Source organism: Holophagales bacterium, from assembly GCA_016719485.1.
Taxonomy (GTDB): Bacteria; Acidobacteriota; Thermoanaerobaculia; order UBA5066; family UBA5066; genus UBA5066.
This window is the reverse complement of the sequence record JADJZB010000021.1, coordinates 1-646,092: the sequence shown is the minus strand read 5'-3', so window position 1 is coordinate 646,092 and position 646,092 is coordinate 1. Positions and strand designations below refer to the sequence as shown.

The following is a 646,092-nucleotide window of genomic DNA, read 5'->3' as shown; positions in this document are numbered from 1 at the left end:
CGCGCCGCCTTCCTGACTGACCGTGAAGATGCATCGCTTCGGCCTTCACGGCAAGAGCTTCCTCCCGATGATGACCGGCTTCGGCTGCTCGGTCCCCGGGATCCTCGCGACACGGACCCTCGAGAACGAGCGCGACCGGCTGACGACGATGCTCGTCCTGCCGCTCATGTCGTGCGGGGCGCGCCTGCCGATCTGGATGCTCCTCGTCCTCGCGTTCTTCCGCCCGCTTGGCGGGCGCCCGCGCCTGGCTCATCTACGCGGCGGGCGTCGCCTCGCGCTCGGCCTCGCGCTCCTTCCTGCGCCGGACGCTCCTGAAGGGCGAGGACGCGCCGTTCGTCAATGGAGCTTCTCCCTACTGCATGCCCACGTTCCGGAGCGTCGTCCTCAAGATGCCGACCGTGCCCGCCTCTACCTGAGCAAGGCGGAACGGTGATCCTCGGGATCTCGATCCTCCTCTGGGCCGCGACGTCGTTCCCGAAACCGTCGTCTTACCTCATCGACTCTCGAGTCACCGCTGGCGAGGCCGTCGCAGCGACCGACGTCGCCGCCGCGCGCGCTGCCGAAGAGCTCGAGTTCTCCGTCGCGGGCCGGGCCGGACGGTTCCTGGAGCCGGCGTTCGCTCCTCTCGGCTTCGACTGGAAGATGGTGACGGCGATGATCGGCGCCTTCGCGGCGAAGGAGGTCTGCGTCGCGCAGATGGATCGTCTACCCATCGCCGACCCGGAGGAGGGCGCGAGGGGCCCGCGCCCGCCCGTCGCCCGGCGACTACTCACCTCTCGTCGGCGTCAGCCTGATTCTCTTCCTCCTCATCTCCGCCTCCTGCATGGCGACGATCGCCGTGACGAAGCGCGAGTCGGGCCGCTGGCGCTGGGCGCCTTGCAGCTCTTCGGCCTGACGGCCATCGCCTGGCTCGTCTCGTTCCTCGTCTACCAGGGCGGCCGGCTCTGTCGCCTGAAGGAGAACCGCCCCCTTTGACACGCTCATCACGATCGCCATCGTTGCCGCCGCCGCCGCCTGGGCGGGCCTGCGGGCCTGGCGCCGCGCAACCGCGAAGGCGGCCTCCTGCGCGGGAAGCTGTGCCGGCTGCGCCGGCGGCCGCGGTCTTCGCCCGCCGGCTTCTTCCTGTCCGGAGGGCTCGGACGAGGCCATCCCGCGGGCCGGAGCCGCCACCGGGATCCCTCTCCCTTCCCGCTCCGAGAGGAAGGGTTGAGGCGATGCCACGCCCTCCTGGCCTTCACGCGCGACTCGGGAGCCGCGTTCTCCCCATCGCCCTGGCGGCGGCAGCCGTCGCGTTCCCGTCCCGCCCGTCCGTTGCGGAGGAGACGCCCGACCCTGTGGCCGCTCACCCCTCTGAGCTCGAAGGCCTGAAGGCCGCCCTCGACGGGATTCGCGAACGGCTCGGCCTTTCCGGCTTCTTCGACGTCCGTGCCGCCGACACGCGGACCGACCCGAACGTCTTCTCGATGGGTGACTTCGAGCTCGACTTCGCCCGCGAGATCGGCAGGAAGGTCCAGGTCGCCGCGGCCCTCGTCGTGAACGACGAAGGGGCCGAGCTGGCGGTCGGGTTCGTCGACGTCCACGTCCTAGGGGCGCCGATCGCCCCGCGAGGCCGCCTCCCCGTCGAGAGGGGCCTCCGGTTCCAGATCGGCCGTTTCGACGTCCCGTTCGGGGGCGACTGGCAATACTTCGCCGCGAAAGACCGGCCCGAGCTCTCCGCGCCGCTCACGACCGAGATCGTGATGGACGGCGGCTACAACGACGTCGGCCTCCGCCTCCTCGGTGGGACCGGGAGCCTCTCCTGGTCGGGGTACTGGCTGCGCGGCGAAGGAGAAGGCGCCCTCGTCGGCGGACGCCTCGGCCTCATGCCGTTCGACAACCCCTACCGGCTCCGCGAGCGGGTGCGGGCGATCGAGCTCGGCGTCTCCGCGCTCCACGACTTCGACGGCGAAGGTGGGACCGAATCGAAATCCTTCGCGATCGACTCCGAGCTCCGCGGCCCGCTCGGCCGCCTCCGCGCGGAGTACGTGCGTCGCGACCTGCGACCCGTCGAGGGGCGCGAGGAGCGCCTGGTTCGCTCGGGCTTTCACGTGACCGCGACCGTCGACGCCGGCGCTCCGGCTGGCGTCCCGCTGATGCCGTACGCGCGCTACGACACGGCCAGGGAGGAACCCTCGGGGGCGCAGGAACTCCCGGGCGAGGAGCCGTGGGGTCGCACGGAGCGTCTGTCTGCGGGCGCGAACGCGACTTTCTTCGACGTAATCTCCGTGAAGCTGGAGTACCAGAGGACCCTCTCCGCACCCCCGGCTGCCGAGGCGGAGGAGGGTTTCCATCGGGACTCGTTCCTCGCCCAGGTCGTCGTCTCTTTCTAAGGAGGCCGTATGCGCAAAGACCAGAACCTCTACAGACCTGGGAGGGTCCGGGGGGCCGCGAGGTGCGCCCCCCGGAAAGCCCAGGAGAAACGCCATGCCGTACGGAAGGGCCGCCGCGCTGCTCCTCTCCCTCTGTTTTCTCGCCGATCGCGACACCGCCCTCGCATCCGAGGGGAACCGCGCCGCCGGCGGTCACCCCTCCTGGACCGCCGAGAGCTGCCTCTCGTGCCACCGTGCGGAGGAGGCGTCCGCGATCTCCCTGCGCGTCCGCCGGCCCTGCCGGACGCTCTGCGCCTCCTGCCACGAGTTCCGTGACGGGCACCATCCGGTCGGCGTGGCGATCCCGCGCGCGGTGCCGGAACCCCTCCTCCTGACGAAGGCCGGGACGAACACCTGCGTCACGTGCCACGACACCACGCGGCCGCGCGTCGACCGCGCGCCGTGGGCCTCGACGAGCCTGTTCGAGCGGATCGCACACCGATCCGGCGAGCACCGGACCTACTACCTCGCGATGCGGAACGAGAAGGGGCAGCTCTGCCGGAACTGCCACTGACCCCTGTGACCGGTCCTCGCAGCCCCGATGCGGCGGCCGGTCCAGCGCGCCTTCAGCCCTTCCTCTGTTTGTCCTTCGGCGTCACGCAGGTCCCCGTCGCGCGGCAGACGACGACGGGTGGGTCGAGGACCTCGGCCGCGGAGTCGTTGATCTCCGGCGCCGAGCGGACGACCTTGCGGGCCTCGAAGGCCATCTTCCGGCTCGTGTTCCCGACGGCCGTGATCACGCCCTCGGCCTCGATGTAGTCGCCGGCGTAGACGGGCGCGAGGAAGTCGACCGAGTCGTAGGCGCGGAAGAGCCCTTCGTCGCCGTCCAGGCGGATGAGAAGCTCGGTCGCGACGTCGCCGAAGAGCCCCAGCATCCGTGCGCCGTCCACGAGGTTCCCGCCGTAGTGGGCATCGTGGCTCGACATGCGCAGGCGGATGATGACCTCGAGACCTTCACCGGGCTTCTTCTCTTCACTCAACTCCATACTCCTTCCCGATCGCTTCCGTTCGGGGATTCCGGTCTCGATTGGGGGCACTCAGCCCCGGAGCGCTGTCCGCGCGGCGTCGAGGTGCCTGTCGATCGATTCCCGCCTCCGCGGGGCGTCGGAGGCGCTATCGCTGCCGGACAAGGCGCCCGAGAGCTCCGACAGGAGAGCGCGCATCTCGGAGAGCGCCCCGCGCGCCTCCTCCATCGCCCTCTGCTCGCCGGTGGAGCCACCACCGCCGCACTTTCCCTCGGCCGAAGAGATCGCGGACGACGCGCCGCCGGAAGCGGAGGAGAACGCCGCCGGGTCGATCGGCGACCTGAGGAGGACGTCCGCGGCGGCCTGTGTCTGCCGGCTCGCCTCCTCCGCGGCCGCCAGGCACGCTTCCCCTGCGGCGCCCGGCATCGACCCGCTGGGCTGGGTCGAACCGGCCGGTGCTGCCGGCGGGGCATCGACCTTCGAAATCTTCCCGCTCTTCCAGAGCCAGAGGGCCACGCCCGCGATGGCGACGAGCCAGAGGACCTGGCGGCGGTTCACGATGCCCTCTTGTTCCCGAGCTCGCTCTCGAGCAGGGCGCACCAGTCGTCCATCCCGTCTCCCGTGCGCGCCGAGACCTCGAGCAGCCGCGCGCCGGGATTCAGCGTCCCGACCTGCCGCTTCACGGCCGCGACGTCGAAATCGACGTACGGAAGGAGATCGACCTTCGTCAGCACCGTCACCTTCGCCTTCGAAAAGATGGCCGGGTACTTGAAAGGCTTGTCGTCCCCCTCGGCCGTCGAGAGGAGGACGATCTTGAAGTCCTCCCCGAGGTCGTAGGAGGTCGGGCAGATGAGGTTCCCGACGTTCTCGATGAACAGGATGTCGAGGCCGCGGAGCTTCTCCCCTTCTTCCACGAGCGCCGCGTCGACCTGCCGCGCGTCGAGGTGGCAGGCGCCCCCGGTCAGGATCTGCCGCGCCGGGATTCCGGCCTTCCGCAGGCGGTCGGCATCCCTTTCCGTCGCGATGTCGCCGTCGAGGCCCCCCATCTTCAGCCTCCCGGAAAGGCGCGCCACAGTCGCTTCCAGGAGCGTCGTCTTCCCCGAGCCGGGCGAGGAGATGAGGTTCACGACGAGGGTCCGCTGGTCGCGGAACGACTCGCGGAGCGCCGCCGCGGCCTCCTGGTTCGCCGCGAGGACCTTCTGCTTGACGTCGATCTCGGGCATCGAGAGCCTCCCGCCGCGCCGCGAGGACGGGCGGCGAGAGGATAGCGCGGCAGGGAAGGCGGGGCCTCGGACCCCGTCTTCGGGGTCCGAAGGCCCGGCACGTCGTCCGGCTATGCAGAGCACACGGTGATAGCTTTCCCCGGCGTGAGAAGACCCGGAAGGCCCCTCGCTGTCCCTCCACCGTTCCTCCTCCTGCTGGCAGTCGCCGGCTGCACCCGCGCGGGTGGTGCGGCAGGCCCGCCGACGAGGCCTGCGGAAATTGCCGTCCGAGCGGACGCGAAGGGCCGACCGAGCATGCTCGTCGTAAAGACCAGAAGGCCGTCGAAGTCGCTCCCGGACGTTGATCGACCTCGTCGTCACGCGACCGGTTGCGGCCCCCGCGAACACCTGTTCGAGTGGCCCGCGACTCCGGCGATCGAGGGGGACGCCGTTCGCTTTCTCCGCCGGCGGATCGAGAACCCGCCCCCCGATGTCGACGGCGGGGTGACGACCCACCACTACGAGCTGGAGGCGACGAAGCCCGGGACGGCCCGAGTCACGTTGACGCCCACGTCGGCGAGCCCGGAGTTCGCGCACCCGCCCCTGAGCCTCGGTGTCACGGTCGGCGACGCCCTCGGGAACGCATCCCCAACCCCTTCCACCCCCTCAAGCACCTGATCTGCCACCTCGTCTCGCGCTCGAGACGAGATACGACGCCCTGACCGGCCTCGTCACCCGGCGAGAAGAGCCTCCACCGCCTCGAGCGTCGGGGCCACCGGCACCGGCACGGTCACTCGGCGCGCCGCCGAGGGAACGTCCTTCAGTCCTGTCCCCGTGACGAGGAGGACGACGCGCTCGGACCGGGAGACGAGCCCCTCGGCGACCGCGATCTCGAGCCCGGCGAGTGCGATCGCCGCCGCGGGCTCGGCGAAGACGGCCGTCGCGATCGCGAGGCGCGGGATCGCGTCGAGGATGGCCTCCTCGGAGACGAGGATGCCGCAGCCGCCCGAGGCGCGGATGTCCTTCAGGGCCATGACGGCGTTCCGCGGCGCGGCGACGGTGAGGCTGTCGGCGACGCTTCCGGCGCCGGGCTCGGGCGTGATCTCCGCCGCGCCCGAGCGGAGGGCACGCGCAATGGCTCCCGACCGCTCCGGCTGGACCGCGACGAGGCGCGGCACGCGCGGCAGGAGGCCGCAGCGGACCAGGTCGGCGAACCCCTTCGCGATCCCGGCAATGATGACGCCGTCCCCCGTCGGGACGACGACCGCGTCGGGCGCCTCGGGCGCGAGGTCACGCGCGATCTCGAGCGAGGCCGTCTTCTTACCCTCGACGGTGAAGGGGTTCAGCGCCGTATTCCGGTTGTACCAGCCGAAGCGCGCACAGGCCGCGAGCGAAAGCTCGAAAGCCTGGTCGTACGTCCCAGCGACCGGGACGAGCGTCGCCCCGTAGCTCGCCATCTGGACCAGCTTGGCCGGAGGAGCCGAGGCCGGGACGAAGACGACCGTCTTGATCCCCGCGGCCGCGCCAGCTGCCGAGAGCGCCGTCGCAGCGTTTCCGGTCGAGGCCGCGGCGACCGTCTCGTACCCGTACTCGATCGCCTTGGCGACGACGAGGTGCGAGGCACGGTCCTTCGTGGAGCCCGAGGGGTTCCGGGTGTCGTCCTTCAGCCAAAGGCGAGGCATGCCGAGCGCCTCGCGCAGACGCGGCACCGGAAGGAGCGGCGTTCCTCCGGCGGCGAAAGAGAAGAACGAGTCGGGCCCCCGAACCGGGAGAAAGGGCGAGAGGCCACCGGGCGAGGCGAGCGGGGCGTCCGGCCACCGGCGCGGGAGCTCCCTTTCCGCCAGCTCGACCCTGAGGACGCCGCGCGTGAACCCTCCCGGCACCTGGAGACGGGCGCAGGAGGGGCAGACGTACAGGGCTCGATGCTCGGGGTACCGGGTACCGCATTCGTTGCAGAGGAACGTGAAGTCGGTCACGGTCGGGCATCGTAGCGCGATCCGAACGGGGAAACGCAGCCCGGCGCGGCGTAGAATTGCTTGTTGGCGGACCGTCCGCCCCCTATTGCACGTCGCCGTCCAGCGGAGGCCGTGATGGGTCGAATTGTCCAGTCCGTCGCGATGTCGTACGTCCGCGGCTGCCTCGTCAGCGCCGTCGTGACGGTCTTCGTCTTCACGATCTTCATCGGGTTCATCCTGCTCCCGCTCGGCCGAATGCATCGCACGCCGGGCTCCGACCCGAAGGAGATCTTCCTGCCGATCGGGATCGCGGCCTTCTTCCTGATGGTCCTGCCGGCGATCCTCGCGTACCTCGCCACGCGCTCGCGCAACGCGAGGTTCGACAGGATGTTCGGCTCCCTCGGCCTCGCCGGCTTCCCGTACGCGGTCCAGTACCGCCGGTACGAAGGGACGTACGGAGGCCGCCGCTTCCAGGGCTTCTTCTCGCGAGGCCCGCGGTTCGCCCTCGAAGCCGACGTGGCCGTCTGGACGCGGTTCGGCGTCACGGCCGGCTCGGGCGACACCCGGCTCCTCGCGGCGCTGAAGGGCGAGAAGCCGATCCGTTTCGCCGTTCCCGCCTTCGACGGGCTCGACGTCTTCGGCGAGGAGGAGACATGGGTGCGCCGCGTCTTCGCCGAGCCGGGCGTGCCGGCGCTGCTCGGACGGCTCCTGAGGTTCCAGGGGACCGTTCGCCCGCAGGCAGCTCGTCCTGCGGCCCGGGGCGCTCAACGTCACGTTCCACCTCTCGACGGCCTTCATGAGCTGGATCCCCTCGCCGGCGCAGGTGAAGGACTGGGCCGACGCGCTCGTGGCGCTGGCGGAGGTCGTCGAGCGGGTCCCCCCGCCGGAGGTCCCGATCGCCCCGACCCGCCTCGAGCAGCAGGTCGACTCGGTGCGGCGCATGGGCTTCGCCGTCAATCCCGGCGCCCTCGCCCTCGGCACGATGCTCGCCACCGTCCTCGTGATCGCCGCGATCTCGGGGATCATCGTCGTCGCGCAGAAGTCGTGCCGGCCGAGCCGGGGTCCCGGGAGCGTCGCCGAGGTGCGCGAGGTGCTCCACCACGTCTACGTCACCGCGCAGAACCTCCAGGTCGCCGAGCTGCCGGCCGCGAGCACACTCGACCTGTTTGGCTTCACGGGGTACCTCGGCTCGGTCGAGTCCGAGGACGACACGAGCCTTCGCGCCGTCGCGAAGGTTCCGAAGGGGGCGCGGATCGTCGTCGCCAAGAGCCCGGGCACGGGGGCGGCGCGCGAGGTCGAGTGGCTCTTCGACCCGCCGCTCTCCGCCCGGACGTCCGTCGTGGAGCAGCAGCTCGGAAAGCTCGAGCTCTCCCCGGCCCCCGGCGAGACGAAGGCCGTCCTCGGGTTCGCGACGCCGAGGAAGGCCGACGGGGCGCGGTGGCCGGTCCGGGTCCGGGTGCGCTTCGAGGGGAAGGCGGGCGGACCGATCACGAGGATCGCCGCGTACCGCGACGGCCCGGCCGTTCCGGCTCAGGCCCCTTCGACGGGCGAGGCGCCGCCGGCGTCCGCGTCGACGCCCTCCTCCGCCGGTGAACCTGCGGCCGCTCCGTCGGCAGCGGCGTCCTCCGGACTCCTCCCGCAGTGCCCCTCCTCGTTCCTGAACGTCGGCGAGATGGCGGTCGGAGAGTCGCGGTCCTGCGTCTGCACGAGGGACTCCGGCATCGGCGTCCGCGGGAACGGTCGCTACGGCCCATCGTCGTCCCTCTGCGAGGCCGCCCGTCACGCCGGGGTCCTCACCCGCCCGGGCGACGTCGTGACGTTCTGGCGGCAGCCCGACTGCCCACGCCTCTGGGGCTCGGCGGCGAACGGCGTCGTCTCGCACAACTCCGCCTCCCCGACGGCGACCTTTTCCTTCACCGCCGAGCCGCCCCCCTGCCCACCCCCGCCGAGCCCATCCGCGGACCTCAGGCCCTGCCCGGGGCTCTTCAGCAAAGAGCTGGAGGCGATGCCCGAGGGCTCGAGCTTCGACTGCACCTGCGCGTACGACAAGTACGGGAAGGGCGCCCTCTGGGGGACTCGCGCCTACTTCATCGGCTCGGACGTCTGCGACGCGGCCCAGCACGCGGGGATGGTCGACCGGAAGGGGAGCACGGTCACCGTCTTCCTCGGCGGTCCGTGCGACCGCTTCCGGGGTACGAAGTCGTTCGGGAAGGTCTCCGACAGCCGGCGGAAGCCGGGCCGGAGCATGGCGTTCCAGCAGCCGTATCCGGAGTGCCCGGGCCCGACCGATCCGTGGTGACGGCTCGTACGACCGGGCGGGTCCTCAGCGAGGCGCGGAGGTCCTCTTCGGCCGCAGGACGAGCGCCGCGACGACGGCCGGCAGCGCCATGAGCCACTGGACCCCGGGGACCCCGACCGACACGACGAGGAGGACGAAGTCCTTGCGCAGGGCCGCGTCGACGTAGATGAGCGCCCCGAAGAGGACGGCCACGAGGGCGAGGGCGGCGACGACGGCCGCGCCGGCCTTCGTCTTCGAGAGGCGGGCCGCGAGAAGGAACGGCGCGAACGGGCTCGCCATGAAGAGGGATGCGAGCAGGAGGACCCAGGCGCCCTGCAGGTCCTCGCCCTTCCAGGCGCCGAAGCCGGGGAAGGAGAGGAAGGAGACCGGCCCCGTGAGCGCGCCCACGATCGCGATCACCGTGGCGACGGTACGCGCCGGGTTGCGCTCCGCCGGCGATGCGGCTCCCTCCCTTCGGGCCTCCCCGGCTGCGGCCGGGTTCATCTCCGCCCTCCCGCCGCCTCGGCGCGCGCGAGAAGCAACGGGGCGAACAGGGTGGCGGGGATCGCTTTCCTCAAGGCGGACCTCCTCTGCCTCCAGGCGACGATCTTGCTACGTTACCCCGCGCGCCGTCCCGGTGGGGCGATCGGGACCCGGCCCGTCCCGATTCCCGAGTTCACCAATCCCCGACATCGGGAGGTATCCTGCTCGATGCGGATCCGGCCGTGCGGAGCGAGGCGTGTGTGACACGGTCTCGCGGGGCGGCTTCGGCAATTGCGCCCCGGCCGCGAAGGAGGGAACGTGAAGGCGACTCCCGCCGGCGGGCTCCTCGTCGGTCTCGCAATCGCGGCCGTGATCGGTGCCGTCGTCTGGGCGGCGATCCGGGGACAGGGGAAGGATTGGGAGGTCGCCGCGGAGATCGACCGGGGCGTGATGACCGACTACTGCCGCCTCGTCGGTGAGGGGCGGTACGGGGAGGCCTGGGAGACGTGCCTCACGGCCAGCTACCGCGAGGAGGTCCCGCGGGAGAAGTTCGTCTCCGCGCACGAGAAGCGGCGCGCGGAGGTGGGCACTCTCGGCGGCAGCCGGCTCCTTCGCGCCGACCTCACCCGCAACCTCTTCTCGAGGACGCGCGAGCTCCATCTCCTCTACGAGCTCACCTACCCCGGGCGTGCGGAGAGGGAGTACGCGAAGGTGAACGACGCGGACGGGACCTGGCGGATCGAGGGGACGTACCACCTCAACGCCGCTGAAACGTACGACTTCCTTCTCTGGTGACGACACACGGAAGGAGGCATCATGAAGCCCTCGCACTCCCTGCTCCTCCTCGCCCTGCTCGCCTGCAGCTCTGCAGGAGCCCAGACGCCGGACGGCCGCGGCTTCGACCCGACCGGCGTCTGGTACGGCCAGCACGGCCCGCTCGCCCTGATGCGGGCCGGCGATACGCTCACCTTCTCCTACTCCGGCGTCTTCGGCGCGACCGCCCACATCTGCGACGGGATCGGCGTCGCGGGATTCGCCGGCGACGGGACGTGGGAGTACGCAGATGAACAGGGAACTGTCACCTTCACGACGAAGGGCGGAAAGGTGACCATGCAGACGACGAACGGGATCGCCTCGTTCTGCGGCGCCAACTGGCCCGGTGACACATTCACGAAGGACGGATGGAAGCCCGCGTTCAATTGCACGGTCGTCGCCCCGAAGGCGCACCTCCTCACCGCGGCACCTTCGCCCGAGCAGCGGAAGGGGTACGTCGTGAAGGGGAACGTCGTCGAGGCCGTCGGCCTCGTGAACGAAGGGACGCCGGGATGGCTCCTCGTGCGGTACGTCGGGAAGAAGCAGACCACGGCCGGCCTCCTCGAGCGCGACGCGCTCGAGTGCCGGGAGGAGTAGTAGACATGATGAAGGCGTTCGTCCCCCTCGTCCTCGGTCTCGCGCTCGCCCCCCTCCCGGGGTCCGCCGCGGACTGCCCGAAGGCGACCACCATCGAGAAGCTGTCGAGGAACACGGCCTACAAGCCCGTGGCCCCCTTCGACCTGAAGGCCCTGACGAAGGCGAAGGCGACGAAGAGCGCCTTCGGCCTCACGGTCTTCGTCACGAACGCCGAGTTCGACGCGAAGGCCGCGGCCGCACGCCTCGACACGTCCCCCGTGAAGGGGAAGGGGCAGGTCTCCCTGGCGATCACGTTCATGAACGCCTCGAAGCCGATCGTCGCGGGCGAGTACGCGGTCCGCGCGAACGTCTGGGACCCGATGAACGTCCGCGGGGACCTCGGCTTCGGAAAGGACGACGGGACGCCCGTCGTCTACGGCCTCGGGCTGAAGTCCGGCAGGGCGACACTCGTCGAGGTGACCGACACCCGCGTCTGCGGCACCTTCGACGTCACCGGCCCGGACGGGCCGTTCAAGGGATCGTTCATCGCAACGGTGTTGAAGTGACATCGCGAACTGAGATCTACCCGACGGAGGGAAAGAAGATGCCGAGTCGGATGGCGCCCGTTCTCCTCTCGATCCTCGCCGTCCTCGCCGCCGCGGCCCAGACGACCGGCGCCACCTCGCCCGCGCCGATCGAGCTCCACGGTCTGAAGGCCGCCCCCCCGGTTCCCTTCTCCGCCCCGGAGAAGGCAGGCCTCGACGCCCTTCTCGTCGTCCACCCGGCCGACGCGAAGGCCGGGGGCGAGAAGCTGAGCCTCACCGCCGTCGCGTTCCCGAAGGACTCGGGCATGAGCGACGCGGAGCTCCTCGACTACGTGACGACGACCTTTCTCGCGACGTCGGACACCGGGAAGCCCGTAGAGCGGACGCTCCTCGGGAAGAAGGTGAAGGGGCGGGCGCTCGAAAAGAAGATCCCGTCGTCTTCGATCGCCGAAGTCTATGTTGCGACGAAGAAGGCCGGCGACAAGGTCGTTCTCGCCTTCGTCTTCCCGGCCTCCTTCGCGAAGGAGGCCGAGGCTGCGATCTCGGCGATCGCCGAGAGCCTGAAGGAGTAACGCCGCCTGTCCGTGCGGCCTCGGCTTCTCCGGGGTCCTCTCGGATTCCACCAACTCACGAGACGGCCGGCCCCGAGGACGGCCCGATGCCGCCCTCGGGGAGCGCCTTCTCTGCGCCGCGGCTCTACTTGTACAGGTTCTCGAGGAGCTTTCCGGCGAGCTTCTTGCCGAGTTCGACCTTGTCGTGCTTGTCGTACGTCTTTGGCTGCCAGTCGACTCGCACGACGTCCTGGCCCTTCAGGACGACGATGACGGTCGCCCCCGTGACGAAGTCGCACATGTAGGCCTTGTCGCCGATCCCGGGGACGTCGACGACCGAGCCGGGAGCGGCGAAGCCCTTCGTGCTCTCGAACTCCTTCTCGCCTCCTCCGACGACGGCGTAAAAGGTGATCTTGGAGAAGTCCTTCCCGGCCACGGTGAAGCCGGCGGCCGGCCTCCCTTCCTGGGCCTTGCTGCCCGCCTCGGGGAAGTAGGTCATCGTCTCCCCGGTGATGGCGCCGACGTCCGCGGCCGAGATCGCATCCGACATCGCCCAGCCCTTCGGAAGGCTGATCTCGCTCTTCGCCGCGGGGGCCGCGGCTTCCGCCGGCGCGGCCACGATCGGGGCCGGTTCGCTCCCCCCCGGGGTCGCCTCCTTCTTGCCCCCGCATCCCGTGAGACTCACAGCAACGAACGCGGTCAGGGCCAGAGCCGAAGTCCGTTTCCAGAGACTCATCGAACGTCCTCCTGTCTGTTCGTTCGGTCGCAGGTGCTCCCTGCGGCCACAGCGAATTTTGCCGCAATGCGGCAACGAGGAACCACCAAATTCAACTCTCAATCCCGTCTCTCAGCCGGTCAGGGGTTCAGGGCGGCGACCCGCCTCCCGAGCCTCGACACGGCGAGGAGAGCCAGCCCGTAGAGGACGAACGCCGAGAAGAGCGAGGCGGGGCGTCCCTGCGGAAGGTCCTGAAGGAAGATCTTGAGAGCCGTTCCGCCGAGGACGCCCCACGCCAGCCAGCCGGCTTCCTCAACGCCTGTCCGAACCCGAAGGGCCGCCAGTGCCACGGCGGCTGCCGCCAGAACCGCCGTCCGCGCCGGGACCGCCGACCCGGCCGGGAGAACCGCCACGAGAGCTTCGACCGCCGCGGACCCTGCCCCGGCCGCGGCGATTGAAAGCAGGGCCAGCGCTGCGAGACGCGACCGCAAGCCCGCCGGTTCCTGACCCCGCCACCGCAGCGTCAGGAGCCAGGAGATCGCGGCGACGAGCACCAACGAAGCCGCTGCGGCATCCATCCGAGCGGGGACCGCGCTGCTGGAACGCGAGAACGTCGAGGCGGCGACCTGGAGGAGCCCGGAGGGGAAGCACGCCGCGACGAGGTAGAGCGCGCCGTGCGCGACGAGGGAACGCCGGCCGAACCTCGCTCCGAGCATGGCCGCGGCGAGCCCGAACAGGATCCATGCGAACGCCAGCGCGGGTCCGGAGGCGAGCAGCCCCCCGCCGGTCAGCGCGAGGACGAGGCCGAGCGACGAGAAGAAGAGGAAGTTCCGGCCGCCGGCCGCATCGCGCTCCACGAAGCCGAAGGCCGCGCCGTAGCCGAGGGCCGCGAGGGCGAGAGCGGCAATGCCGAGTGCCCCCGCTCCGGTCCCGGCCGCGTGCGAGAGGTGCACGGCGCCACCGTAGCCGGCCAGAAGGACGGCCGCCGTCTGGAAGACCTCGAAGACGTTCACGTCCCGCCGCCGCGCCAGAGTCCTCGCCGCGAAGCTCCCGGCGTAGACGACGAAGAGGAGAAGGGCTACGAACACGGCCCTCCCGGCAGAGAGGCCGGCGTACGCCTCGGGCGGCCCGCCCGGACGGCCTCCGAGATAGACGATCGTCAGAACCGCCAGGTCGGCCGCGAGCGCCGCCGGCCAGCGCAGGCCGTGCCAGCGGCGGCCGTACGTCGCCCAGAGCGTGGCGGCGCCGTACGCGATGAGAAGGATCGTGAAGAGCTCGATCCGCGCCGTGGCCAGGAGGAGGCCCCAGGCCGTCCCGACGGCGCCCAGCGTGGCCGCCCACGCGACGGTCGCCAGGTCGTGCCGCCAGGCGACGACGAAAACGGCCACCCCGACCACGCTCAGGAGCCCGGCCGCCGCGAGCGGCGGCACCGCCTGCATCCGCACCGTCGTTTCCCAGAGGAGCGGGAGAGACACCGCGAGAGAGAGAAGCCCGTGAACGGCGGCGTCCGTCCGGCGTCCCGACCTTCCGCTCCATTCCGCCGCGAGGACCCAGGCCCCCGCGTACGCCAGCCCGAGAGCGACTCCCACGAGGTGCGGCAGGGTCCCGGCCTCCGTGAGCGCCCGGAAGAGGAAGGCGCCGCCGATGCCGAGGAAGACCCGGCCGGCCAGAGCCGCTGGCTGAGAGCCCACGGCCTCGGCAGGCGCCGGAGCGGCGTCGGATCGCGCACCGGGCGCGGCCGCTTCCTCGCACTCCTCGCCGGCCTTCGCGACCACGCCCCTCGGGCTTTCGAGGCTCGCGAGCCGTCCTTCGAGCCTCGCGACGGCCGACGTCAGATCGTCCACCCGCTCTTCCAGGAGGTCGACGCGGTCCGTCATCTCGTCACCTCCACGTCTCCTTCGGGAGTCAACCGGGCCGCGATACCGCCTCCGGTTCGTGCCATGGCGGAAGGAGCTTCACCAGGATCGCCAGGATGACGAACGGCAGGATCATCAGGAGGATCGCCGGGAGAAGTCCCTCGCGGGTGGCGAAGTCCATCTTGTAGGTCGTGTAGCCGAGGAAGCTCTTCGAGAAGAGCTGGCCCCCGATGACGACGTTCCAGCGCATCGCGAGGATGCCGACGAGCGTGAGCGCCGCCGAGAGGGCGTAGATCCCCTTCCGGGCCTGGTCCGAGAGCCTGACGACCTGGGTCACGGCGAGGAGAACGATGGGGACCAGGCCTCCGATGACGACCTGCAGGAGGATCTGCGAGACGAAGAGCTTGGTCTTCACCATGAAGTCGAGGCTCTTGAACGACTCGTCCGCCTCGTACATCCGGTGGAGGAGGTCGATCCCCTCCAGCGTGAAGTCGATGATGAAGGCGTAGAAGAGGTACTTCGCGATCGTGTCGACGCAGCGCATGTCGATGGAGATCCGCTTCACGGCGCAGGTCACCATGTACATCAGGAGGACGAGCGCGATCCCCGAGACGATCGCCGAGAAGAGGAAGACGATCGGCATGAGAGGCGTCGACCACCAGGGGTTCGCCTTGATCGAGCCGAAGATGAACCCGACGTAGCCGTGGAGGAGGAAAGCCGACGGAATGCCGATGATCGTGAGTACGTACCCGACCCTGTCGTCGAGGCGCCGCGACTCCTCGCTCAGGTCGTCGCTCCAGAGAGCCATCGCGCGGTAGAGAAGCCTCTTCAGCCCCGCCGACTCCCTCGCCGTCTGGACGATCTCGGACCGGTAGTCGAGCCAGATCTCGAGGACGAGGACGGCCATCAGGTACCAGAGGTAGACGAATCCGAACATCGCCATCGCCGACGACGGGTTCGGCGTGAGGTACATGGAGAACGAGCGCTCGGGGTGGCCGAGGTGGAGCTGGAGCGGCAGCGGCGCGACGATGAGGAAGGCGAGCGCCGTCAGGAGCGCCAGCCGGTAGGTCGGTTTCACGGCCTCGACGCGGAAGACCCTTTCGAGGGAAGCGAGGATGAACGCCCCGGCGACGAGACCGGTGATGTACGGGTAGAGGACGATGAGGACGCTCCACTGGAGCTCGACCTCGTTGGGGTACATGAAGCCTTCCATCAGGCTCGTCAGACCTTCGTGCACGCCCGCCTCCTCACCGCACCGACCCGTCGAGGCCGGCGTACCAGGTCTTGGAGCCCGTGGCCATCTGGGGTTTGAGCACCTGCACCTTGTGCGCCCGCAGGAACTCGTGGATGGGGTCCTTCGGGTTCTTCAGGTCGCCCAGCTGCCGCGAGCCGGTCGGGCAGGTCTCGCAGCACGCCGTCGTGAGCCCCTTCGTGATCCGGTGGTAGCAGAGGGTGCACTTGTCGACCGTGTTCGTCCGCGGGTCGATGAAGCGGCAGCCGTACGGGCAGGCCTGGACGCAGTAGCGGCAGCCGAGGCAGTAGGTCTTGTCGACGAGGACGACACCGTCGGGGCTGTCGAAAGTCGCCCCGACCGGACAGACCTGGGTGCACGGAGAATGCGCGCAGTGGTTGCACAGCTTCGGCACGAAGAAGCTCTTGGCTCCGTCGCCCGGAAGGTATCGCTCCGGGAAGCCGTCGTAGCCGCCGTTCGGGGAGTCGACTTCCGGGTGCTCGGAGACGCCGTTCGGCACGTGGTAGCGCTCCACCCAGGTCCGGAAGTAGTGCGAGTCGAGCGGGACCTCGTTCTCCGTCTTGCAGGCCCGCACGCAGTTCCCGCAGCCGATGCACTTCTCGATGTCGATCACCATCGCCCACCAGTGGTCGACGAGACGATACGTGGGCGCCGCCTCGGGGTTACCCGCCTCGAGAAACTCCCAGGCGGCGGCCGCGGCCGGCGTGAGGACGAGGAGCTTGCCGAGGCCCGAGAGAAACTGCCTTCGGTCGGTGCTCATGTCTTCTTCTGCTCCTCTGCCGGGGATGCCGCCGGCTCCTTGTCGGGCGCGTGCGGGTCGTGGCAGCCGCCACAGCTTCCGCTCCCGTCCCCGTGCTCCTTCGGGTCGACCTGCTTGAAACCAGCGGGCTTGCCGACGCTCTGCGCGTGACAGACGAGGCAGAGCTTTCCCGAATCCGGCTTCACGGGCTTCGCGTCGGTCTCCGCCGCCGCGTGCGCGCCGAGCGCGCCGTGGCAGGCCTCGCAGCCGATCTTCGCGTGGGGGCCCGTCTTCAGCCGCTCCGGTTCGTCCGCGTGGCAGTCGGCGCAGGCCGCGCGGCCCGCGTGGACGGCCGCGTGCGCCCGGTTGTCTTCGAGGGCCCCCGCCCGGAAGTGTCCCAGCGCGCCGAAGCCGTCCGGAACGAGCATCCAGCGCACGACCAGGAAAACGGCGATACCCACGACGAACAGCCCCGCCATCCGAAACAGGTGCAGTGCGTGCCCCAGAGGTCGACTCATAAAACCTGCACTCCTCCCCGGCTGGAAGATGCGTGAGAATCTGGTTCGGATTCCGCTGGCCCGCCTGAGGCAAACTCTTCATTCGATCTGATACACACGGACCAGATCCGCGTCCCCGGCAACGTGTCGTCTCCGGGCTGCTCCTCCCGGCGACGGAAGCTGCAGCGACGCGTCTCCCGGGCCGCGCGGGCACGACCGGATCAGGCCCTCGGAACCCTCTCCTCCCGCTTCACGAAGCGGCCGGTTCCGGCGGCTGCGAAGACCTCGCTTCCGTCGGAGCGGCGCTCGAACGCGGTCCGGCCCCGCACGACGGTGGAGACGACGCGCCCCGTGAACGTCCGCCCCGCGAACGGCGTGTAGCGGTTCAGGTTGTGGAGCCCCTCGGGCTTCACCGTCCACTCTTCTTCCGCGTCGAGAACGCAGAAGTCGGCTTCGAACCCCGGCTCGAGCCGCCCCTTCCGCCGGCCGCACCCGAAGAACCGGGCCGGCTCCGACGAGACGAGCTGCACCATCCGCTCGAGACTGATCCGGCCCTTCCGCACGCCCTCCGAGTAGAGGTACGGAACCATCAGCTCGACGCCCGGAACGCCGCCGTAGTCGCTCCAGATCGAACCGGTCGTCTTCTCGCGCGGCCACTCCCCCGCGGCGTGGTCCGTCGCCACGTGCTGCAGCGCGCCGGTCGCAAGGCCTCGCCAGAGCGCTTCCCGGTCGGCCGCCGTCTTGACCACGGGAGCGGTCTTCAGGAGCGCGCCGAGCGTCTCGAGGTCCTCCTGCGTGAAGGCGAGGTAGTGCGGGCAGGTCTCGGCCGAGAAGGGCAGCCCCTCGCGACGCGCCCCCTCGACCTCCTCCAGCGCCTCTCCCGAGGCGAGGTGCACGACGTGGACGCGCGCTCCGGTCTCCCTGCAGAGCCTCCGCATCGTCGCGACCGCTCTCACCTCGGCCGCGGCCGGCCGCGAAGCGGCGTAGGCGAGCGGCGACGCGTCCCCGGAGCCTTGCAGCCTCTGCGTCGCCTCCAGTACGAGGGCGCGGTCCTCTGCGTGGATCCCGGCCGGCACGCCGTGCAGGAAGAGCTCGCAGAGCACTTCGCGGATCTCGTCGGGAGACAGGTCGCGGTAGGTCTCCATGCCCGAGAGGAGATAGAGCTTGAACGCCCCGACCCCCTCCGAAACGAGCTCGGCGACGTCACGACGCCAGTCTCCCTCCCGGATCGAGTTCCCCGAGACCCCCCCCCAGAAGAGGAAGTCGACGTGCGCCTTCGGCGCGACGACGGCCAGCTTGTTTCTCAGGCTCGAGGCGGTCGTGACCGGCGGGAGCGACGTGCAGGGCATGTCGACGACCGTCGTCACGCCCCCCGCCGCCGCGGCGCGCGTCCCCGTCTCGAACGTCTCGCGGTGCGTGAACCCGGGGTCGTCGAAGTGGACGTGCCCGTCGATCGCACCCGGCAGCACGAGCCGCCCACCCAGGCTCGCGATCTCGACGTCGCCGCGGGGGAGCTCCCGCGGGCCCGCAACGGCCGCGATCCGCTCCCCCTCGACGAGGATCTCCGCCGGCCGCGTGGAGCTGCCACCGGAGGGAACGTGCAGGTCCGTGAAGAGCCGTTTCGAGCCCATCCGTCGCGGATCTTAGTCCTTCGGCAGGGGTCAGGTCTTGATTTTCCATTATAGATTCCCCGCAGCGCTGCGTTAACGCGGCCGCGTCGCGGGGCGCCCCGTTCCGCTACCATCCGCGTCGATCCCGTTCCAGTCGGTCACCGTCGAAGGAGCCTGTCTGACATGCACGAACGAGCCGCCCGCTCCGGTGATGGGGCCCTTCTCTTCCACTATCCCGAGTACGACGCGCTTCCCGCCGCAGACCGCGGAGCCGTGGACGCCCTCGTCTCGACGGTCCGCGTCACTGCCGGGGAGACGGTCTTTCGCCGTGGCGACCCCGGCGATGCGATGTTCGTCGTGAAGAGCGGACGCTTCTGCGTCACGGGCGCGACGCCGTCCGGGGCCGAGGTGACGCTCGGGGAGCTCGGTGAGGGGGACTGGGCCGGGGAGATGGCCGTCCTCACCGGGCAGCCCCGGTCGGCGACCCTGACGGCCGTCACGGACGGAGAGCTCGTCCGTCTGCTGCGGTCCGGGTTCGACGAGCTCTCGCGCATCCACCCCGAGATCGCCTCCCGGCTCACGGCCGACATCGGCCCCCGCCTCAGGCGCACGCAGCTCCTCCGCGTCTGGGAGGAGCTCTTCGGCCTCACGGAACCTTCGGCGTTCCGCGACCTCGAAGAGGCCGTCGAGTGGCGGCGCGTGGCCGCGGGCGAGGTCCTCATCCGGCAGGGGGAGGCGAGCGACGCGATGTACGTCGTCGTCACCGGGCGTTTCCGGACGATCGTGAAGGGCCCGGACGGCGCCGACGTCGCCGTCCGGGAGACGGGCGCCTTCAGCACGCTCGGAGAGCTCGGCCTCCTGGCGGAGCTGCCTCGCTCGGCCACCGTCCTCGCCCTCCGCGACAGCGACGTGATCCGGCTCAGCCGCGAGGCGTTCCGGGGCTTCGCGCTCCGACACCCCGAGGCGCTGCTGAAGGTGGCGTCGATCGTCGCCGAGCGCCAGATGAACGGACACGCTCCCCGATCCCGCGCGTCCGGCCCTGCGAAGGCGCCGGGCGGCCTCACGATCGCGCTGGTGCCGCTGACGGAGGACCCCGAGTCCCTCGCCCTCGGGCGCACGCTCGCCGAGCGCCTCGGAGCTCTCGGGGATACGCTCGTCCTCGGCGCAGCGGCCTTCGATGAACGCCACGGACGGTCCGGAGCCGCCAACACCCCGCTCTCCGGTCCCCTGAGCCTCGCCGTCGACGTTTCGCTCCGCGAGCTCGAGGACCGCACCCGGTTCCTCATCCTGGACGCGGGTGTGGAGTGGACCGTCTGGAGCGAGCGTTGCCTGCGGCGGGCCGACCGCATCGTCCTCGTCGCCGACGCCGGCGCCAGCCCCGAGCCTGGCGCCATCGAGGAAAGGCTCGCCGCGCTGAAGCTCCCGGCGCGGACCGAGCTCGTTCTCGTACACGCCGCCTCGACAGCCCAGCCGCAGGGCACGTCGGAGTGGCTCGCGCAACGCGCCGTCGCCGACCACCATCACGTCCGGCCGGGAAACCGCCGCGACGAGGAGCGCCTCGCCCGCCGTCTCGCCGGGCGCGGCGTGGGCCTCGTCCTCGGCGGCGGCGGCGCCCGCGGCGTCGCCCACGTCGGGGTGATCCGCGCGATCGAGGAGGCGGGAATCGCCGTCGACCTCGTCGGCGGGGCGAGCATGGGCGCCGTCGTCGCCGCCGGCTACGCGCTCCACGGCTCCGCCGCGCCGCTCGTGTCGCTCGCCGAGACCTTCTCGGACCCCTCGAGGATCTACGACCGGACTCTTCCCCTCGTCTCCCTGATGTCCGGCGGCAAGGTGCTGCGCCTCATGAAGTCCCTCTACGGCGACCGCGCCATCGAGGACCTCTGGACGCCGTTCTTCAGCATCTCGACGAACCTCACCCGCGCCCGGATCGACGTCGACCGGCGCGGCCCGCTCTGGCGGGCGGTCCGCAAGAGCATGTCGATTCCCGGCGTCTTCCCGCCGATCATCGAAGAGGGAGACGTCATCGTCGACGGCGGCGTCGTCGACAACTTCCCGGTGGAACGGATGGCGACGCGTGCCGACTGCGGCACCGTGATCGGCGTGAACGTCGCGCCCGCCGTGGACAAGGTGAAGCCCTACCGATTCGGACCGGAGCTTTCGGGCTGGAAGGTGCTGCGCGGCCGCCTCCTCCCGTGGGCGAAGAAGACGCGCGCCCCGTCCCTCGTCGGCTCTCTCCTCCGGACCCAGGAGATCAACAGCGTCATGGCCCTGCGCTCCGGCCTGCGCTTCGTCGACCTCCTCGTCGAGCCGTCGGTCGACCAGTTCCGCCTGAACGAGTACGACCGGCACGTCGAGCTGATCGCCTCCGGCTACGACGCCGGGACGAAGGCCTTGGGGTCAGGTCTTGATTTTCTGATCTAGCGGGTCCGCGGGAGTGACCGTCCCTCGCGGGCCGGCCACTCCCCGGGCCCTCGACCGGCCGCGCCGGCCGGGCCGTCACCGCGTCATCGGCAGGTAGCTCCCGTCCGAGGTGGCCTCGTCGTTCAGGACCCCGTAGGCGATGAATCGCGACGTTCCCGAGATCCTCTCGATCCTCGCGGATCCCGCCGTGGCGCCCCGCGTGCCGAGGGGAAGGCCCAGCTGCTTCCACTCGCCGCTGCCGAGAGTCCACTCCTCGGGGCTCTCGAGAGCCTGCCCGGCCTCGCCGTAGAAAGTGACCCGGAGCGTCACGGCGCCGGCGTCACCGACGTTGACGAACGCGACGTTGGAGCGCATCGACGCGTTCTGCTGCAGGCCGTGCACCCACGCCGGGCCGTCGGCCGACTCGGCCGCAGTCAGGCCCGGGTAGTAGACGCCGAACGTCCCGGGCCGCAGGGTCGACCCCGTGTAGGTCCGCGCTCCCGCCACGAGGACCCCGACCGAGGTGCCGGCAGGAGCCTTCACGAGGAGCGAGCCGGCGACGTTGGCCCCGCCGCCCGGAATCGCGAGTCCTCCGGCGCGCAGGAAGGAGATCGCGTCCGGGAGAATGCGTTGCTCCCCCGCTGCGAGCGTCAGCGGCACCGAGCCCGAACCGCCTCCGAACTGGGCCGTCGCGCCGTACGTGAGGGTGAGGGCGAGCGGCGCGGCGCCGAGGTTCGCGAGCGTCACCTCCGTCGCGTAGCGGCTCGTGCCGAGACCCTTGACGTCGAGGACGACCGGGATCATCCGGTCCGCGGGCCCCGCGGCGCCCGGGAAGAGCGGCGGGACGAACGAGCCGTCCGAGGTCCCCGCGTCGTTCAGCACTCCGTAGGCCGAGAACGGGGATGTCCCCGAGATCCGCGTCACGAGGGCCCTTCCGGATGCGGCCTCCCCGAGCAGGGGCCGGTTGTACTGCTGCCAGCCCCAGGCCGGCAGGACCGCGTTCTCGAGCGTCCCGAGGTCTTCGCCGAGCGGACCGTGGAGACGGATCGCGAGGGTCACCGGTTCGGCCCCGGCGTTCACGACCGCGAGGTTCGACCTCATCGCGTCGTTCTCCTGGAGGCCCGCGACGATCGCGGTCGCGGTCGAGGTCGCCGCGTCCGCATAGAAGAGGCCGAAGCTCCCCCCGTCTCCCGGCGTCGACGTCCGTCCGCCGACGAAAAGGTCCGCGGCGCTCGTCGCGCCGACGAGCGTGACGCGCAGGGTACCCACCTGGTTCGTGCCGTCGTCGGGAATCGGGAGGCCCTGGGACCTCAGGAAGTCGATGACGTCGGGGAGAATCCGCGTCTCCCCCGCCGCCAGCTCCAGCCCCGCCCAGCCCGTGCCCGAGCCCGCCGAGGCCGTGTAGGACAGCAGGGCGCGCGAGGCCGCGGCAGCCCTGGAGACGAGCGTCACCTCCGTCGTGAACGGCGCGCCCCCCACGCCGCGCACGTCGAGGACGACGGGCAGCAGCGCCGACGCCCCCGTCACGCCCTGCGGCTCGCGCACGTTGAACGACACCTCGGCCGTCGCGGTGGCTCCGGCGCCGTCGGTGACGGTCACGCGGGCGACCTGCGACCCGGCGCGCGCGAACGACGCCGTCACGTCGGCCCCCGCCGCCGTCCGGCCGTCGCCGAAGCTCCAGACGTACGTCAGCGGGTCGCCTCCGTCGGCATCGGTCCCCACCGCGCGGAAGCGGACGGGGAACCCGGCGTCGACCGTCGATCCCGGCAGAGGCTCCGCGATCGACACGGTCGGCGGCGTATTGCGCCCCGTCAGCGTCTCGATCCGCGAGGCCTGGGCATTGTGGTGGTGGAGCAGCAGCACTCCGAGCGCCCCGGTCGCCTGCGCCGCCGCCGCGTCGTACCGCGCCGGCAGAGCGGTGCCTCCGAGGTCGTCGTGGAAGGGCGTGCCGTCCGCCGCGAGCACCGAGTAGCCCGGCTTCTGGGCGTCGAAGGTCAGCCACGCCGTCTCGTCCACGCTTCCGACGAAGGTGCTGGACGTGGAAACGCGGTACCGGAACCGGGCGTTTCCAGGCGACAGACCGAGACCCGTCGAACCCGCCGGGGCCGGGATCACGACGACGTTCGACGCGAAGAGGTTCGTGTCCCGCGCGGCCGGGTCGACGTTCAGGTAGCGGAACGTCCCGGTCCCGAAAGACGGCGCGCTCGCCGACGTGAAGGCGACGTGGACGTCGGTCGGGTCGGCGGTCTCCCCGGAGCTCGCGGGGTCTTCCACGTCTCCCGTCTGGAGCGTCCTCACCTTCGCGTCGGCGATGCCGTCTCCGTTGCGGTCGATCTCGATCTCGAACGTGACCTCCGACGGACTCACCCACTCTCCCCAGGTCCCCACGCCGAACCAGACCGTCGCATCGGTTCCGAGCCCGGTCGCGGGCACGGAGCTCGCAGCGCCGACCCACGCGAGGTCGGCGGCGGCGCGCGCGGCGCTCGTCCCGGCCTTCTTCGGGCTCTCGGCGTGCAGCTCGAAGGCCGACACGGTCGACACGACGTCGACAGGCAGGAGCGGCCCCGTCTTCAGGCCCGTCCCCACGAGTGGAATCGTGAACGCTCCACCCGACACCGGAGCTCCCAGCGCCCGAGAGGCCGCCCTCACTTCGGACTGGCCACGTGCGACGACGTGCAGCGGAACACGAAGCGTCCCGGCCGCCGCGCCTGCGAGCGTCACGACCCCTCCCGCCTCGGCCATCCAGAACCGGTTCGACAGCGGCGCATAGCTTCCCTGCGCGAGGACGAGCGTCGGTTCGGGCGCGTGCGTCACCGCGGTCGGATCGACGAGGACGACGTTCACGTCGAACGTCGTCGCACCCCCGGCCGGGACGACGATCGGTGCCGCCGGGACGTCGACGCGGACCCCCGGGATCGTGGCGGCGCCGGCCCACCCCGGCGTCAGAGTCACGGGGACCGCCCCCTTGTTGACGACGCGGACCTTCCGCACCGCCGTCACGGGCGCCGTTCCTTCGACGAACGCGGCGAGGCTGACCAGCTCGGGGCGCTCGTCGTTGAAGGCGAGGACGGTCGTGGCGATCGCGCGGGCCGCGTCGACGCGCCCGGCACCGACGCGGGACGGCCCGTAGACCGGCAGCGATCCGGCCGGCGGATGGCTGCTGACGTCGAACCCGGCGGTGTTCATCACGGCCGCCTTCAGCTCCGCGGGCGTCCACCCCGGGTGGGCCTTCCTGACGAGCGCCATCACCCCCGCCAGGTGCGGCGCGGCCATCGACGTTCCCGACAAGGTCGCGGACGGGCTCCCGCCGGTGAACTCGAAGCCCGTGCCTGTCGGAGAACGTCACGCCCGTCTGGACGGAGGTGATCGACGCGCCCGGTCCCGCGATGTCGGGCTTGGGCCCGGCCGGGACGCTCTCCCGCCGCGGTCCCCGGGACGAGAAGGAGGCGAGGGTGTCGGACCCCGGGAAGAGTGCGACGACGACGTCGCTCACGAGCTGGGCCTTCAGCTCGTTGGCGTCGGAGAGGGAGATCAGGACCGACGGGATCGTCACAGTCGCGTCGGTTCCGCCCATGTTCAGGGTCCCCTCGGCGTTGTTGGCGATGACGACCGCGACGGCGCCTGCGGCCTGTGCCCGCTTGACCTTGTCGACGAAGGTGCAGTCGCCCCGGTTGATCAGGGCGACCTTCCCGCTCAGAGCGGGCCCGTTCGTGATCGTCGCGCAGGCATCCGCCGGAGTGGCCGGGATGAGGGATCCGACAGTCCCGCCGCCCGGGGGCGTGCCCCCGAAGGCGGCCGTCCCCGCTTCGACGAGACCCGCGACGGACGAGGGCTGAAGGACCCGGAGCGAGCCGGCCGTGATTCCGGAGTCGACCGATGCTGCGACCGAGATCGCGAAGTCCGAGGACCCCGGGCTTCCCGTGACGAAGTAAGTGTCGCCGCTGTTCCCCGCCGAGCAGACGACCACGACTCCGGCACGGGCGGCGTTGTCCGTCGCCAGCGCGCTCGCGTCGTCCCTCTCCCCGAACTCGGAGCCGAGCGACATGTTGACGACGTCCAGCCTGTCGGAGAAGTCCCCGTCCTTGTTCGGGTCGACTGCCCACTCGAGGGCCTGCGTCACGAGGCCCGTCGATCCCGAGCAGCCGAAGACGCGCAGCGCGTAGAGGCTCGCCCTGGGAGCGACTCCCGGGCCGATGCGCAGGGACGAGAACGGGACGTTGCCGTCGTAGGGCCCCGGGAAGGTCGTGCCGTCGTCCTTCACGCCCGAACCGCCGACGGTGCCCGACACGTGGCTCCCGTGCCCGTCGCAGTCCATCGGATCGGGGTCGGGCCTCGCCGCGCCGCCGGAGCCGTAGGCGTCGCCGGCGAAATCGTACCCGCCGACGACACGCGCGGTGGGAAAGTACGCGTCGGGGGCCACCGTCCGGTCGTTGGCCCTGTAGTCGGCCTCCGCACCGTTCCCGCCGAACATAGCGTGCTGGTAGTCGAGGCCGCTGTCGATGATCCCGACCTTCACGCCCTCGCCCGTGTTTCCGTACGCCTGCCACACCTGCTGCGGCACGCCGAGGAAGGGCACGCTCGTGGAGTTGGCCGGAGAATGGAGAACGAGGGGTCTCACCGCCTTCACGCCGGGCAGGGCGCGAATCGCGTCGACCCGGGACGGGTCGAGGAAGACCGCGATACCGTTGAAGACTCTTTGCGTCCGGTACTGAACGCGGGCGCCGATTTCCGGGGCCGCCAGCAGCTCCTCGACCCGGAGCTGGACGCTCTCCAGCTCCGCGACCCGGGCCACCGACGCGCCGAGCGCAGCCTTACGTCCCGCTGCGCCCGCCCTGAGCCAGCTCTCGACGGCAGGCTCCCCGTCCAGCTCGATCATCCACTGGCGAGGATCGGTCTGCGGCTCGCTGGCGAGGAGGAAAGGCGACGCGAGGAGGAGGGCGAAAGCGGGAAGCGTGAACCGCTTCACGCCTGCACCCGACACGCGTGGCCGTTCAGGACGAGGATATCGACGGGCATGGCTCCACCTTCCGGAAGGGATTCCCCCAGCTGGGAGGATGGACCCGCCCTGGCCTCGAATCAAACCTGCGAGGCTGCGGGTCCCGTTGCTGAAGGCGCGCGGCGGGACGCCTCGCGAGAGGATCCGACAGCCCGGACGGGCGGCTTCAGCCTCGCTGGGACCGGTACTGGACGAGGGCGACGCCCACCAGGACGACGGCCATCCCGAGCGCCATTCGAGCGTTGAAAGCCTCTCCGAGAAAGGCCGCCCCGAGCAGGACGGCGATGACGGGATTGAGGTAGGCGTAAGTCCCCGCGCGAGCAGGGCTCCAGGTTTTCGTCAGATAGAGGTGGGCCGTGTAGGCGAGGCAGGAACCGAAGACGGCAAGGTATCCGATGGCCAGGAGCGCCTTCGGCGTGACGGCCCCGCTCACGAAGCCCCCTCCGAACGGCGCGAGGATCGCTCCGAAAATGGCTGCGGCGAGCATCTCGAGGCCCGCGTTCGTCAGGGCGCCTCCTCCCCTCACGTACTTCCGGTGATGGAGCGTTCCGACCGCCCAGAGAAAGGTCGCGAGGAGGATCGCCGCGACGCCGACGAGGTCGACTCCGCCGCTCGTTCCCGGTCCGACGAGAAGGACCACTCCCGCGAGGCCGAGGCCGGTCCCGATCCACCCACGAGCGCCGAGGGGCTCCGTCCGGGCCGTCAGAATGCCGAACCAGGCGGGCGTGAGCGCGGCCAGGACCGCCGCGACGCCCGACGTGACCCGCGTTTCCGACCAGACGATGAGAGCGTTGCAGATGCCGAGGAGGAGGACGCCGACGAGGGCCAGGTGCGGCAGCTCCTTTCGCGCTGGCCACGGCTCCCGGAACAGGCGCGCGACCCCCAGGGTGAGGACCGAGGCGACGCCGAAACGGACCGCAACCATCCCGTAGGGCGGGAACGACTCGAGCGCGACGGCGATGGCGAAGTACGTGCTCCCCCAGACGATCGCGCAGACCGCGTAGGCGATCCAGGCCAGAACGTTCGAGCGCGGGGCGGTTCCCGGCAAGGGCGCCGTCCTACTCCCGAAGCGCCGCCACGGCCTGCACCTCGACGAGGTACCCGTGGTGGAGCTCCTTGACGGGGACGACGGCGCGCGCCGGACGGTGCGCCCCGAGGACCCTGGCGTAGGCCGCGTTCACGTGCGGCCAGAGCGAGATGTCGGTGACGTAGAGCGTGACGGAGAGGAGCCGTTCGAGGCCGCTCCCCGCTGCCTCGAGGATCGCCTCGACGTTGCCCAGTGCCCGTTCCGTCTGCTCTTCCGCGCCGCCCGGAGCACGGCCCGGACTGGCGACGTCGTGAGGAAGCTGCCCCGCAACGAAGACGAGGCCGCCGTGGACGACGGCCTGCGAGTAGTGGCCGGCAGGGTGGGGTGCGTGCGGCGTCTCGACGATTCTCATGCCGCGAGATTCCGCTCGAAGCCCCGACGACGTCAACCAACGCCCCGGGCACGGAACCAGGAATGGGGGGGGCAGGTCTTGATTTTCAATTCCGGGCACGGCTAGAGTAGAAAATCAAGACCTGACCCCCATATCATCCCGTCATGGATGGGATCTTTCCTCCTCTGCCGACCCCGTTCCGCGAGGACGGGGGCCTCGACCTCGGGCTGCTGGCCGCGCTCGTCGAGGGGCTGAACGGGACCGGGCTCGCCGGGTTCCTCGCGCTCGGGTCGAACGGCGAGGCCGTGCACGTCGACGAGGAGGAGGCCGAGAGCGTCGTGAGGACGGTGCGCGGCGCGGCGGCGCCGGGGATGACGCTCCTCGCCGGCACCGGGCGGCTCTCGACACGCGCCACGATCGAGGCGACGAAGCGGGCGGCGGGGGCCGGCGCCGACGCCGCTCTCGTCGTGACCCCGTTCTTCTTCAAGGGCTCCATGTCGGCCGACGCGCTCGCCGCTCACTTCGAGGCGGTCGCCGGGGTCTCCCCCGTCCCGGTCCTCTTCTACAACGTCCCGGCGAACACCGGCGTCAACGCCGCACCGACCGTCATCGCGCGCCTCGCGGCGCACCCGAACGTGTCGGGCGTGAAGGACAGCTCCGGCGACATCGGCCAGCTCGCCGAGCTCGTCCGGCTCGCGCCGCACGGGAAGCCGTTCTCGGTCTTCTCGGGCAACTACGGGGCCGCGCTCCCGGGCTACGCCGTCGGCGCGGCCGGCGCGGTCCTCGCCGCCGCGAACGTGGCGCCTCGCGAGTGCGTGGCGATCCGCGAGGCCTTCCTGGCGGGACGCCTCGACGAAGCGCGCCAGCTCCACCTCCGCCTCCTTCCCATCGCCCGCGCCGTGACGAGCCAGCATGGCGTGCCCGGCCTGAAGGCCGCCCTGGAGCTCCTCGGGCGGCCCGCCGGAGTCCCGCGCCGCCCTCTGCTGCCGCTCGCCGCCTCCGCACGCGCAGAGGTCCGTCACATCCTCGACGAGGCCGGTCTTCTGCCCGTTTGAGGTTCGCCCGGTTTCGCTTGCCGGGGCCTCGCGCGGACGAGAGAATCAGGGGCACGGTCCTTGCCGTGACGAGGTCGATTTGAGCCTTTCCGGCGTACCTGCCCGGGGCGTGCCGCTCGGATGGCGACTGGGCCTGACCACCTCCGTCATCGTGACGCTCGTCCTGGGCGTCCTGACGGGAGTCGTCCAGAAACGCGAGATCGAGCGGGGCGGCGAGGACCGCCGCCTCCTCCTCGAGCAGACGCTGGCACCGCTCGCCGCCGACGTCGAGGAGGCCCCCGACCTGGCGACCGTCCAGTCCCGCCTCTCCCACTTCCAGGTGGCGCACTTCACACGCGGGCACGGCAGCGTGAGGGTCCTCCTCCTCGATGCGACGGGCAACGTCGTCGCCACGCCCCTCACCGGGCCGGCACCGAAGCCACCGAAAGACGCTCTCACCGCACGCGTGCCGGTCCGCTCCCGTCTCCTGCCAGGGCAGCAGGGCGCGCTGGAGATCTGGCAGGACGAGACCCGCTTCCGCGACATGGCGGCGCGCCGCTGGAGGCAATGGCTCCTCTCGCTGGGCGTCGCGGCGCTGTGCATCCTCGTCTCCCTCTACCTCGCCTACGTCTTCCTGATCGAGCGGCCCCTGCGCCGCCTCCTCGAAGGGGTCAAGCAGATGGAGCAGGGGTACTGGAGCGGACTCGAGATCCCCCGGGGCGCGTGGGAGATGCGCTGGCTCGCCTATCGATTCCGCAACCTCGGGACCCAGCTGGAGGAGACCGTTCGGCGGCTCGTCGAGGCCGAGCGGCGGACGTTCGCGGGCCTGCGCCCGGTGCCGACGGCTGCGCCCGTGGAGCGCAGGGACGCCGAGCGGGCCGTGCCGGGCGCTTCGCTGCAGGAAGAGGCCTTCCGGAAGAGGATCCTCCGCCGGTACCTCGTGGCGCGCTGCCGTTTCCTCGAGACGCGAGAGCCTTCCGACGCAGCCGCACGCGCCGCGGCGTACGAGGTCTGGGAGAGGGACGTCCACGAGGCGCAGCGCCTCGGGGAAAGCCCGCTCAAGTCGCGTCTCGAGGACGCGGCGTTCCGGATCCTCGAGCCCGACGCCTACGCCGACGTGAGCCGGCGGGCGGCCGGCCTCACCTCGTCGCGCAGGAAGTGGATCAGGGACCGGGAGGCCGAGCTCAAGTCGGCTCTCGCCGACGCGGGCGTCAAGCCGCGCGCGCTGCAGCACCGCATCAAGCACCTCGCCGGCATCTGGCGAAAGATGAAGTCCAAGGGTCTCGCGATCGAGCAGATCCACGACATCTTCGCGTTCCGGATCCTCCTGGAGTCCGAGGAGGAGTGCTACATGGCGCTCTCGGCGCTCCACCACCGGTTCGAAGCGCTGCTCCTGCGATTCAAGGACTACATCGCCGAGCCGAAGGAAAACGGCTACCAGAGTCTCCACACCTGCATCCGGGCTCCGGGCGGCCTGGTCTACGAGGTGCAGATCCGGACCGTGGCGATGCACGCGCAGGCCGAAGGGGGCGGCGCGGCACACTGGAAGTACAAGAAGGACGGGACCGTCGACACCGACACCTCCGAGGACGACGCCCCGTCAGGCGTTCTCCTCAGCCTGTCCGACGCTCTTCGCCGTCGCGGCATCGGCAGCTGAGCGCCGGGGGCGCCCCCGGCCAGGCCACGGGCGTCCCTCACCAGTCGACCCGGAACCCCACCTTCGGTCCGTGTGCCGGCGCGTGCGGGAGCTTCGGCAGGACGACGCCGGCCCAGACGAGCGAGACGCATCGATTCGGGACGTCGACGAGAACCGACATCAGCTTCGCGGGCGCTTCACGCTCACCCTCCCCGAGCGGGCGAATCGCGATGTGCGGCTTCTCGCCCGGGAGCTGGAAGGTCAACTGCGCGTCTCTCGGATCGAGGTTCGTCAGCGAGATCTCTTCCCGTCCCGTGAGGTGCGTCGGAAAGACCAGCGGGGGCGTTGCGCCGTTTCCTGCCTTCACGTGGTACCTGGCCTCGAAGGGGCGTCCGACCAGGACGTCGGCCGGGGCCCAGCCGCGCTCGACTTCCTTCAGCCGCGCGCTTGCCGGCGACTCTCCCGGCGGGAGCTTCACCTGCGGCAGCCCCATGAACGCCGACCGCGGGAACCAGCCGTAGTTCACCCAGGACAGGCCGACCGGTAGCGGCTGTCGCGACCACGAGTCCGGGTGGCCCACGAAGAGGCGCCCCGGCGAGAGCAGGTCTTCGGGGTCCTCGACGGTGGGAAGGTCGAGCCCCTCGACGTCGGGCCTGTCCTCGAGGACGTATCCCTTCCCCACGGGGTTCCTCGGGTAGGCCGCCGCCGTGGCGAACTTGAGGTCGTACGTCGTGTACTTCTGGAGCGGCGCGAGGACCGCCGCGTCGAGCCGCTCGCGCGCGACGGCGTCGATGCCACCGTACGCCTCGCGCCATCCGAGCGGGGCCTTCGTGAACGGCTCGGGGTCGGAGAATCCCCAGGAGCCGCTTCGCCTGACGACCCTGCGCTTTCCGACGACGCGAAGGGTGACCGCACGGCCCGCGGCCGTGACCCCAGCGCTCATCTCCGTCACCGTCCGACCGCCCGGCGCGTGGGCCATCGCGGTGACGACGACGTCGGTCCCCGGCTTGAACGAGAGTAGGTCGGTGTCGGCCACGAGGAGCCCGTCGTCGGCGACGAGCTCCGGCACGATCGGCTCCTGCTCGTCCGCGAGGACGCATCGCCCCGCCGCGACGAGGCGATAGGTCCGCTTCGCGGTGACGGCGATCCCCTGTGGGTGGGCGAGGAGGGCGGTGGTGTCGCCGGCCATCCTCAGCTCCACGGCCCTACGGGCTGGGCGCCCGTCGTCGGGCCACCCTTCGAGCCGGTCCCCTGGACCCCGAAGCCGAAGACGCGGATCGCCGGTCGCGCGTCCGAGCCGATGCCGTCTCCGTCGACGGCCTCCTGCACGATCCGTCCCGGGTTGTCGATCGAGACGTCGAGGTTGAGCCCGACCCCCTTCCCGACGGCGCCCACGACCGGGACGATCACGGAGATGACCTGCTGAGCGACCTTCCCGCCGCCGAGGGCGCCCCCGAGCGCCCCGATGGCGGCCGACACGGCCATGTCGACGACGATGTTGATCACGCCGGCGATGATGTCTCCCCAGGTCATTCCCGTGTAGACGGAGAGCTGGGTCGGAATGAGCGGCACGGTGAACGAAGCGGGCGTGTTCACCGGGCCCCCGCAGACCGTCCCGATCAGGATCCCCACGAACGGAATCGGCTCCGCGGTCACGGGAAGAGACTCGCCTCCCGTCCGGCAGGCCGCAGCCGGCCTGCGTCTTGTGGGCGCTGAACATCGGCTTGCACGAGCTCGTGAGGGTCGCCTTCGCGCTCGCCGCCACGCTCATCCACGGCGTCGGCGGAATGCTGACCAGGATGTGCGGGCGCGTGATCCCCGTGTCGTGTCCCATCCCGAGCGGGTTGACCTGGAGGGAGCCCATCATGACCTTAGGGGCCTTCTTCGACCAGGCGTCGAGCCACTGAAGGGTGCTGACGGAGCCGCCGACCGCGCTCAACGGCGGCATGGCGCCGTCCATGTGGATCTCGGCCGAGATGCAGACGTCGTAGGTCGCGAGAACGCGGTGCAGCACGGCTTCTCCTCAGGCCGACTCGATCCGGACCAGCCGGACCTCGCGCGGGCGCATCTCGAACGTTGCGGCGGCTCTCCAGCGAACGACGAGCCTGTGCTCCTCGGCCTGGACGATGAGCGTGTCGAGCCGGGGCGACAGGCCCCTCATCTCCTCTCCGTTCACGAGCGTCACCCGCGCCGGAAAGGCCGGAACGGTCGTCGAAATCGGCCCGTCGGACGTGAGTCCGAGGACCTCGATCCTGGTCCCGGCTGCGGGCGTCTCGATCATGAGGTCGGGGTGAGCCCATCCCATGACCCACGGCTCGACCACGTCATATGGCAGCGGCGCTCCGTCGGGTCCGCGCAGCTTCTCGATCCGCACGCCTCCGGCGAGCGGGTAGGGTGCCCATCCTACCGGCCTCGGGATGTCCTTCGGAGAGCGGATCAGGGCGTTCGGGTCCTCGACGTTCGGGAGAGGCACGCCGTCTCCCTCCCGCTCGTCGAGGAAGAAGCCCTTGCCCACCGGGTTGTCGGTGTTCGGCATGTCTCCCACGGGCGTCGAGAGCTTTCCCCCGAAGGCGTTCTCCCAGACGATCGGCATCTCCCGGAACGGGAGCGGCTCCGTCGGGCGAAGGCCCGTGCCCGAACGCTCCCACCGCCGGTCGCCGAAGATCGCGAGGGTGTGACGAAAGCTGCCCACCGAGACCGAGACGGTCATCTGCCTCACGGCCTCTCCGCGAGGCGCCTTTGCCTTTCCGAGGACGAGCACGTCGGTCTTCGGCTTGCGTGGAGCCACTTCTCCCGGGAAGGTCCCGTAGGGAGTCTCCAGCGGCGCGAGGTGGATCGGCCAGGGCGCCTCCGTTACCGGCTCGAGCCGTCCTTCCCGAAGCGCGTACGTCGCCTTCAGGAGGAGGGCGCAGCCGAGGTCGGTCTCGCTCGCCGGCCCCGAGAAGAGGTGCGCCGCCATCGCCGTGCCGTTCTCGAGCTTCACGGCCCCTTCTCCTCTGCCGGGGCACTGGGGGGCAGCCGTCTCGGGTTCCCGGGAGACTGGAACGGCAGCTCGAGGAAGTCCTTCAGGGTCGTCACCTCGCGGGTGCGCTTCTCGACCTCTTCGTCCGTCGGACAGTTCAGGAGAACCCGTTCGCCGTTGAGGGCCACGTCGTCGTTCGCGGCGAGGGCGAGGTCGCCGCGGCGCGCCTCGACCGTCACGGACTGTCCAGAGACGGCCGCGTCGTGGCCGGCCCGCAATTCGAGCCCGTGCCCGGCCGACACGGCGAAATCCCGGGCCGCCCCCAGGGCGATCGCCTCCGCCTGGACCTCGAAACGACCGCACCGGATGGCCAGGTCGCCCTCGGCTTCGATGGCCAGGCTCGGCCCCGCGAAGCGCAGGACGGCCCCGGACGGCGTCATGAAGACCTCGAGCCGCACCTGGCCGTCCGGGGAAACGACCCTCAAGGCCTGACCCTTCGGCTCGTTCGAGAGCTGCACGCGACCCCCGTCGCGCAGGGCGAGCGAGCGGCCGCGGGAAGCCGGCTTCCCGGCTGCCGCGTTTCTCCTCGCGGGCACGCTCTTCCTCACGCCGTCTCCGCTCACGCGTTCAGCTTCACGACGGCGCCGTTGACGTTCACCGGACCGTTCGACTTGACGTCGACCGTGCCTCCGCCCTCGACCGTGGCGGTGCCGTCCGCGTGGACCGTCACCGTCTTGCCGTTCACCTTGACGGCCCCGCCGGTCGTGACGTCGACCTCGCCGTTCAGGATGTTCACGAAGGAGCCGCCGACGTTCATCTGGATCTGGTTCTTGGCGACGAGGAAGATCGTGTCGGCGTTGACCTGGAACACCTTCGTGACGTTGTGCTCCTCGGTTCCCCCGACATTCGTCGTGTCGTTGCTGGTGATCGTCGTCTTCCGGTGCTGGCCGACCGTGAGCTCGTGGAACCCGTCGATGCCCGTCTTCTGGTAGCCCTTCACGTGGACCGTCTGGTAGCCCTTGACCTCGTGCGTGTCGTTCTTGCCGACCGTCCGCGAGTCGTTCCCGCCTATTCCCGTGCCGCGGTCCCCGCCGACGGTGCGTCCCTCGTCGGCCTCGACGACGGTCGTCAGGTTCCGCTCGGCGTGCTGGTAGAACTCCTCCTTCCCCTTCTTGTCCTCGAAGCGGATCTCGTTGAAGTTCTTAGGCCCTCCGCCGAGGGAAGAGCGGCTCTTGACGCCGCTCTGGGTCTTGTTCTCGGGCAGGTCGTACGGCGGCATCATGTCGGCGTTGTAGACGCTCCCGACGATGATCGGCTGGTCCGGGTCGCCCTCGAAGAAGTCGACGATCACCTCGTGGCCGATCCGGGGAATCCGGATCGCCCCCCACTGCCGGCCGGCCCAGCTCGTCCCGACGCGAATCCAGCACGAGGAGTTCTCGTCGTTCTTTCCCTCGCGGTCCCAGTGGAACTGCACCTTCACCCGCCCGTACTTGTCCGTGAAGATCTCTTCTCCGGAAGGCCCCACCACGACGGCCGACTGGCTTCCCTGCACCACCGGCTTCGGCGTCGTCCGCCGCGGCCGGTACGGCATCGCCGCAGGGATGCACGTCGCCTCGTTCTCGTACGTCAGGGCGTCCTCCTCGCCCGACCGGTAACCTGCCCCGCACGTCGCCGCGTGCTTCACCGACGTCAGAAGGTACTCCCCGTCCGCGTTGAAGTGCCTCTGCAGCGTGAACTTGTATCCGGGCACGAGATGCTTGACGGAGCTCTTCGCCCGGATGACCACCGCCGGAGTCGTCTCCTCGTCCATCCGGATACCGACCGTCCTCTCGTTGTCCTGAAAGATCTTCTGAAGCTCCGCCTTCTGCTCCCCGCCCCCCTTGTTGATCCCGTCGAATCGCTGCGCGTACTCCCCGGGAAAGTCGTAGACCTCCATCTGGTCCACGCCCTTCACCTTCAGCTTGTGCGTCTCCTTGCCCACCGGCACGCTGTCGTGGATCAGCGCCTCGGCCTCCAGGTGCTTGTGCGGCAGCTCGAAGCTGTGATCCCAGAGGAGGTACTTCCCGGGCCGGATCTCCTGCTCCTTCCTCCACGCCCAGATCCGGTTCTCGTCCCGAACGCCCCCCTCGACCTCCTCGTAGATGAGCTTGCTGTCTCCCGCGAGGTCCGGGTGGTCCGAGGGGCTGTCCGAAGCGATCATCTTGTGGTCGCCGTCGGAGTGCTCGAAGAAGAAGTAGATCCCCTCCTCCTCCATCAGCCGCGCCGCGAAGTTGAAGTCCGTCTCCCGGTACTGCACGCAGTAGTCCCGCGGCTCGTACTTCTCGTTCAGCTGCCAGTCCACCGTGAACCCGGCGAAGACCTTCTTCAGGATCTCCGGCACCGTCATCCTCTGGAAGATCCGGCTCTGCGCCTTCCGGGTCAGCCTCCAGACGTCCGGCACGAGCGCGGCCTCGTATTCGGTGAAGAGGTCGTTCCGCCCCCCCTGCGCGAGCTTCACGCACAGCCCGTTCAGGTACGTCTCGCTCCCGTCCGCGAGCGCGAGGTAGACCGTCACCTTCTGCCCGAGGATCGCGTCGAACGCCACCTTCGTCTTGTTCTCCGCGAGCATCTCGAGCCGGAAGCCGAAGAGCGTCGAGATCGCCTCGGTGCCCCAGAACCCCGTCAGGATCAGCTCGTCGGGCCCGAGCGGAGTGTTGACGCGCAGCTTCCGATCCTGGTGCTTGTATTCGCCCATCGAGATTCCCCCTTTGCCGGAGACCCGGGCACACAATCTGGTCAGGCCATCGACGTGCCGTCAATATAGGGTCATCGACGGACGCGGGTCAAAGGCCCGGCGTCCCGGACGGACATTGGCGTGACCCGGCTCACCGGGTCAGCGCCAGGCCTCCGGGACGAGGCGCACCAGCTCGGAAGCGGGTCCCTTCCAGGTGCCGTGGAACCGGCCGCGCAGGCACGCCTCCCAGCGGGACTCCATGTCGATCACCTCGAGGAGCTCGACCGGACAGCCGGACGAGACGTCGGCCCCGCGGCACCAGCGGGTGCCTTTCCCGAAAGTCGGGCGCACGTCCTGCCAGTACGTTCGCGCCGCGGCTGCATCGGGGAGGGCCACCTCCTCGAGGAACTCCGCCTCGAAATCGTCCGGCGGCTCGCCTGGAGGGACGACGGTTGCCCGGCGATCGCTCGCGACCTCGGCTCCCGTGATCTTCACGAACGCCGCCCCCGCCGCCGACGCGCGCACGGGGTCTTCGGAGTCCATGGCCTCGAGGAGGGCGCTCACGCCGCCGGGATGCCCGAGCGCCCCGAGCGCCCGCGGCCCGGACCTCCCCCGGCCCGCCTGCCCCGATGAGGCCCCGGCGACGGCCGCAAGGTCTGCCGGCTCGCCGAGGACGGCGAGGAGGTAGAGCCACTGGGCGGCGACTTCCCCGCCCGCCTGAGCTCTTTCGCGGCACGTCTCGAGCACCTCCGGCAGGGCGAACCACGCGGCCGCGACGGCGGCCTCCCGCGCGACGCTGGCGTCCTGGTCCGAGAAGCCCCTGCGGAACGCTTCCGGCCTCGGAGGAGATGCGAGCAGCGGCACGAGCCGCCAGCCGGCCGCCCGCACCGAAGCGTCCGCGTCATCACGGAACCGGGACTCCTGCGGGTCGGGACCGACCGGCTGCCTCTGCAGAGCGAGCGCCGTCGCGGCCGCGACGGCCAGGCCGGAATCACCCGACTTCAGGCAGTCGGCGAGCTCTCCGGAGACGGACCGGACGTCTCCGTGTGAGAGGGCCTCGCAGAGGCCCTCCCGGCAGCCCCCGGCGGACTCGCGGAACGCCTCGACGACCGAGGCGGCAGCCCCGGGAACGCCGCAGCGCAGCAGGGTGTACCCCGCCGCGAACGAGGCGAGCGGGTCGTCCGACGTGAGGGCCCCTCCCAGGATCTCGGGCAGCTCTCCGCGGGCGAGCAGGAGCCCCTCGGCGTGCGCCTCCATCCGCGACTCGAGGCGCCTCACCTTCGGGAGGGTCAGCTCGGGCGACCGCAGGCTGTCGCGCCGCAGTCCCCACAGGAACTGGAGCTCCTCGAAGTGCTCGTCGAGCACGTCGCGCAGCAGGATGACCTTCGGCGAGAGCATCGCGCGCCCGTCCGCCCTTCAGTTGATCGCGACCGAGCCGCCCCGGATGCGGTTCCGCCCCCGGGCGTGCGAGACGAGCTCGCGGCCCTTGACGAGGACCCTTCCGTCCTCTCGCAAGGTGATCGAGCCCTCGCCCACTCTCAGGGTGAGGCCCTTCGTCGCCTCGAGGACGATCTCGTCCGGCGGAGTCTTCGCGACGGCGTTCGCCGCGTCGGGGCGGCAGACCCGCCCGAGGATGACGCCCCGGCCCGCGCCCCCTTCGGGGACCACGACGAGGACGACGTCGTTCTCTGCGAGCCGGGGAGCCTCTCCGGGGCGGGGCTCGAGGACGTCGCACGCGAGGAGGGCGCCGTCCGTCCCGGATACGACCAGGACCGCGTCGTCGAGGAGGGCCGCCACCTTCGCCAGCCGGCTGCCGAGACCGGCTCCCGCTACCGGCTCGAGGACCTTCTTCTCGTTCTCCATCACCGGGTTCCTCCCTGGGATTTCGGACGCACGACCGCGAGGGGGGGCAAGTCGAAGACGATCGCCCCCGAAACGGATTTCTCGTCCGCTCCCGGAGGCGCCGAGAGAGAGATCCGCATGGAAGCGCGGTAGCTGGCGGGGGGAACGCGGATGCGAGACCTCGCCAGAAAGTGGAGGACCTTCGCCGGTGCCAGGGAAACGACGTCCTGCGGGGAGCCGGTCCGCCGCTTTCCGTCGGGCTCGAGCTCGGCGACGTCCGACGGCGCGAACTCGATCTCGCGGCTCTCGCCCGCCTCGCCGCCGGGACCGACACGGAAGAGGACGAGGCTGAGAGCGGACGAGGATCCCGCCGACGCCGGGTTCGCGAAGGGCACCGGCACGAGGCCCGGGTTGCCGATACGCACCCGTACGCGCACGTCGTCGTCCGCCGGCACCGAGGGGCTCTCCCATTCGCCGCCCCCCTCCAGGGCCTGGTGAGGGTGCTTCATCGTGCCTTCCACGAGCGCCTCGGCTTTCGAGAGGACTTCCTCCTCGGCGGGCGTCTCAGCGCCTTCGGGCTGGCTGTGGACGACCTCCGCCCGGCCCTTCGCCATGATCCCGATCGAGATCATCGAAGTCCCCGGCGGGTCCTCGCCGGACGGACGCGCGGCGCCGAGCGACCGCACCGCGGCGGCGAGGGCATCCCAGGCCCCCGGCTCCATCGGCGCGCGGAAGGTCCCGATCCTCGGAATGCCCGGGAGCGAGGCGTCGGTCCTCACCAGCGCCGCTTCCTTCGTGAAGCTCCCTCCCAGGGTCCCCGCCGAGCCGACGCTGCGCGTGTAGAAGACCCAGGTGTCAGACATGGCTCCCTTTTCCTTTCCGTCCGCGAACGCGAGCCCGGCGACGCCGAGAGCCGCGACCGCCGCCGCGCTCGCGAGCTTCGCGCGTCTAGAGCGGCTCGCGCTCGTAGCCATCGTTTGCCTTGCCCAGGAACCACGAGTGGAAATCGTCCAGGTGGTTCTTCTTGATCCCGGTCCCGCTCGGCCCCATCAGGCTCCCCGGGACGTCCGGGTTCGGGGGTTGCCCCGTCGCGTTCCCGCTCGCGTCCTGCGGGACGTAGACCGCCCCGGCCCGGTACTCGTCGTAGAGGCCGAGCGTGTGGCCGAACTCGTGCGCCCGGACGCCGAGCTGGTTCCCCTCGTGCCCGCAGCGCTCCATGAACCACGTTCCCGAGTTCCACCACTTGTTGTGACGTGAGTTCGTGAACCCGTAGGTGTCCGGGTTGCCGCTCCAGACGTTCACGGCGGCGAACTCCCCCGAGTCGACGAAGAGGCACTCCACCTCGATCGGGAAAAGGCAGCAGCCGCCCCAGCACTTGCACGTCGTACCCCGCTTGCAGGCGTTCCGGTGCTCGCGCCACTTCCGGGTCCAGATCGCCTCGATCTCCAGCTTCCAGGCCTTCTTCTCGGTGTCGCCGAAGGTCGCTCCGCCCTGGGCCGCGAGCTTGATGCGCCCCGTGACCCTGAAGATCCCGTTCTTGATCTCGAGGTCGAACCCGTAGTCCCACCCCCACCTCCCGGTCGCCTGCGTGTAGGTGTAGGTGCCGTCGGGCTGGAGGACCGGGGTCATCTTGGGAACGGACCGCCGGAGCTTCGTGCCCGGCTGCCGCGTCTCCTCCGGCACCGTGATCATGAGCGGGAAGCCCGACTTCTCGTAGACACCCGCTCCGAACGCGAAGATGTCGAGCTTCACCTGGTTCTTCGGGTGCGGCCCGGTCTGGGTGACCCAGGGGATCGCCATCACGCCGCCCGTGAGCTGCTCGATGAAGTAGGCCACGGGCAGCTCCAGCGGCGCCCGGGCGACGGTGATGCTGACCCAGGTGCCCGCGCCGCCCCCTTCGTCGCTCACCTCGATGTTCACGTCGTCGCCGCACTTCAGATCCCGCTTGCTCCAGCGCACCTTCCACTTGGGTGGGGCGAACCAGGGAATGGGGATGATGAGCGGGGGCTGGACCAGGATGCCGGGCGGTGTGTTCGGCGGCGGACTGACGTTCTGGAACATCAGGTCGAACTGCCGGAAGACGAAATCGCCGTCCACCATGACGTCGAAAGAGAAGGTGAGAGGAATCGCCTTCCCCTTGATCTTGTTCGAGAGGACTCCCAGGGCGACCCCCGCCTCGTCGCCCGTGCTCGTGGAGAAGTTCGAGCCGCGGAGCATGATCGGGTTGCCGTCTACCTTCACCGTGCTGCTGCCGTCCGCCGTGTTCTGCGAGAACGCGATGTTCGGATAGGGGATCGGGACCGGCGTCCCGCCAGCCGGGCTCGGTGTCTTGCAGACGTCGGGAAACGCGAAGGTCGTCCCGCCGCTCTGCTTGTGCACGACCGTCAGGAAATTGACCGTGGTGGTCGGCATGAGGGTCACCTCCTCCCGTCGGCGGCCGGAGCCGCCAGGACCGCCGCGGCCCGTTCGCCGCGCTCGGCCGTGCCGGTGACGAGAGCGGCACCTCCCGCTCCCAGCGGAAAGCGGACTCCGTTCGCGGCGAGAGCGAGCAGGAGAAGGCCCGCGGCCGCGCCGAGGTCTCCGACGATGGTGGCAGGCAGGTGGCGCCGCCAGCCGGCCGGAAGCGCCGCGAGGCAGCGCGTCTCGACGAGAGCCCACTCGAGGAACCGGCCGCGTTCGCCGTTCAGGTCGGTGAAAACGTCGACGATCCGGCTCGCCGAGGGCGACGCCGAGAGGGCCGAGGTCACGGCCTGGCTCGCCCCCCTCGGCGCGGTTCGGAGTCGAACCGTCGAACGGGACCGGCTCGTGCGCGACGGCGATCCCCTCGACGACGGCGTAGAGCGGCGCCCGGCGGCGCCGCGCGGGCTCGAGTCTCTCCAGGACGAGGAAGGCGCTCCCTTCGCCCGGGATGGCCCCGCCGGGCGCGCGGTCCGTCCGGAGCCGGGAGACGCGGTTCATCTCGGAGACGTTCTCCGGACCCAGCATCGCGTCCTGACCTCCGACGAGCGCGACGTCGACGTCGCCCGACTGGAGGCGGGCCACCGCGGCGTGGAGCGCGAGGATCCCCGCCGCGTGGCCCTTCGGGACGGCGTGGACCTCCACCCGGCCTCGTTCGAGAAGCCCCGCCGATTCGGCGGCGGCCCTGAACGACGGGATCGCGGCCGGGTCGGCTCCGGGGGCCGTCGCGTACGGGAGGGCGAGGAAGACCTCCACGGCCACACGCCGGTACGCCCCGTCCACGTCGACCGGCTCGTACAGGCCCGCGTCGAACAGGGCCTCGCGGGCCGCGTTCAACGCCAGGTCGGCCGGGCCGGCAGCGCCCAGCGCGGCGACGAGGCCCTCGGCTCCGGAGGCGAGGTAGACGCCACCGTCTTCGCCCGGATCGCCTCCGGCCCCGGCCAGGGGCCTCTCTGAAACGCGGCGGACGCTCGCGCGGATCGACGTGAACGTCTGTGCCGCCGTGGCGCCCACGGCAGTGACGGCGCCCACCCCCGTGATGACGACGGGACCGCGGGACGGCGTCCCCGGCTCGGCCGCCGTCACGGCCCCTCCGCCTCGACCGCGACGCACTCGACGTCGCGCGTCTGCCCGTGCACGCTCTGGTAGGCGCCGAAAGTCAGCTCCACGAGCGCCGTCTCGGCATCGACGAGGACCGTCTGCAGCGTGAAGGCCAGGTCCGTCTTCTGCGTGCGGAAATAGACCTGCCCCCGCGGGACGACACGCGGGAGTGCGAACCGCATCTCCCCGTGCGGCACGATGCCCGTCACGACGACGGGGGCCCCGGGCGCAGGCGGATCGGGCGCCACGAGGCCGGGTGCGCCGCGCTGGTGGAAACGCGGGTCCAGGTCGTCGGGAGGCAGGGCGCCCGTTGACGCTGCCAGGCGGCGTCGTACGTCCCCGCGTAGGAGACCCGGGGCTGCCAGTGCGAGGCCACAAAACCGAAACCCGCTGGCTGCGGACGGTCGAAGGGGCCCTTGACGAGGGCGGCCGGGTCCTCGACGTTCGGCAGGCGGTCTCCCGCGACCGGCCTCTTCGAGCCGCGCCCTCGGAACCCGCGCCCGACGGGATTCCTCGGCTCCTCTTCGAAAGCTCCCGGGTTCGGCAGGTCGGAGTCGCGGCCGCCGTAGGCGTTCTCCCAGGTGAGGGCCATCGTCTCGAAGGGCTCCGGCTCCGGGAACGCCGGTGGCGCCCGACCAGCGCCGCTCGCCGAAGACGCGCACGTCCCTGCCGAAGGCGCCCACGCGGAACGTGACATCCACCTGCGGCGCCGGACGGGTGCGCCCGGCGCGCCCCAGGAGGACGAGGTCGCAGCCGGGCTTTCCGGGGCAGAGGTCCGAGGCCCGTCGAATGGAGGATCGGCTCGGTTCCCCGCTGTGCTCGTCGGCGAGGCGAACGGCGGCCTGCTCGGCTGCGGGCTGAAGGCCCGCCCGGGCGGTCCAGGCGAACGTCGCCTTCACGAGGACGGCGAGCAGCTCGGCCCCGGACCCGTCGATGACGAGGGTCCTCTCCGCCGCGTACCGGCTCCTGTTGACCAGCTCCATTCCAGCCATGGCCTCCCTCTCGACCGTGCCTCCCCGCTCAGTTCATCCCGATCTTGCTGCCCTTGATCGTCACGGACGAGGACGCCTTGACGTTCACCTTGCCGCTGGCGATGACGTTGATGTCCTTGCCCTTGATCGTGATGGTCCCGTCCTTCTTCATCGTGATCGAGGCGTCGCCGGTCTGGAGCTGTACCGTGTCGCCGGCCGTCAGGGTGAGAGTCTTCCCGGCCGTGACGGTTCCGCTCCCCCCGATCTGCGTCGCGGCGTCGGCTCCGACGTTCACCGTCGAGCCTTTCGCGAACGAAACGGTCACGGCCTTGGAGACCGAGAAGGCGAGCGCTCCCCCGATCGCCACGGTCTCGTTCGCCCCGATCGTCCGCGTCTCGTTCGCCCCGATCGCGATCGACCGGTTCGTGCTCACAGTGATGCTCTCGTCCCTTCCGACGGTCTCGGTCCGGTTCGCGCCCACGCTCGTCGTCTCGTCGTTCCCGATCGACTTCGTCCGGTCGTGACCGACGGTGTGGGACTCGTCGTTCTCCACCTCGATGTCCTGGTTCTTCTCGGCGTGGATCTTCAGCAGCTCCCCGCCCTTCTTGTCCTCGAACATGATCTCGTTGAAGTTCGCGGGCCCCGCGCCCTTCGAGCTCCGCGACTTGACCCCGCTCCGGGTCTTGTTCGAGGGCAGGTCGTACGGCGGCATCCTCTCGGCGTTGTAGACGCTCCCGACGATGATCGGCTGGTCCGGGTCGCCCTCCAGGAAGTCGACGATGACCTCCTGACCGATTCGGGGAATCCGGATCGCCCCCCAGTTCTGCCCCGCCCAGCTCGTCCCGACACGCATCCAGCACGAGGAGCTCTCGTCGTGCTTTCCCTCGCGGTCCCAGTGGAACTGCACCTTCACCCGCCCGTACTTGTCCGTGAAGATCTCCTCGGTCGACGGTCCGACGACGACCGCCGTCTGGCTCCCCTGCACCACCGGTTTCGGCGTCGTCCTTCGTGGCCGGTACGGCATCGCCGCCGGGATGCACGTCGCCTCGTTCTCGTACGTCAGTGCGTCCTCCTCGCCCGACCGGTACCCTGCCCCGCAGGTCGCCGCGTGCCGCACCGACGTCAGCAGGTACGCCCCGTCCGCGTTGAAGTGCCTCTGCAGCGTGAACTTGTACCCCGGCACGAGGTGCTTCACGGTGCTCTTCGCCCGGATGACCACCGCCGGCGTCGTCCCCTCGTCCATCCGGATCCGGACCGTCCGCTCCCTGTCGCGGAAGACCTTCTGCAGCTCCGACGCCTGCTCCCCGCCCCCCGCGTTGATCCCGTCGAAACGCTGCGCGTACTCCCCGGGAAAGTCGTAGACCTCCAGCTTGTCCACGCCTTTCACTTTCAGGTTGTGCGTCTCCTTGCCCACGGGCACACTGGCCGGGATCATGGCTTCGGCCTCGAGGTGCCTGTGCGGCAGCTCGAAGGTGTGATCCCGCAGAACGTACTTCCCCGGCCGGATCTCCTGCTCCTTCATCCACGCCCAGATCCGGTTCTCGTCCCGAACGCCCCCCTCGACCTCCTCGTAGATGAGCTTGCTGTCTCCCGCGAGGTCCGGGTGGTCCGAGGGGCTGTCTGAAGCGATCATCTTGTGGTCGCGTTCGGAGTGCTTGAAGAAGAAGTAGATCCTCCTCCTCCATCAGCCGCGCCCCGAAGTTGAAATCCGTCTCCCGGTACTGCACGCAGTAGTCCCGCGGCTCGTACTTCTCGCTCAGCTGCCAGTCCACCGAAAATCCGGTGAAGACCTCCCTCAGGATCTCCGGTACCGTCATCCTCTGGAAGATCCGGCTCCGTGCCTTGCGGGTCAGCAACCAGACCTCCGGCACGAGCGCGGCCTCGTATTCGGTGAAGAGGTCGTTCCGCCCCCCCTGCGCGAGCTTCACGCACAGCCCGTTCAGGTACGTCTCGCTCCCGTCCGCGAGCGCGAGGTGGACCGTCACCTTCTGCCCCAGGATCGCGTCGAACGCCACTTTCGTCTTGTTCTCCGCGAGCATCTCGAGCCGGTAGCCGAAAAGAGTCGAGATCGCTTCGGTCCCCCAGAACCCCGTGAGGATCAGCTCGTCCGGACCCAGCGGCGTGTTCACGCGAAGCTTCCGATCCTGATGCTTGTACTCGCCCATCGAGATTCCCCCTGTGCCGGAGACCCGGACCGCCAACCTGTTCAATCCATTTACGCGAGATCAATATAGGGTCAGCGACGGACGTGGGTCAAAGGCGGAGTGTCCCAGACGGACAGGGGCGTGACCCGGCTCACCGAGTCTCCCTCGCTCATCAGGGCGATCCGGTGCGGCAACAGGTCGGCGACGTTCCCGGCGTCAGCTCGACTTCTGCCCGGTCTTGGCGTCGTCGGCTTCCGCCGGGTCCGGCGGGTTGGCCTTCGAGGCATCGCTGGGCGCAGCGGGACTCGAACCACTTCCGCTTCCCGCAGAGCCGCCGCTGTTGATGAGGACCATGGTGCCCTGGATCGTCACCCCCGCCGGGTTGATGTCCACGAACCCACCAGGCCCCTTGAGCGTGAGCTGCACCGGCCTCGATGACGACCTTCATCCCGGCCTTGAGGTGGATCTCCTGGCCGGCCTCGTGAGCCCAGTCCGTCCCGGTCTTTTCCTGGGTCTTCCCTCCGACGGTCATCGACAAGCCGCCGTCGACCTTGGTCTTCGCGCCCGACTTGACGTGAAGGTCCTCGTTTCCGTCGATCGTCGTCGTCCGGTTCCCTTTGATGACCGTATCGAGGTTCCCGTTCCCCTCGTCCCCCTCCCCGACGAGGAGCTTCATGTCGCCGCCGATCTTCTCCTCGTGGTGACGCTTCACCAGGATGAAGCGGTCCCTGAAGACCTTCTCCTTGTAGTCGCCGCGCTTGCTCCCGTTCTGCTCGCCGCCGATGACGAGGTGGCGGTCGTTGAGGATCCTCTCCCGCATGTCGTTCTTCACGCGGACGTCCAGGTCCTTCTCGGCGTGAATGAAGACCTGTTCCTTGTCTTTCGAGTCGTCGAAGCGGAGCTCGTTGAATCCCTGCCCCCCCATCGTCGTGTTCGACTTGAAGCCAGAGACTTTGTTGTCGTTCTTGTGCTTGCCGTCCGGCCCCTGCCCCAGATACGGGGGCATCTGGTTGGAGTTGTAGACCGTCCCCACGATGATCGGCTGGTCCGGGTCGCCCTCCAGGAAGTCGACGATCACCTCCTGCCCGATCCGCGGCCAGTGGGATGCTCCCCATCTCCGTCCTGCTGCGAGCTGGCCCACCCGGAGCCACGTGGAGCTTTCTTCGTTGTACTTTCCGTCGCGGTCCCAGTGGAACTGCACCTTCACCCGCCCGTACTTGTCGGTGAAGATCTCCTCTCCTTGCGGCCCCACGACGACCGCCGTCTGGCTGCCCTGGACCACCGGTTTCGGCGTCGTCCGCCGCGGCCGGTACGGCATCGCCGACGGGATGCACGTCGCCTCGTTTTCGTACGTCAGCGCCGCTTCCTCCCCGGAACGGTACCCCGCCCCGCACGTCGCCGCGTGCTTCACCGACGTCAGCAGGTACTTCCCGTCCGCATTGAAGTGCCGCTGCAGGGTGAACTTGTATCCCGGCACAAGGTGCTTCACGTTGCTCCTGGCCCGGATCACCACCGCCGGCGTCGTCTCCTCGTCCATCCGGAGCCCGACCGTTCGCTTGTTGTCCTGGAAGACTTTCTCGAGCTCCGACGCTTGCTCCCCGCCCCCCTTGTTGATCCCGTCGAAACGCTGTGCAAACTCTCCGGGAAAATCGTAGACCTCCATCTTGTCCACGTTTTTCACCTTCAGCTTGTGCGTCTCCTTGCCCACCGGCACGCTCGCCATGATCAGCGCCTCGGCGGCCAGGTTCTGGTGGGCGATCTCGAAGGTGTGGTCCCACAGGACCGACTTCCCCGACCGGATCTCCTGCTCCTTCATCCACGCCCAGATCCGGTTCTCGTCCCGAACCCGCCCTCGACGTCCTCGTAGATGAACTTGTTCACGCCCTTGAGGTCCGGATGGTCGGAAGGATCGTCCGTCACGATCATCCTGTGATCGCCGTCGGAGTGCTCGAAGAAGAAGTAGATCCCTTCCTCTTCCATCAGCCGCGCCCCGAAGTTGAAGTCCGTCTCGCGGTACTGCACGCAGTAGTCCCGCGGCTCGTACTTCGCTCTCGTGCGCCAGTCCACCGTGTAGCCGTCGAAGACCTTCCTCAGGATGTCCACCACCGTCATCCGCTGGAAGATCCGGCTCTGCGCCTTGCGCGTCAGCCTCCAGACGTCGGGCACGAGCCCGGCCTCGTACTCGGTGAAGAGCTCGTTCTGCCCCCCCTGGGCGAACCGCACGCACAGCCGTTCAGGTACGTCTCGCTGCCGTCCTCCAGCGCGAGGTAGACCGTCACCTTCTGCCCCAGGATCGCGTCGAACGGCACCTTGGTCTTGTTCTCCGCCAGCATCTCGAGCCGGTAGCCGAAAAGCGTCGAGATCGCCTCCGTTCCCCAGAACCCGGTCAGGAGCAGGTCGTCCGCGTCGAGCGGCGTCTTCACGCGGAGCTTCCGATCCTGGTGCTTGTATTCGCCCATGGAGAGTCCCCCTGTGCCGGAGCCCCGGACCGACGGCCTGACCTGCTCTGGTGAACCTGTTCAATATAGGGCCTCGGACGGACGCGGGTCAAAGACCCGGGGCCCGACCCACATCCACGTGACCCGGCTCACCAGGTCTGGAGGCGTGAGCCGATCAGCGCCCAGTGGCGTCGAGGACGACCTTGACCAGGAGCCTGCGGCCGCCACGCTCGAATCCGAGCCGGAGGTCGCCCCACGGCCTGCGATAGACGGCGTAGACGGGAGTATCGGCGGGTTGTCGGGGGGTCGGGACGATGAGGTCTTGCTCGGACCCGAAACGCGAGGTGGCGTTTCGCGCGGTGACCGCGACCGCTCGGTTCAGGGTCAGGATCAGGATGCCGTCGGGCGCGGTCGCTCCCGGTCCGGGCGTACGGAGCTCGGCTTCGACGAACAGTGGCCCGGCCGGGTTCCGGCCCCGGTGGACGGCGAAGATCTCGTCCGTCCCGTCCTTGTCGGGCGCCAGGGCCAGCCCTGTCTTCCTCGACACGTCGTCCACACGGAAAGGGCGCGAAGCGGCGAGCGCCTCGAGCGCATCGAAGAGTTCTGCCTCCGTTGCCATCGGTCCCCTCTCTTCCTCCAGGCCTCCCTCCGGCGCACGCCGCGAGGAGAACCCGGCCACCAGCCACCGGATCGTCCCGGGCCACATCATGGCCCGACGTTCGTGTCCCACCAGTCCGAGTAGGGTTGTCCGTAGTAGTCCCCGTAGGTCTTGCTCGGGTCGGTGCTCGGGTGCTCGCCGTCGGCGAAGGCATCCCCGATCTCCTGCCTCGCCTTGTCCCTGTCCGCCGGGTCAGGGTACTTGTCGGCGATCTCCTGGTACTTGTCTCCCTGCGCGCCGGCGATGCCGATGTCGGACGCCCCCGCGTCGTTCAACTCCTTACGAACGTCCGCGTTCGTCATCGTCGCCTCACCCTCGTCCTTCAGGGCGTTGTTGGTGTTGCGGTCGACGTACTCCTGCTTCGTGAGCCCTGCGGGCGGGACGTAGGCGTCCGGCTCGTAGAGGGCGTGGCCGCTCTCGTGGGCGAGCGTCTGGACGATCGCCTCCGTGTTCCCCCTTTCGTTGGAGTCGATGACGATCTCCTTGGCGGCACGGTCGGCGTAGCTCCCCTTCCCCGCGTCTCCGTAGCGGATCTTCCAGCCGTCCTGCTGCAGCTGCCTCAGGTTGTCGGAGAGGGTGGAGGACTGGCTCGCGAGGGCGTCGACGCCGGCCCCGAGGCCGGTCGAGACCGAGCCTCCGCTCATGCCGATCTGGACGTTCAGGCATCCCATCGAGATCTTGTTCGTCGGCCCGATCGCCTCGAGGATTGTGTCCCCCTGCCGGCAGGCGGGCAGGTTGTTGATCAGAACCGTCGACGAGCCGTTGATGACGACCCCCGGTCCGTGAGGCGGGAGCGGGAACGGAGTGGCGCAGAAGTGGATGTCGGTGCCCCCCGCGGCCATCGCGTTGATCGTCGCGCTCATCGACGCCAGGGCCGCGGTCTTCGCCGCTTCCTCCGCAGCCTTGGCGGCCGGCAGTCCGGGCGTCCCGGCCGCCGCGGTCGTCGCCGCCTGGGCGACCTTGATGGAAGTGTCGGCCACGGCCTTGGCCGCCTGGAGCCGCCACCGCAGCGAGCGGTAGCCCACGCCAGGCCGAAAAGAAGCCGATGCTCACGTTGGGTGCCCCGGGCCCGGGCGTGAGAACAGGGGAGAGGATGAGAAACGGGGTCCATCACGCGCGGCCGGCTTTCCCATCATTCGCCCCCTCGAGGTGACCCCCGAAACGAGACCGGCGGCACACGTTCCCGGCGGACCGGCATCGCACCCGCCTTTCCCGTCGCAGCGCCTCCCCCGGCTAGCACGATTTCTGTCCCGTCTTCGCGTCGTCGGCGGCCGCTGGCTCCAACGGGCCGGCCTTCGTCGCGTCGTTCGGGTCGCTCGGGTCCATGGCGGTATCGCTCAGCGCCGACCCCCCGCTGTTGATCTTGACCATGGTCCCGACGATGGTCACGCCGCTGCCGTCGATCGTGATGAAGTTCGAAGCCGAGGACTTGATGCACACCGCTGGCGCGGAGATGACGAGCTGGCTCTGGCTCGCGTAGCAGGCATTCCCCTTCGCACCGATCGAGAGGCGATCGCCGACGAACAGGGCGTACTTCCCGCCGACGTCCTCGCCCACGCCGCCATCGACCTTAGTGAGGCGGACCTTCTTGAAGTGCTGCTCCACTCTCCCGTCTACCGTCGTCTTCCAGCCCCCCTCGACGTACAGGTCGAGGTCCCCTGCGCCGTCACCGCCCCCGCGAGAAGCTTAGCGTCACCGGCCCGCACCTGGAGCATGTTGTCGACCGTGACGTGCTTGTCCTTGAACGTGCGTTCGCGATACTCGCCGGACTTCTGGCCGTCCTTTTCCCTCCCACGGTTACGTGCTTCGCGCTGCCGACGCTTTCCATGGAGCTGCTCTTCACCCGCGTGTCCATGTTCTTCTCGGCGTGGAGGAAGACCTGCTCCCTGTCTTTCGTGTCGTCGAATCGCAGCTCGTTGAAGCCCTGCCCCCCCTTCGTCGTGTTCGACTTGAAGCCCGAGACCTTGTTGTCGTTCTTGTGCTTCCCGTCGGGCCCCTGCCCCAGGTACGGCGGCATCTGCTCGGCGTTGTAGACCGTCCCGACGATGATCGGCTGGTCCGGGTCTCCTTCGAAGAAGTCGACGATCACCTCCTGCCCGATCCGCGGCCAGTAGGACGCGCCCCACCGCCGCCCCGCCGCGAGCTGTCCCACGCGGAGCCAGCAGGAGCTGTCCTCGTCGTTCTTTCCCTCCCTGTCCCAGTGGAACTGGACCTTCACCCGGCCGTACTTGTCGGTGTGGATCTCCTCCCCCTTCGGCCCCACGACGATAGCCGACTGGCTGCCCTGCACCACCGGCTTCGGCGTCGTCCGCCGCGGCCGGTACGGCATCGCTGCAGGGATGCACGTCGCCTCGTTCTCGTACGTCAGCGCCTCTTCCTCGCCGGAACGGTATCCCGCCCCGCACGTCGCCGCGTGCTTCACCGACGTCAGCAGGTACTCCCCGTCCGCGTTGAAGTGCCTCTGCAGCGTGAACTGGTACCCCGGCACGAGGTGCTTCACGTTGCTCCTGGCCCGGATCACCACGGCCGACGTCGTCTCTTCGTCCATCCGGATCCCCACCGTCCGCTCGTTGTCGTGAAAGATCTTCTCGAGCTCCGCCGCCTGCTCCCCGCCCCCCTTGTTGACTCCGTCGAACCGCTGCGCGTACTCCCCGGGAAAGTCGTAGACCTCCATCTCGTCCACGCCCTTCACCTTCAGCTTGTGGGTCTCCTTGCCTACCGGCACGCTCGCCATGATCAGCGCCTCGGCCTCCAGGTGCTTGTGCGGAAGCTCGAAGCAGCGGTCCCACAGCAGGGACTTCCCTGGCCGGATCTCCTGCCTCTTCATCCACGCCCAGATCCGGTTCTCGTCCCGCACCCCGCCCTCGACCTCCTCGTAGATGAACTTGTTCTCCCCCGCGAGGTCCGGGTGGTCCATGGAGTCGTCCGAAGCGACCATCTCGTGGTCGCCGTCGGAGTGCCTGAAGTAGAAGTAGATCCCTTCCTCCTCCATCAGCCGCGCCCCGAAGTTGAAGTCCGTCTCCCGGTACTGCACGCAGTAGTCCCGCGGCTCGTACTTCCCGGTGATCCGCCAGTCCACCGTGTAGCCGGCAAAGACCTTCTTCAGGATCTCCGGCACCGTCATCCGCTGGAAGATCCGACTTTCCGTCCTGCGCGTGAGCCTCCAGACGTCCGGCACCAGCTCTGCCTCGTACTCGGTGAAGATCTCGTTCCGCCCTCCCTGGGCGAACCTCACGCAGAGTCCGTTCAGGTACGTCTCGCTGCCGTCCTCCAGCGCGAGACAGACCGTCACTTTCTGCCCGAGAATTGCGTCGAACGCCACTTTCGTCTTGTTCTCCGCCAGCATCTCGAGCCGGTAGCCGAAGAGCGTCGAGATCTCCTCCGTCCCCCAGAACCCGGTCAGGAGCAGCTCGTCCGGGCCGAGCGGAGTGTTCACACGGAGCTTTCGATCCTGGTGTTTGTATTCGCCCATTGACCTCCCCCTTCGCCGACGAGGCCCGAAAGCCGCGAGATGGCCGAATCCCATGGGGTGTCATTTCGCGACTGTCTGTTCAGTCTACGCCCGGGATGCCGGCGGGCCGACCGTGTGGACGGTCCGTTCGGGTGATCCACGCGACGGGAGTCCCGGTCACCGTGACCCGGGTCAGCTCGGACCCATCCAGCTTGACGTAGACCTGATTTACGCTCAACTTACGCCCGTGGACAAGTCCGCCCCCCCGCCCGCGACATGTTCATGCCGGGGGACGCGAAGAAGATCGTCTCCCCCGGCGCGCGGAAGGAGGAGCTGCGCAAGCGCCGCTTCGCGCAGCCGGGAGCCGCGGCCCGGGCGCGCTGGGCCGAGCTGAGGTGCGCCTCGGCCTTCTCGTTCCTCGAGGGAGCCTCCGAGCCGGAGACGCTCGTCGAGCGGGCCGCCGAGCTGGGGCTCCCCGCCGTCGCCCTCGTCGACCGCAACGGCGTCTCCGGCGCCCCGCGCTTCTGGAAGGCGGCGAAGGCCGCCGGCATCAAGGCGCTCGTCGGGGCGGAGGTCGTCCTCGACGAGTCGGCCCTCCCGCGCGACCTGCACGGCCCTCTCGGCCTCGTCCCGCCGCCCCCTCCGCCCGGACTTCCTCCAGCGCGCGTCACCCTCCTCGCCGGGAGCCAGTCCGGTTACCGGAACCTCTGCCGCCTCCTGACGGCCGCCGCGCTCGGCAAGCCGAAGGGGCAGGCCGCGGCCTCGTGGGCCGACGTCGCCGCGCACGCCGAGGGGCTCCACGTCCTCTCGGGCGGCCTCGAGGGGCCGGTCCTCCGCGCGCTCGAGCGGGTCGGGGCCGACGCCGCGGCCAAGCTCCTCTCGCGCCTCGCGGCGATCTTCCCGGGACGCCTCCACGTCGAGATCCAGCGGCACCGCGTCCGCGACGAGGAGGCCCGCAACGCCGTCCTCCTCGACCTCGCCCGCGCACAGCGCCTCCCTCTCGTCGCCACGAACGGAACCCGCTACGCCCGCCGCCGCGACAAGGACCTCTTCGACGTCCTCACCTGCATCCGCCACCACACCACGGTCGACGCGGCCAACCGCCTCCTCGAGGCGGGCTCCGAGCGGCACCTGAAAGGGGCCGGAGGAGATGGCCGCCCTCTTCGCCGACCTCCCCGCCGCCGTCGGAGGCGCCGCCGACCTCGCCGACCGCCTCGCCTTCACGCTCGCCGACCTCGGCTACCGCTTCCCCGACGCGAAGCTCCCCGCGGGCGAGACGCCCTCCTCGTGGCTGAGGCAGAAGACGTGGGAAGGGGCGCGCGGCCGTTTCCAGCCGCTCACCGCGAGGGCGCAGGACCAGCTCAAGCGCGAGCTCGACCTGATCGAGAAGCTCGACCTCGCCGGTTACTTCCTCGTCGTCCACGACATCGTCGAGTTCTGCCGGCGCGAGAACGTCCTCGTCCAGGGGCGCGGCTCGGCCGCCAACAGCGCCGTCTGCTACGCCCTTTCCATCACCGCCGTCGACCCCGTGAAGATGGAGCTCCTTTTCGAGCGCTTCCTCTCCGAGGAGCGGGGCGAGTGGCCCGACATCGACCTCGACCTCCCCTCGGGCGACGCGCGGGAGAAGGTGATCCAGCACGTCTACGCGACGTACGGCGTCCACGGCGCGGCGATGACGGCGAACACGATCACCTACCGCGACCGCTCCGCCGCGCGCGAGACGGCGAAGGCCCTCGGCTTCTCGACCGAGCAGGTCGACACGCTGGCGAAGAGGCTCGCGACCTGGAGCTTCGGCGAGTACCGCGACGCGGCCGGATCGCTCACCGCGCGGGAGGCGGGCGACGGCGACCCGAAGGAGGCGGCCGCGGCCCGGGCCGCCGCCTTCGCCGAGGGGACGGCGGGTCCCCCGGCCCTGCCCGAAAAGATGGCCGACGAGATGCGCGCCGCCGGCTTCGATCCGGACGACGTCCGCCTCCGGCACTTCGGTTCCCTCTTCCGCCGCATCCAGAACCTCCCGCGCCACCTCGGCCAGCACTCGGGCGGGATGGTCGTCGCGGGGGGGCGGCTCGACGAGGTCGTCCCGCTCGAGCCCGCCGCGATGCCGGGGCGCGTCGTCATCCAGTGGGACAAGGACGACTGCGCCGACCTCGGCATCATCAAGATCGACCTCCTCGGCCTCGGGATGCTCGGCGCCATCGCCGAGATGGTCCCGACGATCCGCTCGGCCGAAGGGGTCCACGTCGACCTCGCGCACCTCCCGCACGACGACCCGGCCGTCTACGAGATCCTGAACAAGGCCGACACGGTGGGGCTCTTCCAGGTGGAGAGCCGCGCGCAGATGGCCTCGCTCCCACGAAACGCCCCGCGCTGCTTCTACGACATCGTCATCCAGGTCGCGATCATCCGGCCCGGGCCCATCCAGGGCGGCATGGTCCACCCCTTCTTCGACCGGCGGCAGGGGCGCATCCCGGTCGAGTACCCGCACCCCTCCCTCGAGCCGATCCTCAAGCGGACGCTCGGCGTCCCGCTCTTCCAGGAGCAGCTCCTGAAGATCGCCATGGTCGCGGCCGGCTTCACGGGCGGAGAAGCCGAAGAGCTCCGCCGCGCGATGGGGTTCAAGCGCTCGAGCGAGCGGATGGCCGTCATCGAGACGCGCCTGCGCTCCGGGATGACCGAGCGCGGCATCACCGGCGAGGCGCAGGAGCAGATCGTCCGCTCCATCACGTCGTTCGCGCTCTACGGCTTCCCCGAGTCGCACGCGGCGAGCTTCGCCCTCATCGCCTGGGCGAGCGGCTGGCTGAAGGTCCACCATCCCGCGGCGTTCCTCGCGGGCCTCCTCAACGCCTGGCCGATGGGCTTCTACCACCCGGCGACGCTCGTGAAGGACGCCCAGCACCACGGGACCGATGTGCTGCCGATCGACGTGACCCGCTCCGGCCGCCTCTGCCGCGTCGAGCGCCTCCGCGGTCCGTGGCCGAAGCACCTCCCGCGCCCCGCGGCAGCCGTCGTCACGCCGTCGCTCGCGGTTCGCCTCGGCCTGCGCTACGTGCGCGGCCTCAGGGCCTCGACCGCCGACGCCATCGAGCGCGAGGCGGCTCGCGCGCCCTTCGCCGGTGTCAAGGACCTCGCCCGCCGCGCAAGCCTCCGTGAAGACGAGCTCTCCGCCCTCGCCCACGCGGGCGCCTTCGCGACGCTCCCCGACGCAGCGACCGGCGAGAGCGGCCTCTCGCGCCGCACCGCCCTCTGGCAGGCCGCCGCCGCGGCCCGCGACATGGGACCCCTCTACGACACGCTCGAGGACGACGTCGCCTCACCCCTCCCCGAGATGAGCCGCTTCGAGGAGACCGTCTCCGACTACCAGACGACCGAGATCACGGCCGGCCCGCACCTCATCGCCCACTTCCGCGCGCAGCTGAAGAAGGACGGCATCCTCTCCGCCGCCGACCTCGCGAAGGCCCCCGACGGGTCGATGGTGAAGACCGCCGGCGTCATCGTCGTCCGTCAGCGCCCCGGCACCGCGAAGGGCTTCGTCTTCCTCTCCCTCGAGGACGAGACCGGGATGTGCCAGGCGATCCTCCGCCCCGACCTCTTCAAGGAGAACCGCGCCCTCGTCGTCGGCTCCCCCGCCCTCGTCGTCGAGGGGCGCCTCCAGAAGAAGGACGGCACCCTCTCGATCCGCGCGGAGCGCTTCGAGCGGATGAGCCTCGAGGAGCCGATCCCGGAGCTCAGGAAGCCCGTCTCGCCGCCGTACCCGCACCACCGCGAGAGCACCCCGCCGAGCCACGACTTCCGGTGAGGGCCAGAAGGCATCACGATGCCAACCTGATATGCTTTGATGCATGCGGACGACGATCCACCTCCCGGACCCCCTGCTGGACCAGGCTCGCCGCCACGCCCTCGAGACGGGGAGGACCCTGACCCGCGTCGTCGAAGACGCGCTCCGGGAGTCCCTCGCCGGCAAGCGCACACCCAAGAGGGCCTCACCGGTGCGCCTGACGACCTTCGGCGGCAAGGGGCTCCGGCCCGGCGTCGACCTGGACGACGCCGCGGCGCTCCTCGACGTCCTGGAGGAGCCGCGTGCTCCTGTTCGACGTTAACGTCCTCGTCCACGCGCATCGCCGTGACGCGCCCGACCACCCGAAGTACCGGAAGTGGCTGGAGGCGACCCTCGGGTCGGACTCCGCCTACGGGGTCTCCGACCTCGTCCTGAGCGGCTTCCTGCGCGTCGTCACGCACCCGAAGGTCTTCCGCGAGCCGACGCCGCTCGAGAGCGCGCTCGCATTCGTCCACGAGGTCCGGGATCGCCCAAACGCGGTCGGGATCGTGCCGGGCCCGAGGCACTGGGAAATCTTCACGCGGCTCTGCCGGGAGTGCGGCGTGCGCGGGAACCTCGTCCCGGACGCCTGGCTCGCGGCCCTCGCTTTGGAGTCGGGGTGCGAGTGGGTGACGACGGACCGCGACTTCGCGCGGTTCCCGAAGCTTCGGTGGCGGCACCCTCTCCAGACCGTCCGACGGGCGAACTGACGAGCGTCGGACAGCAGCAGGGGCGTCACGGCGAAAGCACGCCCCCGAGCCGTGATTTCCGAGAGCACCGGGATGAGGGCTACCTCGGTATCCCGGGCAGGTACGTCCCGTCTCCCGACCCGAGACCCGGCGCCGCGCCGTCGTTGACGACGGCGTAGGCGAAGAAGGGGCCCCCGCCGGCGGTCCGTGTGACACGCGCCCACCCGAAGGGTGCTCCCGTGCCGAGGAGGACCGAATCGAGCTGGACCCTCGACGGAGCGCCCCAAGTGCCGCCCGGAGCGACGTCCTCGATCGCCTTCAGTCGTTCGCCGGTGCGCCCGTCGAAGAGCTCAACCCGAAACAGGGACGAGGGCTCGAGGTCCGGCACGACGATCGCGAGGTTCGAGCGGTTCCCCTCGTCCTGGCGCAGGCCGGTGACGAGCATCGTCTGGCCCGAGGTCAGCCGCGCCGGGGGCGTATAGACACCGAACGAAGACGAGGAGGACGTCGTCCTCACGCGCGCCCCCGCAAGGAACGGCTGGGGCACGGAACAGTGGCCCACGTAAGAGACGGGCGGAATGACGAGGGCGTCTCGGAGAGCCGCGACCGGGTCGATCGTCCGTGACGACTCCGGCCCGACCTCGACGTCGAGCGAGATCGACTCGCCTCCGGAAACGGCCGGGAAACGGAGGATCGCCCGGCGGTTCTGATAGGTGGGGTTCGTAAGGACGAGGTCCGTCCGGTACCTGTCGCTCCCGACGATCGCGGGGAGGAAGTCCCCCGACGACGCTCCCTGCGCCTCGACGACCGACCCGTCCCCCGTCCCGTTCGAGTTGACCGTGGCCCAGGCCGTCCAGGGGCCGCCGGCGACCCGCTCGATCCGGGCCCAGCCGCTCCGGCCTCCGAGCCCCGAGGTCGCGAGGATGCGGTTCCACTGGTGGATGCCGTACGGGGCCAGCGTGCGGTCGGGCAGGACGACGTGTTCCGGACGACCGGGGACCCCCGAGAAGACGGTCACGCGCAGCGTCACCGGATCGGGACCGACGCTCGCGACCGCGAGGTTCGTCCGGTCCTCCGAATCCTCGACGAGCCACGCCAGCTCCGCGCGGGACCCGACCTGCTGCCCTTCGGCGGGACGCGCGCGGAATCCGACGCCGCCGCGCCCCGAACCCGGCCGCTCCGAGACGACCCGAACGTCCGCAACGACGCCCGGGGACGACCCGTCGAGGGTCGAGGCCTCGAGGATCGCGGTTCCCAGGCTCACGCCGTCCGGCAGAACGAGCTTCTCCGCCCCGGCGTCGGCAGCCGTCGAGAAGCGCCGGACTCGGCCCGGCTCGAGCGAAAAGGTGGACAGGGCGTGCTCGGCGCCGCCGTCGGCGGGGTGGAATCGCAGGACGGCCGAGATCCCGGCGGCGCCGAGGTTCGAGACGGTCAGCTCGGTCTCGAATCGCGTCGCCTCGGCACCGGTCAGACAGAGGAACGCCGGCACGAAGAGCGAGGTCGTCCCCCGTCCCGGTCCGCAGCCGCCGCGGGCGAGGACGAGACGGGCGGGGGGCCCCAGGGGGTCGGGCGCGAGGGTGAGGACGTCGAGACGGCCGTCGCCGTCGAGATCGAGGAGGGTCGCCGGCGAACGGGCCGGGAGCGTCGCGAGCTCGACGGGACCGGACTCCTCCAGCCGGAAAAGGCGAAAGGGCCCTTCCGTGAGGAGGGCTTCCAGGCGGGTCGGGTCCCCGTCCAGCTCTCCGAGGAGGACGTCGCCCGAGGTGGTCCATCGCCCGAGGCTCACCCACGTCCCGCCCGTCTCACGCTTCAGGATCCCGACCTCCCGCCCTTCGCCCCCCTGCTCGCTCGCGACGAGCTCGTCCCTTCCGTCGCCGTCGACGTCGCGGAGCTCAGTCGCGAAGCCGGCCGGCGCGCCGGGACTCCTCCCGAATCCACCGGCGCCGTCCCCGAGCCAGACGCTCGAGGAGTACGAGATTCCGGGACTGGAGGCGTGCGAGGAGACGACGAGATCCGTCCGGCCGTCGCCGTCGACGTCTCCGGCGACGAGGCCCAGCTGACTCTGCATTGCGGGGAACGGGTTGTCGAGCGTCAGGACCGTCGTCGGCGCCAGGAACGTCCCGTCACCGCGGGCGCGCCACCTCCCGACCTGCAGCTTCGTGGCGTCCGACGCCGACGGCGAGACGGCGAGGAGGTCGGGGATGCCGCCGCCGTCGACTCGGGCGAGGGCGATCACCGCGTACGGCGGCAGTACAACCGCTTCGGCCGCCGCCCTCACGAACCCGCCGGCCCCGTCGCCCAGCCGCGGCTCGAGACTCCGGGACTTGGCCCAGGGCGCGCCGACGTCGACGAGGAGGTCCGCCCGACCGTCGTCGTTCAGGTCGACGACGCTCACCGAGAGGTAGATCGTCTCGTCCAGCTCCGTCACCGGGCCGGGGTCGAGGCCCTCGGCGCGGTTCCAAAAGACGATGATCTCCCGCTCGGTTTCGCTGAACGCGACGACGTCCGGGCGCCCGTCCCCGTCCACCTCCGCGGCGTCGAGCCACAGGAAATGTCCCGCCGGAAGGCCGAGGTCGAACGGGAGCGAGAACGACGGCGTCGCGCAGGGCCCGGCAAGCACGAGCCCGGGGACGAGGAGAGCGACGGCGACGAGTACTCGAACCATGCTCGGAAGTGCTCGATGTGGCCTCGTTCTCACGCCGCCCAGCCGCCACACGTCTTCAGAGCCGGCTCCTCTCCCGAGCCGGCGCCTCTCGGATTGCCGTCGCACCGCTGGTCAGACAGGGGGATGAGCTCCGGGCGCTCGAGTCGGACGGGTCTTGGCTTCAGCGGCTCCCGGGCGGGGCCGCGAGGCTGACACGGGCCCCTCCTCGAGAACCGCTCCCTCGTCGTCGAGGGGCGCCTCCAGAAGAAGGTCGGCACGCTCTCCATCCGCGCCGAGTGCCTCGAGAGGGTGAGCCTCGAGGAGCCGATCCCCGAGCTCAGGAAGCCCGTCTCGCCCCCGTACCCGCGCCACCGCGAGAGCACGCCGCCGAGCCACGATCTTCGGTGAGGCGCGACACTCGACGGTCACGGCAGCCGGGAGGGTGTTCCATTCGGTGTTGGCACCGAGAGCTTCCGAGCTCTGACGCAGCAGGGGTAGATAATCGCCTCGACGAAACGAGGGATATGAGGCCATGACTGAGGAACTCTGGATCGAGGCCACGAAAACCGACCTTCGTGCCGTACTCCAGGCGGCCGCCAGGGGCGTCGTTACGGTCCTGACCGACAGCGGCCAGCCGGTGGCACGAGTCCTTCCAGGACACGGCGAAGGGGACAAGCAATCCCTCCATGCTGCACTTCAGGAGCTCGAGGAGATCAGGGCGAGAACCTCTCCAGGGCCGGAGACTGCATCTGATCTCATCCGGGATGGCCAGCGTTGATCACGGTCACCGTCGATGCCTCGATCTCGCTCGGCCTCGTCCTTCGCGACGAAGATCCGGTGGCGTTTCGGGGGCTTCTCGAGGCTGCGGTCACCGGTGACGTGCTGCTCGTGACCGCACCCCACTGGCCGCTGGAGGTGGGGAACGGACTCCTTGGGGCCGTACGCCGCAAGCGCATCGCGATGGGGGACGCAGAGCGCGCCTATGCGCGGCTACTCGGCCTGCCGATCGTCGTCCGGCCGCACGTCCCGTTCGAGGACGTCCTGACTCGTGCAGCAACCGACGAGCTCAGCGTCTACGACGCCGCATACCTCTCGATCGCGATTCGCGACCGATCCAGCCTGGCGACGACCGACCGGCGGCTCGCCGCAGCCGCCGCGGTCCACGGACTCCTGTTCACACCTCACACCTGACGGAAGACTCGGCGGCCAGGCGGAACGCGGAGTCGTCCCGCTCGAGCCGGCCGCGATGCCCGGCCGCGTCGTCATCCAGTGGGACAAGGACGACTGCGCCGACCTCGGCATCATCAAGATCGACCTCCTCGGCCTCGGGATGCTCGGGGCCATCGCCGAGATGGTCCCGACGATCCGGTCGGCCGAGGGGGTCCACGTCGACCTCGCGCACCTGCCGCACGACGACCCTGCCGTCTACGAGATCCTGAACAAGGCCGACACGGTGGGGCTCTTCCAGGTGGAGAGCCGCGCCCAGATGGCCTCGCTCCCCCGCAACGCCCCGCGCTGCTTCTACGACATCGTGATCCAGGTGGCGATCATCCGGCCGGGCCCGATCCAGGGCGGCATGGTCCACCCCTTCTTCGACCGGCGGCAGGGGCGGATCCCGGTCGAGTACCCGCACCCCTCGCTCGAGCCGATCCTCAAGCGCACGCTCGGCGTCCCGCTCTTCCAGGAACAGCTCCTGAAGATCGCCATGGTTGCGGCCGGCTTCACGGGCGGAGAGGCCGAGGAGCTGCGCCGCGCGATGGGGTTCAAGCGCTCGAGCGAGCGGATGGCCGTCATCGAGACGCGCCTGCGCTCCGGGATGACCGAGCGCGGCATCACCGGCGAGGCGCAGGAGCAGATCGTCCGGTCCATCACGTCGTTCGCGCTCTACGGCTTCCCCGAGTCGCACGCGGCGAGCTTCGCCCTCATCGCCTGGGCGAGCGGCTGGCTGAAGGTCCACCACCCCGCGGCGTTCCTCGCCGGCCTCCTCAACGCCTGGCCGATGGGCTTCTACCACCCGGCGACGCTCGTGAAGGACGCGCAGCACCACGGGACGGACGTCCTCCCGATCGACGTCACCCGTTCGGGGCGCCTCTGCCGCACCGAGCGGCTGAAAGGTCCGTGGCCGAAGCACCTGCCGCGCCCCGGACCTGCCGTCGTCACGCCGTCGCTCGCGGTCCGCCTCGGCCTGCGCTACGTGCGCGGCCTCAGGGCCTCGACCGCCGACGCCATCGAGCGCGAGGCGGCTCGCGCGCCCTTCGCCGGTGTCAAGGACCTCGCCCGCCGCGCAAGCCTCCGTGAAGACGAGCTCTCCGCCCTCGCCCACGCCGGTGCCTTCGCGACGCTCCCCGACGCGGCAACCGGCGTCCGCGGCCTCTCGCGCCGCACCGCCCTCTGGCAGGCCGCCTCCGCCGCGCGCGACCTGGGGCCCGCTCTACGACACCCTCGAGGACGACGTCGCCTCGCCCCTCCCCGAGATGAGCCGCTTCGAGGAGACCGTCGCCGACTACCAGACCTCCGAGATCACCGCCGGGCCGCACCTCGTCGCCCACTTCCGCGCGCAGCTCAGGCGCGAAGGAATCCTCTCCGCCGCCGACCTCGCGAAGGCCCCCGACGGGTCGATGGTGAAGACCGCCGGCGTCATCGTCGTCCGTCAGCGCCCCGGCACCGCGAAGGGCTTCGTCTTCCTCTCCCTCGAGGACGAGACCGGGATGTGCCAGGCGATCCTCCGCCCCGACCTTTTCCGCGAGAACCGCGCCCTCGTCGTCGGCTCCCCCGCCCTCGTCGTCGAGGGACGCCTCCAGAAGAAGGACGGCACGCTCTCGATCCGTGCGGAGCGCTTCGAGCGGATGAGCCTCGAGGAGCCGATCCCCGAGCTCAGGAAACCCGTGTCGCCTCCTTACCCGCAGCACCGCGAGAGCACGCCCCCGAGCCACGATTTCCGGTGAGACCCGGGATACGACGCCCCTCCATTTCGTCGCGTCCGGCCCGGATCGGCGCCCGGCCCGGACCGGACGCCGCTCCGTCTCTCCAGTCGTTGACGGCGATCCCCTTTGCGTGGTGAAATTCCTCGTTTTGCGGGGAATTTCTCCTCACACTCTCACCGCCCCGAAGAAGCCCGCCGCCACCCCTCGCGGCGTCGCCCGGACGACATCCGCTGTTTCCGATGGCCCCGGACGCTCCGGGGCCGTTTTCATTTCGCCCGTTGGCGCCGGACCGGCCAGCCCGTTCCGGCCCGACGACCTACCTGCAGAGGAGCTGACATGCCCCAGATGACCATCAACACGGGAGACACGGCCTTCATGCTGCTGTGCTCCAGCCTCGTCATGCTGATGACCCCCGGCCTCGCCTTCTTCTACGGCGGGCTCGTCGGACGGAAGAACGTCCTGGCGATCATGATCCAGAGCTTCGTCTCCATGGGCTGGACGACGGTCCTCTGGTGGGCCTACGGGTTCTCGATGTGCTTCAGCGGCGACCTGAAAAGCGGCACGGACTTCGCCGGGATCATCGGGAACTTCGACTGGGCGTTCCTGCGCGGCATCACGCTTCAGATGCCCTCCCCGGTCAACGACGGGATCCCGATGATCGTGTTCATCGCCTACCAGATGATGTTCGCCGTCATCACGCCGGCACTGATCACGGGCGCGTTCACGAACCGGGTGACGTTCAAGGCGTACATGCTCTTCCTCACGGGGTGGCTGACCTTCGTCTACTTCCCCTTCGTCCACATGGTCTGGGGCGGCGGGATCCTCGCGAAGCTGGGCGTCCTCGACTTCGCCGGCGGCATCGTCGTCCACAACATCGCCGGGATCGCCGCCCTCGCCTCGATCCTCTACGTCGGCAAGCGGAAGGTCGAGGACCGCGGCCCGCACTCGATCCCGCTCGTCGCGCTCGGCACCGGCCTCCTCTGGTTCGGGTGGTACGGCTTCAACGCGGGAAGCGAGTTCCGGGTCGACTCCGTCACGGCCGTCGCCTTCCTCAACACGGACCTCGCCGGCAGCTTCGCCGCCATCGCGTGGCTCGCCATGGACTGGATGACGTCGAAGAAGCCGAAGTTCCTGGGCCTCCTCACGGGCGCCGTCGCGGGCCTGGCGACGATCACCCCGGCCGCGGGATACGTCTCGCCCACCACCGCCTGCCTCATCGGCGTCATCGCCGGCGTCGCCTGCTTCTACGCGGTCGCCCTGAAGAACAAGCTCGGCTGGGACGACGCCCTCGACGTCTGGGGCGTCCACGGCGTTGGCGGGTTCATCGGGATCATCCTCAGCGGCATCTTCGCCACGACGGCTTTCAACCCGGCGGGCGTCGACGGCCTCCTCCGCGGCAACAGCCGCTTCTTCTTCGTCCAGCTCCTCGCCGTCGTGATCTCGTCGGCGTGGGCGTTCGTCTTCACGTACGGAATGCTCTGGCTGATCGACCGGGTGACCGTCGTGAAGGTCACCGAGGAAGGGGAACGCTCGGGGCTCGACAGCTCGATCCACGGCGAGACCGCCTACCTCGAAGGGGTCTGAGCCGTGGCCCGGACAAAGGAGGGCCGCGGGGCGGCCCTCCTCCTCGCCTTCGGCGCGGCGGCGTTCGCCGTCGTCCTCACGCCTGACGCCTTCGGACAGGAAGACCACCGCGGCTACAGCGACGGCACCCGGCGGCGGCCGCCCCAGCGCCGTGGTACGAAGCGATCGCCGTGAACGGCTTCGCCACGACGAGCTGGTCCTGGAACTTCAACCGCCCCGACTCCGGCACGAACCAGCTCCGCGTCTTCGACTTCGAGGACAACGCGATCAAGATCGACGGCGCCGAGCTCGTCCTGCAGAAGGTCGCCTCCGCCCCTGGCGAGGCGGGCTTCCGGGTCGACGCCGTCGCCGGCGCATCGATCCCTCAGGTCTCCGCGGCGGCCGGCCTCTTCCGCGACGACGACGGGATCGCGGGAGACTTCGACCTTCAGCAGGCATTCGTCTCGTACGTCGCGCCGCTCGGAACGGGCCTCCGCTTCGACGCCGGGAAATTCGCGACCCACGGCGGCTACGAGGTGATCGAGGGCTACGACGGGTACAACGACAACGCGACCCGCTCGTTCCTATTCGGCTACGCGGAGCCGGCGACTCACGCCGGGGTCAAGGCGACCTACGCCCTTTCCGGGACGGTCTCGGCGATGGTCGAGGTCGTGAACGGCTGGGACAACGTCGAGGACTCGAACTCGTCGAAGTCCGTCGGCGGCCAGCTCGCGTTCACCCTTCCCTCGAACGCCACGCTCTACGTCAACGCCCTCTTCGGGCCGGAGCGCGCCGGAAACGACGGGGACGACCGGACGTTCCTCAACGTCGTCGGGACGTGGAAGCTCGGGGCGGGGTCGGCGCTCGGGCTCGACGCCGTCTGGGCGACCGAGGAGAACGCCGCCGGGCCCGGCCAGGACGCGACGTGGGGCGGCGTCGCCCTCTACGGGCGCCTCGGCCTTTCCCCCTCGTTTGCGCTCGTCCTGCGCGCCGAGGTCTTCGACGACCCGGAGGGAGTCCGCACGGGGACACCGCAGACCCTCTCGGAGCTGACGCTCACGCCGGAGCTGAAGGTCGCTCCCGGGCTCGTCCTCCGGGCGGACCTGCGGCTCGACCACTCGACCCGCGACGTCTTCGAGAAGGAATCCAGCCTCACTGGGACGCAGCCGACGGTCCTCCTCAACGCTCTCTACTTCTTCTGAGCTCGGGAGGCGGTTCCACCGCAGAGGAGGGGGGCCGCAAGGCCCCCTCTTCCTTTCCGGGCGCCTCGTCGCGGGACGGCTGCGCCGGCGAGCTCCGCTCTCGCAGCTTGTCGCGAAGGGTCTTGCGGTCGATTCCGAGAATCTCCGCGGCGCGCGTCTTGTTGCCGTCGACTGCCGCGAGGACGCGCCTCACGTGCTCGGTTTCGACGTCGGCGAGCGACCGGTTCCAGCCCGCGTCCCTGAGTGCGGAGAAGCGCATCCGCGGGGGGAGATCGGGGACGGAGACCGTCGTCAGCTCGCTGGCCACGAGATCCCTCACGATCCCCCGCAGCTCCCGCACGTTCCCGGGCCACGGGTAGCTTCGGAAGACCTCGAGGACGGAGTCGGCCAGCTCCGGGACGGGCCGCCCGAGCGCGCCGGCATAGTGGCGCGCGAAATGACCCGCGAGGATGACGACGTCCTCTCCCCGTTCGCGGAGCGGAGGAAGCCAGATCGCCTCCTCGAAGAGCTCGCCGCTGACCGGCGGGTTCGTCCGGGACGGCCCCGTCCCCCAGCAGGTGGCGGCGATGAGGCGGGCCGACGTCGACCGCTGTTTTCGCGCGGGACGCGCCGGCGGGCCGAGGAGCGCAAGCTTCTCCCGCACCGCCGCCCCGACCTCCTCGATGTCGGCGACGAAGAGCGTCCCGCCCGCGGCGCGCGCCAGGAGCCCCGGGCGCCCCCGCGCGCCGAGGAGCTCCTCGTGCAGCAGTTCGGGAGCGACCGAGCGGCAGTACATCGAGAGGAACGGACCGTGGGCCCGGGCGCTCCTGTTGTGGATGATCCGCGCGACGAGCTCCTTGCCGGTGCCGTCCTCCCCTCCGAGGAGGACGCCCCCCTCCGACGGCGCGGCCCGCTCGATCGCCCGCCCGGCGCGGCGGATCGCCTCCGACTCCCCGAGGAGGCCGGGGACGGCGGCGGGCGGCGGAGCGCTCTCGGACTTGCGGCCCCGGAGCTTCCGGAGCGCGCGCCCCACGGCCTCGCGGAGCTCGTCGTCGGTGAACGGCTTGGCGAGGTAGTCCTCCGCGCCGGTCCGGAGCGCCTCGACGGCGCCGCCGATCGTCGCGTAGCCGGTGATGACGACGATCTCCGTCTCCTTCAGGTTCTCCGTCACGTGCCGGACGAGGGCGAGGCCCGACATTCCCGGCATCTTCAGGTCGGTGAGGACGAGGTCGACGGGAGTGAACGAGAGGAGGGCGAGCGCGTCGGCGGCGCCCGAGGCGGTCACGACGAAGTGGCCGCCGTCCTCGAGGTTGCGGCGGAGCACCTCGAGCGTCGACGGGGAGTCGTCGACGACGAGGATCCTGGCGGGCGTCTCGTCCTTCGTCACGCGGTTCTTCTCCTCAGGCTGCGTCCGGGCCGGAAAGCGGGAGGTCGACGTCGAATCGCGAACCCCGCCCCGGTTCGCTCTCGACCCGGATCGTGCCGCAGTGCGCCGTGACGATCCCGTGGACGACCGAGAGGCCGAGCCCGGTTCCCTGCCCGACCTCCTTCATCGTGAAGAACGGGTTGAAGATCTCCCGGAGCGTCTCCTCGTCCATCCCGGCCCCCGTGTCCTCCACGGAGAGGACGACCCCTCCCGGCCGGTTCCGCGTCCGGATGGTCAGCCGGCCGCCGGCGGGCATGGCCTGGATCCCGTTCACGACGAGGTTCGTCAGGACCTGCTGGAGCTGGCCCGGGTCGGCGACGATCCCGGCGAGCGCCGGATCGAGGTCTCTCTCCAGGCGGATCCCCTCGGTGGCGCAACGTGCCTCGACGAGGTAGAGCCCCTCGGTCACGACCCGGTTCAGGTCGGACTTCGTCTTCGCCGCCGGCATCTGCCGCGCGAAGATCAGCAGCTTGCGGACGATCTCCCGCGCGTGGAGCGAGGCGTTCACGATCTTCTCGAGGTCCGCGTCGGCCTGCGCCGGGAGGCCCGGGCTCTTCCTCGCGAGCTGGGCGAAGCCGAGGATCCCTCCGAGGGGTTCGTTCAGCTCGTGGGCGACCCCGGCGGCGAGCTGCCCGATCGTGGCGAGCCGGTCGGCGTGCCTCAGCTGCCGCTGGAGCATCGCCTTCTCCTCGTCTCCCTCCCTCCGCTCGACCCAGAGACCCACCTGGCGCGACCTCGTCGATGAGGCTCCGCTCCTCGGCCAGGAAGGGCCCTTCGTGGACGTCGGGCTTCTCATCGAGGTAGACGACCTCGACGATTCCCCGGGGCTCCCCGCGGACGACGATCGAAGCGGTCTGTCGCTGTGCGTCCGGCCGGAATCCTGGGTTGGCCTGGCAGGAGCCGTCGAAGGTGATGGCCGCAGCCGTGACGTCGGGGTACTGCCACGCCGACGGGAGGAGACCGACGATCCGCTGGAGGACGTCGGCGATCGCCAGCCCCGGCTGCTCCACGATCCGCGCGATCCCGTAGAGGCAGGTCAGCTCCTTCACCCGCTCGCGAAGGGCCCACTGGGCGCGCTGGTGCGCGAGCGCGAGGCTCAGGGTCTCCGGGATCCCGCGAATCAGGAGACCTCCGCCGCCGTGAACGGCACGCCTCCGGCACGCGAGAGCCGCAGCTCGCCTGCGGCCTCCCTGCCGAGCGAGAGGGCGAGGCGAAGAGTGGACGGGCGCTTGTCTTCGGACGGACGGGAGGGGCGGGTGGGACGCGCTCTCCGCCGCCCGGCCTCCTCCACGCGAAGGTCGAAGCGAGGCTCCGGAAGCTTGCCCCTTTCCAGGCGGCAGATGATGGCTCTCTCGCCTTCCGGGAATCGGAGTGCGGCTTCGTCCGAGCGCGAGAAGTCGAGCACCGTCCGGAGGAGGTCCCGGAGGAAGACGGCCCGCGGAGTGCCCTGGCTCGCCTGGAGGAGGACCCCGTGAAGCAGGTCCCGGAAGGCGTTCGCGGCAGCGTCGAGCGACGGGAGAGCGTCCGCGTTCCCGGCCTTTCTCCGCGTCACGCCCTGATTCTAGGGGTATGGCGCTGCCTTTCCGAGCGGCTTCGACGCCTGGACGCCGGCCGCGAGCGAACGCCTCAGGGCTCGATGACGACGGGCGTCCCGACGGGAATCCGCGGAAAGAGCTCCCGGATGTCGTCGTCGTCGAGGGCCACGCAGCCCCAGGTCCAGTCCGTCTCCGAGCCGCTCCCGTGGATGAAGACCTCGCCTCCGAGCGGCGTGTTCCAGGGAGGGCAGGCGCCCGCGCGGGCGCTCTCCACGACCTGCCGGTACTGCCGCCGGGAAATCGACCCGGCTGCGAGGCCCCTTCGGCGTCCGCGGGATTCGGGTAGCTCAGGCCCAGGGGAGAGGACGAACCGGCTCTGAGGGTTCTTCATGCAGACGAGGTAGGAGCCCTCGGGAGTGGCCCGGTCTCCCTGGCGCTCCTTGGGAGGAACGGGGTTGAGGCCGAGGCCGACACGATAGGTCTTCAGGAGCTTCTCCCCGAGTAGACGAGAAGCGCGCGCCGGGCCTTCTGAACGACGAGGCGCGGGTTCCCGATGGTGGCGGGAAGGGGTTCCGCGGGCGTCGCGGCGAGCAGGGCGGAGAGCGCGAGCGCACCCAGGACGCCGGCCACGGCCGGTCTCGGAGATGGCGCCGGTTCCGGGCGGGCCCGTGCACGTTCCTACTCGAAGTACCCGTTGACGTCGAGAATGACGTCGACCGGCGAGGCGGACGAGCTCTTCACCCAGAGGGTTCGGGTTCCGTCGCGGGCGAGCTCGACGACGGCGTTGTTCGCGCGGGTGCGCCCCGCCCCGAAGCTGAGGCTGGATGTGCCGGTCAGGTCGCCGTCGCCGGCCCAGAGGACGAGCGACCCGGCCGCCCCTCCGGCCACCACGGTCAGGTTCGTCGAGATTGCCCTGGCTCCCGGAGGGATGCCGCAGGTGCCATTGAGCGGAAGCAGGCGACGCGCCGCGGCCGCAAGCGATGGTCCGCCGAGGGGGCCCGCCGTCAGACGCGTGTCGAGCACCCGGCACGGAGCGAGCGCGTGGAACCGCGAGGGCAGCGGCGGGCCCACGGACCCGGTGCGACGCCCGTCCTCCGAAGGGTGCCCCGTCCTGTTCCCCACAGGACCCGGGCGTTCCTGGCGTCCGGGGAGGTCGTAGACGACGACGCCCGAAGCGACCGTTCCGAGTACGGCCTCGAGCTCGCCGTCGCCGTCGACGTCCGCGAGCGTCGGTGCACCGAGGGCTCCGTTCCAGGTCGCGCCGCCGAAGGGCGCCGGGAGGTCGACAGCGTGCAGGGACGGCCCAGATGGTCGAGGACGCAGCTGGCCCGTCCCCCCCCACCGACTTCTGCGGCCACGAAGCAAAGAGCACTTCCGCGTATCCGTCGCCGTCGAGGTCCGCCACGGCGGGCTCGCTCGCGAAGCGGATCCCCGTTCCGGGACGTCGTAGGGCCAGCTGCCGTGCTCCGTCCGGTCCAGCCAGTAGGCGTGGACCTTGCCGTCGTACGAGGGGAAGAGGATCTCCTTCTGCCCGTCACCGTCGAGATCGGCGAGGACGGGGTTCGGCAGGACCGTCTCGATCACCGAATAGTCCTCGGACAGCGGCCCGCTCCCCGCGCCCGGCGTCGGCAGCACCGTCCAGTCCCAGCCGGCGCCCGACGCCCGGGTCCGGTCGAGCCGGAAGACGAAGGGCATCTGGTAGAGGCTCGTGTACGGGCTCGTTCCGCAGTTGTAGACGTTGCCGACGATGACGACCTCACGAACACCGTCCCCGTCGAGATCACCGACGGCAGGCGCCGAGTTCGCCCAGTTGGGTCGGTGCTCCGTCCCGCAGTTCGCATAGCCCCGCAGGTCGACCGCGTGGCCCACGTGGACGCCCACCTGGCTCCAGACCTTGCCCGCGCCGTAAAGGGCGCTGGCGGGGAGCTGGTTGCCTCCCCGGTCCAGCGCCGTGACGTAGTGGGTGTCGGTCGGGCCGATCAGCTCCTTCCTCGCCGTCGCCGTCGAGATCGGCCACCGCGACGTTCGCGTTGTACATACCCCAGCCGTAGCCGGCCTCCCCGTCCCGCCGCGCGGGCCAGCCGGCGCGGACGATGCCTGCCGGGTCGAAGACGTTCAGCTGTCTCGTGGCGCCGCCGCTGGCCCGGCCGACGACGATCTCGAGGATCCCGTCGGTATCGAGGTCCTCCACCGCGAGCGTCCGGACCTCGCCGCTGCCGAAGGGATTGCGGGTCCAGAGGGTGTTCCCGTCCCGGTCGTAGGCGGTGACCTGGTCCGAGCCACGCCCCGCGATCACCTCGAGAGCGCCGTCGCCGGTGAGGTCGGCCACCGCCACCCCGGGCCACACGCGCGAGCCGTTCGGTGCCCGCCACCTCAAGGCGCCCGTGTCGCCTTCGAGAGCCACGACGTCGTACGAACCCCAGATCACCTCCGGGAGTCCGTCTCCGTCGAGATCTGCGGCCGCGGGCGACGAGTACCACCCGGTCTGGCACCACGAGCTGAAGCAGCCGCCTCGCTGCCACTTCAGGACGGGCGCGGCGACGGCCAGAGTGGACCGGCCCTGGGCTTCGGAGCGGGGTGCGGGAACGAACCCGCTCGCGAGTACCGCGAGAAAGACCGCCGAACGGGCGCCGAAGGCTCTTCTTCGTACGAGCATGAGACCTCCCACGGGACGAGAGGAACGCACCTGTCCCCGCCATTCTCGATCCAACACCCCTCGGAGAGGACCTGACCCGGCCCCGGGGGCCTCCCTTCTCGGAAACGCGACGGTCCGGGGCTCTCGCGCGAAGGGCGCGTGAGCGTGACCTTTGGCTGCATCACCCGTAGACCGGAGAAGAAGGAGACTCCCATGCTCGATCGCCCCCTGCGCTTCGCCCTTCTCGCGGCGGCCGCCACGGTCCTCGCCGTCGGCCTCGCCCACTCGGCTCTCGCCAGGGGCCGGGACGTCTCGGTCGACTCGTCCGGAGGAGAAGCCGGCTGCGGCGAGCTCCTCGTCCGCTTCGACGGCGTGACGGCCGTGAAGGAGGAGCAGACGCTCGTCGTCGCGGGAGGGACGCCCCTGCGCCTCCTCGCCCCGGATTCCTCCGGACTCCGCGTTTCGGGCTGGGAGAAGGCAGACTTCGAGGTCACGGCCTGCAAGGCGGCCCGCGACGCCGCGGCCCTCTCCCGGATCTCGGTCTCGGCCCCGAAGGGAGTCGTCACCGTCGAGGGCGTCGGGGGCGACGACGCGCTCGTCTTCTTCTACGTGAAGGCGCCGAAGGGGGCAGTTCTCGACCTCGCCGCCGAGAACGGACCAATGACTCTCCGTGAACTCCACGCAACCGTCACCGCCCGCCTCGCGAACGGCCCGCTCTCCCTCTCGGGGGTTCACGGGACGGTGGACGTCGAGGCCACGAACGGCCCGGTCTCCTTCCGGGACGGATCAGGGGACTGGACGCTGCGGGTGACGAACGGCCCGCTTTCCGCCCGGTTCGCCGACGCCCGGTGGGAAGGAAAGGGGCTCGTCGCCGAGGCCGTGAACGGTCCCCTCACGGTCCGCCTCGATCCGCGCTTCGACTCAGGCCTCCGCGTCTCGGCCGCGGCCTGGGCCCCCGTCCGGTGCCGGGCGGCGGCCTGTGCCGCGGCGCACCGCACCGGAGGCAGCGAGGACGAGGGCGGGGAACAGTCCCTCCAGATCGGCTCCGGCGAGCCCCTCATCCGCCTTTCGACGGTGAACGGTCCGGTGACGATCAAGGACGACGGCGCTGTCTCCGACTGATCGCGCCCGCCGGAAGGGCGCCACCTGAGCCCGGTCTACAACCCCCTCTTCGCTGCCCTCGCAGGCTCAGCCGGGCCAACCCGGCGATGAGCCTTGAAAGCGATTCCGATGCCCTTGAAGGGAATACCCGGATCACGGGCCCGCCGTCAGCTCCGGCGGGTCACCAGGTACCCGAGGAGCAGCCCGGCGCCAAACGCCGCGACCGTCACGAGGGCCGTGTTGTCGTCGGCATAGTCGCTCACGCGTCCAACGGCCTTCGAGGCCCGGTTGCGACCCTCCTGAAGGGTCTCCTTCGCGTGCGTGGAGAGTTCGTCCGCCGCGGTCCGGGCGTCTGAAGCGAAGTGGCCTGCGATGTCGCGTCCCCGCGAAACCGCGTCCTTGAATTCGACCTTCACGTCCTGACCCAGTTTTTGCGCGTCCCTCGCGGCACTCTTGACGGAATCGGTGACGGTGGGACTGAAGACAGTTTCCATTTGAAACCTCCAGACCGACTCAGCGCAATGCTCATGCCATTCGACAGGGCACGATCCGACAGCCTCTGCATGGCGGACGTACTGCGATGCGCGCGACCGGCCCCGCGTTACTTCTTAGCTCCCGCCGCCTTCAGCACTCTGACCACGTCCTGCCGGTCGAAGATCTCGGCCATCATCAGCGGCGTCGCGCTCCCCTTCGCGCGAGCGTTGACGTCGGCTCCGGCCGCCAGGAGCGCCTGGACGACGTCGACGGGACACGACTGCGACGCCCAGAGGAGCGCCGAGGCGTCGTTGGAATCCGCGGCCTTCGGATGCGCTCCGGCCGCCAGGAGGATCTTCACGATCTCGCCTCGGTTCTCTTTCGGCTCGTGGGCGCAGAACGTCGTCGCCGTGACGAGGACGTGACCGGTCGCGGACTCGACGGCGTTCGCCGACTGCCCGAGGTCGAGAAACAGCTTCACCGCGGGAACGTTCGCGTCCTTCACCGCGTGGAAGAACATCTCTTCCGTGTACTCGTAGCCGAGCCTGCCCAGCTCGAGCTTCTTCGCCTTCTCGGGGCTCGCGCCCGGACCCGTGTCCAGAGACGCGACGGTCGCCTCGGGCTCCGTCTCGAAAACGCCCCCCTTCGCGACCGGGCTCTCGAGCCGGAGCTGGAAGTGCCAGTCCTGTCCCATCATCTTCGACCGGACCTCGGCCTCCAGGTTCTTCTCGTCGTACGCCTTCAGGTCGAGCGTCGGGCGCTGGGGCCCGCGCATCCCGCTCACTTCCAGGTCGACGTGGTAGGGCACCGCTTCGACCCGGTCGTAGCCTTCTGCCCAGAGGATCCTCACACCCTTCAGCTTCCCCTCGGCCGCGAGCGCGCGGAGCCGGACGGGAAGGCGGTCCGCGAGCTCGACCGCGCGATCCGTCGCGAGAACGACGAGCCAGTACCGGTCAGGATCGTCGGGGTCGGTCTCCCGCATCGCGACGACGTGCTTCAGCGCCGTCGTCTTTCCCTTCACCGTCAGGGTGCCGAGGGCCGTCCCGGCCCCGGGTGCGGAAGCCGCGAACGCCATGAGCGCCACTGTCGCGAGAACGGGAACGGCGCGCGCCATGCGAGCCGCAGGACCGCGGGCCGGGTCACGCCGGATCGACTTCCCACTGTCTGGCGTCATTTCGTCACCGCCACCCGAACGCCCATCGCAGCGAGGACCTCCTTCGCGGCCCGTTCGCCCGACTCGCAGGCTCCTTCCATGAAGCCCTGGAAGTCCCCCGAAGTGTGCTCGCCGGCGAAGAAGACTCCGCCTTCTCTTTCGCCCTCCGCCCCGCCGAAGGCCGTGATCTGCCCCGTGCGGTAGCAGGCATAGCTCCCGCGCGTGAAGGGGTTCGTGGGCCAGTGGAACCTGACGGCCTCGGCGGGGCGGTGGTGGGCGGAGATCCCGGCGAAGATCCCGTCGAGCCGCCCGGCGAGCTCCGTGGCCCGCTCTGACGCCGTCCCGCGCCCGACGGCGAGACCTTCCGCGCCGCCCGTGAAGTTCGTCAGGACACCGGCCGTCCCCTTCTGCGCGCGGCTCGTCTCCCACGCGATCTGGAAGCCGGCGTCGGTCATGACGGTCCCTGTGGAGCCGTGCTCGAGGCGCCACGCGCGGCGCGCCCAGCCGGTCATCAGCTTCGCGTTCGTCCCGTAGCCGAGCTCGGCGATGGCCCTCTTCTTGGCGGGCGACAGCGGGACGTCGAGGCGGACGTCCCGGAGGAGCGTGAACGGCAGCGCGAGGACGACGTGGGAGGCGCGCTCCTCGCGGCTCGCTCCTTCCCGCCTCACCGTCGCTACGTAGCGCCCGTCGCTTCCCGTCCGGAGCGCCTCGAGCCGGGTCCCCCGCAGGACCGCGTCTCCGAGCCTCTCCGCGAGCCGCGACGGGACCTGGTCGTTCCCGCCGCGGATGTGGAAGCGCTCGTCGCTGTCGCCGTAGAGCTTCGGGTGGTCCGGCTCGAAGCTCGCGAAGAGGAGGAAGTTCAGGCAGCTCTGGTCGCCCGGCGGCAGCCCGCATTCCGACTCGAAAGCGACCTCGACGAGCGTCTTCGCCCAGCCCGTGATTCCGGCCTTCTCGAGCCAGGCCGTGATCGACAGGGCGTCGAGAGGCCGCGCGGCTTCCGGTCCCCGGTAGCTCGCGTCGGGCTCTTCGCCGAGGAGGGCGAGGTCCCGGCGGGCCGCCTCGACGACGGGACGCATCGCCGCGACCATCTCCGCCTCGCTCCGGAGCGCGCCGGCGAAGAAGAGCGTCTCCGAGACGCCGGGCGGCTCGACGAGGAGATCGTCCAGCTCGAGCCCCAGCTCGGCAGCGAGTGCGCGCAGGCTCGCGTGGTCCGTGTCGATCAGCTCGGCGCCGAGCTCGGCCACGAGGCCCTCGGGGAAGTGTCCCCTCAGGCTCAGCATCCTGCCGCCGGTCCGATCCTGCGCCTCGAGGACGCGGACGGCGACGCCCGCCTGCTTCAGCCGCCACGCCGCGGTCAGCCCGGCGACGCCGCCCCCGACGACGAGGACCTCGTCCGGCCCGCTGGCGACCGGGACCACCGAGGCGCAGCGTGCCGCAGCCATACCCGCGAGGGCGACGCCCCCCATCCGGAGCGCATCGCGCCGCGAAGGGCGAAGAGAGCCTCCAGGGTCCGTCCCCGCCGCTGGGAGAAGCGGGTCCTTTCCCGGCGGGAGCGCGGCGAGGCGGAGAGCACGGCGAAGCGATCGGAAGAGGGGGCTGCGAGCCATGGAGCACCTCCGGAACTGGAAAGTGCCGGGATTCTAGGCGCGATCTCCCCGTCCGTGCGCGTAAACGCGTCCTCGCATCGACGGGGGAACGGGGATTACCATCCGCCCCGCACATCACGATCGGAAGAGACGGGAGCCCGAACGCGGGCGAAGGGAGCGAAGCCATGGCCGAGAAGAAAGTCATCGCCGTCGTCGGAGCGACCGGAGCGCAGGGCGGAGGGCTCGTGAGGGCCATCCTCGCCGACCCCTCCGGCGGCTTCGCCGCGCGCGCCATCACCCGGAACACACGCTCCGACAAGGCCCAGGCCCTCGCCGGGCTCGGGGCGGAGGTCGTCGGCGCCGACCTCGACGACGCCGACAGCCTGGCCGCGGTGTTCGCCGGGGCCCACGGCGCCTTCTGCGTCACGAACTTCTGGGAGCACTTTTCCCCCGAGAAAGAGCTGGCGCAGGCCGGCGCGCTCGCCCGGGCGGTTCGCGAGGCGGGCGTCTCGCACGTCCTCTGGTCGACGCTCGAAGACACCCGCCGATTCGTCTCCCTCGACGACGACCGCATGCCGACGCTGATGGGCCGCTACAAGGTCCCGCATTTCGACGCCAAGGGAGAGGCGAACGCCCTCTTCGCCGCCTCGGGCGTCCCGACGACGTTCTTCCACACGTCGTTCTACTGGGACAACCTGATCCACTTCGGCATGGAGCCGAAGCGCGGCGCCGACGGCAGGCTCGCGTTCGTCCTCCCGATGGCGGACCGCAAGCTCCCCGGCATCGCCGTAGAGGACATCGGCAAGTGCGCCTACGGCGCCTTCCAGCGCGGCGGGGAGCTGGCGGGAGCGACGATCGGAGTCGCCGGAGAGCACCTCACCGGCGTCGAGATGGCGGCCGCCCTCTCTCGCGCCCTCGGAGAGGAAGTCGCCTACGCCTACGTGCCGCCCGAGGTCTACCGGACCTTCGGCTTCCCCGGAGCGGACGACATCGCGAACATGTTCCAGTTCAACAGGGACTTCAGCGACGATTTCTGCACGCTTCGCGACCTGGAGCTGAGCCGGTCGCTCAACCCCGCGATCCAGAGTTTCGACGCCTGGCTCGCGGCGAACGCCGGGAGGATCCCGAAGGGGTGATTTCCGCCGGAAGGATCCGGAGCCCGGCCGACCTCCTTCGAGCGAGAATGGCCGGGCACAGGACCGCCATGGTTTCTTCTTGCGGCCACCCGTCCGTCCGTTTGCTCGCGGCCGCGCTCGCCGTCCTGGCCGGCGCGGTCCGGGGACCTGCCGTCGCGACCTCGGCGCCTCCCACCCCGCGAGCCCAGGCGCCCGTGGAAAAGGCCCGGCACGCGCTCGCCGAAAGGGACGTCCCGTTCGAACCGCACGCCTTCTTCGCCGCTGCCGCGGAGGGGGATCTCGCCCTCGTCGACCTCTTCCTCGAAGCAGGAATGCCCGCGACGGCGCGCGACCAATGGGGCAGCAGCGCGCTGCTGGAAGCGTCGCGGAGCGACCGAGCCGAGGTCGTCGGGAGGCTTCTCGCGCGGGGAGCAAAGCCGGGCGACGCGCCGGGAGGCGAGCCGCCCATCACCGTCGCGGCCGAGGCGGAGAGTCTGGGCGCGCTGAAGGCCCTTCTCGCCGCGGGGGCCGACCCGGACCAGGCCGCCGACCCCGCGAGGGGGCCGGGCGGCACGCCGTTGCAGCGAGCCTGCGCGGCAGAGGCGTGGGAGTCCGCGCGTGTTCTCCTCGAAGGCGGCGCAAGGGCATCCCTCTCTGCGCCGCCGCTCGCGCCGCCCCTCTTCCTCGCGGCCGAGAGCGGCCACGCGCCCACCGTCGCCCTCCTCCTCGCCAGGGGGGCCGACCCAAACGTCCGAGGGACAGGGGGCGCGGCCCCGATCTGGCTTCCGGTCTGGAACGGGCACGTCGAGGTCGTCCGGCTCCTCCTCCTTGGCGGCGCCGACGTGAGGGCCGACCGCGCCACGCTCCTGAAGGGGCGGCCGGGACAACCGGTCAAGCCGGAGATCCGCAAGCTCCTGAAGAACCCGCCGAAGCCCGCCGCGCCCGCGAAGAAGCCGGCTCGCTGACTCCCTCCGGCCTCGCCGAGGTCCTCCCGGGATGCGTTACGCCAGCTCGGCGAAGACGGGTGCGTGATCGGACGGGAGCTTCCCTTTCCGCTCGTCCCGGTCGATGAAGGCGCCCGTGCACCGGGGCGCGAGCGTCCCGGCGAGCAGGACGTGGTCGATCCGCAGTCCGTCGTTCTTCGGGAAGCCGAGCATCCGGTAGTCCCACCAGGAGTAGAGACCGCCCTCCTGGTGGTGGAGACGGAAGGAGTCGACGAGGCCGGCCGCGAGGAGCGCTCCCCACGCCGAGCGCACGTCCGGGTGGCAGAGGACGGAATCGGCCCACGCGGCGGGGTTGGCGACGTCGCGCTCCTCGGGGGCGATGTTGAAGTCCCCGCAGAGGACGAGCGGCGGCCCCCCCGCCTGTCGGCCCGCCCATGCCGCGAGGCGCGCGAGCCACTCCAGCTTGTAGGGCCACTTCTCCGAGCCGACCTCCTTGCCGTTCGGAATGTAGGCCGAGGCGACGCGCAGCCCGCCCACGGTCGCCGCCACGAGGCGCGCCTGGTTCTCGTCGCCGCCGTCCCCGAACCCGGTCTCGACGTCCTTCGGAGCCTCGCGCGAGAGGATCGCGACGCCGTTGTAGGTCTTCTGACCGAGGACGGCGCTCTCGTACCCGACGGCGCGCAGCTCCTCGAACGGGTACCCCTTCTCCTCGGTCTTCAGCTCCTGGAGGCAGACGACGTCGGGCCGGTGCCGCGCCAGGAACCCCAGCAGCCGCTCTTTCCTGGCCTTGACCGAGTTCACGTTCCAGGTCGCGATCCGCATCGGGCCTCCCCTCACCGCCGGAGCGCGTCGATTCCCTTCGCGCCCCGACCGTGGGAGTCGATTCTAGGCGGAAGGCGGGTCGCCGCCCGCGCGGCCCGCGTCCCCGGGCCCCGTCTCCAGCTCGCGGGCGATGAACGTGGCGAGGACGCTCCGGGCGCTCTCGGGCACGTCGACGAACTCCAGACCGAGCTGGGTCGCCACCTCGCCCTTCACGGCGTCGTCTCTCTGGACGAACGCGACGCGTCCGTTCAAGGGGACGACGCCGTCGCGGAGGGAAAGCTCCACCGCGAACGTGTCGCCGAGCGATGCCTCCAGGGTCGTCCGAACGAGCATCCCCGAGAGGCTCAGCTTGAGCACCTCGAAGGCGTAGCGCGCCTCGAGCTCGGCCGGGCGGAGAGCCTGCGCGCGAAAGCGCCCCGTGAGCCGCTGGTGCGGCGAGAGGACGACGTGGTGCTCGAGGAACCCGAGCAGGCCCTTCGCCATGTCCGAGAAGACCCCCTCGAAGGCGAGTCCGGCCTCGTAGACCGCCCGCGGCTCGCCGCCGCCCGTCGCCCGGGCGCTCGCGAGGCGGCACCAGCGAATCGTTCCGGAGACGTCGACCGCGTCGTGGTCTCCCGCGAGGCGGATGGCGTAGGTCCTCCCGAGCTGCAGCCGCTCGGGCGTCTCGAGCGCGAGGCCGGAGACGCTCAGGTTGCGCACCTTCACCTGCGTCCGGAAGAGCAGCGCGCCGTGGACATCGTGGACCTCGTAGCGCCTGTGCCGGCGCTGCCCTGTGTTTGCCATGCTCACCTCCGGGACGACTTCGCGAGAGAGGGGTCGGTGCGTGCCTTCATTATCCTCCCGGTCCGGGGTCGGCATGGTCCCCGTACACTCGAGGCGTGGCCGCCGTCTCCCGCGCAACGCCGCAGGCCCCCGATCCCGCCGCCGTCGCGGCGGCCGCGCGGCTACTGGCCCGGGCGCGGTCGATCCTCTTCGTGACCGGCGCCGGGATCTCCGCCGACTCGGGGCTCCCGACCTACCGGGGCGTCGGCGGTCTGTACGAGGCGGACGTCCCCGAAGAGGGCCTCCCGATCGAGGCCCTTCTGTCCGGCGAGATGCTCGCCCGGCATCCCGAACGCACCTGGAAGTACCTCGGCGCCATCGAGCGGGCCTGCCGCGGCGCGAGGCCCAATCGCGCGCACGAGGTGATCGCGGCGCTCGAGCGGGAGCGGCCCCGCGTCGTCGTCCTGACGCAGAACGTCGACGGGCTCCACCGCGCCGCAGGCTCGAAGGACGTCATCGAGATCCACGGCGACGTCCACGAGCTCGCCTGTACCCGCTGCGCGTGGGAAGAGCGCGTGAAGGACTACGAGGGGCTCGAGATCCCGCCGCGATGTCCCCGGTGCTCGGCCCTCGTACGTCCGGCGGTCGTCCTGTTCGGGGAGATGCTGCCGCGCGCGGCTGTGGCGCGCCTCGAGGAGGAGCTCCGGGCCGGCTTCGACGCCGTCGTCTCCATCGGAACGACGAGCGTCTTCCCCTACATCGCCGCTCCCGTCCTCGCGGCACGCTCCCGGGGCGCAGGCACCGTCGAGGTGAACCCGGGAGAGACGGAGGTCTCGGATGTTGTCGACGTCCGGCTTCGCTGCGGCGCAGCGGCGGCGATGGAGGCTCTTCTGGCCGCCATGAAGAGCGGCGGGGTCCGCTAGACTCCCGCAAGCCTGAGAACGAACGGGAGGAACGGATGACGCTCCGGTTGCGCGTGGTGTCCGCTGACGGGCGCCGCTTCGAGCACGATGTGGATGGGGACGAGATCGTCGTCGGCCGCTCGTCCCGCGCCGGGCTCGCGCTCGCCGACCGCGCGATGTCGCGCGAGCACGCCCGGATCCGCAAGGACGACCAGGGCTGGACGGTGGAGGACCTCGGATCGCACAACGGGACCCGGCTGAACGAAGCTCCCGTCGAGGGCGTCCGGCGCCTGCGCGACGGGGACACCGTCTCGCTCGGCGGGAGCGTCCTCACGCTGGAGATCCACGGCGAGGAGGGCTCGCCCTCGGGCGACTCGGTCATCTACCGCTCGGCCAAGGATCTTCTCCAGTCCGTCTCGGGCTCGACGGACGTCTCCGGCGTCGGTGCGCCGGGCAGGAAGGCCGAGAGCCGCCTCCACATGCTCAACCAGGTCAACCAGGCGCTCGCGAGCTCGATCTCGCTCGAGGAGCTGCTGGAGCTGGTCCTCGATCGCGCCTTCGTCCACCTGAAACCGCAGGAGGGGGCGATCTACCTGCGCGACACCGCGGGAAACGACATCTGCGCCGCCCGCCGGTCGACGCCGGGGCGCGAGTCGAGGCCGATGCACTCCAAGAGCCTCCTCCACGAGGTCATCGACAAGGGGATGGTGGCCCACGTCGTCGACTCCGCCGTGGACGAGCGTTTCTCGGAGAGCAAGAGCCTGATGATGTCGGGTTTGCGCAGCTTCATCGCCGCGCCCCTTCTCGACGCGCAGGGAGCGCTCGGGATGATCGTCGTCGGGGCGGCGCTCGGCGTCAGGAGCTTCCGCGACGAGGACCTCGAGCTCCTCGTTTCCCTCGCGTCGGTGGCGGCACTGCGCATCCGCAACGTGAGGCTCGTCGCCGAGGCGATGGAGCGGCAGAAGCTCGAGCAGGAGGTGCGCCTGGCGCGCCAGATCCAGGTGGCGCTCCTTCCCTCGGCCCTCCCGCCGGTCTCCGGCTGGGAGCTTCACGGCGGCACGCTCCCGTCACGAGGGGTCTCGGGCGACTTCTACAAGGCCCTCGTTCGCGGGGATGGCTCCGACCTCGCGTTCTTCGTCGCCGACGTCTCGGGCAAGGGGATCGCCGCATCGCTCCTGACCGCTTCTCTCGAGGCGCTCTCGGCCCTGCCGCTCGAAGGGAACGACCCTCCCGACCGGATCTGCGAGCAGGTGGGCGCGCTCCTCTTCAAGCGCACGCCGCCCGAGAAGTACGCGACGGCCTTCCTCGGGATCCTCGAGCCGTCCAGCGGCCGGCTCCGCTGGACGAACGCCGGACACAACCCCGCGCTCCTCCTGCGGGCCTCCGGAGAGGCCGAGTGGCTGAAGTCGAACGGCGTCCCGCTCGGCCTCATCCTCGGGGCTCGCTACAAGGAAGGGGACCTGACGATGGGCCCGGGCGACACCCTCTTCGTCTACACCGACGGGATCACGGAGGCCCTGAACCCGGAGGAGGAGGAGTTCGGCGAATCCGGGCTGCTGGCTGCCGCCATCCGCCACCAGAGCCTCGGGCTGCGCGAGCTGGCGGGAGGCCTGGAACGCGACCTCGACGCCTTCGCCAGAGGGGTCCCCTTCCACGACGACCGGACGCTCGTGATCGTCCGGCGGAGTCTCTGAGGAGCGCCGCCATGTTCCTCCGCGTCGTCCGGACCAAGGTCAAGGAGGGCGCCCTGTGGCGCTTCCGCGAGTACTACGAGGAGCGCATCCTCCCCGCGCTCGAGCAGACGGAGGGGTGCCTCTACGCGGCGCTCCTGCGTCCCATGGCCGAGGCCGCGGCCGGAGGCCTCGACTCCCTCACGCTCTGGGAGAGTGCCGCGCACGCCGACGCCTACGTGAACAGCGGCCTCTACGACGAGCTCCTCGACGGAGCCGACCCGCACCTGGCCGCCGCCGCGACCGAGTGGAAGGCCGACCTCGACCGGCTCGCCTCCGGCCAGCGGCCGCCGCTGCCCGACCCCGAGGTCGATACCTATCCGGTCGAGGTGGCGCGGGACACTCCCGGCCCGGAGACCTCCCCGGCCCTCTACCTCCGGATCGTCGACCACCGCGTGGAGCCGGCCCGGTTCGAGGAGCTGAAGAAGACCTACCAGGACGTCGTCGCTCCCGTTCTCCTCGAGACGCCGGGCTGCCTCGCCACATACCTCGTCGAGGGGCTGCGCGGGAAGTCCCAGGCCCTCTCGGTCACGTTCTGGAAGGACGAGGCGAGCGCGGTGAGGTACGAGTCCGGGGGCCAGTTCGACGCCTTCGCCGCGCTCCTCGGTCCCTACCTCTCGGGCCTCTACCACTGGCGGCTCTCGCTCGCCCCCGCCGGAGAGGAGCGGGCCCTGAAGGGAAGCGACCTCTCCGTGAGCGGCTTCCAGATCGTGGCGGGGCGAAGGCTCAGGGCGCCTGGAGCGTGATCAGCTCGTCGACGATCTTCAGTGTCAGGCCCCAGATGACGCGCCCCTCGAAGGTGTAGCAGGGCATCGGGAGCGGCAGCCCCTTTCTGACCCACGTGAAGGCGCTCCGGTTGCGCCGGTCCCGAAGGAACGAGAGAGGCACCCAGAGCGCTTCCTGAACTTCCTCGTTCAGGTTCAGCTCCGGGTCCTCGTCGACCGCGAAGACGAATGGGACGACGCTGTGGGGCACCGAACCGAGCGGCAGGTGCGTCCGCACCTCCGAGAGCCGCCCGAGCGGACGGCCGAGCGCGCTCAGGTCGAGGGCGATCTCCTCGCGCGTCTCGCGCAAGGCCGCGGCGAGCGGCGATGCGTCGCCAGGGTCGACGCGGCCGCCCGGGAGCCCCATCTGGCCCGACCACGGGTCGCGCGGATGCTCGGCACGGCGGATGAAGAGCATCTCGACGCCGCTCTCGCAATCCCGGAGGATCACCGCGACCGCGGCCTTCCGGGTGGCGGGAACACCCTCCTCCGTCCGCGCCGGCAGCCGGGAGAGGGCGGCGGCGAGGTCTGCGAGGTCGGCTCGATCGCTCAAGGTGCCGATTCTTGCACCGGGACCCGGACGGCGGGCCGGCTCCGCGCGAGGCCGGTTCCGCGCCAGTCCGATCGCCGAATTCGGTTGACGGTGTCGTACTCGAGGGGGGAAATTACCCTCGGAAGCCCAGGGAACGAACGGACGCCAGAATGCTCGAAAGGAGCGCGAGGCTCGGTCCGTACGAGGTCCTCGGTCGAATCGGAGCCGGGGGGATGGGAGAGGTCTACCGGGCACGCGACTCGAGGCTCGGGCGGGAGGTGGCGGTCAAGATCCTCCCCGAAGCCCTGGCGCGAGACCCCGACCGGATTTCCCGCTTCGAGCGCGAAGCCCGCGCACTGGCGGCACTCTCCCACCCGAACGTCCTCGCGATCCACGACTTTGGCCGCGAGGGAGAGATCGCCTACGCCGTCACGGAGCTGCTCGAGGGGGAGACGCTCCGGGAACGGCTGCTGCGCGACCGGCCGTCGTGGCGCAGGGCCGCCGAGATCACGGCCGGCATGGCCGACGCGCTCGCGGCGGCCCACGCCCACCACATCGTCCACCGCGACCTGAAGCCCGAGAACGTCTTCCTCACTTCCGACGGACGCGTCAAGGTCCTCGACTTCGGTCTCGCGAAGGTCATCGAGCCGATACTCCCCGAAGCTTCGACTCTCACGTCCCCGACGAGCACGGCCGAAGGGCGCCTCGTCGGTACCGTGTCGTACATGTCGCCGGAGCAGGCACGCGGCCTTGCCGTCGACTCGAAATCCGACATCTTCTCGCTGGGGTGCGTCCTCTACGAGATGCTCGCGGGGCGACGCCCCTTCGACAGGCCGACCATCGCGGACACGATCTCGGCGATCCTCCACGAGGAGCCGGCCCCTGTCGGGGAGTCCTCCACGGTCCATCCTCCGCCTGCTCTCGTCGCGATCGTCTCGCGCTGTCTGGAGAAGAGCCCGGAAGAACGGTTCCACTCCGCACACGACCTCGCGCTCGCGCTGCGGAGCCTCTCGGGAGGCAGCGGTGAGGCCGCCCGCCCACCGGCGAAGTCTCGGGCCCGTCGGCGTCCGGCGCGGACAGCGGTGATCGCCATCGCGGCCGGGCTCGGGGCGATCGCCCTGCTCGGCGTTGCCTGGCGTGCGTTCAGATCCTCCGACGCGCCCCCCGACACGTGGACGTCGTACCAGCTCACGAGCTCGCCGGGGCTGGAAACCGAACCGGCCGTCTCGCCGGACGGCCGGTACGTCGCGTTCACGTCCGACGCGGCAGGGACGGAAGACATCTGGGTTGCCGACGCCCGAGGCGGCGAACCGCTGCAGCTCACCGACCGGCCGGGCAGAGGAGAGACGCCCACCTCGGACAGGAGCCCGGCCTGGGACCCGGACGGCCGCTCTCTCCTCTTCTCGTCATCGAGCCGCTCCGGCGTCCGCAGCGTCTGGAGGATTCCGGCCCTCGGGGGAAGCCCGTCGCCGGTCGTCGAGGCGGCGGACGAACCGGCCGTCTCCCGCGATGGCGCGCTCCTGGCCTTCACGCGGGAAGGGCCGAGCGGCCACAGGCGCATCTGGGTCGCCCCCACCGGAAGTCCGGCTGCGGCGCGCCCGCTGACGACTGAGGTAGACGGGCTCTGGGACCATTCCGGCCCGGCTTTCTCGCCGGACGGGAAGACGATCTGCTATTCCGATTTCCGAGACCTCTGGGCGGTCGACCTCGCGGGAGGCCGGTCCCGAAGGCTCACGGACGACGGGGCGTTCGACTCGGAGCCGGTCTTCTCGCCGGAGGGCCTGGCCATCTACTTCGCATCCCGCCGGGAGCGGGTCGGGGCGATCTGGCGCCTCGCCGTCGCCGGCGGCACGCCACGCCGGGTGACGAGCGGGACCGGGCCCGAGTGCTCACCCTCGTTCTCGGCGGACGGAGAGACGATCGCCTACTCCACCTACCGAAGGAACAGCGACGTCCTGGTCGTCGACCGGCTCCGCGGCGCCGTCCACCGGATCGGTGGCGAGCTTCACGAAGAGACACCGGCGATGGCGCCCGACGGCTCCGCCGTCGTCTTCACGTCCGACCGGCACGGCGCCTCCGACCTCTGGCTCCAGCCGCTGCACGACGGCCGCCCCGAAGGTGCTCTTCGCCGGCTCACCGATCTCGCGGACGGAGGACCGGCGACGCCCGACTACTCGCCCGACGGCCGGTTCATCGCCTTCTTCCGTGCGGTCCGAGGCGAGAGAGACATCTGGCTCCTCCCCTCGGCCGGGGGGGCTCCGCAGCCGGTCGTCGCCGGTCCGGGCACGGACCTCCACCCGTCGTTCTCTCCCGACGGGACGCGCCTTGCGTTCGTCTCCGGGCGCTCCGGCACTCAGAACGTCTGGATCGTCGAGCTGAAGGACGGTGCTCGAGCGGGTGAGCCGTGGCGCCTGACCGAGGGCCCGGCGGCGGAGACGTTCCCCGCCTGGTCTCCCCAGGGAACTCGCATCGCCTTCCTGCGTGGAGACGAGCTCTGGACCGTCGACGCACGGGCAGGCGCCGCACCCGCGCGCACACCGATCCGAAACCTCCTGTCGAACGCCGTCTGGGAGCCGGACGGAGCCTCCGTCGTCGCGGCGGGCGCGTGGGACGGCCGAGCCTCCGTGCGAAGGCTCAGCCTCGCTCGCGGAACGCAGGAGGAGCTGCATCCGCCCGTCTCGCTGAACGCAGACACGCGCAGCGCTTACATCTCCGCCAGCCGGGATCGCCTCCTCCTCGCCGTCCACGTCAGCGAGGTGAGAGGCGACGTCTGGGTGGCGAGAAGGGACGAAAGCCACCGTTGAAGCGTGCACCCCCAGGCCTCGAAACCGGGATGCGGAAAGGAAGACCACTCATGGACGCACCGAAGGGCTCCCCCACGACCGAGGTGAACAGGAAAGGGCTGATCCGGCTGATCTTCCGGTACAAGGGGCTCCTCGAAGCCCAGCTGAGCTATCTGGTGAGCCTCCCGCCGGAGTCGGAGACCGTTTCGCTCCACCTGCCCCAGTCCCCGGGTCAGGGACTCGGACTCGGAGAGCTGTCACCGTCGCTCCCCCCCGCGCAGCCTCCCGCCGGCTCGACACCGCCGGCGACAACGGCGCCCGGCGATGGGGCGGGAAGCCTCTCCAGCCACGCGGTGCTCCTCCGACCGAGGAACCAGGATCCCGGCACGCTCGAGAACAGCTGCGTCTCGAGCATCGACCCGATTACGAACGACGTCGAGCTCGTGGACGCGGTGACGCCGTTCGTGCGCGCTCTCGCGGAGTAGTGACCCGGACGGACCGGTCCGCGTGGCAGCCGCTCGTCGCGGGCCCCCGCGCCGTGACGCTGATGCTCACGACGCGGTGCAACCTCGCCTGCGCTTACTGCCCTCAGCGGCGCGGGCCGCCGCACGCCATGAGCGCGCGGACGCTGGAGGCCGCAGTTCGCCTGGTCGCCAGGACCGGGCATGCGCGGCCGAAGCTGGTCCTCTTCGGCGGCGAGCCCCTCCTCGAGAAGGGTCTCGTCTTCCGGGCGCTCGATCGCCTCGCCCGGCACGCGCGGCCCGGCCTCGCCCCGGACGTGCGGATCGTGACGAACGGTCTCCTGCTCGACGACGAGACGACGGACCGTCTCGAGGAGCTCGGCGTCACCGTGGAGCTCTCCTGCGACGGCCTTCCGGAGGCCCAGGAGCGGCGCGGGCCCGACACCCCGGCCCGCCTCTACGCTCTCCTTCTTCGCCTGGCGTCGCGCCAGCCCGGTTTCCTCGACACCCGCCTGGTGGCGAGGCTCACGCTCGACTCCGGAAACGTCACGTTCCTCTCCCGCTCCTTCGACTCCCTCATCCAGCTGGGAGTGCGCGAGATCCAGCCGGCCCCCGTGTACACCCCTGACCCCGGCTGGGACGACGCCTGCGCGGAGACGCTCGATGCCGAGCTGGAACGTGTCGTGGACGAGGCTCTCGACCTCGGTCCGGCCGACGGGCGATTCGCATTCGGTCCGCTACGAGGGGTCCCGGTGAGGCGTCCGCAGCACTCCCGGGCAGCGTGCAGCCTCGGCTCCCCGGACGTTCTCTTCGTCGACGTCGACGGGCGCGTCGCTCCGTGCGGGGCCTTCGCCGACTCCGTCAATCCGTCGATCCCCACGCTCGCGGAGGAGCTGCGCGGCCCGCTCCGCGGTCCGCGCGTCGCAGCATCGGGTCTCGAAGATTCACTCGCCCGCCGATGGGAGACCGCCACCCGCCTTCCGCTCCTTCACCCCGCGAGCGACCGCAACTCTCCACGGGACACCTGCGCCTCCTGCGAGGCGCTCCCCGAATGCTTCGTCTGCCCCGCGTCGATCGCCTTTGCGCCGGAACAGGACCCGTGTCTCGTCCCGGCGATCCAGTGCGACTGGAACCGCCTCGTCGCGAAGCACCGGCGAGCGTTCCAGCGCCGGCTCGCCTCGCGCGAGGCGGACCTTCAGCGCGCCGGCAGCAGCTCGAGCGCCGCCGCGACGAGCGCCGTCACGCCGGCGCGGATCGACGGGGCGTAGTCGGGAGAGAACTCGGCGGAGTGGAGCGGCGCGAGCGACTTTCCGGCCGCTTTCGCCTCGGCAAGGGCGGCGGGCGGGGCCACTCCGAGCCAGAACATCGACGCGGGCACACCCTCGCGGCCGAAGTAGGCGAAGTCCTCGCTGACGCTCGCCGGCGGGAAGTCGATGACGTTCGGACTCCCAAGCGCCGCAGAGAAGGCGCCCTTGAGGCGCCCGGTCAACGGCACGTCGTTCACGACGCCGGGCGTCGACTCGACGACGGTCACCTTCGGCGCAGCCGGGGCGGACGCCGCCATCGCCTCGGCGGCGGCGACGCGCCGGATCCCGTCCAGGAGGGCCTGCCTCACCTCTTCGCGATAGGCGCGGACGGTGAGCTTCAGGTGAGCCTCGGGCGGGATGACGTTGTGCTTGGCGCCCGCCTGGAACGACCCGACGCTGACGACCGCCGGCTCGAACGGGCTCTTCTCGCGGGAGACGAGGGCCTGCAGCGTGACGACGGTCCTGGCCCCGATGAGGATCGGATCGACCGTCCGGTGCGGCATCGCACCGTGGCCACCCTTGCCGTAGATGGTCACGTCGACGGAATCGACGGAGGCGAAGGCCGGCCCGGGGGTGACACCCACCTGCCCGGCAGGAAGGTCGGGCGTCACGTGGAGCGCGACGGCGAAGGAGGGGCGCGGGAAGCGGGTGAACAGGCCGTCCTTCAGCATCGTCTCGGCGCCGGCCCCCTTCTCCTCCGCCGGCTGTCCCACGAGGACGAGCGTGCCGCGCCAGCTTTCCTTCGCCCGTGCCAGGAGAGTCGCTGCGCCGGTCCAGACGGTCATGTGGAGGTCGTGCCCGCAGGCGTGCATCACGGGAATCGGCTGCCCGTGATCGTCCTTCCCGAGCGCGCGGCTCGCGTGCGGCAGGCCCGTCTTCTCCTCGACCGGGAGGGCGTCGAGGTCGGTGCGGAGCATCACGACAGGCCCGTCGCCGTTCGCCAGGACCCCGACGACGCCCGTTCCACCGACCCTCTCCGTCACCTCGAAGCCGAGAGAACGCAGGCGCGCCGCCAGCTTGCCGGCGGTCGCCGTCTCCTGGAGGGAGAGCTCCGGCGTCCGGTGGAGATCGAGGTAGAGCTCCTCGAGGGCGGGCGCGGCCCCGGGCAGCGGCCCGAGGGCAGTTGCGAGGCGGGGCCCGGCCGAGGGCGGGGCGGCGAGCGCCGGGAAGGCGAGTCCTGCGACGAGGGCGGCGGCGGCTGGGCGCATCGGTTCCTCCATGAGCGTCCTTCCTGTCGCCCGACTATAGTGGAGGGGTGAGCCCCGAGACGCCCGGCTGGGTCCGCGACGCCGTCTTCTACCAGGTCTTCCCCGACCGCTTCGCGCGGAGCGAGCGCCTCGCCCGGCCCGCGAACCTCGAGCCGTGGGACTCCCCGCCGACCGCCCACGGCTTCAAGGGGGGCGATCTCCTCGGCGTGGCCGAGAAGCTCGACGACCTGAAGGACCTCGGCGTCACCGCCCTCTACCTCAATCCGGTCTTCGCGTCCGCCGCGAACCACCGGTACCACACCTGGGACTACCACCGGGTCGACCCGCTCCTCGGCGGCGACGCCGCCCTGCGCGAGCTGCTCGACGCCGCCCACGCCCGCGGGATGCGCGTCATTCTCGACGGCGTCTTCAATCACGTCGGCCGGGGCTTCTTCGCTTTCCACCACGTCCTGGAGAACGGGGCCGACTCGCCCTACATCGACTGGTTCCTCCTGGACCTCGAGAGGCTCCGCTCCGGCAAGCCCCTCGGCGCCTACGCGGAGCCGAAGCTCCTGCGCCGCGGAAAGAAGCACAAGCCCGCCTTCGAGGAGCTCGGCTACGCGGCCTGGTGGGACGTCCCCGCCCTGCCCAAGCTCGACACGCGGACCCCCGCCGTCCGCGAGCACCTCTGGGAGGTCGCCGAGTACTGGATCCGGTTCGGCATCGACGGCTGGAGGCTCGACGTCCCGTCCGAGATCGACGACGACGAGTTCTGGCGCGAGCTGCGCAGGCGCGTCAAGCGCGCGAACCCCGAGGCCTACCTCGTCGGGGAGATCTGGTACGACGCGCGGCGCTGGCTCGCGGGCGACCAGTTCGACGCGACGATGAACTACCCCCTCGCCAAGGCGGCGCTCGGCTTCTTCGTGAAGGACCTCGATCTCGACGAGGTCCGCTCCGTCGGTGGCTACCGCGACGTGCGGCCCCTCGATGCCCCGGACTTCGCCGCCGAGGTCGAGAGGGTCCTCGGCCTCTACGACCCCGCCGTCCGCGACGTCCAGCTGAACCTTCTCGGCAGTCACGACACGCCCCGCTTCCTCACCGCGTCCGGAAACGACCTCGCCGCCCTCGAGATGGCGTTCCTCTTCCTCTTCACGGTTCCCGGGGCCCCGTGCGTCTACTACGGTGACGAGATCGGCCTCGAGGGAGGCCCCGATCCCGACTGCCGGCGGACCTTCCCCTGGGACGAGTCGTCGTGGGACCACGTCCTGCGCGATCACGTCAAGCGGCTCGCGGCCCTGCGGCACGCCCACCCGGCGCTCCGGCGGGGCTCGTTCCGGACGCTCATGGCCGAACGCGAGGTCGTCGCGTTCGGGCGCTCCTTCGACCAGGACGCCGTCGTCGCCGTGTTCAACGTCTCCAAAGAGGAGAGGCGTATCGACCTCGCCGTGGGCAGCGTCGGCCCGTTCCTCCTGGACGCGGCCACCGGCGAGGAGCTGGCGGTGACCGAAGGCGAGCTGCGCGACGTCGTCCTCCCGGCCCGTTCCGGGCGCGCCCTCGCCGTTCCGCCGTCGGCCACCTGACGATCCGGCGGCGCGCATGAGGCCGCTGTACCACTTCCTCGACCCGCTCTGGCGGCGGTTTCCCTTCCCCGCCGGCCACACGTTCGAGGCGACGGCGTTCCAGGACGCCACGGTCCTCCGGATGGCGAGGACCTACCGCGGCCGGGAGCTCCTCCCGGTCTACTGCTACGCGGTGGGCGACACGCTCGTCGACAGCGGGATCTCCTCGGTCGGGGACGAGGTCATCGCCGCCGCCCGCCACGCGAAGGTCGCGCGTGTCGTCCTGACCCACCACCACGAGGACCATTCGGGCAACGCCGCGCGCCTCGCTTCCCTCGGGGCCGAGGTCCTCGCGACGGCCCCCGGAGTGAGGCTCGTGGCCCACGACCTCCCGCGCCGCTTCTACCAGCACGTCCTCTGGGGAGAGGCCGATCCCGTGGAGGCCCGCGAGGTTCCGCCCGAGGTCCCTCTCGGCCGCCTCACCGCGCGCGTCGTCCCCGCGTCGGGGCACGCCGTCGACCAGCTCGCCCTCCTCGTCCCCGAGCGGGGCTGGCTCCTCTCGGGCGACGCCTTCGCCGCCGAGAGGGTGAAGGTCTTCCGCGGCGACGAGGACTTCTACGCGTCGTGTGCGACTCTGGAGCGTTTCCTGACGCTCGACTTCGACGCGCTCCTCTGCGCGCATCGCCCCCGCTTCACGGGCGGAAAGGAGGCGATCCGGGTCAAGCTCGCCTGGCTGAGAGAGCTCGAGGGCCGGGTGAAGGCGTCGCGCGCGCGGGGACGGTCGGTCCGGCGCATCGTCCGCGAGCTGGGGATCGAGCCATCCTCGTCCTTCTACACGATCACGTTCGGCGACGTGACGACCGCGAACCTCGTCCGGTCGATCCTCGACGGGCCGAAGCGGCGCGTCGAGGTCGTCCGGGCGCTCGGGTCATCGATCTAGGGAACCGGCACGCCAGGCAGGGACGATCAAGTCCGACTCCCTGTTCGTGAAGCGACGATTCCGCGGGCCCGCGTGATGTATTCGCATCACGTGCATTGCGCCTCCTTAGATGCGACGCGTGCTCATGATTCACGCAAATCACGTCATATCCGTAAGTTTCGAAATGTGTTCCGCGTCGGCCCGGGAGCCGCACCACCTGTCCATCCGGCCTCATCTGGTCCTGATTTGAAGTCTTTGAAGGATGGTGCTGCACCGCAGTGGGACGGAACATGCCCCGCTGGAGCGAGATCGGGGATCTCGGTTTGAGGGGGCCGCTTGCCGGGCTATTTCCTCGTTGCCTCGGGACTCTCGTGGACGTCCGGGTGCTCCTTTCTTCAGGTGCCCGGATCGGCCCGCCCGATCGGATCCAGAGCTCCCCTGCATGCGGCCCGCCGGACGCGGGCGACCTGCCTCGCCAGCCGGATGGGCCGGGATCACGATGACTCGCGCGCCCCGGGAACACACCGAAACAGGATGGGAGATCGATGAGCAACACCGTTCGCTATGACGATCGAACCCCGCGGCTCTTCTTCCTGGCCGCCGTGGTGTGGGCCGTGGTCGGGATGCTCGTGGGCATGCTGATCGCGGCCATGCTCTTCCTGCCGGGGCTGAACCTCGCGCCGTACCTGACGTTCGGGAGGCTCCGCCCGCTCCACACGAACGCGGTGATCTTCGCGTTCATCGGCAACATCATCTTCGCGGGGACCTACCACTCGATGCAGAGGCTGCTGAAGGCGCGCCTCTTCAGCGACGTCCTCTCGAAGATCCACTTCTGGGGCTGGCAGCTCCTCATCGCGGCGGCGGCCGTGGCGCTCGTCACGGGCCACACGCAGGGGAAGGAGTACGCCGAGCTCCCGTGGGTCCTCGACGTCGTCATCGCGGTCCTCTGGGTGATCTTCGGGATCAACTTCTTCGGCACGATCGCGGTCCGCCGCGAGAAGCACCTCTACGTCGCGATCTGGTTCTACATCGCGACGATCGTCGCGGTCGCCATCCTCCACATCGGCAACAGCATGGCGATGCCCTACTCCTGGTTCGGGAGCTACTCGGCGTACGCGGGGGTCAAGGACGCCCTGATGCAGTGGTGGTACGGCCACAACGCGGTGGCGTTCTTCCTCACCACGCCGTTCCTCGGGCTCATGTACTACTACCTGCCGAAGGCGGCCGACCGCCCGGTCTTCAGCTACCGGCTGTCGATCATGCACTTCTGGTCGCTCGTCTTCGTCTACATCTGGGCGGGCCCGCACCACCTCCACTACTCGGCGATCCCGGAGTGGGCCTCGACGCTCGGGATGCTCTTCTCCCTCATCCTCTGGATGCCGTCCTGGGGCGGCATGGTGAACGGCTTCTTCACGCTCCGGGGCGCGTGGCACAAGCTGCGCGAGGACCCCATCCTGAAGTTCATGGTCGTCGCCGTCACGTACTACGGCATGTCGACCTTCGAAGGACCGATGATGTCGATCAAGTCGGTGAACGCGGTCTCGCACTTCACCGACTGGACGATCGGGCACGTCCACGCGGGGGCCCTCGGCTGGAACGCTTTCCTCTCGTTCGGCATCCTCTACTGGGCGGTCCCGAGGCTCTGGAAGACGGAGCTCTACTCGAAGAAGCTCGCGACGACGCACTTCTGGATCTCGACGATCGGCCTCATCCTCTACCAGGTGTCGATGTGGGTCGCCGGCATCACCCAGTGGGCGATGTGGCGCGCCTTCGAGCCCGACGGACGGCTCGCCTACCCCGACTTCATCGAGACCGTCATCCGGATCGTCCCGATGTACTGGGTCCGCCTCGTCGCGGCGATCCTCTTCTTCTCCGGCCTCTTCTTCCTCGTCTACAACCTCGTGAAGACGATCAAGGGCGCCCCGGCGAACTTCGCCGAGGAGCCCGAGGTGAACGCCCCGCCGCTCGTCGCCGACCTCTCGGCGCCGGGCGCGGTGACGCCTCCGAACACCTACGACCACGCCCTCTACCGCTTCCAGCACTCCCTCAGGCACGGCTTCCACCGGATCCTCGAGGGACGCGTCGTCCTCCTCACGGTCCTCACGGCCCTCGCCCTCTCCGTCGGATCCCTCGTCGAGGCGATCCCGATGTTCTTCGACAAGGCGAACGTCAAGGAGATCGCGAGCGTCAAGCCCTACACGCCGCTCGAGGTCCTCGGGCGCGACATCTACCTTCGCGAGGGCTGCTACAACTGCCACTCGCAGCTCGTCCGCCCGTTCCGCTACGAGACGGAGCGCTACGGCGAGTACTCGAAGGCGGGCGAGTACGTCTACGACCACCCCTTCCAGTGGGGCTCGAAGCGAACCGGACCCGACCTTCACCGCGTCGGCGGGAAGTACCCCTCGCTCTGGCACGTCCGCCACATGGAACGCCCCGACTCGACGACCCCCGGGTCGGTCATGCCGCGCTACACGCACCTGCAGAAGGACGCCTTCGACGTGGCCAGCATCGGCTCGAAGATGCGGGCCCTGCGGGCCGTCGGCACGCCCTACACGGACGGCGAGATCGAGAGCGCCCCGGCCGCGATCGCGGCCCAGGCGCAGGCGATTGCCGCGGAGGTCGAGTCCCAGCGCGGCCCGACCGGGCTCGCGGACAAGGAGATCACGGCGCTCACCGCCTACCTCCAGCGGCTCGGGACCGACATCAAGTGGAGGAAGGTCGCGCCGCAGGCGCCCCTCGCCTCGGCGCCAGCCCCCGCCGCGATCGCGGAGAAGTAGCCGTGCTGCAGGAGCTCGCCGCCCGGACCTCAGCGACCACCTGGGCCATCGCCTCGATGCTCTTCTTCCTGAGCGTCTGGATCTTCGTCGCGGTCCGGGTCTTCCGGTCCCGCCCCGAGGAGATGGACGCGCTCGCCCGCCTCCCCCTCGAGGGGGACGGTGAGGCCTCGGCTGAACTCCCTCTGGGCGCGAGCCCGAGAGCCTGACGAGAGGGGACCATGGCACAGTTCGAAGACAAGGTTCTGCACGAGCTGGACGGGATCAAGGAATACGACAACCCGATGCCGGGGTGGCTGATGGCCATCTGGTGGGGCTCCCTGATCTTCTCCGCCGCCTACCTCATCTTCTACGCCCTGAGCTTCGGCGAAGGCTCGATGGAGGCGGAGTACCGCGCCGACACCGAGCAGGCCCTCACCGCGGTCCAGGCCCACTACGACGCGAACCCCCTCGTGCCGCCGACGGCGGCCGAGCTCCTCGCCGGCGCCGGCAACGCGGCCGTCGTCGAGGTGGGCGCCACGCGCTTCGCGAAGTCGTGCGCCCCCTGTCACGGCGCCCAGGCCCAGGGGCTCATCGGTCCGAACCTCACCGACGACCGCTGGATCCACGGCGGGTCGGTCGAGCAGATCTTCCAGTCGATCGCCAAGGGCTGGCCGGCCAAGGGGATGCCGCCCTGGGGGCGCGCCGTGAAGCCGGAGGAGCTGTCGGGCCTCGTCTCGTACGTGAGGAGCCTGCAGGGATCGAACCCGCCGAACCCCAAGCCCGCCGAGGGCGACCCGGTGGCACCCGAGCCGATCCCGGGAACCTGACGTGACGACCCCCGTCGCGGAACCGCCGGAGCTGCCCGCCCTGCAGGCGCCTGCGGAGAGAGAGCGCATCTTCGACGTCGCGCCGGAGGAGGACCTCCTCTACAGCATCTCGGCCGACGGGAAGCGCAAGTTCATGCATCCCATCGTCCACGAGGGGCGGTACTGGAAGATCCGCCGGGCGATCGCGTACGGCCTCTTCGCTCTCTATTTCGCGCTCCCGCTGATCCCGGTCGGCGGCCGGCCGGCCGTCTTCCTCGACATCGCGACCCGCCGGTTCCACATTTTCGGCGGCACGTTCAACCCTACCGACAACATCCTCCTCGCGGCCTTCGGGCTCGGCACGATCGTCACGGTCTTTTTCGTCGGCTCGACGTTCGGGCGCATGTGGTGCGGGTACGCCTGCCCCCAGACCGTCTACCTCGAGTTCCTCTTCCGGCCCATCGAGGCTTTTCTCGAGGGCGGGCCGCTGAAGCAGCGGAAGCTGAACGCCGCCCCCTGGAGCGGCCGCAAGCTCGCGATCAAGGTCGCCAAGTGGGCGACCTGGACGGTCGTCGCCCTCGCGATGTCCGCCACTTTCGTCGCGTACTTCACGAGCTGGGAAGCTCTCGTTCCGGGCCTCGCGGCGGCCCCCCTCGCGTGGAAGGGCGCCCTCGCGACGATGGCGGCCCTCACGGCCCTCATCCTCTTCGACTTCGGCTGGTTCCGCGACCAGATGTGCACGATCGCCTGCCCCTACGGCCGCCTGCAGAACGTCATGGCCGACGCGGACACCATCCTCGTCGCCTACGACGAGAAGCGGGGCGACCCGAAGGTGAAGGTGAAGGACCGCGTCGGAGGCGTCCCCGCGGGCGACTGCATCGCCTGCCGCAGCTGCGTGAACGCCTGTCCCACCGGGACCGACATCCGCCGCGGGCTCCAGCCCGAGTGCATCGGGACGGCCCAGTGCATCGACGCCTGCGACGTCGTCATGCTCGGCCAGGGCAAGCCGATCGGCCTCATCAAGTACACCTCCGAGACCGAGCAGAAGGGGGGCGTGAGGCGCCTCTGGCGGGCCCGCAACCTCGTCTACCTCGCCCTCATGACGGTGGCCTGGGGAACGCTCGCCGTCCTCGTCCTGACGCGGGGCGACGCGGTCGTCGAGCTCGTGAGGGGCGGGCGCGAGCCCTACCGGCTCCTGCCCAACGGCGCGGTCGCGAACCAGCAGCGGGTCAAGATCACGAACCAGCTCCACGAGGCCCAGGAGTTCACGATCGAGGTCCTCGTTCCCGCCGAGGCGAGCCTCGTCCTCAGCGAGTCGCCCGTCGTCGTCGCGGCCGGGAAGCTCGTCACGCTGAACGCCGTAACGACGGTGCCCCAGGGCGTCTTCTCGGACGGGCAGGCGAGCGTCCGCTACCTCGTGAAGTCGGACAAGGGTTTCCGCAAGGAGGTCGACTTCCTCCTCCTCGGCCCGTACGGCCCGCCGGGAGCGAAGCCGTGAAGCTCCTCCGCCTCGTCTCCGAGTACCGCTGGCCGATCTACATCGGCGGCCTCCTCACGATGTCCATCGTCGCGAGTGGCGTCCTCGTGTGGGTCGCAACCCGGCCCGACAGCCCCCGCCCGATCCGCGGCTACTACGAGGCCGCACAGGCGTGGGACGCCGGCGAAGCCGTCGAGGCGGCGAGCCGCCAGCTCGGCTGGACGGTCCGCTACGAGTTCCCGGCCGGCGTCCCGCACACGCCCGGCACGCCGCGCCCGGTCGACGTCCGCGTGACGGACCGGGAAGGGAACGGAATCGCCGGCCTCGCCGGCCACCTCTTCGCCATTCGCCCCTCCGACCCCCGCCTCAACCAGACGGGCCCGCTCGTCGGGCTGCCGCAGGAGGCCGGGAGCTACCGGTCGCTCGTCCGCCTCGACGAGCCGGGCGCCTGGGAGCTGCGCATCGACGCGAAACGCGACGCCCTCCGATTCGTCCACGCCGCCCGCCTCGACGTGGATGCGGACCCCGCCCCGGCGGAGGGACCCGAGAAGTGACCCGTCCCCGCGAGAGCCGGCACCTCCACGCCGCCCCGGTGGCGTGCGCGCACTGCGGCCTCGCGGTGCCGGCCGGCTTCGTTCGCGAGGGCGAGGAGAAGCAGTTCTGCTGCTCCGGCTGCCGGCAGGTCCACGCCCTCGTGAACGAGTGGGGCTTCGACCAGTACTACCGCCTCGTCGACCAGCAGAACGGCGTCCTCGAGCCGGCGCGCGTCACCGGGCGCAGCTTCGAGGACTTCGACGACGAGCGCCTTCAGCAGGAGGCGACCGAAGCCGCGGGCGCCGGCCGCTGCCGGACCCGGCTCTACCTCGAAGGGGTCCACTGCTCCGCCTGCGTCTGGCTCGTGGAGCGGCTCCCCGCCGCCCTCCCCGGCGTCGACGAGATCCGGCTGAACCTGGGCAGCTCCGTGGCCGAGGTCACCTGGGAGCCCGGCAAGACGCGCCTCTCCGCCGTCGGCCGGGCCCTCGACCGCCTCGGCTACACGCCCCACGTCCACCGCGCCTCGAAGGTGCAGGAAGCCCGCCGGTCCGAGGATCGCGCCACGCTCGCCCGCCTCGGCGTCGCGGCGGCCTGCGCGATGAACCTCATGTTCCTCCACGGGGCGATCTACGCGGGCGAGTACTCGGGGATGGCCTCCCCGTACGCCACGCTCTTCCGCTGGCTTTCCCTCGTCGTCGCGGTCCCGGTCCTCCTCTTCTCCGCGCGCCCGTTCTTCCAGACGGCTGCGGCAGGGCTGAGAGCTCGCATCGTCCACATCGACCTCCCCGTTGCCATCGCGCTGTCGGTCGCCTTCGCCGCCAGCGCCTGGAACACCGTCCGCGGAAGCGGACCGCTCTGGTTCGACTCTCTCGCGATGCTCGTCGCGGCCCTCCTCGCCGCGCGGCAGGTCCAGCGCAGCGCCCAGAGGGCGGCCCTCGAGCGCGCCGACAGCCTCAGGGGCGTCGCATTCATCGAGTTCGCGCGGCGCCTCGAGGGCGCCGGCCCCGGCGCCCCGACCGTCGAAGTCCCGGTTTCGGCTCTCGGGCACGGCGACCACGTCGAGGTCCGCTCGGGCGAGCTCGTGCCGGTGGACGGCGTCGTCCTCGCGGGGCGCTCGACGATCGACAACGCCGTCCTGACGGGCGAGTCCGAGCCGGTCCAGGTGCGCGAGGGGGACGCCGTGAACGCGGGCGCCACGAACCTCGGGGCCCGCCTCGTCGTGAAAGTCGAGGCCGCCGGCGACGAGACCCGCGTGGGGGCGCTCCTCTCCCTCGTCCAGGAAGCCCTCGGCAGACGCCCCGCACTCGTTCGGACGACCGACATCCTGGCCCGGCGCTTCGTCCAGGCCCTCCTCGCCCTCGCGATCGTCACCGGGGCGGCCTGGCTTCCCCGCGGCCCGGAAGTGGCGCTGGAAAGGGTCGTCGCCCTCCTCGTCGTCGCCTGCCCCTGCGCGCTCGGCCTGTCGGTTCCCCTGGCGATGTCGGTCGCCCTCATGCGGGCCGCGCGGTCGGGAATATTCGTCAAGGACCCCGACGCCCTCGAGCGGCTTCGGCACGTCGGCACGGTCCTCCTCGACAAGACCGGCACGCTGACCGTGGGGAGGGCCACGGTGAGCCGCTGGGAAGGCGAGGACGCGGCGCTTCACCTTGCCCGCGCCCTCGAGGCCGAGTCCTCCCACGCCGTCGCCCGCGCCTTCCGCGCGTCGTACGGGCGCTCCGTTCAGGTCGTCCGCAACGCGGAGGACGTCCGCGAGGTTCCGGGCCAGGGCATCTCGGGCCGGCTCGACGGCCGCGACGTACGCGTCGGGAACCGCGCCCACGTCGAGGCGGCGGGAGCCTCCGTTCCTGCCGTTCTTGCTGAGAGAGCCGACGCCTTCGTCGCCGAGGGGCTCAGCCCCGTCTTCGTCGCCGTCGACGGGCGCGTCTCCGGGCTCGCCGGCGTCGGTGACCCGATCCGCACCGACGCGAAGAAGACCCTCGACGCGCTCCGCGCGCTCGGAATCCGCGTGAGGATCCTCTCCGGCGACCACCCCGCCGTCGTGGCGCGGGTCGCCGCCGAGCTCGGGATTCCCGCCGAAGACGCTCTCGGCGGCCTCGCTCCCGAGGCGAAGCGCGATTTCGTCGCCGCGCTGACGGGCCAGAGGGGCCGCTCCGGCGCCGTCGTCATGGTGGGAGACGGCGTGAACGACGCGGCCGCCCTCGCGCTGGCCGACGTCGGCGTCGCCGTCCTCGGCGGAACCGGCGCCTCTCTCGTCGCCGCCGACGTCGTCCTGACGCGCGAGGGGGTCGGCCCGCTCCTCGACATCCTCGACGGGTCGCGGCGCCTCTACGGCGTGGTCCGGCGCAACCTCGGTTTCTCCCTCGTCTACAACGTGGCGGCGTCCGCGGCGGTCGTCCTCGGCTTCGTGGGCCCGCTCCTGGCCGCCGTCCTGATGCCGGTCTCCTCGCTGACCGTCGTCCTCTCCTCGGCCGCTTCGCGCACGTTCACCCGTCCCCCCGCGGCCGGCGCGGGCCGGGCGGTGGAGGTGTAGGTGGAGACGATCTTCGTCCTCCTCCCCCTCGCGCTCCTCATCGCGGCCATCGCCGTCGGGCTCTTCATCTGGGCCGCGAAGACCGGGCAGTTCGACGACCTCGAGACCCCCGCGGTCCGGATCCTCTTCGACGACGAGGAGCCTCGCCGGATCGCTCCGGGCGCGGCCGTCCCCCCCTCGACACCAACGGAATCGACGAAAGCCGAATCGACAAGGAGGGCCTCCGAATGAGCCGAAGGAGAACGCCCGTACGCATCCTGATGCTGGTCGTGGCGGTGGCCGTGACGGGCTCCTTTGCGTACGCGTTCAGCAACGTGCGCCAGGGGTACGAACCCCGCCAGCCCATCCTCTTCCGGCACACGCGGATGGCGGGGCCGCCCGTGATGCAGAAGAACGACAAGGGCGAGATGGTGAACGTCGGGGGCTACGACATCCCCTGCCTCTACTGCCACAACATGCCCTACAAGGGCCGCCACTCCACGGTGCCGTCGACGGCCGTCTGCATGAACTGCCACACCAGCGTCGGCCTCGGCAGGGAGTGGGTCCTGAAGATGAAGGACTACTGGGACCGGGGCGAGCCGATCCCGTGGGTGAAGGTCCACGACCTCCCCGATTTCGTCTACTACGACCACTCGGCGCACCTCAACGCCAGGAACGAGAAGGGCGAGTGGAAGATCCCGCGGGCGGACGCCGGGGGCAAGGCGATTCCGCCGTGCCAGGAGTGCCACGGGAAGGTCGAGACGATGGACATCGTCTCCGTGCAGAACCCTTTCAACATGCAGTGGTGCCTCGACTGTCATCGCAAGCCCGAGATGAAGGCCTCCACCGACTGCGTCACGTGCCACCGGTGAGGGAGATGACGATGAGACCGAACGAGACCACCTCCCTGCCGGACGCCGCGGGCCTCGACCGGCGGGAGTTCCTCCGGCTGAGCGGCACCCTCGCGGCGGCCGGAGCCCTCGCGAGCGCCGGCTGCCAGCCTCCCCAGGAAACGACGATCCCGTTCCACGACATGCCCGAGAGCCTCGTGGACGGAATGGGCCGCGCCCGGTTCTTCCACACCGTCGTCGACGGCTCCCCCGTCCTCGTGAGGACCCGCGAAGGGCGACCGATCCTCGTCGCGCCGAGCCCGACCGACGCGAGCGGCCGGGGCCTCACCGTGCGCCACCAGGCCGCCCTGATGGACCTCTACGACCCCGACCGCGCGCGTGGGCCCGTCTCGGTCCGCCGCGGAAAGGGCGCCGTCGTGGCGTCGAGCTGGAGCGTCGTCGGGGCCGACGTCGTCTCGCGCCTCGCGAAGGCCGGAAGCGGGGCCGTCCTCCTCACCGGACCCGTCGCGAGCCCGGCGCTCGGCGCGGCCATCGCCGCCCTCTCCGCCCACACGGGCCTGAAGCACGTCGCCTGGTCGCCCGTAGAAGCCGACTCGGCGGCGAGCGCCCACCGACAGACCTTCGGCGACGGGCGCGCCCCGCGCCCGCGCCTCGACAAGGCCGACCTCCTCCTCGGCCTCGGCGCCGAGTTCCTCGACCGGCCCGCCGACGGCCTCGAGCGCGACTTTGCTCTCCGGCGCGCTCCCGAGCAGGCCGATGGGGCGAAGATGGGCCGCTTCGTCCAGCTCGAAGGGCGCCTCACCCTCACGGGCGCCAACGCCGACAAGCGGATCCGCGTCCGCGACTCGCACCTCGCCCCTCTCGCTGCCGGCCTCGCGCACGAGCTCGTCGTCGTGAAGAAGACCGGCCCGCTCGCCGGCAACGCCGCCGTCGAGGCAGCGCTCGCGCCGTTCGCCCTCGAGACCGTCGCGAAGGCGGCGGGTATCCCGGTCGAGGCGCTGAAGGGTCTCGCCGGCGAGCTCGCCGCCGCCCGCGGCAAGGCCCTCGTCCTCGCGGGCGGCTCGGCCAGCGGCTCGGCCGCCGGAGAGGCGCTCGAGCTGGCGGCCCTCCTCCTGAACCTCTCCCTCGACGCCTACTCGTCCGGGCTCTTCGACGAGGCCTCCGCCGAGGAGCCCCCGTCCGGCGGCGCAAAGGCCCTCGAGGCGCTCGCCGCAGAGATGAAGGCCGGCAAGGTCTCCGTCCTCCTCGTCGCCGGCGCGAACCCGGTCTACGACGCCCCCGCCTCTCTCGCATTCGCCGAGGCCCTCGCGAAGGTCCCGTTCGTCGTCTCCCTGAACGACCGGATCGACGAGACGGGCGCCCTCGCCGACTTCCTCGCCCCGGCGAGCCACCCCTTCGAGTGCTGGGGCGACGCCGCCCTCCCGCGCGGGCTCTTCGCCGTCCAGCAGCCCGTCATCCAGCCTCTCCACGACACGCGCGGCCTCCTCGACGTCCTCGTCGACTGGAGCGCCGCCGCCGGGGTCCCGGGCGCGGCCGCCCTCGTCGCCGCCGCGGCCCCCGTGCCCGGAGCGGCGGCCGCGGCCCCCGTCCCGAACCCGAGCCTCGCCTGGCACTTCCTCCGCGCCTCGTGGGCCGCCCGGCTCGCCCTCGAGCCCGGCACGCCGGCCTTCGAGACCGCCTGGAACGAGGTCCTCCGCTCCGGCGCCTTCCAGGGGCCGGCCCCGGCGGCTCCGCCGGCTCGCACCCTCGCCCCGGCCGCCCTCGCTCTCCTCGCCGCGATCCCGCCCGCTCCCGCGGGCCTCGAGCTGCAGCTCTACCCGCACCTCGCGCTCCACGACGGCCGGCACGGCAACAACGCCTGGCTGCAGGAGTTTCCCGACCCGATCACCCGCATCTCGTGGGGCGGCGCCCTCTCCATCGCGCCGCGTCGGTTCGACGAGATGAAGCTGGCCAGCGGCGACCTCGTCGAGGTCGACGCGGGCCACGGCAAGCTCGTCGCGCCGGCCTACCGCCACGCGGGAATGCACCACGAACAGGTCGCCCTTCCCCTCGGCCTCGGCCGCACGGCCTGCGGCGACATCGGCGGCGGCGTCGGGGCGAACGCCTTCGCGCTCCGCCTCCTCGCGGGCGGACGCGCCCTTTCCGCGGGCCTGCCGGTAACGATCCGGAAGGTCGCGGGCAACGAGGCGCTCGCCTTCGCCCAGGGATCCGACGTCATCGACCGCGAGGCCCGGCCGCTCGTCCCGGTGACGACCCTCTCCGAGTACGAGAAGAACCAGAAGTCGGGAACCGAGCAGCAGGCCGGCGGCCCCTCGGCCTGGCCCGAGCACCCCTACCCGAACGCCCGCTGGGCGATGGCGATCGACCTCAGCAAGTGCAACGGCTGCGGAAAGTGCGTCATCGGCTGCCAGGCCGAGAACAACGTCCCGGTCGTCGGAAGGCGCGGGATCATCGACGGGCGCGAGATGTCGTGGATGCGGATCGACCGCTACTACGACGCACCGAAGAAGGACGGCCGCTGGGACGCCGACGTCTGGGACGGCCCCCTCGAGGTCGTCGAAGAGCCGCAGACGCTCTTCGAGCCGATGCTCTGCCAGCACTGCGAGAACGCCCCCTGCGAGACCGTCTGCCCGTTCGTGGCGACGATGCACAGCACCGACGGCCTGAACCAGCAGGTCTACAACCGCTGCGTCGGGACCCGCTACTGCGCCAACAACTGCCCGTTCAAGGTGCGGCGTTACAACTTCTGGGAGTACGGCAAGGCCCAGGAGAGCGCGCTCTTCCGGGCGCTCGAGCCCCGCATCAAGCGCAACGCCGAGCTGAACACCCGCGCCCCGATGCAGATGAAGAACAACCCGGAGGTCACGGTGAGGAACCGTGGCGTGATGGAGAAGTGCTCCTTCTGCATCCAGCGGATCCAGGAGGCGAAGGCCGCGGCCACGCGCGAGGGGAAGGACAAGGTCCACTTCCCCGACGGCGCCGTCGTCCCCGCCTGCATGGAGGCCTGCCCCACCGGCGCCATCACCTTCGGCGACGTGAACGCCCCCGGCTCGAAGGTCGCGGCGCTCGCCGCGCACCCGCGGGCCATGAAGCTCCTCGAGGCCCTCAACGTGAAACCGTCCGTCTCCTACCTGACGAAGGTGCGCAATGACAAGGCATGAGGCGAGTCCCTACGCCACGGTGATGGACGACAGCCAGCTCACGGGCCGGCCGATCGTCCTCGCGGGGGCCGGCCCCTACGGGGGCGACCTGGAGATCCCCGAGCCGCTCGTCACCGGCGGGAAGAAGTGGTCCGACGTCGACCGCGACATCTGCATGCACGCCGAGGAGTTCCCCACGAAGAAGTGGTGGATCGCGTTCTCCGTCGCGCTCACGGGGCTCGGCGTCCTCGTCTTCTCGCTGATCCTCCTCTTCTACTCGGGCATGGGCATCCTCGGCATCAACTCGCCGGTGGGCTGGGGCTCGTTCATCGTCAACTTCGTCTTCTGGATCGGCATCGGCCACGCCGGCACGCTCATCTCGGCGGTCCTCTTCCTCTTCCGCCAGCAGTGGCGCACCGGCATCAACCGCGCCGCCGAGGCGATGACGCTCTTCGCCGTCGCCTGCGCCGGCATCTTCCCGGTCATCCACCTCGGGCGCGCCTGGTTCGCCTACTGGCTCGTCCCCTACCCCAACGCCCGCGGCCCGCTCTGGATCAACTTCAACTCGCCGCTCGCGTGGGACATCTTCGCCATCTCGACCTACGGCCTCGTGTCGGCCGCGTTCTGGTACGTCGGACTCCTTCCCGACCTCGCGACGGTCCGGGACCGGGCGACCCACCCGTGGCGCAAGGCGATCTACAACGCGCTGAGCTTTGGCTGGACCGGCTCGCACCGCGCCTGGCGGCACTACGAGTCGGCCTACATGATCCTCGCCGGCCTCGCGACGCCGCTCGTCTTCTCGGTCCACACCATCGTCTCGTTCGACTTCGCCACGTCGGTCATGCCGGGCTGGCACACGACGATCTTCCCGCCCTACTTCGTCATCGGCGCCATCTTCTCTGGCTTCGCGATGGTCATCACGCTGATGACCTTCATGCGCGGCTACTTCGGCATGAAGAACTACGTGACGCTGAACCACATGGAGTCGATGGCGAAGATCCTGATGCTGACGGGCATGCTCGTCGGGTTCGCCTACTCCACCGAGTTCTTCATGGCCTGGTACTCGGGGAGCGAGTGGGAAGGGTTCGTCTTCAAGAACCGCGCGTTCGGCCCGTACGGCTGGGCCTACTTCATCATGTTCACCTGCAACGCCATCGTGCCGCAGGTCTTCTGGTGGAAGAAGATGCGGCGGCACACCTGGGTCCTCTTCGCCGTCTCGATCCTCGTCAACGTCGGGATGTGGTTCGAGCGGTACGTCATCGTCGTCACCTCGCTCCACCGCGACTACCTCCCCTCGTCCTGGGGCATGTACTCCCTCACGCGGTGGGACTTCGCGATCCTGTTCGGCTCCTTCGGCCTCTTCTTCACCCTCTTCCTCCTCTTCGTCCGCTTCCTCCCCGTGGTCGCGATCTCGGAGGTCAAGGGCGTGATGGACCCGAAGGTTGCACGCAGCGCTCCCACAGACGCCCTCGCCGCCAATGCGGCGCACCAGGAGGCCTGAGCCATGACGCCGACCTCGACCAAAGGCGTCCTCGGTCACTTCTGCGAGCCGGCCGACGCCCTTGCCGCCGCCGCGAAGGTCCGCGATGCCGGGTGGAAGCACTTCGACTTCCTGACCCCGTTCCCGATCCACGGCATGGAAGAGGCCATGGGCCAGAAGCGCTCCTGGATCCCCTGGGTGACGCTGGTCCTCGCACTCTGCGGGATCCTCTTCGCGCAGGGCCTCCAGAACTACGTGATGATCCTCGACTGGCCGATGAACTTCGGCGGCAAGCCCCACGCGGCGTGGCCGTCGTACATCCCGATCACGTTCGAGGCGATGGTCTTCTGGGCCGCGCTCGGGAGCGCTCTCGTGGCGATCGTCGCCGGCAAGAAGGACACCGTCCCGCAGCCGCCGCCGATGCTCGTGAAGACGGGCGCGACGGTCGACCGCTTCGTCCTCTGGATCTCCGCGACCGACCCGAAATGGAACGCCGCCGAGGCCGAGACCTTCGTGAAGTCGCTCGGCGCGCACGGCGTTCGCCTCGTGGACGTCGAGGGAGGGGCCGATGCGTAACGCCGCCCGCACGCTCGCCCTCGTGGGCCTGACGTTCTCCACGCTCTTCGCAGGCGCGTGCGACGTCGGCCTCCCCGCGGGCCGGACGCCGCATCGCGAGGGGAACCGCCTCGACATGGGCGACCAGCTCAAGCTCAAGCCGCAGAGGAGGGATCTCTTCGGCGCGCGTGCCACGGGCCTGATGGAGCCCCAGCCGGGGACCGTCGCCGCCGGCGACACGCCCTACCCTTACGCCCAGAACGAGGCCGACCGGGCCGGTGCCGAGCTGAAGAACCCGCTCGAGCCGACACCCGCGGTCCTCGCCCACGGCAAGTTCGTCTACGAGAACGTCTGCACCACCTGCCACGGTCCGAAGGGGGCCGGCGACGGCGCCGTCACCGCGCTCTTCCCCAAGCCCCCGAGCCTGATGACGCAGAAGGTGAGGGACTGGCCCGACGGCCAGCTCTTCCACCGGCCCATGCGCGGGCAGAACTCGATGCCGAGCCACTCCCGCCAGGTCGACCAGAAGGACTCCTGGTCCGTCGTTCTCTACATCCGGGAGATGCAGAAGACCGAACCCGTCGCGCCGCCTCCGGCAGCGCCGGCGACCCAGACGGCCGCCGTGCCCGCCGCCGCTCCACAGGCCCCCGCTCCACTGGCCGCGCCTGCCGCCGGAGGGAAGTCATGAGTCACGCCCACGCGCATCCCCTCCCGGCGGCCCCGGCCCGCCTCGCCCTCCCCGGGATCGTCCAGGGTGTCGCGATCGCCTTCATCCTCCTCGGCGGCGCGGCGCTCGGCTGGGCCTTTTCCCGCGGTGAGGCACAGCTCGCCTGGAGCTCGTACCTCATCGGCGTCTTCTTCGCGCTCGGCCTCGGCGTCTTCGGCGCCGCCTGGCTCGCCATCCTCTACCTCGCCCGCGGGAACTGGTCGGTCACGATGCGTCGCATCCCCGAGGCGATGACCGCCTGGCTCCTCCCCGGCGGCGTCCTGGCCATGGCGGTCGGCCTGGGCGCGCACTCGCTCTACCACTGGTCCCACGCCGACGTCGTCGCGAAGGACGCGCTCCTGACGCACAAGGCGCCCTTCCTGAACATGACCATGTTCACCGCCCTCGTCGGCGCCAGCCTCCTCCTCTGGGTCGTCTTCGGGGCGCTCCTCGCCAGGACCTCGCGCCGCCAGGACAGCGAAGGCGGAATCGGCGCGACGCGGACGAGCCGGACCCTCTCGGCGCTCTTCCTGGTCGTCTTCGCGCTGACGATCTCGATCGTCAGCTTCTACCTTCTCCTCTCCTCGACGCGCACTGGTTCTCGACGATGTTCGCGGTCCTCGTCTTCACCGACGTCGTCCAGACGGGCACCGCGTTCGTGGCGATCGTCGCGGGCCTCCTCGTGATGACCGGCAGGCTCGAGGGCTTCCTGAACGAGAACCACCTCCACTCCCTCGGAAAGATGGTCTTCGCGACGACCGGCTTCTGGGCCTACATCTACTTCTGCCAGCACATGCTCATCTGGTACGCGAATCTCCCCGAGGAGACGGTCTATTTCCTCCGGCGGACCTCGAACGGCTGGCTCCCCTACATCCTGATCCTGCCGGTCCTCAAGTTCGTCGTGCCGTTCCTTTTGATGCTTCCCCGCGCCGCCAAGCGGAACCCGAGGAAGCTCGTCCCGGTCGCCGTCCTCATCCTCTTCGCGCAGTTCTGGGAGCTCTACGTCATGGTCGCCCCCGCGATGGGGCACGGCGACCACGTCGCCCACGGCCACCTGCCATTCGTCGAGCTCGCCGCAACCCTCGGCTTCCTCGGCCTCTTCACGCTCGCCTTCGGCTGGTCCCTCGCACGGCACGACGCCGTCCCGCTCAAGGACCCCGCCCTCGCCGAGTGCCTCGACTATCACTGCTGATCCCGTCGTGAAGCTCCGCGAGACCCTGCTCGGCCTGGTCGTCCTCGCCCTCATCGCGGGCGGGGTCTGGGGGCCTGCGGACGAAGCCGCCCTGTCGAGCCCGGCCCCGGCGACGCGGCCCCCGCCCGCCGGGCCGTCGACCCCGCCACTGAAGCCGCATTGCCGGACGTCACCCTCGCCGACGCTTCCGTCGACCTGGGGGACGTCCGGCTCGTCCTCTCGGTTTCTCCCCGACCGATCCTCGGATTCGCGAAGAACCGGTACCGCGTCCGCGCCGAGTCCGATGCCGGTCCCGTGGCGCTGGAGGCGACCCGCATCTCGTTCGAGATGTCGATGCCGATGGGCGACCACCGCTACACACTCGTTCCCGGCGCTGACGGATGGCTTGAGGCGGAGGCCGTCCTCCCCCTCTGCAAGAGCGGGAAGCGGCGCTGGTTCGCGACCGTCGAAGGGACGGCCTCCGGCAAGCCCCGGAGAGTCCTTTTCCGGCTCGACCTGACGCCGCCCGGGGACGCCCCCCCGACTTGATCGAGTCGGTCAGCCTCCTCGGCTTCCTGACGCTCGGCCTCCTCGGCGGCTTCGGGCACTGCGTGGGGATGTGCTCGCCGTTCGTCCTCTTCGTCTCGAGGCGGTATGCACCTCCCGAGGGGGGCCGGCGCGCCGCATTCGCCGCCCAGCTCTGGTACACGCTCGGCAGGGTCCTGACGTACGCGATCCTCGGTGCCCTCGCGGGCGCCCTCGGCGGGGTCGTCCAGCTCGCCGGTGCGCTCCTGGGCATCCAGCGCGCCGCTTCCGTCGTCGCGGGCGGCGTCCTCGTCCTCTGGGCCGTCGTCGCCCTCTCCGACCTCGTGCCCGGCCTCGCAACCGGCGGGAGCCTCTTCGCGAAGGTGGCGGCCCGGCTGAAGGGACGCGTCCCCGGCCACCCCTTCGCCATCGGCCTCTTCCTGGGCCTTCTCCCCTGCGGCCTCCTCTACTCGGCCGTCATCGGGGCCGTCGCTCGCGGCGGGCCGCTCGAGGGCGCCGCCGCCCTCGCCCTCTTCGGCCTCGGCACCGCCCCCCGCCCTCCTCGGCGTCTCCCTCGCCGACGAGCTCCCTCGCGAGACACCGCGCCTTCGTGAACCGCCTCTCGCAGGTGTTCCTGCTCGCCATGGGGGCGTGGTTCCTCTGGACGGGGCTGCAGGGTCCTTGACGTCGCGACCCCGGGCGAGAACGGGAGTGCGCGTTCGCTTTCCCGCCCGAGGATCCTCGGAGAACCCATAGCGGTTCAGAAGGGACCGCCGGCGTGTTAGTGAACCTGTAGTCACTTTTTCTGGGCGGGACGTTTCAGTAGTGCGGGTTCGGCGTGTGACGGCTGATCCAGCCTAAAGTCCGACGAAACAGAGGACAGAGACCACCGACGGGCGATCGACGAGGACGCGGCGCTATTCGTCGCGGTCGGCCCACGGTTTGAAGAGCGGCGCCTCGAACTCCCGCTGGCGCCATCCCGTCAGGGGGTCGCCGCTATCTTCCCAACCCTCGCAGTGGCCGGCATCCGCGAGGCTAGACAACAGAACTGACCGATAGAGCACGGGCGCCTGAATCTGGAGCTGTCCCCAGGCTGCATCTTGGTCCTCCTCGAGGCCGCCACTCTGGAAGTGGCGAACGCCGTGAAGACAGTCGTTCCGTAGCTTGTAGATCCGACCGTAGGTCTGAACGGGGAGCGTCGTGAGTTCGCCGGGCTTCCGGTTGATCGCTTGGTGTTTGAGATCCGTCAGCTCCTGCGAGATCCACGGCGTCTTCTTGATACGGCTGCTCACTTCCGGGAAGTCGACCTTCGCGTCACCTCCGGGATGACTCAGCGCCTCAAACGCAGACACCCACATCGAGACCATGGCTGCCCAGTCCGACGTGTCGGAGAGGCTGTCGGACGGCGCTCGCATCGCACGCATCGCAAACTTCATCGATGTGAGGACGCGCTGCCTGAACCTCTCGGGCTCTTCGCTCAGCGACTCGGCATCCAGAAGGGCAACCAGGGCTGTCCGAAGGAGGGGATCGAAGGTTGCCTTCACGTGCCGGGGATCAATCGCCGCCGGAGCCTGCCCGTGGAATCCTCCCAGTCCGAACCTGAGGTCGCGATAGGCCTCCGCGTTGACGACGACGCTCTGACCGTCGCTTGAGGTCATTGCCGGGTGAATCTCGAAGTACTCGGCGAAGAGCGCCCCGGCATTCTGTCTGCTTCTCGACAGGTCAGCCCAGGCCTTCAGCAGCACCGGGAGGGCGATGGCATTCCGAAAGCTGATGACCTCCTCCGCCGTCGGGCGACTCCCCGCTTCGAAACGAGCGATGAGAGTTGGCGTAACCCGCTCTCCGAACATCGTTCCGAAGCGGTCCAGGAAGGCTCCCAGCCCCGGTTCATTCGCACGCAATGCCTGGTACCTCGCGTCCCGAGAGCCGAGAGCAACCAGCGTCTTGCTCTCGACCGCGTCGCCCATGTCGATGCCCGGAACGCAGACGACGGCACGCAGCGACCTGCCCGGAGCGGGTCCCGGCGGAGCTGCCGTCACTCCCCCAACCCCTTCATCAAAGCCTCCCGCGCATCCCCGTAGAACTGGATGTCCACCTTCGTTGCCTTGTCGTCGGGCAGGTCAATGAGCTGCCGTCGCGCCGATACCGGCATGAGCAGGATCCGCGCGCCCTTCTCGATCGCCAGTTCGGCGATGTCGACGGGGTTGAAGACCGGGTCGACGGAGCCGCCGAGGTTGAGGCTGCCGACGGCGACGAGGCCGCCCTTGAGGCTCCTCTGGAGAAGCGAGCTGCAGAGGGCAAGGAGGGCGGCGACGCCGAGGTTCGCTCCGGACTTCACCGCGTCGAAGGCGCGTAGCTGGACGGAGAACTCGTGGGTGCGCGGGTCGCGGTCGCCGACGAGGCGCTTGGCGTTCGCGTAGAGGTTCTGTTCGGCGTAGCGGAGGCTCTCCTTGAAGGGGGGCGGAGAGGGCTGGTTGAGGATTCGCACACCCGAGCCGGGGCCTTCCGTCACCTCGATCCGGTAGAGGCCGGTGCCGTCGTCGGGGCCGCCGGGGCCGATCGTCCAGATCTGGCCGGGCGGGAGCGGGTCGGAGCCGACCGTGTCCTCGCTCTGGAGCTCGGGCGTCGAGACGAACTTCTCGACGCCGCTCTCGCCGAGGACGTAGCTGAACTGCGTCGCACGGAATTCCGCCGAGCCGATCCGCTTCTGCTGCTCCTTGACGCGCCGCCGGCACTCGAGGGCGAGGTGGACGGCCCACTCGAGGTCGGCGTCGGAGACGGGCGCCTCCGGGTCGGGCGAAATCAGCTTCATGAGGCCGCTGATCGTCTTCTGCACGCTCGTCAGGTCTCGGCCACTCAGGGCGCCGCCCCAGCGGACCCGGTCCTGGAGGGAGCGCGCGGCTCTCCTGACGGAGGCGGTGCCAGCATTCCGTGAGGAAGTCGCTGACGAGGCCGAAGTGGTCGGTGAAGTGCTCGAGGTGGTTGAGCTTCGGGATGTCCCATCCGGCGACGTAGGAGTGGATGCGGTCCATGAAGGCCGTGTCGTCTCGCATCTCGGGCGGCATCGGCCCGAGGAGGTGCCCGACCTTCTGCTGGTGGGTCACGTCGACGTCGAAGTTTCCCACCATGACGATGCCGCCGTCGGCTCGGATGCTCTCCTTGCCGCGCGCGAACTCCCCCGACTCCATGTACCCCTTCATGATCTGGACGCCGTCCTTCTGGTCGAACGAGACGCCCGAGATCTCGTCGTAGCAGACGACGTCGTACTGGCAGACGAGGCCGCGCTGCCCGTTCGCGAGGTTCACGAACATCTGCGCGACGGTGGTCTTCCCGCCGGAAACGAGGCGGGCGTAGGGCGAGACCTGCTGGAAGAGGTGGCTCTTGCCCGTGCCGCGCGGCCCCAGCTCCACCTGGTTGTAGTTCCGCTCGACGAACGGGACCATCCGGAGGAGGAGCATGTCCTTCGCCCGGTCTGTCAGCTTCTCGGGCTCGAAGCCGACGCTCCGAAGGAGGAACGCCTTCCACTCCTCCGTGTTGAAGAGCGCCCGGCCGCGCCGGAGGGTCGGGAGGACGTCGACCGTCGAGAGCTGGATCTCGCGAAGCGCGTTCACGCCGAACGGCCGCCCCCCCTGCTCCTGCGCGATCACCGCGTCGTAGCCGAGGGTCACCTCCGCGTAGAAGCCGCCGGTGAGCATCCGGTCGTTCTTCGAGACGAGAGCGTCCTCGATCCTCACGTCCTTGAGCCGCAGGCTCGGCAGCTCGGCCAGGAAGCAGTCGTCCTTCGCGTCGAGGCGGGCTCGAACGACATCGATGATCTTGACCGAGCCCTTCTCGCGCGCCTTCGCCTTGAAGAGCTCCTCCTCGCCGGCCCGGACGGTCCGGTTCCCGAGCTGCTCCTGGACGAGCTTCAGCCCTTCCTCGATCTCCTCCGGGTCTGTGCTCGCGCAGTAGCGGCCGAGGAGGAATTCCACGACGTACGTGGGCACCGGGTAGAGCCGGCCGAGCTTGCGGACGAGGTCCTTCCGGACGACGTATCCCTCGAACGCCTTCGCCGCGACCTCGTCGATCCTGTCGAGCGTCATTTCTTCCTCTCTCCGTAGGGCGCGGGGCTCTCGGCAACCTTAAGGGGCGCGAGGCGGTCGTATTCGTCGACGAAGGAGAGCGTCGGAAGGACGAAAGGCCCCGCCGGAAAGCGGCCGGTCAGGAGGAGCACGGTCTCGCGGATGGAGGAATACAGGATCGACATCCCGTTGACGAATGCGAGCCGCCGTGCCGCGGCCGGGCTCCATCTCGGCGACGACGCGGAAGATGCCTGAGACCGACATGGCGATCTGGTAGGAGCGGGGGCTGCTCATCGGCCGGTCGAACTACGATCGCGAGATCAGCTCGCCACCGGTTCGGCTCTTCGAGGTCGGCGAGGCCGGTCTGCGCCTGGATCGTCACCTGGGGCGAAGGCCCCGGCGCCGGGCCCTCAGAGAGCCGGATCTCGATTCCCGTGACGAATGTCCGCTCCGCCTGCAAAGCTGCGGTCTGCATGTCACGCCGCCTCGATGAGGCAGACGCCCGCGGCGGCCCGGACGACGGCGCCCGCATTGGCGGTAGCCTCGGACACGGCCAGGGGCGGGAGATCGTCCTTCCAGTGCGTCATGGATCCTCGCGGTGAGAGGTGAATGCGGAGGTCGCAGCCGAGGGCCATCGCGACGCGGACCATCGAGGAGAGAGTGAAGTTCGAGGTGCCCCGAAGGATCTTCGTGACGTAGGCCGGAGACGTCCCGATGCGGCGGGCCAGCTCGGCCCTCGAAACGTCCTTTTCGGCCATGACCCGACAGAGGTCTTCCGTGAAGTCGAGGATGGAACCCTCGACGTGGTAGGCCAGGCTCTCCTCGGCCTTCCGGAAGAACTCCTTGAACGTCGACTCCGTCATTAGCTTTCCTCCTCGATCAGGAGCGACCCCTCGCGTACGGCGCGAGCGACCTCGTCACGCAGACGAACGGCCCGCTTGGCCTCCGCCAGCACCTGTTTCTTCTTCGGCTTCAACACGCCGTGGGAGCAGACGATGAGCTGCCCCTCGAAGTTGAAGTAGAAGATGCGGACCCAGGTCCCTTTGAGTTCGAAGATGCCCTCCCGGCCCACCGGCCGGCAGTGGTGCTCGTTGCGGATCGAACCTGCCTCCGCGAGGAGCTGTAGCCTGCGGCCGATTCGCTCGGCGTCCCCGGCGACCTCGCCGGAGAGGCTCTCCAGAAAATCGAGCAACCCGCACCGCCGGTCCTCCCCGACTGGAGTCAGAACACTCCACCGGGCCTTCCGTACGACCCGGAGCCTCACGTTAACCTATGGGTTAAGAAAGTCAAGCGTCTCATCCCTCGCCCCCACCCACCACGGTCTGCACCTTCGCCATCGGGCTTCCATCCGGCCCGAGGAGGACGACGAAGGCCGCCGCACCCTCGTGCTCGTCACTCGCGTAGAGGGCGACCTCGGCGTCTCCACCCTTGAGCGTGGCCGCTTCCTTCGCGAGGACGGAGGTGGAGGCATCGCCGACCTTCTGCCGAATGTCCACCCGCGAGCCCGGAGCGGCGCCCTCGACGCTCACCTTGCACCGCAGGCTTGTCCACTTCACGGCGCCGATCTTCCCGGCCGAACCCGCTCCCGCCGTCGCGCGGACGGTGACGACCGGGATGACGCACTCCTGGAGGCTGACGCCGCCATGGGCGTACTCCATCCCCTTGTAGAAAGTCGCGACGCCGGGAGCGACGGCGACCCAGACGGCTGGGTCCCAGCGCCAGGGGACGAGCGGGAGGTTCGGGGTGACGCTCTCCTTGAGCGCCGCGCAGCGCCCCCAGCGGCTCTCGGCGAGGAACTTAGGGAGATCGACTTTCGGGAGGTCGCCGGGAAGGAGGAGCCAGCCGTGGTCGGTGACGACCCGCACCTCGCGCCAGCCGGCGTCGAGGAGGGCCTGCACCCGGCCGGCGAGCTCGCGCACCTCTTCCGCCACGCGCCGCGCCAGCTTCGCCCCCTGGTCGTGCCCAACCTTGTCGAGCGTCCCCGCCTCGGTCCAGGCGCGGCCCGCCGGATCTCCCGTCGCCTCGCCCGACAGCACCTGAATGCCCGCGCCGTCGAGGAGCTTCCGGAAGCGGTCGGGCGTCAGCGGCTTGCCGTCGGCCGTCGCCGCCTGGAATTCCGCCGCCGGCCCCCCGAGGAGGCCCGTCGCGACGGGTGAGACCGCCGGCTTCGCCGTCGCCGTCACGGTCGGAAGCGCCGCCCAGCGCCACCCGACGTTGACGCTCGCGCCGCCGTCCGAGAGGCGCGCTTCCAGCGCCCGCGCCACGTCGAAGCGAAGACCGTCAGCGAAGAGGACGCACGTCCCGGTATCGGGCGCGGCGAGCGCCTCGGCCACGGGAAGGCCCTTCCCCGAAAGCTCCTGAAGACGCCGCGCGCCCGCGTCGAGCCACGAGAGGTAGACGGCGCGAAGCGCCGCGTGAACGGCCTTCACGTCGGGCGCCTTCTCCACCGCCGCGAGGGCGCGGAGAGCCGCCGCGTCCACCTTCCAGCCGCCACCGGCCCACGCCTCGGCAAGATCGGCAGCGGTCGCCCCCGCGACCGGCGCCGCCACCGCGACCGCGGCGAGGTGCTCGAGCGCGACGGCCAGGGGCGCCCGCCCGAGCCTCGCCCAGAGCCATCCGCGCCGCGCGCCGTGCCGGGTCTCCAGCTCGGCCAGCTTCTTCGCGGCCGCCAGCGGCGCCGCATCGGTCAGCGCGAGAAGGTCGGCCCGCAGGGCGTCCTCCTCGCGGTCCGTCGCGCCCGGCCACGACTCCGGCTTGTGGAAGAGATCGCCCGCGCTCCGCTTCGGCTCGGCCTTCTCGAGCAGCGGGACGACTCCCGGGTAGTTCTGGGGCGCTTCCTCGAATCGCTCCCACACCGTCTCCCAGCCGCCGTCCCGGCTGCCCATCCTCTCTGCCGCGTCCAGCTCGCCGTCGCGCCCCGGGTCGAACCGGAGCGTCTCCTTGCACTCGTGGACGAACGCCTTCCACCGCTCCGCGGCCCAGGACCCCTTCGTCCCCTTCGGGTCGCTCATCCACGAGAGGAGGCTCTTGACCACGTCGGGCGCCACCATCTCGTTGAAGTCGATCGCCTCGAGCCTCTTCCCCGCCAGGCTCTGCACGGTGCGCTCGGCCAGCGGGAGAACCGCCGCGAGCATCGCCCGTCCCGTCGCCTCGTCGTGGGCCACGTCGAGGCCGAGCCCGCCGTCCGACTCGAGGAACGCGCGGACGGTCCAGTCCTTCCCGTTCTTCTGCGAGAAGAAGACGCCGCGGTACTGGAGCTCCGCGAGCGGCTGCAACGGGCGCGGGCACTCCTCCACGGCGCGCAGGTCGGCCCGGCTCACCTCCGGCAGGTAGAGGACCGGGACGGCCCAATCCGGGAGTGCCGCCTCGGGAAGCGTCCCGCCGAGGACGCACCGGAGCCAGGTGGCCGGCCCCGTCCGCTCCGTGGGCGCCCAGCTCCCGAGGACGAGGAGAGACGGGAGGCGCTTCTTCAGCACCGGGAGGAGCGGCTCCCACTGCCGCTCCTTGTCGGTCCAGAGGACGGCCGCAGGACCGACGGCCCCTTCCGAGACCTCCGCCGCGCCGCGCCCGACCGCCTCCACGAGGGCGTCGAGGACCGTCCGGGCCTTCTTCGCTCCGGTCACTTCCGCCCCTTCTTCTGCCGCGCCTTCCGCTTTTCGTCGAGCGTGAGGTGGAGGTCGTTGAGCCGCTCCTCGCCCCACGGCGCGCCGGGCGGGTTCTTGCCGCGGTCCTTCTCCCACTTGATGTTCGGGCGCTTGCGGAGGACGTCGGCCTCGACGAAGGGGCGGATGTTGAGCCTGACGCCGTCGTTCAGGTCGGGCTCCCAGCCGATCGGCTGCTCCTCCAGCGGCTTCCAGCGGACGAAGATGTCGTACGGGTCCTCGCCTTCGAGGATCGCCTCGAGCCGCTCCTGGAGGTCGACCGCCGCCGCGAGCCGGCCTCCGCCGTCGCCTCGTCCCGCTTCACGGCCTGCCGCATCTGCTGGATCCAGCCGCCGAGAGTCGTGAACGTCAGCTTCTCGAGGAGCTTGTGGTCGAGCTTGTGGTAGTTGACGAGGGCGTGGAAGCCGTCCTTCTTCCGGCCGTCCCAGACGTGCCAGATGAAGGGCCGGTGGTGGAAGAGCTTGCAGTGCTGCTCGAAGAACCCGTCGCGCAGCCACTCGTCGAGGCTCTTCCCCGCGAACCCGGCCGCGGCGAGGAGCTCGCCCTCGGTCGTCCCCTTCCACTTCTTTCCGTACGCTGCCGCGAGGAGCGCCCGAAGCCGGTCCGCCGCCGGCTGCTCGCCGCCGACGGGCGGGATGCAGACGATGCCGTCGCGGTCGCAAAGGGCGTCGAGACCGTCCTTCTCCTGGTCGGGCCAGTGGTAGCCGAGGAGGCGGGCGACGGCGACCTGGAGGAGGGAGTGGAAGGAGTGATCGTGCCCTTGAAGATCCACTGCGTCGGGTCTTCGGAATAGGGGTCGGGGAGGCCGTGGGGGTACTGCTTGCGGGCGACGGCTTCCCAGCGGGCTCTGTCGAACGGAACCTTCAGTAGATTGCCATTCGTCACTTTGAGAGTGCGATCGATGCACGCACTTCTCGACAGTTCCCCAGAGCCAGGAACGCCCACCATAGCGGCGCAAGGTCCGCTCCCTCTCTCGGGACAATCACGTGATGAGTTGATCGTCAAGGAACACCAACGTATCTTGTCACCGGAAGCTGCGCCATGAACTCACGCCCACCCTGACTTCCCCAAGCCTCCGCCCTCGGCCACGCGCCACTCCCTTCGCCAGGCGGCTGCGACAAACTGCCTGGGGCCTTCATCCTCCCAGAGCATGATCTTGTCCATCCCATCGCAGTCCACGTCCGGGGCAGGGAGGACTGCTGCAGACCCAGGCTCGACGACCGCAATGGACTCCCAGAAGACCCTATCGAGCTCGTGGGTCGTCGCCGGTCGCGACTCCTGCGAAGCCTCCGCGCCCAAGTGCTCAATCGTCATCCATGCCGCGCCCTGATGAAACTGAGCCATGGATCTGGTTCTGCGATAAGCGCTGCCGCTGGAAATCGCGGCGACCCAGTGCCTCTGCCTTCTCGAGGACCCATCTTCGCTATGTCGATGCATCGAGTATAAGGGAGATGCGCCGGACTCCGGAGGGCGCTCCACCCGTAACGGTCAGGCAACCTGACGACCACTCCACTGATGGAAGAGAACGCCCCTGGACCCAAGAACGCGACGAGAGACCAGCCTGATTCCCGAAGTCGTCGGCGGCGCAGCTGGCGAAACCCAACCAAGGAAAGCCACTCCTGAAATGACACGATCGCCTGTGGCGCCACCCGGGCCTGTCAAACCGAGACTTCGCTCCAACAGCATCGTGCCGAGATTCGCCTTGGACTCAGGGAAGGCGTTCTCTCCAAACGCCCTGAGCGAATCGGACTGCCGCCCTCGCTTCAAGTACGGCACATTCGTCGCCACAAGCGTGTACCGACCAGCAAGGATCTCCGCCGCCGTCGCAATCCCCCGCGCCGCAACCCCCAGCTCCCGAGCCTCCTCGTCCTTCTTCTCCCCCGACAGCGCCTTCGCGAGCAGCGGTTTCAGCTCGCCCCACCCTGCGACGAAAAGCCCTCCCTCTTCCCGCGTCGGGTCGATGAGGCTCCCGAGCGTCGGCGCGTCCTTGAACAGCTCGTAGAGCCGCTCGAGGCCGTTCCGCAGCTTCTCGTCGCCACCCGCGAGCCGGAGCCACTCCTCCTTCTTCGCCCGCGGCGCGATGCCGCAGCACGCGACATGCACGCCGTCCGCAGGAAGCTCCCGGTACCCGCCGGCCAGCTTCCACGCCTGGAGCGCCACCGCGAACGCCGCGATCTGCGTGCAGCGGGGGTCGATCTCGAGGCCGAAGAGGTTGTCGCGGAGGACGGCGTCGACCGCCTCGCCCGCGCCGAGCCCCTCCTCTTCTATCCGGAAAGCGACGAGGATCTTCAGCATCTCGACGAGGAAGTGCCCCGAGCCGCAGCACGGGTCGAGGCACTTCAGCTCCGCTGCCCGCTTCGGCCACTCGTCGAACGTCCCGGCGGCGGGCGTGCCGTCGTCGTTCCGCCTCAGGAACTCCATCTCGATCGGGGGCGTCCCTCCGTGGCGGCCCACCCACCAGGCCCCGAGCGTGTTGTGGAGGAGGAACTTCACCATGTACGGCTCGGTGAAGAGCTGCGTCACGGCGGGAAGCTCGTCCGCCCCGATCTTCACCTCGGACTTGTTGACGGCGTCCTTCCGCTCCTCCTGCCAGAACTGGTAGACCCAGCCGAGGCCGTCGTCTGCCGTGAAGACCTCTGCCGGGAGGCCGGCGAGGAGGGCCTCGAGCTTCGTCCGGTGCTCGGCCGCGAGGTCGAGGGCGAGGACGGGGTCGTCGGGGCGGAAGAGGGCGGGGAGCATCCGCGCGGCCCACCGGGCGGCCAGCTCCCACGGCTCGATCCTCGCTCCACCCGGCCCCTCGTTCGCGAACGCGCGCACCTCGTCGAGGGTGACGGCGACGCCGTCGGGGTGGAGGAGGAGGTCGTTCTCGGCGAGGAACCGGGCGAAGAGCATCCGGTGCCAGTGCTCGCAGCCGCACTCGGCGAGGAGGTGGTCGAGCTTCTGCCGGTTGTCGCGGCCCAGCGCGTCGCCGAGCTGGCGGCCCCGGGCGCGGAGAGCGACGCGGAGCTTCCGCATCTCGACGGAAAGGGCCCCGGCCGGCTCGGCGGCGTCGACGGCGAGGGCGCGGAGGGCCTGCTCGGCCCCCTTCTCGGCGACGCGCCGGGCATCGAGGACGACGGAGCGGAGACGGTTGCGAAGGTCGGGGTGGAGAGACGGCACCTTCTGCTCCTCCTCGTTCTCGTCAGACGATGACGGGGCCGGTCGCGAGCTTCTCCTTCAGGAGCCGCCGGGCCTCCTCGAGCCACTTCTCGACCTCGGCGTCGTCGTGAAGGGTCGCCGGAGGGAGCTTGACGTGGACGGCCTTCGGCGCTATCCGCCGCGCCGCCTCGGCGCGGGCCTCGGCGAAGCGGGACGGGAGGGCGTGGAGGCGCTCGGTCCAGTCGGCGAGGGATGCTGCGTCGAGGGAAGCGAGCAGCTCCTCGGGGGTGCCCGCCTTCGGCGCGGGCAGCTCGATGACACCGCAGGAGGCGAGGATCGCGGTGCGGTCGGCCGGGGAGAGCTTCTGCCAGGAGGCGTCGGCCTCGAGCGTCTTCGTCTCGCTCTCGAACCGCTCTCGCCAGGCGGTGTACCGGGCCTTCAGCTCGACGCGGAGGGCGTCGACGAGCCGAGCCGAGAGAGGCGGGACGGGATCGGGCGTGTCGAGGAGGCGGCGGCCGCTCCGGATCGCCTCGACCTGGGGCTCGACCTCGACCGCGACCGGAAGGGGCGCGGCGTGCGCGAGGAGGCACCCGAGGGCTTCCCACGCCGGGTGGCGGCGGGCGATCTCGTCGGCGCGCTCCTTCCACGTCTTCGCGAGGGCGGCGAGATCGGTCTTCGCCTCGAAGAGGGCGATCAGCTGCTCGTTACCGGAAAGCGCCGCGAGCTCGGAGACCTTCGTGAGCGACGGGCGCTCGGGGAGGGGCGGCTCGCCGCCCGCGGCCTCGGCGCGCCTGCGCAGCTCGGAGAGGAACGCGGCCGCCGCGGCGACCTCCTCTCCCGGCTTCGCCGAGAGGCCGACGCCCTGGAAGAGGCCGCGGAGCGCGACCTTCTGCTGGGGCGTGACGACGGCCTGCTCGAGCCGGAACTCGGCGGGGCCGAGCTTCGTCCCGTCGAGGTTCACGCCCATCGCCTGCCCCTGGAGCGTGGCGCGCAGCCGCTCGCCGGCGAGGAGGGCGAAGAGGCCGCCGTCGATCGTGTCCTGCGGCCAGCCGTACGGGGCGTCGCCGAACTGCTTGCGCAGGTCGCTCCCCTTCCGACCGGAGCCGATCGCCCCGAGGAGCGCAGCCGTGACGGGATGGGCCTCGACCGCCCCCTTGTGCCCGACGGCTTCGAGTGCGTCGGGGCTCCCGCCCTTCGCCTTCGTGAAGACCTGCTCCCACTTCGGGTCGTCGCCCTCGCCGAAGCGCGGGTAGAGGCGGGCGAGGGCCGACCCGACGGCCTCCGTCACGGTGTCGGCGAGGTCTTCGCCCTCGAGCGGGGCCGGGGCGCCGGCGAGGTAGACGCGGGCTTCGTCGACGATCTCGGCGACGAGGCCGTCGACTTCCTGCCGGCGCGCGTCGAAGGTCCCCTCCATCCCCCGGCGGGCCTCGCGCCCCTCGTCGGTCGTCGGCATCCCCCGGGCGTGGAGCGTCTCCTCCGCCGCCTTGCAAGCGGCGAGGGCCTTCTTCAGCTCCTCGCTCCGCTTCTTCGGGACGAAGACGACGACGAGCGGGGCGCCGGTGCCGAGGGAGTGGACGTCGGCGACGACGCCCTTCTCGTCCTCGTTCCAGCCGTCGCGGACCCAGACCGGGATGCCGCCCTTCGTCCCCGAGGGCTTGTCCGGCCCGAACGAGAGCTCGGCGACGCGGCGGACCTTCGACTTCCCCTGGCTGACGGCGATCCCGCCGAGGAGGTCCTTCAGCGCCCCCTCGAGGGCGTCGCGGCGGAGCCCGGCCATCTTCGGCTCGTCGGCCTGGACGCGGCCGAGGGCCTCGCGGTAGGCGGCATCCCAGGCGCTCCCCTCCTTCGTCTGGAGGCGGTACTCGTCGTCCACCTTCATCAGGTGGCCGGCCTTCACGAGGGCTTCGAGGACTTTGGGCACGCGGCGGCGAAGGTCGTTGCCGCCGGCCGTCAGGTCTTCGACGAGGAGGTTCGCGAGGGTGTCGGAGTCGGCGCGGACGCCGTCGTCGATTCCCTTCTCGCGCGGGAGGCGGCCGATGAGGAAGACGAGCGACGCGAGGCGCGAGGCGAGGGAGCCGTCGGCGGTGCCGTCTGCCAGCTTCTCGATCCTCTCGTGGATCTCGCGGAGGAGGACGCCCGTCTGGATCAGCTCCGTCGCCCGGCTGGCGTAGACGAAGTCGGCCGGGACGACCGTGCCGAGGGGGGCCTCCGCCGTCTGCTGGACCGCCTCGTGGACGACCCGGAGCTGCGTGCGGAGCTGCCCCGACGTGCCGGCCCGGTCGACAGCGCGGAGAACCTTCTCCCAGAAGCGGCGCCTCACGGGGAGGAGCGGGTAGTCGACGACGCGGGTCTCCTCGTCCTCGGGGCGGGGGCCGATCTTCGTTTCGGTGAGGTGCCGCGAGACCTCGCCGCTGCAGCGGTCGAGGAGCTTCTCGACGGCGTCGGCCTTGTCGGGCTTCTTGGCAAGGACGATCTTGCGGATAACCGTCTCGACGTCGGCGTCGGAGAGCTCGATCTTCACCGGGAAGCGGTCCTGGATCTTCTGGAGGACGGGCGTCCCCGAGAGCGCCGTCTGGCCGGTCGCGACGAGGAGGACGCGCGCGCCGAACCTCTTCGCGAGGCATTCCGCGAGGTTGTTGACCTGGGAGCTGCGCGCCGGGTCGTCGCCGATCCACTGCTGGACCTCGTCGAGGACGACGAGGGTCAGCGGGAGCTTGCCGTCCACGTCGAGCGCCTCATGGATGGCGTGGATCATGTCGTCTTCGCTGATCTCGTCCCTGCTCGGGAACTCCTCCTTCAGGAGGAGGCGGGCTTTCGCCTCGCTCTCGGCGAAGTTCGGGTCGACCGCCAGGAGCGCCTTGGCGAGGACGGGCGAGACGTAGAGGTTCCGGAGCTCCTTCTCGAACTCCTTCCCCGCCTTCTCGACCTCCCGCTTCACCTTGTCGTACCAGCCGTGCTTCCTCAGGTAGAGGACGAAGCGGCCGTGGGCAAAGCTCTCCGGGAGGCCGGCCGAGCGAAAGACGACGCCGAGGAGGGCGAGGCGGATGCTGCCGCCGGCGCCGGACCCGAGCGTGCCGCCCGCGGCGTGGAGGCCGCCGAGCCGCTTGCCCTGGGTCGAGAGGTCTTTGAGAGAGGCTTTCAGGTCGTTCGTCAGGTGCGCGAGGCCGCGGGCGCGCGCACCGCCCGGAAGCTCCTGGTCGACCCAGAGCGCCCGGAGCATCTTGACGAGGTGCGACTTGCCGCTGCCGAAGAAGCCGCTCACCCAGACGGCCTTCTGCTCTTCCTTGCCGAGGGCGGCGAGGAAACCGTCGAGGATCCGCTGCAGGCCCCGGGCGTACTGCTTCTCGCAGACGAAGGTCTCGAGCTCGTACCGGAGCGTCTTCAGCTCCTCGGCGGTGGCGTCGTCCCCGACCTTTGCGACGCCGTTGTTGACGAGGCGGAGCTCGAGGGGATCCGTCTGGAAGACCTCACGGTTCTTCATCGTCATGACGCGAAAGCTCCTTCGCTGGCGAGGATGGGAACGGCCCGGTAGCTCCAGCCGTCGCGGGCGTCGAGGAAGCGGTAGTTGCCGTTCTCGTACTCGCCCGGGAAGAAGACGACGAGACGGCCCCGGATGGAGGGCTCGAGGGCGCCGACGAGCTCGGAGACCCGGACGAAGCCGAAGAGGGAGGAGATGCCCGTGAGGGCGACGACGTCGGCCTCGCCCGCCCTCTCGAGACGGGCGAGATGAGTGCAACGAGCCAGGCGCGGAAGTCGACGAGCTTGTCGCGATCGAGCGAGTCGGGGTCCTCGAAGTAGCTGTCGCGGTACTCCTCGGCCGCCATCCAGGTGGCGAAGGAGTCGGTCAGGTCGAGGGAATCCCAGCCGTGGCCGGCCTTCTTCGCCGCCCCCTCGAACTCGGGGAGGTGGAGCCGGAGGCGGCGCTCGTCCGCCTTGTCGTAGACGCAGAACCAGACCTTCTCGCCGCCCGAGAGGCCGCCGGCCCAGGGGGTGGCGATGTGGGAGGCCCACGCTTTCACGAGGGCTTCAATGCGATTCATGGAGGAGCGTCTCCTCTTCAGGGGTCAGCCACCCGGGGAACTGGACGTCGACGACGGGGCCGGCCTGCTTGAGCGAGAGGAGGCCCGCTGCGGAGGCCTCCTCGGCGAGGGTCAGGATCTCCTCGGGGCGGCGGTCGAGGAGCGAGGCCCAGAAGGTTGTGAAGAGCGCCGGGCCGCGGAGGCCGCAGAGGTAGCCGAGGAAGAGGGCGTAGGCCGCGGCCTCGCGGGTGACGCGGGGGCGGGAACGGGCTTTCTTCGCCCGGCCCGAGATGTGGCCGGCCTGCGTGAAGGAGGAGGCGGCGTTCCGCGCGATCTTGTTCCGAATGGAGTCGTTGAATCGGCCGGGAATCGCCGAGGCGAGGGCAGCGTCGAGATCGTCTTTCGAGAGGGGCGCCCCCTCGCGAACACGCAGGACCGCCGGCGCGACGAGGCGCACGAGCGGGTCGCGGGCGGAGGCGCAGAGGAGGGCGAGGACGGGGCGCGAGGATCCGGCCGTCGGCCAGAGGCGGCGGAGGTTCCGGAAGAGGGGAACGTCGGACGAGAGGGCGTACAGCTCGCTCAGGCGCTGGGCCGTGAGGCGGCGTGTCGCGGCGCTCTTCTTGCCGAGGACGTTCTCTTCAGCGATCGCGCGGCGGTAGTCGACGTTCGTAGCATCGACGGGGACTGCCGAAAGAGCGGCTGCCAGCTCCGCGAGCATCATCGTCCGGCTGGAATGCGTGCCTCGGTCGCCGGTCCGGAAACCGAATGCCTCGGGCAGGTCGTCAGCGGTCACGGGAGCTTCTCCGCACGCAGTTCGCCTCCGCCCCTTGAATTAGCACCGGGACCCGGTCAGATGGCGTCCGTGCGATCCCGATAGAAGGAGTTTACGGGAGTCGATTCCCGGCGCGGGGGCGCTCTGCCCGCACGATCCTCCCGTCGGCCTACTACTCCGACTCGATCGCCACCCGGATCGCCGCCTCCGGTACACCGGCGCTTTTCCACGTAATCATGTCGTCCGCTGTCAGGGGACGCGTGAACGCGATCTTTCTGACCCACGCGACCAGCGAGTCGTCCCCGAAGCCGGCGGCCTTCAGATCGAGGAGTTTCTTCATCGCCGTTTCGGGTTCGAGCGTCTCCGTTGCCGCCGGCCTCGCAGCGGTACGGGCAGCCGAGACGTCTGGCGACGCGGACTTCCCGGCCCATGCCTCGCGGAACCCGGGGTCGGCCCAGAGCTTCGAGTAGCAGGCGAGGACGGCGTCGCTGATGACCTCCTGATAGTTGCTCTCGTTCAGCCACCGTCCGAACCGTGATGCGGTCCCGCCGACGACGCCCGCCCAGAGTTCGGTCCCGCCCCGGCGCTTGAGGAGGAACTTCATCGTCACCTCGGCCTTGTACGAGTTCTCTTCGAAGACGAAGAACTTGATCACGACGGGCTCGAGGAGAAGGTCGGCCCCAGGCTTCCCCGCGGTGCCCCATTCCGCGAACGACGATTCGAGCACCTGGTGCAGCCACGGCGCGACCGGCTGCTTCGCCCGGACCGGGATCGGCACCTTCTTCCGGTCGATGCTCTGTCCGATGAGTTCGCGGGATTCTGGCCGGTCGTCCACGACGGCGAGAATCTCGAACGGCGGTCCGGCAATCGCCATGACGCCCCGCTCCTCGAGGACCTCCTCCGCGTCCGTCGGAACGTACTTCAACCCAACCCGCAATTCCGGTCTCGCCGGGGGTCGTGTTGCCTGCGTCGTCTCGGCCACTGTGGCAGCCATGACCGTGACAGTGAGAAAGAGGGGAACCAGGTAGGCCGGAAGAACACGAAACGGCAGGCTCTTCTTCACGAAGTCATCTCCTACTCGAACGAAATTGAAGACCGCGCCTGGGATCCGACCCGATCGCGGGGGATATCGTGTCGGCAGGCGTCACCCAAACCGCCGAACAGAGCAGTATCCCCCAACGATCCTCGGCATGCACGTTGGCACTCGGCGGCGAGGGAGGCCGCCGTAGCGCGTTCAACAAGTCTCGGGGCCGGCAGGTCCCCGGGGGGGCCTCAGAACGTCGTCGCGGCCCCGAACGCGAAGGTTCGACCCTGGCCGGGGAAGCCCGCCTCGCTCTCGTAGTCGGCGTCGAGGAGGTTCCGGACGGCGACGTGGAGGCGGACCCCCTTCACGACCTCCTGCGTCACCTTCGCGCCGAGGAGGAAGTAGCCGTCGATCTCCTTGACGGGGTCGTTCGGGTAGATGGGCGACGGGAGGCTCGTGTACATCGAGCCGACGTAGACGGCGTCGAGGTCGAGGAGTGTCTTCGGACCCGGCACCGTGTACGACGCGAGGAAGCCCGCCTTGTGGGCCGGGACGTTCGTCACGTCGTCGGTGACCCGCCCGTCGCTCTCGTCCGCGGAATGGACGTAGGTGTAGTCCGCGCGGAGGGAGAGATCGGGGAGCGGGGTGACCTCGACGACCGTCTCGAAGCCGGCCATCCTCACCTGCCCGATGTTCTGGTAGATGTTCAGGCTGCCCGATCCGTTCCGCGTGATCAGGTTCCGGACGTCGTAGTAGAAGCCGCCGAGCTCCAGCCTCGCGGTCGGCCCGAGCGGATGAGAGACGCTGAGGGTCGTGTTGAGGCTCTTCTCGGACTCGAGCGCCGTGTTCCCGTTCTTCGTCGAGTAGAGCTGCGAGAGGGTCGGGAACCGGCTCTTGCGCGCGATCGCGGCGTTCACGACGGTCCCGGACGTCCCGCGCCAGACGAGGCCCGCCATCGGGTTGACCTGCGAGTCGCTGGGCGTCGCGAGCGGGTCCTGCCTCACGAAGTCGCCCGTCGAGCCGTCCGTCACGTTGCGCGTCGCGTTCGAGACGTCGAACCAGTCGGCCGAGACTCCCGCGACGGCCGAGAGGCTCTTGGAGAAGTCCATCGAGTCCTCGAGCCCGACCGACCCGGTGATCGCGCTCGACTCGGCGAACGGGAGGTAGGCGTCGTCGCGCTCGCGGTGCGTGTCGTCCTTCAGGTGCGCCGAGAAGCGCAGGGTGTTCGAGGGCGCCACCTGCCACTCGCCGAGGAGGTTGCCCCCCGCGAGCGTGTCGTCGTAGCGGCTCACCGCGATCTGCTCGCGGTGCTCCGCGTCCTTGTACGAGACGAGGTCGTCGACGTGCTCGTGGTAGAAGCCCTTCGCCTTCAGCGTGAGGCCCGGGGCGAGCTGGTGCCTGCCGTCGAGGTCGACGCCGAGGTCGCGGTAGGTCGGGATCTGGTTGAACTGGGAGAACGCGGGCCGCTTCAGGAAGACCTGCACGCTGTCGGTCGAGGGAGGCACCCCCTTGTCGCGGTCGAAGTAGTGGAGGTTCACGAAGAGTGCGGTGGCGGCCGACGGCTCCCAGCCCACCTTCGCCCAGGCGTTCAGCGATTTCGTGTCCGAGCTCTCCCGGCTCCCTCCGTCCTCCAGGATCGCCGGCGTGTTCTTCGTCGGGTTCTTCTGCGCGATCGTCCCGACCTTCGGCTCGAAGGAGCCGGAGACCGGCGTCCCGTCGCTCGTCTGGCCGGAGACGTTCAGCCAGTAGCTCATCGCTCCACGCCGCTGGCCGTGAGTCGCCGTGAACCGGCCGGTGGAGTAGTCGCCCCCCTCGACGAGGGCCTCCGTATGAGGGGTCGTCCCGGCGGTCTTGCTGATGATGTTGATCGTCCCGCCGAGGGCGTTCGCTCCGGCGAGGACCGACGCGGCGCCCTTCGTGATCTCGATCCGGGCGACGTTGTCGGTCGGGATCTGCGCGAGGTCGAGCTTGCCGTAGTTCGCCTCGTAGTACGGGACGCCGTCGATGAGGACCTGGACGCGGCTCTGGTCGAAGCCGTGGACGTAGACCGTCGGCTCGTTCTTGCGGCCGGTCGAGACGCGCAACCCTGGGACGCCAGCAAGCGCTTCGGCGACGTTCTTCGCGTTGCGGGCCTTGATCTCCTCGGCCGTCACGGCGACGGTGAGGGCCGTTTCGTCCACCGCGTCGGCCTCGGCCGTGACGGTGACGCGGGCGAGAGCGTAGGTCTCGTAGGCCGGGGGCTCTTCGTCCGCGCGGGCGGGCAGGGTGGCGAGGCTCAGGCACGACGCGCACAGGGTCAGGTGAAGGGCGGCTTTTCTCACGAATCCTCCGATCGAGTTCGGCGTCGGTGCCCGGCCTTCGGTTCCCGCGGGGAACCTGCGAAACTGGGGCGTCGCCGGAGAAGTGAAGTGACGAAGCTGAAGAGAGACCCGGAACCCGGACGCCCCGCCCCCGGCCCTGCGAGCCTGAAGCCGAGGCTGCGGGTCGTGCGGGACGGCGAGGTCCTCGTCGGCCCGGGGATGGCGCAGCTCCTCGAGACGATCGGCCGGACGGGGAGCCTGCGGGTCGCCGCCGACGAGCTGAAGATGTCCTACATGCACGCGTGGGGCCTCGTGGGGACGATGAACCGGGGTTTCCGCGACCCTCTCGTCGAGCTCTCCCGCGGCGGCGCGGTGCGCGGGGGCGCCCGGCTCACCGCGCGGGGCGAGGAGGTCCTGGGCCTCTACCGGGAGATGGAGGCCGAGGCCCGGCGCGCCGTGGCCTCGCGCTGGAGGCGCCTGCGGCGCCTTCTCTCCTGAAGCCCGTCGGCCCGAAGGCCTCGTCGCGGCGCACGTCAAACCGACCTATTCTACCGAATAGAACGGTGGGAGCTCACCCGGTGACGGCGGCGATCTCCTCCGCGGTGAACCCGAGCTCGTGGAGGACGCGCCCGGTGTCGGCGCCGAGCGCCGGCGCGGGAGCGTGCGGGCGCCTCAGCCCGGGCAATCCGAGATAGGCGGCGGGAGTCGCCATGACGCCGCCCCCGGGCAGCGACGTCCGCTCCATGCGCGCCGCCAGCTCGTCACGCGCCGCGGCGAGGTCGTTCACCGGCGTCAGCGGGATGCCGAGCGCCCGGGCGAGCTCCATCCAGTCGGCCCGGGAACGGGACGCGAAGACACTTCCCAGGCGCGCTGCGGCATCGGCCCCCGCCTCGCCGGTGTCGAGGCCGTCCCCGGCGTGCTCGGGAATCCCCGCCATCTCGCAGAGCGCCTCCCAGAACTTCGGCTCGATGGCTCCGAGCGCCACCCGGGCGCCGTCGGCGCAGCCGTAGGTCCGGTAGGCCGGGCACTTCCCCGCGAGGATCCCGTCGAGGACTCCGCCACCGCCCGCTCCGACCTCTGCGAAAGACCAGGTGAGAAACGGCAGCGGCCCGGCCACGAGCGGCTGCTCGACGTGGAGGCCCCGTCCGCTGCGGTGCTTCAGGAGGAGCGCCGCCAGGGTGGACGACACGGCCAGGAGCCCCGCGCTGACGTCGGCCACCTGGACGCGCGGAAGGTCTCCCGGGGGGAGCTCCGAGAGGAAGCCCGTGACGGCCGTGAAGTTCAGGTCGTGCCCGATGCGGCCCGCGTCCGCGCCCTCCGAGCCGAAGCTCGAAAGGGAGACGACGACGAGGCCGGGATTCTGGGCGGCGAGCCGCTCGTACCCGAGGTCCCACCGGTCGAGCGTCCCCGGGCGGAAGCTCTCCACGAGAACGTCGGCGTGCCGCGCCATCTTCCGGAGCGTCGCGGCGCCGGCAGGCGTCTTCAGGTCGAGCGCCACCGACTCGACGCCGCGGAAGAAGGCGAGAAAGCCCACGCCGGTGCCGCTCACGAGGGGCGGCGTGACCCGCATCGGGTCTCCTGCGTGCGGATCCTCGATCTTGATGACGCGCGCCCCGAGGTCGACCAGGTTCCTCACGAGGACGGCCCCGGGAAGCATCCGGGAGACGTCGAGGACGACCGTCCCGGCGAGGGGAGCGCCGCGTTCACGCCGCGATCTTCCGGAAGAGCCTGCCGAAGCGGGTCATCGCGCCCACGTTCGAGACCTTCACCTTGCCGAGGAGGAACGCCGTCTCGGGCGACTGCTGCCCGCTCTCGATGCCGAGGTAGGTCTTCTCCGTCGTCGTCACGACGCAGTCCGCGGTCCCCTCGTGCCCCTCGAGGGCGCGGCAGCTGCCGTCCTCGATGACGACGGTCCAGTCGGATCGCGCGACGTCCTTGAAGCGGAAGTGGAAGCGGGCGCTCCAGCCGGCCGCGCGATCCGCCCGGAACCGCAGCGGGAGGGTCTCGAAGAGCTCCGCGACGTTCGTCGGGATCTGGAGCTTGATCGCGACGGACGGCATGACGCCGGGGAGGGTCACCGGCTCCCAGCCAGACGGGCGCGGAAGGGCCGGCGGCCGAATCGCCGGGGCGACCTCCAAGGGTGCCTCGACGCCGGCCTCGGGAACGCGGTCGGGAACGGGCTCGGCGACGAGCTCCGGAACGAGCTCCGGAGCCGCCTCCGCTCTCACCAGGGGCCGGGTCTCGGCGAAGACGGCCTCGAGCGTGTCGGTCACGTCCGCCTCGAAGACGTCCGGGGAGACGGCGTCGGCCGCGAACGGGTTGCCCGCGCCGTCCAGGACCGGTCCGGCGGCATCCGGGGGCGGCGGCTCCTCGATCGGACCATGAGCAGGCCCGTTGGCCGGGTGTTCCGCGGCCGCCGCGTCGGCCTCGGTGGCCTCGCGCTTCGGGAAAACGAAGCCGTCGATGGCCGCCTTCGCGATGACCTCGCGCATGATCTCGCTCGTCCCGGCGACGATCGTCCCGAAGCGGGAGTCGCGGAAGAAGCGCTCGATCGGGTACTCCTCGACCGTCCCGTAGCCTCCGAAGAACTGGAGGCACTCGTCGGCCGTCTTCTTCGACAGCTCCGTGGCGAGGAGCTTGGCCATGCACGCCTCGGCGACCGGGTTCTCTCCCTTCTCGTGGAGCCAGGCCGCGTGGTAGACGAGCTGGGCAGCCGCCTCCAGCTCGGCGTACAGGTCGGCGAGCCGGTGGCGGATCGCCTGGAACTTCCCGATCGGCCTCCCGAACGCGTGGCGCGCCAGGACGTACTTCCGGGTCTCCTCGAGGGCGAGCCGCGTGCTCCCGACCGAGGTCGCCGCCGTGACGAGCCGCTCGAGGACGAACGTCTCCATGATGAGGTAGAAGCCCTCGTTCTCGCCGCCGACGAGGTTGCCGAGCGGGACGCGGACGCTCTCGAACGTCAGCTCGCCCGTGTCGGACGAGTGCCATCCCATCTTCCGGAGCTTGCTGCGGGAGAAACCGGGCGCGTCGGCCTCGACGACGATCAGGCTCAGGCCCCCTGCGCCCGCGTCCCTGTCGGTGCGGCAGGCCACGACGACGAAGTCGCCCTCGACGCCGTTCGTGATCCAGGTCTTCGCCCCGTCGATGACCCAGGAGTCGCCGTCCCTCCTGGCCGTCGTCCGGATCGCGGCGACGTCGGAGCCGGTGTCGGGCTCGGAGATGGCGATCGCACCGACCTTCGTCCCGGCGATCGACGGTGCGAGCCAGCGCCGCTTCTGCTCCCGCGTGCCGTGAAGGTGGATCGCCCCCGTGGCGATGAACTGCTGCACCGAGACCGCCGCGACGAAGCCCCCCATCAGGGAACGCGGAAGCTCCTCGAGGAAGGCGAGCGCGTGGAAAATGGACGCTCCCGTACCGCCCAGCTCCTCGGGGAAGAGGATCCCCAGGAAGCCGAGATCGCCCATCCGGCGGAACGCCTCGCGCGGAATCCTGCGCGCCTCTTCCCACTCCCGGGCATAGGGCGCGATCTCACTTTCGAGGAACTGACGGACCGTCCGGCGGAAGCTCTCGTGCTCCTCTCCGAAGTAGATGGACGTCATGCTCACCCTCGGGATGGAATAATCGGGGCTGCCCCGAACTCAGGAGATTACGCCAGTGCCACAGACCCTGCCCGCACAAGAAGCCCTCGCCCCCGCCGGCCCCGGATTCGGGACGCTGGAGACGGTGTTCGAGGCGCTCGGCCGGGTCCTCGTCGTTCTCGACCGCGACTTCCGGGTCATCCGCGCGAGCAGCACCCTGAACGACCTTGCCTACCCCGGCGCCGCCACCGCGGCCATCGGCCGTCCCATCGAGGAGCTCGTCGGCGCGAGGCTCTTCGGTCCGTCCGACACCCTCCGCGAGTCCCTCGAGCAGGGCCTGCGGGAAGAAGGGCGCCGGGCGATCCTGCGCTGCGGCGAAGGGACCGCCCGCCTCGTCTCGCTCACGGCCGCCGTCCTGCCGTCCGACGTCACGAGCCACTGCGACCCCCGGGCGCGCTACATCATCGTCCTGCGTCCGGCCGAGACCGACAACGGACTCGTCCAGTCGATGCTCTCCTCGCACGGCCTGGTGGCGCGCTCCCCCGTCATGCTCCGGATCGTCCACCTCGTCGAGTCGCTCCACCGGAGCGAGGCGACCGTCCTCGTGACGGGCGAGAGCGGCACCGGCAAGGAGCTGATCGCCCGCGCCCTGCACGCGAACTCCCCCCGCTGCACGGGACCGTTCGTCGCCGTGAACTGCGGCGCGCTGCCGGGAGAGCTCCTCGAGAGCGAGCTCTTCGGGCACGTGCGGGGCGCCTTCACCGGGGCCGTGCGCGACCGGATCGGACGCTTCGACATGGCGAAGGGGGGGACGATCTTCCTCGACGAGGTCGGCGACATGCCGCTCCACCTCCAGGTCAAGCTCCTCCGCGTCCTGCAGGAACGGCACTTCGAGCGGGTCGGCGAGAGCACGCCCCGCCCCATGGACGCCCGCGTCATCGCCGCCACGAACGTCGACCTCGTCGACGCCATTCGCATCGGCCGCTTCCGCGACGACCTCTACTACCGCCTTCGCGTCGTTCCGATCCACGTCCCGCCCCTCAGGGACCGGGTCGACGACATCCCCCTCATCGCCCAGCACCTCCTCGCCCACATCGGGGGGCGCGAAGGGCGCGCGCTCCGGCTCTCGCCCGACACCCTCGCCGCGATGACCCGCTACCGCTGGCCCGGGAACGTCCGCGAGCTGGGGAACGCCCTCGAGTACGCCGTCGCGACGTGCACGGGCCAGACGATCCAGATCGAGAACCTCCCGTCGGAGCTGCGCGAGGGCGCCGAGGCGGCCGGGCTCGAAGAGAGCGCGGCCGCCCCGCCCGTCGACGAGGCCTTCCCCGAAGCCCTCGCCGAGGATCCGGCGGAACGGCTCCGGATCGTCCAGATCCTCGAGTCGGCCCGCTGGAACCGCGGCCGCGCGGCCGAGGCGCTCGGCATGAGCCGAAGCACGCTCTGGCGGCGGATGAAGGAGCTCGGAATCGAGTGAGCTCGAGGCGGGACTTCCTCGGGACCGCCTGGGCCGCGGCGGGCGTCGGCGCGGCCGTGGCCGGTGCCGCCGTTCTGGGAAAGGCGCTCTCGAGCTCGCCCGAGGAGGCGCGCACCGTGGAGCTTCCGGAGGCGCTGCTGAAGAAGGCCGAGAAGGACGGCGGCCTCGTTCACGACGGGCTCCTCGTCCGCGGGCCGGCGACGGCCCCGGTCGTCCTCGACCTCACCTGCACCCACCTGCGCTGCCGGGTCGCGCCGATCGAGGGAGGCGGCTTCTCGTGCCCGTGCCACGGGAGCCGCTACGACGCCGAGGGCCGCCCCGTGAGCGGACCCGCGCCGAAGGCGCTCGCACGGCCGCACCTGACGCGGGCGGGCGCGGGCTTCACGGCGCGGCTCTCGTGATCCTCGGCCGCCTCACCTACGGGCTCCTCGTCGTCGCGGTCCTGTCCGGCCTGGCCCTCGCCCCGTTCTGGTCGGCCGCGCGCCCCCTCGAGAGCCTCGAGACCCTGAACGGCGCCACCCCCTGGGGCTTCTGGCTGCGCGGCGTCCACGCCCTCTCGAGCTGGGGATTCCTCCTCGGCACGCTCGCCCACCTCGTCGAGGTCCTCTGGAAGAAGACCGACGGCCGCCTCTCCCCCGGCGTCTGGTGGCGCTCCGTCGCCCTCCTCCCCGTCTCGATCCTCGCGCTCCTCGGCGGCTTCCTGATGCGCGGCGACGCCGAGGCGCAGGCGGCCCTCGCCGTCTGGCGCGAGGTCTCGGCGTCGATTCCCGTCGTCGGCCGCGCGCTCGCGGCGCTCCTCGTCGGTGTCCCCGGCTCGGACCTGGCCCCGGTCGCCCTCCACCACGCCGGCACCTTCACCCTCCTCGCGTGGCTCCTGACCGCCGAGCACGGCAAGACTCTCGCTCCCGACCTGCGCTCGACGGTCCTCGCGGCGCTCGGGAGCTTCGCGGCGGCGGGGCTCTTCCCCGTCTCCCTCGGCCCCGCCATCGCCCCGGCGGGCGCGCTCCTGCTGGGTCCGTGGTACCTCCTCGGCCTCCAGGGCGCCCTCCTCCACCTCCCCGTCGCCGCGGGCTGGCTCCTCCCGCTCCTCCTCCTCGCCGCCGTCGGCCTCGTAAGGCACGTCGACGGGCGGTTGCGCACGACGCTCCTCGCCGTCGCCGCCGCCTGGAGTGCGGGTTACCTCGCCTTCACGGTCCGGCTCCTCCTCGCCGCGCGCTGATGTTCCGGACGCGGTCGCTCGTCGCTCTCCTCCTCCTCGCCCTCGCCGGGCTCCTCGCCGCCCTCGGCCGCGAAGGGCAGCGGGAGGCAGGGCTCGGCCGCGGGCCCGGCCGCGCCGGCGGGACGGTCGAGCGCTGCGTCACGTGTCACGTGCGGCCCGAGGAAGACCCGGGCGGCGCCCACGCGCGCGCCGCCGTCGGCTGCTCGTCCTGCCACCTCGGCAACGAGCTGGCCTTCGAGAAAAAGCGTGCGCATGCCGGCATGGAGCCCGAGCCGGGCGCGCTCCGCACGGTCTCGCGCACGTGCGGCCGCGTCGGCTGCCACGTCCGCGAGGCCCGGCGCGTGTCGACATCGCTGATGGCGCGCGCGAGCGGCATCGTCTCCGTCAACCGGTGGGCCTTCGGCGAGATTCCCGAGCCGCGCGGCGCGACGTCGATGGTCGAGACGCTCGCGAAGGCCGACCCCACCCCCGCCGAACGGCACCTCGGCAAGCTCTGCGCCGGCTGCCACCTCCACACCCTGCGCGAGAACCGCGACGATGCCATCCTCGGCAACGGCAGCGGCTGCGCCTCCTGCCACGTCGCACGCAGGCTCCCCGGCGCCGTCCCGCGCCCGCACCCCGCCGTCGACGCCCGCGTCACCGACGACCGCTGCCTCGGCTGCCACAGCCGGAGCGGCCGGATCGCCCTCACCTACGAGGGCCTCTACGAGGTGGAGAAGGACCAGGCCGGCGCCTGCGGCGCCGCCGCCACCTCGCTGCACGACGGCCGCCCCGCCTGCCGCGCCGAGGCCGACGTCCACCGCCTCGCGGGCCTCTCGTGTATCGACTGCCACCTCCACACCGACCTGATGGGCGACGGCCGCGCGTGGGAGCACTCCGAGGACCAGGTCGAGATCACCTGCGAGGCGTGCCACGGTCCTGTTCTCGGAGTCCGTGAAGGTGCAGAGACGACGTGGGGCGAGGTGACGGACCCGATCTCGCGAGACCTCCTCCGGCAGCGCGGCGAGACGCGCCCGCCGGAAGAGCGCGTCCGCCTCGGCCGCCGCGGCACCCCGGTCTGGAACCTCCGCCCCTCGGGCTCCGGCTGGGTCACGCTCCGAAAGGGCCAGGGCGTCGCCCTCGTGACGAAGCAAACGCCGATCGACCCGAACCATGTACTCCCCGGTCACGAGCGGCTGACGTGCAGCTCCTGCCACGCGGCCTGGGCTCCCACCTGCTCCACCTGCCACACGCGTTTCGAATCCGACGGGACGCAGTGGGACTTCGCGCGCTCGGCGGCGACGGCCGGCCGCTGGGTCGAAACCTCGGACGGCTACGACGCCCGGCCGCCCGCCCTCGCCGTCCGCGCCGACGGCCGTGTCGCTCCGGCGATGCCCGGAATGGTCATGGACCTCGACGCGACGGCCGCGGGAGGGCCGCGCGCCTCCCGGCGCCTTTACTCCTCGTTCGACCCGCACGCCACCGGAAAGAAGGCGCGCACCTGCGAGAGCTGCCATCTCTCACCCTGGGCCCTCGGCCTCGGTACGGGGACGCTGTCGCTCACGGGCTCCCGGCCCGCGTTCCGGCCCGCGGCGTCAGCCCCAAACGAGCCTCGAATGGCATCGGACGCCTGGACGCATCTCGACGCCGAGCACCCCGGCGCCGGCACGCGTGTCGGCCTGCGCTCTCTCGACGCGAAAGAGCTCCGGCGGGCGCTCGCCGTCGGAGCTTGTCTCCCGTGTCACGAGGTTGCAGCCGATCCCGTCTGGAAGGACTTCGCGGCATCCCGGGCGCGCCTCGCGCGAGGCGGAAGCCGGTGCGCGTTCGGCAATCGCGGAGGCTGAGGACCCCCCCCCCCCGCCCCGGGCCCCCCGCCCCCCCTCCCGCCCCCCTTCTTTTGGGCCTCCCCCCCCCCCGCAGCGGCGGGGTGGGCCTGGCCCCCGCCCCGGGCGCCCCCGCCCCCCCCCCCCCCCCCCCCGGGCCCCCCCCCCCCCCCCGGCCCCCCCCCCCCCCCGCCCGCGCCCCCCCGGGGCGGGGCCCCCCCCCCCCCCCCCGCCCCGCCCCGCCCCCCCCGGCCGCCCGCCCGCCCGCCGGGGGCGGGGGGGGGGCGGGGCCCCCCCCCCCCGCCCCCCCCCCCCCCCGCCCCCCCCCCCCGCCGCAGCGGCGGCGCCGCCGCCCCGCCCCCCGCCGCCCCGGCCCCCCCCCCCCCGGCGCCGGGCCCGGCCCCGGGGCCGGGGGGGCCGCGGCCCCCCCCCCCCCCCCCCCCGCCGCCCCCCCCACCCCCCCAGAAGGAAGCGGCGAGAGGCCTCCATCGCCGGCGGGCCCGCCTCGCCGCGGGCGCCGGATGCTAGCCTCTCGCGATGAAGACCCGTCCTTCCCGTCCGTCCTTCCGCCGCGGCCGGATCGCGCTGTCCGTCGTCTGCGCCTTCGCGTCCCTGGCGACCCCGCGCCCGGCCGAGGCGTGCACGAACTTCCTGGTGACGCGCGGCGCCTCGGTGGACGGCTCCACGATGGTCACCTACTCCGCCGACTCGCACGTGCGCTACGGCGAGCTGTACTTGCGCCGGGGGGGCACCTGGCCCGCGGGGACTACCGTCAAGCTGTTCGACCGCGGGGACGCCCGGCCGCTCGGCGAGATCCCCCAGGCGGCAAAGACCTACAACGTGATCGGATTCATGAACGAAAACCAGGTGGCGATCGGCGAGAGCACGTTCGGCGGCCGAAAGGAGCTGGAGGACAAGACCGGGGTCGTGGACTACGGCAGCCTCATGTTCCTCTCGATGGACCGCGCGCGCACCGCCAGGGACGCCATCCGGATCATCGCGGAGCTGGTTGCCGAGCACGGCTACGCGAGCACCGGCGAGTCGTTCTCGATCGGAGACCCCGACGAGGTCTGGATCATGGAGATCATCGGCAAGGGAACGGACCTCGTCCTCGACAGGAAGAGCGGGAAACAGCTGAACCGCGACAAGGGCGCGGTCTGGGTGGCGATCCGCATCCCCGACGGCCACGTCTCCGCTCACGCGAACCACGCCCGGATCACCGCCTTCCCTCTCGAGAACGGGTCGACGTCGATCAGCTCCCGTCACCTCGAGAGGCTCTCCGACCCGCGCGTGGAGGTCGTCTACTCCCACGACGTCGTCGACTTCGCCCGCCGAAAGGGGTACTTCACCGGCCGGGACGAGGAGTTCCGCTTCGCCGACGCCTACGCCCCGATGGACTTCGGCGCCGCCCGCTTCTGCGAGGTGCGGGTCTGGAGCTTCTTCAAGGGCCTCTGCACCGGAATGGACTCCTATCTCGACCACGTGAAGGGGAAGGACCTCGCCAACAGGCTCCCTCTCTGGGTGAAGCCTGACCGCAAGGTGTCGGTGGCCGACCTGATGGCCGCCAAGCGCGATCACCTCGAGGGGACTCCTCTCGACATGCGCCTCGACACCGGCGCCGGCCCGTTCGGTCTCCCCTATCGCTGGCGGCCCCTCACCTGGGAGCTCGAGGGGAAGACGTACGTCAACGAGCGCGCCACCGCCACGCAGCAGACCGGCTTTTCGTACATCGCCCAGATGCGCAAGTGGCTCCCCGCACCCATCGGCGGCATCATGTGGTTCGGCGTCGACGACGCGGCGAGCACCGTCTACATGCCGATGTACTGCGGGATCACCCGCGTCCCCGAGAGCCTCGCCGAGGGGAACGGCGACCTCCTCGCGTACTCCGACACCGCGGCCTTCTGGACGTTCAGCAAGGTCGCGAACTTCTCGTACCTGCGCTACGACCTGATGAGCCAGGACGTGCGCCGGGTGCAGCAGGAGCTGGAGACGAAGCACCTCGCCCAGGTCCCGGCCATCGACGCGGCGGCAGGTTCCCTCTTCGAGCGGGAGCCCGCGCGTGCCCGCGAGCTCCTCACCGACTATTCGTCCGCCGTCGCCGCCGGGACGGTCCGGCGGTGGGAGGAGCTGTTCCGCTATCTCCTCGTCAAGTACATCGACGGCAACGTCAAGAAGGAGCGCGACGGGCGCTTCGAGCGCAACGAGTGGGGGTTCCCGAAACCGCCCGACCATCCCGGCTACCCGGAAGCCTGGAAGCGACGGGTGGTCGAGGAGACCGGAGAGAAGCTGCTGCAGCCGAAGTAGGGCCGCCCGCGGGGCGATCGACCCTCCCCCGTCCTGGTTAGGATCCCCGCACCTCAACGCCCCGCGCCCCGCCCCGTGCCGAGCGGTCCCGGGGGTCCACCCTCCTCTCACTCTCTGTCGTACCCTCGGCTCCCCCAACGAGCGCGTCCTCGTCCTGCCCGTGCCCGCGCGCCCCGACGCCACACCCGACAAGCACGCGCTGATTCCCGTTCAGGCACCCCCGTGCTCCGTTGCCCGCCGCGGCCCCCGTCCCTCCCCCCCGTGGCGGGCCCCGCGCGTCTTTCTCCTCCTCCCCCCCGGCTTCTCGGCCCCCGGCCCCCCCTCTCGAGCCAGCGCGCGGACCCGCCTCGCCGCCGCCCGCGCCGCGTTCCCTCGCGCGCCGCCACCGCCGGCGGAACATCGCCGTACGGCCCTCCTGCGAGCATTCCAATCGCTCCCCCACGTTGATACTCTTCCCAACGCCATGCGGCTCCTGCCTGCTCGACTCCCGGAGAGCCCCGGGGGCGACGACGGGGCGGCAGTCCCTCCGGATCACGGGCAGCTGATCGGCCGCAGCTTCTACATCTACACGCGGGTCCGGACGGCCGTCGTCCTGGCCATCGTCGCAGCGGCCGTGTTCGGCCGCCACGTCCTCGGCATGAACGCGATCGACGTGAGGCAGCTCACGATCCTGGCGGCGTTCATCACTCTCTACAACGTCGTGGCCTGGTTCTTCTTCCGGAGGTACCGGGACCCGGACGCGCCCGCGGAGAGCCTGACGGTCCTCCTCTTCCTCACCTACGCCGCGGTGGTCCTGGACTTCATCGCCCTCACGATTGCCATCTGGTTCGTCGGGGGCGCCCGTTCGCCATTCACCTCCTTCTACGTTCTCCACGTCATGGTGAGCTGCACGCTTCTCCCCCGGAGGGCCGCCCTCGCGCTGACGGCCCTCGCCTACGCGCTTCTCGTCGGCCTCGTCGCCGTCGAGTGGACGGGGCTGGCCACCCCGACCATCCCGGTCGGCGCGGTCGCGGGAGACGGGCCCCTGGACGCGCGATACGCATTCACGATCCTCGTCGTCAACGGGTCGCTCTTCGCCATGAGCGCGTTCCTGCTCCTTGCGATCACGCGCTCGCTGCAGAACCTCGAGCAGCGGATGCGCCTCGCCAACGGCGAGCTCGTCCGCCTGTCCCAGCAGAGGAAGGACTTCCTCAACATCGCGGCCCACAACCTGAGGGCTCCGCTCGGCGCGGTCACGATGCTCCTCGACAACATGCGAGGCGGCCTCGCGGGAGCGACGACCGAGAAGCAGCGGGACTGGCTGGACCGGAGCCTGAAACGCCTCGGGGACCTCTCCGACTTCATGAGGGGCATCCAGACGCTCGCGTCGCTCGAGACCGACATCATCCAGACGCAGTTTTCCCGCGTCGACCTCGGCGCGGTGGCGGGCCGTCTCGTCGACGAGTACGAGGACGTCGCCGCGGAGCGCGGACACACGCTCCTCCTGGAGGTCCCCGAGAGAGTCCCGCCCGTGGTCGGCCACGATCGGCTCCTCCAGGAGGCGCTCGTCAACTACGTGACGAACGCGATCAAGTACACGCCCAGCGGCGGGCGGATCGCCGTGCGCGTCCTCTCGAGGCCGCCGATGGTGCGCGTCGAGGTGAGCGACAACGGCCCCGGGATCGCGCCCGAGGAACAGGGCCGGCTCTTCCAGGAGTTCTTCCGGGTTCCGGGAGGCGGGGACAAGCCGAACAGGATCAAGGGGAGCGGCCTCGGGCTCTCCATCGTCAGGCGCGTCGTCCTCGCCCACGGGGGCCGCACGGGCGTCGAGAGCGAGCCGGGGAAAGGGAGCACCTTCTTCATGGAGCTCCCCGCCCTCGTCGAATGAGGCCGGTCCGGCCGGCTCCTATCGCCCCAGCTTCGTCTTCAGCACCTTGAGCAGGGTTGCGCGGTCGATCGGCTTCTGGAAGATGCCGTCGAGGCCCATCGAGGCGTAGTCGGCCGAGATGCTCATCCCCTCGCCGACGGAGCTCAGCATGAAGATCGGCGCCGTGTTCCCCAGGAGGCGCAGCTCCTTCACGAAGGCCGTTCCGGAGTCCACCTCCTCCATCATCAGGTCGACGATCACGAGGTCGGGCCGGCGGCTCTTGTAGACCTCGAGCCCCTCCTCGGCCGAAGCCGCTTCGGCCATTTCGTAGCCGCCGGCCTCCAGGATGACGCGCATCGCCTCGCAGTAGTCGGGGTCGTCGTCCACGTACAGGATGACCGGCTTGCCTTCAGGCATGATCTTCACCTTTCCGTCCGGTGCGGACGGCATTCCTGGCCACGCTCCCGTCGCTCAACGCGCGGTGCACGAAGTCCGACGCGGCGGCCAGGTTGCGCCGCGCCCCAGGGGAGAGAGTCTCGCCGAACTCGTTGAAGGAGTAGCCCCGGATCCCGAGCACCCAGCCCTCCGTCCGGCAGCCGAAGTGCTCGTGGGCGAGCCCCAGAAGAGCCTCCGGGGATACGGAGTGGGTCGTGAACGCCATCTCCCGGCGCGGCTCCAGCCGGCGGAGCTCGAAGGGCGCCTCGCAGGCCGTGTCCGCGTCCGCGAAAACGACGACGTCGTGCTCGGCCACGAGCGCCGCGTCCTCGATCTGGAGCTGGTAGCCGGTCTCGATCGTGATTCCTGCTCCAGGGCCGCGTGAAGCGACCTCGCGGGCCAGCGCGGGACCGAGGCCGTCGTCCAGGCGGCCCGGGTTGCCGTACCCGTAGAGCAGAACCGTCGCCGTCATCCCCGGGTCCTGCGGTCGATAACGGCTCCGGAGGCGTCGACGAGCTCCACGGCCAGCGGCATCTGCCCGAGCGCGTGCGTGGCGCAGGAGAGGCACGGGTCGTAGGCGCGGATCGCCACCTCGATGTGGTTCAGGAGTCCCTCGGTGATCGTCTGGCCGTCGAGGTACTGGCGGGCCACGCTCTCAACCGCCCGGTTCATCGGCTCGTTGTTGCTCGTCGTGGAGACGATCAGGTTCGCCATGACGACCTGGTCGTCCTCGTTCACCCGGTAGTGGTGAAAGAGGGTCCCGCGTGGAGCTTCGATGATCGCGATCCCTTCGCTCCGGCGCGTCCCCTCGACCACGAGGTCTTCGCCCTGGAGGTCCGGGTCGTGGAGCAGCTCGTCGATCTTCTCGATCGCGTGGAGGAGCTCGATCATCCGCGCCCAGTGGTACGCCATCGTCACCGGGCTCGGCTTCCCGCCGGAGACCTCCTTGAACACCTTCCGCTCCGACTCGGCGAGCGGCGTGTCGATGAAGTCGCACGCGCTCACGCGGGAGAGCGGGCCGACGCGGTACCAGCCGTTCTCCGGGCCGAGGGCCTTCAGGAACGGGAACTTCATGTAGGACCAGGGCCGGACCTCTTCCGCGATGTGGTCGAGGTACGTCTCCGGCGCCACGTGATCGAAGATCACCTGGCCCTCGGCGTCGACCGCGCGCAGGCCCCCGTCGTACAGGTCCATCGCGCCGTCCTGCCGGACGAGGCAGACGTGGTTCGACGGGAAGGAGCCGAACCCGGCCAGGGTGTCGATGTGGGCCAGCGTGTAGTCGCGGGCGATCTTCACCGCGGCGAGGCTCCAGGCGCGATTCTGGTCGAGGTCGGCGAGGAGCTCGTCCCGCTCGGCGAGGCTGAGGTTCTTGTTGATCCCGCCGGGGATGGCACCGGTCCCGTGGATCTTCTTCCCGGCGGTGGCCTTGATGACCTCCTGCCCGTACTTGCGCATCAGGATTCCCTGCCGGGCCAGCTCGGGGTGCATCGCGGCCACGCCGAGCACGTGGCGGGACGCGACGTCCGACCCGAAGCCGAAGAGGAGGTCGGGGGACGCGAGGTGGAAGAAATGAAGAGCGTGGGACTGGTACGTCTGCCCGTAGTGCATCAGCCGGCGCATCTTCTCGGCCGTGGGGGTCAGGTTCTCTCCACCGACGATCCTGTCGACCGCCTTGGCCGCGCAGAGGTGGTGGCTGACCGGGCAGATCCCGCACAGGCGCTGCACGGCCACCGGCATCTCCCAGTAGGGCCGGCCCTGGATGAAACGCTCGAACCCCCTGAACTCCACGACGTGGAAACGGGCGCGGGCCACGTGGCCGGCCTCGTCCATCAGGATCGTGACCTTGCCGTGGCCTTCGACCCGGGTGACGGGCTCGATGACGATCTTCGTTCCGCCGCTTGCTTGCATCGTGGGCCTCAGTCGTACTTGATCAGCTCGTACGGCAGCTCGACGGGAGTACCTCCGAGCAGGGCCGTGAGCGTCTTCCAGAGCGTGTCGGCGCTCGGGGGACAGCCCGGGATGTGGTAGTCGATCCGGACGACCTCCTGGGCCGGGTAGACCTTGTCGAGGAGCAGCGGAATGTCCGGGTCGTCGGGGATACGGCCGCCCGGGTTGTGGACGGAAGGGCCGTCCACGTAGGCCTCCCTCAGGCACTCTTCCAGGGGGACCAGGTTTCGCATCGCGGGGATTCCCCCCATCGTGGCGCAGTCCCCGACGGAGACGAGGACGTCGCACTGCTCGCGGAAGCGCCTGAGGACGTGCACGTTCTCGGCGTTCGCGCACCCCCCCTCGATGAGGCCGACCGCGCATCGCGCGGTGAAGTCCTTGTGGTCGTTGATGGGAGACTTGTCGAACTCGACGATCTGGGCGAGGGCGAGGATCCGCTCGTCGATGTCCAGCAGCGACATGTGGCAGCCGAAGCAGCCGCACAGCGACGTCGTGGCGATCCGGGGCTTGCTCATGCGCGTTTCTCCTCGGACACGGGCGCTTCGGGGGCCGCCGGGAGGCCGCCGATCGGCACCTTGTCGTAGAGCCGCCGTCCCACGGGCACCGCGAAGCCGACACGCTTCCGGAGGAGAGCGCCCACGGGGCAGGCGTCGAGCGCCTGGTCCGTCACGTCGGCGTCCGTGTCGCGAAGCCTCGTCCCGGAGCTGACCGCGATCTTCTTGTGCGGACCCCTCCCGACGAACCCGAAGACCTCTTTCCCGTCGAGGTCCCGGGAGGTGCGGACGCAGCGAGCGCAGAGGATGCAGCGGTTGTGGTCGATGAGGATGTCCGGGTGCGAGGCGTCGACGTCCCGGACCGGGAACTGGAACTCGAGCTGGGGAGCCGCGATCGCGAACCGGTAGCCCAGGGCCTGCAGCTCGCAGTTCCCGCTCTTCTCGCACGACATGCAGAAGTGGTTGCCCTCGACGAAGAGCATCTCGAGGAGGAGCTTCCTGTGGGCGTTCACCTCTTCGGTGTCGCTCTCCACGATCATCCCGGGGCTGGCCGGGTAGGTGCAGGCCGCGACGGAGCGGCCATTCGCCTTGACGGTGCAGACGCGGCAGCTGCCGAACGGCTCGAGCCCCGGCTTGTGACACAGCCTGGGGATGTAGATCCCGGCGGCGTCCGCCGCTTCGATGACGGTCTGGCCGGGCACGAGCGGGATCTCCCGGCCGTCGAGGGTGAATCGCGGACCTTCGCTCATCGGGCGCCTCCGGTGCGGATTCGGGCCGCCTCCCGGGTGGAGGCCTCGAGATCGAATGATCGGCGGAACTTCTTCGGATCCTCTTTCACGAGGGAGTCGAAGAGGGGGCGGAAGCTCGTGAGCGTCGTCAGGACCGGGTTGAAGGAGGTTTGCCCCAGGCCACAGCGGCTCGTGGCCTTCATCGTCCGGGCAACCTCCTCGAACTGGACGAGGTCGGACGGCTCGCCGCGGCCCGCGAGGACCTTGTCGAGACCCCGGCGAAGAAGGCCGTTCCCGACGCGGCAGGGCGTGCAGTAGCCGCAGCTCTCGTCCTCGAAGAACTCCATGTACAGCCGTGCGATCTCGATCGGGTTGCGGTCCGGGCCGAAGACCGCCATCGCGCCGCCCGTCGAGAGGTCGTCGTAGCAGATCGTCCGGTCGAAGTCCGCGGGGCCGATCATCCGGCCGCTGGGTCCTCCGATCTGGACGGCCTGGGTCTCGCGGCTGTCGGCCAGCGCCAGGACCTCACGCAGGGTCACCCCGAAGGGAACCTCGTAGACACCGGCCATCCCGACGTCGCCGGAGATGCTCAGGAGCTTGCTCCCGGCGCTCTGCTTCGTCCCGTACTCGGAGAAGGTGGCCGGACCGGCGTCCAGGATGCGGGCCACGCAGGCGAGCGTCTCGACGTTGTTCACGATCGTGGGGAAGCCGAGATAGCCCTTCTGCGCCGGGAAGGGAGGCCGGTTGCGGGGATCTCCCCGGAGGCCCTCGCAGGAATTCAGGAGCGCCGACTCCTCGCCGCAGACGTAGGCGCCCGCTCCCATCTGGATCCGGATGTCGAAGTCGAAGGAGTGCCTGGCCGCGATGCTCTTGCCCAGAAAGCCCTCGGCCCGCCGCCGGGCGAGGACGTCCTCGAGAAACCGCCGGAGGTACGCGTATTCGGCACGGAGGTAGAGGATCCCCTCCTTCGCCCCGATCGCGTAGCCGGCGATCGTCATCCCGGCGAGGACGCGGTCCGGAAACTCCGTCAGGAGTACCCGATCCTTGAAGGTACCCGGCTCGCCCTCGTCCGCATTACAGACCAGGAACTTCCTCGCGCCCGGCGCAGCCCGCGCCATCTCCCACTTGATGCCGGTAGGGAAGCCGGCGCCGCCCCGGCCCCTCAGGCGAGCCGCCTTGACGGCGCGAATCACCTCGGCTGGGCTCATGGCCGCGGCCTTCTGCGTGGCCTCCCTGTGACGGTGCTCCGTGAGGACGATGGGGCCGGCCTTCCGGATGTGGTTCTTCACCATCGACCGGACGAGCGGGTGACCGTTGTTCCCGTCGCCGAGCTTCTTCACGAGGCGTTCCGGGGACATGTGCGCCCTCAGTTCCGCGACGATCTCCCGAGCCTTGTCGGTCGAGAGCTCGGTGACGGGTGTCTCGTTCACGAGGGCGGCCGGAGCGTGGTCGCTCATCCCGATGCAGGCCGTCCGTTCGAGAGAGAACGCGCCGTCCGCCGTCGTCCCGCCGATCGGGATGCCGAGCTCGTCGGAGAAGGCCTTCTGGACGCGTTCGTAGCCGAAGAGGCGGTCGACCGGGTCGTCGCACAACCGGATGACGATTCTTCCCTTCGGCTCCTCGGAGAGGAAGGAGTAGAAGGAGACGAGGCTGCGGACCGTCGGCCGGGAGACACCCAGATGCCTGTGGATCCCGTCGACGGCCTCGCCCGGGACGCAACCGAAACGTGCCTGGATCTCGCGAGCCACGTCCACGAGCCGCGAAGGGTCGTTTCCCACGGACGCGCAGACCTCGACGACGGCGTTCTCGAGAGAGGTGCTCATCTTCTGCCTCGGTTCAGGGGCCGGGCCTTCCGGCGCGGTCCTTCACTCGGAGAGCTCACTGGCATGGTCGGGGGAAGAGCCCCGACAGGAGGGTCGAGCCTGGGCGAACGCGGCGGTGGGCGTCGAAAAACTCTCAATGGAGCCTCGCTCCCCCGGTCCCGCCGGCATCCCGGGTGCCAGACCTCTCGCGGAATTCGATGTCGCTTTACCGGCGCCTTGGAATCCTACCGCCAAACGCTCCGGACGACGCCCATCGAAATTCGAGCCGGCCAGGAATCCCCCGACGGCGCTGTATCCTTCCCCACCGGCGGAGTTCCCCCCCCGTGACCTCAGGCGCGGGACCCAAACTCCCGAACGGAGCCGAGCTCTGATGTTTCTCTCCAAGCTCGGGAATCGGCTGGCGTTGCACGGCGTCCTTCTCACCTGGACGGTGGGCGGTCTCGTCGGTTTCGTCGGATACAGGCAGATGGTCTCCGCGGTGCAGCGCGAAGCCGTAGCCCGCGTCCAGGATGCCGTGCGCGTCGGGCAGCGCGTGCTGGCGAACGAGTTCGCCGGCTTCGACCTCGAGGGTCCGGTCCCGCCGCAGGTCCGGCGGTGGAAGCTGACGGCCCGGGAGGCCGAGCCCGTCGGCTCGATCGCCACGCTCTTCCGCAAGGCCCGGACGGAGGGGCGGGCCGAGGGGTTCGCACTGCTCCCGGACGGGCTTTCGATGGTCGTCGTGCGCCGCGCCCCCGCTGGCGACCTCCGGGCTGCGGCGATGTCCCTCAGGGGCGCGAACAGGCTGCCCGACCTGATCCGCGACGTCGTGTTCGGGCCCGACGCAACCGTCAAGGGCGCGGCCACGATCACTCTCTTCGAGGGCGACGTCCGGGTCGCCACCAACGTCACGCTCCCGGACGGGAGGCGAGCCGTGGGCACCCGCGCGGCCCCCGACGTGACCCGCCGCGTCCTCCGCGAAGGCGCAGACTGGAACGACCGGGCCTACGTCGTCGACCGCTGGAGAATCAGCTCCTACCGGCCCATCCACGACGCGGACGGCGTCGTGATCGGGATGCTCTACGCCGGTCTGGACGAGGCCCCGTACGTCGCCGAGCGGGAGCGCAGCATGCTGCTCTTCGCGCTCTCCATTCTCGCGCTCATGCTCGCGGTGTCCGTCGAAGGGTGGATCGCGGGGCGGCGTCTCGCGCGGCCCCTGACCCGGCTGACGGCAGCCGCCACGGCCCTGGCGCGGGGGGAACGCGAGCACATCGAGGTCGCGCAGGGCGACCCCGAGGAGGTCCGCGCGCTCGCGGTCTCGTTCAACCACATGAGCGGCGAGATCCACGCCCAGACGGCGGCCCTCGAGGAGAGCCGGAAGCGCGCCGAGAAGGCTCTCGCCGACTACATCGAGATCCTGGGATTCGTCGCGCACGAGCTGAAGAGCCCCATCGCGGGCGCACTGACCCAGCTCGCCCTCATCGAGGACGGCAGCTACGGAAAGGCCCCGGAGGGGTTCGCCCGGCCCATGGCGGCGCTTCGCCGCTCGCTCGCGTACGGTCGCGAGATCGCGCAGAGCTTCACCCAGCTGAGCCGGGCCGAGGGTGAAGGGTTCGCTGCGAGGCCGCGTCTGCTCGGGGACCTCTCCAGGGAGGTGGCCGCGCTGGCCGCCGACGATTTCGCTTCCGAAGCGGCCCAGCGCCGGATGCGGGTGAACATCGAGGGCGGACCGGCCTCCGCCTGGGGCGACCCGGACCTCCTGCGGGTGGTCCTGGACAACCTGATCGGCAATGCCGTGAAGTACGGCGAGGAGGGAACGGACGTCCTCGTGACCCTCCGCCCGATCGGAGCCGGGCTCCGGGTCGAGGTGACCAATCACGGAATCGGGATTCCCGTCGACCGCTTTCCGGAGCTCTTCGAGAAGTTCCATCGTCTCCAGGACCCTCGGCTCCGCTCGCGCAAGGGCACCGGGGTCGGCCTCTACCTGGTCAAGCGGATCGTCGAGCTTCACGGCGGCACCGTCGGCGTCGAAGGGGAATACGGGCAGTGGATCCGCTTCTGGTTCGAGCTTCCGCCGCCCCCTGCGCACACCGAGCGGAATCCCGCGGAGACCCCGCGGGCACGTGTTGCGCCCTAGGCGCGCGCCGCGTTCTTCCAGTAGCGCATGAGCCCGGTCACGTTCATCGCGAACGGCAGCGCGTAGCCGTACTCCACGAGCCCCTCCTCCGAGACGCCCGCCTCGCGGAGCCGCCCGGTGAGCCAGGCCACGAATTCGGGGACGATCGCGGCCTCGTCCTTCCCCTCTTCCATCCGGGCCTTCACCCAGCCGGCCCAGGCCGAGAGCTCGACCTCGAGGGCGTCGAGGTGCTCCTCCACGTCGTCGAACCGGTCGAAGTGCGTCGGGTAGAGCGCCACGGGCTTCAGCTCGCGCAGGCGCGCGAGCGAGGCCCGCCAGACCGGGAGGTCGATGTCGGGAGGGGGCGTCGGCGGAAGCACCGGCCCTCCGGCGACCCTCACGCCGCCGACGTCGCCCGTGAACGCGAGCCCGTCGACGAGGTAGGCGTTGTGGTGGATCGCGTGCCCGGGCGTCGCGACGACGAGGACCTCCGCAGCTCCCACGCGGATCACCTCGCCGTCCTCCGTCGGCCGGAGCCGCTCGGGAGGAATCGGCTCGAGCGTCCCCCAGAGCTCGTCCATCTTCTCCGCGTAGATCCGCTTCGCCGAGGCGAGGAGCTTCGACGGATCGGCCAGGTGCGGCGCCCCCTTCGGGTGGACGTGGACCGTCGCCCCTTCCCGCGCCATCCGCCACGCCCCGCCGGCGTGGTCGAGGTGGATGTGGGTGAGGAAGACCGTCTTCACGTCCCGCGGCGTCAGGCCGTGCCGGGCGAGTCCGGCGACGAGGTTCGGGAAGGTCGCGTCGGGCCCCGTCTCGACGAGCGCCGCCTCGCCGCCCGACTCGATGAGGTAGGCCGCCGTCGTCCGCTCCCTGCCGTGGCCGAGGTCGAGCGTGTGGATCGTCGTGCTCACGTCCCGATACTGCTCGAACCCGGCTTCTTCCGCCAGACGGCGTGCGCATCTCCCGGGGACCCTGTTACGATCCCGCCACCGTTCCGATCTCCCCCGGCCCGAACGAAAACTCCTATCCTTGATTTGATTCCACGCCGGGTTTCAGGTCCTGTCCGTCATGAGGCGCGCGACCACGGGAGCGACGACAAGGGCAACGACGAGCTGAGAAGGAAGGAAAACCGTGCCGACCGGACCCGCCGCCCGAATCACGGATTCCGTGATGCACCCGCTCCCGCCCGTCCTCACGGGCGGCCCCCCAGCCCCCAACGTCCTCATCGGCTACCTGATGGCGTGGAAAGGGATCCCGCTCGCGGCTGCTCCGGGGATCATGGCGGCCAGCGCGGCCACGGAAGCGACGCTCCAGGCGCTGGAGACCGCGGCGAAGGTCGCCGAGGCTGCGGCGGCCGCCGCAGCCGGAACGCCCGGCGCGCCGGCGGCGGCCGCCGCCGCCACCGCCGCCCGGCTCGCGGCCGAAACGGCGAAGGCGACTTCGGCGGCCACGAACGGCGCCTCGATCGCTGCCGCCGCGGCCTCCGGGGCCAGCATGCATGCCTGCGCGCAACCATGGCCGATTCCCCCGCACGGGCCCGGCGTCGTCATCAACGGCTCGCCGACCGTCATGATCGGAAACTGCCCCGCCTGCCGGATGGGGGACACGATCATCGAGGCCATCGGCCCTCCCAATACGATCATGATGGGCTGCACGACGGTCATCATCGGAGACACCGGCATGGGAGGAACGCAGGGGGCCGCGCTTTCGGCAGCCGCGGCCAGTGGCGCCGCCTGCGTCGAAACGTGACGATAGCCCAGGACCCCGTTGGGGTCCCTGATCGGGAGACACTTTGAGGGATCTCGCCTCGACGACGGATCCCCCGGACCGCGCCGTCGCGGTGCCGTCGGCCACGGCGCACGAGGAAGGACTGCTGACCGCGGGCCGGCGTCACCTCCTCGACCTCCTCACCAACACCCCGGAACCGCTCTACGCCGTTCTCGACGCGGCCCGCGACCTGGCCGCGCTCAACTGGACGAGGGAATCCGGCGAGGAGTGCCAGTCCCTCTATGACGGCGCCTCGGCTCGCGACCTCGAGATGTTCGCCCCGTACCTGGTGCGATTCTCGAAGCCGTCTCCCCTGATCGGAAGGCTCGTCGCCAAAGCGTGGGGGAAGAGCTGGGGGATCTACCTGACGTCCGCGGCGACCTTTCCGGACCTGCGGAAGCACTTTCGTCACTTCCTCATGGCCGAGATCGAGCCCGCCAGGACCGTCTATTTCCGCTTCTACGACCCGCGCGTCCTCCGCGTCTACCTCCCGACGTGCCTGCCTGAGGAGGTCCGCCAGTTCTTCGGTCCGGTCTCGAGCTTTCTCCTCGAGGACGAGGACCCGAGCCTGCTCCTGAGGTTCCGGGACGGGGCGAGAGGCCTCGAGCGGGAGTACGTAGGCTTGGAGGAGGCCGATGTTCCGAATCCGTAAGGGGCAGGTCGACGCCTTCCGGGAGCAGGCCGTCGCCGAGCCGCGGCGGAAGATCGTCGCGGAGATCGAGCAGGTCCTTCCCGAGGAATCGGCGCGGCTTGGGCACGACAAGCTCGTCAAGCTCGTCGACCGGAACATCGAGAAAGCAGACGCGTACGGTCTCGGCTCCGAGGGCGGGATCTGCACCTACTGCGAGGCGGCGCTTCTCTATGGGGAGGACTTCGACACGAACCCGAAGAACAAATGGAGCCAGGACATCCTGCCTGTCGAGGAGATGGATGGGGAGCTGAAGAGAAAGCTCCTCGTCCTCCGCATCCAGGCGGACCACGGCAAGAGCGTCTAGGGCTGGCGATGGGAGACCCGAAAGACAAGTCCTGGCTCGAAAAGGCCGAGGACTACACCTCCGACAGCTACGACCAGCAGCGGAAGGCGATCCCCGAATGGGACACGTTCGGACGCGCCAAACACGACGTCGAAGTCGGAATCATGAAGGGCGTCTACGCGGGCGCGAAGGGCCTGATTTCGGGCGTGATCGACCTCTTGATCCTCGGCTACAAGCTCCAGAACGACCCCGAGACCCAGAAGAAGGCCAACGACGCCGTCATCTGGGCGGCGAAGGAAACCTACACGGCGTACTTCGGATCTCCACAGGAAGTCCAGGACCAGAACAAACGGCTCATCGCCTGGGGAGACAAGGTCTACGAAGGGATCAAGAAGAGCGTCACGGATCAGTGGGAGGAGGCCGGCAAGACGGAGGGCAAGCGGACGGAGCTCGCGACGAAGTGGGTCTCTCGCGGTGTCTTCGAGGTGGCCCTCTTCTTCGTGGGCGCGGGCGAGGCGAAGGCGGCGGTCGAGGGGTCTTCCGCGGCCTCGAAGCTCGCGAAGACGGGGCGCGTCCTCGATGCGGCCGAGGTCGGCTGCAAGACCATCGTCATGAGCAACAAGGAAATCCTCGCGGAGCAGGCCGCGAAGGACGCCGCCGCGGCTCTGAAAGCCGCCGAGGAGGCGAAGGCCGCACAAGAAGCCGCCGCGGCTGCGGAGGCGGCCAGGGCAGCCGCGAAAGCCGAAGCGGCGAGTGTCGTGCCGAAGAAGAAGCTCGGCCTCGGCCTGAAGAACAAGAACACGGATTACATCAAGTGGTCGAAGGAACGGGGCTACAACACGTACTCGGAAATGAGCGGTCGCGGTTCCTTCTCGGAGCAGATCGACCAGGCGATGAGTGCTGCGGACGAAATCCATTTCAACATGAAGGACCTGGACACGAACAAGGCCAGCGGAGTATTGAACGATTTCGGCGAGCCGCTGAACAGAAACTACACCAATTACGAACTCTACCTCGTGAAGACGAACCCGGAGTTCCGGGCGAAAACCGTGTGGCATGCAGCCGACGGAACCGTCAAGCCCAAGGGCTGGATGCCGCCGGGCTTCTAGACGGAGGGGCGGGCGATGGCGGCGCGAGTTCCAGAAAGGGAGTCTATGGCTCTGAAAGACCGGGTCACCGCTGCGATGATCCGCCTCGACATCGGAAGCGAGAGAAGCCTCTTCATCGTGTTCGGCGCGGACGGCACCATCAACAGGATGGGGACCGGCGAAGAAGGATCGGTGGAGAAGCGATTCTTCGCGGGTTCGACGCGGGAACCAATTCTCGCCAGGTTTCTCGACGGAGTCCGAGAGCAGGCGCTGGAGTCTCCCGGCTCGTTCGTCCTTCCGGATCCCAAGGGGACTCCGACGACGCTGGACATCCGGTTCGTCACGGACGACCGGGAGCTGAAATTCCAGTTTCAGTTCGGCTCCGAATCGGAAGGGCCTCCGGGCGAGATTTGCGGATGGGTCGAGAGAGCCGTGGAATTGACCGACCCGTGGTACGAGGAAGAGAAGAAGCGCGCATCACGTACCTAGCGAGAACCGGCCAGGGCGACTGAGCGTCCTGCGAGCCCCGGCCGACGTCGAGCGTGTGGATCGTCGTGCTCGCGTCCGAGAATCACACTTCCCATTCCTGGGGGTCATGCGTGGGTGGACGGCACGGCCCTCCCTGCGTGGAGAACGTGTCGAGACGGCAAAAGTAAAATGCGACGCATGCGCGGGTTCTCTCTTTCCACTTCCCTTCGGGGTGCCGTGGCGATGGCGTTTCTGCTCGCACCGACGGGGTCGCAGGTGCAGGCAAGAGGAGCAGGCGCGCCGCCGCCGAGCCTGGAGCGCCTGCTGCAAGCCGCTCGCACCGGCGACGTGGCGGGCGTCACGAGCGCCCTGTCCAGCGGCGCGCCGATCGACGGCGGCGACCCGAAATGGGGAGAGACGGCCCTGATGCGCGCGGCGGCCTTCGGTCAACGCGCGACGGTGCAGGCCTTGCTCTCGGCGGGCGCGAATCCGCTGGTGGAGTCGGCCGGCAAACGCACGGCGCTCCACGCCGCGGCCGAGGGCGGCGATGTCGACATCCTCCGCGACCTTCTGACGAAGGGACTCCCCGTCGATGGCGGCGCCGATCGGGGGGACACTCCCCTGACGGTGGCCTGTGCCGCACGCCGACCGGCGGCCATCGAGGCGCTGGTGGCGGCCGGCGCCAGGCACGAGGCCATGGGCAGCGACTGCGGCACGCTGGCCGACCTCATCGATCGTTCGCTCGCGAACGACACCGGGTCCCGCGACCTGCCGGTCATCCGCGCGTTCATCCGTGCGAGGTCCGGACTCGAGGTCGCCGGGCGGGTCTCGGGGACGCCCATCCAGGCCGTGGTCGCAGGCTGCCACCACCCCGATGCGCCGGAGGTCGCGCGCCTGCTGATCGACGCCGGAGTCGACCTCGAGGTGAAGACCGCCGCGGGGCTGACCGTGAGGGACGAGGCACGTCGACGCCTGCGCGGCGAGCCGCGCTGCGCGGCCACGGTGGCCGAGTTCGATCGCCGGGGAGGCCGCCGATGAACCCGCACCGGAAACGCGGCTTCGGCGCCATCGCCGCCATCGGCGGGGGCCTGCTCCTCCTGGTGCTCGTCGCGGCGTTCGTGTGGTGGGTCGCAGGCGACGCGGAGACGGAATCGACCTGTGACACCTGCCGTGCGGCCGAAGTCGGAGACCTGGCCGGCGTGCGGTCGGCGCTCGCCGCCAGGACCGACCTCGACGCGCGGCGTGCGGAGGCGACCAGCGCACTCGACGCCGCGCTCAATCTCCTGGAGATCGAGGGCGGCACCCAGGCGCGCGACATCGTCCTGGCCCTGCTCGATGCCGGCGCCGACCCGAGTCAGTTCACGTCGATCGCCCGGGGTGGCCTCGGCGGACGTTCGGGCCGGCCCGGGAACACCGTGAGCGGAGCCGGGAGCGGCACCGCCTATGTCCTCTACGCCGCCGAGCGCGCGATCGGCCTCGGCGACGCGGCGCTGCTCGAGCGGTTCATCGCCGCGGGGCTCGACGTGACCGGCAAGCCCGGCGGGGCCACGTTGACGAGGGCCGCCGCCGAGGGCCAGCTGGCCGTGGTGCAGCGGCTCATCACGCTCGGCGCCAACGTGAACCACCGGCACGACGACCTCGGCTCGCCCCTGGCGGCCGCCGTGCATCGGCGCCATCGCGACGTGGCGACCCTGCTCGACCAGCACGGCGCCCGCGAGTGGCAGTGACCCACGCCCTCGACGATCCGTTCGTCGGAGACGACGCGGCAGACGGCGCACGGCGCGCGAACGGCGAGGTAGCACCCCCGCGCTCCCAACGTCCACCCTGGTTCACAACCGAGCAGCGCCCGATCCGATCGGCGACGTCCGCCGAGGGGCGTGGAGTGCGCGATGGCACCGTCAGTGGGCTCTGGGAGTGGTCGTCCCGGCTTCGCGCGGCCGCGAGGATTCCGATCTGAAGACCGGGCGCAACCGCCGCGGCGAAGGAGGAAGCGTCATGAGAAACCGAATCTGCTGCCTGCTCCTTTTCTTTGCCCTCGGGCCGCTCGCCCGGGCGCAGGACTGCCCGTGGCTTCCGGACGGCCGCATGGACGAGGCGTATCCCCAGATGGCCCCGTGGAGCACACTGGCCGGGGGCGTGGGGCGCTGCAAGTTCATCAGCACCGGGCGCCGGCCGAACAACATCCTCACGCTGACGAGCATGGTGAAAGCCACGCCTCGGGAGGCGGAGGGCTACGTCCGCTCGCTGCACGACTCGATGGCCAAGACCTACGAGGCCAGTCCCCTGCCGGCCATCGGCCCCGGCGGCTTCGGCGTGAGGCAGCGGGGCGACGAGACGAGCGGGCTCCTGACGCTCGTCGGCCACAGCGGGAAGGTCGTCGTGATGGCCCAGCTGAGCTTCCGCGCGCGGGTCACCGACGCGGAGGAGGCGGTCGCCGTCGCGCTGGCGAAAGAGACGCTCGCCCAGGCGAACGATCCCGTCGCCCAGAAGGCCGCGACGACCTGCCCGTACTTCGACGAGGTGGGCCTGCAGAGGCTGCTCCCCGGCAAGGACCGGGAGGTCCAGGTCTTCGGCGAGACGAGCTGCATGGCGCAGTCCGGCAAGAGCGTTCTCGTCCTGTCGATCCTCGACGCCGACGATCCGCAACGGACGATCGCGTCGCTGGCCGACGGCGGCTGCAGGACGGAGGCCGCCGAGCCGCTCGGACCCGGGGCCACGCTCTCCTGGGGCTGCACCGGAGGGAACCCGCGCGCGTCGGTGCGGTACGCGGAGCCCCATCGGGTCGTCGAGCTCCACCTCACCCCCGGCCGCGAGCCGACGGCGGAGGAGCGCAAGGGTCTCGTGGAGCTGGCCCGGCTCGCCCGGACCCGGCATGTCGCTCCCTGATGGAAAACACCGGATTACGACCGATCGTCATCGCAGGAGGTCTCTCGTGAGCATTCGCACGCCTCTCGTCCGGTTCCTGATCGCCTCGGTCCTCATGCTCGGGTGCGCCGGCGCGTCGAGCGCGCCAGCGGCCGAGGCGCCCCCGGCCGCCGCGTCTGCCGCGGAAGGGGGAATCACCTGGAAGCCGATCCCCGCGGGGACCTTCACCATGGGCTGCACGACGGGCGACAGGGATTGCGGCTCCGAGCTGCCGCACGCCGTGACGATCACGCGCGCGTTCCTGATGGCGGAGACGGAGACGACGAACGGGTCGTACCGCCTCTGCGTCAGCTCCGGTGCCTGCAAGGCGCCGAAGGAGTGGGTGGGAGGCGAGAACGAGCCGGTCGTGAACGTGGAGAAGAGCGACGCCGTTTCGTTCTGCGCGTGGGCGGGGGGACGACTGCCGACGGAGGCCGAATGGGAGTACGCGGCGCGGGGAGGCCGGAGCGGGCTCATCTACCCGAACGGCAGCACCATCAGTCACGACGACGCGAACTACTCCGGTACGGGGGGCCGCGACCAGTGGGAGGAGGTCGCGCCGGTGAGGTCGTTCCCTCCCAACGGCTACGGCCTCTACGACATGGCCGGCAACGTCTGGGAGTGGGTCAGCGACGGGTACGACTCGTATCGGCCCGGCCCTGCCGTCGATCCAAAGGGCCCGGCAACAGGTGTCGCCCGCCTGAACCGCGGCGGCTCGTGGTACAGCTTCCCGAGCTTCCTGCGCGTCTCGTATCGGGTCTCGGTCGGGGCCGAGACTCGCTTCGACTACGGGTTCCGTTGCGTACGGAACAGGCTCGCTGAGGCTTCCGCCCCTGGGCCCTGCACGGCGTCCGTGCAAACGCGGCGGGTCGTGGCGGGAATCCCCCGGCAGCCGCGGTGCGGGAACAAAGCGGCTCCCGGGCGCGTTCCAGCTGCGTCGCCGCCCCGCTTCGGACGCGGGCGGCCAGGAGGCTCCATGGATCCCTCGCGTCTCGTCCTCGGCATCGCCCGCGCCGCCCTCGGCGGGGGGAAGAAGAAGGCTGGAAAGGCCCGAGGCTTCCTCTCCACTTCGGGCCTGTTGACGCCGGCCAGCCTTCTCGGCGCGGCCGGGGTCGCCTGGGGCGTCTGGGAGACGCTCCAGGCGAAGGGGGGCGGGCCGGGGGGCGGCCCTCCCGTCCCCCCGACCCCGCCGACGCTTCCGCCTCCGCCGGGGCCCGCCCTCGCGGTCCCCGCCCGCGCGGCGGCCGTGGCGGAGGCGCCGTTCCCCCCGGAGGCGCTCCGGCTCGTGAGGCTCGCGCTCTCGGCGGCCCGGGCCGACGGCGTCCTCTCGGACGGGGAACGCGAGGCGCTCCTCGCCGTCGCCCGCGCCGAGGGGGCCGAGGACGCGGTCGCGGCGGAGATCGCGCGGCCGACGCCGCTCTCCGAGGTTCTCCGCGACGCCCCCCCGTCGAGCCGGGAAGAGCTCTACGTCCTCGCCTTCACGGTCGTGCGCGCCGACGAGGGGGTCTCCGGCACCGAGAGGGTCTACCTCGCGCACCTGGCGAACCGCCTCTCTCTCACGCCCGACCGGACGGCCGCGCTCGAGGCGAGGACCGCGGCGGCGATCGACGCCGCCCCGGTCTCCTGAAAGGAACCGGGTCGATGTCCGACGCGCGCTGGCATCTCCTCATCGGCGGCCACCCGGTGGGCCCCCTCACGGCTGACGAGGTCCGCACGAGCCTCGCCAGCGGCAGCGCCGACCGCGCAACGCTCGCGTTCGGGCCGGGCCTCGCCGGCTGGACGCCGCTCGGGGGCGTCCCCGAGCTCGCGGGGCCGTCCGCTGCGGGCGCGCCGCCGCTCCCTCCGCCCCCTCCGCGTCGGGCGCACGAGATCGACTTCGAGGTCCACGGCTCCGAGATGCAGTTCGTCGAGGTGACGCTCGACCCGGGCGAGGCGGTCGTCGCCGAGGCGGGCTCGATGATGTTCATGACCTCGGGGATCGCGATGGAGACCGTCTTCGGCGACGGTTCCTCCGCCGCGCCGTCGGGCGGTTCGAAGCTGATGGGGGCGCTCCTCGGCGCCGGAAAGCGGCTTCTGACGGGCGAGAGCCTCTTCATGACCGTCTTCGCGAACGCCGGCCGCGGCCGCGAGAGGGTCGCCTTCGCGGCCCCCTACGCCGGGAAGATCCTCCCGATGGACCTCGCCAAGCTCGGCGGCGAGCTCGTCTGCCAGAAGGACTCCTTCCTCTGCGCGGCCCGCGGCGTGTCGGTCGGGATCGCGTTCCAGAAGCGGCTCGGCGTCGGTCTCTTCGGCGGTGAGGGTTTCGTCATGCAGCGCCTCACGGGTGACGGCCTCTGCTTCGTCCACGCGGGAGGGACGATCCACCCGGTCGACCTCGCCGCCGGGGAGACGCTCCGCGTCGACACGGGCTGCCTCGTGGCGCTCGCGCCGTCCGTCTCCTACGACATCCAGTTCGTCGGGAACGTGAAGACGGCGCTCTTCGGCGGGGAAGGGGTCTTCTTCGCGTCGCTGACCGGGCCCGGGAAGGTCTGGCTCCAGTCGCTCCCGCTCTCGCGCCTCGCCGACCGGATCGTCTCCGCCGCGTCGCGCACGGGCCGCTCGGAGGAGGGGTCGGTGCTCGACGGCGCAGGCCTCGGCCGTCTCTTCACCGGGGGCTGACCGGTCGTGCCTCCCGCCGCCTCTCGCCGGCTTCGCCGGGCTCTCGGGACGCTCCTCGGCGCCGTCGCCGTCCTCGCGGCGGCGGTCGTGACGACGGGCTGCGTCCTCTCGGCGCCGGGATACGAAGGGCCGCGGACCGCGTACTTCGACGGGAAGAGGTTCCGCAACGAGGTCCCGGAGGAGCACGGCTTCGGCGCCTTCCTGAAGTGGATCACGAACCGCGACCGCGGGCCGTGGCCCGAGGAGAAGCTCGCCGTCGCCCCCGCCCCGCCTCCTCCCCCGCGCGTCGACGGGGGCGCGCTGCGCGTCACGTTCGTGAACCACTCCACGGTCCTCGTCCAGGTCGACGGGCTGAACCTCCTCACCGACCCGGTCTGGTCGGACCGTGTCGGGCCGGCCTCGTGGCTCGGCGTGAAGCGCCTCCGGGAGCCGGGGCTGCGCTTCGAGGACCTCCCGCCGATCGACGCCGTCCTCCTCTCGCACAACCACTACGACCACCTCGACCTCCCGACGCTCCGGCGGATCGAGGAGCGCTTCCGGGCCCCCGTGATCACGGGGCTCGGGAACGCCGAGTACCTCCGGCGCAAGGGGATTCCCGGCGGCGTCGACCTCGGCTGGTGGGAGGGGCACGACCTCGCGCCCGGCGTCCGCGTGACCGCGGTGCCAGCCGCTCACTTCTCCGGGCGCGGCCTCTTCGACCGCGACCGGACGCTCTGGTGCGGCTTCGTCGTGGAAGGGCCTTCTGGACGCGTCTACTACGCGGGCGACACGGGGTGGGGAACGCACTTCGACGAGGTCCGGCGCCGCTTCGGGCCGATGCGCCTCGCGCTCCTCCCGATCGGCGCCTACCGTCCGCGCTGGTTCATGAAGCCGGTCCACGTCGACCCGGCCGAGGCCGTCGCCGCCGCCCGGGTCCTCGAGGCGGAGACGAGCGTCGGCGTCCACTTCGGGACCTTCCCCCAGGCCGACGACGGGATCGACGAGCCGGCCGCGGACGTCGCCGCCGCGCTCGCCCGGCTCCGCGACGAGGGGATCCCGCCGCCGCGCTTCGTCGTCCCGGCGAACGGCCAGGCGCTCGAGGCGCCGGCCGCGCCGTAGGCCCCGTGCGCCCGGCGCCTGCTCGCTACGGCTTCGTCCGCCCGCGCGAGAACGTCCAGTCGACCTGCAGGATTCCTCCCTGAACGGCGACCTCACGCTTCCCGTCGCCAATCGGTCCCTCGAGAGTGAAATCCATCGTGGCCATCGGCGCGGCGGAAGCCTTGACGAGCCCCGGACGGGGTCAAGCCCCGGACGGGGTCAGGTCTTGATTTTCTATTCTGTGCCGGCGAGTGGAACGCAGAGCGTCGTGGACTTGAAGCGCAGGCTGGCGCTGGTCGACGGACGTCAAGCCGATCGCTGGAACGGCATGGTGCGACGCACCGCACCTCCAGTACGTGCTCGCCGGGACGATTCACGTCCTCATGAGCGATGGGACCGGGTTCGACGTCAAGGCCGGCGACGTCTCGGTTCTGGCCGCCGGGCACGACGCGTGGGTCGTGGGCGACGAGACCGCCGTAGCCGTCGACTGGTTCGGCGCCACGGATTACGCGAAGGGCTGAAGGCCTCGCCGCATCTCCCGGTGCCCTCGAGCGGGCCGGCCCTGTCCGGTCAGCGACCGGCGAGGTGCGCGCGGAAGGCCGCTTCGCGCTCGGCCTTCGACTCGTCGAACGCCGCCGCGAAGTTGCCCTCCTCGTCGTCCGACACGGCGAACCGCCGGAAGTAGTCGAGCACCGCGGCGAGGTCGTACTGCAGCACGTGGACGATTTCGTGCGCCAGCATCGCCACCCGGGCCCTCCAGTTCGTGCGGGCGACCGCGCCCTCGTACAGCAGCACCCGCCCCGGCATGCCGACACCGTCGAGCGTGGCGGCCGTCCGGCGGGCGATCCCGGGCGGGTAGCCCGAATCGATCAGGCCCCGCGCGAAGGCCCCACGGCTCGGGTAGAAGCTGACGCTGAACTCGACGGGCGGAAGGCCCAGCGGCCCCTGCAGGACCTCGACGACCGAGGAGATCGTCTGCGGCCAGTTGCGGATCCTGTCGCCGTGCGCCACGGCGATCGTCCGGTCGGCCGGTCACGACAGCGTGTGCGGCCCGGCCCCGGCGCAGGACGCGACGAGCCCCGCGACCGCCACCAGCGCCGGCGCGCGCCCCGGAAGGCCGCGCGACCGGAAGCGCTCGAGTCACGAGCCGTCGACGGTGTTACGCACGGGAGAGGAGGATGGGGCGTCCGCCTCGCGCCCGGAAGGCTCCAGGGCTGAAGGCGTCGACGGCCGGGCGTCGTGACCGTCAGCGCGGGTTCCCGTAGAGCCGCGCGAGGCGCGCTGGCGGGACGCCTGCCGCGTAGAGGAACGGGAAGACGTTGACCAGGACGAAGTAGTAGAGCGGGCGCGAGAGAAACCGCCGGCCGGAGACGCGGACTCGGGCCGGGACCGTGCGGATCTTCCCCACCCGCCGGAGGCGCCGGCTCATCTCCAGGTCCTCCATGAGCGGCTGCTCCGGGTAGCCTCCGAGCCGCTCGAAGATTCCGGCTCGGATGAAGACCGCCTGGTCGCCGTACGGCAGACCGGTGTAGTTTGACCTCAGGTCGGCAAGGTGTAGGAACGGTGCGAGCCGGTGGCCCGGCGCGTCGGGAACGGTTCTGGTCCGGAAAGCCCCTGCGACGACGCCCGGGTCGGCGAGCGCCTCGGCGACGTGGCGGATCGCGTCAGTCGGGAGCTCGACGTCGGCGTGGAGGAAAAGGAGCACGTCGCCCGTGGCGGCCCGGGCCCCGGCGTTCATCTGGAGAGCGCGGCCTCGCGGCGCGTGGAGGACGCGGACCCCTTCCACCTCGCGGGCGACGCGGATCGTGCCGTCGCGGCTCCCGCCGTCGACGACGAGGACCTCGTGCCACGGGCCGGAGTCGAGAAGGGTGCCCAGCTGCCTGCCGATGCGGGCCTCTTCATCGAGGACCGGGATGACGACGGAAACGCGGGGCGTCTCCGCGGCGAGACGTGCGAGCGCTCTCGCGGTTGCCGGGGCGCGGATCTCGCCGCGCACGAGACGCCGTCGGAGCGGCTCGAGGTCTTCGGGGCGATCGACGTCGAACCAGGGCGGCAGGACGTGGACGGAGAGTCCGCGCTCGAGGAGCCGCTCCTTCGTACGTTCGAAGGTCTCCTCCGAGCTCCACGGCAGCCCTTCGAGGAGGCCGTCCGGCGCCCGACGCAGGCCGAGGAGATAGAAGCCCCCGTCGTCGGAGGGTCCGAGGACCGCGTCCTTCGTCCCCAGCGCCCGCCGAGCGTCGTCGAGGAGCGTTCCGGGGAGCCCCGGGGAGTCGGTGCCGACCGCGAGCGCCGCGGGGGCCCTCGCGAGGGCGCGCTGGAGCATTCGACTCAGCCGATCGCCGAGGTCGCCGTCGCCCTGCGCCCAGGCCCCACGCACTCCCAGCTCGCGCCACTCGGGCGCGTCCGGGTCGGTCGTGGCAAGGACCGGCACGCCCCAGGGGTGCGACGAGACGTCGGCCCACGTGTCCTCGAAGAACGCTCGCGCGATGCCGGCGGCGGCTTCCTGCCCGATGACCTCGGCGAGGCGCGTCTTGGCTTCGCCGGCCCGCGGAGGCTTGGCGAAGACCAGGACCGGGAGGCGCCTGTTCAGCGTCTCAGCCACCGGAACACCTTCGTCAGCCGGGCCTTCGTGCCGGGAGTCAGCTTCGTTCGCATGTATGCGTCTCCGAGCGCCCGGTTCACTTCGGAGAGGCTCGGGTAGGTGTGGATCGTCGCGGAGAGCCTGGCGAGGGTGATCCCGTGCTTCTTCGCCAGGACCAGCTCGGCCAGCAGGTCTCCCGCGCGCGGGTGGACGATCGTGGCGCCCAGGATCTCCCCTTTTGGCCCGGCGACCACCTTCGCGAAGTACCCCTCGGATTCGCCGTCGCAGACGGCGCGGTCGACGTCGTCAAACGTCACCTTGAAGACCTGGTGTGGAGTGCTCCCCGCCTTCGCGTTCGTCTCGTTCAGTCCCACGTGCGCGATCTCCGGCTCAGTGAACGTCGTCCACGGGAGGTTCGCGAGATCGTGCCGCGTCGTACCGGGGAAGAGAGTGTTCCGGATGACGACCCTCGCCTGGTGCCCCGCCCAGTGCGTAAAGAGCGGGCCACCGGCCACATCTCCCACCGCCCAGACCGACGGAACGTTCGTCCGGCACCTCGCGTCGATCTCGATTCCCTTCTTCGAGAATCTCACTCCCGCCGCCTCGAGCCCGAGGCCGTCGACGTTTGCCGTTCGGCCGACGGCGACGAGGATCTCGTCGGCTTCGACCTCAGTCTCGACGCCTCCCGCCCGGGCGACGGTCACGATCTTCTTTCCGTCGCGCGACGCGACACGCGTCGCGCGGCTCCCGTCGAGGATTCGAACCCCTTCGCCCCGGAGTCTCGCCGCGAGGACGGCAGCCACGTCCGGGTCTTCCTTCGCGCAGATGTGAGCCGTGGAGGAGACGATCGTCACCTTCGTCCCGAGCCGGGCGAAAGCCTGTCCCAGCTCCGTACCGATCGGACCACCTCCCATGACGACGAGCGATCCCGGCCGCTCGTCCATCTCGAAGACCGTCTCGTTCGTCAGGAATCCCGCCTCGGCGAGTCCCGGGAGTCGCGGGGACCGTCGCCCGGGAGCCGGTGGCGACGACGATGTGCCGCCCCCAGACCGTCTTCCCGCGATCTCGACCTCGTGGGCCGACTTCAGCCTCGCCGCGCCCTGAAAGACCTCCACGCCCAGCCCGGTGAACCGCTCGACGGAATCGTGGGGCGCGATGCGCGCCTGGGTCGACCGGACCCAGGCCTGCACCGCCTTCCAGTCCTGGGGGCCCGGCTCCGGGAGGTTCAGGCCGAAACGGCCTCCCTCCCGCGCGTGCTGAAGCGCCTTCACCGCGGCGAGGAGCGCCTTCGAGGGGACGCAGCCCGTGTTCAGGCAGTCGCCCCCCATCCGGTGCTTCTCGGCCAGCGCCACGCGGGCCCCAAGACCCGTCGCTCCGGCGGCCACGACGAGCCCGCCGGAGCCGGCGCCGATCACGACGATGTTGTAGCGCTCCATTCCCCGCTCCTGTGCCACCTGGATGCCCGAACTCGACAGAACGTTTCGCACGGGAGCCTATGTGACGACATCCGAAACCTCTACGCTCGGCACGGCATCGGAATGGGGAGAGACTCGTCGACAGGCTCGCCCCTCATCCGACCGGACCAGGACAAGGAGACTTCGCCATGCGGTTCACCCTCACCGCCACACTCGTCGCCGTCACGGCCCTCGCCGCACTCCCTTCGGCAGCGGCGAATGTTCCCGGGGCTCCTCCGCCCTTTGCCCTCCCGGACGTCGACGGGAAGACCGTGACGCTGGAAAGCTTCAGGGGCGCGTCCCCGGTCCTCCTGGTCTTCTACCGGGGCTACTGGTGACCGTACTGCGTGGAGCAGTTGCTCCAGCTGGAACGCCTGAAGGCCACCACCCTTTCCGGAGTCGCCGTCCTGGCGATCTCGCCCGACCCGGCTGAGAAGACGAAAGGGCTGCTCGAGAAGGTCCATCGTTCGAAGGACGTCACGCTGACGCCCCGGTTCCTCTCCGACCCGGACCTGAAAGCCACGGACGCCTACGGGATCCGGAACGCCGAGGCAAGGAAGCCTCTACCGCACCCGACGACCGTCCTCGTGGATCGCGACGGCCGGGAGGTCTGGCGATTCACCGAGAGGGACTACAAGCGGCGGCCGACCGACGACGAGATCCGTACGGCCGTGGGCCGGCTTCGATCCGGGAAGTAGGCCGAGCGGACAACCCTTACGAAACCGAATGGCACCCGCCGGCATCCGATCGTTCGAGGAGAATTCGATGCTCGGCAAGCTTCTTTCCCTTCGCGCCTTCGTCGTCAGGACTGCGAACGCGCTGTCGTGGGTGCCGCTGACCGCGGCTCGGCTCGCCCTCGGCTGGGTCTTCGTACAGTCGGGCTGGGGCAAGCTCCACAACCTCCCGCAGGTCGTCGAGTACTTCACCAGCCTCGGGATCCCCGCACCGAGCCTCCAGGCTCCGTTCGTGGCGGGCGTCGAGCTCGTCGGCGGGGTCTTTCTCCTCGGCGGGCTCTTCACGAGGGTCGTCTCGGTACCGCTGGCAATGACGATGGTCGTCGCGCTCCTCACGGCCAAGCGCGCGGACATCGCGAGCGCCGGAGACCTCTACGGAACGGTCGAGTTCCTTTACCTCCTCGGGTTCGGCACCCTCGCCGCGTTCGGAGCTGGCTTCCTTTCCCTCGACGAGATCCTCGTCCGGCGATTCGCGCCGGCCCCGGGAACCCCGGGCTCGGACTGAAGGCGGCACCGGACAGTCCCGGGCGGCATCGAACGTCGCGGGAAGCACCGCTTCCGCGACGAGACCCCTGCCTCCAGAATCGCGGCGAAGGAGACCGGACCGTGGAGACCTACTACAAGCCCGAGCACCTGCAGAAGTTCGCATCGATCGGCGAGGGGAACGACGCGCTCGCGAAGAAGTTCTTCGATTACTACGGGGCCGTCTTCGCCGACGGCGCGCTTTCCGCGCGCGAGAAGGCGCTCATCGCCCTGGCCGTCGCCCACGTCGTCCAGTGCCCGTACTGCATCGACGCCTACAGCCAGGAGTGCCTGAAGCTCGGCTCGGACCTCGAGCAGATGACCGAGGCGCTCCACGTCGGAGTGGCGATCCGGGGCGGCGCCTCGCTCGTACACGGGGTGCAGATGCTCGAGCACGTCCACAAGGCGTCGATGTAGCGCCGGATGCCCGACGCCCTCTCCCTCCCGTCGAGGAACGAGCCGCGCCGCGCGCCAGCAGAGGCGCCGCCCGGCCCGCGCGCCGTTCCGTTCTCGCTCCGGGCCCGGGGCTCGGGCCTCGCTTCGCCCGAAACCCAGCTCGCGCTCCTCGACGGGGTCGACCTCGCGGCCTCCGCGCACTCTGGCGACTTCTCGAAGGCCCTCGCCTCGGCGGGCTCGCTCCCCCTTCGCCCCGCAGCGCTCGATATTTTCCAGGTGAACCTCGGAAAGCTCTGCAACATGAGCTGCCGGCACTGCCACGTCGACGCCGGCCCCGACCGCACCGACGCGATGATGGACCGCGAGACGGTCGACGCCTGCCTGCGGGCGCTCGACCTCACCGGGGCCCACACCGTCGACGTGACGGGGGGAGCCCCGGAGCTGAACCCGCACTTCCGATACCTCGTCGACGAGGCGGTGAAGAGGGGGAAGCACGTCCTCGACCGCTGCAACCTGACGGTCCTCCTCGTTCCCTCGCTCCGCGACCTCCCGGAGTGGCTCGCCGAGCGGGGCGTCGAGATCGTCGCGTCGCTCCCGCACCCGCGCAAGAGAGGTACCGACGCGCAGCGCGGGGACGGGACGTTCGACAAGTCGCTCGACGCGCTGAGGAGGCTGAACGCCCTCGGCTACGGCTCAGGGCGAAGCGACCGGACTCTGACGCTCGTGACGAACCCGGTCGGAGCGTTCCTCGCCGCCAGCCAGACTTCCATGGAAAGAGAGTGGAAGGAGGCGCTCGGGAGGGAGCACGGCGTGACGTTCGACCGCCTCATCGCCCTGAACGACATGCCGATCTCCCGCTACCTCGAGTGGCTCGAGGCGAGCGGAAACCTCGAGAGCTACCTGAAGCTCCTCGTCGACTCCTTCAACCCCGCAACGGTCGCGGGGCTCATGTGCCGCAACACGATCTCGGTCTCCTGGGACGGCTCGCTCTACGACTGCGACTTCAACCAGATGCTCGAGCTGCCGGCCCTCTCGGCCCAGGGGCGGCCCCTCCACGTTCGCGACCTCGACCCGGAAGCCCTCGCGGCGCGAGACATCGTCACGCGCCGGCACTGCTTCGGCTGCACGGCAGGTGCCGGCAGCTCCTGCGGCGGGGCGATCGAGGGCTGAGGCCGAAGGCCTGTCCCTTCAGCGGCCGTTGATCCGCTTGTCGTAGTCGAAGTACCGGACCCGGAACGACCGATCGAGCTTCGGCTTCGTGACGCGGTAGCGGTTCACGTAGTCGACGATCTCCGGGTCCGCGTTCCCCCGCGCCCTCTCGAAAGAGAGGAAGTCCTTCTCGAACCAGTCGAAGATCTTCGAGAGCGTCACGGTCCGGCGACCGGGGTCGGCCGCGACGTTTCGGTCCTCCTCCACGAACTCCCGCATCGCCGCGTCCAGCTGCGCATCGAGCCTCTCGGGAACGAACGCCTCGCGGGGAAGGCGCGGACAGCCGATCGACGCGCAATTGAGGGCCGCGTGGATCCGGGGATCGGCGAATTCCTTGCGAATCAGGTCGTCTTCGAGAGCCTTGAGGCTCCACGTCTCCCCGTCGAGCCGCACCTTCATCGAGACGAAGAAGGAGTAGCCGCTGACGAGTCCCCCGTTCCAGACGCTCTCCTTCTCCGGCCCGCGAGAGAGGACCCCCTGAAAGACAAGCGCGTTGTAGGCGTTGACGTAGTAGGCGAGCCGGTCGTCCCGCGTGGGAAAGAGCGATGGGTTGCTCTTCGGCCCCTGCCGGGCGAGGCGCGCGAGCCAGGCGTCGAGCCCGGCGCGGTCCCGGGCGAGGGCCTCGTAGTCGACCCGGCCCTTCTCGTCGACGAATCGCTCGAGGACCGCCGTCCACTCGGCGTGGGAGAAGCGCTCCCGCCCCTCAGGGGCCACCTGAGCCGTCGCGGGCGCCGCCACGAGGGCGAGGAGGACCAGTGAAGCCAGGGTAGCGACGGAGGCTGCGGCCGCCACAGTCGCTGCGGCGGCCGCCGAGCCCCAAATGCCCACCGGGTTCGTCACGGGCGTGCGCCTGTTCATCTCGGTCCTTCCTCCACCTATGGGATGCCCGCACGCGGGCCCCGGTTTCGATCCGTTCGCCGAAGCGTGACGGATCGCACGATCAATCGACGGGTTTGCAGGCGCGTTCCGGCGTCCGTTTCCGCGAAACCGTTCGCCCCGCTGCGGCATCCCGTTGACCGTGAGGTGTGCATGGCTCGAGAACTGACCGTCGGCGTCCCTGGAGGCATGAGGTGATGGACCGCCCGGGCCTCGCGCCTCCTGCCCCGGCCGGATTGCCCACTTTCGCCGACCTCGGCACCCGCGAGAGGGCGCTCTCGGCCGGCTGGGAGCGCCTCGACCCGGAATTCCGGACGCCGAACCAGGTCCTCGGCCGCCGATCGGCGATCGGCTGCGTCGCCCTCGAGATCACCCAGCGCTGCAACCTCGACTGCACGCTCTGCTACCTCTCCGAAAGCTCCGAGGATGTGAAGGACCTCCCGCTCGACGTCGTCCTCCGGCGGATCGACCGGATCCGCGAGCTCTACGGGCCGGGCGTCAGCGTCCAGGTGACCGGCGGAGACCCGACGCTCCGCGACCGCCGCGAGCTCGTGGCGATCGTGAAGCGTCTCGCGGAGAGGGAGCTCCGCCCCTCCCTCTTCACGAACGGCCTCCTCGCCACGCGCGACCTCCTGGCGGAGCTCGCGGGGGCCGGGCTCTTCGACGTCGCCTTCCACGTCGACACGACCCAGCGCCGGAAGAGGTACCCGACGGAGGAATCGCTGAACGAGGTGCGCCGCGAATACATCGAACGCGCGAAGGGGCTGCGCCTCGCCGTCGTCTTCAACACGACGGTCCACGCGGGGAACCTCGCGGAGGTCCCCGCGCTCGCCCGCTTCTTCCTCTCCGTCTCCGACATCGTCGGAATGGCGTCGTTCCAGCTCCAGGCGGAGACGGGGCGAGGCGAGCTCCGGACGAAGGAGGCCCACGTCACGATGCCCGCGATCCGCGAGAGGATCACGCGCGGGATCGGTGCCCAGCGCCTCTCCTGGGACACCGCCCTCGTCGGCCACCCCGAGTGCCACCAGGCGGTCATGCTCGTGACGGCGGGCGATTCGTTCGTGGAGATCCTCGACGACCGGCCCCTCTTCGAGCGTTTCCTCGAGGAGTTCCGCCACGTCCCGTTCGACCGGCGCGACGTGAGGGGAACGGCGCGGAAGGTCATCGGCGCGGCGCTGAAGACCCCGTACTGGGCCGTTCACGGAAGCGCCTTCCTCGCGCGGAAGGTCTGGGGCCTGAGGCGCGGCCTCCTCGCCACGCGCGGCAAGACCGGGAAGCTGACGTTCTTCATCCAGAACTTCCAGCCGGCCGAAGAGCTCGACCCGGAGCGGATCCGGAACTGCTCGTTCATGGTGATGACCGACGACGGCCCCGTCTCGATGTGCGAGCACAACGCGCGCCGCGAGGAGATCATCCTGAAGCCGCTCGCGCTCGGGCTCGAGGCCGACGCGCCGCTCTGGGACCCGCGGAGCGGCCGCGTTCTCGAGACCGTCCTCCCCGTCCATCCCTCGACGGCCCGCCTCCCGGTCCTGAGGCCCGCGGCGGGCGCCGGGTGCAATGCGAGCGGGTGCCCCTGATGTGCGCTCGGTTCGCGGGAGGGATCGCTGCGGCGCTCATCCCCGGACTTCTCGTCCTTCCGCTTGCCGCCGGCCTCCCGCCCGCCTCGGTCGGGAGCGCGCTGTCCGTCCTCCCCCGCCGGAGCGCGCCGCCCGATCACCCGTGCGCCCTCCCAGACGCGGTATTCGAGGATTTCCACGAAAGCGATGGTGTGAGGATCCGGATCCTGCGGCGACCGGACGGCGCCCCGATCGTCCGGGCAACCACGCGTATCAGCGCTCTCCCGCTCGCCGCCGCAGAGCTCGTCGCGCGCGTGGAAGGGTGGCCCGAGTGGGCGCCGCGCGTCCGCGCCGCGGCATGGCTCGCCGGAGGGCCACCCGCGTTCCGGCTCCTCGTCGACGCGCCGTGGCCCTTTTCCGACCGGGATTACGCGATCGCGCCTTCGCTGGAGGAGGACGCCGGAAAGCTCCTCGTCTTCTGGGACGGTGCGACAGAGCGGCTCCCGCCTCCGGCGAAGGGCGTCGTGAGGATCTCGCGGGTTCGCGGCGGCTTCTCGTTCGATCAGGAGGCCGGAGCGGGGACGATCCGGGTCGTCTACACCCACGAGTCGGACCTCGGCGGCCGCCTGCCCCGGTGGGCGGAGGACGGCTCGAACCGGAGGGGGCCGATCGGGGTCCTGCGCGGTCTGGGGCGCGCCCTCTCGCGCGGCACCCTTCAGGGGCCGTACCTACGAGAGCCGTAAGCGGGTCATCGAGCGCCCCGTCCCGGAAGTCGGACGAGCCTCTCCCCTGCGAACCACTAGGGTTTCGTGCGCCCGCGCGAGAACGTCCACTCGACCTGCAAGGTTCCGCCTTGAACGGGGACCTCACGCTTGCCATCGCCAATGGGTCCCTCGAGGGTGAAATCCATCGTGGCCATGGGTGCGGCAGAAGCCTTGACGAGTTTCGCTTCATATCCTGGCGCGGCTTCCTGCTGGAAGCCGTCGGTGCTGGGGGTGATGAACATGTAGCGGGTGCGTGCCCGGTTCAGGTCCGTTTCGACCGTGAGGGGCGTGTCGCCCGTCCTCAGCGGTCGGGTCCCGGTCGTCCGCACGACCGGTTCCGGGCCGGCGAGAGTCGGATCGTCGGCATGGTAGGTATCGTCGATCGTCAGGCTCCCGGTGCAGTCTTCGTTCCACCAGGGCTGGTACGAACCGGTCGCGGCCATCGGATCGCCGTTCGGATTGTCGAAGGCCGCGAAGTAAGACGCCGCGGCTTCCGCGCTTGATGTTATGGGGCACACGAGCTGCGCCGCGCGCTTGTAGACGGTCGTGGTCAGGCCCTCGGCTGGTCTGCCTGTGACGATCTCCGCCGACCACCTGATCGAAATCGCGAGGGTCCCCTCGACACCGGATGGTTCCGCGAGCAGGCCCCCGCCCGGCTTTGGGGCCGGGCCGGCATCGGATGGCGCCTGCGCGCCCTTCGGCGCCGCCACTCCGGCCTGGGCCGCCGCCGGTTCACCGGATTCAGAAGCACGCTGATGTTCGCTTGTTGCCGGTGGCTTCCCGCACGCTGCGAGCAGCGCCACGAACAACGACATGAGACCTGCCGTGAGTTTCGTATCCATTCGCCACCCCCCGACCATTCCGCCCCTATTCTCGCCTGCAATTCCGATGAATCGGGCCCGTGCTTTCGATCGCCAGCTGGAAAACCCGGCCTGTCTGAGGTATGGCCTGCAGGCGCAGCCCGCCTCGCGGCCGCCGCCCTTCAGGGTCCCGTGTCGAGCGGCAGGTCCGGGACGGGGAGCTCGGTTTCATCGCGCCGCGCGACACAGGGCCGGGGAGAGGCCGTACACCGCTGCCTCCTGCGCACCGGGATACCAGAGAACACCGATCCTGAGGACGTTCGGACGCGTCGTCATATGGCGAGGCAAGGCACTTCTCGTCATCGACCTGCAGAACGACTATTTGCCCGGGGGGGCGTTCCCTCTCTGGAACGCCGAGGCCACGCTGGAAGTCGTGGAGCGCTCCATCGCGCGGGCCCGGGAGAAGGGCGTCCCCGTCGTCATCGTCCAGCACGTCGCCGACCGTTCTCAGGGGCTGACCGGGCCTGTAATGCCGTGCCGGTTCGAGACCTTCTCTTCCGGGTGGCGCCGAGGCGCCGGCCCGGGAGACACCGATGAACACCACGATTCACGCCCCGCACCTGACCACCGAGAGCTTCGAGACCGAGGTCCTCCGCTCCGAAAGGCCCGCCGCCGTCGACTTCTACGCCGACTGGTGCGCCCCCTGCCGCGCTGCCGTCGCCTCTCCCGAGAGCTCCTCGAGCATCCGGTGCGTCACGACGTTGCGCTGCACCTCTCCGAGCTGCGAGACGCAGCCGAGAAGGGCGACGTGCTCCTCGGCCCGCGCGACGAGCTCGTCGGCGGGCGGGAGGTCGTCGGCGAGGGCGAGGTGATCGTCGAGCGTCTCGTGGGGGCGGGCGCGGAAGGCGCGCCGGCGCATGTTCCGCGCCGCGTTCCTCACGAGGACCGAGAGCAGCGCCCGCGACCCCTCTTCGTCCGAGACGAGGGCCCGCGCCTGCGGCAGGCCGAGGAACGTGTGGAAGGCCTCCTGCACCGCGTCGAGCGCATCGTCGGCCGTCAGCCCCTCCCGCCGCGCCACGCCCGCGAGGCGCGGCGTGTGGCACCTCGCAAGCTCCGAGACCCATCCCGTGAACGGTCGTTCCGGATCTTCCTTCGCCACCGTAACCTCCTGGGGAGACCAATGTACATCCAGAGCCTGACCCGCTACCCCGTCAAGTCCATGGCCGGCGAGCCGCTGCGCGAGGCGTCGCTCACGCCGCTCGGCATCGAGGGCGACCGCGTCGTCCAGGTCGTCGACGCCCTCGGCGCGATCGTGACTTCTCGCAACCGGCCCCGTCTCCTCGGCCTCCACGCCGCGCTCGGCCCCGACGGCGAGCCGCTCGTCGACGGTCGCCGATGGACCGACGACGCCGTCGCCGCCGCCGTGGCGTCCGCCGCCGGGCGCGGCACGCGCCTGCGCCGCGGCGACGAGGACGAGCGGTTCGACATCCTCCCCCTGCTCGTGACGACGGACGGCGCGCTGGACGCCCTCGGCCGCGACGTCCGCCGCCTCCGGCCGAACATCGTCATCGGGGGGGTGGAAGGCCTGGCCGAGCGGAGCTGGGAAGGGGCGTTCCTCCGCGTCGGCGAGGCGGTCATCGGGCTCCACAGCCTACGGGGCCGCTGCATCATGACGACCTACGACCCCGACACCCTCGAGCACGACCCTGAGGTCCTCCGTGACATCGGCCGGCGCTTCGGCGGCCGGTTCGGCCTCAACGCCTGGGTGGAAAGACCCGGTCCGGTCGCCGTCGGCGACCCGGTGGAGCTGATCGAGAACGCCGGCGCGCAGCGGCGACCGGCGTGAAGGGCCTCGTCGAGACGACCCGCCAGGCGCTCGTGCTTCTGCGCGAGTCGAAGGGCGCCGTCGTGAACATCGCCAGCGTGCTGACGGACCAGCCTTCTGCCGGGCTCTCGGTCTACTGCCCGAGCGAGGCGGCCGTCCTCGCGCCGGGCCGGTCCTGGGCGCTCAATACTCCGTCGGGGGTGGGATCGAGGCCTGAGCCAGCCAAGGACATGCCCGCCTCTGGGGCGGCACTCCTCAGGGACCGGTCTCGAGCGGCAGGTCGTCGCGAGAGCCCCACTCCCAGAGCGACCCGTCGTAGTTCGCGGCGACGATCCCGAGGCGGGCCTCGAGGAGGACGGCGAGAAGCGCCGAGCGAACGCCCCCCGTGCAGTACGTCGCGAGCGGGACGCCGGGGCGGAGCGGGCCGACGAGCTTCGCGAGCGTCTGCCCGTCGACATAGAGACCGTCCGCCGCCCGGAGCGAGGCCTCGGGGACGAGCCGGGCACCGGGAATCCGGCCGCCCCGCTTCTGTCCTCGAAGTCGCTTCCCCGCGAACTCCTCGGCCGTCCGGGCGTCGAGGAGCGTGACGCTTCCGACGGCGATCGCCGCGCGGAGCCTTTCGAGGCGCATGCGGCGGTCGGGCTGCGGCTCGGGCTCGAAGTCCCCCGAGGGTGCGTGCGCGGCGTCTCTCTCTATGCGTCCCGGGTTCTCCACGGCCCACGCCGGAAAGCCCCCGTCGAGAAGGGCGACCTCGGGGTGTCCGAGGTAGAGGAGCATCCAGGCGACCCGCCCCTCCTCGCCCCAGCCCGACGGATCCCCGACGACGACGACCGGACGCGAAGACGACATGCCGAGCGCCCGGAGACGGTCGAGAAGGGACGCTCGATCCACGGCGAGGAGACCCCATCGCGCCGGATCGCCGAAAAGATAGGAGGCGATGCCGGGGCGCGATTCCGAGAAATCGCGCCAGTCCACACGGAGGCTTCCCGGGACATGCCCGGCCCGGAAATCCCGGGAGGGCCTGGCGTCGAGGACGACCGGCGTCCGGCCCGTCGCCGAGATCTCCGCGGAGAGCTCTCCCGCCGTCACGATCCGAACCGGGGCCGCGAGCGCGCCGGCGGCCGTCAGGAGGAGGAGGATCGCACCGGCGAGGAGGGTCCGGCTCGCGGAGTGCGAGACAGTGCCTGCTTCGGCGATCCTGGCCCGCCCGGTCACTGGTACCGCCTCATGAACCCGCGGTCGATCCGGTCCTTGAGCCGCCAGGCCAGCCGGGAGTGCCCGGAGAGCGCGTGCCACCGCCAGAGAGCTCTGCCATCCGCGCTGTTCATCAGCGCGAGGTAGCTCTTCTGCGGCCGGTAGCGGCGAGGAGGACCGCCGTCGAGCGCAGCGCGCAGGTTGTGGGCGAGCACGGGGGATTCGCGTACGGCGTAGACGCCCGCCTTCGCGAGGTCGGGATGCCCCTCGATCCCGATGCAGTCGCCCGCGCCGAAAACCGGGGTGCCGTCGACGGCCCGAAGCGTGTCGTCGACGAGCAGGTAGCCGCGCGGGTCCTTCGGGACGTCGGACCTGGCGAAGAGCGCCGGCGGGGCCGCTCCCGCGAGCCAGACCGTCAGATTCGACGGCGCGTACGTCCCGTCGTCGAGCTGCACGCGGTGGGGCTCGACGAGGGTGACCCATCGCCCGGTTCTTACCCGAACACCGCGGGCTTCGAGCACCCGCTCGGCGATGCGCCTCACCTTCGGCGAGAACCCCGGCAGGACTCTCGCCTCGGCCTCGACGACGGTCATCTCCGGCCGGCACCCGCGACTGCGGCCGAGCCGTTCCAGCGCCAGCGCCACCTCGAAACCCGCCGCCCCGCCTCCCACCACGACGAGCGGGACCTCCTGACCCCGCTCGGCGGAAAAGAGCTCCTCGGCGCGCAGTCGCAGGGCCACGGCCCGGCTCATCGGACGAACGCTGGAAGCGTGCTCGCGTACGCCGGGAATCTCGAGGCCCGCCGGCCCCGACCCGACGTCGACCGACAGCAGGTCCCAGGCGATCCGCTCGCCGGCCGCTTCCACCGTGCGCGCACCGGCGTCGATGCGCTCGGCCGCCGCCTGCACGAACCGCGCGCCCGCGCGCGCCGCGATCGCGCGGAGATCGAAGGCCAGGTCGGGCTCCTCGTACGTTCCCTGGAGGTAGCCCGGCACCATCCCCGAGTAGTGGTGCCGCTCGAAGGGCGAGATCAGGACGACCTCGACACCGGCGAGCGGCTCGCGCACGGCCCTCGAAAGGACGTGGACGTGCGCGTGCCCGCCTCCCAGGAGAACCAGCCTTCGGGTCGTCATGTCGTCAGCAACAGGATCCGCCTCTGGCTCCCCGGATGCTTCAGGCGTCCCACGTCCGCGCCTCGCCGGCCTCGACGCCCGCGGCGCGGATCGCCTTCGCCGCGAAGCGCGCGATGAGGACCGTGGCGACGATGGCGGCGACGCCCAGGGAGAGCTTGATCGCTTTCTGGACGGGATCGGCGCCGGAGGCCGCGTCCCCGAGCGCCGCGCCGAAGTAGACGTAGGCGGCGGTGCCGGGAAGCATGGCGACCCAGCTCGCGAGGACGTAGGAGAGGGGTCGCACCGGCGTGAGGCCGAAGAGGTAGTTCACGACGGTGAAGGGGAAGAGCGGGGAGAGCCGCACGAGCGCGACGATCTTCCCGCCTTCCTTCTCGATGGCCCGGTTCAGCCCCGCGAACCGGGGGCTCGAAGCGGCCATCCGGCTCGCCCGCTCCCTCAGGACGGTCCGCGCCAGGAGGAAGGCGAGGGTCGCGCCGAGGGTCGAGGCGAGGGAGATGACGAACGTCCCCTTCACGAATCCGAAGACCGCGCCGCCCGCGAGCGTCATCACGGCAGCGGGCCCGCCCGGCACGAGCGAGACTCCGACGTACGCGAGCGCGAACGCGACGACGCCCAGGACGCCCTGCCCCCGGACCCAGACCTTGAACTCGTCGATCCACGCACCCACAGGGAGGAAACGGAACAGGGCGAAGAGGCCGCCGATCACGGCGAGCGCAACGACGATCCTCAGAATCGTGGTGTTGCGGGTCCCGGAGCTGCTGGCGGGCTCGGTCACCAGATCACTCTAAGCCGGAGAAGAACCCGAGGCGGGTCCACTCCGCGAACCAGCCCGAGAGGACTTCGCCGGAGGGGAAACCTCCGGGGAACGCGTTTCCCGCGCGCTCGAGGGCCGACCCGACGGTCTCCCCCGCAGCGAGTGAAGCCAGGAGGTCCCCATCGAAAGGTCCCATCGTGCGGCGAAGGACGACGAAATCCCTCCGGTAGTAGGCCACCTCGACGCGACCGCGGCCCGCCCTCCACGGAACAGGATTCCCTTCGAGAACGGCGTCCAGGATGTCGACCGCGCCGGGACGGACCCTGACGAGGCGGAACGCCCCCGCCGGACGAAGCCTCGCGTTCGGCCACTGGGCGGCGGGCACGGACTGAAGGGCGTCAGCGTCCATCGGCGCCGTCTCCTCCGCGTCGAAGACCTGCGCTCCCGCCTGCTCCAACCGGGCGACGTCGGTGAGAAGGCCCCTGCGGCGAGGGCTGCCCCAGCCCGTGAGGAACTCCGGTAGGTGATCGCCCAGGCGCGCGAGCGTGAAGCTGCGCGAAGGATGGACCGCGACGTAGGCGGACACGAGCTTCCCGAAGCCCCGTTCGCCGAGAAGCTCGGCCAGGGCCGGGTAGTCGGATCGCAGGGCGTCGCGCATCCGGAGCGGGTACATCCCCGCGTAGATCTGGAGCCGCTGGGCCGCGTCGAGGCCGCCGCGGTCGCGGACGACGGTCGAGGCGTCCTCGGGGGCGACGAAACGCCGCGTTTCCGGCTCCACGAGAGCCAGCCGGGCGCCCTCCGGGTGGACGAGGACGGCCTGCATCCAGGACTGAAACCGTGCGAGCGGAAGGGGGAGCGCGCTCACGCGGCCACCGCCTCGTTCATCTCATTCGCCGCAACCACCCACCTTGTCGCTTCCGCCGCGTTCGCTCCCTTCGTCCGATGTGCCCGAAACGTCGCGTCCTTCGCCATGAGCGCTTCGGCGTGGACGACGTCGAGCGCGGGAATGTCATCGTCCCACTCGACGAGCGTCGTCACCGGGCCGGTCCGCCTCACGAGCCGCTCGTATAGGGTCCAGACCTCGTCCCGCACGTGGTCGGAGTGCGTGTCGAGGAGGTGGGTCCCCTTGTCCGTGTGGCCGGCGAGGTGGACCTGGACGACCCGGTCCGCAGGGATCATGTCGATGTACGCCTCGGCGTCCCACCCGTGGTTGAAGGAGGAGACGAAGACGTTGTTCACATCGAGCAGCAGGCCACAGTCGGCCTCCTGCGTCAGTCGCGCGAGGAACTCGGCCTCGCCCATCGTCGAGGCGATGAGCTCGAGGTAGGTCGACGGGTTCTCGAGGTGGAGCGGCCGCTCGAGAAAGTCCTGGACCGTCCTGACCCGCGCCGCGACGTGCTCGAGAGTCTCGTCGTTCAGCGGCAGGGGGAGGAGGTCGTGAGTGCTCTTCCCCGCGACGCCGGTCCAGCAGAGATGGTCCGTCACCCAGGGGGCGTTCACGCGCCGGGCCAGCGCCTTCACCTTGCCGAGGTAGGCGAAGTCGAGCCCAGAGGTGCTCCCGATGTTCAGCGAGACGCCGTGGAGGACGACTGGAGTCTGTTCGGCCACCCGGTCCAGGACATGGAGCGGCCTTCCCCCCGTGTCGAGGAAGTTCTCCGTGATCGCCTCGTAGAAGTCGACCGCCGGGCGGCGGTCGAGGATCTCGGCGAAGTGGACCGTCCGCAGGCCGATGCCATAGCCGAGAACGGGCAGGTTCCAGCGGTTGGCCAAGGGTGTCCTCCTCCACGTGCTTCCCGAGGGGCGGTCCCGGCCGTCGTCCGGCCGGGACCGCCCTCTCTCCCGAATCGTCAGGCAGGCTTCTGGGTCGGCATGGTGTGAGCCTTCCCGTCGGTGGCGCACCCGCCCATACCCTTGCATTCGTTGTGGCCCTTGCAGGCGTTCTTCTCGGTCTTGCAGCCGCCCTTGCCCTTGCAGGCGTTCTGCCCCTTGCAGGCGTGCTTGTCGGTCGCCTCGGGGCCGGCCTTCTTGTCGCCGGCCTTCTTGCTGCCGCAGCCGTTCGGTCCGCCGCAGGCGTTCTTGTCCTTCTGCGTGGCCGTGGGCGTGGTCGGGGCCGGGGTCTTGTCCTGCGCCAGCGCGCTGCCGGCGAACGAGGAGCCGGCGATCAGCCCGGCGACGACGGCGGACAGGTAGGCCGCGGACGGGCGGTTCTTCTTCATGGTGTCTCCTTCTTCGACAGGTCTGCCCTGTCTGTTTCTCGTCGGCCGTTTCGGTCCCTGCCGGCTTCGGCCTGAACTTGTTGTCCACCGTGAGATGCCGGACCTGAGAGAAGGTTTCAGCGGCGGGCGCGAGGGCACCGAGGGACAGGGGCTCTGGTTCCCGGGCGGGTCAGCTCTTCCGGAGATACTCCTCGAGGTTCGGCAACGCCTTCTCGAAGAGCGGCCGGAACTTCCACAGCAGGACTCCCTTTAGCGGCCGGACCCAGCCGGGGAGGTCGAAGCCCACCTTGTAGTCCACCCGCGTGCCACCCTCGACCGGCGTGAGCTGCCAGTCCTCGACCATCGCCGAGAGGATCGGCAGGTTCGACTGAAGCATCGTGAAGGAGAAGCGTTTCCCCCTCTCCCACGCGATGAAACGCTCGTCGAGGACCATGGGGCCGACCCAGACGCGGCGCTTCGTGCCAACGCCCTCCCGCACCTCGCTCGTCACCGACGCCTTCTTGAAGTCGACGAACCAGCGCGTCCACGCTTCGTGGTCCGCGAGGACGTCAAAGACCCGCTCCGGCGGAGCCGAAACGAGCCGGGAGAAGGCGAGACGCACCAGAGCGCGGTCGGGGAATGACAGATCCTCGAGACGCAGGGCGAACGGCATGAGCCGATCGTACCGTCCGACGCCCGGCAGATGCGCCGCGAAACCGCTGCCCGGCTTCGGGCATAGAAGGCCCATGGAGCGTCCGGAGCGGCTACCATCCCGCCGTGCCTCGCACGCGAAAGAACCCTCCCAGGGCGGAGCGGGAAATCCCGCTCGGGCTGAGGAGATAGCAGATGGATGCGGTGGGCGACCGCGACGACCCCCGGCAGGCGCTGGCGAATCTGATGATCGCGTACCAGGGCGGCGATGAAATGGCGTTCGAGCGCCTGTACGAAGAGCTGTCAGGCCCGGTGAGAGCGTTCCTTCACTCGCTCACCCGCAACGCCTCCCGCGCCGACGACCTCCTGCAGGAGACGTTCTTCCACGTCCACCGTGCGCGTCAGACGTACGACCCGAGCCGCTCCGCGAAGGCGTGGGTCTACGCGATCGCGCACAACGTCTTCCTCATGTCGTGCCGCTCCGAGAAGCGGCGTGGCCGCCACGAGGAACTGGCGGAGGACGAGCTCCCCGACGTCCCGGTGCCAGCGGAGGCCGAGGCGTTTGCCACGAAGGACGCCGTGCGGAAGGCGCTCGGCCGGCTCTCCGTCGACAGGAGGGAGGCGGTGATCCTCCACCACGTCCAGGGACTCTCCTTCCAGGAGGTCGGCAACGTCCTCGGCATCACTACGATGGCCGCGAAGCTCCGGTCGCACCGCGCGATGGGAGAGCTGCGGCAGATCCTGAAGGAAGGAGCGAAGCTGTGAACGGATCGGCTCCGCTTCCGCCGGAGCTGCGCCGGCTCGTCCGGGACGAGCTGCGTCCCGTTCGGCCGCTGGCCTCGCCGGCCCGGCGTGCGCTCGTCCTTCTCGTCTGGGCTCCGGTCGCCGTCGCGTTCGTCCTCGCGTTCGCTCGACCCCGGCCCGACGCCGCGGACCTCGGATGGCTCTTCAGCTGGGGTGTCGTTCTCGCGGAGCTCATCGCGGGGGCCGGGCTCGTGACGCTTTCCCTCGGAGAGGCCGTCCCCGGCCGCGGGGCGGGCCGCCAGGCCGGGCTGATCGCGCTCGCCGGCGCGGCTTCGCTCTTCGTAGTCCTGGCGGTCCTCGCGCGCGGCGCGAGCGCGGGCATTCCGGTACCGGACCCGCTGGTCAGCCACGGACCGGCCTGCTTCGCCATGACAGGGCTCATCGGCCTGACGGCGCTCGCCGTCGTCGCGGTTCTGATCCTGAGGGCCACCCCTCTCCGCGCCTCGTTCGCGGGGCTCCTCGCGGGAGCGGGGACGGGGCTGATGGCCGCAGGCGTCCACCACCTCGACTGCCCGGTCACCCACCTTGCGCACGTCCTCGTCTGGCATGGGGGGGGCATCGTCGTGCTGGCGCTTCTCGGAGCCGGCTTCGGGCTCGCCCTGGAGTCCCTCCAACGGAAGAGGATGGAAACGAGGCTCGCGGTACGCCACGACTGACGCGCGAAAGACCGAAAAAGGAAGAAACCCGCCGGACGATCCCGGCCGAATCCCGGGAGACGTCGCGGCGGGCGAAAGAGCCCCTTGAAGGGAGGTCTGGCCTAGAGCAGGTTCTTCCCTTCCGCAATCGACTCGGAGCAGAGCTTGATGGAGTTGGCGAGCATCACCTTCTCCTCGTCGGTCAGGTCGACCTCGAGGATCTTCTCCACGCCACCCGCGCCGAGCACGACCGGGACGCCGAGGTAGATGTCGCTCGCGCCGTACTCACCTTCGAGGTAGGCCGAGCACGGGACGACGCGCTTCTCGTCCTTCAGGATCGCCTGGACCATCTCGACCGCCGCCGCCGCCGGCGAGAAGTAGGCCGAGAACCCCAGGAGCTTGACGATCTCGCCGCCCGCGCCCCGGGTCCGCTTGACGATCGCGTCGATCTTCTCCTTCGACATGAGCTTCTCGATCGGAATGCCGCCCACGGAGGCGTACCTCACGCACGGGACCATCTCGTCGCCGTGCCCGCCGAGGACGAAGGCCTGGACATCCTTGACCGAGACGCCGAGCTCCATCGCGATGAAGCAGCGCAGGCGCGCGGCGTCGAGGATTCCCGCCATGCCGACGACGCGGTTCTTCGGCCAGCCCGTCACCTTCCTGGCGACCCACGTCATCGTGTCGAGCGGGTTGGCCACGACGACGAGGAACGCGTTCGGGGAGTACTTCATGACCTGCTCGGAGACCGGCCTGACGATGCCGATGTTCTTCCGGAGGAGGTCCTCGCGGCTCTCGCCCGGCTTGCGCGGCATCCCCGAGGTGACGACGACGACGTCCGACCCCGCCGTCTCCTCGAACCCGGACGTCCCCGTGATCGTGATGTCGGAGTCGTCGATCGGCCGCAGCTCCATCAGGTCGAGCGCCTTGCCGGCCGCGAGGTTCGGGACGATGTCGACGAGGACGATGTCGCCGAGGGCCTTCTTGGCGAGGATGTGGGCGGTCGTCTCGCCCACGCGGCCGGCGCCGACGACGGTGATCTTCTTGCGCATGACGTCTTTCTCCTTCTCAGCCCCGCCGTTCGAACGGGACGAACGCACGGTCGCGGTGCCCCAGGTAGACCTGGCGCGGCCGGGCGATCTTCTGGTCCTTGTCCTGGATCATCTCGTTCCACTGCGCGAGCCAGCCGGCCATGCGCCCGATGGCGAAAAGGACCGGGAACATGTCGACGGGGAACTTCATCGCCTGGTAGATCAGGCCCGAGTAGAAGTCGACGTTCGGGTAGAGCTTGCGCTTGATGAAGTACTCGTCCTCGAGGGCGATCCGCTCGAGCTCGAGCGCGATGTCCAGGAGCGGGTTGCGCCCGGTGACGCCGAAGACCTGGTCGGCCATCTGCTTGAGGATCTTGGCGCGCGGGTCGTAGTTCTTGTAGACGCGGTGGCCGAAGCCCATCAGCTTCACGTCGCCGCCGCTCTCCTTGACGTCCTTCACGAACGCCGGGACGTGATCCTTCGAGCCGATCTCCTTGAGCATCCGGAGGACGGCCTCGTTGGCGCCGCCGTGGAGCGGGCCGTAGAGCGCCGAGATCGCGGCGGACGCCGCGCAGTACGGGTCGACCTCGGAGGAGCCGACCGCGCGCATGGCCGACGTGGAGCAGTTCTGCTCGTGGTCGGCGTGCAGGATGAACAGGACGTCGAGGGCCTTCTCCAGGATCGGGTTCGGCTTGTACTTCGGCTCGGCGGTCCGGTACATCATCTGGAGGAAGTTGCCGGCGAACGAGAGGTCGTTGTCGGGGTAGGCGAACGGGAAGCCGATGGAGTGGCGGTAGGCGAAGGCCGCCAGGGTCGGCGTCTTGGCGATGAGGCGGACGATCTGCATCCGCCGGACCTCCGGGTCGTGAACGCGCTTGGCCTCCGGGTAGAAGGTCGAGAGCGCCGCCACGGAGGACGCCAGCATCGCCATCGGGTGGGCGTCGTAGCGGAAGCCCTGCAGGACGTTCGTGATGTTCTCGTGGACCATGGTGTGGACGGTGATCTCGTCCACCCATTCCTTGTGCTGGGCCGTCGTCGGGAGCTCGCCGTTCAGGATGAGCCAGGCCGTCTCGAGGAACGACGTCTTCTCGGCCAGGTCCGCGATCGGATAGCCGCGGTACTCGAGGATCCCCTTGTCGCCGTCGATGAACGTGATCGTCGACTTGCACGACGCGGTGTTCATGTACGCCGGGTCGTAGGTCATGATCCCGAAGTCTTCGGGCCCGGTCTTGATCTTGCGCAGGTCGGGCGCCTTGATCGTCCCGTTCTCGATCGGCACCTCGTAGGTCTTCCCGTTCCGGTTGTCGGTGATGGTCAGGGTCTCGCGTTGTCCTGCGGCCGGCGGGGTCGTCCCGGCCTGGATCGCGGCGGTCTCGGCTGTCATGAGGGGCTCCTTTCGTCGTCTCGCGGGTTCCGCGGCTGGGCAGAATCGCCTCCGGGCTTCCCCCGTCAATCAGGTCGGACACCGTCTCGGACAGCGCAGGGGGCCACCCGCCCCGCAATGACCATCTCGACGGGAACCGTTGCGCTGCCCCTCAACCTCGCCGTTCCCGTCCCCTGGACCACGTTTCATCATATCGCGAGAACGCGAATCGCGAGCGTGCTCTCACGCGCGCCGACGCAGTGCGTAAACGCACCAGGAAGGGCTCACCGCTTCAGCAGCTTCTCGACGTCCTTCCCGAGGCTCTCGGGCGTGTCGTTCGGGGCGTAACGCGTCACGTTCTCGCCCCTCGGGTCGACGAGGAACTTCGTGAAGTTCCACTTGATCGCCTCGGTGCCGAGGAGGCCCGGAGCGGCCTTCTTCAGGTGCCTGTAGAGCGGGTGGGTGTTCTCACCGTTGACCTCGACCTTCGCGAACATCGGGAAGGTGACGTCGTACTTCAGCGAGCAGAAGCTCCGGATCTCCTCCTCGTCTCCCGGCTCCTGGTGCCCGAACTGGTCGCACGGGAAGCCGAGGACGACGAAGCCGCGGTCCTTGTACTTACGGTAGAGAGCCTCGAGTCCCGTGTACTGCGGCGTGAAGCCGCACTTGCTCGCGACGTTCACGACGAGCAGCGTCTTCCCCGCGTACGCCGAGAGCTTCTGCGCCTTCCCGTCGATCGTCGTGACCTCGATGTCCGTCAGCGTCCCCATACGGTCTCTCCTTTTCGCGCCCTCATTCACGGAAGCTTCTTGTGGGTCCCGTCGCAGAAGGGGGCCTTGCCCGTGTGCTTGCACTGGCAGAGCCACGCCTCCTTCGACTCCTCCGCCGTCCAGACCAGCGGTGAGAACCCGGTTCCCTTGTGGGCGCCGTCGCAGAACGGCTGTCCCTTCGACAGGCCGCACCGGCACCAGGCATACGTCCTTCCGGCCTCGAGCTTCACGGGCACCGGACCCCTCGCGGCGATCGTCGGATCGGACATGGGTGTTCCCTCCTTCGTTTTCAGGTCGTCCAGCGATTCCGATCATAGGCGCGTCGGTCCCTCCGGCTTGTCGCGGGCACTCCGGGCTCATATGCTGAGGGCCAGGCGATCGTGCCCACGCGGCGACCGCGGGAGGAGATCTCCATGGCGGACTCCGGAGCGATCGGGATCGGGTCCCGGCGAAGGCGGACGCCGTGACCCCGGAGCCCCCTCCGGGCATAACCGACACAGGGAAGTGGCGGATCCGGACAGTCGAGGAACTCGAGGCGGCCCGCTCCGGAAAGGCACGGGCCGAGGAGGCGCTCCAGGAGAGCGAGGCGCGCTTCCGGGCCCTCTTCGAGAACAGCCCCGACGGGATCTTCCTCACGGACCCCGAGACTCTCGAGATCCTCGACTGCAACGCCGTCGCCTGCGCAATGAACGGCTATTCGCGCGAGGAGCTCCTCGGCCGGAGCATCAACCTCCTCCACCCCGACGAGATACGGACCCGCATGGAAGAGCCGGGAGGGCGCACCCGATTCGTCGCGCAGCTGCGGAACGAAGGACCCGTGACGGTCGAGTCGGTCCACAGGCGCAGGGACGGGACCCTGTTCCCGATGGAAACGTCGATGTGCCTCCTCGAGGTGGGGGGCCGCCCGGTCGTGATGGGGATCGACCGGGACATCACCCAGCGCAAGAAGGCCGAGGAAGAGCTGGCCCGCTACCGCGCGGGTCTCGAAGGGCTCGTCGAGACGCGCACCGCCGAGCTGGCCGTGGCGCGGGACCGTGCCGAGGCGGCGGACCGGCTCAAGTCGGCCTTCCTCGCGACGATGTCCCACGAGCTGCGAACGCCGCTCAACTCGATCATCGGCTTCACCGGCGTCCTCCTGAAAGGCTTCGTCGGCCCGCTCAACGACGAGCAGACCAAGCAGCTCGGCATGGTGAAGGCGAGCGCACACCACCTCCTCGCGCTCATCAACGACGTTCTCGACCTCTCCAAGATCGAGGCGGGCCAGCTGCGGGTCGCTCTCGCCCCGGTCGACGTGCGGGCGACGATCGACCAGGCGCTCCGGGCGCTCCAGCCCCAGGCGGATCGCAAGCGCCTCTCGCTGGCTGCGGAGGTCTCGCCCGACTCCACGACGATCCTCAGCGACCACCGGCGGGTCGAACAGATCCTCCTGAACCTCCTCGGCAACGCGGTGAAGTTCACCGACGAGGGGGGTATCACCGTTCGCTGCGAGCCCCGGGACGGCTGGCTCGTCACGAGCGTGACCGACACCGGGATCGGAATCCGGGCTGACGAGCTCGCCACGCTCTTCCAGCCGTTCCGGCAGCTCGAGTCGGGCATCTCCCGGCGGTACGAAGGGACGGGACTGGGACTCTCGATCTGCAAGCGTCTCCTGGACCTGCTCGGCGGCGACATCGGCGTCGAGAGCGCGCCGGGGAAGGGAAGCACTTTCACGTTTCGGCTTCCTGCCGGCCGGACGGGCGATTGAACGGCGTCGATCCCGCGCCTTCGCGGACGGGCCGGGTCGCGCGGGACGCTGCGCTCGTCCTGTCGCTCGCCCTCGCTTACTTCGTCCTGGCCAGGCTCGGCCTGCGGCTCGCGTTCGTCCAGGCCAACGCCTCACCGGTCTGGGCGCCGGCCGGGCTCGCCCTCGCCGCGCTCGTGGCGGGCGGGGTCCGGCTCTGGCCGGGCGTTCTCATCGGAGCGGCGCTCGCGAACCTGGCGACGCCGGGGACGCCCGTACTGGCGGCGCTCCTCATCGCCGCCGGCAACACCCTGGCCGCGGCGGGGGCGGCCCTCGTCCTCCAGAGAGGCGGCTTCGATCCCGCTCTCCGGAGGTTCCGCGACATCCTCGTCCTGCTCGGGGTGGGAGTCGTTCTCGACCCCGTCGTGAGCGCGACGAACGGCACCGTCCAGCTGGTCCTCTCCGGGGCCGCACCCGCCGGGGCGTGGCGGGACATCTGGCTCGTCTGGTACTCGGGAGACGCCGTCGGCATCCTGCTCGTCGCGCCCCTGCTCCTGTCGTGGTGGACCCGGCGCCGGCGAACGGGATACTTCCCGGCCTCGGCAGAGGCGGTCGCCCTGATCGCCTGCGTGCTGGCCTGCTCCTGGCTCGTCTTCTGGCAGGACGTCTCGGGTTCCCGCCTCGGGCCGAGCCTCGCGTTCGTCGTCTTCCCCTTCGGCGCCTGGGGGGCCGTCCGCTTCGGCGTGCGCGGCGCAACCCTCGTCTCGTTCCTCATCGGGCTCGGGTCGGTTCTCGGCACCGTCCTGAGCAGCGGGCCGTTCGCCGCCGCGGGCCTGCACCACCAGCTCTTCCAGTTCCAGCTCTTCGTTCTGATGCTCGCCGCGAGCGGCCTCCTGCTCGCCGGACTCGCGGAGGAGCGCGTCCACGTCGAGAGAGAGCTCGCCCGGGCGAAGGAGAGGGCGGAGGACGCCGACCGGATGAAGTCCGCGTTTCTCGCTTCCATGTCCCACGAGCTCCGGACCCCGCTCAACTCGATCATCGGCTTCACGTCGCTGCTCGCCGGGGAGCTCGTCGGCCCCCTGAACCCGGAACAACGCAAGCAGCTCGGGATGGTAAAGGCCAGCTCCCTGCACCTGCTCGACCTCGTCAACGACGTCCTCGACATCTCACGGATCGAGGCGGGCCAGCTCGAGATCCGACGAACGCCGTTCGATCCCGCCGCATCCCTCGGCCGATGCGTCGACCAGGTCTCGCCCGCGGCCAGGACCAAGGGGCTGACGCTCGCCCTGGAGCTGGCTCCCGACCTGGAGGAGATCGGGAGCGACCAGCGCCGATTCGAGCAGGTCGTGCTGAACCTGCTCGGGAACGCGGTGAAGTTCACGGACTCTGGCGCCATCACCGTCCGAGGCAGGGTCGAAGGGAACGCCTTCGTCACGAGCGTCGCCGACACCGGGATCGGCATCGGACAGGACGAGAGGGAACGCCTCTTCAGGCCCTTCAGGCAGCTCGACTCCGGCCTCTCGCGGCGGTACGAGGGAACCGGCCTCGGTCTCGCGATCTGCAAGGGACTCGTCGACCTGCTCGGAGGGGAGATCTCCCTCGAGAGCGAGCCGGGTCGGGGGAGCATCTTCACGTTCCGGGTGCCGCTGCGGCACAGGGGGATCGGATGACACGAACAGTCCTGGTCATCGAGGACAACGAGCAGAACCTCTACCTCGTCCGTTTCCTGCTGGAGCGCAGCGGCTACGCGGTCGTACCGGCCCTCGACGGGCCGAGGGGGATCGAGGAGGCACGCCGCGTCGAGCCGGCGCTGATCCTTCTCGACATCCAGCTCCCGGGCATGGACGGCTACGCCGTCGCGAGCGAGCTCCGGAGAATTCCGGCTCTCGAGGGCACCCCGATCGTCGCGGTCACGTCGTACGCGATGGTCGGCGACCGGGAACGCTGCCTGGACTCGGGCTGCACCGGGTACATCGAAAAGCCGATCAACCCGGACACGTTCATCGAGCAGGTGGAGGCGTACCTGAACGCGTCCACCCCGCGTGAGGCGTAACCGTGGCGCACATCCTCATCGTCGACGACGAGAGCTCGAACCGGTACCTGCTCGAGGTCGTTCTCCGCGCAGCCGGTCACGAGGTCGTCTCGACCGCCGACGGCGCCGAGGCGCTCGGGGCCGCGAGGGCCACACCGCCCTCCCTGATCATCTCCGACATCCTCATGCCGGTCATGGACGGCTTCGTCCTCTGCAAGGAGTGGAAGGCGGACGGTCTTCTGGCGAAGATTCCGTTCATCTTCTACACGGCGACGTACACGGAGGAGGAGGACGAGCGGTTCGCCTTGAGCCTGGGCGCCGACCGCTTTCTCCGAAAGCCGCTCGAACCCGATGCGCTCCTCGCCGCCGTGGACCAGGCGCTCGCCGACAGCAGGCCCGCGGCGTCTCTTCCAAGAGTGCCCGACCTCGCCGCCGAGCTCGCTTTCCTCTCGGCCCACGACGAGACACTCGCCCGCAAGCTCCAGCACAAGCACGAGCAGCTGCAGCAGAGCGAGCGGAAATACCGGAGCTATTTCGACAGCTCGCCCGTCGCGATCATCGTCCTGGACGGTTCGGGCCGTATCCTCGACTTCAACCCGGCTGCGTGCCGGCTCTCCCTTTACCCCGCGTCGGAGCTCCACGGCAAGGCGCTGACCGAGCTGGCCGACCCGAGCTCGGCGCCGGCAGCCCTCGCCGCCTTCGCCGCCCTTCCCGACACCGGGGTGACTCTCGCCAGGTACAAGGTACGACGCCGGGACGGGACCGTCCGGGAGGTCCAGGTGTCCGCCATCCGGCTCGACGGCGCCCGGGTCCTCGCCTTCTGCGAGGACGTCACGGAACAGGTGCAGGCCGAAGAGACGGTGCGGCGCGCGAACGCCGATCTCGAGAAGCGGGTCCGCGAACGGACCGTTCAGCTCGAGCAGGCTAACCGGGAGCTGGAGGCCTTCTGCTACTCCGTCTCGCACGACCTGCGCGCGCCCCTTCGCGCCGTGGACGGCTACTCGCACCTGCTCGAGGAGATCGCGGCGGACCGGCTCGACGAGGAGTCACGCAGACTCGTCGACAGCATCCGGCAGAGCGCCCGGCGCATGTCGAACCTCATCAACGACCTCCTCTCCCTCTCGAAGACGAGCCGGCAGGACCTCCGGATCGGCCTGGTAGACATGGAGCGCCTGGCCGAGGCCGTGGTCTGGGAGCTTCTCCCGGCGGACGAACGCGACCGGAGCGACGTCACGATCCACCCGCTGCCGAAAGCCGCGGGGGACGAGGGCCTCCTCCGGCAGGTCTGGGCAAACCTTCTCGGAAACGCGGTGAAGTTCAGCTCAAAGAAGGAGAAGCGGGCGATCGAGATCGGGGTCCGGTTTTCAGGAAACGAGACGGCCTACTTCGTCCGCGACAACGGCGTCGGATTCCCGCCCGAGCATGCGCAGAGGCTCTTCGACGTCTTCCAGCGCCTCCACGCCGCCGGGGACTTCGAAGGGTCGGGGATCGGCCTCGCCATCGTCCGCCGCATCGTCGAGCGCCACGGCGGGCGTGTCTGGGCCGAGAGCGTGCCCGGTGCCGGCGCGACCTTCTGGTTCGCCCTCGGTGAGGCGGAGGGGTCGCTGGACGGAGAGACGTCCGACGGGAGGAAGCCGAACCCGGGTGACGGACGACCAGCCATCCGTTCGTGAAACCGGACCGTATCTGCCAGCATCTACGGAGCATGCCGACGATGAGAATTCCCCCGGCGGTCCCCGAATCCCCCCCGGCACCCGGCCGGCATCGGTTTTCCGCGTCCGTGGCCCTGGCCGCCCTCGGAGCGGTCCTGCTCCTCGCTGCCTGCCGGCCGGCAGAAACCCTCGCAGAATCCGCCGGCGACGCGACGACGACCCCGGGAAAGGCGAAGGCCATGAAGACGACCCTCTCGAAGTCCGGCTACGACGTGACGCCCCTTCCGAAGGACGAGGTCGCCCGCCTCGCGGCGAAGCTCGACCCCGAGGCGTATCGGATCACGCAGAGGTCGGGAACGGAGCCGGCCTTCTGCGGGAACCTCCTCGACAACAAGAAGGACGGCGTCTACGCCTGCGTCGTCTGCGGGCTTCCCCTCTTCTCGAGCGAGCACAAGTTCGACTCGGGCACCGGGTGGCCGAGCTTCTTCCGCGAGTTCGACCCGTCCCACGTCTCGCGAAAGGTCGACCGGGCCCACGGCATGGAGCGGGTCGAGATCAACTGTGCCCGCTGCGGCGCCCACCTCGGGCACGTCTTCGAAGACGGCCCGCGCCCGACGAACGAGCGGCACTGCCTGAACTCGGCCTCGCTGAAGTTCCTGGAGAAGGGAGCCCCCGTTCCGCCCGAAAGCCAACCGGCGAAGGCCGAGGTGGCGTACTTCGCGGCCGGCTGCTTCTGGGGCGTCGAGCACTGGTTCGGGAGAGGACCGGGCGTCCTCGAGGCCGTGAGCGGCTACATGCAGGGGCAGACCGACAACCCGAGCTACAAGGACGTCTGCACGGGCCGGACCGGCCACGCCGAGACGGTCAAGGTGACCTACGACGCCAGCCGCATCACCTACAGGCGGCTCGTCGAGGCCTTCTTCGCCATGCACGACCCGACCCAGCTGAACCGGCAGGGCCCGGACGTCGGCGACCAGTACCGATCGGGCATCTGGACGGTCGACGAGGCCCAGAAGAAGGTGGCCGAAGCCGTGATGGCCGAGCTGAGGGGGACGAAGGCGTACGGAGAGAAGGCGATCGTGACGGTCGTCGAGCCGGCGAAGACGTTCTGGCCCGCGGAGGAGTACCACCAGGAGTACATTTCGAAGAATGGCGCCTCCTGCCACGTGAAGAACCCCTGGTGAGCCTGCGCGGCTCCGCGCCGCGCGGCGAGGAGCAGTTGATGACGACCCGAATGCTCGAACCGAGGGAGTACTACCGGCTCCCCTGGTCCCTCACGGACAACGGCCTGTCATGGCTCGAGGTCACGACGCGGTGCAACCTCGCGTGCAAGGGGTGCTACCGCGACCCGCACAAGGACGGCCACAAGCCGCTCGACGAGATCGCGCGCGACCTCGACGTCTTCGCGGCGAAGCGCAGGAGCGACTCGATGAGCATCGCGGGGGGCGACCCGCTCGTCCACCCCGACATCGTCGAGATCGTGAGGATGATCCGGCAGCGAGGCTGGAAGCCGGTCCTGAACACGAACGGCCTCGCGCTGACGCCGGAGCTCCTGAAGGAGCTGAAGAAGGCCGGCGTCTACGGCTTCACGTTCCACGTCGACACGACCCAGAAGCGGAAGGACTCCCCCGACGCCGTCACCGAGGCCGATCACAACCCGCTCCGTCAGAAGTTCGCGGAGATGGTCGCCGCCGAGGGGGGGATCGGCTGCTCCTTCAACCAGACCGTCTCCGAACGGACGCTCGACCAGGTGCCCGAGGTCGTGCGCTGGGGGATCCAGCGCCCCGACCTCGTCCACACGATGGTCTTCATCCTGTATCGCGAGCCTTCCATGGCGCGCCGGATGGGGCTCTCGTTCTTCGCGAACGGACGCGAGATCGACATGGGGGCCTCCTACGACGACACCGATTTCTGCGGCGGGCGCCCGCTGAAGGCGCAGGACGTCGTCGACCAGATCCGGACCGTCGTCCCCGGATTCGAGCCGAGCGCCTACCTGAACGGCACGGTCGACCCCGACAGCATGAAGTGGCTGATGGGGATCCGCCTCGCCGACGGCGAGGAGACCTTCGGCCACGTGTCGCCGCGATACATGGAGACGGTCCAGAACGTATCGCACCTCTTCCGCGACCGCTGGCTCAGCTACGTCACCCCGGGCTTCCTCGGCCTGGGCCGTTCCTCGATGGCGCTCTTCGCGCCCATCGACGGGTCGATGCGCCGCGCGATGGGCCGCTACCTCTCGGCCTCCGCGAAGAGCCCGGGCCACCTCCTGCGCAAGGTGCGGTTGCAGACCTTCACGATCATCCAGGCCGTCGACTTCCTGCCGGACGGCAGCATGAACATGTGCGACGGCTGCCCCGACATCACGGTCCACGACGGCAAGCTCTACTGGAGCTGCCGCCTCGAAGAGATCAAGGAGCACGGGACGTTCGTGAGCGCCTGCCCTACGAGACCGGATCCCGCAGCATGACCGACGAGATCTTCAGAAAGCTCACGAGCCTCAGCTCCTGCGCGGGGTGAGCGTCGAAGCTGCCCCCCGGGCAGCTCGCGCAGGTCCTGCGCGTCCTCGACGGCCTCTTCGACCCCTCGGCGCACCCCGAAGTCCTGGTCGGCCTCGCCGAGCCGGACGACGCGGCCGTCCTCGACCTCGGCGGCGGCCGGGCCCTCGTCGTGACGACCGATTTCTTCACGCCCGTCGTCGACGAGCCCTACGACTTCGGGGCCATCGCCGCCGCGAACGCGATGAGCGACGTCTGGGCGATGGGGGGCGAGCCGGTCCTCGCCCTGAACCTCGTCGCCTTCCCGCCGCAGCTCTCCGCCGCGACGCTGGCCGAGCTGCTCCGGGGCGGGGCGGAGGTCGTCCGTTCGGCGGGGGCCGTCATCGCGGGCGGGCACTCGATCCAGGACAAGGAACCGAAGTACGGACTCTGCGTCGTCGGCTTCGCGCAGACGGCGCGCCTCCTGACGAAGGGGGGAGCGCGTCCCGGCGACGTGCTCTACCTGACCAAGCCGCTCGGGACCGGCACGATCACGACCGCGCTGAAGCGCGGGATCGCGCCTGAAGACGAGGTCGCAGCCGCAGTGGCGTCGATGAAGCGCCTGAACCGTGCCGCTTCGCGAGCGGCCCTGGCCACGGGTGCGACCGTCGCGACCGACGTGACGGGTTTCGGGCTCGTGGGCCATGCACTCGAGATGGCCGAGGCCTCCCGCGTCCGTTTTCGCTTCGAGTGGGACGCCCTCCCCTGGCTGCCCGGTGCTCTCCGGCTCGCCGAGGAGATGGTCTTCCCGGGCGGCGCGTTCACGAATCTCGAGCACTTCGGAAGCCGCCTGGTACGCACGCGGTTGCTGACCGACCCGGAAGCGATGCTCCTCTTCGACCCGCAGACCTCGGGAGGCCTCCTCGTCGCCATTCCGGCCACGGGCGCGGCGGAATTCACGGGGGCTCTCGGCAGGGATTCCGAGGAAGCCTGGCGCGTGGGAGAGGTCGTCGCAGGCGAAGGGATCGAAGTCATCTGATCCGGGTCCCCTTCCCGGCCTCCTCCCCTGCGGGCTGAATCAATTCGTTTCGTCATCGCGCGAAACGTTGCAACGATCCGATCTTCCCCGGTCGATTCGCCCCAACAGCACCCCGGCATTTCTCCGACCGGCCCCTTCCAAGTCACTCCCTGCCAGAGAGTTCGAGACCTCCCTGCACGTCGGCGAGATCGGCGCCCGACGAGCCCGACCAGCTGGCTCCGTTCTTGAAAGGAAGAAGCCGCGGCCCGATCGGGCCTTTGGGTGGCCATGGACGTGGCACCCCGGACGGAGCGGAATGAAGAAGATCCTCCTCGCGCTCGTCGGCCTCGCGGTCGTCGCGAGCCTCGTGGTGACGGCGGTCCGGCGGTCCGACGCCGGGCCGAAACCGATCGAGGCACTCCGGCACACGTACCGCGACAAGGCGAAACCTTCGGTCGACCACGCCCTTTTCGCCCAGCTGCAGGGCCCCTTCGCGAAGCCGCAGCTGGTGACGTCTGCCTGCATCTCCTGCCACAACGGGCGGCACACGGAGGTGATGGCCTCTTCCCACTGGAACTGGGAGCGGATCGAGTACGTCGAGGGGAAGGGGATCCGGGCCATCGGCAAGAAGAACGTCCTGAACAACTTCTGCATCGGCGTCGCGGGAAGCCAGCAGAGCTGCGACAAGTGCCACGCCGGCTACGGCTGGGCCGACGCGAGCTTCGACTTCGGGGACCCGCTGAACGTCGACTGCCTCGCCTGCCACGACAACGGCGGGACCTACGCAAAGAAGGTCGGCGGGGCCGGGATGCCTGCGGACGGCCTCGACCTTGCGCTCGTGGCGCAGAAGGTCGGCCGCCCGCAGCGGGCGAACTGCGGCACGTGCCACGCCTTCGGGGGCGGCGGAAACAACGTGAAGCACGGCGACCTCGACGTGGCGCAGTTCGACACGACGCGCGACGTCGACGTCCACATGGGAACCGACGGCGCCGACATGTCGTGCGTCGACTGCCACACGGCCGAAAAGCACCAGATGCTCGGCAAGGCCTACTCGCTCTCTTCCATGAACCGCAACCGCGTGGCCTGCGAGAGCTGCCACGGAGCGGTCCCCCACGAGGACGAGCTCCTGAACCAGCACGGCTACAAGGTCGCCTGCCAGACCTGCCACATCCCCGAGTACGCGAAGGTGAACGCGACGAAGATGAGGTGGGACTGGTCGACGGCCGGGAAGCTGAAGGACGGCAAGCCCTACGAGGAGGAAGACGGCCAGGGGAACCACGCGTACATGTCGATCAAGGGCACTTTCACCTGGGCGAAGAACGTCACGCCCGAGTACGTCTGGTTCAACGGCACCGCCTCGCACCACCTGCTCGGCGAGAAGTTCGACCCCGCGCGGCCGCTCGTCCTGAACACGCTGTACGGCGCGTACGACGAGCCCGAGGCGAAGATCGTCCCCGTCAAGGTCCACCGTGCGAAGCAGATCTACGACACGAAGAACCTCACTCTCATCCAGCCGAAGCTCTACTCCGCGACGCCCGGTGACGGCGGGTATTGGGGAGACTTCGACTGGAACGCAGCGGCCACCGCCGGGATGAAGGAGGTCGGCCTCCCTTACAGCGGCTCGTACGGCTTCGCCGAGACCGAGATGAACTGGCCCCTGAACCACATGGTCGCTCCGAAGGACAAGGCCGTCTCGTGCGAGGAATGCCACAAGCGGGAAGGGGGACGGCTCGCCTCGGTGGGCGGCTTCTACATGCCGGGCCGGGACCGCAGCACGCTGCTGGATGGGTTCGGCGCGCTCCTTGTTCTCGGAGCGTTCGCGGGGGTCCTCGTCCACGGCGGGGCCCGCTATTGGTTCTGGCGCCGGCGCCAGGGAGGCAAGTGATGAACCGCGAGTACATTTACCCGGCGTTCGGGCGCTTCTGGCACTGGGCGCAGTCGTTCCTGATCCTCTTCCTCGCCCTCACCGGCTTCGAGATCCACGGCTCGCTCAGCTTCTTCGGCTACGAGCAGGCGGTGCGGCTGCACAACTTCGCTGCGTGGTCGTTCCTCGTCCTGATCGCCTTCGCGATCTTCTGGCACTTCACGACCGACGAGTGGCGCCAGTACGTCCCGACGTGGGTGAACCTGAAGGCCCAGGCGGAGTACTACCTCTTCGGCATCTTCCAGGACGCGCCCCACCCGACGCAGAAGTCGAGACACAGAAAGCTCAACCCGCTCCAGAAGATCGTCTACGCGGGTCTGAAGCTCTTCGTCCTCCCTCTCGTCTGGGTCTCGGGTCTCCTCTACATGTTCTACCGGTACCCGCAGAGATACGACGTCCTCGCGCTCGACGTGTCGGCGCTCCAGGCAATCGCTCTCGCCCACACTCTCGGGGCCTTCGCCCTCCTCGGATTCCTCGTCGCGCACCTCTACCTGACGACGACCGGCCACACCCTGACGTCGAACCTGAAGGCCATGGTGACGGGCTGGGAAGAGATGCACGGCGACGAGCCGCATGCGGCCGTCGAACCGGCCGCCGCTTCCGGGCAGAACGCCGTGGAGCAGGCCGCTGGGCAGGCCCGCTGAGAAAGACGCCATGAACGAACGACACATGAACCCCTACGTCGCCGGATTCCTCCTCGGTCTCGTCCTCCTCCTGACGATCTTCGTCACCGGCCGCGGCCTCGGTGCCAGCGGCGCGACGAAGAACGTCGTCGTCGCCGCCGTCGGCGCGGTGGCCCCGCAGCACGCCGCGGCGAACCCCTTCTACGCCAAGCTGCTCGGACCAGGGCACGAAGCTCCGCTCAAGGGCTGGCTCGTTTTCGAGGTCCTCGGCGTCCTCCTCGGGGCGTTCGTCTCCGGGCTCGCCGCAGACCGCCTCCGTTTCGTCACCGAGCGGGGACCGAAGGTCTCCGTGAAGGGCCGGCTTCTCTTCGCACTCCTCGGCGGCGCTCTCTTCGGCGCCGGGGCCCAGCTGGCGCGCGGCTGTACGAGCGGCGCGGCGCTGAGCGGCATGGCGGTCCTCTCCGTCGCCGGCTTCGTCACGATGCTGGCGATCTTCGGCAGCGGGTTCCTCTTCGCGTGGTTCACGCGCTCTCTCTGGCTCGGCGCGAAGGCGGGGAGGTAGGGAGATGGGCCCGTTCGTTCCCGACCTCATCTCCGACCAGCTCAACCTCGTCGTCGCCCTCGCCATCGGATTCCTTTTCGGCTTCGTCCTCGAGCAGGCCGGCTTCTCCTCGTCTCGGCGGCTCGTCGGCGTCTTCTACGGCTACGACCTCACGGTCCTCAGGGTCTTCTTCACCGCCGCCGTCACGGCCGCGGCGGGCGTCCTCCTCCTCGCGGCCGGGGGGCTCCTCGATCTGACGGCGATCTTCGTCAACCCGACCTGGCTCGCCCCGGCGATCGCCGGCGGCACCCTGATGGGGCTCGGCTTTCTCCTCGGCGGCTTCTGCCCGGGTACGAGCGTCTGCGCGGCAGCGATCGGAAAAGTCGACGCGATCGTGTTCCTCGCCGGAGGCGCCCTGGGGGTCTTCGGGTACGCCGAGCTCTTCCCCCGCTTCGCGGCGTTCGCCGACTCGACGTCGCTCGGCCCCGCGAAGATCTACGAGTCACTCGGGGTCACGCCCGGGCTCTTCGTCCTCCTCCTCGCCGCGGCGGCAATCCTCGCCTTTGCGGTGGGGGGCATCGTCGAGAGGAAGGTCGCCCCCGACGCGGCCCCGTCGCGGCTCTTCGCCACGAAGAACCACGTTGCCGCCGCGGCGGTCCTCCTCGCGTTCGCCGCGCTCGCGGCCGTTCTGCCGAACCGCAACGCCCGGCTCGTCGCGAAGGTGAACGCGCCCGGGTACGTTCCCCACCACGTCGTCAAGCCGATGACGCCCGACGAGCTCGCGTTTCGCATCCTCGATCGAGACCCCCGCCTGCGCGTCGTCGACCTCCGTCCCGAGGCCGCCCGGAAGGCGCGGCCTCTGCCCGGGGCAATCGCCGTCCCGGCCGCCGAGGTGCTCGGCAAGGAGTGGCGGATCACCTTCTCGCCACGCATGGTGAAGAAGGTCCTCGTGGCCGAGACGGAGGCCGAGGCGAAGACGGCCTCCTACCTCCTCGTGGAGACGGGGTTCGAGAACGTGGCGTACCTCGAGGGGGGCTACGGCGCGTTCGAGAGGACCGTCCTCTCCGCGAAGGAACCCGAGGGAGAGGGCCGCTTCGCTCCGGTCGTCGAGCGCTTCCGCGAGCAGGCGCGGGCCGGCCTCGCCGAGATGGTCCGACTCGAGCGCGCCGCTGGGACGGCCGCGCCGAAGAAGGTCAAGAAGGTCCAGGGAGGCTGCTGACGCGGGGTCCGTAGCCTGCTGGAGTCCTACACCGCGTCTCTGACCAGGAACTTCGCCGAGGCCCGCGCGAGGGTCTTGCGGTCCTGCTGAAGCTCGGCACGCACGTAATAGAGAGGATGGGACGACGTCTTTTCGATCGTCCCGACGACGACCGCGCCACGGTCCAGGCTCACCGGGGCGACGAAGCGGACGGACAGCTCCGCCGTCACCGCCACGATGCCGATCGAGAAGAGAGCGTTCGTCATGGCGGCGTCGAGGAGGGCCGAGGTGATCCCGCCGTGGAGAGTCGCCGGATAGCTCTGGTAGACGGAGCGGCACGGGAAGAAGGCGACGACGGAACCGTCGGCCTGGACCCGGAACCTCAGCTTGAGGCCGTCCGGATTCTCGGGGTTGCAGACGAAGCAGCGAGGATGCTCGACCGCCCGGACGGCCTCCAGCACGGTCTGGCTGGGGACCGGCTCCACGGAGGACGCGGGGACGGCCCGCGGCTGCGGCGCTTCACTCTCGATACGGCTTCTGTGCTCGTCAGATTCCACGTCGCATGGTCCCTTCCCGCACGCGCGGACGGCCTCGGCTGCCGCAGTCTGCGGCGAAGGATGTTATAGGCATATGCTCGCAAGAAGGAGAGGGGATCCCATGCCGGAAACCGTGCGATTCGATCAGGCCGCAGCGACATGGGACGCCGAAGAGCGCCGCATCCTCCTGGCGAAGGGCGTGACGGAGGCGATCGCGACCCGCTGCGCGCTTCCCGCCGACCTCGACGTCCTCGACTTCGGCTGTGGCACGGGGCTCGTCTCGCTCGCCCTGAAGCCGCTCGTGCGGAGCGTGACGGGGGTCGACACGTCCCGCGGCATGCTGGACGTCTTCGAGCGAAAGGTGCCCGAGCAGGGGCTGGCCGGCGTCCGCGCCGTCCTCCTCCCGGCAGACGTCCCACTGTCCCTTCCGGACCGCTTCCACCTCGTCGTCAGCAGCATGACGCTGCACCACGTGGCCGACCTCGCCACTCTCTTCGCCCGGTTCCGCGACCACCTCCACCCCGGGGGGCGCGTCGCCCTCGCCGACCTCGACCTCGAGGACGGGACGTTTCACGAGGACGCCAGAGACGTTGTCCACCTCGGGTTCGACCGGGGCGGGATCGCCGCGCTCCTGGCCGGGGCCGGCTTCGTCGACGTGGAGGTGGAGACGGCGACGGTCACCCGGAAGGGGGAGCGCCCGTACCCGGTCTTCCTCGCCACCGGCCGCAAGGCCGAGGCCGATTCGCCCGCATAGCCCCGCGGGGTCGCGGCGGGCGCTAAGGGCCTCTACCGCCTGCGCGGCGGGAGCGGCCCCGGTCGCGCGTTGGAGGAGCCGGAGCTCGAGCCCGGCCCTGCGTCGACCCGCTTGAAGTCCTGAGCCGAGCAGCCCGGGCAGCCGGCGGGCCGGCCGGTGCCGAACGGCAGGGTCCAGCCGTGACGACAGGATTCGCAGCGGAAGGACCTCTGGCCTGCAAAGGCCACGGGTCCTCCTCCGATCCTCAGGGCGTTCCCGTGAACGAGCGCAGTCGCCACCTTCCGTCGCGAGGCCTCGACGATCCGTGCGAAGGTAGCCCTCGAGACCTCCATCCGCGCAGCCGCCTCCTCCTGGTAGAGCCCTTCGAGGTCTGCGAGGCGAAGAGCCTCGAGCTCGTCGATCGACAGGTCGATCTCCTCGAGCACCGACACCGGCACGCCGGCGGGCTTGAAGTAGGTGAATCGAGGGGGCGAGGCGACACGCCGAGGACACGGACGACGCGGCATTTCAACCGCCGGCCGGTCTGCGGCGGGCGGCTTCGCTTCCGCCGCGGGAAATGTCGAGGAGGGGATGGAGCTTCACGCCGCCTCATCGTGCCACGGACCGCGTTTGCGGGCGACACGCGAGCACGAGCCGTCGGGAGCTCTTCGCGGTTGACTCTAACGAACATATGTGCGAAACCACACGACGGAGCCGCTCCCCTCCTTCTCCCGATCCGGCGTCGCCTCGGGGGCGACGCCGCCGCACACGGAGGTGCCTGAATGGACGTCGTCCTTCTCTCGCGGATCCAGTTCGCGGTGAGCATCGGGTTCCACTACATCTTCCCGCTGCTGACGATCGGCCTCGGCGTCGTCCTCGTCTGGCTCGAGGCGGGCTTCCTCCGGACGCGCGACCCGATCTACGAGACCGCCGCCCGCTTCTGGACGAAGGTCTTCGCCCTGAACTTCGCGATCGGGGTCGCGACCGGGATCGTCATGGAGTTCCAGTTCGGGACGAACTGGGCGACCTACTCGCGGTTCGTCGGCGACGTCTTCGGCTCGGCGCTCGCCGCGGAAGGGATCTTCGCCTTCTTCCTCGAGTCGGGCTTCCTCGCCATCCTCGTCTTCGGCTGGGACCGCGTCGGGCCGAAGATGCATTTCTTCTCGACCCTGATGGTCTCCCTCGGCTCGATCTTCTCCTCGGTCTGGATCGTCGTGGCGAACAGCTGGCAGCAGACGCCAGCGGGCCACCACGTCGTGCCGGTTATCCGGAACGGCGTCCCGCTGATGAAGAACGGCGTGCCCGTGCTGAGGGCCGAGATCGTCGACTTCTGGGCGCTCGTCTTCAACCCGTCCAGCGTCCACCGCCTCGTCCACGTCTGGATCGGGGCCTTCCTCGTCGGCGCCTTCTTCGTCATGTCGATCGCGGCCTGGTACCTGTTGAAGGGGCGCCACACGGAGTTCGCGCGTCGATCGTTCGACGGCGGCCTCGTTCTCGCCGCCGTCTCCGCGCTCGCGGTGTTCGTCTCCGGGCACGGCCAGGCGGGGAGCGTCTACCGCCACCAGCCGGCGAAGCTCGCCGCGTTCGAGGGGCACTACCGGACCGGCCCCGCCGCCCTGAACCTCTTCGGCTTCCCGGACGACGCAGCACAGACGGTGAGGTACGGCATCGCCGTCCCTGGCGGCCTCGGCCTCCTCCTCCACGCAGACGCGTCTCAACCCGTCGTCGGCCTCGACCGCTTCCGTCCCGAGGACCGGCCCCCGGTCGGGATCAGCTTCCAGAGCTACCACGTGATGGTCGGGCTCGGGACGCTCTTCGTCGGCCTGACCCTCTTCGCCGGCTTCCTCAGGTGGCGCGGCACGCTCTACCAGACTCGCTGGCTCCTCTGGTGCTTCGTCCCCGCCGTGATCCTTCCGATCGTCGGGAACGAGCTCGGGTGGGTCGCGGCCGAAGTGGGGCGGCAACCGTGGATCGTCCATCCGAAGGTGACGTGGACCGCCGACGGCTCCGACCTCGTCGTCGGACCCGCCGGGCACGTCGTGTACCACGAGCGCGAGGGGCTTCGGACGCTCGACGCCGCCAGCCCGAGCGTGACGGCCGGCCAGGTGCTCGGCTCGCTCGTCGGGTTCGGCTTTCTCTACCTCGCACTCGGGGTCGTCTGGGTCTTCATCCTCGACCGGAAGATCAGGCACGGGCCCCAGGGGCCACCCGGGGATTCCCCCGCCGTGCCCGACGGGGCGCTCGCCGCGGCGGGCCTGAGGGCCGGGCACGAGGGCCGCATGACCGGCGGAGACGGGGCGCGGGGCTGAGGGGGCGGAGATGTCGTACGAAGCGCTCTGCGTCATCTGGTTCGTCCTCGAGGGGGTCCTCCTCACCGGATACGCCCTCCTCGACGGCTTCGACCTCGGCGTCGGCATCCTCCACCCGTTCGTGCCGAGAACCGACCTCGAGCGGCGAATCTCCATGAACTCGATCGGCCCGCTCTGGGACGGCAACGAGGTCTGGCTCGTCACCTTCGGCGGGGCCCTCTTCGCCGCGTTTCCGGAGGCGTACGCGTCGGTCTTCTCGGGCTTCTACACCGCGTTCATGCTCCTCCTCATCGCGCTCATCTCGCGCGCGGTGTCGATGGAGTTCCGCTCGAAGATGGAGTCGCCGGGGTGGCGCCGCTTCTGGGACTGGGCGTTCTTCGGTGGCTCCTTCACCGCCTCGCTTCTTTTCGGCGTCGCGGTCGGGAACGCGATGATCGGCGTTCCGCTCGACGAGCTCGGCAACTTCACCGGCTCGGTCCTCGACCAGCTCGGCCCCTACCCGCTCCTCGTCGGCGTCATGACGGTCTCGCTCTTCGCGATGCACGGCGGGCTCTTCCTCTACCTGAAGACCGAGGGGGACTTCCAGCAGCGGCTGCGCGAGTGGATGTGGCGCTCGTGGGGCCTCTTCATGGTCACGTTCATGCTCACGACGATCGCGACCGTCGCGTTCATCCCGCGGGCGACCGAGAACTTCCGGCGCTTCCCGTGGGCGATCGTCGTCGTCGTTGGCACCGTCCTCGCCGTCGCGAACGTCCCGCGCTGCCTCTACCGCGACAGGCCGGGCCTCGCCTTCCTCTCCTCGGGCGGCGTCATCGCCGGCCTGGTGGCGCTCTTCGGCCTCGCGCTCTACCCGAACCTCGTCACGGCGACGGGAGACCCCACGCGCTCCGTGACGATCTTCAACGCGGCCTCGAGCCCGAAGACCCTCGGGATCATGCTGATCATCGCGGCCGTCGGGATGCCGTTCGTCCTGACCTACTCCGGGGTCATCTACTGGACCTTCCGCGGGAAGGTGAAGCTCGGGGAGCACAGCTATTGAGGAGGCCCGCTTCGCGGGCCACACGGGAGGAGAAGAGACATGGCGAAGATCGGGATCATCATCTGTGCGCGGTACAGGGACTGCGGCGGCGGCAAGTGCCTGCGGTCGATGCGCGAACGCCGCGGCGCATTCTCCGCGTACCCGGCCGACGAGCCGCTGGAGATCGTCGGCTACTCGACCTGCGGCGGATGCCCGGGCGGGAACGTCGAGTACGTGCCCGCCGAGATGAAGAAGAACGGGGCGGAAGCGATCCACCTCGCCACGGGCCTCGTCGTCGGGTACCCGCCGTGCCCCTACATCCGCGAGTTCAAGCAGTACATCGAGACCGCCCACGGCCTCCCGGTCGTCGTCGGGACGCATCCCGTCCCCGAGAAATACCGAAAGGTCCACGAACAGCTCCCCTTCTGGCAGCAGAAGGAGATGGCCGACCTCGCCGGTGGGCTCCTGAACGAAGACCGCGAGATCCAGAAGGCCTACGACTGAACGAACAGGAGAGCCCAGCCTCGTAGGCCGGCGACTCAGCCCTTCGCTACCCTTCCGGCGGCAGCCGGGTCGTATTCCTCGAAGGGGCCTTCCGTCGCACGGCTCCTGTCCCGGTAGCAGCAACGGCCGGTCTTCTCGTGCCCGGCGTAGTGCGCCTCGAAGGAGCGGCAGGCCTCGGGGCGACGGAGCCACTTCCCGTCCGCGCCGAGACAGTGCTCGAGGAGGACCGGGAACTCCCCTTCGGGCCGGATCTCCAGGATCGTCACCTCGTCAGGCCCGGCTTTCTCGTCGTCGAGTCGCTCGAGGAGAGCGCAGAGCGTGTCGGAAATGTAGCTCTCGGTCATCCCTTCGACGCCGGAAACCGTCACCCGGGCCTCGTACGTGTAGGGAAGACGGTCGTCGTACTTCGATCTCGGCCCGAGGACGTTACTGAGGATGCTCATCGGACGACTCCCCTCCTGTCTCATCTGTCCTCGTCTCCATTCTGCGTCAGCGAGAGCCGATCCGGAGCTCGCGCATGCGGCGCCAGAGCTTCGTCCGGCTCATCCCCAGCTCCGCAGCCGCCTTCGACCGGCTCCAGTGGTGTCGTTCGAGAGCGGCGCGGATCGGCGCTTCTTCGGGGTCGGCCGGCAGCGGGGAGTTGCCGTCAGCGAAGGTGAGGTTCGGATCCGGGGAGTGGAGGCGCGCTTGAATCGTTCCCGCCGGCCGGCTCTCCGGCGAGCGGATCTCGGCCGGAAGGTCTTCCAGTTGCACGGTCTGCCCACGCCCGAGGGCGACCGCGTACTCCAGCGCGTTCTCCAGCTCCCTGACGTTGCCCGGCCAGTCGTAGCGCTCGAGGGCAGCAAGCGTGTCGGGCGACAGCTGCACGGCACGCCCCGCGCGGCCCCCGATGCGGGCCAGCAGGTAGCGGGCGACGAGCTCCACGTCCTCGGACCTCTCCCTGAGCGGCGGCACGTGGATCGGGACGACGCGAAGGCGGTAGTAGAGGTCCTCCCGGAAGCGGCCCTGGCGGATCGCCTCCTTCAGGTCCCGGTTCGTTGCGGCGACGATGCGCGCGTCGAGGGGCCGCGTCGTGCTCTCTCCGACGCGCTCGAAGAGCCTCTCCTGCAGGACGCGGAGGAGCTTGACCTGGACGGGAAGCGGGATGTCCCCTGCCTCGTCGAGGAAGAGAGTCCCTCCCTTGGCCAGGTCCAGGCGGCCCACGCGGTCCCGCACGGCTCCTGTGAAAGCGCCGCGCACGTGCCCGAAGAGCTCGCTTTCGAGGAGGTCGGCCGGCAGCGCCGCGCAGCTGACCGCGACGAACGGGCCCCCGCTCCTCGGCGAGTGGGCGTGGAGGGCCCGCGCGAGGACCTCCTTGCCGGTCCCGCTCTCACCGGTGATGAGGACGTTCGCGTCGCTGCCGTGGAGCGACTCGACGAGGTGGACGATCCGGAGCATCTGCGGCGACCGGGCGACGAGACCGTGGGAGACGAGGGCGCTCTGGAGGATCGTGTCGTCGTCCTCCGCGGGGCGGATCACGACGAGGTAGCGCGCCCTCGGGTCGCAGGCGCTGACGACGCCTTCGGCGAGAGGCGTCGTCGTGACGGAGACGAGGCGGGCGGCATCCCGGCCGCAGCGCAGGACGCCCCGCCGCCCCTCCTCCCGCCGCCCGAGGCGGAGAGACTCGCGGAGAGTCTCCTCGGGACCGAAGAGGCGCGGGCCGAAGAGCGACTCGACGGGCTGGCCGATGACTTCGAGGGAGACGCCCGTCCCTGCCATCCGGTCGAGCGAGAGGCTCGCCCGGATGATCCGGAACTCCTCGTCGAGGACGACGAGAGCGCGCCCGAGCGACTCGAAGACGGCTTCGAGGTTCGACCAGTCCGGGGCGCGCTGCGCTGCGTCGCTCGTCATGGAACCTCCCGTGGGTGACGTTGCCGGCCCGATTCTCCCCGGACGTCAGCTCCGCGTCGGCAGGGCGGCGGGGCGGTCGTGGCCGTGATCGTGACCGTGCCCGGCGCAGGCGCCGGCCGGGTCGATCTCCTCCGCCTCATCCCTCGCGAATGCGTCGAGGCAGCCTGCGACCGTCGGAGCCGTGGCGCGGTACACGCGGATCCCCGCCTCCCTGAGCTTCATCAGGGCTCCGGCGCCGATGCCGCCGACGACCATCGCGTCGATCTTCTCGCCCGCGAGGGCGTCGAGCGGGCGGCAGGCTCCGTGCTCGTGAACCGCGCGGGCATTCGAAAGGGCGCGGGTCTGGCGCGTCTCGGAATCGGCCAGCACGTACATCGGGGCGGAGCCGAAATGGCCGGAGACCGGGCTCTCGAGCCCGCGGTCGGCGAGGACGGGAATGCAGATGTTCATGGGGCTCTCCTTCGGGCGGTTCGGGGCGCAGGGCCGGCGGTTCGCGGGTCGCGCACCGAGGATGCCGTTGCCGACAGTTTCGGGCATATGCCCATATACGTCAAGGGGGCGGCCTCCCGGTGGCCTGCCCTGCGTCGCGGCGTACGCCCTCGGCGAGCTGGCCGCCCGTCGCCTCCAGCCCGTCGAGAACGCGCTCGACGTCGGTCCCGGTCGTCCGCGGGTTCATGACCGTCACTCGAAGGACCCTCTTCCCGCCGAGGACGGTCGTCGTGATCCACCCCTCGCCCGAGCGGTTGAAGAGCTCTCGGAGGCGGAGGTTCAGCGCGTCGAGACGCTCCGGGTCGAGCGACCGGTCGCCCACGTAGCGGAAGCAGAGTATGTTCGCCTCCGGCTCGTGGAGGGCCTCGAAAGCCTCGCGCCGCCCGATCGCGGAGTGGAGCGCCCGGGCCGTGGCGCAGAGGTGGTCGTAGAGCACGCCGATCCCGCCCGCTCCGTAGCGCTGGAGGGCGACCCAGACCTTCAGCGCGTCGAGCCTGCGCGAGCACTGGAAGCTCCGCTTTCCCTGGTCGGGGCTCCGCTCGCCTTCCGCACCGTGGAAGAGGTACGGCGCGCGCTGCGTGAACGCCGCGTCGAGGTCGCGCTCGTCGCGGACGAGGACGACGCCGGCCGAGAGCGGCATCAGCATCATCTTGTGCGGGTCCCAGGCGAGAGAGCGGGCCCGCTCGATGCCGCGCAGGCGTCCTCGGTGCGTGGACGAGAGGAGAGCCGAGGCGCCGTGGGCCCCGTCGACATGGAGCCACAGGCCCCGCTCCTCGCAGAGCCGGCCTATGGCGTCGAGATCGTCGAAGGAGCCCGTCGCCGTCGATCCTGCGGTCGCGACGACGGCCATGACGCGCCTTCCGCGTTCCTCCTGCCGGCGGAGGGCGGCCTCGAGGGCGGACACGTCCATCCGCCAGCCGTCGGAAGGAATGGCGATGGCGGCGTCGGTGCCGAGGCCGAGAGCGCCGACGGCGCGGGCCACGGCGTAGTGGGCGTGCTCGCCGTGGAGGACGACCGGCGGCTCGGCGCCCACACCTTCCTTCCACGCGTTGGGGAGAGACGCCGCGCGCGCGGCGAGGAGCGCGGTGAAGGTCGCCTCGGTCCCGCCGGAGGTGAACGTGCCACCGGCCCTCGGACCGAAACCTGCGAGGTCGCACATCCACCTCACGATGCGGTTCTCGACGGCCGTTCCGACGGGCGACATCTCCTGGACCGCGCCCGACTGGTTCAGGGCCGCGATGAGGGATTCCGTCCAGACGGCGGCCGGGAGGGGCGCGGAGACCTGGTGCCCCATCGAGCGCGGGTGGCAGAGGCGGTTCGAGTCGGCGACGACGTCCCCGCGAAGCCGCTCGACGACCTCCTCGAGCGGCCTTCCATCGACCGGGAGCGGCTCGTCGAAGCGGCGGGCCAGCTCTGCGGCGCCGAGCGGCGTCGAGACCGGCCCCTCCCCCGTGCGGGTCGCGGCAAAGTAGTCGACCGCGATGCGGGTGAAGGCCTCGGCCGCCGGAGCGAGGGCGTCGTCTTCGAGCTCGGACAGGACGCGCGGGCGGAGTTCATCCATCGGAAACGAAGGTAGCACGCGCATGGCGTCGCACCGGGAGAAGCGCCGTTGCCCGGGGCGATGGGCGGCCGGAGAATGGCGGGTCATCCTCGGGAAGGGGGGACTCATGCCGCGTCGCGCTGCCGCCGTTCCGTTCGTCCTGGCCCTCGTCACCGCCGTCCTCTCCGTCGCCGTCGAGGCGCGCGACGTGCGGGTCCGGCGGCCGCTGCGCGTCCCGAACGTGCCGGGCTTCCTCACGCTCCAGTGCGACTTCCACACGCACACCGTCTTCTCCGACGGGAAGGTGTGGCCCGACATCCGCTCCGAGGAGGCCTGGCGCGAGGGCTACGACGCGATCGCCATCACCGACCACGTCGAGTACCGGCCGCACCGGAAGGACCTCCCGACCAGCCACGAGCGCCCGTGGGAGATCGCCGCGCCTCACGGCGAGAAGCTCGGGGTGATCGTGATCCGCGGCTCGGAGATCACGCGGAAGATGCCCCCGGGGCACCTGAACGCGATCTTCCTCTCGTCCGTCTGCCCGCTCGAGACACCCGGGTGGAGGGATGCGCTGCAGGCCGCACGCGCCCAGGGGGCCTTCGTCTTCTGGAACCACCCCGGGTGGCGCGGCCAGCAGAAGGACGGCGTCGCCCGCTGGTACCCGGAGCACGACGAGATCCTCGAGGCGGGCCTCCTGCACGGCATCGAGGTCGTCAACGACCGCGAGTACTACCCCGAGTCCCACGCGTGGGCGCTCGAGAAGGACCTCGCGCCCCTGGCGAACTCCGACATCCACGACCCCTCGAACCTCGCGTGGCACGTCCACGAGGGGGACCACCGCCCGGTGACGCTCGTCTTCGCGAAGGAGCGGACCGAGGCCGGAGTCCGCGAGGCGCTCTTCGCGAAACGGACGGTGGCCTGGTCGGGAGAGACGCTCGTCGGGCGCGAAGAGCTCCTGCGCCCGCTGGTCGCGGCCGCGCTCACGATCGAGAATCCAAAGCTCGCTATCCAGGCCGGTGGCGACGGATACGTCCGGATACGGAACGCGTCGGACCTGCGGCTGGAGCTCGCCGGCCCCGGCTCCGCGGACGGCGTCATGGCTCCGAAGGAGCTCGTGCTCGCGGCGGACGGCACGAGCGTTCTCGAAGTCACGGTGCCGAAGGCCGCGGAAGCCGGAACGAGGCGCCTCACGCTGGAATACACGATCCGGAACGTCCTGATCGCGCCCGGGGAGGGACTCCCCTTCCCGATCGTCGTCGAGATCGCGGTCGGGAAGCCCCCCGCCGCCTCCTAGGCCGACGGGGAGAGAAGCTGACGCGCGCCCGCCGGCGGGGGCGTGATCACTTCGGGGTCGGCGCGGCCTTCGGTACGTCGCCCGGGCGTGACTGGACGGCGCTCGGCGGCGCGTAGGCATCCGACACTCCGGGCGTCCCCTGCTGGACCCAGTTGCCGGGTGCCGGGGAGCCGCCGGGAGCGGCGGCGGGAGCGGATGCCGGCGCGCTTCCCCGGACCGTGGCACTGCCGGCATCGGGCGGTAGCTCGCCCTCGAGCTTCGTGGCACCCGTCTCCTCGAGGTGGGCCTTGAACGCGTCGAGCCCGGTCAGGCGGGTGATCTTCCTGACGTCGGTCTCGCGGACGCTCATGAGGGTCCCCTGCTTGAAGTCGGTGACGACGTATCCCGCGCCCTTCTTCACCGGCTCCTTGCTCGAGAGCATGCGGCCGGTGGGATTGAGGTCGACCTGCCAGAGGACCTCCTTGCTCAGGTCCGACGACCACCGCGAGATCTTCTTCACCCTCGACTTCGGCAGCCGGCTGACGGTCCTCTCAGGGAGCGTGCGGAAGACGTAGACGTCTCCCTCCAGCTTCGGCTCCTCCATGGCGAAACCGAAGCCGGTGGGGAGCAGCTCGACCTTGTAGACGACGATGGGCGATTCCGGAACGGGAGCACTCTGCAGCACGGGCTGGGGCTGCTGCCCCTGGAGGTTCACGGAAAGAAAGAACGACCCCGCGAGGAGGGCGGCTCGGTAGCGCATGTTCCTGTCTCCTGCACAAAGCCTAGCACCGTCCCTGACCAGCGGGGTCGCTTCCGGGTGCGCTACCCCTTCGGGCAGCTCGCCCCCGTGCCGTCGCCAGGCCCCTGCCCCGTGCCCGTCCCGGTGCCCGTCCCGGGGCCGCGCCCGCGACCGCGGCCCTGGCCGCGCCCGCCCCGGCCCTGCCCGGTGCAGGCGCCGGCGAGGAGCTTTCCGTTCTCGTCGTACGCACCCCGCTCGCGGGGAGCGGCGACGATCCTCGCGATCTCGTCGGCCGGGAGGAACTGGGCCGTGTAGTGGCGTCCAGCGCCGCGAGGCGCTGCGAGAATGCGCGAAGGTGATTGCGCGAGCCCTTCGCCAGGTTCTGCATCACGGTGTCGATGTCGCGGTTGTCGGAGGCGTCGAGCGCCTTGTCGACGTCGGCGAGGTCGAGGTCCTCGACGGTGGCCCCGACCTTCAGCGCCTCGACGAGCGACACGGCCCCGCGGGCGACGAGGTCCGTGTAGAGCGAGGCGAGCCGGGCATTCCTGAACTCACCCGGCGCCGTCGTCGCGGCCGGGTCCGCGAGGCCGTAACGGTCGAGGAGAATCTTCACCTCGTCCATGTGCCGCTGCTCTGCCGAGGCGATGTTCGCGAAGGACTGGTCTCCGTTCGCGGCGAACAGGGCGCGGTAGACGTCACGGGCGAGCTTCTCCTCCTCGCGCAGGAAGAGCAGCTGGTCGGTCTCGGCGGCGCTGAGCGCCTCTTTCGGAAGCGTCGCGAGGTAACCCGCGATGGGGCTCGAGGCCGGCGGGCCGGCGCCCGGAACGCCAGCACCCTTTCCAGGACCTCTCCCCTGGCCGGACTGGGCGACGAGGGGGGCGGCGAGTAGCAGCAGGGCGACGAAAGCGGTCTTCTTCATGTCGGGCTCCTTGGTGTGCTCTTCCGCGGCCCTCTTGCGACGACCGCTGCCCTCCTTGATCCAAGCCATGTGCCATTCCCGGGCCCACGGTGGCTCTCGCCGTCAAATCGAGACCAATGAGTGCTTTAGTGCCGCGCGGCGACCGTAGAGCTCGCCCGGCCGGCTGCAGTCCCTGCAGTCGAAGTGCAGGACGGATGCAGTCCGCCATCGAGGTTCGCCGTCAGCCGATGCCCCACTGCTTCAGGCGGTAGTAGAGCGTCCGGACGGAGATCCCGAGAAGAGCCGCCGCCTCTTCCCTCCGCCCTCCCGTCCGCCGGAGGGCCGCGAGCAGCGCCTCGCGTTCGCGGTGCACCCGGTCGAGGGTACCGGTGGCCGGCGAGCCGGCGCCCAGCGCGAGGTCCACCGCGCGAATGGGCTCTCCACCGCGGACGACGACCGCCCGCTCGAGGACGTTTCTCAGCTCGCGGACGTTTCCCGGCCACTGGTGGGCTGCGAGCGCCGCGACAGCATCGCCGGCCAGCTCGGGAACCGGGACCCGGTGCCGGGCCGCGAGCCGCGTGGCGAAGTGCCGGGCGAGCAGCGGAATGTCCTCGGGCCGATCCCGGAGGGGGGACAGGTTCACGACGACGACCGCGAGGCGGAAGAAGAGGTCCTGCCGGAACTTCCCCGACTCGGACTCGAGGGAGAGGTCGCGATTCGTCGCGGCAACGAGCCGGACGTCGACCGGAATCTCCCGCGATCCGCCCAGCCTCCTCACGACCCTCTCCTCGAGGACCCGCAGCAGCTTGGCCTGCAGCGAGACCGGGAGCTCCCCCACCTCGTCCAGGAACAACGTCCCGCCGCCGGCCTCCTCGAATCGTCCCGCCCGGGCCTGGTCGGCCCCGGTGAAGGCGCCCTTCTCCGCGCCGAAGAGCTCGCTCTCCGCGAGGGTCTCGGGTAGCGCCGCGGCGTTCACCGCGACGAACGGCCCATTCGCGCGGGGCGAGCGCGCGTGGAGCCTGCGCGCGATCAGCTCCTTGCCCGTTCCCGACTCGCCGGTGACGAGAACGGCGATGTCGCGTCCGGCCACGCGATCGACGAGGGCGAGGAGCTCCTTCGTCACGGGGTCCTGCGTGACGAAGTCGTCGCCCTCCTCCTCGCGGGGAAGGAGGCTCGCGACGAGGTCGACGAGCGCGCCGGGCGACGGCAGCGGCTTGGTGATGTAGTCGGCCGCGCCGAGGCGGACCGCGTCGACCGCCTCCGGGATCGAGCCGTGGGCCGTCAGGACGACGACGGGCGGCGAGGCCGGTCGCGCGCGGATGCGCCTCACGAGCTCGAGCCCGTCGACCTGCGGCATCTGCCGGTCGGTCAGGACGAGATCGAATGCGCTCCGGTCGAGAAACCCGAGCGCTTCCGCACCGTTGCGCGCCTCGGTGACGCCGTGCCCGGCCCCCTCGAGGATGTCCCTGAGGAGGGCCCGGAACCCGGCTTCGTCGTCGACGACCAGGATGTGCGCCACGTCAGGCCTCCGATGCGGGCAGCGTGAGGGATGCGACGCAGCCGCCACCCGGCCGGGCGACGAGCACCGCCCAGCCGCCGTTGGCACCGGCGAGGGCCTTGACGATGGCGAGGCCGAGACCCGTCCCGTCGGGTCGCGACGTCACGTACGGCTCGAACGCGCTCGCGGGATCGAGATCGAGGCCAGGCCCGCGATCCGCGACGTCGAGAACGACGTGCGTTCCCCGGGCGCGCACGGTCACCTCGATCGCTCCGTCGGTATCGAACGCGCGGGCGTTCGCCAGGAGCTCCTCGAGAATCGTCTCGACGTGCTCGCGGTCTGCGAGGACTGCGACGCTACCCTCGGCGCGGACCGCCGCCCCGCCGCTGCGGGTCGCCACGTCGCGAGCGAGGGCAGCGAGGTCAAACGAAACCGGCTGCGGCTCGGGCGGCCTCGCGAAATCGAGGAGCCGCGACAGGATCGTCTCCATCCGCCCGCTGGCCGACACGATCCTCTCGACCCGCTCGCGCTCCGCTTCCGGGACCCGGGCCTCGAGAAGCTGGGCGGTCCCCTTGATGACGGCAAGGGGGTTTCGAAGCCTGTGAGCGAGGCCGGCGCCCGCCCGGGCTACCGTCGCGAGCCGGCGGTTCTCGGCTTCCGCCGCCTGGCGCCGCTGCCTTTCCGCGGTTCCCCGGGCCGCCACGAGTGAAAGCCCGACGAGGGCGAGCGCGGCGACCGCCCCTCCCGCCAGGACGAGCCGGGCGAGTGCAGAGTCCTTTCCGAGCGCGGGAGTGGCCCGGAGCCGCAACCGGACCGGTGACGGTCCACGGCCGCCCGGGCCCCGCCCGCCCATGTAGCCGCCCCCCGTGCCTGGACCCTGACCGCTGCCCGGCGGGATCTCCCCACCCGCGCCGAGCGCGAGGGGCCTCCACTCGCGGCCCAGGGCGGCCGACATCTCGAACGCTCCTGTGGTGTCGGCCCCTGCGCTCGCCACCACACCCGCCGGGCCGACGACCGCGACGCCCGCGACGGCGTCCGCGTGCTCCACGAGAAACGTCTCCAGCACGGGTCCCGCCTCGTCGGGGTTCGCTGCCCGGAGAAGGTTCTCGAGGGAATGCCCGGCCCGCATCAGGATTCCTTCCCGAACTGCCGCATCCCGCTGGCGAAGCGACATCGACGCGAGGGTGGCCGTGCCCAGGAGCGCGGCGCCGAACAGCACGGAGAGGACGACGATCGCCCAGGAAGGAAACCTCGGGACTTTCACTCGTCCATCCTAAGGGAGAGGGCGGGGCTCGGGTTCGACCGTCGGACGACCCGCGAAACCGTCCGGACGTGCTCCTGCGCGGGAATGCGACTGGTTCGAGTGAAACACTCCGTTTCACTCCCGCCGACCCTTACCGTGAAACATCTCGTTTCGACGAAACGAACTGTTTCAGCGACAGCGTCGCGAAACGACGGTCTTCAACGGCCGGGATTCGGAGAGACCGCAGGAACAGCGGCGTGGGCAGAGCGCCCGACGCGGCCAGCCCTCTCTGCCGCACCGCGGCATCGCTGGCCCGTTTCTTGATCTACGAGCCCCGGAGCCCGTTCCGACGGCGGAGAGGTGAAGATGACAACAAACCGGCGCGAGTTCATTCAGATCGGAGGGGCGGGCCTCGGGGCCGCGGCCCTCGGCTCGGGGCTGACGACGAAGTGGTGGGGCCTCGACCCCGACGTCGTCCACGACCCCGGCACCGACGGCGACCAGGTGATCCCGACGTTCTGCGAGCTCTGCTTCTGGAAGTGCGGCGTCCTCGCACACGTGAAGGACGGGAAGGTCACGAAGCTCGTCGGCAACCCCGAGCATCCGCTCTCGCGCGGGAAGCTCTGCCCGCGTGGCACCGGCGGCACCGGCCTCCTCTACGACCCGGACCGGCTCAAGAAGCCGCTCCTCCGAAAGACCGGAGCGCGTGGCAAGCAGGATTTCGAGGAGGTCTCCTGGGAGAAGGCCCTCGACTTCACCGCCGAGAAGCTCCTGAAGATCAAGAAGACGTGCGGCCCCGACAAGGTCGCCCTCTTCTCCCACGGCTTTGGCGGGTCGTTCTTCAAGCACCTCCTCTTCGCCTACGGCTCGGGAAACGTCACGGCGCCCTCCTACGGCCAGTGCCGCGGCCCGCGCGAGGTCGGCTTCAACCTGACCTACGGCGCCTCCCTCGGCTCGCCCGAGGTGCTCGACATCGCCCACTCGCGGTGTCTGACCCTCATCGGCTCGCACCTCGGCGAGAACATGCACAACACGCAGGTCCAGGACTTCGCGCAGATGATCGCGAAGGGGGGAGAGCTCGTCGTCGTCGACCCGCGCTTCTCGACGGCCGCGGGCAAGGCCCGCTACTGGCTGCCGATCAAGCCGGGGACGGACATGGCGCTCCTCCTGGCCTGGATCCACGTCATCCTGGGTGAGGGACTCTACGACCGCGATTACGTCGAGAAGAACGCGATGGGGCTGGAAGAGCTGAAGGCCCATGTCGCCGACAAGACCCCCGAGTGGGCGTACACCGAAACGACCATCCCGGCCTCGACCATCGTCGAAACGGCCCGCTTCATCGCCGGGGCCCGCCCCGCCTCGCTGATCCACCCGGGCCGACACGTCACCTGGTACGGAGACGACGTTCAGCGCTCGCGCGCCATCGCCATCCTGAACGCCCTCCTCGGCTCGTGGGGCCGCCGCGGCGGGATCTTCGTCCCGACGCAGATGAGCGTCCCGAAGTACCCGGTCCCCGACTACGCCGAGAAGCCGAAGACGACCCAGGACGCCCCGACCGGCGTCGTCTACCCGTTCGCAGAGGAGGTCCTCTCGCACGGCGTCTGCGACGCGACGGTGCCGGGCCGGATCATGACGAAGGGCTGCCCGGTCAAGGGCTGGATCGTCTACGGCTCGAACCTCCTCCAGGCCCTCCCCCAGCGGAAGAACGTGGAGGAAGCGATCCAGAAGCTCGACCTCCTCGTCGCGATCGACGTCCTGCCGGCCGAGATCGTCGGCTACGCCGACGTGGTTCTCCCGGAGTCGACGTACCTCGAGCGGTGGGACGACGTCGCGCCCGTGCCGTGGTCCGAGCCGTTCCTCGCCATCCGGCAACAGGTCGTCCCGCCGATGTACGAGTCGAAGCCCGGCTGGTGGATCGCGAAGGAGCTGGCGAACCGCCTCGACCTCGGTTCGTACTTCCCGTGGGAGAGCGGCGAGCAGCTCGTCACCGACCGGCTGAAGGCCGGCGGCTACGACGTCGCGGCGATGAAGACGAAGGGCGTCGTGAAGGGAACGCCGGTCCCCGTCCGGACCGACGAGGGCCTCGAGCTGGCGTTCGGTACCCCGTCGAAGAAGATCGAGCTCTACTCGAAGCAGATGGCCGACGCGGGCCTCCCTCCCCTCCCGCCCTACACGCGGCACGAGCAGCCCGCCGACGGGCAGTTCCGGCTTCTCTTCGGTCGGACGCCGACGCACACCTTCGGCCGGACGACGAACAACCGTTTCCTCTCGGAGGTCTATTCCGAGAACGAGGTCTGGCTGAACGCGAAAGCTGCGAAAGAGCAGGGGCTCGTAAACGGCGAGGTCGTGACCCTCCTGAACCAGGACGGTGTCAGGTCCCAGCCGGTGAAGCTCAAGGTGACGCAGCGGATCCGCCCCGACTGCGTCTTCGTCGTCCACGGCTACGGCCACACGAACCCGGGACTGAAGTTCGCGAAGGGGCGTGGAATGGACGACCAGACGCTCGTCACCCGCATCGCCGTCGACCCCGTTGCCGGGACGACGGGGATGAGCGTCAACTTCGTGACGGTCGAGAAAATGACGGGCGAGAAGTCGGCGGGCGCCGCCCCGGCCGCGAAGGCGGAGGCCTGAGATGAGCGCCTCGAAGTCCGCCGCGAAGCGCTACGCCATGACCGTCGACACCCGCCAGTGCGTCGGGTGCAAGGCGTGCGTCCTCGCCTGCAAGGCCGAGAACGCCGTCCCCGACGGCTACTGCCGCCAGTGGATCGTCGAAGAGATCCGGGGCGAGTTCCCGAAGCTCTCCGCCGAGATCCGCTCGGAGCGGTGCAACCACTGCACGGAGGCCCCGTGCGTCAAGAACTGCCCGACGGGCGCCTCGCACGTGAACGAGGGGGGCGTCGTCCTGGTGACGCACCACAAGTGCTCGGGCTGCAAGGCGTGCATCGCCGCGTGCCCGTACGACGCGCGCTTCGTCCACCCCGAGGGGTACGTCGACAAGTGCACGTTCTGCCTGCACCGCGTCCAGAAGGGGCTCCAGCCCGCCTGCGTCGGCGTCTGTCCCACCGGCACCCTCACCTTCGGCGACGCCAGCGACCCGGAGTCGGCCGTGTCGGCCCTCCTCCGCGAGCGGCGCTCGAAGGTGAACCACCCCGAGTCGGGCGCCGGCCCGAACGTCCACTTCCTCGTCTGAGGCCGATGAGATGAACGAGCTTCTCGAAGCCACCACCACCCGCACGAATCCCGGCATCGACCCCTCGCTCCACATCTGGGGCTGGGAGATCGTCGTCTACCTCTTCCTCGGCGGTCTCGTCGCGGGCATCTTCGTCCTCGCCGCCGCCCTCGAGCTGAAGTCCGGCGAGAAGCCGCGCGGCGCGGCGCTCCGGCTGATGCCCTTCGTCGCACTCGGGCTGATCTCCGTTGGCATGGGCGCCCTCTGGCTCGACCTCGCCCACAGGCTCTGGGCCTGGCGCTTCTACCTTTTCTTCCACGCCACGTCGCCGATGTCGTGGGGCGCCTGGATCCTGGTCCTCATCTACCCGGTCGGCCTCCTCCTGGGACTCGGGTCCCTGAGCGACGAGCAGCGCGCGTGGCTGCGCGGAAAGACCCCCGCCACGCTGAAGGGCCTCCTCGAGACCCTTTACGGATGGGCGGACGGAACCCGGCGCGGGATCCTGGTCACCAGCATCGCGATGGGCATCTCCCTCGGCATCTACACGGGCCTCCTCCTCGGGACGATGCCGTCGCGGATCCTCTGGAACAGCGCGGTCCTCGGGCCGCTCTTCCTCGCCTCCGGCATCTCGACGGGCGCCGCGCTCCTCCTCCTTCTCCCCCTCGAAGAGAGCGAGCGGAAGACGCTCGTGACGTGGGATGCGGTCGCCATCGTCGCCGAGCTCGTCCTGATCGCCCTCATGCTCCTCGGCTTCGCGACCTCGGGTGACGTCGGGCAGTGGGCAGCCTCGCAGTTCCTCGGCGGCCCGTACACCGCGGTCTTCTTCTCCTGCGTCGTCGTCCTCGGCCTCCTCGTCCCGCTCGTGATGGAGTTCGTCGAGGCGAAGAGGCACCTGCCGTTCGCCACCGTCCTTCCGGTCCTGATCCTCACCGGGGGCCTCGCCCTCCGCTGGATCCTCCTCACGGCGGGCCAGCACTCCGCCTTCCGCTTCCTCCCCTGACGAGGTGAACGAGATGCAGCCTCCCGTCGAACGCCCCTTCTGGAACCCCTACGTGGCCGGTTTCGTCCTCGGCCTCGTCCTCCTGACGTCCTTCCTCGTCATGGGATTCGGGCTCGGCTCCTCGAGCGCGGCGACGCGGCTCGCGGTCGGCACGGCCCACCTGATCGCACCGAAGGCGACGGAAGCCAATGCCTACTTTTCGCAGTACGTCGGCCCCGGAAAGAAGATCCTCGAGGACTGGCTCGTCTTCGAGGTCCTCGGCATCTTCCTGGGGGGCCTCGTCGGGGCCTACTCGGCCGGCCGGCTGAAGAGCGAGGTCATTCGCGGCGAGGGAGTCTCGAAGGGACACCGGATCGCGATGGCCGTCGTCGGCGGCATCCTCATGGGCTTCGCCGCGCGCCTCGCCCGGGGCTGCACGTCCGGTCAGGCGCTGACGGGCGGAGCGATCCTCTCCCTCGGCTCCTGGATCTTCATGATGTGCGTCTTCGCGGGCGGCTACCTCGTCGCGCCCTTCGTCAAGAGGGACTGGCGATGAACCTCCTCCCGCTCTACCCGCAGGACGTCTTCGGCTTCCCGACCGGCCTCCTCCTCGGGACGCTCATCGGCTTCGCGTTCGGTTTCGTCCTCGAGCGCGCCGGCTTCGGGAACGCGAAGAACCTCGCCGCCCAGTTCTACCTGACCGACACGCGCGTCCTGAAGGTGATGTTCAGCGCGATCGCGACGGCGTGCGCCGGCATCGGCCTCCTCTCCGGCTTCGGCGTCCTCGACCTCTCGCTCCTGACCGTCCCCGAGACGTTCATCGGCCCGCACGTCGCCGGCGGCCTGCTTCTCGGTATCGGCTTCATCGTCTCGGGCTACTGCCCCGGCACCGGCGTCGTCGCGATGGCCTCCGGCAAGTGGGACGGCCTGATGTCGATCGTCGGCGTGATGATCGGCTCGCTCCTCTTCGGGTTCGTCTACGGCCCGCTCGAAGGCTTCTACCAGAGCGGCGCGATGGGCTCGGTGACGATCGCCCAGGCGCTCGGCCTCCCGTTCCCGGTCCTGGCGGCCGGCGTCGTCCTGATGGCGGTCGGCTGCTTCCTCGGCGCCGAGAAGCTCGAACAGATCTTCGCGAAGAAGGCGGGGAAGGCCGCTCCGGCCTCGAATCCGCCCGTCCGCAACCGCGCCTTCGCGGCGATGGGCTCGCTTGCCGTTCTCGGCCTCGTCACCCTCGCGCTTCCGGCGCGTCTTCCGTCGGAGACCGCGACGCCGCCGGCGAGAATCGGCGCCGTCGAGCTCGCCCAGAGGATCGTCGCCTCGCCGCAGGCGCTCTGGATCCTCGACCTCCGGGCTCCGGGCGCCGCTGACACGGAGCGGATCCCCGGAACGATGACGCTCCCCGAGGGAACGACCGCGGCGACGTTCGCCGCCACGCTCCCCGCCACGCGAACGCTCGTCGCCTACGCGCAGGGCGACGTGCCGGCCCTCCCCGAGGGCCTCCGCGCCTTCCCCGGCGAGGTTCTCGTCCTCGCGGGCGGATTCGACGCCTGGAAGGCCACGGTCCTGGCCACACCCCAGCCCCCAGCCGAGCCCACTCCCGTCCTCATCGCGGAATTCCGCATGAAGAGCGCCCTGAACGGCTACTTCACGGGAGCCGCGGCGGCCCCGCCGCCGAAGCTCGTCGTGAAGGCCGTCGCGACGTCCGCCGCGCCGAAGAAAGGCGGCGGGTGCTGATTTCCTGACCCCGGCCGCAAGGCCGGCGAGCTTCCCCTCACCGCACCGCCCTATTTCCGGCACGGCCCCGAGAGGCGTGCTGATTGGAGAGAAAGAGATGACGCGCAAACCGTTCCTGGCGATCACGGCCCTCGCCCTTCTCGCCGTGGCAGGACCCGCCCTGGCGACGAACGGCTACTTCTCCCTCGGTTACGGCACCCAGTACAAGGGGATGGCCGGCGCCGGGCAGGCGACCCACCTGAGCACCCTCGCGAGCGCCACGAACCCGGCCACGATCGCCTTCGTGAAGGGCTACGACATCGGCCTCGAGCTCTTCAACCCGAACCGCGAGTATTCGGTGAGCGGCAATCGCTCCGGCTATCCCGGCACGTTCGGCCTCGCCCCCGGGACGTTCGAGAGCGACTCGAGCCTCTTCTTCATGCCGAGCATGGCCGCCGCCTGGCACCTGAGCGAAAAGGCCCATTTCGGGATCGCCCTGTACGGCAACGGCGGCATGAACACCGACTACCCCAACGCCGTCTTCGGCCAGTCCCCGACCGGCGTCAACCTGATGCAGGCCTTCCTGGCCCCGTCGTTCGCGTACGAGTTCGCCAGCCACCAGTCGATCGGCGTCTCGGTGATCGGCGCCTGGCAGAGCTTCGAGGCCAAGGGCCTCGGCGCCTTCTCGATGTTCTCCTCCGCGCCGTCGAAGCTGACGAACAACGGAGCCGACACCGCGCTCGGCTACGGCGGACGCATCGGCTACCACGGCAAGTTCGGCGAGCACATCGGCGTCGGCGCCTCGTACCAGACGAAGATCGCCATGGGCGAGTTCGACGACTACGCCGGCCTCTTCGCCGAGCAGGGGGGCTTCGACGTCCCGGCGAACTGGTCGATCGGCATCGCGATCATGCCGAACAAGTGCTGGACGATCGCCGCCGACGTGCAGCAGATCTTCTACAGCGACATCAACTCGATCGGCAACCCGATGCTCCCGAACCTGATGCAGGCGCCCCTCGGAGCCGACGGCGGCGCGGGCTTCGGCTGGGAGGACGTGACCGTCTACAAGATCGGCGCCCAGTACCAGGCCTCCGACTCCTGGACCCTCCGCGCCGGCTACGCCCACTGCAACCAGCCGATCCCCGAGAGCGAGGTCCTCTTCAACATCCTCGCCCCCGGCGTCATCGAGGACCACGCCACGATCGGCGCCTCGAAGCTCCTCTCGCCGAAGAGCGCCCTCCACCTCGCCGTGATCCGCGGCTTCTCCTCGTCCGTCGAAGGCGCGAACCCGCTCGAGGCCCCCGGCCAGCAGACCATCAAGCTGACGATGGACCAGTGGGAGTTCGAGCTCGGCTTCTCGTTCGGGTTCTGAACCCGAATTCTCTCGCCATCGTCCGGCAGGAAGGGCGGCCCCCCGGGGCCGCCCTTCCCATGTTCCAGGCCGTCGGCGCTCACGGCGCCAGGCGCATGTCCTCGATCCGGATCCTCATGTCGCGCCCCGGAACCCAGTCGACCCTGCGGGAGACGGCGATGGCCTCGGCCTGGAGGAGGAGGGGCAGGACGGGCCTCTGGTCGGCCACGCGGGCGAGCGCCGCCTGCAGCGCCTCGACCCTGACTCTCGGCCGCATCGCCTCGTTGCTCCGGGCGAGAAGACCGTCGAGCACGGGATCGCTGTAGCCGCTGCTGTTGGCGCTGCCGAGCCCGGGCCCTCTCGTCGCGACGAGGGCCTCGATCGCCTCCGCCGCCTCCCCCGAGCCGCACGCCCATCCGACGAGGTGAAACACCGATGCGCCGGCGTCGATCAGCTCGAAGAACTCGGTCTTCTCCAGGGCGTTCACCGTGACCCGTATGCCGACGAGCGCGAGCTGCCGCGCCACCTCGCGGAGGATCCGCAGGTCGTTGACGTAACGGTTGTGGGTCCCGTCGAGCCGCACGTCGAAACCCTTCGGAAAGCCGGCCTCGGCGAGAATGGCACGGGAACGGGCCCGGTCGGCCATCCGGGTTCCCAGCGCCGGGTTGAATCCGACGACGGACGGGGGAACGAGCTGCGACGCCGTGATGGTCCTTCCGTCGTACGCCCGCTCCACGAGCTCGTCGCGGTCGAGCGCGAGGTCGACGGCTTCGCGAACCCGGGGATCGGAGAACGGCGGCTCCGTCACCCGGAGCGTCAGGAAGAGGACCCGGAGGCTGGGTGCCGAGAACACCCGGATCGCCTTCTCGAACCGGAGGGCGTCGACCTCCTCGAGCGGAACCTCGTCCACGACGTCCACCCGGCCGGAGACGAGACGGGCGATCCTGTCCCTGCCGTCCGGGACGATCTCGAAGCGGACCCGTCCGATCGCCGGGCGAGGTCCCCGGAAGAGGTCGTTTCGATCGAGGGTGAAGCTCCGGTCCCTCTCCCACGAGACGAGGCGGTACGGTCCGGCTCCGACGACGGGCACGGGCCTGAGGCCCAGCACCCCGGAAGGCAGCACGTAACCCCACGGAAGCTTGTAGAGAAGAAGAGGGTACGGCACGCGCGTCCTGAGGATCACGCGGAGCGATCCGTCGGCTTCGATCGACCCGATGTTCCGGAGGTATCCCGCCGTGGGCCATTCCCTCTCGATGCTCGTCCGGAGCGATGCGACCACGTCGGCCGACGTCAGCGGGCTGCCGTCGGAGAACCGGAGCCCTGGACGAAGGTGGAACACGTACGTGCGCTCGTCCGGCGTCTCCCACCGCTCAGCCAGGGCGGGCGCGACACGCCCGTCCGGGTCGAGACGCGTGAGGCCCTCGAAGATCTCCGCGTTCACCCGGTTCGTGAACGACTCGTCCTTCGCGGGCGGGTTCGGAAAGAAGCCCGTCACGTCCGCGCGGACGGCGACCGTCGCGCTCGCCTCCGGCGGCGAGGGCCGGCATGCGCTGCAGAACGCAAGAAGGCAGGACAGGAGGATGCGCTTCAGGCGCGGCCATTCTCGCGCGGAGCCGGCGGTTCCGGCGACTCCCGACACGACACGGGCTAATCTCCCGCCGTGCTCCCTCCCCCCCCCCCCCCCCCCCCCCCCCCCCCCCCCCCCCCCCCCCCCCCCCCCCCCCCCCCCCCCCCCCCCCCCCCCCCCCCCCCCCCCCCCCCCCCCCCCCCCCCCCCCCCCCCCCCCCCCCCCCCCCCCCCCCCCCCCCCCCCCCCCCCCCCCCCCCCCCCCCCCCCCCCCCCCCCCCCCCCCCCCCCCCCCCCCCCCCCCCCCCCCCCCCCCCCCCCCCCCCCCCCCCCCCCCCCCCGGCGCTGCCCGTCTCGGCGCATCGCTAGAATCCCCGGCAGCCAGAGTCGACAGTCCCGGAAGGAGGAACCCATGAGTGGTATCTACAAGAAGGTCGAGATCGTCGGGATCTCGGACGTCAGCTTTGCAGAGGCCGTGAAGACCGCGGTCGAGGAAGCCGGCAAGACGATCCGCCACATGTCGTGGTTCGAGGTCGTCGAGCAGCGCGGCCGGATCCACGACGGAAAGGTCGCCGAGTTCCAGGTCACCATCAACGTCGGCTTCAAGCTGGAGCGCTGAGACCCCGGGGGCGGGCCTTCCGGCCCGCCCCCGCTCGTTCCCCCGTCGAGACTCAGGGTTCGGCGCCGCCGTGGCGGCCGTCGCCTACCTGTAGAACGTCTTCCCCGTACGGGCCATCTCCACCAGGATCGGGGCCGGGATGAACCGCGCGCCGTGACGTGCGGCGAGATCCTCCATCCTTTCCACGACCGCCGCGGCGCCCATCGCGTCGACGTGCCGGAACGGGCCGCCGCGGAAGGGCGGGAAGCCGAGGCCGAGGATCGCCCCGGCGTCGCCGTCGCGGGCCGAGCCGACGATCCCTTCGGCGAGGCACCACGCCGCCTCGTTGACCATCAGCAGCGCGAGACGGTCGACGAGGTCCTCCGTCGCCATGGTCCTGCGGCTTCCGCCGCCGAAGAACGCGTAGACGTCGGGGTTGACCTCCTTCGACGCCCCGGAGGGCCGGCCCTTCGGGTAGAGGTAGAACCCCTTCGCGTTCTTGCGGCCACGGTAGCCCGCGTCGAACAGCTTCGTGAACGTGCCCGACGGCGCCGCGCCGCGGGCGGCGAAGGCCTTCCCGAGGTCCTTCGAGACGTGGGCGGCGACGTCGATGCCGACCTCGTCGAGGAGCGCGACGGGGCCGACCGGGAAGCCGAACTCCAGGAGCGCCGCGTCGAGCGCGGGGATGGCGACCCCTTCGTCGAGAAGGACGACCGCTTCGTTGATGAAGGGGCCGAGTATCCGTGTCGTGTAGAAGCCGGGACCGTCCTTCACGACGATGACGGTCTTGCCCTGTGCCACGCCGAAGGCGCGGACCGTCGCGACGGCCCAGGGAGCGGTCTTCTTCGCGACGACGACCTCGAGGAGCGGCATCTTCGGGACGGGCGAGAAGTAGTGCATCCCGACGACCCGCTCGGGGCGCTTGGCCTTCGCAGCGATCAGCGCGATCGGCAGGGCCGACGTGTTGCTCGCGAAGACGGCGTCGGGGCGACGACCGCCTCGACCTCGGCCAGGACCTTCCGCTTCAGCGCGAGATCCTCGAAGACCGCCTCTATGACCAGGTCACAGCCCGCGAGGTCCTCGGTGCGCACCGTCGGACGGAGACCGAACCACTGCCGGTCGCGCTCGAGCCGCGTGAGGCCGCCCGAGCGGACGCGCCGGTCGAGCCCCTTGCGGAGGTTCCTGGCGGCGCGCGAGAGGCCCTCCTCCGAAACGTCTTTGAGGACGACGGGTCCGAGGCCGAGCGAGACGGCGGAGATCCCCTCCCCCATCAACCCCGCGCCCAGGACGCCGAGGCGTTTCACGGCCCGGGGCACGTCTCCCTTCGGCGGCTTCTTGAGCGCGGTCATGGCGGCGAAGAGGCGGATGAGGTTCTTCGACCCTTCGCTCCCGACGAGCTTCCCGAACCGGACGGCCTCCTCGGCCTGCCCCGCGTTCGCGCCGTCGGCAAGGCCCTTCTCGACGCACGCGAGGATCTCGAGCGGCGCCGGGTAGAGGCCGCGCGTCTTCCTCATCACCTCTTCGCGCGCCCTCGCGAGCGCGTACGCCCGGACCGGCGGCAGGGAGAGTGGCATCTCGGTGAGGGGCTGCTTGTCGCGCTTCGGCTTCAGCGTTCCCTGCGCCAGGCCCAGGGCTGCTTTCGCCGCGGTCTCCAGGAGACCGCCGGGAGAGGTGAGCGCGTCGACGAGGCCGTGCCGGTACGCCTGCGCAGCGCGAACCCGCTTGCCGGTCAGGAGCATCGGCAGGGCACGCTGCAGGCCGAGGAGCCGCGGCAACCGTTGCGTGCCCCCCGCGGCCGGCAGGACGCCGAGCATCACTTCGGGGAGGGCCAGCACCGTTTTCGGGTGGTCGGTCGCGATCCTGTAGTGGCAGGCGAGCGCGACCTCGAGACCGCCCCCGAGGGCCGCGCCGTGGATGGCCGCGACGAACGGCTTGCGGCTCGCCGCGACGCGGTCGAGCCACTCGTGCGCGCCGCGCGAGATCGCCTCGGCCTCGTTCGCCGTCATGCCGACGACCTGGTCGAGGTCGGCCCCGGCGATGAAGGAGTCGGGCTTGGCGCTCGCGAGGACGCAGGCGACGATGTCGTCGTCCTCCAGGATCTCCGCCATGAGCGGGCCGGCCTCTTCGAGCATCTCGCCCGACAGGACGTTGACGGGACGCTTCGGCGTGTCGAACAGGAGGACGGCGACCCCGTCGCCGCGCTTCTTCAGCGTGAGGCTTCTCATCGCGCCAGCACCATCGCGTGCCCGAGGGCGCCCGCCGCGCACGTCGTCACGACGCCGAGCCGGGCCCCCTCGCGCTCCATCCTCTCGACGCACGTCGTCACGAGGCGCGCGCCGGTGGCTCCGAACGGGTGCCCGAGGGCGAGCGAGCCGCCCCAGGCGTTCACCTTCTTCGCGTCGATCCTTCCGAGCGCGGCCTTCCGGCCGAGCCGCTCCCGGCAGTACGCCTTGTCGGCGAGGAGCTTCAGGAAGGCGAGGACGGGAGCGGCGAAGGCCTCGTGGACCTCCCAGACGCCCACCTCTCCCGCCGGGACCCCGGCGGCGTCGAGCGCCTCGGGCACGGAGAGGACCGGCCCGAGGAGCAGCTCCTCGAGCGGGTCCATCGCCACGAGCGACATCGAGACGACGCGGGCGAGCGGCGTCACACCGAGCTCGTCGGCCTTCTCGGCGCTCATCAGGAGGCAGGCCGCCGCGCCGTCGGTGAGGAACGAGCTGTTCCCCGCCGTCACGGTGCCGAAGGACCGGTCGAAAGCGGGCGGGAGCGAGGCGAGCTTCTCGAGCTTCGAGTCGCCCCGGATCCCGTTGTCGGTCTCGATCGGCACGAACGAAGGTGGGACGCGCGCCGGGACGACCTGCCCGCGGTAGAGCCCCGCCTCGGTCGCGATCGCGGCCTTCTGGTGGGACTTCAGCGCCCAGCGGTCCTGCTCCTCGCGGGTCAGGCCCAGCCGCTTGGAGAGCCGCTCGGCGCTCTGCCCCATCGTCAGGCCCGTCGAGAACTCGGCGATGGCGGGGGTGTCGGGAGCGAGGTCCTTCAGCGAGAGCCCCTGCAGGAGCTTCACGTAGTCGAGGACCCCCCTGGCCTTCTGCGACTGGATGAGCCTCTTGCGCACCTCGCGCCCGAAGCGGATCGGCGCGTCGGAAAGGGTCTCGGCGCCCCCCGCGATGACGACGTCGGCCGCGCCGCAGGCGATCGCCTCGACCCCGGTCTGGATCGCGACGTTCGAAGAGGCGCACGCCGCGGTCACCGTGAACGCCGGGCACGCCTGCGGGAGCCCGCACGCCAGCGCCGCCTCGCGGGCGAGGTTCGTCGTCCGCGGCTCGCCGAGGACGGTGCCGAGGATGACGCGGTCCACGACGGCAGGGTCGATGCGATACCGCTGGAGAAGGCCCGAAAGCGCCATCGCCCCCAGCTCGTACGCCATCAGGTCGGTGTACCCGGTTCCGGAACGGAGGAAGGGCGTGCGGCAGCCCCCGACGACCACGACCGTCCGCCCTTGCAGCTTCCTTGCGCCCATGAGTCCTCCCTGGCTGCGGGAAATGCTACTCCGGGTCGCTGCGGTGCGGCAGGAGGATCCGGCGAACCCGAGCGGGGACGGGTCCCCCGGGATCATTTCAGTCCGGCGGGTAGTAGGCACTCCCGCCACGTAGCTCCCGTCCCCCGTCCTCTCGCCAGGGGCGGAACCGTCGTTGAGGACCGCGTAGGCCGCGAAGACCCCGCCGGGAGAGACCCGCCGGATCCGGACGTAGCCATCGGTGACGCCGGACCCGAGAAGGACCCGGTCGACCTGAGTCCAGCCGAGCGGGGGAAGGTCGATGGAGGGCGGCGTCAGCGCCGTGCCCCCCGTGGCCCCGTCCCGCACCTCGTACCGGACCGTCACGGGGTTCGTGGACGAGGGGTTGAACAGGGCGAGGTTCGAGCGCGTCGTGGCCGTCTGCTGCAGGCCGTCGACGAAGGTTTCGACGGTGGCGCCGGAGGCCGCCGGGATCGCAGGGTAGAAGAGCCCGAAGCTCCCCTTCCCTTCGCACGCGCCGGTTCCCGCCGCGGCCGTCTTCGCACCGGCCAGGCCGGGAGTCGGGCCGCCCACAGGGGGCGTGAACAGGATGGAGAGCGTCCCCGCGTACGACGCGGCACCTCGCGGCCCGAGCGGAAGACCGAGCGAGCGGAGCGTGTCGAGGATGCGGGGGAGGATCCGCTGCTGGCCCGGCCCGAGGTCGACGTTCACGGTGCCGACCGTTCCCTTCGGGCTCGCGAGCGACTCCACGTAGGTGAGCGAGACGCGAGCGGGGAGCATGGCGGGGTTGTAGAGGACGAGCTCGCTCTCGAAGACGCTCGTCTCGACGACGACAGGCAGGACGAGCGCCTCGCCGCCGAACCCGCTCGGCACCGCCGGGACGTACGACCCGTCGCTCGAGAGGTTGTCGTTGAAGACGGCGTAGGCGCCGAACGGCGCCGTCCCTTCGAGGCGCGTGACGAGAGCCGTGGCGTCGGTGAAGCCGGCGGCCCTGAGGAGGTCGGCGTCGTTCACCTGCCTCCATTCCCCCGGCCCGAGAGGCGGCAGGAGGGAGGACGGGACCTCGTAGACCGACGCGCCGTCCCCCGACCGGAGGACGACCTTCAGCGTCACCGTCCCTTCCGTCCCGGCATTCACCACGGCGAGGTTCGTCCGCTCGGCAGCGCTGCTTCTCAAGCCGAACAGCTGGAGGTTCGTCGTGGAGGTTTCCCCCGCCGTCCAGGCGGGATACGAGAGTCCCGCCGCGCCGTTGCAGGAGGCGGCGGCCGTCCGCACGCGCGCCGCGGCCATCTCGGGATGCGACAGGCCGGTGAAGACGAGGCGGAGCGTCCCGGCCTGGCCTGACCCGGCCGGGATCCCGAGCCCCTTGCCCGACCGGAGCCAGGAGATGGCGTCGGGAATGACCCGCTGCTCGCCCGGCGAGAGGGAATCGACGACCGTGCCGCTCCCGCCGGCCTGCGGGAACATCCCCGTCGCCGCGGTGTAGGTCGCCTCGAGGCGCGCCGATGTCGTCCCGCGATTCGTGAGCGTCAGCTCGGAGACGAAGCGGGCCCCGCCCAGGCCGGTGACGTCGAGGACGACGGGCACCAAGAGCTCGGCGCGGGCCGTCCCCTGGGGCGCGGAGCGCAGGGACGCGAGCGCGGACGGCGCGTCGAGCCGGTTCCGCGTGATGCCGTTGCGGGCGTCCGTGATCGGCTTCCCCGTGGAGCGCATCGCCGCCTTCACCTCGATCGGGCCCTTCGCCGGCTCGGCGCCGAAGAGGAGCGCGGCGACTCCCGCCGCGTAGGGCGCAGCGCCAGAGGTGCCGCCGAAGCAGGAGATGGAGCCTCCCCCGCGCCGGGGCGCCTGCGCGCAGTGCGACGGCGCGAGGACGTCGAGGCGGTCGCTCGAGTCGGAATAGCAGGCGACGGCGTCCGCGGCGGGAGTGCCGTCGCTGCAGCCCGACGTGAGGCACTGCCCGCGCCCGAAGAAGATCGAGCCGACGGACGCGTCGTAGACGGCGCCGACCGCGAGCGCGTTGCTCACGCAGGCGGGGAGGACGATGCCGTTCGTGCATCCGCCGTTCCCGCTCGCCGCCACGACGAGGACTCCCGCCTGCGAGAGGAGGTCGAAGGCGGCCTTGTAGTCGGGCGCCTGCACGTCGCAGCTTCCGGGCTCCGGCGGCTTCGTGTCGTCGAAGTAGCCGCCCAGCGACATGTTGACGACGCGGATTCCGTGAGGGTTCCCGGCGGCCAGGCTCGCCAGGACGGCGTCGAGCCCCTCGAGGACGTTCGCGTCGGTGCCCTCTCCCCGGTTGTCGAGGACCCGGACCGCGGCCACCTTCGCGCCGCGGGCGACCCCCGACTCGAGCCCCGCGATGATCCCGGCGACCGGGGTGCCGTGACCGTAGCCGTCCTGGGCGTCGCCGTCGCGATCGATCGCGTCGTAGAGGTTGACCGTTTTCGTCCCGAGCGGCAGCTCGGGGTGCGTGTAGTCGATGCCGGTGTCGATGACGGCCACCGTCACACCCGTCCCGTCGACGCCCGCCGACCGCAGCTCGGGGACACTCATCAGCGCTTCCCCCTCGGCATCGAGAACTCGGACCCTTCCGTTGAGGCGCACGCGCTCGACCCGGGGATCCCCTGCGAGGGCGGAAACGGCCTCGACGGGGACGCGCAGGAGCAGCGTCGGAATCGACTCGTACGCCCACGCGAGCCGGACGCCGAACGGCGCGTACTCGCCCTGGAGGTCCTCGCCGAGACGTCTGAGAAAGGCGCGCCGGAGGGACTGCCGCGGCGAGAGGACGCCGATGCTCCGCGCCCCCTCGGGTAGCCGGAGCGTGACGAGGACCTCGATGTCGCCTCCGGCCGGCCGCGCCGAAAGGAGCCGCGGATCGGCCTTCTCGACCGGGCCGCGCGCGTCGGGAACCGCCCGGAGCCATTCCGCCGGGAAGGGCGGCGCGGACATCGCCGGGGCGGCCAGGGCGAGCGCGAGAAGCGAGGCGGCAGTGAAAGCCTTCATCCGTCCTCGCATGGTAAGTGACGCCGCCCCGCAGCGCCTCACGCCCGCGAGAGCCGTACCCGTTCCAGGAGAAGCGCGCCGGTGGCGAGAAGCAAGGCCACGGCCAGCCAGCCGGCGATCGACCCTGCCGTCGCCGCCCCGCTGAAGCCCGCGAGATCGAGCGCGGGCGTCCTCCCCTTGTCGTTCACGGCGACGTACCAGAGGGCGAGCAGGAGTCCGACGAAGGGCTTCGCAGAACCGGTCGCCTGCCCGAGAGCGACGGCCAGGGACGCCGCGAAGAGCGCGCCGGCGACCGCGGCCGGGAGGGCGAGCCCGTGAGCCACCGACGCCTTCGCGGCGAACGGGACGAGGAGCAGGAGCGCCGTCGCCAGCGTGCTCAGGAGCTTGACGGCGGCCACCCGTCCTCCCGCACCGGGAGAGGCGGCGAAGACCCGCGCCAGGCCCGTCTGCTCCTCGCGGGTTCCGATGTCGGCCAGGAGGAGCGCGAGGAGGACGAAGGCGACGGCGAGGAGCGAGGACGCCGTCGCGGCGGGGACGAGCAGGGCGACGATCGCGGCCGCGGGAATGCCGACGACGAGGAACGGCCGAAGGCGCAGCGTGACGAGGAGGTCGGTCAGCACGGCGGACGCGAGCCCGGGCGCCCCCGCCGAGCCCTCTGCCGGAACGGCGATCGCCAGGAGGCGCGCGGCGGCCGGCCGGAAGAGCCTGGAGATGCGGGCGAGGAGAGACGCCTTCGTCGAGGCGGAGGCGAGGCGCCGGGCCGGGTCGAAGCGGTCGAACGCGAGGAGAGCGAACGGGAGAAGCGCGAGCGGCGGCAGGAAAGCGAGGGCCCTCTTCCCCAGCATCCCGGGAGAGAAGCCGAAGCCCGGAAAGACGACGGGCGTTCCCTGCTGCCCGGTCCCCGGTCCCCAGCCGATCGTCATCGAGCCGGACCCTGTCACGCGCTGTATCTCCGTGATCAGGAAGCCGAGGCCGTTCCAGTCGAGCGCGGCGGCGTACGCGGGGTAGAGGCCCTTGTCCGGATCGCCGAAGAGGACGGGCATCGAGAGGGTCACGACCCAGACGAAGAAGAACGCCACGTCACCGAAGCGTCCCGCCAGGAACGGGACGCACTCGAAGAGGAGAGCGAACGACGCGACGGCCAGGAGCGCGGGGAGGGCGACGACGAGAAGGTGCGCGAGGAAGACGATGGGCTCGAGCGGTGCCTCGCCGTGGACGACCTGCACGGCCATCACCACGGCAGAGAAGGACAGCGTCACCACGGACAGGAGCGAGACGTTGCCGAGGAGCTTGCCGAGGAGGTACTCGCCGTTCGTCACCGGGGTGGCGCCGAAGAGAGGCCCCGCACCGGATCGGCGATCGAGGGCGATCGCGTTCGACACCGCGTAGAAGCCGAAGAGGCCGAGGAGGAACGGCAGGAGCCCCGCCGTCGCGACCGCGAGCGCCGCCGACGTGTAGACGGCCCGCCGTCCTCCGATCGAGAGGATCCCCCTGCCCGACGACGGGTCGGGAAACGTCGTCGAGGCGGCCGCGAGGAGGAGGGCGAGGAAGACGAGCGTTGCCGGCCTGCGGAGCCGGGCACGCAGGTCGGCCGCGGCGACCGCGAGGAGGCGCGAGAGGCTCACGCCGCCGCCGGGAGCGCTTCGCCCGCCTCGCGCATCAGGAGAAGGTAGGCGTCCTCGAGCGACGCGGCCGCCGGCACGGCGGTCGCCACTGGCCGCTCGCGCGCGACGAGCCGCGCTCTGACGCCGCCCGCGTACTTCACGAGACCCGCCACGGTGAGTCCCGGGCGAAGGCGTTCCATCTCCGCGGACGAAAGCTCCACCTCCCAAACGGCCCCCGCCGCGCGGGCGACGAGCTCGTCCGGCGTCCCGAACGCGAGGAGCCTCCCCTGCCGCACGACGGCGATCTCGGTCGCGACCGACTCCACGTCCGACACGATGTGCGTCGACAGCAGGACGAGCTTCAGCCCCCTGTGCTCTGAAAGGAGGTTGCGGAAGCGGACCCTCTCCTCCGGGTCGAGCCCCGCCGTCGGCTCGTCGACGATGACGAGCTCGGGACTGCCGACGAGCGCCTGCGCGATGCCGAGCCGCTGGCGCATCCCGCCCGAGAGGCTCTCGACGGGCCTCTTTGCGAGGTCGTGGAGGCCGACGTCCTGGAGCATCGAGAGGACGGCGCTCCGGCTCCGGATTCCCTTCAGGCGCGCGATCGTGTCGAGGAGCTCGAAGCAGGTCAGGCCCGGCGGGACGCCGAAGTCCTGCGGCAGGTAGCCGAGCCTCTCGCGGATGGATCGAGGGCTCCTCGCCACGTCGATCCCCGCGAAGCGCACCGACCCGGTCGTCGGGCGCGTCAGCGTCGCGAGCATCTGCATGAGCGTCGTCTTCCCCGCCCCGTTCGGACCGAGGAGGCCGAGGACGCCCTCCTTCGCCCCCAGGGTCAGCTCACGTACGCCCCACGTTCCGCCTCGATAGACCTTCCCCAGGCCGTCGCATTCGAGCACCATGCCGCAGAGATACGGAAGGGGCCGAGGGAAGGTTCAACGCCGCGCGGGGCCCCCCCCCGCCCCCCGGGGGGCCGCGCGGCCCCCCCGCCCCGCGGCCCCCCCCCCCCCCCCCCCCCCCCCCCCCCCCCCGCCCCCCTCCCCCGCCCCCCCCCCCCCCCCCCGGGGCCCCCGCCCCCCCCCCCGCGCCCCCCCGGGGGGCCCCCCCCCCCCCCCCCCCCCGCCCGCGGGGGGCCCCCCCCCCCCCCCCCGCCCCCCCGCGACCCCCCCCCCCCCCCGCCCCGCCCCCCCCCCCCCCCGCCCCCCCCCCCCCCCCCCCCCCCCCCCCCCCCCCCCCCCGCCCCCCCCCCCCCCCCCCCCCCCCCCCCCCCCCCCCCCCGCGGCCCGCCCCGGGGCCCCCCCCCCGGCCCCCCCGCGGCGGGGGCCCCCCCCCCCCCCCCCCCCCCCCCCGGCCCCCGGGGCCCCCCCCCCCCCCTCGCCCGTTCCTGATGCAAACGCATCAGTCGAGATGTCGTCACAGCCCCTTTCCGGTGCCTTTGCCCGATACCACGAAAGGCGCGCACGAGAGATGATGCGCAGGCTGTGGCGGGCTCCACGCCTGCCCGCAAACCCGCAGGAGGAAGTCTTCATGACGACGAGACCTATGGTCACCCTGGACGGCAACGAGGCGGTCGCCTCGGTCGCCCACAGGGTCAGCGAGGTGATCGCGATCTACCCGATCACCCCGTCATCCACGATGGGCGAGTTCTCCGACGAGTGGTCCGCCCAGGGGAAGAAGAACGTCTGGGGAACCGTCCCCCTCGTGTCGGAGCTGCAGTCCGAGGGGGGCGCCTCGGGCGCCGTCCACGGGGCGCTGCAGGCCGGGGCGCTGACGACGACGTTCACGGCGTCGCAGGGGCTCCTCCTGATGATCCCGAACATGTACAAGATCGCGGGCGAGCTGACGCCGTTCGTCATGCACGTCTCGGCGCGCTGCGTGGCGACGCACGCGCTCTCGATCTTCGGCGACCACTCCGACGTCATGGCCTGCCGCCAGACCGGGTTCGCCATGCTCGCCTCGAGCAACCCCCAGGAGGCGCACGACCTCGCCGCCGTCGCCCACCGGGCGACGCTGATGGCGAAGCTCCCGTTCATTCACTTCTTCGACGGCTTCCGCACGTCGAGCGAGGTCGCCAAGATCGAGCTCCTCCAGGACGAGGACCTCCTCGCGATGGTGTCCGAGGACCTCGTCTCCGCGCAGCGGAAGCGCGCGCTCACGCCCGACGCGCCGGTCCTGCGCGGCACGGCCCAGAACCCCGACTGCTTCTTCCAGGCCCGCGAGGCGTGCAACCCCTACTACGACGCCTGCGCCGGCAAGGTCCAGGAGGCGATGGACGCCTTCGCGAAGCTGACCGGCCGCGCCTACCGCCTCTTCGACTACGTGGGGCACCCGGAGGCCGAGCGGGTCATCATCATCATGGGCTCGGGCGCCGACGTGACGCACGAGACGGTGGAGTTCCTGCTCGCCAAGGGCGAGAAGGTCGGAGTCCTCAAGGTCCGCCTCTACCGGCCCTTCGACGCCTCCGCCTTCATCGGGGCCCTCCCGAAAAGCGTGAAGGCGATCGCCGTCCTCGACCGGACGAAGGAGCCCGGCTCGGTCGGCGAGCCGCTCTTCCAGGACGTCGTCACGGTCCTTCGCAACGCGCGCGAGGACGGGACGTCGCCCCTCGCCATCGAGCCGAAGGTCGTCGGCGGGCGCTACGGCCTCGCCTCGAAGGAATTCACCCCGGCGATGGTCAAGGGGGTCTTCGACGAGCTCTCGAAGGAGAAGCCGAAGCGCGGCTTCACGGTCGGCATCGTCGACGACGTGACCCACCTCTCGCTCAAGTGGGACCCCGAGTTCGACACCGAGCCCGCCAGCGTGACGCGCGGCGTCTTCTTCGGCCTCGGCGCCGACGGCACCGTCGGCGCGAACAAGAACTCGATCAAGATCATCGGCGAGGAGACCGACAACTACGCGCAGGGCTACTTCGTCTACGACTCGAAGAAGTCGGGCGGGATCACCATCTCGCACCTGCGCTTCGGGCCGAAGCCGATCCGCTCCTCCTACCTCGTCAAGACCGCGAGCTTCGTCGCCTGCCACCAGTTCGGCTTCCTCGAGAAGTACGACGTCCTCGAGTACGCCGCGCCGGGCGCCGTCTTCCTCCTGAACTCGCTCTACGGCCCCGACGAGGTGTGGGACAAGCTCCCCGTCGAGGTCCAGGAGCAGCTCATCGCCAAGAAGATCCGCTTCTACGTCATCGACGGCTACGAGGTCGGTGACCGGACCGGCATGGGCCGCCGGATCAACACGATCATGCAGACCTGCTTCTTCGCGATCTCGGGCGTCCTCCCCCGCGAGGAGGCGATCTACCAGATCAAGAAGTCGATCGAGAAGACCTACGGCAAGAAGGGCGCCGAGCTCGTGAGGATGAACTACGAGGCGGTCGACCAGACGCTGGCGAACCTCCACGAGGTGAAGATCCCGGCCGCGGCGACGTCGCAGCTGAAGATGCCACCGATCGTCCCGATCGAGGCCCCCGACTTCGTCCAGAAGATCACGGCGATCATGCTCGCGAACAAGGGCGACCTCCTCCCCGTCTCGGCCTTCCCGGTCGACGGCACCTTCGCCACGGCGACGGCGCAGTGGGAGAAGCGGAACATCGCCATCGAGATCCCGGTCTGGGACGAGAAGCTCTGCATCCAGTGCAACAAGTGCGCGATGGTCTGCCCGCACGCGGCGATCCGCGCCAAGGTCTACGACCCCGCGCTCCTCGCGAACGCCCCGGCCACCTACAAGTCGGTCGACTACCGGGCCCCCGAGTTCAAGGGGATGAAGTACACGATCCAGGTCGCCCCCGAGGACTGCACGGGCTGCAACCTCTGCGCGGTCGTCTGCCCCGCCAAGGACAAGGGGAACCCGCGGCACAAGGCCCTCGACATGGTGCCCCAGGCGCCGCTGCGCGAGGCCGAGCGCGACAACTTCAAGTTCTTCCTCGACCTCCCCGAGCCCGACCGGACGAAGCTGAAGGCCGACGTCAAGAACTCGCAGTTCATGCAGCCCCTCTTCGAGTTCTCCGGCGCCTGCGCCGGCTGCGGCGAGACCCCCTACATCAAGCTGGCGACGCAGCTCTTCGGCGACCGGATGCTCATCGCCAACGCCACCGGCTGCTCGTCGATCTACGGCGGGAACCTCCCGACGACCCCGTACACGGTGAACAAGGAAGGCCGCGGCCCGGCCTGGGCGAACTCCCTCTTCGAGGACAACGCCGAGTTCGGCTTCGGCATGCGCCTCGCCCTCGACAAGCAGGGCGAGCACGCCGCAGAGCTCGTGAAGGAGCTGGGCGGCCACCTCGGCGACGAGCTCGTCTCCGGCCTCCTGACGGCCGACCAGGGGACCGAGCAGGGGATCGCGCACCAGCGCGAGCGCGTCGCCGCTCTCAAGGCGAAGCTCGCCGGCGAGAAGGGCCTCCCGGCCCGCCGCCTCCTCGACATCGCCGACTACCTCGTGAAGAAGAGCCTCTGGATCATCGGCGGCGACGGCTGGGCCTACGACATCGGCTACGGCGGCCTCGACCACGTCCTGGCGATGGGCCGGAACGTGAACGTCCTCGTCCTCGACACCGAGGTCTACTCCAACACGGGAGGCCAGGCCTCGAAGTCGACCCCGATCGGCGCCGTGGCGAAGTTCGCCATGGCCGGCAAGTCGGCCGGCAAGAAGGACCTCGCCCTGATGGCCATCGCGTACGGCAACGTCTACGTCGCCCGGATCGCCTTCGGGGCCAAGGACGCGCAGACGGTGAAGGCCTTCACGGAGGCCGAGAGCTACGACGGGCCGTCGCTGATCATCGCCTACAGCCACTGCATCGCCCACGGCTACGACATGTCGCTCGGCCTCGAGCAGCAGAAGCTCGCGGTCGACTCGGCCTACTGGCCGATCTTCCGGTACGACCCGCGCCGCGTGGCCGAGGGGCAGCCGGGCCTCGTCCTCGACGCTGCCGCGCCGAAGGTCGACGTCGGCAAGTTCATGGCCAACGAGACGCGCTTCCGGATGCTCGACAAGACGAACCCCGAGCGGGCCAAGATGCTCCTCGAGCTCGCGCGGGAGCAGGTCGCCTCGCGGTGGGCCATCTACGAGAACCTCGCCCGCGGGGCCGACCCGATCGCCGCGGTCGCCGCGGTCCCGACCACCCCGAAGGCCAACTGAGGACGAGGAGCGACAACCATGGATCTCTCCACCACCTACCTCGGGCTCAAGCTCCCCCACCCGATCATGCCGGGCGCTTCGCCGATGGTCGACAAGATCGACCTCGTCAAGCGGATGGAGGACGCCGGGGCGGCCGCCATCGTCATGCACTCCCTCTTCGAGGAGCAGCTCATGAGGGAGGAGCTCGCCACCTACCACCACATCGACGTCCACGCCGACTCGTTCGCCGAGGCGATGACGTACCTGCCGCGCCCCGACGAGTTCAACCTCGGGCCGGACCAGTACCTCGAGCAGCTCGTCCGGATCAAGCAGTCGGTCGAGCTGCCGGTCATCGCGTCCCTCAACGGCTTCACCTCCGGCGGCTGGATCCGCTACGCCAAGCTGATGCAGGACGCGGGGGCGAACGCCCTCGAGCTGAACGTCTACTACCTCGCGACGAAAGCCGACGAGACCGGCGACGAGGTCGAGCAGCGGACGATCGACATCCTGAAGGCGGTCAAGCAGGCCGTGTCGATCCCGGTCGCCATCAAGATCTCCCCCTTCTTCTCCTCGATGGCGAACATGGCCAGGCGCCTCGACGACGCGGGCGCCGACGGCATGGTCCTCTTCAACCGCTTCTACCAGCCCGACATCGACGTCGAGAGCCTCGAGGTCGAGCCGACCCTGCGACTGTCCGACTCGAGCGAGCTGAACCTGAGGCTTCGGTGGCTCGCGGTCGTCTCGGGCCACGTCCGCGCTTCCCTCGCCGTCTCGGGCGGCGTCCACACCCACATCGACGCGGTGAAAGCGGTCATGACCGGGGCACATGCCGTACAGGTCGTCTCCGGCATCCTCCAGCAGGGACCCGACGTCATCCGCCGCATCCGCGAAGGGCTGACGCAGTGGCTCGAGGAGCACGAGTACGACTCGCTCGAGCAGATGCGCGGCTCGATGAACCTCCTCCGCTGCCCCGACGCCTCGATGTTCGAGCGCGCCAACTACATCCGGATCCTGCAGGGCTACAAGGTCTGAAGCCCCGGTTCACGCATCACGGAACCTTCGGGGGCGGCCTTCGGGCCGCCCCCGTTCTCTTTCCGGGAGCCGCTTCAGGACCCGGGGTCCCGCTCGACGAGTAGGCCCGTCGCGCGCGCGAACGCGCCGCGTCCCCTCACCCGCTGCTTCAGCCAGAAGAGGCCTGTCGCGAGGTGGAACGCCGCAGCGCCGCAGCGCGACTTCAGGCTCGGGCGGAAGACGGCCCCGGCGAGGACCGTCGTCACGGCACCCGTGATCAGAGGAATCGGCGAAGCCGTATAGAACGTCTCGAGGACGTGCGGCTTGTAGAAGCCGTGGACGAACCGGCTGAAACGCGAGATCGCCCGTCCGTACCGCCTCTCCATCGTGAGGAAGTCCGCCGCGTCGACGCGTCCGCGCCGCGAAAGCGCCCGGCCGATCGCCTCCGCGGCCATCTCCCCCGAGCTCATCGCGAGGAGCACGCCGCTCGAGAAGACCGGGTCGAGGAAGCAGGCGGCGTCGCCGACGAGGCAGAAGCCGTCCCCCGAGGTCCGAGGGGTCCGGTAGGAGTAGTCGGGAATCGCGCGCACCTCTCCGAGCCGGCCGTTCCCGTCGAGGAGGTCCCGTACCTCGGGCGTGGCGGCGATGCGGCTCTCGAAGAGCTCCTCCAACGTCCCCTCCCGCTTCGCGAAACGCGCGGAAGGCATGACGACTCCGACCGACACGCTGCCGTCGGAGAAAGGGATGAGCCACCACCAGCCGTCGGGGGTCGTCACGACGACGATGTCCCCTCCCGTCGGCCCCGCGGCCCGCCGGAAGCCCGAGAAATGCGCGAACGCCGCCGAGCGGTCGAGCTCCGGGTCCTTCCGTCGGCCTCCGAGGCGGCGCGACATGAGGGCGTCGCGCCCCGTCGCGTCGACCACGGCCCTCGCCGTCACCGTCCGCGCCACCTCCTCGCCCTCCGTCCGTAACCTCACGCCGACCGCGCGCTCGCCCTCGAAGAGAACCTCCTCCACCCGAGCCCCTTCGTGGACCCGGACGCCCGAGGCCCGGGCGTGCTCGAGGAGAAGTGCGTCGAAGTCCGCTCTCTTGACCTGGAAGGCGGAGTCCGGCGCTCCGTCGAAAGCGTCCGCGAACCTCACGACGCGCGCCAGGTCCGTCCCCTGGTGGTAGAAGCGGGCGCCGTACTTCACCTGCGGGCCGGCCGCTTTCAGCTTCTCGAGGACCCCGAGCCTCTCGAGGAGCGGGAGGTTGTACGGCAGAAGCGACTCCCCGATGTGGAAGCGTGGGAAGCGCTCGCGCTCGAGGAGGACGACCGCGAAGCCCTGGCGGGCGAGGAGCGTTGCGGCCGTGGAGCCGCCAGGGCCCCCGCCGCATACGACGACGTCGACGACCGGGGGAAAGGGAGCCCCCGCCACGACAGCTTGCACGCCGGACTCTGCCGCCGACCGTCAGCCCGCAGGCCGGGCGGCCCGCTTCTCGGCCACGGAGAGAAGGTCCCGCGCGTGGTCGGCGAAGGGCGATGCAGGCGCCCGTTCGAGCAGGTACCGGTAGACCCGGATCGCCTCGAGAGGCTCCTTCGCCTTGTCCAGGTGGTGCTCGGCGACGCGCAGGAGCCCCTTGAAGGCCTTCGGATCCGCCGGCTCCGTGTCGAGGGCCTGCGAGAACGTCCACGCCGCCGCGGCGACGTCCCCGTCGCGCAGCAGCTGGTCGGCGAGGAGGTCGAGCGCCGTCCGGTCGAGGCCGAGCTCGGGAAGCCGGTCCAGGTGACGACGGTAGATCTCGGCAGCGAGCCTCGGCTCCTTCTTCGCGAGTCCGGCCGGAATTGCCTCTCTCGCCGCTTCCAGCGCCGCTTCGGCATCTCCCGACGACAGGCGCGTCTGCCAGATGGTGTGAAGGTGCCTCGGATCCCCGAGCACCGGGCCCTGCGCTTCGACGGCCGCCGGCGGCCCGGCGTGGACCGCGGCGGGGGCAACGGCGATCGCCTCGGACGCTTCGGCGGGAAGCTCGGCCTCGAAGGCCTCGGCCACGTCCCCCTCCTCCACGAGGCTCGCCGCTGCGAAGGCTCCGCAGAGCTTCCCCTGGAGGGTGAGGACCATCCCGACGGCGTAGAGGAGGAACGGAATCATCCCGGTCAGTGCGGCCCGGGGATTCACCGCCACGAACCCCGCGAAGACGGGAAGGACGACGGCAAAGACGGTGACCGGCGGGCCGAACGTCCCGGCGATGGCGACGAACAGCTCCCCGACCCGGCCGGAGAGGACCGTCCTCCAGAGGGCGGCAGAAAAGAGGTCACCGAAACCGGGTGCGGCGGCAGAGACGGCGACGAAGGCGAACGAAAGTACCATCCCCAGCCCGGACCAGATCGCCAGGAGAAACGGTATGCGCGGCGCCGCGAGCAGCGCGAACCCGATGCCCGGGAAACCGGCGGACGGCGCCTGCGGCTCGCTCTTCAGGAAAGCCCACGCGACGAACGGGATGGCCCACACGGCCCAGAGGACGAGGAGCCGGCCGGCCGCAAGGAGCGTTCCGGGCCAGGGTCCCGCCGAGCTGGAGAAGAGCCCACCCTCGCTGTCTCCCGCGATCCCGAGCTGGGCGAACCGGGAAACGAAAACGAGGACCGTCAGCCCCCAGACGACGGACGCGGCCGCACCGATGCCGGCGGAGCGCGACCCGCCCGAGCCGACCAGCAGGAGGAGGCCCGCAGGCAGCGCAGCCAGGAGCCCCGTGAAGAGCGAGACGATCGAGAAGGAGTCGAGGACGATGCCCCCGGAGACACGCGAGAAGACCGTTCGGCCGCCCATGGAACCTCCTGCCCCACGCGAGGGGCCCGGGACTTCGCCGGAGAGATGACGGCATTCTAGTCGGCGGACTGCGCCGGGGTCGACGGATGCCGGCCGGAGCACACTCCGAAGCCATCTGCTATAAATCCGGCGACCAGGCGATCTGCCGTAGAGACCCTGATAAGGAGAGATCCCGATGAAGTTCCGCTTCCCCGTCATCCTCGCCGCCGCCGCCCTCGCCGCGCCGGCCCTCGCGCAGTTCGAAGCCCCTCAGCCCAGCCCGAAGGCGACCCTGACCCAGCGCGTCGGCCTGACCGACGTGATCGATCTCCTACAGCCGCCCGAGCGTGAAGGGCCGCGCCATCTGGGGCGCGCTCGTGCCGCTCGACAAGCCCTGGCGGACCGGCGCCAACGCCGCCACGACGATCACCTTCTCCGACGCGGTCACCGTCGAGGGGCAGAAGCTCGCCGCCGGGACCTACTCGATCGTGACGATCCCCGGCAAGGACGAGTGGACGGTCATCTTCAACAACGACACGAAGCTCTGGTGGGAGACCGAGTACGACGCCGGCAAGGACGCCCTCCGCGTGAAGGCGAAGCCGCAGGCCGTCGGAATGGTCGAGACGCTTCACATCGGTTTCCCCTCGGTCGGCGCGACGAAGGCCGTCCTCGCCATCGAGTGGGAGAAGGTGAGCGTGCCGGTGACGATCGGCGTGGACGTCGACGGGAAGCTGACCAAGGCCCTCGGCGCCGTCGAGGCTTCCGCCTGGCAGTCGCCTCTCGCGACCGCCCGCTACTACTTCGAGCAGGCGGGGAACCGCCCCGAGGGCTGGAAGTACCTGGACAAGTCGATCGCGGCGAACCGGAACTGGGCGAACGTCTCGCGCAAGGCCCGCTTCTACGCCGAGGAGGGAAAGGTCGCCGAGGCCGTGAAGGCCGGAGAGGAGGCCCTCGTCCTCGCCAAGGCCGACCCCGCCAAGCCGAACGTCGGCGCTTTCGAGAAGACGGTCGGTGAGTGGAAGGCGAAGGTGAAGTAAGAGCCCCGGACGCGACCAGTGGAACGAAGCGCGGGCCGAAAGGCCCGCGCTTCCGTTTCGGAGCAGGGCTCGATCAGGAGCTGCAGACCCTGTTGCGCCCCTCGTTCTTCGCCCGGTAGAGGGCCTCGTCCGCAGCTCGAAGGAGGCCCTCGAGATCGAGCGTCCCGGCCGGCAGGCTCGCCGCGACACCCATGCTCGCCGTGACCGTGAGGTCGTGCCCGCCGACCGTCACCGGCCGGGAGCCGACCGAGAGACGGAGCTGGTCCGCCCTCGCCACCGCGGCGTCGCGACCGCTGCCCGGCAGGATCACGAGGAACTCCTCTCCACCGTACCTGCCGACGGCGTCGTAGGACCGGATCCCGGAACCGAGCCGGCGGGCGGTCTCGATCAGGACACGGTCCCCGACGGGGTGCCCCCAGGTGTCGTTCACCTTCTTGAAGTGATCGAGGTCGACCATGACGACGGACAGAGGGCGCTCCTCGCGGCGAGCCCGTGCGTGCTCGCGCGCGCAGAGATCGAAGATCGCGCCCCGGTTCCACAGCCCGGTCAAGGCATCATGGGCCGCGAGCGTGCGCTGGGCCTCCCGCGCGGCCACGAGCTCCGCCTGGAGGTCGGTGATCCGTCGCCCGGCACGGAGGCGGGCCTCGAGCTCCTGCTGGTTGAAGGGCTTCCGCAGGTAGTCGTCCGCACCCGCGGTCAGCCCCTCGATGACGGCCTTCTCCTGGTCGTTCGCGGTCAGGAGGATGACGTAGACGTAGGGCTCGGCCGCCGCCTGCCGGAGCATCCGGCAGATCTCGATGCCGCTCATCCCCGGCATCTCCCAGTCGAGGATCGCCAGGACCGGCGCGTCCTTCTCCTGCAGGGCTCTCCAGGCCTCGTCACCGTCGGCACACGCGACCGGCTCATACCCCCAGCTCGACACGAGCCGTTCGAGCATCCGTCGCACGAGGGAGCTGTCGTCCGCGATGAGAACCCTGACGGGAGCGCTCGTCAAAGAAGCCTCGTACCGCTCTCGAACCGTCGGGCTCAGGGTCCGGAGCCCGCTGCGGTGAGCAGTTCCATCACCCTGTTCACCAGCGGGCTCCCGTCCAGGACTTTCAGCACGAACTCATCGGCCCCGGACGACTTCGCGTCGGCGCGCGCATTGAAGTCCTTGTAGATGTTCGTGTGCATCACGATCACGGGCTTGCCGTCCGCCTTCAGCTTCGTGAGCTCGGCACAGACCTGGAACCCGTCCATCCCCGGCATCAGGCCGTCGACGACGATGACGTCGAAACGGGAAGCCTCGGCTTTCACGATCCCGCTCGGGCCGTCCTCGGCCGTCTCCACGCTCACGCCCTTCCCTTCGAGGTTCATCTGAAGGATGCGACGGGCCACCCGCGAATCGTCGATGATCAGGACTCGCCCGAGGCTCGCAGCGGCTTCGGGGCTCCTCTCCTCTTCCATGACGAGAGGGATTCTATCCTTCGGCCCCCTATACTCATGGAATGGAGCGGTCTCCGTGACGGTCCAGCCGAAGGCTCTCTTCGCGCGCGGCCGCGTGGTCTGCCGGGCCGCCCTGATCGCGGTGCTCGGGCTGCTGGCCTTTTCGGCCGCCGCGACGATCTGGACGCGGAGCACCTCCATGGTACCGATCCGACCCGGAGTGCTGCTGCCGCTGAAGAACGCCGCTTACAGCACCCGCGACTGGACCGTCTCGATCACGAACGTCGAGCTGCAGCCGAACCCGGCGCCTGGCCCGGGGCTCGTATCCGTGACCTGGGCTTTCGGGATCGCCAACACCGACTCGGAGCCGCACCACGTCGACGTCCGGGTCCATTACCTGGACGGCCAGCGGCGCAGCCGCGTGAGCGTCTCCCACAGGTTCCGGATCGAACCCGGGCAGTCGGAGTCGGATCGTCGCGGGTTCGAGGCGAGGTGCACCGAGGAGCAGTGGCGGGGCATCTCCCAGGCCCGTATCACCTTCGACTTCCTCTCGACCCCGGACGGCTAGGCTGGAGCTGCCCGCGAGAGAGCGCCCTCGATGGGCTCCTGATCCTTCCGGCTAGCGGATGGCCGCCAGCTTCCGCGCGATCTCCGGAAGGGGCCAGACGGCGCGGGCCAGGCCGGCATCCACGAGAGCCTTCGGCATCCCGTAGACGGCGCACGTCGTCTCGTGCTCGGCGACGAGGAAAGCCCCCTTCTCCGCCAGCCGCCGGGCTCCTTCGCTCCCGTCCCGGCCCATGCCGGTCAGGACGATCCCGATCGCCTGCGCGCCGTATGTCTCCGCTGCCGAGCCGAAGAGCACGTCGATCGACGGTACGTGCACGGCGTCGGTGGGATCGAACGAGAGCTCCACCCGTTCCTGGCGACGTCCCCTCGAGAAGAGGAGGTGGCGGCCGGTGGGCGCGATGAGTATCCGGCCGGACCGGACTTCGTCGTCTTCCCGGGCCTCCCTGACCTCCAGTGGCGTGCAGCGATCGAGCCGCTCGGCGAAGGCCGCAGTGAAGCCTTCCGCCATGTGCTGGACGATCGCGACCGGGAGAGGAAACGACGCCGGCAGGGACTCGATCAGAGCTTGAATTGCCGGGGGGCCCCCGGTCGACGCTCCGATGCAGACGATCCGGGCACCGGTCGGGAAATCGGCCGTGTCGCGCCCTCCCTCCTTCTCCCACCGTCGAAAGGGAGACCCCGGCGCGCCCTCTCGCGTGGCGCGCACCTTCGCCACCAGCTCGGGACCGATGAGGTGGAGGTCCATGGGAGTCCAGCGAGACGTGTCGATGAAGTCGAAAGCACCGAGGGCGAGCGCCTGGAAGACCGTCGATCCGGCGGCCGGACCCGCGGAATCGAAGACGAGCACCGGCAGGTCCGGCCACGACTCCCGCATCGTCTTCAGGGTCGAGAGACCGTCCGTGCCCGAGATCGCGAGGTCGAGCGTCACCACGTCGGGAGTCAGCGCGGCGATCCTCTCGAGGGACTCCCGCCCGCCCGCGGCCTCGCCGACGAGGACGATGTCCGGCGTCTCCTCGATGATCCTCCTGAGGGTCCGCCTCATGAACGTCGAATGGTCCGCAACGAAAAGTCGGACCGGAGAGGGCGAGCGTCCGCCCCCGGTGCCAGGAGGCCCTTCCGGGCGCTGCCCGGTCACGGGAGCTCCACCAGCGGTGGCCCCGTCACTCGTCGGTCCTCGCGTAGTAGACGAACTCGGGCGCCCGCTGCGGCCGAAACAGAGTCGTCCGGCCCAGGAGCGACTCCGAGTGTCCGAGGAAGAGGAAGCCACCCCTTCGCAGGAGCTTGTGAAACGTGGCGCAGATCCTGTAGGTCAGCGCCTCGTCGAAGTAGATGAAGACGTTGCGGCAGAAGACCGCGTCGAAGGTCTGCGGCTCGAACGCGTTCCCGAGCTCCAGAAGGTTGAGGACACGAAAGCGCACGAGACTGCGAAGGCTCTCCCTCACCCGGAACCGACCGTCCTCGGGGACGAAGTAGCGCTCCTTCGTCTCCGGAGGCGTCGCGCGGAATGCGAGGCCCTCGTACGAGCCGGCCTGCGCCTGCCGAATCCTCGCGGGGTTGACGTCCACGGCGTCGATCAGGCAGGAGCGGCCGGGAGAGCGATGCCGTTCCTCGTGCCACGTCATGGCGAGCGAGTACGCCTCCTCTCCCGACGAGCAGCCGGCGGAGAGGACGCGAAGCGGCTCGCCGGCCGGTCGATGGGCCACGGCCGCCGGGCCGGCCTTCTCGAAGAAGCAACGGAACTGGTAGGCCTCCCGAAAGAAGTAGGTCTCTCCGTTGGTCAGCGCCTCCGCGAGGACGGCGGTCTCCTCGAGCGCCTCCGGGGCGAGCCTGAGGTAGTAGTAGTACTCGAGGAACGAGCCGAGGGAGAGCGCGTCGAGCCGGCCCCGAAGCCGGAATCGGATCCGGTCCCGCTGAGAAAGCTGGAGCTCCAGGCCGAGGCGCTCCCGCACGATCTCCGCGAGGAACGCGAATTCCTCGTCCGTCATGCCGGGGATGACGGACCGATTCATGGACTCCGGCATCAACGCCAGCGCCCGAGGAACGTCCGGGCCGTGCGGGCGACGACCTCCTGCCGGTCACCGGAGAGCTCGTTCAAGGCCGCCCGGGCCGCCTCGCCACCGGTCTCGCCCAGAGCCCACGCGGCCGTATTGCGCAGCGACCAGTCCTGCGAGCGGGCCAGCTTCAGGAAGAGAGCCAGGTTTCCGGCCCGAAAGTGCCGGGCGAGCGCCATCGCAGCCGCTCGCTGCCGTTCCCGGTCGAAGGACTCCAGCTCGGTCTTCAGGAACCGTTCGGCTGCGAGCGTCTCCATCGCCCCGAGAGCCTCGATGATCGCAATCTTCTCGAGGGACGAGGCCCCCGCGTAGATGCCGATCAGGTCGTCCGCGGCCGGCCGGTGGCGCATCCTCCCGAGAGCGCGCACGAGGTGATAGGTGCATCCGCGGTCGGTGAGGAGCCGCCGGTGCAGCTCCGGCCCGATCCCGGCGTTCCCGGGGTGGCCGAGCGCTTCGATGGCCAGGATTCGGATCGGGAGCGCCGGATGCTCGAGGTACTCGAGGAGCGGCTCACTGAGGCGGGGGTCCCGGGTCGAGCCGAGCGCCCGCAGCAGTGAGCGCAGGAGGTCGGCCGGGGCACCGGCCAGCCTCGACAGCCAGGCGGGGACGAACCTCGCGTCTCCGAGCCGGCGGGAGAGCTCGACGTAGTCGATGAGCTCCGCTGCTCCCGCGGGCGCCGACGCGATGAGCCCCGCGAGCCGGTCGAAGCCCTCCTGACGGGCCGTCGCCTGGAGCGCCTCGAGCGCTCTGGACGCCACGGCCTCCTCCGGGTGGTGGAGGAACGGCAATATCCTGTCGAAAGCGCCGGGTGGCGATCGCCGGGCCAGGGCCCGGATCGCGTCGGCGACGACGCGGGGCTCGGCGTCGTCGAGCCGGTCGAGGATGAGAGGCTCGCCCCACGGCTCACGTCGTGCGCCCAGAATCCGCATCGCCGTTGAACGGACCCCGATCCTCTGGTGCGAGACCGCGGTTCGGAGGATCGCCTCCACCCCTTCCGCCTCCGGCAGGGAGACGAAGAACGGACACGTGGGTCCGTCATACGGCTCCTGGTCGAGATGCTCGATCAGGTCCGGATAGAGCCGCTGCACCGAGAACGCCCGAACGACGCAGTTCGAGGCCGCGAGGAGGGACGCGTCCTCGGACCGGAGGGCCTCCCGCAGGTACTGCGCGAAGCCCTCCCGATCGAGAAGGCCCGCGACCTCCGGATCGGTCCTCGCGACGGCGCCCCCACCCGCGTTCCGAAGGCAGGCGCCGAGAGTCCTGAGGAGCGCGTCCCGTTCGCGAGGACTCTCCTCCGCGGCGAGCCTCTTGCAGATCGGCCGCGCGGCGGCGCCGTCGGCGATCCTCTCCAGCGCCTCCAGCGCCACGGCCCGCAGGACGTCGTCGTCGAGGAGGGCCAGGAGATCCCGGGTGGCGCGCGGATCCCCGATCCTCCCGAGCGCGAGCGTGGCGGCGAACGCCAGCCAGGGGTCTCCGCAGAGGAGCTCCAGGAGGGGCCCGACGGCGACAGTCGACTTCAGCTCGCCCAGGCTGTCGACGGCAGCCTGCGCCAGGTTGAGGTTCTCGTGGGAGAGGTACGGGAGCAGCAGCGCAGCGGCCTCCTCCCCGGGCATCGAGCCGAGGATCTGGAGGCAGAACATCACCACGTCCGGGTCGCGGGACCTCAGCTCTCGCCGAAGCGCCGGAAGGGCCCGGCTCCCCTGCTGCCTCAGGGCCGAGATGCAGCTCGTCCTGAGCGTCGCGTTCTCCCGCGACGCGAGCCCCGTCAGGAGCCGAGGCGCCGGGAGGACGCGGACAGCCAGCCGAATGGCCGCCTCCCTCACCAGGAGCTCGTTGTCTGCCAGGGCCCGCAGGACCATCTCGCGCCCTTCGCGGCCCAGGCCCGCCGCCAGCTCGAGGCCCTGAATCCGGGTGAGCGGGTCCGGGGATCGACACCACTCGGCTGCGGTGTGGAGCCGGGTCGTCGGAGGGGTGCGCTGCGACATCTGTCGTCCCTAGAGCTTGAACTCCGACAAGTCGTCCTTGAGGCCGTCGGCCTCGCGGGCGAGAAGGCTCGACGCCCTCGACAGCTCTTCGACGGCCGTCAGGTTGGTCCGGGCCACGTTCGCGATCGACTCCATGGCGCCGACCGCGATGTCCCCTCCCTTCTTCTGCTCCGCCGTGGCCGTCGCCATCTGCTGCGCCATCTCTTCCATCTCGCGGACGGCGCCGAGGATCCCTTTCGACGCGGCCGCCTGCTCGTGCGCGGCGTTGGACACCTCGGCGGAAATGTCGCTCATCCGCTCCGCCGCGGCGAGGATCTGCGTCGCGCCGAGGGCCTGCTCCTGCGTCAGGACCTTCACGTCCGAGACCAGGTCCGAGGCGTTGCGAAAAGCCCGGATCATGCCGTCGAGGATCTGCTGGGTCATTTCCACGGCGCGCGACGCGTCGCTCTGCATTCCATCGACCATTCCGCCGATCTCGCCGGTGGCCCTCGTCGACCTCTCGGCGAGCTTGCGGACCTCGTCGGCGACGACGGCGAAACCCTTCCCGGCGTCGCCCGCGCGCGCCGCCTCGATGGCGGCGTTCAGAGCGAGGAGGTTCGTCTGGTCGGCGATCGCGTCGATCAGGCGCACGATCTTGCCGATGTCCTTCGAGCGGTCCCCGAGCGACCTGATCGTCAGCCGGAGGGACTCGCTGGCCTCGGCGGTCTGAGCAACCGTCTTCTTCGAGACGTCGTCCACGGTGCTCACGCGCTCGTCGACGTTCCGGATCGAGGCGCTCATCTGCCTGAGCGTCTCGGTCGTCTCCTGCGCGGCCTTCATGAGAACCTCGGAGTTCTTCGCGGTGCGATCGACGAGGATGCTCATCTCGTGGACGGCGGCCGCGGTCTCGTCGACGTTGGCGGCGAGAGTCTCCGTGTTCTTGCCGACCGCGCCGATCTGGGCCGCCATCTCGGCGAGCGCCGCGGACGTCTGCTCGGTGGCAGCGGCCTGCGACTCCCCTCCCCTCTGAAGTGAGGACGCGGACGCGGCGATCTCCTCGGCGGACGAGGCGAGCTGCTCGGCGGCGGAACGGAGCTTCACGAGAAGCGCGCGGAGCGTCCTCACCATCCCCAGGAACGTCATGCCGAACACGTCCGTGCTCGACTTCGGTACCGGAACCGTCGTGAGGTCCTTCCCCGCGAGGCGCTCTGCAGTCCCGGCCATCTCCGAGAGGTATTCGACCATCGCTCCCATCGCTCCCGCGAGGCGTCCCACCTCTGTCCGGCCGCCTGTGACGCGGACCGGTGTCAGATCTCCCCGCGAGATCCCCTCCGCGATGTCGGCGAGGTCGAGGATCGGCCTGGTGACGGAGCGTCCGACCTGGTACCCCAGGAGGAGGAGGACGGCGACGACCACGAGGGCACCGATCAAGAGATGCCTCGCCATCGTCCTCAGGGTCCCGAAGGCCTCGTCGGCCTCCTGCCGGGCGAAGACGAGAACGTGCTGACCCGGATAGGTGGAGAAGCCCTGCTCCGTCGCCCAGGCCCAGACGTACTCCGCTCCGGACGCGGCATCCACCTGCGTCTGGAACCCGGTGCGCTGCTTCTTCGCCTGCCCGAAGACCGCGGTCCCCCCGAGTGTCGTCTTCATGACGAGGGCGGGGTCCTTCGCGCAGAGGACCCTCCCGCTCTCGGGATCGACGATCAGGAGCTCGCCCGTCCTGCCGAAGGTCTCCTTGGCGACGAGGTTCTCGGAGAAGAGAGCCCCGTAGTCGATGCGCGAGATCACCACGCCGATGTCCTGGCCGGTGTCCCGATCCTTCACGAGCATCGAGAACGAGACCGTCGGGGCCTGGGTCTCGCGATCGAGGTAGACGGCCGGGGAGTAGTACGGCTCGCCGAGAAGCCCCTCCGTGAAGGCCGGGTCCCCGGAGAGGTCGGCCCCGAGCAGATCCGTCTTCGAGGCCGCCACGACGACTCCACTCGGGTTCGTCAGGAGGAGGACGCTGTAGACGAGCGCCCTGTGGCTCTGAGCCCGGGTGAGGACGCCGCTCTTCACCTCCGGAGTCGTGCGGCTCGAGGCGAGGAGCGGCCGCTCGGCGATCTCGACGATGTCCGCGTGGCGTTCGAACAGGCTCCTCGACACCTTGTCGGCCGTCGAGAGCGCCCGGTCCGTGTAGTCGGCCTGGACGAGCAGCTCGACCGACCGGCGCGCCTGCAGGTACCCGAAGAAACCGAACCCTGCGAGCGGGACCAGCAGGGCCAGTGACCAGATGAAGATCCGCCGCTTGAGGCTGTTGCCCAACTCCATCACCTCTCTCTCGCCGTCTCCTGCATCGCTCTCACCGCCCCGCGGTCCGGAGGACTTCGTCCGGGTCCAGGAGGGCGAGTCTGCCGAACGGGCCCTGTGCCAGCCCGGTCAGGCACGCGTTCGCCCCGCCGGCGGCGCCAGCGGCCGATCCGACCTGGGAAGCACGCACTTTCTGCAGCCCCGTGACCCGGTCGACCAGAAAGCCCAGGGTTCGGCCTCCGATGTCCACACGGACGATCCGGGCCGCGGGGGTCGGAACGAGCGGCGCGAGCCCGATCCGCGTCCGGACTTCCACGACCGGAAGGATCGTCCCGCGCACGTTCGTGACCCCCCGGATGTGCGACGGCGCCTGCGGGACCCGCTGGACGTCCTCCACGCGCAGGACTTCGAGGACCTGCTCGACCGGCAGGCCATACGCTTCCCCGCCGAGCTCGAACGCGAGGTAGAGGCGTTCCGGATCGACGGGTTCCGCATCTGTCTTCCGCGAGGTCGTCTCCGAGACCCAGTCCGCGAAAGCCAGAAGGTCTCCCGAGGTCTTCTTCGGCGGGCCGGGACGATCCTCGCTCACGTCGACGCTTCCGGACGCGCCTCGAGAAGCTCGCGCGCGTCCACGATCATCACGATGCGTCCGTCGCCGAGGAGGGTCGCACCCGAAACGCCCATCGGTTTGCCGAAGGCGTCGTCGAGAGGCTTCACGACGAGGTCCTGGACCTCGACGAGTCGGTCGACCAGGAGGGCTCTGCGTCTCCCGCCTCCTTCGAGGATGACGGCGGACGAGCACGGCCCGATCCCCTCCGACTGAAGGATCCGCCGCCCCTCGAGGACGGGCACCCGCTCACCCCGCCAGGGCAGCTCGCGGCGTTCATCGACGTCGGCGCGAGCGTCCGCGTCGATCCGGACGGTCGCGGCGACGAGGCTCGCCGGGATCGCGAACGTCCCACTTCCGACCTGGACGACGAGGCAGTGGTCGAGAGCGAGCGTCAGGGGAAACGTGAGGCGAAACTCGGTTCCGCGGCCCACGACCGTCTGAATCGTCGCCGTGCCGCCGAACCGTTCCAGGCTCGTCCGCACGACGTCCAGGCCGACCCCGCGCCCCGAGAGCATCGTCACGTCGTCCCTGGTCGAGAACTCCGGAAGGAAGATCAGGTCGAGGACGGCGCGATCGTCCAGGCCATCGACCGGGATGCCCTTCTGCAGGGCCTTGCGCCGCACGCGGCCCGCGTCGATGCCTCTCCCGTCGTCGACGACCGCGATCTCGATGCGGTTCGAGATCTGCCGCGCCGCGAGCGTGAGCCTGGCGGCCCGGGGCTTTCCCGCCGCCTCGCGTTCGACCGGCGTCTCGATACCGTGGTCGACGGCGTTCCTCACGAGGTGGAGAAGCGACTCGCCCAGCTGGTCCACCACCGCCTTGTCGACCGTGGTGGCCTCCCCTTCGAGGACGAAGGAGATCTCCTTGCCGTGTGCGGCGGCGAGGTCGCGGACCAGGGCGCGAAACCGGGACAGGACCGGACCGACGGGCACCATGCGCGCAGCGACGATCTGCTGCTCCAGCTGGCGGAACACCAACAGAAGCCTGTCGATACGCTCTGGCCCGCCGTCGTCCCCGGGCCCGTCAGCCCGTTTTCCGGCGTCTCTGCCCAGACCGCTCAGGAGGATGTGCATCTCGCCGGCAAGGTCGACCAGGGAATCGAGGACGGACTGCTTCACGCGGACCGTCTCCGCCTTGTGGCCGAGGTACCGCCGCTTCATCTCGAGCTCCGACGGAGCCGGCCCGGAACCAACGGACTGCGGCTCGGCGCCACCCGTCTCCGGTTCGGTACCGGCTTGGGAAGGTCCCCCTTCCGCCGGCACCTCTGCCTCGTCTCCCGGACCCTCCCTGACCGCCCTCTCGGCCTCCCGCAATCCGGCGATGACTCCGGCCCAGGAAGCGGGCGTCTCGTCCGGGACCTTCCCGGAGGCGGCGACCTCGGCGATCAGATCCAGCCCCGGAACAACTGCGGAAACGAGCTTCTCGCTTACGCCGTACTCGCCCGCTTCGACGCCCTTGAGCAGCTCCTCCATGAGGTGGGAGAGGTCGGCGACGACCTCGAAGCCCATCATCGAGGAGTTCCCCTTCAACGTGTGGAGGGCGCGCCTGAGGTCACGGGCCCTGCCGGGAGAGGGGACCTGCTCCTCCTCCACCTCGGCGAGCAGGTTCCGGGCGTTCTCGACGAGCTCGCGTGCCGAGCTGAAGTACTCGTCGAGAATCTCCTGGAACTCGATGTCGACCATCAGCGCCCCGTCACCCCCTGGGAGCCCTCTCGGTGCCTTGCAGCGGGACCGGTCAGACGGTCGATGAGCGCCAGAAGCTCCGGGGGCTTGAAGGGCTTCGCCAGGTAGGCCGTCGCTCCCGCTTCCAGGCCGCGGCGCACGTCGTCCTCGGACGCCTCCGTCGAAATGAGAACCACCGGAATCTCTTCGAAGACGCCCATTTCACGCCTGGCCCTCAGGAAGCTCAGGCCGTCCATCACGGGCATGTTCACGTCGAGCAGGACGAGGTCGACGTCCGGATGGACGCCCAGGAGCTCCAGCGCCTCCGCGCCCTGGTAGGCGTGCAGCAGCCGGCAACCCTCGTACTTCCGCAGCGCGACGGCGTGCAGCTTGTGCACGAGCTCCGAGTCGTCGACGACCAGAACCGTGCTCGGGGTCATGCCACGCTCTTCATTCGGGCTTTCTCCCGTGCATTCTCGCAGATCGAGGAAGCCGTCCCCGACTTCTCTTCGGCACGTTCCCGTCGCGCCGCCGTCCGTGTAGAGTCGCGAAAGGACTCGGCATTGCGCGAAGAGACCGAAACTGTCCCGGACCTGACGCCACGGGCCCCCGCGGTCCTGCTCTTCGCGCCCGGCACCGAGGTCGGGAAGCGCTACGAGATCCGGTCGGTCCTCGGGACCGGGGGCTCGGCCTCGGTCTATGCCGCCTGGGACCGCGATCTGAAGCGTCTCGTCGCCCTCAAGGCCCTTCGACACGACCGGATGACCGAGACGGCTCTCAAGCGCTTCCGGCGCGAGGTGGCCGTCGCGAGGGACGCCGACAGCCCGCGCCTCGTACGGGTCTACGACGTCGGAGAGGCGGGCGAGACCGTCTTCCTCACGATGGAGCTCGTCGAGGGGGAGTCCCTGCGCCAGCGGCTCGGCGGCGAGCCGCTCGGGACGAGCGAGGCGCTGCGGATCGCCAGAGAGGTCCTCCACGCCCTCGGCGACCTCCATCGCCTCGGGATCGTCCACCGCGACGTGAAGCCGGGAAACATCCTCCTCGGCGCCGGTGGCCTCGTGAAGCTGGCCGACTTCGGCCTCGCGCGGCACTGGGACGGAGGGGACACCCGCGCCACCGAGACCGAGGGGCTCGTCGGGACGATGGAGTACCTCGCCCCGGAGCAGGCGCTCGGCCGGCCCGTCGACGCGCGAACCGACCTCTACGCCTTCGGCGTCGTCCTTTACGAGCTGCTCTCGGGAAAGGTCCCCTTCACCTCCGAAAGCGTCCTGGGCAACGTCGTCGCCCGGCTGCGCGAGAAGGCGCCGGACGTCCGCCGGGCGAATCCCTCGGTACCGGCGTGGCTCGCCGGTGTCGTCGCCCGGACTCTCGAGAGGGACCCCGGCGACCGCTACCCGACGGCGGGCGCGCTCCTGGCGGACCTCGAGGCCTGTCGGGCGACCAGGGTCGCGTGGGGCCGCCGGCGGGTTCGGGGAGCGCTGGCTGCCGCCGCTCTGGTCGTTGCGGCCGGCCTCGCCGGGACCTTCCTCTCGACGCGGAGCCTCCCGGGCTCGAGGCCCGTCCCTCTTCAGCTCCGCGCCGACGGGGCCTGGGGAGTCCGGGCCGTCGACGAGTCCGGGAAGGTCCTCTGGACACGGTCCGACGTTCGGGACCCGACGACGATCACGACCGTGCGAACGGAGGGGAGAAAGGGCTTCCGGATCGCCGCCGTGACGCAGCCGAATCGTCTCGTCCCCGCAGACGACGACACGAGGGCGATCTCGTTCCTGGACCCGTCCTCGGGCCGGTCGACCGAGAGCCACCGACTCGTCGGCGGGGCGCAGTTCTTCAACGACTTCTCGGACCGCTTCCTCGTGGACGGCGTGACGGCCGTCGACATCGAGGGAGACGGGAACGACGAGGTCGTCGCCGTCTTCGTCCACAACCCCTACTTCCCCAGCTACGCCGTGCTCTTCGAGCCGCGGTCGGGCGCCTCGCGTGTCCTCCTCGCCAGCTCCGGGCACGCCCGGCTCGTGGGGGCGTTCGACCTGGATGGCGACGGCCGCCGCGAGCTCGTATTCGACGGCCCGAACAACAGGATGGGCTGGATGTCCGGAGTCGCCGCGATTCGCGTGCCTCCACTCGTCGTTCCGTACGGGGCCCGGACCGACGGGTCCCTCCCCGGGCCCGTCTCCTCGCCCGACACCCTCCGTGGACAGGCGAGCACCGCGAACCTCCTCTGGTACGCGCTGGGGCCGACGGCCCGGCACCGGACGGACGAGCGAGCCTCGTTCGATCCCGTCTCCCGCCTCCTCACCCTCTTCGTGAACCCCTCGCGCAGGGTCCTGACGGCCGACGGGTTCGCCCCCGGCGAGACGGTGAGCGCCACGGCTCCCGAACGGCAGGCCGCCCGCAATCGCGCCTACGCCCTCCTCAGAGACGCCGGACAGAGGGATGAGACGGGCTTCGCCGCGGACGGACTCGCCCTCGCCCGCCAGGCGGTCACGGAGGCCGTCGCCGCGGGAGACGAACCCCTCACCGAGTGGTCTCGCCGCGTCGCCGGCAGGATCGCGATCCTCGCGGGACGGGCATCGGAAGGAGAGAAGGAGCTTTCGGCCCTCCTTTCCACTTCCGAGGCCGCCCCGGACATCGCGTACGAGATGGCCCGCGCGTTCCACCTCGCGGGCGACACCGGTAGGGCCGCCCGCTGGTACGGGTGGGGCCTTTCGCGGGTGCGCGACCAGGGAGCGGGCCGGACGCCCTACCAGTTCCTCGAAGGACAGCTCTTCGCTCTCGTCGAAGAGAGCTCGTGGGCGGAGGCCGAACAGGCGCTCGACCGTTTCGAGGCGGCGTTCCCGCTCGCCCGGCAGACGCCGGTCTACCGGGGGTTCCTGCGCTGGCGGCGAGGGGAACGGACCGACCTCCTTCCGAACGAGACGCGGAGCGGCGACGACTTCGGGAAGTACTGGGCCCTCGAAATCCGGCTCGCCTCGGGAGAGCCCCTCGAAGCTCTGACGCGCGACCTCGCCGCAGAGCGCGCCGCCGCATCCGACACGCGCGCCCTGCTTCTCTCCCTTTCGTCCGAAGTCGAGGCGCGCCGCGGAAATCTCGAATCCGCCCTGGCGCAGGCGATGGCCGCGTGGAGCGAGGTGCGCGGCGCGCAGCGCCGCCACCCCTGGGCGCGCGCCCACGCGCCGATCATCGCCGGGCGGCTCGCCCGGCTCTCCGGGAAGGCGGTCGGCGAGCGGAAGGCGAGCGCGAAGTAAAGGCCCGGACGCGACCAGCGGAACGAAGCGCGGGCCGAAAGGCCCGCATTTTCGTTTCCACGGCCCCGCTCCGCGCACACTCCGCCAAGGGCGTCGCGGCGGGGCGACCGCCGCGCCCATGCCGCTGGCCGCGCACGGAGAGAAACCCTATTCTCCCCGGCGAATGGACCTTCCACCGGTTCGGGTTCGGGCGGGATCGAGAACCGTCGAAGCAGACCCGCCCGCTCCATCCGGCAGGACGCGGACGACCTTGTGGCTGGTCGCGGGGGCGCTGCTCCTGTACGCCCTCGCGATCGCGGGAACGCAATGGGTGTTCATCGCGGACGCTCCGGACTATGCGATGGGCGTCGCCGCCGCCCGGGCTTCGGGCGACGTCCGGGGCCTGATGGAGTTCGGCCACCCGCTCTGGCGCCCGCTGGGCTACGCCTTCGCGCACGAGACGGGCACGACGGCGCCCGGCCCGTCGCACATTCACCCGTGGCTCCGGGTCCTCTCCTTCATGAACGGCGTGGCGTTGGTCATGGGGGGAGTCGCGGCGGCGTGCGCCGCCGGCTGGCTTCGCTCCCGCCTCGATCCCGGCGCCGTGGTCTTCGCCGTCCTCTGGCTTCTCGGGGCGAAGGCCTTCCTGAACTACTCCCACGTCGGGACCTCGTACGTTCCGGCCCTGGGATGCCTTCTGGCGGGCCTCTTCGTCGCATCGCTCGAACCCGGGGCAGCGGGCTGGAGAACGGCGCGGAATCTCTCGGCCGGATTCCTCTACGGGGCGAGCGCTCTCTTCTGGACCCCCTTCGGGCTGGTCCTGCCGGGAGCCGTCCTCGCGCCCCTCTTCCTCCGACCGGACTGGCGGCGAGAGCTCTCCCACGTCATCGTGACGGCCGTCGCCGGGATCGCCACGCTCGCACTCGCGTTCGGCCTCGTCGGGGTCTGGCTGGGTTTCGCGGAAGTCAAGGACCTGAGGAGCTGGGTGGCCAGTGCCAGCGGCGGGCGGACCTTCGGGGGCCTCGCCCGCGCCGTGATCGGGATTCCCAGGTCCCTGGTCGACCTTGGCGACTTCGGCCGCCTCGCGAAGCGCTACCTGCTGAAGGACCCGCTCTGCCCCACCTCAGCGAAGGACCTGCTCGGCCTCGACCTCCTGAAGATGCTCGGGATCTACGCGGGCCTCCTGGCCGGCGCCCTGGCAGCCTGGCGAACGGCACGGGGTCGGCGAAGCCTCCTGCTCGCCGCAGCGCTGGCGGCTCCCCTGCTCGCTTTCGCGGTCCTCTGGCAGGGTGGAGACCTCGAGCGGTACCTCCCGGCCGCGCCGGCACTGCTCCTCGTGATGGCGACGGGATTCCAGGAAGCCCGGGAGCGCACCTGGCTGAAGGGCCTGCTGCTCGCCTCGCTGGCCATGATGGCCCTGACGAACCTCTCGGTCCTGTCGAACGGGGCGATCCGCCGGAGGCAGGACGCGGCTCTCGCTCGCCTGCCGGCGTCCACGAGCGTCGCCGCGCCCCGGAAGGTCTTCGTCGTCTCGCACCCGCAGGACGAGCTCTTCCAGTTCCACCGCACCTACCCCATGCACCCGCGGAACCTCGGCGGCCTCAGGGTCATCGACGTCTTCGCCCCGGGACTGGCGAGTTCCTCGGGGTGGCGGTCGAGGATCGACCGGCTCGTCGCGTCGGAACGGGAATCGGGTGGGGCGGTGTTCGTGTCGTCGCGGCTCCTCGCCGGGACGCCGGAGCCGGAGTGGGACTGGATCGAGGGCGACGATCCGCGCGCCGCCTGGCTCGAGCTTCACGAGCACTTCGCCCGCTTCGACTACGAACGTCCCGGCCGGCCCGGCGAGGAGTTCCTTCTTCTCCGCCCGGGCGGCGAGCTCCGCGCCGCCCCGTCCGGTCCTACGCCGTCGCCTCGCCCTCCGTCGTCCCCGTGAACGGCGACACGGCGAGCGCGACGAGAACCACCACGACGCACCCCAGCGCGTTCAGCCAGAGAAAAGACACGTCGGTCAGGGCCCAGACGGCGACGACGGCCGCCTCGCCCGCGATCGCCCCCCAGAAGGCCGCTGGGCCCTTCACCCGGGGCAGGTAGAACGCCGTCAGGAAGACGCCGAGGATCGTGCCGTAGAAGAAGGAGCCGAGGATGTTCACCGCCTCCACGAGCGTCCCGAGCCGGCTCGCGTACTGGGCGAAGACGATCGCGAAAAGGCCCCAGCCGACCGTCAGCCACTTCGAGATCTTCACGAGCTTCTCGTCCGGGGCGTCCTTACCGAAGTACCGGCGATAGACGTCGACGACGGACGTCGTCGAGAGGGCGTTCAGCTCGGCCGCGGTGGAGGACATCGACGCCGCGAAGATCGCCGCCAGGACGAGGCCGACGACGCCCGTCGGGAGGACGTCGAGGACGAAGCGGAGGAAGACGTAGTTCGTGTCCTTGCCTTCGCTCTTCGGGAGGGTCTCCTTGATGAGCGAGGTGGCTCTGCCCTTGACCTCTTCGGTTCGCGCGTGGGCTGCTCGGAGCGAGGTCTTCGCGGCGGCGAGCGCGGACGCGTCGCCCGACCTCCCCGCCGCGACGAGCTTCAGCGCTTCGGCGCGGCTCTCTTCGGCGGCCTTCGCGTGCGCCGCCTCGAGCTGGGCCATCTCGGCGCCGCGCGGCCCCTCGGCGGCCTGCCGGGCCTCCACCGGGTTGAACCAGAGCGGCGGGGCGACGAACTGGTAGAAGGCGAAGACCATGGCGCCGACGAAGAGAATCGCGAACTGCATCGGCACCTTGACGAGGCCGTTCACGAGGAGCCCGAGGCGGCTCTGGGCGACGGAGCGCCCCGTGAGGTAGCGCTGCACCTGCGACTGATCGGTGCCGAAATAGGACAGGGAAAGGAAGGCGCCGCCGATGAGACCCGACCAGAGGTTGTACCTGTTGCTCAGGTCGAACGTCGTGTCGACGGCGTTCATCCGGCCGAGGGCTCCCGACACGAGAACGGCGTCGCCGAAGCCGACCCCGTCGGGGAGGACGCGCAAGAGCGCGACCAGGGCGACGCCCATCGCGAGAAGGATGATGACCATCTGCTGGGTCTGCGTCTCGTTGACCGCCTTCGCCCCGCCCGACGTCGTGTAGACGACGACGAGTCCGCCGATGACGACCGTCGTCACCTGGATGCTCCAGCCGAGGAGGACGGAGAGGATGAGCGCCGGAGCGTAGATGGTCAGGCCGCAGGCGAGGCCTCGCTGGGCGAGGAAGAGAAACGCCGTGAGCGTGCGCGTCTTCGGGTCGAAGCGCCCCTCGAGGTACTCGTAGGCCGTGTAGACCTTCAGCCGGTGGAAGAGCGGAACGACGGTGACGCAGAGGATCACCATCGCGAGCGGCAGGCCGAAGTAGAACTGCACGAAGCGCATCCCGTCGGCGTACGCCTGCCCGGGGGTCGAGAGGAAGGTGATGGCGCTCGCCTGCGTCGCCATGATCGACAGGGCGACGGTCCACCAGGCCTGCGTCCGCCCCGCGAGGAGATACCCCTCGAGCCCCTTCTGGCGGCGGCTCCTCATCACTCCGTAGACGACGATGAAGAGGAGCGAGGCGCCGAGGACGACCCAGTCGAGCGCCCTCAACGGAACGTCCTCGCGAAGAGCCAGAAGAGGAGGATCTCGAGGGCGAGGGCGCCGAGGACGACGGCGTAGAGGACGCCCCAGCGCTTCCCCACCGGCGGCGGCTCTTCGCCCCCGTGCTGAGGGTGCGGATCGTCAGTCAAGCCCGTTTCCGCCCGAGACGAGGTTCGCGAAGAGCCGCATCGCCCCGGGAACGCCCGCGGGAAGCTGCCGGAAGAACGAGAGGCCGGTGTAGACGTAGGTTCCCTTGCCGTGCCGGGCGACGAGGAGCGAGCCCTTCGTCTCCTTCTCGCCCGGGTCGGCCATCCCGAGGAGGGGCGTGTAGCGCTCGTCCCAGGTCGCCGGGAAGTAGAGGCCGCGTTCCTGGACCCACCCATCGAAGTCGCCCGGGCCGATCCGGTTCGGGCGGAGGAGGAGCGGGTGCTCCGGCGCGAGGAACGTGACGGGAGACTCCTCCACGGTCACGCGGTCGCGCCCGAGCTTCAGCGGGAAGGGGCCGAGCTGGTCCGTGACCTGCTCGAAGCTGGTGTTGTACTGGAGTACGAGCGTCCCGCCCGCCTCGACCCACGAGAGGAGCCGCGGCATCGCGTCCTTCAGCTCCGCCCGCGTGTTCGCGGCGCGGATGCCGAGGACGATGGAATCGAACCGGGCGAGGTCTCCGCGCAGGAGGTCGTCGGCCGAGAGGAGCGTGACGGAGAAGCCCATCTGGCGAAGGACGCCGGGCACCTCGTCTCCGGGCCCCGACACGTAGCCGATCCGCGAGGCCTTTCGGGCGAGGTCGACGTGAACGGCGCGCGCCTCGGCGCGGGGAAAGAAGGTGAGCGGCGGCAGGTGCGGGTACTCGATCCGGCGCCTGGCGAGGGACCAGGAGTTCCCGCCGATGGAGGCCTCGGCCTTCAGCGACGCGACGCCGGGCCGGTCCGGCGGGTGCACCGTGAACTCGAACGTCTCGCCGGATCCCGGCTCGAGGGAGAAGGAGCGGACCGCGGGCTCCACGCGCCACTCGCGCGGCAGGCCGAGCCGGACCGCGCCGTCGATCTTCACCTGTGCGGCGGCGGAGTCCTTCGTTCCTTCGCCGGTCGCGGCGGCGACGATGGCCGGCGTGAGCGGCGGCGGTCCTGGGCGCGTCGTCGGGGTCTCCGCGGCGCGGACCGTGACCCGGACGGTGCGTGGCCGGTCGTCGGGAAGGACCACGACGTCCTCTTCGAGCTCGAGCGTCACCGGAGGCTCGACGACGAAGGGGCGGATCTCCTCTCCCTTCACCGGGTCGGTCCGCCGGAAGAGGACGGGGACTTCGAATTCGAGCCTCTCGCCGCCCATCGCGATTCCGAACTTCACGCGCAGCGCCGCGCCGTCGGGCCGGATGGCGTCGCGCGGCCGCGGGACGACGTAAAGGCCCTTCCCGGGCGGGCTCTTCAGCCAGTGGGGCTGGGTGATCTCGGCGTCCGCAGGAACGGGGACGCTCGTCCCGCCCTGTACGGGCTCGTTGAGCTTCAGCTCCGCGCCGGAAGGCAGCCCTTCTCCGGTGCCCCAGGGCACCTCGACACCGACGAGCGTGGCCGGCGCGCCCGCGCGGACGAGAGCGGTGACGGTCAGCCGGAACGTGCTCCCGGGCGTCGCCGACGGGCCCGCCGCCATCGCCTCGAGCCAGAGGCCGGAGGCCGAGCGGATCGCATCGAGGAGCTCGCGCCGTTTCACCTCGATCCACGGGTCGCTCGCGAGGGCCTTCAGGGCGGAGTGCGCCTCGAGCAGCCTCGGGAGGACCGCCCCCGGGTCCCGCGGGTCGAACGCGCTTTCGGCCTCGGTGAGGAGGGCCCCCACGCGTTCGCCGCCCTTCACCCTCGCCCAGGTGACGTCGATCCCTTCGAACGGGTCGCTCCTGACCGTCTCCCCCTCGAGGAGGACGAGACCGTTCGTGAGGCGGCCGCGCCGCTCGGACGAGCCGAAGCCCTGGCTCTTGTGCTGGCTCCGGCTCTCGGCCGCGGTCTCGGTGTACGACCGGCCGAGGAGCGGGTTGTAGTCGCCCAGCTCGAACGGGATCGCGTTCTCGATCGGCTTCCCGTCCCGCCGCCAGGCGTTCCAGAAGAGCCGGCGAGGTTTCCACGGGGTGAGCCCCTCCCCGATCTGCTCGGGGAAGCGCTTCGGGTCGCCCGCGGCGAGAAAGGCCTCCCGCGCGAGAATCGCCGAGGCCGTGTGGTGGCCGTGGCCGCCGTCCCCCGTCTCCGGGAACCGCGCGACGACGACGTCGGGGCGAAACGTCCGGACCGCCCGGACGACGTCGCGCAGGATCTCCTCGCGCCCCCAGACCCGGAGGGTCTCTTCCGGCGTCTTCGAATAGCCGAAGTCGATGGCGCGCGTGAACATCTGCTCGCCGCCGTCGATCCTGCGAGCCGAGAGGAGCTCGTGCGTCCGGACGAGACCGAGCGAGGGCCCGAGCTCGGAGCCGATGAGGTTCTGGCCTCCGTCGCCGCGCGTCACGGAGAGGTAGGCGGTCCGCATCAGCCGACCCTCGGCGAACGCCGCGATCATCGCGGTGTTCTCGTCGTCGGGGTGCGCCGCCACGTAGAGGACGCTCCCGAGCGTCCGGAGCTTCTTCAGCTTCAGGAGGAGCTCGCCCGCGGGGGCGGGCCTCTCCGGGCCGAAGGACGCCGCGGGCAGAGGGCCCGGGACGAAGGCCACGGCGAGGAGGACGAAGGTGACGAGCGCGCCGACGCGCGCGGAGCGAGTTCTCATGCGGTTCTCCGGCGCGCGATGATGACCGCGGCGCTTTCCGCTGTCTACGCGGAGAACGCCCCCCGGGTTTTCCCCGCGTTCAGGGCCGCTTGCCGGTGAGGATGACGACGGACCTCGGCCCCACCTCGAGCCGTTCGGGGTTGGCGAGGAGCGGTTCCCGTCCTTCCTCGAAGACGTCGGCTGGCGGTTCCCGGTAGGTGTCGGCCAGGAGGTGCCAGCGGCGCCCCTCCGAGGCCGGAGGAAGGACGACGCGATGCGCCTCGTGGGACGCGTTCGTGACGACGTAGACGTCGTCCCCCCGTGCGGGGTCCTTCAGGTGCATCCCCAGGCACGTCGCGCCCTGCGACCAGTCGGGCCGGAAAGGCGTGTGCCCGTGCCACGTCACCGGGGCCGAGCCCGGCCCCTCCGGGACGAAGCTCCGGCGGCGCAGGAGCGGGTTTTCCTTTCGGAAGCGGATGAGCGTCTTCACGAACCTGACGAGGTCGGCGTTCTTCTCGGCGAGGCCCCAGTCGATCCAGGAGACTTCGTTGTCCTGACAGTAGGCGTTGTTGTTGCCAGACTGAGTCCGCCCCGCCTCGTCCCCGGAGAGGATCATCGGCACGCCCTGCGAAACCAGGAGAAGCGCGAAGGCGTTCCGGGCCATGCGGCGGCGCAGCCGCTCGACCTCCGGCGGGCCCCCGGGCCCCTCGTGGCCGCAATTCCAGGAGTGGTTGTCGTCGCCGCCGTCGCGGTTGCCCTCGCCGTTCGCCTCGTTGACCTTCCGCGAGTACGTGAAGAGGTCGGCGAGCGGGAAGCCGTCGTGGCTCGTCACGAAGTTGATCGAGTGGTGAGGCGCCCGGCCGCCTCCCTGGTAGAGGTCGGCGCTCCCCGACAGACGCGTCGCCAGGAGCGACACCATCCCCTGGTCTCCCTTCAGGAAGCGGCGCAGGTCGTCGCGATACCGGCCGTTCCACTCGGCCCAGCGCCCCCAGTTCGGAAAGTGGCCCACCTGGTAGAGCCCGGCGGCGTCCCAGGCCTCGGCGATGAGCTTCGTGTTCGCCAGGACGGGATCGGCGGCGATCCTCTCCAGGAGCGGGGGATTCGTCAGGACCGAGCCGTCGCGCCCGCGCCCGAGAATCGAGGCGAGGTCGAACCGGAAGCCGTCGACGTGCATCTCCGTCACCCAGTAGGCGAGGGAGTCGAGGATGAGGTTCCTCACGACGGGGTGATTGCAGTTGAAGGTGTTCCCGCAGCCGGAGAAGTTCGCGTAGCGCCCGTCTCCGTCGAGGATGTAGTACGTCGCGTTGTCGAGCCCCCTGAAAGAATGGGTGGGGCCCTTCTCGTCCCCCTCGCCCGTGTGGTTGAAGACGACGTCCAGGATCACCTCGATCCCCGCTTCGTGGAGCGCCTTCACCATCTCCTTGAACTCGTCGACGACGGCGCCCGCCTCGGTGCTCGCGCCGTAAGCCGTGCGGGGAGCGAAGAGGGAGATCGGGTGGTAGCCCCAGAGGTTCTTCAGCCGCTCGCCCGTGAGCGGGTTCCGCCTCTCGTTGTCGTTCTCCTCGAACTCGGTCACCGGCATCAGCTCGACCGCCGTGACGCCGAGCTCGACGAGGTACGGGATCTTCTCCACGAGCCCGCGGAAGGTCCCGGGGTGCGCGACACCGGACGAGGGGTGCCGCGTGAAGCTCCGCACGTGGAGCTCGTAGATGACCGAGTCGGCGAGGTGCCGGTCGATCGGCTGGTCGAAGCCCCAGTCGAACTCCTTCGCGGCGACGACGCCGCGCCGCGCCCGGACGCCCTCCCAGGGCGTCTCCTCGCCGGGGCTGGGAGACGCGCCCCACTCGGCCGCACCCGCCACGGCCCGTGCGTACGGGTCGAGGAGGAGCGACGTTCCGTAGCGGTGCCACGGCGCGCCCGGCGGGACGGATCGCTCCGCGCGCCAGGCCCACGTCACCGCCGGGTCGAGGCCCCGAAGGAGCGCGTGCCAGACGTCTCCGGTCCGGTTGTAGCGCGGGTCGAGAGGGAACTCGGCAGCGGGCAGCTCCTCTCCCGGTGAGAAGAGGACGAGGGAGACCGCCGTGGCGTGGCGGGCGTACACGGAGAAATTCACGCCTCGCCCGGTCGGCGTCGCGCCGAAGGGAATCGGGTGGCCCCTCAGGACGGCGAAATCGGGGGCGATGAGGTCCAGGAAGCTCGGGGAGGGGTGCGAAGAGGCCATGGGATTTCTGTGCCTTTCGACACTCCGAGCATACCGGCTTGCGGGCTGCCGTAGACTCCCGCGAACCCACGGGGACGCGGCCCGGTCCCCCCGGTCGGGAAACGCGCCCCGCAGGAGGAATCATGCGACCGAATCCACCCCACCTCGCACTGGCCCTCGCCCTCGGGGCCCTCATCGCTTTCCCTCTCACGGCAAGCGAGACGAGAAGCGCCGCAGGCGAGAAGCCCGCTGCCCCGGCGACCGAAGCCGCCATGAAGATCCACGTCGACCCGGCAACGGGGCAGGTGGTGAGCCCGAGGAGCGACCCTGGCGCGGCCAGGAGCGCCACCTCGGCGGGAGCGACCGAGGCCGCCCGGCCTCTTCGCGTCGAGAAAGTGACGACGAGGGCAGGCGGGAAGAAGGTCAACCTCCAGGGCCGATTCATGATGGAGATGGCCGCGACCGCGTCCGCGGACGGCAAGGTCTCGGGCACCTGCAACGCGACGGAAGAGGCCGGACCGAAGGCCCCCGCCCCCGCGAAGGAGCACCGCCATGACCGGTAGGACGTTCCTTCGGACCGCCGCCCTCGCGGCGTCCCTCGCGCTTTCGTCCTTCGCCTTCGCGACGACGATCACCATCGTCAACATGGACTCGGCCGGCGTCGGCTTCAACGACCCCGCCGCCAGGACACCCGTCGGTGGCAACGAAGGAACGACGCTGGGAGAGCAGCGGATGAACGTCTTCAAGCACGCCGCCGCTTACTGGGCCGAGCGCCTCGACTCTCCGATCGCCATCAGGGTCCAGGCGAACTTCGAGGCCCTGGCGTGCAGCTCGACGAGCGCGGTCCTCGGCTCTGCCGGGACTCGCTACATCTTCTCGGACTTCACGGGCGCGCCGCGGCCCCAGACCTGGTACTCGAGCGCCCTGGCCAACAAGCTCGCGGGAGAAGACCTCGAGCCCGAGGAGGACGACATCGCGGCCCGGTTCACCACGGCCCTCGACGACGGCAGCTGCACCTTTCCGAAGAAGTGGTACTACGGCCTCGACGCCCAGCCGCCCGGAGGGATGACCGATTTCGCGACGGTCGTCATCCACGAGCTCGCCCACGGCCTCGGCTTCCAGACGTTCGTCAGCCGGACGACGGGAGAGAAGTTCGCCGGAGACGACGGCGTCGGCCTCGACGACGCCTACATGGCCCACCTCTACGACGGGACGTCCGCCAAGGCCTGGCCCGAGATGACCAATGCCGAGCGGCTCGCGTCGGGGACGAACACGTCGAACCTCCTCTGGAACGGCCCCGAGGTGACGGCCGTCGCCTCGAGCGTCCTCTCCGGCGGGGTCGGACTGGGAGGCCGGGCCCAGATGTACGCCCCGAACCCGTCGGAGTCGGGTTCGTCGGTCTCGCACTGGGATACCGCGGTGTCGCCGAGCGAAATCATGGAGCCGTTCCTCACCAACGGGGCGCAGCTCGTCATCACCGACGAGCTGATGAAGGACCTCGGCTGGAGCCTGGCTTCCGGCACCCCCACGAACCACTGGATACTCCCTTCCTCCGCGCGCGCCCCGGGCCAGGGCGGCGCCTTCTACACGACGGCGCTCTCCATCGCGAACCGTGGCGCGGCCGAGGCGCGCTACAAGATGAAGTTCCTCGGCAACAACGTCGACGGGACGGCCGGTCAGGAATCGGAGGAGTTCGTCCTGGGCCCGAACCAGTCCGTCACGTACGAGGACGTCCTCGGTTCGGTCTTCGGCAGGACGACCGACTTCGGAGCGATCCGGGTCACGGCGAACGTGACGACGCTCTCCGTCCTCGGCCAGACGTCCACGCCCGTCCTGACCTCGTGGGCGAGCTGCGTCGCCACCGGCTCCTTCGGGCAGTCGGTCCCGGCCTTCGCGCCGGCGGACCTCGTCAGCGCGGGCTCGCCGAAGGTGATCGTCGGCGTCCGCGAGGACGCCACGTTCCGGACGAACCTCATCCTGACGAACGCCGGCACCGCGAGCGTCGACGTGACGGCAACTCTCTTCGCACCCTCCGGCGCCGTCCTCGGCAGCGCCACCTGGACGCTCCCGCCGCTCGGGATGACCCAGAAGACCCAGTTCGCCCGCGAGCTCGGCGCCACCGGCGACGTGCGTGACGCGAACGTCCTCCTCTCGACCTCGACGACCGGCGGCGCCTTCGCCGCCTACGCCGCCGTCATCGACAGGACCACGAACGACCCGCGGACGCTCCTGCCGCGGTAGCGAGAGGTTTCGATCCCCGGCGCCTATCGAGCGCCGACCAGAGCCCCGTCCCGCGCAAGCGGGGCGGGGCTCTCGGTTTCAGGTTCCAGCCGCCTCGCCATACGCCGCAGCGAACCCCGCCATCACCTCGGCCACCGGGAGGACCGCGTCGATCTCGCCGACGCTCTTCCCCGCCTGCCAGGCGTCCTTCGTCGAGCTCCCGTTCCGGATCGCGGCCTTGAGCTGCCAGAACGAGCGGACGGAGTACCAGGCGCGCATCCAGTGCTTCGTCGTTCGCCCCTTGAGGAGGAGGCGGCCGAGCGGCCCCGCCTTCGTGCCGATCCTCTCGACGTACGGCGTCCGGATGACGGCGAGCGGAACGCCGGTGATCCGCTCGGTGAGGACGATGTCGTCCTCCTTCGCCCGGAGGATCGCCGTCTTGTAGTCGTCGTGCGAGTCGCACTCGGTTGTCGCGATGAAGCGGGTGCCCATCTGGACACCGTCGTAGCCGAGGGCGAGGGCCCGCGCGAACCCGGCGGGATTGCCGACGCCCCCGGCGCAGACGAGCGGGAGCCCGAACGGGCGGAGGTCTTCGACGAGCTGCTCCGGCGTGCGGTATCCGGCGTGGCCGCCGGCCCGGTCGTTGACGCAGAGGAGGCCGTGGACGCCTCCCGCGACCGCCTTCTCGGCCCACCTCCGGTCGACGACGTCGTGGTAGACGATGCCGCCGAACGGACGGACCCTCTCGACGACCCACGCCGGGTTGCCGAGGGCCGTGACGAAGAAGCGGACGCCGTGCTCCAGGGCGACGTCGACGTACCCCTCCATCCGCTTCCGGTAGACGCGCGAGAGGGACTTCTCGGTCAGGACGTTCAGGCCGATCGGCTTCTTCGTGAGGCTGCGGATCTTCTCGAGCCCCTTCCGGAACTCGTGCTTGTGGGCGTAGACGAGCGAGAGCGGCTGGACGATGCCGATGCCTCCCGCCTCCGAGACGGCGGCGACGAGCTCGGGGTTCGAGCAGGGGTACATCGCCCCGCAGACGACGGGGACCTCGATGCCGGCGTGCGCCAGGAAGCGGTTCGCGCTCACCTCGCCTCTGTGGATCTCGCGGGGCCGACGAGCCACCGCGCCGCCGCTTTCGCCACGACGTCCCCGGAGGCGTCGCGGATGACCGCTTCGACGTCCACCTCGCGCCGCTCGTTCGACTGCGGCGGCTCGATCGAGCACTCCGACGTCAGCGTGCCGCGCGCCTTCTTGCCGTACTCGATCGTCAGCCGGGTCAGGATCGCGCGGGCGTCGTCGGGAAGGCCGGTGTTGAGGGCGAGGCCGGTGGAAAGCTCGGCGAGATTCATGAGGGCAACGGCGTGGATGGAGTCGAGGTGGTTCCTCACCTTCCGCCGGTCGCTCAGCTCGACCCGCGCCCGACCCGGCGCCAGCTCTCGGACGACGGCGCCGATGGAGCCCGAGTACGGCACCATGCGGCCGAGCGCCCAGCTGAAGAGCCGGTCTCCCGCAGGGAGCCGCGAGAAGCGGCTCCAGGCGTCGCGGATCTCCCGCCCGGGCGACGTCACCTTCTTCGTCATCTGGCCTTCTCCTCGTTTCGCCGGCTCCCGGCTGCGCTGCGGCATTCTGCACGAACCCGCGTAGACTCCCCGCCCGCCGTGCTCCTTCCGCCGACCCCCTCCGCACTCCGTCGCGCCGCCGCCGCGCTCAAGCGTGGTGAGCCGGTCGCCTTCCCCACGGAGACGGTCTACGGCCTCGGGGCGAACGCCCTCGACCCGAAGGCGGTCCGGAGGATCTTCGAGGCGAAGGGACGCCCCGACGACAACCCGCTCATCGTCCACGTCACGGGCCTTCCGATGGTCCGGCGGCTCGTCAAGGCGATCCCGCCGGAGGCCCGGGCGCTCGCGGCGCGCTTCTGGCCCGGACCGCTGACGATCGTCCTGCCGAAGAGAAGCTCGGTTCCGGACATCGTGACGGCGGGACTCCCGACGGTCGCCGTCCGCGTCCCCGACCATCCCGTAGCGCTCGCCCTGATCGAAGCTGCCGGAATGCCGATCGCCGCGCCGAGCGCGAACCGCTCGGGCCGTCCGAGCCCGACGCGCGCCGCCCACGTCGCCACGGACTTTCCCGGCCTCCTCGTCCTCGACGGCGGCCCCGCCCGGCACGGCCTCGAGTCGACGGTCATCGCCCTCGGCGACCCGCCGCGCATCCTGCGGCTCGGGGCGATCCCGTTCGAGGAGCTGCGGGCCGTTCTTCCCGGCCTCAAAATCGCGACGAAGGCCCGGGCGCGCGCGGAGAGCCCGGGCATGAAGCACCGCCACTACGCACCGGCCCGTCCGCTCGTCCTCTTCCGCCGCTCGCGCGCCGCCGCCCTGCGGGAGGCGCTCGCGGCCGACCCGAAGGCCCTTCTCCTCTGCGCCGACGCCGATGCGCCCCTCTTTCCCGGGACCCGCCCGGTCCGGCTCGGCGCGACGCCCGTCCAGATCGCTCACCACCTCTTCGACGCGCTTCGGACCGGGCGGCGCGGAAGCGTTCTCCTGGCCTACGCCCTCCCCCGCCGTGGTCTCCTCAGGGCCGTCATGGACAGGCTGGAGCGCGCCGCGACCCGGATCGTCTGAAAGTCCGGCGACAGGCGCCGGCGACGGACGTTTCGGCCTCGGATCAGTCGGGCAGGCGCCGGAGCACGGCGATGGAAACGTCGTCGCCGACCGGGCGCCGGTCGAGGAACGCGAGGACCTCCGCCGAGAGGGCCGCGGCCACGTCGGGTGCCGACCGGCCCGCCATCCGCGAGAGGACCGACAGGACGCGCCCGTCTCCGAACTCCCGGTCGCTCGCGTCGCGGGCCTCCGGAAGCCCGTCGGAGTGGAGGAGAAGCAGCTCCCCCGGTCCGAGGCGGCCCGCCTCGACCTCGTACGACTGCGCCTGCTTCACGCCGAGCGGGTAGGCCCCGCGGCCGAAGCGCTCCAGGACCTGCCCGCCGGTGCCGACCCTGAGAACCGGCGGATGCCCGGCGATCGCGGCGACGAAGCTCCCGTCGGGCTGCAGGAGAAGGGCCACGCCGGCGAAGAACTGGCGGGGCCCGGAGGTGCGGCAGCTCCCGAGCCTGCAGAGGACCCGGTTCAACGTCGCCAGGACCTCTCCCGGCGAAGGGTCCCTCTCGAGCTGCAGCCGCCACGCGGTGTGCGCCACGGCCATCACGAGGCCGGCCGCCATCCCGTGCCCCGACGCGTCCCCGAAGAGGATCGCCAGCCCGCCCTTCTCGAGCGGCTGGAACTCGTAGAGGTCGCCGCCGACGGTGTTCGCGACGCGGTTGAAAGCGCCCAGCTCGAAGCCGGGGATGGCGGGAAGCGACTGCGGGACGAGCTCGGCCTGGAGCTGCCGGGCCATGACGAGCTCGTCGCGAAACCGGAGCTTGTCGACGAGCTCGAGGCCGAGGAGGAGGAGGAGGAGCACGGTGCACAGGAGGAGCGTGAAGACCGCCCAGGTGGCGTCCGCCGGCCAGCCGCCCGTGACGAGCTTGAGGAAGGCGACCAGGAAGCCGATCAGGACGACGAGGACGACGAGGCGCCGGGTCGGCGAGAGGCGCCGCACGAGCCCGTGGAGAACGGCGCTCGTCCGGAGGAGCTCCCTCCGCCATCCCGGCCGCTCCTTCTCGATGGCGTCCTGGTGCTCGGAGACGAGGACGCCCCGCGCTTCGGCCCACTCCACCGAGTAGAGGTCTGCGACGTCCTGCGAGTCGAAGGATTCGAGGGTCTCCCGGGCGAGGTCCATCCAGGCGCGACGCGTGGCCATCTGTCACCTTGTACGTCCCGGGCGCCGGTAGGTTCAAGCCCCGACGCCGGGAACGGACCGGCGCCGAAAAAAAGCGGCCCGCGACGACGACGTCGCGGGCCTTCCGGGACCGGGGAACCCTGGTTCAGGGAATCAGCGGACGACCTTCCGTATCTCCTCCTCGAGGAGGCCGGGAACGAGAGGCTCGAGCTCGTAGCGAACGCGGGCGGCCGGCTTGGCGATCTTCAGAACGCGGGTGAGGTCGATGGGCGTGCCGACGAGGACGAGATCGCACGGGGTCTTCTCGATCGTCTCCTCGAGCTCGGCGATCTGCTGCGCGCTGTACCCCATCGCCGGGAGGATCCCCCTGGCGTTCGGGTACTTCTCGTACGTCTCCTTGATGGAGCCGACGGCGAACGGGGTCGGGTCGACGATCTCGGCCGCTCCGTTGCGCTTCGCGGCGACGACGCCGGCGCCGTAGGTCATTCCGCCGTGCGTCAGCGTCGGGCCGTCCTCGATGACGAGGACCCTCTTGCCCTTGACCATCTCCGGCTTGTCGCAGGTCGCGGGCGAGTTCGCCCGGAGGATGCGGGCCTTCGGGTTCACCTTCGCCGCGTTCGCCTCGATCGACGCGATGTCCTTCTCGTCGGCCGAGTCGCACTTGTTGATGAGGATGATGTCGGCGCGGCGGAAGTTCGCCTCGCCCGGGTGGTACGACATCTCGTGGCCGGGGCGGAGCGGGTCGGCGATGCAGATGTGGACGTCGGGCCGGTAGAACGGCAGGTCGTTGTTGCCGCCGTCCCAGAGGATGACCTCGGCCTCTTCCTCCGCCGCCTTGAGGATCTGGCCGTAGTCGACGCCGGAATAGATGATGAAGCCGTTGTCGATGTGCGGCTCGTACTCCTCGCGCTCCTCGATCGTGCACTTGTGCTTGTCGAGGTCGGAGTAGTCGGCGAAGCGCTGGCAGGCCTGCTCGACGAGGTCGCCGTAGGGCATCGGGTGGCGGATGGCGACGACCTTCTTGCCCATCTTCTTGAGGATCGACGAGACGTAGCGGGTCGTCTGGCTCTTCCCGGCCCCCGTCCGCACCGCCGTGATGGCGATGACCGGGACCATCGACGGGATCATCGTCCGGTCGTTGGAGAGGAGCTTGAAGTCGGCCCCCGCGACGATGCAGCGCGAGGCCAGGTGCATGACGGTCTCGTGCGACACGTCGGAGTAGGCGAAGACGCAGATGTCGACGCGCTCGTTGCGGATCAGGCGCTCGAGGTCGTCCTCGGGAACGATCCGGATCCCGTTGGGGTAGCGGGGGCCCGCGAGCTCGGCGGGGTAGCGGCGCCCGGCGATGCCCGGGATCTGCGTGGCGGTGAACGCGACGATCTCGACCGACGGGTCGTCGCGATAGGTCGTGTTGAAGTTGTGGAAGTCCCGGCCGGCAGCGCCCAGGATCGCGAGCCGACGTACGCCTTTCACCATAGAGAGAGTCTCCTTGGGCCGCATTCTAGGCCGCTCCGCAGGCTCCCGGAACCCCCTCAGGGTCGGAGCTACACTTTACACACGGTCCTGAGAACGGCTCTCCTGAGTGGACTCCCTCGATACAGGACCGGGCCGGGTCGGGAGGTCGACCGTGAACGTCGAGCCCTCGCCCGTTCGGCTGACGACGGCGACGTCGCCCCCCATCATCCGGGCGAGCCGGCGGGTGATGACGAGGCCGAGACCCGTTCCGCCGAACCGGCGCGTCACCGAGGGATCGGCCTGCTCGAAGGCGCGGAAGAGACGGGATATCTGTTCCCCGGTCATCCCTATGCCGGTGTCCGTCACCGAGAAGACGATCCGCTCCCCTCCCGGCCCCTTCTCGCGCCGGATCCCGAGCGTGATCTCGCCGTCGTGGGTGAACTTCACGGCGTTGCCGAGGAGGTTGAGGAGGATCTGCCTCACCCGCGTCGGGTCGGCGACGAGCCCGCCGGCCGCCCCGGCCCCCTCCACGACGAGTCGGTTGCGGTTCTGCTCGGCCTGGGGTCCCACCGAGGCGGCGACGTCCCGGACGAGAGAGGCGACGTCGATCTCCTCCGGGAAGAGGTCGAGCTTGCCGGCCTCCATCCGGGAGAGGTCGAGGATGTCGTTGATCAGGCCGAGGAGGTGCCGGCCCGCGGCGTGGATCTTCCCGACGTCGGGGCCCAGTCCCTCGAGGCCGCGCTCGGTGATCTCTTCCGAGAGGATCTCGCTGTAGCCGAGGATCGCGTTCAGCGGCGTCCGGAGCTCGTGGCTCGTGGCGGCGAGGAAATGGCTCTTCGTCCGGTTCGCGTCCTCGGCGGCCCGTCCGGCCGCCTCGGCGCGCTCGCGCTGCAGCTCGGCCTCGCGGAGCGCATGCTCGGTCCGCTCCTTCTCCTCGCGCAGGCTCCGGGTCCTCTCCTCCACGATCTCCACGAGCTCGCGCTCCCGCGCCTCGAGCCGTGCGACCCGGAAACGGTAGCCGGTGTAGGCGATCGCGAGCGCGAGCGTCCCGGCGAGAAGCCAGAAGAACGGCTGCTGGTCGAGACGCGGACGGAGGCGGAACGAGAAGGAGGCCTCCCCCTCGTTCCAGATGCCGCTCTCGTTGGCGGCTGCGACGCGGAAGGAGTACGACCCGGGCGAGAGGTGCGTGTAGTAGGCCGAGCGCCGCGTCCCCACGTCGATCCAGTCACGGTCGACTCCCTCGAGCCGCACGCGGAACTTCACCCGCGACGGGACGCGCAGGCTGAGGGCGGTGTAGTGGAACTCGAACCTCTCCTTCCCCGGCGGCAGCTCGAGGAACGTCCGGGCGGGCGCCGGCGCGTCGTCGACCCTCACTTCCTCGACGAGGACCGGCGGCGGGACCGGGTTGCGGAAGAGGCCCGAAGGGTCGACCGACACGACCCCTTCGATCGTCGGGAAGTGGAGCCGGCCGTCCGGCCCGCGGGCGCCCGCGGGCTGGTTCGCTCCATTGCACTCCCGGTTGCGCATTCCGTCCTCGGCGCCGAAAGGACGGCAGTTCACGCGGCGAGCGTCGCCCCGGGCCAGCGCGTCGAGCTCGCGGAGGGACACCGCGTAGACCCCCCGGTTGCAGGAGATCCACAGGTTCCCCTGCCCGTCCGGGAGAATGGCGAAGACCGCGTCGTCGAAGAGCCCCTCCCGCGTCGTGGCCGCGCTGAAGAGGCCGTCCCGGAAGCGGTTCAGGCCTCCCCCGTAGGTCCCGACCCAGAGCGTCCCGTCGGTTTCCTCGTGGATCGTGTTGACGATCTCGATCGAGAGCCCCTGAGCGCGCCCGAACCGGGTGAAGCGCCCCCCGTCGAAGCGAAAGAGCCCGGCGCCGTTCGTCCCGACCCAGAGGTTCCCGGCGCGGTCCTCGAGAAGGGCGTGGACCGTCCCGTTCAGCAGACCGTCCTTCTCCGCGAAGCGGGTCACCTCTCCGGATGGAGAGAGGCGGGTCAGCCCGCCTCCGCGGGCACCGAGAAAGACGTTTCCGTCGCCCGTCCCCTCGATCGCACAGATCGAATCGCTCGCGAGTCCGTCGGCCTTGCGGAGCGTCCGCACGACCTTCCCGTCGCGGACCACGCTCACGCCGCCCCCGCGCGTGCCGAGCCAGATCGACCCGTCGGGGTGCTGCCAGATCGCCTGGACGCCGGGTGCGGCGAGACCTTCGGCCGTTCCGATCGTGGTGACCCTGCTGCCGCGGCGCACGTTGACGCCCCCCGAGTCGGTCCCCGACCAGACGGCGCCGTCCCGGTCGACGAAGACCGCCCACGCCACGTCGGCCGAGAGCCCCTCCCGGACTCCCCAGGGCGTGAACGACGCGTCGGAGAGCTTGTTCAGGCCACCGTCCTGGGTCCCGACCCAGAGCGTTCCTTCGCGGTCTTCGAGAAGGGCGAGAACGTTACCGTTCGAGAGCCCCTGCGCGGGCGTAAAGGCCGAGAGGCGGCCAGAGACCCAGCGGGCGAGGCCTCCCGAAGTGCCGATCCACACGGTACCGCGCCGGTCGCGCAGGGCGCAGTTCACGACCTCGCCCGGGAGGCCGTCGGACGTGCCGAGAGCCTCGACGCGCCCTTCACGCAGGAGCCGCAGCCCGTGCGCCGTCCCCGCGAAAATCGTCCCGTCCGCGGCCGCGTGGAGAGACTGCACGGCGTCCCGGAGACCGGCCGGGACGAACCTCTTCCCGGACCTCCGGACGAGCCCATGCGCCGTGCCGGCCCAGAGCGTCCCGGCACCGTCCACGACGAGCGACCGTACGGCTCCGGCCGGAACCCCTTCCGGGGCTCCCCAGGCCGTGAAGGACCTCTCGTCCCGGCTCTGCAGGCCGGCGTCGGTTCCGATCCACAGGTTTCCCTCGGCATCTTCGGCGAGCGCCCGGACGATGTCCGCCGCGAGGCCGTCGGTCCGGCCGAAGGTCCTGAAGCGCCCCTCCTGAAGCACCGTGAGGCCGCCCCCTTCCGTCCCGATCCAGAGGCGTCCGCGTCGATCCTCGAGGAGAGCCAGGATGCGGTTGTGCCTCAGCTCGGGCGTCGAGGCCTTGTCGAACACGACGAATCGGGCGCCGTCGAACCTCGCAAGCCCTTCCTGCGTTCCGATCCAGACGTAGCCGTCCCGCGTCTGGACGAGCGCCTCCGCGGAGCTCTGGGGGAGCCCCTCACGGGTCTTCCAGACCTCGTGGCGGTACTGGGTGATCGCCTTGGCCGGATCGAGCGCCTCCGCTGGCGTGGACCCGAGGAGGGCCAGGAGAAGGCCGACGGCGAGCGGGCGAGGGCCGGGCGCCATGGACCGGAACATACAGGAAGGCGATCTTCGGCCGGAATCGCCAGAAGTGTGACCTTTCGTCACGCTCACCCTCCCCTGGCGAACCTTCCCACCGGACCTCCGTATCGCTTCTTTGACCTTCGCCGGAATACCCCGCTCGAAGGGAAACGTGCCCGTCCAAGGGCTCGACAGTTTCGGAGTGCGCGCCATGAAGAAGAAGTGGATCCTCGTCTCGGCCCTCGGAATCGCGCTCGTCGGCGCCGGCGTCGTCCTGGCCTCGCGCAACGCCAAGGACAAACCCGCCGCCGCGGCGGACAGCCTTCCCTTCCGGCTCGGGACCGTCACCGCAGAGGACCTGCAGGTGAGCGTGCGCGAGGTCGGCGTCGTCGACCCGGTGACGAAGGTCGAGGTGAAGTCGGTCGTCTCCGGCCGGGTGGTCCGCCTGAACGTCCGCGACGGCGCGGTGGTGAAGGCGGGCGACGTCCTGGCCGAAGTCGAGCCCGACGTCACCCAGGCCCAGTCGCTGTCCGAGGTTTCCGCGGGCCTGACCCAGGCCGAGCTCGGCCTGAAGGACGCCGAACGGCAGCTGCGCGCGCAGCAGGCGCTCTGGGACGCGGGCCTCGTCGGCCACGAGACGCTGAAGGACTACGTCGCGCGCAAGGACGTCGCCGCCGAGTCGCTGAGGGCCGCGAGGGCCCGCTACCGGATCGTCGAGGATCACGGCATCCCGATCTCCTCCGCGGGAGCCTCGCAGGTCGCCCGCGTGGCGAGCCCGATGTCGGGCGTCGTCATCAAGAAGGGGGTCGAGCTCGGCGAGACCGTCACCTCGGGCGTCTCCTCGTTCAACGCGGGGACGGTGCTGTTCACGGTGGCCGACCTGAAGTCGCTCATCGTGAAGGTGAACCTCAACGAAGTCGACATCGCGAAGGTCTCGGTCGGGCAGCCCGTGCGGATCACGCTCGACGCCTACCCGCAGAAGGTCTTCGCCGGCAAGGTGCGCTTCGTCGCACCGGCGGCGACACTCGTCGAGAAGATCAAGGTGTTCGAGATCGAGATCGCCCTCGACGAGCTGGGAGACGCTTTCCGGACCGGCATGAGCGCGAACGTCGAGATCCTCGGGGACAAGCGCGCCAAGGCCCTCTCCCTGCCTCTCGAAGCGCTGCAGAAGCGCGAGGGGGCGACGGTGGCCTACGTCCTGAAGAAGGACCTCGACGACAAGGCGATCGCGAGGGCGAAGGAAGGGCTCGGAGGCCGCGCCAAGTTCGTCTGGCTCTCGGAGAACTGGAAGGACTACTTCAACCCGGTCCCCGTCAAGGCCGGGATCGCCACGCTCGAGCGTGTGGAGATCCTCGCCGGGCTCTCCACCGGCGACAAGGTCTGCCTCGAGGACCCGACCCGGAAGAAGGTCGAAAAGGACGAGGACAACTGAGCATGAGCGCCGTCATCGAGACCCGCGGCCTCACGAAGGTCTTCGGCGTGAACGGGAACGCCGTCCACGCCCTTCGCGGAATCGACCTCGTCGTCGAAAGGGGCGAGTTCGTCGCGCTCGTCGGCCCCTCGGGCTCGGGGAAGTCGACCCTCATGGCGATCCTCGGCTGCCTCGACTCCCCGACCGCCGGGGGATACGTCCTCGACGGGCAGCCCGTGGAAGGGCTCTCCGGAGGAGCCCTGGCCCGGATCCGCAACGAGAAGGTCGGCTTCGTCTTCCAGACCTACAACCTCCTGCCGCGGGCGACCGTCGCCCGCAACGTCGAGCTGCCGATGCTCTACGCCGGCATCGGCGGCCGCGAGCGGCGGGAACGCTCGCTCGCTCTCCTGGAGAAGGTCGGGATTCCGGAGAAGGCGGGCCGCCTCCCGGCGGAGCTCTCGGGTGGCCAGCGGCAGCGCGTCGCCATTGCGCGGGCCCTGGCGAACGGGCCGGCGCTCCTTCTCGCCGACGAGCCGACGGGCGCGCTCGACTCGAAGACCGGGGCCGAGGTGCTCGGCCTCTTCCAGGAGCTGCACCGGCAGGGGCACACCGTCGTCCTCGTCACGCACGACCCGGCCATCGCCGCTCTTGCCGGACGCCGGGTCGAGCTCTACGACGGTCTGGTCCGCCTCGCCGAGGCGAAGGCGGCGTGACGTGCGTTTCTCCGGCGCCTTCCGCCAGCGGGTCGCCGAGGCCTGGCTCGAGATCCGGGAGAACCTCGGCCGCTCCTCGCTCCAGGCGCTCGGCATCATGGTCGGCGTCGCGTCGGTGCTCGGCGGATTCTCGATCTCCGACAGCAACCAGCGCCGCTCCGACGAGCGGTGGAGGAAGCTCGGCGGCATCGAGCGGCTGAACGTGCAGCCGGCGGCCGCGATGCGCGACGGCAGCGTCACGGCGCTCCAGCGGGCGAACCTCGGCCTCAGGAACGCCGACGCCGCCGATGGCGAGGCCCTGAACAGCAAGGCCGTCCACGCCACGAGCGTCCAGCGTTTCGCCCGCGCGCGCCTGCGCTCGCCGAACGCCGACCAGGAACGCCAGGTCAGCGGCATCGGAGGCGACTTCCTGCCGCTGAACGGGTACGAGGTCGAGCAGGGGCGGGCCTTCTCCATGACGGAGCTCGCCAGCGGCGCCCCCGTCTGCCTCCTCGGCGCCGAGGCGGCATCCGTCTTCTTCCCCTCGGGTGACGCCGTCGGACAGACGATGCGCCTCGGCGACTTTCCCGTCGTCGTCGTCGGCGTCTTCCGCGAGCTCGTCTTCCGCTGGAGGGACGGCGAGCCGAACGCCATGGCGTGGCGGAACAGGATCGTCGCGGTCCCCTCGGCCCTCGTCGCGGCGCGGATGCAGGGAGACCGCTACGAGCGCGTCGACCGGATGACGTTCAAGATCCCCGAGCTGAACCTGATGGAGGGCTTCGCGCGCGACCTCGCCTCGCTCCTGAAGGCGAACCACCGGCAGCAGGACGACGTGCGGATCGACGACATCGCGGCGCGCATGAGGAAACGGCAGAGCCAGGGACAGGTCTACAACCTGATCTTCATGCTCTCGGGGATCCTCTCGCTCGTGGGCGGCGGCATGGTGAACGTCAACATCCAGCTCGCGAGCCTGAGCGAGCGCGTGCGGGAGGTCGGCGTGAGGATGGCGATCGGCGCCTCGGGCCTCGAGGTCTTCAAGGCCTTCATGACCGAGGCCGTCCTGCTGACGTCTCTCGGAAGCCTCGCCGGCCTCGTGCTGGGCATCGGCTTCTCCAAGGGGATCTGCATGTTCCTCGACATCCCCCTCTTCCTCGCGCCCGGGAGCTTCTTCGCGGCGTTCTTCGTCGCGAGCGCCTTCGGCGTCGTCTTCGCCCTCTTCCCCGCCTGGAAGGCCTCCCGCCTCTCCCCCATGGAAGCATTGAGATATGAATGAACTCTGCCGCCGTCGCCCTCCCGCTCGCCGTTGCTTCCCCGCACCGGGACCGGCGCGACTCCGTGCCGGCCCGTCTCGCGCTCGTCGCCGAGGTCGTGAGGGGCGGCTTCCTCGAGCTCTGGGCGCACAAGCTCCGCTCGGTCCTCACGCTGACGCTCCTGATGCTCGGCGTCTTCGCGCTCGTCGTCCTGACGTCCGTCATCGACGGCGTCGTGGACAAGGTCCAGACCGGTTTCGCGGGCCTGGCCTGGGACGGCACCGCCGTCCTGCAGGCGCGCGACCCGAAGACGACCGAGGACCAGAAGCGCTTCGCGATGTCGCCGGGCCTGCGCTTCGACGACCTCCCCCGCCTCACGGCGCCTCACCCGAAGGTCACGGCGTTCCTGCCCCGCGCCACGAAGCGGACCGCCGTCCGCGTCGCGGGTGGGACGGAGCGCGCATTCGTGACGGGAGTGACCCCCGACTACGCCATCTTCATGAACCGCCCCGTCGCCCTCGGAAGGGGCCTGACCGCCGACGACGCCCGGCGCCGGAGCACCGTCGCCGTGGTCGGCGCCACGCTCGCGTCGAAGCTCTTCGGCGGCGCCGACCCCGTCGGGCGGGACGTCGTCATCGAAGGAGTCCCCTGGCGGATCGTCGGCGTCACGGCGCCGCTCATGATCTTCAGCGAGGAGCTCTACTACGACGCCAACGGCCTGATGGTCCCGCTCGAGACGTACGTCGTGCGCATCGACGCGAACCGGACGCTGACCCACCTGGCCGTCAAGCTCAAGGCGAAGACCGATCTGGAAGAGGTCAGCTCGGCCCTCCTCTCCCGCGCGCGCCAGGCGCACCACGGGATCGAGGACACCGAGATCAAGGACCTCGACGCCGAGGCGGCGAAAGGCTACGCACAGTTCATGGAGGAGATGCGCGCGTGGAAGGTCGTCGTGACCTCGCTCGCCGGGACGGTGCTCCTCGTCGGCGGCGTCGGCGTCCTCTCCGTCATGCTCATCTCCTACTCCTCGCGCCGCTACGAGATCGGCCTGAGGAAGGCGATGGGGGCCTCCGACGCGGAGATCCTCTTCCAGTTCCTCCTCGAGGCGCTCGTCCTCGCCTCGCTCGGGGCGCTCCTCGGGACCGTGGGTGGCGCCTTCCTCTGCCAGAAGCTCTCCCACTTCTTTCCGTGGGGCCTCGTGGTGAACCCGCTCGGCCTCGTCTCCGCGTGGGGCGTCGCACTCGGGCTCGCCCTCGTCTTCGGCCTCTACCCTGCCCTGCGGGCGGCCAGGCTCTCGCCGATGGAGGCGATGAGATAGGAACGCGGCGGGCGGCGAGGAACACCTCGACCGCCCGGCCACTTCCCTGAATCATGGTTCGGGTCGCGACCGAGCACATTCATCACCATATACCTTGCATAACAAGATATCTCACCCCATATTTCTGGTGTGGCAGACGAAGCAGATCTCGCCGAAGGGCGCAGGGGAATCGAGCGCGAGCTGAAACGCGGATCTCTGGAGCTCATCGTCCTGCACCTTCTGACCCCGGGCGAGGCGTACGGCTACGAGATCGTCTCCAAGCTCACGGCCGAAACGAACGGGGCGCTCGGGGTCACGGACGGCACGCTCTACCCCGTTCTCTATCGGCTCGAACGGGCCGGCTTCGTTTCGGTCCGGTGGGAGACGCCGCTGCGGGGCGTTCCGCGGAAGTACTACCGGCTGACGGAACCGGGGCGTGCGGAGCTCGCCGCCCTGACCCGGGAGTGGACCCGGTTCGTGGGGGCGATGGAAGCACTGCTTCGCCAGGGGGGGAAGGGGAAATGACGACCGCCGAGAGCTACGTCGAGAGCGTCCTCGCTCGCCTGCCGAGATCGACGCCCCTGAGGGAGCAGATCGCGATGGAGCTGAAGGGACACATCGCCGAACGTCTCGGCAACGGGGGTCCCCTCGAGGAGATCCTCCGTCAGCTCGGCGACCCTGCTCGCCTCGCGGAGTCGTACCTCGGCGCCGTTCCGCTCGTGAGCGCGCCGCTCGGACGGCGGGTGGTTGCGAAGCTCGTCGACGCCGGGGTCGTCCTCGGCGCCGCCGGCTCGCTCTCGATCCTCGCGGACCGGGTCGGGCTCTTCGGCGGCAGGGACGTCGTGTTCGTGGTCGCCTTCGGCGTCTCGGCCCTGGCATTCTTCGCCTACACCGTATGGGCCGAGTACCGGTATGGAGCCACCGTCGGCAAGTCGCTCGCGGGCCTGAGAGTCGTGAGGGAATCGGGAGCGTCCATCGGCCTCGGACAGGCCGTGGTCCGCCAGCTTCCCCACCTGCTCTCCCTCAGCGTCATCGACGTCGTCTTCGCCCTCTTCACGGAGAAGAAGCAGAGAGCGTTCGAGGTTCTCTCGCGAAGCCGCGTCGTGGTGCGCTGAACCGTCCTCGAGATCCCCGTCGGGGTCCGCCCGGCTTGACGCCGGTTCTCCGATCGTCGCCGCGCCCAAGAAGAAGCGCCCCCGCCTTTCGGCGGGGGCGCGAAGTGCCCTCGGGAGAATCGGGACGCTACGGGTGGATGCGCAGGTAGAGGCCGTACCGGTTGGCCTTGTAGTCCGCGCCGGTCCCGTAGGAGCGGTTCTTCTCGGTGTAGTCGTCGAGGTCCCATTCCGCCGCGATGCCGAACATCTTCGTGAAATCGACGCCGGCCCGGACCCGCGCCCGGTCGAGCTCGTACGCGAAGCTGCCCTCGTTCTCGAACCGGCGAAGCTGTGCCTCGAGGGTGAACGGCTTGAAGTTGACGGTGAGGCCGCCTTCCAGGGAGTCGCCCTTCTCGGCGTAGACCGAGGTCGCGGTCGCCCAGGTCTGCGGGATGCGGTAGTCGATGCTGTTGTCGGCTTCGAAGCGGCCCATGCCGAAACGCAGCCGCAGCCAGTTCCACGGACCGACCTCGAGGTCTCCCGCGTAGGTCTTCACCTTGCCGTCGAGGCCGTAGCCGGCGTCGTCGTTCTCGGTGTCGATCTGCTCGGCGGTGGCCCCGATCCGGAACCACTTCGCCGGCTCCCACGCCCCGCGGACCCGAATCCGGTCCCGGTCGAGGAAGTCGGTCCTCATGACGGCGTTGTCCGCGTTCTGGGTCACGTAGTCCACGCCCAGGGAGACACCGGAGAGCTTGAAGAGAAGGCCGCCGTCGAACGTGCCGACCTTGCGGTCGTACTGCCCGCCCTGGCCCCCGGGAATGACGACTTCCGACGGGTCGTTCACGACGAGGATGTCGGCCTGGTTTTCGCTGTAGCCGATCCGTACCGAGAAGGGCCCGGCAACCTTCAGGCTCGCCCGGACGTCGAAGATGTCCTCTTCGCGCTCCAGGCGGGTCTGCGACTGCAGGATCGTGGTGACGTCCCTCGGGTCGAACCCGCTGAACGTCGTCGTCGAGCCGTACAGGTCGTTCACGAGGCCGTAGCCGTCGAGCTCGCGGCTGCGCCGCGTGTAGCCCGCCGTCACGTCGAATCCGTTCGAGACGTGGACGTCAGCCCGGATGCTGCCGCGCCACGAGAGCGCCTCGGACGTCGCCGACGTCTGCTCGGCCAGGGTCTTGAAATACCGGAGGATGTCGAACGAGACGAGGTTGCCCGCGAGGTTTTCCGAGCTCTCGTCCTCGCCGTCAGCCTTCGCCCGGACGTAGGTGCCCGTCAGCCGGACGGCCTTGCCGAGCTTTCCCGTGACGACCGCCGACGTGACCGGGGTGTCGATGTCCGTCTTCGACGTGCGGGTCAGGGACGTGAGGGTGATCGGGACTCCGAGAATCGTCCCGGGGTTGTTGCCGGCGCCCGCGCCCGTGGAGAGCCTGAGCGTCTCCTCGCCGCGGAACTGCCGCCACCCCTGGACGACCTGCCCGGAGAAGGCGCCGGCGTCGAACGCCACGCCGATGCGGTACTCCGTGTCCTTTTCCTTGAGGTCCTGGTCGAGCCCGAACTCGTCCTGTCCGACGTGGTACGTCGTCAGGCCAGGTCCCGCGTAGCGGCTGTAGCTGAAGCCGACGAGCGGACGAACCGCCTTGCCGGGGAGCAGCTCGAGGTCGACGTCCATGGTCGTCCTCGTCCGGTCGTAGGCGTGCTGGCTCTCCAGGCTCCCTGCCTCGAGGAAGGGGTTGGCGATGGTCGGGTAGTTCGAGTAGAAGTCGGTCATCCGGTACGACGCGTTCAGCTTCCAGTACCCGGTCCGTCCCGCCTCGAGGCGGAAAAGGCCGTTGGGACCGATGCCGAGGTCGGCCGCGTCGATGCGGAAGTGGTCGATGGCATTCGTCCCACGGATGTCGCCCAGGCCGTAGGACAGCGCGCGGATCTGGAAGCCCTCGCGCTCGTTGACCTGGTTGCGGAACATGTCTTCGTTGCCGCTGACGTCGGTCCAGCGATAGCCCAGCTCGAGGTCGAGCGGGACGTCCTGGGCCGTGGCGGCGCCGGTCAAGAGGAGCGCCGGAAGCAGGGCGGCGAGGAGGATTCGGTCGGTTCTCATCTCCGTCCCTCCTACTTCAGCAGCTTCGGCGACCGGTTGGAGCCGTGGACCGCCACGTGGCAGGTCGTGCAGTTCCGCCAGCGCGGGAGGGAGACGTTGTGCGACGCCGGGGGCTGCGAGCCCAGCGCGCCGGCCGCGAGCGTCGAGTGGCACTCGAGGCAGAGAAGGTCGATGCGAGGCCGCGTCAGCTGCTTGGGGTTGTTGGACCCGTGCGCTTCGTGGCAGCTCAGGCAGCCGCCCGTCATGCCGGCCACCGTCGGGCCGACGTGCTCGTAGACGTAGGGACCCCTCTTTTCGCTGTGGCAGGTCAGGCACGGCATTTCGCCCTGCCGCGTGAGCTTCAGCGCGCCCTCGCCTTTTCGCCCGTGCGGGTTGTGGCAGGAAGCGCAGCTCAGGCCGCCGCGGTCGAGGTGATGGACGAACGCCTTGCCGCGCAGCGAGGCCGCAGGGCCCTGGTGGCAGGAGGCGCAGAGCTCCGTCTGGCGCTTCGCGAGGAGGTTGGGCTCCTTCGCGTGGGGCGTGTGGACGGAGTGGCAGGTGAGGCAGTTCACGGTCTCGGAAGCACCGTGGACCCCGTCACGGAAGGAGGTGTGCTCGGTGGTGACGTCGTGACACGTCAGGCAGGTCTCGGCGCCCTTGGCGCCGTGGAGGCCGTTGATGAGCGACTTGTCGCCGCCCGCCTCCATGTGGGCCTTCCCGTCGCCGTGGCAGCTCGCGCACGCCGCGTCGCCGGGCAGGTCGCAGGCCGCACGGCCGTGCGGGTTCGCCGGGAACGTCTTCGACTGCTCGTGGCAGTCTCCGCAGCTCGCAGCGTCCGCAGACAAGGCCGTTCGACCGATTCCCGTCACCCCGAGGACCAGGAGAACGAGGCCGGTGAGGCCAATGGATCGTTTCACCATCTCAGTCCTCTCTCCGGGCGGCGCGCAAAGCGCGCCAGCCGGGAGGCCCGCCCCCCGGTCGATGCCGGGAGGCGGGCGTCCTCAAAGTTAGCGGGCGTGGGTGACGGCGACGGACCACTCGGAGTTGGCGCCGTGGCACGCGCCACAGGCCTCACCGAAGACCGCCGTGTTGAGGTACGCGTGCGCCGCGGCGTCACGCGTGTCGTGGCAGCCGAGGCAGGCGGCCGTACCGGGCCCCTGCGGCGTGAAGTAATCCTTCTGGGTGATGACGTTCAGCGTCCCCGTCGGCATCGGAAGGTTCGCCGTCGCGGCCGACGTGTGGCACGCCAGGCAGTTGCGCCGGTCGCCGGGGTAGAGGACTTCCGTGAAGTCGTAGGGGGTTCCGCCGTAGCCGTAGATCGTGTAGGGCTGCGTGAGCTCTTCGCCGGAGTGGATCCGGTGGATCATGCGCGCCATCTGGATCGACTCGGGGACCTTGTCGGCGGCCGCGGTCCGGCGCGAGCTGTCGTCGCTGTTCGGGTTGTGGCAGAGGAGGCACTCGGCCACCGCGAGACGCTGCCCGCCGTGGAGCGGGAGCCAGTCGTGGCAGGCGAGGCACTTGGCCTGGCTGACGACGTTCCGGCGGGGGACGACGGTGCCCGTGGCAGCGGCGTTGTAGATCGGGTTGAAGGCGCCTTCGTTGAACGTGACGCCGTTGACCGTGACGGAGCGGCGGACGTCCATGCTGTAGCTGATGGTGCCCTTGAAGGTGTCCGGGACCTTCCACTTCATCGTGTAGACGGAGGTCGTGCCGTTGAACGTCGCGGTGGAGACGCTCTCGCGGATGTTCGGCCACGTGGCGTAGTCGGTCGTCGGGCCGGCGAGGAGGACGTTGGCGTTCGAGCCGAACGGCTTCGGGTCGAGGTTGCCCGTGCTGTCGTACAGCTTGAACGTGACGATCGGGTTCTGGCCGGGGGCCGTGTTGGTGACGGAGACGATGTCGGCCTTCAGACCCTTGAGCTGCTTGGACTCGAGCGGGAGGACGTGCGCACCCTTGACGGACGCGTCGAACTCCACGCCGCTGTCGGGGATGTGGCAGTTCGCGCAGGCGCTGTCGTTGGCCTGGGCCGGGTGGCCCACGCCCGCGGCGAAGTCGATGTCGGCGTGGCAGCCGCCGCAGGAGTTGGCACCGGGCTTCGTCAGGTAGACGGTCCCCTGCGCCGCCGTCGGCGTGTGGCAGGCCTCGCAGTTCTGGAGGTAGTAGTTCGGGTAGGTGATGTCGCCGACGTCCTCGAGGTTCGAGGAGTGGATCCGGTGCCAGATCCCCATGTCGAACGGCTGGAGCTCTCCCACCATGTCCTTGGGGTTGTGGCAGAGGGCACAGGTCTTCGCCTCGCGGTAGTTGCTGCCGTGGCCGACGACCGGGTCGTGGCAGGCATTGCACTTCGTCGTCGTCGTGACGGCCCAGGTCGTCGCCGCGGCGCCGGTCGCCGGGACGAAGTCCTTGAACACGTTCACGTAGTACGACTTCCCGAGGTAGTCGACCATGTTCCGGTTGCCGGTGCACGCGAGCGTCATCGGCTTGTTCACGTCGAAGGCCGGCATCGTCGCCGCGAACGTGTACTTGTACTTGCCGGCGCCGAGGTCGACCCACACGCCCGTGTTGTCACGCGAGGGGTTGCCGTTCGACGAATTGATGAGGTCGTCGTAGTAACCCGTCGCGGCGTCCCACGTCGCCGGGATGAACCGGAGGCTGACGACGCCCGGGGTCGTCCCGCCGAGGCGGTCGAGCGGCTGGTTGAGGTCGTCGGTCATCGTGAGCTCGACGATCGGCTTCTGGCCGGGCGCCATGTTGGTGACGGCGCCGATCGTGACCTTCAGGCCGGGACGGATGAAGTCCATCTGGTTCTCGTCCAGGTAGAACTCCTTGTCCGCCGGGGTGTAGAGGCTCTCGGTCTTCGTCTCGACCGGGGCCGTGGCCCGTCCGCCCGCTCGGGTCTCGGGCGGGTTGGTCGACGGGAGCACGAGCGTCCCCGCCGCCAGGACGAACATCAGTCCGCGCTGCAGAAGTGACATGGGATCTCCTCCTTCAAGCCGTGTCTTGAGTTATTGCTGGGTGTGGCGCACATATGGATCCAACGAATCCGGGCGAATCGTAGGCGGATTCCGGACCTTCGAGGAGCTGAAAGAGGCCGTTCCCGCCAAAATGATGCAGGCGCATCAGCCCTCTAAGGGACTGGATTCATTGTTCTTGACGCCCGTTCTCAGGACAAGGGTCTCGGGACCCGTCCGAGCGGCTTCCACCCCTGGAAATCGAGCTCGAACCGGGCCGTACCCGTCTCGCGGAAGCTCTCGTCGAACCGTCGCTCGAGGAAGGTCGCCCGGCCCGCCGCCGACACGAGGAGGAGCGTGGTCCCCCGCGTGCCGTAGCCCGGCGCCGCGATGAACGCAGACGAGAGGAGACGCTCGGCCGCCAGCCCGACCCCCGTCTCGGGAAGCTCCTCGTCCGGCGCCGACGCCCGGTCGGCGAGGAGCGCGAAGAGCTCCTCGGGGTCGATCCGGTCGTGGCGCTTCAGAATCCCGGCGAGACCCGCCGCCGACCGCCGCACCTTCGGCCAGGGCGTGTCGAGGAGCGCGTTCGACACGGCGTGGACACCGGGTCCGACTTCACACGGCTCCCCTCCCGCGTTCGAGAACCAGGCGAGCCGCCCGTTCCCGGCCACGAGGAGGTTGAAGCCGTTCCTCTGGCGCACGTCCGCAGTGCGGGTCTTCACGTGGGTGACCGGGTCGTCCGTACCCGCGAGAAACCGGACGACGAGCTCACCACGCGTCGGGGCCCCTGGATCGAACGCCCGAGGGTCGCGGACGTTCGTCAGCGCCGCGAAGCGCCCGGAGCGGGTCACGCCCATCCAAGTTCCTCCGGCCACGAGGTCGCGTCCCGCCAGGAGGCCGTCGTGCTCCCGCCAGTAGGCGACGGGCGCGGAAGGACGTGTAACGACCTCGTCCCGGTTCGCGGCCACGACGAAGGGATAGAGGGGGTGGGCGTGGAGCCCGAGAACGACGAGGCACACGGCGCGCCGGCCCGCCCGTTCAGCTGCTGGCGAGGTAGGGAACGGCCCAGGGAAACTCGGAGGCGAACTCACGCTCCGCCGCGAGGAGGAGCTCGCTTTCCCAGCGCTCCACCTCCCGCTCGTCCTCGGGGGCGGCCGCCCGGATGCAGCGGCGGAACGCGATCTCCAGGAGCATCTGGTCCGTGCGCGAGAGCGGCTGCTGGAGCGCGTCCACGAGCGTGTGCATCGCCGCGGCGACGGTTCGCGGCTCGCTCCGGCGCGCCGCAACGAGGAGGAGGATGTACGGCTGCTTCAGGTCCTCCGCCTGCTCGAGCTGCGGGGCACCTGAGAGGAGGCCGGTCTCCTCGGCTTCGAGTTGCGCCCACGCCTCCCAGGCCTGCCGGTTCTCTTCCTTCCAGGCGCGCCGGGCCTGTTCCACCTCGGCCTCCTCGATCGCGAGGAGTTCCGCACCCCCGGGCACCGGACCCGCGGCGGCCGCGAGGGTCGCGTGCTCCTCGGCGATGCGCGTCTCGAGGAGCGTGAGGTGCCGCTCCTCGCTCCGCAGCTTCATGAGCCGGTGCGCGAGCGCCGTCCACTTCGCCTGGAGCGCCTTCTTTCGCTGGATGTGCTCGCGTCCCTTGCGCATGTGAACCCGCAGAGCGACCGTCGCGAGGACGAGCTGCTCCAGGGTGAAGACCGACGCGAGCTGCCGCGCCGCCACGTCGACGGCGTGGTACGAGTCGTCGAGAAAGGCCGCCCCCCTCTGGACGATTCTCGGAGCGAGCTCGATCCGGGCCCGGTCGGTCAGAAGCCCGTCGATGGAGATCGGCCGGCTGATGAGGTGGCGACCGGACGCGGTCGGATCCCAGTAGCCGGGCCGGCCTTCGCCGTCACGGCTCACCACCGGGGCCTCCCCGGTCGTCGCGGGCGTGTCCGCCGGACCCGGATCGCGCGGCATCGGCCGATGATCGGGAGCCGGGCCGGGTCTTGTCCAGCCCAAACGCGGTTCGTCACTGCCCAGCGCCATCCGGGGCGGACGCGTCCGGCGCCCAGCCCGGGAGCTGGAAGCCCCTGTGGCGCAGCATCTTTCCGACCCGCTCCCGAAGGAGCGCCGGCTCGATCGGCTTGAGCAGGAGCTCGTTGGCGCCCGACTGGATGCCGAAGGCGTAGTGGCTCCGCTCGAGCCGGTCGGCGGCGAGGAGAACCGGAAGCGCCGCGAGGTTCGGCTGCGACTTGATCACGCGCGTGACGTCGAAGCCGTCCATCCCCGGGAGCGCGACGTCCATGACGACGAGGTCGATCGGTCCTCTCACGAGGGCCTCGAGCGCGTCCTGACCGCTGGTGGCTTCCACCACCCGGCAGGCTTCGCTGCCGAGACCGGCGCTCCAGGCCTTCCTGTTCGCAGCCACCGCCGAGACGACGAGGAGCACCGGCGGACGCGTGGGATCGGCCGGGACGGCCACCGCAACGGACGCCGCGGGGGCAACGGGAGCGGCGGGAGCGGCGGGAGCGGGTTGTGCGGAAGATGCGACAGGCGCCCGTTGCGCGGCCGGCGTGGCGGGCGCCGGCATGGCCCTGGCGGTCACCGCCGGCTGCACGGGCCTCGGGGCGACGTCGGACGGCGCTGCGGGCCGCGCCGGTGCGGGCGGGGGAGGCAGGATGACCGCCCCGAGGGCGGATTCGAGCTGCGCCATCAGCCCGTCTTCGCTCGGGCTGCGCCGGACCGCCCCCTCCCTCGGCGTCGTCAGGGGTTCGACCCCGGCGAGCTCGGCCTCGAGGTCCGCCGCGGTCGCGTAGCGCTTCGCGGGGTCCTTCCGAAGCGCCTTCATGACGACGGCGCGAAGCCCCGCGGAGATGTCGGCGAACTTCGACAGGAGGTCCGGCACCGGGTCGTTGATCTGCTTCATCGCCACGGCGATCGGGCTGTCGCCCGTGAACGGAAGCTGCCCCGTGAGCGCCTCGAACGCGATGATCCCGATCGAGTAGATGTCGGTGCGGGCGTCGACGGGCCGGCCGGACGCCTGCTCGGGCGACATGTACTGCGGCGTGCCGAGGATGATGGAGTCGAGGGTGAAGCCGCCTCCGAGGTTCCAGCGCGCCAGGCCGAAGTCGACGATGGCGACGGCCCCGTTCTCGTCGACGATGACGTTCTGGCTCTTCAGGTCGCGGTGGACGATGCCGAGCTCGTGGATCGCCGAGCAGCCGCGGGCGATCTGCCGGAGGATCGGAAGGGCACGAGCCGGCTCGATGCGCCTCTCGTCGCGGATGAGCGTCCAGAGGTCCTTGCCCGGAACGAACTCCATGGTGATGTAGGGGTAGGACCCGCTGATCCCGAAGTCGTACATTCGGGCGACGTTCGGGTGCTTGATCTTCCGGTTGAGGTTGATCTCGCGCTTGAACCGGGCGAGGACGGCCTCGTCGTCCTTCGCGAGGTCGGGCGAGAGGACCTTGATGGCGACGACCTCGTCCAGCTCGAGATCCTGGGCCTTGTAGACGATCCCCACCCCACCCTGCCCGAGCGTCTCGATCCACTCGTAGCGGGAGACTCCCTCGAAGAACTTCTTCCGGAGGATGTCGGCCTTCATCGGACGGGTCTCGCCACCGGAGCATAGAGGGAATCGGGCGCGGGATCGACGGAAGAGAGTTTACCGGGCCCGCTTCCGCCGCCGCAGCGGGTCGTCAGACGGCCCTCATCACCAGGCAGGCGTTCGTCCCGCCGAACCCGAACGAGTTCGAGAGGGCCGCGCGAATCGGCCGGGAACGGGCGACGTTCGGCGTGTAGTCGAGGTCGCACTCGGGGTCCGGGGTCGTGTAGTTGATCGTCGGCGGAACGACGCCGTGCCGGATCGCCAGCGCGAGCACGCCCGCTTCGTAGCCTCCGGCGGCACCGAGGAGGTGCCCGGTCATCGACTTCGTCGAGGAGATCGGCACGCTTCGGGCCGCCGCGCCCAGGAGGCGCTTCAGGGCGATCGTCTCGATCCGGTCGCCGTGCGGCGTGGAGGTGCCGTGGGCGTTGACGTAGCCGACCTCGTCCGGGTTCATCGCCGCGTCCTTCAGGGCGTTCCTCATGACGCGGAACGGGCCGTCCCCGTCGTCGGAGGGAGCGGAGATGTGGTGGGAGTCCCCCGACATGCCGTACCCCGCGACCTCGGCGTAGATCGGCGCACCGCGCCGGACGGCCTGGCCCATCTCTTCGAGGACGAGGATTCCCGCCCCTTCCCCGAGGACGAATCCGTCCCGGTCGCGATCCCACGGCCGGGAGGCGGTGGCCGGATCGTCGTTTCGGGTAGAGAGGGCGCGCATCGCGGCGAAGCCGCCGATGGCGAGAGGGACGACGACCGATTCGGTCCCGCCCGCGATCATGGCGTCCGCGTCCCCGCGGCGGATGATGTTCACGGCGTCGCCGATGGAGTGGGCCGAGGTGGCGCAGGCGGTGGCGGTGGCCGTGTTCGGCCCCTTGGCTCCCGTCAGGATCGAGACCAGCCCGGAAGACATGTTGACGATCAGGCCCGGGATGAAGAACGGGCTGATCCTCCTCGGGCCCTTCTCGAGGAGGACCTTGTGGGTCTCCTCGATCAGCGGCAGACCGCCGATGCCCGAGCCGATGCAGACTCCGACCGCCTCGGCGTTCTCCTCGGTGATCGCCAGGCCCGACTCCGCGAGGGCCTCCTTCGCGGCGGCGACCGCGTAGTGGATGAAGGTGTCGAACTTCTTGATTTCCTTCCGGTCGAGGAAGAGGGCGGGGTCGAAGCCCCTGACCTCTCCCGCGATCCGGCAGGCGTAGTCGGACGCGTCGAAACGGGTGATGGGCCCGATCCCCGAGCGCCCCGCCAGAAGGGCGTCCCAGTTCTCCTTCGCCGTCAGGCCGAGGGGAGAGACGAGGCCGATTCCCGTGACGACGACCCGGCGACGGCCCCGGGCGTCGAGGTGTTCCATCCGGGCCGTCACTCGGGAGCTCAGGCGGGCTTGGCGTGCGACTCGATGTAGGTGACGGCGTCCTTGACCTTCTGGATCTTTTCGGCGTCCTCGTCCGGGATCTCGATGCCGAAGGCTTCCTCGAAGGCCATCACGAGCTCCACGGTGTCGAGCGAGTCGGCGCCGAGGTCGTCGACGAAGCTCGCCTCGGGCTTGACCTCGTCGGCCTGGACCCCGAGCTGTTCGACGATGATGCTCTTGACCTTTTCCTCAATCGAGTTCGACATTCAATTCCTCCCTCAGTTGGCGGAAGCCGCAGGATTCTCCCCGGCTTTCCCGATGAATTCAAGCACGCGCGGGTCCGTCCCCGTCAGGGGATCAGGAGCCCTCCGCTGACGTTCAGGACGGTGCCGGTGACGTAGGAGCCCAGATCGGAGACGAGGTACAGGACGGCCCCCGCCACGTCGTCCCCGCTTCCGAGGCGTCCGAGGACGATCCGCCCGGCCAGCGCCTGGCGCTGATCCTCGGTGAGCGCCCCCGTCATCGCAGTCTCGATGTATCCGGGCGCCACCACGTTCACGGTAATCCCCCGGGAGCCGATCTCGCGGGCCAGGGACGTCGTGAAGCCGACGACGCCCGCCTTGGCGGCGGCGTAGTTGGCCTGCCCGGCGTTCCCCATGAGGCCGACGACGGAGCCGACGGTGACGATCCGGCCGGCGACCCGCTTCTTCATCATCAGCTTCACGGCTTCCTGGGTGACGAGGAAGACACCGGTCAGGTCCGTCGCCAGGACCCTGTCCCAGCTCTCCTTCGACATCCGGAGCAGGAGACCGTCGTCGGTGATCCCGGCGTTGTTGACGAGAACGTCGAGCCGGCCGTGGCGCTCGGCGATCCCCTTGAAGAGCGCCGGGACGGACGAGGGATCGGCGACGTCGAGAGGGACGGCTTCGGCCGAGCCCCCCGCGTCGACGATCGCCGCGACGACCGCCGCGGCCTTCTCCTGGTTGCGCGCGGCGACGAGGACGGTCGCGCCGGCGGCGGCGAGGCGGCGGGCGATCGTCTCCCCGATCCCTTGCGAGCCTCCGGTGACGAGCGCGATCTTTCCCTCGAGAGACAGGACGTACGGCATCTCGCTGCTCCTTTTATCAGTCTTCGACGAGATCGGCCGGCGTGGCGCCTGCCGCAGCGAGGAAAGCCGCCCCGGACATCTCGAGCTGAACGCCCCGCTGCCCCGCGGAGACGAAGAGCCTCTGGAGCGTGGCGGCCGCCTCGTGGACGAAGAGGGGCGTCGTCCGGCGCATCCCGAAAGGCGAGCAGCCCCCCTTGACGTAGCCGGTCAGCCTCTCCATCTCCTCGGGCGAGACCATCGCGACGGTTCGGTTCCCCGAGACGCGGGCGAGCTTCTTCAGCGACAGCCGCGATCCGGTGGGGATCACGGCCGCGAGCGGTCCCGTCCTGTCTCCCTTCGCCACGAGCGTCTTCCAGACCTCTTCCGGCGGGACCCCGAGCTTCTCCGCCGCTTCTTCCGCGGTGAAGTCGGCCGCCGCGAAGGTCCGGATCCCGTAGACCGCCCCGAGCGCGTCGAGGACGCGCGTGGCGTTCGTCGTCGCCTTCGAGGTCATCCGGCGAGGAGCCTGCGGACACCTTCGGCGTCCGACGTCGTTCGGACGGACCAGTCCTTCGCGATCCTCCTGGCGAGGCCGGCGAGGACGGTGCCCGGACCCACCTCGATCGCCCCTGCCGTCTCCCGGGAGAGCCGGTCGACCGTCTCGACCCAGCGGACGGGCGAGCAGACCTGGCGCCGGAGCGCCTCGCGGGCCTCCCCTCCGGAGAGGTTCGCGAGGACGTCGACGTTCGTGACGACCGGAACGGAGAGGTCCGCGAACGGGGCCGCGTCGAGGAACGGGGCGAGCTTCTCCTCGGCTGGCTTCATGAGGGCGCAGTGGAACGGGGCGGAGACCGGGAGCGGCAGGACCCGTTTGGCCCCGCGCTGCTTCAGGAGCTCCGACGCCTTCGCGACCGCGCCCGCCGTTCCGGCGATCACCGTCTGCTCGGGGGAGTTGAAGTTGGCCGCCGAGACCGCCTCTCCCGTCTCGCCGGCGATCTCGGCGCAGGCGGCGGCGACGGCCGGCCCGTCGAGGCCGATGACGGCGCTCATGGCCCCCTGCCCCACGGCGACCGCCTCCTGCATGAAGGTACCGCGCCGGTGGACGAGGACGACGGCGTCCTCGAGCGTCAGCGCGCCCGCCGCGACGAGGGCCGACCACTCGCCGAGCGAGTGCCCCGCGAGGAGCACCGGCGCCAGGCCACGGGCCTTGAGGACCTCGAAGACGGCGACGGAGTGGACGAGGATCGCCGGCTGGGTCACCGCGGTCCGCTTGAGCTCCTCCTCCGACCCTTCGAACGAGACGCGGGAAATCGGGAGGTGGAAAGGGGCAAGGGCGGCGTCGGCCCGGTCGTAGACGGCTTTCGCCTCCGGGAAGGCGGTTGCGAGGTCGCGTCCCATGCCCTGGAACTGGGAGCCCTGGCCGGGAAAGAGGAAGGCGAGGCCGGACATCGCTACCACCTCACCAGGGCCGCGCCCCACGTGAGGCCCGCACCGAAGGCCGTGAAGAGGATCAGGTCGCCCCGCTTGACGCGGCCGTCCCGCGCGGCCTCGTCGAGGGCGATCGGAATCGACGCGGAGCTCGTGTTGCCGTACCGCTCGATGTTCACGATGCAGCGCTCCCTCGGGATCCCGAGCCGCTCGCCGACCGCCTGGATGATCCGGTCGTTCGCCTGGTGCGGGAGGAGCCAGGAGACCTCCCCCGGCTCGAATCCGCTCTCGTTGAGGACGTCCTTGCAGACGTCGACCATCGACCGGACGGCGATCTTGAAAGTCTCGCCGCCCATCATCTTGATGAACGGGAGCCGCTGCTCGAGCGTCTCCGGACGGTTCGGCGGGTACGAGGAGCCGCCGCCCGGCATCTGGATGAAGCAGGCGCCTTCGCCGTCGCTCCGGATCGTCGAGGCGAGGACGCCCCGGTCGGACTTCGTCGCCCTGAGGAGCGTGGCCCCCACGCCGTCTCCGAAAAGGACGCAGGTGGCGCGGTCGGTGTAGTCGGTGTAGCGGGTCAGGAACTCGGCGCCGACGAGGAGGACGTTCTTCGCCTTCCCGGCCTGGATCAGGCCGTCGGCGATGTGGAGCCCGTAGAGCCAGCCCGAGCAACCGGCGTTCTGGTCCCACGCGGCGGCCTTCTTCGCGCCGAGCTTGTGCTGCACGAGGCAGGCGACCGCCGGGATCGGCTGGTCCGGGGTCACCGTGGCGACGAGCACCGCGTCGAGGTCCTTCGCCGCGACGCCCGCGTTCTCGAGGGCCGCCGTGCCGGCCGCGACGCAGAAGTCGGAGAGGGTCTCCCCGTCGGCCGCCATGTGCCGCTCGCGGACTCCCGTCCGCGTCGTGATCCACTCGTCCGAGGTCTCGACGAGCTTCTCGAGATCGGCGTTCGTCAGGACCTTCGCGGGTACGGCCCTGCCTGTGCCGGCGATCGCGGCGTGGAACATCTTTCCTCTCCTTCCTGTCAGCGGACGGGTGCCAGGGGCGCCAGCTCGCGGGCTTTCGCGCGGATCTTCTCCGGGATTCTGCGCCTGGCGTAGTCGTGGAGGGCCTTGATCCCGTTCCTCACGGCGCGTGCGTTCGAGCTGCCGTGCCCGATGAGGACGGCCCCCTTCACCCCGAGGAGCGGAGCCCCGCCGTACTCGGTGTAGTCGAGACGCTTCTTGAACGAGCGGAAGGCGTCCCGCGAGAGGAGAAAGCCCATGGAGGCCTGCAGGCTCCGCGTGATCTCCTGCTTGAGCGCGTCCTCGACGAGGCGGGCGAGGCTCTCGGAGACCTTCAGGACGACGTTCCCCGTGAAGCCGTCGGTCACGACGACGTCGACGTCGACGTTCCCGCCATACACGTCCCGCCCCTCGCAGTTGCCGACGAAATTGAGGCCCGACTTCCGCAGCAGGCCGAAGACCTCCCGCGTCGTCCCGGTCCCCTTCTCCTCTTCTTCGCCGACCGAGAGGAGCCCGATCTTCGGCCGGTCGATGCCGAGGACTTCCTGGGCGTAGAAATGTCCCATGAGCGCGAACTCGCGGTAGTTCTCGACGCGGCAGGAGACGTTCGCGCCGACGTCGAGAAGGAGACGCCTCCGTCCGAGCCCCGGGAGGACCGCGGCGAGCGCGGGCCTGTCGATCCCATCGACGACACCGAGGGAAGCGCGGGCCGTCACCATCGCCGCCCCGGTGTGCCCCGCGGTGAAGAACCCTTCGGCGGCCCCGTCCCTCACGAGCTCTGCCGCGACGCGCACCGACGCCCGGGGCTTCTTCCGGAGCGTGGCGGTCGCAGGCTCGTCGAACCCGACGACGTCCTCGGCCTCCACGATGCTGATCCGGCTCCCGCGGTAGCCCGCGGCGAGCAGAAGCGGCTCGACCTCCCGCCGACGCCCGACCAGAAGGAGGTCGAGGCCGAAATCGACGGCGGCCGCGACGGCTCCCTCAACGGGGGCACGGGGGGCGTGGTCCCCCCCCATGGCGTCGACGGCGAGGATCATTCAGGGCGCGACGGAAACGTCGCGATCAGCTCTTCTGGGTGCCGGCGGTGACTTCGCGGCCCCGGTAATGGCCGCAATCGGGGCAGACGCGGTGGGGGGTCTTGGTCGCGCCGCAGCTCTGGCACTTGGAGAGACCCGGGTCCTGCAGGAAGTCGTGCGCCCTCCGCAGGTCGCGGCGCGTCTTGCTGTGACGGTGTTTCGGATTCGGCATGGCAGTTCACCTCTCGGGATCGTTGGTTTCGGGAGAGCGCCTCGTGGCGTCGCCGCCGGCGCCCGCTTCACGCCAGGAGCGACTTGAGCTTCGCGAGCCTTTCGTCGCCTTCTTCCCGGCAATCGCACGGGCCGGAGTTCCGGTCGGTACCGCACCGGGGACAGAGCCCGAGGCAGTCGGGCCGGCAGAGCGGCTTCATCGGAAGCTCCAGCAGGAGCTGCTCCTCGACGAGCGGGTCGAACGGGACGACGAAGTCCTCGTACCAGACGACGTCCAGGTCGCTGGCCGTCAGCTCCAGCTCGCCCTCGGAAGGCCGGCGATGGGCCGGGGCAAAGAGCCACGACACCTCTCCGCTGCGGGAGAAATCGACCGGCGCCAGGCAGCGCGAGCAGGCGATCCGGCCCGCCACGGAGAACTCTCCGGTCAGGACGAACCCGGGATCGGCCTTCTGGAGCGTTCCCGAGAACGCCACGGGCTCGAGCGAAAGGAGCTCGGGCCGCTCGAGCGGTCCCGTGGGGACCTCGAGGCGGTGGGAAACAGCGACGGGCGCTTCCAGCGCCTCTTCCAGATTCAACTCCATTTCGACCCCTCCTCGCGGAGGGTCGGTGAGTGTAGCACGCAGCCCGGGCACGCTGGCCCGGCCCCCAGGCACCCTCCCTGGCACAGGAGCGATGCCTCTCCCACACGGTACGATGCCCCGGATGCGCATCGCCGTCGACGCCCGCACGCTGTGCGGGGAGAGGACCGGCGTCGGCCGAACGCTCGAGGGCCTTTACGGCGCCTTTACCCGTTTGTTCCCTGAGGATTCCGTCGTCCTCCTCTCCCCCCGCCCGGTCGACCTTCCGGCCGCGCTCGAGGGCCGCGTCGAGGTCCGCCCCCCCGGCCGCCTTCGCCTTCCCGGCACGGTCTGGCTGCAGACCGTCGCCGCCGCCGAAGCCGTCCGCGAGGGCGCGGACCTCTTCCACGGGCCGCTGGGCATCCTGCCCCTGGCCTCTCCGCTCCCGGGTGTGGCGACGATCCACGACCTCACGCCCGTCCTCTTCCCCCAGTGGCACGACCGCAGGAACGTGGCCGGGTTCGCACCATTCCTCCCTGCCACCGTCCGCGTCGCCGCCCGCCTCGTGTGCGTTTCCCGGGCCACCCGGGACGACCTTCTGCGGACCTGCCCGGAGGCCACGGGCAAGACCTTCGTCGTCCCGAACGGTCTCGTCCCCGCGCCCGAGACCGGCGCGGAGCCGATCCATCCAAGACCGTACGTCCTGTCTCTCGGCACCCTCGAGCCGCGGAAGAACCACGAGAGGCTCGTCGGCGCCCTGGAGTCGATCTGGGACCGGCGTCCCGGATTCCCCGACCTCGTCCTCGCCGGGGGGACCGGCTGGGGGATGCCCGGCTTCGATGAGAGGCTCTCCAGGTCCCGGCACGCGGACCGGATCTTCCGGCTCGGATGGGTGACCTCGGAGCGCGCGACGGCGCTTCTCCGGGGGGCCCGCCTCCTCGCCTACCCGAGCCTCTACGAGGGCTTTGGGCTCCCTGCCCTCGAGGCGATGGCCGAGGGGATCCCCGTCGTCGCCTCCTCCTCGTCGTCCCTGCCCGAGGTGGTCGGCGACGCGGGCCTCCTCCCCGACCCGCTCGACCCGGCCGCCATCGCGGCGGCGATCGAACGGGCGAACGACGACGAGGCGTTCCGCCGGGAGGCCCGAAAGCGCGGGCCGGAGCGCGCGGCGCTCTTCACCTGGGACAGCGCCGCCCGCGCGACGCGGGCGCTCTTCGCCGAGGCGGTCCAGTGACCCGGCTTCGAGTGGCCATCGACGCCCGCAAGCTCCGCGACTTCGGAATCGGGACCTACGTCCGCGGCCTCCTGGGCGCCGCCGCGGCGCGGGGCGAGCACGACCTCGTGGCGCTCGTGAGGACCGGTGACGAGGCGCTCCTGCCGGCGGGCGTCTCGGCCGTCCCATGCGACGCCGCCGGGTATTCCCTCGCCGAGCTCGTCTCCGTCAGGAGCGCGCTCTCCAAGGCCGGGTGCGACGTCTTCCACGCCCCGCACTACGTCGTACCGCTCCTCCCGCCCCGGGCCACCGTGGTGACGATCCACGACCTGATCCACCTGAAGCGCCCGGAGCACCGGACGCTGGCGAAGAAACTCTACGCGACGACGATGCTCCGGCGCGCGATGCGTGCCGCGCGCGTCGTCCTGACCGTTTCGGAGTCCGTCCGGGACGACCTCGCGACCTTCGCCCCGCGGCACGCGGGGAAGGTGCGAGCCATTCCGAACGGTGTGGAGGGGCGCTTCCTCGCTCCCGTCCCCGGGGCGGAGGTCGCCCGCGTCCGCCGGGAGGCGGGCCTCGACGCCCCCTACGTCCTCTTCCTCGGGAACGACAAGCCCCACAAGAACCTCGACGGCCTGTTCGCGGCGTTCGCGGCCGTCGCCCGGTCCGGGCTCACCCACCGGCTCGTTCTCGCCGGGGGGAGTCCCGAACGACGCGAGGCCCGCCGGCACGCCGCCGTGGAAGCCGGCGTCGCGGATCGCCTCGTCGACCTCGGGTTCCTTCTCGAAGCCGACGTCGTCCCGCTCCTGGCCGGGGCCTCGGCGCTCGCGATGCCCTCGTTCCTCGAAGGCTTCGGCCTTCCCGTCCTCGAGGCGCAGGCCGTCGGGACGCCCGTCGTCTCCTCGGATCGCGGCGGCCTCCCGGAAGCGGGCGGTGACGCGGCCCTCTACGCGGACCCGGACGATCCGGGTGCTCTCGCCGACGCCCTCGTCCGGCTCCTGACCGACGCGGACCTCGCGGCCCGGCTCTCCGCGCGCGGCCGGGAGAGGGCGCGCTCCTTCACGTGGGAGGCGGCGTTCGAGAAGGTCTCGGCCGCCTGGATGGACGCGGCGGAGGGGGCGTGAAGGTCGCCCTCGTCCACGACTGGCTCACCGGCACGCGCGGCGGAGAGAAGGTCCTCCTCTCGCTCGCCCGGCTCTTTCCGGCGGCGCCTCTGTACACCCTCTTCCACTTTCCGGGGTCGGTCCCTGCCGAGATCGAGGACCGGCCCGTGAGGACGACGTGGCTCCAGCGCATCGTTTCCCGCGAGCGGGACTACCGATCGCTCCTCCCCCTCTACTTCCTCGCCGCCGAAAGCTGGGACCTTTCGGGCTTCGACCTGGTGATCTCCACGTCGCACTGTGTCGCCAAGGCGGCGCAGAGGGGGCCGAAGGGCTTCCACCTCTGCTACTGCCACACCCCGGTCCGCTACCTGCACGACCAGTTCGACGACTACCTCCGCGGCCGCAGCGGCGTCGTGAAGGCCGCGGCCCGGCTCGTCCGGGCCCCGCTTCGCGCTCGCGACCTGGCGACCGTTCCGCGCGTGGACGCTTTCCTCGCGAACTCGGAGAACGTCCGCGAACGGATCGCCCGCATCTACGGCCGTCCGTCCCGGGTCGTTCCGGCTCCGGCCGACACCGCGTTCTACACGCCCGCCCCGTCGACCCGCCCGCGCGAAGGGCTCCTCGTCGTCTCCGCGCTCGCGCCGTACAAGCGTCTCGACGACGCCCTCGAGGCCTCGGCGCGCCTCGGGCGGACCCTGACGATCGCCGGGTTCGGTCCCGAAGAGAGCCGCCTTCGGGCGCTCGCCGGCCCGCACGTCCGCTTCGCCGGCTCGCCGTCCGACGAGGAGCTGCGCGAGCTCTACCGGACGGCGGAGGTCGTCCTGATGCCGGGCGAGGAGGACTTCGGCATCGTCCCGCTCGAGGCGCAGGCCTGCGGGACGCCCGTCGTCGCCCTCGGGAAGGGAGGCGCTCTGGAGACCGTCGTCGACGGGGTCACCGGCGTTCTCTACCCCGACGCCGGTTCCGGCCCGCTCGCCTGCGCCATCGAGCTCGCCCTCACCCGGCACTTCGACGCGGGCGCCCTCGTGGAGAATGCGCGCCGCTTCTCCGAGCCGGCGTTCCGGGCCCGTTTCCTCGCCGCCGCGCGCGCGGCCCTGTCCGAAGCGGGCCGGGACGACCTCGCCTGCGCGCTTCCCGGCCCCCAACCTTAGAATCCGGCGGGAGCCCGCGTGATCCAGAAACAGGCCCTGCGCCTCCAGGCCGTATTCCTTGCCTCCGACGTCGCGGCTACGAGCGCGGCGCTCCTGGCTGCGTACGTGATCCGGTTCGAGACCGTGTGGCCCATCCCCCTCGGACCGCAGCCCCTCTCCAACTACGCGTCGCTCCTCCCCGTGATCGCCCTCCTCTGGCCGGTGGTCTTCTACTTCCACCGCCTCTACCAGATGCGGCGCGACCGGTCCTCCATCGACGAGGCGCTCGCCATCGTCATGGCCGCCTCGCTCGCGACGCTCCTGCTCGTCGGCCTCCTCTCGTTCTGGCGGGCCTGGTCCTTCAACCGCGCGCTTCTGATCCTCTTCCTGGCCCTCGACATCCTCTTCGTCGCGCTCGGGCGTTTCGCGATCTGGCGGTATCTCGAGAAGGTCTGGGCCTCGGGCGTGGGCGTCCGCCGGGCCCTCGTCGTCGGCGCGGGAGACGCGGGCCGGGCGATCGCGGACAAGCTCCTCGACCATCCCGCCACCGGCCTGAAGCCCGTGGGGTTCGTCGACGACGACGCAGCCAGGAGGGGCGAGGACTATCGGGGACTCGCGGTTCTCGGGACGACCGCCGACGTCCGGGAGCTGATCGAAAAGCACGAGGTCGACACGATCTTCCTCGCCCTTCCGGTCGACGCCTACCGGACGATGCTCGGAATCCTGAAGGACGTCGGGAACGAGATGGTCGACATCCGGTTCGTCCCCGACCTCTTCCAGTTCGTCACGTTCAAGGCGGGCGTGGAAGACTTCGACGGCCTCCCGGTCATCAACCTGACGCAGCGCCCGCTCGAGGGCTGGAACTCGCTCGTCAAGCGGACGATGGACATCGTCCTGTCGGCTGGCGGGCTCGTCGTCCTCGCGATCCTCCTGCCGTTCGTCGCGCTCGCCATCTGGCTGGAGGACCGCGGTCCCGTCTTCTACACGCAGGAGCGGATGGGCCTCGACGGACGCCTCTTCCGGATCCTCAAGTTCCGCTCGATGCGCGTGGGAGCCGAGGACGAGACGGGCGCGGTCTGGGCGAAGGAAGGGGACGCCCGGAGAACCCGCGTCGGGGCGTTCCTCAGGAGCACGTCGCTCGACGAGGTCCCCCAGCTGGTGAACATCCTGATGGGAGACATGTCGCTCGTCGGCCCCCGTCCGGAGAGACCCGAGTTCGTCCGCGAGTTCAAGGAGAAGTTCCCGCAGTACATGCTCCGGCACCGCGTGAGGGCCGGCCTGACCGGCTGGGCCCAGGTGCACGGCTGGCGCGGGAACACGAGCCTCTCCAAGCGTGTCGAGTACGACCTCTACTACATCGAGAACTGGAGCCTCTCGCTCGACCTGCAGATCCTCTGGCGGACCGCGACGAGGAGCTTCCGGGACGAGAACGCGTACTAGCTATCTCGTCCTGAGGCGGATCGTCCCCTTGTACGTGTCCACGGAAACGCGCCTCCCGCCACGGACGGCCTGGACGTCCGCCGCGAACGATCCCCGGCGTCCGATGCTCTCTTCGAGGTCGACCCTCGCTGCCTTCGGAAGGACGAGGTCGATCTCGCCCTTGTAGGTCTCGGCGCGGAGGCCGCCACCCAGCGTCTCGAACTCCGCCAGCGCGTCTCCCTTGTAGGTCTCGAGGTCGAGACCTCCCGCGAGGCGCGTCAGCCGGATGCCTCCCTTGTAGCTGTCGACCGACACGTCCCCGGCAAGCCCGTCGACCGAGATGCGCGACTTGTAGTCCTTCAGTCGGAGCGAAGCGCCCCGCGGCATCCGGATCTCGTACTCCACGAAGGGCCGGGATCCGCAGTCGCGGCCGAAGGTGAACGTCATCTTCGGCAGGTCGTCGTAGTCCGACACGACCCTCACCTCGCGACCGCCCCCTTCGATCCGCACGTTCGTCCGCGCGACGAGGTCGGCGCTCTCGTCGCAGCTCCCGTCGGCGGTGACGACGGCCCGGATGGAGGCCTCGCTGCGGTCCCAGGCCGTGATCGCGACCCGCCCCTTGTAGGTGTCCAGGACGAGCCGGCCGTCCGGGGCGAGGACGAGAGTCTTCTCCACGACCTTCGACGGAGCCTCGGACGCGAGGCCGGGTACGGCGAGGGCCGCGGACAGGGCGAGGGTCGCGAGGGGGATTCGGGCCATGGCTTCTCCTTCGGGATCGCTCTCCGACGGATACGAGCGCCGGGCCCCGGAAGTTCCGCCGTCAGCGGGATGGGCGGCCCGCCCGGAGCTCCTTCAGAAGGCCGTCGAGCCGCGACGCCTCGGCCTCGGGCGTCCGGCGGCCCCCGAACGATTCCGCCACGTACGCTCCCACGATCTCCCGGGAGACGGGGCCCGCACCCAGCTCGTCGGCCGAGGCGAGCGTTTCCGATGGCGCGGAGGCGGGAGTCAGGTCGGCGCCCCGCTGACGCAGGACCCTCTGGAGCTTCCTGTACGCCGCCGATGCCGGGGGGAGTCCCCGCGTCCGGAAGGCGCCGCCGGCGAGGGTGAGCCGGCGGATGAGCAAGAGGGCTGCCGCCGCGGCCGCGACGCCGAGAAGCAGCAGGCCGGTTCGTGTCGCGGAACCTCCCGCGACCGCTCGCATCGCTCTGGCCAGGCTTCTCGCCGCCTCGGACGCCACTTCGAATCCTTCGCGGACAGTCTGCGCGAGCGAGGCCTGGTCGGACTGCGCGAAGCCGAGGACGTATCGACCGTAGATGAACTCGAGATTCTCGAAGAATTGCCCGGCACTGCGGAGAATGGTGACCCTCGCGACCCCCGGCCGTCCGACGGGAGGCGTCGGGTCGAAGGCGATCCACCCGGCTTCCGGTCCGCACCACGCCTCCACCCAGGCATGGGCATCCCGGCCGCGGACGAGATAGTAGGAGCCGAAGGGCCCCCGCTCGCCTCCCGCGAACCCGGTGACGAGGCGCGACGGGATGCCGTGTTCCCGCAGGACGAGGGCCATCGCCGTGGCAAAGGTCTCGCAGTGCCCCGTCTTCCGCTGGGTGAGGAACTCCTCGACGGGACTCGGTCCCCAACGAGCGGAGTCGACGGAGTAGAAGAACCGCGTCGCGAGGTGGTTCTCGATCCGGGTCGCGAATTCGTACGGGTTCGTCGCCGGGTCGACGCCCATCGCGGCCTCCCGGCCGAACTGGCGGATCGTCTCCGATCCTGCCGCCCTCCGGGAGGGGTCCGACTCTGGCGGCGGCACGAGGTCGACCGCCGGTTGAGGGCCGGAGAGGACTTCGATGCGCAGGAGCTTCGGCGCTTCGAACGTCAGGTGGAAGTTGCCGTCGCCGTCTCTCACGAGGGGCACCACCCCGTACCGGCGGATCAGCTCGGGGGAGGCCGCGCCCGAGATCGCCGTCACCGGGTACGGGAGAAACCGTACGCCGAGCGGGGCGATCTCGAAAGAGAGCCTGTGGAGGGGTTCGGCATCCTTGCTTCCAGGTGGCCGCAGCGGGAGACGGGACCCCTCACGCATCGCGACGACGCGCCCGCGGCCATCGGGCTTCCTCCAGACCCCGCCGGCGAACCGCGTGTGCGCCACGAGCCTGATCTTCAGAAACGGCGGGTCATCGCTCACCGGACCCTCTTCGACGGCGACCCGGAGAAAAACCTTGTCGCTCTGCCGAAGCCGGCCATACAGGTTCGTGTCGACGGAGTCGGAAAAGCCGGTGTCCGCCGTGTCTCCCCCGGGGAGGCCTTGTATGTAGGACGATTTCAGGCGCGGGAAGAGGATGAAGAGGGGTACGGCGAGCGCGAAGGAGGCCACCAGCGACGACACGACGGCGCGACGTAGCGGGAGGTGGCGTGCCCTCTCGTCTCCCCGCCACTCGTCGGGCGCGGCGGCCAGGTCCCGCCAGAGGGCCCAGCGCGAGAAGACGGGCCAGGCGACGGCCGCGTAGGCAGCGAGGAAGACGAGGATCGACGCGTGGGTCGACGTCGCCATCGACGCCACGAGGAGGAAGGCCGCGAGCGTGAGGGCGACGGAGAAATCCCGTTCCCGCTTGATCGACGCGAGCTTCAGGACGGCCGTGAAGAGGAGGATGTGGAGAGCCACCCTGAGGAGCGACCGGCCGCCGAAGCGGAACCCGAACCAGAAGAGGGCGAAGTAGGCGAGGCCGGCGAGGTTCAGCCAGCGATCCGCGAGGCAGGGCACCCGCCCCGCCCGGACGAAACCGAGGATGAGTCCGAGGGCGGCGAGATAGGCGAGCAGGGCCACCGGCTGCAGGGAGTCGCCGAAGGCGAGCGGGATCGGGCCGAGAGCCAGGAGCATCCCCACCGCGAGAATCCGCTCTCGACGGAAAGGGAGGAGGGTCGGATCGGGGCGCGCTTTCGCCGGCTTTGCCATCGTCAGGCCGCCGCCCGAACGCGATAGATCGCGATCCCTGGAGGAAGTGCCAGCGGAAGCGACCCTCCGGTTCCCGCCTCGGCGAGGGCGAGAGCCGTGAGGACCGTCGACCGGTGGAGAGGCCCCATGGCCGGCGGGACGAACTGGTCTCCGCAGAAGAGGCCGACCCGTTCGCCGCGAGAGAGGAACTTCAACACGAGCCCTGCGGCCTCTCCGACCGCCTCCTCGAAGGCGGCGTCCCAGTCCGCTCCGGCCCTGGCCGGACGCGCGGTCTCGAGATGCACGACGATCTCGCGCCCCAGCTCCGACGCGCGCTCCTTGACGATCGGTCTCCCCTGTCTCGCGGTCTGAGGCCAGTGGATGTCGCGCGGGTCGTCCCCCGGCGCCGCCTCCCGCAGTTTCAGGATCTCCGCCCCGCGCCCCTTCCGGCGGGGATCGATCCCGTCGTCCACCGCCTCCCGCGCCTCGGGGGGCGGAAAGGCCGCGACCTTCGGCCGGGGATAGACAATCCGCTCCTCGTTGACCGGGTGGAGGCGACCTTTGCGGAAGAGCCCTATCGGGTAGCCGCTGAAGACGAGGACCGACTCCACCTTCTGCCGCCCCCGGCGAGGGAACAGGAGGTCGACGCCGCGTTCCGCATCCCCCGCGGGGACGAGCCGCGGGAAGAGGAGGGGCGCCGCCTTCCCCGAGACCTTCACCAGGAGCGCGAACTTCTCGCGATCCGTCCGGTTCGCGAGACGGATGTGGAACCGCACCGGCTCTCCCGCGAAGACCTCGGCAGGACCGTGGAGGGCCACGTCGACGCCGTCGACGTTCCGTCTCGAGACGACACCCGACACGAGGAGGATGCCGAGGAGGAGCGAGAGGAGGACGTAGAGCCCGTTGTTCCCCGTATTCGTGGCCCCGATGGCGACGACGATCGTCGTGAAGACGTAGCCCAGGCCGAGGTTCGTCACACGGACGAGAATCGTCTCGTCCCACGGGATTTTCAGCCGGAGCCTGAGGACCGACAGCTTCACGGTGCCACTTCCTCGACTACGCCTCTGCCTCGACCATGCTCCCGCCTGGCGCCACCGTCAGAGCGGGACGGGGACCTCGTCGAGGATCTTCTGCAGCGCCTCGCGCTCGCGGCGGCCTGCGCCCGTCCCTTCGTAGCGCCCCGTGGCGCTCGCGAGGATCCTGTGCGCGAGGACGGCCGGGGCGACGCGCTTCACGTCGTCGGGCGTCGCGAACGGGCGTCCGGCGACGAGGGCGTGCGCCTGCACGGCCCGGAACAGGCCCTGTGCGCCGCGCGGCGAGACGCCGAGGACGAGGTCGCGGCTCGCCCGGGTCTTCTGGACGAGCGCCATCAGGTAGTCGAGGAGCTTCTCGGCGACGGTCACCCTCTCCACCGCTTCCTGGGCCCGCTTCAGCTCGTCGAGGGTCAGGACCGGACGGACGGAGGCGAGCGCCCGGTCGGCTCCTCCCGAGAGGAGCAGGCGCCTTTCGTCCTCGGCGGCCGGGTAACCGAGCGAGATCCGCATCAAGAAACGATCGAGCTGGGACTCGGGGAGCGGGTAGGTGCCGAGGTACTCGATCGGATTCTGGGTCGCCAGAACGAGAAACGGCTCCGGGAGCGGGCGGGTTTCGCCGTCGACCGTGACGCTGCGCTCGTTCATCGCCTCCAGCAGCGCGGCCTGGGACTTCGGCGTCGCCCGGTTGATCTCGTCGGCGACGAGGATCGGCGTGAAGACCGGTCCGGGGTGGAAATCGAACCCCTGGGTCTGCTGGTTGAAGATCGTCAGCCCGAGGATGTCCGACGGCAGCGTGTCGGGCGTGAACTGGAGGCGATGGACTCCCAGCCCGAGTGCCTTTCCGAGCGCCATCGCGAGCGTCGTCTTGCCCACTCCCGGCACGTCCTCGATGAGGAGATGCCCGCGCGAGAGAAGGCAGACGACCGCGTGCTCGACCGCGACGGCGGGACCACGGTAGACGGTCCTCACGGCGGCGACGAGCCGCGAGACGGCCGACAGCGCCACGTCCGGGACCTGCGCGCTCACTTCCGGGCCTCCGCGAGGCTCTTCTCGACGCTGGCGCGGAGAAGGTCCGAGGCGCCCCGTTTCATCACGAGGAGGCCGTCGGGAGAGTCGACGACGACGACGTCGGAGAGACCGAGGAGCCTCACGGGGCGGTCGCCCGCGAGGACGAGGTTCCCCGATCCGCCCTCCTCGAGCGCCCGCCCCGAAAGAACGGAACCGCCGTCCGACCCTCTGCGGAACTCGAGGACCGCCTCCCAGGAGCCGAGGTCGCTCCAGCCGCACGCGGAAGGGACCGTCCTCACCGCTCCGGCCCTCTCCATGACGGCGTAGTCGATCGAGATCGACCGGCAGGCGCGAAAGGCCGCGTCGAAGCCGGCGGCGTCGCCGGCGCGCCGCGCCACCCGGGCCGCGCGCATCGAGGCCAGGACATCGGGACAGAGCCTCGCCATCTCGGAGAAGAGGAGGCGGACGGAGAAGGCGAAGATTCCCGCGTTCCAGTAGTGGTTCCCCGACGCGGCGTAACGTTCGGCCTCGGCCAGAGGCGGCTTCTCGACGAATCGGACGACCTCGCGGACTCCGGGCGACGTCTCCCGGCCCGCTTCGAGGTAGCCGAATCCGGTCTCGGGGCGGGACGGCGGGATTCCGAGGGTGAGAAACGCGTCCCCGGTGCGGGCGCTCTCGACGGCCAGGGAGAGGGCGCGGTGAAACTCATCGGAATCCCGCACCGCCTGGTCGGAGGGCAGGACGACGAGGACCGCGTCGGGATCCTCCTCGGAGACGGCGAGCGCGGCGAGGGCGATGGCCGGCGCCGTGTTCCTCCGATCGGGCTCGAGGACGAGGCGATCCTCCGGGAGGCCCGGAAACTCCCGCTCCAGGTGTGGGGCGTGCGAGGCGCGCGCGGAGAAGAGGACATGGTCCTTCCCGCAGACCCGGGCGGCCCGGTCGTACGTTTCCCGCAGGAGCGAGGCCTTTCCCGAGAGCGGGAGGAACGGCTTGGGGCGGTCATCGGTGGAAAGGGGCCAGAGGCGGGTGCCGCTCCCGCCGGCGAGGATCAGAGCGCGAACCGTCATCGTGGGGATTCTACGGAGGGGCGGCCATTCCGGTTGGTGACGCGCCTCCCGAGGTCCTCGACCTCCGGCACGAGATCGACGCCCAGCTTCTCTCTCACCGCACCGCGCATCCTCGCCATCAGCTCCCTCACGTCGGCCGCCGTCGCGCCTCCCGAGTTCACGATGACGTTCGCGTGTCGACCGGACACCTCGGCGCCGCCGACGCGAAGGCCCTTCAGACCACACGCCTCGAGGAGCCTCCCGGCGTGGTCTCCCGGGGGGTTCTTGAAGACCGAGCCGGCGTTCGGCTCCGTCGGAAGCGCCTTCTTCCTCTTCTCCCTGACCTCGGCGAGGCGGGCGTCGATCTCCTCCCGGGCGGCCGGACGGAGACGGAGCGTCGCCGCCGCGATGATGTCGTCCGCCTCGCAGAGCGCCGACCAGCGGTAGCCGTGCGAAATGCTCGCGGCCGGGACGACGCGCGTGTCGCCCACGGTCGAGACCAGCGTCACCTCCTCGAGAAGGTCGAAGATCTCGATCCCGTATGCGCCCGCGTTGATCCGCACCGCGCCGCCGACCGAAGACGGGATGCCCGAGAGCCCCTCGGTTCCCGAGAGTCCGGCGTTGCGGGCGGTCAGCGCGAGAGACATGAGCGACGCGCCGCCACCTGACCTGAGGACCGGCGGTTCCACGGAAGCCGAAGCCAGGTCACCCGCGAGGACGAAGACGACCGCGTCGAGCCCCTCGTCCGGGACGAGGACGTTCGATCCCTTCCCGAGGGGAATCGCCGGAAGAGCCTCCACAGCGGCCCATCGGAGCAGCGCGGCCAGGGCCGGAACGTCATGAACCTCGGCGAAGAACCGGGCCGCTCCGCCGATGCGCCACGTCGTCCGCGGAGCGAGGGGTTCCTCGGGCCGCAGCCGGAGGCGATATCCCGTCAATGGCAGGGTGTCGATCACGACAGGAGGAACGCAGCGGCGCCGACCAGGATTCCGGCAAGGGCGCCGGCCAGGAGGTCGTCGGCCATCACGCCCCACCCGCCCGGCAGCGACTGGAGACGGTCGACAGGGCCGGGCTTGAGGATGTCGAAAACGCGAAAGAGGAGGAAGGCGATGGCTACGAGCCCCCACCGGAGGGGATCCGGCGCCCCCGCGGGCAGCACGGTGTGAAGGCCGGTGAGAGCGATCGCCTGCCCCGCGATCTCGTCGACGACGACCTCGCCGGGGTCCTTCCGGCCCCTCAGGACCGCGACACGCGCCGACACGGGGACTCCGACCAGTGTCGAAACGGCCGCGAGGCCGGCAACCCCAATGAGCCCAGCCACCTGGAACAGCCCCTCTCCCATGAGCACCGCCAGAAGGCTCCCCCAGGTCCCCGGAGCTTTCGGCAGGAGGCCCGAGCCGAGCCCGGTCGCCAGGAGGGTCGCCAGGGGCGCCCTCCGGAAGACCTCCCTCCACGGAACCTCTTGCGCCGCCGACGGCTCCGCGCTAGCGTCTCCCACGTCTCCCCTTCGGTCGGGCCGTCGCGGCGCTCGCCGGGACATCAACTGTCCGCGCGCCCGCGACCCGATTCCTATAATCCGCCCTCTTCACGCAGAAAGCGAGGACCCGAATGCCTCCCATCGAGAAGGAAAAGCTCAAGGCCCTGGAGCAGGCGCTCCAGCAGATCGACCGCCAGTTCGGCAAGGGCGCCCTCGTCCGCCTCGGCGACAAGCCGCAGGACGCGATCCAGGCGATCTCGACAGGCTCCATCAACCTCGACGCCGCCCTCGGCATCGGGGGCGTGCCGCGCGGCCGCGTCACCGAGATCTACGGCCCCGAGTCGTCGGGCAAGACGACCCTGACCCTCCACATCATCGCCGAGGCCCAGAAGCTGGGCGGCCTCGCGGCGTTCATCGACGCCGAGCACGCCCTCGACGCCGAGTACGCCAGGAAGCTCGGGGTCGACATCGACAACCTGATGGTCTCCCAGCCCGACTCCGGCGAGCAGGCGCTCGAGATCGCCGAGGCGCTCGTCCGCTCCGCCGCCGTCGACATCGTCGTCATCGACTCCGTCGCGGCCCTCGTCCCGAAGGCCGAGCTGGAAGGCGAAATGGGCGACGCGATGGTCGGCCTGCAGGCCCGCCTCATGTCGCAGGCGCTCCGCAAGCTCACCGCCGTCGTCTCCAAGTCCGGCACCTGCCTCATCTTCATCAACCAGATCCGCGAGAAGATCGGCGTCATGTTCGGCAACCCCGAGACGACGACGGGCGGCCGGGCTCTCAAGTTCTACTCCTCGGTCCGCCTCGACATCCGCCGGATCAACTCCATCAAGGACGGCGATGCCGTCGTCGGGAGCCGGACGAAGGTCAAGGTCGTCAAGAACAAGGTCGCCCCGCCGTTCAAGGTCGCCGAGTTCGACATCGGCTACGGCGAAGGGATCTCGAAGACGGGCGAGCTGATCGACCTCGGGGTCGAGCACAAGGTCGTCGAGAAGAGCGGCGCCTGGTTCAGCTACGGCGACCTCCGGATCGGCCAGGGCCGCGAGAACACGAAGGCCTGGCTCCGCGACAACCCCGACGTCGCCCTCGAGATCGAGAACAAGATCCGCGAGAAGCTCGGGATCTCGCCGGTCGAGCTGCCCTCTCCCGCCGTCGTGGCGCCGGAGGGGAAGAAGAAGTAACCCCCGGGAAATCCCGGCAGTCCATCGCGGGGCGGGCCTTCGGGTCCGCCCCGTTTCCTTTGGCAGGCCTTGCGCGAGCTTCAGGCAGGAGGCCAGGGAGACCGTCAATCCACTTCATCGTGCCGCACGAGTCGCGGGCGGGAGGGGCGTCCCACGGCGCCTCCTCCGCGCGCGCGACCCGCATCGGTCCCGCTGCGCGGGCCGCCGGGGCGATCGCGAACGCCTCGCTTCGCTCGTTGCACGCGCGCGCTCGCCTGATCCGGCGACCTGCTCGCGGAACCGTGCGGGGCCCCGCGCGTGCTCGGACGGCGCTCGCGGGACACCCCTCCCGCCCGCTCAGGTCCCCAGCAAGGCCAGAAGCCGCGCGGGGCCAGGTCTTGATTTTATATTATAGGCGGCGCAGCGTGTAGAACGTAGACCAGACCCCGTCGCCCCAGAAGCGGGCTCCTTTCAGATGGCTGACGCTCGTTGGCCGCGGGTGGGGCGGTGCGTCTCGCGAGCCGCCCCCGAGCACGACCGGGGACCCGCTCGAGATCGCGAGGACCGGGCGGGGATCAGGCCCGCGCGCGTGTTTGAGCGAAGCGAGTTCGCGCGGGCCCCCCGCCCGGCCGCAGCGAACTCGGAAGCGGGTCGGGCGCGCGCAGCAGGCGGCCGCGAGACGCACCGCACCGCCCGCGGCCCCCTGCCGAGGAGACGTGATGGTGAAGCTGGTCCTCTCCCGTTCTCCCGTTCTCCCGTTTCTCCCTTTCCCCGCGATTCGTGACGCCGGTCCCTGACGCTATGGGATCCGCCCGCGTATAAACCTCGTGATGTTGTCTCTTCTCTCTTTGGCGCTCACGTCAGCGCTCGTCCCCGCCCTCGCAGCAACTCCGGAGCGGCCCCACCTGACCCCGTGGGTCGTCGCCCGGCCCGCCGGAACCGCGCCGGCTGCCGCTGGTTCTGCCCCGTCCACGCTCTCAGTGAACGCCCCCGGACTCCTCGTCGAAGTTCGGGCTTCCGAGATCGGTGCAGCCGGGACACCCGACCAGGTCCGCCGGCTTTTCGAGGAGACTCGCGGGGCAGGGCGCAGGACCGGCCTCCTCGTGGAGCTGCCGGAAGTGACCGTCCCCGAGAACGCCCGCGAGGCCGAGGCCGTCACGGCCGACTCGCTCGTCCCGGGCCTCGGCCCGCTCCTCGGGGCGGCGCAGGGGGCTGATCTCTTCGTCCTCTCCCTCCCCGACCTTTCCGGGGAGATCCGCTCGCGCCGCTACCTCCTGATGAAGGCGGCCGCAATCGTGAGGTCACGAAGCCCTTCCTCCCGGATCGCCGTCCTCTTCCACCAGCCGGCGGGCGGCGGGCTCTTCCCGCCAGAGGCCAAAGAGCTTCTCTCCGAGGAGGCCGCCGCGTTCGTCGACCTCCTCGGTCTCGACCTCGACGACGCCTCCACGACCCCCGCCGCCGTCCGCGAGGCGGCGGACGGCCTCTCGTTCGCGCGGCCGCTCCTCGTCACTGCGCCGGCAGTCGCCGGCGCCGGGGCGCTCCTCGACCTGGCGGCGCGCTTCTCCGGGGTCGACGCCCCGGTCGTCGCCGCCCCGCTCGCCGATCCCGCGGGCGTCCCCCTCCTGGACCGCCTCGGGGCCCTCCTCGCGGGCGACGTGAACCGCGACGGCCGGAGCGGGTCCGCCCGGACGCCGGAGGGGAAGGCGCTGTCCGTCTTCCGGTTCGCGAAGGGAACCGACCTCGGCGGCGTCGTCCTCGTGACGGGCGCGGATGCTGCGGGCCTGGAAGCCCGGGGGCCCCTCGTCCTGGAGCTCGATTCCCCCTCCTACACGACCGCCGAAGTCTTCGACCTCGCCACCGGCCGCTCCCGCAGCTTCGACCTCCCGAAGTCCGGAACGCCGCGCCTCTCGCTCACGACCGCGAACGGGCCGCTCGCCATCGTCCTGACCGCACGCGAGAAGGCGCCGTCCGAGGCGACGCGCGCTGCAACCGACGTCACCGCCGTCCGCGGGCTCACCGTCGAGGAGATCCTCGCGAAGCACCAGGCCTGGCGCGCCGGACGCGACGCCCGCTGGACGCGCTTCTCGGCCACGAACCGCACCTCCTACCGCTTCCGGCTCGAGGGCTTCCCCACGACCTTCGAGCTGACGTTCGAGGGGCCTTTCTTCTATGAACGGGGCAAGGGCTTCGACTGGTCGTGGCAGACGACCTACTTCAACGGCGTGCGGTGGAAGGGAAAGAAGGCCCCCGAGCTGCCGCTCCTGCAGCCGGAGAAGGTCTCCGAGCTCCCGCTCAATCTCACGTTCAACGAGGCTTACCGCTACGAGCTGGACGGCGAAGGGGAAGCAGACGGCGTCCCCACCTGGATCCTGGGCTTCGAGCCGAGCGAGGGGTTCAAGGCCAAGGCGATCTACGCCGGCAAGGTCTACATCGGAAAGGCCGACTTCTCGCTCCGTCGCGTCGTCGCGAGGCAGCTGAACCTCACGGGCGAGGTGCAGTCGGTCGACGAGACGACCGACTTCTCCGAGGTGGCGGCTCCCGACGGCGGCCCGCCCCTTCTCCTTCCGGTCGCCACGAGAGGGCAGTCGATCCTGCGCACCTTCTCGCGGACGACGACGCTCGAGCGAACGACCGACCTCATCGATGTCCGCCTCGACCCCTCCGACTATGAGAGTCGGCGCGCGGAGGCGCTCGCCGGCAACCAGGTCATGGTCCGCGACACCGACCAGGGCGTTCGGTACCTCGAGAAGCAGAAGGACGGCGAGCGCGTCGTCGTCCAGGACGAGAAGACCTCGCGCCTCTTCGGCCTGGGCGGCGTCTTCTACGACGACTCGTTCGACTACCCCCTGCCCCTTCTCGGCCTCTACTACATCGACCTCGACTTCGCGAAGAAGCGCAAGCAGGTGCAAGGCTTCTTCGGCGGTCCGATCATGGCCGGCTCGTACAACGACCCGAACCTCTTCGGGACGAACCTCGACCTCGGGGTGGACGCCTTCGCGAACCTGATCCGGGGCGACGACACCCTCTGGGAAGACGGCGAGAAGATCGAGGAGACGACGGTGAAGGCCCGGTCCTTCGCCGCGAACCTGAACGTCGGCTACCCCCTCACTCGCCACCTGAAGCTGACCGGTACGCTCGGCGGCACATGGCGCGACTACGCGTCAGGAGACGACACCGACCCGGCGTTCGCCGTCCCTTCCGACCACCTCGTGACGCGCCTCGAGGGACGCCTCTCGTGGGACCTGCGGGGGTGGAACGCCGTCGGGAAGTATTCGCTGAACCTCCGGTCGAGGTGGGATCCGTGGGGCTACCCCGGGAATGCGGAGTGGGACGAGGGGAAGGACCAGTTCCAGCTCTTCTCGCTCGCCCTCGCGAAGACGTTCGACCTCCCCCGCTTCCAGCGGATCGACACGAGCGTCTCCTACGTGGGGACGTCGAACGCCGACCGTTTCTCGAAGGTCCAGTTCGGCTACTTCGGAGGCACGTCGCTCCGCGGCTTCCGCTCGGGAAGCCTGCGCGCCGAGGAGGCCGTCACGGCCAAGGTCGCGTACGGCGTCGTCGTCGGGAAGCTCTTCCGGCTGCAGGCGCTCTACGACCATGCCGTCGTGAACGACCCGGCCGCCGGCTACGACTGGGTGAACTTCGGCGGGGCAGGTGTCTCGGGCCAGTTCTCCGGCCCCTGGTCGACCCTCGTCCAGCTCGAGGCGGGCCTCCCGGTCGTCGGGAGAAACCGCGGTCAGACGGGCTTCGTCCTCTACCTCGTCTTCCTGAGGAGCTTCTGACGACGGACCGTAGAATCCGGCCGCGAATGAGAGTTCGACCGCTCGCCCTCCTCTTTCCGCTCCTGCTCGTCGCGGCCGACGCCCTGCCCGCGGCGGCTGTCCGCTGGCCCGTTCCGGCCGTCGGGCTGATGGCGGCGGACGCCGCAGCGGCCGCCCCGCCCGACTTCAAGCGGATGCTCGCGAAGAACCCCGGGCGGTTGATGGAGGGGGTCAAGGCCGGCCTCGCGGCCTCTCCGACCCGCGACGCCGCCGCCCGTCGGGCCGCGCTCGCCGCCGGCACCCGCCGGATCGCGCAGGCCATACGCGATCACCGCCCCTTCGCGGACGTCGCCTACGAGGCGGGAGGGCTCGTGGCCGAGGCCTCGCTCCTCTATCCGCCGGCGGGCACGGCTTCGAGCGAGACGGCACTCCTCGCCCTCGCCCGAAGCGGGTCGAGCTTTCTCGGCTTCTCTCCGCGCCCGTTCGACGCTCCCGAGACGCTCGTCGGCGCGCGCCTCCCGGCCGCTTCGGCGCGCGAGGCGTACGACTCCGGCCTGACCCTCTCCGCACGGCTCCTCGCCTGGATCTGGAACACCGCCGGCGGCGACGCGTCGGTCGCCACCACGCGCCCCGAATCGAAAGGACCGTACCCCGTCCGATGAGCACGAAGCGCGCCCTCCTGTCCGTCTCCGACCGCAGCGGCCTCCTCGACCTCGCAAACGCCCTCATCCGCCACGGTTTCGAGCTCGTCTCGACGGGCGGCACCGGGAAGCACCTTTCCGACGCCGGCCTCGCGGTGACCCAGGTCGCCGACGTGACCGGCTTCCCCGAGGTCTTCGACGGGCGGGTCAAGACGCTCCACCCGGCCCTGTTCGGCGGCGTCCTCTTCGACCGGGCGGTCCCGAGGCACGTCGAGCAGGCGGGCGAGAACGGCATCGGCCCGATCGACGTCGTCGTCGTGAACCTGTACCCGTTCGAGGAGACGGTGGCGAGCGTCGCGACGACCTTCGCCCAGGGGATCGAGAAGATCGACGTCGGCGGCCCCTCTCTCCTTCGCGCGGCCGCCAAGAACCACGCCCACGTCGCCGTCCTCTGCGACCCGTCCGACTACCCTGCGTTCGCCGCCGAGCTCGACGCCAACGCCGGCGGCTCGACCCTGGGCACGAGAAAGCGCCTGGCGGCGAAGGTCTTCCGCAGGACGGCGGCTTACGACGCCGCGATCTCGACGTGGCTGTCGGCCCGGACGGAGGGCGCGTCGTTCCCCGAGCGCCTCCCGCTCGCCTTCGAGCTCGGCGGCACGCTCCGCTACGGCGAGAACCCGCACCAGGCGGGGGCCTTCTACCGGGACCCGGCCGCGCCTCCTTCGGCACTCGCGAGCTTCGCCCTCCACCAGGGCAAGGAGCTCTCGTACACGAACCTCCTCGACGCCGACTCCGCCCTCTTCACCTCGCGCCTCCTGCCGCGCGGCGCCCTGACGATCGTCAAGCACCGGATCCCGTGCGGGATCGCGCGAAGCGAAACGGCTGCGGCGGCGTTCGAGGCGGCGTGGGCTTCGGACCCCGTTTCGGGCTTCGGCGGCGTCCTCGCGTACACCGGTGTCCTCGACCGCGCCGCGGCCGAGGCGATGACGGCGAAGTTCCTCGAGGTCGTCGTCTGCGAAGGGGTGACAGACGATGCGCGCGCCGTCTTCGCGAGGAAGCCGAACCTGCGCCTCCTCTCCGTCGCCCCGGATCCGGCTCCCCGCACGCGGCGCGAGCTGCGCGGGATCGACGGAGGGCTGCTCGTCCAGGAGGCCGACGTCCTGCCCGGAGACGAGGCCACGTGGAAGGTCGTGACGAAGCGGACCCCGACCGAGGCGGAGTGGCACGCGCTCCGGTTCCTGGAAAGGGCTGTCGCCGGCGTCATCTCGAACGCGATCGTGATCGGCGGCGCAGAGGCGACCTACGGGATCGGCGGCGGCCGGACGAGCCGCGTCGACGCGGCCGGCGACGCCGTCGGAAAGGCGGGCGAGCGGGCGAAGGGCGCCTGCGCCGCCTCCGACGCCTTCTTCCCCTTCCCGACGGTCTTCTCCTCCTCGCCGACGCCGGTGTCACGGCCTGCGTCGAGCCTGGCGGGTCGGTGAAGGACGCCGAGGTGATCGCCGCGGCCGACGCGAGGGAAATGGCCCTCGTCTTCAGCGGCCGGCGTCACTTCAGGCATTGACGCGGCGGCACGAAACCCGCTTACCCGAAAGCATGAGAAGGCCCTTCACCCTTCCGTACCTGGCCGCGGCGCTCGCCGCCGTGCTCTCCGCCGCGGCGCCCCTGACCGGGGACCAGTCACCCGACGCCCCGGCGCTCCTGCGCGCCATCGTGAACACCTACAGGGCCAGGCCCGCGTTCTCGATGACCTTCGTCCAGAGCTACGCCCCGTCCGGCTTTCCCGACGCGAGCCCCGAGACCGGCACGCTGACGATCCAGGCGCCGGCGTCACTGAGGTTCGACTACGACGGCCCGGAGGGGAAGGCCTACACGTTCGACGGCAAGGCGGCACGGCAGTACGTGGCGGCGGACAAGCAGATCGTGCTGAAGACCCTCACCGCCGCCGAGAAGTCCCGCCTCCCGCTTCTCTTCCTCCAGCCCGCCACCGAGGTCCTCGACCGATTCACGGCCGTGGCAAGAATCGCCGAGAACGGCCTCGTGGACCTCACCCTGACACCCCGCGCGGAGGGAGACGTCGCGTCGGTCGCCGTCCTGGCAACCCCTTCGGGCGAAGTCCGGCGCCTCGTCGTCGTCGACGGCGAGGGGAACCGGACGACGTTCACGTTCACGAACCTGGCCCCGCGCGCAAAGCGCCCCCACTCCGACTTCGCACTCGTTCCCCCGAAGGGGACCCGCGTCGTCGGAGAATGAGGGACGGAGGAGAGATATGGCCGATCCCAGCTTCGACATCGTGTCCGAAGTCGCCATGCCCGAGGTCGTCAACGCCGTCGCGCAGGCCCAGAAGGAAGTGGCGCAGCGCTTCGACCTGAAGGGGACCGCCGCGGGAATCGAGCTCAAGGAGAAGGAGCTCCAGATCGTCCTGACGGCCAACGACGACTTCGGCCTCAAGGCGGTGAACGACGTCCTCCAGGGAAAGCTCGTCAAGAGAAGCGTCAGCCTGAAGTCCCTCGTCTACGGCACGGCCGAGCCGGCGGCGAAGGGAACGGCGCGGCAGGTCGTCACGATCCAGCAGGGAATCGAGACCGAGAAGGCCAAGGAGATCGTCCGGGCGATCAAGGACGCCAAGCTCAAGGTCCAGGCGGCGATCCAGGGAGAGCAGGTGCGGGTCTCCGGGAAGAAGCGGGACGACCTGCAGTCCGTCATCGCCCTGCTGAGGGAAAAGGACTTCGGCCTTCCGCTGCAGTTCTCGAACTACAGGAATTGAGGGGCGTTTCGCGCCCCGGGGAGCATCTCCTGCGACCCTCCGGGCGTAAGGCACGCAGGGACGGTAAGATCCGCCCCGCAAACGGATGAACTCGACCTCCCTCACGGACCGCCTTCTCCTCGCGAATCTCCCGGTTGAGGAGAGGGCCAACGGCCAGCGTCTCGTCCGCGCCCTCGCGCTCGTCGAGGAGAAGCTGAGGGGCGTCGAGGACGAGCTCGAGCGCCGGACCCGCTCCGACGTCCCGACCATCTCCCTCATCGGCGAATACCTCGTCGACGGTGGCGGCAAGCGGATCCGCCCCGCCCTTCTCCTCCTGGCCTCGCGGCTCCTCGGCTACGAGGGCTCCGTCGACGTGAAGTACGCGGCCGTCCTGGAGCTGATCCACACGGCGACGCTCGTCCACGACGACATCATCGACGGGGCCGACAGCCGCCGCGGGCGCGTCAGCGTGAACCGGCGCTGGGGCAACGAGCTGACCGTTCTCTTCGGCGACTACCTCTACATGAAGGGGATGAAGGTCGCGCTCGAGGAGGGGGACGTCCGCGTCCTCGATCTCCTGGCCGACGTCACCCTCGCGATGACCGAGGGAGAGATCCTCGGCGCCGAGCGGCGGGGGTCGGTCGACCTCACGATCGGCGACTACCTCGAGGTGGTGAGGCGGAAGACGGCTCTCCTGTTCGCCGCGGCGTGCCGGATACCGGCCTTTCTCGTCCCGGGAGCCGAAGAGCGCGCCGAGACCCTGTGGGCTTTCGGCCTCGCCCTCGGGACCGCCTTCCAGCTCCAGGACGACCTCCTCGACTACACCGCCTCCGAGGAGGACCTGGGCAAGCCGGTCCTCTCCGACCTGCGCGAGGGAAAGCTGACGCTCCCGCTCATCTTGAGCCTCCCCGATGCCACTGTCCCGGAGCGGACGGCGATCGAGACGGTCATGTCGGAGAAGGGCTTCGTCTCGGTGCCCGTCTCCGCGATCCTGGAGATCGTCGATCGTCTCGGAGCGCTCGAGAAGGCCCGCAGGATGGTCGAGGAGTACGCCGGACGCGCGCGGGACCTCGCCCTCACCCTCCCCGAGGGCGACCCCCGGGACGCCCTCCTGCTCGCGGCCGAATACGCCGCGAACCGACGGAAATAGGGCTCTTCCCATCCCTCTGTCCGACCCGAAAGGGCGGAGCTCTGCCCGGGAACTGTCCTGTTCTCGACCGAATTCCATTCGGCGATCGCCCGGTTCTCATCGAAGCGAGACGTGCCGACCATGTCGTCATGGGCGCGATACCGATATAAATAAGGCCGATTACCCCTGTCGCCTAAAAAATTCTGGAAGACCTCTTGATTTCACTCCCGGTGTGGCTTACCTTTGCATTGCGCTCCCACGCGAGGTAAAGGCAATGAGCTTTCAGCGACTTCTGAGGTCACTTCGCCCGGCTGTGGTTCGGACGAAGGCCGAGGTCACCCTCGACGACGAGATCGCCCTTTATCGCCGCCGGGCGGAGATGGCTCTGCGGGAGGAGCGCTGGAACGACGCCCTCGTGTTCCTCGCAAAGATCCTCAGGCTCAACCCATACGACCTCGCCGCGCGGATGGCGGTCGCCGAGACCTTCCACCGCGGCCTCGAGGAGCCGACGAAAGCGATCCTGACGTACGAAAAGGTCATCGCCGCAGCGGGATACGACGAGTCGAATCCCTACTGCGCTTCTGCTCGTGAGGGTATTCGTGAGCTCTCGACGTTGATGGAAGAGCCCCCGTTCCAGCTCAACGAACTCGTGACCGAGGACGCCGACCAGGAAGACAACGGCGGCCTCCCCCAGACCATCGCCCTGTAACGGGCTCCTTCTCGCCCCCGGTCCCGGATCCTCGAAGCGTCGTCATCGGCCCCCCAGCCTCGGCCGGTGACGACGCTCTTCCCTTTTCCGGAAGCGTCGCGCAGCCGCAGGCGGATCGAAGCGACGCCGGTGGGGTGCCGGACGACGGCGACCAGCAGGTGACGTCCCGGTGGGATCGGCCCCGGGAGCTCGAACCTGCGCGGTCCGCTCCCGGACCCCTTCGCCAGATTCCGTCCGTCGAGCGCGACTTCCCACTCCCGGTCCCCTTCGGCTTCGAGGACCGGACGGGGCATCGCGTCCGGCAGGTCGAGGTGGGCGGCGAAGGCAACCTCCACCGGCAGGGCCCTGGCAGCGGCCGTCCAGAGTCCGATCCAGCGGGCCGGGCGGAGCGGATCCTTCGCGAGGCGCCACGCGCCCTGCGCGACGGCTCCCAGTATCGCGATCGACACGAGGACCGCCGACGCCCGGCCACCGGGTCTCGACAGGACTCGTTTCGGGCTCGCCCCGGTCGCCTGCCCGCTCACCCGAAGGATGGTAACCGGCGACCCGAGAGCATGGGTTACCATTCGACGTGCCCCACCCTGAACGCGCGGTCGTGGTGATCCCTTCGCGGATGGGCGCTCAGCGCTTCCCCGGAAAGCCCCTCCACCCCATCGCCGGAGTGCCCCTCGTCGTGCGAGTCCTGCGCCAGGCCCTGAAGTCGCGCCGGGCCCACGCCGTGCTGGTCGCCACGGACGACGAGCGGATAGCGGCCGCCGTGAGGGAAGCCGGGGGGACGGCGGTGATGACCCCGTCCGATCTGCCTTCGGGGACCGACAGGGTGAGGGCTGCCGTAGCGGGGACGGACGCCACGATCGTCGTGAACGTCCAGGGCGACGAGCCGCTGATGGAGCCGGAGAACATCGACCGGGTCATCGAGTACCTCCTGGACCACCCGGAGGTCCCGCTCGCAACCGTCGCCAGGCCGATCGACGACCCCGCTGTCATCGCCGACCCGAACGTCGTCAAGGTCGTCAGGGGCGACGACGGCAGGGCGCTCTACTTCTCGAGGAGCCCCATCCCGTTCCGGCGGAACGCGGAGCCCGGGCTGCCGACCTGGAAGCACCTGGGGCTCTACGGCTACCGCCGGGAAGCCCTCGACACCTGGACGAGCCTCCCTCCCCACCCTCTCGAGAGGGCGGAGAGCCTCGAGCAGCTCCGCGCGCTGGCCGCCGGGCTCGTCATGGCCGTCCTCCCCGCCGTCGGCGACTCGATCGGGGTCGATACGCCGGCCGACGCGGAGGCGGTGGAACGGTTCCTGGAGAACGAAGCGGTGGCGGGCGGAGCCGCCCGAACGGTCCTGGCGGGAGCGGAGGGAGGGGAGCGATGAGCACGAAGTACGTTTTCATCACGGGAGGGGTCGTGTCTGGCCTGGGGAAGGGGATCGCGGGGGCGTCGCTTGCGGCCCTCCTCGAGGCCCGAGGCTTCAAGGTCACCCTCCAGAAGCTCGACCCCTACCTCAACGTCGACCCGGGGACGATGTCGCCGTTCCAGCACGGCGAGGTCTTCGTCACCGACGACGGCGCCGAGACCGACCTCGACCTCGGGCACTACGAGCGCTTCACCTCCGCCGTCACGGGCAAGGCGAACAGCATCACGGCCGGGAAGATCTACCAGACCGTCATCGAGAAGGAGCGGCGCGGCGACTACCTCGGCAAGACCGTCCAGGTCATCCCCCACGTCACCGACGAGATCAAGGACTGCATCCGCCGCGTCTCGGCCGACAACGACGTCGTCATCGTCGAGATCGGGGGCACCGTCGGCGACATCGAGTCGCTCCCGTTCCTCGAGGCGATCCGCCAGTTCCGCAAGGACGTCGGCCGCGGCAACGCGCTCAACATCCACGTCACGCTCGTCCCCTACATCGCCGCCTCCGACGAGCTGAAGACGAAGCCGACCCAGCACTCCGTCAAGGAGCTCCTCTCCATCGGCATCAAGCCCGACATCCTCCTCTGCCGCGCGGACCGCGCGATCCCGGAGGAGATGAAGAAGAAGATTGCCCTCTTCTGCAACGTCGACGAGCCCGCGGTCATCACGGCGCGCGACGTCGCGACGATCTACGAGTGCCCGCTCGCCTTCGCCCGCGAGGGGCTCGACCAGATCGTCCTCGACTACCTCTCGCTCCCCCACTCCGAGCGCGACCTCACGCGCTGGGACCAGATCGTCAACCGCTGGAAGAACCCCGCCGGCGAGGTGACGATCGCGATCGTCGGCAAGTACGTCGCGCTCGGCGACTCGTACAAGTCGCTCAACGAGGCGCTCCACCACGGCGGCATCGCCAACAACGTCAAGGTCCGGCTCGAGTACGTCGACTCCGAGGACCTCGAGACGACCGGCTACCCCGAGACGCTCTCCCAGGCCGACGCCATCCTCGTCCCGGGCGGCTTCGGCCGCCGCGGCATCGAGGGGATGCTCCGCGCCATCCGCTATGCCCGGGAGACGAAGGTCCCCTTCTTCGGCATCTGCCTCGGGATGCAGTGCGCCGTCATCGAGTTCGCGCGGAACGTCTGCGGCCTGGCGAACGCGAACTCCACGGAGTTCGACGCGAACGCGCCGCACAAGGTCATCTACAAGCTGCGAGACCTCATCGGCATCGAGGCGCTCGGCGGGACGATGCGCCTCGGCAAGTACCCGTGCGAGCTGGCCGACGGCTCCACGGCCCGCCGCGCCTACGGCGAGACGCTCATCCACGAGCGGCACCGCCACCGCTACGAGGTCAACCAGGAGTTCCTTCCCATCCTTCGCGAGGCGGGGCTGGCCGTCACCGGCGTATCGCCCGACCGGAAGTTCGTCGAGATGGTCGAGCTCCCGGACCACCCCTGGTTCCTCGGGTGCCAGTTCCACCCCGAGTTCAAGTCGAAGCCGACCGCGGCACACCCCCTCTTCAGGGACTTCGTGAGGGCCGCCCGCGCCCACCAGGCCGCGCGAAAGGAAGGCGTCGCGCAGAAGACGGCCTCGCTCGACCCGCCCGTCGCCGTCCCCGCGAACCTTCCCCCGCCGAACGGCCAGACGGCCTGACCGGATCCGCCGTGACGACGCCCCGCACCGTTGACCCTTCCCTGCGCCACGGAGAGGCCGGAGAGCGCTGGGGCAACCTCGCCGCACCGGCCGGAGCGTTCACCGCCGGCGACACCTTCCTCTTCCAGGGGGAAGCCGGTCGCAGGGTCGTCCGGCGCGTTCTCGTCTTCCCGACGGACCGCTCGAGGCGTCTCGTCCACTACGAGTCGGCCGACAGCTGACCGGAAGCCGAGCCCGGCGCCCGGTTCGGAAAAGGGGGCGTTCGTTTCCCCTCTCCCTCGGTCCGGGCGCGAGGTAGAGTCGGCACGACCATGCAGCTCTATCCGATCGACGACGCCGAGACGCTCTTCATCTCGCCAGCCATCGACGACTGGAGCCCGGTCCACGCCAACCGGATCGGCTGCATCATCGACCTCGACGGCGAAGTGGACCACGGCGTCCCGAGCCTTCCGGGCCACATGCTCTACGTCTACTTCCCCATCTTCGACGAGGATCTTCCCGACCTCGCCCGTCTCGACGCCGTCTGCTCGCTCGGGACGCGTCTCCTCGAAAGCGGACAGAAGGTCCTTTCCCACTGCGGAATGGGCTTCAACCGGTCTGCCCTCGTCGCGGGGGTGATCCTCGTCCAGCGCGGCCTCTCCGGTTCCGAAGCCGTCGCGCGGATCCGGAGCCGGCGGCCGGGGGCGCTCTTCAACGAGACCTTCGAGGCCTACCTGGAGAGCCTCCCCGCGGGACGGAACCCATCGGCGACCGACATCGCCCCGCCGGGAAACGAAGAGCCCACGGCGCCGACCGTCTGACACGCACATGCCGAAGGAACCCTGGACCCACCGCGATGAAGCTGTCGGCGGCCTCCGCCTCCACTGGGTCGAAGCGGGCGAAGGCCCTCTCGTCCTTCTCCTCCACGGCTTCCCGGAGCACTGGCTGGCCTGGCGGCACCAGGTTCCCGCGCTCGCCTCGGCCGGGTTCAGGGTCGTCGCCCCCGACCTGCGCGGCTACAACCTCTCCGAGAAGCCGAAGGGCGTCTCGAGCTACCGGATGGAGCTCCTCGCCGGGGACGTCGCGAACCTCGTCCGGCATCTCGGCTACCAGAGGACCTTCCTCGTCGGCCACGACTGGGGCGGGGCCATCGCCTGGTGCGTTCCCGCGCTCCACCCCGGCCTCGTCGAGAAGCTCGCGATCCTCAACGCCCCGCACCCGATCCTCTTCCGACAGAAGCTCGCGACCTTCGCACAGGCGAAGCGCTCGTCCTACGTCTTCTTCTTCCAGCTCCCGTACTTCCCGGAGCGCTCCCTCCTTCGGCGCCGCGCCGGCTTCCTGAAGGGGATGCTCCGCCGCGACCCGGTCACCTTCGGGGCGTTCTCGCCAGATGAGATCGAGGCTTACCGAGAGGCGTTCCTCGTCCCCGGTGCGGCGACGGCGGCGATCAACTACTACCGCGCCGCCTTTCGCACCGGCACGCGGATTCCGGGCCTCCGGCGTTCCCTCGACGGAGTCCCCACGCTCGTCCTCTGGGGCGAGAAGGACCGCTATCTCGGGCCCGAGCTCCTCGACGGCCTCGAAGCCCTCGTCCCCGACCTCCGCGTCGTCCGCCTCGACGCCAGCCACTGGCTCCCGGCTGACGCGGCGACCGCCGTGAACAGCGAGCTGATCTCCTTCTTCCGAGGGAGATAGGGAAAGGGGCCGTTCAGACGAGCTTGCGGGCAGCTGCGGCAACGGCCTCTGCGGTGAGTCCGAGCTTTTCGTAGACGGTCTGGAAGGGGGCGGAGGCGCCGAAGCGGTCGAGGCCGACGACGGTTCCGTCGAGACCGACGATCCCGGTCCACGAAAGTGTGGCGGCGGCTTCCACCGCGACCCGGGCGCGGCAGGAGAGCGGCAGGACGGAGTCGCGCCACGCCTCGTCCTGCGCCAGGAAGAGCTCGAGCGAGGGCATCGAGACGACGCGGACCGGGATCCCTTCCGCCGCGAGGAGCTTCTGCGCGGCGAGCGCGAGGTGCAGCTCGGAGCCGGAGCCGATCAGGATCGCCTTGAACTTCTCCGCGTCGGAGACGACGTAGCCACCGCGCAGGGCCGCGTCGGTCGGGGGGAGGATCGGGAGCGCCTGCCGTGTCAGGACGAGGGCCGTCGGACCGTGATCTCTTCCGAGGGCGACGCGCCAGCCGGCGGCGGTCTCGTTCGCGTCGGCGGGGCGGTAGACGACGAGGTGGGGCGTCGCGCGGAGCGCCGCGAGCTGCTCGACCGGCTGGTGCGTCGGGCCGTCCTCGCCGAGGCCGATCGAGTCGTGCGTGAAGACGTAGACGACCGGCTGCTCCATGAGCGCCGCGAGGCGGATCGCCCCCTTCATGTAGTCGGAGAAGACGAGGAACGTGCCGCCGAACGGCCGGAAGCCGTGGAGCGCGAGCCCGTTCAGGATGGCGCCCATGCCGTGCTCGCGGATGCCGAAGCGCAGGTAGGAGCCCGCGAAGTCGCCGGCCTTCACGTCGACGGCGGTCTTCGCTCGCGTGTTGTTGGACGGCGTCAGGTCGGCCGAGCCGCCCGCGAGCGTCGGGATGGCCGGGACGAGCGCGTCGAGGACCGCGCCCGAGGCCTGGCGCGTGGCGAGCGGCTTGTCGGCCGCGAAAGCCGGCAGCTTCGCTTCCCAGCCCTCGGGAAGCGAGCCCGAGAGGAAGAGGTCGAGCTGCGTCGCGAGGGAGGGGTGCTCGGCGCGGTACGCCGAGAGCCGGGCGTTCCACATCCCTTCCTCGGCCGCTCCACGCGAGGCCGCCTCGCCGAAGAACGCGCGGACCTCGTCGGGAACGAGGAACTGCGCGTCGGCAGGCCAGCCGAGCTTCTCCTTCGTGAGCCTCACCTCGTCGGGCCCGAGAGGCTCGCCGTGGGCCTTGCTCGTGTCCTGACGGTTCGGGCTCCCGAAACCGATGTGCGTCCGGCAGGCGACGAGCGAGGGCTTCAGGACCTCCGCCTTCGCCGCCGCGATCGCCGCCTCGACGGCGTCGGGGTCGTGCCCGTCGACGCGCTGGACGTGCCAGCCGTAGGCGGCGAAGCGGGCCGGAACGTCCTCGGAGAAGGAGAGGGACGTGGGGCCGTCGATGGAGATGTGGTTGTCGTCGTAGAGGACGACGAGCTTCGACAGGCCGAGGTGCCCCGCGAGCGCGCACGCCTCGTGGGAGACCCCTTCCATCAGGTCGCCGTCGCTCGCGATCACGTATGTGAAGTGATCGACGATCTCGTTCTCCGGACGGTTGAACCGGGCCGCGAGCATCCGCTCGGCGAGGGCGAGGCCGACGGCCGTCGAGACTCCCTGCCCGAGCGGCCCGGTCGTCATCTCGACGCCCGCCGTCAGGCCGTGCTCCGGGTGGCCCGGGGTGAGGCTCCCCCACTGGCGGAACGCCTTCAGCTCGTCGAGCGGGAGCTCGTAGCCGGAGACGTGGAGGAGGCCGTACAGGAGCATCGAGCCGTGCCCGGCCGAGAGGACGAAGCGGTCGCGGTCGAGCCAGGAGGGGTTCTTCGGGCTGAACCTCAGGAACCGGGTGAAGAGGACGGTGGCCACGTCGGCCATCCCCATCGGCATTCCGGGGTGCCCCGAGTTCGCCTTCTGGACACCGTCCATCGCGAGTGTCCGGAGGGTGTTTGCCGCGAGGCGGCGGAGGGCGGCATCGGCCATGGGCTTCTCCTTCGCGCCACGGATGGTACATGGAGCGGCCCTCCCTCCACGCTCCCGGAGCATCGCCGGCACCGGCCCGAAAGGCTACGATCGGCAGGATGGCCGTCCACGCATCGATCACCCCCTACCTCTCCGCCGGCGACCGCTGCCGCCCCGTCTTCTTCGCGGGGCCCTGCGTCATCGAATCGCGCGCCCACACCCTGAAGATGGCGAAGGCGGTCAAGGCCGTCTTCGAAGAGCTCGGCGTCGCCGACCGCCTCGTCTTCAAGGCGTCGTTCGACAAGGCGAACCGCTCGGCGGGCGATGCGTTCCGCGGCCCCGGCATCGAGAAGGGGCTCGACATCCTCTCGACCGTGAAAGAGAAGCTCGACCTGCCGATCCTCACCGACATCCACGAGGTCGAGCAGTGCGAGGTGGCCGCCGAGGTCGCCGACGTCCTCCAGGTCCCCGCCTTCCTCTGCCGGCAGACCGACCTGATCGTTGCCGCGGCCAGGACGGGCCGTGCCGTCAACGTGAAGAAGGGGCAGTTCCTCGCCCCCGACGACTGCGCGCAGATCGTCGCCAAGTGCCGCGGCGCCGGGAACTCGAACGTCCTCCTGACCGAACGCGGGACGACGTTCGGCTACCACAACCTCGTCGTCGACTTCCGCGGCCTGCCGATGATGCGATCCCTCGGCGCGCCGGTCATCTACGACGCCACCCACTCGCTCCAGCTCCCCGGTGGCCTCGGGAAGGAGACCGGCGGGGCCCGCCAGTACGCTCCGGCACTCGCCCGGGCCGCCGCCTCGGTCGGCGTCGACGGCTACTTCCTCGAAGTGCACGACGACCCGGCGAACGCCAAGTCCGACCGCGCGACGCAGCTCCCGCTGGCCGAGCTCCCGAAGTTCCTCTCGGACCTCCTGAAGTTCGACGCCTTGCGCCGCGAGACGGAGGGATGAGCATGGCACCGCGGGCCGCCCGGCCGGCCGTGCTCCTCGCCGCCCTCGCACTCGGTCTTCCTCCGGTCGCGCGCGCGGCCGAGGTGCGGCTGAACGAGGTCGTGTTCGACGGAAAGTCGGCGGTCGACATCCCCTTCGTCGCGACCGTCCGGGCCCCCGCGGGGGCGACTCTCGAGGCCGAGGTCCGCCCCGACGGCGACCGGACGCGCGTGGTGTTCGCGTGGCGGAAGATGAAGCCCGCGATCCTCTTCGGCGGCAACGTGACGACGTACGTCGCGTGGGCGGTGGCCAGGGACGGGACCGTCGAGAGCCTCGGCGAGCTCGGCGTCGTGGAGGCGAAAGGCGAGACGACGCTCACATCCGCACGGAAGGCGTTCGGGCTCCTCGTCACGGCCGAGACCGTTCCCGGGCTCGCCCTCCCGTCCGACGTCGTCCTCTTCACCGGCGGGGCCCCGGATCCACGGAAAGCGCGCAGCGAGCCGTTCACTCACGCAGGCCTTTCCGGAAGCGCGAAGCCCCGGAACGCGACGATCGCCACCCTCGAGTGGACGCAGCCCGAGCCCGTCGAGCTCGTGAAGGCGCGCACGCTCGTCGCCCTCGCCGAAGCTGCGAAAGGTGATCGCGAGCTGCGCGCGCTTCCCGATGCCCGCGCGGCGCTCGGCCGAGCGGAAGCGTCCTGGGTCCGCGAGGGCGCGAAGGCGCCGGCCGAGGAGGCGCGCCGGGCGGCCTTCTACGCGTCGGAGGCGCTTCGCGAGGCCGAGAAGCGCCGCGCCGCCGAGGAGGCGGCGCGGCTCGAGGCGGAACGGAAGGCAAAGGAAGCCGCGGAACGCGACCGCTCTGCCGACGAGGCCGAAAGACGACGGCAGGCCGAAGCGACGCTCGCCGAGGTCGAGGACCTTCGCCAGCAGGCCCTCCGCGACCAGGAGCGGACGCGCCTGGCCAACGCCGCGCTCGCCGCCGCGACGGCACAGCTCGAGGCGGAGAGGCTCGCCCTCGCGGGCCGGCAGGAGGAGCTCGGACGGGAGCGCGAGGTCCTCGCGGGCCGGCTCGCTGACGCGCTCGGAAAGGTCGCCACGACGGAGGAGACGCCCCGCGGCCTCGTCGTCGTCATCCCCGGGGCTTCGTTCGAGGCCGGCCGATCGGCCCTGACGGCGGCAGGCCGCACGGCGATCGGGACGCTCGCCGGGATTCTCCTGATGGTCCCGGAGAAGAACGTGCGCGTCGAGGGGCACTCCGAGCCGACGAAGAACGTCCAGGCCGCCCGAAAGCTCGCCGACGAGCGGGCGCGCACCGTCGCCGACCTCCTCCGGGAGCAGGGTGTCGCGGGCGAGAGGATCGCTTTCGAGGGCTACGGCGCGGACCGCCCCGTCGCCTCGAACGCGACCGCCGAAGGGCGCACGGCAAACCGGCGGCTGGAAATCGTCGTCGCCGAAGGGGCGATCGCGCCCCCCCCGCCGCTCGAGCCGGCACCGAATCCCTAGACGGTCGGAGCGGCCCCGGGCCCCACGCGGGGCGTCAGCCCTCCCCGGCCGGTCGCTTCAGCCGCTCGGCCACTTTCTGCGCCTTCTCGGAGAGGGGGAGCCGCTCGTCGCGCAGGTGGAGCAGGGCGAGGACCGGGTGGCGGAAGAGCATCCGCGGGCCGGCGTAGCGCATCACCTGCCGCACCCGCTCCCGCATCCCCTCTTCGTAGCAGTGGACGGGGCACTTCACGCACGTCGGCTTCTCCTCGGCAAACGGGCACCTGGCGAGGCGCCGCTCGGCGTAGAGGCGCAGCTCCTCGCACTCCGCGCACAGCTCGTCGGCACCCCCGTGAAGATCCCGGCAGGCGATCCGGATCATGGCCTGGAGGGTCCTCCACTCCCGGGCGACCCGGCGCTCGGCGGAGGTCATCGGACGGGCTCCCCCTCCCCGCCGGACGCCGCTTTCGCGGGCGGGACGCTCACAGCCAGCGCCGCGAGCGCCGTCAGGACGGCCACGACGCCGAGAATGACCGCGAGCCTCCCCCACGGCCGCCCCGCCTCCACTCTCTGGCCGGCGAAGAAGGCGAGTGTCCTCACCCATTCGAGCGCGCCGAGGACGAGACCTGCCTGGACGGCCCTCGCGCTCCACCGCTCCCGTACCAGGAGAAGAAGCGGCAGCGCCAACGAGAGGACGACGAGCGGCATCTGACGCGCCCGGAAGAAGTGCGCGGCGAGCACGAGGACCGCAAGGACGACCGGGAGGGCTCTCAGGGACGCTTTCATCGCCGCATGAGGAGATCACGTCTCACGGTCGACGGAGATGACGGCGATCATGGGACCGAACAGTCGGCGAAGCGCCTTCGAGCGCTCCCTGGCCCCGCGAGCCTGGAGGTTCCGTGTCATCTGGCAGCCCGTTTGCAGCGAGAATCTTCGAACCCGGGAAACCCAACAATCAAATGATCGCGAGGGCCTGTGAATGCGGGCCGAAGCACTTGGGAAGGAAACCTCAGGGCGAATCCCCATACGGAATCCCGGGTTGCGTTACGGATTTCCGTCGCGCAGACATCGGCGGTGGAAGTGAACGTCAGGGAAACACAGGTACAGGTCAGGCTTGAGGAGAAAGACGTATGAAGCTTCTTCGATTCACAGCGGTCCTGGTCGTCGCGATCCTCGTCGCGGGGGTTGCCTTCGCGCAGGGGAACCCGACGGGCACCCTGACGGGACGCGTCCTCAACGAGGGGCAGGGGCTTCCCGGTGTGACCGTCACCGTCAAGTCCCCGTCGCTGATGGGATCCCGGACCGCCGTCACGTCCATCAACGGCGACTTCGTCCTCCCCCAGCTTCCCGCGGGCGACTACACCACCACCTTCACGATGAGCGGCTTCCAGACCGTCACCCGCCAGGTGAAGCTCTCGGCCGCCCAGACCACCCCCGTCCAGATCACGATGGGGCTCGCCTCCGTCGCCGCGGAGGTGGCCGTCGTCGCGCAGCGGGAGACGATCTCGCAGACGCAGCAGAACGCGACGACCGTGACCTCCGAGCAGCTCGGCAAGCTCCCGACGGCCCGGAACATCGCGTCGGCGGTCGCCCTCGCTCCGGGGACGTCCAACACGGGGCCGAGCGGCAATACCGTCATCGGCGGCGCGATGTCGTTCGAGAACCTCTACCTCGTGAACGGCGTCGCCGTCCAGGACAACATCCGCAACACGCCCTACAACCTCTTCATCGAGGACGCCATCCAGGAGCAGACGGTCTCGACCTCGGGCATCAGCGCCGAGTACGGCCGATTCACCGGCGGCGTCGTCAACGTCATCACGAAGTCGGGCGGGAACGTCTTCAGCGGATCGTTCCGGACGACGTTCGACAACGACAAGTGGACGAAGAAGACCGACTACGTCTCGCCCACCACCGGCCAGAACACCGAGGTGAAGGTCGACAAGATCAACCCGACCTATGAGGCGACGGTCGGCGGCCCGATCTTCAAGGACGTCCTCTGGTTCTTCCTCGCCGGCCGGGCTCTCGAGACCGAGGCGAGCCGCAACACGGCGACGCCCGTCAGCGCCGCGTACATCTTCAACCCCGACGAGAAGCGGTACGAGGCCAAGCTCACCGCCTCTCTCGGCGGCAGGCACACCATTCTCGGGAACTACCAGCAGATCGACCGGGTCGAGACGAACAGCTCGTTCGGCACGATCTACGACCTCGAGAGCCTCTACGACCGCGAGCTGCCGCAGAAGCTGTTCTCCTTCAACTACTCCGGCACGCTCTCCGACAACATCTTCCTGGAGGGCCAGTACTCGCAGCGGCAGTTCAGCTTCGTCGGGTCCGGGTCGACCTACACGGACCTCATCTTCGGAACCCTGATGGTGAACAACGCGAACGGCCGCCGCTGGTGGTCGCCCACCTTCTGCGGCGTCTGCGACGACGAGAAGCGCGACGCGAACCAGGCCCTCCTCAAGGGCACCTACTTCCTCTCCACGAAGGGGCTCGGCTCGCACAACATCGTCCTCGGCGGCGAGATGTACGACGACCAGCGCTTCTCGAACAACCACCAGTCGGGCAGCGACTACCGCATCTACACGACGGACGTCCTCGTGCGCAACGGCGTCGTCTACCCGGTCGTGAACACGACGGCGGCCGGGAACTCGCTCTCGTTCATCCGCTGGACCCCGATCCTCCAGGGCACCCAGGGCAACTCCTTCAAGACCTGGTCGGTCTTCCTGAACGACAACTGGACGCTCAACCGCAGCCTGAGCTTCAACGTCGGCGTCCGCTGGGACAAGAACGACGGGCAGGACGGCGCCGGCCGGAAGACCGTCAGCGGTGACGCGATCAGCCCGCGCCTCGGGATGACCTGGGACGTCAAGGCCGACGGCGACATGCTCGTCAACGCCTCCTACGCCCGGTACGTCGCCGGGATCAACAACTCCCAGGGCGATGCCTCCTCTCTCGGCGGTCAGCCCGCGACGGTCGACTTCGACTACCGCGGACCGACGTTCAACCTCGACCCGAACGCCACGACCCTCGTGTCGACCGAGGACGTCATCCGTCAGGTCTTCGCCTGGTTCCAGGCCAACGGCGGGACGAGCAGCCGGATCCGCGGCACCCCCTCCATCCCCGGCATCAACCCGAACATCGAAGGCGGGCTCTCCTCCCCGAACACCGACGAGTTCTCCGTGGGCCTGACGAAACGGCTCGGCACGCGGGGCCTCGTTCGCGGCGACGTCGTCTACCGCACCTGGAACGACTTCTACGCCAACCGGGTCGACCTGGGCACCGGTACGGTCTCGGGCTCCCTCGCCGGCGTCACCCGCACCTTCGACAAGCAGCTCATCGTCAACACGAGCGAGGAGGAGCGGGAGTACTGGGGCTTCACGCTCAGCGCGAGCTTCCGCCCCGTCGACGGCCTCCAGCTCCAGGGGAACTGGACCTGGTCGCGCCTGCGCGGCACGTTCGACGGCGAGAACGCCGCGAGCGGCTCGCTCCAGAGCGTCGCCCCGTTCTATCCCGAGTACAGGGACGCCTCGTGGTCCCGTCCCGTGGGCGACCTCGCCGCCGACCAGCGCCACAAGGTCCGGCTCTGGGCCATCTACGACCTTCCTCTCGGCATCGACTGGATGCAGTCCTCGGTCAGCGTCCTGCAGAACTACGACACCGGCCTGCCGTACGGCGCCGTCGGTGCGGTGGACACCCGGCCGTACGTCACGAACCCGGGATACCTCGCACCGCCGTCGACCGCCACCTACTACTTCAGCGCGCGCGACGCCTTCCGGACCGACGACGTCTGGAGGACCGACCTCTCCCTCAACCTGAGCTTCCGGCCCGTCGGCTCGCTGGAAGTCTTCGTGGCCCCCCAGGTCACGAACGTCTTCAACCAGCAGGCGATCGCCGGCAACACGGCGAACATCACCACGACGATCGAGACCCGGCAGAACAACAGCGCCTCCTACGCCGCGTTCAATCCTTTCACCACGGCGCCGACACAGGGCCCGCGCGGCTCCGGCGCGAACTGGAACTACTCCTCGACGTTCGGCCAGCCGGTCGGGCCCGCGGCGTACCAGAACCCCCGCACCTTCCGCTTCTCCGTCGGCCTCCGCTTCTAGCGCCAGCCCCGCGGGGACCCGGTCTCCGCGTTCTCGTTCGCCCCGGCCTTCGGGCCGGGGCTCTTTTTCTTCCGGGTTCTCCCGAACGGCCCCCGACAGGCCGGAACGCCTCGGCGCCCGCGTCGTCACGAGGGACGCGCGGGCGGCCGCCTCCCCGCCCGCGGGCGCCTGGCTTCAGCCGGCCTCGTCCGACGGAACGCCCAGCACGTCCTCCATGTCGTCCTCCGGGACGCCGGGCTCCGAGAGCGCGACCTCCAGCCCGGCGGCCCTGAACCAGGGCGCCTCGGCCGGCTCCACCTCGCCGCCGCCACGGAGGAGCCGCTCGGCCAAGGCTTCCTTCTGCTCGAGGGCCCAGGTCCGGAGGGGCGACGGCTTTCGCTTCGTCCCGGGCCGGGCACCGACGAAACCGGTTCGGACGACGAGGATGGCCGCAGCCGACAGGAAGAGCGCGCGGAAAGCGTCGGGCCGCGGCTCGGGATCGAGCCAGGAGAAGGCGAGGAGCGCGGCCGCGAGAGGAAGCGACGCCGATGCCGGGACGAGGGTCGAGAGGGCCCCGAAGCCCGCATCCCGGGCCTTTCGCGCGGCGAAGAAGATCGCCGCGGCCACGGCGAGCAACGCCACGACACCAGCCACCTTCACCCCGAGAGTGGCGTCGGCGAACGCGAGCGGGACGAGGCCCACGACGAAGGCGACAGGGGTCGCCTCTGCGACGTCGCGAGCCCGTTCCGGGTGAGCCGCGTCGAAACGCTCGGTTTCCCCGACCCAGACCAGGGCCTCGCCGTGGAACGCCGCTTCGACCGCTCCGTCGATCCTCCGGCCGAGCCTCGCGGCCGTCTCCCGGGCCTGGTCGAGAGGCAGGGAACCACGGTCGCCGAAGAGGAGGCCGACGAGAGCGGCCTCCGGCGGCCGGAGATCGGACGGGTCGGCGCGCAGGACGAGGTTCGGCGGCTCCTGCCGGTCGACGACGACGCCCTTCGCGTCGCGGAGGCGGCGCCAGACCTCGCCGGCTGACGGGGCGAGCGGCGCGCGCGCGCCGAAGAGCGACCCGAACACCTCGGGCGAGAGCGCCTCGGGCCTTTCCGGAAGGGGCCCCGGCGCGGGGGCCTTTCGCCGGCGTTGGCGGCGCCACGCGAGGAAATTCCTGCCGAGGAGGTACAGCCCCGCCGCGATCGGCAGGAGCGCGAGCCCGAAGAGCGCCGCCGGGAAGAGGTGATCGACGCCAGCGGGCCGCTCCTCGACTTTCCGATCGAAGAGGAACGAGAGGTCGACTCCCTCGCCGGGCGCCAGCGCCCTCTCGAGCGTGACGAACATGAAGTTCCCGGCGAAGCTCCAGGAGTTGTGTCCGACGAGGCCGTAGTCGAGCGTCTCGATCGGCCCCTCCCGGCCGGGGGCGGCGACGTTCAGGTCGAGGACGTATCGGTGAAGGGGATTCGGGCCCGCGCGCTTCAGCGCCTCGCGCGTCTCGTGCCACCGCTCCGAGAGGCGCTCCCCGAGCGAGCTCGCAGGCATCGGCCGAGCATGGGGCCGTGGCGCCCAGACGGGCGTCATCGCCCCCCAGGCCTTCCAGCGAATCCGGTAGGTCAGCGTCGTCGGCGCCTCCCACGGCGGCGCGTTCGAGAAACGAAGAGCCCAGGAGAGCGTCGTCCCGTCAAGGGTGTAGCGATCCTGCTCCCAGAGGGTCCCTGCCTCGAGCTTCCTCTCGCCGCCGGCCGGGTCGAGGAGGACGACCTCGAGGAGTTCGGGGAAGGCCGGCTGCCGCGCGTCGAGCCGGCGCGTCGCGACGAAGGAGCTCTCCGACGCGACGAGGACGTGCTTCTCCGTCAGGACGACCGTCCCGTCGGCCTCGAGGTCCGCGTCGACGCGGACGCTCGTCCAGCGCAGCTCGGCGTCAGCCGGAAGCGCGGCAAGCGTCGCGGCGAGGGCCGCGGCCGGAAGAAGGCGAAAGAGGAAGATGTCGGAGGTTATCAGGCGCGGTCTCCGGCTCGCGAGCGGCCGGCGGCCCTGGGAGTGGACTGCGCTCTCGCCCCGCCGCCGCTCAACCCAGGTGCTTCGTCGCCTCCCGCCGGGAGAGGCCGGAGAGGCGGTCGGCGTTCGCCGCCACGTACCGGCGCACCTCGACCGGGTCCGTCCGCGCGTATTGCCGGAGCGCCCAGCCGATCGCCTTGCGAAGAAAGAACTCCTTCGATGCGAGCGATGGCTCGATTGCGGCGTAGAGCAGATCGAGTTCCGTCTTCTCCTTGAAGCCGAGCTGGCAGAGGATCGCCGCACGCCTCTTCCAGAGGTCGCCGGACCGCGCCCAGGCGAGAATTGCCCGGCGCAGCGCGCGCGGCTCCCTTCGCAGCAGCTCGCCGAGGAGGTGAGCGGCGACCGGGTCGACGACGTCCCACCAGGCCCCCGCGACGACCATTTCCTCCCAGACGGGGAGGGCGTCGAGATTGCGAAACCTCGCGAAGGCCTTCCACCGGGCCAGCTCCACCGCGGAATACACCTCCTCGCGGAACTCCGCCCCCCGGAAGACCCCGAGGACCTCTCGGCGGAACGCCCCGGCATCCCGGAGGTCGAGCACGGCGAAGGCGCCACGACAGATCGCGCGGAGCGGAACCGCCCCGACGCCGTGGAAGGGCATCGCCGACTTCATGTAGGCCTGCGCGCCGCGGGCGCGCTCCGGGTCACCATGGGCGGCCAGCCCCCGGCGAAGCGTGAGGAGAAGGCGAGTCGGGCGCGGCATGGTGCGATTCTGCCTCGCCGCACGGCCCGGTCCGAACCCGGCACGACATTCTTCCCCTCGTCCCTTGACAACCTCGAAACCCGGTCCTACTGTATCGGTGTTGTGATACACCGAAGCGCCGGGAGCCCCCCGTGATTTCCCGCGGCCTCCACGTCGACCCGCGCGACGCCGTCCCCATCTGGAAGCAGATCGAGGAAGGGATGCGGCGTCTCGTCGCGTCCGGCGCGTTGAAACCGGGCGCGCCGGTCCCCTCGGTCCGCGACCTCGCCCGGGACCTGCAGGTGAACCCGGCGACCGTCGTCCGTGCGTACCAGCGCCTCGTCGACGCCGGCCTCCTCGTCGTGAAGCGCGGCGAGGGAACGTTCGTCGCCGAAGGCATCCCGACGCTGCCGAAGGCCGAGCGGGGCCGTGCGCTGGTCGAGGGTGCGCTTCGCTACGCGTCGACCGCGGTCACGGTCGGCGCCTCGCGCGACGAGGCGGCCCACGCCCTCGACTCCGCCTTCTCGCGCCTCGCCCCCACGAAGGAAGGAGAGAAGAAGTGACGGTCGCCGCTGACCAGACCCGAGCCGCGTGCGTCGACCGGCTCACCGTCCGCTACGGACGCACGACCGCCGTCGACGCGGTCTCGTTCGACGTCCCGAAGGGCTCCGTCTTCGCCCTCCTCGGGCGCAACGGCGCCGGGAAGTCCTCGCTCGTCCGCTGCCTCCTCGGCTGGCAGAAGCCCGAATCCGGACGGCTGGAGCTCCTCGGCGAGGACCCGTGGCGGAATCGCACGAAGCTCATGGAGCGGGTCGGCGTCGTCCCGGAGGAGCCCGACGCCCCGCGCGAGATGACGCCGCGGCAGCTCGGCTCGTTCTGCGCGCGCCTCTACCCGTCCTGGGACGCGCCGGGCTACGTCGCCCGCCTCTCGCGATTCGGCGTGCCGCCGTCGACCGCCTTCGGCCGGCTCTCCAAGGGGCAGAAGGGGCTCACGCAGCTCTCCCTGGCCCTCGCGGCCTCCCCAGAGCTCCTCCTTCTCGACGACCCGACGCTCGGCCTCGACCCGGTTGCCCGGCACGCTTTCTTCGACGAGATCGTGACCGAGCTGGCCGACCGGGGGACGACCGTGTTCCTCACGACGCACGACCTCGCGGGCGTCGAGCGGATCGCCGACCGCGTCGGCATCCTGAATGACGGTCGCCTCCTCCTCTGCGAGGAGACGGAGAGCCTCAAGTCGCGCTTCCGCTCCGTCCGCTACCGGAGCGAGGTCACCGAGGGCCGGACGGAGTTCGGCAACGAGCTGGACGAGATGGAACCCCTCCGCGCGAAAGTGCGGGGCTGGGGAATCGAGGCGGTCGTTAACGGGTACTCCGACGATCGCTTCGAGCGCTTCGCCGCGCAGGACGGCATCACGGACGCCGAGGCCTCGCCCCTCTCCCTCGAAGAGGTCTTCCTCGCCGTGGCCGGTGAGGAGAAGGGAGCCGCCCGATGAGGCGCTTCGCCGCAGTCGCCATCCGGGAGATCGTGGAACGGCGCTTCGTCCTCCTCGCCGCCGCGGGAGCCTCGCTGATTCCGCTCCTCGTGCCGCTTCTCCCCGGCGTGCCGGGCGACGGCTCCTCGGCAACCGGTATCTCGGCCCTCATGATCTCCTGCGCGTTCGGCCTCGGGGGAGCTCTCCTCGTCGGGGCCTCGGTCGTCGGCCGCGAGCTCGGCGAGAAACGCCTCTCCTTCCACTTCGCCCGGCCTCTTCCGTCGGCCGTCATCTGGGGCGGGAAACTGGTGGGCGGCCTCGCGCTCGTCCTCCTCGCCCAAGCGGTCGTCGTCCTGCCCGCTCTCGCGCTGAAGCTCGGTCCCAGGGGCCTCTGGGAAGGTCTCCTCGACCTCAGGGTCGTCGCGGCGCTCCACCTGCTCGTCGTCCCGCTGTTTCTCCTCTCCTGGGTCGGCTCCGTCGCGCTCCGGTCGCGTTCGCCCTGGCTTGCCGTCGATTTCGTCCTCCTCGCCGCGTTCCCCGCCATCCTCTACGCTCTCGGCAGGCGGCTCCTGCTCTACGGACAGGTCCCGAGCCCGACGAACGCCCTCGTCGGCGCCGGTGTCTTCCTCGCGACGCTCATCGCGGCGACGTTCGCGCAGGTGGCGGCGGGCCGCACGGACGCGAGGCGAGGCCACGGCGCCCAGTCCTTGGTCCTCTGGGGAGCTCTCGGAGCCGCCGTGCTCGCGCTTTCCGTCTGGGTCGAGAGAAGGGTCGACCCGGGCTTCCGGTCCTTCGTCACGGCGGTGACGAGCCCGGCGGGGTCGAACGGCGACTGGGTCCTGCTGGAGGGCACGCCGAAGGTGAGGGACGACTATCGAATGGCCCGATACCTCGTCGACCTCCGAACGGGGCGGAGCCTCCTGCTTCCGGTCTCGTTCGGCCACGTCGTCTCCGGCGACGGGTCGCGGGCGACGTGGATCGGCTCCTCTTCTCCGTTCGACAAGGGCCCGCGCCGCACGGTCCTCGACCTCTCGACAGGCGACTCCTCGGAATACCCGACCGGCTCGATGGAGTTCGAGCTCGCTCTCTCGGCCGACGGACGCCGGCTCGCCTCGCTCTCGATCGACGGCGTCTGCGAGGTGACCGACCTCGAGAGTGGGAGACTCCTCGCCTCGGTGAAAGTCCCCGGAATCGAGCTCTGGTTCACCCGGGTCGCGTTCGAAACCGCCGACGTCGTCCGGATCGAGCCGATCATCCGCCGACCGGCCGAGGCGATTGAGCGGCAGGCCGTCCCTCCGCTCCCTCCGGTGCCGGCCCTCTTCCTGCTCGACGTCCCCTCGCGGAAGGTGGCCCCGGCAGCGATGGCCGTGACTCCGAGCCCCCGGATCCAGCGCGTTTTCGGATCGGCAGGGCGCTGGAGGGCCTTCGTCCGCAGGTCGGAAGACCGATACCGGCTCCACCTCCTCGACCTGTCCTCGGGTTCCGTTCTGGCGTCGTTCGGAGAACCGGATGCCCGGTCCGGAAGCGCCCCCCGGGGCGGCCCGCTGGCAGACGGGCGGGCCTGGGTCCTGTCGCCGTCAGCCGCGGGCGGGCACCTCTCCCTGATCTCTCCCGACGGTGCTCTCGTGCGCGAGGTGCGCCTCCCCGCCAGATCGGGAATGTGGGACGTCGGCTTCGAGGTCGCACCGGGCGTCCTTCCCGTCTCGATCCCCGCGTGGGTTCGCAACGCCCGGCCCCGGTGCCTTCTCGTCGACCTGAACACCGGCGAGACCCGCGAGGCCGGACCGCTCCGCGCCGTCGAGAGCCACTCCCTGGCCATCGCCGCGCCGCCGCCCGGTTCGCCCGTCACGCGCCTCTTTGCCGAAGCTGAGACCGGGCGGCTCGTTCTCTTCGACCCCGCGACCGCCGCGCAGACGCCCCTCACGCGCGGCCGCCCCGCCGGCAAGTAATATCGGCGGGTGACCACCTCCGCACGCCGCGAAGCCCGCCGCGTCCTCGAGATCGAGGCCGCGGCGATCCGCTCCCTCGCATCCGGCCTCGACGACGGGTTCGACACGGCCGTCGCCCTGATGCACGGGACGACGGGCCGCGTCGTCGTGACCGGCATCGGCAAGAGCGGGATCGTGGGGCAGAAGATCGCCGCGACGCTCGCCTCGACGGGGACGCCTTCCTTCTTCCTCCACCCCTCGGAGGCGATCCACGGCGACCTCGGGATGATCCTCGCGGGGGACGTCGTCCTCGCCCTCTCTCACTCCGGGGAGAGCGCCGAGATCGTCGCCCTGCTCCCCCACGTGCGGCGCCGCGGCGCCAGGCTCGTCGCCCTGACGGGACGGCGTGGCTCGACGCTCGGCCTGGAGGCCGACGCCGTCGTCGAGGCGGCCATCCACGAGGAGGCCTGTCCCCTGAACCTCGCCCCGACGGCCTCCACGGCCGCGCAGCTCGCGATGGGAGACGCCCTCGCCATGGCCCTGTCGGTCGAGAAGGGCTTCCGGCCGGAGGACTTCGCGGCCCTCCACCCGGGAGGCAAGCTGGGGAAGCGCTTCCTGAAGGTGGCCGACCTGATGCACTCGGGGGGCGACCTGCCTCTCGTTGCGCTCGGGGCCCCGATGAAGGACGTCGTCTACGAAATGTCGAAGAAGCGGCTCGGGATCACGGGCGTCGTGGACGGCGACGGACGCCTCGCCGGAGTCGTCTCGGACGGGGACCTTCGCCGCCTCCTCGAGCGGGAGGGAGAAGGAGCCTGGGGGACCGACGCGGCCGGGGCGATGAACCGGGCCCCGAAGACGATCGCCTCCGGCGCCTTCGCCACGGAGGCGCTCCGGCTGATGGAGGAGCGCAAGATCACGTCGCTCTTCATCGTCGGTGAGGACGGGCGTCCGAAGGGAATCGTCCACCTCCACGACCTCTGGGGCGTCGAGTCGATATGACGATGCGCCCCACTGGCGGATAATCCGCGGTCATGCCGGCAGCTCCGATCGTTCCCGACGACCTCCGGACGAAGCTCCTTCGCATCCGTGCCCTCGTCCTCGACGTGGACGGTGTGCTCACCGACGGGTCTCTCACGTTCGACGAGGAAGGCCGGGAGCTGAAGTCGTTCGACGTGAAGGACGGGCTCGGGCTCGTCCTCCTGCGCGACCTCGGCTATCGGATCGGGATCATCTCGAGCCGCGCCTCGAAGGTCGTCGCCCAGCGCTGCCGCGACCTGAAGATCCCCGACGAGTGCATCCTGCAGGGCGAGCTCGACAAGGCGGCCGCGTTCGACAGGCTCGTCGGCCGCTGGGGGTTCGAGTCGTACGAGGCCGTCGCGGTGGGCGACGACCTCCCCGACCTCGGGATGATGCGGCGCGCCGGCATCGGTGCGTGTCCGTCGGACGCGGTCTCGATCGTCAAGGATGCGGCCGCGCTGCACCTGACGAAGCCGGGCGGCGGCGGCGCCGTACGCGAGCTCTGCGACCTGATCCTCGAGATCCGCCGCGGCGCCCGGGCCGACAAGCCGCAGGAAGTGCGGCCGGCCCAGCCGTCGTCCGACGGCTCGGTCGTCCAGTTCCCGGGATCACGCGGCTAGACGCGCCCCCGGGTTCGCCTCAGGCGGCTGTCGTCTTCCCGCGCTTGCGGAAGAGCCAGGCGAGTCCGATCCCGAGCAGGTAGAGCGCGATCATCGGCAGGGCGAACGCGCACTGCGTCGGGATGTCGGGCGTCGGCGTGATGAGCGCCGCGATGACGAAGATGACGAGGACGGCGTAGCGGAACTTCTGAAGAAGCCACTTCTCCGTCACGACGCCGATCCTCACGAAGAAGACGATGGCGAGCGGCGTCTGGAAGACGAGACCCATCCCGAGGAGGATCTTCGACAGGATGGCGAGGTAGTCGTCGATCTTCAGCACCGGGGTGAAATCGGCGCCCATCGTGACGAGGAACTTCGCCACCATGGGAAACGCGATCTCGTACCCGAACCACCCGCCCGCGCAGAAGAAGACGGCCGTCGAGAAGACGAACGGGAAGACCCACTTCTTCTCGTGACGATAGAGCCCGGGCGCGACGAAAAGCCACACCTGAAGCAGGATCACGGGGCTCGCCAGGAAGATCCCGGCGATCAGCGCGATGTTCAGGTAGAGCATGAAAGGCTCGGTCAGGTTGGTATAGGCGAGCTTCGTCCCGGCCGGGAGGACTTCGAGGATCGGTTTCTGCGCGATCCGGAAGAGGTCCGCGGCCTTCCACCAGGCGAGAAAAAAGCCCGCTGCGATGGCGATGGCCGAGTAGAAGAGCCGTTTGCGGAGCTCCTCGAGGTGCTCGAGGAACGTCATCCGCGTCAGGTCGTCGGCGGGAGTCTCCGTCACGCGGGCCGGACCGAGTCGCCGCGCTCCTCGGCGGCAGGGCTCGCGACGGTCCCCCCGGCCGGGACGGCCAGCGGACCGGAATCGGGGGCGGGAACGGGCTTCTGGGCCTCGTCGCGGGCCGCCTTCTCCACCTCCTCCTCGATCGATCGCTTGAGGTCGGTCGAGGCCCTCTTGAACTCGCCGAGCCCCTTCCCGAGCTGCTTGCCCAGCTCCGGGAGCTTCTTCGGTCCGAAGATCAGCAGGGCCAGAGCGAAGATGAAGATCAGCTCCGGCATTCCGAGGTTGCCCATGGCGGCGGAATCGTCCGCTGCGCACCCCCCGGAGTCAAGGCCGAACCCGGCGGACCCGCGACCTCTCCCGTGGACGGCACGCCGCGTGCTACCGTTCACGATGGAGGCCTCCGTGACGCCGATTCTGCCCCGTTCCCGCGCCCTGAAGCTGCTCGCCGCGCCGCTGATCCTCGCTGCCACGACGCTCCTCGGCAGCACTCTCGGACCGCGCCTCCTCGCCGTCTCCGACGCGACGAACCCGATGATGAAGGAGTACTCCGACCTTCTCGCCACGGCGAGGGCCTGGTACGCCGACGACCTCGGCACCGAGAAGCTCGTCTACTCCTCCATCTCGGGGATGCTCGACTCCCTCGACCCGCACTCGAACTTCCTCGAGCCCGAGGAGTACGGAGTGATGCAGGAGAAGCAGCGCGGGTCGTTCTACGGTCTCGGGATCATCATCTCCAAGCGCAACGGCAGGGTCACGGTCATCACGCCCGTCGAAGGCTCCCCCGCCCAGCGCCTCGGGATCCGCGCGGGCGACATCATCGACCTCGTCGAGGGCGAGCCGATCGACGACCTCCCGATCGACGCCGTCGTCAAGAAGCTCAAGGGCCCGAAGGGGACGACGGTGAAGATCACCATCGTCAGGCCCGGCCTCGGCGAGCCCCTCCAGATGACCGTGACGCGCGCGGAGATCCCGACGAACTCGGTCTCCTTCGCCTTCATGATCGAGCCGGAAGTCGGCTACATCCGCCTGAAGGACTTCACGCACACCTCCGCCCCCGAGCTCGCGGAAGCATGGGCGAAGCTCGAGAAGCAGGGGATGAAGAAGCTCGTCTTCGACCTGCGGGCGAACCCGGGCGGCCTCCTCGACCAGGCCATCGCCGTCTCCGACTTCTTCCTCCGGAAGGGAGAGAAGGTCGTCATGACCCGCGGACGCCAGGCCAACTCGGAACAGGTCTTCGCGGCGCCCGGCCGGAACACGAAGGCGCGGATCCCGGTCGTCGTGCTGATCAACAAGGGCTCGGCCTCGGCCGCCGAGATCGTCGCCGGAGCCGTCCAGGACCAGGACCGCGGCATCGTGGCCGGCCAGACGAGCTGGGGGAAAGGTCTCGTCCAGTCGGTCTACACCCTCTCCGACGGCGCGGGCCTCGCCCTGACCACGGCCAAGTACTACACGCCGTCGGGACGCTGCATCCAGCGCGACTACAAGGAGTTCATCGAGTACGTCGCTCCCGCCGACGAGGAGGAGGCCGAGGGCGACGTTCCGGCCGAGCCCGGGTCGCGGGAGGTCTTCCGGACCGCGGGAGGACGCGCCGTTTACGGCGGTGGCGGCATCAATCCCGACGTCGTCGTGAAAGCCGGGAAGCTCTCGCGCTGGATGGCGACCCTCTACGCCCGGGGCGTATTCTTCGAATGGGCGGTCCAGTACCGCTCCAGGAACACCGAGATCCCCAGGGACTTCAAGGTGACCGACGCAATCCGGGAGGACTTCTTCGCCTTCGCCGACGGCCGGCCGAACGCGCCGGAAACCCCTTCCCGTACGGCGTTCGCCGACGAGAAGGACCAGCCCTCGGTCGATCGCGCCCTGGTCGAGGAGATCGTCGGCGCCGTCCACGGGCCCGAGGCGGGCTACCGGATCTCGATCGAAGGGGACGAGCAGCTGAAGAAGGCCCTGACGCTCTTCCCCGAAGCCGAGAAGCTCGCCGGCATTCGCCCCGAGCCCGCGGCGATCGCCAGGAAGTAGCCTCCAGGCCCGCTCGGAGCGCGGCAGACGGCCGGGAATCGGCGGTCTGCTACGCTCCGGCGGCAATGAAACTCGGCATCGTCGGCCGGCCGAAGACCGGAAAGACCACCCTCTTCAATCTCCTGACCCGCTCCCACCAGTCGGTCGACAAGTTCGGCGCCGTGCGGGAGACCCACCTGGGGACGGCCCACGTCCCCGACCCGCGCCTCGACCGCCTGTCCGCGCTCTTCAAGCCGAAGAAGCACACCCCGGCCACGGTCGACTTCGTCGACGTCCCGGGCATCGCGAAGGGCGAACAGGAGAAGATCGACTTCTCGGCCCTCAAGAACGTCGACGCCCTCGTTCACGTCCTGCGCGCCTTCGAGGATGCCGACCTTCCGCACGAGGGTGGCGTCGACCCTGCGCGCGACGCGAAGATGCTCGACGAGGAGCTCGTCCTCTGCGATTACGTTCTCCTGGAGAAACGACGCGAGAAGCTCGACAAGGAGAGGAAGAAGACGAAGTCGGCCGAGCTCGACGCGGAGTGGGCCGCCATCGAGAAGTGTCTTCCCGCCCTCGAGGCCGCCACGCCGCTCCGGGCGGCCGGCCTTTCTGCGGCCGAAGAGAAGTGCCTTCGCGGCTTCACGCTCCTGTCGCTGAAGCCCCTCCTTCTCGTCGTCAACGTCTCCGACGCCGACGCGGCTGCCGATCCCGTGGCGCGATTCGGGCTGGAGAGCTTCGCCGGGCAGCCCCGCGTCGTCGTGGCGCGCGCCGCCGCGAAGATCGAGATGGAGCTCAACGACCTGCCCGACGAGGACGTTCCGGTCTTCCTCGCCGACCTCGGTCTCTCCGAGCGTGGGGTGGACCGGATCCTCCGCGCGTCCTACCGCCTCCTCGGCGTCCAGTCGTTCTTCACGGCCGGCGAGGACGAGTGCCGGGCCTGGACGGTACCCGTCGGCGCGACCGCAGTGGAGTGCGCCGGGGCGATCCACTCCGACCTCGCCCGTGGCTTCATCCGCGGCGAGGTCGTGGCCGTCGAGGACCTCCTCGAGCTCGGCTCGCTCGCCGACTGCCGGACGAAGGGCAAGCTGAAGCTCGAGGGGAAGGATTACGTCGTGAAGGACGGGGACGTCGTCCACGTCCGGTTCAACGTCTAGCGAGCCTCCCTGGAGGAGGGTGCCGGCGGAGCCGGCACCCGACCCGGCCCCGCAGGCGCGGCCGGGACCGTGCTCAGCCCTTCGGCTCGGGGGCCTCGGACGTCCCCGGTGCCTCGGACGGTGCCACGGGGGGCGCCTCCGGGGCAGCCTCCGGCGGTGCCTCCGCTTCGGGAGGTGCTGCGGCCGGCGCTTCAGGAGGTGCCTCGGGCGCCGTCGGGGAAGCTTCGCCCGCGGGCTTCTCGGTCACCGGAATCTCGACGCCTTCCCTCGGCGTGATGTCGTCGTCGCTCACCGTCGCGGTCCGCAGGGAAACCGTAGTCTTCTCCCTGGAAATGTCGGCGGACCTGTTCAGCGCCTCGACGGCCGAACCGGACTTCACCTCGACGACGATGGCCGTGATGTTGTCGACGCCGCCCCGGTCGTTGGCGAGGTCGATGAGCCCGTGGACGATCTCTTCGAGGGACCGTGACGAGGCCAGGGCGTTCGTGATCTCCTCGTCCGACACCATGCCGGTGAGACCGTCGGAGCAGAGGAGGAAGCGGTCGCCGCCTCCGACGGGAATCTCGATGAGGTCGACCGCGACGTGCGCACCGCCGCCGAGGGCGCGGGTGACGACGTTCTTGAGCGGGTGGCTTCGAGCCTCGTCCTCGGACAGGATCCCGGCGTTGACCTGCTCCTGGACCCACGAGTGGTCGTCGGTCAAGCGCCGCAGCTCGGTCTCGCGCAGGAGGTAGGCGCGGCTGTCTCCGACGTGGACGAGCGTCGCCCGCTTCTCGTCGAACAGGGCGGCCACGACCGTCGTCCCCATTCCCTTCAGCTCGGGACGGTTCACGACGGCGCGCATCACCTTCTCGTTGGCGCGCTCGACCGCCGTGCTGAGACGGTTGCCGTCGACGGAGTAGCGGTTGTTGTAGCCGAACGGCCACGTGTTGTCGTGGTCGTCCTCCGTGCCGGCGATGAACTCCTGGATCGATTCGACCGTCAGTCGGGAGGCCACTTCGCCCGCGGCATGGCCACCCATGCCATCGGCGACGACGAAGAGACCCCGCTCGGCGTCGAGCAGGTAAGCGTCTTCGTTGTGCTTCCTCTTCCGGCCGACGTCGGTGAGACCGTATGCATTGAGAGCCACGTGCGGATTCTAGCCCTTCCGCCCGAACAGCCCGCCAAGGAATCCCTTGTTGTCGGACGGGGGGCGCAGCTCGGTTGCCAGCTTCTGGACGTCGCCGTCCTCGGGGATCCTGCTGAGAGCCTCCTGGAGGTGTCTTTCGGCCTTGGTCCTGAGTCCCACCTGAAGGTAGAGCCGGGACGCCTCCCTGTGAACGGCACCGTTCTCCGGATCGAGCTTCAGCGCGGCTTCCACGGCCTCCACGCCCCGCCGAGCCTTGCCCGGAATCCGGCTGCAGACGAGAGCGAGGTAGTGGAGTGCCTTGGCATCCTTCTTCCAGTGGTGGACGGAGAGGTCGAACTGCTGGAAGGCCGTCGCGAAGTCCCCGTCGCGATAGGCCTTGACTCCCTTGGCGAGGTAGACCTTCGCGATGCCGGCGGGGTCGAAGGCCGCACCCCCCGAGCCCTTGTCGAGATCGAAGTCGTGGGCCTTGCGGCGCTGCGCGTTCGTCAGGACGTTCACCGCCTCCGTGAGGACCTGGAAGCGGGTCTCGGCTTCCGCCTTCTTCACCGCGTCGGTGAAGCGATCCGGATGGGCGTCTCTCGCGAGAGCCCGAAACCGGCCCCGAATGACTTCTTCGGAGGCATCACGGCCCACCCCGAGAATCTCGTAGTAGTTCGTCACAGCTTACCGATCGGCTCGTGCCTTCCGGGCCCCCTTGCGCAGACAGTTGTGAAATTCTCACACGACGGTCAGTGGAAACTCAAGCTCCGCGAGAGCCCCCGCGGGCGCCCGGGGGCCTTTTCTAGAGCTGACGACGCTGGACGATGCGCTTCGCCGTCACGCGAACGGCTTCGGGGACGTTGCGGTCCGTGGCCAGGGCGGTCTGGTCCCTCTGGGCGAGCCGGAGGACGAGCGGGAGCGTCACGTCGATCGGGGACCGCGGATTCCTGACGATCGCCGCCATCAGGCCGTACTTCTTCATCCACTCCCGCCGCTGGGCGACGGCTCTCAGGACGTCTTCCGAGACGCTCTTCATGTTCGCGATCGCCTCCGCGTCGGCCTCGTTCGTCTTGGGCGACTTCAGGACCGCCGTCGAGACGAGGCGGTTCGGATCGCGGACGAGGAAGAGGCGTTCTTCCCGGGTCCCGCGAAAGGCGACGCGGACCCGTTGCGCAACGGTGAGCGACGTGAGGCGGACGACGAGGTCCTTCGAGACCTCTTCCTCGACGGGTGCCGAAGCCGGCGCGGCGCCGCCGGCCGTGACGGCCCCGGGCTCGTCCGGGACCGGCGCGGCGTCTTCGGCTTCCTCCGCCTCGAGCAGCGGTCCGCCTCTCTCCCGCTCCTGCTTGAGGAAGAACTCCTCGAGGAACTCGTCCGCGCGCCGGCGGATGTCCGTGGAGAGCTCGGGATTCTCGAACAGGCTCTCGACGATCTCGGGCGCGGCCAGGAGCCGCGCCTGGTTCGTGACGAGAATGTCCTGCAGGTCGGGTTCGATGTGGCGGGCGAGCTGGACGAGGGTCGAGGTCGCGACCGAGCGATGCTGCAGGATTCCTTCGAGGACCGTCCGCTCACGGGTCCGACGAGCGATGGCGTCGAGCTGCTCCGGCCGGCACTCCGGCATCCGGACCGCGCCCAGCACGGCCGGCACGTCGAACGACCGGAACGTCTCCTCGCAGAGCGGCGAGAACTCCGGGTCCCCCTGCGCGAGCATCGACCCGACGGCCCGCACGAGCTCCGACGGGGAGAGAGGCACGAAGCCGCGAGCGGCGAACTCGAGGATCCGGCGGGGTGCCTGACCGTTCTCGATCGACGCGAGGATGTCCAGACCGGGAGCGTCCGAAGACATGCTGGCAGGAGCTTACGACAGTGCGCGGGCTTCAGCCGCCCTGGGGAGCGGCACCGGTGGACGCCTCGCCGATCACGAAGTTCCTGACCACCTGCCCGAGCTGGCCGACCGCGCCAATCGCGGCACCGTCCACGTCGACCTCGACCCCGCCAGCGTTGCCGAGAGTCAGGACGAACGTGCGCCCTCCCTCGAAGCGTCGGGTCGTCCCCTTGCGGAAGAGCTCGGCCGCGATGACGCGCCCGTCCACGCTGACCTCGGTCCAGCAATCGTCGCTGAACGTCAGGGTGAGGGTCCGGCCGGCTCCCGCCGGGGCGCCAGGCTGCGGGGTTCTCGCGACCGCCGTCTCGATGAGCGGCTGCCCGGACGGAACCGGCACGACGGCCGAAGCGATGGCCGGCGGGAGGCGGAGGGCATCCGGGACGGGCGTCGCGGACTCCACCGCAGCTTCGTTTCGCGCGACGGAACCCTCCCGCTCGCTCGCTCTTCCCTTCAGGACGGCAGCGACGAAGGTCACGAGGGCCAGCACGAGCGCCACTCCGACGCCGAGGGCCGTCGTGTTGAACGAGACGTTCTTTCTGGGGCGGGACAGGCGGATGCGGTGCGAGGTGGAGCTGACGCTCGCGGAGGCCGTCTTTTCCCGTTCAGCCGACCAGCCCTCGTGAATGTGGTTGAAAGCGGCGGCCGTCCTCTCCGCGTCGAGCCCGAGGTGGCGGGCGATTGAAAGGACGAAGCCTCTCGAGAAAACCCGGGAGGGAAGATGCTCGAAGCGACCTGCCTCGAGCGCCTCGATCTGGCGCACGGAGACCTTCGTCACTTCTGCGAGCTGTTCGCAGGTGACATCCCTGAGCTCGCGTTCCCGACGCAGCTCTTCGCCGAATTCCTGCGGGGTTTCCACCGGTTACAGATAACCCTCCGGGGCACAAGAGATTACATCTCGATTTCGAGCCTGTCAACCGGCCGTCGACCCAGGCCCCTCGAGGAGGGTCCTGGCGCAGGCGGCGAGGAGCGGGTCGGCGGAGGGGTCCCTCCTGAGCCTCTCCCACACGGGCCGTACCGAGGAGGCCAGGAGCGAGATGGCGACGGGCCGAGGCGTTTGCGGGGACAGGAGCACAGCCGTCCGCACCGCTGTGCGCGCCATCCAATGCTCGTTCGATGCCAGCAGAACGAGCTGGGCCTCCCTCGGGTGCCGGACGAGAAGCCAGGCGGTCAGGTCCTCCTCGACGAGCCGCGGATTGCCGAGGAGCGCGCCGAGGACGTCGACCTCCCCGCCGTCGAGGAGCGTTCCGGCGAGCGCCCGGTCGGCCAGCCGGGCGAGGGCCGTTTTCTCCCCGAGCGAGAGCTTCGGGAGCTTCTCGAGGATGCGCCGGTTCGCCGAGTGCCGCACGGGAGCCGGAGTCCGGGCCTCGCGGCCCACGTCGACCAGGTCGCGCCACGGGAGGTCCTCGAGGAGGCGCAGCGCCTCGGCGCGCGGCGTGGCCGGGTGAAGCGCGACGGCCTTGCGGACCTCCCGGCTCGAGAGGAGGCCCGGCGACGCGAGGACCTCGGCGACCACCGGCTCGCCCGAGTAAGGGTGACGCAGGCAGCGAAGGACGTCGGATTCCGAGAGGCGCGAGACGTGCTCGCGGACGAAGGCCGCAAGCGCAGCCCGGTCGGCCCGCACCAGCACGGCCGTGAGCGACGCGCGATCCGCCGCGTCCGGACGCTCCCCGTTCACGGCTTCGATTATCGGCCCGTCGCGGCGGCGAGCCTCCTCACCACTGCCGCCGCGGCGACGACCGGGTCCTCCCCCGCCGTCACCGCACCCTCCATCGCGAGGACGACGGCGCTGCCGACGACGACGCCGTCGGCGCATCGCGCGACGGACGCGACCTGACCGGGCGTCGAGATCCCGAAGCCGACCGCGACGGGAAGACGGCCCACGCCCGCCTTCACGCGCGCGACGAGGTCTTCCAGTCCCACCGGGACGTCCGCGCGGACCCCTGTGACACCCGGGCGCGACACGACGTAGACGAAACCCCGGGACATGCGGCCGACGGTCCTGATGCGACGGGGCGGCGACGTGGGTGCGAGGAGGAAGACCGGGTCGAGACGCGTCGCGCGGAGCGTCGAGGCGAACGCCTGCCCCTCTTCCGGGGGAAGGTCGGTCACGAGGGCGCCGTCGACGCCCGATTCCGCGGCGCGTGAGGCAAAGGCCGCTTCCCCCATCGCCAGGACGGGATTCGCGTAGCCGAAGAGGACGACGGGAACGTCGAGCCCGCCGGAGCGGACGCCGGCGACGAGGTCGAGGACGCCCGACAGGCTCGTCCCCGCCGCGAGCGCCCGCTCGCTGGCGCGCTGGATCGCGGGCCCGTCGGCGATCGGGTCGGAGAACGGGACGCCGAGCTCGACCACGTCGGCCCCAGCCTCCGCGAGCGCCGGGAGAAGCCTGCGGGTGACCTCGAGCGACGGGTCCCCTGCCTCGACGAAGACGACGAGCGCCGCGCGCCCTTCGCGAGCGGCCCGCGTGAAGGCCCGTGCGATCCGTCCGCTCACGACGCCACCCCCTCGAGCCCTTCGAGACGGGCCACGCTCGGGACGTCCTTGTCTCCGCGCCCGGAGAGGCCGATGACGATGGTCGCGCCCGGCCGCTTCGGCGCCTCCCGCAGCACCCACGCGACGGCGTGCGCGGTCTCGAGGGCGGGGATGATCCCCTCCTTCTCCGAGAGCGCGTGGAACGCGGCAAGTGCCTCGTCGTCGGTGACGCTCTCGTAGCGCGTCCGTCCGAGCGCGGCGAGGTTCGCGTGCTCCGGTCCGACGGCCGGGTAGTCGAGCCCGGCCGAGACGGAGTGCGTCGGGAGAATCTGCCCGTCGTCGTCGGCGAGGAGGAGCGTGCGTGTCCCGTGCAGGACGCCGACACGCCCCGGCCCGAAGCGGGCCGCGTGCTCGCCCGGGGCGGCGGAGCGCCCGCCGGCCTCGACGCCGACGAGCTCGACCTGGACGTCCGGGAGGAATGCGTGGAAGAGGCCGATCGCGTTCGAGCCGCCGCCGACGCAGGCGACGAGAAGGTCGGGGAGCTTCCCTCCGAGGACCTTCTTCGCCTGGGCGCGCGTCTCGCGGCCGATGACGGCGTGGAAGTCGCGCACCATCCGCGGGTAGGGGTGCGGGCCGAGGACCGAGCCGAGGACGTAGTGCGTGTCGCCGTAGTTCGCCACCCAGTCGCGCATCGCCTCGTTGATCGCGTCCTTCAGCGTCTTCGAGCCGGATTCGACGGAGACGACCTTCGTTCCGAGGAGGCGCATCCGGTAGACGTTCAGGGCCTGCCGCTCGATGTCGACAGACCCCATGTAGACGACGCAGGGAAGGCCCATGAGCGCCGCCGCCGTGGCCGTCGCGACGCCGTGCTGCCCCGCGCCGGTCTCGGCGATGACCCGGCCCTTCCCCATCCGCTTCGCGAGAAGGACCTGCCCGAGGGCGTTGTTGATCTTGTGCGCGCCGGTGTGGAGGAGGTCCTCGCGCTTGAGGAAGATCCTCGCCCCGAGCTCGGCCGAGAGGCGCCGCGCCTCGGTCAGCGGGGTCGGCCTCCCCGCGTAGGTCGTCAGGAGACCGTGCAGCTCACGGCGGAACGAGGCGTCGGCCCGCGCCTTCGTGTAGGCGCGGGTCAGCTCCTCGACGGGCGCCATGAGCGTCTCGGGAACGAACCTCCCGCCGAACTCTCCGAACCGCCCCGCCGCATCGGCCTCGGGAACCACGAACTTCTCAGCCACCGTTCTTCCCCTTTTCCCGTCTGACTGCGGCCAGGAACGCCGCGAGCTTCGCTCTGTCCTTGATCCCGGGCGCTCTCGACGCCCGAGGCGACGTCGACCCCCGCTGGTGCGCATTCCCGGACGGCCCTCGCCACGTTCTCCGGGGAGAGCCCTCCCGCCACGAAGACACGTCGCGTTTTCGGGAAGTGCGAAAGCAGGCTCCAATCCCACGTCTCTCCGGTCCCTCCCGCGAGCGAGGCGTGCGCCGCGTCGAGGAGGAGGACGTCCGCCGGCCACGACGCCGCGTCCTCGAGCGGGTCCTTCCCCACCCTCACCGCCTGCCAGATCGGGACGGGGACGTCGAGGCCGGTGCGTTCGGGAAAGCCGTCGTGCCACTGCAGGGCGTCGGGACGCACTTCGGCAACGATCGCCCGGGCCTCGGATACGGAGCTCCCGGCAACGACCGCAACGATGCCCTCGGCGAAGCGGCTCGCCGCGCAGAGCGCCCGCGCCCTCTCGACGCTCACGCGCCGCGGCGAACGGGACGAGAGGTTGAGGCCGATCCAGTCGGCGCCGAGCTCCTCGGCGGCGGTGAGGTCCTCCTCGCGTGTGACCCCGCAGACCTTCACTTCCGTCGTCCCCTCGCCGCGAAGCGCACGCAGCGCGCGCGCCGGGTCGCCGGAGCGAAGAAGCGACTCGCCGACGAGAAACGCGTCGAAGCCGGCCGCCGCGAGACGCTCCACGTCCGCCGGGGCGTGGATGCCGCTCTCGGCGACCCGGACGACGCGGGAGGGAATACGTGTCCCGAGCGCGACGATCCGGTCGAGATCGACCTGGAACGTTCGGAGGTCGCGCGCGTTCAGCCCCACGACCTCGGCACCCGCGGCGAGCGCCCGCGAGACGTCCTCCCCGTCGTGCGCCTCGACGAGGACGGCGAGGCCTCGCTCCCGGGCCGCGCGGTGAAGCCGCACGAGCGTGCGCTCATCGAGCGCCGCGACGATGAGGAGGACGGCATCGGCCCCGAGCGACAGCGCGAGGTCGAGCTGCACCTCGTCGACGACGAAGTCCTTCATCAGGACCGGGAGGCCCGAGATCCGCTTCACCTCGGGGAGCCACGCCAGTTCGCCGCCGAAGAAGTCGGGCTCGGTGACGACGGAGATCGCAGCGGCCCCCGCGCGGCGGTAGGCCCGCGCGACCGCGCGTATTGCAGACGACAGCTCTTCGGGGCTGCCGGAGTGTCCGGGGCGCTGCGTGAAGCGCCCCGCGGAGAGCAACGTTCCGGCCGAGGGAGAACGGTGCTTGATCTCGGCGATGACGCGCGGACCACTGGCGCCCAGGGCCGCGAGGAAGCGGGCGCCGTCCGAGGGGATGGCCGCGGCGCCCCGCGGCGCCAGCTCTCCCGCGGCGAGCCTGCGCCGACGGGCCGCGAGGATCTCCGCGAGGATCGACGGGACGCTCACGCCGCCTCCTGCGAGATCGTCGCGAGCGCCGCGAGGGCCCGGCGCGCCGCGCCCGAATCGATCGAAGCAGCCGCCCGGGCCATCCCGTCGCCGAGGTCGAGAGCGATTCCGGAGACGAGGAGCGCGGCCGCAGCGTTCATCAGGATCGCGTCGCGACGGGGACCCTTCTCCCCGTCGAGGACGGCCCTGAGGATCCCGGCATTCGTCTCCGCGTCCCCGCCCGCCATGTCGCGCGGGTCGCGCTCGGGGAGGCCGAACGTCGCGGCCGTCCACTCCTCGAGGCGCACCTCTCCGTAGAAGACCTCCGCCACGATGGTCAGGCCGTGCGGGAGGAGCTCGTCTCCCGCGCCCGAGTTGGAGACGACGAGCGCGTGCTCGGCGCCGAGCGCCGCGAGGGCGTGCGCGAGGACCGGCACCCGAAGCGGACGGTCGACGCCGACGAGCTGGCGCGTCACGCCGAGGGGGTTCGCGAGCGGGCCGGCGAGGTTGAAGGCCGTCCGGATCCCGAGCTCGCGCCGCATCGGTCCGACCGATTTCATCGCGGGGTGGTAGGCCGGTGCAAAGAGGAACGTCACGTTCGACTCCGCGAGAGCGCGCGCGGCAACGGACGGCGGCATGTCGATCCTCACGCCGAGGGCCGCGAGGACGTCCGCCGACCCGCTCGCCGAGGAGACGGCACGGTTCCCGTGCTTGGCGACGGGGACCCCGGCCCCGGCGACGACGAACGCCGCCGTCGTCGAGACGTTGAACGTCCCCTGGCCGTCCCCGCCCGTCCCGCAGACGTCGACGGAGCGCTCCGCCAGCTCCGCCGGGACCGGGGCCCGCGTCGCCCGGGCGCGGAGCGCGTCGACGAAGCCCGCGACCTCTTCGGCGGCCTCGCCCCGCCGGGCCATCGCGGCCAGGAGAGCCGCGGCCCTCACGGCCGAGAAGCCGTCGGTCAGCATCTCGTCGACGGCGAGGCGCGCCTCGTCCCTCTCCAGCGTCCGCCCGTCCATCACGGCCTTCAGCGCACGCTGCAGGTCGCTCACCCGACGCCCCGCTCGACGAAGTTCTTCAGGAGGCGCTCCCCTTCGAGCGTCAGGATCGACTCGGGGTGGAACTGGACCCCCACGAGAGGCCGCGTCCGGTGCCTCAGGCCCATGACGAGCCCGTCGGACGTCTCCGCCGTCACCTCGAGACACTCCGGGACGCTCGCGCGGTCGACGACGAGGGAGTGGTAGCGCGTCGCGACGAAGGGGTCGCCGAGGCCCGCGTAGATCCCCGCGCCGTCGTGCCGGATCTCCGACGTCTTGCCGTGCATGAGGACCGGCGCCCTCACGATCGACGCACCGAAGACGTGCCCGATCGCCTGGTGTCCGAGGCAGACGCCGAGAAGGGGAACGTCTCCAGAGAGGCGGATGACCTCTTCGCTGATTCCGGCGTCTTCCGGGCGGCCCGGCCCCGGCGAGATGACGATCCGCGAGGGGCCGAGCGCGAGCGCATCCGCGGCGGTCATCGTGTCGTTGCGGACGACCCGGACGTCGCCGTGAAGGGTCTGAAGGACCTGGACGAGGTTGTAGGTGAAGGAGTCGTAGTTGTCGACGACGAGGATCACGGCTCGTACTCCTTCGCCGCGTCGACGGCGCGCATGAGCGCCCACGCCTTGCTCTCGCACTCGTCCGCCTCGGCCTCGGGGCGCGAGTCGGCGACGATCCCCGCTCCCGCCTGGACGTGGAGGACGCCGTCCTTCACGACGGCCGTCCGGATGCCGATCGCCATGTCGAGGTGTCCCGCGAAGTCGAGGTAGCCCACCGCTCCCCCGTACGCGCCGCGCCGCACCGGCTCGAGGTCCTCGATGATCTCCATCGCCCGGATCTTCGGCGCGCCCGTGAGCGTCCCCGCGGGGAAGGTCGCCGCGAGCGCGTCCACGGCGTCCTTTCCTTCCGCGAGCTTCCCGGTCACGCGCGTGGCCAGGTGCATCACGTGGGAGAAGCGTTCGACCGTGAAGAAGTCGCGCACCCGGACGGTGCCGGGGGCGGCGACCCGCCCGAGGTCGTTTCGGCCGAGGTCGACGAGCATCACGTGCTCGGCCCGCTCCTTCTCGTCGTTGAGCAGCTCGCGCGCCAGGGCGAGGTCCTCTTCCTGCGTCGCGCCGCGGCGGCGCGTCCCGGCGAGGGGAATCGTCTCGACGTCGTCGTCGCCGGCCCGCACGAGACGCTCGGGCGAGGCGCCGAAGATCACGGCGTCGGGCGTCCGGAGGTAGTACTGGTACGGCGACGGGCTGACGCGCCGGAGGGCGCGGTAGATCGAGAAGGTGTCCCCGTCCACCGCCGCCGACCAGCGGCGCGAGAGGACGACCTGGAAGACGTCCCCTGCGCGGATGTGCTCCTTCGCCTTCTCGACGCGGTCTACGAAGGCCTTTCGCGGGAGCGACTCCTCCCACGGGCCCGCCAGCCGCGCGGGCTTTCCGCCGTGTGCCCGGCCCGCCTCGACGCGCGCCGCGAGGGTCGCGAGCCGCGTCTTCACCGCCGTCTCCTCCCCTGGCCGCGCGTGGCCGAGGAAGAGGAGCCGGTGCCGCACGTGGTCGAACGCGAGGACCGTCTCGAAGACGCCGAACCAGGCATCTGGAAGGCCGACGGGGTCGGGATTCGTCGACGGGAGCCGCTCGAGCCGCCTCACGGCGTCGTAGCCGGCGAACCCTACGGCTCCGCCCGTGAACGGCGGGAGGTCGTCTCCGAAGCCGTCCGACGCCGGGAGGGCACGCGTCTCCGACCGGACGATGCCGCGCAGGAGGTCGAAGGGATTGCCGTCGGCCCCGCTGAACGAGCGCTCGGGGGCCGTCCCGAGGAAGGACCAGCGAGCGACGCGCGCCCCTCCCTCCACCGACTCGAGGAGAAAACAGGGGTCGTCGCCCGCGAGGAGCGTCCGCATGACCGAGACCGGGGTCGTCAGGTCGGCGGGACGTTCGAGGACGACGAGCGTCCGGGCCTCTGGTTTCGCCATCACTTCTCCTCGGGGCGCGTCCCGCGCCTCTTCTGACGCCTCTGCGCGAGCTCCGCCGCGACGGCCCCGGGCGGGAGGTCCCGCGCGGCCATCAGGACGACGACGTGATACATCAGGTCGGCAATCTCTGCAGCCAGGCCCGCGTCGTCCCGGGTCACGGCCGCCAGGGCGGTCTCCACCCCTTCTTCGCCGACTTTCTGCGCGCACTTTTCGATGCCCTTCGCGAGAAGGCGGTTGGTGTACGAGCCCGGCTCGGGGTTGGCCTTCCGCGCGGCGACGACCTCGAAGAGGGGGCCGAGGCCGAAGGGGTCGGCCGCGTCGGGGCCCGCAGGCCCACCGGCGCCCTTCGGAGGCCCGGGGACCGCTTCGCCGGGCGCAAAGCAGCTCGCTGCGCCCGTGTGGCAGGCGGGGCCCGCGGGCTCGACGTCGTAGAGAACGGCATCCCGGTCGCAATCGACCGAGATCCGGACGACGCGCTGGAGGTTTCCCGAGGTCTCCCCTTTCTTCCAGAGCTCGCGGCGCGACCGGCTCCAGAAGTGGGAGAAGCGTGTCTCGACCGTGAGGGCAAGGGCCTCCTCGTTCGCCCAGGCGAGCGTCAGGACGTCGCCCGTCCCATCGTTGCGAACGATGACGGGGACGAGGCCTCGATCGTCGAAGACGATCCCTTCGAGCCCCGCCGGGACGGCCGGGCGGACCGGCACCCCGGCCTTCGCGAGGGCCCGCTTGACCTGCCCGACGGAGAAGGTCCGGTCGTGGAAGACGGACGCCGCCAGGACGGCGTCCGCGCCCCCGTCGAGGACCGCCGGAGCGAAGTGCGCAAGCGACCCCGCCCCCCCGGAAGCCACGATCGGGACGGACGTCGCCGCGCGCGCCACCTTCAGCATGGCGAGGTCGAAACCCGCGAGCGTGCCGTCGGCGTCCATGGAGGTCAGGAGAATCTCGCCCGCGCCGCGCGCGGTCACCTCGGCGACCCAGGTGGCGAGGTCGATTCCGGTGATCCGCCGCCCGCCGTGTGTCGAGACGACGAACCGGTCCCCGTCCCGCTTCGCGTCCACGGCGACGACGACGCACTGTGCACCGAACCGCTCCGCCAGCCGCGTGACGAGCCCTGGGTCGGCAACGGCGGCGGTATTCACCGTGACACGGTCGGCCCCGGCGGCCAGGAGCGCGCCGGCGTCCTCGACGGAGCGGACGCCGCCCCCGACGGTGAACGGGATCGAGAGGACGTCTGCAACGGACGCGACGAGGCCGGCGAGCGTTCCCCTCTCCTCGTGCGAGGCGGCCACGTCGAGAAAGCAGAGCTCGTCCGCCCCCTCGGCCTCGTAGCGGCGCGCGGCCTCCACCGGGTCTCCCGCGTCTCGCAGGTTCTCGAACTTCAGCCCCTTCACGACGCGCCCTCCGGCGACGTCGAGGCACGGGATGACGCGGACGGCGAGGCTCACGACGCCACCTCCCGGAGCGCGGCGCGGGCCGTTGCGAGCCGCGCGACCGTCGTCGCACCGGAATGCAGGGCCCGTCCGAAGATCGCGCCAGCCGGCCCGCCCGAGAGCGTGGCCGCCACCGGAGCGAGATCCTCCGCTCCGCGCATCCCACCCGAGGCGAGGATCTCGCCAGAAAAGGCAGCCCGGACGGCGGCGAGCAGCTCGAGGTTCGGACCCGTCATCGCGCCGTCGCGCGCGACGTCGGTGACGAGGAGCGTGCGCACGCCCAGCGCCGCGAGGCGGCGCGCGACCCCGGCGGCGTCTCCCGCCCCGGCGTCCTCGACCCAGCCGTGAATCGTCGGGCGCCCGTCCTTGCAGTCGAGGGCGACGACGAGGCGATCCGGATGCGCGGCGAGGAGCGCCTCGAAGAGCGCGGGGGCGCGGAACGGGAGGCTCCCGAGGACGAGGCGCGCGACGGAGGTCGCGAGGACCGCCTCGATGCCCGCGCGGTCTCGCAGGCCACCGCCGACTTCGACCGGAACGGGCGACGCCGCGACGATCTCGGCGATCGGGCCGGCGTTGGATCCGATCCCGAACGCCGCGTCGAGGTCGACGACGTGGATCCCGTCGGCCCCCTCCGCCGCGAAGCGGAGGGCGACCTCGACGGCGCGCTCAGGGTAGACGGTTCGCTGCGACGGATCGCCGTGGAGGAGGCGGACGACCTTCCCTCCCATCAGGTCGATGGCGGGCCAGAGCGCGATCACGCGGCCTCCGAGAGGAAGTTCTCGAGGATCCGCCGTCCCGCCGACGACGACTTCTCGGGGTGGAACTGGCAGCCCCAGACGTTGCCGCGCCGGGCGGCCGCGACGAACCGGCCGCCGTGGTCGCACCACGCCGCGACGTCGGCGGGGTCGACCCCTTCCGGCCGGAAGGAGTGGACGAAGTAGACGTAGGTCCCGCCCGGCAGCCTGTCGAGGAGGGGCCCGGCGCTGGCGCCCTCGGTCTCCAGGCGGTTCCACCCGACGTGCGGAACGCGCGCGCCGGGCGGGAAAGGGGCGATGCGGCCCGCCAGGAGCCCGAGGCCCGGCGTCGTGCCGAACTCCTCGCTCTCGTCGAAGAGGAGCTGGAAACCGAGGCAGAGGCCGAGGAGCCGCGCGCCGCTCTCGAGAGCGGCGCGGATCCCCTCCTCGAGGCCCGAGGCCGCGAGGCTCCGGCGTGCCGGGGCGAACGCGCCGACGCCCGGCAGGACGACGCGCGACGAGGTGGCGACGACAGCCGGTTCGGACGTCTGGACGACCTCCGCACCGAGCCGTTCGAGGGCGCGCCTCACGGAGCCGACGTTGCCCACGCCGTAGTCGAGGAGAGCGACGCGCGTCATGCCGTGAGGGTTCCCTTCGTCGAGAGGACCGTCGTCTCCGTCCGCGCGACGGCCTGGCGGAGGGCACGCGCGGTCGCCTTGAAGACCGCCTCGGCCGCGTGGTGCGCGTTCCGCCCACGCAGGACGTCGACGTGCAGGTTCAGCTTCCCGCGGAAGGCGGCCGACTTCCAGAACTCCTCGACGAGGGCGAACGGAAAGTCCCTCGTGACGAACTGCAGCTCCGGCGTCGACGGCGCCTCGAAGACGAGGTACGGCCGCCCCGAGAGGTCGACGACGCTCCGCGCGAGCGCCTCGTCGAGCGGGACGTACGAGTGCCCGAAGCGGGCAATCCCGGCGCGGTCGCCCAGCGACTGGTCGAGCGCCTCGCCGAACGCGAGCCCGACGTCCTCGACGGTGTGGTGTGCGTCGACGTGGACGTCGCCCGCCGCCTCGACGACGAGGTCGAAGCGCGCGTGCTTCGCCACGGCCTCGAGCATGTGCGAGAGGAACCCGACCGGCGTGGCAACCTGCGCCTCTCCCGTACCGTCCAGGTCGAGCGTCAGCGCGATGCCCGTCTCCTTCGTCGTCCGTCTCACCTCGGCGGTGCGTCTCACAGGACCTCCTTCAGGGTCGAGAGGAACAGGTCGTTCTCGTCGGGAGTCCCTATCGTCACGCGAAGCGCGCCGGGGACGACGGTCGTCTGGTCGCGGACGAGGACCCCGCGCGCACGGAGGTCGCGGAGAACTCGGGCGCCGTCCCCATCCGGCGGGACGAGGAAGAGGAAGTTGGCGCGCGACGGCGCGACCCGGGCGCCAAGCGCACGGAGCGCCGCCGCGACCCGCTCGCGCTCGCGGGCGACGGCGCGGCAACGCTCCCGGACCTCCCCACGGCGCGCGAGGACGGCGAGGGCGATCTCTTCCGCGCCGACGTCGACGCTGAACGGGAGGATCGCTTTCGCGATCTCCTCGGCCACGTCGGGCCACGCGGCGGCGTAACCGACGCGGAGCCCCGCGATCGAATAGGCCTTCGAGAGGGTCCGGAAGAGGACGAGGTTGCGCAGCTCGTCCAGAAGGGGGAGGAGGTCGTCTTTCTCTTCCGAGAAATCGACGTAGGCCTGGTCCAGGAGGACGACCGGCGAAACCGCGCAAAGGCGACGGACGAACTCCCGCGATACCGTCCCGCCCGTCGGGTTGTTCGGCGAGCAGAGGAGCGGCACCGTGCGCTCCCCTTCGGCCGCGCGCGCCAGGAACGCCTCCTCGTCGAGCCGGAAGTCGTCGCCGGCGAGGGGCACCGCCGCGACCCGGGCGCCGGCGATTCCGGCCATCTGGACGTAGAGGGAGAAGACCGGCGGCGCGAGCAGGAGCGTACCGCCGCATCCGGCGAACACGGCGACGGCGGCGAGGATCGCCTCGCCCGAGCCGTTTGCGGGAACGACCTGCTCCGGCGAGAGCCCCACCGAGGCCGCGAGCGCGGCCCGGAGCCTGAGGGAGCCGAACTCCGGGTAGAGGGCGAAGCGTCGCGCCCGCAGTGCCGCGAGGGCGCCGTCCTTCGCTTCGGCCGAAACGTCGGCAGGGCTCTCGTTGAAGTCGAGCTTGGCGCGGAGGCCTTCGGGCACCGGCGCGAACCGGTACGCGCGGAGAGCGCGGATCTCGGGCCGGACGGCGGCGAGGGGGTCGCGCGTCATTGTCCGCTCCTCAGGTCGAGCGAGCGGGCGTGCGCCTCGAGCCCCTCGAATCGCGCCAGCGTCGCGCCCGGCGGGCCGAGCCTTCGGGCCGCCGCGGCCGGGACGGAAACGCTGCGTCCCCAGCGGAAAAAGTCGCGGACGGAAAGGCCCGAAAAGCTCCGGGCCGCGCCACCTGTCGGCAGGACGTGGTTCGGGCCGGCGAGGTAGTCGCCGAAGGCGGTGGGGGTATCGCCCCCGACGAAGACCGCCCCCGCGGTGGACGTGAAGCGCGGGGCGTAGCGCTGGGCGGCGCGCCCCATCAGCTGCACGTGCTCGGCGGCGAAGGCGACACCCTCGTTCGCCGCGGCCGGAAGGGACGGGAAGACGAGAGTCAGGCCGTTCGCGTCGAGCGCGGCGCTCGCCGTCGCGGCCGTCGGCAGGCTCTCGAGCTGCCGGGCGATCTCTGCGTCCACGGCGCTCGCGAGCTCGCGCCGGTCGGTGAAGAGGAGGCAGACGGCGTCGGGGTCGTGCTCGGCCTGCGCGAGGAGGTCGGCCGCGATCCGCTCCGGGTCGGCTCCTTCGGACGCGAGGATCAGCACTTCGGAAGGCCCCGCCGGCATGTCGATCGAGACGAGGCCCGAAACGAGGTGCTTGGCCGCCGCGACCCAGCGGTTCCCGGGGCCGACGATCTTCGTGCAGCGCGCCACGGAGACGAGGCCCGCGATGCCGTGCGCCCCGCCGGCGAGGAGGACCTCGTCGACGCCGAGCTCGGCGAGCGCCCACCGCAGCTCGCGGCTCTGGCGAAAGGCGCGGGGCGGCGTCGCGACGACGATTCGCTCCGCTCCGGCGACGCGCGCCGGGACGACGCCCATCAGGAGCGACGACGGGTAGAACGCACGGCCACCGGGCACGTAGACGCCGACCGCCTCGTGCGGGACGGGTCTCTCGACGAAGGACACGCCGAGCGCGTCGCGATGAGAGAACCCTTTCGGCACCTGCCGCCGGTGATACGCCGTGAGCCGCCGACGTGCCAGGCGGAACGCCGACGCGAACGCCGGGTCGACGTCCTTCTCGGCCTTCGGCCGGACGAGGAGCCCCTTCTCCGCGATCCTCTCTCCGTCGAGGTCGGCGACGAACCGGGCGAGCGCAGGCGCGCCGTCCGAGAGGACGGCTTCGACGATCGGGAGCGCCTCGCGCAGCGTGGAGAAGTCGGGCGAGAGGCGCCGCGCGCGCAGGCGGGCGAGGAGGGCCCGGCCCTCGCGCGTGGCGACGGAAGCGACCTTCAGCATGACGTCGCCTCCTTCGCCAGGTCCGCCACGCTTCCTGCCGGCGCCGCCTTTGCCACTTCGGCCGACAGGCGGGAAACGAGCCCGGCGACCTCGGAGCGCCGCTCGACGAGGGCCCGGTTGCCCACGATGAACGTCGCCCGGCTCGGGAGAATCGTCTCGAGCTCCACGAGGCCGTGAGCGGCCATCGTCGAGCCGGTCTCGATCAGGTCGACGACGACGTCCGTCAGCTTCAGCGCCGCGGCGAGCTCGACGGAGCCGGCGAGCGGGACGACCTCGTGCGGGATCTTTCTCGCGTCGAAGAACCGTTCCGCGACGCGACGGTATTTCGTACCCACCCGGACCGGGTGGCCATTCGGGCGGAACTCCTCCCCTGCGCGTCCGATGAGCGCGAGGCGGCAGGCGCCGTAAGGGAGCTCGAGCGGCTCGCAGACCACTTCTCCCGACTCCTCGATCCTGTCGTTCCCGACGACGCCCGCGTCGGCACCGCCGAAGGCGACGTAGGTCGGCACGTCGTCGTCCTTCAGGAGGAGAAGCTCGAAGCGCCCGCTCCGGTCGGGCAGCAGGAGCCTCCGTCCGTCGCCCTCCGGGAAGTCGACGCCGGCCGCGCGGAGGAGATCGAGCGTCTTGCGGAGGAGTCGCCCCTTCCCCGTCGCGATCCGGAAGGGCCTGGGCGCCGCGTTGGCCGGCTCCGCCGCCTCGGTCGCGATCGCGAGCGCCTCGAGCCCGATGCAGAAGCCGACCGCAGGGGCGTCCGGCCCGAACCGCCCGAGGAGCCCGTCGTAGCGTCCACCGCCGCCCAGCGGTCCGCCGCCCCCCTTCGCATCGAGAGTGAAGGTGAGGCCCGTGTAGTAGGGGGTCTGGGGCGTACCGGCCAGGTCGACGACGACCTCGAGTCCGGGCCGGACCTCGCGCGCCGCCCGCGCCACCGCGGAGAGCGACCGCGCAGCGTCCGCGAGGACGGGGAGTTCGAAGAGTGGCGACGACGGGTCGAAGCCCGCGAGGAGAGCGGAGGCGACCTCCTGCGCCTGCGCACCGTCCGCCCCGCCCCCACGGAGACGCTCCGCGAGACGGCCGACGCGCCGGGTCCGGGCATCGACGAGCGCCTCCTCGAGGGTGCTCCTCTTCCGGTTCACGAGACCCGGCGCGATCGCCGAAAGGATCGCCGGCAGGAGCCCCGCCCAACCCAGCGTCAGGCAGAGCCGCCCGGCCGGCACCTCGGCCGCCGCGGCGAGAAGCGTGCGGAGCATCCGGAGGTCCGCCTCGAACGAAGCGTCGCCGTAAAGCTCCGCCCCGACCTGGGCGAACTCGCGCGGCCGCCCGAGGCCCGACGGCTCGTCGCGGACGACGTCGCCCCTGTAGAAGAGCGCCACGGGCATCGGCAGGCCGGCGAGGCGCGGGGCGACGACGCGCGCGGCCATGGGCGTGAAGTCGGCGCGAAGCGCGAGGAGCTCGCCCCCGCGGTCCATGAAGCGGTAGAGCCGCTCGTCGCCTTCCGCCGTGACGCCATCGTACGGCGAGGCGAAGTCGAGGACCGGGAGGATCGTCTCGCGGAACCCGGCGTCCGAGAGCGTTCGGACGACGGACTCCTCGACCCGCCGCCGGCGCTCCGCCGACTCGAAGAGGAGCGCCTGGACGCCGCGCGGGAGATTCGGGGAAGGAGAGCTCACGGGTTCACCTCGAAGAGCGAGCGGATGCGGGCCGGGAGCCGCGCGGCGAGAGTCGCCGCGTCGGCCTGGCGGCCGGTAAAGAGGGCCGACTGGCCGACTGCCTGGGAGAGGAGGAGCGTGAAGCCGTCGACGAGGCGGGCGCCCCTGCGGATCGCTTCGTGCGAGAACGCGGTACCGCCCGGGCGGTACGGAGCGTCGACGGCGAGGACGCCCGAAGACAGCAGCGCGGCGTCGCACGGCAGGGGGTCGGACGCGTCGAGACCGAGGGGCGTGGCGTTCACGATTACTCCGTACGGGAGCCCGGAGGCCGCCGGATTCGAGATGGCGCGCACGCCGCAGGCGGCAGCGAGAGCCGCGGCGCGCTCCGGCGACCGCGCCGCCACGTCGACGGACCAGCCGCGGTCCCGCAGCGCCTCGACGGCGGCGCGTGCCAGCCCACCCGCCCCGAGGACGAGCGCGGCACCCGATTCCGGCGCCCGGGGAATCGCGCCGAGGAGAGCGTCCCGGTCCGTGTTCGCGCCCGTCACGGCTCCGTCCGTGCCGAAGAGAAGCGTGTTCGCGACGCTCCCGGCCGGGCCTCCGGCGAGCGCCGAGGCCTCCTCCTTGAACGGGATCGTCACCGACGCCCCGCGCAGGGGCACGCCGAGGCCGGCCAGCGCCTCCCGAAGGCGAGGCAGCTCCTCTCGGAGCGATTCGAGGGCGACGGGGACGTAGAGCGCACCGGAACTCAACGACTCGAACACGGCGTTGTGGATCGCCGGGGAGAAGGAGTGCGAGACGCGGCTCCCGAGAAGGGCAAAGAGGCCGTCGACGCGCCGGGGTCGTCCGACGGCGTAGACGTCGAGGAGATCCGCCGCAAGGAGCTGGCCCGGCGCGGTCGCCTCGCCGGGGAGAGCCGCTCCGAAGGAGAGCGCCGCGCCGAGATACGGCGAGAGGACGCGCGTGACGAGACCGGCCTCCCCCATCCCGAACGCCGCGAAGCGGCCTCTCTCGCCGGACGCCTGCAGCCGCAGGGCCCGGAGGGCGTCGTCGAGCCCGCGGGTCATCGCGACGACCTTCACGTACCGGGCGCAGGTTCCGAGCATCCGCGCCGAGCGCTCTTCGAGGTCGTCCGGCAACCCGGCGACGTCGTGCGCCGAGACGACGACGCGCTCGCCCGGGAAGCCGAAGAGGCCCTCGCCCGCGCGCGCGAGCTCGACGTCGACGAGATCGAAGCCGGCGTCGAGCGCCGCGCCGAGGAGTGCGGCGGCCGCGGCCTCCGTCCCTCCGAACCTTCCCCCTTCGTCCCGCGACCGGAGCGTCGCGAGGAGGGTCCGGCCCCGGAACGCCTCGCGGAGAGCCGGGAGATCGGGCGCCTCCAGCAGCGCGTCGAGGCGGACCTCGACGGCGGGGATCCGCCCGTCGACGAGGCGTGCGGCCTCGATCAGGGCGGCGTTCGTCGCGCGGCCCAGCGAGGCGACGAGGAGCGTGCTTTCTGCCGTGAGACCCAAAACAAGACCCCCTCGGTCGTCCGAGGGGGTCTATTGCGGTTTCTCTGTCTCCCCGCGCCCTCGGACGACTCGCGTCCGACGAGCGGGTGTCGCTCGTCGTCGCTACGCGTGATGCCAGTGCCAGAGGACCGAAGCGAACGTCATCGCGCGCGGATTCTGGAGGGAGCCCCGGGAACCTGTCAACCCTTCCGCCGCCACCGGACTCCCTGGGGTGTGTCCTCGAGGAGAATTCCGCGGGACGCCAGCTCGTCGCGGATCGCGTCGGAAGCCGCGAAGTCGCGCCGCTTCCGCGCGTCCTGGCGCGCGGCGATCTTCGCCTCGACCTCCGCCTCGAGCGAGGCGTCCGCCCCTGCGGGGAGGACGCCGAGGACCCCGTCCGCTTCCCGCAGGAACGCGCGGGCGGCCGCAGCATCTTCCGGCGCGAGCTGGCCCGCCTCGAGCGCGGTGTTCGCCTCCTTCACGAAGCCGAAGAGGGCGCCGAGGGCCGCCGCGGAGTTCAGGTCGTCCTCCCAGCCCGCCTTCACGGCGGCCCGGCCTTCGGCGAGCCGCGCCCCGAAGGATTCCGAGGCTTCGGCCCTCGCCGCCCCGGCCCGCTCTCCGAGGCGGGCGTCGATCGACTCGAGCCGCTCCACCGCCGAGGAGGCTCCGTGAAGCGCGTCGAACGTGAAGTTCAGCTTCTGCCTGTAGGGAACCGAGAGGAGCAGGTACCGGACCGCGCGGGGCGAGTACCCGCGCGCGAGGACGTCGGGAAGCGTGTAGAAGTTCCCCTTCGACTTCGCCATCTTCTCGCCGTCGACGATGAGGTGCTCGGCGTGGAGCCACGTCCTCACGAACGGCTTCCCCGTCGCCCCTTCGCTCTGGGCGATCTCGTTCTCGTGGTGGGGGAAGACGTTGTCGACGGCGCCCGTGTGGATGTCGAGCGTCTCGCCGAGGTACTTCATCGACATCGCGGAGCACTCGAGGTGCCAGCCGGGCCGTCCCTTCCCGAGCTCCGTCTCCCACAGGGCCGACTCGGGCTCCCCTTCCTTCGCCCCCTTCCAGACGGCGAAGTCGCGGACGTCCTCCTTCTCGTACTCGTCGTCGGCGACGCGGGCGCCGCGCTTCATCGAGGAGAGGTCGACTCGTGAGAGCTTTCCATAAGAGGGAACGAGGAGATCCGGAACCAGATGGTTCCGTCGCTCTCGTAGGTGTGCCCCCGCTCCGTCAGCTTCTTCACGATCTCGACCATCTCGGGGACGTGGTCCGTCGCGCGCGGGTAAACGGCGGCGGGAATCACGTTGAGCGTCTTCAGGTCCTCGAAGAACGTCGCGATGTGCCGGTCGGTGAACTCCCGGAGCGGGAGCCCTTCGGCCACCGCGCCCCGGATCGTCTTGTCGTCGATGTCGGTCAGGTTCATCACCTGGGTCACCGAGAGGCCCAGGCTCCGGAAGGCCCGGCACATCACGTCTTCCCAGACGAAGGTCCTGAGGTTGCCGATGTGGACCCGGTTGTAGACGGTCGGTCCGCACGTGTAGAGACCGACGTGACCGGGGACGAGTGGCTCGAAATCGACCAGGGAACGGGCCGCAGTATCGAAAAGGCGCAGGCTCACGATGCGGCATTCTCGTCGCGACGGCAGCGCATCGCAATCTCCTTGACGCCCCCGCCCCGGCGAGGGATAACGCCCGTTCCGATGTTTCGCCCACGCACCTCCCGGCCTCTCATCCTCCTCGTCGACGACGACCCGTTCCAGGCAGAGGTCGCGTCCTACATCGCTGAAGAGCTCGACTGCGACTTCGAAAGCGCCCTTTCGGGCACCGAAGCCCTCGAGAAGGTGGCCCAGCGGGCGCCGGACGTCGTCCTGCTCGACGTGAGGATGGACGACCTCTCGGGGTACGAAGTCTGCCGCCGGATCAAGACGCTCCCGGAGACGGCCGACACGCAGGTGCTGTTCGTGACGGCGCGGACCGAGGAAGAGGACCTGCTCAAGGGCTTCGAGGCGCTTGCGAACGACTACCTGACGAAGCCGTTCTCCGCGCGCGAGCTGAAGGCGCGGACGAAGAACGCCCTGCGCACGAAGAACCTCCTCGACACGCTCGGGGCGCGGACCCGCTTCCTCGAGCTGCAGCACGAGATCACCGACAAGCTCGAGGCGGAGGAAGCCGACACGGAGGAGAAGAGAGCCGCGGCTCTCGGACCGATCCTCGACCGCATTGCCCAGCTGTTCGGTGCCGACGGCGTCACGCTCCATTTCCGCCGCCCCGGCCGTCCGGAGACCCGGACGACGCTTTCACCGACCTGGCCCGGCGGAACGCCGCCGTCCTACCTCGCCGCTCTCGCGCTCTCCGAAGATCCCCGCGCCGAGAAGGCCCCCCGCCTCCCGGGCGAGGGACGCGACCCCGCCGGAGACTGGATCGTCGTGTCGGCCCCGCTCTGGGTCGGGCCGGAGCTCCTCGGGACGCTCCGGATTCACCGGCACAGCGGGCTTCCGGCGGCGGGCGACTCGACCGAGCTCGAGCATCTCGTGGCTCTCGCCGGTCACCTCGCCAGGACCCTTCACAGGGCGGATCTCATCCAGACTCTTCGCAACGGCAGTCACTGACATGGATCGGGGAGGCTCGCCACGAGCCTCCCCGCGGCGTCTCACGACGCCTCCCCTCCACTGAGCAGCGGGATCGGGGAGGCTCGCCACGAGCCTCCCCGCGGCGCCGTCAGGCGCGGCCTACCACTCGCCGCGTTTCTGTCGCTTGACGACCTTGCGTATGACGAGTCCTCTCTTGAGGCTCGACATCCGCTCGATGAAGAGCCGCGAGTCGAGGTGGTCGATCTCGTGACAGAACGCGCGCGCGAGGAGGTCGCCTCCTTCGAGGATGCGCTTCACGCCCTTCTCGTCGTAGGCCTCGACGGCGACGGCCTCGGGACGCTCGACGATCTCGACGATGTCGGGAAACGAGAGGCACCCCTCCTCGTCCCGCACGAACCCCTCGGCATCGACGACACGCGGGTTGACGAGGACGAGAATCTGGGAGGGGTCCTTGCCGACCGAGAGGTCGACGACGCAGACACGCTTGTTGACTCCGATCTGGGGCGCCGCGATCCCGAGACCGGGGGCCGCCCATCCCGTCTCGAGCAGGTCACGGACCAGGATCGGGAGCGCGGGGTCCTCGAAGTCCGTGACGTCCTCGTTCCTGGCGACGAGGCGGGGGTCGCCGTACTTCACGATGTCCCGAATCGCCATTCAGACCTCTTTATCCTCTCTTCGCCGGCGCAGGTCCTCGAGGATGGCGTCGGCCGCGAACCGCGCCCGCTCCCGATGGACCTCTTCCAGGACCTTCTGAACGCGCGGGTACTGGCCCAGAATTCCCGTCCACGCTTCGGCCCCGATCTCGAGACACTCGGCCCCGGTCTCGGCGATGACCGTCGCGGTGCGCGGGCGGCCCGTCAGGAAGGCGACCTCACCGAACACGTCCCCCATGGTGAGCACGCCCATCCGCAGGGTCCCTCCCGCGGTCCCGGTCGTCTCGACCCTGAGAACGCCCCGGGTCACGATGAAGAGGCTGCGCCCTTCCTCGCCCTGCTCGAGGACCACTTCCCCTTCGCGAAACGTCCGGCGCCCCGTAGAGGCGATGAACCCGGCGATCTCCTCGCTCGTCATGTCGGCAAAGAACCGCGAGGTCCGGAGCCCCTCGGGAACGGGCTGCCCGGGAGAAGCACGCCTCGGCAGGACCTTCAGGCTGCCGCTCACCTCGCGCTGGCGGGCCATCGCTTCACCGTCCTCGGCAGCGGTCTCCGCCGGCGAGGGGCCCGAGGTCCAGGAGCTGATCTGGTGTCGTATCGCCACGGCCAGCGGGAAGCTCCCGTCACCTGCGAGATCCGCCGCCAGCCCTTCGAGGAGCTCGACCGCTCTGGCCGTCTCGCCCTTCTCGTGGAGCGCTTCGGCCTCCGAGCGCCGCTCCTCGTAGGTCGCGGCCGCGCCCGGAGTCTCGCCGGCATCGGGGGAAACGGCAGACGTCGTCAGGTCATGGAACTTTTTCTTGAGAAATTCAAAGACCACGTCTCAAGGTTGACCCGCCGGAGCGCGCGGGTCAAGCGTCTCTTTCGCGGTATGGCCTCCTCGCACGCACTGGCACGTGTCTCCCAGGGTGGACTCTCCGGCTGGCACGAGGGTCGCATCGATATGGGCGGAAGGATGGATCCGATGAACACCCGCGCTTCCCGGATCGCCCTCGCAATCGCCTTCCTCCTGCCGGCCACGACAGCCGCCGCCCAGCGCGAGGGGTACTCGTACCTCTCGTACGTCGGTCCCGAGGTCGCCCTCGTGTCGACCGCCGAAGACGACTCCTCCGCCCGTCCGAACACGCCCATCCTCGCGGGGGACCGGATCTCCACCGGCTCGACGTCGCGCGCCGAAGCGATCCTCGCCGACGGGAACATCCTCCGGATCGACGTCCAGACGGACCTGAGGTTCGACCGGCTCGCCAGGACCTACGAGGCCGAGGACGACCGCAACTCCCTCTTCGTCGATCGCGGTGCCATTTCGCTCGAGCATCGGTGGTCGACCTCACGCGACCAGTCCACGCGGGTCGACACGAGCGACGTCACCGTGCTCTTCCCCGCCAAGGGCCTCCTCCGGGTCGAGACCGGGCGCAGGGGCACCGAGATCTACGTCGTCTCCGGCCAGGCTGAGGTCTATGCCCGCTCCGGCCGGGCCACTCTGCGCGCTGGCCAGTATGCCTTCGTCACCGGCGATGCCGCGCTCGAGGTCGACTGGCTGGACGAGCCGCGCGACCGGTTCACCCGCTTCGTCGGGGAGCGGCGCCACCTCGTCGGCGAGGGGTCCGGCTCACAGCACGGCTCGGCGGACTATGCCTACGACTATGCCGCCGCCGGCTTCGAAGAGCACGGTTCGTGGATCCTCGTGAACGGCTCCCACGTCTGGAGGCCGTCCGTCGCGGCCGACTGGCGGCCCTACGTCGAGGGCTACTGGCGCTGGTCGCCCGCGGGCCTGACGTGGGTCTCCTACGAGCCCTGGGGCTGGCTCCCCTATCACTACGGCTCCTGGTGCTGGGACGTCGCCGTCGGCTGGTACTGGAGCCCCGGCGCCACCTACTCGCCGGCGTGGGTTTACTGGAGCTACACCCCCTCGTGGGTCGGGTGGTGCCCGATCGGCTTCTACGGCGGCTACTACGACGGCTACTACGGCGGCGGCTATGGCGGCGGATACACCGAGCCCTATGCCCGGTCCCACAGGAAGGGGTGGGGCGCCGAGGGGGGGACGCTCGCCTACCCCCACCTGCGCGGCCGCGTCGACGTCACCCGGATCGATCCCCGAGGCTGGAGCTATGCCTCCGTCGGCCGTCTGGGGACGCGCTTCGACTCCCGTCGGGACGTCCTCGGACACGATCGGGTCGGCTTTCGCGCCGGCGAGCGCGGCGTCGTGGCGACGAGCCCTCTCCGCATCGAACGGGGAAACGGCGGCTCGATCACCACGGCCGTCCAGGATGCGGTCCGCAGGGTGCCGCTGGCGCTCGGCGCCGAGCCCCGCGGAGGCGGCCCGCTCGACGACATCACCCCGGTGCTGCGCCGCGACGGCACGCTCGGTCCGGCCGCGCGGGAGGGCCTCCGCCGCTCCTTCGTGACGCCTGGAAAGGACCTCGGATATCGGCCCATCGCACCTGGCCAGATCGCCGCTCCCCGGCGCGAGCCCGTGGCCGGCGCAACCGCAGGGACACCCTCGAGAGGGGGCGACAGAGGTCTCAGCTCCGGCTCCACGACCCCTCGCAGCGGGGAGGGTGCGGCGCCGGGCCGCGGGGCCGGTGCCGCGCCGCGAGACGCGTGGCGTGACGGAGGCGCCGGCGCCGAAGCCCCGCTGACCGGCGGATTCGGCCGGGACCGAGGCCTGAAGAGCGACGATGGCTGGCGTTCGCCCGGAGGCGAGGACCGCTCGGGAACGACCCCGTCGCGGACGTTCGACGGCCCCTCCCGTCGCATCGTGCCCGTGACCGACAGTCCGGAGGCTCCGCAGCGCACCGAGCGGCGCGAAAGCGCTCCCGAACCCGGGCCCAGGCGCTCGACAGCCGAGCCCTCTTCGAGACGCGAAACGCCGGCCCAGGCGGAACCGGGAACGGTGCCGTCCGGCCGCCGCCCGTCGACAGACCTGAAGGGCGACGAAGGATGGCGCGGATCGGACGCGGCGCCCCGGTCGAGCGACACTCCAAGGTCGGCCCCCGCCCCTCGCTCCGAGCCCCCTTCGAGGTCTTACAGCGCTCCACCGTCCCGCTCCTCCGAAACGCCGCGGTCGGCCCCCGCCCCTCGCTCCGAGCCGCCCTCCAGGTCCGACAGCGCCCCGCCCCCTTCCCGCTCCTACGAGGCACCGCGGTCGGCCCCCGCCCCGCCTTCCATCTCGTCGCCGCCGCCCGCCGCCCGGTCGAACGACGCCCCGCCCCGAAGCGCCTCGCCGCGGGGCTGACGCCCCCGGAGACCCATGCTCGTCGCGGCGCCGCCCTTCGCGGCGCCGCTTGTCGCTCGACCTCTACAATGCCGGGATGTCCGAGAGCCGTCCCGGCAGGGCCACGCAGATCATCCTCGGCTTCTACTTCCTGGAAGCGGGGCTGTTTCTCATGCTGGCCCCGTGGAGCCGGCTCTGGGTCCACCGCGTCGTACTGCCGTCGCCGGCATCCCTCGAGCCGCTCCTCGCCTCGCACTCCTTCCGAGGATTCGTGGCGGGGCTCGGCGTCCTTCACCTCGTCCTCGCCGGGCGCGAGCTGCTCGGCCGGAAGGCCAGTCCCGAATGACGCCCGACGCTTCGCCGCGTGCCGCGCTTCTCGCCTCCGCATACCCCCACGGTCGTCATGTCCTGGGCCTGGGTGTCGACCTCTGCGAGATCGACCGGATCGAGGAGGCGCTCGCCCGCCATGGGCAGAGGTTCCTCGAGCGGGTTTGCGTCTCTGGCGAAGTGCGGCACCCTCTCGATTCACGCCGGATCGGTGAGCACGTCGCCGGCCTGTTCGCGGCGAAAGAGGCTGCCATGAAGGCCCTGGGAACGGGGATGCGGGGGGTCGCGTTCCGGGAGATCGCCGTGACGCGCGATCCGGGAGGCCCGCCACGGCTCGTCCTCCTCGGCCGCGCTCGCGCCCACGCAGACGCCCTCGGGGTCGCCTCTGCGCACGTCACGATCACCCACGGCCGGCGGGAGGCCGTCGCGGTGGTCCTTCTCCTCGGAGACCGGTAGAGTCAGGTCGAGTGGAAAACCCCGAGCACCTTCGCGGACTCCGGATCCTCGTCGTCGACGACGAGCCCTATATCCTGAAGATCCTCGTCTTCAAGCTGCGAACGGCGGGGCTCGTCCCGATCGAGGCTCCGACAGGGGAGGACGCCCTGCACGCCGCCCTCTCCGAACGCCCCGACGCCGTCCTTCTCGACGTGTCCCTCTCGCCCGGCCTATCGGGATTCGACGTCCTCGGACGACTGAAGGAGGATCCGAGAACCGCCTCGATCCCCGTCATCGTCCTGACGGCCCGATCCCACCCGGACGAACGGTCGACGGCACTCCGCCTCGGCGCCGCACGCTTCCTGACGAAACCCTTCTCGACGAATGCGCTCCTCGTGGAGCTGGAGGGGGTCCTCACCGCCGCGCGAGGGGCGGTGTCGGCGGGCCCTCCGTCCGCAGACGGAGGGCCGCCGGGAGAACCGGTCTAGGCGCCTCCCGCCTTGCGCGGGGTGCGAGTCGTGGATCCGCCCTTCTTCTCCACCTTGGCCCTCGGGGTCTTCGGGCCCTTCGTCGCGGAGTCCTTGGCGGGTTTGGCCCCCTTCGGGGCGGCCTTCTTCGCGGGCTTCTTCTCACCGGACGCATCGGTCGACTCGTCGGCCTTGCCGGCTTCCTTGTCGGTCGTGCCCTTGCCGGTGACGAGGCGCCGCGCCTTGTCGAGGAGCGACTCCTTCTTCTCGGTCACGGCCTTGTCGGCAGCCTTTTTCTCCGCCCGGCGCTGGGCGAAGTCGAAGTCCACGAACTCGATGATCGCCTTCTCGGCGGCGTCGCCCTGGCGCTGGCCGAGCTTGAGGATCCTCGTGTAGCCGCCCGGACGCGTCGCGAAGCGAGGGGCGATCTCGTCGAAGAGCCGCTTGGCCGCATCCTGGGTCACGTCGCGCAGTGCGAGGCGGCGGGCGTGGAGTCCGCCCCTCTTCCCGAGGGTGACGAGCTTCTCGGCGAGGGGCCGGAGCTCCTTGGCCTTCGAGATCGTCGTCTGGATCCGCTCGTGCAGGAAGAGGGACGTCAGCTGATTGCGGAAGAGGGCCTTTCGGTGCGCGCTGGTCCGCCCCAGCTTGCGTCCGGCCCTGTTGTGCTGCATGGGTCAGGTCCTCAGCGTCCCGCGCTCGTGGGGGCTTCGAGCTTCATGCCGAAGGCGAGCCCCTTCTCGCGCAGGATTTCCTTGATCTCGTTCAGGCTCTTCCGCCCGAAGTTCTTCGTCTCGAGCATTTCCTTCTCGGTCTTCTGGACGAGCTCGCGAAGGCTCCGGATGCCGGCGTTCTTCAGGCAGTTCGCGCTGCGGACGGAGAGCTCCAGCTCCTCGACGTTCGTGTCGAGAAGGGCGTCGAGCTCGCTCTGGGGAATCTCGGGCCCGGTCGCGGGCCCGCCCTCGTCCGTCTCGAGGTTCACGAAGATGGCGAGGTGCTCGCGGAGCAGGACGGCGGCGAGCCCGACGGAATCCCGCGGGGTCATCGTGCCGTTCGTCCAGACCTCGAGGACGAGCTTGTCGTAGTCCGTCGCCTGGCCGACGCGGGCCGCCTCGACGTGGTAGTTCACGCGGCGGACCGGCGAGTGCGCCGAGTCGAGCGGGATGGTGCCGATCGGGGCCTCGGCGTCGAAGTTCCGGTCGGCCGGAACGTAGCCCCGGCCCTTCGTGACCGTCGCCTCGAGACGGAGGCGGCCTCCGTCGGCGAGCGTCGCGATCGGCGCCTCGGGGTTCAGGATCTCGACCTGCGCGTCATCCTCGAAGGCGTCGGCCGTCACGGCGCCCTTCGACTTCGCGTCGAGGACGATCGTGCGGGGCCCGTCCTCGTGCATCCGGATGGCGAGGCTCTTGAGGTTCAGGATGACGTCGGTCACGTCCTCGACGACGCCCGCCATCGCCGTGAACTCGTGCTCGACGCCGTCGATCTTCACGGCGGTGATCGCCGCTCCCTCGATCGACGAGAGGAGAACGCGCCGCAGCGCGTTGCCGACCGTCGTTCCCCAGCCACGCTCGAGCGGCTGGGCGGTGAACCGGCCATAGTTCCCCGACTCCTCGTCCACCTCGAGGCGGTTCGGTCGCTGGAAGCCCTTCCACATCATCGTTCGCTTCTCCTCGGGGCCCTGCCCGTCACTTGCTGTAGAGCTCGACGATGAGCTTCTCGTTGACCTGCAGGGAAACGTCCTCGCGGCGCGGGAGCGCCCTGACGGTACCCTTGAACTCGGCGGCGGCGAGGTCGAGCCACGCCGGGACGCCACGACCCTTGGCCGAGTCGACGGATGCGACGACTCCCGGGTTCGAGCGGCTCTTCTCCTTGATGGAGACGACGGCGCCCGCGCCTACGGTGAAGCTCGGGACGTCGACCTTGCGCCCGTTGATGGCGACGTGGCCGTGCCGGACGAGCTGGCGCGCCTGCTGCCGGGACGCGGCGAAGCCGAGCCGGTGGACGACGTTGTCGAGACGGCGCTCGAGCAGGGAGAGGAGGTTCTCGCCCGTGACGCCGCGCATCCGCTCGGCCCTCTCGAAGGTCAGACGGAACTGCCCCTCGAGCAGCCCGTAGAACCTCTTGAGCTTCTGCTTCTCGCGCAGCTGGATGCCGTAGCCGAGGATCTTGGATCGCCTCCGGCCGTGCTGGCCGGGCGGGAAGTTGCGGCGCTCGATGGCGCACTTGTTCGTGAAGCAGCGATCGCCCTTCAGGAAGAGCTTCATGGCCTCACGCCGGCAGAGCCGGCAAACGGAATCGTGATAACGCGCCACGGGAAAGGAAACCTCCTGGCCGACTCCGTCGTTGCGTTCCGCCCTTCGTCCCGGCCCGGAATCGGGAGCCGGTTTACGGGCGCCGGCACGCGCGACGCGTGCCGGGGACTCCCCCGTCTCCGGGGGACCGGGAGGCCCGGAGGCCTCCCGCTCTCGCGTTCCCGGCGGAGGAGCGACGCTCCCCGGGCCGGTTCAGGTACCTAGACGCGGCGCCGCTTGCGTGGCCGGCAGCCGTTGTGGGGGATCGGGGTGGCGTCCTTGATGGAGCGGATGTCGAGCCCGGCCGCGGCCAGCGCCCGAATCGCGCTCTCGCGCCCCGCGCCGGGGCCCTGGACGCGCACGTCCAGCGTGCGGACGCCGTGCTCCTTCGCCAGCTGGGCCGCGTTGCCCGCCGCGAGCTGAGCCGCGAACGGCGTGCCCTTGCGCGAGCCCTTGAAGCCGATCCGGCCGGCGGAAGACCACGCGAGCACGTTCCCGGAAGGGTCGGTGATCGCCACGATCGTGTTGTTGAACGACGCCTGGACCGTCGCCACGGCGTGCGGAACGTTCTTCTTTTCTTTCTTGGGGCCCTTCTTGCGGCCCTTGGCGTCAGCGGCAGCCATCGGCTTTCCTCATCATTACTTCTTCGTAGCCTTCTTCTTGCCGGCCACGGCGCCGCGCCGCGGGCCTTTCCGAGTCCGGGCGTTGGTGTGCGTCCTCTGACCGCGCACGGGCAGGCCACGGCGGTGCCTGAGCCCGCGGTAGCAGCCGATGTCCATCAGACGCTTGATGTCCTGGGCCGTCTCCTTGCGGAGGTCGCCCTCGACCCTCATCTCGTCCTGGATCTTCTTGCGGATCTTCGTGACCTCGTCTTCAGAAAGGTCCTTCACCCGCGTGTCGAGGCCCACCCCCGTGTCCTTCAGGATCTTCTTCGCCGACGGGCGGCCGATCCCGAAGATGTAGGTGAGACCGATCTCGACGCGCTTGTTCGGGGGGAGATCGACGCCGGCGATACGAGCCATTCCCTGTTCCCTCTAACCCTGACGCTGCTTGTGCTTGGGGTTCTCGCAGATGACTCGGACGACCCCGGCCCGGCGGATCACCTTGCATTTCGTGCAGATCTTCTTAACGGACGCGCGGACTTTCATACGTACGGTTCCTCGATCGTTTCGCCCTCGGCCTCGCGGGAGAGCCGGCGGAGCCTTACAGTTTACTACTTGTACCGGTAGATGATGCGACCCCGGTTCAGGTCGTAGGGAGAAAGCTCTACGAGCACCTTGTCGCCCGGCAGGATCCGGATGAAGTGCTTCCGCATCTTTCCCGAGATGTGGGCCAGGACCTGGTGCTTGTTCTCGAGCTCTACCTTGAACATCGCGTTCGGCAGGGGCTCGATGACCGTAGCGGTCACCTCGATGGCGTCTTCCTTAGACATCTGGGCCTCGAAACCCTCTCCTCAATAAGCCCGGGCTTCGCCCGGAGCTGCCGGTTCCCCTCGCGGCGGTGCCGCGGAGACCGGATATTCCGTCTCGTCCGGGACTCCGGAGACGAGACCCTCGGCCGAGAACCGGCCGAAACCGAGGACGACCGGCCCGTCTATGGTCGCGACCACGGTATGTTCGAAGTGTGCGGAGGGCTTTCCGTCGACCGTCCGGACCGTCCAGCCGTCGGGGCCGAGGCGGACCTTCGCGGTCCCGAGGTTGAACATCGGCTCGATCGCGAGGGTCATCCCCTCGCGGATGGTCTCACCCTTTCCCCCGGGACCGTAATTCGGGACCTGCGGCTCCTCGTGAAGGGACGTCCCGATGCCGTGGCCGACGTACTCGCGAACGACTCCGTAGCCCTTCGCCTTCGCGACCGCCTCGACGGCGGCGCCGATGTCGCCGATCCGTCCCCCCACCCGCACGGCGGAGACGCCGGCGACGAGAGCGCGCCAGGTGTCCTGCACGAGATCGCGGACCGGCGCGGGCACGTCGCCGACGACGGCGGTCCGCGCCGCGTCCCCGAAGTAGCCTTCGACGATCACGCCGAGGTCGAGACCGACGATGTCACCGTCGCGGAGCTTTCGCTTCGGCGTCGGAATGCCGTGGACGACCTCCTCGTTCACCGAGGAGCAGATCGTCTTCGGGTACCCGCGATAGCCCGGGAAGGCGGCCTTTCCGCCCCGCCGGCGGATGCCGTCCGCGGCGATCCGGTCGATCTCCTCCGTGGTCACGCCGGGACGACAGGCCGCAACGCAGTCCGCCAGGGTCTCCTGGACGATCCTCGTCGCGCGCTCCATCTTGAGGAGCTCCGTCCGTCCCTTGCAGGTAATCATCCCAGCTTCCTGCCGGCGGCGTGGTTGACGGCGGCGAGGACATCCGCCGCCACGGCCTCGACCGGCCGATCGCCGTCGACCCGGTGAAAGAGGTTCCTCTTTCGATAGAACTCGGCGAGAGGCTCCGTCTTCTCCCTGAAGACCTTCAGGCGCGAGGAAACGGTCTCCGGCGTGTCGTCCGTCCGTCCCTCGATGACGGACCTGCGGACGAGGCGCTCGACGATGACCGGGTCGGACACGTCTATGAAGAGGACGACCCCCACAGCCCGGCCCTCTTCCTGGAGCAGCGCGTCGAGCGCGAAGGCCTGCGGCACCGTCCGCGGAAAACCGTCGAAGAGCGCGCCGGTCGCCGCGTCAGGCTCCTCGACGCGCTCCTTGAGCATCCGGATGACGAGATCGTCCGGCACGAGGGCGCCGGATTCCATGATCGGCTTCGCGATCTTCCCGAGCTCGGTCCCCCGCACGACGTTCGAGCGGAGGAGATCCCCCGTCGAGATCTGCGGGATCCCGAGCGTGGACGACAGGCGCACCGCCTGCGTCCCCTTGCCGGACCCTGGAGGGCCGAAAAAGATCACGTCGACTGGCACGGCTTAGCCCCGACGCCCCCGGATGCGGCCCTTCTTGAGGAATCCGTCGTAGTTCCGCATCACGAGCTGGGATTCGATCTGCTGCACGGTGTCCATCGCAACCCCCACGACGATGAGAAGCGACGTGCCTCCGAAGTAGAACGGCACGCCCAGGCCCTGGGTGATGAAGTTCGGCAGGTTCGAGTCGAGCCACGGTCCGATCCCCGGGATGCTCTGGACCTTGAAGCCCATGAGCAGGAACTCGGGAATCAGCGCGACGATCGTGAGGTAGAGAGCCCCGATGAGGGTGATGCGCGTCAGGACGTTGTCGATGTAGTCCGACGTCGCCTTGCCCGGCCGGATGCCGGGGATGAACCCGCCGTACTTCCGCATGTTCTCCGCGGTGTCCGTCGGGTTGAAGATGATCGAGATGTAGAAGTAGCAGAAGAAGATGATGGCGAGCGCGTAGAAGAGGTTGTACAGCGGCTGCCCCATGGCGAGCTGGTCCGCCAGCTTCTTCATGAAATCGCTCTTGAACGCGGAGGCGAGGTACTGCGGGAACTGGATGATCGAGACGGCGAAGATGATGGGGATGACGCCGCCCGTGTTCACCCGGAGGGGCAGGTAGGTGTTCTGCCCGCCGTAGACGCGCCGGCCGACGACCCGCTTGGCGTACTGGACCGGGATGCGCCGCTGGGCTCGCTCCACGAAGACGATGATCGCCACGACGGCGAGCATGAAGAAGACCAGCAGCAGCGCCGTGAAGAGCGACATCTGCCCGCGCTGGATCTGCCGGAACGACTGCCAGACGGCCGTCGGCAGGCCGACGACGATGCCCGCGAAGATGATGAGGGAGATACCGTTGCCGATCCCCCGCTCGGTCATCTGCTCGCCGAGCCACATCACGAAGGCCGTACCGGTGGTGAGCGTGAGGATCGCCATCAGGACGAAGGCGAGCTTTCCGCTTTCAGAGGTCGGGTCGCGCAGGACGAGGAACTTGCCGGTCGGCGTCGACGAGCCCCACAGCCAGAGGGCGATTCCCGCCCCCTGGACGACGGACAGGACGACGGTCCCGTAGCGCGTGTACTGGGTGATCTTCCGCCGGCCCATCTCCCCTTCCTTCGAGAGCTTCTCGAGGTAGGGCCAGACGACCGTCAGGAGCTGCAGGATGATCGACGCCGTGATGTAGGGCGTGATGCCGAGAGCGAAAACAGAAAGGCGGCGGAGCGCGCCCCCCGAGAACATGTCCAGGAACCCGAGGAGCCCGCCGGCGCTCGCCTTGAAAAACTCCTCGAGCGCCTGGGCATCGAGCCCGGGCGTCGGGATGTGCGCGCCGACCCGGTAGATCGCCAGCAGCCCGAAAGTGAACAGGACTCTCTTCCTGAGGTCCGGGACCGCGAAGATGTTCCGGAAGGACTCGAGGATGATCACGCGGGGACTTCCTCGCAACGGCCCCCGGCCGCTTCGATCTTCTTGCGCGCCCCGGCCGTGAACTGGTGGGCGACGACCGTGAGCGCCTTCTTGAGGTCGCCCGTGCCGAGGACCTTCACCTCCGCGCCCTTGCGGTGGAGGAGGCCGGCCTTGCCGAGGGACTCGGCGTCGACCGTGGCGCCGGCGGCGAAGACGCGCTCGAGCGCCTCGACGGGGACGGTGTTCCATTCCTTGCGGAAGATGTTCTTGAACCCGCGCTTGGGCAGGCGGCGATGGAGCGGCATCTGGCCGCCCTCGCGCCCGAGCTGGCCGGAATAGCCGCTGCGGGACTGCTGCCCCTTGTGGCCCTTGCCCGAGGTCTTGCCCAGGCCGGAACCGGGACCGCGGCCGACGCGCTTGCGCGACGACGTCGCCCCCTTGCGGGGACCGAGTGTGTGGAGTCCGTGAGCCATGGCGTCTCGTCCCTCTCGCTACTCGCCCACGACCTCGACGAGGTGGCGGACCTTGAGGATCTGCCCGCGGATGGCGGGCGTGTCGGGCCTCACGACCTCGTGGCGGATCCGCCGGAGGCCGAGGCCCTTGAGGGCCTGCTTCTGGTCGACCGGGGTGCAGATGCCGGAGCGGATCTGCCGGATCCGGATCGTCTTCGGCGCGGCGGCCGGGGAGGCCGGGCTGGGCACCGCCGGAGGGGCGGGCTTGGCCGGCGGCGGCGGGGCGCTGGGCGTCTTCGCCGCCTTCTTCGGTACGCCGGCCGCCGAGGCGACCTCCGTCAGGAGGGCGTCGACGGTCTTCTTCGAGCTCTTCTCTTTCTCGGCCATCACTTGGTCTCCGCCACGGCCTCCGGGGCCGGCTCGGCGACCACGACCGGGGCGGCCGCCTCGGCCGCCGCGCCGGTCGTCCGGCCGCGGGCCTTGAAGATCGCCTGGGCCAGGTGGAGGTTCCGAAGCGCGTCGAACGTCGCCTTCACCACGTTGTGGGGATTCGTCGTCCCGAGCGACTTCGTGAGGATGTTCTGGACGCCCACGGCCTCCAGGATGGCGCGGACGGCGCCGCCGGCGATGACGCCGGTGCCTTCCGAGGCCGGCTTGAGGAAGACCCGTCCCGCACCGTAGTGCCCGGTGACGGCGTGGGGGATGGTCTTGCCCTTCAGGGTGACCGAGATCATGGTCTTCTTGGCCATCTCGATCCCCTTCTTGATGGCCGTGGGGACTTCCTTCGCCTTCCCGGCGCCGTAGCCGACGCGGCCCTTGCCGTCGCCGACGATCACCAGCGCGGAGAACGAGAAGTTCTTACCGCCCTTGACGACCTTCGTGACACGGTTGATGTGCACGACGTGGTCGATCAGGTCGGCGCCCGCGCGGCCCTCTCCGAGGGCCCCCGCGGGACGCTGCGGCGCGGCGTTCGGGCCGCCGGGGCGGCCGCCCGGGCCGCCCGGACGGTTTCCGAAGCGGGGAGGACGGGGAGGTGTGCTGCTCAAAACTTCAACCCCTTCTCGCGCGCGGAGTCGGCGAGAGCCTTGACGTTGCCATGGTAGAGGTGCCCGCCCCGGTCGAACACGACCGCGACGACACCCTTCTCCTTCGCTCGCTCGGCGATGAGCGCGCCGACGGAAACCGCCGCCGCCTTGCCCGCGGCGCTCTTCCGCCCGCCGAGGACGCCCGCCTCGCGGGAGCTGGCCTGCGCGACCGTGTGACCGGACGCATCGTCGATGAGCTGCGCGTAGATGTACTTCAACGTCCTGCGGACGGCCAGCCGGGGCCTCTCGGAAGTCCCTTCGACCTTTTGGCGGATCCTCTCGTGGATCCTCTCGCGCGCCTCGACGCGTGCCTGAGCCCTGTTCATCCTCGCGACCTCACTTGCCGGTGGCCTTTCCGGCCTTCTTCTTCAGGACCTCGCCGACGAAGCGGAAGCCCTTGAGCTTGTAGGGGTCGGGCGGCTTGATGGAGCGGATGCGCGTCGCCGTCTCGCCGACCTTCTGCTTGTCGACGCCCGTGACGACGATGTGCGTCACGTCCTTGGCCTTCGCGTCCGGAGCCACCTCGATCGTCACGCCCGCCGGCTCGGGGAACCGGACGGTGTGCGAGTAGCCGCACGTGAAGACGACTTCGCTCCCCTTCTTCTCGGCCTTGTAGCCGATGCCGACGAGGTCGATGGCGCGACGGTACCCGTCCGCGACACCGAGGACGGCGTTGGCGACGAGCGCCCGGTTCAGGCCGTGGAAGGCGCGGATCCGCTTCTCCTCGCTCGATCTCACGAGGTCGACGCGGCCGTCCTTCACGGCGACGGAGATGCCGTCGAGGATCGGCGTGGAAACCGTTCCCTTGGGCCCCTTGACGTGGACTCCCGCGGCGTCGACCTTGACCTCGACGCCCTTGGGGAGGGTGATCGGCTTCTTTCCTACTCGAGACATCGTCTTTCCTCCCGGTCCTACCAGACCGAGCAGACGACCTCTCCGCCCAGGCCGCGCTTGCGCGCGTCGTGGCCGGTGAGGAGGCCCTGTGAAGTCGAGACGATGGCGATCCCGAGCCCGCCCAGCACGCGGGGGAGCTCGTCCTTGCCGCGATAGAGACGGCGGCCGGGGCGCGAGACGCGCGTCAGGCCGTGGATGACGGGATTGCCCGAGTCGTCGTACTTGAGATAGAGGCGGAGCATGCCGGCGCCCTTGTCGTCAAGGACCTTGAAGTTCTTGAGATAGCCCTCGTCCTTGAGGATGCGGGCGATCTCGATCTTCAGGCGTGAAGACGGGACGTCGATCTTCTCGTGGCGCGAGGTCAGCCCGTTGCGCACGCGAGTCAGGAGGTCGGCGATGGGGTCGGTCAGAGCAGCCACGCGCCCCCCCTCACCACGACGCCTTGGTCACGCCCGGGACGTAGCCCGCGAGCGCGAGGTTTCGGAAGCAGATGCGGCAGGTGCCGAACTTGCGCATGTACGAGCGGGGACGGCCGCAGATCTTGCAGCGGTTTTTCGCCCGGATCGCGAACTTCGGCGTCCTGTTGGCCTTGACGATTGAGGAGCGACGAGCCATCGACGGTTCTCCCTTGTTCCTAGCGCCCGAACGGCATGCCCAGCTCGCGGAGCAGGACTCGCGCCCTGTCGTCGGAGCCGGCCGTCGTCACGATCGTGACGTTGAGGCCCTTCGACTTGTCCACCTTGCCCGGGTCGATCTCCGGGAAGACGAGGTGGTCCTTGATGCCGAGCGTGTAGTTCCCGCGGCCGTCGAAGGCCCTGGAGGGCACGCCGCGGAAGTCACGCACCCGCGGAAGGGCGATGTTCAGAAGGCGGTCGAGGAACTCGTACATCCGCTCGCCGCGCAGTGTGACCCGGCAGCCGATCGGCATGCCGGCGCGGAGCTTGAAGGTCGCGATCGACTTGCGGGCGCGTGTGATGACGGCCCGCTGGCCTGCGATCTTGGTCAGCTCCTCGGCGGCGGCTTCGACGATCTTCACGTTCGTGATCGCCTCACCGACGCCCATGTTCAGGACGACCTTCTCGATCTTCGGAACCGCCATCTCGTTGTCGATCCCGAACTCCTTCTTCAGGACCGGGACGACGTCCTTGCGGTACTTGTCGTTGAGCCGCGACGTCATCTCTTACGCTCCCGTCTTCTTGACAACGGAAGAGATCGTCGCGTTGCTCCGGCGCGCGAAGCGCACGCGCTCGCCCCCCTCGACGCGCACGCCGACGCGGGTCGGCTTGCCCGTCTCCGGGTCGCGGAGCATGACGTTCGAGATGGCGATGGCCGCTTCCTTCTCGACGATCCCGCCCTTGATGTTCTTCTGCGGGTTCGGGCGCGTGGCACGCTTGATGAGGTTCACTCCCTCCACCACGACCCGGCCCTTCGCCGGCACGACGCGCAGGACTTTCCCGTGCGCCCCCCGGTTCTTGCCGGTCAGGATGACGACGTCGTCACCCTTCCGGACGGTGATCTTCCCCTTGTATTCGGGCTGTTTTTTCTTCATCGCGGGCGCCTCAGATCACCTCGGGAGCCAGCGAGATGATCTTCATGAACTTCCTCTCGCGCAGCTCCCGCGCGACCGGCCCGAACACGCGGGTGCCGATCGGCTCTTTGTCGTTGTTGATCAGAACGGCCGCGTTGGTGTCGAACCGGATGTAGCTGCCGTCGCGGCGGCGCTGCTCGCGGCGCGTGCGCACGATGACGGCCTTCACGACCTTCCCCTTCTTCACGGCGTCGGGCGCGTCCGGAGCCGACTCCCTCACCGCACAGGTGATCACGTCTCCCAGGTGCCCGTACTGCCCGACGGATCCCCCCTTGAGGCGGATGCAGAAGAGGCGCTTGGCTCCGGAGTTGTCCGCGACGTCGAGGATCGTCCCCATCTGAATCATGGCGGCTCTCCTCCCCTACCCTTCGCGCCGCGCCGCGGTCACGACGGCGCGGACGCGCCAGCGCTTGCGCGCGGACAGGGGCCGCGTCTCCTCGATCTCGACGACGTCTCCGGGAATGCACGCGAAGACGCGGTCGTCGGCGAGGAACCGGGCGGACTTCTTCATGAACTTCCCGTAGCGGCCGTGCTTGACGAGGCGGGTGACCTCGACGACGACGGTCTTCTCCATCTTGTTGGAGACGACCGTGCCGACCTTGCGGCTCTTGCGGACCGCGGGCTTCTCCGCGGCGGGTGTGGTCTCGGTGGTCATCGGGCCTGCCTCTCGGCCGTCTTCAGCCGCGCGATGTCCCGGCGCAGCTGGCGGATCTTCATCGGGTTCTCCAGCTGGCCGGTGGCCTTCTGGAGGCGGAGGTTGAAGAGCGCCTGCGTCCACTCGCGGAGCTTGACGGTGCGCTCGTCGGCGGACCAGCCCTTCATCGTCTCGACGTTCGTCCCTTTCATCGCACGGCCTCCTCGAATGCGCGCGAGATGAACCGGGTCTTGATGCCGATCTTGTCGGCGGCGAGCCGGAAGGCGTCCCGGGCGGTCTTTTCGTCCACGCCTTCCATCTCGAACAGGATCCGGGCGGGCTTGATGACGGAGACCCAGGCCTCCGGCGCACCCTTGCCCTTCCCCATTCGGGTCTCGGCGGGCTTCTTCGTGATGGGCTTGTCGGGGAAGACGCGGATCCAGAGCTTTCCGCCACGCTTGACGTGGCGCTGGATCGCGACGCGTCCGGCTTCGATCTGCCGCGCGGTGAGCCACCCCGGCTCGAGCGCCTGCAGGCCGAACTCCCCGAAGGAGAGCGACCCGCCGCGCAGGGCGGTGCCCCGCCGGCGCCCCTTCTGCTGCTTTCTGTACTTGACCTTGGAGGGCATCAACATGGCGGGGCTTCCTTACGCGACCTTCCGGCGCGACTTCGCGCGGTGGAGGTCGCCCTTGTAGATCCAGCACTTGACGCCGATCTTCCCGTACGTCGTGCGGGCCTCGGCGAAGCCGTAGTCGATGTCGGCCTTGAGCGTGTGGAGCGGCAGGCGCCCCTCCTGGTACCACTCCGACCGCGCGATCTCGGCGCCGTTGAGGCGGCCGGAGCAGCGGATCTTGATTCCCTGGGCACCGAAGCGGAAGGCGGATTCCATCCCCTTCTTCATCGCCCGGCGGAACGCGACCCGCCGCTCGAGCTGCATCGCGATGGACTCGGAGACGAGCTGGGCGTCCGTCTCGGGGCGCTGGATCTCGACGATGTTGACGTGGATGTCCTTGCCGAGCCGGCGCTGGAGACGGTCGCGGAGCTGGTCGACGGCCGCGCCCTTCTTCCCGATGATGACGCCGGGGCGGGCGGTCATGATGTTGATCTTGAGCTTGTTCCCGCGCTCGATCTCGACCTCGGAGACGGCCGCGTTCGCGAGGTCGCGCTTGAGCTCGGCCCTCAGCTTGAGGTCGTCGTGGAGGAAGCGGAGGTAGTCCTTCTCGGCGTACCAGCGCGAGTGCCAGGTCCGGTTGTAGCCGATGCGGAACCCGTACGGATGAACCTTCTGACCCATCGTTGCTACTCCTGCCCGCCGGCGGGCTCCGAGGCCTTCGCGCTCTTGTTGGCCCTGGGGGCCTTCGGCTTGCCTTCGGCCTTCGGGGCGGCCTTCGCCGCGTCCTTCGGGGCCGGCGGCCGGGCGGCGGCCTTGGCGACGGCCGCGGCGACCTTTCCGCCCTTCTTCCTGGCGACGGGCCGCGCCGGCTCGGCGGCGAGCCCCGCCTTGCGCCGGACGACCGGGTCGTCCGACAGGTGGACCGTCACGTGGCAGAACGGCCTCGTGACGAGCCACATCCGGCCCTGCGGTCCGCTCATGAAGCGGGGCCGGGCGTAGCGCTTCTTGTAGTTGGAGACCGAGCGGATCATGGCGTTGCGCTGGAGGGGCTTGCGACCTGCGCCGTCGACGAGGATCCGGGAGACGACGAGGGCGTCGGCGTCGACGCCGGAGCCGTTCTGCTGGGCGTTGGCGACGGCCGACTCCAGGAGCTTCTTCAGGTCGGGGGCGCAGCCCTTCGGCGTGGCGCGCAGCATCGCGAGCGCACGGCCGACGGGCTTCATGCGGATCAGGTCGGCGACGAGCCGCACTTTCTGCGCGGAGCCGCGGTAGTGGCGGAGGCGGGCAACGGCTTCCATCGGCGCTCCGTTACTTCGCCGCCGGGGCGGGCGAAGCCCCCTTCTCGACCTTCCGGCCCGAGTGGCCCTTGAAGGTCCGGGTGGGAGAGAACTCGCCGAGCTTGTGACCGACCATGTTCTCGGAGACGTAGACGGGAATGAACTTCTTCCCGTTGTGGACCGCGAGCGTGTGACCGACCATCTCGGGCATGATCGTCGAACGGCGCGACCAGGTCTTCACCACGCGCTTGTCCCCAGCCGAGTTGAGGGCGACGATCTTCTCCAGGAGGTGCCCGTCCACGAAGGGGCCTTTCTTTGTCGAACGCGACATCAGGGTTTCCTTCGCTCCGCCTTACTTCTTGCGGCGCTTGACGATCATGTTGTCAGTGCGCTTGTTGTTCCGGGTCTTCGAGCCCTTGGTCTTCCAGCCCCACGGGGAGCAGGGGTGCCGGCCGCCCGACGTCTTTCCCTCGCCGCCGCCCATCGGATGGTCGACCGGGTTCATCGCGACGCCGCGGTTGTGCGGCTTCCACCCCAGCCAGCGGTTCCGCCCCGCCTTGCCGATCGAGATGTTCTCGTGCTCGAGGTTCCCGACCTGCCCGATCGTGGCATAGCAGCCGATGCGGACCTTGCGGAGCTCGCCGGAGGGCATGCGGAGGAGGCAGTGCTCGCCTTCCTTCGCCATGACCTGGGCGCCCGCGCCGGCCGACCGGACCATCTGCCCGCCCTTTCCGGGCGTCAGCTCGACGTTGTGGACGACCGTGCCGAGCGGGATCGACTTCAGCGGAAGCGAGTTCCCGGTCAGGATGTCGGCGGTCGGGCCGGCGACGACCGTCTGGCCGATCTCGAGACCGTTCGGCGCGATGATGTAGCGCTTCTCGCCGTCCGCGTAGTGGATCAGCGCGATGCGGGCCGACCGGTTCGGGTCGTACTCGACGGACGCGACCTTGCCGGGAATGCCGGTCTTGTCGCGCTTGAAGTCGATGACCCGGTAGCGGCGCTTGTGGCCGCCACCACGCCACCAGGAAGTGAGCTGGCCGAGGTTGTTCCGGCCGCCCGTCTTCATCTTCCCGCGCGTGAGGCTCTTCTCGGGGGCGCTCCGCGTGATCTCCGCGAAGTCGCTGGTCGTCCGCTGCCGGAGACCGGGGGACGTGGGCTTGTAAGAGCGAACCGGCATGTCAGACCCCCTCGAAGATCGGCGGCAGCTTCTCGCCCGCCTTCAGCTTCACGTAGGCCTTCCGCCCTTCGCTCGTCCGGCCGATGGAACGCCCGACCTTCTTGATCTTCGACGTCGTCTTCAGGACGCGGACGGAGTCGACCTTGACGCTGAAGAGGACCTCGACGGCGCGCCGGATCTCGATCTTGTTCGCGTCGCCGGCCACCTTGAACGTGAGGACGTTCTGCGTCTCGCGCAAGGTGGTCGACTTCTCGGTGATGATGGGCTTCAGGAGAATCGACTGGGCGGTCTTCATCCGAGCACCTCGGTGACCGTCTTGAGTGCCTGCTCCGTCAGGATGACCGCCCCCGCCTCGAGCGCCGAGTAGGCGTCGAGGCCGAGAGCGTCTTCCACGGCCAGGAAGGGGTTGTTCCGCGCGGCCTTCGCGAGCTTCTCGTTCTCGCGGCGGTCCAGGAGGAGCGCCTTGCCGGTGATGCCGAGCTTGGCCATCGTCGCGGCGAGGTCCTTCGTCCGGTGCGTCGGGAGCTCGAGGCTCTCGAGGAGGAAGAGCTGGTTCTCGCGGAGCTTCTCCGACAGGACGCAGCGCAGGGCCGCCTTCTTCGTCGCGACGTTGACCTTGAGGTCGTAGGAGCGGACGACCGGCCCGTGCACCGTGCCGCCGTGGCGGTGGATCGGCGGACGGCCGCCGCCCTGGCGGGCCCGGCCGGTGCCCTTCTGCTTGAAAGGCTTCTTTCCCGAGCCGGAGACCTCGGAGCGGACCTTGACCTTGTGGGTCCCCGCGTGCTCGCGCGCGCGGATCGCCCGGACGACCTCCCACACGATGTGGCGGCGGAAGGGAACCCCGAAGATCTCCTCGGGGAGGTTCGCCTCGCCGACGGTCTCGGCGTTCAGGTTCCGGATCGGGACGGTGAGGCTCGTGGAGGGAGCCGTCTTCTTGATGGTCGGCATCGTCCCTCTCCTCAAGCCGCCTGCGTCCGCGGGGCCTTCTTCACGATCTTGATGACCGTGTTCCGGGCCCCGGGGACCGCGCCCCTCAGGTAGATCAGGTGGTTCTCGGCGTCGATCTTGACGACCTCGAGGTTCTTGGTCGTGATCTGCTTCCCGCCCATCCGGCCCGACGAGCGGGTCCCGGGGTAGACGCGGGAGGGGTACGCCGAGGCTCCGATCGAGCCGGGGGCTCGGTGGAACATCGAGCCGTGAGTCGCGACGCCGCCGGCAAAGCCGTGGCGCTTGACGACCCCCTGGAATCCCTTCCCCTTGGAGACGCCGACGACGTCGACGTGCTCGGCGGGGTTGAAGATGTCGCAGAGGACCTTGTCGCCCGGGGCGAACGGGTCCCCCTCCTCACACCGGACCTCGCCGACGGTCCGGGTCGGGGGGACGCCGGCCTTCTCGAAGTGGCCGCGGGCGGCCTTCGTGAGGCGGCGGGGCGACGGACGGGGCCCGACGAGCCCGAGCTGGACCGCGTCGTAGCCGTCGTTCTGCTTGGTCTTGCGCTGGACGACCAGGCACGGCCCGGCCTCCACCACCGTCACCGGCACCACGGTGCCGTCGGCAGCGAAGAGCTGGGTCATCCCGATCTTGCGCCCCAGAATCCCTGTGATCATGGTCAAAAACCTCGTTGCGGCTCCGGACTACTTCCCCATGGTGCGGATTTCGACTTCCACACCGGCGGGGAGCTCCAGCTTGGTGAGGGCGTCGACGGTCTGCGGCGTCCACTCGAAGATGTCGAGGAGTCGCTTGTGGGTCCGCATCTCGAACTGCTCACGCGATTTCTTGTCGACGTGCGGGGAGCGGTTGACCGTCCACCGCGAGATGGTCGTCGGCAGGGGGATGGGGCCGGCGACCTTGGCGCCCGAACGGCGCGCCGTGTCGACGATTTCGAGCGTCGACTGGTCGAGGATGCGGTAGTCGTACCCCTTGAGGCGGATGCGGATCTTGTCGTTGCCCATCGTCTTTCTCGTGGTTCCGCCCTTTGGGGCGGAGACCGGCCGTGTACGGGGAGCGCCTTCTGCGCCCCCCTTCACGACCGGCCCCTCGTTAGGCAAGGATCTCCGTGACGGTGCCCGCACCAACGGTACGGCCGCCCTCGCGGATTGCGAACTTGAGCCCCTTTTCGATGGCGATCGGGGCGATCAGGGTGATCTCCAGCTCGACGTTGTCGCCCGGCATGACCATCTCCACGCCCTCGGGGAGCTTGGCCGAGCCGGTGACGTCCGTCGTGCGGATGAAGAACTGCGGACGGTAGTTGTTGAAGAACGGCGTGTGGCGGCCGCCCTCTTCCTTGGAAAGGACGTAGATCTTGCCCATGAACTTCGTGTGGGGCTTGATCGTGCCGGGCTTGCAGAGCACCTGGCCGCGCTCGACGTCGGTGCGCTCGACGCCCCGGAGGAGGACGCCGATGTTGTCGCCGGCCTGTCCCTGGTCGAGGAGCTTCTTGAACATCTCGACGCCGGTGACGACCTTCTTGACCGTGTCCTTGAAGCCGACGATCTCGATCTCCTCGCCGACCTTGACGATGCCGCGCTCGACACGGCCGGTGACGACCGTGCCGCGGCCGGAGATGGAGAAGACGTCCTCGATCGGCATGAGGAACGGCTTGTCGGTCTCACGGACCGGGTCCGGGATGTTGTCGTCGAGGGCCTTCGCCAGGTCCCAGATGCACTGGGCGTCCGGACCGGACGGGTCGTTGAGCGCCTTGATGGCCGCCCCGCGGATGACCGGAATCGTGTCGCCGGGGAACTCGTACTTGTTGAGGAGGTCGCGCACCTCGAGCTCGACGAGGTCGAGGAGCTCGGGGTCCTCCATCAGGTCGCACTTGTTGAGGAAGACGACCATCGCCGGGACGTTGACCTGCTTGGCGAGGAGGACGTGCTCCTTGGTCTGCGGCATCGGGCCCTTCGGGGCCTCGACGACGAGAATCGCGCCGTCCATCTGCGCCGCGCCGGTGATCATGTTCTTGATGTAGTCGGCGTGGCCCGGGCAGTCGATGTGGGCGTAGTGGCGCTTCTCGGTCTCGTACTCGACGTGCGCGAGGGCGACGGTGAGGATCTTCGTCGCGTCGCGACGGAAGGTCTTGGCGTCGGCCTTGGCCACGTCGTCGTACGCCTTGGCGGTCGCAAAGCCCTTCGTCGAGAGGACCTTCGTGATCGCGGCGGTGAGCGTCGTCTTGCCGTGGTCGATGTGCCCGATGGTCCCGACGTTCACGTGGGGCTTCGTGCGCGCGAATTTCTCCTTGGCCATCGTTTCCTCCGAATCTCTCCTCGGTCCGTCGTGTCAGACCTCTAGGGAAGTCTGTTGGGTGTTGCCCGACTCGTTCTCTCGCGGGGGACCAGCCGGATCAGGCTGAGACCTTCGCGATGATTCCCTCGGCGATCGCCTTCGGGACCTCGTCGTAGCGCTCGAACTGCATGCTGTAGTTGGCCCGGCCCTGGGTCAGGGACCGCAGGGTCGTGGAATAGCCGAACATCTCCGAGAGCGGGACGCTCGCCGTGATGACCTGGAAGTTCACGCGCGGCTCCATGTGGTTGATCTTTCCGCGGCGCGAGTTCAGGTCCCCGATGACGTCGCCCATGAAGTCCTCGGGCGTGACGACCTCCACGGCCATCATCGGCTCGAGGAGGGCCGGGTCGGCCTTCTTTGCCGCGGCCTGGAACGCCATGGAGCCGGCGATCTTGAACGCCATCTCCGAGGAGTCCACGTCGTGGTACGAGCCGTCGTAGAGCTCGACCTGGATCTGCGTCGTGGGATAGCCCGCGAGGACCCCCGTGAGGATCGCCTCCCGGATTCCCTGGTCGATCGGCTTGATGAACTCGCGCGGGATCACGCCGCCGACGATCGCGTTGACGAACTCGTAGTCCTTCCCTTCCGGGTGGGGCCGGAGCCGGATCTTCGCGTGGCCGTACTGGCCCTTGCCGCCCGTCTGGCGGATGAAGCGCCCTTCGGCCTGCGCCTCCTTGCGGATCGATTCGCGGTAGGCGACCTGGGGCTTGCCGACGTTCGCGCCGACGTTGAACTCGCGGATCAGGCGGTCGACGATGATCTCGAGGTGGAGCTCGCCCATCCCGGCGATGATCGTCTGGTTCGTCTCCTTGTCGGTCGTGACCCGGAACGTCGGGTCTTCCTGCATGAGCTTCGCGAGGGCGAGGCCCATCTTCTCCTGGTCGACCTTCGTCTTCGGCTCGATCGAGAGGGTGATGACCGGCTCGGGGAACTTCATCGCCTCGAGGACGACGACGGACTTCTTCTCGCAGATCGTGTCGCCCGTGACGACGTTCTTCAGGCCCACCGCCGCGCCGATGTCGCCCGCCCAGATCTCCTTGATCTCCTCGCGCTTGTTCGCGTGCATCTTGAGGAGACGGCCGACCCGCTCGTTCGTCTGCTTCGTGGCGTTGTAGACGCCGGACCCGGCGTCGAGGTGCCCCGAGTAGACGCGGAAGAAGGCGAGCTGGCCGACGAAGGGGTCGGTCATGATCTTGAAGATGAGGCCCGCGAACGGGGCGTCGTCCTTCGTCTCGCGCCACGTGTCCTTGCCGTCCTCGTCGACTCCCTTGATGGGCGGGATGTCGATCGGAGAGGGGAGGTACGCGATGACGGCGTCGAGCAGCTGCTGGACGGCCTTGTTCTTGAACGCGGAGCCGCAGACGACCGGGTGGAGCCGCCCGATGATCGTCGCCCGCCGGAGGGCGGCCTTGAGCTCCGCCGCCGAGGGGATGATCCCCTCGAGGTACTTGTGCATCAGTTCGTCGTCGGTCTCGGCGATCGCCTCGATCGCCTTCTCGCGCCAGGCGGCGAGTTCGGCGCGGTGCTCGGCCGGGACCTCGACGGTCTGGAACTCGGCGCCGAGGGCCTCGTCCTTGAAGTCGTACGCGATCTCGTCGAACAGGTCGATGACGCCGCGGAACGTCTCGGCAGAGCCCCACGGGAGGATGATCGGCACCGGCTTGGCGCCGAGCTTGGAGATCATCATCTCGACGCAGCGGTCGAAGTCGGCCCCGACGCGGTCCATCTTGTTGACGAACGCGATGCGGGGAACGCCGTAGCGGTCGGCCTGGCGCCAGACCGTCTCCGACTGCGGCTCGACGCCCGACACCGCGTCGAAGACCGCGACCGCGCCGTCGAGGACGCGGAGCGAGCGCTCCACCTCGGCGGTGAAGTCGACGTGCCCCGGCGTGTCGATGATGTTGATCCGGGTGCCCTTCCAGGCGCAGGTCGTGGCGGCCGAAGTGATCGTGATGCCGCGCTCCTGCTCCTGCACCATCCAGTCCATCGTGGCAGTGCCCTCGTGGACCTCACCCAGCTTGTAGCTGACGCCGGTGTAGAAGAGGATCCTCTCCGTAGTCGTCGTCTTACCGGCATCGATGTGAGCCATGATGCCGATATTTCTGCAGTTTTCGAGCGCGTGCGTTCTCGCCATAAAGGTTTTGTTTCCCGACCTCGGTCGTGTCTGCGCCGTCGAACCCTCCCGGGCTTCGCGTTTCCGCGACCTCGGGCGGGTTCCGCACGCTGTAATGCGTGTCCCGGTTCGGTTGTCTCCGCGGACCTCGCCGTCCCCTAGAGGGTGCGGCCGGTTTCCACGGACTCCGGGTTTCCCGGGGAGGATGCCGTCAACCGGCTTCCTCCCTTTCCGTGCAGGCGACTACCAGCGGTAGTGCGCGAAGGCTTTATTGGCCTCCGCCATCTTGTGGGTATCCTCCCTTTTCTTCACGGAATTCCCGCGGTTGTTGGCCGCGTCCAGGAGCTCGCCCGCGAGCTTGTCTTTCATGGTCTTCTCGCCACGGGCCTGCGAGTAGTTGATGATCCAGCGGATCGCGAGAGACGTCCGGCGATTCGGCTTCACCTCGACCGGGACCTGGTAGGTCGAGCCGCCGACGCGGCGGGACTTGACCTCGAGGGCCGGCTTGACGTTCTCCAGGGCCTTCTTGAACGTCTTGAGCGGATCGTCCTGGGTCTTGCCCTCGATCTGCTTCATGGCGCCGTAGAAGATCCCCTCGGCGGTGGACTTCTTTCCGCACTTCATGACGGAGCTGATGAACTTGGTGACGAGCTGGGACTGGTAGAGCGGGTCCGGAAGGACCTCTCGCTTGGGAACTTCGCGACGGCGCGGCACGACTCTTCTCCCCTGTCCCTTATGACTTCGGGCGCTTGGCGCCGTACTTGGAGCGGGACTGCTTGCGGTTCGCGACGCCGACGGCGTCGAGAGTCCCACGGATGATGTGGTAGCGAACGCCGGGAAGGTCCTTCACGCGGCCGCCACGGATCATGACGATGGAGTGCTCCTGGAGGTTGTGCCCGATGCCGGGGATGTACGTCGTGACCTCGATGCCGTTCGTGAGGCGGACGCGCGCGATCTTTCGCAGCGCCGAGTTCGGCTTCTTGGGAGTCGTGGTCTTGACCTGGGTGCAGACCCCCCGGCGCTGCGGGCAGGACTGCAGGGCGGGCGACTTCGTCTTGTAACGAACCGCTTCGCGCCCCTTTCGAACGAGCTGGCTGATCGTCGGCATCAGGTTTCCTCGGTTCCTCTTCCGCGCCGGAGAGACGACTTTTCGGCCCATCGGGCCGTGTCTCCCCGGAATTTTCGATGTCGGATCGCTCTCCCGGAGAGCCCGAAGGGCTCAGTCCGAGGGGCGAAACCGGCAGAGATTACGTGCAAGTCCCCGGCCTGTCAACCCATGCGGTTCAAAGGCCGGTCCGGGGCGGTTCCGGGCGGCAGGAACGAGCGTCCTGCGTCCGGAGGGGGTACCCGGCCGTCCGGGTTCCCCCATGATTCCGTGCGAGCGAAGCGAGCTTCCTTCCCGCGCGGAGGGGTTCGACTCGCCGGGGTCCCACCCCCGGCTCCCCCGGCGGACCGGGTTCCATGGTTCCGTGCGAGCGAGCGAGCTTCCTCCCCGCGCGGAGGGGGATTGGGGGAACCCGGCGGACCGGGTTCCCCCAGGTTAAATTCAGATCTCTTCGTCGAGGTCCGCCGCCACCACCGGCGGCTCGTCGTCGTAGTACGGCTCCTCGATCTCGTCCGGCTGGATCGGGATCTCTTCCCTTTCGAGCTCGATATTGCGGTAGTACTCCATCCCGGTGCCCGCCGGGATGAGGCGTCCCACGATGACGTTCTCCTTCAGTCCACGAAGGAGGTCGATGCGCCCTGCGATCGAAGCCTCCGTGAGGACGCGGGTCGTCTCCTGGAACGAGGCCGCCGAGACGAACGAGTCCGTCGAGAGGGAGGCCTTCGTGATGCCGAGGAGGAGCGGGCGCCCCTGCGCGGGCTTTCCGCCCGCCGCGACGATCCGGTCGTTCTCCTCGCGGAACCGGAACTTGTCGACCTGCTCGTCGATCAGGAACTCGGTGTCGCCGACCTCCTCGACGCGGACGCTCCGCATCATCTGGCGGACGATGACCTCGATGTGCTTGTCGTTGATGCCGACGCCCTGCGAGCGGTAGACCTCCTGGATCTTGTCGGTCATGTACCGCTGCAGCTCCTTCTCGCCCTTGACGGCGAGAATGTCGTGCGGGGAAGGATCGCCCTCGGTCAGGGAGTCCCCGGCCTCGACGCGCTCCCCTTCCTGGGCCATGACGTGCGCGCCGCGCGGGACGAGGATCTCGCGCTTCTGCCCGTCCTCGGACTCCACGACGAGCTTCTGCTGCCCCTTCACCGTCCCGGCATGCCGGACGACGCCGGAAACCTCGGTGATGACCGCGGGCTCCTTCGGCCGGCGCGCTTCGAAGAGCTCGACGACGCGAGGAAGGCCGCCGACGATGTCGCGGGTTCGCTTCTTCTCGACCGGCTTCTTGGCGAGCGCGTCTCCGGGGTTGACGGTGTCGCCGTCGGCCACCATCAGGTTCGACGGAATCGGGAGGGCGTACCGGCGCTCCGTCCCGTCGACGCCGAGGACGACGAGCTGGGGCGCCCGCTTCTCGGTCGTGCCGGTCGTCTCGACGACGATCCGCTGGGCCTTGCCGGTGACCTTGTCGGTCTCCTCGCGGAGGTTCTCCCCCTCGATGATGTCCTTGAAGACGACCTTGCCCGCGATCTCCGAGAGGATCGGCGAGGCGAACGGGTCCCAGCTCACGAGCAGCTGTCCCGGCTTCACCTCTTCCCCGTCGATCACCTTCAGGACGGAGCCGTAGGCGAGCGAGTAGCGCTCCTTCTCGCGCCCCTTGGCGTCCTGGATGACGAGCTTCGAGTTGCGGTTGACGACGACCTCTGTGCCGTCGTTCTTGCGGACCGTGAGGGCGTTGAGGATGCGGGCCACGCCGGGGTTCTTCGCCATGTGGCGGGCCGCCTCGGCGACGCGGGCCGTACCTCCGTAGTGGAACGTCCGCATCGTGAGCTGGGTGCCGGGCTCGCCGATCGACTGCGCCGCGATGACGCCGACCGCCTCGCCGATGTCGACCATTCGGCCCGTCGCGAGGTTCCGGCCGTAGCACTTGCGGCAGACGCCGCGGCGGGTCTCGCAGGTGAGGACCGAACGGATCTTCACCCGCTCGATGCCCGCCTCCTGGATCGCCGTCGCGATCTCCTCGCTGATGAGGTCGTTCGCCTCGACCATCGGGGCGTCCGAGGCCGGGTCGTAGACGTCTTCCTGGACGTACCGGCCGACGATGCGGTCGCGAAGAGGCTCGAGGATCTCGCCCCCTTCGACGATCGCCGTGACGGTGATGCCGTCGAGCGTGGCGCAGTCCTCCTCGTTGATGATGACGTCCTGGGCGACGTCGACGAGGCGGCGGGTGAGGTAGCCCGAGTCCGCCGTCTTCAGGGCGGTGTCGGCGAGGCCCTTGCGGGCGCCGTGGGTCGAGATGAAGTACTCGAGGACGGAGAGGCCCTCGCGGAAGTTCGAGATGATCGGCTGCTCCATGACCTCGCCCGAGGGCTTGGACATGGGGCCGCGCATCCCGGCGAGCTGCCGCACCTGCTCCTTGGAGCCTCGGGCGCCCGAGTCGGCCATCATGTAGATGGGGTTGAACTCGTTCCCCGGCGCGGCGTCCTCCGCCTTCATCTCCTTGAACATCTCTTCGGCGACGGACTCGGTCGCCCGGTGCCAGATGTCGATGATCTTGTTGTGGCGCTCGCCGTCCGTGATGGCGCCCTGGGCGCGCTGGTTGTCGACCTCGAGGACGTCCTTGCGCGCCTTGTCGACGAACACCGTCTTCTTCGCCGGGATCCGCATGTCGTCGATGCCGATCGAGATCCCGGCGCTGGTCGCCACCGTGAACCCGAGGGTCTTGACGATGTCGAGGATCTCGACCGTCCGGGGGAGCCCGAGGTTCACGAAGCAGTAGTTGACGAGGTCCTGGAGCCCCTTCTTCTTGAGCGTCCCGTTGATGAACGGGATGTCCTTCGGGAGGTGGGCCGACATCAGGACGCGGCCGACGGTCGTCTCGATCCGCGTCGCCTTGCACTCGATCGGCTCGGCGTGGACGATGTCCTGGTCGCCGAGGACCTGGCTCTCGAGGTCGATGAGCTTCCCCGTGTAGCGGACCGTGATCCCGGCGTGCGTGTCGAGCTCGCCGGCGCCGTGCGCGAGGAGCACCTCGTCGAAGCCCGGGAAGACCCGTCCTTCTCCCTTGGTGCCTTCCTTGCGGCGCGTGAGGTAGTAGAGCCCGAGGACGAGGTCCTGCGACGGCACCGTGAGCGGCTTGCCGTGCGCGGGAGAGAGGATGTTGTGCGACGAGAGCATCAGGACCTGCGCCTCGACCTGCGCCTTCGGCGAGAGCGGCACGTGGACCGCCATCTGGTCGCCGTCGAAGTCGGCGTTGAAGGCCGCACAGACGAGCGGGTGGATCTTGATGGCCTTGCCCTCGATGAGGACCGGCTCGAAGGCCTGGATGCCGAGGCGGTGGAGCGTCGGCGCCCGGTTCAGGAGGACCGGGTGCTCCTTGATGACCTCTTCGAGAGCGTCCCACACCTCGTTCGGCGCCTGCTCGACGAGCTCCTTGGACATCTTGATCGTCGACGTGAGCTGCTTCTGCTCGAGGCGGCGGTAGATGAACGGCTTGAAGAGCTCGAGCGCCATCTTCTTGGGAAGGCCGCACTGGTGGAGCTTCAGCTCGGGTCCGACGACGATGACCGAACGGCCCGAGTAGTCGACACGCTTGCCGAGGAGGTTCTGCCGGAAGCGGCCGGACTTGCCCTTGAGGGTGTCGGAAAGCGACTTGAGCGGGCGGTTGTTCGTCCCCTTCAGGACGCGGCCCCGGCGGCCGTTGTCGAAGAGGGCGTCGACCGCCTCCTGGAGCATCCGCTTCTCGTTCCGGACGATGACCTCCGGGGCGCGCAGCTCGAGGAGCTTCTTGAGACGGTTGTTGCGGTTGATGACGCGCCGGTAGAGGTCGTTCAGGTCGGACGTCGCGAACCGGCCGCCGTCGAGCGGCACGAGGGGCCGCAGCTCCGGCGGGATGACCGGGATGACGTTCAGGATCATCCACTCGGGCCTGTGGCCCGAGCGCCGGAAGGCGTCGACGACCTTGAGCCGCTTGGCGGCCTTCAGCCGCTTCAGCGCCGAGGTCTCGGTCTTCATGATGAGGCGGAGCTCGTCGGCGAGGTCGTCGATGTTGACCCGCTGGAGGAGCTCCTGGATCGCCTCGGCGCCCATCTTGGCGACGAACGCGTCGGGGCCGTACTTCGCCTTGAACTCGCGGTAGCGCTCCTCGGTGATGAGGACCTTCTCGAGGATGTTCTCCTCGTCGGCGAGCGGACCCGGGTCGACGACGACGTAGGCCTCGAAGTAGAGGATCCGCTCGAGGTCGCGCAGGGTCAGGTCGAGGAGATGTCCGATCCGGCTCGGGAGGCCCTTGAAGAACCAGACGTGCGAGACCGGCGCGGCCAGCTCGATGTGCCCCATCCGCTCCCGGCGGACCTTGGACTTCGTCACCTCGACGCCGCACTTGTCGCAGACGACGCCCCGGTGCTTCATCCGCTTGTACTTGCCGCAGAGGCATTCCCAGTCGGTGATCGGCCCGAAGATCTTCGCGCAGAAGAGGCCGTCCCTCTCCGGCTTGAACGTCCGGTAGTTGATCGTCTCCGGCTTCGTGACCTCGCCGAAGGACCAGGAGCGGATCTTCTCTGGACTGGCGAGGGCGATCTTGATCGCGTTGAAGTCGCGCGGCCCCGTGCCCCGGAACGCGGGCGCCGCGGGCGAGAGGGGGGGAACGCCGAAGGTGTCCATGGTCATGTCTCCCTCCTCAGACCTTCAGAAGCTCGATGTCGAGGCAGAGCGACTGCAGCTCGCGCACGAGGACGTTGAACGATTCCGGCAGTCCGGGCTCCTCGGGGACCTCGCCCTTGACGATCGACTCGTAGACGCGCGAGCGCCCCTCGACGTCGTCGGACTTCACGGTGAGGAGCTCCTGGAGCGTGTACGCCGCGCCGTAGGCCTCGAGCGCCCAGACTTCCATCTCGCCGAACCGCTGGCCGCCGAACTGGGCCTTGCCGCCGAGGGGCTGCTGCGTGATGAGCGAGTAGGGGCCGATGGAGCGGGCGTGGATCTTGTCGTCGACGAGGTGCGACAGCTTGAGCATGTAGATGTACCCGACCGTCACCTTCTGCTCGAAGCGGTCGCCCGTCATGCCGTCGTAGAGGTCGGTCTTGCCGCTGCGCGGCAGGTTCGCCTTCTCGAGGAGGACGCGGATCTCGTCCTCGTTCGCGCCGTCGAAGACGGGCGAGGCGATGCTCAGGCCGAGCGCCTTGGCGGCCCAGCCGAGATGGGTCTCGAGGATCTGCCCGACGTTCATTCGGGACGGAACGCCGAGCGGGTTGAGGACGATCTCGACCGGCGTGCCGTCCGGAAGGTACGGCATGTCCTCCTCGGGGAGGATCCGGCTGATGACGCCCTTGTTCCCGTGGCGGCCGGCCATCTTGTCGCCGACCTGGAGCTTGCGCTTCATGGCCACGTAGGCCTTGACGGTCTTGTTGACGCCGGGGGCGAGCTCGTCCCCCTTCGAGAGGAGGTGGATCCGGTCGGCCGCCACCTTGCGGATGACGTCGACCTGGGAGTCGGCCCGCTGCAGGACGAGCCGGACGGTGTCGCGGACCTCTTCGTCGCGGAGCTTCAGCCCCTTGAGGAGCCGCGGCCCCATCATCCCGATCTTCTCGACCGTGAGCTTGTGCCCGGAGGCGACGAGGACGTTCCCCTGCGGGTCGACGACGTCCTCGAGGACCGCGCGGCCCTCGAGGAGGCGCTCGATCTTCTCGCGCGCCTCGGTCCGCACGATGCGGATCTCGTCGTCGGCGTCCTTGTTGAGGTAGCCGATCTCCTCGTCGAGGATCTGCTTGGCCCGGACGTCCTTCTGCTTCTCGTCGTCCTTGCGGGTGAAGATCTTCACGTCGACGACGACGCCCTCGATGCCAGGCGGGCACTTGAGCGAGGCGTCGCGGACGTCGCCGGCCTTCTCGCCGAAGATGGCGCGCAGGAGCTTCTCCTCGGGGGTCAGCTGGGTCTCGCCCTTCGGCGTGACCTTGCCGACGAGGATGTCGCCCGGCTTGACGTTCGCGCCGATCCGGATGATCCCCGACTCGTCGAGGTCCCTGAGCGCGTGCTCGGAGACGTTCGGGATGTCCTTGGTGATCTCCTCGGGGCCGAGCTTGGTCTCGCGGGCCTCGATCTCGAACTCCTCGATGTGGATGGAGGTGTAGTAGTCCTCCTTCACCATCTTCTCGGAGATGAGGATCGCGTCCTCGAAGTTGTAGCCGCGCCACGGCATGAAGGCGACGAGGATGTTGCGGCCGAGCGCGAGCTCGCCGCCCGAGGTGCAGGGACCGTCGGCCAGGACCCGGCCCGCCACGACCCGCTCGCCTTCCTTGACGATCGGCTTCTGGTTGATGCAGGTGTTCTGGTTCGAGCGCCGGAACTTCAGGAGCGGGTAGATGTCGGCGCCGAACTCGCGGGGCTTGCCGTCGGGGCCGATCCCCTCGACCCGGACGATGATGCGACGGGCGTCGACCGTGTCGACGATGCCGTCCCTCTTGCAGAGGACGACGGCCCCGGAGTCCCGGGCGACGACGCCCTCGAGACCCGTGCCGACGATCGGCGGCTCGGTCCTGAGGAGGGGAACCGACTGGCGCTGCATGTTCGAGCCCATGAGGGCCCGGTTCGCGTCGTCGTGCTCGAGGAACGGGATGAGCGCGGCCGCGACGGAGACGAGCTGCTTCGGCGAGACGTCCATGAACTGGACCTTCTCGCGCGGCTCGGCCTTGAACTCGCCCTGGAGCGTGACCTGGACGCGGTCGTTCTGGAACCGGCCGTCCGCCTCGAGCGGCTCGTTCGCCTGAGCGATGCTGTAGTCCTCCTCCTCCCACGCGGGAAGGTAGAAGGCGGTCGGCCTCCCGACGGCGAGCTTCTTGCCGGCCTTCTTGAGCTTGGCGTTCATCGCCTCGAGCTCGGACCCCTCGACGATGGCGCCCTTCGACCAGCCGGAGTCGCCGACGGTGACGACCTCGTAGTGCTCGAGAACGCGTCCGTCGCGGACCTTCTTGTACGGTGCCTCGATGAAGCCGTACTCGGAGATCCGCGCGTAGGTCGAGAGGGACGAGATGAGGCCGATGTTCGGCCCTTCAGGCGTCTCGATCGGGCAGATGCGGCCGTAGTGCGTGGCGTGGACGTCGCGCACCTCGAACCCGGCGCGCTCGCGCGAGAGGCCGCCCGGCCCGAGGGCCGAGAGACGGCGCTTGTGCGTCACCTCGGAGAGCGGGTTCGTCTGGTCCATGAACTGCGACAGCTGCGAGGAGCCGAAGAACTCCTTGATCGCCGCGATGACCGGCTTGGAGTTGATCAGGTCGTGCGGCATCGCGGAGTCGATGTCCTGGTGGACGGACATCTTCTCCTTGATGGCCCGCTCCATGCGGACGAGGCCGATCCGGAACTGGTTCTCGAGGAGCTCGCCGACGCAGCGGACGCGGCGGTTCCCGAGGTTGTCGATGTCGTCGATCTTGCCGATGTCGCGCTTGAGCTTGAGGAGCGAGTTGATGACGACGAAGAAGTCGTCCGAGGAGAGCGTCTTCTGGTCCAGCGACGTCGAGAGGTCCATCCGGATGTTGAACTTGTAGCGCCCCACGCGCGAGAAGTCGTACTTGCGCGGGTCGAAGAACATCCCCACGAAGAGGTTCTTGGCGCTCTCGTCCGTCGGCGGGTCGCCGGGGCGCATCCGCTTGTAGATCTCGAGGAGCGCCTCTCGCTTCGTCTTGACGGAGTCCTTCCGGAGGGTGGCGATGAGGGTCTCGCCGATCGGCTCCCAGTCGGGGAAGAGGACCTCGACCGGGGTCGCCTGCTTCTCCGTCATGACCGTGCCGAGATCGTCCGGTACCTCGCTCCCGGCCTCGTAGAGGACCTCGCCCGAGGAGAGGTCGACGACGTCGACGGCGAAGAGGATTCGGCCGAGCTTGGCCGGGTCGACCGCGACGGTCACCGGCGTGCCGGCGGCCAGCTTCTCACGCTGGTCGGCGTTCAGCTTGACGTCGGCGAAGATCTTGCCGTCCTTCTTGATGCCGCGGAGGTGCTTGAGGCGCAGCTCTTCCTTCGTGAGGACGTCGGGAGGCAGGACGAGGTGTGCCTTGCCCTTGTCGAACGTCAGACCGACGGCCGAGTAGAACTTCTTGAGGATCTGCTCGTCGCTCTCGAGGCCCAGCGCGCGGAGGAAGACCGTCCCCGGGAACTTCCGCTTCCGGTCGATGCGGACGCCGAAGAGGCCCTTGGAATCGATCTCGAACTCCACCCAGGAGCCGCGGTAGGGAATGATCTTGCCGATGAGGGTGTGAGCCCCCTCGCGGGTGAAGAAGACCCCCGGCGAACGGTGGAGCTGCGAAACGATGACGCGCTCCGTGCCGTTGATGATGAAGGTCCCGTTGTCCGTCATGAGGGGGATGTCTCCGAAGTAGACCTCCTCCTCCTTGATGTCCCGGATCGGCCATTCCTTCGGGGCGCTCTTCCCGGTCGGGGCGTTCTCCTTGTCGAAGACCTTCAGCCGGAACGTCACCTTGAGCGGCACGGCGTAGGTCAGCCCGCGCTCCTGGCACTCGGCCACGGTGAAGGGGAGGCGGAGCTCGACCGGGGTCCCGCAGACCTCGTCGATCGTGACCTTGTTCGGGTTGGGGTGCCCGCAGACCTGGCACTCGACCCGGTTGGCCCTCGGGTCCTTGACGCGCACCGTAGCCCCGCAGTGCTCGCAGGTGAAGCGCAGGTGCTGGATTCCCTCGAGCCGTCCGCTCCGCGAGGCCAGGTCGCCGATCCGGTACGACACGTACTCGAGGGCGCAGGTCTCGCGGAAGTCGGAGAAGGGAAACACACCGCGGAAAACGGCTTCGAGACCGACATCGGCCCGCTCCACGGGGAGCAGGTCCATCTGGAGGAAGTCCTCGTAGGACCTCCTCTGTACGTCGATCAGGTTCGGCAGGGGCAGGAAGGTCTTGATCTTGCCGAAATCGTGGCGGGGGGTCTGCCCCGGGGCGAGCATGCGGTCAGCCATTCGAGCGGGCTCCCTTCAGCCGAGAGAGGGGTAAGGCGTAAAGAGGGATATACCGTCCGGCGCGACGGCGCGATTCCCGGGGGGCCGGTCGGACCGGCCCCTCGGGGAATCGACGCTCGTCACCGGACGGCCTCCCGTTGGGGACAAGCCGGACTTCGACTACTTGACCTCGACCTTGGCGCCGATCTCCTCGAACTTCTTCTTGATCGCGGCCGCCTCGTCCTTCGACACGGATTCCTTCAGGACACCCAGGTTCTCGACGAGGTCCTTGGCCTCCTTCAGGCCGAGGGACGAGTTGACCTCGCGAACCGCCTTGATGACGTTGATCTTGTTCGAGCCGGCCTCCTTGAGGGAGACCGTGAACTCCGTCTGCTCCTCGACGGGGGCGGCGGCGGCAGCCGGCGCGGCGGCGGCCGGGGCGGCCATCATCGCGGCCGAGACGCCGAACTTCTCTTCGAGGGCCTTGACGAGGTTGTTGAGCTCGAGGACGGACATCCCCTCGACTTCGGTGACGAACTGCTCGACGGTAAGGGCCATTGCGTTCTCCTTGTCTCTTCGCGCGTACGCGTTGTTGTTGTGAGGTCGCGGGCGGGTCCGGGCCTCAGGCCGCGGCACCCTTCTGCTCGGCAACGGCCGAGATCGTCATCGCCAGCTTGCGCTGCGGGGTCGACAGCGCGACCACGAGGCGGCGCACCGGCGACTGGAGGAGCCCGACGAGACGGGCGAGGAGCTCCGGACGGGTCGGGAGGCTCGCGAGCGCCTCGAGGGCGGAGGCCGGTACCGGCAGGCCCTCGACGAGGGCGGCCTTGACCTTGACCTTCGGGTTCGTCTTGCCGAACTGGTGAAGGACCTTCGCCAGCTGGACGATGTCGGTCGTCGAGTAGGCGACCGCCGTCATGCCGGAGAAGTGCTCGGACAGCGCGCCCATCGGGACGTCCTTGAAGGCGCGCAGGGCGAGCGTGTTCTTGACGACGACGTACTCCGAGCCGGTCGCCCGGATCTGCCGGCGGAGCTCGGTGACGTCGGGGACGTTGATCCCCTGGAAGTCGATGAGGAACGCATGTGGGGCGCGCCCCACGGCGTCCGTCATCCGGGCGATGGCGTCGGTCTTCTCGGCGCGGTTCACGCGGTCCTCCCCACGAGCTTGTCGGCGACCGCCGGGTCGACCGGAACGCTCGGGCCCATGGTCGACCCGAGGAAGATCGACTTCACGTACTTGCCCTTCGCCGCCGCGGGCTTGGCCTTCTGGATCGCCGAGATCAGGGCCTCCGCGTTCTCCACGAGGGCCTTGTCCTCGAACGACATCTTGCCGACCGGGCAGTGGATGATGGCGGTCTTGTCGACCCGGAACTCGATCTTGCCCGCCTTCAGCTCCTTGACGGCCTTGGCGACGTCGAACGTGACCGTTCCGGCCTTCGGGTTCGGCATGAGGCCGCGGGGCCCGAGGACCTTTCCGAGCCTTCCGAGAGACTTCATCATGTCGGGCGTGGCGACGAGAGCCTCGAAATCGAGGTACCCGGCCTGGATCTTCGCGACGAGGTCGTCCCCTCCGACGACGTCGGCGCCGGCGTCCTCGGCCTCGCGGACCTTCTCACCCGACGCGACGACCGCGACGCGAATCTTCGCGCCCGTCCCGTGCGGGAGGACCACGGTGCCACGGACCATCTGGTCGGCGTGCTTGGGGTCGACGCCGAGGCGCAGGGCCACCTCGAGCGTCTCGTTGAATTTTGCGTACGCCGCCGAGCGGACGAGCGCGACGGCCTGCTGGACGTCGTAGAGCTTCGTCCGGTCGACTCGGGCGGCCGCAGCGGTGTACTTCTTGCCTTCCGTCATTTCTCTTCCGCTCTTCCGAGAGCGGCGTCCGTCCAGCGTCCCCGCGAAGAGAAGCCCCGGTGGCACCCCGGGCATCGCGGGACCGCGCGCCGTGAGAGGGTCAGCGCCGGCCCGTACACCGTCTCAATGAGAAACCGTCACGCGACGATTTCGTTCTCCATGTCTTCCCTGGCTCTCGTCAGCCGATGACCTCGATCCCCATGGACCGCGCCGTTCCTGCGACCGACTTCATCGCAGCCTCGACGTCGGCCGCGTTGAGGTCCTGGAACTTGAGCTTCGCGATCTCCTCGACCTGCTTCATCGTGACCTTCCCGACACGGTTCTTGTTCGGGACGCCCGAGCCCTTCTCGACCTTGGCCGCCTTCTTGAGGAGGACCGAGGCCGGGGGGGTCTTCGTGATGAAGGTGTAGGACCGGTCGGAGTAGACCGTCACGACGACCGGGATGATCAGCCCCGCGTCCTTCGCCGTCCTCGCATTGAAGGACTTGCAGAAGTCCATGATGTTGACGCCCTGCGGGCCCAGGGCGGTGCCGACGGGCGGCGCGGGCGTCGCCTTCGCGGCTTCGATCTGGAGCTTGACCATCCCGACGACTTTCTTGGCCATTGTGGGTTCCTTCGATCGGTGGCGGGGCGGGCCCCGCGTTCATGAGGGCGCCGGCGCGCCGGCCCCTGAGGATTTACTGCTTCTGAACCTGGACGAACTCGAGCTCGACCGGGGTCGGCCGGCCGAAGATGGTGACGAGAACCCGGAGGGTCGACCGCTCGACGTTGATCTCCTCGACGTCGCCGGTGAACTCCTTGAACGGACCGTCGACGATCTTCACCTTCTCGCCCCGCTCGTAGGTGTACTTCGGCTTCGGCTTTTCCTTCGACTCGGCCGTGTGGTGGAGGATCGCCTCGACCTCTTCCGGCATCAGCGGCACCGGGCTCTTGGAAGAGCCGCCGACGAAGCCGGTGACCTTCGGGGTGTTCCTCACGAGATGCCACGTCTCGTCCGCCATCTCCATCTGGACGAGGACGTACCCCGGGAAGAACTTGCGCTCGACGTTCCGGCGTTTCCCCGCCTTCATCTCCACGACGGTCTCCTTCGGCACCCGGATCTCGCCGAACTGAGACTCCATGCCCTGGGCCTTGATCCGGTTCGTCAGCTCCTGGACGACCCGGTCCTCGAACCCCGAGTAGGTGTGGACGATGTACCAGTCCATCGACGGCGCCGCGGGAGGGGCGTCGGAGGGGGCCGGGGAGCCGTCGTATTCCGTCATCTCGCGAGGCCTCGGCGGCTCACTGGCCGAAACTGGCGAAGAACCAGTTGATGACCGGCGTGATCGCCGCGTCCACGGTGAAGAGGAACACGCCGACGACGGCGGTGTAGACGATGACGACCGTGGTCGTGCCAACGACCTCGTCCTTGGCCGGCCAGCTGACCTTGCCGACTTCCTTCCGGACGTCGACGAGGAACTCCCTGAAGGTCTTCCACCGCTCGGTGAGGTTCATTCGATCCGTCTTCCTTGCGCCCTCGGCGCCGCGCCGCCCTTTCCGGGGCGTCCGGCCCGCCTCCACGGCGGGAAAAGTGGCAGGGGTGCGGAGACTCGAACTCCGAACCTACGGTTTTGGAGACCGTTGCTCTGCCAATTGAGCTACACCCCTTCGCACGTCCAGGCCCCGGTGGCCCTAGACCTTGCCTTCCTTGTGCGCCGTGTGCTTCCTGCAGAAACGGCAGTACTTGGCGACCTCCAGCTTTTCCTGGTGGGTCTTCTTGTTCTTCGTCGTCGTGTAGTTCCGGCGCTTGCACTCGCCGCACGCCAGGCTGATCAGGTCTCTCGGCATCGCTCTCTCCGCTTCCTCGCCGTCCCCGCGGCCGGTCCCGGCTCCCCTGCTTCTCCGGTCTTCCCGCTTCCCGGAAAGGTCTGGAGCGGGAGACGGGATTCGAACCCGCGACCAACAGCTTGGAAGGCTGTGACTCTACCCCTGAGTTACTCCCGCCGGTGTCCTTCCGGCCCTTCGTCTTCCCTGTCCCAGGCGGGGCCTCGCGCCCGGGAGAGGTTTCTGGAGCCCACGAGCAGATTTGAACTGCTGACCCCGTCCTTACCAAGGACGTGCTCTACCAACTGAGCTACGTGGGCCCGGTCACCGCTGTCTGGTCCGCACCCCTCGAGGGGCCGGAACCGATGTCGGAGTTATTGGTGGGCAGGGAGGGATTTGAACCCCCGTAGCGCCTAAGCGCGGCAGATTTACAGTCTGCTGCCATTAACCACTCGGCCACCTACCCACGTCTTCGTCCGTCTCTGGATTCTCCTTCCCGCGGACCGCCCCGGAGCCGCCTCCGGAGTCGACCGTGGAGCTGGCGATGGGACTTGAACCCGCAACCTGCTGATTACAAATCAGCTGCTCTGCCAGTTGAGCTACGCCAGCCCGTCGCACCCGAGGCCCCGGCCGGACACCCGGCCGAAGCCGAGAGGCGCGAACCGTGGTGTATATCAGCGCCCGGATCTTCCGTCAAGCGATTCTCGTGCCCGAAACGTCTCAGCGGGGAGGGATGGCGGTCCCGTCCCGTCGACCTCATATTCCGGGAGGTTCCACCGGAGGCGGACATGCGAGCTGGCCTCGTCCCCGCGATCGGGGTCGTGGGTGTTCTGGGGGGATTCCCGCTCCCCGCAGCCGACCTCGTCGTCCCCGTCGTCCTCGACGTCCGGTCCCCAGCGGCGCACTACCGCACGGAGCTGACCTTGACGAACCGGGGAAACGCCGCCGTCGAACTCTCCCTCTCGTACCGGGGCTCGCTCGGCGCGGCTTCCGGAATGGTAACCGAGAATCTCCCGGCCGGGACGCAACGGACCCTGCCCGACGTCCTCGGCATCCTGGCTGGACGCGGCGTCGACTTCCCCGGCCTGTCGGAGGGTGCCCCTCACGCCGGAACGCTCCGGGTGACTTTCCCGGACACCGCTGCCGCCATTCTCTCCGCCGTCGCGAGAACCACCAGCCCCACCTTCGCACCCCACCCGGCGGGAGCCTCGGGCCTCGCCTACCTCGCGGTCTCCCCGTCCACGGCGTTCACCGGCCGGGCCGTCGTCCACGGACTCAGGGCGACCGCAGCGGAACGCTCTAACCTCGCCGTCTTCAATCCCGGAACGTCGTTCGTCAGCGTACGGGTCACTGCCGTGAGCGGAACCGGGAACGGCGTCGAAGTGGTTTCTGCCGACGCGCTGAGGCTGGAGGCGGGTGACTGGCGGCAGATCGACGGGATCTTCGCGAAGGCCGGGCTCGTGCAGGGCTGGGCGGTAGTCGAGAGGATCGCAGGAGGGGCTTTCGGCGCCTACGGCGTCGTCAACGACGGCGGTACGAACGATGGCTCGTTCCTGGAGGCGCAGCCGGACACGGCGACGGCGGACTCCGTGACGGTGCCGGCTCTGGTCGAGACGCCGGCCTTTCGAACGGAGCTGGTCCTCGTGAACCGCGGGACGACGGCGGCCACGCTCACCCTCGACTACCGTGAGTCCCTTGCCCCGGCTTTCGGAGCGGGCGGAGCTGCGACTCTGACGCTCGCGCCGCGCGAACAGCGCATCGTCCCGGATGCCCTCTCGCATCTCCGCGCTCTCGGCATCGCCGTCGGACCCGCCGGGGCGGCCTCGTACGCGGGCCGGCTCCGCGTGACGGGCTCCGCCGGGATGGCCGGGCTCTACGCGGGCGCCCGGGTCTCCTCCCTATCACCGGGTGGGGGCGCCTACGGCGTCTTCCTCCCCGGCGTGGCGGAGGGCCATGAGGCGACGGCCGAGGGTGTCGTCACGGGACTCCGGGCCGAGGCGGACGTCCGCTCGAATGTCGCATTCGTCCACGCCGGCGAGACCGGCTCCGGACCCATCACGCTGGAGGTCCAGCTCTTCGACGCCGAGGCCGGCGGCAGCCCGGCGGGCCCCCCCACGACGGTGCGGCTGGACGAGGCCGCCTGGCTTCAGCTGCCCGACCCCCTCCGGCCTCTCGGGGTGAGAAGCGCCTGGGCACGGGTGCGAAGGACCTCCGGAAGCGCGCCCTGGATCGCCTACGGCGTCCTCAACGACGGAGGCATCCCAGGGCAGCGGACGGGGGACGGCGCGTATGTCCCTGCCGTGATCTCCCCCGCAGTGCCGTCCGCGCGCATCTCGCCGGCCGACATCGAGTATCTCGGCGCCTTCAGGTTCCCCGAGGGCGGTCTGAGGCCCCTCACCTTCGAGTACGGCGGAAACGCGATGACGTTCCGACCCGGCGGCGACCCGGCGGGCGGAGCGGACGGCTTTCCCGGCTCGCTCTTCGTCACGGGGCACGACCGAATGCCCTACGGCGAGCTCCCGGACGGGAGCCGCGTCGCCGAGATCGGCATCCCGGCCCCGGTCGTCTCCAGGAACGTCGAGAACCTGCCGCAGGCGCGACTGATCCAGCCGCTGACGGACGTCACGGGCGGACTCTTTGCGGGAATCGACGAGATCCCCCGCCTCGGGATGCAGTACCTCGACCGGCCCGAGACCGGCTCACGCATCCACCTCGCCTGGGGAGAGCACCTTCCGCCTCCCCCGGACCGGCCCACGCACGCCTGGTTCGACCCCGACCTCTCCGCCCCGCGGCCCAGGGGAGCCTGGTTCCTCGGCGGCCTCTCACCCTACGCCGTCAACGGGTACATGCTCGAGATCCCGGAGGCCTGGGCGAACGCGCACACTGCCGGCCGGGTCCTCGGCACGGGCCGCTACCGCGACGGCGGACTCGCCGGAATGGGTCCGGCGCTCTTCGCCTACCGGCCCTGGCTCGACGCGGCGGGAACGCCCCCTGCCGCCGGAGCGACCCTTCCTGCGACGACGCTTCTCCTCTACGCCTCCGCCCTCGACTCCGAACGCATCGAGCGGTGCCTTGCTGGAACGCAGCACGCCGACACGTGGGAAGGAGCGGCGTTCCTCACGACCGCGTCCGGGAGGTCGGCGGTCCTCTTCGCCGGGACGAAGGGTGTCGGCGACCGTTTCTGGTATGGCTTCCTGAACCCGGCCGGACCGGACCGGCCCTGCGTGGCCGGGGACTTCGTGAACGAGTACACGACCTGCCGGATGGCCGACGGAACTCCATGCCCGGCCGCGGAGGTGGTCGAGTGCGCGGGGCACACTTCGAGCCGTGGCTGGTGGAGCAGCCGTTTCGCCGGGCGTCTCCTCTTCTACGACCCGGACGACCTCGCCCGCGTCGCGTCCGGGACGTTGGAGCCCTGGGCGCCACAGCCCTACGGGTTCCTCGACGTCGACCCGCACCTCTTCCTGAACCCGTCGCGCGTCGACGTCGAGGAGGTCGGCCCGGGAGTCCAGCAGCGGTTCCGCCTCGGCGACGTCACGTTCGACCGGCAGAACGGCCTTCTCTACCTGATCGAGCTCTTCGCGGACGAGGCGAGGCCCGTCATCCACGTGTTCCGTGTGCGGTGACCCTCGCCGAGGCCGGTGGCGGCGCGTTCGGAGTGCGCCGGCGTCCGCCGGTCAGGCCGGCCGCTTCGACCGTCGCTGGCGTAGGGACTCGAAGAGGAGGATGGCCGCCGAGACCCCGACGTTCATCGAGCCGGCTCCCTCGGCCATCGGGATCGCGACGAGCCGGTCGCACGTCTCTCGCGTCAGCCGCCGGAGGCCCGGGCCCTCGGCGCCGAGGCAGAAGATGACGTCACCGGTCAGATCGACGTCCCAGAGCGGTTCGCCTTCCGGCGAGGCGCCGTAGACCCAGAAGCGGTCGTTCTTCACGTCCCCGAGAAAGCGCGCCGCGTTCCCGACGCGTGCGACCTTCACCCTCTCGAGCGCCCCGGCGGCGGCCTTCGAGACCGACTCGTTCAGGCCGGCGGAGTGCCGCTCGGGCAGGACGACGGAGGCCCCCGCCGCGGCGGCCGTCCGGAGGATCGAGCCGAGGTTTCCCGGGTCGGTCACCTCGTCGAGGAAGAGGACGAGCCGGCTGCCCGGCTCGCCGCCGAGGACCTCCTCGATCGGGTCGTACTCCCGCGTCGCCACCCGGGCCGCGACGCCGTTGTGCGCCTTCCCCGCCGTCCTGTCGAGCTCCTCGCGGGGAACGACCCTGACGGGAATTCCCTTCTCGCGCGCCGATCGCTCCAGCTCCCGGACCCGGGCGTCACGGCGGCCTTCCTGAAGGAGGAGCGCCTCGATCGCCTCCGGGCGCTCGGCGAGGGCGGCCAGGACCGGGTGAAAGCCCGCGACGATCATCGACCGTCCACCAGGACGACGGCCGATGCGAAGACCCCTTCGCCCCGCCCGAAGCCGGTCATGCCGTTGCCGCTCGACGCTTTGACGGAGACGCGTTCGAGGGGGATGCCGAGGAGGGCGGCAATCGTCTCGCGCATGGCGTCGCGGTACGGCCCGACGCGGGGGCGCTCGGCGATCAGCGTGACGTCGACGTTCAGGACCTGCGGGCGCCCCGCCCTCTCGAGAGCCTCCGTGACGAAACGGGAGGAGGACGCGTCCTTCCACTCCGGGGCCGTCGTCCCGAAGACGCTCCCGAGATCTCCCGCGGCAGCAGTCCCGAGGAGGGCGTCCGCGAGGGCGTGGAGGACGACGTCGCCGTCGGAATGCCCCTCGGGCCCGGCGTCGGACGGGATCTCGACTCCCCCGAGAACGCAGCGGCGCCCCGGAACGAGGGGATGGGCGTCGAGCCCCTGGCCGATCCGAAGGCTCACGGTCTTCCCTCCGCCGCGAGCCACGCCTCGGCCCGGGCCAGGTCTTCGGGGTAGGTGATCTTCACGTTCCAGCGGGACGTGACGACCGTCCGCACGACGACACCGCGCCGCTCGAGAAGCTCGACGTCGTCGGTGGCGTCGGCGAGACCGGCGTCGACCGCCTCGCGAAGAAGACCGGCGCGCATGACCTGGGGCGTCGCAGCGGCGAAGAGGTCGTGGCGCGGGACCGTCTCGACGACGACACCATCCTTCACCCGCTTCACCGTGTCGGTGACCGGGCTCCCGGCGAGGGCGGCCCCGTGCTCCGCCGCGGCTGCGACGACGGCCGCGACGTCGGCGGGGTCGACGAGCGGCCGGGCGGCATCGTGGATGCAGAGGAGGTCGTCGTCTCCGGCGGCCGAGGCGCGCCAGGCGGCAACGACCGAGTCGCGGCGCGTCTCGCCGCCCTGCGTCGTCTCCACGGGCATCGCAGCGAATCCCGCGAGGGCTTCCGCGAAGGCCGCCTCGCTCCCCGGCGAGACCGCGACGACGGCCCGGTCGACCCTTCCGGACGCCGCGAGCCGCTCGAGGGCGTGGATGAGGAAGGGCTTCCCCGCGAGCCGAACGAGGGCCTTCGGCCCCGCGTCGTGAAACCGGGCCCCGAGGCCCGCCGCCGGGATCAGCGCGACGACGGTCACGCTACCGCGCGAGAATGTCGGTTTCCTTGGCCTTGACGACGGCGTCGACCTCGGCCACGTACCGGTCGGTCAGCTTCTGGATCTCGTCGAGGCCGCGCTTCTCCTCATCGGCCGAGATCGTCGAAGCCTTTCCTTCCTTCTTGACCTTGTCGTTGGCCTCGTGCCGATGGTGGCGGATCTCCACCTTCGCCTGCTCGGCCAGCGTGTGGGCCTTCTTCACGATCTCCTTGCGCCGTTCCTCCGTCGGGGAGGGGACCGGCACGCGGACGACGCGGCCGTCGGAACTCGGGTTCAGGCCCAGGTCGCTGGTGCGGATCGTCTTCTCGATGACAGGGCAGAGCTGGGCCTCCCAGGGCTGGATCAGGATGAGGGTCGCGTCGGGCGTCGACAGGTTGGCGACCTGGTTGAGCGGCGTCGGCGTGCCGTAGTACTCGACGTGGACGCCCTCGAGCAGGGCGACGGAGGCACGGCCCGTCCGAAGGTGCTTCAGCTCCGCTTTGAGCGCGTCGATGGAGACCACCATGCGGCGCTCGGTTTCCTTCCGGATCTCGGCGAGGGGCATCGGCTCTCTCCTCTCTCTTACAGCTGCTGTTCAGTTTGCGGGTTCGCCCGCGTCGACGGTAGAGCCGATCGGCTCGCCCGTGACGACCCTCTGGATGTTCCCGGGGACGAGGAGGTTGAAGACGCGGATCGGGATGCGGCTCTCGCGGCAGAGGGCGATGGAGGCCGCGTCCATCACGGCGAGCCGCCTCTCGAGGACCTCCTGGTAGGTGACGTGCGGGAGGAGGACGGCGGACGGGTCCTTCTTCGGGTCGGCGGTGTAGATGCCGTCGACCTTCGTCCCCTTGAGGATCGCGTCCGCGCGCAGCTCGCTCGCGCGGAGTGCGGCGGCCGAGTCCGTCGTGAAGAAGGGGTTTCCGGTGCCGCCCGCGAGGATGACCGCGCGCCCCTTGTCGAGGTGACGGTCGGCGCGGCGGCGGATGAAGGGCTCGGCGACGGAGCGGACCTCGAACGCCGTCATGACTCTGGTTGGCACGCCCCGTCGCTCGGTGGCGTCCTGGAGCGCGAGGGCGTTGATGACGGTGGCGAGCATCCCCATGTTGTCGCCCGTGACCCGGTCGATGCCCTGCGTGGCGGCCGAAACGCCGCGGATGATGTTCCCGCCGCCGATGACGACGGCGAGCTGCACGCCCATCCGTGCCACGGCGGCCACCTCGTCGGCAATGCGGGCCACCATCGCCGGCTCGATGCCGAAGGGCTGCCCTCCGAGGAGGGCTTCCCCGGAGAGCTTGAGGAGGACCCGGCGGTAGACCGGCTGGCCCGTCTCGGTGCCCATCGGCTCGCCTGCGCTACTTCGTCAGCTCGGCGACCTCGGCGGCGAGGTCGGTCTGCTTCTTCTCGACCCCTTCACCCACCTTGTAGCGGACGAAGCGGACGACGCGGGCGTCCTTGCCGGCGCGCTCGGCGATGACCTGGGAGACCTTCTTCGTGTCGTCCTTGACGAACGTCTGGTCGACGAGGACGACCTCGCCGTACCACTTGCCGATCATCCCCTCGACCATCTTCTCGGCGACGGCCTCGGGCTTGCCGGCAGCGACGGCCTTGGCCTTGGCGACCTCGCGCTCGTCGGCGAGGGCCTTGGCCGGGACCTCCTCGCGGACGGCGTACAGCGGCGTGAGCGCGGCGACCTGCATCGCGAGGTCGCGGCCGAGCTCGGCGTCGCACCCCTTCGTCTCGACGACGACGACGGTCTTGTCGCCGGGGTGGGCGTAGAGCGCGAGGGCATTCCCCTCGCCCGCGACGATGCGGGCGTAGCGGCGGAGCTGGGTGTTCTCGCCGGTCTTCGCCGTGGCGGCCTGGAGCCATTCGGTGATCGTGCCGGACGCGCCGGCGAGCGTCGCCGGAGCCGTCATGGCCCGGAGCGCCTCGGCGTTCCCGTCGGTCGTGTCGCCGAAGGAGGCGTCGCCGGCGACCCAGGCGGCGAGGGCCGTCCGGGCGGCCTTGAACTCGTCCGTCTTGGCGACGAAGTCGGTCTCGCAGTTCAGCTCGACGAACGCGGCGACCGTGCCATCGCACGCGTAGCCGACGAGGCCCTCGGCAGCGACGCGGCCGGCCTTCTTGGCGGCGGCGGCGAGTCCCTTCTTCCGGAGGGACAGCTCGGCCTCTTCGAGGCTCCCGTTCGCCTCGGCCAGGGCCGACTTGCAGTCGAGGATGCCGGCTCCGGTCTTCTCCCGGAGCTCCTTGATCATGGCGGTGGTGATCTCCATCGGACTCTCCCGTCGCGCGGACGTCCGCCGCGCGCGCTTTCTCGTCGTGTTGCGTGCGCCCGGCGCTCCGGACGCGAAAAGGGCCGGCGGGAGCGCGCCTTCGCGACTCCCGCCGGCCCGGCTCGATCAGGTCAGGTCGAGGGTCAGGCCTGGGCCGGCGCGGAGTCCTTCGCGACGATCGCCTCGGCGACGGTCGCGCCCTCCGCCACGAAGTTCGCGGGCATCGGCTCGTCGTCGGCTTCCGCCGCCTTCCCGACGAACCGCTCCTCCTGGGCGTGCAGGCCCTCGAGGACGGCGTCGGCGATCTTGCCCGTGAAGAGCTTGATCGCGCGGATCGCGTCGTCGTTGCCGGGCACGACGTGGGTGATCGGGTCGGGATCGCAGTTCGTGTCGACGATGCCGACGATCGGGATGCCGAGCTTGTTCGCCTCCTGCACCGCGATCGCCTCCTTCTTCGGGTCGATCACGAAGAGGAGATCCGGCAGCTCTTCCATCTCGGTGATGCCGGAGAGGTTCTTGGCGAGCTTCGCCTTCTCGCGCTCGAGCCGGATCCGCTCCTTCTTCGTGAGGATGGCGTCCGAGGTCTCGCCGAGCATGCCCTCGACTTCCTTGAGGCGCATGACCGACTTGCGGATCGTCACGAAGTTCGTGAGGGTGCCACCGAGCCAGCGGTTGTTCACGAAGAACATCCCGCAGCGGTTCGCCTCCTCGTAGATGGCGTCCTGGGCCTGCCGCTTGGTCCCGACGAAGAGGACGTTCTTGCCCTGGGAGGCCGCTTCCGTGACGTAGGCGGCCGCCTCGCGGAAGCACTTGAGCGTCTTCTGCAGGTCGATGATGTAGATGCCGTTGCGCTTCCCGAAGATGTACTTCTTCATCTTCGGGTTCCAGCGCTTGGTCTGGTGCCCGAAGTGGACGCCCGCCTCGAGGAGCTCCTTCATCGTGATCTGGCTCATGGCTACCTCTTCGAGAACTGGAACCGGGCGCGGGCGCCGCGCTGGCCGTACTTCTTCCGCTCCTTCATCCGCGAGTCGCGCACGAGGAGACCCGCCTTCTTCAGCGCCGGCCGAAGCTCGAGGTTGAAGAGGAGAAGGGCGCGCGAGACGCCGTGGCGGATCGCGCCCGCCTGGCCCGCGCTGCCACCGCCCGCGACGCGGGCGATGATGTCGAACTTCTCGGTCGACTCCGTCAGCTGGAGGGGCTGGCGGATGACCATCTTCAGCACGTCATTCGGGAAGTACTGGTCGAACGGGCGGTCGTTGACGACGAACACGCCGCTTCCCGGACGGAGGTAGACGCGGGCGACCGCCTCCTTCCGCCGGCCGATCGCGTGGTACTGCAGGTTGCTCACGATCTCTCCTCCGGCCTCACAGCGGCTTCGGGGCCTGGGCCACGTGCGGGTGACTGGGCCCCGCGTAGACCTTCAGCTTCTTGAACATCTTCTTGCCGAGCTTCGTCTTCGGAAGCATCCCGCGGACGGCTTCCTCCACGAGCTTCTCCGGACGGGTCGCGCGGAGCTTGTCCGCGCTCGTCGTCTTGAGGCCGCCCGGGAAACCGGTGTGGTGCCGGTACAGCTTGGCGGTTTCCTTGACGCCGGTCAGCGCCACCTTTTCCGCGTTCACGACGACGACGAAATCGCCCGTGTCGAGAAACGGCGTGTAGGTCGGCTTCGACTTGCCCGTCAGGTGCATGGCAATGACCGTTGCGATGCGGCCCAGGACCTTGCCGTCGGCATCGACGACGATCCAGCGCCGCGGGAGCTCGTTCATCTTGGGGAGAGGCGTTCGGGAACTCACGGAAACTCAGCTCTCCGGTCGGGGTTTCGCGAAGCGCGCGCCGCGCCACGCTTCTCGTCTCGGTAGTACAGGACCCGGCCGGGCACTGAGAAAGACCGGGCTCCCGGTGGAGGACGCTCCTTGCGCAAGTGCACTCTCGCGCAGGGCCGGGAAACATACGACGCCCCTCGCAGCCTGTCAAGCGAAACCCGGAATGGAACCCGGAGAGCCGGGCGGCGGCTCCCGGAACCCGGACTTCTTTTCGGCTCGAGAGGGGACCCGGAGCCGTGCCGGAGGCTTTACGGACCGTTCCGTGAAGGCTACCGTGCCGGCCCGTGAACGAGGCTCCCCCGCCCGGAATCGACAAGGCCGCGGGAAAGATCCAGGCGATGTTCTCCCGAATCGCCCCCCGGTACGACCTCCTCAACAGGCTCCTGTCGGGCGGAACCGACGTCGCCTGGAGAAGGGAGGCCGCGCGGCTCCTCGCTCCCCTCCCCGGGGAGGTCCACCTCGATCTCTGCTCGGGAACCGGCGACCTCGCCCTCGCGGTGGCGAAGCGAAGCGGCGGGCGGGCGCGGGTCGTTGCGGCCGACTTCACCTTCGAGATGCTCGCCATCGGCCAGGAGAAGTTCCGCCGCCGGGGCGTCCCGATTCCCGAAGCGGGGGCGGACGGCCTGCGCCTCCCGTTCCCGGACGCCACCTTCGACGGTGCGACCGCCGCCTTCGGCGTCCGCAACTTCGAAGACCTCGACCGCGGGCTCCGCGAGCTCTGCCGGGTCCTGAAGCCCGGGGGACGGCTCGTCGTCCTCGAGTTCACGCCGGAGCCGACCGGCCCCCTGGCTCCCCTCGTCCGTTTCCACGTGAGGACACTCGTCCCGTTCCTCGGCCGGCTCGTCTCCAGGGACGGCTCCGCCTACCAGTACCTCCCCGACTCCGTCGGCCGCTGGCCAGCTCCCGAAGCCCTCACGGAGAGGATGCGATCCGCCGGGTTCGCCGCCGTCGACGTCCGACTCCTTTCATTCGGTATCGCCGCCGCCCACGTGGCGCGGAAAGGAACCCCATGACCGCCACGATCCTCGACGGCGCGAAGGTCGCCGCCGACATCCGCCGCGAGACGGCCGACGCCGCCGCAGCCCTCGCCTCCCGGGGCTTCGTCCCCGGCCTCTGCGTCATCGTCGCCGGCGACGACCCCGCGAGCCAGGTCTACGTCAGGAACAAGGAGAAGAGCGCGCGGGAGGCCGGGATTCGGGCCGAGACGCTCCGGTTCCCCGCCACCGTCACGGAGGCGATGCTCCTCGCCGAGATCGGCCGCCTGAACGCCGACGAGGAGGTCGACGGAATTCTCGTCCAGCTGCCGCTCCCCGGCGGCATCCAGTCGTCGCGAATCCTGGAGGCCATAGACCCGGCGAAGGACGTGGACGGCTTCCACCCCGTCAACGTCGGCCGCCTCGTCCAGGGCAAGCGGGCCCCCGTCCCCTGCACCCCCGCCGGGATCATGGAGCTCCTCCGCCGCGAGGACGTGCCGCTGAGAGGGGTCCGCGCCGTCGTCCTCGGCCGGAGCGACATCGTCGGAAAGCCGATGGCGACCCTCCTGACGAAGGCCGACGCCACCGTCACCGTCGCCCACTCGAAGACCCGCGACCTCCCGGCCATCTGTCGCGAGGCGGACCTCCTCGTCGCCGCGATTGGCCGGCCGGCGTTCGTCACGGCCGCGTTCATCCGGCCGGGAGCCGTCGTCGTCGACGTGGGAATCAACCGGATCGCCACCGCCGCCGAGGTCGCCCGCTGCTTCCCCGGCGACGAGGCGAAGACCGAGGCGTTCGCGGCGAAGGGGTCGCTCCTCGTCGGCGACGTCCACCCCGTCGACGTGAAGGAGCGCGCCTCGCGCTACACCCCCGTCCCGGGCGGGGTCGGGCCGCTCACGATCGCGCTCCTCCTCTCGAACACCGTCGACCTCTGCCGCGCCCGCCGCAGGCTCTGAAGATGCGCCGCGTCGGCCTCACCGGCGGGATCGCCTCCGGCAAGAGCGCCGTCGCCGCGCGCTGGCGCGAGCTGGGGATTCCCGTCCTCGACGCCGACCGCCTCGTCCATGCCCTCTACGAGCCCGGAAGCGCGGGGGCCGCCGCCATCGCCGACGAGTTCGGGCAGGAGGTCCTCGACCAGCGAGGCGCCGTCGACCGCCCGCGCCTCGCGGCCCTCGTCTTCGGCGACCCCGCGTCCGTCGCGCGCCTGAACGGCCGCATCCACCCCCTCGTGAGGGTCGAGACCGAACGCTGGCTCGCCGAGCGGGAGGCCGAAGGCCACACCGCCGCCGTAGTGGAGGCGACGCTCCTCGTCGAGAACGGCGGCCGGGAGCGCTTCGACCACCTCGTCGCCGTGTCGGCCCCCGAGGAGGTCCGCCTCTCCCGCGTCCTCGCCCGCGACCCGGCGTCGACGCGCGAGGCCGTCCGCGCCCGGATGAGCGCCCAGCTCTCCGACGAGGTCCGTAACGCAGTCTGCGACGACGTCCTCGTCAGCGACGGGTCCGTCGAGGAACTGCGCGGGAAGGCAGACGCACTCGCCGCGCGTCTGGTGTCGAGGGCACCGGACGAGGGCGCGAGCCCCGGCGCCGACGGCCACGACCCCTCGCCGACTCACGGAAAACGGACCTGACCCCTATCCCCGCGCCGTCCGACGTGACGGCTACTCGCCCGGAGCGAGGAGAGCCGCGAGCTCCGCGAACGCCTTCGCCCGGTGCGAGCGCGCGTTCTTCTCCTCGACGCTCATCTCGGCGAACGTCCTCGTCTCGCCCGCGGGAATGAAGATCACGTCCCAGCCGAAACCGTTCGCGCCGCGGGGCTCGGGGGCGAGCGTCCCCGCGACGCGGCCCTCGGCGACGACGACGTCCGCCGGGGAGGCTCCCGGCCAGGCAAGGCCCAGGTTCGAGACGGCCTCGGCGCGCGGATCGCCCCAGGCATGTGCGAGGCGCGCGAAGCCGGCTTCTCCCACCGCTCCGACCGCGTACTTCGTGAGCGGTCCGGGGTAGCCCTTCCAGGCCGGGAGGGAGAGGCCCGAGTCCTCGACGAGGACCGGGACGCCGAGCTCTCCACGGCCGCGAGAGCCTTGGCCGTGACGACCTCGGCGAAGTCGAGGGACTGGATCTCGGGGATCTCGAGCGCGCGGGCCGTCACGGGCCTCCCGAGGAACGCCGCCGCCTCGCGCGCCTTCCCCGCGTTCGAGGTGAGGAAGACGAGACTGTCGAGGGACGGGCGCATTCAGCGTGGCGCGGGGAGCGGGACGCCGCGAGCGTCGAGCCGGACCCGGTAGCACGGGAGACCGCGCGAGAGCCCCTTGAGCTTCACGTCGCCGAGCGGCTCGTACGAGAAGTCGTCCGACGTCAGGCGGGCGGTCTCCTCGCCGACGGCGACCTCGTTCGGGCCGGCGACGTACTCCTCGATCCGGGCGGCGACGTTCACGGTGTTGCCCAGGACGGTGTAGTCGACGCGCTGGGCCGAGCCGATGTCGCCGACGACCGCGTTCCCCGTGTTGACGCCGATCCGCACGCCCACCGGCGGCTCGCCCCGGGCGACCCGCTCGAGGTTCCACGCCTTGACGTTCTCGACGAGCTTGCAGGCGGCGGAGACGGCCCTGCGGGCGTGGTCGGGCTGGACGATCGGCGCGCCGAAGAAGGCCATGACGGCATCGCCGATGAACTTGTCGAGGGTGCCCCCCTCCGCGAAGATGGCGTCCGCCGCGAAGGTGAAGAACGTCGAGAGGAACCGCGAGAGCGCGTCGGGGTCCATTCCCTCGGCCGCGCTCGTGAAGCCGACGATGTCGGCGAAGAAGACCGAGACGTTCCGGGTCCTCACGCGGTCGATGACGCCGCTCGCGTCGGAGGCGATCTCCTCGACGACGCCGGGCGAGTGGTAGCGCGAGAGGCGCTCCCTGATCCGCTCTTCCTTCTCGATCCGCCTCTGCAGGCGCGCCCGCTCGATGGCGACGGCGGCGAAGTTCCCGAGCGCGGTCAGGAGGTCGAGGTCGTCCGCGGTGAAGGACCCGGCCCGGAGCGGCGTGTCGACGTGCAGGGCGCCGATGACGCGGTCCTGGTTCCAGAGCGGGACGCACATCGCCGAGCGGATCTGCTGGATCCGGATCGACTGTCCCGCCTCGAACCGGCCATCGGCGAGGGCGTCGGACGTGAGGACGGCGACCCGGTTCTGGATCACCGATTCGACGATCGTGTGGGAGAAGGTCTCCCCCGCGTCACCCGACTCCTTCCCGCGCTGGCGCGAGAGCATCGGGACGAGCCGGCCCTCGTCTCCGACGAGGACGACGACGGCGCGGTCGACCGGGAGGTGCTCGAAGAGGAGGTCGACGACGCGCCCCAGGATCTCCTGGACCTCGCGGGCGAGGATGAGCGTCTTGGCGACCTGGACGAGGATCTCGAAGATCTTGCTCCGGGCCACGGCCGAGGTCGAGCGCTTGCCCGACTGCGTCAGGGGCTCGCCCTCGTCCTCCGGAACGTAGTCCTCGAGGTGGAAGTCGCGGTTGAAGTCGGCGATCGACCGGACGAAGGTGGAGGACGACTCCCCGACGGGCTGCACCGGCGCCTTCGGCCTCACGACGGGCGCTTCCTCCCGAACGGTGAGGGAGAACGTCCCGACCGTCAGGACGTCGCCCGGCGCGATCGGCGAGGAGGCGACGAAACGCCCGTTGACCTTCACGCCATTGGTCGAGTTCTGGTCGACGATGATCCAGCGCTCGTTCTCCCGCCGGATGACCGCGTGGCGGCGGGAGACCGAGAAATCGTTCAGGACGATCTCGTTCTCGCTCGACCGCCCGAGAAAGACCTCCGGACCCGTGATCCGGTAGCGCTGGGGTCGACCCTCGACCTCGTAGACGAGCTCGTACATGAGGGTTGCACAAGGATTATAGGGGCCGCGGCCCGGCCCCGTCGTCAGGGTGCCGCGGGCGTGAAGCGGACCCGGACCGTCTTCACGACGGCGATAGGGCGCCCGTCGAGCCGGGCGGGGGTGTAGACCCATCGGCGGACGGCATCGGTGGCCGCGGTCGTGAGCCCCATCGGGGCTTCCTCCACCGCGAAGACGCTGCCGATCGTCCCGTCGCGCTCCACGACGATCTGAAGGACGACCTCTCCACCGATCCCGGCTTTCCGGGCCACGGAAGGGTACTGCGGCTCGACGCGCCTCTTCAGGACCGGAGGCTCCGCCCCGAAGGGGAGCGACGCGTAGGGCTCGGCCGACTCGGCCTCCGCCTCTTCCGGGCTCGCCCCGCCGCCGGCCCCGGCGGTCGCGCCGCTGCCCGGGACCGGGGAATCCGGCGGTTCGACGGGTGCGGGCCGAGGCATCGCCGGCGTCGGACGGGGCGGTGCGAGGTACCGGACGGCGTGCGCGGGGACGAAGGCCAGGTCGATACCGAGGAGCCGCACCCCGAGAAAGTCGTGCTCGGCGAGGACGACCTCGACCGGGTCACCGTCCTCCAGCTCTCCCCAGCGCGCCGCGCCATAGTCGGGCGCGAGGTAGACGGGACAGGGCGAGACGATCCGGCCTCCGACGGTCGCGAAGCCGGCCACGGCCTTCGTTCGGCGTTCGCGCGCCTGCTGCTCCGGCGAGGTCTCGAAGGTGCCTGCCTCGAGCCACCCTTCCCGACCGCCCTTCGCGACGACGCGCGCGAAGGCCCCTTCGACCGCCTCGAGCCGCACCTGGGAGCCGCGGGGCAGGAGCGTCACGATGGCGCCCTTCGCCTGTGGCTCGGCGCGCAGCGGTACACGGGAGAGGGATACGAATGCGGCCCCGCCCGAGGCCGGCATCGGGTCCGGCCCCGCCTCGTTCCCGCCGCCGCAGGCGGCGAGGGACGCCGCGAGGAAGACCACGGCGGCGCCGGAGGCGCCCGGGGAGGCGCGGTGTGTCAGGGAAGCCGCTCCCTGACGAGGGGCATCGTCATGCAGTGCGGGCCGCCGCGGGCCCGCGTCAGCTCGGTCGTCGAGAGCTGGATGGCGTACTTGCGACCGCCCTTCGGCTCGACCTCCCGGCGGCCGAGAAGGAGGTCCTCGTCCCGAACGATCTCGTAGCCGTGCCGGTCGAGCTCGTCGGCGGTCCGCTCGTTCCGGTCGTAGCCGATGATGATCCCGGGCGCGACGGCGAAGACGTTCGCCCCGTCCGTCCACTGCTCGCGCTGCTCGGCAATCGGGTCGCTCCCCCCGCAGGGAATCGGTTCGAGGTCGAGCCCCCGCTTCTTGAGGGCCGAAAGGAAGTCTTTCTCGGCCGTCCAGGTGATCTCGTCGTGCGTCAGGTCGATCGAGTAGACGTCGGCCTCCTCGGCCCCGCCCGCCACGACCATCGGCGCGTAGCAGAGGCACTCGGACTCGGACGCCTGGGTGAAGATCGTGTCGAGGTGCATGAACGACCGCTCGTGCGGGATCGCCATGACGACGATGTGGCGCACCTCGGACCCGGCCTTCTTCAGCGCCGCCGAAAGCCGTTCGATCGTCGTCTCCTCGGTCCTCTCCGAGTACCCGATGGCGAGGAGGTCCTCGCGCAGGACGAGGACGTCCCCCCCCTCGATGTGCGGCCGCATCCTCGCGGTGGAGACGTTCTTGCCCCAGGCGGCCCGGAACTCGTGGAACCAGAAGATCCCGTCGGGACGGGCGAATCGGGGGTGATGCTCGAAAACGGCGCCGGAGACGAGGGGCTCCCGGAGCCGGGCGGGGGTGGCCATCGACCCGCGGACGAGGCGGTCGCCGACCGGGATGACCGGATCGCGCTGGAAGAAATAGTTCGGGACCGGCGGCAGGAGAAAGAGGGAGTCGATCGAGCCGGTGATCTCCGGGTGCGGCTGCTCCAGACCCTCCACCAGGGCCGCCGCCAACGTCTCCGCGTCGAGGTCGGCCAGGCGCTCGAGGACGGGGGCCGGCAGCCGGAGGGTCGCAGAGAGATCGTCGAGGACGAGCTTCCGGCGACCCGGGTCGGCGAGGACCTCTTCCAGCAGATCCTGCACCTCGAGGACCTCCGCGAAGAGTCGCAGGACCTGCTGGAACCTTCGATGTTCCTCTCGCGCCCGGGCGCCGTGCAGAATGTCGTCGAAAAGAAGATCCTGCATCATCCCCGGGGTCATCCGGTCGATTTCCCGGCCGGGCTGATGGACGACGACGGACCTGAGACGACCGATTTCGGAATGGACGGCGATCGGCATGCTGGAACCCCCGTGGCGGCCGCGGGAGAATAGCAAGCGGAGACGAAGATGAGCGAGGAAGTCGAGTTCGTCATCTGCAACAACTGCGAAACCCCCTGCTACTCCTTCGAGCTGGACCGGAAGGGGAACGTCGCGAACGGCTTCTGCGCGCTCTGCGGCGCCGACGAGGCGAAGGACTTCCGGCTTCCCGAGGTCGAGGACATCGAGGAACAGGATTGAACGCCGACGCGTACGAGAACCCCCTGACGGGGCGCTACGCCTCGACGGAGATGTCGGCTCTCTTCTCGGCGCGCCACAAGTTCGCCCCGTGGCGACGCCTCTGGCTCTGGCTCGCCGAGGCGGAGAGGGAGCTGGGCCTGCCGATCCCCGAGGCCGCGATCACCGCCTTCCGGGAGCACCTCGTTCCGACCGACGGCGAGCTCGAGGCGGCCGACCGGTACGAGCGCGACACGAAGCACGACGTGATGGCGCAGATCCACGCCCTCGGCGACGTGGCGCCGGAGGCGCGCCCCTACATCCACCTCGGCGCGACGTCGGCTTTCGTCGGCGACAACGCCGACCTCCTCGTCCTGCGCGACGCGCTCGGGCTCGTGCAGAGGCGCGCCGTGCGCGTCATCGCCCGGCTCGCGGCCTTCGCGCGCGAGCAGAAGGACGTCGCCTGCGTCGGCTACACCCACTTCCAGGCGGCCCAGCCGACGACCGTCGGCAAGCGCGCCTGCCTCTGGATCCAGGACCTCGTCCTCGACGTCCACGAGCTCTCGCGGCGCGGGGACGAGCTGAAGTTCCTCGGGTGCAAGGGCGCGACGGGCACGCAGGCGTCCTTCGTCATGCTCTTCGGGGGCGACGCCAGGAAGGCCGACCTCCTCGACCGGAAAGTCGCCGAGAAGGCGGGCTTCCCGAATCGGCTCCTCATCTCGGGGCAGACCTACACCCGCAAGCAGGACGCCTTCGTCCTCTCCGCCCTCTCCGGAGTCGCCGCCTCCGCCTCGAAGTTCGCCCACGACCTGAGGCTCCTGCAGCACATGAAGGAGGTCGAGGAGCCGTTCGGTTCGAGGCAGGTCGGATCGTCGGCCATGCCCTACAAGAGGAACCCCATGAAGTGCGAGCGGATGAACGCCCTCTCGCGCTGGATCCTCACGACGGCCGAGAACGGCAGCTGGACGCACGCGACGCAGTGGCTCGAGCGGACCCTCGACGATTCCGCGAACCGGCGACTCGCCCTCGCCGAAACGTTCCTCGCCGCCGACGCCCTCCTCATTCTCTGGGAGGCGGTCGCCTCGGGTCTCGTCGTCCACCCGGAGGTCGTCCGCCGAAGGCTCGCCGAAGAGCTCCCGTTCCTGGCGACGGAGAACGTCCTGATGGCCGCCACGAAAAAGGGGGGAGACCGGCAGGCGCTGCACGAACGGATCCGGGTCTACGCCCAGGCCGCCGGCGACCGCCTGAAGGCGGAAGGGGGCGAGAACGACCTCCTCGACCGGATCGCCGCCGACGCGCTCTTTCGCCTCTCGCGCGAGGAGGTCGCCGCCGCCGCGGACCCACGCATCTTCGTCGGCCGCGCGCCCGAGCAGGTCGAGGAGTTCCTCGCGGCCGAGGTCGACCCGCTCCTGGCCGCTCACGCCGCGGCTCTCTCGGACGCTCCCGTCGAGGTGAAGGTCTGAGACCCGGGCAGCGACGAGCGCCCGTCCTCCGGGTCGCGGCGCTCCTCCTGGCCTCGGCGCTCCTCTCCTCCTGCTCCCCGCGACCCGCAGTGAGGGGAGCGGACGACTTGAAGGGGGAAGGGGTCGAACGGGGCCTCGCCTCCTGGTACGGGGCCGACTTCGCGGGGCTGCCGACGGCGAGCGGGGAGACCTTCGAGCCGGGCCGCGTCTCGGCCGCACACAGGGCGCTGCCGCTCGGGACCGTCGTCGACGTGACGAACGAGAAGAACGGGCGAACGGTGAGGGTACGGATCAACGACCGGGGCCCATTCATCGCCGGGCGGATCGTCGACCTCTCGCGCGCTGCCGCCGAGGAGATCGGAGCCGTCAGCGACGGGGTCGTCCCCGTGACGCTCACCGTCGTCTCGCTCGGGCCGGGACGGCGAACCACCCCGGGCCGGAAGGGACCGGGAGACGAAGCTGCCGTGACCTCCTGGGCCGTCCAGGCCGGCGCCTTCGCGAGCGAGGAGAACGCCGCACGGTTGAAGGAACGCCTCGCCGAACGCTACCCTCAGCCCTGGCTCGAGCCGTTCGACGGGTTGACGCGAGTGAAGTTCGGCCCCTACCCGTCTCGCGACGAGGCCGAGGCGGCCCGCGACACCCTCGCGGAGCTCGGCCTCGCCGGCATCGTCGTACCCAATCGCTGACCGTCAGCCCAGGAGCGGCTCGATCTCGGCGCCCGCCTCGATGTCGAACGGCGCCGTCCCGCGCTTGAAGACGCGCGCACCCTTCTCGCCCAGGAGCTGCGTCACGCCGTTCTCGACACGGAGGTAGGCCGACTCGCGCAGCCCGAGCACCGGCACCGGGCTCTCCTCGAGGTACTGCAGGAGGCGCTCCTCCCGGGTCTCCCCCTTGTGGGTCGAGGCCGGGTCCGGGTCGAGGTAGTGCGGGTTGATCTGGTACGGCACGAGGCCGAGGGAGAGGAGGTTCGCCGTCTGGACGATCGGCATGTCATTCGTCGTGCGGATCGACGGCGCGGCGACATTCGTCCCGGCGCTCGAGCCGACGTACGGCATCCCCTCTCCGGCCCGGTCGCGGATCGGGCCGAGGAGCCCTTCGTCCTGGAGCCACTTCAAGAGGCGGAACGTGTTGCCACCGCCGACGAAGACGGCCCCGGCGGCACGGATGGCCGCGCGCGGGTCGGGCGCCTGGTGGACGCTCAGGACCTCTATCCCGAGACCCGCAAATCGCTCCCGCACCTTCGCTGCGTATCCGTCACGGTCGGCAAGGGCGTACGGAACGAAAGTCAGCGTCTTCACGCCGGCGAGAAAGGCCGCGAGGGCGTCGGCGACGTGGTCGAGGTAGCCGTGTCCGTGGATCGTCGAGCTGCTGACGAGGAGAAGCCGGTGGCGCGCGTCCGTCATGCGGGGAGGTTACCGTGCCGCGCCCTCTCCCGTCAGGCCCGAGCCCGCCCGCCCAGGATGCGCGCCGGGAGGAAGAAGAGCGCGCGGACGAGCTCCACGATCCCTTCGAGAACGACCCCGACGATCCGGAACGGGATCGAGAGGAGCCAGAGGAAGGGATACGCCACGAGCGCCACGACCGCGAGAGGCCAGCAGACGACGAGGAGGAGGAGCCACAGCAGGATCTTCACCATCTCGTCTCCTGTTACGTCTCCCGCCGCCCTCGGGTTCCCGTAACCTAGGGCCATGGCCCTCTTCACACCCTTTTCGCTCCGGTCCGTCACGTTCCCGAACCGGGTCGGCGTCTCCCCCATGTGCCAGTACTCCGCAGAGAGCGGCGTCGCGAACGACTGGCACCTGGTTCACCTCGGGGCGCGCGCGATCGGAGGCGCCGGGCTCGTCATGACCGAGGCGGCCGCCGTCTCTCCAGAGGGGCGCATCAGCCCGCAGGATCTCGGCCTCTGGACCGACGAGCAGGTCGCCCCGCTCGCACGGATCGCGGCGTTCCTGTCGGCCCAGGGCTCGGTGCCCGCGATCCAGCTCGCGCATTCCGGACGAAAAGCGTCGACGAAGCGACCGTGGGACGGCGGCGGCCCCGCGTCGCCCGCAGACGGGGGCTGGTCGCCGGTCATCGCGCCGAGCACCGTCCCGTTCGACGACGGCTGGCAGGTCCCGCTCGCGCTCGACGAAGAGGGCCTGGCACGGGTCGTCGCCGACTTCGTGGCCGCGGCGCGCCGTGCGGTCGCCGCCGGCTTCCGGGTTGCCGAGGTCCACGCGGCGCACGGCTACCTGCTGCACCAGTTCCTGTCACCGATCTCCAACCGTCGAACCGATGCCTGGGGCGGCTCGCTCGAGAACCGGATGCGCTTCCCGCTTCGGGTCGTCGAAGCGGTCCGCTCCGCGTGGCCCGATGACTTGCCACTCTTCCTCCGGATCTCGGCCACCGACTGGTTCGAGGAAGGATTCGTTCCCTCAGAGGCGGTCGTCTTCGCCCGCCACGCGCGTGCGGCCGGTGTCGATCTCGTCGACTGCTCCTCAGGGGGGATGCACCCGAGGGCGCGGGTCCCGGTCGGCCCCGGATATCAGGTCCCTTTCGCGGCCCGGATCCGGGCAGAGGCCGGCGTGGCGACCGCCGCGGTCGGCCTGATCACGACGGCCCGCCAGGCCGACGAGATCATCGAGAGCGGCCAGGCAGACCTCGTCCTCCTCGGCCGGGAGATGCTCCGCTCGCCCAACTGGGCTCTTCGCGCGTCCGCAGAACTGGGCGTGCCGCTTCCTGGTCCAGGCCCTTACGAACGCGCAAGGCCATTTGGGTAAGTAACTTAACCACTCCAGTTCGCCCCCGGACGATCCAATCGTCGGCCGGAACCGTCGGCTTGTTTGATTGTGCCTGGAGATACTTGACAACAACTTCATCAGATACTATATTGGCCATGGACCTGATGCCCTTGACGAAGAAAAGAGGAACAGGACCCGAAGACAGATCAACAAGGAGGCCACCCCATGATTACGCGCTGGAACGATTCCTTCCGTGAGCTCGAGTCCTTCCGCAACCAGGTCAATCGGCTCTTCGGCGAGGCGTACCCCGCAAGCCGGACCTCGGACGAGGCTCCGAGCCTCGCGGCCTGGGCGCCGCCGGTCGACATCAGCGAGACCCCGGACCTGCTCGTGTTCCAGGTCGAGCTTCCCGGCTTCTCGCAGGACAACCTCAAGCTACGCGCCGAGAACGGCGTCCTGACGCTCGAGGGCGAGCGGACGTTCGAGAAGGAGCACGAGAAGAAGGCCTACCACCGCGTCGAGCGGGCCTACGGGCGATTCGTTCGCGCCTTCTCGCTCCCCGTGAACGTCGACCCGGAGAAGATCAATGCAACTCTCGTCGACGGCGTCCTGACGATCGAGCTCCCGAAGCGCGAAGAGGCGAAGCCGAAGTCCATCCCGATCGGAATCGGCACGGCGAAGCAGATCTCCGCTACGGCGAAATGACGAGGTAACGCCCCAGAGGGGTCTCGAGCCCCACTCTCCTGCTGAAACGGCGGGCCGAAGGGCCCGCCGTCTTTCGTTTCGCGGGAAGCTTCTAGTCCCCCAGGCAGGTACCGACGGAGCGTGCGGCCTCGACCCAGGGGTGGTCGAGAGGGACCGTCTTCCGGATTCCGACGACTTCTTCCAGCGGGACCGGCTTCGTCCCCTCACCGCGCGCGGCCACCATGACTCCGAACTTCCGCTTCGCGACGAGGTCTGCACAGGCGGTGCCGAGACGGGTCGCGAGGAACCGGTCGGCGGCAGAGGGGGTCCCACCGCGCTGGAGGTAGCCGAGGATCGTCACCCGCGACTCCAGGCCCGTCAGCTCCTCCAGTCGCTGGGCGAGGCCGAGCGCCTTGCCGGTCTGGTGCCCCTCTCCCGCCACGGTGCTCCCGGCCTCCTTCCCCTTCTTTCCGGCCTTTTCCTTTTTCCCGCCCGGGTCCTTCTCCTTCGACTTCGAAGCTCCGGCCGCTTCGGCCTGCTCCTTCGAGAGCGCGCCCTCCGCCACCGCGACGATGGAGAAGCGCTTCTCGCTCCGGAACCTTTTCAGGATCGCGCCCGCCACAGACTCGACGTCGTAGGGGATCTCGGGGATCAGGATGACGTCGGCCCCGCCCGCCACGCCGGCCCCGAGGGCGAGCCAGCCCGCCTTGTGACCCATCACCTCGACCACGATGATCCGGTGGTGGCTGTGGGCCGTGGAGTGGAGCCGGTCCACCGCCTCGGTCGCGATGCCGAGCGCGGTGTCGTAGCCGAACGTCACGTCGGTCATCGCGACGTCGTTGTCGATCGTCTTCGGAATCGTGACGACGTTCAGGCCCGCCTTCTGGAGGTGGTGCGCGTTCTTCTGCGTCCCGCCGCCGCCGAGGCAGATGAGGGCGTCGAGGTGGTGCTTGCGGTAGTTCTCGACGATGAGATCGGTCATGTCGAGGGTCTTTCCCGCCACGGGCATCGCGTAGGGCTTGTCGCGGCTCGTCCCGAGAATCGTCCCTCCGTGCGTGAGGATCCCGGAGAGGGTCCGGTCGTCGAGCCAGACGGTCCTGTTCTCCATCAGGCCCCGGAAACCGTCGCGGAAACCGATGACCTGCATCCCGTGGCGCAGCTCGGCCGCCTTGCCGACGGCCCGGAGGGCGGCATTCAGGCCGGGCGTGTCTCCACCCGACGTCAGGACCCCGATGAGCTTGGACATGTCTCTCCCTCCGGAAGCAGGGATTATCCCGCCGCGACCGTTGGAATGACCCTACGAAAGTGGCGTGAGGATGGCGTGAAGCCGCCCCGTCAGACCGTGCGGTCCCCGAGCGCGAGCGGCCGCGGCTTCGTCATCGCCTCGATCGAAAGGAGGTCGTCGAGCTGGGCGGCCGAGAGATACCCCTTCTCGAGGATCAGGTCCCTGACGGCACGCCCCGTCGCAAGGGCCTCCTTGGCGACCTCGCTCGCCCGCTCGTAGCCGAGAGCCGGGACGACGGCCGTCACGATGCCGATCGAGCGCTCCACCATCTCGCGGCAGTGATCGTGGTTCGCCGTGATGCCCCGGATGCAGCGAAGCCGGAGCGTGTCGATCGCCGCCGTGAGCATGTCGACCGACTGGAAGAGGTTGAGCGCGAGGATCGGCTCCATGACGTTGAGCTGGAGCTGGCCGGCCTCGGAGGCGAGGGTGATCGTCAGGTCGTTGCCGATGACCTGGAACGCGACCTGGTTGACGACCTCGGGGATCACCGGGTTCACCTTTCCCGGCATGATGCTCGAGCCCGGCTGCATCGGCGGGAGGTTGATCTCGTTCAGGCCGCAGCGCGGCCCCGAGGAGAGGAGCCTCAGGTCGTTGCACATCTTCGAGAGCTTCACCGCGACGCGCTTGAGGACGCCGGAGAACATGACGAACGCGCCGGTGTCGGGCGTGGCCTCGACGAGGTTCTCGGCCAGGACGACGTCGAGGCCGGTGACGCGCCGCAGCTCCTCGACGACGAGCTCGGGGTAGCGCGGGTCGGCGTTGATCCCGGTGCCGATCGCCGTCCCCCCCATGTTCACCTCGAGGAAGAGCCTCACCGTCTCGCGCAGGCGCGCGACGTCCTCCCCCGTCGTCACGGCGAACGCGCCGAACTCCTGGCCCAGCGTCATCGGGACGGCGTCCTGCAGCTGCGTCCGCCCCATCTTCAGGACGTCGCGGAACTCCTCGCCCTTCTCGGCGAGGGCCCCCCGGAGCTTCTCGAGGGCCGAGACGAGGCCGCGCGTCGCGAGGATCGCGGCGATCCGCAGCGCCGTCGGGTAGACGTCGTTCGTCGACTGGGCGAGGTTCACGTGGTTGTTCGGGTGGCAGGCGGCGTAGTCGCCGCGCGCGTGGCCGAGGATCTCGAGCGCCCGGTTCGCGATGACCTCGTTCGCGTTCATGTTCGTCGAGGTCCCCGCGCCCCCCTGGACCATGTCGACGACGAAGTGCCCGTGGTGGTGCCCGTCGATGACCTCCTGCGAGGCCTGCTCGATGGCGGCGGCGATCGGGCCCGGAAGCAGACCGAGCCGCGCATTCGCCCGTGCCGCCGCCAGCTTGACCATCGCCAGGGCGCGGACGAGCGTCGGGAAGTGCGACACGGGAATGCCGGTGATCGGAAAGTTCTCGACGGCCCGGAGCGTCTGGACGCCGTAGAGGGCATCGACGGGGACGTCGCGCTCGCCGAGGAGGTCGTGCTCGCGCCGCGTCGCGCCGGAGCCGTAACCCTTCTCGGCCCCGACCTCGCGGGAGCTCTGGTACTGGAGGCGCCGGTTCATGACGACGGCGACGCGGGAGAGGACCTCCATGGCGCCGGCCGCATCGCCCAGAAGCCGTTGCCGGACCGATTCCCTCGGCAGCTCGAGGACCGAGGCGCGCGTGAGCGCCCGGGCCGAGGTCGTGTGATCCGACGTGTGGAGCAGCGCCCCGATTCCGACCGCCTCGCCACGCCCCTCGACCGAGAGCGGCTCGACGGCGCCCTCCCGCTCGCGGGAGATCTCGATGCTCCCCTCGAGGATGACGAAGAGCGCCTGCCGCGGCGTCCCCTGCGTCCAGAGAGGGGTCCCCGCCGGCAGCTCGCGTCGCGAGGCGGCCCCCGCGAGAAGGCCCAGGACATCCTCCGAAAGGCCCGAAAAGATCTCGGTCGCTCCGAGGACCTCACGCACGTCCGTCACGAGACACCTCCTGGTGCCGCCTCGTGGCGGCGGGCGCCATTGTAGGGACGCTCGGGGCCGCGCGGAATCAGCTGGCCGGCCCGCACCGGGCGAACACCGTTCGCTCGCCGCCGAACGCTCAGCGCCCCCGCGGCGGCCGCCGGAAAGCGCTCTTCACGAGCCGATCGAGAAGCGGCCCGAGCGGCAGGCCCGCCGCCTCCCACATCTTCGGGAACATCGAGATCGGCGTGAAGCCGGGGAGCGAGTTGATCTCGTTCAGAAAGACGCGCCCGGTCGACCTCTCGAGGAAGAAGTCGACGCGTGCGAAACCAGCGCCGCCGACGGCGTCGAACGCGGCACACGCCATCCGGCGCACCTCTTCCCGCGCCCCTTCCGGGACCTGGGCCGGGATGACGGAATAGGAACGGTCGTCGATGTACTTGTCCTCGTAGTCGTAGAACTCGTGTGCCGGAACGATTTCGCCCGGGAGAGACGCTTCCGTCGGCCCGGCCTCCCCTTCGAGGACGGCACACTCGATCTCGCGGGCGTCGACGGCGGATTCGACGAGGGCCGTCGCGTCGACGGCCAGGGCGGTCTCGACGGCCGCGGCGAGGTCCTCGAGCCGCTTTACCTTGGTGATGCCGACCGAGGACCCGGCACACGCCGGCTTGACGAAGAGCGGCAGGCCGAGAGACGCGACGCGCGGCAGAAGGGCCGTGCGCAGCGCCGGCTCCGCCCACGCGGCAGCGGGGACGGGGACGTAGCGCACCTGCGGCAGCCCTGCGGAAGCGAACGCGGCCTTCATCAGGACCTTGTCCATGCCGACGGCCGAGGCCGCGACACCAAATCCCACGTACGGGACGTTCATCGCCTCGAAGAGGCCCTGGAGGACGCCGTCCTCGCCGAACGTCCCGTGGACGATCGGGAAGACGACGTCCCACGCCCCGTCGCGAAAGGCCGAGGAGAACGACGCGACGATCGCCGCCGCGGGAGCCGGCCTCGAGCCCGGGACGACGCCGTCGAGGAGCGCCTCGCGCGCCGGCCGGGCGAAGTACCGGAGCATCTCCTCGCGCGATGCGGCCACGCCATGCCAGAGGCCGTCCTTGCCGACGAAGACGGGGAGCGCCTCGTACCGGTCGGAAGGAAGGTTCTGGAGGAGGCAGCGGGCGGAAAGGAAGGAGACCCCGTGCTCGCGCGAGGGGCCGCCGAAGACGATCCCGACCCGGGTTCTGAGGCTCACGACACAGCCCCCGCCACCTCGACGAGGTGGGCGGGGGCCTTCCCTTCCGGAACCGCCGTTCTCACGCCTTCGCCGCGGCCGGGGTGGCCGCGAGGATCTTCGCGGCCTGCTCAGCGTAGGCAGCGAGGACGTTCTTCACGGAGGCCACGTCGACGTCGCCCATGTGCCCGATCCGGATGTTGGACGACTTGAACTTCCCGTAGCCGGAGCCCGGGACCCAGCCGGCGGCCTTCATCGCCTTGTTGAGGTCCTCGGCGCCCACGCCCTCGGGCGGGAAGAGCGAGGAGACGCTCGGCGAGTGGGCCGGGGCGTCGGGGAGGAACCGGAATCCGGCCTTCGGCGCCCATTCTTCGACGGCCGCGAGCATCTCGTGGTGGCGGGCCCAGCGGTTCTCCAGCCCCTCGGCGAGGATGTGGTCGAGCTGGACGTCGAGGGCGTACAGGAGCGGAAGCGACGGCGTCGTCGGGTTCTGCTTCTTCTTGCCGAACGCCTCGACGTCGAGGAGGTCGAGGTAGATGCCGCGGAACTTCTTCTGCCGGGCCGCCGCGAGCGCCTTCTCGGAGACCGAGAAGACCGCGATGCCGGGCGGGAGCGCCAGCGCCTTCTGCGAGCCGCAGACGGCGAGGTCGAGGCCCCACTCGTCGGCCTCGACGCGCGTGGCGGCCAGCGACGTGACGACGTCGGCGAAGAGGAGGGCGTCGCTGTTCTCGTGGACGACCTTCGCGATGGAAGCCAGGTCGGAGATCGTCCCGACCGAGGTCTCGTTGTGGACGACGGTCACGATCTGGAACTTCTTCTCCGCGAGCGCCTTCTTCACGTCGTCTGCCAGGATCGGCTTGCCCCATTCGGCCTTCAGGAGCGTCGTCTCGAGCCCGAGCTTCTGGCTCATCTCCCCCCACTTGTCGGAGAACGAGCCGTTGCAGCACGCGAGAACGGGGCCCGTGGCGCAGGAGACGAGGCCGGCCTCCCAGACGCCGGTGGCCGACGTGGCGAGCGTGTGAGCCTGGCCCGTCGTGCGGAAGACCTTCGGAAGCTTCTCGAGGATGCGGCCATAGAGGTCCGAGAACGCCGCGGAGCGATGCGACATCATCGGGCCGCCGAGCGCCTCGAGCACTTGCGGACGGACCCATACGGGGCCCGGATTGAAGAAACGGACCTGGCCGGCGTGGCCGGACGTGGAGTCGAAAGCTGCGCTGCTCATGCGCCGGATTTTACGCTCCGGGCAGCGGCGTTCCGGCCCCCCCCCCCCCCCCCCCCCCCCCCCCCCCCCCCCCCGGCTCCCGCCCCCCGGGCTCGTCGAAGAGCCCGAGGACGTCCGTGAGCGCGGAGAGAAGGTAGTCCGGCCGAAGGGCCTCGAGCTCTTCGCGCGTCGACGAGCCCTCCGGGACGACCGCGATGGGAAGGCCCGCGGCGCGGGCCGTCGCGACGTCGACGGTCATGTCGCCGACGAAGAGGGTCTCGGCGGGCGAGGCCCGGATCGCCTGGAGCGCCGCGAGGACCATCGACGGGTCGGGCTTCTCGCGGTACCCGAGGTCGGGCCCGCCGATGAACGTGAACAGCTCCGCGAGGCCGAAGCCGGCGAGCAGCTGCCGGCTGAAGACGGCGGGCTTGTTCGAGGCGATCGCGAGGCGCACTCCACGGCGCCAGAGCTCCGAGACGACGAGCTCGGCTCCCGGCATCAGCGTCGTCAACGTCGGCGCGTTCACCTTGTAGCGGAACCGGAAGCGCCGGACCCCTTCCTCGCGCAGCTCCTCCGGAAGGACCTTCGCGATCAGGGCTTCGAGACCGTGCCCCACGAGCCGCCGCGCCTCCGCAATCGTGACCGTCGGACGCTCGAAGTGCGCGAGGACGTCGGAGAGGGCGTCGTGGATCCCGGCGTACGAGTCGAGCAGGGTTCCGTCGAGGTCGAAGACCGCCGCGCGGAAGATCACGCGCCCACCGTCAGGACGATCTTTCCGACGTTCGCGTTCTGCGCCATCCGGCGGTGCGCGTCGGCCGCCTGCTCGAGCGGGAAGACGGAGTCGACGAGAGGCCGGAAGCGCCCGTTGGCGAACCCGGGAAGGACGTCGCGTACGAAGGCCGCCGCCAGGTCGATCTTCTCGGCGAGAGCCCGGGCGCGCAGGGTCGACCCGACGATGCGCAGCCGCTTCGTGAGGACGGCCCGCAGGTCGATCTCGGCCGAGCCTCCGCCCATCGTGGCGATCAGGACGAGGCGCCCGCAACGGGCCATGACGCGGACGTTCTGCGCGAGGCTCGGTCCGCCGATCGGGTCGAGGACGAGACCGACGGAGCTCTTCCCGAACCGCTCCTCGATCGCGTCGGCAAAACCGCCGGTCGTCGTGTCGACGACGAGGTCCGCGCCCAGGGCGGCGAGAGGCTCCGCCTTCGACGAGGAACGCACCGTCGCCGCGACGCTCGCCCCGGCGTCCTTCGCGAGCTGGATCGCCGCCGTGCCGACGCCCGAGGCGGCGGCGTGGACGAGGACGACCTCCCCGGCGGCGAGTCCTCCCTCGCGGAAGAGGTTGAGGTACGCCGTGAACCACGCCTCCGGAATCGCCGCGGCCTCCTCGAAGGTCAGGTTCGGGGGGATCGGCATCAGCATCCCGCGCGGCACGGCAACTCTCTCGGCGTAGCCGCCGCCGGGGAGAAGGAAGCAGACCCGCTCTTCCGTCCCCTCGACGAGCCCGGCCGCCTCGAGCCCGAGGATCTCCGATTCGCCGGCGGGTGGCGGGTACTTCCCGGCAGCCTGGAGGAGATCGGCCCGGTTCACCGCGGTCGCCCGGACGCGGACGAGGACTTCGCCGTCGCGGACGCGAGGCTCCGGCGCCTGGCCGAAGACGAGCGCCTCGGGACCGCCCGGCACGGGGACGAGGATCGCCTTCACTCCCCGCCTCCGAGTCCGAGGGCGTCGACGACGATCGCGACGAGCGCCTCGACGTCGCCGAGGGGAAGCCGTGGGATCGAGGAGGCGTGGGACGTCTCCCGGTCGGTCAGCACCGCCAGAACGCCCCCGTCGCCGGCCGCGACCGGGTCCCTCCCGGTCGCCGCGCGACAGACCTCGACCTTCGGCCCGGGCTCGTCCCGGAAGCCTTCGACGACGACGACGTCGACGTGCGGCATCTCGCGGGCGATCACTCCGACCAGCGACGGCGCCCCTCTGTGCCGCGCGTGGACACCGCTCCGGCAGCCCGTGAGGAGGACGGCGGGATTCGCCCCGGCGGAGAAGTGCTGCTGCGAGTCCTTCCCCGGGGCGTCGGTCTCGTACTCGTCCCGCGTGTGCTTGACCGACCCGACCGAGAGGCCCCGCGCGGCGAGCGCGCGGATGAGGCCGGAGGCGAGGGTCGTCTTCCCCGACTTGTGGGCACCGACGACGTGGATCCTCGGGGGGCCCTCCCGGTAGAGGAGACTCTTCTCCCTCACCGGCGCGAAGCGGGCGACGTCCGAGGGAAACGTGGCGATCCAGGAATCGAGGCTCTCCCCGGCGTCGACGAGCTCCCGGTAGATCGCGGTCCCCGCGAGGAGGTCAACCGCCGGGACGTCGCTGCGGTACTCGTAGGCTTCCGTCCGCCAGCGGAAGCGGGACGGGTCGAGATCCCTGAGGAGCTTCACGAGGCGGAGGCCCGTCTCGTACGGGCGGAAGGATTCCTCGTCCGCGACGTGCAGCTGGACACCGCCGCAATCCTGGCCCGCGAACTTGTGGAACGTGGGACGGAAAACGTGCGGCCGGAAAACGACGCCCGGCAGGCCCAACGCGTTCGCGCGATCCGCGGCGACCTCCGCGTCGAGCCACGGCGCGCCGACGATCTCGAACGGGTGCGTCGTACCGCGCGCCTCGGAGAGGTTCGTCCCTTCCAGGAGGCACATCCCGGGGTAGACGAGCGCGGTCTCGCGCGACGGCATGTTCGGCGAAGGGAGGACCCAGGCCGGATTCTCGCCGACACGGTTGCGGGAGGCGGCGCCCCGGCTCCCCGCGACCTTCATCGCGACGACGGTCAGGTCGCAGCCGAACGCGAACTCGTCGTTCACGTAACGTGCGATCTCCCCCGGCGTCATGCCGTGGCGCGGCGGGACGGGCCAGAGCCCGACGAACGAGAGGAGCCGTTCCTCGGGGAGGTTCCCTTCGACCTGGAATCCACCGAGCGGGTTCGGCCGGTCGAGGACGATGACCGGCAGTCCCCTGGCCGCGCACGCCTTCATGACGAGCGCCGTGGTCCATATGAACGTGTAGTAGCGCGAGCCGACGTCGGGGAGATCGCAGACGACGGCGTCGAGGGCGACGAGGTGCTCCGGACGCGGGGAGAGGTCCTCGAAGCGTTCGCCGTAGAGCGAGACGACGGGGATCCTCCCGGATGGCGTGTCGGCGTCGCCGACCGCGAGCATGTCCTGGACGGCGCCCGTGAGGCCGTGCTCCGGTCCGAAGAGGACACGGACGTCGAGACCGGCACCGAGGAGCGCGCGGGCCGTCGGGACGAAGCGCGACGTCACCGAGGCCGGGTTCGCGACGAGGCCGAGACGGCGGCCGCGCAGCGGGGACGGGTCCTCGAGGAGGACGTCGAGACCGGTGAGGAGGGGTGCTGTCTTCATCGCGGTGGTCCCACGGAGTCGAGCGGCACCGTGGCGACTCCTCGATAGTAATGCGCGAGGATGGCCTCGCGGCTCTCCCCCCGCCGCGCCCTCGCGATCGCCCCCGCCTGGCAGAGTCCGGCTCCATGCCCGGTCCCGCGCCCCGCGAAGACGTACCCCGCCGGCCGCTCCTCGATCTCGAAGTCGGTCGACCGCAGGGAGCTCCAGCCCCAGATCTCCGAGGCCCGTGCCCTCACGTCGAACGCGCGGACGACGAGCGACCGGCCGCCCGGTGCCGCGAGGCGCAGCGCCGAGACCCTCGCGTCGTCCCCGTGCGCCCAGACCTCGAGGAATCGCGCCTCGGGGAACCCCAGCCGCGCCACGAGAGAAGGGAGCTGTCCCCTCGGGAGGAAGAACGTCCACCGCGCCCCCGGTGACCCGAGGCAGGCGTCGTCCTCGACCGGAACGAGGTCCGGCGTCTCCTCGTCGTCCCAGACGGTCGCCGGCCGCGCCGTGCGCCCGCCGCAGACGGCGTGAAACGGGGCGGCGATGACGCGCCCGCCCTGGACGAGGACCAGTCCACGCGTCGCGCCGGCCGCGCGCCGGGTCGCATCGGTCGCCCGGGAGAGGCCCGCGAAGACCTGGCAGTGGACGCCGTCGCAGAGGTCGGCCTCCCGGTCCGCGTGACGGGACTTGCGGGCGACGGCGTAGGAGCGGGCCGCGACGGCCTGGGCCTCGAGCGCGGCCGCGGGAGCCCTTCCGCCGATCTCGGCGGGGAGGACCGCCGCAACGTAGTCCTCGAGCGGCACCGTCTCGACCCGTCCCGTCGAGAGTCTGAGGATCCGACGGACGGATTCGGCGACCTGGGTCTCCACGGCGCGCGGCGCCGCGCGGGCGGGAAGTATCGCGGCGAGAAGCGCGGCGCCAAGCCCGACGGACAAGGCGATCGGCGTTCCGAAGCGGTGGGCGACCGTCACGCGCGAGCGAATCCCGGCGTCGTGCTTCAGGACCGCGGATCCCGGGCCGGGTGCGCGTCGGGAGCATCTCCTCGCAGCATCGCGACGGCGTGCGGGAGGGCTGCGGCGATCGCCTCGAGGCACTCGACCGCTCCCCGCGGTGACCCGGGCAGGTTGACGACGAGCGTCTTCCCGCGAATTCCCGCGACCTGGCGCGAAAGCATCGCCGTCGGGAGCGCGGTCCGGCTCGCGGCCCTCATCGCCTCGCCAAGACCGGGAAGCTCCCGGGTGATCACGGCCCGCGTCGCCTCGGGCGTGACGTCACGTTCCGAGATGCCGGTCCCGCCCGTCGTCAAGACGAGGTCGACGCGGACGTTGTCGGCCAGGCGCGTCAGGTTCCAGGCGATGTCGTCTTTCTCGTCGGGAACGACCAGGAGCTCGACCACGTCCGCTCCGAGGAGGCTCCTGGCCGCGTCCGCCACGGCGGGGCCGCCCCGGTCTTCCCGCTCGCCCCGGAAAGAGCGGTCGGAGACGGTCAGGACGGCAACCCCGAGGGGCGCGTTCATGCGCCCGCCCCGCGGGAGCCGGGTGTCGGTTCGACGGAGTGCGGATGAAAGGCGGCCTCGGACATTCCGGGATTCTAGGGGGTCTCTACAATCGTCACGGAACCTCGCGACGTGATTCCCCTCCGGGCCCGCCGACTCCTCGCCGCCGTCCTCATCGGAACGGGAATGCTGACGCTCCTGGCGGGCGCCGCGGCGCAGGATCTCCCCTTTTCCGATTCTCTCGCCATGGCGGGCCGGTTCTGGAACGCGGGACCGCGGGGGCGCCTGCTCAACGCCCCGGGCCTGGCCCGGGACGCCGTGTTCGCTGCCGACGCCATGAGGATCGCCTCGACGTGGCCACCCGAAATGGATGCCGTCCTGTCCGTCGGACCGCTCGTCCCCTCCGATGTGGGCGAACGGTTGAGGCGCAAGGCATCCTACGTCCTTGCACCCCGCCGGGTCTTTCTGGTGCCGGGAAGGGGGGCCGAGGTAAAGCTCCTGCCGTCCCCGGCCGGAGTCCCGCCGCGATGAGGCGGCGACTCCTGACCCTGGCGGCCGCGCTCCTGCTTTCCCTGGGCTTCGCTTCGGCGACGTTTCTTGCCCTCCGCCAGCCCCTTTCGCTCGGTGACTACCTCGCGGTCTGGGGCCTGAAGGCGAGGGCGATCCACTCTTCGGGAGAGCTCTCGGCCGTCTTCCGCGTCGATCCGGCGGGCGAGTTCTCCCACCCCGAGTACCCACCGCTCTGGCCCCTCGCCCTCGCGGGTACCGCAAAGCTCCTCGGGCGATACGACGAGCTCCTCCTGACTCTCCTGCGCCCGTTCCTCCTGGCCCTCGCCGCCGGGCTGACGCTCGCCAGGACGCGCGCTGCGCTTCCCGCTCGCCTCCTCGCCGCTGCATCGGTGACCCTGCTCCCCTACTTCCAGACCGCGGCGTACACCGGGTATGCCGAATCGCTCCTGCTCGTCCTCGTCCTGGCGGCAGTCTTCCTGCTCGAGAGCCCCGTGCCCACGCCGTTCACACCGGTTGCCGCAGGACTCCTCCTGGCCCTCGCCTCCCTGACGAAGCAGGAAGGAGTTCTCGTCCTCATCGTCGTCGCAGGCCTCCTCGCGGCCGACCGCCGACTTCGAGACGCCGCGATCGTCGCCGGCACGGGGTTCGGCCTCGGAGCCCTTCCCTGGTCCGTCTACCGCTCCGCCCACGGCGTTTCGGGACTCGCCGACTTCGGGCTCGCCGCGTTCCAACCGTCGAAGCCCCTTCAGGCGATGGCGGCGCTCGGCGAGGTGGCCCTCCTCCCCGCGCTGCCGTGGCTGCTGGGCGCCGCGCTTCTCCTGGCCCTGGCGCCCGGGGTCCGGAGGGCCCGCCGGCCGCTCTTCCTCGGAGCCGGGGTCTTCGCCGGACTCCTCCTCGCGTCGTTCGCATTTGCGCGCCCCGACGTGACGTGGCTCGTCACCTGGACGTGGGACCGCCTCGCGCTCCTCCCCGTGGCCGCCGTCCTGCCGGCGCTGTTCGAAGCCGCAACGGAACCGTTCGAGACGGGCGGGGAGTAGCCGGGATCAGCGGCCCCGGCGGGGCCGCTGGACGGCGTCGGCCTGGCGAATCCAGTCGCCGCTCTTGCCGCCGGTCTTCGACACGAGCTCGATCGGCCCGACGACGATTCCCTTCTCCGCTCCCTTGCACATGTCGTAGACCGTGAGCGCCGCCGCGGCCGCCGCGACCATCGCCTCCATCTCGTACCCGGTCTTCCCGGTCCCTCGCACCGAGGCGACGATCTCCACGCTCCGGGTCCGAGCGCGGCGCGTCAAGGCGACGTCGACGCCGTCGAAGACGAGCGGGTGACAGAGGGGGATCCAGTCCGAAGCCCGCTTTGCCGCCTGTATCCCCGCGAGGCGGGCGACGGCGAGGGCGTCCCCCTTGCGGTTCTCGGAGGCGTCGAGCGCCGACCACGCGACCGGCCCCATGGTGACGACGGCCCGGGCCGTCGCCGTCCGCACCGACGCCGCCTTGCCGGAAACGTCGACCATCCGCGCCGCGCCCTCGGCATCGAGGTGCGTCAGCTCAGGCGTTCTCTTCTTCGACGGCACGGTACTCCTCCGGGGTGTTGACGTTTCGGAAGGCCCCGGGCACGAAACCCGGCAGGAGCGCCGTCTCCTCCTCGGAGAGGACGAGGGCACGGGTCGCCTCGACGACCCGGCGCAGCGAGAGATCGCCCTCGGCGACGGCGAGGCGGAGCGCGGGCAGCGCGCTGCGCGACCAGGCCGCGCACAGGGGCTGCGGGTGCCCGGCATCGAAGGGAACGACGGCAGGCGCGCCGGACGACGCGAGACGCGCCAGGAGCCCCGACAGGAGAGCTTCGGGGACCCGGGGCACGTCGGCGGCGAGGACCACCGTCAGCTCGTCCGGGCTCCACTCGAGCGCCGCGACGAGACCGTGGAGGGCCGCCCTCTCGGCCGCGAGATCGGCCACGAAGGGAAACCCGAGCGTCGCGAGTGCCGCCGGGTCCTTTCCCACGAACGCGACACGGCCGCAGATCCGCTCGAGCTTGCGCGCCTGAAGGAGCGCCATCGGGACGCCTCCCAGCGGGAGGAGCGCCTTGTCGCGCCCCATGCGCGTCGAGAGACCTCCGACGAGGACGAAGCCGTACGCCACTGCGGCGGTCTGCCCTACACCAGCTTGAGGAGGTGCCCCATCTTCGCCTTCTTGACCGACAGGTACCCCCGCGTCGAATCGGTCGGCGGGATCTCGAGAGAGACCCGCTCGACGATCTCGAGGCCGAAGCCGTCGAGGGCGACGTACTTGGAGGGGTTGTTCGTCAGGAGACGCATCTTCTTCACGCCGAGGTCCCGGAGGATCTGGCAGCCGATGCCGTAGTCGCGGACGTCGGACGCGAAGCCGAGCGCCTCGTTGGCGGCGACCGTGTCCATCCCCTGGTCCTGCAGGTCGTAGGCGCGCAGCTTGTTGAGAAGGCCGATGCCGCGCCCTTCCTGGAGGAGGTACAGGAGGACCCCCTTCCCTTCGCGGGCGATCATCTCGAGGGCGAGGTTGAGCTGCTCCCCGCAGTCGCACCTCGCCGACCCGAACACGTCGCCCGTCAGGCAGGCGGAGTGGACGCGGACGAGGATCGGGTCGTCCTCGGAGATCTCTCCCTTGACGAGCGCGAGGTGCTCCTCGTTCGTCAAGTCGGAGCGGTAGGCGATGACGCGGAAGTCGCCGTTGCGGGTCGGGAGGCTGGGCGAGGCGACGCGCTGGATGAGCCTCTCGTGGTGCATCCGGTGCCGGATGATGTCGGCCACCGAGACGAGGGGGATGCCGTGCTGCTCCGAGAAGCGCAGGAGGTCCGGTACGCGGGCCATCGCGCCGTCATCGTTCAGGATCTCGCAGATGACGGCCGCAGGCATGAGGCCCGCGATCCGCGCCAGGTCGATCGAGGCCTCGGTGTGGCCCGCCCGCTTCAGGACGCCCCCCTTGCGGGCCCTGAGCGGGAACATGTGCCCGGGCCGGAGCAGGTCGTGAGGCTTGCTCCGCGGATCGACGAGCGTCCGAACCGTCTGGGCCCTGTCGGCGGCCGAGATGCCGGTCGTCGTCTTGCCGCGCGCCTCGACGGAAACGGTGAAGGCCGTGCCGTAGCTCGACGTGTTCTCCTCGACCATCGGGGCGAGGCCGAGCTCGTCGCAGCGCTCCTCGGTGAGGGAGACGCAGACGAGCCCGCGTCCCTCGCGGGCCATGAAGTTGACGGCTTCGGCGGTGACGTGCTCGGCTGCGAGGCAGAGGTCTCCCTCGTTCTCGCGGTCCTGGTCGTCGGCGATGATGACGAAGCGGCCCTGCCGGTAGTGCTCGGCGGCCGCCGGGACGGTGACGAAACCCAAGGAGGAACCTCCCGGCCGCAAGTCGCGACCCGACGTCAATTGTAGCGGGACGGCTCCTGCGGCTCCGCGCTGTCGGTCGCGCGCCCTTTTCCGGCCCGGAAGGGATGGCTCGAGAGGACCGACCGCTTCGAGACCTCCCGGATCAGGGTCTTGAGAAAGACCTCGAACTGGTGGGCTGCCGGCAGGAACGCGCGAGGCGTCCGCTCCCGCGAGAATCCCGTGAAGAACCGGTCGAAGAGAGACCAGTCCTTGAACATCAGGTGCTTCATCGAGCCCCGGCGGAAATCGTCGAGAGTGTCGATCATCGACTTGAGGGCCTTCTTGTCCGCGCCCCTCGAGAACGCCTGGACCGCCTGAAGCAGGCCCCAGAGGTCGTCGCGCAGCTTCAGGCTCTGGTCGAGCTTCGTCCGGTACTCCGGAAAGAGGACCCGCCCGTCGACGTCCGACGAGAACGTCTCGGCGAGGCCGATGACGCTCTGCTGGAAGAGGTCCTTGAGGATCCCCGACGCGTCCTCCATCCGGGCGTAGACGAGCTTGGGGTCCTTCATCAGGACGACGTCGACGAGCTCGAGCTCCATCACCTTCTTCACTTCCATCTCGACGGAGAAGACGAGGCGCTCGAGGCCCGCGCCGACGGGCGACTCCTCGGGGAAGCGCGGCAGGAGCCGCTTGCGGATGAACTCGCAGAGACCGGCCGCCTGGGCGCGGATGAGGCTGAAGACGAGGAGCGCCCGCTTGATCGTGGCGGGCGACTCGATGGTCTGCCGGATGCGCTCCGTGTAGCGGAGCCCCTTGAAGAGCTCGACGAAGAGCGCCGCGAGGGCCGACTTCTGGCTCGAGTCGGTGACGGACGCGAGCACCCGGGCGAGGGACTGCTTCGACTCGCGGTCGAGGACCGGCCGGAGGTTCTCCCGGAACAGGACCCCGAGGTTCGGGTCGTTCCGGAGCGTCCCGACGACGATCCGCCCGAGCGAGAGATACGTCTGGAGCGGAAGGAAGGGTGCCCGCGAGATCTCGTCGAGCACCTTCGAGAAGTCGTCGAGCTTCTCGACGACGAGGGCCAGCTCCGTTTCCGCGCTCCCCCGTCGCTGGGGCTCGGAGGTCCCGCTTCCCCCCCGGGAGACCTGGCTGTCGAGAAAGAGGAGGAAGGACGCCAGGTCTTCCTTTCCCTCGCCCAGGAGGTGGGTCGTCAGGAGAGCGAGGTGCGCGACGCCGAGCCGGACGACGGCGACCTCCTCGACGAAGTTCTTCAGCGAGGCGTGCGACCTCTCGAACGACGAGAGGGGGAGGTTGTCGAGAACGAAGAACCGTTCGACCCCTTTGAGCCACATCTCCATCTCGAACAGGTAGTCGTACTTGACGCGGTTCGAGAAGAGAGCGGACGTCTCGAGCACCGTGAAGCGCGGCATGGCTGAGCCCAGTTTACGCTGCGCAGTGTTCTCCCCGGCGAGGAAATCCTCGCACCGGCCTCCTCGGCGGGGCCCGGATTCAGGGTTGTCCGGGGGCGAGACCCGGCGGTGCGACCCGGCTCTCTTCGCGGATCCGAACGGAGAGGAGCCGGTCGTTTTGCTCTATCCGATCGACGACGTCCATCCCTGCGATCACGGCCCCGAACACCGTGTACGCGCCGTCGAGGTGCGGCTGGCGGGAGAGCGTCACGAACCACTGCGACCCGCCCGTGTCCGGACCCGAGAGCGCCATGCCGATCCGGCCGCGCACGTACGGAAGCGGGTTCAGCTCGTCCCGCAGCGCGTAGTCCGGACCCCCGGTCCCGTCCCCGCGCGGGTCTCCGGCCTGGACGACGAAGTCCGGGACGACGCGGTGGATCGTCGATCCGTCGAAGAACCCCTTCCGCGCCAGAGAGGCGAAGCTGTCGACCGTCATCGGAGCCTCGCGCGACAGGAGCTCGGCCTCGAACGAACCCCGCGTCGTCGAGACCGTCGCGACGAGCCGGCTCGTCTCGGCCGATCGCGCGAGCCGCTGGTAGTCGGCGGCCGAGAGACGCGTCGCGAATGGCTTCCGGGCGAACGTGCCGGGTTTCTCGCCGCACTTCTCGACGAGGAGACGCCGCGCCCGGGCACGGACGAGGTCATCGGCATCGTCCCGCCGCGCCGCCAGGAGCGGACAGCCCCCTTCCGCAAGCGACGCCGCGGCGTCGAGAGCCGAGGCGACGAGGTCGGGCTCGCGCGAGGCGAGCGCCGAAGCGTACGCCGCGTCCCAGGCCGGCCGGAGGGCGGCATCGGCCCCAGGACCCGACGCGAGAGGTGCGGCGACGTCGAGCGCCACGGCCTGGACGCTCCCGTCGGAATCGGCGAGAGCCCTCAGGAGGTGAGGTACGAAGGAGGAGGCACTCCCCCGCGGAAGGCGCGAGACGGCCTCCATGCGGACCCGGGCAGCCGGGTCCGCGAGAAGGGCGTCGAGCCACGACGCGAGCCTCTCCGCTGGGAGGAGCGGCAGCGCTTCGGCGGCCCCGAGGCGAAGGTCCAGAGGAGCCGTACCGCCGGCAGGGAACGCGAGGGCGAACGCCCGTTCGGAGTCACCCGCGGCGAGGCTCGCGAGGGCGACCCCGCCGCGTCGGCCTCGCGTGGCGACGACGTGCGCGAGCACCTCGCGGACCTGGGGCTCGTCAGCGGTCCGACGCAGGAGAGTCAGGGCCGCGAGGTCCACGCCAGGGTGGCGGTCGCCCAGGCGCGCGAGTCCCGCATCCCGGCCGTCCGCTTTCGTGGCGGACTTCGCGGCGGACTTCGCAAAGATGCGCTCGAGGGCGAGAAGGGCCTGGATCGCAGGCCCCGGAGCCGGCCCCTTCGCGAGGACGAGGAGGCGCGGCACCGCGGACGCGTCCTCGAGAAGCCCGAGCCCGCGCGCGGCCCACGCAGCGATCTCCGGGTCGCCGTCGGCGAGGAGGCCACGAAGCGCTTCCTCCGAGCCGGGACGGGGAGCACGAGCGAGCGCCCAGGCGGCGGATCTGCGCGTCTCGGCGTCCCCGTCCTCGAGTGCTGCAGCGAGAAGCGGGACGAGGGCCGGGTCCTTCGATCGGTACAGGGCACCCGCCGCCGCCGCGCGCGGTCCCACGGTACCCGGGAGAACGGCCGTCAGCGCTCTCTCCGCCTCCGGGCCACCGAGCCGGCCGAGGGCAGTCGCTGCGGCCGCGGCGGTCTCGGCGTCGGGGTCCAGGAGTGCCGTCTTCAGGCCCGGAATCAACCGCCGGTCCCCCGAGACCCCGGAGGCGAAGGCGGCGGCACGCCGCACCGAGGTGTCGGGATCGCGAAGCAGAACCGGCAGGTAGATCGACGCCTCCGGATCCCGCAGACGCCCGCAGGTGAGGGCGGCGAGGTGTCGCACCCACGGATCCTTCGAGGCGGTGGCGCGGCCGACGAAGAGCGGGTCGTAGTCGCGTCGGTCCTCGACCTGTAGAAGCCCCGCCGCCAGGGAGAGCCTGTTCTCTCCCGTCGCTTCGGCAGGCCCGCCCCGGCCGAGACCGGCGCACGCCGACGCCGCGAGGACGAGAGCCAGGGAACAGAGAGCCGTCGCCGCGCGGGACAGGCACGCGCCGGTCGCCGCCGCCATCTCCGACATGGCCTCGGACCCCTGGCGCTCTACGGGCCGAAGCGCCATCGCGGCCCTCAGAGCCCGAGGAGAAGCCGTTCGCCCAGGATCGGAGGGAGGCCGGCCTTCAGGATCTTTCTGCGGGTGGTCCTCACGTCGTACGGGACGCGGTCGAAGGTCACCGTCCGATCGTCGGAGTCGAAGATCGCGTAGCTCGCCCGGGGGTTCCTGTCGCGAGGCTGGCCCACGGACCCCGGATTGACGAGGTACCGCTTCCCCGGCTCGAGGAAGAGCTTCCTCCGGCTCCCGCGAACCGCCTCGACGAGGATTCCGTCCGGCTCGAGGGTGAAGATCGACGGGATGTGGCTGTGCCCGAAGAACGAGACGGAGACGGCCGGGGCGACGCGGTCCATGTGGACGAAGTTCACCTGGGCGTCCCAGTCGGAGAAGATGTAGGCGTCCTCGTCGAGCGGCGAGCCGTGGCAGATGGCGAAGCGCTCGTCCACGAGGATCGGTCCGCACGGAAGGCGCCTGAGAAACTCGAGGTTCTCCTTCGAGAGACGTTCGGCCGTCCAGCGCGCCGCGAAGAGCGCCGGCGGGTTGAACATTTCGCCGGTATCGACCCCGGCGACCACCTTGTCGTGATTGCCGCGGATCGAGACGGCCGGAAGGGGCAGGGTCCGGATCTTGTCGAGGACCTTGTTGGGGTCGGCCGCGTAACCGACGAAGTCGCCGAGACAGACGACACGGTCGAGCCTCTTGCGACGAACGCGGGCCATCACCGCCGAAAGGGCCTCGTCGTTCGAATGGAGATCGGAGATGAGGAGGTAGCGCACGATCCGGCGCGCCTCAGCCCGCTCCCGGGACGTTGAGCGCCCCGACGATCCGCTCGACCACCGCGTCCACCCCCTCGTCCCCCTGAAGTGAAAGGATCCCGTCGCAAAGTCTATAGGAAGCAAGGCGCGCGTCATAGAGCGCGCGGGCTTCTTCGACCGACCGAAACAGCGGCCGGTCCGCCGCCTTCGCCCCGAGCCGGGCGGCGATGACGTCGAACGGGACGTCGAGGAAGAGCGAGCGCCCGGCCCGCTGGACGACGGCACGATTCTCCGGGAACGTGAATGTCCCGCCGCCGAGCGCGACCACGGCGCCTGGAAGGGCCTCGGTCCCCCGAAGGAGCTCGGCCTCTCTCTCTCGGAACCAGGCCTCCCCACGCTCCTCGAAAGCGCAGCGGATCGTCAAGCCAGAGAGTGTCTCGAACGCCTCGTCGAGGTCGACGAAAGGGACGCCCAGCCGGGCGCCGAGAGCCCTCCCGACGGTCGACTTGCCGGCCCCCATGAAACCGACGAGATAGACGCGGCCACCCCCCGGAGTCACGGCGCCCCGCCGCTCAACGCCCGGGAGCCTCCCCGGCGAGCCACCGCTCGAGCCACTTGGTCGAGACGCGTCCGTGGCGAACGTCGGGGTGGTCGAGGAGCCTCAGGTGGAGCGGGATGGTCGTCTTCACGCCCTGTACGACGAAGAGCTCGAGCGCCCGCCGTCCGCGTGCCAGCGCCTCATCTCGCGTCTGTCCGTGCACGATGAGCTTGGCCAGGAGCGAATCGTAGTCGGGAGGGATCCTCCAGCCGATGTAGGCCGCCGTGTCGACACGGACCCCGGGACCTCCCGGGACGTGGAGCGTCGTGATCGTGCCGGGAGAGGGCGTGAACTTCTCGGGATCCTCCGCGTTGATGCGGAACTCGATCGCGTGGCCGCGCGGCCGGAACTCGCCGGGCCCGATCCCCACCCGGGGAAAGGAGAGCGGCTCGCCCGCGGCGACCCGGATCTGCTCCTTCACGAGGTCGAAACCCGTGACCATCTCGGTCACCGGGTGCTCGACCTGGATCCGCGTGTTCATCTCCATGAAGTAGAAGGAGCCGTCCTGGTCGAGGAGAAACTCGACGGTCCCGGCCCCGACGTAGTCGACGGCGCGCGCCGCGGCGATCGCCGCGGCGCCCATCCTCTCGCGGAGCTCCGCCGAGACGGCGGGAGAGGGAGATTCCTCGAGGATCTTCTGGTGGCGCCGCTGCAGCGAGCACTCGCGCTCGCCGAGGTGGACGATCTTTCCGAGGCGGTCACCGAAGACCTGGACCTCGACGTGCCGGGGCTCGGCGAGGTACTTCTCGAGATAGAGGGCTCCGTTCGAGAAGGCTCGTTCCGCCTCGTTCGAAGCGAGGCCGAACGCCGCGGCGAGCTCCTTGCCGTTCCGAGCGACCCGCATTCCCCGCCCGCCACCGCCGGCGATCGCCTTGAGAAGAACCGGGTAGCCGATGCGGTCGGCGATCTTCAGCGCTTCGTCCGCCGACGCGACCGCACCCGGGCTGCCGGGAACGGTCGGAACGCCCGCCTTCTTCGCCGTCTCCCTCGCCACCGACTTGTCGCCCATCTTTCGGATCGCCTCCGGGGAGGGACCGATCCAGGTGAGGCCGACCTCCCCCAGGATCTCGGCGAAGTGGGCGTTCTCGGCCAGGAATCCGTATCCCGGGTGCACGGCGTCGGCCCCGGTGATCTCGGCCGCAGCGACGATCGACGTGATGTTCAGGTAGGAGCCCGCGGGCGAGGCCGGCCCGATGCAGACCGACTCGTCCGCCGCCTCCACGTGCAGCGCGGAACGGTCGATCGTCGAGTGGACGGCGACCGTGGCGATCCCGAGCTCCTTGCAGGCCGCGATGATCCGGAGCGCGATCTCCCCGCGGTTCGCGACGAGGACCTTGCGGAACATCAGGCAGGCCGGATCGCGAAGAGCTTCTCGCCGAACTCGACCGGCTGGCCGTTCTTCGGGAAGACCTCGACGATCGTCCCCGCCACGTCCGCCTCGATCTCGTTCATGAGCTTCATCGCCTCGACGATACAGAGCGTGGCGCCCTTATCGACGGTGTCCCCGACCGCCACGAAGGAGTCCGCGTCGGGGTTGGAGGCACGATAGAAGGTTCCCACGATCGGCGACGTGACGAGGTGCAGGCCCGCGTCGACCTCCGGCGGAGGCGCAGCCGGCGCACCCGGCGCGGAGCTTTCCGGCCTGGGGACCTTCTCCTCCCACGAGACGGGGACGGCGGGATACGCCGATGCGGGAGCGGGACCCGCGTCCCTTGGGACGGGCCGAGGGCCCTCGATCCGAAGGCGAAAGCCTTCCTGCTCCAGCTCGAGGCTGGCGAGGCCACGGCGCGCCACGAGGTCTGCGAGTTCCCTGATTTCCTTGACGTTCATCTGTTTCTTTCGGGCAAAGAGCTCTCGCTCAGAGGAGGGCCGGGCGAAGCTTCTCTGCGGCGCGTGCCGCCTCGAACCGGATGCGTCCGGCCGGGATTCCTGGGCCGGCCTTCAGGAGAAGCGCGTAGGCCGGGGTTATCGCCTTGACGGTGACAGATCCGGCCGTTCCCGAAAGGACGAAGCTGTCGAGGGCCCCTTCTCCGATCTCGGCCCGGCTCCGACGCACGTTCTTCCAGAATGCGGTCAGCTCGGCCGCCAGGTTCTCCATCGCTTCGGCTTCGCTCCGCGGCCCGACGTCGACGACGGGCACTCCTTCGAAATCCGTCACGACCGCCGCCGTGGCCCCAAGCCTTTCCACGACCTCCTGGACGGCTCCGACGAGATCGGAATCCCTCCTGCCGACGGTCCTCGCAAACGGCTCCACCCAGGACTCGAGACGTCCTCGTACCGTGCCGGCCCGCACTCCGGAGATCTCGTGCGCGACGTCGAGGAGTCTCCGGGCGCGATCGGGCTCGGTCTCGGTTCGGGCCAGCAGTCTGTAGGCGTCCCGCGCGTCTCCCAGGTGCCCCTGCGCCCGGAGCAGCTCGGCGAGAGTTTCGGTCATCGCAGGAGCGTCCGGAGTTACCGGGCCGAGGACCGGTGAGCCTTCCGACGACGCGCCGGACCGGGACGGCTCGTCGGCCGAGGCCGCCGGGCCCATTGATCCGACGGACGAAGTCGCATCGAGCGGAGGGGACGGCTCCACGACCGCCGCGGTCGCGAGCGGCGCCGGCTCGATGAGTTCCGGCAAGTCGGGGGCCGGCGAATGCTCCGCCACGTGCTCCTCGGCCACGGCGGGCAAAGGTGGGACGATCGGCAGGCCCGGAGCGGAACGGCTCGTGTCGGAGGGCACGTCCGGCGCTGGTGCCCTCTTGACGGAAATCCCTCCGGTCCGAAGCTCCGGCGCGGGCGGCGGCGGGGCCTCCCGCTGGACCGGGGATCTCGGGGCCGCAGCTGCGGCCAGCTCGCCGTCGAGGTGGCGAATCAGCTCGTTGACCTCACGATCGCCCGGGCTCAGGCCACGGAAGAGCTTCAGCTTCTTGATGGCCTCGACGGTGTCACCACGAGAAAGATGGACGTCGGCGATCTGGCGCAGGGCGACCAGATTCTGCGGATCGAGCTTCAGCGCCGCATTGAACGAGGAGAGCGCTTCGTCCAGGCGCCCTCCGTGCTGGAGAAGGCGCCCGAGGGCCACGTGTCCGGCGACCGCCGATGGGTTCTGGGCGAGGCCGCGCTCGAGGACGCCGATCGCCTCGCGGACCTGTCCCTGGCGTCGGTACTCGTCCGCCAGCGCCAGGAACTGGCGCGAAGCCGGATCCCGGGTCAGCGCCTTCTTGAGCTCCTCGAGGCGGGACAGGGTACGACTGAAAAGGCCCATGTCTTCCCACGAGTGTACGGCAAAGGCCGCGGGGTAAAAAGGACGGGCCGCCCCGAAAGGCGGCCCGCTGCGTTGACGTCGTCGGCGCGGTGCTACTGCACCGTGAAGGTGTACGTCACCGTTGCCGTATGTGCGGCACCGCTGCACGAGGGAGTGTCGGTAGCGCGCACCTGGACGGTATACGGGGTGGCGCTCACGGGAAGGGTCCCGTTGGAGGTCATTGCGGAAGTCTGTCCGGTTGCCACCAGGTTGACTCCGGCAGCTCCCGTGCCCCCGACGACGGCCCAGTTCACAGGGTTGAACGAGGCGGATGTCGGATTCGGCGTGGCCGTGAACGTTCCGATCGCGGCGCCGACTGCGGTGCCGATGGTGGCCGGCGGCGGAGCCGTGACGCCAAACGGTCCGTTCGGGTCGATGACCTGCATCCCGACGGTACGCGATGCGGTTGACGGTGTCCCGTCCGTGACGGACAGCGTCACGGAGATCGCGGTCGTGCCTCCGGTCCCGGCCGTCGCGAGCTGAGGCGTCCCGGTAATCTGCCCGGTCAGGGCGTCGATGATCATGCCGGGCGGAAGCCCGGTCGCGGACCAGGTATAGGGAATCGTGCCGCCGGAGGCGGTCGCCGTGGCGCCCGGATAGGCCTGGCAGAGCGTCGCGGTGGGCAGGGTGGCCGTCGTGACCGCGACCGCGACGCGGCACGTCGTATCGAACGGGTTGTAGATGAGGACGTTCGGCAGGTCCACCGTGCAGCCGGTCCGCGCGTTGCGGAGCCGGATGCCGAACGACGTGGGAACGTTGCGGACACCGGTGACGGTGGTTCCGCCGGACGGGACGCACGGCTGCGTGTTGAGCGCCGAATCCGGAACGGCGGGCGCCGTGAAGGTGAGCTGCCCGGAGTTCGCGACGACGGCGTTGTTGACCGGGATCGATGCTCCGGCACCTCCGTAGACCTCGACCGTCATCGGATCGACGAAGTTGGTCCCGACGACCGTGATAGTGAGCGGGATGGTCTGCGGCGACCCAACCGGACCGCCCGCCTGGTTCAGCTGCGTGGGCGAGGCGCTGACGGCCGTCATCGGGTTGACGCTGTAGGTGAAGGTCCTCGTGTCTGTGTCCGGTTCGTCACACGCAATCGACGGGAAGCGGACCCGGAACTCTCCCACCACGTTCTCGCAGCCCCCGGCACCACCGAGACCCGGATCGATGGCGGGCATCACGACGGTGATGAGGGACGACGACACGGACGTGACGATCGGCCGGATCAGGAGGGTGTCCGATTCGAAGGTGACCTCGACCGGTTCCTCGAAGGCCTGCCCGGTAATCGTGACGACGGTCGACTGGTTCCAGGGCGTCGTCACCGGAACGATGGTGTTGATCGTCGGGCAGGCGTAATAGCGGAACTGCACGGGGCTGGTCGTGTCCCGACCCGTATACGGGTTCCGGACGACGACGTCGACGGTCTGACCGGCGAGCGCGCTGTTCGGTCCGGTCGCCATCGGCGTGAGGAAGATGATCTCGCTGGCCCGGATCTCGACGACCGAGGCCTCGACGCCACCCACGAAGACCTGCATGGGGAGCGCGAAGTTCCTCCCGAAGACCGTGACTCTCGTCGAGGCATCGTTCGGGCCCGTCGACGGTGAGATGGAGGTGATGACCGGCTCGAGGAATCCGCCCGGGAAGTACGTGTACGCCCCGACCGACTCGACGCAGGCCTCGTTCGGGCCGCCGGCATCGACGATGAGCTTCACGGAAACCGTATCGGGACGGTCCGGGCTCGTCAGGACCCGGCGAGGTGTCGACACGCGAATCTCGTTGTCCGACACGCTCAGCGTGACTCCCTGACTTCCGCCGAAGAAGACGTCCGTCCGGTCCAGGGTGGTGCTCGATCCGCCGGACGTGAACCCACCTCCGGAGATGACGACGATGTCTCCGCCATCCGGGTTACCGGCGTTGGTCGGGTTCTCGGGCCGGACCGTGGCGACGAAGAGTCCGGCCGCGCCGACACACTGTCCGGCACTCCCCCCCGACCGATACGTGTAGGACTGCGGGAGGATTCCGCTCTGCGCCGATACGAGGCCGAGGTCGACCGTCACCGAGACGTCCACGGTCTCCGGCACGGCCGGGTTCGCCAGGATGCGACGCGGAGTGGTGACGGTGATCTCCGTGTTGGTGACGGCGACGACGGAGGCGGGCGCGCCGCCGAACGTCACGCGCGTCGTCGCCGTCGAGCTCGTCGCGCTCGGGAGGAAATTGGTTCCCGTGATCACGACCTGCTGGCCACCTTCGGGGGGACCGGAGATCGGAGTGAGCGCGGTGACCGTCATGCGACGGTTCGGATCGACGCAGTAGTACGTGAACGCCCGGGCCGCAGTCACCGAACCGATCGGGATGTCACCCGCGAAGAATCGAACGGTGACGTCCACGACCTCGGGGACCTGCGGATTCGCGAGCGTCCGCGCCGGCGTGAGGATGACGATCTTGTTGTCGGACAGGGTCTGCACCGAAGCGGGTTGCCCGCCGAACAGTATCTGGACGCCCTCGGTACTCGTTCCGAAGCGGCCACCGTTGATCGTCACGGTGTCCCCGCCCGCGCAGGTTCCCATCGTCGGATCGATCGAGGAGATGAATGGCCCGTTCGTCGGTACCGGCTGGTACTGGATGGACTTCTCGGCCGAGCCGCACTCGAACGACGCCTTGATCTTCGAGAGGCCCGACGACGTCGCCCCGAGGGTGACGTCGGCGAAGCCGTTCTGGGTCACCTTCGAGACGCTCGTCAGGCCCGTCTCGAGGAAGAAGCCGAAATCGGTCGTGAAGAGGACGGACGTCCCATCGGGTACGAGCGCCCCCCCTTTTCTCACGGTGGCGCGGACGATGATCGCCGTCCCTGCCATCGGCGTCACCGAAGTGGCGTCGAGGGCGATCGTCACGGTACACGTGCCGTTGTTGCCGCCGCCGTCAGTGGGCGGCTTGGGCGACGTCGGAGACTCACCCGAGCACCCGGCGAGAAGGAGGGAGAGTCCCGCGACTGCGAGGAGGGGCTGGAGGGTTCGGCGCATCGCTTTCACCTCGGAGATTCCACGCACCTTCGTCATGCGGTCCTCAATTCACCCGGCCGACGACGTTCTGGGTCGCGGCGCTGTAGAGAAACGTCATGCCGAAGGAACCCGACGCCCCGTACGGGCTGGCCGGAGAGCGTCCGTCCACGATAGGTCACCGTCGCCCGGCAGCGGATCTCGCTTCGGCCGGTCTCCCGATCGATCCCGCCATTGAACGGCAGGAGCTGGTCGAGCGGCGCCCTCAGGAGGGCCGTTCTCGACATGTAGGGATAGTTCGTCAGGGAGGAGGTTCCGCCTGCCGGGACCAGGACGTTGCCGCCGAAGGTCTCCGGTTCGGGCACTTTGGTCCCTCCGTCGATTCGCTGCCACTCGACGACGTAGTCGTCGAGTCGCGTATCGAGGAAGCTCGACGTTCCGCCCGTGGGGTTCTTCAGGACGGACTTGAGCTCCGTCTCTTCAAACTGCAGCGCCGCCCCGCTCCCGACGTTCCACGCCTCCGGAAGGAGATTGTAGGAAACCGAGAGGAAGACGGGCGAGGCGTCGTCCCCCTGCGAGTTGGACGAACAGCCGGCCACGGAAAGGACTCCAGCCAGAAGGGCGGCGGCGATGGCGTTTCGGTTCTTCATCTTCGGCTCCGTGTCCCGGCCTCAGAGCGCCTTCATGACGCGCGGCGTGATGAAGATCATGAGCTCATCCGTTTCCTCGGTCGTCGTCTTGTTCCGGAAGAGGCCCCCGAGGAGAGGGATCTTCCAGAGGCCCGGGATCATGGTCTGTCCGTCGTTGGCCGTCAGCTTGAAGATGCCGGCGATCATGCCGGTCCCGCCGTCGCGCACCATGAGGGTCGTCTCGGCGTCGCGGGTGATGAGCGGCACGTTCTGGCCGCCCGTCACGTTCGCGCCGGGGGCGGGCTCTCGCCTCTGGATCTTGATCTCGAGGATGACCGTTCCCTCCGCGGTGATCTGCGGAGTCACGTCGAGCCGGAGGGTCGCGTCGATGTAGAGGACCGTCGTCGTGTTGTTGACGGTCGTCTGGACCGGGATCTGGAAGCCGGACTGCACCGAGGCCGCCCGGTTCGTCTGCGTCAGGATCTTCGGCGAGGAGACGATCTTCACGAGACCGCGGGCTTCGGCCGCGCTCAGCGCGACGTCGAGGCGGAAGGTATCGAGAACGTTTCCGAGGCTGGCCCGGAGGATCTCGTTGCCGTTCGGCAGCGAGACGGTTCCCGTCACCGATCCGTTGTTCGGGAAGACCATCCCGGTCGTGTTCCCGGTCGTCTGGTCCGCGACCGCGTTGAAGCCCCAGGCGATGCCGAGCCTCCTGCTGAACGTCCGGGTCGCCTCGACGATCCGGGCCTCGATCATGACCTGCGGCACCGGCGGTGTCGAGGCTCTTGATGAGGTCGAGGACGGTCGGGAGGTACTCCGGAAGCTCCCTGATGATGAGGAGGTTCGAACGGCTGTCGACGAAGATGTCCCCCCTCGCGGACATGACCTTCTTCGCCGTGGTGGCGGCCGCATCGGCCGTCGCGTACGAGAGCTTCTGAATGACCGTCTTGGTGGGACGGTTGTTCTCCTGCGCCTTGAGCAGCGATTGCCGGCCGGCCTCTTCGCTCGCCAGTTTCTGCGTTCCGGCGATCCGCATCACGTTGCCTTCGAGCACGTAGCCGAGGCCGTTGATCTTGAGGATGAGCTCGAGGGCCTGATCCCATGGAATGTCCGTGAGGGAGACGGTGACCGTCCCGCGGACGTCCGGATCGAGGACGATGTTGAGGTTCGTCAGCTCGCTGAACTTCTGGAGCGTGTCCTTGATGTCGGCGTCCTTGAGGTTCAGCGTCAGCGGCTCGCCGGTGTACTGCCGTTCGGTCTGGCCGATGGCCCGGGACTCGAACGGGTTCGAGATGTCCCTCGGCTGGGCGTCCTTCTCCTGCTGGACGGCGAGCGTCTCCGCCGCTTCGAGCAGGGCGTGGTCGTCGGCGGCGACACGCTTGCGGGCAGCCCGGGAGGGTGCGGCAGGCGGGCGCACGGCGATCTCGGGCGAGGCAACGGCGACCGTCTCGGGAAGGCTCGCCGGCGCAGGGACCGCCGGTGCAGCGGAGATCACCGGCACCGTCGGAACGGGCTCCGGTGCGGACGCGGCCGGGGCCGGCTGGAAGGCGGGGATCGTCGGCTCCTCGGGAGCCGGGGAGGAAGCATCGGCGACGACGACCGGGGCGGTCACCGTTTCCGGCACGACCACCGGAGGCTCGACGACGGTCTCGGCCACGGCGGCCGGCGACGGCGACTGTTCCGCCACGATCGGCTGATCGGAGTCGTCAGCCTCGTGCGCTTCGTAGGAACCAGCTGCCGGAACCGGGGCGGCCGGGGCAGCTGCTCCCGCGGCGATCCGGACGGGCGCGACCGGGGCCTCCGACTTTCCGGGGAACGAGACCGAGATCCCGGAGCCGCTCTGCCGGAGCGTCGGGAGCGATTCCTCCGCGAGGTCGAAGACGACCCGGGTAACGGCCGTCGGCTCCGTCCGGAACTGCGAGACCCGCACGCGCGTCACGCCGCCGGAGTCCACGTCCTGCGCCCGGAACTTCGAGGCGTTCCGCACGCCACTCAGGTCGAGAACGAAACGGGCCGGGTTCGAAAGAGTGAACGCCTCGTACGAAAGCTCGCCATCGCCTTCCAGCCGTACCGAGAGCGAACCGTCCACGCGCCGGGTATCGACCTTCGCCAGGAGAGTCGCCGGTCGACCGGCCGCCGCGTGCTGGGCCACCACGACGGGCTCGGTACGTCCCGCTGCCGGGGCGACGACCGGCATCGGGGAGGCGGCGACGACCGGAGACGGCTCCGGGAGCGCTTCGACCAGTTCCGGATGCGTTTCGCCGCTCGCTCCGGCCTGCGCGACGACCGGCTCGTCGATTCGAGGAATCAAGGTCACGGACATCGCCCGCGACGACGGATCCCCCGAGATCTTCGAATCCAGCGCACCACGCCCCGTCAACTCGAAGCGGACCTGGGGCTGGCCGAGCTCCGTAAAGGACCGCATGTCGAGGTGCGTGAGGAGCGTGCCGTCGGCGCGCGGAGGCTCGAGACCCGACCTCACGACCGTGCCAGGCAGGTCCACGACGAGGGTCCTGGATCCCTCCCGCGCGTACACCATCGGCCGCAGCGGGCCTTCGGCGGTCAGCACGAGGCGCGGAGCGTCGCCGTCGATCAGGAGCGCGGCGCCGGTCAGTTCGACCGGGGTCGAGTTCCCGGCCGCAGACGCGACGGGTTCCGCCTTGAGGGCAGGGCCGCCCTGCGAGGAGCAGCCCGCGGCCACGAGGGCCGCAGCGAGAATTCCCGCCAGCCCGGGTACCGAGAACCTTCCAGTTCGAAACATGGTTCCTCCCCACGCGAGGTTCGAGGTGCCCAAGGGCTGCCGGGATTCGAGGCGGATGGTCTTGGTCCTCATCGATCTTCCTTCGCTCACGGCTTCGCCTGAAGGGCCAGGGCCTTGACGACGTCCCGGAATGGCTTCGGGCTCGTCGGGTCGTTGACGTTCTGCCGGAAGACGACTTCGGTCGGGCCGATCTCCATGACCTCGCCGTCGAATACCGTCGTCCCCTTCCGCAGGAGGTAGGAGCGGTTGTCACCGCCCCTCATCATCGCAATCCAGCCCTGACGGGTCCGGATGGTCCCCTGGAGTTCCAGTTCCTCCACGAGCATTCCGGCGACCCCGGGAGGTCTCTGCCGGTCCTTGTCGTCCTGGGTCCTGAGGAGAAGCGAGCGGAAAGGATCCCTCCGCCCCCGGATCTCGTAGGCGTACGCCGGTGTCGACGAGTCCTGCTCGCCGGGAACCGGCACGGCGATTCCCGCTTCGGCCGGAGGCGGCACAGGAGCAGCGGCCGGGACCTGCCCCAGAACCCGCAGCGGAACGAGGCCGAGTACCAGCGCAAAGCCGGGCAGGACTCTGGCCAGGAGGGTTCGTCGCATCACTCGCCTCCCCCGGAGTTCGTCCCGGCCGGGATGGCCCCGACGGGAGCGCCCTCCGGAGCGGCCCCAGGTGCGGCCGCTGGCGCCGCCTGCTGGTCGCCCAGATAGATGAAGGTCTTCAGGACGAAGGTGGCAGCGAGGGTGCGACCGAGCCTCGCGTCGGAATAGCCCGTGAGGACCAGGGATTCGACGTTGATGATCCGGGAGAAGCGCGCCATCTTGTCGAAGAAGAGCGCGAGGTTGTGGTACGTCCCGTCGAGCTGGATCTCGATTGGCCACTCGGCGTAGAAGTCCTTGTTGACGTACTCCTTCGGCGAGAAGCTCTTCAGGAAGAAGTCTCCCTGCCGCGTGAGGGCCTCGATCTTCTTGATCAGCTCTTCCGTGTTCCGCTTCGTCGGGAGAATCTCGAGAAGCCGGTTCAGGTCGAGCTCGATCCGCCGGACCTCTTCACGCAGCTGAGGGAGGCGCCGCTCGGCGACCCGTCCTCGTTCGATCTTCTCCTGCAGCGCACCGTATTCGACCTTCAGGCTGGCGAGGCGGCGCTGCATCTCGGTGAAGTTCGGGTACTGCCAGTTCGCCACGGCCCAGAGACCCCCGGCGAAGGCGACGCCGATCAGGAGGCCGTAGTACCAGGGCTTGTCTTCGAGCTGCTTCAGTTCGATCGCCACGTCCTACCCCCTCAGTTCCCCGCGGCAGGCGCGGCAGGCGCGGCAGGCACGGCGGGCGCGGCAGTTGCCGGACTATCGGCGCCGGACGCCGGTGCGGCGGCGGTTTCGAACTGGGTCCGGTCGAGGTCCGCGAAGACGAACGAGAGCTCGTAGTTGTAGAGGTTCGCCGATCCGGCGGTGGCCGCGGCCAGGACCGTCAGCTTCGGCTCCTGGAAGGCCTGCACCAGCTTGAGGTTCGTGAAGAAGTTCGCGACCGCAGGCGGATTGAGCGCCTTGCCGTCGATGGAGATCTGGTTGCCATTGAGCTCCATGCTCTCGAGCCACAGGAGGTCCGGAAGGGCGTTGGAGACCTCGTCCATCAGGCGCACGGGACCCCGCTGGCTCGCCTTGAGCGAGTTGATGAGGTCGACCTTCCTCTGCAGCTTGGCCTTCTTGTCCTCGAAGTCCGCGACTTCCTTGAGCACCGCCTCGAGACGGGTGACTTCCTGCTGCGCGAGCCGGTTCTTCTCTTCCTGCTCCTTGAGCCGCGAGGACTCGACCCACCACTGGACGCCGACGACGAGGAGCCCGAGCAGGAGCCCCCCGAGGATCAGGAACAGGTTCAGCCGGCCCGCCCCACCGAGTGCGGAGACGCCCCGCTTCTTCTTGGCGGGCTTGGCTTCGGAGAGGAGGTTGATCTTGATCATTTGGCCTCCTCCGTCACTCGCCGAGCTTTCGCACGGCGAGCCCGACGCCGATCGCGAGCGACGGACCGTTCTCCGACAGCCACGCCGGGTCGACGGCGCGGTCGTCGGCGGTAACGGAGCGGAAGGGGTTCATGATCTCGACGGGGAGGCCGAACTTCTCCTTCAGCACCTCGTCGAGCTGGGTCACCCGCGAGCCGCCGCCGGAAAGGACGATCGTGTCGACCTTGTCCGAGCCGGACGTGGCGTGGAAGAAGTCGATCGTCTTCTGCAGCTCGCCCGCCACGTCCTCGCAGACGCCGGTGAGGACCGGCTGGATGCTCTGGGCGGACTGTCCGCCGACGGGCTCCCCCTTCTTCAGCGCCTCGGCCTGCTCGAAGTTGAGCGAGAAGGCCTTTTGCAGGGCGTCCGTGAACTGGTTGCCGCCGAACGTGATGTCGCGCCAGAAGACCGTCTGGCCGCTCGCGAGGATGTTCACGTTCATGACGGAGGCACCGATGTTCAGGAGGGCCACGACGCGGGTCGGATCGAGGCCGTAATTGACCTCGTAGCAGTTCTGGAGCGCGAACACGTCGACGTCCACGAGGCCGGGCGTCCGACCGGCCTGGGTCACGACGTTCTTGTAGTCGTCGACCTTCTCCTTCTTGGCGGCCACGAGGAGAACACCCATGGTCTCCCCCGGCGCGCCCGGGTCGAGGACGACGTAGTCGAGGTAGACGTCGTTGATGTCGAACGGGACGTACTGCTCCGCCTCCCACCGGATCGACTCGGAGAGCTCTTCCTCGGGCATCGTCGGGAGCTGGATCTTCTTGACGATGACCGAGTGGCCCGAGACGGAGACGGCCACGTTCGCGTTCTTGACCCCGGTCGAAGCGAGGAGACGGGAGATGGTCTCGACGACGAGCGAGGAATCCATGATCGCGCCATCGACGATCGCCTCGGGGGAGAGGTTCTCGAGGCCCGCCTTGACGAGCTGGAACTTCCCCTCTTTGCCCGCCTTGAGCTCGACCAGCTTCACGGCGGACGAGCCGATGTCGAGACCGACGAGGTTCTTGGCCTTGCGGAACAACACGGTGCGGTCTCCCTCCCTCTACGTTCCGGAACCGACGCGACGCCCTGGCACGAGCTGAGTAAAGCCTTTGTGGGCGCTATGTTGCGCGGGTCCGCCGATACTGTCAAGGACTCGGAGAGTCCAAATGGCCACTGGACAGGGAATCCGCGGGGCGCTATAAGTCGCAGTTCCGGTGGCGGACCGGGTTCGTTCCTGTGAACGGGGACGGAAGCCGCCGGAAATCGCGTTCAGGATTCAGAGGGAGCCGCCCCATGCCCCAGATGTGTGAAGTATGCGGAAAGTCCCCGGTCGCCGGACACCGGGTCAGCCACGCCCACAACGTCACGAACCGGCAGTTTCGCCCGAACCTCCGGAAGGTCCGCGCCGCGGTCCCCGGCGGCTCGAAGCGGGTCACGGTCTGCACCCGGTGCCTCCGGTCGGACAAGGTCACCAAGGTCGTCCGCTGACGTCCCGGCCCGCGCCCGGGGCGTGAGCCCCGGCGCCGCGCCGGCCCCCGCTCAGCGGGGACCGAGCCGGGAAACGTTGAACTTCCGTCTCACGGTCGTGACTCCCGGGACGGCCCGGATCGCGAGGAGGAGCTTGTCGAGGTGCCGGCGGTCCGGCGTCGTGGCGCTCCCCTCTATGACGGCCGTCCTGCCCGGGCTCGTTCGCGCCTCGATCGCCTCGATGTTCGAGCCGGCGTCCGAGATGACCTGGGTGATCCGCGCGAGGATGCCCGGCCGGTCCTCGACCTGAACCTCGAAGTCGACCGTGAAGGAGGCGTCCTTGGCGGCGTGCCACTCCACCTCGATCTCGCGGCTCGGGTCGAACAGGAGGTTGCGGACGTTCGGGCAGGCAGCGGAGTGGACCGACACCCCGCGGCCGCGCGTCACGTAGCCGACGATCTCCTCCCCGGGCACGGGACGGCAGCATCGCGCGAGAGTCGCGAGGAGGTCGTTCTCTCCGCGGACGAGTATCCCGGTCCCGCCGATCGGGAGAATCTTCCTGACGACCTTCCTCAGCGCTTCGGTGCGTGAGGGGCCAGCCTTGTCGCCCGACGGCTCCTCCTGCGGGAAGAGCTTCTGGACGACGACGCGCGGCGGGATCTTGCCGTACCCGATCTCGGCCAGGAGGTCGTCGACACGGGCCACGCCGAGCTCAGGCAGCACGGCGTCGAACGCCTTCGCGTCGACGAGCTTGCCGAAGGTGCGCTTGACCTTCTTCAGCTCCTTGTCGAGGAACCTCCGCCCGATCTCGATCGACTTCTGCTTCTCCTTCGTCTGGAGGAACGCCCGGATCTTGTTCCGCCCGCGCGACGTCACGACGAACGCGAGCCAGTCGCGCGAAGGCTGCGACGCCGGAGAAGTGAGGATCTCGACGATGTCGCCGTTCACGAGGGGCGTCCGGAGCGGGACGAGCCTCCCGTTCACCCGCGCGCCGACGCAGCGGTGGCCGACGTCGGTGTGGATCCGGTAGGCGAAGTCGACCGGCGAGGCGCCGCGCGGGAACGAGTACACCGCACCCTTCGGCGTGAACGTGTAGACCTCGTCGGCGTAGAGGTCCATCTTGAGCGAGGAGAGGAACTCGCGGGGGTTCGCGATGTCGCGGGTCGTCTCGAGGATCTGGCGTATCGCCGCGATCCCCTGCTCGTCGACGCGGCGGCTCCCGCGCCCCTCCTTGTACTTCCAGTGGGCCGCGATTCCCTGCTCGGCGAAGAGGTCCATCTCCCGCGTCCGGATCTGGATCTCGAACGGCGGCTCACCCTCGGGGATCACCGTGGTATGGAGGGACTGGTAGAAGTTCTGCTTCGGCATCGCGATGTAGTCCTTGATCCGGCCGGGGACGGGCCGCCAGGCCTGGTGGACGATGCCGAGGGCGCTGTAGCAGTCGCGCAGCGAGTCGACGAGGACGCGGAAGGCGAGGACGTCGTAGAGCTGGTCGAGCGGGATCGACTGGCGGAGGAGCTTCTGGCGGATCGACCAGAGTCTCTTCACCCGCCCCGACACCTCGGCCGGGATTCCCGCCTCCGCGAGCTTCCCCGAGATCTCCTCCCGCAGCTTCTCGATCGCGGCCCCCGAGGCCTTCATCCTTTCGTCCACCGCGGCCGACAGGGCCGCGAACTCGTCCGGGTAGAGATATCGGAAGGAGAGGTCCTCGAGCTCGCCCTTGATCCGGCCCATCCCGAGCCGGTTCGCCAGCGGCGCGTAGATCTCCATCGTCTCCGCCGCGATGGCGCGCCGCTTCTCCTCCCTCAGGTGGCTGAGGGTCCGCATGTTGTGGAGGCGGTCGGCGAGCTTGACGAGGATGACCCGGAGGTCGCCCGTCATCGCGAGGAGCATCTTCCGGAACGTCTCGGCCTGCTGCGCCTCCTTCGACGTGTAGGCGTACCGGCCGATCTTCGTGACGCCGTCGACGACCTCGGCGACCTCCGGCCCGAAGAGGGTGGCGAGCTCTTCCTTCGTCGTCTTGGTGTCCTCGAGGACGTCGTGCAGGAGTCCCGTGGCCACGGAGACCTCGTCGAGCTTCAGCTCGGCCAGGAGCATTGCCACGCCGATGGGGTGGACGAGATACGGCTCCCCCGAGGAGCGGAGCTGGTGCCGGTGGGCCTGGGCCGAGAAGATGTACGCCCGGCGCAGGAGGTCCTCGTCCGCCCCCGGCAGGTAGCTCTCGACCGCGTCGAGGATGTCCTCGAACCTCAGCACGTCCGGATTATGGCGGCTCGCCCATCCCGCGCGCGCGAGGACCTCTTCGGGTAACCTCCGCCGGATGTCGGCACCGACCCCTGACCCCGTTTCCGGGCCCGCTCCCGCCCCTTCCGCCAGCCCCGTCCTGCGCGCGCTCGCGGCGCCCCGGCGATGGCTCCGGTCCCTCTACGACTGGACGATGCACTGGGCCGACACGAAGCAGGCGCTCGTGGCTCTCTTCCTCATCGCCGTCGCCGAGTCGTCGGTCTTTCCCATCCCGCCCGACGTCCTCCTCATCGCCATCGTCGCGTCGTCCTCCCTGCTCTGGATCCGGGCGGCCGCCCTCTGCACGGTCGGCTCGGTCCTCGGGGCGATGGGGGGCTACGTCATCGGCCTGACGTTGATGGCGACGGCGGGCCAGGCGATCGTGAACTTCTACAACGCCCAGCACCACTGGTCGAAGGTCGTGGAGCTCTACAACGGCGAGTGGGGAATCTGGTTCCTCGCCGCGGCCGCCTTCACGCCGATCCCGTACAAGGTCGCCACGATCGCGGCCGGCGCGACGGGGATGGCCTTCGTGCCGTTCGTCCTCGTCAGCATCGTCGGTCGGGGAGCCCGCTTCTTCCTCGTGGCGGGGCTCCTGCGGCTCTTCGGGCCGGCGATCCGCCGGACGCTCGAGAAGAACTTCGACCTCGCGGCGCTCGCCTTCCTCGTCCTCCTCGTCGGAGGGTTCCTGGTCCTGAAGTTCGTCTGAGCGGCGGCGCGAGGGCTTTCAGCCCTCGCGCTCCTCGCGCGGCGGGAAGACGAGCGAGAGGCCGATGGACGCCGCCAGGAGCGCGGCGATGATTCCGAGCGACCAGGCGATCGGGAACTTGCCGCCGAAGGCCTCGTTCAGCCAGGCCATCTTCAGCCCGACGAAGATCAGGACGGAGCCGAGGCCGTACTTGAGCAGGTGGAACTTCCCGACCGCGCCTGCCAGGAGGAAGAAGAGCGCGCGCAGGCCCAGGATCGCGCAGATGTTCGACGTGAAGACGACGAGCGGCTCGCGGGTGATCGCGAAGATCGCGGGAACCGAATCGATCGCGAAGACGACGTCGGAGACCTCGATGAAGACGAGCGCGAGGAGGAGCGGCGTCCCGAGAAGGCGTCCTCCCTCGCGGGCGAAGAGGTGCGGACCGTGGAGATCGTGCGTGAGCGGGATCCACCGCTTCAGCGCTTTCAGAACGACGTTGTCGGCGGGGTCGACCGGCTTGTCGGGGCTGAAGAGGATCTTGATCCCCGTGACGACGAGGAACGCGCCGAAGACGTACATCACCCAGTGGAACTGGAGGAGGAGCGCCCCGAGCGCGATGAAGATCGCCCGGAAGACGAGGGCGCCCAGGATTCCCCAGTAGAGGACGCGGTGCTGGTACGCGGCGGGCACGCCGAAGAAGTTGAAGAGGACGACGAAGACGAAGATGTTGTCGACCGAGAGCGCCTTCTCGACGAGGTACCCGGTCAGGTACTCGAGGAAGACCTGCCGCGCCGCCGCGTCGGGGAGAAACCCGGGAACCGCCAGGAGGCGTGCATCCGCCGCGAAGCGGGCCGCAGCCCAGAGGTAGAGGACCGCGCCGACGCACATCGCCACGAAGACCCACGCGACGCTCCAGGCGGCCGCCTCGCGGAAGCCCACGGCGTGGGCCTTGCGGTGGAAGACGCCCAGGTCGAGGGCGAGCATCCCGAGAACGAAGAGGACGAAGACGCCGTAGACCCACCAGGTCTCTGCGAAGGGGAAAAGGGAGACGGGCGTCATCGGGTGCTCCGGCGGAAGCGGGAGGGGGCGCGGGAGCGGTCCCGCCGGGGTCGCGCCGAAAAGGCGCGGCCCCGGCGAGGCCTGGTCGTCAGCGGCCCTTCGCTACGGCCTTGCCCGGCTTCGTCGCGTCCGGCACGGAGGCCGGGTGCCGGGCGGCGCGCTTCGCCTTCCAGGTCTCCCAGTTCACGACCCACGGAGCCGCGATGAAGATCGTGGAGTAGGCGCCGATGAACATGCCGACGAAGAGGACGAAGGCGAAGCCGCGAATCACCTCGCCGCCGAAGAAGAAGAGGGCGGCGACGGTGAGGAACGTCAGGAACGCCGTGAGGAACGTCCGCGAGAGCGTCTCGTTGATCGACCGGTTCACCAGGAGCGCGAAGGGCTCCTTCTTCGGCTTCTCGAGGTTCTCGCGGATCCGGTCGTAGATGACGACCGTGTCGTTGGCCGAGTAGCCGATGAGGGTGAGGAACGCGGCGACCACGGTCAGCGAGATCTCCACGCCGAAGATCGCGCAGAGTCCGAGCGCGATCCAGGCGTCGTGGACGAGCGCGACGACGACCCCGGTGCCGTAGGAAACGGACCGGAACCGGAACCAGACGTAGACGAGGATCGCGCCCCAGGAGAGGACGACCGCCCAGGTCCCTTTCCTCCGGAGGTCCTTCCCGACGGCCGGCCCGACCGATTCCGCGCTGATCAGCATCACGGGCCCGGCGACCGTCTTCTCCTTCAGCCAGGCGGCGACGGCCGGAGAGGTGCCGGGCGTCGCCGCGGCAGCGTCGACGCTCGCGAAGAGTCCCGTTTTCGGAGCGGGCCGCGATGATCGCCTGGGCGATCCGGTCGTACTCGACGCCCGGGTTCGCGTCGGCGCGGCCGGCCATCTTCTCCGGGTCGTCCTGCTGGAGCTTCGCGGAGAGCGGGTCGGCGCCGTTGAGGTTCAGGTCGAAGACCCCCGCCTCGAGCCCCTTCGGGAAGAGGGCCCGCGTGAGCGCGGGCGTCACCTCGCCCGAGATGTCGCGCCCTTCCTTCTGCTCCATCGGGACGCGGAGGAGGACCTGGTTCTTCTCGGCCTTGTCGTAGCGCTGGACCGACGTGACGGGGACGTTCGCCCCCTCCACGATCTTGCGGATCTGGTCCTCGTCGGGCTTCTGCTGGAACGCGTAGACGATCTGCGCGCCGCCCGTGAAGTCGACGCCCCAGTTCAGCCCCTTCGTGGCGATCGCGCCGGCCGAGAGGAGCGCGGCGACGACCGAGCCGATGACGAAGGGCTTCTGGAGCTTGAGGAAGTCGAAGTTGGGATTCTGTAGCAGCCTCACGGGGTCCCTCAGATCGAGATGGCCTCGACCTTCTCCTTCGACCCGTAGACGAGGTCGAAGAGGAGGCGCGAGACGAAAACGGCGGTGAACATGGAGGCGCAGAGGCCGATGATGAGCGTGACGGCGAAGCCCTTCACGGGGCCCGTGCCGAACTGGAAGAGGAAGGCCGCCGCCGCGATGGTCGTCAGGTTCGAGTCGATGATCGCGCTGAGGGCCTTCTTGAAGCCCATGTCGATCGCCGCCTTTCCGCCCTTGCCCCCGTCGAGCTCCTCGCGGATCCGCTCGAAGATCAGCACGTTCGCGTCGACCGCCATGCCGATCGTCAGGATGAAGCCGGCGATCCCCGGGAGGGTGAGCGTGGCGTTGATCCAGGCCATTGCGCCGAGCAGGATGATCCCGTTCATCGTCAGGGCGAGGACCGCGTTGATGCCCGCCAGCTTGTAGTAGACGACGACCGCGACGAAGACGAGGACCATCCCGATGATGGATGCGAGGACGCCCTGCTTGATCGAGTCGAGGCCGAGCGACGGGCCGACCGTCCGCTCCTCGAGGATGACGAGCTGTGCGGGGAGGGCGCCGGACCGGAGGACGAGGGAGAGGGCGTCGGCCCGCTCGGCCGTGAAGTTGCCCTCGATGATCCCGTTGTCGGTGATCTGGCCCTTGATGTTCGGGGCCGACTGGACCCGCTTGTCGAGGACGATCGCGAGCTGGCGCCCGATGTTGTCCCCGGTGACCCGGCCGAACTTCTCGGCGCCCTGGGCATTCAGGAAGAACTCGACGGCCGGCTGGTTGAACTTGTCCTGCCCGACCCGGGCGTTCTTCAGGTCGCGGCCGGTGACGGCGGCGGCCCGGTCGAGGACGTAGAAGACGGTCGTGCGCGTCCGGGCCTCGGTGTCCTCCGAGTTCCCTTCGACGAGCTCCAGGTTGGCCGGGATCGCCCCGCCATAGGCCGCCGCAGCGGCTTCAGGAGACGAGTAGGGCCCACCCTTGACGTCGACGAGCTTCAGCTCGAGGAGGCCTGTCGTGCCGATGATGTCCTTGACGCGGGCCGGGTCGTCGACACCGGGAAGCTGGATGACGATCCGGTCGTCGCCCTGCGGCTGGATCGACGGCTCGGCGACGCCGAGGGCGTCCACGCGGTTGCGGATCGTCTCGACGGCCTGCCGCAGGGTCTGGGCCTCGATCTCCATCCGTGCCGGGTCCCTGAACGTGACGCGCATCTCGCGGCCGCTCTGGTCGGAGGACCAGTCGGTCGGCGAGAGGGCGGTCTTGACGAGGTCGGAGACCGCCGCGGGGCTGATTCCCTCGCCCATCGTGATCGTGAATCCGGCGCCCGTGGCCGGGTTCAAGGTCCCGATGGCGACTCCGCGCTTGCCCGCTTCCGTCTTCAGGTGCTCGGCGGCATCCGAAGCCTCGGCACGGAGAGCGTCCTCGGCCTTCACCTGCATGACCAGGTGGATGCCGCCCCTGAGATCCAGCCCGAGCTTCAGGCCGTTCTTCAGGATGTCGGCGACTCCGGGGTTCGGGGGCGCGGTGGGGCTGTTCTTGAGGGCCTCGCGGCCCCTGTAGACGTAGGCCGCGATGGATCCGATGAGGACGACCAGCGTCACGGCGAGACGCCAGCCTGTAGGCCTTTTCACGAAACGCAACCTCCGAAGGCGGACCGGTCCGGACGAGGAGACAGCCGCCTCCTGAAGTCCTTGACCACCGACTGGAATCGGCCCGGCTCGCCCGGGCCAAGGCCGGGAGTCTATTCGCCGCCCGGCGGCGGCGTCAATTCAGGTCCGGTCTCCGCCGAGGTGGGCCCTTCCGCAGCCGTGCCGGCGCGGCCCGGCAGCCGGACCCGGCGCACCCGCGACGCGAGGGCGGGAGGCAGCGACGCGCACCACCGCTCGTGACGCTCCACGTGGCACGACACGAGCAGGGCCGGCCTGTCGACGAGGAGATCCTCGAGGAGAAAGCCGAGCACGGCACGGAAGCGGTCGTCGTCCGTCCCGACGAGCGGATCGTCCAGGAGCAGCGGGAGCCCTTTCGGACCCGTCCCGAGGTGCCGGAGCGCGGCCAGCCGCGCCACGAGGTGGAGCTGCTCCCGGGCCCCGGTCGAGACCGACGCGGCGAGGTCCGCGCGGGTCACCGGCCGGCCTCCTCGAGCGACCACGGACACCGAGAGGTCCTCCCCGAACTCCAGCGCCTCGTACGGAAGGCGGCAGGCCGCGAGGATCTCCCTCGAGGCCCGGGCGAGCCCGCCGCGGAAGTCGCCGTAGGTCGTCGTGGCCGCCGACGCCAGGACGTCCCGTGCCACGTCGAGCGCGTCCCGGAAGAGGATGGCCCTCTCGCGGGCGGCCTCCGCTACCGCGAGCTGTTCCTCCACCTCGCGGGCCTTGCCCCCCCCCTCGAACGCCTTCTGCGCGAGGTCCTTCTCGGCCGCCTGCTGCTCCGCTTCGAGCTGTGCCACCTTCTGCCTCGCGGCCTCGGCCACCCTGCGGGCCTCCTCCGGCTCGTGCGGGACGCTCAGGTCGTGCACCGTGGCGTCGATGCTCCCGAGGCGGCTCTCCACTTCTGCCGCCAGACGCCCGAGCCGCTCGGCGATCTCGACGTCGGCCCCCTGGGAGACCGCCGTCGACAGGGCCGGAAGCTCGATCTCGACGATCGCCTTCCGGCGCGCCGCCTGCGCCCGGCCCGCCTCGACGAAGAGGAGGGATTCCGCGAGGGAGAGTCCCATGGGCACCTGCAGGCGGGCGAGCTGCTCGAAGAGCTTCTCCTCGATCCCGGCCAGCTCGGACTCCTCCTCTTTCAGCCTCGCCTCGTCGCGCGCCGCCGCCTCCTCGCGCGCCGTGGCGGCGTGGTCCGCCTTCTCGAGGTCCGCCAGTATCTGCAGGAGCCGGCGCGACTCGTCCGGAGGCGGGAGGCCCTTGGCGAGGCCGAGGGCCGGGCGGAACGGCTCCAGCCCGCGTTCGACGGCCTCGAGCCTCTCGTTTGCCGCGTGCAGCCGCACCCGTTTCTCCACGAGTCTCTGCCGCCTCTCCTCGGCCGCGCGGGCGCGCCGCTGGGCCTTGACCAGCGCGGCGGCATCCTTGAACCCCACCCTTCGAGAGACTTGCTCGAGACGACGCCTCAGGTCCGAGAGCCGCCTCCGTTCCTCCTGCGCCTCCAGCCGTGCGGCCGCTTCCTCCTCGCGGGATCGCAGCTCGTCCTCGCGCCGGTGGCCGATCCCCCGCGCCCACGCGACCCCGCCGTAAAGAGCAAGAGCCGACGCGAAGACCGCGAGGGTCAGGACGAGCGGGTCGTCGAACCGCCCCCGCTTCACGAAGGCCAGGGCGACCAGAGGTACGAAGAGAGCTGCGCCCACGACGAGAGCCCGGGCCCTCCGGACGAGGACCTGCCTTTCGCCCGCGGCGATCGAGGCCCGGGCCCCGGCGTCGGCGACGCGGCGGTCGAGCTGTACTCCGGAGAGCTCCAGGGCCTGCCGGTCTTCCTCGGCGGAGGTGACGAAGTCCCGATCCTCGGGCTCGAGCCCGTCCAGCCGGCGCAGGTCCTCTGCGAGACCCTCGCGGCGAAGCTCCTCCCACTCCGCTTCGAGCGCTTCCTCGGCGGCCTCCGCCGCCCGCGTCGCCTCGATGGCGCCGTCGAGGAGCGTCCTGAGGCGGTTCCGGCCCTCGGGTGGCAGCTCGGCGAGGCCCCCCGCCCGACGGCGGCGGTCCCGGTCCTCCGTCGCTGCGGCCTTTCGCTCGGCGGCGAGGGCGTTCCGGGCGGCCCCGAGCGCCTCCGGCCGGGCGCCGCGGGCCCCGCGGAGAGCGTCGACGGCGGCGAGCGCGTCGGGGGTGAAGATGTCCGCCTCCCGTCCGAGCCGCTCCGCTTCCTTCTCGAGCTCCAGCCGCCTCCGCCCGTCGGTCCCTCGGCGTTCCATCTCGGCGGCGAGACTCCGCCGCTCGCTCTCGACGACAGCGACCTCGGCGAGCGCTGCGGCCCGGCGCGCCGCGTCCCGCCCGGACGTCAGCGCCGCGAGCCTTTCTGCGGCCTCCACGGCGGCCTCGCGCGACCTGGCGAGCCGCACCGCCTCGGCCCGTTTCTCCTCGACCCGGCGTCCCGCCCGGACGATCTCGGTCTCCACGGAGACCTGGGTGCCCGTCGTCGCTTCCGGCATCCGGGCGCGTGCCGCGTCGATGAGGCGAAGAGCCCTCACGACGCTGGCCTCGCCGCCCCCCGAATCGGCGATCCGGGCCAGCTCGACCGTGAGTGACGCGTCGAGGGCGTCACCGTCGAGAACGTTCTGTCCGACGTAGGCCGTCGTCCGGAAGAGCGGCTCGGTCAGGCCGGTCAGCTTCTCGCCGACGGCGTCCCGTCCCCCGGGCCGGAGGAAGTCCGCCGTCCGGTCCTCGCCCCGGTCCCGGTCGACGACGCGCAGGGTTCCGGCGTCGAAGTCCCGCTCGACCGTGTACCGGCCCGTGCCCGTCGAACCGGTCGACACGTCGAGCCGAAGCCGGCTCGGAGCACCGCTCCGGGGCTTGCGGGCCTCGCGCGACCGCCCCCCCGCGGCCCGCCCTTTCGGCAGGCCGTAGAGGGCGGCCACGATCGCCTCGCAGAGGGTCGACTTCCCGGTCTCGTTCGGCTCGAGGACGAGGAGGAGCTCGCCCTCTCCCCACGAGAGATCGACCCCTTCGAGCGGCCCGAATCCCTCGACGACGAGCCGTTCGATCCTCACACGTCCTCCGCCGGGGGCGGCACGGGAAGCCGTCCCAGCAGGGCTTCCCGGCCCAGCGCGTACGCCAGCTCGGCGACGCGCCGCGACCGGGCGTCGGGCGCCGCGGCGAGCCGGGCTTCCAGATCGAGCGCGAAACGCCCCTCTGCCGTCGAGCGGTCGGCGCGCGCCTCGGGTTCGCTGATCGTCCTGTCCCGCAGGACGAGGTGTGCCACGAGCCCCTTCAGGTCGGCCAGGGAGTGGGTCGTGCGCGTCCCCGCCGCCGGACGGCCCCGGACCGTCAGGCGGACGACGTCTCCCGGTGCCGCACCCGCCTCGAGCAGGAGCGCGAGCGCCGCCTCCCGAAGCCCGTCGGCGTCTCGCCCACCCGCTTCGAGAGCGACGTCGAGGATCTGGCGGCAATCCGCCACCAACGTCTCGACGTTCGGCTGCGCCTCGGCGTCGAGCGTCACCTTCACGAAGTGCCGGGGACCGGTCTCGTCGAGACCCCGGCCCGTTGGTGAACCGCTGTAGGCACCGGCCGCGCTCCCGTCCGGGCGCTCGACGACCTCGAAACGGTGGTGGTGCCCGAGCGCCGCCCAGGAGAAACCAGCCCCGACGAGCTCCTCTTTCGAGAAGGGGGCGGTTCTCTTCGCGCCGTTCGGCGCATCCGGGCCGCGGTAGCTCTCGAGCGAGCCGTGGAGCATCAGGAGGGCGAACCGGACGGGCGGCCGGACCGGCGGGGGGTCGAGGGGACGGCCGGCGTCGAGGAGCGGCGAGAGGAACGCCCTGCCGGTCACGGTGGTGTCGTCTCGCCCCGGCACCGGCCGGGTCTCCCACGATGCTGCCCGGAAGGCCGTCACGTTGCCCGGCCACGCCGGGAGGCCCAGCGCAGCCAGAAACGCGTCGTCGAAGTAGCCTCCCGGCCCGGCGAAATCGTGGTTTCCGGGGGCGATGAAAACCGGGATTGGGGCGAGGGCGGCGAACGCCTCGACGAGCCGGCGGAAGAGGGCGGGCGGCACGTTCTCGGCGTCCCAGAGGTCTCCCGGGAGGAGAACGACGTCGGGCCGGACTTCACGAGAGGCCGAGAGGAGCCGCTCGGGCGCCGCGTCGACCTCTTCCCGGCGCGTCGTCCGAAACTCCTCCGTCAGCGCGAGGCCTCGCCCCGAAAGGGGCGAGCCGACGTGCCAGTCGGAAGACTGGAGGAGAACGAGAGGCGCCACGGCGAAGAAAGGCGGGCGCCGCGCCGTCTCAGGCCGCCCCGCCCTGGTCCTTCCCCGTCTCCGAATCGGCGACGACGCTCGTGATGGCGCTCTTGGCCATCTTCACCTTGAGGGTATCGGCGAGCTTCACCCAGACGATCTGGTCCTCGACCTGGGCGACGGTGCCGTAGATGCCGCCCGAGGTCATGACCCGGTCGCCCTTCTTCAGCTGGGCGAGCATCTCTTTCGTCTTCTTCTGCTGCTTCCTCATCGGCGCGAGGAGGACGAAGTAGAAGACGACGAAGATGAGGAGGAACGGGACCATCTGGAGCAGGCCGTCCTTCATCGACGGGGCCGCCGGGGCGGCCTGCAGGAGAGAGATCGGATTCATCGCGTGTCCTTCCCGAAATCGAGTCGCCGCACGGCCTCGGCCGCGAACGCCTCGAAGCGTCGTGCCGCGAGAGCCTCACGGATTCCCCGCATCAAGTCAAGGATGGCCGTCAGGTTGTGGACCGTCAGCAGGGTGGCCGCCGTCGGCTCGCCGAGGTTGAAGAGGTGCCTGAGGTACGCCCTCGAGGCCGTTCGGCAGGTCGGGCACGCGCAGGCCGGGTCGAGAGGCGCGGGGTCGGTCCGGTACCGCGCGTGCTTGATCACGACCTTCCCCTCCGAGGTGTAAGCGAGGCCGTGACGGGCCGCCCGCGTCGGGAGCACGCAATCGAAGAGGTCGAAGCCGTTCGCGACGGCGTGGAGGATGTCGAGAGGGTGCCCGACGCCCATGAGGTAGCGCGGTCGGTCGGCCGGCAGAATCGGTCCCGTGGCCTCGACGATGGCCCGCATCTCTTCCTTCGGCTCGCCGACCGAGACGCCTCCGCACGCGACCCCCTCGAAGCCGATGGCGGCCACGGCCGCGGCGCTCTCGCGACGCAGGTCGGCGAACATGCCTCCCTGGACGATGCCGAACTGAGCGCCCCGCCCCCCGTCACCTTGCAGGCCGAGGAAGGCGTCCCGGCCCCGTCGCGCCCACCGGTGGGTCAGCTCCATCGACCGCGCCGCCTGGTCCCTCGTCGCCGGGTACGGCGTGCATTCGTCGAGCACCATCGCGACGTCGACGCCGAAATCCCCGAGCTGCAGCCGGGCCGCCCGCTCCGGCGTCAGGAGGTGCGGGCTGCCGTCGATGTGGCTCCGGAAGAGGACCCCCTCCTCCGAGAGCTTGCGGTTCGCGGCCAGCGACATCACCTGGAAGCCGCCCGAGTCGGTCAGGATCGGCCGCTGCCATCCGACGAACCGGTGCAGTCCGCCGAGATCGCGGATCAGGTCTCCCCCCGGCCGGAGCATCAGGTGGTAGGTGTTCGCGAGGACGATCTCGGCGCCCGCCGTCTCGACGTCGCTCCACCGGGCCGCCTTGACCGTGCCGGCGGTGCCCACGGGCATGAACGCGGGCGTGTCGACGCTTCCGTGGTCGAGCACCACCCTTCCGCGCCGTGCGATCCCGTCCACGGCGAGGAGGTCGAATCTCAGCACGGGTCCACCAGCGATTCCGGTGGGTTCGCGGGGCCCTCCGGCAAGCCGTTCACGGGTCGAGTGTAATCGGCGAATGGGCTCGCTCGGCGACGCGTGCGCGAACGTGCACCGGACCGCGTTGACCCACCATGGACCCGATGCTATGTTCCGGCGTCTTTTTTGAGGGAGCGAATGCCCGATCTTGGTCTGAAACACGAGTGCTTCCGCTGCGGGACGAAGTTCTACGACCTGAGGAGGACGCCCGTCCTCTGCCCGAAGTGCGGAACCGACCAGAAGGACGCCCCGCCGCGCGACACGTCGCCGGCGGCGCTCATCGCCGCCCGGCGCGCCAAGCGCGACGAGTTTGCCGATCCGGACCTCTTCGAGCGCAACCGCGACGAAGAGGACATCGGGATCGAACCCGAGGACCCGGCCGCCAAGGCCGCCCTCGACGACGAGGAGCTTCCGCTGGGCGAGGGGCCCACGCTCGAGGCCGGCGAGACGGAGAGCGACGACGACTATTGACCTTCCCGCCGCGGTGGCCATCGGCCTGGGAGGAAACGTCGGTTCGCCGGAAGCTGCATTCGCCCTCGCACTTGCGGGCCTTGCGCGTCACGTGGAGGGCCTCACCTGCTCCCCCTTCTACCTCACGGCGCCCGTGGGCGGGCCGCCCCAGCCCGACTTCCTGAACGCCGTGGCCACGGGCCGGACCTTTCTCAGTCCCCTCGGTCTTCTCGAGCTCCTGAAACGCCTGGAGGCGGAGGCGGGGCGGCCGGATTCCGGCGAACCGAACGGCCCGCGGCCTCTCGACCTCGACCTTCTCCTCTACGGCGACCTGCAGACCGAGCTTCCGGGGCTGGTCGTCCCGCATCCGCGCCTCGTGGCACGTCGGTTCGTCCTCGCCCCGCTCGCCGACCTCGTCCCCGACCTCGTCGTCCCGGGCGCCGGACGCACCGTCGCGAGCCTTCTGGCTTCGGCTCCGCCCGCGCGGGTCGAGCGCCTGGCGCCCTCCTCGTCCTGACGGTCAGGCTGGGCCGGCGGCCGCCGGCGACGACGCCTGCGGAACGGCGCGGGCCTCGAACCTGAGCTGGTCTCCGGCGATCGTGACCCTCGTATGGGCCGGGACGGACGTCGTCAGCCAGACGCTTCCGCCGATCACGCTTCCCCTCCCGATGACCGTCGTCCCTCCCAGGATCGTCGCACCGGCGTAGATGACGACGTCGTCCTCGACGGTGGGGTGACGCTTGACCCCGCGGATCAGCTCGCCGTGCTCGTTCTTCGGGAACGACAGGGCGCCCAGCGTCACCCCCTGGTAGATCTTCACCCGGTCCCCGATCGTCGTCGTCTCGCCGATCACGACACCCGTGCCGTGGTCGATGAAGAAGGAGCGTCCGATCGTCGCCCCGGGATGGATGTCGATGCCGGTCTCGTTGTGCGCGAACTCGGTCATCACCCGGGGGATCAGCCTCACGTCGAGGCGGTGCAGCTCGTGGGCTATCCGGTACGTGAAGACCGCCTTCACGCCCGGATAGGCGAGGATGAGCTCGTCGAACCCCTTGGCCGCGGGGTCGCCGTCGTAGGCCGCCTGGACGTCCTCCGCGACGCGGTCGGCGACGTCGGGGAGCCGCTCGAACAGGGCCGTCACGATCTCTCGCGCATGCCTGCGTGCGGAAGAACGCCCCTCCTCCCCCTCGATGGCCCGTTCGACCTCGGCCGACAGGCGCAGGTGGATCCGGAACAGAACGTCGCCGAGGTGGTCGCGAAGGTTGTCGCGGTAGAGGACCGTGTCGCCGAAGTACCCCGGGTAGACGACCTCCTGAAACAGCCGGAGGATCTCGATGACGTCCTTCTTCTGCGGGCGGGGAGCCGTTTCGACGGCGGAGAGCTGCGGACGGGTCTCGGCGGTGGCGACGATCCGCGAGATCGCGCTGCGGACCCGGTCCTTCATCGGGCCGGTCATCCCTTCCCCCACGCCGCCAGGAGGGCCCGGGCGTCTTCCTGCGCCCGCGCATCTTCCACCGCGAGCGCGGGAGAGGGAGCGTCGGCGACGAGGGCCTCGAGCATCCGCCTCGCTTCGGCACGCCTCTCCTTCTCGTAGTCCCAGGTCGCCTCGGCGAGATAGAGGCGGTTCACGAAGTTGCGTGGCGCCGCTTCCACAGCGAGACGGAGGTTCTTCAGGGCCTCGGTGCGCGAGGCCCATCCCGTGATGAATGGGATGGACGGGGTCTGGTGGTGGAGCCGGCCGAGGACGCGATACCCCCCGGCTTCGTCGAACGAGGGATCGAGCCGGACGACGGCCGTCGCGTAGTCCCGGATCTTCGCGGCCGCCCCTTGCCGGGCGGCCGCCGTCTTGCCGAACACGAGCGCCCATTTGCCCCAGTTCACGGAGGCCCAGAGGAAGCAGGGCACCACCTCCGGCCGGCCCTTCACGTGCGGGACCAGCTCGACGGGCGTCGCCCCGGAGAGGTTTCTCCCGGCGGCGACGCCCGCCTCCCTCCGGATGAGGTCGAGGGTCTCTTCTCCGAGTCTCTTCCCCTCTTCGAAAACGTCCTTCTTCGCCGTGTTCCCGGTCGTCGCGTGCTCTCCCTCGAAGTAGAGAGCGCGCATCAGGCGCCATCGTGCCGGGAGAGAGGCCGGATTCGCGGCGACCGCGCTCCGGCCCGCCGCCAGAAGCGGCTCGACCGAACCCTCCCGGGCGGTGCCCCCGACGGCTCCCTCCGCCCGGCGACTCCAGGCGGCGTCGAAGGAGGCGAGCGCGGAGGAATCGTCGGCGGCCGGCACCCGCGAGGCGAAGAAGAGGGAAACGACGACCAGGGTCGTTGCGGCGAACCGCGGGAATCGGAGCATGCCGGGATCTTACGTTCGCCGGAATCGGACCCGAAAGGCCCTGGGCCACGCGCCGACTCCGACTAGAATGGCACCCTTCTTGCGGCCCCTTGCCGGGTACGCAGAGTGAGGTGTCTCAATGGCTGAAGCGCCGCCGAAAACAGAAGGATCTCCTCCCCCCGGCCTGCAGTTCTCGATGGACGACGCCGTCGCGAGTGGCATCTACGCGAACTTCGTCAACATCATCCACAACCCCGCGGAGTTCATGTTCGACTTCGCCCGGGCCGTTCCCGGACGGTCCGACGTCCGGATCCTCTCGCGCATCCTGACGACTCCCGTCCACGCCAAGCAGCTCCTGAACGCGCTGGCGCAGAACATCGCCATCTACGAGAAGAACTTCGGCCCGATCCGCGTCGACTTCGAGCCCCCCCGGCCCGACTCCGGCACGCCGGTACGGCCCAACTGACCCTTCTGCCGAAAGGAAACGATGCGTCCGACCCTTCGCCTTGCAGCTGCCGTCATCCTCGCCGCGACGCCGCTCGTCGCGCCCGCCGAACCGCCCGCCCCGGCCCCCGAGACGCTCCCGATCTACGACACCACGAGCGTGGGAGTTCTCTCCATCGAAGCCGCGTCCAAGGCCGCGGCGGACTCGGGGCGCCGCCTGTTCGTGAACCTCGGCACGAACGACTGTGGCCCCTGCCACGTCGTCAACGAAGCAATCTACGAGGAGCCGTTCCTGACCGCGTTCCTGACCCAGTTCGTCCCCGTGTTCGTCGACGTCACACCGGGCACGCCGAATCGCGAGCTGCTCGCGCGCTACGGCATCGACGCCACGAAGGGCCTCCCGGCCATCGTCCTCTCGGACGAGGCGCTTCGCCTCGCGGAAACGACGAAGGAGGGGGAAATGGCAGCGGCGGCGGCCAAGGGCAAGGAGGCCGCACGCGACTGGATTCTCAAGCGGTTCAAGAAAACCGACGTGAAGTGAACCGCCCGCGACAGGGCTGACCTCGAGCGTGCCGGAACTCCTCCCGACGGGGATTCCGGCCGCCCTCGCCGATCCGATTCAGCGGCCGGCGGCGGCGAGGGTCCCGAGGCTCGCCTGCTGCGCCTCGAGCTTGGCGATCAGCGCGGCTCTTCGGGCGGCATCGAGGTTCTCGGACCCGGCTCTGAGTATCGCGGGATTACCGTCGATCGATCGGCGGAACAGGAAGTCCTGAACGGCCTTGGCATCGATCTTTGTCGTCGTCCGCAGCAGCCCGGCCACCTCGGTCACCAGGACCGGGTGATCCTCGTTGAGAAGGATCTCGCAGAGGTCGAGCGCGAGCATCGCGTCGCGCCGGCCCTCGCTGACGAGCCCGGACGCCGCCAGGAGCGCGAGCCGCTTGCGACCGACGCTCCGCAGCCGCGCCCACTTGCGGACCGTGGTGATCTTCGACGGGTCGAGCGCGAGGGTGCCGGCAGCGATGCGCGCCCCGAGGGCCTCGGCGACCTCGAGGTCGTCCGCCACCGAGCTCCACTTGTCCATCCGGAGGAGGAGCGACGGCTCGAAGTCCTTCCGGAATCGCTCCAGGAGGTCGATGGCGACGAGGATCTCCTCCCGGGTCTTCCTCCCGGCAGCGCCCTCGAGGAGGTCCACCGCCAGCGGGTAGTCGAGCGTCGCCTTGTGCCGGACGGCGACCTCCCGGGCGACCGCCTTCACGCCGCTCGCACGGACCCCGATCACCTTGAGAGGGCTCTTGACGCCCGTCGCCGGGCGCGCCTTCTCGTCCGCTTTCTCGTCGAGAGCGGTCCGGATGTCTTTCAGGATCGAGACGGCTGCGGGAGAGGTGATCTTGGCCATACGCGGACGACCAGAGAGTTTATCACGCCGGAGCGCCCGTGGACACCTCTGCACGAGCTCGCGCTTCGAGCGGTACCCTCCTCCCGATACCGATCCTACACCGTGCGTCCCGCCCTGCAAGTGGCCCCTGGCTCTCCAACCCCGGCCCCGGCCGAGCTGCCTTTCCCCTGGATCAGACCCCCTCCAAGGAGGCGCTCCGGGCGCTGGGGATCGTAAAAGACCGCGGCCTGCCCGGGGGCGGCCGCCCGGACCGGGTCGTCGAAAACGAGCCGCGCCATCCCCCCCCGCCTTCGGCCCTGCTCCTCCGGCTCGAGGATCGCCGGCACGTCCGGATGCCGCGAGCGGATCCTCGCCAGGACGCGGATCGGGCTCCCCGGAGCGGGCACCGGCGCCAGGAAGTTCACCTCCCGCAGGAGCACGACCCGCGAAAGAACCTCTTCATCCCCGCCGACGACGAGCCGTCGTTCGCCGGCCTCGATGCCGACGACGTACAGGGCCTCGCCCGACGCGATGCCGAGCCCCCGCCGCTGACCCACCGTGAAGCCCATCGTTCCGGCGTGGCGCCCCAGCTCGGTGCCGTCCGTCCGGACCACGGAACCGGGGAGGGCGGCCGGGTGAGCCGGCAGCGCGAAACCCAGGAGTTCGGCCTCCCTGCGGATGAACCCGGCGGGACCGTCTGCGGCCGCCACGAAGCAGATCTCCTGGGAGTCGGGCTTGTCCCAGTTCGGGAGGCCCGCCTCACGGGCGATCTCCCTCACCTCGGCCTTCATGAGCTCCCCGAGAGGAAAGCGGGCGATCCCGAGCTGCTCGGGAGTCAGGTCGTAGAGAAAATAGGACTGGTCCTTCCCGAGGTCGCGCGCCTTGAGGAGGCGTGTCTCACACGTCTCCGGATCGGTCTCTGTCCGGGCGTAGTGCCCGGTGGCGACCGCCTCGCAGCCGAGGGCGCGGGCCCGCCGGAAGAGGGCTTCGAACTTCACGTCGGTGTTGCAGGCGATGCACGGGACGGGTGTCTCGCCCGAGAGGTACGAGCTCACGAAGGGCCGGACGACCGTCTCGAGAAACCGATCCCTCAGGTCGAGCGTGTAGTGCGCGACGCCGATCGCCTCGGCGGCGCGCCGCGCGGTCCGGAGGTCGTCGAGCGTGCAGCAGCGCCCCTCCCCCGCCCCGGAGCCGTCCCGGTCGTGGTCCCAGAGGTGCATCGAGACGCCGACGACCTCGGCTCCCTGCCTCGCGAGAAGGAGGGCGGCGACCGAGGAATCGACCCCTCCCGACATGGCAACCGCGATCCGCATAGACTCGGGAGTTTACGTTCCGGCGCGAACTCGCACCGAGGAGGAGCCGATGAGCCGTCCGTTGCAGCTTTCCCCCGGCGAGATCGCCGGACGCCTCGAGTCCCTGCCCGGCTGGACACTCGCCGAACGCGCCCTCCGGCGCGACTTCGTCTTCGCCGACTTTTCCGAGGCATTCGGGTTCATGACCCGCGTCGCTCTCGCCGCGGAGAAGCTGGACCACCACCCGGACTGGTCGAACAGATGGAACCGCGTCACCGTCGCCCTCTCGACCCACGATGCCGGCGGCATCACGGACCTGGACTTCCAGCTCGCCGGCGTGATGCAGCGCCTGATGAAAAAGGCGGAGTAAGGCTGGTGCATTCGCATCAGGCCCGAGGGTAGAATCCCCGCCCGGCATGGACGCATCGGACAACCACGAAGATCTCCTCGAGCTCCTCTCCCGGAGCGGCAAGGCCGTCTTCGCCATCGACTCGTCTGACCGGATCGTCCTCTGGAACACCGGGGCCGAAAGGCTTCTGGGCTATCCGGCAGCCGACGTTCTCGGCCGAAGCTGCCACCAGGCGATGGCGGGCCGCGACGTCTACGGGAACCGCTACTGCTTCGGGGAGTGCCCGATCCTCCGGATGCGCGACCGGGGCGAAACGATCCAGCCGTTCGAGCTCGTCCTCGAGTCGCGCGAGGAAGGGCCGAAGAAGCTCCGCTGCTCGATTCTCTCCATTCCGGGCCAGCGCCCCGAGCTGACGACCCTCGTCCACATCCTCGCCGAGACGAACGGCGCCCACCCGGATCCGGGAAACGTCTTCGCCCGATTCTCGGGACCGATTTCACATCCCAGCCTGGCTCCGCTTCTGCCGCCCCGCCCGACCTCCTCGCCCCTCACCAAGCGCGAGCGAGAGGTCCTGCGCCTCTTGTCCGAGGGCAAGAAGACCGACGAGATGGGCGAACAGCTCTTCATCAGCGACGTGACCGTGAGGAACCACATCCAGAACATCCTCCGGAAGCTGAACGTCCACTCGAAGCTCGAAGCGGTCGTCTACGCCTACCAGAACCAGCTGATCTGAAGTACCGCAGGGGAACCCCGCGCCGACGGCGCGGCGGCCGCTGAAAGCGGCGAGGGCGGCGAGTCTCCCCGCCGCCCCCTTTCGAGCCCGCGAACGCCCTCCGGCGCCCGGGGGATTCCTACTTACCCTTCTCCAGCGACTTGACGACGTCCTCGAGGCCGTTCTCGATGGCGTCGCGCACCGTGGAGCCGCGCGACTTGTGGCGGATCTGGAAGACGATCTTCCCGGAGGAATCCTTCCCGATCAGCTCCTGGACCGCGCCCGGGTTGGCGTACCAGCCGCCCCAGAACCGCGCTGCGCCGCTCGGCTCCCAGGCGTGTACGACGTGGCCTTCGATCGTCAGGTCCGCCTTCCCGCTGGCGGACTCCCAGCCGAGCTTCGACCTCTGGATCCACTGTTCGGCGTATTCCTTTCCGTCCTCCGCGGCGCGCCGGGCTTCCCTGTCCTTCTCGTTGGAGGAAAAGTCCTTCACGGCCACCGACTTGTAGCTGCCTGCGGAATAGCCATCGAAGAAGACCCAGTCGGCCTCCTTTCCCTTCACGAGCTGGTCGTAATTCTTGAGCCAGGTCGTCGGCTCGTCCTTTTCCCTCGAGGCGTCGTCGTCCACGAATTTCTTTTCGGCCGCAAGGGCGGGGAGGGCGACGAGCGCCGCGAGAAGGACGAGGGCGGGAACGCGTAGCGGGTGCACGTTCAGTCTCATGGTGCGAATGCTCCTTCAGTTGCCGGGCCTTTTCTGTGATCTTAGCAACATGTTCGTCGCGCAGCCCCTCCGGGCGGCCCATCGGTTCGCCGGCCTCGTCCTCGTCGTGCCGCTGGTCCTCTGGATCGGCACCGGCCTCCTCTTTCACGTGAAGCCCGGCTGGGACGAGGCGTACGAGTCACTCGCGGCGCCATCGCCCGGCCCTCTCCCGTGGGAGCGGGTCGTCTTCTCGCCTGCCGCGGTGAAGGCCAGAGGCCTCCTCGACCCGGGCCCCGTCGCGCTCGCGCCTCATCCGTCCGGCCTCGTGGCGTGGTTCGGTCTCAGGGACGGCCGCCCGGCGGCCGTCGACGGAACGAGCGGCGAGCCGATCCCGCCCGCGAGCGAGGGCGCGGCGCGCGCCTTCGCCCTGGCGGCCATCTCCGCTTCGCGCCACGCGAAGTCCTACGGAACGATCGTCTCGGCGCAACCGGCCGAGCACCGGTCGGCCCTCACGGGCGTCGAGAACCCGGCGCTGCTCTTCAGGACCTCCGGCGCGAAGAACGTCCTCGTCGACCGCGTCACGGGCGAGGTCAGCCAGACCGGTGGCCTGAACGGTCGGATCGACCGCCTCTACCGGATCCACTACCTGCAGTGGACGCCCTGGAAGCCGGTCAACGTCGCGCTCGTCCTCGCCGCGTCGCTCCTCGTCATCTTCATCGCGGCGTCCGGCGTTCGTCTCGCCGTCACACGCCCTTCGAGGGGCCCGAACGGGAACGGCGCACCCGCGCCGTAGAATCGCCGGGAACCGCCCTGCCGGGCTGTTCCCACCACGAAATGAAGAACCTCCGCATCTCCTCCCTCGCCCTCGGCGTCTCCCTCGTCGTTTCTTTCCTGGCGCTTGCGCAGGCTGCCCGAAAGCAGGCCTCCACTCCTCCGGCCCAGTCACCGAAGCTGGCGGTCCTCGTCTCGGTGGACGGCCTCCAGATGAAGCGCCTCCTCGACTACCGGCCCTACTTCGTCGCCGGGCTCAAGCGCCTCCTCGACGAGGGGCACGTCGAGAGAAACGTGCACTACGCGCACCTGAACACCGAGACCGGCCCGGGCCACGCATCGCTCGGAACGGGGGCGCCGCCACGCGTCACCGGAATCGTCGCGAACCGGTGGTTCGAGCCGCGCGCCGACGGGTCGCTTCGCGCGGTTTACTGCACCGACCAGCAGTTCGTCGACCCGGAGACGCAGGACGACGTCTTCCTGCCCGGACCTGGGAGCCTGCGCGTCCCGACTCTCGGCGACCGCCTGTTGGAACGCTATCCCGAGGCCCGGGTCGTCGCCCTTTCGGGCAAGGACCGGGCGGCGATCTTCATGGCGGGAAAGCGGCGCGAGCACGCCGTCTACTGGTGGGACCAGGTCACGGGCCGATTCGTCAGCTCGCCGGCGTACGACACGAGGTCGCCCGGAGGCTCCGTCGTATCGAAGGTCGTCTCCCAGTTCAACAGGACCCGCGCGGGAGGGCAGCTTCCCCGCCGGCTCGGCCTGGCGTGGCGGAAGATGGCCGACCCGCTCTTCCCTGCCGGGACCTCCGCCTCGGCGGTCCGGGCCGTTCCTGCGTTCGAGATCCGGCCGTTCCAGATCCCGGTAAACGGGCTCGGCTGGGACAAGGACATGTCCCTCGCCTCGAACGGCTACTACCACGGCATCTACTACAGCCCGTTCATCGACGAGCTGACGATGGACCTCGCCCTCGAGGTGCTGGCGTCGAAGGACCTCGAGCTCGGACACGAGCCGCAGCCGGATATCCTCAGTCTCGGGCTTTCGGGCCAGGACACGGTCTCGCACGCCTACGGCCCGGAGTCCGAAGAGAACCTCGACACGCTCCGGCGCCTCGACGTTCAGCTCGGCCGCCTTTTCGAGGCGCTCGACCGCGGCTTCCCGGAAGGGAAGAGTGATTCTCGCCCTCTCGGCCGACCACGGCTTCCAGACGATCCCCGAGCTCGAGGCGCGACGCGACAAGTCCTTCACGGGCGGCCGGGTCCTTTCCGGGAACGGCGCAGTGACCAACTTCGAGGAAAGGCTGAACCGATACCTCTGTGAAGAGCTCTGCATTCCGCTCGACGCGAGGCCGATCTTCGGGAACGAGGGGTTCGACCTGAAGTACAACCTCCCCGCCCTCCCGGCGATGCTCACCGTCGCCGGACCGTGCGGACCGGCCGGACGCGCCGTCACCGCGGCCGACATCGACCGCGTCCTCCCGGGCGCGATCGCGCGACTCCACCACGAGGAGTTTCGGACCGTCCTCCTCGCTTCGCAGCGGGCGACCTGGGATCCGGCCGACCGCGACGTCCGATTCGCGATGAACGACTACGACCCGGTCCGCTCGGGCGAGGCGATCCTGATCCCACGCCGGGGCGTCATCGTCTACCCGGACGCACGCGGAAGCACGCACGGGTCGCAATACGAGTACGACACGAACGTCCCGCTCGTCTTCTGGGGTGGCGGGGTCAAGGCCGGCGTTTCCGACGCCGAGCGGACACCCTACGACTTCGCCCCGACCGTCGGCAGGCTCCTCGGAGTCGCGCTCCCCGACGCGGTCGGCACGGCGGTCGACCTGCCGCGCTGAGCGAAGCGTTCGCCCCCACCGGAGCCGCTGTTCGCGCGCGGCTCCGGTGGAGCGCGGCTCGCCCGCCGGCCCGGACGTCGCACAATCGGCCTCGTGGACGACACTCCCCACCGTCGCCGCCCTCGATACGCTGGCCGCAATCCGCGCCGCTTCGACGAGAAGTACAAGGAGCGCGACCCGGCCCGCTTCCCCGAGACCGTCGCGAAGGTCGTCTCGTCCGGGAGGACCCCGGCCGGCTCCCACCGTCCGGTCCTCGTCGAAGAAATCCTGGCGGCGCTTCGCCCCGAGCCGGGCCTCGTCGCCGTCGACGCGACTCTGGGCCACGGAGGCCACGCGGCCGAGCTCCTGCCCCGCCTCCTGCCGGGCGGTCGCCTGATCGGTCTGGACGCCGATCCGCTGGAGCTGCCGAAGACGGAGGCGCGCCTTCGCAGGCTCGGTTTCGGCAAGGAGACCCTGACCGTCCGGCGTTCGAGCTTCGCGGGCCTGCCGAAGGTCCTCGGAGAGCTCGGGCTCCCCTCGGTCGACCTCGTCCTCGCCGACCTCGGCGTCTCTTCGATGCAGCTCGACGACCCGGCGCGCGGCTTCACGTTCAAGGCGGACGGCCCGCTCGACATGAGGATGAACCCCTCTCGCGGCCTCTCCGCCGCCGAGCTCGTCGCCCGGGTTTCCCGGGAGCGCCTCGCGGCCCTCCTCCGCGAGAACTCCGACGAGCCCCACGCCACCGGAATCGCCGCCGCCCTCGTGGCCGCCCGCGCCCGCACGCCGATCACCACGACCCTCGCCCTCGCCGCCGCCGTCCGCGAGGCCCTGTCGTCCCTGCCCGCGCGGGTGAGGGACGAGGCGGGTGACGACCCGGTGCGGCGAACGTTCCAGGCGCTCCGGATCGAGGTGAACGACGAGCTCGGCGCGCTCCGCGCGTTCCTCGCCGCGCTCCCGTCCTGCGTCGCGCCGGGCGGGCGCGTCGCGATCCTGACGTTCCACTCCGGAGAGGACCGGCTCGTGAAGAAGGCGTTCCAGGCAGGGGCCCGCGACGGTATCTGGGCCGGTTGGTCCCGCGAGCCGGTCCGCCCCGGCCCGGAGGAGCTGCGGGCGAACCCGCGCTCCCGTGCCGCCAAGCTGCGAACGGCTCTCCGCGCCGGGGCCGCCGGCGGCCGCGCGTCATAAGATCTCGCCATGCTGACTGCAGAGTGCACGATCCCGAAGACCCGTCTCGGAACGGCCCGCTGGGAATGGTGGGACTGGTGGCTCGACCGCAAGACCCGCTGGGTCCGCGACGAGGTGAAGCAGCTCGACGAGGGCGTCTTCCGGACGCTCGCGGCAGGAACCGGTCTCCCCGTCATTCACCAGCGCTCCACGTTCGCGTTCAAGGACGTCCGAGACGGTGCCGATCGCTTCCTCGGGATGGCCAAGGGAGGCGAGCGCCCCTACGCCCGCATCTACACGCGTCTGGGCAACCCGACGACCGAGTACCTCGAGAGGGTCCTCTTCCAGCTCGAGGCGCACCACGTCATCGAGAAGGCGCTCGCCGTGGACGAGAAGGAGCCGACGATCGGCGCGCTCATCTTCGGATCGGGAATGGGGGCGATCTCCACGCTCGCCCTCGCCGTCTGCCGCTCGGGAGACGCCATCCTCGCCGGGAACGTCTACGGCTGCACCGACAGCCTCTTCCGCGGCCTCGGGAAGTTCGGCGTCGAGGCCGTCTTCTGCGACATGGGAAACGTGGCGGCCGTGGAGGCGGCGCTCGAGGCGCACCCGAACGTCGCGATGATCTTCCTCGAGTCGCCCGAGAACCCGACGCTGCGCATCGCCGACATCGAGGCGATCTCGCGGCTCACCGAGCCGCGGGGAATCCTCCTCGTCGTCGACAACACGTTCTGCTCGCCCTACCTGCAGCAGCCGTTCCGCCTCGGGGCCGACCTCGTCATGCACTCGCTGACGAAGTTCGTGAACGGCCACTCCACGTCGGTCGGCGGCGCGCTCCTCGGCCCGTTCCGCTTCATGCGGAACGACTTCTTCCCCTGGTACAAGGACATCGGCGCCACGCCGTCGCCCTTCGACTCGTGGCTGAACGGGATGACGATCCAGAGCCTCGCCCCGCGAGAGGCACAGCAGAGCGAAACGGCGCTCCAGATCGCCCGGTTCCTCTCGACCCACTCGAAGGTCGCCTCGGTCGCCTACCCCGGCCTCCCCGACTTCCCCCAGGCGGACCTCGTGAAGCGGCAGATGCGCTCCGGCGGGGCGATCCTGACGTTCGAGGTGAAGGGGGGCGTCGCCGCCGGCGAGACGGTGATGAACTACTTCGGCAGGAAGGACACGCCGATGGAGCTCGCGGTCTCCCTCGGCTCGTGCATCACCTACATCCAGCACCCGGCATCGATGACCCACGCCGTCGTCCCCGAGGCGGACCGGCTCGCGCGGGGCATCACCCCCGGGCTCATCCGCCTCGCGGTCGGCGTCGAGGGCGGGGACGTCCTGATCGAGCACCTGAACCGCGCGCTCGACCTGACCTGAGATCGACGCAGAGCAGTCGTCGGAGAGAGAAGGGGCGAAACGATGGCTCGAATCCGCAACATCGCGATCAACACCGGCGGAGGCGACGCTCCCGGCCTGAACGCCGTCATCTGCGGCGCCGTGAACGCCGCCATCAACAGGGGCTGGCGCTGCTTCGGCATCCGGGACGGCTTCAACGGCCTCATGTTCCCCGAGCAGTTCCCGGCGGGGGCCTGATCTCCCTGACGCGCGAGCGGGTCGAGGGAATCACCTCTCTCGGCGGGACGATCCTCGGCACGACGAACCGCGGCAATCCCCTCCGCTTCCCCGTGAAGCAGGCCGACGGAACGACGATCGAGGTCGACCGGACCGACGAGCTCGTGAGGTGCTTCGCCCTCCACGACATCGACGCCCTGATCTCCATCGGCGGCGACGGATCGCTCGCCATCGCGAACGCCCTCGCGAAGAAAGGGCTGCGCGTCGTCGGCGTCCCGAAGACGATCGACAACGACCTCGACAAGACGATCATCACGTTCGGGTTCGACACGGCAGCCTCCTTCGCGACGGAGTCGATCGACCGCCTCCACTCCACCGCCGAGGCGCACCGCCGGATCATGGTCGTCGAGGTGATGGGGCGGTACGCGGGGTGGATCGCGCTCAACGCCGGCATCGCCGGCAACGCCGATGCCATCCTCATACCCGAGATTCCGTACGACCTCCAGAAGGTCGCCGAGCACCTCCGCCGCGGCGAGGAGGCGGGACAGAAGCACGCCATCGTCGTCGTGGCGGAGGGGGCGAAGCCGAAGGGGGGGACGATCTCCACGCTCGGTCCCCGCGAGGCGGGGGCCATGGAACGGCTCGCCGGGGCGGGCGAGCGCGTGATGAAGGGGCTCGAGGAGCTGACGGGGCGCGAGGTGCGGACCGTCGTCCTCGGCCACCTCCTCCGCGGCGGCTCGCCGTCGAGCTTCGACCGGCTCCTCGCGCTCCGGTTCGGTGCGGCGGCCGTGCGCGCCCTCGACTCGGGGCACAGCGGTGTGATGGTCGCCCTCGCGCCGCCGACGGTGAACTACGTCCCGCTCGAGGAGGCCACGAACCGGATGAAGACGGTCCCTCTCGACTCCGACACCATGCTCACCGCGCGGGACCTCGCCATCAGCTTCGGAGACTGACGCACCCGCGGGAACGGGGAGAGAACCCGTTCCCGTCCCTCTTGCCCGGCCTCAGGGCCGGACCGGAGCGTCCGGCGAAGGCACCCTCTCCACGCCGACCGTCTCTTCCGGCGCCGCCCACCGCACGCGATGGAGAAGAAGCGGCTCCGTCTTTCCCTTGACGGCGACGGGCGGAAGCTCCTCGAGGGCGAACCGCGCCGTCCTGAGCCGCCGGCGTGTCGCCTCCGAGATCAGGACCTCGCCCTCCTGCGCCGCCGTGCAGACCCGGGCCGAGACGTTCGTCGTGTCGCCGATGGCCGCGAACTGGACGTAGTCCGGCGACCCGATGTTTCCGAACGCGACGGGCCCCGAGTTCAGGCCGACGTGGATCTCCAGCCGGTGGTCCTCTCCCCAGGCCGCATTCAGCTTCGCGAGGGCGCTGCGCATCTCGAGCGCGGCCGCGAGCGCCCGGTCGGCGTCGTCGTCGTGGGGCGTCGGGACGCCCCAGATCGCCATGAGCGCGTCGCCGATGTACTTCTCGAGCGTCCCCTCGTGCCGGAAGACGATCTCGGCCATCACCGGGAAATAGCGGTTCAGGAGGTCGACGACCTCGCGGGGGGCCAGCTTCGAGGACATCGCGGTGAAACCGCTGATGTCCGAGAAGAGGACCGTCACGTCGGCGTCGCGCACCTGGGCCCCGAAGTCGGCCGAGCCCATGAGCGGACCGACGACGGACGGCGGGAAGAAGCGCAGGAGGCTCGACCGGCGCACCGCCTCCTCCTGGAGCTTTCCCGTGAGCCTCGCGTTCTCGATCGCCTGCGCCGCCTGGCTTCCGAACGCGCCGAGGAACTCGAGGTCTTCCGGCCCGTAGCGGTTCGGGATGGAGCGGTGGTCGACGTAGAGGACGCCGAGGATCCGGTCGGCGACCTTCAGCGGCGCCGCCATCGAGGAGCGTATCGACTCTCCCGCGACCGTCGCCGACCCGGCGAAGCGAGGGTCGACGAGGGCGTCGTCGCTGACGAGCCCCTCTCCCCTCTCGAAGACGTGCCTCACGATGCTCCGGCTGAAGAACGAGTCGGTCTCGGACATCGTCTTCCGCGACCGGACGACCTTGGCGACCGGCTCGGGAGAGCCCTCCTCCACGAGGAGGAGCGCCACACGGTGGACGTCGAGGATCTGGAGGAGAAGCTCGACGATCCGCGGAAGGACCGCATCGACCGGCTCGGGCGAGGAGAGGATCTGGCTGACCGTCAGCAGGATCTTCAGCTTCGCCTCGGAGCGCTGCATCGGCAGCGCCCCGCGCAGCTGGATGGCCGACGTCTTGTCGATCTCGGCTCCCGCGCCGATGAGCGCGTGGAGCGTCAGCTCGGGCGAGGAGAAGCCGGGCTGGACCGTCCGGCGCTCTTCCTCGAAGCGGAGCGGGAGCTCCCCGAGCTGCACCGCGTCCCCGTGCTTCAGGCGGCACTGCAGGACCCTGAGCCCGCCGACGAACGTCCCGTTCCGGCTCCCGAGGTCGAGGACGCTCGAGCCTCCTTCCTCCACGTCGATCCGCGCGTGGAAGCGGGACAGGCTCGCGTCGTGGAGGACGACGTCGTTCTCGCGGGAACGGCCGATGGAGTTGCCGCCGGGCTTCAGGGGCAGGCGCTCCTCGGGGGCGCCGCCGGCCGGTTTACGAACGAGAAAAGGCATGGGCTGACCGGATTCTAGCGGCGGTTCGCTTCTGCGGAGAAAAGCGACTTCACGGCGGACTTCGTCACCTTGCCCATCGCGTTGCGGGGGAGCTCGGAAACGACGACGAGCCGCGACGGCACCTTGTAGGGAGCGAGCCGGTCGCGGGCCCAGGCGCGCAGGGCCTCGAGGGCCGGCGGGTCCCCCTCGACGACGATCGCCGCCGCGACCCGCTCCCCCCACTCCTCGTCGGGCAGGCCGACGACCGCCACGTCGCGAATCGCCGGGTGAAGCCTCAGGGCGTCCTCGATCTCCAGCGCCGAGAGCTTGTAGCCACCGGACTTGAGGATGTCGGTGGAGGCGCGGCCGAGGATCCGGAACACGCCGTTCTCGCGGGCTGCGACGTCGCCGGTGAGGAACCAGCCGCCATCAAAGGCCCGGGTCGTCTCTTCCGCCCTGTCGTGGTACTCCCGGAAGAGCGTCGGTCCCTTCACCCGCAGCTCCCCCGGCGCACCGTCCGCGCACTCCTGCCCCGCCTCGTCGACGAGCCGGACGTCGACGAGAGGGAGCGGCGACCCGACCGTGCCCGCGAGCCGCGCGCCGCGCAGCGGGTTCGAGAGCGCCATGCCGATCTCCGTCATCCCGTACCGCTCGAGGAGCCGGTGTCCCGAGAGCTCCTCCCACCTCGCGAAGAGTGGCGAGGGGAGCGCCGCAGAGCCCGAGACCATGAGACGCAGCCGCCGGCACGCCGCGCTCCGGCGGGCGCGGGTCGCCCCGTTCGCGGCCGACCACGCGGCGGCGAGCTTCGCGTAGACCGTCGGAACCGCCATGAAGACCGTCAGCCCGCCCTCCTCGAGCCGCCGCCAGCACACCTCCGCGTCGAACCCCGGGAGCATCTCGACGCGCGCCCCGTTCGCGAGGGCGCAGAGCGTGACGTTCACGAGCCCGTGCGTGTGGTGGAGCGGCAGGACGTTCGGAATCGCGTCGTCGGCGCTCCAGTCCCACGCCTCCGAGAGCGAGGCGACCTGCGCCGCGAGGCTTCCGTGCGTGTGGACGGCTCCCTTCGGCTTCCCCGTCGTTCCGCTCGTGTAGAGGATCAGCGCGCGGCCGTCGGGAGGGGGCGCCGGACCCCGCCCGCGTAATGCCGGGACCCGTGCGGCGGCCGCGTCCTCGACGGAGAGGAGCCGGATGCCCCGCTCGGCCGCGATCGGCCCAACCCGCGCCGCATTCTCCGCGTCGGCGAGGACCTGCGTCACCCCCGCGTCGTCGAGAACGTGGGCGTGCTCGGCGGGCGGGTGAGAGAGAGCGAGCGGGACCGCCGCCCCGCCGGCTCGCCACGCGCCAAGGAGGGCCACGACGAACGGAAGGCCGGGCGCGGTGAGGATCGCCACGCGCTCCTCTCCGAGCGGGGGCCCCCCGGCCCCCCCCCCCCCCCCCCCCCCCCCCCCCCCCCCCCCCCCCCCCCCCCCCCCCCCGCCCCCCCCCCCCCCCCCCCCCCCCCCCCCCCCCGCCGCCCCCCTCACCGGCAGCCCGCGGTCGCGCGAGCAGGCCGTCCCGGAGGCCCGCCGCTGGCGGCGGCTGGAAGAACGAGTCGAGGGGATGCCCCGGAACCGTAGGTCGTCGTTGCCGCGGTCCCGCGAGTCGACGACCGGCGTCCCCCGCGCCGGCGCGCGATCCTGCTCCCGGAGCCCTCAGCGCTCGAAGATCTCCTTGCAGATGATGAGCCGCTGGATCTGGCTCGTCCCCTCGTAGATCTGGTAGATCTTGGCGTCGCGCATCAGCTTCTCGACCGGGTACTCGTGCGAGTAGCCGTAGCCGCCGTGAACCTGGACGGCGTCCGTCGCGACCTTCATCGCCATGTCGGCGCAGAAGGCCTTCGCCATCGCGGCGTACTTCGTGTTCCGCTTCCCGTTGTCGATCGCCCACGCGGCGAGCCGGACGAGGTGGCGCCCCGCCTCGATCTGCATCGCCATGTCCGCGATCATGAAGCTGATCGCCTGGTAGGCCGCGATCGGCAGGCCGAACGTCTTCCGTTCCTTGGCGTACTTGATCGCCTCGTCCATCGCCCGCTGCGCCAGGCCCACGGCACCCGAGGCGACCGGCGGCCGGGTGTGGTCGAACGCCGACATGGCGATCCGGAAGCCGTCCCCTTCCTTGCCGAGGAGGTACTTCGCCGGGACCTTCACCTCCTCGAACGTCAGGCCGCGCGTGTCGCTCGCCCTCTGCCCGAGGTTCCACTCCTTCTTGCCGACCGTGATCCCCGGGGTGTCCGCCGGGACGAGGAAGCCCGACATCCCCTTGTGCTTCTTCTCCTGGTCGGTGTAGGCGAGGACGAAGTACCAGTTCGCGACGCCGCCGTTCGTGATCCACGCCTTCGCGCCGTCGATGACGTAGTCGTCGCCCACCTTGCGGGCCTTCGTCCGGATACCTGCGACGTCGGAGCCGGCGCCCGGCTCGGTGACGGCGTACGCGGCGAAGAGCGGCTCGGCCGTCAGGCGCCCGAGGAACTCCTTCTTCTGCTCGTCGTTGCCGGCGACGATGACCGGGGCCGCCGCGAGGGCGTTCGCCTCCATCGCGGTCGCGATGCCGGTGCACCCCCAGGCGAGCTCTTCCGTGATGATGCAGCCGTCCAGCGTCCCGAGGCCCATGCCGCCGTACTCGGGCGGGACGTGGGTGTTCATCAGGCCGAGCTCCCACGCCTTCTTCGCGATCTCGCGCGGGAACTCGCCCGTCTCGTCGTGGTGCGCCGCCTTCGGCGCCATCTCCTCGCGCGCGAACTTCCGGGCCAGCTCCTGAAGGGCCTGCTGTTCCTCGGTAAGGGAGAAGTCGATCATCGTGTTCTCCTCGTTCCGGCCCGGAAGGGGCCTCTATTGCGGTGCGGCAGAGGATTCTATCGCCACGCGGAGGAGTTCCGAATGATCGGCCCCGCGAGACGTCAGCTCGCTCCGGAAGAGGACGAGAGACGAGACGGAAACCACGCCAAACGGCTCCGGAGGAACGGTCTCGAGCGCCCGCGCCAGGCGCCGCCCGGTGTCAGGGTCCTTCACGCGCGCGAGGGTCAGGTGGGGGGAGAAAGGACGTTCCTCGCGTCGGAACCCCGCCGCGGTGAACGCCTCCTCGACGGCCGATGCGAGGGCCGACAGCGCATCGGCCCCGTCGCCACACCCGGCCCACAGCACCCGCGCGGACCCCCGCGACGGAAACGCGCCGAGCCCCTCGAGACCGAGACGGAACGGGGCCGCAGGCACGGGGCTCTCCGTCACGGCCCTCGCGGCCGCGATGGCCACGATGGCCGCGGAGGTCGCCGCCTTCGCCGCCGCCACGCGCTCCTCCTCGATCTCCCCGAGGAACTTCAGCGTGAAGTGCAGCTGGGACTCCGGGATCCACCGGAGACCGGGCAGGGGCGGGACGAGGCTCCGCGCCCCGGCGAGCCGGCGCTTCACGACGGGGTCCTCGACCGGGACCGCGACGAACGCACGAATCACCAGGCAAGAATAGTCCCGTCCGTTACGATCTCCCCGAGGTCCCGAATGAGTACTCGCACGCTTCTCGCTTTCGGCGCCGCGGCCCTGCTCCTCACGGTCTCTCCAGGGGCGCCGAGCGCGCCCGCCGACACGGCGCTCCTCGACTCCTTCACGCCGCAGACGATGCGCATCGACCTCCTCCACACCGGCGGCCACGGCGTCGAGATCGTCGCTGTCGACCGGGTCGTGAACGACGGGCCCTGGGCCGGGAGCCTCTCGACCGCCGACGACGGGCTCGGCCTCGGGCATTACCGGTTCGAGGTCCTCGAGCCCGCGACCGGCCGCCTCCTCTACGCTCGCGGCTACTCTTCGATCTTCGCCGAGTGGGAGACGACGGCCGAGGCGAAGACGTCCCACCGCACCTTCCGCGAGTCGCTCCGCCTCCCCTGGCCGCTGAGGCCCGTCCAGGTCCTTCTGAAGAAGCGCGATCGCCGGAACCTGTTCCGGGAGGTCTTCTCGACACTCGTCGATCCCGCCTCTGCCGACGTCAACCCCGCCCCGCCCCCGAAGGTCGGTACGGTCTGGACCGTCTTCGAGAGCGGCCCGCCGACGGAGAAGGTCGACCTCCTCGTCCTCGGCGAGGGGTACGCCGAGAAAGACCTGCCGAAGTTCCGCTCCGACGTGAAGCGGATGGTCGACACGCTCTTCCGCTACGAGCCGTTCAAGAGCCGCAGGGCCGACTTCAACGTCCGCGCCCTCGACCTCTCCTCCGGAGAAGGGGGCGCACACCGTCCGCAGTCGAAGCTCTTCCGCCGCACACCCCTTCAGGTCCAGTACAACATCTTCGGCTCCGAGCGGTACGTCCTGACCTACGACGACCGCGCGCTGCGCGACGCGGCGGCGCAGGCGCCGTACGACGTCCTCGAGATCCTCGTCAACGACGCGCAGTACGGCGGCGGCGGCATCTACAACCACCAGGCGACCGCCTCGGCCGACACCGGTTTCGCCGAGTACGTCTTCGTCCACGAGTTCGGCCACCACTTCGCCGCCCTCGCCGACGAGTACTACACCTCCGACGTCGCCTACGAGACCGGCGCGGCCGACCTGCCAGAGCCGTGGGAGATGAACGTCACCGCCCTGAAGGACCCCGCCACTCTCAAGTGGAAGGACCTCGTCGCGGCCGCGACGCCGCTCCCGACGCCGTGGTCGAAGGAGGCCTTCGAGAAGACCTCCCGCGACTTCCAGGCGCGCCGCAAGGCGCTCCTGGCCGCCGGCGCGTCGCCCGCCGCCATCGACGACCTCTTCCGCGAGCAGAAGAAGGTCGAGGCGGCCTTCTTCGCGAAGGAGAAGTTCATGGGAAAGGTCGGCGCCTTCGAAGGGGCCGCCTACGAGCCCAAGGGCCTCTACCGTTCCTCCGCCGACTGCATCATGTTCACCCGCACCGACGCCGGCTTCTGCCCCGTCTGCCGCCGCGCCATAGAGAGGGTCATCGACAGCTACCGGTAGCCAGGGGGTCCTACCCCCAGAGAGACGAGGCATCGGACAGGCCACCTCACATTGCCGCGCAAATCGCGGGTGGGAGGGATGCCCCACGGCGGCTCCTGTGCTCCCGCGACCCGCATCGGCCCCACTGCGCGGGCCGCCGGGGCGAGCTCAAACTCCTCGCTCCGCTCGTCAAACACGTGAGCTCGCCTGATCCGGCGGCCTGCTCGCGGAGCCGTGCGGGGCCCCGCGGGTGCTCGGACGCCGCTCGCGGGGCACCCCTCCCGCCCGCTCACACCCATTCGATGCGCAGAGACAGGGAAACCGCCCGTGGCCGCGATCCGGGAGATCAGGCTCGTAGCACGATCTTGAGCCTCTCTACTGTTTGATCGCGCGGCCCCCGAAAGCGCCTCCCTGCGGATCGCTGAAGCTCGCCGGCCGCGGGAGGGGCGGTGCGTCTCGCGAGCCGCCCTCGAGCACGCCCGGGGACCCGCTCGAGTTCGCGAGGACCGGGCGGGGATCAGGCCCGCGCGCGTGTCTGACGAGCGAAGCGAGGAGTTCGCGCGGGCCCCCCGACCGGCCGCAGCGAGATCGGAAGCGGGTCGGGCGCGCGCAGCAGGCGGCCGTGAGACGTACCGCACCGCTCGCGGCCCCCCGCGGAATCGACGAGACCTTTCGGTTGCGGGTCCTCCGGGTCCCGTAGATCCTGGTCTTCTCCTCCAGGTCCCTCTTCAGCCCCGAACCCCGGTGCCCACCGGGCACGCGATCCCGATCCCGCCGAGGCCGCAGTAGCCGCCCGGGTTCTTCGCGAGGTACTGCTGGTGGGCATCCTCGGCGTAGTAGAGAGGGCCCGCCGGCCGGATCTCGGTCGTTATCGGGTCGTAGCCCCGCGAGGAGAGGACGTCCTGGTAGGCGTCGCGCACCGCGACGGCGGCGCGCGCCTGGGCGTCACCGTGGGTGTAGATCACCGAGCGGTACTGCGTGCCGACGTCGTTGCCCTGCCGCATCCCCTGCGTCGGGTCGTGCTTCTCGAAGAAGAGCTTCAGGAGCTGCTCGAAGGAGACCTGCCCCGGGTCGAAGACGACGAGGACGACCTCGGCGTGCCCCGTGCGGCCCGTGCAGAGCTCCTTGTACGTCGGGTTCGGGGTTGAGGCCCCCCGCGTAGCCCACCGCGGTCGTGTAGACGCCCGCCAGCGTCCAGAACGTCTTCTCGGCGCCCCAGAAGCAGCCCATGCCGAAGACGGCCTGCTCGAGGCCGGCAGGGAACGGCGGGAGGATCTCCCGTCCGTTCACGAAGTGCCGGTTCGTCACGGGCATCGGCGTGCTGCGCCCCTCGAGTGCGTCCTCGGAATCGGGAAGGCGGAGCTTGCTCTTGTCGAACAGCATGGCGTCACCTCCGGGTCGGAATGGACACGAGTCTAACCGCGGAAACGGCGGATTCCGCCCGCCGCGGCGACGGTCCCCTCAGGCGTATCGGCGCCGCAGCCGGTAGTGGGAGACCATCCACTCGTTCCCGCCCCCGTGTGCGAAGAGCTCGGCGCAGGCCATGAAGAAGAGCCTCCACTCGACGACCTTTCGCCGCGCGACCCCCGGCCCGTAGGCCTTCGCGAAGAGCTGCTGCGCCGCTCTCCTGTTCCGGTCGAGGTTCGCGAGCCACGCCTCGGCGGTGCGCGCGTAGTGCGTGCCGTTCACGCGCCAGCGCTCCTCCACGAAGAGGTGCTCGGGGAAGCGGAGGAGGAGGTGGTCGGAGGGCATCAGGCCCCCGGTGAAGAAGTTCCGCGCCATCCAGTCGCTCTCGTCCCGCGCGACGTACGGATACGAGACGTCCCGGTGCGAGAAGACGTGGAGAAAGAGACGACCGTCGGGCTTCAGCCACGAGGCGATCCGGCCGAGGAGCTCGGGCCAGTTGCGCATGTGCTCGAACATCTCGACCGAGACGACCCGGTCGAACGCGGGACCCGTCGCCGGGTCGAAGACGTTCATGTCGCACGTGACGACCTTGAGATTCGTCAGGTTTCGCTCCGCCGCCTTCCCCTCGATGTACTCCCGCTGGTCCTTCGAGTTCGACACCGCGACGATGCGCGACTCCGGATACCGCTCCGCCATCCAGAGCGTGAGCGAGCCCCACCCGCACCCGAGCTCGAGGACGTTCTGCCCGTCGGCCAGGCGCGCCCGCTCGCAGGTGAGGGCGAGCATCGCCGCCTCGGCGGCGTCGAGCGTCGCAACCCCTTCCGAGAACAGGCCAGAGGAGTATTTCCGATGGGCGCCGAGGACGAGCTCGTAGAAGGCGGGCGGCACCTCGTAGTGCTGCTCGTTCGCCTCGACGGTCGCCATCGCGACCACGCTCTCGCGCATTTCCCGGATGAACCGCTCCTCGCGGGCGAGCGCCTCCTGGGCGTCGTCCGCCCTCTCGTCTGCGAGACGTTGCCGGAGGAGCTCGCGAATCTTCCGGCGCACGAGGGCGTCGGGAAGGAGCCCACGTTCGAGCCACGGTTCGTACCACATCGAAGTCAGCTCTCAATCGGGAGCCGGAAGACGAGCGCCTCGGCGTTCATCCGGCTCCTCGACGACGGCGACAGGAACGGCCCCGAGAGCGGGCTCGGATCCCACCGCGGTCCCGGATCGCAGCCGCCGCGCGACGCTCCTGAGAACGGGCCGGAGGGCGAAGAAGACGACGGCCACGATGACAGGCGCCGTGAGGAACCAGGCCCCGAGCGCCTGGAGCGTCACCCGCCACAGGGCCCCGAAGGCCTCCGCTGGTCTCGACGTGACGAAGACGGCGAGCTCCTGAGCCGACATGTGGATGGCCGCGCCTCCGAACAGGATCCTCCCCAGCCTGAGATACGGGACGATGAAGGCGAGCTGGAGCGGAAACGAGAGGTAGTTGATCGCCTGGATGAGGGGCTGGTTGAGCCGCAGGACGATCGCGGCCGTCGTGCACAGGATCGTCGTCGTCCCGACGACCGGGATGACGGCGATCGCGAGGCCGACGGCGATCGTCAACGCGATCGCGTCGGGAGAGAGGCCCTGCGTCAGCTGCTCGAGGACCGGGCGAACGAGACGCCGGCGCAGGAACTCGATCACGCCCGGTCCGTGGCGCCCGGGACCGGCCCGAGGGCGCGGTTCCCGGAACGGGTCAGGACGAGCTGGACGTCGCCGAGGTGCCGCGTGGCGAAGCCCCCCTCGCAGTAGGAGAGGTAGAAGTCCCAGAGCCGCACGAAGCGCTCGTCGTAGCCGAGCTCTCGCACTCGCGGGAGGTTCGCGAGAAACGCCGCGCGCCAGCGGCGGAGGGTCTCGGCGTAGTGGGCGCCAACGTCCTCGAGGTGGTGGATCAGAAGGCGCGAGCGCGCCGCGACGGCCGAGGCGATCGCGCCGACCGACGGGCAGTGGCTCCCGGGGAAGACGTGCTTCTGGATGAAGTCGGGGCGCCTCAGGAGGCGTTCGTGACGGTCGTCCGGCACGGTGATCGACTGGATGACGGCGATGCCCTCCGGGGCGAGAAGGCGATCCACCGTCTCGAAGTAACCGGGGAGGTAGCGGTAGCCCACCGCCTCCAGCATCTCGATCGACACGACCCGATCGTACGTCTTCCCCTCGGCGGGCAGGTCCCGGTAGTCGACGAGGCGGATCTCGACCCGGTCCGAGAGGCCCTCCCGCTCGACCCGCTCCCGGGCCCAGAGGGCCTGCTCGGCCGAGAGGGTGATACCAGTGACACGCGCCCCGTACTCCCGGGCGGCGAGACAGGCGAACGAGCCCCAGCCGCAACCGATCTCGAGGACGTGGTCCCCCGGGCGGATCCGCGCCTTCTCCGCGATCCGCCGGAGCTTCTTCCGCTGGGCCTCCTCGAGCGTTTCGCGTCCCGTCTCGAAGAGCGCACAGGAGTACGTCATGGACGGGTCGAGGAAGAGTCGGTACAGGTCGTTGCCGAGGTCGTAGTGCGCCCGGATGTTCCGTCGCGACCCGGCGCGGGTGTTCCGGTTCAGGGCGTGGAAAAGGCGGTTGCCGGCGCTGGCCACGCGCGTCAGCCACGTCTCGCGGTCGAAAAGCGTGGCGTTGGCGACGAAGAGCCGGACGAGGCCCGGCAGGTCGTCCGTCGACCACTCGCCGTCGAGGTACGCCTCGGCGGCCCCGAGGTCGCCTCCGAGGACGAGCGCGCGCAGCGGACCCCAGGAGTGCGCCTCGAGACGGATCGGACGGGCCCCCTCGCGGCCGAAGCGCCTCGTCGTCCCGTCGGGAAGCGTCAGCACGACAGACCCCCCTTCGAGCCCTTCAAGGGCGCGAAGTACGAGCCGCGTCGCGATGCGGTCGAGGGCTCCCGGGGCGGAGCTCTCGGGGACGAGGGTGTCGGAGGTGGTGTCGAACGACGTCACGCGGCTCTCCTCGAGTGGATCAGTCCGGCCGGGGGCTCGGGACGGGTGAAGACGGGAACGTTCTTGAACCAGAGCTTCAACGCCTGCCAGTGGATCCAGGCGATGACCCGGGCGGGCATCAGGGGGTTGAGGAGGAGAGCGCGGGCGAGGGCCCGGGTCGTGAGCGGCACGCGGCGCGCGGTGAAGGTGGCGTCGAAGACCTTCTCCCCGTCCTGGAAATCGTCGACGTGGACGGCGAGGCTCTCGCCGGGAAGCGAGAGGTGGAACTCGTATTCCAGCTTCATGGGGAGGAACGGGGAGATGTGGAAGACTTTCGGGAAGCGGGGCGTCGAGATCCCCCTCTCTACCCCGCGCCGGTTCAGGACGTAGCCGAAGGTCTCACCGAACGTGTTGTTGATCTCGGCGACGGCGAGGTCGAGCCGCCCGTCGCCACCGAAGACGTAGTAGGTGTTCACCGGGTTGAAGGCGTATCCGAGGACGCGGACGTGCGTGAGGAGAAAGACCCGCCTCCTCCCGAGCGCGATTCCCTGCGCTGCGAGCCATTCCCGCAGCTTCTCCTTGATCGGCCGCTCCCCGGGCCCCATGTAGTCCCTGTCATACAGCGCGTTCAACCCTCGGCCGTTGTGCCGGAAGAGGCCGACCTCCGCCTCGATCCGCGGCAGCTCGTCGAGGTCGAGATAGAGCTCGTAGACCGGGTAGGAGAAGGCGTGCGCCTTCGGGGAGAGGCGCCGGTGTCGCACCGTCCCCTCGTAGATGCAGGAGGCGAGAGGCGGCGTCACAGCGGCTCCGCCCCGAGCGAGGCGGCGACAGCCAGGCCGGAGGCCAGGCCGTCTTCGTGGAAGCCGTAGCCGAAGTAGGCGCCGCAGAACCACGTGCGGAGGTTCCCGTTCAGCGCCGGCAGCTCGGCCTGCGTCGCCACGCTCTCGCGGGTGAAGATCGGGTGGGTGTACGTGAGCCTCCGCGCCACCGCCCCCGCTGCCGGTTCCCGCGTGGGGTTCAGGGAGACGATCCACTCGGTCTTCGTGGGAAGCCCCTGGAGGCGGTTGATCCAGTAGTTCAACGTGGCGGACGCCCAGGGCCGGGCGCAGTCGTCGAGGTGGTAGTTCCACGCCGCCCGCGCCCCGCTCCGGCGTGGGAGGAAGGACGGGTCGGAGTGGAGGAGCGTCTCGTTCGTCGAATAGCGCCAGGCGCCCAGCAGCCGCGCCTCGTCCGCCGTCGGCTCCTCGAGCATCGCGAGGGCCTCGTCGGCGTGCGCGGCGATCACGACCCCGTCGAACCGCTGCGCACCGCCGTCGGCGAACACGAGCTCGACGCCGTGAGCGTCGCGCCGCACGGTCGCGACGGGGCTTGCGAGGTGGATCCGGTCCCGGAACGGGGCCGTCAGGCGCTGCACGTACTCGCGGCTCCCGCCGTCGACCGTCCGCCACTGGAACTGGGTCGTCACGCCGAGGAAGCCGTGGTTGAGGAAGAACCGCACGAGGGTCGCCGCCGGGAACGTCTCCATCGCCGCGGGGCCCGACGACCAGACCGACGCAGCCATCGGAACGAGGTAGTGATTCCGGAAGGCGGCTCCATACCGCTCGCGATCGAGATACGCCGAGAGGGTAAGCGACTCCGCTCCCGGTTCGTCGAGGAGCCGGGGCGCTTCCCGGTTGAAGCGCGCGATCTCGAGGAGCATCCCGTGGAACGAGGGGCGGAGGAGATTCGAAGGCTGGGCGAAGACTCCAGAGAGGCCCGTACCGCACCACTCGAGGTCGCATCGCTCGCAGCGGACGGAGAACGACATGTCGCTCGCCTTCGTCGGGACGCCGAGCCTGGCGAAGAGCTTCACGAGGTTCGGGTAGGTGACCTCGTTGTAGACGAGGAAGCCCGTGTCGACCGGCACCTCACGGTCCCCGTCCGCGACATCCACCGTGTGGCTGTGCCCTCCCGGGCGCCCTTCCCGCTCGAACACCCGTACGTCGTGCCTTCCGTGCAGGAGCGACGCGGCCGAAAGACCCGAAATGCCCGTTCCGACGATCGCGATCTTCAAGATCCCCCCGTTCTTCCCTCCCCCTACGAAACGGATCGACGGATGGGATTGCACCCGGGACGCCCGTCCGGTCTGCCGCTTTCCGATCCGCTCCGCCGCTCCCGACCGGGGTACGATGATCGGACAGTTCCCATCCCGTCGACGAAGCGCAGGCGAAAGGTTCCTCGCCGCGAGAGGGCTTCGGAGGTGCTGCTGATGAGACGGACTCCGGGAGATCCGGCCCAAGAATCCACGGATCCGGAGCTCGAGCGGATCGACCTGAACGAGGTCGTGCTCGCACTCTCGGACGCCCTCGACCTCGTCGGAACCCAGATCGTCCAGCACGGCAAGCGGGTCGCCTTCATGGCCGCCGCGTGCGGCCGGTCCCTTTCCCTCGAGGAGGGAGAACGGAACGATCTTCTTCTCGCCGCCGTACTCCACGACTGCGGCGTCTCCTCGACGCGGCTTCACAGTAAGCTCCTCGACGCGGATCTCTCCTTCGAGGACGCCCACGGCCACGCCGACGCGGGCGGCGACCTCCTCGCGCGGTTCGAGCCGCTGTCGCGCATCGCCGCCATCGTCCGGCTGCACCACACCCCGTGGGACTCTCCCGCCACCCCTGAGCCTGGCCCGCGGACCGCTCTCCTCGCGAACCTCGTCTTCCTCGCCGACCGGGTCGACGCTCTTCTCCAGGGCCACAGGGATCGCGACCCTCTCCTCCAGGCGGACGAGATTCGTCGATGGGTCTTCGCGCGCTCGGGGACGAGCTTCGCGGAAGAGGCCGTGGGCGCCTTCCTGCAGGCCTCGGCGGCCGAGGCGTTCTGGCTCACGCTCGAGCCGCATCACCTCGAGCGCGCCCTGCGGGACGAGATGCGCATCGCTCATCACCGGACCGTCCCTCTCTCGAGCCTGGCGGACCTCGCGCAGCTCTTCGCCGGCATCGTGGATCGCAAGAGCCCGTTCACGGCCTCCCACTCCACCGCCGTGGCCCGGCTCGCCGCCCTGCTCGGACGCCTCGCCGGACTCGGAGAGGGGACCTGCGCGAAGCTGAGGATCGCCGGCCTTCTCCACGACCTCGGGAAGCTCCGGGTCCCCGACGAGGTCCTCGAGAAGACCACCCCTCTCGACGAGGGTGAGTTCGCGACGATCGAGCGTCACGCCTTCGAGACGTTCCAGATCCTTCGCCGGGTCGAACCCCTCCGGGAGATCGCCGGCTGGGCCGGGTACCACCACGAGGGGCTGATCGGGAAAGGCTACCCGTTCAGGGTCCGGGCCGACGAGATCCCGCTTCCAGCCCGCCTCCTGGCCATCGCCGACGTCTTTCAGGCGCTCGCGCAGGACCGCCCCTACCGGGGCGCGCTCGGCGCCGGGGAGATCCTCGGGCACCTCCGCCGTTTCGTGGAAGCGGGCAAGCTCGATGCAGGCGGCGTCGACCTCGTCGCAGACCACCTGGAGGAGTGCTTTCGCGCCGCGACGCTCGACGCCGAGGGGGCCGCCGGCTTCCAGACGGGCGTGGTATGACGCGCCGGTGACGCTCCGCCCCCCCGCCGTCGTCCTCCTCTCGGGCGGCCTCGACTCGGCCACCGTCCTGGCCATCGCCCGGCGCGACGGCTTCGCCCCCTACGCACTCAGCTTCCGCTACGGCCAGCGGCACGCCCTCGAGCTGGCCGCGGCCGGGCGCGTCGCGAATGCGCTCGGGGCCGAGCGGCACGTCGTGGCGACGATCGACCTCGGCCTCTTCGGCGGCTCGGCCCTCACCGCCGACCTCGACGTCCCGAAAGACCGCCCCGCGGACGAGATGGCGCACGGCATCCCGATCACCTACGTCCCGGCACGCAACACCGTCTTCCTCTCCTTCGCACTCGCGTGGGCGGAGGTCCTCGGGGCGTTCGACCTCTTCGTCGGCGTCAACGCCCTCGACTACAGCGGCTACCCCGACTGCCGGCCCGAGTACGTCGCCGCGTTCGAGGCGCTGGCGAACCTCGCCACGCGCGCCGGCGTCGAGGGGACCGGGCGCTTCCGCGTCCGGGCGCCGCTCATCGAGATGACGAAAGCCGAGATCATCCGGACCGGGGTCTCCCTCGGCGTCGACTACGGGCTCACCCTGAGCTGCTACGAGCCGTCGCCGGTCGGCGCTCCGTGTATGCGCTGCGACTCCTGCCAGCTCCGGGCGAAGGGCTTCCGCGAGGCGGGACTCCCCGATCCGGCGCTCGATCGGACGGGCCTCCGTTGAGCTACGCCGTCAAGGAGGTCTACTACACCCTCCAGGGGGAAGGGGCGCAGACCGGACGGGCGGCCGTTTTCCTCCGCTTCGCGGGCTGCAACCTCTGGTCGGGACGCGAGGAGGACCGCGATGCGGCGACGTGCCGCTTCTGCGACACCGACTTCGTCGGCGTCGACGGCTCCGGGGGTGGACGCTTCCCCGATGCCGCAGCGCTCGCCGCCGCGGTCTCGGCCACCTGGGCCGCCCCGAGGCCCGATCGGGGCCGGCCCCTCGTCGTCTGCACGGGGGGCGAGCCCCTTCTCCAGGTCGACGTCGCTCTCCTCGCGGCTCTGCACCGCGAGGGCTTCGAGATCGCCGTCGAGACGAACGGCACGCGTGAGGCGCCCCCGGGCATCGACTGGATCACCGTCAGCCCGAAGGCAGGGGCCGAGCTCAGGCTCACCGCCGGTCACGAGCTGAAGCTCGTCTTTCCGCAGGCCGGCGCCGAGCCGGAGCGGTACGAGGCCCTCGCCTTCGCGAGCTTCTTCCTCCAGCCGATGGACGGTCCCGGGCGCGACACGAACGTCGCCTCCGCCGCGGCGTGGTGCCTCGCGCATCCCCGCTGGCGCCTCAGCCTCCAGACCCACAAGCTCATCGGTCTGCGCTGACCGGAATCGGGCACGACGAACCGGGCGCCAGAGAAAAGGGAAAAGGAAGCTCCGCGCTTCCGACCGGGTCACGGGAGCGCGCGGCGAGGGCGAGGAGAGCGAGGGGTACGCGCCACCGGACTCACCAGACTTCCACGAGGAGCTTCCGGTTTCTTCTACGGTGCGTCGGGCGAAAGGTTCCCCCGACGGACCCGGCGGCAACCGAAGGTTTCGGTTCGCCATTCCGGGTGTTGCGAAACTCATCAGCCCCGACACTTCGGCGACCGACCTCTAGCCGAGAGTTCAAGTCATTCTGATATAGGGTTTTAGCAGACTCTCCCTACGGTTCGGGGGCGTTGAGGAGTTCACCAGCCTTCTCGATGCGAATGAGCACGGACATCTCTTTCAAACCGTATCTTCTCAATGACTTGTGAGAATCCAGAAGTGGCTGGCAGCGACCTTGCGATATCTCGTGGTGAAACGGGGCCGAGAGACATCGGACGCACCCCGCAGGAGGTTCCAAATGGTCGCACTGCTCGTCATCCTCACCATCGTCCTCGCGCTCGCCGTCGACAGTTTCGTCCTCGCGCGCCAGCGCCGGACCGCCAGCGTCGAAGCGCTCCAGCCGATCGTGGCGATGAAGGTGCCCCAGCCTCCCCAGGGTGTCTTCCTCGACGCGGCCCACACCTGGCTGCGCATCACCTCCGACGGCCGCCTGCGCGTCGGCATCGACGACTTCCTCGCCGAGGCCGTCGGCCAGGTCGACAAGGTCGACGTCCCCGCCCAGGGAACCACCATCGAGCGCGGCAGCCCCCTGTTCACCCTCACCGTCAAGGGCCGCAAGCTCGTCATCCCCTCCCCCGCCTCCGGCACCGTCATGTCGGCCAACGACAAGGCCATGCGCGACCCCTCCGCCGTCGTCCGCGACCCCTACGGCTCCGGCTGGGTCGCCTCCATCTGGACCCGCGACCACCACGCCGCCATCGCCCCCCTGCGCATCGGCGCCGCCGCCACCCACTTCCTGCGCGAAGAGCTCCACCGCCTCGCCGACTTCATGGTCCCCTCCCGCACCATGGCCCACGTCCCCGTCATGGCCGACGGCGGACTCCCCGGCAAGGGCTCGGCCGCCAGCCTCGACGACGCCTCCTGGGACACCTTCTCCCGCGAGTTCGTCAACGCCCCCACCCAGACCCCGATCGCCTGAACCTCCCCGCCCTCCCGTTTCCCGGCCCCGGCCGCCCTCAGGCGTCCGGGGCCTTCCGTTTCTGGCCCGACGGGCGAGCGCCGCAGGGAATGCCGCAACGCAACGCCCTGCGTGACACAGGTCACCCGCCCGGCGATTCGGTTCCAGATCCGAGACAACTTCTCGATTAAAGCGGAAACCTCGACTATTCTTCCGGCCAAACCGGAAAAAGCGAGGGAGGACTCATGCCGAAAAAGGACTGGATGACCGCTCTGCTCCTGTCGATCTTCCTCGGCGGACTCGGGGTCGACCGCTTCTACCTCGGGTACACGGGCCTCGGGATCCTGAAGCTCCTCACCTGCGCGGGGCTCGGGATCTGGGGAATCATCGACATCATCCTGATCGCCACGGGAAAAATGAAGGACGCCCAGGGGAACGATCTGCTGAAGAAGTAGCGTGCTCCGGCAGGAGATCGCACGGAGGCTCCGGGGGCGGCGCGCGCAGGCGCTCATCGCCCTCGGGGCTTTTCTTCTCGTCCTCCTCGTCCTCGTCTTCGTCGACCCGCGGACGGCGCCTTACGCCCCGGTCTGTGTCGTGCACGCGACGACGGGCCTTCATTGCCCCGGCTGTGGCACAGGCCGCGCTCTCCACGCCCTCGTCCACGGCGACCTCGCCCACGCGCTCCGGCTGAACGTCCTGGCCGTCGCCGCGATCCCGGCCTTCCTCGCCCTGGCCCTCCGCGTCGCGCTCCGCCCGGAGCGGCCTCTCCCGATACCACCCCTCTGGCTCCGTCTCCTCATCTACGCCGTCCTCTTCGTCTTCCTGGTCGGCCGCAACCTGCCGTTCGAGCCGTTCGCGAGCTGGGCGCCGCGCTAGGCACGGCGCCTCCGGGAGGGGCACGGCCCTCGGCGAGCCGCCGGCGGCTCCTTTCCGCTATCCTCCCCCGCTGGCGCCCGCGCCCGCCGGGGCCGCGCAGGGGGACCCATGACAGCCACCGCACGCCTCGTCGATGCCGCCTCGAGCGCCCCGCGTCCCGCCGTCGCGACCTCGTCCGACGGGGAGGAGCGCGCGTTCCTCGACCGCCTGCGCAGCCGCGTCCTCGGCGCCACCGCCACGATCCCCACCCCCTCCGGCGAGAAGCCGCTGCGCTACTTCGACTTCATCGCCTCCGGGCGCTTTCACGCCGACGTCGAGGACGAGCTCGCCGAGAAGGTCCTCCCCTTCATGGCGAACACCCACACCGAGAGCAACCACACCGGCCGCCTGATGACGCACTACTACGAGAACGCCTTCTCGAAGATCGCGAGCTACGTCGGCGCGTCGAAGGAAGACGTCCTCATCCCGGTGGGGTCGGGGTCGACGGGCGCGATCAACCGGCTCATCTACGTCCTCGGCCTGCGCATCCCCGACCAGCTCGAGGAGCGCCACCACCTGACGCGGCAGATCCCCGAGAACGCCCGTCCCGTCATCTTCCGTTCGATGATGGAGCATCACTCCAACGACATCGCCTGGCGCGAGACGATCGGCGATTCGGTCTACGTCGACTTCGACGCGGCGGGGCGCATCTCGGTCGAGGACCTCGACGCCAAGCTCGAGCAGTGGAAAGACCGCCCGTGGAAGATCGGGACGTTCAGCGCGGCCTCGAACGTTACCGGCATCCTGAACGACGTCCCCGCACTCGCCCGCGTCCTCCACCGTCACGGCGCGCTCGCCTTCTTCGACTACGCCGCCGCCGGCCCCTACGTGGACGTCGACATGAACCCCGCGGGAGACCCCGACGCGCGGCTCGACGCGGTCTTCTTCTCGGTCCACAAGTTCCTCGGCGGGCCGAGGACACCCGGGCTCCTCGTCGCCGACCGGAAGCTCTTCACGAACCGTGTTCCGGCCGAGCCGGGCGGCGGGACGGTCCTCTACACGTCGCCCTGGGACCATCGCTACCTCTCGGCCATCGAGTTCCGCGAAACGGGGGGCACGCCGCCGATCGTCCAGTCGATCCAGGCCGGCCTCGCCTTCGACCTGAAGGCCGCAGTCGGCATGGCACGCACCGAACGGATCGAGCGCGACTATCTCTCGCGCGCCCTCCGGGAGTGGCGCGGCCGCGACGACCTCTTCATTCTCGGGAACCTCGAGACGAAACGCCTCGGCGTCCTGTCGGTCATCTTCCGCGACCTGCACCACAACCTCGCCGCGACCCTCCTGAACGACCTCTTCGGCATCCAGGTCCGCGCCGGCTGCATGTGCGCGGGACCCTACGGACACCTCCTCCTCCACATCGACGAGGCGCACTCCGCCGCGATCCGCAGCCGGCTCGACGAGGGGCACATCGGCGAGAAGCCGGGCTGGGTGAGGATCAGCCTGTCTCCGACGGTGAGCGAAGAGGAGTTCCAGGCGCTTCTCGAGGCGGTGGACCACGTGGCGCGCAAGGGCCGCGGCTACGAGACGGACTACGAGCTCCGCGACGCGACCGGCGAATGGGCTCGGCGGGCCCCGGAGCGGGCCGGGGCCTGACCCTCGTCCGCGAAGCTACTTCGCCTTCTTCGCCTTCTTCGCCTTCTTCGCGGCCTTCTTTTCGTCCTTCGCCACGCCCTTGCCCGCCTCGCGCAGGACGTCCTCGATCCAGGAGATTCCCATCATGGTGTGAGGGAAGCCCAGGGTCGTCAGGCCGAGGATCGCCACGCCCTGCACCTCGGTCGCCGTCGCCCCCGCCTCGAGCGCGCGCCGGGCGTGCGAGTGGACGGCCCCCTCGAGACGCGAACCGACTGCGAGCGCCAGCTTCACGAGCTCGGCATCCTTCTCCCCGAAGCCGGCGGCCTCGCGACTTGCCGCGGCGAGCGCCTCGTACGTCATTCCGCACTCCGGATAGGTCTCCACGAACTTCCGGAACGGACCAGGCACTTTCTTCATCGCATCCTCCGAAGGGCCATTGTAGGAGCCCCGCGGTGCGAAGGCGCGAGCCAGGCCCGGAGGGGGGAGCCCGGTCCTACGGCCAGAGCCGGTCGCGCCCATCGTGCCAGTCCCGCGTCACGTCGAGCCAGAACGCCAGTCCCGCGTACCCGCCGAACGGCGCGTAGAAGCGCGCGACCCGGGCGTCCTTGCCCGGACGCCCCTTGAAGCGGAGCTCGGCGACCTTCTTCCGCGACCACGAGTCGAGGCCGAGGTGCCCGTGGCGACCGAGAAGGCGCAGGAGCGTCTCGGCGGCGTACGGACCGAACCCCTTCTCCGCCCGGATGAGCTCCATCACCTCCGTATCGGAGCGGGACGGGTCTTCCCAACCCGCGAGGTCGAGGTCCCCCGAGGCGACGCGCGCCGCGAAATCGTGCAGGAACGGGGCGCGGTAGCCGACCTTCAGCTCCTCGCGCAGCCGGCGCTCGGGAAGGGAGGCGAGGAACGCGGCGTCGGGGAAGGCGCCGCCGCGTTCGAAGGCCGCGACCATGCGCGCCACCATCGCCTTCGTCAGGGACCACGAGCAGTTCGTCGTACAGAGGACCTTCACCGCGTCTTCGAAGAGCGTCGGGGCACGCAGGATCCGCCCGGCGAGCCGGTCGGCCATCCAGCCGAAACCATCCTCCCGGCGCGCGGCGCAGAGAGCGTGGAACGGCGCGAGGTCTGTCCCGAGATCGAGGACGCGGGCGACCACGGGCTTCACGGCCGTCGACGGCGCGGACGAGGAGACGCCGACGCCGCCGGGCCGGGAGGTCAGCAGGACGGGCACGGCCGCGCCGCCGAGCAGGAAGACGAACGAGAGGCGGCGCCTCCCCTCGTCCCAGGCGAACGGCGGCAGGTCGTACCAGCCGTGGCTCCGGGCCACGAGACCGAGGTCGACACCGGAAATCGTGAAGCGGGAACCGGTCACCCCGGCCCTTCGGTCCCCTCGACGGGAGGAAGGCCCGGACCACCCGGCGGGGCCGGGTTCCCCTCACCGTGCACCGTGCAGCGCTCCGCCGGTTCCGTCCCCTCGAGGAAGAGCTCGTTGACGGACGTGGGGCAATCCTCGGTGACGAGCATTCCCGTCGCCGGGTCGACCGATGCCGTGACCACCCCCTGGACCTCGGGGAACGGCTCCTCGAAGAAGTGAGACGGGAGGCGCCGCGCGAACTCGGCGTAGATCGGCACGGCGGCCGTCGACCCCGAGAGGTTCAGCCCCCGGTTGTCGTCGAAGCCGACCCAGACGGCCACGAGGAGACGGGGCGAGAAGCCGATGAACCAGGCGTCGCGCCCGTCGTTCGTCGTGCCCGTCTTCCCCGCGAAGATGCCCTGCGCGCCGCGCCCCCGGGCCGAGGCCCCCGTTCCGCGGTTGACGACCCCCTGGAGGATCGAGTCGAGGACGGCGACGGCGGCGGGGTCGGCAGCGCGCTGGAGGGGGACGTCCTTGCGGTCGATCCGCCGCCCCTCCGGTCCGACGAGGCCGAGGAGGGCGTTCGGCTTCACGAGGATGCCGCCGTTGGCGAAGACGGAGTAGGCCGCGGCGATCTCCATCGGCGTGCACTCGAAGGCGCCGAGCGCGAGCGAGGGGTACGCCTTCATCGGAGACGTGATCCCCGCCTTGCGCGCCGCCTGGATGACGTCCGCCAGGAGCGTCTTGCCGGCCCCCGTCTCCCAGACCGCGAGGCGGACGGTGGGGATGTTCAGCGAGTGCTCGAGCGCGTACCGGACGGTGACGGGTCCGCGGAACTGCCCGTCGTAGTTGCGCGGCGACCAGGTCTCCTCTTCCGTCCTGCCGAAGAGGAGGGAGATCGGCGAATCCTGGAGGATCGTGATCGGCGTGACCGGCGGGACGAGGTCCCGCCTCTCGAACGCGGCGAGATAGACGAACGGCTTGAAGAGCGAGCCGGGCTGGCGCCGGGCCTGGACGACGCGGTTGAACTGGCTCACCTGGTAGTCCCGCCCGCCGACGAGCGCCCGGATCGATCCCGTGTGCGGGTCGAGGGCGATGAGAGCCGCCTGGAGCGGCTCCTCGCCCTCCTTCGTCCGGAGTTTCTTGAACCGCTTCTCGAGCTCCGCCAGGCCCGTCTGGACGGCGGCCTGCGCCGCGGCCTGCATGTCGGGGTCGAGCGTCGTGTAGAGGGAGAGGCCCGCCCCGGAGAGGTCGCTGCGCGACTCCTTCACCTGCGTCAGGACGAAGTCGACGAAGTGCGGCGCCTCGATGCCCGTCACGGGTTTGCTCACCCGGGTGAGCGGCGCCGCCAGGGCGGCGTCGTACGCGGCGCGGTCGATCTTCTTCTCGTCGAGCATCCCCTTCAGGACGAGGGCGCGGCGCGCCTTGGCCCTCTCGGGGCTGCGGAACGGCGAGAAGCGGCCGGGTGAGGAAATCAGGCCGGCGAGCATCGCGGCTTCGGGGAGGTCGAGCTGCGAGACGGGCTTGCCGAAGTAGAACCGCGCCGCCTCCTCGACCCCCGTGACCGAGACGGAGCCGCGCTGCCCGAGATAGATCTCGTTGAGGTACGACTCGAGGATCTCCTCCTTGCCGTACTTCGCGTCGAGGATGACGGCGAGGAGCGCCTCGACGGCCTTCCTCCGGAGGGTCCGCTCGGGGGTGAGGAAGAGGTTCTTGACGAGCTGCTGCGTCAGCGTGCTCGTCCCCCGCACCGACCTGCCGCGGACCAGCCCCTGCAGGACGGCGCCGACGAGCCTCTTCGGGGCGAGTCCCGCGTGCGTGAAGAAGTCCCGGTCCTCGGTCGTCAGGATCGCGTCGACGACGACCTTGGGCACCTGCGAAAGGCGAACGAGCGTCCGGTCCTCCATCTTCATGTCGAAGACGGAGCCGACGACCTCCGGCTCGAAGACGACGTACGGAAGCGGAACACCGTCGGCGTCACGCTTGAGCGCGGCGATGCGCCGGCCCGAGAAGTCGATCCGGACGACGAAGCCGGGGAACCGGCCGTAGGCCGTCTCGTGCGGGTTGACGCCGACGACCATCCGGCTCCGGGAGAGGAGATACCGGCCCCCGGAGACCGGTGCCGCGGGGACCGGCGCGTATCGCAGGCGGGCGAGGCGCCGCTCGACGTCGTCCGGGCCGAGGGCGTCTCCGGGACGAAGGACCCAGACGTCGGAGTAGAGACGCGTGGGGAGACTCCACCGCCGGCCGTCCATCGTCCTCGAGACGACCCGGTCGTAGTACGCGACGACGAGTACGAGGGAGACGGCGAACAGGACGGCAAGGCCACCCGCCCCCCAGAGCGCCCACCTCGGGATCGCCGTCCAGATGCGGCGCACGCGGGCGCGGAGGCCGGACCTCACCACGGGAGTGTAGCGAACGCCGGGCTCACCTCGAACTCGGCCCGGACGCAGCGGCACCGGCGAGGAGCGAGACGACCTGTGCGTCCGTCAGCGGGCGCGGTCCGCCGAGGAGGCGCGCGGCGAGCGTGACCTTCGCGAGGTGCTCGACGCGCTCCATCCGGTGCAGGGCCTCCCTCACGTCCCGGCCGAGCGTGAGGACGCCGTGGCTCGCGAGGAGGAAGGCGTCGTGCCCGTCGACCCACGGCTCGAGCGCCCGGGCGAGCTCCTCGGTTCCCGGCGTGGCGTAAGGGACGAGCGGGATCGCGCCGACCGTGAGGACGATCTCGGGCATGACCGGAGCGTCGAGCGGCACCCCTGCCGCGGCGAAAGCGGTGGCGACCGGCGGGTGCGCGTGGACGACGCCGCCGACGTCCCCGCGCCGCCGGTAGCAGAGGAGGTGCATCGGCGTCTCCGTCGACGGACGGCCCGCTCTCTCGACGACCCGTCCGTCGGGGTCGACGAGCAGCAGGTCTTCCGCCGAGAGTCCGCCCTTCTCGCGCCCCGCCGGGGTGACCAGAAGCGCGTGAGGGCCGAGGCGAGCCGAGATGTTCCCGTCGGTCGCGGGCGCGAAGCCGAGGGCGTCGAGCCTCCGGCCGCACGTGACGAGCGCGGCGCGGACGGCGGCGTGGTCCATCTCGTTTTCCATTTCCGTCAGGCGACCGGGAGCATCGCATTCCCGTCGCGGGGGTCGACGGAAAGCGGCGGGTTCCCGTTCGGCCCCGTGAGGACGAGCGCTCGCCCTTCGCGTCGGAGCCGGGTCTCGACGCCCCCCCTGCGAACGACCGCCTCGAGCCCCGGCCGCTCCTCGAGAGCCTTCCCGAGAAGGAGGAGCGAGGCGCGGTTCACCATCCGGCAGAAACCGCCGTCGTAGAACGCCTCGCCCGTCGACCTCCGGAAGTCCGCGAGCCCGGCGGGACAGAGGTTGCAGAGGTCGAACACGTCGAGGCAGCGGGCGCAGGCGGCAGGAGGAGGGGCCTCGGCCTCCGTGAAGAAGCGGTCGAGCCCCTCGAGCGAGGGGAGCGTCCGCCACGTGGGGAAGTCGGAGCAGTACCAGGCGACGTAGCAGTCGGTGAAGCGGCCGTCGGGGAGGATGCTGACTCCGAGCCGGTGGCACGTCCAGTCGCGCTTCAGGCCGAGGTGCCACTCCCCCGCTTCCGGCGCGCTCAGGAGCCTCACGCCCCGGTTCGAGGCCTCGTCGAGGAACGCGGCGAGCTGCCTCACGAACTCCTCCCGCTGGGCCTCGTTGAAGGAACGCTTCAGGGGCCGGAAGGCGAAGGGCGACGGCTCGAGGTCGAGGAGCGAGAGGAAGTTCTCCTTCAGGCGGTGCGCGTCGCGGGGCGTGACGCACGCCGTCACCTTGAGCGTCACGTGCGGCGCGCCGGCGAGACGCGCCTTCATCGCGCGGAAGGCCGCCTCGACCTCCCGCCAGTTCGCCGCGTTCCGCTCGGACCGGCGGCCGTCGTAGGAGAAGAGGAGGAGGACCGGGGCGGACGAGGCCGCGATCGCGTCGAGGACCCGGGGCGTCTGCTTCGAGAGGCCCCCCGTGAAGGCCATCACCGGGACGTTCAGCTCCCTGGCGTTCAGGGCGAGGAGCCACTCCCAGAGCTCGGGCTGGTCGAACGTCTCCCCGGCCCCCACCTCGAGCCCCGAGATGTCGTACCTCCCGGCCGCCTCGCGGATCTTCTCCTCGGCGACGCGCGGGTCGAGGCGCGCCAGCCGCGTCCTCGGGAAGCCGTGCGACTTCTTCAGCGCGCAGTACGAGCAGCTCCCCGTGCAGTCGAGGCCGAGGACGACCTTCAGGACGCGCTGCGGCCGCCGCCCCCCCGGAGGGACCGCGGGCTCGCGGACGGTCCCGGGAGCGCTCACCTCTTCACTTGTACCGGTTGCAGGCCGCCCGGGTCAGGAGCTCGGCCGGGTCGAGAGGGCTGAGCGCGTCGCGCGCGCTCCCGCAGATGGGGCAGGTCCAGCTCTCCGGGAGATCCCAGGGGGTCGGCTTCATCCCGTCTTCGGGAGGAGGAGTCTTCCCCTCGGTCTCGACCATGTAGCTGCAGGTGTCGCAGAGCCACTTCGGCATCGGTCACCTCGTCACGCGCCGCCGTCCCTGGCGGGAGGAGGGGCGCTCCACGCACGATCCCGTACGCGTGCAGCTTCTTGTAGAGGAGCGCGCGGGAGATGCCGAGGAGCTTCGCCGCCTGGAGCCGGTTGTTGTTCGTCCGCGCCAGGGCGAAGCCGAGGGCGCGGCGCTCCGTCTGCTCGACGAGCTCGGCGAGCCCGCAGTCCTCCGAGAGGCAGAAGTCGTCGTGAGTCTCGCGGGCGCCCGCCATGATCATCCGGACCTGCTCGTCGCTGACGACCGGCTCGACGACGATCGTCAGCGCCCGCTCGAGGACGTTGTGCAGCTCGCGGATGTTGCCCGGCCACTCGTAGCGCCTGAGGAGCTTCTGCGCCTCCGGTGAGAGCGAGCGGTGGTAGATGCCGTGCCTCTTCTTCAGGTCCTCCCAGAAGATCCGGAGCAGCTCGGGGATGTCCTCCCGGCGATCGCGAAGTGCCGGAATCCGGATCGGAATGACCGAGAGGCGGTAGTAGAGGTCCCTGCGGAAGCGCCCCTCGTCGGCCTGCTTCGTGAGGTCCTGGTTCGTGGCGGCGATGACGCGGACGTCGACCTTCAGGACCTCCTCGGAGCCGACCTTCTCGATCTCCTTCTCCTGCAGGACGCGCAGGAGCTTGGCCTGGACCGCGAGCGGCATGTCGCCGATCTCGTCGAGGAAGATCGTGCCGCCGTCGGCCATCTCGAACTTCCCCTGCTTGCCCCCCTTGCGCGCCCCCGTGAAAGCCCCGTCCTCGTAGCCGAAGAGCTCCGACTCGAAGAGCGTCTCCTGGATCGCCGAGCAGTTCACCCTCACGAAGGGCCGGGAGGCCCGCGTCGAGAAGGCGTGGATCGCGTGGGCGAAGACCTCCTTTCCGACGCCGCTCTCGCCGAGGAGCAGGACCGTCGAGTCCTGCGGCGCCGCCCGGACCGCCGTCTCCTTGGCCTCGCGGCTCGCCGGCGCGAGGGCGACGACGTCGGTGAAGGAGAACCTCACGTCGGGGGCGACGGCTCCCTTCCGCTTCCGGAGCGCCTCGAGCTCCTTCTGGAGGTGCTCGACCTTGTGCGCGAGCCGGTTCACCTGGGAAAGGTCCTGGAAGTCGATCTTCCCCGCCGCCCCGACGCACTTCCCGTCGCGGTAGAGGGGAATGCGCGAGACGACGACGCGCGTGTTGCCGATCTTCTGGAGCTCGCCCAGCTCGGCGATGCCGGTCTGCGCCACGATGTGCATCCGGGTGTTCTCGATCACCTCGGTCACGTGGCGGCCCACGACGCGCTCGGCCGGCACACCGTGGATCTCCTCGAAGCTCCGGTTGACCATCGTGATCACGCCGTCCCGGTTCACGACCATCAGGCCGTCCACCGTGACGTCGAGGACCCTCCGGAGCCCCTCGAGGTCTTCGTGCGCCTGCGCGAGCTGCTCGCCCACGAGCGCCGAGACGTCGTGGATGGCGAGCGTGACGTACCGCAGGGCGCCTTCGACGACGAGCGGGAAAGCCGAAGACGAGGAGGAGCCGGTCCCGGTGCTGGTGGATGCGGGGCGCCTGCCGCCCGGAGGTCGCGGAGGGGCCGAGCGTCCGGGGCGGAAAGAGGCGGCGAAGGACGGGGGCGTCCCCCTTCAGCGCGTTTCCGAAGAAGCTCCTCATCTCGTTGCTGGCGAGAAGGACACGGCCGTCCACGTCCGCCACCGCGACCATGTAGGAGACGTTTCCGCCAGGACCCCCTCGGCGAGCTGGCGGAAGCCACGCGTCCACGCGGTCGCGGCGGGAAGGCGGCGCGGCCTCTTCGTCCCGGAAGAGGATCCCGACGTATCGGCCGCCCTCGTCGACGACGACCGCACTTTCCGAAATCCCGTCGCGGGCCCAGGTGTCCTCGTGGCCGGGCGCCACGACGGCGGGCGCCTTCTCGAGGACCGGCGAGACGGAGCCGTCGAGGTCGGCACGGCCCCTCGGGGAGAGTCGGGCGAGGAACCCGGGAAGGTCGAAGACGCCGGTGACCCGCCCTTCCCCGTCGACGGCCGGAATCAGCGAACGCCCCTGGCGGAGCGCCTGGGCGAGAGCTCCAGCCACGGTGCTTCCCGGGGAGAGGGGCGGGAATTCAGCGGGGGCGTATCGAACCGTTCTCAGGGGGTCGGGCGCCGCGGCGGCGGCCCTCCTGCCGGCATTATAGGGAGCATCGGGAAAGGGACGACCGTGCCCGGGCGCGGGGGACGGCGGAAAGCCGGGGGGCGCCGCGGGGCCGGGCACGGCCATCACCAGGTGATTCGCAGAAGATCTTCTTGAAGCTGTAGATGAGCTCGAACCTGAGGAAGTAGGCCGAGTCGCGCCCGATGTAGAAGTCGCCGGGCTTCAGGTACTCGTAGAGGACGTGGCCCTTGAGCGCCTTCGAGAAGGTGACGTCGGCCCGGGCCTGGAGCATCTCGCCCCGCTTCTTTCCCTTGCCGAAGACCTTCGGGCTCCCGTTGAAGTTCTCGAGGGCGTTCATGTAGTAGTACGTCCCCCGGAGGCCCAGGAACTTCGCCGGGCTCGCGAGGACCTCGGCCTGCCACATGGAGAGGTTCGTCCAGTAGGCGACGCCCTTTTCCGGGACCTGGCTGTAGATGTAGAGCTCGCTCCACTTCGGCCAGCGCGAGAAGAGCGGGTCCCACCCTTCCACCTTGGAGGTCCCCGGGTCGTCGCCCGACATCCCGACCCACCCGACCTGGATCGACGGTTTCCACGACACCGGGAAGGTCTTCTTCGCGTAGGCGTAGCCGCCCCAGGCCGAGATGTCCTTGTTCCCGCCCGCGGTTCCCGGCTTCGGCTTCTCGCTCCCGGCCTCGAAGGCCGCTTCCGCAGTCAGGGAGAACCCCTCGGGAAGCTGCTGGACGGCGCGCCCGCCGAGGATGCCGAGCTGCCGGTCGGGCTGGAACTGCGCGTGCGTCGGCGCGCGGCGGTCGTCCTTCTCGCTCTTCCAGAACAGATACCCGTCGATCGCCGTCTTCGGGAGGTCGCGACCCGTGTAGTAGAGGCCGACGGCCGCCTCGTCCCACTCCTGGAGGAGCTTGTCCTTGTTGTTGATGACCGGGAGATACCAGTCCTTCGCGGGGTCGGAGATGCCGATGAGCTCGACCTTCGACTTCTTCCAGCCGAACGTCACGTCGGCGGCGTTGAAGTACGCCGTCCGCGAGCCGTCTCCGGAAGTCCCGTCGAAAAGGACGAAGCCCTCGCCCTTCATCAGGTTCTGCCGCCCCACGCGGACGGAGACCGACGGGTCGATCTTCCAGTCGACATAGGCCGTCTCGAAGATGACCTCGTCCCACTTGAACTCCGTGTCGGGGTGGACCGTCTTGCGGCTCTCGTTGTTGAGCCCGACGAAGACCTCTCCCTTCGTCCCGATCGTCGCCTTCGCCCAGGCGCGGGTCCGGAAGCGGTACCAGAGGCGGTGGTCTTCGGTGGCGTCGCTGCCGTCGAAGGTGTTGTTCAGCGCCTCGGACCGGACGCGCTCCTCGGCGCCGACCTCCCAGGTGATCTTCCAGGGGCTCGGGCTTCGGCGCGGGCTTCGCTTCTTCGGCCCGGGCGCCGGGCGCGAGGATCAGCGCCGCGCAGGCCAGGGCGGTGATTCGCATCGTCATCGGATTCCTCGTTTCCTCAATCCCGGTTCGGCTTCCCTGGTCCGAAAGGCTCCGGCCGGGGACGCTCAGAAGGGGGTCTTCCAGCCCGTGTAGCAGGTCAGCCCCTCGGCCTCGACGATCTCCTTGAGCGGGGCGAGGGCCTCGACGGGCGTGCCGGGGTGGTTCTCGAAGGCATAGTTCTGGCCGAGCTGGCGGTACTTCGACTCGCCCAGGCGGTGGAACGGCAGGAGGTTGATGACCTCGAGGCCGGCGTCCTTCACGAACTTCGCCGTCGCCCGGATGTTCTCCTCGGAGTCGTTGCAGCCGGGGATGACGGGGATCCTCACGACGACGAACCCCGGCCAGTCCGAGGCGGCCAGGGCCCGGATGTTGCCGAGGACGAGGTCGTTCGAGACTCCGGTCAGCTCCTTGTGCCTCGCCGGGTCCATCTGCTTGATGTCGACGAACACCCAGTCCACGTGCTCGAGCGCCTCGAAGAAGTAGTTCTGCGAGACGCTTGCCGTCGTCTCGATGCAGGTGTGGAGGCGGGCCTCCCGGCAGCGCCGGAGCATCTCCAGGATGAACTCCCGCTGCAGGAGCGGCTCGCCTCCGCTGAAGGTCACGCCGCCGCGGCTCCCCCAGAACTGCCGGTCCCTCTTGAAGACCGCCATGAGGTCGTCCACGGTCATCCACTTTCCGCTCACCTCGAGCGCCTCGTGGTAGCAGTTCTCGACGCACTCGTGCGTGGTGCAGACGTCGCAGAAGGCCCGGTCGAACGTCGCCGAGCCCGCCTCGTTCACGGTGATGGCGTGGTGCGGGCAGGCCTCGACGCAGCGGCCGCAGTGCTTGCACTTGACCTCGCGGCGGACGACGACGGGCTTGCGGAAGAGCCCCTCGGGGTTGCAGCACCAGACGCAGGACAGCGGGCAGCCGGCGAGGAACACCGTCGTCCGCGTCCCCGGCCCGTCGTGGACCGAATGGCCCTGGACGTCGAAGACCAGTCCCCTGGTATCACCGTTTGCCATGGCGTCCTCCGCTCCCGCGGGGAGATCCCCGCCTGCCCCGTGCCCGGCCGGAGAAGAGGGCCTCCCGCCGCCGGGCCGCGGCGGGAGGCCCCGGGGAATACCGGGTCAGCTCGCGCGTCCGGGCGCGACCGCCGCGCCGACCGGCACGCGGACCTTCGGCTCCGCCTTGAGCGGGAGCGTCGTCGCGAGGACGATCGAGAGGACGAAGGAGCCGAGCGCGTAGTAGATCGAGTAGGTGTAGCTGCCGGAGACGTCCTTCAGCCAGCCGCCGATGAACGAGCCGAGGAACGGCCCGATGCCCATGACGATCATCGTGGCGAGGCCCCAGATCTTGCCGAGGGTCTTGCGGCCGTAGATGGCGCCCGTGTACCCGACGACGCCGCCGGGGACGATCGCCCAGTAGACCGCGAAGATGAAGCAGGCGACGTAGGCGAAGACGTCGCTCTGCTTCGTGCCGAGGAGGAAGAGGCAGGCGAGGACGCCCGTGCCCGGGCCGACCATGAGCATCGCCTTGCGCCCCTTGACCTCGTTCCCCATGACCGCGACGACCTTGTCCGCGATCTTGCCCATGATCGGCATCGAGAAGATGCCGATGAGGCCGATGACGGCGTAGGTCTGCGTGGCCTTGGCGAGGCTGAAGCCGACGTCCTGCGTCCAGTAGCTGACGACCTGCGTCCAGATGAGGAACTCGGCCATCATCGACGTGAGGAACGTGAGGATCGCGGCCCAGATCGCGTACTTCGAGAACGCCTCGCCGACGCCCCAGTCGTACTCGGCGGCCGGAGCCGCTCCGCCCGCGGGAGCCGGCATCCCGCCGAACGGCTTCATGCCGTAGGAGTCGGGGGACTGCTTGGCGACGATGACGGCGAGGACGAGGGCTGCGAAGACGATGACCCCGAGGACCATCATCTCGCCGCGCCAGGCGGCGGTGAGGGTCGCGAGCGCGTCCCTGACCGCCGGGATCTCGAGGGTCCCGGGCTCCTTGAGCTTGCCGGCGATCGCCGTGGCGAGCTCCTTGCCCTGGAGGGCGTCCGCGTTCGGCAGGATCGCCTTGACCGCCTCGTCGAGCCCCTTCTGGGCGGCGCCGAGCTTGGGCTTGACGACCTGGGCGAGGACGAACTGCGCCATCGGGGCGCCCGCGAAGGCGAAGCCCCACATCGTCGCGTACGACTTGCCGACGTACCACTTGCGGACCGAGACCGTCGACGTGACCCAGAGCATGCCGGTGGCGATGCCGCCGAGGACGCCGAACGTGAAGAGGTACGCCGCGTGGACGTTGATCATCGACGTCAGGATGAAGCCGAGGCCGCCGAAGACGGCGGCGATCGCGTAGACGGGCTTCGTCCCCCACTTGTCGAGGATCATCCCGGAGAAGTACGCCGTCACGGCGTAGACGACCATCATCAGCGAGTAGCCGAGGGTGACCTGGGCCGTGGACCAGCCCATCGTCACGCCGATGGGTCCCTTCAGGATCGCGAACGTCGCGCGATATCCGAAGAGACAGAAGACGGCCAGCCAGGAGGCGAAGACCACCAGGCGGCCGTAGAGGATGGCTTTCCTGTCTTCCATGCGCTCTCTCTTTTCGTCTCTCTCCGGCCCCGAAACCCGTCCCGCCGGAGGCTGACACGGACGAGGGGCCGGGGACGCCACGCGGCGCCCCCGGCCCGGTCCGTCAGTTTGAGATTACTGCTCGCGGAACATCTCGCAGGTCAGGGCGACCATGTCGGGGTAGGCGAAGAACTTCGGCGTGGCGGTCGAGGCCTCGCAGACCCCCATCTCCACGATCTTCGCGTCGGCGGTGAAGTTGCGGCAGCCCTTGCACTTCGGCGTGGCGACGCACTCTTCGCAGCGGTCCCCGTCGGCCGGGACCATGTTCTTCGTGCGGTGGCAGATTCCCTTGGCGACGTCGACCGCGGCGAAGTTGCGGCAGTCGCGGTGGTGCAGCATTTCCATTTCAAACCCCCTCGTACTCGGTCCGGGCGATGAGCTCGTCCTGGACCGGCTTGCCGATCTCGACCCAGTACTGCGTGAACCCGGCGACGCGGACCATCAGGTCACGGTAGTTCTGCGGGTTCTTCTGGGCGTCCTTGAGGACCTTGGAGTCGACGATGTTGTACTGGACGTGGAAGCCGCCCTTGCGCATGTAGGCCCGGGTGAGGTCGAGGAGCTTCTTCGCGCCCTCGTCGCCCTGGATCGCGCTCGGGTGGATCTTGATGTTGAGCTGGGAGTTCTGCGACATGCTGTGGTCCCAGATCGCGGCGGAGTTCAGGAGCGCGTACGGGCCGTTGCGGTCCGTGCCCGGGAAGGCCGACAGCGAAGCGTCGGCGAACGTCGTCCCCGCGAGGCGGCCGTCGGCGGTCGCGATCGTCGCCGAGCCCATGGCGCCGTGCGTGGAGACCGAGATCTGGCACGCGTAGAGCGGCTTGGCGTTGAGCGACTCGTAGTTGTAGCAGTCCTTGCAGAAGAAGTTTTCCCACTCGAGGAGGATGTTGTCGACGTACGCGTCGTCGTTGCCGTACTTCGGCGCCTGCAGCGCCATGAAGTGGAGCTTGTCCCACTTGCCGGGGCCGTCCTCGCGCTTCTCCTGGTCGGCGAGCGAGAAGGAGTTGACTTCCTTCGCCGTCTTGAAGCCGAAGTTGTCCTTCATCGCCGTCCGGTACTCGTCGAGGGAGACCTTCCTGTCGTCGTAGACGATCTTCTTGAGGGCCGCCATCGAGTTGATCATCGTGATCGTCCCGGCGGATTCGACGTTGTAGGTCGCGTTGTAGCGGTAGCCGAGCTCGTTGATGAGGTGGCCCTTGTCGAGGCAGTCGGGCTTCATGTACGAGTTGATGACCGCCATGTTGTTCTTGCGCCAGATGTCGTGCTGGATGTTGTTCGTCAGGTCCAGGATGTGGACGGCTTCCTGCCAGTAGAGCTTGAACTGGGCGAAGAGCTCGTCGAACGTCTCGAGCTTCCTGCCGTGCGCCTTGAAGACGCGCTCGCCGGTCCGCTGGTCGACGCCGTCCCACAGCGTCAGCTCGAGGATCTTCGGCATCGAGATGAAGTGGACGCCGACGGAGGTCGGCTGGCCGGCGCCGCCCGGGATCCAGTAGGTCGTCCCGTTCAGCGTGATCGGCTTCCAGGTGCAGGCCGAGCTCTCGAGGCAGCCGCCGATCGCCCAGGCGCGCGCGTCCTCGATGTCCATCCCCTCGGGGCCGTAGTGGTGCTTGAGGAACTCCATGCCGACCTGGTTGTTCATGAACGCCGGGTAGCCGCCGCCGGTCTTGATGCACTCGGTGGCGAGCAGCAGGTAGTCCTCGGGGAGCTTCTCGTCGTAGAGGACCGCGAGGGTCGATTGCGGCATCACGTTCCGCATACCCGCCTCGAGGAGGAGGTACTCGAGCCGGTTGCAGGCGTGGTTCCCGTTCTTCTGGAGGCCGCCGCACGACACGGTGTTGAACGTGTTGCCGGAGAGGACGCCGCCGACGACGCCCGCCGAGGCGAAGCAGTCGATGGAGGTCTTCACGACGCGGTCGAGCTCGAGGAGCTCGACGACCTCGTCCTCGGTGATCCGGCCCGCCTTGATGTCCTGGTCGAACCAGGGGAAGAGGACCTGGGCGATGCGGCCCGGGGACATCCCCGAGATGGCGTCCTCGTTCAGGACGGCCAGGTGCATCGTCTCGATCATCTGGAAGGCTTCGATGAAGGTCCGGGGGGCGTTGTGCTCGAGCCACTCGAGGCGCTCGGCGATTCCCTTGTACTCGGCCTTCTGGACGGCGTCCTTCTCGATCGACTCGAGGCGGCGCGCTTCCTTGGCGTAGTTGCGGACCCAGGCCTGGAGGCCTTCGGTCGCGATGATGACCGCCTCGTAGTTGTAGAGGCGGTTCATACCGGTGAGGCCGTCGCCGTCGGCGCGGCCGGCGACCTTGGCCTTCATCTCCTTCGCGAGGGCGATGATGCCGTCGAACCCGAGGTGGAGCGGGTAGTAGTAGTTGATGACCTCGCGCCCCTGCGGGAGCGTGTAGCCGGAGTCGAACATGCAGACGATGTTCCGCATGATCGCTTCCTTGGTCTCGTAGCCGGGGACCATCGTCTCGTACTTGTGGCCGAGGTCGTCGACGGACTTCCCGACCCACGAGCGTGCGATCTTGAGGAGGGCGGGGATCTCTTCCTGCCTCACGCCGAATTTGCCGGCGACGCTGACGACCTTGCCGAAGCTCTTGACGACGTTGCCGCCGCCCTGGCCGAACTTGGAGTGCTCGTCGACCGACGTGGAGCCGCGCTTCAGCGCATCCTGGTAGAGCTCGTCCTCCTTGGCCATGTAGAAGCCCTCGGAGAGCCACGGCATCGGGAAGGAGCCGCGGAAGAACGGCGCCTTGTGCATGACGAGGAGCTCGCCCGGGAAGATCACGGGCGTCGTGTGCGAGAAGGCGGCCTTCAGGGCCATCGCGCGGCGCACGACCGGGATCTCGTTGTCGTGCAGGAAGTACTCGCGCGTGTACCAGTACGGGAACTCGTTGTTGGCCGACGAGAGCGTCTGCATGAAGACGTCCCGCAGCTTCTCGACGCGCGGGTGCGGCGCCTTCTTGACCTCCCGGTCGGTGAGGCTCTTGGGGGCGTGACCCCCGGCCTCGTTCTCCATCGAGACGCCGGCGTCCGCCAGTACTTCCTTCAGTTTCTTCGGCATCGAAACCCTCCTGATTCTTCGCTGCTTCCGGTTGGGCTGTCTGGGCCGACTGGGTCCAGTTTCGTTTCGCTTCCCCCATCGCAAGGGTGTTGCCACCTCCTTCGCCCGTCCGCCAGGACCGGCCAAGTGTCTGTACGCAGGCGGGTTGACGTCTCCCGGCGAATACAGCTCTCGCCCGGTCCCCATGTCTCCGTCCGTGACACGTGCACGCCCCACCGTCCCCGTCCCCCTCGCCATTTCGTGATCACTAAACCTGACGCACCTCCCGCTCCGCGAGCGGGCCGCCGCCTTTGCGAGCTCTGGCCCTCGGCGCGTGTCTCCGGACGTGACACCCCCTGTCACGCCAGGCGACACCGCCGAAAGGACTTGCGGATCGCCGATTCGCGCCCTACCTTGGCCTCGGGCGGACTGGGCCCTCGGGAAAGCGAAGATGAGAACTGCACCGACGGTGAAACGTCTGGTCGCGGCGCTCGTCCTCGACCGCGAGGCCCTCGATTGCCAGAAGGGGCTCTGCTCCGGCGGCATCGACGCGAACGCGATCGCCGACGACGTCCGCTCCGCCTACTACCAGCTCGTGGGTGCGCTCCGCGCGCTCGAGCCCGTCGACCTCGCCGCCTCGCGGCTCCTCGAGGCCCTCGGCGAGACGCCCAACCCCGACGCCTGACCGCGGCGCGCGCCGCGACGGAGGAACCAGATGCCCGCGATCTCCCTTCCGGAACGCGACACCCTCGTCGAAGAAATCGTCGAGCGCGAGTGGGACATGATGAAGGCGGTCGTCTCGGACGGCCGCTCGCTCTGCCAGGAGCGGCCCGGCACGTTTCGCGCGATGCGCGAGATGAGCCACTCCGTCCTCTCGCGGGACACGCTTGCCTCGTACCTCGGCGACCTGAGGAACGCCTTCGCCGAGGGCCGGAACCTCGTCACCGAGAAGTACGCCCGCATGGAGGAGAAGATCTCCCCCGTCTCGGAGTGCCCGCTCATCCCCCGGATCGTCGCGATCGAGCTGGAGTGGATGAGGGAGCTCTGTGCGGACTTCCCCGCCACGTTCCAGGCCTCGATGGCGTACTTCGCGCGTTACGAGGCGTGCGAGCTGGAGACGTACTCCGACTCGACACTGACGCTCCTCTACCGCGACGTCCTCGCGGCCCGCGAGAGCGGCCGGAACCTCGTCCGCGAGCGGTACGAAAACCTCTTCCGCAGGCTCGGGAAGGGGACGATCGCCGAGGTCGAGGCGGGGGGGCGGGAGAGGGCTGCCCTCGAGGCGGGAGGCGCCTCGTGACGCTCCCGCCTGTGCCCGGTCCCGAAGCGCTCGTCGAGGAGATCGTCCAGCACGAGTGGGAAATGATGATGGAGGCGATCGCCGGCCGGCCCGAGCTCTGCCAGGAACGCCCCGGCGGCTACCGGACGATGCGGGAGATCACGCTCTCCGCCCTCTCGCCCGACACTCTCCGCACCTACCTCGGCGAGCTGCGGGTGGCCCGTCTCGCCGGCCGGAACCTCGTCGGCGAGAAGCACTCCCGGATGGAAGAGGCCGCGCCGGCCCCGCCCTCGAATGCCTTCGTGCCGCGGATCGTCGCGATCGAGACGGCGTGGATGGCGGAGCTGACGGAGGGCTTCCCGTTCACGTTCCGCGGCGCGCTCTCCGACTTCGCGCGGGCCCTCGCGTGCGAGCTCGGCACGCTCTCGGACCCGACGATCATGCTCCTCTACCGCGACACCCTCGCCGCCCGCGAGGCGGGCCGGAACCTCGCCCGGGAGCGGTACGAGACTCTCTTCCGGCGGCTCGCGAAGGGGACGCTCGAGGAGGTCGAGGCGAAGGAGCGGGCGAAGGTCCCGGACGCGATCTGATGTCAGCCGGGAAGGAGTCCCCGCTCGCCCAGGATCGCGTCGAGCTTCGCCGCGTACCGCCCGTCGAGGTCGCGCACGGCCGCGGCGTGCGCGAGGGCCGCCTCCGTGTCGCCGAGCTCGAGGAGCGTGAGGGCGAGCTGGAAACGCGGCGGGGCGAAGCGCGGCGCCACCGCGACGGCCCGCCCGAGCATCTTCCGCGGCCCCCGCCGTGTCTCCCTGCATCCCCCGCGAGAGGCCGAGGCCCCAGAGGGCCCCCACGTGACACCGGTCCAGCGCGAGCGCCCTCCCGTAGGCCTCGTCGGCTTCGTCCCAACGGCTGCACGAACGGTACGTCGTCCCGAGGTACGCCCAGTGGTCGGCCGTCGGCTCCTCGTCGACGACGCGCTTCAGCTTCGCGATCGCCTCGTCCCAGCGGTCTGCCCGGCCGAGCTCGAGGGCGTCCTGGATCTCTCTTCTCACGGCCGGGGATCGTACGCCCGGGCGCGGCGACTCTCCGCGTGAAGGGCCTCGAGATCTCGCGCTCCCACTGGGATGGCGTCGTCGCGCCGGCCGTCGCCACGCGCGTTCCGGACCTCCTCCCGCGGACCGCGGCCGGCCTCGTCGGCGAGGGCTCCGAGTGCTTCGGCTTCGACGACGACCTCTCCCGCGACCACGACTTCGACCCGTCCCCCTGCCTCTGGCTCTCCGCCTCCGACTTCGCCGCGCACGGCGAGTCGCTCGTCGCGCTCCTCGAGTCGCTGCCGCCTCCCCCGCGCTCCCTTCTCCACACGGCCGAGGGCCGGGGAGGCGCGGAGTCCACGAGACCGGGACCTTCTACCGCCGCTTCCTCGGACTGTCCCGTGCGCCGCGGACGCTCGACGAGTGGCGCGGAGTACCCGAGGCCGGCCTCTGCGCCGCGACGAACGGAGAGCTCTTCGCCGACTCTCCCGGCCACTTCTCGGCGATCCGGCGCGACCTCCTCGCCTTCTACCCCGAGGACCTTCGCCTCGCGAAGCTCTCCCGCCGCCTCCACGCCGCGGGTCAGTCGGGCCAGTACAACTGGGAGCGCTCCCTCTGCCGCGGCGAGGCGGTCGCAGCGTCTCTCGCCCTCGCCGGCTTTCTCGACGCAGCGCTCGCGATCACCTTCCTTCTCGCGCGACGCTTCCGCCCGTTTCAAAAGTGGGCCCACCGCGCCCTGGAAGGGCTGCCCCCACCCGGTCCGGCGGTTCGCAGCCTCCTTGCGGAGCTCGTCGCCGCACCCTCTTCCCGGGCCACCGACCTCATCGAAGAGGTCTCCGTTCTCCTCGTCGGCGAACTGCGCTCGCAGGGGCTCACCGAGGCCCGGGGCGCCTTCCTCGTCGACCACGCCAGGCCGGTGGCCTCCCGCATCGCCGATTCCCTCCTGCGCCGCGCGTGCGGCGCCTGAGGACCGGCTCCCCTTCCCCGATCACGAACCGCAGAAGGAGCTCGTCATGAAGAAGAGATCGAACGTCAGGGTGGCCTGCGTGCAGGCGGCCCCCGTCTACTTCGACCTCGACAGGACCGTCGAGAAGGGGATCCGCCTCGTCGAGGAGGCCGCAGAAACGGCGCGAGGCTCGTCGCGTTTCCCGAGGTCTGGATTCCCGGCTACCCGCTCTTCACGTGGCTGAACGCGCCGATCGAGGCGCTGCTACACATGCCCTCCTATCGCGACAACGCGCTCGTCGTCGGAGGCGAGCAGGACCTGGCGCTCCGCCGGGCGGCGCGAGAACGGCATCCACGTCTGCATGGGCTACGCCGAGCGCTTCGGCGGAAGCCTCTTCATGGGCCAGATGCTGATCTCGCCTGAGGGGGAGCCGCTCATCGTCCGCCGCAAGCTGAAGCCGACGCTCGCCGAACGCTCCGTCTTCGGCGAGGGGGACGGGACGCACCTGAAGGTCGTCGACACCCGGATCGGCCGCCTCGGCGCCCTCAACTGCTGGGAGCATCTCCAGCCCCTACTGAAGTACGCGATGTACGCTCAGAACGAGCAGATCCACACCGCCAGCTGGCCTGCCCTCGCGCTCTACCGGGAGCAGTCGTACGCGCTCGGCCGCGAGGCGACCTGGGCCGTCAGCCAGACCTACGCTCTCGAGGGACAGTGCTACGTCCTCGCCTCGACGATGAACGCGACCCCTGAAGTCGTGGAGATGCTCTGCGACACGCCGGAGAAGAAGGCGTGCCCCCGCCATCCCCGACCGGAAGGGCCCCGCCAGCCCTCGACCCCGCCGCGCGGCGCGCCCCGCCCGATCCCGGCCGGGCCTGAGCCGGCCTCCCGATCAGCCCTTCTTCCAGACCTCGATCGACTCGATGAGCCCCTGGTCGCCGAGGAACGACACGCGGTCACCGACCTTCCTCCCGAGGAGCCCCTTCGAGACGTCGGCGAGGTAGGAATAGACGTCGGCTTCGGGCCGGGAGTCCCACGGGCCGAGAAGGGTCACGGCCCGCGTCCCGCCCAGGAGCCGGAGCGTGACGCGGGTGCCGGGCCTCACCTCGGAGAGGTCGACGGTGGCCGGGTCGAGGACGCGGGCCTTGCGGAGCTCTTCCTGGAGGCGCGCGACGCGCACGTCGAGGTCCTGCTGGCGCTGCTTGCGGGCCTGGTACTCGAAGTTCTCCGAGAGGTCGCCTTCGGCGCGGGCCAGCGCGAGGCCCTTCGTGTTCTCGGGGATGTCCTCGTGGACGAGCTTCTCGAGCTCCTTCTTCTTCCCTTCGAGGGCCTCCTCCGTCACGAAGAAGTTCTCGTCTCCCCCCTTGCGCAGGTCGGGAAAGCGCATCTCGGCGGCCGAGAAGAGGGCCGCCCGGCGGTGCGGCTCGAGGTCGTTGTGCCGGTCGAGCGCCTGGAGGAACTGCTGCGCGTCCTCGAGCGTCGCCTGCTTCACGAGCCACGCCGCGGCCATTCCGGTCCGGTCGAACAGCTCCCGGATCTTCGCGCGGCCGCCCCCGAGGTCCTCCCACGAGGCGGCGTCGAGGAGCCGGCCGAGGACGGTCGGCGTGAGGCGGGCACGGAAGGACTCGTCCTGGGCGGCGCGCAGTCCGAACCAGAGGAATGCCTTGGGCCCGCTCCGGGGCGACTTCAGGAGCTTGTCGAGCGTCGCCTCGCGGGTCGGAGGGTCGACCTCGGCGAGCCGGCGGTCGATCAGGTCGAGCGTCCGGGCGTCCTCCTCGCGGAAGAACCACTCCGCCACGAGCCTCGGCCCGTCCTGGGGGCGCGAGGAGAGCAGGCCCTCGATGAACCGCTCGCGGGTGAGGCGATCCTCGATGTGGCCGAGCATCGGGAGGGGGGAGTCGGGGACCAGCTCCTCCGGGGTGAAGCCGAGGGAGACCCCTTCGACCTTCTCGGCGGCCACGGCGAGCTCGTAGGCGAGGGGGGCGTTCCCGGCCCGGACCGCCCGCGCGTCTTCCGCGAGCCGCATCGCCATGCGGGAGGCGAGCGCGGCATCACGCTTCGCGTTCTTGCGGTAGAAGTCCAGGCGCGCCTCGGGAGTGTGGGCCTTCTCGAACTTCGCGAGGATGGCGGCGTCCGCGGCCTCGGTCGTGTGCGTCCACTCCACCGTGGCGGTCTTGCCCGAGCCGTGCAGGACGACGTGCGCGTTCTTGCGCGCGGCCGTCCACCAGGACGTCCAGCGCTCCTCTGCGACGAGGCCCGCGACGGCCTCCTTCACGTCGGCCAGCGGGAGCGGCCTTCCGAACGAGTCGAGGAGCCGGCGGAGGCCCTCGGGCGGATCGGACAGGACGACCGCGCTCAGCGCTTCGCGCGACGTCAGCTTGTCGTGGAGGAAGTGCCCCTCCGGAAGCGGCGTCAGGCTCTTGGCGGCGACGCCGATCGGGATGGAGACGCCGACCGACTTCTCGAAGTCGACGCGGACGGCATCGAGGGCGAAGTTCATCTCGACGACCTTCCCCGCCCCGCGGCCCGCCATGAAGAAGCAGCGGCCGACCTCGAACGGGAGCCACTTCTCCGCCCGCTCCATCCGCGCCAGCCCGTCGACGGGCTCCTTCGCCTCCCGGAACCGGAACCGCCCGAGGAGCGTCGTGAGCGAGGGCGAGTCGGGATAGGCCGCCCGGATCGCCTCCTCGAAGTGCTTGTGGAAACCGTCCTGCGTCGAGGGCGTCGCCCCGGCGCGGACCGCCTCCTTCAGGAGCGCCCACCTCAGGCGGTTCGCTTCGGGGGAGGTGCCGGGCCCCTTCAGCGTTGCGTCGGCGAGGGTGGCGAGGTTCTGGAGACGTCCCTTCTGTCCGGAGGCGCGGGCCAGCCCGCGGAAGGCGGCCAGGAGCAGCTCGCCGTTGGCCTCGGAGTCGAGAAGGGCATCCTTGACGGCATTCTCGACGACGTCGAGCTTCTTTTCGGACAGGAGCGACGAGAGCTCAGGCAGATTCATAGTCGGGGCGGGAGTGTACCCGCCCCGCCCCGAATCTTCCCGCCGACGTCTCAGCGGCCCAGGAGTCCCTTCTGCAGGTCCTCCGACGGGGGCTTCGGCCCGAGCCAGAGGGAGAAGAGCACTTCGGCGAATTCCTTCCCCTCGATCGTGGCCACGTCCTTGCCGTCGCGGTTGACGACGGTGCCCGTGCCGGGGGCGTAGGTGTAGGTCGTCACCGAGCCGTCCTTGACGTCGGTGACGGTCGCGAGGAGCTTGTCGATCCCGGCCTTCTGCGCCGGAGCCTTCTGCGGCGAGTTCGCCGTGAAGCCCTCCTGGAAGGTCTCGACGAGCTTCTCCCTGTCGACGCTCCGGAGGAAGTGCATCTTCAGCGCCTTCGGCGCGTCGGAGGCGAGGATGGCCGAGGCATTCGAGGCCGGCGCCTCGAGGTAGAGGCCCCCGACGTAGACCTTGAACATCGCCTTCTTGCGAAGGCCCATGCCGTTCAGCTTGAGGGTCTTTCCAGCGACCGTCACGGAGTCGGGCATCGTCGCGCCGGCCAGCTCCTTCGCGGCGGCCGGGCCGGAGGCAAAGGCGAAGGCGAAGGCGAAGGTGAGGGCGGCGCAGGATCGCCTCGAAAGGTTCATCGGAAGTCCTCCTCGAGCGGCGAGGATACTGCGTTAGCGCGGACTCGGGAGCAGCGTGGGCCGTGGCGCGTGTGGCTCCCGAGGCTCCGAGGCTCCGAGGCCGGCGACGAACGGACGGCGTTCGCGCTTCGTGCGTCCGCGTTGCGCCGCCAGGGCGGCGGCGCGACGAGGACGGGAGTGGAGATCCGGACCTACGCCTGGATCTCGCTCAGGCGCGCCACCCGGAAGAACTGGTCCCGCATCGCCGCGAGGAGCGAGAGGCGGTTCGCACGGACCGCCTCGTCGTCGACGAGGACCATGACGCCGACGAAGAAGCGGTCGAGGCTCGGGCCGAGGGAGGCCATGACGGCGAGGGCCTCCTTGTAGCGCCGGGCCACGATGAGCTCGTCGAGGATCCCCCGGGCCTGGTAGAAGTCGCTCGCGAGCTGGCGCTCGGAATCGTCGGACATGAGTGCGGGGTCGAGCTCGCCCCCGGCGGGCGCTCCCGCCTGCGTCAGGATGTTCTGGACCCTCTTGAAGGAGGCCGCGAGCGGGCCGAAGTCGGCCTGCTTCCGGACGGCGGCCACGGCGGCGACCCGCTCGGCGGCGTCGGTGAGGTCGGGACAGTCGGTCGTGAGGACCGATTCGATCTCGTCGTGCCTGAAGCCCCGGCGCTCGAGGAGGAAGCGGAGCCTCTCGAGGAGGAACGGGTGGAGGGACGCCGCCACGTCCTCGGCCGTCGCCCCGGCCACGTCGTGAAGCCTGCGGGCCGCGGCGATCGCGGACGGGAGGTCGAGCCGGAGCCCTCCCTCGAGAAGGACCCTCACGACCCCGAGCGCGGCGCGGCGGAGGGCGTACGGGTCCCGCGACCCGGTCGGGACGAGGCCGAGCGCGAAGAAGCCCGCGAGGGTGTCGAGCCGGTCGGCCAGGGCGACGACGCGCCCCACCTCGTCGCGCGGCAGGGCATCGTCGGCACCCGCCGGCAGGTAGTGGTCGTAGACGGCCTGCCAGACGCTCTCGCTTTCGCCATCGCGCCGCGCGTAGAGGCCGCCCACGACCCCCTGCAGGTCCGGGAACTCCCGGACCATGTCGGTGACGAGGTCGGCGCGGGCGAGGCGCGCCGCGCGCGTCGCCTCGGGGACCAGGTCCGGGAGGCCGAGACCGACCGCGAGGTGCTCGGCGAGCGCCTCGACCCGCTCCGTCTTCCGGAGCGTGTCGCCGAGCTTTTCCTGGAAGGAGAGGCGTGCGAGGCGCGGGACCCGTTCCTCGAGCGGGACCTTCCCGTCGTCGTCCCAGAAGAAGCGGGCGTCGGCGAAGCGGGCGTTGAGGACCCACTCGTTGCCACGGACGATGTGCCCCTTCGGGTCGCCCGTGTGGTCGGCGACGGCGAAGAAGTGCGGCGCGAGCGCTCCCGACCCGTCGCGGGTCGGCAGGACCTTCTGGTGCTCGCGCATGGCCGTGACGAGGATCTCCTCCGGGAGCTCGAGGTACGCCGCGTCGAACGAGCCGCGGATCAGGCCCGGCCACTCGACGAGGTGCGCCATGGTGTCGAGGAGGGACGCGTCGTCCACGGCGGAGCAGCCCACCTCGGCGGCGAGCGACTGGGCCTTCTCCACGAGGGTCCGGCGCCGGATGCCGTAGTCGGTCTCGACGAACGCCGCCCTCAGCTTCGCGAGGTAGTCGTCGACGCCGACGACGACGAGCCGCCCCGGTGCGAGGGTCCGGTGCCCGAAGGTCGTCCGGCCCGTCTCCACCCCGAAGAGCGAGAACGGCACGACGAGGCCGTCGAGGAGGCAGATGACGGAGTGCACCGGGCGGATCCAGGTCTGCCGGCCGTCCCCCCAGCGCATCATGCGGGGGAACGACATCTTCGCGACGACGGCCGGGATCGCCTCGGCGAGGATCTCGGACGTGAGGCGTCCCTCGACGACCTTGCGGACGGAGACGTACTCGCCCTTCGGAGTGGAGACGACCCGAAGCGCCTCGACGGAGACGCCCTGCCCGCGGGCGAAACCCTCGGCGGCCCGCGTCGGCTTCCCGTCGGCGTCGAAAGCGACCTTGATGGACGGTCCGACGGCTTCCACCTCGTGGTCGTCCTGCATCTCGGGCAGGTCGAGGGAGAAGAGGACGAGCCGGCGGCTGGTGGAATGAGTGAAGAAGGTTCCCTCGATCCGCTCGGCGGCGAGAGCCTCCGCGAGACCGCGGAGGAGGTCGTTGCGCGCCTGGGAGAGGACACCCGCGGGAATCTCCTCGGCCAGGATTTCCAGAAGGAGTTCAGACATGTCAGGCCTCCTCGGCCTCGAGGACGGGCGCGTCCGGTGCGGGCGGTTCCTTCGGGAGGAGCGGGTGGCCCAGGCCCTCCCGGGACGCGACCCAACCCTTCGCGCAGCCCACGGCGAGATCACGAACCCTCTTGATGACGCCGACGCGCTCGGTTGCCGAGACGGCGCCCCGGGCATCGAGGAGGTTGAACGTGTGCGAGCACTTCAGGGCGTTCTCGTAGGCGGGTACGACGAGCCCGGCCGCGAGGCACTTCCGCGACTCCCCCTCGTACTGCTCGAAGAGCTGCGTCAGGAGCGCCGTGTCGGCCACCTCGAACCCGTACTTCGAGACCTCGTACTCGTCCTGCTTGCGGACCTCGCCGTACTTCACGCCGGGAGCCCACTCGATGTCGAAGACGTTCCGCGTCCGCGTGAGGAACATCGTCAGCCGCTCGAGACCGTAGGTGATCTCGGCCGTGCAGGGAGCGAGGTCGATGCCGCCCGCCTGCTGGAAGTAGGTGAACTGGGTGATCTCCATCCCGTCGAGGAGAACCTGCCAGCCCACGCCCCACGCGCCGAGCGTCGGCGACTCCCAGTTGTCCTCCTCGAAGCGCAGGTCGTGGTCGGCCGGCTCGATGCCGATCGCCCGCAGGCTGTCGACGTAGAGGTCCTGGATGTCGTCGGGCGACGGCTTGATGACGACCTGGAACTGGTAGTGCTTCACGAGGCGAAACGGGTTCTCCCCGTAGCGTCCGTCCGCGGGCCGCCTGGAGGGCTGGACGTAGGCGCAGCGCCAGGGCTCGGGCCCGAGAACGCGGAGGAACGTGGCCGGGTGCATCGTCCCCGCGCCCACCTCCGTGTCGTACGGCTGCTCGATGAGGCAGCCCCGGGAGGCCCAGTACTCGGAAAGTTTCAGGATCAGCGTCTGGAAGTCCATCGTCTCTCCCGTCGGGAACGCGCGGAAATCGAGGCAGCGGCGAAGGTTAGCAGGGCGGCGCGCCCGGCGTCACGAACCGCCGGCGAGGGTCTCGAGGAAACGGTGGCTCTTCAGCTCGTGCCCCAGGAAGCGGCGGCGCACCTCGCGGAGGAGCTCTTCCAGAGCCCGGAGGGATGCGGTGTCGCCCGCATTCCGCCGGGCGAGCTCGTCGAGCCGGGATCGCCTCACGTCGGCCAGGAGCCGGAGGGCAGCCCCGGCGACCGGCACCGCGCCCGGGGGGGCGCACTCGTTCCCCACGAGCCCTGGCAGCTCGGGGTCGAATCGGGCTCCACCCGTCGAGAGGTCCCGCCCGCAGCCGGCACACTCGGTTCCGCCCGGGAGGACGCCGGAGAGGCGGAGGAGCCAGGCTTCGAAGTAGCGCGCTGCGAGGTCGGCCGGCGCTCCCTCCTCGAGGGCGTCGAGGACGTGGCGGACGAGCCGGTACGCCTCGGGCGCCTCCTCCGCCTCGGGGAGGAACGTCGAGAGGCTCTCGGCGAGGTAGGGAAGGAGCATCGCCGTTTCCGCGCGTGACGCCAGGCCGAAGGCGCTCCGCACGAGTTCCAGGCCGTCGGCGCGCGCCAGGTCGCTCCCCTCTTTCTGGAAGAGCGTCACCGAGACCTCCGTCAGGAGCTCGATGAGCGCCCCGCGCCGGAACCGTCGCCGCGCCCCGCGCAGGGCGGCACGGACGACGCCCCCGTCGCGCGTCAGGAGCGTCAGCGCGACGTCCTTTTCGGAGAGGGCATCGACCCTGAGAATGAAGGCCGTCGTGGAGAGAAGAGCCACCGTCCCGCATTCTCCCTCCCGCCTGCCGCGGACGGTCGTGGCGCTCGGAGCCGTCTCCTTTCTGACGGACGCCTCGTCCGAGATGATCTTCCCTCTCCTGCCGGTCCTTCTCGCCACGATTCCGGGGGCGCCGGCCGCGACGCTGGGGCTCATCGAGGGGATTGCCGAGGCGACGGCTGCCGCGGTAAAGGTCGTCTCGGGGCGCCTGTCCGACCGCTCCCCGAGGAGAAAACCGCTCGTCGTCGCCGGCTACGGCCTCTCCTCGATCGTCCGTCCCCTCATCGCCCTCGCCACGGCCTGGCCCCACGTCCTCCTCGTCCGCTTCGTCGACCGGATCGGCAAGGGTGTCCGCTCCGCCCCGCGCGACGCGCTCATCGCCCAGGTCACACCTCCCCAGAAGCGCGGGGCGGCCTACGGCCTCCACCGCGCGATGGACAACGCGGGCGCCGTGGCCGGGCCGCTCCTCGCCGCCGCGCTCCTCGGGCTCCTCGCCCTTCCGCTTCGGACCGTCCTCGCCCTCTCGGCCGTGCCGGCCGCGCTCGCCCTCCTCGTCCTCGTCCTCGCGGTGAAAGAGGAGCCGCGGCCGGAGGCCTCGCGGGCAGCGCGGGTCGACGCTCCCCCGGGACCTCTCCCGCCGGAGTTCCGCCGGGCCGTCGCGGCCGTCACCCTCTTCACGCTCTCCGCCTCGTCCGACTCGTTCCTCCTCCTGAAGGCGCGCGAGGTCGGCATCCCCGCGGCCGGGGTGCCGCTCGTCTGGGCCTTCTCGAACGCGATCCGCGCCGCGCTCGGGACCTGGGGTGGCGGCCTCTCGGACCGCTTCGGACGCAAGCGCGTCCTTGTCGCCGCCTGGAGCCTCTACGCCGCCTGCTACGCCCTCTTCGCGTTCGTCCGGACGCCGCCTGCCCTCCTCGCGGTCCTCGGCGTCTATTCGGTCCACGCGGCCCTCTCGGAAGGGGCCGAACGGGCGCTGGTGGCCGACCTCGTCCCGGCCGCCGTTCGCGGGCGCGCCTTCGGCTGGTTCCACGGTTTCCTCGGCCTCGCGGCGCTCCCCGCGAGCTTCGGCTTCGGTCTCCTCTGGACGCTCTACGGCTCGGGGACGGCCTTCCTCGCCGGGGCCGGCATCGCCCTCGTCGCGGCCGTTTTCCTGGCCGTTGCGGTCCCCGCCCATCCGGAGCGCGGCGTCCGCTAAACTCCCCGCCATGTCCGGACCCGTGTGGAAGCTCCTCAAGATGCCCGGAACGTGCGACTCGTGCGGCGAGAACGCCGCCGAGCTCCTCTCCGTCGGAACGGTCGTCGACTACGCGTTCCGCCCCGAGTACCGCTTCTGCCGCTCCTGCTACGACCGCTACGGCGGCCGACACGACGACCTCCACCAGAAGGCCGTCGCCGAGCAGCAGCTGCCGCCGCTCGTCTCGCGGCCCGACTCGCTGGAGGACGTCCCGGAGTGAGCCCATCCGGCGCCGGCGCGCCGGCGGAGTCGAAGGGAATGAACGGCACGCTCCCGCCCGAGGCCCCCGAGAGGCTCTTCGCCCGGCTGAACGACCCCGCCCTCCGCCCGCTGGCCGAGAAGGCGCTCTCGGGAGAAAGGCTGTCGTTCGAGGACGGGGTCGTCCTCTTCCGGACGCCAGACCTCCTCGGAGTTGCCGCGCTCGCGAACCGCGAGCGCGAGCGGCGCCACGGAAACGTCGGCTACTACAACGTCAACCGCTACCTCAACCCGACGAACCTCTGCTGGGTCGACTGCGGCCTCTGCGCCTGGGCCCGCAAGCCCGGCGTCGCGGGCGGCTACACGATGGCCATCGAGGAGGCGGTCCGCGAGGCGGCGGCCGGTTGGCACGACGGCATCACCGAGCTGCACGTCGTGGGCGGCCTCCACCCTTCGCTTCCCTACGACTACTACACGGGCCTCCTTCGCGCCCTCAGGGCCCGGTTCCCCGGCGTCCACATCAAGGCGTGGACGATGGTCGAGCTCGACTGGATCGCGCGCGTGGGGAAGAAGGACCTCCTCGAGACGATCCTCGAGCTGAAGGCCGCAGGGATGGACTCCTGCCCCGGTGGCGGGGCGGAGATCTTCGCGAAGAGGGTCCGCGACGTCATCTGCACGAACAAGATCGACGGCGAGACGTGGCTCGACATCGCCCGCCTCTGCCACGTCAACGGCGTGAAGACGAACGTGACGATGCTCTACGGCTCGATCGAAACGGACGAGGAGCGCGTCGACCACCTCGTGAGGATCCGCGAGCTGCAGGACGAGACGCACGGGTTCCTCGGGTTCATCCCGCTCGCGTTCCACCCCGACGGGACGCCGTTCGCGCACCTCCCCGCCACGAGCGGCCTCCTCGACCTGCGGGTCATCGCGGCGGCCCGGCTCCTCCTCGACAACCTCGACCACGTCAAGGCCTACTGGGTCCAGATCGGGGAGAAGTTCGCGCCGGTGGCACTCCACTTCGGCGCCGACGACCTCGTCGGAACCGTCACCGAGGAGACGATCACCCACGCCGCAGGCGCCACGACCGAGGCGGGGCTCTCGCGGCTCGACCTGGAGCGGCTGATCCGTTCGGCCGGCCGCGAGCCCGTCGAGCGCGACGCGTACTACGAGCGCGTCGTCCGTGACGCCCAGGGCCGCGTCGTCCGCGCGAACCGGCACGACTTCGTCCCCGTGGCGCCCCTTCCCTGAGCCGCAGAGCCCTTCAGACCCCGCGGCGGCCTGACACGGAAGCGCCCCGTGCCTCACGGCACGGGGCGCCTTTCTGTCCGAGGCTGGAAGAGGGCGTCAGTCCTTCAGGCGGACGGCCGCGATGAAGTTCGCCGGGCGCGGCAGGGCCCGATGGACGTAGAAGCGGGCGAAGCGGGCGTCGCCCGCCTTCTTCAGCTCCGCGCGGAACTGGGCGACGCTGGTGACGGGCGTGCCGTTCACCTCCTGGAGGACGTCCCCTTCGCGCAGGCCGGCGTCGGCGGCGGCCGAGACGTTCTTGACGTGGGTCAAGAGCACGCCTTCGATCTCCGACCCGACGGAATAGCGCTTCCGGAGGGCCGGGGTGAGGTCGTCGACGGAGATCCCGATCTTCTCGCGGTTCTCGTCCGCTGCCGGCTCCTCCGCGGGGGCCTCGCCTTCCTCGCGGCGCGTCTCGAGCGTCGCGACGGTCGTCTTCTCCTGGCCGCCCCGGATGAAGGTGATCGTCACCTTGGTCCCGGGACGCTTGCCGGAGACGTAGTCGATCAGGTCGCGGTTGTTCCTGACCGGCGTCTGGTCGACCCGGACGATGACGTCCTCGTGACGCAGCCCCGCCTTCTCGGCGGGCATCCCCTTCTCCACCGACTGGACGAGCGCGCCTTCACGGCTCTTGAGACCGAGCGATTCCTGCACCTCGGGCTCGATCGGGCCGATCTGGATGCCCAGGAAGCCCCGAACGACCTTGCCTTCCTTCAGCTGCGGAACGAGGCGCCGGGCGATGTTGATCGGGACGGCGAATCCGATGTTCTGCGCCATGCGGGAGATGGCCGTGTTGATGCCGATGACCTCGCCCGCGACGTTCACGAGCGGCCCTCCGGAGTTGCCGAAGTTGATCGCGGCGTCGGTCTGGATCAGGTTTTCGAAGTTGCTCGTGACGGCCGACAGGCGCGGCGCGCGCCCCTTGCCGGAGACGACGCCGACGGTGACCGTCTTCTCGAACTGGAGGGGGTCACCGATGGCCATGACCCACTCGCCGACACGGATCCGGTCCGAATCGCCCATGGCGAGCGTCGGAAACGGCTTCGTCCCTTCGATCTTCAGGAGCGCGAGGTCCGTCGCGGGGTCCCGCCCCACGACCTTCGCCTTGTAGACCTCCGTCTCACCGACGGTCACTTCGACTTTCTCCGCTCCGTCGATGACGTGGTTGTTGGTCAGGACGAAGCCGTCGGCCTCGATGAGGAAGCCGGTGCCGCCAGACTGCTGCTGCTGCTCCTCTTCCTCTTCGCCGCTCGGACGCCGGTCGGGACCGAAGAACGGCTGGAACGGCGATCCATCTCCGAAGAAGCGGTTCATCCCGCCCCGACGCTCGCTGGCCGGGATGATGTCGGTGGAGCGGATCGAGACGACCGCCGGCATGACCCTCTCGGCGATATCGGCGAAGGACGGGAGGCCGGCTCCCGTCGTCCGGGCGGGCGGCGCCGGCGTTGCCGCCGTCGCGGCCGGCGCCGCGGACGGATCCGCCGCGGCGGTCCGTGTGAAGTCGAGGCTTCCGGCGAGGATCATGCCGAAGACGACGGCCGCGAGAACGAGCGCTGAGAGCGAGATCACCTTGGTCCTGGTCTGCATGTCTTCCTTCTTCATCACCCTCGGCACCCAGCAAGGCCCATGCCCGCCGTGCCCGTGTCGTTCAGGCCGCTCTGGAGTGTCGCGATTGTCGCCCTATGGCCGTTCATCTGGGAAGGAGGGGCCGGGGCGGGTTCTTGCCCGGGTCGAGCGAGTCCATTTCTTCCGGCCGGATGTTGTAGAGAAACGTGATCGTGACGCCCTCCCGGGGATTCGGAAAATCCGGCGGAAGGGCGCGGAAGGGGCTCGAGTTGCGGATCGCCTGCATGGAGGCGTTGTCGAACGGCGGAACTCCGGACGAGACGAGGAGGCGAAGGCCTTCGACACGACCGTCCTTCATGAGGAAGAAGCGAACGACGAGGCGGCCCTTCATCCCGTAGTGGGCGAGCTTCGGGATCTCCCAGTTCCGTTTGATCTTCCGGATCATCTCGGCCGCGTAAGGGCCCCACTCGTAGCCCTTCGTGTCGAACGAGAGAGGGCCGGAATCGACGAAACCCCCTTCAGACTCCCATCCGCCACCCTCGTCTCCGCCGCCGCCCGAGCGCCCCTCCTGCGCCGCGACGCGCGCGGCTTCCGCGGCGGAGATCTGCTTGAGAGGGCTCGACGCCAGCCCTGAGAGACCTTTCGCGACCGGCGCGCCCTTCCCGGTGTCCGACACGTCCCCGGGCGTGCCGTCTTCCCCGGCTGCCGCGGCCTGCGCCTGGCGGGCGGCTTCCGCCGCCGCGCGAGCCGCCTCGGCCTCGCCGCGTCCCTCTCCCCGCTTTCCCTGGTCGAGATCCCGGATTCCGGCGCTCGCGTTCGACTTTCGGCGTCTCGGCCCTCGGCAGCCTCGGATCACCCCCTCCCGCCTTCCGGTCGAGGTCGGACGGCCGGGGGTTCGGCCCGGGCTGGGGCGCCTTCGGACCCGGTGCGGGGTAGAACTGGATCGGGATCGGCGGCTGGGGAGGCGGGATGGCCCAGAGCTTGTTGAGTCCGAGAAGGTCGGGAGGAAGCTCGTCGGGGTTGGGAGCAGCGTTTCGTCCGAGCGGTGCCACGATGACCAGGAACGCGAAGAGCGCGTGGAGCAGGACGGACAGGGCGACGGCGCTCTCCCTGGAGAATCCCCATCGGGAGGCGAGCGTCTCCCGCTCGACCTCCTCTTCGAGGTCGAGCGCCAGGAGCGGGATCGGGACCTCCTCGATCGCGACAGGCGCAGGACGCGCGAAGGGATCCTGAGCAGGGTCCAGCCCTCCCGGTGGCGGCCACGGGATGGGAAGCGAGTCCTCCGGACGGGACGGGTCGAGGTCGAGCAGGCTCTGCTGGTCTCTCTTCAATTTCTGACAGGCGACACGGACGGTCCCCCGAGTCGACGTATGGGAACTCCGTGCCACACGTCCCGGCGGACGCCGAGACCGCGCATCTTACCCGCCGTCAGCTTGATCCGAACGCTCCATTGGTGGTATGAATCACCTTCTGGGAGCTGACTTTCAAGGTCTTGAGGGTGGGCTTCGACGCCCACCCTTTTTTGTTGGAGACGACAGGCTAACCACAAGCTATCCAATGGTGACGTAGTGAGATCCGACATTCCGATCGGCGCCGAGACCCTCGGTCGCATACGCGAGGCCCTCGCGGGGCGAGGCCTCGAGCTGTGCCATGCCGGCTGGGTTCCGGGAGCAAGAAAGGGCAAGCTGACCCTGACGATCGACCGCGACGGCGGGGTGACCCTCGCCGATTGCGAGACTGCATCGCATCTCGCCGATGAGATTCTCGAAGCGGGCGACGAGATTCCCGACGCGTACCTCCTCGAGGTCGAATCCCCGGGCCTCGACCGGCCCCTCTGGACCCTGGAGGATTGCCGCCGGTTCGCCGGCCGGCGGGTCCAGGTCGCGACAACCGTACCGGTCGACGGCGCGAAACGGTTGAAGGGCCCCCTCGAGGCCGTCGAAGGCGACGCCCTGATCGTCATGGACGAGGACCGGAAGCGCCGCTACACTGTTCGGTTCGGCGACGTCAAGGTCGTCCGCCTCATTCCCGAGTTCTGAACCCGAGCCCGACCTTTCACCTCGCCGCACGGACGCATGGAGTAACCCGACACGATGAGCTCGACCGAGGCCCCGCCCACTGCCTCCCGGCCCAGGACGGCCCGTTCCGCGAAGGCCGCCAAGGCGGCCAAGGCCCCGCCTCCGACCAAGGCGATCGAGATGCTCGACGCGCTCAAGGCCGCCTCGCGCGACAAGGAGATCGAGCTCGACCGGCTCGTCTCCGCGCTCGAGGAGGCGGTCGCGACGGCAGCGCGCAAGGTCTACAAGGTGCGCGAGATCACTGCGCGCTTCGACCCGGAGACCGGCGGGCTGACGGCCTGGACCCCCTACCGGATCGTCGAACAGAAGACGAAGCCGGAAGTCACCGCGGTCCCGGAAATGGACCCCGATGACATACCGATCGGCTACGTGCCGCCGCCGCCCCCCGCGGCCGTCGCGGATGCCGAAAAAGAGATTCGCCTTCCCTGGATCGAGCTCCTCCCCGAGGAGATCCCGGGCCTTCTTTCGGGCGAGCTCGCCGGGCAGAGCTGGCAGGTCGTCCGGGACCCCGATGGCGAGGCCATCGCGGTCTCGCACGACGAGGCCGGGATCGGCGACGAGATCCGCCTCTTCCGCTCGACCGAAGGGCTGGGGCGCATCGCCGCCCAGAGCGCCAAGCAGGTGCTCTACCAGAAGGTCCGCGAGGCCGAGCGCGACAACATCTACAACGAGTACGCCCCGAAGCTCGGAGAGCTGATCACCGGAACGGTGAAGCGCTTCGAGCGCGGCGACATGATCGTCGACCTCGGCCGGACCGAGGCGGTCATTCCGCGCGAGCACCAGTCCCGCGCCGAGCGGTACACCCAGGGGGAGAGGGTCCGGGGCGTCCTCGTCGACGTCCACCGCAACCCCAAGGGCGCTCAGGTCGTCCTTTCCCGGACGGCCCCCGAGCTCCTGATGCGTCTCATGGAGATGGAGGTCCCCGAGATCTACGACGGGACCGTCGTCATCCGCGGCTGCGTCCGCCAGCCCGGCGACCGCGCCAAGGTGGCGGTCTCCTCGCGCGAGCGGGACGTCGACCCGGTCGGCGCCTGCGTCGGCATGCGCGGCGCACGCGTCCAGGCGATCACCCGGGAGCTGCGCGGCGAGCGCATCGACATCATCCAGTTCTCCGAGGACGTCATCGCGTACGCCCAGAACGCGCTCTCCCCCGCGAAGATCACGCGCGTCTCCCTCATGAACGCCGAGGAAGGCGTCGAGGAAGAGGGCGAGGAGACGATGCCGACCCTGGAGTGCATCGTCGAGGAAGACCAGCTCTCTCTCGCCATCGGCAAGCGCGGACAGAACGTCCGCCTCGCCTCGGCGCTCATCGGAGCGAAGATCGACATCAAGAGCGAGCAGGCCGTCAAGGAGCAGGTCGCCCAGGCCCTCCAGCGGATGCTCCTCGCATCGCAGCGTCGCGGGACGGCGCTCGCCGAAATCCTCGAGCTCGAGCCGGCCGCCCTCGAGGCGCTCGCCGCGGCGGGCTTCGAGACCGTGGGCGAGGTCCTCGAGGCCGACGGCGGCGAGGACGAGGAAGCGAGCGGCCGCCTCGACGCCGCCCTTCCCGACGAGGACGACCGCCTGGACGCCCTCGACGCTCTCAGGGCTTTCGAGTCGGCTCCGGCCGAGGAGGAGCCCGAAGAAGAAGAGGGCGACTTCCTCACCACGGACGAGGACGGCGAAGAGGCAGAGACCGAAGAGACGGAAGAGACCGAAGAGACCAGCGAGGCCGAAGGGTCCGAGGAAGCCGGCGACGCCGGTGCCGAGGACGCCAGCGGCGAGACGGCGAGCGAGCCCGGGGATTCCGGGCCGGAGACGGAGAACCCCGAGAAGTGAAGACGATGTCCGCGAAGTTCACCGTTGCCGAGCTCGCCCGCATGATGGGCAAACCCCCCAAGGAGGTTCTCTTCCTCCTTCAGGGAATCGGGGTCGACGTCAAGTCGGCCGAATCCGTTCTCGACCCCGGGACCGCGCAGGCGATCCTGACCGGGAAGACCCAGGCGCCGAAGACGCTCATCGTGCGCCAGACTCCCCTTCCGCAGCCTCCCGCCGCGGGCGTCGTCGGAACGCCGAAGCCGAAGGCGGAGAGAGCCGCCCTCAAGCGGATCAAGATCGTCGACAAGGGGCCTGAAGCCGAAGGCGCGACGTCCGATGCCGACGTGCCCGCCGTCGAGGCCGCTGCCGGCTCGACGCCACAGGTCGCGCCGACGGAGCCGGAGACCGTATCCGTCGCGCCGACCGCGGACAAGCCCGTTCCGGTGGCCCCGGCTCCCGAACCGGCCCCGCCCGCAAAGGTTGCTCTGGTCACTGAGCCCGCCCCGGCCGTCGCCCCGGAACCGCCGCCGGTGAAGGCGCCCTCCCGGGCCAGCAGGGCAGCGGCCAAAGTGGCGGCACCCGCGCCCGAGCCGGTTCCAGAAGCCGCGATTGCCGCGTCGGCGCCGCCTGCCCCGCTCGCGACCCCCGAACCGGTCGAACCGGTCGAACCGGCCGTCCCCTCGGCCGCCGCCCCCGTCCCGTCTCTGGAGGAACCCCCTCGGCAAGCTCCACCTCCGGCCGCCGAGACGGAAAAGGCCCCGGTCACGGAGGCCCCGAAGGTGGCAGCAGCGGCGACCCATCCGCCGGCTGCGGTCCATCCGCCCAGACACCCCGCGCCCGCCAAGCCGCCGGTGCCTCGCCCCACGGCCACGGCTCCCGCCACCGGCGCGGTCCGCCGCTCTGCGAGCGGCATCCAGACCGCCTCGCCCGCCAGCCTTCGCGCCGCGGCACAGAAGCCTGCGGTGCCCGGAGCGCGCCCCGGCGGGCCGGCAGGCGCACTCGGCCGCATCATGAAGCGCACCGGGGAGCCCTCCGTGCCGCTCTCGGCTGCTACCGCGGCATCCATGCCTCTCCAGCCGTCGAATCCGGCGTCTGCGCCGTCGTCCTCGCATCACGCTCCGCAGGCCATGCGGTCGGCACCCCCCGTCTCCTCGGCGGCGGCACCCCGGTCGGGCGTTTCCGGCCGGGCCGTGATCGCGCCCCCGAGCGCGGCGACGATCCGCGCCGTGGCGCGGCCCACTCCAGGAGCCGTCGTCGCTCGCCCGGCCATTCCCGCACCCGCCACACCCGGCACGTTCCAGCGGCCCGGGATGCCGCCGCGGCCGGGCTTCGCTCCCCGCCCCGGCTTCCCCGCCCGCCCCGGCATGCTCGGACGAGGGGGCCCGATGGCTCCCGCCATGCCTCCGCCGGCCATTCCCGGGACCACTGACCGCAGCAGGCGCAAGGACGCTGTCAAGGGCGGCAGCGCCGTCCCGGCCAAGAAGGACGACAAGAAGACCGCTTCGAAGAAGCTCAGGACCAAGGAAGCCTCCGCTCTGGCGACGAACGTCCGCGACTACCTCGGCACCTTCCGGGAAGACACCTACGAGGACGTCCCGGGCGCCGTACCGGGCGAGGGGGAGGAGGTCGATCCGAACAGGCCGATCTCCAAGTCGGCCCAGCGCCGCGCCGGCAAGCGGACGATGATGACCGAGACCGGAGCCGTGATCGAGGTCAAGAAGGACCAGAGCGGCCCCGTCTTCCTCTCCGAGGGCGTCACCGTCAAGGAGCTGTCCGAGAAGACCGGCATCCTCGCCAAGGACCTCGTCAAGGCCTTCCTCGGCCGCGGCATCCTGGCGGCGATCAACCACCCGGTGAACCCGGTCCTCGCCGTCGAGATCGCCCGCGATTTCGGCATCGAGGCCGCCGTCGTCTCCTTCGAGGAAGACCTCGAGCTCTCCCGCCAGCAGTCGCAGGCGGATGACGAAGCGGCCAACGCGGCCTCCACCGCCGACAAGAAGCCCCGCGCTCCCGTCGTCACGGTCATGGGCCACGTCGACCACGGCAAGACGTCCCTCCTCGACGCCATCCGCAAGGCGAAGGTCGCCGAGGGCGAAGCGGGCGGCATCACGCAGCACATCGGCGCCTACCGCGTCCAGGTCAAGGGCCGCGCGATCGTCTTCCTCGACACCCCCGGCCACGAGGCCTTCACCATGATGCGTGCCCGCGGCGCCCGGGCGACCGACATCGTCGTCCTCGTCGTCGCCGCCGACGACGGCGTCATGCCGCAGACCGCGGAGGCGATCGACCACGCCCGCGCCGCCAAGGTCCCGGTCGTCGTCGCCATCAACAAGATCGACAAGCCCGAGGCGAACGTGATGAGGGTCAAGCAGGCCCTCGCCGACAAGGGCGTCCTCGTCGAGGAGTACGGCGGCGAGGTCGTCTCCTGCGAGATCTCCGCCAAGAAGCTGATCGGCATCGACGCTCTGCTCGAGATGATCCTCCTGCAGGCCGACCTCCTCGAGCTGAAGGCCGCCGTCGACGGGCCCGCCCGCGGCGTCGTCCTCGAGGCCCGTCGCGAGGTGGGCCGCGGCACCCTCGCCACGGTCCTCGTCCAGCACGGGACCCTGAAGGTCGGCGACGTCTTCTTCGCCGGCTCGGCCGTCGGCCGCGTCCGCGCGATGCTCGACGACCGCGGCCAGCGCGTCCTCGAGGCCGGCCCGGCGACTCCCGTCGAGGTCATGGGCTTCGACGACATCCCGAACTCGGGCGACTCCCTCCAGGTCGTCGAGGACGAGTCGAAGGCCCGCCAGGTCACCGGGTTCCGCCAGCAGAAGGAGCGGGAAGAGGCCCTGGCCAAGACCTCGCGCCTCTCGCTCGACTCGCTCTTCACCCGGATGGCCAAGGGCGAGGTCAAGGAGCTCCCGATCATCCTCAAGGCCGACGTGCACGGCTCCGAGGAGGTCATCACCCAGTCCCTCAACAAGCTCTCGACCGCCAAGGTCAAGGTCAACGTCCTGCACACCGGCGTCGGGGCGATCTCCGTCAACGACGTCCTCCTCGCCTCGGCCTCGGAGGCCATCGTCATCGGCTTCAACGTGAGGCCGGAGCGCAAGGCCCAGGAGCTCGCCGACAAGGAAGGCGTCGACATTCGCCTCTACTCGGTCATCTACAACCTGACCGACGAGATCAAGAAGGCCATGGCGGGCCTGCTCGACACCGTGAGCAAGGAGATCGCGAAGGGCCGCGCCGAGGTGCGCGAGACGTTCCGGATCCCGAAGATCGGCTTCATCTGCGGCTGCATGGTCGTCGACGGGGTCATCCCGCGCGGCGCCAACGCCCGTCTCCTCCGCGACAATCGCGTGATCTACGAGGGGAAGATCGGTTCGCTGCGCCGCTTCAAGGAAGACGCCTCCGAGGTCAAGAGCGGCTTCGAGTGCGGTATCGGCATCGCCGGCTACCAGGACGTCAAGGTCGGCGACGTCATCGAGGCCTTCGTGACCGAAGAGGTCGCCGCCTCCCTGACGTAAGGCCGGAGGATCAGCCCCGGGGCATCCGCCCCGGGGCGCTGGCCCCCACGCCGCGTCCCCTCCGGAGAACCGATGGTCGTCGCCCTCGCCGTTTTCGACTTCCACCTCCCTTCCTGCCGAGGCCTGAAGGAGAAGCGGGCCTTCATGCGGCCGCTCAAAGCACGCCTGCGTACCGGCTTCGAGATTTCCGCGGCCGAGGTCGCCCACCAGGACCTCCTCCAGCGGGCCGCCGTCGGCGTCGTGGCCGTCGGTCCGGACCGCTCCGCCCTCGAGCCCCTGCTTTCCAAGGTCGTCGACTACGTCGAGGGCTGGGCGGAGGAATCGGGAGTCGAGCTGACCTCCCTCCGGAGCGAGTTCCTCGAATACGGCGACGTCGGCGCCGCCGGCTCCTCCTTCGGCGCCGCAGAGGAGCCTTCATGAAAGAGCGCCGCCGCCCCCGGAAGGTCGCCGACGTCGTCCGCGAGGAGCTTTCGCGGCTCATCCGGACCGAGGTCTCCGATCCCGCCGTCGGCTTCGCCACCCTGACCGACGTCGTCCTCTCGAGCGACCTCCGCTCGGCCCGCGTCTTCGTCTCCGTCTTCGGCGGCGAGGGCGCCTTCGAGAAGAGCGTCGCCGCCCTGAATCGCGCCGCTCCGATGCTCCGCGGCATGGTGGGCCGAAACTGCGGCCTGCGCTTCGCGCCGGAGCTGAGGTTCGAGGAAGACCACAGCATCGAGCGGGGAGCGCGGATCGAGGAGATCCTGAAGCACCTGCCGCCTCCCCCCGAAGAAGAAGGCGGAGAGGGCGAAGAAGCCGGGAAGGACGAGGAGAAGGAGTGACCGAGGCCGATTTCGAGGCCGTCGCGTCGCTGCTCTCCTCGGGACGCCGTTTCCTCCTCACCGGCCACCGGAACCCCGACGGCGACTCTCTCGGCTCGGCCCTCGCCCTGGCTCAGGCGCTCCAGGACCGGGGCAAGGAAGCCCTCGTCGTCATGCGAGACCGCTGGTCGAGCTCGTACGAGGGGATGCCCGGCGTCAGCGACGTCCGGATCTCCGCGGAGCTCCCGCCCGACTGGCCCTCCGGATGGGACGCCGCACTCGTCATGGAGTGCCCGGAGCCGGAACGTCCCGGCTTTCCCGCCCTCCTCTCGGGAACGACCGTCAACGTCGACCACCACCCCGGTAACACCCGCTGGGCGACGCACAACCTCGTCGTCCTCCCGGCCGCCGCCGTCGGCGAGATCGTCGCGGACCTCCTCGACCGCCTCGAGTGGCCGATGACGCCCCGGATCGCCACGAACCTCTGGGTCTCCCTCGTCTCCGACACCGGGTCGTTCCGGTACGGGAACACCACCGCGCGCGCCCTCGCGCTCGGCGCCCGGCTCGTGACGGAAGGCGTTCGGCCCGACGTCGTGAACGAGTTCCTCTACGAGGCCCGGCCCCTTTCCACGATAAAGCTCGAGAGCCTCGTCCTCGGGACGCTCGAGCTCCACGACGAAGGGCGCGTCGCCCTCGTCTCGCTTCCGAAGAGGTTCCTCGCCGAGTCGGGCGCCGACGAGGCCGACGGCGAAGGGCTCGTGAACCGCGCCCGGGGAATCGATGGAGTGAAGGCCGCCGCCCTCGTCCGCGAGAGCGACGAGCCGGGGGTCTTCCGGTGCTCTCTCCGATCGAAGGGGTCCGTCGACGTCCGCTCCGTCGCGGCCGCGCGTAGCGGCGGCGGTCACCGCAACGCCGCCGGTTGCCGCGTCGCGGGGACCTGGGAGTCCGCGAAAGCCGACATCGTCCACGCACTCGCCGCCGCGGTGAGCCAGGAGCCCGGATGACCACTGCCCAGGCCCCGAACGACGGTCCGTCGGGGCTCCTCCTCGTCGACAAGCCCGAAGCCATCACCTCCCACGACGTCGTCGACGCCGTGCGCCGCCTCCTCGGAACGCGCCGCGTGGGCCACACCGGGACGCTCGACCCGGCCGCCACCGGCCTCCTCGTCCTCTGCGTCGGCCGGGCAGGACGCCTCCAGTCGTTCCTGACGAGCTCCGACAAGAGCTACGAGGGAACGATCCGGTTCGGCGTCGAGACGAACACCTACGATCGGGAGGGGACCCCCGTCGGGGACCCGCACCCCGACCCGCGCCCCGACACCGAAGTGGTCCGGGCCGCCTGCAGCCGCTACGTCGGCGATTTCGAGCAGGCGCCCCCGCCGTTCTCGGCGAAGAAGATCGGTGGCAAGAAGTTCTACGAGCTCGCCCGCAGGGGCGAAGCCGTGCCGCACCTCCCGAAGAAGGTCTGCATCACGCGGTTCGACACCCTGTCGGTCGAGGAAGACGTCGCCCGCTTCCACGTCGAATGCTCCTCGGGTACCTACATCCGCTCCCTCGCCCACGACCTGGGGAAGGAGCTCGGCCTCGGTGCGCACCTCTCCTCGCTCCGGCGGACCCGCGTCGGTCCCTTCCTCCTGGAGAACGCCCGCACCCTGGCCGCTCTCGGTGACCTGCCGGCCGAGGAGCGGACCTCCCCCCCGAGCTGGATTCCGCTCTCGGAGGTCCCTCTCCCGTTCCCCGCGGTCTCCCTCCTTCCGGGAGAGGCGGCGAAGGTCAAACGGGGGCACGCCGTGCCCGTCCGCGTCCCACCAGAGGCCGTCGGCGCCCCCTGGATCCGCCTCCTCTGCTCGGGAGAGCTCGTCGCCCTCGGACACCTCGAACCGCTGGGCCGAGGGGTCCTCGCCCTCGTGAAACCGAAGATCGTGCTACAAGACTGATATGTTCCCGGGGGAACCGGGGCCTGTCGGCCCGCCACCGGTTTCTCCGTTCCTTCACCTGGCGGGCCGGCACGGGAATCGAACACCGGGAAGAACCGGCACATGGGCTGCCACCGGTTCTCACCCCTGGATCACGGCAGACCACGGGCCAGACGGCATCTTCTCACCGGACAGACACCTGGCCCCGAAATTGACCCGATCGACGGCGGAAATTATCCTCTGCCGTTCGAGATTGAGAAGAGAAGGATAGAGAACAGTGGCCCAGTCCATCACCCCCAAGACGGAAACGATCAAAGCCTTCGAGCGGCACGAGGGCGACACCGGCTCCCCCGAGGTCCAGGTGGCGCTCCTCTCCAAGCGCATCACGTCCTTGACCGACCACTTCAAGGCTCACGCCAAGGACCACCACTCCCGCCGCGGACTGCTCATGATGGTCGGCCAGCGGCGCCGTCTGCTCGACTACCTGAAGAAGCGCGACGTGACGCGCTACAGGGCCGTGATCGAGCGCCTCGGGCTCCGCAAGTAGGAGCCGTGCCGGCAGGGGGCCGCGCACCGGCCTCTCCGGCTGGAAAGAAGGAAACGATGAAGGAATCCGTCACCGCCCTGGTGGGAGGCCGTGCCCTCACCATCGAGAACGGCAAGGTGGCCAAGCAGGCCGACGGCTCGGCCGTCGTCCGTCTCGGCGACACCGTGGTTCTCGTCACCGCCTGCTACGCCCGCGACCCGAAAGACGTCGACTTCATTCCGCTGACGGTCGAGTACAAGGAATACCAGTACGCCGCCGGCCGCATCCCGGGAGGCTTCTTCAAGCGCGAAGGGCGCCCCACCGAGAAGGAGATCCTGACCTGCCGGATGATCGACCGGCCGATCCGGCCGCTCTTCCCGGCCGGCTACGCCTTCGAGACGCAGATCGTCGCCCTCGTCCTCTCGGCCGACGGCGAGAACGATCCCGACATCCTCGCGATCAACGGCACGGCGGCGGCCCTCGCGCTCAACCCGATCCCGTTCACGGAGGTGCTCGGCGCCGTCCGCGTCGCCCGCATCGGCGACCGCTTCGTCTTCAATCCGACGAAGAAGGAGCGCGAGGAGTCGACGATCGACCTCGTCGTCGTCGGTACCCGCCAGGCCGTCAGCATGGTCGAGGCCGGGTCGAAGGAGGTCTCCGAGGACCTCATGCTCGAGGCGATCCTCGAAGGGCACCGCGAGCTCCACAAGGTCATCGACGCCATCGAGGAGCTCCAGCGGCGCCAGGGAATCGTCAAGCAGGCGTTCACCTCGCCCGCCCCCGTCCCCGCCGAGATCATGGCGGAGGTTCGCAAGCGCTGGGACGGGCCGATGATGGAAGCCCTCACCTGGAAGGGCAAGATCGAGTCCTACGCGAAGATCAAGGCCGTCAAGAAGGCGGCCGTCGCCGAGGTCCCCGACGATCAGCCGGAGCTGAAGGCGCAGGTCAAGCGCGCGATGTCCGACCTCGTCGAGGTGATGACGCGGGAGACGATCCTGCGCGACCGCAAGCGCCTCGACGGGCGCGCGTTCGAAGAAGTCCGGCCCATCGAGGTCGAGATCGGCGTCCTTCCCCGCACCCACGGCTCCGCGCTCTTCACGCGCGGCGAGACGCAGGCCCTCGTCACCGTCACGCTCGGCACCTCGGACGACACCCAGCTCATCGAGGACCTCGAGGGCGAGTTCGAGCGGAAGTTCATGCTCCACTACAACTTCCCGTCCTTCTCGGTCGGCGAGGTGAAGCGCTTCGGCTCCCCGGGCCGGCGCGAGATCGGCCACGGCCGCCTCGCGTGGCGCTCCATCGACGCCGTCCTCCCGAAGGAGTTCCCCTACACCATCCGCATCGTGTCCGACATCCTCGAGTCGAACGGCTCCTCGTCGATGGCGACGATCTGCGGCGGTTCCCTCGCCCTCATGGACGCCGGCGTTCCGATGAACGCGGCCGTCGCCGGGGTCGCGATGGGCCTCGTCAAGGAAGGCGACGCCTGGGCGGTCCTGACCGACATCGCCGGCCAGGAAGACCACTACGGCGACATGGACTTCAAGGTCGCCGGGTCGCGCAAGGGGATCACGGCCCTCCAGATGGACATCAAGATCTCCGGCATCAGCCGCGAGGTCTTCGAGAAGGCCCTCTCCCAGGCGAAGGCCGGCCGGATGCACATCCTCGACATCATGGAGAAGGCGATCCCGACCGCCCGGCAGGAGATCTCGGCCTACGCGCCGCGCCTCCTGACGATCCACGTTCCCGAGGACAAGATCCGCGACGTCATCGGCTCCGGCGGCAAGACGATCCGCGCGCTCCAGAAGGAGTACTCGGTCAAGATCGACGTCCAGGACGACGGCTCCGTCACCGTCGCCTCGATCGACATGGCGTCGGCCGAGAAGTGCATCGACGCGATCCGCGCCCTCACGACCGTCCCCGAGATCGGCACGGAGTACGAGGGGACCGTCAAGCGCGTCGAGCCGTACGGCGCCTTCGTCGAGATCCTCCCCGGCCTCGACGGGCTCGTCCACATCTCCGAGCTCGCACCCGGCCGCGTCCGCGAGACGACGGACGTCGTGAAGCTGGGCGACAAGGCCAAGGTGAAGATCATCGCAATCGACCCGGTCAACGGGAAGATCAAGCTCTCGCGCCGCCAGGCGCTCACCCCCGAGGAGGCGGCCGCCGAGGTCGAGCGCCTCGGGCTGAACGCCACCCCGCCCGAGGGCGAGGGAGGCGGAGACGACCGTCCCCCCTTCCGGCGCGAAGGCGGCTTCGGCAACCGCGACCGCGGCCCGCGTCGCGATGGCCCCGGATTCGGCGGCCCGCGCCCCCCGCGCCGGGACGGCCCGGGAGGCTTCGGCGGTCCGCGCCGCTGACACGGACGACACGATTCAGACTTCGAAGGCCGGGCGATCGCCCGGCCTTCCCTTTTTCCGGCGCCCTCCGTTCCCTCAGCGTTTCACGGCCGAGTACCGGCGCTCCGGCGGTGCGACGCCCGCCGGCTCGACCCTCGTGAAGGCCCTCTCTCCGGCCAGCCAGTGCTGCATCGCCGCGAGGCCGTGCTGCCGGTCCGGGTCGTCTCCCCGCTCCACCAGGTAGCGTCTGACCTCCGCAGCGCCCGCTTCGGGAGAGATTCGCGCCTCGGTGAGCGTGGCGGCGACGATCGTGTCCGACCAGCGGCGCGTATACGCGCGCACGGGCGATGGAAGAAGGGTCTGCGCCGACAGGATCGCGGAGAGGGCGACGTGCGGGACGAGCCTCCGCAGGCGCCGCTGGCGGACCGCATCGACGAGAAAAGCGCCGAGGAGCGCCGTCCCGAGCGCCAGCGGCGCGGCCGCCCCGCTCCGGTATCGCGTCGTCGTGGACACGAGAAGGCACGCGCCCAGGGGGACGAGCCCAGCTCCCGCGACGAGGATCCCCTCGCCCTTCCGCAGGAGGCCGCGCTGGCGCGCCAGGAGGAGCCCGCCGACCCCCGGACCGAGGAGGCAGGCGAAGACCGGGAGCCGCGCGAGCCATGGAAGCCGATCGCGGAAGAAGTCGAAGCTTGCGTTGTCGGGGATTTCCGCTCCATTCACCGCGCTGGCAAGCTTCCGGAGCGCGAGGACGGGCAGACCGAGAGGGTCGTCGCGCCACGTCCCGAGGGTCAGTACCGCTGCGCCCAGCGTCGAGCCCCGGGCCCCGCGGAGCACCTCCATGAGGAGGGGCGACGTGTTGACGGAGCCGTCCGCGCCCCTGGCGTTCGCCCACGGGATCCCGACGAGGGGGCGGGTGTCGAAGGCGAGGAGAGGCGCGCCGGCGAGGACGTTTCGGACCAGAAAGGGAGAGAGGGCCAGGAGGAGTCCCGCCCCGAAGCCCGCCATCGCCCTGCTCCTCGAGCGACGGTCCTCGGCCCGCAGGGCGAGGGCGACCGCCGAGAGGACCCCGAGCGGGAGGAGCGTCTGCTTCAGGAGCGCCCCCACCCCGACGAGGAATCCGAGGCCTGCACCTTCCCGCCCACGGGGAGAACGGTCCAGGAGCATTGGAAGCGCGAGGAGGAGCGCCGACACGTGGGCCACCGGACCGTCCCGGTAGAGGAAGCCGTCGAGAAAGACGAGTGGACCGTAGATTCCGTGAAGAACTCCCGCGGCCACGCCCGCTCCGACCGCCACGGCGGGCCTCAGCCCGGCCCGGAGCAGGATCGCGGCGCCCGCCGCGGCGAGGACGCCGGACGCCAGTGCGGCGAGGAGAAGCTGGGCGAGACGGGCGGTCAGGACCTGCCCCGGACCGGTCGCGCCGGCCGCGACGAGGAGGTACGGGTAGGCCGGTCCCTGGTACGCCACGTTCCGCGGCACGACGGCGTCCCACTCGGCCGGGGTGCCGTATCGCGCCTGCCACGAGAACCACGGTCGGTGCGCCGGCACGTCGAGCCAGTTGCCGGCGGCGATCCGGGCGGCGGTCTCGACGGCCGCGTGCTCGTCCGTCTCCATCCAGAAGTGCCAGTCGGAGAGGGGGGACGATTCGCGCTCCGCCCACGCCGCGGAGCGGACGCCGAGGACGACGGCGGCGGCGAGGCAGGCGGCCAGGGCGAGGGACCGAAGGCGCATCCGAAGCGGCCCCTTCAGTACGGCATCTCGTCGTCCTCGAGCCCGAAATAGTGACCGAGCTCGTGGCGAACGGTGTCCTGGATCTCGTGGACCGCCTCACGGTTCGAGGCGCAGCAGCGCAGGATCGGGCCCCGGAAGACGACCACCTGCGGCGGGAGTCCGGGGAGGGCGCCGAACTCGAGCTCGGTCCTCATCGGCCCGCGGTAGATGCCGAAGAGCTCCTCGTCGTCGGGGGTGTCCGTCTCGACGTAGTCGTCCTCTTCCGGCTCCTCCTCCACGGCGATGATCACGTTCTCGAGCATCTCCTTGAACTCGGGCGGAAGCCCCTCCACCGCCTCGGCGACGAGCTTCTCGAAATCGACCATCGAGAGCCGGGGCGGGCGCGGCGGACGGCGTCTCACGGCGTGCCGAAGAGCCTCCGGAAGTTCGCGGTCGTCACTCGGCCGACGTCCTCGAGCGGGATCCCCTTGACCTCCGCGAGCCGGGCCGCCGTGCGCCCCACGAACGCCGGCTCGTTCGGCTTGCCGCGGAACGGCGCGGGGGCGAGGTACGGCGCGTCGGTCTCGACGAGCATCGCCCCGAGCGGGAGCGCCGCCGCCGACTCGCGGACGTTCCCGGCCGCCTGGAACGTGATCATCCCGGAGTAGCTCACCAGGAACCCGAGGGCGATCGCCCTCTCGCCCGTCGCGACGGACGCACAGAAGGAATGGAAGACCCCGCGCAACCGCTCCGGGCTCCCTTTCGCCTCGGTCTCGAGGAGAGCGAGGAGATCGTCCTCCGACTCGCGGTTGTGAAGAAGGACGGGGCGGCCGAGCCTCTCGGCGAGCCTCAACTGCGCGACGAGAGCTCGCTTCTGGTCGTCCTTCGGGGCGAAGTCGTAGAAGTAGTCGAGGCCGATCTCCCCGATCGCGACGACCTTTCTCGACGCCGCGAGCCGCTCGAGCACCGGGATGACGCGATCCTCGTCGAAATCCTTCGTCTCGTGCGGGTGGACGCCGACGGCCGCGAAGACGCCGTCGAATCGCTCGGCGACCTCGACGGCGCGCGGGGCATCCTCGAGCGTCGTCGCCGGCACGAGGATGCGGGTCACCCCCGCGTCGCAGGCCCGCGAGACCAGATCGGCCACTTCAGCGTCCGTCGCCGCGCGCGTCGGCCAGCGGGCCTGGGGCCCGGCGAAGACCATCGTCAGGTGCCCGTGCGAATCGGCCAGCTCGATCACGGCGCAGAGGATAGCCGACGGCCCGTCAGACGATGCCGTGGAACTTCGCGATCGTCTCCCACGCCTCGACCGCGGTCTCGGCGTACGACACGAGGTCGAGATCGTGCGGAGCGATCGTCCCTTCCGCGACGAGGTACGGCAGGTCGATCGCGCGCTCCCAGAATTCGCGCCCGAAGAGGACGATCGGGACCGGCGGCATCTTCCCCGTCTGGACGAGCGTCAGCGTCTCGAAGAGCTCGTCGAGCGTGCCGAATCCTCCGGGGAAGGCGACGAGCGCCTTCGCCCGCATGAGGAAGTGCATCTTGCGGAGGGCGAAGTAGTGAAAATGGATGCAGAGACCCGGCGTGATGTACGGATTCGGGACCTGCTCGTGCGGGAGGACGATGTTGAAGCCGAGGCTCTTGGCGCCGACGTCGAAGGCGCCGCGGTTCGCCGCTTCCATGACCCCCGGCCCGCCACCCGTCACGACGACGAAGTCGCAGCGCCCGCCTCGCTGGCAGGTGGAGGAGACGATGCGACCGAACGCGCGCGCCTCGTCGTAGTAGCGCGCCTTGGCGAGGACGCGCCGGGCGATGCCGATCGCTCGCTGCGCCCCGGCGTCGTCGGGAGAGGACGCGGCGGCTCTCGCCTCGGCCTCCGCGAGACGCCGCTCGGCTTCGGGTCGCTCGACGACGCGCGTCCCGCCGAAGACGACGATGGTGCCCGTGATCCCGGCCTCGGTGAGGATCGTCTCGGCCCTCTGCAGCTCCAGCTGGAGGCGCGCGCCGCGCAGGTCGTCGCGCGTGAGCCAGGCGAGGTCCTCGTGCGCGCGCAGCGTACTCGGCGAGGCGAGGATCTGCCGGAGGTTCTCCCGCGCGGCGGGATCCTCCGGAATGTCCGCGTCCGCCGGGCGTAGCGGCACTACTTCACTCTCGTCCCGGACGGGACCGACGGATCGACCGCCAGGAGCGACGGCTCGCCCGTGCCCGGGAGCGAGGCGGCCAGGACCATGCCGTTCGACTCGATCCCCATGAGCTTGGCGGGCATCAGGTTCGCCACGACGACGACCTTCCGTCCGACGAGCTGCTCGCCCGTGTAGGCCGTGGCGATGCCGGCGACGATCGTCCGCTCCTCCTCGCCGATCCGCACCCTCATCTTCATCAGCTTCTTCGACTTCTCGACCTTCTCGGCGGCGATGATCTCGGCGACCCGCAGGTCGGCCTTGAAGAAATCGTCGATCGAGATGCGGGCGGGCTCGGGTACGGGCGCAGCGGCCGGGCCGACGGGCGCGGCCGGGCCGGCAGGAGGCGCGACGGACGCGTCGGCGGTGGCCGAGACCGCGGATGCGGGAGCGGCAGCAACGGGAGCTTCGGTGGCGGCGACGGGCTTCGTCTCTTCGGTCACGGGGGTCTCCTTGCCTTTTTCCGCGAGGCTGGCCTTCGCGTCGGCGGCCTGGTCGGCGAAATACGCCTTCGCGTCGGCGCGGGGGAAGAGGGGCGCGGCGGGGGCGAGCGGGGCGCCGAGAGGGAGGCCGCCCCAGGCCAGGTCGGACGGGCGGAGCTCCTCCGCGCTCCTCGGCGTCCCGAGGCGGCGGAGGACCTCGGCCGAGGCTCCCGGCGCGATCGGCGCGAGCATCACCGCGGCGACGCGAAGGCCTTCGAGGGCGTTGAAGTGGATCCGGTGGAGGGCGGGCGTCACGCCTTCGGCCTTCACGAGCTTCCACGGCTCCTTCGCGGTGATGTAGCCGTCGATGGCGCCGAGGAGCGTGCGGATCGCCTCGGCGGCCTCGTGCAGGCGGCAGCCCCGGAAGGCGGCGTCCCAGGCGGCGACGGACTCGTCCGCCACCCGCTTCACTTCGTTGTCGTCGCACCGCTCGCCGGGCGTCTTCCCGTCGAAGGCGTCGGAGGCCATCCTCACGGCGCGGGAAAGGGTGTTGCCGAGGCCGTTGGCGAGGTCGCTGTTGTAGCGGACGAGGAACGCCTCGTCGGAGAAGGAGGCGTCCTGCCCGAAGCTCATCTCGGAGATGAGGTGCCAGCGGAGGGCGTCGACCCCGAACGCGTCGACGAGGGCGTCGGGACGGACGACGTTGCCCACGGACTTGGACATCTTCCGCTGGTCCTTCAGCCAGAACCCGTGGCTGACGACCTGCGTCGGAAGGGGAAGGCCGGCCGACATCAGGAAGGCCGGCCAGAAGACGGCGTGGAAGCGGAGGATGTCCTTGCCGACGACGTGGGTGACGCGGCGCTCGTCCCCGGCGGGCCAGTAGCGCGCGACGAGACTCTCGTCTCCACTCTCGTCCCCGCTCCCGAGGCCGAGGGCCGTGAGGTAGTTCGTCAGCGCGTCGAGCCAGACGTAGACGACGTGCCCAGGGTGGCCCGGGAAGGGGATTCCCCACTCGATGGCCGTCCGCGAGACGGAGAGGTCCTTCAGACCCGCGGCGACGAAGGAACGAACCTCGTTGAGGCGCGTCTCCGGGAAGACGAACGGGATCCCCGGGACGCTCCCCTTCTCGTACAGGTCGAGGAGGCGGTCCTGGTACTTCGACAGGCGGAAGAAGACGTTCTCTTCCTTCTGCCACTCGGGGACCGTGCCGTGCGTTGGGCACTTGCCGTCCTCGAGGTCCTTCTCGGGGTAGAAGGCCTCGCATCCGACGCAGTACCACCCCTCGTGCCCGGCGACGTAGAGGTCGCCGGCCGCCTCGAGGCGCCGGATCAGCTCGGTCACGCCGATCCGGTGGCGCGGCTCGGTCGTCCGGATGAAGTCGTCGTTGGCGACGCCGAATCTCTTCCAGAGATCCCGGAAGGTCGGCGCGTGCCTGTCGGCGACGTCGATCGGAGCCACGCCCTCTTTCCGCGCCACCTTCTCGATTTTCTGGCCGTGCTCGTCGGTGCCGGTGAGGAAGCGGACGTCCTCGCCCTGGAGCCGGTGGAAGCGGGTCAGCGTGTCGGTGACGAGGGTCGTGTAGAGGTGGCCGATGTGGGGACGGTCGTTGACGTAGTAGATGGGGGTCGTGAAGTACCGGGACATGGGCGGGCGAGGATATCAGGCGAGCCGACAGGCCCCTGGCCGTCCCCTGCGGCCCTACATCAGCCCTTCGCGGCGAAAGGAGAAAAAGCGCCCCCGTCCCACGACGACGTGGTCGCGCACGGGAACTCCGACGACGTCCCCGGCCGCCACGAAGCGGGACGTGGTGGCGCGGTCCTCGGGTGAAGGCGCCGGGTCCCCGGACGGGTGGTTGTGGTAGAGGATGAGCGCGGCGGCCCCTTCGAGGACGGCGATCCTCAGAAGCGGCCCCGGCTGGACCGCGGCCGAGCTGACCCCTCCCCGGAAGACGATCTCGTCGTGGAGAAGCCGGTTCTTCGAGTCGAGCAGGAGCGCCCCCATCACCTCGCGCAGCTCCGTCGCAAGCGCCGCGGCGAGGTAGGCCCCCGCGACCTCCGGGGCGTCGATGAGCGGCCTCTCCTCGGTCTCGGCGCGGGCGAGCCGGCGGGCCAGCTCTGCGGCGGCGGCGATGCGACACGCTTTCGCCATTCCGATGCCGAGGGCCAGCTCGCGCACGCGCCCGCGCTCGCTCCGCGCCAGGAGCCCCCTCAGGCCGTTCCCGCGCAGGATCTCGCGGGCCGTCTCGAGGACTCCGGTTCCCGCGCGGCCGGTTCCGAGGAGGATCGCCACGAGCTCCTCGTCCGTGAGGGCGTCGGCGCCTCGCGCCACGAGTTTCTCCCTCGGCCTGTCCTCGGGCGGCAGCTCTCCGAGCCGGCCCGCTTTCGGCCCGCCTGCGGTCAACGAAGCGACTCGTGCCGCTCGACGAGCCGTTCGATCCCGACGACGCGCGTTTCTTCGGAGAGACTGAACAGCGCGGCGTCCTTCCCGACGGCCGGTCGCGCCATCAGCTGCGACACGACCCGTGACGACTCCGCACGGGACCTGGGGGGCGTCCGGCCGTCAGAGGGAGGCGACGCCATCCCCGGGAAGTCGACGCCGAGCTCGGCTTCGGTCTCCACGACGACCCGCACCGGAAATCCCCTCAGGCGGGCGAGCTCCGGGGCGAGCGCCTCGAGGACCTGCTCGGGGACGTCGAAAAGACGACCGAGGTCGTCGAGCGGTGAACGGGTCCCCTCTGGCGGCTCACCGAGCGCATCGAGCACGGCCGTCAGCGTGTTGCGGACGCGACCCACCCTTCCCGGCATCGACGTCACGAGGCTCCAGGTGGCCGTGATCCTGAGACGGGTCGTCGGCCGCCCCTCGAACGTCGGCCCGTTCGCCAGCTCGCCCGGCGGGACCTCGAGGTCGCGCAGGCCGCTCTGGAACGGTCCGGGATCGCCCTCGGCGGGAGGCACGAAGAGATCCTGGAGGTCCTCGACACGGGCCCGCGCCGCCAGGGACGCTTTCCGGTCGAGGAGCCAGCCGTCCCGTTCCCCGACGAGGAATGTATTCGCGCTCGTCCTCGGGAAGGTCCCCGTATCGAGGTCCCAGCGCGCCGTGCCGCCCAGAACCGTCACGCTCCCACGCACGGCGCTGGCCCGCTCGCCGGCCGGGGAGACGCTCTTCCTCGATTCCACGAGAACGTACCCGACCGCCGGACGCGGAGGGGACGGGGCGACCTCGGGAGAACTCGCGGAAGCCAGGAGTGCGAGAGCCGCAAAAAACCGCACGGGTCATCTTCGCATGTAGACCGCGGGGTCCGCCGGGGACGACAATGTGCCGATGCTCGCCGGCCCCGAGCCGATCCCATTCCCAGTGCCGACGAACGCGGGACGCTTCACGGTCCGGCTCGTCGGCGACGCCGACGCCGTGGCGTGGGTCGCCGCGAATCTCCGTGGCCCCGGACTCGGCATCGAAGCAGGCTCCCTCGAGGAGGGCGCGAGGGCCGGAGAGCCGCCGGGCCCCATCGTCTGGGTCGCGAGGCCCGGCGAGCCCGAGCCCGGGAGGACTCTCGTCGACGACGCGGCCGTCTGGAGCTTCCCCTGCCTCGTGGTGGTCCCGCCGGGGGGCTCCGCCCCCGACATCCTCGCCGGGCACCCTTCGGTCGAGTCGTTCGAGGTCGTCCGAGAGCCCGACGACGCCCTCATCCTCCGGATGCGGCTGGAGCGACTTCTCCTCCTGCACCGGCGCCGGATGCAGACCGAGGCCGTCCTGCACGACCTTCCCGTCGTCGTCTATTCGCGGACCCTGGACGGAGTCCTGACGAGCGTGAACGCGGAGACGGAGTCCTTCCTCGGAAAGGACCGCGCCTCCCTCGTCGGGAGGTCACTCGTCGAGGTCCTGCCGGACGGCGTGATGACGGAAGCGCACATCGAGGAGATGAACGAGGGTCTGCTGGAGCGGGGAAGGCACCGGATGAGGCTCGCGGGCACGGTGGCGGACGGCCGTCGGTTCGCTCTCGACGTGCGGGCGCTCCTCCTCCGGGACGGCCACGGAACGCCCTGGGGAGCCCAGGTCGTCATTGCGGACCTGACCGAGGAGGAGGAAACCCAGGAGCGGCTTCGCGTGCAGGCGGGACGGAGCGAGATCCTCGCCACGGTCGCCACGGTGACGCGCGACGTCACCGATCTGGACCGGATCCTGCAAACCGTCACGTCGATCGTGGGGGTCCGCTCGGGAGCCCGCACCGTCGACGTCTTTCTCCCGGACGGGAAGCGGGACTGCCTCCACCTCCGCCACTCGTGGCGCTCCTCGGAAGCGATCCCGGACCTCTCGGGAGACAGGTGGCTCATCGAGGGAACCGACGCGTTCCACCGCCTCGTCGATCTGCGCGAGCCCTACTTCGTCCCCGACGCCCGGCACGAGAGCGTCATTCCCGGCGCGGCGTCGGCGCTCCTGCGCCTCGGTGCACGGAGTGGGATCATCCTCCCCGTCCTCGTGGACGACGAGGTCGTCGCGGGGCTCGGCCTCACGTACACCCAGGCGCAGCCGTTTCCCGCCGACCTCACCGCCTTCCTGGCGCTCGTGGCCGACCAGCTCGCTCTCGCGATCCGCGCCGCCCGCCTCTACGAGGACCTCGCCGAGAAGCTGAAGGCCCTCGCCGAGGAGCAGCGCCTCCGCGAGCTGGCCGATCACGACCGCCAGCGGCTCCTGAGCATGCTCGTCCACGACCTGAAGAACCCTCTCGCGGCCGTCCTCGCCTCCCTCGAGCTGAGCCTGGACCGGACGGCCACGGACCAGCGGCTCGAGCGCCTCCTGCGCACCTCGATGGCCTCTGCGCGGGGGCTTGCCGGGATGATCGACGACGCGCTCCTCGTCTACCGCACCGGCGAGACACCTGCCGACCTTCGTCCCGAGGACCCTCGGGCGGTCCTGTCACAGCCCTTCGAGGAAGCCCGCTGGATGGCCGAGGCCCGGCAGATCCGTCTCGACATCGAGATCTCCGAGCCCCTGCCGGCCGTCTCCCTCGACGCGGGCCGCTACCGGCGCGCGGCTTCGAACATCCTCTCGAACGCGCTGAAGTTCAGCCGGCGCGGGGGGGACGTCAGCGCCCGCCTCGGCGTCGAGGAGGCCGACGGCAGGGACTGGCTCGTCCTGCGCGTCGCCGATTCCGGCCCCGGCGTCCCCGAGTCGGTGAAGGACCGGCTCGGGGGGCCGTATCAACGCTTCACGGGCTCCGAGCGGATCCCCGGAACCGGGCTCGGCCTCACCGTCGTCGGCGCCGTCGCGCTGGCGCACGGCGGCTGCATACATGTCGAGCCGCGCCCGTCGGCGGGCGGCGGCTCGGTCTTCTCCCTCTGGATCCCCGCGTGAGGGAGCTCTACGCCGGGCGGCACCTGCGGCTCGTCGTCCGCAACGGCTGGGAGTTCGTGGAACGTCCGGGTATCCGCGGCATCGTCCTCGTCGTCGCCGTCACACCCGGGGATCGCCTCCTCCTCGTCGAGCAGAGGCGCGAGCCGGTCGACGCGAACGTTCTCGAGCTCCCCGCGGGCCTCGCAGGCGATGCGGAAAGCCCGGCGGACGAGCCCCTCGAGGAGGCCGCCCGGCGCGAGCTCGTCGAGGAGACCGGGTGGGACGCGAAGACGATGGAGCGGCTCACCTCGGGTCCTCCTTCGGCGGGAGTCACGTCCGAGGTCGTCACCTTCTTCCGCGCGCGGGGCCTGTCGAGGGTCGGGGCGGGTGGCGGCGTCGCGGGCGAGGCGATCACGGTCCACGAGATCCCCCTGGCCACCGCCGAGGAGTTCCTCCGCGAACGCGAGGCCGGGGGCGCCCTCGTCGACCCGAAGGTCTGGGCCGGCCTCTGGTTCGCCCTCCGCCCCTGAAGGAGACCTACTCCGAAACCCTCACGACGACCTTTCCGAAGCCCGCGCCCGATTCGATGCGCTCGTACGCAGCGCGCACGTCGTCGAGGGCAAAGACCGTGTCGACGACCGGCAGAACGAGCCGCCGCTCGACGGCCTTCAGAAGAGCCGAGAACTCCGCGTCCGTTCCCATCGTCGAACCGAGGATCGAGAGCTGCTTCCAGAAGATGGTCCGGATCTCCTCCTCGGGATTCGGGCCGCTCGTCGCCCCGCAGGTGACGATGCGCCCCTTCTTCGCGGCTGCCGCGAGCGACGCGCGCCAGGTCGCCGCGCCGACCGAGTCGACCACGACGTCGACGCCCCGCTTGCCCGTCAGCTCGCGCACCTTCCGGCCGACGTCGACCTTCCTGTAGTCGAGCGCCACGTCCGCCCCCATCTTCAGCGCCCGCTCGAGCTTCTCCTCGCTCCCCGACGTGACGATCACCAGGGAGGCTCCCGCGAGCCGCGCGATCTGGAGGGCGTAGGCCGACACGCCTCCTCCGATCCCGTGAATGAGGACGCTCTCCCCCGGCCGCAGGGCCGCCCGCGTCACGAGCATCCGCCACGCCGACATCGCGGCGAGCGGAAAGGCCGCAGCTTCCTCGTTCGTCAGCTGGGGCGGTGCCTTCCAGACGTTCGCGGCGGGAACGGCGATCCGTTCGGCGAGCGTCCCGGCACGGTGCTCCCCCAGGATCTCGTAGTCCACGCAGAGGCTCCGCTCGCCATCCCGGCAGAACTCGCAGCTGCCGCAGGAAAGACCGGGCTGGAGGACCACCCTCTCTCCCACGGCCAGTCCCGTCACCCCGGCGCCGAGCGCCTCGACGCGCCCGCAGCCGTCGGCCCCGGGAACGTGCGGGAAGTCGACCGGGACGCCCGGGATCCCGTTTCTCACGAAGAGGTCGAGGCGGTTGAGGGCCGCCGCCGAGATCCGGACGAGGACCTCGCCCGGTCCGGCGACGGGGTCGGGAAGGCTCCCGACCGAGAGAACGTCGCTGCCGCCGTGGCGCGTCAGAACTGCCGCTTTCATTTCTCCTCCTACTTGTGGAAACTCCCGCCTCCGATGGCCAAACACCCGAAGCTGCCGACCCTGCCCTCCTCCCTGCTCGACCCCTCGACGGTCTGCCCTCCCTGCGGAAAATGCTGCCGGTACGTCGCGGTCGGGATCGACGGCCCCGTAAGCGTCGGCGGCGTCTCCACGGCGCTCTGGCTCGTCTACCACAGGAACGTGGCGGTCTACCAATCGCACGACGGAGACTGGTTCGTCCTCTTCCCCGCCACCTGCGACAACCTCCTGCCGGACGGCCTTTGCGGAGTCTACGAGAACCGCCCGTTCCTCTGCCGCGAGTACGACGTCGACGGCTGCGAGGGAACGAGCGACGACGCCCCCGAAAAGCTCCGGTTCGACGATGGCCCCTCTCTCGGGACCTGGCTGAGAAAGATGCGTCCGGCCCTGTTCGAGAGGTGCCTCGAGGCCGGGATCCTCCCCGAGGCGGTGCGCGGGCCGTCGTCCGGCCCCACGCGCCGAGGGCGCTCCAGCGGGCGTTCCGCCGGCCCTACGCCTCGAGACTGAGGAGCGCGCCGAGGAGCTCGCCCCCGTCCTGGTAGCGGTCCGGGCGGTGCCGGTCGATCGAACGAAGCAGGACCGCGACTTCGTCCTCGTGAAGCCACGGGGCGAACGGCCGCGGATCGTCCGGGTCGCGTTCGAGCCGCGCCACGAGGACGTCGTCCCCGACGTAGGGCCAGCGACCCGCCGCCAGCGTGTAGAACGTCGCTCCCAGGGAGTAGACGTCGGATGCGGGAGAGGCGGCCTCTCCGCGAAGGACCTCCGGCGGGAAGAACGCCGGGGTGCCGATCAGCTTCGAGGTGGAGCCCGAATCGGCTTCGGGGCGGGCCAGGCCGAAGTCGAGGATCCGGAGGATGCCGTGCTCGTCGAGAACGAGATTGGCAGGCTTCAGGTCGCGATGGAGGATCCCCTTGGCGTGCGCGGCGGCGATGCCCCGGGCGGCCTGGACGAACCAGTCGCGCCAGTTCCTCTTCAGCCGCTCCGGATCGTTCTTCAGGAGGGACTGGAGGTTCGGTCCCTCGAGGAACTCCATCGCGAGATAAGCGCTGCCGAAGCCCTCGCCGAAATCGTAGAGGCCGACGATGTTCGGGTGCTTGAGCGCGGCGATCGCGCGCGCCTCGCGGATGAAGTACCGCATGGCCGTCTCGTCGCCCCAGAGCTGCGCCGGAAGGATCTTGAGGGCGACGAGCCGCTCGAGCTTGTGGTCGAGGGCCTTGTGGACGATCCCCATCCCACCACGACCCACCTCCGCGAGGATCTCGTACCGCGACTCGGGCGTCTCCGACGTGGCCATGCCGCCCGAGGCCGACATCGCCTGGAAGGTCCCGGAATGGCCCCGACCGGGAGCCCGGGTCTGAGTCGGCGCCTGGCCGGATGGGCCCCGGCTCGGCTGCTCCGCGGAAGCGGGCTCCTCGACGGCGACGGGGAAGTCCGCGTCGGTCAGCCTCTCCCCGAGAGCCAGCGAGCGCGTCCGGGCGTTCCGGAAGCTCGGGTCGAACGCCGCGATGGCCGCCATCCTCTGCTGCGCCTCCGGGAGATCACCGGCCGCCTCGAGGGCCCGCGCGAACGCCTCGTGAGCCGCGATCGTCGTGGAATCGACCGGCCTGTGCCCGAGGAGCTCGCGCAGGACGTGGACGGCGTCCCTGGCCTCGCCGTGTGTGAGGTGGGCTTCCGCCAGCTCGAGAAACACGTCGGAGACACCGGGATCGGCGCGGCGGACGGTGGTCAGGAGGTCCCAGGCCCGGTCGCGATGCCCTCCTCGCAGGGAGTTCCGTGCCGCCTCGAGCCCCCGGCCCGCGCGGAGGAAGAGCGAAACCGCCTCGTCGAACCGGCCCCTCTCCTGGAGGACGAGCGCCGCATCGGCGAACTTCCCGGCGGCCCGGTACAGCGTGATCGCGCGTTCCCAGTCCTGCAGCTCCCTGTAGATGCCGGCCGCGAGCTCTGACTTCCCGATCGCCTCGTACGCGGCCGCGGCCTCCGGAAGCTCGCCCGCCTTCACGAAGAGCGCGGCGGCCCGTTCGACCTTGCCCGCTTCCCGGAACGCCCGGGCCGCTTCGGCGATCTGACCGGTCTTCTCGTAGAGAGGGGCGGCCTTCTCCCATTTCTCCGCGCCCGCCCACGCATCCGCGGCACCGGCCCAGTCGGCTTTCCCCTCGAGGTCCCGGGCAATCAGCTCGGCGGCGGTTTTCCCCTGCCCCGCCTTCGCGAAAGCCGCGGCCGCGCCCGGCAGGTCGCCACCCCGCTCCAGCTCCTTGGCCGCCTCCAGGGGCCGGCCGGCCTCGAGGTAAAGGGGCCCGGCCAGGAGAGGCTCGCCCCCGAGCCGAAACGACTCGGCCGCTTCGAGAGGCCGGCCCGCCGCCCTGGCCGTCTCCCCTGCCCGCTTCCAGAGCGCGTTCTTCCCACCTCCGAACGTCGCTCCTTCGGCGATCTTCCGGGAGGCGTCGGCGAGAGCCGCGGCGTCGCCCACGGCCTCCGCGACCTCGGCGAGCCGGTCCCACCGGGTCGTCTGCCGCGCCTCCGCCAGCGCGACGGTTCTCGCGGCATCGGCCTTGGCGGCCTCTCCCGCCGCCTCCCAGGCCTTCGCCGCTTCCCACGCGAAGACGTCCCCCGCCTGGGTCCATAGCTCGGCCGCCGCCCGCGCGTTCCCTTGCCGCATCTCGAGCGCGGCGACGCGGGCCGGGAGCTTGCCCTTCCGGAAGGCCCGCTTGGCTTCTTCGGCATCGCCCGCCTTCAGGAAGAGCTCTCCGGCGCGGAGGTAGTCTCTCGATCGGTACGCCTCGCGGGCGGAGAGCAGGTCCGGGTTCTTCGGTCGTGAGCTTCGGAGTGTCAGCACGAACAGACCGAGAGCGAGGAGGTCGATCGCGAGGCGGGCCATGCTGTTGCGCGCGAGGAGCTGGTAGACCGGCGCCTCCGCGAGGTAGCGGGCCACCTCGGCGGCCGCCGGCAGGAGACGGGCCGCGAGGGCGAAAACCTGGTCCAGGTGGACGCCGAGAACGAGGAGGGCCGCCAGGAGGAGGCCGACGACGGACGACCGCAGGAAGTCGCCCAGGCGAACGCCCTGCTCGCGAAGGAAGCTCCGGAAGACCCTCAGGACGAGCAGGACGATGAGAACCGTCGCGACCTGCGGGGCGAAATAGAAGCGGTGCTCCACCCAATCGTGCGCGATCGGCTGCGTGGCCGCGTTCGCCCTCGCCCAGTCGACGAACCGCAGGAGGGCCAGCTGTGCGAACACGGCGACCGCAACCGGAATCAGGTCTTCCTGCCAGCTCTTCCTTCGGCTCACGCACGGGGATTATCGACGATCGGGCGCGGGCTGCCGTGTCCCGCTAACATTCCCCTCGATTGAGAGGGATCCCGCTCCTCCCCGTCCTCGCCGTTCTGGCCGTGCTGGCGTTCCCGCAGCGCCTGTCCGCCCAGTCGTATTCCGATCCGGGCCTCGGCCTCGGTGCCCACGCCGGGGTCTCGGAGGGAAAGTCGGCCGACGGGCCTTCCCTGTGCGCAGGCATCCAGCTTCGCTACAGGCTCACCGCCTCCCTCGGTGTCGAGGGGAGGATCGGCTACCGGCGCCAGACCGTGGACGACGGCTCGGGCCCTCTCCTCGACCTCCTCGACCTCCCCGTGACCGGCACCGGCCAGCTCTTCTTCTTCCCGCGTGGCCGTGTCCAGCCGTTCCTCCTCGCGGGGGCGGGCCTGCACGTCGTCGATACGACGCCCACGGGCAGGAACACGACCACCAGCAAAGCGACGGAGGCGGTTTTCGGAATGCACGCCGGGGCCGGGTTCGACGTGAGGCCGTCGCGGTCCACCGCCCTGCACCTCGACGCCCGGTGGGTCTTCCTCGAGCCGACCGCCATCACCGACCTCGAGAAGGCGGGTTACGACGTCCTCCCCGGCTACCTCGCGATCACCCTCGGGGTGACGTTCTTCCGCTGAGCCTCAGGCGGGAAGCCCGGCGACGAGCTCGGCGAACCGGGCGGGGTCGACGTTTCCCCCGGAGAGGATCACCCCCACCCGCCGCCCCGCGACGCCCGGCACCCTTCGGGCGAAGAGCGCCGCCGCAGCAGCCGCGCCGCCCGGCTCCACGACGAGCTTCATTCGGGAGAACAGGAACGTCATCGCCTGCCTCAGCTCGAGGTCGCTGACGGTCACGACGCCTTCTACGAGCGCTCGCAGGATCGCGAAGTTCCGTTCGCCGACGCGCGTCGTCTGGAGGCAGTCGGCGATCGTCTCCGGGACGGAGATCGCGATCCGCCGTCCCTCACCCAGTGACCGGGCCACGTCGTCCCCCGCTTCCGGCTCGACGCCCAGGACGCGGATACCCGGCCGCAGGCCGGTCGCCGCGATCGCCGTTCCCGCGAGCAGGCCGGCGCCGCCACAGGGCGCCACCACGACGTCGAGGTCCGTCACCTCCTCGAGCAGCTCGAGCGCCGCCGTTCCCTGGCCGGCGATGATCGCGTCGTCGTCGAACGGCGGCACCAGGACGACGCCCCGTTCCCGGACGAGCCGCCGCGCGATCGCCTCGCGGTCTTCGCGCCTCCGGTCGTAGAGGACGACCTCGGCGCCGTAAGCGCGCGTGGCGGCGAGCTTCAGGGCCGGCGCGTCGTCGGGCATCACGATCGTTGCGGGGACGCCGAGGTCGCGCGCCGCGAGCGCCACCGCCTGCGCGTGGTTTCCCGAAGAGAAGGCGACGACGCCCCGGGTTCGTTCGACCTCCGACAGCAGCGTGAGCCGCGAGAATGCGCCGCGAGCCTTGAAGGCGCCGACCCGCTGAAACGTCTCGGCCTTGAAGAAGAGCTTCGCGCCCGCGAGGGCGTCGGCCGTCGTCGACGTCAGGACCGGCGTCCTGTGGACGTGGCCGGCGATTCTCGCCGCCGCGGCCTTCACGTCGTCGAGCGTCACCGTCGAGGCGCTCACGGCGCGGCCTCCACGAGAGGGCGCGGCCCGCGCTCGCGCGGAGCGCCCGCGACGCCGCAGAGCCGGTCCGCCTCGTCGGTCATCGCGTCGATCGCCGTGTCGACCCGCGACAGGAACGCCGCGTCGCTCTCCCCTTCCGCCCGCCGCAGCGGCTCGCCGAAGACGACCGCGCAGCGCGAGAAGGGCAGCGGGAGGAGGTATCGGTCCCACGACCCGAGGAACCTCGGCCTCGCCGACGAGGTCCCGACGGGCATGATCGGGGCGTCCAGGGCCTCCGCGAGGCGCAGGACCCCCGTCTTGCACCGGCGGGCCGGCCCGCGCGGCCCGTCGGGCGTCAGGGCCGCCCAGCGGGTCGTCCCCTGCAGCGCTTCGACCATCCCTGCGAGCGCCTCGCTCCCGCCGCGCGAGGACGATCCCCGAACCGGGCGATACCCCCACCAGTAGAGGAACCCGGCGATCACGTCGCCGTCCCGGCTCTGTGAAGCCATCGTCACGACGCCCCGGTACGGGAACCGGAGGATTCCAGCCACCATCCTCTGGTGCCAGATCGCGTGGAGAACGGGCCGCCCGGAGCGTTCGATCGCCTCGCGGTGCTCGCGCCCCACGAGCCGGATCCGGAGCGTGGATCTCCAGAGGGCGATGACGAGAAAGAGGGGAAAGCCGAGGAGCAGTCCGCGCACCCGGGGATTCTCTCCGACACGCGCCCCGGGCGCCCGCCCTGTATCCTCCGGCGCCGTGCGCCTCGTCGCGGAGAAGCTCTGCCGCTCGTTCGGGCCCCGGAAGATCTTCGGGCCGCTCTCCTTCGCCACGTCGCCGGGGAGGGTCCTCGGCGTCGCCGGCGCCAATGGCTCCGGGAAGACGACGCTCGTGAAGACCCTCGTCGGCCTGATTCGTCCCTCTTCCGGCAGCGTCTGGCTCGAGGACGAATCGCTCTCCGCCGGCAGGATCACCGTTCGCGACGCGAACGGCTCGATCGGCTGGTGCGCCCCCGACCTCGCTCTCTACGCCGAGCTCACGCCGTCCGAGAACCTCGAGTTCTTCGCCCGCGTCGCCGGGCGCCCCATTCCACGGGAGGAGGCCGAACGCCGGATCGCCGAGGTCGGCCTCGACCCGAAGCGGCTCCGGACGATCCGTACCCGGTTCCTTTCCACGGGCCAGCGGCAGCGGGTCAAGCTCGCCTACGCGGTCCTCGGATCCCCCTCCGTCCTCTTCCTCGACGAGCCCGGCTCGAACCTCGACGAGGCCGGCCACCGGGCGGTCGAGGCGATCGTCGCGGCCCAGCGCGCCCGCGGCAGCGTCGTCCTCGCCACGAACGACCCGGTCGAGCTCGCCCTCGCCGACGACAGGGTGGACCTGTGATCCTCCGCGCGGCCGCGGCCGTCTTCGTGAAGGACCTCCGAACCGAGTGGCGCACGCGCGTCGCGCTCAACGCCCTCCTCCTCTTCGCCTTCTCCGTCCTGATCCTCGTCGGCTACGCGGTCGGCCCGACCCGGCTCGCGCTCGAGGACCGCCCCATCGTCAACTCGGTCCTCCTCTGGATCGTCCTCTTCTTTTCGGCGATGACGGGTCTCTCCCGGGCCTTCGTGAACGAAGAGGAGACCGGGACCGCCTCGGCCCTTCGCCTCTCGGCCCCCCCCGCGGCCGTCTTCCTCGGAAAGCTCCTCGGGAACCTCGCGCTCCTCGGTATCGTGATGGCGCTCGTCGTTCCCCTTTTCCTCGCCCTGATGTCGTTCGGCATCGCCGCTCCGGGGCTCTTCCTGGCGATCCTGGTCTTCGGCGCGATCGGTCTCGCCTCGGCCTCGACCTTCATCGCCGCCATCGTCGCCAAGACGGCGGCCAAGGGCGCCCTTTTCGCCGTCCTCGCGACGCCCCTCCTTCTCCCCCCGCTCGTTGCCGCCGTCACCGGGACGCGCGTCGCCGCGACGGAGCCGGAGCTGGCGGCCGGGCTCGACGCCGTGCGCCTGCTCTTCGCCTTCGACGGCATCATGATCACGGCCTCGTTCCTCCTCTTCGACGCCGTCTGGCGCGAGTAGTCCGGGCCTCTCGGACCCCGAATGCAGCGCCCGATGGGCGCGAATTCCATTCGGACCCCGTTTGGTCCTGATTGGACCCAATCTCACTTATCATCGCGACCGATGAAGGTCCTCGGGTCCCTCGGCAAGGTTCTCCTGGGCGTTGGAATGGCGGTCATCCTCTGGGCAGCCTTCCTGTACGCACACCCCGCGGAGAGCTTCGTGGGCGAGTCTTCCCGCATCGTCTTCTTCCACGTCCCGACGGCCTGGATCTCCGCCCTGGCCTTTCTTCTCGCCGCCGTCCATTCCGGTCTCTACCTGAAGACCCGGAGGATCGAGAGCGACGACGCGGCGGCCTCGGCCGCACGCCTCGGGGTTCTCTTCTGCGTCCTCGCCACGGTGACGGGCTCTCTCTTCGCCAAGGTCATGTGGAATTCGTACTGGAACTGGGACCCGCGGCAGACGTCGATCGTGCTGCTCCTCCTCGTCTACGGGGCCTACCTGGGCCTCAGGCAGGCGATCGAGGAGCCCGAGCGCCGCGCGACCCTCTCGGCCGCGTACGCCCTCGTCGCGTTCGCCACCGTTCCCTTCCTGATGTTCGCCGTCCCGCGCATGTACGCCTCCCTCCACCCCGACACGGTCATCAACGCCCGGGGGAAGGTGGAGATGTCGCCGGACATCAAGCTCGTCTTCTTCACCTCGATGATCGCGTTCACCGCGCTCTTCGCCTGGATGTACGCCCTCGACGTCAAGGCGACCCGGCTCGTCCGGCGCCTCGAGGAGAGGGCGGCCGGAGGCCACGCCGCATGACCCCCGACGCCCCGACGGCCGCCGTCTCGCACGGCGCGCTGTTCTACGTCGCCGCCGTCAACATCATCATCTGGGCGGGGCTCTTCGCCTACCTCGTCCACCTCGACCGAAAGGTCCGCTCCGCGATGTCGCGGCAGACCCCGGAGGACCCGTCATGAAGAAAGCCTACTGGGCTGGCGCCGCCCTCATCCTCGCCTTCCTCGTCCTCGGCCTGACGACGTTCTCGTCGACGATGACACCGTACGTCACGTTCGCCGAGGCGGAGAAGTCCGTCCGCGTCGTCCAGGTGATGGGCGGTCTCGAGAAGGGCTCCTCGCGCTACGACACGGTCTCCAAGACGCTCCACTTCAACCTCGTCGACCTCGAGACGAAGAAGGTCCTCCCGGTGGCCTACCGCGACGTGAAACCAGCCAACTTCGAGGAGGCCGTCTCGATCGTCGCGATCGGGAAGTACCAGAAGGACGGCTTCCACGCGGAGAAGCTCCTGGTGAAGTGCCCGTCCAAGTACCAGGGCGAGGAGACGGAGAAGCACTACGGGGCCAAGGTCTCGGTGAAGACCTGATGGGCGGCCTCGGGTACGCCCCCGGCACCCTCGCCCTCTGGTTCGCCCTCGCCTCGGGCCTGGCGACGATGGCCGCCTACGCCCGCGCCCTGACCCTCCAGAAGGCGGGGGGCGAGACGTACGACGCGGCGATCTCCCTCGGACGGCGCCTCTACACCGCCTTCGCGGGCTCCATCCTCCTCGCCTCGGCGCTCCTCATGTACCGCCTCCTGGTGCACGACTTCCGCCTCTCGTACGTGACGTCGTACTCGGGGAAGGACCTTCCGTTCCGTTATCTCTTCTCCACCTTCTGGGCCGGCCAGGAGGGGTCGTTCCTGACGTGGCTCTTCTTCGGCGCAATCATCGGCTTCTTCGTCCTGCGCACCGCCCGCGAGCAGGAACCGCCCGTCATGGCGGTCTACGTCCTCTCTTTCCTGGGCATCGTGGCCATCCTCGTCAAGCAGTCGCCGTTCCGCTTCCTCGCCGAGGTGCCGCCCGACGGACAGGGCCTGAACCCGCTGCTGCAAGACCCGTGGATGGTCATCCACCCACCGGTCATGTTCGCGGGCTTCGCCTCGCTCTCGGTCCCCTTCGCCTTCGCCATCGCGGCGCTCTGGACGAAGCGCTGGGACGGCTGGGTCGTCCGCGCCATGCCGTGGGCGCTCTTCACGTTCGTCTGTCTCGGCACGGCGATCCTGATGGGCGGCTACTGGGCCTACAAGACGCTCGGATGGGGCGGGTACTGGGCCTGGGACCCCGTCGAGAACACGTCCCTCGTCCCGTGGCTCGCGACGACGGCGCTCGTCCACGGCATGTACCTGCAAAAGGCGCGCGAGAAGCACCGCAAGATCAACATCATCCTGGCGATCCTCGCCTTCTGCTGCATCCTGTACGGCACGTTCCTCACGCGTTCCGGCGTCCTGGCCGACTTTTCGGTCCACTCCTTCGTCGACCTCGGCATCACCGGCTGGCTCGTCGCGATCATCGTGACGTTCCTCGTCGGCGGCCTCGGGCTCCTCGCCTTCCGCTGGAGGGAGATCCCGGTCGTCAACGAGATCGACCCGGCGACGGGTAAGGAGAAGGAAGAGCCTTTTCTCTCGCGCTCCGTTCTCTTCATCCTCTCCGTGACACTCTTTTCCGCCTCGGGCCTCGTCATCCTCCTCGGCACGTCGGCCCCGATCATCACGCGCATCGGGGGCAAGGCATCCCAGGTGGCGACGAGCTTCTACGACACCACCCACACACCCCTCGCCATCATCATGGCGCTCCTCATCGCGCTCGTCCCGTTCGTCTCCTGGCGGGGCGAGACGTGGGCTGCGATCGGGAAGAAGGTGGCCATGGCGGGGGTCTTCGGCCTCCTCGGCGTCATCCTCTTCCTCTTCCTCGGCGTGAGAAAGCCGGTCGACCTCCTCTTCCTCGGCGCGGCCTGCTTCGGCCTCGCGTCCTCGGCCGAGATCATCGTCCTCTTCGTGCAGCGCAAGGCGATCCGGAGCGCCGGGGGCTACTTCGCCCACGTCGGCACGTCCATCATGCTCGTCGGGATCCTCGTCTCCGGCGCCTACGAGATGAAGACCCAGGTGACCCTGCGGCGCAACCAGCCCCTCGTCATCGAGAACCACGGGCGCCCCGTCACGTTCACGTTCACCGGCCTCTACTTCGTCAACGAGGACGGCGTCGTGAAGACCCAGGACCAGCTCGACCGGACGCAGCTCTCCGACCGGCGCGCCAAGCAGGCGATGGAGGTCACCGTCACCGAGGGCAAGACGGTCTGGAAGGCGTACCCCAAGCTCTACATGAACGAGAGGTCGGGGCAGCTGATGGCCAACCCCGACGTGCGCAAGTCGTTCCTCCTCGACCTCTACATCTCGCCCCAGTCGTACGAGCCGGGCGCGCCCGCCCGCATGGAGGGGTCCGTCGCCGTCCTGCGCAGGGGCGAGGAGAAGGCCGTCAACGGGGTCAACGTGAAGTTCGTCGACTTCTCCTCCGACGGCTCGCACGCCGAAGGCGGCACCTTCACCATCGGGTCGAGGCTCGAGGTCACCGCCGGCGGCAAGACCGCCGAGGTGACGCCGAAGTTCATCGTCTCCCTCGGCGGGCCCGAAGGTCAGCGGATGGAAAGCCCCGACACGCCCCTCCCCGGAACCGACAAGGGGATGGTCCGCGTCCGCCGCGTCTCCCCCAACGACGGCGCCGTCGAGCTCGAGCTCCTCGGCCTCGACCCGGCCGGCGACGTCCAGCCAGCGACGCCCGAGTCCCTCTCCATCGACGTGACGACGAAGCCTCTCATCTCCCTCGTCTGGGCCGGCTTCTACGTCATGATGCTCGGTGGCATCCTCGCGATGATCAAGCGCGCGAAGGACGCGAGGCAGGCAGCGATCGCGTAGGACCCCGAGAAGAGAATGCCGGAGAGAAACCGGCCCGAGAGACCAGAATCATCCACGACGCACGACGGCCCGGCACAGACGCCGGGCCGTTTCCGTTTCGGGAAGACGCGAGATGCGAACGGGGGACGGGGATAGGAGAACGGAGAGTCGGGATCACGTCCACATTCCAGGGGCGCGTGGGAGGGGTGCACCCCGCTCGCGCGTGCTCGGGCGTTCGCTTCGCGGGGCGCAACCCTCCCGCGCGCCGTGCCAGCTTCGAGTTCTCTGGCCGCCCTTCGGGCGGCGGGATACCTGAATCACCGGACCTTCGACGCCCCCTCCAGTGCTCCAAGCGCCGCGCAGAGTGTAGAAGGTAGACCTGACCCCATCCTGGGGAATGCTCTCGGCGGCCGAGCCACGGGGGTGGGTCCCGCGAGCCGCCCCCGAGCACGACTGGGGACCCGCTCGCTTGCGCGAGGACCGGGCGGGGATCAGGCCCGCGCGCGTGTCTGACGAGCGAAGCGAGGAGTTCGCGCGGGCCCCCCGCCCGGCCGCAGCGCGAGCGGAAGCGGGTCGGACGCGCGCAGCAGGCGGCCGTGGGACTCACCGCCGGGGCGAGGCTCCCCTCCCCCGTGCTCCGGTGCCCTCGTCTCTCCGGGGGGTCTGTGTCGGTCCTCGGCCCCTGTTGCCGGGTTACGCCCCGACGGCCTTTACCACGGCCTTGCCCAGCTCGAGGAAGGCCTTCGTCGAGGCGGAGTCGGGCTCGGCGGCGACGATCGGCATTCCGGCGTCTCCGGAGAGGGCGATGCGCGGGTCGAGGGGGATGCGGCCGAGGAAGGGGACGCCCAGCTGCAGCGCCGTCTTCTCTCCGCCGCCGGTCTTGAAGATCGGCTCGACGTGGCCGCACTTGGGGCACTCGAAGCCGCTCATGTTCTCGATGATGCCGATGAGCGGGACGTTCACTTTCTGGAACATCGCGAGGCCCTTCCTCGCGTCGATGAGGGCGACGTCCTGGGGCGTCGTGACGATGACGGCGCCGGAGAGGGCGACCTTCTGCGTCAGCGTGAGCTGCGCGTCGCCCGTTCCGGGCGGGAGGTCGACGATCAGGAAGTCCTGCGTGCCCCACGCCACGTCGCCGAGGAACTGCTCGATCGCCTTGTAGATCATCGGCCCGCGCCAGATGACCGGCGTGTCGGCGTCCATCAGGAAGCCGATCGACATGACCCGGACGCCGTACTTCTCGATCGGGACGATCTTCTCTTCCTCGTTCAGGAACGGCTTCTCGTCGATCCCCATCATCATCTGCTGCGACGGCCCGTAGATGTCGCAGTCGAGCAGGCCGACCGTGTAGCCGAGCTGCCGGAGCGCGATCGCGAGGTTGCCGGCAACGGTCGACTTGCCGACGCCCCCCTTGCCCGAGGCGACGGCGACCATGAACCGCGTGTCGGGGAGCATCTCGGGCCGGGCCGCCTGGGCACCGGCCAGGTTCACCGGGGCCTGCCCGGTTTCCACGGCGATCGTCACCGCCGTCACACCCGGCAGGGCACGGAGCGCCGCGTCGCACTCCGAGCGGATCTGCGCGGCGACCTCGGCGGAGGCGGTCGTCATCGAGAGGCGGAACGAGACGTTCCCGCCGCCGACGGCGATGTCCTTGACGAAGCCGAAGGAGACGATGTCACGGCTGAAGCCGGGATACTTGACGTTGCGGAGCGCTTCGAGGACGGTCTCCTCGCTGGGGGGCACGGTCGACATGGAAAACCTCCGATCGGGATCGCCGTCCCGGATGGGGCGGCCGCCGCGGGCTTGCCTCTCAAGGCGCCGCGCGACGGGCGGAGTTTACTCCGACGAATCGCCCAGCCTGGCGATCTCGGCCCGCACCTTCTCGATGTACTCACCGCGCTGCGCGAAGGCGTAACCGTCGGACGGGACGGGGTCTCCGACCCGGACGGTGATCCTCCCCCGGCGGACGAGAAGGCCGTCGGCGCCGAGGACAGCCCGGGCCCCCGTGATGCCGACCGGAACGATCGGCATCCCGCTCCGCATCGCCAGGAGGAAGCCCGCCTTCTTGAAAGGCAGGAGCTTGCCGTTCCGCGAGCGGGTTCCCTCGGGAAAGACGAGGATCGAAACCCCCTTCTTCAGGCTCTTCCCGATCCGGTCGAACGCCTCGCGCCCCTTGTCCTTCCGCTCGCGGTCGACCGGGATGAAGCCGGCGAGCCACATCGACCAGCCGAGGAACGGAATCCAGAAGAGGCCCCGCTTCGCCACGAACCGCACGTCGCGGGAGAGGGCGACGAAGATCACGACGATGTCCGCCGCCGAGGTGTGATTCGCCATGAAGATCGCCTCGGGGACCGTCCGCGCGTCCTCCGTCGTCTCCACGACCACGTCGATTCCTGCCGCTCTCAGGAGAGTCCACGACCACCAGCGCGCCCAGTACTGGTAGATCTTCCCGCGGGGCGGGATCCAGGACGTGAGGATCGCCAGAGTCCCGAAGACGGGTGTCACCACCAGCCCGAAAAGCCAGACCCACACCGTGTAGAGGAGCTGCATCGAGGCGCGAGTCTACCGGTACGGCCCGTACAATCGCCCCCGTGACCGAAACCGCCCCCGCGGAGGCCCGCCGCGACCCGTCCTGGACGCTCCCGCGGCTCCGCCGCTGGTTTCGCAGGGTCTTCTCCCACCTCGGCGGCCTCGGTCTCCTCGCCGGCAGCCTCGTCCGCGAGGGACGCAAGCGGTGGGAAGGGGGCGAGATCCTGCGCCAGATGGACGCCCTCGGCGTCCAGTCGATCGCCGTCGCGAACCTGACCTGCCTCTTCACGGGGATGGTCCTCGCCCTCCAGACGGCTTACGCGCTCGAGCAGTTCGGCGGAAAGCTCGTCGTCGGGCGGGCCGTCATCCTCTCGCTCACCCGTGAGCTCGGTCCCGTCCTGACGGCCCTCATGCTGGCCGCGCGCTGCGGGGCCGGGATCACGGCCGAGCTCGGCACGATGGCCGTCACCGAGCAGGTCGACGCCCTGCGCGCCCTCGGCACCTCCCCGATCCGCAAGCTCGTCCTGCCGCGCGTCGTCGCGCTGACGGTCATGCTCCCCGTCCTCACCCTCATCGCCATCTTCCACGGCATGCTCGGCGGCCTCATCATCGCCGCCTTCGAGATCAAGATCGGGGCGGGCTTCTACCTGTCGACGACGCTGCAGGCGCTCTCCGTCAACGACCTGATGCACGGCCTGTGCAAGACGCCGGTCTTCGGCCTCGAGATCGCCCTCATCGGCTGCTACAACGGCCTCGGGGCCACGGGCGGGGCGGACGGCGTCGGACGGGCGACGACGGTCGCCGTCGTCGCCGCGTCCATCACGATCCTCATCACCGACTTCTTCCTCACGAAGCTCTTCATCGCTTTGCCATTCGGATGAGCGACCCCGTCATCGAGCTCAGAGCCGTATCGAAGGCCTTCGGCGACAACGTCGTCCTGGACTCCGTCGACCTGTCCGTGCGGCGCGGCGAGGTGATGGTGATTCTCGGGGGGTCGGGGAGCGGCAAGTCGGTCTCGCTCCGGCACATGAACGGGCTGACGCACCCCGACGCGGGAGAAGTCTTCGTCGACGGCCTCGAGGTCTCCCGCCTCGCCGAGGAAGAGCTCGTACCGATTCGGAAGAAGGTCGGGATGCTCTTCCAGATGGGGGCCCTCTTCGATTCGATGACGGTCTTCGAGAACGTCGCCTTCGCCCTCTGGGAGCACACGAAGATGACGGACGCCGACGTCGCCGCCCGCGTGGAGGAGGTACTCGCCTTCGTCAACCTCGGCCCCGACGTGATGCCGCTCCTCCCCTCGTCGCTCTCGGGCGGAATGAAGAAACGGGTCTCGCTGGCACGCACCATCGCGCTCAAGCCGGAGGTCCTCCTCTACGACGAGCCGACGACCGGCCTGGACCCCGTGACGGCGATGACGATCAACCGCCTCATCGTCGACCTGAACTCGCGCCTCGCGACGACCTCCGTCGTCGTGACGCACGACATCGCCTCGGCCCTCTACGTGGCCGACCGGATCGCGTTCCTGGAGAAAGGGCGCTTCACCTTCGTCGGGAGCCCCGACGAGGCCCGCCGTTCCGACGTCGCCGCCCTCCGCGCCTTCCTCGCCGCGGAAGAGACCGGCACGAGGGAGACCACCGCACCATGAGAGCCGACAGCCGCACCCGCTCCCGCGTCGGGGTCATCGTCTTCACCTCGCTCCTCCTCCTCGTCGTCATGATCGTCATCGTCGGCGGCAAGACCGGCTTCTTCCTCGCCCGGAGCAGCTATTTCGCCCTCTTCCCGAACTCCCAGGGCCTGATGGGCGGGAACCAGGTCCGCCTCGCGGGTGTCACCGTCGGCGCCGTCCAGGACGTGGAAGTCCCGAAGAAGCCGGGCGAGGACCTGATCGTCCGCTTCGACATCGAGCGCCGCTACCGCCACCTCGTCCGGACCGACAGCCGCGTGGAGATCAAGACGATCGGGCTCCTCGGCGACAAGTACCTGGAGGTGACCCCGGGGTCATCCGACAAGCCTCTGGCGGAGCCCGGCACGGAGATCTCGGCCATTCGCGGAAGCGAGCTCGAGAAGATCCTCGCCGGGTCGGGCGACCTCGTCGACAACGTCAGCGCCGTCGCCAAGTCGCTCAAGACGATCCTGGGCCGCGTGGAGAAGGGGGAGGGGTTCGTCGGCGAGCTCACGAGCGCGACCCCGGAGGGCAAGGAGCTGTCGCGCTCGCTCCGGCAAACGATCGCCTCGACGAACGCCCTCCTCGAGGACGCCCGCACGGGGAAGGGGCTCGTCGGCCGCCTCGTCTCCGACGAGGCGCTCGCCGACCGCGTGACGTTGGAGCTGGAGGGCTCGGTGGCCTCCCTCCGGAAGATCCTCGGCGCCGTCGAGAAGGGGGCCGGCGAGGGCGAAGGGCTCGTCCCGGCGCTCCTCGGAGACCCCGAGGGGAAGAGGAAGTTCTTCGCGATGGTCGAGTCGCTCCAGGCGGCAGCGGACGGGCTCGCCGGCTTCTCGAAGGACCTCTCGACGGGGAACGGCCTCCTTCCGAAGCTCGTCCGCGACGAGACGTTCGCCCGCGACCTGATGAAGGACCTCTCGCGCATCTCGGGAAGCCTCGCCCGCGTGGCCGAGAAGATCGACGGCGGCGAAGGGACCGCCGGCAAGCTCGTCAACGACCCGGCTCTCTTCGAGGCCGTCGACGACATCCTCGTCGGCATCGACGAGTCCAAGCCCCTCAAGTGGCTCGTGAGGAACCGGCAGCGGTCGGGCATCCAGACGCGCTACGAGGCCGAGAAGGCGAAGGCGGACGCGGCCTCGCCCGAGGCGCTCGGACCCGCCCCGACGCCCGAGCCGAGGGAGTAGGCGTGGCCTTTCGGGTCCTCGTGGCCGGCGGGGCCGGCCTCGTCGGGTCGGCGGTGGCCAGACAGCTTCTCTCCGAGGGAGCCGAGGTGGCCGTCGTCGACGCGATGGGGGACCAGGGCGACGGACGCGCCGTCCGGGAGGAGCGCGCCCGGGAGCTTCGCGCATTCCCGAAAGCGACGGTCGTCACCGCCGACCTTTCCCTACCCGGCGCCGCCAGCGACGTCTTCCGCGACCTGAAACCCGACGCCGTCGTGAACGCGGCGCTCTTCCCGCCGGGAGGCCCGGGCGTGGTCTCGATGCTCGAGGCGATGCGGAGTCACGAGAAGCCCTTCCTCGTCCACCTCTCCGACGGGGCGCTCTACGGCTCCCCCGCTTCCCCGGGCCAGCCCGCCCTCGAGGAAGAGCCGATCGACCCCGGGCGCGACCCCGTCCTGCTCCAGCGGATGGTCGAGGAGTCGCGCCTCCGCGGCTCCGAAGTGCCGAACGTCATCCTCCGCCTGTTCCGCATCCTCGCACCCGGAGCGCCCGCGAACCGCTTTCCGCAGGACGCCCTCGAGACGCTCCTCGACGGTGGAGAGGTCGTCGTCGACTCCGACGCACCCCAGGACCTCCTGCACGTCCGCGACGCGGTCCACGGGATCCTCGCCGCGCTGGCCCTTCGCCCGGCCGGACGGACGATCAACCTCGGAAGCGGCCGCGGCGTCGCCCCGTCGCACCTCGTCCGGCTCCTCGCCGAGCGGGCCTTCCGCCCGTTGAGGATTCGCGTCGAGGAGCCCCCGGCCCGTCCGGGCCGGATCGCCTCCCTGTCTCGCGCCGGAGAGCTCCTCCGGTTCCGCGCGAAGACGACCCTCGAGACGGCGGTCGAGGAGATCGTCGCCGCCCGCCTCGGCGCCCCCGAGAGCACGACGAGCCGGCCGCGTCCGGCGGCACCCCTGCCACGGCCGGCCGCACCCGGCGCCCCGGTGAGCGACGAACCGAAGGAAGTCTCCCGCCGGGAGCTCTTCGGCTTCTTCCGCCGGCCGTTCGACGGCAGCCGAACCCGCTGACGGCGCCTGGACTCCGGGGACGGTAAACTCCGCCGGCTGGACGGCCCTTCGCGGCTGTCCCCATTCGGAGGATTCTCATGAATATCTGCATGGTCGGGACGGGATACGTGGGCCTCGTGACGGGTGCCTGTCTCGCCGACTTCGGGATGGACGTCACCTGCATCGACAAGGACGAGGCGAAGATCAATCTCCTCAAGAAGGGCGTCTCGCCGATCTACGAGCCCGGGCTCGAGGAGCTGATCCACAAGAACGCCCAGGCCAAGAGGCTCCGGTTCTCGACCGACATCCGCGAGGCCGTCGAGAGGGCGCTCGTCGTCTTCATCGCCGTCGGCACGCCTCCCCGCGAGGACGGTTCGCCCGACCTCTCCTTCATCTTCCAGGTCGCCGAGACGATCGCCGAGCACATGAACGGGTACAAGGTCGTCGTCACGAAGTCGACGGTCCCGACCGGCACCGGCGCCCAGATCGAGGAGATCCTGCGGAAGAACCCCCAGGGCCACAAGTTCTCGGTCGTCTCGAATCCCGAGTTCCTCAGGGAAGGCTCGGCCATAGAGGACTTCATGCGCCCCGACCGGGTCGTGATCGGATCCCGGGACGCCGAGGCGATCGCGATCGTCAAGGACGTCTACTCGCCCCTCATCGTCGCCGGCGTCCCCTTCGTCGTCTCCGACGTCGAGTCGGCCGAGCTGATCAAGTACGCCTCGAACGGCTTCCTCGCGCTGAAGATCTCGTTCATCAACGAGATTGCCGCGATGTGCGAGCGGATGGGGGCCGACGTGAAGGACGTCGCCCGCGGGATGGGCCTCGACAAGCGGATCTCGCCGCACTTCCTCCTTCCCGGCCCCGGCTTCGGAGGCTCCTGCTTCCCGAAGGACGCCTCGGGCGTCGTCGACGTCGCCCGCAAGCACGGCTACACGTTCGAGATCATGGAGACCGTCCTCCGCGTGAACGACGCGGTGAAAGCCCGGATGATCGACAAGGTCGAGACCGTCTGCGGCGACCTCGCCGGGAAGCGGATCGCCGTCCTCGGCCTCGCGTTCAAGCCCGAGACCGACGACATCCGCGACAGCTCGGCCCTGAAGCTCATCCAGGACATGAAGGCCCGGGGCGCCACCGTGGCCGCCTACGACCCGGCCGCGATGGACAACACCCGCGCCGTCCTCCCCGACGTCACCTACGCCGAGGACGTCTACGAGTGCGTGGCCGGGGCCGACGCCGTCGTTCTCGTCACCGACTGGAACCAGTTCCGCAAGCTCGACCTCGCCAGGCTCGAGGCGACGATGAAGGCGAAGCGCTTCGTCGACCTCCGGAACCTGTACGAACCGAAGGACATGAAGCAGCTGGGGTGGGAGTACATCGGTATCGGGCGGGCCTGACGGCCCGCCCCGGCACTCACGGACCACCGGACGCCCTCCACCGGGGGGCGTTTCTACTTCCGCCGGTAGACGAGAAGGCGCTCCTGCGTTTCGCGGGCACGACGGATCTCGTACTTCCGCGTCATCGTGCTGCCGGTCGGCGAGACTTCCGTCACGATCGTCTGCTTCGTGGCGAAAACGCTCCCCTGCTGCATCATCGAGACGACGTGCTCGAAAGCCTTTTCCGGCGTGAGCCACTTCGCCGTGACGGTGGCGCGCTGGCCTCCGACGTCCTGGGGCCGGCTCACCCCGTCCAGGACGAGAACGGCCGGCTCGCCTGCGGCCTTGTCCCCCGCGAAGCGGGTCGTCGTCAGCTGGTTGCCGCGAAAGGCGATCTTCAGGTCGACACCCTTCTGGGCTTCCGGGACGTTTCTGGATGCCTTCAGGTCGAGCGCCCAGGTCCCCTCGAGCGTGGACTCCTCTGCCGCGGCTGAGCCGGCCGTGGCGAGCACGAGAACCAGGGGACCGACGAGGAACCGGAACGAATTCAACCTCATGCCGTCCTCCAGAGCCCCTGTGGGGAGCTCTCCTCCGAACGCTCTATTCTGCTCCCGGCACGCCGCGATACGGAGGGAATCAGTCCCGTAGAATGATCGATTACATGCGTATCGTCGTGACCGGCGCCGCCGGATTCCTCGGAAGCCACCTCTCCGACCTTCTTCTCGCCGAGGGGCACGAGGTGATCGGGGTCGACAACCTCGTCACCGGCCACGTCCGCAACATCGCCCACCTGATGGGGAACCGGTCTTTCCGGTTCCTCCACCACGACGTCACGGAGTACATCTTCCTCGACGGCCCGGTCGACGCGGTCCTCCACTTCGCCTCTCCGGCTTCGCCGATCGACTACCTCCAGATCCCGATCCAGACTCTCAAGGTCGGCGCCCTCGGCACGCACAAGGCGCTCGGCCTGTCGCGCGCCAAGAAGGCCCGCTTCCTTCTCGCGTCGACGTCCGAGGTCTACGGCGATCCTCTCGTCCACCCGCAGCCCGAGAGCTACTGGGGGAACGTGAACCCGGTCGGCCCGCGCGGCTGCTACGACGAGGCCAAGCGCTTCGCCGAGGCGATGACGATGGCCTACCGGAACTTCCACGGCGTCGAGACCCGCATCGTCCGCATCTTCAACACCTACGGACCGAGGATGCGGGCCAAAGACGGGAGGATCGTCCCCTCGCTCATCAGCCAGGCTCTCGCCGGCGAGCCGCTCACCGTGTTCGGAGACGGCTCCCAGACCCGCTCCTTCTGCTTCGTCTCCGACCTCGTCGACGGCATCTACCGCCTTCTCCTGTCGGACCAGGCCGACCCGTGCAACATCGGCAATCCCTCCGAGATGACCGTCATGCAGTTCGCCGAGACGATCCGCCGGCTCACGGGGACGGCCTCGACGATCGTCCACAGACCCCTCCCCGTCGACGACCCCAGGCAGCGACGACCCGACATCACCCTCGCGAAGGCGAAGCTCGGCTGGGAGCCGAAAGTCGGGCTCGAGGAAGGGCTCGCCGCCACGATCGACTACTTCCGCGCCCTGCGCGCCTGAAGGAGGAACGCCGGTGGTCTCCGAAACGTACCTGCCGCCCGCCCGCCTCCTCGCAACCTCCCGCTGGGCCGCCCTCGCGGTCGTCCACGACGGCGCCCCGGCCGCGGCGATGACCTCCTACGCGCTGGCACCCGACGGGACGGCCCTCTACGTCCACCTCTCCCAGATGGCGCTCCACACGCGTGCGCTCCTCGCGGAGCCGCGCGCGGCGCTCGTCGTCTCGGCGCCCGACACGGGCGAAGGCGATCCTCAGACTCTGCCGCGCCTTTCCCTCGCCGGCGTGGCGCTCGCGCTCGTCCCCGGGACCCCCGATTTCGAGGCCGGGCAGGCCGCGTACGTGAGCCGCTTCCCGGACGCGGAAGAGCGCTTCGGACTCGCGGACTTCGTCCTCTTCCGCTTCGAGTCGACCGAGGCTCGTTGGGTCGGCGGCTTCGCCCGGGCGCTCCGGATGACGGGCGCTCAGCTGACGGAGGCGCTGCAGGAGGCGGCGAAGGGGTAGGAAGCTGGTGGGAGGCGAGGGGATCGAACCCCCGACCACCTGCGTGTAAAGCAGGCGCTCTGCCACTGAGCTAGCCTCCCGGCCACCTGCACGCTAACCGCGGCGCGCCGCAGCCGTCAAGGCAGGAAGCAGCCCAGAGCGGTCAGTCGATCTTCCGCGGCTGGACGGTGAAGTCGACGACGCCGAGCGAGCGGCCGATCGGGTCGAGGATCTCGACCTTCCAGCGGCCGGGCTGGTCCTTCACTCTCTTCAGCGACCAGGTCCGGTAGGGCGAGGCCCGGAGCGGGAGGCGTACGCGCTGGACGTCCTTGCCCTCGAACGACCAGACGTGGAAGACGAAGGCCTCGCCCGTCGCCCCCTCGATCTTCGTGAGGCACGCGACGCTCTCGACGTCGGCCGCGAAGGTCCTCCCCTCGCTGTCGCAGCCCCTGTCGACGATCTCCCGACAGACGGCGATCTCGGTCGCCTTCAGGGGCGACACCTCGACGATCGCGACGGGTGCGCCGAGGAGACCCGGAAGGCCGAGGAGGAGGAGATTCAGAAGCATGCCCGCAGCCCGGCATGATAACGAACCGGGCCGCGCGCACCTCGAGCGGTTCCCACGGCAACGGCCCTGCGGCTGCTCGCGGGGCAGAAACCCCGCCGGCTCCGCCCCGTAAACTCGATCATTGACCTACGCCGGCTACGTCCTCCGCCATCTGACCGCGCGGCCCCTCCGGGCGACGCTGACGGCCGGAGCCTTCGCGTTCTCCATCGGGCTGCTGGGGTTCCTCTGGCTCCTTTCGGCGGCGCTCGAGAAGGAGTGGTCGCCGTTCATGGCCCAGCGGGTCATCGTGACGGCGAAGACCTCGTTCTTCGACAAGCTGCCGATGGCCTATCTCCCCCGGATCGAGGCCACGCCCGGCGTCGCCCGGGTCGTTCCCTTCGACTTCGTTCTCGCGTACTTCCGTGACAGCCGCCCCGAGAACATGGTCCCGGTCTCCTCGGCCCCGCCCGGGCCCATGCTCGAGGTCTACCGGGAGGCGGACGTCCCGCCCGACCAGGCGGCGGCCTGGGCGGCAGACCCGACGGGGGCCCTGGTGGGACCCCTCCTCGTCGAGAAGTTCGGTTGGAAGACGGGCCAGCGTGTCGTCCTGAAGGCCCCGGTGAAGGGCGGCGTCATCGAGACGACGATCCGGGCGGTCATGGGCTATCGGCTCGACAGCGGCCTCTACATCCACCGGCGCTACGCCGAGCAGCTCTTCGAGGCCGAGGGGCAGACGAACATGTTCTGGATCCTCGCGAAGAGCCGGAAGGACGTGGACGGGATCACCGCCGCCCTCGAGAAGGCGTTCGAGAACGCCCCCGTGCCGGCACGCGCGATGACGGAGCGGCAGTGGCAGCTCCAGTTCCTCGAGATGCTCGGGAACGTGAAGGCGCTCCTCGGGAGCGTGGGGCTGGCGACGGGGTTCGCGCTGCTCCTCATCACCGCCAACAGCCTCGCCATGAGCGCGCGCGAGCGGCGCGGAGAGACCGCCGTTCTCCGCGTCCTCGGTTTCCGCCGCAGAGCGATCGCGGGATTCCTTCTCGGCGAGGCGCTCGTCTACGGTCTCGTCGGAGCGCTGCTCGGCGGCGGCGTCATGTCCGCCTTCGCGCACTTCGTCGGCGCCGCCCTCGACAAGACGCAGTACGCCGGGATGGGCGGGCTCCTCGTGCCCGACGCCACCGCGCTCCTCCTGGCGGCCGCCCTCTCGACCCTCCTCGCCGTCCTGGCCGGGCTCGCCCCCGCTCTCAACCTGGCCCGCAGGCCGATCGCGGCGCTTCTGAGAGAGGGGGCCTGACGTGCATCGCCTGCGCTCCCTCGTCGCGCGGACCGTCGAGGTGCGCGAAGGAGAGGGTCCCGCTCTCGGATGGGCGAGCGCGTACTTCTTCCTGCTGCTGGCGAGCTACTACGTCATCCGCCCTCTCCGGGACGAAATGGGCGTCCGGGGAAGCGAGAACGCCCTGTCGTGGCTCTTCGTCGGGACTCTCGCCGGAACCGCTCTGCTGAACCCGCTCTTCGGCGCCCTCGTTTCGCGCCTCACGCGGAAGGTCTTCGTCCCGGTCGTCTACCGCTTTCTCGTGGCGACCCTCGTCCTCTTCTGGGCACTCCTTTCCCTTGCGCCCGAGGCGTGGCGCCTCCCCGTCGCCCAAACCTTCTTCGTCTGGGCGAGCATCTTCAATCTCTTCGCCGTGTCGGTGTTCTGGGGCTTCCTCTCCGACCTCTTCCGTCCGGAGCAGGGCCGACGGCTCTTCGGTTTCGTCGCCGTCGGCGGGACGCTCGGAGCCGTGGCCGGGGCCGCGCTGACGGCGGGCCTCGCGGGCCTCCTCGGCCCGACGAACCTCCTTCTCCTCGCGGCGCTCCTCCTCGAGGGGGCCGTCTTCTGCGTCCGCGGTCTCGTCCGGCACTTCGGAGTCGACGACACGTCCCGAAACCCGGACGGTACGGGAACCGAGCCGGAAGGGGTTCCGCCGGGCAGAGGCGTGTTCTCGGGTCTCGCGATCGTCTCGCGTTCCGGTACCTCCTCGGCATATCGCTCTTCCTCCTCTTCTTCACCATCAGCTCGACGTTCCTCTACTTCGAGCAGGCGCGCATCGTGAAGGCCGCGCTCGCCGACTCCGCAGAGCGGACCGCGTTCTTCGCCCGGATCGACCTCTGGGTGAACCTCCTCGCCGCATTCACCCAGGTATTCCTTTCGGGGCGCATCGTCCGGGCGCTCGGCGTCGGCGGCACCCTCGTGGCGCTCCCGGTCCTCACCGCCGCCGGCTTCCTCGCTCTCGCCGCCTCGCCGACGACGGGAGTCCTCGTCCTCGTCATGGTGTCGCGGCGCGCCGGCAACTTCGCGCTCTTCCGCCCCGCGCGCGAGGTCCTCTTCACCGTTCTCCCGCGCGAAGAGAAGTACGCCGCCAAGAACTTCGTCGACACGTTCGTCTACCGCTCCGGCGACGTCGTCGGTGCGTTCGCCGACAAGGGCCTCCGGGCCCTCGGCGCCGTGGGCGGGACGCTCGCGGGCCTCTTCCTGCCCATCGCCGTCGCCTGGGCGCTCCTGGCGGCCTGGCTCGGACGGCGGCAGGGCCGCCTCGCCGAGGCGCGGGCGGCGGCACAGCCCGAAGGCCCCGACGCGGGTTAGCATCCCGTCCTCATGGACTGGCTCCTGAAAACCGAAGCCTCCGAGTACGCGTTCGAGGATCTCGTCCGGGACAGGACCACCGGCTGGGACGGCGTGACGAACGCCCTGGCACGCAAGCACCTACGGTCGATGACGAAGGGAGACCGTCTCGTCATCTACCACACGGGCGACGTCAAGGCCGCCGTCGGGCGGGCCACCGTCGCCGCCGCGCCCCGCCCCGATCTGCTCGACCCGAAAGGGACCGTCGTCGACGTGAAGGCCGGGCGAGCGTTGAAGAAGCCCGTCACGCTCGCCGAGATGAAGGCGGCGAAGGTCTTCGCCGGGTCGCCGCTCCTGACCTGCGGGCGGCTCTCCGTCGTTCCGCTCACGCCCGAGCAGTACGCCTTCGTCGCGGGCGACTAGTCCATGCTCCTCTCCCGGGCGGCCGAGGTGGCGCTGAAGTCGCTGCCCCACTTCGACCCTCGCGGGCCGGACGCCCCCGGCCACGAGGTGCGCGTCCTCGCCTTCGCTTGTGGAGAACCTGCTCCGTATCTCGCGAAGGTGCTGCAGAGACTCGCCCGAGCCGGCCTCCTGCGATCGAAGCGGGGCCGGACGGGAGGATTCGTCCTCGGCAGGCCGGCGAGCGAGATCACGCTGGCCGACATCGTCCTCGCGGTCGAAGGGGCGGAGAGCCTCGAGACGGTCTTCGCGCTCCCGGAGGGTCCGGCCGGGCCGTTCCTTCTCCCGGCCCGGAACGAACTCGCGGCGCGGCTCTCTGGAACGACGCTGGCTCGCCTCCGGCGCGAGATCCTGGTCCCGTGAGCGCCGCCGGCGGCGTCCCCGCGCGCGAGACGACTTCGATCGAGGTTCCGCTCCAGCTCTTCCCGCGCCTGCCGGAAGAGTCGCCACCTTTCCCCCTCCTTCTCGGCCTCCACGGCTACGGAATGCACGCGGCGACACTCTTCCCCCTCCTCGCCCGCATGGCACCCGACGGATGGGGAATCGTCGCCGTCGAGGGGCCTCAGTCGGCCTTCCTTCCCGGCGAGGCGCTCGGCCCCGCGGGAGCCCGCGGCTTCCACTGGGGCGTCAGCCCGCGGCACGAGGACAACCAGGCGGTCCACCGCGCGGCCGTCGCCGCGGCGATCGCCTGGGGTGTCGAGCGCGGCGCCGACCCGTCGAGAGTCGCGCTCCTCGGCTTCAGCCAGCCCTGCTCGTTCAACTACCGCCTCGCCCTCGACACCCGGCGCGGCCTTCCGTTCAGGGCCGTCGTCGGCCTCTGCGGCGGACTACCGGGGGAATGGACCGAGCCGGCGCCCGGGACGGCGGCCTCCGCGTCCTCCCACGCCCTCCACATCTCGACCGACGCCGACGAGTTCTACGCCCTCGAACGCGTCGCCACTTACGCCGCGCTGCTCTCGTCTCGTTTCGCGAGCGTGAGGCACGAGATCCACGCGGGAGGGCACAGGGTGCCGTCGACGGCGATCCCGGTCGTCCGGGCGTTCCTGGAGCGATACGGGTGAAGCCGACTCGGCCGCGCCGTCGTAACCTCTCCGGACGATGCACGACCTGCGCGCGTTCCTCGCCGCCCTGAGAGCCGAGGGAGAGCTCCTCGAGATCGAGACCGAGGCCGACCCGAACCTCGAGATCCCCGAGATCCACCGGCGGGTCATCGAGCAGGGGGGGCCGGCGCTCCTGTTCGAGCGCCCGAGGGGCTCCGCCTTTCCCGTCGTCACGAACCTGTTCGGCACCGCGAAGCGGATCGAGCTCGCGTTCGGCCGTCGCCCCCTGGAATTCGTGAAGGCTGCCGTCCGTGCGACGCACGAGCTCCTCCCGCCGACCCCCGGAAAGCTGTGGGGCTTCCGCTCCTTCTTCGGCGAGGCGCTGAAGGTGGGAATGAAGGAGGTCTCTCACTCCCCCGTCACCGAGGTCGTCGAGACCGACCCCGACCTGACGCGTCTTCCGGCTCTCACGCAGTGGCCCGAGGACGGCGGCCCGTTCCTCACGCTGCCGCTCGTCTACACGGAACACCCCGACAAGCGCGAGCACAACCTCGGGATGTACCGGATCCAGATCCACGAGCCGCGGCAGACCGGCATCCACTGGCAGATCGGCAAGGGGGGCGGGTTCCACTATCACGTCGCCGAGTCGAAGGACGAGGCGCTTCCCGTCACGATCTTCCTGGGCGGCCCCCCGGCGCTCATCCTCGCTGCGATCGCGCCCCTCCCCGAAGGGCTTCCCGAGATGCTCCTCGCCTCGCTCCTCCTGGGCAGAAAGCTCCCCGTGACGCGCGTGCCGGGCCACCCGCACCGCCTCGTCGCGGGTGCCGAGTTCGCGATCACGGGAAAGGTGCCGCCGAACGTGCGGCGCGCGGAGGGGCCGTTCGGCGACCACTACGGCTACTACTCGCTGAAGCACGACTACCCCGTTCTCGAAGTCGACCGCATCTTCCGGCGCCGCGACGCGATCTTCCCGGCCACCGTCGTCGGAAAGCCGGCGCAGGAGGACTTCTACATCGGGGACTACCTGCAGGAGCTTCTGTCGCCGCTCTTCCCGGTCGTCATGCCGAGCGTCGTCGACCTCTGGAGCTACGGCGACACCGGCTTCCACTCGCTCGCGGCGGCCGTCGTGAAGGACCGCTATGGGCGCGAGGCGATCTCGTCGGCGTTCCGGATCCTCGGCGAAGGGCAGCTCGCCCTGACGAAGTTCCTCCTCCTGACGGACGTTCGCGTCGACCTGAAGGACTTCCGCGCGCTCCTCGAGACCGTCCTCGCCCGCTGCCGGTTCGAGACCGACCTCTTCGTCGTCTCGAACCTCGCCATGGACACGCTCGACTACACCGGCCCGAAGGTGAACGAGGGGTCGAAGGGCGTCCTCGCCGGCCTCGGCGCCCCGATCCGCGACCTCCCGCGCGAGTTCTCGGGCCCGGTCCCTGCGGGAGGGCGGGCGGCCGCGGTCTTCTGCGGCGGGGCGCTCTGCGTCTCCGGACCTTCGTGGCAGGAGGACCGGGACTTCGCCGCGCGCCTCGCACGCGATCCGGCGATCGCGGAGTGGCCCCTCGTCGCCCTCGTCGACGACGCGGCGGCTGCCGCAAGAGACGCGCGCTCTTTCCTCTGGCACGTCTTCACCCGCTTCGAGCCGGGAGCCGACGTCCACGCCGCCCGGACCGAGATCGTGAGGAACCAGATCGCCCGTTCGGCGCCGATCGTCCTCGACGCCAGGATGAAGCCCTGGATGCCGGGCGTCGTCGAGGCCGACCCTCGGACCGTCGCCCTCGTCGACCGCCGGTGGCGGGAGTACTTCCCGGCGGGAAGCGCCGGCACGCGTCTCTGAGGCGCCCGGAGCGCCCGAGGGCACTCCGGGAACGGTCCGTCGCCCCCTTGCGCAACCCCCACTTCAATGGATATCGTCATCCACTGAGAGGCGCCCCCTGTTTTCCCAGACCTCGCGCTACGCGCTCCGCACCCTCGCCTACCTCGCGACCCACCGCGACCGATGGGTCCTCGCCCGCGAGATCGCGGCGGGAGCGGACGTCCCGCCGGACTACCTCTCCAAGATCCTCGCCCGGCTCCGCAAGCGCGGCTTCGTCACCAGCCAGAAGGGCTGGGGCGGCGGGTTCCGGATGAAGGGCACCGGGGCGAACGTGGCCATCTCGGCCGTCCTCGAGACGTTCGACGGAAAGCGGGAAAAGGATGCCTGCGCCTTCGGCCTCGGCCGGTGCAAGGCAGACGCCCCCTGCCCCCTGCACCCTCACTGGGAACGCATCCGGGAGGAGTACGAACAGATGCTCCGGAGCGTGACGCTGCGGGACCTGAAGCACGAGACCACTCCGTGACCCCCCTTTTTGCCATATCAACGGATCTCGCCATCCATTGAGATAGAACGAGGAGACCTCATGGCCCGACCCATCACGATCCTGATGAACGAGCACCGCCTCATCGAAAACGTCCTCGGCTCCCTCGAGACCTGCGTGCTCGAGGTCGAAGGCGGCCTCGCCCTCGAGCGCGCCTTCGCCCTCGACTACGCGACGTTCCTGCGCGGCTTCGCGGACGCGTGGCACCACGGCAAGGAGGAGGACATCCTCTTCCGCCGGATGGTGGAACGTGGCTTCTCGGCCGAGTCGGGGCCCGTCGCCGTCATGCTCCACGAGCACCGCGAGGGGCGCGCCCTCGTCGGGGCGATCCACGGGGTCGGAGAGGGCACGGGCGACGTGACCCCTGCCGAGAGGAGGTCCTTCCTCGAAGGGGCCCGTGGCTTCATCCCCCTCCTGCGTCAGCACATCCAGAAGGAAGACAACATCCTCTACCCGATGTCGGAGAGGGTCCTGTCTTCGGCCGAGTTCGAGACGATGCTCGCCGACTTCGCGGCTTTCGAGACGAAAGCGGGGGCCGACGGGACCCGCGACCGCCTCGAGGCGCTCGCCGGCCGGCTCGTCTCCGCGTTCCGGCCCGACGAGGCGCGGGTGGCGGCGGGGTCGGCCGGGGGCTGCTGGTCGCGCGGATGACGCAGAAGCCGTGAATCGGACTCTCCCGGTCCCGTAAACTCCTCCTGAAACGGAGGAGGACGTGCCGCCGGGGCTGGGAGAGATCCTCGCCGAATCCGGAGACCTGACCCTGAGACGCCTGCGAAAGGCGTCCGACTGGCGGCGTGTTCACGGAGGGACGATCGACCGCGCCCTCCTCGCGACGGGCGCCGTCAGCGAGGAGGCGCTCCTCGACGCCCTGGAGCGCGTTACGGGTCTCCCGAGCGTCTCGCGCGAGCGGCTCTCCACCGCACGCCGCGAGGTGGTCGAAACGCTCCCTGCCGATGCCCGCAGGCGCCTTCGCGCTTTGCCGTTCGACCGCCACGGAAACGTCCTGTACGTCGCGGTCATCGACCCGGGCAACCCGGTCCTCGAAACGGGTCTCGTCGCCTCCACGGGCTGCGTCATACGCACCCACGTCACCGCCGACCCGATCCTCGAGGACGTCCTGAGGATCTGGGAATCGGCGAAGCCGGACATTCCCGGACCTGGGGCCCCGGGGCCTGCTCCGGCGAGCCCGGTGGCGCCATCCACGCCGGCGCCCGCCCCGGACCGGCCAGGCCCCGATCCGGCCGTCGAGCTCGACCCGTTCGCGCGCCTCGCGCGCGCCCTGCTCGTCGACGCGATCGACGAGGGAGCCCAGGCGATCGAGATCGGCCCCGAGGGAAAGGGGGCTCTCCTTCGTACTTACTCGGGCGGAGTCGCTCAGACGTCCCGGCCACTTCCGCTTCCGGTTCTCGAGCCGCTCTTCTCCTGGTTCCTCGCCAGGACACGACCCTCCGGGCCGTTCGACGAGGGGGGGCTCGTCCTCGAGAGATCCGGCCGGCGCGTCCGCGTCGAGGCCACCATCGACGCCACGGGGACCGCCTGGCTCGTTCTCGAGCCCGCCCCCGGTCCTCCGCAAATGGAAACCGAGATCTGCCTCCACGAGGCGGCGGAGGGGGACATCTTCTGCCCCTTCTGCGGAGCCCCTCTCTGAACGGGCTCGAAGGCTCAGAAGCGGTAGAACAGCGAAGCCGAGAGCACCCGCGAGAAACGTCCCACGTCGAAGGCGAGGTCGAAGGAGACCCGCCGCGAGATCGTGGCGCCGAGGCCGCCCGAAAACCGGTCGTCGGGCTTGCCTCCGTCGTAGACGGTCCTCACGCTCTCGGAGTACGGCGGGTCGTCGACGTCGTAGGCCGTTCCCGCCGCGTCGCGCGCCGAGAGGTTCGACGTCACGCCCCTTGCGGGCTCGCGGTGATAGCCGAGCCGGAAGGCGAGAAGCAGGTCCGCCGTGGTGGCGACGTACTCGATCCCGATTCGCGGAAGGATGACGTCGTCGGGGGGGGCGAGGTCGGCGAGGAGCGGACCCACCGGGAATCCCGGGAACGGCCCGGCGAGCCCGCTGTAGGAGACCACGGGCAGGGGCCTGTCTATGAAATCCCCGTACGCGATCCACTGGGCCTCGACGGCGACCGTCAGCCCGGGGAACGGGCGAGCGGCCAGGCCCACGGCAGCGTCCCGGGGGACGCGCGCCGAGAACGGCCGGGACTCCTGGCCGGCGAGCGGAGACGGGACGTCTCCGCCGATCTCGAGGGTGCCCGCCGCCGCACCCGTCTGGCGGTAGACCGCTCCCGCGGTCAGCTTGCCGCCGGACGCGAGGTCGGCGTGGACCCCAACGACGAAGCCGAGGGTGCTCGAGTCGAGATCTCGGATCGCCATGGTGGCCGTGAGAGTCTCGATCTGCGTCGGCGTGCGGTAGGTCCGGTTCACGATCCGGTGCGCGCCGCCGGCGTCGCCGAGGAGCTCCAGATCCATCCGGTTCATGGTGACCCCCGCACCGATCCGAAGACGGTCCGTGGCGCGGTACGCGGCGGAGAGGCCGAGGAGCCGGTTGCGGAGCGAAACCGCGCCGTGCTCGCGAAACTCGTAGAGATAGTCCAGTCGCGTCGAGCCGCCCGACCGGTTGTCGCGCAGCTCGATGTAGGTGTACCCGTCCTCACCCGGGTCGCCCTCGAACCGCAGGTTCTCTGCGTAGCTCACGGCGGCCACGAACCTTCGGGACACGGGAATCACGACCCCGGCGAACTCCACGCCCGAGGCGCGCGCCGGGATGTCGGAGTTCACGCCACGGACCGGCGGGTACGGGTTCGAGAGGCTCCCCGTCGCCGTCGAGCGTGCGGTGACGAGGCCGATGACGTCGTCCGACCTCTTCCCCGAGACCCCCACTTCGACCGACGAAAGGAGGCCGAGGCCGGCCGGGTTGGCGATCGCCGCGGTGGCATCGTCGGCGATCGCGGTGAAGGCACCGCCCATGGCGAGCGATTTCCCGCCCGGGTTCGTCAGGTTGAACGTGATCTTGGAGAGCAGGGCCGACTCGACCTGGGCGGCGGCGGGTGCCGCCGAGACGAGGAGAAGGACGACGACCAGCTTCTTCATCGGAGGGTCTCCTCGAGCTCTTCGAGTGGGCGGAGGGTGAGGGGGACGAGAGCGGGCTCTCCGGCCGCGACGGCGACCTCCAGCTCGGCCCGCGCGGAGCCCGGAGGCGGTTCGGCCACGGTGACACGATAGCGGCCCGGAGGGACCGGGAGAACGAGCGGCGTCTCCGCCGGGGAGGGGAGCGGGACGGCAGTCCCGCTCTTCACGTCGACCACGGACACGACCGAGGCCCACGGGACCGACGTGATTCGGAGCTCCGCCGTCGCCGGGCTGCGAGGGGGCCGCCCTGCCGCGTTCTTCGGTGGGGCGGCGTCCGTCTCCGGTCGGCGCGTGAGCGCTCCCCAGAAGAGAAGCGCCAGGAGGGCCGCGCCGGCGAGGACGATGCCCGCAGTCCTCCGCACCGGCGCAGGCGCCGACGGGGCGCGGCCCGCGACGAGCTGCGTCGGCGCGGTCGGCCCGCGGGGCGACGAGGCCGGCGGCGCGCTCCCCGGGTCGCCCGCGTCCGCCTTGCGAGGAGGTAGCTCGCCCGACGCCCCGGTCGACCGCAGGACCGAGACGAGCCGCTCGGTGATGTCGCGATAGGTCTGCGGGCGGTCCTCGCGCCTCTTCTCGAGCATCTGACCGAGGAGCCGGACGAGCTCCATCGGAAGGGCAGGGGACCCTGGCGGTGCGGCGACGGGCGGCGGCAGGTGGTTCAGGTGCGCGGCGATGTACTCCACCGGGGCGCGCCCCTCGAACGGGCGGCGCCCCGCGAGCACCTGGTAGAAGATGACGCCGAGGCTGTAGACGTCGCTCCGCCAGTCGAGCGGCACGCCCTGGCCCAGGGAGCCGAGCTGCTCCGGCGACCCGTAGGCGACCTTTCCGAGAAAGAAGCCGGTCGCGGTGAGCGACTCCGCCGCGGCAGATTCGAAAAGCTTGGCGATGCCGAAGTCGAGGAGCTTGACGGTCTTCTCGCCACCGGTCTCGACCACGAAGACGTTGTCGGGCGAGAGGTCGCGGTGCACGATGCCGCGGGAGGCGAGGTACTCCATTCCGTTTGCGGCCTGGATCAGGAGCGGGAGAGTCTCGGGAAACGGCCGGCCGGCGTAGCTTCCGATCGGTTTTCCCTCGAGGTACTCCATCGCCAGGTAGGGCGTCCCGTCCTCCTCGCCGATCTCGTAGAAGGTCACGACGTTGGCGTGCAGGAGCGCCTGGAGAATCTCGGCCTCCCGCGTGAAGCGAACCCGCGCCTCGGCCACGTGCGGCGCCGACTCGTCGCCCGCCACCTCGGTCTCGCGGATCACCTTCAGCGCGACGGTCTTGCCGTCCCGCTCGTCCACCGCTCGGTAGACGATTCCCATCCCGCCGCGGCCGACACGGCGGACGATCCGGTAGTGGGCGATCCGTTCTACGGCGGGCGGGTTCACGTCTGCTCCAGGGGGCGCATGCCCCCGCCGAGGTTAACCCCCGGCCGCCCGCCACGCGTCAGCGGATCGCCCTCGCCGCGTGCGCGGCCCGTGTCGACGGCGTCAGCGGCCGGTTCCCGCCGAGGCCGGACGGAGGAAAACGTTCGCAGGGTCGCCCGTCACGAGGTTGATCTTGGAGACGAACGCCATGAAGACGCCGTCGCCGTCCATCTGCCTCACGACGACGCGGGCGTCGACGACCTCTTCCAGATCGAGCTTCATCAGGTCGCGGAAGAGCTCCCGGGAGATGTAGTCGCCGGCCTTCAGCGAAACGAACTGGATGGACAGCGGGACGAGCGCACCTGGCTGGTACACGCCGACGGCCACGGTCACCGGCGCGCCCCCGACCTCCTGGAGGATCAGGTTCGTCCTGTAGCGCGGCGAGGTCTCGGCCCCCTCGATGAGCGCCGTCCCGAGATTCGACTGGAACGAGGAGTAGCCGTGCCGGTACGAGTAGCCCTCCATGCCGGTCCGGAACTCCCCGCGCGACGGGTTCACGGTGTCCCTCGTGTAGGTCTCGGTCTGGACGTCGACGTCGGCCCAGGTGTATTCCCACCCCGCGGAGCCCTCCTGCCGGAGAGCGTCGACCGAAATCGTCCCCCAGACGTTCGCCTCGGCCGGTATGAGGAAGGCGTTCTCCAGGACGTCGTTGATCGAGATGGCGTTCTGCGCCGGCACGAAGACGGTGGCCGTCGCCGACGCTCCCTGCGGCAGGTTCCCGCTCTTGTCGATGAACCGTAGCCGGACGTTCCGCGATTCGGTGTCGTTCACGTTGGCCAGCGTCACCCGGGTCTTCCAGCGGGGGGCATTGCCCGAGGAGAGCGGCGCGCCCGTGACGTGGGCGACCGGGAAGAGCACCGGCTCGACCTCCTCGGCGTACGGGAGGGGACCGGACAGGCTACGGACCGACGCCGCCGCCGAGGAGGCAGCCGGGACGAGCGCCGCCCTCGAGACTCCGACCCGGAGCGAGGCGTCCTGCGTTCCCGAGTCGATCACCGTCGCAAACGGGACGACCGCGCCGCGTTCCCGTCCGAACGGGTCGATCACGCCCCGCTGGAACTCCAGCTGGGCCCACAAGCTCCCCGCCGTGATCGGTTCCGCAGGAAAGAGGTCCGCGTCGTTGATCTGGATCGACCCGAGCGCCGGGACGGTCACGTCGAGGCTCACCGCCTGACCGTCCTTCTGGATCGGGGTCCCGACGTTGTCGAACAGCCGGATCACGACCCGCGTCGCGTTCCCCGTCGTCTCCCTGAGGATCAGGTTCGTCCGCCTCGTGGCGTCGTGCCAGAGGCCGGAGACGATGAACGAGCGGTCGTAGGCGCTCGCTCCTTCTCCAGCCGCGACCGGACGCATCTCGAATCCGAACTCGCCCGTGGAGAGGATGGTTCCCTCGACGGCGGTCCCGAGGGCGGCCGTCTTGCCCGCGACGAGTGAGACGAGCGGCTTGTTGTTCACCATGGCCGTCGCGGAGAGGGTCGCGGCCGGAGAGCTGATGTCGAGCGAGCACGACCCCTCGTACCCGAACACCGTTCCGACGATGTTGCGGAAGCGCCGCGTCTCCCCCGCTCCGAGCGTGAAGACGAACTGCCGGACCCCCAGGGAGGTGTTCCCCTGCCCCGACGGCGTGAGCGTCAGGACGACCTGGATCGGGGAGAGGGCGTCGACGTTCGACAGCCAGACGTCGGAGGTGTAGCGCCCGATGCCGCGGACGTCGACGGCGTTCGGCAACGATGGGAACAGGAGCCGGCTCTTCATGAGGTAGAGAGGCGGCAGGTCGGAACCGTCGCTCGAAGGGCCGCCGCTTCCCGCGGAGAGGAGAGGCCCGTCGTCGATCACGCTGAGGCTCTTCGGGCTGCCGGGGTGGCCCGCGGTCACGACGGTGACCGTGGCCACCTCCGTCCCGATCGCGGCCCGGCGCTTGCCCCGGTCGACGCCGATCCAGACGGGACGTCTCTCCCCGGGGGCGAGCGGCCGATCCCACGTCTTCCCGTCGACCGCCTGGATGGTGATCCACTCCGCCGAGATCGACGTGACGATCGAGGCAGGGCGAGAGCCGGGGTTCACGAGGGTTCGCCGGAGGCCGTTGCCGAGCGCGTCGACGTCGGCCCCCTCGTCGTCCCAGCCGGCTGGCGCTTCGGCCGCCTCGGCGGCGCCGCCGACGTCGATCGGCACGCGCAGGACGACGCCCTTCGCGATGAGGGTGAGCTCCTCGTGGAGCGGCGCGGAGGAGTCGATGTCCTGCACCACCGTCACGCTCACCGAGGCGCTGTCGCCCGACTCGACCCGGAACGATCCCGGGTGAGCGACGACCGCCCCGCTGGCGCTCGAAGCGGTAACGTCGAGCGCCTCGCTGCCGGCGTTCCGGACGGTCAGCCTCGTCGACGGAGGGGCGTTCGCTCCCGAGGGCACGATGAATGGCTTTGGTGCAGAGACGAGAACGAGCGAGGAGGTCTTCGAGGTGCCGACGAGGACGCGGGCCGGCCTCGACCACGCACTGACCTCGCCACAGATGTTCTCCGTCCGGAGCTGGTAGAGGTACTCGCCGGGTCCGTCCGCGAACGCGGCGGTTCCCGTGTCGATCAGCGTCTCCTTGACGTCCCCGAAGCTCGTGGAGCGCCTGAGACGGAACCGGAGGCCCTGTGCTCCCCCCCCCGGCCCCGGCTGGCTGGCGTTCAGCGTGTCCCACGAGACGACGTACGTGGTGTACGCGGGAGGCGCCTCAGGGCTGACGGCCGGGGGCTCCACCTCGATGGGCGGGGCGCAGTAATCGGAGATCGTCACCGGCAGGACCGTAGACTCGACGCGAACGGCGGTCGGCCCGGCGCAGAACGACTGGACGGCGACGCGGTGGTAAAGCGTCCGAGCCGCCCCCAGCGGAGGGCCGTAGGCCGTGGAGATCCCCCTCGTCTTGAACCCCTCCACGCCCTTGGCGAACGCCGGGTCCTCCGAGCGTTCGACGACGAAAATGTCAGCTGGACCCGTCGGCCGGTCCGCCAGGACGTTCGTCCACGAAATCGTGTAGCCCTCGAAGCGGTTGACGACGGCCGGCACCGAGAGGCTGGGCCTGTCGGGCGGACAGGCTGCGGCCGCCCCCGTGGCGGAAGCCGCCGGGAAGGCCAGCAGGACCCCGGCCGCGCCAATGGCGGCCCGGATCGAAGCGAAGTTTCGCGGCATCGTCGTCATCCCCTCTGCACGCCGCGCCGTTAGACTCGACGCGTCGTGCCTTCATGAAGTGTCGGTTGACCCGGTCCACCTCACGCATCCGGCTCGTCCGGGGCGCCCTGACGGCCTCCCTGGCCCTGGTGGCACTCCTGCCACGGCCGGGCCTGCCGGCACCGCAACAACCCATTTTACCCCCCGATTCCGCCGCTCGCCCGTTTCTGGAGGGAAGGGAGCTCGTCGGGAGGGGAAGGTACGCCGAGGCGATCCCGAAGCTCGAGAAAGCGCTCGATACGGGCCACGAGAAGCCCCAGGAGAGCTTCGGGACGAGCCGTCACGCCGTCGACTTCTACGATCCCCACTACTGGCTGGGCGTTGCGCTCATGGAGACGGGCCAGGAGACGCGGGCCCTGGCCCACCTCCGCTCGTCGGCCGCGGGCGGCACTTTCCCGAACCGGCGTGAGACCGAAGACAGGTCACGGCGCATCGCGGAACTGGTACGACGCGAAGCGGCCCGAAACGAGCCCCCGCCCCGGGAGTCGGCGCCGGCGCCGCTCCCCTCCCCGACGCCGGCACCGCCCGCTCCGACGGCCGGGCCCGTCCTGCCGGTTCCGATTCTCGCCGCGACCCCGCCGGCAGACCCTTCCCCGGTCCCGATCCCGGGCGCTGGGGACCCGAGAATCGTCCCCGCTCCTCCTCCCCCGCGTCTCGGCGCGGCCCTCGCCGCCCTCGCCGCCGGCGATTTCGATCGGGCGGCCGCGCTCGTTCAGGCCGAACGGCGCCGCAGCCCGGGGGCGCGCGAGCTCGACCTCGTCGAGGCTTGCGCGCTCGGTGGCCGGTACGTTCTGGAAGGCCGTCGCGACGCGGCCCTCCTCGGAGCCGCGCGCGCGAGCCTGGCCGCGTTCCGTCGGAAAGGGGGAGCGGCCCGGGCGGAGGCGACCCTCATCTCGCCGACCCTTCGCACTCTCCTCGAGCCGAAGTGATCCCCGCTCAGGGCGTCCGGACGACCCTCGTCCCGGCGACGAGGTCGTGAAGCGCCCGGCGGTCCTTCCGGAAGAGGACGAGGAGATATCCGACACCCAGGAGCGCGCCGGAGAGGTTCCACGCGAGGAACCGGGCGATCGCGCTCTTGAGCCCGATGCCGGGAGCGGGGACCGGCGGCCCGGTTGCCACGACCGACAGCCTCAGGAGAGCCTTCCCGGGCGTCCGCCCCGTCCGGGCCCAGCCCCCGATGACGTACCAGAGATTCGCCCCGAGGATCATCACGCCACAGCCCGCGAGAATGCCGAGGAAGGCCCAGTCGCGCAGGAGGTCCGCCGATTGGAAAGCCTCCCGGAAGAGCAGGACGAGAAAGACGGGGGACAGGAGGAGGAGATTCAGCGCGAGAAGGATGATCGCGTCGACGAGCGTCGCCAGGACGCGCGGAAAGAACCCGGCAGCCTCGCGTCCCGTCGCCTCGCGGTACGCCGGCGGCACCGGCTTGCGGACCCGGATCGCCGGGGCCGGTCGTTCCACGGACGGAGGGACCCTCGAGCTCCGAATGGGGAACTGCGAGAGGGTGGCATCGGCCGGCCGTCTGGGAGGGGCCGCCGGAGCCGCTGACTGCGCGGGCGCCGGTGAGGGAGGTGGCTCGTCCACGAGGGGAAGATCGAGAGGTGGCCGCTCGTTGACTCCGGAGCTGTGAACGGCGGCGAGAGCGGCGGATGCGACCACGGCGGGAGAGGAGCCTCCACGGGCGGCATCGTCCACACCCCGGAAAAGGTCGTCGGCGGAGATCTCCAGGGGTGACGACACCTCGAGCTCCGCGGCGGCCGGGGCGGGGGGAGCGGGTGGGGATTCGGTTCCCGGGCCGTTCGAATCCGGCAGCCCCTCGACCGCCGACGGGGTCAGGAGCGCCGTTCTCTCGACCGGACCGGTCGGTTCGAGGAGCCGGTACTCGAGGACGGCGGCACCCACCTGAAGGCGATCTCCGCTCCTCAGGATCGTCTCGTTCAGGATCCGCCGCCCCGCGACGAACGTTCCGTTCGACGAGTTCAGGTCCTTGAGGACGGCCGTCCCGTTCGAGAACGAGAGGAGCGCGTGACTCCTCGAGACGGACTCGTGGTCGACGCGGACCGTCGCGGAGCGGGACCGGCCGAGCGTGACTTCTCCTTCCGAGAGCTCGATCTCCCGGCCGTCGACGACGAGGATGTAGCGGTGCGCGTCTGCGGACACGACGGCGCCGATTGTAGGCGAGCCGGGAGTGCCGAAGTGCCCCTGAGGGCCCCGGCCGTCGGCGTCTCCCCCTCCGAGAGGAGCTTCGCGACGGTCCCGGCGAAGACGACGCGCCCCCCGTCCTTCCCCCCGCCGGGCCCCAGCTCGAGGAGCCAGTCGGAGGCGAGGAGAAACGCGGGGTTGTGCTCGACGGCGACGACGGAGTGGCCGGCCGAAAGGAGCCGCCGGAAGACGGCGAGGAGGACACCGACGTCCCGGGGGTGGAGCCCGGTCGTCGGTTCGTCGAACAGGAAGAGGGTCGGCTTCACGGCGGTCCCCGCCTTCAGGAACGACGCGACCTTCAGGCGCTGCGCCTCGCCTCCGGAGAGCGTCGCGGTCGACTGGCCCAGACGGAGGTATCCGAGGCCCGCCTCGGCGAGCGGCGCCAGCCGCGAGGTGATCGCCGGAAGGTCGGCGAAGAGCTCGAGCGCCTCGTCGACCGTCGTTCCGAGAAGCTCGTGGACGTTTCGCCCTCGCACCCTGACGTCGAGGACGTCGGGCGAGAAGCGGCGCCCGTCGCAGGCGTCGCAGACGACGGAGACGTCGGCGAGGAACTGCATGTCGATCGTGACGACGCCCGAACCCTCGCACGTCTCGCAGCGCCCGCCGACGGCGTTGAAGCTGAAGCTTCCCTTCGTCAGCCCCGCGGCGCGGGCGGCCGGGCTCCGGGCCCAGAGGGCGCGCACCTCGTCCCAGGCCTTCGTGTAGGTCGCCGGGTTCGACCTCGCGGAGCGGCCGAGGGGAGACTGGTCGACGAGGACGACGTCGTGAAACGCCGAGAGCCCCTCGATCCGGTCGTGGGCGCCGCGCTCGAGCCCATCGGCCTCCTTCCGCCCGAAGGCACGGAGGGCGCCCGAGGCGAGGACGTCGACGACGAGCGAGGATTTTCCGGACCCCGACGGTCCGCAGACCGCGGCCAGGACTCCGGTGGGAATCTCGACCGTCACGTCCGACAGGTTGTTCGCGCGCGCCCCGACGATGCGCAGGACGCCTCGCGGATACGGCGCGGGCCGCTCGGCCACGCTCGCAGTCATCGCCCGAAGCGCCTCACCCGTGGCGGTCCCGGCCCTCTCGAGCGCCTCCGGCGTACCCTCGAAGACGAGCCGGCCGCCGTGCGCGCCGGCGTGAGGTCCGAGGTCGATGACGTGGTCGGCCGCGCGGATGACGTCGAGGTCGTGCTCGACGACGCAGACGGCGTTTCCGGCGTCGGCGAGGCGCCGGAGCACGCCGAGGAGGCGCGCCGTGTCGCACGGGTGGAGACCGACGGTCGGCTCGTCGAGGACGTAGAGCGTCCCGGTGAGCGCGTTGCCGAGCGCGGAGCCGAGCTGGACCCTCTGCGCCTCTCCGCCGGAAAGGGTTCGCACGGTCCTCGCCAGCGAGAGGTACGAGAGGCCGACGTCGACGAGGGTCCCGACGCGATTCACGAGGTCCGCCACCAGCGAGCCGCCTCTCGCCCTCTCCTTCACGCCGAGAGGAAGCCCCCGAAGCCTCTCGAGGAGCTCTCCGAGGGGCAGCGCGCAGAGCTGGGGCAGCGTCGCGCCGCCGACCCGCACCGCACGCGCCTCTGGGGTGAGGCGCTCCCCGAGGCAGTCCGGGCAGCGCTCGTAACCGCGGTACCTCGCGATCATCACGCGGACGTGCACCTTGTAGCGCTTCGTCTCGAGGTACGAGAAGAGCCCCTTCACCCCGTACCAGTCGCCGTCGCCGTCCCAGACGAGCTCCCGCTCCCGCGCCGTCAGCTCGTTCCACGGCACGTCGCGGCGAATCCCGAGCCGCCGGCAGGCCCGGGCGAGGTCGGGGTAGGCGCTGGCGTAGGCCGGCGTGTTGAACGGCGCGAAGGGTCGCTCGCGAAGAGTGAGTCCGGGGTCGGGGAGGACCTTCGACGCGTCGAGCCCCGCCACCCGTCCGAAGCCCTGGCAGGTCCGGCAGGCGCCGCGCGGCGAATTGAAGGAGAAGTGGGCCGGCGTGGGCTCCTCGAATCGGCGGCCGCAGGAGTTGCACGCGAGACCGCGCAGGAAGCGGAGCTCGCGCCCGGTCGAGGCTTCCCGTACGAGAAGCTCGCCCTCCCCGACGGAGAAGGCGCCGTCGATCGACGCCGCCAGCTCCGGGTCGCCCGGGCAGAGGACGTGCCGCCCGACGACGAGCCTCACGAGGGAGTCCTCCCCGGCGGGAGGAGGCGCTCCGGCGTCGAACGAGACGACGCTCCCGTCGGCGGCCACGGCGCGGAAGAGACCCGAGCGGACCCAGAGCGGCGCGCGCTCCGCCAGCCCCACGGCGGGTCGCGGCGCCAGCACGAGGACGCGCGCCCCCTCGCCGAGCCCTGAGAGGAGCGCCTCCATCACGTCTCGCGGGGACTCGCGGCGCACCTCCACCTGGCACTCGGGACAGACGACGGTTCCCGCCGCGGAGAACAGGAGCCGGAGGACGTCGTGGATCTCCGTCGCCGTCCCCACCGTGGAACGGGCCGAGCGCGCGGGCGCCTTCTGCTCGATGGCGAGCGCCGGCAGGAGGTGGTCGATCCGGTCGACGTCGGGCCTCTCCATCCTCTCGAGGAACTGCCGTGCATACGTCGACATCGACTCGACGAATCGCCTCTGTCCCTCCGCGTAGAGGGTGTCGAAGGCCAGGGACGACTTCCCCGAACCCGAGGGCCCCGTCACGACGGTGATCGCGCCGATCGGGATCCGGCAGGTGACGCCCTCGAGGTTGTGCGTCCGCGCACCCGCCACCTCGATGGCCAGGGGGGCCTTCCGCCTCATCGGCGCGTCAGGACGACCAGCTGGTTCAGGCCCGCGAGGAAGCGCGCGTAGGACGTCAGCACGAGCCCCGCCGAGGCTGCGGCCTTCTCCAGCGCCACGCGGTCGAGGAGCGCTTCGTGCTCCTCGTCGGCGTGGCGCGAAAGGAGGCCGAGGCGGGCCCCGGCCTCGAGAGGCAGCCGCCCGAGCGGATGGGGTGTCGTCGCCAGGACACGTCCGCCCGGGGCGAGGAGAGCCGCGGCGCGGGAGAGCGCGCGGGCGGGGGACGGCAGGTGCTCCAGGATCGCGAGCATCAGGATCACGTCGTACGGCGAGCCGGCGACGACCTCGGTCGGTGGCTCCCCGGAATCGACGTCCCAGGACGTGAAGGCCGCCTCGGGGTGCCGCTGCCGCATCTCGGAGAGAACGAGGGGGTTGCGATCACATCCGACGTACGACGGAAAGCGGGCGGGCAGATCCGTCAGGCCGCACCCCAGGTCGAGGACCCGGTCCCCCCGTGAGGTGTGGGGCAGGGCCACGGCCAGACGGGCGCGCTGGACGCGCCGCGTCAGGAGGCCGAAATAGGGGGCGAGGCGTGAGCCGCTCGGGGCGGCGTCGTCGGAACGGGCCATCGGGTTGTGGGTCCGCGGCTCCCGTCGCGGCGCGCCCTGCATGATATCCGCCCTTCTCGCGCCGCGAAGCCGGCGATGGCCGTGCAGATTCGACGCGAGGCGCGATAATCCCCCCGTCGTGACCAGCGGACCCGCGATCTCGCTCCGACCCGCCGCGCGGGAGGACGTCCCCGTCGTCGCGGGACTCATCCGCGCGCTCGCCGAGTACGAACGTCTCTCCGCCGAGTGTTTCGCCGACGAGGCCGCCCTCGAGTCGCACCTCTTCGGGCCTCGCCCCTACGCGGAGGTCCTGATCGCGGACGTCGACGGCGAGCCGGCCGGGTTCGCCCTCTTCTTCCACAACTACTCCACGTTCCTCACGAAGCCCGGCATCTACCTCGAGGATCTCTTCGTCGTCCCCGGACGGCGGGGCCTCGGGCTCGGCAGGAGGCTCCTCGCCGCGCTCGCCGCGCTCGCCGTCGAGCGGGGCTGCGGCCGGCTGGAGTGGAGCGTCCTGAAGTGGAACCAGCCGGCCATCGGGTTCTACGAGCGGCTCGGCGCCGTCCCGATGGAGGAGTGGCAGGTCTACCGGCTGACCGGCGGACCTCTCCTCGCACTCGCGGACGCGGCGAAACCAGGCCCGGGAGCCGCGTGAAGGAGCGCCGCCGCCGCCAGGGATACGACACGGTCGCCATGTCGAAGGCGGCCGTCACGGCCCTCTCCCTCGAGGCCTCCGTCTTCGACGGGTGCCCGGATCCGCTCGCGATCTTCGAGCCCCGCGGCCGCCTGATCGCGGTGAATGCCGCAGCGCGCACGGAGGGAGCGCCCGATCCGGCCGGAGCGGAGGAGGCACTGGGCCAGCTCCTCCCCTTCTGGGGCGACAGCGAGACGCGCGATCGGCTCCTGTCCGCCGCGCTCGATCCGAACGGCGCCTCGAACGTCGAGGTCCGCGTCACGTTCGAAGACAGCGCGAGGAACAAGGTCTTCTGGGTCTCGGCTCGCAGGCTCGGAGACTCCGAGCCCGCCCTCCTCGTCGCCTCTGCGCGAAACGTCTCCGCAGCCCACGCCCTCACCCGGGAGACCGCCCGGAACGAGACCCTCGCCTCGACGCACGCCTCCCGCGACCCCGTCACGGGATTCGTCACCCGCGCGGCGTTCCAGGAGCTTCTCGAAAAGGCGATCGAGCACGCGAACCGCGGCAAACGCCCGCTCGCCCTGCTCTTCTTCGACCTCGACGACTTCAAGGCCCTGAACGACACGCACGGGCTCGCAGCGGGAGACGAATACCTGCGCCGCCTCGGCGAAGCCCTCAGCCTCGCCCTGCGCCCCGGCAGGGTCTTTGCCCGCCTGGGAGGCGACGAGTTCGGCCTGCTCTCCCCCGACACGACCTCGGCCGAGGCGGCCCTCGAGGCCGACAACCTCGTCCGGTTCCTGACGGAGTTCTCACCGACGTTCGAGGGGCGGAGGCTCCAGATCACCGCGAGCGTCGGTGTCGCGGTCTACCCCGCGCACGGCCAGCGCGCCTCGGATCTGATGCTCGCGGCCGACCTCGCCATGCACCAGGCGAAGGCGCGCGGGCGCGCCCGCTTCATCCTCCACGACCCGAACGCCAGGGAGAGGGAACGGATCGGCCTCCTCAGAGGGCAGGCCGACCGGATCCGCATCGGGCTTTCCGCCGGCCGGTTCGTGCCGCTCTTCCAGCCGATCTCCGAGGTCTCGACGGGGCGCATCGTCGCCGCCGAGACCCTGGTGAGGCTTCGGGAGGAGGACGGCTCCCTCACGAGCCCCGACGAGTTCCTCGACGCGGCGGAGCGCTTCGGATTCGTCACGGCCATCGACCGGGTCGTCATCGGGAGCACGTTCGACGCCCTCATCGCCGCCCGGAAGAGGATCTCGCCCGACCTCGAGGTCTCCATCAACCTCTCCGGGCTCGACTTCGAGGACGACGCGCTCGTGGCCGACATCTCGCGCCTCGCCCGCCTCAAGGGAATCCGTCCCTCGCGCATCACGTTCGAGATCACGGAAACCGCCGCCCTGCGCGACCTGGGGCGCGTGCAGGACTTCACGAACGCCCTGACGTCGGAGGGGTTCAAGTTCGCACTGGACGACTTCGGCGTCGGCTTCTCCTCGTTCCGGTACCTGCGCGACCTGCCGATGTCGACGCTCAAGTTCGACCAGAGCTACGTGCGCGACCTGCCGCTCAAGATGGAGAACCGCGTCTTCGTCCGCGGCATCGCGGAGATCTGCCGCGGCTTCGGCGTGAAGACGGTCGCCGAGGGCGTCGAGACTCCGGAGATCCTGACGATCCTGCGCGAGCTCGGAGTCGACCGCGCACAGGGCTACTACATCGGCCACCCCGCGCTCGAGCTTCCGGCCCGTCCCGGCGAACCGGGCTGAACCTTCACACCTCGGGGCTACGATCGCGGTCGGAGGTCTCTCTTGCCAGCGCCCCGACCGCTTTCGATCCTCGGCCTCCTCGAAGAGGCTCTCCCTGCCCAGGGCGAGAGGCTCCGAGCGCTTGCCGGCCGGGCGAAGGCCGGCGGGGACGAGGACCTCGTCCACGACCTCAGGGTCGCGCTGCGCCGCGCGGAGGCCCTCGCGCGCCTCTTCCGGGGTGCTCCCCGGAAGGGTGACGGCGAGGTACCCCGGGCGTCGGCCCGCAAGCTCCGCCGCCGGCTCTCGGTCCTCCGGTCAGAGGAGGTCGGCCGGGCGCTCCTGGCATCTCGGGCGGAGGCGGCGGCCTCTCTGCCCATCGGGCTCGTTTTTCCGGGTGAGCTGCCGACCGTCCGCGTCGACGCGGGTGAAGTTGCTGCCGTCGAGCGGGCCGTCACACTCTGGAAACGGAAGCTCGTGTCGACCCGCGGTGGCGCCTTCGCCCCACGCGTGGAAACGCAGACCGCGATTCTGCGCAAGACCCGCCGCAGGCTCGTCCGGCTCATCCGCAGGCTCTCGGCCCTCCTCCCCCCGGACGGCCGCACGCTCCACGCCGCCCGGATCGCCGCGAAGAGGCTCCGCTACGCCCTCGAGGTCGTCGAGCCGCTCGATCCCGGCATCCGCCCGCTGCTTCGCCTCCTCCGCGCATTCCAGGACGCCGCGGGAGACTTCCACGACCTCGCGGAGCTCGCTGCGACCGTAGGCGCCGTCGCGGCAGGAGACGGCGAGGACCGCCTCGCTCTGGCGCTTGTGGCGCGGAACCTCGAGGCCGACGCCGGCCGCGCTCTGGCGGCCGCCCGAAGGCGAGGCTCGGCTCTCGAACGCCCTGTCCGCCGGCTGCGCCAGTCCCTCGAAGACCTCGAGACGCGGTAGGCTAGCCAGGAATGTCCCGCGCCCGCCCGCACCCCATCCTCGCTCCGGCCCTCGTCGCCATCCTCCTTCCGTCGAGCCTCCCCGCGGCGCCTCCTCCCGAGCCACCGCACCGCGTCGTCCTCGTCTCGTTCGACGGCGCGGGTGCCGCCGAGTACGGCCGGCAGCGCGATGCGCTCTCTCCCGACGGCTTCCGCCGCGCCGAACGCGAGGGGCTCTCGGCGGAACGCCTCCAGACGGTCACGCCGTCACTCACGGCCGTCGTGCACGCGTCGATCTCGACCGGGGCGCTTCCGGAGACGACGGGCATCGTCTCGAACACCTACTGGCCCGCCGGCGGACCGCTCAAGGCTCGCGTCGACGGATTCGAGGCCGAGCCGTCCGTAGAGACGCTCTGGGAGGCCCTCGCCCGCCAGGGTCGCCGCGTCGCTGCCCTGAGCTGGCCCGGCGTCACCGGGCGCACATCCCGTACCAGCACGCCCATCGGCCTTCGATGGGCCAGCCTCCGCTCACCCGGCTTTCTCTGGACGGGCCCCGAGGCCGGGGCCGCCTTCCCGGATGCGGCCATCGCCCTGCCTCCCGAGGTGAAGAGCTGGTCGCCACCCCGGCTGGTGCGCGTCGAGCCGTCGCCTGGCCGGGAGAACGGCACGGCCCGGCCCCTCGCCTTCGTCCTCCTCGACACCCGGGACGACGGCCGGCGCGAGTACGACGCGCTCGCTGCGCTCGACGCCGAGGGAGGGTTCGCCGGCCGGCTCCGCGCGGGAGACTGGCTCGCTCTCCCCGAGCCCGGGGACGGCATCGCACGGCGCGGCCGCTGGGTCAAGCTTCTCAAGCTCTCCCCCGACGCCTCCTCGGTCGCCCTCTACGTCGGTGGCGTCGGGCAGACTGAAGCCTGGCCCGAGGACTTCCAGAGGACCCTCGACGAGCGTTGTGGCTTCTGGCCCGGTGAGCCCGACCACCGGCTTCTCGAAGGGCCCGATCCCGACGTGAAGACGTTTCTCGAGATGACCGGCCGGCTCTCGGCGTTCTTCGTCTCGGCCTACGAGGCGGCGGAGAGGCGCGGCGACTGGGACGTCCTGCTGGCCTACCAGCCGGTCCTCGACGAGGCCGGGCACGCCTTCACCCCTCCCCCGCCGGACCGGGCCGGGGCGCATCCCGACCGGGAGGAAAGGGCTGCGGCGGCCCTGCGCGAATCGTGGCGGATTTCGGACCGCGCCGCCGCGCGCTACCTCCGCTTCCTGGAACGCGGAGGGGACGTCGTCCTGGTCTCCGACCACGGCCTTCGCCCCGTGTGGCGATCCGTTTACCCTGCCGAGCTGATGAGGAGACAGGGATGGGTCTCCACGGACGTCCTCGCGGGCCGCGCCGTGGTGCGCCCCGACTCTCCTGCCGACGTCGCCGTTTCCGGCGGCACGGCGCTGCTCGTCCTCAACCGGGCCGGTGAGATGCCGGGCGGCGTCCTCTCTCCCGAGGAAGCGGCCGCGGTCCTCGCAGACATCGCCGCCTACTTTCGATCGCTCAGGGATGAGGCCGGCAAGCCCCTCTTCGAGACCGTCGCGCTCCGAGGCGAGGCCTCCACGATCGGCCTCGACCACCCGAACATCGGAGACCTCGTCCTCATCGCGGGGCCGGGAACGACCCTTAGTGCTGGGTTCCCGCGGCAGGGCGAATCCGCCCCGATCCTTCTTCCCGTCGACCTCACCGCGCAGCACGGCTTCGGGCCCGATCCCCAGGTCGACGGCATCTTCTTCCACGTGGGACCGGGCGTGGCCCAGGCACGCATACCGGTCGTGAAGGCCGTGGAGGTCGCGCCCCGCGTGACCGCGCGGATGGGGCTCTCTCCCCCGGGGGCGAAGTGACGCCTCCGGTTTTCGACGTTCCGCTCCTGCCGAGAACGGCCCGGCGCGGCGACGCCCAGGCCCGCCTGGATTTCCGCCCCCTCGGAGGACTCTGCGGGGAGCCTCCCGACGACCGCTCCACCCGCGTTGCGCTGGTGGGCGGAGTCCGTCACCTTCACGTACTTTTCGAGGTCGTCTCGGAACCTCCCCTCAGGGTGCTCGCGCTCCAGCCCCAGCAGAACGTCTTCGACGACGAGTGCGTCGAGCTCTACTGGGCCGACGCCGCCGAGCCCTCACGTTACCTGGAGGTCGTCGTCAACCCGGAAGGGACCCGCTACGCGGCCCGGGTCGCGAACCCCCACGCGAGCCGCGAGACGTGGCACCTCATGCGGGGAGTCCCGGTCCCCGGAATGAAGGTGAGGGTCGAAGGAGATCCGGTGAATGCCCGTCCGGCGGAGTGGGAGAGATGGCGCTGCTGGATCTCCGTACCCTGGTCCGTTCTCACCCCCCCCCTCCCGCGCCCCCGCCCGGGAGACGAGCGCCGCGGAAACCTGACGAGGATCGCGCGCGGCAGGACCGTCCGGTACGAGTCGCTCGTCGCGACGGGGCGAGCGAATCCCCCGGACTTCCACGTTCCGTCGGCCTTCGCGACATTCCGGTTCGTCGAAATCCTGTAACCTCGGTGCAGATGGAGCTCTCCTCGCCACCGGTCGTCCCCGAGCAGAGCCAGGCTGCGACTCCCGCGGATCTCGAGCTGATCGAGAGAATCCGTAAGGGTGAGCAGCCCGCACTCGACATCCTCTACAAGCGGTACTCCTCGCCCGTCTACTCGCTCGTCTGGAAGATCCTCCAGAACTCGGAGGAGGCCGAGGACGTCGCCCTCGACGTCTTCTGGCAGGTCTGGCGCCAGGCGGACCGGTACGACCCGGCGCGCGGCGCCCCGCCCGCCTGGATCTTCACGCTCGCCCGCTCCCGGGCCATCGACCGGCTCCGCTCCCGCAACCGGCGGGAGGACCGGACGATCTCCATCGACGACCCCAACGTCCATTTCGACCCGCTCGACGACACCGCGTCCCCCGACCAGGTCGTCTCCTTCCGGCAGAACCGGGACGCCGTGAGGGCGGCGATGGACAAGCTGTCGAACGTCCAGCGCGAGGCCGTCGAGCTCGCGTTCCTGAAGGGAATGACGCACGTCGAGATCGCCGAGAAGCTCGGCCAGCCGCTGGGCACGGTGAAAACCCGCATCCGCCAGGGGCTCATCCGGCTCCGCAAGCACCTCGACTGAGCAAGTGATGAACGCCATCTCCTCCTCGGATCCCCTCGATGCGTTCCCCGACGTCGTGGCGGCGCTGGCCCTCGCCCTGCCCCCGATCGCATCGCCTCCACGCCTCAAGGAGAGGCTCGATTCGCGGCTGAGGGCGTTCGCGCACGAGCGGGAGGCCTCCTTCAACCTCCTCTCGCGCCCGGCCGACCGCCTCCGCGAGCGCCTCCTCACCGGCCCGAAAGGCCACCGGCGCTCGAAGGGCCAGCCCCTCGCCCGCGTCGTCGTCTCGGCGTGCGGACGGGAGGCGGCCTTCTTCTGCTGGTACCTCCCGCCGCGCGAAGGCTTCACCCTCGTCTTCGAGCGCATCGACGGCACCGACGTGCCCGGCACCCGGTTCGACACCGACGGCTCCGGCGACGGCGAGGTCCCCTTCCTCACCCTTCCGCCCGGCCGTCCCCTCTCGTCGGTCACGCTCCGGCGCGCCGCGTCGGGCGAGACCGTTCTCGCCGCGAAGCTCTGAGCCCGCCCTTACCCTCCCGGCGCCTCGCGGCCCTCCGATCCGCGCTCCTCTCCTGGTACCGGCGCGAGCGCCGCGACCTTCCATTTCGAAGGACGCGGGACCCCTGGTCCATCTGGGTTTCCGAGGCGATCCTCCAGCAGACGACGGTCGCCGCGGGCGTCCCGCGCTGGACGAGCTTCCTCTCGCGCTTCCCCACCGTCTCCGCGCTCGCGGCCGCCTCGGAACGGGACGTCCTCGCGGAGTGGAGCGGCCTCGGCTACTACGCCCGCGCCCGCAATCTCCACCGCGCGGCCCGCCTCGTGATGGAGAGGGGAGGCTCGATTCCACGGACGGCCGAGGAGCTGCGCACCCTTCCGGGCGTCGGCCCGTACACCGCCGCCGCCATCGCCTCCATCGCGTTCGGCACCGCAGTCCCGGCCCTCGACGGGAACGTCGCCCGCGTCCTCGCCCGGCTCCACGCGATTCCGGGCGATCCCCGCGCGGGAGCGTCCCGGGCAGCCGTCGAGGCCGCCGCGACGGCATTCCTGAACCGGCGGTCTCCCGGGAACCACAACCAGGCCCTGATGGAGCTCGGAGCGCTCGTCTGCCTTCCGCGCTCACCCCGCTGCGACACCTGCCCGCTCGCCCGGGAGTGCCGGGCCCGTGCCTCGGGACGCACCGGGGATTTCCCTGCGAGCCGCCCGCGGAAGCCCACGGTCTCCGTCCGGCTCGCCGCCGGCGTCGCACGCCGGCGCGGGCGCCTCGTACTCCTCGAGGACGCCTTCCTCGTCCCCGGCCACCTCGTCGTTCCGCTCGTCGAGGTCGGGGCCGGGGACGACGCGGGGCACGCCCTGGAATCGGGGTGGCTACGCCTCGCCGGTCGCCCCGCGCAGCGAGTCGTCTTCCTGGGCACCGTCCGGCACACCGTCCAGGAGCGGCGCTATTGCGTCGACGTCTTCGAGGTGACCGAGGCGTCCCGGGGCGGCGAGGCACCGGAGAAGCCAGGCGCCCGGCGTCCGCGCCTCCTCCTCCCAACGGAGCTCGAGAGGGAGCCCAGGGGCGGAATCCTGTACAAGCTTCTCGCCCTCAGCGCTGCCGAGGCGGCGGGCTCTTCTCGCCCGGCACGAGCTCGTCGCGGTCCAGCTCCACCGAACGGAACGGTGGATGAAGCGGACCGATACGATGAACCGACGCTTGCCCTTGAGGCTCGACACGAGCCCCGTCATCCCCTCGAAGGGCCCCTCGGCGATCTTCACGACCGAACCTTCCTTCAGCCCCGGGTGGGCCCGAAGCGGGAGGCCCAGCGCCTGCAGCTGCCGCACCTGCTCCAGGTCGTGGCCGAGGCCCTCCTGGTCGAGGACCGCGAGGACCCTGACGCAGAGGTTCGTCTTCAGGAGCTCGAGCCGCTCGTGCTCCAGGTCGCCCCGGACGAAGACGTAGCCCGGGAAGAGAGGCAACCACGAGATCCGGTGCCGCGGATCCCGCCGGTTCTTGTGCTCCCGCAGCGGAAGGTAGAACGGGATCCTGCGCTGCCGGCACTCGCGCGCCAGCACCTTCTCCTGTCTCGACCGGACGTGCACGACCCACCAGGGGAATCGATCCGGGGTGAGGTCGAAGAGCGTCTCGGGAAGGAAGTCGGGCTCTCTCTTCAGGATGGGCACGGCCCACTCTACCAACCCGCCCGACAAGGCTATCCTCCCCACGATGTCCGGTCCCAAACGCGAGGGCCACCGCGCGGCGCTGGAGCTTCTCGCGCCTCTCGGGACACTCGTCGCGATCGCACTCCCGTTCTTCGTCCTCGTCCTCGCCTCGGCCGAGGCGACCCGCGAGGCCAAGCTCGCCGCGCAGTCGGCCGGCGCGATCCTCGTCCTCCTCGGCCTAGCTCTCGGGGGCCGCGGGATGGAGCCGGAGGCGGCGTGGAACGGCTCCGTGCGATGGGCAGGAACGGCCCTCGCCGCGTTTATCGCTCTCTTTCTCGTCTCCCTGGCTTCCGGACTCTTCCGCGACAGGGATCCGCTGGACGCTCTCCCGCTCATTCCGGCCCTCGCGCTCCTGGCCTGGGGAGCGACGGGACTCGGCGAGGCCACGGCTCGCCGGGCGCTCTCGCTGCTCGTCGCCTGCGGAGCCGTGACCGGTCTCCTCGCCACCCTCCAGCGTTTCGCGGGGCTCTTTCGGCTGCCGGTAGAGGCCCCCGAGGCGCGCTTTCACGCCACGGCGTGGATCGGGAACCCGGGCGACGTCGGCGCCGCGCTCGTGATTCCGGCGCTCCTCGCCGCCTCCTCCCTCGCGAGGGGCCGGAGGCGCCTCGCGTCCGGTACCGCTCTGGCCGCGTGCGCCTTCGGCCTCGCCTCCGCCGGAACGCTCGCCCCACTCGTCGCGTTCGCCAGCGGCGCCGCGCTCCTCGTGGCCCTCGACCTTCGCCGGCGCCTCCTGCCGGGACTCCTGGCGGGTGCAGCGGCCCTCGCCCTCCTCGTCGGAACGGGGGTCGCCTCGCGAGCGATGGAGAAGCTCGCCTCGGGCAACGTCGCCGAGCTCACCACCCAGCGGAACATCGGCATCCTGGCCGCGCTCGAGACGATCCGCGCGCACCCTCTCCTCGGCACCGGCCCGGGAGGCTTCTCCGCCGACTTCGTGAGAGCGCGGCTCGAGGCGGAAGAACGTACCCGGCGGCGACTCGTCCACCTCTCGTCTTCCTCCCACTTCGACAACGCACACTGTGACCCTCTCACCGTCGCCGCTGAGGCGGGCACCCCCGCCGCGCTGGCGCTGACGGCGGCCCTGGGCGCGCTCCTCGCGGGTCTCCTCGGCGCCGCGCGACGGGAACGGGGCGTCGCCCCCTCCGGCAATGGCGTCCCGGCCGAATCGCTCCTTCCCGCCCTCGTCGCTATCCTCGTCCTCTCTCTCGCCAACTTCCCGATTCAGATCGTTCCCGTCTCGGGGCCGTTCGCGTTCCTGGCAGGCCTCGCGCTGGCGCGCGCCGGCGGCCGCCTCGCGCCGCCCGTGCGGCCGGCCGCGAAGGCGGGCCTCGTCTTCGCCGCGCTTCTCCTGGCCGCCGGCGCGACGCTGCGCCTCGCCGGGGGCCTCTCGCTCGCGCGGGCCGAATCGGCCCTGAAGCTGTCTCCGTTCGCGGCCGGCGCCGAACGGAGGGCTCTCGTCGATTCCGCGCTCGCCGACGCGCGGCGCGCCGTCGCCCTGAGACCCCGCCTGGCCACGGCGCACCTCGCGCTCGGCTCGGCCCGCGCCGCCCTGGCCGACCTGGACGGCGCCGTTGCCGCCATGGGACGTTCCCTCGCGCTCGAGGAGCGCGCCGAGACGCTCCTGAATCTCGGACGCCTCGCGCTGGCGAAGGGGGACCGCGCCACTGCGCGCGCCTGTTTCGTCCGGGCCGTCTGGCTCTTTCCGAGGCTCGCGGCCGCCGTCCCGCCCGCGGGCGAGCCCGACGCCGTCGTCGCCGAGACGGCACGACTCGAGGCCGCGCTTCCCTCGGGCGGACCGCCCCCGCCCCTCCCCGGGTCCCTCAGATCCCGCTGACGCGCAGGACCGTCGTCACCGTTCTCGCCAGGACGAAGAGATCGAGGACGGGGCTCCAGTGGAAAAGGTAGCCGAGGTCGTACCGCAGCTTCACGTCGGGCTTGGTGGCGTAGGCGCCCATCACCTGCGCCAGCCCCGTGAGGCCCGGCTTCAGGAGGTGTCGGAGCCGGTAGAGCGGCTCCGCGGCCTCGTACGTCGCGACGAGCTCCGGCCTCTCCGGGCGCGGGCCCACGAGGCTCATCGCTCCGGAGAGGACGTGCAGGAGCTGGGGCAGCTCGTCGACGCGCGTCTTCCGAAGGAAGCGGCCGACGCGCGTCACGCGCTCGTCTCCCGGTCTCGCCAGGACCGGTCCCGTCTCCCGCTCGGCGTCTTCGCGCATCGTCCGGACCTTCCAGATCTCGAGCTCGCGCCCTCTCCGGCCGACGCGCCGCTGCCGGATCCAGGCCGGTCCCGGAGTCTCCAGCACGACCAGGAGCGAGACGAAAGCGACCGGCACGGCGGCGAGAACGGTGAGGGGAAGCCCGATCGCGAGGTCGAGCACGCGCCGGAAGGCCACGGCGCCGCCGGACGCCCCGCGCGCTTCCACGGGAGTCAGAGGGAGGTCGCCGAGGCTCCGGGTCGCGACGTGCGAGGCGACGACGTCGGCCAGGCCAGGGAGAAGCCAGAGCTCGAACCCGGCGGAGGCGCTTCGCTCGACGAGCGATGCGAAGGCCTCCCTCTCTCGCGGGCTGCCGGACGCCAGGACGACGTCCGTCGCGCCGCGAATCGGGCCGCGGGCGTCCCCTTCCGTCATCGCCCCCGCCGCGTCGGCCTCCCACGCCAGCAGCCGGTAGCCTGGCGCCTCGCCCGCCTCGAGCGCCGCGGCCGCGCGGCGCGCGTCCTCCCCCTCGCCCAGGACGAGGACCGAGCGCAGACCGGGTGGCAGGACCCGTTCCACGAGGCTCCTGAACAGGGCGTGTACCCCCCACGCCGCGGGAACGTAAAGGAGCACGACCGTTCGCGGGAGCGCACGGCCGAGCAGGAAGAACGCTCCGACGAGGAAGAGCCCCGCCAGCACGGCGGCGACGAGCAGGCCGCCTCGCTCGCGAAGCGTGACGAGAGGCTCGGACCAGGTCCCCGCGAGGACGTGGCCGAGGAGAGCCGCGATGGCGACGACGGCAAGCCAGGGCCACGGTTCGAGAGGCACCTTCTCGACCGGCAGGACCGACTCGGTCCACGGCAGCGGGACGATGCGCCGAAGCCAGACGACGGCGACGAACGCGGCGATCGCGCAGAGGGCGTCTCCCGTCGCGAGGAGGGCGCTTCGGCGGGCGCTTCCGTGTCTCACCGCTGCTCCGCGGCGCCGCGCAGGAGCCCCGCGAGACGCAGCCCGACGACCCGTCGGTCGGCGTGGGCGACGACGAACGCCCGCCCCCGCTCTCCCAGCGCCGCCGCCAGTCCGTCGTCCGACAGGAGCGTCACGACCTCCCGGGTGAAGGCCTCGGCACCGTCCGCCGTCCGCACCGGGGCCGCAACGCCGTCGAGGACGGCCCGCGACGCGGCCGCCGGTGTCGCCACGACGGCACAGCCGGCCTCGAGCGCCTCGTAGACCTTGATCGGTGTTCCGGTTCCCATGTCGACCGGTACGGCCGCAACGCGCGCCGTGCAGAGGAGCGCCCTCATGTCGGCCACGGGGCTCTCGAGCCGCACCCCCTCCGTCGCCGACGCGAGCCGGCGCAGGGCCCGCGGTGCATCGGCGCCACCGACGACGAGCTCGGCCCGCGGCACGCGGGCGCGCACCCCGGGCCAGATCTCACGGAGGAGCAGCTCGGCCGCCACGGCGTTCGGACGGTATCCCATCCGGCCGGTGAAGACGACGACGGGCCCGCGTTCGCGCGGCGGTGGCGGGCCGAGGTGAGCGCCGATGGCGATCGGCACCGTGCCCGCCGGGAGCACCCCGGCGTCGAACGGTGTCGTGGCGAGAAGAAGGCGCGCTCCGTGCGCCGCCTCGCGCTCCGCGCGCTCGAGACGCGGCGTCTCCAGATTCCAGTAGAGCCTTCGCCAGAGCGCCGGGTCGCGCTTCGCGATCTGCCGCGCGGCCTCCGAGAGCGCGTCGACGAAGTCGACGACGATGGCTGTGGCGGGCAGGAGGGCCGACACGCGCGGATGGAGGCGGGCCAGGAGAACGACGGCGAGGTCGAAGTCGCCCGTTCCTTCGAACGCCGCCTCCCACGGACCGTCGCAGAGCGCGGTCTGAAGCGGCCAGCCCCGAAGCGCCGCCTTTGCCAGGAAGAATGGCAGGAAGGTCTTCCGCAGCGGAACCGCCCGCACCTCGGCGGCCCCGCGGACGGCCGAAACCGATGCGCCGGCCGGTGCCCCGCCGACGAGCGTCACCCGGGCTCCGAGGGCCGCAAGCGCCTCCAGGTGCAGCTCGGCGCGCACGCGGTCCCCCGTGTGGCCCGTCCCGGGCAGACGGGGTACGACGAGGAGCGCCCTCACGACGGTCCGTCCGTGGCGGGAGGCTGGCCCAGGCCTCCCCTGGGGCCGATCGTCCAGACCTCGAAGACGCCGGCCGCCGCGACGCGCTCTCCGCCCGCCAGCGCGACCTCACCCAGGAGCACCCGTCCCGACCGGGTCGTCGGCGAGAGGACGAAGAACGTCCTCCCGGCCGTGGCGCCGACCACCGTGCCGGCCTCGGATTCGAGGCTCTCAACCGAGACCTCGGACTCCTCGTACCAGCCGGGATGGAGCGCGATCACCGCAGGGTAGAAGGTCACCCGTCCCGTCAGTCCTTCCCGCGCGAGCCGGTATGCGAGCTCCGGCCCCCACAGGCCGGCGGCGACGACACGGGCACCGGCGCGAACCTGCGGAGCGAGCGTCACCGCGAGCTCGGCCGCGGCCGTTGGCCTGAGCCAGCCTGGAATCGACGCAGCGAGGACGGCCGCCGCCGCCGGCCCGGCGGCCAGCGGCACGACGGTTCGCGCCTCGGCGAGAACGAGGGCGACGAAGGGAAGGAAGACGAGCGCGGTCCGATCGGCCAGGAGGGCCGAACGGTTGAAGAAGAGAAGCGGAACGAGGAGGACGAGCCCGCCGAGGAGTGGCGCCGCCGCCGGAACGCGGGCCCCGGCGCGCCTCCCGAGGAACGCCACGAAAAGGAGCACCATCGCGAGCGGTCCCAGGAGACGCGCGGGCACTGGCTCGACGGATAACCCGAGCCCGAGGTTCGCGGCAACCTGCAGCGCGCGCTCGCCGAGGGGCTGCGCCTCGGCCCACGCCATCGATGCTCGCGGCTGCCGGAGCGCCACCGGAAGCCACGTGGCCGCCAGCGCAGCCGCGAGGCCCGACGAGAAGAGGGCGAGGCTCCGGGCCCTCCCGCGGAAGAGCGCCCCCAGGAGCATCCCCGCGACAGGAAGGAGCGCGAGATAGTGCGTCAGGACCGCCAGCCCTGCGAAGAGCCCCGCGAGCGCCGCCGTCCTCCCGCGAGGCGTCTCTTCGAGCGCCAGGAGCCTCTCGAACGCCGCGAGCGCCAGGAGCGAGGCGAGCGCGTAACCGCGCCCCTCGGCACCCGACGCTGCCGCGAGCGGGAAGACGAGGAAGAGCACCGCCGCAACGGCGCCCGCGCGCGGGTCGCTGCAGCGACGGCCGATCCGGAGGAGGATCGGGACGTGCAGAACCGACGCACCGACCGAGAGGAACCGCACCACGACGTCCGCGGCCCCGGGCGTCGGGAACGGGAGGAGGAGGAGCCTGGCGACGAGGTAGTGGAGCGGAGGGCCCGAGTCGAGCCGGAGGGCCGCCAGGAGATCGGGGAGGGAGCGGCGCGCCAGGGTCAGCGTGAAGATCTCGTCGGCCCAGAGGGGCCTCAGAAACGCCAGGACGAGACGCACCGCGACGCCCGCGAGAAGCGCCGACACGAAAAGGAGCCGCAACCGGGAGCCGGCCGGCCCGTCCCACGCTCCGTCCGTCCGGGCGATGCCCTCCCTCACGCCGCGACTTTCGGGCCGCCCCCCTGGGAACGCAAGTGTCCCAGGCCATCCGGACCAGTTCGGTCCGAATCGAGAACATCAGTACCCGACTTGCCCTGATTCAAAACACCTCTACCTCGACAAGCCTGTCACCGCGGACTAGCATTCCCAAGGGGTATTTCCCTCTTGATTCCGATTCACCTCTCTCAGTGCGTCCTCGTCCGCCTGGCTGCGGCCAGGTTTTTTGTTGGCACCCTGGCGAACCCGCCGGCTACCGCGCGCCCTCGCCGCGGCGATCCCCGGCGCCCGGCCTAAGGAGGACTCATGCTGGTCCAGGTCACCTCTCCCCCGCCTCCCCCCGTCACCGCCTGCAAGTGCGGCGAAGCCACCGAGGAAGAGAAGCTCGCCCGCATCGGGGAGGTCGTCGAAGCCTTTCGCGACAAGCCGGGGAGCCTCATCCAGATCCTCCACCTCGCGCAGGGGATCTACGGCTACCTGCCGATCCACGTCCAGCGCCTCATCGCCGAGAAGCTCGACATCCCCGTTTCGGAGGTCTGGGGAGTCACGACCTTCTACTCGTTCTTCTCGACGAAGCCACGCGGCGAGTACTCCATCCGCGTCTGCATGGGAACCGCCTGCTACGTGCGGGGCGGGATGGAGATCGTCAAGCGCCTCTCGCAGACGCTCGGCGTCGGCGTCGGCGAGACGACCCCCGACGGGAAGTTCACGCTCGAGGTGATGCGCTGCATCGGCGCGTGCGGGCTCGCCCCGGCGCTCCTCGTCAACGACCGCGTCGTCAGGCAGGTCAACCCGGACAAGCTGAACCGGGTCCTGGCCCTCTGCGGATGAGGAAGCGAAAGATGACGCCCGAACCGAACCTCCTCCGTCCCGTCTCGAAAGCCGACCTCGACGCCGTCGCCGCCCGCTGGCGCGCCGGGCAGGAGACGAAGAAGCACCAGCTCCTCGTCTGCGCCGGCGCCGGCTGCGTCTCCTCCGGCTGCCACGCCGTCAAGCACGCGCTCCTGGCGGCGATCAAGGACGCCGGCCTCGCAAACGACACGGTCGTCCACGAGACCGGCTGCCTCGGCTCCTGCCACCTCGGGCCGACGCTCGTCGTCCAGCCCGACGGCGTCCTCTACACCGAGCTGAAGCCCGAGCACATGAAGGGGATCGTCAAGCAGCACCTCGTCCACCACGAGGTGGTCGAGGCCCACTGCTGGGTCGACCCGGAGACGAAGGAACCGGTCCCGCTCCTGTCCGACATCGACTTCTTCCACCGCCAGACCCGCCTCGTCACCGCTCGCTGCGGCTCGACCCCCTACGCATCCATCGAGGCGTACGTCGCTTCGGAGGGCTACCAGGCGCTCGCGAAGGTCCTCGCGGGGATGACGCGTGAGCAGGTGATCCAGGAGATGCGAGCCTCGGGCCTGCGGGGCCGTGGCGGCGGCGGCTTCCCCGTCGGCGCCAAGTGGCAGGCGGGCTTCAAGGCCAAGGGCCAGGAGAAGATCGTCGTCTGCAACGCGGACGAGGGGGACCCGGGCGCCTTCATGGACCGCTCCCTCCTCGAGGGAGACCCGCACGCCATCCTCGAGGGGATGCTCGTCGCCGGCTACGCCATCGGCGCCTCGCAGGGCTACGTCTACGTCCGCGCGGAGTACCCGCTCGCCGTCGAGCGCCTCGAGGTCGCGATCCGCCAGGCGCGCGAGTGGGGCTTCCTCGGTCCGAACGTCATGGGAACCCCCTTCGCCTTCGACGTCGAGATCCGGATCGGCGCCGGCGCCTTCGTCTGCGGCGAGGAGACGGCCCTCATGCACTCCGTCGAGGGCAAGCGCGGCGAGCCCCGGCAGAAGCCGCCGTTCCCGTTCGAGCGGGGCATCTTCGGCAAGCCGACGATCATCAACAACGTCGAGACGCTCGCGAACGTCCCCGTGATCGTCAGGAACGGCGGCGCCTGGTTCGCGTCGCTCGGGACGCCGAAGAGCAGCGGGACGAAGGTCTTCGCCCTCGCCGGCAAGATCGAGAACACCGGCATCGTCGAGGTCCCGATGGGGATCACCCTCGGCGAGGTCGTCCACGACATCGCGGGCGGCATCCCGAAGGGGAAGCGCTTCAAGGCGGCGCAGACGGGCGGACCCTCGGGCGGGTGCCTGACGCGCGAGCACCTCAACACCCCGATCGACTACGACTCCCTCGTCCACCTCGGGACGATCATGGGCTCGGGCGGCCTCATCGTCATGGACGAGGACTCGTGCATGGTCGACGTCGCCCGCTTCTTCCTCGACTTCGTCCAGGACGAGAGCTGCGGCAAGTGCGTCCCCTGCCGCATCGGCACGAAGCGCATGCTCGAGATCCTGACGCGGATCACGAAGGGCCAGGGCAAGGACGGGGACATCGAGCTCCTCGAGGAGCTCGCGGCGACCTGCCGCGAGACGTCCACCTGCGGCCTCGGCCAGACCGCCGGCAACCCCGTCCTCTCCACGATCCGCCTTTTCCGCGAGGAGTACGAGGAGCACATCCACGCGCGGCACTGCCGAGCAGGCGTCTGCTCCGACCTCTTCAAGTCGCCCTGCCAGAACGCCTGCCCCGCCGGCGTCGACGTCCCGGGCTACGTCGCCCTCGTGGCCGCCGGCCGCCCGCGCGACGCCTACTACCTCGTCCGGCGCGAGAACCCCTTTCCCGCCATCTGCGGCCGCGTCTGCACCCACCCCTGCGAGGACAAGTGCCGCCGCGCCCAGCTCGACGAGCCTGTCGCCATCTGCGACCTGAAGCGCTACGCGGCCGACTACGTCTTCGCCAACGACGAGCCGCGCCGAGACCTCGTCTTCCCGAAGAAGGCGGAGTCGGTCGGTGTCATCGGCGCCGGCCCCTCGGGTCTCACCTGTGCCTACTACCTCGCGCGCCTCGGCTACGGCGTCACCGTCTACGAGTCGCTTCCCGTCGCCGGCGGCATGCTCGCTTCCGGCATCCCCGAGTACCGCCTCCCGAAGGAGATCCTCGCCAAGGAGATCCGGCTCGTCGAGCAGGTCGGCGTGAAGATCCAGACCGGGATCGAGGTCGGGAAGGACGTGAGGTTCGAGGAGCTGCAGGAGCGCCACCAGGCGATCTACGTGGCGACCGGCACCCACTTCCCGAACAAGGCCGAGATCCCCGGCGAGGACAAGGCCGGCATCGCGCACGGCGTCTCGTTCCTGCGCGAGGCCAACCTCGGCCGGAAGGTCGAGATCGGCCTGAACGTCGTCGTCATCGGAGGCGGCTCCACCGCGTTCGACGCGGCCCGCACGGTCCTGCGCCTCGGCGCACAGAAGGTGACGGTCCTCTACCGCCGCCAGGTCGAGGACATGCCCGCCGACCCGCGCGAGATCGAGGAGGCGCGCGAGGAGGGGATCGTGATCCTTCCGCTCGTGGCCCCCGTCGAGTTCCTCGGCAACGGGAGCGTCACCGGCGTGAAGTGCGTGCGGATGGAGCTGAAGGGGTTCGACGACGGCGGGCGGCGCAAGCCCCGAACCGTCCCGGGCTCCGAGTTCGTCGTCGAGGCCGACATGGTCATTCCCGCCATCAGCCAGCACTCCGACCTGCCGTTCATCGACCGGGACGAGGTGCTGCTCACGAAGTGGGGGACGCTCGTCGTCGACAAGGAGACGATGATGACCAGCAAGCGCGGCGTCTTCTCCGGCGGCGACGTCGTCCGCGGGCCCGACGTCGCGATCCAGGCGATCGCCGACGGCAAGCGGGCCGCCCGCTCCATCGACCTGTACCTCGGCGGGACCGGCGTCCTCAACAAGGGCGACGAGATCCCGATCCCGCGCCCCATCGACGAGTCCGACGTCGCCGAGCACGAGCGATTCCCGATGCGTTTCCTCGAACCCGAGAGCCGGAAGAAGGGGTTCCAGGAGGTCGCCGCGGGCTTCCACAAGCTGAACGCCATCGCCGAGGCCATGCGGTGCCTGCGCTGCGACCGGCGGTAGGAAGAAGGCCATGACGACCAACCCCGTTCACCTCGTGATCAACGGACGGCCGGTGAGGGCCGAGAGCGACTGGTCGGTCCTCGAGACCGCCAAGCACAACGGCATCAAGATCCCCCACTTCTGCTACCTCGAGGGCGTCCACCAGATCGGCTCCTGCCGCATCTGCGTCGTCGAGGTCGAGGGGATGCGGAGCCTCCAGGCCTCCTGCACCATCCCGGTGCGCGAGGGGATGATCGTGAAGACGAACACCGCGCGCGTGAAGAAGGCGCGCGAGGTCCTCTACGAGCTGATGCTCTCCGACCACCCGCGGAACTGCCTCTCCTGCTTCCGGAACCAGAACTGCGAGTTCCAGAAGCTCGCCGAGGAGATCAAGATCCCCGACTGCCGCTTCGAGGGGAGCAGTCGAAGGACCTCGTCGACTCCTCGACTCCCTCCATCTTCCGCGACACGTCCAAGTGCATCCTCTGCCGGCGCTGCGTCACCGTCTGCAGCGAGATCCAGGGCGTCGGCGTCCTGGGCGTCAACCACCGCGGCTTCAAGACGACGATCGGACCCGCCGCCGACCTGCCGCTCGGCTCCTCCAACTGCGCCAACTGCGGACAGTGCGTCATGGCCTGCCCCACGGGGGCCCTCCTCACGCGCGCCGACATGAACCCGGTCTGGAACGCCCTGTTCGACCCGAAAGTTAGGACCGTCGTCCAGACGGCCCCGGCCGTCCGCGTCGCTCTCGGCGAGATGTTCGGGATGCCCCCGGGGACGAGCGTCACGGGGAAGATGGCCCACGCCCTGCGGCTCCTCGGCTTCGACGACGTCTTCGACACGAACTTCGCCGCCGACCTGACGATCCTCGAGGAAGGGACCGAGTTCCTGAACCGGGCCCTCTCCGCGGTGCGCGGCGAGGCGACGGTCCTCCCGATGATCACCTCCTGCTCGCCGGGCTGGATCAAGTACGTCGAGCACGAGTTCCCCTCGCAGCTGGCGCACCTCTCGTCGTGCAAGTCGCCCCACATGATGCTCGGCGCCCTCGCCAAGACCTACTACGCGCGGAAGATCGGCGCCGACCCGAGGAACATGTTCGTCGTCTCCGTCATGCCGTGCACGGCGAAGAAGTTCGAGATCACGCGGCCCGAGATGTTCATCGACGGCCGCCCCACCGTCGACGCCGTCCTGACGACGCGCGAGCTGGCGCGGATGATCAAGGAGGCGGGGATCGACTTCAATTCGCTCGAGGGGAGCGGCTTCGACGAGCCCCTCGGCCTCTCCACCGGCGCCGCCGACATCTTCGGCGCGACGGGCGGCGTCATGGAGGCCGCCCTCAGGACCGTCTACGAGGTCGTCACCGGACGCGAGATCCCCTTCCCGGCGCTCGACGTCACGCCCGTCCGCGGGCTCTCGTCGGTCAAGGAGGCATCCCTCACCCTCGAGGACGTCAAGCCCGAGTTCAAGGAGCTCGAGGGCTTCACGGTTCGCGTGGCCGTCACGAGCGGCCTGAAGGGAGCGAAGCGCCTCATGGCCGAGGTCGCCGCCGGCACGGCGCCGTGGCACTTCATCGAGGTCATGGGCTGCCCGGGCGGCTGCATCGCCGGAGGCGGACAGCCCCGCCCGACGACGCGGACGATCCGCGAGGCCCGGATGCGGGCCATCTACGCCGAGGACGCCGGCAAGCCCCGCCGCAAGTCTCACGAGAACCAGGCCGTCCTGGCCCTCTACGACGAATTCCTCGGCAAGCCGCTCGGGCACCTCTCGCACGAGCTCCTCCACACCCACTACACCCCCCGCGGGCGCTTCAACGAGCTGACCCCGAAGGGGAGCTGAACGGACGACGCGCCCCCCCGCGCCGCCGCGAAGACGCCCCGGTTTCCCCGAACGGCCCGGCTTCAACGCCGGGCCGTTTCCCTTCGTACCGGGACGAAGCGCGGCCGGACCGGGGAGACCGGGGGCCTGCCAAGCCACTTCGCCGTGCCGCACGAGTCGCGGGCAGGAGGGGTATCCCACGGCGCCGCTCGCCGGGGGGCCTGAGCTTCGCGCGGCCCCCCGGACCCCCCTCCCTCAATCCGCGTTCCCGAATCGTGCATGGCCTCGTTCGCTCCCCGACCCCAACGCTCCGCCGGGCCCCCCCACGCCTCGGCGGACTGGTCAGTTCCGTTTTCCGTTGAAGAGCGAACCCCGTGGCTTAACGGAAAACGGAACTGACCCCTTGGGCCTCTGACCCCTTGGGCCTTCGATCGTCGAAGCCCGCCGGCCGCGGGAGGGGCGGTACGTCTCGCGAGTCGCCCCCGAGCGCCGGCGGGGACCCGCTCGAGTTCGCGAGGACCGGGCGGGGATCAGGCCCGTGCGCGTGTCTGAGCGAAGCGAGTTCGCGCGGGCCCCCCGCCCCGCCGCAGCGGACTCGGAAGCGGGTCGGCGGAGCGCAGCAGGCGGCCGTGAGACGTGTCGCCCCGCTCGCGGCCCCCAGCCGACGCGCCGTGACGGTGAAGGTGGTAACCCCCGGTCCCCATCCCGTCGCCTATGATGTTCGGCCGTGCGGCTCGCGCCGCGCCCACACCGCACCCTTCGGAGGCCCCATGCGTTTCGCCGCCGCGCTCTTCGCGCTCGCCCTCCCCGTCGTCGCCGCGCCCCCCGCGGCCCCACCGCCGACCGAGGCGCGCCCGGTCACGGACGTCCTCCACGGCGAGTCGATCGTCGATCCCTACCGCTGGCTCGAAGGCGACGCGAAGGGGGGCGTCACACCGGAGGTGACCGCCTGGACCGACGCCCAGCTCGCCTACACGCGGCAGGTCCTCGACAACCTGCCGGGCCGGGCGTCCGTGGAGGCGCGCCTGCGCGAGCTGATGGAGGTCGGCACCATCTCCGCGCCCCGCATGCGCGCGAACCGCTACTTCTACGGCAAGCGCGAGGGGAACGAGAACCAGGCGCGCGTTTTCGTCCGCGAGGGGCTGGGGGGCACGCCCCGCCTCCTCCTCGACCCGAACACCCTGGACGCGAAGGGGCTCGTGACGATCTCCTGGACCTCCCCCGACCCCGCCGGGAAGCTCCTCGCCTTCGGCATGTACCGCGCGGGCGACGAGAACTCCACGCTCTACGTTCTCGACGTCGATTCCGGCCGCTGGCTCGCGGACGAGATCCCCGGGAAGGTGGGCTCGGTCGACTGGCTTCCCGACTCCTCCGGCTTCTTCTACCGGAACCTCGAGAGCGTGAAGGACCCCTACTCCGGGCTGGTCATGTTCCACCGCCTCGGCTCGCACCCGCGCCAGGACGTCCGCCTCTTCCGGCAGTACACGAAGGAGGAGAACGCGAAGCTCGCGACGACCTACGGGCCCGGCTTCTCCGCCAGCGAGGACGGCCGCTGGGGATTCCTCGGCTACGCGACCGGCACGAGCACGAACGACCTCTGGGCGGTCGACCTCGACCGCTGGAGGCGCACCGGCGAGTTCGTGAGGACTGACGTCATCGTCGGCTCCGAGAGCACCTCCCGCGGGACCAGCCTCGGCGACACGCTCTTCCTCCACACCACCGACGGCGCCAAGAACGGCCGGGTCGTCGCGGTCGACCTCAACAACCCCGCCCGCGAGGCCTGGAAGACCCTCGTCCCCGAGCGCAAGGACGTCACGATCCGCGGCATCTCCCTGGCCCGCGGCATCCTCGTCGTCAACCTCCTGAAGGACGCCGCGACCCGCATCGAGCTGTACGCCCTCGACGGGAAGCCCCTCGGCGAGCTCCCCCTCCCCGGCATCGGCTCGGCGTCTCTCTCCACCGCGCAGGACCGGACCGAGGCCTTCCTGACCTACACCTCCTTCAACGAGCCCTCCGGCGTCTACCGCGTCGACCTCGCCACGAAGAAGGTCGAGCTCTGGGAGCGCCCGAAGGTCCCCGTCGACCCGTCGATCGTCGAGGTGAAACAGGTCTTCGTCACGTCGAAGGACGGCACGAAGGTCCCGCTGTTCGTGGTCCACAAGAAGGGCCTCAAGCTCGACGGCAACAACCCGACGCTCCTCTACGCCTACGGCGGCTTCAACGTCAGCCAGACGCCGAGCTTCAGCGCGACCCTCTTCCCCTGGTTCGAGGCGGGCGGCGTCTACGCCCTCGCGTGCCTGCGCGGCGGCGGCGAGTACGGCGACGCCTGGCACGAGGCCGGGATGCTCGGGAAGAAGCAGAACGTCTACGACGACTTCATCGCCGCCGCCGAGTGGCTCGTCGCGCAGAAGTACACGAGGCCGGCGAAGCTCGCCGTCTCGGGGGGCTCGAACGGAGGACTCCTCACCGGCGCGGTCCTCACGCAGAGACCCGAGCTCTTCGGCGCGGTCATCAGCGCCGTCCCGCTCCTCGACATGCTCCGCTACCAGTCGTTCCTGATGGCGCGCTACTGGATCCCCGAGTACGGCAGCGCCGAGAACCCCGAGCAGTTCCGGTTCCTCCGCGCCTATTCGCCGTACCACCACGTGAAAAAGGGAACGAAGTACCCCGCCGTCCTCCTCACCGCGGGCGAGAACGACTCCCGCGTCCATCCGCTCCATGCCCGCAAGATGGCGGCGCTCCTCCAGGCCTCGACCGCCTCCGACCCGGCCGAGAAGCCGGTCCTCCTCTGGGTCGACCGCGACGCCGGCCACGGCCAGGGCAAGCCGCTCGCCCTCCGCGTCCGCGACGTCGCCGACCAGAGGATGTTCCTCATGTGGCAGCTCGGCATGCTGAAGTAGACCCAGGGAAGGGATCCCGATCGGGATCATCCCGATTGGGGTCAGGTCTACCTTCTACACTCTACGTCTCCGTAGAAACGCCGGCCCGCTCCCGGGCCGGCGTTTCTACGCCTGCGCTGCCGAGCCCTCCCTGTCGCAGGGTTCTGGTCACCGATCCAGGGTCTGCGCGGTGCCGTCAGCGGCCGCGGACCTGGACCGAGACCGACGACACCTGGTCGATCCTCACGACCGCGTCGAAGAACTCCCGGCCCGAGAGGTCGGAGAGGTGGGCCAGCTCCTTCCCCACCTTCTGAAGCCTCCCGATGACCTCTTCGCCCGACCCGGCGAGGCGAAGGCGGACACCCTTCCCCTCGAGCCTCTTCAGGACGTTCGCCATCGTGTCCTGCTCTTCGAACACCATCTTCTTCTCCTGTCCGGCGCCCGGCTGCTGCCCGACGACCGCCGCCGCCGACACCAGCAGAGCGGCGGCGATCCCGAACCCGAACGCCTTCGACGTCATTGCGAATCGCGCCATCGCATCCTCCCGTTCCCGTCTTCGCCTCAGAGTTTTCGCGGACTTTACCGCGGCACGCCGCGCGTTACGGCACCCTTCGCGGAAGGCGCGGTCCGTAGTCCGGGTAGGCCGGCCTCTTCAGCTTCACGGGCGGCTCCTTCGCGAGGGCCTCGAGCGCGAGCTGGACGGCGCGTTCGAGCTGCGGCGAATTTCCCTGGCGGACGAGGTACGGGTCCTCCTCGACCTCGACGTCGGGCGCGATGCCGACGTTCTCCACCTCCCACGAACCCTCGGTCCCGTAGAGGCCCCAGCGGGGCGCCGTGACCGACCCGCCGTCCATCAGCGGCGGATATCCGCCGATGCCGACGAGACCGCCCCACGTTCTCTTGCCGACGATCGGGCCGAGCTTCGCTTTTCGGAACAGCCACGGCAGCGCGTCGCCCCCGGAGCCCGACATCTGGTTGATGAGCATCACCTTCGGCCCGAAGAGGGCCGCCGCCGGCTCGACGACGTCCGCTCCCTCCCGCGAGGCGTTCGCCATCTGCGGCGTGCGCGCGAGCAGGTCGACGATGTAGTCGGCGATGCTGCCGCCGTGGTTGAAGCGCTCGTCGACGACGAGGGCCTCCTTTCCGATCTGGGAGAAGTAGTAGCGGTTGAAGTTCGTGAAGCCCCCGGCGGCCGTGTCGGGAATGAAGACGTAGCCGACCTTTCCTCCCGAGAGGGCGTCGACCCGCTTGCGGTTCTCCTCCATCCACGTGCGAAGGCGCAGGCCGCCCTCCGACGGAGCGGGGACGACGGTCACGCGGCGCGACCCTGTCCCGTCCGCCTTCGGGCCCACGGTCAGGACAGTCTGCTTCCCGGCGGTTCCGAGGAAGAGGCGGTGGACGTCGTCGTCGCCTCTCAGGTCCTGGCCGTTCACCGCGAGCAGGAAGTCCCCCTCCTTCACGTCGACGCCGGGCTGCGTCAGGGGCGCCATCAGCTTCGGGTTCCAGTTCTCCCCCGCGAGGATCCGGGAGATGCGGTATCGCCCTTCCGCGACGGAGTAGTCGGCGCCGAGAAGGCCCACGGAGACCCTCTCCTGCTCGGGCACCGCTCCGCCACCGACGAAGACGTGCCCCATGACGAGGTGCCCGAGCATCTCCTCGAAGAGGGCGTTCAGGTCGTCGCGCCCACCGAGGCCGTCGACGAAGGGCGCGTAGGTCCTTTCGGCGGCGGCGAGGTCGAGGCCGTGCGCGCCCGGGTCGTAGAGGAAGTCGCGCTGGATGCGCCACGTCTCGCGGTAGATCTGCCGCCACTCGGCGCGCGGGTCGACCCACACCTCGAGGCCTTCGGCCTTCAATGCGCCGTCCCCGGGCTTCGGCGCCTTCTCGGACGAGACGAGGAACCGGCTCCCCTTCTGCGCATAGAGGACCTTCGCCCCGTCGAACGAGACGAGGAAGGGCGGCTGGCCCCCGTAGGCACCGCTGCCACCATCGATCTTCTCGAGGAACTTCTCCGCTTTTCGCGCCTTCAGGTCGAAGCGATGGACCTCGAGAGGCAACGGGTTCTCGTCGTCGTACTCGATGTAATCCTCGGCGGAGAGGGCGACCGGGGCCTGCAGGAGGAAGACGATTCCCTCCGTTCCGGCCTCGAGCGCGACCCAGTTCGCCCGTGCGACGGGGAGCGCCACGATCCGCTGGTCGAGTCCGGAGAAGTCGATCTTCACCGGCTCCGGCGGCTTCTTCGCGTCGTTCGCCGCGGCGTCCTTAGCGGCCTCGCCCTTCTTCTCCGGGTCCTTTCCCGCATCGCCCGTGGCGCCGGCTTTCGCCGCGTCGGCCCCCTTGCCGTCCTTCCCGTCCGTCCCGTCCTTTCCGTCCGTTCCCTCCTCGTCGCTCTCGGGCGCGACGGGCGAAGGGAGGTCCTTCCGAAGGACGGCGGCATAGAGGCTGCTCGTCACCGGCCGTCCCATGCTCGTCATGTCGAGCCACCCCTGGGCGAGGCCGGCGTCGGTGCTCGCGACGAAGTAGAGGTACTTCCCGCCCCGGTCGAACCGGGGCGACAGGGCGTCGCTCCGCCCATCGGTCACCTGTCGCGTCTTCTTCTCCTCCAGCGAGTAGACGAAGACGGCGCGGAGGCGGTTCGGGAGCTGCTTCACGTAGGCGATCCAGCGCGCGTCGGGCGCCCACGCCGGGTCGAGATTCGAGAGGGGCGTATCGAAGAGGTCGGAGTCGACCTTCTCCTTCGTCCCCTTCGCCACGTCGACGACCCAGAGGTTCATCCGCTTGTCGGTGAGCGCGATCCTCTTCGAGTCGGGAGACCAGCGCGGCGCGTAGAAGAACGACGGCGGCAGCCCCAGGTCGACCTTTCTCACCGGCCCCATGCCGTCGGGCATACCCAGGTGGAGCGCGTACTCGCCCGACGCGTCGGAGAGCCACGCGACGCTCTTGCCGTCCGGCGACCACGACGGGTCGCGGTCCGCGACGCCGGGGCTCCGCGTCAGGTTCCGCGCGTCTCCCTTCTCGGCGGGCACGGACAGGATCTCGCCGCGCGCCTCCACCAGGACCCTCTTCCCGCTCGGCGAGAGCGCCACGTGGAGGATCTGCCCGGGCTCCACCTTTCGGAACCCCGCGCGCACCTGGGGAAGATCGGCCGAGATCGTGACGGGCACCGCCTTCGTCGCCCCCGACGCGAGGTCGAGGAGCTTCAGCTCGCCGAACTGGTCGTAGACGATCGCCCCCGGACCCGCCGACGCCGACTGGACGTCGAAGCCGCCGTCGTTCTTCACGACCTCGCGGACCGCGCCGGTCTTCACTTCGAACGCGAAGAGCGTCACGGGACCGCTGCGGTCGGAGAGGAAGTAGAGAGTGTCGCCGACCCACATCGGCCGCCGGTCGTTCGAGTTCTCGCGCGGCACCTTCGCCACGCGGGAGTCCGACAGGTCCGCGATCCAGACGGGCGTCGTCTGCCCGCCCCGGTACTTCTTCCACGCCGCCTGCCACTGCGGGAAAGGGACGTAGGCAAGGCGGCTGCCGTCGGGCGAATAGCAGGCGTCCGCGCCGGAGGGGAGAGGCAGCTCCTCGGCCGGTCCGCCGGCGATCGGCACCGTGAAGAGCTTCGGGAGGTCTCGTGGCGTCCGCCGCATCGACAGGAAGAGGACCCGCTTGCCGTCCGGAGTGAACCCGAGCGCCTCGTCCGGCCCGGGGTGGTGCGTCAGCCGCCGCGGCTCGCCGCCGCCCGCGGGAACGACGTAGACGTCCGCGTTCTCGTCGTACGTCCCCGTGAAGGCGACCGTCGCGCCGTCCGGCGAGAAGACCGGCCTGCGGTTGCGAAGCTGCCCGCTCACGAGGCGCGTCGCCTCGCCCCCCTCGCGCGGGACGGTCCAGATCTCTCCCGCGAAGGCGAACGCGATGCGCGTCGCGGAGAGCGCCGGATCCTGCAGGAGCCGCGGCGGCGGCGCGGCCGCCGACCCGAGAGACGGGGAGTGGAAGAGCACGGCGACGACGACGGCGGTGGCGAAGAGCTGACGCATAGGGGACACCTCGAGCCGTGATTCTAGGGGGGCACACCGGGTCCTTTCAGGCCGCGCTCGACGAGCTCACCCGGAGGCCAGGGGGTCAGGTCTTGATTTTCTATTCTACGGAAACGACCCGACCGTCATTCTCGTCGCCGCCGAAGGCCGTGACGCGCGATGTCGAATCGCCATCGCCTGCGGCGTCCGGCCGCGGCGCCTTGGGCTCAGCCCCCCGCGGTCTCCCCCGCGGCCTCGCGCACCTCGTCGGGCAGTTCGAGCGGAAAGCGCGAGTGCCACGCGGCAAACCGCGCGAAAGCGAGGACCTCCGGGCCGGAGCCCATCACTTTCGTGAGCCTCAGGGGTCCCCCGTCTCCGCGGGCCTCGAGGGTGAACCAGTCGTCCCCGTCGTCGTCGGTCGAGAGCATCGCCGCCAGCGTGCCCTTCCGGACGGCTCGCCGCCGGATCCAGGGACCGATGCGACGGACCCTCTCGACACGCCCCCTCGTGAGGACCCACGCGTCGCGGGCGAGCGCGGTCCACAGGCAGAGGGCGTCGACGGCGATCGCGAGAACGCACCCCGCCGTTGCGAGGCCGACGATTCCGTCGATCCGGCCGCTGTTCCTCGCGGCTGCGGCGACGAGGGCTCCGGCCCCCGAAGTGACGACGAAGGCCACGAGAAGCGCGCAACCCGCTGTCTTCCGCGACTTCCCGGACGGGGCGGCCAGAATGACTCCCCCTTCCGGGCGCGGCGTCGCCTGCCACTGCGAGGGGACGGGGGGCACGATCGCTGCAGAGGCTTCCGCTCCGGCCCCCCGGCTCTCGGTGGCGCCGCCTGAGCCCTGGAGCCCCAGCGCGGCACGAAGCCGCCCCGCGAGCCATGGGCCGAGCTCCGCCGGCACGCCCACCGACAGCAGGATCTCCTTCCCCGCGACGACCGCGGCGAGCTGCGACTTCCTTCGCCGGTCGACGATCGCCCCGACCGAGCCTGCACGGAAGAGCCGGGTCTTCCCGAACGGACCGGCCGCGCGTCGATAGGTGAAGCTCCCCGGGCGGAGCACGTACCTGTCCGACCCGGACAGGAGCCTGAGCAGCTCCCAGGCGGCGCCGATCCCTCCCCAGGTCCAGAACGTGAGCCAGAGCGCCAGGAACGCGAGGACGGACAGGGGCAGGGACCCGGAAGGGAGGGGAACGCGGCCCACGCCGAACGGGAGGACCTCTCGGGCCGCCTCGAGGAGCGGGGCAGCAGCAGGACCGAGAAGGAGGACGAGAACGACGGCCTCGCCGACGGCCCAGCCGCAGAGCCAGAAGGCGAGGAAGGCCGCCGGAAGATACCGGAGCAATCCCGTCGGGCGAAGGACGATCTCCTCCCCATCCGGAAGGGAACGGACCTCCACGTGACCGCCGCGAGCCGACGCGGGAGGTATCGAGGGCCCGAAGCCGGCAAAGGACCCGCCAGCCCCTTTTCGCCCGCCACTCGCGTCGCTTTCGCGGTTCTGCTGCACGACCAGATCGTAGCCTCCGGAAAGCGCGAGAGCGCGCTCGAAAGAGCGCGCCGTTCGGACCGCACCCTCAGTTTCCTCCCTGAAATCTCCCGGTTTCTTCTCCTCCGTCTCCCAGACGCCTCACCGGTCGATCGCCTCGCGCACCGACATCCTTCCTCCATCCGCCCTCTGACGTTCCCGGCCGAAGCGGGAACTCGAACGTGGGCCGGGCAGGAGGCCTCCGATGCGCGAGCCCGTGCGAGGTGTGTCCCGATCCGCCATTCTCGCGGTCCTCCTTGCCCCGCTCCTGTTCGCTCCCTCACCTACCGTGCAGGCGGCGGACGCCTCCGTCCCGCTCGTCGATCCGCGCCTCGGCCCGCTCGTCCAGCGTACGGTCGAACGCGCCGTCGAACGCTTCCAGAGCCCGACCTGCTCGATGCTGCTGACGGACTTCACCGACCTGCGGACCGGCGAGTCGCTCGCCGCGACGCTCCTCGCTTCCGGCCGGACGGCGTCGGGCTTCCTCGGCTCGCTCCGCTTCGTCGACGCCGACCACATGGTGCAGTGCCGGCGACGGCCCGCCTACGCGTGGATCCCGGTCGGCGGCGACGTCGTCTTCGTCTGCACGAGCCGCTTCACCACGCTCGTGAAGAAGAACGAGTGGCTGGCGGGCAACATCCTCGTCCACGAGACGCTCCACTCGCTCGGCCTCGGCGAGAACCCTCCCTCGTCCGAGGCGATCACGGAGATGGTCGGCCGCCGTTGCGGGCGCTGAGCCGCCCTCTCCTCAGGAAGCCGAGTTCGTCGGCGCCGAAGGATTCGACCCGAGGAACCTGTAGCCGACCCGGACGACGCCCAGGGCGATCTCGTCTCCGTCCGCGAGCGCTGCCGGTCCCGTGAGGCGTTCGCCCCGCAGGAACGTGCCGTTGCGGCTGCCCGCGTCGGCGATCTCGGCACGGTCGCCGTCCACCGTGATGCGGGCGTGCGCCCTGGAGACCGAATCGTGGCCGAGCCAGACGCTCGCCTCCCGCGCGCGCCCCAGGACGTTCTCGCCCGCTCCGAGCGGAAACGTCTGGACGCCCCAGACGATCACGTGACGGGCACCGGAGAGGACGGGAGAGTCCTCGTGGACGCTCCCGTCGAACGCGTACCCGAACCCGTGGACCGTCCGGACGAAAGACTCGGGACCGCGTCCTTCGTCGCCGAGCGCCTTGCGGATCTCCTTCACGAGGGAGTCGATGTTTCCTTCGGTCACGAAGACCCCGGGCCAGAGCGCGTCCTGGATGTCCCTGCGGGAAACGGCAGCCGGCCGCCTCTCGAGGAGCAGGCCCAGGAGCGCGAACGCCTTCGGCGTCAGGTGGACCGCGTTGCCGCCCCGCAGGAGTCGCCGGGCCTCCCCGTCGTACGTCACATCGGCGAAGCGCAGCCTCACCGTTCAAACTCGCCGCTCGACGGCCCTCGCCCGATAGGTCAGAGCCACCTCGCCGATCCGGATCACGTCGCCGTCCTTCAGGACGACGCGGCCGCGCACCGCTTCCTCTCCGCGGAACGTCGACTCGCCGCCCGCGAGATCCTCCAGCTCGGCCTGGTCGTCCGTCACGACGATGCGCGCGTGCTCGTGCGCGACGGAGGGATGCCCGACACGCACCGCCGCCTCCCTCTCGCGGCCGAGGAGGTTACCGCCAGGAACGAGACCGACCTCCTGGTGCCCGCGAACGAGAACGTGGCGCAGGAGACCGGGAGTCTCCTGCACCGGTCCCTCGAATGCGTAGCCGAACCCGTGGACGGTCCTCACCCGGGTCGCGCCGTCCGCTCCCGCTCCGAGCGCCTGCCTCACCTCGCACACGATGGCCGCGAGGTGGCCCTCAGAGGCGGGCGATCCGGGCCAGAGGGACCCCTGGATCTCGGCCTTCGAGACGGCGTCGGGGCGGCGGGCGAGGAGCAGAGAGAGAAGCTGAAACGCCTTCGGCGAGAGATGGACCTCCTCGGGCCCCCGGTGAAGGAGGCGCCGTCCCTCGTCGAACGACAGGTCGCCGATCCGCAGCCTCATTTCCGGGCATTCTGATTCTGCGCGCATCCGAGGTAAAGGGAAGAGTCGAGGAAACAAGCCCTTTCCAAGCGGTGTCCAAAGGGCGAGCACCCTGGCCGCCGCATTCTCCGGCCCGTCGTCGCCGGCTAGAGGGCCGCTTCGGTCGAGGTCTCCGTGGCGCCCTTGCGGTAGACGAGGACGACCTTGCCGAGCCGGACCTCGTCACCATCGGAAAGGACGACCGGCGACGACACCGGCTCGAGACCGCGGTAGGTTCCGTTCTTGCTCCCGAGATCCTCGATCGAGGCGACCTCGCCCGAGACCGTGACCCGCGCGTGCTCGCGGGACACGGAAGGGTGCCCGATCCAGATGTCGGCGACGCGTTCCCGTCCGATCACGCTCTCGCCCTCGTGCAGCTCGACCTCGTGGCTGCCCCAGAAGAAGACGTGCCGGTGCTCCGACGGCGCGGCCTGGCGAACCTCGCGGACCGCCGCCTCGAACGCGTAGCCGAATCCGTGAACGGTTCTCAGGAATTCGGACCCCTTCGCGTGATCGCCGAGCGCGTTGCGCACCTCGTTCACGAGGGCGGGGAGATTCGTCTCGGACACGAACGTCCGCGGCCAGAGAGTCTCCTGGATCTCGGCCTTGGAAACTGCGTTGGGACGCTTCGCGATGAGCAGCTCGAGGAGCTGGAACGCCTTGGGCGACACGTGGACCGCATCCGGCCCGCGTATCAGAAGGCGCCGTCCACCGTCGAATGTCACGTCACCGAATCGAAGCTTCATCGAGATCCCCGTCTTGTTGCACAAGTCTACTAGGGACGTTGACCGTCGCGGAACAGAGGCTCACACTTACCCCAAATACGTCACGCGTCACCAGGGTCCGAGCGGTCGGGCACGTTGGATTTGACGGGAGGTGGGTACTGCCGTTCGCGCCGGGTCACCGGTTGGGGCCATACGTCGTGCTGGCGCCGATCGCCGCCGGTGGCATGGGGGTCGTCTACCGGTCGCGCGACACGAAGCTCGACCGGGACGTCGCGATCAAGGTCCTTCCGGAAACCGTCGCGTCGAATCCCATCGCGCTCGCACGGTTCGAGGCCGAGGCCAAGGCGGTCGCAGCCCTTTCCCACCCGGGGATCGTCGCCATCCACGATTTCGGCCGCATCGACGGGACGACGTTCGCCGTCACCGAGCTGCTCGACGGCGAGACTCTCCGCGCCGTCCTCGTCCGCGGAGCCCTCCCGCTGTCCCGAGCGCTCGACGTGGCCTCCCAGGTGGCCGAAGCCGTCGGGGCGGCCCACGAGAGCGGGCTCGTGCACCGCGACCTCAAGCCGGAGAACGTCTTCCTCACCCGGGACGGGCACGCCAAGGTTCTCGATTTCGGGCTGGCGGTGCGGTGCGGCCAGCTGGCCGACGGTGACGGAGAAGCGGAGATCCCGACGGACCCTGCGCTCGGCCCGGACTGCAGGACTCCGGGCACCGCCGCGTACATGTCTCCCGAGCACGCCCGCGGTCTCGCGGTCAGTGCCCCGTCGGACCAGTTCTCCCTCGGCGTCGTTCTCTACGAGATGCTCGCCGGAATCCGGCCCTTCCGGGGATCATCCCAGGCGGAGATTCTCTCCGCCATCCTGAGGGACGAACCGCAGCCGATCACCGAACGCGCGCCCGACCTGCCGGAGCCCGTCCGCTGGATCATCGAGCGCTGCCTGAGGAAGCGACCCGAGGATCGTTACGCCTCGACGTTCGACCTCGCCCACGACCTCCGGGACTGCCGCGCCCGGCTGATGGACGGGTCCCTCCTGCGCCATCGGGCTCCGCGGGACCTGCGTCCGATCGGGTGGGCGGCGGCCGGCATCGCCGGCGTTCTCCTCTTCCTCGCGGTCGCAGCCGCCCGCTGGGCCGCGTCCGGGCGGGATCCGGCCGAGTACCGCTCTTTCCTCACGGCACGCCACACCCAGCGGATCACCGACCGGGGCATGAACGCCCTCACGCCGGCACTCTCTCCCTCGGGCCACGAAGTGGCGTTCGTCCGCCGGCTCTCATCCTCGAACACGGACGTCTTCGTCGAGAGCTCCGGCGGCGGCCGGCCGATCAACGTGACGGGCGACCATCCCGGCGAAGACGGCGAGCCGGCCTTCTCGCCGGACGGGACCCACCTCGCGTTCCGTTCGGATCGCGATGGAGGCGGCCTCTTCCTCGTCGAGGCCCTCGGGGGCGCGGCACGGCGGCTGACGACGTTCGGCCACGATCCCGCCTTCTTCCCGGACGGCCGCCGTGTCGTCTTCGCAACGGTGGGGAGCCGAACGCCCTACGCCCGCCTCGGGACCCGGAGCGAGCTCTGGACTGTGGACCTCGCAACCGGGGCGACGGTGCGGCTCTACGGAGGCGACGCGATGCAGCCGGCGGTTTCCCCCGGAGGCTTGCGGATCGCCTTCTGGATGCTCCGCGAGGGGGCCGCACAAAGGGACCTCGCGACGATTCCCGTCAAGCCCGAGCTCCACCCCGCGACCCCGGCGCTCGTCACCGACGACGCCTGGGTCGACTGGAGCCCTTACTGGTCGGACGACGGCCGCACGCTCTGCTTCGGATCGAACCGGGGCGGGACGATGAACCTCTGGCGCGTGAGGATCGACGAGAAGAGCGGCAGACCCCTCGCCTCTCCCGAGCCTCTCACCGTCCCGGCGCGAAGCGCCGGACCCTTCCGGGGGAGCCTCGACGGACGCGCCGTCGTCTACCAGGCGGGGACCTCGGGCTTCGACCTCGAGCGCCTGCCTCTCGACGCCAGGGGGCTTCCGGCAGGTCCGGCCGTGGAGCTCCTCGCCGACCACGAAGGGATGGGGGAGCCCCGCCTCTCCCCTTCCGGGAGGCAGCTCGCCTTCGCCACCTGGCGGGCCGGAGAAGACCTCTGGGTGATCGGGATCGATGGTCGAGACCTCCGCCGGGTCACTTCAGGGCCGTTTCGCGACCGCTCGCCGAGCTTCTCGGCCGACGGCCGTTCGCTCTTCTTCCACTCCGATCGCTCCGGGAAGTTCGAGATCTGGCGGGTGCAGCTCGACGGGAGCGCCCTGACGCCCATCACGCGGCGCAGCGACCTCCAGCCCTTCCGGGCCCTCGCCTCCCCAGACGGTCGCTTCCTCGCTCTGCAGGGCACGAAGTCCGGAGCCGTCATCCTTCCGGCCACGCTTCCGGCCGACGCCCCCTGGCCCGACCCCCTCCCGCCGCCGGAACCCGACGTGCGATTCGAGGTGACCTCCTTCTCGTCCGACGGCCGCCTCGTCGCAGGACACGGGATCTCCCGGAGCGAGACCTACCACGGACTCTGGCTCCACGATCTCGAGAAGCGGCAGTACGGGCGGCTCCCTGTCGAGGGCGCCTGCCCGCAGCTCGTCAACGGCGGAAGCCGCATCTACTTCCTTCGCCAGGGGCATCTCTTCGCCCCCGCGACGGTGGCCCTCCTCGACCGCGCGAGCGGAAAGACGTTCGACGTACTCCCGCAGGATTCCGAGCCCTCCGTGGTCGCCTTCGCGGCCGCACCCGACGGCTCCGCCCTCTATCTCGTCCGCGAGAGAAGCCGCTCCGACATCTGGCTCATGCGATAGGGGTCTGGCCGAGGGGTCAGGTCTTGATTTTCCATTCTGGCCGGCACCCTACGCCCTCCGGCCGGCGACCGCGATCGTGATGCCGCCCAGGATCGCCGCCGCCGCGAGGGCCAGCCGGAGAGTGACGTCCTCTCCCAGGAAGAGGACCCCGCCGACGGCCGCGAGGAGGGGCGCGGACAGCTGGACGAGAGCGGCCCGCGTCGTCGACAGGCCCCGCAGCGCCGCGTACCAGATCGCATAACCGCCCCCGGAGGCGAGCGCACCCGAGGCCACGGCGAGAGCGAGCCCCGGGACCGAGAGGCGCGGCGCGTCGAACCGGGCCGAGACGAGGCTCGCGGCGAGAGCCAGCGCAGCGGCATACGCGAAGTGGGTGGAGGTCGCCGCCAGCGGGCCGCTCCGGCTCGAACGCCCGAGGAGCGAGTAGACGCCCCACGCGATTCCCGAGCCGATCATCAGCAGCGACCCGGCGGCATCGCCCTGCCGAAGGCCGGGAGCCAGGAGGACGCCGAGACCCCCGAGCGAGAGCGTGAGCCCGAACCACTCCGAAGCGCCCGGCCGTTCTCCGGAGGCGATCCCACGGCCGACCATCGTGACCTGAACGGCCCCGAAGAGGAGGAGCGCCCCGAGCGCTGCAGGGATACGCGTGTAGGCCAGGGAGAACGCGAACGCATAGACGAAGAGGGCCACCGCCGCCCTGACGTCCCGCGTCCCCGCCGCGACGCGCCCGGACGCCCGGACGAGGATGAAGAGCGCGACGGCGCCAGACAGGAGCCGGACGCTCGTGAAGGTCGTGGCGTCGGCGAGCTCCCGGCCGAGGGCGGCGCGGCAGAGCAGGGAGTTCGCGGCGAAGCAGGTCATCGCCGCCGCCGTCAGCCCCAGGGTTCGCAGCGTCATCGCCGGTACTGTACCGGTATGCATCCGGACGGCCCGGCCGCGCGTAAACCATGCGAGGTGAACGCCGCCATGAAACCCACCCGCTCCCTGATCGTTTCCTGGCTCCTCGGCGCCTCGGTCGTGGCGCTCGTGACGTTCTCGTTCGAGGCCCTCTCCGCACGCGAGGCCGAGACGGCCACTCGCCCGGTGACCGGGGCCGTGGTTCTCACGGGAACGACAGGTTCCTCGGGCTGCCCCGCAATGGAAGGGACTCTCCGCTGCCCTGCCTCAGGCGTGACGGCCAGCCCGGCGGCGCCGTCGGACCGCTGCCCGGCGGGAGCCGACGTGTCCCGCCTACCCAGGCCGGGCCTTCGCGTCTGAAACCGCTGGCGCGGCGACCGTTTCCCGGGCGCAGCGCCTAAGATCCCGCGGTGGCCGCAGGACCTCGCGGCCGGAAAGGGATCGCATGCGCCTTCGCTCCTTCGCGCCCGCCGCACTCCTCGCGCTCCTCGCCCTCTCGCCCCGCGCCGGCGCGGCCACAACGGCCGCCCCGGCAGGACCGACGAAGATGCTCACGCAGCCGGCCCTCTCGGCCGACCGCGTCGCCTTCGTCTACGGGAACGACATCTGGACGAGCCGCGTCGACGGAACCGGAGTCGCGCGGATCACCTCCGGCCCGGGGGCGAAGACGAGCCCCGCCTTCAGCCCCGACGGATCGCTCCTCGCCTTCACGGGCGAGCTGGACGGCAACCTCGACGTCTTCGTCGCCCCCGCGACCGGCGGCGTGCCCAGGCGCCTCACGTGGCACCCGTCGCGCGACACGGTCCAGGGCTTCACGCCCGACGGCAAGGCCGTTCTCTTCGCCTCCCCGCGCGAGGCGTTCAACAACCGCCACGACCAGCTCTACACGGTGCCGGTGGAGGGAGGCCTCGAGACGAAGCTCCCGATCCCGCACGCCGCCCGGGCCGTCTACTCGCCCGACGGAAAGACGATCGCCTACACCCCGAACCGCCCCGCGCACCTCCAGTGGAAGCGCTACCGCGGCGGTACGGTGTCGCGGATCTGGCTCTACGACGTCGCGACCCACGCCGTCGTGAAGGTCCCGCAGCCCGAGGGGCGCTGCAATGACCTCACCCCCGCCTGGGTCGGAGAAACGCTCTACCTCACGTCCGACCGCGACGGAGAGTTCAACGTCTACGCCTTCGACGCAAAGGCGAAGTCTCTCGCGAAGGTCACGTCCCACGCAGATTTCCCCGTCCTCAACGCGGCCTCCGCCGCCGGGAAGATCGTCTACGAGCAGGCGGGGCTCCTGCACCTCCTCGACCCCGTTACGAGAAAGGCGTCGCCCCTACCGATCACCGTGAACGCCGACCTTCTCGAGACGCGCCCCCGCTGGGCGAAGGGGGCGAAGTGGGTCCGCGACGCGTCGCTCTCCCCCTCGGGCACCCGGGTCGCCCTCGAGTTCCGGGGCGAGATCGTGACGGTGCCGGCCGAGAAGGGCGACCCGCGGTACCTCACCGCGACACCGGGCGCGCACGAGCGCGGTCCGGCCTGGTCGCCCGACGGCAAGGAGATCGCTTACGTCTCCGACGAGAGCGGCGAGTACGAGCTCGTCGTCGCCCCGCAGGACGGCAAGGGGACGCCGAAGCGGATCAAGGTCCCCGGCTCCGGCTTCTACGACCGGCTCGCCTGGGCGCCCGATTCGAAGAAGATCGCCCTCACCGACAACTCCTGGACGCTCTGGGTCGTCGACCTCCCAACGGGCAAGACGGCGAAGGTCGCCTCGGAGCGGCTCTACGCCCCGCAGAAGACGCTGAAACCGAGCTGGTCGCCCGACTCCCGCTGGGTCGCCTACACGCTCGCGGGGCCGACTTACTTCCAGACGCTCCACGTCTACGACGTCGCCTCACAGAAGTCGTACCCGATGACGGACGGCCTCTCCGACGTCTCCGATCCGGTCTTCGACAAGGGCGGCAAGCTCATCTGGTTCCTCGCCTCCACCGACGCGGGCCCGGCCCGGAACTGGTTCTCGCTGAACAACCAGGACGTCCGCGTGACCCGCGCCATCTACGTCGCCACGCTGAAAGCGGGGACGCCGTCGCCCCTCGCGAAAGAGAGCGACGAGGAGAAGGGCCCCGACGCGAAGGACACCGCGAAGGACACGACGAAGGACGCAGACAAGAAGGACGACGCGAAGGCCGACGATGGAAAGGGGGGCAAGGACGCGAAGAAGCCCGACGCGAAGAAGGTCGACCCCGTCGTCATCGACCACGAGGGCCTCGCGAGCCGCATCGTCGACCTCCCCGTGCCGCCGGCCGAGATCTTCGGGCTCTCTTCCCCGAACGCGGGCGAGGTCTGGTTCCTGCGTCGTTCCGACGGAAAGACCGCCCTCCAGAAGTGGGACACGAAGAGCCGCAAGGCCGAGACGATCGCCCCCGAGGTCGACGACTACGAGGTCTCCTTCGACGGGAAGAAGCTCCTCTCCCGCGTCAAGGAAAGCTGGAGCGTCGGACCGGCCGGCAAGAAGGGCGACGCGAAGCCGGGCGACGGCGACGGGAAGCTGAAGCTCGACGCCGTCCAGGTGCGCGTCGACCCGCGCGCCGAGTGGCCGCAGATCCTCGACGAGGTCTGGCGGATCAACCGCGACTGGTTCTACGACCCCGGCATGCACGGGCGCGACTGGAAGGCGATGAAGGCCAAGTACGCGCCGTTCGTTCCCCACCTCTCGTCCCGCGCCGACCTGACCCGGCTCATCAACTGGATGTGCAGCGAGCTGGCCGTCGGCCACCACCGCACCGGCGGGGGCGACGCTCTCGCCGAAGCCACGCCGGTCCCCGGGGGCCTCCTCGGGGCCGACTACGAGGTCGCGAACGGCCGCTACCGCTTCAGGAAGGTCTTCGGAGGCCTGAACTGGAACCCCGAGCTGCGCGCCCCGCTCTCCGAGCCCGGCGTCGAGGTGAAGACGGGCGAGTACCTCCTCGCCGTGAACGGCAGGGACCTCGCGCCCCCCGAGAACCTCTACGCCCGCTTCGAGGCGACCGCCGGGAAGATCGTCGAGATCACCGTCGGCCCGACGCCCGACGGCAAGGGCTCGCGCACCGTGAACGTCGTCCCCGTCGCCGAAGAGTCGGCCCTCAGGAACCGCGACTGGGTCGAGGGGAACCTCGCGAAGGTCGAGAAGGCGACGGGCGGTCGCGTCGCGTACGTCTACGTGCCGAACACGGCCGGCCTCGGCCACACCTACTTCAAGCGCTACTTCTACCCGCAGGCGTGGAAGGACGCGATCATCGTCGACGAGCGGTTCAACGGCGGCGGCAGCGTCGCCGACTACTACATCGAGGCTCTCCGGCGCGAGCCGATCGCCTGGTGGACGTTCCGCTACGGCGAGGACATGAAGACGCCGAGCGCCTCGATCCAGGGGCCGAAGGTGATGCTCATCGACGAGACGGCCGGCTCGGGGGGCGACCTCCTGCCGTGGATGTTCCGGAAGTTCAAGGTCGGGACGCTCGTCGGCCAGAGGACCTGGGGCGGCCTCGTCGGCATTCTCGGCTTCCCGGTCCTGATGGACGGGGCGAACGTCACCGCGCCGAACCTCGCGTTCTGGGCGCCCGAGGAGGGCTTCGGTGTCGAGAACGTCGGCGTCCCGCCCGACGTCGAGGTGGACCAGACCCCGGCCGAGGTGATCGCCGGAAGAGACCCGCAGCTCGAGAAGGCGATCGAGATCGTCCTCGAGCAGCTGAAGAAGAACCCGCCGGTCGCGCCGAAGCGGCCGCCGTTCCCGGTGCGATAGAAGAACCCGAGGCACGGCGCGTGCGTACTCTCCGTCGCATGCGCCGTGCCGTCCTCCTTACCGGACTCCTCCTCCTCGCCCCCCTTCCCCTCCGTGCCGACGCCCTCGCCGACGTGCGGGCCGGCCTCGACCGCGTCTTCCCCTCCGCGTCCGTCCGGGTGCGCGTGGAGATCTCCCGAACCGAGACCGAGAAGGAGAAGCCGAAGGGGCCCGTGAAGAAGGGGGAGGCCGTGGTCGAGCACGGCCCGTCCGGCCTTTCCGTCCACCTCGAGCCGGAATGGCTCCCGAAGGCCGGAACGAAGGCGGAACAGAAGAAGCAGGAGGAGGCGACCGTCCGCCTCGACCCGGGACAGGCTCTGAAGCTCGTCGATCCGGGAGCTCAGATCCGCCAGCTTCTCGACGGCGCCACCCTCGTCTCCGATCGGCCCGAGCCGTTCGAGGGGCGCTCGGTGCGGACCGTCGTCCTCCATCCCGCCCCGGACATCGACGAGGAGGACCGGAAGTCCGTGAAGCGCTACGAAGACACCGTCACCCTCCGTCTCGACGCCGACGGCGTCCCGGTCACCCTCGCCCGGACGCTCGACATCAAGGTCTCCAAGATGCTCATCTCCTTCACCGTCTCGCACCGGGAGAGCCGCAGGTTCGTCAGGCACGCCGGGAGGCTCGTGACCGTCTCGGCAACGGAGGAGAGCCAGGGCTCGGGGCTCGGGCAGAGCGGCGGCTCGACGATGCGCTGGACGGTCACTCCCCTCTGAATCCCGGGACCGGGGGCCGGCCCTTCGGTATCCTCCCCCTCCCGGCCCCGGGGAAGTACGCCGGGGGGCCGCCGTTTCCGATACGACAGGAGGGACACGTGAAAGAGCCGCAGATCGACCCCGACCACCTGGATCTCTGGGCCCGCCTCCTCGTCACCCACTCGATCGGCGGAGTCACGCCCCAGGACCGGGTGATGATCAAGGGCGAGCGGATCGCCTGGCCGCTGATGGAGCGGATCGAGCGCGAGGTGATCGCCGCCGGTGGCATCCCCGACGTCTGCCTCGTCCCCCCGAACAACGAGCGGGGAAAGGTCTGGTCGGCGGCCATGGGCCGCGGGGGAAGCGAGGAGCAGCTCGCCCGCGTCCCCGACTGGCACCGCGACCGCTACGCCTCGATGACGAAGTACATCGAGGTCCTGGGGGCCGAGTCGCCCGCGAGCTATGCGGGGCTCGCCCGCGAGGCGTCGGCGGCGCTCGCGCGCGCCGACCGTCCCTTCGCCGACCTGAGGCTGGCGAAGCGGTGGGTCATCACGCTCTACCCCACGCCGGCCTACGCGGAGATGGAGGGAATCCCGCTCGACGAGTACGTCCGATTCGTCGTCGACGCCTCGACGATCGACCCGCGCCCGCTCCTGGCGGCCGAGGAGCGGCTCGAGCCGCTCTTCGCCGAGGGGAAGCGGATGGAGGTCGTCACGTGGCACCCGGGCGAGGGTCGCGAGCTCGTCCTGACGATGAGCCTCGCGGAGTCGATCCCGATCCTGTCGCACGGCCTCAGGAACGTGCCCGACGGGGAGATCTTCACGAGCCCCGACGCCAGCTCCGTCGAGGGAGAGATCTACCTCGACCTCCCCGTCCTCAACGGCGGGGTCGACATCTCGGGAATGCACCTCGTCTTCGAGGGCGGCAGGATCGTGAAGTTCTCGGCGCGCGAGGGAGAGGCGCAGCTGGCGGCCATCGTCGGGACCGACGACGGCGCCCGCCGCCTCGGCGAGGTCGCGCTCGGCATGAATCCCGGCCTCACGCGCGCGCTGAAGCACCCGCTCTTCGTCGAGAAGGTGGGCGGCACGCTCCACGTCGCGATCGGCGCGAGCTACGAGGGCGGCTTCGAGCGCGACCCGAAGGCCCCCGACGCGCGGGCGCGCCTCGAGGAGCTGGCCGCGCGGGGAATCCTGAACCGCTCCGCGCAGCACGTCGACATCGTCTGCGACTTCCGGGCAGGGGGCTGCGGCCTCCGCGTCTCGATCGACGGACGTCCGATCGTCGTCCAGGGTGGCATCTGGGTCCCGGGCTGATGGTTCACCGGGAGCCCGGCGCGGGTTATCTTCCACGCGCAGCGAGGAGCACCGAGAGATGACGGCAGCAGAAGGACGCAACACCCTGATCACGGGGAACCGGGAGATGGACGAGGAGCACGCCCTCCAGCTCCAGCTGCTGCGGGAGCTGATGCAGAACCTCGAGTCCGGCGACGGCCCCGCCGCCCTCGAGGTCTTCGAGCGCCTCGACCAGTTCACGAACGCGCACTTCCTGGCGGAGGAGCTCCTGATGAGGCTCCACTCCTACCCGCAGTTCGCGGCCCACGCCGCCGAGCACGCGCAGTTCGTCGAGGAGCTGAAGGCCCTCCACGAGCGCCTCGGCGGGAGCGAGGCCGGCGCGGTCCGGGACGACGCGGACGCCTTCTCGCGGCGCCTCCTCGCCCACATCGCCACGGCCGACCACGCCCTCGGGGCGTTCGAGCGATCGGGAGCGACGACGACCGGCTGACGCCGGCTTCCCGGCCCTCTGCCGAGCGCCGCGGCCGAGCCCGGCCTCGCCGGACCCTCCCGCCCGGCCGCGCGCCTATAATTCCCGATTGCCAATTCGGACCGTGCCCTCGGTCCCTTACGGAGGCTGCAAATGACGTCGTCGCGCGTCCTGTCCTGCGCCGTCCTCCTCGTCGTGGCGTCCACGTCGCTCGCCGGCGGGATGACGGACTACAAGGGCTACACGGATCCCGCCCTCTTCACCCGGATGCCGGGCGCCTTCCTCTCGGGAGCCGGCGCCTTCAAGGAGTCGGCGTTCGACGTGTACGAGTTCCCGGTGAAGAGCGGTACGAAGGTCGAGAAGGTGCGGGTCGAAGGACGCAAGGCCGTCTACACGTACTCGTTCGACCGGGCCGCGGGACCGGTGCCGAGCGGCCTGCAGGTGAAGCGGAACTACCAGGCCGCGGCGAAGCAGGTCGGCGGCGAGATCCTCCACGACTCCGACGCCGCCTACATGAACACGACGCTCCGCATCTCGAAGGACGGGCGGGAGACGTGGGTGGAGGTCCTCACCCGCGCCGCCACCTACTACGTGACGATCGTCGAGCGGCAGGAGATGAAGCAGGACGTCGTCGCGAACGCCGACGCCCTGAAGGGGAGCCTCGCCCGGACGGGGCACGTGGAGGTCCCCGGCATCTTCTTCGACTTCGGCAAGGCCGACGTGAAGCCCGAGTCGGAGCCGGCCCTGCGCGAGGTCGCCAAGCTCATCCAGGCCAGTCCCGGCCTCAGGCTCTGGGTCGTCGGCCACACCGACTCCGTCGGATCCGCCGAGAGCAACGTCGCCCTCGCCTCCGGCCGGGCCTCCTCGGTCGCCGCCTGGCTCACGGGGAAGCTCTCGGTCGACGGGAAGCGCCTCGTCCCGCACGGCGTCGGCCCCTACGCCCCGGTCGCCTCGAACGCCACCGACGAGGGGCGGGCGAAGAACCGCCGGGTCGAGCTCGTCGAGATCCGGTAGGGCCCCGCGCCGGGGGCGGAGCCCCCGGACGAACCAATCCCCCGAAGGAGATCGAAATGCGTGCACGGAACCTCCTCCCGCTTCTCGTCATGGGCGCACTCCCGCTTCTCGGCGCCGAGCCCGACGCCGAGGGCTGCAAGGACCACCCGCTCTTCACGCGGATGGCCGGGTACCGGATCGCGAACTGCGAGACGAAGGAGTTCGACTCCTACGAGTTCCAGGCAGGGCCTGGGAAACCCGTGAAGGTCGAGGGGCGGCGCACCCAGATCGCCTACACGATCCAGGAAGGGGCCGCCACGCCGGGCCGCCCCCAGGTGCTGCGCAACTACGAGAACGCGGTCAAGGCGATCGGAGGAACGGTCCTCACCTCCGTGGACGACGCCGTCGTTTACCTGAAAGCGGCCCGCGACGGAAAGGAGTACTGGGTCGAGGTGAACGCCTACAGCCCCGAGTTCCCTGCGCTCGTCGTCGTCGAGAAGACGGCCATGAAGCAGGAGGTCGTCGCGAACGCCGATGTGTTCGCGAACGGGCTCCGGGCGACCGGCCACGTGGCGGTCTACGGGATCTACTTCGACACGAACAAGTCCGACGTGAAGCCCGAGTCGAAGCCGGCCCTCGCCGAGATCGCGAAACTCCTGAAGAAGGACCCCGGGCTGAAGCTGTACGTCGTCGGGCACACCGACTCCACCGGCCTCCTCGACGCGAACATGAAGCTGAGCCAGGCGCGCGGGGAGAGCGTCGTGCGGTCGCTCGTCGCCGAGCACGGCCTCGCCGCCGCCCGCCTGAAGGGCCTCGGGGTCGGGCCGGCCGCGCCCGTCGCCTCGAACGACACCGAGGAAGGGAAGGCGAAGAACCGTCGCGTGGAGCTCGTCAAGCAGTAGCGCGGGTCAGGGCGTCGTTCCGAACGCGATCTTCTTCCGCTTCGCCTGCTCCTTCAGCGTCCGCGCCACCTCGACGTCGAAGGCGCTCCCCTTCCCCTCGGCCGCCGCCTTCTTCATCTCGGTCTCGACGTAGGCCTGCCGCTTCTTCACGAGGTCGGCGACCTGCGCCTGGAGCTGTTTCCTCTTCGCTTCCTGCTGGGCGAGATACGCCTTCTGCTGCTCCGGTGTCTTGCCTTTCAGCTCGGCCGGAAGCTCGTCCTTCGAAAGGTCCGAGAGCTTCGCGCGCCCCTCGTTCAGGTCGTCGACGAGGTCCCCGCCTCCCTGCACGACCTTCGACGTCGCGGCGTTGTAGGCGAGCCGGTCGGCCGAGGCCGCGGCCGGGGCCGCCTCGGCGACGGCCTGCTTGGCCATCACCGCGCCGCGCTCCCGCTCGCTCCCGTAGGCGACGATCGTCGTCCCGATCTCGCGGTTCAGGCGCGAGAGCTCCTCGTCCATCGGCGTCGAGACCACCTGCATGTCGCCGGTCTGTCCGATCGCCACGAAGCTCCCCTCGGCGAGGCTCGCGATCTCCTTCCAGACGGGCGTCGTCGACGCCATGCCGCCGCACTGGACGGTGTTGACGATGAGGTCCTTCTTCACCGCAGCCTGGCAGGTCGCCTGGTACTTCACGTCGTCCTGGTAGTCCATGTGCGGGGGCGCGTCGCCGACGAGGAAGACGATCTTCAGCGCGTCGCGCCCGGGGCTCCAGCTCATCTGGTGCACGGCCTCGTGCAGGGCCTGGTTTACCGACTCGGGCGTGTCGCCGCCGCCTCCCGCCTGGAATCTCTGCAGGTGGCCGTAGATCGTGTCGATGTCGTCGGTCAGGTCGTAGCGCCTCGTGACGTACTCGTCCGTCCTGTCCCGGTAGCCGACGAGGCCGATCCTCAGGCGCGGCGTCGGCTTCGCCGAGATCATCTGGTTCGCGATCGACCAGATCTTCGCCTTCGCCCCTCGATGAGGCCGCCCATCGAGCCCGTCGTGTCGAGGACGAAGACGACGTCGATGCGGGGCCGTCCGTCCGCGGGCACCGACACCTTCGCCGGCGCCTTCGCGGGCTCCCTGGCTCGCTTTCGCGACGGGCTTCACGGCGGCCGGCGTCTTCGCCGGCGCCTTTGCCGTCTTCTCGACCGGTGTCTGCGCCTTCGCCCCCGCCGCGAGGAGGAAGACCACCGAAAGAGCCGCTGCTCCGAAGGACGTTCTCATCATCGTCTCCTTTCGCACCACGCTCGCCGGCCTCGTCGCCCCCGACCACTCCTGCCCGATCACTCGACCACCTCGACGATTTCGCCGCCCAGGACGACCTGGACGTTTCGTCCCAGGGCCAGCCACGCGGCGGCCTCCGGGTGCTTTCCGAGGAGGGCGTCGTACTCCTTCGACCCGAACTTCACCTGCCGCATGCGGGCGCCCTTCTGCGCCTGGACGTTCGCGTCGATCCACGCGATTCCGTTCTGGTAGAAGGTCCGGCCGTTCACGAAGCGCGACACCTGGGCGTTCACGAGCTGGCGGACCGGCTCGGCCGGGCCCGCCTCGACTCCTCCCGCGAGTCCCCCCTCGACCCGGAGGGCTTCTTCGTTCGAGGCGGAGGGGGCCGCCGCGTTCTGCGCCCGCTTCAGCGAATCGAGCGCCTGCGCGCCACCGACCGCGCCAGCGCCGCTCTTCGTTTCCCTGACGCCCTTGTACATCTCGCCCGCCGCCATCCTCGCCCGGCCGTCGCCCGCCGGCGACTGGATCGTTCGCTGACTCACCGGGACGCTGCGCCGCGACTCGTCCTCCAGGACGAGGAACGCGGTGTAGGGCGTGACGATGCCGTACCGGCGGGCCAGGTCGGTCACCTCTTCGCGCAGCTCGCCGCTCTCTCCGTGGAGCCGGATCTGGTCGAGAAGGAAGCCGATCCGCCGCGTCGCCCAGAGACGCGGGATGAAGGTGTGCCCGGTGGCGCGGGCCGGGAAGGAGGCCTCCCACGTGTAGCTCCTCGCCGCGCCGTTCACCGTGCCCTGAAGCGTGATCGCGGCGTCGCCCGTCCCGCTGTAGCGGCCGAGGACGACGACCTGCTCTCCCCTGAAGAGGTCGGGGAGCTGCGGCGGTGCGAGCTTCGTCACCCGGACCGCCCCCTGGAAGCGCAGCTTCGGGCTCGCGAGGACCGGCTGGCTGATCTTCGCGTAGAAGGCCGAGAGGGCCAGCTCCAGGTCCTCCTCCGGCAGGACGTACCGGCTCGCTGCCCGCGTCGCCTCGGAGAGCCGGTCGAGGAGGTGCGTGTTCACGTCGGTGCCGATGCCGACGGAGAAGACGCGGACCACCCGCTCCCCCATCGCCCGTGTGGCTTTCGAGACGATCTCGTCGTCGTTCGTCGAACCGACGGTCGGCTTGCCGTCGGTCAGGAAGACGACGGTGTAGGGACGGTCCTTCTGCCCCTGGGCCTTCAGCGGCTCGAGGGCCGCCAGGAGCGCGTCCTCGATGGCCGTGCCGCCGATCGGCTTCAGCGCCGCGACAAAGCTCTCTGCGCGCTCCACGTTCGCCTCGGACGGTGAGACGAGCTTTCCGAACAGCGGCTCGGTCTCGGTCGAGAAGCGGACCACCTCGAACCGGTCGCCCTCGTTCAGGTTCCTCAGGCAGAAAGCGAGCGCCTTCTTCGCCTGCACGAGCTTCTTCCCCTCGGCCATCGAGCCCGACGTGTCGAGGACGAAGACGACGTCCTTCCTCACGACCTTCTCGGCAGCCATCTCGTGCGACGGCGAGAGGACGAGAAGGAAGCTCCCTTCCGCCTCTCCAGGCTCCCGGTAGGTCATCACGCTGATGCCGACGTCCGAACCGGTCGCGGGTGCGACGAAGAGCTGGAAGTCGGTGTCGGGCCGGACCTCCTTCGCCTCGAAGCCGACGACCGCCCTCTTCGGGCCGTGCCGCTTCACCTCGACCTCGTGGCTGGGCGAGTAGATCGTCCGGATTCCCTCCGGGCAGCTCGACCTCGACCCTGACCGAGACGCTCCTGAGCGGCCGGGCCGAGAACTTCTCCGTGTTGAGCGGGTAGAGGTAGCGCAGGAGCCCGCCCTCCTGCGGCAGGATCTCCGTGTACTTCAGCTTCACGCGCTTCTCGCTGCGCGGCTCGATCGGGAAGATCCGCACCTTGAAGAGCCCCTGCCCGAGATACTCGAGGAGCGCCGGGTCGCGCATGCTCCTGACGATCTCCTCGTAGATCCCGCGCGCCTTCGCGGCATCCAGGAGCTCGGCGTCCGTCATTTTCCCGTTCACGTCCATCGAGAACTTGTCGATCTGCGCCCCTTCGGGATCGGGAAAAGGTACGTTCCCTCGAGCCGCCTCCCGCTGGGGTTGTAGAAGACCTGGTCGACCTCGGTCACCTCCACCCGCCCCGTCACCTTCGCGGTGACGTGGTGGTAGCGGACTTCGAGAGGCGTGAAGGCCGGGGGACCTCCCGTCACCGGCCGAACTCCGGGCGGGAAGTCCCGAATGACGATAAGGCCGTCAGCCGACGCGGCGAGGGCGAGACCGAGCGAGACGAGGACGGGCAGGAGGGTCGGGACGAACCGTCGCATTCGGGGCCTCCTCGGCGTCGCGGGCGACTTCATACGCCCCTATAGACCCCCCTGCCGCCTCCGGGTTCCCCGGCGTGCGATCCGTCACACCGGGTCTGCCCATCCGGCACGTCCGCGCCGTCGCCGGAGGCGCTGCTGGATTCGTGCCAGCCGGTCGAAGGCTCGTCCCGCCCTACCCTACCGCGCCGCGGGGCGTGGAGTCTCCTTCGCGGCCTGCGACCCGCGCAACGCCGAGAGCGCCGACTCCAGCCGCGCGAGCTCGCGCTGCATCGCCGCCTTCTCGGCTCCCGCTTCCGGAAGCTCGCCGCGCAGCTCCTCGACCTGCTCGGCGAGCGACCGCTCGAGGTCGTCCGTCGCGCCGCGGAGCGCGTGGACGCGCGCCTCGGCCTCGAGCGCCCGCGCCTCGCGCTCGAGCTTCTCGGACTCCGCTTCGAGGACTTGCTGCTGCTTCTCGAGCTCCGCCTCCGCGCGCGCGGCATCGCGAGCCCGCGCCTCGGCGTCCTTCTCCGCTCCGCCGGCCTCCGCCGCGCGCTCCGACTCGTCCTCGACCTTCAGCTGACGGAGGTGAAGGTCGAGCCGTCGCCTCTCGAGGTCCGCCTGGCGCACCCGGAGCGCGCCGCGCTTCTCGGCCCGCGCCACTCCGGCCGCGTCTCCTTCGGCGCGCAGGCGCGCGACCTCGCCGGCCTCTTCCTGCCGGGCGGCCCGGACCTCGAGCTCGAGGGCGCGCCGCTCGAGGTCGAGCTGGGAGAGGTGGAGCTGACGCCGCTGCGCCTCGAGCGCGTGCCGCTCCTTCTCGAGCGCCGGGTCGAGCTCGTCCCCGGACCCGGCGAGCATCGGCCTTGCGTCGGGGGCCGGCGCGGGGAACCCGGCTATGCGCGGCGCCGCCAGCGGCGCCTCGTGCGGCGCGGCCGGCGGCGGAGCCAGGGCCGGCGACGCCGCCGGCGGCCGCGGGGCAGCGGCGGCCGGGCGCGCGGGCGGAGCGGCCGGCTCCCGGGGCGCAAGCGCGGGCGCAGGCGTGACCTCGTCCGGAAGCGCGACCACCGCCGCGGCCTCCGCGGATCCCGGCGGGGCGACGGTCGGGAAGAACGCGAGCGCGCCGACGGCGAGACAGCCGAGGGCAAGCCGGATCGGGCGGGAGAGCCGGGGTCGCGGTGACGTCATGAGGATCTCCTTCAGCCGGGCTTCGAGGTCTTCGATCGGGCCGGCCCCCGAAGCGGCGGCCGGGACCGCCACCGGGGAGTCGGCGATGAACGTCAGGCTCTTCAGGATGCCGCTCGCATAGGCCTGCGCCGAGTCCGGCAGGGCCCTGAGGACCCACTCGTCGCAGCAGCGCTCCTCGGCGCGGCGGAGCTCGCGCCGGCTCCACCAGGCGACCGGGTACCACCAGAAGAGGGCCGTCGCGCCGATCTCCAGGAACCGGACCCAGTGGTCCCGGCGCTTCACGTGCGCGAGCTCGTGGGCGAGCAGCGCGTCGAGCTCGTCGCCGTCGAGCTCCGGGAGGAGGTCGCGCGGCAGGAGCAGCTTCGGGCGCGGGGAGGCCGGCCAGAGCATCGGCGGGACGCGCGCCGGGAGCAGGTAGAGCGCGGGGGCGCGGCGGATGCCGAGCGCGGCGCTGATCTCGGAGGCGCGCGTCACGAGCCTGGCGGAGCCGGCTCCGCCGCCTGGGCGAGGCGCCGAAACCGGAAGAATCGCAGCGCCGCGAGCGTGGCGACGGCGATCGCGCCGAGCCCGACGAGCGCCGGCAGGGCAAGTCGCCACGGCAGCGGCGCGCTCCGCCGCGTCGGGATCGGGCGGGCGTCGACAGGGAAAGGGGATCGGCTCCGCGCTCCGAACCGCATGCGTCCGGTTGGCCTCGGGGAGCGGCGAGCGCCGGTCCGAGGACGCCAGCGGGGATGGAGGGCGTCCGCGTCGCTTCCCGGGCGGCACCGCCCGCGGGAAGGAGCGGCAGCTCGACGAGAGGCGGGGTCACGAGCTTCAGGAGCGCGAGGAGATAAAGCCCGTGCACGACCGCCTGCCGCTTCGTCAGGCGCGAGACGACCCAGGCGGCGAGGGCGAGGAGGCCCGCGAGGACCGCGTTCGTCAGGAGAAGGCGGAGAGCCTCGTCCACGGCGTCACCTCCCCTTGCCGAGCGCGTCCACGAGGCGCCGCAGGTCGCGGAGCTCCTCGGCGGAGAGGCGCGCTCCGCTCACGAGGTGCGTGAGGAGCGGCGTGAACGAGCCGTCGCAGAGGCAGTCCGCAGTCTCCTGCAGCCGGAGCGCGACGAGGTCCTCGCGGCCGAGGCGGGCGGCGTAGACGTTCTGGCGTCCCTCCGAGCGGTGCGAGACGTGCCCCTTGTCCTCCAGGCGCTCGAGCAGCTTCTGGACGGTGGCGTACTCGGAGGCGCCGCCGTGCGGGTAGACCCGGTCCGCGAGGGCACGGATCGTCGCCTGGTCGAGCTCCCAGAGCGCACGCAGCACCTCGAGCTCCGCATCGGTCACGTCCCGGGGGTTCGCGCCATCGGCCCCTCCTGTCGTCCCGCCTTCTCAGACGTTACGTCTGAGAAGATGAGACATCCGTCTGAGTTGTCAAGGGATAAGAGAATACGCCGTCAGTCGCCCGTGGCGTCCTCTGCCTCCGACCAGCCCACCCGCGGAAAAGGGCACCTCCCGGTCCGCCTCACCTCCACGATGCGGCCCGTCCTGGGAAGACTCGAGAGGGCACGACGGAACGGCAAAGAAGCGGCCGAGCGCGTCCTGGAACGGGGCGCCCGCGATCCTCACCGTCCGCACGTGCCGCGCTCGCGTCGGGAGGCAGCCCGCCGGGCCGACCCTCGATGCGACGTCGCCGGGCCTCGGCGCCCGGTCGAGGCCGAGGCCGTTCAGGAGGAGTCCTGCGAGGCCATCGAGGAGCTCGTCGGCAACCGCCTCCGCCACGCCGTCGAAGCTCCGGAGCGGGTGGCCGATCTTCTCCGCGTCCCGGCGGAGCGAGGCGAAGAGTGCCCCCAGGGCAGCCGCTGCCGCGCCCCGCGCCGCCTCTCCGAGACCGGCGGGGAGCGGGACGACGACCTCCCCGCCGTCGCCCGCCGGCACCGCCGCCGGCTCGGCACGCGCGCGCCACCAGCCGAACAGCTCCACGCGGCCGTCGAGGAGGTCCGGAGGGAACGGGGGGAGCTCGGTGGCCAGGCGCAGGGCGAGGGCGAGGAGCGCGCGCCGCGAACGGGCGAAGACCTCGACGTAGACGAGGACGTCGCGAGGGTCGGGCCTCCCTTCGAGGTGGGAGAGCGCGTCGAGGAGCGACGCGCCCGGCCCGGCGAGGGCGCCCTGCAGCGGCCCCGTGAGGACGCCGTCCATCGGGTCGTCGAGGGCGCGCCGCGCGTCGGGACCGAGGGCGAAGAGAAGCTCCGGGAGGGAACCGACCCGATCGCCCCCGGCCGCGCGCAGCTCGTCGGCGAGCGCGCCGACGTCGGCCGGAGAGAGCTTCCCGAGGAGGACGTACCCGGCCAAGGCGAGCCGGAGCCAGGGCCCGAGGCCGGCGCCCTCGAGGCAAACGGTCTCCCGCGAAGGGCCGAGGGCCCGGCCGGCCGAGTCCCATAGGGAACGCTCGAAAGCGAGGTCGACACGAACACCGCTCTCGTCGACGAGGCGCCACGGGTGCGGCCCCCTTCGTCCGGCGCGCCGGGCCTTCGGGCACGCGTTCGGCCGTCGGCGTCGAGTCGGGTTCCGTCACGGGCCCGTTCAGCTCCCTTCGTCCGCCTTCCCCACCATCTTCTCGGGCCTCACCCACGCGTCGAACTCCTCCCCGGTGACGAGGCCGAGCGCGAGGGCGCTCTCGCGGAGGGACAGCCCATTCGCGTGGGCGTGCTTCGCGATCCGCGCGGCCGCGTCGTAGCCGATGTGCGGGTTCAGCGCCGTCACCAGCATCAGGGAGTTGGCGAGATGGCCCGCGATCCGCTCGCGGTTCGGTTCGATCCCCTCGGCGCAGTGGACGCGGAAGCTTCGGCAGCCGTCGGCGAGGAGGCGCACGCTCTGGAGGACGTCGTGGATGATCAGGGGCTTGGCGACGTTCAGCTCGAGGACGCCGCTCATGCCGCCGAGGTTGATCGCCACGTCGTTTCCCATCACCTGTGCGCAGAGCATCGTCATCGCCTCGCACTGGGTCGGGTTGACCTTCCCCGGCATGATCGAGCTGCCCGGCTCGTTCTCGGGGATCGTGATCTCCCCGATGCCGCATCGAGGGCCGCTCGCGAGCCATCGGACGTCGTTCGCGATCTTGTAGAGGGACACTGAAAGTGTCTTGAGGGCCCCGTGAGCCGAGACCAGCGCGTCGTGCGCCGCGAGCGCCTCGAACTTGTTGGGCGCCGACGAACGGGAGCCCGGTCAGCTCCCGAGATCTCCTGCCCGAGCGTCAGGGGGGTCGCATCCTGCAGGTGGGTCCGGCCGATCTTCACGATTCCCGCGAACTCCGCCGCCTTGCGCCGGAACGTGTCGCGTAGCGCGGCCACCTCGGGGAGGAGCGCTTCCCGCAGCGCCGTCGCCGTCGCCACGTGCATCGCCGTGGGAAGACGTCGTTTGACGACTGCCCCCGGTTCACGTCGTCGTTCGGGTGGACGAGACGCGTTCGCCGCGCTCCCCGCCGAGGAGCTCGCTCGCCCTGTTCGCGAGGACCTCGTTGACGTTCATGTTCGTCTGGGTCCCGCTCCCCGTCTGCCAGACGACGAGCGGGAACTCCTCGTCGTGCCGGCCGGCGAGGACCTCGTCCGCCGCCGCGACGATGGCCCGCGCCTTCGCCTCCGGCAGCAGGCCGAGCTCGAGGTTCACGAGCGCCGCCGCCTTCTTCACGAGGGCGAGGGCGTGGACGAGGGCGATTGGCATCCGCTCGCCAGATATCCGGAACATCTCGATGGAGCGCTGCGTCTGCGCGCCCCAGAGGCGTTCGACGGGGACCGCTATCGGTCCGAAGGAGTCGCGTTCGATCCGAGTGGCCATGGTCTTCACCCCCGGGGGCGCCATTCTGCCCCGGCCGGCCCGTTCGCCTCCCGAGCGTTCGATCGGAAAGGAGAGTCGGGGCTCCCGCGAGAGACGACTTCACGTCGCCCGTCCGCTGCAAGGAGCGGCATTGTGAAGTGGGGGGGCCTATCTTGGCCGACGACGCTGACAGTGTTGTTCTGGTTCGCGATCACATAGCCGATGGCGTAGCAGCGAGTCGAGCACGTTACGACCGCGCGCTGCGCGAAGTGATCCGTCGTCTCCGGAGAGTGCCTCGAGGCCCTCGAGCTCAGGAAGCGCGTAGATGTCGTTCAGCTGGAAGTACGTCCGGGCTCGGAACTTTCCTGTCGATTCGCGCTGTCGTCCCTGTCGCCTCCGTGACGACGATCGAGACGGTGGATTCCACCTCGTCGCCATTCACGACGACGAGATTCGTGCGGTAGTGGTTTCGGCGAGGATCCAGCATGAGGAGTTGCTGCGGCAGGCTGGGTGGAAGAACGACTTGTCGGCGTAGAGAATCGGGCCGACGCCGAAGGTTGCAGACGCCGAGCAGGACCGTCCCGGAGTAAACGTACTCACCTGCGTTCGGGGCAGATTGAGGGGGCCTTCCAGCCCAGGCGGGGTTGGAAACCGTGGTCGTCAGGATCCTCGAGGGACGAGCAGTCCTTCGTCTGTCTTCACAGATCGCCGCGCCGAACTCCGGTTCTCAATCACGGACATTTACTGAGGATTCTGCACGAAAAAGCCGTGTAGAGGCCGAAGCCGCCGGATATAACCGTTTCTCCCGGTAGAACGGCACCGCGTAGGGACCCGCCAGGGACCCGATCCAGCCGACGAATTCGAAAGGACTTTTGGCGACGAAGTAGTGCCGATCAGCCGAATCTCCGTTCCCCAGAGGAACTCGTAACTTCCACGCGCGAAGGCGACGACGTTCGGGATCAGGACCTCTCTCGCCGACACGGTGCGGGCAGATATCATGACAGGGCCATCGCCGCAGCCGCAACGCTGATTCTCATGAGCTTCTCCTTCTGTACTCTCCATGTCCCGTCGGCCAGATGGCGCCGCCGTCGTGGTTCTGCTCGACGGCGGCGGTGACGGCCCGGCTGATGCTGCGCTGAGGAGAGCGCCCAGGGGCCAGGCGCGCCCCAGCTTCGAGACGTCGGACCCGCCCAGCACCTGACCGACCACGAACACGATCATCGAAGAGGCGATCGCGAAGGACACCTCCGACGCGGCGGAGGTCCGGGACAGCTCGTCGGGCGGTGCCAGCTACGGCCGGAGCTGATTTGGAGCCCGGCGGTTTCCGGATTGTAGCCCAGGGGCGCCACCACGTCGATCCCGTCCTCGGTTCGGCGCGCCTCGGAGATAGGCGCCACCAGGATTCGCCGCGAGAGGCCCTTCAGCCCGTCGATCGCCCGAAGACCCGTGGAGGCGGCTGAGAGCCGCAGTGGTATCTCTGTGTGCGCTCCTATGCGGCGTCATTCTACGCCGCAATATGATGACAAGCCGGCAGGCGGCCCTTGAGTGCCCTTCGCCGGCGCGGCACAGCTCGTCGGCGAGCGCTTCCGATTTCCGCGATCAGAGCGCCAGCGTCTCGCCTCCGCCGCGAGCGTCGCCTTCAATAACTGACGACCTTCTCTTCGGCGCGACGCCTCGGCCTTCGCGCCGCGTGGAGACGTCGACGACCCTTCGCGAGGGCCTGCTGCCGATGATGATGCGGACCGGAAGCCGATCAGGTCGGCGTCCTTGAATCCTCACCCGGGGCGCTCGTCGCGGTCGTCCCAGAAGACCTCGACTCCGGCCGCCTTCAGCTCTTCGTAGAGCTGGATGCGTCCAGACGTCCTGTTCCGCTGCGCGAGACGGCGACTTCGAATGGCGCGTGGACGGGCCAGATGATCCTGTCGCCGTCGTGGTTCTGCTTCGATTTCCAGCGGCGGCACGGTCCGGCCGATGCCGAGACCGTAGCGCAGCCCATCGAGCGGGATCATCCTCCGCTGCGTCGGCGACCTCACTTCATCGCCTCGGAGCATTTCCGTCCCGAGCTTGAAGATGTGCCTGACCTGATGCCGCGCTTGATGCGCAGGATGCTCGTGCCGGGAAATGGCGACGGGTCGCCGTCGCGGGCCGTGGCGACTCGAGGACGCCTGCGACTCACGTCGCGCTGCACGGAGAAGTTCGAGTGGCGGAGGCTGTCGGCGTTCGCGCCGCACCAGACGTTGCGGGCGTTCGCCATGGTGCGGTCGACGCAGACGGGG

Annotated in this window: 569 protein-coding genes, 6 tRNA genes and 29 pseudogenes; 254 read left to right on the top strand and 350 right to left on the bottom strand. The window is 70.2% G+C overall.

Features of this window, described 5'->3' with window-relative positions; genetic code table 11:
• The first annotated feature begins 22 nt into the window (after positions 1-22).
• From IPN03_14945 to IPN03_14925, 5 genes are all read left to right on the top strand, one after another.
• Entirely contained in the window at positions 23-433 is a 411-nt protein-coding gene (locus IPN03_14945) for a hypothetical protein (GenBank protein MBK9374978.1), read from the top strand.
• Entirely contained in the window at positions 430-975 is a 546-nt protein-coding gene (locus IPN03_14940) for a hypothetical protein (GenBank protein MBK9374977.1), read from the top strand. Before IPN03_14945 ends, IPN03_14940 begins: the two co-directional genes overlap by 4 nt.
• A gap of 7 nt (positions 976-982) precedes the next feature.
• Positions 983-1,210 carry a FeoB-associated Cys-rich membrane protein gene (locus IPN03_14935; GenBank protein ID MBK9374976.1) on the top strand — a complete coding sequence of 76 codons (228 nt, stop codon included), beginning with the start codon at positions 983-985 and terminating at the stop codon, positions 1,208-1,210.
• Positions 1,211-1,214: 4 nt separating this feature from the next.
• Positions 1,215-2,369 (top strand): hypothetical protein, encoded by a 1,155-nt coding sequence (locus IPN03_14930; protein ID MBK9374975.1) that lies wholly within the window; start codon positions 1,215-1,217, stop codon positions 2,367-2,369.
• A 94-nt stretch (positions 2,370-2,463) separates the two neighbouring features.
• The gene (locus tag IPN03_14925; protein ID MBK9374974.1) at positions 2,464-2,922 is read left to right on the top strand and encodes a hypothetical protein; all 459 of its coding nucleotides are present in this window, start codon (positions 2,464-2,466) and stop codon (positions 2,920-2,922) included.
• 52 nt (positions 2,923-2,974) lie between these two features.
• On the opposite strand, the gene IPN03_14920 is transcribed toward IPN03_14925, so the two are convergent.
• From IPN03_14920 to IPN03_14900, 5 genes are all read right to left on the bottom strand, one after another.
• Positions 2,975-3,394, bottom strand: coding sequence for a 3-aminobutyryl-CoA ammonia lyase (locus tag IPN03_14920; GenBank protein ID MBK9374973.1), 420 nt, complete (start codon positions 3,392-3,394; stop codon positions 2,975-2,977).
• Positions 3,395-3,445: 51 nt separating this feature from the next.
• On the bottom strand, positions 3,446-3,931 hold the full coding sequence (locus IPN03_14915) for a hypothetical protein (protein MBK9374972.1): 486 nt from the start codon (positions 3,929-3,931) through the stop codon (positions 3,446-3,448).
• Positions 3,928-4,596, bottom strand: a complete 669-nt coding sequence (hypB, locus tag IPN03_14910; GenBank protein ID MBK9374971.1) for a hydrogenase nickel incorporation protein HypB — start codon at positions 4,594-4,596, stop codon at positions 3,928-3,930. Before hypB ends, IPN03_14915 begins: the two co-directional genes overlap by 4 nt.
• Positions 4,597-5,306: 710 nt before the next feature.
• Positions 5,307-6,551 carry a pyridoxal-phosphate dependent enzyme gene (locus tag IPN03_14905; GenBank protein ID MBK9374970.1) on the bottom strand — a complete coding sequence of 415 codons (1,245 nt, stop codon included), beginning with the start codon at positions 6,549-6,551 and terminating at the stop codon, positions 5,307-5,309.
• On the bottom strand, positions 6,548-7,093 hold the full coding sequence (locus IPN03_14900) for a hypothetical protein (GenBank protein ID MBK9374969.1): 546 nt from the start codon (positions 7,091-7,093) through the stop codon (positions 6,548-6,550). The genes IPN03_14905 and IPN03_14900 overlap by 4 nt, the downstream gene beginning before the upstream one ends.
• A gap of 233 nt (positions 7,094-7,326) precedes the next feature.
• Between IPN03_14900 and IPN03_14895 the strand changes: the two genes are divergently transcribed.
• Positions 7,327-8,829 (top strand): hypothetical protein, encoded by a 1,503-nt coding sequence (locus IPN03_14895; GenBank protein MBK9374968.1) that lies wholly within the window; start codon positions 7,327-7,329, stop codon positions 8,827-8,829.
• A gap of 24 nt (positions 8,830-8,853) precedes the next feature.
• On the opposite strand, the gene IPN03_14890 is transcribed toward IPN03_14895, so the two are convergent.
• Entirely contained in the window at positions 8,854-9,312 is a 459-nt protein-coding gene (locus IPN03_14890; GenBank protein ID MBK9374967.1) for a hypothetical protein, read from the bottom strand.
• A 297-nt stretch (positions 9,313-9,609) separates the two neighbouring features.
• On the opposite strand from IPN03_14890, the gene IPN03_14885 reads away from it, so the two are divergent.
• The 4 genes from IPN03_14885 to IPN03_14870 are packed head-to-tail and all read left to right on the top strand — an operon-like array spanning position 9,610 to position 11,797.
• On the top strand, positions 9,610-10,086 hold the full coding sequence (locus tag IPN03_14885; GenBank protein MBK9374966.1) for a hypothetical protein: 477 nt from the start codon (positions 9,610-9,612) through the stop codon (positions 10,084-10,086).
• Between the two features lie 21 nt (positions 10,087-10,107).
• Positions 10,108-10,701 carry a hypothetical protein gene (locus IPN03_14880; protein ID MBK9374965.1) on the top strand — a complete coding sequence of 198 codons (594 nt, stop codon included), beginning with the start codon at positions 10,108-10,110 and terminating at the stop codon, positions 10,699-10,701.
• Positions 10,702-10,706: 5 nt separating this feature from the next.
• On the top strand, positions 10,707-11,246 hold the full coding sequence (locus IPN03_14875; GenBank protein ID MBK9374964.1) for a hypothetical protein: 540 nt from the start codon (positions 10,707-10,709) through the stop codon (positions 11,244-11,246).
• Positions 11,243-11,797: a hypothetical protein gene (locus IPN03_14870; protein ID MBK9374963.1), complete on the top strand. Its 555-nt coding sequence runs from the start codon at positions 11,243-11,245 to the stop codon at positions 11,795-11,797. The genes IPN03_14875 and IPN03_14870 overlap by 4 nt, the downstream gene beginning before the upstream one ends.
• A gap of 124 nt (positions 11,798-11,921) precedes the next feature.
• Here IPN03_14870 and IPN03_14865 read toward each other — a convergent pair whose 3' ends face one another.
• From IPN03_14865 to allB, 6 genes are all read right to left on the bottom strand, one after another.
• Positions 11,922-12,512: a hypothetical protein gene (locus IPN03_14865; protein MBK9374962.1), complete on the bottom strand. Its 591-nt coding sequence runs from the start codon at positions 12,510-12,512 to the stop codon at positions 11,922-11,924.
• 119 nt (positions 12,513-12,631) lie between these two features.
• Entirely contained in the window at positions 12,632-14,368 is a 1,737-nt protein-coding gene (locus tag IPN03_14860) for a hypothetical protein (protein ID MBK9374961.1), read from the bottom strand.
• 28 nt (positions 14,369-14,396) lie between these two features.
• Positions 14,397-15,560, bottom strand: coding sequence for a polysulfide reductase NrfD (gene nrfD, locus IPN03_14855; protein MBK9374960.1), 1,164 nt, complete (start codon positions 15,558-15,560; stop codon positions 14,397-14,399).
• 34 nt (positions 15,561-15,594) lie between these two features.
• The gene (locus IPN03_14850) at positions 15,595-16,359 is read right to left on the bottom strand and encodes a 4Fe-4S dicluster domain-containing protein (protein MBK9374959.1); all 765 of its coding nucleotides are present in this window, start codon (positions 16,357-16,359) and stop codon (positions 15,595-15,597) included.
• Complete coding sequence (locus IPN03_14845) at positions 16,356-16,856, bottom strand: cytochrome C (GenBank protein ID MBK9374958.1); 501 nt, start codon at positions 16,854-16,856, stop codon at positions 16,356-16,358. Before IPN03_14845 ends, IPN03_14850 begins: the two co-directional genes overlap by 4 nt.
• 200 nt (positions 16,857-17,056) lie before the next feature.
• The gene (allB, locus tag IPN03_14840; GenBank protein MBK9374957.1) at positions 17,057-18,466 is read right to left on the bottom strand and encodes an allantoinase AllB; all 1,410 of its coding nucleotides are present in this window, start codon (positions 18,464-18,466) and stop codon (positions 17,057-17,059) included.
• Between the two features lie 162 nt (positions 18,467-18,628).
• Here allB and IPN03_14835 point away from each other — a divergent pair, with 162 nt between their 5' ends.
• Positions 18,629-20,866: a cyclic nucleotide-binding domain-containing protein gene (locus IPN03_14835; protein MBK9374956.1), complete on the top strand. Its 2,238-nt coding sequence runs from the start codon at positions 18,629-18,631 to the stop codon at positions 20,864-20,866.
• Positions 20,867-20,941: 75 nt separating this feature from the next.
• On the opposite strand, the gene IPN03_14830 is transcribed toward IPN03_14835, so the two are convergent.
• From IPN03_14830 to IPN03_14815, 4 genes and pseudogenes are all read right to left on the bottom strand, one after another.
• On the bottom strand, positions 20,942-24,118 hold the full coding sequence (locus IPN03_14830; GenBank protein ID MBK9374955.1) for a PKD domain-containing protein: 3,177 nt from the start codon (positions 24,116-24,118) through the stop codon (positions 20,942-20,944).
• Positions 24,119-24,302: 184 nt separating this feature from the next.
• Positions 24,303-25,637: pseudogene (locus IPN03_14825) on the bottom strand (S8 family serine peptidase).
• A 370-nt stretch (positions 25,638-26,007) separates the two neighbouring features.
• A complete protein-coding gene (locus tag IPN03_14820; GenBank protein ID MBK9374954.1) occupies positions 26,008-26,889 on the bottom strand; it encodes an EamA family transporter in 882 nt (293 codons plus the stop codon).
• A 10-nt stretch (positions 26,890-26,899) separates the two neighbouring features.
• On the bottom strand, positions 26,900-27,280 hold the full coding sequence (locus IPN03_14815; GenBank protein MBK9374953.1) for a RidA family protein: 381 nt from the start codon (positions 27,278-27,280) through the stop codon (positions 26,900-26,902).
• A gap of 143 nt (positions 27,281-27,423) precedes the next feature.
• Between IPN03_14815 and IPN03_14810 the strand changes: the two genes are divergently transcribed.
• The gene (locus IPN03_14810; protein ID MBK9374952.1) at positions 27,424-28,314 is read left to right on the top strand and encodes a dihydrodipicolinate synthase family protein; all 891 of its coding nucleotides are present in this window, start codon (positions 27,424-27,426) and stop codon (positions 28,312-28,314) included.
• Between the two features lie 109 nt (positions 28,315-28,423).
• Entirely contained in the window at positions 28,424-29,950 is a 1,527-nt protein-coding gene (locus tag IPN03_14805) for a hypothetical protein (GenBank protein ID MBK9374951.1), read from the top strand.
• A 37-nt stretch (positions 29,951-29,987) separates the two neighbouring features.
• Here the strand turns inward: IPN03_14805 and IPN03_14800 are convergent, their stop codons facing one another.
• On the bottom strand, positions 29,988-31,118 hold the full coding sequence (locus IPN03_14800) for a DUF2169 domain-containing protein (GenBank protein MBK9374950.1): 1,131 nt from the start codon (positions 31,116-31,118) through the stop codon (positions 29,988-29,990).
• Positions 31,119-31,120: 2 nt separating this feature from the next.
• Complete coding sequence (locus IPN03_14795) at positions 31,121-31,585, bottom strand: hypothetical protein (GenBank protein ID MBK9374949.1); 465 nt, start codon at positions 31,583-31,585, stop codon at positions 31,121-31,123.
• Positions 31,586-31,632: 47 nt separating this feature from the next.
• On the opposite strand from IPN03_14795, the gene IPN03_14790 reads away from it, so the two are divergent.
• Positions 31,633-31,836, top strand: coding sequence for a hypothetical protein (locus IPN03_14790; protein MBK9374948.1), 204 nt, complete (start codon positions 31,633-31,635; stop codon positions 31,834-31,836).
• Positions 31,837-31,952: 116 nt separating this feature from the next.
• Here the strand turns inward: IPN03_14790 and IPN03_14785 are convergent, their stop codons facing one another.
• The 15 genes and pseudogenes from IPN03_14785 to tssI (IPN03_14715) form a co-directional block, all read right to left on the bottom strand.
• Positions 31,953-32,912, bottom strand: a complete 960-nt coding sequence (locus IPN03_14785) for a DUF2169 domain-containing protein (protein MBK9374947.1) — start codon at positions 32,910-32,912, stop codon at positions 31,953-31,955.
• Positions 32,909-33,487 carry a hypothetical protein gene (locus IPN03_14780; protein ID MBK9374946.1) on the bottom strand — a complete coding sequence of 193 codons (579 nt, stop codon included), beginning with the start codon at positions 33,485-33,487 and terminating at the stop codon, positions 32,909-32,911. The genes IPN03_14785 and IPN03_14780 overlap by 4 nt, the downstream gene beginning before the upstream one ends.
• A 23-nt stretch (positions 33,488-33,510) precedes the next feature.
• On the bottom strand, positions 33,511-35,625 hold the full coding sequence (tssI, locus tag IPN03_14775) for a type VI secretion system tip protein VgrG (protein MBK9374945.1): 2,115 nt from the start codon (positions 35,623-35,625) through the stop codon (positions 33,511-33,513).
• A gap of 138 nt (positions 35,626-35,763) precedes the next feature.
• The gene (locus IPN03_14770; protein MBK9374944.1) at positions 35,764-37,002 is read right to left on the bottom strand and encodes a hypothetical protein; all 1,239 of its coding nucleotides are present in this window, start codon (positions 37,000-37,002) and stop codon (positions 35,764-35,766) included.
• An 18-nt stretch (positions 37,003-37,020) separates the two neighbouring features.
• Positions 37,021-37,470, bottom strand: coding sequence for a hypothetical protein (locus tag IPN03_14765; GenBank protein MBK9374943.1), 450 nt, complete (start codon positions 37,468-37,470; stop codon positions 37,021-37,023).
• Complete coding sequence (locus IPN03_14760; GenBank protein ID MBK9374942.1) at positions 37,467-38,309, bottom strand: hypothetical protein; 843 nt, start codon at positions 38,307-38,309, stop codon at positions 37,467-37,469. The genes IPN03_14765 and IPN03_14760 overlap by 4 nt, the downstream gene beginning before the upstream one ends.
• Positions 38,310-38,394: 85 nt before the next feature.
• Positions 38,395-40,989, bottom strand: a complete 2,595-nt coding sequence (locus IPN03_14755) for a DUF4150 domain-containing protein (protein ID MBK9374941.1) — start codon at positions 40,987-40,989, stop codon at positions 38,395-38,397.
• The gene (locus IPN03_14750) at positions 40,986-41,996 is read right to left on the bottom strand and encodes a DUF2169 domain-containing protein (protein ID MBK9374940.1); all 1,011 of its coding nucleotides are present in this window, start codon (positions 41,994-41,996) and stop codon (positions 40,986-40,988) included. The genes IPN03_14755 and IPN03_14750 overlap by 4 nt, the downstream gene beginning before the upstream one ends.
• Before the next feature lie 28 nt (positions 41,997-42,024).
• Positions 42,025-44,140: pseudogene (gene tssI / locus IPN03_14745) on the bottom strand (type VI secretion system tip protein VgrG).
• Between the two features lie 151 nt (positions 44,141-44,291).
• Positions 44,292-46,346 (bottom strand): type VI secretion system tip protein VgrG, encoded by a 2,055-nt coding sequence (tssI, locus tag IPN03_14740; protein ID MBK9374939.1) that lies wholly within the window; start codon positions 46,344-46,346, stop codon positions 44,292-44,294.
• Positions 46,264-46,578, bottom strand: coding sequence for a hypothetical protein (locus IPN03_14735; GenBank protein MBK9374938.1), 315 nt, complete (start codon positions 46,576-46,578; stop codon positions 46,264-46,266). Before IPN03_14735 ends, tssI (IPN03_14740) begins: the two co-directional genes overlap by 83 nt.
• A 154-nt stretch (positions 46,579-46,732) precedes the next feature.
• Entirely contained in the window at positions 46,733-47,176 is a 444-nt protein-coding gene (locus IPN03_14730; protein MBK9374937.1) for a hypothetical protein, read from the bottom strand.
• Positions 47,177-47,880: 704 nt separating this feature from the next.
• Positions 47,881-48,326: pseudogene (locus IPN03_14725) on the bottom strand (PAAR domain-containing protein).
• A 122-nt stretch (positions 48,327-48,448) separates the two neighbouring features.
• Positions 48,449-48,820, bottom strand: a complete 372-nt coding sequence (locus IPN03_14720) for a hypothetical protein (protein ID MBK9374936.1) — start codon at positions 48,818-48,820, stop codon at positions 48,449-48,451.
• A 61-nt stretch (positions 48,821-48,881) separates the two neighbouring features.
• A complete protein-coding gene (tssI, locus tag IPN03_14715) occupies positions 48,882-50,687 on the bottom strand; it encodes a type VI secretion system tip protein VgrG (GenBank protein ID MBK9374935.1) in 1,806 nt (601 codons plus the stop codon).
• Between the two features lie 255 nt (positions 50,688-50,942).
• On the opposite strand from tssI (IPN03_14715), the pseudogene IPN03_14710 reads away from it, so the two are divergent.
• The 4 genes and pseudogenes from IPN03_14710 (at position 50,943) to IPN03_14695 (ending at position 55,190) form a co-directional block, all read left to right on the top strand.
• Positions 50,943-51,599 (top strand): annotated as a pseudogene (locus tag IPN03_14710) (PHP domain-containing protein).
• A 217-nt stretch (positions 51,600-51,816) separates the two neighbouring features.
• The gene (locus tag IPN03_14705) at positions 51,817-54,462 is read left to right on the top strand and encodes an error-prone DNA polymerase (protein ID MBK9374934.1); all 2,646 of its coding nucleotides are present in this window, start codon (positions 51,817-51,819) and stop codon (positions 54,460-54,462) included.
• Between the two features lie 43 nt (positions 54,463-54,505).
• A complete protein-coding gene (locus IPN03_14700; protein MBK9374933.1) occupies positions 54,506-54,763 on the top strand; it encodes a hypothetical protein in 258 nt (85 codons plus the stop codon).
• Entirely contained in the window at positions 54,744-55,190 is a 447-nt protein-coding gene (locus IPN03_14695; GenBank protein MBK9374932.1) for a type II toxin-antitoxin system VapC family toxin, read from the top strand. Before IPN03_14700 ends, IPN03_14695 begins: the two co-directional genes overlap by 20 nt.
• A gap of 79 nt (positions 55,191-55,269) precedes the next feature.
• On the opposite strand, the gene IPN03_14690 is transcribed toward IPN03_14695, so the two are convergent.
• On the bottom strand, positions 55,270-57,834 hold the full coding sequence (locus IPN03_14690; protein MBK9374931.1) for a VCBS repeat-containing protein: 2,565 nt from the start codon (positions 57,832-57,834) through the stop codon (positions 55,270-55,272).
• A gap of 511 nt (positions 57,835-58,345) precedes the next feature.
• On the opposite strand from IPN03_14690, the gene IPN03_14685 reads away from it, so the two are divergent.
• From IPN03_14685 to IPN03_14655, 7 genes and pseudogenes are all read left to right on the top strand, one after another.
• Positions 58,346-58,591, top strand: a complete 246-nt coding sequence (locus IPN03_14685; protein ID MBK9374930.1) for a hypothetical protein — start codon at positions 58,346-58,348, stop codon at positions 58,589-58,591.
• On the top strand, positions 58,588-59,004 hold the full coding sequence (locus IPN03_14680) for a type II toxin-antitoxin system VapC family toxin (GenBank protein MBK9374929.1): 417 nt from the start codon (positions 58,588-58,590) through the stop codon (positions 59,002-59,004). Before IPN03_14685 ends, IPN03_14680 begins: the two co-directional genes overlap by 4 nt.
• Before the next feature lie 565 nt (positions 59,005-59,569).
• Positions 59,570-60,157 (top strand): annotated as a pseudogene (locus IPN03_14675) (error-prone DNA polymerase).
• A gap of 130 nt (positions 60,158-60,287) precedes the next feature.
• Positions 60,288-60,758, top strand: coding sequence for a hypothetical protein (locus tag IPN03_14670; protein MBK9374928.1), 471 nt, complete (start codon positions 60,288-60,290; stop codon positions 60,756-60,758).
• A gap of 324 nt (positions 60,759-61,082) precedes the next feature.
• Complete coding sequence (locus IPN03_14665) at positions 61,083-62,321, top strand: ammonium transporter (protein MBK9374927.1); 1,239 nt, start codon at positions 61,083-61,085, stop codon at positions 62,319-62,321.
• Positions 62,322-62,324: 3 nt separating this feature from the next.
• The gene (locus IPN03_14660; GenBank protein ID MBK9374926.1) at positions 62,325-62,495 is read left to right on the top strand and encodes a hypothetical protein; all 171 of its coding nucleotides are present in this window, start codon (positions 62,325-62,327) and stop codon (positions 62,493-62,495) included.
• Positions 62,492-63,502, top strand: a complete 1,011-nt coding sequence (locus tag IPN03_14655) for a porin (GenBank protein ID MBK9374925.1) — start codon at positions 62,492-62,494, stop codon at positions 63,500-63,502. The genes IPN03_14660 and IPN03_14655 overlap by 4 nt, the downstream gene beginning before the upstream one ends.
• On the opposite strand, the gene IPN03_14650 is transcribed toward IPN03_14655, so the two are convergent.
• From IPN03_14650 to IPN03_14630, 5 genes are all read right to left on the bottom strand, one after another.
• The gene (locus IPN03_14650; GenBank protein ID MBK9374924.1) at positions 63,480-64,868 is read right to left on the bottom strand and encodes a sigma-54-dependent Fis family transcriptional regulator; all 1,389 of its coding nucleotides are present in this window, start codon (positions 64,866-64,868) and stop codon (positions 63,480-63,482) included. The genes IPN03_14655 and IPN03_14650 overlap by 23 nt on opposite strands.
• A 13-nt stretch (positions 64,869-64,881) precedes the next feature.
• Positions 64,882-65,631: a hypothetical protein gene (locus tag IPN03_14645; protein MBK9374923.1), complete on the bottom strand. Its 750-nt coding sequence runs from the start codon at positions 65,629-65,631 to the stop codon at positions 64,882-64,884.
• Positions 65,632-66,027: 396 nt separating this feature from the next.
• Complete coding sequence (locus IPN03_14640; protein MBK9374922.1) at positions 66,028-66,459, bottom strand: hypothetical protein; 432 nt, start codon at positions 66,457-66,459, stop codon at positions 66,028-66,030.
• A gap of 74 nt (positions 66,460-66,533) precedes the next feature.
• A complete protein-coding gene (locus tag IPN03_14635) occupies positions 66,534-67,925 on the bottom strand; it encodes a L,D-transpeptidase (protein ID MBK9374921.1) in 1,392 nt (463 codons plus the stop codon).
• 297 nt (positions 67,926-68,222) lie between these two features.
• Positions 68,223-69,098: a VCBS repeat-containing protein gene (locus IPN03_14630; GenBank protein MBK9374920.1), complete on the bottom strand. Its 876-nt coding sequence runs from the start codon at positions 69,096-69,098 to the stop codon at positions 68,223-68,225.
• 192 nt (positions 69,099-69,290) lie between these two features.
• On the opposite strand from IPN03_14630, the gene IPN03_14625 reads away from it, so the two are divergent.
• Positions 69,291-70,199, top strand: coding sequence for a hypothetical protein (locus IPN03_14625; GenBank protein ID MBK9374919.1), 909 nt, complete (start codon positions 69,291-69,293; stop codon positions 70,197-70,199).
• 146 nt (positions 70,200-70,345) lie between these two features.
• On the opposite strand, the gene IPN03_14620 is transcribed toward IPN03_14625, so the two are convergent.
• The 3 genes from IPN03_14620 to IPN03_14610 all read right to left on the bottom strand — a co-directional run bounded on the left by IPN03_14620 (position 70,346) and on the right by IPN03_14610 (position 73,412).
• Positions 70,346-70,672 carry a hypothetical protein gene (locus tag IPN03_14620; GenBank protein MBK9374918.1) on the bottom strand — a complete coding sequence of 109 codons (327 nt, stop codon included), beginning with the start codon at positions 70,670-70,672 and terminating at the stop codon, positions 70,346-70,348.
• Positions 70,673-70,779: 107 nt separating this feature from the next.
• On the bottom strand, positions 70,780-71,826 hold the full coding sequence (locus tag IPN03_14615; protein MBK9374917.1) for an ankyrin repeat domain-containing protein: 1,047 nt from the start codon (positions 71,824-71,826) through the stop codon (positions 70,780-70,782).
• Positions 71,823-73,412: an FAD-dependent oxidoreductase gene (locus IPN03_14610; GenBank protein MBK9374916.1), complete on the bottom strand. Its 1,590-nt coding sequence runs from the start codon at positions 73,410-73,412 to the stop codon at positions 71,823-71,825. Before IPN03_14610 ends, IPN03_14615 begins: the two co-directional genes overlap by 4 nt.
• A gap of 164 nt (positions 73,413-73,576) precedes the next feature.
• Between IPN03_14610 and IPN03_14605 the strand changes: the two genes are divergently transcribed.
• Both IPN03_14605 and IPN03_14600 read left to right on the top strand, forming a co-directional pair.
• Positions 73,577-74,527 carry an NmrA/HSCARG family protein gene (locus IPN03_14605; protein MBK9374915.1) on the top strand — a complete coding sequence of 317 codons (951 nt, stop codon included), beginning with the start codon at positions 73,577-73,579 and terminating at the stop codon, positions 74,525-74,527.
• Between the two features lie 68 nt (positions 74,528-74,595).
• Positions 74,596-75,471, top strand: coding sequence for an ankyrin repeat domain-containing protein (locus IPN03_14600; protein MBK9374914.1), 876 nt, complete (start codon positions 74,596-74,598; stop codon positions 75,469-75,471).
• A gap of 36 nt (positions 75,472-75,507) precedes the next feature.
• Here IPN03_14600 and xth read toward each other — a convergent pair whose 3' ends face one another.
• Together xth and IPN03_14590 are read right to left on the bottom strand one after the other, a co-directional pair.
• A complete protein-coding gene (xth, locus tag IPN03_14595) occupies positions 75,508-76,272 on the bottom strand; it encodes an exodeoxyribonuclease III (protein MBK9374913.1) in 765 nt (254 codons plus the stop codon).
• Positions 76,273-76,335: 63 nt separating this feature from the next.
• Positions 76,336-77,055: a PilZ domain-containing protein gene (locus IPN03_14590; protein MBK9374912.1), complete on the bottom strand. Its 720-nt coding sequence runs from the start codon at positions 77,053-77,055 to the stop codon at positions 76,336-76,338.
• Positions 77,056-77,150: 95 nt separating this feature from the next.
• Here IPN03_14590 and IPN03_14585 point away from each other — a divergent pair, with 95 nt between their 5' ends.
• The 3 genes from IPN03_14585 to IPN03_14575 are packed head-to-tail and all read left to right on the top strand — an operon-like array spanning position 77,151 to position 80,412.
• Positions 77,151-77,957 carry an NAD-dependent protein deacylase gene (locus IPN03_14585; protein MBK9374911.1) on the top strand — a complete coding sequence of 269 codons (807 nt, stop codon included), beginning with the start codon at positions 77,151-77,153 and terminating at the stop codon, positions 77,955-77,957.
• A gap of 35 nt (positions 77,958-77,992) precedes the next feature.
• Positions 77,993-79,630 carry a SpoIIE family protein phosphatase gene (locus IPN03_14580; protein MBK9374910.1) on the top strand — a complete coding sequence of 546 codons (1,638 nt, stop codon included), beginning with the start codon at positions 77,993-77,995 and terminating at the stop codon, positions 79,628-79,630.
• Between the two features lie 11 nt (positions 79,631-79,641).
• Complete coding sequence (locus IPN03_14575) at positions 79,642-80,412, top strand: antibiotic biosynthesis monooxygenase (GenBank protein ID MBK9374909.1); 771 nt, start codon at positions 79,642-79,644, stop codon at positions 80,410-80,412.
• Here the strand turns inward: IPN03_14575 and IPN03_14570 are convergent.
• Entirely contained in the window at positions 80,393-80,983 is a 591-nt protein-coding gene (locus IPN03_14570; GenBank protein ID MBK9374908.1) for a CoA pyrophosphatase, read from the bottom strand. The genes IPN03_14575 and IPN03_14570 overlap by 20 nt on opposite strands.
• 149 nt (positions 80,984-81,132) lie before the next feature.
• On the opposite strand from IPN03_14570, the gene IPN03_14565 reads away from it, so the two are divergent.
• The 3 genes from IPN03_14565 to IPN03_14555 are packed head-to-tail and all read left to right on the top strand — an operon-like array spanning position 81,133 to position 85,474.
• Positions 81,133-83,766 (top strand): PD40 domain-containing protein, encoded by a 2,634-nt coding sequence (locus tag IPN03_14565; GenBank protein MBK9374907.1) that lies wholly within the window; start codon positions 81,133-81,135, stop codon positions 83,764-83,766.
• Between the two features lie 50 nt (positions 83,767-83,816).
• Positions 83,817-84,230, top strand: a complete 414-nt coding sequence (locus tag IPN03_14560; protein ID MBK9374906.1) for a hypothetical protein — start codon at positions 83,817-83,819, stop codon at positions 84,228-84,230.
• A complete protein-coding gene (locus IPN03_14555; GenBank protein ID MBK9374905.1) occupies positions 84,230-85,474 on the top strand; it encodes a radical SAM protein in 1,245 nt (414 codons plus the stop codon). Before IPN03_14560 ends, IPN03_14555 begins: the two co-directional genes overlap by 1 nt.
• Here the strand turns inward: IPN03_14555 and IPN03_14550 are convergent.
• Entirely contained in the window at positions 85,402-86,721 is a 1,320-nt protein-coding gene (locus IPN03_14550) for an amidohydrolase (GenBank protein MBK9374904.1), read from the bottom strand. The genes IPN03_14555 and IPN03_14550 overlap by 73 nt on opposite strands.
• A gap of 47 nt (positions 86,722-86,768) precedes the next feature.
• Here IPN03_14550 and IPN03_14545 point away from each other — a divergent pair, with 47 nt between their 5' ends.
• The 18 genes from IPN03_14545 (at position 86,769) to IPN03_14460 (ending at position 106,302) form a co-directional block, all read left to right on the top strand.
• Positions 86,769-88,280, top strand: a complete 1,512-nt coding sequence (locus IPN03_14545) for a glycoside hydrolase family 13 protein (GenBank protein ID MBK9374903.1) — start codon at positions 86,769-86,771, stop codon at positions 88,278-88,280.
• A 16-nt stretch (positions 88,281-88,296) separates the two neighbouring features.
• Positions 88,297-89,199, top strand: coding sequence for an MBL fold metallo-hydrolase (locus tag IPN03_14540; GenBank protein ID MBK9374902.1), 903 nt, complete (start codon positions 88,297-88,299; stop codon positions 89,197-89,199).
• A gap of 524 nt (positions 89,200-89,723) precedes the next feature.
• Positions 89,724-91,955 (top strand): cytochrome-c oxidase, cbb3-type subunit I, encoded by a 2,232-nt coding sequence (gene ccoN, locus IPN03_14535; protein MBK9374901.1) that lies wholly within the window; start codon positions 89,724-89,726, stop codon positions 91,953-91,955.
• A 2-nt stretch (positions 91,956-91,957) separates the two neighbouring features.
• Positions 91,958-92,161, top strand: a complete 204-nt coding sequence (locus IPN03_14530) for a hypothetical protein (protein MBK9374900.1) — start codon at positions 91,958-91,960, stop codon at positions 92,159-92,161.
• Positions 92,162-92,173: 12 nt separating this feature from the next.
• The gene (locus IPN03_14525) at positions 92,174-92,761 is read left to right on the top strand and encodes a c-type cytochrome (protein ID MBK9374899.1); all 588 of its coding nucleotides are present in this window, start codon (positions 92,174-92,176) and stop codon (positions 92,759-92,761) included.
• Between the two features lies 1 nt (position 92,762).
• The gene (ccoG, locus tag IPN03_14520; protein MBK9374898.1) at positions 92,763-94,238 is read left to right on the top strand and encodes a cytochrome c oxidase accessory protein CcoG; all 1,476 of its coding nucleotides are present in this window, start codon (positions 92,763-92,765) and stop codon (positions 94,236-94,238) included.
• Positions 94,235-94,771, top strand: coding sequence for a FixH family protein (locus tag IPN03_14515; GenBank protein ID MBK9374897.1), 537 nt, complete (start codon positions 94,235-94,237; stop codon positions 94,769-94,771). The genes ccoG and IPN03_14515 overlap by 4 nt, the downstream gene beginning before the upstream one ends.
• On the top strand, positions 94,768-97,281 hold the full coding sequence (locus IPN03_14510; protein MBK9374896.1) for a heavy metal translocating P-type ATPase: 2,514 nt from the start codon (positions 94,768-94,770) through the stop codon (positions 97,279-97,281). The genes IPN03_14515 and IPN03_14510 overlap by 4 nt, the downstream gene beginning before the upstream one ends.
• Complete coding sequence (gene ccoS, locus IPN03_14505) at positions 97,282-97,512, top strand: cbb3-type cytochrome oxidase assembly protein CcoS (GenBank protein MBK9374895.1); 231 nt, start codon at positions 97,282-97,284, stop codon at positions 97,510-97,512.
• On the top strand, positions 97,509-98,132 hold the full coding sequence (locus IPN03_14500; GenBank protein ID MBK9374894.1) for a cytochrome c3 family protein: 624 nt from the start codon (positions 97,509-97,511) through the stop codon (positions 98,130-98,132). The genes ccoS and IPN03_14500 overlap by 4 nt, the downstream gene beginning before the upstream one ends.
• An 11-nt stretch (positions 98,133-98,143) precedes the next feature.
• The gene (locus IPN03_14495) at positions 98,144-101,272 is read left to right on the top strand and encodes a 4Fe-4S dicluster domain-containing protein (GenBank protein ID MBK9374893.1); all 3,129 of its coding nucleotides are present in this window, start codon (positions 98,144-98,146) and stop codon (positions 101,270-101,272) included.
• Positions 101,273-101,294: 22 nt separating this feature from the next.
• Positions 101,295-102,752: a polysulfide reductase NrfD gene (gene nrfD / locus IPN03_14490; protein ID MBK9374892.1), complete on the top strand. Its 1,458-nt coding sequence runs from the start codon at positions 101,295-101,297 to the stop codon at positions 102,750-102,752.
• A gap of 3 nt (positions 102,753-102,755) precedes the next feature.
• Positions 102,756-103,307 carry a DUF3341 domain-containing protein gene (locus IPN03_14485; GenBank protein ID MBK9374891.1) on the top strand — a complete coding sequence of 184 codons (552 nt, stop codon included), beginning with the start codon at positions 102,756-102,758 and terminating at the stop codon, positions 103,305-103,307.
• Complete coding sequence (locus IPN03_14480) at positions 103,300-103,974, top strand: cytochrome c (GenBank protein ID MBK9374890.1); 675 nt, start codon at positions 103,300-103,302, stop codon at positions 103,972-103,974. The genes IPN03_14485 and IPN03_14480 overlap by 8 nt, the downstream gene beginning before the upstream one ends.
• The gene (locus tag IPN03_14475) at positions 103,971-104,678 is read left to right on the top strand and encodes a hypothetical protein (GenBank protein MBK9374889.1); all 708 of its coding nucleotides are present in this window, start codon (positions 103,971-103,973) and stop codon (positions 104,676-104,678) included. Before IPN03_14480 ends, IPN03_14475 begins: the two co-directional genes overlap by 4 nt.
• A complete protein-coding gene (locus tag IPN03_14470; GenBank protein ID MBK9374888.1) occupies positions 104,600-105,184 on the top strand; it encodes a hypothetical protein in 585 nt (194 codons plus the stop codon). The genes IPN03_14475 and IPN03_14470 overlap by 79 nt, the downstream gene beginning before the upstream one ends.
• A 159-nt stretch (positions 105,185-105,343) precedes the next feature.
• On the top strand, positions 105,344-105,712 hold the full coding sequence (locus tag IPN03_14465) for a hypothetical protein (GenBank protein MBK9374887.1): 369 nt from the start codon (positions 105,344-105,346) through the stop codon (positions 105,710-105,712).
• Positions 105,709-106,302, top strand: a complete 594-nt coding sequence (locus IPN03_14460; protein MBK9374886.1) for a sulfite exporter TauE/SafE family protein — start codon at positions 105,709-105,711, stop codon at positions 106,300-106,302. Before IPN03_14465 ends, IPN03_14460 begins: the two co-directional genes overlap by 4 nt.
• 303 nt (positions 106,303-106,605) lie before the next feature.
• Here the strand turns inward: IPN03_14460 and IPN03_14455 are convergent, their stop codons facing one another.
• The 14 genes and pseudogenes from IPN03_14455 to IPN03_14390 all read right to left on the bottom strand — a co-directional run bounded on the left by IPN03_14455 (position 106,606) and on the right by IPN03_14390 (position 124,685).
• The gene (locus IPN03_14455; protein MBK9374885.1) at positions 106,606-107,655 is read right to left on the bottom strand and encodes a hypothetical protein; all 1,050 of its coding nucleotides are present in this window, start codon (positions 107,653-107,655) and stop codon (positions 106,606-106,608) included.
• 68 nt (positions 107,656-107,723) lie between these two features.
• Positions 107,724-109,770, bottom strand: a pseudogene (gene brxL / locus IPN03_14450) (protease Lon-related BREX system protein BrxL).
• Positions 109,767-109,934 carry a hypothetical protein gene (locus IPN03_14445; protein MBK9374884.1) on the bottom strand — a complete coding sequence of 56 codons (168 nt, stop codon included), beginning with the start codon at positions 109,932-109,934 and terminating at the stop codon, positions 109,767-109,769. Before IPN03_14445 ends, brxL begins: the two are co-directional and overlap by 4 nt.
• Before the next feature lie 291 nt (positions 109,935-110,225).
• Positions 110,226-110,612, bottom strand: a complete 387-nt coding sequence (locus IPN03_14440; GenBank protein ID MBK9374883.1) for a helix-turn-helix transcriptional regulator — start codon at positions 110,610-110,612, stop codon at positions 110,226-110,228.
• The gene (locus IPN03_14435; protein MBK9374882.1) at positions 110,612-111,013 is read right to left on the bottom strand and encodes a type II toxin-antitoxin system RelE/ParE family toxin; all 402 of its coding nucleotides are present in this window, start codon (positions 111,011-111,013) and stop codon (positions 110,612-110,614) included. The genes IPN03_14440 and IPN03_14435 overlap by 1 nt, the downstream gene beginning before the upstream one ends.
• Before the next feature lie 31 nt (positions 111,014-111,044).
• Positions 111,045-113,372, bottom strand: coding sequence for a BREX-1 system phosphatase PglZ type B (pglZ, locus tag IPN03_14430; GenBank protein ID MBK9374881.1), 2,328 nt, complete (start codon positions 113,370-113,372; stop codon positions 111,045-111,047).
• Positions 113,369-114,278: pseudogene (locus IPN03_14425) on the bottom strand (type II restriction endonuclease). The gene pglZ and the pseudogene IPN03_14425 overlap by 4 nt, the downstream one beginning before the upstream one ends.
• A gap of 180 nt (positions 114,279-114,458) precedes the next feature.
• A complete protein-coding gene (locus tag IPN03_14420; GenBank protein ID MBK9374880.1) occupies positions 114,459-114,725 on the bottom strand; it encodes a hypothetical protein in 267 nt (88 codons plus the stop codon).
• A 174-nt stretch (positions 114,726-114,899) separates the two neighbouring features.
• Positions 114,900-116,570, bottom strand: a complete 1,671-nt coding sequence (locus IPN03_14415; GenBank protein ID MBK9374879.1) for a hypothetical protein — start codon at positions 116,568-116,570, stop codon at positions 114,900-114,902.
• A 22-nt stretch (positions 116,571-116,592) separates the two neighbouring features.
• On the bottom strand, positions 116,593-120,036 hold the full coding sequence (gene brxC / locus IPN03_14410; GenBank protein MBK9374878.1) for a BREX system P-loop protein BrxC: 3,444 nt from the start codon (positions 120,034-120,036) through the stop codon (positions 116,593-116,595).
• Positions 120,033-120,589: pseudogene (locus tag IPN03_14405) on the bottom strand (DUF1788 domain-containing protein). The gene brxC and the pseudogene IPN03_14405 overlap by 4 nt, the downstream one beginning before the upstream one ends.
• Positions 120,576-121,361 (bottom strand): hypothetical protein, encoded by a 786-nt coding sequence (locus IPN03_14400; protein MBK9374877.1) that lies wholly within the window; start codon positions 121,359-121,361, stop codon positions 120,576-120,578. The pseudogene IPN03_14405 and the gene IPN03_14400 overlap by 14 nt, the downstream one beginning before the upstream one ends.
• Positions 121,362-121,512: 151 nt before the next feature.
• Positions 121,513-122,403, bottom strand: coding sequence for a hypothetical protein (locus tag IPN03_14395; GenBank protein ID MBK9374876.1), 891 nt, complete (start codon positions 122,401-122,403; stop codon positions 121,513-121,515).
• A gap of 209 nt (positions 122,404-122,612) precedes the next feature.
• Entirely contained in the window at positions 122,613-124,685 is a 2,073-nt protein-coding gene (locus IPN03_14390) for a TonB-dependent receptor (protein ID MBK9374875.1), read from the bottom strand.
• A gap of 198 nt (positions 124,686-124,883) precedes the next feature.
• Between IPN03_14390 and IPN03_14385 the strand changes: the two genes are divergently transcribed.
• Complete coding sequence (locus tag IPN03_14385; protein ID MBK9374874.1) at positions 124,884-125,162, top strand: LysR family transcriptional regulator; 279 nt, start codon at positions 124,884-124,886, stop codon at positions 125,160-125,162.
• Between the two features lie 73 nt (positions 125,163-125,235).
• Here the strand turns inward: IPN03_14385 and IPN03_14380 are convergent, their stop codons facing one another.
• On the bottom strand, positions 125,236-126,321 hold the full coding sequence (locus tag IPN03_14380; protein ID MBK9374873.1) for a CoA transferase: 1,086 nt from the start codon (positions 126,319-126,321) through the stop codon (positions 125,236-125,238).
• 46 nt (positions 126,322-126,367) lie between these two features.
• Positions 126,368-128,269, bottom strand: a complete 1,902-nt coding sequence (locus IPN03_14375) for an acyl-CoA dehydrogenase family protein (GenBank protein ID MBK9374872.1) — start codon at positions 128,267-128,269, stop codon at positions 126,368-126,370.
• A gap of 109 nt (positions 128,270-128,378) precedes the next feature.
• On the opposite strand from IPN03_14375, the gene IPN03_14370 reads away from it, so the two are divergent.
• The 6 genes from IPN03_14370 to IPN03_14345 all read left to right on the top strand — a co-directional run bounded on the left by IPN03_14370 (position 128,379) and on the right by IPN03_14345 (position 136,911).
• Positions 128,379-129,719, top strand: coding sequence for a sigma-54-dependent Fis family transcriptional regulator (locus IPN03_14370; GenBank protein ID MBK9374871.1), 1,341 nt, complete (start codon positions 128,379-128,381; stop codon positions 129,717-129,719).
• Complete coding sequence (locus IPN03_14365) at positions 129,716-130,120, top strand: ubiquinol-cytochrome c reductase iron-sulfur subunit (protein MBK9374870.1); 405 nt, start codon at positions 129,716-129,718, stop codon at positions 130,118-130,120. The genes IPN03_14370 and IPN03_14365 overlap by 4 nt, the downstream gene beginning before the upstream one ends.
• A complete protein-coding gene (locus IPN03_14360) occupies positions 130,117-130,938 on the top strand; it encodes a hypothetical protein (GenBank protein ID MBK9374869.1) in 822 nt (273 codons plus the stop codon). The genes IPN03_14365 and IPN03_14360 overlap by 4 nt, the downstream gene beginning before the upstream one ends.
• On the top strand, positions 130,938-132,761 hold the full coding sequence (locus IPN03_14355) for a hypothetical protein (GenBank protein MBK9374868.1): 1,824 nt from the start codon (positions 130,938-130,940) through the stop codon (positions 132,759-132,761). Before IPN03_14360 ends, IPN03_14355 begins: the two co-directional genes overlap by 1 nt.
• 516 nt (positions 132,762-133,277) lie before the next feature.
• Positions 133,278-135,044: a C69 family dipeptidase gene (locus tag IPN03_14350; protein MBK9374867.1), complete on the top strand. Its 1,767-nt coding sequence runs from the start codon at positions 133,278-133,280 to the stop codon at positions 135,042-135,044.
• A gap of 463 nt (positions 135,045-135,507) precedes the next feature.
• Entirely contained in the window at positions 135,508-136,911 is a 1,404-nt protein-coding gene (locus IPN03_14345) for a hypothetical protein (protein MBK9374866.1), read from the top strand.
• A gap of 18 nt (positions 136,912-136,929) precedes the next feature.
• Here IPN03_14345 and IPN03_14340 read toward each other — a convergent pair whose 3' ends face one another.
• From IPN03_14340 to IPN03_14315, 6 genes are read right to left on the bottom strand one after another with little or no spacing between them, the layout of a single operon-like run.
• Positions 136,930-137,307: a response regulator gene (locus IPN03_14340; protein MBK9374865.1), complete on the bottom strand. Its 378-nt coding sequence runs from the start codon at positions 137,305-137,307 to the stop codon at positions 136,930-136,932.
• Positions 137,300-137,797, bottom strand: coding sequence for a hydrogenase maturation protease (locus IPN03_14335; GenBank protein ID MBK9374864.1), 498 nt, complete (start codon positions 137,795-137,797; stop codon positions 137,300-137,302). The genes IPN03_14340 and IPN03_14335 overlap by 8 nt, the downstream gene beginning before the upstream one ends.
• Positions 137,794-139,233, bottom strand: coding sequence for a Ni/Fe hydrogenase subunit alpha (locus IPN03_14330; protein MBK9374863.1), 1,440 nt, complete (start codon positions 139,231-139,233; stop codon positions 137,794-137,796). Before IPN03_14330 ends, IPN03_14335 begins: the two co-directional genes overlap by 4 nt.
• 8 nt (positions 139,234-139,241) lie before the next feature.
• Entirely contained in the window at positions 139,242-139,787 is a 546-nt protein-coding gene (locus IPN03_14325) for an NADP oxidoreductase (GenBank protein ID MBK9374862.1), read from the bottom strand.
• Positions 139,784-140,515, bottom strand: coding sequence for a (2Fe-2S)-binding protein (locus tag IPN03_14320; protein ID MBK9374861.1), 732 nt, complete (start codon positions 140,513-140,515; stop codon positions 139,784-139,786). Before IPN03_14320 ends, IPN03_14325 begins: the two co-directional genes overlap by 4 nt.
• Positions 140,512-142,317, bottom strand: coding sequence for an NAD(P)H-dependent oxidoreductase subunit E (locus IPN03_14315; GenBank protein ID MBK9374860.1), 1,806 nt, complete (start codon positions 142,315-142,317; stop codon positions 140,512-140,514). The genes IPN03_14320 and IPN03_14315 overlap by 4 nt, the downstream gene beginning before the upstream one ends.
• A 370-nt stretch (positions 142,318-142,687) precedes the next feature.
• On the opposite strand from IPN03_14315, the gene IPN03_14310 reads away from it, so the two are divergent.
• Positions 142,688-144,430, top strand: a complete 1,743-nt coding sequence (locus IPN03_14310; GenBank protein ID MBK9374859.1) for a cache domain-containing protein — start codon at positions 142,688-142,690, stop codon at positions 144,428-144,430.
• On the opposite strand, the gene IPN03_14305 is transcribed toward IPN03_14310, so the two are convergent.
• The gene (locus IPN03_14305; GenBank protein MBK9374858.1) at positions 144,427-145,308 is read right to left on the bottom strand and encodes an MBL fold metallo-hydrolase; all 882 of its coding nucleotides are present in this window, start codon (positions 145,306-145,308) and stop codon (positions 144,427-144,429) included. The two genes, IPN03_14310 and IPN03_14305, sit on opposite strands and share 4 nt — an antisense overlap.
• Positions 145,309-145,579: 271 nt before the next feature.
• On the opposite strand from IPN03_14305, the gene IPN03_14300 reads away from it, so the two are divergent.
• The 12 genes from IPN03_14300 to IPN03_14245 all read left to right on the top strand — a co-directional run bounded on the left by IPN03_14300 (position 145,580) and on the right by IPN03_14245 (position 155,866).
• A complete protein-coding gene (locus tag IPN03_14300) occupies positions 145,580-146,158 on the top strand; it encodes a PAAR domain-containing protein (protein MBK9374857.1) in 579 nt (192 codons plus the stop codon).
• A 43-nt stretch (positions 146,159-146,201) separates the two neighbouring features.
• Entirely contained in the window at positions 146,202-146,828 is a 627-nt protein-coding gene (locus IPN03_14295) for a DUF4123 domain-containing protein (protein ID MBK9374856.1), read from the top strand.
• Positions 146,812-147,171 (top strand): hypothetical protein, encoded by a 360-nt coding sequence (locus IPN03_14290; protein MBK9374855.1) that lies wholly within the window; start codon positions 146,812-146,814, stop codon positions 147,169-147,171. The genes IPN03_14295 and IPN03_14290 overlap by 17 nt, the downstream gene beginning before the upstream one ends.
• Positions 147,172-147,179: 8 nt before the next feature.
• Positions 147,180-148,259 (top strand): hypothetical protein, encoded by a 1,080-nt coding sequence (locus IPN03_14285; protein ID MBK9374854.1) that lies wholly within the window; start codon positions 147,180-147,182, stop codon positions 148,257-148,259.
• Positions 148,260-148,274: 15 nt separating this feature from the next.
• Positions 148,275-148,727 (top strand): hypothetical protein, encoded by a 453-nt coding sequence (locus IPN03_14280; GenBank protein ID MBK9374853.1) that lies wholly within the window; start codon positions 148,275-148,277, stop codon positions 148,725-148,727.
• Positions 148,728-148,949: 222 nt separating this feature from the next.
• Positions 148,950-149,744, top strand: coding sequence for an ankyrin repeat domain-containing protein (locus IPN03_14275; protein MBK9374852.1), 795 nt, complete (start codon positions 148,950-148,952; stop codon positions 149,742-149,744).
• Positions 149,741-150,433 (top strand): hypothetical protein, encoded by a 693-nt coding sequence (locus IPN03_14270; GenBank protein MBK9374851.1) that lies wholly within the window; start codon positions 149,741-149,743, stop codon positions 150,431-150,433. The genes IPN03_14275 and IPN03_14270 overlap by 4 nt, the downstream gene beginning before the upstream one ends.
• Before the next feature lie 268 nt (positions 150,434-150,701).
• The gene (locus tag IPN03_14265) at positions 150,702-151,592 is read left to right on the top strand and encodes a hypothetical protein (GenBank protein MBK9374850.1); all 891 of its coding nucleotides are present in this window, start codon (positions 150,702-150,704) and stop codon (positions 151,590-151,592) included.
• 46 nt (positions 151,593-151,638) lie between these two features.
• Positions 151,639-153,237, top strand: a complete 1,599-nt coding sequence (locus tag IPN03_14260) for a DUF533 domain-containing protein (protein ID MBK9374849.1) — start codon at positions 151,639-151,641, stop codon at positions 153,235-153,237.
• 14 nt (positions 153,238-153,251) lie between these two features.
• Entirely contained in the window at positions 153,252-154,268 is a 1,017-nt protein-coding gene (locus IPN03_14255; protein MBK9374848.1) for a TIGR00266 family protein, read from the top strand.
• Positions 154,269-154,355: 87 nt separating this feature from the next.
• Complete coding sequence (locus IPN03_14250; protein MBK9374847.1) at positions 154,356-155,366, top strand: MBL fold metallo-hydrolase; 1,011 nt, start codon at positions 154,356-154,358, stop codon at positions 155,364-155,366.
• A 362-nt stretch (positions 155,367-155,728) separates the two neighbouring features.
• Positions 155,729-155,866 carry a hypothetical protein gene (locus IPN03_14245; protein ID MBK9374846.1) on the top strand — a complete coding sequence of 46 codons (138 nt, stop codon included), beginning with the start codon at positions 155,729-155,731 and terminating at the stop codon, positions 155,864-155,866.
• 49 nt (positions 155,867-155,915) lie between these two features.
• On the opposite strand, the gene IPN03_14240 is transcribed toward IPN03_14245, so the two are convergent.
• From IPN03_14240 to IPN03_14230, 3 genes are all read right to left on the bottom strand, one after another.
• Positions 155,916-156,356, bottom strand: coding sequence for a hypothetical protein (locus tag IPN03_14240; GenBank protein ID MBK9374845.1), 441 nt, complete (start codon positions 156,354-156,356; stop codon positions 155,916-155,918).
• 235 nt (positions 156,357-156,591) lie between these two features.
• Entirely contained in the window at positions 156,592-157,947 is a 1,356-nt protein-coding gene (locus IPN03_14235) for a TIGR04283 family arsenosugar biosynthesis glycosyltransferase (protein MBK9374844.1), read from the bottom strand.
• Complete coding sequence (locus IPN03_14230; protein ID MBK9374843.1) at positions 157,932-159,413, bottom strand: FAD-dependent oxidoreductase; 1,482 nt, start codon at positions 159,411-159,413, stop codon at positions 157,932-157,934. The genes IPN03_14235 and IPN03_14230 overlap by 16 nt, the downstream gene beginning before the upstream one ends.
• A 116-nt stretch (positions 159,414-159,529) precedes the next feature.
• Between IPN03_14230 and IPN03_14225 the strand changes: the two genes are divergently transcribed.
• From IPN03_14225 to arsS, 5 genes are all read left to right on the top strand, one after another.
• Complete coding sequence (locus IPN03_14225; GenBank protein ID MBK9374842.1) at positions 159,530-159,718, top strand: redoxin domain-containing protein; 189 nt, start codon at positions 159,530-159,532, stop codon at positions 159,716-159,718.
• Positions 159,719-159,727: 9 nt separating this feature from the next.
• Positions 159,728-160,078, top strand: a complete 351-nt coding sequence (locus tag IPN03_14220; GenBank protein MBK9374841.1) for a redoxin family protein — start codon at positions 159,728-159,730, stop codon at positions 160,076-160,078.
• A gap of 67 nt (positions 160,079-160,145) precedes the next feature.
• The gene (locus IPN03_14215) at positions 160,146-160,619 is read left to right on the top strand and encodes a DoxX family protein (protein MBK9374840.1); all 474 of its coding nucleotides are present in this window, start codon (positions 160,146-160,148) and stop codon (positions 160,617-160,619) included.
• A gap of 101 nt (positions 160,620-160,720) precedes the next feature.
• A complete protein-coding gene (locus tag IPN03_14210) occupies positions 160,721-161,053 on the top strand; it encodes a carboxymuconolactone decarboxylase family protein (GenBank protein MBK9374839.1) in 333 nt (110 codons plus the stop codon).
• A 6-nt stretch (positions 161,054-161,059) separates the two neighbouring features.
• Positions 161,060-162,202: an arsenosugar biosynthesis radical SAM protein ArsS gene (arsS, locus tag IPN03_14205; GenBank protein MBK9374838.1), complete on the top strand. Its 1,143-nt coding sequence runs from the start codon at positions 161,060-161,062 to the stop codon at positions 162,200-162,202.
• An 18-nt stretch (positions 162,203-162,220) separates the two neighbouring features.
• Here arsS and IPN03_14200 read toward each other — a convergent pair whose 3' ends face one another.
• Positions 162,221-163,099 carry a DUF547 domain-containing protein gene (locus IPN03_14200; GenBank protein MBK9374837.1) on the bottom strand — a complete coding sequence of 293 codons (879 nt, stop codon included), beginning with the start codon at positions 163,097-163,099 and terminating at the stop codon, positions 162,221-162,223.
• A gap of 215 nt (positions 163,100-163,314) precedes the next feature.
• On the opposite strand from IPN03_14200, the gene IPN03_14195 reads away from it, so the two are divergent.
• Together IPN03_14195 and IPN03_14190 are read left to right on the top strand one after the other, a co-directional pair.
• Positions 163,315-164,694: a radical SAM protein gene (locus IPN03_14195; GenBank protein ID MBK9374836.1), complete on the top strand. Its 1,380-nt coding sequence runs from the start codon at positions 163,315-163,317 to the stop codon at positions 164,692-164,694.
• Positions 164,694-165,416 carry a hypothetical protein gene (locus IPN03_14190; GenBank protein ID MBK9374835.1) on the top strand — a complete coding sequence of 241 codons (723 nt, stop codon included), beginning with the start codon at positions 164,694-164,696 and terminating at the stop codon, positions 165,414-165,416. The genes IPN03_14195 and IPN03_14190 overlap by 1 nt, the downstream gene beginning before the upstream one ends.
• A gap of 56 nt (positions 165,417-165,472) precedes the next feature.
• Here the strand turns inward: IPN03_14190 and IPN03_14185 are convergent, their stop codons facing one another.
• Positions 165,473-166,279: a hypothetical protein gene (locus IPN03_14185; GenBank protein ID MBK9374834.1), complete on the bottom strand. Its 807-nt coding sequence runs from the start codon at positions 166,277-166,279 to the stop codon at positions 165,473-165,475.
• 46 nt (positions 166,280-166,325) lie between these two features.
• Between IPN03_14185 and IPN03_14180 the strand changes: the two are divergent.
• From IPN03_14180 to IPN03_14165, 4 genes and pseudogenes are all read left to right on the top strand, one after another.
• Positions 166,326-166,751 (top strand): annotated as a pseudogene (locus IPN03_14180) (isochorismatase family protein).
• 79 nt (positions 166,752-166,830) lie between these two features.
• Positions 166,831-167,109: a hypothetical protein gene (locus IPN03_14175; protein MBK9374833.1), complete on the top strand. Its 279-nt coding sequence runs from the start codon at positions 166,831-166,833 to the stop codon at positions 167,107-167,109.
• 392 nt (positions 167,110-167,501) lie between these two features.
• Positions 167,502-168,083: an MOSC domain-containing protein gene (locus IPN03_14170; protein MBK9374832.1), complete on the top strand. Its 582-nt coding sequence runs from the start codon at positions 167,502-167,504 to the stop codon at positions 168,081-168,083.
• A pseudogene (locus IPN03_14165) lies at positions 167,999-168,244 on the top strand (SDR family NAD(P)-dependent oxidoreductase). The gene IPN03_14170 and the pseudogene IPN03_14165 overlap by 85 nt, the downstream one beginning before the upstream one ends.
• Positions 168,245-168,317: 73 nt before the next feature.
• On the opposite strand, the gene IPN03_14160 reads toward IPN03_14165, so the two are convergent.
• The 7 genes from IPN03_14160 to IPN03_14130 all read right to left on the bottom strand — a co-directional run bounded on the left by IPN03_14160 (position 168,318) and on the right by IPN03_14130 (position 174,011).
• Complete coding sequence (locus tag IPN03_14160; GenBank protein MBK9374831.1) at positions 168,318-169,277, bottom strand: sulfurtransferase; 960 nt, start codon at positions 169,275-169,277, stop codon at positions 168,318-168,320.
• Complete coding sequence (locus IPN03_14155) at positions 169,274-170,389, bottom strand: FAD-dependent oxidoreductase (protein ID MBK9374830.1); 1,116 nt, start codon at positions 170,387-170,389, stop codon at positions 169,274-169,276. Before IPN03_14155 ends, IPN03_14160 begins: the two co-directional genes overlap by 4 nt.
• A 40-nt stretch (positions 170,390-170,429) precedes the next feature.
• A complete protein-coding gene (locus IPN03_14150) occupies positions 170,430-171,164 on the bottom strand; it encodes a TVP38/TMEM64 family protein (GenBank protein ID MBK9374829.1) in 735 nt (244 codons plus the stop codon).
• 4 nt (positions 171,165-171,168) lie between these two features.
• Positions 171,169-172,008 carry a putative DNA-binding domain-containing protein gene (locus tag IPN03_14145; protein MBK9374828.1) on the bottom strand — a complete coding sequence of 280 codons (840 nt, stop codon included), beginning with the start codon at positions 172,006-172,008 and terminating at the stop codon, positions 171,169-171,171.
• The gene (locus IPN03_14140; GenBank protein MBK9374827.1) at positions 172,005-173,060 is read right to left on the bottom strand and encodes a DUF692 domain-containing protein; all 1,056 of its coding nucleotides are present in this window, start codon (positions 173,058-173,060) and stop codon (positions 172,005-172,007) included. The genes IPN03_14145 and IPN03_14140 overlap by 4 nt, the downstream gene beginning before the upstream one ends.
• Positions 172,991-173,359: a hypothetical protein gene (locus tag IPN03_14135; protein ID MBK9374826.1), complete on the bottom strand. Its 369-nt coding sequence runs from the start codon at positions 173,357-173,359 to the stop codon at positions 172,991-172,993. Before IPN03_14135 ends, IPN03_14140 begins: the two co-directional genes overlap by 70 nt.
• Positions 173,360-173,528: 169 nt before the next feature.
• Positions 173,529-174,011, bottom strand: a complete 483-nt coding sequence (locus tag IPN03_14130; GenBank protein ID MBK9374825.1) for an SRPBCC family protein — start codon at positions 174,009-174,011, stop codon at positions 173,529-173,531.
• A gap of 173 nt (positions 174,012-174,184) precedes the next feature.
• Here IPN03_14130 and IPN03_14125 point away from each other — a divergent pair, with 173 nt between their 5' ends.
• On the top strand, positions 174,185-174,754 hold the full coding sequence (locus IPN03_14125) for an RNA polymerase sigma factor (GenBank protein ID MBK9374824.1): 570 nt from the start codon (positions 174,185-174,187) through the stop codon (positions 174,752-174,754).
• Entirely contained in the window at positions 174,751-175,449 is a 699-nt protein-coding gene (locus tag IPN03_14120) for a DUF1109 family protein (protein ID MBK9374823.1), read from the top strand. The genes IPN03_14125 and IPN03_14120 overlap by 4 nt, the downstream gene beginning before the upstream one ends.
• A 101-nt stretch (positions 175,450-175,550) precedes the next feature.
• On the opposite strand, the gene mdh is transcribed toward IPN03_14120, so the two are convergent.
• The 4 genes from mdh to IPN03_14100 form a co-directional block, all read right to left on the bottom strand.
• Positions 175,551-176,480, bottom strand: coding sequence for a malate dehydrogenase (gene mdh / locus IPN03_14115; protein ID MBK9374822.1), 930 nt, complete (start codon positions 176,478-176,480; stop codon positions 175,551-175,553).
• 16 nt (positions 176,481-176,496) lie between these two features.
• Positions 176,497-177,843, bottom strand: coding sequence for a citrate synthase (locus IPN03_14110; GenBank protein MBK9374821.1), 1,347 nt, complete (start codon positions 177,841-177,843; stop codon positions 176,497-176,499).
• Positions 177,844-178,106: 263 nt separating this feature from the next.
• Positions 178,107-178,592 carry a glutathione peroxidase gene (locus IPN03_14105; protein MBK9374820.1) on the bottom strand — a complete coding sequence of 162 codons (486 nt, stop codon included), beginning with the start codon at positions 178,590-178,592 and terminating at the stop codon, positions 178,107-178,109.
• 26 nt (positions 178,593-178,618) lie between these two features.
• The gene (locus IPN03_14100; protein ID MBK9374819.1) at positions 178,619-178,861 is read right to left on the bottom strand and encodes a CDGSH iron-sulfur domain-containing protein; all 243 of its coding nucleotides are present in this window, start codon (positions 178,859-178,861) and stop codon (positions 178,619-178,621) included.
• 194 nt (positions 178,862-179,055) lie between these two features.
• Here IPN03_14100 and IPN03_14095 point away from each other — a divergent pair, with 194 nt between their 5' ends.
• From IPN03_14095 to IPN03_14045, 11 genes and pseudogenes are all read left to right on the top strand, one after another.
• Positions 179,056-180,336, top strand: a complete 1,281-nt coding sequence (locus IPN03_14095; GenBank protein MBK9374818.1) for a PAS domain S-box protein — start codon at positions 179,056-179,058, stop codon at positions 180,334-180,336.
• A gap of 848 nt (positions 180,337-181,184) precedes the next feature.
• Positions 181,185-181,982: a hypothetical protein gene (locus tag IPN03_14090; protein MBK9374817.1), complete on the top strand. Its 798-nt coding sequence runs from the start codon at positions 181,185-181,187 to the stop codon at positions 181,980-181,982.
• Positions 181,979-182,365 (top strand): response regulator, encoded by a 387-nt coding sequence (locus IPN03_14085; protein ID MBK9374816.1) that lies wholly within the window; start codon positions 181,979-181,981, stop codon positions 182,363-182,365. The genes IPN03_14090 and IPN03_14085 overlap by 4 nt, the downstream gene beginning before the upstream one ends.
• A gap of 2 nt (positions 182,366-182,367) precedes the next feature.
• Entirely contained in the window at positions 182,368-184,017 is a 1,650-nt protein-coding gene (locus IPN03_14080) for a response regulator (protein MBK9374815.1), read from the top strand.
• A gap of 41 nt (positions 184,018-184,058) precedes the next feature.
• Positions 184,059-185,180 carry a bifunctional methionine sulfoxide reductase B/A protein gene (locus IPN03_14075; protein ID MBK9374814.1) on the top strand — a complete coding sequence of 374 codons (1,122 nt, stop codon included), beginning with the start codon at positions 184,059-184,061 and terminating at the stop codon, positions 185,178-185,180.
• 38 nt (positions 185,181-185,218) lie between these two features.
• Positions 185,219-186,463, top strand: coding sequence for a radical SAM protein (locus IPN03_14070; GenBank protein ID MBK9374813.1), 1,245 nt, complete (start codon positions 185,219-185,221; stop codon positions 186,461-186,463).
• Positions 186,460-187,509, top strand: coding sequence for a selenide, water dikinase SelD (gene selD, locus IPN03_14065; protein MBK9374812.1), 1,050 nt, complete (start codon positions 186,460-186,462; stop codon positions 187,507-187,509). The genes IPN03_14070 and selD overlap by 4 nt, the downstream gene beginning before the upstream one ends.
• A 295-nt stretch (positions 187,510-187,804) precedes the next feature.
• Positions 187,805-189,373, top strand: a complete 1,569-nt coding sequence (locus IPN03_14060; GenBank protein ID MBK9374811.1) for a tetrathionate reductase family octaheme c-type cytochrome — start codon at positions 187,805-187,807, stop codon at positions 189,371-189,373.
• Positions 189,373-190,056: a cytochrome b/b6 domain-containing protein gene (locus IPN03_14055; protein MBK9374810.1), complete on the top strand. Its 684-nt coding sequence runs from the start codon at positions 189,373-189,375 to the stop codon at positions 190,054-190,056. Before IPN03_14060 ends, IPN03_14055 begins: the two co-directional genes overlap by 1 nt.
• A 10-nt stretch (positions 190,057-190,066) precedes the next feature.
• Positions 190,067-190,597, top strand: a complete 531-nt coding sequence (locus IPN03_14050; protein MBK9374809.1) for a YeeE/YedE family protein — start codon at positions 190,067-190,069, stop codon at positions 190,595-190,597.
• Positions 190,598-190,601: 4 nt separating this feature from the next.
• Positions 190,602-190,985, top strand: a pseudogene (locus IPN03_14045) (YeeE/YedE family protein).
• 836 nt (positions 190,986-191,821) lie between these two features.
• Here IPN03_14045 and IPN03_14040 read toward each other — a convergent pair.
• Positions 191,822-192,331, bottom strand: coding sequence for a PaaI family thioesterase (locus tag IPN03_14040; GenBank protein ID MBK9374808.1), 510 nt, complete (start codon positions 192,329-192,331; stop codon positions 191,822-191,824).
• Between the two features lie 100 nt (positions 192,332-192,431).
• On the opposite strand from IPN03_14040, the gene IPN03_14035 reads away from it, so the two are divergent.
• Positions 192,432-193,064, top strand: a complete 633-nt coding sequence (locus IPN03_14035; GenBank protein MBK9374807.1) for a class I SAM-dependent methyltransferase — start codon at positions 192,432-192,434, stop codon at positions 193,062-193,064.
• 32 nt (positions 193,065-193,096) lie between these two features.
• Here the strand turns inward: IPN03_14035 and IPN03_14030 are convergent, their stop codons facing one another.
• Positions 193,097-193,570: a DUF134 domain-containing protein gene (locus tag IPN03_14030; protein ID MBK9374806.1), complete on the bottom strand. Its 474-nt coding sequence runs from the start codon at positions 193,568-193,570 to the stop codon at positions 193,097-193,099.
• Positions 193,571-193,825: 255 nt separating this feature from the next.
• On the opposite strand from IPN03_14030, the gene IPN03_14025 reads away from it, so the two are divergent.
• From IPN03_14025 to IPN03_14015, 3 genes are read left to right on the top strand one after another with little or no spacing between them, the layout of a single operon-like run.
• Positions 193,826-195,352, top strand: coding sequence for a cytochrome ubiquinol oxidase subunit I (locus IPN03_14025; protein ID MBK9374805.1), 1,527 nt, complete (start codon positions 193,826-193,828; stop codon positions 195,350-195,352).
• 10 nt (positions 195,353-195,362) lie between these two features.
• On the top strand, positions 195,363-196,391 hold the full coding sequence (cydB, locus tag IPN03_14020; protein MBK9374804.1) for a cytochrome d ubiquinol oxidase subunit II: 1,029 nt from the start codon (positions 195,363-195,365) through the stop codon (positions 196,389-196,391).
• Between the two features lie 39 nt (positions 196,392-196,430).
• Positions 196,431-196,874, top strand: a complete 444-nt coding sequence (locus IPN03_14015) for a CGGC domain-containing protein (protein MBK9374803.1) — start codon at positions 196,431-196,433, stop codon at positions 196,872-196,874.
• Between the two features lie 35 nt (positions 196,875-196,909).
• On the opposite strand, the gene IPN03_14010 is transcribed toward IPN03_14015, so the two are convergent.
• The 4 genes from IPN03_14010 to IPN03_13995 form a co-directional block, all read right to left on the bottom strand.
• Positions 196,910-197,317 (bottom strand): hypothetical protein, encoded by a 408-nt coding sequence (locus IPN03_14010; protein ID MBK9374802.1) that lies wholly within the window; start codon positions 197,315-197,317, stop codon positions 196,910-196,912.
• 46 nt (positions 197,318-197,363) lie between these two features.
• Positions 197,364-198,764: a sigma 54-interacting transcriptional regulator gene (locus IPN03_14005; GenBank protein ID MBK9374801.1), complete on the bottom strand. Its 1,401-nt coding sequence runs from the start codon at positions 198,762-198,764 to the stop codon at positions 197,364-197,366.
• Positions 198,765-198,809: 45 nt separating this feature from the next.
• The gene (locus IPN03_14000; protein ID MBK9374800.1) at positions 198,810-199,214 is read right to left on the bottom strand and encodes a NifB/NifX family molybdenum-iron cluster-binding protein; all 405 of its coding nucleotides are present in this window, start codon (positions 199,212-199,214) and stop codon (positions 198,810-198,812) included.
• Between the two features lie 100 nt (positions 199,215-199,314).
• A complete protein-coding gene (locus tag IPN03_13995) occupies positions 199,315-200,814 on the bottom strand; it encodes an aminotransferase class V-fold PLP-dependent enzyme (GenBank protein ID MBK9374799.1) in 1,500 nt (499 codons plus the stop codon).
• A 106-nt stretch (positions 200,815-200,920) separates the two neighbouring features.
• Here IPN03_13995 and IPN03_13990 point away from each other — a divergent pair, with 106 nt between their 5' ends.
• Positions 200,921-202,087 carry a histidinol-phosphatase gene (locus IPN03_13990; protein ID MBK9374798.1) on the top strand — a complete coding sequence of 389 codons (1,167 nt, stop codon included), beginning with the start codon at positions 200,921-200,923 and terminating at the stop codon, positions 202,085-202,087.
• A gap of 46 nt (positions 202,088-202,133) precedes the next feature.
• Here IPN03_13990 and IPN03_13985 read toward each other — a convergent pair whose 3' ends face one another.
• The 4 genes from IPN03_13985 to IPN03_13970 all read right to left on the bottom strand — a co-directional run bounded on the left by IPN03_13985 (position 202,134) and on the right by IPN03_13970 (position 206,465).
• Positions 202,134-202,826: a hypothetical protein gene (locus tag IPN03_13985; GenBank protein ID MBK9374797.1), complete on the bottom strand. Its 693-nt coding sequence runs from the start codon at positions 202,824-202,826 to the stop codon at positions 202,134-202,136.
• Positions 202,827-202,848: 22 nt separating this feature from the next.
• Positions 202,849-203,724 carry a DUF2202 domain-containing protein gene (locus tag IPN03_13980; GenBank protein ID MBK9374796.1) on the bottom strand — a complete coding sequence of 292 codons (876 nt, stop codon included), beginning with the start codon at positions 203,722-203,724 and terminating at the stop codon, positions 202,849-202,851.
• A gap of 220 nt (positions 203,725-203,944) precedes the next feature.
• A complete protein-coding gene (locus tag IPN03_13975; protein MBK9374795.1) occupies positions 203,945-205,222 on the bottom strand; it encodes a sigma-54-dependent Fis family transcriptional regulator in 1,278 nt (425 codons plus the stop codon).
• A 1-nt stretch (position 205,223) separates the two neighbouring features.
• Complete coding sequence (locus tag IPN03_13970; GenBank protein MBK9374794.1) at positions 205,224-206,465, bottom strand: HAMP domain-containing histidine kinase; 1,242 nt, start codon at positions 206,463-206,465, stop codon at positions 205,224-205,226.
• Between the two features lie 345 nt (positions 206,466-206,810).
• Between IPN03_13970 and IPN03_13965 the strand changes: the two genes are divergently transcribed.
• From IPN03_13965 to IPN03_13940, 6 genes are all read left to right on the top strand, one after another.
• Positions 206,811-209,075, top strand: coding sequence for a molybdopterin-dependent oxidoreductase (locus tag IPN03_13965; GenBank protein MBK9374793.1), 2,265 nt, complete (start codon positions 206,811-206,813; stop codon positions 209,073-209,075).
• A gap of 1 nt (position 209,076) precedes the next feature.
• On the top strand, positions 209,077-209,634 hold the full coding sequence (locus IPN03_13960) for a 4Fe-4S dicluster domain-containing protein (protein MBK9374792.1): 558 nt from the start codon (positions 209,077-209,079) through the stop codon (positions 209,632-209,634).
• Between the two features lie 10 nt (positions 209,635-209,644).
• On the top strand, positions 209,645-210,613 hold the full coding sequence (gene nrfD / locus IPN03_13955; GenBank protein MBK9374791.1) for a polysulfide reductase NrfD: 969 nt from the start codon (positions 209,645-209,647) through the stop codon (positions 210,611-210,613).
• A 13-nt stretch (positions 210,614-210,626) separates the two neighbouring features.
• Complete coding sequence (locus IPN03_13950; protein MBK9374790.1) at positions 210,627-211,148, top strand: YeeE/YedE family protein; 522 nt, start codon at positions 210,627-210,629, stop codon at positions 211,146-211,148.
• Positions 211,145-212,326, top strand: a complete 1,182-nt coding sequence (locus IPN03_13945; GenBank protein ID MBK9374789.1) for a YeeE/YedE family protein — start codon at positions 211,145-211,147, stop codon at positions 212,324-212,326. The genes IPN03_13950 and IPN03_13945 overlap by 4 nt, the downstream gene beginning before the upstream one ends.
• Before the next feature lie 97 nt (positions 212,327-212,423).
• Positions 212,424-213,677 (top strand): outer membrane protein transport protein, encoded by a 1,254-nt coding sequence (locus IPN03_13940; GenBank protein ID MBK9374788.1) that lies wholly within the window; start codon positions 212,424-212,426, stop codon positions 213,675-213,677.
• Between the two features lie 79 nt (positions 213,678-213,756).
• Here the strand turns inward: IPN03_13940 and IPN03_13935 are convergent, their stop codons facing one another.
• Positions 213,757-215,295 (bottom strand): hypothetical protein, encoded by a 1,539-nt coding sequence (locus tag IPN03_13935; GenBank protein ID MBK9374787.1) that lies wholly within the window; start codon positions 215,293-215,295, stop codon positions 213,757-213,759.
• Positions 215,296-215,634: 339 nt separating this feature from the next.
• On the opposite strand from IPN03_13935, the gene IPN03_13930 reads away from it, so the two are divergent.
• On the top strand, positions 215,635-215,841 hold the full coding sequence (locus tag IPN03_13930) for a dodecin domain-containing protein (protein MBK9374786.1): 207 nt from the start codon (positions 215,635-215,637) through the stop codon (positions 215,839-215,841).
• 84 nt (positions 215,842-215,925) lie between these two features.
• Here the strand turns inward: IPN03_13930 and IPN03_13925 are convergent.
• The 4 genes and pseudogenes from IPN03_13925 to IPN03_13910 all read right to left on the bottom strand — a co-directional run bounded on the left by IPN03_13925 (position 215,926) and on the right by IPN03_13910 (position 224,834).
• Positions 215,926-218,045 (bottom strand): annotated as a pseudogene (locus IPN03_13925) (enoyl-CoA hydratase/isomerase family protein).
• Positions 218,042-222,334 carry an acetyl-CoA C-acyltransferase gene (locus IPN03_13920; protein ID MBK9374785.1) on the bottom strand — a complete coding sequence of 1,431 codons (4,293 nt, stop codon included), beginning with the start codon at positions 222,332-222,334 and terminating at the stop codon, positions 218,042-218,044. The pseudogene IPN03_13925 and the gene IPN03_13920 overlap by 4 nt, the downstream one beginning before the upstream one ends.
• A 38-nt stretch (positions 222,335-222,372) precedes the next feature.
• Positions 222,373-223,959 (bottom strand): hypothetical protein, encoded by a 1,587-nt coding sequence (locus IPN03_13915; GenBank protein ID MBK9374784.1) that lies wholly within the window; start codon positions 223,957-223,959, stop codon positions 222,373-222,375.
• Positions 223,956-224,834: an ATP-binding cassette domain-containing protein gene (locus IPN03_13910; protein ID MBK9374783.1), complete on the bottom strand. Its 879-nt coding sequence runs from the start codon at positions 224,832-224,834 to the stop codon at positions 223,956-223,958. Before IPN03_13910 ends, IPN03_13915 begins: the two co-directional genes overlap by 4 nt.
• A 628-nt stretch (positions 224,835-225,462) precedes the next feature.
• Between IPN03_13910 and nifJ the strand changes: the two genes are divergently transcribed.
• Both nifJ and IPN03_13900 read left to right on the top strand, forming a co-directional pair.
• Positions 225,463-229,059 carry a pyruvate:ferredoxin (flavodoxin) oxidoreductase gene (gene nifJ, locus IPN03_13905; protein ID MBK9374782.1) on the top strand — a complete coding sequence of 1,199 codons (3,597 nt, stop codon included), beginning with the start codon at positions 225,463-225,465 and terminating at the stop codon, positions 229,057-229,059.
• A gap of 18 nt (positions 229,060-229,077) precedes the next feature.
• Positions 229,078-230,070: a dihydroorotate dehydrogenase-like protein gene (locus IPN03_13900; GenBank protein ID MBK9374781.1), complete on the top strand. Its 993-nt coding sequence runs from the start codon at positions 229,078-229,080 to the stop codon at positions 230,068-230,070.
• A gap of 74 nt (positions 230,071-230,144) precedes the next feature.
• Here the strand turns inward: IPN03_13900 and IPN03_13895 are convergent, their stop codons facing one another.
• Positions 230,145-231,479: a tryptophan 7-halogenase gene (locus IPN03_13895; protein MBK9374780.1), complete on the bottom strand. Its 1,335-nt coding sequence runs from the start codon at positions 231,477-231,479 to the stop codon at positions 230,145-230,147.
• A gap of 21 nt (positions 231,480-231,500) precedes the next feature.
• Entirely contained in the window at positions 231,501-232,853 is a 1,353-nt protein-coding gene (locus IPN03_13890; protein ID MBK9374779.1) for a hypothetical protein, read from the bottom strand.
• Positions 232,854-233,179: 326 nt separating this feature from the next.
• Between IPN03_13890 and IPN03_13885 the strand changes: the two genes are divergently transcribed.
• Complete coding sequence (locus tag IPN03_13885) at positions 233,180-233,869, top strand: DUF2911 domain-containing protein (GenBank protein MBK9374778.1); 690 nt, start codon at positions 233,180-233,182, stop codon at positions 233,867-233,869.
• Positions 233,870-233,942: 73 nt separating this feature from the next.
• On the opposite strand, the gene IPN03_13880 is transcribed toward IPN03_13885, so the two are convergent.
• Complete coding sequence (locus IPN03_13880) at positions 233,943-234,806, bottom strand: diguanylate cyclase (protein MBK9374777.1); 864 nt, start codon at positions 234,804-234,806, stop codon at positions 233,943-233,945.
• Positions 234,807-234,895: 89 nt separating this feature from the next.
• Entirely contained in the window at positions 234,896-235,315 is a 420-nt protein-coding gene (locus tag IPN03_13875; protein ID MBK9374776.1) for a response regulator, read from the bottom strand.
• A 55-nt stretch (positions 235,316-235,370) separates the two neighbouring features.
• On the opposite strand from IPN03_13875, the gene IPN03_13870 reads away from it, so the two are divergent.
• Positions 235,371-235,862 carry a hypothetical protein gene (locus IPN03_13870; GenBank protein MBK9374775.1) on the top strand — a complete coding sequence of 164 codons (492 nt, stop codon included), beginning with the start codon at positions 235,371-235,373 and terminating at the stop codon, positions 235,860-235,862.
• 51 nt (positions 235,863-235,913) lie between these two features.
• On the opposite strand, the gene cheB is transcribed toward IPN03_13870, so the two are convergent.
• From cheB to IPN03_13835, 7 genes are all read right to left on the bottom strand, one after another.
• Positions 235,914-236,903 carry a chemotaxis-specific protein-glutamate methyltransferase CheB gene (cheB, locus tag IPN03_13865; protein MBK9374774.1) on the bottom strand — a complete coding sequence of 330 codons (990 nt, stop codon included), beginning with the start codon at positions 236,901-236,903 and terminating at the stop codon, positions 235,914-235,916.
• A gap of 118 nt (positions 236,904-237,021) precedes the next feature.
• Positions 237,022-237,846, bottom strand: coding sequence for a protein-glutamate O-methyltransferase CheR (locus IPN03_13860; protein ID MBK9374773.1), 825 nt, complete (start codon positions 237,844-237,846; stop codon positions 237,022-237,024).
• A gap of 35 nt (positions 237,847-237,881) precedes the next feature.
• Positions 237,882-239,897, bottom strand: a complete 2,016-nt coding sequence (locus IPN03_13855) for a HEAT repeat domain-containing protein (protein ID MBK9374772.1) — start codon at positions 239,895-239,897, stop codon at positions 237,882-237,884.
• A 9-nt stretch (positions 239,898-239,906) separates the two neighbouring features.
• The gene (locus IPN03_13850) at positions 239,907-242,180 is read right to left on the bottom strand and encodes a methyl-accepting chemotaxis protein (protein ID MBK9374771.1); all 2,274 of its coding nucleotides are present in this window, start codon (positions 242,178-242,180) and stop codon (positions 239,907-239,909) included.
• Positions 242,181-242,217: 37 nt separating this feature from the next.
• Positions 242,218-242,754: a chemotaxis protein CheW gene (locus tag IPN03_13845; protein MBK9374770.1), complete on the bottom strand. Its 537-nt coding sequence runs from the start codon at positions 242,752-242,754 to the stop codon at positions 242,218-242,220.
• Entirely contained in the window at positions 242,751-244,457 is a 1,707-nt protein-coding gene (locus IPN03_13840) for a chemotaxis protein CheW (protein MBK9374769.1), read from the bottom strand. Before IPN03_13840 ends, IPN03_13845 begins: the two co-directional genes overlap by 4 nt.
• Positions 244,457-244,876 (bottom strand): response regulator, encoded by a 420-nt coding sequence (locus tag IPN03_13835; GenBank protein ID MBK9374768.1) that lies wholly within the window; start codon positions 244,874-244,876, stop codon positions 244,457-244,459. Before IPN03_13835 ends, IPN03_13840 begins: the two co-directional genes overlap by 1 nt.
• Before the next feature lie 123 nt (positions 244,877-244,999).
• On the opposite strand from IPN03_13835, the gene IPN03_13830 reads away from it, so the two are divergent.
• Together IPN03_13830 and IPN03_13825 are read left to right on the top strand one after the other, a co-directional pair.
• Entirely contained in the window at positions 245,000-247,681 is a 2,682-nt protein-coding gene (locus IPN03_13830; GenBank protein ID MBK9374767.1) for a serine/threonine protein kinase, read from the top strand.
• A gap of 250 nt (positions 247,682-247,931) precedes the next feature.
• On the top strand, positions 247,932-249,593 hold the full coding sequence (locus tag IPN03_13825; GenBank protein MBK9374766.1) for a hypothetical protein: 1,662 nt from the start codon (positions 247,932-247,934) through the stop codon (positions 249,591-249,593).
• Here IPN03_13825 and IPN03_13820 read toward each other — a convergent pair.
• The 4 genes from IPN03_13820 to glgX all read right to left on the bottom strand — a co-directional run bounded on the left by IPN03_13820 (position 249,559) and on the right by glgX (position 256,192).
• Positions 249,559-251,262 (bottom strand): sodium:solute symporter, encoded by a 1,704-nt coding sequence (locus IPN03_13820; protein MBK9374765.1) that lies wholly within the window; start codon positions 251,260-251,262, stop codon positions 249,559-249,561. The genes IPN03_13825 and IPN03_13820 overlap by 35 nt on opposite strands.
• Positions 251,259-251,402 (bottom strand): hypothetical protein, encoded by a 144-nt coding sequence (locus tag IPN03_13815; protein ID MBK9374764.1) that lies wholly within the window; start codon positions 251,400-251,402, stop codon positions 251,259-251,261. Before IPN03_13815 ends, IPN03_13820 begins: the two co-directional genes overlap by 4 nt.
• On the bottom strand, positions 251,395-253,992 hold the full coding sequence (locus IPN03_13810; protein ID MBK9374763.1) for a PIG-L family deacetylase: 2,598 nt from the start codon (positions 253,990-253,992) through the stop codon (positions 251,395-251,397). The genes IPN03_13815 and IPN03_13810 overlap by 8 nt, the downstream gene beginning before the upstream one ends.
• A 79-nt stretch (positions 253,993-254,071) precedes the next feature.
• Positions 254,072-256,192 (bottom strand): glycogen debranching protein GlgX, encoded by a 2,121-nt coding sequence (gene glgX / locus IPN03_13805; protein MBK9374762.1) that lies wholly within the window; start codon positions 256,190-256,192, stop codon positions 254,072-254,074.
• Between the two features lie 122 nt (positions 256,193-256,314).
• On the opposite strand from glgX, the gene IPN03_13800 reads away from it, so the two are divergent.
• Together IPN03_13800 and IPN03_13795 are read left to right on the top strand one after the other, a co-directional pair.
• Entirely contained in the window at positions 256,315-256,734 is a 420-nt protein-coding gene (locus tag IPN03_13800; GenBank protein MBK9374761.1) for a hypothetical protein, read from the top strand.
• Positions 256,724-258,412, top strand: coding sequence for a hypothetical protein (locus IPN03_13795; GenBank protein ID MBK9374760.1), 1,689 nt, complete (start codon positions 256,724-256,726; stop codon positions 258,410-258,412). Before IPN03_13800 ends, IPN03_13795 begins: the two co-directional genes overlap by 11 nt.
• A gap of 78 nt (positions 258,413-258,490) precedes the next feature.
• Here IPN03_13795 and IPN03_13790 read toward each other — a convergent pair whose 3' ends face one another.
• The gene (locus IPN03_13790) at positions 258,491-259,420 is read right to left on the bottom strand and encodes a nitronate monooxygenase (GenBank protein ID MBK9374759.1); all 930 of its coding nucleotides are present in this window, start codon (positions 259,418-259,420) and stop codon (positions 258,491-258,493) included.
• 56 nt (positions 259,421-259,476) lie between these two features.
• A complete protein-coding gene (locus IPN03_13785) occupies positions 259,477-259,974 on the bottom strand; it encodes a DUF4442 domain-containing protein (protein ID MBK9374758.1) in 498 nt (165 codons plus the stop codon).
• Positions 259,975-260,052: 78 nt separating this feature from the next.
• Between IPN03_13785 and IPN03_13780 the strand changes: the two genes are divergently transcribed.
• Positions 260,053-261,012, top strand: a complete 960-nt coding sequence (locus IPN03_13780) for a threonylcarbamoyl-AMP synthase (GenBank protein MBK9374757.1) — start codon at positions 260,053-260,055, stop codon at positions 261,010-261,012.
• A gap of 43 nt (positions 261,013-261,055) precedes the next feature.
• Here the strand turns inward: IPN03_13780 and IPN03_13775 are convergent, their stop codons facing one another.
• From IPN03_13775 to IPN03_13765, 3 genes are all read right to left on the bottom strand, one after another.
• A complete protein-coding gene (locus IPN03_13775; protein ID MBK9374756.1) occupies positions 261,056-262,186 on the bottom strand; it encodes a serine/threonine-protein phosphatase in 1,131 nt (376 codons plus the stop codon).
• 132 nt (positions 262,187-262,318) lie between these two features.
• A complete protein-coding gene (locus IPN03_13770; GenBank protein ID MBK9374755.1) occupies positions 262,319-263,641 on the bottom strand; it encodes a GTPase in 1,323 nt (440 codons plus the stop codon).
• A gap of 75 nt (positions 263,642-263,716) precedes the next feature.
• On the bottom strand, positions 263,717-266,935 hold the full coding sequence (locus IPN03_13765) for a hypothetical protein (GenBank protein MBK9374754.1): 3,219 nt from the start codon (positions 266,933-266,935) through the stop codon (positions 263,717-263,719).
• A 187-nt stretch (positions 266,936-267,122) separates the two neighbouring features.
• Here IPN03_13765 and IPN03_13760 point away from each other — a divergent pair, with 187 nt between their 5' ends.
• From IPN03_13760 to IPN03_13735, 6 genes are all read left to right on the top strand, one after another.
• Entirely contained in the window at positions 267,123-268,343 is a 1,221-nt protein-coding gene (locus IPN03_13760) for an efflux RND transporter periplasmic adaptor subunit (protein ID MBK9374753.1), read from the top strand.
• A gap of 2 nt (positions 268,344-268,345) precedes the next feature.
• Positions 268,346-269,035 (top strand): ABC transporter ATP-binding protein, encoded by a 690-nt coding sequence (locus tag IPN03_13755; GenBank protein MBK9374752.1) that lies wholly within the window; start codon positions 268,346-268,348, stop codon positions 269,033-269,035.
• A 1-nt stretch (position 269,036) separates the two neighbouring features.
• Positions 269,037-270,287, top strand: coding sequence for an ABC transporter permease (locus IPN03_13750; protein MBK9374751.1), 1,251 nt, complete (start codon positions 269,037-269,039; stop codon positions 270,285-270,287).
• Complete coding sequence (locus tag IPN03_13745) at positions 270,284-271,582, top strand: ABC transporter permease (protein MBK9374750.1); 1,299 nt, start codon at positions 270,284-270,286, stop codon at positions 271,580-271,582. The genes IPN03_13750 and IPN03_13745 overlap by 4 nt, the downstream gene beginning before the upstream one ends.
• 168 nt (positions 271,583-271,750) lie before the next feature.
• A complete protein-coding gene (locus tag IPN03_13740) occupies positions 271,751-272,086 on the top strand; it encodes a PadR family transcriptional regulator (protein MBK9374749.1) in 336 nt (111 codons plus the stop codon).
• On the top strand, positions 272,083-272,676 hold the full coding sequence (locus tag IPN03_13735) for an RDD family protein (GenBank protein ID MBK9374748.1): 594 nt from the start codon (positions 272,083-272,085) through the stop codon (positions 272,674-272,676). Before IPN03_13740 ends, IPN03_13735 begins: the two co-directional genes overlap by 4 nt.
• Before the next feature lie 127 nt (positions 272,677-272,803).
• On the opposite strand, the gene IPN03_13730 is transcribed toward IPN03_13735, so the two are convergent.
• The 15 genes from IPN03_13730 to IPN03_13660 all read right to left on the bottom strand — a co-directional run bounded on the left by IPN03_13730 (position 272,804) and on the right by IPN03_13660 (position 287,961).
• Positions 272,804-274,750 (bottom strand): hypothetical protein, encoded by a 1,947-nt coding sequence (locus IPN03_13730; protein MBK9374747.1) that lies wholly within the window; start codon positions 274,748-274,750, stop codon positions 272,804-272,806.
• A gap of 11 nt (positions 274,751-274,761) precedes the next feature.
• The gene (locus tag IPN03_13725) at positions 274,762-275,646 is read right to left on the bottom strand and encodes a hypothetical protein (protein MBK9374746.1); all 885 of its coding nucleotides are present in this window, start codon (positions 275,644-275,646) and stop codon (positions 274,762-274,764) included.
• Positions 275,647-275,736: 90 nt separating this feature from the next.
• Positions 275,737-277,704, bottom strand: coding sequence for an OmcA/MtrC family decaheme c-type cytochrome (locus IPN03_13720; GenBank protein ID MBK9374745.1), 1,968 nt, complete (start codon positions 277,702-277,704; stop codon positions 275,737-275,739).
• 188 nt (positions 277,705-277,892) lie between these two features.
• Complete coding sequence (locus tag IPN03_13715; GenBank protein MBK9374744.1) at positions 277,893-278,699, bottom strand: NRDE family protein; 807 nt, start codon at positions 278,697-278,699, stop codon at positions 277,893-277,895.
• 19 nt (positions 278,700-278,718) lie between these two features.
• Positions 278,719-279,636 carry a hypothetical protein gene (locus IPN03_13710; GenBank protein MBK9374743.1) on the bottom strand — a complete coding sequence of 306 codons (918 nt, stop codon included), beginning with the start codon at positions 279,634-279,636 and terminating at the stop codon, positions 278,719-278,721.
• Between the two features lie 52 nt (positions 279,637-279,688).
• On the bottom strand, positions 279,689-281,263 hold the full coding sequence (locus IPN03_13705; protein MBK9374742.1) for a protein kinase: 1,575 nt from the start codon (positions 281,261-281,263) through the stop codon (positions 279,689-279,691).
• Positions 281,264-281,357: 94 nt separating this feature from the next.
• On the bottom strand, positions 281,358-282,614 hold the full coding sequence (gene fabF, locus IPN03_13700; protein MBK9374741.1) for a beta-ketoacyl-ACP synthase II: 1,257 nt from the start codon (positions 282,612-282,614) through the stop codon (positions 281,358-281,360).
• A 20-nt stretch (positions 282,615-282,634) separates the two neighbouring features.
• The gene (acpP, locus tag IPN03_13695) at positions 282,635-282,880 is read right to left on the bottom strand and encodes an acyl carrier protein (protein MBK9374740.1); all 246 of its coding nucleotides are present in this window, start codon (positions 282,878-282,880) and stop codon (positions 282,635-282,637) included.
• 83 nt (positions 282,881-282,963) lie between these two features.
• A complete protein-coding gene (gene fabG / locus IPN03_13690) occupies positions 282,964-283,722 on the bottom strand; it encodes a 3-oxoacyl-[acyl-carrier-protein] reductase (GenBank protein ID MBK9374739.1) in 759 nt (252 codons plus the stop codon).
• A gap of 16 nt (positions 283,723-283,738) precedes the next feature.
• A complete protein-coding gene (locus IPN03_13685) occupies positions 283,739-284,215 on the bottom strand; it encodes an aminoacyl-tRNA deacylase (GenBank protein MBK9374738.1) in 477 nt (158 codons plus the stop codon).
• Entirely contained in the window at positions 284,212-285,150 is a 939-nt protein-coding gene (gene fabD / locus IPN03_13680) for an ACP S-malonyltransferase (GenBank protein MBK9374737.1), read from the bottom strand. The genes IPN03_13685 and fabD overlap by 4 nt, the downstream gene beginning before the upstream one ends.
• 2 nt (positions 285,151-285,152) lie before the next feature.
• The gene (locus IPN03_13675; protein ID MBK9374736.1) at positions 285,153-286,136 is read right to left on the bottom strand and encodes a ketoacyl-ACP synthase III; all 984 of its coding nucleotides are present in this window, start codon (positions 286,134-286,136) and stop codon (positions 285,153-285,155) included.
• 17 nt (positions 286,137-286,153) lie between these two features.
• The gene (gene plsX, locus IPN03_13670) at positions 286,154-287,170 is read right to left on the bottom strand and encodes a phosphate acyltransferase PlsX (protein MBK9374735.1); all 1,017 of its coding nucleotides are present in this window, start codon (positions 287,168-287,170) and stop codon (positions 286,154-286,156) included.
• Positions 287,171-287,195: 25 nt separating this feature from the next.
• On the bottom strand, positions 287,196-287,381 hold the full coding sequence (rpmF, locus tag IPN03_13665; GenBank protein MBK9374734.1) for a 50S ribosomal protein L32: 186 nt from the start codon (positions 287,379-287,381) through the stop codon (positions 287,196-287,198).
• A 67-nt stretch (positions 287,382-287,448) separates the two neighbouring features.
• Complete coding sequence (locus tag IPN03_13660; GenBank protein ID MBK9374733.1) at positions 287,449-287,961, bottom strand: DUF177 domain-containing protein; 513 nt, start codon at positions 287,959-287,961, stop codon at positions 287,449-287,451.
• Between the two features lie 121 nt (positions 287,962-288,082).
• On the opposite strand from IPN03_13660, the gene IPN03_13655 reads away from it, so the two are divergent.
• Genes IPN03_13655 through IPN03_13640 form a run of 4 tightly spaced genes read left to right on the top strand, consistent with a single transcriptional unit; the run spans position 288,083 to position 292,820 of the window.
• The gene (locus IPN03_13655) at positions 288,083-289,168 is read left to right on the top strand and encodes a glycosyltransferase family 4 protein (protein MBK9374732.1); all 1,086 of its coding nucleotides are present in this window, start codon (positions 288,083-288,085) and stop codon (positions 289,166-289,168) included.
• The gene (locus IPN03_13650) at positions 289,165-290,271 is read left to right on the top strand and encodes a glycosyltransferase family 4 protein (GenBank protein MBK9374731.1); all 1,107 of its coding nucleotides are present in this window, start codon (positions 289,165-289,167) and stop codon (positions 290,269-290,271) included. Before IPN03_13655 ends, IPN03_13650 begins: the two co-directional genes overlap by 4 nt.
• The gene (locus tag IPN03_13645; GenBank protein MBK9374730.1) at positions 290,268-291,401 is read left to right on the top strand and encodes a glycosyltransferase; all 1,134 of its coding nucleotides are present in this window, start codon (positions 290,268-290,270) and stop codon (positions 291,399-291,401) included. Before IPN03_13650 ends, IPN03_13645 begins: the two co-directional genes overlap by 4 nt.
• An 18-nt stretch (positions 291,402-291,419) precedes the next feature.
• Entirely contained in the window at positions 291,420-292,820 is a 1,401-nt protein-coding gene (locus tag IPN03_13640; GenBank protein MBK9374729.1) for an undecaprenyl-phosphate glucose phosphotransferase, read from the top strand.
• Here IPN03_13640 and IPN03_13635 read toward each other — a convergent pair whose 3' ends face one another.
• The 7 genes from IPN03_13635 to IPN03_13605 all read right to left on the bottom strand — a co-directional run bounded on the left by IPN03_13635 (position 292,821) and on the right by IPN03_13605 (position 300,359).
• Positions 292,821-293,558, bottom strand: a complete 738-nt coding sequence (locus IPN03_13635) for a DUF4097 family beta strand repeat protein (protein MBK9374728.1) — start codon at positions 293,556-293,558, stop codon at positions 292,821-292,823.
• A 61-nt stretch (positions 293,559-293,619) separates the two neighbouring features.
• Positions 293,620-295,752 carry a DUF3488 domain-containing protein gene (locus IPN03_13630; protein ID MBK9374727.1) on the bottom strand — a complete coding sequence of 711 codons (2,133 nt, stop codon included), beginning with the start codon at positions 295,750-295,752 and terminating at the stop codon, positions 293,620-293,622.
• 2 nt (positions 295,753-295,754) lie between these two features.
• On the bottom strand, positions 295,755-296,771 hold the full coding sequence (locus IPN03_13625; GenBank protein ID MBK9374726.1) for a DUF58 domain-containing protein: 1,017 nt from the start codon (positions 296,769-296,771) through the stop codon (positions 295,755-295,757).
• 57 nt (positions 296,772-296,828) lie between these two features.
• The gene (locus IPN03_13620; GenBank protein MBK9374725.1) at positions 296,829-297,770 is read right to left on the bottom strand and encodes a MoxR family ATPase; all 942 of its coding nucleotides are present in this window, start codon (positions 297,768-297,770) and stop codon (positions 296,829-296,831) included.
• 17 nt (positions 297,771-297,787) lie between these two features.
• The gene (locus IPN03_13615; protein ID MBK9374724.1) at positions 297,788-298,840 is read right to left on the bottom strand and encodes a mannose-1-phosphate guanylyltransferase; all 1,053 of its coding nucleotides are present in this window, start codon (positions 298,838-298,840) and stop codon (positions 297,788-297,790) included.
• Positions 298,837-299,775 (bottom strand): UDP-N-acetylmuramate dehydrogenase, encoded by a 939-nt coding sequence (murB, locus tag IPN03_13610; protein ID MBK9374723.1) that lies wholly within the window; start codon positions 299,773-299,775, stop codon positions 298,837-298,839. Before murB ends, IPN03_13615 begins: the two co-directional genes overlap by 4 nt.
• Positions 299,772-300,359, bottom strand: coding sequence for a phosphatidylglycerophosphatase A (locus IPN03_13605; GenBank protein ID MBK9374722.1), 588 nt, complete (start codon positions 300,357-300,359; stop codon positions 299,772-299,774). The genes murB and IPN03_13605 overlap by 4 nt, the downstream gene beginning before the upstream one ends.
• A gap of 68 nt (positions 300,360-300,427) precedes the next feature.
• Here IPN03_13605 and recA point away from each other — a divergent pair, with 68 nt between their 5' ends.
• From recA to IPN03_13540, 13 genes and pseudogenes are all read left to right on the top strand, one after another.
• On the top strand, positions 300,428-301,477 hold the full coding sequence (gene recA / locus IPN03_13600) for a recombinase RecA (protein MBK9374721.1): 1,050 nt from the start codon (positions 300,428-300,430) through the stop codon (positions 301,475-301,477).
• A gap of 809 nt (positions 301,478-302,286) precedes the next feature.
• Positions 302,287-305,238 carry a hypothetical protein gene (locus tag IPN03_13595; GenBank protein MBK9374720.1) on the top strand — a complete coding sequence of 984 codons (2,952 nt, stop codon included), beginning with the start codon at positions 302,287-302,289 and terminating at the stop codon, positions 305,236-305,238.
• A gap of 26 nt (positions 305,239-305,264) precedes the next feature.
• Complete coding sequence (locus tag IPN03_13590; GenBank protein ID MBK9374719.1) at positions 305,265-305,879, top strand: hypothetical protein; 615 nt, start codon at positions 305,265-305,267, stop codon at positions 305,877-305,879.
• Positions 305,876-307,419 (top strand): annotated as a pseudogene (purH, locus tag IPN03_13585) (bifunctional phosphoribosylaminoimidazolecarboxamide formyltransferase/IMP cyclohydrolase). The gene IPN03_13590 and the pseudogene purH overlap by 4 nt, the downstream one beginning before the upstream one ends.
• 32 nt (positions 307,420-307,451) lie before the next feature.
• Positions 307,452-308,108 carry an outer membrane lipoprotein carrier protein LolA gene (locus IPN03_13580; protein ID MBK9374718.1) on the top strand — a complete coding sequence of 219 codons (657 nt, stop codon included), beginning with the start codon at positions 307,452-307,454 and terminating at the stop codon, positions 308,106-308,108.
• 16 nt (positions 308,109-308,124) lie between these two features.
• A complete protein-coding gene (locus IPN03_13575) occupies positions 308,125-308,622 on the top strand; it encodes a YajQ family cyclic di-GMP-binding protein (protein MBK9374717.1) in 498 nt (165 codons plus the stop codon).
• An 85-nt stretch (positions 308,623-308,707) separates the two neighbouring features.
• Positions 308,708-309,751, top strand: a complete 1,044-nt coding sequence (locus tag IPN03_13570) for a polyprenyl synthetase family protein (GenBank protein ID MBK9374716.1) — start codon at positions 308,708-308,710, stop codon at positions 309,749-309,751.
• A 253-nt stretch (positions 309,752-310,004) separates the two neighbouring features.
• A complete protein-coding gene (locus IPN03_13565; protein MBK9374715.1) occupies positions 310,005-310,439 on the top strand; it encodes a hypothetical protein in 435 nt (144 codons plus the stop codon).
• 613 nt (positions 310,440-311,052) lie between these two features.
• Positions 311,053-311,808 carry a 3-deoxy-manno-octulosonate cytidylyltransferase gene (gene kdsB, locus IPN03_13560; protein MBK9374714.1) on the top strand — a complete coding sequence of 252 codons (756 nt, stop codon included), beginning with the start codon at positions 311,053-311,055 and terminating at the stop codon, positions 311,806-311,808.
• A complete protein-coding gene (locus IPN03_13555) occupies positions 311,805-313,496 on the top strand; it encodes a CTP synthase (GenBank protein MBK9374713.1) in 1,692 nt (563 codons plus the stop codon). The genes kdsB and IPN03_13555 overlap by 4 nt, the downstream gene beginning before the upstream one ends.
• Positions 313,497-313,507: 11 nt before the next feature.
• Positions 313,508-313,717: a hypothetical protein gene (locus IPN03_13550; GenBank protein ID MBK9374712.1), complete on the top strand. Its 210-nt coding sequence runs from the start codon at positions 313,508-313,510 to the stop codon at positions 313,715-313,717.
• A 90-nt stretch (positions 313,718-313,807) separates the two neighbouring features.
• Positions 313,808-314,296: a dual specificity protein phosphatase family protein gene (locus IPN03_13545; protein MBK9374711.1), complete on the top strand. Its 489-nt coding sequence runs from the start codon at positions 313,808-313,810 to the stop codon at positions 314,294-314,296.
• Between the two features lie 7 nt (positions 314,297-314,303).
• Positions 314,304-315,170, top strand: a complete 867-nt coding sequence (locus IPN03_13540) for an alpha/beta hydrolase (protein MBK9374710.1) — start codon at positions 314,304-314,306, stop codon at positions 315,168-315,170.
• A 13-nt stretch (positions 315,171-315,183) separates the two neighbouring features.
• Here the strand turns inward: IPN03_13540 and tkt are convergent, their stop codons facing one another.
• A complete protein-coding gene (gene tkt, locus IPN03_13535; GenBank protein ID MBK9374709.1) occupies positions 315,184-317,157 on the bottom strand; it encodes a transketolase in 1,974 nt (657 codons plus the stop codon).
• Positions 317,158-317,255: 98 nt separating this feature from the next.
• On the opposite strand from tkt, the gene kdsA reads away from it, so the two are divergent.
• Positions 317,256-318,095 (top strand): 3-deoxy-8-phosphooctulonate synthase, encoded by an 840-nt coding sequence (gene kdsA / locus IPN03_13530; protein ID MBK9374708.1) that lies wholly within the window; start codon positions 317,256-317,258, stop codon positions 318,093-318,095.
• A gap of 2 nt (positions 318,096-318,097) precedes the next feature.
• A complete protein-coding gene (locus IPN03_13525; GenBank protein MBK9374707.1) occupies positions 318,098-319,576 on the top strand; it encodes an OmpA family protein in 1,479 nt (492 codons plus the stop codon).
• A 34-nt stretch (positions 319,577-319,610) separates the two neighbouring features.
• Here IPN03_13525 and IPN03_13520 read toward each other — a convergent pair whose 3' ends face one another.
• Together IPN03_13520 and IPN03_13515 are read right to left on the bottom strand one after the other, a co-directional pair.
• On the bottom strand, positions 319,611-319,985 hold the full coding sequence (locus IPN03_13520; protein MBK9374706.1) for a nitrous oxide-stimulated promoter family protein: 375 nt from the start codon (positions 319,983-319,985) through the stop codon (positions 319,611-319,613).
• Positions 319,982-320,338, bottom strand: a complete 357-nt coding sequence (locus tag IPN03_13515) for a hypothetical protein (GenBank protein ID MBK9374705.1) — start codon at positions 320,336-320,338, stop codon at positions 319,982-319,984. The genes IPN03_13520 and IPN03_13515 overlap by 4 nt, the downstream gene beginning before the upstream one ends.
• 344 nt (positions 320,339-320,682) lie before the next feature.
• Between IPN03_13515 and IPN03_13510 the strand changes: the two genes are divergently transcribed.
• Positions 320,683-323,658 (top strand): TonB-dependent receptor, encoded by a 2,976-nt coding sequence (locus IPN03_13510; protein MBK9374704.1) that lies wholly within the window; start codon positions 320,683-320,685, stop codon positions 323,656-323,658.
• 174 nt (positions 323,659-323,832) lie between these two features.
• Here the strand turns inward: IPN03_13510 and IPN03_13505 are convergent, their stop codons facing one another.
• Entirely contained in the window at positions 323,833-325,167 is a 1,335-nt protein-coding gene (locus IPN03_13505; GenBank protein MBK9374703.1) for a hypothetical protein, read from the bottom strand.
• A 526-nt stretch (positions 325,168-325,693) separates the two neighbouring features.
• Positions 325,694-326,386 (bottom strand): DNA alkylation repair protein, encoded by a 693-nt coding sequence (locus IPN03_13500; protein MBK9374702.1) that lies wholly within the window; start codon positions 326,384-326,386, stop codon positions 325,694-325,696.
• 131 nt (positions 326,387-326,517) lie between these two features.
• On the opposite strand from IPN03_13500, the gene IPN03_13495 reads away from it, so the two are divergent.
• From IPN03_13495 to IPN03_13475, 5 genes are all read left to right on the top strand, one after another.
• A complete protein-coding gene (locus IPN03_13495) occupies positions 326,518-326,928 on the top strand; it encodes a GntR family transcriptional regulator (protein MBK9374701.1) in 411 nt (136 codons plus the stop codon).
• A complete protein-coding gene (locus tag IPN03_13490; protein ID MBK9374700.1) occupies positions 326,925-327,857 on the top strand; it encodes an ABC transporter ATP-binding protein in 933 nt (310 codons plus the stop codon). Before IPN03_13495 ends, IPN03_13490 begins: the two co-directional genes overlap by 4 nt.
• The gene (locus tag IPN03_13485; protein MBK9374699.1) at positions 327,854-329,785 is read left to right on the top strand and encodes a hypothetical protein; all 1,932 of its coding nucleotides are present in this window, start codon (positions 327,854-327,856) and stop codon (positions 329,783-329,785) included. The genes IPN03_13490 and IPN03_13485 overlap by 4 nt, the downstream gene beginning before the upstream one ends.
• 120 nt (positions 329,786-329,905) lie before the next feature.
• Positions 329,906-330,763 (top strand): KpsF/GutQ family sugar-phosphate isomerase, encoded by an 858-nt coding sequence (locus IPN03_13480; protein ID MBK9374698.1) that lies wholly within the window; start codon positions 329,906-329,908, stop codon positions 330,761-330,763.
• 32 nt (positions 330,764-330,795) lie between these two features.
• Positions 330,796-331,401 (top strand): HAD hydrolase family protein, encoded by a 606-nt coding sequence (locus IPN03_13475; protein MBK9374697.1) that lies wholly within the window; start codon positions 330,796-330,798, stop codon positions 331,399-331,401.
• 19 nt (positions 331,402-331,420) lie between these two features.
• Here IPN03_13475 and tatC read toward each other — a convergent pair whose 3' ends face one another.
• Entirely contained in the window at positions 331,421-332,173 is a 753-nt protein-coding gene (gene tatC, locus IPN03_13470) for a twin-arginine translocase subunit TatC (GenBank protein MBK9374696.1), read from the bottom strand.
• Entirely contained in the window at positions 332,170-332,463 is a 294-nt protein-coding gene (tatA, locus tag IPN03_13465; GenBank protein ID MBK9374695.1) for a twin-arginine translocase TatA/TatE family subunit, read from the bottom strand. The genes tatC and tatA overlap by 4 nt, the downstream gene beginning before the upstream one ends.
• Before the next feature lie 112 nt (positions 332,464-332,575).
• Between tatA and IPN03_13460 the strand changes: the two genes are divergently transcribed.
• Both IPN03_13460 and ychF read left to right on the top strand, forming a co-directional pair.
• On the top strand, positions 332,576-334,192 hold the full coding sequence (locus tag IPN03_13460) for a S41 family peptidase (protein MBK9374694.1): 1,617 nt from the start codon (positions 332,576-332,578) through the stop codon (positions 334,190-334,192).
• A gap of 65 nt (positions 334,193-334,257) precedes the next feature.
• Entirely contained in the window at positions 334,258-335,328 is a 1,071-nt protein-coding gene (gene ychF / locus IPN03_13455; protein MBK9374693.1) for a redox-regulated ATPase YchF, read from the top strand.
• 73 nt (positions 335,329-335,401) lie between these two features.
• Here ychF and IPN03_13450 read toward each other — a convergent pair whose 3' ends face one another.
• The 20 genes and pseudogenes from IPN03_13450 to IPN03_13355 all read right to left on the bottom strand — a co-directional run bounded on the left by IPN03_13450 (position 335,402) and on the right by IPN03_13355 (position 356,924).
• A complete protein-coding gene (locus IPN03_13450) occupies positions 335,402-336,457 on the bottom strand; it encodes a Stp1/IreP family PP2C-type Ser/Thr phosphatase (GenBank protein ID MBK9374692.1) in 1,056 nt (351 codons plus the stop codon).
• Positions 336,458-336,466: 9 nt separating this feature from the next.
• Positions 336,467-337,117 (bottom strand): DnaJ domain-containing protein, encoded by a 651-nt coding sequence (locus IPN03_13445; GenBank protein MBK9374691.1) that lies wholly within the window; start codon positions 337,115-337,117, stop codon positions 336,467-336,469.
• A gap of 121 nt (positions 337,118-337,238) precedes the next feature.
• Positions 337,239-338,282, bottom strand: a complete 1,044-nt coding sequence (locus IPN03_13440; GenBank protein ID MBK9374690.1) for a hypothetical protein — start codon at positions 338,280-338,282, stop codon at positions 337,239-337,241.
• A gap of 31 nt (positions 338,283-338,313) precedes the next feature.
• Positions 338,314-339,177: a DUF4115 domain-containing protein gene (locus tag IPN03_13435; protein ID MBK9374689.1), complete on the bottom strand. Its 864-nt coding sequence runs from the start codon at positions 339,175-339,177 to the stop codon at positions 338,314-338,316.
• A gap of 54 nt (positions 339,178-339,231) precedes the next feature.
• Positions 339,232-339,996 carry a hypothetical protein gene (locus tag IPN03_13430; protein MBK9374688.1) on the bottom strand — a complete coding sequence of 255 codons (765 nt, stop codon included), beginning with the start codon at positions 339,994-339,996 and terminating at the stop codon, positions 339,232-339,234.
• 8 nt (positions 339,997-340,004) lie between these two features.
• Complete coding sequence (locus IPN03_13425) at positions 340,005-340,814, bottom strand: tryptophan synthase subunit alpha (protein ID MBK9374687.1); 810 nt, start codon at positions 340,812-340,814, stop codon at positions 340,005-340,007.
• Positions 340,811-342,025 carry a tryptophan synthase subunit beta gene (gene trpB / locus IPN03_13420; GenBank protein ID MBK9374686.1) on the bottom strand — a complete coding sequence of 405 codons (1,215 nt, stop codon included), beginning with the start codon at positions 342,023-342,025 and terminating at the stop codon, positions 340,811-340,813. Before trpB ends, IPN03_13425 begins: the two co-directional genes overlap by 4 nt.
• Complete coding sequence (locus IPN03_13415) at positions 341,920-343,464, bottom strand: hypothetical protein (protein ID MBK9374685.1); 1,545 nt, start codon at positions 343,462-343,464, stop codon at positions 341,920-341,922. The genes trpB and IPN03_13415 overlap by 106 nt, the downstream gene beginning before the upstream one ends.
• Complete coding sequence (gene trpD, locus IPN03_13410; GenBank protein ID MBK9374684.1) at positions 343,461-344,459, bottom strand: anthranilate phosphoribosyltransferase; 999 nt, start codon at positions 344,457-344,459, stop codon at positions 343,461-343,463. The genes IPN03_13415 and trpD overlap by 4 nt, the downstream gene beginning before the upstream one ends.
• Before the next feature lie 29 nt (positions 344,460-344,488).
• A complete protein-coding gene (locus tag IPN03_13405) occupies positions 344,489-345,058 on the bottom strand; it encodes an aminodeoxychorismate/anthranilate synthase component II (protein ID MBK9374683.1) in 570 nt (189 codons plus the stop codon).
• Positions 345,055-346,446, bottom strand: coding sequence for an anthranilate synthase component I family protein (locus tag IPN03_13400; protein MBK9374682.1), 1,392 nt, complete (start codon positions 346,444-346,446; stop codon positions 345,055-345,057). Before IPN03_13400 ends, IPN03_13405 begins: the two co-directional genes overlap by 4 nt.
• Complete coding sequence (hisF, locus tag IPN03_13395) at positions 346,446-347,888, bottom strand: imidazole glycerol phosphate synthase subunit HisF (GenBank protein ID MBK9374681.1); 1,443 nt, start codon at positions 347,886-347,888, stop codon at positions 346,446-346,448. Before hisF ends, IPN03_13400 begins: the two co-directional genes overlap by 1 nt.
• The gene (locus IPN03_13390; protein ID MBK9374680.1) at positions 347,885-348,631 is read right to left on the bottom strand and encodes a 1-(5-phosphoribosyl)-5-[(5-phosphoribosylamino)methylideneamino] imidazole-4-carboxamide isomerase; all 747 of its coding nucleotides are present in this window, start codon (positions 348,629-348,631) and stop codon (positions 347,885-347,887) included. The genes hisF and IPN03_13390 overlap by 4 nt, the downstream gene beginning before the upstream one ends.
• Positions 348,628-349,245: an imidazole glycerol phosphate synthase subunit HisH gene (hisH, locus tag IPN03_13385; GenBank protein MBK9374679.1), complete on the bottom strand. Its 618-nt coding sequence runs from the start codon at positions 349,243-349,245 to the stop codon at positions 348,628-348,630. The genes IPN03_13390 and hisH overlap by 4 nt, the downstream gene beginning before the upstream one ends.
• Positions 349,242-349,838, bottom strand: a complete 597-nt coding sequence (gene hisB, locus IPN03_13380; protein ID MBK9374678.1) for an imidazoleglycerol-phosphate dehydratase HisB — start codon at positions 349,836-349,838, stop codon at positions 349,242-349,244. Before hisB ends, hisH begins: the two co-directional genes overlap by 4 nt.
• Complete coding sequence (locus IPN03_13375) at positions 349,835-350,908, bottom strand: aminotransferase class I/II-fold pyridoxal phosphate-dependent enzyme (protein MBK9374677.1); 1,074 nt, start codon at positions 350,906-350,908, stop codon at positions 349,835-349,837. Before IPN03_13375 ends, hisB begins: the two co-directional genes overlap by 4 nt.
• Positions 350,905-352,176, bottom strand: a complete 1,272-nt coding sequence (gene hisD, locus IPN03_13370) for a histidinol dehydrogenase (GenBank protein ID MBK9374676.1) — start codon at positions 352,174-352,176, stop codon at positions 350,905-350,907. Before hisD ends, IPN03_13375 begins: the two co-directional genes overlap by 4 nt.
• The gene (locus tag IPN03_13365) at positions 352,170-353,843 is read right to left on the bottom strand and encodes an ATP phosphoribosyltransferase (GenBank protein MBK9374675.1); all 1,674 of its coding nucleotides are present in this window, start codon (positions 353,841-353,843) and stop codon (positions 352,170-352,172) included. Before IPN03_13365 ends, hisD begins: the two co-directional genes overlap by 7 nt.
• Positions 353,840-355,333, bottom strand: a complete 1,494-nt coding sequence (locus IPN03_13360; protein MBK9374674.1) for a type I 3-dehydroquinate dehydratase — start codon at positions 355,331-355,333, stop codon at positions 353,840-353,842. The genes IPN03_13365 and IPN03_13360 overlap by 4 nt, the downstream gene beginning before the upstream one ends.
• Positions 355,334-355,512: 179 nt before the next feature.
• Positions 355,513-356,924, bottom strand: a pseudogene (locus tag IPN03_13355) (cysteine--tRNA ligase).
• 81 nt (positions 356,925-357,005) lie between these two features.
• Between IPN03_13355 and IPN03_13350 the strand changes: the two are divergent.
• The gene (locus tag IPN03_13350) at positions 357,006-357,914 is read left to right on the top strand and encodes a response regulator (protein ID MBK9374673.1); all 909 of its coding nucleotides are present in this window, start codon (positions 357,006-357,008) and stop codon (positions 357,912-357,914) included.
• A 120-nt stretch (positions 357,915-358,034) separates the two neighbouring features.
• Here the strand turns inward: IPN03_13350 and def are convergent, their stop codons facing one another.
• Both def and IPN03_13340 read right to left on the bottom strand, forming a co-directional pair.
• Positions 358,035-358,550: a peptide deformylase gene (def, locus tag IPN03_13345; GenBank protein MBK9374672.1), complete on the bottom strand. Its 516-nt coding sequence runs from the start codon at positions 358,548-358,550 to the stop codon at positions 358,035-358,037.
• Complete coding sequence (locus IPN03_13340; GenBank protein ID MBK9374671.1) at positions 358,551-359,366, bottom strand: cyclic nucleotide-binding domain-containing protein; 816 nt, start codon at positions 359,364-359,366, stop codon at positions 358,551-358,553.
• A 144-nt stretch (positions 359,367-359,510) separates the two neighbouring features.
• Between IPN03_13340 and IPN03_13335 the strand changes: the two genes are divergently transcribed.
• From IPN03_13335 to IPN03_13320, 4 genes are all read left to right on the top strand, one after another.
• Complete coding sequence (locus IPN03_13335) at positions 359,511-361,781, top strand: FecR domain-containing protein (protein MBK9374670.1); 2,271 nt, start codon at positions 359,511-359,513, stop codon at positions 361,779-361,781.
• 76 nt (positions 361,782-361,857) lie between these two features.
• The gene (locus IPN03_13330; protein MBK9374669.1) at positions 361,858-362,106 is read left to right on the top strand and encodes a hypothetical protein; all 249 of its coding nucleotides are present in this window, start codon (positions 361,858-361,860) and stop codon (positions 362,104-362,106) included.
• A complete protein-coding gene (gene acpS / locus IPN03_13325; GenBank protein ID MBK9374668.1) occupies positions 362,103-362,543 on the top strand; it encodes a holo-ACP synthase in 441 nt (146 codons plus the stop codon). The genes IPN03_13330 and acpS overlap by 4 nt, the downstream gene beginning before the upstream one ends.
• Positions 362,544-362,554: 11 nt before the next feature.
• A complete protein-coding gene (locus tag IPN03_13320) occupies positions 362,555-363,010 on the top strand; it encodes a response regulator (protein MBK9374667.1) in 456 nt (151 codons plus the stop codon).
• Here IPN03_13320 and rplQ read toward each other — a convergent pair.
• The 49 genes and pseudogenes from rplQ to IPN03_13075 all read right to left on the bottom strand — a co-directional run bounded on the left by rplQ (position 363,007) and on the right by IPN03_13075 (position 396,979).
• Positions 363,007-363,660 (bottom strand): 50S ribosomal protein L17, encoded by a 654-nt coding sequence (rplQ, locus tag IPN03_13315; GenBank protein MBK9374666.1) that lies wholly within the window; start codon positions 363,658-363,660, stop codon positions 363,007-363,009. The genes IPN03_13320 and rplQ overlap by 4 nt on opposite strands.
• 11 nt (positions 363,661-363,671) lie before the next feature.
• Complete coding sequence (locus IPN03_13310; protein ID MBK9374665.1) at positions 363,672-364,643, bottom strand: DNA-directed RNA polymerase subunit alpha; 972 nt, start codon at positions 364,641-364,643, stop codon at positions 363,672-363,674.
• 28 nt (positions 364,644-364,671) lie between these two features.
• Entirely contained in the window at positions 364,672-365,298 is a 627-nt protein-coding gene (gene rpsD, locus IPN03_13305; GenBank protein ID MBK9374664.1) for a 30S ribosomal protein S4, read from the bottom strand.
• Positions 365,299-365,498: 200 nt separating this feature from the next.
• Positions 365,499-365,900: a 30S ribosomal protein S11 gene (rpsK, locus tag IPN03_13300; protein MBK9374663.1), complete on the bottom strand. Its 402-nt coding sequence runs from the start codon at positions 365,898-365,900 to the stop codon at positions 365,499-365,501.
• 15 nt (positions 365,901-365,915) lie between these two features.
• Entirely contained in the window at positions 365,916-366,299 is a 384-nt protein-coding gene (gene rpsM / locus IPN03_13295; GenBank protein ID MBK9374662.1) for a 30S ribosomal protein S13, read from the bottom strand.
• Positions 366,300-366,311: 12 nt separating this feature from the next.
• A complete protein-coding gene (rpmJ, locus tag IPN03_13290) occupies positions 366,312-366,425 on the bottom strand; it encodes a 50S ribosomal protein L36 (GenBank protein MBK9374661.1) in 114 nt (37 codons plus the stop codon).
• Between the two features lie 65 nt (positions 366,426-366,490).
• Positions 366,491-366,709, bottom strand: coding sequence for a translation initiation factor IF-1 (gene infA / locus IPN03_13285; GenBank protein MBK9374660.1), 219 nt, complete (start codon positions 366,707-366,709; stop codon positions 366,491-366,493).
• Positions 366,710-366,730: 21 nt separating this feature from the next.
• Positions 366,731-367,591: a type I methionyl aminopeptidase gene (gene map, locus IPN03_13280; protein ID MBK9374659.1), complete on the bottom strand. Its 861-nt coding sequence runs from the start codon at positions 367,589-367,591 to the stop codon at positions 366,731-366,733.
• Positions 367,588-368,178, bottom strand: coding sequence for an adenylate kinase (locus tag IPN03_13275; protein MBK9374658.1), 591 nt, complete (start codon positions 368,176-368,178; stop codon positions 367,588-367,590). Before IPN03_13275 ends, map begins: the two co-directional genes overlap by 4 nt.
• 3 nt (positions 368,179-368,181) lie before the next feature.
• Complete coding sequence (gene secY, locus IPN03_13270) at positions 368,182-369,582, bottom strand: preprotein translocase subunit SecY (protein MBK9374657.1); 1,401 nt, start codon at positions 369,580-369,582, stop codon at positions 368,182-368,184.
• A gap of 2 nt (positions 369,583-369,584) precedes the next feature.
• Entirely contained in the window at positions 369,585-370,040 is a 456-nt protein-coding gene (rplO, locus tag IPN03_13265; protein ID MBK9374656.1) for a 50S ribosomal protein L15, read from the bottom strand.
• An 18-nt stretch (positions 370,041-370,058) separates the two neighbouring features.
• Positions 370,059-370,406, bottom strand: a complete 348-nt coding sequence (gene rpmD, locus IPN03_13260) for a 50S ribosomal protein L30 (protein ID MBK9374655.1) — start codon at positions 370,404-370,406, stop codon at positions 370,059-370,061.
• Positions 370,406-370,933: a 30S ribosomal protein S5 gene (gene rpsE, locus IPN03_13255; GenBank protein MBK9374654.1), complete on the bottom strand. Its 528-nt coding sequence runs from the start codon at positions 370,931-370,933 to the stop codon at positions 370,406-370,408. The genes rpmD and rpsE overlap by 1 nt, the downstream gene beginning before the upstream one ends.
• A gap of 128 nt (positions 370,934-371,061) precedes the next feature.
• A complete protein-coding gene (locus IPN03_13250; GenBank protein ID MBK9374653.1) occupies positions 371,062-371,430 on the bottom strand; it encodes a 50S ribosomal protein L18 in 369 nt (122 codons plus the stop codon).
• Between the two features lie 10 nt (positions 371,431-371,440).
• Complete coding sequence (rplF, locus tag IPN03_13245) at positions 371,441-371,998, bottom strand: 50S ribosomal protein L6 (GenBank protein ID MBK9374652.1); 558 nt, start codon at positions 371,996-371,998, stop codon at positions 371,441-371,443.
• 17 nt (positions 371,999-372,015) lie between these two features.
• Entirely contained in the window at positions 372,016-372,408 is a 393-nt protein-coding gene (gene rpsH / locus IPN03_13240; GenBank protein ID MBK9374651.1) for a 30S ribosomal protein S8, read from the bottom strand.
• A 19-nt stretch (positions 372,409-372,427) separates the two neighbouring features.
• Positions 372,428-372,613 (bottom strand): type Z 30S ribosomal protein S14, encoded by a 186-nt coding sequence (locus tag IPN03_13235; protein MBK9374650.1) that lies wholly within the window; start codon positions 372,611-372,613, stop codon positions 372,428-372,430.
• A 19-nt stretch (positions 372,614-372,632) separates the two neighbouring features.
• Positions 372,633-373,175 (bottom strand): 50S ribosomal protein L5, encoded by a 543-nt coding sequence (rplE, locus tag IPN03_13230; protein MBK9374649.1) that lies wholly within the window; start codon positions 373,173-373,175, stop codon positions 372,633-372,635.
• A gap of 3 nt (positions 373,176-373,178) precedes the next feature.
• Complete coding sequence (gene rplX / locus IPN03_13225) at positions 373,179-373,514, bottom strand: 50S ribosomal protein L24 (protein MBK9374648.1); 336 nt, start codon at positions 373,512-373,514, stop codon at positions 373,179-373,181.
• A gap of 43 nt (positions 373,515-373,557) precedes the next feature.
• Positions 373,558-373,932, bottom strand: coding sequence for a 50S ribosomal protein L14 (rplN, locus tag IPN03_13220; protein ID MBK9374647.1), 375 nt, complete (start codon positions 373,930-373,932; stop codon positions 373,558-373,560).
• A 15-nt stretch (positions 373,933-373,947) separates the two neighbouring features.
• Positions 373,948-374,241, bottom strand: coding sequence for a 30S ribosomal protein S17 (gene rpsQ / locus IPN03_13215; protein ID MBK9374646.1), 294 nt, complete (start codon positions 374,239-374,241; stop codon positions 373,948-373,950).
• Complete coding sequence (gene rpmC / locus IPN03_13210; GenBank protein ID MBK9374645.1) at positions 374,238-374,408, bottom strand: 50S ribosomal protein L29; 171 nt, start codon at positions 374,406-374,408, stop codon at positions 374,238-374,240. The genes rpsQ and rpmC overlap by 4 nt, the downstream gene beginning before the upstream one ends.
• A 20-nt stretch (positions 374,409-374,428) precedes the next feature.
• Positions 374,429-374,854, bottom strand: coding sequence for a 50S ribosomal protein L16 (gene rplP / locus IPN03_13205; protein MBK9374644.1), 426 nt, complete (start codon positions 374,852-374,854; stop codon positions 374,429-374,431).
• 12 nt (positions 374,855-374,866) lie between these two features.
• On the bottom strand, positions 374,867-375,514 hold the full coding sequence (gene rpsC / locus IPN03_13200; GenBank protein MBK9374643.1) for a 30S ribosomal protein S3: 648 nt from the start codon (positions 375,512-375,514) through the stop codon (positions 374,867-374,869).
• A 227-nt stretch (positions 375,515-375,741) separates the two neighbouring features.
• Positions 375,742-376,131, bottom strand: a pseudogene (gene rplV, locus IPN03_13195) (50S ribosomal protein L22).
• Between the two features lie 10 nt (positions 376,132-376,141).
• The gene (gene rpsS / locus IPN03_13190; GenBank protein MBK9374642.1) at positions 376,142-376,441 is read right to left on the bottom strand and encodes a 30S ribosomal protein S19; all 300 of its coding nucleotides are present in this window, start codon (positions 376,439-376,441) and stop codon (positions 376,142-376,144) included.
• A gap of 21 nt (positions 376,442-376,462) precedes the next feature.
• Positions 376,463-377,287: a 50S ribosomal protein L2 gene (gene rplB / locus IPN03_13185; GenBank protein MBK9374641.1), complete on the bottom strand. Its 825-nt coding sequence runs from the start codon at positions 377,285-377,287 to the stop codon at positions 376,463-376,465.
• 1 nt (position 377,288) lies between these two features.
• On the bottom strand, positions 377,289-377,582 hold the full coding sequence (rplW, locus tag IPN03_13180; protein MBK9374640.1) for a 50S ribosomal protein L23: 294 nt from the start codon (positions 377,580-377,582) through the stop codon (positions 377,289-377,291).
• Positions 377,579-378,235, bottom strand: coding sequence for a 50S ribosomal protein L4 (gene rplD, locus IPN03_13175; GenBank protein ID MBK9374639.1), 657 nt, complete (start codon positions 378,233-378,235; stop codon positions 377,579-377,581). The genes rplW and rplD overlap by 4 nt, the downstream gene beginning before the upstream one ends.
• 11 nt (positions 378,236-378,246) lie before the next feature.
• On the bottom strand, positions 378,247-378,894 hold the full coding sequence (gene rplC / locus IPN03_13170) for a 50S ribosomal protein L3 (protein ID MBK9374638.1): 648 nt from the start codon (positions 378,892-378,894) through the stop codon (positions 378,247-378,249).
• Between the two features lie 27 nt (positions 378,895-378,921).
• Entirely contained in the window at positions 378,922-379,239 is a 318-nt protein-coding gene (gene rpsJ / locus IPN03_13165) for a 30S ribosomal protein S10 (protein ID MBK9374637.1), read from the bottom strand.
• Positions 379,240-379,327: 88 nt separating this feature from the next.
• Positions 379,328-380,530, bottom strand: coding sequence for an elongation factor Tu (tuf, locus tag IPN03_13160; protein MBK9374636.1), 1,203 nt, complete (start codon positions 380,528-380,530; stop codon positions 379,328-379,330).
• A gap of 97 nt (positions 380,531-380,627) precedes the next feature.
• The gene (fusA, locus tag IPN03_13155) at positions 380,628-382,703 is read right to left on the bottom strand and encodes an elongation factor G (protein ID MBK9374635.1); all 2,076 of its coding nucleotides are present in this window, start codon (positions 382,701-382,703) and stop codon (positions 380,628-380,630) included.
• A gap of 222 nt (positions 382,704-382,925) precedes the next feature.
• Entirely contained in the window at positions 382,926-383,396 is a 471-nt protein-coding gene (gene rpsG / locus IPN03_13150) for a 30S ribosomal protein S7 (GenBank protein ID MBK9374634.1), read from the bottom strand.
• Between the two features lie 19 nt (positions 383,397-383,415).
• Positions 383,416-383,790, bottom strand: a complete 375-nt coding sequence (locus tag IPN03_13145) for a 30S ribosomal protein S12 (protein MBK9374633.1) — start codon at positions 383,788-383,790, stop codon at positions 383,416-383,418.
• 438 nt (positions 383,791-384,228) lie between these two features.
• Positions 384,229-388,443, bottom strand: coding sequence for a DNA-directed RNA polymerase subunit beta' (gene rpoC, locus IPN03_13140; GenBank protein MBK9374632.1), 4,215 nt, complete (start codon positions 388,441-388,443; stop codon positions 384,229-384,231).
• Between the two features lie 16 nt (positions 388,444-388,459).
• Positions 388,460-392,734 (bottom strand): DNA-directed RNA polymerase subunit beta, encoded by a 4,275-nt coding sequence (gene rpoB, locus IPN03_13135; protein MBK9374631.1) that lies wholly within the window; start codon positions 392,732-392,734, stop codon positions 388,460-388,462.
• 159 nt (positions 392,735-392,893) lie between these two features.
• Positions 392,894-393,271, bottom strand: coding sequence for a 50S ribosomal protein L7/L12 (rplL, locus tag IPN03_13130; GenBank protein MBK9374630.1), 378 nt, complete (start codon positions 393,269-393,271; stop codon positions 392,894-392,896).
• A gap of 64 nt (positions 393,272-393,335) precedes the next feature.
• Positions 393,336-393,860, bottom strand: a complete 525-nt coding sequence (locus IPN03_13125) for a 50S ribosomal protein L10 (protein MBK9374629.1) — start codon at positions 393,858-393,860, stop codon at positions 393,336-393,338.
• A complete protein-coding gene (locus IPN03_13120; protein MBK9374628.1) occupies positions 393,857-394,567 on the bottom strand; it encodes a 50S ribosomal protein L1 in 711 nt (236 codons plus the stop codon). The genes IPN03_13125 and IPN03_13120 overlap by 4 nt, the downstream gene beginning before the upstream one ends.
• Positions 394,568-394,745: 178 nt before the next feature.
• Positions 394,746-395,171 (bottom strand): 50S ribosomal protein L11, encoded by a 426-nt coding sequence (gene rplK / locus IPN03_13115; protein ID MBK9374627.1) that lies wholly within the window; start codon positions 395,169-395,171, stop codon positions 394,746-394,748.
• 73 nt (positions 395,172-395,244) lie between these two features.
• Positions 395,245-395,772, bottom strand: a complete 528-nt coding sequence (nusG, locus tag IPN03_13110; protein ID MBK9374626.1) for a transcription termination/antitermination protein NusG — start codon at positions 395,770-395,772, stop codon at positions 395,245-395,247.
• Between the two features lie 76 nt (positions 395,773-395,848).
• Complete coding sequence (gene secE, locus IPN03_13105; GenBank protein ID MBK9374625.1) at positions 395,849-396,061, bottom strand: preprotein translocase subunit SecE; 213 nt, start codon at positions 396,059-396,061, stop codon at positions 395,849-395,851.
• 77 nt (positions 396,062-396,138) lie between these two features.
• Positions 396,139-396,214: transfer RNA gene (locus IPN03_13100), tRNA-Trp, on the bottom strand.
• A 24-nt stretch (positions 396,215-396,238) separates the two neighbouring features.
• The gene (rpmG, locus tag IPN03_13095; protein ID MBK9374624.1) at positions 396,239-396,394 is read right to left on the bottom strand and encodes a 50S ribosomal protein L33; all 156 of its coding nucleotides are present in this window, start codon (positions 396,392-396,394) and stop codon (positions 396,239-396,241) included.
• An 81-nt stretch (positions 396,395-396,475) separates the two neighbouring features.
• A tRNA-Gly gene (locus IPN03_13090) sits at positions 396,476-396,550 on the bottom strand.
• A gap of 64 nt (positions 396,551-396,614) precedes the next feature.
• Positions 396,615-396,690: transfer RNA gene (locus tag IPN03_13085), tRNA-Thr, on the bottom strand.
• A 58-nt stretch (positions 396,691-396,748) separates the two neighbouring features.
• Positions 396,749-396,836, bottom strand: a tRNA-Tyr gene (locus IPN03_13080).
• 67 nt (positions 396,837-396,903) lie between these two features.
• Positions 396,904-396,979: transfer RNA gene (locus IPN03_13075), tRNA-Thr, on the bottom strand.
• A 179-nt stretch (positions 396,980-397,158) separates the two neighbouring features.
• On the opposite strand from IPN03_13075, the gene IPN03_13070 reads away from it, so the two are divergent.
• Positions 397,159-399,996, top strand: coding sequence for a hypothetical protein (locus tag IPN03_13070; GenBank protein MBK9374623.1), 2,838 nt, complete (start codon positions 397,159-397,161; stop codon positions 399,994-399,996).
• A gap of 51 nt (positions 399,997-400,047) precedes the next feature.
• Here the strand turns inward: IPN03_13070 and rlmB are convergent, their stop codons facing one another.
• The 9 genes from rlmB to rplM form a co-directional block, all read right to left on the bottom strand.
• Complete coding sequence (gene rlmB, locus IPN03_13065) at positions 400,048-400,773, bottom strand: 23S rRNA (guanosine(2251)-2'-O)-methyltransferase RlmB (GenBank protein ID MBK9374622.1); 726 nt, start codon at positions 400,771-400,773, stop codon at positions 400,048-400,050.
• Positions 400,770-401,243, bottom strand: a complete 474-nt coding sequence (ispF, locus tag IPN03_13060) for a 2-C-methyl-D-erythritol 2,4-cyclodiphosphate synthase (protein ID MBK9374621.1) — start codon at positions 401,241-401,243, stop codon at positions 400,770-400,772. Before ispF ends, rlmB begins: the two co-directional genes overlap by 4 nt.
• Entirely contained in the window at positions 401,240-401,920 is a 681-nt protein-coding gene (gene ispD / locus IPN03_13055; GenBank protein ID MBK9374620.1) for a 2-C-methyl-D-erythritol 4-phosphate cytidylyltransferase, read from the bottom strand. The genes ispF and ispD overlap by 4 nt, the downstream gene beginning before the upstream one ends.
• Before the next feature lies 1 nt (position 401,921).
• Positions 401,922-402,482 (bottom strand): ribosome recycling factor, encoded by a 561-nt coding sequence (gene frr / locus IPN03_13050; GenBank protein ID MBK9374619.1) that lies wholly within the window; start codon positions 402,480-402,482, stop codon positions 401,922-401,924.
• A gap of 30 nt (positions 402,483-402,512) precedes the next feature.
• The gene (locus tag IPN03_13045; protein MBK9374618.1) at positions 402,513-403,256 is read right to left on the bottom strand and encodes a UMP kinase; all 744 of its coding nucleotides are present in this window, start codon (positions 403,254-403,256) and stop codon (positions 402,513-402,515) included.
• 13 nt (positions 403,257-403,269) lie between these two features.
• Positions 403,270-404,187 (bottom strand): elongation factor Ts, encoded by a 918-nt coding sequence (locus IPN03_13040; GenBank protein ID MBK9374617.1) that lies wholly within the window; start codon positions 404,185-404,187, stop codon positions 403,270-403,272.
• A gap of 143 nt (positions 404,188-404,330) precedes the next feature.
• Positions 404,331-405,140, bottom strand: coding sequence for a 30S ribosomal protein S2 (gene rpsB / locus IPN03_13035; protein ID MBK9374616.1), 810 nt, complete (start codon positions 405,138-405,140; stop codon positions 404,331-404,333).
• 2 nt (positions 405,141-405,142) lie between these two features.
• On the bottom strand, positions 405,143-405,535 hold the full coding sequence (gene rpsI / locus IPN03_13030) for a 30S ribosomal protein S9 (protein ID MBK9374615.1): 393 nt from the start codon (positions 405,533-405,535) through the stop codon (positions 405,143-405,145).
• Between the two features lie 16 nt (positions 405,536-405,551).
• Entirely contained in the window at positions 405,552-405,980 is a 429-nt protein-coding gene (gene rplM / locus IPN03_13025; protein ID MBK9374614.1) for a 50S ribosomal protein L13, read from the bottom strand.
• 368 nt (positions 405,981-406,348) lie between these two features.
• Between rplM and IPN03_13020 the strand changes: the two genes are divergently transcribed.
• From IPN03_13020 to IPN03_13010, 3 genes are read left to right on the top strand one after another with little or no spacing between them, the layout of a single operon-like run.
• Positions 406,349-407,023, top strand: a complete 675-nt coding sequence (locus IPN03_13020) for a class I SAM-dependent methyltransferase (GenBank protein ID MBK9374613.1) — start codon at positions 406,349-406,351, stop codon at positions 407,021-407,023.
• The gene (folD, locus tag IPN03_13015) at positions 407,020-407,940 is read left to right on the top strand and encodes a bifunctional methylenetetrahydrofolate dehydrogenase/methenyltetrahydrofolate cyclohydrolase FolD (protein ID MBK9374612.1); all 921 of its coding nucleotides are present in this window, start codon (positions 407,020-407,022) and stop codon (positions 407,938-407,940) included. The genes IPN03_13020 and folD overlap by 4 nt, the downstream gene beginning before the upstream one ends.
• Positions 407,941-407,942: 2 nt before the next feature.
• Entirely contained in the window at positions 407,943-408,611 is a 669-nt protein-coding gene (locus tag IPN03_13010; GenBank protein ID MBK9374611.1) for a dephospho-CoA kinase, read from the top strand.
• A gap of 30 nt (positions 408,612-408,641) precedes the next feature.
• Here the strand turns inward: IPN03_13010 and IPN03_13005 are convergent, their stop codons facing one another.
• Genes IPN03_13005 through IPN03_12990 form a run of 4 tightly spaced genes read right to left on the bottom strand, consistent with a single transcriptional unit; the run spans position 408,642 to position 413,150 of the window.
• Positions 408,642-409,268 carry a non-canonical purine NTP pyrophosphatase gene (locus IPN03_13005; protein ID MBK9374610.1) on the bottom strand — a complete coding sequence of 209 codons (627 nt, stop codon included), beginning with the start codon at positions 409,266-409,268 and terminating at the stop codon, positions 408,642-408,644.
• Complete coding sequence (locus IPN03_13000; GenBank protein ID MBK9374609.1) at positions 409,214-410,851, bottom strand: FHA domain-containing protein; 1,638 nt, start codon at positions 410,849-410,851, stop codon at positions 409,214-409,216. The genes IPN03_13005 and IPN03_13000 overlap by 55 nt, the downstream gene beginning before the upstream one ends.
• A 44-nt stretch (positions 410,852-410,895) precedes the next feature.
• Positions 410,896-411,831 carry a TonB family protein gene (locus tag IPN03_12995; GenBank protein ID MBK9374608.1) on the bottom strand — a complete coding sequence of 312 codons (936 nt, stop codon included), beginning with the start codon at positions 411,829-411,831 and terminating at the stop codon, positions 410,896-410,898.
• 35 nt (positions 411,832-411,866) lie between these two features.
• On the bottom strand, positions 411,867-413,150 hold the full coding sequence (locus IPN03_12990) for a hypothetical protein (protein MBK9374607.1): 1,284 nt from the start codon (positions 413,148-413,150) through the stop codon (positions 411,867-411,869).
• Positions 413,151-413,198: 48 nt separating this feature from the next.
• Between IPN03_12990 and IPN03_12985 the strand changes: the two genes are divergently transcribed.
• The 3 genes from IPN03_12985 to IPN03_12975 all read left to right on the top strand — a co-directional run bounded on the left by IPN03_12985 (position 413,199) and on the right by IPN03_12975 (position 415,494).
• A complete protein-coding gene (locus tag IPN03_12985) occupies positions 413,199-413,369 on the top strand; it encodes a hypothetical protein (protein ID MBK9374606.1) in 171 nt (56 codons plus the stop codon).
• The gene (locus tag IPN03_12980) at positions 413,366-414,808 is read left to right on the top strand and encodes an adenylosuccinate lyase (protein MBK9374605.1); all 1,443 of its coding nucleotides are present in this window, start codon (positions 413,366-413,368) and stop codon (positions 414,806-414,808) included. The genes IPN03_12985 and IPN03_12980 overlap by 4 nt, the downstream gene beginning before the upstream one ends.
• Before the next feature lie 107 nt (positions 414,809-414,915).
• Complete coding sequence (locus IPN03_12975; protein ID MBK9374604.1) at positions 414,916-415,494, top strand: septal ring lytic transglycosylase RlpA family protein; 579 nt, start codon at positions 414,916-414,918, stop codon at positions 415,492-415,494.
• A 3-nt stretch (positions 415,495-415,497) separates the two neighbouring features.
• On the opposite strand, the gene pepE is transcribed toward IPN03_12975, so the two are convergent.
• Positions 415,498-416,211 carry a dipeptidase PepE gene (pepE, locus tag IPN03_12970; protein MBK9374603.1) on the bottom strand — a complete coding sequence of 238 codons (714 nt, stop codon included), beginning with the start codon at positions 416,209-416,211 and terminating at the stop codon, positions 415,498-415,500.
• A 32-nt stretch (positions 416,212-416,243) separates the two neighbouring features.
• Complete coding sequence (locus tag IPN03_12965; GenBank protein MBK9374602.1) at positions 416,244-416,444, bottom strand: hypothetical protein; 201 nt, start codon at positions 416,442-416,444, stop codon at positions 416,244-416,246.
• Positions 416,445-416,496: 52 nt separating this feature from the next.
• Here IPN03_12965 and IPN03_12960 point away from each other — a divergent pair, with 52 nt between their 5' ends.
• Together IPN03_12960 and IPN03_12955 are read left to right on the top strand one after the other, a co-directional pair.
• Entirely contained in the window at positions 416,497-417,567 is a 1,071-nt protein-coding gene (locus IPN03_12960; protein ID MBK9374601.1) for an NADH:flavin oxidoreductase/NADH oxidase, read from the top strand.
• 186 nt (positions 417,568-417,753) lie between these two features.
• A complete protein-coding gene (locus tag IPN03_12955; protein MBK9374600.1) occupies positions 417,754-418,233 on the top strand; it encodes an Hsp20/alpha crystallin family protein in 480 nt (159 codons plus the stop codon).
• 91 nt (positions 418,234-418,324) lie between these two features.
• Here the strand turns inward: IPN03_12955 and IPN03_12950 are convergent, their stop codons facing one another.
• From IPN03_12950 to mog, 9 genes are all read right to left on the bottom strand, one after another.
• A complete protein-coding gene (locus IPN03_12950) occupies positions 418,325-419,458 on the bottom strand; it encodes a 6-phosphofructokinase (protein MBK9374599.1) in 1,134 nt (377 codons plus the stop codon).
• An 89-nt stretch (positions 419,459-419,547) separates the two neighbouring features.
• Positions 419,548-421,416, bottom strand: a complete 1,869-nt coding sequence (gene aspA / locus IPN03_12945; protein ID MBK9374598.1) for an aspartate ammonia-lyase — start codon at positions 421,414-421,416, stop codon at positions 419,548-419,550.
• A 127-nt stretch (positions 421,417-421,543) separates the two neighbouring features.
• Positions 421,544-422,644 carry a D-alanine--D-alanine ligase gene (locus IPN03_12940; protein ID MBK9374597.1) on the bottom strand — a complete coding sequence of 367 codons (1,101 nt, stop codon included), beginning with the start codon at positions 422,642-422,644 and terminating at the stop codon, positions 421,544-421,546.
• 61 nt (positions 422,645-422,705) lie between these two features.
• Complete coding sequence (locus IPN03_12935) at positions 422,706-423,845, bottom strand: alanine--glyoxylate aminotransferase family protein (GenBank protein ID MBK9374596.1); 1,140 nt, start codon at positions 423,843-423,845, stop codon at positions 422,706-422,708.
• Positions 423,846-423,855: 10 nt separating this feature from the next.
• Positions 423,856-424,575 (bottom strand): HAD-IA family hydrolase, encoded by a 720-nt coding sequence (locus IPN03_12930; protein MBK9374595.1) that lies wholly within the window; start codon positions 424,573-424,575, stop codon positions 423,856-423,858.
• Positions 424,572-425,528 (bottom strand): NAD(P)H-quinone oxidoreductase, encoded by a 957-nt coding sequence (locus IPN03_12925; protein MBK9374594.1) that lies wholly within the window; start codon positions 425,526-425,528, stop codon positions 424,572-424,574. The genes IPN03_12930 and IPN03_12925 overlap by 4 nt, the downstream gene beginning before the upstream one ends.
• Positions 425,525-427,228 (bottom strand): molybdopterin-guanine dinucleotide biosynthesis protein B, encoded by a 1,704-nt coding sequence (gene mobB, locus IPN03_12920; GenBank protein MBK9374593.1) that lies wholly within the window; start codon positions 427,226-427,228, stop codon positions 425,525-425,527. Before mobB ends, IPN03_12925 begins: the two co-directional genes overlap by 4 nt.
• Entirely contained in the window at positions 427,225-428,184 is a 960-nt protein-coding gene (locus IPN03_12915; protein MBK9374592.1) for a SpoIID/LytB domain-containing protein, read from the bottom strand. The genes mobB and IPN03_12915 overlap by 4 nt, the downstream gene beginning before the upstream one ends.
• A gap of 26 nt (positions 428,185-428,210) precedes the next feature.
• On the bottom strand, positions 428,211-428,729 hold the full coding sequence (gene mog, locus IPN03_12910) for a molybdopterin adenylyltransferase (protein ID MBK9374591.1): 519 nt from the start codon (positions 428,727-428,729) through the stop codon (positions 428,211-428,213).
• 111 nt (positions 428,730-428,840) lie between these two features.
• On the opposite strand from mog, the gene IPN03_12905 reads away from it, so the two are divergent.
• A complete protein-coding gene (locus tag IPN03_12905) occupies positions 428,841-429,239 on the top strand; it encodes a hypothetical protein (protein ID MBK9374590.1) in 399 nt (132 codons plus the stop codon).
• Complete coding sequence (locus IPN03_12900; protein MBK9374589.1) at positions 429,236-430,255, top strand: hypothetical protein; 1,020 nt, start codon at positions 429,236-429,238, stop codon at positions 430,253-430,255. Before IPN03_12905 ends, IPN03_12900 begins: the two co-directional genes overlap by 4 nt.
• A 6-nt stretch (positions 430,256-430,261) precedes the next feature.
• Here the strand turns inward: IPN03_12900 and moaC are convergent, their stop codons facing one another.
• The 19 genes and pseudogenes from moaC to pilM all read right to left on the bottom strand — a co-directional run bounded on the left by moaC (position 430,262) and on the right by pilM (position 450,212).
• A complete protein-coding gene (moaC, locus tag IPN03_12895) occupies positions 430,262-430,993 on the bottom strand; it encodes a cyclic pyranopterin monophosphate synthase MoaC (GenBank protein MBK9374588.1) in 732 nt (243 codons plus the stop codon).
• 375 nt (positions 430,994-431,368) lie between these two features.
• Positions 431,369-432,571 (bottom strand): bifunctional 3,4-dihydroxy-2-butanone-4-phosphate synthase/GTP cyclohydrolase II, encoded by a 1,203-nt coding sequence (locus IPN03_12890; GenBank protein ID MBK9374587.1) that lies wholly within the window; start codon positions 432,569-432,571, stop codon positions 431,369-431,371.
• A 35-nt stretch (positions 432,572-432,606) separates the two neighbouring features.
• Positions 432,607-433,980, bottom strand: coding sequence for a hypothetical protein (locus IPN03_12885; GenBank protein ID MBK9374586.1), 1,374 nt, complete (start codon positions 433,978-433,980; stop codon positions 432,607-432,609).
• 79 nt (positions 433,981-434,059) lie between these two features.
• Positions 434,060-436,186, bottom strand: coding sequence for a peptidylprolyl isomerase (locus IPN03_12880; GenBank protein MBK9374585.1), 2,127 nt, complete (start codon positions 436,184-436,186; stop codon positions 434,060-434,062).
• Between the two features lie 8 nt (positions 436,187-436,194).
• Positions 436,195-436,953, bottom strand: coding sequence for a metallophosphoesterase family protein (locus tag IPN03_12875; GenBank protein ID MBK9374584.1), 759 nt, complete (start codon positions 436,951-436,953; stop codon positions 436,195-436,197).
• A 13-nt stretch (positions 436,954-436,966) separates the two neighbouring features.
• Positions 436,967-437,491 carry a shikimate kinase gene (locus IPN03_12870; protein MBK9374583.1) on the bottom strand — a complete coding sequence of 175 codons (525 nt, stop codon included), beginning with the start codon at positions 437,489-437,491 and terminating at the stop codon, positions 436,967-436,969.
• A gap of 13 nt (positions 437,492-437,504) precedes the next feature.
• Positions 437,505-438,875: an acetyl-CoA carboxylase biotin carboxylase subunit gene (gene accC / locus IPN03_12865; GenBank protein ID MBK9374582.1), complete on the bottom strand. Its 1,371-nt coding sequence runs from the start codon at positions 438,873-438,875 to the stop codon at positions 437,505-437,507.
• Positions 438,875-439,360 (bottom strand): acetyl-CoA carboxylase biotin carboxyl carrier protein, encoded by a 486-nt coding sequence (accB, locus tag IPN03_12860; GenBank protein ID MBK9374581.1) that lies wholly within the window; start codon positions 439,358-439,360, stop codon positions 438,875-438,877. Before accB ends, accC begins: the two co-directional genes overlap by 1 nt.
• 28 nt (positions 439,361-439,388) lie before the next feature.
• On the bottom strand, positions 439,389-440,777 hold the full coding sequence (locus IPN03_12855) for a tetratricopeptide repeat protein (GenBank protein ID MBK9374580.1): 1,389 nt from the start codon (positions 440,775-440,777) through the stop codon (positions 439,389-439,391).
• 92 nt (positions 440,778-440,869) lie between these two features.
• Positions 440,870-443,833 carry an IPT/TIG domain-containing protein gene (locus IPN03_12850; protein ID MBK9374579.1) on the bottom strand — a complete coding sequence of 988 codons (2,964 nt, stop codon included), beginning with the start codon at positions 443,831-443,833 and terminating at the stop codon, positions 440,870-440,872.
• Between the two features lie 32 nt (positions 443,834-443,865).
• Positions 443,866-444,459 carry a hypothetical protein gene (locus tag IPN03_12845; protein MBK9374578.1) on the bottom strand — a complete coding sequence of 198 codons (594 nt, stop codon included), beginning with the start codon at positions 444,457-444,459 and terminating at the stop codon, positions 443,866-443,868.
• A 21-nt stretch (positions 444,460-444,480) separates the two neighbouring features.
• Positions 444,481-445,194: a hypothetical protein gene (locus tag IPN03_12840; protein ID MBK9374577.1), complete on the bottom strand. Its 714-nt coding sequence runs from the start codon at positions 445,192-445,194 to the stop codon at positions 444,481-444,483.
• Between the two features lie 10 nt (positions 445,195-445,204).
• Positions 445,205-445,474: pseudogene (locus IPN03_12835) on the bottom strand (hypothetical protein).
• A pseudogene (locus IPN03_12830) lies at positions 445,466-446,062 on the bottom strand (secretin and TonB N-terminal domain-containing protein). The pseudogenes IPN03_12835 and IPN03_12830 overlap by 9 nt, the downstream one beginning before the upstream one ends.
• 189 nt (positions 446,063-446,251) lie before the next feature.
• A pseudogene (locus tag IPN03_12825) lies at positions 446,252-447,271 on the bottom strand (AMIN domain-containing protein).
• Positions 447,272-447,285: 14 nt separating this feature from the next.
• Positions 447,286-447,792 (bottom strand): hypothetical protein, encoded by a 507-nt coding sequence (locus tag IPN03_12820; GenBank protein MBK9374576.1) that lies wholly within the window; start codon positions 447,790-447,792, stop codon positions 447,286-447,288.
• The gene (gene pilO / locus IPN03_12815) at positions 447,792-448,460 is read right to left on the bottom strand and encodes a type 4a pilus biogenesis protein PilO (protein MBK9374575.1); all 669 of its coding nucleotides are present in this window, start codon (positions 448,458-448,460) and stop codon (positions 447,792-447,794) included. Before pilO ends, IPN03_12820 begins: the two co-directional genes overlap by 1 nt.
• Before the next feature lie 11 nt (positions 448,461-448,471).
• Positions 448,472-449,146 carry a PilN domain-containing protein gene (locus IPN03_12810; protein ID MBK9374574.1) on the bottom strand — a complete coding sequence of 225 codons (675 nt, stop codon included), beginning with the start codon at positions 449,144-449,146 and terminating at the stop codon, positions 448,472-448,474.
• A 13-nt stretch (positions 449,147-449,159) separates the two neighbouring features.
• Positions 449,160-450,212, bottom strand: coding sequence for a type IV pilus assembly protein PilM (pilM, locus tag IPN03_12805; GenBank protein MBK9374573.1), 1,053 nt, complete (start codon positions 450,210-450,212; stop codon positions 449,160-449,162).
• A gap of 254 nt (positions 450,213-450,466) precedes the next feature.
• Between pilM and IPN03_12800 the strand changes: the two genes are divergently transcribed.
• Positions 450,467-450,661 carry a 50S ribosomal protein L28 gene (locus tag IPN03_12800; protein ID MBK9374572.1) on the top strand — a complete coding sequence of 65 codons (195 nt, stop codon included), beginning with the start codon at positions 450,467-450,469 and terminating at the stop codon, positions 450,659-450,661.
• A gap of 51 nt (positions 450,662-450,712) precedes the next feature.
• Here the strand turns inward: IPN03_12800 and IPN03_12795 are convergent, their stop codons facing one another.
• Positions 450,713-452,896: a bifunctional (p)ppGpp synthetase/guanosine-3',5'-bis(diphosphate) 3'-pyrophosphohydrolase gene (locus tag IPN03_12795; protein ID MBK9374571.1), complete on the bottom strand. Its 2,184-nt coding sequence runs from the start codon at positions 452,894-452,896 to the stop codon at positions 450,713-450,715.
• Between the two features lie 181 nt (positions 452,897-453,077).
• Here IPN03_12795 and IPN03_12790 point away from each other — a divergent pair, with 181 nt between their 5' ends.
• Entirely contained in the window at positions 453,078-453,632 is a 555-nt protein-coding gene (locus IPN03_12790; GenBank protein MBK9374570.1) for a DedA family protein, read from the top strand.
• 18 nt (positions 453,633-453,650) lie between these two features.
• Here IPN03_12790 and IPN03_12785 read toward each other — a convergent pair whose 3' ends face one another.
• From IPN03_12785 to tgt, 8 genes and pseudogenes are all read right to left on the bottom strand, one after another.
• Entirely contained in the window at positions 453,651-454,670 is a 1,020-nt protein-coding gene (locus IPN03_12785) for a TerC/Alx family metal homeostasis membrane protein (protein MBK9374569.1), read from the bottom strand.
• Between the two features lie 88 nt (positions 454,671-454,758).
• Positions 454,759-455,373: a protein translocase subunit SecF gene (gene secF / locus IPN03_12780; protein ID MBK9374568.1), complete on the bottom strand. Its 615-nt coding sequence runs from the start codon at positions 455,371-455,373 to the stop codon at positions 454,759-454,761.
• A 442-nt stretch (positions 455,374-455,815) separates the two neighbouring features.
• A pseudogene (locus IPN03_12775) lies at positions 455,816-456,085 on the bottom strand (hypothetical protein).
• Positions 455,992-457,623, bottom strand: coding sequence for a protein translocase subunit SecD (gene secD / locus IPN03_12770; GenBank protein ID MBK9374567.1), 1,632 nt, complete (start codon positions 457,621-457,623; stop codon positions 455,992-455,994). The pseudogene IPN03_12775 and the gene secD overlap by 94 nt, the downstream one beginning before the upstream one ends.
• 110 nt (positions 457,624-457,733) lie before the next feature.
• Entirely contained in the window at positions 457,734-460,685 is a 2,952-nt protein-coding gene (locus tag IPN03_12765) for an AAA family ATPase (protein ID MBK9374566.1), read from the bottom strand.
• The gene (locus IPN03_12760; protein MBK9374565.1) at positions 460,682-461,884 is read right to left on the bottom strand and encodes a DNA repair exonuclease; all 1,203 of its coding nucleotides are present in this window, start codon (positions 461,882-461,884) and stop codon (positions 460,682-460,684) included. The genes IPN03_12765 and IPN03_12760 overlap by 4 nt, the downstream gene beginning before the upstream one ends.
• A 28-nt stretch (positions 461,885-461,912) precedes the next feature.
• A complete protein-coding gene (gene yajC / locus IPN03_12755; protein MBK9374564.1) occupies positions 461,913-462,254 on the bottom strand; it encodes a preprotein translocase subunit YajC in 342 nt (113 codons plus the stop codon).
• Complete coding sequence (gene tgt, locus IPN03_12750; protein ID MBK9374563.1) at positions 462,251-463,381, bottom strand: tRNA guanosine(34) transglycosylase Tgt; 1,131 nt, start codon at positions 463,379-463,381, stop codon at positions 462,251-462,253. The genes yajC and tgt overlap by 4 nt, the downstream gene beginning before the upstream one ends.
• A gap of 174 nt (positions 463,382-463,555) precedes the next feature.
• Between tgt and IPN03_12745 the strand changes: the two genes are divergently transcribed.
• Positions 463,556-463,888, top strand: a complete 333-nt coding sequence (locus tag IPN03_12745; GenBank protein ID MBK9374562.1) for a TIGR02300 family protein — start codon at positions 463,556-463,558, stop codon at positions 463,886-463,888.
• On the top strand, positions 463,884-464,384 hold the full coding sequence (gene folK / locus IPN03_12740) for a 2-amino-4-hydroxy-6-hydroxymethyldihydropteridine diphosphokinase (GenBank protein MBK9374561.1): 501 nt from the start codon (positions 463,884-463,886) through the stop codon (positions 464,382-464,384). The genes IPN03_12745 and folK overlap by 5 nt, the downstream gene beginning before the upstream one ends.
• Positions 464,385-464,387: 3 nt before the next feature.
• Here folK and IPN03_12735 read toward each other — a convergent pair whose 3' ends face one another.
• Both IPN03_12735 and IPN03_12730 read right to left on the bottom strand, forming a co-directional pair.
• Positions 464,388-465,323 (bottom strand): serine acetyltransferase, encoded by a 936-nt coding sequence (locus IPN03_12735; GenBank protein ID MBK9374560.1) that lies wholly within the window; start codon positions 465,321-465,323, stop codon positions 464,388-464,390.
• The gene (locus tag IPN03_12730) at positions 465,320-466,210 is read right to left on the bottom strand and encodes a hypothetical protein (protein MBK9374559.1); all 891 of its coding nucleotides are present in this window, start codon (positions 466,208-466,210) and stop codon (positions 465,320-465,322) included. Before IPN03_12730 ends, IPN03_12735 begins: the two co-directional genes overlap by 4 nt.
• A gap of 118 nt (positions 466,211-466,328) precedes the next feature.
• Here IPN03_12730 and IPN03_12725 point away from each other — a divergent pair, with 118 nt between their 5' ends.
• Both IPN03_12725 and IPN03_12720 read left to right on the top strand, forming a co-directional pair.
• Positions 466,329-466,655, top strand: a complete 327-nt coding sequence (locus IPN03_12725) for a DUF3467 domain-containing protein (GenBank protein ID MBK9374558.1) — start codon at positions 466,329-466,331, stop codon at positions 466,653-466,655.
• Positions 466,656-466,676: 21 nt separating this feature from the next.
• Positions 466,677-467,174: a thioredoxin family protein gene (locus tag IPN03_12720; protein ID MBK9374557.1), complete on the top strand. Its 498-nt coding sequence runs from the start codon at positions 466,677-466,679 to the stop codon at positions 467,172-467,174.
• Positions 467,175-467,252: 78 nt separating this feature from the next.
• Here the strand turns inward: IPN03_12720 and IPN03_12715 are convergent, their stop codons facing one another.
• Positions 467,253-468,029: a DNA alkylation repair protein gene (locus IPN03_12715; protein ID MBK9374556.1), complete on the bottom strand. Its 777-nt coding sequence runs from the start codon at positions 468,027-468,029 to the stop codon at positions 467,253-467,255.
• A 95-nt stretch (positions 468,030-468,124) separates the two neighbouring features.
• Positions 468,125-469,321 carry a tRNA 2-thiouridine(34) synthase MnmA gene (gene mnmA, locus IPN03_12710; GenBank protein ID MBK9374555.1) on the bottom strand — a complete coding sequence of 399 codons (1,197 nt, stop codon included), beginning with the start codon at positions 469,319-469,321 and terminating at the stop codon, positions 468,125-468,127.
• A gap of 49 nt (positions 469,322-469,370) precedes the next feature.
• On the opposite strand from mnmA, the gene IPN03_12705 reads away from it, so the two are divergent.
• Together IPN03_12705 and IPN03_12700 are read left to right on the top strand one after the other, a co-directional pair.
• Entirely contained in the window at positions 469,371-469,670 is a 300-nt protein-coding gene (locus IPN03_12705) for a 4a-hydroxytetrahydrobiopterin dehydratase (protein MBK9374554.1), read from the top strand.
• A 274-nt stretch (positions 469,671-469,944) separates the two neighbouring features.
• Positions 469,945-470,382 (top strand): response regulator transcription factor, encoded by a 438-nt coding sequence (locus tag IPN03_12700; protein MBK9374553.1) that lies wholly within the window; start codon positions 469,945-469,947, stop codon positions 470,380-470,382.
• A gap of 118 nt (positions 470,383-470,500) precedes the next feature.
• On the opposite strand, the gene IPN03_12695 is transcribed toward IPN03_12700, so the two are convergent.
• A complete protein-coding gene (locus tag IPN03_12695; GenBank protein MBK9374552.1) occupies positions 470,501-471,082 on the bottom strand; it encodes a hypothetical protein in 582 nt (193 codons plus the stop codon).
• A gap of 49 nt (positions 471,083-471,131) precedes the next feature.
• Here IPN03_12695 and IPN03_12690 point away from each other — a divergent pair, with 49 nt between their 5' ends.
• From IPN03_12690 to IPN03_12665, 6 genes and pseudogenes are all read left to right on the top strand, one after another.
• Complete coding sequence (locus IPN03_12690; GenBank protein MBK9374551.1) at positions 471,132-471,854, top strand: PepSY domain-containing protein; 723 nt, start codon at positions 471,132-471,134, stop codon at positions 471,852-471,854.
• Between the two features lie 41 nt (positions 471,855-471,895).
• Positions 471,896-473,152, top strand: coding sequence for an alkaline phosphatase family protein (locus IPN03_12685; protein ID MBK9374550.1), 1,257 nt, complete (start codon positions 471,896-471,898; stop codon positions 473,150-473,152).
• Entirely contained in the window at positions 473,112-473,678 is a 567-nt protein-coding gene (locus tag IPN03_12680) for a hypothetical protein (GenBank protein MBK9374549.1), read from the top strand. The genes IPN03_12685 and IPN03_12680 overlap by 41 nt, the downstream gene beginning before the upstream one ends.
• An 84-nt stretch (positions 473,679-473,762) precedes the next feature.
• On the top strand, positions 473,763-474,842 hold the full coding sequence (gene rsmH / locus IPN03_12675; GenBank protein MBK9374548.1) for a 16S rRNA (cytosine(1402)-N(4))-methyltransferase RsmH: 1,080 nt from the start codon (positions 473,763-473,765) through the stop codon (positions 474,840-474,842).
• 9 nt (positions 474,843-474,851) lie between these two features.
• Entirely contained in the window at positions 474,852-476,189 is a 1,338-nt protein-coding gene (locus IPN03_12670; protein MBK9374547.1) for an aminotransferase class I/II-fold pyridoxal phosphate-dependent enzyme, read from the top strand.
• Between the two features lie 42 nt (positions 476,190-476,231).
• Positions 476,232-477,337: pseudogene (locus tag IPN03_12665) on the top strand (ATP-dependent 6-phosphofructokinase).
• A gap of 51 nt (positions 477,338-477,388) precedes the next feature.
• Here IPN03_12665 and IPN03_12660 read toward each other — a convergent pair.
• From IPN03_12660 to thpR, 4 genes are all read right to left on the bottom strand, one after another.
• On the bottom strand, positions 477,389-479,005 hold the full coding sequence (locus IPN03_12660) for an FHA domain-containing protein (GenBank protein ID MBK9374546.1): 1,617 nt from the start codon (positions 479,003-479,005) through the stop codon (positions 477,389-477,391).
• Positions 479,006-479,019: 14 nt separating this feature from the next.
• Positions 479,020-480,375, bottom strand: coding sequence for an acyl-CoA synthetase (locus tag IPN03_12655; GenBank protein MBK9374545.1), 1,356 nt, complete (start codon positions 480,373-480,375; stop codon positions 479,020-479,022).
• A 300-nt stretch (positions 480,376-480,675) separates the two neighbouring features.
• Positions 480,676-481,815, bottom strand: coding sequence for an acyl-CoA dehydrogenase family protein (locus IPN03_12650; protein MBK9374544.1), 1,140 nt, complete (start codon positions 481,813-481,815; stop codon positions 480,676-480,678).
• Between the two features lie 36 nt (positions 481,816-481,851).
• Positions 481,852-482,469: an RNA 2',3'-cyclic phosphodiesterase gene (gene thpR / locus IPN03_12645; GenBank protein MBK9374543.1), complete on the bottom strand. Its 618-nt coding sequence runs from the start codon at positions 482,467-482,469 to the stop codon at positions 481,852-481,854.
• 45 nt (positions 482,470-482,514) lie between these two features.
• Between thpR and IPN03_12640 the strand changes: the two genes are divergently transcribed.
• Entirely contained in the window at positions 482,515-483,954 is a 1,440-nt protein-coding gene (locus tag IPN03_12640; protein ID MBK9374542.1) for a peptidase M64, read from the top strand.
• A 707-nt stretch (positions 483,955-484,661) separates the two neighbouring features.
• On the opposite strand, the pseudogene msrA reads toward IPN03_12640, so the two are convergent.
• The 6 genes and pseudogenes from msrA to IPN03_12610 form a co-directional block, all read right to left on the bottom strand.
• Positions 484,662-485,316: pseudogene (gene msrA, locus IPN03_12635) on the bottom strand (peptide-methionine (S)-S-oxide reductase MsrA).
• A 78-nt stretch (positions 485,317-485,394) separates the two neighbouring features.
• The gene (locus IPN03_12630) at positions 485,395-486,435 is read right to left on the bottom strand and encodes a class I SAM-dependent methyltransferase (GenBank protein ID MBK9374541.1); all 1,041 of its coding nucleotides are present in this window, start codon (positions 486,433-486,435) and stop codon (positions 485,395-485,397) included.
• 12 nt (positions 486,436-486,447) lie between these two features.
• On the bottom strand, positions 486,448-487,014 hold the full coding sequence (locus IPN03_12625) for a DUF2062 domain-containing protein (GenBank protein MBK9374540.1): 567 nt from the start codon (positions 487,012-487,014) through the stop codon (positions 486,448-486,450).
• A complete protein-coding gene (locus tag IPN03_12620) occupies positions 487,011-488,300 on the bottom strand; it encodes a class I SAM-dependent methyltransferase (GenBank protein ID MBK9374539.1) in 1,290 nt (429 codons plus the stop codon). The genes IPN03_12625 and IPN03_12620 overlap by 4 nt, the downstream gene beginning before the upstream one ends.
• On the bottom strand, positions 488,297-489,079 hold the full coding sequence (locus IPN03_12615; GenBank protein ID MBK9374538.1) for a DUF1365 domain-containing protein: 783 nt from the start codon (positions 489,077-489,079) through the stop codon (positions 488,297-488,299). The genes IPN03_12620 and IPN03_12615 overlap by 4 nt, the downstream gene beginning before the upstream one ends.
• Complete coding sequence (locus IPN03_12610; protein MBK9374537.1) at positions 489,076-490,332, bottom strand: FAD-dependent oxidoreductase; 1,257 nt, start codon at positions 490,330-490,332, stop codon at positions 489,076-489,078. Before IPN03_12610 ends, IPN03_12615 begins: the two co-directional genes overlap by 4 nt.
• A 195-nt stretch (positions 490,333-490,527) precedes the next feature.
• On the opposite strand from IPN03_12610, the gene IPN03_12605 reads away from it, so the two are divergent.
• From IPN03_12605 to IPN03_12575, 7 genes are all read left to right on the top strand, one after another.
• Positions 490,528-491,832, top strand: a complete 1,305-nt coding sequence (locus tag IPN03_12605) for an HD domain-containing protein (GenBank protein MBK9374536.1) — start codon at positions 490,528-490,530, stop codon at positions 491,830-491,832.
• Positions 491,729-492,544, top strand: coding sequence for a 7-cyano-7-deazaguanine synthase QueC (queC, locus tag IPN03_12600; GenBank protein ID MBK9374535.1), 816 nt, complete (start codon positions 491,729-491,731; stop codon positions 492,542-492,544). Before IPN03_12605 ends, queC begins: the two co-directional genes overlap by 104 nt.
• Positions 492,541-493,182 carry a 7-carboxy-7-deazaguanine synthase gene (gene queE / locus IPN03_12595; GenBank protein ID MBK9374534.1) on the top strand — a complete coding sequence of 214 codons (642 nt, stop codon included), beginning with the start codon at positions 492,541-492,543 and terminating at the stop codon, positions 493,180-493,182. Before queC ends, queE begins: the two co-directional genes overlap by 4 nt.
• A gap of 502 nt (positions 493,183-493,684) precedes the next feature.
• The gene (locus IPN03_12590; GenBank protein MBK9374533.1) at positions 493,685-494,365 is read left to right on the top strand and encodes a glycine cleavage system protein H; all 681 of its coding nucleotides are present in this window, start codon (positions 493,685-493,687) and stop codon (positions 494,363-494,365) included.
• A gap of 224 nt (positions 494,366-494,589) precedes the next feature.
• The gene (locus tag IPN03_12585) at positions 494,590-494,799 is read left to right on the top strand and encodes a TM2 domain-containing protein (protein MBK9374532.1); all 210 of its coding nucleotides are present in this window, start codon (positions 494,590-494,592) and stop codon (positions 494,797-494,799) included.
• Between the two features lie 16 nt (positions 494,800-494,815).
• Complete coding sequence (locus IPN03_12580; GenBank protein MBK9374531.1) at positions 494,816-495,220, top strand: DUF2752 domain-containing protein; 405 nt, start codon at positions 494,816-494,818, stop codon at positions 495,218-495,220.
• A 108-nt stretch (positions 495,221-495,328) separates the two neighbouring features.
• Complete coding sequence (locus IPN03_12575; GenBank protein MBK9374530.1) at positions 495,329-496,852, top strand: aminotransferase class V-fold PLP-dependent enzyme; 1,524 nt, start codon at positions 495,329-495,331, stop codon at positions 496,850-496,852.
• 15 nt (positions 496,853-496,867) lie between these two features.
• Here IPN03_12575 and IPN03_12570 read toward each other — a convergent pair whose 3' ends face one another.
• The 11 genes and pseudogenes from IPN03_12570 to hpdB all read right to left on the bottom strand — a co-directional run bounded on the left by IPN03_12570 (position 496,868) and on the right by hpdB (position 511,992).
• Positions 496,868-497,248 carry a carboxymuconolactone decarboxylase family protein gene (locus IPN03_12570; protein ID MBK9374529.1) on the bottom strand — a complete coding sequence of 127 codons (381 nt, stop codon included), beginning with the start codon at positions 497,246-497,248 and terminating at the stop codon, positions 496,868-496,870.
• Between the two features lie 76 nt (positions 497,249-497,324).
• Positions 497,325-498,176 (bottom strand): Fe-S cluster assembly protein HesB, encoded by an 852-nt coding sequence (locus IPN03_12565; GenBank protein ID MBK9374528.1) that lies wholly within the window; start codon positions 498,174-498,176, stop codon positions 497,325-497,327.
• Between the two features lie 17 nt (positions 498,177-498,193).
• Positions 498,194-500,581, bottom strand: coding sequence for a PBP1A family penicillin-binding protein (locus IPN03_12560; GenBank protein ID MBK9374527.1), 2,388 nt, complete (start codon positions 500,579-500,581; stop codon positions 498,194-498,196).
• A 25-nt stretch (positions 500,582-500,606) separates the two neighbouring features.
• Positions 500,607-501,254, bottom strand: coding sequence for a class II aldolase/adducin family protein (locus tag IPN03_12555; protein MBK9374526.1), 648 nt, complete (start codon positions 501,252-501,254; stop codon positions 500,607-500,609).
• Between the two features lie 17 nt (positions 501,255-501,271).
• Complete coding sequence (locus tag IPN03_12550) at positions 501,272-502,486, bottom strand: radical SAM protein (protein ID MBK9374525.1); 1,215 nt, start codon at positions 502,484-502,486, stop codon at positions 501,272-501,274.
• 260 nt (positions 502,487-502,746) lie between these two features.
• Positions 502,747-504,057: pseudogene (locus tag IPN03_12545) on the bottom strand (sigma 54-interacting transcriptional regulator).
• Positions 504,058-504,869: 812 nt separating this feature from the next.
• Positions 504,870-506,216: an alginate export family protein gene (locus IPN03_12540; GenBank protein ID MBK9374524.1), complete on the bottom strand. Its 1,347-nt coding sequence runs from the start codon at positions 506,214-506,216 to the stop codon at positions 504,870-504,872.
• Positions 506,217-506,384: 168 nt separating this feature from the next.
• Positions 506,385-507,323 carry a glycyl-radical enzyme activating protein gene (locus IPN03_12535; GenBank protein ID MBK9374523.1) on the bottom strand — a complete coding sequence of 313 codons (939 nt, stop codon included), beginning with the start codon at positions 507,321-507,323 and terminating at the stop codon, positions 506,385-506,387.
• A gap of 105 nt (positions 507,324-507,428) precedes the next feature.
• Complete coding sequence (locus IPN03_12530; GenBank protein MBK9374522.1) at positions 507,429-508,481, bottom strand: MFS transporter; 1,053 nt, start codon at positions 508,479-508,481, stop codon at positions 507,429-507,431.
• Positions 508,482-509,006: 525 nt separating this feature from the next.
• Positions 509,007-509,276, bottom strand: a complete 270-nt coding sequence (gene hpdC / locus IPN03_12525; GenBank protein ID MBK9374521.1) for a 4-hydroxyphenylacetate decarboxylase small subunit — start codon at positions 509,274-509,276, stop codon at positions 509,007-509,009.
• A 1-nt stretch (position 509,277) separates the two neighbouring features.
• A complete protein-coding gene (gene hpdB / locus IPN03_12520) occupies positions 509,278-511,992 on the bottom strand; it encodes a 4-hydroxyphenylacetate decarboxylase large subunit (protein ID MBK9374520.1) in 2,715 nt (904 codons plus the stop codon).
• A 430-nt stretch (positions 511,993-512,422) separates the two neighbouring features.
• On the opposite strand from hpdB, the gene IPN03_12515 reads away from it, so the two are divergent.
• Genes IPN03_12515 through IPN03_12505 form a run of 3 tightly spaced genes read left to right on the top strand, consistent with a single transcriptional unit; the run spans position 512,423 to position 513,840 of the window.
• Positions 512,423-512,656 (top strand): hypothetical protein, encoded by a 234-nt coding sequence (locus tag IPN03_12515; protein MBK9374519.1) that lies wholly within the window; start codon positions 512,423-512,425, stop codon positions 512,654-512,656.
• 30 nt (positions 512,657-512,686) lie between these two features.
• On the top strand, positions 512,687-513,271 hold the full coding sequence (locus IPN03_12510; protein MBK9374518.1) for a DUF4125 family protein: 585 nt from the start codon (positions 512,687-512,689) through the stop codon (positions 513,269-513,271).
• On the top strand, positions 513,268-513,840 hold the full coding sequence (locus IPN03_12505) for a DUF4125 family protein (GenBank protein ID MBK9374517.1): 573 nt from the start codon (positions 513,268-513,270) through the stop codon (positions 513,838-513,840). The genes IPN03_12510 and IPN03_12505 overlap by 4 nt, the downstream gene beginning before the upstream one ends.
• 2 nt (positions 513,841-513,842) lie before the next feature.
• Here IPN03_12505 and IPN03_12500 read toward each other — a convergent pair whose 3' ends face one another.
• On the bottom strand, positions 513,843-514,031 hold the full coding sequence (locus IPN03_12500; GenBank protein MBK9374516.1) for a hypothetical protein: 189 nt from the start codon (positions 514,029-514,031) through the stop codon (positions 513,843-513,845).
• Between the two features lie 425 nt (positions 514,032-514,456).
• Between IPN03_12500 and IPN03_12495 the strand changes: the two genes are divergently transcribed.
• The 3 genes and pseudogenes from IPN03_12495 (at position 514,457) to IPN03_12485 (ending at position 515,984) form a co-directional block, all read left to right on the top strand.
• Positions 514,457-515,245 carry a DUF4037 domain-containing protein gene (locus tag IPN03_12495; protein MBK9374515.1) on the top strand — a complete coding sequence of 263 codons (789 nt, stop codon included), beginning with the start codon at positions 514,457-514,459 and terminating at the stop codon, positions 515,243-515,245.
• Between the two features lie 46 nt (positions 515,246-515,291).
• A complete protein-coding gene (locus IPN03_12490; protein MBK9374514.1) occupies positions 515,292-515,468 on the top strand; it encodes a hypothetical protein in 177 nt (58 codons plus the stop codon).
• A gap of 117 nt (positions 515,469-515,585) precedes the next feature.
• A pseudogene (locus IPN03_12485) lies at positions 515,586-515,984 on the top strand (carbon-nitrogen hydrolase family protein).
• Between the two features lie 132 nt (positions 515,985-516,116).
• Here IPN03_12485 and IPN03_12480 read toward each other — a convergent pair.
• The 5 genes from IPN03_12480 to recO form a co-directional block, all read right to left on the bottom strand.
• On the bottom strand, positions 516,117-518,216 hold the full coding sequence (locus IPN03_12480) for a GreA/GreB family elongation factor (GenBank protein MBK9374513.1): 2,100 nt from the start codon (positions 518,214-518,216) through the stop codon (positions 516,117-516,119).
• Between the two features lie 50 nt (positions 518,217-518,266).
• Positions 518,267-518,839 carry a chalcone isomerase family protein gene (locus tag IPN03_12475; protein MBK9374512.1) on the bottom strand — a complete coding sequence of 191 codons (573 nt, stop codon included), beginning with the start codon at positions 518,837-518,839 and terminating at the stop codon, positions 518,267-518,269.
• 191 nt (positions 518,840-519,030) lie between these two features.
• Positions 519,031-521,100 (bottom strand): glycine--tRNA ligase subunit beta, encoded by a 2,070-nt coding sequence (locus tag IPN03_12470; GenBank protein MBK9374511.1) that lies wholly within the window; start codon positions 521,098-521,100, stop codon positions 519,031-519,033.
• A 1-nt stretch (position 521,101) separates the two neighbouring features.
• A complete protein-coding gene (gene glyQ / locus IPN03_12465; GenBank protein ID MBK9374510.1) occupies positions 521,102-522,016 on the bottom strand; it encodes a glycine--tRNA ligase subunit alpha in 915 nt (304 codons plus the stop codon).
• Positions 522,017-522,085: 69 nt separating this feature from the next.
• The gene (recO, locus tag IPN03_12460) at positions 522,086-522,838 is read right to left on the bottom strand and encodes a DNA repair protein RecO (GenBank protein MBK9374509.1); all 753 of its coding nucleotides are present in this window, start codon (positions 522,836-522,838) and stop codon (positions 522,086-522,088) included.
• Between recO and IPN03_12455 the strand changes: the two genes are divergently transcribed.
• The 3 genes from IPN03_12455 to mqnE are packed head-to-tail and all read left to right on the top strand — an operon-like array spanning position 522,810 to position 525,515.
• Positions 522,810-524,027, top strand: coding sequence for an MFS transporter (locus IPN03_12455; protein ID MBK9374508.1), 1,218 nt, complete (start codon positions 522,810-522,812; stop codon positions 524,025-524,027). The two genes, recO and IPN03_12455, sit on opposite strands and share 29 nt — an antisense overlap.
• A 10-nt stretch (positions 524,028-524,037) precedes the next feature.
• Positions 524,038-524,286, top strand: a complete 249-nt coding sequence (locus IPN03_12450; protein MBK9374507.1) for a hypothetical protein — start codon at positions 524,038-524,040, stop codon at positions 524,284-524,286.
• Positions 524,287-524,324: 38 nt separating this feature from the next.
• Entirely contained in the window at positions 524,325-525,515 is a 1,191-nt protein-coding gene (mqnE, locus tag IPN03_12445) for an aminofutalosine synthase MqnE (GenBank protein ID MBK9374506.1), read from the top strand.
• A gap of 96 nt (positions 525,516-525,611) precedes the next feature.
• Here the strand turns inward: mqnE and IPN03_12440 are convergent, their stop codons facing one another.
• A complete protein-coding gene (locus IPN03_12440) occupies positions 525,612-527,138 on the bottom strand; it encodes a Do family serine endopeptidase (protein ID MBK9374505.1) in 1,527 nt (508 codons plus the stop codon).
• 103 nt (positions 527,139-527,241) lie between these two features.
• Positions 527,242-527,973, bottom strand: coding sequence for a TonB C-terminal domain-containing protein (locus tag IPN03_12435; GenBank protein MBK9374504.1), 732 nt, complete (start codon positions 527,971-527,973; stop codon positions 527,242-527,244).
• Between the two features lie 712 nt (positions 527,974-528,685).
• Here IPN03_12435 and IPN03_12430 point away from each other — a divergent pair.
• The 9 genes from IPN03_12430 to pnp all read left to right on the top strand — a co-directional run bounded on the left by IPN03_12430 (position 528,686) and on the right by pnp (position 540,096).
• Entirely contained in the window at positions 528,686-529,156 is a 471-nt protein-coding gene (locus tag IPN03_12430; protein MBK9374503.1) for a ribosome maturation factor RimP, read from the top strand.
• A 54-nt stretch (positions 529,157-529,210) separates the two neighbouring features.
• On the top strand, positions 529,211-531,013 hold the full coding sequence (nusA, locus tag IPN03_12425) for a transcription termination factor NusA (GenBank protein ID MBK9374502.1): 1,803 nt from the start codon (positions 529,211-529,213) through the stop codon (positions 531,011-531,013).
• A gap of 5 nt (positions 531,014-531,018) precedes the next feature.
• Positions 531,019-534,501, top strand: coding sequence for a translation initiation factor IF-2 (gene infB / locus IPN03_12420; GenBank protein ID MBK9374501.1), 3,483 nt, complete (start codon positions 531,019-531,021; stop codon positions 534,499-534,501).
• 72 nt (positions 534,502-534,573) lie between these two features.
• Positions 534,574-534,921, top strand: coding sequence for a DUF503 domain-containing protein (locus tag IPN03_12415; protein MBK9374500.1), 348 nt, complete (start codon positions 534,574-534,576; stop codon positions 534,919-534,921).
• On the top strand, positions 534,918-535,319 hold the full coding sequence (gene rbfA, locus IPN03_12410; GenBank protein ID MBK9374499.1) for a 30S ribosome-binding factor RbfA: 402 nt from the start codon (positions 534,918-534,920) through the stop codon (positions 535,317-535,319). Before IPN03_12415 ends, rbfA begins: the two co-directional genes overlap by 4 nt.
• Positions 535,316-536,302, top strand: a complete 987-nt coding sequence (locus IPN03_12405) for a bifunctional oligoribonuclease/PAP phosphatase NrnA (GenBank protein ID MBK9374498.1) — start codon at positions 535,316-535,318, stop codon at positions 536,300-536,302. Before rbfA ends, IPN03_12405 begins: the two co-directional genes overlap by 4 nt.
• On the top strand, positions 536,299-537,234 hold the full coding sequence (truB, locus tag IPN03_12400) for a tRNA pseudouridine(55) synthase TruB (GenBank protein ID MBK9374497.1): 936 nt from the start codon (positions 536,299-536,301) through the stop codon (positions 537,232-537,234). The genes IPN03_12405 and truB overlap by 4 nt, the downstream gene beginning before the upstream one ends.
• A gap of 256 nt (positions 537,235-537,490) precedes the next feature.
• Positions 537,491-537,760: a 30S ribosomal protein S15 gene (gene rpsO, locus IPN03_12395; GenBank protein ID MBK9374496.1), complete on the top strand. Its 270-nt coding sequence runs from the start codon at positions 537,491-537,493 to the stop codon at positions 537,758-537,760.
• A 56-nt stretch (positions 537,761-537,816) separates the two neighbouring features.
• Complete coding sequence (gene pnp, locus IPN03_12390; protein MBK9374495.1) at positions 537,817-540,096, top strand: polyribonucleotide nucleotidyltransferase; 2,280 nt, start codon at positions 537,817-537,819, stop codon at positions 540,094-540,096.
• A 75-nt stretch (positions 540,097-540,171) separates the two neighbouring features.
• Here the strand turns inward: pnp and IPN03_12385 are convergent, their stop codons facing one another.
• From IPN03_12385 to IPN03_12355, 7 genes are all read right to left on the bottom strand, one after another.
• On the bottom strand, positions 540,172-541,803 hold the full coding sequence (locus tag IPN03_12385) for a hypothetical protein (GenBank protein ID MBK9374494.1): 1,632 nt from the start codon (positions 541,801-541,803) through the stop codon (positions 540,172-540,174).
• A 14-nt stretch (positions 541,804-541,817) separates the two neighbouring features.
• Complete coding sequence (locus IPN03_12380) at positions 541,818-542,204, bottom strand: metallopeptidase family protein (protein MBK9374493.1); 387 nt, start codon at positions 542,202-542,204, stop codon at positions 541,818-541,820.
• Positions 542,201-543,022, bottom strand: a complete 822-nt coding sequence (locus IPN03_12375; GenBank protein MBK9374492.1) for a TatD family hydrolase — start codon at positions 543,020-543,022, stop codon at positions 542,201-542,203. Before IPN03_12375 ends, IPN03_12380 begins: the two co-directional genes overlap by 4 nt.
• Positions 543,023-543,047: 25 nt before the next feature.
• The gene (locus IPN03_12370; GenBank protein MBK9374491.1) at positions 543,048-543,896 is read right to left on the bottom strand and encodes a TIGR00730 family Rossman fold protein; all 849 of its coding nucleotides are present in this window, start codon (positions 543,894-543,896) and stop codon (positions 543,048-543,050) included.
• Positions 543,897-543,922: 26 nt separating this feature from the next.
• Positions 543,923-546,028, bottom strand: a complete 2,106-nt coding sequence (metG, locus tag IPN03_12365; protein ID MBK9374490.1) for a methionine--tRNA ligase — start codon at positions 546,026-546,028, stop codon at positions 543,923-543,925.
• A 54-nt stretch (positions 546,029-546,082) separates the two neighbouring features.
• Positions 546,083-546,712: a DNA repair protein RadC gene (radC, locus tag IPN03_12360; protein MBK9374489.1), complete on the bottom strand. Its 630-nt coding sequence runs from the start codon at positions 546,710-546,712 to the stop codon at positions 546,083-546,085.
• 68 nt (positions 546,713-546,780) lie between these two features.
• On the bottom strand, positions 546,781-547,560 hold the full coding sequence (locus tag IPN03_12355; GenBank protein ID MBK9374488.1) for a hypothetical protein: 780 nt from the start codon (positions 547,558-547,560) through the stop codon (positions 546,781-546,783).
• A gap of 145 nt (positions 547,561-547,705) precedes the next feature.
• On the opposite strand from IPN03_12355, the gene IPN03_12350 reads away from it, so the two are divergent.
• Both IPN03_12350 and IPN03_12345 read left to right on the top strand, forming a co-directional pair.
• On the top strand, positions 547,706-549,736 hold the full coding sequence (locus tag IPN03_12350) for a PAS domain S-box protein (GenBank protein ID MBK9374487.1): 2,031 nt from the start codon (positions 547,706-547,708) through the stop codon (positions 549,734-549,736).
• Positions 549,721-550,245, top strand: a complete 525-nt coding sequence (locus IPN03_12345; protein MBK9374486.1) for an NUDIX hydrolase — start codon at positions 549,721-549,723, stop codon at positions 550,243-550,245. The genes IPN03_12350 and IPN03_12345 overlap by 16 nt, the downstream gene beginning before the upstream one ends.
• 7 nt (positions 550,246-550,252) lie before the next feature.
• Here the strand turns inward: IPN03_12345 and IPN03_12340 are convergent, their stop codons facing one another.
• Positions 550,253-551,290 (bottom strand): zinc-binding dehydrogenase, encoded by a 1,038-nt coding sequence (locus tag IPN03_12340; GenBank protein MBK9374485.1) that lies wholly within the window; start codon positions 551,288-551,290, stop codon positions 550,253-550,255.
• Positions 551,291-551,323: 33 nt separating this feature from the next.
• Here IPN03_12340 and IPN03_12335 point away from each other — a divergent pair, with 33 nt between their 5' ends.
• Complete coding sequence (locus IPN03_12335; protein MBK9374484.1) at positions 551,324-551,833, top strand: YkgJ family cysteine cluster protein; 510 nt, start codon at positions 551,324-551,326, stop codon at positions 551,831-551,833.
• Here the strand turns inward: IPN03_12335 and IPN03_12330 are convergent.
• The gene (locus tag IPN03_12330) at positions 551,817-554,609 is read right to left on the bottom strand and encodes a protein kinase (protein ID MBK9374483.1); all 2,793 of its coding nucleotides are present in this window, start codon (positions 554,607-554,609) and stop codon (positions 551,817-551,819) included. The genes IPN03_12335 and IPN03_12330 overlap by 17 nt on opposite strands.
• A gap of 59 nt (positions 554,610-554,668) precedes the next feature.
• On the opposite strand from IPN03_12330, the gene IPN03_12325 reads away from it, so the two are divergent.
• A complete protein-coding gene (locus tag IPN03_12325; protein MBK9374482.1) occupies positions 554,669-555,259 on the top strand; it encodes an outer membrane beta-barrel protein in 591 nt (196 codons plus the stop codon).
• A gap of 3 nt (positions 555,260-555,262) precedes the next feature.
• Here IPN03_12325 and IPN03_12320 read toward each other — a convergent pair whose 3' ends face one another.
• Both IPN03_12320 and IPN03_12315 read right to left on the bottom strand, forming a co-directional pair.
• Entirely contained in the window at positions 555,263-556,240 is a 978-nt protein-coding gene (locus IPN03_12320; GenBank protein ID MBK9374481.1) for a pyridoxal-phosphate dependent enzyme, read from the bottom strand.
• On the bottom strand, positions 556,237-556,920 hold the full coding sequence (locus IPN03_12315; GenBank protein MBK9374480.1) for a lysophospholipid acyltransferase family protein: 684 nt from the start codon (positions 556,918-556,920) through the stop codon (positions 556,237-556,239). Before IPN03_12315 ends, IPN03_12320 begins: the two co-directional genes overlap by 4 nt.
• Positions 556,921-556,975: 55 nt before the next feature.
• On the opposite strand from IPN03_12315, the gene IPN03_12310 reads away from it, so the two are divergent.
• From IPN03_12310 to ccsA (IPN03_12285), 6 genes are all read left to right on the top strand, one after another.
• On the top strand, positions 556,976-557,599 hold the full coding sequence (locus tag IPN03_12310; protein ID MBK9374479.1) for an ABC transporter ATP-binding protein: 624 nt from the start codon (positions 556,976-556,978) through the stop codon (positions 557,597-557,599).
• Positions 557,596-558,273 carry a heme exporter protein CcmB gene (locus tag IPN03_12305; GenBank protein MBK9374478.1) on the top strand — a complete coding sequence of 226 codons (678 nt, stop codon included), beginning with the start codon at positions 557,596-557,598 and terminating at the stop codon, positions 558,271-558,273. The genes IPN03_12310 and IPN03_12305 overlap by 4 nt, the downstream gene beginning before the upstream one ends.
• Positions 558,274-558,375: 102 nt before the next feature.
• Complete coding sequence (gene ccsA, locus IPN03_12300; protein MBK9374477.1) at positions 558,376-559,062, top strand: cytochrome c biogenesis protein CcsA; 687 nt, start codon at positions 558,376-558,378, stop codon at positions 559,060-559,062.
• A complete protein-coding gene (locus tag IPN03_12295; GenBank protein ID MBK9374476.1) occupies positions 559,059-559,220 on the top strand; it encodes a CcmD family protein in 162 nt (53 codons plus the stop codon). Before ccsA (IPN03_12300) ends, IPN03_12295 begins: the two co-directional genes overlap by 4 nt.
• On the top strand, positions 559,217-559,624 hold the full coding sequence (locus IPN03_12290) for a cytochrome c maturation protein CcmE (protein MBK9374475.1): 408 nt from the start codon (positions 559,217-559,219) through the stop codon (positions 559,622-559,624). The genes IPN03_12295 and IPN03_12290 overlap by 4 nt, the downstream gene beginning before the upstream one ends.
• Positions 559,624-561,987 (top strand): cytochrome c biogenesis protein CcsA, encoded by a 2,364-nt coding sequence (ccsA, locus tag IPN03_12285; GenBank protein ID MBK9374474.1) that lies wholly within the window; start codon positions 559,624-559,626, stop codon positions 561,985-561,987. The genes IPN03_12290 and ccsA (IPN03_12285) overlap by 1 nt, the downstream gene beginning before the upstream one ends.
• 672 nt (positions 561,988-562,659) lie before the next feature.
• Here ccsA (IPN03_12285) and IPN03_12280 read toward each other — a convergent pair.
• Together IPN03_12280 and IPN03_12275 are read right to left on the bottom strand one after the other, a co-directional pair.
• Positions 562,660-563,718 (bottom strand): Mrp/NBP35 family ATP-binding protein, encoded by a 1,059-nt coding sequence (locus tag IPN03_12280; GenBank protein MBK9374473.1) that lies wholly within the window; start codon positions 563,716-563,718, stop codon positions 562,660-562,662.
• 84 nt (positions 563,719-563,802) lie between these two features.
• Positions 563,803-564,516 carry a 1-acyl-sn-glycerol-3-phosphate acyltransferase gene (locus IPN03_12275; GenBank protein MBK9374472.1) on the bottom strand — a complete coding sequence of 238 codons (714 nt, stop codon included), beginning with the start codon at positions 564,514-564,516 and terminating at the stop codon, positions 563,803-563,805.
• Positions 564,517-564,557: 41 nt separating this feature from the next.
• On the opposite strand from IPN03_12275, the gene IPN03_12270 reads away from it, so the two are divergent.
• From IPN03_12270 to IPN03_12250, 5 genes are all read left to right on the top strand, one after another.
• Complete coding sequence (locus tag IPN03_12270) at positions 564,558-565,376, top strand: ABC transporter permease (protein MBK9374471.1); 819 nt, start codon at positions 564,558-564,560, stop codon at positions 565,374-565,376.
• The gene (locus IPN03_12265; protein ID MBK9374470.1) at positions 565,373-566,140 is read left to right on the top strand and encodes an ATP-binding cassette domain-containing protein; all 768 of its coding nucleotides are present in this window, start codon (positions 565,373-565,375) and stop codon (positions 566,138-566,140) included. Before IPN03_12270 ends, IPN03_12265 begins: the two co-directional genes overlap by 4 nt.
• A complete protein-coding gene (locus IPN03_12260; GenBank protein ID MBK9374469.1) occupies positions 566,137-567,342 on the top strand; it encodes an MCE family protein in 1,206 nt (401 codons plus the stop codon). The genes IPN03_12265 and IPN03_12260 overlap by 4 nt, the downstream gene beginning before the upstream one ends.
• 2 nt (positions 567,343-567,344) lie before the next feature.
• A complete protein-coding gene (locus IPN03_12255; GenBank protein ID MBK9374468.1) occupies positions 567,345-568,388 on the top strand; it encodes an NAD(P)-dependent oxidoreductase in 1,044 nt (347 codons plus the stop codon).
• Positions 568,389-568,465: 77 nt separating this feature from the next.
• Positions 568,466-569,764, top strand: a complete 1,299-nt coding sequence (locus tag IPN03_12250) for a UDP-glucose/GDP-mannose dehydrogenase family protein (protein ID MBK9374467.1) — start codon at positions 568,466-568,468, stop codon at positions 569,762-569,764.
• A gap of 53 nt (positions 569,765-569,817) precedes the next feature.
• On the opposite strand, the gene IPN03_12245 is transcribed toward IPN03_12250, so the two are convergent.
• The gene (locus IPN03_12245) at positions 569,818-570,300 is read right to left on the bottom strand and encodes a hypothetical protein (protein ID MBK9374466.1); all 483 of its coding nucleotides are present in this window, start codon (positions 570,298-570,300) and stop codon (positions 569,818-569,820) included.
• 104 nt (positions 570,301-570,404) lie between these two features.
• Between IPN03_12245 and IPN03_12240 the strand changes: the two genes are divergently transcribed.
• Together IPN03_12240 and IPN03_12235 are read left to right on the top strand one after the other, a co-directional pair.
• Complete coding sequence (locus IPN03_12240; GenBank protein MBK9374465.1) at positions 570,405-571,337, top strand: SDR family oxidoreductase; 933 nt, start codon at positions 570,405-570,407, stop codon at positions 571,335-571,337.
• A 13-nt stretch (positions 571,338-571,350) separates the two neighbouring features.
• Complete coding sequence (locus tag IPN03_12235) at positions 571,351-571,836, top strand: pyridoxamine 5'-phosphate oxidase family protein (protein MBK9374464.1); 486 nt, start codon at positions 571,351-571,353, stop codon at positions 571,834-571,836.
• Positions 571,837-571,841: 5 nt separating this feature from the next.
• Here IPN03_12235 and IPN03_12230 read toward each other — a convergent pair.
• Together IPN03_12230 and IPN03_12225 are read right to left on the bottom strand one after the other, a co-directional pair.
• Positions 571,842-571,916 (bottom strand) — tRNA-Val (locus IPN03_12230).
• 62 nt (positions 571,917-571,978) lie between these two features.
• The gene (locus IPN03_12225; protein ID MBK9374463.1) at positions 571,979-572,383 is read right to left on the bottom strand and encodes a DUF2914 domain-containing protein; all 405 of its coding nucleotides are present in this window, start codon (positions 572,381-572,383) and stop codon (positions 571,979-571,981) included.
• Between the two features lie 121 nt (positions 572,384-572,504).
• Between IPN03_12225 and IPN03_12220 the strand changes: the two genes are divergently transcribed.
• The 9 genes and pseudogenes from IPN03_12220 to IPN03_12180 all read left to right on the top strand — a co-directional run bounded on the left by IPN03_12220 (position 572,505) and on the right by IPN03_12180 (position 580,462).
• Complete coding sequence (locus IPN03_12220; protein ID MBK9374462.1) at positions 572,505-573,656, top strand: ABC transporter permease; 1,152 nt, start codon at positions 572,505-572,507, stop codon at positions 573,654-573,656.
• 1 nt (position 573,657) lies between these two features.
• Positions 573,658-574,985: pseudogene (locus IPN03_12215) on the top strand (MFS transporter).
• 12 nt (positions 574,986-574,997) lie between these two features.
• Positions 574,998-575,387: an EVE domain-containing protein gene (locus tag IPN03_12210; GenBank protein MBK9374461.1), complete on the top strand. Its 390-nt coding sequence runs from the start codon at positions 574,998-575,000 to the stop codon at positions 575,385-575,387.
• A gap of 3 nt (positions 575,388-575,390) precedes the next feature.
• The gene (locus IPN03_12205; protein ID MBK9374460.1) at positions 575,391-575,786 is read left to right on the top strand and encodes an Rrf2 family transcriptional regulator; all 396 of its coding nucleotides are present in this window, start codon (positions 575,391-575,393) and stop codon (positions 575,784-575,786) included.
• Complete coding sequence (locus IPN03_12200; protein MBK9374459.1) at positions 575,783-576,484, top strand: hypothetical protein; 702 nt, start codon at positions 575,783-575,785, stop codon at positions 576,482-576,484. Before IPN03_12205 ends, IPN03_12200 begins: the two co-directional genes overlap by 4 nt.
• A gap of 37 nt (positions 576,485-576,521) precedes the next feature.
• Complete coding sequence (locus tag IPN03_12195; protein ID MBK9374458.1) at positions 576,522-578,294, top strand: UbiD family decarboxylase; 1,773 nt, start codon at positions 576,522-576,524, stop codon at positions 578,292-578,294.
• A 70-nt stretch (positions 578,295-578,364) separates the two neighbouring features.
• On the top strand, positions 578,365-578,796 hold the full coding sequence (locus tag IPN03_12190) for an Rrf2 family transcriptional regulator (protein MBK9374457.1): 432 nt from the start codon (positions 578,365-578,367) through the stop codon (positions 578,794-578,796).
• 60 nt (positions 578,797-578,856) lie between these two features.
• On the top strand, positions 578,857-579,465 hold the full coding sequence (locus tag IPN03_12185) for a hemerythrin domain-containing protein (protein ID MBK9374456.1): 609 nt from the start codon (positions 578,857-578,859) through the stop codon (positions 579,463-579,465).
• A gap of 61 nt (positions 579,466-579,526) precedes the next feature.
• Positions 579,527-580,462 (top strand): hypothetical protein, encoded by a 936-nt coding sequence (locus IPN03_12180; protein MBK9374455.1) that lies wholly within the window; start codon positions 579,527-579,529, stop codon positions 580,460-580,462.
• Positions 580,463-580,476: 14 nt separating this feature from the next.
• Here IPN03_12180 and IPN03_12175 read toward each other — a convergent pair whose 3' ends face one another.
• The 6 genes and pseudogenes from IPN03_12175 to IPN03_12150 form a co-directional block, all read right to left on the bottom strand.
• Positions 580,477-581,901, bottom strand: coding sequence for an outer membrane protein transport protein (locus tag IPN03_12175; GenBank protein MBK9374454.1), 1,425 nt, complete (start codon positions 581,899-581,901; stop codon positions 580,477-580,479).
• Positions 581,898-583,307, bottom strand: coding sequence for a protein kinase (locus tag IPN03_12170; GenBank protein MBK9374453.1), 1,410 nt, complete (start codon positions 583,305-583,307; stop codon positions 581,898-581,900). The genes IPN03_12175 and IPN03_12170 overlap by 4 nt, the downstream gene beginning before the upstream one ends.
• A 102-nt stretch (positions 583,308-583,409) precedes the next feature.
• Positions 583,410-586,520, bottom strand: a complete 3,111-nt coding sequence (locus IPN03_12165; GenBank protein MBK9374452.1) for a hypothetical protein — start codon at positions 586,518-586,520, stop codon at positions 583,410-583,412.
• A 526-nt stretch (positions 586,521-587,046) separates the two neighbouring features.
• Positions 587,047-587,157, bottom strand: a pseudogene (locus tag IPN03_12160) (PE-PGRS family protein).
• A 338-nt stretch (positions 587,158-587,495) separates the two neighbouring features.
• On the bottom strand, positions 587,496-588,719 hold the full coding sequence (locus tag IPN03_12155) for an FHA domain-containing protein (protein MBK9374451.1): 1,224 nt from the start codon (positions 588,717-588,719) through the stop codon (positions 587,496-587,498).
• Between the two features lie 2,794 nt (positions 588,720-591,513).
• Entirely contained in the window at positions 591,514-592,125 is a 612-nt protein-coding gene (locus tag IPN03_12150) for a methyltransferase domain-containing protein (GenBank protein ID MBK9374450.1), read from the bottom strand.
• Positions 592,126-592,165: 40 nt separating this feature from the next.
• Between IPN03_12150 and IPN03_12145 the strand changes: the two genes are divergently transcribed.
• From IPN03_12145 to IPN03_12110, 8 genes and pseudogenes are all read left to right on the top strand, one after another.
• Positions 592,166-592,759: a GNAT family N-acetyltransferase gene (locus IPN03_12145; protein MBK9374449.1), complete on the top strand. Its 594-nt coding sequence runs from the start codon at positions 592,166-592,168 to the stop codon at positions 592,757-592,759.
• Positions 592,756-594,501, top strand: a complete 1,746-nt coding sequence (locus IPN03_12140; GenBank protein ID MBK9374448.1) for a bifunctional diguanylate cyclase/phosphodiesterase — start codon at positions 592,756-592,758, stop codon at positions 594,499-594,501. Before IPN03_12145 ends, IPN03_12140 begins: the two co-directional genes overlap by 4 nt.
• Positions 594,502-594,543: 42 nt before the next feature.
• Positions 594,544-595,410: a CHAD domain-containing protein gene (locus IPN03_12135; GenBank protein ID MBK9374447.1), complete on the top strand. Its 867-nt coding sequence runs from the start codon at positions 594,544-594,546 to the stop codon at positions 595,408-595,410.
• Positions 595,411-595,421: 11 nt separating this feature from the next.
• Positions 595,422-597,266, top strand: a complete 1,845-nt coding sequence (locus IPN03_12130) for an alkaline phosphatase family protein (protein ID MBK9374446.1) — start codon at positions 595,422-595,424, stop codon at positions 597,264-597,266.
• On the top strand, positions 597,263-597,922 hold the full coding sequence (locus IPN03_12125; GenBank protein MBK9374445.1) for a hypothetical protein: 660 nt from the start codon (positions 597,263-597,265) through the stop codon (positions 597,920-597,922). The genes IPN03_12130 and IPN03_12125 overlap by 4 nt, the downstream gene beginning before the upstream one ends.
• 11 nt (positions 597,923-597,933) lie before the next feature.
• On the top strand, positions 597,934-598,530 hold the full coding sequence (locus tag IPN03_12120; protein ID MBK9374444.1) for a sigma-70 family RNA polymerase sigma factor: 597 nt from the start codon (positions 597,934-597,936) through the stop codon (positions 598,528-598,530).
• A gap of 7 nt (positions 598,531-598,537) precedes the next feature.
• Positions 598,538-599,029, top strand: a complete 492-nt coding sequence (locus IPN03_12115; protein ID MBK9374443.1) for a hypothetical protein — start codon at positions 598,538-598,540, stop codon at positions 599,027-599,029.
• Positions 599,026-599,682: pseudogene (locus tag IPN03_12110) on the top strand (A/G-specific adenine glycosylase). The gene IPN03_12115 and the pseudogene IPN03_12110 overlap by 4 nt, the downstream one beginning before the upstream one ends.
• On the opposite strand, the gene IPN03_12105 reads toward IPN03_12110, so the two are convergent.
• Together IPN03_12105 and IPN03_12100 are read right to left on the bottom strand one after the other, a co-directional pair.
• A complete protein-coding gene (locus IPN03_12105) occupies positions 599,626-599,856 on the bottom strand; it encodes a hypothetical protein (protein ID MBK9374442.1) in 231 nt (76 codons plus the stop codon). The pseudogene IPN03_12110 and the gene IPN03_12105 overlap by 57 nt on opposite strands.
• A gap of 18 nt (positions 599,857-599,874) precedes the next feature.
• Complete coding sequence (locus IPN03_12100) at positions 599,875-600,669, bottom strand: hypothetical protein (GenBank protein ID MBK9374441.1); 795 nt, start codon at positions 600,667-600,669, stop codon at positions 599,875-599,877.
• 43 nt (positions 600,670-600,712) lie between these two features.
• Between IPN03_12100 and IPN03_12095 the strand changes: the two genes are divergently transcribed.
• Positions 600,713-602,539, top strand: a complete 1,827-nt coding sequence (locus IPN03_12095; GenBank protein ID MBK9374440.1) for an O-antigen ligase family protein — start codon at positions 600,713-600,715, stop codon at positions 602,537-602,539.
• On the opposite strand, the gene IPN03_12090 is transcribed toward IPN03_12095, so the two are convergent.
• The 3 genes from IPN03_12090 to IPN03_12080 are packed head-to-tail and all read right to left on the bottom strand — an operon-like array spanning position 602,526 to position 606,504.
• On the bottom strand, positions 602,526-603,866 hold the full coding sequence (locus IPN03_12090) for a sugar transferase (protein MBK9374439.1): 1,341 nt from the start codon (positions 603,864-603,866) through the stop codon (positions 602,526-602,528). The two genes, IPN03_12095 and IPN03_12090, sit on opposite strands and share 14 nt — an antisense overlap.
• Complete coding sequence (locus IPN03_12085) at positions 603,863-605,017, bottom strand: glycosyltransferase (protein ID MBK9374438.1); 1,155 nt, start codon at positions 605,015-605,017, stop codon at positions 603,863-603,865. The genes IPN03_12090 and IPN03_12085 overlap by 4 nt, the downstream gene beginning before the upstream one ends.
• A complete protein-coding gene (locus IPN03_12080) occupies positions 605,014-606,504 on the bottom strand; it encodes a glycosyltransferase family 39 protein (GenBank protein MBK9374437.1) in 1,491 nt (496 codons plus the stop codon). The genes IPN03_12085 and IPN03_12080 overlap by 4 nt, the downstream gene beginning before the upstream one ends.
• Before the next feature lie 303 nt (positions 606,505-606,807).
• Between IPN03_12080 and IPN03_12075 the strand changes: the two genes are divergently transcribed.
• The 4 genes and pseudogenes from IPN03_12075 to IPN03_12060 all read left to right on the top strand — a co-directional run bounded on the left by IPN03_12075 (position 606,808) and on the right by IPN03_12060 (position 615,142).
• Entirely contained in the window at positions 606,808-607,332 is a 525-nt protein-coding gene (locus IPN03_12075; protein MBK9374436.1) for an NAD(P)H-dependent oxidoreductase subunit E, read from the top strand.
• 11 nt (positions 607,333-607,343) lie between these two features.
• Entirely contained in the window at positions 607,344-610,448 is a 3,105-nt protein-coding gene (locus IPN03_12070) for an FAD-dependent oxidoreductase (protein ID MBK9374435.1), read from the top strand.
• Between the two features lie 10 nt (positions 610,449-610,458).
• Positions 610,459-612,263, top strand: a pseudogene (locus IPN03_12065) (iron hydrogenase small subunit).
• A 749-nt stretch (positions 612,264-613,012) separates the two neighbouring features.
• Positions 613,013-615,142 carry a S9 family peptidase gene (locus IPN03_12060; GenBank protein MBK9374434.1) on the top strand — a complete coding sequence of 710 codons (2,130 nt, stop codon included), beginning with the start codon at positions 613,013-613,015 and terminating at the stop codon, positions 615,140-615,142.
• Positions 615,143-615,317: 175 nt separating this feature from the next.
• Here the strand turns inward: IPN03_12060 and IPN03_12055 are convergent, their stop codons facing one another.
• From IPN03_12055 to IPN03_12045, 3 genes are all read right to left on the bottom strand, one after another.
• Entirely contained in the window at positions 615,318-615,656 is a 339-nt protein-coding gene (locus IPN03_12055) for a hypothetical protein (protein MBK9374433.1), read from the bottom strand.
• Positions 615,657-615,720: 64 nt separating this feature from the next.
• Positions 615,721-619,143 carry a PD40 domain-containing protein gene (locus IPN03_12050; protein ID MBK9374432.1) on the bottom strand — a complete coding sequence of 1,141 codons (3,423 nt, stop codon included), beginning with the start codon at positions 619,141-619,143 and terminating at the stop codon, positions 615,721-615,723.
• Positions 619,144-619,349: 206 nt separating this feature from the next.
• Positions 619,350-620,519 carry a hypothetical protein gene (locus IPN03_12045; protein MBK9374431.1) on the bottom strand — a complete coding sequence of 390 codons (1,170 nt, stop codon included), beginning with the start codon at positions 620,517-620,519 and terminating at the stop codon, positions 619,350-619,352.
• 331 nt (positions 620,520-620,850) lie between these two features.
• Between IPN03_12045 and IPN03_12040 the strand changes: the two genes are divergently transcribed.
• On the top strand, positions 620,851-621,381 hold the full coding sequence (locus tag IPN03_12040; protein MBK9374430.1) for a hypothetical protein: 531 nt from the start codon (positions 620,851-620,853) through the stop codon (positions 621,379-621,381).
• Positions 621,382-621,393: 12 nt separating this feature from the next.
• Here the strand turns inward: IPN03_12040 and IPN03_12035 are convergent, their stop codons facing one another.
• The 3 genes from IPN03_12035 to IPN03_12025 all read right to left on the bottom strand — a co-directional run bounded on the left by IPN03_12035 (position 621,394) and on the right by IPN03_12025 (position 623,420).
• Positions 621,394-622,038, bottom strand: a complete 645-nt coding sequence (locus tag IPN03_12035; protein MBK9374429.1) for a winged helix-turn-helix domain-containing protein — start codon at positions 622,036-622,038, stop codon at positions 621,394-621,396.
• A 3-nt stretch (positions 622,039-622,041) separates the two neighbouring features.
• On the bottom strand, positions 622,042-622,656 hold the full coding sequence (locus IPN03_12030) for a winged helix-turn-helix domain-containing protein (protein ID MBK9374428.1): 615 nt from the start codon (positions 622,654-622,656) through the stop codon (positions 622,042-622,044).
• Between the two features lie 125 nt (positions 622,657-622,781).
• Positions 622,782-623,420, bottom strand: coding sequence for an FHA domain-containing protein (locus IPN03_12025; GenBank protein ID MBK9374427.1), 639 nt, complete (start codon positions 623,418-623,420; stop codon positions 622,782-622,784).
• 161 nt (positions 623,421-623,581) lie between these two features.
• On the opposite strand from IPN03_12025, the gene IPN03_12020 reads away from it, so the two are divergent.
• A complete protein-coding gene (locus tag IPN03_12020; GenBank protein ID MBK9374426.1) occupies positions 623,582-626,233 on the top strand; it encodes a PD40 domain-containing protein in 2,652 nt (883 codons plus the stop codon).
• Between the two features lie 48 nt (positions 626,234-626,281).
• Here IPN03_12020 and IPN03_12015 read toward each other — a convergent pair whose 3' ends face one another.
• The gene (locus IPN03_12015) at positions 626,282-627,127 is read right to left on the bottom strand and encodes a DMT family transporter (GenBank protein MBK9374425.1); all 846 of its coding nucleotides are present in this window, start codon (positions 627,125-627,127) and stop codon (positions 626,282-626,284) included.
• A 69-nt stretch (positions 627,128-627,196) separates the two neighbouring features.
• On the opposite strand from IPN03_12015, the gene IPN03_12010 reads away from it, so the two are divergent.
• The 7 genes from IPN03_12010 (at position 627,197) to IPN03_11980 (ending at position 635,286) form a co-directional block, all read left to right on the top strand.
• Positions 627,197-627,487 (top strand): hypothetical protein, encoded by a 291-nt coding sequence (locus tag IPN03_12010; GenBank protein MBK9374424.1) that lies wholly within the window; start codon positions 627,197-627,199, stop codon positions 627,485-627,487.
• 85 nt (positions 627,488-627,572) lie between these two features.
• A complete protein-coding gene (locus tag IPN03_12005; GenBank protein ID MBK9374423.1) occupies positions 627,573-630,896 on the top strand; it encodes a PD40 domain-containing protein in 3,324 nt (1,107 codons plus the stop codon).
• A 38-nt stretch (positions 630,897-630,934) separates the two neighbouring features.
• Positions 630,935-631,651, top strand: a complete 717-nt coding sequence (locus IPN03_12000) for a hypothetical protein (GenBank protein ID MBK9374422.1) — start codon at positions 630,935-630,937, stop codon at positions 631,649-631,651.
• A 98-nt stretch (positions 631,652-631,749) separates the two neighbouring features.
• Complete coding sequence (locus tag IPN03_11995) at positions 631,750-632,943, top strand: aminopeptidase (protein MBK9374421.1); 1,194 nt, start codon at positions 631,750-631,752, stop codon at positions 632,941-632,943.
• Positions 632,944-633,001: 58 nt separating this feature from the next.
• On the top strand, positions 633,002-633,412 hold the full coding sequence (locus IPN03_11990; protein ID MBK9374420.1) for a hemerythrin family protein: 411 nt from the start codon (positions 633,002-633,004) through the stop codon (positions 633,410-633,412).
• 132 nt (positions 633,413-633,544) lie between these two features.
• A complete protein-coding gene (locus IPN03_11985) occupies positions 633,545-634,405 on the top strand; it encodes an OmpA family protein (protein ID MBK9374419.1) in 861 nt (286 codons plus the stop codon).
• Between the two features lie 56 nt (positions 634,406-634,461).
• Positions 634,462-635,286 carry an OmpA family protein gene (locus IPN03_11980; protein MBK9374418.1) on the top strand — a complete coding sequence of 275 codons (825 nt, stop codon included), beginning with the start codon at positions 634,462-634,464 and terminating at the stop codon, positions 635,284-635,286.
• A 6-nt stretch (positions 635,287-635,292) separates the two neighbouring features.
• Here IPN03_11980 and IPN03_11975 read toward each other — a convergent pair whose 3' ends face one another.
• From IPN03_11975 to IPN03_11930, 10 genes and pseudogenes are all read right to left on the bottom strand, one after another.
• A complete protein-coding gene (locus IPN03_11975) occupies positions 635,293-636,528 on the bottom strand; it encodes a VWA domain-containing protein (protein ID MBK9374417.1) in 1,236 nt (411 codons plus the stop codon).
• Between the two features lie 59 nt (positions 636,529-636,587).
• Positions 636,588-638,231, bottom strand: a complete 1,644-nt coding sequence (locus IPN03_11970) for a VWA domain-containing protein (protein ID MBK9374416.1) — start codon at positions 638,229-638,231, stop codon at positions 636,588-636,590.
• Between the two features lie 160 nt (positions 638,232-638,391).
• Positions 638,392-638,577: pseudogene (locus tag IPN03_11965) on the bottom strand (hypothetical protein).
• Complete coding sequence (locus IPN03_11960) at positions 638,568-638,873, bottom strand: hypothetical protein (protein ID MBK9374415.1); 306 nt, start codon at positions 638,871-638,873, stop codon at positions 638,568-638,570. The pseudogene IPN03_11965 and the gene IPN03_11960 overlap by 10 nt, the downstream one beginning before the upstream one ends.
• A 177-nt stretch (positions 638,874-639,050) precedes the next feature.
• Entirely contained in the window at positions 639,051-640,508 is a 1,458-nt protein-coding gene (locus IPN03_11955) for a M48 family metalloprotease (GenBank protein MBK9374414.1), read from the bottom strand.
• A gap of 476 nt (positions 640,509-640,984) precedes the next feature.
• Positions 640,985-641,350, bottom strand: a complete 366-nt coding sequence (locus tag IPN03_11950; GenBank protein ID MBK9374413.1) for a BlaI/MecI/CopY family transcriptional regulator — start codon at positions 641,348-641,350, stop codon at positions 640,985-640,987.
• Between the two features lie 87 nt (positions 641,351-641,437).
• On the bottom strand, positions 641,438-642,355 hold the full coding sequence (locus tag IPN03_11945) for a hypothetical protein (GenBank protein MBK9374412.1): 918 nt from the start codon (positions 642,353-642,355) through the stop codon (positions 641,438-641,440).
• Positions 642,356-642,586: 231 nt separating this feature from the next.
• Positions 642,587-643,837, bottom strand: a pseudogene (locus IPN03_11940) (class II fumarate hydratase).
• Positions 643,838-645,591: 1,754 nt separating this feature from the next.
• On the bottom strand, positions 645,592-645,849 hold the full coding sequence (locus IPN03_11935; protein ID MBK9374411.1) for a hypothetical protein: 258 nt from the start codon (positions 645,847-645,849) through the stop codon (positions 645,592-645,594).
• The gene (locus IPN03_11930; protein MBK9374410.1) at positions 645,846-646,070 is read right to left on the bottom strand and encodes a hypothetical protein; all 225 of its coding nucleotides are present in this window, start codon (positions 646,068-646,070) and stop codon (positions 645,846-645,848) included. Before IPN03_11930 ends, IPN03_11935 begins: the two co-directional genes overlap by 4 nt.
• Positions 646,071-646,092: the final 22 nt, after the last annotated feature.

Coding starts and splice junctions, on each gene's coding strand:
- IPN03_14930 (MBK9374975.1), top strand. CDS start 1,215: ATGCCACGCCCTCCTGGCCTTCACGCGCGACTCGGGAGCCGCGTTCTC.
- IPN03_14925 (MBK9374974.1), top strand. CDS start 2,464: ATGCCGTACGGAAGGGCCGCCGCGCTGCTCCTCTCCCTCTGTTTTCTC.
- IPN03_14920 (MBK9374973.1), bottom strand. CDS start 3,394: ATGGAGTTGAGTGAAGAGAAGAAGCCCGGTGAAGGTCTCGAGGTCATC.
- hypB (MBK9374971.1), bottom strand. CDS start 4,596: ATGCCCGAGATCGACGTCAAGCAGAAGGTCCTCGCGGCGAACCAGGAG.
- IPN03_14895 (MBK9374968.1), top strand. CDS start 7,327: ATGAGCTGGATCCCCTCGCCGGCGCAGGTGAAGGACTGGGCCGACGCG.
- IPN03_14890 (MBK9374967.1), bottom strand. CDS start 9,312: ATGAACCCGGCCGCAGCCGGGGAGGCCCGAAGGGAGGGAGCCGCATCG.
- IPN03_14880 (MBK9374965.1), top strand. CDS start 10,108: ATGAAGCCCTCGCACTCCCTGCTCCTCCTCGCCCTGCTCGCCTGCAGC.
- IPN03_14875 (MBK9374964.1), top strand. CDS start 10,707: ATGATGAAGGCGTTCGTCCCCCTCGTCCTCGGTCTCGCGCTCGCCCCC.
- IPN03_14865 (MBK9374962.1), bottom strand. CDS start 12,512: ATGAGTCTCTGGAAACGGACTTCGGCTCTGGCCCTGACCGCGTTCGTT.
- IPN03_14860 (MBK9374961.1), bottom strand. CDS start 14,368: ATGACGGACCGCGTCGACCTCCTGGAAGAGCGGGTGGACGATCTGACG.
- nrfD (MBK9374960.1), bottom strand. CDS start 15,560: ATGGAAGGCTTCATGTACCCCAACGAGGTCGAGCTCCAGTGGAGCGTC.
- IPN03_14850 (MBK9374959.1), bottom strand. CDS start 16,359: ATGAGCACCGACCGAAGGCAGTTTCTCTCGGGCCTCGGCAAGCTCCTC.
- IPN03_14845 (MBK9374958.1), bottom strand. CDS start 16,856: ATGAGTCGACCTCTGGGGCACGCACTGCACCTGTTTCGGATGGCGGGG.
- allB (MBK9374957.1), bottom strand. CDS start 18,466: ATGGGCTCGAAACGGCTCTTCACGGACCTGCACGTTCCCTCCGGTGGC.
- IPN03_14835 (MBK9374956.1), top strand. CDS start 18,629: ATGCACGAACGAGCCGCCCGCTCCGGTGATGGGGCCCTTCTCTTCCAC.
- IPN03_14830 (MBK9374955.1), bottom strand. CDS start 24,118: ATGGCCGCGCCGCACCTGGCGGGGGTGATGGCGCTCGTCAGGAAGGCC.
- IPN03_14815 (MBK9374953.1), bottom strand. CDS start 27,280: ATGAGAATCGTCGAGACGCCGCACGCACCCCACCCTGCCGGCCACTAC.
- IPN03_14810 (MBK9374952.1), top strand. CDS start 27,424: ATGGATGGGATCTTTCCTCCTCTGCCGACCCCGTTCCGCGAGGACGGG.
- IPN03_14800 (MBK9374950.1), bottom strand. CDS start 31,118: ATGGCCGGCGACACCACCGCCCTCCTCGCCCACCCACAGGGGATCGCC.
- tssI (MBK9374945.1), bottom strand. CDS start 35,625: ATGGGCGAATACAAGCACCAGGATCGGAAGCTGCGCGTCAACACTCCG.
- IPN03_14770 (MBK9374944.1), bottom strand. CDS start 37,002: ATGCTCTCGCCGAAGGTCATCCTGCTGCGCGACGTGCTCGACGAGCAC.
- IPN03_14760 (MBK9374942.1), bottom strand. CDS start 38,309: ATGTCTGACACCTGGGTCTTCTACACGCGCAGCGTCGGCTCGGCGGGG.
- IPN03_14750 (MBK9374940.1), bottom strand. CDS start 41,996: ATGGCTGGAATGGAGCTGGTCAACAGGAGCCGGTACGCGGCGGAGAGG.
- IPN03_14735 (MBK9374938.1), bottom strand. CDS start 46,578: ATGGGCGAATACAAGCACCAGGATCGGAAGCTCCGCGTGAAGACGCCG.
- IPN03_14730 (MBK9374937.1), bottom strand. CDS start 47,176: ATGGCAACGGAGGCAGAACTCTTCGATGCGCTCGAGGCGCTCGCCGCT.
- tssI (MBK9374935.1), bottom strand. CDS start 50,687: ATGGGCGAATACAAACACCAGGATCGAAAGCTCCGTGTGAACACTCCG.
- IPN03_14705 (MBK9374934.1), top strand. CDS start 51,817: ATGGCCGCCCTCTTCGCCGACCTCCCCGCCGCCGTCGGAGGCGCCGCC.
- IPN03_14700 (MBK9374933.1), top strand. CDS start 54,506: ATGCGGACGACGATCCACCTCCCGGACCCCCTGCTGGACCAGGCTCGC.
- IPN03_14690 (MBK9374931.1), bottom strand. CDS start 57,834: ATGGTTCGAGTACTCGTCGCCGTCGCTCTCCTCGTCCCCGGGCTCGTG.
- IPN03_14685 (MBK9374930.1), top strand. CDS start 58,346: ATGACTGAGGAACTCTGGATCGAGGCCACGAAAACCGACCTTCGTGCC.
- IPN03_14670 (MBK9374928.1), top strand. CDS start 60,288: ATGAGCCGCTTCGAGGAGACCGTCGCCGACTACCAGACCTCCGAGATC.
- IPN03_14665 (MBK9374927.1), top strand. CDS start 61,083: ATGACCATCAACACGGGAGACACGGCCTTCATGCTGCTGTGCTCCAGC.
- IPN03_14630 (MBK9374920.1), bottom strand. CDS start 69,098: ATGCTCGTACGAAGAAGAGCCTTCGGCGCCCGTTCGGCGGTCTTTCTC.
- IPN03_14625 (MBK9374919.1), top strand. CDS start 69,291: ATGCTCGATCGCCCCCTGCGCTTCGCCCTTCTCGCGGCGGCCGCCACG.
- IPN03_14620 (MBK9374918.1), bottom strand. CDS start 70,672: ATGGAAACTGTCTTCAGTCCCACCGTCACCGATTCCGTCAAGAGTGCC.
- IPN03_14615 (MBK9374917.1), bottom strand. CDS start 71,826: ATGACGCCAGACAGTGGGAAGTCGATCCGGCGTGACCCGGCCCGCGGT.
- IPN03_14610 (MBK9374916.1), bottom strand. CDS start 73,412: ATGGCTCGCAGCCCCCTCTTCCGATCGCTTCGCCGTGCTCTCCGCCTC.
- IPN03_14605 (MBK9374915.1), top strand. CDS start 73,577: ATGGCCGAGAAGAAAGTCATCGCCGTCGTCGGAGCGACCGGAGCGCAG.
- IPN03_14600 (MBK9374914.1), top strand. CDS start 74,596: ATGGTTTCTTCTTGCGGCCACCCGTCCGTCCGTTTGCTCGCGGCCGCG.
- xth (MBK9374913.1), bottom strand. CDS start 76,272: ATGCGGATCGCGACCTGGAACGTGAACTCGGTCAAGGCCAGGAAAGAG.
- IPN03_14590 (MBK9374912.1), bottom strand. CDS start 77,055: ATGGCAAACACAGGGCAGCGCCGGCACAGGCGCTACGAGGTCCACGAT.
- IPN03_14580 (MBK9374910.1), top strand. CDS start 77,993: ATGACGCTCCGGTTGCGCGTGGTGTCCGCTGACGGGCGCCGCTTCGAG.
- IPN03_14575 (MBK9374909.1), top strand. CDS start 79,642: ATGTTCCTCCGCGTCGTCCGGACCAAGGTCAAGGAGGGCGCCCTGTGG.
- IPN03_14565 (MBK9374907.1), top strand. CDS start 81,133: ATGCTCGAAAGGAGCGCGAGGCTCGGTCCGTACGAGGTCCTCGGTCGA.
- IPN03_14560 (MBK9374906.1), top strand. CDS start 83,817: ATGGACGCACCGAAGGGCTCCCCCACGACCGAGGTGAACAGGAAAGGG.
- IPN03_14550 (MBK9374904.1), bottom strand. CDS start 86,721: ATGCGCCCAGCCGCCGCCGCCCTCGTCGCAGGACTCGCCTTCCCGGCG.
- IPN03_14540 (MBK9374902.1), top strand. CDS start 88,297: ATGAGGCCGCTGTACCACTTCCTCGACCCGCTCTGGCGGCGGTTTCCC.
- ccoN (MBK9374901.1), top strand. CDS start 89,724: ATGAGCAACACCGTTCGCTATGACGATCGAACCCCGCGGCTCTTCTTC.
- IPN03_14525 (MBK9374899.1), top strand. CDS start 92,174: ATGGCACAGTTCGAAGACAAGGTTCTGCACGAGCTGGACGGGATCAAG.
- IPN03_14500 (MBK9374894.1), top strand. CDS start 97,509: ATGAGCCGAAGGAGAACGCCCGTACGCATCCTGATGCTGGTCGTGGCG.
- IPN03_14495 (MBK9374893.1), top strand. CDS start 98,144: ATGAGACCGAACGAGACCACCTCCCTGCCGGACGCCGCGGGCCTCGAC.
- nrfD (MBK9374892.1), top strand. CDS start 101,295: ATGGACGACAGCCAGCTCACGGGCCGGCCGATCGTCCTCGCGGGGGCC.
- IPN03_14485 (MBK9374891.1), top strand. CDS start 102,756: ATGACGCCGACCTCGACCAAAGGCGTCCTCGGTCACTTCTGCGAGCCG.
- IPN03_14480 (MBK9374890.1), top strand. CDS start 103,300: ATGCGTAACGCCGCCCGCACGCTCGCCCTCGTGGGCCTGACGTTCTCC.
- IPN03_14475 (MBK9374889.1), top strand. CDS start 103,971: ATGAGTCACGCCCACGCGCATCCCCTCCCGGCGGCCCCGGCCCGCCTC.
- IPN03_14470 (MBK9374888.1), top strand. CDS start 104,600: ATGTTCGCGGTCCTCGTCTTCACCGACGTCGTCCAGACGGGCACCGCG.
- IPN03_14455 (MBK9374885.1), bottom strand. CDS start 107,655: ATGGGCGACGCGGTCGAGAGCAAGACGCTGGTTGCTCTCGGCTCTCGG.
- IPN03_14445 (MBK9374884.1), bottom strand. CDS start 109,934: ATGTCGATCCTGTATTCCTCCATCCGCGAGACCGTGCTCCTCCTGACC.
- IPN03_14440 (MBK9374883.1), bottom strand. CDS start 110,612: ATGACGGAGTCGACGTTCAAGGAGTTCTTCCGGAAGGCCGAGGAGAGC.
- IPN03_14420 (MBK9374880.1), bottom strand. CDS start 114,725: ATGACGATTGAGCACTTGGGCGCGGAGGCTTCGCAGGAGTCGCGACCG.
- brxC (MBK9374878.1), bottom strand. CDS start 120,036: ATGACGATGAAGAACCGTGAGGTCTTCCAGACGGATCCCCTCGAGCTC.
- IPN03_14385 (MBK9374874.1), top strand. CDS start 124,884: ATGGCGCAGCTCCTCGAGACGATCGGCCGGACGGGGAGCCTGCGGGTC.
- IPN03_14380 (MBK9374873.1), bottom strand. CDS start 126,321: ATGCTTCCCGGGGCCGTCCTCGTGAGGAACCTGGTCGACCTCGGGGCG.
- IPN03_14355 (MBK9374868.1), top strand. CDS start 130,938: ATGTTCCGGACGCGGTCGCTCGTCGCTCTCCTCCTCCTCGCCCTCGCC.
- IPN03_14350 (MBK9374867.1), top strand. CDS start 133,278: ATGAAGACCCGTCCTTCCCGTCCGTCCTTCCGCCGCGGCCGGATCGCG.
- IPN03_14345 (MBK9374866.1), top strand. CDS start 135,508: ATGCGGCTCCTGCCTGCTCGACTCCCGGAGAGCCCCGGGGGCGACGAC.
- IPN03_14340 (MBK9374865.1), bottom strand. CDS start 137,307: ATGCCTGAAGGCAAGCCGGTCATCCTGTACGTGGACGACGACCCCGAC.
- IPN03_14335 (MBK9374864.1), bottom strand. CDS start 137,797: ATGACGGCGACGGTTCTGCTCTACGGGTACGGCAACCCGGGCCGCCTG.
- IPN03_14330 (MBK9374863.1), bottom strand. CDS start 139,233: ATGCAAGCAAGCGGCGGAACGAAGATCGTCATCGAGCCCGTCACCCGG.
- IPN03_14325 (MBK9374862.1), bottom strand. CDS start 139,787: ATGAGCAAGCCCCGGATCGCCACGACGTCGCTGTGCGGCTGCTTCGGC.
- IPN03_14320 (MBK9374861.1), bottom strand. CDS start 140,515: ATGAGCGAAGGTCCGCGATTCACCCTCGACGGCCGGGAGATCCCGCTC.
- IPN03_14315 (MBK9374860.1), bottom strand. CDS start 142,317: ATGAGCACCTCTCTCGAGAACGCCGTCGTCGAGGTCTGCGCGTCCGTG.
- IPN03_14310 (MBK9374859.1), top strand. CDS start 142,688: ATGTTTCTCTCCAAGCTCGGGAATCGGCTGGCGTTGCACGGCGTCCTT.
- IPN03_14300 (MBK9374857.1), top strand. CDS start 145,580: ATGCACCCGCTCCCGCCCGTCCTCACGGGCGGCCCCCCAGCCCCCAAC.
- IPN03_14290 (MBK9374855.1), top strand. CDS start 146,812: ATGTTCCGAATCCGTAAGGGGCAGGTCGACGCCTTCCGGGAGCAGGCC.
- IPN03_14285 (MBK9374854.1), top strand. CDS start 147,180: ATGGGAGACCCGAAAGACAAGTCCTGGCTCGAAAAGGCCGAGGACTAC.
- IPN03_14280 (MBK9374853.1), top strand. CDS start 148,275: ATGGCGGCGCGAGTTCCAGAAAGGGAGTCTATGGCTCTGAAAGACCGG.
- IPN03_14275 (MBK9374852.1), top strand. CDS start 148,950: ATGGCGTTTCTGCTCGCACCGACGGGGTCGCAGGTGCAGGCAAGAGGA.
- IPN03_14270 (MBK9374851.1), top strand. CDS start 149,741: ATGAACCCGCACCGGAAACGCGGCTTCGGCGCCATCGCCGCCATCGGC.
- IPN03_14265 (MBK9374850.1), top strand. CDS start 150,702: ATGAGAAACCGAATCTGCTGCCTGCTCCTTTTCTTTGCCCTCGGGCCG.
- IPN03_14255 (MBK9374848.1), top strand. CDS start 153,252: ATGTCCGACGCGCGCTGGCATCTCCTCATCGGCGGCCACCCGGTGGGC.
- IPN03_14245 (MBK9374846.1), top strand. CDS start 155,729: ATGAGCGATGGGACCGGGTTCGACGTCAAGGCCGGCGACGTCTCGGTT.
- IPN03_14225 (MBK9374842.1), top strand. CDS start 159,530: ATGCGGTTCACCCTCACCGCCACACTCGTCGCCGTCACGGCCCTCGCC.
- IPN03_14215 (MBK9374840.1), top strand. CDS start 160,146: ATGCTCGGCAAGCTTCTTTCCCTTCGCGCCTTCGTCGTCAGGACTGCG.
- arsS (MBK9374838.1), top strand. CDS start 161,060: ATGCCCGACGCCCTCTCCCTCCCGTCGAGGAACGAGCCGCGCCGCGCG.
- IPN03_14200 (MBK9374837.1), bottom strand. CDS start 163,099: ATGAACAGGCGCACGCCCGTGACGAACCCGGTGGGCATTTGGGGCTCG.
- IPN03_14195 (MBK9374836.1), top strand. CDS start 163,315: ATGGACCGCCCGGGCCTCGCGCCTCCTGCCCCGGCCGGATTGCCCACT.
- IPN03_14190 (MBK9374835.1), top strand. CDS start 164,694: ATGTGCGCTCGGTTCGCGGGAGGGATCGCTGCGGCGCTCATCCCCGGA.
- IPN03_14185 (MBK9374834.1), bottom strand. CDS start 166,279: ATGGATACGAAACTCACGGCAGGTCTCATGTCGTTGTTCGTGGCGCTG.
- IPN03_14175 (MBK9374833.1), top strand. CDS start 166,831: ATGAACACCACGATTCACGCCCCGCACCTGACCACCGAGAGCTTCGAG.
- IPN03_14155 (MBK9374830.1), bottom strand. CDS start 170,389: ATGACGACCCGAAGGCTGGTTCTCCTGGGAGGCGGGCACGCGCACGTC.
- IPN03_14140 (MBK9374827.1), bottom strand. CDS start 173,060: ATGCAAGGGTATGGGCGGGTGCGCCACCGACGGGAAGGCTCACACCAT.
- IPN03_14135 (MBK9374826.1), bottom strand. CDS start 173,359: ATGAAGAAGAACCGCCCGTCCGCGGCCTACCTGTCCGCCGTCGTCGCC.
- IPN03_14130 (MBK9374825.1), bottom strand. CDS start 174,011: ATGCCGTTCGCCCTGCGTCTCGAGGATCTGTCATTCCCCGACCGCGCT.
- IPN03_14125 (MBK9374824.1), top strand. CDS start 174,185: ATGGATGCGGTGGGCGACCGCGACGACCCCCGGCAGGCGCTGGCGAAT.
- mdh (MBK9374822.1), bottom strand. CDS start 176,480: ATGCGCAAGAAGATCACCGTCGTCGGCGCCGGCCGCGTGGGCGAGACG.
- IPN03_14110 (MBK9374821.1), bottom strand. CDS start 177,843: ATGACAGCCGAGACCGCCGCGATCCAGGCCGGGACGACCCCGCCGGCC.
- IPN03_14105 (MBK9374820.1), bottom strand. CDS start 178,592: ATGGGGACGCTGACGGACATCGAGGTCACGACGATCGACGGGAAGGCG.
- IPN03_14100 (MBK9374819.1), bottom strand. CDS start 178,861: ATGTCCGATCCGACGATCGCCGCGAGGGGTCCGGTGCCCGTGAAGCTC.
- IPN03_14090 (MBK9374817.1), top strand. CDS start 181,185: ATGCTCGCCGCGAGCGGCCTCCTGCTCGCCGGACTCGCGGAGGAGCGC.
- IPN03_14085 (MBK9374816.1), top strand. CDS start 181,979: ATGACACGAACAGTCCTGGTCATCGAGGACAACGAGCAGAACCTCTAC.
- IPN03_14075 (MBK9374814.1), top strand. CDS start 184,059: ATGAGAATTCCCCCGGCGGTCCCCGAATCCCCCCCGGCACCCGGCCGG.
- IPN03_14070 (MBK9374813.1), top strand. CDS start 185,219: ATGACGACCCGAATGCTCGAACCGAGGGAGTACTACCGGCTCCCCTGG.
- IPN03_14060 (MBK9374811.1), top strand. CDS start 187,805: ATGAAGAAGATCCTCCTCGCGCTCGTCGGCCTCGCGGTCGTCGCGAGC.
- IPN03_14055 (MBK9374810.1), top strand. CDS start 189,373: ATGAACCGCGAGTACATTTACCCGGCGTTCGGGCGCTTCTGGCACTGG.
- IPN03_14050 (MBK9374809.1), top strand. CDS start 190,067: ATGAACGAACGACACATGAACCCCTACGTCGCCGGATTCCTCCTCGGT.
- IPN03_14035 (MBK9374807.1), top strand. CDS start 192,432: ATGCCGGAAACCGTGCGATTCGATCAGGCCGCAGCGACATGGGACGCC.
- IPN03_14030 (MBK9374806.1), bottom strand. CDS start 193,570: ATGCCGCGTCGTCCGTGTCCTCGGCGTGTCGCCTCGCCCCCTCGATTC.
- IPN03_14025 (MBK9374805.1), top strand. CDS start 193,826: ATGGACGTCGTCCTTCTCTCGCGGATCCAGTTCGCGGTGAGCATCGGG.
- cydB (MBK9374804.1), top strand. CDS start 195,363: ATGTCGTACGAAGCGCTCTGCGTCATCTGGTTCGTCCTCGAGGGGGTC.
- IPN03_14015 (MBK9374803.1), top strand. CDS start 196,431: ATGGCGAAGATCGGGATCATCATCTGTGCGCGGTACAGGGACTGCGGC.
- IPN03_14010 (MBK9374802.1), bottom strand. CDS start 197,317: ATGAGCATCCTCAGTAACGTCCTCGGGCCGAGATCGAAGTACGACGAC.
- IPN03_14005 (MBK9374801.1), bottom strand. CDS start 198,764: ATGACGAGCGACGCAGCGCAGCGCGCCCCGGACTGGTCGAACCTCGAA.
- IPN03_14000 (MBK9374800.1), bottom strand. CDS start 199,214: ATGAACATCTGCATTCCCGTCCTCGCCGACCGCGGGCTCGAGAGCCCG.
- IPN03_13995 (MBK9374799.1), bottom strand. CDS start 200,814: ATGGATGAACTCCGCCCGCGCGTCCTGTCCGAGCTCGAAGACGACGCC.
- IPN03_13990 (MBK9374798.1), top strand. CDS start 200,921: ATGCCGCGTCGCGCTGCCGCCGTTCCGTTCGTCCTGGCCCTCGTCACC.
- IPN03_13985 (MBK9374797.1), bottom strand. CDS start 202,826: ATGCGCTACCGAGCCGCCCTCCTCGCGGGGTCGTTCTTTCTTTCCGTG.
- IPN03_13980 (MBK9374796.1), bottom strand. CDS start 203,724: ATGAAGAAGACCGCTTTCGTCGCCCTGCTGCTACTCGCCGCCCCCCTC.
- IPN03_13965 (MBK9374793.1), top strand. CDS start 206,811: ATGACAACAAACCGGCGCGAGTTCATTCAGATCGGAGGGGCGGGCCTC.
- IPN03_13960 (MBK9374792.1), top strand. CDS start 209,077: ATGAGCGCCTCGAAGTCCGCCGCGAAGCGCTACGCCATGACCGTCGAC.
- nrfD (MBK9374791.1), top strand. CDS start 209,645: ATGAACGAGCTTCTCGAAGCCACCACCACCCGCACGAATCCCGGCATC.
- IPN03_13950 (MBK9374790.1), top strand. CDS start 210,627: ATGCAGCCTCCCGTCGAACGCCCCTTCTGGAACCCCTACGTGGCCGGT.
- IPN03_13945 (MBK9374789.1), top strand. CDS start 211,145: ATGAACCTCCTCCCGCTCTACCCGCAGGACGTCTTCGGCTTCCCGACC.
- IPN03_13940 (MBK9374788.1), top strand. CDS start 212,424: ATGACGCGCAAACCGTTCCTGGCGATCACGGCCCTCGCCCTTCTCGCC.
- IPN03_13930 (MBK9374786.1), top strand. CDS start 215,635: ATGAGTGGTATCTACAAGAAGGTCGAGATCGTCGGGATCTCGGACGTC.
- IPN03_13920 (MBK9374785.1), bottom strand. CDS start 222,334: ATGAAGGCTTTCACTGCCGCCTCGCTTCTCGCGCTCGCCCTGGCCGCC.
- nifJ (MBK9374782.1), top strand. CDS start 225,463: ATGACGACGAGACCTATGGTCACCCTGGACGGCAACGAGGCGGTCGCC.
- IPN03_13900 (MBK9374781.1), top strand. CDS start 229,078: ATGGATCTCTCCACCACCTACCTCGGGCTCAAGCTCCCCCACCCGATC.
- IPN03_13890 (MBK9374779.1), bottom strand. CDS start 232,853: ATGGGCGGCCGAACGGTCTTCTCGCGTGTCTCCGGGGGCATCGTCCTC.
- IPN03_13880 (MBK9374777.1), bottom strand. CDS start 234,806: ATGCTCGAACGGCTCGTGTCGAGCTGGGGGTATGAGCCGGTCGCGTGT.
- IPN03_13875 (MBK9374776.1), bottom strand. CDS start 235,315: ATGGAAGAGGAGAGGAGCCCCGAAGCCGCTGCGAGCCTCGGGCGAGTC.
- cheB (MBK9374774.1), bottom strand. CDS start 236,903: ATGAGGCGGACCCTCAGGAGGATCATCGAGGAGACGCCGGACATCGTC.
- IPN03_13860 (MBK9374773.1), bottom strand. CDS start 237,846: ATGACGGACGAGGAATTCGCGTTCCTCGCGGAGATCGTGCGGGAGCGC.
- IPN03_13855 (MBK9374772.1), bottom strand. CDS start 239,897: ATGTCGCAGCGCACCCCTCCGACGACCCGGCTCCACACCGCAGCCGAG.
- IPN03_13840 (MBK9374769.1), bottom strand. CDS start 244,457: ATGGTCGACATCGAGTTCCAGGAGATTCTCGACGAGTACTTCAGCTCG.
- IPN03_13835 (MBK9374768.1), bottom strand. CDS start 244,876: ATGACCCCGAGCACGGTTCTGGTCGTCGACGACTCGGAGCTCGTGCAC.
- IPN03_13810 (MBK9374763.1), bottom strand. CDS start 253,992: ATGAGAACTCGCTCCGCGCGCGTCGGCGCGCTCGTCACCTTCGTCCTC.
- glgX (MBK9374762.1), bottom strand. CDS start 256,192: ATGGCCTCTTCGCACCCCTCCCCGAGCTTCCTGGACCTCATCGCCCCC.
- IPN03_13800 (MBK9374761.1), top strand. CDS start 256,315: ATGCGACCGAATCCACCCCACCTCGCACTGGCCCTCGCCCTCGGGGCC.
- IPN03_13795 (MBK9374760.1), top strand. CDS start 256,724: ATGACCGGTAGGACGTTCCTTCGGACCGCCGCCCTCGCGGCGTCCCTC.
- IPN03_13790 (MBK9374759.1), bottom strand. CDS start 259,420: ATGTACCCCTGCTCGAACCCCGAGCTCGTCGCCGCCGTCTCGGAGGCG.
- IPN03_13785 (MBK9374758.1), bottom strand. CDS start 259,974: ATGACGAAGAAGGTGACGTCGCCCGGGCGGGAGATCCGCGACGCCTGG.
- IPN03_13775 (MBK9374756.1), bottom strand. CDS start 262,186: ATGGCCACGCGTCGCGCCTGGATGGACCTCGCCCGGGAGACCCTCGAA.
- IPN03_13770 (MBK9374755.1), bottom strand. CDS start 263,641: ATGGTGAAAGGCGTACGTCGGCTCGCGATCCTGGGCGCTGCCGGCCGG.
- IPN03_13765 (MBK9374754.1), bottom strand. CDS start 266,935: ATGGCGCCCGGCCCTCGCCCGCTCGCCGTCGGCCTTCTCCTGGCCCTC.
- IPN03_13760 (MBK9374753.1), top strand. CDS start 267,123: ATGAAGAAGAAGTGGATCCTCGTCTCGGCCCTCGGAATCGCGCTCGTC.
- IPN03_13755 (MBK9374752.1), top strand. CDS start 268,346: ATGAGCGCCGTCATCGAGACCCGCGGCCTCACGAAGGTCTTCGGCGTG.
- IPN03_13745 (MBK9374750.1), top strand. CDS start 270,284: ATGAACTCTGCCGCCGTCGCCCTCCCGCTCGCCGTTGCTTCCCCGCAC.
- IPN03_13735 (MBK9374748.1), top strand. CDS start 272,083: ATGACGACCGCCGAGAGCTACGTCGAGAGCGTCCTCGCTCGCCTGCCG.
- IPN03_13730 (MBK9374747.1), bottom strand. CDS start 274,750: ATGAGAACCGACCGAATCCTCCTCGCCGCCCTGCTTCCGGCGCTCCTC.
- IPN03_13720 (MBK9374745.1), bottom strand. CDS start 277,704: ATGTCACTTCTGCAGCGCGGACTGATGTTCGTCCTGGCGGCGGGGACG.
- IPN03_13710 (MBK9374743.1), bottom strand. CDS start 279,636: ATGCCGCGCGATCCGGGTCCGGCGGACACGCCCGCGACGACCGGGGAG.
- IPN03_13705 (MBK9374742.1), bottom strand. CDS start 281,263: ATGAAGGCCGACATCCTCCGGAAGAAGTTCTTCGAGGGAGTCTCCCGC.
- fabF (MBK9374741.1), bottom strand. CDS start 282,614: ATGGAACACCTCGACGCCCGGGGCCGTCGCCGGGTCGTCGTCACGGGA.
- acpP (MBK9374740.1), bottom strand. CDS start 282,880: ATGTCGAACTCGATTGAGGAAAAGGTCAAGAGCATCATCGTCGAACAG.
- fabG (MBK9374739.1), bottom strand. CDS start 283,722: ATGCCGTACGTCCTGTCTCTCGAGGGAAAGATCGCGCTCGTCACCGGA.
- IPN03_13685 (MBK9374738.1), bottom strand. CDS start 284,215: ATGACCTCGAAGGCGACGACGAACGCCACGCGCGTCCTCGACGCGCTC.
- fabD (MBK9374737.1), bottom strand. CDS start 285,150: ATGTCCGGCCTCGCCTTCCTCTTTCCCGGCCAGGGCTCCCAGTTCCAG.
- IPN03_13675 (MBK9374736.1), bottom strand. CDS start 286,136: ATGTTCCACGCCGCGATCGCCGGCACAGGCAGGGCCGTACCCGCGAAG.
- plsX (MBK9374735.1), bottom strand. CDS start 287,170: ATGATCCTCGCCGTCGACGCCATGGGGGGGGACCACGCCCCCCGTGCC.
- rpmF (MBK9374734.1), bottom strand. CDS start 287,381: ATGCCGAATCCGAAACACCGTCACAGCAAGACGCGCCGCGACCTGCGG.
- IPN03_13660 (MBK9374733.1), bottom strand. CDS start 287,961: ATGGAGTTGAATCTGGAAGAGGCGCTGGAAGCGCCCGTCGCTGTTTCC.
- IPN03_13655 (MBK9374732.1), top strand. CDS start 288,083: ATGCGCATCGCCGTCGACGCCCGCACGCTGTGCGGGGAGAGGACCGGC.
- IPN03_13635 (MBK9374728.1), bottom strand. CDS start 293,558: ATGGCCCGAATCCCCCTCGCGACCCTCGCCCTGTCCGCGGCCCTCGCC.
- IPN03_13630 (MBK9374727.1), bottom strand. CDS start 295,752: ATGGCAAAGCCGGCGAAAGCGCGCCCCGATCCGACCCTCCTCCCTTTC.
- IPN03_13615 (MBK9374724.1), bottom strand. CDS start 298,840: ATGACGGTTCGCGCTCTGATCCTCGCCGGCGGGAGCGGCACCCGCCTC.
- IPN03_13605 (MBK9374722.1), bottom strand. CDS start 300,359: ATGTCCCGGCGAGCGCCGCGACGGCCCGACCGAAGGGGAGACGTGGGA.
- recA (MBK9374721.1), top strand. CDS start 300,428: ATGCCTCCCATCGAGAAGGAAAAGCTCAAGGCCCTGGAGCAGGCGCTC.
- IPN03_13595 (MBK9374720.1), top strand. CDS start 302,287: ATGTTGTCTCTTCTCTCTTTGGCGCTCACGTCAGCGCTCGTCCCCGCC.
- IPN03_13590 (MBK9374719.1), top strand. CDS start 305,265: ATGAGAGTTCGACCGCTCGCCCTCCTCTTTCCGCTCCTGCTCGTCGCG.
- IPN03_13580 (MBK9374718.1), top strand. CDS start 307,452: ATGAGAAGGCCCTTCACCCTTCCGTACCTGGCCGCGGCGCTCGCCGCC.
- IPN03_13575 (MBK9374717.1), top strand. CDS start 308,125: ATGGCCGATCCCAGCTTCGACATCGTGTCCGAAGTCGCCATGCCCGAG.
- IPN03_13570 (MBK9374716.1), top strand. CDS start 308,708: ATGAACTCGACCTCCCTCACGGACCGCCTTCTCCTCGCGAATCTCCCG.
- IPN03_13565 (MBK9374715.1), top strand. CDS start 310,005: ATGAGCTTTCAGCGACTTCTGAGGTCACTTCGCCCGGCTGTGGTTCGG.
- kdsB (MBK9374714.1), top strand. CDS start 311,053: ATGGGCGCTCAGCGCTTCCCCGGAAAGCCCCTCCACCCCATCGCCGGA.
- IPN03_13555 (MBK9374713.1), top strand. CDS start 311,805: ATGAGCACGAAGTACGTTTTCATCACGGGAGGGGTCGTGTCTGGCCTG.
- IPN03_13545 (MBK9374711.1), top strand. CDS start 313,808: ATGCAGCTCTATCCGATCGACGACGCCGAGACGCTCTTCATCTCGCCA.
- IPN03_13540 (MBK9374710.1), top strand. CDS start 314,304: ATGCCGAAGGAACCCTGGACCCACCGCGATGAAGCTGTCGGCGGCCTC.
- tkt (MBK9374709.1), bottom strand. CDS start 317,157: ATGGCCGATGCCGCCCTCCGCCGCCTCGCGGCAAACACCCTCCGGACA.
- kdsA (MBK9374708.1), top strand. CDS start 317,256: ATGGCCGTCCACGCATCGATCACCCCCTACCTCTCCGCCGGCGACCGC.
- IPN03_13525 (MBK9374707.1), top strand. CDS start 318,098: ATGGCACCGCGGGCCGCCCGGCCGGCCGTGCTCCTCGCCGCCCTCGCA.
- IPN03_13520 (MBK9374706.1), bottom strand. CDS start 319,985: ATGACCTCCGCCGAGCGCCGGGTCGCCCGGGAGTGGAGGACCCTCCAG.
- IPN03_13515 (MBK9374705.1), bottom strand. CDS start 320,338: ATGAAAGCGTCCCTGAGAGCCCTCCCGGTCGTCCTTGCGGTCCTCGTG.
- IPN03_13510 (MBK9374704.1), top strand. CDS start 320,683: ATGAAGCTTCTTCGATTCACAGCGGTCCTGGTCGTCGCGATCCTCGTC.
- IPN03_13505 (MBK9374703.1), bottom strand. CDS start 325,167: ATGCCTGCGAGCTCGCTCGGGGAGCGCCTCTCGGAGCGGTGGCACGAG.
- IPN03_13500 (MBK9374702.1), bottom strand. CDS start 326,386: ATGCCGCGCCCGACTCGCCTTCTCCTCACGCTTCGCCGGGGGCTGGCC.
- IPN03_13485 (MBK9374699.1), top strand. CDS start 327,854: ATGAGGCGCTTCGCCGCAGTCGCCATCCGGGAGATCGTGGAACGGCGC.
- IPN03_13480 (MBK9374698.1), top strand. CDS start 329,906: ATGCACGGGACGACGGGCCGCGTCGTCGTGACCGGCATCGGCAAGAGC.
- IPN03_13475 (MBK9374697.1), top strand. CDS start 330,796: ATGCCGGCAGCTCCGATCGTTCCCGACGACCTCCGGACGAAGCTCCTT.
- tatA (MBK9374695.1), bottom strand. CDS start 332,463: ATGGGCAACCTCGGAATGCCGGAGCTGATCTTCATCTTCGCTCTGGCC.
- ychF (MBK9374693.1), top strand. CDS start 334,258: ATGAAACTCGGCATCGTCGGCCGGCCGAAGACCGGAAAGACCACCCTC.
- IPN03_13440 (MBK9374690.1), bottom strand. CDS start 338,282: ATGTCTTCGGACGCTCCCGGTCTGGACATCCTCGCGTCGATCGAGAAC.
- trpD (MBK9374684.1), bottom strand. CDS start 344,459: ATGGACGGGCGGACGCTGGAGAGGGACGAGGCGCGCCTCGCCGTCGAC.
- IPN03_13400 (MBK9374682.1), bottom strand. CDS start 346,446: ATGGCGAAACCAGAGGCCCGGACGCTCGTCGTCCTCGAACGTCCCGCC.
- hisH (MBK9374679.1), bottom strand. CDS start 349,245: ATGACGCGCGTCGCTCTCCTCGACTACGGCGTGGGCAACGTCGGCTCC.
- IPN03_13375 (MBK9374677.1), bottom strand. CDS start 350,908: ATGACGCGCGACCCCCTCGCCGCCGTCCGGCCCGAGATCCGCGCTCTC.
- hisD (MBK9374676.1), bottom strand. CDS start 352,176: ATGCTGAAGGTCGCTTCCGTCGCCACGCGCGAGGGCCGGGCCCTCCTC.
- IPN03_13350 (MBK9374673.1), top strand. CDS start 357,006: ATGTTTCGCCCACGCACCTCCCGGCCTCTCATCCTCCTCGTCGACGAC.
- def (MBK9374672.1), bottom strand. CDS start 358,550: ATGGCGATTCGGGACATCGTGAAGTACGGCGACCCCCGCCTCGTCGCC.
- IPN03_13335 (MBK9374670.1), top strand. CDS start 359,511: ATGAACACCCGCGCTTCCCGGATCGCCCTCGCAATCGCCTTCCTCCTG.
- IPN03_13330 (MBK9374669.1), top strand. CDS start 361,858: ATGTCCGAGAGCCGTCCCGGCAGGGCCACGCAGATCATCCTCGGCTTC.
- acpS (MBK9374668.1), top strand. CDS start 362,103: ATGACGCCCGACGCTTCGCCGCGTGCCGCGCTTCTCGCCTCCGCATAC.
- rplQ (MBK9374666.1), bottom strand. CDS start 363,660: ATGCAGCACAACAGGGCCGGACGCAAGCTGGGGCGGACCAGCGCGCAC.
- IPN03_13310 (MBK9374665.1), bottom strand. CDS start 364,643: ATGATGTGGAAGGGCTTCCAGCGACCGAACCGCCTCGAGGTGGACGAG.
- rpsK (MBK9374663.1), bottom strand. CDS start 365,900: ATGGCTGCCGCTGACGCCAAGGGCCGCAAGAAGGGCCCCAAGAAAGAA.
- rpsM (MBK9374662.1), bottom strand. CDS start 366,299: ATGGCTCGTATCGCCGGCGTCGATCTCCCCCCGAACAAGCGCGTCGAG.
- rpmJ (MBK9374661.1), bottom strand. CDS start 366,425: ATGAAAGTCCGCGCGTCCGTTAAGAAGATCTGCACGAAATGCAAGGTG.
- infA (MBK9374660.1), bottom strand. CDS start 366,709: ATGTCTAAGGAAGACGCCATCGAGGTGACCGCTACGGTCATCGAGCCC.
- map (MBK9374659.1), bottom strand. CDS start 367,591: ATGATTACCTGCAAGGGACGGACGGAGCTCCTCAAGATGGAGCGCGCG.
- rplO (MBK9374656.1), bottom strand. CDS start 370,040: ATGGCTCACGGACTCCACACACTCGGTCCCCGCAAGGGGGCGACGTCG.
- rpmD (MBK9374655.1), bottom strand. CDS start 370,406: ATGGCCGAGAAAGAGAAGAGCTCGAAGAAGACCGTCGACGCCCTCCTG.
- IPN03_13250 (MBK9374653.1), bottom strand. CDS start 371,430: ATGAACAGGGCTCAGGCACGCGTCGAGGCGCGCGAGAGGATCCACGAG.
- rplF (MBK9374652.1), bottom strand. CDS start 371,998: ATGTCTCGAGTAGGAAAGAAGCCGATCACCCTCCCCAAGGGCGTCGAG.
- IPN03_13235 (MBK9374650.1), bottom strand. CDS start 372,613: ATGGCTCGTCGCTCCTCAATCGTCAAGGCCAACAGGACGCCGAAGTTC.
- rplE (MBK9374649.1), bottom strand. CDS start 373,175: ATGACGTCGCGGCTCAACGACAAGTACCGCAAGGACGTCGTCCCGGTC.
- rplN (MBK9374647.1), bottom strand. CDS start 373,932: ATGATTCAGATGGGGACGATCCTCGACGTCGCGGACAACTCCGGAGCC.
- rpsQ (MBK9374646.1), bottom strand. CDS start 374,241: ATGACCACCGAGACCACACCCGCCGCGGAGAAGCCCGCGGTCCGCAAG.
- rpmC (MBK9374645.1), bottom strand. CDS start 374,408: ATGAAGGGCTGGTCCGCCGACGAGCGCACCGTCAAGCTCCGCGAGTGG.
- rplP (MBK9374644.1), bottom strand. CDS start 374,854: ATGTTGATGCCCTCCAAGGTCAAGTACAGAAAGCAGCAGAAGGGGCGC.
- rpsC (MBK9374643.1), bottom strand. CDS start 375,514: ATGGGTCAGAAGGTTCATCCGTACGGGTTCCGCATCGGCTACAACCGG.
- rpsS (MBK9374642.1), bottom strand. CDS start 376,441: ATGTCGCGTTCGACAAAGAAAGGCCCCTTCGTGGACGGGCACCTCCTG.
- rplB (MBK9374641.1), bottom strand. CDS start 377,287: ATGCCGGTTCGCTCTTACAAGCCCACGTCCCCCGGTCTCCGGCAGCGG.
- rplW (MBK9374640.1), bottom strand. CDS start 377,582: ATGAAGACCGCCCAGTCGATTCTCCTGAAGCCCATCATCACCGAGAAG.
- rplD (MBK9374639.1), bottom strand. CDS start 378,235: ATGCCGACCATCAAGAAGACGGCTCCCTCCACGAGCCTCACCGTCCCG.
- rplC (MBK9374638.1), bottom strand. CDS start 378,894: ATGATCACAGGGATTCTGGGGCGCAAGATCGGGATGACCCAGCTCTTC.
- rpsJ (MBK9374637.1), bottom strand. CDS start 379,239: ATGGGCAACGACAAGATCCGCATCCGCCTCAAGGGGTACGACTACCGC.
- tuf (MBK9374636.1), bottom strand. CDS start 380,530: ATGGCCAAGGAGAAATTCGCGCGCACGAAGCCCCACGTGAACGTCGGG.
- fusA (MBK9374635.1), bottom strand. CDS start 382,703: ATGGCGAGAACGCACGCGCTCGAAAACTGCAGAAATATCGGCATCATG.
- IPN03_13145 (MBK9374633.1), bottom strand. CDS start 383,790: ATGCCGACGATCAGCCAGCTCGTTCGAAAGGGGCGCGAAGCGGTTCGT.
- rpoC (MBK9374632.1), bottom strand. CDS start 388,443: ATGGACACCTTCGGCGTTCCCCCCCTCTCGCCCGCGGCGCCCGCGTTC.
- rpoB (MBK9374631.1), bottom strand. CDS start 392,734: ATGGCTGACCGCATGCTCGCCCCGGGGCAGACCCCCCGCCACGATTTC.
- rplL (MBK9374630.1), bottom strand. CDS start 393,271: ATGGCCCTTACCGTCGAGCAGTTCGTCACCGAAGTCGAGGGGATGTCC.
- IPN03_13120 (MBK9374628.1), bottom strand. CDS start 394,567: ATGACGGAAGGCAAGAAGTACACCGCTGCGGCCGCCCGAGTCGACCGG.
- rplK (MBK9374627.1), bottom strand. CDS start 395,171: ATGGCCAAGAAAGTCGTCGGGATGGTCAAGCTCCAGATCGAAGCCGCG.
- nusG (MBK9374626.1), bottom strand. CDS start 395,772: ATGGACTGGTACATCGTCCACACCTACTCGGGGTTCGAGGACCGGGTC.
- secE (MBK9374625.1), bottom strand. CDS start 396,061: ATGAACCTCACCGAGCGGTGGAAGACCTTCAGGGAGTTCCTCGTCGAC.
- rpmG (MBK9374624.1), bottom strand. CDS start 396,394: ATGCCGAGAGACCTGATCAGCCTGGCGTGCGGCGAGTGCAAGCGCCGG.
- IPN03_13070 (MBK9374623.1), top strand. CDS start 397,159: ATGCGAGCTGGCCTCGTCCCCGCGATCGGGGTCGTGGGTGTTCTGGGG.
- rlmB (MBK9374622.1), bottom strand. CDS start 400,773: ATGATCGTCGCGGGCTTTCACCCGGTCCTGGCCGCCCTCGCCGAGCGC.
- frr (MBK9374619.1), bottom strand. CDS start 402,482: ATGCCCCTCGCCGAGATCCGGAAGGAAACCGAGCGCCGCATGGTGGTC.
- IPN03_13045 (MBK9374618.1), bottom strand. CDS start 403,256: ATGGGCACCGAGACGGGCCAGCCGGTCTACCGCCGGGTCCTCCTCAAG.
- IPN03_13040 (MBK9374617.1), bottom strand. CDS start 404,187: ATGGAGATCACCACCGCCATGATCAAGGAGCTCCGGGAGAAGACCGGA.
- rpsB (MBK9374616.1), bottom strand. CDS start 405,140: ATGAGCCAGATCACGATGAAGGAGCTCCTCGAGGCGGGCGTCCACTTC.
- IPN03_13020 (MBK9374613.1), top strand. CDS start 406,349: ATGTTCTCCCGAATCGCCCCCCGGTACGACCTCCTCAACAGGCTCCTG.
- folD (MBK9374612.1), top strand. CDS start 407,020: ATGACCGCCACGATCCTCGACGGCGCGAAGGTCGCCGCCGACATCCGC.
- IPN03_13010 (MBK9374611.1), top strand. CDS start 407,943: ATGCGCCGCGTCGGCCTCACCGGCGGGATCGCCTCCGGCAAGAGCGCC.
- IPN03_13000 (MBK9374609.1), bottom strand. CDS start 410,851: ATGTACGAGCTCGTCTACGAGGTCGAGGGTCGACCCCAGCGCTACCGG.
- IPN03_12990 (MBK9374607.1), bottom strand. CDS start 413,150: ATGCCGATCGCCGTCCATTCCGAAATCGGTCGTCTCAGGTCCGTCGTC.
- IPN03_12985 (MBK9374606.1), top strand. CDS start 413,199: ATGAGCGAGGAAGTCGAGTTCGTCATCTGCAACAACTGCGAAACCCCC.
- pepE (MBK9374603.1), bottom strand. CDS start 416,211: ATGACGGACGCGCGCCACCGGCTTCTCCTCGTCAGCAGCTCGACGATC.
- IPN03_12965 (MBK9374602.1), bottom strand. CDS start 416,444: ATGGTGAAGATCCTGCTGTGGCTCCTCCTCCTCGTCGTCTGCTGGCCT.
- IPN03_12960 (MBK9374601.1), top strand. CDS start 416,497: ATGGCCCTCTTCACACCCTTTTCGCTCCGGTCCGTCACGTTCCCGAAC.
- IPN03_12955 (MBK9374600.1), top strand. CDS start 417,754: ATGATTACGCGCTGGAACGATTCCTTCCGTGAGCTCGAGTCCTTCCGC.
- IPN03_12950 (MBK9374599.1), bottom strand. CDS start 419,458: ATGTCCAAGCTCATCGGGGTCCTGACGTCGGGTGGAGACACGCCCGGC.
- IPN03_12935 (MBK9374596.1), bottom strand. CDS start 423,845: ATGAGCAGCGCAGCTTTCGACTCCACGTCCGGCCACGCCGGCCAGGTC.
- mobB (MBK9374593.1), bottom strand. CDS start 427,228: ATGAAGACAGCACCCCTCCTCACCGGTCTCGACGTCCTCCTCGAGGAC.
- mog (MBK9374591.1), bottom strand. CDS start 428,729: ATGAACGCGCCCCTCGGGGTTGCCGTCCTGACCGTCTCCGACCGCTCT.
- IPN03_12900 (MBK9374589.1), top strand. CDS start 429,236: ATGAGGCGGCGACTCCTGACCCTGGCGGCCGCGCTCCTGCTTTCCCTG.
- moaC (MBK9374588.1), bottom strand. CDS start 430,993: ATGCCGGGCACCCGCAGCCCCTGTGCGCGGCCTGGTCGCGCAGCGCGC.
- IPN03_12885 (MBK9374586.1), bottom strand. CDS start 433,980: ATGCCGCGCTTCACGGTGCTCGAGACGTCCGCTCTCTTCTCGAACCGC.
- IPN03_12880 (MBK9374585.1), bottom strand. CDS start 436,186: ATGGCGCTTCGGCCCGTAGAGCGCCAGGGGTCCGAGGCCATGTCGGAG.
- accC (MBK9374582.1), bottom strand. CDS start 438,875: ATGTTCCGCAAGGTCCTCGTCGCGAACCGCGGGGAGATCGCGCTCCGG.
- accB (MBK9374581.1), bottom strand. CDS start 439,360: ATGAACGTCAAGGAAATCAGGGAACTCGCAGACCTCGTGGCGCGCCGT.
- IPN03_12855 (MBK9374580.1), bottom strand. CDS start 440,777: ATGGGCCTTTTCAGTCGTACCCTGTCCCGCCTCGAGGAGCTCAAGAAG.
- IPN03_12850 (MBK9374579.1), bottom strand. CDS start 443,833: ATGCGCCGAACCCTCCAGCCCCTCCTCGCAGTCGCGGGACTCTCCCTC.
- IPN03_12845 (MBK9374578.1), bottom strand. CDS start 444,459: ATGAAGAACCGAAACGCCATCGCCGCCGCCCTTCTGGCTGGAGTCCTT.
- IPN03_12840 (MBK9374577.1), bottom strand. CDS start 445,194: ATGATCGAGGCCCGGATCGTCGAGGCGACCCGGACGTTCAGCAGGAGG.
- IPN03_12820 (MBK9374576.1), bottom strand. CDS start 447,792: ATGCGACGAACCCTCCTGGCCAGAGTCCTGCCCGGCTTTGCGCTGGTA.
- IPN03_12810 (MBK9374574.1), bottom strand. CDS start 449,146: ATGATCAAGATCAACCTCCTCTCCGAAGCCAAGCCCGCCAAGAAGAAG.
- IPN03_12800 (MBK9374572.1), top strand. CDS start 450,467: ATGCCCCAGATGTGTGAAGTATGCGGAAAGTCCCCGGTCGCCGGACAC.
- IPN03_12790 (MBK9374570.1), top strand. CDS start 453,078: ATGCACTGGGCCGACACGAAGCAGGCGCTCGTGGCTCTCTTCCTCATC.
- IPN03_12785 (MBK9374569.1), bottom strand. CDS start 454,670: ATGACGCCCGTCTCCCTTTTCCCCTTCGCAGAGACCTGGTGGGTCTAC.
- yajC (MBK9374564.1), bottom strand. CDS start 462,254: ATGAATCCGATCTCTCTCCTGCAGGCCGCCCCGGCGGCCCCGTCGATG.
- IPN03_12745 (MBK9374562.1), top strand. CDS start 463,556: ATGCCCGATCTTGGTCTGAAACACGAGTGCTTCCGCTGCGGGACGAAG.
- IPN03_12735 (MBK9374560.1), bottom strand. CDS start 465,323: ATGACCGGCCCGATGAAGGACCGGGTCCGCAGCGCGATCTCGCGGATC.
- IPN03_12730 (MBK9374559.1), bottom strand. CDS start 466,210: ATGCTCCGATTCCCGCGGTTCGCCGCAACGACCCTGGTCGTCGTTTCC.
- IPN03_12725 (MBK9374558.1), top strand. CDS start 466,329: ATGGCTGAAGCGCCGCCGAAAACAGAAGGATCTCCTCCCCCCGGCCTG.
- IPN03_12720 (MBK9374557.1), top strand. CDS start 466,677: ATGCGTCCGACCCTTCGCCTTGCAGCTGCCGTCATCCTCGCCGCGACG.
- IPN03_12715 (MBK9374556.1), bottom strand. CDS start 468,029: ATGGCCAAGATCACCTCTCCCGCAGCCGTCTCGATCCTGAAAGACATC.
- mnmA (MBK9374555.1), bottom strand. CDS start 469,321: ATGCGGATCGCGGTTGCCATGTCGGGAGGGGTCGATTCCTCGGTCGCC.
- IPN03_12705 (MBK9374554.1), top strand. CDS start 469,371: ATGAGCCGTCCGTTGCAGCTTTCCCCCGGCGAGATCGCCGGACGCCTC.
- IPN03_12700 (MBK9374553.1), top strand. CDS start 469,945: ATGCGCGACCGGGGCGAAACGATCCAGCCGTTCGAGCTCGTCCTCGAG.
- IPN03_12695 (MBK9374552.1), bottom strand. CDS start 471,082: ATGAGACTGAACGTGCACCCGCTACGCGTTCCCGCCCTCGTCCTTCTC.
- IPN03_12690 (MBK9374551.1), top strand. CDS start 471,132: ATGTTCGTCGCGCAGCCCCTCCGGGCGGCCCATCGGTTCGCCGGCCTC.
- IPN03_12685 (MBK9374550.1), top strand. CDS start 471,896: ATGAAGAACCTCCGCATCTCCTCCCTCGCCCTCGGCGTCTCCCTCGTC.
- IPN03_12670 (MBK9374547.1), top strand. CDS start 474,852: ATGCTGACTGCAGAGTGCACGATCCCGAAGACCCGTCTCGGAACGGCC.
- IPN03_12660 (MBK9374546.1), bottom strand. CDS start 479,005: ATGCCTTTTCTCGTTCGTAAACCGGCCGGCGGCGCCCCCGAGGAGCGC.
- IPN03_12640 (MBK9374542.1), top strand. CDS start 482,515: ATGAGTACTCGCACGCTTCTCGCTTTCGGCGCCGCGGCCCTGCTCCTC.
- IPN03_12630 (MBK9374541.1), bottom strand. CDS start 486,435: ATGTGGTACGAACCGTGGCTCGAACGTGGGCTCCTTCCCGACGCCCTC.
- IPN03_12605 (MBK9374536.1), top strand. CDS start 490,528: ATGAGACGGACTCCGGGAGATCCGGCCCAAGAATCCACGGATCCGGAG.
- queC (MBK9374535.1), top strand. CDS start 491,729: ATGCAGGCGGCGTCGACCTCGTCGCAGACCACCTGGAGGAGTGCTTTC.
- IPN03_12590 (MBK9374533.1), top strand. CDS start 493,685: ATGGTCGCACTGCTCGTCATCCTCACCATCGTCCTCGCGCTCGCCGTC.
- IPN03_12585 (MBK9374532.1), top strand. CDS start 494,590: ATGCCGAAAAAGGACTGGATGACCGCTCTGCTCCTGTCGATCTTCCTC.
- IPN03_12575 (MBK9374530.1), top strand. CDS start 495,329: ATGACAGCCACCGCACGCCTCGTCGATGCCGCCTCGAGCGCCCCGCGT.
- IPN03_12570 (MBK9374529.1), bottom strand. CDS start 497,248: ATGAAGAAAGTGCCTGGTCCGTTCCGGAAGTTCGTGGAGACCTATCCG.
- IPN03_12555 (MBK9374526.1), bottom strand. CDS start 501,254: ATGGACCACGCCGCCGTCCGCGCCGCGCTCGTCACGTGCGGCCGGAGG.
- IPN03_12535 (MBK9374523.1), bottom strand. CDS start 507,323: ATGGCAAACGGTGATACCAGGGGACTGGTCTTCGACGTCCAGGGCCAT.
- IPN03_12530 (MBK9374522.1), bottom strand. CDS start 508,481: ATGTGGGGCTTCGCCTTCGCGGGCGCCCCGATGGCGCAGTTCGTCCTC.
- hpdC (MBK9374521.1), bottom strand. CDS start 509,276: ATGGAAATGCTGCACCACCGCGACTGCCGCAACTTCGCCGCGGTCGAC.
- hpdB (MBK9374520.1), bottom strand. CDS start 511,992: ATGCCGAAGAAACTGAAGGAAGTACTGGCGGACGCCGGCGTCTCGATG.
- IPN03_12515 (MBK9374519.1), top strand. CDS start 512,423: ATGAGAACTGCACCGACGGTGAAACGTCTGGTCGCGGCGCTCGTCCTC.
- IPN03_12510 (MBK9374518.1), top strand. CDS start 512,687: ATGCCCGCGATCTCCCTTCCGGAACGCGACACCCTCGTCGAAGAAATC.
- IPN03_12500 (MBK9374516.1), bottom strand. CDS start 514,031: ATGCTCGGGCGGGCCGTCGCGGTGGCGCCGCGCTTCGCCCCGCCGCGT.
- IPN03_12490 (MBK9374514.1), top strand. CDS start 515,292: ATGAAGAAGAGATCGAACGTCAGGGTGGCCTGCGTGCAGGCGGCCCCC.
- IPN03_12480 (MBK9374513.1), bottom strand. CDS start 518,216: ATGAATCTGCCTGAGCTCTCGTCGCTCCTGTCCGAAAAGAAGCTCGAC.
- IPN03_12475 (MBK9374512.1), bottom strand. CDS start 518,839: ATGAACCTTTCGAGGCGATCCTGCGCCGCCCTCACCTTCGCCTTCGCC.
- IPN03_12470 (MBK9374511.1), bottom strand. CDS start 521,100: ATGTCTGAACTCCTTCTGGAAATCCTGGCCGAGGAGATTCCCGCGGGT.
- glyQ (MBK9374510.1), bottom strand. CDS start 522,016: ATGGACTTCCAGACGCTGATCCTGAAACTTTCCGAGTACTGGGCCTCC.
- IPN03_12455 (MBK9374508.1), top strand. CDS start 522,810: ATGAAGGCCGTCGTGGAGAGAAGAGCCACCGTCCCGCATTCTCCCTCC.
- IPN03_12450 (MBK9374507.1), top strand. CDS start 524,038: ATGTCCGGACCCGTGTGGAAGCTCCTCAAGATGCCCGGAACGTGCGAC.
- mqnE (MBK9374506.1), top strand. CDS start 524,325: ATGAACGGCACGCTCCCGCCCGAGGCCCCCGAGAGGCTCTTCGCCCGG.
- IPN03_12440 (MBK9374505.1), bottom strand. CDS start 527,138: ATGCAGACCAGGACCAAGGTGATCTCGCTCTCAGCGCTCGTTCTCGCG.
- nusA (MBK9374502.1), top strand. CDS start 529,211: ATGAGCTCGACCGAGGCCCCGCCCACTGCCTCCCGGCCCAGGACGGCC.
- infB (MBK9374501.1), top strand. CDS start 531,019: ATGTCCGCGAAGTTCACCGTTGCCGAGCTCGCCCGCATGATGGGCAAA.
- IPN03_12415 (MBK9374500.1), top strand. CDS start 534,574: ATGGTCGTCGCCCTCGCCGTTTTCGACTTCCACCTCCCTTCCTGCCGA.
- rbfA (MBK9374499.1), top strand. CDS start 534,918: ATGAAAGAGCGCCGCCGCCCCCGGAAGGTCGCCGACGTCGTCCGCGAG.
- truB (MBK9374497.1), top strand. CDS start 536,299: ATGACCACTGCCCAGGCCCCGAACGACGGTCCGTCGGGGCTCCTCCTC.
- pnp (MBK9374495.1), top strand. CDS start 537,817: ATGAAGGAATCCGTCACCGCCCTGGTGGGAGGCCGTGCCCTCACCATC.
- IPN03_12385 (MBK9374494.1), bottom strand. CDS start 541,803: ATGCGCCTTCGGTCCCTCGCCCTGGCCGCCTGCCTCGCCGCCGCCGTC.
- metG (MBK9374490.1), bottom strand. CDS start 546,028: ATGTCCCGGTACTTCACGACCCCCATCTACTACGTCAACGACCGTCCC.
- IPN03_12350 (MBK9374487.1), top strand. CDS start 547,706: ATGCTCGCCGGCCCCGAGCCGATCCCATTCCCAGTGCCGACGAACGCG.
- IPN03_12340 (MBK9374485.1), bottom strand. CDS start 551,290: ATGAAAGCGGCAGTTCTGACGCGCCACGGCGGCAGCGACGTTCTCTCG.
- IPN03_12335 (MBK9374484.1), top strand. CDS start 551,324: ATGGCCAAACACCCGAAGCTGCCGACCCTGCCCTCCTCCCTGCTCGAC.
- ccsA (MBK9374477.1), top strand. CDS start 558,376: ATGAAGGTCCTCGGGTCCCTCGGCAAGGTTCTCCTGGGCGTTGGAATG.
- IPN03_12295 (MBK9374476.1), top strand. CDS start 559,059: ATGACCCCCGACGCCCCGACGGCCGCCGTCTCGCACGGCGCGCTGTTC.
- IPN03_12290 (MBK9374475.1), top strand. CDS start 559,217: ATGAAGAAAGCCTACTGGGCTGGCGCCGCCCTCATCCTCGCCTTCCTC.
- ccsA (MBK9374474.1), top strand. CDS start 559,624: ATGGGCGGCCTCGGGTACGCCCCCGGCACCCTCGCCCTCTGGTTCGCC.
- IPN03_12280 (MBK9374473.1), bottom strand. CDS start 563,718: ATGTCGACCGTGCCCCCCAGCGAGGAGACCGTCCTCGAAGCGCTCCGC.
- IPN03_12275 (MBK9374472.1), bottom strand. CDS start 564,516: ATGCAGCTCCTCTACACGGTGTGGGTCTGGCTTTTCGGGCTGGTGGTG.
- IPN03_12265 (MBK9374470.1), top strand. CDS start 565,373: ATGAGCGACCCCGTCATCGAGCTCAGAGCCGTATCGAAGGCCTTCGGC.
- IPN03_12260 (MBK9374469.1), top strand. CDS start 566,137: ATGAGAGCCGACAGCCGCACCCGCTCCCGCGTCGGGGTCATCGTCTTC.
- IPN03_12250 (MBK9374467.1), top strand. CDS start 568,466: ATGAATATCTGCATGGTCGGGACGGGATACGTGGGCCTCGTGACGGGT.
- IPN03_12245 (MBK9374466.1), bottom strand. CDS start 570,300: ATGAGGTTGAATTCGTTCCGGTTCCTCGTCGGTCCCCTGGTTCTCGTG.
- IPN03_12240 (MBK9374465.1), top strand. CDS start 570,405: ATGCGTATCGTCGTGACCGGCGCCGCCGGATTCCTCGGAAGCCACCTC.
- IPN03_12225 (MBK9374463.1), bottom strand. CDS start 572,383: ATGCTTCTGAATCTCCTCCTCCTCGGCCTTCCGGGTCTCCTCGGCGCA.
- IPN03_12210 (MBK9374461.1), top strand. CDS start 574,998: ATGGACTGGCTCCTGAAAACCGAAGCCTCCGAGTACGCGTTCGAGGAT.
- IPN03_12205 (MBK9374460.1), top strand. CDS start 575,391: ATGCTCCTCTCCCGGGCGGCCGAGGTGGCGCTGAAGTCGCTGCCCCAC.
- IPN03_12195 (MBK9374458.1), top strand. CDS start 576,522: ATGCACGACCTGCGCGCGTTCCTCGCCGCCCTGAGAGCCGAGGGAGAG.
- IPN03_12185 (MBK9374456.1), top strand. CDS start 578,857: ATGGCCCGACCCATCACGATCCTGATGAACGAGCACCGCCTCATCGAA.
- IPN03_12175 (MBK9374454.1), bottom strand. CDS start 581,901: ATGAAGAAGCTGGTCGTCGTCCTTCTCCTCGTCTCGGCGGCACCCGCC.
- IPN03_12165 (MBK9374452.1), bottom strand. CDS start 586,520: ATGCCGCGAAACTTCGCTTCGATCCGGGCCGCCATTGGCGCGGCCGGG.
- IPN03_12150 (MBK9374450.1), bottom strand. CDS start 592,125: ATGGCCCGTTCCGACGACGCCGCCCCGAGCGGCTCACGCCTCGCCCCC.
- IPN03_12145 (MBK9374449.1), top strand. CDS start 592,166: ATGATATCCGCCCTTCTCGCGCCGCGAAGCCGGCGATGGCCGTGCAGA.
- IPN03_12130 (MBK9374446.1), top strand. CDS start 595,422: ATGTCCCGCGCCCGCCCGCACCCCATCCTCGCTCCGGCCCTCGTCGCC.
- IPN03_12120 (MBK9374444.1), top strand. CDS start 597,934: ATGGAGCTCTCCTCGCCACCGGTCGTCCCCGAGCAGAGCCAGGCTGCG.
- IPN03_12115 (MBK9374443.1), top strand. CDS start 598,538: ATGAACGCCATCTCCTCCTCGGATCCCCTCGATGCGTTCCCCGACGTC.
- IPN03_12095 (MBK9374440.1), top strand. CDS start 600,713: ATGTCCGGTCCCAAACGCGAGGGCCACCGCGCGGCGCTGGAGCTTCTC.
- IPN03_12075 (MBK9374436.1), top strand. CDS start 606,808: ATGCTGGTCCAGGTCACCTCTCCCCCGCCTCCCCCCGTCACCGCCTGC.
- IPN03_12070 (MBK9374435.1), top strand. CDS start 607,344: ATGACGCCCGAACCGAACCTCCTCCGTCCCGTCTCGAAAGCCGACCTC.
- IPN03_12060 (MBK9374434.1), top strand. CDS start 613,013: ATGCGTTTCGCCGCCGCGCTCTTCGCGCTCGCCCTCCCCGTCGTCGCC.
- IPN03_12055 (MBK9374433.1), bottom strand. CDS start 615,656: ATGGCGCGATTCGCAATGACGTCGAAGGCGTTCGGGTTCGGGATCGCC.
- IPN03_12050 (MBK9374432.1), bottom strand. CDS start 619,143: ATGCGTCAGCTCTTCGCCACCGCCGTCGTCGTCGCCGTGCTCTTCCAC.
- IPN03_12040 (MBK9374430.1), top strand. CDS start 620,851: ATGCGCGAGCCCGTGCGAGGTGTGTCCCGATCCGCCATTCTCGCGGTC.
- IPN03_12030 (MBK9374428.1), bottom strand. CDS start 622,656: ATGAGGCTGCGGATCGGCGACCTGTCGTTCGACGAGGGACGGCGCCTC.
- IPN03_12025 (MBK9374427.1), bottom strand. CDS start 623,420: ATGAAGCTTCGATTCGGTGACGTGACATTCGACGGTGGACGGCGCCTT.
- IPN03_12015 (MBK9374425.1), bottom strand. CDS start 627,127: ATGACGCTGCGAACCCTGGGGCTGACGGCGGCGGCGATGACCTGCTTC.
- IPN03_12010 (MBK9374424.1), top strand. CDS start 627,197: ATGAAACCCACCCGCTCCCTGATCGTTTCCTGGCTCCTCGGCGCCTCG.
- IPN03_12005 (MBK9374423.1), top strand. CDS start 627,573: ATGCGCCTTCGCTCCTTCGCGCCCGCCGCACTCCTCGCGCTCCTCGCC.
- IPN03_12000 (MBK9374422.1), top strand. CDS start 630,935: ATGCGCCGTGCCGTCCTCCTTACCGGACTCCTCCTCCTCGCCCCCCTT.
- IPN03_11990 (MBK9374420.1), top strand. CDS start 633,002: ATGACGGCAGCAGAAGGACGCAACACCCTGATCACGGGGAACCGGGAG.
- IPN03_11985 (MBK9374419.1), top strand. CDS start 633,545: ATGACGTCGTCGCGCGTCCTGTCCTGCGCCGTCCTCCTCGTCGTGGCG.
- IPN03_11980 (MBK9374418.1), top strand. CDS start 634,462: ATGCGTGCACGGAACCTCCTCCCGCTTCTCGTCATGGGCGCACTCCCG.
- IPN03_11975 (MBK9374417.1), bottom strand. CDS start 636,528: ATGAGAACGTCCTTCGGAGCAGCGGCTCTTTCGGTGGTCTTCCTCCTC.
- IPN03_11960 (MBK9374415.1), bottom strand. CDS start 638,873: ATGCGACGGTTCGTCCCGACCCTCCTGCCCGTCCTCGTCTCGCTCGGT.
- IPN03_11930 (MBK9374410.1), bottom strand. CDS start 646,070: ATGGCGAACGCCCGCAACGTCTGGTGCGGCGCGAACGCCGACAGCCTC.